774 protein-coding genes, 15 tRNA genes, 3 rRNA genes, 8 pseudogenes and 1 CRISPR repeat array (2 of these 801 cut by a window edge) are annotated in these 922,746 nt (G+C 59.5%); of the genes and pseudogenes, 294 read left to right on the top strand and 506 right to left on the bottom strand.

Features of this window, described 5'->3' with window-relative positions:
* The 4 genes in view from EKL02_RS09865 to EKL02_RS09880 are tightly spaced (at most 12 nt apart) and all read right to left on the bottom strand, a layout consistent with a single transcriptional unit that may run on beyond the window.
* Nucleotides 1–175: the 5' end (the start) of a TetR/AcrR family transcriptional regulator gene (locus EKL02_RS09865; RefSeq protein WP_128901886.1), read on the bottom strand. The gene continues 446 nt to the left of window position 1, outside the view; the window shows 175 of its 621 coding nt (coding positions 1–175); it begins with the start codon at nt 173–175; its stop codon lies beyond the left edge, outside the window.
* Nucleotides 172–1,617: an efflux transporter outer membrane subunit gene (locus EKL02_RS09870; protein ID WP_128901887.1), complete on the bottom strand. Its 1,446-nt coding sequence runs from the start codon at nt 1,615–1,617 to the stop codon at nt 172–174. The genes EKL02_RS09865 and EKL02_RS09870 overlap by 4 nt, the downstream gene beginning before the upstream one ends.
* Nucleotides 1,610–4,759, bottom strand: a complete 3,150-nt coding sequence (locus EKL02_RS09875) for an efflux RND transporter permease subunit (RefSeq protein WP_128901888.1) — start codon at nt 4,757–4,759, stop codon at nt 1,610–1,612. The genes EKL02_RS09870 and EKL02_RS09875 overlap by 8 nt, the downstream gene beginning before the upstream one ends.
* Before the next feature lie 12 nt (nt 4,760–4,771).
* Nucleotides 4,772–5,983 (bottom strand): efflux RND transporter periplasmic adaptor subunit, encoded by a 1,212-nt coding sequence (locus EKL02_RS09880; protein ID WP_128901889.1) that lies wholly within the window; start codon nt 5,981–5,983, stop codon nt 4,772–4,774.
* A gap of 316 nt (nt 5,984–6,299) precedes the next feature.
* Between EKL02_RS09880 and EKL02_RS09885 the strand changes: the two genes are divergently transcribed.
* Together EKL02_RS09885 and EKL02_RS09890 are read left to right on the top strand one after the other, a co-directional pair.
* Nucleotides 6,300–8,567 (top strand): EAL domain-containing protein, encoded by a 2,268-nt coding sequence (locus EKL02_RS09885; protein ID WP_241687675.1) that lies wholly within the window; start codon nt 6,300–6,302, stop codon nt 8,565–8,567.
* Entirely contained in the window at nt 8,564–9,466 is a 903-nt protein-coding gene (locus EKL02_RS09890) for a phosphate/phosphite/phosphonate ABC transporter substrate-binding protein (protein WP_128901890.1), read from the top strand. Before EKL02_RS09885 ends, EKL02_RS09890 begins: the two co-directional genes overlap by 4 nt.
* On the opposite strand, the gene EKL02_RS09895 is transcribed toward EKL02_RS09890, so the two are convergent.
* Nucleotides 9,442–10,893 carry a PLP-dependent aminotransferase family protein gene (locus tag EKL02_RS09895; RefSeq protein WP_128901891.1) on the bottom strand — a complete coding sequence of 484 codons (1,452 nt, stop codon included), beginning with the start codon at nt 10,891–10,893 and terminating at the stop codon, nt 9,442–9,444. The two genes, EKL02_RS09890 and EKL02_RS09895, sit on opposite strands and share 25 nt — an antisense overlap.
* A 208-nt stretch (nt 10,894–11,101) precedes the next feature.
* Between EKL02_RS09895 and EKL02_RS09900 the strand changes: the two genes are divergently transcribed.
* The 7 genes and pseudogenes from EKL02_RS09900 to EKL02_RS09925 all read left to right on the top strand — a co-directional run bounded on the left by EKL02_RS09900 (nt 11,102) and on the right by EKL02_RS09925 (nt 18,507).
* Nucleotides 11,102–11,854, top strand: a complete 753-nt coding sequence (locus tag EKL02_RS09900) for a c-type cytochrome (RefSeq protein WP_241687676.1) — start codon at nt 11,102–11,104, stop codon at nt 11,852–11,854.
* A 9-nt stretch (nt 11,855–11,863) separates the two neighbouring features.
* Nucleotides 11,864–13,147: a cytochrome c gene (locus EKL02_RS09905; RefSeq protein WP_128901892.1), complete on the top strand. Its 1,284-nt coding sequence runs from the start codon at nt 11,864–11,866 to the stop codon at nt 13,145–13,147.
* Between the two features lie 17 nt (nt 13,148–13,164).
* Nucleotides 13,165–13,356: a DUF2970 domain-containing protein gene (locus EKL02_RS09910; protein WP_128901893.1), complete on the top strand. Its 192-nt coding sequence runs from the start codon at nt 13,165–13,167 to the stop codon at nt 13,354–13,356.
* A gap of 13 nt (nt 13,357–13,369) precedes the next feature.
* Nucleotides 13,370–14,563, top strand: a complete 1,194-nt coding sequence (locus EKL02_RS09915) for an amino acid aminotransferase (RefSeq protein ID WP_128901894.1) — start codon at nt 13,370–13,372, stop codon at nt 14,561–14,563.
* A gap of 382 nt (nt 14,564–14,945) precedes the next feature.
* Nucleotides 14,946–15,665: pseudogene (locus EKL02_RS18550) on the top strand (PHB depolymerase family esterase); the annotation flags it as partial.
* Between the two features lie 399 nt (nt 15,666–16,064).
* Nucleotides 16,065–17,330 (top strand): PHB depolymerase family esterase, encoded by a 1,266-nt coding sequence (locus tag EKL02_RS18555; protein ID WP_241687862.1) that lies wholly within the window; start codon nt 16,065–16,067, stop codon nt 17,328–17,330.
* 184 nt (nt 17,331–17,514) lie between these two features.
* Nucleotides 17,515–18,507: a CapA family protein gene (locus tag EKL02_RS09925; protein ID WP_128901896.1), complete on the top strand. Its 993-nt coding sequence runs from the start codon at nt 17,515–17,517 to the stop codon at nt 18,505–18,507.
* Here the strand turns inward: EKL02_RS09925 and EKL02_RS09930 are convergent.
* Entirely contained in the window at nt 18,483–19,019 is a 537-nt protein-coding gene (locus tag EKL02_RS09930; RefSeq protein WP_128901897.1) for a hypothetical protein, read from the bottom strand. The two genes, EKL02_RS09925 and EKL02_RS09930, sit on opposite strands and share 25 nt — an antisense overlap.
* Before the next feature lie 278 nt (nt 19,020–19,297).
* Here EKL02_RS09930 and EKL02_RS09935 point away from each other — a divergent pair, with 278 nt between their 5' ends.
* On the top strand, nt 19,298–21,589 hold the full coding sequence (locus EKL02_RS09935; RefSeq protein ID WP_128901898.1) for an ATP-binding protein: 2,292 nt from the start codon (nt 19,298–19,300) through the stop codon (nt 21,587–21,589).
* An 8-nt stretch (nt 21,590–21,597) separates the two neighbouring features.
* Here EKL02_RS09935 and EKL02_RS09940 read toward each other — a convergent pair whose 3' ends face one another.
* The 5 genes from EKL02_RS09940 to EKL02_RS09960 are packed head-to-tail and all read right to left on the bottom strand — an operon-like array spanning nt 21,598 to nt 26,891.
* The gene (locus tag EKL02_RS09940; RefSeq protein ID WP_128901899.1) at nt 21,598–23,274 is read right to left on the bottom strand and encodes a hypothetical protein; all 1,677 of its coding nucleotides are present in this window, start codon (nt 23,272–23,274) and stop codon (nt 21,598–21,600) included.
* A gap of 9 nt (nt 23,275–23,283) precedes the next feature.
* Nucleotides 23,284–24,696: a glycosyltransferase family 2 protein gene (locus EKL02_RS09945; RefSeq protein ID WP_128901900.1), complete on the bottom strand. Its 1,413-nt coding sequence runs from the start codon at nt 24,694–24,696 to the stop codon at nt 23,284–23,286.
* On the bottom strand, nt 24,693–25,745 hold the full coding sequence (locus EKL02_RS09950; protein ID WP_164932003.1) for a HEAT repeat domain-containing protein: 1,053 nt from the start codon (nt 25,743–25,745) through the stop codon (nt 24,693–24,695). Before EKL02_RS09950 ends, EKL02_RS09945 begins: the two co-directional genes overlap by 4 nt.
* A complete protein-coding gene (locus EKL02_RS09955; protein WP_128901902.1) occupies nt 25,723–26,493 on the bottom strand; it encodes a YaiO family outer membrane beta-barrel protein in 771 nt (256 codons plus the stop codon). The genes EKL02_RS09950 and EKL02_RS09955 overlap by 23 nt, the downstream gene beginning before the upstream one ends.
* Nucleotides 26,490–26,891 (bottom strand): response regulator, encoded by a 402-nt coding sequence (locus EKL02_RS09960; RefSeq protein ID WP_128901903.1) that lies wholly within the window; start codon nt 26,889–26,891, stop codon nt 26,490–26,492. Before EKL02_RS09960 ends, EKL02_RS09955 begins: the two co-directional genes overlap by 4 nt.
* A gap of 281 nt (nt 26,892–27,172) precedes the next feature.
* Here EKL02_RS09960 and EKL02_RS09965 point away from each other — a divergent pair, with 281 nt between their 5' ends.
* From EKL02_RS09965 to EKL02_RS10010, 10 genes are all read left to right on the top strand, one after another.
* Entirely contained in the window at nt 27,173–29,023 is a 1,851-nt protein-coding gene (locus EKL02_RS09965; RefSeq protein ID WP_128901904.1) for a polysaccharide deacetylase family protein, read from the top strand.
* Between the two features lie 195 nt (nt 29,024–29,218).
* Entirely contained in the window at nt 29,219–30,493 is a 1,275-nt protein-coding gene (locus EKL02_RS09970; protein WP_164932004.1) for an MFS transporter, read from the top strand.
* 41 nt (nt 30,494–30,534) lie between these two features.
* Nucleotides 30,535–31,596 carry a hypothetical protein gene (locus EKL02_RS09975; RefSeq protein ID WP_128901906.1) on the top strand — a complete coding sequence of 354 codons (1,062 nt, stop codon included), beginning with the start codon at nt 30,535–30,537 and terminating at the stop codon, nt 31,594–31,596.
* 139 nt (nt 31,597–31,735) lie between these two features.
* Nucleotides 31,736–32,494, top strand: coding sequence for a translesion DNA synthesis-associated protein ImuA (gene imuA, locus EKL02_RS09980; RefSeq protein ID WP_128901907.1), 759 nt, complete (start codon nt 31,736–31,738; stop codon nt 32,492–32,494).
* Entirely contained in the window at nt 32,427–33,920 is a 1,494-nt protein-coding gene (locus EKL02_RS09985) for a DNA polymerase Y family protein (protein WP_128901908.1), read from the top strand. Before imuA ends, EKL02_RS09985 begins: the two co-directional genes overlap by 68 nt.
* A gap of 30 nt (nt 33,921–33,950) precedes the next feature.
* Complete coding sequence (locus EKL02_RS09990) at nt 33,951–37,145, top strand: error-prone DNA polymerase (protein WP_277750586.1); 3,195 nt, start codon at nt 33,951–33,953, stop codon at nt 37,143–37,145.
* 363 nt (nt 37,146–37,508) lie between these two features.
* Nucleotides 37,509–37,856 (top strand): VOC family protein, encoded by a 348-nt coding sequence (locus EKL02_RS09995; RefSeq protein WP_128901909.1) that lies wholly within the window; start codon nt 37,509–37,511, stop codon nt 37,854–37,856.
* Nucleotides 37,857–38,212: 356 nt separating this feature from the next.
* A complete protein-coding gene (locus EKL02_RS10000; protein ID WP_128901910.1) occupies nt 38,213–38,896 on the top strand; it encodes a hypothetical protein in 684 nt (227 codons plus the stop codon).
* A gap of 113 nt (nt 38,897–39,009) precedes the next feature.
* Nucleotides 39,010–39,537 (top strand): hypothetical protein, encoded by a 528-nt coding sequence (locus tag EKL02_RS10005; protein ID WP_206732374.1) that lies wholly within the window; start codon nt 39,010–39,012, stop codon nt 39,535–39,537.
* A gap of 98 nt (nt 39,538–39,635) precedes the next feature.
* The gene (locus tag EKL02_RS10010; RefSeq protein WP_128901911.1) at nt 39,636–40,064 is read left to right on the top strand and encodes a VOC family protein; all 429 of its coding nucleotides are present in this window, start codon (nt 39,636–39,638) and stop codon (nt 40,062–40,064) included.
* Here the strand turns inward: EKL02_RS10010 and EKL02_RS10015 are convergent.
* The gene (locus tag EKL02_RS10015; RefSeq protein WP_128901912.1) at nt 40,061–40,723 is read right to left on the bottom strand and encodes a cupin domain-containing protein; all 663 of its coding nucleotides are present in this window, start codon (nt 40,721–40,723) and stop codon (nt 40,061–40,063) included. The two genes, EKL02_RS10010 and EKL02_RS10015, sit on opposite strands and share 4 nt — an antisense overlap.
* Before the next feature lie 128 nt (nt 40,724–40,851).
* On the opposite strand from EKL02_RS10015, the gene EKL02_RS10020 reads away from it, so the two are divergent.
* Genes EKL02_RS10020 through EKL02_RS10030 form a run of 3 tightly spaced genes read left to right on the top strand, consistent with a single transcriptional unit; the run spans nt 40,852 to nt 42,728 of the window.
* The gene (locus EKL02_RS10020) at nt 40,852–41,766 is read left to right on the top strand and encodes a queuosine salvage family protein (protein WP_128901913.1); all 915 of its coding nucleotides are present in this window, start codon (nt 40,852–40,854) and stop codon (nt 41,764–41,766) included.
* A 33-nt stretch (nt 41,767–41,799) separates the two neighbouring features.
* The gene (locus EKL02_RS10025) at nt 41,800–42,027 is read left to right on the top strand and encodes a hypothetical protein (protein WP_128901914.1); all 228 of its coding nucleotides are present in this window, start codon (nt 41,800–41,802) and stop codon (nt 42,025–42,027) included.
* Nucleotides 42,024–42,728, top strand: a complete 705-nt coding sequence (locus EKL02_RS10030; RefSeq protein ID WP_128901915.1) for a GNAT family protein — start codon at nt 42,024–42,026, stop codon at nt 42,726–42,728. Before EKL02_RS10025 ends, EKL02_RS10030 begins: the two co-directional genes overlap by 4 nt.
* A 49-nt stretch (nt 42,729–42,777) precedes the next feature.
* Here EKL02_RS10030 and EKL02_RS10035 read toward each other — a convergent pair whose 3' ends face one another.
* On the bottom strand, nt 42,778–43,191 hold the full coding sequence (locus EKL02_RS10035) for a hypothetical protein (RefSeq protein ID WP_128901916.1): 414 nt from the start codon (nt 43,189–43,191) through the stop codon (nt 42,778–42,780).
* 5 nt (nt 43,192–43,196) lie between these two features.
* Nucleotides 43,197–43,541: a zinc ribbon domain-containing protein YjdM gene (locus EKL02_RS10040; protein WP_128901917.1), complete on the bottom strand. Its 345-nt coding sequence runs from the start codon at nt 43,539–43,541 to the stop codon at nt 43,197–43,199.
* A gap of 286 nt (nt 43,542–43,827) precedes the next feature.
* Between EKL02_RS10040 and glgX (EKL02_RS10045) the strand changes: the two genes are divergently transcribed.
* Nucleotides 43,828–45,936 carry a glycogen debranching protein GlgX gene (glgX, locus tag EKL02_RS10045; protein WP_128901918.1) on the top strand — a complete coding sequence of 703 codons (2,109 nt, stop codon included), beginning with the start codon at nt 43,828–43,830 and terminating at the stop codon, nt 45,934–45,936.
* 23 nt (nt 45,937–45,959) lie between these two features.
* Here the strand turns inward: glgX (EKL02_RS10045) and EKL02_RS10050 are convergent, their stop codons facing one another.
* Nucleotides 45,960–47,513, bottom strand: coding sequence for an alpha-amylase family glycosyl hydrolase (locus EKL02_RS10050; protein ID WP_241687677.1), 1,554 nt, complete (start codon nt 47,511–47,513; stop codon nt 45,960–45,962).
* Nucleotides 47,514–47,891: 378 nt separating this feature from the next.
* Between EKL02_RS10050 and EKL02_RS10055 the strand changes: the two genes are divergently transcribed.
* The 9 genes from EKL02_RS10055 (at nt 47,892) to EKL02_RS10095 (ending at nt 69,030) form a co-directional block, all read left to right on the top strand.
* Nucleotides 47,892–51,143, top strand: coding sequence for a maltotransferase domain-containing protein (locus EKL02_RS10055; protein WP_241687678.1), 3,252 nt, complete (start codon nt 47,892–47,894; stop codon nt 51,141–51,143).
* 8 nt (nt 51,144–51,151) lie between these two features.
* Nucleotides 51,152–54,544, top strand: a complete 3,393-nt coding sequence (gene treS / locus EKL02_RS10060; protein ID WP_128901920.1) for a maltose alpha-D-glucosyltransferase — start codon at nt 51,152–51,154, stop codon at nt 54,542–54,544.
* Nucleotides 54,537–56,798, top strand: a complete 2,262-nt coding sequence (gene glgB / locus EKL02_RS10065; RefSeq protein ID WP_128901921.1) for a 1,4-alpha-glucan branching protein GlgB — start codon at nt 54,537–54,539, stop codon at nt 56,796–56,798. Before treS ends, glgB begins: the two co-directional genes overlap by 8 nt.
* A gap of 2 nt (nt 56,799–56,800) precedes the next feature.
* On the top strand, nt 56,801–58,924 hold the full coding sequence (gene glgX / locus EKL02_RS10070) for a glycogen debranching protein GlgX (protein ID WP_128901922.1): 2,124 nt from the start codon (nt 56,801–56,803) through the stop codon (nt 58,922–58,924).
* Complete coding sequence (treZ, locus tag EKL02_RS10075; RefSeq protein ID WP_128901923.1) at nt 58,911–60,701, top strand: malto-oligosyltrehalose trehalohydrolase; 1,791 nt, start codon at nt 58,911–58,913, stop codon at nt 60,699–60,701. Before glgX (EKL02_RS10070) ends, treZ begins: the two co-directional genes overlap by 14 nt.
* Nucleotides 60,698–62,815, top strand: a complete 2,118-nt coding sequence (gene malQ, locus EKL02_RS10080) for a 4-alpha-glucanotransferase (RefSeq protein ID WP_128901924.1) — start codon at nt 60,698–60,700, stop codon at nt 62,813–62,815. The genes treZ and malQ overlap by 4 nt, the downstream gene beginning before the upstream one ends.
* Entirely contained in the window at nt 62,812–65,619 is a 2,808-nt protein-coding gene (gene treY, locus EKL02_RS10085) for a malto-oligosyltrehalose synthase (RefSeq protein WP_241687679.1), read from the top strand. The genes malQ and treY overlap by 4 nt, the downstream gene beginning before the upstream one ends.
* A gap of 182 nt (nt 65,620–65,801) precedes the next feature.
* Nucleotides 65,802–68,645 (top strand): adenosylcobalamin-dependent ribonucleoside-diphosphate reductase, encoded by a 2,844-nt coding sequence (locus tag EKL02_RS10090; protein WP_128901925.1) that lies wholly within the window; start codon nt 65,802–65,804, stop codon nt 68,643–68,645.
* 79 nt (nt 68,646–68,724) lie between these two features.
* Nucleotides 68,725–69,030 carry a c-type cytochrome gene (locus tag EKL02_RS10095; RefSeq protein WP_128901926.1) on the top strand — a complete coding sequence of 102 codons (306 nt, stop codon included), beginning with the start codon at nt 68,725–68,727 and terminating at the stop codon, nt 69,028–69,030.
* Nucleotides 69,031–69,079: 49 nt separating this feature from the next.
* Here EKL02_RS10095 and EKL02_RS10100 read toward each other — a convergent pair whose 3' ends face one another.
* Nucleotides 69,080–71,524: a mechanosensitive ion channel domain-containing protein gene (locus tag EKL02_RS10100; protein ID WP_128901927.1), complete on the bottom strand. Its 2,445-nt coding sequence runs from the start codon at nt 71,522–71,524 to the stop codon at nt 69,080–69,082.
* 342 nt (nt 71,525–71,866) lie between these two features.
* On the opposite strand from EKL02_RS10100, the gene EKL02_RS10105 reads away from it, so the two are divergent.
* Together EKL02_RS10105 and EKL02_RS10110 are read left to right on the top strand one after the other, a co-directional pair.
* A tRNA-Asp gene (locus tag EKL02_RS10105) sits at nt 71,867–71,943 on the top strand.
* A 5-nt stretch (nt 71,944–71,948) separates the two neighbouring features.
* Nucleotides 71,949–72,024: transfer RNA gene (locus EKL02_RS10110), tRNA-Glu, on the top strand.
* Between the two features lie 65 nt (nt 72,025–72,089).
* On the opposite strand, the gene EKL02_RS10115 is transcribed toward EKL02_RS10110, so the two are convergent.
* The 8 genes and pseudogenes from EKL02_RS10115 to EKL02_RS10145 form a co-directional block, all read right to left on the bottom strand.
* A complete protein-coding gene (locus tag EKL02_RS10115; protein ID WP_164932005.1) occupies nt 72,090–73,163 on the bottom strand; it encodes an OmpA family protein in 1,074 nt (357 codons plus the stop codon).
* A gap of 142 nt (nt 73,164–73,305) precedes the next feature.
* Nucleotides 73,306–74,364 (bottom strand): ACR3 family arsenite efflux transporter, encoded by a 1,059-nt coding sequence (gene arsB / locus EKL02_RS10120; RefSeq protein WP_241687680.1) that lies wholly within the window; start codon nt 74,362–74,364, stop codon nt 73,306–73,308.
* A gap of 80 nt (nt 74,365–74,444) precedes the next feature.
* Complete coding sequence (locus EKL02_RS18560; RefSeq protein ID WP_241687863.1) at nt 74,445–74,891, bottom strand: arsenate reductase ArsC; 447 nt, start codon at nt 74,889–74,891, stop codon at nt 74,445–74,447.
* A 48-nt stretch (nt 74,892–74,939) separates the two neighbouring features.
* A pseudogene (locus EKL02_RS18565) lies at nt 74,940–75,428 on the bottom strand (arsenate reductase ArsC); the annotation flags it as partial.
* Nucleotide 75,429: 1 nt separating this feature from the next.
* Nucleotides 75,430–77,199 carry an arsenical pump-driving ATPase gene (gene arsA / locus EKL02_RS10130; protein WP_128901930.1) on the bottom strand — a complete coding sequence of 590 codons (1,770 nt, stop codon included), beginning with the start codon at nt 77,197–77,199 and terminating at the stop codon, nt 75,430–75,432.
* A 56-nt stretch (nt 77,200–77,255) separates the two neighbouring features.
* Complete coding sequence (gene arsD / locus EKL02_RS10135; protein ID WP_128901931.1) at nt 77,256–77,618, bottom strand: arsenite efflux transporter metallochaperone ArsD; 363 nt, start codon at nt 77,616–77,618, stop codon at nt 77,256–77,258.
* Nucleotides 77,619–77,630: 12 nt separating this feature from the next.
* Complete coding sequence (locus EKL02_RS10140; RefSeq protein WP_128901932.1) at nt 77,631–78,110, bottom strand: arsenate reductase ArsC; 480 nt, start codon at nt 78,108–78,110, stop codon at nt 77,631–77,633.
* Between the two features lie 81 nt (nt 78,111–78,191).
* Nucleotides 78,192–78,530 (bottom strand): metalloregulator ArsR/SmtB family transcription factor, encoded by a 339-nt coding sequence (locus EKL02_RS10145; protein ID WP_128901933.1) that lies wholly within the window; start codon nt 78,528–78,530, stop codon nt 78,192–78,194.
* A 71-nt stretch (nt 78,531–78,601) separates the two neighbouring features.
* Between EKL02_RS10145 and EKL02_RS10150 the strand changes: the two genes are divergently transcribed.
* Nucleotides 78,602–79,978, top strand: a complete 1,377-nt coding sequence (locus EKL02_RS10150; RefSeq protein WP_206732375.1) for a hypothetical protein — start codon at nt 78,602–78,604, stop codon at nt 79,976–79,978.
* Nucleotides 79,979–79,995: 17 nt separating this feature from the next.
* On the opposite strand, the gene EKL02_RS10155 is transcribed toward EKL02_RS10150, so the two are convergent.
* Complete coding sequence (locus EKL02_RS10155) at nt 79,996–80,532, bottom strand: hypothetical protein (protein WP_241687681.1); 537 nt, start codon at nt 80,530–80,532, stop codon at nt 79,996–79,998.
* Nucleotides 80,533–80,638: 106 nt separating this feature from the next.
* On the opposite strand from EKL02_RS10155, the gene EKL02_RS10160 reads away from it, so the two are divergent.
* The 6 genes from EKL02_RS10160 to EKL02_RS10185 all read left to right on the top strand — a co-directional run bounded on the left by EKL02_RS10160 (nt 80,639) and on the right by EKL02_RS10185 (nt 87,032).
* Nucleotides 80,639–80,854: a hypothetical protein gene (locus EKL02_RS10160; RefSeq protein ID WP_128901935.1), complete on the top strand. Its 216-nt coding sequence runs from the start codon at nt 80,639–80,641 to the stop codon at nt 80,852–80,854.
* A gap of 220 nt (nt 80,855–81,074) precedes the next feature.
* Nucleotides 81,075–82,778, top strand: coding sequence for a YbaL family putative K(+) efflux transporter (gene ybaL / locus EKL02_RS10165; protein WP_128901936.1), 1,704 nt, complete (start codon nt 81,075–81,077; stop codon nt 82,776–82,778).
* 288 nt (nt 82,779–83,066) lie between these two features.
* Complete coding sequence (locus EKL02_RS10170; protein WP_128901937.1) at nt 83,067–84,479, top strand: cytochrome ubiquinol oxidase subunit I; 1,413 nt, start codon at nt 83,067–83,069, stop codon at nt 84,477–84,479.
* 12 nt (nt 84,480–84,491) lie between these two features.
* Nucleotides 84,492–85,496, top strand: a complete 1,005-nt coding sequence (gene cydB, locus EKL02_RS10175; protein WP_128901938.1) for a cytochrome d ubiquinol oxidase subunit II — start codon at nt 84,492–84,494, stop codon at nt 85,494–85,496.
* Nucleotides 85,493–85,654: a DUF2474 domain-containing protein gene (locus tag EKL02_RS10180; RefSeq protein ID WP_241687682.1), complete on the top strand. Its 162-nt coding sequence runs from the start codon at nt 85,493–85,495 to the stop codon at nt 85,652–85,654. Before cydB ends, EKL02_RS10180 begins: the two co-directional genes overlap by 4 nt.
* 124 nt (nt 85,655–85,778) lie before the next feature.
* A complete protein-coding gene (locus EKL02_RS10185) occupies nt 85,779–87,032 on the top strand; it encodes an MFS transporter (RefSeq protein ID WP_128901939.1) in 1,254 nt (417 codons plus the stop codon).
* 33 nt (nt 87,033–87,065) lie between these two features.
* Here the strand turns inward: EKL02_RS10185 and EKL02_RS10190 are convergent, their stop codons facing one another.
* Entirely contained in the window at nt 87,066–88,499 is a 1,434-nt protein-coding gene (locus EKL02_RS10190) for a dihydrolipoyl dehydrogenase (protein WP_128901940.1), read from the bottom strand.
* A gap of 301 nt (nt 88,500–88,800) precedes the next feature.
* On the opposite strand from EKL02_RS10190, the gene EKL02_RS10195 reads away from it, so the two are divergent.
* Nucleotides 88,801–89,964, top strand: a complete 1,164-nt coding sequence (locus tag EKL02_RS10195) for a HAMP domain-containing sensor histidine kinase (protein ID WP_128901941.1) — start codon at nt 88,801–88,803, stop codon at nt 89,962–89,964.
* A 2-nt stretch (nt 89,965–89,966) separates the two neighbouring features.
* Here the strand turns inward: EKL02_RS10195 and EKL02_RS10200 are convergent, their stop codons facing one another.
* The 3 genes from EKL02_RS10200 to EKL02_RS10210 are packed head-to-tail and all read right to left on the bottom strand — an operon-like array spanning nt 89,967 to nt 94,873.
* Complete coding sequence (locus EKL02_RS10200) at nt 89,967–92,375, bottom strand: response regulator (RefSeq protein WP_128901942.1); 2,409 nt, start codon at nt 92,373–92,375, stop codon at nt 89,967–89,969.
* Nucleotides 92,375–93,001: a YfiR family protein gene (locus EKL02_RS10205; protein WP_128901943.1), complete on the bottom strand. Its 627-nt coding sequence runs from the start codon at nt 92,999–93,001 to the stop codon at nt 92,375–92,377. Before EKL02_RS10205 ends, EKL02_RS10200 begins: the two co-directional genes overlap by 1 nt.
* Nucleotides 93,002–93,028: 27 nt before the next feature.
* Nucleotides 93,029–94,873, bottom strand: coding sequence for a TonB-dependent receptor (locus EKL02_RS10210; RefSeq protein WP_128901944.1), 1,845 nt, complete (start codon nt 94,871–94,873; stop codon nt 93,029–93,031).
* 478 nt (nt 94,874–95,351) lie between these two features.
* Here EKL02_RS10210 and EKL02_RS18570 point away from each other — a divergent pair, with 478 nt between their 5' ends.
* Together EKL02_RS18570 and EKL02_RS10220 are read left to right on the top strand one after the other, a co-directional pair.
* Nucleotides 95,352–98,306 carry a PAS domain S-box protein gene (locus EKL02_RS18570; RefSeq protein WP_128901945.1) on the top strand — a complete coding sequence of 985 codons (2,955 nt, stop codon included), beginning with the start codon at nt 95,352–95,354 and terminating at the stop codon, nt 98,304–98,306.
* A gap of 56 nt (nt 98,307–98,362) precedes the next feature.
* Complete coding sequence (locus EKL02_RS10220; RefSeq protein ID WP_241687683.1) at nt 98,363–100,639, top strand: heavy metal translocating P-type ATPase; 2,277 nt, start codon at nt 98,363–98,365, stop codon at nt 100,637–100,639.
* A gap of 22 nt (nt 100,640–100,661) precedes the next feature.
* Here EKL02_RS10220 and fdhF read toward each other — a convergent pair whose 3' ends face one another.
* The gene (gene fdhF, locus EKL02_RS10225) at nt 100,662–103,310 is read right to left on the bottom strand and encodes a formate dehydrogenase subunit alpha (RefSeq protein WP_128901947.1); all 2,649 of its coding nucleotides are present in this window, start codon (nt 103,308–103,310) and stop codon (nt 100,662–100,664) included.
* Nucleotides 103,298–104,764, bottom strand: coding sequence for an NADH-ubiquinone oxidoreductase-F iron-sulfur binding region domain-containing protein (locus tag EKL02_RS10230; RefSeq protein ID WP_241687684.1), 1,467 nt, complete (start codon nt 104,762–104,764; stop codon nt 103,298–103,300). The genes fdhF and EKL02_RS10230 overlap by 13 nt, the downstream gene beginning before the upstream one ends.
* A 214-nt stretch (nt 104,765–104,978) precedes the next feature.
* On the opposite strand from EKL02_RS10230, the gene EKL02_RS10235 reads away from it, so the two are divergent.
* From EKL02_RS10235 to EKL02_RS10245, 3 genes are read left to right on the top strand one after another with little or no spacing between them, the layout of a single operon-like run.
* Complete coding sequence (locus tag EKL02_RS10235; protein ID WP_128901949.1) at nt 104,979–105,716, top strand: ABC transporter ATP-binding protein; 738 nt, start codon at nt 104,979–104,981, stop codon at nt 105,714–105,716.
* Complete coding sequence (locus EKL02_RS10240; RefSeq protein ID WP_128901950.1) at nt 105,713–108,076, top strand: ABC transporter permease; 2,364 nt, start codon at nt 105,713–105,715, stop codon at nt 108,074–108,076. The genes EKL02_RS10235 and EKL02_RS10240 overlap by 4 nt, the downstream gene beginning before the upstream one ends.
* A gap of 2 nt (nt 108,077–108,078) precedes the next feature.
* Nucleotides 108,079–109,275, top strand: a complete 1,197-nt coding sequence (locus tag EKL02_RS10245; protein ID WP_128901951.1) for an HlyD family efflux transporter periplasmic adaptor subunit — start codon at nt 108,079–108,081, stop codon at nt 109,273–109,275.
* Nucleotides 109,276–109,337: 62 nt separating this feature from the next.
* Here the strand turns inward: EKL02_RS10245 and EKL02_RS10250 are convergent, their stop codons facing one another.
* Together EKL02_RS10250 and EKL02_RS10255 are read right to left on the bottom strand one after the other, a co-directional pair.
* Nucleotides 109,338–110,276, bottom strand: a complete 939-nt coding sequence (locus tag EKL02_RS10250) for a GGDEF domain-containing protein (protein ID WP_128901952.1) — start codon at nt 110,274–110,276, stop codon at nt 109,338–109,340.
* A gap of 188 nt (nt 110,277–110,464) precedes the next feature.
* On the bottom strand, nt 110,465–110,740 hold the full coding sequence (locus EKL02_RS10255; protein ID WP_128901953.1) for a hypothetical protein: 276 nt from the start codon (nt 110,738–110,740) through the stop codon (nt 110,465–110,467).
* 264 nt (nt 110,741–111,004) lie between these two features.
* On the opposite strand from EKL02_RS10255, the gene EKL02_RS10260 reads away from it, so the two are divergent.
* The 3 genes from EKL02_RS10260 to EKL02_RS10270 all read left to right on the top strand — a co-directional run bounded on the left by EKL02_RS10260 (nt 111,005) and on the right by EKL02_RS10270 (nt 114,293).
* Complete coding sequence (locus EKL02_RS10260) at nt 111,005–111,526, top strand: hemerythrin domain-containing protein (RefSeq protein ID WP_128901954.1); 522 nt, start codon at nt 111,005–111,007, stop codon at nt 111,524–111,526.
* Nucleotides 111,527–111,731: 205 nt separating this feature from the next.
* Nucleotides 111,732–113,129, top strand: a complete 1,398-nt coding sequence (ccoG, locus tag EKL02_RS10265) for a cytochrome c oxidase accessory protein CcoG (RefSeq protein ID WP_128901955.1) — start codon at nt 111,732–111,734, stop codon at nt 113,127–113,129.
* Nucleotides 113,130–113,327: 198 nt separating this feature from the next.
* Complete coding sequence (locus EKL02_RS10270) at nt 113,328–114,293, top strand: chemotaxis protein (protein ID WP_128901956.1); 966 nt, start codon at nt 113,328–113,330, stop codon at nt 114,291–114,293.
* A 30-nt stretch (nt 114,294–114,323) separates the two neighbouring features.
* Here the strand turns inward: EKL02_RS10270 and EKL02_RS10275 are convergent, their stop codons facing one another.
* The 3 genes from EKL02_RS10275 to EKL02_RS10285 form a co-directional block, all read right to left on the bottom strand.
* The gene (locus EKL02_RS10275; protein ID WP_128901957.1) at nt 114,324–115,496 is read right to left on the bottom strand and encodes a GGDEF domain-containing protein; all 1,173 of its coding nucleotides are present in this window, start codon (nt 115,494–115,496) and stop codon (nt 114,324–114,326) included.
* Between the two features lie 10 nt (nt 115,497–115,506).
* Entirely contained in the window at nt 115,507–117,717 is a 2,211-nt protein-coding gene (locus EKL02_RS10280; RefSeq protein ID WP_128901958.1) for an OsmC domain/YcaO domain-containing protein, read from the bottom strand.
* A gap of 148 nt (nt 117,718–117,865) precedes the next feature.
* Entirely contained in the window at nt 117,866–118,801 is a 936-nt protein-coding gene (locus EKL02_RS10285; RefSeq protein ID WP_128901959.1) for a LysR family transcriptional regulator, read from the bottom strand.
* 136 nt (nt 118,802–118,937) lie between these two features.
* Between EKL02_RS10285 and EKL02_RS10290 the strand changes: the two genes are divergently transcribed.
* Nucleotides 118,938–119,702 (top strand): sulfite exporter TauE/SafE family protein, encoded by a 765-nt coding sequence (locus tag EKL02_RS10290; protein ID WP_128901960.1) that lies wholly within the window; start codon nt 118,938–118,940, stop codon nt 119,700–119,702.
* Between the two features lie 39 nt (nt 119,703–119,741).
* On the opposite strand, the gene EKL02_RS18675 is transcribed toward EKL02_RS10290, so the two are convergent.
* The 7 genes from EKL02_RS18675 to EKL02_RS10325 form a co-directional block, all read right to left on the bottom strand.
* Nucleotides 119,742–120,113, bottom strand: a complete 372-nt coding sequence (locus EKL02_RS18675) for a porin (protein WP_164932006.1) — start codon at nt 120,111–120,113, stop codon at nt 119,742–119,744.
* A complete protein-coding gene (locus EKL02_RS10300; RefSeq protein ID WP_128901962.1) occupies nt 120,080–120,949 on the bottom strand; it encodes a porin in 870 nt (289 codons plus the stop codon). Before EKL02_RS10300 ends, EKL02_RS18675 begins: the two co-directional genes overlap by 34 nt.
* Before the next feature lie 158 nt (nt 120,950–121,107).
* The gene (locus tag EKL02_RS10305; protein ID WP_128901963.1) at nt 121,108–122,511 is read right to left on the bottom strand and encodes a PLP-dependent aminotransferase family protein; all 1,404 of its coding nucleotides are present in this window, start codon (nt 122,509–122,511) and stop codon (nt 121,108–121,110) included.
* 136 nt (nt 122,512–122,647) lie between these two features.
* Nucleotides 122,648–123,844, bottom strand: a complete 1,197-nt coding sequence (locus EKL02_RS10310; RefSeq protein WP_241687864.1) for an ABC transporter substrate-binding protein — start codon at nt 123,842–123,844, stop codon at nt 122,648–122,650.
* A 75-nt stretch (nt 123,845–123,919) separates the two neighbouring features.
* The gene (locus EKL02_RS10315; RefSeq protein ID WP_128901965.1) at nt 123,920–125,572 is read right to left on the bottom strand and encodes an acyl-CoA synthetase; all 1,653 of its coding nucleotides are present in this window, start codon (nt 125,570–125,572) and stop codon (nt 123,920–123,922) included.
* Between the two features lie 155 nt (nt 125,573–125,727).
* Complete coding sequence (locus EKL02_RS10320) at nt 125,728–126,546, bottom strand: polysaccharide deacetylase family protein (RefSeq protein ID WP_128901966.1); 819 nt, start codon at nt 126,544–126,546, stop codon at nt 125,728–125,730.
* Nucleotides 126,533–127,675 carry a glycosyltransferase family 1 protein gene (locus EKL02_RS10325; protein ID WP_241687686.1) on the bottom strand — a complete coding sequence of 381 codons (1,143 nt, stop codon included), beginning with the start codon at nt 127,673–127,675 and terminating at the stop codon, nt 126,533–126,535. Before EKL02_RS10325 ends, EKL02_RS10320 begins: the two co-directional genes overlap by 14 nt.
* 182 nt (nt 127,676–127,857) lie before the next feature.
* On the opposite strand from EKL02_RS10325, the gene ftsH (EKL02_RS10330) reads away from it, so the two are divergent.
* Together ftsH (EKL02_RS10330) and EKL02_RS10335 are read left to right on the top strand one after the other, a co-directional pair.
* A complete protein-coding gene (gene ftsH / locus EKL02_RS10330) occupies nt 127,858–129,870 on the top strand; it encodes an ATP-dependent zinc metalloprotease FtsH (protein WP_241687687.1) in 2,013 nt (670 codons plus the stop codon).
* A gap of 134 nt (nt 129,871–130,004) precedes the next feature.
* The gene (locus EKL02_RS10335) at nt 130,005–131,027 is read left to right on the top strand and encodes a sterol desaturase family protein (RefSeq protein ID WP_128901968.1); all 1,023 of its coding nucleotides are present in this window, start codon (nt 130,005–130,007) and stop codon (nt 131,025–131,027) included.
* Between the two features lie 31 nt (nt 131,028–131,058).
* Here EKL02_RS10335 and EKL02_RS10340 read toward each other — a convergent pair whose 3' ends face one another.
* Complete coding sequence (locus EKL02_RS10340; RefSeq protein ID WP_128901969.1) at nt 131,059–132,276, bottom strand: glycosyltransferase family 4 protein; 1,218 nt, start codon at nt 132,274–132,276, stop codon at nt 131,059–131,061.
* 448 nt (nt 132,277–132,724) lie between these two features.
* Between EKL02_RS10340 and EKL02_RS10345 the strand changes: the two genes are divergently transcribed.
* A complete protein-coding gene (locus tag EKL02_RS10345) occupies nt 132,725–134,044 on the top strand; it encodes a PHB depolymerase family esterase (RefSeq protein WP_164932007.1) in 1,320 nt (439 codons plus the stop codon).
* A 181-nt stretch (nt 134,045–134,225) separates the two neighbouring features.
* On the opposite strand, the gene ccrA is transcribed toward EKL02_RS10345, so the two are convergent.
* From ccrA to EKL02_RS10360, 3 genes are read right to left on the bottom strand one after another with little or no spacing between them, the layout of a single operon-like run.
* Nucleotides 134,226–135,539, bottom strand: coding sequence for a crotonyl-CoA carboxylase/reductase (gene ccrA / locus EKL02_RS10350; RefSeq protein WP_128901971.1), 1,314 nt, complete (start codon nt 135,537–135,539; stop codon nt 134,226–134,228).
* 3 nt (nt 135,540–135,542) lie between these two features.
* A complete protein-coding gene (locus tag EKL02_RS10355) occupies nt 135,543–142,874 on the bottom strand; it encodes a type I polyketide synthase (RefSeq protein WP_164932008.1) in 7,332 nt (2,443 codons plus the stop codon).
* A 32-nt stretch (nt 142,875–142,906) separates the two neighbouring features.
* Nucleotides 142,907–163,438 carry a non-ribosomal peptide synthase/polyketide synthase gene (locus EKL02_RS10360; protein ID WP_128901973.1) on the bottom strand — a complete coding sequence of 6,844 codons (20,532 nt, stop codon included), beginning with the start codon at nt 163,436–163,438 and terminating at the stop codon, nt 142,907–142,909.
* A 373-nt stretch (nt 163,439–163,811) separates the two neighbouring features.
* Between EKL02_RS10360 and EKL02_RS18575 the strand changes: the two genes are divergently transcribed.
* Together EKL02_RS18575 and EKL02_RS10370 are read left to right on the top strand one after the other, a co-directional pair.
* Nucleotides 163,812–164,561, top strand: a complete 750-nt coding sequence (locus EKL02_RS18575; RefSeq protein WP_164932009.1) for an alpha/beta fold hydrolase — start codon at nt 163,812–163,814, stop codon at nt 164,559–164,561.
* A complete protein-coding gene (locus EKL02_RS10370) occupies nt 164,450–165,340 on the top strand; it encodes a 4'-phosphopantetheinyl transferase superfamily protein (protein WP_241687865.1) in 891 nt (296 codons plus the stop codon). The genes EKL02_RS18575 and EKL02_RS10370 overlap by 112 nt, the downstream gene beginning before the upstream one ends.
* Before the next feature lie 38 nt (nt 165,341–165,378).
* Here the strand turns inward: EKL02_RS10370 and EKL02_RS10375 are convergent, their stop codons facing one another.
* From EKL02_RS10375 to EKL02_RS10395, 5 genes are all read right to left on the bottom strand, one after another.
* Nucleotides 165,379–167,325, bottom strand: a complete 1,947-nt coding sequence (locus tag EKL02_RS10375; protein ID WP_164932010.1) for a PQQ-binding-like beta-propeller repeat protein — start codon at nt 167,323–167,325, stop codon at nt 165,379–165,381.
* A 239-nt stretch (nt 167,326–167,564) separates the two neighbouring features.
* Nucleotides 167,565–168,878: a hemolysin family protein gene (locus tag EKL02_RS10380; RefSeq protein ID WP_128901977.1), complete on the bottom strand. Its 1,314-nt coding sequence runs from the start codon at nt 168,876–168,878 to the stop codon at nt 167,565–167,567.
* Between the two features lie 94 nt (nt 168,879–168,972).
* A complete protein-coding gene (locus tag EKL02_RS10385; protein WP_128901978.1) occupies nt 168,973–169,809 on the bottom strand; it encodes an HDOD domain-containing protein in 837 nt (278 codons plus the stop codon).
* Nucleotides 169,810–169,902: 93 nt separating this feature from the next.
* Nucleotides 169,903–171,789, bottom strand: coding sequence for a potassium transporter Kup (locus EKL02_RS10390; RefSeq protein WP_128901979.1), 1,887 nt, complete (start codon nt 171,787–171,789; stop codon nt 169,903–169,905).
* 44 nt (nt 171,790–171,833) lie between these two features.
* Nucleotides 171,834–172,805, bottom strand: a complete 972-nt coding sequence (locus EKL02_RS10395; protein ID WP_128901980.1) for an alpha/beta hydrolase — start codon at nt 172,803–172,805, stop codon at nt 171,834–171,836.
* A gap of 112 nt (nt 172,806–172,917) precedes the next feature.
* Here EKL02_RS10395 and fabI point away from each other — a divergent pair, with 112 nt between their 5' ends.
* Entirely contained in the window at nt 172,918–173,682 is a 765-nt protein-coding gene (gene fabI, locus EKL02_RS10400; protein WP_128901981.1) for an enoyl-ACP reductase FabI, read from the top strand.
* On the opposite strand, the gene EKL02_RS10405 is transcribed toward fabI, so the two are convergent.
* Nucleotides 173,672–174,616: a LysR family transcriptional regulator gene (locus tag EKL02_RS10405; protein ID WP_128901982.1), complete on the bottom strand. Its 945-nt coding sequence runs from the start codon at nt 174,614–174,616 to the stop codon at nt 173,672–173,674. The genes fabI and EKL02_RS10405 overlap by 11 nt on opposite strands.
* A 109-nt stretch (nt 174,617–174,725) precedes the next feature.
* Between EKL02_RS10405 and EKL02_RS10410 the strand changes: the two genes are divergently transcribed.
* Nucleotides 174,726–175,328, top strand: a complete 603-nt coding sequence (locus EKL02_RS10410) for an NAD(P)H-dependent oxidoreductase (protein WP_128901983.1) — start codon at nt 174,726–174,728, stop codon at nt 175,326–175,328.
* A 41-nt stretch (nt 175,329–175,369) separates the two neighbouring features.
* Nucleotides 175,370–176,248 (top strand): pirin family protein, encoded by an 879-nt coding sequence (locus EKL02_RS10415; protein WP_128901984.1) that lies wholly within the window; start codon nt 175,370–175,372, stop codon nt 176,246–176,248.
* An 11-nt stretch (nt 176,249–176,259) separates the two neighbouring features.
* On the opposite strand, the gene EKL02_RS10420 is transcribed toward EKL02_RS10415, so the two are convergent.
* The 3 genes from EKL02_RS10420 to EKL02_RS10430 form a co-directional block, all read right to left on the bottom strand.
* Nucleotides 176,260–178,662 (bottom strand): DUF1631 family protein, encoded by a 2,403-nt coding sequence (locus EKL02_RS10420; RefSeq protein ID WP_128901985.1) that lies wholly within the window; start codon nt 178,660–178,662, stop codon nt 176,260–176,262.
* Between the two features lie 247 nt (nt 178,663–178,909).
* Nucleotides 178,910–179,359, bottom strand: coding sequence for an Hsp20/alpha crystallin family protein (locus tag EKL02_RS10425; RefSeq protein ID WP_128901986.1), 450 nt, complete (start codon nt 179,357–179,359; stop codon nt 178,910–178,912).
* Between the two features lie 119 nt (nt 179,360–179,478).
* Entirely contained in the window at nt 179,479–179,928 is a 450-nt protein-coding gene (locus EKL02_RS10430) for a CBS domain-containing protein (protein ID WP_128901987.1), read from the bottom strand.
* Nucleotides 179,929–180,326: 398 nt separating this feature from the next.
* Between EKL02_RS10430 and EKL02_RS10435 the strand changes: the two genes are divergently transcribed.
* Nucleotides 180,327–181,955, top strand: a complete 1,629-nt coding sequence (locus EKL02_RS10435; protein WP_128901988.1) for an NAD(P)/FAD-dependent oxidoreductase — start codon at nt 180,327–180,329, stop codon at nt 181,953–181,955.
* Between the two features lie 27 nt (nt 181,956–181,982).
* Here the strand turns inward: EKL02_RS10435 and EKL02_RS10440 are convergent, their stop codons facing one another.
* Nucleotides 181,983–183,023, bottom strand: coding sequence for a hypothetical protein (locus EKL02_RS10440; RefSeq protein WP_128901989.1), 1,041 nt, complete (start codon nt 183,021–183,023; stop codon nt 181,983–181,985).
* A 104-nt stretch (nt 183,024–183,127) separates the two neighbouring features.
* On the opposite strand from EKL02_RS10440, the gene EKL02_RS10445 reads away from it, so the two are divergent.
* From EKL02_RS10445 to EKL02_RS10470, 6 genes are all read left to right on the top strand, one after another.
* The gene (locus EKL02_RS10445) at nt 183,128–183,994 is read left to right on the top strand and encodes a M15 family metallopeptidase (protein ID WP_128901990.1); all 867 of its coding nucleotides are present in this window, start codon (nt 183,128–183,130) and stop codon (nt 183,992–183,994) included.
* Nucleotides 183,995–184,056: 62 nt separating this feature from the next.
* Entirely contained in the window at nt 184,057–184,326 is a 270-nt protein-coding gene (locus EKL02_RS10450) for a PAAR domain-containing protein (protein ID WP_128901991.1), read from the top strand.
* Nucleotides 184,327–184,655: 329 nt separating this feature from the next.
* Nucleotides 184,656–185,804: a hypothetical protein gene (locus tag EKL02_RS10455; RefSeq protein ID WP_128901992.1), complete on the top strand. Its 1,149-nt coding sequence runs from the start codon at nt 184,656–184,658 to the stop codon at nt 185,802–185,804.
* Nucleotides 185,805–185,861: 57 nt separating this feature from the next.
* Nucleotides 185,862–189,659: a type VI secretion system membrane subunit TssM gene (gene tssM / locus EKL02_RS10460; protein WP_128901993.1), complete on the top strand. Its 3,798-nt coding sequence runs from the start codon at nt 185,862–185,864 to the stop codon at nt 189,657–189,659.
* On the top strand, nt 189,656–190,654 hold the full coding sequence (gene tagF / locus EKL02_RS10465) for a type VI secretion system-associated protein TagF (protein WP_128901994.1): 999 nt from the start codon (nt 189,656–189,658) through the stop codon (nt 190,652–190,654). The genes tssM and tagF overlap by 4 nt, the downstream gene beginning before the upstream one ends.
* 51 nt (nt 190,655–190,705) lie before the next feature.
* Complete coding sequence (locus EKL02_RS10470) at nt 190,706–191,518, top strand: OmpA family protein (RefSeq protein WP_128901995.1); 813 nt, start codon at nt 190,706–190,708, stop codon at nt 191,516–191,518.
* Between the two features lie 33 nt (nt 191,519–191,551).
* Here EKL02_RS10470 and tssA read toward each other — a convergent pair whose 3' ends face one another.
* The 9 genes from tssA to EKL02_RS18175 form a co-directional block, all read right to left on the bottom strand.
* Nucleotides 191,552–192,613 carry a type VI secretion system protein TssA gene (gene tssA / locus EKL02_RS10475; RefSeq protein ID WP_128901996.1) on the bottom strand — a complete coding sequence of 354 codons (1,062 nt, stop codon included), beginning with the start codon at nt 192,611–192,613 and terminating at the stop codon, nt 191,552–191,554.
* A gap of 37 nt (nt 192,614–192,650) precedes the next feature.
* Nucleotides 192,651–195,377: a type VI secretion system ATPase TssH gene (gene tssH / locus EKL02_RS10480; RefSeq protein ID WP_128901997.1), complete on the bottom strand. Its 2,727-nt coding sequence runs from the start codon at nt 195,375–195,377 to the stop codon at nt 192,651–192,653.
* A gap of 21 nt (nt 195,378–195,398) precedes the next feature.
* On the bottom strand, nt 195,399–196,502 hold the full coding sequence (gene tssG / locus EKL02_RS10485) for a type VI secretion system baseplate subunit TssG (protein WP_128901998.1): 1,104 nt from the start codon (nt 196,500–196,502) through the stop codon (nt 195,399–195,401).
* Nucleotides 196,466–198,307: a type VI secretion system baseplate subunit TssF gene (gene tssF / locus EKL02_RS10490; protein WP_128901999.1), complete on the bottom strand. Its 1,842-nt coding sequence runs from the start codon at nt 198,305–198,307 to the stop codon at nt 196,466–196,468. Before tssF ends, tssG begins: the two co-directional genes overlap by 37 nt.
* Before the next feature lies 1 nt (nt 198,308).
* On the bottom strand, nt 198,309–198,818 hold the full coding sequence (gene tssE, locus EKL02_RS10495; RefSeq protein WP_128902000.1) for a type VI secretion system baseplate subunit TssE: 510 nt from the start codon (nt 198,816–198,818) through the stop codon (nt 198,309–198,311).
* Nucleotides 198,819–198,902: 84 nt separating this feature from the next.
* Nucleotides 198,903–199,409, bottom strand: coding sequence for a type VI secretion system tube protein Hcp (locus EKL02_RS10500; RefSeq protein ID WP_128902001.1), 507 nt, complete (start codon nt 199,407–199,409; stop codon nt 198,903–198,905).
* 72 nt (nt 199,410–199,481) lie between these two features.
* Nucleotides 199,482–200,966: a type VI secretion system contractile sheath large subunit gene (tssC, locus tag EKL02_RS10505; RefSeq protein ID WP_128902002.1), complete on the bottom strand. Its 1,485-nt coding sequence runs from the start codon at nt 200,964–200,966 to the stop codon at nt 199,482–199,484.
* 1 nt (nt 200,967) lies between these two features.
* Nucleotides 200,968–201,477 carry a type VI secretion system contractile sheath small subunit gene (gene tssB / locus EKL02_RS10510; RefSeq protein WP_128902003.1) on the bottom strand — a complete coding sequence of 170 codons (510 nt, stop codon included), beginning with the start codon at nt 201,475–201,477 and terminating at the stop codon, nt 200,968–200,970.
* Nucleotides 201,478–201,524: 47 nt separating this feature from the next.
* On the bottom strand, nt 201,525–202,295 hold the full coding sequence (locus tag EKL02_RS18175) for a tetratricopeptide repeat protein (RefSeq protein ID WP_164932011.1): 771 nt from the start codon (nt 202,293–202,295) through the stop codon (nt 201,525–201,527).
* 289 nt (nt 202,296–202,584) lie between these two features.
* Between EKL02_RS18175 and tssJ the strand changes: the two genes are divergently transcribed.
* From tssJ to EKL02_RS10555, 7 genes are all read left to right on the top strand, one after another.
* Nucleotides 202,585–203,169: a type VI secretion system lipoprotein TssJ gene (gene tssJ, locus EKL02_RS10525; RefSeq protein ID WP_164932012.1), complete on the top strand. Its 585-nt coding sequence runs from the start codon at nt 202,585–202,587 to the stop codon at nt 203,167–203,169.
* A 37-nt stretch (nt 203,170–203,206) separates the two neighbouring features.
* A complete protein-coding gene (gene tssK, locus EKL02_RS10530; RefSeq protein WP_128902007.1) occupies nt 203,207–204,556 on the top strand; it encodes a type VI secretion system baseplate subunit TssK in 1,350 nt (449 codons plus the stop codon).
* The gene (gene icmH, locus EKL02_RS10535; protein ID WP_241687688.1) at nt 204,553–205,326 is read left to right on the top strand and encodes a type IVB secretion system protein IcmH/DotU; all 774 of its coding nucleotides are present in this window, start codon (nt 204,553–204,555) and stop codon (nt 205,324–205,326) included. Before tssK ends, icmH begins: the two co-directional genes overlap by 4 nt.
* A gap of 60 nt (nt 205,327–205,386) precedes the next feature.
* A complete protein-coding gene (locus tag EKL02_RS10540; protein WP_128902008.1) occupies nt 205,387–208,176 on the top strand; it encodes a type VI secretion system Vgr family protein in 2,790 nt (929 codons plus the stop codon).
* 33 nt (nt 208,177–208,209) lie between these two features.
* Nucleotides 208,210–209,643, top strand: a complete 1,434-nt coding sequence (locus EKL02_RS10545) for a hypothetical protein (protein ID WP_128902009.1) — start codon at nt 208,210–208,212, stop codon at nt 209,641–209,643.
* Between the two features lie 5 nt (nt 209,644–209,648).
* Entirely contained in the window at nt 209,649–210,584 is a 936-nt protein-coding gene (locus tag EKL02_RS10550; protein ID WP_128902010.1) for a hypothetical protein, read from the top strand.
* 220 nt (nt 210,585–210,804) lie between these two features.
* On the top strand, nt 210,805–211,215 hold the full coding sequence (locus EKL02_RS10555) for a hypothetical protein (RefSeq protein WP_128902011.1): 411 nt from the start codon (nt 210,805–210,807) through the stop codon (nt 211,213–211,215).
* A gap of 48 nt (nt 211,216–211,263) precedes the next feature.
* Here the strand turns inward: EKL02_RS10555 and EKL02_RS10560 are convergent, their stop codons facing one another.
* From EKL02_RS10560 to mltG, 6 genes are all read right to left on the bottom strand, one after another.
* Nucleotides 211,264–211,935, bottom strand: coding sequence for an ankyrin repeat domain-containing protein (locus EKL02_RS10560; protein WP_128902012.1), 672 nt, complete (start codon nt 211,933–211,935; stop codon nt 211,264–211,266).
* 36 nt (nt 211,936–211,971) lie between these two features.
* Complete coding sequence (locus tag EKL02_RS10565; protein WP_128902013.1) at nt 211,972–212,751, bottom strand: TatD family hydrolase; 780 nt, start codon at nt 212,749–212,751, stop codon at nt 211,972–211,974.
* Between the two features lie 36 nt (nt 212,752–212,787).
* Entirely contained in the window at nt 212,788–213,165 is a 378-nt protein-coding gene (locus EKL02_RS10570) for a PilZ domain-containing protein (protein WP_128902014.1), read from the bottom strand.
* Between the two features lie 16 nt (nt 213,166–213,181).
* Nucleotides 213,182–214,225: a DNA polymerase III subunit delta' gene (locus tag EKL02_RS10575; protein ID WP_128902015.1), complete on the bottom strand. Its 1,044-nt coding sequence runs from the start codon at nt 214,223–214,225 to the stop codon at nt 213,182–213,184.
* Nucleotides 214,226–214,298: 73 nt separating this feature from the next.
* Complete coding sequence (gene tmk, locus EKL02_RS10580) at nt 214,299–214,907, bottom strand: dTMP kinase (RefSeq protein WP_128902016.1); 609 nt, start codon at nt 214,905–214,907, stop codon at nt 214,299–214,301.
* A 15-nt stretch (nt 214,908–214,922) separates the two neighbouring features.
* Nucleotides 214,923–215,912, bottom strand: a complete 990-nt coding sequence (gene mltG, locus EKL02_RS10585; protein ID WP_128902017.1) for an endolytic transglycosylase MltG — start codon at nt 215,910–215,912, stop codon at nt 214,923–214,925.
* A gap of 223 nt (nt 215,913–216,135) precedes the next feature.
* Between mltG and EKL02_RS10590 the strand changes: the two genes are divergently transcribed.
* Genes EKL02_RS10590 through EKL02_RS10600 form a run of 3 tightly spaced genes read left to right on the top strand, consistent with a single transcriptional unit; the run spans nt 216,136 to nt 218,241 of the window.
* The gene (locus EKL02_RS10590) at nt 216,136–217,194 is read left to right on the top strand and encodes a folate-binding protein YgfZ (protein WP_206732376.1); all 1,059 of its coding nucleotides are present in this window, start codon (nt 216,136–216,138) and stop codon (nt 217,192–217,194) included.
* Nucleotides 217,195–217,237: 43 nt separating this feature from the next.
* Nucleotides 217,238–217,525: a DUF4936 family protein gene (locus tag EKL02_RS10595; protein ID WP_128902018.1), complete on the top strand. Its 288-nt coding sequence runs from the start codon at nt 217,238–217,240 to the stop codon at nt 217,523–217,525.
* Nucleotides 217,516–218,241, top strand: coding sequence for an NRDE family protein (locus EKL02_RS10600; RefSeq protein WP_128902019.1), 726 nt, complete (start codon nt 217,516–217,518; stop codon nt 218,239–218,241). Before EKL02_RS10595 ends, EKL02_RS10600 begins: the two co-directional genes overlap by 10 nt.
* A gap of 35 nt (nt 218,242–218,276) precedes the next feature.
* Here the strand turns inward: EKL02_RS10600 and EKL02_RS10605 are convergent, their stop codons facing one another.
* Both EKL02_RS10605 and EKL02_RS10610 read right to left on the bottom strand, forming a co-directional pair.
* Complete coding sequence (locus EKL02_RS10605) at nt 218,277–218,723, bottom strand: GNAT family N-acetyltransferase (RefSeq protein WP_206732377.1); 447 nt, start codon at nt 218,721–218,723, stop codon at nt 218,277–218,279.
* 13 nt (nt 218,724–218,736) lie between these two features.
* Nucleotides 218,737–219,156: a PaaI family thioesterase gene (locus tag EKL02_RS10610; RefSeq protein ID WP_128902020.1), complete on the bottom strand. Its 420-nt coding sequence runs from the start codon at nt 219,154–219,156 to the stop codon at nt 218,737–218,739.
* 380 nt (nt 219,157–219,536) lie between these two features.
* On the opposite strand from EKL02_RS10610, the gene purT reads away from it, so the two are divergent.
* A complete protein-coding gene (gene purT / locus EKL02_RS10615; protein WP_128902021.1) occupies nt 219,537–220,751 on the top strand; it encodes a formate-dependent phosphoribosylglycinamide formyltransferase in 1,215 nt (404 codons plus the stop codon).
* A complete protein-coding gene (locus EKL02_RS10620; protein WP_241687689.1) occupies nt 220,748–222,970 on the top strand; it encodes an EAL domain-containing protein in 2,223 nt (740 codons plus the stop codon). The genes purT and EKL02_RS10620 overlap by 4 nt, the downstream gene beginning before the upstream one ends.
* Here the strand turns inward: EKL02_RS10620 and EKL02_RS10625 are convergent.
* Nucleotides 222,967–225,399: a penicillin acylase family protein gene (locus EKL02_RS10625; RefSeq protein WP_128902022.1), complete on the bottom strand. Its 2,433-nt coding sequence runs from the start codon at nt 225,397–225,399 to the stop codon at nt 222,967–222,969. The two genes, EKL02_RS10620 and EKL02_RS10625, sit on opposite strands and share 4 nt — an antisense overlap.
* 151 nt (nt 225,400–225,550) lie before the next feature.
* Between EKL02_RS10625 and nadB the strand changes: the two genes are divergently transcribed.
* Nucleotides 225,551–227,167: an L-aspartate oxidase gene (gene nadB, locus EKL02_RS10630; protein ID WP_128902023.1), complete on the top strand. Its 1,617-nt coding sequence runs from the start codon at nt 225,551–225,553 to the stop codon at nt 227,165–227,167.
* On the opposite strand, the gene nadC is transcribed toward nadB, so the two are convergent.
* The 11 genes from nadC to guaB form a co-directional block, all read right to left on the bottom strand.
* Complete coding sequence (gene nadC / locus EKL02_RS10635) at nt 227,164–228,033, bottom strand: carboxylating nicotinate-nucleotide diphosphorylase (RefSeq protein WP_128902024.1); 870 nt, start codon at nt 228,031–228,033, stop codon at nt 227,164–227,166. The genes nadB and nadC overlap by 4 nt on opposite strands.
* Nucleotides 228,030–229,166 carry a quinolinate synthase NadA gene (nadA, locus tag EKL02_RS10640; RefSeq protein WP_206732378.1) on the bottom strand — a complete coding sequence of 379 codons (1,137 nt, stop codon included), beginning with the start codon at nt 229,164–229,166 and terminating at the stop codon, nt 228,030–228,032. The genes nadC and nadA overlap by 4 nt, the downstream gene beginning before the upstream one ends.
* 131 nt (nt 229,167–229,297) lie before the next feature.
* The gene (locus tag EKL02_RS10645) at nt 229,298–230,875 is read right to left on the bottom strand and encodes an ABC-F family ATPase (RefSeq protein ID WP_241687690.1); all 1,578 of its coding nucleotides are present in this window, start codon (nt 230,873–230,875) and stop codon (nt 229,298–229,300) included.
* Between the two features lie 125 nt (nt 230,876–231,000).
* Nucleotides 231,001–232,176 carry a patatin-like phospholipase family protein gene (locus tag EKL02_RS10650; protein WP_241687691.1) on the bottom strand — a complete coding sequence of 392 codons (1,176 nt, stop codon included), beginning with the start codon at nt 232,174–232,176 and terminating at the stop codon, nt 231,001–231,003.
* A 43-nt stretch (nt 232,177–232,219) separates the two neighbouring features.
* Nucleotides 232,220–233,152 carry a muramoyltetrapeptide carboxypeptidase gene (gene ldcA, locus EKL02_RS10655; RefSeq protein ID WP_128902026.1) on the bottom strand — a complete coding sequence of 311 codons (933 nt, stop codon included), beginning with the start codon at nt 233,150–233,152 and terminating at the stop codon, nt 232,220–232,222.
* On the bottom strand, nt 233,153–233,644 hold the full coding sequence (tadA, locus tag EKL02_RS10660; RefSeq protein WP_128902027.1) for a tRNA adenosine(34) deaminase TadA: 492 nt from the start codon (nt 233,642–233,644) through the stop codon (nt 233,153–233,155). It lies immediately after the preceding gene.
* A gap of 3 nt (nt 233,645–233,647) precedes the next feature.
* Nucleotides 233,648–234,091, bottom strand: coding sequence for a 6-carboxytetrahydropterin synthase QueD (gene queD / locus EKL02_RS10665; RefSeq protein ID WP_128902028.1), 444 nt, complete (start codon nt 234,089–234,091; stop codon nt 233,648–233,650).
* A 13-nt stretch (nt 234,092–234,104) separates the two neighbouring features.
* A complete protein-coding gene (gene queE, locus EKL02_RS10670; RefSeq protein WP_128902029.1) occupies nt 234,105–234,740 on the bottom strand; it encodes a 7-carboxy-7-deazaguanine synthase in 636 nt (211 codons plus the stop codon).
* Nucleotides 234,741–234,750: 10 nt separating this feature from the next.
* Nucleotides 234,751–236,328, bottom strand: a complete 1,578-nt coding sequence (gene guaA, locus EKL02_RS10675) for a glutamine-hydrolyzing GMP synthase (RefSeq protein ID WP_128902030.1) — start codon at nt 236,326–236,328, stop codon at nt 234,751–234,753.
* A gap of 41 nt (nt 236,329–236,369) precedes the next feature.
* A complete protein-coding gene (locus tag EKL02_RS10680; RefSeq protein ID WP_128902031.1) occupies nt 236,370–237,440 on the bottom strand; it encodes a sensor domain-containing diguanylate cyclase in 1,071 nt (356 codons plus the stop codon).
* A 5-nt stretch (nt 237,441–237,445) separates the two neighbouring features.
* Nucleotides 237,446–238,906: an IMP dehydrogenase gene (gene guaB / locus EKL02_RS10685; protein ID WP_128902032.1), complete on the bottom strand. Its 1,461-nt coding sequence runs from the start codon at nt 238,904–238,906 to the stop codon at nt 237,446–237,448.
* Nucleotides 238,907–239,069: 163 nt separating this feature from the next.
* Here guaB and EKL02_RS10690 point away from each other — a divergent pair, with 163 nt between their 5' ends.
* Nucleotides 239,070–239,591 (top strand): DUF4124 domain-containing protein, encoded by a 522-nt coding sequence (locus EKL02_RS10690; protein ID WP_128902033.1) that lies wholly within the window; start codon nt 239,070–239,072, stop codon nt 239,589–239,591.
* Between the two features lie 29 nt (nt 239,592–239,620).
* Here EKL02_RS10690 and EKL02_RS10695 read toward each other — a convergent pair whose 3' ends face one another.
* Nucleotides 239,621–239,923: an RnfH family protein gene (locus EKL02_RS10695; protein ID WP_128902034.1), complete on the bottom strand. Its 303-nt coding sequence runs from the start codon at nt 239,921–239,923 to the stop codon at nt 239,621–239,623.
* On the bottom strand, nt 239,916–240,347 hold the full coding sequence (locus EKL02_RS10700) for a type II toxin-antitoxin system RatA family toxin (protein WP_128902035.1): 432 nt from the start codon (nt 240,345–240,347) through the stop codon (nt 239,916–239,918). Before EKL02_RS10700 ends, EKL02_RS10695 begins: the two co-directional genes overlap by 8 nt.
* Before the next feature lie 66 nt (nt 240,348–240,413).
* Here EKL02_RS10700 and smpB point away from each other — a divergent pair, with 66 nt between their 5' ends.
* Nucleotides 240,414–240,863: an SsrA-binding protein SmpB gene (smpB, locus tag EKL02_RS10705; protein ID WP_128902036.1), complete on the top strand. Its 450-nt coding sequence runs from the start codon at nt 240,414–240,416 to the stop codon at nt 240,861–240,863.
* Nucleotides 240,864–240,950: 87 nt separating this feature from the next.
* Here the strand turns inward: smpB and EKL02_RS10710 are convergent, their stop codons facing one another.
* The 3 genes from EKL02_RS10710 to ppsA form a co-directional block, all read right to left on the bottom strand.
* Nucleotides 240,951–241,874, bottom strand: a complete 924-nt coding sequence (locus EKL02_RS10710) for a stomatin-like protein (protein ID WP_128902037.1) — start codon at nt 241,872–241,874, stop codon at nt 240,951–240,953.
* Between the two features lie 9 nt (nt 241,875–241,883).
* Nucleotides 241,884–242,360, bottom strand: a complete 477-nt coding sequence (locus EKL02_RS10715) for an NfeD family protein (RefSeq protein WP_128902038.1) — start codon at nt 242,358–242,360, stop codon at nt 241,884–241,886.
* Nucleotides 242,361–242,598: 238 nt separating this feature from the next.
* The gene (gene ppsA, locus EKL02_RS10720; protein ID WP_241687866.1) at nt 242,599–244,956 is read right to left on the bottom strand and encodes a phosphoenolpyruvate synthase; all 2,358 of its coding nucleotides are present in this window, start codon (nt 244,954–244,956) and stop codon (nt 242,599–242,601) included.
* Nucleotides 244,957–245,217: 261 nt separating this feature from the next.
* Here ppsA and EKL02_RS10725 point away from each other — a divergent pair, with 261 nt between their 5' ends.
* Nucleotides 245,218–246,066, top strand: coding sequence for a pyruvate, water dikinase regulatory protein (locus tag EKL02_RS10725; protein ID WP_128902040.1), 849 nt, complete (start codon nt 245,218–245,220; stop codon nt 246,064–246,066).
* Here the strand turns inward: EKL02_RS10725 and EKL02_RS10730 are convergent.
* The 16 genes from EKL02_RS10730 to rpsB form a co-directional block, all read right to left on the bottom strand.
* Entirely contained in the window at nt 246,063–246,863 is an 801-nt protein-coding gene (locus tag EKL02_RS10730; RefSeq protein ID WP_128902041.1) for an RNA methyltransferase, read from the bottom strand. The genes EKL02_RS10725 and EKL02_RS10730 overlap by 4 nt on opposite strands.
* Complete coding sequence (gene rnhB, locus EKL02_RS10735; RefSeq protein WP_128902042.1) at nt 246,860–247,492, bottom strand: ribonuclease HII; 633 nt, start codon at nt 247,490–247,492, stop codon at nt 246,860–246,862. The genes EKL02_RS10730 and rnhB overlap by 4 nt, the downstream gene beginning before the upstream one ends.
* Nucleotides 247,489–248,649: a lipid-A-disaccharide synthase gene (lpxB, locus tag EKL02_RS10740; RefSeq protein ID WP_128903473.1), complete on the bottom strand. Its 1,161-nt coding sequence runs from the start codon at nt 248,647–248,649 to the stop codon at nt 247,489–247,491. The genes rnhB and lpxB overlap by 4 nt, the downstream gene beginning before the upstream one ends.
* Nucleotides 248,650–248,662: 13 nt before the next feature.
* Entirely contained in the window at nt 248,663–249,451 is a 789-nt protein-coding gene (gene lpxA / locus EKL02_RS10745; protein WP_128902043.1) for an acyl-ACP--UDP-N-acetylglucosamine O-acyltransferase, read from the bottom strand.
* Nucleotides 249,452–249,453: 2 nt separating this feature from the next.
* Entirely contained in the window at nt 249,454–249,939 is a 486-nt protein-coding gene (gene fabZ, locus EKL02_RS10750) for a 3-hydroxyacyl-ACP dehydratase FabZ (protein ID WP_241687692.1), read from the bottom strand.
* Nucleotides 249,936–250,988: a UDP-3-O-(3-hydroxymyristoyl)glucosamine N-acyltransferase gene (lpxD, locus tag EKL02_RS10755; protein WP_128902044.1), complete on the bottom strand. Its 1,053-nt coding sequence runs from the start codon at nt 250,986–250,988 to the stop codon at nt 249,936–249,938. Before lpxD ends, fabZ begins: the two co-directional genes overlap by 4 nt.
* Nucleotides 250,989–251,057: 69 nt before the next feature.
* Nucleotides 251,058–251,573, bottom strand: coding sequence for an OmpH family outer membrane protein (locus EKL02_RS10760; RefSeq protein WP_128902045.1), 516 nt, complete (start codon nt 251,571–251,573; stop codon nt 251,058–251,060).
* A 58-nt stretch (nt 251,574–251,631) separates the two neighbouring features.
* Complete coding sequence (gene bamA / locus EKL02_RS10765) at nt 251,632–254,022, bottom strand: outer membrane protein assembly factor BamA (protein WP_128902046.1); 2,391 nt, start codon at nt 254,020–254,022, stop codon at nt 251,632–251,634.
* 64 nt (nt 254,023–254,086) lie between these two features.
* Nucleotides 254,087–255,442, bottom strand: coding sequence for an RIP metalloprotease RseP (gene rseP / locus EKL02_RS10770; protein WP_128902047.1), 1,356 nt, complete (start codon nt 255,440–255,442; stop codon nt 254,087–254,089).
* Nucleotide 255,443: 1 nt separating this feature from the next.
* Nucleotides 255,444–256,616 (bottom strand): 1-deoxy-D-xylulose-5-phosphate reductoisomerase, encoded by a 1,173-nt coding sequence (gene ispC, locus EKL02_RS10775; protein WP_128902048.1) that lies wholly within the window; start codon nt 256,614–256,616, stop codon nt 255,444–255,446.
* 12 nt (nt 256,617–256,628) lie between these two features.
* Nucleotides 256,629–257,447 (bottom strand): phosphatidate cytidylyltransferase, encoded by an 819-nt coding sequence (locus EKL02_RS10780; protein ID WP_128902049.1) that lies wholly within the window; start codon nt 257,445–257,447, stop codon nt 256,629–256,631.
* On the bottom strand, nt 257,447–258,205 hold the full coding sequence (gene uppS / locus EKL02_RS10785; RefSeq protein ID WP_128902050.1) for a polyprenyl diphosphate synthase: 759 nt from the start codon (nt 258,203–258,205) through the stop codon (nt 257,447–257,449). Before uppS ends, EKL02_RS10780 begins: the two co-directional genes overlap by 1 nt.
* A gap of 46 nt (nt 258,206–258,251) precedes the next feature.
* Nucleotides 258,252–258,812 (bottom strand): ribosome recycling factor, encoded by a 561-nt coding sequence (gene frr, locus EKL02_RS10790; protein WP_128902051.1) that lies wholly within the window; start codon nt 258,810–258,812, stop codon nt 258,252–258,254.
* 35 nt (nt 258,813–258,847) lie between these two features.
* A complete protein-coding gene (gene pyrH / locus EKL02_RS10795) occupies nt 258,848–259,564 on the bottom strand; it encodes a UMP kinase (protein ID WP_128902052.1) in 717 nt (238 codons plus the stop codon).
* Nucleotides 259,565–259,717: 153 nt separating this feature from the next.
* Nucleotides 259,718–260,629: a translation elongation factor Ts gene (tsf, locus tag EKL02_RS10800; protein ID WP_128902053.1), complete on the bottom strand. Its 912-nt coding sequence runs from the start codon at nt 260,627–260,629 to the stop codon at nt 259,718–259,720.
* A 105-nt stretch (nt 260,630–260,734) separates the two neighbouring features.
* Complete coding sequence (gene rpsB / locus EKL02_RS10805; protein ID WP_128902054.1) at nt 260,735–261,484, bottom strand: 30S ribosomal protein S2; 750 nt, start codon at nt 261,482–261,484, stop codon at nt 260,735–260,737.
* A gap of 260 nt (nt 261,485–261,744) precedes the next feature.
* On the opposite strand from rpsB, the gene map reads away from it, so the two are divergent.
* The 3 genes from map to EKL02_RS10820 are packed head-to-tail and all read left to right on the top strand — an operon-like array spanning nt 261,745 to nt 265,897.
* Nucleotides 261,745–262,572 (top strand): type I methionyl aminopeptidase, encoded by an 828-nt coding sequence (gene map, locus EKL02_RS10810; protein WP_128902055.1) that lies wholly within the window; start codon nt 261,745–261,747, stop codon nt 262,570–262,572.
* 2 nt (nt 262,573–262,574) lie between these two features.
* Nucleotides 262,575–265,127: a [protein-PII] uridylyltransferase gene (locus tag EKL02_RS10815; RefSeq protein ID WP_128902056.1), complete on the top strand. Its 2,553-nt coding sequence runs from the start codon at nt 262,575–262,577 to the stop codon at nt 265,125–265,127.
* A 23-nt stretch (nt 265,128–265,150) separates the two neighbouring features.
* A complete protein-coding gene (locus EKL02_RS10820) occupies nt 265,151–265,897 on the top strand; it encodes a pseudouridine synthase (protein ID WP_128902057.1) in 747 nt (248 codons plus the stop codon).
* A gap of 36 nt (nt 265,898–265,933) precedes the next feature.
* On the opposite strand, the gene def is transcribed toward EKL02_RS10820, so the two are convergent.
* Genes def through EKL02_RS10840 form a run of 4 tightly spaced genes read right to left on the bottom strand, consistent with a single transcriptional unit; the run spans nt 265,934 to nt 270,502 of the window.
* Nucleotides 265,934–266,470 (bottom strand): peptide deformylase, encoded by a 537-nt coding sequence (gene def, locus EKL02_RS10825; protein ID WP_128902058.1) that lies wholly within the window; start codon nt 266,468–266,470, stop codon nt 265,934–265,936.
* Nucleotides 266,467–267,342, bottom strand: a complete 876-nt coding sequence (gene galU, locus EKL02_RS10830; protein ID WP_128902059.1) for a UTP--glucose-1-phosphate uridylyltransferase GalU — start codon at nt 267,340–267,342, stop codon at nt 266,467–266,469. Before galU ends, def begins: the two co-directional genes overlap by 4 nt.
* Nucleotides 267,339–269,393, bottom strand: coding sequence for an NAD-dependent DNA ligase LigA (gene ligA, locus EKL02_RS10835; RefSeq protein ID WP_128902060.1), 2,055 nt, complete (start codon nt 269,391–269,393; stop codon nt 267,339–267,341). The genes galU and ligA overlap by 4 nt, the downstream gene beginning before the upstream one ends.
* Before the next feature lie 2 nt (nt 269,394–269,395).
* Nucleotides 269,396–270,502 carry a cell division protein ZipA C-terminal FtsZ-binding domain-containing protein gene (locus tag EKL02_RS10840; RefSeq protein ID WP_128902061.1) on the bottom strand — a complete coding sequence of 369 codons (1,107 nt, stop codon included), beginning with the start codon at nt 270,500–270,502 and terminating at the stop codon, nt 269,396–269,398.
* 308 nt (nt 270,503–270,810) lie between these two features.
* On the opposite strand from EKL02_RS10840, the gene EKL02_RS10845 reads away from it, so the two are divergent.
* Nucleotides 270,811–271,020, top strand: coding sequence for a hypothetical protein (locus tag EKL02_RS10845; RefSeq protein WP_128902062.1), 210 nt, complete (start codon nt 270,811–270,813; stop codon nt 271,018–271,020).
* Between the two features lie 36 nt (nt 271,021–271,056).
* Here the strand turns inward: EKL02_RS10845 and smc are convergent, their stop codons facing one another.
* Nucleotides 271,057–274,587, bottom strand: coding sequence for a chromosome segregation protein SMC (smc, locus tag EKL02_RS10850; protein ID WP_128902063.1), 3,531 nt, complete (start codon nt 274,585–274,587; stop codon nt 271,057–271,059).
* A 240-nt stretch (nt 274,588–274,827) separates the two neighbouring features.
* Between smc and dapC the strand changes: the two genes are divergently transcribed.
* The 7 genes from dapC (at nt 274,828) to EKL02_RS10885 (ending at nt 282,610) form a co-directional block, all read left to right on the top strand.
* Nucleotides 274,828–276,039, top strand: a complete 1,212-nt coding sequence (gene dapC / locus EKL02_RS10855; RefSeq protein WP_128902064.1) for a succinyldiaminopimelate transaminase — start codon at nt 274,828–274,830, stop codon at nt 276,037–276,039.
* A 32-nt stretch (nt 276,040–276,071) separates the two neighbouring features.
* Nucleotides 276,072–276,899 (top strand): 2,3,4,5-tetrahydropyridine-2,6-dicarboxylate N-succinyltransferase, encoded by an 828-nt coding sequence (dapD, locus tag EKL02_RS10860; RefSeq protein ID WP_128902065.1) that lies wholly within the window; start codon nt 276,072–276,074, stop codon nt 276,897–276,899.
* Between the two features lie 105 nt (nt 276,900–277,004).
* A complete protein-coding gene (locus EKL02_RS10865) occupies nt 277,005–278,135 on the top strand; it encodes a PilT/PilU family type 4a pilus ATPase (protein WP_128902066.1) in 1,131 nt (376 codons plus the stop codon).
* Between the two features lie 4 nt (nt 278,136–278,139).
* Entirely contained in the window at nt 278,140–278,496 is a 357-nt protein-coding gene (locus EKL02_RS10870) for an ArsC family reductase (protein WP_128902067.1), read from the top strand.
* A 4-nt stretch (nt 278,497–278,500) separates the two neighbouring features.
* Nucleotides 278,501–279,628, top strand: coding sequence for a succinyl-diaminopimelate desuccinylase (gene dapE, locus EKL02_RS10875; protein WP_128902068.1), 1,128 nt, complete (start codon nt 278,501–278,503; stop codon nt 279,626–279,628).
* 79 nt (nt 279,629–279,707) lie between these two features.
* Nucleotides 279,708–280,607 carry a 50S ribosomal protein L3 N(5)-glutamine methyltransferase gene (gene prmB, locus EKL02_RS10880; protein WP_128902069.1) on the top strand — a complete coding sequence of 300 codons (900 nt, stop codon included), beginning with the start codon at nt 279,708–279,710 and terminating at the stop codon, nt 280,605–280,607.
* The gene (locus EKL02_RS10885) at nt 280,604–282,610 is read left to right on the top strand and encodes an ATP-binding cassette domain-containing protein (protein ID WP_128902070.1); all 2,007 of its coding nucleotides are present in this window, start codon (nt 280,604–280,606) and stop codon (nt 282,608–282,610) included. Before prmB ends, EKL02_RS10885 begins: the two co-directional genes overlap by 4 nt.
* A 53-nt stretch (nt 282,611–282,663) precedes the next feature.
* Here the strand turns inward: EKL02_RS10885 and EKL02_RS10890 are convergent, their stop codons facing one another.
* Both EKL02_RS10890 and EKL02_RS10895 read right to left on the bottom strand, forming a co-directional pair.
* The gene (locus EKL02_RS10890) at nt 282,664–282,888 is read right to left on the bottom strand and encodes a glycine zipper 2TM domain-containing protein (RefSeq protein ID WP_128902071.1); all 225 of its coding nucleotides are present in this window, start codon (nt 282,886–282,888) and stop codon (nt 282,664–282,666) included.
* A gap of 203 nt (nt 282,889–283,091) precedes the next feature.
* The gene (locus EKL02_RS10895) at nt 283,092–284,450 is read right to left on the bottom strand and encodes an MBL fold metallo-hydrolase (protein ID WP_128902072.1); all 1,359 of its coding nucleotides are present in this window, start codon (nt 284,448–284,450) and stop codon (nt 283,092–283,094) included.
* A gap of 182 nt (nt 284,451–284,632) precedes the next feature.
* On the opposite strand from EKL02_RS10895, the gene EKL02_RS10900 reads away from it, so the two are divergent.
* The 3 genes from EKL02_RS10900 (at nt 284,633) to alaC (ending at nt 287,225) form a co-directional block, all read left to right on the top strand.
* Nucleotides 284,633–285,469: a Rossmann-like and DUF2520 domain-containing protein gene (locus tag EKL02_RS10900; protein WP_128902073.1), complete on the top strand. Its 837-nt coding sequence runs from the start codon at nt 284,633–284,635 to the stop codon at nt 285,467–285,469.
* Nucleotides 285,470–285,476: 7 nt separating this feature from the next.
* Nucleotides 285,477–285,890, top strand: coding sequence for an alternative ribosome rescue aminoacyl-tRNA hydrolase ArfB (arfB, locus tag EKL02_RS10905; RefSeq protein WP_128902074.1), 414 nt, complete (start codon nt 285,477–285,479; stop codon nt 285,888–285,890).
* 141 nt (nt 285,891–286,031) lie between these two features.
* On the top strand, nt 286,032–287,225 hold the full coding sequence (gene alaC, locus EKL02_RS10910; protein WP_128902075.1) for an alanine transaminase: 1,194 nt from the start codon (nt 286,032–286,034) through the stop codon (nt 287,223–287,225).
* 47 nt (nt 287,226–287,272) lie between these two features.
* On the opposite strand, the gene EKL02_RS10915 is transcribed toward alaC, so the two are convergent.
* Both EKL02_RS10915 and EKL02_RS10920 read right to left on the bottom strand, forming a co-directional pair.
* Entirely contained in the window at nt 287,273–287,464 is a 192-nt protein-coding gene (locus EKL02_RS10915) for a DUF2892 domain-containing protein (RefSeq protein WP_128902076.1), read from the bottom strand.
* Nucleotides 287,465–287,508: 44 nt separating this feature from the next.
* Nucleotides 287,509–288,369: an MBL fold metallo-hydrolase gene (locus EKL02_RS10920; protein ID WP_128902077.1), complete on the bottom strand. Its 861-nt coding sequence runs from the start codon at nt 288,367–288,369 to the stop codon at nt 287,509–287,511.
* Between the two features lie 82 nt (nt 288,370–288,451).
* Between EKL02_RS10920 and EKL02_RS10925 the strand changes: the two genes are divergently transcribed.
* The 4 genes from EKL02_RS10925 to EKL02_RS10940 are packed head-to-tail and all read left to right on the top strand — an operon-like array spanning nt 288,452 to nt 290,459.
* Entirely contained in the window at nt 288,452–288,781 is a 330-nt protein-coding gene (locus tag EKL02_RS10925; RefSeq protein ID WP_128902078.1) for a metalloregulator ArsR/SmtB family transcription factor, read from the top strand.
* Between the two features lies 1 nt (nt 288,782).
* Nucleotides 288,783–289,217 carry a YeeE/YedE family protein gene (locus EKL02_RS10930; protein ID WP_128902079.1) on the top strand — a complete coding sequence of 145 codons (435 nt, stop codon included), beginning with the start codon at nt 288,783–288,785 and terminating at the stop codon, nt 289,215–289,217.
* A gap of 4 nt (nt 289,218–289,221) precedes the next feature.
* Nucleotides 289,222–289,668 carry a YeeE/YedE family protein gene (locus EKL02_RS10935; RefSeq protein ID WP_128902080.1) on the top strand — a complete coding sequence of 149 codons (447 nt, stop codon included), beginning with the start codon at nt 289,222–289,224 and terminating at the stop codon, nt 289,666–289,668.
* The gene (locus EKL02_RS10940; RefSeq protein ID WP_128902081.1) at nt 289,665–290,459 is read left to right on the top strand and encodes a sulfite exporter TauE/SafE family protein; all 795 of its coding nucleotides are present in this window, start codon (nt 289,665–289,667) and stop codon (nt 290,457–290,459) included. Before EKL02_RS10935 ends, EKL02_RS10940 begins: the two co-directional genes overlap by 4 nt.
* Before the next feature lie 7 nt (nt 290,460–290,466).
* Here EKL02_RS10940 and EKL02_RS10945 read toward each other — a convergent pair whose 3' ends face one another.
* Nucleotides 290,467–290,850 carry a hypothetical protein gene (locus EKL02_RS10945; protein WP_128902082.1) on the bottom strand — a complete coding sequence of 128 codons (384 nt, stop codon included), beginning with the start codon at nt 290,848–290,850 and terminating at the stop codon, nt 290,467–290,469.
* A 192-nt stretch (nt 290,851–291,042) separates the two neighbouring features.
* On the opposite strand from EKL02_RS10945, the gene ompR reads away from it, so the two are divergent.
* Together ompR and EKL02_RS10955 are read left to right on the top strand one after the other, a co-directional pair.
* Nucleotides 291,043–291,801, top strand: a complete 759-nt coding sequence (ompR, locus tag EKL02_RS10950) for a two-component system response regulator OmpR (protein ID WP_128902083.1) — start codon at nt 291,043–291,045, stop codon at nt 291,799–291,801.
* A 6-nt stretch (nt 291,802–291,807) separates the two neighbouring features.
* Entirely contained in the window at nt 291,808–293,154 is a 1,347-nt protein-coding gene (locus tag EKL02_RS10955; protein ID WP_128902084.1) for a sensor histidine kinase, read from the top strand.
* 5 nt (nt 293,155–293,159) lie between these two features.
* Here the strand turns inward: EKL02_RS10955 and EKL02_RS10960 are convergent, their stop codons facing one another.
* Nucleotides 293,160–293,456, bottom strand: a complete 297-nt coding sequence (locus EKL02_RS10960; protein ID WP_128902085.1) for an encapsulin-associated ferritin-like protein — start codon at nt 293,454–293,456, stop codon at nt 293,160–293,162.
* Nucleotides 293,457–293,587: 131 nt separating this feature from the next.
* Between EKL02_RS10960 and yqhD the strand changes: the two genes are divergently transcribed.
* From yqhD to EKL02_RS10975, 3 genes are all read left to right on the top strand, one after another.
* The gene (gene yqhD / locus EKL02_RS10965) at nt 293,588–294,745 is read left to right on the top strand and encodes an alcohol dehydrogenase (RefSeq protein ID WP_128902086.1); all 1,158 of its coding nucleotides are present in this window, start codon (nt 293,588–293,590) and stop codon (nt 294,743–294,745) included.
* 93 nt (nt 294,746–294,838) lie between these two features.
* Nucleotides 294,839–295,285 carry a host attachment protein gene (locus tag EKL02_RS10970; protein ID WP_128902087.1) on the top strand — a complete coding sequence of 149 codons (447 nt, stop codon included), beginning with the start codon at nt 294,839–294,841 and terminating at the stop codon, nt 295,283–295,285.
* A gap of 277 nt (nt 295,286–295,562) precedes the next feature.
* Nucleotides 295,563–295,754 (top strand): hypothetical protein, encoded by a 192-nt coding sequence (locus EKL02_RS10975; protein WP_128902088.1) that lies wholly within the window; start codon nt 295,563–295,565, stop codon nt 295,752–295,754.
* 65 nt (nt 295,755–295,819) lie between these two features.
* On the opposite strand, the gene EKL02_RS10980 is transcribed toward EKL02_RS10975, so the two are convergent.
* The 19 genes from EKL02_RS10980 to ispD all read right to left on the bottom strand — a co-directional run bounded on the left by EKL02_RS10980 (nt 295,820) and on the right by ispD (nt 310,871).
* Nucleotides 295,820–296,737 carry a methyltransferase domain-containing protein gene (locus tag EKL02_RS10980; RefSeq protein WP_128902089.1) on the bottom strand — a complete coding sequence of 306 codons (918 nt, stop codon included), beginning with the start codon at nt 296,735–296,737 and terminating at the stop codon, nt 295,820–295,822.
* A gap of 209 nt (nt 296,738–296,946) precedes the next feature.
* The gene (locus EKL02_RS10985) at nt 296,947–297,198 is read right to left on the bottom strand and encodes a hypothetical protein (RefSeq protein WP_128902090.1); all 252 of its coding nucleotides are present in this window, start codon (nt 297,196–297,198) and stop codon (nt 296,947–296,949) included.
* A 95-nt stretch (nt 297,199–297,293) separates the two neighbouring features.
* A complete protein-coding gene (locus EKL02_RS10990) occupies nt 297,294–297,698 on the bottom strand; it encodes an MAPEG family protein (RefSeq protein WP_128902091.1) in 405 nt (134 codons plus the stop codon).
* Nucleotides 297,699–297,722: 24 nt separating this feature from the next.
* Entirely contained in the window at nt 297,723–298,010 is a 288-nt protein-coding gene (locus EKL02_RS10995) for a hypothetical protein (protein WP_128902092.1), read from the bottom strand.
* 129 nt (nt 298,011–298,139) lie between these two features.
* Nucleotides 298,140–298,475: a hypothetical protein gene (locus EKL02_RS11000; RefSeq protein WP_128902093.1), complete on the bottom strand. Its 336-nt coding sequence runs from the start codon at nt 298,473–298,475 to the stop codon at nt 298,140–298,142.
* Nucleotides 298,476–298,996: 521 nt separating this feature from the next.
* Nucleotides 298,997–299,479, bottom strand: coding sequence for a hypothetical protein (locus EKL02_RS11005; RefSeq protein WP_164932013.1), 483 nt, complete (start codon nt 299,477–299,479; stop codon nt 298,997–298,999).
* Between the two features lie 103 nt (nt 299,480–299,582).
* Nucleotides 299,583–300,389, bottom strand: coding sequence for a hypothetical protein (locus tag EKL02_RS18360; RefSeq protein WP_206732379.1), 807 nt, complete (start codon nt 300,387–300,389; stop codon nt 299,583–299,585).
* A 128-nt stretch (nt 300,390–300,517) separates the two neighbouring features.
* Nucleotides 300,518–300,958, bottom strand: coding sequence for a hypothetical protein (locus EKL02_RS11020; RefSeq protein ID WP_128902097.1), 441 nt, complete (start codon nt 300,956–300,958; stop codon nt 300,518–300,520).
* Nucleotides 300,959–301,044: 86 nt separating this feature from the next.
* Entirely contained in the window at nt 301,045–301,779 is a 735-nt protein-coding gene (locus EKL02_RS11025; protein WP_128902098.1) for a hypothetical protein, read from the bottom strand.
* 103 nt (nt 301,780–301,882) lie between these two features.
* Nucleotides 301,883–302,350: a hypothetical protein gene (locus EKL02_RS11030; RefSeq protein ID WP_128902099.1), complete on the bottom strand. Its 468-nt coding sequence runs from the start codon at nt 302,348–302,350 to the stop codon at nt 301,883–301,885.
* Nucleotides 302,351–302,473: 123 nt separating this feature from the next.
* Nucleotides 302,474–302,977, bottom strand: coding sequence for a hypothetical protein (locus tag EKL02_RS11035; RefSeq protein WP_128902100.1), 504 nt, complete (start codon nt 302,975–302,977; stop codon nt 302,474–302,476).
* A gap of 21 nt (nt 302,978–302,998) precedes the next feature.
* Nucleotides 302,999–303,451 carry a hypothetical protein gene (locus EKL02_RS11040; protein ID WP_128902101.1) on the bottom strand — a complete coding sequence of 151 codons (453 nt, stop codon included), beginning with the start codon at nt 303,449–303,451 and terminating at the stop codon, nt 302,999–303,001.
* 482 nt (nt 303,452–303,933) lie between these two features.
* Nucleotides 303,934–304,548, bottom strand: coding sequence for a transglycosylase domain-containing protein (locus EKL02_RS11045; RefSeq protein WP_128902102.1), 615 nt, complete (start codon nt 304,546–304,548; stop codon nt 303,934–303,936).
* Nucleotides 304,549–304,706: 158 nt separating this feature from the next.
* Nucleotides 304,707–305,444 carry a hypothetical protein gene (locus EKL02_RS11050; protein ID WP_128902103.1) on the bottom strand — a complete coding sequence of 246 codons (738 nt, stop codon included), beginning with the start codon at nt 305,442–305,444 and terminating at the stop codon, nt 304,707–304,709.
* Between the two features lie 70 nt (nt 305,445–305,514).
* On the bottom strand, nt 305,515–306,369 hold the full coding sequence (locus EKL02_RS11055; protein WP_241687693.1) for an IS3 family transposase: 855 nt from the start codon (nt 306,367–306,369) through the stop codon (nt 305,515–305,517).
* A gap of 11 nt (nt 306,370–306,380) precedes the next feature.
* On the bottom strand, nt 306,381–306,704 hold the full coding sequence (locus tag EKL02_RS11060) for a transposase (RefSeq protein WP_206732380.1): 324 nt from the start codon (nt 306,702–306,704) through the stop codon (nt 306,381–306,383).
* A 2,068-nt stretch (nt 306,705–308,772) separates the two neighbouring features.
* Nucleotides 308,773–309,108 (bottom strand): cupin domain-containing protein, encoded by a 336-nt coding sequence (locus tag EKL02_RS11070; protein ID WP_128900847.1) that lies wholly within the window; start codon nt 309,106–309,108, stop codon nt 308,773–308,775.
* A gap of 555 nt (nt 309,109–309,663) precedes the next feature.
* Nucleotides 309,664–310,176, bottom strand: a complete 513-nt coding sequence (gene ispF, locus EKL02_RS11075; protein ID WP_128902106.1) for a 2-C-methyl-D-erythritol 2,4-cyclodiphosphate synthase — start codon at nt 310,174–310,176, stop codon at nt 309,664–309,666.
* The gene (gene ispD, locus EKL02_RS11080; RefSeq protein ID WP_128902107.1) at nt 310,173–310,871 is read right to left on the bottom strand and encodes a 2-C-methyl-D-erythritol 4-phosphate cytidylyltransferase; all 699 of its coding nucleotides are present in this window, start codon (nt 310,869–310,871) and stop codon (nt 310,173–310,175) included. Before ispD ends, ispF begins: the two co-directional genes overlap by 4 nt.
* A gap of 160 nt (nt 310,872–311,031) precedes the next feature.
* Between ispD and mfd the strand changes: the two genes are divergently transcribed.
* Nucleotides 311,032–314,490: a transcription-repair coupling factor gene (gene mfd / locus EKL02_RS11085; protein WP_128902108.1), complete on the top strand. Its 3,459-nt coding sequence runs from the start codon at nt 311,032–311,034 to the stop codon at nt 314,488–314,490.
* A gap of 34 nt (nt 314,491–314,524) precedes the next feature.
* The gene (serB, locus tag EKL02_RS11090) at nt 314,525–315,385 is read left to right on the top strand and encodes a phosphoserine phosphatase SerB (protein ID WP_128902109.1); all 861 of its coding nucleotides are present in this window, start codon (nt 314,525–314,527) and stop codon (nt 315,383–315,385) included.
* Between the two features lie 84 nt (nt 315,386–315,469).
* On the opposite strand, the gene acnB is transcribed toward serB, so the two are convergent.
* The 4 genes from acnB to EKL02_RS11110 all read right to left on the bottom strand — a co-directional run bounded on the left by acnB (nt 315,470) and on the right by EKL02_RS11110 (nt 321,972).
* Nucleotides 315,470–318,055, bottom strand: a complete 2,586-nt coding sequence (acnB, locus tag EKL02_RS11095; protein WP_128902110.1) for a bifunctional aconitate hydratase 2/2-methylisocitrate dehydratase — start codon at nt 318,053–318,055, stop codon at nt 315,470–315,472.
* A 255-nt stretch (nt 318,056–318,310) separates the two neighbouring features.
* Nucleotides 318,311–319,816 carry a CoA-acylating methylmalonate-semialdehyde dehydrogenase gene (locus tag EKL02_RS11100; protein ID WP_128902111.1) on the bottom strand — a complete coding sequence of 502 codons (1,506 nt, stop codon included), beginning with the start codon at nt 319,814–319,816 and terminating at the stop codon, nt 318,311–318,313.
* Nucleotides 319,817–319,883: 67 nt separating this feature from the next.
* Entirely contained in the window at nt 319,884–320,786 is a 903-nt protein-coding gene (mmsB, locus tag EKL02_RS11105; RefSeq protein ID WP_128902112.1) for a 3-hydroxyisobutyrate dehydrogenase, read from the bottom strand.
* Nucleotides 320,787–320,802: 16 nt separating this feature from the next.
* Nucleotides 320,803–321,972 (bottom strand): ABC transporter substrate-binding protein, encoded by a 1,170-nt coding sequence (locus tag EKL02_RS11110; RefSeq protein WP_241687867.1) that lies wholly within the window; start codon nt 321,970–321,972, stop codon nt 320,803–320,805.
* A gap of 155 nt (nt 321,973–322,127) precedes the next feature.
* Between EKL02_RS11110 and EKL02_RS11115 the strand changes: the two genes are divergently transcribed.
* The 3 genes from EKL02_RS11115 to EKL02_RS11125 all read left to right on the top strand — a co-directional run bounded on the left by EKL02_RS11115 (nt 322,128) and on the right by EKL02_RS11125 (nt 326,554).
* Nucleotides 322,128–323,054: a LysR family transcriptional regulator gene (locus tag EKL02_RS11115; RefSeq protein ID WP_241687694.1), complete on the top strand. Its 927-nt coding sequence runs from the start codon at nt 322,128–322,130 to the stop codon at nt 323,052–323,054.
* A gap of 76 nt (nt 323,055–323,130) precedes the next feature.
* On the top strand, nt 323,131–323,493 hold the full coding sequence (locus tag EKL02_RS11120) for a hypothetical protein (RefSeq protein ID WP_128902115.1): 363 nt from the start codon (nt 323,131–323,133) through the stop codon (nt 323,491–323,493).
* A gap of 286 nt (nt 323,494–323,779) precedes the next feature.
* Complete coding sequence (locus EKL02_RS11125) at nt 323,780–326,554, top strand: EAL domain-containing protein (RefSeq protein WP_128902116.1); 2,775 nt, start codon at nt 323,780–323,782, stop codon at nt 326,552–326,554.
* 18 nt (nt 326,555–326,572) lie between these two features.
* Here the strand turns inward: EKL02_RS11125 and EKL02_RS11130 are convergent, their stop codons facing one another.
* From EKL02_RS11130 to rpsO, 22 genes are all read right to left on the bottom strand, one after another.
* A complete protein-coding gene (locus EKL02_RS11130; protein ID WP_128902117.1) occupies nt 326,573–327,136 on the bottom strand; it encodes an NUDIX hydrolase in 564 nt (187 codons plus the stop codon).
* Nucleotides 327,129–327,437 carry a DUF2818 family protein gene (locus EKL02_RS11135; protein WP_128902118.1) on the bottom strand — a complete coding sequence of 103 codons (309 nt, stop codon included), beginning with the start codon at nt 327,435–327,437 and terminating at the stop codon, nt 327,129–327,131. The genes EKL02_RS11130 and EKL02_RS11135 overlap by 8 nt, the downstream gene beginning before the upstream one ends.
* A 20-nt stretch (nt 327,438–327,457) precedes the next feature.
* Nucleotides 327,458–328,966: an NADH-quinone oxidoreductase subunit NuoN gene (gene nuoN, locus EKL02_RS11140; RefSeq protein WP_128902119.1), complete on the bottom strand. Its 1,509-nt coding sequence runs from the start codon at nt 328,964–328,966 to the stop codon at nt 327,458–327,460.
* Between the two features lie 34 nt (nt 328,967–329,000).
* Nucleotides 329,001–330,491 (bottom strand): NADH-quinone oxidoreductase subunit M, encoded by a 1,491-nt coding sequence (locus EKL02_RS11145; protein ID WP_128902120.1) that lies wholly within the window; start codon nt 330,489–330,491, stop codon nt 329,001–329,003.
* 25 nt (nt 330,492–330,516) lie between these two features.
* A complete protein-coding gene (gene nuoL, locus EKL02_RS11150; protein ID WP_128902121.1) occupies nt 330,517–332,562 on the bottom strand; it encodes an NADH-quinone oxidoreductase subunit L in 2,046 nt (681 codons plus the stop codon).
* Between the two features lie 24 nt (nt 332,563–332,586).
* Nucleotides 332,587–332,895, bottom strand: coding sequence for an NADH-quinone oxidoreductase subunit NuoK (gene nuoK / locus EKL02_RS11155; protein ID WP_128902122.1), 309 nt, complete (start codon nt 332,893–332,895; stop codon nt 332,587–332,589).
* Nucleotides 332,896–332,906: 11 nt separating this feature from the next.
* Nucleotides 332,907–333,545, bottom strand: coding sequence for an NADH-quinone oxidoreductase subunit J (locus tag EKL02_RS11160; RefSeq protein WP_128902123.1), 639 nt, complete (start codon nt 333,543–333,545; stop codon nt 332,907–332,909).
* Between the two features lie 55 nt (nt 333,546–333,600).
* Nucleotides 333,601–334,089 carry an NADH-quinone oxidoreductase subunit NuoI gene (gene nuoI, locus EKL02_RS11165; protein WP_128902124.1) on the bottom strand — a complete coding sequence of 163 codons (489 nt, stop codon included), beginning with the start codon at nt 334,087–334,089 and terminating at the stop codon, nt 333,601–333,603.
* Nucleotides 334,090–334,101: 12 nt separating this feature from the next.
* On the bottom strand, nt 334,102–335,169 hold the full coding sequence (gene nuoH / locus EKL02_RS11170) for an NADH-quinone oxidoreductase subunit NuoH (RefSeq protein WP_128903475.1): 1,068 nt from the start codon (nt 335,167–335,169) through the stop codon (nt 334,102–334,104).
* On the bottom strand, nt 335,169–337,505 hold the full coding sequence (gene nuoG, locus EKL02_RS11175; protein WP_128902125.1) for an NADH-quinone oxidoreductase subunit NuoG: 2,337 nt from the start codon (nt 337,503–337,505) through the stop codon (nt 335,169–335,171). Before nuoG ends, nuoH begins: the two co-directional genes overlap by 1 nt.
* 45 nt (nt 337,506–337,550) lie before the next feature.
* Nucleotides 337,551–338,846 (bottom strand): NADH-quinone oxidoreductase subunit NuoF, encoded by a 1,296-nt coding sequence (gene nuoF / locus EKL02_RS11180; protein ID WP_128902126.1) that lies wholly within the window; start codon nt 338,844–338,846, stop codon nt 337,551–337,553.
* Nucleotides 338,843–339,322 (bottom strand): NADH-quinone oxidoreductase subunit NuoE, encoded by a 480-nt coding sequence (gene nuoE / locus EKL02_RS11185; protein WP_128902127.1) that lies wholly within the window; start codon nt 339,320–339,322, stop codon nt 338,843–338,845. Before nuoE ends, nuoF begins: the two co-directional genes overlap by 4 nt.
* A 30-nt stretch (nt 339,323–339,352) precedes the next feature.
* Nucleotides 339,353–340,606, bottom strand: a complete 1,254-nt coding sequence (locus tag EKL02_RS11190) for an NADH-quinone oxidoreductase subunit D (protein ID WP_128902128.1) — start codon at nt 340,604–340,606, stop codon at nt 339,353–339,355.
* The gene (locus tag EKL02_RS11195; protein ID WP_128902129.1) at nt 340,606–341,202 is read right to left on the bottom strand and encodes an NADH-quinone oxidoreductase subunit C; all 597 of its coding nucleotides are present in this window, start codon (nt 341,200–341,202) and stop codon (nt 340,606–340,608) included. Before EKL02_RS11195 ends, EKL02_RS11190 begins: the two co-directional genes overlap by 1 nt.
* 15 nt (nt 341,203–341,217) lie before the next feature.
* Entirely contained in the window at nt 341,218–341,694 is a 477-nt protein-coding gene (locus tag EKL02_RS11200) for an NADH-quinone oxidoreductase subunit B (protein WP_128902130.1), read from the bottom strand.
* 3 nt (nt 341,695–341,697) lie between these two features.
* On the bottom strand, nt 341,698–342,057 hold the full coding sequence (ndhC, locus tag EKL02_RS11205) for an NADH-quinone oxidoreductase subunit A (protein ID WP_128902131.1): 360 nt from the start codon (nt 342,055–342,057) through the stop codon (nt 341,698–341,700).
* 136 nt (nt 342,058–342,193) lie between these two features.
* Nucleotides 342,194–342,278, bottom strand: a tRNA-Leu gene (locus tag EKL02_RS11210).
* Nucleotides 342,279–342,361: 83 nt separating this feature from the next.
* Nucleotides 342,362–342,763, bottom strand: coding sequence for a preprotein translocase subunit SecG (gene secG / locus EKL02_RS11215; RefSeq protein ID WP_128902132.1), 402 nt, complete (start codon nt 342,761–342,763; stop codon nt 342,362–342,364).
* A gap of 46 nt (nt 342,764–342,809) precedes the next feature.
* Complete coding sequence (gene tpiA / locus EKL02_RS11220) at nt 342,810–343,556, bottom strand: triose-phosphate isomerase (protein WP_128902133.1); 747 nt, start codon at nt 343,554–343,556, stop codon at nt 342,810–342,812.
* A 96-nt stretch (nt 343,557–343,652) separates the two neighbouring features.
* Complete coding sequence (locus EKL02_RS11225; RefSeq protein ID WP_128903476.1) at nt 343,653–344,639, bottom strand: NAD(P)H-quinone oxidoreductase; 987 nt, start codon at nt 344,637–344,639, stop codon at nt 343,653–343,655.
* A 91-nt stretch (nt 344,640–344,730) separates the two neighbouring features.
* Nucleotides 344,731–346,872, bottom strand: coding sequence for a polyribonucleotide nucleotidyltransferase (gene pnp / locus EKL02_RS11230; protein WP_128902134.1), 2,142 nt, complete (start codon nt 346,870–346,872; stop codon nt 344,731–344,733).
* Nucleotides 346,873–347,065: 193 nt separating this feature from the next.
* Nucleotides 347,066–347,335: a 30S ribosomal protein S15 gene (gene rpsO, locus EKL02_RS11235; RefSeq protein WP_119784235.1), complete on the bottom strand. Its 270-nt coding sequence runs from the start codon at nt 347,333–347,335 to the stop codon at nt 347,066–347,068.
* 109 nt (nt 347,336–347,444) lie between these two features.
* On the opposite strand from rpsO, the gene EKL02_RS11240 reads away from it, so the two are divergent.
* Nucleotides 347,445–348,005: a hypothetical protein gene (locus tag EKL02_RS11240; RefSeq protein ID WP_241687695.1), complete on the top strand. Its 561-nt coding sequence runs from the start codon at nt 347,445–347,447 to the stop codon at nt 348,003–348,005.
* Between the two features lie 24 nt (nt 348,006–348,029).
* Here the strand turns inward: EKL02_RS11240 and EKL02_RS11245 are convergent, their stop codons facing one another.
* The 8 genes from EKL02_RS11245 to EKL02_RS11280 form a co-directional block, all read right to left on the bottom strand.
* Nucleotides 348,030–349,574: a 2-isopropylmalate synthase gene (locus EKL02_RS11245; protein ID WP_128902135.1), complete on the bottom strand. Its 1,545-nt coding sequence runs from the start codon at nt 349,572–349,574 to the stop codon at nt 348,030–348,032.
* A gap of 168 nt (nt 349,575–349,742) precedes the next feature.
* Nucleotides 349,743–350,270: a peptidoglycan-binding protein LysM gene (lysM, locus tag EKL02_RS11250; protein ID WP_128902136.1), complete on the bottom strand. Its 528-nt coding sequence runs from the start codon at nt 350,268–350,270 to the stop codon at nt 349,743–349,745.
* Nucleotides 350,271–350,360: 90 nt separating this feature from the next.
* Complete coding sequence (gene pssA / locus EKL02_RS11255) at nt 350,361–351,275, bottom strand: CDP-diacylglycerol--serine O-phosphatidyltransferase (RefSeq protein ID WP_128902137.1); 915 nt, start codon at nt 351,273–351,275, stop codon at nt 350,361–350,363.
* A gap of 82 nt (nt 351,276–351,357) precedes the next feature.
* Complete coding sequence (locus EKL02_RS11260; protein ID WP_128902138.1) at nt 351,358–351,549, bottom strand: hypothetical protein; 192 nt, start codon at nt 351,547–351,549, stop codon at nt 351,358–351,360.
* Between the two features lie 12 nt (nt 351,550–351,561).
* Nucleotides 351,562–352,326, bottom strand: coding sequence for an SIMPL domain-containing protein (locus EKL02_RS11265; RefSeq protein WP_128902139.1), 765 nt, complete (start codon nt 352,324–352,326; stop codon nt 351,562–351,564).
* A 90-nt stretch (nt 352,327–352,416) separates the two neighbouring features.
* Nucleotides 352,417–353,433 carry a ketol-acid reductoisomerase gene (gene ilvC / locus EKL02_RS11270; RefSeq protein WP_128902140.1) on the bottom strand — a complete coding sequence of 339 codons (1,017 nt, stop codon included), beginning with the start codon at nt 353,431–353,433 and terminating at the stop codon, nt 352,417–352,419.
* An 89-nt stretch (nt 353,434–353,522) separates the two neighbouring features.
* A complete protein-coding gene (ilvN, locus tag EKL02_RS11275; protein ID WP_128902141.1) occupies nt 353,523–354,014 on the bottom strand; it encodes an acetolactate synthase small subunit in 492 nt (163 codons plus the stop codon).
* A 2-nt stretch (nt 354,015–354,016) separates the two neighbouring features.
* Nucleotides 354,017–355,735: an acetolactate synthase 3 catalytic subunit gene (locus tag EKL02_RS11280; RefSeq protein WP_128902142.1), complete on the bottom strand. Its 1,719-nt coding sequence runs from the start codon at nt 355,733–355,735 to the stop codon at nt 354,017–354,019.
* Between the two features lie 530 nt (nt 355,736–356,265).
* Here EKL02_RS11280 and EKL02_RS11285 point away from each other — a divergent pair.
* From EKL02_RS11285 to EKL02_RS11310, 6 genes are all read left to right on the top strand, one after another.
* Nucleotides 356,266–356,835 (top strand): RNA polymerase sigma factor, encoded by a 570-nt coding sequence (locus EKL02_RS11285; RefSeq protein ID WP_128902143.1) that lies wholly within the window; start codon nt 356,266–356,268, stop codon nt 356,833–356,835.
* Nucleotides 356,832–357,233, top strand: a complete 402-nt coding sequence (locus EKL02_RS11290; RefSeq protein WP_128902144.1) for a DUF3619 family protein — start codon at nt 356,832–356,834, stop codon at nt 357,231–357,233. Before EKL02_RS11285 ends, EKL02_RS11290 begins: the two co-directional genes overlap by 4 nt.
* Nucleotides 357,234–357,235: 2 nt before the next feature.
* Nucleotides 357,236–357,985: a DUF3106 domain-containing protein gene (locus tag EKL02_RS11295; RefSeq protein ID WP_128902145.1), complete on the top strand. Its 750-nt coding sequence runs from the start codon at nt 357,236–357,238 to the stop codon at nt 357,983–357,985.
* Nucleotides 357,986–358,062: 77 nt separating this feature from the next.
* Complete coding sequence (locus EKL02_RS11300; RefSeq protein WP_164932071.1) at nt 358,063–358,539, top strand: RDD family protein; 477 nt, start codon at nt 358,063–358,065, stop codon at nt 358,537–358,539.
* A gap of 106 nt (nt 358,540–358,645) precedes the next feature.
* Nucleotides 358,646–359,560, top strand: a complete 915-nt coding sequence (locus EKL02_RS11305; RefSeq protein ID WP_347232083.1) for an alpha/beta fold hydrolase — start codon at nt 358,646–358,648, stop codon at nt 359,558–359,560.
* A gap of 33 nt (nt 359,561–359,593) precedes the next feature.
* Nucleotides 359,594–360,190: a TIGR00730 family Rossman fold protein gene (locus EKL02_RS11310; protein ID WP_128902147.1), complete on the top strand. Its 597-nt coding sequence runs from the start codon at nt 359,594–359,596 to the stop codon at nt 360,188–360,190.
* Nucleotide 360,191: 1 nt separating this feature from the next.
* On the opposite strand, the gene EKL02_RS11315 is transcribed toward EKL02_RS11310, so the two are convergent.
* The 21 genes from EKL02_RS11315 to EKL02_RS11415 form a co-directional block, all read right to left on the bottom strand.
* Nucleotides 360,192–361,433, bottom strand: a complete 1,242-nt coding sequence (locus EKL02_RS11315; protein ID WP_128902148.1) for a cystathionine gamma-synthase family protein — start codon at nt 361,431–361,433, stop codon at nt 360,192–360,194.
* Nucleotides 361,434–361,458: 25 nt separating this feature from the next.
* Nucleotides 361,459–362,979, bottom strand: a complete 1,521-nt coding sequence (purF, locus tag EKL02_RS11320; RefSeq protein WP_128902149.1) for an amidophosphoribosyltransferase — start codon at nt 362,977–362,979, stop codon at nt 361,459–361,461.
* A 97-nt stretch (nt 362,980–363,076) separates the two neighbouring features.
* Nucleotides 363,077–363,565: a CvpA family protein gene (locus EKL02_RS11325; protein WP_128902150.1), complete on the bottom strand. Its 489-nt coding sequence runs from the start codon at nt 363,563–363,565 to the stop codon at nt 363,077–363,079.
* A gap of 28 nt (nt 363,566–363,593) precedes the next feature.
* Entirely contained in the window at nt 363,594–364,505 is a 912-nt protein-coding gene (locus tag EKL02_RS11330; RefSeq protein WP_128902151.1) for an SPOR domain-containing protein, read from the bottom strand.
* Nucleotides 364,506–364,515: 10 nt separating this feature from the next.
* A complete protein-coding gene (gene folC / locus EKL02_RS11335; RefSeq protein WP_128902152.1) occupies nt 364,516–365,850 on the bottom strand; it encodes a bifunctional tetrahydrofolate synthase/dihydrofolate synthase in 1,335 nt (444 codons plus the stop codon).
* Nucleotides 365,851–365,929: 79 nt separating this feature from the next.
* Complete coding sequence (gene accD, locus EKL02_RS11340; protein ID WP_128902153.1) at nt 365,930–366,802, bottom strand: acetyl-CoA carboxylase, carboxyltransferase subunit beta; 873 nt, start codon at nt 366,800–366,802, stop codon at nt 365,930–365,932.
* A 141-nt stretch (nt 366,803–366,943) separates the two neighbouring features.
* A complete protein-coding gene (gene trpA / locus EKL02_RS11345; protein ID WP_128902154.1) occupies nt 366,944–367,741 on the bottom strand; it encodes a tryptophan synthase subunit alpha in 798 nt (265 codons plus the stop codon).
* A 64-nt stretch (nt 367,742–367,805) separates the two neighbouring features.
* The gene (gene trpB / locus EKL02_RS11350; RefSeq protein WP_128902155.1) at nt 367,806–369,032 is read right to left on the bottom strand and encodes a tryptophan synthase subunit beta; all 1,227 of its coding nucleotides are present in this window, start codon (nt 369,030–369,032) and stop codon (nt 367,806–367,808) included.
* A 29-nt stretch (nt 369,033–369,061) separates the two neighbouring features.
* The gene (locus EKL02_RS11355) at nt 369,062–369,733 is read right to left on the bottom strand and encodes a phosphoribosylanthranilate isomerase (protein ID WP_128902156.1); all 672 of its coding nucleotides are present in this window, start codon (nt 369,731–369,733) and stop codon (nt 369,062–369,064) included.
* A gap of 67 nt (nt 369,734–369,800) precedes the next feature.
* The gene (gene truA, locus EKL02_RS11360) at nt 369,801–370,598 is read right to left on the bottom strand and encodes a tRNA pseudouridine(38-40) synthase TruA (RefSeq protein WP_128902157.1); all 798 of its coding nucleotides are present in this window, start codon (nt 370,596–370,598) and stop codon (nt 369,801–369,803) included.
* 82 nt (nt 370,599–370,680) lie between these two features.
* Nucleotides 370,681–373,587 (bottom strand): FimV/HubP family polar landmark protein, encoded by a 2,907-nt coding sequence (locus EKL02_RS11365; protein WP_164932014.1) that lies wholly within the window; start codon nt 373,585–373,587, stop codon nt 370,681–370,683.
* 267 nt (nt 373,588–373,854) lie between these two features.
* Nucleotides 373,855–374,964 carry an aspartate-semialdehyde dehydrogenase gene (gene asd, locus EKL02_RS11370; protein ID WP_128902159.1) on the bottom strand — a complete coding sequence of 370 codons (1,110 nt, stop codon included), beginning with the start codon at nt 374,962–374,964 and terminating at the stop codon, nt 373,855–373,857.
* Nucleotides 374,965–375,026: 62 nt separating this feature from the next.
* Nucleotides 375,027–376,097: a 3-isopropylmalate dehydrogenase gene (leuB, locus tag EKL02_RS11375; RefSeq protein WP_128902160.1), complete on the bottom strand. Its 1,071-nt coding sequence runs from the start codon at nt 376,095–376,097 to the stop codon at nt 375,027–375,029.
* A gap of 14 nt (nt 376,098–376,111) precedes the next feature.
* Nucleotides 376,112–376,759: a 3-isopropylmalate dehydratase small subunit gene (leuD, locus tag EKL02_RS11380; RefSeq protein ID WP_128902161.1), complete on the bottom strand. Its 648-nt coding sequence runs from the start codon at nt 376,757–376,759 to the stop codon at nt 376,112–376,114.
* 81 nt (nt 376,760–376,840) lie between these two features.
* Nucleotides 376,841–376,963 carry an entericidin A/B family lipoprotein gene (locus tag EKL02_RS11385; protein ID WP_128902162.1) on the bottom strand — a complete coding sequence of 41 codons (123 nt, stop codon included), beginning with the start codon at nt 376,961–376,963 and terminating at the stop codon, nt 376,841–376,843.
* Between the two features lie 19 nt (nt 376,964–376,982).
* A complete protein-coding gene (leuC, locus tag EKL02_RS11390; RefSeq protein WP_128902163.1) occupies nt 376,983–378,386 on the bottom strand; it encodes a 3-isopropylmalate dehydratase large subunit in 1,404 nt (467 codons plus the stop codon).
* A 156-nt stretch (nt 378,387–378,542) separates the two neighbouring features.
* Complete coding sequence (locus tag EKL02_RS11395; RefSeq protein ID WP_128902164.1) at nt 378,543–379,373, bottom strand: M48 family metallopeptidase; 831 nt, start codon at nt 379,371–379,373, stop codon at nt 378,543–378,545.
* Nucleotides 379,343–380,542: an MFS transporter gene (locus EKL02_RS11400; RefSeq protein ID WP_128902165.1), complete on the bottom strand. Its 1,200-nt coding sequence runs from the start codon at nt 380,540–380,542 to the stop codon at nt 379,343–379,345. Before EKL02_RS11400 ends, EKL02_RS11395 begins: the two co-directional genes overlap by 31 nt.
* Nucleotides 380,543–380,554: 12 nt before the next feature.
* Nucleotides 380,555–381,661, bottom strand: a complete 1,107-nt coding sequence (gene aroC, locus EKL02_RS11405; RefSeq protein ID WP_128902166.1) for a chorismate synthase — start codon at nt 381,659–381,661, stop codon at nt 380,555–380,557.
* A 123-nt stretch (nt 381,662–381,784) separates the two neighbouring features.
* Complete coding sequence (locus tag EKL02_RS11410; RefSeq protein WP_128902167.1) at nt 381,785–382,231, bottom strand: CBS domain-containing protein; 447 nt, start codon at nt 382,229–382,231, stop codon at nt 381,785–381,787.
* A gap of 169 nt (nt 382,232–382,400) precedes the next feature.
* Nucleotides 382,401–383,681 (bottom strand): YihY family inner membrane protein, encoded by a 1,281-nt coding sequence (locus EKL02_RS11415; RefSeq protein WP_128902168.1) that lies wholly within the window; start codon nt 383,679–383,681, stop codon nt 382,401–382,403.
* A gap of 68 nt (nt 383,682–383,749) precedes the next feature.
* Between EKL02_RS11415 and wrbA (EKL02_RS11420) the strand changes: the two genes are divergently transcribed.
* The 8 genes from wrbA (EKL02_RS11420) to EKL02_RS11455 all read left to right on the top strand — a co-directional run bounded on the left by wrbA (EKL02_RS11420) (nt 383,750) and on the right by EKL02_RS11455 (nt 390,532).
* Nucleotides 383,750–384,361, top strand: coding sequence for an NAD(P)H:quinone oxidoreductase (wrbA, locus tag EKL02_RS11420; protein WP_128902169.1), 612 nt, complete (start codon nt 383,750–383,752; stop codon nt 384,359–384,361).
* Nucleotides 384,358–384,753: a DUF2069 domain-containing protein gene (locus tag EKL02_RS11425; protein WP_128902170.1), complete on the top strand. Its 396-nt coding sequence runs from the start codon at nt 384,358–384,360 to the stop codon at nt 384,751–384,753. The genes wrbA (EKL02_RS11420) and EKL02_RS11425 overlap by 4 nt, the downstream gene beginning before the upstream one ends.
* Nucleotides 384,750–386,156 (top strand): FAD-binding oxidoreductase, encoded by a 1,407-nt coding sequence (locus EKL02_RS11430; protein WP_128902171.1) that lies wholly within the window; start codon nt 384,750–384,752, stop codon nt 386,154–386,156. The genes EKL02_RS11425 and EKL02_RS11430 overlap by 4 nt, the downstream gene beginning before the upstream one ends.
* Nucleotides 386,157–386,173: 17 nt before the next feature.
* The gene (locus tag EKL02_RS11435) at nt 386,174–386,647 is read left to right on the top strand and encodes a DUF4124 domain-containing protein (protein ID WP_128902172.1); all 474 of its coding nucleotides are present in this window, start codon (nt 386,174–386,176) and stop codon (nt 386,645–386,647) included.
* Between the two features lie 68 nt (nt 386,648–386,715).
* Entirely contained in the window at nt 386,716–387,189 is a 474-nt protein-coding gene (locus EKL02_RS11440; RefSeq protein WP_128902173.1) for a YbhB/YbcL family Raf kinase inhibitor-like protein, read from the top strand.
* 91 nt (nt 387,190–387,280) lie between these two features.
* Entirely contained in the window at nt 387,281–387,964 is a 684-nt protein-coding gene (locus EKL02_RS11445; protein ID WP_128902174.1) for a phosphoribosyltransferase, read from the top strand.
* A 44-nt stretch (nt 387,965–388,008) separates the two neighbouring features.
* Nucleotides 388,009–389,166 carry an SRPBCC family protein gene (locus EKL02_RS11450; protein WP_128902175.1) on the top strand — a complete coding sequence of 386 codons (1,158 nt, stop codon included), beginning with the start codon at nt 388,009–388,011 and terminating at the stop codon, nt 389,164–389,166.
* Nucleotides 389,167–389,182: 16 nt separating this feature from the next.
* Nucleotides 389,183–390,532, top strand: coding sequence for an erythromycin esterase family protein (locus EKL02_RS11455; RefSeq protein ID WP_128902176.1), 1,350 nt, complete (start codon nt 389,183–389,185; stop codon nt 390,530–390,532).
* A 10-nt stretch (nt 390,533–390,542) separates the two neighbouring features.
* Here the strand turns inward: EKL02_RS11455 and EKL02_RS11460 are convergent, their stop codons facing one another.
* Nucleotides 390,543–392,072, bottom strand: coding sequence for an acetyl-CoA hydrolase/transferase family protein (locus EKL02_RS11460; protein WP_128902177.1), 1,530 nt, complete (start codon nt 392,070–392,072; stop codon nt 390,543–390,545).
* 168 nt (nt 392,073–392,240) lie between these two features.
* Between EKL02_RS11460 and hpaR the strand changes: the two genes are divergently transcribed.
* Entirely contained in the window at nt 392,241–392,747 is a 507-nt protein-coding gene (hpaR, locus tag EKL02_RS11465) for a homoprotocatechuate degradation operon regulator HpaR (protein WP_128902178.1), read from the top strand.
* A gap of 10 nt (nt 392,748–392,757) precedes the next feature.
* On the opposite strand, the gene EKL02_RS11470 is transcribed toward hpaR, so the two are convergent.
* The 8 genes from EKL02_RS11470 to EKL02_RS11505 all read right to left on the bottom strand — a co-directional run bounded on the left by EKL02_RS11470 (nt 392,758) and on the right by EKL02_RS11505 (nt 403,414).
* On the bottom strand, nt 392,758–393,873 hold the full coding sequence (locus EKL02_RS11470; protein ID WP_128902179.1) for a DUF294 nucleotidyltransferase-like domain-containing protein: 1,116 nt from the start codon (nt 393,871–393,873) through the stop codon (nt 392,758–392,760).
* Between the two features lie 32 nt (nt 393,874–393,905).
* Nucleotides 393,906–396,098, bottom strand: a complete 2,193-nt coding sequence (locus EKL02_RS11475) for an exonuclease domain-containing protein (RefSeq protein WP_128902180.1) — start codon at nt 396,096–396,098, stop codon at nt 393,906–393,908.
* Nucleotides 396,099–396,108: 10 nt separating this feature from the next.
* Nucleotides 396,109–396,480: a response regulator gene (locus EKL02_RS11480; protein ID WP_128902181.1), complete on the bottom strand. Its 372-nt coding sequence runs from the start codon at nt 396,478–396,480 to the stop codon at nt 396,109–396,111.
* Nucleotides 396,477–399,209: a sensor histidine kinase gene (locus tag EKL02_RS11485; protein WP_128902182.1), complete on the bottom strand. Its 2,733-nt coding sequence runs from the start codon at nt 399,207–399,209 to the stop codon at nt 396,477–396,479. Before EKL02_RS11485 ends, EKL02_RS11480 begins: the two co-directional genes overlap by 4 nt.
* Before the next feature lies 1 nt (nt 399,210).
* Nucleotides 399,211–399,492 carry a hypothetical protein gene (locus tag EKL02_RS11490; RefSeq protein ID WP_206732381.1) on the bottom strand — a complete coding sequence of 94 codons (282 nt, stop codon included), beginning with the start codon at nt 399,490–399,492 and terminating at the stop codon, nt 399,211–399,213.
* A gap of 75 nt (nt 399,493–399,567) precedes the next feature.
* On the bottom strand, nt 399,568–401,193 hold the full coding sequence (locus EKL02_RS11495; RefSeq protein WP_241687868.1) for a cation acetate symporter: 1,626 nt from the start codon (nt 401,191–401,193) through the stop codon (nt 399,568–399,570).
* 38 nt (nt 401,194–401,231) lie between these two features.
* Nucleotides 401,232–401,537, bottom strand: a complete 306-nt coding sequence (locus EKL02_RS11500; protein WP_128902184.1) for a DUF485 domain-containing protein — start codon at nt 401,535–401,537, stop codon at nt 401,232–401,234.
* A 218-nt stretch (nt 401,538–401,755) separates the two neighbouring features.
* Nucleotides 401,756–403,414 (bottom strand): sensor domain-containing diguanylate cyclase, encoded by a 1,659-nt coding sequence (locus tag EKL02_RS11505; RefSeq protein WP_128902185.1) that lies wholly within the window; start codon nt 403,412–403,414, stop codon nt 401,756–401,758.
* Between the two features lie 295 nt (nt 403,415–403,709).
* Here EKL02_RS11505 and EKL02_RS11510 point away from each other — a divergent pair, with 295 nt between their 5' ends.
* Nucleotides 403,710–404,828, top strand: coding sequence for a serine hydrolase domain-containing protein (locus EKL02_RS11510; RefSeq protein ID WP_164932015.1), 1,119 nt, complete (start codon nt 403,710–403,712; stop codon nt 404,826–404,828).
* Between the two features lie 373 nt (nt 404,829–405,201).
* On the opposite strand, the gene EKL02_RS11515 is transcribed toward EKL02_RS11510, so the two are convergent.
* From EKL02_RS11515 to EKL02_RS11540, 6 genes are all read right to left on the bottom strand, one after another.
* Nucleotides 405,202–405,278: transfer RNA gene (locus tag EKL02_RS11515), tRNA-Arg, on the bottom strand.
* 60 nt (nt 405,279–405,338) lie between these two features.
* A tRNA-Pro gene (locus EKL02_RS11520) sits at nt 405,339–405,415 on the bottom strand.
* Between the two features lie 81 nt (nt 405,416–405,496).
* Nucleotides 405,497–406,843, bottom strand: coding sequence for a phosphoglucosamine mutase (glmM, locus tag EKL02_RS11525; protein ID WP_128902187.1), 1,347 nt, complete (start codon nt 406,841–406,843; stop codon nt 405,497–405,499).
* A 40-nt stretch (nt 406,844–406,883) separates the two neighbouring features.
* On the bottom strand, nt 406,884–407,732 hold the full coding sequence (gene folP / locus EKL02_RS11530) for a dihydropteroate synthase (RefSeq protein ID WP_128902188.1): 849 nt from the start codon (nt 407,730–407,732) through the stop codon (nt 406,884–406,886).
* A gap of 86 nt (nt 407,733–407,818) precedes the next feature.
* Nucleotides 407,819–409,702 carry an ATP-dependent zinc metalloprotease FtsH gene (gene ftsH, locus EKL02_RS11535; protein WP_128902189.1) on the bottom strand — a complete coding sequence of 628 codons (1,884 nt, stop codon included), beginning with the start codon at nt 409,700–409,702 and terminating at the stop codon, nt 407,819–407,821.
* A 170-nt stretch (nt 409,703–409,872) separates the two neighbouring features.
* Complete coding sequence (locus EKL02_RS11540; RefSeq protein ID WP_128902190.1) at nt 409,873–410,517, bottom strand: RlmE family RNA methyltransferase; 645 nt, start codon at nt 410,515–410,517, stop codon at nt 409,873–409,875.
* Nucleotides 410,518–410,554: 37 nt separating this feature from the next.
* On the opposite strand from EKL02_RS11540, the gene EKL02_RS11545 reads away from it, so the two are divergent.
* Entirely contained in the window at nt 410,555–411,028 is a 474-nt protein-coding gene (locus tag EKL02_RS11545) for a YhbY family RNA-binding protein (RefSeq protein WP_128902191.1), read from the top strand.
* 37 nt (nt 411,029–411,065) lie between these two features.
* Here the strand turns inward: EKL02_RS11545 and EKL02_RS11550 are convergent, their stop codons facing one another.
* The 5 genes from EKL02_RS11550 to EKL02_RS11570 all read right to left on the bottom strand — a co-directional run bounded on the left by EKL02_RS11550 (nt 411,066) and on the right by EKL02_RS11570 (nt 417,993).
* A complete protein-coding gene (locus EKL02_RS11550) occupies nt 411,066–411,524 on the bottom strand; it encodes a DUF4149 domain-containing protein (protein ID WP_128902192.1) in 459 nt (152 codons plus the stop codon).
* A gap of 2 nt (nt 411,525–411,526) precedes the next feature.
* Entirely contained in the window at nt 411,527–412,003 is a 477-nt protein-coding gene (gene greA / locus EKL02_RS11555) for a transcription elongation factor GreA (protein WP_128902193.1), read from the bottom strand.
* 87 nt (nt 412,004–412,090) lie between these two features.
* On the bottom strand, nt 412,091–415,321 hold the full coding sequence (carB, locus tag EKL02_RS11560; protein ID WP_128902194.1) for a carbamoyl-phosphate synthase large subunit: 3,231 nt from the start codon (nt 415,319–415,321) through the stop codon (nt 412,091–412,093).
* Nucleotides 415,314–416,483, bottom strand: coding sequence for a glutamine-hydrolyzing carbamoyl-phosphate synthase small subunit (gene carA / locus EKL02_RS11565; RefSeq protein ID WP_128902195.1), 1,170 nt, complete (start codon nt 416,481–416,483; stop codon nt 415,314–415,316). The genes carB and carA overlap by 8 nt, the downstream gene beginning before the upstream one ends.
* Before the next feature lie 259 nt (nt 416,484–416,742).
* Nucleotides 416,743–417,993, bottom strand: coding sequence for a response regulator (locus tag EKL02_RS11570; protein ID WP_128902196.1), 1,251 nt, complete (start codon nt 417,991–417,993; stop codon nt 416,743–416,745).
* 121 nt (nt 417,994–418,114) lie between these two features.
* Between EKL02_RS11570 and EKL02_RS11575 the strand changes: the two genes are divergently transcribed.
* Complete coding sequence (locus EKL02_RS11575; protein ID WP_128902197.1) at nt 418,115–418,672, top strand: C40 family peptidase; 558 nt, start codon at nt 418,115–418,117, stop codon at nt 418,670–418,672.
* Between the two features lie 62 nt (nt 418,673–418,734).
* Here the strand turns inward: EKL02_RS11575 and EKL02_RS11580 are convergent, their stop codons facing one another.
* The 10 genes from EKL02_RS11580 to EKL02_RS11625 all read right to left on the bottom strand — a co-directional run bounded on the left by EKL02_RS11580 (nt 418,735) and on the right by EKL02_RS11625 (nt 430,512).
* Nucleotides 418,735–419,655, bottom strand: a complete 921-nt coding sequence (locus EKL02_RS11580) for a patatin-like phospholipase family protein (protein ID WP_128902198.1) — start codon at nt 419,653–419,655, stop codon at nt 418,735–418,737.
* 106 nt (nt 419,656–419,761) lie between these two features.
* The gene (gene phoR / locus EKL02_RS11585) at nt 419,762–421,063 is read right to left on the bottom strand and encodes a phosphate regulon sensor histidine kinase PhoR (protein WP_128902199.1); all 1,302 of its coding nucleotides are present in this window, start codon (nt 421,061–421,063) and stop codon (nt 419,762–419,764) included.
* Complete coding sequence (locus EKL02_RS11590; protein ID WP_128902200.1) at nt 421,060–421,749, bottom strand: response regulator; 690 nt, start codon at nt 421,747–421,749, stop codon at nt 421,060–421,062. Before EKL02_RS11590 ends, phoR begins: the two co-directional genes overlap by 4 nt.
* A 9-nt stretch (nt 421,750–421,758) precedes the next feature.
* Nucleotides 421,759–422,460 (bottom strand): phosphate signaling complex protein PhoU, encoded by a 702-nt coding sequence (gene phoU, locus EKL02_RS11595; RefSeq protein WP_128902201.1) that lies wholly within the window; start codon nt 422,458–422,460, stop codon nt 421,759–421,761.
* A 31-nt stretch (nt 422,461–422,491) separates the two neighbouring features.
* Nucleotides 422,492–423,283 (bottom strand): phosphate ABC transporter ATP-binding protein PstB, encoded by a 792-nt coding sequence (pstB, locus tag EKL02_RS11600; protein ID WP_128903479.1) that lies wholly within the window; start codon nt 423,281–423,283, stop codon nt 422,492–422,494.
* Nucleotides 423,284–423,294: 11 nt separating this feature from the next.
* The gene (gene pstA / locus EKL02_RS11605; protein ID WP_128902202.1) at nt 423,295–424,152 is read right to left on the bottom strand and encodes a phosphate ABC transporter permease PstA; all 858 of its coding nucleotides are present in this window, start codon (nt 424,150–424,152) and stop codon (nt 423,295–423,297) included.
* A 2-nt stretch (nt 424,153–424,154) separates the two neighbouring features.
* Nucleotides 424,155–425,084 carry a phosphate ABC transporter permease subunit PstC gene (gene pstC / locus EKL02_RS11610; RefSeq protein ID WP_241687869.1) on the bottom strand — a complete coding sequence of 310 codons (930 nt, stop codon included), beginning with the start codon at nt 425,082–425,084 and terminating at the stop codon, nt 424,155–424,157.
* Between the two features lie 130 nt (nt 425,085–425,214).
* A complete protein-coding gene (gene pstS / locus EKL02_RS11615; RefSeq protein ID WP_128902204.1) occupies nt 425,215–426,258 on the bottom strand; it encodes a phosphate ABC transporter substrate-binding protein PstS in 1,044 nt (347 codons plus the stop codon).
* Between the two features lie 233 nt (nt 426,259–426,491).
* A complete protein-coding gene (locus tag EKL02_RS11620; RefSeq protein WP_241687697.1) occupies nt 426,492–427,748 on the bottom strand; it encodes a DUF445 domain-containing protein in 1,257 nt (418 codons plus the stop codon).
* A gap of 76 nt (nt 427,749–427,824) precedes the next feature.
* The gene (locus EKL02_RS11625; protein ID WP_128902205.1) at nt 427,825–430,512 is read right to left on the bottom strand and encodes an EAL domain-containing protein; all 2,688 of its coding nucleotides are present in this window, start codon (nt 430,510–430,512) and stop codon (nt 427,825–427,827) included.
* 126 nt (nt 430,513–430,638) lie between these two features.
* On the opposite strand from EKL02_RS11625, the gene galE reads away from it, so the two are divergent.
* Nucleotides 430,639–431,670, top strand: coding sequence for a UDP-glucose 4-epimerase GalE (gene galE / locus EKL02_RS11630; RefSeq protein WP_128902206.1), 1,032 nt, complete (start codon nt 430,639–430,641; stop codon nt 431,668–431,670).
* Here galE and EKL02_RS11635 read toward each other — a convergent pair.
* Together EKL02_RS11635 and EKL02_RS11640 are read right to left on the bottom strand one after the other, a co-directional pair.
* Complete coding sequence (locus EKL02_RS11635; protein WP_128902207.1) at nt 431,654–431,809, bottom strand: vir-repressed protein; 156 nt, start codon at nt 431,807–431,809, stop codon at nt 431,654–431,656. The two genes, galE and EKL02_RS11635, sit on opposite strands and share 17 nt — an antisense overlap.
* Nucleotides 431,810–432,047: 238 nt before the next feature.
* Entirely contained in the window at nt 432,048–432,824 is a 777-nt protein-coding gene (locus EKL02_RS11640; RefSeq protein ID WP_128902208.1) for a TerC family protein, read from the bottom strand.
* A 107-nt stretch (nt 432,825–432,931) separates the two neighbouring features.
* Between EKL02_RS11640 and nhaR the strand changes: the two genes are divergently transcribed.
* The 3 genes from nhaR to EKL02_RS11655 all read left to right on the top strand — a co-directional run bounded on the left by nhaR (nt 432,932) and on the right by EKL02_RS11655 (nt 435,856).
* Nucleotides 432,932–433,825, top strand: coding sequence for a transcriptional activator NhaR (gene nhaR / locus EKL02_RS11645; RefSeq protein ID WP_128902209.1), 894 nt, complete (start codon nt 432,932–432,934; stop codon nt 433,823–433,825).
* A 241-nt stretch (nt 433,826–434,066) separates the two neighbouring features.
* Nucleotides 434,067–434,990: a HEAT repeat domain-containing protein gene (locus EKL02_RS11650; protein WP_128902210.1), complete on the top strand. Its 924-nt coding sequence runs from the start codon at nt 434,067–434,069 to the stop codon at nt 434,988–434,990.
* Nucleotides 434,991–435,010: 20 nt separating this feature from the next.
* Nucleotides 435,011–435,856 carry a LuxR C-terminal-related transcriptional regulator gene (locus EKL02_RS11655; protein WP_128902211.1) on the top strand — a complete coding sequence of 282 codons (846 nt, stop codon included), beginning with the start codon at nt 435,011–435,013 and terminating at the stop codon, nt 435,854–435,856.
* 144 nt (nt 435,857–436,000) lie between these two features.
* Here the strand turns inward: EKL02_RS11655 and fghA are convergent, their stop codons facing one another.
* Nucleotides 436,001–436,831: an S-formylglutathione hydrolase gene (gene fghA, locus EKL02_RS11660; protein ID WP_128902212.1), complete on the bottom strand. Its 831-nt coding sequence runs from the start codon at nt 436,829–436,831 to the stop codon at nt 436,001–436,003.
* Between the two features lie 20 nt (nt 436,832–436,851).
* Nucleotides 436,852–437,961, bottom strand: coding sequence for an S-(hydroxymethyl)glutathione dehydrogenase/class III alcohol dehydrogenase (locus tag EKL02_RS11665; protein WP_128902213.1), 1,110 nt, complete (start codon nt 437,959–437,961; stop codon nt 436,852–436,854).
* Nucleotides 437,962–438,365: 404 nt separating this feature from the next.
* Here EKL02_RS11665 and EKL02_RS11670 point away from each other — a divergent pair, with 404 nt between their 5' ends.
* Entirely contained in the window at nt 438,366–440,609 is a 2,244-nt protein-coding gene (locus EKL02_RS11670) for a diguanylate cyclase (RefSeq protein WP_128902214.1), read from the top strand.
* A gap of 51 nt (nt 440,610–440,660) precedes the next feature.
* Here EKL02_RS11670 and EKL02_RS11675 read toward each other — a convergent pair whose 3' ends face one another.
* From EKL02_RS11675 to EKL02_RS11745, 16 genes are all read right to left on the bottom strand, one after another.
* Nucleotides 440,661–442,196 carry a S8 family serine peptidase gene (locus EKL02_RS11675; protein WP_206732382.1) on the bottom strand — a complete coding sequence of 512 codons (1,536 nt, stop codon included), beginning with the start codon at nt 442,194–442,196 and terminating at the stop codon, nt 440,661–440,663.
* Nucleotides 442,197–442,490: 294 nt separating this feature from the next.
* Nucleotides 442,491–443,846 carry a leucine-rich repeat-containing protein kinase family protein gene (locus tag EKL02_RS11680; RefSeq protein WP_128902216.1) on the bottom strand — a complete coding sequence of 452 codons (1,356 nt, stop codon included), beginning with the start codon at nt 443,844–443,846 and terminating at the stop codon, nt 442,491–442,493.
* Nucleotides 443,847–443,907: 61 nt separating this feature from the next.
* Nucleotides 443,908–443,998 (bottom strand) — tRNA-Ser (locus tag EKL02_RS11685).
* Between the two features lie 80 nt (nt 443,999–444,078).
* Nucleotides 444,079–445,374, bottom strand: a complete 1,296-nt coding sequence (gene serS / locus EKL02_RS11690; RefSeq protein WP_128902217.1) for a serine--tRNA ligase — start codon at nt 445,372–445,374, stop codon at nt 444,079–444,081.
* A 106-nt stretch (nt 445,375–445,480) separates the two neighbouring features.
* On the bottom strand, nt 445,481–446,464 hold the full coding sequence (locus tag EKL02_RS11695) for an NADPH:quinone reductase (protein WP_241687698.1): 984 nt from the start codon (nt 446,462–446,464) through the stop codon (nt 445,481–445,483).
* 60 nt (nt 446,465–446,524) lie between these two features.
* Nucleotides 446,525–448,048: an AMP-binding protein gene (locus EKL02_RS11700; protein WP_206732383.1), complete on the bottom strand. Its 1,524-nt coding sequence runs from the start codon at nt 448,046–448,048 to the stop codon at nt 446,525–446,527.
* Nucleotides 448,049–448,075: 27 nt separating this feature from the next.
* Nucleotides 448,076–448,834, bottom strand: coding sequence for an SDR family oxidoreductase (locus tag EKL02_RS11705; RefSeq protein WP_128902219.1), 759 nt, complete (start codon nt 448,832–448,834; stop codon nt 448,076–448,078).
* Nucleotides 448,835–450,061 carry an ABC transporter substrate-binding protein gene (locus tag EKL02_RS11710; RefSeq protein ID WP_128902220.1) on the bottom strand — a complete coding sequence of 409 codons (1,227 nt, stop codon included), beginning with the start codon at nt 450,059–450,061 and terminating at the stop codon, nt 448,835–448,837.
* Between the two features lie 28 nt (nt 450,062–450,089).
* Complete coding sequence (locus EKL02_RS11715; RefSeq protein WP_128902221.1) at nt 450,090–450,812, bottom strand: TetR/AcrR family transcriptional regulator; 723 nt, start codon at nt 450,810–450,812, stop codon at nt 450,090–450,092.
* Complete coding sequence (locus EKL02_RS11720; protein WP_128902222.1) at nt 450,809–452,128, bottom strand: dihydrolipoamide acetyltransferase family protein; 1,320 nt, start codon at nt 452,126–452,128, stop codon at nt 450,809–450,811. Before EKL02_RS11720 ends, EKL02_RS11715 begins: the two co-directional genes overlap by 4 nt.
* Before the next feature lie 24 nt (nt 452,129–452,152).
* Nucleotides 452,153–453,136, bottom strand: a complete 984-nt coding sequence (locus EKL02_RS11725; RefSeq protein ID WP_128902223.1) for an alpha-ketoacid dehydrogenase subunit beta — start codon at nt 453,134–453,136, stop codon at nt 452,153–452,155.
* Nucleotides 453,137–453,139: 3 nt separating this feature from the next.
* Nucleotides 453,140–454,114, bottom strand: coding sequence for a thiamine pyrophosphate-dependent dehydrogenase E1 component subunit alpha (locus tag EKL02_RS11730; RefSeq protein WP_128902224.1), 975 nt, complete (start codon nt 454,112–454,114; stop codon nt 453,140–453,142).
* Between the two features lie 59 nt (nt 454,115–454,173).
* The gene (locus EKL02_RS11735; protein ID WP_128902225.1) at nt 454,174–454,953 is read right to left on the bottom strand and encodes an SDR family oxidoreductase; all 780 of its coding nucleotides are present in this window, start codon (nt 454,951–454,953) and stop codon (nt 454,174–454,176) included.
* A 177-nt stretch (nt 454,954–455,130) separates the two neighbouring features.
* A complete protein-coding gene (locus tag EKL02_RS11740) occupies nt 455,131–456,426 on the bottom strand; it encodes a replication-associated recombination protein A (protein WP_206732384.1) in 1,296 nt (431 codons plus the stop codon).
* A complete protein-coding gene (gene lolA, locus EKL02_RS18365) occupies nt 456,427–457,086 on the bottom strand; it encodes an outer membrane lipoprotein chaperone LolA (protein WP_206732501.1) in 660 nt (219 codons plus the stop codon). It lies immediately after the preceding gene.
* 26 nt (nt 457,087–457,112) lie between these two features.
* A complete protein-coding gene (locus tag EKL02_RS11745) occupies nt 457,113–459,449 on the bottom strand; it encodes a DNA translocase FtsK (RefSeq protein WP_128902226.1) in 2,337 nt (778 codons plus the stop codon).
* Nucleotides 459,450–459,582: 133 nt separating this feature from the next.
* Here EKL02_RS11745 and trxB point away from each other — a divergent pair, with 133 nt between their 5' ends.
* Nucleotides 459,583–460,542, top strand: a complete 960-nt coding sequence (gene trxB / locus EKL02_RS11750; RefSeq protein WP_128902227.1) for a thioredoxin-disulfide reductase — start codon at nt 459,583–459,585, stop codon at nt 460,540–460,542.
* Nucleotides 460,543–460,562: 20 nt separating this feature from the next.
* The gene (locus EKL02_RS11755; RefSeq protein ID WP_128902228.1) at nt 460,563–461,207 is read left to right on the top strand and encodes a Smr/MutS family protein; all 645 of its coding nucleotides are present in this window, start codon (nt 460,563–460,565) and stop codon (nt 461,205–461,207) included.
* A gap of 73 nt (nt 461,208–461,280) precedes the next feature.
* On the opposite strand, the gene EKL02_RS11760 is transcribed toward EKL02_RS11755, so the two are convergent.
* A complete protein-coding gene (locus EKL02_RS11760; RefSeq protein WP_128902229.1) occupies nt 461,281–461,619 on the bottom strand; it encodes a P-II family nitrogen regulator in 339 nt (112 codons plus the stop codon).
* A gap of 62 nt (nt 461,620–461,681) precedes the next feature.
* A complete protein-coding gene (locus EKL02_RS11765; protein WP_128902230.1) occupies nt 461,682–463,301 on the bottom strand; it encodes an NAD+ synthase in 1,620 nt (539 codons plus the stop codon).
* A gap of 31 nt (nt 463,302–463,332) precedes the next feature.
* Here EKL02_RS11765 and EKL02_RS11770 point away from each other — a divergent pair, with 31 nt between their 5' ends.
* Together EKL02_RS11770 and EKL02_RS11775 are read left to right on the top strand one after the other, a co-directional pair.
* On the top strand, nt 463,333–464,481 hold the full coding sequence (locus tag EKL02_RS11770) for a GNAT family N-acetyltransferase (RefSeq protein ID WP_128902231.1): 1,149 nt from the start codon (nt 463,333–463,335) through the stop codon (nt 464,479–464,481).
* Nucleotides 464,482–464,555: 74 nt separating this feature from the next.
* Nucleotides 464,556–465,608: a serine/threonine-protein kinase gene (locus EKL02_RS11775; RefSeq protein WP_128902232.1), complete on the top strand. Its 1,053-nt coding sequence runs from the start codon at nt 464,556–464,558 to the stop codon at nt 465,606–465,608.
* Nucleotides 465,609–465,640: 32 nt separating this feature from the next.
* Here EKL02_RS11775 and EKL02_RS11780 read toward each other — a convergent pair whose 3' ends face one another.
* The 6 genes from EKL02_RS11780 to hemC form a co-directional block, all read right to left on the bottom strand.
* The gene (locus tag EKL02_RS11780) at nt 465,641–467,260 is read right to left on the bottom strand and encodes an HDOD domain-containing protein (RefSeq protein ID WP_241687699.1); all 1,620 of its coding nucleotides are present in this window, start codon (nt 467,258–467,260) and stop codon (nt 465,641–465,643) included.
* A 160-nt stretch (nt 467,261–467,420) separates the two neighbouring features.
* Complete coding sequence (ppa, locus tag EKL02_RS11785) at nt 467,421–467,963, bottom strand: inorganic diphosphatase (protein ID WP_128902234.1); 543 nt, start codon at nt 467,961–467,963, stop codon at nt 467,421–467,423.
* A gap of 71 nt (nt 467,964–468,034) precedes the next feature.
* Nucleotides 468,035–469,231, bottom strand: coding sequence for a heme biosynthesis protein HemY (locus EKL02_RS11790; RefSeq protein WP_128902235.1), 1,197 nt, complete (start codon nt 469,229–469,231; stop codon nt 468,035–468,037).
* Complete coding sequence (locus EKL02_RS11795; protein WP_128902236.1) at nt 469,231–470,364, bottom strand: uroporphyrinogen-III C-methyltransferase; 1,134 nt, start codon at nt 470,362–470,364, stop codon at nt 469,231–469,233. Before EKL02_RS11795 ends, EKL02_RS11790 begins: the two co-directional genes overlap by 1 nt.
* Entirely contained in the window at nt 470,361–471,131 is a 771-nt protein-coding gene (locus EKL02_RS11800; protein WP_128902237.1) for a uroporphyrinogen-III synthase, read from the bottom strand. Before EKL02_RS11800 ends, EKL02_RS11795 begins: the two co-directional genes overlap by 4 nt.
* Nucleotides 471,132–472,076 carry a hydroxymethylbilane synthase gene (gene hemC / locus EKL02_RS11805; protein ID WP_128902238.1) on the bottom strand — a complete coding sequence of 315 codons (945 nt, stop codon included), beginning with the start codon at nt 472,074–472,076 and terminating at the stop codon, nt 471,132–471,134.
* 135 nt (nt 472,077–472,211) lie between these two features.
* Here hemC and ppc point away from each other — a divergent pair, with 135 nt between their 5' ends.
* Nucleotides 472,212–475,043 carry a phosphoenolpyruvate carboxylase gene (gene ppc / locus EKL02_RS11810; protein WP_128902239.1) on the top strand — a complete coding sequence of 944 codons (2,832 nt, stop codon included), beginning with the start codon at nt 472,212–472,214 and terminating at the stop codon, nt 475,041–475,043.
* Nucleotides 475,044–475,166: 123 nt separating this feature from the next.
* The gene (locus EKL02_RS11815) at nt 475,167–475,589 is read left to right on the top strand and encodes a hypothetical protein (protein WP_128902240.1); all 423 of its coding nucleotides are present in this window, start codon (nt 475,167–475,169) and stop codon (nt 475,587–475,589) included.
* Nucleotides 475,590–475,631: 42 nt separating this feature from the next.
* Here EKL02_RS11815 and EKL02_RS11820 read toward each other — a convergent pair whose 3' ends face one another.
* Nucleotides 475,632–476,450 carry a LytTR family DNA-binding domain-containing protein gene (locus tag EKL02_RS11820; protein ID WP_128902241.1) on the bottom strand — a complete coding sequence of 273 codons (819 nt, stop codon included), beginning with the start codon at nt 476,448–476,450 and terminating at the stop codon, nt 475,632–475,634.
* Nucleotides 476,450–477,430, bottom strand: a complete 981-nt coding sequence (locus EKL02_RS11825) for a histidine kinase (RefSeq protein WP_241687700.1) — start codon at nt 477,428–477,430, stop codon at nt 476,450–476,452. The genes EKL02_RS11820 and EKL02_RS11825 overlap by 1 nt, the downstream gene beginning before the upstream one ends.
* A gap of 193 nt (nt 477,431–477,623) precedes the next feature.
* Here EKL02_RS11825 and argH point away from each other — a divergent pair, with 193 nt between their 5' ends.
* From argH to EKL02_RS11840, 3 genes are all read left to right on the top strand, one after another.
* Entirely contained in the window at nt 477,624–479,018 is a 1,395-nt protein-coding gene (argH, locus tag EKL02_RS11830; protein WP_128902243.1) for an argininosuccinate lyase, read from the top strand.
* A 241-nt stretch (nt 479,019–479,259) separates the two neighbouring features.
* Nucleotides 479,260–479,802 carry a TRAP transporter small permease subunit gene (locus EKL02_RS11835; protein ID WP_128902244.1) on the top strand — a complete coding sequence of 181 codons (543 nt, stop codon included), beginning with the start codon at nt 479,260–479,262 and terminating at the stop codon, nt 479,800–479,802.
* Complete coding sequence (locus tag EKL02_RS11840; RefSeq protein WP_128902245.1) at nt 479,799–481,502, top strand: TRAP transporter large permease subunit; 1,704 nt, start codon at nt 479,799–479,801, stop codon at nt 481,500–481,502. The genes EKL02_RS11835 and EKL02_RS11840 overlap by 4 nt, the downstream gene beginning before the upstream one ends.
* Nucleotides 481,503–481,640: 138 nt before the next feature.
* On the opposite strand, the gene EKL02_RS11845 is transcribed toward EKL02_RS11840, so the two are convergent.
* The 3 genes from EKL02_RS11845 to pmbA all read right to left on the bottom strand — a co-directional run bounded on the left by EKL02_RS11845 (nt 481,641) and on the right by pmbA (nt 485,525).
* Nucleotides 481,641–482,720, bottom strand: coding sequence for a TRAP transporter substrate-binding protein (locus EKL02_RS11845; protein ID WP_128902246.1), 1,080 nt, complete (start codon nt 482,718–482,720; stop codon nt 481,641–481,643).
* Between the two features lie 187 nt (nt 482,721–482,907).
* Nucleotides 482,908–483,987 carry a TRAP transporter substrate-binding protein gene (locus tag EKL02_RS11850; RefSeq protein WP_128902247.1) on the bottom strand — a complete coding sequence of 360 codons (1,080 nt, stop codon included), beginning with the start codon at nt 483,985–483,987 and terminating at the stop codon, nt 482,908–482,910.
* 173 nt (nt 483,988–484,160) lie between these two features.
* Nucleotides 484,161–485,525: a metalloprotease PmbA gene (gene pmbA, locus EKL02_RS11855; RefSeq protein WP_128902248.1), complete on the bottom strand. Its 1,365-nt coding sequence runs from the start codon at nt 485,523–485,525 to the stop codon at nt 484,161–484,163.
* A 105-nt stretch (nt 485,526–485,630) separates the two neighbouring features.
* On the opposite strand from pmbA, the gene yjgA reads away from it, so the two are divergent.
* From yjgA to EKL02_RS11875, 4 genes are read left to right on the top strand one after another with little or no spacing between them, the layout of a single operon-like run.
* A complete protein-coding gene (yjgA, locus tag EKL02_RS11860; protein WP_128902249.1) occupies nt 485,631–486,230 on the top strand; it encodes a ribosome biogenesis factor YjgA in 600 nt (199 codons plus the stop codon).
* The gene (gene mog / locus EKL02_RS11865; RefSeq protein WP_128903482.1) at nt 486,208–486,828 is read left to right on the top strand and encodes a molybdopterin adenylyltransferase; all 621 of its coding nucleotides are present in this window, start codon (nt 486,208–486,210) and stop codon (nt 486,826–486,828) included. The genes yjgA and mog overlap by 23 nt, the downstream gene beginning before the upstream one ends.
* 21 nt (nt 486,829–486,849) lie before the next feature.
* Nucleotides 486,850–487,524, top strand: coding sequence for an alpha/beta hydrolase (locus EKL02_RS11870; protein WP_128902250.1), 675 nt, complete (start codon nt 486,850–486,852; stop codon nt 487,522–487,524).
* Between the two features lie 29 nt (nt 487,525–487,553).
* Nucleotides 487,554–488,141 carry a class I SAM-dependent methyltransferase gene (locus EKL02_RS11875; RefSeq protein ID WP_128902251.1) on the top strand — a complete coding sequence of 196 codons (588 nt, stop codon included), beginning with the start codon at nt 487,554–487,556 and terminating at the stop codon, nt 488,139–488,141.
* Between the two features lie 126 nt (nt 488,142–488,267).
* Here the strand turns inward: EKL02_RS11875 and EKL02_RS18580 are convergent.
* Nucleotides 488,268–488,396, bottom strand: a pseudogene (locus tag EKL02_RS18580) (hypothetical protein); the annotation flags it as partial.
* Nucleotides 488,397–488,414: 18 nt separating this feature from the next.
* Here EKL02_RS18580 and EKL02_RS11885 point away from each other — a divergent pair.
* From EKL02_RS11885 to EKL02_RS11895, 3 genes are all read left to right on the top strand, one after another.
* Nucleotides 488,415–488,618: a helix-turn-helix domain-containing protein gene (locus EKL02_RS11885; protein WP_241687871.1), complete on the top strand. Its 204-nt coding sequence runs from the start codon at nt 488,415–488,417 to the stop codon at nt 488,616–488,618.
* A gap of 155 nt (nt 488,619–488,773) precedes the next feature.
* Nucleotides 488,774–491,575: a lectin gene (locus EKL02_RS11890; RefSeq protein ID WP_241687701.1), complete on the top strand. Its 2,802-nt coding sequence runs from the start codon at nt 488,774–488,776 to the stop codon at nt 491,573–491,575.
* Between the two features lie 285 nt (nt 491,576–491,860).
* The gene (locus EKL02_RS11895) at nt 491,861–493,834 is read left to right on the top strand and encodes a secretion protein (protein ID WP_128902252.1); all 1,974 of its coding nucleotides are present in this window, start codon (nt 491,861–491,863) and stop codon (nt 493,832–493,834) included.
* A 135-nt stretch (nt 493,835–493,969) separates the two neighbouring features.
* Here the strand turns inward: EKL02_RS11895 and purU are convergent, their stop codons facing one another.
* Both purU and EKL02_RS11905 read right to left on the bottom strand, forming a co-directional pair.
* Complete coding sequence (purU, locus tag EKL02_RS11900; RefSeq protein WP_128902253.1) at nt 493,970–494,845, bottom strand: formyltetrahydrofolate deformylase; 876 nt, start codon at nt 494,843–494,845, stop codon at nt 493,970–493,972.
* 226 nt (nt 494,846–495,071) lie between these two features.
* Nucleotides 495,072–495,626, bottom strand: coding sequence for a polymer-forming cytoskeletal protein (locus tag EKL02_RS11905; protein WP_128902254.1), 555 nt, complete (start codon nt 495,624–495,626; stop codon nt 495,072–495,074).
* Nucleotides 495,627–495,652: 26 nt separating this feature from the next.
* Between EKL02_RS11905 and EKL02_RS11910 the strand changes: the two genes are divergently transcribed.
* Nucleotides 495,653–495,865 (top strand): hypothetical protein, encoded by a 213-nt coding sequence (locus EKL02_RS11910; RefSeq protein ID WP_128902255.1) that lies wholly within the window; start codon nt 495,653–495,655, stop codon nt 495,863–495,865.
* A gap of 15 nt (nt 495,866–495,880) precedes the next feature.
* Here the strand turns inward: EKL02_RS11910 and EKL02_RS11915 are convergent, their stop codons facing one another.
* The 13 genes from EKL02_RS11915 to cysS form a co-directional block, all read right to left on the bottom strand.
* Complete coding sequence (locus tag EKL02_RS11915; RefSeq protein ID WP_119783967.1) at nt 495,881–496,456, bottom strand: elongation factor P; 576 nt, start codon at nt 496,454–496,456, stop codon at nt 495,881–495,883.
* Between the two features lie 113 nt (nt 496,457–496,569).
* On the bottom strand, nt 496,570–497,754 hold the full coding sequence (earP, locus tag EKL02_RS11920; protein WP_128902256.1) for an elongation factor P maturation arginine rhamnosyltransferase EarP: 1,185 nt from the start codon (nt 497,752–497,754) through the stop codon (nt 496,570–496,572).
* Nucleotides 497,755–497,804: 50 nt separating this feature from the next.
* Nucleotides 497,805–497,880, bottom strand: a tRNA-Glu gene (locus EKL02_RS11925).
* A gap of 36 nt (nt 497,881–497,916) precedes the next feature.
* Nucleotides 497,917–497,992 (bottom strand) — tRNA-Ala (locus EKL02_RS11930).
* A 62-nt stretch (nt 497,993–498,054) separates the two neighbouring features.
* Complete coding sequence (gene gltX / locus EKL02_RS11935) at nt 498,055–499,449, bottom strand: glutamate--tRNA ligase (RefSeq protein WP_128902257.1); 1,395 nt, start codon at nt 499,447–499,449, stop codon at nt 498,055–498,057.
* A gap of 102 nt (nt 499,450–499,551) precedes the next feature.
* Nucleotides 499,552–499,761 (bottom strand): DUF1653 domain-containing protein, encoded by a 210-nt coding sequence (locus tag EKL02_RS11940; RefSeq protein ID WP_128902258.1) that lies wholly within the window; start codon nt 499,759–499,761, stop codon nt 499,552–499,554.
* A 25-nt stretch (nt 499,762–499,786) separates the two neighbouring features.
* A complete protein-coding gene (locus EKL02_RS18370; protein ID WP_206732385.1) occupies nt 499,787–500,383 on the bottom strand; it encodes a hypothetical protein in 597 nt (198 codons plus the stop codon).
* Nucleotides 500,384–500,389: 6 nt separating this feature from the next.
* Nucleotides 500,390–500,483, bottom strand: a tRNA-Ser gene (locus EKL02_RS11950).
* Nucleotides 500,484–500,572: 89 nt separating this feature from the next.
* The gene (locus EKL02_RS11955; RefSeq protein ID WP_128902259.1) at nt 500,573–501,826 is read right to left on the bottom strand and encodes an aspartate kinase; all 1,254 of its coding nucleotides are present in this window, start codon (nt 501,824–501,826) and stop codon (nt 500,573–500,575) included.
* 115 nt (nt 501,827–501,941) lie between these two features.
* Nucleotides 501,942–503,348, bottom strand: coding sequence for a tRNA lysidine(34) synthetase TilS (gene tilS, locus EKL02_RS11960; RefSeq protein WP_241687702.1), 1,407 nt, complete (start codon nt 503,346–503,348; stop codon nt 501,942–501,944).
* 3 nt (nt 503,349–503,351) lie between these two features.
* On the bottom strand, nt 503,352–504,326 hold the full coding sequence (locus EKL02_RS11965) for an acetyl-CoA carboxylase carboxyltransferase subunit alpha (RefSeq protein ID WP_128902261.1): 975 nt from the start codon (nt 504,324–504,326) through the stop codon (nt 503,352–503,354).
* Between the two features lie 41 nt (nt 504,327–504,367).
* Nucleotides 504,368–505,015, bottom strand: coding sequence for a DNA-3-methyladenine glycosylase (locus EKL02_RS11970; protein WP_128902262.1), 648 nt, complete (start codon nt 505,013–505,015; stop codon nt 504,368–504,370).
* A 5-nt stretch (nt 505,016–505,020) separates the two neighbouring features.
* Complete coding sequence (cysS, locus tag EKL02_RS11975) at nt 505,021–506,409, bottom strand: cysteine--tRNA ligase (protein WP_128902263.1); 1,389 nt, start codon at nt 506,407–506,409, stop codon at nt 505,021–505,023.
* A gap of 110 nt (nt 506,410–506,519) precedes the next feature.
* Here cysS and EKL02_RS11980 point away from each other — a divergent pair, with 110 nt between their 5' ends.
* Genes EKL02_RS11980 through EKL02_RS11990 form a run of 3 tightly spaced genes read left to right on the top strand, consistent with a single transcriptional unit; the run spans nt 506,520 to nt 508,497 of the window.
* Nucleotides 506,520–507,131, top strand: a complete 612-nt coding sequence (locus EKL02_RS11980) for a peptidylprolyl isomerase (RefSeq protein WP_128902264.1) — start codon at nt 506,520–506,522, stop codon at nt 507,129–507,131.
* 43 nt (nt 507,132–507,174) lie between these two features.
* Complete coding sequence (locus EKL02_RS11985; protein WP_128902265.1) at nt 507,175–507,663, top strand: peptidylprolyl isomerase; 489 nt, start codon at nt 507,175–507,177, stop codon at nt 507,661–507,663.
* A 27-nt stretch (nt 507,664–507,690) separates the two neighbouring features.
* Nucleotides 507,691–508,497 (top strand): UDP-2,3-diacylglucosamine diphosphatase, encoded by an 807-nt coding sequence (locus EKL02_RS11990; RefSeq protein WP_128902266.1) that lies wholly within the window; start codon nt 507,691–507,693, stop codon nt 508,495–508,497.
* Here the strand turns inward: EKL02_RS11990 and cysE are convergent.
* From cysE to rnr, 3 genes are all read right to left on the bottom strand, one after another.
* Nucleotides 508,478–509,227: a serine O-acetyltransferase gene (cysE, locus tag EKL02_RS11995; RefSeq protein ID WP_128902267.1), complete on the bottom strand. Its 750-nt coding sequence runs from the start codon at nt 509,225–509,227 to the stop codon at nt 508,478–508,480. The genes EKL02_RS11990 and cysE overlap by 20 nt on opposite strands.
* An 85-nt stretch (nt 509,228–509,312) precedes the next feature.
* Nucleotides 509,313–510,053: a 23S rRNA (guanosine(2251)-2'-O)-methyltransferase RlmB gene (gene rlmB / locus EKL02_RS12000; RefSeq protein ID WP_128902268.1), complete on the bottom strand. Its 741-nt coding sequence runs from the start codon at nt 510,051–510,053 to the stop codon at nt 509,313–509,315.
* 3 nt (nt 510,054–510,056) lie between these two features.
* Nucleotides 510,057–512,558 carry a ribonuclease R gene (rnr, locus tag EKL02_RS12005; RefSeq protein ID WP_128902269.1) on the bottom strand — a complete coding sequence of 834 codons (2,502 nt, stop codon included), beginning with the start codon at nt 512,556–512,558 and terminating at the stop codon, nt 510,057–510,059.
* A 155-nt stretch (nt 512,559–512,713) separates the two neighbouring features.
* Here rnr and EKL02_RS12010 point away from each other — a divergent pair.
* Nucleotides 512,714–512,798, top strand: a tRNA-Leu gene (locus EKL02_RS12010).
* A gap of 204 nt (nt 512,799–513,002) precedes the next feature.
* On the opposite strand, the gene EKL02_RS12015 is transcribed toward EKL02_RS12010, so the two are convergent.
* The 16 genes from EKL02_RS12015 to ndk all read right to left on the bottom strand — a co-directional run bounded on the left by EKL02_RS12015 (nt 513,003) and on the right by ndk (nt 529,270).
* Entirely contained in the window at nt 513,003–513,542 is a 540-nt protein-coding gene (locus EKL02_RS12015) for a phosphoribosyltransferase (protein WP_128902270.1), read from the bottom strand.
* A 22-nt stretch (nt 513,543–513,564) separates the two neighbouring features.
* Nucleotides 513,565–514,863, bottom strand: a complete 1,299-nt coding sequence (locus EKL02_RS12020) for an adenylosuccinate synthase (protein WP_128902271.1) — start codon at nt 514,861–514,863, stop codon at nt 513,565–513,567.
* An 18-nt stretch (nt 514,864–514,881) separates the two neighbouring features.
* Nucleotides 514,882–516,033, bottom strand: coding sequence for an ATP phosphoribosyltransferase regulatory subunit (locus EKL02_RS12025; protein WP_128902272.1), 1,152 nt, complete (start codon nt 516,031–516,033; stop codon nt 514,882–514,884).
* A 143-nt stretch (nt 516,034–516,176) separates the two neighbouring features.
* A complete protein-coding gene (gene hflC, locus EKL02_RS12030) occupies nt 516,177–517,064 on the bottom strand; it encodes a protease modulator HflC (protein WP_128902273.1) in 888 nt (295 codons plus the stop codon).
* Nucleotides 517,064–518,359 (bottom strand): FtsH protease activity modulator HflK, encoded by a 1,296-nt coding sequence (gene hflK / locus EKL02_RS12035; RefSeq protein ID WP_128902274.1) that lies wholly within the window; start codon nt 518,357–518,359, stop codon nt 517,064–517,066. The genes hflC and hflK overlap by 1 nt, the downstream gene beginning before the upstream one ends.
* 49 nt (nt 518,360–518,408) lie before the next feature.
* Nucleotides 518,409–519,530 (bottom strand): GTPase HflX, encoded by a 1,122-nt coding sequence (gene hflX, locus EKL02_RS12040; RefSeq protein ID WP_128902275.1) that lies wholly within the window; start codon nt 519,528–519,530, stop codon nt 518,409–518,411.
* Nucleotides 519,531–519,565: 35 nt separating this feature from the next.
* Entirely contained in the window at nt 519,566–519,802 is a 237-nt protein-coding gene (gene hfq / locus EKL02_RS12045) for an RNA chaperone Hfq (protein WP_128902276.1), read from the bottom strand.
* Between the two features lie 118 nt (nt 519,803–519,920).
* Entirely contained in the window at nt 519,921–521,264 is a 1,344-nt protein-coding gene (gene der / locus EKL02_RS12050) for a ribosome biogenesis GTPase Der (protein WP_128902277.1), read from the bottom strand.
* Nucleotides 521,265–521,269: 5 nt separating this feature from the next.
* Nucleotides 521,270–522,427 carry an outer membrane protein assembly factor BamB gene (gene bamB, locus EKL02_RS12055; protein ID WP_128902278.1) on the bottom strand — a complete coding sequence of 386 codons (1,158 nt, stop codon included), beginning with the start codon at nt 522,425–522,427 and terminating at the stop codon, nt 521,270–521,272.
* Between the two features lie 14 nt (nt 522,428–522,441).
* Entirely contained in the window at nt 522,442–523,092 is a 651-nt protein-coding gene (locus EKL02_RS12060; RefSeq protein ID WP_128902279.1) for a tetratricopeptide repeat protein, read from the bottom strand.
* A gap of 15 nt (nt 523,093–523,107) precedes the next feature.
* Nucleotides 523,108–524,460 (bottom strand): histidine--tRNA ligase, encoded by a 1,353-nt coding sequence (gene hisS / locus EKL02_RS12065; protein ID WP_128902280.1) that lies wholly within the window; start codon nt 524,458–524,460, stop codon nt 523,108–523,110.
* Nucleotides 524,461–524,519: 59 nt separating this feature from the next.
* Entirely contained in the window at nt 524,520–525,791 is a 1,272-nt protein-coding gene (gene ispG, locus EKL02_RS12070; protein ID WP_128902281.1) for a flavodoxin-dependent (E)-4-hydroxy-3-methylbut-2-enyl-diphosphate synthase, read from the bottom strand.
* Between the two features lie 19 nt (nt 525,792–525,810).
* Nucleotides 525,811–526,827: a RodZ domain-containing protein gene (locus EKL02_RS12075; RefSeq protein ID WP_128902282.1), complete on the bottom strand. Its 1,017-nt coding sequence runs from the start codon at nt 526,825–526,827 to the stop codon at nt 525,811–525,813.
* A complete protein-coding gene (gene pilW, locus EKL02_RS12080; protein ID WP_128902283.1) occupies nt 526,820–527,614 on the bottom strand; it encodes a type IV pilus biogenesis/stability protein PilW in 795 nt (264 codons plus the stop codon). The genes EKL02_RS12075 and pilW overlap by 8 nt, the downstream gene beginning before the upstream one ends.
* Nucleotides 527,611–528,780: a 23S rRNA (adenine(2503)-C(2))-methyltransferase RlmN gene (gene rlmN / locus EKL02_RS12085; RefSeq protein WP_128902284.1), complete on the bottom strand. Its 1,170-nt coding sequence runs from the start codon at nt 528,778–528,780 to the stop codon at nt 527,611–527,613. The genes pilW and rlmN overlap by 4 nt, the downstream gene beginning before the upstream one ends.
* Before the next feature lie 64 nt (nt 528,781–528,844).
* On the bottom strand, nt 528,845–529,270 hold the full coding sequence (gene ndk / locus EKL02_RS12090; protein WP_128902285.1) for a nucleoside-diphosphate kinase: 426 nt from the start codon (nt 529,268–529,270) through the stop codon (nt 528,845–528,847).
* Nucleotides 529,271–529,483: 213 nt separating this feature from the next.
* Here ndk and EKL02_RS12095 point away from each other — a divergent pair, with 213 nt between their 5' ends.
* Nucleotides 529,484–530,173: a Bax inhibitor-1/YccA family protein gene (locus tag EKL02_RS12095; protein ID WP_128902286.1), complete on the top strand. Its 690-nt coding sequence runs from the start codon at nt 529,484–529,486 to the stop codon at nt 530,171–530,173.
* Between the two features lie 106 nt (nt 530,174–530,279).
* Here the strand turns inward: EKL02_RS12095 and EKL02_RS18680 are convergent, their stop codons facing one another.
* The 13 genes from EKL02_RS18680 to EKL02_RS12160 form a co-directional block, all read right to left on the bottom strand.
* Entirely contained in the window at nt 530,280–540,464 is a 10,185-nt protein-coding gene (locus tag EKL02_RS18680; RefSeq protein ID WP_128902287.1) for a calcium-binding protein, read from the bottom strand.
* Between the two features lie 14 nt (nt 540,465–540,478).
* Nucleotides 540,479–541,396 carry a hypothetical protein gene (locus EKL02_RS12105; protein WP_128902288.1) on the bottom strand — a complete coding sequence of 306 codons (918 nt, stop codon included), beginning with the start codon at nt 541,394–541,396 and terminating at the stop codon, nt 540,479–540,481.
* Between the two features lie 344 nt (nt 541,397–541,740).
* Entirely contained in the window at nt 541,741–543,189 is a 1,449-nt protein-coding gene (locus EKL02_RS12110) for an HlyD family type I secretion periplasmic adaptor subunit (RefSeq protein WP_128902289.1), read from the bottom strand.
* Nucleotides 543,186–545,435 (bottom strand): peptidase domain-containing ABC transporter, encoded by a 2,250-nt coding sequence (locus EKL02_RS12115; protein WP_128902290.1) that lies wholly within the window; start codon nt 545,433–545,435, stop codon nt 543,186–543,188. Before EKL02_RS12115 ends, EKL02_RS12110 begins: the two co-directional genes overlap by 4 nt.
* Nucleotides 545,436–545,693: 258 nt before the next feature.
* Nucleotides 545,694–547,049 carry a 23S rRNA (uracil(1939)-C(5))-methyltransferase RlmD gene (gene rlmD / locus EKL02_RS12120; RefSeq protein WP_128902291.1) on the bottom strand — a complete coding sequence of 452 codons (1,356 nt, stop codon included), beginning with the start codon at nt 547,047–547,049 and terminating at the stop codon, nt 545,694–545,696.
* A gap of 144 nt (nt 547,050–547,193) precedes the next feature.
* Nucleotides 547,194–547,970: a 3'-5' exonuclease gene (locus EKL02_RS12125; protein ID WP_128902292.1), complete on the bottom strand. Its 777-nt coding sequence runs from the start codon at nt 547,968–547,970 to the stop codon at nt 547,194–547,196.
* Complete coding sequence (rpoS, locus tag EKL02_RS12130; RefSeq protein WP_128902293.1) at nt 547,967–548,992, bottom strand: RNA polymerase sigma factor RpoS; 1,026 nt, start codon at nt 548,990–548,992, stop codon at nt 547,967–547,969. Before rpoS ends, EKL02_RS12125 begins: the two co-directional genes overlap by 4 nt.
* Nucleotides 548,993–549,937 (bottom strand): peptidoglycan DD-metalloendopeptidase family protein, encoded by a 945-nt coding sequence (locus tag EKL02_RS12135; protein WP_241687703.1) that lies wholly within the window; start codon nt 549,935–549,937, stop codon nt 548,993–548,995.
* Between the two features lie 46 nt (nt 549,938–549,983).
* Nucleotides 549,984–550,904, bottom strand: a complete 921-nt coding sequence (locus tag EKL02_RS12140) for a protein-L-isoaspartate(D-aspartate) O-methyltransferase (protein WP_128902295.1) — start codon at nt 550,902–550,904, stop codon at nt 549,984–549,986.
* A complete protein-coding gene (surE, locus tag EKL02_RS12145) occupies nt 550,897–551,637 on the bottom strand; it encodes a 5'/3'-nucleotidase SurE (RefSeq protein ID WP_128902296.1) in 741 nt (246 codons plus the stop codon). Before surE ends, EKL02_RS12140 begins: the two co-directional genes overlap by 8 nt.
* A gap of 63 nt (nt 551,638–551,700) precedes the next feature.
* Entirely contained in the window at nt 551,701–552,621 is a 921-nt protein-coding gene (locus EKL02_RS12150) for a flagellar brake protein (RefSeq protein WP_128902297.1), read from the bottom strand.
* A gap of 18 nt (nt 552,622–552,639) precedes the next feature.
* Complete coding sequence (locus EKL02_RS12155) at nt 552,640–554,526, bottom strand: ATP-dependent DNA helicase (protein WP_241687872.1); 1,887 nt, start codon at nt 554,524–554,526, stop codon at nt 552,640–552,642.
* Between the two features lie 192 nt (nt 554,527–554,718).
* On the bottom strand, nt 554,719–554,925 hold the full coding sequence (locus EKL02_RS12160; RefSeq protein ID WP_128902299.1) for a DUF465 domain-containing protein: 207 nt from the start codon (nt 554,923–554,925) through the stop codon (nt 554,719–554,721).
* Between the two features lie 126 nt (nt 554,926–555,051).
* Here EKL02_RS12160 and EKL02_RS12165 point away from each other — a divergent pair, with 126 nt between their 5' ends.
* Nucleotides 555,052–555,858: a protein phosphatase 2C domain-containing protein gene (locus EKL02_RS12165; RefSeq protein ID WP_128902300.1), complete on the top strand. Its 807-nt coding sequence runs from the start codon at nt 555,052–555,054 to the stop codon at nt 555,856–555,858.
* Nucleotides 555,859–555,879: 21 nt separating this feature from the next.
* Here the strand turns inward: EKL02_RS12165 and EKL02_RS12170 are convergent, their stop codons facing one another.
* From EKL02_RS12170 to EKL02_RS12230, 13 genes are all read right to left on the bottom strand, one after another.
* On the bottom strand, nt 555,880–556,689 hold the full coding sequence (locus EKL02_RS12170; RefSeq protein ID WP_128902301.1) for a hypothetical protein: 810 nt from the start codon (nt 556,687–556,689) through the stop codon (nt 555,880–555,882).
* A gap of 42 nt (nt 556,690–556,731) precedes the next feature.
* The gene (zapE, locus tag EKL02_RS12175) at nt 556,732–557,829 is read right to left on the bottom strand and encodes a cell division protein ZapE (RefSeq protein WP_128903484.1); all 1,098 of its coding nucleotides are present in this window, start codon (nt 557,827–557,829) and stop codon (nt 556,732–556,734) included.
* A 14-nt stretch (nt 557,830–557,843) separates the two neighbouring features.
* Nucleotides 557,844–558,251 (bottom strand): hypothetical protein, encoded by a 408-nt coding sequence (locus tag EKL02_RS12180; protein ID WP_128902302.1) that lies wholly within the window; start codon nt 558,249–558,251, stop codon nt 557,844–557,846.
* 70 nt (nt 558,252–558,321) lie between these two features.
* A complete protein-coding gene (lpdA, locus tag EKL02_RS12185; protein ID WP_128902303.1) occupies nt 558,322–559,749 on the bottom strand; it encodes a dihydrolipoyl dehydrogenase in 1,428 nt (475 codons plus the stop codon).
* A gap of 75 nt (nt 559,750–559,824) precedes the next feature.
* Nucleotides 559,825–561,057 carry a 2-oxoglutarate dehydrogenase complex dihydrolipoyllysine-residue succinyltransferase gene (odhB, locus tag EKL02_RS12190; RefSeq protein WP_128902304.1) on the bottom strand — a complete coding sequence of 411 codons (1,233 nt, stop codon included), beginning with the start codon at nt 561,055–561,057 and terminating at the stop codon, nt 559,825–559,827.
* 60 nt (nt 561,058–561,117) lie between these two features.
* Nucleotides 561,118–563,973 carry a 2-oxoglutarate dehydrogenase E1 component gene (locus tag EKL02_RS12195; protein ID WP_128902305.1) on the bottom strand — a complete coding sequence of 952 codons (2,856 nt, stop codon included), beginning with the start codon at nt 563,971–563,973 and terminating at the stop codon, nt 561,118–561,120.
* 243 nt (nt 563,974–564,216) lie between these two features.
* Entirely contained in the window at nt 564,217–565,530 is a 1,314-nt protein-coding gene (gene gltA / locus EKL02_RS12200) for a citrate synthase (RefSeq protein WP_128902306.1), read from the bottom strand.
* A gap of 74 nt (nt 565,531–565,604) precedes the next feature.
* Nucleotides 565,605–565,874: a succinate dehydrogenase assembly factor 2 gene (locus tag EKL02_RS12205; RefSeq protein WP_128902307.1), complete on the bottom strand. Its 270-nt coding sequence runs from the start codon at nt 565,872–565,874 to the stop codon at nt 565,605–565,607.
* Nucleotides 565,875–565,898: 24 nt separating this feature from the next.
* On the bottom strand, nt 565,899–566,609 hold the full coding sequence (locus EKL02_RS12210; protein ID WP_128902308.1) for a succinate dehydrogenase iron-sulfur subunit: 711 nt from the start codon (nt 566,607–566,609) through the stop codon (nt 565,899–565,901).
* A gap of 11 nt (nt 566,610–566,620) precedes the next feature.
* Nucleotides 566,621–568,396 (bottom strand): succinate dehydrogenase flavoprotein subunit, encoded by a 1,776-nt coding sequence (gene sdhA / locus EKL02_RS12215; protein WP_128902309.1) that lies wholly within the window; start codon nt 568,394–568,396, stop codon nt 566,621–566,623.
* Between the two features lie 2 nt (nt 568,397–568,398).
* Nucleotides 568,399–568,767, bottom strand: a complete 369-nt coding sequence (sdhD, locus tag EKL02_RS12220; RefSeq protein ID WP_128902310.1) for a succinate dehydrogenase, hydrophobic membrane anchor protein — start codon at nt 568,765–568,767, stop codon at nt 568,399–568,401.
* Between the two features lie 3 nt (nt 568,768–568,770).
* Nucleotides 568,771–569,139, bottom strand: coding sequence for a succinate dehydrogenase, cytochrome b556 subunit (gene sdhC, locus EKL02_RS12225; protein WP_241687873.1), 369 nt, complete (start codon nt 569,137–569,139; stop codon nt 568,771–568,773).
* A gap of 146 nt (nt 569,140–569,285) precedes the next feature.
* Complete coding sequence (locus tag EKL02_RS12230) at nt 569,286–570,077, bottom strand: GntR family transcriptional regulator (RefSeq protein ID WP_128902312.1); 792 nt, start codon at nt 570,075–570,077, stop codon at nt 569,286–569,288.
* 287 nt (nt 570,078–570,364) lie between these two features.
* Between EKL02_RS12230 and EKL02_RS12235 the strand changes: the two genes are divergently transcribed.
* From EKL02_RS12235 to EKL02_RS12255, 5 genes are all read left to right on the top strand, one after another.
* Nucleotides 570,365–571,354 carry a malate dehydrogenase gene (locus tag EKL02_RS12235; protein ID WP_128902313.1) on the top strand — a complete coding sequence of 330 codons (990 nt, stop codon included), beginning with the start codon at nt 570,365–570,367 and terminating at the stop codon, nt 571,352–571,354.
* A gap of 96 nt (nt 571,355–571,450) precedes the next feature.
* Entirely contained in the window at nt 571,451–572,422 is a 972-nt protein-coding gene (locus tag EKL02_RS12240) for an aldolase/citrate lyase family protein (RefSeq protein ID WP_128902314.1), read from the top strand.
* A gap of 60 nt (nt 572,423–572,482) precedes the next feature.
* Nucleotides 572,483–572,932, top strand: coding sequence for a hypothetical protein (locus EKL02_RS12245; RefSeq protein WP_128902315.1), 450 nt, complete (start codon nt 572,483–572,485; stop codon nt 572,930–572,932).
* 103 nt (nt 572,933–573,035) lie between these two features.
* The gene (gene acnA, locus EKL02_RS12250) at nt 573,036–575,744 is read left to right on the top strand and encodes an aconitate hydratase AcnA (protein WP_128902316.1); all 2,709 of its coding nucleotides are present in this window, start codon (nt 573,036–573,038) and stop codon (nt 575,742–575,744) included.
* A gap of 114 nt (nt 575,745–575,858) precedes the next feature.
* Nucleotides 575,859–577,121 carry a DUF2863 family protein gene (locus EKL02_RS12255; protein ID WP_347232084.1) on the top strand — a complete coding sequence of 421 codons (1,263 nt, stop codon included), beginning with the start codon at nt 575,859–575,861 and terminating at the stop codon, nt 577,119–577,121.
* A 7-nt stretch (nt 577,122–577,128) separates the two neighbouring features.
* On the opposite strand, the gene EKL02_RS12260 is transcribed toward EKL02_RS12255, so the two are convergent.
* A complete protein-coding gene (locus EKL02_RS12260; protein ID WP_128902317.1) occupies nt 577,129–577,617 on the bottom strand; it encodes a hypothetical protein in 489 nt (162 codons plus the stop codon).
* Between the two features lie 231 nt (nt 577,618–577,848).
* Entirely contained in the window at nt 577,849–578,979 is a 1,131-nt protein-coding gene (locus EKL02_RS12265; RefSeq protein WP_128902318.1) for a M14-type cytosolic carboxypeptidase, read from the bottom strand.
* Nucleotides 578,980–579,097: 118 nt separating this feature from the next.
* Between EKL02_RS12265 and wrbA (EKL02_RS12270) the strand changes: the two genes are divergently transcribed.
* Complete coding sequence (wrbA, locus tag EKL02_RS12270) at nt 579,098–579,700, top strand: NAD(P)H:quinone oxidoreductase (RefSeq protein WP_128902319.1); 603 nt, start codon at nt 579,098–579,100, stop codon at nt 579,698–579,700.
* Between the two features lie 14 nt (nt 579,701–579,714).
* Here wrbA (EKL02_RS12270) and EKL02_RS12275 read toward each other — a convergent pair whose 3' ends face one another.
* A complete protein-coding gene (locus tag EKL02_RS12275; RefSeq protein ID WP_128902320.1) occupies nt 579,715–580,644 on the bottom strand; it encodes a LysR family transcriptional regulator in 930 nt (309 codons plus the stop codon).
* Between the two features lie 181 nt (nt 580,645–580,825).
* On the opposite strand from EKL02_RS12275, the gene EKL02_RS12280 reads away from it, so the two are divergent.
* Complete coding sequence (locus EKL02_RS12280; protein WP_128902321.1) at nt 580,826–581,527, top strand: pirin family protein; 702 nt, start codon at nt 580,826–580,828, stop codon at nt 581,525–581,527.
* A gap of 115 nt (nt 581,528–581,642) precedes the next feature.
* Nucleotides 581,643–582,290: a GTP cyclohydrolase II gene (gene ribA / locus EKL02_RS12285; protein WP_128902322.1), complete on the top strand. Its 648-nt coding sequence runs from the start codon at nt 581,643–581,645 to the stop codon at nt 582,288–582,290.
* Between the two features lie 14 nt (nt 582,291–582,304).
* On the opposite strand, the gene EKL02_RS12290 is transcribed toward ribA, so the two are convergent.
* Together EKL02_RS12290 and EKL02_RS12295 are read right to left on the bottom strand one after the other, a co-directional pair.
* Nucleotides 582,305–583,156 (bottom strand): DUF2182 domain-containing protein, encoded by an 852-nt coding sequence (locus tag EKL02_RS12290; protein ID WP_128902323.1) that lies wholly within the window; start codon nt 583,154–583,156, stop codon nt 582,305–582,307.
* Nucleotides 583,119–583,745: a DUF1326 domain-containing protein gene (locus tag EKL02_RS12295; protein ID WP_128902324.1), complete on the bottom strand. Its 627-nt coding sequence runs from the start codon at nt 583,743–583,745 to the stop codon at nt 583,119–583,121. Before EKL02_RS12295 ends, EKL02_RS12290 begins: the two co-directional genes overlap by 38 nt.
* Before the next feature lie 219 nt (nt 583,746–583,964).
* Here EKL02_RS12295 and EKL02_RS12300 point away from each other — a divergent pair, with 219 nt between their 5' ends.
* From EKL02_RS12300 to EKL02_RS12330, 6 genes are all read left to right on the top strand, one after another.
* Entirely contained in the window at nt 583,965–584,348 is a 384-nt protein-coding gene (locus EKL02_RS12300; RefSeq protein ID WP_128902325.1) for an OsmC family protein, read from the top strand.
* 2 nt (nt 584,349–584,350) lie between these two features.
* Nucleotides 584,351–585,280 (top strand): pirin family protein, encoded by a 930-nt coding sequence (locus tag EKL02_RS12305; RefSeq protein ID WP_128902326.1) that lies wholly within the window; start codon nt 584,351–584,353, stop codon nt 585,278–585,280.
* Nucleotides 585,281–585,305: 25 nt separating this feature from the next.
* Nucleotides 585,306–585,935 (top strand): malonic semialdehyde reductase, encoded by a 630-nt coding sequence (locus tag EKL02_RS12310; RefSeq protein WP_128902327.1) that lies wholly within the window; start codon nt 585,306–585,308, stop codon nt 585,933–585,935.
* An 87-nt stretch (nt 585,936–586,022) separates the two neighbouring features.
* Nucleotides 586,023–586,099 (top strand) — tRNA-Pro (locus tag EKL02_RS12315).
* Between the two features lie 727 nt (nt 586,100–586,826).
* On the top strand, nt 586,827–587,936 hold the full coding sequence (locus EKL02_RS12325) for an AAA family ATPase (RefSeq protein WP_128902328.1): 1,110 nt from the start codon (nt 586,827–586,829) through the stop codon (nt 587,934–587,936).
* 1 nt (nt 587,937) lies between these two features.
* Nucleotides 587,938–588,615: a RelA/SpoT domain-containing protein gene (locus tag EKL02_RS12330; RefSeq protein WP_128902329.1), complete on the top strand. Its 678-nt coding sequence runs from the start codon at nt 587,938–587,940 to the stop codon at nt 588,613–588,615.
* On the opposite strand, the gene EKL02_RS12335 is transcribed toward EKL02_RS12330, so the two are convergent.
* Genes EKL02_RS12335 through EKL02_RS12350 form a run of 4 tightly spaced genes read right to left on the bottom strand, consistent with a single transcriptional unit; the run spans nt 588,529 to nt 596,011 of the window.
* The gene (locus EKL02_RS12335; RefSeq protein WP_128902330.1) at nt 588,529–589,011 is read right to left on the bottom strand and encodes a transposase; all 483 of its coding nucleotides are present in this window, start codon (nt 589,009–589,011) and stop codon (nt 588,529–588,531) included. The genes EKL02_RS12330 and EKL02_RS12335 overlap by 87 nt on opposite strands.
* Nucleotides 589,012–589,053: 42 nt before the next feature.
* The gene (locus EKL02_RS12340; RefSeq protein WP_128902331.1) at nt 589,054–592,314 is read right to left on the bottom strand and encodes a DEAD/DEAH box helicase family protein; all 3,261 of its coding nucleotides are present in this window, start codon (nt 592,312–592,314) and stop codon (nt 589,054–589,056) included.
* Entirely contained in the window at nt 592,311–593,666 is a 1,356-nt protein-coding gene (locus EKL02_RS12345; protein WP_164932016.1) for a restriction endonuclease subunit S, read from the bottom strand. The genes EKL02_RS12340 and EKL02_RS12345 overlap by 4 nt, the downstream gene beginning before the upstream one ends.
* Nucleotides 593,666–596,011, bottom strand: a complete 2,346-nt coding sequence (locus tag EKL02_RS12350; protein ID WP_128902333.1) for a class I SAM-dependent DNA methyltransferase — start codon at nt 596,009–596,011, stop codon at nt 593,666–593,668. Before EKL02_RS12350 ends, EKL02_RS12345 begins: the two co-directional genes overlap by 1 nt.
* Before the next feature lie 419 nt (nt 596,012–596,430).
* Between EKL02_RS12350 and EKL02_RS12355 the strand changes: the two genes are divergently transcribed.
* Nucleotides 596,431–597,573: a Fic family protein gene (locus tag EKL02_RS12355; protein WP_128902334.1), complete on the top strand. Its 1,143-nt coding sequence runs from the start codon at nt 596,431–596,433 to the stop codon at nt 597,571–597,573.
* Here the strand turns inward: EKL02_RS12355 and EKL02_RS12360 are convergent.
* The 5 genes from EKL02_RS12360 to EKL02_RS12380 all read right to left on the bottom strand — a co-directional run bounded on the left by EKL02_RS12360 (nt 597,566) and on the right by EKL02_RS12380 (nt 605,401).
* Nucleotides 597,566–597,934 (bottom strand): HNH endonuclease, encoded by a 369-nt coding sequence (locus tag EKL02_RS12360; protein ID WP_128902335.1) that lies wholly within the window; start codon nt 597,932–597,934, stop codon nt 597,566–597,568. The two genes, EKL02_RS12355 and EKL02_RS12360, sit on opposite strands and share 8 nt — an antisense overlap.
* Before the next feature lie 175 nt (nt 597,935–598,109).
* Nucleotides 598,110–599,429, bottom strand: coding sequence for an McrC family protein (locus EKL02_RS12365; RefSeq protein ID WP_128902336.1), 1,320 nt, complete (start codon nt 599,427–599,429; stop codon nt 598,110–598,112).
* Nucleotides 599,426–601,705, bottom strand: a complete 2,280-nt coding sequence (locus EKL02_RS12370; protein WP_241687704.1) for an AAA family ATPase — start codon at nt 601,703–601,705, stop codon at nt 599,426–599,428. The genes EKL02_RS12365 and EKL02_RS12370 overlap by 4 nt, the downstream gene beginning before the upstream one ends.
* 787 nt (nt 601,706–602,492) lie before the next feature.
* A complete protein-coding gene (locus EKL02_RS12375) occupies nt 602,493–603,236 on the bottom strand; it encodes an endonuclease/exonuclease/phosphatase family protein (RefSeq protein WP_128902337.1) in 744 nt (247 codons plus the stop codon).
* Nucleotides 603,233–605,401, bottom strand: a complete 2,169-nt coding sequence (locus EKL02_RS12380) for a VTT domain-containing protein (RefSeq protein ID WP_128902338.1) — start codon at nt 605,399–605,401, stop codon at nt 603,233–603,235. The genes EKL02_RS12375 and EKL02_RS12380 overlap by 4 nt, the downstream gene beginning before the upstream one ends.
* Nucleotides 605,402–605,661: 260 nt before the next feature.
* Here EKL02_RS12380 and EKL02_RS12385 point away from each other — a divergent pair, with 260 nt between their 5' ends.
* From EKL02_RS12385 to EKL02_RS12405, 5 genes are all read left to right on the top strand, one after another.
* Entirely contained in the window at nt 605,662–608,691 is a 3,030-nt protein-coding gene (locus tag EKL02_RS12385) for an EAL domain-containing protein (RefSeq protein ID WP_164932017.1), read from the top strand.
* 343 nt (nt 608,692–609,034) lie between these two features.
* Entirely contained in the window at nt 609,035–611,779 is a 2,745-nt protein-coding gene (locus EKL02_RS12390; RefSeq protein WP_128902340.1) for a type VI secretion system tip protein VgrG, read from the top strand.
* Nucleotides 611,780–611,781: 2 nt separating this feature from the next.
* Complete coding sequence (locus EKL02_RS12395) at nt 611,782–613,449, top strand: hypothetical protein (RefSeq protein ID WP_128902341.1); 1,668 nt, start codon at nt 611,782–611,784, stop codon at nt 613,447–613,449.
* Nucleotides 613,446–614,486 carry a T6SS immunity protein Tli4 family protein gene (locus tag EKL02_RS12400; protein WP_128902342.1) on the top strand — a complete coding sequence of 347 codons (1,041 nt, stop codon included), beginning with the start codon at nt 613,446–613,448 and terminating at the stop codon, nt 614,484–614,486. The genes EKL02_RS12395 and EKL02_RS12400 overlap by 4 nt, the downstream gene beginning before the upstream one ends.
* A gap of 2 nt (nt 614,487–614,488) precedes the next feature.
* Nucleotides 614,489–614,752, top strand: coding sequence for a PAAR domain-containing protein (locus EKL02_RS12405; RefSeq protein ID WP_128902343.1), 264 nt, complete (start codon nt 614,489–614,491; stop codon nt 614,750–614,752).
* Between the two features lie 151 nt (nt 614,753–614,903).
* On the opposite strand, the gene EKL02_RS12410 is transcribed toward EKL02_RS12405, so the two are convergent.
* Nucleotides 614,904–615,497, bottom strand: a complete 594-nt coding sequence (locus tag EKL02_RS12410) for a DUF938 domain-containing protein (protein ID WP_128902344.1) — start codon at nt 615,495–615,497, stop codon at nt 614,904–614,906.
* A gap of 101 nt (nt 615,498–615,598) precedes the next feature.
* On the opposite strand from EKL02_RS12410, the gene EKL02_RS12415 reads away from it, so the two are divergent.
* Together EKL02_RS12415 and EKL02_RS12420 are read left to right on the top strand one after the other, a co-directional pair.
* Nucleotides 615,599–616,390 (top strand): DUF3750 domain-containing protein, encoded by a 792-nt coding sequence (locus EKL02_RS12415; protein ID WP_128902345.1) that lies wholly within the window; start codon nt 615,599–615,601, stop codon nt 616,388–616,390.
* 199 nt (nt 616,391–616,589) lie between these two features.
* Nucleotides 616,590–616,880 carry an HU family DNA-binding protein gene (locus EKL02_RS12420; RefSeq protein ID WP_128902346.1) on the top strand — a complete coding sequence of 97 codons (291 nt, stop codon included), beginning with the start codon at nt 616,590–616,592 and terminating at the stop codon, nt 616,878–616,880.
* 61 nt (nt 616,881–616,941) lie between these two features.
* Here EKL02_RS12420 and hfq (EKL02_RS18395) read toward each other — a convergent pair whose 3' ends face one another.
* On the bottom strand, nt 616,942–617,187 hold the full coding sequence (gene hfq, locus EKL02_RS18395; protein WP_206732386.1) for an RNA chaperone Hfq: 246 nt from the start codon (nt 617,185–617,187) through the stop codon (nt 616,942–616,944).
* Between the two features lie 163 nt (nt 617,188–617,350).
* Here hfq (EKL02_RS18395) and EKL02_RS12430 point away from each other — a divergent pair, with 163 nt between their 5' ends.
* Nucleotides 617,351–618,091: an N-acetylmuramoyl-L-alanine amidase gene (locus tag EKL02_RS12430; protein WP_128902348.1), complete on the top strand. Its 741-nt coding sequence runs from the start codon at nt 617,351–617,353 to the stop codon at nt 618,089–618,091.
* 96 nt (nt 618,092–618,187) lie between these two features.
* A complete protein-coding gene (locus EKL02_RS12435) occupies nt 618,188–619,243 on the top strand; it encodes a hypothetical protein (RefSeq protein ID WP_164932018.1) in 1,056 nt (351 codons plus the stop codon).
* A gap of 68 nt (nt 619,244–619,311) precedes the next feature.
* On the opposite strand, the gene EKL02_RS12440 is transcribed toward EKL02_RS12435, so the two are convergent.
* Entirely contained in the window at nt 619,312–619,626 is a 315-nt protein-coding gene (locus EKL02_RS12440; protein ID WP_128902350.1) for a hypothetical protein, read from the bottom strand.
* Nucleotides 619,627–619,924: 298 nt separating this feature from the next.
* Between EKL02_RS12440 and EKL02_RS12445 the strand changes: the two genes are divergently transcribed.
* Both EKL02_RS12445 and EKL02_RS12450 read left to right on the top strand, forming a co-directional pair.
* Nucleotides 619,925–622,207, top strand: coding sequence for a DEAD/DEAH box helicase (locus tag EKL02_RS12445; protein ID WP_128902351.1), 2,283 nt, complete (start codon nt 619,925–619,927; stop codon nt 622,205–622,207).
* Between the two features lie 272 nt (nt 622,208–622,479).
* Entirely contained in the window at nt 622,480–623,712 is a 1,233-nt protein-coding gene (locus EKL02_RS12450) for a glycosyltransferase family 4 protein (protein ID WP_128902352.1), read from the top strand.
* 83 nt (nt 623,713–623,795) lie between these two features.
* Here the strand turns inward: EKL02_RS12450 and rrf are convergent.
* From rrf to EKL02_RS12530, 16 genes are all read right to left on the bottom strand, one after another.
* Nucleotides 623,796–623,908 (bottom strand): 5S ribosomal RNA (rrf, locus tag EKL02_RS12455).
* 163 nt (nt 623,909–624,071) lie between these two features.
* Nucleotides 624,072–626,946: ribosomal RNA gene (locus EKL02_RS12460) — 23S ribosomal RNA — on the bottom strand.
* A gap of 294 nt (nt 626,947–627,240) precedes the next feature.
* A tRNA-Ala gene (locus EKL02_RS12465) sits at nt 627,241–627,316 on the bottom strand.
* A gap of 7 nt (nt 627,317–627,323) precedes the next feature.
* Nucleotides 627,324–627,400, bottom strand: a tRNA-Ile gene (locus tag EKL02_RS12470).
* 104 nt (nt 627,401–627,504) lie between these two features.
* Nucleotides 627,505–629,035: ribosomal RNA gene (locus EKL02_RS12475) — 16S ribosomal RNA — on the bottom strand.
* The 16S, 23S and 5S rRNA genes sit together here with 2 tRNA genes alongside, the layout of an rRNA operon.
* 640 nt (nt 629,036–629,675) lie before the next feature.
* Nucleotides 629,676–630,380, bottom strand: a complete 705-nt coding sequence (locus tag EKL02_RS12480; protein WP_128903487.1) for an ABC transporter ATP-binding protein — start codon at nt 630,378–630,380, stop codon at nt 629,676–629,678.
* Between the two features lie 10 nt (nt 630,381–630,390).
* Complete coding sequence (locus EKL02_RS12485) at nt 630,391–631,593, bottom strand: ABC transporter permease (RefSeq protein ID WP_128902353.1); 1,203 nt, start codon at nt 631,591–631,593, stop codon at nt 630,391–630,393.
* A gap of 16 nt (nt 631,594–631,609) precedes the next feature.
* The gene (locus EKL02_RS12490) at nt 631,610–632,842 is read right to left on the bottom strand and encodes an efflux RND transporter periplasmic adaptor subunit (protein ID WP_128902354.1); all 1,233 of its coding nucleotides are present in this window, start codon (nt 632,840–632,842) and stop codon (nt 631,610–631,612) included.
* 164 nt (nt 632,843–633,006) lie between these two features.
* A complete protein-coding gene (locus EKL02_RS12495; protein ID WP_128902355.1) occupies nt 633,007–633,564 on the bottom strand; it encodes an ATP-dependent Clp protease proteolytic subunit in 558 nt (185 codons plus the stop codon).
* Between the two features lie 57 nt (nt 633,565–633,621).
* Nucleotides 633,622–633,885: a hypothetical protein gene (locus EKL02_RS12500; protein WP_128902356.1), complete on the bottom strand. Its 264-nt coding sequence runs from the start codon at nt 633,883–633,885 to the stop codon at nt 633,622–633,624.
* Nucleotides 633,886–634,192: 307 nt separating this feature from the next.
* The gene (locus tag EKL02_RS12505) at nt 634,193–635,569 is read right to left on the bottom strand and encodes an HlyD family efflux transporter periplasmic adaptor subunit (RefSeq protein ID WP_128902357.1); all 1,377 of its coding nucleotides are present in this window, start codon (nt 635,567–635,569) and stop codon (nt 634,193–634,195) included.
* Nucleotides 635,532–637,280 (bottom strand): FHA domain-containing protein, encoded by a 1,749-nt coding sequence (locus tag EKL02_RS12510; protein ID WP_128902358.1) that lies wholly within the window; start codon nt 637,278–637,280, stop codon nt 635,532–635,534. The genes EKL02_RS12505 and EKL02_RS12510 overlap by 38 nt, the downstream gene beginning before the upstream one ends.
* Before the next feature lie 12 nt (nt 637,281–637,292).
* Nucleotides 637,293–638,711, bottom strand: a complete 1,419-nt coding sequence (locus tag EKL02_RS12515; protein ID WP_241687705.1) for an efflux transporter outer membrane subunit — start codon at nt 638,709–638,711, stop codon at nt 637,293–637,295.
* Nucleotides 638,708–640,645 (bottom strand): HD domain-containing phosphohydrolase, encoded by a 1,938-nt coding sequence (locus EKL02_RS12520; RefSeq protein ID WP_128902360.1) that lies wholly within the window; start codon nt 640,643–640,645, stop codon nt 638,708–638,710. The genes EKL02_RS12515 and EKL02_RS12520 overlap by 4 nt, the downstream gene beginning before the upstream one ends.
* Nucleotides 640,646–640,791: 146 nt before the next feature.
* On the bottom strand, nt 640,792–641,223 hold the full coding sequence (locus EKL02_RS12525; RefSeq protein WP_128902361.1) for a DUF4399 domain-containing protein: 432 nt from the start codon (nt 641,221–641,223) through the stop codon (nt 640,792–640,794).
* A gap of 25 nt (nt 641,224–641,248) precedes the next feature.
* A complete protein-coding gene (locus EKL02_RS12530; RefSeq protein WP_128902362.1) occupies nt 641,249–641,680 on the bottom strand; it encodes a DUF4399 domain-containing protein in 432 nt (143 codons plus the stop codon).
* Nucleotides 641,681–641,912: 232 nt separating this feature from the next.
* Between EKL02_RS12530 and EKL02_RS12535 the strand changes: the two genes are divergently transcribed.
* Nucleotides 641,913–643,082 carry a formylglycine-generating enzyme family protein gene (locus EKL02_RS12535; RefSeq protein WP_128902363.1) on the top strand — a complete coding sequence of 390 codons (1,170 nt, stop codon included), beginning with the start codon at nt 641,913–641,915 and terminating at the stop codon, nt 643,080–643,082.
* A 45-nt stretch (nt 643,083–643,127) separates the two neighbouring features.
* Here EKL02_RS12535 and EKL02_RS12540 read toward each other — a convergent pair whose 3' ends face one another.
* Entirely contained in the window at nt 643,128–645,299 is a 2,172-nt protein-coding gene (locus EKL02_RS12540) for a serine/threonine protein kinase (protein ID WP_128902364.1), read from the bottom strand.
* A 492-nt stretch (nt 645,300–645,791) separates the two neighbouring features.
* Between EKL02_RS12540 and EKL02_RS12545 the strand changes: the two genes are divergently transcribed.
* From EKL02_RS12545 to EKL02_RS12585, 9 genes are all read left to right on the top strand, one after another.
* Nucleotides 645,792–646,070 (top strand): hypothetical protein, encoded by a 279-nt coding sequence (locus tag EKL02_RS12545; protein ID WP_128902365.1) that lies wholly within the window; start codon nt 645,792–645,794, stop codon nt 646,068–646,070.
* Between the two features lie 27 nt (nt 646,071–646,097).
* On the top strand, nt 646,098–646,361 hold the full coding sequence (locus EKL02_RS12550) for a hypothetical protein (RefSeq protein WP_128902366.1): 264 nt from the start codon (nt 646,098–646,100) through the stop codon (nt 646,359–646,361).
* 187 nt (nt 646,362–646,548) lie between these two features.
* Nucleotides 646,549–646,755, top strand: a complete 207-nt coding sequence (locus EKL02_RS12555) for a hypothetical protein (protein WP_128902367.1) — start codon at nt 646,549–646,551, stop codon at nt 646,753–646,755.
* A 578-nt stretch (nt 646,756–647,333) separates the two neighbouring features.
* Entirely contained in the window at nt 647,334–647,609 is a 276-nt protein-coding gene (locus EKL02_RS12560) for a hypothetical protein (protein ID WP_128902368.1), read from the top strand.
* A gap of 68 nt (nt 647,610–647,677) precedes the next feature.
* Nucleotides 647,678–647,941, top strand: a complete 264-nt coding sequence (locus EKL02_RS12565; RefSeq protein ID WP_128902369.1) for a hypothetical protein — start codon at nt 647,678–647,680, stop codon at nt 647,939–647,941.
* Between the two features lie 74 nt (nt 647,942–648,015).
* Nucleotides 648,016–648,297: a hypothetical protein gene (locus EKL02_RS12570; protein WP_128902370.1), complete on the top strand. Its 282-nt coding sequence runs from the start codon at nt 648,016–648,018 to the stop codon at nt 648,295–648,297.
* A 17-nt stretch (nt 648,298–648,314) separates the two neighbouring features.
* Nucleotides 648,315–649,085 (top strand): protein phosphatase 2C domain-containing protein, encoded by a 771-nt coding sequence (locus EKL02_RS12575; RefSeq protein ID WP_128902371.1) that lies wholly within the window; start codon nt 648,315–648,317, stop codon nt 649,083–649,085.
* 237 nt (nt 649,086–649,322) lie between these two features.
* Entirely contained in the window at nt 649,323–650,762 is a 1,440-nt protein-coding gene (locus tag EKL02_RS12580) for a serine/threonine-protein kinase (protein ID WP_241687706.1), read from the top strand.
* Nucleotides 650,654–652,171: a hypothetical protein gene (locus EKL02_RS12585; protein ID WP_128902372.1), complete on the top strand. Its 1,518-nt coding sequence runs from the start codon at nt 650,654–650,656 to the stop codon at nt 652,169–652,171. The genes EKL02_RS12580 and EKL02_RS12585 overlap by 109 nt, the downstream gene beginning before the upstream one ends.
* A 6-nt stretch (nt 652,172–652,177) precedes the next feature.
* On the opposite strand, the gene EKL02_RS12590 is transcribed toward EKL02_RS12585, so the two are convergent.
* Nucleotides 652,178–653,038 (bottom strand): hypothetical protein, encoded by an 861-nt coding sequence (locus tag EKL02_RS12590; RefSeq protein WP_128902373.1) that lies wholly within the window; start codon nt 653,036–653,038, stop codon nt 652,178–652,180.
* Nucleotides 653,039–653,355: 317 nt separating this feature from the next.
* On the opposite strand from EKL02_RS12590, the gene EKL02_RS12595 reads away from it, so the two are divergent.
* Both EKL02_RS12595 and EKL02_RS12600 read left to right on the top strand, forming a co-directional pair.
* A complete protein-coding gene (locus EKL02_RS12595) occupies nt 653,356–653,634 on the top strand; it encodes a hypothetical protein (RefSeq protein ID WP_128902374.1) in 279 nt (92 codons plus the stop codon).
* 70 nt (nt 653,635–653,704) lie between these two features.
* A complete protein-coding gene (locus tag EKL02_RS12600; protein ID WP_128902375.1) occupies nt 653,705–653,914 on the top strand; it encodes a hypothetical protein in 210 nt (69 codons plus the stop codon).
* 104 nt (nt 653,915–654,018) lie between these two features.
* Here the strand turns inward: EKL02_RS12600 and EKL02_RS12605 are convergent, their stop codons facing one another.
* Nucleotides 654,019–654,228: a cold-shock protein gene (locus EKL02_RS12605; RefSeq protein WP_119783848.1), complete on the bottom strand. Its 210-nt coding sequence runs from the start codon at nt 654,226–654,228 to the stop codon at nt 654,019–654,021.
* A 241-nt stretch (nt 654,229–654,469) separates the two neighbouring features.
* On the opposite strand from EKL02_RS12605, the gene EKL02_RS12610 reads away from it, so the two are divergent.
* From EKL02_RS12610 to nirD, 4 genes are all read left to right on the top strand, one after another.
* The gene (locus tag EKL02_RS12610; protein WP_128902376.1) at nt 654,470–655,525 is read left to right on the top strand and encodes a 3-deoxy-7-phosphoheptulonate synthase; all 1,056 of its coding nucleotides are present in this window, start codon (nt 654,470–654,472) and stop codon (nt 655,523–655,525) included.
* Between the two features lie 124 nt (nt 655,526–655,649).
* On the top strand, nt 655,650–656,549 hold the full coding sequence (locus EKL02_RS12615) for a hypothetical protein (RefSeq protein ID WP_128902377.1): 900 nt from the start codon (nt 655,650–655,652) through the stop codon (nt 656,547–656,549).
* 298 nt (nt 656,550–656,847) lie between these two features.
* Complete coding sequence (gene nirB / locus EKL02_RS12620) at nt 656,848–659,379, top strand: nitrite reductase large subunit NirB (RefSeq protein ID WP_128902378.1); 2,532 nt, start codon at nt 656,848–656,850, stop codon at nt 659,377–659,379.
* 12 nt (nt 659,380–659,391) lie between these two features.
* Nucleotides 659,392–659,739 carry a nitrite reductase small subunit NirD gene (nirD, locus tag EKL02_RS12625; RefSeq protein ID WP_128902379.1) on the top strand — a complete coding sequence of 116 codons (348 nt, stop codon included), beginning with the start codon at nt 659,392–659,394 and terminating at the stop codon, nt 659,737–659,739.
* 55 nt (nt 659,740–659,794) lie between these two features.
* On the opposite strand, the gene EKL02_RS12630 is transcribed toward nirD, so the two are convergent.
* The 3 genes from EKL02_RS12630 to EKL02_RS12640 are packed head-to-tail and all read right to left on the bottom strand — an operon-like array spanning nt 659,795 to nt 664,962.
* Nucleotides 659,795–661,105, bottom strand: a complete 1,311-nt coding sequence (locus tag EKL02_RS12630; protein ID WP_128902380.1) for a sigma 54-interacting transcriptional regulator — start codon at nt 661,103–661,105, stop codon at nt 659,795–659,797.
* A gap of 3 nt (nt 661,106–661,108) precedes the next feature.
* Nucleotides 661,109–664,192 carry a peptidase domain-containing ABC transporter gene (locus tag EKL02_RS12635; RefSeq protein WP_128902381.1) on the bottom strand — a complete coding sequence of 1,028 codons (3,084 nt, stop codon included), beginning with the start codon at nt 664,190–664,192 and terminating at the stop codon, nt 661,109–661,111.
* Between the two features lie 17 nt (nt 664,193–664,209).
* On the bottom strand, nt 664,210–664,962 hold the full coding sequence (locus tag EKL02_RS12640; RefSeq protein WP_128902382.1) for a peptidylprolyl isomerase: 753 nt from the start codon (nt 664,960–664,962) through the stop codon (nt 664,210–664,212).
* A gap of 316 nt (nt 664,963–665,278) precedes the next feature.
* Between EKL02_RS12640 and EKL02_RS12645 the strand changes: the two genes are divergently transcribed.
* Nucleotides 665,279–666,913 (top strand): Na+/H+ antiporter, encoded by a 1,635-nt coding sequence (locus EKL02_RS12645; protein ID WP_128902383.1) that lies wholly within the window; start codon nt 665,279–665,281, stop codon nt 666,911–666,913.
* A 6-nt stretch (nt 666,914–666,919) separates the two neighbouring features.
* On the opposite strand, the gene EKL02_RS12650 is transcribed toward EKL02_RS12645, so the two are convergent.
* A complete protein-coding gene (locus tag EKL02_RS12650) occupies nt 666,920–668,062 on the bottom strand; it encodes an acyltransferase (RefSeq protein ID WP_128902384.1) in 1,143 nt (380 codons plus the stop codon).
* Between the two features lie 491 nt (nt 668,063–668,553).
* Between EKL02_RS12650 and EKL02_RS12655 the strand changes: the two genes are divergently transcribed.
* The gene (locus EKL02_RS12655) at nt 668,554–670,122 is read left to right on the top strand and encodes a DUF3472 domain-containing protein (protein WP_128902385.1); all 1,569 of its coding nucleotides are present in this window, start codon (nt 668,554–668,556) and stop codon (nt 670,120–670,122) included.
* Here the strand turns inward: EKL02_RS12655 and EKL02_RS12660 are convergent.
* Nucleotides 670,119–670,601 (bottom strand): DUF2721 domain-containing protein, encoded by a 483-nt coding sequence (locus tag EKL02_RS12660; RefSeq protein ID WP_206732388.1) that lies wholly within the window; start codon nt 670,599–670,601, stop codon nt 670,119–670,121. The two genes, EKL02_RS12655 and EKL02_RS12660, sit on opposite strands and share 4 nt — an antisense overlap.
* 89 nt (nt 670,602–670,690) lie before the next feature.
* On the bottom strand, nt 670,691–670,954 hold the full coding sequence (infA, locus tag EKL02_RS12665) for a translation initiation factor IF-1 (protein WP_128902386.1): 264 nt from the start codon (nt 670,952–670,954) through the stop codon (nt 670,691–670,693).
* Nucleotides 670,955–671,426: 472 nt separating this feature from the next.
* Here infA and EKL02_RS12670 point away from each other — a divergent pair, with 472 nt between their 5' ends.
* Nucleotides 671,427–671,858, top strand: a complete 432-nt coding sequence (locus tag EKL02_RS12670; protein ID WP_128902387.1) for a hypothetical protein — start codon at nt 671,427–671,429, stop codon at nt 671,856–671,858.
* Between the two features lie 32 nt (nt 671,859–671,890).
* Here the strand turns inward: EKL02_RS12670 and EKL02_RS12675 are convergent, their stop codons facing one another.
* The 12 genes from EKL02_RS12675 to mobA form a co-directional block, all read right to left on the bottom strand.
* Nucleotides 671,891–673,630, bottom strand: coding sequence for a 4Fe-4S binding protein (locus EKL02_RS12675; protein WP_128902388.1), 1,740 nt, complete (start codon nt 673,628–673,630; stop codon nt 671,891–671,893).
* Nucleotides 673,627–674,124 (bottom strand): DUF3306 domain-containing protein, encoded by a 498-nt coding sequence (locus EKL02_RS12680; protein ID WP_128902389.1) that lies wholly within the window; start codon nt 674,122–674,124, stop codon nt 673,627–673,629. The genes EKL02_RS12675 and EKL02_RS12680 overlap by 4 nt, the downstream gene beginning before the upstream one ends.
* A gap of 40 nt (nt 674,125–674,164) precedes the next feature.
* Complete coding sequence (locus EKL02_RS12685; protein ID WP_128902390.1) at nt 674,165–674,611, bottom strand: DUF3305 domain-containing protein; 447 nt, start codon at nt 674,609–674,611, stop codon at nt 674,165–674,167.
* A 12-nt stretch (nt 674,612–674,623) separates the two neighbouring features.
* A complete protein-coding gene (locus tag EKL02_RS18400; RefSeq protein ID WP_206732389.1) occupies nt 674,624–675,235 on the bottom strand; it encodes a hypothetical protein in 612 nt (203 codons plus the stop codon).
* Nucleotides 675,236–675,239: 4 nt separating this feature from the next.
* A complete protein-coding gene (locus tag EKL02_RS12695) occupies nt 675,240–676,262 on the bottom strand; it encodes a formate dehydrogenase subunit gamma (protein ID WP_128902391.1) in 1,023 nt (340 codons plus the stop codon).
* 43 nt (nt 676,263–676,305) lie between these two features.
* The gene (locus EKL02_RS12700; protein ID WP_128902392.1) at nt 676,306–676,524 is read right to left on the bottom strand and encodes a hypothetical protein; all 219 of its coding nucleotides are present in this window, start codon (nt 676,522–676,524) and stop codon (nt 676,306–676,308) included.
* Nucleotides 676,521–677,204 carry a formate dehydrogenase FDH3 subunit beta gene (fdh3B, locus tag EKL02_RS12705; RefSeq protein WP_241687707.1) on the bottom strand — a complete coding sequence of 228 codons (684 nt, stop codon included), beginning with the start codon at nt 677,202–677,204 and terminating at the stop codon, nt 676,521–676,523. Before fdh3B ends, EKL02_RS12700 begins: the two co-directional genes overlap by 4 nt.
* A 35-nt stretch (nt 677,205–677,239) precedes the next feature.
* Entirely contained in the window at nt 677,240–680,119 is a 2,880-nt protein-coding gene (locus EKL02_RS12710) for a formate dehydrogenase subunit alpha (RefSeq protein ID WP_128902393.1), read from the bottom strand.
* A 20-nt stretch (nt 680,120–680,139) separates the two neighbouring features.
* Nucleotides 680,140–680,364, bottom strand: a complete 225-nt coding sequence (locus EKL02_RS12715; RefSeq protein WP_128902394.1) for a formate dehydrogenase — start codon at nt 680,362–680,364, stop codon at nt 680,140–680,142.
* Nucleotides 680,365–680,398: 34 nt separating this feature from the next.
* Complete coding sequence (locus EKL02_RS12720; protein ID WP_128902395.1) at nt 680,399–681,082, bottom strand: molecular chaperone TorD family protein; 684 nt, start codon at nt 681,080–681,082, stop codon at nt 680,399–680,401.
* Nucleotides 681,083–681,227: 145 nt separating this feature from the next.
* A complete protein-coding gene (glp, locus tag EKL02_RS12725; RefSeq protein ID WP_128902396.1) occupies nt 681,228–682,514 on the bottom strand; it encodes a gephyrin-like molybdotransferase Glp in 1,287 nt (428 codons plus the stop codon).
* 46 nt (nt 682,515–682,560) lie between these two features.
* Nucleotides 682,561–683,160, bottom strand: coding sequence for a molybdenum cofactor guanylyltransferase MobA (mobA, locus tag EKL02_RS12730; RefSeq protein WP_128902397.1), 600 nt, complete (start codon nt 683,158–683,160; stop codon nt 682,561–682,563).
* A gap of 183 nt (nt 683,161–683,343) precedes the next feature.
* Between mobA and EKL02_RS12735 the strand changes: the two genes are divergently transcribed.
* From EKL02_RS12735 to EKL02_RS12745, 3 genes are read left to right on the top strand one after another with little or no spacing between them, the layout of a single operon-like run.
* Nucleotides 683,344–684,186: a formate dehydrogenase accessory sulfurtransferase FdhD gene (locus EKL02_RS12735; RefSeq protein ID WP_128902398.1), complete on the top strand. Its 843-nt coding sequence runs from the start codon at nt 683,344–683,346 to the stop codon at nt 684,184–684,186.
* Between the two features lie 39 nt (nt 684,187–684,225).
* Nucleotides 684,226–684,933 carry an ABC transporter permease gene (locus tag EKL02_RS12740; protein WP_128902399.1) on the top strand — a complete coding sequence of 236 codons (708 nt, stop codon included), beginning with the start codon at nt 684,226–684,228 and terminating at the stop codon, nt 684,931–684,933.
* Entirely contained in the window at nt 684,930–685,604 is a 675-nt protein-coding gene (locus EKL02_RS12745) for an ABC transporter ATP-binding protein (protein WP_128902400.1), read from the top strand. Before EKL02_RS12740 ends, EKL02_RS12745 begins: the two co-directional genes overlap by 4 nt.
* Nucleotides 685,605–685,638: 34 nt before the next feature.
* On the opposite strand, the gene EKL02_RS12750 is transcribed toward EKL02_RS12745, so the two are convergent.
* A complete protein-coding gene (locus EKL02_RS12750; RefSeq protein ID WP_128902401.1) occupies nt 685,639–686,478 on the bottom strand; it encodes a substrate-binding domain-containing protein in 840 nt (279 codons plus the stop codon).
* A 251-nt stretch (nt 686,479–686,729) separates the two neighbouring features.
* Between EKL02_RS12750 and EKL02_RS12755 the strand changes: the two genes are divergently transcribed.
* On the top strand, nt 686,730–687,206 hold the full coding sequence (locus EKL02_RS12755; RefSeq protein ID WP_128902402.1) for a nuclease-like protein: 477 nt from the start codon (nt 686,730–686,732) through the stop codon (nt 687,204–687,206).
* Nucleotides 687,207–687,339: 133 nt separating this feature from the next.
* Here the strand turns inward: EKL02_RS12755 and EKL02_RS12760 are convergent, their stop codons facing one another.
* Complete coding sequence (locus tag EKL02_RS12760) at nt 687,340–687,894, bottom strand: hypothetical protein (protein ID WP_128902403.1); 555 nt, start codon at nt 687,892–687,894, stop codon at nt 687,340–687,342.
* 81 nt (nt 687,895–687,975) lie between these two features.
* Complete coding sequence (locus tag EKL02_RS12765) at nt 687,976–688,233, bottom strand: CsbD family protein (RefSeq protein WP_347232085.1); 258 nt, start codon at nt 688,231–688,233, stop codon at nt 687,976–687,978.
* 179 nt (nt 688,234–688,412) lie between these two features.
* On the opposite strand from EKL02_RS12765, the gene EKL02_RS12770 reads away from it, so the two are divergent.
* Nucleotides 688,413–690,443: an ATP-binding protein gene (locus tag EKL02_RS12770; protein WP_128902404.1), complete on the top strand. Its 2,031-nt coding sequence runs from the start codon at nt 688,413–688,415 to the stop codon at nt 690,441–690,443.
* A 41-nt stretch (nt 690,444–690,484) separates the two neighbouring features.
* On the opposite strand, the gene EKL02_RS12775 is transcribed toward EKL02_RS12770, so the two are convergent.
* The 4 genes from EKL02_RS12775 to EKL02_RS12790 all read right to left on the bottom strand — a co-directional run bounded on the left by EKL02_RS12775 (nt 690,485) and on the right by EKL02_RS12790 (nt 693,769).
* The gene (locus EKL02_RS12775; protein WP_128902405.1) at nt 690,485–691,375 is read right to left on the bottom strand and encodes a Crp/Fnr family transcriptional regulator; all 891 of its coding nucleotides are present in this window, start codon (nt 691,373–691,375) and stop codon (nt 690,485–690,487) included.
* A 158-nt stretch (nt 691,376–691,533) separates the two neighbouring features.
* Complete coding sequence (locus tag EKL02_RS12780) at nt 691,534–692,049, bottom strand: response regulator (RefSeq protein ID WP_241687708.1); 516 nt, start codon at nt 692,047–692,049, stop codon at nt 691,534–691,536.
* Nucleotides 692,046–692,678, bottom strand: coding sequence for a response regulator transcription factor (locus EKL02_RS12785; protein ID WP_128902406.1), 633 nt, complete (start codon nt 692,676–692,678; stop codon nt 692,046–692,048). Before EKL02_RS12785 ends, EKL02_RS12780 begins: the two co-directional genes overlap by 4 nt.
* Nucleotides 692,675–693,769 carry a sigma-54 dependent transcriptional regulator gene (locus EKL02_RS12790; RefSeq protein ID WP_241687709.1) on the bottom strand — a complete coding sequence of 365 codons (1,095 nt, stop codon included), beginning with the start codon at nt 693,767–693,769 and terminating at the stop codon, nt 692,675–692,677. The genes EKL02_RS12785 and EKL02_RS12790 overlap by 4 nt, the downstream gene beginning before the upstream one ends.
* Nucleotides 693,770–694,155: 386 nt before the next feature.
* Here EKL02_RS12790 and EKL02_RS12795 point away from each other — a divergent pair, with 386 nt between their 5' ends.
* From EKL02_RS12795 to EKL02_RS12815, 5 genes are all read left to right on the top strand, one after another.
* Nucleotides 694,156–696,078 carry a PrkA family serine protein kinase gene (locus EKL02_RS12795; RefSeq protein ID WP_128902407.1) on the top strand — a complete coding sequence of 641 codons (1,923 nt, stop codon included), beginning with the start codon at nt 694,156–694,158 and terminating at the stop codon, nt 696,076–696,078.
* A 51-nt stretch (nt 696,079–696,129) separates the two neighbouring features.
* Nucleotides 696,130–697,398 carry a YeaH/YhbH family protein gene (locus EKL02_RS12800; RefSeq protein WP_128902408.1) on the top strand — a complete coding sequence of 423 codons (1,269 nt, stop codon included), beginning with the start codon at nt 696,130–696,132 and terminating at the stop codon, nt 697,396–697,398.
* 16 nt (nt 697,399–697,414) lie between these two features.
* A complete protein-coding gene (locus EKL02_RS12805; protein ID WP_128902409.1) occupies nt 697,415–698,962 on the top strand; it encodes a SpoVR family protein in 1,548 nt (515 codons plus the stop codon).
* Nucleotides 698,963–699,039: 77 nt separating this feature from the next.
* Complete coding sequence (locus EKL02_RS12810; protein WP_128902410.1) at nt 699,040–699,261, top strand: hypothetical protein; 222 nt, start codon at nt 699,040–699,042, stop codon at nt 699,259–699,261.
* A gap of 36 nt (nt 699,262–699,297) precedes the next feature.
* The gene (locus tag EKL02_RS12815; RefSeq protein ID WP_128902411.1) at nt 699,298–699,543 is read left to right on the top strand and encodes a hypothetical protein; all 246 of its coding nucleotides are present in this window, start codon (nt 699,298–699,300) and stop codon (nt 699,541–699,543) included.
* A 211-nt stretch (nt 699,544–699,754) separates the two neighbouring features.
* On the opposite strand, the gene EKL02_RS12820 is transcribed toward EKL02_RS12815, so the two are convergent.
* A complete protein-coding gene (locus EKL02_RS12820; RefSeq protein ID WP_128902412.1) occupies nt 699,755–700,342 on the bottom strand; it encodes a hemerythrin domain-containing protein in 588 nt (195 codons plus the stop codon).
* A gap of 250 nt (nt 700,343–700,592) precedes the next feature.
* On the opposite strand from EKL02_RS12820, the gene EKL02_RS12825 reads away from it, so the two are divergent.
* The 3 genes from EKL02_RS12825 (at nt 700,593) to EKL02_RS12835 (ending at nt 702,177) form a co-directional block, all read left to right on the top strand.
* On the top strand, nt 700,593–700,985 hold the full coding sequence (locus EKL02_RS12825) for a hypothetical protein (RefSeq protein ID WP_128902413.1): 393 nt from the start codon (nt 700,593–700,595) through the stop codon (nt 700,983–700,985).
* A gap of 369 nt (nt 700,986–701,354) precedes the next feature.
* Nucleotides 701,355–701,615 (top strand): hypothetical protein, encoded by a 261-nt coding sequence (locus EKL02_RS12830; protein ID WP_128902414.1) that lies wholly within the window; start codon nt 701,355–701,357, stop codon nt 701,613–701,615.
* A gap of 253 nt (nt 701,616–701,868) precedes the next feature.
* Nucleotides 701,869–702,177 (top strand): hypothetical protein, encoded by a 309-nt coding sequence (locus tag EKL02_RS12835; RefSeq protein ID WP_128902415.1) that lies wholly within the window; start codon nt 701,869–701,871, stop codon nt 702,175–702,177.
* Nucleotides 702,178–702,251: 74 nt separating this feature from the next.
* On the opposite strand, the gene EKL02_RS12840 is transcribed toward EKL02_RS12835, so the two are convergent.
* From EKL02_RS12840 to EKL02_RS12890, 11 genes are all read right to left on the bottom strand, one after another.
* A tRNA-Ser gene (locus EKL02_RS12840) sits at nt 702,252–702,341 on the bottom strand.
* A gap of 49 nt (nt 702,342–702,390) precedes the next feature.
* Nucleotides 702,391–703,635 (bottom strand): radical SAM family heme chaperone HemW, encoded by a 1,245-nt coding sequence (gene hemW, locus EKL02_RS12845; protein WP_128902416.1) that lies wholly within the window; start codon nt 703,633–703,635, stop codon nt 702,391–702,393.
* Nucleotides 703,632–704,216, bottom strand: a complete 585-nt coding sequence (rdgB, locus tag EKL02_RS12850) for an RdgB/HAM1 family non-canonical purine NTP pyrophosphatase (RefSeq protein ID WP_128902417.1) — start codon at nt 704,214–704,216, stop codon at nt 703,632–703,634. Before rdgB ends, hemW begins: the two co-directional genes overlap by 4 nt.
* Nucleotides 704,217–704,233: 17 nt before the next feature.
* The gene (locus EKL02_RS12855; protein ID WP_128902418.1) at nt 704,234–704,752 is read right to left on the bottom strand and encodes a hypothetical protein; all 519 of its coding nucleotides are present in this window, start codon (nt 704,750–704,752) and stop codon (nt 704,234–704,236) included.
* Between the two features lie 2 nt (nt 704,753–704,754).
* Nucleotides 704,755–706,002 (bottom strand): sialidase family protein, encoded by a 1,248-nt coding sequence (locus tag EKL02_RS12860; RefSeq protein WP_241687710.1) that lies wholly within the window; start codon nt 706,000–706,002, stop codon nt 704,755–704,757.
* A 93-nt stretch (nt 706,003–706,095) separates the two neighbouring features.
* Nucleotides 706,096–708,393 carry a TonB-dependent receptor gene (locus tag EKL02_RS12865; protein ID WP_241687874.1) on the bottom strand — a complete coding sequence of 766 codons (2,298 nt, stop codon included), beginning with the start codon at nt 708,391–708,393 and terminating at the stop codon, nt 706,096–706,098.
* A gap of 317 nt (nt 708,394–708,710) precedes the next feature.
* The gene (locus tag EKL02_RS12870) at nt 708,711–709,103 is read right to left on the bottom strand and encodes a DUF2946 domain-containing protein (RefSeq protein ID WP_128902420.1); all 393 of its coding nucleotides are present in this window, start codon (nt 709,101–709,103) and stop codon (nt 708,711–708,713) included.
* Nucleotides 709,104–709,131: 28 nt separating this feature from the next.
* Entirely contained in the window at nt 709,132–709,443 is a 312-nt protein-coding gene (locus EKL02_RS12875) for a hypothetical protein (protein WP_128902421.1), read from the bottom strand.
* A 23-nt stretch (nt 709,444–709,466) separates the two neighbouring features.
* A complete protein-coding gene (rph, locus tag EKL02_RS12880; RefSeq protein ID WP_128903495.1) occupies nt 709,467–710,201 on the bottom strand; it encodes a ribonuclease PH in 735 nt (244 codons plus the stop codon).
* 51 nt (nt 710,202–710,252) lie between these two features.
* Entirely contained in the window at nt 710,253–711,182 is a 930-nt protein-coding gene (locus tag EKL02_RS12885) for a PP2C family serine/threonine-protein phosphatase (protein ID WP_128902422.1), read from the bottom strand.
* Between the two features lie 12 nt (nt 711,183–711,194).
* On the bottom strand, nt 711,195–712,205 hold the full coding sequence (locus EKL02_RS12890) for a serine/threonine-protein kinase (RefSeq protein WP_128902423.1): 1,011 nt from the start codon (nt 712,203–712,205) through the stop codon (nt 711,195–711,197).
* A 160-nt stretch (nt 712,206–712,365) separates the two neighbouring features.
* On the opposite strand from EKL02_RS12890, the gene EKL02_RS12895 reads away from it, so the two are divergent.
* From EKL02_RS12895 to EKL02_RS12910, 4 genes are read left to right on the top strand one after another with little or no spacing between them, the layout of a single operon-like run.
* Nucleotides 712,366–713,271, top strand: a complete 906-nt coding sequence (locus EKL02_RS12895) for a YicC/YloC family endoribonuclease (RefSeq protein WP_128902424.1) — start codon at nt 712,366–712,368, stop codon at nt 713,269–713,271.
* 47 nt (nt 713,272–713,318) lie between these two features.
* Complete coding sequence (gmk, locus tag EKL02_RS12900) at nt 713,319–713,963, top strand: guanylate kinase (protein WP_128902425.1); 645 nt, start codon at nt 713,319–713,321, stop codon at nt 713,961–713,963.
* A gap of 18 nt (nt 713,964–713,981) precedes the next feature.
* Nucleotides 713,982–714,185, top strand: a complete 204-nt coding sequence (rpoZ, locus tag EKL02_RS12905) for a DNA-directed RNA polymerase subunit omega (RefSeq protein WP_128902426.1) — start codon at nt 713,982–713,984, stop codon at nt 714,183–714,185.
* A 48-nt stretch (nt 714,186–714,233) separates the two neighbouring features.
* A complete protein-coding gene (locus EKL02_RS12910; RefSeq protein ID WP_128902427.1) occupies nt 714,234–716,495 on the top strand; it encodes a bifunctional (p)ppGpp synthetase/guanosine-3',5'-bis(diphosphate) 3'-pyrophosphohydrolase in 2,262 nt (753 codons plus the stop codon).
* A gap of 37 nt (nt 716,496–716,532) precedes the next feature.
* Here EKL02_RS12910 and greB read toward each other — a convergent pair whose 3' ends face one another.
* The 5 genes from greB to aceA all read right to left on the bottom strand — a co-directional run bounded on the left by greB (nt 716,533) and on the right by aceA (nt 721,643).
* Entirely contained in the window at nt 716,533–717,090 is a 558-nt protein-coding gene (gene greB, locus EKL02_RS12915) for a transcription elongation factor GreB (RefSeq protein ID WP_128902428.1), read from the bottom strand.
* A 34-nt stretch (nt 717,091–717,124) separates the two neighbouring features.
* Nucleotides 717,125–718,405 (bottom strand): EAL domain-containing protein, encoded by a 1,281-nt coding sequence (locus tag EKL02_RS12920; protein ID WP_128902429.1) that lies wholly within the window; start codon nt 718,403–718,405, stop codon nt 717,125–717,127.
* A gap of 125 nt (nt 718,406–718,530) precedes the next feature.
* The gene (gene rlmJ / locus EKL02_RS12925; protein WP_128902430.1) at nt 718,531–719,427 is read right to left on the bottom strand and encodes a 23S rRNA (adenine(2030)-N(6))-methyltransferase RlmJ; all 897 of its coding nucleotides are present in this window, start codon (nt 719,425–719,427) and stop codon (nt 718,531–718,533) included.
* Nucleotides 719,428–719,499: 72 nt separating this feature from the next.
* Nucleotides 719,500–720,186: a hypothetical protein gene (locus EKL02_RS12930; protein ID WP_128902431.1), complete on the bottom strand. Its 687-nt coding sequence runs from the start codon at nt 720,184–720,186 to the stop codon at nt 719,500–719,502.
* Between the two features lie 140 nt (nt 720,187–720,326).
* Nucleotides 720,327–721,643 (bottom strand): isocitrate lyase, encoded by a 1,317-nt coding sequence (aceA, locus tag EKL02_RS12935; protein WP_128902432.1) that lies wholly within the window; start codon nt 721,641–721,643, stop codon nt 720,327–720,329.
* Nucleotides 721,644–722,028: 385 nt separating this feature from the next.
* Here aceA and EKL02_RS12940 point away from each other — a divergent pair, with 385 nt between their 5' ends.
* Nucleotides 722,029–722,745 carry a Crp/Fnr family transcriptional regulator gene (locus tag EKL02_RS12940; RefSeq protein ID WP_128902433.1) on the top strand — a complete coding sequence of 239 codons (717 nt, stop codon included), beginning with the start codon at nt 722,029–722,031 and terminating at the stop codon, nt 722,743–722,745.
* A gap of 22 nt (nt 722,746–722,767) precedes the next feature.
* Here EKL02_RS12940 and rraA read toward each other — a convergent pair whose 3' ends face one another.
* Both rraA and EKL02_RS12950 read right to left on the bottom strand, forming a co-directional pair.
* The gene (gene rraA / locus EKL02_RS12945) at nt 722,768–723,262 is read right to left on the bottom strand and encodes a ribonuclease E activity regulator RraA (protein ID WP_128902434.1); all 495 of its coding nucleotides are present in this window, start codon (nt 723,260–723,262) and stop codon (nt 722,768–722,770) included.
* A 47-nt stretch (nt 723,263–723,309) separates the two neighbouring features.
* Entirely contained in the window at nt 723,310–724,551 is a 1,242-nt protein-coding gene (locus tag EKL02_RS12950) for an MFS transporter (protein ID WP_128902435.1), read from the bottom strand.
* A 103-nt stretch (nt 724,552–724,654) separates the two neighbouring features.
* Here EKL02_RS12950 and EKL02_RS12955 point away from each other — a divergent pair, with 103 nt between their 5' ends.
* Nucleotides 724,655–725,446 carry a helix-turn-helix transcriptional regulator gene (locus EKL02_RS12955; RefSeq protein ID WP_128902436.1) on the top strand — a complete coding sequence of 264 codons (792 nt, stop codon included), beginning with the start codon at nt 724,655–724,657 and terminating at the stop codon, nt 725,444–725,446.
* Between the two features lie 128 nt (nt 725,447–725,574).
* Nucleotides 725,575–727,593: a sigma-54-dependent Fis family transcriptional regulator gene (locus EKL02_RS12960; RefSeq protein ID WP_128902437.1), complete on the top strand. Its 2,019-nt coding sequence runs from the start codon at nt 725,575–725,577 to the stop codon at nt 727,591–727,593.
* On the opposite strand, the gene EKL02_RS12965 is transcribed toward EKL02_RS12960, so the two are convergent.
* The 9 genes from EKL02_RS12965 to pedF form a co-directional block, all read right to left on the bottom strand.
* Entirely contained in the window at nt 727,565–728,392 is an 828-nt protein-coding gene (locus EKL02_RS12965; RefSeq protein WP_164932019.1) for an EAL domain-containing protein, read from the bottom strand. The genes EKL02_RS12960 and EKL02_RS12965 overlap by 29 nt on opposite strands.
* Before the next feature lie 305 nt (nt 728,393–728,697).
* The gene (locus EKL02_RS12970; RefSeq protein ID WP_128902439.1) at nt 728,698–730,200 is read right to left on the bottom strand and encodes a methyl-accepting chemotaxis protein; all 1,503 of its coding nucleotides are present in this window, start codon (nt 730,198–730,200) and stop codon (nt 728,698–728,700) included.
* A gap of 18 nt (nt 730,201–730,218) precedes the next feature.
* Nucleotides 730,219–731,577: a DUF3422 domain-containing protein gene (locus EKL02_RS12975; protein WP_128902440.1), complete on the bottom strand. Its 1,359-nt coding sequence runs from the start codon at nt 731,575–731,577 to the stop codon at nt 730,219–730,221.
* Between the two features lie 78 nt (nt 731,578–731,655).
* The gene (locus tag EKL02_RS12980; RefSeq protein WP_128902441.1) at nt 731,656–731,850 is read right to left on the bottom strand and encodes a hypothetical protein; all 195 of its coding nucleotides are present in this window, start codon (nt 731,848–731,850) and stop codon (nt 731,656–731,658) included.
* A 32-nt stretch (nt 731,851–731,882) separates the two neighbouring features.
* A complete protein-coding gene (gene acs, locus EKL02_RS12985; RefSeq protein WP_128902442.1) occupies nt 731,883–733,865 on the bottom strand; it encodes an acetate--CoA ligase in 1,983 nt (660 codons plus the stop codon).
* 106 nt (nt 733,866–733,971) lie between these two features.
* A complete protein-coding gene (locus tag EKL02_RS12990; protein WP_128902443.1) occupies nt 733,972–734,364 on the bottom strand; it encodes a DUF779 domain-containing protein in 393 nt (130 codons plus the stop codon).
* Nucleotides 734,365–734,491: 127 nt separating this feature from the next.
* Nucleotides 734,492–736,012: an aldehyde dehydrogenase gene (gene adh / locus EKL02_RS12995; RefSeq protein ID WP_128902444.1), complete on the bottom strand. Its 1,521-nt coding sequence runs from the start codon at nt 736,010–736,012 to the stop codon at nt 734,492–734,494.
* A 360-nt stretch (nt 736,013–736,372) separates the two neighbouring features.
* Nucleotides 736,373–737,203 carry a transporter substrate-binding domain-containing protein gene (locus EKL02_RS13000; RefSeq protein WP_241687711.1) on the bottom strand — a complete coding sequence of 277 codons (831 nt, stop codon included), beginning with the start codon at nt 737,201–737,203 and terminating at the stop codon, nt 736,373–736,375.
* A gap of 76 nt (nt 737,204–737,279) precedes the next feature.
* Nucleotides 737,280–737,753: a cytochrome c-550 PedF gene (gene pedF, locus EKL02_RS13005; protein WP_128902445.1), complete on the bottom strand. Its 474-nt coding sequence runs from the start codon at nt 737,751–737,753 to the stop codon at nt 737,280–737,282.
* A gap of 276 nt (nt 737,754–738,029) precedes the next feature.
* Here pedF and EKL02_RS13010 point away from each other — a divergent pair, with 276 nt between their 5' ends.
* Entirely contained in the window at nt 738,030–739,934 is a 1,905-nt protein-coding gene (locus EKL02_RS13010; RefSeq protein ID WP_128902446.1) for a sigma-54-dependent Fis family transcriptional regulator, read from the top strand.
* A 40-nt stretch (nt 739,935–739,974) separates the two neighbouring features.
* Nucleotides 739,975–742,368, top strand: a complete 2,394-nt coding sequence (locus EKL02_RS13015; RefSeq protein ID WP_128902447.1) for a TonB-dependent receptor — start codon at nt 739,975–739,977, stop codon at nt 742,366–742,368.
* A gap of 17 nt (nt 742,369–742,385) precedes the next feature.
* Here EKL02_RS13015 and EKL02_RS13020 read toward each other — a convergent pair whose 3' ends face one another.
* On the bottom strand, nt 742,386–743,393 hold the full coding sequence (locus EKL02_RS13020; RefSeq protein ID WP_128902448.1) for an alpha/beta fold hydrolase: 1,008 nt from the start codon (nt 743,391–743,393) through the stop codon (nt 742,386–742,388).
* An 85-nt stretch (nt 743,394–743,478) separates the two neighbouring features.
* On the opposite strand from EKL02_RS13020, the gene pqqA reads away from it, so the two are divergent.
* The 6 genes and pseudogenes from pqqA to EKL02_RS13050 all read left to right on the top strand — a co-directional run bounded on the left by pqqA (nt 743,479) and on the right by EKL02_RS13050 (nt 747,845).
* Complete coding sequence (gene pqqA, locus EKL02_RS13025) at nt 743,479–743,553, top strand: pyrroloquinoline quinone precursor peptide PqqA (RefSeq protein ID WP_128903497.1); 75 nt, start codon at nt 743,479–743,481, stop codon at nt 743,551–743,553.
* 83 nt (nt 743,554–743,636) lie between these two features.
* Nucleotides 743,637–744,565, top strand: a pseudogene (gene pqqB, locus EKL02_RS13030) (pyrroloquinoline quinone biosynthesis protein PqqB).
* Nucleotides 744,562–745,278 carry a pyrroloquinoline-quinone synthase PqqC gene (gene pqqC / locus EKL02_RS13035; protein ID WP_128902449.1) on the top strand — a complete coding sequence of 239 codons (717 nt, stop codon included), beginning with the start codon at nt 744,562–744,564 and terminating at the stop codon, nt 745,276–745,278. Before pqqB ends, pqqC begins: the two are co-directional and overlap by 4 nt.
* Before the next feature lie 49 nt (nt 745,279–745,327).
* Nucleotides 745,328–745,591: a pyrroloquinoline quinone biosynthesis peptide chaperone PqqD gene (gene pqqD, locus EKL02_RS13040; RefSeq protein ID WP_128902450.1), complete on the top strand. Its 264-nt coding sequence runs from the start codon at nt 745,328–745,330 to the stop codon at nt 745,589–745,591.
* Entirely contained in the window at nt 745,584–746,765 is a 1,182-nt protein-coding gene (gene pqqE / locus EKL02_RS13045) for a pyrroloquinoline quinone biosynthesis protein PqqE (protein ID WP_206732390.1), read from the top strand. The genes pqqD and pqqE overlap by 8 nt, the downstream gene beginning before the upstream one ends.
* Before the next feature lie 117 nt (nt 746,766–746,882).
* Complete coding sequence (locus EKL02_RS13050) at nt 746,883–747,845, top strand: beta-propeller fold lactonase family protein (RefSeq protein ID WP_128902451.1); 963 nt, start codon at nt 746,883–746,885, stop codon at nt 747,843–747,845.
* Between the two features lie 94 nt (nt 747,846–747,939).
* Here the strand turns inward: EKL02_RS13050 and EKL02_RS13055 are convergent, their stop codons facing one another.
* The 16 genes and pseudogenes from EKL02_RS13055 to EKL02_RS13125 all read right to left on the bottom strand — a co-directional run bounded on the left by EKL02_RS13055 (nt 747,940) and on the right by EKL02_RS13125 (nt 764,652).
* A complete protein-coding gene (locus EKL02_RS13055) occupies nt 747,940–749,697 on the bottom strand; it encodes a PQQ-dependent methanol/ethanol family dehydrogenase (RefSeq protein WP_128902452.1) in 1,758 nt (585 codons plus the stop codon).
* 113 nt (nt 749,698–749,810) lie between these two features.
* Complete coding sequence (gene adh / locus EKL02_RS13060; RefSeq protein ID WP_128902444.1) at nt 749,811–751,331, bottom strand: aldehyde dehydrogenase; 1,521 nt, start codon at nt 751,329–751,331, stop codon at nt 749,811–749,813.
* Nucleotides 751,332–751,652: 321 nt separating this feature from the next.
* Complete coding sequence (locus EKL02_RS13065; RefSeq protein ID WP_128902453.1) at nt 751,653–752,138, bottom strand: VOC family protein; 486 nt, start codon at nt 752,136–752,138, stop codon at nt 751,653–751,655.
* A gap of 92 nt (nt 752,139–752,230) precedes the next feature.
* Nucleotides 752,231–752,677 (bottom strand): SRPBCC family protein, encoded by a 447-nt coding sequence (locus tag EKL02_RS13070; protein WP_128902454.1) that lies wholly within the window; start codon nt 752,675–752,677, stop codon nt 752,231–752,233.
* Nucleotides 752,678–752,716: 39 nt separating this feature from the next.
* Nucleotides 752,717–753,151 (bottom strand): EamA family transporter, encoded by a 435-nt coding sequence (locus EKL02_RS13075; protein WP_128902455.1) that lies wholly within the window; start codon nt 753,149–753,151, stop codon nt 752,717–752,719.
* A gap of 67 nt (nt 753,152–753,218) precedes the next feature.
* Nucleotides 753,219–753,305, bottom strand: a pseudogene (locus tag EKL02_RS18590) (VOC family protein); the annotation flags it as partial.
* A 181-nt stretch (nt 753,306–753,486) separates the two neighbouring features.
* Nucleotides 753,487–756,081: an ATP-dependent chaperone ClpB gene (gene clpB / locus EKL02_RS13080; protein ID WP_128902456.1), complete on the bottom strand. Its 2,595-nt coding sequence runs from the start codon at nt 756,079–756,081 to the stop codon at nt 753,487–753,489.
* Between the two features lie 84 nt (nt 756,082–756,165).
* On the bottom strand, nt 756,166–756,711 hold the full coding sequence (locus tag EKL02_RS13085; RefSeq protein ID WP_128902457.1) for a DNA starvation/stationary phase protection protein: 546 nt from the start codon (nt 756,709–756,711) through the stop codon (nt 756,166–756,168).
* A 96-nt stretch (nt 756,712–756,807) separates the two neighbouring features.
* Nucleotides 756,808–757,182: a fluoride efflux transporter CrcB gene (gene crcB, locus EKL02_RS13090; protein ID WP_128902458.1), complete on the bottom strand. Its 375-nt coding sequence runs from the start codon at nt 757,180–757,182 to the stop codon at nt 756,808–756,810.
* The gene (gene moaE, locus EKL02_RS13095) at nt 757,179–757,688 is read right to left on the bottom strand and encodes a molybdopterin synthase catalytic subunit MoaE (protein WP_128902459.1); all 510 of its coding nucleotides are present in this window, start codon (nt 757,686–757,688) and stop codon (nt 757,179–757,181) included. The genes crcB and moaE overlap by 4 nt, the downstream gene beginning before the upstream one ends.
* Before the next feature lie 2 nt (nt 757,689–757,690).
* Nucleotides 757,691–757,948: a molybdopterin converting factor subunit 1 gene (gene moaD / locus EKL02_RS13100; protein ID WP_128902460.1), complete on the bottom strand. Its 258-nt coding sequence runs from the start codon at nt 757,946–757,948 to the stop codon at nt 757,691–757,693.
* A gap of 10 nt (nt 757,949–757,958) precedes the next feature.
* Complete coding sequence (gene glp, locus EKL02_RS13105; protein ID WP_128903499.1) at nt 757,959–759,221, bottom strand: gephyrin-like molybdotransferase Glp; 1,263 nt, start codon at nt 759,219–759,221, stop codon at nt 757,959–757,961.
* 39 nt (nt 759,222–759,260) lie between these two features.
* Nucleotides 759,261–760,721 carry a threonine synthase gene (gene thrC, locus EKL02_RS13110; protein WP_128902461.1) on the bottom strand — a complete coding sequence of 487 codons (1,461 nt, stop codon included), beginning with the start codon at nt 760,719–760,721 and terminating at the stop codon, nt 759,261–759,263.
* 118 nt (nt 760,722–760,839) lie between these two features.
* A complete protein-coding gene (gene kbl, locus EKL02_RS13115) occupies nt 760,840–762,048 on the bottom strand; it encodes a glycine C-acetyltransferase (protein WP_128902462.1) in 1,209 nt (402 codons plus the stop codon).
* 31 nt (nt 762,049–762,079) lie between these two features.
* Nucleotides 762,080–763,390, bottom strand: coding sequence for a homoserine dehydrogenase (locus tag EKL02_RS13120; protein WP_128902463.1), 1,311 nt, complete (start codon nt 763,388–763,390; stop codon nt 762,080–762,082).
* 32 nt (nt 763,391–763,422) lie between these two features.
* Entirely contained in the window at nt 763,423–764,652 is a 1,230-nt protein-coding gene (locus EKL02_RS13125; RefSeq protein WP_128902464.1) for a pyridoxal phosphate-dependent aminotransferase, read from the bottom strand.
* Between the two features lie 171 nt (nt 764,653–764,823).
* On the opposite strand from EKL02_RS13125, the gene EKL02_RS13130 reads away from it, so the two are divergent.
* From EKL02_RS13130 to EKL02_RS13140, 3 genes are all read left to right on the top strand, one after another.
* On the top strand, nt 764,824–765,219 hold the full coding sequence (locus EKL02_RS13130; protein WP_128902465.1) for an Mth938-like domain-containing protein: 396 nt from the start codon (nt 764,824–764,826) through the stop codon (nt 765,217–765,219).
* Between the two features lie 116 nt (nt 765,220–765,335).
* Nucleotides 765,336–765,812, top strand: coding sequence for a peroxiredoxin (locus EKL02_RS13135; protein WP_128902466.1), 477 nt, complete (start codon nt 765,336–765,338; stop codon nt 765,810–765,812).
* 182 nt (nt 765,813–765,994) lie between these two features.
* Entirely contained in the window at nt 765,995–767,653 is a 1,659-nt protein-coding gene (locus EKL02_RS13140; RefSeq protein WP_206732391.1) for a PhoH family protein, read from the top strand.
* A gap of 84 nt (nt 767,654–767,737) precedes the next feature.
* On the opposite strand, the gene EKL02_RS13145 is transcribed toward EKL02_RS13140, so the two are convergent.
* The 4 genes from EKL02_RS13145 to EKL02_RS13160 form a co-directional block, all read right to left on the bottom strand.
* Nucleotides 767,738–768,628 carry a hypothetical protein gene (locus tag EKL02_RS13145; RefSeq protein ID WP_206732392.1) on the bottom strand — a complete coding sequence of 297 codons (891 nt, stop codon included), beginning with the start codon at nt 768,626–768,628 and terminating at the stop codon, nt 767,738–767,740.
* A gap of 69 nt (nt 768,629–768,697) precedes the next feature.
* Entirely contained in the window at nt 768,698–769,732 is a 1,035-nt protein-coding gene (gene dmpG / locus EKL02_RS13150; RefSeq protein WP_128902467.1) for a 4-hydroxy-2-oxovalerate aldolase, read from the bottom strand.
* A gap of 14 nt (nt 769,733–769,746) precedes the next feature.
* Nucleotides 769,747–770,658, bottom strand: a complete 912-nt coding sequence (locus EKL02_RS13155) for an acetaldehyde dehydrogenase (acetylating) (protein WP_128902468.1) — start codon at nt 770,656–770,658, stop codon at nt 769,747–769,749.
* 25 nt (nt 770,659–770,683) lie between these two features.
* Entirely contained in the window at nt 770,684–772,081 is a 1,398-nt protein-coding gene (locus EKL02_RS13160) for a GntP family permease (protein WP_128902469.1), read from the bottom strand.
* Nucleotides 772,082–772,319: 238 nt separating this feature from the next.
* On the opposite strand from EKL02_RS13160, the gene EKL02_RS13165 reads away from it, so the two are divergent.
* Together EKL02_RS13165 and EKL02_RS13170 are read left to right on the top strand one after the other, a co-directional pair.
* Entirely contained in the window at nt 772,320–773,957 is a 1,638-nt protein-coding gene (locus tag EKL02_RS13165; protein ID WP_164932020.1) for a cache domain-containing protein, read from the top strand.
* Nucleotides 773,954–774,577, top strand: coding sequence for a response regulator (locus EKL02_RS13170; protein WP_128902471.1), 624 nt, complete (start codon nt 773,954–773,956; stop codon nt 774,575–774,577). The genes EKL02_RS13165 and EKL02_RS13170 overlap by 4 nt, the downstream gene beginning before the upstream one ends.
* Before the next feature lie 76 nt (nt 774,578–774,653).
* Here the strand turns inward: EKL02_RS13170 and EKL02_RS13175 are convergent, their stop codons facing one another.
* The 5 genes from EKL02_RS13175 to EKL02_RS13195 all read right to left on the bottom strand — a co-directional run bounded on the left by EKL02_RS13175 (nt 774,654) and on the right by EKL02_RS13195 (nt 780,872).
* Nucleotides 774,654–775,661 (bottom strand): inorganic phosphate transporter, encoded by a 1,008-nt coding sequence (locus tag EKL02_RS13175; protein WP_128902472.1) that lies wholly within the window; start codon nt 775,659–775,661, stop codon nt 774,654–774,656.
* A gap of 13 nt (nt 775,662–775,674) precedes the next feature.
* Nucleotides 775,675–776,301 (bottom strand): DUF47 domain-containing protein, encoded by a 627-nt coding sequence (locus EKL02_RS13180; RefSeq protein WP_128902473.1) that lies wholly within the window; start codon nt 776,299–776,301, stop codon nt 775,675–775,677.
* Nucleotides 776,302–776,350: 49 nt separating this feature from the next.
* Complete coding sequence (locus EKL02_RS13185; RefSeq protein ID WP_128902474.1) at nt 776,351–777,751, bottom strand: replicative DNA helicase; 1,401 nt, start codon at nt 777,749–777,751, stop codon at nt 776,351–776,353.
* A 221-nt stretch (nt 777,752–777,972) separates the two neighbouring features.
* A complete protein-coding gene (locus EKL02_RS13190) occupies nt 777,973–779,190 on the bottom strand; it encodes an ABC transporter substrate-binding protein (protein ID WP_128902475.1) in 1,218 nt (405 codons plus the stop codon).
* A gap of 38 nt (nt 779,191–779,228) precedes the next feature.
* Nucleotides 779,229–780,872, bottom strand: coding sequence for an acyl-CoA synthetase (locus EKL02_RS13195; RefSeq protein WP_128902476.1), 1,644 nt, complete (start codon nt 780,870–780,872; stop codon nt 779,229–779,231).
* Between the two features lie 275 nt (nt 780,873–781,147).
* On the opposite strand from EKL02_RS13195, the gene EKL02_RS13200 reads away from it, so the two are divergent.
* A complete protein-coding gene (locus EKL02_RS13200; protein WP_128902477.1) occupies nt 781,148–781,342 on the top strand; it encodes a hypothetical protein in 195 nt (64 codons plus the stop codon).
* A 2-nt stretch (nt 781,343–781,344) separates the two neighbouring features.
* On the opposite strand, the gene EKL02_RS13205 is transcribed toward EKL02_RS13200, so the two are convergent.
* The 6 genes from EKL02_RS13205 to rpsF all read right to left on the bottom strand — a co-directional run bounded on the left by EKL02_RS13205 (nt 781,345) and on the right by rpsF (nt 785,018).
* Entirely contained in the window at nt 781,345–781,977 is a 633-nt protein-coding gene (locus EKL02_RS13205; protein WP_128902478.1) for a response regulator transcription factor, read from the bottom strand.
* Nucleotides 781,974–783,428: a PAS domain-containing sensor histidine kinase gene (locus tag EKL02_RS13210; protein ID WP_128902479.1), complete on the bottom strand. Its 1,455-nt coding sequence runs from the start codon at nt 783,426–783,428 to the stop codon at nt 781,974–781,976. Before EKL02_RS13210 ends, EKL02_RS13205 begins: the two co-directional genes overlap by 4 nt.
* A 138-nt stretch (nt 783,429–783,566) precedes the next feature.
* Nucleotides 783,567–784,019 carry a 50S ribosomal protein L9 gene (gene rplI / locus EKL02_RS13215; RefSeq protein WP_128902480.1) on the bottom strand — a complete coding sequence of 151 codons (453 nt, stop codon included), beginning with the start codon at nt 784,017–784,019 and terminating at the stop codon, nt 783,567–783,569.
* 27 nt (nt 784,020–784,046) lie between these two features.
* On the bottom strand, nt 784,047–784,331 hold the full coding sequence (gene rpsR, locus EKL02_RS13220) for a 30S ribosomal protein S18 (protein ID WP_128902481.1): 285 nt from the start codon (nt 784,329–784,331) through the stop codon (nt 784,047–784,049).
* Nucleotides 784,318–784,632 (bottom strand): primosomal replication protein N, encoded by a 315-nt coding sequence (gene priB, locus EKL02_RS13225; RefSeq protein WP_128902482.1) that lies wholly within the window; start codon nt 784,630–784,632, stop codon nt 784,318–784,320. The genes rpsR and priB overlap by 14 nt, the downstream gene beginning before the upstream one ends.
* Before the next feature lie 17 nt (nt 784,633–784,649).
* A complete protein-coding gene (rpsF, locus tag EKL02_RS13230; RefSeq protein WP_128902483.1) occupies nt 784,650–785,018 on the bottom strand; it encodes a 30S ribosomal protein S6 in 369 nt (122 codons plus the stop codon).
* Between the two features lie 237 nt (nt 785,019–785,255).
* Between rpsF and lexA the strand changes: the two genes are divergently transcribed.
* Nucleotides 785,256–785,927, top strand: a complete 672-nt coding sequence (lexA, locus tag EKL02_RS13235) for a transcriptional repressor LexA (RefSeq protein WP_128902484.1) — start codon at nt 785,256–785,258, stop codon at nt 785,925–785,927.
* A 184-nt stretch (nt 785,928–786,111) separates the two neighbouring features.
* Here lexA and EKL02_RS13240 read toward each other — a convergent pair whose 3' ends face one another.
* Nucleotides 786,112–786,870 carry an RNA methyltransferase gene (locus tag EKL02_RS13240; RefSeq protein ID WP_128902485.1) on the bottom strand — a complete coding sequence of 253 codons (759 nt, stop codon included), beginning with the start codon at nt 786,868–786,870 and terminating at the stop codon, nt 786,112–786,114.
* Between the two features lie 128 nt (nt 786,871–786,998).
* Here EKL02_RS13240 and EKL02_RS13245 point away from each other — a divergent pair, with 128 nt between their 5' ends.
* The 3 genes from EKL02_RS13245 to EKL02_RS13255 all read left to right on the top strand — a co-directional run bounded on the left by EKL02_RS13245 (nt 786,999) and on the right by EKL02_RS13255 (nt 790,288).
* A complete protein-coding gene (locus EKL02_RS13245; protein ID WP_128902486.1) occupies nt 786,999–787,790 on the top strand; it encodes an inositol monophosphatase family protein in 792 nt (263 codons plus the stop codon).
* 339 nt (nt 787,791–788,129) lie between these two features.
* A complete protein-coding gene (locus EKL02_RS13250) occupies nt 788,130–788,402 on the top strand; it encodes a FeoA family protein (protein ID WP_206732394.1) in 273 nt (90 codons plus the stop codon).
* Nucleotides 788,402–790,288: a ferrous iron transporter B gene (locus EKL02_RS13255; RefSeq protein ID WP_128902487.1), complete on the top strand. Its 1,887-nt coding sequence runs from the start codon at nt 788,402–788,404 to the stop codon at nt 790,286–790,288. Before EKL02_RS13250 ends, EKL02_RS13255 begins: the two co-directional genes overlap by 1 nt.
* A gap of 41 nt (nt 790,289–790,329) precedes the next feature.
* Here EKL02_RS13255 and EKL02_RS13260 read toward each other — a convergent pair whose 3' ends face one another.
* Nucleotides 790,330–791,013 (bottom strand): PepSY-associated TM helix domain-containing protein, encoded by a 684-nt coding sequence (locus EKL02_RS13260; RefSeq protein WP_128902488.1) that lies wholly within the window; start codon nt 791,011–791,013, stop codon nt 790,330–790,332.
* A gap of 10 nt (nt 791,014–791,023) precedes the next feature.
* Nucleotides 791,024–793,129 (bottom strand): TonB-dependent siderophore receptor, encoded by a 2,106-nt coding sequence (locus tag EKL02_RS13265; protein ID WP_241687712.1) that lies wholly within the window; start codon nt 793,127–793,129, stop codon nt 791,024–791,026.
* Nucleotides 793,130–793,469: 340 nt separating this feature from the next.
* Between EKL02_RS13265 and EKL02_RS13270 the strand changes: the two genes are divergently transcribed.
* Nucleotides 793,470–795,734 (top strand): TonB-dependent siderophore receptor, encoded by a 2,265-nt coding sequence (locus EKL02_RS13270; protein WP_128902489.1) that lies wholly within the window; start codon nt 793,470–793,472, stop codon nt 795,732–795,734.
* A 25-nt stretch (nt 795,735–795,759) separates the two neighbouring features.
* The gene (locus EKL02_RS13275; RefSeq protein WP_128902490.1) at nt 795,760–796,443 is read left to right on the top strand and encodes a Fe2+-dependent dioxygenase; all 684 of its coding nucleotides are present in this window, start codon (nt 795,760–795,762) and stop codon (nt 796,441–796,443) included.
* A 6-nt stretch (nt 796,444–796,449) separates the two neighbouring features.
* Here EKL02_RS13275 and EKL02_RS13280 read toward each other — a convergent pair whose 3' ends face one another.
* The 3 genes from EKL02_RS13280 to EKL02_RS13290 are packed head-to-tail and all read right to left on the bottom strand — an operon-like array spanning nt 796,450 to nt 798,832.
* Nucleotides 796,450–797,844, bottom strand: a complete 1,395-nt coding sequence (locus tag EKL02_RS13280; protein WP_128902491.1) for a sensor histidine kinase — start codon at nt 797,842–797,844, stop codon at nt 796,450–796,452.
* Nucleotides 797,841–798,509 (bottom strand): response regulator transcription factor, encoded by a 669-nt coding sequence (locus EKL02_RS13285; RefSeq protein WP_128902492.1) that lies wholly within the window; start codon nt 798,507–798,509, stop codon nt 797,841–797,843. The genes EKL02_RS13280 and EKL02_RS13285 overlap by 4 nt, the downstream gene beginning before the upstream one ends.
* Nucleotides 798,509–798,832, bottom strand: a complete 324-nt coding sequence (locus tag EKL02_RS13290) for a PepSY domain-containing protein (protein WP_128902493.1) — start codon at nt 798,830–798,832, stop codon at nt 798,509–798,511. The genes EKL02_RS13285 and EKL02_RS13290 overlap by 1 nt, the downstream gene beginning before the upstream one ends.
* 148 nt (nt 798,833–798,980) lie before the next feature.
* Between EKL02_RS13290 and EKL02_RS13295 the strand changes: the two genes are divergently transcribed.
* The 4 genes from EKL02_RS13295 to EKL02_RS13310 all read left to right on the top strand — a co-directional run bounded on the left by EKL02_RS13295 (nt 798,981) and on the right by EKL02_RS13310 (nt 803,041).
* Nucleotides 798,981–799,325: a PepSY domain-containing protein gene (locus EKL02_RS13295; RefSeq protein WP_128902494.1), complete on the top strand. Its 345-nt coding sequence runs from the start codon at nt 798,981–798,983 to the stop codon at nt 799,323–799,325.
* A 96-nt stretch (nt 799,326–799,421) separates the two neighbouring features.
* Nucleotides 799,422–800,744 carry a ferric reductase-like transmembrane domain-containing protein gene (locus EKL02_RS13300; RefSeq protein WP_128902495.1) on the top strand — a complete coding sequence of 441 codons (1,323 nt, stop codon included), beginning with the start codon at nt 799,422–799,424 and terminating at the stop codon, nt 800,742–800,744.
* Between the two features lie 184 nt (nt 800,745–800,928).
* Nucleotides 800,929–802,308 carry a DEAD/DEAH box helicase gene (locus EKL02_RS13305; protein ID WP_128902496.1) on the top strand — a complete coding sequence of 460 codons (1,380 nt, stop codon included), beginning with the start codon at nt 800,929–800,931 and terminating at the stop codon, nt 802,306–802,308.
* A gap of 115 nt (nt 802,309–802,423) precedes the next feature.
* Nucleotides 802,424–803,041 carry a TetR/AcrR family transcriptional regulator gene (locus EKL02_RS13310; protein ID WP_128902497.1) on the top strand — a complete coding sequence of 206 codons (618 nt, stop codon included), beginning with the start codon at nt 802,424–802,426 and terminating at the stop codon, nt 803,039–803,041.
* Nucleotides 803,042–803,219: 178 nt separating this feature from the next.
* Here EKL02_RS13310 and fdxA read toward each other — a convergent pair whose 3' ends face one another.
* From fdxA to EKL02_RS13325, 3 genes are all read right to left on the bottom strand, one after another.
* Complete coding sequence (fdxA, locus tag EKL02_RS13315; protein WP_128902498.1) at nt 803,220–803,585, bottom strand: ferredoxin FdxA; 366 nt, start codon at nt 803,583–803,585, stop codon at nt 803,220–803,222.
* A 101-nt stretch (nt 803,586–803,686) separates the two neighbouring features.
* Nucleotides 803,687–804,607 (bottom strand): dioxygenase, encoded by a 921-nt coding sequence (locus EKL02_RS13320; protein WP_128902499.1) that lies wholly within the window; start codon nt 804,605–804,607, stop codon nt 803,687–803,689.
* An 85-nt stretch (nt 804,608–804,692) separates the two neighbouring features.
* Nucleotides 804,693–805,835, bottom strand: a complete 1,143-nt coding sequence (locus tag EKL02_RS13325) for a muconate/chloromuconate family cycloisomerase (RefSeq protein ID WP_128902500.1) — start codon at nt 805,833–805,835, stop codon at nt 804,693–804,695.
* Nucleotides 805,836–805,937: 102 nt separating this feature from the next.
* Here EKL02_RS13325 and EKL02_RS13330 point away from each other — a divergent pair, with 102 nt between their 5' ends.
* On the top strand, nt 805,938–806,843 hold the full coding sequence (locus EKL02_RS13330; RefSeq protein WP_128902501.1) for a LysR family transcriptional regulator: 906 nt from the start codon (nt 805,938–805,940) through the stop codon (nt 806,841–806,843).
* Between the two features lie 61 nt (nt 806,844–806,904).
* Here EKL02_RS13330 and EKL02_RS13335 read toward each other — a convergent pair whose 3' ends face one another.
* The gene (locus EKL02_RS13335) at nt 806,905–808,242 is read right to left on the bottom strand and encodes an MFS transporter (RefSeq protein WP_128902502.1); all 1,338 of its coding nucleotides are present in this window, start codon (nt 808,240–808,242) and stop codon (nt 806,905–806,907) included.
* Between the two features lie 362 nt (nt 808,243–808,604).
* Between EKL02_RS13335 and mutS the strand changes: the two genes are divergently transcribed.
* Together mutS and EKL02_RS13345 are read left to right on the top strand one after the other, a co-directional pair.
* Nucleotides 808,605–811,262, top strand: a complete 2,658-nt coding sequence (gene mutS / locus EKL02_RS13340; RefSeq protein WP_128902503.1) for a DNA mismatch repair protein MutS — start codon at nt 808,605–808,607, stop codon at nt 811,260–811,262.
* The gene (locus EKL02_RS13345; RefSeq protein WP_128902504.1) at nt 811,259–812,191 is read left to right on the top strand and encodes a hypothetical protein; all 933 of its coding nucleotides are present in this window, start codon (nt 811,259–811,261) and stop codon (nt 812,189–812,191) included. Before mutS ends, EKL02_RS13345 begins: the two co-directional genes overlap by 4 nt.
* A 3-nt stretch (nt 812,192–812,194) precedes the next feature.
* On the opposite strand, the gene EKL02_RS13350 is transcribed toward EKL02_RS13345, so the two are convergent.
* Nucleotides 812,195–812,740, bottom strand: coding sequence for a peptidylprolyl isomerase (locus tag EKL02_RS13350; protein ID WP_128902505.1), 546 nt, complete (start codon nt 812,738–812,740; stop codon nt 812,195–812,197).
* Between the two features lie 106 nt (nt 812,741–812,846).
* Here EKL02_RS13350 and EKL02_RS13355 point away from each other — a divergent pair, with 106 nt between their 5' ends.
* Together EKL02_RS13355 and EKL02_RS13360 are read left to right on the top strand one after the other, a co-directional pair.
* On the top strand, nt 812,847–813,968 hold the full coding sequence (locus tag EKL02_RS13355; RefSeq protein ID WP_128902506.1) for a cupin domain-containing protein: 1,122 nt from the start codon (nt 812,847–812,849) through the stop codon (nt 813,966–813,968).
* A gap of 219 nt (nt 813,969–814,187) precedes the next feature.
* Nucleotides 814,188–814,382: a hypothetical protein gene (locus tag EKL02_RS13360; protein WP_128902507.1), complete on the top strand. Its 195-nt coding sequence runs from the start codon at nt 814,188–814,190 to the stop codon at nt 814,380–814,382.
* 187 nt (nt 814,383–814,569) lie between these two features.
* On the opposite strand, the gene bamC is transcribed toward EKL02_RS13360, so the two are convergent.
* The 12 genes from bamC to EKL02_RS13420 all read right to left on the bottom strand — a co-directional run bounded on the left by bamC (nt 814,570) and on the right by EKL02_RS13420 (nt 826,087).
* Nucleotides 814,570–815,760, bottom strand: coding sequence for an outer membrane protein assembly factor BamC (gene bamC / locus EKL02_RS13365; protein ID WP_241687713.1), 1,191 nt, complete (start codon nt 815,758–815,760; stop codon nt 814,570–814,572).
* Nucleotides 815,761–815,834: 74 nt separating this feature from the next.
* Complete coding sequence (gene dapA / locus EKL02_RS13370) at nt 815,835–816,713, bottom strand: 4-hydroxy-tetrahydrodipicolinate synthase (protein WP_128902509.1); 879 nt, start codon at nt 816,711–816,713, stop codon at nt 815,835–815,837.
* An 83-nt stretch (nt 816,714–816,796) separates the two neighbouring features.
* A complete protein-coding gene (locus EKL02_RS13375; RefSeq protein WP_128903504.1) occupies nt 816,797–817,381 on the bottom strand; it encodes a methyltransferase domain-containing protein in 585 nt (194 codons plus the stop codon).
* A 26-nt stretch (nt 817,382–817,407) separates the two neighbouring features.
* The gene (locus EKL02_RS13380; protein ID WP_128902510.1) at nt 817,408–818,613 is read right to left on the bottom strand and encodes a tryptophan--tRNA ligase; all 1,206 of its coding nucleotides are present in this window, start codon (nt 818,611–818,613) and stop codon (nt 817,408–817,410) included.
* Between the two features lie 9 nt (nt 818,614–818,622).
* On the bottom strand, nt 818,623–819,279 hold the full coding sequence (locus EKL02_RS13385; RefSeq protein WP_128902511.1) for a site-2 protease family protein: 657 nt from the start codon (nt 819,277–819,279) through the stop codon (nt 818,623–818,625).
* Between the two features lie 61 nt (nt 819,280–819,340).
* Nucleotides 819,341–819,964: an L-threonylcarbamoyladenylate synthase gene (locus EKL02_RS13390; RefSeq protein WP_128902512.1), complete on the bottom strand. Its 624-nt coding sequence runs from the start codon at nt 819,962–819,964 to the stop codon at nt 819,341–819,343.
* Nucleotides 819,965–820,026: 62 nt separating this feature from the next.
* Nucleotides 820,027–820,902, bottom strand: a complete 876-nt coding sequence (gene htpX, locus EKL02_RS13395; RefSeq protein ID WP_128902513.1) for a protease HtpX — start codon at nt 820,900–820,902, stop codon at nt 820,027–820,029.
* Nucleotides 820,903–821,011: 109 nt separating this feature from the next.
* Entirely contained in the window at nt 821,012–821,848 is an 837-nt protein-coding gene (locus EKL02_RS13400) for a 3',5'-nucleoside bisphosphate phosphatase (RefSeq protein WP_128902514.1), read from the bottom strand.
* 78 nt (nt 821,849–821,926) lie between these two features.
* A complete protein-coding gene (locus EKL02_RS13405; RefSeq protein ID WP_128902515.1) occupies nt 821,927–822,814 on the bottom strand; it encodes an alpha/beta hydrolase in 888 nt (295 codons plus the stop codon).
* 43 nt (nt 822,815–822,857) lie between these two features.
* The gene (locus EKL02_RS13410) at nt 822,858–823,883 is read right to left on the bottom strand and encodes a patatin-like phospholipase family protein (protein ID WP_128902516.1); all 1,026 of its coding nucleotides are present in this window, start codon (nt 823,881–823,883) and stop codon (nt 822,858–822,860) included.
* A gap of 114 nt (nt 823,884–823,997) precedes the next feature.
* Nucleotides 823,998–825,209 (bottom strand): YbfB/YjiJ family MFS transporter, encoded by a 1,212-nt coding sequence (locus EKL02_RS13415; protein ID WP_128902517.1) that lies wholly within the window; start codon nt 825,207–825,209, stop codon nt 823,998–824,000.
* Nucleotides 825,206–826,087, bottom strand: coding sequence for a ferritin-like domain-containing protein (locus EKL02_RS13420; protein ID WP_128902518.1), 882 nt, complete (start codon nt 826,085–826,087; stop codon nt 825,206–825,208). Before EKL02_RS13420 ends, EKL02_RS13415 begins: the two co-directional genes overlap by 4 nt.
* Before the next feature lie 54 nt (nt 826,088–826,141).
* Between EKL02_RS13420 and EKL02_RS13425 the strand changes: the two genes are divergently transcribed.
* On the top strand, nt 826,142–826,666 hold the full coding sequence (locus EKL02_RS13425; RefSeq protein WP_128902519.1) for a gamma carbonic anhydrase family protein: 525 nt from the start codon (nt 826,142–826,144) through the stop codon (nt 826,664–826,666).
* 26 nt (nt 826,667–826,692) lie between these two features.
* Entirely contained in the window at nt 826,693–827,616 is a 924-nt protein-coding gene (gene hslO / locus EKL02_RS13430) for an Hsp33 family molecular chaperone HslO (protein ID WP_128902520.1), read from the top strand.
* A gap of 30 nt (nt 827,617–827,646) precedes the next feature.
* On the opposite strand, the gene EKL02_RS13435 is transcribed toward hslO, so the two are convergent.
* The 10 genes from EKL02_RS13435 to EKL02_RS13480 form a co-directional block, all read right to left on the bottom strand.
* A complete protein-coding gene (locus EKL02_RS13435) occupies nt 827,647–829,869 on the bottom strand; it encodes a DUF1631 family protein (RefSeq protein ID WP_128902521.1) in 2,223 nt (740 codons plus the stop codon).
* Between the two features lie 217 nt (nt 829,870–830,086).
* Complete coding sequence (gene ftsB, locus EKL02_RS13440; RefSeq protein ID WP_128902522.1) at nt 830,087–830,419, bottom strand: cell division protein FtsB; 333 nt, start codon at nt 830,417–830,419, stop codon at nt 830,087–830,089.
* Nucleotides 830,420–830,561: 142 nt separating this feature from the next.
* Nucleotides 830,562–831,845 (bottom strand): phosphopyruvate hydratase, encoded by a 1,284-nt coding sequence (eno, locus tag EKL02_RS13445; RefSeq protein WP_128902523.1) that lies wholly within the window; start codon nt 831,843–831,845, stop codon nt 830,562–830,564.
* Nucleotides 831,846–831,880: 35 nt separating this feature from the next.
* Nucleotides 831,881–832,735, bottom strand: coding sequence for a 3-deoxy-8-phosphooctulonate synthase (gene kdsA / locus EKL02_RS13450; protein WP_128902524.1), 855 nt, complete (start codon nt 832,733–832,735; stop codon nt 831,881–831,883).
* Nucleotides 832,732–834,390, bottom strand: coding sequence for a CTP synthase (locus EKL02_RS13455; protein WP_128902525.1), 1,659 nt, complete (start codon nt 834,388–834,390; stop codon nt 832,732–832,734). The genes kdsA and EKL02_RS13455 overlap by 4 nt, the downstream gene beginning before the upstream one ends.
* A 108-nt stretch (nt 834,391–834,498) precedes the next feature.
* Nucleotides 834,499–835,440: a lipid A deacylase LpxR family protein gene (locus EKL02_RS13460; protein ID WP_128902526.1), complete on the bottom strand. Its 942-nt coding sequence runs from the start codon at nt 835,438–835,440 to the stop codon at nt 834,499–834,501.
* A gap of 64 nt (nt 835,441–835,504) precedes the next feature.
* Nucleotides 835,505–838,030 carry a DNA internalization-related competence protein ComEC/Rec2 gene (locus EKL02_RS13465; protein ID WP_128902527.1) on the bottom strand — a complete coding sequence of 842 codons (2,526 nt, stop codon included), beginning with the start codon at nt 838,028–838,030 and terminating at the stop codon, nt 835,505–835,507.
* The gene (locus tag EKL02_RS13470; RefSeq protein WP_128902528.1) at nt 838,031–838,873 is read right to left on the bottom strand and encodes a TatD family hydrolase; all 843 of its coding nucleotides are present in this window, start codon (nt 838,871–838,873) and stop codon (nt 838,031–838,033) included.
* Nucleotides 838,863–839,594, bottom strand: coding sequence for a lipoprotein-releasing ABC transporter ATP-binding protein LolD (lolD, locus tag EKL02_RS13475; RefSeq protein ID WP_241687714.1), 732 nt, complete (start codon nt 839,592–839,594; stop codon nt 838,863–838,865). Before lolD ends, EKL02_RS13470 begins: the two co-directional genes overlap by 11 nt.
* Nucleotides 839,587–840,852, bottom strand: coding sequence for a lipoprotein-releasing ABC transporter permease subunit (locus EKL02_RS13480; RefSeq protein ID WP_128902529.1), 1,266 nt, complete (start codon nt 840,850–840,852; stop codon nt 839,587–839,589). Before EKL02_RS13480 ends, lolD begins: the two co-directional genes overlap by 8 nt.
* A 136-nt stretch (nt 840,853–840,988) precedes the next feature.
* Between EKL02_RS13480 and EKL02_RS13485 the strand changes: the two genes are divergently transcribed.
* Nucleotides 840,989–842,047 (top strand): hypothetical protein, encoded by a 1,059-nt coding sequence (locus EKL02_RS13485; protein ID WP_128902530.1) that lies wholly within the window; start codon nt 840,989–840,991, stop codon nt 842,045–842,047.
* Entirely contained in the window at nt 842,044–843,741 is a 1,698-nt protein-coding gene (recJ, locus tag EKL02_RS13490; RefSeq protein WP_128902531.1) for a single-stranded-DNA-specific exonuclease RecJ, read from the top strand. Before EKL02_RS13485 ends, recJ begins: the two co-directional genes overlap by 4 nt.
* 27 nt (nt 843,742–843,768) lie before the next feature.
* On the opposite strand, the gene EKL02_RS13495 is transcribed toward recJ, so the two are convergent.
* The 4 genes from EKL02_RS13495 to EKL02_RS13510 all read right to left on the bottom strand — a co-directional run bounded on the left by EKL02_RS13495 (nt 843,769) and on the right by EKL02_RS13510 (nt 846,395).
* Nucleotides 843,769–844,797: a GSU2403 family nucleotidyltransferase fold protein gene (locus EKL02_RS13495; protein WP_128902532.1), complete on the bottom strand. Its 1,029-nt coding sequence runs from the start codon at nt 844,795–844,797 to the stop codon at nt 843,769–843,771.
* A 206-nt stretch (nt 844,798–845,003) separates the two neighbouring features.
* Complete coding sequence (locus EKL02_RS18405; RefSeq protein WP_206732395.1) at nt 845,004–845,627, bottom strand: PEP-CTERM sorting domain-containing protein; 624 nt, start codon at nt 845,625–845,627, stop codon at nt 845,004–845,006.
* 178 nt (nt 845,628–845,805) lie between these two features.
* Nucleotides 845,806–846,132 (bottom strand): type II toxin-antitoxin system RelE/ParE family toxin, encoded by a 327-nt coding sequence (locus tag EKL02_RS13505; RefSeq protein WP_128902533.1) that lies wholly within the window; start codon nt 846,130–846,132, stop codon nt 845,806–845,808.
* Nucleotides 846,129–846,395: a type II toxin-antitoxin system Phd/YefM family antitoxin gene (locus tag EKL02_RS13510; protein WP_128902534.1), complete on the bottom strand. Its 267-nt coding sequence runs from the start codon at nt 846,393–846,395 to the stop codon at nt 846,129–846,131. Before EKL02_RS13510 ends, EKL02_RS13505 begins: the two co-directional genes overlap by 4 nt.
* A gap of 161 nt (nt 846,396–846,556) precedes the next feature.
* Between EKL02_RS13510 and EKL02_RS13515 the strand changes: the two genes are divergently transcribed.
* Nucleotides 846,557–847,684 carry a Fic family protein gene (locus tag EKL02_RS13515; protein ID WP_128902535.1) on the top strand — a complete coding sequence of 376 codons (1,128 nt, stop codon included), beginning with the start codon at nt 846,557–846,559 and terminating at the stop codon, nt 847,682–847,684.
* Between the two features lie 36 nt (nt 847,685–847,720).
* On the opposite strand, the gene EKL02_RS13520 is transcribed toward EKL02_RS13515, so the two are convergent.
* Nucleotides 847,721–848,053: an SMR family transporter gene (locus EKL02_RS13520; RefSeq protein WP_128902536.1), complete on the bottom strand. Its 333-nt coding sequence runs from the start codon at nt 848,051–848,053 to the stop codon at nt 847,721–847,723.
* A 135-nt stretch (nt 848,054–848,188) separates the two neighbouring features.
* Here EKL02_RS13520 and EKL02_RS13525 point away from each other — a divergent pair.
* Both EKL02_RS13525 and EKL02_RS13530 read left to right on the top strand, forming a co-directional pair.
* Nucleotides 848,189–848,800: pseudogene (locus EKL02_RS13525) on the top strand (HD domain-containing protein).
* 54 nt (nt 848,801–848,854) lie between these two features.
* The gene (locus EKL02_RS13530; RefSeq protein ID WP_206732396.1) at nt 848,855–849,553 is read left to right on the top strand and encodes an HNH endonuclease; all 699 of its coding nucleotides are present in this window, start codon (nt 848,855–848,857) and stop codon (nt 849,551–849,553) included.
* Nucleotides 849,554–849,733: 180 nt separating this feature from the next.
* A CRISPR array of direct repeats spans nt 849,734–851,344; the repeat unit is 37 nt; unit sequence GTTTCAATCCGCGCCCGATCAATCGACCGGGCGATGC.
* Nucleotides 851,345–851,520: 176 nt separating this feature from the next.
* Here the strand turns inward: EKL02_RS13530 and cas2 are convergent.
* The 8 genes from cas2 to EKL02_RS13570 form a co-directional block, all read right to left on the bottom strand.
* A complete protein-coding gene (cas2, locus tag EKL02_RS13535) occupies nt 851,521–851,811 on the bottom strand; it encodes a CRISPR-associated endonuclease Cas2 (RefSeq protein ID WP_128902537.1) in 291 nt (96 codons plus the stop codon).
* Nucleotides 851,812–851,819: 8 nt separating this feature from the next.
* Nucleotides 851,820–852,905: a type I-C CRISPR-associated endonuclease Cas1c gene (gene cas1c / locus EKL02_RS13540; RefSeq protein WP_241687715.1), complete on the bottom strand. Its 1,086-nt coding sequence runs from the start codon at nt 852,903–852,905 to the stop codon at nt 851,820–851,822.
* Nucleotides 852,856–853,482 (bottom strand): CRISPR-associated protein Cas4, encoded by a 627-nt coding sequence (gene cas4, locus EKL02_RS13545; RefSeq protein WP_128902538.1) that lies wholly within the window; start codon nt 853,480–853,482, stop codon nt 852,856–852,858. The genes cas1c and cas4 overlap by 50 nt, the downstream gene beginning before the upstream one ends.
* Nucleotides 853,483–853,510: 28 nt before the next feature.
* Nucleotides 853,511–854,395: a type I-C CRISPR-associated protein Cas7/Csd2 gene (gene cas7c / locus EKL02_RS13550; RefSeq protein ID WP_128902539.1), complete on the bottom strand. Its 885-nt coding sequence runs from the start codon at nt 854,393–854,395 to the stop codon at nt 853,511–853,513.
* Nucleotides 854,392–856,140: a type I-C CRISPR-associated protein Cas8c/Csd1 gene (gene cas8c, locus EKL02_RS13555; RefSeq protein WP_128902540.1), complete on the bottom strand. Its 1,749-nt coding sequence runs from the start codon at nt 856,138–856,140 to the stop codon at nt 854,392–854,394. Before cas8c ends, cas7c begins: the two co-directional genes overlap by 4 nt.
* Entirely contained in the window at nt 856,137–856,802 is a 666-nt protein-coding gene (cas5c, locus tag EKL02_RS13560) for a type I-C CRISPR-associated protein Cas5c (protein ID WP_128902541.1), read from the bottom strand. Before cas5c ends, cas8c begins: the two co-directional genes overlap by 4 nt.
* 11 nt (nt 856,803–856,813) lie before the next feature.
* Nucleotides 856,814–859,120: a CRISPR-associated helicase Cas3' gene (cas3, locus tag EKL02_RS13565; protein ID WP_241687716.1), complete on the bottom strand. Its 2,307-nt coding sequence runs from the start codon at nt 859,118–859,120 to the stop codon at nt 856,814–856,816.
* A gap of 76 nt (nt 859,121–859,196) precedes the next feature.
* A complete protein-coding gene (locus tag EKL02_RS13570; protein WP_128902542.1) occupies nt 859,197–860,171 on the bottom strand; it encodes a WYL domain-containing protein in 975 nt (324 codons plus the stop codon).
* Nucleotides 860,172–860,437: 266 nt separating this feature from the next.
* Here EKL02_RS13570 and prfB point away from each other — a divergent pair.
* The 4 genes from prfB to EKL02_RS13590 all read left to right on the top strand — a co-directional run bounded on the left by prfB (nt 860,438) and on the right by EKL02_RS13590 (nt 867,623).
* Nucleotides 860,438–861,542, top strand: a protein-coding gene (prfB, locus tag EKL02_RS13575; RefSeq protein WP_128902543.1) for a peptide chain release factor 2 whose coding sequence is annotated in 2 segments (ribosomal slippage) — nt 860,438–860,518 and nt 860,520–861,542 — 1,104 coding nt in all. Because the reading frame shifts where the segments join, the coding sequence is not laid out codon by codon here.
* 22 nt (nt 861,543–861,564) lie between these two features.
* Nucleotides 861,565–863,103, top strand: coding sequence for a lysine--tRNA ligase (gene lysS, locus EKL02_RS13580; RefSeq protein ID WP_128902544.1), 1,539 nt, complete (start codon nt 861,565–861,567; stop codon nt 863,101–863,103).
* A 180-nt stretch (nt 863,104–863,283) separates the two neighbouring features.
* Nucleotides 863,284–866,799 (top strand): EAL domain-containing protein, encoded by a 3,516-nt coding sequence (locus tag EKL02_RS13585; protein ID WP_128902545.1) that lies wholly within the window; start codon nt 863,284–863,286, stop codon nt 866,797–866,799.
* A gap of 125 nt (nt 866,800–866,924) precedes the next feature.
* Nucleotides 866,925–867,623: a glycine zipper 2TM domain-containing protein gene (locus tag EKL02_RS13590; RefSeq protein ID WP_128902546.1), complete on the top strand. Its 699-nt coding sequence runs from the start codon at nt 866,925–866,927 to the stop codon at nt 867,621–867,623.
* Between the two features lie 49 nt (nt 867,624–867,672).
* Here EKL02_RS13590 and iscX read toward each other — a convergent pair whose 3' ends face one another.
* The 12 genes from iscX to uvrB all read right to left on the bottom strand — a co-directional run bounded on the left by iscX (nt 867,673) and on the right by uvrB (nt 878,153).
* Complete coding sequence (gene iscX, locus EKL02_RS13595; RefSeq protein WP_128902547.1) at nt 867,673–867,867, bottom strand: Fe-S cluster assembly protein IscX; 195 nt, start codon at nt 867,865–867,867, stop codon at nt 867,673–867,675.
* 10 nt (nt 867,868–867,877) lie between these two features.
* Complete coding sequence (gene fdx / locus EKL02_RS13600; RefSeq protein WP_128902548.1) at nt 867,878–868,216, bottom strand: ISC system 2Fe-2S type ferredoxin; 339 nt, start codon at nt 868,214–868,216, stop codon at nt 867,878–867,880.
* A 38-nt stretch (nt 868,217–868,254) separates the two neighbouring features.
* Complete coding sequence (gene hscA, locus EKL02_RS13605; RefSeq protein WP_128902549.1) at nt 868,255–870,120, bottom strand: Fe-S protein assembly chaperone HscA; 1,866 nt, start codon at nt 870,118–870,120, stop codon at nt 868,255–868,257.
* A 13-nt stretch (nt 870,121–870,133) separates the two neighbouring features.
* Nucleotides 870,134–870,649 carry a Fe-S protein assembly co-chaperone HscB gene (gene hscB, locus EKL02_RS13610; RefSeq protein ID WP_128902550.1) on the bottom strand — a complete coding sequence of 172 codons (516 nt, stop codon included), beginning with the start codon at nt 870,647–870,649 and terminating at the stop codon, nt 870,134–870,136.
* Between the two features lie 83 nt (nt 870,650–870,732).
* Nucleotides 870,733–871,056 (bottom strand): iron-sulfur cluster assembly protein IscA, encoded by a 324-nt coding sequence (iscA, locus tag EKL02_RS13615; protein WP_128902551.1) that lies wholly within the window; start codon nt 871,054–871,056, stop codon nt 870,733–870,735.
* 64 nt (nt 871,057–871,120) lie between these two features.
* A complete protein-coding gene (gene iscU / locus EKL02_RS13620; protein ID WP_128902552.1) occupies nt 871,121–871,519 on the bottom strand; it encodes a Fe-S cluster assembly scaffold IscU in 399 nt (132 codons plus the stop codon).
* A 21-nt stretch (nt 871,520–871,540) separates the two neighbouring features.
* Entirely contained in the window at nt 871,541–872,794 is a 1,254-nt protein-coding gene (locus tag EKL02_RS13625; protein ID WP_128902553.1) for an IscS subfamily cysteine desulfurase, read from the bottom strand.
* Between the two features lie 16 nt (nt 872,795–872,810).
* Entirely contained in the window at nt 872,811–873,284 is a 474-nt protein-coding gene (iscR, locus tag EKL02_RS13630) for a Fe-S cluster assembly transcriptional regulator IscR (RefSeq protein ID WP_128902554.1), read from the bottom strand.
* A 313-nt stretch (nt 873,285–873,597) separates the two neighbouring features.
* Nucleotides 873,598–873,930, bottom strand: coding sequence for a four-helix bundle copper-binding protein (locus tag EKL02_RS13635; RefSeq protein ID WP_241687717.1), 333 nt, complete (start codon nt 873,928–873,930; stop codon nt 873,598–873,600).
* Nucleotides 873,931–874,026: 96 nt separating this feature from the next.
* On the bottom strand, nt 874,027–874,926 hold the full coding sequence (locus tag EKL02_RS13640) for a hypothetical protein (protein WP_128902556.1): 900 nt from the start codon (nt 874,924–874,926) through the stop codon (nt 874,027–874,029).
* Nucleotides 874,927–875,244: 318 nt separating this feature from the next.
* Entirely contained in the window at nt 875,245–876,057 is an 813-nt protein-coding gene (locus EKL02_RS13645; protein WP_128902557.1) for a uracil-DNA glycosylase, read from the bottom strand.
* Nucleotides 876,058–876,059: 2 nt separating this feature from the next.
* Nucleotides 876,060–878,153, bottom strand: coding sequence for an excinuclease ABC subunit UvrB (gene uvrB, locus EKL02_RS13650; protein WP_128902558.1), 2,094 nt, complete (start codon nt 878,151–878,153; stop codon nt 876,060–876,062).
* Between the two features lie 128 nt (nt 878,154–878,281).
* On the opposite strand from uvrB, the gene EKL02_RS13655 reads away from it, so the two are divergent.
* The 3 genes from EKL02_RS13655 (at nt 878,282) to EKL02_RS13665 (ending at nt 880,790) form a co-directional block, all read left to right on the top strand.
* Complete coding sequence (locus tag EKL02_RS13655; RefSeq protein ID WP_128902559.1) at nt 878,282–879,496, top strand: amino acid aminotransferase; 1,215 nt, start codon at nt 878,282–878,284, stop codon at nt 879,494–879,496.
* A gap of 62 nt (nt 879,497–879,558) precedes the next feature.
* Nucleotides 879,559–879,634, top strand: a tRNA-Asn gene (locus tag EKL02_RS13660).
* A gap of 106 nt (nt 879,635–879,740) precedes the next feature.
* Nucleotides 879,741–880,790, top strand: coding sequence for a site-specific integrase (locus tag EKL02_RS13665; RefSeq protein WP_128902560.1), 1,050 nt, complete (start codon nt 879,741–879,743; stop codon nt 880,788–880,790).
* Here EKL02_RS13665 and EKL02_RS13670 read toward each other — a convergent pair.
* Nucleotides 880,749–881,657 carry a hypothetical protein gene (locus EKL02_RS13670; protein WP_128902561.1) on the bottom strand — a complete coding sequence of 303 codons (909 nt, stop codon included), beginning with the start codon at nt 881,655–881,657 and terminating at the stop codon, nt 880,749–880,751. The genes EKL02_RS13665 and EKL02_RS13670 overlap by 42 nt on opposite strands.
* Nucleotides 881,658–882,021: 364 nt before the next feature.
* On the opposite strand from EKL02_RS13670, the gene EKL02_RS13680 reads away from it, so the two are divergent.
* The 3 genes from EKL02_RS13680 (at nt 882,022) to EKL02_RS13690 (ending at nt 884,805) form a co-directional block, all read left to right on the top strand.
* Nucleotides 882,022–882,930: a hypothetical protein gene (locus EKL02_RS13680; RefSeq protein ID WP_128902563.1), complete on the top strand. Its 909-nt coding sequence runs from the start codon at nt 882,022–882,024 to the stop codon at nt 882,928–882,930.
* Between the two features lie 72 nt (nt 882,931–883,002).
* Nucleotides 883,003–883,467 carry a conjugal transfer protein TraD gene (locus tag EKL02_RS13685; protein WP_128902564.1) on the top strand — a complete coding sequence of 155 codons (465 nt, stop codon included), beginning with the start codon at nt 883,003–883,005 and terminating at the stop codon, nt 883,465–883,467.
* A 69-nt stretch (nt 883,468–883,536) separates the two neighbouring features.
* A complete protein-coding gene (locus EKL02_RS13690) occupies nt 883,537–884,805 on the top strand; it encodes a MobA/MobL family protein (protein ID WP_206732398.1) in 1,269 nt (422 codons plus the stop codon).
* Between the two features lie 3 nt (nt 884,806–884,808).
* Here the strand turns inward: EKL02_RS13690 and EKL02_RS13695 are convergent, their stop codons facing one another.
* Complete coding sequence (locus EKL02_RS13695; protein ID WP_128902565.1) at nt 884,809–885,156, bottom strand: antitoxin VbhA family protein; 348 nt, start codon at nt 885,154–885,156, stop codon at nt 884,809–884,811.
* A 172-nt stretch (nt 885,157–885,328) separates the two neighbouring features.
* On the opposite strand from EKL02_RS13695, the gene EKL02_RS13700 reads away from it, so the two are divergent.
* Entirely contained in the window at nt 885,329–885,772 is a 444-nt protein-coding gene (locus tag EKL02_RS13700) for a hypothetical protein (RefSeq protein ID WP_128902566.1), read from the top strand.
* A gap of 21 nt (nt 885,773–885,793) precedes the next feature.
* On the opposite strand, the gene EKL02_RS13705 is transcribed toward EKL02_RS13700, so the two are convergent.
* The 3 genes from EKL02_RS13705 to EKL02_RS13715 all read right to left on the bottom strand — a co-directional run bounded on the left by EKL02_RS13705 (nt 885,794) and on the right by EKL02_RS13715 (nt 887,186).
* Nucleotides 885,794–886,291 (bottom strand): GNAT family N-acetyltransferase, encoded by a 498-nt coding sequence (locus tag EKL02_RS13705; RefSeq protein ID WP_128902567.1) that lies wholly within the window; start codon nt 886,289–886,291, stop codon nt 885,794–885,796.
* Nucleotides 886,254–886,565 (bottom strand): DUF1778 domain-containing protein, encoded by a 312-nt coding sequence (locus EKL02_RS13710; RefSeq protein WP_128902568.1) that lies wholly within the window; start codon nt 886,563–886,565, stop codon nt 886,254–886,256. The genes EKL02_RS13705 and EKL02_RS13710 overlap by 38 nt, the downstream gene beginning before the upstream one ends.
* A 315-nt stretch (nt 886,566–886,880) precedes the next feature.
* Nucleotides 886,881–887,186 carry a DUF3892 domain-containing protein gene (locus EKL02_RS13715; protein WP_128902569.1) on the bottom strand — a complete coding sequence of 102 codons (306 nt, stop codon included), beginning with the start codon at nt 887,184–887,186 and terminating at the stop codon, nt 886,881–886,883.
* A gap of 133 nt (nt 887,187–887,319) precedes the next feature.
* Between EKL02_RS13715 and EKL02_RS13720 the strand changes: the two genes are divergently transcribed.
* The 9 genes and pseudogenes from EKL02_RS13720 to EKL02_RS13760 all read left to right on the top strand — a co-directional run bounded on the left by EKL02_RS13720 (nt 887,320) and on the right by EKL02_RS13760 (nt 899,887).
* Nucleotides 887,320–887,640 carry a helix-turn-helix transcriptional regulator gene (locus EKL02_RS13720; protein WP_128902570.1) on the top strand — a complete coding sequence of 107 codons (321 nt, stop codon included), beginning with the start codon at nt 887,320–887,322 and terminating at the stop codon, nt 887,638–887,640.
* The gene (locus EKL02_RS13725; RefSeq protein WP_128902571.1) at nt 887,633–888,520 is read left to right on the top strand and encodes an ImmA/IrrE family metallo-endopeptidase; all 888 of its coding nucleotides are present in this window, start codon (nt 887,633–887,635) and stop codon (nt 888,518–888,520) included. Before EKL02_RS13720 ends, EKL02_RS13725 begins: the two co-directional genes overlap by 8 nt.
* 142 nt (nt 888,521–888,662) lie before the next feature.
* Nucleotides 888,663–889,238, top strand: a complete 576-nt coding sequence (locus tag EKL02_RS13730; protein WP_128902572.1) for a recombinase family protein — start codon at nt 888,663–888,665, stop codon at nt 889,236–889,238.
* A gap of 106 nt (nt 889,239–889,344) precedes the next feature.
* Nucleotides 889,345–892,521: pseudogene (locus EKL02_RS13735) on the top strand (helicase-related protein); the annotation flags it as partial.
* A 532-nt stretch (nt 892,522–893,053) separates the two neighbouring features.
* Complete coding sequence (locus tag EKL02_RS13740; RefSeq protein ID WP_128902573.1) at nt 893,054–893,824, top strand: DUF4391 domain-containing protein; 771 nt, start codon at nt 893,054–893,056, stop codon at nt 893,822–893,824.
* 11 nt (nt 893,825–893,835) lie between these two features.
* Nucleotides 893,836–895,755, top strand: coding sequence for a site-specific DNA-methyltransferase (locus tag EKL02_RS13745; protein WP_241687719.1), 1,920 nt, complete (start codon nt 893,836–893,838; stop codon nt 895,753–895,755).
* A 10-nt stretch (nt 895,756–895,765) separates the two neighbouring features.
* Nucleotides 895,766–898,804: a DEAD/DEAH box helicase family protein gene (locus EKL02_RS13750; RefSeq protein WP_128902574.1), complete on the top strand. Its 3,039-nt coding sequence runs from the start codon at nt 895,766–895,768 to the stop codon at nt 898,802–898,804.
* A 324-nt stretch (nt 898,805–899,128) separates the two neighbouring features.
* Nucleotides 899,129–899,581: an NUDIX hydrolase gene (locus EKL02_RS13755; protein ID WP_128902575.1), complete on the top strand. Its 453-nt coding sequence runs from the start codon at nt 899,129–899,131 to the stop codon at nt 899,579–899,581.
* A gap of 57 nt (nt 899,582–899,638) precedes the next feature.
* Nucleotides 899,639–899,887, top strand: a complete 249-nt coding sequence (locus tag EKL02_RS13760; protein WP_128902576.1) for a hypothetical protein — start codon at nt 899,639–899,641, stop codon at nt 899,885–899,887.
* A gap of 38 nt (nt 899,888–899,925) precedes the next feature.
* Here the strand turns inward: EKL02_RS13760 and EKL02_RS13765 are convergent, their stop codons facing one another.
* Complete coding sequence (locus EKL02_RS13765; protein ID WP_128902577.1) at nt 899,926–900,363, bottom strand: universal stress protein; 438 nt, start codon at nt 900,361–900,363, stop codon at nt 899,926–899,928.
* A 239-nt stretch (nt 900,364–900,602) separates the two neighbouring features.
* Between EKL02_RS13765 and EKL02_RS13770 the strand changes: the two genes are divergently transcribed.
* The 3 genes from EKL02_RS13770 to EKL02_RS13780 all read left to right on the top strand — a co-directional run bounded on the left by EKL02_RS13770 (nt 900,603) and on the right by EKL02_RS13780 (nt 903,984).
* A complete protein-coding gene (locus tag EKL02_RS13770) occupies nt 900,603–902,675 on the top strand; it encodes a carbon starvation CstA family protein (RefSeq protein ID WP_128902578.1) in 2,073 nt (690 codons plus the stop codon).
* A gap of 3 nt (nt 902,676–902,678) precedes the next feature.
* Nucleotides 902,679–902,882, top strand: a complete 204-nt coding sequence (locus tag EKL02_RS13775) for a YbdD/YjiX family protein (protein ID WP_128902579.1) — start codon at nt 902,679–902,681, stop codon at nt 902,880–902,882.
* A gap of 268 nt (nt 902,883–903,150) precedes the next feature.
* A complete protein-coding gene (locus EKL02_RS13780; protein ID WP_206732399.1) occupies nt 903,151–903,984 on the top strand; it encodes a Sir2 family NAD-dependent protein deacetylase in 834 nt (277 codons plus the stop codon).
* A gap of 63 nt (nt 903,985–904,047) precedes the next feature.
* On the opposite strand, the gene EKL02_RS13785 is transcribed toward EKL02_RS13780, so the two are convergent.
* On the bottom strand, nt 904,048–904,236 hold the full coding sequence (locus EKL02_RS13785; protein ID WP_347232086.1) for a hypothetical protein: 189 nt from the start codon (nt 904,234–904,236) through the stop codon (nt 904,048–904,050).
* Between the two features lie 308 nt (nt 904,237–904,544).
* Nucleotides 904,545–904,817, bottom strand: coding sequence for a hypothetical protein (locus EKL02_RS13790; protein WP_128902581.1), 273 nt, complete (start codon nt 904,815–904,817; stop codon nt 904,545–904,547).
* A gap of 375 nt (nt 904,818–905,192) precedes the next feature.
* Between EKL02_RS13790 and EKL02_RS18685 the strand changes: the two genes are divergently transcribed.
* The 8 genes and pseudogenes from EKL02_RS18685 to EKL02_RS13825 form a co-directional block, all read left to right on the top strand.
* Nucleotides 905,193–905,327, top strand: coding sequence for a hypothetical protein (locus EKL02_RS18685; protein ID WP_277750568.1), 135 nt, complete (start codon nt 905,193–905,195; stop codon nt 905,325–905,327).
* A 364-nt stretch (nt 905,328–905,691) separates the two neighbouring features.
* On the top strand, nt 905,692–906,201 hold the full coding sequence (locus EKL02_RS13795; RefSeq protein ID WP_128902582.1) for a bacteriohemerythrin: 510 nt from the start codon (nt 905,692–905,694) through the stop codon (nt 906,199–906,201).
* A 357-nt stretch (nt 906,202–906,558) separates the two neighbouring features.
* On the top strand, nt 906,559–907,383 hold the full coding sequence (locus EKL02_RS13800) for a metal-dependent hydrolase (RefSeq protein ID WP_128903511.1): 825 nt from the start codon (nt 906,559–906,561) through the stop codon (nt 907,381–907,383).
* A 66-nt stretch (nt 907,384–907,449) separates the two neighbouring features.
* A complete protein-coding gene (locus EKL02_RS13805) occupies nt 907,450–909,336 on the top strand; it encodes a 3-oxoacyl-[acyl-carrier-protein] synthase III C-terminal domain-containing protein (RefSeq protein ID WP_128902583.1) in 1,887 nt (628 codons plus the stop codon).
* Entirely contained in the window at nt 909,333–910,253 is a 921-nt protein-coding gene (locus EKL02_RS13810; RefSeq protein WP_128902584.1) for a hypothetical protein, read from the top strand. Before EKL02_RS13805 ends, EKL02_RS13810 begins: the two co-directional genes overlap by 4 nt.
* Nucleotides 910,254–910,324: 71 nt before the next feature.
* Nucleotides 910,325–911,638, top strand: a complete 1,314-nt coding sequence (locus EKL02_RS13815) for a hemolysin family protein (RefSeq protein WP_128902585.1) — start codon at nt 910,325–910,327, stop codon at nt 911,636–911,638.
* A gap of 240 nt (nt 911,639–911,878) precedes the next feature.
* Nucleotides 911,879–912,751: an HDOD domain-containing protein gene (locus EKL02_RS13820; protein WP_241687720.1), complete on the top strand. Its 873-nt coding sequence runs from the start codon at nt 911,879–911,881 to the stop codon at nt 912,749–912,751.
* A 115-nt stretch (nt 912,752–912,866) separates the two neighbouring features.
* Nucleotides 912,867–913,958: pseudogene (locus EKL02_RS13825) on the top strand (PilT/PilU family type 4a pilus ATPase); the annotation flags it as partial.
* A 199-nt stretch (nt 913,959–914,157) separates the two neighbouring features.
* Here EKL02_RS13825 and EKL02_RS13830 read toward each other — a convergent pair.
* Nucleotides 914,158–914,928, bottom strand: coding sequence for a hypothetical protein (locus tag EKL02_RS13830; protein ID WP_128902587.1), 771 nt, complete (start codon nt 914,926–914,928; stop codon nt 914,158–914,160).
* Between the two features lie 543 nt (nt 914,929–915,471).
* Here EKL02_RS13830 and EKL02_RS13835 point away from each other — a divergent pair.
* Both EKL02_RS13835 and EKL02_RS13840 read left to right on the top strand, forming a co-directional pair.
* On the top strand, nt 915,472–915,783 hold the full coding sequence (locus tag EKL02_RS13835; protein WP_164932021.1) for a PilZ domain-containing protein: 312 nt from the start codon (nt 915,472–915,474) through the stop codon (nt 915,781–915,783).
* A 104-nt stretch (nt 915,784–915,887) separates the two neighbouring features.
* On the top strand, nt 915,888–917,117 hold the full coding sequence (locus EKL02_RS13840) for a spore maturation protein (RefSeq protein ID WP_128902589.1): 1,230 nt from the start codon (nt 915,888–915,890) through the stop codon (nt 917,115–917,117).
* Between the two features lie 93 nt (nt 917,118–917,210).
* Here the strand turns inward: EKL02_RS13840 and EKL02_RS18275 are convergent, their stop codons facing one another.
* The gene (locus EKL02_RS18275) at nt 917,211–917,567 is read right to left on the bottom strand and encodes a hypothetical protein (RefSeq protein WP_164931890.1); all 357 of its coding nucleotides are present in this window, start codon (nt 917,565–917,567) and stop codon (nt 917,211–917,213) included.
* On the opposite strand from EKL02_RS18275, the gene rpoD reads away from it, so the two are divergent.
* Nucleotides 917,479–920,043, top strand: a complete 2,565-nt coding sequence (gene rpoD, locus EKL02_RS13845; RefSeq protein ID WP_128902590.1) for an RNA polymerase sigma factor RpoD — start codon at nt 917,479–917,481, stop codon at nt 920,041–920,043. The two genes, EKL02_RS18275 and rpoD, sit on opposite strands and share 89 nt — an antisense overlap.
* A gap of 7 nt (nt 920,044–920,050) precedes the next feature.
* Here the strand turns inward: rpoD and EKL02_RS13850 are convergent, their stop codons facing one another.
* Nucleotides 920,051–921,634: a bifunctional aminoglycoside phosphotransferase/ATP-binding protein gene (locus tag EKL02_RS13850; protein ID WP_164932022.1), complete on the bottom strand. Its 1,584-nt coding sequence runs from the start codon at nt 921,632–921,634 to the stop codon at nt 920,051–920,053.
* Nucleotides 921,635–921,799: 165 nt separating this feature from the next.
* Here EKL02_RS13850 and EKL02_RS13855 point away from each other — a divergent pair, with 165 nt between their 5' ends.
* Nucleotides 921,800–922,746 carry the 5' portion of a hypothetical protein gene (locus EKL02_RS13855; RefSeq protein WP_128902592.1) on the top strand. It continues 76 nt past the right edge of the window, so only the first 947 of its 1,023 coding nucleotides appear in the window; it begins with the start codon at nt 921,800–921,802; the stop codon falls past the right edge of the window.

The following is a 922,746-nucleotide window of genomic DNA, read 5'->3' on the forward strand; positions in this document are numbered from 1 at the left end:
CGAAATAGCGGTAGATCAGCCCCGGGCTCATTTCCGCTGTTTCAGCGATCAGGGCCATGCCGGCAGCATGGAAGCCGTGCTCGATGAAACATTTCTGCGCAGCGCACAGGATGCGCTCGCGCTGGGCCTGGGCGCGTTCCGTGTGCCGGGATGGTCCCTGAGAAACAGCGTTCATTTTGCCTGCTCCATCCAGCCGCCGCCCAATACCTTGTATAGGGTGACGCGGTTTGCCTGCTCGGCCAGTTGCGCTGAGACCAGCCCCTGTTGCGCCGCATACAGGCTGCGTTGCGCATCCAGCAGGTTCAGGAAGCTGTCGCGGCCCTGGTCGTAGCGCACCTTGGACAGGTCATGGGCACGGCTTGCCGCATCCAGCAGCGCCTGCTGGGCTGTGCGGCGATCTGCCAGCGAGCGGGTCAGCGCCAGTGCGTCAGCAACTTCGCGAAAGCCCGCCTGGATGGATTTCTCGAAGCGCGCCAGGGCAATGTCGCGATCCGCGGTGGCCACGCCCAGGTTGGCGCGCAGGCGGCCGCCCTGGAAGATCGGCAGGGTGATCTGCGGGATGAAGCTCCAGATGCGGGTGCCGGATCCGAACAGTCCCGACAGTTCATTGCTGGCAGTGCCGACGCTGCCGGTCAGCGAGATGGACGGGAAGAAGGCGGCACGGGCGGCGCCGATATTCGCATTGGCCGAGCGCAGCAGGTGTTCTGCCTGCTGCACGTCGGGGCGGCGCAGCAGCACTTGCGCCGGCAGCTGTGCCGGCAGCGGCGCGATGCCGGAAACCGCGATATCGAATCCTTGCGGCAGCATGGCAGCATCCACCGGTGCGCCCACCAGCAGGCGCAGGGCGTTGGTACCGGTGGCGACCAGCCCAGCGTAGCGGGCGGCATCGGCGCGCGCGCTTTCGACAGTGGTGCGCGACTGGGCGAGGTCCAGCGCAGATACCGCCCCCAGGTCATGGCGCTTGACGACCAGGTCATAGGCTTTTTGCTGGTTATCCAGCGTTGCCTGGGCCACGCGCTGGGATTCCATGTCCGCGGCCAGCGCGAGATAGGTGCCGGCGATTTCGGCGATCAGGGCGAGCTGGGCACTGCGACGTGCCTCTTCCTGGGCGAAATACTGCTGCAATGCCGCCTGGCTCAGGTTGTGCACGCGGCCAAACAGGTCGAGCTCGAAGCCGACGCCAATGGCGGCGCTGTAGACGTCGCCGGGATTGGCGACATTGCCGCCGGTGCGGCTCAGGCCGGCATTGGCGGCAACCGATGGAAAGCGGTCGGCGCGCTGGATGCCGTAGAGGGAGCGCGCGCGCTCGACATTGAGGACCGCCACGCGCAAGTCGCGGTTATTGTCCAGCGCACGGGCGATCAAGTCCTCCAGTTTCGGGTCGCTGAAAAAATCGCGCCAGCCGATGTCGGCAACCGCCTGTTCCGCTGCCGCTGTGCCGGTGGTCGTGGAACCATTCGCAGTGGCAGGAGATTTTGCGGCAGCAGTCGTCGGCGGCAAGGGCCAGTCGGCCGGAATGGTCGCATTTGCCGCAGGCAGCTGCGGTTCCAGCATGGCGCAGCCGCTGGCGGTCAGCGCCACTGCCAGTGCCAGGGTGGTGAGCAAGGGTTTAGTCATGGGAAGCTCCTGTTGCCGGTACGGCAACGGTTGCGGACGCTTGCTTGCGGCCGAACATGCGTTGCACCAGCACGAAAAACAACGGAATAAAGAAGACGCCAAGGATGGTGCCGGCCAGCATGCCGCCGACCACGCCGGTGCCGATTGCACGTTGCGCGCCGGAGCCGGCACCGGTGGCCAGTGCCAGCGGCAGCACGCCGAGGCCGAATGCCAGCGAAGTCATGATGATCGGCCTCAGGCGGTCGCGTACGGCATGCATGGTTGCGTCGACCAGCTCCATGCCGCGTTCCAGGTTTGCCTTGGCGAACTCGACGATCAGGATCGCATTTTTGCTCGACAGGCCGACGGTGGTCAGCATGGCCACCTGGAAGTAGACGTCGCGCGGCATGCCGGCCAGGGTGTTGGCCAGCACGGCGCCGAGGATGCCCAGTGGCGCAACCAGCAGCACGGCGGTCGGCACGGTCCAGCTTTCATACAGGGCGGCCAGGCAGAGGAACACGATCATCAGCGAGAGCACGTACAGCACGGTGGTTTGAGAGCCGGCCTGACGCTCCTGGTAGGACAGGGCGGTCCAGTCGATGCTGTAACCCGGCGGCAGTTGCGCTACCAGCCGCTCGATCTCTGCCATGGCGTCGCCGGAGCTGACGCCCGGAGCGCCTTCACCCTGGATTTCCATTGCCGGCACGCCGTTGTAGCGTTCCAGGCGTGGCGAGCCGTATTCCCAGCGCGAGCTGGCGAAGGCCGCAAAGGGCACCATCTGGCCATTCTTGTTGCGCACGGACCATTGCCTGAAGTCTTCCGGCGTCATGCGGAATGGCGCATCGGCTTGCATGTAGACACGCTTGACGCGGCCGCGATCGATAAAGTCATCGATGTACTGCCCGCCCCAGGCGGTGCCGAGGGTGCTGTTGATGTCGGTCAGCGACAGGCCGAGCGCGGAAGCCTTTTCCTTGTCGATATCGATGCGGAACTGTGGCGTGTCTTCCTGGCCGTTCGGGCGTACCTTGGTCAGGAGCTTGCTTTGTGCCGCACCGCCAAGCAACTGGTTGCGCGCTGCCAGCAAGGCTTCATGTCCCTGTCCGGCATTATCTTTCAGGAAGAAAGCGAAGCCCGCCGCCGTGCCCAGTTCCGGCATCGCCGGCGGCGCGAAGGCGAATGCCATGGCGTCCTTGATCTGGCTGAAGGCGCCCATGGCCCGGCCGGCGACCGCGTCGACGCCCTGGCCGGCCGCTTTGCGTTCACTCCAGTCCTTGAGCTTGACGAACGCCAGGCCGTTGTTCTGGCCCTGGCCGGCGAAGCTGAAGCCCTGGACGGTAAACACCGATTCCACCACGTCCTTCTCGTTTTCCAGGAAATGGTTTTGAATCTTGCGCAGCGATTCCATGGTGCGCTCCTGGGTAGCGCCGACGGGCGCCTGCACCATGGTGAACAGGATGCCCTGGTCTTCCGGCGGCAGGAAGGAGCTAGGCAGGCGCATGAACAGGAGTGCCATGACCGCCGCCAGCGCAATGAAAATCGCCATGAAGCGCTTGCCGCGCCCGAGCATGCCGCGCACGCCGCGCTGGTAGCCCGCGCTGGTGCGCTCGAAGTTGCGGTTAAACCAGGCAAAGAAGCCTTTCTGGCCGTGGTGCTCGCCCTTGGTCAGCGGTTTGAGCATGGTGGCGCAGAGGGCCGGGGTCAGCACGATCGCCACCAGCACCGACAAGCCCATGGCCGAGACAATGGTGGCGGTGAACTGGCGGTAAATGATGCCGGTCGAGCCGCCCAGGAACGCCATGGGCACGAACACCGCCGACAGTACCAGGGCAATGCCGACCAGCGCACCGGTGATCTGGTCCATCGACTTGCGCGTGGCTTCCAGCGGCGAAAGGCCTTCCTCGCTCATGATGCGCTCAACGTTTTCGACCACCACGATGGCATCGTCCACCAGCAGGCCGATCGCCAGCACCATGGCAAACATGGTCAGCATGTTGATCGACATGCCCAGTGCGGCGAGGATGCCGAAGGTGCCCAGCAACACCACCGGTACGGCAATGGTGGGAATCAGCGTGGCGCGGAAATTCTGCAGGAACAGGTACATCACCAGGAAGACCAGCAGGACGGCTTCGGCCAGCGTCTTGACGACGCCCTTGATGGATACTTCCACGAAAGGCGTGGTGTCAAACGGCGTGACTGCGGTCAAGCCCTGCGGGAAGAAGGGTGCGAGTTCCTTGAGCTTGGCCTGGATGCCTGCGGCGGTGTCCAGCGCGTTGGCGCCGGTCGCCATGGAAATGGCGATACCGGTGGCAGGCTTGCCGTTGTAGTGGGTGATGAATTCATAATTTTCAGCGCCCAGTTCAACGCGGGCGATATCGCCCAGCTTGAGTACTGAACCGTCCGGATTGCTGCGCACCACGATGTCGCGGAACTGGTCCGGCGTTTGCAGGCGGTCTTGCGCGGAGATTGTGGCATTCAGCTGCTGCCCCGGGACCGATGGCGCGCCGCCGAGCTGGCCGACGGCCACCTGGGCATTCTGCGCCTTGACCGCCGCGATGACGTCGGCCGAGGCCAGCTTGTAGGTGTCGAGCTTGTTGGGGTCGAGCCAGATGCGCATGGCGTACTTGGAGCCGAATACCTGGATGTTGCCAACGCCTGGAACACGCGAGAGCGGATCGACCATGCTGGCGACGACATAGTCGGCAATATCATCCTTGGTCATGCTGCCGTCTTTCGAGACGAAGCCGACAACCTGCAGGAATCCGCTCCTGGATTTGCTGACGTTGACGCCCTGGCGCTGCACTTCCTGCGGCAGCAGCGGCATCGCCAGTTGCAGCTTGTTCTGCACCTGCACCTGGGCGATGTCGGGGTTGATCTTGTTATCAAAGGTCAGGGTGATCTGCGCGCTGCCATTGCCAGAGCTGTTCGCCGACATGTAGATCAGGCCATCCAGGCCCTTCATGTTTTGTTCGATGATTTGCGTAACCGAGTCTTCCACCACCTTGGCAGAGGCGCCGGGGTAGGTTGCGTTGACCACGACCGTCGGCGGCGCGATGGTCGGATACATCGAGATCGGCAGCTTGGTGATGGCCAGGCCACCCGCCAGCATGATGATGATGGCGATGACCCAGGCAAAAATAGGGCGATCGATAAAGAAACGTGCCATGGAATACCCCGTTTACTGTTTTGCGCCAGCGGCTGCCGGATTGGCGGCCGGTGCGGCAGGCTTGCCAGGCGCTGCAGTTGCAGCTGCCTCGACTGCCTTGACCGGCACGCCGGGCTTGATTTTCTGCAGGCCGGCCACGATCACACGGTCGCCTGCCGCCAGGCCTTCCTCCACCAGCCACTTGTCGGCGATGGCGCGGCTGACCTTGACGGGATGCACTTCCGCCTTGCCATCCTTGCCGACAACCATTGCCGTGGTATTTCCTCTGGGATCGCGTGCAATGCCTTGCTGCGGCACCAGGAGGGCATTTTCGCGCACGCCGCTGCCGACGACGGCACGTACATACATGCCCGGCATGAGGATATTGTCGGGATTTGGCACGGTAACGCGCAGCGAGTAGCTGCCGGTGCCGGGATCGACGCTGACGTCGGTGAAGGCCAGCTTGCCGTCGTGCTGATAGCGGCTGCCGTCGTCGAGGACGATTTGCACCGGCACATCGCCGGAACGCGCCAGCTTGCCTGCAGCCAGGTCCTTGCGCAGCTGCAGCAATTCGCTGGCGGATTGGGTCAGGTCGACATAGACGGGATCGAGCTGCTGTACGGTGGCCAGTGGCGCGGTCTGGTTGGCGGTCACCAGCGCGCCCTGGGTCACGCTGGACTTGCCAATGCGCCCGGTGATCGGCGAGGTGATGCGGGCATAGGCCAGGGTGACATGACTGCTTTGTACGGCGGCTTCAGCGGCGGCGACATCGGCCTTGGCTTGCGCCAGGGCGGCCGCGGAATTTTCATTGTCTTGTTTGCTGATGGCGTCGATCTTGATCAGTTCGGCCGAGCGCTGCGCATTCAGGTCCGCCGATTTCAGGGTTGCCTGGGCGCGCGCCAGGTTGGCGCGCGCGCTGGCCGTATTGGCCTGGTAGGTGGCGTCATCCAGTTGGTACAAAGGTTGTCCGGCTTTCACCAGTCCGCCTTCGGTAAAGAGACGCTGCTTGATGATGCCGCTCACTTGCGGGCGGACTTCTGCCAGCAGGAATGCATTGGTGCGGCCAGGTAGTTCGCGTGTCAGGCTGACTCTTTCCTGCTGCAGCGTGACGACGTTGACTTCCGGCGGTCCGGGCTGGGGCGCCGGCGCCTGGGTCTTGCCGCAGGCAGAAAGAACGGCAAGGCTGACTGCGCCTAGCAGTACGGTGCGGGCAGGGAGGCGTGACAAGGTTTTTATTGACAACATGAGTGACCTCAAAAAATGGGTGGGCACGAGCCGAATGATCTCAAGCGTGATCTTAACACAAAAGAGTGAATGATCATTCTCTTTGCTTTAATGCTGAATATTAATTAATGCTTTATGGCAAATATCGTTATCACCGTGAAATATTGCCTAAGTACACTGTAATTCCACGGATTTTGCGCCCGCCGTCCGTCAATCCTATCGCGACTTTATTTTGAGTCAAATTTTTCAGTTCTCTCCCTTTCAATCGCTGCGGCGCATAAAAAAACTGATATTCAGTGAAAAGGCCTGGATATCAGGCGCCTTTATCCTTGCCGGATTGTCGACATTTGTCTTGTGGTCGGTAACGCTGTCGCGGGTTGAAAACGAAAAAACCCTGGCGCTTGACAACGCCATAGCCGAAAGCGGGAATATCTCGGCCATTCTGGCGGCAAATCTGCAAGAAGTTTTCGGGCGCGCCGAGCTCTATGCAAAGATCGGCACTTCTTTGCTCGAAGGCGATAGCAGCGCCGCGAACTATCTCAATCCTATTTACAACGGCGACCGCGCCTACTTGCGCATGGCGGTTTTTGATGCGGCGGGCCGCTTGCGTCATTCATCGGCCAACCGTCATGCCGAACCGGAACTTGCGCGGTCGGTGGCTGACTTTCTGCGCGCGCCGCAAGCCGAGGCAGGCAGCGTCCGGCCAGCGCTTGTCATCAGCCGCCCGTACGGTGATTCCAGTTCTGCCTGGCGGGTACCCGTACTGCTGCCGCTGTTCTCGGGCGGCAGCCAGGTGGGAATGTTTGCCGCCATTGTCGACCTGGGCTATTTTCTGCGGCTGTACCGGGAAGTCGACCTTGGCGAAGGCGGCCGGATCGAAATCCTGCGCACCGATGGCTATCAATTGGCGGAATTGAATGGCGCCACCCTGTCGGCCGGGCTTGATCTGAAAACTGCCGAATATGCCCGGTTTCTTGCCAGCGCCGCGCTCAGCAGCAAAGTCGGCACCAGCCGTCCCGGCGAATCAGGTGGCCGGATCGGTCTCTACCGCAGACTGCCGGCTTATCCGCTGGCAGTGGTGGTCAGCCGCAGCCCCGACATGGTGGTGCGCAAGCTGATCCCGCAACATCGCGACTACGTTATCCGCGCGTCCTATACGACGCTGGTATTCCTGTTGCTCACTATTGGGCTGGCCGTGATCGCGCGCCGCCAGCACCGTCTTTACAAGGTCCTGGAAGAGTCGCAGCAGGAAAAGCATGGCTTGATTGCGCAACTGGAAAAAGAAAAGACCCGGGCGCTGCAATTGGCCTCGCATGACCACCTGACCGGGATTCCCAATCGCATGCTCTTTTATGAGCTGGCGACGGCCGAGTTGGCGCGGGCCCGGCGCAGCCGCAATTTTTATGCGCTATTTTTTCTCGACCTGGACAAGTTCAAGCTGATCAACGATACGCTGGGGCACGCCGTTGGCGACCGCCTGCTGCAAGCCGTCGCCGGGCGTTTGCGCGGCGCCTTGCGCGAATATGATTTGCTCGCGCGCCTGGGCGGCGACGAGTTCGTCATGCTTGTGTCCGAGGTCGCCACGGAAGAGCATGTGGCGCGCATCGCCGCCAAACTGGTGGATGCAATCTGTGCACCGTTTCTCGATCTTGATGGCCACGATGTCGAGGTCGCTCCCAGCATCGGGATTGCCCTGTATCCGCGCGATGGCCAGGATGTGGAAGTCTTGCTGACCCATGCCGATGCCGCCATGTACGCCGCCAAGCTGGCCGGGTGCGGCACCTATCGCTTCTATGACATGGCGCTGAATGCGACGTCCGTGCGCCAGAATGAATTGCTGGGGCGCTTCCGGCGCGCCATCAAGGAGTCGGAATTCTGCCTGCATTACCAGGCCCGCGTGGATTTGCAGGATTATCACGTGGCAGGATTGGAGGCGCTGGTGCGCTGGCGCCATCCGGAGCATGGCTTGCTTTACCCGAACGACTTCATTGGCCTTGCCGAAGAAAATGACTTGATTGTCCCGTTGGGTAACTGGGTGATCGAAGAGGCATGCCGTCAACTCGGCATCTGGCTGCAGCACGGCGTCCCGGTCAAGCCGGTCGCCGTCAACGTGTCAGCCAGGCAGCTCAAGGATGTGACGTTGCTGGAAACCGTGACAGCGGCGCTGGAGCGCTACGGCATCGCCCCGGGGTTGCTGGAATTCGAGGTGACGGAGAGCTGCCTGATCGAGGATCATGCATTTGCCGAAACGGTGCTCAGGAAATTCCAGGATCTTGGCATCCGCATCGCGCTCGACGATTATGGCATCGGATTTTCCGGCTTGAGCAAGTTAAAAAGCCTGCCGCTGCATGCGCTCAAGATCGACCGTTCCTTCATCAGCGATATCCGCAATGACCCAAGCGATGCTGCGATCGTCGCATCCACCATTTCGCTGGCGCATAACCTGGGCTTGATGGTGGTGGCCGAAGGGGTGGAAAGCATGGACCAGCTGGTGCACCTGAAAACCGCCGGCTGCGACCAGGTCCAGGGCTATTTCTTCCAGCGGCCTGCCGACGCCGCAGAGGTCGAAGCATTGCTTCATCGTGGAAGATTTTCACCAGCATGAACAAATTCCCGGCTTCTTTATCCCCGGGTTGGGGGCGCTGGCTGTCGCAACTCCTGCTCGCTGTGTCACTCCTGGCTTCGTCCACGCATGCCCTGGCCGGTCAATGCGAAAAGCCGCAGCGGCTGCGTTTTTCCATTGTTCCGCAAGACGACCTGGACAAAGACATCGAGGCGATGCGTCCCTTGTTTGATGCGCTGCAGTCTGCCACCGGCTTGCCGGTCGACGTCGTCAAGACATCGTCTTATGGCGCAGTAGTGGAGGGCTTGCTTGCGGGCGCGATCGACCTGGCGAACCTTGGCCCTGCCGCATATATCAGTGCCAGGAGGGCCGATGCGCGCATCGTTGCCTTTGCTTCCACGGCCAAAAAGACGGGGGCGTTCCAGGAAGAGGGGGCCTTTTACAATGCCCTGCTGGTGGTGCGGCAGAAAAGCGCATTTACTTCCCTGGATTCCCTGCGCGGCAAGCGCCTTGCCCTGGTCGATCCGGATAGCGCCTCCGGGGCCCAGATTCCGCGCCAGGCATTTTCCGTTCGGGTGAATGCACCGCTGGAGCGCTACTTTGGCCAGATCGGCTATACGGGTTCCCACGATCGGGCGGCGCTGGCCTTGCTCGCCGGGCAAGTCGATGCCGCCTTCATTTCAAGTTCGCTGTTGTCTTCCCTGGTCGAGCGGGGCGAGGCTGACGCCTCGGATTTCCGCGTACTGTGGCGCTCGGGAGCAATTCCACGCAATCCGTTCGTGTACCGGGACCAGCTGTGCAGCGCAATCAAGGAAAAAATCCGCGCGGTCTTCCTGGGCAAGGAGGGCAGAAGCCGGCAGATCCTGCTGGGAAGGATCAAGGCGGTTCGTTTTGTGCCGATCGCTGACGCGGATTATCAGATCTTGCGCGATTTGCCCTGAGGCTGGCTGGCGCCGCCTTGCGCATTTGCCAGGCGGCCCAGTGTGACCAGGGCCGCTTCGGCGCGCTCATCAAACGCGTGGCCATAGTTGATCCTCAGGCAATTCCCAAACTCCCGCTGCGCCGAAAACATCGGTCCGGGCGCCACACTGATGCCCAGGGAAAGCGCTTGGCGGTGGATCGTCAGCGCATCGATATGCTGCGGCAATTCCAGCCACAGGAAATAGCCGCCTTGCGGGCGCGTGGCCCGGGTGCCGGACGGAAGATGCCGCGCCACTGCTTCCATCATGGCGTTCTGCTGCACTGACAAGGCATGCCGCAATTGCCGCAGGTGGCGGTCATACCCGCCCTTGGCAAGATATTCCGCCAATGCCGCCTGCGCCGGCAAGGAGGCGGCAAGTGTCGTGGTCAGCTTATGGCGTGCAACGGCGCTTGCGTAACGTCCTGGCGCAGCCCAGCCGACCCGGTAACCGGGTGCCAGGCATTTGGAAAACGATGCGCAATGCATGACCAGGCCCTTGGTGTCGAAGGCCTTGGCTGGTATGGGCCGCTTGCTGCCAAAATACAATTCGCCATAGACATCATCTTCGATGAGTGGCACATCGTGCTTTGTCAGCAATTCGACCAGGGCGCGTTTCTTTTCATCCGGCATCAGGCTGCCGAGCGGATTCTGGAAATTCGTCATCAGCCAGCAAGCCTTGGGATGGTGCCGTTCCAGCGCCTGCGCCAGTGCCGCAAGATCGATGCCTTCGCGCGGATGGGTCGGCACTTCAATGGCTTTCAAGCCGTTGCGCTCCAGCGATTGCAAGGCGCCATAGAAGCTGGGTGATTCGATGATGACGGCATCGCCCGGGCGCGTGACGGCCAGCAGGCACAGGTTCAGGGCATCGAGCGCACCGTTGGTGATGACGATTTCATCGGTATGGACATGCAAGCCATCAATCAGGTAACGCAAGGCAATTTGCCGGCGCAAATTGGCATTGCCTGGCGTGATGTCATCGACCGTGCTCCAGGGATCCATTTTTTGGATGGCGGAGGTCATCGACCGTGCCAGCGGGCCGAAGGGGAATAGCAGGGGACTGGGAAAGGCCGAACCGAAGGGCACCACATCGCGCATTCTGCTGGACTCCAGGATGTCGAACACCAGCGTGCTGACATCCACCGGCATGGAATTGCCATCCGGACGCGAGGCGACTTCAGGCTCGGGCGGCAGCGCTTTTGCCCCGGCAATGACATAGTACCCGGAGCGCTCGCGCGCGCGGATCAAACCGCGGGCTTCCAGCATGTAATAAGCTTCGAATACCGTGGAGGCGCTGACGCCGCGGCTGGCGCTGGCCTGACGGACCGACGGCAAGCGGTCCCCCAGTTTCATGACGCCGGATCTGATGGACTGGGCAATTTCTTCGGCGAGGGATTCATAGCGTTTCATGTGCAAGGATCATATCAGCAATCAATGCCGTGGCAGTGCCCATGCCTTCTGGGCAGCTGTTTTGGCGGTGACATCTGATATGGTTATTTTGCGCGTTTCTGCTACTGTTTATTTTTTTATTGAAGGCCATAATAGCCAGGTTTGTCCAGGACGGCGTTCCGGCCCGATGCTGCAGGAAGATGATGTCCCAATCAAGATGTTGATAACCATGAAAAATTACCTCCGGTTTGACCGCAGCCCTGCGCGCTGGTCGACGGGCTTGCTGCTCGCAGTCGTCGCTGCGCTCGCGCCCATCGGTGCTGCGACGGCACAACCCGCCATTCCCGATACCATTGCCCAGCGCGCGCTGGCCTGCGCGGCCTGTCACGGCAAGGAGGGACGCGCGACCAATGAAGGTTTCTTTCCGCGCATCGCGGGCAAGCCGGCCGGTTACCTGTATAACCAGCTGGTCAATTTCCGTGATGGCCACCGGCAGTATCCGATGATGACTTACATGGTCGACCAGATGTCGGACGCCTACCTGAAGGAACTGGCGGGTTATTTTGCGGGCCAGCACCTGCCGTATCCGCCGCCGCAGGCGCCGGCGGCCACGCAGGCGCAACTGGCGCGCGGCAAGCAACTGGCGCTTTCCGGCGATGCATCCCGAAACGTCCCGGCATGCATTGCCTGCCACGGCCAGAAACTGACCGGCGTTGTTCCCGCGATTCCCGGCCTGCTGGGGTTGCCGCGCGATTACCTGAATGCGCAATTCGGCTCCTGGCGCAACAAAACCCGCCGGACACCATCGCCGGACTGCATGGCGGAGATTGCCACCCGTCTCAATCCGGAAGATGTCAGCGCCGTCTCGGCCTGGCTGGCGGCGCAGCCGGTACCGGGCGACAGTGCACCGGCGCAGTCCCTGCCGGCGAAGTTGCCGCTGCCCTGCGGCAGTGTCGGCGCGATCGATGGCGCAGCCAAATAAGGAATCGCCATGAAACGCCTGCTCCTGGCCATTCTGGCCCTTATCATCCTTGTTCCGGCTGCCATCCTCGGTTATCAGATTCTGCATGAGCCCGGCAGCGATATTCCCTCTGCGCCCGTTGCCGATGCTGCCGCACAGGTGGCCCGCGGGGCGTACCTCGCCAGGCTCGGCGACTGTATGGCTTGTCATACGGCACGCGGCGGCGAACCATATGCCGGCGGGCGCGCCATCGCCACCCCATTCGGCAATATCTACGGCCCCAACCTGACGCCGCATGCCCAAGCGGGCATCGGAGAATGGCGTGCCGACGATTTCTGGCGTGCCATGCACAACGGCAAATCGAAAAACGGCGAGTTCCTGTATCCGGCTTTCCCATACACGAACTTCACCCGCATGACGCGCGCGGATACGGATGCCATCTTTGCCTACCTGCGCACCCTGGCGCCGGTCAACCAGCCAAACCGCGCGCATGAACTGCGTTTTCCCTATAACCAGCGCCTCTTGCTCGCCGGCTGGCGCACCCTGTATTTCAACCCCGGGCAATATGTGGCGGAGTCCACCAAGGCGGCCGAATGGAACCGCGGCGCCTACCTGGTGCAGGGCGTCGGCCATTGCAGCGCCTGCCATACCAGCCGCACGACGCTGGGCGGCATCCAGGAAAAATTCGACCTGGCCGGCAGCCTGATCCCGGTGCAGAACTGGTATGCGCCTGCGCTGACGTCGGATACCGAAGCAGGGCTGGGCAACTGGGAAGCGCAGCACATCGTTGATTTGTTGAAAACCGGCGTATCGATGCGGGGCACGGCCTCCGGCCCGATGGCGGAAGTGGTGGGCCAGAGCCTGCAGTATCTGAGTGATGCCGATGCCTCGGCGATTGCCGGTTATCTGAAGTCGCTGCCGAAAACCGCCGCGCCACCCAAAACGCAAGCCATCGCGTCCGCCGCCGATAGCGAGTTGGTGCTGAAGCTCGGTGCGCGCATTTATGAAAAGCACTGTGTCGATTGCCACGGCGCCAGTGGGCAGGGGCATCCGCCAGCCTATCCGCCGCTGGCGGGCAACCATGCGCTGGCCATGCATTCCGCGGTCAATCCGATCCGCATGGTCCTGAACGGCGGCTACCCGCCCAATACCGAAGGCAACCCACGCCCCTACGGCATGCCGCCATTCGCGCATGAACTCACTGACGCCGAAGTCGCCGCCGTGGTCTCCTACATGCGCAACGCCTGGGGGCACCGTGCCGGCCTGGTATCGCCGGTCGAGGTGGGCCGTTATCGTGGGACGCCCTTGTACTGACAGGAGGAAAGAGAGAAATGCATTTTTTAAAACTCGTCAGGATGATCCTGTGGAGCTTTTTCGGGGTCCGAAAGAAAAGCGGCTATGACGCCGACCTTCAGACGCTCAAGCCGCACCATATTATTCTGGTCGGATTGCTTGCCGCCGGTGGTTTTATTGCGATAATGCTCGTTTTTGCCAAAACCGCGATCCATTTCCTGGCGCAATAAACTGGAGCACGCAATGTTCGAGCACTTCCCCCGCTATCCGGGCGACCCGATTTTTTCCCTGGTGGACCGCTTCCGCCAGGATCCCCGCCCGGAGAAGGTCAACCTGACCATCGGTCTGTATTACGACGATGCGGGCAATGTGCCAAAACTGGAATCGGTGCATATTGCCGAGCAAGCCCTGCAAGCCGATACGCAAGCCTGCATTTACCAGCCGATGGCGGGCGCCGCCAATTACCGCCAGGCCGTGCAGGAAGTGCTGTTCGGCGCCACGCATCCCAAAGTCGCCGCCAGGCACATCGCTACCGCCCAGACCATCGGCGGTTCCGGCGCGCTGAAGCTCGGCAGCGACCTGCTGAAACAGTATTTCCCGGAGTCGCAAGTCTGGGTGAGCGATCCCTCCTGGGATAACCACGCGGCGATTTTTTCCGGTTCCGGTTTTGCCGTGAACCGCTACCCGTATTTCGATGCCGCCACGAGCGGCGTCAATTTTGCCGGTATGACGGCATGCCTGAAGCAACTGCCGGCGCGCAGCATCGTGCTGCTGCATCCGTGTTGCCATAACCCGACCGGCGTCGACCTGACCCCGGCGCAATGGGATGACGTGGTGCGCATTTGCGTCGCACGCGAACTGATCCCCTTCTGCGATATTGCTTACCAGGGACTGGGGCAGGGCATGGATGAGGATGCCTACGCCATTCGTGCCATGGCGGATGCCGGCTTGTCTTTCTTTGTCAGCAATTCCTTTTCCAAGACTTTTTCACTGTATGGCGAACGCTGCGGTGCGCTCAGCATCGTCTGCAAGGATGCCGAGGAAGCCGAGCGGGTGCTGGGGCAGATGGAATTCACGGTGCGGCGCAGCTATTCCAGCCCGCCCACGCATGGCGGCCAGATCGTCGCGCGCGTCCTGCTGGATCCGAAGCTCAATGCCATGTGGCGCGCCGAAGTCGAGGCCATGCGCGCGCGCATCCTGCTGATGCGCCAGCAATTGCACGACCAGGTCCGAACATTGCGCCCGGATGCCCAATGCGGCTTCCTCCTTTCCCAGCGCGGCATGTTCAGCTACAGCCAGCTGTTTGCCACCCATGCCCAGGCGCTGCGCGAGCGCTTCGGCATTTATTTGCTGGATTCTGGACGGGTTTGCATTACCGGCCTGACGACCGGCAACGTCCAACGCGTTGCGGCCGCGCTGGTGCAGGTGATGGCTTAATCCTTGGCATGGTGGCCCCGGTCATGCCGGGGCACGCCAAGCCATTGGTCCGTGCACATGCATGCTGCACCGCACCTACGCATTTCTGTAAAAATTCCCTTGTGTTAAGTGCAAGTGCGGCTGGCATATCGGCCAGTAATCGCCTGGATTTAATGGAATTTAATAATTGTCTGTTTGAAATTGCCCAAGATAAGGAGTAGCTTGGACTGAGAAGTACATTGAATGACGCAACAAGTTTGATGGACTTGCAAACACGACCAATTATTGGGTGCCCAAGAGCGCCCAGGAGGAGACCGGAATGAACACTAAAATGACGACGGCGCATGCGCCTTCCCTGCGTACATGGCTGAAGGGTGTCGCTGCCGCCTTGCTCATCGCCGGGATGTACGCATCGTCCGCACAGGCTGCAGGATTTACCCACCATGTCGTGCAGACGGCATCGGGCACCGGATCCAAGGATCGTCATTTCAGTTACTACGTTCCCAACACCTATGTCGCCGGCACTGCGGCGCCGCTGTGGGTGGTCTTGCATGGCTGCCGCCAGACCGAGCGCACCATGACCGATCTGATGGGCATGGAATCCTTTGCCGAGCGCGACAAGGCCATTGTCCTGTATCCATTCCAGAACAACGACGCCAGCGCCAACGACAACGACGGGCGCAACCCCAATTGCTGGGGCTACTGGTTCGACGCCAATATCCATCGCGATGGCGGTGAGGTGCTCGATATCAAGCGCATGGTCGATTACATGAAGGGGCGCTTCACCGTTGACAGCAATCGCGTCCACATTACCGGCATTTCCAGTGGCGGCGCCATGAGCACCATTGCCCAGGTCGCCTACCCGGACGTGTTTGCCTCGGCGGTGATCGTCGAAGGCATCGGCTACGGCGAGACTTCGGCGACTTATACCGGCACGACACCATGCCAGACGGTCATTGATTACAATCTGGGCACCGTGCAGGCAACCTCCACCGCCATTTCCAAGATGCGCACGGAAATGCAGAAGAGCACGCTGCGCCAGCCGCCCGTGCTGGTCATGCACAACAAGAAGGATTGCACGGTGCCGATCAAGGTCGGCCAGAGCGTCATCGATGCCTTCCTCGGCCTGCGCGCCGCCGATGGCCTGGGTATCAGTGCCACGCCGACTTCGTCGGTTGCCGGCAGCGTGAATGGCTTGCCTTACACCTGGAGCAAGTACGGCAACGATGGCTATGGCAACAGCCTGGTCGAAGCGGTCATCATGGATGTGACAGAAGCCCAGTTGCGCAGTGCCGGCGTGGTCGACATGACCAGCGACGTGTACGAGCCTTCCTCCAACGAAGCAGTGAAAGAAGATATCAAGCGCGGCCACTGGTGGGCAGGGGCGGCCCAGCGCGGCCCGTGGATCATCAACAAGGGGATCAATAGCGCCCAGGTCGCAGCCGATTTCTTCAAGACGCACCCCATGAATCCGGGAGCAGTTGCCACCACAACCACGACAGCCGGCGCAACCACCTCCACGGTGGCGACCACCACGACGACCACGCTGGCATCGAGCGTGCCGCCGGGGCCGGGCACCTGGAGCGGCAACCAGACCTGGGGCGCGGATGCGGCCCATGGCGGCAACCTGCAAGGGTATTTCTACTGGCCGGCGACGGCGCCGGCAGTCAACGGCAAGCGCGCGCTGATCCTGGTCTTGCACGGCTGCAGCCAGACCGCTGCCAATGATGTCATCAATGCTGGCGATGGCGGCTACAACTGGAAAGCTGCCGCTGACCAGTACGGTGCCGTGATCCTGGCGCCGAACGCCACCGGCAACGTCGCCTCGGTGCACTGCTGGGACTATTACGGCACCAGCCATAGCCGCACCGCTGGCCATAGCGGCGTGCTGCTCGACCTGATTAACCGGTTCAAGAATGATCCGCAATACGCCATTGATCCAAGCCAGGTGTATGTCACCGGCCTGTCGTCGGGTGGCGGCCAGACCATGGTCATGGGCTGCCTGGCGCCGGATGTGTTTGCCGGCATCGGCAACAATGCCGGTCCTTCGCTGGGCACATCCTCCGGCCAGATTGGTTCGGTACCATCGGGCTACACTTCCACCACCGCAAAGAACACCTGCCTGAGTCTGGCCGGCAGCAATGCCAGCCACTTCTCGACGCAGATTGCCAATGCCGTATGGGGCGGCTCGGATTACACCGTCGGCCAGGCTTATGGCCCGCTGAACATGGAAGCCATGCGCATGGTCTACGGCAGCACGTACAGCAGCGGCAGCATTACTGTGACCGGCGGCGGCAGCGGCACCCAGCACACGCTCAATGGCAAGATCCGCACTTCGCAGATCGCGGTCACTGGCCTGGCACATGCCTGGCCGGCCGGTGCAGGCGGCCAGAACACGAACTTCGTGAACAATACGACCGTCAATTACCCGGCGTACATCACCAAGTTCTGGTTCGACAATAACCTGCGTGTCGGCGGCACCACCACGACGACGACCGGCGGGGCAACCACCTCCACGGCGGCCACCACGACCTCGACTGCGGGAACAACCACGACCTCGGCAGCGGCCACCACGACGTCCACGACCACGACCACTACGGTGGCAGCGGGCGCATGCTTCAACACGAGCAACTACGCTCATGTGACGGCTGGCCGTGCCTACAACAGCAGTGGCACCGCGAAGGCCAACGGCTCCAACCAGAGCATGGGCTTGTACAACACCTTCGTTATCACCAAGCTGCGCCAGACTGGCACCAACTACTACGTCATCGACAGCACCTGTCCTTGAACGGTACGCGCAGTACTGTCAGCCAACGCTGTATCCAACCCGCCGCTCCATCATGGAGGGCGGGTTTTTTTAACCATTTCGCTCATTGATCAGCCGCAAATCCTTGCTGGCTAGCGTGACTAAGCTGAATTGCAGTTGCTTTCGCCGGGCTCGTCGGCGGCATTCCGGATTGACGGGAAGGAGCATGGATGCGTGCGTGATGTTTGGTGGCGATGTCATGCTGGGGCGTATCGTCAAGGAATACATTCTTCTGCATGGTCCGCAATATCCTTTGGGGCCGGTGGCGGGACTGATGCGCAATGCCGATCTCGCCATCGTCAACCTGGAATGCGCCCTCACCACTTCCGACCGGACCTGGGCGGGCGCGCCCAAGGCATTCTATTTCGGCGCACCGCCGCAAGCGGTACAGTGCCTGGCAGATGCCGGCGTCGATCTGGTCAGTCTCGCCAACAACCATGTGCTGGATTATGGCGTCGCAGGTTTGATTGAAACCTTGCATTTGCTTCGCCACCACGGCATTGCCCAGTGCGGCGCCGGTGAAAACGGCGCCCGGGCCAGGATGCCGGCGGTGCTCGAGCGCGCCGGCATGCGTTTTGGCATGGCGGCGTTTTGCGACCACCAGGAAGATTTTGCGGCTTTTCCTGATGTGCCCGGCATGGCCTACCTGGACCTGGAAGACGAAGCGGCTGCCCTGGCAGCATGGCGTGTCGCACTGCAATCATTGCAGCGCGAGCGGGTCGACTGGCCGATCCTGTCGCTGCATTGGGGGCCGAACATGGTGCTGCGGCCGTCGGCCCGGTTCCGGCGCCTGGCACACGCGGCCATCGACATGGGCTGGAAAATCCTGTTCGGCCACAGTGCCCACGTATTCCAGGGCATCGAACTCTATCGCGGCTGCCCGATCCTGTACGCCGCGGGCGACCTCGTGGACGATTACTATGTCGACCCGGAATTTGCCAATGATCACCAGTTGCTGATCGAACTCGAACTTGGCCGAAGCGCCCTGCAGCGTATCCTTGTGCATCCGGTATTCATCGAAAATTGCCAGGTACGGCCAGCCACGGGCGAGCGGTACGCACGCGTTCGCGACACCATGGGTGCCCTGTGCCGGGAAATGGGCACCATCCTCAGGAAAGACAGCGCTGAACGCCTTTACATCGGGCCGGTGTCCGTGTAATCGCCAACCGCTGCCTGGATGACACCTTGTGCGGTCGCCGTCTCTTGTTGCGTCCTGGTCTGGACCACCAGGACGGTCTGGCCGCTGGCAATCGCATCGCGTACCAGGTCGGATAGCCACCCCTCCTTTTTTTCGGCGGCCGGCGCCGGGCTGCGGGCAGCACCGGCTGCGGCGCCTACCAGTCCGCCAAGGCTGGCGCCCCAGCCCAGCATCGCCAATGGCGCAATCAGCGGGCTGGCGACGAAGAGGCTCACGTTGGCGGCAACCAGCGCGATCTGGCCAAGCGCGCCGATGCCGGTGCCGATGATGGCCCCTTTGGCGCCATCCACGATGGCGTCTTTCAGGACGGCATTGCTGTCGTCTTTCGGCGCGGGGGCGGGGGCGGGCGCATCGGTGTCGAAGATATGCAGCTGTTCAGGCGGCAGGCCCCGCTCGACAAGCCGGGAAACCGCGCTGTCGGCATCCCCGCGGTTGGCGAAAAAGCCGGATACGTGGTGACGGTATTCATTCATCGCGGTGCTCCTTGATGTCATTCGTGAGGAAAAGGATGAAAGGCATGGTTGTCATGGATGATTCCTTTTCATGTTTACGTTGTATGCATGAGTGCAATCGGTGGCGCCACGGAGAACCCGAGAATTTATGAGATTCATTCTGTTGTCAGGAAGTTTCTTGATATTTGCCGGTGTGCCTGATCGGATGCCCGCCATGTTACTCTTCGGATACGTCAGGTCCTGGGCATTGATGCGCCGTCCTGCGCCGGCATTTCATCCCTAAAATTATATTTTTATCAATGAAGCTCAAGCAGTTCATTTTTGCCCGCAGCTTAAGCACCTACCTGGCTGTGGCGTTTTCCCTCATGTCCATCGTGCTCACGCTGGTGCTGGTCGAGGTTGTCGAAAGAGTTGCTACGCAACAGGTCAAGTCCAATATTGGCCATAGCCTTGCAGAACTGGCGCTGCAAACGTCCGGCAGGCTTGACCGCGGCATGTTCGAACGCTATCGGGAAGTGCGCCTGATGACGCAGCGCGGCGACCTGGTGGGGCCTGGCGTTAGCGTTGACGATCGCCGCAAAGTGCTGGATGGCTTGCTGGAGACCTACAAATACTATGCCTGGATCGGCATGACGGACAACAGCGGGAAGGTGCAGGTCGCGGCGCATCGCCTGCTGGAAGGCGCAGACGTTTCCAAGCGCCCCTGGTTTGGCAATGCCTTGCGCGGCATCCATCTTGGCGACGTGCATGAAGCGGTGCTGCTGGCCAAGCTGCTGCCGAACCCAACCAAAGAGCCCAAGCGCTTCGTCGATGTGGCCTTCCCCTACAATGACAAGGATGGCAAGCCGATGGGGGTGCTTGGCGTGCATTTGTCCTGGCAATGGGCGCGCGATGTCGAGAAATCGATCATCGAGCCCATTATCGCGCGCCGGCAGGTCGAGGCGCTGATAGTCGGCGCCGACGGCGTCGTGTTGCTGGGTCCGCCTGACTTGCAGGGAAAGCAGCTGGCCCAGTCCAGTTTCCGTGCGGCGCAACAGCAAAACCTCGGCTATGTGGTCGAGAAATGGCCTGATGGCCGAGCCTACCTGGTCGGATTCAGCAAGGGCCAGGGTTACCAGAACTATCCTGGACTCGGATGGACCGTGCTTGTGCGGCAGAATGTCGATGACGCCTTTTTGCAAGTCAGGCAAATACGCTATCGCGCGTTGTGGAGCGGTCTTGCCCTGGTCTTGCTGTTTTCTACCGTCGGCGCGATCGTTGCGCGCCGCATCACGCGGCCGCTGGATGCCTTGACGCAATCGGCGCAGCTGATCCAGCGCGGCGATGCTCAGACGATTGCACCGGGTGCGCACAGCTATTTCGAAGTCAAGACGCTGAGCGGCGCCCTCAATTCACTTGTGGCCAAGCTGCTGCAACGCAGCCAGGAATTGCAGGAATTGAATCTCACCCTGGAAAATCGCGTGGCAGACCGCACGCGTGAACTGGAGCATGCGCTGCTTGCGGTGCAATCCAATGAGCGGCGCATTGCGACGATTATCGAAGCGGCGCAAGATGCCTTTGTCGGCGTCGACCTGCGCGGCAATGTCACCGACTGGAATTCACGCGCGGAACGCATGTTTGGCTGGAGCAGGCAGGAAGTCATCGGCCGGCCGCTGGTGGAAATGGTGGTGCCGGAGCGATTCCGCCCGAGTTTCGCCAGGGCGGTCGGTACCTTCAACGAGACTGGCAGGCTGGACTGGCTGGACCGGCGCATGGAACGGATCGTGATGAATCGCCAGGGCGTCGAATTCCCTGTTGAAATGACCGCAGGCCTGGCAGGCACCAGCGAGACCGCATTTTTCAGCGCTTTCCTGCATGATATTTCCGAGCGCAAGAAAGTCGAACAGATGAAAAATGAATTCGTCTCGACCGTCTCGCACGAACTGCGCACGCCGCTGACTTCCATCCGCGCCTCGCTTGCCATGCTGGCCGACGGTACCGCCGGCGAGCTGCCGGACGATACAAAAGGCTTGATCGATATTGCGTATCAGAGTTGCGAGCGCCTGGTGCGGTTGGTCAACGACGTGCTCGACATCGAAAAAATCGAGTCGGGCAACATGCAATTCGAACAGGTGCCGCAACCGTTGCTGCCGCTGGTCGACCAGGCGCTGGAAGCAATGCAGGGGTATGCGCAGCAGTTCGGCGTGGCGCTGCAGCGCCACGTCGAGCCGCAATCGACCGGGCTGATCGCTGCGGTGGACCGCGACGGCATGGCGCAGGTGCTGACAAACCTGATTTCAAATGCTGTCAAGTTTTCGCCGCGCGGCGGCCAGGTCGACGTGCATCTCGCCGCTCATGACGGGCGCGCCCGCTTGTCCGTGGTCGATCGCGGTTGCGGCATCCCGGAAGCCTTCCGTGACCGCGTGTTTCAGAAATTTGCCCAGGCGGATTCCGGCGATTCGCGCCAGAAGGGTGGGACCGGGTTGGGCTTGAGCATCTGCAAGAGCATCGTGGAAGAACATGGCGGGACGATTGCCTTCGAGAGCATAGCTGGCGCCGGAACCAGCTTTCACGTGCTGCTGCCGCTGGTGCAAGCGGCGGCAGCAGCATAATCGGTCCGCTACCTGAATTCGTGCAGCGCGATGCCGGCAAAGCTGTGCCAGGCGCCGAAATCGCGTTCCAGCTGCGGCAGCAGGCGCAGCAGTCCTGGCTTGTCCGCATGGAAGCTGGTTGCACTGCCGTCAAATACGGTACTGGCCGCGAGCTGGAATACTTGCGCCTGGGGCAGTGACCGGGCTTGCCTGAGCAGCACGAGCACGGCCATGCCGTCCATTCGCAGCAGCAGCAATTCGCCTGCCGCTCCCGGGTCCGCCCGGGTATAGCGCCGCTGCGTTTCCGGGGCCACGTGCCCGGCTTCGAGGGCAATACGCACACGCTTGCCGTGGCTTGCCCCCCAGTCGAGAAACGGCACGGCAAAACGATAGATTTCCTGCGCCTCGGTGCGGTAGTTCATCACCGCCAGGCTGTCGGCGGCCGATGCCAGCCCGCGCAGCAATCCCGGCTTGCCGGACCACCAGTACGGCACCACGAATTCAAGCTGCATCGGCGCAGTCGCCTTGCGCAGCGCCGCGGCCAGGTCCAGATACTGCGTGTCCAGGCCGGCGGATGCCATTGCGTAGCCCGGCAACAGGTAGGGCTCGATATCGAACTGCACTCCGCGCAGCCGCGCGCCTGCTGCGACACCCGCATTGTAGGCGGCATAGGCGCGGGCGCGTTGCAGCGTGGCTGCCCGTTCTGCGGGCAGCACCATGTGCGGGTCGCCATCCACGCTCCAGATGGCCACGCCGCGGTCGCTTGCGCGCTGCACGAACGCCGCCAGCGCTGCGGCGTCACGCACGGCGCCACCTGTTACCGGCACGGCGATGAAGAGCTCGCCGATGCCATGCTGTCGGGCCCACGCCAGGAGCGATGCGCCGTTTTCCTGCCATTCCTGCGCTTGCCACACCCAGGAAGAGCGTGGCCGGGCCTTGTCGGCGCTTGCGGCAAGTTCAAGGGCATCCAGTTGCAGGCTGGCTTGCTGAAGCGGGCAAACGATGACGAATTGCTGCCAGCTTTCGCGGGCAAGCGCGCGGGGCAGGGCGAGGCGGGCTGTGGCCGTGTCACTCGCGGCGGCGCTGCGCCCCATCGGCAATGCCGATTCGGATGCCGCGTGGGCAGCGTCGACCGCCTGCCACCCGAAGCTGCCGCTGCCGCTCGTGGCAAGCTGCAATGCGACGTCGGCGCGGGGAATGTACCAGTCCGGCGCGCTCAGGATCACGCCGGCGGGCTTGCTGCCGGCCTCGCACGCCAGTTGCAGGCCACCATCCGTGCGCTGTACGCGCACGCGTTCTTCGACGCCAAAGGCGCGTGCGCGCATCACGGGGAGCAGGTTGGCGTGCAATGGCATCGGCGTCGGCCGGAGCGGTGCTGCCTGCGCGGCCGGAAATGTCGCCTCCGAGACCACGAAGCGCTGATCCTGCTGGCGGCCTTGCAGCAGGATGGTGGCGCCTGGCGCAGTCTGCGCCGGCACGGGATACAAAGACTCCACCTCCTCCAGGTTCGCTGGCAACGCCATGCTGCTACAGCCGGGGAGTTCAGGCAGGCCATTGACGATCAGGTGCGCCGGCGCGCCATCGGGGCGGATCACCTGGGCTTGCGGCATGCCGGCGGCAACTGTCGAAGGCGGGCAGACGTGCAGCCAGGCGGCGTTGGCGGTAGTAGTCATGAACAGCAGGAAGCAGAGAAAAAGCCGGTCCATGGCGCCAGTCTACTGCTTGCTTTGCCAGGTGCCTTTGCGTTTCATTGCCCCCCAGCTTGATTCCATTTGCATGGCCCAGCGGTAAAGTCCCGTCAGGCGCCAGACCGTGTTGATCTGGCGGTAGCCAAGGTTTTCAATGATCACGACCAGGCCCAGCCAGAGGAGATGCTTTCCTCGCGGATAAATATGGAAGGACATTTCTTCCAGCAAAAGGCCCGATGCCGACAGCAGGATACCCAGGCCGATGGCCACAAACAGGAAAGCGCCAAATGCCTGCCACGAGATCGCGCCGCCCAGGAAGGCCACGACCATGAAAACATAGCCGCCCAGTTCCACCAGCGGCCCCAGCCATTCGAACAGCAGCATGAAGGGAAATGCCAGCCAGCCGGGCGCGCCGCCATTGCGGCTGAACAACAGGCCCCAGTTTGCGGCGAGGCTTTCCGAAAGGCCGCGCTGCCAGCGGATGCGCTGGTTTTTCAGGGTCTTGTAATCTTCCGGCGCTTCGGTCCAGCACACCGGGTCGGGCACGAATTCGATGCGGTAGGGCTGGCGCCTGGCGCGCAGCAGGCGATGCATGCGCACCACCAGTTCCATGTCTTCACCGATGGTATTGGGCCGGTAGCCGCCGGCGAGGATGACGGTGTCCTTGCGGAATACGCCGAAAGCACCGGAGATGATGAGCATGCCGTTAATCGCCGACCAGCCGAGACGGCCAAAGAGAAAGGCGCGCAGGTATTCCACCACCTGGAACAGCGCCCAGATGTTTTTCGGCAGGTTGACCTTGGTGAGGAAGCCGCCGCTGACCTCGCAGCCGTTGGCCACGCGCACCGTGCCGCCGGTGGCGACCACGGTCGGGTCGTTCAGGAAGGGCTTGACCACGCGCTCGAGGCTGTCGCGCTGGAGGATGGAGTCGGCATCCACGCCGCAAAACAGCGGATAGCGAGACGCATTGATGCCGGCATTCAGCGAGTCGGCCTTGCCGCCATTGTCCTTGTCGATCACGCGCAGGTTGGCATGGCGCGTGGAGCGATAGATGCAACGGATATCCCTGGTCGGGATCTGGGTGCGGTAGGCTTCCGGGAAAGGCAGCAGGTTGAATTCGCGCTTGAGCACTTCCAGGGTGTCGTCGCGCGAGCCATCGTTGATGACAATGATTTCAAATTCGGAGTAGGTCAGCTGCAGCATCGAACGGATCGATGCGGCAATGGTGGTTTCCTCGTTATAGGCCGGCACCAGCAGGCTGACCGGCGGCTCCAGGCCCGAATACGCCTGAGGCAATTCGTTTAGGAACTGTTCCTGGCCCCTGCGGTGCAGGGCGCGCAAGGACAGCAGGTTGAGCAGGAGATAGCCACCGTTCAATGCCACGAAATAGCACAGGATGAACCAGGTAACGAATTCGATAAGTAGTTGGGATGTCGTCATGCCATGCCTTTTTCTGCCATGACTTGCGCCAGCATGTCGCGCGCGAAGCGGTCGGAAAGGGAAGCGCGCAGGGTGGCAATATCGCCTGCCGACAAGGCGGGCAATTCCAGCAGTGACTGGGCAGTGCGATAGCGCACCCACCAATGCGCATCCTGCAGCAGCGGCACCAGCAGTGCGGCATCGTTGCGGCTGCCGAGCCGCCCCAGCGCCTTGGCCGCCTGCAGGCGCACTTGCCAGTCGTCATGCGCCAGCAGCGTGCGCACTTCGGCCAGGGTTTCCGGGCCGGAGGCGTTGCGCAGGGCGGCGATCAGCGTCGGTACGGCGTTGCGGCGCAGCGCTGCCGCGATCATGCTAGCCGGCAGGCTGACGCGCAATCCTTCGGCAATGCGCAGTCCGCGCGTCAGGCCGGCATCGTCGAGTTGCGGCAACATTTGCGCCAGTATCTCTGCTGCCGGCTCGCGCGCCTCTTGCAGGATGTAGACCACGCGTGCGATGGCCCAGTCATCCTGCTGGATAAAAAACGTCATCATGTGCGCGGCTCCGGCAGCCGGATTGATGCGCGCAAGCGCCCACAGGGCGTTTTGCGCCAGGGTCTGGTCATCTTCGCCGGCAGCGCGCAGCAGGTAGGGCCAGCCTTGCGCATCGCGCAGATATCCAAGAACAAGCGTGGCCAGCAGCCGTTCGGCGCGCTGGCCACGCGCCAGCTTTTCGCGGCACAACGCGTCCAGAGCAAGGCTGCGTGCCAGCGCATTCAACCCCTCCTGGGCATCGCCGCGCATGGAGGCTTGCAAATGCACCCAGACTTTCAGGAGGGGCAGCCGCTCGGCCTGCAGCAATGGCGGCAGCTGATGAGGCGGTTCTCCGGCCACTGTGGCATTCAAGAGCGGACGCCATTTTGCGAGGGCGCGCGCTTCCAGTCGTTCCCGGCGGCGCAGCGCCATGCGCAGGCGCATGATTTGCAGGGCCAGCAGGATCGTCAGCAGCAGCGCGGCCAGTCCGGTCCAGAATGCGGCGGCAATGTAGGGGTCAGAAAGCGTACTGGACGCCAAGATTGATCCCGTTGCGCGAGTAGAGATTGCCCTGGCGGGTATGGGCGGCACCATAAGTGATCGCCCAGTTGCGGTCCAGCCAGTGCCGGCCGGTCAGCGCCACCGAGCGCACGTCGGTCAGGGCGACGCCAGCGGGAATGCTGGCCGCTTCCTTGCCGCCGGCGGCGATCAGGGTAACGGCATTGCGGTCGCCGTAATAAAAGCTGCCGCGCAGTTCGATGCCGTGGGCCGTGGTGTCAAAGGTCCGCGTGGGCCGCCATCCCAGGATCCAGCTGAAAGAAGAAAAGTAGTGCTCCAGCATGAACACCGCCTGGTTGACGGTGACGGTGTCGTAACTGGTGCTGCGCGCGCCGCCGTGCAATAGCCAGGCCGGCGCGAATTCGTATTGCAGCTGCGCGCCGAGCGCATGGCGTGCCAAGACACGATGGGTGGTGCTGACGTTGCCGTCCACGGTGGCGGTAAGCACGCTGCTCAAGGGCGCCGAGTAGCTGGCGGCGAACTGGTCGTCATGCAGGCCGAAGCGGTGCGTCTCGCCGGCGCTGATGTCGACGACATGGCGCGGCGCGAATTTGTAGGACAATCCGGCGACCGTTTCATGCCAGTTGGGCGTGCCATTGCTGAGATGTTCCGTCGCGCCGGAGAGGCGCAACGTGACCGGGTTTTCATTTGGGGCTGCAGGCTCCGCCGCCTGTACGGCGCCGGTTGCCAGCGCGGCTGCCAGCGCGATCAGGTAAGGGAATCGGTTCATGACGGAACGCGCAGGAAGCGGCGCACGCGCGCCAGCAGTTCATTGGGCTGGAAAGGCTTGACGACATAATCGTTGGCGCCCGCATCCAGTGCGCGCACGATGTCGCGCTCCATGGTCTTGGCGGTCAGCATCACGATCGGCACATCGGCCCAGGCGTCGCGGCTGCGAATGACGCGCACGATTTCGAAACCATCGACATAGGGCAGCATCACGTCAAGCAGGACGAGGGCGGGCAAGTCGACCGCCGATTCGACATGGGCGCAGGCGGCGCGGCCATCGGCAGCGTGCACGACCTGGTAACCCTGCCGTTCCAGCATGAACTTGAGGACCTGCGCAATATGCTCGTCGTCTTCGACCACGAGCACGGAAAGCGCGGAGGATGATGGATTGTTTTGCATTGAAATAGTGCACCAAGGTAATTCAAGGAATTATAGGCGAGAAACACTACCCTCAACATGGGCGTGTTGCGGATCGACGTATATATTATTTGCAATATTTCAATGATAAAAAATCAAGCAAATTCGACCAGCAGGAAAATCCGAAAAAATGCTGCTGTATCGGCAGTGTGCATTTAAATGACATTTGCGCATCCGGTTTGCCCGCCACTTGGGACGGTGTGGGACAATTCGCCCACTGTTGCTGAAGCGTTCCGTGATAAATCCCTCATTGTTGGCGTTGAATGAAATTGTTTCGTCCCTATGTTTTGCTTGCCGTGGCCATCGCGACCATTGCCGGCATTTATCTGCTTTCCACTCAAAAGACGATTTACCGTTTCAGCGAATTTTCCGGGCCTGCGCGCAGCGATGCAATCAAGCCGATGCAACGCGCGCGCCTGCAGGATTTTTCGGGCGCGGCAAGCAGCAGCCGGCTTGCCGTCTTGATTACGGATCCGGATTCCGATTGGCTCGGCCTTGTCCATGGCTTGCGGACAATCGGTGTGCCGTTTGTGCTGACACAGGACTACAAGAAAGCCCTGGCGCACAACGTCGTGCTGGTCTACCCGACGATTTCCGGCAAGGTCCTGGCCAAGGATGCCTTGCAGGCTCTGGCATCCTTCCCGCAGGAAGGCGGTACCCTGGTCGGTTTTGAAATACTCGGGGGCGGCGTCAACGAGGTGTTCGGCATCGCCGGCAGCGAGGCATCGAGAAGCTTCAAAGAACTGCGGATAAGTGACGGCGAGGCAGCGGCATTCGCTTTGCCGCATGCGGAAGATCGCAGGATTCCTCTGGCTGGAAAGGCCAGCGGTACGGCTGCCTATGCATTCTTGCCCACGACCGGCAAGGTTGTCGCTGAATACGACGACGGCCGGGCCGCCATCGTCCGTCGCGATGCAGGCAAGGGGCATGCTGTTGCGATCGGCCTGGATATCGGCGCGTACCTCGCAAAAGCCTACAATGGCAGGCAGGAATTTGACAATCATTACGTCAATGCCTATACCCCGGCAGCCGATTCGCTCCTGCGTATCTTGCGCAGCCTTTATCAAACGTTCGAGCCGCTGGCGGTCGCGCTTGACACGGTGCCGGATGGGCGCGCCGCATCGCTGATCATTACCCATGACGTCGATTATACGAAGTCGATCCGGAATGCCGTTCGCTATGCGGAGTACGAAAAGGCAAGCGGCATAAAAGCCACGTATTTCATCCAGACGAAGTACGTGCGCGACTGGAACGATGATATTTTCTTCGATGAGCATGGCGCGGCGCTTACGCGCACCCTGGCGTCGCTTGGCATGGAAATCGCGAGCCATTCCGTATCCCATTCCCGGGTCTTTTCAAAATTTCCACTTGGCGACGGTACGGAACGCTATCCCGCGTACCTGCCGTTTGTAAAAGACAAGTACGACACCAAGGACGGCACCATCCTCGGTGAACTGCGGGTTAGCCGTTTTTTACTTGAAAGCGTCGTGCCTGGACAGTCCGTTGTGAGTTTTCGCCCGGGACATCTGGAATATCCGTTCGCCCTGCCGCAGGCGCTCGATGCTACCGGTTATCGTTTCAGTTCGACGGTAACCAGTGGCATTGCAAATAGCCACCTTCCTTTCAAGCTGAACTACAGCCGCGAGGGACAGGCCGAAACAGCCGTTTTCGAATTTCCGATCACGATCGAGGACGAACTGGCGCGGCCAATGACTGCGCGGCTGCCTGCGACGATTGCCATCCTGGACAAGCTTCGCAATTACGGCGGCATGTGCGTGGTGCTCATTCACCCCGATGTGTTTGATGACAAACTTGCTTTTCTTGAAGCCCTGGTGCCGAAAGCAAAAGCAATGGGTGCCTGGACCGGCACGCTCGCGGAATTCGGCCATTGGTGGGCGGCGCGCGATACGGTCAACGTGGATGTGGTCCGCGACGGCAAACGTGTCGTTTTCAAGGCGAGCGCAGAACGTGAGTTCGATAAAATCGCATTCCTTGTGCCGGCCGCATGGCGGCTCGATGCGAGCGCCCCGGGCAGTAGCAGCGTGCGTCAATCCGGTAACAGGATCGTGGTGCAAAAACCAGTGCGGGACTTGCATCTGGTTTTCCATCTGTAAGGCAGGAACTGCCGGCAAATTGCAATTGCGCGGCAGGTCAGGTTTTATATTGATATTCATGGCAATGGCCGATGATGCCCAGATTGGGACAGCGTGTCCCGAGACGTCTACAGAAAATGGGCGGAGCTTGCAGAAGCTGCTCTGATATTGATTATTGGCAAATCAATGAGATGCCCAGGTGCTACTTTTACGTCCATGTACCATACCGAAAGCGGCCTCAATCCGGCGCTGCGCAGCCCGGTCCTCGGCGCAGCCAGCCGCAGCCGGATCGGCGCAGGCGTCTATTTTCTCGGCTTGACCAGTCTCCTGACGGATATTTCGGCGGAAATGGTTGCCAGCATCCTGCCGCTCTACCTGTTTACCGTCCTGCGGCTGTCGCCCTTTGAATTCGGCTTGATCGACGGCCTCTACAACGGCAGCGCCGCCATCGCCAGGCTGGCATCGGCCTATTGGGCCGACCGGCGCGGCAGGCACAAGGCACTGGCCTTCCTCGGTTACCTGCTGTCGGCGCTGGCCAAATTTGCGCTGCTATTCGCCGGCATCGCCGGTTTTGTGTCGGTCGCAGCCGTCCTGCTGGCCGACCGCATCGGCAAGGGCATCCGTACTTCCCCCCGCGACGCGCTGATCGCCAGCCATGCGAATGCCGACACCATCGGTGCGGCGTTTGGCGTGCATCGCGCCATGGATGCCGTGGGGGCAATCATCGGCCCCTTGCTGGCGACCGGGCTGCTGCTATGGCTGCCGCGGCGCTTCGATATCGTATTTTTGGGCAGCCTGAGTTTTGCCGTGCTCGGCTTGCTGGTGTTCGGCTTGTGCGTCCAGGCAGGCAGGGACGGCAGCCGCGCGGCGCCGGGCGAGCGCGAACCGGTCAGCCTGGCGGCGATGCTGGGCGCCATGCGCGCGCCGCGCTTCATGCTGCTGGTGACGGCTGCCAGCCTGCTGTCGCTGTTTACCCTGAGCGACAACATGATTTATCTCGGCTTGCAGCGACAACTCGATTTTGATGCTAGCTATCTGCCGCTGCTGTTCGTCGCCACCGCCTGCGTCTTCATGTGCCTGGCAATCCCGCTGGGGCGGCTGGCCGACCGCTACGGCCATGTGCAGGTTTTTCTGGCGGGCTACCTCATGCTGGGGCTGGTGTATTGCCTGTACGCGGCGCTGCCGGCGGGCGGCAGCATCAAGCTGGTCGTGTGCATCGTGCTGCTGGGCGCCTACTATGCCGCCACCGATGGCATCCTGGCAGCACTGGCGGTAAAGCAGCTGCCCGCCGAAATGCATGCCACCGGCATTGCCTGCATCGGTACCCTGACCAGCCTGGCCCGCATGGGCTCGTCGATCCTGTTTGGCTGGGGCTGGGAAAACCTGGGACAGGAACAGGCAGTCGGCTGGTTCGGCATTGCCATGCTGGCGATGCTTTGCCTGACGGTGCTGGTGGCCCGCAAGCTCGGGCAGGGCGCAAGCGCCGCATGAAATTGCGACGAAGCGGATATCGAATGATGCCTTTGCAATCAATGAAAAAGAAACCATCCCGCGATCCTGTGGCCGTGCTCTTGCGCGCGCTGCGGAGGTGGGCTTTGCGCGGCATGGCGTCCATTGCTGCCGTCGCATTCAGCATGGGGCCAGGCGGCATGGCACATGCGGCGACGCCTGCGGCCGGCAGCGTGAGCGACCTGCGCCCCTATGCCACCCGTCCCGGCTTTGCCCTGGTGCGCAATGCCGGCAAGGATGCGCCGGTGCGCGTCGACATGGTGCGCTTCGATCCGATCAGCAAGAAGATTCTCGAACGGCGCCCCACCACGCTCGCGTGCGAACGCGTGCACCTGGCGCGGCAGAGCATTTTCTGTCTCGGCACGCCGCAGCAAGGCAGCGTCGGTGCCGGTCTGACTTACGCCGTGACCGACTTCAGGCTGGAGACAGTGTTTTCTGGCAAGATGCCGATGGGAATGGCCGTCAGCCGGGCCCGTGTTTCGCCTGACGCCACGCACGCCGGCAGTACCGTGTTTATCGCCGGTCACGCTTATGGCGCGGCCAGTTTTGCCACCCAGGCCCTGGTCATCGATCTGCGGCAACGCAGACTCAGCATGCCGCCGCTGGAAAACTGGAATATCTTTCAAAACAACGTGCAAATCAGTTCCAAGGACATGAATCTCTGGGGCGTGAGTTTCGATCCGCGCAATCCGGACCTGTTTTATGTCACGGCGGCCATCAAGGAAAAGCCTTATCTCGCCAGGGGCAGCATCAGCGCGCGGCGCATCGACTTGCTCCGGCCGGATATCGAATGTCCTTCGGTATCCCCCGATGGCAGCAAGCTGGCATTCAAGAAGCGGCAGGGCAAGACAGGCTGGGCGCCGGCCGTACTGGATCTTGCCAGCGGCAGGGAAACGGTTTTTCAGGAAAGCCGCAGCATCGATGACCAGATCGAGTGGCTGGACAACCATACCCTGGTATATGAATTGAATTCGCCGCGCATGATGGGCGTCAAAACAGACTTGCGGCAAATTGATATAAGGCAGCCGCAAAACTCTTCGCAGCTATGGCTGGAAAATGCAGCTTCGCCTGCTATCCTGCGTTAAACGCTTCATTTAAAAATCCCGCTGTTGCTCAACAAGCGGAATGTTAAATATGGATATTTCGATTTAAATATTTACCCCTTCTTTAACTGTATATATATACAGTACAATGGTGCTCCCTTACCACCACCGGGAGGTCGCCATGTCACTCTGCGCAGCAGGTCCTGCCGCACAAGACTTCATATCCGCCGCATCCTTGTCGCATGCCGTCTGGCGCGCCACGCAAATGGCGACGCACCGTGCCGACGCCGTGGCCAGCGGCCATGCCGCGCTGGACCCCGAGTTGCCTGACGGCGGCTGGCCGAAGTCCGCCCTGATCGAATTGCTGCCGCAGCAGTGCGGCATCGGCGAAATGCGCCTGCTGCGCCCGGCCCTGGCGTCGATCGCGCAAAGCCGCCGCATCGCGCTGGTGCAGCCGCCGCATGCGCCGCAGATCGCCGCCTGGGCAGGCTGGGGCTTGCCGGCTGAGCGGCTGCTGTGGGTGAAGGCCGACCGCAGCGCCGATGCCTTGTGGAGCGTCGAACAAATCCTGCGCAACGGCAGTTGCGGCGCGCTGGTGTTCTGGCAAACGCACATCCGCCCGGAAGCGTTGCGCCGCCTGCATCTGGCGGCACAGGCCGGCGATGCCGTGTTCTGGCTGCTGCGCCCGCTGGCTGGCGCGCAGGATGCCTCGCCCGCGCCATTGCGGCTGGCGTTGCGGCCTGCGCGCGCCGGCATCGACATCCATATCATCAAGCGCCGTGGCCCGGTGCGCGAAGACAGCCTGTTCATCCCGCTTGCGCTGCCTGCTGCGACCATTCCATTCAACCCTTCATCCGTGCGGTCGAGCCATCATGCGCCTGTGGATCGGCATGCACCTGCCGCTATTGCCTCTCGAAACCCTGCGTCCGCGCTGGTCTGAGCCGGGCATGCATGCCGTGCTGGAGCGCGACCGCGTGCTGGCGGCAACGCCCGAAGCCCTGGCGGCGGGTGTGCGTCTGGGCATGCGCCGCGGCGGCGTGCTAGCGATTGCCCCCGGCACAAACCTGCTCGAACGCACTCCCTGCGGCGAGCAGGAAGCCTTGCAAGGCATGGCCCTGGCGCTGCTGCAATACACCCCGCACCTGGCGCTGGCGGACGATGCCGGCCTGCTGCTGGAGGTGGGCGCCAGCCTGCGCCTGTTCGGCGGGCCGCGCGCGATCTGCCGGCGCGCGCGCGATACCGTGGCGGCGCTGGGTTTTACGCCGCACATCGCCATGGCGCCTACTGCCCATGGCGCCTGGCTGCTGGCGCGCGCCGGCGCCCATCACGGCCAGGGCAGGGCGGGCCTGTCCTTGAAAAGTGCCTTGAAAATGGCCAGCCTGTGCCGCACCCTAAATGCCGTGCCGTTCGACCTTTTGCCGGCAGCGCAGGCGCATGCGCAACTGCTGGCCGGCATCGGCTGCGCCACGCTGGGCGACTTGCGCAAGCTGCCGCGCGCGGGCCTGCAGCGGCGTTGCGGCAAGCAGGTTCTGGAGGAACTCGACCAGGCTTATGGCGATGCCGCCGAGCTGTTCGAGTGGATCGAAGCGCCGCCGGCTTTTTCAAGAAGGCTGGAGCTGCCGGACCGTATCGAGCATGCCGAAGGCTTGCTGTTCGGCGCGCGCCGCCTGCTGGCCGAAATGACCGGCTGGCTGGTGGCGCGGCATCTGGCGATCACGCGCTTCACCTTCCTGATCGAACATGAGCGCGGCCGCGCAGCCGTTGCGCCCACGCCGCTTGAAATCCTCCTGGCTGAAGCCGCCTGGCGCGAAGAGCACCTGCTGAAACTGCTGAAGGAAAAGATGGCGCGCCTGGTGCTGGCCGCGCCCGCCATCGCCATGCGCCTGGAAGCAACGCAACTGTCGCCCCTGGCGCCGCCGAGCGATTCGCTGTTTCCAGAGCCTGGCGGCACGCCTGCCGATTACCGCCGCCTGCTGGAATTGCTGGCTGCCCGGCTGGGCGAGGATGCGGTGCTGGCGCCGGCGCCCGTGGCCGACTACCGGCCGGAAGTCGGCAATGCCTGGCAAAGCGCGGCCCGAGGGGTGCTGCGGCAGCGCAAGCCTGCGGAAAGCGCGCCGGATGCCGAGCGGCCCTTCTGGCTGATGGCGGCACCGGTGGCCTTGCTGGTGCGCGAGCACCGGCCTTTCTATGGCTCGCCGCTGACGCTCTTGGCCGGGCCGGAGCGCATCGAATGCGGCTGGTGGGACAGTGCCCTGGCCGTGCGCGACTATTACATCGCCATGGATGCCGAGGCTGCCTGCTACTGGATCTATCGCGAGCGCTTCGACCTCGAGGAACGCTGGTTCCTGCACGGCCTGTTTGCCTGATTCCCTCCCGGATCGAGCACAGCCATGGTGATGCCGCCCATCGTCCCCCAAGCGCCGGCATCGCCCATGCCGCCAGCGCTGCCGGATTATGCCGAACTGCAGTGCGCTTCCAATTTCAGCTTTTTGCGCGGCGCCTCGCACCCGGACGAACTGGTGGCGCGCGCCGCCACCCTGGGGTATACGGCGCTGGCGATTACCGACGAATGTTCGCTGGCCGGCGTGGTGCGCGCCCATGCGGAAGCCAAAAGGCTGGGATTGCACCTGGTCATCGGCAGCCAGTTCACTGTCCACCATGCCGACGGCAGTCCGGCTTGCAGGCTGACCGTGCTGGCGCAAAACCGCGAAGGCTACGGCAACCTGTGCGAGCTGATCACGCTGGCGCGCACCCGCGTTGCCAAGGGCAGCTACCTGCTGACGACGGAGGATTTCAGTGTTCCCGCGCCGCCGCTGGCGCACCTGCGCGGATTGCCCGATTGCCTGGTGTTGCTCGCGCCCGAGCACGGCAGTGCTGCCGAACGCATCGCCGCCCAGGCGGCCTGGGTGAAAGAGACTTTTCCGGGACGCGCCTGGATTGCCCTGACGCTGCTGCATGGCGCACGCGACGCCCGCCACCGCCAGGCAGTCGAAGCGGCGGCGCACGGCTGCGGCCTTGGGCTGGTGGCCACCGGCGACGTCATCATGCATGTACGTTCCCGCAAGCCCCTGCAGGATACGCTGACGGCCATCCGCATCGGCAAGCCGGTCGCCGAGTGCGGCTATGCGCTGGCGCCGAACGCCGAGCAGCACCTGCGCGCGCGCCTGCGCCTGGCCAATATCTATCCGCCGGGGGCGCTGGCGCAAAGCGTCGCGCTGGCCCGCCGCTGCATCTTTTCGCTGGATGAATTGCGCTACGAATACCCGGAAGAAGTGGTGCCGCCGGGAGAAACACCCGCCACCTACCTGCGCCGCCAGACCTGGACCGGCGCGCGCTGGCGCTTTCCCGCAGGGATTCCGGCAACGGTACAGCAGCAGATCGAGCACGAGCTGGCGCTGATTGCCGAGATGGCCTATGAAGCGTACTTCCTGACCGTGTATGACATCGTGCGTTTCGCGCGCAGCCGCCAGATCCTGTGCCAGGGCAGGGGGTCGGCTGCCAACTCGGCCGTGTGCTATTGCCTGGGCATCACGGAAGTGGACCCGGTGCGCGGCAACCTGCTGTTCGAGCGTTTCATTTCCAAGGAGCGCAACGAGCCGCCCGACATCGATGTGGATTTCGAGCACCAGCGCCGCGAAGAAGTCATCCAGTACATCTACAACAAGTATGGCCGCCTGCGCGCGGCACTCACCGGGGTGGTCATCAGCTATCGCCCGCGCAGCGTGCTGCGCGAAGTCGGCAAGGCGCTCGGCGTCGATGCGGCGCTGGTAGACCAGGCCGCGCGCGCGCATCGCTGGTGGGACAGCCGCAAGGACCTGGTCAAGCGCCTGGCGGAATCTGGCATCGACCCGCACTCGGCCATTGCGCATCACTGGAGCACCCTGGCGGAAAAGCTGCTGGGTTTTCCGCGCCACCTGTCGCAGCATCCTGGCGGCTTCGTCATTTCGCGGGGCAAATTGTCGCGCCTGGTGCCGATCGAGAATGCCGCCATGGCGGACAGGAGCGTGGTGCAATGGGACAAGGATGATCTCGATGCGCTGGGGCTGATGAAGGTCGATATCCTCGCGCTTGGCATGCTTTCCATGATCCGCCGTGCATTGGCGATGGTCGCGGCGCGGCGCGGCGAATCCTTCGAGCTGCAGGACATTCCCGCCGAAGACCGGGAAACGTATCGCATGATCTGCCGCGCCGATACGGTAGGCGTATTCCAGATCGAGAGCCGGGCGCAGATGAGCATGCTGCCGCGCCTCAAGCCCCGTACCTTTTACGACCTCGTGATCGAGGTGGCGATCGTGCGCCCCGGGCCCATCCAGGGCGACATGGTGCATCCCTACCTGCGCCGCCGCCAGGGACTGGAGGCGGTCAGCTATCCTGGCCCGGAAGTCGAGCAGGCACTCTCGCGCACGCTGGGCGTGCCGATTTTTCAGGAGCAGGTGATGCAGGTTGCCATGCTGGCCGGCGGCTTTACGCCCGGCGAAGCAGACCAGCTGCGTCGCGCCATGGCGGCCTGGCGGCGCAAGGGCGACCTTTCGGTTTTCCATGACAAGCTGGTGCGCGGCATGCACGAGCGCGGCTATACGGAGGCATTTGCCGAGGCGATTTTCCGCCAGGTGCAGGGCTTTGCCGAATACGGATTCCCGGAAAGCCACTCGGCCAGCTTCGCCTTGCTCGCCTATGCCAGCGCCTGGCTGAAATGCCATGAACCGGCAGCATTCCTCGCCGCCTTGCTGAACAGCCAGCCGATGGGGTTTTACTCGCCCTCGCAACTGGTGCAGGATGCGCAGCGCCATGGCGTCGCGGTGCTTGCCGTGGATGTGATGGTGAGCGGATGGGAAGCCGCACTGGAGCCGATGGCGGAAGACGCCTTGGCCGGGCCGGTTGCGGTACGCCTCGGCCTGAACCTGGTGCAGGGCTTGTCGTGCGAGGCTGGCTGGCGCATCGAGGAGGCACGTGCCATCCGGCCCTTTGCCGATGCCGCCGACCTGGCGCTGCGGGCGGAATTGAGCCGCGCAGAGATGCAGGCGCTGGCGGCAGCCAATGCCTTGCGCGAACTGGCCGGGCATCGCCGCCAGGCGCTCTGGCAAGCCGTGGTCGCCGCGCCTGACAAGGGCCTGTTGCGGCAGGCACCGCCCCAGGAGCCGGGGAGTGCAGGCATGGAGCTGCAGGCGCCCCCGGAAGCTGCGGACATCGTCGCCGATTACCGCACGCTGGGCCTGACTCTGGGACGTCATCCGCTGGCCTTGCTGCGCCCCATGCTTTACAAAAAGCGCTTCCTGCCGGCCGAGGTGCTGAATACCTTTGCCAATCGCCAGGCGGCGCGCGCCTGCGGCATCGTGACCTTGCGCCAGCGCCCGCAAACCGCCAATGGGGTCATGTTCATGACGCTGGAAGATGAGACCGGCACCGTCAATGTCATTCTCTGGCCGGACCTTGTGGAAAGGCAGCGCAGGGAGGTGCTGGGGGCTTCATTGCTGGGGGTATATGGCGTGTGGCAATGCGAAAATGAAGTGCGGCACCTGGTGGCGAAGCGGTTGGTGGATCTGTCGGCGTGGCTGGGGGCGTTATCTACGCAAAGCCGGGATTTTGCGTAGATAAGTCCGTTCTTCAAAAGATACCGGCTGTCATGGCGTCGTTTTTCCCATATTCATGGGATGGCGCACGTCTAATCAGCAGAGATATTATCTTGCTTAATAAACATAAGCTCGCAAGGTCCGTTAGTTATAATTATTGCCATACAGGCAAGGCTCGACTCCGCCTGGCAGCTTGGAAGAATGCGTTAGAGTAAGAGAGGGAAGGGCTGCCATATTTCACGTTTATTCATCACCGTGTTTGTATGCCGTATCGTCGTAAAAGCGCATGTGGCGCACCTTACAGAACATCAAACAAAATTGCATACCGAACGTCTGCCGTGCATGCCGGCAGATCTGCCCATATAAAAGTACCAGTTAAATTTTATGAGAGCACAGATTGGAAGCACTATCCCGGTGCTGGCGTCTTTGAATTTGTCAGAGTCCATCGCTTTTTATACGGACCGTATGGGTTTTACGTTGCTCAGTCAGTATAACGATTACGCGATTGTTGCCCGGGATGGCGCTGAGATTCATTTTTGGTCTTGCTCTGACCGAAGCGTTGCCGAACAGACGTCGTGTTATATCCGTGTTTCAGACACTCAGCAGCTATTTGAAGAGTTTGCAGAGAAAGGCGTTGATGTTAAGCCGCCTATAGTTCGCTCCTGGGGAATGAAGGAGCTTTACGTTATTGATCCGCACGGCAATCTGCTGAAATTTGGAGAGGACGTATGACAATCGCAAAATTCAACTCGTCACTCAACCCAGACAAGCAACATAGAGCTCGCCGCTTCGCGCCGGTGTTGTAATCCGACGAGGATGCTGTAGCGGCAGCCGGGTACAGGGTGATCCATTTTCTTGCGTGGGGCAAAGTCCTTTACCTAGATGTTATGAGGCTTTTTCGACCCAGACCTGTTCCTGTAGATGTTGTCAGCCATGATCAAATTTTGAAGAGGCATGTGCAATCCAGTTTGTTGTAAAAATAATAATTCATTGCTACACTGCCAAATTTCCACGGCCGTGAAAGATTATCCGCTGCGGCGTGCCATTTAATAAATCTGGGTTGGATAGCTTCACTTGAAAGGATAAAAATGAAAAAGCTAATATTTGTCGCCATGCTGATGAATGTGATTACCGTTGCGTTCGCAAATGAAGGAATCAAAAACGGCATGCCATGTCTTGGCGAAATTTGTATTGGCGATGAAATTGCGTCGTTAAGCAACATCAAATGGGAGCCGTCCAAGACTCTAATAATTGGAAAGCCTTTATCGACGATGAAGGTTTCTGACAATCTGATACAAGAATGGAAAGCCAAAGTTGCACCAAGTGCACACGGCGCATTAGCTGGAGCGGTGCCTTATCTGTCACAAAAAACCTTTGACAACCATGGCATCGCAAAACTGAGTAAGGTTAACGGATTTTGTGACCGTATTGATCTGAATTTAAGCGGTAAATTCAAATCAGAAAGCGGCTATGAGACGAGGGTATCTGTAAATGTCGAGCCAGGGTCCGACCCGTCTACCCAAGCCTTGCGGGTGAATACAATCATACGCAGCTATCCTCAAGGCATGACTACTGCTCAGCAAAACGAATTAAAAGAGCAATTCAAACAACGCTATGCTGGAATTCCTGGAATTTATGAAGGCAAAATGACCGATCCAAAATGGAAGTTTGAGGGATCGGAGCTATGGCTGATGGGGCCGGCGACCACTACAGTTAAACGCGACATGCTCAAGCAGTATCCTGGCTGCCTGAAAACCGTCAAGCTCGATTAAATTATGTTGTTCCTGCGGCGCAGCTTCACGGCGAATGTCTCGTGACTTTTAACGCGGCGATAGATTTTATTACGGCGAAACGGCACGCCTTTTTGCCGTATATAAGGAAAACAATGAAAACTCGTACCTTTGCAACAATTACTATGCTTACCGCTTCCTCGTTTTTGGTCGGTTGCGCTTCAATTGTGAACGGTACAAGCCAAGTCGTCTCAGTAGAAACCCGCCATAACGGGCAACAAGTTGTTGGCGCCAACTGTTCCATGGTTAATCCGAAAGGCACTTTTTATGTAAGTACTCCTGGCACTGTAACCATTAATCGGGCTTATGACGACCTAAGCGTGAAATGCGAAAAAGAGGGGATGAAGCCTGGTTTGGCCACGGTAAAAAGCAGCACTAAGCCTATGGCATTTGGCAATATCATTTTTGGCGGCCTTATCGGCGCCGCCGTTGATGCTGGCTCCGGCGCTGCATACGATTATCCGACATTAATAAGTGTCATCATGGAGCAAACCATTACTCAGGCACTGCCGGTCGCCGGGCAACCTGCGAGTGCGCAGCCCGTCGCTTCCGCTTCAACCGCAGATAATTTCGCCAATTCTGCACCCCAAGCTGCTCCCGCTGCGGCGGTTGCACAAAAATAAGCGATTGACACCGGAACCGGGCAGCTGTTGCGCGCTGTTAAAGCTTCTTGGGGACGCCAGGCTACTATATCCATTCCGGTTTTAAAAAGGAGTGCGGCATGGAAACGCAAGAACTTCACCGCGGACGACTGATCGATCACATCCAGCTGGTCGTCCGGGACCTTTCTGCTGCCCGGACGTTTTACGCCAGTGTCTTCGAGGCTTTGAATATTCCCATGGGTGGCGAAGGCGATGGATTTTTTTGGGCGGACGAGTTGTTCGTCTCGACGCCCGACAGCAAAGCGGCGCAAGGCGCCTTGACCGGGCGATATCACCTGGCCTTCCAGGCGCAAAGCCGGGCCATGGTGGACGCGTTTTACAAAGCGGCGCTGGCCAACGGCGGCAAGGATAACGGCGCACCCGGCGAGCGCGCCTACCATCCGGGCTACTACGCAACTTTTGCCCTCGATCCCGATGGCAATAACATCGAAGCCGTTTACCATGGCGAAGCGAAGCGTAGCGCACCCTCCGTCCACATCACGTTCTAGCGCGCGCTGATCCCGCCAACCTTTATATACATGATGGCACCTTCCGGGCCGGTACGCGGCGTGTGGCGGCTGCCATGCGGGCTGCGCAACCATGTGCCGGATCCATATGTGCCATTGCCATCCTTGAAGGCGCCTGCCAGCACCAGGATTTCCTCGCCGCCCAGATGGGTATGCGCAGGAATGCGCGTATTTGGCGCCCAGCGCACCAGCGCGGTATTGACACCGGCGTGATCGTGCAGCGGCAAGACCGACACGCCTGGCGCCGACGCCGGATACCACGCAGCTTTGGTGGTGTCGATGCGCACCGCCTGCGTGTCATCCGGCGCAAATTGCCGCAGTTTCACGAAGAGCATGCACCCGTCTCGCGAGAAGGGCGTGTGGCTGGTGCCGGGCGGATTGCGCAGGTACGTGCCGGCCGGATAGTCGCCATGCTCGTCCGAAAACACCCCCTGCAGCACGAAAATTTCTTCGCCGCCGTCATGCGCATGCTGTGCATAGCCCGCGCCTGCGGCGTACCGCACGATGCTCGTGGCCCGCGCCGTTTCGTCGCCGATACGGTCGAGCATGCGCCGGTCGACGCCGGGCTGGGGAGAAGCCGTCCAGACGGCCTGTTGCGCGCTTTGTACGACGCGCTGGTTGAAATCGCTGTTTATGTTCATGGGGCGAAAGATTACATCAAGATGGGAAATTTCGCGCGCTGCTTTCCCCAGCGATTATTTGTCCGAAGCACCAGGAAATTGCCAGAATACGCCTGTCCGGCGGCATAATACGGGTACTTGGAGCCCGCATGAATCATTTGTCCACTGCAAAAGCGCGCCTGATCGCCCAGGCGCACCTCGATTATCAGCCTGAACTCGTTGCCATCGATGCCGAAGCCATCGCCCGGCTGCCTGCCCGTGCCGACCGTTTCAGCCACATGACGGTTGGCCTGTTTGGCAAGCCGGCCGGGCAAACGGCCGCTGGCGCTGCGGCCTACAGCATCGTGCTGAACAGCCTGAACTTCATGTTCTGGACCCCGACGCCAGAGGGCGTGGAACGTTATCACTGGGGCGACGCAGGCGGGGCGCACGGCTTGCAGGCGGCGCTCGACCAGGCATGGGGCGATGAAGCCACGCCGGTGCGCCTGCGCGCATGCCTGGGATCCGGCGAAGAACAGGCGGTCATCCAGGCGCTGGGCGCCATTCCGATGCCGCGCCGCCGCGGCCAGTTTTTGCGGGAAGTACTGGACGGGGACCACCTGGAACAGGCTGCCGCCGAACTGATCGCCGCCGCCGGGCGCGGTTGCCTGACGTCGGATGATGCCGAGCGCCTGGCAAAACGCTTCCCGATGGCGTATGGACAGGACCCGTATCTCATGCGCGCGCAACTTGCCGTCATGTGGTTTGCCGGCTACCTGGTCGAACAGGGCGGCGAAGTTGATTGCGACATCACGGTGGCGGCCAGTTACCAGATGCCGCGGGTGATGCGTTCCATCAAGGTGTTGCGCTTTGCGAGTGATCTGGCGGAGAAGATCGACCGCCACACGCTGATCCTGCGCAACAGCGCCGAAGAGCGCGCGATTCGCGCGGCCACCGTGCTGGGGGCGCAGGCAATGGCGCAACACCTGGGCGTGTCCGAACATGCCATGGTCAATGTGCTGTGGCAGAACCGCCATGCCTGCGGGGCGACGCCTTACCACCTGACGATTACGACCGACTACTGACTGCACATCCCAACTCACAAGAGTAAATTCCTCATGGCGACGATCGATGAATTCGTAAAAAAACAGAAGGCTGGCGCACAGTTTGTCATTACTGCGCAGATGTTGCGCCTGAAGGCGCCGGAATTCGATGCGCTGGCGCAGCGCTGGCTGGATGACGGCGGGCCGGGATTCAACGTCGTCGGCGTGCCGCACCGCAGCGTGGTGGAGGGCGAGTTCCTCATCACCCGCGTGACCGTGATCCGGACCACGGCGCAATTATGAACAGGACGCCAACCAGGACGCTGGAAAAAGCCAGGCTCGACGGCGCACGGGTGACACTGGAGCCCTTGGGCCAGGAACATCTGGAGGGCCTGGCCAATGCCATCGAGGATGGCCGGCTCTGGGAAATTCCCGTCACCTTCGTGCCGCACCCGCAGGACCTGGCGGCGTTTGTCGAACAGGCAGAAGCGGCATTTTGCGATGGCCGCGAACTTGCGTTTGCGATTATCGACAAGGCGTCCGGAAAGGTCGCCGGCAGCACGCGCTTTCGCTGCATCGACTTCGGCCATCAGCGCGCGGAAATCGGCTTTACCTTTTTAGGCCAGTCCTGGCAACGCTCGCACATCAACACGGAAGCCAAGTACCTGATGCTGAAACACGCATTTGAATGCTGGGGCCTGAACCGTGTCGAATTGCTGACCGATGTCCTGAATGACAAATCGCGCGCTGCGATTGCCCGCATCGGCGCAAGGGAGGAGGGTATCCTGCGCAACCACATGGTGATGCGCGACGGCCGCATTCGCGATTCCGTCGTATTCAGCATCGTCAGGGCGGAATGGCCCGAAGTGGCGGTACTGCTGGCCCAAAAAATTCCGCCTGTACCCATCGTTGCAGCGGCAGACTCGAGCAATAGCGTCCCGGATCTGAACCATTGCTCGCCCGGACTCGCGCACAGCCAGCCCGATTGCCTGACGGGCTTTTGAGCAGTCCGGCGTCCTGCCGGAAGTGCGCTTGCTCCTTGCCGCGTGCAAATTAGCTGTTGCCGCCAAAAAGGTCATGCGCATCCAGAATCGCATAGGCAATCTCGGGTTTGCTCTCCAGGCAGCGCCGAATGGCCGCTGGTATCGCTTGACGTGTCTTGCGGCACAGTCCCGGCTGCTCCGCCAGGCGGATGCCGATACCGCCGCGAATCGTCCGGACCTCTTCTGTTGCCGGACCGATCGTGACAACAATGCCCAGGTTGGATTGCAGGCGCTCCTGCATGTGCTTCAGGTCATCGTAGCTGGCGATGTTTTCCAGGCGCGCAACCAGGCGCTTCTCTTCTTCCCTGGTCAGGCGCATGATGCGCAAATCCCCCTGCGGGTCTTCCAGCAGGCGCTCCCGCTCGCACGTGCAGGCGCCGGGCGGGCATTCGGTGCGGATGGGGAAGGGCAGCGCCTTCGGCATGGGGATCAGACCTTTTTGACGAACTCCGTTTTCAGGCTCATGGCGCCAAAGCCATCGATCTTGCAATCGATGTCATGGTCGCTGTCGACCAGGCGGATATTCTTTACCTTGGTGCCTTGCTTGATCGTGCCGCCGGAACCCTTGAGCTTCAGGTCCTTGATCACGGTAACGGTGTCGCCGTCCTGCAGGATGGCGCCGGTGGCATCCCGGTAGACCCTGCCGCCTTCTTCCGCTGCCTCGGCGCCGGCCGTCGCAGACCATTCATGGGCGCATTCGGGGCAGATGTACTGGCTGCCATCTTCATAGGTGAATTCGGAATGGCATTTGGGGCACGGGGGGAGGGAGCTCATGACAATGTTTTTCTGGTGCGAAAATAGCGGTGGAAAAGACCCACAGTATAAAGTGTCAACGTGCTGATGCTCAAGTAATGGGGAAGTTTCCCCTGCCAGCCTTGTACAAGCGTTGCAGCAACGGCGAAGGAACCCTTAAACACATTATTGATATTTCCCACCTGATCGTTGGCATGGGCGAATTATTGTAGCGGCATTCCTGGCGGTTCCGGGATGCGCGCTCGCAGGTGCAGCAGCATTGCCAGGCGCATCAGGAGCCCGTCTTGCCATCGAGAGGGCTGCGCGCATGTTCTTTGAAATTCCGGACCGGCTGTTGCCAGGCCAACCTTTTCCCTTAGGCGCGAGCCATGACGGCCAGGGCGTCAATTTTGCCGTATTTTCGGCCAATGCCAGCCAAATCGATCTATGCATATTCGATCCTGCAGGACGCAAGGAGCTTGCACGTCTACCGTTGCCTGATTGCACTAACGAAGTGTGGAATGGATATTTGCCGGAAGCGGCGCCCGGTCTGTTATATGGCTTTCGCGCGCATGGGCCGTATGAGCCGCACCGGGGACATCGCTTCAACCCGCACAAACTGTTGCTCGATCCCTACGCGCGCCAGCTGTCCGGGCCATTGCGCTGGTCCGATGCCCTGTTCGGCTACAGGATCGGCTCGGCCCGCGCCGACCTCAGCTTCGATCGCCGCGACAGCGCGCCGTCCATGCCCAAGTCGATCGTCGCGGAAGAAGCCTTTAACTGGGGCGAGGACCGCAGGCCCTGCGTGCCCTGGTCAAGGACCGTCATCTATGAAGCCCACGTGCGCGGCATATCGATCCTGCGCAACGATGTGCGTTCCGACTTGCGCGGCACCTTCATTGCGTTGGCCAATCCGCGTTTCATCGAGCATTTGCAGAAAATTGGGGTGACAACCCTTGAACTCATGCCGGTCAATGCCTTCATGCAAGACCGCTACCTGCTTGAAAAAGGCTTGCGCAATTACTGGGGCTATAGCCCGCTGTCATTTTTCGCGCCCGAGCCGGGCTACCTGTCCGGGGGCGGCCTCAGGGACATGCGCATGGCAGTGCGGCGGCTGCATGCCGCCGGCATCGAAGTCATCCTGGATGTCGTCTACAACCATACAAGCAGCGGCAACGAGCTGGGTCCGACGGTATGCTTTCGCGGGCTCGACAATGCCAGCTACTTTCGCCTGGTGCCGGGCGACGAGCGTTACTACATCAATGAAACCGGCTGCGGCAACACCTTGAACCTGTCGCATCCGCGCGTGCTGCAGCTGGTGATGGATTCGTTGCGCTACTGGGCGGAGTCGTTCCATATCGATGGCTTTCGCTTCGACCTGGGCGCCACCCTCGGGCGCGAGGGCACCGGCTTCGATCCCGGCTCGGGATTTTTCGATGCCTTGCTGCAGGATCCGCTGCTGTCGCGGCTCAAGCTGATATTCGAGCCATGGGATATCGGTCCGGGCGGCTACCAGCTCGGCAACCATCCACCGGGGTTCGCCGAATGGAATGACCAGTTTCGCGACGGCATTCGCCAGTTCTGGCGTGGTGATTCCGGCCAGCGTGGCAATTTCGCGGCGCGGCTGAGTGGATCCGCCGACCTCTTCAACCGGCGTCACCGCAAGCCCTGGGCCTCAGTCAATTACGTCGCCTCGCACGATGGCTTCACCCTCGAGGATGTCGTCAGCTATGGGCAAAAGCATAATGAAGCCAATGGCGAAAACAATAACGACGGGCACAGCGAAAATTACAGCGCAAATTGGGGCGTCGAAGGTGCGACCGGCGACCATGCAACCCTGGAGACACGCCACCGGGTGCGCCGCGCGATGCTTGCCACGGTAATGCTGGCCCAGGGAACGCCGATGCTGCTGGCCGGCGATGAATTCGGCCGCTCCCAGCGCGGCAACAACAATGCCTACTGCCAGGATAACGACATTTCATGGGTGGACTGGGAAGCCGCGCAAGGCACGCAAGGCAAATCATTGGTGCGGCTGCTGGAACGGCTCCGGGACATTCGCCGCGGATTCGAGTCGCTGCAGTCTACCCGTTTCCTGCATGGCGATGAACTGCAGCAGGGCGTACCCGAGCTTGCCTGGTTTGACGAGCAAGGCATGCCGCTTGCAGACGACGCCTGGCATAACCCTGAAGCCAGGGCGCTCGCGGTGCAACGCGCCAATGTCACGCACACGGGCGAACTCGATATCGTCCTGATGCTGGTGAATGCCGGCCACGACCCCATCAGTTTCAAATTTCCGGCGGGTGAGCATACCTGGTATTTTTTGCTCGATAGCGCCACAGATGAAGGCACGCCCCATGCAGTGACGGAAAATGCCATGGTGGTGCAGGCACATAGCCTGGTCGTTCTTGCCAACCGTATTCTCGAAGTGCTGCGCTGAATAGGGGACCGGGCGCGAACAACTCAGCCTAGCAACAGGCAAAAGCCGCTGGCTCCCAATTCCACCGTGCCGCTCTTCAGGATCGTGTTTTGTGCCAGCAGGATTTCAGAATAATTGACATCATGCATGCGCCTGGGTTCGGTATCCATATTGAACAGGCATTCGATCCGGCTGCCTTCATGTTCCCGTGAAAACGCCAGAATGCCGTCCGGGGCATCGCGCAGGACTAGACGGCCCTGGTTTAATTCCGGCCGTGCCTTGCGCAGGGCAATGACTTCACGGGCAAAGCGCAGCGTCGATCCGGGATCGGCTTCCTGGCTTGCCACGTTCATGTCCGTATGGACAGGATCGGCCGGCAGCCAGGGTTCGGTGGCGCTGAAGCCCCCGTGCACGTCATTTGTCCAAGGCATGGGCGTACGGCAGCCATCGCGCCCCTTGAATTTGGGCCAAAAGGAAATGCCGAAGGGATCCTGAATTTTTTCAAAGGGCACATCGGCTTGCGGCAAGCCCAACTCTTCACCCTGGTAGAGGCAGATATCGCCGCGCATGGCAAACAGCAAGGCCAGCATTTCTCTGGCGGTCTGTTCACGATCGCGGCCATTCTGCCACCGGCTTGCCACCCGTGGCTTGTCATGGTTGCTCATGGCGTAGCATGCAACGCCAGGCAGCCGGATGGTTTCTTCGAGCGTGGCAATGACGTTGCGCACATGGGCGGCGCTGCTGTCAGGTTGCATCAATGCGAAGCTGTAGGCGGAATGCAGGCGTCCCGGCCGGGTGTATTGCCCCATCAGCTTCAATGCATCATGCCCGCCGACTTCCGCCAGGCTGGTTGCGCCATAAGCATCGAGCAGTGTGCGGATTTTCTGGAGAAATGCGTCCATTTCTGGGCGCGCCTGATCGTACACATGCAACTGGAAGCCATACGGATGCAGTGCCTTGCTCGTATCATCGCGCGGCGGGTTATTGCGCAGCTGAAGATCCTGAAAAATGTGATTGCAGGCATCGAAGCGAAAACCCGATACCCCCAGGTCCAGCCAGAATTCCATTGCTGCCAGGACGGCATCCTGCACGCCGGGATGGTGCATGTTGAGATCCGGCTGGCTTGAGAGGAACGAGTGGAAATAGTACTGGCGCCTCTCTGCATCCCAACGCCAGGCCGCCCCCCCGAAGACCGAAACCCAGTTGTTGGGCGGGCTGCCGTCTGGCTTGGGATCAGCCCAGAGGTACCAGTCCGCCTTGTCGTTTTCGCGCGCGCGGCTTTGCTTGAACCAGGTGTGCTCTTCCGATGTGTGCGACATCACTATGTCCACCATGACACCCAGGCCGAGGGCCTTGGCGCTCTTCATCAGGCTCTTGAAATCGGCCATGTCGCCGAAGATCGGATCGACTGCGCGATAGTCGGCGACGTCATAGCCAAAATCTTTCATCGGCGATTTGAAAAAAGGACTGATCCAGATCGCATCGACTCCCAGGCTCTTGATGTACGGAAGCTTTTTTTCAATCCCGGCAAGGTCGCCAATGCCATCGTTGTTCGTGTCGCAAAAGCTGCGCGGATATACCTGATAAATGATCATCATCTGTCTCGCAAAATACTGCGCCCGGCGGGCTGCAAGGGAGCAGTCGCCGGGCGCATGTCACGCTATTCACAAACCACTTCCCAAGAGAATGGAAGCCGGACTATCACTATCTGTGTCCGCTTGGAATTTCGCAATGTCGAGTCAGCAAGAAGACCGCATTTTTTTTGGCGACGGATAACAATTCGGATTGGCAATGCCGCAATAAGTGATTTGCTATACAACAAGTGCCGTGCGGGTTTGTGTCTTTTGAATGTTTTTTTGCGAACAAACCGGGGCAGCATAACTCTACTAAACGAGGCACGCCGGGACGGTCTGCAAATGCATGGCTGAATGAATATTCACCTCCAATGAAATGGTTTTACAAAGATGGCAATTCCAATGCCGTTTCTGCCCAGGATTTATTATCTGGACCCGCAGCTGACCGGCGCCGGTCCGGCATTGGAGGAATATCTGGCGCGTTGCGCGCACATGGGATTCAACTACATTCTCACGCCATCGCAAACGGATTGCGCCGCAATCAATGTGCTGAACGAGGCGTGCGCACAGAGGCAGATGCAATTGCTGCTCGACCTCGATATTCCCCGTCTTGCTTCAGACGCTTACCTGGCTGAGCGCCATCCGGACTGGTTTGAGCGCGGCGACGATGAGGATGGTCTGCCGGATCCGCGCCGCGCCCTGTGCAGCAGTCCGACGCGCCGGCTGCGCTATGAGCGCCAGGACACACTGGAGGCAATTGCTGATTACTGGCGCGCGCAAATACAGGCCTTGGCGAGCGCCGGTGTCGCCGGCTTTCGCTGCATGGGACTTGGACAGACACCGCCCATGCTCTGGAAGAAAATCACCCATGCTGCAAAGGCTGATAATGGCCGCTTGTGTTTTCTGGCCTGGACGCCCGGCTGCACCGCTGAGCAAATCGATGCTTTGGCCGACTGCGGTTTCGATGCGACTTTTTCTTCCGGCGCATGGTGGGATTTCCGTTCGCGCTGGCTGGCAGAAGACCATGAGCGGCTTGGCCGCATTGCTCCGCCAATTGCTTTGCCGGACAGTCCGGACGAAGCAGTGCTTGCGCGGGTGGCCGGCAACGCCGACGCTGCAGTACGGCAGCGCCTCTATCTGCGCGCATTAGGCCTTGCCGCTGCCACCGGCAATGGCATCCTGGTTCCGATGGGTTTCGAGCACGGTTGGGGTGGCGAACGGGGAGCCAGCGGCGACAAGCTGCGAGAGCATGCGGCTTTCGATCTTTCTGCGGATCTTGCGCATGCCAATGCGCTGATGGCATCCGCCGGCCCCGCATACTTTGGAAGCCCGATCCGCATTCTCAGCAGCCCCGGCGGGCACATTGCCGTCATGCTGCGTGAGAGTTTGCCGGCCGCGGATGCAGAACGCACGGCATGGCTGGCGGTCGCCAATGCCGATGCGCACAGCACGTGCACCGTGCCGGAAAACCGCATCATCGAGCGTGCGGGTGGTTACATCCTGCATGAAAGGATCTGGCCGAAAGAAGCGACGAACGACACTATCGTTTATCCGTTGACACTCGCTACTGCCGACTTCCAGCTGTTCAAGGCGCGCAGGCTCGCCCCCATTCTCCTGCCGGTCGATACCGGTAGCCAGGCGACTGTGGCCGCTGCCGCCAATCCGCGCATTGCGATCGAGGCCGTCGGACCGTGCGTCGATGCCGGCCTGTTTCCGGTCAAGCGGATCATCGGTGACGCCGTCGATATCGAGGCCGATGTGTTCGCCGACGGGCATGACAAGCTTGCTGTCGCGGTCCACTGGCGTGCGGCTGATGAAGGCGCATGGCACGAAATCCGTATGTCGTTAATCGGAAACGACCGTTGGCAGGCCTCATTGCCCTTGACCCGCATCGGCCGATACCTGTTCTTCATCGAGGCGTGGCGCGATGTGTTCTCAACCTACCGCGACGAACTGGAAAAGAAGACCGGCGCCGGATTAAACGTGTCGGTGGAACTAGAAGAAGGGCATCAGCTGGTGGATGCCGCACTGCGGCATGCCGTGGAACAGAACATTACGCCGGCATCCGCAAACCTGGCGGCAATGTCGCATGCACTCACCGCCTTGCAGGCCCCGGACGCGGCGAACGAGGCGAGAAGCACCGCCGAGAGAATCGCGATTTTGCTGTCTGACGCCATGAACAGCGCAATGCAGCAGGCTGATGCACGGGCATTTGCAGCGCGCAGCACGCCCGAAATGCGCATTGAGGTCGAGCGTCCCGCCGCGCGCTTTTCCAGCTGGTATGAACTGTTTCCGCGCTCGCAAAGCGGCGATCCGGCACGCCACGGCACGTTCGCCGATGTGGAAAAGCGCCTGCCGGCCATCCGGTCCATGGGATTCGACACGCTTTACTTCCCGCCGATCCACCCGATCGGCAGGCGCCACCGCAAGGGCCGCAACAACAGCCTGACAGCAGGCCCGGGGGAGCCCGGCAGCCCGTACGCCATCGGCGCTGGCGAGGGCGGGCATGACGCCATTCATCCGCAGCTGGGTACGCTGGACGATTTCCGTCACCTGCGCGATGCGGCCGCGCGCCACGGACTCGAGCTGGCGCTCGACTTTGCGATCCAGTGCGCGCCCGATCATCCCTGGCTCCAGGAGCATCCGGAATGGTTCGCCTGGCGTCCCGACGGCACCGTGCGTTACGCCGAAAACCCGCCCAAGAAATATCAGGATATCGTCAACGTCGACTTTTATGCGGAAGGCGCAATTCCCGGACTGTGGAGCGCGCTGCGCGATGTGGTGCTGTTCTGGGTGGAGGAGGGTGTACGTGTTTTCCGGGTCGATAATCCGCACACCAAAACGCTGCCGTTCTGGGAGTGGCTGATCGCCGGGATCAGGGCAAGTCATCCGGACACGATTTTTCTGTCCGAGGCGTTTACCCGGCCAAAGGTCATGTACCGGTTGGCGAAGATCGGATTTTCCCAGTCCTATACCTATTTCACCTGGCGCCACACCAAACAGGAGTTCATCGATTACATGACCGAACTTTCGACTACCGCCGTGCAGGAATACTTCCGTCCGCATTTTTTTGTCAATACGCCGGATATCAATCCCTATTTCCTGCAGCGATCTGGCCGCCCGGGGTTCCTGATCCGGGCGGCGCTGGCGACCATGCTGTCGGGACTGTGGGGCATGTACAGCGGATTCGAATTGTGCGAGGCCGCGCCGATACCGGGCAAGGAAGAATATCTTGACTCGGAAAAGTACGAGATCCGGGCCTGGGACTGGCAGCGCCCGGGCAACATCATTCGTGAAATCACCCAGCTAAACCATATCCGCCGTGAAAATCCGGCGCTGCAGACCCACCTGCATATCCGCTTCCTGCCAGCATCCTCGGAGCATATCCTGTTTTTCCTTAAATCCGCGCCGCCGGGCGGCAGCGTGCATGTCGACAGCAACGTGGTATTGGTGGCAATCAATCTGGATCCTTTTTCAGTCCACGAAGCTTGGCTGGAGCTGCCATTCCATGAATTCGGACTGCCGGATGAGGGCGTACTGGGCGTCGATGACCTCGTCGGCGGCAGTCGCCTGCACTGGCAGGGGAACCGTCAGCATCTCCGGCTGGATCCCAACATCTGTCCCTATGCCATCTGGCGCGTTCGCAGCATCTGAGGCCAATAATGGAACGCCGAAAATCAAGCCGCCGTACCTCTTCTTCTTCCTCTGCAGCGAAAGGCGTGCCGTTCAGCGATGACCCGCTCTGGTACAAGGATGCCGTCATTTACCAGGTGCATGTCAAATCGTTTTTCGATTCGAATAATGACGGCATCGGCGACTTTGCCGGGCTCATCAATAAACTCGACTACATTGCGGACCTTGGCGTCAATACTATCTGGCTGTTGCCATTCTATCCGTCACCGAGACGCGACGACGGCTACGATATTGCGGATTACCGCGGCGTGCACCCGGACTACGGCACGATGGCGGATGCCCGGCGTTTCATTGCGGAGGCGCACCGGCGCGGCCTGCGCGTGATCATCGAACTGGTCATCAACCATACGTCCGACCAGCATCCCTGGTTCCAGCGCGCGCGGCGGGCCAAGCCCGGATCTGCCGCCCGGGACTTTTATGTCTGGTCCGACAACGACCAGGCATACAGCGACACGCGCATCATCTTCTGCGATACGGAAAAATCGAACTGGACCTGGGATCCGGTCGCCAATGCATTCTTCTGGCATCGTTTCTATTCGCACCAGCCAGACCTGAACTTCGACAACCCCAGGGTGTTGGAAGCCGTGCTGTCCGTCATGGCGTTCTGGCTCGACATGAATGTCGATGGATTGCGCCTGGATGCCGTGCCCTACCTGATTGAGCGGGAAGGCACCAGCAACGAGAACCTGCCCGAGACGCACGCCATCCTCAAGCGCATCCGCGCTGAACTGGACCGCGACTATCCTGGGCGCATGCTGCTCGCCGAAGCCAATATGTGGCCGGAAGATGTGTTGCCGTATTTCGGCGACAACGACGAATGTCACATGGCCTTTCACTTTCCGCTGATGCCGCGCATGTACATGGCCCTGGCGCAGGAAGACCGGTTTCCGATTGTCGATATCCTGCGCCAGACGCCCGAGATCCCGTCGAATTGCCAATGGGCGATCTTCCTGCGCAACCATGACGAACTGACGCTGGAAATGGTGACCGACAGGGAGCGTGATTACCTCTGGAACCATTATGCGGCGGAAAAGCGCGCCCGCATCAACCTGGGCATCCGCCGGCGTTTGTTGCCCCTGCTGGAGCGCGACCGTAGAAGAGCTGAATTGCTCAACAGCCTGATGCTGTCGATGCCTGGGACGCCGGTAATTTATTATGGCGACGAGATCGGCATGGGGGACAATATCCATCTCGGCGACCGCGACGGTGTGCGCACGCCGATGCAATGGACGCCAGATCGCAACGGCGGCTTTTCACGATCCGATCCGGCAAAGCTGGTCCTGCCACCGATCATGGATCCGCTGTATGGCTATGACGCCGTCAATGTGGAAGCCCAGATGGGGGATCCTTACTCGCAGCTGAACTGGATGCGCCGCATGCTGACCGTGCGCAAGCAGCACTACGCATTCAGCCGCGGATCGCTGTCAGTACTGTATCCGACCAACCGGCGCATCCTGGCGTACCTGCGTGAGTTTGCGGATGGCGGTGACGGGGACTTGATGGAAACGATCCTGTGCGTGGCGAATGTGTCGCGCTCGGCACAGGCGGTCGAGCTTGACCTTTCCCACCATGCGGGACGCGTGCCACTGGAAATGCTGGGCGGCTCGGCATTTCCGCCAATCGGCAAGCTGCCTTATCTGCTGACCCTGCCGCCCTACGGGTTTTACTGGTTCTTGCTTGCGTCGGAATCGAGGATGCCTGCCTGGCACGTTCCTGCACCGGAACCATTGCCTGAGCTGGCGACACTGGTCCTGCGCCAGGGGATTGCTGAAATACTGGAGACACCACGGCGAATGATCCTGGAAAACGAGGCGCTGACTGCCTACCTGCCGAAGCGGCGCTGGTATGCCGCCAAGCAGGAAAAACTGCGTTCTGCCCGCATCGCGATCGCCGTGCTGTTGCCGGTTCCGCAGGCATATGCAAACACCATGCCGACAATGCTCACGGAAATCGAGGCCGTGACATCCGCCGGCACCGAGCGCTACCAGCTGCCGCTCGGTTACGTCCGCGAAGAAGATGTGACGACGGCGCTGCCGCATCAGCTCGCGCTTGCGCGTGTGCGACGTGGCCGCCATACCGGCTTTCTTACCGATGCGTTTGCGCTCGATGTTTTCGCCGAGACGGTGGTGGAATCGATGCGTTCGCGGACATCGATCGCGACTGATGACGGCGAAGTGAAATTCATGCCAACGCCGGCCCTCGATGAAATCGAAGTCGGCGCAGAAGCCAGTGTGCGCCGTCTCTCTGCGGAACAAACAAACAGTTCGCTGATCCTCCAGGACCGGATGGTGATCAAGGTATTGCGGCGCCTGCTTCCTGGCGTGCATCCGGAAGCGGAAATGGGCCGGCACCTCACCGCCCTTGGCTATGCCAACGCACCTCGCATGCTCGGCGAAGTGACACGCATCGACAGGGAAGGCGTGCGCCATACCATGATCATGCTGCAACAGTATATCCATAACCAGGGCGATGCCTGGCAGTGGTCGCTGGATACCCTGGCGCTGTGGGTGCAGCAGACAACCGTCTCTGGCGCCGCAATGGCGACTGACGCCGCTGCCGGCATCTCGCACCCGGAGAGGGACCTGGCCCAGCTTTCCATCATGCTCGGCAAGCGCCTGGGTGAATTGCACGCCGCCTTGGCCGCGCCTGCCGACAATCCGGCATTTGCGCCGGAAGTGGCCAGTGAAGTGGATACGCGCGCCTGGGCAGCGGGAGCGCGCGCGCAAGTGGAAGCGGCCCTGGAAGTAGTGCGTGTCAATACGGCCTGGAGCGGGGAAGCGGAAGTCCGCCGCGCAGCGCACTTGATCGGGCAGCGCGAACAGTTGCTGGCAAAGCTTGACGCTCTTGCTGCGGCTGGAGTCGGGACGCTGCGTACGCGCATCCATGGCGATTTTCATCTTGGCCAGGTGCTGGTCGGGAATGGTGACGTGTATATCGTCGATTTTGAGGGTGAGCCGGCCAAGAGCCTGGAGCAGCGCCGCGCCAAGTCCAGCCCGTTGCGCGATGTCGCCGGTTTGCTGCGTTCCTTTGACTATGCTGCAGGGTTCGCCAGCAGGAATGGCCCGGCCGATCTCGATGAAGCCGCGGAATTGCGCAAGCAGCAAATCTTGCGCAGCTTCGCGCCGAATTGCCAGGACGCGTTCCTGCAAGCTTACCGTGAGGCGGCGTTTGCCGGGCCGCTGCAGATGCCGCCGGAAACCGAGCGGGCACTTCTGCAACTGTTTTCGCTGGAGAAGGCTGGTTATGAAGTTTGCTATGAAGCCGCACACCGGCCGGCATGGATTCCGGTCCCCATGAACGGCCTGGCAAAAATTGTTGATGAATTGCTGAGCATGCCGCAGGGAGAGAACGCGCATGAGTGAGCTTGTCGACGAATTGCACCAGATCGATTCCAGTGTGCTTGAAGCTGTCGTTTCCGGACGCCTGGCCGATCCGTTTGCCTTGTTCGGCCCGCACCGCGTGGGCGACAGGATGATCGTGCGCACCTTCCAGCCAGGCGCCATGGCCGTTGACGTTGTGGCGCGGGAGGCAGGCAACGATGCGGCCGGGACGCTCCTGTTCTCCCTTTATAATATCCGCCAGACAGGCCTGTTCGTCGGCGGTATTGCCGGCATCCACCCCGAGCAGGACTATCTCCTGCGCATTACCTGGCCTGCTACGGGCGGCATGGAGCACGTGCAATACGCCGAGGACCCTTACCGTTTCGGTCAACTGCTGGGAGACCTCGACCTTCACTTGCTGCGCGAGGGCACGCATCGCCAAATCGGCAGCTGCCTTGGCGCCAATCCATTGCAGATCGACGGCATCGGCGGTACGCGATTTGCCGTATGGGCGCCGAACGCGCAACGTGTGTCGGTAGTGGGCGACTTCAACCAGTGGGACGGCAGGCGCCACCCGATGCGGCGACGTCACGAGGCAGGCGTCTGGGAGATCTTCATGCCGCGCATCCGGAGCGGCATGCGCTACCAGTACGAAATTGTCGGCGTCAGCGGCGAAGTACTGACGCTCAAGGCCGATCCCGTGGCAAGGGCCACGGAACCGCCGCCATCGACTAAGTCAGTTGTGCCATCGGACATGCCATTCCACTGGAGCGATGAGGAATGGATGGCCAGCCGCGGCGCGCGTCACGATGCCGCTGCGCCCATCTCGGTCTATGAAGTACATGCCGGTTCCTGGCTGCGCATCCTCGAGGAAAACAGCCGCAGCCTGAGCTGGCATGAGCTCGGTGACCGGCTGGTGCCGTATGTCGTTGGCATGGGCTTCACGCATGTTGAATTCCTGCCGGTCATGGAACATCCGTTCGGTGGTTCCTGGGGCTACCAGCCGCTTGGCCTGTTTGCGCCAACAGCCCGTTTCGGGCCGCCGTCGGGCTTCGCCGCGCTCGTGGACCGCTGCCACGCGGCAGGACTGGGCGTCATTCTTGACTGGGTGCCGGCGCATTTTCCGGGCGACGCGCATGGCCTGGCAAATTTCGACGGCACGGCGCTGTATGAGCACCAGGATCCGCGCGAAGGTTTTCATCAGGACTGGAACACGCTGATCTACAACCTTGGGCGCAACGAGGTGCGCGGGTTCCTGATCGCCAGCGCGCTGGAATGGCTGGAACGCTACCACATCGACGGCCTTCGGGTGGATGCGGTCGCCTCGATGCTGTACCGCGACTACAGCCGCAAGGCTGGCGAGTGGGTGCCCAATGTCCACGGCGGCCGTGAAAATCTCGAGGCGGTGGCATTTCTGCGCGAGATGAACAGCGTCATCGCCCAGCGCTGTCCCGGCGCGATGATGATCGCCGAGGAATCTACGGCCTGGCCTGGCGTGTCGGCGCCGGTGGCAGACGGGGGACTTGGTTTTTCCTACAAGTGGAACATGGGCTGGATGCATGACACCCTGCGCTACATGGCCTATGACCCGGTGCATCGCAAGCACCATCATCACGACATGACCTTCGGCCTGATCTACGCATTCTCGGAACGCTTCATGCTGCCGGTGTCGCATGATGAAGTCGTGCACGGCAAGGGCTCCCTTCTCAACAAGATGCCGGGCAGTGATCCGGCTCAACGCCTTGCCAACCTGCGTGCCTACTTCGGCTTCATGTGGACCCATCCAGGCAAGAAGCTGTTGTTCATGGGGTGCGAAATCGCCCAGATGACGGAATGGAATCACGATGCCTCGCCGGACTGGAACCTGCTTGACGATCCGGCGCATAGCGGCACCCAGCGGCTGGTGCGCGACCTGAACCGCTTGTACACCAGCGACCCGGCCCTGCATTGCAGGGACAGTGTGCCGGAAGGATTCCGCTGGATTATCGGCGATGACAGCAGCAACAGCGTTTTCGCCTACCTGCGCCAGGGCCGCGAAGGCGATGCACCGCTGCTGGTCATCCTCAACATGACGCCGTTGGCCCGCGAAGCGTACCGCATCGGCGTGCCTGCGTTCGGCGGCGCGGCGCTGATGCGCTGGCGGGAAGTGCTGAACACCGACGACGTGAAATATGGCGGCGCAGGCATGGCCAATGGCGAGGCCTTGTCTTCGGAAGCGCAAGCCTCGCATGGCATGGCTGATTCGCTGGTGCTGCGCCTGCCGCCGCTGTCGGCACTGATTCTCAGGCCGGTCTGAGCATGGCGGCGCTCCATCTTCCGCTAGCGCCCGTCCAGGCAGGTTGGCCGCATCCCCTGGGCGCCACCTATGATGGTGAAGGCACCAATTTCGCCGTATTTTCAGCAAATGCGAGCGGGATGGAACTGTGTTTTTTCGACGACAGCGGACGCCACGAAATCGCCCGCTGCTGGCTTCCGGAGTGCACCAATGAAGTCTGGCATGGCTATTTGCCAGGCATATCCCGCGGCGCCCTGTACGGCTTTCGGGCGCATGGCCCATACCTGCCGGAGAACGGCCACCGCTTCAATCCGAACAAGCTTTTGCTGGATCCCTATGCCCGGCAGCTGAAGGGGCAGGTACGCTGGACGGAAAGCCTTTACGGCTACCGCTTCCAGTCGCCGCGTACGGATCTTTCGTTTGACCACCGCAACAGCGCGCCTGCCATGCCCAAGGCTGTCGTTACCGATACCTCCTTCAACTGGCATGGCGATGCGCGGCCCAATGTTCCCTGGGATCGCACGGTCATTTATGAGGCCCACGTCCGCGGATTGACGAAAACCGCCTTGCGAGTTCCCGCAAGCGATCGGGGCACCTTCGCCGGCCTTGCCAGTCCGTTCATGATCGATCATTTCGTCAAACTTGGCATTACTGCCCTGGAACTGCTGCCGGTGCAGGCGTTCCTGCAGGACCACCGTCTGGTGAACGCAGGAATGCGCAACTACTGGGGTTACAACACACTGGCTTACTTTGCTCCAGAGTCCCGCTATCTTGCCAGCGGCTCGCTCAATGAAGTGCGCCACGCTGTAAGGCAGCTGCATGCGGCTGGCATCGAGGTCATCCTGGATGTGGTCTATAACCATACCTGCGAGGAAAGCGAGCTGGGGCCAACCATTTCGTTTCGCGGGCTGGACAATGCCAGCTACTACCGTCTGCAGCAAGACAATCCGCGCCATAACGTCAATGACACCGGCTGCGGCAATACCCTGAACATGTCGCATCCGCGCGTGATCCAGATGGTGATGGATTCGCTGCGCTATTGGGTGCAGGAATTCCATGTCGACGGCTTCCGCTTTGATCTTGGCGCCACGCTTGGGCGCGAACTGCATGGCTTTGATCCCGGCGCAGGGTTTTTCGATGCGCTGCTGCAGGATCCTGTACTGGCCAGCGTCAAGCTGATTTCCGAACCGTGGGATCTTGGACCTGATGGTTACCAGGTAGGCAAGCACCCGCCGGGGATCGCCGAATGGAACGACCGGTTTCGCGACGACGTGCGCTCTTTCTGGCGCGGCGACGCCGGCAAGCGCGGCGTCATCGCCGGGCGCTTGCTGGGATCGGCAGACTTGTTCAACCACCATCGCCGCCGCTCCTGGGCCTCAGTCAACTTTGTCACCGCCCACGACGGCTTCACCCTGCAAGACCTTGTCAGCTACAACCACAAGCACAACGAGGCCAACCGCGAGGATAACCGCGATGGCAACAATGACAACCACAGCAACAACTGGGGCGTCGAGGGGCCGACCGACGACGCGGCGACCGTTGCCGTACGCGAGCGGGTCAAGCGGGCAATGCTGATGACCTTGCTGCTTTCCAATGGCACGCCGATGCTGCTTGGCGGCGATGAATTCGGCCGGACCCAGGCAGGCAATAACAACCCGTATTGCCAGGACACGGAAATATCCTGGTTCGATTGGCGGCTCGCTGACACGCCTGCCGGCCGGGCCTTGCTTAAATTTACCCGCCAGTGCATAGCGGCGCGTTTTCTGCTTCCGACGCTGCAGAGCGGGCGCTTCCTGAAAACCGGCTCGCACGCGCCGCATCATCTGCCCGATATCAGCTGGTTCGATGAAACCGGCGCTGAAATGACACCCGAGCGCTGGAATTTTGCCGATGGACGCCTGCTTGCCTTGCGCCGCGTTTCGCATGACTTGCACGAGCGGCCAGTTTCGGCAGCACTGTTTCTTCTGAATGCATTTTCCGAAGACCGGGAATTCCTCCTGCCGCAACCTCAACTGGACTGGCAGGTGCTGATCGATGCGGCAAAACCGTTGCAAGGCGGGGAACATGCACGCGTTCCTGAACATAACAGCATCAATGTTGCAGCCCATAGCGCAGTGTTACTGGTCGCCGGAAATGCCATCGTTTAAACCATCCTTCGGCGCGACGCTCGTTGCGCCAGGCCGCACCCGCTTCCGGCTGTGGGCGCCGGGTAGCAGCGAGGCGGCTGTAGCGCTTGAGGATGGGGCTGTCAGCAAAATGCTGCGGCTGCCCGACGGCTGGTTCGAGCTTGAAACGGATTGCAGCGCCGGGACCCGATACCGTTATCGTATCGACGGCGGCCTCGCGGTGCCGGACCCGGCTTCGCGCGCCCAGGCCGGCGATGTGCATGACGCCAGCATTGTCTGCGATCCCGCCGCGTACCTCTGGCAAAACACGCAATGGCAGGGGCGTCCATGGCACGAAACCGTCCTGTACGAATTGCATGCGGGTTTGCTTGGTGGCTTTGCGGGAGTCATGCGGCAGCTGCCGGTACTGGCCCGCCTCGGCATTACGGCAATCGAACTCATGCCTGTCGCGGATTTTCCGGGGCGCCGCAACTGGGGCTATGACGGCGTGCTGCCGTATGCGCCAGACGCCGCATACGGTACCCCAGACGAACTCAAGGCGCTGGTCGATGCCGCGCACGGCCTGGAGATGATGGTATTCCTGGATGTGGTCTACAACCATTTCGGGCCCGACGGCAATTACCTCGGCGCCTATGCGCCGGCGTTCTTTCGGGCGGATAGCCGCACGCCCTGGGGAAACGCCATCGACTTCCGCCAGCGCACGGTGCGCGACTTCTTCACGGAAAACGCCAAGTACTGGCTTGAAGAATTCCGCTTCGATGGCTTGCGGCTCGACGCCGTCCATGCAATCGCCGAAAAGGACTGGCTGCTGGAGATGGCGCAACAGGTGCGCGCCGCAATGCCGCCGCAGCGCCATGTCCACCTGGTCCTGGAAAACGACGACAATTGCGCCAGCTTGCTCCAACGTACGCCGCAGCGCCTGTTCGACGCCCAATGGAACGATGATCTGCACCATGCCCTGCATGTCTTGCTGACGGGCGAGCGGGAAGGCTATTACGCCGCCTATGCCGGGCAAGCTGAAGAAAAGCTTGCGCGCGGGCTTGCCGAGGGCTTCATTTTTCAGGGCGAGGCGCCGCTGTATCCCGGTGGGCATCCGCGCGGCGAGCCGAGTGCCCATCTGCCGCCGACGTCCTTCGTTTCTTTTCTCCAGAACCACGACCAGGTTGGCAACCGTGCATTCGGCGAACGCCTGTCCACGCTCGCCAGCCCCGACGCGCTGCGCGCCGCCATGGCCTTGCTGCTGTTATCGCCGCACATTCCCTTGATTTTCATGGGTGATGAGTATGGTGCGGCCCAGCCGTTTCTCTACTTTACCAGCCACCTGAATGCGGAACTGGCTGCGGCCGTACGTCAAGGGCGACGCAATGAGTTCGCACGGTTTCCGTCGTTTTCCGACCCCGGGAAGCGCGAAACAATTCCCGATCCCAACGCCGAACAAACTTTTCTGGACTCCATGCCTGCGTCAGCAGCTGGCGATACAAAGGACTGGCATGACTGGATCCGAAGCCTGTTGCAGATCCGCCGCGAACATATCGTTGCACGCCTTGAAGACGCCCGCGCAATCGGTGCCGGGGTGCTCGGCAGCGGGGCGGTCGAGGCGCGCTGGCGCATGGGAGACGGCGCGGTCCTGACGATTGCCATCAACCTCGGAAGGGATGCGGTGTCGCGCAAGGCCGCGAGAACAAGCCAGGATGTCCGCTCCACCATCCTGTTTGCCACCCATGCGAGCATCGCTGCAAGCCCGGACGCCAACTTGCCACCCCATGCACTCGTCGCCACCCTGGAGACTTCAACATGATTCCCACGCAGATTCTGACCCTCGCCCGGGCGGCCGGCCTCGAACCATCGTGGACCAATGCCTTCGGAGAGCCACGGGAAGTCGGCGAGGAAAGCCTGCGCACGATCCTTGAAGCGCTCGGATATCCCTGTGCAAGTGAAAGCCAGTACCGGGACAGCATGGCGCGGCTGGATGCATTGCAAAATGATGCTTCCTTGCCAGCGCTTCTGACTGCCACTGCCGGAAAGGTCATTCACCTTGGTGCGGCTGGAGGGACAGCCGGCAACATCTGCCGCATAGACCTGGAAAGCGGTGCGCACATCGAAGCGCGCATCCGTGACGACGGCAAAGGCGGGGGCGAGCTTGAACCGGTCGACGAGCCCGGTTATCACCAGTTGCATATCGGCGGCGCTGTTGCAACGCTTGCAGTCGCACCGCAGCGCTGCTTCGGGGTTGGCGATGCTGTCGGCAAGCTTTACCAGCGGCGCTGGGACGACCCGCGGCTATGGGGATTGGGTGTGCAATTGTATTCGCTGCGGCGCGCCGGAGACGGCGGCGTCGGCGATTTCACGGCGCTCGCCACGCTGGCGCAAGCGGCTGCCCGGCAGGGCGCCGCGGCGCTGGCGATCAGCCCCGTGCACGCCATGTTCAGCGCGGATGTAACGCGATTCAGTCCTTACGGACCTTCCAGCCGCTTGTTCTTGAATGCCTTGCACATCGACCCTGCAGCAGTGCTTGGGCAAGACGCAATGGCGCGGGCGCTGGCCGAACTCGGGCCGGATGCCGCCGCACGTTATGCGGCACTGGAAGAACCCTGCCTGATCGACTGGCCGGCAGCTGCCGCCTTGCGGCTGGCGTTGTTGCGCCGATTGTACGAGCGCTTTATCGCAGATGCAGGCAGTGAAGAATTCGAGGCATTTGTCCGGAAAGGCGGCAGAGCGCTGCAGGATCATGTGCGCTTCGAGACGCTCCATGCCTGGCAACTGGACCACGGCGGCAGCGGTGACTGGCGCACCTGGGCTGGCGGCTTGCGTGACCCGCGCAGCATGGCGGTGACGGATTTCGCGCGGGAGCACGAGCGCGAGACAAGGTTCCATGAGTTCCTGCAGTGGCAGGCGGCACGCGGCCTTGGCCTTGCGCAACAGGCTGCGCGTGCTGCCGGCATGCCGATTGGCCTGATCACCGATCTTGCCGTCGGCGCTGACAACGACGGCAGCCAGGCCTGGAGCCGGCAGGGGGAAATCATCAATGGCTTGTCCGTCGGCGCGCCGCCGGATGTACTCAATACGCGGGGACAGAGCTGGGGGCTGGGAGCCTTTTCGCCGCTGGCCATGAAAGCAAAGGGCTTTGGCGCCTATATTGAGATGCTGCGAGCGACGTTTGCCTATGCCGGTGGAGCGCGCATCGACCATGCATTGGGCCTGGGACGCATGTGGCTGGTGCCGGCGGGTGCGTCGCCGGAGCAGGGGGGCTATCTGCGCTATCCCATGCAGGACCTGCTGCGCCTGATCGCCCTGGAATCCTGGCGGCACCGCGCCATTGTCATCGGCGAGGATCTCGGCACGGTGCCTCCCGGTTTCGATGTCCAGCTTTCGGAGGCGGGCCTGCTCGGAATCAGGGTATTGCTGTTCCAGCAGCAGAACGGACGTTTCCTGCGCCCCGACGAGTGGCCCAAGCACGCGATTGCGACCACCACCACGCACGACTTGCCGACGATTGCGGGCTGGTGGCAAGGGCACGATATCACGTTGCGCACGCGGCTCGACCTGCTGATGCCTGGCCAGTCCGAAAGCGATGCACGCCTGGAACGCTCACGCGAGCGCGACGCCCTGCAGCAGGCCATGCATGCTTTCGAGGCCCAGACTAACGATACCGCCCTGGCGGCGGCAGGCGCCTCGGTGCCGCTGGACACGGCCGTGGCATTTGTCGCCGCGACCCCGGCGCCGCTTGCCATGCTGCCGATCGAGGATGCGCTGGGGCTGGTGGAGCAGCCCAACCTGCCCGGCACTATCGATAGTCATCCGAACTGGCGTCGCCGCCTGCCACTCCCGGTGGAGAAGGTGCTGGACGAGCCGCAGGTGGCAAGCCGCCTGGCGATCCTGAACAAGACCCGGACCTGCAAGGAAAAACCGTGATCACGGTACCGACCGCGACTGCGAGGCTGCAGTTGCACAAGGACTTCAGCTTTGCCCATGCCATCGAAGTCTTGCCTTACTACGCCGCGCTCGGCATCAGCCATATCTACTCATCTCCCATCCTGACGGCGCGCAGCGGTTCGACGCATGGTTACGACATTGTCGACCCGACCCGTGTCAACGCCGAGCTGGGCGGCGAGGCGGGCTTGCGCCTGTTTGTGGCCGCCATCCGGCAGGCAGGCATGGGATTGATTCTCGATATCGTGCCAAATCATATGGGTATCGGCGCCGAGAATCCATGGTGGCAGCACGTGCTGGAGTGGGGGGAAGAAAGCCCCTATGCGCGGTGGTTCGACATTGAATGGCATCCTGCCGACGAGATCCTGGACGGCAAGGTCATGGCGCCGTTCCTGGGGCAGCCCTATGGCGATGCGCTTGCTGCCGGCGAAATCCGGCTGGAGTATAACCCCACCCGCGGCAAATTCTTTCTTGCCTATTACACGCATAGTTTCCCGATTGCGCCGCCAGATTATCTGACTATATTGCAGACGGCAGCGAGCGAGCTGCTGCACCAGGCGGTGGCTGCCTTTGATGCGGGACGCAACGAGCAGGGCGTCCTGCCGCAGCAGAATGTGGACGCAGGAATCGCCTTGCTGCGCGAACTCGGCAGCAGCGAGGAGGGGCTTACCGCGATTCAGGCTGCGGTCGCCGCCTTTGCGCCCGACACTCCACAGGGCCGGGAAGCATTGCATTCCTTGCTGGAACGGCAGCACTACCGGCTTGCCTGGTGGCGCTGTGCCGCCGACGGCATCAACTGGCGCAGGTTTTTCGAGGTGACCGACCTGGTCGGCGTAAGGGTGGAGCAGGACGACGTGTTCGAGGCCACTCACGCGCTGATTTTCCGCCTTTATACCGAGGGACTGATTGACGGCGTGCGTATCGACCATGTCGATGGACTGGCCGATCCAGGTGCATATTGCCGCAAGCTGCGCAATCGCTTGCGGGCCTTGTCGTCGCAGCGCCCCACGGATCTGCCGCCGGCGCCTGCCTATATCATCGCCGAGAAAATTCTCGCGCATCAGGAATCCTTGCGGCTGGACTGGGAAATCGATGGCACCAGCGGTTATGACTTCATGGACCGCGCCGGCGCACTGCTGCATGACCCCGCTGGCGAGGCGCCCTTGTCCGCCTTGTGGATGCGATGCAGCGGACGCGCGCTGGATTTTCCCGCTGAAGTGCGGCAGGCCAGGCGGCAACTGCTTGCCAACAACCTGTCTGGCGAGTTCGAGTCGGCGGCACGTGCGCTGCATGCCGTGGCGCACACCGACCTGCGCACGCGCGATTTTTCTCTCGGTGCGATTCGCCGGGTGTACGCCGAACTGCTGACGCATTTTCCTGTTTACCGTACTTACGTCGACGACAACGGCGGCAATGAACTGGACCGGCAAGTCATCGAACATACGCTGGAATCTGCCAGGCAAAGCGTCGAGCGTACTGAAATCCCCTTGCTCGAGGTCGTCGCGTGCTGGCTGGCCGGTGATCCGCCGCGCGATCCCGATAATCCAAGGGTACGCTTCCTGATGCAGCGGGCAATTACCCGATTTCAGCAATTGACGCCGCCCCTGGCAGCGAAATCCGTCGAAGATACGGCGTTTTACCGGTATGGACGGCTGTTGTCGCGCAATGAAGTGGGCTCGGACCCCTGCCAGTTTGCCATCAGCATTGACGCGTTTCACGAAGCGAACCGGCAGCGTGCACTGCTGTTCCCGAATTCGCTCCTGGCGACTGCCACCCACGACCACAAGCGTGGCGAAGATCTGCGCGCGCGCCTGGCGGTACTAAGCGAATGCCATGCGGACTGGGAGGCGTGCGTACAGGAGTGGATGCAAATCAATGCCGGCTGCCGCCGCAGCGTGCCCGAGGAGAGCGGCGCGCCGCCAGCAGTCGCGCCGCATCCGGCAGATGAATTGATGCTGTATCAGATGCTGGCAGGTGCCTGGCCTGTTGGCCTGAAGTCAGATGACTGTGAAGGCGTCATGCAGTTTGCCGCGCGCCTCGAACGATGGCAAACCAAAGCCCTGCGCGAGGCCAAGCAGGTAAGCGACTGGGTATCGCCGAACGAAGAGTACGAGGCGGCGTGCCGAGAGTTCCTGTTTGCGATTCTCGACGGCGCCGCGCAACGGCCGTTCTTGGAGCGCCTTGCCGCGCTTATCGAGCGGATTACGCCAGCCGGCATCATCAACAGCCTGGCCCAGGCGGTGCTGCGCATGACCTCGCCGGGCATACCCGATCTCTACCAGGGGACGGACCTGTGGGATTTCAGCCTGGTAGATCCGGATAACCGGCGCGCTGTCGACCATGCCTTGCGCGCCGATTTGCTGCTGCAGTACGATTCCCCCATCACCGGCATGACAGGGTGGGAATCGGGATGGCTCAAGCAACAGATCGTTTGCCGCACGTTGCAATTGCGGGCAAGGGAACCGGAACTGTTTTTACGCGGCAGTTACGTGCCATTGCAAATCACCGGACCCCACGCCGGGCATGTCGTCGCCTTTGCACGCCGCCTGGAGGACCGGACCATACTGGTAATGGTCACGCACCTTGCCGCATCGCTTCTGGGTAACGCGCCGGTCCACCTGATACCCAGCGTTGCGTGGGAGGGTACCAGGGCCGCAGTGGGCGGGGAGTTGCCTAGTTGCTGGCAGGATATTTATACCGGAACCGTGATCACGACAGAAGCAGGCCTGCTCGAACTCGGTACGGTGCTTGCTCTGCTGCCGGTTGCGGTACTCGAATCCCGATGACGCGGCTTTTAACAGGATTGACCATGAAATCGCCGAACACCGGTTTCACGCAGTCACCCGGAAAATATTGATTTACATCATGCAAATTAAAATTTGCTATCGATAGAATAGGCTTTGACTAATATTTCAATTTAACAATTTTCTTCCGCCTGGCGAATATTCGCGGCATAAAGGAGCCATACATGCATAACCTGGAAAACGCGGCAATTGCCCTCGCAGAGCCGCAGGAAATTTGCCAGGAGGTGCTGCTCGAAAAATATGCCAAAGGCGATGAAACCGGCATCGAGCAGGTATTGCTGCGGGTCGCCACCGCCCTGGCGGAGGTCGAGGCGCCGAAACAGCGCAAGAAACATGCGGATGAATTCCTCTGGGCCATGCAGCATGGCTTTATCCCGGCGGGCCGGATCGGTAGCGCCGCCGGGACCGGGTTGCAGACGACCCTGATCAACTGTTTCGTCCAGCCTGTAGGCGATTCGATTACCGAGGCAGTGGGAGGCAAACCCGGCATTTATACCGCGCTGGCCCAGGCGGCGGAAACCATGCGCCGCGGCGGCGGGGTCGGCTACAATTTTTCCGCGATTCGCCCCAAGGGCGCGCGCGTCAAGGGCACCGGCAGCAGCGCTTCCGGGCCGATTTCCTACATGAAGGTGTTCGACCGCTCGTGCGAAACGGTGGAATCGGCGGGCGCCCGCCGCGGCGCGCAAATGGCCGTGCTGAATATAGACCATCCGGATATCTGCGACTTCATCACCGTCAAGCAGGAACGGGGCCAGCTGAACAATTTCAATGTTTCGGTCGGTGTCACGGACGAATTCATGCGCGCCGTGGAAGCCGATGCCCGCTTCGAGCTGGCGCATGTGGCCGAGCCGAACGAAGAAATCCGCAAGGCAGGCGCCTTCCAGCGCAGCGATGGCAAATGGGTTTACCGCACTGTGCCCGCGCGTGAGGTCTGGGACCTGATCATGAAAAGCACCTACGCGGCGGCCGAGCCCGGCGTGCTATACCTGGACCGCATTCAGCAGGAAAACAACCTGTCCTATTGCGAAGTGGTGGAAGCCACCAATCCCTGCGGCGAGCAGCCCTTGCCTGATTACGGCTGCTGCTGCCTTGGCAGCCTGAACCTGACAGCCTATGTCAAATCCCCGTTCTCGGACGACGCTGCATTTGACTACGACCTGTTTGCCCGCGTCACCCGCATTGCCGTGCGCATGCTGGACAACGTGCTGACGGCGACCCGTTGGCCGCTTGAAGAACAGTCCCGTGAAGCTGCCGCCAAGCGCCGCCTTGGCCTGGGATTTACCGGCCTGGGCGATGCATTGATCATGCTGGGCGTGCGTTACGATTCCGAGCAGGGGCGTGCGCTGGCCGATGAAGTGTCAAAAATGCTGCGCGACACGGCGTATGAGGCATCGGGCGAACTGGCGCGCGAACGCAAGCCGTTCCCCCTGTTCGACGCCGACAAATACCTGGCCTCGGGCTTTGCCTCGCGCCTGCCGGAAAAGCTCAAGAACGCGATCCGCGCCCATGGCCTGCGCAATTCCCACCTGACCTCGATTGCACCGACCGGGACGATTTCGCTGGCCTTTGCCGACAACGCCTCGAACGGTATCGAACCGGCATTTTCCTGGTTTTACAACCGCGTCAAGCGCATGCCCGATGGCAGCAAGAAGGATTACACTGTAGAAGACCATGCGTATCGCGTCTACCGGGCGCTTGGCCATGACGTGGAAAACCTGCCGGAAGCATTCGTCTCGGCGCTGGAAATCTCTGCCAAGGATCACATGCTGATGGTGGCGGCGGTGGCGCCGTATATCGATGCGGCGATTTCCAAGACCGTCAATGTGCCGGAAGATTATCCTTATGACGATTTCCAGGACCTGTACATGGAAGCCTGGCGCAAGGGCTTGAAAGGCATCACGACCTACCGCCCGAACAAGATTCTCGGCGCCGTGCTGTCGGTGCCGACGGCGACCAGCGCGCCGCAGCCGATCACGCTCTCCGAGCAGGACAAACGGATCGTGCTGACCGAAATCATGCATTCCCCGCCGCTGGCGTCCCTGCGCTGGCCGTCGCGCCCAGGCTTGCCTGCTGGCGCTTTCGCCTGGATCAGCGAAACCATTCGCACACCGCAAGGCGATTTCGCGATTGCCGTGTCCGACAAGGGCGGGGTGCCGTTCGAGGTATGGGTACTGGGCGGGCAGCCGCCGCGCGGACTGGATGCCATCGCCAAGACCCTGTCCACCGATATGCGCGCCAACGACCGCGGCTGGCTACGCAAGAAGCTTTCGATGCTCTCCAGGTGCTATGGCGATTCGTTCGAGATGCCGATGCCGCCGAATGGCCAAAGCGTACAGGTGCCCAGCGCTACTGCGGCGCTGGCCAGGCTGGTCGAATGGCGCTACCGGCAACTGGGCGCGCTGGAAAGCCCGGAGGGCGACCCCACGCCGGTGCTCGATGCGCTATTTTCGCCGCACGAGCCCAAGACGGGTACCGATGGCACGCTGGCCTGGGTTGCGGATGTCTGCAACCCTGCAACGGAAGACGATTTCGTATTGATGCTCAAGGAGCTGCAAATGCCTGACGGCAGCCGCCGGCCCTACAGCATGTGGCTGACCGGCGGCCATCCGCGCGCACTCGACGGCTTGTGCAAGATCCTGAGCCTGGACATGCGGGTCATCGATCCCGCCTGGATCGGCATGAAATTACGCAAATTGCTCAATTATGCTGAGCCGCGCGGCGACTTCCTTGCCCGCATTCCTGGCAGCGAGAAGCAAGCCAGCTATCCATCCACGGTGGCCTATATTGCCCAGCTGGTGATTCACCGGTACGCCATGCTCGGCATCCTGACGGAATCCGGCGCGCCGGTGCAAGCCATGGGTGTCGTGACGAATGAACCGGCGCATCCCGCCAGGACCAGTCCCACCATGGCGGGAAAGCTTTGTCGCGAATGTGGCAACACGACGGTGATCCGCAAGGACGGCTGTGATTTTTGTACGGCCTGTGGGGCAACGGGCACGTGCGGCTGATGCGCCGAAGTGGACTTGAATTGTTTTGATGCTGTTTGAATGTTTGAATTTGATCGTTTGTATTTTTTAGGAGATGAAAATGCGTCGTTCGATGTTGATGGTAATGTTATCGGCCAGCTTGCTGCCTGGTCTGGCAATGGCGAACGCCGACCTGGCCAAGTCAAAAAACTGCCTGGGCTGCCATGCAGTCAACAATAAAGTGCTTGGCCCTTCTTTCAAGGATGTGGCGACAAAATATGCCGGCCAGAAGGGCGCGGAAGACCAGCTCGTGCAAAAGGTATTGAAAGGCAGCACGGGAACCTGGGGGGCAATTGCAATGCCCGCTAATAATGTGACCGAACAGGAAGCCCATACATTGGTGAAATGGATCCTTGCAACCAAATAAGCCCGCAATAACAGACAAGGCCGGCCGTCCCTTGCATGGGGCGGCTTTTTTATGGTGGCGGGGATTTTACGTCTGGCGGTTGCGCTTCTGCGGAAATTTCCTTTTCTTGCAGGGCATCGTTTACCGAAGTGATCAAGTCACTTTTCACCTTGAGCCACCCTTCAAAGTCACCCGTCCATACGCGCAATTCGAATTCATAGGCATCCACGCCGCGTTTGATAAAAAGCACTTCCGGCGCCGGCGTCTCGAGCACCTTCTTGTTCCAGCGGCCGACTTCCAGCAGGGTTGCCTTGAGCCGGGCGACGTTGATATCCGGCTTGGTCACGACAGGTACCGAGATCTGATGCAACTGGTTGGATAGTGTCCAGTTAGTCAGTTTTTCTGAAATCAGCTTGCCGTTCGGGATAATGACTTCCGCACCAGCTGTACTTTGGATGACGGTGGCGCGGATACCGATGTGCTGGACACGTCCGACCATGTCGTCGATCTGGATGGTGTCGCCGATCTTGACTGGCCGCTCGAACAGCACGATCAGGCCCGAGACGAAATTGTTGACGATATTTTGCAAGCCGAAGCCGATGCCGACGGTCAGCGCGCCGGCCACGATGGTGAACTTGGTCATGTCGACACCGATTGCGGCAAGCGCCATCACCAGGCCGGACAGGAGTATCACGTAATGTACCGTCGTCGACAGGGCATAGGGCAGCCCGCGGTCGAGACGGAGCCGCGAGAATATCTCTTCTTCAAGCAGAAAGCGTGTCAAGCGTGAAATAGCATAGGTGAGCCAGAGGATCAGAATGAACAGGGCGACTTCGCTGACGGCGATTGTCAGGTTGCCGAGCTTCCAGGCGACATTCCATAATGACTCCAGCCAGGCGATGACCCGCTGCAGCAGGCCGGAGGTGAGCAGGGTGACGACGATCCAGAACAAGAATGCGATCCACTTCAGCCACTTGTTGATTCGCATGGCAATCTGCATCCGGTGCCGTTGCACACCTGCCAGAAACGACACGGGTGGCATATAAAGCAAGCCATGCACCAGGCCTTCCGCCGCGCTGCACAGCGCATACAGCAGCATGGCAGTGTAGGCGCTCGAGAGCATCGTGCGCAGCATCAGGTCCGCAAGCCTGGCGTAGCCGGATACCACCGCCGCGAGAATGATCAGCGACGCGAACAGGGTTATCCAGCCGCCATATTCAATGGCCTGCCATGCAATTTTATGGACGCGCCCTATGTCCTCGGACGCGGCCTGCCGCCGCCGCAACACCGGCAAGACGGCGAGGAAGACACCGAGCACTTCCAGCAACAGCAGAAATCGGTACACCCCGGGCAACGGTGTAAACAGCGCGCGCGCCTTGTCGGCCAGATAGAAAATCACGACGGAAAGAAGCAAGCGATAAATCGCCGGATCGATCATGCGGCGGGCGAAGATCACCAGCGGCACGGTCGAAAGAATGCCGATCAAGAGCCACACCGGATTCGGCGCATTCGGATAAAACCAGCTGCTAAGCAGCATCGCCACAAGTGTGGCGGTCACGATCGGCATGTCGAAGATTTTTTTATTCTCGCGTAATCCGGCATCGTCCTTGACGAGTTCGTTGACTTTCCTGCGCGCGACAGAAAGAAGTATGGTCAGCAGGACGAGAACGGATGCGTGCAGCGCAAACAGGCGCCAGGCGGACTTGAGATACCCGGTCAAGGCGGACGCCTGGGTGCCGATATGATTCAGGGCATTGGCGGAAAAGCTGTGGATGGATTCGGTCCAGAACGTTGCGCTCCAGAGCGGCGGCCCGTCGCGATATAAGAGTCGTGTAGCAGCGCGCTCGCTGGCGACGGTCAGAAGCTGGCGTATTTCCGCCAGCCGGGTGCCGATATCGGTCGCCTGGCCTTGCAGGGCCAGCACACGCGTGCGGTGTGCCAGGACGTTTTTTCTGGTCTCGGCCATGGCCGCGGCCAGGTCCTGTGCGCGTTCAAGAATATCCGGCGGAGCCCCCGCCTTGATCGCCGCATCGATGGTGGCTGTCCAGGTTGCGTCGAGCGCCTCAAGTTGCTTGAGGTCACGGTCGATCCGCAATGCGACGTCGGTGAGGTCTCGCAGCAGCGGTGAAACCCGCTGCTCGATATTGCGTAGCTCGTCATCGACGCCACGGATTGTTTCGAGTGAAAACGCGCTAGCATCCAGGCGCTGGAGGGCCTGCAGGCGGCCGGTGGTTTCGCGCTCGAGTCCAGGTAAAGCAGCGCTGGCGCTGGCGATTTCGGCCGCGCTGCGCTCGCGGCCTTCGATCTGGCGGATGGCCGCCATTCCTGCCTCGGCTTGCTGCGCGATTTCGCCGACTGCAACCGGCTGTGGCTTGGGGCCGGCCGGCGCAGCAGCAGTTGCCTGTCGGGGCGCAGCCGGGCCTATCCCCGTGCTCGGCAAGCCCTGCGCCAGCAGCAAGCCATGGCAGGACAGTGCAAGCACCAGGGCGGCGAGGGATTTCCTCCCCAGGATCATTAATGCGGAGTGCCTGCCTGTTGTTGGTGGGATTTGTCGTGGCGATAGCGGGAGAAGGGCATGGATGCTTTCCTCATGATTGGCGAGGCCTGGGTGAATGGGAAGCGAAGAATTGAATCAAGCGCAACGAAACAAGCGCAACCGGCGGTTAAGCACAGCGAAATTGCGCAAATGAAATCATGCGATCACGCCACGGCACCCTTGTGTGATGCATTGCACAATAGTTAGTTCCGGCCGCCCCCTGAGGAAATTCGGTGAAAAAATTTTGCGGGGGACGAATTATGTTGTAGAATTCGGGCTCTTCGAAACGCACGGCGCTTTGAAGAAACGCCTCACCACTGCGGAGTGGTAGTTCAGTTGGTTAGAATACCGGCCTGTCACGCCGGGGGTCGCGGGTTCGAGCCCCGTCCGCTCCGCCAGAAATGTCTCCATCGTCTAGAGGCCTAGGACATCACCCTTTCACGGTGAGTACCGGGGTTCGAATCCCCGTGGAGACGCCAATACCTGAAAAAAGTCCCGCAAGGGACTTTTTTCTTTTTGAGCCGCAGACAAATCCCTGGTGCGGCTATTGCCGGTTGATTTCAACGCGGCGCGCTTCGGCATCGTTGCCGCCGGCGCCGGTTTCGACGAAAGAGGGTGGTTGCATCCCCACGTCAGCTTCAGCAGCACCCGCGGCGATGAGCGCATCCTTGACCGCTTTGGCGCGGCTTTTGGCAAGCTCCTCATTCCTGGCGACGTCGCCGCTCTTGTCGGTGTAACCGGTAATCGCCACCTTCAGCTTGTCCCGCTTGATCATGTCCGCGACAGCGGCAATCGTCTTGCTGCCATCGGCGTCGACGGCGGCCGAGCCGACCGCGAAGTAGACCTTGGCGGGCATCGAGATCGCAGCGCTCGCAGGCGTCGGTGCGGACGTATGGGTCGGCTTGCCACTAAACATATTCCAGAGAAATAGCAGCACGGCTGCGCCAATCAGCCATGGCAACCAGCGCGACAAGCCTGATTTGGTCGCGACGGTGGCTGCTGTGGCGGCAGAGCTCGCCGCGCCACTGGCGGCAGCCGCCTTGCCGCCAAGTCCCCCGAGGAAGGCGGACGGGCTTGCAAAGCCGAGGGCGCCAGCCATGCGGTTATCAATTGCGCCTTGCAGGTGTGGTACCTGTCCGGCCAGCAGCGATGCCAGCGAACTTGCATTGAGCCCGTTCTCGCCGATGAATTTTTTCAAGACCGTCATGACCAATGGCACCGCCATGGCGATCAGGCTCGCCGCTGATGTCGTCTTGATGCCACTTGACGAGGCCAGCGTATTTGCCACCGCTGTGCTCTTGTCGCCGAACAGGGCTGGCACCAGGCTGCCGGTACCAGCCTTCAGCAGATTATTGATCCCGGCGCCGCCGGCGCCAAAGAGACCGGCGGGATTTGCCAGTGCGCTGGTATCGAGATTGGCGCCATTGAGCAGTGATATCAGGCCTGACGCGCCATCCGGTGTCGCACCTTTGCGTGTAATGACGCCAAGCACGGCAGGCAGCAGTGAACTCAGGGCGGACTGGGTCGCGCCAGGAGATTCGCCCAGAAACTGCCCGGCGAGATTCGAAAAATCGCCGCCCAGCGCCTGCTGGACGAGAGAGAGCAGATTCGCAGTCATGAAGGCAGTCTCCTGGAGGTGGCAAAAAAGCAAGGGAATCGATAACATATATGCGATCAATTTCCCGCGACCTTACATTTCTCAACTGTTTTGTCGAATTGCAGGAATCAGACAAAATTGCCATGCCTTGAATTTCTTTTCATCAGTAATTTTGCCTGGATGTGCGCTCGTACCAGGGTTGGGAAGCGTTCACGACCCGCACCACCAGGAGCATCACCGGCACTTCGATCAATACCCCGACGACGGTCGCCAGTGCTGCGCCGGAGTTGAAGCCGAACAGACTGATGGCCGCGGCCACGGCCAGCTCGAAGAAATTGGACGCGCCGATCAGCGCCGAGGGACAGGCGATATTGTGTTTTTCGCCGACCGCGCGATTGAGCCAGTAGGCCAGCGCCGAGTTAAAGAATACCTGGATCAGGATGGGAACTGCCAGCAGTGCGATGACTACCGGTTGTGCCAGGATGGCTTCACCCTGAAAAGCAAACAGCAGCACAAGCGTGGCGAGCAGCGCGGCGATCGACCATGGTCCAATCTTTGCCATTGCCGCTTCAAAAGCCGCCGGGCCTCGCGCCAGCAGTGCCTTGCGCCAGAGTTGGGCCAGGATCACCGGGATCACGATGTACAGCACGACCGACGTGACAAGCGTGGCCCAGGGCACGGTAATCGAGGAGATGCCCAGCAAAAATGCCACCAGGGGGGCGAAGGCAACGATCATGATGCCGTCGTTCAAAGCGACCTGCGACAGCGTAAACAACGGGTCGCCGCCTGTCAGCCGGCTCCACACAAAGACCATCGCCGTGCATGGCGCTGCCGCCAGCAGGATCAGGCCGGCTATGTAGCTGTCGATCTGCTCGGCTGGCAGCATCGGCGCGAACAGGTGGCGGATGAATAGCCAGCCGAGCAAGGCCATCGAGAAAGGCTTGACCAGCCAGTTGACGAACAGGGTCACGCCAATGCCGCGCATATGCTGGCGGACTTCGTGCAAGGCGCTGAAATCCACTTTCACCAGCATCGGAATGATCATTACCCAGATCAGCAGCCCCACCGGCAAATTGACCCTGGCGACTTCCATGCGGCCGACAGCCTGAAAAACACCGGGAAACACCTGCCCGAGTGCGATGCCGGCGACGATGCAGAGAAATACCCACACGGTAAGGTAACGCTCGAACACGCTCATCGGCGCGCCGGCTGCTTTTTTCATCGTAACTTCACATTGAGCTGACAAAACTATTTCCTTCCAATCGATTATCCAGAGTTGCACCTGCGGGTGGTCGCAACGACTTACACTTTCATTGCGCCGATGGCCTTGATTTCCTGATTGATGCTTGTATTTTCCATCGCATGCAGGGGCAACTTCACGAATGCATCGATGCGCTTGATGATCTGGGCAAAGACCTTGGCGAACAGCGCCTGCTTTTCTTCGTCACTGCCTTCGAGCGCAGCCGGGTCTTCATAGCCCCAATGGGCCGTGGCAGGATGTCCCGGCCAATAAGGGCATTCCTCGCCGGCAGCGTTGTCGCAGACCGTGATGATGAAATCCATCTGCGGAGCAGTTGGCAGGGAAAATTCGTCCCAGCTCTTGCTGCGCATGTTCTGGGTCGGGTAATAATGATCGAACGCCTTGATTTGTGCGATGGCAAACGGGTTAACCTTGCCGCCGGGACGACTGCCCGCGCTGAAGCCACGGAAGCGGCCCTGGCCGAGGATGTCCACCAGCGCTTCCGACATCACGCTGCGCGCTGAATTGCCGGTGCAGACAAAGAGCACGTTGTAGACCTTGCCGATTTCCTCGACGTTTCTCTTGATTGCCAGGCGCTCGAGCTTGCTGAGCGGCAGGCTCAGGAAGATATCCAGTCGGTTCTTGATTTCGCGGCATACCCGCGCAAATGCTGCCCGCTTGCTCGCATCATCGCCCTCGACCGCCGCCGGATCCTGGAATCCCCAATGTGCATTGACGGGCTGGCCCGGCCAGACCGGGCATGTCTCGCCGGCTGCCTTGTCGCAGACAGTGATGACGAAATCCATTTGCGGCGCGTCGGCTGCGGCGAACTCGCTCCAGCTCTTGCTGCGCAGGTTTTCGGCGGCGTAGCCAATGCGGCTTATTTCATCGATGGCGTACGGGTGAACTGCGCCAGCAGGATGGCTACCGCCGCTGTAAGCGCGGAAGCGGCCACGCCCAATGGAATTCAGCAACGCTTCTGCCATGATGCTGCGCGCCGAATTGCCGGTGCAAAGAAACAGGACGTTATAGATTTTTTCAGACATCTCAGGATCTTTCATGAATGTTGTGGGCCAGTTCCAGCAGCCGCTCGACCCCGACCGGTTCTTCCTGCATCAGCGGCACCAGCGCATAGCGTTGCGCATGGCGCGTGGCGACCGCATCGATTTCGCGCATCTCGTTATGTGCGCGCAAGCGCAGCAAGTGCGACTGCGGTCGTGCGGCGGCCACACTGTTGTTGATCACCCACGCCCAGGGCTCGATTCCCGCACGGCGCAAATCGGCTTGCAGATTGGCCGCTTCCAGCACCGGCGTGGTTTCCGCCAGCGTCACCAGCAAGACTTTGGTCTGCTTCGGGTCTTGCAGTTGCATCATCGGCGTGACGAAATGGATACCCTTGTCGCCCATCTGGCGCACGATCTCGCGGTGATAGGCGCCGGTCGCATCGAGCAGCAGCAGCGTATGGCCAGTCGGCGCCGTATCCATGACCACGAACTTCTTGCCGGCTTCGCGAATGGCGCGCGAAAACGCCTGGAATACCGCAATTTCCTCGGTGCAGGGCGAGCGCAGGTCTTCTTCCAGCAAGGCGCGTCCGGCATCGTCGAGCTTCGCGCCTTTGGTCTGCAGCACTTGCTGCCGATAGCGCGCAGTTTCGGCATGCGGGTCGATGCGGCTCACGCTCAGGTGTTCCAGCGAACCGGTGAGGGTTTCGGCCAGATGCGCTGCCGGATCGGATGTGGTCAGGTGGACGGGCAAGCCACGCCGGGCAAGTTCTACTGCGATGGCCGCAGCCAGGGTGGTTTTGCCGACGCCGCCTTTGCCCATGACCATGACAAGTCCATGGCCGTCCGCCGCAATGCCATCGACCAGGTTCGACAGATCAGGCGCATCGGGTGCCACGGCTTGTTCCAGGCTTGCAGCAGACGGGATGGCCTCAGGTGAAAGCAGGTGGCGCAAGGCATCGACACCGACCAGGTTAAACGGCTTGAGATCCACCCGGTCGCCCGGCAGGTCTTCAAGAACGACAGGCATGGCTGCGATAGCTGCCTGTTCGCGGCGGACAATTGCCGCGGCAAGCGGATCCTGTGCCACTTCGCTTGCGGGAAGGACGCCATTGATGACCAGGTACTGCTCCGAAAGTCCGATGGCAGCCAGCTCTTCATGCGTGCGGGCGGCTTCGCGCAGGGTGGATTGCTGTGCGCGTGCCACCAGCACCAGTCGCGTGCGGCGCGGATCGGCGAGGGCATCGACTGCCGCCTTGTATTGCGCGCGCTGCTTTTCAAGGCCGGCGAGAGGGCCGAGACACGAGGCATCGCCTTTGCCGGCCTCCAGAAAGCCGCTCCAGGCGCCAGGCAGTTGCAGCAGGCGAATAGTATGCCCGGTCGGCGCCGTATCGAAGATGATATGGTCGTAGCCGACAGTGAGCGCGCCGTCCGTCAGCAGCGCCGTGAACTCGTCGAAGGCGGCAATTTCAGTGGTGCATGCGCCCGACAGGGATTCCTCGATGCCCTTGACGACATCGTCGGGCAATACCCCGCGCACCGGATTGACGAGACGGTCCCGGTAGGCTTGCGCTGCCGCTTGCGGATCGATTTCCAGCGCGTGCAGTCCGGGCACGGCTGCAATGGCGGTGATGCGGTTGCCGATTTCCACGCCGAACACCTGGCCAACGTTGGAGGCCGGGTCGGTGCTGACCAGCAGCGTGCGCTTGCCGGTTTCGGCCAGGTGGATGGCGGTGGCGCAGGCCAGCGACGTTTTGCCGACGCCACCCTTACCGGTAAAAAACATGAACCGCGGCGGCGAAGTCAGGAAATGCATGGGTTCTCCAGAATTTTTTGTGGAATCGACCGGGATCGGTGGCTTGCCCGTGGCCGTCAGCAGCAGTTCGATCCGCTGCAGCTGGCACCCGTTGGCGCTGCCGCGACAGGCAGTGCGCTGATGCCGGCCCAGCGCGCCAGTTCGGCGCGGCGCGGATAACGGCCGGCCAGCGCCAGCTGGCCGTCGACCAGGATCAGCGGCAGCGCATCCTTGCCGGAGCGCTCCAGGAAAGCTTTGACGGTCGGGTGTTCCGCAAAGGCCATCGGCTGTTGTGCCAGGTTGAAGCGCTCGATCTGGGCGCCGTGCTGCTTGGCCCACTCGGCATCGGCAGAAAAATCCACCAGCGCCTGTTCAACCTCTACACCGCACACGCCGGTGCTGCAGCACATGGCGGGGTCATAAATCTGAATCTTGGTCATGCCAGCTACGCCTTATTGATGGGTCTCTGCAATGTTGTCCATGGCTGCCTTGAGGCCGGCCTTGTCATTTTCCAGCGTTTCCAGCGGCAGTGCCAGGAAGGCTTCGATGCGCGCGCGCAGGATGCGGTACGCCTGCATGAATGCCGCATCGATTTCATCATCCGTGCCGGTGGCGTGCGCGGGATCTTCAACACCCCAGTGCGTACGCAACACGGGGCCGAGGTAAGCGGGGCAGGTTTCGCCTGCGGCGCTGGCGCACACGGTGATGACAATGTCCGGCGTGGCCGGCAAGTTGTCCCAGGACTTGCTGAAATAGCCCTCAGTAGCAATGCCTTCTCGCGCCAGCAAGGCCAGCGAGCGGGGATGCACATAGCCGGCTGGCTTGCTGCCGGCACTCATGGCGTGCCATCCCGCCGGCGCCAGGTGGTTGAAGGTGGCTTCGCCGAGGATGGATCGGCAGGAATTGCCGGTGCAGAGAAACAGGACATTCATGGACGGGGCTTCCGGTTACATTAAAAAACTAAGCAAGTTCAAAAGGCGGCTGAAAATCGGGATTTTGGGCGAAGCCAAATCTCACCTGACAGCCGGTTCGGTGGCGCAATCGGTCTTGCAGACAGGAGAGCATGGATTGCCGCCGCAACAATTGGCCGTCAAAAATGCCATCAAGCCATTCATCGTGTCGAAATTGGCGCAGTAATAGACGAAACGCCCCTCCTGGCGGGACGTGACCAGGCCGGCGTGGGAAAGCTCCTTGAGGTGAAAGGACAGGGAGGAGGGCGGCACGCCAATCTGATCGCTGATCTTGCTGGCTGCCAAACCTTGGGGGCCCGTCTGCACCAGCAGGCGAAACACGGCAAGACGCGATTCCTGTGCAAGTGCCGCCAGGGCAGTGATAATGTTTTTGGTTTCCATCTTGAATTCCCGCATTTCGATTCTATAATTCGATAATAGTCGAATTATCGGATTAATGCCAGTGGCACGCGATGATCCACAACGAAAAGGAAGACCCTTCGATGACAACAGACAGCAAGGAAGCGGTACTCACGGCCACTTCGACGTGCAATACGGCAAGTTGCGGCAGCACAGTGGCAGAAGCATTGAATCAAGGATGTTTTTGCGTCAGCCTCGACAGTGGGGTGCTGCGCGCCGCACTTCAGTCAACGCTGAAGCCGCCATCCACGCCGCAGGAACCTGACCTGTTTGCCTTGATCGAGCAGCGCTGCCCCTATGTGTTTTCCGCTAACCCGGTGTTCATTTCACGATCGCATGTCCGCCAGATGGAGCAACTGGTGCAGGCAATCGAATCGGTCGCGGATCTGCCCGCCTACCGGACCCAGGTGCTTGCGGGCGCCCCCGAAATTGCCCGCCAGGCGCCCAACGCTGCTAAAGGAGTCTTTTACGGCTATGACTTCCATCTGCATGAAGAAAGTATCGCCCTCATTGAAGTCAATACCAATGCCGGCGGCGCGATGCTCAATGCTGCGCTGGCGCGGGCGCAGCGCGCCTGCTGCGATGCAGTGGAAAACATGCTGCCGGCGCTCGATGCGGCGCAACTGGAAAGTCGTATCGTCGAGATGTTCCGGAACGAATGGCGCCTCGGCGGGCAGTCCCGGCCATTGCAAACCATTGCGATCGTCGATGAACAGCCGTCAGAACAATACCTGTTTCCAGAATTCCTGATGTTTCAGCAGCTTTTTCGCAGCCATGGCCTGGAGGCCCTGATTGCCGATCCGGGGCAACTGGTATTTCGCGACGGCGCGCTTTGGCATGGCGCAACACGGGTAGACCTGGTGTACAACCGCTTGACGGATTTCATGCTGGAAGCGCCGTCGAGCGCGGCCATCAGCGCGGCTTACGCTGCCAATGCGGTGGTGCTGACGCCGCATCCGCAAGCCCACGCGCTGTTTGCGAACAAGCGCAACCTTGCGTTGCTGACTGACCCGGTGCGACTGGACGCCCTTGGCGTTGCCAGACCGGTGCAGGAAATCCTGCTCTCCGGGATCCCGCGCACGGAAATCGTCGACCCGGCGCAGGGCGAACGCTTATGGGCCGAGCGCCGCAAGTTGTTCTTCAAGCCTGCCGCAGGCTACGGCAGCCGCGCGGCGTATCGCGGCGACAAGCTCACGCGGCGGGTATGGGAGGAAATCCTGGCAGGCGACTACATCGCGCAGGCAATCGTCGCGCCTGCCGAGCGCTCCACCGGGCCGGATGCGGCGGCACAGCGGCTCAAGTTCGATATCCGCGCCTATGCCTATGATGGCGCCATCCAGTGGCTGGCGGCTCGGCTCTACCAGGGGCAGACGACAAATTTTCGCACCCCCGGCGGCGGTTTTGCACCGGTATATTGCCTTGACCTGTAGCTTTCGGGGGCTGGCCGCTAGAATTCGCCACCCGGTGTGCGTGGCTTTTCGAAACCATCGGCGATCCAGGCTGCCGCACTGGTCGGTGTCAGCCTGAATTCTGCCGCGACGCGCACCTGCGCGAGCTGTTCGGCCGCTTCATTGCAGGCGCTCAGGAGGGCGTAAGGGTTGTCCTCGTCAGGTACGATATCCAGGGTCACCTTGGTGGTTCGGGCGTCGGCAGTGATGTAGACGCACTTGTGCAGCATGGCATGACGCTGCTGCTCGTGCCTGCGGATGACTTCCGAAGCGGTCTTGACCAGGGTGGAAAATGCCGGCGCATCCAGGGGCTTGGGATTCTTCTTGTCGCGGCCCATGGTCCAGGGGCCGACCAGGGCTGGTTCGGATTCGCCATCGCGCGTCATGGCGACTGCCCAGCCGTCGTCGTCCTCGTTCTTGATGACGCGGGCCGTCCAGCCATCGTCGCACCAGAGGCGCGCTTCATGGATTTTTGGTTCGACTTCGACCAGGGCGACATCGTCTTGCAAATCCAAATCAATATCAAACAGAGGCATGTTTTCCATAGAGTGAGAGCTCGCGAATGAAATAAAGTTGGCGGGTTGGGCAGCTGACGCCTATTATACTGTATGGATATACAGTTTGAATGTGCGGGTGATCAAAATGCGCATGTACGTCGTCAAAACAGATCATGGCTATCTTTATCCCTTCCGGGGGGCCGTGTCATTTACGGACAATGAGTCCCATGCCGGGCTTTTTCTGCAGGCAGAGGAAGCGCATGTCATCGCACAAGTGTTTGGCTATACCGAAGAAAGGTATAGCGTCATTGCCGTCGAGATCGCCGAGATGCGACAAGACTCTGTAAATATTAATACTTAAAAACAGAGTGTTAGCCGTTAAAGCTTAAGTATGGCATTAGGTTTTATTTGTGCTCGCCATCATCCCCTGAGAGGCGCTTCCACGTCGTCTCGCCATGGCAAATGAGTTTCATTAGTACAATATAGGTCTTGCAAGCGCCTGCATATCGGCAGCAATCTCCCGCGCAACACCCCGATGCTTGACTCGGCAAAGCCTTGACCTGGCCGAGAAATGGAACTGAATGGAACATAACATACCGCTGATTACGACCATTGCCGCCGGCTTTGGCATCGCCCTCATTCTCGGTTTTGTGGCCGAACGCCTCAAGATTCCCGCCCTGGTTGGCTATCTGGTGGCTGGCATCATCATTGGCCCAAGCACGCCAGGCTTCGTGGCCGATGTGCACCTGGCATCGCAATTGTCTGAAATCGGCGTCATGCTGCTGATGTTCGGCGTCGGACTGCATTTTTCCCTCAATGACTTGCTCGCGGTTAAGCGGATTGCCGTGCCGGGCGCAGTAGTCCAGATGAGTCTGGCAACCGTTCTTGGCATGATCGTGGCCTGGTGGTGGGACTGGACCTGGGGCGCCGGTCTGGTGTTTGGCCTGTCGCTGTCGTGCGCCAGTACCGTGGTGCTGCTCAAGGCACTGGAAGCGCGTGGCGTGCTCGAAACCATGAACGGGCGCATCGCCGTCGGTTGGCTGGTCGTCGAGGATCTGGCAACGGTGCTGGTCCTGGTGCTGCTGCCGCCCCTGGCCGGCGTGTTGGGCGGCACGGTGGTGGCGGAAGCCAGTGCAAGCAAGCCGTTGTGGGCAACCATCGGACTGACGCTACTGCAGGTGGCGGCCTTCATCGTCCTGATGCTGGTGGCTGGCCGCCGTGTACTGCCCTGGATGCTCTGGCACATCGCCCGCACGGGCTCGCGCGAACTGTTCACCCTGTCGGTGATTGCTGCTGCCATCAGCATTGCCTACGGCGCTGCGCAATTGTTCAGCGTATCGTTTGCCCTCGGCGCCTTCTTTGCCGGCATGGTGATGCGCGAATCGGAGTTCAGCCACCGTGCCGCGGAAGAGTCCTTGCCCTTGCGCGACGCCTTCTCCGTGCTTTTTTTCGTGTCCGTCGGCATGCTTTTCGAGCCCGCGATCCTGCTCGAAAAGCCCTTGCAGGTGCTGGGTGTCGTGGCCATCATTATCTTCGGCAAGTCCGTCGCCGCGCTGGCGATTGTCCTGGCATTCCGCTATCCCCTGAACACCGCATTGACGGTATCGGCCAGCCTGGCGCAGATCGGCGAATTTTCTTTCATTCTGGCCGGCCTCGGCGTCACGCTCGGCTTGCTGCCTGCCGAAGGGATGAGCCTGGTGCTGGCTGGCGCCTTGATTTCCATCGCCTTGAATCCCGTCCTGTTTTCGGCTGTCGAGCCGTTGCGCCGCTGGATTCTTGCCCGCTCCGAACTGGCGCGTCACCTGGAACAGCGAGGTGATCCCTATGCCGAACTGCCGATGTCGACCGAGCGCAAGTATCTGGAAGGCCAGGTCGTGCTGGTAGGCTACGGGCGCGTCGGCAAGCGCATTGCCAGTGAACTGGTGGCGCGGGGCATCCCCTATGTGGTGGCGGAGCAGAACCGCGAGCTGGTAGAAATCCTGCGCAAAAATGGCGTGGTTGCCGTATCAGGCAATGCCGCCGATCCGGCGGTGCTGATCCAGGCGCACATTGCCAATGCGGCCATGCTGGTGGTAGCCACAGCCGATCCGCTCAATGTGCGGCAAATGGTCGAGACGGCGCGCACGCTCAACCCCGGCATTGAAATCGTCTTGCGCACGCATAGCGAGGAAGAGTCGCAGATGTTGCGCAAGGAGGGGATCGGCACGGTGTTTTTTGGCGAGGAAGAGTTAGCCAAGGGGATGAGCAGCCATGTCCTCGAACGTTTTGCGCCGGCGGTGGCGTAAGCATTTGGATAGTCTCAGGTAAGCGGCATGCCTGGCGCCAGAAAAAGGCGCAGTTATGTGCCTCTAGCCAAGTATTTTACTTCCGGCACAGCTGTTGCGAGGGAACGCTATAAGAATTCAATGGCGTTTGTCGGATGTCAAAGGAGGCGTAAGGGACTGGCTCGGCCAAAGGAATATCCTGCGACACTTGACTAAGACATTCATCCCGACGCGCCGGAGGCAAGTCGTGGCGCCGTTGGCGACATACCGGTAGTGCCGTCGTTTCACAGTGAGTGAAGGGGTTACCTGATGACTGAGCTGCCTAATGCCCTGCTGCTGGCACGTATCCAGTTCGCCTTCACGATAAGTTTCCATTTCCTTTTCCCGGCGATCACCATCGGACTTGCCAGCTATCTGGCCGTGCTCGAAGGCCTGTGGCTGAAGACGGGAAGGGCCGAATACATGGATCTCTTTCGCTACTGGATAAAGATCTTTGCGCTGGTATTCGGCATGGGTGTTGTCTCCGGCATTGTCATGTCGTACCAGTTCGGCACCAACTGGGCGGCATTCGCCGACAGGGCCGGACCCATCATCGGCCCGCCCATGGCCTATGAAGTCCTCACGGCTTTTTTCCTGGAAGCCGGCTTTTTGGGCGTCATGCTGTTCGGCATGAACCGTGTCGGCAAGGGGTTGCATTTCATGGCCACGCTGATGGTCGCCATCGGCACCTTTATCTCGGCTTTCTGGATTCTGTCGGTCAATAGCTGGATGCAAACGCCTGCCGGCTATGCCATGAATGCCGAGGGCCAGTTCATCCCGGCGGGCAGCTGGCTGCACATCATTTTCAATCCCAGCTTTCCCTACCGCCTCGTGCATACTGTCTCGGCGGCGTATCTCACCACTGCATTCATCGTGGCGGGCGTGGGCGCTTGGCATCTGTTGCGCAACCGCGAGAATGGCCATTCCCGCATCATGTTTTCCATGGGGATGTGGATGGCAGCCATCGTTGCTCCCATCCAGATCGGGCTTGGCGACCTGCATGGCTTGAATACGCTCGAACATCAACCGGTGAAGATCATGGCCATGGAAGGGCATTATCAAAGCCATCCCGAGGGCGCGCCGCTTATCCTGTTCGGATTGCCGAATGCCGCCGAGAACCGCGTCGATTATGCGATTGAAATTCCCAAGCTGTCATCACTCATCCTGAAACACGACCTGAATGCGCCGCTGGCGGGGCTTGATACCATGCCGGTCGAGAACCGCCCGCCTGTCGCGATCGTGTTTTGGGCCTTCAGGATCATGGTGGGCCTGGGCTTCCTGATGGCCGGGATCGGCATGCTCAGCCTGTATGCGCGCGTGCGCGGCACGCTCTATACCTGGAAGCCGTTGCATCGTTTTGCCTTGATGATGGCGCCGTCCGGTCTGCTCGCAGTGCTGGCCGGCTGGGTGACGACCGAGGTCGGGCGCCAGCCCTGGACAGTCTACGGCTTGATGCGCACCGCCGAATCCGCCTCGCCGCTGGCTGCGCCGGCGCTGGCGGCTTCGCTGGCAGCATTCGTGGTTGTCTACTTTGTCGTCTTTGGCGCCGGTGTCCTCTACATCCTGAAGCTGATGGCGAAGCCGCCGCAGGCGCACGAGACGGCTCCGCCGAACATACCGGTGCGCAGCGCAGGCATTACGCCCGGGCCGGCGCTCAAGCCCGATTTCATCCAGCACAACTAGGAGGCCGGCGCAATGGACATTGACCTCGCCATGGTCTGGGCATTCATTATTGTGTTTGCCGTCTTTGTCTACGTGATCATGGATGGATTCGACCTCGGGATTGGCATTCTCTTCCCGTTCTTCAAGGTGGGGCATGACCGCGATACCGCGATGAACAGTATCGCGCCGGTCTGGGACGGCAACGAGACCTGGCTGGTTCTGGGCGGCGGCGGCTTGCTTGCCGCCTTTCCGCTCGCCTATGGCGTCATCTTCTCCGGCCTGTATGCGCCCATCATCGCGATGCTTCTGGCGCTGGTTTTCCGGGGCGTCGCCTTTGAGTTTCGCTGGCGTGATCCCGCGCACCGGGCGGCATGGGACCTGGCGTTTACCGGAGGATCCTTTATTGCGGCGCTGTCGCAAGGCGTTGTGCTGGGCGCGCTGCTGCAGGGAATCAAGGTAAGCAACCGTACTTATGCAGGTGGCTGGTGGGACTGGCTGACACTGTTTTCAATTCTTACCGGAGTCGGGGTCGTCATTGCCTATGCATTGCTGGGCGCGACCTGGCTCATTCTCAAGACCGAGGGCGGTATGCAACGCCAATGCGTGCGCCTGGCCTGGCGGCTGGGCGCGGCGACGCTTGCCGCCATCATCATTGTCAGCATTGCCACGCCGTTTCTTGCGGGCGCCTATTACGAGCGCTGGTTCTCCTATCCGAACATTCTCTTCGCCGGGTTCGTGCCGCTTCTGGTTGGCGTCGCCAGCCTGGCATTCGTACGCAGCATGAGGGCAGGGCGCGAACTGGCGCCTTTTTTGCTCGCGCTGTTTATTTTCCTGCTGTGCTTCGTCGGACTGGCAATCAGCATCTACCCCTTTGTCGTCCCGGGTGCCGTGACCATCTGGGAAGCCGCAACCCATCGCAGCAGCCAACTCTTCATGCTGGTTGGTACGGTCATCATCATGCCGCTGATCCTGATCTACACCGGCTGGTCTTACTGGGTCTTTCGCGGCAAGGTGCGTGCCGAAGGCTACCACGCATGAAATGGCGAAGGATCCTGTCGCCACGGCGCGAGGATATGCAGTCACGCCATCCATCGCCGCTTTACGTGCGCCTGCTGTGGATGGCCGCGATCTGGGCCGGCAGCGTCATCGCGCTGCTTGCCGTGGCAGGCCTATTGCGCCTGGTGATGCGGCAGTGATGTCGCCTGCGCCTGGGCTTGAAAAGCAGGCGGCAATTCGCGCCCAACGGGTATTCGCCCTGAAGTAGAATTGCGACATGCATCTTCTCACAGCCAAATTGCCGTTGCAGCGTATCGACAAGGCATGCCCCAGGCGTTTGCCCATCCTCAGGGCATCAGCACGGGCATGACATCGATCAGAAAATCGCCTCCGCCAGTCTGGGTCATGCTTGCCACCGGCTTGCTGGTGGTCGTGGTGGCACTGGTATTCGCCCGCCTGGCTTACGGGCTGATCCTGCCGTTCATGCGCGAGAGCCTGGGGCTCAATTATCAGCAAGCCGGCAATCTCGGAACTGCTGCCGCATTAGGCTACCTTTGCCTGATCATGGCGTCGGGTGTTTTTGCCGCACGATGGGGCGGTCAGATCACCATCGTGATCGGCGTGCTTTTGACGGCCATCGGGTTTTGCGGATTAAGCCTCAGTTCGCATTATCTATTGCTGGTCGTATGGATGACCCTGCTGGGCTTCGGTACCGCGTTTTCCTATACCCCGACGATATCGCTTCTGGTCGGCTGGTTTCCGCAGCGGCGCGCAGCGGTCATCGGCGCCGTCAACAGCGGCGCAGGGATTGGCATGCTGCTGGTCGGCGCCATGGTCCCCTACCTGCAGGGAGCCTTTGGCGATAGTAGCTGGCGGCTGGCCTGGGGCATCTTTGCACTGGCTGGCATGCTGACTGCAGCGGCCGTGCTGCTCTTCCTGCCGAATCCGGCCGCGCCGGATGCCGTCCAGCAGCAACGCACGGGAATCAAGGCCATTTACCGCAACCGCGAAGTCATCCGCATTGGACTTCTGTACGCCATCATTGGCAGCACCTACGTCGTGCAGGCGATTTTCATGTACAGCTTTGCGCTTGCTGGCGGGCTGAGCCCGGTCGTTGCGGGACGCCTGGCGGCAATGTCCGGCATTCTTTCCATTTTTTCCGGCCCGCTATGTGGCGCGCTTGCCGACCGTTTCGGCCGTCGCAGGGTGATCCAGTTGCTGGTATTTGCCGACCTTATTGGCACCGGCATTCCACTGCTCTGGCCTGGCCTGCCTGGCTTTGCCTTGCATTACATCATTATCGGCGCGACGATGTCCGGCCTGTTTACCGTCGTGCTTGCGACCACCACCGAGGCGGTGAGCGCACGGGAGGCGTCCATTGCTGTCAGCTACGTGACGATGTTCTATGCGGTTGCCCAGCTGATTTGTCCGGCTGCCGCCGGCCTGGTGATCGAGCGCTCAGGCGGGTTTTCCAGCGCCTTTACTGGAAGCGTCGTATTGATTGCCGTGGCGTTTATACTGAGCTGGCACATGACACCCGACAGGCTGGGCGGCTCGCAGCCGGCAAAAATAATGTAGGCGTTGTGCCGGCAAACGCTTCGGCCGCCACGGTCATGCATCGGCCACGGGCGTCAACCCGAAAGGGTAGGGGGACTTGCATTCACTCTGGCGCACGATCTCCTGCAATGCCGTTTGCAGCATTTCTTCGAGTACAGGATGGTAAAAGGGCAATTGCAGCAGGCTTGCCGCAGTTTCCCGTCGCTGGATTGCCCATGCCAGCAAATGCGCAAGATGCTCGCCGCCGGCGGCAACCATGGCGCCCCCCAGCAATTGACCGGTGCTGGCGTCTGCGTACAGGCGCAACAGGCTTTCCGCACCGTCGAGGATCACTGCGCGGCCGTTATCACCGCCATCGGCATTGCCGATAATGATGCTGTCCGCATCCAGTGTGTCCAGCCGGGCGCCGACACTGGCTACATCCGGATCGCAGAATGCGATCGCGAGCGGCACCTTGCGCTGGAATCGTACCGGCGTGCCGGATATGCCATGTGCGGCGTTGTAGCCAGCAATGCTGCCTTCATCGGCGGCCTCATGCATCAGGGGACGGTCGCTATTGGCGTCGCCGGCAATGAAAACCGGCAGATCGCCTATTTGCATGGTCTCAGGATCGAATGCCGGGATGCCTTGCTCATCCAGCGCAAAACCAGCCGCGGCCAGGTTGAGTCCATCGACGTTCGGCCGTCGCCCGAGAGCCGCCAGCAACATCTCGACCTTGGCTTCCCTGTCGCCAGCACGCAGCATTACGCCATTTCCATGCGGCTCCACGCTCGTCTTTTCGCCCAGCCAAAGTGGCAACTCCTTGCCGAATCGCTCAAACGCCCGCTCGGCGATCACGGGATCGATGATGCCGCCAACCGTTGAGGCGAGGTCCGCGCCGACCACCCTGACCCCAAGGCGGGCAAGTGCCAATCCCATTTCCAGGCCGATAGCGCCGAGCCCGAGAATGCCGATGGAGGCGGGCAGAATGTCGAGCTCATACAGCGCATCGGTACTGATGGTGCGTGATCTGACCGGCTCCAGCCAGTCCGGCATTACTGGACGCGAACCGCTGGCGATGACGACCGATCTCGCCCTGACCAGGGTGGCCCCGCCGGGACACGCCACCTCCAGCAGCGTTGGTTCCAGAAAGCGCGCGCGACCGTCCAGCAGCTTTTCACCGGCGGTGCTGCGTGCCTTGTCGGCGGCGCTGGCAGTAAATCGGTCGCGATGCCTGCGCAATGCCTCCCAGGTCAGGCGCAAATCGATACGCAGTTGCTCCATGCCGGATACGCCGATGGCGGCGAAGTCCTTGCGTGCAGCCCATTGGGCGCCCGCATGCAAGGCGACCTTGGATGGCATGCAACCGACACGCGCACAGGTTGTGCCCAGCGGGCCGCAATCGATCAGAACGAAATCCTGGTGAGCGCGGCGTACCTCGCGCAGGGCGTAAAGGCCGGCGCTGCCCGCGCCAATGATGGCAACGTCGGTTTGCAATTCTTTAGCCATAGCATCTTCCGATCTGTCGGTTACGTCCACTGGTGAATGCAGTCAGCCAGATAGCGTAGCGCGTTCGGTAAGACCCCACCCGAACAGTCCCGCCAGATCTTGATCCATTTCACACATTATGACCATGCGCGGGAAAATGCCCGGCAAGACCTGGACAGTGGCGCCGGCACTCCCAACCCGCCTGGAAACCGGGATCCTGGCGTAGCGGCGCGCCCGCCAAAGCCAAATACCCGCGTAATGAAGCACCATTCTCCTATACAATAAGTGACTCTTTTAGCATTGAACTTTAACCAGCCGCATCATGCGTCATCCGAAAAGCGCTGCAGATTTTTTGCAAAATCAATGCCTGGCGCTTGGCGCCTTTATCAGGGAAAACGCTGATGCCATTATCTTGCGATGGGCCGTAGAGTCATTCGCCGAACCAACTCAAGCCAGCCGGTCAATCCAGGAACGTTTGCATGCCGAAGTGAAGGCTTTACTGGATGCGGTAGCCGGATACCTGCCGGGTAGCGAGATGCGGCAGGACCAATTCGCACTCGGGGCAGTTTCCCTGAACATTTCCGCGGAGCGCTGTGCGGTCAGTCATTTGACCAATGGCCTGACGGAAGCCCAGCTGGTTCTGACGTTTCAGTCATTGCGAAAAGTCGTGCTGCAGCTTTGGATGGAAAGTCCTGGCGTCAGCGATTTGCACATGCTCGAAGCGATAATGCGTGCGAATCAAGCCTTCGACAATGCATTGTCTGCCGCCGTGGACCATTACAGCCATATCAAGGACCGGTGTCACGGGCTCTTCCTGAAGACGCTGGCGCATGACTTTCGCAATCATCTTGGCGGACTTGAGCTTGCGGCACGAATAATGCAGCAAAACACAAGCCATCCCGCCGGCGGACTTCACAAGATCGCATCCAGCATGAGCCGGTCTGTCGACAATGTGATGAGAGTCGCGGCCGACATCCATGATGTCGGTAATGTGCGCGAAGGGCAGGGAATATCGGTCAAGCCGGTCAAACTCGACGGGGCCGCATTGTGCCGGAAGCTGGTGGAGGAATTCCTGGCGCGCAATCCGGATCAGACGATAGTCCTGGAAGCCTCCGGCCCGCTGACCGGCGCCTTTGATGAGCCAAGATTAACACAAGCGTTTTCCAATCTGATCGCCTATGCCGTGCGTTACTCAGCCAAGGGAAATCCGGTGACGGTCAGGCTGCAGGCCGAGCCCGGATCGCTGGTGTTTTCGGTGCGCTATCTTTCCGAACGCCCGATAGCGGGCGAAACCGAAGCGATGTTTGCCCCAATGCGCCGGTATGCTGCTCACGTGCTGACGAAAAAAGGGCCGATATCCGAGCTCGGCATGCACTTGTATCTGGCGCGTGAAATCATCAATGCACACGAAGGCGAACTGAATGCAATCGCCGATCAGGGCGGGATCAGGTTTGAAGCGCGCCTGCCGCACGGCGCGAACCCATGAATTCAAACCTTCATGTCGTTTGCAACGATCTTTGCCAGGACTTTTTGCAATAGCTCCAGGTCATAGGGCTTTGGGAGCGATGCAAACTGGTGCTTGAATTCGTCTTCTCCAATGGCGCCAATGCCCGAGGAGAAGATTATTTTCAAATCGCCATCTTCCTCAACGAGCTGCTTTGCAAGCTCGATGCCGGAGATGCCGGGCAGGTGTATGTCGGTCAACAGGACATCATACTTTTGGGCAGAAAATGCCTGAATCGCCGCATCCGAATCGCCGACGCCGTGCGGCCTGTGGCCCAAGGCCATCAACACCTCGCACAAGATCGTGCGCACTTCCGCATTGTCTTCCACGGTCAGGATACGCAGGGGAGAAGCGGCTTTTTCCAAGGAGATTGCATCCTCCTGCAAGATTGTTGGCATCGGCGCGATGACTTGCAGCCTGTTTGCGAGCATGTGACGGATCTTGCGCGCAAGATCTTCCCTGCGATAGGGCTTGCTGATCAGGTCCACGCCCGGATCGAGACGACCGCCGTGGACGATGGCATTCTGCGTGTAGCCAGACGTAAACAGAACTTCAATATCGGGGAACAGCTGTTTTGCCATGCGCGCCAGTTCCGGACTGCGTAGAGGCCCCGGCATGACAACGTCAGTGAAAAGCAAATCGATGGCCAGGCCGCTTTGGAGTATGGTCAGCGCACTCTGGCCATCTGCGGCCTTGAGCACGTTATAGCCCAGGCCGGATAACATGTCGACGGCAGTCGCCTGTACGATGGGGTCGTCCTCCACCACGAGGATGGTTTCAGCGCCGCCAACAACCGGGCCTGAGCGTACATCAGGCATTTCCACTTCAGCCTGATGCGAGCGCGGCAGATAAATCTTGATCGTCGTGCCATTGCCAAGTTCGCTATAGATCCGGATATGGCCATTACTCTGCTTGATGAAGCCATATGCCATGCTCAGGCCAAGGCCAGTACCTTCGCCTTCGCGCTTGGTCGAATAGAATGGTTCGAATGCACGTGCCATCACCTCCGGTGACATGCCGCCCCCCGTGTCGGAAACCGCAAGCATCACATACTGGCCGGGAGATACATCCGGTTCGTTCAAGACATAATGCTCGTCCAGAATTGCGTTGCCCAGTTCCAGGGTAAGCTTGCCGTCTTCTTTCATGGCGTCGCGGGCATTGATTGCGAGATTAAGAATGACGTTTTCAAGCTGGTTCGGGTCGACCAGCGTGTTCCACAATCCGCCGGCGACCACTGTTTCGATATGAATCGAATCGCCCAGGGCGCGCCGCAGCAATTCATCCATGTTACGCAGGACGCGCCCGAGATTGGTAGAGACTGGCTGCAATGGCTGGCGGCGTGCAAATGACAGTAATTGCGACGCCAGCTTTGCCCCGCGATCGGCGGCAAATGCAGCGCCTTTCAGGCGCCGTTGCGTTTCAGGGTTTACCGCAGGATGCATTTGCAGCAGCTGCAAATTACCGGAGATAACTTGCAGTACATTATTGAAGTCATGCGCCACGCCGCCGGTAAGCTGGCCGATCGCCTCCAGTTTTTGCGACTGGCGCAGCTGTTCATGCGCGCGCTCCAGGTCAGCAGTGCGGGCAAGAATTCTCGCCTCCAGCGTGCCATTGAGTTGCCTGAGCGCGTCTTCTGCGCCAATACGTTCTTGCATCTCACGCTGCAACGATGCGTTGGAAGTCTCAAGCGCCCGGGTGCGCTCCCCGACCTCGGCAAGCATGATATTGAATGCGTCGACCAGTACGCCGGTTTCATCTTCGGTCGTTTTCGCAACGCGCATGGAAAAATCGCGCTTGCCGATTGTCTGGTTCACCGCTTCGGTCAATGCACGGATTGGCCTGGTGACAGCAGACTGCAGCCAGTATGAAACCAGGGCGGCAAACAAAAGGCTGAGGCCCATGATCAGGCCGAGGATGGAAAGGTAACTTCTGATGCGCTCGGCGACCGGGTACTGGGAATGCAGAAATACCGTGCCCAGGTGTTCGCCATCTTTTTCGATGGGCTGGAAAAGCGTGATGCTGTCGCTGTTGACGATATAGCCCCCGGAAGCAGGCTGCTGCGGGAAACTGAACGCCGCAATGCCATCAGGCTTATAGGTCGCAAACAGCGTGCCGTCGTGCGAATAGATCGCTGCTGCAGTGATCATCGGCCGGACTTTGAGCTGGTCCAGGTTTTCCTTGGCAACTTTAATATCGTTGAATTCGAGCGCAGGTGCATTGACTCGCGCAAGGATATTCGCTTGCGACTGCAAATTGTTCGTCCAGGACTTTTGAAAGGTATGGATGTCATAAGCCAGCATGCCAGTGCCAGCCAGTAGCAAGGCCAAAAAAGTCGTTGCCATGACCGCAAACATGAACTTTTTTGCAATCTTGCGCTTGATAGCGTGAATCATTACTGCGGTCCTTTTATGACTGAATGCGCGACGCCCAGCATCCTCGAACTCAATTTCAGTCCGGATTGTTCTGCCGGTGTGAGCGCGACTTCAAATCGCACCCGCTCGTCAACGATCCGGAAATTAATCATGCTTCCTTGCGCGAGAGCATCGTCGGCATCGCTCACCAGGAGCACCGGTTGCTGCTGCAAGGATTTGAACGATTGCACCATGCGGCCACGTTCAGCGGCGCCGACAAACAGGATATGCAATCCATTCAGCGAGTCGTTCGCCTGCAGGCGCCTGACAATAACCGGACGGCTGCCGATCGTCCGGCCTGCCGACAGCAACGTCAGTTCTTCCGCAATGCCATCCGCACGAAGGACGCCAACGATATAAGGGGAATCCGGCCTGGAAAAGGCCGTGGCAGGCCAATCCACGTAGCCGATGAATCGGAACAGAAATGCCGCCTTGATCCGCTCTTCGCTGAGCCCGGAAGGATTGCCCAGGACCGAGGTCTGGGCAAGGCAGGCAGGCGCCATGGCACTCGACAAGAAAGCCAGTGCCAAAACGTGCAACAGCAGGCTGCCCTTCAAGAGCAGCCGCAATCGGACGTAAAGCTTTAACAGGTAGCCGGAATTTATCATCGATTGAACTTGTCGCTGCCGGTCGCCTTACCTGCGCCAGACCGCCTTTATGAATACGCTGCGTTCATATTCGCTTCGCCCTGGCGCCGCGCCCCATTCAGGATGCCTGGGGTCGAACAGATTCTGGCCGATAACCGAGAGCTCCAGGTCCGGCCGCACCCGCCAGCCGTACCGCAGGTCCACAGCCGTGTAGGCTGGCACAAGCGGGCGTTCGAGCTTGCCGGTATGACAGATGGTGATATCGATTTCCTGTCCACGGGCAAAGTCGAACTGGGACCGCAACGTCCAGAAATTGCTCGGGTCACGGGTGGCCAGGCCCGTTGCGCCAGAAATATCCAGGCTGCCCGGCTTGAGCGCGGTATCCGTATGCTGCGCGACGAACCCGGCGGACAGGCGCCAACGGGAAGTCGCCTGCCAATTTCCCCACATTTCAATGCCACGTGCCGTGCCCTCGGCCATATTCCCAAAGGTAAAACCCGGACCGCTGGGATTGGGCTCAAGTGTTCGCAACCGGTTGAATTGGGTATAAAACGCCGTGGCAGAATAGGACGTAGTCTTGGTTGGCTGGACACGATAACCCAGTTCGACGACATTGGCGATCTCGGACGCGAAATTCGGCCCGCCGGCAAATACATATTGAGGAACGCCGCCAGCGATCGGCGGATTGCTCGGACTATGGAAGTCGCGGTCGATGCGTGACGGGGTGCGTACCGCTCGCGACGCCGAAGCCCAGAGAAGATTGTTTTTAGCCGGATTCCAGGCAAGGCGCAGGCTAGGGAGGAATTCCGCGCCGGTATAGTTGTTATCTTCGATCTTGGCGCCGGCGGTAAGACGCAGGTCGTCGTTCAGCCTGATCTCGTCCTGGATGAAGATATTTCCCCAATGCATGTTGAGCGAAGCAGGGAGAAATGCAAAGAATACATCGTTTTTGATACGATCAAATCCCTTGCGGTAACCCGCACCCCAGATGACATCGTGTGCACTTGCCATATTGAGCGAATGCTGGAATTGGAAATCGAGGGTGTTCAAATGCTCGTTGAACGCATTGGGTTGATTGCGTTCAGTAAAATCCCAATAGGCTTGAACACTGAGACTGGAACCGTCCGCCAGTCGGGCATTGGTACGCCCAAGCAAGTTGGCGCCTGTGGTTTCGATATCCCGTGTGCCAGCCTGGTGCAAAGAGCCGGTATAGGCGTCGCCCTGGAAGGTAAATGTTTGTGCGCCGCTGTCCCAGTCAGTGCGAAAACCGGCTTGCCTGCGCCGCCATCCGGTCGAGTCGGGCGCGTTGCTTGCGAGACGCGTATCGTCATTGCCGGCATATTTGCCATAGACGCGATAATGGCCGCCGTTTTCGAGTGCGCCGCCAAACCGGAAGGCGCCATTTCTTTCGCTGCTGCTGCCAACGGCCGCAACCAGGGCCCCTTGCGTATCAGCGGAAGACCTGGTGATGACATTGATGACGCCATTGACTGCGTTACTGCCCCAGAGCGTTGCGCCCGGACCGCTGATGACTTCGATACGTTCCACGTCTTCGAGCACAACATCCTGAGCATCCCAGAATACCCCTGAGAAAAGTGGGGAATACACCGTGCGGCCATCGATCAGCACAAGCAGCTTGTTTTCAAAAGGGCTGTTGAATCCGCGGGCAGTGATTGCGTAATTGCGCGCATCGACCCGCGAAACCTGGAGATTTGGCGCAAGGCGCAGTACTTCAGGCAGCGTTGATGCGCTTGAGCGGCGGATGTCTGCGGCGGAAATTACAAAAATGGATCCTGGCGCATTGGCGAGGGACTCGGGCCTTTTGGAAACCGATGAAACCCTGATATTGCCCAGTTCTTCGAGATCGAGCTCCGCAATACTTTTTTTATCCATTGCGACAGCTTGCGATGCCGCCGAAATCGCCAATAAAACACCCGCAAGCCGGGCGGATGGAGAGCGGAAATGGCGCTGCATGGATGACGCACCCAATGCGCAAAAGGATTCACTGCTGCGGCGTCGTGGGCTGCGGCTCGCCATAATAACTCGCTTGGTTAGTGAGGATGTAACAGATCCGGGCGGATGCGCCCTGTAAACAAATTACGCCGCTGGTGGCCGCAATTCTTTCATGGCGTCAATTTTACAGGAACGATTGCATTCTAAAAATTCTTTGCAATCGAATTGTTACATTCCCATGCGACGGGGAAAAGCGCCCCAGGGGCTTTCAATTTGTTCGTTGCAAGGTTGAACTATACACAACTTCCATGATAGCTTTGCAGTAGAATTATTACGCGACTTTTCAAGCGAGTTCGGGGCACGGTCAGGCGCCCTTTCAAACGACTGTTTTTCCTGCAGCAATACTACTCAAGGTTCTATGCCACAAGAATCAGCTGTGGATGCACAGCGACTCAGTCTCTCCCGCCGTTATGAACTTCTGGTTGAAAGCGTCACGGATTACGCGATCTACATGCTCACGCCAGAAGGGATCGTCAGCACCTGGAATCCGGGCGCTGCCCGTTTCAAAGGCCACACTGCAGCTGAGATCGTCGGGCTACCGTTCTCGCTTTTTTATACGGAAGAAGACCGCCTGGCGCAGTTGCCCCGGCGCGCGCTCGAGATCGCTGAGCGCGAGGGTAAATTTGAGAGCGAAGGGTGGCGCGTTCGCAAGGACGGCTCAAGATTTTGGGCCAGCGTCGTCATTGATCCTGTTCGGGATGAATCAGGCGAACTGCTGGGATTTGCCAAGGTAACACGGGATATTTCGGATAAAAGGGCGGCGCAGGAAGCATTGCTGGCGAGTGAGCGCCGCTTTCGCTATCTGGTTAAAGGCGTCACCGACTACGCAATCTATATGCTTTCCCCGGAGGGGGAAGTTACCAACTGGAACCCGGGTGCGCATCGCATCAAGGGTTACACCGATGAAGAAGCCATCGGCATGCACTTTTCCAGCTTTTATACAGATGAAGACCGTGCGGCCCGGATGCCGCAGCGCGCGCTTGCAACTGCGCTCCGTGAAGGCCGCTTTGAAGCGGAGGGCTGGCGGCTGCGCAAGGACAGAAGCCGGTTCTGGGCCAGCGTCGTCATTGATCCGGTCTACGACGACAGCGGAGCACTGCTTGGCTTTGCCAAGGTCACCCGCGACATTACGGAGAGGCGCGAGGCGATGCTCACGGTTGAGCGCGCGCGCGAGGCGGCACTGCAGGCAAAAACCGCCGAATACGAAGACCTGGTCCGACTGTTCGATCAGGCGCACGGCTTCATCTGCTTTTTTCGTGGCCCCGAGCATGTCTATGAACTGGCAAATGAAGCCCATGCCCAGCTTGCCCAGTATCGGGACGTGATAGGAAAACCTGTCCGTCAGGCATTGCCCGAGCTGGAAGGACAAGGATTCTTCGAGTTGCTGGATCGGGTTTTCAGCAGTGGCGAGCCGTTTATCGGCCGTTCCAGCCCGATCACCGTCAACAAAGTCCCGGATGAGCCGGGAGAGATCCGCTATATCGACTTTGTTTACCAGCCAATTTTTGACAACGACAACAAGGTCATCGGCATTTTTTCTCAAGGCAGCGATGTAACCGATCGTGTACGCGCGCAAGAACAGGTCGAACGCAAGCAGGAAGCATTGGAAAAGCTGATTGTCGAGCGCACCGATGCCTTGAACAAGGCGGAACTGGCGCTTCAGCGGGCGCGTCAGCTTCAGGGGGATAAAACGCATTTGCTTGCCTTATTCGATCAGGCGCCAGGCTTTATTTGCGTTCTAATGCAACGCAATCATGTCATCGAGCTGGCCAACAAGGCTTATTACCAGTTGGTGGGACATCGTAACCTGATCGGCAGGCCGGCACAGGAAGCCTTGCCGGATATCGCCGGCCAGGGTTTTCTCACGCTGCTTGACGAAGTGTTTGAAACAGGCAAGCCGTATATCGGCGAAGACCTTCCGATTACGTTCCAGGAGCACCCGGAACGGCCCAAAAGAACCCGTTACCTGGATTTCGTTTACCAGCCAATTACCGGCGAAGATGGAAAGGTGATCGGCATTTTCGTTCAAGGCAACGATGTCACCAACCGAAAACTCGCGCAGGATGAACTCAAGCGTTACCAGGCCGAGCTGGAAACGATCATCGCGGAACGCACCAGGGCTCTGGAAGACGCGCATACAGCGCTCCACAATGCCCAAAAACTGGAGTCCATCGGCAAGCTGACTGGGGGTGTCGCGCATGATTTCAATAACATCCTCCAGGTTATTGGTGGCAATTTGCAGCTTTTGCAATTCCAGCTCGGCAGTAACGAGATGGCTGCCAAGCGCCTCGAGGCCGCAAATGCCGCTGTCGAGCGCGGCGGAAAATTGTCATCGCAGCTGCTAGCCTTCGCCCGGCGCCAACCGTTGCAGCCGGTGATCGTCAACCCGGACAAGATCATCCACGGCATGGATGACATGTTAAAACGCGCCCTTGGCGAAGAAATTACGGTCAAGACTGTAATCGCTGCCGGTATCTGGAATATGTCGGTCGACCCGCACCGGCTTGAAAATGCATTGCTGAACCTCGCCTTCAATGCCAGGGATGCCATGCCAAATGGCGGCATGCTGACCATCGAAGTGATTAACTCGGTGCTGGACGAGCACTACGTTGCCCCTTTCCTTGACGTTTCCCCGGGGTCCTATGTCATGTTTGCCGTGTCGGATTCAGGAACCGGCATGCCCTCCGAGATCGTTGCAAAAGCGTGTGACCCTTTCTTCACCACGAAGGCGGAAGGGGAAGGGACGGGATTGGGACTGCCCATGGTTTACGGATTTGTCAAACAAAGCGGCGGCCATTTTCAGATCCACAGCGCGGTTGGCTACGGCACTACGATCATGATGTATTTTCCCCGCTCCCTGGAATCGGAGTCCGATGTGCCAGGACATGACGCCGGCCCAATTGCCGGCGGGAGCGAAACAATTCTCGTGGTCGAGGACGATATTGCCGTGCAGGCGACGGTGGTGGAGATGCTGACCAGCCTGGGCTATCGTGTATTGAAGGCACAGAATGCAGCAAGCGCCCTGGTTATCCTCAAGAGCGGTGTTTCAGTGGACGTGTTGTTTACCGATGTCGTGATGCCCGGCGAATTGCGCAGTCCGGATCTGGCAAGACAGGCAAAGACCTTGGTCCCGAATATCGTCATCTTGTTCACCTCTGGTTATACGCAAGATGTCATCGTGCACGGCGGCCGGCTGGACGCAGGCGTACACTTGATAAGCAAACCCTATCGCCGCGAAGAACTGGCGCAAAAGATTCGACATTTGCTGTCCGGCCGCGAGCAGGGCGCATTGGCAGAGAACGAATTCAGATGAACTGTTAAGGCGCCAGTTTCAGTCGTCTAGGTCAGTTCGATTTTGCCTACGAAATGATGTGCAGATCCATATACCTTCAGACGGGCATCTCTGCGGCTCTGCTATTGGTCGGCGGGGTGCTGCGTCATCTAGGGCATGCCGACATTGCCGATCGACTGTGGCTGCTTGCCTCAGCCGTGGTGCTGACGGGCGCGCTGATCGATACTTTCATGGCGATTTTGCGCCGGGAGATCGGCCTGGACGTGATCGCACTGCTGTCGATTGGCGGCGCCATCGCGCTGCAAGAATACTTTGCCGGCGCCGTTATTGCGTTGATGTACGCGAGCGGGCGCACCCTGGAGCAATACGCTGAAAATCGCGCGCGCCGCGAAATGTCTGCATTGCTTGGCCGTGCCCCACGCACCGCCAACCGATATGAAGCCACGGGCCTGGCGCAGGTAAGCCTGGAAGCCATCCAGCCGGGCGACCGCATCCTCGTGCGCGCCGGCGATATCGTGCCGATTGACGGGCAACTGCTTTCCGATGTCGCCGCAGTAGACGAATCGGCCTTGACCGGGGAGTCATTGCCCGTATCCTATGCAAAGGGCAGCATGCTGGCGAGCGGCATCATCAATGCCGCCGACGCGTTTGACATGCTGGCAACGCGCAAGGCGGAAGACAGCACCTATTCCCACATTGTTCACCTGGTCGAGAAAGCGCAGCAATCGAAGGCGCCAGTCGCGCGCCTGGCGGACCGCTATGCCGTGCTCTTCATTCCCCTGTCTCTGGGCATTGCCGGCATCGCCTGGCTGGCAACCGGTGACGCGGTTCGGGCGCTGGCCGTGATCGTTGTCGCCACGCCTTGCCCCCTGATATTGGCCGTGCCGGTCGCGCTGTTTTGCGCGATGTCGCGCTGTGCCCAGCACGGTGTGCTGATCAAGCATGGCAGTGCCATCGAGCAAATGGCCCAGGTAAAAACTTTATTTTTCGACAAGACCGGGACACTCACCGGCGGCAAGGCGCGGCTGTCCGGTATCCTTGCCGCGCCATGGGTCACCCAGGAAGAAGTGCTCAGGCTGGCCGCCTCGCTTGAGCAGATGTCGAGTCATGCGATTGCCCAGGCGATCGTCGCGGCGGCCCATGAGCGAGGACTGGAGCTGACGATTCCAACAAGTGTCACCGAAGAGCCTGGCGCGGGCCTTGCAGGCCGTGTTGGCAATGTCAGTGTTGCGGCAGGGACCCGCGCGTACGTGTCAGCGCAGTGTGAAAAGCCGGCGTGGCCGGCCGATCTCATGGCGCAAACCGGCGAAGAAGGCAATGCCGCGGTTTGCGTTGCCATCGACGGCAAGATGAGCGGCCTGCTGCAAATGGCGGACGAAGTCCGGCTGGATACGCCCCGTGCGATGCGGCTGCTGCGCGCCGCGGGAATTGGCCGGATTGTCATGTTGACGGGGGACCGGAGCGATGTTGCCGACGCAATTGGCGGCTTGCTCGGCGTAGACAAGGTGATGGCGCAGCAGACCCCGGCGTCCAAGCAGGAAACGATTGCCTTGGCGCGTGCTGACGGCGCCGTCATGATGGTCGGTGACGGCATCAATGATGCTCCTGCGCTAGCCGCCGCAAATGTTGGCGTGGCAATGGGCGCGCGCGGTGCGGCTGCCGCCGCCGAATCGGCGCAGTTGGTGCTGCTGGTGGACCGCCTGGACAGGCTGGCATCAGGCGTGCGCATTTGCCGCAAAGCGCGCGCAATTGCCATCCAGAGCGCCATTGCCGGCATGGGCTTGTCGGTTGGCGCCATGCTGATTGCCGCATTTGGCTATTTGCCGCCAGTGGCCGGCGCAATCCTGCAAGAAGCAATTGACGTTGCCGTCATTCTCAATGCCTTGCGCGTGCTCCGGCTGGAGAAAACCAGCCCCGCGGCAAGGCTGCCGCACGATGAAGTCAGGCGACTGAATGCGGAGCACGCACGCCTCGTGCCGATCATCGACCGCATTCGCCGGCTGGCAGACCGGATTTCCGCGTTGCCGCCGCCCGCGATTGCGCAAGAACTCCTGTGGCTAAATGATGCGCTTCATGAAGAATTACTGCCGCATGAATCCAGCGATGAGAGGCATGTCTATCCGCGCGTGGCAAGCCTGATTGGCGGCGATGACCCTCTGGCGTCGATGAGTACCGCCCATCGTGAAATATTTCGCCTTGGCCGCAAGGTTGAAACACTTGCCAGAAACTTGCTCAGTGATGGCCAGAGCGAGACGGCGTTGCATGAATTACGACACTTGCTCTATGCGCTGGAAGCCATACTGCGTCTGCATTTCTGTCAAGAAGAAGAGATGTACCATAATTTGTCTGCCTGACTGGATTGCCGGATGCCGCCGCTTAGAGCCGATTGACGCGCACGGCAGTCACTTTGTATTCCGGCGATTTCACCATGCGATCACGGTACGGTGACGTAATACGGTTGATCAGCAGCTCAGCGCGATGAAAGCTCGTGAACAATTCGCCAGGCTTGACCGTGCCGGATATACGCAGCGGCAAGACGGCACTGCCGTGACGGCTGACGAGTTGCACGATTTCACCGCTCTGCAAACCAAGCCTCTGCGCATCACTCAATGCCATGTCAAGCGTATCGGACGCCTGCAACACCGCATTGGGTGTGCGGTAAGTCATGGTGCCGGCGTTGAAATGGGCGAGCGTGCGACCCGTGGTGAGCATGAACGGGTAGTCGGCGTCGCACTGTTCGGCCGAGGGGATGTCCGCAATGCACGCCAGCGTCGCGCGCGGGCCAATCGCAAACTGTCCGCCATGCAGGAATGGCGTGCCGGGATGGTCTTCGGCAGGGCAGGGCCAGTTGATGCTCTCATGCTCCAGGCGGGCATATGACAATCCGGCGCCGGCTGGCCAGACAGTCCTGATTTCATTCCAGATGGCTTGCGGGCCAGCGAACGAAAATTGGCTGGCGTGCCCCATGCGCGCTGCCAGCTGCTGGATGATCCACCAATCTGGCCGGGAATCGCCGTAGGGCGGGATGGCTTGACGCACCCGCTGCACGCGCCGGTCCGAATTCATGAAGGTGCCGTCTTTTTCAAATACGCTGGCAGCGGGCAGGAAGACATGGCCGAAGGCGCGCCCGGTTTCATTCATGAACAGGTCCTGAATGATCACCAGGGACAGGTTTCCCAGCGCATGGCCGGTCTGGTTGGCGTTCGCAAGCGTAAGGTACACGTCATAGCCAAAGGCCCACAATGCCTTGAGCTTGCCCGCAGACGCGGCGTCCATCATCTCCATGAGGTCAAGTCCATGGCTTTCCGGAATCGGCGCCTGCCAGATTGATTCAAACCGGGCGCGGGACTGCGGAATCGACTGCGCGCCCGTCAGCGAATTCGGATCACAGCCCATCTGCGCGGCGCCTTGCACATTGTTCTGGCCGCGCAGGGGATTGATGCCGGCGCCCGGCTTGCCCAGATTGCCTGTCAGGAGCGCAAGATTGATCAGCGCCATCACACCTTCCGTGCCTTGCGTATGCTCGGTCACCCCCAGCCCATGAAAACACATGGCAGGCCTGGTGCCTGCGTACAGGCGGGCGGCGGCACGGATCGTGGCGGCAGGAATGCCGCACGCCTGCGCCACTTTTTCCGGCGCATAGTCGCGAATGAAGGCAGAAAACTTGTCCAGCCCGTCGACGCGCCCGGCGGCAAAATCCTGGTCCAGCAAGCCTTCCTCGACAATCGCTGCCGCCATGGCATTGAACAGCGCGATATTGTGGCCGATACGCACCGGCAGGTGCAGCGTGGCGTAATCTGCCAGCTCGATGCGGCGCGGGTCGATGACGATCAGTTGCGCGCCATTGCGCACCGCCTGCTTGACGCGGGCGCCGACGATGGGATGGTTCTCGGTCGGATTGCAACCGCACAGAAGAAAAAGCTGCGTGCGCTCGATATCGTCGAAGGAATTGGTCGCCGCGCCGGTGCCCAGCATGGTCTTCAATGCCTTGGCCGAAGGCGTGTGGCAGACGCGGGCGCAGCAATCGACATTGTTCGTTCCCAGCACCACGCGGGCGAATTTCTGCGCCAGGTAATTTTCCTCGTTGGTGGCGCGGGCCGAACCGAGCACGCCAATGGCATCGGCGCCGTCGCGCTCCACGATATCCTGCAATCTGGCGGCGGTGTAATCGAGGGCCTCTTCCCAGCTGACAGCTTGCCATTCACCATCCTGGCGCAGCATCGGCGTCGAAGCCCGGTCCGTAGCATGGTTGAATTCGAAAGCATAACGCCCCTTGACGCACAGGTGCCCGCGGTTGACCGGGCTGTCGGCAGGGCGCACCTGCACCACGCGGTCGTTTTGGCTGCCGACTTCCATCTGGCAGCCGACGCCGCAGTAGACGCAAGTGCTGCGGGTCCAGCGCTCCGGCGCCGAGCTGCGCTTGTCGAACAGCGCGCCGCTGGGACAACTGTCGACGCAAGCGCCACAGGAGACGCAGCCACCTTCGAGCAGCGTCTCGGCATCGGGCGCGACGTGCGTCTGTTCGCCGCGTTGCCAGGTCCACCAGACCGACTGCCCCTGCACCTCATCGCAGATCCGCACGCAACGGTAGCAGCTAATGCAACGGTCCATGTCGACGCCAAGATACGGGTGGCTATCGTCATGAAACAGGGCGGGACGCGCCTGGTTGCCCGGAATAACGCCGTATTCGTCGAGCAGGCGATGGAAGGGATGGGCCGGATCCTGCATTACCGCATCGGCGGGGTAGTGAGCCGCGAGCAGGGACAGATTGGTGCGGCATAGCGCGCGTAACGCGGGCGTGTCAGTACGGATTGCCATGCCCTCTACCGGCCGTGCCGTGCAGCTCGCGACCGGACGCGGCTCGCCCGCGACTTCCACCAGGCACAGCCGGCAGGCGCCAGCGGGCTTCAAGCGGGCGTCATGGCAAAGCGCCGGAATATTGCAGCCGCTTGCCTGGAGCGCCTGCAGAAGCGTTGCGTCGGCGGAACATGCCATTGGCGCGCCATTCAGCGTCAGGCGAAGCATTTTTCCAGCTCCAGGGGGTAATGCCGCTCGATTGCGCGCGCAAACTCCGCCAATCCCCGTCCGTGGCCGCACAGGCTGGTTGCCAACAGCGCATCGATGAGCGCATCCCAGCGTGGCCGGCTAATGCGTTCGCCGGCCACAGCGGCTTGCCACATGCGCGCCAGTTCCGGGCTGCCGAGATGGCAGGGCGTGCATTTTCCGCATGATTCCAGCGCGCCGAAGCGGAATACTTCCGCCATTATTTCTGGAATCGTCGTGTCGTCGGCAAAGGCAATCATGCCGCCATGCCCGACCGCGCAGCCGATGCGTTGCAGTTCTTCGTGGCAGAAGGGCGTGTCGAGCAGGGCGGGCGGCACCAGGCCGGCGAGCGGACCACCAACCATGAGGCCCAGCAGGCGGCCGCGCTTCAAGCCGCCGCCGGCCTCGTCGACGATGTGCCGCAGTGGCATGCCGAATTCCACTTCAACCAGGCCCGGGCGACGGAACAGGGAATTCAACGAAACCAGCTTGGTGCCGCGGCTTGCCAACGTGCCCAAACGGGCGTATGCCTGGGCGCCATGCGTCACGATCCAGGGCACGGCACACAGGGTTTCGACATTGTTGACCAGGGTCGGCAGATTGAACAGGCCGTATTCGGCAATCTGCGGCGGGCGCAGACGTACTTCCGGGCGCTTTCCTTCGATCGCGTTCAGCATGGCGGTTTCCTCGCCACAGACATAGCTGCCCTGGCCGATGATCATTTCGATCTCGAAGCGATGCGGTGAATCCAGCACCTGCGGCCCCAGCCATCCTGCTTCATGCGCTTGCTGCAGCGCCGAAGCCAGGCTCGCCTGTGCACCCGGGTATTCCTTGCGCAGGTAGATATAGCCATGTTCGGCGCCCACCGCCAGTGCGGCGATCAGCATGGCTTCGATCAGGAGAAACGGGTCGTCTTCCATCAGCATGCGGTCGCTGAAGGTGCCCGGATCGCCTTCATCGGCATTGGCCACGACATATTTGCGGGGGCCGCTTGCCGCCGCCACCGCAGCCCACTTCCGTCCGGTGGGAAAGCCGGCGCCGCCGCGTCCGCGCAAGCCTGATTCGGCGATCGAAGCGATCAAGGCGGCAGGGGGCATGTCCAGGGCTTGTCGCAGCGCCGCGCCGCCGCCGTTCGCCAGGTACGACGCCAGGCTGTGTACACCGCCATTGCGGAGATTGCCTAAAAGAACAGTCTCGCGTGCCAGCGCTTCGACATGGGGGCGGGCGTTGTCGCCGAATGCTGCGGGCGCCTGGTAGCAACGACCAAGGCAATAAATGGCCGGCATGCGGGCATGCGCCTGCGCCCAGCGCTGCGAATCTTCCTTGCGCGCGGCAAAGCACGCAAGGCCCTGGCAGGCATGGCCAGTCAGCGGCACCTGATTCAGGTGGTAATAGCTGCGGTTGGGACCGTGCGGCAACGTCGCGGAATGCGCCATTTTCTCTCCGCTTTGGGAGTGGGAGAACGCCGATGGTAAGAGTTGGCGCATCTCGGCTTTTGATGAAAATCAAAGTAGATTCTGCTCGAACGCCAAGACCATTTTTGAATAGCGATATCTAATCGGAATCAACCGGGCTCGCCATATGCTTGCCGGCATGAACTGAAAGGAGTGCAGCAATGGCGCAATTCCGTCGGCGTGGGCAGGACTAGCCATGGTTGGCCAGGCCAAGCCGGAAGCGGCCGTGCCACGCCCGGTCTTCGAAGCCCGCGGCCTTACCAAGGTCTATCAAATGGGGGATGTGCAAGTGCAGGCATTACGCGGCGTCGATCTTGATCTGTACGCAGGCGAGCTGGTTGTGCTGCTGGGCCCGTCGGGAAGCGGCAAGTCGACCCTGCTCAATATCCTGGGCGGCCTGGATACGCCGACCAGCGGGACATTGCGGTATGCCGGGCGCGAGCTGAATCTGGCGGATGACGCCGCAATGACCCAGTATCGGCGCACGTACATCGGCTTTGTATTCCAGTTTTACAACCTCATTCCCAGCCTCACCGCGCGGGAAAACGTCGCTTTGGTAACCGAGATCGCCACCAATCCGATGTCGCCGGAAGAAGCGCTTTCCCTGGTGGGGTTGGGCGAACGCCTCGATCATTTCCCGGCCCAGATGTCCGGCGGCGAGCAGCAGCGTGTCGCCATCGCCCGGGCAGTCGCCAAGCGCCCGCAGGTGCTGTTGTGCGACGAGCCAACCGGTGCGCTCGACGCCCAGACCGGCGTGATGGTGCTTGACGTCATTGCCCGCGTCAATCGCGATCTCGGCACGACCACTGTGGTGATCACGCACAATGCCGTGATTGCCGCCATGGCCGATCGCGTCCTTTATTTCGGCAACGGGCTGGTGACGCGTATCGAGCGCAACCTGCAAAAAAAGCTTGCCGCGGAGCTGAGCTGGTGAAGGCGCTGAACCGAAAGCTATGGCGCGACCTGGCGCAAATGAAGAGCCAGGCGCTGGCAATTGCCTTGGTGGTGACATGCGGCGTCGCCACCTTCGTCATGTTCTTGAGCACACTTGCGGCGCTGCGCGCAACGCAGGAAAGCTTTTACCGCGAATACCGCTTTGCCGAGGTGTTTGCCACGCTCAAGCGCGCGCCGGAATCGCTGCGTCAGCGCCTGCAGGATATTCCAGGCGTGGGCCAGGTGGAAACCAGGGTGGTGGCGCAAGTGCGCCTGGACATGCCGGACTTTCCCCAGCCGGTGGCGGCCCTGATGGTGTCGGTGCCGGACAGCGGCAGCCACGGCTTGAATGCATTGTATTTGCGCGAGGGTCGGTTGCCGCTCGCCGGGCGGCCGGATGAAGTGGTGGCGAGCGCGCCGTTTGCCCAGGCGCACGGCTTGCAACCGGGCGCCCGGTTTTATGCCATTCTGAATGGCCGACGCCAGCAGTTGACGATGGTGGGCACGGCGCTGTCGCCGGAATTCATCCAGCAGATGCGGCCGGGCTCGGCGTTCCCCGATTACAAGCGTTATGGCGTGATGTGGATGGGGCGGCGCGCGCTCGGCCAGGCATACGACATGCATGGCGCCTTCAATGACTTGACGCTGAGCCTGAGCCAGGGCGCGGGCAGCCAAATCGTCATCGATCGCATCGACGAATTACTGAAACCCTTTGGCGGGCAGGGCGCCTACACCCGCAAGGATCAGCTCTCGCATCGTTTCCTCAGCCAGGAGTTGCAGCAATTGGGCGTTCTGGCAAGCCTGTTCCCGGTCATTTTCATGGGGATCGCGACGTTTTTACTGAATGTGGTGATCGGGCGGCTCGTGACGCTGCAGCGCGAGCAGGTCGCCACACTCAAGGCTTTTGGCTACAGCAATATTGAAGTGCTGGGGCATTACCTGAAGATGGTGTCGGTGATCGTCCTGCTGGGCGCAGCAGGCGGAATTCTGTTTGGGGTCTGGCTGGGCAAGGCGCTCGCCGGCATCTATATGGCGTTCTACCACTTTCCCTATTTGCGGTTTGCCTTGCAGCCTGTAACGCTGCTGGAAGCGGTTGCAGCCAGCCTGGCGGCGGCGGTTTCAGGCACCGTATTTGCCGTATGGCGTGTGGCCACCTTGCGGCCTGCCGAGGCAATGCGTCCCGAGCCGCCGCAACGCTATCGCGAGACCTGGCTGGAAAAGCTGGGAGTCAAGCGCTGGCTGTCGCAGCCTGCGCGCATGATCGTTCGCCACATCCAGCGACAGCGAATCAAATCCTTGCTCACCGTGTTCGGCATTGCCCTGGCCGGCGGGATTATCCTCACATCCTTGTTCCAGCGTGATACGGTGAGCTACATGGTCGACATCCAGTTCGGCAGGGCGCAGCGCCAGGATCTCATGATCGTTTTTACAGATCCGACCGCTTATCGCGCCCGTTTCGATTTGCTTGGCTTGCCGGAAATAAAGCACGTGGAGGTATTCAGGGCAGTACCGGTTCGCCTGCGTCATGGATCTCGCAGTTATCGCACGAATATACAGGGCATGGAGCCGCGCGGCGATCTCCAGCGCCTGCTTGACACCAATCTGCATCCCGTCGATTTGCCTGCGGAAGGGCTCCTGCTGACCGATTTTCTTGCCACTTTGCTCGATGTGCGCGTCGGCGACGCCGTCGTAGTGGAGGTGCTGGAAGGCGCCCGGCCTGTGCGCGAGACGGTTGTCGCCGGCGTGGTAAAGGAGTACCTGGGGGTGTCCGGGTATCTGGACCTCGCCGCCCTGAACCGCTTCATGCAGGAGGGGCCGACGCTTTCCGGGGCCTATCTCAGCGTTGATCGGGACCATTTCGATACGCTATATGCCAGGCTGAAGAACATGCCGCGCGTGGCAACCATCACCGAGCGCATCCAGGAGATTCGCAACTTTCACCGCGTGATGCAGGAAACCATGCTGTTTTTTACTTATATCGCCACCGTTTTTTCGATCATCATTGCTTTCGGCGTCATCTACAACAGCGCCCGCATCGCCCTTGCCGAACGCGGGCGCGAACTCGCCAGCCTGCGGGTCATGGGATTTACCCGGGCCGAAATCGCCTACATCTTGCTCGGTGAGCTTGGCATACTCACCCTGATTGCGATTCCTTTCGGCCTGTGGCTCGGGCGATTGATGTGCCATTACATCGCGCATACCATGCAAAACGACCTGTTTCGCGTGCCAGTGGTGCTGGTGCCGCAAACCTATGCCTTTGCCACGGTAGTGGTGCTGGCCTCAGCGCTGTTGTCGGGACTGGCGGTGCGGCGCCGCCTCGACCAGCTTGACCTGATTGGCGTTCTGAAGGCGGCGGAATAAAAATGTCCACTGTCGTGCAATGGCGTCGCGCCACCTTCCTTGTACTGATCACGGCCCTCATCGCCTGGGGCTTGTATATCGGATTTCGGCGGCAACCCGTCGAAGTGGAAGTCGGTACAGCGCGCCATGGGCCATTGCAAGTCACCGTGCAGCAAGAGGGGCGAACGCGCGTCGTTGACAGGTATGCCGTTACCGCACCGGTAAGCGGCTATGCGCGACGCATTCAATTGGCGGTGGGGGACGCCGTCGAACGTGGCGCCATGCTGGTTGAGCTGGAGCCGGCACGCGCTGAAATCCTGGATGCGCGGCGACGCGCCGAGGCACAAGCCCGCATCGCCGCCGCGGCAACGAACGTCAATGTTGCCGAGCAGCGTGTCAGTGCGGCAGTCAGCAATGCCGACATTGCTCAAAAGGAGCTCCAGCGCGTGCGTGCATTGCGCCAGGGCGGCCATGTCAGTGCAGCAGCCGAAGACCGCGCCGCCACAACGGCCCAAAGCAGTGCTGCGGAATTGCGCTCCGCCCGGTTTTCCGTTTCCACGGCACGTTATGAACTTGAAGCGGCGCGTACGGCATTGAAGTATGCTGCCCTTGGCGGCACGGGCACACCGATTGCCGTTCGCTCTCCCGAGAGCGGGCAGGTACTCAAGATCGCGCACAAGAGCGAGGGCACGGTTGCAGCCGGCCAGCCGCTGATCGAAATCGGCAACCCGCGCGCACTGGAGGTGGAAGTGGATTTGCTGTCGGCGGACGCCGTGCGCATTCATCCGGGAACACGCGTCTTATTCGAACGCTGGGGCGGCGATGGCGTGCTTGAAGGCGTAGTCAAGGTTGTCGAGCCAGGCGCCTTTACCAAAATTTCCGCCCTGGGCGTGGAAGAGCAGCGTGTGTGGGTGATTGTTGCCTTCACGTCGCCGTCCGCGACATGGCAGCGGCTGGGCGACGGGTACCGGGTCGAAGCCAGCTTTATCATTTGGGAAGGCAACGATGTCTTGCAAATCCCTGCCAGCGCTTTGTTTCGTGATGGCAATGGCTGGGCAGCGTATGTCGTCATGCAGGACCACGCTGTCAAGCGGCGCGTGGAGATCGGCAAACGCAATGCCCTGGCCGCGCAAGTGCTAGCGGGAATCAGGGCGGATGAACAAGTCATTGTCCATCCGGACGACCGGGTGCGGGAGAACGTGACAGTTGCGGCAAAGTAGCTGGTTACAATGCGCGGTGCCAGCAACGAGGCAAGCATCCAGCGGAAAAAGCGCCGGTTTGGCTAATGCAATTCCGACGTGCCGGGCGCATGGATCTGGTATCTGTTGCCGCCCGCTTTTTTTGCCTGGTACATTGCCTTGTCTGCCTGGCTCAGCAACACTTCCGGGTCGTCACAGCCGTTCGGATAGATGGCGATACCCACGCTCGCATAGGTATGGATAATTTGTCCATCGAGCACGAATTGTTGGGAAAGCCCCTCCAGAAGCTTATTGGCCATGGCCAAAATAACCTCGATTCCCTGGATATCCTTGACCAGTATGGCAAATTCATCTCCCCCCATTCGCGCGATCACATCGTCCTTCCTGACCGCAGAGCGCAACCTTTCGGCGACGGCTACCAGCAATCCATCGCCAATCGAATGCCCGAGCGTATCGTTAATGTCCTTGAAGCGGTCAAGATCGATGAACAGAAGCCCAAGCGTGCGTTGGTTTCGCTTCGCCTGAAACATCGCTTGCTGCTGTTCACTCAGAAAGTAGGCGCGATTCGACAATCCCGTGAGGACGTCATGGTAGGCGAGAAAGGATTCCCGTTCCTGCTCCTGGGAGCGAGGAGTAATGTCATGCTGGATGGCGATGAAATGCGTAATGTTACCGTCGTTATCGTGTAAAGGCGTGATGATTTCGTCGACCGTGTACAGCATGCCGTCCTTGCGCCGGTCGACCAGAATGCCGCGCCAGGTCTTGCCGGACATGATCGTATGCCACATGTCACTGTAAAACATATGGCTTTGCTTTCCGGAGTTCAGCTTGGCCGGAGAACAGCCGATAAGTTCCGCTTCAGAATAGCCGGACAATTGGCTAAAAGCCTCGTTCGCCCAAACGATTTTGCCCGCTTGATCGGTAATGACAACGGCGTTGGCAGTACATTTAAAAGCCTTCGCCAGCGTTGCATCGGCAATTGGCTGAAAAACTGGCCTGGAAAGAGCGGGTTCCGTTTGCATGGGCGAAGTCTGTTGAAGCAATGGAATACATGCACATGGGATTAAAGCAGCCCAATGGCAATTGCCAAGCGAGTGCCCATTCCAAGTGACACATTAGACAGGAAAACAGTTAAAGAAGTCCCGGTGGTCAAGTCCGGGGCAGCCTATACCGGCAAATAGGCACGTCGAGATTGGCGTTGCTGCAGGGGCTAGGCAAAGAGACCGGACTGCAGTAGCGGGACCGGGCTGCAACCCTTTTTTTCAAGAGACTTGGAAATCCTGGCGAGTTCGACGATTCCTTCGTCGACGCTGGCGACCAGTTTCCTGGCTTGCCCCCACGATCGCATGATGAACCAGTCGCCCATCAGATCTTGAATCAGATGCGCAGTGAACATGCCCGCCTCGCCAGCATAGCGCACGCTGTGCGGGCAGGGCGCTGTCACTGGCAGTGGCAAGGTAATACCGTCGTCGGCGGGATCAATCATGTTTGGCAGCCGCTTAGTATCGGCATATGCACGAATAAAAAGCGATCTGAATGGTTATTGGAGTGCAATTATAGGGATAGCGGCGAATTTACGCCAACCTCAATCTTATCTTCGTTTCATTGCCAATTTAACAAGGCGGTTCGATTGCGCCTATGAAATGGTTTCCAGAAGCATATATCACTTTAAAAATCCTTAATCTGGATTAAGGAATATACATCCTCCGAGGGATGACAATACGCATTCAATTCCTCGGAGGGACAGGTCATGCAAACCATTTGCGAGTATCTGGCATACGATCACCAGCGCTGCGACGATCTCTTTCTGAAAGTCGAGGCCAGCATTGCGCAACAAGACTGGCACCAGGCCGAAAGTGACTTCCAGGCGTTTTGCCAAGCCTGGCTGGGCCATATCGATAGCGAGGAAAGGATCGTGTTTCCAGCCATGGAAAAGGTCACGTTCAATGCCGGCGCCCCGCTTGCCATGCTGCGCCTGGAGCACCAGCGCATGAGGGGGCTTGTCGCCCGACTGGACGATGCCGTGCGGCGGCATGATCCTGCCGACTTTCTCCTGCATGCGGAGACCCTGACCATCCTGGCGCAGCAGCATGGCTTGAAGGAAGAGGAAATGCTGTATCCGCTGCTGGACCGTATCCTTTCCGGGAAGAATGTGCAGCATATCGTGGATGCCTTGCGCGAGGCCATCGATGCCCGTGGCGTGGCTGGCGGCAACCTGGCGCCGCATTCTCCCGCAGGTTCTCCGCACATTCCGGTCGCTGCACAGACATGATGAATGGTTTTTTTCATCCTCCTCCCGTCCTCGATCTTAAGGAGATCGCAACTCCCATCTGATACGTATTTTTTCACAGGAACTGCATCTGTTTTCTTCCGGGCTTAGGGAAGACAATCCTTTGCACTGTGAAGTGCGTAATCCGACCTGAACCCTTGGGTTACCTGCTGCCAGTCTCACTCAATTTACCGGGACTTAATGCATCATGAGTAACCAAGAGCAGATCGTTTCTTTCACCCCAATGTACACACCGCGCGTCCAGATATATGCGCGTGAAGCGCGCGGGTGGTATGCGAACTGGCGCTGGGTCTGTGTCTGGCTGACCCAGATCGTTTTTTATGGCCTTCCGTGGCTACAGTGGAACGGGCGCCAGGCCATCCTGTTTGACCTGGCAGCGCGCAAATTCTATCTGCTGGGTCTGGTGCTTTGGCCGCAAGACCTGATTTACCTTGCGGTATTGCTCATCATCTGTGCGTTTTCCCTTTTCTTGTTCACGGCCGTTGCAGGGCGGGTGTGGTGCGGCTTCGCTTGCCCCCAGACGGTCTACACCGAGATCTTCATGTGGATCGAGCGGAAAATCGAGGGTGAGCGGAGTGCGCGCATGCGGCTCGACAAGCAAGCCTGGGCTGCAGCCAAGCTCGCCAAAAAATGCGCCAAGCATCTCGCCTGGGGTGTATTCGCTCTTTGGACCGGCTTTACCTTTGTCGGATACTTCACGCCGATTGAACAGCTTGGGCTCGAAATCGCCACGTTTGCGTTCGGTCCCTGGCAGCTTTTTTGGGTACTGTTCTACAGTTTCGCCACCTATGGCAATGCGGGCTGGATGCGCGAGCAGGTGTGTCGCTACATGTGCCCGTATGCGCGTTTTCAGAGTGCGATGTTTGATGCCGACACGCTGATCGTCAGCTACGACAAGGAACGAGGCGAGCCGCGTGGCGCCTTGAGCAAATCCGCTGCCGCCCAATCCGCAAGCGGAACGTGCATCGACTGCTCATTGTGTGTGCAGGTATGTCCGACAGGGATCGATATCCGCAACGGCTTGCAGTACGACTGTATTGGCTGTGCGGCCTGCATCGATGCCTGCGACAGCGTGATGGACAAGATTGGCGCGCCACGCGGCCTGGTACGCTTTACCACTGAAAATGCAGTGATGAACAAGTGGCGTCCCGCGCAGATCAGGCAACGGATGTACCGACCGCGCATCCTGATCTACAGTGCAATCCTGCTGCTGGCAGTGGGCGCGTTAATTGCAGGACTGGCGAACCACACGCCGTTGAAAATGGATGTCATTCGAGACCGTGGCGTCATGGCCAGGGTGGTGGAAGACGGCATGGTAGAGAATGTGTATCGCCTGCAGATCATGAATGCTGACGAGCAGGTGCACCGTTACCGGATTGACGTCAGTGGCATCGATGGGATTCAGCTCGTCACGCCTGGCGAGGTGGCGTTCAGAGCGACAGAATCCCGCCTGGTACCCGTCACGGTTCGTATTCCGGCTGAAAGCGGCAAGCCGGGCACGAACAGGATATATTTTGTGTTGAGCGATCAATCGGACAAATCGCTGCGGGTCAGGGAAAAGTCGATGTTTTTTGTCCCCAGATAGCGGAAATGTATGGATATTTATGCAAAAAACCGGACGGGGCGCACATGCAAAGGATCGCGCTGTGTGACTGACACGCTTCTTACAATCAAAGGCTTGCGCATCCGTTGCAGATAGGAGAGTATTGACCAGAAGAAACCAAGCCGACATACCAAAATGATCGGTGTAGTAAACACAATAATAATGGCAGGGGACAGAGTAATGAAAAATGTGCAGCAGGAGATCGACGAGCGCACGCGGCTGGTCGGGCAGAACAAATTTGAAATGATGCTGTTTCGGCTTGGGAAAGCGGGCGCTTCCGACCAGAGCGCCCTGTATGGCATCAATGTCTTCAAGATCCGGGAGTTGCTCGACATTTCCAGTGTGAAGATCACCCCCATCGCCGGCGCATCACCCCTGATCCTGGGGGTGGTTAACGTGCGGGGGCAGATCATCCAGGTAATCGATTTGCCCGCCGCAGTTGGCTGCGTGCCGGCGGAAATGAAAATCCTGATGCTCACTGAATATGCGGGAACGACCCAGGCATTTGCCGTGGAAAACGTCGATGACATCGTTCGCCTCGACTGGAGTCGCGTCAAGCCCGCCGAAGGCGTCTCTGGCGGCTCGGGAACCGTGACGAGCATTGCGCACCTTGAAGGGGAAAACGGCGAGGCCACGCTTGCCCAGGTCCTCGATGTCGAGCAGATCCTGCGTACCGTGAACGGGGATGGCAAAATCAAGGTGGATGCATCGGAAGTTGGCGGCGGCGTGCAGCTTCCTGAGGGTGCAATCATCCTGGCGGCCGACGACTCCGGGGTTGCCCGCATGATGATTGAGGAAGGCTTGCGGGCCATGGACCTGCCATTCGTTATGACCAAGAGCGGCAAGGAAGCCTGGGAGCGCTTGCAGGAGTTGGCCGCAGTCGCGGAAAAGACCGGCAAAGGTATCCGCCAAAGTGTGGCGCTGGTGTTGACCGACCTGGAAATGCCGGAAATGGACGGTTTTACATTGACCAAGTGCATCAAGAACGATTCCCGCCTCAAAGATATCCCGGTCGTCATTCACTCATCGCTGTCCGGCGCCACCAATGAGAGCCATGTCAGGAGTGCAGGCGCCAATGGCTACGTCGCCAAGTTCAATCCGCATAAGCTGGCGGAAGCCTTGCGCTCAGCATTAATGGCTGCCTGACCGGGTGAGGCAGCCGCACCGGCCATTGCTTCAAGAACCGGCAGTCGATGCGTCGGCATGGACTTCAAAGCGATTTCTGCCGCCGCTCTTTGCCTTGTAAAGTTCGTGGTCAGCCCGCTCAATCAGAATTCCCCAATTGTGTTTTTCGTCATCGAGACGCGATAGGGCGATTCCCACGCTGATCGTCACATTTTCGGCAATCTCGAAACGACACTGATTGACCGCGGACACGAGACGCTGGCCGACGACGTGACATTTTTCCATGTCCATGTTGGGAAAAATTATACAAAATTCCTCGCCGCCGTAACGGCCGATCAAATCGATATCGCGGCAGGCGCCTTTTAGCGCCTGGGCGACCTGAAACAAGACACGGTCGCCTACCGCATGGCCGAACCTGTCATTAATCTCCTTGAAATGATCAATGTCCACAAAAGCAATCGCCATCGGTTTCCGCAGCCGCCTGGCTACCGAAATCTCTCTTTGTCCGCTGGTATCGATAGCACGCCTGTTAAATACCTTGGTAAGTTCATCATGGGTGGCCAGATGATCTTTATCGGCGACTATCCGCTCGAAATACAGCAGCAGCAGTGCGCTCGACAACAAGAGCGTACCGACGACCGGGACGAAGTAAAGCAGCGTAACGGAAATCAGTGAATTCGTGCGCGGGAGTATTTCGGCCACCTGGAATGCTGCAAGTGCGACGCGCCCCCCATAGGAAATCAGCAAGGCTGCAACGGCAGTCGTAGCAAGCAGTCTTGCGAAACTCCATTTCTGCACTTGTGCTGACAATAGCTCATACATGTACAGGAGCAGCATCAAAAAAATGGCGATCGCCGCGAGCAGTCCGCGGACTGAAATCGTGGCGTTTTGAATTAACGACAGGGCATACGCCATGAAGAATAATCCGCCGACTATCCAGCCGGCTTTGCTGGGCGGCCGTCTGTAAAACGCCCGCAGGCCCGTCCACTGATAGATCAGGCCGAGAATCAGGAGGTTATTCCCCAAAATTAGAATCAGGTATCTCGGCGCGCCGGCATTCACAATCACCATAGTCAGGCCAATGCCGACACATAGACCGGAAAGTGCCCAATGCCGGGTGCATTTTTCTGTCGGCAGTGCAAAGAAGAGCCCGGCCATAACCAGGCTCACGGAGAATTGCACCAATATAAGCGCGGTGCCCGCAGTGAGAGCATCAAACTGCACGGATGAATAATTAAAGTGTCATGGATGTGGCCGCCACATTGGCCCGCGCCACGTGCAGTTTTTTGAAGCTGTCGATCAGCCGCTGGTGCCGGTCGAGCCCCTCCAGTTTCATGCTCGTTGGCGTCAAGCCGAAGAAGCGCACGCTGCCGTCCACAGATCCCATCACCGCGTCCATCCGCGGGTTGCCAAACATCCGGCGGAAATTGACCTCGTAATCGTCCAGTTCCATGTCTTCATCCAGCAGCACCTCCAGCACCACGTTCAAGGCCTGATAAAACAAGCCGCGCTCGAGCGTGTTGTCGTTGTATTGCAGGAAGGCTCCCACCAGATCATGCGCCGCTTCAAACTGCTTCAGGGCGAGATGAATGAGCAATTTCAACTCCAGAACGGTCAGCTGCCCCCAGTCCGTATTCTCGTCAAATTCGATGCCGATCAGAGTGGCGATGTCGCCATAATCGTCCAGCTCATTGTTCTCCAGACGCTCAAGCAATGCTTCCAGGCCGGCGTCGTCCAGGCGATGCAAGTTCAAAATATCGGTGCGGAACAACAGCGCCTTGTTGGTGTTATCCCAGATTAAATCATCGATAGGATAGACTTCCGAATAACCGGGCACCAAGATCCGGCAAGCAACGGCGCCTAGCTGGTCATACACCGCCGTGTACACTTCTTTACCCATGTCTTCAAGAATGCCGAGCAAGGTCGCGGCTTCGTCGGCATTGGAGTTTTCACCCTGGCCAGAAAAATCCCACTCGACAAAATCGAAATTCGCCTTGGCGCTGAAAAAGCGCCACGACACGATACCGCTGGAATCAATGAAGTGTTCGACAAAGTTGTTGGGTTCAGTCACGGCTTCACTTGCAAAGGTGGGCCGGGGTAAATCGTTCAGGCCTTCAAAACTGCGCCCCTGCAGCAATTCCGTCAGGCTGCGTTCCAGCGCCACCTCGAAGCTTGGGTGCGCGCCGAACGAAGCAAACACGCCGCCGGTTCGCGGGTTCATCAAGGTGACGCACATCACCGGGTACACCCCGCCCAGCGACGCATCCTTCACCAGCACCGGGAAGCCTTGCTCTTCCAAGCCCTGAATGCCGGCCAGGATGCCAGGGTATTTCGCCAGCAAGTCGTGCGGCACGTCCGGCAAGGCGATTTCGCCTTCGAGGATTTCGCGTTTTACCGCCCGTTCGAAAATCTCGGACAGGCATTGCACCTGCGCTTCGGCCAGCGTATTACCGGCACTCATGCCATTGCTGACGTAGAGATTTTCGACCAGGTTGGACGGGAAATACACAGCCGCGCCGTCCGACTGCCGTACAAAGGGGAGGGAACAGATACCGCGCTGCACATTGCCCGAGTTGGTGTCGACCAGGTGCGAGCCACGCAGCTCGCCATCGGGATTGTAAATTTGCAGGCAGTACTCATCGAGAATTTCAGCCGGCAGCGCATCTTTACGGCCTGGCTTGAACCAGCGCTCGTTCGGGTAATGGACAAACGCCGCGTTGGCGATGTCTTCGCCCCAGAACGACCCGGCGTAGAAATGGTTGTTATTCAGTCGCTCGATATATTCTCCCAACGCCGACGCCAACGCGCTTTCTTTGGTCGCTCCCTTGCCATTGGTAAAACACATCGGCGAGTGCGCATCGCGGATATGCAGCGACCACACATTCGGAACAATATTGCGCCACGAAGCGATTTCAATCTTGATGCCCAAGGCCGCCAGAACGCCCGACATATTGGCGATGGTCTGCTCCAATGGCAGGTCCTTGCCCACGATATAGGTGCTGGCATCAGATGCGGGCTTCAAGGTCAGCAAGGCCTGCGCATCGGCATCCAGGTTTTCGACCTCTTCAATCACAAACTCGGGCCCGGCTTGCACGACTTTTTTGACCGTGCATCGGTCGATGGAGCGCAGAATACCCTGGCGGTCCTTGGCTGAAATATCCGCCGGCAGCTCGACCTGAATCTTGAAAATCTGCTGGTAGCGGTTTTCCGGGTCAACAATATTATTCTGCGACAGGCGGATATTTTCGGTCGGAATATTGCGTGTATTGCAGTACAACTTTACAAAGTAAGCCGCGCACAAGGCCGATGAGGCCAGAAAGTAATCGAAGGGGCCAGGCGCCGAGCCGTCGCCCTTATAGCGGATAGGCTGATCGGCCACCACCGTAAAATCATCGAACTTGGCTTCGAGACGAAGCTTGTCGAGAAAGTTGACCTTAATTTCCATGAAAGAATTCCAAAATAGCGTTCAAAATGATTTAGCCGCTATTATCCGGGTTTTTTCAACTGCAATCCTCTGCATCCGTCTGGGAATGAAAGACTCCGGCGAGGAGGAGGCCCAAGGGAAGGGGGGGGCCCATCTCATCAGCAGGCCTCTACCACATGATTTTCTTGTCTTTATTTTCCGGCTTGCCGTCGGTCCGGTATTGTGCAAAGGCCTCGAGCATGAAATCCACCATTACCCGGGTTTTTGCCAGCAGATGCGTCCTGGTCGGGAAAAGAAGGTAAATATCCGCAGACGGCGGCTCCCAGTCCTCGAGGATGGCGCGCAACCGCCCGGATCGCAAGTAGGGTGCAACATCCCATTCTGAACGAAGCACGATGCCATGCGCATCCAGGGCCCAGGACAAGGCGACTTCACCGTTATTGGAGCTGAGCGCGCCACGGACTTTGACTGTCTCTTGCCTGGCGCCAGAACGAAAGCTCCAGCTGCCATAAGTCTCATCGCGTTCACGTATCACAATGCATTGATGCTTTTGCAAATCGCGTGGTGAGGCAGGCACGCCCCATTTTTTCAGGTAAGCCGGGGAGGCACACAAGAAACGCCGGTTATCCGCCAGCTTTCTTGCAGTGATCCGGGCATCCGGTTGTTCGCCAAAACGAAACGCCAAGTCAAACGCCTGTTCTACCAGGTTGACAGGACGCTCACTGAGATGCAACTGGGCTTCAACATCAGGATATTGACGGGCAAATCGGGAGAGCTGCGGCGCAATGTGCTGACGACCGAATCCAAAGGTTGCATTAATCTTCAGCAAACCTTTTGGAACGCTTTCTCCTCCCGAGATTCTTTGTTCCAGTGCTTCCAGATCTGCAACAATTCTTTCCCCTTCTGAAAAGTATGCCTCTCCTTCCGGAGTAAGGCTCATCCGCCGTGTCGTCCTATTCAGCAGTCGGACGTTCAGTCTCCCTTCAATTTGCGCGAGACGTTTGCTGACTGCCGGTGGCGTGATGCCTAATTCCTGTGCCGCTGCTGCAAGAGTGCCGCGTTTAACAAGCAGGGCGAAAAAGGCAAGATCTGATAGTGCGTCCATTCATAACCTTTGCGACCGAATGAAGTTCCATTAATTTAATTATATCCCGTTAGATTACGAATAATATGACTTGCACTCGCAGCGGTTGAGCTTTCAACCGCAAATTTTTTCTAAAGTAAGTAAGTTCAGGAAAACCGTGACCGCCCAACTTGTTCATGCAGTTTTGCTCGATTTGGCTTTGGGCGTCTGTCTAGGTACCGCAGGAGGTATGCTCGGCATCGGTGGCGGCTTGATCGCCATTCCTGTGCTGGGAATCTTATACGGCATGGATCAACATCTGGCCCAGGGCACCGCACTGGTGATGATTGCGCCGAACGTCTTGATCGGATTTCTGCGCTATCGCCAGCGTAACCATATCGACATGCGCGCCACGCTGTGGATGGGCATGCTCGCCACCATCTCTTCCTACATTGGCGGACGAATTGCATCGCATTTAAATGCCCAACTCCTCCAGTCCGCTTTCGCTACATTCCTGATCGTGCTTGCGACTTATTTCGTATTGCAGCAGCGCTTTGGGCACTCGGGCGAGGGCAGGGCTCCCATCCTGTCAAAAAAGCTCTTGCCAGTTTTGGGCGTGGCTAGCGGTGGCATGTCTGGCGTATTTACCGTTGGTGGCGGCCTGATAGTTGTCCCTGCGCTGGTCACGCTATTTGGCTTGACGCAGACCCAGGCTCAAGGCGTGGCGTTGGCTTTGGTCGTGCCAGGGGCAGTCGCTGCCTTGTTCTCCTACGCACAAGGCGGCCACGTGGACTGGATGGTGGGTATTCCTTTGGCATTGGGAGGGATTGCCAGTGTTTCGTGGGGCGTGGCGCTTGCCCATAAATTTCCGCCTGAACGCCTGCGCTTGCTATTCTGCGTAGTGCTCTACGGAACTGCTGGCATGATGCTGGCATTGAGATAACTGCCAGTTGGCGACTCGTCCCTTGGAAGTGGCAGACCGTCAGAATACATGCTTGATGCCCAACGCCATGGTCGTAACGGATTCACCTGCAACGACTGTTGACCCTGTCATGCTGGTGCCTGCATTAAACGGGTTGTACACACCCTGTGCGTCATTCTTCAATTGGCTGTAAAAGACGCCAACGTTCGTGCGTCTGGATAAAGAATAGTCATACCCAAGGCTAACAAGCTTGGCACCGGTGCGTCCTGGCGTATTGGAAATATTCCCTGCGCGGGTGTAGTGGGCCAGAACAGTATTTTTGCCGAATGTATAGCTGACCGGAACTTCCCATGCCGTACGCGTGCGGTCAGCACCGCCAGTGCGATCGGCAACCCGGCCTACTTGCAGCAATGAGGTGCGATCATATTGCACGCCTGCTTTCCATCCATTCTGGAAACGATAAAAACCAGAAAAACGCGCAGCGCGCGTATGGCGGCATTCGGCAACAATGCGCCAGCAGGGTTGGCAACAGTAATACCGCTACTGACCGGGCGGCCCTCTCTTTTATGATCCCAGTAGGCCAAAGCCAGATATATCGGCCCATTGGAATATGTGCCTGTAAGGACAAATACACCGCCATCGGAATAGGCCTTGGCCGGCGCGCCGATACCGGCATTACCGGCCGTGCCTTCCGTGCCGTTAGCACTCGTTGAATAGGCCGCGGCCCCTGTAAAGCCGGCATAACTGGGAGTGGCGTAGCGGAGGACGTTGGATACGCGTGTATTGGAGATGACTGTGCCGCCCACGTAGGAAAGAATGGTTAGCGTTGCGGTCATGTTGGTCGGCATGGCCGTGATATTGCCGTTATCCAGTAAGGCTTCTGCTATAAAGCCCTGGCTGCTCCACAACGCATGCTTGCCAAGCGTGATTTGTCCGAATCCGCCTTTGAGACCCACCCATGTATCGCCGTCAGCGAGGCCAGCGCCGGTTGCAAGACCAGTCGATTGACGTTGGTCGGTAGTGAAACGATTTTCAATATTAAAAATCGCGGAAAGACCGCCACCCAAATCTTCGGATCCGGCTATCCAGAACCGCGAAGTGTAGTCATCGTCAAGCCGCAACTCAGTGGAAGCGGCGCGAGTCGTATTGCCGATCTTGTAGCGCTTCAAGTCGGCCTGGATAACGCCGCCAATCCTGATATTCGTTTGCGCCTGGATCGCAGGGGACAGTGCGCCGAGAACGGCTAAAGTAATCAGGGATTTTTTCACCCAATAGTCTCCATTTAATTATTTGATTTGTAATTCGGAACACGTGGGCAGCAAAAGAAACCGAATAGCCTATTTTACATAATATAAATTATGCGAAATATTATATATTTTCGTACCGCCCAATTTCGAGCCCAAAACATCCTCCAGCCCGCTAGGCATCACTTTCCAGCCCCGGCAAGTTGCTGTATCTCCGGCACAAACGCCTCCTGAAACCTGGGATTGAGCACATGGCCGACGTTGAAGCGGCACCAGGCACTCGAAGCCTGCCCATCCACGGAAAAAATGGCGCCTGGCGCCAGTGCCACGTTGCGTTTCAACATTGCGCGCGCCAAATCGCTTGCGTTATCAATCCCGGGAAACCTCGCCCAGATAAACAGGCTTTGTGGCGACTCACAAAAAATCTCGGCACGGTTTGACTTCAGAAATTCGCCTGCTGCGCCATTGGCTTGCCTTACGCGTTCCTGCAGCCGCACCGCGTACCTAAGGAACTGCCCATCCGCCAGCACAGCATCCACCAAGCGCTCACAGTACTCCGATGTGCTGACATGCATGAGCATTTTGACATCAGCCAGATCGTTTGCGAGGTCTGGGCTGCAAGCCAAAAATCCCACCCGCAGTGCCGGTGCGAGCGACTTCGAGAACGTGCCGATATAAATGGTGCGGGATAACTGGTCCAGTGCCGAGATGCGCGTCGCACTGGGCTTATGGAAATCCGCCAGCGGATCGCTCTCCACGATGACCAGGTTGTATTTCTCGGCGAGTTGCAGAATCCGATGCGCCTTGGCCGGCGAAATGTCCGATCCGGTGGGATTATGGCCGACCGATTGGGTAAAAAACAACCGTGCATTGGTGGCTTTGATCCTTTCCTCAAGGACTGCGACGTCGGGACCATCCGCCTGGCGCGGCACCCCGCCAACGCGAGCGCCATGCAGTTTCAGTTTGCCGAACAGCGGATAGTAGCCAGGATCGTCGACCAGTGCCGCGTCGCCGGCCTTGAGGAAATAATGGATGACAGCGTTGAGCGCCATGTTGGCGCCGTGGGTGAGCACGATCTGACCCGGACTTGCATCAATTCTCAGATGCGCGAGCTTTTGCACGATATGCTGGCGTAACGGCAGATAACCATGGCGACTGCCGTAGCGATACAGGTAGTTGCGCCCTGCCCGGTCAAGCCTTTGCTGGTAGCGTGAAAGCTTGTTCTCGATTAGCCACTCCACTGGAGGAAAACCATCGCCCGACGGCAAATGCGTGGCGATCGGGCGCACCTGCTCGCGCATCAGCCAGACAATATCCATCGCGCGTTCAAGCGAGTTGGACTCGTCCTCGGCGTCAGGAATAGTGCGCTCGACGGCATAATAGCCGGAGCCTCTTTTTGGCTTGATCAAGCCTTTTGAAGCCAGGACTTCAAATGCGCTCACGACGGTGTTAATGGAGTGATGATGCATGACGGCGTATTGTCGGATTGAAGGCAGCCGGTCACCCGGCCGAATCGCGCCTTCGACAATTTGCCGCTCGATGGAGTCGCTGATGCTGGCAACGAGCGTTTTACCTTTTGTTTTCACTTTCGCATTGTCCGGCAATATCCTTGGTTCGAGTATACAAGATCGCTTTTCCGGAATGGCTCGACCCAAGAAAACGGGGCGGCATCCAGCCGCCCCCCTGACGTCACCCCGGCAGTTTAATGCCGCAGCCTGTTCATTACTTCCATAGCGCGCATTTGCTCTCGGACTTGGAAAGGAATGCCTGGTCGCCGGGTATCGTCTGCAGCAACTTGTAGTAATCCCAGGGATACTTCGATTCGCCCGGCTTCTTCACCTGCATGAGGTACATGTCGTGCACCATGCGGCCATCCGGGCGCACAGCGCCATCCTTGACGAACATGTCGTTCAGTTTCGACTTGCGGATCTGCGCGAGCACCTTGTCGGCATCGTCGGTGCCTGCATCCTTGACGGCCTTGAGATATTGCAAGGCCGCAGAATAATCGCCGGCCTGCAGGCTCGACGGCATTTTTTTCATGCGCGCAAAGTATGCTTTCGCCCAAGTGCGGCTTGCATCATCCTTGTCCCAGTACCAGCTGTCGGTCAGGTACATGTCCTGGGCCTGGTTCAGGCCGATCGAATGGATATCGTTGATGAACATGAGCAGTCCGGCCAGCTTCATGGTCTTGACGACGCCAAATTCATTGGCTGCCTTGATCGAGTTGATCGTGTCGCCGCCCGCATTGGCGAGGCCCAGGATCTGCGCTTTGGAGGATTGTGCCTGCAGCAGGAATGACGAGAAATCCGAAGCGGCGATCGGGTGCTTGACCGAGCCGACCACGGTGCCACCCGATGCCTTGACGATGTCAGCCGTGTCTTTTTCCAGCGAAGCGCCAAAGGCGTAATCGGCGGTCAGGAAGAACCATGACTTGCCACCCTGCTTGACGACTGCGCCACCGGTGCCGCGGGCCAGCGCAATGGTGTCGTAGGCATAGTGCACCGTGTAAGGCGAACATTCCTCGTTGGTCAGGCGTGAACTGCCCGCCCCGACTGCAAAGAATGGCTTCTTCTTTTCAGTGGCGACCTTGGCCATCGCCAGGCTGGTGGCGGAATTGGTGCCGCCGATCAGGACATCCACGCCCTGCTGGTCGAACCATTCGCGCGCCTTGCTGGCAGCAACGTCGGCCTTGTTGAGGTGGTCAGCATATACCACCTCGATTTTCTTGCCATTGATGCTGCCGCCCATTTCCTGGATCGCCATGCGGATGGCTTCGACGCCACCGGGGCCGTCGATATCGGCATAGGTGCCCGAAATATCGGTAATAAAGCCGATTTTCACGACGTCGCCTGACACCTGGGCGCTGGCGATGGTGTTAAAGGCAAGTCCGGCAAATGCCGCGCCAATGAGGCATGTCATTCTGGTTTTGTTCAATTGCATTTTGTCTCCTTTGTATGGATGGTTTACTGCAAGTCTTGAATTGAATCGTTTTTTTTATTGGGCGATGGTGCCCGCGCCGGATTCTTCCTGCTGCTTCAAAGCGCGGCGCATGATCTTGCCCGTCGGCGTGGTCGGCAAGGCATCGACAAAAGCGATGTCCCTGGGGTATTCGTGTGCGGCAAGGCGGTCCCGCACGAACCCCTGGATTTCCTTGAAGAGGCTTTGCGATGGCAAGAATCCGTCACGCAGCACGATGAATGCCTTGACGATTTCGGTCCGGACCTCGTCTTTTACGCCGATGACCGCAGCGAGCTTCACCGCCGGATGGCGCATGAGGCATTCTTCAATCGGCGCCGGGCCGATGCGGTACCCTGCGCTGGTGATGACATCGTCGTTGCGGCCGAGGTAAGTGATGTAACCTTCGGTATCCATCGAGCCGAGATCGCCCGTCACGAGGAATTCGCCGGCGAATTTTTCCCTGGTCGCTTCGGGGTTTTGCCAATAGCCAAGGAACATGACCGGGTCGGGACTGCGCACCGCGATATTGCCGGTGGCTCCGGCGGCAAGGATATTTCCCTGGTCGTCGACGATCTGCACGTCGTGCCCCGGAACTGCCCGGCCCATGCTGCCGGACTTGGGCGGATACAGCGGCGCGCAGGACGACACGACCAGGTTGCATTCTGTCTGGCCATAGAACTCATTGATGGTGACGCCAAAGACTTGCTGCCCCCAGGCGATCAGGTCGCTGCCCAGGGACTCGCCACCGCTGGCGACGGAGCGCAAGCGGTAGCGCCATTTCTCATGCGGCGTTTCAACGACGCGCAACATCTTCAGTGCGGTTGGCGGGAAAAATACATTGCGTACCTGGTGGCGCGCCAGCAGATCAAAAACGGCTTCCGGCTCGAATTTTTCCAGCCTTTTTGCCAGCACCGGGATGCCGTGGTAGAGCGAAGGCATGAGCACATCGAACAGCCCGCCAATCCAGGCCCAGTCGGCGGGCGTCCAGAACAAGTCGCCAGCCTGCGGAAAACCATCGTGCGAGACTTCGACGCCGGGCAAATGGCCAAGCAGGATGCGATGGCTGTGCAAGGCGCCTTTGGCCTTGCCGGTGGTGCCCGAGGTATAGATGATGATGGCTGGGTCATCGGCCAGTGTATCGAGTGTCGTGAATTCCACAGACTCTGTCCGCACGCTGCGCCAAAAGCCATGTGCGCCATCCGGCACTTCCTCGTCGGCCTCCTCCACATACACGACGTGCTGCAGCGTGGTCAATTCATCGCGCACCGCAGTGACCTTGCCCATGCCGGCGGCATCGGTGATCAACACCTTTGCAGCACTATTGTTCAGGCGATAGCTGATGGCATCGGGTCCAAACAGGTAAAACAGCGGCACCGTGATGGCCCCGATCTTGTAGGCAGCGATATGGGATATCAGCGTTTCGACGCCTTGCGAAAGGAATATGCCGATGCGGTCGCCGCGCTGCAGTCCTGCCCTGGTCAGCGTGTTTGCCAGCTGGTTCGACAGTGCCTTGATCTGGTCGAAGGTATACGTCGTGACCTTGCCGGCCTTGTCTTCATAGATCAGTGCCGGCCTGCCACTGCCGTCTGCCCATTTGTCGCAGACTTCCCGTGCCATATTGAAACGCTCGGGAACATGCCATTGGTAATCGACCTTGTCTTGCAGTCGGTAATGTTCCGGTCCGATCATTGTTTTGTCTCCATCATCCAGTTGCTTCGATCCCTGTTGCCGAGGTCACAATAGCACTTACTGTACCCATGAAAAAGGTACACTTTTACCAGACAGTTGGTTTGCTGTATTCAATTGCTTGAGTGCATTCGGCTTGTCAACGGAACATTGTGTGATCAGGGGGAAGTTTGCGACGGCTTGCCGAGGGTGATGACCTTCGCTTCTTGCCCGATGCGCCATTGATGCGCAAACGTTGCCTTTGTGACGGCATCGCGATCCAGCAAAAGTTGTTTGAGTAATTTCCTGGTATGCCGCAGCAAGGCCGGATCGTGCGCATCGCGTGGATGGAGGCTAAGCCGGACCAGCGGTGAATTCCTGAGAAAAAGGCTCAGAAGATTGATCCATTGTGGCGAAAGCAGGCGGCCAACTGCATTGCGAGCTGTATAGACCAGGCTCGGCGAAGCAATCCAATCCCGTCCATTGGAAAAATTCGTTCGTGGCAGAAGATAAAAGCGCCCTAACGTGGTTGTGTATTCAAACGGGAATTCGGACAGGACTGACCATGTCCCCGCTCCGATCAACCACGCAGGCGCGATGAATCCCTGCACGGGCCATTGACGCTGACGGAACCATGCCAATCCCATGGCAATGCGTTGACGCGCTTCGGCAGGATCCAGAGCGGCAAATTCGCCTTCGCGCTGGGTATAGATCGTCCGAAGCATGCGGCTATACAGGCTGCCGCGAACCGGGAGGGTGTCCAGATGGGTATAGCCATGCAAGGCGAGCTCATGTCCCTGGGACAGCAGTTTCTCCAGCATGCGTTCGTAGCCGGCAGGACTGCCCTGGCGGCCGTGATACCGGGGAATGACCAGAAGCGTGAGCGGAATATCGGCAACCGAGCGTACCGTTTCCAGCAAACGCTGGCATTCGGTCCAGTTGGCTGGCGCCACATCATGAATGGAAACGCACAGCGATTTCATGTCACTTGGCACCATAGGCGATTCCCGCCTCCGCTTCCAGTTCCTCGCGTTGATTCGTTGCCAGCAAGCCGGCGTAAAGACGCAGCAATTGTGGCACGATCCGGTCCCATGCGTACTGGCTGGTCGCAATTTGGCGCGCGTTGTTTCCCATCTGTACAAGATCCGTGCGGAAAACTGCCTCGATGCCTTCACTCAGGCTTGCCGCACTGTTCGGCGGCACCAGAATGCCGGTTTGCTCGCTCACCAGTTCGCCGACACCACCTGCGCTCGTCCCCACGATCGGCAAGCCGCATGCCATGGCTTCCAGAATCACCAGGCCGAAAGTTTCGCAATCACCGGGGTGTAGCAACACATCGCAACTGGAAATCAATTGGGCCAGCAACCGGGGATCCCGCATGAACGGGATGTAGGTGGTTTGTCGCGTCCGCGGCAACTCTTCACCGCTGCCGATCAGTATCAGGTGATAGGGTTTGCCCAGCTTGCGTACGGCTTCAATCGCCAGCAGCAGCTTTTTTTCCGGCGAAAAACGGCCGGCATAGACCAGAAGGCGGGTGTTTGGCGGCAAGCGCAATTGCGCACGCAAGGTGGCATCGCGCCGCTGCGGGCAAAAAACCCAGGTATCCACCCCAAGTGGCTGGTGGCGCACATTGTTCAATCCCATTGCGTGGAGTTGCTGAACCATCAAATTGCTTGGTGCAAGCACCATGTCGAATTTTTGATAAACATGCCGCAGATACGCTTGCGCCGCCTGTTGGGCCAGCGAGCCAAAGCGGCAACCGATCAGATGCTGCATGTCCGAGTGATAGAACGCCACAAGCGGGATATGATGCCGGCGCTTCATGCGCAGTGCCGCCCAGGCGCACGTTGAGGCATCGCCGACCTCGATCAGGTCCGGCTGCAGGCGTTCGAGTGCGCGATACGCCGAGCCAATCGACAGCGGCAAGCGATAACCTCTGATCCCCGGTATCGGCAGGCCGGGAATCGCCAGCACAGCCTGGTCGTGTTCGGCGGCGCGGATGCTTGGGCTGACAATGGTGTGCTCGATGCGGCTGCGACGCGCAAGCCACCGTGCCTTGGCGTTCAGGTAGGAGCGCACGCCACCGCCTTCGGTGGCATAGAACATCGTGATGTCGACCAGGTGCACGGGGAGAAAGATAAGTTTGCCTGCCCTAGAGTAGCGTTGAGGATATGGGGATGAACTGAGCTTCCTCAATTCCAATATGATCGACAGGATATTGCTATCGCGTGAAAAATTGACGCTACACTAGTGTCCCATGGACTGCTATGGCGCATACTGTGCGTACAGGCATTGGTCGCGGGAAAAACATGGCATGGCCCAAACAATCCGGCAATGAGCGTGGCATGCGCGGCTCCCCCGCCGGGAATCGCCCCGCGCCTGATGACAACAACTGGCAAAATGGCTTGCCGCGCAAGGCCTGGCTGGTCTTTCTCGGGGTATTGCTGGCCAACTACCTGCTGATGCGTTTCCTGTTTCCAGTGCAGGACGAGCCGCTCACCATTCCCTATACGGTTTTTAAGGCCGAAGTTGCCAAAGGAAATGTCACCGCGATTTTCAGCCAGGGAGCAGGCATCGAAGGGCGCTTTACGGCCCCGGTAACCTGGCCAGGCCCCGATGAGCAGAGTGGCGCAACGCGTGGCCGCGCCCTGCCAAAGCCGCGCACGGCGCATACCTTCACCACCACCCTGCCCCAATTTGTCGGGCCTGAACTGGAAGCATTCCTGATCGAACACGACGTCGAGATCAGCGCCGTGCCTATCCAGAGTGGCAATGGCTGGGCTACCTTACTCTTCGGCTTCGGGCCGGCGATCCTGCTGATTGCCTTTTACGTCTGGCTATACCGGCGTACGATGGCGCAGACTGGCGGCGGCCTGGGCGGTGGCGTGTTCGGCATCGGCAAAAGCAAGGCGCGCCGCTACGACCAGGAAAACAATGCCCGGGTGACCTTCGACGACGTCGCCGGCATCGACGAAGCTGAAAACGAGTTGATCGAAATCGTCGACTTCCTTCGCAATCCCGCCAAGTACACGCGCCTTGGCGGCGCCGCGCCGAAAGGGGTCTTGCTGATTGGCGCGCCCGGCACCGGCAAGACATTGCTGGCCAAGGCGGTCGCCGGCGAAGCCGGCGTGCCTTTTTTTTCGATGAGCGCTGCCGAATTCGTTGAAATGATCGTTGGCGTTGGCGCCGCACGCGTGCGCGACCTGTTCAAGCAGGCGCGCGAAAATGCCCCCGCCATCATTTTTATTGACGAGATCGACAGTATCGGCCGCGCCAGGGGCCAGGTCGTACTGGGCGGATCGAGCGAACAGGAACAGACCCTGAACCAGATCCTGACAGAAATGGATGGCTTCTCCAGCCGTGAGGGCATCATCGTTCTGGCGGCGACCAACCAGCCTGACGTGCTCGACAAGGCCTTGCTGCGGCCCGGTCGCTTTGACCGGCGCGTGGTGCTCAACTTGCCGGACAGAATCGGCCGCGAAGCCATCCTTGCAGTGCATACCCGCAAGGTGCCCCTGGCTGCAGACGCCAGCCTGATGGATCTCGCCGCCAGTACGCCTGGCCTTTCCGGCGCCGACCTCAGGAACCTGGTCAACGAGGCTGCGCTGCTGGCGGCACGGCGCGAGCAAAACGAAGTGCATCAAAAGGATTTCATCGATGCGCTGGAAAAGATTGTCCTTGGGCCTGAACGGCCGTTGCTGCTGACGCATGCCGATCGCGAGCGCATCGCTTATCATGAAAGCGGCCATGCCATTCTCGGCCTGGTCGTGCCTGGCGCCGACCCGGTCAATCGTGTGACCATCGTGCCGCGCGGGCAGTCGCTGGGCGTGACTTACCAGCGCCCGCAAACCGACCGCTACAACTATCCGGAAGCCTACCTGCGCGCGCGGATTGTCGGCATGCTGGGCGGCCGTGCCGCAGAGGAGATCGTCTTTGGCAACAAGACCACGGGCGCCGAAAGCGACATCGAACAAGCCACCCTACTCGCCCGCAACATGGTGACGCGCTGGGGCATGAGCGACGCACTCGGCATGGTGCAGCTGGCGCCACGCGAAAACACGTTTCTCGGCACCGAGCTTGGCGGCTCGCGCAACATCAGCGAGGACACGGCGCGCCGCATCGATGCAGAAGTATTACGGATCATCGATGAGTGCCATGCGCAGGCCAGGCGGCTGCTGGAACAGCATCGAATGCAACTCGACCTCCTGGTGGGCGCCCTGCTGGCGCGCGAAACCCTCGACGAGCATGAAATCCTTGAGGCCACCGGCTTGCCGCCAGCGCCGGCGCTGGAATACCGCCCCATCAAACCGGCCGGTAGCTGACCTGCAACACTGCCGTCATATTTGCCGACACCGCCCGTGGCTTCTTGAGGCCAATCAGTATGCCCGCGATTGAAATCAGGCAAGCTTGTTGACACAAGGGGAGCAAGCGAGTTTCCCCGTCAGCGGAGACAGGCATGCGCGATTCCCAAAGCACGATATCGACCCATCTGCGCAATTTCTCGGTATTCGCCGCTGCCGCCATCCTGCTCCTGGCCGGCCTGTCATATTTCAGATCGCATGCTCCTGGCGGCGCCGCAGAAGCCAGTCTTGCCGGCGTTTTCCTGTTCCTGCTCAAGGCCGGCGTCAAACTGCTGCCCTTGCTGTTGACGCTGCTGGTGGAATTCGGCCTGGCGCTGAACAAGCGGGAATTCCTGATGCGCCTGACAGCCTGGAGAAAGTCGCGCCGAATCGACCTGTATGGCTTTATCCTGAGCCATCTGCACAAGTTAATGGCGTTGCTGAAGATCGCTTTCACCCTGGGCATCCCGCTGCTGCTCGACTACCTGGTCCGGGACGGCATGCCATCCGAATTCAGCCTGTTTGTGTTATTCGAGCGTCTGGCCGGTTATCCTCTGGCGATCCTGGCGTTCGTGCTGATCGCGACCTTCTGCAACTACTGGGAACACCGCCTCTGGCACAGTGCCCTCCTGTGGCCGATTCATCGCTTCCATCATTCAGCGACGGATTACAACGTGCTGATCGAAACGCGCAAGCATTTTACCGAGGTGCTCATGACGCCGCTTTTCTTTACCTTGCCCATGATCCTGCTCGGAGCCCCCCTGGAATTCGTGCTTGCGTACCTCGCGCTCGTGCTCTTTCAGGGATTCATGAGCCATACCGATCAGTCAATCAGCTATGGCTGGATCGGACAGTTCCTGTGGATCGATCCCGTTTATCACAAGCTGCATCATTCTCTATCACCCGATCATATCAACAAGAATTTTTCCGGCACCCTGCCCTTGTGGGACAGGCTGTTTGGCACGTATGCCCATGCAGACCACCCGATCGAAGTTGGTGTCAGCGATGGGCCGCATTACGCCACCCAGCCAATCTGGAAAATTTACCTGATCGATTTTTCGGAATTGCTGCAAAACCTTGGCGGTGCAGTCAAGGAAGCGCTTGGACGCCGCGGTGGAATCCAAGCGGCGGAGGAATAACTGGCTGCCACTTGTTGCTGCGGCAGATATTTCAATGCATTTCGCTGGATGGCCGGTCTTGCAAAGTAATGGGGTCGTCAAAGCGGGAGCGGGCATTCTTGCAAGGGGCGCCGGCATCCAGATGCAAGGCCCGGATTGCCTGCAGAAATGTTGGCTCGATTCTTTCCCAGAGGTATTGATTTCCGCTCATCCGGGCGCGGGTTTTCATTTCATGCAATTCCCGGCGTCGCCTGGCCAGGTGGCGAATGGCCTTGCCGAGACTGAAACTGTCGTACTTGAAAATCAGGCCGTTGCGGCCATGAGAAACATATTGGGTATGGGTGCGAATGTCGCTGGCCAGCACAGGCAGCCCCGACACCAGGTATTCGAAGAGCTTCGTGGGCGGGTTGAAGCGCCACCAGGGCTGGTCTTCCCACAAGCACAATCCGGCATCCGCTGCCTTCATAATCGCAGGAATTTCTGTTCCAGAAACTCGGCCGCAGACAGTGACTGCGCTGGCAATGCCAAGCCGGATGGCATAGCGGCGGCAATAGGCGACTTCCTCATCGCTGGCGCCGATTAAGGTGAGGTGTGCCACCGCCCCTTCCCGATTGGCCAGCCTGATTGCTTCAAGCATCAGGTCACGGCCACGCGGCTTGCTGACCGTACCGACATAGACCAGGCGCAGGGGAGAATCCGCCGCTACCGGCTGCTCGGGCAGCCGTTCCGCGAAAGCCTTGTCGACCCCCATGTAGATCAGCTTGACACGATGCGGAGCGCATCCCTGTTCCAGCAAGTCGTCACGGTGCGCTTCGCCGATTGGCATGACCAGCGTTGCGCGGCGTGCTGGCTCGAAGAACAGCCAGCGCAAGGCGAGTTTGCGTGCCATGCGCTTTAGCATGGGATGGGAAGGGGGAGATGCGGTGAAGCGGCTCGGATGTTCATTCCAGTAAAGTGCCGTGGGAATCCGCCCGAGCAGCCACACCATTGGCGCCAGGAGGGAATGCAACAGGACCACGCAGGCGGGCTGTCGCGCCCGTAGCAATCGGGCGCAGGCAAGGATGTACTGGCACCAGCCTTTACGGCCCTCGCCGTGCGGTAGAACGATGTATTCGATGCCGTCCATCAGCAAAGCCGGATCAATCAGCGGCGCATGACTGATTACGGAAACCTGATATTGCTTGGCCAGCGCCCTGATCCGGTAAGAAAAATCCAGGAATCCAGGCTGGTCATGCGAAAATCTGGTGACAATTATGCAATGTTCTCTCATCCCGTAAGTTTCACGTTCACTTTATATGATTAGAAATGATGCGAACCGACTTGCGTCCGCATTAAAAAAGTAAAGCGGACGGGTATACCTGCCTGCACTAGCCGGGCAATAAACGTTCAGTTTAGGGAAGATCGCTTGCCGGGCGCTGACAATCCACAAACATCGAGGCTGTCTCCGATTTCCGACAGGGGAGGAAGCTAACTTTCGCGCGCGCCCGGGGTGTAAATCCTTGAATAATCTGAATAATCTGGATGACTGTGGACCTTGATCGCACTGACTGGCCGAAATACCAGTCCCGCAAACATAGTAAAAATACCATGTTGAAAAAAAGATATGGACGACTTGTTTTATTATCACTCCGTCATGCATAACTGATATTTATTATTTTAATAACAATAAGTTTCAATTCCCTTAAATATAAACAAGGAAACGACCAATGCGTTCTAATATGACATTAAAAACCCTGGCAGCGCTGCTGGTGGCCGGAGCATCGGCTTCCGCCTTTGCGCTGACCCCAGGCACTGGCACATGGGTGAAAGAGACCACGCTGTTTGGCTTGCAGGACGCATACACGTATGTCCCGAAAAATACCGCGCCGGCCACGATTGGCCAGGGCCGTGCGCTGATGCTGACCTTGCATGGTTGCGCCATGACCGCATCGGGCAACGTCATCAATAAAAAATATAACTGGGAAGAAACCGCTGAAAAGTACGGTATGGTCGTCGTTGCGCCGACCGTGCCCTCCGGTACGACTGCCACGCGCACCTATTCTGGCTGCTGGGACTGGTTCGGTGCAAACCATAGCCGTACCACCCGTGATGAAGCGATTCTCCTCAAACTGATCGATGCAGTGAAGGCACGCTCTGGCCTGGATATCGATCCGAAACAAATTTATGTGACTGGCCTTTCCTCTGGCGGCGGCGTTGTCGTCACGCTGGGTTGCGTCGCTCCCGACGTTTTTGCCGGCATGGGCATCAACACCGGCCCCGCGCTGAACACCGCCGCCAATGCCGGCGTCGGCTCCAAGGCAGCCCGCACGCCGCAGCAAATCGCAAATGACTGCAAGGCGTACGCCGGCCCTAACAGCACTGCACTGCTGACGCAACTGACTTCGGTTGTGAACGGCTCCAGGGACACGACAGTCGACCCCACCCACTCCTGGGCTAATCGTGACGGGATGAAGGTCGCTTATGGTGCATCCTTTGACGGCGGCAGCTTTACCGAAGTTAAGAGCGTTGGCAAGGTCTGGAACGATAACCAGAACCGTCCCCGCGTCTCCTATATTGAAGCAACCGACATGGCGCACGCATGGCCGGCAGGTGCAGGCGGCAGCGGCGGTGGTACCTGGGTGGATTACACCCACGTCAACTATCCTGCCTACGTGACCAAGTTCTTCTTCGAGAACAACCTGCGTGTAGAGCGCGATCCGAACGCAACCACCACTTCGACGACATCGACCACTTCGACGACATCGACAACTACCACGACGTCGACCACCACCACGACCACTGTCAAGGATGGTCCGGTGACCCCGCCGCCACCGCCACCGCCGCCAGTTGAACCGCCGCCCCCGCCACCACCTGGCACGGCGCCAGTCTGCTACACGGCAAGTAACTATGCACACGTGTTGGCTGGCCGCGCCTACAGCTTCTGGGGTGTTGCACGTGTAGTCGGTTCGAACGAGTACATGGGATTCGTGAATACCTTCACCAGCACCACGCTGAAGAAGACCGGCACCTACACCTACGCGATCGGCACCTGCAACTAAGCGCAGGGCGTTCCGCACAGTCCAGAAAATCCCCCGGTTGGAAGCAACCGGGGGATTTTTTGTCGATTGGCTCTTGTCGCGGCCAGCGCGAAAGCGCAACCATGCGCCGTACCTTGCCTGGTCACGGCATAAAAAAAACCGCCGTAGAGGCGGTTTTTTGTTGTGCGTTGCGCCAGTGGATTCAACCGGAAAACCGCTCCTCGATTTCTTCCCGTGTCTTCATCCCGGCGATATCGCCCGGCATGATGAGCACGCTTGCATTGCCGATAATCTTGTTGTTGTACAGGTCATGGTGCGCCTGCGGCAGGTCATTGTAGGCATAAGTACGGCTGTTGATGACGTCCACCTTGCGCTTGGTGATCAGGGTATTGGCCTGGCGACAGTCGAGAAAGTTCGCATAATGCGAGCCAAGGATGCGCTTCTGGTGCATCCACAAGTGCCGCACGTCGAAGCTGAGTTCGTAACCGGTGGTGGCGCCGCAGATCACGATACGGCCGAAGCGCGCCGCCAGGAATACGGACGTGGCGAAGGTTTCGCGCCCGGAGTGCTCGAAGACGACGTCGGGCGAGCGCTTCTGGCCGCAGATTTCCCAGATGCGCTTGCCCATCGCCTTCATCATCTGGTTGCGGCGGGCATTGTTGGCGGCCGTTTCATAATGGTTGAACTCGGTATCGGTGACTTCGTAACCCTTGAATTCGGTGCGGTTGATATAGCCGATGGCGCCGAGTTTCATGCAGAACTTGCCTTTTTCCTCGCTGGACACCACTGCAATCGCGTCAGCGCCGACTTCGCGGCACAGTTGGAGGGCATAGGTACCCAGGCCGCCGGCGCCGCCCCAGATCAGCACCAGTTCGCCGGGCTTGATCTGCGCCTGGGTAATCAGCATGCGGTACGCGGTGAAATAGGTCAGGATATAGGATGCGGCATCTTCCCAGGCCAGGTGCTTCGGCTTCGGCAAGATCTGCTGGGCCTGGACTGCGACGAACTGGGCGTAGGTGCCGTCAGGTGTTTCATAGCCCATGATGGCGTGGTTCTGGCTGCTCATCGGGTCGAAAGACGTGAAGTTGGGGTTGTTCAGGCCGCCATTGCCGTGTTCCAGGCATTGCTTGAAACACGTGACAATGACTTCGTCGCCGACCTTGCAATTCCTGACGTTCTTGCCGACCTGCCAGACGATGCCGGAGGCATCCGACCCCGGTACATGATAATCCTGATCGTGCAGGTTGAAGACGCTGATCGGCTGCCCCAGTCCCGCCCATACCGTGTTGTAATTGACGCCCACGGCCATCACCCGCACCAGCACATCGTTGTCGCCGACTTGCGGCACCGGGACCGTGCGCTCGACCAGGGCTTGCAGCGGCTCGCCGAAACGGTCTTTCTCGATCACCCAGGCCTGCATTCTTTCCGGCACGACGCCTGGCGTGCCGTATTCCTGCAAGCCATAGGATTGCGGACGGCCTGCAGATTCCTGGATGTTTTTCAGTATGGCAGACATGGTTTATTCCCCCATTAACGATGCAATTGGCTGGCCCTGGCGAGCGACGATACTGGCCAGGTTGCGGTGGTAGCGGCCGGCCAGTCCAAGGACATCAGCACTGGCGAAGCGGCGGTTGTCATATGCGAAGCGCACCCAGGTCTGCTCTTCCGGCACCACGAATACCCGTAACGGGAAGTGCCAGCCATCGACCCAGTCGGCGGCGATCGAACGGATCGGCAAGGCGCCCTCCCCGGACGCTGCGCGCGGGATGTTTTCGAAGATGAAGTTGCTCGAATACAGGGGCGCAGCACCCTCCCCCTCCAGCAATTCGGCGATGCGCGCCAGAGGCAGGCCCGCATGCGCTTGCGCATCGGCATTGGCGCCATGCACCGCCTGCAGCAGTTGCGTCACACTGGCGGCGGCATCGACGGCAAGCCGCACCGGCAGCGAATTGGTGCACTGGCCAACGACTTCCGCGATACCTTCATAGTCGGCGCTGCGCCCGGAGACCGTGACGCCATAGACGATATCGCGGCTGCCACTGACCTGGGCCAGCGACAGCGCCCAGGCCGCCTGGAAGACAGCATTGGCAGTCGTCTGGCTGGCGCGCGCGCATTCCTGGATACGGTCCAGCAAGGCGGCATCGACCGTCAGCTGGTGGCTGGCGTAGCGGTCTTCGCCTGTAGATGGCACCGGGCTGCAAACCGGCAGTGCCGCCAGCGGATCGGTGGGTCGGTAGCCGGAAAAGACCTTGCGCCAGTGCGCTTCGTCGCTGGCGGCCGGACGCTGCGCCAGCCAGCGGACATACTGGCCGAAGTCGGCATGGTCCGCCAGTGGCGGCACCTCGGCGCCACCGACCATGGCAAGCAGGCATGCCAGCAAATCCTTGCTCACCAGGCTGGAAGTCCAGCCATCCAGGATGATCTGGTGGTTCGACAGCACAATCGCGAATCGCCCGGATTGCGGCGCCAGCGTGATGTGATACAGGCGCAGTGCCGGTGCCCGGGTCAGGTCGTAAGGCTTGCAGCGATCCTCCGCCATCAGTGCCTGCACGGCTGCTTGTTGCGCTGCTTCATCAAGATGCGAGTAATCCAGCGCAGTCAGTGCAAAGTCCGCATGGCGGCAAACGACTTGCAGCGGCACGCCATGGTCATCTTCGATGAAACGCGTGCGCAAGACCTTGTGGCGCGCCACCAGCGCTTGCCAGACTGCCTGCAGGAGCTGCCGGTCGAGCGGGCCTTCCATGACGGACAGCGCTTGCGAGACATTGCTGCGCTGGCCAGCGCGATAGCGGTGGTAAATTTCCGACTGCAGTGCAGTCAGGGCATAGCAGTCTTCCACGTCCGCAGCCACGATGCCATGCTGCGCCAGGGTGGCATCCGGCAGGTGGCTGCGCTGGTGCGCCGCATGCAGCCCGGTCCAGTCGGCATGCGCGAGTTGCTGCAGCAGCTCGGCCAGATTGTCGAGCAGGCGCCGGACAGTGGCTTCCGTTTGGCGCCCGGTGCTGTAAGTCCAGTTCAGTTCCAGGCAGCCATCCTGGATCAAGGCGGCAATTTCATGCTGGTACAGGCGGTGGTTGTCGGCGCCCCGCAAGGCATCGATGGCGCACTCCTGACCGCCGGCGGGAAGGTCGACCTGTCCAAGGTAATTCAGCGATACCTGGGGTCGCGGCAATCCGGCGAGGCGCGCGCGCAGATCGGCATTGTCATGGAGATTGGTAAGCCAGGAAAGGCTCAGGCCCTGGCGCGGCACGGCATCGATTTGCGCCTTAATGCCAAGCAGTTGTGCCGGCAAGGCTTGCGGCTGCAGCTGCAGGAATAGCGGTGCGCCGCTGCCGAACCAGCCGACCGTGCGGCCAAGATCCAGCCCGTCGAGGTCAGGCCGGCCATGGCCGACCACGTCGAGCGCGACATTTGTGCTGCCTTGCCAGTCGGCCACCGTCCTGGCCATCCCGGCGATCAACAGCTCATTGAACTTGACGCCTGTGGCACGTGCAGCTTCCTGCAAGGCTTGCGTTGCCTCGGCGCTGAGCCGGGTGGCAAGGGTATGCGCATCGCGCTGCCGGTTTGATCCGTTCGAAAAATCCTCCGGCAAAGTCGTCGCCGATTGCGCGGCGTTGCTGCCGATTTGTCCGGCAGCTTGCTGCCAGTAGGCGATATCAGGAGCCAATGCATCGGTATTGGCCACAACGGCCAGCTGTTCGGCAAATGCCTTGTACGACGACGTCTTCGGCGGCAATAGCGCAGCCAGGTCGCTGACACCCTCGCCGGCAGCGACCAGTGTCGTTAAATCCTCGAGAACGACGCCCAGCGACAGCGCATCCATCACCAGGTGATGGGCGATGATCGCCAGCCTGGCGCCGCCGTCGGGCAGCTTGAAGCAGGCCAGTTTGCACACCGGACCGCCCTGGATGTGCATCTGTTCCTGCACACGCTGGCAATGCGACTGTATGCTTGCGTCGAGGGCGTCCGCCGGGATGCCCGACAGGTCGGCATAGTCGGCATGATGCTCCGCCTGCAGCTCCGGATAAACCTGCTGCCAGGCGCTGCTTTCATGGCTGCGGACAAAGTGCGAGCGCAAGGCATCGTGATGACTGACCAGCGCGGCTACGATTGCATTCCAAGCTTCGGGCGCCACCGGCTTTGCAGCGTCGACCAGCAAACCGACGTTCCAGCGGTCGGCATCGGCCCAGGCTGTATCCAGGAATTGCTGCTGCACCGGCGCGCACACCGCTGCGCCGCTGACCTCGCCCTGCTCGACCACGATCGCGGGCGATTTATTCAGGGATTGGGCGATCTGCGCGATGGTGGGCGTGGCGAACATCTGCTTGGGGTCGACCAGCAAGCCCATTTTCTTGGCCTTGACGACAATTTTTACGCCCAGAAGGGATTCGCCACCGAGTTCGAAGAAATTGTCATGGATGCCGATTTTGGCAATGCCCAGCGTCTCTTGCCAGATTGCAGCAAGTAGCTTTTCTTCCGGGCTCGACGGCGCGACATATTCTGTCGACAGGCTTGGCCGCTCGTACAGCGCGAGGCTGTCTGCAGTGGCGCCATCGGCTTGTGCTTCGGCGGCGTCGCCATCCTCCGCCATGGCATCGGCGAGCTTGCGGTTCTTTCGCAGCAATTGCTGGAAGTCGACGGTCGAGATGACTGTTTGCGGCTTGCCGCTGGCGAGCGCGCGGTGGATTACTTCCACCCCTTCGCGCGGCAGGATTGCCGTCTTGTTTTCCTGCAGGCGCTGCAACAGTGCCGGGTCGCCTTTGGCGCGCGCAGTTTGCAGCGGCGTGCTCCACACGTCCCAGTTGATCGACAGGTAACGGGTGGCGCCGCCATCGCCTGCGGTAATGCGGTGCGACTGCGCCACGGCATCGAGATAGGCGCACGCGGCGACATAGCCAGCCAGGCCATAGCCGGTGGTGGCCACCGACATCGAGGAACACAGGAGCACCAGGTCGAGCTTGTCCTCCGCCAGCGCGTCCAGCAGGTTCCGGGTACCCCGTACTTTGGGCGCCAGCACCGCTTCGATGATGTCACGCGAGGTTTCACGCAGCGGCACGAATTCGCCATAACCGGCGCAATGCACCAGGCCATGGATACGGCCAAGGGCGGCCCTTGCCTGGGCAAGCGCTGCGGCAAGCTGGATGGCGTCCGTCACATCGGCCTGCAGCAGCAGGATCTGGGCGCCGGCAGCGCGCAATTCGCGGATGCTGCGAATCTGTTCCTTGAGGACGGCATCCTGGGTAGCCTCGGCGAGGATGGCATCCCAGTCCTGCTCCGCCGGGAAAGCGGCACGCTGCAGCAGCACCAGGCGCGGACGCACTGCAGCCAGCGCCTGCGCATGGGCGAGACCCACGCCGCCCAGGCCGCCGGTGATGACGTAGACGCCATCCTGGCGCAGCGGCAGCTGGTCCAGTTCCGGCCCGGCGGTCTCCATCGGAATGAAATCCCGGACAAAACGCAAGCCGTGGCGCAAGGCAACGGTATCGCCATCTTGCTGCCCGAGCGGAGCAACGAGGCGGCGCATCTCGGCAGCGACGGCATCGGTCAGATGGGCACTGGCCGGTTCGCCGCTGCCGGCATGGATATCGAGCGTGGCAAAACGGACATGCGGGAATTCGTAAGGGATCACCCGGGCAGGCCCGGCAACCAGCGCCTGCAGGCAGTCGACCTGGTCGCCCGAGAGCACCGCTTCGCGGTCTGCCGTGACGGCGAGAATCGATACGGCCCGGGATGGCAGGCAGGCATCCAGCGCCTGCGCCAGGTAGACAAAGCTCAGCTGGCAATTGACATAGCCCTGCGCCTCCCCTTCCGGGCGGTCAAGACTCCAGCCATGCAGCACGGCATCCGCTTCGACTTGCCGCTTCCGCAAATGCTGCAGCAAGGTGACGTAGTCGCCCGGAGCAGCGGCATTGATGCGGTACTGGTGCTCGCCGGCTTCGGCAAAGGATTCCCCCAGCGTGACCGTGATCGCGCGCGCGCCCTGCATGCGCAGGCGCTCTGCCACCGCGGCAAGAATGCCGCGCCCGTCGACGAATGCCAGCACCGTCTGCAAGCCGCCCGCCGCGCTGACTGGGGGCGCGGGCGCAATCTCCTGCAAACGCCAGGCGGGTTGCCAGAACCAGTCCGCCACCGGCAACTTGGCGCCCGACTGGGTTGCTGCCTTACGGTTTTCCACCCAGTAGCGCTTGCGCTCGAATGGGTAGCCCGGCAAGGCGATGCGCTTCCTTTGTTCATCGCCGTGGAATGCCTTCCAGTCCGGGGCAATGCCGCTCAGCCAGAGCTTGCCCAGGGTTTCCAGCAAGTGGCACTGGTCATCCTTTTCTTCCTTCACGTGGCGCAGGCTGTTCAGCAACACACTGGGTGAATTCGGCGGCAACTGGCTGCGCACGAAGCTGCACAGGGCATTGCCGGGGCCGACTTCGACGAACACCGTGTTTTCATCCTTGAGCAACGTAGCGATGCCGTCGGAAAAGCGCACGGTCTGGCGCAGATGGTTTTTCCAGTAGGCCGCAGTGGCGATTTCCGCCGGATCGGCCCAGTCGCCGGACATGTTCGAAATGAACGGAATGCTTGGTTTGCCGAACTTGATGGAGGAGAGGAATTGGCCGAAGTCCTGCAGGATCGGATCTACCATCGGTGAATGGCCGGCGGTATCGATCAGGAGGCGCTTGTATTCGACCTCGCGGCCTTCCAGGATTTTTTCGAACGCCTGCATCGGCGCCAGGCGCCCGGCCACCACGCAGCGGCCCGGATCGTTGATGGTGGCAATCGACACGCCATCGATCAAGAGCTGCCGTACCTCGTCGGCCGGCAGGGTCACGCTCAGCATGGCGCCTTTTTCGATTTTTTCGAACAGCGCGCCACGGCAGCAGATCAGGCTGACCGCGTCTTCGAGGCTGAAGACCCCGGCGATGCAGGCGGCCGTATATTCGCCCAGGCTATGGCCGACAAGCACATCCGGCTTCACGCCCCAGGACATCCACAGCTTCGCCAGGCTGTATTCCACCGCGAACAGCGCGGCAAAGAAGTTCTTCGGTTTTTGCAGGATGGCGGCATTTTCTTCGGCGCGCGCGGCATCCGGGTAGATCAGGCCCACCAGGTCCAGCCCCATCTTTCGGCGGAACAGCGCCGCGCATTCATCCAGGCTGGCGCGGAATGCCGGCTCCTGTTCGTACAGGCCGCGCGCCATGTCCACGTGCTGGGTGCCGCCGCCGGGGAACATGAAGACGACCTTGCGCTTCTTGTCCGCAGCGCGGCCACTGAAACCCTTGGCAGGTCCGACCTGTCCCGCCAGGCGCGGCGGCTTGTCGTCCTGCAGCACGAAGGCGCGGCGGAAAGCGAAATCCTTGCGCCCGACTTGCAGCGTATAGGCGGCATCCGCCAGCTTTTCGCCAGCATTGTTTTTCATCCAGTCGGCCAGGTTTTCCGACATGCGATCGAGCGCTGACGGTGTCTTTGCCGCCAGAAGCAGCAATTGCCAGGCGCGGCTGCCGGACGATTCGGTTGCCGGCGGTTCTTCCAGCACCACGTGCGCATTGGTGCCGCCAATGCCCAGCGAGCTGACGCCGGCGCGCGCCGGATACTCGCCTTCTTCGATGCGTTCGAGCTTGTCGATGACGTAAAACGGGCTGTTGTCGATATCCAGCTTGGGATTCGGCTTTTCGAAATTCAGGCTTTCCGGAATCACCTTGTGCTTGAGCGACAGTGCCGCCTTGACCACGCTGGCCGCACCGGCTGCCATCCCCAGGTGCCCGATATTCGACTTGACCGAGCCGATGCCGCAAAAATTCTTTTTTTCCGTCTGCAGACGGAAGGCGCGCGTGAGCGCCGTGAATTCGATGGGGTCGCCCAGTTCGGTAGCCGTGCCGTGCGCTTCGATAAAGCGGATGCTGTCCGGCTCCACGCCGGCGACCGCCTGCGCCTCGGCGATGATATTGGTCTGCCCCACGATGCTGGGCGCGGTGTAGCCGATCTTTTCGGAGCCATCATTGTTGACGGCAGAGCCCTTGATCACTGCGTAAATCGTGTCATTGTCGGCGAGCGCATCGTCCAGGCGCTTGAGCAGCACGAAGCAGGTGCCGGCGCCGCCGACCGTGCCCTGCCCTTTCGCGTCGAATGCCCGGCAATAGCCGTCGGGAGAGCTGTAACCGCCCTGGTGATAGATGTGGCCGGTGCAATTGGGCGTGGCAAGATGCGAGCCGCCGGCCAGCGCCATCTTCGACTCGCCGTTCAGCAGGCTCTGGCAAGCCAAATGGATGCACACCAGCGACGTCGAGCAGGCCGTTCCCAGCGCAATGCTGGGCCCGTTAAGGTTGAGCTTGTAGGATATGCGCGAGGCGAACATGTCCTTGTCGACACTGATCTGGGTATCCAGCGCATCGCCGGCAGTCGTGGCTTCGTCGCCCTTGAGCAGGTTGAAGATGAAATACGTGCTCATGTTGACGCCGGCGAACACCCCGATGCTGCCATTGACCGATTCCGGCGTGTAACCGGCATGTTCCAGCGTCTGCCAGGCCACTTCGAGCGCAAAACGATGCTGCGGGTCCAGGTTGGCGGCTTCGCGCGGATTCATTTCGAAAAAATGCGCGTCGAACTTGTCCTGGTCGGGGATAAAGCCAGCGGCGGGAACGAAGTTCGGGTCATCCAGCGCAGCCTGCGATACCCCCATGCGCTCGAGTTCCTCGCGTGAAAAGCGTGTGATGCAATCGGTCGAGCTGACCAGATTGGCCCAGAACTGGTCGATATTGTCGGCCTTGGGAAACCGGCCAGCCATGCCGATGATGGCAATGTCGTTGTTGACATCATCGTAAGCGTCATCGGTGCTGTCGTCGTAGGCGTCGTTATTGTGCATTGTTGTCGAATCAGTCATCGGATCTATGGATATTAGCGTGCGACCTTGCGTTCGCGCGAACGGTTTCGTCGCTGCATTGCAGCGCGCCTTTCCTGACCGGCGTTGCGCGCGGCATCTGCGCCGCCGCTTCCGCCAGGTTTGTCGCCGTCCTGCTCGCCCAGGAAGGCAGCGAGCTTTTCGACAGTGGTCGAATTGAACAGCTCCACCATCGGAAACTGCACGTTGAGCTGCAACTGGATTTCATGGTGGAGCTTGACGATCAAGAGCGAGTTTGCCCCGACATCGAAGAAGTTGTCGCGGATACCGATGGACTCGCTTGCGCCGAATACTTCGCTGGCAATGCGGGTCAGGGTTTGCTCCATTTCGTCGCGCGGCGCGACCTTTTCTGCGCGGGCCGGCGTGAAACTGGCCATGCTGCGGCGCAGTGCAATCACATCCACGGCACCGCTCGCATCCACCGGAAGCGCCTCCAGCTGGGTATAGCTGGACTCGAGCGCGAGGCCGAACTCGTCTTGCAGCGCGCTGGCCGCGGCCACTTCCCGCGCCAGGTCAGGTTCGCTGCCGCTGAAATAACACAGCAAGGGACGCTGGCGCAACCGGGGCGAAGCCAGACCCCGGCGGATATTCGGCCGGGTATCGTCGAGGCCGATCAGGACGTTGCGGCAGCCATGCCACAGGGCCGCGAGCAGCGAATTGAGGCCCTTGGCAAGCGGGATCGGCGTGAAGCCGAGCGCGCGCGACAGGCTTTCCGTTTCCTTGTACTGGCTGCCCATGCCCGTGTCATGCCAGAGGCTCCAGGCGATGCATACGCTGCGGACGTCGGCATTTTCCGCCACTGCCTCGACAAATGCTTCCTGGTAGCGGTTGGCAATGCTGTAGGCTGCCATCCCGCTGCCGCCGAACTGGCCGTTGACGGACGAGAAATTGACGAACAGCGCATTGCTGCGCTGGCCGCAGATGCGGTACAGCACCCGCGTGCCCAGCGTCTTGGCTCGCAAGGCGGCATGCAGGCTGTGGATGCTCTGGCTGGCCATTGCCTCTTCGTGCGCCAGGCCAGCCAGGTGAAATACCCCGGCAAGCTTTTGCTGCCACTGCCCCTCTGCCTGGTCCACGGCTTTTTCAAGTGCCGGATAGTCGCAGATGTCGGCGCCGGCATAGAGCACGCTGCCCAGTTTGCTCAACTCGTCGAGCATGTCCTGCTTGTCCGCCGGCAGCTCGGCCTGGGGCGTACGCCCGACCAGCAACAGGCGCGTGCCGAATTGCTTGAGCAGCATGCGCGCCAGGGCGTAGCCGATGCCGCCCAGACCGCCGGAAATCAGGTAAGCGCCGCCAGCGGTGACCGCCAGGCTATCCTTGCCAGCTTTGACACCCTTGCCCAGCGGTTCCCGACGCAGGCGCAATACATGGCGGCGGCCGTCGCGGTAAGCCACTTCCTCGTCCGGCTGCAGCGCCAAGGCTTCGCGCGACAATTGCGCTGCGTCGGCGGCAAGCCCGTTATTGCCAGTCGTTCCGGCGAAATCGACATGGCGGCAGCTCAGCCAGGCAAACTCCTTGCCCAGCGTCTTGAGCAAGGCCAGTACTGCCGCCTTGTCAGGATTCGGCGTATCCGACGGCAGGACATTCTGCGCCGCTTTGGCGGCCCAGACCCAGCGCATCGGCGCGACGGTCCCCTGTGCGGCAAATGCCTGGGCCAGATACCAGGCCGAGTAAAGGCCAATGGCGTCCGCCAGTGGCGCCCGGCTCAACAAGGCTTCCATGCCGCCACCGCTGTGATCGTAATCCCACAGGCTGATGATGCGTTCTATAACCACGCCACGACGGCCCAGTGCTGCAACCAGTTGCACATAGTGCTCCTGGATGCTCGGGTTGATGCGGAAGCTGTCGGCGTTATCCTGGAATGCCTGGCCGCACGTCACCGTAATGACCTGGCCAGGCAGATCCAGCAGATGTGCGCAACCGCTGCGGTCGGCAAACACCAGGGTGGCGCCGCTGACGTTCCTGGCTGCCGTAGTGCCAAGCTGCCTTTCCACCCACACTTTGCCGAAGAACCAGTCAGGCAAGGTATTTTCATTGCGTTCGGCAATGTCCAGCGCACGCAGGATGGAGTCGTGGTCGCCCCGGTTGAAGGCCTGGGCGAGTTGCGACAACTGGATCTTGCCAATTTCCGTCTTGGGTACTTGCTCTTTGTCCAACGGCACCAGGTACGATGGATTCACGCCGATTTTCTCCATTACCGTCTGGCGGATCTGGCGCATCAGTGCCGAGCGCGCCTCGCCCTTGAGTGCCGAATGGAAGAAAATGGCCAGCTGGTCGCTGTTGCCGCCATTGCGCCGCACCGCGCAGGCGCCGGTATAAGAAATCGTGACGCCGGCGACGGTTTCCACTGCCTCGGCAATTTCATGGCTGTAGAAATTGACGCCATTGATGATGATGATGTCTTTTTCGCGGCCGGTGATGGTCAGTTCGCCATCCTGGATGAATGCCAGGTCACCGGTCTTGAACCAGCCATCCGCAGTGAATGCATCACGGTTGATTTCGGCGCCGCCGAGGTAACCGCGGGTGACCGTCACGCCCGATACCTGCAGGCGTCCGGACTGGCCTTCCATCATCGGCTGGTCATCGGCATCGACGATGCGCATGTGCACGCCCGGGATGGGGCGCCCGACGGAAACAAAGACCGTGTCGTCACTGCCATAGGTCAGCCGCAGGCGCGTCGAATAGGTGACACCCGAGGAAATTTCCGACATGCCGTACACCGGTTTGACGCAGTCGTCGCCCAGGCCGCAACCCTGCAGCAGTTCAATGAAGGCTTGCGTGGTCTTGGGGACGACGGCTTCGGCGCCATTGAGCATGAATTTCAGGCAGCTCAGATCCAGCGATTGCTGCCTGACCTGTTCCTGGCGCTCGACGATCAGCGAGAAGGCAAAGTTGGGCGCCCAGGTGATGCTGATCCTGTGGCGATCGATCAGTTGCAGCCAGCGCAAGGGGTCAGCGAGGATATAGTCGGTGTCCGCCTGCACCTGGCTGGCACCGGTATGGATATCGCGGATGTGGAAATAAATGATGCCGCCGACGTGGTCGAGCGCCATCCAGTTCATCGACGGCATGCCGGCATTGAACCCGTTCATCTGCACGGAGCCCATGCTGCGGCCGATCAGGTTGGCATGCGACAACTGCACGCCCTTGGGCAAGCCGGTACTGCCGGACGTCAGCATGATCAGGGCGACATCGTCGCTGCTGCCGCGATAAAATTCGCGCGCAGGGTCTTGCGCATACATGGCGCCAATGCCATGCACCGCAAAGCCGTCCAGCGCTTCCAGCGTGCCGATATTGCGCACGCCATCGACGATTGCCTCGCCCGCCAGGACGATCGCCCTGTCCATCATTTTCCAGGCATGGCCGATCTTGATGGTCTGGGCATTGCTGGCGCGGTAGTTCTTGGCTGCGGCGATCGGCACGGGAATGAATCCGCCCAGCGCGCACGCCCAGAATGCAGCGATGAAATCCTCGTTCCTGTCGAACTGGAAAATCACCTTGTCGCCCGGGCAAATGCCGGTCGTGCGCAATCCGCTCAGGACGCATTGCGCACGGTGCAGCAATTCCGGATAGGTCATGACCGAAGTACTGCTGTCGGCATAGTAAAAATCGATGCCGTGGCCCGGATGCGCCATGGCCGTATGGATCAGCATGTCCGCCAACAGCGTCGGGCAGTGCGGCGTGTCGGCAATGGCTTCGCTGATGATCACCGCCGGCACCTGTGACACCGGGCGATTGTCGCTGCGCTTGGCCTTGCTGACCTGCTGAGCACCTGCTGTCGCCACACTGCGCGCTTCCCGAGGAAGCAGATCGGCCAGGTGGGAAACGCTTTGCGCTTCCTCGATAGCCTGTTCGAGCAAGATGGCTTGGCGAACTTTGACATTGTGCGAAATTTCACGCACCCAGGCCGCGCGCGTGTCGCGGTTATGCACTGCCAGCTTGCGCAACTGGCGCAGGTCGGCGGCGCCGTGACGCGTAAGCGGAATGCCGGGAACCTTCACGCAGGCAAACACCTCAACACCATTCAATCCGCTTGCCGCCAGGTGCGCCGTGCAGTCTTCAGCGGCCACTTCCGCCTGGTCACAGTCTAGATACGCAACAAGTTGCACACCGCGTCCAGGATGGTTTCTCGGCAATACATGGCAATCGTGAATGCCGGACATTTGGCGCAATGCGGCTTCGATGTCGCGCGGATAAACCGTTTTGCCATCGACCAGGGCAATGTCATCCGGCGCGCTCAACAACTCCAGTCCGTTTACCGTCAGACGCGCGGTAAAGCCTGAGGCCTCAAACGGTCCGTCTTGCATCAATTGCAAATGCAATCCGCCAATCGCGCCGCCTGGTACCGCGTGGCCGGCAGCATCCACCAAAATGCATGACACGCGTTCGCTGCCGGGAGCATTTTCGCCATACAGCGCCTGCAGCAACGGATACGACGCCCAGGTGATGTCGATCGCCTCCGGCGCTTTCGACGACAGCGGCAGCGCAGCCAGACGGCACTGCGGATCGGCAATGACCGCACGCAGCAGGTTCAGGTAGCTGTCGATGTAGCTGCGGATCGTCTGCGGCTTGAACAGGTCGGTATTGAATTCGAAGCTGGCGCTCATGCCAGCCTCGGTATTCAGCAATTCCAGCAGCAGGTCGAACTTGGCCGTCTTGTTTTCCAGCGCGAGCGTGCTGATCTCGACACCGGACATGTTGAATTTGCCCTCGGGCAGGTTTTGCAGCGCAAACGAGACCTGGAACAGCGGCGAACGCGATGGGTCGCGCTCCGGCAACACCAGGTCGACCACCTTTTCAAAAGGAATGTCCTGGTGCGAGTAAGCTTCCAGCGTCGTTTGGCGCACCTGCTGCAGCAAATCGGCAAATTGGGGATTGCCGTCGAGATCTGAACGCAACACCAGCGTATTGGCGAAGAAGCCGATGAGTGGCTCGATTTCGGCCCGTACACGGTTTGCGATCGGCGTGCCAATGCTGATGTCGGTGTCGCCGGAATAGCGCGACAGCATGACATTGAATGCCGCCAGCATGGTCATGAACAGCGTGGCACCGTGGCGACCGCTCATGTCTTCCAGCGCCGCAAGCAGGCCGGGCTCGATGGCAAACGCGATTCTGTCGCCATTGTAAGTCTGGTTTTTCGGCCGCTCGAAATCCAGCGGCAGCATGAGCGTTGCCTGGTCGCGCAGCTTTTCGCTCCAGTACCCGCCCTGCTGGGCCAGTACCGCCCCTTGCAGGTGCTCGATCTGCCAGGCCGAGAAATCCGCATACTGCACCGGCAAAGGCGGCAGCTGCGGCGCCTGCCCACTGACGAATGCCGCGTACAGCGCGCTGACCTCGCGGATCAGCACCGTGATCGACCAGCCGTCGGAGACGATATGATGCATGTTGATAAACAGGCGGTATTCATCACCGGAAAGCCGGTACAGCACGGCACGCAACAGCGCATCGGACTCCAGCCTGAAACTGGTGTTCAGCTGCTGTTCGACATGCGTGGCCAGATCGGCTTCCATCTCCTCCAAGTTGTCACCTTGCAGCTGCACCGTAGCCATCGACCACTCGAGGGTCGGATGGATTTTCTGCAGTCCGCGGCCATCCTGGGCAATGAAATTGGTGCGCAGCACTTCGTGGCGCGCGATCAGGGCTACAAACGCCTTTTCCAGTGCGGCCGCGTCGACGTTGCCGACCACTTTCAGCACGCTGGGCATGTGGTAGAAGTTGCTGTTTTCCTCGTAGCGGTCGAGGAACCACAGGCGCTGCTGCGCATACGACAGCGGCACGAAATCGCGCCGCTCGAGGATGCGGATCGGGCTGTCGATACGCGCTGTGCCTGCGGCAGCGACAATGCCGGCCAGGCCTTCGATGGTGGCGTGCTCAAAAAACTGCTGCAGCGAAAGCTCGATGCCGAACTCCGCGCGGATGCGCGAAACCACCTTGGTCGCCAGGAGCGAATGGCCGCCAAGTTCGAAGAAATTCTGATGGATGCCTATATCGCGCACGCCCAGAATATCGGCCCAGAGCAGTGCCAGTCGCTGTTCGACGGCATTGCGCGGCGCAACCAGGCGCTCGTCAGCGCCCTCATCGACCGCGAAAGTCTGCAACGCCAGGCGGTCGATCTTGCGGTTGGGCGTCAGCGGCATGGCGTCCAGGCGCACGAACAGCGACGGCACCATGTAGTTCGGCAAACGGTCGCCGACGGCCTTGCGCATGTCGCTTGCAGCGCGACCCTGCTCCTTGTCGGCCAGCGTATAAAAGCACACCAGGCGCGCAAGCCCTTGCTGGTCATCGCGGCTGTTGACCACGGCTTCCAGCATGCCAGGAATGGCGCGCAGGACGTCCTCGATTTCAGTCAGTTCGACGCGGAAGCCACGGATGCTGACCTGGAAATCCTCGCGGCCGATGAATTCGATCTCGCCATTGGGCAGGTAGCGCCCGAGATCACCGGTCTTGTACATGCGCGCACCGACCTCGTCGCGGAACGGGTCGGGAATGAAGCTCCTGGCAGTCGCCACGGGATCATCCACATAGCCGGTGGCGAGGCCGACGCCGGCGGTATGGATTTCCGCGATGACGCCGATCGGCACCTGCTTGAGATTGTCGTCGAGCAGGTACATGCGGGTATTCGGAAATGCCTTGCCGATCGTGAGTTTTTCGCCAACCTGGCGATACTCGTACAGGGTGGAACCGATCGATACCTCGGAATTGCCGTACATGTTCAAAAAGCGCACGCCGGCACGGGTCCATTTTTCGACCACCGCGTCGTTGCAGGGCTCGGCGGAAGAAATCACTGTCTTCAGGCTGGCGGGCATGCGTTCGACCGGCAGGGTCGACAGCATCGATACCGGCCAGGTGACGTGGGTAATCTGGCTTTCTTCAAGGAATTCGTAGAGAGGCTCGTCCGGCAGCGCCTGTTGCGCCGTGACGCTGTAGAGCGTGCCGCCTGGGACCCACGCCATGAAAGCCCCCCACAGCGCAATCGAGAAACTCAGCGAGGCGAATTGCAGCACCCGGCTATCCGCGGTATGCAAGCCGGCCCAGGCATGCGACACCGCCATATTGCGGAACGCCCGGTGGCCGACCAGGATACCCTTAGGCTTGCCGGTGGTGCCGGAGGTGAATAGGATATAAGCCGAATGACTGGCGCCAATGCGCGGCGGGTTGACAATTGGCTGCGACTGGATCGCCTCCCAGTCGGTATCGAGGCAAATCACCTCGGCATCGGTGCCGGCAAACAGCGGCGCCACCGACGACAGTGTCAGGATGATCTTCGGCTTCGCCACATCCAGCATGCGCTCGATGCGGTCTTTCGGGTAATTGACGTCCAGCGGCACATAAGTACCGTGCGACTTGAACACGGCCAGGCAGCCGATGCCGGCCCAGGTGGAGCGCTCAACGCTGACGCCGACCCGCACTTCCGGCCCGACACCCCGGCTTTGCAGGAAGTGCGCCAGGCGGTTGGCCCTGGCATTCAGTTCGGCGTAGCTGAAACGTTCTTCGCCGCAGACATACGCCAGCTTGTTCGGCGTGCGCTCGACTGCGCGCTCGAACAGGTGGTGCACGCATTCATCCTGCGGATAGGCGATGGCATTGTCATTCCAGCGCCGGACCTGTTCCATTTCCTCGGCAGTGACCACCGCGAGCTGCTCGATGGGCGCGGTCGTGTCTGCCAGTGCAGCTTCCAGCACATTCTGGTAATGGCGCGCAATGCGGGCAATCGTCTGTTCGTTGAAGATGTCGGTGGCATACTCGATCACGCCGCGGATGCCGCCGGCATCCTCGACCAGCGAGAAATTGAGGTCGAGCTTGGCGCTTTCGGTGGGCATGTTCAGCAATTCGCTGCGCAATCCGGCAAACGATCCCGTCTGCGCCATTTGCTGGTTATGCAGGCGGAACATGACCTGGAACACCGGCGGCACGCCCAGGCTGCGCTCGGGCTGCACCGCTTCCACGATGCCGTCGAAGGGCACGCTGCCATTGCTGAAAGCATCCAGCGCTTCCGCGCCGACACTGTCGACCAGCTGTTCAAAGTTGCGTTTCGGGTCGATCCGGCAGCGGATCACCAGCGTATTGGCGAAGCAGCCGATCAGTCCTTCCAGTTCCTTTTGCGGCCGGTTGGCCACTGCGGTTCCCACCGGTACGTCATCGGTGCGGCCATAGCGCGACAAAAGGATCGCCAGGCCAGACAGCAGCAGATTGTACAGAGTGGTATTGTGCTGGCGCGCATACTGGTTCAGGCGTGCCGTCAGGGCGAATGGCAGGGAAATCGGCAATTCGCGGCCGCGATAGCTCTGCACCGGCGGCCTCGGGTAATCCAGCGGCAGATTGAGCAAGGGCGACAGGCCAGCCAGCTTGGCTTTCCAGAATGCCGTCTGGCGCTCATAGACCGCGCCGACCACGTTCTGGTGCTGCCATTGGGAATAATCGCCATATTGCAGGGCCAGCGGCGGCAGCGGAGAAGCGGCGCCGCTGCTGAATGCGCTGTACAGGGCAAGCAGTTCGCTCACCAGGATGTTGAGGGACCATCCGTCCGCCACCACGTGGTGCAGTACCAGGGTCACGACACAGGTGCCATCGTCCACCTGCAGCAGGCGCGCGCGCAGCGGCAGTTCCCGCGTCAGGTCGAAGACATGGGTCAGGTCCGTGCGTACCGCCTGTTCCACTTCGCCGGCCGCGAGTGCCAGCATAGGCAGGCTGAAGGCCGGATTGGCAACGATTGCCTGGGCCGGTTCGCCATCGGTAACCGGGAACAGCGTGCGCAGCGATTCATGGCGCTGCACCAGCGCCTGCAGGCTTTGCTCCAGTGCCTTGACATCCACTTTCCCATGTAAGCGCATGGCGAACGGGATATTGTAGGTATGGCTTCCCCCTTCCAGCTGATGCAGGAACCAGTACGGCTTTTGGTCCAGGGACAGCGGGATCGGCCCGCTGGCCTCGCGCCGGCCGATCGGCGGCAAGGCGCTTCCGGCATCGCCTTCCAGGCCTGCAAGGAATGCTGCCAGAGATTCAATGGTGTTATGGCTGAACAAGTCCTTGATGGTCAGCGGCAGGCCAAGGCTGTCCCGTACACGCGCCACGACTTGCACCGCCAGCAGGGAATGTCCGCCCACCTCGAAGAAATTGCTTCCGACGCCGACGTCGGTCAGCCCGAGCACCTCGCCCCAGATGGTCGCTAGCGTACGTTCCAGCGCGTTGCGCGGCGCGACGTAATGGTCGCCCTGGCTACCATCCGTGGTCGGGCGCGGCAGTCCCAGCCGGTCGATCTTGCGGTTGGGCGTGAGCGGCATGGCGTCGAGACGCACGAACAGCGACGGCACCATGTAGCTGGGAAGCTTGCGGGCTACCAGCGCGCGCAATGCCGCCGGGTCCGCTGCCTGTATCACCTGGCCATCGCCTTTTTCAACGTAAAAACACACCAGGCGCGCGACCTGGTTGGCGTCAGGCTGGCTGACGACGACAACCTCTGCAATCCCTTCGGACTCGCGCAGAACGCTTTCGATCTCGGTCAGTTCGACACGGAAACCACGGATGCTGACCTGGAAGTCTTCACGGCCGATGAATTCGATCTCGCCATTAGGCAGGTAGCGTCCGAGGTCGCCGGTCTTGTACAGGCGCCCGCCTTCCCGAGTAAACGGGTCGGCAATGAAGCTCTTGTCCGTCGCCTCCGGGTTATCCCAGTAACAGGTTGCCAGTCCCGCGCCGGCGGTATGGATTTCGGCGATGACGCCGACCGGCACCTGGCGCAGATGCCGGTCCAGCAGGTACATGCGCGTATTCGGGAATGCCACACCGATCGTCAGCTTCTGGCCGACCCGGTGGTATTCGTACAGGGTCGAACCCAGCGATACTTCGGAATTGCCGTACATGTTCAAAAAGCGCACGCCGCGCGCAGTCCAGCGCGCCACCACGGCATCATGGCAAGGCTCGGCCGACGAGATGATGGTCTGCAGGCTGGCCGGCATGCGTTCGACCGGCAGGGTCGACAGCAGCGACACGGGCCAGGTGGCATGCGTTACCTGCTCCCGCTGGAGCAATTCGTACAGCGCCTCGCCCGGCAGATCTTCGTCACCCGCGGCGGCAACCAGGGTCGCGCCCGGCACCCAGGCCATGAAGCTGTCCCACATCGAGATCGAGAAGCTCAGGGAGGCAAACTGGAGGACGCGGCTTGTGGCGCCATGCAGCCTGGCCCAGCGGTGCGACTCCGCCATGTTGCGGAAGGCCCTGTGCCCGACGAGGATCGCCTTCGGCCGGCCGGTCGTTCCGGAAGTAAACAGGATATAGGCGGAATGGTCTGCGCTGATCGCCGGCGGATTATGTGCCGGCTGGGTCGCCAGTTCGTCACCGATCCGGTCGACCAGGATGAGTTGCGCCGCATTGCCTTCAAACAGCCCGGCAATTTCGGGAACGCTGAGGATGAAGCCCGGCTTGACGACATCGAGCATGATGTCGATGCGTTCTTTCGGATACTTCGGGTCCAGCGGCACATAGGTGCCGCCAGACTTGAATACCGCCAGCATGCAGATGCCTGCCCAGGCGCTGCGACCGACGCTGACGCCGACCTTGACCTCGGGGCCGACACCGCGGCTTTGCAGATAGTGTGCCAGGCGGTTGGCTTGCGCATTCAGTTGCGCATAGGACAACCGGACATCGCCGCAGACATACGCCAGTTGTTCAGGTACGCGCGCTGCACTAGCCTCGAACAGCTGGTACATGCACTCGTTTTGCGGATAATCCGCTTGCGTGTCGTTCCACTGCTCGACCTGGGCGAATTCTTCGCGCGAGAGCAGGTTCAGGCTCTCGATGGCGGCGTTGGCATCCACCATGGCGGATTCCAGCAGCAACTGGTAATGACGGGCAATCCGCCGGACTGTTTTTTCGGAAAACAGGTCGGTAGCATACTCGATGACGCCTTCCAGACCGGTTTCGGTTTCGACCAGCGAGAAATTGAGGTCGAGCTTGGCGCTGTCGCTGCCGATGCGGATGCGTTCGAGGCCCATGCCGGCAAATTCAATGCCATGGCCGGCGCGCTGGTTATGCAGGCGGAACATCACCTGGAAAATCGGCGGCACCCCAAGGCTGCGCTCCGGCTGGACGGCATCGACGACGACGTCAAACGGCACGCCGGCATGTTCGTAAGCATCGAAGACGACCGTATTGACGCGCTTGACGAGGTCAGTGAAGCTCAGCTGCTGTTCGACGCGGTTGCGGATCACCAGCGTATTGGCGAAGCAGCCGATCAGGGATTCGAGGTCGGTCTGCGAGCGGTTGGCAATGGCTGTGCCGACGGCGATGTCCTCGCTGCGGCTGTAGCGCGACAGCAGTACATTCAAGCCGGCCATCAGCGTGTTGAACAGCGTCGTCTTGTTCTTGCGCGCGAACTCGTTGAGCGCGCGGGTCAGTTCGAACGGCAGCGCAAAGCCCAGTTCGCGGCCGCGGTAGCTTTGCACCGGCGGGCGTGGATAATCGGTCGGCAAGTCGAGCATCGGCGGCACGCCCTTGAGCGTGTCGCGCCAGTAGGCGACCTGGCGGTCGTAATGGGCGCCTGCGAGCTGTTCCTTCTGCCACAGCGCATAATCGCCGAACTGTACCGGCAGGGGCGCCAGCGGATTCTCGCGGCCAGCCACCAGCGCATTATAGATCTGCGCCAGATCGCGGATCAGGATATCCAGCGACCAGCCATCGGCCATCGTATGATGCAGCAGGATGGTCAGGACATGGTCATCGTCATGGAGCTTGTGCAGGACGGCGCGCAACGGGATTTCCCGGCGCAGGTCCAGCACATGGCGTGCATCCAGCTCGATTTGCTTGTCGAGCACTTCCCTGTAGCGGCTTTCCTTGCGCTCGTCTTGTATGAGGTGGAAGTCCACCTGTGGCAATACCTTTTGCGAGGGCTGGCCATTCTCGACGACGAGCACGGTGCGCAGGCTTTCGTGGCGCTCGATCAAAAGGCCGAAGCTGCGTTCCAGCGCCGCGATATCGAGGCGGCCGTTCAAGCGGATGGCCGCCGGGATGTTGTAGGTCGCGCTGCCGCCTTCCAGTTCATACAGGAACCAGTACGACTGCTGCTCCAGCGACAATGGCAATACCTCGCCGCCGCTGCGTGGCGCCACCAGCGGTAAGCCCTGCACACTGTCGGGATTGGCGGCCGATGCCTGCACACGGCGGGCCAGCGACGCAATGTTGGTATAGACAAACAGGTCGGCCACCTTCATCTGCACCCCGAAGGTTTCCTTGATGCGCGATATCGCCTGGATTGCCAGCAGCGAATTGCCGCCAAGGTCGAAGAAATTGTGATGCACGCCGACCTCTTCCAGGCCCAGCAGTGCGCACCAGATCGCGGCAATCCCCTCTTCCGTCGGGTTGCGCGGCGCGACATACTCGACCTTGACCAGGCTTGCCGCGTCTGGCGCAGGCAAACGCTTGCGGTCGACCTTGCCGTTGGGCGTCATGGGGAAGCATTCCAGCTGCACGAAGGCCGAAGGAATCAGGTATCCCGGCATCGATGCGCCGAGGCTGGCGCGCAGCGATTCCGTGCTGACCGCCGCATCGCTGGCGACAATATAGGCTACCAGGCGCGCCTGCCCTTCATGGTCCTTCAGTGCCAGCACGGCGCAATCGGCGATGCCCGGCTGCCGCTGCAAGGCGGCTTCGACTTCGCCGAGTTCGATGCGGAAACCCCGAATTTTCACCTGGTTATCCAGGCGACCGATGAATTCCAGGTTGCCATCGGCAAGTCGCCGCACCAGGTCACCCGTCGCGTACAGCTTGCCCTGGCCAAATGGATTTGCAAGGAACTTTTCGCGATTCAGTTCTTCCCTGCCGAGATAGCCACGACCGACGCCGCGGCCGCCGACATGCAATTGCCCTGCTACGCCCAGGGGCACCGGCTGCAGCAAGTCATCCAGCACATGCAACTGCACTCCGCGCATGGGGCGGCCCATGTGCACGACCTCGGACTGTGGCGACAGTTTCGCCATGCTCGAGCAGACGGATGCTTCCGACGGACCATAGGCATTGTAGAAATTGCGTTCCTGCGCCCATTCCCGCACCAGTCCAAGCGGGCAATGCTCGCCGGCGACCGTGAGATGCGCCACAGACGCCCATTTCTCGCGTTCCAGCACCGGCAGCAACGCCGGTGGCAGCGTCGCGTGCGTGATGCCATGGCGCGCGACATAATCCGACAGGTCCTGGCCGGACTGCGTCATTTCGCGCGGAATGATATGCAGGCATGCGCCCGCGCCAAGCGCCATGAAGATTTCCGAGGTGGCGGCATCGAAGGCAATCGAAGCGAACTGGATCAGCCGGCTGGACGCGTCAACGTGGAAGTACTCGATCTGCGCCTGGGCCAGGTTCGACAAGCCCTGGTGCATCAGCAGCGAGGCTTTCGGGTTGCCGGTTGAGCCGGACGTGTAGATCACATAGGCCAGCGACAGCGGCGTGAGGCCCATTGCGACGGCATCGATGTTGCCATCTTCCGAGGCGGCATTTTGGGTAGGGTCATCTGCCAGCACGATGCGCTGGGACGACAGCGGCAAGGTGTCGCATAGCGCTCTTTGCGTCACCACCAGGTCGACGCCGGAGTCTTCCAGCATGTAGCGCAGGCGCTCGGCCGGATAGGCAGGATCAAAAGGCACGTAGGCGCCGCCCGCCTTCAGGATCGCCAGGAGCGCAATCACCATGTCAGGCGAGCGCTCGGCGCACAGTCCAATCAGCGTATCGGGTGTGACGCCCTGCCTGACGAGCCTGTGCGCCAGGCGGTTGGCGCGCTGGTTCAGCTCGGCATAGCTGAGCGCCTGGTCCTCGTAGCGCAGCGCAATCGCATCCGGTGTGCGCGCGGTTTGCGCCTCGAACAGCAGGTGGCTGCAGACGGCTGGGAAGGCATCGTCCGCATAAGCGTTGGCGAGTTCGAGAAGGTTACGCGCGGCGTCATCCGGAACCAGCGGCAGGCGCTTGATGCGCTGCTGCGGTGCGGCGACGATGGCATCCAGCAGTGTCGAAAAGCTTTCCGCCAGGCGCTGCACGGTCGCCGGCTCGAACAGATCGGTCGCATATTCCCAGGAAAGTTTCAAGCCTTTCGGGGACTCGACTGCATTCAGTGTCAGGTCAAACTTGGTCGCACCGGCGGTTTCGCGGATGGCGGAAGTCTGCAGCCCCGACAATTGCAGGCGGCTTTCGCCGCCGCTCTGGAATACCAGCATGACCTGGAACAGCGGGTTGAAGCTCTGGCTGCGCTCGACTTGCAATTCATTGACCAGCATCTCGAATGGCAGGTCCTGATGTTCGTAGCCGTCCGCCAGTGTGGCCCTGCCCTGCTGCAGCAAGCCGGCGAAATCCGGGTTCTCGGAAAAATCGGTTCGCAGCACCAGGGTATTGACGAACAAGCCCACCAGAGGTTCGAGCTCCACCAGCTCGCGGTTGGCAACCGGCGTGCCGATGACGATATCGGACTCGCCGCTGTAGCGATGCAGCAGGCTTGCAAATGCCGCATGCAGGACCATGAACAGGGTCGCGCCCTGCTCATTGGCCAGGCGCTGCAGTCCTGCGACGACGCCGGCCGGAATCACCTGGGCCAGCGCCGCGCCGCGGTAGCTCGGGGTTGCCGGGCGTGCATGGTCCAGCGGCAGGTTGTGCACGACCGGCAACTGGGCCAACTGGCCACGCCAGTAGGAAAGCAGCGAGGCCAGGCGCGTGCCGGACAGGGTTTGCCGCTGCCAGGCGGCGTAATCGGCATACTGGCATGCGAGTTCCGGCAAAGCCGCCTTGCGCCCTTCGACAAAGGCGCCGTACAGCTCGGACAATTCGCGCACCAGGACGCCAGTCGACCAGCCGTCGCTGGCGATGTGATGCATGGTCACCAGCAGCGTATGCCGGTCTTCGGCAAGACCTACCAGCGTCCCCCGCAGCATCAAGTCCTGCGACAGGTCGAATGGGCGCATGGCTTCTTCGCGGCTGCAGGCTTGCAGCGCAAGCGCCTGGTCGGCGCTGTGCAAGGACGACAAGTCGAGACGGCCCAGTGCGAAATCTACCGCATCGCGAATTCCCTGGACCGGCAGGCCATCCTCGCTGCGATACACGGTACGCAGAATTTCATGGCGGGCAATGAAGGCATCGAAGGCACGCTCCAGCGCTTGTATATCGGGCCTGCCATCCAGGTCGATTGCGGCAGGCATGTTGTATTGCGCCGAATTGCCGTCAAGCTGGTTGACCACCCACATGCGCTGCTGGGCATGAGACAGGGCCAGGACGCCATCGCGCGAAACGCGGGCAATGCCAGGCTGCTCGAAACCTGCAGAAAATTCGATCAGGGCGGCAAGCGCGTGCAATTCCTGCGCCTCGAACACATTCCTGATCGCAAAGGCGATTTTCCAGCGTTCGCGGATCTGCGCCACCATGCGGGCGGCCAGGAGGGAATGGCCGCCAATATGGAAGAAATTCGACTTGCCGTGGATTTCCGCGCCATCCAGCAGTGCGCTCCAGATCTGCGCCAGCGCCTTTTCGGTGGACGTGGCGAGGGCCCGGTACTCCGTATAGTTCGGCTTGAGCGGCTCCGGCAGCGCCTTGCGGTCGACCTTGCCGCTGCTATTCTTGGGCAATTCTGGCAAGCTGACAAAGACCGACGGCACCATATATTCCGGCAAGGCCTGCGCCAGCCGTGCGCGCAAATCGTCGTGCGACAGCTGCGCATCATCTGCGACTACATACGCCACCAGGCGCTGCAGGCCGTCGCTGCCTTTGACCGCTACCGCGCTATCGACCACCCCGGCCTGGCGGGCAAGAATTTCCTCGACTTCGCCGAGTTCGATGCGGAAGCCGCGGATCTTGATCTGTTCGTCGATCCGGGCGATGAATTCCAGCTGGCCACCCGGCAGATAGCGCACCAGGTCGCCTGTCTTGTACAGCGTCGGACTGTCGTAGGTATTGAATGGATTGTGGATGAAGCGCTCGGCGCTCAGTTGCGGCTGATGCAGGTAGCCCGGGCTCAGGCCCGTGCCGGAAATGTATAGCTCGCCCGCCACACCCACGGGGACCGGCTGGAGATGCGCGTCCACTACGTAGAATTGCAGGTTGCTGACCGGCCGGCCGATCGGCACGTACCCTTGGGCCTGCGCAGGCAGGTTATCCATGTCGAACCAGCTGGCATTGATGCTGCATTCGGTGGGGCCGTACAGGTTGACGACCTTGCCGGCCAGGTGCAGCGCTTGCCGGGCAAGCTCGACCGGCAGCGCCTCGCCGCCAAGGAATATGCGCCGCAAGGATGCCACCTTGCCGATCGCCGGCGACGCCAGCATGGCGCGCAGCAGCGCCGGCACCAGCTGCAGCTGGGTGATGCGCTCGGCGATGATGGTCTCCACCAGGTAATCCACATCCTGATGAGCATCGGGCGCCGCCAGCACCAGTTGCGCACCGCTCACCAGGGGCGCCCAGATTTCCCATACCGAGGCGTCGAAACTGAACGGCGTCTTTTGCAGCATGCGGTCGTCTGCCTGCAGCGGGAACTGGTTCAATACCCAGCCCATCTGGTTGCAGATTGCGGCATGGGTAATGGGCACGCCCTTCGGCCGCCCTGTAGAGCCCGAGGTATAAATGACGTACGCCAGGTCGTCGCAATCGACGTCCACCTGCGGGTCGTCAGTTGGCCAGGCGTCGAGCGATTGTGGATCTGCAGGATCCAGTAAAACCGTGGCTACGTCGTGGCCGGCAAAGATGTCCACCAGTTGCGGCCGTGTCAACAAGACCCGGGCTTGCGACTGCTGAAGCATGTATTGCAGGCGCTCGCGCGGATAGCCGGGATCGAGCGGAACATAAGCACCGCCAGCCTTGAGAATGGCCAGCATGCCGACCACCATGTCCAGCGAGCGTTCCACGCACAGGCCGACGAGCGTGCCGGCGCCGACACCGCCTGCCGCCAGGCAGTGGGCGAGGCGGTTGGCGCGGCTGTCCAGTTCCGCATAGCTCAGGCTGACGGCGTCCGCGCGCACGGCTGGCGCATCCGGCGTCAGCGCCAGCTGACGCGCAAACAGGTGATGCAGGCGTTCCGGCTGGCGGAAAGTCTTGGCCGTGTCATTCCACAGCTCCAGCAAGGTGTGCCGCTCATCTGCGTCCAGCAGCGACAGTTCCCCCAGGCGCGCGGCCGGTGATTTGACGATTGCATCGAGAAGCCGCCTGAAATGCGCCGACAGGCGCAAGACCGTGGCGGCATCAAACAGCTCGCTGCGGTATTCGAAATGGCCGGCCAGGCCCTCGGGGCCTTCCTGCAGCTCAAGCGTCAGGTCGAACTTGGCAGTGTTCGTCGGCACCGGCAGCTTTTGCACGTCCAGGCCCGGCAGCGTCAGGCCGCCGTGCGCGCCGTCCTGCAGCACGAACATGACCTGAAACAGCGGCGAGGTGGCGAGATCGCGTTCAGGCTGCACCACATCGACCACTTTCTCGAACGGCAAATCCTGGTGTGCGTAAGCGTCGACCGTAGTCTTGCGCACCTGGCGCAACAGCGTGTCAAAGCCCGGATTGCCGGCAAAGTTGGTGCGCAATGCCAGGGTATTGACGAAAAAACCGATCAGGTCGCGGGTTTCAGGCAAACCCCGGTTGGCGATTGGGCTGCCGATGCAAAAATCGTCCTGGCCGCCATGCTTGTGCAACAGCACGCCGAACGCCGCCAGCAGGGTCATGTAGAGCGTGACGCCATGCTCCCTGGCGACCGCCTTCAATTGCGCGGTCAGCTCGCCATTCAGTTGCAGGCTGACGGTATTGCCTGCATGACCCGGGCGCGCCGGACGCGCGCGGTCGGTGGGCAGGCTCAGGGGCGCTACGCCCTGCAACTGCTGCTGCCAGTACTTTTCCTGGCGCACCAGTTCGTCCCCCGCCAGATAATCCCGTTGCCAGACTGCGTAATCGGCATACTGCACCGGCAATGGCGGCAGCGGCGAAGCTTTGCCAAGCAGATAAGCATCGTACAGCGCGGAAAGCTCCCGCATGAGCACCGCCACCGACCAGCCGTCGGAGACGATATGGTGCATGCAGACCGCCAATGCATGGGATCCGTCACGCTGCCGGTAGACCGTGGCGCGGAACAGGATATCCTGCGACAGGTCGAACACGTAGTCCAGTTCCCGGCACAGCGCGTCATCGAACTCGGCCTGGCTGCGGTCGCTCAGATCGACCACGGACAGCTTCCAGTCCACCGCCTCGGCGATCATCTGGTGCGGTTCGCCATCCTGCAGGACAAAGCGCGTACGCAATGCCTCATGGCGGCGGAATATTTCCTGGAAAGCGCGGTCCAGCGCGCGGATATCCAGCGTGCCGCGCATGCCCAGCACGCCGGCGATGTTATAGAGGGAGCTTGCCTCGTACTGCATGAGGAACCACATGCGCTGCTGCGCATAGGACATGGGCAGCGCGGTCCTGCTGCCGTTCAGCGGCAGGATGCGCGCGCGCGCGCCGGCCGGATCGGCCAGTGCGCCATTCAGGAATCCTGCCAGGGCTTGCACGGTTTCATGCTCGAACAGGTGCTGCACCTGCAGCGCCACATCGGTATCGTCAGCCACGCGCGCCGCAATCCTGGTCAGCGCCAGCGAATCGAAGCCATAGCCGATGACCGGCACATCGCGCCTGATCGACCCTGCCTGCAGGCCGCCAAATGCCTCGAACAGCGCGGCGACATAGTGTTCCAGCATCGCCTGCCGGCCGCGGTCCGGCAGCGCTTCCCAGGATGCGCGATCAAAGCCTGGCAAGTCGTCGCCAGCCGTCGACGACAGCTTGTCAACGCGGGCCAGCGCCTCAATTTCGCCGGCCAGGAACAGCTTTTTGGTGGTCTGGCGCTGCACCTTGCCGCTGGAGGTTTTGGGCAGCTGACCCGGCTTGATAAAGACGATGCTGCGCACCTGGAGTTCGTGCTGAAGCACCACTGCCTGCTGGATGGCGCGTGCCAGCGCATCCGGGTCCATGCGGCGCAAATGGGTGCGGCGCACTTCGAGCACCACCACCAGCTGCTCCTCGCCGTCTTCCTCGATCGTAAATACCGCTGCGCCGTTCGGCATGAAAGCTTCATGCGACTCGAATGCCGTCAGTTCGATATCCTGCGGATAATGGTTCATGCCGCGGATGATCACGACATCCTTCAAGCGCCCGGCGATGAAAAGTTCGCCGCCATGGACGAAGCCGAGGTCACCGGTACGCAGGTAGGGCCCTTCGCCGGTATCGGCAAGGCGAGCGCCGAATGTGGCGATGGTCGCTTCCGGCTTTTGCCAATACCCCTTGGCATTGCTGTCGCCATAAGCCCAGATTTCCCCGACCTCGCCATCGGCGCAGCGCTGCAGTGTTTGCGGATTGACAATCAGGATGCCTTGTTCGCAGCGCGCATAGCCGCAGCTGACAAGTTCATGCACTTTATCAGCCGCAGGCGCCCCGGAGGCTGCAGGGACGATCGGCACGACGCGGCTTTGCTGCAGTCCGGTCTCGTCGAACAAGACGGTTTTCGTTCCCTTGCCGGCATCGCCGCCTGTCACCAGAAGCGTGGTTTCGGCCATGCCATAGCAGGCGTAATGCGCCGCGGGATCGAAGCCGCATGCGGCAAATCTGGCGCTGAATGCGCGCTGCGATTCGGGGCGGATCGGTTCGGCGCCGGTAAACGCCAGGGTCCATGCGCTCAAGTCCAGCTGCGCCAGTTCCTCGTCGCTGACGCTTGAAACGCACAGGTCATAGGCGAAATTGGGCCCGCCGCTGGTCGTGGCGCGATAGGTCGAGATCGCTTCCAGCCAGCGCAGCGGCCGCTGCAGGAAGGACGCCGGCGCCATCAGGGTGGCTGGTATGCCGCCATAGATCGGCTGCAGCACGTTGCCGATCAGGCCCATGTCGTGAAACAGCGGCAGCCAGCCGACCACCACGGTATCGGGACTGTGGACCATCGCGGTATGGATGCTGCGCGAGTTGGCGATCAGGTTGCCATGGCTGACCATGACCCCTTTGGGGTCGCCGGTCGAGCCGGAGGTGTATTGCAGAAACGCGATGTCGTCCGGCCCGACGTGGGGCAGCGTCATGGTCTCTGCCCCGGCGTCTGCACCGGCGTCGGCAATGTCGCCACAGGCGGCGTCCGTGATCAGCCAGGCAAGCGAACCCAGCTCATCCACTTCGGCGAACAGGGGTTCGGCAATCGAGCGCGTCTGCGCATCGGCCAGCACTACCTGCGCTGCGCAATTCTGTACCAGGGATTTCAGGCGCCCAAGCTTCTGATTGCGCTTGGGCGGATAACCAGGGACGGCAATGACCCCGGCATAAAGGCAGCCAAAATAGGCCTCGATGAATTCGATTCCCGAGGGGTAGAGCATGAGCGCCCGGTCGCCGGGCTGGCACAAGCGCAGCAGCCGCGAGGCGATTCGGCGTGCACTGGCGTCCAGCTTGCCATAAGTAATCGTGGTCGCCTGAACCCCGGATGCCGGATACGAAAGAAAACGGAATGCCACGGCGTCACGGTCTACGCTTGCCCGGCAGGACAACAACTCGACAAACGTCTGGATCGTATCTTGGGCTACCGCGGGCATAGTATTCCTCTCGTGATCATTACAGGCACTACTCTTGGCAAAACATTATTTTTATGCTGCGGTGCGGCATAACACATTTGCAGCGATATTAAATTGCGGCAACGCACCATTAATAAGATTTTAGCAAGTTTTTACTGAAAATTACCAAAAGACAATAAATCCAAGTAAAACTACCATGTTTCTAAGACGCAATAATGGCGTACCCAATAGTGAAAGCGCGAATGTCGCCGGAATACGACAATTCCATTGAGCAAAAATACCCGGGATACCATGAGTTAAAATGCCGCAATACCAATAGCCTTCACCGTGCCGGACGCTGTTTGCCCCATGTGCCCGACCGGAATGCCAAGCACCTATGAGCCCTGCCCTTCCTGTGGATAATCAGACCGCTGGCCGATTTCTGCGTCCGCGCGCGGTTGCCGCGCCCCGCATGCGTCTTTTCTGTTTTCCGTATGCAGGCGGTTCCGCTACCGTCTACCACCAGTGGCCGACCGCACTGCCAGCCGATATCGAACTGGTCGCGGTGCAGTATCCGGGCCGTGCCACGCGCATGCGCGAAGCACCCTGCACCAGCATGGCGACATTGCTCGACGATATTGAATCAGGCATCATTGGCCAGCTTGACCGACCCTACGCCATGTTCGGCCACAGCATGGGTGCCACGGTGGCGCATGAATTGTCCCGCCGCCTGATTGCAGCGCATCGGCCGGCGCCACGGCAGCTATTCCTTTCCGGGCGCAGCGCGCCTCAACTGCCATCGCGCAGGGCGGACATACACGCACTTCCGGAAGCCGAATTCATTGCCGCCATGCGCGACTTCAATGGCACACCGGCAGAAATTCTCGACCATCGCGAATTGATGGACATGATGTTGCCAATCATACGAGCTGATTTCCAGGTCCTGGAAACCTGGCCGTATGCAGAGAGAGACCCCATCGATATACCGGTGTCCGTGTTTGGCGGCATAGCCGACCCGGGTGTGCCGATTGAAAACCTCGATGCATGGGCGAGTTGTACCACCGGGCGCTTCAAGCGTCACATGTTCCCCGGGGATCACTTCTTTTTACAACAGCATTACCCGGCCATGCTGAATATCATCGTTCGAGCGCTGACACCGGATTGATTTCGATGAACCACTGCCTGCAGCAGGAAGTCGAGGTTTGGCTGCTATGGCCGGAATCCTTGCCGCCGGAAGAATTGAGGCAAATCTGCTTTCCTCTACTGAGCGCGGAAGAGCAACAACGCAGTCAGCGATTTCATTTCGAGCATGACCGCACACATTATCTTGCGGCACACGCGCTACTGCGCCTGTGCCTGGGGCATCACCTTGCCTGCCCCCCGCAACAGGTGCAAATGGCAACGGACCGCAACGGCAAGCCCCACCTGGCCGGACAATTTTCCGCATCGCCGCTGCACTTTAACCTCAGCCACACAGGAGGCATGGTGGCATGCATCGTGACGCACAGCCGGACGTGCGGAATCGATGTCGAGCGCATCCGTCCACTTCCGGAGATGGCAGGGATGGCGCGCACGGTTTTTTCGGCGGCGGAAATTGCCTGGCTTGAAAGCCAGGAGGACGCAACAAGGTCGCAAGCCTTCTTTACGCTATGGACTCTGAAGGAAGCCTATATCAAGGCGACCGGGTTGGGAATGTCGGCGCCGCTGCAAAAAATCACGCTGGATCCGGCGACCCTCCGCGTGGAAGACCACAGCCTCCCGGCGCAATTGCGTGTGGCCTGGCTATTCGACTATTGGCATCCCGACCCTGAACATGCCCTGGCTGTCGCATGCCAAAACACAGGCGCGAGTTTCACAAACGCCGTCGTATATCAGGAACTGGATCTCGTAACGGGCCAGCGGCAACAGTTGCGCCGCCGGGATGCCGGCAACGCCTTGCAATGACTTCTTGACAGGGTTTCCTGGCCTTGCTGAACCCGGTGCTATAGCGTGTGCAGATAAGTGGTGATATCAGCTACATCGCTTTCCGAAAGTATCGAGGGATACAGGCGCGGCATGGGCGATTTTGGATTCTTGATCAGTGCCATGGTTTTTTCCGGCGTCATCCGCGCATTCCAGTTCAGCAGGCTTGGCCCCCCCAGTCCACCGCCCTGCGCGCCATGACAGCCTGCGCAATTCTGCGCAAACAATTGCTTGCCGTGTGCAACGGCGCCGGCTTGCCGGTTGCTGCCGCCGCTCCACTGTTCAACCCGGGCAAACAGGGCATCTTTCCATGCCGCGAGCTTGGCGCGCATGCCGCCTGGAGCCCCGCCCTTGTCTTCGATTTTCAGGCGGACTTCTGGTTCATCGCGGCTGATATCGATTTGCAGCGGCGGCCTTTCGGGCGTCTCGGGCAAGCCGAGCACAATGATGCTCGGCGACCCTAGCCCACCGAAGGTTAGCCGGGACACATTGCCGGAAGTGGTCGCCACATACTGCTTTCCGGCAACCGCATAGGTCACCACCCCGCCGGCGATCGCGCCGCCCGTCTGCATCTGGTACAACAGTTTGCCGTTCGTGCTGTCGAGCGCCAGGAAATTACCGGCGAGGTCGCCCGTCAGCAGCACGCCACCGGCAGTCGGCGTAATGCCTGCCACGACCGGCGCCACTGCCTGATACCGCCAGTTCACCTTGCCGCTTCCGGCATCGATGGACGTTACCCAGCCTCGCGGCTCCGTCACCTGGGTATAACTGCCACCCATGAACAGGCGGCCAGCCTTGTACTGCGGCGTGCCCGATTTGATGACAGAGCACCAGTCGACGGCACCGACGTAAAGCGCATTGCGTTTCTGGTCGAATGCCGCGCCATTCCATTCGCTGCCGCCATAGACGCCGGGGCAGAAGCGCCGGCCTTCGGGCGTCGGCGCCAATCCCGCATTCTCGATCGTGGTAGTCGCTGTCCTGAACAGCAGCCGTTGTGTCGCGCGGTCGACCACATAGACAAAGCCGTCCTTGGCTGCCAGCGCCACGGCTTCCTTGCCGTCGTTGCGCCGGTAGAGCGTCGGGCCGGCGCCGATGCCGTAATCGTGGCCGTCATTGGGGGCGAGCTGGTACCACCATTTGAGCTTGCCGCTGGCGGCATCGAGCACTACGACGGAATTGGTGTAGAGGTTGGCGCCGGGACGCACATGCGGGGCGAAGTCCGGCGCCGGGTTCGCCACGGGCACGAAAACTTCGCCACGTGCAGGGTCGAGCGCATAGGAACCCCAGGTGCCGCCGCCGCCAGACTCCGCCGTGGCCGGCACTTGCCAGGTGTCTGCCCCGGGCTCGTGCGGCAGCGGCACCGTGTTGAAGCGCCAGGCCTCGCGTCCGCTGGCGAGGTCAAACGCCATCATGCGTCCGCGAATTCCCCAGTCGCCGCCGGCGATGCCGATGTAGAGCAGCTTGCCCCAGGCGATCGGCGCGGATGAAAAGAACTCGCCCCTGGCGGGATCGCCGCCCACAGTTTTCCAAAGCACCTGGCCGGTTTTGGCATCCAGCGCCAGGATGCGGCCATCGGCAGTGCCACGGTACAGCCTGCCGTCGAGATAGGCGACGCCGCGGTTGGCTGCCCATACCTCGTCCTGTTCGGGCTGGTACAGTGAACGCCAGCGCAAGGCGCAGGTGCGCGCATCAAGTGCGATGGTCGAGCGCGGCGTGGTGACGTACATGACCCCATCGACGACCAGCGGACCGGTATGAAACGAGCCGCCCCGGGCAATCTTGATGCGGCAAATTTCTTTCATGCCGTGGACATTGCGGCTCGTGATTTCTCCCAGGCCGGAAAAGCGCTGTCCGTCATAGTTCTTGTTGTACATGGCCCAGCCTTGGTCCGGCGCTGCAGCTTGCAGTCCTGGCTGCGCCAGCGCGGAAATTGGCGGCAACAATGCAATCAGTAAGACATTCGCCACTCGGCAAACAGAGCGTCTCAGGCGCCAGCGCCTCAAGAATAAACCGCAGGAACAGAAAATGATGAGCATGTCGGCGCGAGCTGGCATTCAGCCAGGGATTTAACCAGCGCAGCCACTACTGGCCGCGGGTGCCGGACAGACCGGCACCCGCCTACATGATAAGGAGTCAGGAATATGACTTATTGATTGAAGTCATTATCGGCCGAATTCTCCCGGCCGGGATGACATGCGCAATCCGCTTATTCGTCGGAGGTTGCGCCCTCTTCTTCCAGAGATGGCTTTTTCGTCGCCAATACCTTGTCGATCCGCATGCCATCGATATCAACCACTTCGAAAGTCCAGTTCTCCCATTCGCAAGTATCGGTCGTCTGCGGCAGCTTGCCCAGCAGGAGCGTCAGCATGCCGCTCAGGGTATTGTAACGACCGCGGTCCTCCTCCGGCACGGCTGACAGGTCCAGGCGGTCCTTCAATTCGGGAATCGGGATCAGGCCATCCAGCAGCAGGGAACCATCTTCACGCTGCACCGCCCAGGCGTCTTCCGCATGGTGCGTCTTGAATTCACCCGTGATCGCTTCCATCACATCCTGCAGCGTGACGATGCCCTGCACTTCGCCGTATTCATCGACGATAAACGCCAGCTGCACGCCGGAATTGCGGAATTCTTCCAGCAAGCCCATGCCGGTCAGCGATTCCGGCACGAAGACTGCCGGTTTCAGGTTGTCGACCAGATTGGGTTTTTCGCCGCGCAGCGTCGCTGCCAGCATCTGGCGGGCATTGGCCACGCCGAGAATAGTGTTCCAGCCGCCACGCACCACCGGAAACCGGGAATGCTGCGAATTCTCGAAGCGCATCAGGTTTTCTTCGAGGCTGTCGTCCGCATCGAAATACACGACTTCGCTGCGCGGCACCATCAGCGACGCGATCTGGCGGTCGTCCAGGCGGAATACATTGCGCACCATCTGGTGCTCGTGGTGTTCAATGATGCCCGCGTCCGAGCCTTCTTCCAGCATCAGGTGCAACTCCTCTTCGGTCATTGCCTGGCGGCCTGAATCCTTGATGCCGAACGTGCGCAACACGAGCTGGGTCGAGCCCGACAGCAGCTTGACGAAAGGCTTGGCAATGGCAGCCAGCAAAACCATGGGGCGCGCTACCAGGCGCGCGATGGCCTCTGGGGCAATTTGCCCGAGCCGCTTGGGGACCAGCTCGCCCAGGACAATGGAAAAATAGGTAATGGTTACCACCACCAGGGCGGTGGCGAAATATTCGGATGCGGCGATTGGCATGCCCAGCGTTTCCAGCCACACGCTGAAGGGCTTGGCGAGCGTTGCCTCACCGACAATACCGTTCAAGACACCGATGGAGGTAATGCCAATCTGTACGGTCGACAGGAACTTGTTTGGATCCTCGCCCAGCTCCAAGGCCGCTTGCGCAGCGCCGTCACCTGCGTCAGCAAGTTTTTGCAGCCGGATCTTGCGGGCAGTCACGAGAGCGATCTCTGACATGGCAAAAACGCCATTCAGGATGATCAATCCAAAAAGTAAGGCTATTTCCATTGCGGTGAGCACCCACGCGTGCTCGGGTATTGGTCATCGCGCTATTGTACAACCTGCAAGCCGCAAGAAACCGGAAAGGCGGGAAACGGACAGTCTAGAACATCAGTGCCGCAGTGAGCGCCTTGACCTCTTCATCGGATTCCTCAAGGATGCTCGACAATGTGCCTTCGCCCACGACGAAATCAATGGTCGACGCCACGGTTTCCGTGGTGGCGCCCGCCGCCTGGAAAAGTGGCGAAGCCACCGGTGCCAGGTCGTTGGCAAGCATGAGGGTGTCGCCCAGTGTTTCGGGCGGCATGGCGCGGTAGCCATACCAGAGCGATTCGACGGCCTGCGCAACGGGGTCCGGGACCGCCAGTTTTTTCAGGACGCCGCGGCCAATGATCTTTTCACCGTATTCCGCCCAGGATTCGGGATCGCCGTCGAGCAGGCCGGGGAAATCCTCGGCACGGGAAAGCAGGTAAAAGCCGCCGACTTCGTGGACGATGCCGGCAAACATGGCGGTATCGGGGTCAACACGCGTCACCTTGCGTGCAATTACATGCGCCAGCGCCGCCACATGCGCGGTATGTTCCCAGAGCACGGCCACCTTGGCACGCAGCACAGGATCGGCAATCTTGCTGCCGATCTGGCGCACCACGACTGCCGCCACGAGCGACTGCAGCGTGCGAAAACCAAGCCGCATGACTGCCGTACGCACATTGGTGATGTCACTGCCGGAACGGTTGTAGGCCACGGAATTGGCAATTGCCACCGTACGCGCGGCCAGCAGCGGCTCGGCCATGACCAGCTTGGCCGCCAGCTCCATGTGGCAATCCGGATCGTTCAAGGCCTGCTGAATTTTGAGCGATGCATTGACATTGGTCGGGAAAACCATGTCTCCCCGGCTCGCTTGCTCGGCAATGCTTCTGAAAGCTTCAAGTCTGTCCATGCAGAAAATTATACTCAGCTTTTCTGGCAATACTAGTCAGGCACAATTGAAAACGTTAAATTTGTGCACTCACAGAAAGAAAAACAACATTCGTCAGATTTCAACCTGCGTACCCAGTTCGATCACGCGATTGCTTGGCACCCGGTAGTAATCGGCTGCATCGCGGGCGTTGCGGGACATGGTTGCATACAAGGCTTCGCGCCAATTCGCCATGTTGCGGCCGATTGTGCTACCTACCCGGGGGATGACGTTCTGGCGCGCAATGAAGAAGGAAGTGCCCATCATCTCGATCTCCAGTCCTTGTCCGGCACACAGTTGCAAGGCGTGCGGGATATCACGGTCATCCTTGAAGCCGTAATGAACGTCGACCTGATAGCACTCATGGTCCAGCGGCTGCACCTTCACACGATCAGATTCAGCCACGTACGGAATATCCTCGTTGCGCACGGTCAGAAAAATAGTCCGTTCGTGCAGTACCTTGTTATGCAACAGGTTATGCAACATCGCATGCGGCACACCGTCACCTTCAGCCCGGAAAAACACTGCCGTGCCTTCTACTCGCACCGGCGGACTGACAAATAGCGATTGCAGGAAATCCTCGATCGGAATCAGGTGCTTCTTGAGATTTTCATACACCAGGTCGCGGCCGTCTTTCCAGGTCAGCATGATGGTGACCATGACCAGGCCAAGCAGGATGGGGAACCAGCCGCCATGCACGATCTTCAGGACATTCGCAGACAGCAGCGTAATATCGATAATGAAAAAGAAACCGGTCGCGGCCCAGCACAACAACAGGTTGTATTGCCATTTATGGCGAATGACAAAGAAGGTCAGGATGGTCGTCATGAGCATGGTGCCGGTGACTGCGATCCCATAGGCCGCTGCAAGCTTCGAGGACGAGCCGAAACCGATCACGGCCAAAACGACCACAACCAATTGCAGCCAATTGGCCAATGGGATGTAAATCTGGCCCATTTCACGTTCGGAGGTGTAAAGGACGCGCATGCGCGGCAAAAAACCGAGGGAAATTGCCTGGTGGGTGACCGAAAATGTCCCCGAAATCGTCGCTTGCGAAGCAATCACAGTGGCTACGGTCGCCAGAATCACCAGGGGATAGATGCTCCAGGGGCCGAGTTGCTGGTAAAACGGATTACTCACGGCGTCAGGATGCGCGAGTAACAGCGCGCCCTGACCGAGGTAATTCAATGCAAGCGCGGGAAATACGAAAGCGAACCAGGCCAGACGCACCGGTTTCTTTCCGAAGTGCCCCATGTCGGCATACAGCGCTTCCGCACCGGTAAAGGCCAGCACGATCGCCCCGAGCGCGACGAAGGCAAGCCAGCCCTTGCTGAGCAAAAAACTCATCGCATGCAAGGGATTAAGGGCTGCGAGAATCGCCGGCGTCTCTATAATATTGGCCAACCCCATCCCGCCCAAAGCAAGGAACCAGACCAGCATGATGGGTCCGAACCATTTACCGATACCCGCCGTCCCCTTGCTTTGGACCATGTATAAAGCCACCAGGATCGTTACCGTAATGGGCACCACATAAGTCTTGAAAGTGGGAGTGGCCACTTCCAGTCCTTCAATCGCCGAGAGCACTGAAATCGCAGGCGTAATCACACTGTCGCCATAGAACAGCGATGCACCGATCAGGCCGGCAAGCATCACGGGAAAGTACCAGCGCGAGTGCTGCGTCACCGATGAAAGTGCCAGCGCCAACAAGGCCATGATGCCACCTTCGCCCCGGTTATTCGCACGCAGAACCAGAGAAACATATTTTAGCGAGACGATAAACACCAGTCCCCAAACGATCAGGGAAACTACCCCGAACAAGTTATCCTGAGTTAGCGGAATACCATGCTCGCTGGAAAAGACCTCTTTCATTGTATACAGCGGACTGGTGCCGATATCGCCGTAGACGATGCCGATAGCCGCGATCGTCAGTGCACTTAAGCGAGACTTGGATTGTTCCGACATTATGTGTTGCCTTTGAAATTATTCGCGCGCCCGGCTCATCCAGCTTACGCGGCATGGCTTGCCGGCATGCGATCCGTATCATCATGCAGCGTGCGCAGGCGATCCGCGCATAGCGCCACAGCTTCATTGGCCTGCGCAATGAAGCGCCCCATCGTGATAAAACCGTGCAATTGGCCTTCATAACAGACATGTTCCGACTGCACGCCCGCCAGCTGCAAGCGCTCCGCGTATTCCCTGCCCTCATCGACCAGCGGGTCGTAACCGGCAGTGAGTATCAGTGCCGGCGGCAACTTGGCATGGCTGGCAGCGAGCACCGGCGACAGCCGCCAGTCCAGCCTGTCTGCCGGACTGTTAAGATAACAGGCACAAAAATACTCGATCAGGGTACTGGTCAACAGATAGTCTTCGCCATTGCGCTTGTGGGAAGGCGCGATACACCGGAAATCCGTTGCCGGGTAAATCAGCAACTGGAACGCCAGACTTGGCCCGCCACTGTCGCGCGCCATGAGTGCACAGGCAGCCGCAATATTGCCGCCGGCACTGTCTCCGCCAACCGCGATGCGCGCAGGATTGATACCGAGCCTGTCCGCTTGTGCAACGACCCATTGCAAGGCGGCGAAACAGTCGACATGCGCCGCCGGAAATTTGTGTTCCGGGCCCAGCCGGTAGTCCACGGACACGACGGCGATTCCAGCCTGGTCGCATAGCTGGCGACACAGCACATCGTGGGTGTCGATATCGCCCAGGGTAAAGCCTCCGCCATGAAAAAACACCAGAACCGGCAGCGACGTGCCTGCCAGCGCAGGCAAGGGCCGGTAATGCCGCACCGGGATCGTGCCCGCCGGCCCTTCGGCCAGCAGGTTTTCGACCCGCGCCAGCTGCGGCGCCGGCGGTTGCGAAGTAAAGGCGCCTGCCTTGAAAAATGCACGCGCGGCCACGGGCGGCATCGCCTCATAGGGAGGTACATGCTTGCTGTTGATTAAATCGAGCAACTTCCTGGCATCGGCATCCAGCATGGTGGGTTCCAGAATTTTTGGGAGGCATGCGTGCGCAAGCCGCTATGGCCGGTATTATATATTGGCAATTCAATTGTCATAATGCGTATTCACCACAACCTTTAGGACGTCAATGAAATCTCTCGCAGGAAAAAAGGGCCTGGTCGTCGGGATTGCCAACAACCAGAGCATTGCCTATGGCTGCGCCCAGGCTTTCCATGAAGCCGGCGCCGAATTGGCCGTAACCTATGTCAACGCCAAGGCCGAGCCGCATGTGCGCCCTCTCGCCGAAGCGCTCGACAGTCCGCTGATCCTGCCCTGCGACGTGCGCGAACCAGGCCAGCTCGAAGCCGTCTTCGCCGAAATCGAGCAGCGCTGGGGCCGCCTGGATTTTCTGCTGCACTCGATCGCCTATGCGCCACGTGAAGACTTGCACAGCCGCCTGGTAGACAGCTCGCAGGCGGGATTCGCCATGGCGATGGACGTTTCCTGCCACTCCTTCATCCGCATGGCGCGCATGGCCGAGCCACTGATGAAAGACGGCGGCTGCCTGCTGACAGTTTCCTTCTATGGTTCGGAAAAAGTGGTGGAACACTACAACCTGATGGGGCCTGTCAAGGCAGCGCTGGAGAGCAGCGTGCGCTACATGGCAGCGGAACTCGGCAACAAGCAGATCCGCGTCCATGCGCTCTCACCCGGACCGCTGAAAACCCGTGCGGCGTCGGGCCTGGACCGTTTCGACGAGTTGCTGGACCGGGCCCGAGAAATGGCGCCGCAACACCAGCTCGCGTCAATCGAGGATTGCGGCAATGTCGCCGCTTTCCTGGTCAGCGATGGCGCACGTGCGCTGACGGGCAACATCGAATACATCGACGGCGGCTATCACATCATGGGTTGAAGGAGATTGCCGCTGCCCGCAACGCCTTGTCCTGGCACTCCGGGCTGGAAAATTCTGCCACCAGCATGTCGATCAAAACCCGGGTTCGTGCCGGCATCAGGCGCCGCCCCGGGAATACCGCCCAGGCGCTGGTACTGGGGGTCTTCCAGTCGGCCAGTACGCGCATCAGCTCGCCTCGTTCCACATACGCTTGCGCGTAATGGTCGGGCACCACCGCGATGCCGGCGCCGGCACATGCCAGGCGGATCAGCAGATCCGGTGAATTCGCCGTGGCGCGGCCAGGCGGAATGCCTTGCCAGCGCTGTTCGCCCCGGCTCAATACCCAGGCCAGCGGTTCGCCGTTGCGGCCAAGTAATCGCAAGGTGTCATGCTCCATGAGCGCCTCGGGTTCCGGCGGCGTGCCATTGCGCGCCATATACGCAGGCGAAGCATAAAGGCCGGCTGAAAATACCGCGATGCGCCGGGCCGCCAGGGATACATCGTCCTGCAGCTCACCCATGCGGATGGCCAGGTCAAAATTTTCCCCGATAAGGTCGACCCGCCGCGGCGACAGGTCTATCTCAAGATCGATTGCCGGATATTTTGCGGCAAAGGCGGCCAGTAGCGGCACCAGCGCGACATTGGCAAGATCGCCAGGCATCGAAACGCGCAAGCGCCCGCTTGGCTCTACCTGGCGCTGTTGCGCCAGCGCCCCCGCGGCGGCTACTTCCGCCGTGATCTGGCGGGCATGTTCAAGGACGGCGTGACCGAAGTCCGTCAGCGTCAGCTTGCGGGTGGTACGCAACAACAGGCGTTCACCGAGATCCGTTTCGAGCGCAACAATCCGCCGGGATAGCGTCGACTTGGGCAATCCGAGGCGGCTGGCAGCGCGGCTGAAACTCCCCTCTTCCACCACCTGGGCAAACAGCAAAAGATCGTTGGCATGAAGTTGCATGACTTATATTATCCCATCAGTGAAACAATCTTATCCATTTTACAGTCTTCCGCTATTCATTTGGGATAAATAGAATGTAGTCATTGTTTACCCTTATATGGAGTCACTCATGAACATTCTGCAAATCAATTCCAGCGCCCGTGCCGATAATTCCCAATCTACCCGTCTGGCAACGGAAATTGTCGAACGTCTCAAGTCATTGGCGCCTGGCGCCACGCACACGGTGCGCGACCTTGCCCGCACTCCACATCCCGCCCTGGATGAAAATGCCTTGCAAGCCTTGTTCACTGCAGCAGAACAGCGCACGGCAGAACAGGCCGCGCGCGTGGCCCTGGACGATGCGCTGATTGCCGAGATCCAGGCAGCCGACGCCGTCGTGCTTGGCGTCCCGATGTACAACTTCGGCGTGACCGCCCAGCTGAAAAACTGGATCGATGCCATTGCCCGGGCACGCGTGACTTTCCAGTACACTGAAAACGGCCCGGAAGGATTGTTGAAGGGTAAAAAAGTGTATATCGCATTGACCCGTGGCGGCCAGTACCGCAACACCCCGAGCGATTCGCAAGTCCCTTATCTGAAGACAGTGCTGGGTTTTCTCGGCATGACCGATATCCAGTTCGTATATGCGGAAGGTTTCGCAATGGGTCCGGAAGGCGAACAGAAAGCACTGGCGGCGGCCCGCACGGAAATCGGGCAGATCGTCGCGGCCTGAACTACGCGCCAGGTGCCGCCGATATACTTTAGGAGAGAGCCATGACAGTCACGAGTATCCCGAAGCTGCAAGCAGAAGCGGTCCTGCACCCGCGCGCGGTTGAGCGCCTGGTCGCCGGCATGGCGACATCCGATGGCGCAGGCGTCAAGCTTACCCGGGTCCTGACGCAAAACCTGCAACGGCGCCTGGATCCTTACTTGATGCTCGATGCCTTCGGCACTGACCGGCCGGAGGATTATATCGGCGGATTCCCCGACCACCCGCATCGCGGATTCGAGACAGTCACGTACATGATCGCCGGACGCATGCGCCACCGCGACAGTGCCGGCCACGAAGGCCTGCTTTCCAACGGCGGCGTGCAGTGGATGACAGCCGGGCGCGGTGTCATCCACTCCGAACTGCCGGAGCAGGAAGACGGCGTCATGGAAGGCTTTCAGCTCTGGCTGAACCTGCCTGCGCGCGACAAGATGACGGCGCCGTGGTATCGCGATTTCCAGCATGAAGACATCCCCGAATTCACCACGCAAGACAACGTCATGGCGCGCGTAATTGCAGGTACGAGCCATGGCATTGCCGGCGCAATGCAGCGCGATGCGACCCAGCCGCTGTACCTGGACCTGCATTTCAATGGACCAGCCGGCTTTGCCCAGGAACTTCCAGCGCAGCACAATGCCTTTGTGTACGTGTATCGCGGCAGCCTGAAGATCGGCGACACGAGCGTGCCCGCACAACGCATGGCAATACTGCGCAACCAGGATGATGCCGATGGTGTGGTGCTGCAGTCTGAAGGCGATGCCCGCGCATTGCTGATTGCCGGGCAGCCCCTGGGCGAGCCGATCGCGCAGTATGGTCCGTTCGTGATGAATACCAATGAAGAAATTTTCCAGGCTGTGGAAGATTTCCGCGGCGGGCGATTTTAAAGCGGCTTTGGCTAGGAACGCGCCGATTGCACCGCGTCGGCGCCCATCATCAGCGCATCGACCGCGCGGTCGAACGCTGGCGCGTACTCGATCAGGCCGACTTTGCCACTCTGCAATGCCTGCAATAATGCAGAAGCCGAGTAGACCAGCGGCTTGGATTGCTGGTCCAGCTTGAAGATGAAGAGCGAATGCGACTTGCTTACCCATACCAGGCGCGCAGGCACCGACATGTCGCCGGCACGGCATTCGACGCAAGTGCCGACCTGCAACTGCGACAGCAATTCGGCCGAAGGTGCCGAGCCATAGGCAGAAGGACGCGCCAGCGACAGTTCCGCGTCAGCCCCACGATTGGCCAGTGCGTTTTCTAGCACTTCCGTCTCGATCTGCAGCGGATCGCCCAAAATCCAGGTCGAGCTGTCGTCGCTTGTCACGAGGCGGGAAAATTCCCGGCGCAGCGCATCCAGGCTTGGCAGGGCCCCGGCAGCAGCGCCTGCATAGGTACTGCCGCTACCAAGGCGCAAAACCTGGGTATGCACCGGCACCAGGCGATCCAGGGCAGCCTTGCATTCATCTTCCGGCATGTGGATCATCAGCATGCCGATACGCAGCCGCTTGATCAGGCCGGGCAACAAGCGCATCAAGGCAGTCCGATCCTCCGGTGTCGCTTTTTCCTGTGCGCTCCAGACCAGTTCCGGCAGTACCTCCTGGTATTGCCCGGCAAGTCCTGCGCCGCTGCCTGCGGCACCCTGGGCTGCAGCACGCACAAGTACGCGCGCCCAGATTTGTTCGATGAAGTCCTTGACGCGCTGGTCGACTTCCATCGGAGCCGTGATTTCTTGCAGTGAATCCACGGTATGACGCAGGTTGGCGCTAAAACTTTCGGCGTCCTCGGCTGCAGCGATGCTGCGCGAAGTCTCGGCATCGACTTGGGCCAGCTGCTCAGCAAGAAAATGCTCCAAGTCCCCAAGACAATCACTAAAGATTGCCATATCCTGGCCAAAGTCCTGCAATATCCGTTTTACCAGGCGAGCGATTTCTTCATCGAGGCGCTTCGCGACTGCCGATTCCGGATCCAGCCCTACTGCGGCCGAGGCAATCTTGTTTAAGAATTGACGCGCCGGATGGTCAGTCTCCTGCAGCATCTGCGGCTCCAGCAATGCCGCTTTCAGAAATGGAATTTGCAATCGTGCAATTCTGGCGCGCACAATTGCCGGGATTTGTTCGTCTTCCAGTAAAAAGGCAAACAAGACGGCCACCACATCGATGGCCATGCGTTCACCATGCGCCTGCTCGGGCAGCGCCAATCGTTCGCCAAGGCCAAACAATTGGTTGCTCTCGTCCGATGAAGACTCCGCAGCCCCGCTGGCTTCAACAGCTTGTTGTTGAAAGCGGGCGATCGCCTGTAGCACTTCAGCTGTTGCCGGCGCAAGCAATCCCTGTTTGTTATCACCGCCGGCGCTCTCGGCAGTCGGCGCAGGCTGATTGAACATCTTCCAGATATAATCCTGGAAATCCTCGGCCTGCAGCTGTCGTGTTTGTGTTGTCGCCGTTCTTGCCGGTGCGCTTGCCTGGCCGTCCGCTGTCGTGCCGACATTGCGCTCGTTACCGGTACCGAGCGTTTCGAACAGGCGCTGCAGGGCGGGCAAGATGCGTGGATTGATTCCCGGTTCTGCAGGAAATCCCGTTACGGCCACCGCATTGCCTGCACCCACGGGCGAATTGAGTGCTGCAAGCTGCTGCGCCAATTGGTCGCGCTGATGCTTCTTGAGCTTCGTGGGCCGCGCCAGCAGTCGGGCCTGGATACCGTTCGCATCGAATACTTCGCAAATCGATGCATAGTATTCCGACAGGCGCGCCGCCAGTGAATCGGACAGCCGTGAAAACAATATTTTGCTCAGTTCCTCGTCAGCCATCCTTTCTTTCAAGGTCTCATGCAAGGCACGGGCGATCAGGTAAGGCCGGAAGGGATTTTCGCGTTCATGCACATCGGCATCTCCATGCATTTGTGCAATCATGATGTTCAGGCGGCCAAGATTCTCGTCGCAGGCATCACGCAGCCGTTGCACCAGGTGACCTACTTCCAGCTGTCGGTTGACAGTCTCATCATCGATCAGGGAAAGGGAATTCGCCGACATACCGAGCAATCCCTGGCGCAAGTCGGTATACATGGTGCGTACGCCCCGATCCACGCTGTCCCGAAACCGCGCATCCATGCTGACAACAATCCGATTGCCTTCATATTGAAGAGCGTCGAGGGCAGAACGCAATACGCGCTGATCCGCACCGAGACGACCATCAGCCAGTTCCTGCTGCATGACGGACTCGGCATCTGCAACCATTGCGCGCACCATGGCTGTAAACTTGATCAGCGCCCGGTCTTTCGCCAGTTGGGTTACTCGTTTAATAAGCTGCATCAGGTAATAGGATAAATTGCGACTGAATAGTTAAATAATAGCGCACAGGCAATACAAGGGGAACATTGTTTGCTGTTTAAACAAACAAGCGCGGTACATAGGCGCGAGAATAAGACGAAATGCAGTGAATTTTATCCTTGAGGCAACTATTTTGTGTCTTAATCATTTGTCCCAGGCATAAATAACAATGGCCCGGCATCGCGCCGGGCCATGCATGACAGCGCAGGCTGCGCTGCGGCAAAGCAATTTATTGAATAGAAATTTGCTTGCGGCCTGTACCAGTCTTTTTAGGCAAGACCAGTTCAAGCACACCATCGTGATACTTGGCTTCAGCCTTGGTTTCATCGACATCCTGCGGCAGTGAAAAATGGCGCGATTGCTGGCCGTAATAGCGCTCGCTGCAAATCAGATTTTCACCCTGTTTCTCTTCATGCTCCTTCTTGACCTCGGCGCTGATCGATACATTGCTGCCTTCGATTGCCACCTTGATGTCTTCCTTGGATACGCCGGGAATTTCGGCCCTGACGGTATAGGCTTGTTCGGTTTCGCTGACATCCATCTTCAGCATGGATTCGCCGCCGAACCGACGGGCACTTGGCATCCAGCGGTTTTCCTTGAAAAGATCTTCGATTTCCTGCATAGGATCGAAACGGGCCATGGCCCTGAATGGATCAAAACGTGACAGGTTTCCAGCCATGCTAACCTCCATCTGGGTAAAAAGCATGATTCATACTATTGCAGCACAACCCGTTGGGCATGATCCAGCGCAAAGTCCATCTTTCATTGGGCACTGCATGGTTTCGCAAGGCGTGTCACCTAGCGGCGCGCCTGTCTCTCAGCCGCGGGTTGTTCCGTCATGGTGGTCGTGAGCATGGAGAGTTCGAGGGTCAGCAAATGGCTTATGTCGTCGGCAGTGACAATGCCATACAACACGCCTTTCTCGTCAACGATCGGCAAGCGACGGATTCTATGATGGCGCATCAGGCGCAATGATTCGGCAAAGCTTTCGTTTTCATGCACCGTAATTAACGGACTGCTCATGATATCGCCGGCGGTCAGCAAGTCCATGTCGATTTGTTCGGCGACCGTTTCTATGACGATGTCCCGGTCAGTCACTATGCCCACCGGGATGCGGGCACTGCCTTCGTGCCGGATCACCACGACATCGCCGACATGATGCTTGCGCATCAACTGTGCAATCTGGGGAATGGATGCATTCGCTTCGCAGCAAACCACGCCGATGTTGCAACATTCGCTGATTGGCATATTGACTCTCTCCAGAAGAAATCGCGCCGGCCGATGCATCACCATCAGCCCCCAGGAAACCCATTGCGCCACCCGTTGCGGCGCAATGGTGCACCTTCACTGCACAACATTGTCCCTGTTGCTGTACCTCCTGCAACTGATCTTCCACAACAGCGGGACTGGTAAAGGCAACATACCATGCTTTGGACTTTGCCCGTTTGGGCACTCGTTGGAAGCGCTATCGCGTGCCGAATGATGAAATTCGCAACAAAATTTGCTGATTCCCGTTCTACAAAGGAATTGGCCGCATTTTGGCAGAACCCCCTGCGTAAAGTTGATCAAGTAAAATAGCGCCTCTTTCTCTTTTGCTTTCGATGAACGCTGCTTAAGTTGGCTGCACGCGTTTCAGAACACTATTCATGCTGCGACTTACCGATCTGCAACTTCCTCTTGATCATTCCGATGCCGACCTTAAAGCGGCAATACTGCAACGCCTGGGTATTGCGGAAAAGGATTTGATCGGCTTTACCCCTTTCAAGCGCAGCAGTGATGCTCGCAAAAAATCCGCCATCAGTTTCATTTACACTTTGGATATCGACCTGGTGGACGAGGCCGCGGTATTGAAACGCATGAAGAACGACCGGCATATCGGCCTTACGCCCGATACGTCCTATCGCTTCGTCACCCAGGCGCCCCCCGGACTGGCCACGCGGCCGGTCATCATCGGTTTTGGCCCCTGCGGTATTTTCGCGGCCTTGGTCCTTGCCCAAATGGGATTTCGGCCGATTATTCTGGAGCGCGGCAAGGTCGTGCGCGAGCGCACCAAGGACACCTGGGGCCTGTGGCGCAAGCGTGAATTGCATCCCGAATCGAATGTCCAGTTTGGTGAAGGTGGCGCCGGGACTTTTTCCGACGGCAAGCTCTACAGCCAGGTCAAGGACCCCAAACACTATAGCCGCAAGGTTTTGAATGAATTCGTCAAAGCCGATGCACCGCCGGAAATTCTCTACATTAATAAACCACATATCGGGACATTCCGCCTGGTAAAGATGGTGGAATTGATGCGAGCCAACATTGAAGCGCTTGGCGGGGAATTCCGCTTTGAAAGCAAGGTCGACCGACTCGACCTGAACGATGGCAAGGTGCGCGGCGTAGTATTGGCCAATGGAGAATACATTGCGTCCGACCATGTCGTGCTGGCGATTGGCCATAGCGCGCGCGACACATTCCAGATGCTGTATGAATGCGGCGTCTACATGGAAGCCAAGCCATTCTCGATCGGTTTCCGCATCGAGCATCCGCAATCGATCATCGACCGCGCCCGTTTCGGCCCCTCCGCCGGCCACCCGCTGCTGGGGGCCGCCGATTACAAGCTGGTTCACCACTGCGCAAACGGGCGTGCCGTCTACAGCTTTTGCATGTGCCCAGGCGGGACCGTGGTTGCCGCAACCTCGGAACCCAACCGTGTTGTCACCAACGGCATGAGCCAGTATTCGCGAAACGAGCGCAATGCCAATAGCGGCATCGTGGTGGGCATCACTCCGGCGGATTTTTCCGGCAATCACCCGCTGGCCGGCATCGAATTCCAGCGCCAATGGGAATCGCGCGCGTTTGAACTTGGCGGCGGCACTTATGATGCGCCGGGCCAGCTGGTTGGCGACTTCCTGGCCAACCGTCCTTCCACCGAATTCGGCGAGGTGCAACCGTCCTATAAACCCGGGGTGCACCTGTGCAATCTGGACACCGCCTTGCCGGACTATGCCATCACCGCGATCCGCGAAGCCTTGCCAGCCTTCGAGAAACAGATCAAGGGGTTTTCCATGCGCGACGCCGTCCTGACCGGGGTGGAGACGCGCACCTCATCGCCGGTGCGCATCAAGCGCAAGGATGATGACCTGCAAAGCATTAATACCGTCGGACTCTACCCCGCTGGCGAAGGCGCAGGCTATGCGGGGGGAATCATGTCGGCGGCCATCGACGGCATCCGGGTTGCGGAAGCAGTCGCCACAAGCATGGCAGGCACCACGATGGCGCTGCAGCCGGGCTGAACCAGACGGCAATTCGCGGCTGCCTTTTCAGGGCGCCACAGTGCTGTTTTGCGCATATTCCGGGCAGCCGGGGTCGCTGCCCCAGCGTCCTGTGCACGCACGAAGTCGGCACATTTCAGCCTCAAAAAATCCCAAGGTGTTACAACGTTCCAGCTGCGCCTGAGCCGTATCCACCGGCCTGGCGCCAATGGACTCGCGGCGACCGGCACCTTTCCTGGGATTTTTCTGGGTCGTGGATGGCGTCGATTTGCGCACCTCATCCGGCCTGGATTTGCGCGGCACCTCGCCGGCAAGCGCATCGGGCTTGCCGGACACGCGATTGAGCAAGGCGGCGATCAATTCGACATCGCCATCCTTTTCTCCGGATTTGACCGTTGCAACCATGGCCGCAGGCCTGGTTGCAACACTGGACTGGGCGCTTTCCGTCGCGGCGACTTTTGTTGCCGGACGCGCCGTGACTGCCAATTGCGATTTCTCTGAAGGCGATGCTGCGGCAGGCGCCCGCTGCGGCTGATCGGCGATGGCAGGTCCGCCAGCAACCGAAACAGCCGGGGCAACCGGGGGCGGCTGCACTGGTGCCGAGGTTGCGGCCGCGGGTACCAGTTCTTCTCTGGCGCTCAGGCTCTGTTCATGCGCCACCCGGCTTGCAGGCGCGGCGAGCGGCTCTGCCTGGGTTGGTGCCGCAAAAGCCATTTCGGGCGGGGATGGCATGGCTGGCGCGCCGGCATCCGCAATGATCGGGGCAGGCGCCTTCCCCCCGGATACCACGACCGGTGCAACCGCAATGGCTGCTGGCGCATTTGCTGCAGCAACGCCCAACGGCGCCGTATTCCTGGTTGCGTCAGTATCCAGGCCAGGCTGCGTCATTATCCATCCGGCCAGTCCGACAATGATCAGCGCCGATGTGGCAATGAAAGTTCCACGTGCATTCATGCGCGGATGCGCCGACTCCAGTCCGCCCAGGATACTGCCGCTCTCTGTCGCGCTTAGCTGCATCGTCGGCTCGATATAGAGGGATGGCCTGCCTGGTGTTACGGGGGTGGCGTTCCCGGTCAATGGTGATTGCATCATCAATCCTGAAAACATTCAATTTGATTAATTATCATCCTTATAACATTAATGTGATATAAATTGCAATACTTTCACTATTTTCGAAAATCCGACGCCCAGTCATGCAGGAATCAAATGGCCTACTGTTCACATTGGTAACCGCTTACGCGCTGATCATTGCCATCGGCGGATGGCTGGTGCTCGACTCCCGGCGCCGTCAATCATTCCAACAACAGCTGGAACGATTTGGCGTAAATCTCGCCCAGACGTTCGCCGGAGCCGGCAACAGCTTCGGGCAAGGTGCCCAGCGCACTCGCGGGCGCTTTTACAAGGCTTTCGGCACCGTTTCCAGAACGCTGGAGTCGCACAAATGGCAGCTTCTGCTTGCCGTATTAATCCTGGTCGTGCCAGTTGCCGCAAGCTTGTTGTTGCAGCCATCACGGGCGTTGCGCGCTTATGACGATTTCCCTCAAAACGGCGACCCGGTCATTCTTGCATTACTGCGCGGTGAACAGCTTTCACCGCCGCCGCCCTTGCCTCCGGAAGCCTTCGTCACACGCGAAGTCGAGGCCGTCCGTCAAAACCTGGCCGGGGCAAGCCGCGAATGGATGCTTCTCGATGCGGACTTCCGCCAACGACTGCTCACAGTGTTTCACTTGATGGCGCAAAAAGGCTACGCCATGGCGTTGCTGGAAGGTTACCGCAGTCCGGAACGCCAGAGTTACCTTGCAAGTCTCGGCAGCAGTGTGACCAACGCGGGCGCCTATCAAAGCTTCCATCAGTACGGACTGGCCGCGGATAGTGCCTTCATCCGTGGCGGCAAGCTCGTGATTTCCGAAAAAGACCCCTGGGCAATGGAAGGCTACCGGCTTTACGGCGAATACGCCGAGTCTGTGGGACTGGTCTGGGGCGGACGCTGGAAAATGATGGATTTCGGGCACGTCGAATTGCGAAAAGCTGGAACAATTAATCGTAAGCATGGAAATTAATTGCCAATTTGATATGTTTAAATTATCATTTAATTAATTATTTGATAATTTACAGGGTTTACATGACCAGACCTCTCATCGTCATTGGCGATAGCACCAGCCATGGCGGCACCGTGATTGGCGGCGCCGCTGCCACCGATACGAACGGAAGACGGATAGCACGGGTTGGCGACAAGGTCACCTGCCCGCTCAGGGGCCACGGCGGGACCACTGTCATTGCGACAGGCGATGCCAGTGTCATCATCGATGGCATGCCGGCAGCGCGCCATGGCGACCTGACCGCATGTGGCGCATCACTGGTGGCCACGCAGGTCCCCACGAATACCGAATAGTACGGCCGTATCAAGCGAATCCGATGCCACAGTTGCCCTCCTCTCAATCCCGACTGCGCCGAATATTCAGGTGGACTCTGCTCGTCCTGATCGTCGTCGGCGCAATCTGGGCCGGCGTAATTCTGTGGTGGCAATCGACCCAACACCAGGTCAGCCAACAGGAAGTTGTACTCCATCTGATCGTCCTGCCGATCACACTATTGGCGGGAATCGGCGCATTTCAATGGTATCGCTGCCGACATTCGGCCAGTCTCCCGGCGCCAGCCAGCACACCCGCCAACGGAACCAGTGACAGCGCAACGCTTAGCGAAGATAACAGGCACCCGGGATTGCCGATACTGGCTGCCTGGTGCCTCACCAGCGCAGGCAGCAACCTGGACGATTTCCGCCAGGCGCTGATCGACAAAACGCTGCGGCCCCTCCCGGACCATGACCTGTTGGACGAGGATGGCTATCCCCTGTTCGCCGCCCGCATCCGGGATCTCGATGCCGGTTTGCAGGAACCACAGGACGACACCCTGTACAGTGCGGCCTTTTCGCGTACCCTCAGCCTGCTGTCGCGCCTGATGGAACAAGTAGAAGTGGACTGGCCGATCGCGGCACCCGCACTCGAAGGTACCGCGGCCGGAACTGGCATGGCGACACTGCGGGGGAGCGATCCCGCCACAATGTCGCCGGAGCCACGGCTGCGACTGCAAATCAAACTGGTGACACCTGCAGAGTTTACGCCTGACGAGCAACGGCAGGCACTCGACTGGCTGAATCGGACAGTCACTACGCTGCCTGTCGCCCCAGAAGATCGCCATGTCGAAGCCATTTCCGCACAAGACGATGCGACCCCGCTTCTGCTGGCCGAGCGTTTCCGCAGTGAAGCCGGCGCCGCCGGCGCATTGCTGATCCTTGCCGCGGATTCCGGCCTGTGCCCTGCCACCACCGAACGTCTGGAAGGCGAAAAAAGGTTATTTCGCAGTCACCGCCCACATGGGCTGATGCCGGGCGAAGCCGCCTTCGCCATACTGTGCATAAACCAGAAAGCATTGCGGTTTGCCCTGCAGCAGCCCGCATGCATTCTCCAGCGTGTCGCCTCCTGCAGGCGCGCCGCATCGGCCGATGACGGCGCCAGGCCTTCACACGTCAGCCTGGGAGCCGCCACCGGTGCCGCGCTCGACGCCGCAAACCTGACTGGTGAAGCCATCAGCGCCATTGCCTGTGATGCCGACCACCGCAGCAGCCGCGTACTCGAATGTATCGGCGCCATGTTGCAGCATACGCCCCAGCTTGACGCCATCGCCAACCGCCTCGCCGTCAACGAAACCTGCGGCCATATCGGCGCAGCGTCCAGCGCCGGTGGCTGGGTCGCCGGCATAGCGCAAGCCCAATCTGCCGGGCAACCGGTTCTGGTTTTCAATGTCAGCCACGCATTCGAACGCGCAGCCGCCGTCCTGCTGCCGGCAAACGACGATGCGCTGCCAGCATAACGGCAGCGCTCAGCAGTGCTTCCACACTCACTATTTTTGCTGATGGGATCGCATTAAATGAATCGACTCTTTTCTGTTTTCCGTGACGCGCGCTTCGTCTCTGCAGCAGGGCTGTTGTTTGTCCTGGCCGCCATTTACGTACTGGGCTTTACATTCGACGTCGAAATGGCATGGGTGTTCGCGGGCTGGTCCATCGCGGTGCTGATCTGGATTGCCTACCTGGTGATCAGGTGGACGATCGCCCGCCGTGAGAGCAACGCCATGGCCAGCATGTTTTCCAGCCAGACAGAAGATGCCGTCAAGGCGGCGCCCAAGGAAAAAAAGCAGGAAATCGACATGCTGCGCAAGCGCCTGCTGGAAGCGGTACATACGATCAAGAATTCCAAGCTGGGCCAGGCCACTGGCAGCGCGGCCTTATACGAAATGCCATGGTACATCGTGATCGGCAACCCGGCGGCGGGCAAGAGCACCGCCGTGCTCAATTCCGGCCTGAATTTCCCGTTTTCGGACAAGGGCGGCCAGGCGATACAGGGTATCGGCGGCACGCGCAACTGCGACTGGTTTTTTACCACCGAGGGCATCCTGCTCGATACTGCCGGCCGCTACGCGGTGCAGGAAGAGGACCGCAACGAATGGTTCGGCTTCCTCAAGCTGTTGAAAAAATACCGCCCGAAGGCGCCCATCAACGGCATCGTCATCGTCGCCAGCATCGCCGAACTGACCGGCAACCGCCCTGACCTCACGATCACGCTGGCCCGCGAACTGCGTCAGCGCGTCCAGGAACTGACGGAAAAGCTGGAGCTATTTGCGCCAGTCTATGTCATGTTCACCAAGGTCGACCTGATTGCCGGCTTTGTCGACTTTTTCGAGGACTCCGATGCGGACGAACGCAGCCGCGTCTGGGGTGCCACATTGCCCTACGATACCGATGGCCGTGCCAACGCAGTCAGCCTGTTCGACCAGCATTTCGATACGCTGGCCGACGGCGTCAAGGAACTTGGCACCACCCGCATGTCGCTCAATCGCAGCGACGGCATGAGCCCCGGCGTCCTGACATTCCCGCTCGAATTTATCGGCATCAAGCATCACCTGCGGACCTTCATCGCCACCCTATTTGAAGACAATCCCTACCAGTTCAAGCCGATCTTCCGCGGCTTTTACTTTACCAGCGCGATCCAGGAAGGTGTTGCTACCCATGCCACCGGCGAGCGCATCGTCCAGCAATTCGGTTTGTCGGCCGGGCGGCGCCTGACTGCCAGCATCAGTTCTAATACCGGATTCTTCCTTCGCAATCTCTTCTCGTCTGTCATTTTCGCAGACCGCAACCTGGTGCGCCAATACGCCAGTCGCAGCAAGATCCGCATGCGCTATGCCGCCTTCTATGGCGCCGTGCTGGTGCTCGGACTGGCGCTGGGCGGCTGGAGCTGGTCGTACATGAGCAACCGCCAGTATGTTGCCAATATCCAGGCCGACCTGGAACAGGCACAAAAGATTCAGGCAAACCGCCTCGACCTCGCCTCGCGCCTGGAAGCGCTCGGCATACTCCAGGACCGCCTGCAACAGTTACAGCAATACCGCAGCGATCACCCGCTGTCGATGGCTTTTGGCCTGTACCAGGGCGAGCGCATCGAACACAAGCTGCGCGCCGAATACTTCAAGGGCCTGGAACAGGTCATGCTGGCGCCGGTGGCAAGCAACCTCGAATCATTCCTCGCCGAAGTCAATGCCAATGCCGGCAAACTGCACACGCCCGCCCGGAATGGAGGAGGCGTCGTCATGGCATCGACCGCCGCCAGCGCAGGCAATGCCGGCAGCGCCACGCTCTACAAGGATGCGGTTCCCACCAATGCCGAAGATGCCTACAACGCATTGAAAACCTACCTGATGCTGGGCAATCGAGAGCGCGTCGAGCCGGGCCACCTGAACGACCAGTTGACGCGCTTCTGGCGCAACTGGCTGGAGAACAACCGTGGCAACGCCTCGCGCGAGCAGATCATTCGCGACGCCGAAAAGCTGATTTCATTCTATCTCGCGCAAGCCGGCCAGCCTGACTTCCCCCTTATCGACAACAAGTTGGCACTAGTCGATCAGGCGCGCGAGAACCTGCGTACGGTCGTCAAGGGTACGCCTGCCCGGGAAAGGGTCTATAGCGAAATCCGCATGCGCGCCGCCACCCGTTTCCCGATTGTGACCGTGGTCGATATCGTCGGCGAGCAAAACAAGGAAATCGTTGCCGGCAGCCACGCGGTTTCGGGCGCATTTACCCGCGATGCCTGGGAACAGTATGTAGAAAGTGCGATCAAGGATGCCAGCACCAGGGAATTACAAAGCAGCGACTGGGTGCTGAAAACCTCGACCAATGACGATCTCTCGCTGGAAGGCAGCCCCGAGCAAATTCAGAAGGAACTGGTGCGCCTGTACAAGGCCGATTACGCCAATGAATGGAAAAAATTCATGCAAGGCATTCTGATCAGGGATTTCACCTCCTTCGAAAATGCAGTCCAACACATGAATGCACTGGGAGATCCCCAGACCTCGCCTATCAACAGCCTGCTGCAATCCCTGTACCGCGAAACCTCCTGGGATAATCCCTCGCTGGTTGACCAGGGCTTGCAAGGCGCACGGCGCGGCCTGATGGACTGGTTCCGCGAAGCCATTCTGCGCCAGACCCCGAGCCAGGTAAAACTGGAATTGCCCGGCGCCGCCAAGGGTGCCAGGCAAACGGGCGTCATCGGCAAGGAATTCGCCGCCATCGCCAACCTGGTGGCGGCGCGCGGCGAGAACAAGGACTTGTCGCTGATGAAGGGCTATCTGGAACAGTTATCCAAGGTACGCACGCGCTTCAACCAGATCAAGAATTCCGGCGACTTCGGCCCGGCCAGCCGGCAACTGATGCAATCCACCATGGATGGCAATGGTTCCGAACTGGCCGATGCCTTGAAATACATCGATGAGAACATGTTGACCGGCATGCCGCCCGCCGAGCGCGCCACCATCCGTCCGCTGCTGGTGCGGCCGCTGATGCAGGCTTTCGCCGTAATTGTTACGCCGGCAGAACAGGAACTCAACCGCACCTGGCTGGCGCAGGTCTATGAACCATTCAGCAAGTCCCTGGCCACCAAGTACCCCTTTGCCGCCGATTCGCGCATAGAAGCAACGCCCGGCGAAATTGCCCAGATGTTCGGGCCGGATGGCGCAATTGCCAAATACGTGCAAACTGCAATGGGACCGCTGGTGATCCGCCGCGGCGACACGCTGGCGACCCGCACATGGGCGGACATGGGGGTGCGCCTGAACCCGCTGTTTTCGGCAAATCTCTCTCGCTATGTCGCGGCCCAAGGTGGCGCTGCGGGAAGCGCCGGAGTCAACGCCGCGGCAGGCCCGGCGCAGACCAATTTCCAGCTGCAGCCGATCCCGACGCCAGGCCTGGTCGAATACACTGTGGAAATTGACGGCCAAACCATGCGCTACCGAAATGGCCAGCAGGAATGGAATACCTTCACCTGGCCGAACGCCCAAGGCCAGCCGGGAGCGAAAATCACCGCACTGACTGCCGATGGCCGCATGCTTGATATCGCCAATTTCCCCGGGCAATTCGGCCTGGAAAAGCTGATCAATGCCGCCCAGCGCAAGAAACTTGATCAGGGCGTATTCCAGATGCAGTGGGAAGGCGCGGGCCAGCACGTGGCGCTGCGCTTCAGGCTGATCAGCGACGCCCGGCCAGGCAATACCTCGGGCGCGAATGGCGCATCCGATACCGGCTTGCGCGGACTGGCCCTGCCATCTAGCGTGGTGGGCAAGGACCCGGCGACTGCGGACGCTGAAACCCAAGCCGCCGCCAAGGTGCGCTCATGAATTCGCATACCGGCATGCAACTCAAGAACCCCTCTTCCCTCTACTTCGGGAAAATTCCGGCCCGGGGCGATTTCGTCAAGAGTGCGAACGGTATCAAGGTCATTTCGCTGATCGACAACTGGGTCGCCCAAGGCATGGAAATGCTGCTGGCCGAGCCGGCCTGGAAAAACTATTACGATAGTGCCGGCGCCATTGAATTCCTCTTCATCGGGACACGGAAGAAACACGCCATCTGCGGCCAGCTGATCTCCAGCAGCGACGCTTCGTCGCGGCGTTTCCCCTTCATTGCCGCCACCCTGTTCGAGCTCGACGATGCGCTGGCATTCATGCCTTTGAGCCCGCTTGCGCTCGAACGGCATGCCAGCCACTTGCGCGGCCTCGTGCAACATGCCGTACGAACACAGGATGCGGGCGACGTGCTTGCCAGCCTGAATGACGTCGCACTCGATCCGGACGTCGACTGGCCCAAAATCACGGTAGCGTACGAGCGCCATCTTTTGTCCACCAGTCTGGATGGAATGACTTCCATCCTGGGCGTTGGCGAAGGCAACAGCACGCTGCAGCAAATGATCCTGGCGCTGGGGTACCTGCTGCAACCGGTACTCACCGCCTACAGCGTGCCGCCGCAAAAAGGCCTGTCCCTGCCGCTGCCGCGAGACGCTTCATGCCTGGCGCTGGCCAAATCGTTCTGGCTCGACCTGGTTGCCACATTCCTGTCGCGTGCCGAGTTTGAAATCAGTATTTTTTCTTGCAACCACTTCGGCAATCCAAAATTGATCGTCACCTTCAACGGCGTACCACCCAATATTTACCGGGCGCTGTTTGACGAACAAGCCGCGCAAGAATGCCTGATCGATATCGGCCAGTCGGCCTGGGTTGACGAATATGCGATGCAGGACCTCAGCACTATCAAGCTGTCGAGCTACCTCAGCCATGGCGACCTGGCCTTGCAACAAGTAGTGCAAACCTTTCGCCAGTGCTTCGCCGGACTATAGATCACGACCATGAACTCTCCCATATCGTTAGCTCCAGACAGGACCCGCAAGATGAAGCATATTGCTTTACGCACCACAGCAGTTCTGGCGTGCCTTTTTTACGCAGCTCACGCGAGTGCGCAAACGGCATCGACAAACCAGGCCACAGCGGCATCGCAGCCGGCGACGCCAGTTGGGCGCGTTGTCATTTCAGGCGCGGTGCCCGACGAAGCGACCAAGGCAGCACTGCTGGCACGCCTGCGGGAAGTGTACGGGACTGGACAGGTTGTCGACCAGATCAGTGTCGGCAACGTCGTGGCGCCGGCCAATTGGACCGAGCATGTCCAGAAGCTCATCAACCCCAACCTCAAATCCATACACAAAGGGCAGCTCGCCGTCGATGGCAGCATGGTGGCAGTACGGGGGGAGGTTTCCAGTGAAGCGACGCGGCAATCCCTTGCCAGCGGTATCGCCGGCTCGCTCAATCCGACCTATACCGTGCGCAATGGGCTGCGCGTAACGGCCTCCAGCCAGGCCGTCCTGGACCAGACGCTTGCCAATCGCGTCATCGAGTTCGAGAACGGCAGCGCTTTATTGACGGAATCGGGCAAGCGCATCCTCGACGAAATGGCGCAAGCGCTGCAAAACCTGGAGTCGAAAAAGATCGATATCATCGGCCATACCGACGACACCGGCACGCGTGTGCGCAATGTCGCCCTGTCGCTGTCCCGTGCCGAGTCGGTCAAGACCTACCTGGTTGCCAAGGGACTGGTGCCGCAATCGATCGCCACCAGCGGCATGGGTCCTGACCAGCCGCTGCTGTCAAATGCCTCCGACGATGGTCGCCGACGCAATCGCCGCATCGAATTCCGCGTCAGCCAGTAAACGAGGGAATAACTCCGGGCAGCCGGCGCTGCCTCAATCGCGCCCTGCCTGCCCTTCCATCCCCAGCAGTTCCTCCAGATGCGACAGGCTGCCCTGGTCCTTCAGCACACTGCGCAACCAGACATGCAACGGCATGTTGCCCCACTGCGCCGCCTTGTCGGCGAGATAAGCCACCGGACTATGCGGCTCGGTACGCCGGAAAAACTCCGCGACCTGGCGCAATTGTTCTAGTGCCTGGGCCCGGCTCCTGATGGGGCCGCGACTGCCTGCCGCCGGCATGCCGTCCACGCTTTCCGGTAATACATCGCCATTTTCGCCGTCCAGCGAAGACGCGTCGGCAGAAATGATGCCGAGTTCGCGGGCAATTCGCTGCAGGCGGTCATGCACCGAGTCCAGGCTTTCAGACAAGGGCGTGAATGTCGGCCCATCCTGGCCAAACAGGGCATCGGCGACACGCTTGAGTTCGCCCAGAGCAGCCTGGCAGCGCGTGCTATCGGCCAGCCACTGCACGTATAGCGTTTTATCGGTCTTGGCGGCAGCCGCTGCGAATTTTTCCAGTGTGACCCGGTCTGCGGTGACCGATTCCGGATCGCGTTGCAGCTGGGTTTCAAGCATGCGCGCCGATTCATGGTCATTCAGGTTGTATTGGCCGGCTTTTGACTGCGTGATCGGAATCTGCTTGACCAGTTGCGCCATGCGCATCACCAGCCAGGAGATATTGCCGATACGCTGTTCCTGGTCGCCGCCTTCCGGTTGCGGATGAATCTGCCCGCCGAACCGTTCGATCAGGCGTCCCGCCAGCTCCATGCCCTGTGCCAGTCCAGCCAGGCCGGAAGTCTTGACCATTCCTTCGGTGAGCCATGCGGCCAGGCGCAGGTCCTTGCTGCGGCTGCCCAGCAACTGCAGGCAATCCCTGACGACGGCTGGCCAGTCCGCCTGTTTCAGTTCAGTCTGCCATTCACCGTATTCGATGCTGGCATCGTCTTCGCGCCTGGCCTCCTTGATACGGTCGAATTCAGGCGAATAGGCGAGATCTTCACCGCACAGCGATGTTGCCGAGATGGGTTCGAGTATGGCTTCGACTTGCATGTTCATTTTGGGTTTCCTTACCAGAGACGTTCGCGTGGGCGGCTTAGCTGACGCGGTAGCTGAAGTCGTTATTTTTATTCACGCCAACCTTCAGCTTGCGGATGGGCTTTCCTTCAGCCATGCGCGCCAGCACCGTCTCGGCAATTTCCGGCAGCATGCTGCCGGAGAGAATGTGGTCGACGTTCCGCGCCCCGGAATCCACCTCGGTGCACCTTGCGAGGACAGCGTCGACAACGTCTTCGGTATAACTGAAGGACGCCTTGTGATTTTCCTCGACACGCTTCTGGATGCGGCCGATTTTCAGGCGGATGATCTGCGCCAGGATATCGTCCGGCAGCGGATAGAACGGTACCACCTTCATCCGCCCAAGGAATGCGGGCTTGAATGCCTTGAACAATTGCGGCCGGATAGCTTCCGCCAGCGCGTCCGGGTCCGGCAACTCGTCAGCTGCCTTGTTCAGGCAAGCCTGCATGATCGCCTGGGTGGCGACATTGGATGTCAGGATGATGATGGTATTGCGAAAATCGACTTCGCGGCCTTCGGCGTCGTCCAGCACGCCCTTGTCGAATACCTGGAAAAACAGCTCCAGCACATCCGGATGGGCCTTTTCCACTTCATCGAGCAGCACCACGCTGTAAGGCTTGCGGCGCACAGCTTCCGTCAGCACGCCACCCTCGCCGTAACCGATATAACCGGGGGGCGAGCCTTTCAGGCCCGAGACGGAATGCGCTTCCTGGTACTCGGACATGTTAATCGTGATCAGGTTGCGGTCGCCGCCATACAGCACGTCAGCCAGCGCCAGGGCCGTCTCGGTCTTGCCGACGCCCGACGGCCCGACAAACAGAAATACCCCCTTGGGCTTGTTCGGGTCCTCGATGCCGGCCCGTGCCGTGCGCACCCGTTGCGCGACCTGCGCCAGGGCATGCGACTGGCCGATCACCCGCTGCTCCAGCAGGGATTGCAGATTCAGCACTGTCTTGATTTCGTCCTTCACCATTTTCCCCAGCGGGATCCCGGTCCAGGCAGAAACGATTTCCCCAATCGTCTGTCCATCCACGCACACCGGCACCAGGGGCGATTCGCCCTGCAACGCGTCGAGCTCCTTTTGCAGGCGTGCAAGCTCCTGCAGGCTTGCCAGCTTTCCGGCATCGCGCCTTGAATGCGGCGCCGGGCCGTCGGTGCCTGTTGCCAGTGCGACCGGCGCCATGCGCTGCACGTCTTCAAGCCGGGCACGCAATGCCTGGATTTGCGCAACCAGGATTCTCTCCTTTTCCCAGCGAGATTCATCTTCGGCAAGGCGCTCGCGCAGTGCCAGGCGTGCGGCCGTCAGTTCGCCCAGGCGGCCGGCGTGCGCCGCACCGGTTGCCAACTCCTTTTCCAGCGCAACAATTTCCAGCGACAACGCCTCGTCCCGCTTGCGCGCGTCCTCGACGGCTGCGGGTGTTGCCGATTGTCCCAATGCCACGCGTGCGCACGCGGTATCAAGAATGCCGATGGCCTTGTCCGGCAACTGGCGCCCGCTGATATAACGGGCCGACAAGCGTACCGCCTCGACGATCGCCTCCTCCATCACGCGCACCTTGAAATGGCGCTCCATGTGGTCAGCCATGCCGCGCAGCATCGCGCACGCCACCTGCTCGGAAGGCTCCTCGACCTTCACTACCTGGAAACGCCGCGCCAGGGCTGCATCTTTTTCGAAATATTTCTTGTATTCGCTCCACGTCGTGGCCGCGATGGTCCGCAGCTCGCCCCGTGCCAGCGCCGGCTTGAGCAGGTTGGCCGCATCGTTCTGGCCCGCCTGGCCACCCGCGCCAATCATGGTGTGCGCCTCGTCGATAAACAGAATGATCGGATGGGCGCTGCGCTTGACTTCATCAATGACGTTGCGCAGACGGTTTTCGAACTCTCCCTTGACGCTTGCGCCGGCCTGCAGCAAGCCGAGGTCGAGCACATGCAGCGCAACGCCCTGCAACACTGCCGGCACGTCATCCGCCGCAATGCGCTGGGCAAGGCCTTCGACCACCGCAGTTTTTCCCACTCCCGCTTCACCCGTCAGGATCGGGTTGTTCTGGCGTCGCCGCATCAGGATATCGATCATCTGGCGGATTTCGGCATCGCGGCCGATCACCGGGTCGATCTTTCCCTCTCGGGCACGCTCGGTCAGGTTTGTGGTGAACTGGTCAAGCGCCGGAGTCCTTATCCCTGGCTGTTGCAGGCCGTCCTGGCTGTCGCCCGTGGTGCCGGACTCCAGCGCGTCGGCATCGTTCGCCTGGCGCAAGCTGACCGATTCTCCTGCTTCCGGAAAATCCGCCGTAAATTCCGCCAGCTTGTGCTTGAGCTCATCGACGGAGAAGCGGGCAAACAGCTTCGAGCCACGGTAAGCCAGTTGCGACAGCTCCGGTTCCGTCAGCAACGCCAGCAGCAGGTGACCGCTGCGAATCCTCGACGCCTGGCTTTCCAGCGACGCCAGTAGCCAGGCATGCTCGAACAGCCTGGGCAAATGCACCGAGAATACCGGCGTGCGGCCGTTGCCCGACTTGAAGCGCGCCATTTCCTCCTGCAAGTCCTTTTCAAGCGCCGCTGCGCTGATGCCGAAACGGCGGCATAACAAGGAAAAATCGCTCTGCTGACTATCCAGCAGCGCGAGAAAAAAATGTTCGAGTTCGACTTCATAATGACCCCTGGCGACGCAAAAATTGATCGCCTGTTCCGCCGCCTTGCGGCAGGTGCCATTGAGTTTTCCGATCAGTACTTTGAGGTTGGTTGTCATAACGGTTGCCGGGTAAAAGGGTTAATCTTGCCTGCTGCCTGCGCCAATGAGATACGCGACTTCCCGGGAATCGGTGGCTGCCTGGCGCTTGCCGAGCCAGCCGTTCCAACCTAGCCGGGTGTTGCTGCCAGGAGATCCGAGCGTGGCCTGCACCAGATCGCGCTTGTCGAGAATCAGGCGCAGTTCGCAGTCATGGCTTGCGCCCATCATCAACTGGAAGAATCGTTCCAGGTTGGCCGCTGCGCTCTTCCCGGGTAAAAACTCTTCGAATTGCGCTTTGCGAAGCGGCCCGACGATGAGGCGGACGCGGGTATTGCGGTCCCAGACCCGCTCGCCACAAAATGTCGACACGCCCAGCGCGGCGTTCGCGCCACCCAGTGTCGTCAGTTCGTGGCGCGGCAACTGCAGCCATTGGCCGACGAATTGCTCGACCTTGCACGGGACGCGAAAATAGTCCGCCACCACGCGTGAAAATCCCTGCGCCGATTGCGGGCGCTGCCGCAGTGCACCTGCATAATAGGCAAGCGACTCATCGGCGATGCCTTGCTGCCCGCCCGCCAGGCGCTGTCCCATGCCCGGCAAGCCAAAGCCTGCCAGGCTCAGTACCAGCGGCAGGAAATGGTTGCGACGGTCGGCCTCATATTGCAGGTGCAGCCGATATTTCAGCCAGGTCTGGTAAAACAGCGCGACCGCACGGCTTGAAAAAATATCGAGGAAGGCGCGCGTCGCCGTATCGCGGTGATACAACTCGCGCTCGGCGACGTAATGGGTGTAGTGCCTGGGCATGACGCCCATGGGCCCGGTCAGGCCGAAAAACGACGGCGTCAGCGTCACTTTGCCAAGACGGCGCCAACGCGGGCCCTTGTCCGCGTCAATGGCACTGGCTTCGGCAACGGCCGGTGCTTCGAATTCCAGGGCCTCGATCTCGCTTGGAGGAAAGCTAAGGGATACCGAATTGCGAAAGCGGATTACCTGCCCAAGGAGGTCCAGATCATTCTGCTCACCATCTTCCTCACGGTAATGGGCGAGCAGCAGCCTTACCGCCTGGAAGAACTCGAAGCGGTAGGGCTCGTCTCTGAGCTGGTCAATCAGGCCAGGATCGATTCGCCGTTTCGCGCCGCGCATTTGATCAATTCCTGTCCGGTTTGCCGGGATACGATACTTAGTTGAGTGAAGCTGTTGGCGTGTACATACAGTCCGAAAAAATGGTCCAGTATCTGCGCGAACATGAACAGGCCAATGCCTGCGTAGTGCGTTTCATCCACCACCACGCGGATTTGCATGCCGCGCGCGAAAGTCGGGAACGGGTTGCCAGCCATGCGCGCCATTGCAGTACCCTGCTCGATTGCGACGATGCCGGTGACCTGCCGGCTGTTCTCGGGCGCCCGGTTAATATCGTACAAATTCAGGATTTCGCGGACTGCCTCAACGCCCTGCCCCGACAGCGACAAATGATTCAGCGACAAATGGGAAATCAGGCGCCATTGGGCGCCACGGCCGCGCGGAAAGCGGTAGGTCCGGGTAGGCTTGCGCAAAAGCTGGATAGTCCTGGCGATCGAGCCGCCCTCGATGAACAGGTCGCCATCGGCAAGTCCGAATGGCAGCTGCGACGGCAAGTCGCGGTTGGTGCACAACAGGTCCAGGCTAAGGGTATTGATTTGCGGCCGCTGCGGATCCAGGGCGGAATCGACCAGCGAAATTTCCATCGGATAGCTCGATTCCTCGCCTTCGTCGACATAACTGGCATGCCAGTAGCGTGCCGGGCCATTGTGGTCTTCGCCATGGCGCAAGGAATAAAACGGCTTGAATTCGCAGATTTCCTCGGAATCGCTGCTTTGCTGCACGCGCGCTACGCGGCTGATCGCATAAATATCGTAGGCCTTCGGGAAGCGATTATCAACAATCACCGGATAAGCGCTCGACGTGCCGGTAATGCGGATCGGTTCGGCCTTGTTGCTGAACAGGTTGACGACGGGTGTGCATCCAAGCACGAAATTGTCTGTGCTGATGCGGTCCAGCAAACCGTTGCCAGCGTACGCCTGGCCTGTTCGCGCCAAGCCAATCTGCAGTTCAATCTTGCGCGTGCCCGCTGGCAGACGAGCATTCAGGGAACTGAGGTCAAGATCGACGAAATTGAATTTTTCAGGGAAGGCAAAATACTCCAGCAACAGCTGGTAGGCGCGGTGCGAACGGGCATCCTGGCTCACCAGCGCCTCTTCGTCGGCGAAGCCCACCGGGCGGATTGCCGACAACGGCAATTCGATTTTTTCAGCACTGCCCGCGTGGCTGACCCAGATGCCGACCGCCTTGGAAAACAGGGCTTCACGCACCATGGATACCACCGATGGCTCGCCGTTCAGGAAAAAGCGAATCTTGCCAAGCGCCAGGGCGTCCAGCCCTGCCTGCTCCGACAATGCGGCAATATCCAGTCGAATCGCCGTGCTGGCCGCCTGCGCGACACCGGCGCGCAGGCCGGGCACTTCGATGGCATTTTCAAAGACGGCATTATCGAGCCGCAAAGGCCAGATATCGACGTCATAGGCAGTCTGGAAACGGCATGCCACGCCTTTGACGGGCCGAGTCTTCAACATCGTATGGCGCGCAATACGGGCCGACTGGGTCAATTGGGCAGCTGCATTGCCGCAATTGAAGCAGGCGATCGATGCAGATGGAAACGGCCGCAAATACTGCGGGTAAATCACTTCCAGCAGCGAATTGGTGATTTCGGGATAATCGTCGTCGAGCTTTTTGTGGATCCGCCCGGCCAGGAAGGCGAAGGATTCGATCAGCCGCTCGATATGCGGATCGTCACAGGTTTCGCCGGACAACAGCAGGCGCCCGGCGACTTTTGGGTATTTTTTGGCGAAATCGCTGGAAAGACGCCGCAGGTAGGTCAGTTCCCGCTCGTAGTAGGGCAGCAGCGATTCCATATCAGAGCTGCGCTGTGCGCCTGGATTTGTTGACCGAATACTGCAGCGTGGACGGCTGCAGCAAGGCATCGAAATAGACCGGCTCCGCCGACGGATGCACCACCAGCATGGCGTTGATCGCAAATTTCAGACGGTTGACGGTCTTGTCATCAACTTCGAGCGTGACATGCACCTGCTTCAGGCGCCGCTCATGGATGGCGATGGTGCGTTCCAGCGAACGGCAGATGAAGCTGCGGTCAGCGGGATTGGCAAGGCTGCGGCCGACAAAGTCGTTCATGCCATAACTGCACATGGACTGCAAAGCCTGCGGATAACCGTCAAAGGCATCATCGCCGTAGCCACAGCGCGAATTCAGCATGGCTTCGAGGTCGCGCGCCACAGACTCCTTCAACTCTTCGGCTGAAATCAGGCGCAACGCATGGCGCTCCGCCGCCTCGCGCGGCGCATTGTCGGCAAGCCGGTCGAACAGGGTCTGAGAATATTTCGCCTTGGCGGCAGATGCTGTGAACATGCGATGGGTGCACTCTGAAAATCTGAAAGATTGCGGCGCGCGGAATGCGCGCCGCAACTGCATCTACAACAAAAGCCAGACCGATCAGATTGCTTCGGTTGCCTTGTTCTTCGCCAGGCTCCACATTTGCGGATTGCTGCCGCCCTTCTTGCCATCGATACCCTGGACGGTGTAAGTCCACTTGACCGATGCGTACTTCAGAGTCACGGTTTCCGTCGGCAGGCCTTCGCCCTGCACGGTCGGCATCACCGAAGACACGATCACGTGGTTCAGGACGATTTCCAGGTACTTGACCTTTTCCTTGCCGTTGGCGCGCATGAAATCGATGGTCACCTTGTTATAGGTGTCGCCCTGGCTGCAAGCCAGCCAAAGGGATGGGCTGGTCGAGTCGATATCTTTCAGGAAGACCATGTCGCCATGCTCGGCGCGTTCGGCAGTATGGCCGCCCGAAGTACTGGCAGTGGCGGATTTCGGCTGGCGGATCAGGTGGCTCCAGGACAGTGCTTCCAGCCATTTTGGATGGGCTTCGTCACGCGATTCGCCTTCGATCTTGGTATCGCCACCATCGAACTTCAGGTAAATATCTTTCATTCTTCTTGGCTCCTATTTATGTAAAAGTGGCACAAATATCGTGCTTTCGAGGGGTACTTCTGCTACGGACAACTACGATTTCGCCGATTGCGGCAGTTCGGCGACAAGGCGCAACGACACACTCAGTTCATCGAGCTGGAAATGCGGCCGCAGGAAGGTCACGGCGCGATACACGCCAGGCCGGCCTGGCACTTCGGAGACCGCCACTGAAGCTTCGCGCAATGGATATTGCGCCTTGACTTCCTGGGATGCAGAGTCGTCCATGACCACATACTGGGCCAGCCAGTTGTTCAGGAATTGCTCGACACCAGAGGCGGCGGCGAAGCTGCCGATCTTGTCGCGCATCATCGATTTCAGGTAATGGGCAATGCGGCAGGACGCAAAGATGTATTGCAGTTGCGCCGACAGCACGGCATTGGCATTGGCCGAATCGGTGTTGTATTTTTTCGCGCGCTGGGCCGACTGGGCACCAAAGAACGCGGCATAATCGGTGTTCTTGCAATGCACCAGCGGGATGAAGCCCAGGTCGCTCAGTTCCTTCTCGCGCCGATCGGTAATGGCGATCTCGGTGGGGCATTTCAAGGCGACTTCACCATCGTCGGTCTTGAAGGTATGGGTCGGCAGGTCTTCGACCAGGCCGCCGCCCTCGACACCACGGATGGCTGCGCACCAGCCATAGTGCTCAAACGCGTTGGTCAGGCGCGCCGCGAACGAATACGCAGTATTCACCCACAGGTACTTGCCGTGGTCGGTGCCATCGACTTCCTCGACAAAATTGAAGCCTTCGGTGGCGGTGCCTTCCTTGGGGTTGTACGGCAGGCGGCCGAGGAAACGTGGCACGGTCAGGCCGACATAGCGCGCATCTTCGGATTCGCGGAATGACTTCCACTTGGCGTATTCGAGCGTATCGAACACCTTGGCCAGGTCGCGCGGCTTGCCGAGGTCGGCAAAGCTGTCCAGGCCCAGCAGCTCGGCCGACGCCGCGCTGATAAAAGGTGCATGCGCAGCGGCGGCGACATGCGACATCTGTTCGATGAAATACATGTCTTCGGGCTGGCGGCTGATGTCGAAGTCACCGACCAGGGCGCCAAAAGGCGCGCCGCCGAAGGTGCCGAACTCTTCTTCATAGACTTTCTTGAACAGTGCGCTCTGGTCGAAATCGATGGCGTTGTTGAAGTCGCGCACCAGGTCTTTCTTGGTGGTATTGAGCACCTTGATCTTGAGCATTTCACCCGTCGAGGTTTGCTTGCACAGGTAATGCAAGCCGCGCCAGGTGCTTTCGATCTTCTGGAATTCCGCGTTGTGCATGATTTCACTCAGTTGCTTCGAAATCAGGCTATCCAGCTCTGCAACGCGGGCGTCCAGCGTGGCGGACAGGTTGCTGGACATGACGACAGTGCCATCCAGCACCTGCGCTACCAGTTCGCCGATCAGGTCACGCGCACGGGCGCGCTCGGTATCGGAACGGGCCACGCGGCTTTCGCTGACCACCTGGTCAAGCAGGCTGGTACTGTTCTCTGCGTAATCGACCGTATTCAGGGCTTGTGCTTGTGCCATCTCAGATTTCCTCCCGCTTGGTTTCCTGGCCCAGCCGCTGCAGGCTTTCGGTGCTGTTCAATACATCGTTCAGGATGTCTTCCAGCTTGTCGTTGCCGGCCAACTTGTTGCGCAGGTCCGACAGCTTGGTGCGCGCCTCGAGCAGCTTCTTCAGCGGCTCGACCTGCTGCACCACGGCTTCCGGGCGAAAGTCGTCGATGGACTTGAAGGTCAGGTCGACGGCGAATTCGCCGCCCTTGTCGCTCAGGGTGTTTTGCGCACGGAAGACGGCGCGCGGCGCGAGGCCCTCCATGACATCGTCAAAGTTGTCCATATCGACATTGACGAATTTGCGGTCTTTCAGCTTGGGCACCGGGTTTGCCGAGTTGCCCGAAAAATCGCCCATCACACCGACTACAAAGGGAATTTCCTTTTGCTCGATGGCGTCACCGATTTCAACGTCATAGGTGAGCTGGACCCGTGGCGGCCGCACTCTTTGCAGTCGCTTTTGTACGCTTTCTTTTTTAGCCATGGCGAATCGCTTTCAGATAAGGATCAGTGTGGAACCAGGTGAATTGTTTATTTCAGGGACTTGAACGGATCTGCCGGGCCAGCAGCCTTTGATTGGACCGAGGCGCTGACTTTTTGCGCCACCGGCGCGGCCGCTGGCGCTGCTGCAACCGTAGGTGCAGGTGCGGATGCAGCTGCCGGGGTGGCTGCCGGGGCAACCGCTGCGGCCGGTGCTGCCACCGCCACCGGCGTTGCATCAGCCTTGCCCGCGGCAGGCATGCGGGCAGTCACCTTTTTGCGGGCGCGTGGCGCCTGTGCTGCCGGCTTATCGGATTCGGCTGGCACCAGGACTTTTTCACCGAGCGCCAGGCGCAGCGACTTGGTCAGGTTCTCGGCTTCCTGGCGCGCATTCGGATTCACCGGGTTGTGCGGCACCAGGCCCTGCACCGCCTTGGCGGCAATGCGCAGTCCGGATACCACCAGCAGGCTCTTGGCTTCCTGGTTACTGTCATCGCGGGCCAACGCTTCATTGGCGGCGAGGATCGAGGACGGATAGTTGGCGTCATCGAACCAGATGTTCGCCATCCTCAACCAGGGAGCAACATTCGTCGGGCTTTCCTTGGCAGCCTGGTTCAGCAACGCGATCGCCTGGTCACGCCGGCCCTTGGCCAATTCACTTTCGGCCTGGCCCATCAATGGCTCAATGCTTGGCTGCCCGTCGGCGCCGACGCTGGCCGTCGTGGCACAACCTGACAACAGGCTCAGGCTAAACGCGGCAATTGCCAAAAGACGACGCTGGCTGATGCTTGCAAGACCGGCAGTGATGCTGCTTGTACCCATAAATTACTCCCTTTCAATAATTGCTCTGCGATATAGCCCTAAGGCACATACTTCGACGCTTGAACCGCGAATTGTTTTTCAATCAACTTAAATTGTTTTTTATTCAATTTAAATATTATTATTTCTACAACAGTTCAGCTATACTAACCGAAACATTATTTAAAAGACAATTGATATTTTTATATTTTTTTACTTTTCTTCAATTGCCATAATTGAAACGAAATAAGCCGGAGCATGTTGGGTGAAAAACAGAACTAACAAGATCGCACCTAGCCTTCATGCCGTAGCAATGCTGTGGCTACTGGCAAGCTGCGCCCTGTTCACGGGATGCAGCACGGCTGTAAAAGTTGCAGCGGATGCGCTGGCTGAAAAAGCACTGGTGGCGATGGGCGTCAAAAAGGATGACCCGAACGCCCCGCGCCCACCGAAAAATATCCAGCTTCGCCTGGAGACGTCACGCGACCTGAATGCCGGCGAGGATGGTCAGGGGCTTTCCACCGTCTTTCGTGTCTACAAGCTTAGGGATCGCAATGCATTCCTGGCGACGCCCTATACCGCCTTCGGCAATCCGGAGCGTGAAAAATCAGCATTTGGCCAGGATTTGCTGGAGGTCCGGGAAATGATCCTTTCTCCAGGCGAAATCCGGGAATTGAAGGAAAAAGTCCCCTCGGAGTCTCCCTATCTGGGTGCGGTCGCGCTATACCGCCAGCCCAGTGCGCAGCGCTGGCGCTTTGTCTTCTCCACTACGGACTCTGAAAAGAACGGCATAACCCTCGGATTGCATGCCTGCGCCATGACCGCGACGACCACGCCTCCGGTGGGCATGACACTCAATGAGAGCGCCCTGCTCTCGACAGCCCGTTGCAAATCATGACACCTTCGACAAACCCGACACTTCCACTACGCAGACAATGAATCCACTTTCGAAAATCCTCTGGGGCGAAGGCCTGTTCCTGCGGCCCCAGCATTTCCAGCGCCAGGACCTCTATCACGAGACGCGCCTGACCGAGTTCAGCCGTGCGGCGCATCCGTACCTGTGGGGCATTCGCTCACTGAAAATCGATACCGACGCTTTGGCCTCCGGCATACTTCGCGTGACCGACCTGGGCGCCATCCTGCCCGACGGCGAACTGGTGAACGCGCCCGGCAGCGATGAATTGCCGCCGCCAGTCAACCTGGCCGAGATTGAGAACATAGGCAATGGCCTGATTTTTTATGTTGCCCTGCCTTACCTGCGCGATTTTGGGCCGAATTTTTCCACACAGCGGGAAACTGCCGGGCAGGTGCTGCGCTACTACCAGCAGGAAGAAGTTGCGCCGGACCTGTACACCAATGCCATCGAATCGGAAGTCTCGGTACTGAAGAAATCGCTGCGCCTGATGTCGGAACGCGACAACCGCGAGCAGACCATCTCAATTCCTGTAGCACGCGTGCGCTCCAACAGTTCCGGCGGCTTTGAACTGGACCAAGGATTCGTACCGCCGTCCTTGTCGATCAAGGCAGCGCCGCACATTTTCCTGATGGTGCGGCGGCTCATGGAAATCCTGCAAGCCAAGGCGCAGGCCCTGTACGGCTACCATCGCGAGCCGTCGCAAAACATCGTCGAATTCCGCTCGGGAGATATCGCCTCCTTCTGGCTGCTGCATACGGTCAATACCGCTTGCGCTTCACTGCAGCATCTTTACCATCATCCTGGCCTGCACCCGGAACGTCTTTTCCATGAACTTCTGACGCTGGCCGGTCAACTGCTGACGTTTTCCAAGGCATATACGCTGGCTGACCTGCCGGTCTATAACCACGCCAGTCCCGGCCCGGAATTCTTCAAGCTCGACCAGATCATCCGCGAGCTGATCGAGACCGTCATTTCGGCGCGCTACTTCAATATTGCGCTTACTGAAACCAAGCCCGCATTCCATCTGGGGCGCATCGATTCGGAAAAAGTCACCAGCAATGCGGCGTTCTATATTTCAGTCGCCGCCGACATGCCGCCTGCGGAACTGGTCGAGGCCGTGCCGCAACGGATCAAGATTGGCGCACCTGACGACGTCGAAAAAATCGTCTCCTCGGCGATGCCTGGCGTGCGCCTGATGGCCGCGCCCCAGGTTCCGGCCTCGATTCCGGTGCGCCCTGGCTGCTACTATTTTTCGGTGGAACCGCACGGCCCGCTGTATGAACGCATGGTCGCTGCCCATGCCATCATGATTTATGTTCCCGCCGTCTTCAAGAACATCAACCTCGAACTGATCGCCGTCACCCAATGAAAATCAATACCATTGCGCCCTCACTGTTTGCCGAAGGCACCCCGCTGCGCCCGGATTCCAGCCACGCCAAGGGCTCCCTGGTCGACATGCTGCACGACGGTTTCTACCTCTTGCTGCTGTTAAAAAACCGCTACGTACCGCGTGACGCCGCCCAGTTCGCGGCACAGGTACGCCGCCTGCTCGATAGCTTCGAGCGCTCCGCCCGGCAGAGAAATGTCTCGGTCGATGATATCTACGCGGCCAAATATGCCTTCTGCGCGGCCGTCGATGAAACCATCCTGTCGATCGACTCTCCCATCCGCGACGAATGGGAACGCTCGCCGCTGCAGCTGATCCTCTTCGGCGACCAGCTGGCCGGCGAACATTTCTACAGCGAGCTCGAGACGGTCCGGCACCGCGGCGCTGCCAGCGTGGAGACGCTTGAAGTTTTTTACATGTGCCTGCTGACTGGCTTCCAGGGAAAGTACATGCTGGAGAGTAAAGAAAAGCTGAATTACCTGATTGCCACACTGGACAAGGAAATTGCCCACCTGAAAGGCAAGCGGGCGCAGTTTGCACCGCACTGGAAATCCCCGGACAGCATCAAACACCTGATGCGCGCGGAGATCCCGCTGTGGATCGTCGGCGCCGCGTTCGCCCTGTTCGCCGTGGCGATTTACGCCACACTCAACTGGTCCCTGGCGCAGCACACCAACACCACGCTCGGAGACTACTTTGACATCATCAAACTGGCGCCCAAAGTCGCCAACATCACGATCAGTCTGCCCTGACTTGCATTGACCTGACCAGTAGCGCATCGTTTCCACCTTACTTACGCGGAGCCGCAAGAGATGCCAGACGATTCCGGTTTAGCTATATCGCAGCGGCCTGCCGGCCACACCGGCTTGACCGGCTCGGGCCGCCACGCATTCCTGCAAAGCCTGTCCCAGAATGACCGATTATTGACGCTTGAAACACCGCTGGACGCGGCCGCCTTGCTGGTCGAGCGCTTTTCCGGGCGCGAGGGCATGTCGGAACTGTTTCGCTTCGAACTCGATTGTCTGTCCACCTCGGCCGATTTCGAACTCAAGGCGCTGACCGATCAGGAAGTGACATTGCGCCTGTTGCGCGCCGACGGCACCACGCGCGCTTTCCACGGCATGGTTACGTCTTCGCTGCAGCTGGGCAGTGACGGCGCGCTGACGCGCTACCGCCTGACGCTGGCGCCATGGATGTCGCGATTGACGCAGCGGCGCGACAACTACGCCTTCCAGGACAAGAACGTGCTTGAGATTGTCGAGGAAGTCCTGCGCGATTACGCCATCGCCAGCTATCGCTTCGACGTCAAGGCTGCACTGCCGACACGGTCAGTCACCATGCAATACCGCGAAAGCGATTTCGACTTCATCGCCCGCCTGCTGGCCGAAGAAGGTCTGAATTTCTATTTCACCCACGATGACGACCAGGGCGGGAAATCTACGGGAGCATCATGCGACGCAGTCGAGCGCAAGGAGGGCCAGGCCCGCCACCGCTTTGTAGTCTTCGACGACAACGCGTTTCTTGTCGCCGGCGAACAGGCGTCGATCCGTTTCAACCGGGCGTCCGCCACGGAAACGGTCGATACCGTCACACAATTTGGCCAGCGCCATGCAATACACGCCAATGCCGTGCTGCTTTCCAGCTGGGATTACAAGAAGCTGGCGGCTACCGCAGCCGAAGACGTGACTGGCGATGCACCGCCGAATGTGCCGATGCTGGAAATCCATGAAGGCGCCGGCGCCTACCGCTACACCGACGATGCTGAATCCGCGCGCATTGCCCGCGCACGCGCCGAATCGCTGCAGCTTTCCCATCATGTCCGCCACGCCGAAAGTTCGGTGCGGGCACTTGCAGTGGGCTCCTGGTTCACCCTGACCGGCGCCGACCATGAATCCATCGACGGCGACAACGAATTCGCCGTGCTGACGATCGAACACAGCGGCGCCAACAATCTCTTTGCAGGCATGCCGCACCTCGCCAGGCAAGACAGCGCCGAGCCCGGCACCTACCGCAACCGTTTCACCTGCGTGCCGCGTACGCTGCCGATCCGACCGCGCTACTGGAAGCCGAAGCCGGTCGCCCCGGGCGCCCAGGTGGCGCTGGTGGTCGGCGTCGCTGGCGAAGAAATCACCACCGAGCGTGACCACCGCGTCAGGATCCAGTTCCCCTGGCAACGCGGCGAGCAGGCCGCATCCGGCCAGGGTCTTCATCCAGCTAACGCGAATGCCCCCGGCAATGAAAGTGCCGGCACCTGGGTGCGTGTGGCCGAAGCCGCCGCCGGCGCCAACTGGGGCGGCAATTTCATTCCGCGCATCGGCCAGGAAGTGCAGGTGGATTTCATCGCCGGGGATATCGACCGCCCCGTCGTCACCGGCCAGGTGTACAACGGCGCGGATGCCCCGCCCTTCCATGGCGGCGATAACCATCCGGGCGCGCTGGCGGGATTCAAGTCCAAGGAATATGCCGGCGGCGGGTTCGGGCAATGGGTGATGGATGACACGCCGGGGCAACTGCGCCAGGCGCTTTCGTCCAGTTATGCCGCCAGCCAGCTGAACATCGGTTACCTGATCAGGCAGAACGGCAATGTACGCGGGAGTTTCCGCGGCACGGGGCTGGAAGTGGCAAGCGATGCCTGGGGCGTTCTGCGGGCGAAGCGCGGGTTGTTCGTCACCACTGCACAGCGCGCCCAGGCAGTCTCGAGCCAGCTCGATACCGGGGAGGCTCAGGGGAAGCTCAGGGCCGGAAAGGACCTGGCGAATGCCTTGTCGGATGCCTCGGTGCAGCACCAGGCACTTGGTTTATCCACGGCGGAGGGCTTGCAAAAGCTTGCCGACACACTCGACGGCAAGGACACCGCCGATGGCAATGAGGCGCCGGCCTTTTCCCAGCCAGTGAGCTTACTTGATAGCGCCGCCGGCATGAATGTGGCCACGCCGGCCTCCAGCATCGCCTACGCCGGGCAGGACCTGACCCAGACGACCCATCTGGCCATGCGGGTGACCGCCGGACAGGCCGTCTCTGTCGTGTCGGCCAGAGCGGCATCGCTGTTTGCCCATGCGGGCGGGGCCAAGGTCATTGCCGGCAATAGTCCGGTAACGGTGCAGGCCCATACCGGAGCAATGGATGTGCTGGCGGATCAGGCCATGACGATCACCTCGTCGAATGCCAGCATCAGGATTCAGGCGAAGCAGGAAATCCTGCTGACCTCCGGCGGCGGATATATCCGGCTCAAGGGCGGGAATATCGATATCCATTGTCCGGCCTCCGTGTCGGTCAAAGGGGCCTCGCATGCCTTCAAGGGCGGCGGCAGCGGCAATGCGAGTTTGCCGTTTCTGCCGGATTCTGCAGCAAAAATTAAAAACTGGATCGCCATTAACTATCGCGATGCAGAGGGCGAGCCGATGGCCGGCTTGGCCTACAAGATCAAGTTCGATAGTGGCGCGGTCATCAGCGGCAAGCTGAATGATAAGGGCCATGCCCGCCACGACAACGTTCCCGAGTCCGCAGCGGCAGTCGAGTATGAAAAGCGTCCAGCAAAGCCGGATGCGCCTTGGGACCCTTTGCAGAAAATGGTCGACATGGCCAATAGCCGATTCAGCTGAACGCGCGATAACACTAAAAAACAATAACTTCCGATGCAAAATCAATTTGAAAATGCGCTGGCATGGTTCGGTGCTGCGCCTACACGCTGGATCAAAAGTGCCAGGCAGGACTTGAGTGCAGCGGCAGAATGGTTATGGGGCGTATTGCAAGGCGATTTCAATGACAATGCCTCCACCGCACAAACAATTACCGGCACGGTCATTTCAATGATTCCGCTGGTCGACCAACTCTGCGACGTGCGCGATGTCGTCGCCAACTGCAGAAAGATCAACGAAGACAGCAGCAATCAATGGACTTGGGTCGCACTGGTACTGACCTTGATCGGATTGTTTCCTACGCTGGGTTCTCTCGTCAAAGGCTGCTTCAAAATCCTGTTTGCTTATGGCCGCAAGGCTGCATTCAAGACCAGCGCCCCGCTGGCAGAGGGCCTGTGGAATTTCAGCAAGCCGTGGGTGGAAACCGGCATCGGCAAACTCAACCAGTTTTTGGCACGTCCTGAAGTGCGCAAGGCGATGGCCGCCTTAAAATGGGACAACCCGTACAAAGAGCTAGCCAGATTCATGCGCGAACTGGCAGGAAAAATCAACACGGCTGCATTAGTGAAGGTGATGGATGAGGTTATCGGTGCTCTCAAGAAGCTGCTCAATCTGGTGCAGAAATGGGGCAGCGCGGCGATGGCGACCAAGGCTGGCGCATTGCTGGATATAGTGATGAAGGTGCGCAAGGACGCCAATGCCAAACTTGGCGAAGTGGTCAAGCCAGTGCAGGATTGGCTGGATCAGCTTGCAAAACGATTGGATGTTGAGGCGGAAAATAATTATCGGGCGGCGACCAAATCGGTGAATGGACATACGTTCAGCCGGACTACGCTTGATACGGAAGTTGCAGCAATTGAGAAAGCAAAACCGACGTGGGTGGATAAAACGAAGGACGTAACGCATAAGCCTGCAAAAGAAGCTCCTATCCAAGATGGCTGGCCAGATTTGAGTGACGTAGCAAAAGGCCCAACTAAAAGTAAATATGACACCTTTGAAGCAGGAAAAATAGAACCGGTAACAATTCCGCCTGGTGAAACTTTATACCGGATCGTCGATCCCGCTTCCTCGGACAATAATATCTGCTGGATGCGCAAAGCCGAGTTCGACAAACTCAAAAGTAAGGACGAGTGGCGCAGGAAATTTGCTGTGTGGGGCTACTGGAACCATAATGGTGAATTTGTAACTTACACAGTGCCGCCCGGCAAAGGGTTAAACGTTTGGGAAGGTACTGTAGGGACGCAGGAACTTAAAGGAAAGCCAGCTTACAAGTTGGAAGGTGGCGCAACCCAAATCGTACTAGATCCAGCGCATCTGAAGCAGGAACACATAGGTATACGTCAAGCGACAAACTGGGGCTACAGCAATTTTGGCGAAACTACCGATCTGGTCGGAGTGCCGATTTTGACCAATAATTGGCATCAAGGATAATTACCATGGCAACGCCACTAATACCGCAAGAAATTTTTCTACTGGAACGCTACATCTCGCTGGAACGGTTCAGAAAAATGCGCGATGCATGGCGAGACATGCTCAACTATGTAGAAGATTTGCTGAATCGTTTTGTCCACAATCTTCCGCCCGAGTATCGTAGTCGACCGTTGCCGGAACAGCCGGATATTGTCTGGGGTGAACGGGTGCTGCCGAATTTCCGGGATACCATGCGATTATTGGATGATGGGTACATCAAACTGTCGCACGGCGCCTATGAAGCACTAGGTTGCGCGTGCGGCATCACTGGCGACATCCGTGGTCAAAGCGAATTCTGGTCGGGATGGATGAACCAAGTTGAATCCGGCGCAGAAGATAAGTATTACGAACTGCTATTTTTGGCAAATCGCTACGCTAAACCTATTAATATTACTTCTAGCGGCATATGGTCACCGGGTGATTTGACAACGAACTACGATGGAATATTAAATGAACCGCTTAACCCGCCATCGACATGGCCAACATATCGGCTCAATCCAAAGATAAGGGTAAAGAGTGGTGACCGCACGCCGCAGACCGGCATTTATTTACCTGATGTCGATAATAGCTTCCCGACGTTGCTGATTAGTTCGGACGATGACATGATAGGTGAAGCCAATAAAGCATCAATTTTTCCACAAAAAGATAACAGTGGCTACGTCCCCGCTACCTGGACACTCGTTGAACGAGTTACCGACAAAAGCGACATTCCGTCCGCCCCCTCACTTGTCGCACCAACCCGTTTGCGTGTCGAAGGCGGCCAGCCCTGTCCGCAAACTGGCTTTTGGTTTACTCCAGCGCAAATGAATTCCCGTCGCCATTTCAAGGAAGGCGACGTTATGCCGATGCTTGGCTCTGATTATGGATCAACCATTTGGCAATGGGATAGCAAGCAATCTTAAATGCCTCACACCAGAATATTAATGAATTGACATTTAGAATCTCCCGCATGCCATAGTGGCGGCGAAAAGCTCAAGTTTGAACATGGGGGGCGGTGTTTCCTGGACTGATTGCAACCCGGCAGGGTCATGCCTGCTTCGGTAAACGGCCGCAGATTAATCTCGCACCGCCCGCTGCAAAATGGTATAAATATTGCCAATATGCAGCTGTTGCGGAGCGACAATGAAAGACATCCCCTTCGAAAAAACGTCGGTCGAAGACATAACCAACACGACGTGGCAAGAGTTACCGCCGTCTAAATCGCTGGACAAGATCTGGGAAACCCATCGCTTTCCGAAATACGAGTCGAAGCCCGACATCAAACTGTTGATGCCCTGGGTGCAACAACTGCCGCCGGAACTGCGTCCGCGCCAGTTGGTGATTCAGTATGCCCGCATCGCCCATAAACTGGCGGAATTATGGAAGCATCCGCTTGCGTGCGAAAAATACTTCAATGAATTGATGATCGATAACCGTGGCGACCGTCAGGGGTTTCCGGCCGAAGTGGCGCTTGAACTGGCGGCGCTGCAAGCCTATTTCACCACCAACGTGCTGGTGCAGCATTATTCGGTCTGGGGCGACCGTATCGGCTGAACGCTGCTTGCCAAGGTCATCACTGCTGGCCAAGGTCATGCCTGTCGGCTATAGCTTCCCTGCGCGCTTGAGACGGTAGGTCAAGCCATCGACGATATCCTTGTGCCCGTTGCGTGAGGCAAAATCGAGGGCATTCAAGCCTAACTCATTTTTCACTGCCAGCTCAGCGCCCCTGTCGAGCAGCAGCTTGACCGTCATGATGTGGCCTTCGCCGGCGGCCATCATCAGTGGCGTGGTCTTGTTGGGGGATGATGCATTGACGTCCGCGCCCCTGTCGAGCAACATCTGCACGATATCGTTCTTGCCTGCGGCAGCGGCATAATGCAGCGCCGTCCAGTTCGGGCGGTTGACTTCGGCGCCCTTGGCCAGCAGCAGTTCGACTGCACTGCGGTTACCCTTGTAGGCAGCCACCATCAGGGCATTGTCGCCATTGCGGGCCTTGACTTCGAGGTCGATGTTGCGGGCGTTGAGCAGGGCATTGAAAACCCGAACAGACCCCTCTCGCACGGCAATAATCAGGCCGGTTTCGCCCCGTTCTTCCTCCACCAGATTCGGATCGAGACCGCGATGGAGAAGCGAATTGATTTCGTCAACATTGTCATTCCGGGCTGCGTTGAAAAAATCCTCGAACGCGCCGCTGTACGCTGCCATCGGCATACAGACGGCAATCAGCACCAGCAGGCGTAAACGCCGCAACAGGGAATCGTGGGAGGCAGGCATGGCGTGAAAGTCCTTGTATATCCTGAAAAGCTGCAGTCAGCGGTGAGCCTTGAACAGGTTAAAGAAATTGTCCGTAGTCTGCTTGGCTACCTGTTCCAGCGGAACGCCCTTCAGCTGCGCCACGAACTCCGCCACATGCTTTACCCAGGCCGGCTGGTTCATTCGCCCCCGGTGCGGCACCGGCGCAAGATAGGGGGAATCGGTTTCGATCAGCATTTTTTCCAGCGGGACGGCCAGCGCCACGGCCTGCAATTCTTTTGCGTTCTTGAAGGTGACGATGCCGGAAAAAGAGATATAGAAACCCATCGCCATGGCAGCTTCGGCAACCGCAAGCGACTCGGTAAAGCAATGCATCACGCCGCCTGCGCCGCCCTGGTCTGTCCCCGCGCCCTCTTCCTGCATGATGCGGATGGTATCTTCGGCTGCCGCGCGCGTATGGATGATCAGGGGCTTTCCGGTCGCGCGGGAGGCGCGGATGTGGACGCGAAAACGCTCGCGCTGCCACTCAAGGTCGCCCTCCAGGCGGTAGTAATCCAGGCCGGTTTCACCGATGGCGACGATCTTGGGATGGTTCGCCAGGCGCACCAGGTCGTCCACGCTCGGCTCGGGCGTGTCGGGGTAATCCGGATGCACCCCGACGGACGCATACACGTGCGGATATTGTTCGGCAAGCGCCAGCACTTGCGGAAAGTCCGGCAGGTCGACCGAAACGCAGAGCGCGTGCGTGACCTGGTTGTCGGCCATGGCAGACAACACTTCAGGCATTTTTTCAGCCAGTTCGGGGAAATTGATGTGGCAGTGGGAATCGATATACATGGGCGTTATTGTACGCCCATGCAAGCAGCATTGCGGCTAGAGGGTGTGGGTCGCGCGCGAGGAACCGAGGGCAGCGCCGAGCAGTTCTTCGATGCGCTGGCGGATCTTTGTTCCGGTATCGTCGCCGGGGAAATGCACGCCGATCCCCTGGGCGCGGTTGTTGTTGGCGCCAGCCGGCGTGACCCACGCCACCTTGCCTGCGACGGGATACTTGTTCGGATCATCCATCAAGGTCAGGATCAGGTAGATATCGTCGCCCAGCTTGTAGCCTTTGTTGGTCGGCACGAAAATGCCGCCGTTGACCAGGAAAGGCATGTAAGCGGCGTACAGGGCCGATTTTTCCTTGATCGCCAGCGACAGCACCGACGGCCTGGCGACCGGGGTGGCGGAACTGGCAGCGGGCGTTTCAGCCATGTGGATCCTTTTCTTCTTATCGGGAATACAGCTTTGTATAGTCCAGCAACATGTCTTCAATAAAGAGCTTCGGCGACAGCGGATGCTCTGCAATTGCGCGTCGCTCGCCCATGTCCTTTATCGCTCGCAGCAATGCGGGGGTTTCCACTTGCCCGCCCAGGGCCAGCAATTGCTTTTGGTAACGAGGATAATACCGGATTTTTCCTGAAAGCTTGATAGAAAACAAGTCATAAAGCCAGCGTTGTAGCCATTCGACTTGTTGTGCGGGTGCGGTTTTCAGCATCTTCTCGGCCGTTTTCAGGGCGCCTTCCACCCCGGGACGAGCAAGATGCTGCAGGAATTCCTCCATCGTTTCACGGTTGCCGCTCTCGGCCATTTGCTGCGCCGCCAGCGGCGCGCCGCCCTGCTCGGCCAGCCAGTCTTCGGCATTGCTGACACCTTGCGCCTTTAGCCAGGCAAGAGCCTGGTCAAGTGGTGGCTGATCAAGAGAAAATTTGCGGCAACGCGACAGAATGGTGGGCAGCAGGCGATCCAGACTGTTGGAAACGAGCACAAAGACCGTGTTTGGCGGCGGCTCTTCCAGGGTTTTCAACAAGGCATTTGCAGCCGCGCCATTCAGCGCTTCAGCCGGATACAGCAAAACCACCCGCTTGCCCTGGCGATGGGTGGAAATATTCATGAAATCAGCCAGGGCACGGACCTGGTCGATACGAATATCCTTGGAGGGGGCCTTGGTGGATTTGCCTGTTTTTTTAGGCTCGGCGGCCTCGTCATCCTCGTCGCCGGCGCCGTTTTCGTCGTCCTCGAGCACCTCGGGACGCACGCGTCGAAAATCGGGATGGCTGTATTGCGCAAACCATCCGCAAGACGAGCATTTACCGCAAGCATGCCCTGTTGCATCGGGCGTTTCGCACAACAATGCCTGGGCAAAACCGAGTGCAAATGCGGTCTTGCCAATGCCGGCCGGGCCATGGAAAAGAATCGCATGCGGCAGCCGTGCACGCAGCGATTGCAGCTGGCTCCATGCCGCTTCTTGCCAGGGGAAAATAGCACTATTCATTTAAAATCATAACGATGCATCACAATTAAAGAAATTACCTTCAATTATGATGTAAACCTAAATCCATTAAAATTCAGATAGTTGCAAGCAACTCTTGAAGTTCTTCCTGAATTTTTTCGATGCTTCGGGTGGAATCAATCAGCCTGAAACGTTGGGGAAATTGCTTTGCCCGGCCGAGATAAGCTTCCCGCGTGGCGGCAAAAAAATCTGCTTTTTCCTGTTCAAACTTGTCCGGTTCCCGTGCGGCGTCCAGCCGTGCCCGGGCGACTTCCAGGGGCACGTCGAACAGGAGCGTCAGGTCAGGCTGCAGGTCCGGATGCACCCATTTTTCCAGTACCGCAAGCTTGTCCATCGACAGCTTGCGCCCGCCGCCCTGATAAGCAAACGAGGCATCGGTGAAGCGATCCGAGATCACCCACTGGCCGCGCGCAAGTGCCGGTTCGATGACTTGCGCAAGATGCTCGCGCCGGGCTGCAAACATCAGCAAGGCCTCGGTCTCCAGGTGCATGGGCTCGTGCAGCAGCAGCTCGCGCAGCTTTTCACCCAGGCTGGTGCCGCCGGGCTCCCGGGTCACCACCACGTCGATGCCGCGCGCGCGCAACTGGCCGGCGACGTAGGCAATGTGCGTCGACTTGCCGGCGCCGTCGATTCCTTCGAAGGTAACGAATTTACCCTTGTTCATGCTGTGCAGCCCTGTTCATCGCTGGTATTTGTTAACCGCCCGGTTATGGTCGTTCAGGTTACTGGAAAATTCACTGCTGCCGTCGCCCCTGGAAACGAAGAACAGCGCGTCTGTCGACGCCGGATTGACGGCCGCCGCCAGAGCCGCCGCACCTGGCAAGGCGATCGGCGACGGCGGCAAGCCTGCACGAGTATAGGTATTGTAAGGCGTGTCAGTCTCCAGGTCGCGCTTGCGGATGTTGCCGTTGTATTTTTCGCCCATGCCATAAATGACGGTCGGATCCGTCTGCAGCAGCATGCCACGCTTGAGGCGGTTGACGAATACCCCGGCAATCATGCGGCGATCGGCTTCGGTGCCGGTTTCCTTTTCCACGATCGAGGCCATGACCAGCGCCTCATAGGGCGTCTTGTACGGCAGCGCGGCGTCCCGCGCAGCCCAGGCCTTGTTCAGGCGCTTGATCAGCTGGGCGTGGGCCTGGCGGTAGATCTGGATTTCGCTGGCGCCCTTGGCAAACAGATAGGTGTCCGGGAAAAACAACCCTTCCCCAAGCTTGTAGCCGGGCGCCACCTTTTCCAGCAATTCCCGCTCGGACATCTGCACCGTATCGTGCTTGAGGGCAGGATGGGCGGCAATGGCCTCGCGCATCTGGCGGAACGTCCAGCCTTCGATGATGGCCAGTGATTCCTGGGCAAACTGGCCGCGCACCAGCTGGTCGAGCAGCTTCAGCGGCGAAGTGCCCGGCTTGAGTTCGTAATGGCCTGCCTTGATTTTTGCGCTCTTGCCCGACAAGCGCGCAAGTAACAGGAACAAGGTGGAATTGACTGGCACGCCGGCATCGGCGATCTGGTTCACGGCGCCATTGACGCTGCTGCCCGGCTCGATGGCGAATTCCCGAACTGGCTCGCCGGGCAGCAGAATCGGCGAACTCGCCCAGTAAGTTGTGCCGGCGGCGGCCAATAGCGCCACAACCACGCCCAATACCAGGATTTTCTTGAATAGTCCCATACTTTTCACCTGCTTCTTGCGTGCCACATATGCCCCTTTTGTTTTCGCGCCACACGCCGATTTTGCGCCGCCGACGAAAAATCCGCGACGCATCTATAATAAAACGCAGCAGCTTTGCCTGTCCGCGGTCACGGGACTCGGAAAAGGCCCTAATGATAATCGCATTGACGCGCAAGCAAGCAAAGCAAGGCGACGATATTTTCTGAACGAGATCACAATATCTATGCATCCCTGGCAGCAATTTCTGGAAGAACAAGGCTATCGTTTCGAGCAAGACCGCGCATTCGATGCCCTCGTCCCCGCGGCAGGCCTGTCACCGGACACGGCGTCTGCAGGGTTCATCACCCCCCTCACCGACCTCGGGTTGATGATGTTTTCCGGCGAGGAAGCCGCAAAATTCCTGCACAACCAGTTGACTAACGATGTCGAGCACCTGGGCGCGCGGGAAGCCCGGCTCGCCGCCTACTGCACCCCCAAGGGACGCATGCTGGCAAGCCTGCTGCTGTGGCGCGAGAGCGATGCCATTTTCTTGCAATTGCCGCGTGAAATACAGCCGACGGTGCAAAAGCGCCTGCAAATGTTCATTTTGCGCGCCAAGGTCAAGGCACACGATGTCTCGGACACCCGCGTTGTGCTGGGAGTTGGCGGCGCTGCAGCCGGTGCGGCACTGGCTCCCTGGGCGAAGGAATTGCCTGCCGCACCCTATGCCCGGGTCGATGCAGCCGGTGGCGCCCTGATCCGCGTCGCCGACGCTTTCGGCGCACCGCGTTACCAGTGGATCACCACGCCCGAACAGGCACAGGAAGCCTGGCCGCAGCTTACACAGAAGCTGCAACCGGCCGGCACGGCGTCGTGGCGCCTGGCAGATATCCTTGCAGGGGTACCGCAAATTGTCAAAGCCACGCAAGAAAGCTTCGTGCCGCAAATGGTCAATTTTGAAGTCATCGGCGGCGTCAATTTCAGGAAGGGTTGCTATCCCGGCCAGGAAATCGTCGCCCGCAGCCAGTACCTCGGCAAGCTCAAGCGCCGCATGGCGCTTGCCTTGGCCGACGCCGGCGCAGGTGCCGCACCCGCTGCAGGCATGGAAGTATTTTCCGTCGCGGACCCCGACCAACCCTGCGGCATGGTCGTCAACGCCGAACAATACGGCCCGGGCGAATTTGCCATGCTGGTGGAGCTGAAAACAGCGGCCCTCGACGAAGGCAGCGTCCATCTCGGGTCGGCGGCCGGACCCGCGCTGCGCATGCAAGCGCTGCCGTATGCATTGCCGGATGCAGCCTGAGCCGCGTTTCGGCATGGTAGCTTACTGACTCCGCGGGCAAGGAATGGACCTCTATATCTACTACCGTGCCGACTGCAGGCACGCGCAAGCCCTGGCCGAAAACGTAAGGGTGATGCAATCGGCGCTGACGCAACGCTGCGGCGTGGCTGCGGCGCTCAAGCGCCGCCCCGAGACAAAGGATGGACGCCATACCTGGATGGAAACCTACCTCAACATTCCCGGCAATTTCGATGCGATACTGGCGCAAGCGGTACAGCAGTCGGAAGTGGCTTCGCTCATCGAAGGCGAACGTCACACGGAATATTTTTTGGATGTCACTTCATGTGCTTGATCGTATTCGCCTGGCAAGTCATTCCTGGCACGCCGCTGATCGCAGCGGGCAACCGCGACGAATTTTACGACCGTCCTGCCACGCCGGCAGACTGGTGGCAGGATCACCCGCATGTCTATGCCGGGCGCGACTTGAAAGGCGGCGGCACGTGGATGGGCGTCACGCGTGACGGCCGCTTTGCCGCCATCACCAATATTCGCGCCCCCTCTGAAACCAGGGCGGACGCGCCGAGCCGCGGCAGGCTTGTGGCCGACTATCTGTCCGGCAGCGCCAGCGCTGCGCACTATATCGGGCAGATCGGCGCCGGTGCCGAACGGTACAATGGCTTCAACCTGCTGGTTGGCGACCGCGACCAGCTGATCTGGTATTCCAACCGCGCCGTTGATGACGAGCGCAATGGCAAGCCGCTTGCACCGGGTGTCTATGGCTTGTCGAATGCCGGGCTGGACGCTTCCTGGCCCAAGGTGGTGCGCACCAAGGCGCAATTTTCCAGCTTGCTGTGCCAGTGCGCACCCGAAGAAGCCTTTTTTGAAATGCTGTCCGATACCACCCGGGCCTCCGACTGCCGCCTGCCCAAGACCGGGGTCAGCATCGAACTGGAACGCATGCTGTCAGCGGTCTACATCGAATCCGCCGATTACGGCACCCGTTCCTCGACGGTAGTCAAGCTGGCGGCAAACGACGAGCCACTGTTGTACGAGCGGCTGCTCAAGTAATCCTGGTCGGCGGCGCGCATCTGGCCGCCGTGTTCTCAACCCAGCCGGCAACGCATGTGGATGTGGGGAATATCGGCATCGTCGAACTCCTCACCCTCCCCCTTGAAACCGTAGCGCGCATAAAAGCCTTGCGCGTGGGTTTGTGCATTCAATCGTGACTCCGCGTCGCCGCGCCGCCGCGATGCCTGCATCAGGGCAGCCAGAATGGCCGCGCCAATGCCCTGGCCCCGCGCACCGCGTAAGACTGCCATGCGGCCGATGTGACCGTCCGGCAGCAGGCGTCCCGTGCCGACCGCCTGTCCTGCGGAATCGCGGGCAATCGCATGCAACGCAACGGCATCCATCTCATCCCATTCAAGCGCGACCGGCACCAGTTGCTCACCGATGAAGACTTCGCTGCGCACGATACGCGCTGCACTGCCGAGCATCTCCCAGTCGCCGAGCTCGATGCGAATGTCGCTGCCTGAAAGCTTATCGGCCATGCATCCTATCCTTTCAGGTACGGCTGAGCCGCTTCGCCGCATCACTGCGCTTCAGGTACTTGAAGGTGCCCATCGCCTTGGCTACCAGTTTGTCGCCATTCCAGACCTCGCCTTCGCAAAAGCACATGGTGGTGGAGCGATGCAAAGTCTTGCCCTTGGCAATAATGCGGTTGCCAGGCGTGCCGCCCGCCTGCAGGAAGCTGGTCTTCATTTCCACCGTGACGCTGGCATGTACTTCCGGATTTTGTGAACGTCCGGCCATCGCCATCGCCACATCGAGCAGGGTCATGGTGAGTCCGCCGTGAGTGACATGCCAGCTGTTCATGTGACGCTCTTCAAGGGTCAGGCCAACTTGCGCCTCACCGTTGCCCATGCCAAGAAATTCCACCCCCAGGTCGTCGAGAAACGGGATGGCTACTGGAAACTGCTGCATGCATTTACCTTTCTAAACGGGTCACGATGGCGCCAGGGCGCGCCGGGCTATTTCGGTCGCACATTGTCCTGCATTTCCGCTGGTTTTGCTGCTCGTGGCTTGCTCATGCCGCCAACGCGGGGATTGTAACCAATTACCGTCACAGTCCCTCTGCAGCTTTCAGCCAAATTTATTCTACAACGGCGCAACGCCCGGCCTTTGGTACAACTGCCTATAACTATTGGTTACAAATCGCCCAACCCCGCGCATCGACTGCCGTCATGGTTCGCCCCTCGTGAACAAGCGCATGAAATATATGCAGGTTTGGCTGTCCAAAGTGCCGCAGATTTGATAATGTTTCATTGTCCGTATTGCAAATATCAACTTCATATCCAGCTCCCATGACCTTGCAGCGCCGCCTTGGTACGCCACTGTCCCCTTCAGCCTTCAAAGTCATGCTGCTCGGCGCCGGCGAACTCGGCAAGGAAGTCGTCATTGCATTGCAGAGGCTTGGGGTCGAGGTCATTGCGGTCGACCGTTATGCGAACGCACCGGGGCACCAGGTGGCGCATCGCGCGCACGTCATCGACATGACCGATGGCGCCGCGCTCACCGCCCTGATCGAGCGTGAGCAACCGCACATGGTTGTGCCGGAAATCGAGGCGATCGCGACCCCTGCTCTGCTCGAACTCGAAAAAGCCGGCAAGACGACCGTGATCCCGACAGCTCGCGCAGCCTGGCTGACCATGAACCGCGAAGGTATCCGGCGCCTGGCTGCCGAGGAACTTGGCTTGCCGACATCGCCGTACCGCTTCGCCGACAGCCTGGAAGAATTGCAAGTCGCCTGCACCGACATCGGATTTCCGTGTGTAATCAAACCCGTCATGTCTTCTTCCGGCAAGGGGCAGTCCAGGATCGACAGCACAGCGGAAGTCGAGGCAGCCTGGAAGTACGCCGCTGCGGGTGGCCGCGTCGATGCCGGCCGCGTGATCGTCGAAGGCTTCATCGACTTCGACTATGAAATCACCCAACTGACCGTGCGTTCGCTCGATGGCAACGGCAATCCTGCCACCGGTTTCTGCGAACCGATCGGGCACCTGCAGGTGCACGGCGACTACGTCGAATCCTGGCAGCCGCACCCGATGGCACCGCTGGCGCTGCAACGTGCCCGCGAAATCGCCAAAGCCGTCACCGACAACCTGGGTGGTCTCGGCGTATTCGGCGTGGAGCTGTTCGTCAAGGGCGACATGGTCTGGTTTTCGGAAGTCAGCCCGCGCCCGCACGACACCGGCATGGTCACCATGGCCAGCCAGCGCCAGAGCGAATTCGAACTGCATGCCAAAGCCATCCTGGGCCTGCCGGTCGACACCAGTTTGGCAAATCCCGCCGCCTCGGCGGTAATCTACGGCCAGCTTGAAGCGGCTGGAATCGCTTTCGAGGGCGTGGCTGAAGCGCTGGCACTGCCCGGTGTCGATATCCGCCTGTTCGGCAAGCCGCAATCCTTCGCCCGCCGCCGCATGGGCGTTGCCCTGGCCAGCGCGGGCGATATCGAAAGCGCGCGCATCATTGCCCGCCAGGCAGCGCAATGCGTCAAGCCTGTGCCGGCACAGGCATGAAACTGCGACTGCTGCGCCCCGACGGCACCCTCAGTATCAACGAGGTGTTCCGGCTATCGTCGCTGTTCCTGTACATTATCCTGCTGGCGCATGCAGCCGGCGCCAGTGCTGCGCAGCGGCTGGTATTTTCCGACGCCACTGTCGTGGCGCTCGGGATTGTGCTGCTATTGTTCCTGACGGCGCTCTGGCGCTTTATCTGGCCGCAGGTAATGGCCTATGACCCGCGCCGCATCCTGTTCGAAATGGCCGTGGCCATGCTTGCCTTTTCGGTGCTGGCGCTGCAGCGCACGCTACCGTCCATCAATTTATCCTGGCTGATCGCACTGGCCGGCGTATTCCTCCTGCCGCTGGAAGCCGGTGCGGCTCTTGCTTCGGCGATTGCCATCGTCACCCTCCAGTTCCTTTTACGGGTCAAGCTCGACATCAGCCTGAGCGACTGGATGCCGCACCTGTATGCAACGCTGTTTGTCAGCCTGCTGTCGCGCTTGCTCGGACGTGCGCTCAAGCAAAATGCCCTGGCGCTGGAAAAAGCGCATCTCGACCAGCGGCGCTTCGACGCCGTGGCCCGTGCCACGCGGCACGGCCTGATGATCGTCGATCCGAAGTACATGGTCACCTATGTCAATCCGGCGATCCGTGAAATTATCGGCTTCAGCGACCAGGAGCTATATCAGATGACCTTGCGGGACTCCCTCCATCCCGACGACGACCTGAAGGGACGCGACAAGCTGCGATATCTGCGCCATACACCGCGCAGCACCATCTTTTCGCGCCACCGCACACGCCATAAAGATGGGCACTGGGTCTGGGTCGAGGTGTGCGGCTACAACCTGCTCCATGACCCTGCCATCAAGGGCCTGGTATTCAGCATCGAGGACATCAGCGAACGCAAGGAGTATGAACTGCGCCTGGAGCAGCAAGCCTTGCATGACCCGTTGACGGGATTGCCCAACCGCCGCCACGTGCTCAAGAAGCTCACGGGCGCCATCGACGCATTCCGCGAAAAGCAGAGCCGCCTGGCAGTCTTCGTGTGCAATCTGGATTTTTTCAAGAGCCTCAACGATATCCATGGCCATGAATTCGGCGACAAGTGCCTGCTCGAACTTGCCCGGCGCATCGCTGCGGAACTGGCTCCGGCAGATTTCCTCGCCCGCCTCGGCGGCAATGAATTCGTCGTGCTAGCAGATTCCACTCCACAGGAAGCGACTGTCAAAGCCGAGGCGCTGCTGGCCGCCGTAGCGCGGCAAATGGTGCTCGACAACGTGGTCGTCAAGCTCCAGGCCAGCATCGGCATTGCTTTCCTGCATGCCGGACATGGCAATCCCTCCGACCTTCTGAGGGATGCCGATGCCGCGATGTACCAGGCCAAGGAATGCGGCCGCAATCGCGTGGAAGTCTTCGATGCAGAGCTACAGAATCTGCGCACCCGGTCTGCGCAACTGGAAGCTGCGCTGCACTTCGCCCTTGAACGCGACGAACTGTCGCTCTCCTACCAGCCCAAGGTGGCGCTGGCCGACAGCACCATTCGCGGCTTTGAATTGCTGCTGCGCTGGAACAATCCGCAACATGGCGAGATCGCCCCGCATGAATTCATTCCCATCGCCGAGGCTTCCGGCCTGATCGTGCCCGTCGGACTCTGGGCACTCGAACAAGCCTGCCGGCAGGCGGCATCATGGCGGCAGCAACCCGAAACCGAGGGGATTACGATTGCGGTCAATGTTTCGATGCGCCAGTTGCTGCAGTCATCCTTCCCCGCGGAAGTTGCCGCCATTCTTGAACGCACTGGCGCGTTGCCTGCGGCGATAGAACTGGAGATAACGGAATCATCCGCGATGGCCAACCCGCTGCAGACGGTGGAAACCCTCACGATGCTGAAATCGATGGGATTCCGCCTGGCGCTGGATGACTTCGGCACGGGTTATTCGTCGCTGGCTTACCTGCAAAAACTGCCGCTGGATGTCCTGAAGATCGACAAGGCCTTCATCCACGCGCTCGCAAAGAACCCTGGCGATGCGGAAATCGTGCGCCTGATCCTGGCCCTGGCAGCCGCCCTGAAGCTCGACACTGTGGCAGAAGGCGTTGAAACCGCCGAGCAGGCCAATCTGCTTGAAATCATGGGATGCAACATGGGCCAGGGCTATGCGTTTTCCCGCTCGGTCAGCGCGCAGGAAGCCGAACGACTGCTGCGCCCGGCGCAATCCATCGCCCTGGCGTTCTAGGGCGCCAGCCTCAACGTACCCATCTGTCCCTGCTCGACCGTTGCACGTCCGGTTTGCATGGGCAGATATTCAACGCCTGCCCACTGCGTGGCGAGGTTGCGGTACAACGGCGAGAACACATTGCCCGATTGGCCGGTAGAGTGCATGAACCGGGATTTCTCGAGATCACCCAGGTCGAACAAGGTGCGCAGGCCGGCGGCGTGGCGATTGAGAAAGGGCTCGGCCTCGTTGCCCGGATTATTGCGGCCGACATTGATGCTGAAGGTATCGCCGGCACTCGGCACTTCGACATTGAAGAGACGGTTCAGGGTTGCCACCGTACCAAATGGGCGGTGTTCCGAACGCGCCGCATGCGCCTCTCCCCAGCGCCATGCGAGTGCATTGCGGCCATACCGGTTTTCCAGATCATCGAGGGCGGCTTCCAGCGCGCGCGGCAACAACGCACTGCAGGCATCTACCGGCGCTATCGCCCCCTGCCCGGCGCCGGCACACCAGCGTCCCTGCCCGTCCTTGTCGCGCATGACATTCAGCATGGCCTGATGAAAATTGCGATACTGCCAGTACTCGCTGAAAAGTCCCGCGCCAAGTTCATCGGCGAATATGAGGCGGGAGAGCTCGCGCAGCCAGGCAGTGGCAATCAGCGGCTCGGGCCGGCCTGCCGCCATCTCGCCATCCCAGCGCGAGAGCATGTCGATTGCCTTGCGGGCGCGCTCGCTGGACGGCGTGGTTTTCCGCAGGCGCGGCAGCAACTCGCGCACTGCCGGCGACAATGCATCCTTCTGCATCGCGGCAAAGGTATCCAGGCTATGCTTTGGGGAAGCGGCAAGCAGTTCTTCGATACGCCCGGCGCGATAAGGCAGAGTCCATTCGCTGGTGATGAACCAGGGATAGTCGGCCCCGACAATCTTCTGGTTTGCGGTGACGATCCGCCCGGCGGCCGGATTGTCCTGACGCGGCAAGGCATCGAAAGGTATAAAGCCATTCCAGTCGTAACGGCTATCCCAGCCCGGCGCCGGCGCCAGCCCGCGCAGGTCGTTTTCGCGCTTGCGCAATGGCACCCGCCCGGGGGCGATCATGCCGATGTTGCCATCGATATCGGCCACCACCATGCTCTGCTGCGGCGCATGCCATTCCCGCGATGCCTCGACGAATTCCGTCCAGCTGCGCGCGCGGTTGTAGCGCAGGCCAGCCTGCAGCGTCATGTCATCTGGCCGCAGCGCAGTCCAGGCAAATGCCACCGCATACTGTCCCGCATCGAGCGGCGCCTTTTCCAGTGCCGCCAGGGCGCCGCTGACAATCGGGCCATGACGGCTTTCCCGTACCGCCATCTGGATGTCGGGCTGCCCCTTGACCTTGATGATTTCCATTCGCCGTTGAAAGTCGGCCCACCCGCCGGGTACCTGATACTGCCCCGGGTTGTCGGGGCGTATGCGTTCGATGTACAGGTCCTGGACGTCCGGCGCAGTATTGGTAAAGCCCCAGGCAATCCGGTCGTTGCGTCCGAGCACGACTGCTGGTATGCCTGGCAAGGTGGCGCCGATAACATTCAGGCCGGGAGCAGAAAGATGCGCCAGGTACCACAGCGATGGCGCCGAAAGGCCAAGGTGCGGGTCATTGGCCAGCAAGGGCTTGCCGCTGACGGTATGCTTGCCAGCGAGCACCCAATTATTGGAGCCCATGCCCTCGACATACGATGGCGGGGCGATTTGCGCCAGGCGCGCCAATTGCTGGCCGATGCCGGCAAACTGGCGATAGAACGCCGTGTAATCCCGGGTCGCCAGCGGTGCTTCGCCCGGATAAGGCGCCAGGAATTCATTGATTTGCGCCAGGGTGAGGCGTTGCGCCAGGCGCATGCGCAGCAATTCCTGCGTCCAGTTGGCACCGAGATCCCAGGCCATCATGGTTTGCCAGGCAATCGAGTCGGCCGGCTCCCAAGGTTCGGGGGCTGCAGTCCCGGTGAGGACAAATTCCGGCGGCAAGGGCCCGCTGCGATTGGCGACAAAGGCATTGATGCCACTTGCATAGGCTTGCAGCGCGGCGCGCGTATCCGGCGCCAGGCGCCCCAGGATCAGCTGGGCGTTGCGGCGTATCCCCAGCGTGCGCAGGAAACGGTCGGTCGGCACAGCCTTTGGCCCGAGAATTTCCGCCATGCGCCCGGCAGCGATGCGGCGGTTCATCTCCAGTTGCCACAAGCGGTCCTGCGCATGCGCGAATCCGAGCGCAAAATATGCGTCGGCGGACGATTGCGCGTAGATATGCGGCACCCCGGCAGCATCGCGCACGATATCCACCGGTGCGGCAAGGCCCGGCATCTGCAAAACCCCGGTAACTTGGGGCTGGCTTGCGGAACGATACCAGAGCAGCCCGGCAACCAGCAGCAAGGCGGTCGACAGCAGGCTGAACCCGAACCATTTCACAATTTTACGCATCCATCCTCCGCCTTTGCAGCCGCCGAAATTTTCAACATTGCGAGATTAGCACAGGCCCGTGCGGGCCATTCGCAGCCTGCATTCCTGCCCCAAATGGTCTATAGTCATGGCAATGTCGTCCATAACAATGGTAAAAGCTGAAAGTTACCCCATGAAATTCGATGTTGCCATTATCGGCAGCGGCCTGGCAGGCCTGTCGGTCGCCCTGCACCTGGCAAAAACGCACAAGGTTGTCGTCATTTCCAAATTGTCGCTGCTCGACGGCGCCAGCAACTGGGCGCAAGGCGGCATTGCTGCAGTGCTCGATTCCGGCGACAGCCACGAACAGCATATTGCCGACACCCTGGTAGCCGGGGCCGGGCTGTGCGACGAAGGCGCCACCCGTTTCATCGTCGAGCATGGCCGTGAAGCCATCGAATGGCTGATCGAACAGGGTGTCCCGTTCACCCGCGACGCCGAGGCGGAACTGGGGTTCCACCTGACTCGCGAAGGCGGCCACAGCCAGCGCCGCATCATTCATGCTGCCGACGCCACCGGTCACGCCGTGCAGGTGACGCTGGAACAGAAAGTCCGCAACCACCCCAATATCACCCTGCTGGAAAACCATTTCGCCATCGACCTGGTCACCTCCGACAAGCTGACGAAGCGCGGCAGCGCCGGCAGCGGGGGTGCGCCCACGTGCCTGGGCGTGTACGTGCAGGACACCGCCAGCGGCAAGGTACTGACAATCGCCGCCAGCCAGACCGTGCTGGCCACCGGCGGCGCCGGCAAGGTCTATCTCTACACGACCAATCCTGACACTGCCACCGGCGACGGCATTGCCATGGCATGGCGTGCCGGTTGCCGCGTCTCCAACATGGAGTTCATCCAGTTCCACCCGACCTGCCTGTACCACCCCTATGCAAAATCCTTCCTGATTAGCGAAGCGGTTCGCGGCGAAGGCGGCCTCCTGCGCCTGCCGCGGGAAGATGGCGCCGAGGCCGGCAAGCGCTTCATGCCGGAGCATGACGAACGCGCCGAACTGGCGCCACGCGATATCGTGGCGCGTGCAATCGACTTTGAAATGAAAAAACGCGGCCTCGATCATGTCGATCTCGACATTACGCACCAGAGCCCGGAATTCCTGCAAGAGCACTTCCCCACGATCTATGCACGCTGCCTGGAGCTGGGCATCGATATCACCAAGCAGCCGATCCCGGTGGTGCCGGCGGTACACTTCACCTGCGGCGGCGTGGTGACCGATCTGGCCGGCCGCACGGACGTCAAGGGACTTTACGCCGTCGGCGAAACGGCTTGCACAGGCCTGCATGGCGCCAACCGCCTGGCCAGCAATTCGCTGCTCGAATGCGTCGTGCTGGGCCGCGCTGCAGCCACCCATATCGAACAACAACCCAAGCCGGCGGCAGTCGCCCTGCCGGACTGGGATGAAAGCCGTGTCACCAATGCCGATGAAGAAGTGGTCATCACACAAAACTGGGATGAATTGCGCCGGTCAATGTGGAATTATGTCGGCATTGTGCGCACCACCAAGCGCATGGAGCGGGCCGAGCACCGCATCCGCATGCTGAAAGAAGAGATCGATGAGTATTACGCCAATTTCCGCATCACGCCGGACCTGCTGGAGTTGCGCAACCTGGTCGACGTCGCTTCGCTGATCGTCCAGAGCGCCCTGTCGCGCCGGGAAAGCCGCGGCCTGCATTTCAGCCGTGATTACCCCGACACCCTACCCAAAGCACTTCCAACGGTGCTGACACCGAAGCGGCGTTAGTTGCCAATGATCCGCAGCGAATAATCGGTCGCCTTGACATCCTTGGTCAGGCTGCCGATCGAAATCCGGTCGACACCGGTCTCGGCAATCGCGCGCACGCTGTCCATGTTGACCCCGCCGGACGCTTCCAGCACGGCGCGGCCGGCATTGACTTTTACTGCTTCGCGCATCGCCTCGGGCGTGAAATTATCCAGCAGGATGGAGACGGCACCCGCTGCCAGCGCCTGCTCCATCTCGGCCAGGTTCTCGACTTCAATCTGGATCGACACACCGGCTTTCAAGGCAAGTGCCGCCTGCATTGCAGCGCTGACACCCCCGGCCGCGGCGATGTGGTTTTCCTTGATCAGTATGCCGTCGTACAAGGCCATGCGCTGGTTCTTGCCGCCGCCCACGCGCACCGCGTATTTCTGCGCCAGGCGCAAGCCCGGCAGCGTCTTGCGGGTATCGAGAATGGCAGCACGGGTGCCGGCAATCACGTCCACATAGCGCCGCGTGGCGCTGGCCACGCCGGACAGCAGCTGCAGGAAGTTCAGCGCAGGCCGCTCGGCCGTCAGCAACGCGCGTGCCGGCGCCGCGATGCTGCAAACAACGCTGTCGGCTGCCATCAAGTCGCCTTCGGCATATTTCCAGTCAATTTCGATGCGGGCATCGAGTTCTTTCATCACGCCCTCGAACCAGGGCGCGCCGCCAAGCACTGCCGCTTCACGCACGATTACCTGCGCCTTGACCCATTCCTGCGCCGGCACCAGCTTGCCGGTGACGTCGCCGCTGCCCACATCCTCGGTGATGGCGGCAATGATATTGGCCTCGAATGCCGCCTTCAGCAGCGGATCGAAAGGGGCAAAGGGATTCTTGAGCGTACTCATGCGGGTCCAATTCCAGAAAACAGTGTTTGTTCTTTCGCCAGGTCGCCGGAGGGGCGCACATTGGCTTTCTGCTTGGCGGCGAAATCCAGCATACGGTCGATGCAGACGTAAGCCTTGCGGCCGATTTCCGGATCGACATGGATTTCATTACTGCCGGTTTCCAGCACCTCGGCCAGGTTGCGCAAGCCATTCATGGCCATCCAGGGGCAATGGGCGCAGCTCTTGCAGGTAGCGCTGTTGCCGGCAGTCGGGGCATCGATGAAAATCTTGCCCGGCGCTGCCATTTTCATCTTGTGCAGGATGCCGTTGTCGGTGGCAACAATAAACTCCTTGGCATCCAGCGACTTGGCTGCAGCGATCAGCTGCGAGGTGGAGCCGACCACATCCGCCAGCGCCACCACGGCTTCGGGCGACTCCGGGTGCACCAGGATCTTGGCGCCCGGATGCTCTTGCTTCAGCAACTCCAGTTCGACGCCCTTGAATTCGTCATGCACGAGGCAGGATCCCTGCCACAACAACATGTCGGCGCCGGTCTTTTTCTGGATATAGCTGCCCAGGTGCTTGTCCGGCGCCCACAGGATTTTCTTGCCTTGCGCATGCAGGTGTTCGACGATCTGCAAGCCGATGGACGATGTCACCATCCAGTCGGCGCGCGCCTTGACCGCTGCGCTGGTATTGGCATACACGACCACGGTCCGGTCCGGGTGGGCATCGCAAAAGGCGGCAAACTCATCGGCAGGGCAACCCAGGTCGAGCGAGCAGGTCGCATCCAGGTCCGGCATCAGGATGGTTTTATCGGGGCTGAGGATCTTGGCGGTCTCGCCCATGAACTTTACGCCAGCCACCACCAGGGTCTTGGCAGGATGGTCGCGCCCGAAACGCGCCATTTCCAGCGAATCCGACACGCAGCCGCCGGTTTCCTCGGCGAGGTCTTGCAAGTCGGCATCGACGTAGTAATGCGCCACCAGCACTGCCTGCTTTTCCTTCAGGAGCTTGCGGATGCGCTCCTTCAATGCCGCCTTTTCTTCCAGCGTCGGATTATCCGGCACCTTGGCCCAGGCGTTGGCAACGCAACTGGTGCCGGCATCCATTTGCGGACGTTCGAATTCAACGGTCTTGATCAGCGTTTCCATGATGCTCCTGAAAAAACAGTGGGGCGCAGTGCAGCAAGAGTGGCATTATAAAGCCAGATGCAGATGGCTTCAGAGCAGCAAAAAAAAACGCAGCCCGGGCAGGCTGCGTTTTTTATGATCCAGCGCCATGCTTAAGCGATGCCCTGGCTGGACAGGTAATCTTCATAACCGCCCTGGAAGTCGACAATGCCGTCTTCCTTGATTTCCAGGATGCGCGTGGCCAGCGACGAAACGAATTCGCGGTCATGCGACACGAAGATCAGCGTGCCGGCATATTTTTCCAGGGCAATGTTAAGCGACTCGATCGATTCCATGTCCATGTGGTTGGTCGGTTCGTCCAGCAACATGACATTGTGACGGCCGAGCATCAGCTTGCCGTACATCATGCGTCCCTTCTCGCCGCCGGACAACACCTTGACCGACTTTTTCACATCATCACCGCCAAACAGCAGGCGCCCGAGGATGGAACGCACGGCCTGGTCATCGTCGCCTTCCTGGGTCCACTGGCCCATCCAGTCCGCCAAGATTTTTCCGTTGGCAAACTCCTCGGTCGGATCTTGCGGCATGTAACCCACATTGGCATTTTCAGCCCACTTCACACTCCCGCGGTCGGCGTGCAAACCGCAGATTTCATCGCCACCGATACAACGCAGCAAGGTGGTTTTACCGGCCCCGTTGGCGCCAATGATGGCAATCTTTTCCCCGGCTTCCACCATGATGCTGAAATTCTTGAACAGCTGACGATCATAGGCTTTCGACAAGCCTTCGGTTTCCACGGCCAGGCGATGCAATTTCTTTTCACCTTCAAAGCGGATGAAGGGGTTGGCGCGGCTGGAAGGCTTGATATCTTCCACCTTGATCTTGTCGATCTGCTTGGCGCGCGAAGTCGCCTGGCGCGCCTTGGACTTGTTGGCCGAGAAACGGCGCACGAAGTCCTGCAACTCGGCGACCTTGTCCTTGGCCTTGGCATTGTTGGCCAGTTGCTGCGCGCGCGCCTGCGACGACGCCAGCATGTAATCATCGTAATTGCCGGGGTAGACCTTCAGCGTGCCGTAATCCATGTCGGCCATGTGGGTGCAGACCTGATTCAGGAAGTGACGATCATGGGAAATGATGATCATGGTCGAGTTGCGCTGATTAAGCACATCTTCCAGCCAGCGGATGGTATTGATGTCCAGGTTGTTGGTCGGCTCGTCCAGCAGCAGGATGTCCGGATTGGAAAACAGCGCCTGCGCCAGCAGCACGCGCAACTTCCAGCCTGGCGCCACATTGCTCATCGGCCCCTGGTGCTGTTCGATCGGCACGCCCGCGCCCATCAGCAATTCACCGGCGCGCGCTTCGGCCGTATAGCCATCGTATTCCGCAAACTTGGCTTCGAGGTCGGCCGCCTTCATGTAATCGTCGTCGGTGGCCTCGGGGTTGGCGTAGATCGCATCGCGTTCGCTCATCGCCGCCCACATTTCCGTGTGGCCCATCATCACCACGTCCAGTACCCGCATTTCTTCATAGGCGAACTGGTCCTGGCGCAGCTTGCCCAGGCGCTCGTTGGTATCCAGCATGACGGTGCCGGCAGACTGCTCGAGATCGCCGCCCAAAATTTTCATGAAGGTGGACTTGCCACAACCGTTGGCGCCGATCAAGCCGTAACGATTACCATCCCCGAACTTGACAGAAATGTTTTCAAACAGCGGCTTGGGGCCGAACTGCATTGTGATATTGGCGGTAGAGAGCACAGAAAAGCCTTTTAAAACAAGTAGATTAACCCGCCATTTTACCATTGTGGCAGGTGCGCATAAAGGATGCCGCAGCAGAGTCCCTGCCGCCGTGTTACAGGCTATCGGGTCTTGCCGGAAAATCCATCGATGCCTGACGCCAGCGCCGTTCCAGCCCCGACGCTTGCATCGTGGATCACGACACCATCGACTGGATCGGCAGGCAATGTCCATGGCGCCAGATTGAGGATGTGCGCGGTGTCGGCACAGCCGGCTTGCCAGCGCTCGCGCAATCGCCCTGGCGTAAAGTCGATATCCTTCATCTCGTCTTCGCTGTCGATTCCGGAAGCGACAAGCCGTACTACGTGCATGACGGTATGGCATCCCCAGGCAGCCAACTCCCTGATCCTGGCTGTATTGCGGCTTTTTGCCGGTATGGCCCTGGCAAGCTCGCGGATGACATGCCGTAGATGATGAATTTGCTTCTGGCGGGCGATATGGCTCTTGGCGCGGCTGGCATACAGGATTTCTTTTTCCCTGCCGGCGACTTGCCATAAGGATTGCGGCTCAGCGCCACCGGGATTCCAGACGTCGACGGCAAAGATGAGTGAATCGCGCCGGGGGTTGTCATCCAGTACTGCCTCAATTGGCGTATTGGAGTAAATGCCGCCATCCCAATAGGCATCGCCATTGATCTGAACTGCCGGAAAGGCCGGCGGATAGGCGCTGGATGCCAGAATGTGTTCAATCGTAATGGTTTCTTCTCGGCTATCGAAATAGCGCATCTCGCCATTACTGACTTTGACAGCACCAAGGCAAATGCGTGTCTTGCCGCTATTGAGTCGCTGGAAATCGATAAGGTTTTCCAGCGAGCTGCGCAATGGTTCTGTCGAATAATAAGCGGCGTTTGCAACGCCGATGGCGGCGTACTGATTGAGCCAGGCAACAGGATTGGGCGTGAAAAATCCCGGAATCCCTGCCGCAATGGTCATCCAGTTCGCCATTGCATTGCCGCCTCCGGGAAAGCCATACAGCACGTTGCCAAAGGCTTTTTGTTCAATGCCCTGCCAGAATTCACGCAGGCGCTGGAGCCGCAGTTCCGGCGGGTTGCCTGCAATGAGCGCTGAATTAATTGCACCGATCGACGTACCAACCAGCCAGTCCGGCTCGATGCCGGATTCATGCAAAGCCTGGTAGACACCCGCGTGATACGCACCCAGCGCGCCGCCGCCTTGCAACACCAGCACGACCTGGCCCGGCAGCGGTGGTTTGTTCAGTCCCGTCCGGTACTTTTTCAAAGCAGCCCCTTTCGTCCGCGTTGAATAGCAGGTGGTGCAGGAACTAGGATGCCAGAACTGGATAGCCCGTCAAGGTGAGCTGAAATGTATTTTTTTGGGAAATCAACCGGCACTGCCCGCCTACCGGCAAGGTCACTTTGTCAGTGATATGCCCAAATGGCAAGCCAGTCAGCACAGGCGTTGCGACGCGTGCACGGATGTACTGCAGCATGGCATTAAAATCATAGCCATTATCGTACGCGCTCAGGCGGTAGCTGGAAAAATCCCCCAGCAAAATTGCCCGTTGGCGCGCGAGCACGCCGGCATGCAGCAGTTGCAGCAGCATGCGCTCGACCCGGTAGGGATGTTCATTGACATCCTCGACGAACAGGATGCCGCCGTCCACCTGCGGGAAATAAGGCGTGCCAAGCAAGTGCGTCAGCATTGCCAGATTGCCCCCCCACAAGGTGCCTTCGACTTCGATCGCGGGATTGTTGGGCGTGGCCACCGTGACCGTGTGCGTCGCACCCGTCAGGCATTGCCAGAAATGGGATTGCGTAAAGTCGCTGGGTGCCTGGAGACCGAAGTCGCTGCACGCCATCGGCCCGGCAAAACTGGCGGCGCCTGTTGCCGCCAGCAATGCCAGATGCAGGGCCGTGAAATCGCTGTAGCCTACGAACAGCTTGCCGCTGGCAGCAAGGCCGGCCAGATCGAGCATCGGCAGGATGCGCGACATGCCATAGCCACCGCGCAAGGCCATTACGATTTGCACATCCGGATCGTCCACCGCCGCATGCAATTGCGCCGCGCGCGCATTATCCGTGCCGCCGAATCGCTGGTATTTATCTTCCGGGCTATAGTAATTGTGAACCACGCAGCCCTGCTGCGCCAGCAGCGCAATGGCGCGCTCCAGCGCCGCCTCGTCGGGTGGATAGCCCCCGGGCGCCACGATGGCGATGCCGAGATTTTCGGGAATGGTGAACGCGGAATGGCTCATTCAATCTCCGCCAAGCAACGCCGCCTTTTGCTGCTTTTGCTGAACTACGCGCCGTTCTGCAAAGAAATCCTTCAGCAACTGGCCGCATTCGGCTGCCAATACGCCGCCGCTCAGTTCGGTATGGTGATTCAGCTTTTCCTGCTCGAACAGGTTGACGATGGAGCCGCAGGTGCCCGTCTTCGGATCGCTTGCACCGAACACCACGCGCGCCAGGCGCGCATGCATCATGGCGCCCGCGCACATGGCACAGGGTTCGAGGGTGACGAACAGCTCGCAGCCCGGCAGGCGGTAGTTGCCCAGGATGGCTGCCGCCGCGCGCAGCGCCATGATTTCCGCGTGCGCGGTCGGGTCATGGGTGCCGATGGGCTGGTTGAAGCCGGTGGCAATCACCCGTTCCTCATGCACCACCACCGCGCCGACCGGTACCTCGCCCAGTGCCCAGGCATTATGGGCCTGGTCGAGCGCCTGGCGCATGTAAATCAGGTCGCGCATGGCTTATTCGGTGATCTCGGCCCAGCAGTTGGGCGTTTCATGCAAGACCAGCTTGTGCAGGCGCAGGCCGGTGCCATAACGGTCCTGGTAAGCGGCCTTGAGGATATTGAACGCCGTTTGCGCCAGGTTTTCGACGGTTGGAATGCTGTCGATGACGACCGTCTTGTGGCCCGGCAGCGATTGCAGGAATTCGCGCACTTTTTCATCCTTGGCATAGACCAGGAAGGCATGGTCCCAGACATCAACCAGATACTGCTTGGCCAGCGCCTTCACATCCGAAAAATCCATGATCATGCCGCGGTCGGAACTCCCCTCTTCCTCGATCACCGCGCCCACCAGGGTGATTTCCAGGGTATAGCGATGGCCATGCAGGTTGCGGCACTGGCTTTTATGATCGGGAATCCGGTGTCCGGCATCGAATTCGAGCTTGCGGGTAATGGTTAGCATGAAAAAATCTTGTTCAGGGTATTTGCAGCAGTTTATGGGTTTGCAGGCTGAGTTTCCAGCGGGGATTGCGTTTGCAGGTATCGATCGCCAGGCGCGTGTTGTCCTCCTGCTGCGGCCCCGCCATCGGCTGGACGTAAAAATGCTGGAAATCCAGCGATTCATACGCCTGCAGTGATTGCCCAGCCTGCGGGATCACCACTTTCAATTCATTGCCCTTGCGCACCACCAGATCCGATCCGATCTTGGGGCTGACGCAAACCCAGTCCACGCCGGCCGGCACCGGCAGCGTGCCGTTGGTCTCGATGGCGATCTCGAAGCCCGCCGCATGCATCGCCTCGATCAGCGCGGCATCCAGTTGCAGCAAGGGTTCGCCGCCAGTGAAGACCGCGTACTTGCTGGCGGCATAGGTACTTGGCCACAAACTGTCGATGAGGCTTGCCAGCGCTGCCGCATCGGCAAACTTTCCTCCGCGTTCGCCATCAGTGCCAACAAAGTCGGTATCGCAAAATTTGCAAATGGCGCTGGCGCGGTCGCTTTCGCGCCCGGACCAGAGGTTGCAGCCGGAAAAACGGCAAAACACCGCCGGCCGTCCGGCATGCGTCCCCTCGCCCTGCAGGGTATAGAAAATTTCCTTGACGCTGTAAGTCACGCTGCTACCGTCATTCCCACTCGATGGTCGCGGGCGGCTTGCCCGAGATATCGTAGACAACCCGGTTCAATCCCCGCACTTCATTGATGATGCGGTTCGATACCCGGCCCAGCAAGTCGTGCGGCAGGTGCGCCCAGTGCGCCGTCATGAAATCCTGGGTCTGCACTGCGCGCAGCGCCACCACGTATTCATAGGTACGGCCATCGCCCATGACGCCGACCGACTTCACCGGCAGGAACACGGCAAACGCCTGGCTGGTCTTGTCGTACCAGGACTTTCCTTCCTCATCCACGGTCTTGCGCAATTCCTCGATGAAGATCGCGTCCGCCCGGCGCAGCAGGTCGGCATACTCCTTTTTCACCTCGCCCAGGATGCGCACGCCCAGGCCAGGGCCCGGGAATGGATGGCGATACACCATGTCATGCGGCAAGCCGAGCGCCACGCCGAGCTTGCGCACCTCGTCCTTGAACAGTTCGCGCAAGGGTTCCAGCAGTTTCAGGTTCAGGGTTTCGGGCAAGCCGCCGACATTGTGGTGGCTCTTGATGGTGTGGCCCTTCTTGCCCTTGCCGGCGGACTCGATCACGTCCGGGTAGATGGTGCCCTGCGCCAGCCACTTGGCATTCTTCAGCTTGCCGGCCTCGACCTGGAATACTTCAACGAATTCGCGGCCGATGATCTTGCGCTTGGCTTCCGGGTCGGTCACGCCGGCCAGGTGGCCCATGAACTGGGCGGTGGCATCGATGTGCAAGACTTTCACGCCCAGGTTCTTGCCGAACATGTCCATCACCATCTTGCCCTCGTCCAGGCGCAACAGGCCGTGGTCGACGAATACGCAGGTCAGCTGGTCGCCGATGGCGCGGTGGATCAGCGCTGCAGCGACGCTGCTGTCGACGCCGCCGGAAAGACCGAGGATGACTTCATCGCTGCCAACCTGTGCGCGGATCGCCGCGACAGCCTCGGAAATGTAGTCGGGCATGTTCCAGTCCGCCTTGCAGCCGCAGATTTCATGCACGAAGCGGCCCAGCATGGCTTCGCCCTGCAGGGTATGCGTGACTTCCGGATGGAACTGCACGGCGTAGAATTTGCGATCCTCATCGGCCATGCCGGCAATCGGGCAATTGTCGGTGGACGCCATCAGCTTGAAGCCGGGCGGCAGGTCAATGACCTTGTCGCCATGGCTCATCCAGACTTTCAGCATGCCGTGGCCTTCTTCAGTGACAAAGTCGTTGATGCCGTTCAGGAGCGCCGTATGGCCGCGCGCGCGCACCTCGGCATAGCCGAATTCGCGCACCTTGCCATTTTCCACCTTGCCGCCCAATTGCGCCGCCATGGCCTGCATGCCGTAGCAGATGCCCAGCACCGGCACGCCGGCTTCAAACACGGCCTGGTGCACGCGCGGCGTATCGCCTTCGATCACGGAATTCGGACCGCCCGAAAGAATGATGCCGGCGGCGCCATAGTTGCGGATGAAATCGTCGCCGATGTCGTAGGGATAAACCTCGGAAAACACGCCGGCATCGCGCACGCGGCGGGCGATCAGCTGGGTCACCTGGGAACCGAAATCAAGGATAAGGATTTTCGAATGCATAAAAAGCACGTCTTCCGGGAAGTCAAAAATTGAAAAAATGTTCAGGCGTGTGCCGGCAGGGCCTGCATCACCCGGTTGCGGCCGGCATCCTTGGCCGCGTACAGCGCCGTATCAGCCAGGCTGATCAGCTCGTCCGTGCTGGCCGACGGAAATTGCACAGTACTGGCAATGCCAGCGCTGATACTCAGGTGCAGCGTCACGCCGCCAACGATTTCATCTTGTGCCGCAACGGCTTCGCGCATGCGTTCCCCGATTGCCAGCGCAGTTTCATGGCAGGCGCCAGGCAGCACCACGAGAAATTCCTCGCCGCCATAGCGTCCCAGCGCCTCTTGCGGGCGAAGGCAGGACCGCAGGCGCGCCGCAACGTTGATCAGTACGGCATCGCCGGCGGGGTGGCCATGGCTGTCGTTGATCTTCTTGAAAAAATCCAGGTCCACCACGATCAGCGCCAATGGCAAGCCCTGCTTGTCGCAACGGTCCGCCTCGATGCCGAGGATGCGCAGGATCGCGCCGCGGTTCCAAATCTTCAGCATCGGATCGACCAGCGTGCGACGCCGCAGGCTCTTGTTCTTCTTTTGCAGGGCAATCTGCTGGGCATTCAACGATTGCAACTGCATTTCGCGTTCGACCAGCGCCGCCAGGTCAGCCAGCATCCTGCCGGCCCCCTCGTCAAAAGCGCGCGGCGCGTAATCCACCAGGCTGATGCTGCCGATGATCGTACCCTCGGGGTTGCGCAAGGGATGTGCTGCATAAAACCGCACACTGGGCGTGGCGGTAGCCGAGGCATGCTCACTTAGCAGCAGGTCGCGGCGCAGATCCGGCACCGCGACACTCCCCTCGGGATACGGCAGGCTGGCGCAAAACGCCTCCCCTGCCCCCAGCCGCGCAGTGGCCGCCGGAAATTCACACTCATGGCACCTGAACAGGATGACGCAGTCTGCCACGCCGAACAGCTGCCTGCCGATACGACGTATGCGCGCCATCTGCTGCTCCAGCTGCTCCTGCCAGGCGCAAGCATCCTCTCCTGGCAGTTTGTCTGCCACGGTGATGGGCTGCGAGCGGCGCTCGGCGTTTAAGGGCATGGCAGCGGCCTGGTCCAAAGCAACGCTCAAGGCGTTCAGTCGGCCCGGTAGTTTGGCGCTTCCTTGGTGATCTGCACGTCGTGCACATGCGACTCGCGCATGCCCGCCGCGGTGATCTCGACAAACTCGGCCTTTTCGCGCAGTTCGTCGATGGTGGCGCAACCGCAATACCCCATGGACGAGCGCACGCCGCCTACCAGCTGGTAAAGGATGCCCAGGACGCTGCCCTTGTAGGGGACGCGGCCTTCGATACCTTCCGGCACATACTTGTCGGTATTCTTGGAAGAATCCTGGAAATAGCGGTCTGCCGAGCCCTCGGACATCGCGCCCAGGCTGCCCATGCCGCGATAGGATTTGTAGCTGCGGCCCTGGAACAGGATGACTTCGCCCGGCGCTTCTTCGGTACCGGCAAACATGCTGCCCATCATGACGGTCGAGGCACCGGCCGCCAGGGCCTTGGCGATGTCGCCCGAAAAGCGGATGCCGCCGTCGGCGATACAGGGAACGCCCGTGCCCTTCAAGGCGCCGGCGACATTCGAAATGGCGGAAATCTGCGGTACGCCGACACCCGCGACGATACGGGTAGTGCAAATCGATCCCGGGCCGATGCCAACCTTGACGCCGTCGGCGCCATGCTCGAGCAGCGCGCGTGCAGCTTCAGCGGTAGCGATATTGCCGCCGATGACATCCACCTGGGGATATTGGGTCTTGATCCACTTGACGCGATCCAGCACGCCCTTGGAATGGCCGTGCGCGGTATCCACGATCAGCACATCCACGCCGGCCTTCACCAGCAGGTCGATGCGCTCTTCATTGTCGACGCCGACGCCAACTGCGGCGCCCACGCGCAACTTGCCATGCTCGTCCTTGGCGGCGAAGGGATGCTCGGTCGCCTTCTGGATATCTTTCACGGTGATCAGGCCACGCAGCTCGAAGGCCTCGTTGATCACCAATACGCGTTCAAGGCGATGCTTGTTCATCAGGCGCTTGGCTTCGGACAGGTCTTCGCCTTCCTTGACGTACACCAGTTTTTCGCGCGGCGTCATTTTGGCATGGGCTTCCGCGTCCAGCTCCTCCTCGAAACGCAAGTCGCGGTTGGTGATGATGCCCACGACCGTCTTGCCCTCGACCACAGGAAAACCGCTGATGCCGTGCTGCTCCGACAAGGCCATCACGTCGCGGATCTTCATGTTGGGAGGGATCGTGATCGGGTCGCGCACCACGCCGGACTCGAATCGCTTGACCTTGGAAACTTCACGGGCCTGCTCGCGCGCCGTCATGTTCTTGTGGATGATGCCGATGCCGCCTTCCTGGGCCATGGCAATCGCCAGGCGCGCCTCGGTCACGGTATCCATCGCCGCAGACAATAGCGGGATATGCAACGTGATATTGCGGGTCAGGCGGGTAGTGAGGGAAGTATCTTTCGGCAGAATTTCCGAATATGCCGGAACGAGCAGCACGTCATCGAAGGTGAGTGCTTTTTGAAGTAGACGCATAGCATTTCCTATAGGCGCAAAGTCGCATTATACAGAAAACATTTCAGATACGTCGTTTTATCGCACAACTCCCCCCGGCATTCCGGGGAAATAGCAGGGTCGAAGATTGACATGCCGGATAAAGCATGGCGAAATCGGGGAATCGATCACTCAAGGAAATCCCATGCATTTCATCCCGGTAAAAAAGCTTGTCGCCAGCCTTGTTCTGCTGGGCTTTGCCTCTGCGGCCTGGGCCCAGTATGTCTGGACCGATGAGCGCGGCGTCAAACAGTTTTCCGACCAGCCGCCACCAGCCTCGGTGCCGAAATCCAGGGTCCTGAAACATCCCGGCAGCGCCGCCGGCACCTCCGGTCCGGCGAACACGGCCGCTCCAGCCGGCACAGCCGCACCTGCAGCCGGCAGCGACGCTGCTGCGAAAGCACCCTTGACTACCGCGGAACGCAATGCCGACTACATGAAGCGCCGCGCCGAGCAAGCCGAAAAAGACAAGAAGGCTGCAACTGAAGCGCAGGCCGCCAGCGACAAGTCGAAGAACTGTGAAAATGCCCGTCAATACCAGACCACCCTGGCATCCGGCCAGCGCATGGCTTCCACCAACAGCAAGGGCGAGCGGGAATACTTGAGCGATGATCAGCGCGAGCGCGAAATGAAGGAAACCGGGCGCATCCTGGCGGATTGCAAATAAGGCAATTAGCTACTCGAAAAAAGCCCGCTTCAGCGGGCTTTTTCCTTTTTAGCGACACGCCGGCGCCGTGCCTCCATTGGATCTGCCACCAGGGGGCGATAGATCTCGATGCGATCACGCTGCTGGAGTACCGTATCGCGCGGCTTGGGCTTGCCGTAGATCCCGACCTTGCAGGAGATAAAGTCGATTTCCGGCGCCCGCGCCAGCAGCGTGCTGGCATGAACCGCCTGTTCCAGCGTCGTGCCTGGCGCCACCCAGACATCTTCAAGCAATATATCGTCCGGCCTGGCATAGCAGACCTGTACATGCAACTTGCCGGCGCAATCAGACATACACTGCCTCCGCGCGCTGGCAAAATGCCTCAACCATGTTGTTCGCAATCATGTGAAATACCGGCCCGATCACCTTGTCCAGCAACTTGCTGGCAAATTCATAATGCAGATCCAGTTCAACCTTGCAGGCATCGGCACGCAAGGGCTTGAAGGTCCAGTTGCCGTCGAGATGACGGAACGGCCCTTCCACCAGCGTCATTCTGATCGCCGAGAAAGGCTGGTTGACGTTCTCGGTGGTGAAGGCATGCTTGACGCCGTGGTAATTGATGGCGATGCTGGCCACCACCCTGTGTTCTTCCCGTTGCAAAATTTCAGTGCCGCCACACCAAGGGAGGAATTTCGGATATTCTTCGATGCCATTCACCAGCGCGAACATTTGTTCTGCGCTAAATGGCAACAGGACGGATTTGTGGACTACTGCCATTGACTATGCACCGTTTGATAAAATCGCCAATCTCATAATTAATAATAGCGCCCGCTTGCCACCCACATGACCATTGTTGACAATAAAAAAGCTTTTTTCGATTATTTCATCGAGGAGCGCTTCGAGGCGGGCATTGTATTACAAGGTTGGGAAGTCAAGGCAATTCGCGCGGGCCGCGTGCAATTGAAGGAAGCCTACGTCATCGTGCGCAATGGCGAAATTTTCCTGTTTGGCGCCCATATCAGCCCGCTGGCCGCGGCCTCCACCCATATTTCGCCGGAAGCGGTACGTACCCGCAAGCTGCTCCTGCACGCCAAGGAAATCGACAAATTGATCGGCAAGGTGGAACGTGCCGGCTACACGCTGGTGCCGCTCAACCTGCACTTCGTCAAGGGGCGGATCAAGTGCGAGGTCGGCCTGGCCAAGGGCAAGAAACAGCACGACAAGCGTGACACCGAAAAGCAGCGCGACACGCAGCGCGAAATCCAGTCCGTCATGAAACAGCACCGCCGGTAAAATTACTGGACAGCCGCGCCAAACTGGCCCGCGGCGACCCTGACACCCCCAACGTGCAAGGCAACGCCCGGCCCTCGCCGCAATTTCCTACTTCGGTTGCGTCTTCACAACCTGCATGGCCGTGGCAATCAGGCTGCTCATGTCGCCCAGGTTGGCCGGCACGATTAGCGTATTGTTGGTGCGCGCCAGCTGGCCGAAGGCACCCACATATTGCTCCGCGACCTTCAGGTTGACTGCATCGGCGCCGCCCGGCGACTGGATGGCCGCCGCAGTCTTGCGGATCGCTTCGGCGCTGGCCTCGGCAATTTCGAGGATGGCCGCTGCCTGGCCTTGAGCGCGGTTGATCGATGCCTGCTTTTCGCCCTCTGACCTGGCAATCGCCGCTTCACGTTCGCCGGTCGCGATATTGATCTGTTCCTGCTTGCGGCCTTCGGATGCCGCAATCAAGGCCCGCTTTTCGCGTTCCGCCGTGATCTGCGCCTGCATCGCGTGCAGGATTTCCTTCGGCGGAGTCAGGTCCTTGATTTCGTAGCGCAATACCTTCACGCCCCAGTTGGCCGCCGAATCGTCGATGGCCGACACCACCGCTGTATTGATGTGGTCGCGCTCTTCAAAAGTCTTGTCGAGCTCCATGCGGCCAATCACTGAGCGCAAGGTGGTTTGCGCCAGTTGCGTGATGGCAGCAACGTAATTGGACGAGCCATAGGAGGCCAGCTTGGGGTCGGTCACCTGGAAGTACAGGATGCCGTCCACTTGCAGCTGGGTGTTGTCCTTGGTAATGCAAACCTGCGGTGGCACGTCCAGCGGAATTTCCTTCAGAATATGCTTGTAACCCACGCGGTCAATGAAGGGCACCACGATATTCAATCCCGGCCCCAGCGTCGCGTGATACTTGCCAAGACGCTCGACTACCCAGGCATGCTGCTGCGGCACGACCTGGATGGTCTTGATGACGAAGACCACTGCCAGGATGAATATGACCAGCGATACGCTGCCGAAGCTGAAATCCATCTTACCTCCCTAGTTATTGTCGGATGAAGCGTTGATTGATACTTGTTGCGCTGCCGCGCCGACGATCAGGCGGCTGCCGCGGATTTCCAGGATCGCGAAAGTACCGGGCCGTGGCAAATTGCCGGGTGCCAGTTCCACATCCCACATGGCGCCGCGATAGTTGACGCGTGCGACCGGCTGGACACCGGGATGATCGGTCCATTCGGCAACCGCCACAGCCTGGCCGATATCGAGATTCACATTCGGATCATGGGCGGCGTCGACCCGGGCGGATTTACCAAACTTGCTGCGCCGCAGCGACAGCGTCGCCAGGACGCCGACAAGGGCTGCGGCCAGGAATTGCAGCCACATGGCGCCTCCCGACAGCGCGACCAATGCGCCCGCGACTAGGCCCAGCGCGACCATCAGCAAATAGAAGGTGCCGGTAAATAATTCGAGCACCACGAGACTGCCCGCCAGCATCAGCCACATTCCCCACTCCGACATCGCGCCCCTCCTTATTGAGTTGTCAGTATGCACCAAAAACAAAACCCCCGGGGCCACAGGCAACGAGGGTTCAAATAAAGCGGGTACGACTTCTTTCAACTTTTTATGCTCTAGAGCACGGGGTGAGTCTAACGGAAATTCCCCGGCAGTCAAAGAATTTCGCGACCACCTGTTCCTTCGGCGCAACGAAAAACGCGAACCCGAAGGTTCGCGTTTTTCTGCACAACGACCAGAATGCTTACTTGGCCTTTGCCAGCTTTTGCCAGGTATCGAGCACCGAGTCGGGATTCAGGGAAATCGAGGAAATCCCTTCCTTCATCAGCCATTCGGCGAAATCAGGATGGTCCGAAGGGCCCTGGCCGCAAATGCCAATGTACTTGCCCTGGGCGCGGCAGGCGGCAATCGCCTTCGATACCAGCGCCAGCACCGCCGGATCGCGCTCGTCGAAGTCCGCCGCCAGCAGTTCCATGCCGGAATCGCGGTCCAGGCCCAGCGTCAGTTGGGTCAGGTCGTTGGAACCGATCGAGAAGCCATCAAAATGCTCGAGGAATTGTTCAGCCAGGATGGCGTTGGACGGCACTTCGCACATCATAATCAGGCGCAGGCCGTTTTCGCCGCGCTTCAGGCCATTCTTGCCCAGCAAATCCACCACTTTCTTGGCCTGGCCCACGGTACGCACGAAGGGCACCATGATCTCGACATTGGTCAGGCCCATGTCGTTGCGCACCCGCTTCATTGCCAGGCATTCCATCTCGAAGCATTCGGCAAAATCTTCGGCGACGTAACGCGCGGCGCCGCGGAAGCCCAGCATCGGGTTTTCCTCGTCCGGCTCGTAGCGCGAACCGCCGATCAGCTTCTTGTATTCGTTGGACTTGAAGTCCGACAGGCGCACGATCACCGGCTTGGGCCAGAATGCGGCAGCAATGGTGGCCACGCCTTCGGCCAGTTTGTCGACATAGAACGCCTTGGGCGAAGCATGGCCGCGCGCCACCGATTCCACGGCCTTCTTGAGGTCCGGGTCGATGTTCGGGTATTCCAGGATTGCCTTCGGATGGACGCCGATATTGTTGTTGATGATGAATTCCAGGCGCGCAAGACCGACGCCGCCATTCGGCGTGGACTGGAAGTCGAACGCCAGTTGCGGGTTACCCACGTTCATCATGATCTTGACTGGCACTTCCGGCAATTCGCCGCGCACCACTTCGCTGATCTCGGTTTCCAGCAAGCCGTCATAGATCTTGCCTTCGTCGCCTTCGGCGCAGGACACGGTCACCAGGGTGCCATCCTTGAGCACATCTGTGGCATGGCCGCAGCCGACCACGGCCGGGACACCCAGTTCACGCGCGATGATGGCGGCGTGGCAGGTACGGCCGCCGCGGTTGGTGACGATTGCCGAGGCGCGCTTCATGACCGGCTCCCAGTTGGGGTCGGTCATGTCGGCCACCAGGACGTCGCCCGGCTGCACGCGCTCCATTTCGGACGGATCGCGGATCACGCGCACCGGACCGGCGCCGATCTTCTGGCCAATCGCACGACCGGATGTCAGCACGGTGCCGCTGCCCTTGAGCTTGAAACGCTGCTGCACGTCAGTTGCCTTGACTTGCGACTTCACGGTTTCCGGACGGGCCTGCAGGATGTAGAGCTTGCCGTCGCGGCCATCCTTGCCCCACTCGATATCCATCGGGCGGGCGTAATGCTTCTCGATGATCACGGCGTATTTCGCCAGTTCGACGATTTCGGCGTCGTTCAGCGAATAGCGGTTGCGCAGCTCGATCGGCACATCGACCGTCTTGACCGAACGACCGGCCTTGGCTTCGCCGGTGAATTCCATCTTGATGAGTTTGGAGCCGATATTGCGGCGGATGATGGGCAGCTTGCCCTCGGCCAGCATCGGCTTGTGGACGTAGAATTCGTCCGGATTGACCGCGCCCTGCACCACCGTCTCGCCCAGGCCATAGCTGGACGTGATGAACACCACGTCCTCGAAGCCGGATTCCGTATCGATGGTAAACATCACGCCGGCAGCACCCAGGTCCGAGCGCACCATGCGCTGCACGCCGGCCGACAAGGCTACTTCGGCATGTGTGAAACCCTTGTGCACGCGATAGGAAATCGCGCGGTCGTTGTACAGCGAGGCAAATACGTGCTTGATCGCTTCGAGCACGTTGTCGATGCCGACCACGTTCAGGAAGGTTTCCTGCTGACCGGCAAACGAGGCGTCAGGCAAGTCTTCCGCTGTGGCGGAGGAACGGACCGCGAATGACATTTCACTTGAAGAATCAGCTACAAGCTGCTGATAATACTCGGAAATTTCTTTCTGCAGGCGAGGCTGGAATGGCGTTTCGACAATCCATTCACGGATTTCCTTGCCCGCTTCGGCTAGGGCACGCACATCATCCACGTTCAGTGTTTCCAGGCGCGCGGCAATGCGCTCGCCCAGCGTCTGGCCGCCATCGGGGGCATGATCGAGAAAGTCGCGGAAAGCCAGCGCCGTGGTTGCAAAGCCACCCGGCACCCGTACACCAGCGCCTGCCAGCTGGCTGATCATTTCTCCCAGTGAAGCATTCTTGCCACCGACCGATTCCACATCGGTCATGCGCAAGTGCTCAAAGGACGCGACGTACGTGCCCCCTTCGGACAGAGCGTGAGCTGCTCCGGTAGATACTGCATTGGACATAACAACCTCTAGTTTGATGATAAGAAATCTTCACGCCGGCAGTCTCACACTGGTATTTTTATTATTCTTCGAAGTGGTGCGCAACTGCCAAAACTGCCAATAAAACCATTTAACTGCATTTTACAGTGCGCAATGTGATTTTGCTTTATACAATGAGGTTTTTTTGCCGCCGAGATCCCCATGCCTGACGCTTCCGTGGTTCCTGTTCCAAACGCCGACCGTACGGCATTTTACATTTCCGATGGCACCGGAATTACCGCCGAAGCCTTTGGCCATTCCGTCCTGACCCAGTTCAACCTGCGCTTCCGGCAAATTCGCCTGCCCTTTATCGACAGCCTCGACAAGGCGCATGAAGCCGTGCAAAAGATCAATAATGCCTTTGCCACCGATGGCAAGCGGCCCATCGTTTTTTCCACCCTGGTCAAGCCCGAACTGGCCGCCGTGGTGCGGCAGTCGCAAGGCATGCAGATGGACCTGATCCAGACCTTCATTGCGCCGCTGGAACAGGAACTCGGCCTGCCGGCCAGCCACACGATCGGCCGCAGCCACAACATTGCCGACTCGGTGGAATATAACCGGCGCATCGACGCCATCAATTTCTCGCTGGCACATGATGACGGCCAATCCAACCTGAACCTGGAAGCGGCCGACATCATCCTGGTGGGCGTTTCCCGCTCGGGCAAGACCCCGACCAGCCTGTACCTGGCCATGCAATACGGCGTCAAGGCCGCCAACTACCCCCTGATTCCCGATGATTTCGAGCGCGGCAAGCTGCCGCCGGAATTGCTGCCGCACAAGGCCAAGATTTTCGGCCTGTCGATTGCACCCGACCGCCTGTCGGAGGTGCGCAATGAACGCCGCCCAGGCAGCAAGTATGCCTCGCTGGAGAATTGCCGCTATGAAATTAACGAAGCGGAGAGGATGATGCAGAAGGAAGGCATCCGCTGGATGTCGTCGACTGCCAAGTCGATCGAGGAAATCGCCACCATGATCCTGCAGGAAATCCGGCCCGACAAGCAAGCCTACTAGGCTTTGTTGCCAGCGCTAAGGCCCTGCCGCACCTGTTCGAAAAAACAGACGGCGGCGCTGGCCGCGACATTCAGCGATTCCACCGCGCCAAGGTGGGGAATGGCGACCTGGTGGGTCGCGTGCGCCAGCAAGGCTTCCGACACGCCCTGCCCTTCATGGCCAAACAGCCACGCGACCGGGCGCGCGAGGTCGGCGCCATACACGGTTTGCGTCGCATGCGAACTGGTAGCCAGCACCGGCACGGCGGCATTGCGCACCAGTGCCAGCAGGTCGGCATTCTCGACAATCTCGAGCAAAAAATGCGCGCCCATGCCTGCGCGCAGCACCTTCGGCGACCACGAGAACACCGTGCCGGGACTGCAGTAGACCTGGCGGATGCCGGCTGCCGCGGCACTGCGCAGGATCGACCCGAGGTTGCCCGGATCCTGCAACCGGTCGAGCAATACCGCCGATTGCGTCAGCTGTGCCGTTCCCGGCGTGTCGGGCGTGGCGATCACGAAAAGAATCCCGACGCCCTGCTCGACCTGGCTCAGGGCGTTATACAGCGCATCCGGAAGCACGATGCACGATACCTGGCGCGCCTCGCACTGTGCCACGATGGCGCCGGCTTCGCCCTGCTGGCGCGCCGATTCGCTGGCCACGCACATGAGCGGTGCGCCCGCCAGTTGCAGGTAAGTCTCGCACAGGTGCACGCCATCGAGGAGGGTGCGCTGCGCCTTGCGGCGCGCCTGCGAACTGGTGGCAAGCTGCTTCAATTCCTTGTAGAGCGGATTGTCGCGCGAGCTGATCTCTTTCATTGGTCTTGCGCTCCCAGCAAGGCCCGCACCGGCGCATACGACTTGCGATGCACGGGCGAGACGCCATGCAGTCGCAGGCGCTCCAGGTGCAAGGCGGTCGGATACCCCTTGTGCTGGTCGAAGGCGTATTGGGGAAATTCACTGTGCAAGACCGCCAGCGCCGCGTCACGCGCCGTCTTGGCAAGGATCGAGGCGGCAGAGATCGCCTGCACCTTGTCATCGCCCTTGACGATGGCTTCCGAGCGTACCGGCATCACCGGGCAGCGGTTACCATCGATCAGCGCCAGGGTCGGCTGCCGATGCAGGCCTTCCACGGCGCGGCGCATGGCCAGCATGGTGGCCTGCAGTATATTCAATTCGTCGATCTCGGCTTCCGAACACTGGGCAACCGACCAGGACAAGGCGCACGCCTTGATCTCGACAGCCAGCGCGTCACGCCGGGCTTCGCTCAGTTTCTTGGAATCGCGCAAGCCGGCAATCGGCCGCAGCGGATCGAGGATCACCGCAGCCGCAAATACCGGCCCTGCCAGCGGCCCGCGCCCGGCCTCGTCGACACCGCAGATCACTTCACCCGCATAGTCGAACAGCGACAGGCTGCCTTCTGCTGCTTGCTTGCCTGCCCGATTCATCCCCGTGTCCCCGCAACGCCGGTCATCGGCGAGGTGCGGCCAATCAGGTCCAGCACCGCTTGGGCGCTCTCCCGCGCGGTATTGCGCAGCAAGGCGTGATGCATGTCGGTAAAGCGCTGCTGCAGCATGGCACGGTGAGCGGCGTTATCGAGCTGCGCCAGCAGGGCATCGGCCAAAGATGCCGGCGTTGCCGCATCCTGCAGCAATTCCGGCACGAGGAATTCCTGCGCCAGGATATTTGGCAAGCCGATCCAGGGCTGGTAACCCATGTGCCGCAGGACATGCCAGGACGCGCGCATCATCTTGTAGCCAATCACCATCGGCTTCTTGAACAAGGCAACTTCCAGTGTCGCCGTGCCGGAGGCCACCAGCACCGCGTCAGCGGCGGCGATGGCCACATGCGATTGTCCTTCGGTGAGCGTCAGCGGCACATCCTGCAGGCCCGCCTCGGCAAGCAATTGCTGGAAATACTGGCGCTGCTTTTCGCCTGCCATCGGCACCACGATGCGCATGCCGGGCTCGCGCTGCAACAGCAGCTTTGCCGCGCCGATGAAGGCGACGGTATTGTATTTCAGCTCTGACATCCGGCTGCCTGGCAGTATGGCCACTACAGGCGCCTCGCCGCCCAGTCCCAGCGCGGCACGCGCAGCCGCCACATCGGGCACCAGCGGGATCACTTCCGCCATCGGATGGCCGACATAGGTCGCCGGAATGCCTGCCTTGCGATAGATTTCCTCTTCAAAGGGAAACACCACCAGCATGTGCGAGACCGCGCGGGCGATCTTCTTGATGCGCCCCGCCCGCCAGGCCCAGATCGACGGCCCGATAAAATGCACAGTGGGGATGCCGGCGTCTTTCAGCTGCATCTCGAGGCCCAGATTGAAATCCGGCGCATCGACGCCGACGAAGACCGCGGGCTTTTCCGCCAGCAGGCGGTCGCGCAGGGCATTCTGGATTCCCTTGATCTCGCGGTAGTGCGCCAGGACTTCGAAGAGGCCGCGCACTGCCAGCTTTTCCATCGGCCAGTCAGAAACGAACCCATGCTGCATCATGTGCTTGCCGCCGATGCCGTGGATGTAGGCATCCGGCAAGGCCGGGCGCAGGCCCGACAGCATGCGCCCGGCCAGCAAGTCGCCGGAGGTCTCGCCCGCGACCATGGCCAGGGAAAGCTTAGCGGATGATGCCACGGCTGCTGGATTCCAGGAATTCACGCAACAGGCGGATATGCGCAGCGGCTTCCGGCGACTTGCCTTCTTCCTGCACCAATGCCGCCTTGGCATCGTCCAGCGACAGGCCGGCGCGATACACCAGCTTGTAGGCGCGCTTGATTGCAGCAATCTGCTCGGGCGTGAAACCGCGGCGCTTCAGGCCTTCCGAATTGATGCCGGCCGGAACCGCGCGGTTGCCTGCGGCCGTGACAAACGGCGGCACGTCCTGGCTGACGGCTGCTGTAAAGGCCGTCATGGCATGCGCGCCGATATGGCAGAACTGGTGGACAGTCGAAAAGCCGCCCAAAAATACCCAGTCGCCCAGGTGGACATGGCCTGCGAGCGTGGCGTTATTGGCGAGGATGATATTGTTGGCGAGCTGGCAGTCATGGGCGATATGCACATACGCCATGATCCAGTTATCGTTGCCGATACGCGTGACGCCGGCATCCTGCACGGTACCGAGGTTGAAGGTGCAGAATTCGCGAATGGTATTGCGGTCGCCAATTTCCAGCCGGGTCGGCTCGCCTGCAAATTTCTTGTCCTGCGGCGCGGCGCCAAGCGAGGCAAACTGGAAAATCTGGTTGTCGCAGCCGATCGTCGTATGGCCTTCGATGACCACGTGCGGCCCGACTTTCGTGCCAGCGCCGATTTTCACGTGCGGACCAATCACCGTATACGCGCCCACCTCGACGGAATCGTCAAGTTGCGCCTGCTGATCGACAATCGCGGTCGAATGAATCCTGCTCATGCTTACTGGCCCGCCGGCTGGCTCGAATCCGCTGTACTGCGCATGGTGCACATGAGCTCGGCTTCGAGGGCGACCTGACCGTCGACGGACCCAACCGCCTTGTACTTCCAGATGCCACGCGCGTTGCGCAGGATTTCCACTTCCATCTTCAGCTGGTCGCCGGGGCCGACCGGACGCTTGAAACGGGCGCCGTCAATGCCGAGGAAATACACCACGCTGCTGTCATCGGGCTTGACGCCCATGGTCAGGAACGATAGCAAGGCAGCCGTCTGCGCCATCGCCTCGATCATCAGCACGCCCGGCATGACCGGCTTGTGCGGGAAATGGCCGTTGAAAAATTCTTCGTTGACCGTGACATTCTTGATGGCGGTGATCGACTTGCCTGCTTCCCAGTTCAGCACGCGGTCCACCAGCAATAGCGGGTAACGGTGCGGCAGGTATTCCTTGATCTGGCAAATATCGAGGGTTTTCATTTCAGGGGCGTTCATTCTGACTCTTCTGTTAAGGATTTGACAATTTTCTCAAGCTCCCGGATTTTCTCACGCATCGCCGGCAAATTGCGCACGATGACTGCGGATTTTTCCCAGTCCGCGTTCTTCGCCAACGGGTAGATACCGGTATAAAACCCGGGCTGCGAAATGGTGCGCGACACGAAGCTGCCCGACGAAATCGTGACATGGTCAGCAATACTGAGGTGGCCGAGGACCATCGCCGCGCCGCCAAAGGTGCAATGCTTGCCGATTTTCGCGCTGCCGGCGACACCGGTGCAGCCCGACATCAGCGTATGCGCGCCGACATGGCAGTTGTGACCGATCTGGATCTGGTTATCGAGCTTGACGCCATCCTCAATGACCGTGTCCGCCATGGCGCCGCGGTCGATTGTGGTATTGGCGCCGATCTCGACATCGTCGCCGATGACCACCCGCCCGGTCTGCGGGATCTTGACCCAGGTGCCCTTGTCACTGGCAAAGCCGAAGCCGTCGGCGCCGATGACCGCACCGGAGTGGACGATGCCGCGCGCGCCGATTTCACAAGCATCGTAAAAACTCACCCGTGAATGCAATCGGGTGCCGGCGCCGATCTTCGCGCCGCGGCCAATGAAGCAACCGGCACCGATCACCGCGCCGGCGCCGATATGTGCATCCGCCTCGATGACAGCCTGGGGACCGATGCTGGCATCATCCGAGATCTGCGCTGCCGGATCGACCACGGCGCTGGCATGGATTCCCTGCTTTGCGGCCACGGCCTTGAGGCTGGCGAAATATTGCGCCGTCCGGGCAAAATAGGCGTAGGGATTATCGGAAACAATGCGCGCGCCCTGGTAATCCGCTCCCAGGGCGTCATTTTCGCCGGGGGAGAGGATCAAGGCCGCCGCCCGGGTCCGGGCCGCCTGGGCACGCAACTTCGAAGTGGAAAGAAAGGTGACGTGCGACTGGTCCGCCTCGCCCAGCGGTGCAATACCGACGACCTCGATCGTCGCATCACCGATCAATTGGCCACCCAGGCGTTCGACCAGGTCCTTAAGCAGGATGCTCATCACAGACCCTCAAAAAAATGATGGGAAAGAGCGGCGCAAGGCCGATCTTTCCCGGGATGGAAAGGATGCTTACTTGTTCAGTGCTTTCAATACCTTGTCAGTGATATCGATGCGCGGGCTGGCGTAGACGGCTTCCTGGAACACGATATCGTATTTTTCAGCTTCGGCAATCTGCTTGATCACCTTGTTGGTGCGCTCGAGCACCACGGCCAGTTCCTCGTTGCGGCGCTGGTTGAGGTCTTCCCGGAATTCGCGCTGCTTGCGCTGAAAATCCTTGTCGAGGTCCGTCAATTCGCGCTGGCGACGCATGCGGTCGGATTCGGACAGCACGGCCGCATCCTTGTCCAGGCGCTCCGAAATGGTTTTCAGGCGTGCCGCCATGTCCTGCAATTCGCGGTCGCGCTTGGAAAATTCCTGCTCGATCTTGGCCTGCGCCGTTTTGGCAGGCACTGCTTCGCGGAAAATGCGTTCCGTGCTGACGAATCCGATTTTGGCATCTTGCGCATGGGCACTTGCCAAAGGCAAGAAACAAGCCGCGGCCAACGCTGCGCATTTAATCCAGGTAATTGAATATGCTTTCGACATCTAGGTATTTCTCCGAATCCGAACTACAACACAAAACGCTTATTATGCCACTACGCCCTTAGAAGCCGGTACCCAGCTGGAACTGGAAGTTCTGCGTCAGGTCGCCCGGCTTGGCATTGAAAGGCTTGCCGTAACTGATTTTCAAAGGGCCGATCGGCGAAATCCAGCTGATGCCCAGACCGCCGGAATAGCGCAGGTCGCCGGTCTTGATCTTCTGGTTTTCGGCAAAAACGTTGCCGGCGTCAAGGAACGTGAACCAGCGCAAGCTGCGGTCACGCCCGGAAAACGGCACTTGAAACTCCACGTTGGCAATGATGCGCTTGGAACCGCCCAGCGCATCGCCCTGCGGATTGTTTGCCGTCGCCGCTGAACGCGGTCCCAGCGAAGAACCCTCAAAACCGCGCACCGAGCCGATACCGCCAGCGTAAAAATTCTTGAACACGGGGTAAGGTTTGCCACCCATGCCGGCACCGTAATCCAGTTCGCCATTGAGTGCCAATGTCATCGTCCGGAAGACCGGCAAAAATTGCTGATACTGATAAACCCCGCGGTAATACCGCTGGTCACCGAAGGCCGCCACTTCAAGGTTGGCGCGTTGATACTGGCCTGTGGTCGGGGTCAGCACGCTATCGCGACTATCGCGCTGCCAGGCTGCTGTCAGCGGAAAACTGGTCGTGGTGGCGCTACATATGCTGTTGGCGGGAACAACCGCTGCCGTACATGGACCGCTCGCACCAAATGCCGCGACATAATCGCGATAAACCTGTGGACTGTCGTTGAACCCCGGCACGCCAAAATAGGTCTCGACCTTGGTACGCTCGACGCCGATGCCGAAGTAGATGGTATCCAGTTCGGTAAACGGCACGCCATGCATGATGCTGCCGCCAGTCGTGACGATCTTGTATTCACCCGTATTGACCAGCGGCGGGCGGCTGGTACGGTAAAACACTTCCAGGCTGCGGCTGATGCCGTCGTCGGTCACATACGGATCGACATGCGAGAAGGCGATGGTGCGGTTGTACTTGCTCGTATTCACATCGACGCCAAGTGTCTTGCCGCTGCCAAAGGCATTGGCCTGGTGCACCGAGGCCGACAAGGTCATCCGTTCGCTGCTGGAGAAACCGGCGCCCAGCGACAATGTCCCGGTTGGCTTTTCGACCACGGAAACGTTCACATCTACCTGGTCGCTCGTGCCCGGCACCTCAGGCGTCTCGATATTGACTTCATTGAAGTAACCGAGGCGGTCAACGCGGTTGCGCGAGTTCTTGATCTTGTCGCCGTCATACCAGGAACTTTCAAACTGGCGGAATTCACGTCGCACGACTTCGTCGCGCGTGATGGTATTGCCGGCGACGTTGATGCGGCGCACGTACACGCGCTTGCCCGGGTCGATGAACACGGTGAAAGCGACTTCGCGCTTTTCACGGTTGATCTCGGGATTGGCATTGACATTGGCGAAAGCATAGCCGAATGTCCCCATGCGCTCGGAAATCTTCTTGACGCTCTCGGCCAGCTTCTCGCCGGAATAGACATCGCCCTTCTTCAACTCGACCAGCGACTTCAATTCCGCTTCACGGCCGAGCAACTCACCCTCGAGCTTGACATCGGCGACCTTGAATTTCTCGCCTTCGTTGATGTTGACGGTGATGTAGATATCTTTCTTGTCCGGCGAAATCGACACTTGCGTCGATTCGATCTGCATCTCCAGGTAACCGTTGTTCAGGTAATGGGACTTGATGCTTTCAATGTCGCCAGTCAGCTTTTGCTTAGTGTACTGGTCGGACTTGGTGTACCAGGTAAACCAGCCCGGCGTCGTCAGGTTCAGCAAGCCATGCAATTCCTTGTCGCTGTAGACCTTGTTGCCGACAAAAGTGATTTGCTTGATGCGGGCTGCATCGCCCTCGTCCACGGCAAAGGTGATGTTGACGCGGTTACGCTCGATCGGGGTCACGGTGGTGGTAACTTTCGCCCCGTACAGGCCACGCGACAGGTATTGCCGCTTCAGTTCCTGCTCGGCGCGGTCGACCATTGCGCGGTCGAAAATGCGCGATTCCGCCAGGCCGATCTCCTTCAGGGCCTTGGTCAGCTGTTCCTTGTCGAATTCCTTGATGCCGGAAAAATCGACGCTGGCGATGGCAGGACGTTCCTCGACCATCACCACCAGGACATTGCCCTCGGACTCGATGCGCACATCCTTGAAAAAGCCGGTCGCGTACAGCGCCTTGATGGCGGCGGAGCCCTTTTCATCGGTAAAGGTCTCGCCAACCCGCACCGGCAAATAACTGAACACCGTACCGGCTTCGGTACGCTGGATACCCTCGACGCGAATATCCTTGACGACAAACGGCTCGGCCGCCAGCGCCTGGCCCGAACACAGGGCGAAGGCAGCGACAGCGATCAGACGGCGGGGGAAAGATGGCAGGGCAATACGCGCAGGATGTAATTTCATTAGCAGTCGTTCGTTTTCAATTTTCTTGTGTAGCAATGCGCAAAGCCCGCAAGACAAGCCGGGCTCAGGACATGAGGCGCACGATGTCGTTGAACACCGCCACCGCCATCAATGCCATGAGAATGCCGACGCCGGCGCGTTGCGCAATTTCTCCCACTCGCTCGGACAAGGGTCGTCCGGTCAAAACTTCCAGCGAATAATACAGTAAATGGCCACCGTCCAGCACCGGAATGGGTAGCAAATTCATCACACCCAGGCTAATGCTGATGAGGGCAATGAAGCTCAGGTAACTGATGATACCGATGCGCGCGGTCTGGCCAGCATAATCCGCGATGGTGATCGGCCCGGAGATATTTTTCCATGACAGCTCGCCAACCAGCATTTTACCAAGCATTTTCAGCGTTAACACACTGGAATCCCAGGTACGCTGCACTGCCTTGGTGACTGCCGCGAATGGCGGCGAACTAGCCGTGACCATTTCCGGCGCCACCGGGATTTCAACCTGGATCTGGCCGATGGTCTTTCCGCCCTGCTCGCGCGCCAGCGGCGTGACTGCAAGGTCCAGCTCGCGGCCATCGCGCAGCACCCGCATGCGCAAGGATTTTCCGGGCGATGCCCGCACCAGCTCGATCAGTGCCACGCCATCCTTGATCGCCACGCCATCCACTGCAAGGATCACGTCGCCTTGGCGAAAACCTGCCATCATCGCAGGACCATTTTCCGCAAGCTTGCCGAAAATCGCGCGCGGGCGGGCCAGGTCCAGGCCGAGTTTGCCAAGAAAATCGCCTTCCAGGTCCTGCGCACCAATGCTGTCGAGCGGCAGCGTTACCGTGTAGGAAGCCGTGTCTGTCCGGGTACGTCGCACCTCCAGCACGGCAGCCTGTTTCGCCACTGCGAGCTGGATCAGTTGCCAGCGCATGTCCGACCAGATCTGCACGGGTTCGCCATTGATGGCCGTCACCAGTTCGCCGCCGCGCAAGCCTGCCTCATGCGCCGCGGTGCTGGCCGGCACGGTTCGCAGCAGCGGCGCCGGCTCTGGAATGCCGTTGATGTACAGGCCCGTGAAAATGACGATCGCCAGCAGAAAATTTGCCAGCGGACCAGCCGCCACGATGGCGATGCGCTTCCAGACGCTTTGCCGGGTGAATTCGCGCGCCAGGTCTTCCGGCGGCAGGCCCGAGACATCTTCTTCGCGGGCGTCGAGCATCTTCACATAGCCGCCGAACGGCAGGGCCGACAGCGCCCATTCGGTGCGGTCCGGCCCGATCCGGCGCGACCAGAGGACCTTGCCCATGCCGACCGAGAAGCGCAGGACCTTGACACCGCACCAGCGCGCGATCCAGTAATGGCCCAGCTCGTGCACCACGATCAGGGTGCCAAGGACGAAAATGAACGCGAGTAGGGTCTGCAGCAGGTTCATGTCATGCTATGAGGCAGTCGCGTGCCAGGCGGCGCGCTTCGCGGTCTTGTTCGAGCAAGTCTTCGAGACCGGAAACGGCGCGCCCTGGCAGCCTGTCCATCACCCTATGTATGAGTTGATCGATTTTCCGAAAGCCGATTTCCCGGTCCAGGAATGCCTGGACCGCCACTTCATTGGCGGCATTCAATACCGCAGCGGTCGAACCGCCCTCGTTCAGCGCATCATACGCCAGCTTCAGGCAGGGAAAACGCTGAAAATCCGGGGCCAGGAAATGCAGCTGCCCTATTTTAACCAGATCTACCGGTTCCACGCCTGAGGCGATGCGTTCCGGATAAGCCAGTGCGTGCGCAATCGGCGTGCGCATGTCGGGATTGCCCAGCTGGGCCAGCAGCGAGCCGTCGACATACGACACCATGGAGTGGATCACGCTTTGCGGATGGATCAGCACCTCGATCTTCTCGGCAGGCGCGCCAAACAGCCAGTGCGCCTCGATCACTTCCAGGCCCTTGTTCATCATGGTGGCCGAATCGACCGAAATCTTGCGCCCCATGACCCAGTTCGGGTGGGCCACGGCTTCTTCCGGCGTGACCGCTTCCAGGGTTGCGACATCGCGCCGCAGGAATGGCCCGCCGGATGCGGTCAGGACAATCTTCGCCACGCCATGGTCTTCAGGAGCGCGGCCAAAGGATTGCGGCAGGCACTGGAAAATTGCATTGTGCTCGCTGTCGATCGGCAGCAAGGTGGCGCCATTCTCGTTCACGGCGTCCATGAACATCTGGCCGGACATGACCAGCGCTTCTTTGTTTGCCAAAAGCAACTTCTTGCCGGCACGCGCCGCTGCCAGGCTTGGCTCCAGGCCTGCCGCGCCGACGATTGCCGCCATGACGGTGTCGCATCCGGCAGCGCTGGCCACCGCGCACAAGGCATGCTGGCCGTATTCCACCTGGGTCGGCAACCCCATTTCGCGCAACAGGTCCGCAAGTTCTTTCGCCGCAGCAGCGCTTCCCACTACCGCCACCTGGGGGCGAAATTGCCGGCACTGCTGCGCCAGCTCCGCCACCCTGGAATGCGCAGTCAGCGCGAAAACACGGTAACGGTCGGGATGACGCGCGATCACGTCGAGGGTGGATACGCCGATGGAACCGGTCGATCCGAGGATGGTAATGGTTTGCATGCTGAATGAAACTTAAAACCGGGAATGGAAGAGCATCGCCAGCGGCAGCACCGGGATCAGCGCATCGATGCGGTCAAGAACGCCGCCGTGCCCGGGCAACAGATTGCTGCTGTCTTTCATGGCGGCGCGGCGCTTCAGTTGCGACTCCACCAGGTCGCCAACGACGCTGGCCGCCACCAGCAAGCTCAGCACCAGCAGCCAGCCCACCCAGCCCCAACTGGCTTGCAGGCGCGCGGAAAACGTCCCTTGCAGCGCCGGCGTCATGACGCACAGCGCGCTCAGCAGCAGTACTGCCACCCCGCCGCCGATGGCGCCCTCCCAGGATTTGCCGGGTGAGATCGACGGCGCCAGCTTGCGCTTGCCGAAAGCGCGCCCGGAAAAATAGGCGCCAATGTCCGCGACCCAGACGATCGCCATCACCGACAGCAGGTACAGGGGGGAATACTGGTACAGGTAAAGGATCGCAACGAAGCAACCGAGGATGGCAATGCAGTAAAGCGCCGCGAGAAGACGGTTGCGCACGCCATCCAGCGGCGGCAATCCGGTCCCCAGGGAAGGCACCAGGCGCAACGCCCAGATCGCCACGCAGGCAATAAAGAGCAGCGAAGGAGAAAAATTACCCTGGTAAAGCACGATCACGCCGAACGCGATCGTCCAGATGACCGCGCCGACGACCGGCTGGCGATTACCGAACAGGCGGAAGGCTTCCCACATGGCCGCCCCAAGGAAGACTGCCGCAACGATGACGAATGCCAGGAAAGAACCGGAATAGACGACAAGCAAGAGCAGCGCAAGCAGGGCCAGCGCCGTGAGAACGCGCGTTTTCAGCATCAGGAAGCTTTCTTGTGCTCGACCAGCTGGGCGCTGGTGCGTCCAAAACGGCGCTCGCGCTTCTGGTAGGACGCAATTGCCAGGTCCAGCGCAGCCGCGTCGAAATCAGGCCAGAAGGTATCGGTAAAATACAGCTCGGAATAGGCCATCTGCCACAGCAGGAAATTTGAAATGCGCTCTTCGCCGCCGGTGCGGATGAACAGGTCAGGCTCAGGCGCATACGCCATGGCCAGGTGCGGCGCCAGCATCTCTTCGGTAAATTCGGTAACGCCCGGATTGGCCTCCGCCATCTTGCCGGTGGCTTGCAGGATGTCCCAGCGGCCGCCATAGTTGGCGCAGATGGTCAGGGTCAGGCGCGTGTTGCCGGCAGTCTTGCGCTCGGCGTCGGCAATCATTTTTTGCAGCTTGGCGTCGAAACGCCCGAGGTCGCCAACGACCTTCAGGCGGATGCCATTGACATGCATCTTCGCCACTTCCCGTTCCAGAGCGCTGACGAAGAGCTTCATCAAAAAGGAGACTTCATCGGCTGGACGCCGCCAGTTTTCCGAGCTGAAAGCAAACAGGGTCAGGTACCCCACCCCACGCGAAGCGCATGCCTCGACGATGTCGCGGACAGTCTCCACGCCCTTGACATGGCCGGCGACGCGCGGCAGGAAGCGCTTGGTCGCCCAGCGCCCGTTGCCGTCCATAATCATGGCGATATGGCGCGGCACTGAAGCGGCCTCGGGAATCCCGTGTGTGGAACTCGAATGCGTCATGAAAACCATGCCAAATATATATTAGAAGAAATAACTATACCTGCATTTAAACGGTCATGATTTCTTTTTCTTTGTCACTGATCAATTTATCAATTTCAATCACAAATTTGTCGGTCAGTTTCTGCACTTCATCCTGGGTGCGGCGCTCATCGTCTTCCGAGCAAGCCTTGTCCTTGACCAGTTTTTTCAGGGCTTCATTGGCGTCACGGCGGATGTTGCGAACGGCAATTTTTGCATCTTCGGCTTCGCCCTTGACCATCTTGACGATTTCCTTGCGGCGCTCCTCGGTCAGGGGCGGCGTCGGCACGCGGATCAGGTCACCCTGGGTAGAGGGATTGAAACCCAGGTCGGATTCGCGAATGGCTTTTTCGACCACGGCGACCATTTTCTTTTCCCATGGCTGCACACCGATGGTACGGGCATCGACCAGCGTAACATTGGCCACCTGGGTCAACTGCGTCGGGGTGCCGTAATAATCCACCATGATATGGTCGAGAATGCCAGGGTGGGCGCGCCCGGTGCGCACCTTGGCCAGGTTGGCCTTCAGAGTCTCGATGGACTTCTGCATTTTCTGATCGGCGTTTTTCTTGACGTCGGCATTACTCATGCTGCTCTCCTTGCTTGCAACGAATTAATTACAAATTACAAATGAACCAGTGTGCCTTCGTCTTCACCCAGGACGACGCGCTTCAATGCGCCCGGCTTGACGATGGAAAACACCTTGATTGGCAACTTCTGGTCGCGGCACAAGGCAAACGCGGTGGCATCCATGACTTGCAGGTGCTTGGAAATTGCCTCATCAAAGGTAATGGTGGCGTAGCGTGTGGCGCCCGGGTCCTTTTTCGGGTCGGCGCTGTAGACGCCATCCACCTTGGTCGCCTTCAGGACGATTTCGGCGCCAATCTCGGAACCGCGCAATGCTGCTGCGGTGTCGGTCGTAAAAAAGGGATTGCCGGTGCCGGCAGCGAACACGACGACCTTGCCTTCTTCCAGGTATTGCAGGGCTTTGGGGCGAACGTAGGGCTCCACCACCTGCTCGATGCCGATTGCCGACATGACGCGGGCGGTGAGGCCGACCTGGCGCATGGCATCGGCCAGTGCCAGCGAATTCATGACAGTGGCAAGCATGCCCATGTAATCGGCAGTGGCGCGGTCCATGCCCTGCGCTCCCGGCGCCACGCCCCGGAAGATATTGCCGCCGCCGATCACAATCGCCAGCTCCACGCCAAGCCGCGCCACTTCTGCCACATCCGCCACCATGCTCTCGATGGTGGCGCGATTGATGCCGTAGGCGTCGTCACCCATCAGGGCCTCACCGGAAAGCTTGAGAAGGACGCGCTTGTAGGCAGGTTGTGTCATGGGCTGGGCTCCTAGGGTAATTCCGGATTGAATGATACTTTACTGATACTGCATTACTTTAACGCATACACTGCATGCCTGCATTGTCATACAGGCATGCAGCAGACTTAAAAAAACGGGCCTTTCGGCCCGCCTTTTGCCTTACCGTATAACTTAAGCCTGCTTGGCTGCCGCGACTTGGGCGGCCACTTCGGCAGCGAAGTCGTCCTGCTTCTTTTCAATGCCTTCGCCAACCACGAACATCGTGAAGGCTTTCACGCTGGAACTGGTTGCCTTGAGCATTTGCTCGACGGTTTGCTTGTCGTTCTTGACAAACGCCTGGTTGAACAGCGAGACTTCCTTCAGGAATTTCTGCACCGAACCATCGATACGCTTGGCAACGATTTCAGCCGATTGCGGGGTCTTGCCTTCCGCCTTGGCCTTTTCCGCATCTTCAGCCGCTTTCAGGCTGGCAACCGAACGCTCTTTCTCGATCAGGTCGGCCGGCACTTGCTCGGACGACAGCGCGACCGGCTTCATCGCGGCGATGTGCATTGCCACATCCTTGCCGACTTGCTCATCAGCACCGTCAAATTCGACGATGACGCCGATGCGGGTGCCATGCAGGTAAGAAACCAGCTTGGAAGCGGTTTCAAAGCGCTGGAAACGGCGGATCGACATGTTTTCACCGATCTTGCCGATCAATGCAGCGCGCACTTCGTCGACGGTCTTGCCGTCCAGCGGCAGCGCCGACAGCGCAGCCACGTCGGCCGGATTGTTCTCGGCGACCAGCTTGGCCACGGTATTGGCCAGGGCGATGAAGTCATCGTTCTTGGTCACGAAATCGGTTTCACAGTTGACTTCAACCAGGGCACCAACACCACCGCTGATGTATGCAGACACCACGCCTTCGGCGGTCACGCGGGAAGACGCTTTGGAAGCCTTGCTGCCCAGCTTGACGCGCAGGATTTCTTCAGCCCTTGCCATATCGCCTTCGGCTTCGGTCAGGGCCTTTTTGCATTCCATCATCGGCGCGTCGGTCTTCGCGCGCAGTTCACCCACCATCGCTGCGGTAATTGCCGCCATATCGTTCTCCTTCAATTAACGTCCTGCCGGACGTGGAAAATATTTACAAAAAAGGGGCGAACCGCGGTTGCCCCCTTGGTTAAAGCCTGACGGCCTCTGAGCGGCTTAAGCCTGCTCGTTGACCTCGACGAACTCGTCGCCGCCAGCCTTGACCGCTTCAACAACGTCGTTGACGGCGTTGGCACGGCCTTCCAGGATGGCGTCGGCCACGCCGCGCGCATACAACTGGATCGCTTTGGAAGAGTCATCGTTACCCGGGATGACATACGCCACACCTTCCGGCGAGTGGTTGGTATCGACCACGCCGATGACCGGGATGCCCAGCTTGGCGGCTTCGGTGATCGTGCCCTTGTGGAAGCCGACGTCGATCACGAAAATAGCGTCAGGAATGCCACCCATGTCCTTGATGCCGCCGATGGATTTTTGCAGCTTTTCCATTTCGCGGGCAAACATCAGTGCTTCTTTCTTGCTCATCTTTTCGACCGAACCGTCGGCGATGGCAACTTCCATATCCTTCAGGCGCTTGATCGAGGTCTTGATGGTCTTGAAGTTGGTCAGCATGCCGCCCAGCCAGCGCTGGTCGACGAAAGGCACGCCGGCGCGCTGCGCTTCAGCGGCGATGATGTCGCGGGCCTGGCGCTTGGTACCGACCATCAGGATGGTGCCGCGGTTGGCCGACAACTGGCTGATGTACTTCATCGCTTCCTGGTACTTGGCCAGGGTTTTTTCCAGGTTGACGATGTGGATCTTGTTGCGATGGCCGAAGATGTACGGTGCCATCTTGGGGTTCCAGAAGCGGGTTTGGTGACCGAAATGGATGCCGGCTTCCAGCATTTCACGCATAGTAACTGCCATGTTTTTCTCCAGGGTTAGGACTGGAATCCGCCCAGTCACCCGGCCGCAAGACTTGCAGAGACGGGCACCCTTGGCGGGCGGATTCGCGATTTAAAAAAAGATAACTTGGCTTGTCGTCCAAGCTAACCCGAGATTCTACCTTAATTTTGCCCCGCACTTCAAGTCCGGGGGCTTTGCTGGGCGACTAATGGCCGACTCGTCTATAATCGCCTATTGACTACTTACCTTTGCGCGTTTTTTTCGCAATTTGCCGGACCACCATGATCTCCATCAAAACTCCCGAAGATATCCAGGGCATGCGCGTTGCCGGAAAACTGGCAGCCGAAGTGCTTGACTACATTACCCCCTTTGTCAAACCCGGGGTCACCACGGGCGAAATCGACCGCCTTTGCCATGAATACATGGTAAACGTGCAAGACAGCATCCCGGCGCCCCTGAACTACTGTCCGCCAGGCTACACGCCTTACCCGAAGGCGATCTGCACCTCGGTCAATGACGTGGTCTGCCACGGCATCCCGGGAGACAAGGTGCTCAAGCCCGGCGACGTCGTCAATCTCGACATCACCGTCATCAAGAATGGCTACCATGGCGACACCAGCCGCATGTTCTATATCGGCGAGCCCTCGATCCTGGCGCGCCGCCTGACCGAAACCACCTACGACTGCATGTGGCTGGGGATTGCCCAGATCAAGCCGGGCGCCCACCTCGGCGATATCGGCCACGCCATCCAGGTGCATGCCGAAAAAGCCGGCTACAGCATCGTGCGCGAATTTTGCGGCCACGGCATCGGCAAGGTCTTCCACGAAGACCCGCAAGTCCTGCATTATGGCCGCCCCGGCACCCTGGACCGCCTGGAAGCCGGCATGATTTTCACGGTGGAACCCATGCTGAATGCCGGCCGCCGCGAAATCCGCGAGATGGGCGACGGCTGGACCATCAAGACCAAGGATCGCAGCCTGTCGGCGCAATGGGAACACACGGTCCTGGTGACCGAGACCGGATTCGAAGTCCTGACCGTCTCCCCCGACATGCCGGCGCCACCCGCCTTCATCACCCAGCCGGGATCGGCTGGCGCGGCAGGCGCGTAACAATGGCGTCGGCCGCGCTCATCCTCAAGGAAAAGCTCAAGGCCGAGCGGCAGGCCATCGTTGCCGCTTTCGATGCGGACCCCAAGCCGGACCGCCTGCTGGCCAGCCTGCGGCGCTGCGTTGACGGCGTCCTCACGGAAGCGTGGAATTCCTTCGGCTTCCCTGGCAATACCGCCCTGGTTGCGGTGGGCGGCTATGGCCGCGGCGAGCTGTTCCCGCATTCCGATGTGGACGTTCTGGTGCTGCTCGGCTCAGCGCCCGATGCGCAGCTGCAGGGCAAGCTCGAGGAACTGGTCCAGCTATTCTGGGATATCGGCCTGGAAATCGGCCACAGCATCCGCACGATCGACGAATGCCTGACCGAGTCTGCGGCCGACATCACCGTGCAAACCAGCCTGCTGGAAGCGCGCGTCGTCACCGGCAACCGCAAGCTGTTCCGGGCCTTGTGCGAGCGCCTGCATGCGGCGATGAACCCGCAAGCCTTCTTCCAGGCAAAAACCCTGGAAATGCGGCAGCGTCACGTCAAGTATGAGGATACGCCCTACAGCCTGGAGCCCAATGTCAAGGAAAGCCCGGGCGGCTTGCGCGACCTCCAGGTCATCCTCTGGGTAGCCAAGGCTGCAGGACTCGGCGACTCCTGGCGCAAGCTCGCCGAGCGCGGCCTGATCACCGCCACCGAGGCGCGCCAGCTGACGCGAACCGAGCGGATCTTCAAGGATATCCGTATCCGCCTGCACCTGCACACCCGGCGCCGCGAAGACCGCCTGGTGTTCGACGTGCAGACGCCGGTCGCCGAATCCTTTGGCTTCAAGGCCACCGAAGAGCGCCGCGCCAGCGAATATCTCATGCAGCATTACTACTGGGCCGCCAAGGCAGCAACCCAGCTGAATACCATCCTGGTGCAAAACATCGGCGCGCAGCTGTTTCCGCAACCCGCCGAACCGCATCCGGTCAATGAACGCTTCAATGAAGTCAACGGCTTCCTCGATATCGCCGGCGACGACACCTTTGACACCACGCCTTCGGCCATGCTGGAGGTATTCCTGCTGCGCGCGCTGCATCCGGAATTCAAGGGCATGACGGCGCGCACCATGCGCGCCCTGTGGCATGCGCGTTTCCGCATCGACGGCGGCTTCCGCCGCGACCCGGTCAACCGCGCGCTGTTTTTGCAGATTATCCAGGCGCCGCAGGGCATTACCCATGCCCTGCGCTCCATGAACCAGACCAGCATCCTCGGACGCTACCTGCCGAATTTCCGCCGCATCATCGGCCAGATGCAGCATGACCTGTTCCATGCCTACACGGTAGACCAGCACATCCTCATGGTGGTGCGCAATGTGCGCCGCTTCACCATGACAGAGCATGCGCATGAATACCCGTTCTGCAGCCAGCTGATGGCCGATTTCGCCCAGCCCTGGCTGCTCTACATCGCCGCCCTCTTTCACGACATCGCCAAAGGGCGCGGCGGCGACCATTCGAAACTCGGCATGGCGGATGCACGCCGTTTCTGCAAGGACCATGGCATCTCAAAAGACGACACAGAACTGGTGGTATTCCTGGTCGAGCAGCACCTGACGATGTCGCAAGTGGCGCAAAAGCAGGACTTGTCCGATCCGGACGTCATTGCTGCCTTCGCCAAAAAGATGGGCGATGCGCGCCACCTGACCGCGCTCTACCTGCTGACGGTGGCCGATATCCGCGGCACCAGCCCGAAGGTATGGAACGCCTGGAAAGGCAAGCTGCTGGAAGACCTGTACCGCATGACCCTGCGCGTGCTTGGCGGCGAAGCCCATTCGACCGACCGCGAACTGAAGAACCGCCAGGAAGATGCGCTCAAGTCGCTGCGGCTGTACGGTTTGCCGGAAAATGCCCATGAAATGCTGTGGCGCCATCTGGATGTCGCCTACTTCCTGCGGCACGACGCCTCCGACGTCGCCTGGCAGACGCGCGCGCTGTACGACAAGACGGAAAGCCCGGTACCGGTGGTCAAGTGCCGCCTGGCGCCGATCGGCGAAGGCCTGCAGGTGACCGTCTATGTCAAGGACCGTCCCGACCTGTTTACGCGCATCTGCGGCTATTTCGACTGCAAGAATTTCAGCATCATCGACGCCAAGGTCCACACCACGCGCCATGGTTATGCGCTGGACACCTTCCTCGTCACCGAGCCAGCCTTCGCCGCCAGCTACCGCGACATCATCAGCCTGATCGAACACGACTTGACGCAGGACCTGCAGTCAGACCAGCCCATGCAGGCGCCGTGCAAGGCACGCCTGTCGCGCCAGTCGCGCACCTTCCCTGTTACGCCGACGGTTGACCTGCGCCCGGACGAGCGTGGCCAGTACTACCTGCTGTCGGTATCGGCGAACGACCGCAACGGCTTGCTGTATTCGATCGCCAATGTGCTGGCGCGGCACAAGCTCAATTTGCACACCGCCAAGATCATGACCCTGGGCGAGCGCGTCGAGGACGTCTTCCTGGTGGATGGTCCCGTCCTTGCCAATGCGCGCAGCCAGATCCAGCTTGAAACCGACCTCCTCGAAGCATTGCGCGTGTAATTCATTTTCAAACGGTATCACCCATGACAGAACCCCTACGTCTTTCCAAGCGCATGTCCGAACTTGGCCTGTGCTCGCGCCGCGAAGCCGATGAATGGATCGCGCGCGGCTGGGTGCGCGTGGACGGCAATATCGTCTCTGAGCTCGGCAGCAAGGTCTTGCCGCAGCAGCGCATCACCATCGAGCGCCAGGCCAGCGCCGAGCAATCCAAGCGCGTTACCATCCTGATCAACAAGCCCATGGGCTTTGTCAGCGGCCAGGCCGAAGATGGCTACAAGCCGGCCGTCGTGCTGGTCAACGGCGAGTCGCGCTGGGCCGAAGACAAGTCGCCGGAACAATTCCATCCCAAACAATTGCGCAGCCTGGTGCCGGCCGGGCGCCTGGACATCGATTCGGTGGGCCTGCTCGTCCTGACCCAGGACGGCCGTGTTGCCAAGCAATTGATCGGCGAAGACACGGCGATCGAAAAGGAATACCTGGTACGGGTCAAATACGGCAAGCCCGGCAAGCTGCCGGAGTCCGAGCTGAAGTTGCTCAACCATGGCCTGTCGCTGGATGGCAAGAAACTGCTGCCGGCAAAAGTGGAATGGCAAAACGACGACCAGTTGCGCTTCATCCTGCGCGAGGGGAAAAAACGGCAGATCCGCCGCATGTGCGAGGCGGTCGGACTGAAGGTGCTGGGCTTGAAGCGGGTACGCATCGGCAACGTCAAGCTGGGCAACCTGCCCACCGGCCAGTGGCGCTATCTCGGTGCAGACGAACAGTTCTGAGGTACATGGGCAACGCAGCCGCCGCCAGGATTACGCTCAGTCTTCCTGGCGCGCATCGAGGCCGGGAAACAAGATCTCGGTATAACCGAATTTGCTGAAATCGCGGATCCGCATCGGGTAAAGAATCCCGGCCAGGTGGTCGCACTCATGCTGCACCACGCGCGCATGAAAGCCATCGACCTCGCGCCGGATCGCATGGCCATTGCGGTCGACGCCTTCGTAACGCAATTGTTTGAAGCGCGGCACCATGCCACGCAAGCCGGGCACCGACAGGCAGCCTTCCCAGCCCTCTTCCATTTCTTCCGACAATGGCGTAAGGACCGGGTTGATCAGCACCGTTTCCGGCACGGGCGGCGCCTCGGGATAACGCGCATTGCTGCCAAAGCCGAAGATCACCACCTGCAGGTTGACGCCGATCTGCGGTGCGGCGAGGCCTGCGCCATTCGCTGCGTGCATGGTGTCGAACATGTCGGCGATCAGCGCTTCCAGTTCAGCCGTGCCAAAGCGCGCCACCGGCTCGGCCTGCTGCAGCAGGCGCGGATCGCCCATCTTCAGGATCGGCCGCACGCTCATTTCAGGCTGTGCACGTATTCCGTAAAGGCAGGCCCGGTTTCTGCATGCTTCATGCCGATCGCCAGGGTCGCCTTGAGGTAGCCGAGCTTGGAGCCGCAGTCGTAGCGCTGGCCGGCGTAACGATACGCCAGCACAGCCTCATCCTGCATCAGTGCGGCGATGCCGTCGGTCAACTGGATCTCGCCGCCGGCGCCCTTGCCCAGTGTCTCCAGGCGATCGAAAATCGATGAATTCAGCACGTAACGCCCGACCACCGCCAGGGTCGAGGGCGCGACATCCGGCTGCGGCTTTTCCACGATGCCATGCACTCGCTCGAGATTGTCGAGATAAGGCGTGGCGCTGACGATGCCGTATTGCTTGGTCTCTGCACGCGGCACTTCCTGCACTGCGAGGATGCTGGCGCCCTCGCGGGTGTAGCGTTCGACCATTTGCGCCAGCACCGGCGTCTGCCCTTCATCGACATCCATGAAATCGTCGGCCAGCAATACCGCAAAGGGCTCGTCGTTGACGACGGGGCGTGCGCACAGCACGGCATGCCCAAGACCGAGCGGCTCGGACTGGCGGATAAAAATGCAATTGATGTGTTTCGGGATGACGTTGCGGATCGATTCAAGCAAGGCATGCTTGCCGGCCAACTCGAGCTCGGCTTCCAGTTCATACGCCTTGTCGAAATGGTCTTCGATGGCGCGCTTGTTGCGCCCGGTGATGAAAATCATTTCCGTGATGCCGGCGGCCACTGCTTCCTCCACCGCATACTGGATCAGGGGTTTGTCGACGATGGGCAGCATTTCTTTGGGTTGCGCCTTGGTCGCTGGCAAGAAACGGCTCCCCAGACCCGCCACAGGAAACACCGCTTTTCTGATTTTTCTCATGAAATCCCTTTCAACAATTCAATCAATCCTGTTTCATCCAGTATGGCGATTCCCAGCTCTGCAGCCTTGACCAGCTTGCTGCCGGCTTCCTCGCCGGCCACCACATAAGCAGTTTTTTTAGACACCGAGCCGGCCACCTTGCCGCCGGCGGCCTCAATCATGGCGGCGGCGGCATCGCGCGTCAGATTCGGCAAGGTACCTGTCAGCACAAATGTCTTGCCTTGCAGAGCGCTGCCAACCTTGTCCGCATCCGTCGCCGCCGCAGCGATGCCTTCATGTTCGGCCCAGTGCACGCCGCCGGCGCGCAATTGTTCGACCAGTTCCCGGTTCAGTGGATCGACAAAAAACTGCTGTATGGATGCGGCAACCACTGGCCCGACATCCGCCACCTCCAGCAATTGCTCCAGGGTGGCATCCATGACAGAGTCCATGCGGCCGAAATGGCGCGCCAGCTCCTTCGCTGTTGCTTCACCGACGTGCCGGATGCCCAATGCATAAATGAATCGTGCCAGTGTAGTGGATTTTGATTTTTCCAGGGCGTTCAGGACATTACGCGCCGACTTGTCCGCCATGCGCTCCAGTTCGGCCAGCGATGCAAAACCCAGCTTGTAGAGGTCGGCGGCGGTGGCGATGACGTGCCTGTCCACCAGTTGCTCCACCAGTTGTTCACCCAGGCCTTCGATATCCATGGCGCGGCGCGAGACGAAGTGTAGCAAGCCGCCCTTCTTTTGCGCGGCGCACTTGGTCCAGCCGCCGGAACAGCGCGCCACGGCCTCGTCTTCGGCGCGAATGATGGCCGATCCGCACACCGGGCAAACGGCCGGCATGAGGAATTCGCGGGCATCCGCCGGGCGCCTTTCCGGCACCACGGCAACCACTTCCGGAATGACGTCGCCGGCACGGCGCACGATCACGGTGTCGCCAATGCGCACATCCTTGCGCCGCACTTCATCTTCGTTGTGCAGGGTGGCATTGGTCACCGTGACGCCACCCACCGATACCGGCGCCAGGCGCGCAACCGGCGTGATGGCGCCGGTACGGCCGACCTGCACGCCGATATCCTGCACCAGAGTCAAGGCTTCCTGGGCAGGAAACTTGTGCGCGATGGCAAAACGCGGCGCACGCGAGACGAACCCGAGGCGCTGCTGGTCAGCCAGCCGGTTGACCTTGTACACCACGCCATCGATTTCGTACGGCAGGGCAGCCCGGCGCGCACCGATATCGCGGTAAAACGCCAGCAAGCCCTCGGCACCCGAAACGATCGAACGTTCCTTGCAAACCGGCATGCCGATGGCATCGAACCAGTCCAGCAAGGCTGCATGCGAGTCCGGCAAGGCCGCGCCTTCCAGCACGCCGATGCCATAGGCATAAAACCGCAGCGCGCGCTGCGACGTGATCCGTGAATCGAGCTGGCGCAGGCTGCCGGCAGCAGCATTGCGCGGATTGGCGAATTCCTTTTGCCCGGCATCGCGCTGGCGCGTGTTGAGCCGATCGAAGTCGGCCTTGAACATCAGCACCTCGCCGCGAACATCCAGCACTGTCGGCGGGTTTTCCATGCGCAGGCGCAGAGGGATCGCGCGAATGGTGCGGATATTTGCCGTGACGTTTTCGCCAGTGGCGCCATCACCGCGGGTGGCGGCTTCTACCAGGATGCCGTTTTCATAGCGCAAGTTGATCGCCAGGCCGTCGAACTTCAGCTCCGTGGCGTAGTCCACTTCGCCATCGGCGCGCAAACCCTCGCGCACGCGGCGGTCGAAGGCCACGACATCGTCATCGTCGAAGCCATTGCCAAGCGATAGCATCGGCACCGAGTGCCGCACCGCCTCGAATTGCGGCAGCGGCGCGCCGCCCACGCGCTGGGTAGGCGAATCGGGGCTGCGCAACTCGGGGTGCTGCTGCTCCAGCGCGCTCAGTTCGAGGAAGAGTCTGTCGTATTCCGCATCGGGAATGCTGGGATTGTCCAGCACGTAATAGGCATGGGCGTGCCGGTTGAGTTCTGCGCGCAGCCAGGCCGCGCGCGCGGGCACGTCAGCAAACAATTCGTCCTGCATGCTCAGTTAAAAAGGCGCAAGGCGCGGACCGATCCGGCAGGGATTTCGGCGACCTGCATGTCTTCGTAAAATGCATTGACCTGGCGGGCGATTTCCGCCAGCGAATCTTCGCTGAGCGGCTGGCTGCCATCGTCAACCACCGTGCCGCCGAGGCGCGCCGCCAATGCCTTGGCGCAGGCGATCATGGCGCCGAAGCCGTCGCGCTGCGGCGACACGCATGGCACGTCCAGCAGCAAGGTCAGGCGCGAAGTGGTATCGGCCGCCAGCGTGACATTGGTCGACAAGGAAAACAGCACGCCACCATCGCCATCCGGCATCACCAGGCGGCCGTCCGGACGCAGGTCGAAACCCTGCCGCTCCAGTGCCGCCAGCAAGGTGTTGATGGCCCAGGGCGCACCGTTGGACTGCACGTTGACGCTCAGCTTGGCATCGTATTCGGCAACGAACTGGTGCAGCGAGCGCGCAGCCGTCATGACCGCCGTCATATCCGGCACTTCCGGCTCGGCATTGATTTCATCGGCCACCTGGCGCAAGCGCGTGACGAGTTCGGAATATTCCAGTTCGTTCAGCGCGCTGCCGCGGTTGGCCAGTTGCACGCCCGCCAGCAGCGCGGTATACACGCCACGGTGCGCAATCGGCTCCCATTGGCCATCGTTGCGCTGGCCAATGAAATGCACCGGCTTGTTGCCGACATGACGCAGCCCCTGCAGGGGAAGAATGATTTTTTCGCCGTGCGCCGGGGTTTCCAGCACCAGTGGAATGGGGCAATCGACGAGGGAATCGACCGGCAGGTCGCGCACGGGCGCCGCTGCTGCCCGCAAGGCTTCCTCGGACGCTTCCGCTTCGGCTGCCGCACTCGCATCCGCAGAACTATCGGTGTCCACGCCACCAGTCCCCGGAACAGCTTCTCCGTCGAGGCTTGGCTCATGGCGCGATTGGCCGGCAACATGCCCGCCGGCACCGGACTGCATGAGCACATCATCTGGCGCACTGGAAAAAGCGCGCTCGACATTTTTCTTGGCCTTATATTCCTGCCATTTATTGTAGGAAATTACACCGACAACAATTGCACCGCCAATTGCAATCAGGCTCGTCTGTAAATCGGTCATACCGCTTTTGTCCTGGAAATGTAATCGATGTTAATTTGATGTTGATCGGACACATTATACGTAAGCTGCCGCCCTAATTCAGCAATGTCTGTGAACATGCCGGCAAATAGGGAGATTGACGGGGAATTTCGTCGCTTGACGCACGTTATCTGAAAGAACATTGGTTCGAAGCAAGACTAAAGAAATTGACAGCAATCAAAAAGCAAATTTTTTCAAATAATAAACTTGCAAATGTTGTGACTCGGAATGAATTCCATTTGTTACGGGATGCAGGTTTTTATCGATTGCCATTGCTGACAAGGTGCATCATGCTCAAACAGAAAGAACTCCGCTTCCAGGAACTGGCCATGCTTTCAGTCAACCCTTTACTGCGCAATATTCACCAATGGTGGCTGCAGCGTGCCGAGCACCATTACCTGATCTGCGCCGATGTCGAAGAAAAGCGCGCGCGCGAAGCCCAGCAAAACGTCGCCTATTATCAAAAACGCGCCGCCATGGCACGTTCGGCCCGGCTCTGATTCTGATTACCCGCCTGATCCGGCAAACCAGCCGGATCAGGCGGCCTGGGCCTCATGGGCAAAACTCGCCGCCGATTCCATGTCTACCGCCACGATGCGCGAGACGCCCTGCTCTTGCATCGTCACACCGATCAGTTGCTGCGCCATTTCCATCGCAATCTTGTTATGTGAAATAAACAGGAATTGCGTATTGTCCGACATGCGCTTGACCATGTTGCAGAAACGCTCGGTATTGGCATCGTCCAGCGGTGCATCCACTTCATCGAGCAGGCAGAACGGCGCTGGATTCAGCTGGAACATCGAAAACACCAGCGCCGTCGCCGTCAGGGCCTTTTCGCCGCCAGAGAGCAAGTGAATGGTGGCGTTTTTCTTGCCTGGCGGCTGCGCCATGACTTGCACGCCGGAGTCGAGGATTTCATCGCCGGTCATGATCAGCTTGGCATTGCCGCCGCCAAACAGGATCGGGAACAGTTCCGAGAAATGGCGGTTGACCTTGTCGAAGGTATCCTGCAGCAATGCACGGGTTTCCAGGTCAATCTTGCCGATGGCATCTTGCAGCGTATTGATGGCCTCGGTCAGGTCGGCATTCTGGGCATCAAGGAAATTCTTGCGCTCGGACGCCTGCGCCAGTTCATCCAGCGCCGCCAGGTTCACCGCCCCGAGTGCCGCAATCGCATTGGTCAGGCGCGTGACTTCACCCTGCAGGTAAGAAGGCTTCAGGTCCGGATTCAGCTTTTCCGCCAATGCGGCTTCATCGGCCTGCGCTTCGGCGAGTTGCTGGGCAAACTGTTCCTGGTTCAGGCGCGCCGCCTGTTCTTTCAGCTGCAGCTCGGTGATGCGGTCGCGCTGCGGCTGCAGGCTGCGCTCAGATTGCAGGCGCGCTTCCTCGTGATGACGCAGTTTTTGCGACAACTGGTCGAGCTCATGACGGGCGTCAGCCAACGCACGTTCCTGGTCGGTGCGTTTTTCCAGCAGCGATTGCAGGCCAGCCTGGGCGGCCTGGTCATCCAGGTTCTCCAGCTCCAGGTGGCCCTGCTGCATGCTCGCAAACAGCTGCGAGGCCTGCTCCAGGGCCGTGGCGATACTGCGCTTTAATTCCTCGATCTTGTTGCGCTGCGACTTTTCCGAAAACCCGGCTTCCTGCGCCGCCCGTTCGAGGTCGCGCAGGCGCACGCGGGCATCGTTCAACTGCTGTTCGCGCGCAAGATAGGCGGTCTGGCCATCTTCGTGGGATTCCTGCAGCTCGGCCAGCTCCATGTCGAGCTGCTCGAACTTGGCTTCGGATTCGGCCCTGGCTTGCTGCTGCTCGGCTTCCTGCGCGGCGATTTCAGCCAGCTCGCCGGCGATCTGGGTGCTGCGCTGGTTGAAGCGCTCCTGCACCTCGGACAATTTCATTACCTCGATCTGCAAGCCATGCGCGGCCTGGGTCATGGCTTGCGCGCGCGTGCGGTATTCCTGCAGGCGTTGCGTTGCCTGCGTCAGGGCGGAATCGGCGCGCACTGCGCGTGTTTTTGCCTCGTCGGCCAGCATGTGCTGGGCGCGCAGCTGCTTGGTGATATTGTCGATTTCCTGCTGGCGCGCCAGCATGCCGTCCTGTTCCGAATCGGACGCATAGAAACGCACGCTGGTGCGGCTGACCACATGGCCCTGGCGCGTGACGAAATAGCCGCCGTTGGGCAGCCTGGCGCGGTCGAGGAAGGCGGCCGCGGCATCCTCTGCAACGAAGACGTTGTGCAGCCAGTCCTGCATCAGCGCGCGCAGGCCGGGGTCGTTCAGCTGCAGCAGCTCCAGCAGGGGCTTCAGGCCTGCCGGCGCCTCGCCCGTCACAGCGCCGGCAGCGGCATTGGCGCTGAACAGCGCGAGCTTGGCCGGCGGCGCGTCGTTGAAGAAGGCCTTGGCCCAGTCGAGGTTGGACATTTCCAGCGCCGAGGTGCGCTCTCGCAGGACCGATTCCAGCGCGGTCTCCCAGCCGGCATCGATGTGCAGCTTTTGCCACAGGCGCGGCAAGTCGCCCAGCTCATGCTTTTGCAGCCAGGGCTGCACCTTGCCCTGCGTCTGTACGTTTTCCTGCAATTGCTTCAGGGCGGAAAGGCGTGCTTCCAGCTGGGCGTTGGCCGCGGTTTCGGCATTGACCTGCGCCTGCGCCGCGCGGCGTTCTTCTTCCAGGCGGGGCTGCTGTTCCTGCGCCTCTTCCAGCAAATGCTGCGCCTCTTCCAGCGCCATCTGTTTTTCTTCCAGCTGCTCCTTCAAATTTGCCAGGTGCGTGCCGTCCGGCATGTTCATGCCGTTTTTTTCCTGCGACAGCCGCTCGCGGCGCACTGCCAGGCCCGACAGGATATTGGAGGCATTGCGCTGGTGCGCCGATTCCAGCTCGATCTGCTGCTGCACCTGCATGATCTTGCCGCGCGATTCCGTCGACCTGAGCTGCGCCTCGCGCCAGGCCTGCTCCAGCGCCGGCAAGCCTTCATGCTGCTGCTGCGCCACCATCTGCGCCTGCTCGACGCGCGCAGCCTGCTCTTCCAGCATCAGTTCGGCTTCCGCCAGTTCTTCCTGGTACTGGCTGCCCTGGCGCTGCCACTGGTCGCGCTGCGCGGTGAGCGAATTCAATTGCGATTGCAGGCGGCTGCGCGACTCGATGACAAACTTGATCTGCGCTTCCAGGCTGCCGATCTCGGAGTTGGTCTGGTACAGGTGTCCCTGCGCCTGGTGCATGCGGTCGCCGGCGCCGTAATGCGCCTGGCGCATGTGCTCCAGCTCGGTTTCCACATGGCGCAGCTTGGCAGTCTGTTCTTCCAGGTCGGTCTGGGCCTTTTCAATGTCGCGAAAGACTTTTTCCTGTTCGGCCTTGGCTTCGTTCTTGCGCAGCAGCCACAGGAGCTTTTGCTTTTCCACCTGGTCGGCCTGCAGTTCATGGAACTTGCGCGCCACCTCCGCCTGGCCTTCGAGCTTTTCCAGGTTGGCGTTCAGTTCGCGCAGGATATCTTCGACGCGGATCAGGTTTTCGCGGGTATCGTGCAGGCGGTTCTCGGTTTCGCGGCGGCGTTCCTTGTACTTGGACACGCCGGCGGCTTCTTCGAGGAATACGCGCAACTCTTCCGGGCGCGCCTCGATGATGCGCGAAATCATGCCCTGGCCGATGATGGCATAGGCGCGCGGACCAAGACCCGTGCCCAGGAAGATGTCCTGGATATCGCGGCGGCGCACTGCCTGGTTGTTGATGTAATACGTGGACGTGCCGTCGCGCGTCAGCGTGCGCTTGACGGCGATCTCGGCGAACTGGTTCCACTGGCCGGCGGCCCTGCCGTCGGCATTGTCGAACACCAGTTCGACCGAAGAGCGCCCGGCGGGCTTCCTGTGCGTGGAACCGTTGAAGATGACGTCCTGCATGGACTCGCCACGCAGTTCGGATGCTTTGGACTCGCCCAGCACCCAGCGCACGGCATCGATGATGTTGGATTTGCCGCAGCCGTTAGGCCCCACCACGCCAACCAGTTGCCCCGGCACCTGGAAATGGGTGGGATCCACGAAGGATTTAAAACCCGACAATTTAATGGATGTTAAACGCACGTTATCGACTTTATCCTGTGAATTTCGACAAAATGGCCGCATCCGACTACCAGCCCCGAGGTCGGGCGGGGCGATCCGGGCGGCGCACAGAGTGGCAATCATATCATTGAAGAAGCGGGCTTCTGCCATTTTGCCAAGCCTGCGCCCGGTTTGGCGGCAACATGAGCGGTATAATGTTGCACTTGTGTTCGCGCCCGCTTTTTATTGGCGTTTTATCATCAATTCATTCCCGCCGTCGCCGTGAATCCACTATTAGACAAGCTGCAACCCTACCCCTTCGAAAAACTGCGCAAGCTGTTTGCCGACGTGACGCCGAACCCGGCCTACCGTCCCATCAGCCTTGGCATCGGCGAGCCCAAGCACCCCACGCCGGCATTCATCCGCGACGCGCTGGCCGATAGCCTCGACGGCCTGGCTGCCTATCCTGCGACTGCCGGCAGCGAAGCCCTGCGTGCGACAATTGGCGCCTGGCTGGAGCGCCGCTACGGCTTGCCGAAACTGGATATCGCCACGCAAGTGCTGCCGGTCACGGGTTCGCGCGAGGCGCTGTTCGCGCTGGCCCAGACCGTGATCGATCCGCGCCGCGGCGACGCCCTGGTGGCTTGCCCGAACCCCTTCTACCAGATCTATGAAGGCGCCGCCTACCTGGCCGGCGCCGAGCCCTACTTCCTCAATTCCAACCCGGCGCGCAATTTCGCCCCGGATTACCAGAGCGTGCCGCCGCAAGTCTGGGAGCGCGTGCAATTGCTGTTCCTGTGCTCGCCGGGCAATCCGACCGGCGCCGTGCTGACGCTGGAGGACTGGAAGGCGCTGTTCGAACTGTCGGACCGCTATGGCTTCGTGATCGCCTCGGACGAATGCTATTCGGAGATCTATTTCAAGGACGAGCCGCCGCTGGGCGGCATGGAAGCCGCGCACAAGCTCGGCCGTACCGGTTACCCGCGCCTGATTTCCTTTTCCAGCCTGTCCAAACGCTCCAACGTGCCCGGCATGCGCTCGGGCTTCGTCGCCGGCGACGCCGACATCCTCAAGAAATTCCTGCTGTACCGCACTTACCACGGCAGCGCCATGGGGCCGGCGATCCAGTCGGCATCGGTCGTTGCCTGGGGCGACGAAACCCACGTGCAGGAAAACCGCACGCAGTACATCCGGAAGTTTCGCCAAGTTACGCCACTGCTGGCAGAAGTGCTGGACGTCGCCCTGCCCGACGCCGGCTTCTACCTGTGGGCCAGGGTGGACAAGCTGGCAAGCATCTCGGATGTCGACTTCGCCAAACGCCTGTATGCCGAATATAATGTGACGGTTTTGCCGGGCAGCTACCTCGCCCGCGAAGCGCACGGCATCAACCCGGGACAAAACCGCATCCGCATGGCGCTGGTCGCTGAAACTGCGGAATGCCTCGAAGCTGCGCAGCGCATCGTTGAATTCACCCGCAAGCTCGCGGCACACTGATTTTTCCACTATTGAACAAGACCGATACCAACATGACTCAGCAACTGCAAACCATCATTGACCAGGCCTGGGAAGACCGCGCCAGTTTCTCCCCGAAATCCGCTCCCGCCGAAGTGCGCGACGCCGTCGCCCACGTGCTGGGCGAACTGGACCAGGGCACACTGCGCGTCGCCGAGAAGATCGACGGCGCCTGGAACGTCAACCAGTGGATCAAGAAAGCCGTGCTGCTGTCGTTCCGCCTGGAAGACAATGTGCCGATGCCGGCCGGCGGCAACATGCAGTTCTACGACAAGGTGCCGACCAAGTTTGCCAACTACACCGCCGAAGATTTTGCCAAGGGCGGCTTCCGCGTGGTGCCGCCGGCAGTTGCCCGCCGCGGCAGCTTCATTGGCAAGAATGTCGTGCTGATGCCTTCCTACGTCAACATCGGCGCCTACGTCGATGAAGGCGCGATGGTCGATACCTGGGCCACCGTCGGCTCCTGTGCGCAGATCGGCAAGAACGTGCACCTGTCGGGTGGCGTCGGCATCGGCGGCGTGCTCGAACCGATGCAGGCCAACCCGACCATCATCGAAGACAACTGCTTCATCGGCGCCCGCTCGGAAGTCGTCGAAGGCGTGATCGTCGAGGAAAATTCGGTCATTTCGATGGGCGTGTACATCGGCCAGTCCACCAAGATCTATGACCGCGCCACCGGCGAAGTCACGTACGGCCGCGTGCCTGCCGGCTCGGTCGTGGTCTCCGGCAACCTGCCTTCGGCTGATGGCAAGTACAGCCTGTATTGCGCCGTGATCGTCAAGCGCGTCGATGCCAAGACCCGCGCCAAGACCGGCATTAACGAATTGCTGCGCGACGCGTAATGGTCGCGGGTGGCGCCGCGCAGCGTACGGCGTCACCCTTGCATTAACGGATTACCAGTTTGCCGCTGATTGCACTGAATAATTAAAAACACCAGGGAGAACACCATGGCAATGGACCGCTTGTTTCAGTTGATGCAGGAAAAATCCGCTTCCGACATGTTCATGGCGGTGAATTCGCCGATCCAGCTGAAGATCAATGGCAACCTGATTCCGATCAACCAGCAAAAGATCGACAATGGCGCGATCATGTCCCTGCTGGCCGAGGTGCTCTCGCCGTCCCAACTGGACGAACTGGACAAGAACAACGAGCTGAACCTGGGCATCCCGGTGCCGGGCATCGGCAGCTTCCGCCTGTCGGCGTTCCGCCAGCGCGGCACCATCTCGGCAGTCTTCCGCTACATCCCCGGCACCATTCCGGACCTCGACACCCTGCACCTGCCGCCTGCGCTGGCCGACATCATCAAGCAAAAGCGCGGCCTGATCCTGGTGGTCGGCGCGACCGGATCGGGCAAGTCTACCACCATCGCCTCGATGCTGGACCACCGCAATGCCAGCATGGCCGGCCATATCCTGACCCTGGAAGACCCGATTGAATTTCTCTTCAAGAACAAGAAATCCATCGTCAACCAGCGCGAAATCGGCGTCGATTCGAACAACCTGAACATTGCCTTGAAAAACGCGCTGCGCCAGGCCCCGGACTGCATCCTGGTCGGCGAAATCCGCGACAAGGAAACCATGTCGGCCGCCCTGGCCTATGCCCAGTCCGGTCACCTGGTGGTGTCGACGCTGCATGCCAACAACAGCTATCGGGCACTGAACCGCATCATCGGTTTCTTCCCGCTGGAAACCCGCCAGGCCATGCTGCAGGATCTGGCCTCGACCATCCTGGCAATCGTTTCGCAACGACTGGTGCCGGCCACCAACGGCAAGCGCATCCCTGCGGTCGAAGTGCTGATGAACACCCGCCACATCGCCGAACTGATCGAGGATGGTGAAATCGGCCAGATCAAGGAAGCCATGGAAAAAAGCATGTCGCCGGGCTCGCAAACCTTCGAGCAGGCGCTGGTTCATCTCATCAAGGAAGGCCTGGTCACGCAGGACGACGCGCTCGCCTATGCCGATTCCGCCACCAACCTCTATTGGCTCCTCAATAACGAGGATTCCGACAAGTCCATGCAGCAGGACGAGCACAAGGACGATGGCACCAGCTTCACCGAATTCACCCTGAACGTCTGAAACCATGAGCATTACCCTGTACGGCATTCCCAACTGCGACACCGTCAAGAAAGCCCGGACCTGGCTGGAGGCGCACGGCATCCCTTACAACTTTCACGATTTCAAGAAGGCTGGCCTGGCCGCCGACCTGGTATCCGGCTGGCTCAAGGATGTCGATTGGGAGACGCTGGTCAATCGCAAGGGCACAACCTGGCGCAACCTCGACTTGCAGCGCAAGGAAGCCATCGTCGATGTCGCCAGCGCCACCGCACTGATGCTCGATGCGCCCTCCATCGTCAAGCGCCCGGTGCTGGTCAAGGATGGCCGCGCCCATGTCGGCTTCGCCGACGCAAGCTATCAACAAATTTTCGAAAAGCCCTGATCCCATGAGCAAAACGCTCGCACTGACTGAAGAATTGATTACCCTGTCCTCCGTGACCCCGGAAGACAAGGGGTGCCAGGACCGCCTGGCGGAACTGCTTGCACCGCTGGGCTTCCAATGCGAAACCATCGCTTCGGGCGAAGTCACCAACCTGTGGGCACGCCGCGGCACTGCGCAACCTCTGCTGGTCTTCGCCGGACATACTGACGTTGTGCCGACCGGCCCGCTGGAGCAATGGACTTCGGCGCCTTTCGCGCCGACCCATCGCGACGGCAAGCTGTACGGGCGCGGCGCTGCCGACATGAAGACCTCGATCGCCGCCATGGTGGTCGCCGTCGAGGAATTCACCCAGGCGCACCCGGACCACAAAGGCTCGATCGCCTTTCTGATCACCAGCGACGAGGAAGGCCCGGCCACCGACGGCACCGTGGTGGTCTGCGACAAGCTGAAGGCGCGCGGCGAGCAGCTCGATTACTGCATCGTCGGCGAACCGACCTCGACGGCACAACTGGGCGACATGATCAAGAACGGCCGGCGCGGCAGCATGTCCGGCAAGCTGGTCATCAAGGGTATCCAGGGGCACATCGCCTACCCGCACCTGGCGCGCAACCCAATCCACCAGGCCGCGCCCGCGCTGGCAGAGCTGGCTGCGGAAAAATGGGACGACGGCAACGAGTACTACACGCCGACTTCCTGGCAAATGTCGAATATCCACGCCGGCACGGGCGCGACCAATGTCATTCCGGGCGACGTGGTGATCGATTTCAATTTCCGTTTTTCCACCGCCAGCACGGTCGAAGGCTTGCAGCAGCGCGTGCATGCCATCCTTGACCGCCACGGCCTGGAATACAGCCTGCAATGGACCGTCGGCGGCCTGCCCTTCCTGACCCCGCGCGGCACCCTCTCCGATGCGCTCGCCCGCGCCATCCGCGACGAAACCGGCCTGGACACGGAACTGTCGACCACCGGCGGCACGTCGGATGGCCGCTTCATCGCCCAGATCTGCCCGCAAGTCATCGAATGCGGCCCGCCCAATGGCAGCATCCACAAGATCGACGAGCATATCGAGCTGCGCTATATCGACCCGCTGAAAAACATCTACCGCAAGACGCTGGAAAACCTTTTGCTGTAAGTTCCGTCCAAGTCAGCAGTACCCTGCCACATTCCCGCTCCCTCATGGAGCGGGCGCACCAATAACTTACGCCATATCCATGACTCCCAACGACTTTTCCACCCTGCGCGACCTGTTGCGCTACGCCGTCAGCCGCTTCAATGACGCCGGCCTGTTCTTTGGCCATGGCAGCGCCAACGCCTTCGATGAAGCGGCCTACCTGCTGCTGTTCACACTCAAGCTGCCTCTGGACAAGCTCGATCCCTTCCTCGACGCGCGCCTGTTGCCCGAAGAAGTCGCGGGCGTGCTGCGCGTCATCGACCAGCGCGCCACCGAGCGCCTGCCGGCCGCCTACATCACCCGCGAAGCCTGGCTCGGCGACTACCGCTTCTATGTGGACGAGCGCGTGATCGTGCCGCGCTCCTTCATCGCCGAACTGATCCCCGACTACTTCTCCCCCTGGGTCGCCGTGGCCGACGAAGTCACCGACATCCTCGACCTGTGCACCGGCTCGGGCTGCCTGCCCGTCATGCTGGCCGACGCGTTCCAGAATGCCCAGGTCGACGCGGTCGATATCTCCAGCGACGCGCTCGTCGTCGCCCAGCGCAATGTCAGCGATTACGACCTGCAGGCCCGCATTACGCTCATCGAATCCGACCTGTACACGAAGTTGCCAGAGAAAAAATACGACATCATCGTCAGCAACCCGCCCTATGTAAACAGCGATTCGATGACGAAACTGCCGCGCGAATACATGCGCGAGCCGCAGCTTGCCCTGGCAGGCGGCGTGGATGGCATGGACCTGGTGCGCACGATCGTCGCCGGTGCCGCCGCGCGCCTGAAGCCCCAGGGCATCCTGGTGGTTGAAATCGGCAACGAGCGCGCGCATGCCGAAGCCGCTTTCCCGGATCTCGAACTGACCTGGCTGTCGACCTCGGCCGGCGACGACATGGTATTCCTGCTGACCAAAGAACAATTGCAGGCGAAGAAAAAGAAATGATCCGTTTTCAACAAGTCAGTCTCATGCGCGGCGTCAAGCCGCTGTTCGAATCCGCCGACGTCACCCTCAACCCGGGCGACAAGATCGGCCTGATCGGCTCCAACGGCGCCGGCAAGTCCAGCCTGTTTGCCATGCTGCGCGGCGAATTGCACGCCGACGCCGGCGAAATCGATTACCCGGCCAAATGGCGCGTCGCCTATGTTGCCCAGGAAACCCCGGCACTTGACCGTCCCGCCATCGAGTACGCAATCGATGGCGACACCACCCTGCGCCGGCTCGAGGATGAACTGGCCTTCCTGGAAAGCGAGCCGGAAAGCACCGCCAACGGCATCCTGATCGGCGAACTCTATAGTTCGCTGGCCGATGCCGATGCGTACACGGTGCGCTCACGCGCCGAACAGTTGCTGCTGGGCCTGGGCTTTTCGATGGCGCAGATGGACCAGCCCGTCGCCAGTTTTTCCGGCGGCTGGCGCATGCGCCTGAACCTCGCGCAGGCGCTGATGTGCCCGTCCGACCTGCTGCTGCTGGACGAGCCGACCAACCACCTGGATCTCGACGCCATCATCTGGCTGGAAGACTGGCTGAAGCGCTATGCCGGCACGCTGGTCATCATTTCGCATGACCGCGATTTCCTCGATGGCGTGGTGAATGTCATCGTGCATATCGACGAGCGCAAGTTGAAGCGCTACTCGGGCAATTATTCCGCCTTCGAGCGCCAGCGCGCCGCGCAAATGATCCTCGCGCAAGGCTTGATGGAAAAGCAGGCACGCCAGCGCGCCCACCTGCAATCCTTCATCGAGCGCTTCAAGGCCAAGGCCAGCAAGGCAAAACAGGCGCAAAGCCGCGTCAAGGCCCTGGCGCGGATGGAAGAGACTGCGATGCTGCGCGCCGACGCCGAGTTTTCGTTCGAATTCCGCGAACCGCTCTCCGCACCCAATCCGCTCCTGGTGATGGAAGACGTCAATGCCGGCTACCGCATCGAAAACGAGAAAGACTACAGCGTCACTGAAAAGACCATCGTTTCCGGCATCAATTTCTCTCTGCAAATCGGCCAGCGGATCGGCTTACTGGGGGTGAACGGCGCCGGCAAATCGACGCTGATCAAGACCATAGCCGGCGAACTGGCGCCGCTTTCCGGTGACGCCCATCTCGGCAAGGGCTTGAACATCGGCTATTTCGCCCAGCACCAGGTCGAGATGCTGCGCCATGACGAATCGCCGCTATGGCATCTGGTCAAAATCGCGCCGACCACGCGCGAACAGGAATTGCGCAATTTCCTCGGTAGCTTCAACTTTCCCGGCGACATGGTGACGGCCAAGATCGCACCATTTTCCGGCGGCGAAAAGGCCCGCCTGGCGCTGGCGCTGATCGTCTGGCAACGGCCCAACCTGCTGCTGCTGGATGAGCCGACCAACCACCTGGACCTGGAAACGCGCGAAGCCCTGACAGAGGCGCTGGCGCAGTTCGAAGGCACCCTGATGGTGGTATCGCATGACCGCCACCTGCTGCGCGCCACCACCGACCAGTTCATCATCGTTGCCGACGGCAAGCTGGAGCCTTTCGACGGTGACCTGGACGATTACAAGGATTGGCTGTTCAAGACCAAGCTGGCGAACGCCAGCAAGGACAAGGCAAACGCCGCCTCACTGCCTGCCGCCAGCAGCACTGCAAAGATTACCTCGCCGGTCGCGCCGGCGGCGTCCGGCGTCGACAAGCGCGAGCAGAAGCGCGCCGAGGCGGAAGACCGCCAGCGCCTGGCCACACTGAAAAAGCCGATCGAGTCCAGGCTGAAAAAACTGGAAGAACAGATCGCCAAGCGCACCGCGCAAAAGGCGGCGGTGGATGAGAAGCTGGCCGACCCGGAAATCTATGATGTCGCCAAGAAGAAGGAATTGAAAGCCTTGCTGACCGACCAGGCGTACTACGCCAAGGAACTGGAACAGCTCGAAGGGGAATGGCTGGAGCAGCAGGAAGCGCTCGAACAGGTATCGGTATCGGCGTAACGGCTGTTGCGCCGATACCTTTAGGCTGGATGATATTTTAGAGGGATCGTCCTTTACTTCTTCGGCTTGCTGATCTCATGGCCGATGACGCCACCGACGGCGGCGCCACCCACGGCGCCCGCCGTGCTCCCGCCCGTCAATACAGATCCGCCGACCGCACCGGCACCCGCCCCAATCACCGTATTGCGATCCTGGGTTGACATGCCGGAACAGCCCCCAAAGCCAATCAGCGCAGCGACAGCCATGGTGCTGAGCGCAAATTTCGGTATCGATTTCATGGAATCACCTCCTTCTGGAGCGTTGCGTTTCGGATGCGCAGATGCACACGCCGCCAGAACCTGCGGCGCACAGAGGCATTGCACATGAACATTGGATCCCTGTGAATCAGAAATGTTCAGTCGATGCATCTGTTTGTCAGTGCCTCGTAGCCTTGCCGCATTCTTTCCGCCTCACACTATCGGCCGGATGCATTCCGGCAGATTCATAACTCGACCTGTTCCAGGTATTCCGGCACCCGGCAGTTCCACTTGAGCTCTTCCTGGATACGCCGCCGCAGGGCGTCCGCAGCATCGGCTTCGCCATGGACGATGAATGTCTCTTTCGGCGCCTCCTCGAACCCCGCCAGCCAGTCCATGATGCCGTTGCAATCCGCATGGGCCGACAGGTTGTCGATCTGCGCCACCACCGCCCGCACCTGGACATAGCCGCCATGAATCTTGATCGTATCGGCGCCGGCCAGCATGGCAGCCCCACGCGTGCCGCCGGCCTGGTAGCCTGCGAACAGGATGGTGTTGCGGTGATCGGGTGCGAATGCCTTGAGGTGGTGGAGCACGCGCCCGCCGGTGGCCATGCCGCTGGCGGAAATGATGACCTTGGGTTGCTGCTTACGGTCGATTTCCATCGAATCCGCAACCGCGTTGACCAGCACGGCGCCCTGACACACGGCGCGCGACAGCGCCTGCGTCAGCTTGTGCTCGGCGTGATGACGGTGATAGATCCGCGTCGCGTCGCCCGCCATGGGGCTGTCCAGATAGACCGGCAGGCTGGCGGGAATCGAGCCGGCCTGCTTCAACTGGTAGATGTAGTACAGCAATTCCTGCGCACGGCCCACCGCGAAAGCCGGGATCACGACGACACCGCCGCGTGCAATCGTGGCACGGATGTGCTCGCCCAGCACCTCCATGGGATCGGCATTGCCGTGCAAGCGGTTGCCATAGGTCGATTCCACCAGCAGGTAATCGGTGCGCGCGATACGGGTCGGCGCCGGCATGATGGGATCGTCGGCGCGGCCCAGGTCGCCGGAAAAGGTGATGCTGCGCTTGTCGTGGCGAATGGTAACGATGGCGGCGCCAAGGATATGTCCGGCAGGATGGAGCTCGGCAGTAATGGCGTCAACGATGTCGGATGGCTTGCCGAATTCGAGCGGCGAGAAATACTTCAGCGCATGATGCGCGTCGTCTTCCGTGTACAAGGGCAAGGCCGGCGCATGTTTGGAAAAGCCATGGCGATTGGCAAAAGCGGCATCCTCTTCCTGCAGGTGGCCGCTGTCCGGCAAGAGAATCTTGCACAGGTCGTAAGTGGCGGCGCTGCAATAGATCTTGCCACGAAAACCCTGCCGCACCAGCAGCGGCAGGTAGCCGCTGTGATCCAGGTGCGCATGCGTCAGCACCACCGCATCCACTTCGGCGGGCGGCACCGGCAGTGGCGACCAGTTGCGCAGGCGCAGTTGCTTGTAGCCCTGGAACAGGCCGCAATCGACCAGGATCTGCGCACCGCCCGCATGCAGCAGGTATTTGGAACCGGTCACGGTGCCGGTGGCGCCGAGAAACTGAATACGCATCTTCGTCCTCCTCCAGTGCGCCGCGCCGCCGCTGGTGATCCGCGGCCGGCGCAACTGTTCCATTGCAAGACATGTAAACAATTCTAGCCTGCCACCTTGTTTTTAGCGAAAGGAATTAGCGGCCGGCCTCGAATCGTGATAAAAATGCCATCCGTAGCGATTTCCCCATTGTCGACAGCACCATGCAGAAAACACTTAACATCATCGGCGCCGGCAAGCTCGGCCAGGCACTCGGAAGATTGTGGTTCGACAGCGCCACCTTCCGCCTGCATGATGTCCTCAACCGGTCGCTCGCCAGCGCGCAGCGCGCAGCGGAATTCATCGGCGCCGGCAAGGCCATCGACAACCGGTCGGAATTGCGCCCTGCGGATGTATATCTGATCGCCACGCCTGACGACCGGATTGCCGCGAGCTGTGACGCACTGGCGCAATCCGGCCTGCTTCATAGCGGCAGCATCGTCTTCCATTGCAGCGGCGCGCTGCCGTCATCGGTCTTGCAGGCGGCTGCCGGGCGGGGTGCGGCGGTAGCATCCATTCACCCGATTCGCAGTTTCGCCGCCCCTGCCGAGGTCGTGAAAAGCTTCGCAGGCACCTGGTGCGGCATGGAAGGCGATGCGCGCGCACTTGCGCTGCTGGCGCCCGCCTTCACCGCCATCGGCGCGCATACGGTGCCAATCAGGGCGGACGCGAAAATCCATTATCACGCCGGCGCAGTCTTTGCCAGCAACTACCTCGTGACCTTGCTCGACGTCGCCCGGCAATCATACATGCGGGCAGGAATTGCGCCGGATGTTGCCCTGCTGATGATCGCCCCGCTGGTGCGGGAAACCGTCGACAACGTGTTCAGGCTGGGACCGGAAGGCGCGCTGACCGGGCCGATCGCGCGCGGCGACATTGCCACCGCTGAAAGGCAGCGTCAGGCAGTGACGGCGGCAGATCCGGCGCATGGCGAAATCTATGCGCTCTTCATGCAGCTTACGCGCGAACTTGCCGCCCGGCGCCAGCCTGTGCAGAATTAGGAACGCCATGTCCCTCGCCCATCCCGTCGTCATTCCCGACAATGAAATCGAGTTCAGCCAGATCCGCGCGCAAGGCCCCGGCGGGCAAAACGTCAACAAGGTCTCCTGCGCCATCCACCTGCGCTTCGACATCGGCGCCTCCTCGCTGCCCGAGCATTACAAGGAACGCCTGTTGAAGCTGCGCGACCAGCGCATCACGCGCGAAGGCGTAGTAGTCATCAAGGCGCAGCAATCGCGCAGCCTGGAAAAAAACAAGGAAGACGCGCTGCAGCGCCTGCAGGAACTGGTCGAAAGCGTCTCTGTGCTGCCACCCGTGCGCAAGCCGACCCGGCCGACCCGCAGCTCGCAGGCCAGGCGCATGGACAGCAAGGCGACCCGCGGCAAGATCAAGGCCATGCGCGGCCGCGTCAGCGAGCATTAGTGTTGCCTCCATGCCGAAGCGCTTCGATTTCCCCATTGCCTCAATAAGATTCCTTCGCTAGAATCATTCACGGAACATCCCGCAAGGGAACACAGTTCCAGCGTCGCTCGGACGGTTCCGGGCGCTTACGGAGAACAATGCATGGCTCAATCCCAGAAGCCGCGCAGCTTTGCGCGCATCAATCGCCTTCCCCCCTACGTTTTCAACATCACGGCCGAACTCAAGATGGCTGCGCGACGGCGCGGCGAAGACATCATCGACCTTTCGATGGGCAATCCCGACGGTCCGACCCCGCAGCATATCGTCGACAAGCTGGTCGACACCGTCAAGCGGCCCGACACGCATGGTTATTCGGCCTCGAAAGGCATCCCGCGCCTGCGCCGGGCAATTTCGCACTGGTACAAGGACCGTTACGACATCGAGCTTGATCCCGACAGCGAGGCGATTGTCACCATCGGTTCCAAGGAAGGCCTGGCGCACCTGATGCTGGCCACGCTGGACCGCGGCGACACCGTGCTGGTGCCCAACCCGAGTTACCCGATCCACATCTGGGGCGCGGTGATCGCGGGCGCCGATATCCGCTCGGTGCGCATGAGCCCGGAGGTGGATTTCTTTGCCGAGCTGGAGCGGGCAATTCGCGAAAGCTATCCGAAACCGAAGATGATGGTGCTGGGTTTTCCTTCCAACCCGACGGCGCAGTGCGTCGAACTCGATTTCTTCGAGCGCGTGATCAGGCTGGCGAAGGAGCATGACATCCTGGTAGTCCACGACCTGGCCTACGCCGATATCGTCTACGACGGCTGGAAAGCCCCGTCGATCATGCAGGTACCGGGCGCGCGCGACGTTGCCGTGGAATTTTTCACGCTGTCGAAGAGCTATAACATGGCGGGATGGCGCATCGGTTTCATGGTCGGCAACCGCGAACTGGTGGCGGCGCTGGCGCGCATCAAGAGTTACCACGACTACGGCAGTTTCACGCCAGTGCAGGTGGCGGCGATCGCCGCGCTCGAAGGCGACCAGGGCTGTGTGGAAGAAATCCGGGCGCAGTACCAGCGCCGCCGCGACGTGCTGGTCAAGGGCTTGCACGAAGCGGGCTGGATGGTGGACAAGCCCAAGGCCTCGATGTACATCTGGGCACGCATTCCGGAACAGTACCGCCACCTGGGTTCGCTGGAATTTTCCCGGCTGCTGCTGGAAAAAGCCAAGGTGTGCGTATCGCCGGGGATCGGCTTTGGCGAATATGGCGACGAATACGTGCGCATGGCGCTGATCGAGAACGAGGCGCGCATCCGCCAGGCGATCCGGGGCATCAAGGCGATGCTGAAGGGCGCCTAGTCGTCGCGCCTGCGTGGAGGCTGCCGAATTCGGGGATGAGAATACCCTTAGCGTTTCAGCGAACAGGTATTCAATCCGACCAGTTTGTAAGCCGGGCAGCGGCTGAAAATCCCAGTCAGCAGCGGTACCAGGCCAATCCAGCCCCACGCACCGATCGCACCTATGAGCGTTGCGCCGATCAGGGCCAGGCCGATGACGATACGGATGATGCGGTCGATGTTGCCTACATTTGCTTGCATGATGTTTTCCTTTTTAAGTGAAAAAAAATACTGCTCCCTGCCCGTCACATTGCATTGACCGGAATCTTGAAATAGCTCACGCCATTGGCTTCCGGCGGCGGCATTTCGCCCGCGCGGATATTCACCTGGATCGAGGGCAAAATCAGCACCGGCATGTCCAGGGTCGCATCGCGCGCCTGGCGCATTGCCACGAACTGTTCTTCCGTCACGCCCTCGCGCACATGGATATTCTTTTGTTTCTGTTCCACCACCGTCGTTTCCCACACGGGTTCGCGGCCGTGCGGCGGATAGTCGTGGCACATGAACAGCCGCGTGCCGTCCGGTAGCGACAGCAGCTTGCGGATCGACCGATACATGCTGTGCGCATCCCCCCCTGGAAAATCGCAACGGGCGGTGCCGACGTCCGGCATGAACAGCGTGTCACCGACAAAAACCGCATCGCCCACCTTGTAGGCCATGTCTGCCGGCGTATGGCCCGGCACGAACAGCACTTCGGCATCGAGCTGACCAATGCTGAAGCGTTCCCCGTCCCTGAAAAGATAATCGAACTGCCTGCCATCCCCGATAAAATCCTCGCCGAGGTTGAACAGTTTCTTGAACACGCCCTGTACCGTGCGGATCTGTTCGCCGATGGCGATCTTGCCGCCGAGCTGCTCCTTGATGAAATGCGAGGCCGACAAGTGGTCGGCATGCGCGTGGGTCTCGATGATCCACTCCAGGCGCAAGCCCTGTTCGCGCACGAAATTCACGATGCGCCCGGCCCCATGGGTCCTTGTTCGGCCCGCATTGTGGTCGTAATCGAGCACCGGGTCGATCACTGCCGCGTGGCCGCCTTTTTCATCGTAGACGACGTAGGTCACGGTACCCGTGGCATCGTCAAAGAACGAGGCAATTTGTGGCTGCATTTTCACGCTCCATCAGACAAACACTATATTACTTTATAGTTTATAATATCATATATTATAGTCAGGTGAACCTGGAGCGCTTATGGAACTGACCGAAACCCGGCTGGATATCGAACGCATGCGGACCGCCGCCGCCAGGGCCGGCAATGTCATGCATGTCCTGTCCAATCCTGACCGCCTCATGCTGCTCTGCCAGTTGGTCCAGGGAGAAAAGTCGGTCAGCGAGCTGGAGGGCTTGCTCGAAATCCGCCAACCCACCCTGTCGCAACAACTTGGCGTCTTGCGCAATGATGGCCTGGTCAATACCCGCCGTGACGGCAAACGCATTTACTATTCCATTGCTGATATTAAAGTACTGACCCTGCTAAAGACCCTCTACGACCTGTATTGTCCGCAAGGGCAAGGAGTGTGACATGACCATCGACTGGAACAACTTTACACCCTGGGCCGCGCTCCTGGGCGGGCTACTGATTGGCCTGGCCGCTGCAGGCTTCGTGCTGGTGAATGGCCGCATTGCCGGCATCAGCGGCATCCTGGGTGGCCTGATCGAAACCAGGACCGGCGACAAGTCCTGGCGCATCGCCTTCATAGGCGGCATTCTGGTCGCGCCGCTGGCGTATCAGTTATTCGCCGCGCTGCCGCCGTCGCAAATCGACACCAGCTGGCCGGTCCTCGCGAGCGCGGGCCTGCTGACCGGTATCGGCACGCGCTATGGGTCCGGCTGCACCAGCGGCCATGGCGTGTGCGGCTTGTCGCGCTTGTCGCCGCGCTCGCTGGTAGCCACGCTGGCCTTCATGGGTGCAGGCTTTCTGACCGTGTTTGTCGTTCGCCATCTGCTGGGAGCCTGATGCCATGAATTCACTGTTTGCCTTCGTTTTTGGCCTGTTGTTCGGACTGGGCCTGATTGTGGCGGGCATGGCCAATCCCGCCAAGGTGCTTGGCTTTCTCGACCTCGCCGGCCGCTGGGATCCGTCTCTGGCCATGGTCATGGGCGGCGCCATCGCCGTCGGTGTCGGCGCCTTTGCCCTCGCCAGGCGGCGCACGGTTTCCTTGCTGGGATTGGCAATGCACCTGCCCAGCGCGCGCCACATCGACAAGCGCCTGGTCGGCGGCAATTTTCTTTTCGGGATCGGCTGGGGCCTGGCAGGCATATGCCCGGGGCCGGCGCTGGTATTGCTGGGCAGCGGCATGGCCGAAGGCGTGATTTTTGTTGTGGCCATGCTCGCCGGCATGGTGATGTATGAAGCCATCGAACGCAGCCGCGCAAGGCATACGCGGGCATCGGGATCGCCGGCATGACCCTTACCCTGATCCTGGGCCTGTTCATCGGCACCGTACTGGGCATGACCGGTGCCGGCGGCGCCATCCTGTCGGTGCCGGCGCTGGTGTTCAGCCAGGGCTGGAGCATGCAGCAAGCCGCCCCGGTCGCCCTGGTGGCGGTGGCAATCGGTGCCGGCATCGGCGCGCTCGAAGGCTTGCGGCAAGGCCTGGTGCGCTACAAGGCGGCACTTCTCATGGCGGCGGTCGGCATGCTGCTGACGCCGCTGGGCATGCGCCTGGCGCACGCCTTGCCGCAAACATGGCTGCTGATCCTGTTTTCCGGCGTCATGCTGATCGCCGCCGCACGCCAGCTATACAAGAAGAGTGCCGATTCGGATGAATCGATTGCACCGCGCAAGGCCGGTTGGGTCAATCCCGACACTGGACGTTTTCACTGGAATTGGCCCACTGCCCTGCTGCTCGGCGCGATTGGCGCGCTGACGGGCTTTCTGGCCGGCTTGCTGGGCGTCGGCGGGGCCTTTGCAATGGTGCCGCTGCTGCAGCGCTTCACGAACATTTCCATGCATGGGGTGGTCGCCACGGCACTGATGGTCACTGCCCTGGTCAGCGCCGGCGGCGTTGCCAGCGCCATCCGGCAGGGCGCCGTACTGCCCCCGCAGATTACGGTCGCCTTTGCCGTTGCAATTGCCGCGGGCATGATCGCAGGGCGCCTGCTTTCAAGGCAAGTCTCCGGGCGCCAGGTGCAAATCGGTTTTGCTGCCATTCTGGGCGTCGTAGCGACCAGCATGCTGTTCAAGGCCCTGGGCTAAAAACAAATCAACGTCCCCGGGGGGCATAGATGTTGCGCCCTGCCTCATCGATCTGGCGGCGCAGTTCGCGACGTTCCTCCGGCGACATCCGCCCGCCGCGCCGTCCGTCATCCTGCGGCGCTTGCCAGTAACCGCCTTGTTGCGGCGGGCCATTGCGGAACTGGTCGTTATCCCGGCCGCCCCGGCCATCCTGGCCGCCACCGCCGCCACGGCGATCATACTGTTGCTGATCATCATTTCCACGACGCGCCTGCGAGGCTTGTGCCCATTCCATCTGGCGCTCAAGAGCGGTTCCGCCACCCTGCCAGTCATGGACAGTACGCGCAAACGCGCCCGTCATGCCTAACGTCAGCAACGCGACCACGCCCAATTTTCCGAGTGCCAATTTCATAAAATTTCTTTCCAAAAACTCCGCGCAAGCTCAAACTGCCGGCAGGCACCCCGCGGGGCCCTACCATCCATGAAGCAAGTGTATGCCGCTTCCCGCGCCACTATAAGAAGGTGTTTGGTAAAGTGTGTAACACTTTGTAATGCATGGGCGCACATCTATTGCTAAACAGAATACTGACGGTACCATAGCAGCATGAATACGACAAATTCCACTGCCAACGCAAATCCCGCCACGCCGCAAGCCAGGGTGCTGGTGGTCGATGACGACCTGCGCCTGCGCGACTTGTTGCGCCGTTACCTGACGGAACAGGGTTTTCACGTCGTCACCGCGGAAAATGCCCAGGCCATGAACAAGCTGTGGCTGCGCGAGCGCTACGACATGCTGATCCTCGACCTCATGCTGCCCGGCGAAGATGGCCTTTCCATCTGCCGGCGCCTGCGCGGCGCCGGCGACCAGACGCCGATCATCATGTTAACGGCCAAAAGCGAGGACGTCGACCGCATCGTCGGCCTTGAAATGGGCGCCGACGACTACCTTCCCAAGCCTTTCAACCCGCGCGAACTGGTGGCCCGCATCAATGCCGTCCTGCGCCGCAAGGGCTCGGAAGAAGCGCCGGGTGCGCCCTCGGAAAAACCGCAGGTCTTCGAGTTCGGCGATTTCGTGCTCGACCTGGGCACGCGCACCCTCAAGAAGAATGGCGCATCCGTATCCCTGACGACGGGAGAATTTTCGGTGCTGAAGGTATTCGCCCGCCATGCACGCCAGCCGCTCTCGCGCGAAAAACTGATGGAACTGGCGCGCGGCCGCGAGTACGAGGTATTCGACCGCAGCCTGGATGTGCAGATCTCGCGCCTGCGCAAGCTGATCGAACCGGACCCCTCCAATCCGCTGTACATCCAGACGGTCTGGGGGCTGGGCTATGTGTTCATTCCCGAAGGCCAGCCGCGCTAGACCATAATGTCCCTGCTTGCCAAGCGACTGTCCTGGCTGAAAAGCGGCCTGTTCTGGCGCACCTTCATCCTGCTTGCACTGCTGATCACGGTCAGCATGGCCGCCTGGGTATGGGGCGTGCGCTCGGTCGAGCGTGCTCCTCGCGCGCGCCAGATCGCCGCACAAGTGGTTTCCATCGTCACCATTACGCGCGCGGCCCTGGCACACTCGGCCCCTGAGCTGCGGCGCGAACTGCTGTTCGACCTGGCCAGCAATGAAGGCATCCGCGTCTATCCGCTGGAAGACAGCGATATTGTCGAGCCCTTGAGCGGCGGCAGCCTTGCGCCCCTGGTGCAGGAACAGGTGCGCGCCAAGTTCGGCCCGACCACGCGCTTTGCCAGGAGCGTCAATGAGGTGGATGGATTCTGGATCAGCTTTGACATCGCCGGCGACGACTACTGGCTGATGCTCGATCGCGCCCGCATCGACCGTTCCTCCGGCGTGCAATGGCTTGGCTGGGGCACCGTCACTCTCGCGCTGGCACTGGCCGGCGCCCTGTTCATATCCGGCTTCGTCAACCTGCCGCTGGCGCGCCTGACTGCCGCCACGCGTGCGGTTGCCCGTGGCCAGAAGCCTGAAACACTGCCGGAAAAAGGTCCGCGCGAAATCCGCGAAGCCAACCGCAGCTTCAACCAGATGGTCAATGACCTCGACCGCATCGAATCCGACCGCGCCCTGATCCTCGCCGGCATTTCTCACGACTTGCGCACGCCGATCGCGCGCATGCTGCTCGAAGTGGAAATGGCCAGTCTCGACAGCGACGCCCGCGCCGGCATGCAAGCCGACCTCGGGCAAATGGACGCCATCATCGGCCAGTTCCTCGATTACGCCCGGCCGGACGACCCGGCCGCCATGCGCACGACAGACCTGTCGGCGCTGCTGCAGGAAATTGCCCGCGACGCGGCGCGGATGCAAGATGTCGACATCGTGCCGCACATCGACCCGGGCATTTCCGTCAAGTGCCAGCCCATCGACCTCAAACGCGCCGTCAACAACCTGATCGAGAATGCCCGCCGCTACGCCCGCATCGACGAGGCTTCCAGGGTCACCATCGAGCTTGTTTGCAGGCGCGAAAACGGCCAGGCAATCATTGAAGTGGCCGACGACGGCCCGGGCGTTCCGGCACAGGAAATCGAGCGCATGCTGCGTCCCTTCACCCGGCTCGATACGGCGCGCAGCCAGGCCAATGGCGCCGGACTGGGGCTGGCAATTGTCGAGCGCCTGGTCAAGCGGCACCACGGCACGCTCCAGGTCAGCAACCGCGACATCCACGGCTTGTCGGTGCGCATCACGCTGCCGCTGTCAGTGGCTTGAGTCCGCTAATTTTCATGCTGGCCGGCGATGGGCCCATCCTTGAATAACACCTCGCGCAACTGGTGATCGAATTTGCCGTCGCGGCGGCGGATCCACTCCAGCACCATGGCGGCATGCTCCTTTTCCTCGTCGCGGTTATGCTCCAGGATGCGCCGCAATTCCGGGTCGGCGCAGGCATCCATGCGCTGGTTGTACCAGTCCACCGCTTCCAGCTCTTCCATGAGGGAAACGATGGCGCGGTGCATGTCCTTCGTCTCATCCGACAATTGATCGCTTGCTTCGTGAAACCCTTCACTGGCCATGCTTGCTCCTTGCTTGAATCGGTCCTGTGCAAAAACGCATCTTTAAGGTTATCTTATGTTACCCATACCGTAAGAAGGCCCCGCTTTGCTCAAAGACTGGGCGTAATTTTTAACATTAACAAGAACCATCCATGCTCAATTTCGACTTCCACAATCCCACTCGCATCCTGTTTGGCAAGGGCCGCATCGCCGACCTCGCCAAGGCCGTGCCGGCAACGGCGCGTGTGCTGATTCTTTACGGGGGCGGCAGCGTCAGGAGCAATGGCGTGCTCGCGCAGGTGCAGGCTGCCCTGCAAGGCCGTGTGGTGCAGGAATTTGGCGGCATCGAACCCAACCCGACCTATGAGACCCTGATGCAGGCAGTCGAACAGGTACGCCGCGAAAAGCTGGATTTCCTGCTGGCCGTCGGCGGCGGCTCGGTCATCGATGGTACCAAGTTCGTCGCCGCTGCCGTCAATTTTGAAGACGATCCCTGGAAAATCATGGAAAAAAGGGGTGGCAACGTCATCAGCGCCCTGCCCTTCGGCAGCGTGCTGACCTTGCCGGCGACCGGCTCGGAAATGAACAATGGCGGCGTCATCACGCGCAAGGCGCTGAAGGCGAAGATGCCTTTTTCCAGCAAATACGTGTTTCCGCAGTTTTCCGTGCTCGACCCCACCACCACCTTTACCCTGCCGCCACGGCAAGTCGGCAATGGCGTGGTCGATGCGTTTGTGCATGTCATGGAACAATACCTGACCTATCCAGCCAATGCGCCGTTGCAAGACCGCTTTGCCGAAGGCCTTTTGCAAACCCTGATCGAGGAAGGCCCGAAGGCGCTGGCAGAACCCCTGGACTATGACGTACGTGCAAACATCATGTGGTGTGCGACGCTGGCCCTGAACGGGCTGGTCGGCGCGGGCGTCCCGCAAGACTGGGCGACCCACATGGTCGGGCACGAACTCACGGCCCTGCATGGCCTCGACCATGCCCAGACCCTCGCCATCATCCTGCCGAGCATGCTGGCAGTACGCAAGGAAGCCAAGCGCGCCAAGTTGCTGCAATACGCCAGCCGCATCTGGAACATTAGCGAAGGCGACGACAACCAGCGCATCGAAGCCGCCATCGGCAAAACCCGCACCTTCTTCGAACACATGGGCGTCAAGACGCGCCTGTCCGACTATGGCCTGAATGCAACCCATATCGATCCGCTCCTGGCGCAGCTCGAAGCGCACCGCATGGTTACTCTGGGCGAACATCGCGATGTCACGGTGGCGATCAGCCGGGAAGTGCTCGAAGCAAGCCTCTAGGCAGCCATGGTGCGGGGTTTGCGGCAGGTTTGTGCCGAACGAAAGTGCGGCACATCAGTCCAATTGTGACAACATTTTCATCGGGACAGAACCATGCAAACCACTTGGATACTGGCTGCCGACAGCAGCCGCGTGCGCATTTTTCAGGAACTGGACGTGGAACACCACCTCCAGGAAGTGCAGGACTTCGCCAACCCCGCCGGCCACGCGCAAGACAAGGAAATCCTGACCGGCAAGCCGGAACGGCGCAACCTGTCCAAGGGAGCGCTCGGCGGCACGCACGATGGGCAAGCTGAAACCTTGCCGGTGGAGCATGAAAACGCCGTGTTTTCCAAAGAAATCGGCGACTACCTCGAACAGGCCCGCAACGAGCATCGCTTCGATCGCCTGTGCGTCATCTCCGCCCCCAAGTTCCTGGGCCTGCTGCGCCAGAACCTCAGCAAGGAATCGCAAAAACTTGTTGCACAAGAGATCGACAAGAATATCGCGTCCTGGGACAAAACCGACATCGAGCGATTCGTGCAGGACTGGCGGCACTGACACCGCCAAGCCAACTGTTCGAAATGCAGCACGGCAGCGCAAGAAATGCGCTGCCGTGCTGCGTTTTCAACAGCGTACTTTACAGTCCTTGCTGGCTGGCCAACCTAGGCATCTTGAATCCATTCAAGAAAAAATAATTTAAAAAATCTTGTCTCAGGATTCAACCAAATCATTTCTTCGCGCGTTAGTAGGAGTAATGCAATTTGCAACCGGAAGGCAACCAACCCGGGGGGGCCCGTGCCGGATTGCATGCGAGCTTTAATTTGGAGGAAGAGTCATGACTAAACTGCCCCATGTTTCATTCAAGCGCTGGAAACAGGAACTTGAACGTTATTATCCCAAGCTCAGTATTCATACCGACCGCTACGGCGCGGTTGCGCTCGACATGAGCAATCCATTGCCTGGACGCGTAGGCCAGTGGATCCGCGAAATCGGCGGATCGTTTGACAAGCCAAAAGCGTGTAATTAAAGACAACTTTTGATTTTCCCTTGCTGGCTAGCAACTCCAGCAAGGGCTATCTCCCCAAACGCCTTTCAGGCACAGGCGTAGGCTGGAAGATCCGTTTCGATTCGTGCCCCGGAATGTTGTACCTGCATCGCATTTTGCAACGATGCGATTGAATTGCCGGCACGATACTGAAAACTGACACGCACTTCATCGCCCGCCCACACCCGCAGCGGCTTCGCCAGTGGCAAGACCATGTAATGGTTAAGCCAATCGATTGTTGTCGATTCTTCAATCAAAACTGTCAGAATGTTTTTTGTGATGAACCGCAACGCATTCAAGGTGCCACTTCCCTCCATCCGAAAGCTGCCTTCCCAGCGAATCAAGGTATCGGTTGGCTGACTAAAATCCAGGATGCTGTAGACCGACGGCAACGCCATGTCGACGGTGCCAGGATGGAGCGTATGCGCCTGAAACTGCACGATTGGCGCGCAATAGCCCTCAAAATTATAGTCTTGCTGCAGGGGTTGCACCGCCATGACAACCGCTTCCGGAATAAACAGGGGCAATGGTCCGCCGAAGCGTTGCAGGTAGCGCTGCTTGAAAGCCTCGATCACTTCGACCTGTTTCTCGCGCAACATGGCAACGTGAATCATTTCGCAAATGACGACATCGACCGGTTCCGGCGGCAGGTACTCGAAGGCGTCGGCCTGCACCACTTCGACCTTGTGGCCATGAGGGTTCAGCGCGAGAAAGCGGCGCGCTTCCTTGACCAGGTCCGGATTGTATTCAACGCACCAAACCTTGCTGGCATTGGCTGCGGCAAACCAGGACAGTACGCCGGTACCGCCGCCAAGCTCGAGCACTTTCGCTCCCGGGCGCACGGCATGGCTGATCGCAGCCTTGAAGTTCTTCATCCGGTTATCATCCATGAGCATGTTATGGTGATAATGGACAGGAATGAATTGACCCAGATAACAGCTCTCGACTTCACGTTCGTTCAGCATGGACGGCTCCCCCTCGTATAAGATTGGCTCGCCGATTACCAATCCGCGAGACTGGATCCCATTATGGAGATTCTCCGGCCGGACAAAGCAGCAAGCTGCTAGGGTTTTCCCTGCCAGTTCTGCCGTGACACCGCAAACGCGGTCAAATCATATTGTTACCTCTTGGCGCCAAACACAAGGGCAGAAGCGGGGGCATTCTCGCGGCATGACTAGCGAAAGACTGCCGTTCCACATCGCGCAATTGCCGCTAAAATTGTTGCATCATAAATGTACAGTGCAGCAACCAGAGCGCCCAGCGAACCCGCCACGACGAAACATGCTTTCGCAACTCTGCGCTGCGCTTTTTCCGCATCCTTACTTTCGTCTACCAGGCGCCTGATGCGCGTTAATGCCGAAAAGCTGACAAGTTTATTGACGTGTGCTTGCCTCAGTGCGTTTTCTTCTGATGATGGCTCGTCCATATCGAATCCATGTTTAACAGCCAGGCGAACTGGCGATGCATGCGTGGGAATTGCAGAAAAATGGCAAGTCTTCTGGCCATTTGCAAGCGGGCAGGCTAGCGATGCTTGAGCGAGTTTATGACAATAATTGCCCAAAGACCAAGGACCGCCAAGAAATTGATTGTAAAAACAATGCCCCGCAGGCGAACATCGGCGGTCAGTATTTGAATGGCGCTATGTATCACCCGCCCGATCACAAAGATCCATGCCAGCAGGAGCGCGATGTCGTGCGTCGGCGTCTGAATCAGTATCAGGCAGGCGGCATAGAAAAAAAGCGGCCACTCAAACTGGTTTGAGAGATTCGCGCTGATGCGACGCTCAATGTGTACAAAAGGATTGCTGCCATCGGCAAGACGGCCGACACCCCAGATCGCAGGCGCTCGAGCTACAGTAAGCAGCACGTATAAAAAGGCAGCGAGGGTCACGTGTGCTGCCATGGCATAAATTAGTGGATGCGACATGAATGCCCTGATGGTAATAACCAGTTATAAATCAATTCCATCAACGTCTCCTTTGAGTGGTTTGCTCAACGCTCTTAAGCAAAGAGAAATCAGTCTAAATGGAAAATCAATAACGATATCCAAATAGTCGAAGAATGACGAAGACTCCTCGCCAGATTCATTTTTTGGCTTAGCGTAGTGCGCCAATGCAAAGGAGCCAATTGAGCCGATCAAAACAACTAAATCAAAGCCTGAAATAACAAGATCCACCAGTAAGTAAAAGCCGAGGCAGAGCAGAAACACTGCAATCAAATACCTTATCGAGTCGACCATTTTCTTCGTCTCATGAAGCGGATGTCAAAGGAATATCGATAGCGCCGCGCGAAGAGGCACGAGACACCTGCCGCGAAGCGGCATGTCTTTGGCGCGTGTCCGGGTTCAGCAACGAGTTGGGTGGCGTGTTTAACCCGCATGTTTTTGGACGTTGTAGGTTGCGGTGAAATCCGGATCAACCACCACTTCTCCGGTTGATCGAAGCTTATATTCCCCTGCTGCCGCACGATAGATTGAACGGGTATCAGGTGGAAGTGTAAATTCCTCCCCTAAGCGACTTCCCTCAAGTTCAAGAACAATTCCTTCATCCGTGCTGGCACTTAGTACCCTTCCATAAAACTGCTCTTGTTCGATGAAAGTGCCGTCAGCAGAAAAATAACTTGCTCCAACAAGCAAAATCTTTCCGACTAGGTCAGAGGCAATCGCCGTGTCCCAGATTTCCCGATGGTCGATCTCTTGACTCACTAAGCCTCCCAACGCCGAGCTAACAGGCGCGCGACATATGCCGCGAAGCGGCAAGCTTTTGTCGCGCGTCCGGGTTCAGCAACGAGTTAAGCAAATTTCGTTTCATTACACTGCCCACCTTGCTGCTAAGTTGTGAAGGGGAATGAGAAGCACGGCAATTGTCACGACTACGCCTACCAACCACGCGGAAGCCACTTGGTTCTGACGCGGCCCCTTGATACCCAAAACTAAGGCAGTAATGCCTGAGATGCCAAGTAGGCCAAGCAAAGCCCACCCAAGAATAAACTCAATTATGTCGGCAAGACCATATGGATCGCCTGGAGCAATGTACATACGCGAATAAAACACAGCACGAAACAAGAGGCCCAACGAAAAAAACGCCAAACAGGCCCCGATAAGTACACGTGAAATATTTACTCCACTGACCGTCATGGTTTTATAGGCTTAACGTCGAGGTGAGCGGGGAGCCGCCACCAGCTTAAAATAGTAAAAAGTCTTCATCGGCGACTCCGTTCGACCGTTTAGTTGGGCGTTTTACCCATCCACATTTGAATAAAATCTTCACGTTGCTTCTGAAGTGATGTCAACTCAGACCGCACGAAATCTACGGGAAGATGCGCGAGAGAAAAATCCAATTGATCATACGTTGGATCAACCAACAAAAACCAATCTATTCGAAAGTAAGTGAATTTTTTAGTGCATCTATCTTCTTTAAAAATAGAAAGTTCACAGATAAAACCGCCCCAAGTTTCACGGTGCTTAATGACAAGAGACTCATCGAAGAGCTTCCATTTTTCAACGCCGATAGAAATCCAAGCCTCTTCATTTGCAACGTAACTAGCAACGAGTACTGATCCTTCTCTAGGCGAACGAAGTAACTGTGCCATCCCCGAAAAATTACTACAATCTTTACGAGGGGAGGATAGTTTTACTCGAGAGAAGTGACCGGAATTTGGATCAAAGTCGAAATAACGGTCGTCGGATGTGTAGTCAGCTAGCTTCATTTTGGTTTGACGCACAACGCCGCGTTAACCAGCACGCGCCCTTTGCCGCGAAGCGGCAAGCTCTTGGGCGCGTGTCTGCGTTGAATAACAAGTTATACCAATTTTATTGCGTTAGAGCCGGAGGAAGCTGTATATGATGCTCAATTCCATTACGACCAATTTGATTAATTTGATCATTCAAGTCAGGGAATTGAGTAATGAAAAAATTCGTAATGGCATCAATAGTCTCAAAGCGAAAATTCACCAATGCCACCATATCATTTGCGAAAAAACCTGATTTGTACTCCGATTTGCTGAAATTTATGTAAAACCAAAGGTCACCTGAGCTTTGTGGCGGTGCCCGGAAAAATTTCTTTTCATTCGCAAAAGATATATTAAAACCTTGCCCTGATTTGTACACTTTCTCTGAAGTATCTCGAGCCAATCTGATACTTGCCGAATTTATGCTTACGTCTGCATGATAGATTCCGTTGTTCTTGAGTGAACAACTCACTCTCCACACCCATGGGTCAATATTTGAACCAGAGCAGTTGGCATTGATATTTGGGGTTAACGCTAATATTTGTTTGTGCGCGTCAATTGAAGCCTTTTTGAAATCAAGCTCCGTCTTTTGACTTTCAAGATTTAGCTTCTTTTTCTCTATCTCAATTTTTGGACTTTCAATGCCTTTATAGGTAATCCAGTATTGGGTGCCAATTGACGCCGCTGCACCAAAAATAGCCCCTACCATGGAGGCAATAATTGTCGGCGTCCAGATCGCTTTTGTAGACGTTGGCGTTGGCGTTGGCGTTGGCGTTGGCGTTGGCGTTGGCGTTGGCGTTGGCGTTGGCGTTGGCGCCGGCGCCGGCGCCGGCGTAAGTGTAGGCGCAGATGTAGTTGCTGGGGCTGGGGCAAGCGTGGTCGAGGACAATGGAATTTCCAATTTTTAGTTTATGGAATGGATTTTGAAGGTATAACGCCGAGCTAACAGGCCGCAACCCCGCCGCGAAGCGGCAGCCTTTGGTTGCGAGTCCGGGTTGAGCGACGAGTTAAATCTATTCACGCTTTGCATTTCACGCCAATGACTGTGTTGTACTGCCCCTCTGGCCATGACGTAGAACGCCAACGGTATGTGCCAGGTCCAATGAATCGAAGCTCCCATTCGGCCATTGCGGGTGGCAGATCACCAATATCCTTTCCATAGCTAATCACCAGCACGTTCGCTTCTGCTTTTAGGATAGATGCGGAGTACTGTGTAACTTCCTTTCCAGTACCAACTTTCCACTTTCTATCCAGCATAAAATTTAAAGACTTTTTATCATTACTGGCTTCAAAACGATGATGCAAGTTATCAGGGCGGCAGCCGAATTTATTGTCCGTGCTTTCAGCCCATTGTCCTTGGAGCAGTGCCCAATCAAAGTTTTGAGCGATCGTCGTCTGTGTCACGCACAGCAGCGCCAAAGCGAATAAAAAATTTCGTCCCATATTAGTAACGTTCATATTAGATTTAACGCCGCGTTAACCAGAACGCACCCTGTGCCGCGAAGCGGCAAGTTTTCGGGTACGTGTCTGGGTTGAACAACGAGTTAGCTTTTGTTCCCACTTGCAGCGAATGCTTCCTCAAAGCTCTTACCCTCGCTGATTTCTTTCAACAATTCGTAAAATTGACTTTGCGAATGTCCAAGCCTCCATGATCGCACCACTTCCTTGGACCAAGCGTAGTTGAACGTGACAGCGTCACCGCCTCCAGAATTAAACTGTGCTTGCCACCATAACTTTTCTTTGTTTGTGGGCGCGTTGCCCTTGAAATTTTCAAAGTCAAATGGCTTTCGGTAGTCGACTTGCATAGCAACGCCTTCTTCAAACCATGCTGGAATTTGCGTCATTCTTTTCCAGTAGCCTATCCGATGAAAAAGCTCGGCGTGCACCAATTCATGGGCGATTACATCGACATTGCGGCCTTGCGGGCCAACTACAACGTATGCCCCCCAAGGTTGGAAGTGGGAACTTCCAAATCCATTTCCATAACGCAGCATCTTGTCCGAATGACCGCCAATAATAATTGGCTGCGCAGAATATTCACCATACGCGTTTGAGATACGGCTTCTGGCCTCTTTATACGAACTAAGGAAATCGTCCTTATCGCCGGGTGGGCCACCAGGCTCAAGATAAATTCCAGGCGCAATCTCTCTAAAGTCCGAGAAGCGGATTAGTACTGACGCCAGCGCTTCTCGGCTTGTGACCACCGTGATGGTCAGCCAAGTAAACACTAAACCAAAAAATACAGCCGATATTTTTATCGAATTTTTTTTCGGGTGCATGGCCAATTCCAAGAAAGCTAACGCCACGCTAACAGGCACACAACATGTGCCGCGGAGCGGCAAGCTCTATGTTGTGTGTCCGGGTTGAGCAACGAGTTAGCTTTCATTTCGCCGCCTCGATCCGTAAATTCTTTTGATTGGCATTCCGAAGCACATATCGGTGAGCGCCAAGTGAAAATGTAAATGACGATGGTGACAGCCACTTTCCAAAGCGAAAGCCATTCTGATCCTTTGCCGCCGACCAATCAGTAAGATCGCCAAGGTTAAGCTCCGTTGCATTGACAACCGTTGTGCAACACCCCTCGTCACCATAAGTGAGAGTTTCAACTCTCAGGATAGGCGCATCGTAAGCTAATTCTGGCGACACAAGTACTACGCGAAGAAACTTACCGCGAACTTCCTCATCGCTAAAACCGTAAGCTTTTCCAACCGTTACGAATTCGATCCTGGGATATGCGGGTGACTCAACATCCGCATTTATCACGACCGCTTGTATCGGCCTACCAAATGCAAGCGCCGGTGTGAGGCACACCATGACTAGGAAAATTAGAATCTCGCGCATCATATTCATTGAAAGCTAACGCCGAGCTAACCAGCCCGCAACGTAGCCGCGAAGCGGCAGCTCTTGTTGCGAGTCTGGGTTGAGCGACGAGTTAAATATTTTTCCACCATATAGCCAGCTTCAAATTTTCAATTAATCACGCCAAATCTTTTCGACGAGGTCGCTTGTTTCAAGTGGACGTCCCGCACGCTGAGCGGCCGCCTGCCATTCAGATGGTGAGGGCGCCGTTTTAGCCGGCTCGGACCCACCCCATAATCCAAGCTTAATAGCGAAAACCACAGGCCCTTCGCGCACCGTCACAGGTTGAACCTTACGAATCTTTGCAACAACAGATTCTGAAACAGCGGCCGGAAGCTTCGGTTCAAAATCGAGCCATACGTTTGACTTCTGGCCTGGACGAACTGCAACAACAACGAATCCACTACTAATTGGTTTCATTTCGCTCTGTGCTATCGATCCACCAATTTCTCCCTCAATTGCTCGAATGTAGTTGGCTAACGCATCCACACTCGGGACACGCTTCTGTAGAACGAAATCCGGTTGAAGAAGTACGATACCAAACTTCCGTATCGGCTCTTGCGCGTATGCACAAAATGCACTTGTTACGAGAACTAGCAATAGGAGTATGCGAGTCATATTTGTATATTTAACGCCGAGCTAAAGGGCGGCACGGCTTTCGCCGTCCCGGTTGAGCGACGAGTTAGCTTTGCAGCGCATATAAATTGGCACGTCTTTTCGGATGACTTGAGATAGCGTTGCTGTTTTCCAGGTTCGCGCCGGGCCTTGACCAATCAAAAGCTCAGTTATTTCTATCTGCGCTTTCCCCGTCAAGCCGCAAAATTTTGTGTTATCTAATCTCTTAACTGCATCGTTTAAATTTAGCTGCTCCAATGCCTGTTCTTCGTTTGAAAATCCAATAAACCATTGCGAATTATTAGGGCGAAAATTTAGCTCCCCATCCTCATCAATAACGTACCTACCATTTATTCGAGTTCGCCCTTCGTATATCTTTTCTCCGTCGACTTCGCCAACAAACTTCATCTTGGCCGTAACATCGACCGCCCAAGCTGAACCGCAAAATAGGGCCGCGACAAAAATCACAAAGTTCAAGTTCATATGCAAGCTAACGCTTCATTGATGGGCCGGCGCCGCCGACCGTTCCGATACCGACTTGGCTTGCATTCCCGTTGAACTCTTTAACGCTATCATCGACGGTCCCGCTCCAATGAAATGTTATACCTAGGACAGGACTCAGCGTCCCGTCCACCAAGCTGCTTGCCAAACCTGCCTACCGCCAAACTGCCACTGGTTCAGGAGGCCCGCAACGTGCTCACTGCATCTCCTGCCAAAAACCGATAGCCTCGTATCGCTGCCAAGGCCGCAGGTCAGTAAAACCACGGCAGGATGGAGCTCGTCAAAACCGCAGGGCGAAAATTCCACAGCTAGACTTGCCTGCCAAGACAACCGCACGTGGCACACTGTCCGGGCCGCCGCAACGGGCTTAATCTTTAAAAACCAATTCCACTTCAAACCGAACGTGTCACTGATGCACCGATGACCGTAACTTGGTATTCAATCGGTATAACGCCGAGCTAACAGGCCCACAACAGGCGCCGCGAAGCGGCAACTTGTTGTTGTGGGTCCCGGTTGAGCGACGAGTTATGGGGCTTAATTTCTTCCAAAATCACTTCTATTCTTTTCTCAGAACGTTTGCTTCCAGGCGCAAATGCAGTCGGCGATTTAATTAGAGCGACCAGACCAGCCAATTCTCTTTGGGACATCTCTGTAATAGCCTTCCCATAATATTTCCGTGCCGCCTCTGGCAAACCTTTGTCGCAGCCGAGCAGCGCACAATTTGCCCATATCCCGAATATTTCTCGCTCGTCAAAATGAATATAGCTCACAAGCATCCAAAGCCATTCATTGATATGTCTTCTAACAGCTGGCACATTATTTCGAGATAAGACGGACCAGTACGCATCGCGTATTGCTCCTATGCGAATTCCCTTTTCTCCTTCAGCCGCTATAGCAAGCGGGTAAAGAGCTTCTTTTACGGGACGAACAATTTCTTGTCCGTACTTCGCTTGCGCCTTTAGCTCATTTAAATGTGGCAGGAAGAAAGCCACATACCAAGTTAGTAAGGCAATTATAGGAGTCACCGTAATGACTACTAGAACACCTAATATCCACTTACGCAAACGGATCATGACTCATAACGCCGAGCTAACCGGGCCGCAACACCGCCGCGAAGCGGCAGCCCTAGTTGCGGGTCCGAGTTCAGCGACGAGTTATGTGGTTAATAGCCATATGACGCTTATTTTTTGAGGATCCACATAAGGTGATTATTCTCTATCAAGCGTTTAAATTAATCAGTCTTTATTTCCTGCCCGTTTATCGAAATTGGCTTCGCAAGAAAACTTTGTTCGCACCAAGGCTTACCAATTTCAAACAGTTCTGCCTTAGTCGTAACTATAGGTTCGGACCAGGTCTTTCCACCATCCTCCGAAAATGCTTGATAGACAGCATCAACAATCACAGCATATTCATATCCCTCCAGCTTCCGCTGCAATGGCTGCTCCCAAACTAGGCGCGTATTTTTTGGCGCAAGTAGCGAAATTCCAGAAGTCCGTTTAATTCCTGCGTTCTGCAATTGCTTGCTCTGGGTCGGCGTAAGATCGTTACGCATACTTTGGATTTCTACTTGCAGTTTTTTCCAAGGAAAATCTTCCCGGTAAAACCAAGTCCCATCGTCCTTTAAGTAACTGGCTCCAATTATGGGATGCCCATTCACCAAGCCAAAATGAGAGCACACGCCTTTAAGGGCGTGAAGGTTAGCTTTGCTTGAATAGCGCACTGTCCTTGGAACTTCAATTGGGTCTTTTCCAGGGCGCCAATAAGTTGGTTCCCAATCCTTTCTATTCGACTCTCTTGAGGCATGACGTAACGGCAAAGGAACCAAAGAAAATTCATACGCCGAACGAAGAATGAATTTACTACCGTCGGATAACCCACATTCCAACACGTCATGCCTGGTTACAGCCGCACTAGCATTGCTAATGATGGATAACACACCAAGTAACACTGCTCGTAACGTAATGCTCATGCTATAGGCTCTTCAAATATTCAGGTCAAGGGTTGTACACTGATCCTACCCACAAAAAGTAGACAGTGAATTACGCATATTGCGCATAATAGTCTGCTTCATGTTGTCTTGGGCTTTTGTAGTTGTTGGCAGAATGCCGTCGCACACCATTGTAGAACAGCTCGATATATTCAAAAACGCTGGCATAGGCTTGCTCCTTGTTGCATGGTGGCTCCGCATAGATCGATTCGACCTTCAGACGTGCAAAGAACGCTTCCATGGCGGCATTGTCCCAGCAATTGCCCTTGCGGCTCATACTCGGGCGAATACCGTGGTCATATAGCAACCCCTGATATTCAGACGACCGGTATTGCACCCCTCGATCGGAATGCAGGATCAGTCCAGGCTTCACCTGGCGCCGCGTCACTGCCATGTTAAATGCTTTGCAAATCAGATCAGTGGTCATGGTGGCGTCCAGCGCCCAGCCGATTATCTGACGCGAGAACAAATCCATGATGACCGCCAGATACGCATATCCCTTATCCAGCTTGATGTAGGTGATATCCGACACCCACTTTTCGTTCGGTGCAGCGGCGCTAAAGTCGCGTTTCAGCAAATTGTCACTGACATAATTGATGGCATTGGCCGATGGGAAGAATTTAAAGTTCTTTCCATTGCGTGCCTTGAGACCTGACTCGGCCATCAGCCGGGCAATATGATTGACGCTGCAGGCGATGCCAGACTCCTTAAGTTCCACCGCAATACGCGGCGCTCCATAGCGCTTCTTGAAGCGATCAAAAGTATGAACGACGGCGGCATGGACATGGGCTCGTCGTACAGCCTGCTCGCTCGGCTCGCGATGTAGCCACTTGTAATAGCCAGATCGGCTCACGCCCATCCATCTGCACATCTTGTCCACCGCGTGGTGCTCGCGTTGCTCTTTCATGAAGGCGTACTTCATCGCTTTTGGTTCGAGAAGTACGCAGCCGCTTTTTTTAGGAAATCGCGCTCCTCCTTGAGGTCGGCAATTTCGCGTTTGAGCTTGCGCACCTCTTCGCTTTCCTCCTTCGAATAGTCAACGCCCTGCACGCTGTTGAACTGCTTATCCGACAGGCGCTTGTACTGCTGCCGCCAGTTATAGATCTGACCGGGATGAATACCCAGTTCTCGGGCAACCTCGACCGCAGAAGTGCCTGGATCATCCGAGCGCCGAACTGCCTCGCGCCGAAAGTCCTCGGTATAGTGGTTGTACTTGTTTTTTTGCTGTTTGTTTTTCGTCATAGGGACACCTCACTGGCTTATTTTATGAGATGTCTACTTTTCATGGGTAGGACGGACACATAACGCCACGCTAACAGGCACACAACATGTGCCGCGAAGCGGCAGCTCTATGTTGTGTGTCCGGGTTGAGCAACGAGTTGGGTGTCATTTCGCGTCATCGCTAGGTGTAACAATGATCGTGGCAGGGAAACCTTCTGCCTTTAAGACTCCAGTTTCACAGATTAGATGAAATTCACGAAGCCCATCTTTACGAAGGAGCGCATACCCTCCCGTCACAGCCTCCACAACACGCCCTCGGTTACGCCCACCCCGCGTAGGTAACTGAGCATCGCAGTTTGGACATAAATAGCGCAAATTTTCGGGGCGATTGTCTAGATTATTTCCATTCACATGATCGAGTATCACAGGAAGTGGAATGCTGTTCCACTCAAGTGCATGCAAATTAAAATGGCAATCAGGCATATCACACCGTGGTGGAATCCCCTGTTCCTTACGCCACTTGGCATAATAATTCCGCACAGTTGTACGAGTCGCCGGTACGGGCGAGTAGCGAAGCACCTGACTAGACGACTTCAGATTCATCTTCTTTTTAGATACTTGTGATGAAGTCATTTTGACACCCAACGTTACGCTAACAGGCACGCAACAGATGCCGCGGAGCGGCAGCCTGTTGTTGCGTGTCCGGGTTGAGCGCAATGTTATACCTTGCTCTGAACGCTGCGCCATACGCTTTTGCTGATATTGCCATGCAGACGACCTTTCAACTTACAAAGGACGGGAACGCCTGCAACATGTACCGAACTGCGCTCCACCTCTGGCCTTGCCCGCCAAGGCAAGTTACTGCGACACTGCAACCGGCCCAAAGGACCGCAACGAGCCCGCACGCCCGGTAACGCTATCGCAAGGCCTTGCTCGCCAAGCCAAGCGCACACTGCGCATAGACGGCCCTCGAAGCGTCAATATTTCACCGACTTGAAACCGACAACAACGTCGCCGGCTCAGAACACGGGCAGCAACCCCATAAAGGACGATGCCCGCCAAGCCTCCAGGCTGCAACCTTACCGTACGGCCATGCCTGTCAATTCATTCGTACATCGCGCGACCACCGAACCAAAGCAACGCGCCGCCACCTCATCAACTGCCTCACCGAAAAACCACACTGCGAATACGCCGCAGGATCTCGCCATCTATTCGGTATAACGCCGAACTGACCGGCATGCAGCAGGTGCCGCGAAGCGGCGAGCTCTATGCTGCATGTCCGGGTTGAGTGACGAGTTAAATGGCACGTTAACCGCAATCTAAAATTATTTTTCCATCAAATTTATTAATGCACATATATTCCCCTTTTCTTCTGAACGAATAGGAGGTGGGGCATAAAAATGAACTTGTTTTTAAAGTTCCGATTTCTGCCTCAGTTAGGTTGGATCTTATGAACCTATGAAGCTCAAATGATGTTTGGCAATTTAAGCATGCATGCACGACTATATAAGTAACACTTAATGCTGTAACGGATGACAGAAATAAAGAAATGAATACACCTCCACTTTTCCTGCAGTAGTGGTAGCTGAAGTAACCAATGCAAGCCAAAACAAAAATAGCGGCGACAGTGATCAGCATTCTGTATCCATTTAACGCCGAGCTGACCGGCACGCTTGCGTGCCCGGGTCCAGCGACAAGTTAAATTCATTCGTTGTAAACAACATAGCTACCCTTTACTTTTCCACCTTCGATCTCGGCAACACACTTGCTACTGCGCTCGAACTTGACTGTGACTAGGTCCGCCCCCGCAAACACGGCTAGTTTTTCCTTATTGGCGTTCGCCATTATTATTACATCCTGTACTCCTTGACCCTTTTCTACTTTCGAACAGAACGAGATGGCTTTGCGATGAAGGCTATTCAGCTGTTGATACTTCAATCCTTGGAACAAAATAAAAAGAAGAACTGTTGCTATACCTATGGTGAGCAAAACTTTCTTGAATCTCGTGGTCGACACATTCATTGAAATTTAACGCCGAACTAACAGGCGCCGCATAGCGGCGTCCGGGTTGAGTGACGAGTTAAAACTTTTATTCGCCACCATTTGGTCCCCAGAAAACTGCCCAAGTTGAAAAATCACTGCTGAAACTCTCAAACCTATGTACTGCGCCAGCTGGAACAAATACACAGTCACCGGTGGCAAGATGCGTCCGATTATCTTCGAGTACAAATTCCGAATTTCCCGCTACCACAAAGTACAGCTCATCTTGGTCGTGTGGCGCTTGAGGATCGTGGCCGGCTGGAGCATACAACTCAACTGTCATTGAGCCATGCGAAAGCGCCTGAACAAATCGCTCGCCGCCCGGCCATTTCTCGGACGCTGGCCCAGGAATCTTCTTCAGCAAGTCGGCAAAGCTGGCTTTCATAGTTTTAACTTTAATTAGGTGGAATCACGTGTCCGCATTTTCCAGCAAGTTGCTGCCTAACCCTGGACACCAAAACTGCGAAAACGCAGCATCCACGCGCATTCCAACGATTGGCTGTGTAAAAACACAGTACTAATTAAATACAAAAAACTGACAGCATTAAGTACGGCTGAAACTTGGCGTCCACCTAAACGGGCCAGGCGCCACCTAACCCATTGGGACGAAAGCGTGGAAACGCACTTCCCGCCGATGTTTCAACAAATAACTGTACGCAAAAACAGTACTAATAAAAAACAAAAAACGTCAGATTTCCGAACCACTGGCAATGATCCTAAGACTGAAATCCAGTTGAATTACGACAACGGCACGAACTCAAACGATAAATTAAACGCAACAATTGTTTCAAAATAACCAATTTCTATCTGCACTGCAAGTTTTCTACATTCGGAGGTGCAGCCCGTTGTTTAATTCTGACTTCAGGCAAAACTTATAAAAAAAGCGCGCTGTCCAGGCAGCCCTGGACAGCGCGCTTTCCATGGTGAGTGAAGCTTCGGTTTATTCTGGTCTGTAAATCAATGCAACCGCTTCTGCCGCGATGCCTTCCTCGCGCCCGAGATATCCCAATTTCTCATTGGTCTTGGCCTTGATATTCACTTGGGCCGGCAATACGCCCAGTTCCTCAGCCACATGCACGATCATTTGCGGAATATGCGGTGCCATCTTCGGCGCCTGCGCAATGATGGTGGCGTCGATGTTGCCAATGACATAGCCGGTCGCCCGCACGCGATGGCAGGCCTCGTGCAGCAGCACGCGCGAATCGGCGCCGGAAAATGCCGGGTCGGTATCCGGAAAATGACGGCCGATATCGCCCAGGCCGGCTGCGCCCAGGATGGCATCCGTGATGGCATGCAGCAGCACGTCGGCATCGGAATGTCCTAGCAGCCCTGTCTTGTGCGGGATAGTGACGCCGCCGATGATCAGCTTGCGTCCTTCAACCAGCGCATGGCAATCGTAGCCCTGGCCAATGCGAAACGGGGGGACGGGCGGGCGGTTCACGGGGGTATTCATGGCAATCCTTTCAGTAACAATTCAGCCAGTGCGATATCTTGCGGCAGCGTCACCTTGAAGTTGCGCACACTGCCCTCGACCAGGCGCGGCGCCAGGCCCGATGCCTCGATGGCACTGGCCTCGTCGGTAACTTCCTCTACTTCTTCCAGCGCCCGGCGCAACATGGCGTACCGGAACATTTGCGGCGTTTGCGCCCCCCAAAGGCCCGCCCGCGAAACCGTTGCCGCCACGCGGCCGGTCGTGTCGTCCCGTTTGAGGGTATCGACCACCGGCAGCGCCAGCAGGCCGCCCACGGGGTCGTCGCGCAATTCGGCAATCAGCTTGTCGATCAGCGCCACGGAAAGGCCTGGCCGCGCGGCATCGTGCACCAGGACCCAGTCCTGGTCATCAGCCTGTGCGCGGATGGCCTGCAAACCATTCAATACCGAAGCATGTCGCGTGGCGCCGCCGTTGAACAATACCGTCACGCGGCCAGCCAGCTGCGGGGCCGTTGCCATTACTGCTTCGATATAAGCATCGTCCTCGCTGACCACCAGAAAGCAATGGGCAATCGACGGCGCTGCTGCAAAGGTTTCCAGCACATGCAGCAGCATTGGCTTGCCGGCCAGCGGCAAGTATTGCTTGGGATAGCCGGCGCCGAGCCGGGCGCCAACGCCAGCGGCAGGAATCAGGGCGAAATAACGGGAAGATGCCATCAGGGCGGATCAGAAGTGTTTGGAAAGAAAACCGGGAGATGATACCAAAACGGGATCACAGTCCATCGTTTATAATTTCATACGATTCCGACCTTGCCAAACCGCACGTGATGCGCTTTGGCCTTTTTGCTTTGTACGCCGCCCTTTTGCCGCCACCTGCATGCCGTTCGACCTGAAAAAATCCTTGCCCAAGCCCGGCCACCGCTTTGTCCTGCCAGCCGTGCATGGATCTGCCGACGCCTTCGCGCTGGCACAAGCCGCCATCGAACTGGCGGCGCAAAAGCGCATGCTGGTGGTCGTGGTCGCCAGCGCCCCGGATGCCCAGCGCCTGCTGACGGAAATCCGCTGGTTTGGCGCACCTGATGGCGCCAATGAAGCCGCGCAGCTGCGCTGCCACCTGCTGCCGGACTGGGAAACGCTGCCCTACGACGCGTTTTCCCCGCACCAGGACCTGGTCTCGGAGCGCCTGGCAACCCTGCATGAAATCCGCAACGGCCAGTGCGATGTCCTGATCGTACCCGCCACCACGGCGCTGGTGCGCATGGCGCCGCCCTCCTTTCTGGCTGCCTACACCTTCTTTTTCAAGCAGGGTGAAAAGCTCGATGAAGCGCAGCTCAAGTCGCAGCTGACCCTGGCCGGCTATACCCATGTGGCGCAAGTCATGTCGCCCGGCGAGTATTCGGTGCGCGGCGGCCTGATCGACCTGTTCCCGATGGGCTCTGCCCTGCCCTACCGGCTCGACCTGTTCGGCGACACCATCGAGACCATCCGCACCTTCGATGCCGATACCCAGCGCTCGCTTTACCCGGTGCGCGAAGTGCGCCTGCTGCCGGGCCGCGAATTCCCGATGGATGAGGCGGCGCGCACGGCCTTCCGCGGCCGCTGGCGCGAAGTCTTCGAGGGCGACCCATCGCGCTCGGCCATCTACAAGGATATCGGCAACGGCATCGCATCGGCCGGCATCGAGTATTACCTGCCGCTGTTTTTCGAGCAGACCGCCACCTTGTTCGAGTACCTGCCTGACGACGTCACGTTTGCCCTGGTGGGCGACATCGACGCTGCCATCAAGCGCTTCTGGAACGACACGCAGTCGCGCTACAAATTCCTCAAGTCCGACCGCGAGCGCCCGCTGCTGGAGCCGCAGCAATTGTTCCTGACCGACGAGGACTTCTTCACGCTCGCCAAGCCGCACGGACGCTGGGTAATCCAGTCCGACCCGGCGCCTTCCGAATTGTCGGCGCCGCTGCCGGATATTGCCGTCAACCGCCGCCTCGACGATCCGCTGACGAACCTGCGCGCCTTCCTGCTGCAAACTGACAAGCGCGTCCTGGTCTGCGCCGACTCGGGCGGCCGCCGCGAAACGCTGTCGCAGTATTTCGCCGAATACGGCCTGGCGCTCGCGCCCTGCGACGGCTACACCGATTTCGCCACTTCCTCCGAAAAGCTGATGCTTGGCGTGGCCCCCCTGCAGGCAGGTTTCCAGCTACTGGCGGACGGTGCCAACCTGGCCTTCATCACCGAGACCGAGCTGTATGCCGGCTCGGGCCGGCGCGCCGGCCGCAAGCGCCAGGAAGGCGCAACCCAGGTCGAGGCCATGGTGCGCGACCTGTCGGAGCTGAAGATCGGCGACCCGGTGGTGCACGTCAACCACGGCATCGGCCGTTACATGGGCCTGCTCAGCATGGACATGGGCGAAGGCGAAACCGAATTCCTGCACCTCGAGTACGCCAAGGAATCCAAACTTTACGTGCCGGTGTCGCAGTTGCACGTGATTTCCCGCTATTCGGGCGCAGCGCCCGAAGATGCGCCGCTGCATGCGCTCGGCTCCGGCCAGTGGGAAAAGGCGCGCAAGAAGGCGGCCCAGCAGATCCGCGACACCGCCGCCGAACTGCTCAACCTCTACGCCCGCCGTGCCGCCCGCCAGGGCCATGCCTTCCAGTATTCCGCGCACGATTACGACGCCTTTGCCGAAAGCTTCGGCTTCGAGGAGACGCCCGACCAGGCCGCCGCCATCAACGCGGTCATCACCGACATGACCTCTGGCAAGCCCATGGACCGCCTGATCTGCGGCGATGTCGGTTTCGGCAAGACTGAAGTCGCCCTGCGCGCCGCCTTCGTCGCCGTCATGGGCGGCAAGCAGGTCGCGCTGCTGGCCCCCACCACCCTGCTGGCCGAGCAGCATGCGCAGAATTTCGCCGACCGCTTTGCCGACTGGCCGGTGCGAATCGCCGAACTGTCGCGCTTTCGCAGCGGCAAGGAAATCACCCAGGCCATCAAGGGCATGGCCGAAGGCACCATCGACATCGCCATCGGCACGCACAAGCTGCTCTCGCCCGACATGCAGTTCTCGCGCCTCGGTCTCGTCATCATCGACGAGGAACACCGTTTCGGCGTGCGCCAGAAGGAAGCCCTGAAAGCCCTGCGCGCCGAGGTGGACGTCTTGACCCTGACCGCCACGCCGATCCCGCGCACGCTGGGCATGGCGCTGGAAGGCTTGCGGGAATTTTCCATCATCGCCACCGCGCCGCAAAAGCGCCTGGCGATCAAGACTTTCGTGCGCACGGAAGGCGAATCGGTGATCCGCGAAGCCTGCCTGCGCGAACTGAAGCGCGGCGGCCAGGTGTACTTCCTGCACAACGAAGTCGAGACCATCGAGAACCGCAAGGCCATGCTGGAAGCGCTGCTGCCGGAAGCGCGCATCGGCGTGGCGCACGGCCAGATGCACGAGCGCGACCTGGAAAAGGTGATGCGCGACTTTGTCGCCCAGCGCTTCAACATCCTCCTGTGCACCACCATCATCGAGACCGGCATCGACGTGCCGACCGCCAATACCATCGTCATGCACCGCGCCGACAAGTTTGGCCTCGCGCAGCTGCACCAGTTGCGCGGGCGCGTCGGCCGCTCGCACCACCAGGCCTATGCCTACCTGCTGGTGCACGACGTCCAGGGGCTGACCAAGCTGGCGCAGCGCAGGCTCGACGCCATCCAGCAGATGGAAGAACTGGGCAGCGGTTTTTACCTGGCCATGCACGACCTCGAGATCCGCGGCGCCGGCGAAGTGCTGGGCGAAAGCCAGTCCGGCGAAATGATCGAGATCGGCTTCCAGCTGTATTCCGACATGCTGAACGAAGCGGTCCGGTCGCTGAAGAACGGTAAGGAGCCGGACCTCGCCGCGCCGCTGGCCACCACCACCGAAATCAACCTGCACGTGCCGGCGCTGCTGCCGGCGGATTTCTGCGGCGATGTGCACGAGCGCCTGTCGATCTACAAGCGCCTGGCCAACTGCAGCGCGGCCGGCGCCATCGACGACCTGCAGGAAGAACTGATCGACCGTTTCGGCAAGCTGCCGGATCCGGTCAAGGCGCTGATCGAAACGCACCGCCTGCGCGTGGCCGCCAAGCCGGTCGGCATCGTCAAGATCGATGCCCATGCCGAGTCGGCAGTGCTGCAGTTCGAGCCCAATCCGCCGATCGACGCCATGAAGATCATCGACCTGATCCAGAAGAACCGCCACATCAAGCTGCACGGGCAGGATAAACTACGCATTACCGTGGGCATGCCGGATCTGGCGGCGCGGGTGAACCAGGTCAAGACCGCGATCCGCGCACTGCTGTCATGAAACCAACATTTTCCAATTTAAACACTGCACAAGCATGAACCTGATCTTGCAAGGCGCCGCCGAACGCGCCGATATCGAACGCATCGCCGCCCTGGCCCAGGCCGAATCCATCACGGCCATCGGCACCGGCACGGCGGCCAATGCCTGGCGCTGCGGCGGCGCCCTGCGCAACGAAGCCACCGCCGCCGCGCTCGATGCCGCCTGCCAGGCCGCCCGCCTCGATTATGCTTTCGTCATGCCCAACCAGCGCCTGTCCGACTTCAAGCTCCTGGCCATGGACATGGATTCGACCCTGATCACCATCGAATGCATCGACGAGATCGCCGACATGCAGGGCCTCAAACCCCAGGTGTCGGAAATCACCGAAGCCGCCATGCGCGGCGAAATTGAATTCCGCGAAAGCCTGGCGCGCCGCGTCGCGCTCCTGAACGGCCTGGATGCCACGGCCCTGCAACGCGTCTACGACGAGCGCCTGAAGCTTTCGCCCGGCGCGGAAAACCTGCTCGCCGCAGCCAAGGCCGCCGGCCTAAAAACCCTCCTGGTGTCGGGCGGCTTCACCTTTTTTACCGACCGCATCAAGGAACGCCTGGGCCTGGACTATGCCCATTCCAACCGTCTGGAAATCAACGACGGCAAGCTGACCGGCCGCGTCATCGGCGGCGTCGTCGATGCCGAGGAAAAGAAGAATACCGTGCTGCGCGTGTGCCGCGAAATCGGCGCCTCGCCGGCGCAGGCCATCGTCATGGGCGATGGCGCCAATGACCTCGCCATGATGGGCGTGGCCGGGCTGTCGGTGGCTTACCGCGCCAAGCCCGTGGTGCGCGCGCAGGCCGACGTGGCGCTGAATTTCACTGGCCTGGATGGCGTCCTCAAGCTGTTCGATCACGCCGCATAAAAAAATGGCGCCGCAGACGTTCAGTCTGCGGCGCCATTGCGTGGCGCTGCGACGAAAGCAACTCGCCGCAGCCTGCCAACATGCTTACATCTTCACGGTGTCGGCCACTTCCCTGAAGTCTTCGATCTGGTCGAAGTTCATGTACTTGTAGATCTTGTCGCCGTTGGCGCTGAGCACGCCCATGTCGAGCATGTACTCTTCCTTGGTCGGGATCTTGCCCAGGCGCGAGCAGATCGCTGCCAGTTCCGCCGAGCCAAGGTACACGTTGGTGTTCTTGCCCAGGCGGTTCGGGAAGTTACGGGTCGAGGTCGACATGACGGTTGCGCCTTCGCGCACCTGTGCCTGGTTGCCCATGCACAGCGAGCAGCCCGGCATTTCGGTACGGGCGCCGGCTGTGCCGAAGACGCCGTAGTGGCCTTCCTCGGTCAGCTGCTTCTGGTCCATCTTGGTCGGCGGAGCCACCCACAGCTTGACCGGGATGTCGCGCTTGCCTTCCAAGAGCTTCGACGCAGCACGGAAATGGCCGATGTTGGTCATGCACGAGCCGATGAACACTTCATCGATCTTGGCGCCGGCCACGTCCGACAGCGTCTTCACGTCGTCCGGATCGTTCGGGCAGGCCACGATCGGCTCGTGAATGTCGGCCAGGTCGATCTCGATGACGGCGGCGTACTCGGCGTCGGCATCCGGCGCCAACAGTTGCGGGTCGGCCAGCCACTGCTCCATCGCCTTGATGCGGCGCTGCAGGCTGCGCGGGTCCTGGTAGCCCTGGGCAATCATCCACTTCAGCAGCGTGATGTTGCTGGTGAGGTATTCGATGATCGGTTCCTTGTTCAGGTGGACCGCGCAACCGGCGGCCGAACGCTCGGCGGAAGCATCCGACAGCTCGAACGCTTGCTCGACCTTCAAGTCCGGCAGGCCTTCGATTTCGAGAATGCGGCCGGAGAAGATGTTCTTCTTGCCTTGCTTGGCAACGGTCAGCGTGCCTGCCTTGATGGCGTACAGCGGAATCGCGTTGACCAGGTCACGCAGAGTCACGCCCGGCTGCATCTTGCCCTTGAAGCGGACCAGCACCGATTCCGGCATATCCAGCGGCATGGTTCCGGTGGCGGCGGCAAAGGCGACCAGGCCCGAACCGGCCGGGAAGCTGATGCCGATCGGGAAGCGGGTATGCGAATCGCCGCCGGTGCCGACGGTATCGGGCAGCAGCATGCGGTTGAGCCACGAGTGGATCACGCCGTCGCCCGGGCGCAGCGCGATGCCGCCACGGTTGCTGATGAAGTTCGGCAGGGTCTGGTGGGTCTTCACGTCCACCGGCTTCGGATAGGCGGCGGTGTGGCAGAACGATTGCATGACGAGGTCGGCCGAGAAGCCCAGGCACGCCAGGTCTTTCAGTTCGTCGCGGGTCATTGGGCCGGTGGTGTCTTGCGAGCCGACCGAAGTCATTTTCGGTTCGCAGTAGGTGCCCGGGCGCACGCCCTGGCCTTCCGGCAAACCGCAGGCGCGGCCAACCATCTTCTGGGCCAGCGAGAAGCCCTTGCTGCTGTTGGCCGGCTGAGTCGGCAGGCGGAACAGGGTCGACGGCGCCAGGCCGAGGGCTTCACGCGCCTTGGCGGTCAGGCCACGGCCGATGATCAGGGGGATGCGGCCGCCGGCGCGCACTTCATCGAACAGCACGTCGGACTTGACCTGGAACTCGGAAATCACTTCACCGTTCTTCAGGGCACGGCCGTCGTAGGGACGCAGTTCAACCACGTCGCCCATTTCCATCTTCGAGACGTCGAGTTCGATCGGCAGTGCGCCGGCATCTTCCATCGTGTTGTAGAAAATCGGTGCGATCTTGCCGCCCAGGCAGACGCCGCCAAAACGCTTGTTCGGAACAAACGGGATATCTTCGCCGGTGAACCACAGCACCGAGTTGGTGGCCGACTTGCGCGAGGAGCCGGTGCCGACCACGTCGCCGACGTAGGCGACCAGGTGGCCCTTTTCCTTGAGCGATTCGATAAACTTGACCGGGCCGCGCTTGCCGTCTTCTTCCGGGGTGATGCCGGGACGGGCGTTCTTGAGCATCGCCAGCGCGTGCATCGGGATGTCCGGGCGGGTAGTGGCGTCCGGGGCTGGCGACAGGTCGTCGGTGTTGGTTTCGCCGGTCACTTTCAAGACGGTGATGGTCAGGCTTTGCGGCACTTCCGGACGGCTGGTGAACCATTCGGCGTCAGCCCAGCTTTGCAGCACGGCCTTGGCATTGGCGTTGCCCTTGTCGGCCAGTTCCTTGACGTCGTGGAACTGGTCGAACATCAGCAGGGTTTTCTTCAGCGCGTCGGCGGCGACGACGCCCACTTCAGCGTCGGCCAACAGCTCGACCAGCGGCTGGATGTTGTAACCGCCCAGCATCGTGCCGAGCAGTTCGGTCGCGCGGGCGCGCGAAATCAGCGCGCAGGCGGTCTCGCCTTTGGCCACGGCTGCCAGGAAGCCAGCCTTAACGCGGGCGGCTTCATCCACGCCGGCGGGCACGCGGTGGGTGATCAGGTCGAGCAGGGTCTGCTCTTCGCCAGCGGGCGGATTCGTCAGCAGTTCCACCAGCTCGGCGGTCTGCTGGGCCGTCAGCGGCAGGGGGGGAATTCCGAGCGCGGCGCGTTCGGCCACATGAGCACGATAGTTTTCAAGCATGGAGAACCTTCTGATATGGCGTTTTCGGGGGAGTGCTTTTTTGGCACTCCGGGGCTATTTCGGGCACTACTTGGGTCGTGATTTTATTCTTAATACCTTGCAACGTCAAATGTCTTATGTCTTATATAAGAGTCAAAAAGAAAGTATCCTGAATCATGGTTCATGGAATCCGCATAAAAAAACCGCCGGATTATGAATCCGGCGGCTGTCACAGGCATGAGCCGCCGCCCCCAGCGGCTGGCTCCCGCCCCCCAATCAGGCGTTGGCTTCGAAAGCCAGCGAAACCGGCAGGGCTTCCTGGTCCGGGTTCGGCCAGCGCTGCGACACGGTCTTGATCTTGGTGTAGAAGCGCGCGGCGTCCGGGCCAAACATGTGCGAGTCGCCGAACTTGGAACGGCGCAAGCCGCCAAAGTTGAAGTAGCCCGCCGGCAGCGGCACCGGGACATTCACGCCGATCATGCCCGCTTCCACCTCGCTCATGAAGCGGTGCGCCGACTTGCCGTCGCGGGTAAAGATCACTGCGCCGTTGCCGAATTCGTGCTTGTTCGTGATGGCGATCGCTTCATCGAAGCTGGCGGCGCGCACGATGCCGCGCACCGGGCCGAATACTTCCTGCTTGTAGAGATCCATCTCGGTGGTGACATGGTCGAACAGGGTCGGTCCGATGTAGTAGCCATTTTCATGGCCCGCCACCTTGATGCCGCGGCCGTCGATCACCATGTCCGCACCGGCCTTGACAGCGTCGTCGATCGAGCGCAGCACGCTTTGCTGCGACTGCGCCGAGATCACCGCGCCGAAATCCGCCGTGGGGTCGTTGTAAGGCCCGATCTTCAGCGCATTGATCTTTTGGATCACGAGTTCACGCAGGCGCTCAGCGGTAGCCTTGCCGACCGGCAGCAACAACGATACCGCCATGCAGCGCTGGCTGGCCGAGCCATAACCTGCTGAGACGAAGGCCGCAGCGGCAGCTTCGAGGTCGGCGTCGGGCATCACCACCATGTGGTTCTTGCCGCCAGTATAGGCTGCCACGCGCTTGTTGTGCGACGTGCCCTTCTGGTAAATGTATTCGCCCACCGGTGTCGAGCCGACGAAGCTGATGCCGGCGATGCCGGGATGCTCCAGCATGCCATCGACGATTTCCTTGTCGCCATGAACGATGTTGAACACGCCCTTGGGCAAGCCGGCCTGCTCGAACAGGCGGGCGAATTCCAGCGCGGCGCTGGGCACCCGTTCCGAAGGCTTCCACACGATACCGTTGCCGACCGCAACCGCCATGGCCATCATCGCTGCCGGCACCATGATCGGGAAGTTGAACGGCGAAATGATGCCGACCACGCCGATGGGGGCACGCATCGAGAAAACGTCGATGCCGCCGCCGACATTGGTGGCATATTCACCCTTCGTCACATGCGGCTCATTGCAGGCGAATTCGATCGCCTCGACGCCGCGGCCGATCTCGCCCTTGGCGTCGGCAATGGTCTTGCCATGCTCGCGGCCGATCATTTCAGCCAGGCGGTCGGTATTGGCGATCACCAGTTCGCGCAGCTTGAACATGACGGCCTGGCGCGCGGCATGCGACTGCTGCCCCCAGCGCTGGCCGGCTTGCGCCGCGATCGATACGGCACGGTCGAGCGTGGTGCGGTCGCCATAATGCAGGCGCGCGATTTCCTCGCCGGTGGAGGGGTTGAAGACCGCGCCGGTGCGCCCGCCGCTGCCGGCGTCAAGTTCGCCGTTGATGTAATGGGTGATGTTTTGGCTCATGATGTCTCTATGTCCTTTTTAAGTCTGGGATGGCGCCTGTCGCCTGAAGCGCGGCGCCGGGTGAATGTCAGGATTTATTGGCGGCGAACATGTTGAAAATGCTGCCGAAGTCGAGCTTGCCGTTGCCGGAGGCGCTATGCAGCGCATACAGGTTGCGCGCCAGTCCACCCAGCGGCACGCTGGCGCGGATATCGGTGGCCGCTTCGACCGCCAGGCCGAGGTCTTTCAGCATCAGGTCAGTGGCGAAACCGCCGCTATAGGAGCGCGCCGACGGCACGTTTTCCAAAGTACCCGGACAAGGGTTGTACGAATTGACCACCCAGCTGGCGCCCGAGCTCTTGCCGATGATTTCCGACAGTACTTTGGGGTCGAGCCCGTTGGCGATGCCAAGTTGCAGCGCTTCGCAGGTGCCGCTCATGATGATCCCGAGCAGCATGTTGTTGCAGACCTTGGCGGTCTGGCCGGCGCCATGGCTGCCGGCATGGAAAATATTCTTGCCCATTTTTTCCAGCACGGCGCGGGCGCGCTCCAGCTGGACGCTGTCGCCGCCGACCATGAAGGTCAGGGTACCGGCGTCAGCCGCGACGGTGCCGCCCGAGACCGGCGCATCGACCATGTCGACGCCCCGGGCCTTTGCCGCCTCGGCCACTTCGCGCGCTGCGCTGGCCGAAATGGTGGAACTGTCGATGATCAGCGCGCCGGGCGCCAGTTGCGCCAGCACGCCCTGGCCACCCTGCCCGCCGCCCAGATACAGCGACTTCACATGGGCGGCGGCGGGCAACATGCTGAGCACCACCTGGGCATCCTGTACCGCCTGGGCGGCGCTGTCGGCAGTCTTGCCGCCGGCCGCTTCCAGCGCCTGCAGCGCCGCGCCGGAAAGATCGAAACCGGTGACCGAAAAGCCGGCCTTGACCAGGTTCTTCGCCATGGGCAAACCCATGTTGCCCAGGCCGATGAATGCGATTTTCATGGGGAATATCCTTTGCTTATTTCTTCACCAGCGGGCACAGCGACTGCGCCAGCGGCTGGAATGCCTTGTCGGCGGGGATGGTTGCCTTCAGGTTGTAGTAATCCCAGGCGCCCTTCGATTCTTCCGGCTTCTTCACTTCGACCAGGTACATGTCGTGGATCACGCGGCCGTCCGGGCGGATGCTGGCGTTGCGCATGACCGCATCCTTGATCGGCAATTCGCGCATCTTGGCGGAGACCGCGTTGGCCTCATCGGTCTTGGCAGCCGCCACCGATTTCAGGTAATGCAGCACGCTCGAATACACCCCGGCATGCACCGAGTTGGGCTTGGCCTTGTGGATTTTTTCAAAGCGACCGGCGAATTCCTTGGTTTGCTCGTCGTGGTTCCAGTAAAAGCCTTCGGAAAAGATCAGGCCCTGCGCAAGAGGCAATCCCAGCGCATGCACGTCGGTAATATTGAACAGTAAGGCCGCCAGCTTCTGGTTCTTGCCCAAGCCGAATTCGCGCGCACCCTTGATGGCGTTGATGGCATCCTGGGTCGAATTGGCCAGGCCGATGACGTCTGCCTTGGAGGCTTGTGCCTGCAACAGGAAGGAAGAGAAATCGCTGGCGTTCAGGGGATGTTTCACCGCACCGACGACGTTGCCGCTATTAGCCTTGACCTGCTCCGCGGCATCCTTTTCCAGTGATTGACCAAAGGCATAGTCCACCGTAATGAAGTACCAGGACTTGCCGCCGGCGCGCGTCAGCGCCGCCGCCGCACCGGCAGAAGCCGAGTAGGTGTCGAACATCCAGTGGAAACTGTTCGGCGCGCATTCGTCATTGGTCAGGCGGGAGGTGGCCGCGCCATTAAACAGGCCGACAGCCCCCTTTTCCCGCATCAGTTTCTGCACCGAGATCGCCGCGGCCGAGTTGGTGAGGTCAGCAAAAGCGTCGACCTTTTCCACGTCGAGCCACTCGCGCGCCTTGGAAGCAGCGATGTCAGCCTTGTTAAGATGGTCGGCCGACAGCACCTTGATCTTCATGCCCTTGCATTCCGCTTTCAGGCAATCCTCAATGGCCAGGTTGGTGGCGACCACCGAACCCTTGCCGCCAAACACGGAGTACGGACCCGACATGTCGGTCAGCACGCCGATCCTGACTTCGCCATCCGAAATTTGTGCCTGGGCACCAAAAGAAATGGCCATGGCGAGTGGCAATACTGCCTTGCGCAGCGACTTGATTTTCATACCTGTCTCCTTCTGTTGTTGATTTAATGTGAATCGATTGTAGATGACATTTTTGAGCTCGGCTCAGCAAAAAATGCCGTGCTATTATGCGTTTTTGCATAACGGAGCCTCTGGTGAAGCACGTCGACTGGGACGATTTTCGGGTGTTTCTGGGACTGGCGCGGGCGCAGTCCGCGCTGGAGGCATCCCAGACCATAGGCATGAACCAGTCCACCCTGTCGCGGCGCCTGCGCAAGCTGGAAGAAAACATTGGCGCCAAGCTGTTCGACCGCAATTCGCACGGCCATCACCTGACCAGCGCCGGGCACCGCTTGCTGGAGCATGTCGAGAAACTGGAATCCACCTTGGCGGCGGTGGAGAAGGACGTCTCCGGCGACAGCATGGCACTGAGCGGCGAAATCCGCCTGGGGGCCACCGAAGGCTTCGGCAGCCAGTTCCTGGCGCCGCACCTGGCACAATTCTGCACCTCGCACCCTGCCATCACGGTCGACCTGTTGCCGCTGCCGCGCCACGTCAACCTCTCCCGGCGCGAGGCCGACGCTTCCGTGACGATCGACCGCCCGACCGTCGACAGCTTTGTCACCGCCAAACTGGCAGACTACCGCCTGCTGCCCTACGCCACGCCGGCTTACCTGCAGCGCCATGCGCCAATCCGCTGCGAAGCGGATCTGGCCGAACACCGCTGGATCGATTATGTCGACGACCTGATCTTCGCCGACCAGCAAGTCACCCTGCACAAATGGCTGCCGTCGGTGAAACCGTTTTTGCGCAGCACCAGCATCGTTGCGCAATGTCAGGCGACCCGCTCGGGCCTGGGCATCGCATTGCTGCCCTGCTTCATGGGCAGCGTCACGCCCGACCTGGTGCCGGTGCTGCCACAGGAAATCGATATCACGCGTTCATTCTGGCTGGTGGCGCCGTCTGAGCGCCGTGAAGTCGCGCGCATCAAGGCAATGTGGGACTATCTGCGCAGGGTGGCGGACGCCAACGCCGATTTCCTGATGGGCCGCGCGCAGCGGATTGTCTGGCTACCCGCCTGAACCTCATCAGCAAGACGAAGGGCAGCCAATCGGGGTATTCTGTTGAAAATGTCGAAATGAAGAATCAGGAATCCACATGAACCAGGAACTCGTATTCGATCCGCAAACGCAATCGCAGAAGAACATCGCCTGGTGGCTTTACATTTTCCATGGTGCGAGCCTGGTGCTGTCCCTTGGGCTGCTCTCGTGGGTTCCGCTGATTATCAATTATCTCAAGCGCGGCGATGCGGCAGGCACCTTCGTGCAAAGCCACCACAATTGGCAAATCCGCTCGTTCTGGTGGTACCTGTTCTGGATGATCCTTGGCGGCCTGATTTTCGTTACCGTGATCGGCATTCCCCTGGCCTGGCTGATCTGGTTTTGCGCGCCGATCTGGAAAGCCTATCGTCTCATCAAGGGTTTTCTTGATCTCGATGCCAACCAGCCCATGCCGATATAGGCATTGTGCGCGCACCATCGCCCTCAAATATTGCACGCATGAAATTGCTGCCTTGCACAAACACATTTCCCGGAAATTTCCAGGCGAAATTGTGACAAATTTCTGTTTTGTCGAAGAAAAATTTGCTATTCAATAAAAAAAATTGCATATTGGCGAAAATAAATTAGTTCGCTGACTTCTGGTTCGCAACAAACTTTCACTACAGCAAATTACAGCACGACCGCTGTATTTCAGCCAGGCAAATTAGCGGCACATGCTCCATTCAGGACACTCGAGGCGCTGATCCGTGCAACGCAACTATTCCTCTTTGCTCAAGCAACTCCAGAAACTCGGGGCCGAACACCCCGGTGAGCTGCCGAGCATTGACAGCTGGATGCAATTCCTCGACCAGGCGACCCATTCGGCTGTGGAGCTGGCGTCAGAGCATGCCGGTGCCGAACGCAACAAGGATTACCTATCGTCCGAAATCCAGGATCTGGGCAGCCGCATCGAGGAAACCCAGCGCATTGCCGGCCTCGGCGACTGGTCTTTCGATCGCCGCCTGGGCCAGGGCAAATGGTCGCGCGAATGCTACCGCATCTTCGGGCTGTCGCCCTCCGCGCCCATGCCCTCCTATAAGGAGCTGTCGCGCCAGATCCACCGTGACGACCGCCTCTACGTCAAGGACCGTGTCGAAGCGGCGCTGCACGATGCCCGCAAGTTTGAAATCGAATTCCGCTATCGGCTGCCGGACGACGACATCCGCTGGGTGCGCGCGATCGGGCAGCCGGTCAAGAACGCCCGGGGCCAGGTATGCCGCCTGTTCGGCACGGTCATGGATGTCAACAACCGCAAGCTGATCGAAGTGCGGCAATCCATGGAGCATACGGTTGCGCGCCTGCTGGCCGAATGCGACTCGCCCGTGGAAGTCATTCCGGAAATTATCGAAACCATTTGCGCCACCTTCGGCTGGTCTTGCGGGGCGCTCTGGATGCCGGACAAGAAAGCCAGCGTGCTGCGCCGGATTGCAACCTGGACATTGCCCCGCCCCGATGTCGAAAAATTCTTCCACAACACGCCTGAGCAGATCCCGCTGCCGGCCACCGGCGCCCTCTCCAGCCGCACCCTGCGCGTGGCGCGCGCGGAATGGTTTCCGGATGCCTCGCGCGGCGAGCATTTCGCCCGCGCCACCCAGGCCGCCTACTCCGGCCTCTACGGCAGCCTGGCATTCCCGCTGCAGGCTGCCGGCGAGATCCTCGGCATCATGGAATTTTTCGGCCCGCAGCCGCAGGAAGCCGACCGCGAAACCCTGCAAAGCGCGCACTTCATCGGCCGCCATATCGGCCAGTTCTTCCAGCGCAAGCAAGTCGAGCAAGCCCTGCGCGAGAGCGAAGCCCACTTCCGCGCGCTGGTCGAGCAGGCATCCGACAGCTTCTACGTGCATGACATGGAAGGCAAGTTCATCGACGTCAACCAGCAGGGTTGCGAAGGCCTGGGCTACACGCGCAGCGAATTGCTGAGCAGGACAGCCCAGGATATCGACCTCGACCTGACGACCCGCGAACTCAAGAAGCTGACCGCCAGGATCAGCAACGGCGTGCCGATCGCGCGCGAAAGCCGCTACCGCCGCAAGGATGGCACGACCTTCCCGGTCGAGATCCGCATGGGCCCGATCGACATCAACGGCCGCCAGCACCTCTTGTCGCTGGTGCGCGACGTCACCGAACGCAAGGAGATGCAGGACCATATCCAGCATCTGGCGTATCACGACTCGCTGACCAACCTGCCCAACCGGGCGATGTTCAACCGCCACCTGAGCCATGCCATCGACCAGGCCGGCCGCCACGGCAAGTCGCTGGCAGTACTGTTCATCGACCTCGACCGCTTCAAGTACGTCAACGACACGCTGGGCCACGATGCCGGCGACCGACTGCTGCAGGAGATGTCGCGCAGGCTCGGCAACGCCCTGCACGGCGACCTGGTGGCGCGCCTCGGCGGCGATGAATTCGTGGTGCTGCTGGAAGACATCGACGACGCCGAGCATGTCAGCCACGTCGCGCAAAAGATCCTGAAGTCGCTGGTGGAAGAGTTTCCCCTGAACGGTCAGCTGATCCATATCACCGCCAGCATCGGCGTCTCCGTGTTCCCGGAAGACGGCAAGGATGAATTCGCCCTGATGAAGCACGCGGACATTGCCATGTACCGCGCCAAGGACCGCGGCAAGAACAATTTCCAGTTTTATTCGGCCTACATGAGCCAGCATGCCGCCAAGATGCTGGCGCTCGAATCCAGCCTGCGCCGGGCCATCGAGCGCGAGGAATTGGTGCTGTACTACCAGGGCAAGGTGGAAACCCGTACCGGACGCATCACCGGCGTGGAATCGCTGGTGCGCTGGGAGCACCCGGAGCTGGGCCTGCTGTCGCCCGACCAGTTCATCCCGCTGGCCGAAGAAACCGGCCTGATCGTTCCGCTGTCGAAATGGGTATTGCGCCAGGCATGCATGCAGATCTGCGCATGGCAAAGGCAGAACCTGCCGCCGCTGACCGTCGCGGTCAACCTGTCGGCGCGCCAGTTTACCGAAGATTACCTGGTGGAAGACACAGCGCAAACCCTGCGTGAACTGGGCATGAACCCGACCCTGCTGGAGCTGGAAATCACGGAAAGCATGATGATGCACAATCCGGAGCGCACCATCCAGATCCTCCAGGAACTCAAGGCCATGGGCATCCGCATCGCCATTGACGATTTCGGCATCGGCTATTCATCGCTGTCGCACCTGCGCCAGTTCCCGATCGATATCATCAAGATCGACCGCTCGTTCATCCAGGACGTGCCGGGCGACCCCGCCGACGAAGCGATCACCGAGGCGATCATCGCCATGGGCAAGAGCCTGAAAATCACGGTCGTGGCCGAAGGCGTGGAAAAGATCGAACAGCTGCAATTCCTGTCGGACCGCAGCTGCGAGGAAATCCAGGGTTATTTCTTCAGCAGGCCGCTGCCGGCCGAGGAATTCACCAAGCTGTTGTGGAAGAACCTCGCGCCGGTGGGCGTGCCCAAAAAGCGGCCCGCGGCGAAACTGTAGGCCTGGAAGGATGCCCGTTCAGGGCGCTGGCGGTTGCCACTGCCCGCTGGCGATTTTTTCCAGCCAAAAAGTACCGATGATGGTTTTCACGTCGGTGATTTTCCCGTCGCGCACCCACTCAAGCACCTCGGCCAGCGGCGCCCGGAAGGTGTCGAGGAATTCTTCATCGTCAAGCTTGCGCTCGCCGGCAATCAAGCCGCGCGCGAGATAGATTTCCAGGAATTCGTCGGAATAGGCAATCGCGTTATGGATGACGCAGACGCGCTGCCAGTCGGCGGCGGTGTAGCCGGTTTCTTCCTGCAATTCACGCTTGGCGCATGCCAGGCGGTCTTCACCCGGATCGATTTTACCGGCCGGGAATTCGAGAAATACCTGGTCAAGCGGGTAACGGAACTGGCGTTCCAGCAGCACGCTGCCATCATCGAACAGCGGCAGGATCACGACCGCGCCCGGATGGCGAAAATATTCCCGCGATGCCAGCGCGCCATTCGGCAGTTGCACCTTGTCGTGCCGCACCTTGAGAAAACTGCCGTCGTAGACCAGTTGGCTGTCGACCAGCGTTTCCTTCAAATGTTCATCCATGACGCTTGCGCAGGTAACGGAAGACAAAACCGGGGAACGCCAGCACGAGGAACAGGCAGGCGGTGATTGCGTAGAATTCCCAGCGCTGGCTGAACACGCCGCCGATGCGGGATTCGAGCAGCCAGGCCACGCCGCCCACGGCAAAATACAGAACCACCATTTCCAGCAGGCGTAGCCAGAGCGGCTTGTGCGGAAACGCCTGCAGGGGCATGACGCCAAGCAGGCGTTCGTTAAGGAATGGCAGGTTGGCGGCCAGTGCTGCCAACCCGATCACAAACCAGCTATAGGATGTCGCTGTCACGTAATTTGCTTGTGCCGCGATCAGGCCGCGATGCTGGCGATATTTTTCAGGGCATGGCCGATCGACTGGCCGATCGCGCTTTCGCAGATCGCCATCAAGCCGCCTGGCAAGATACCCAGCACCAGCATGGCAGCGCCGTTCAGGCTGAGCGTAAAGCGCATGTCATTCGTGGCGACGATTGGCGCGGTGTCCACCGGGGCATCGAAATACATCAGCTTGACCACGCGCAGGTAGTAGAACGCACCGATCAGCGAAGCCATGACGGCAAAGATCGCCAGCCAGATCTGACCGCTTGCCAGGACCGCCTGCAGGATCGACAGCTTGGCGTAAAAGCCGACCATCGGCGGCACGCCCGCCAGCGAAAACATCAGCATCAGCATCACCAGGGCAAACCACGGGCTGCGCTGGTTCAGGCCCTTCAGGTCTTCCAGCTTGTCAGCCTCGAAGCCGGCGCGCGACAGCAGGATGACGATGCCGAAGCTGCCCAGGGTGGTCAGCACATAGGTGATCGCATAGAACATCGATGCGCCATAGGCGCTGACAGCGCCGGTGCTTTTCTGGTCAACCACCCCGGACAGGAGGCCCAGCAGGACAAAGCCCATGTGCGAAATGGTCGAGTACGCCAGCATGCGCTTGAGGTTGGTCTGGGCGATTGCGGTGATATTACCGATGGCCAGAGAAAGCACGGCCAGCACCAGCAGCATCTGCTGCCAGTCGAAGGCCAGCGGCAGCAAGCCTTCCACCAGCAGGCGCACGCAGATGGCGAAGGTCGCCAGCTTCGGCGCGGCGCCCAGCAGCAGCGTGACCGGTGTCGGCGCACCCTGGTAGACGTCCGGCACCCACATGTGGAACGGCACGGCGCCCAGCTTGAACGCAAGGCCGGCCACCAGGAAGACGATGCCGAACACGAGCACGGTCGGCTTGATGGTGCCCGAGACGGTCGCCTTGGCAACCGCATTGATTTCCAGCGAACCGGTGGCGCCATACAGCATCGACATGCCGTACAGCAGGAAACCGGAAGCCAGCGCGCCCAGCACGAAATACTTCATGGCTGCCTCGGTCGCCACGGCGTCATTGCGGCGCAGCGCCACCAGCGCGTACAGCGACAGCGACATCAGTTCCAGGCCGAGGTAGATCGACAAAAAGCTGGTGCCCGAGATCATGACCATCTGGCCGAGCAGGCAGAACAGCGCCAGCACGTAGTACTCGCCGCCGAGAGTGCCACCGCTGGCCATGCCGCGCTGGACCACATACTGGCGCGAGTACACCAGCGTCACGCCAACGGCAAGGTACGAGAACAGCTTGAGCAGATGCGACATCGGATCCGACACGAACATGTTGTTGAACGTGTAGGTGACCGCGCCGGCTTCGAAGGAATACAGGCTCAGGGCCGCGCACACCGCCAGCGCCGCCAGCGACAGCATGTAGGTGATGTTGCGCTTGGCATCCGGCAGGAACATGTCGATCAGCAGGATCGCCGAGGCGGCGATTAGCAGGAAGATTTCGGGATAGACCGGGATCAGATTCATGTTATTCACTTATTGGGCGACAGCATCGCTTGTTTTAATTCAGTTTCGAGGTGGCGACATGCTTGAGCAGGTCGGTCACCGATGTCTGCATCGCATCGGTGAACGGCGCCGGGTACAGGCCCATCACCAGCACGGCAATCGCCAGCACGCCGAGAATCAGGAACTCGCGCTTGTTCAGGTCTGTCAGCGCGGCGACATGCGCATTGCAGACGTCACCGAAAATCACCCGCTTGGCCAGCCACAGCGAGTAGGCGGCGCCGAGGATCAGGGCGGTCGCCGTCAGCACGCCGATCCAGAAATTGAACTCGACTGCGCCCAGGATCACCATGAACTCGCCGACGAAGCCGGAAGTCGCCGGCAAGCCGCAGTTGGCCATCGAGAACAGCACGAAGAAGGCGGCGAAACGCGGCATGGTATTGACCACCCCGCCGTAATCGGCGATCTCGCGGCTATGCACGCGGTCGTACAGCACGCCGATACACAGGAACATTGCGCCGGAAACGAAGCCGTGCGAAATCATCTGCACGATGCCGCCCTGCACGCCCATGTCATTGAAGACGAAGAAGCCGAGGGTGACGAAGCCCATGTGCGCAATCGACGAATACGCCACCAGCTTCTTCATGTCCTTCTGCACCAGCGCGACCAGGCCGATGTAGATCACGGCGATCAGCGACAGCGTGATGACCAGCCAGGACAACTGGTGGCTGGCGTCCGGGGCGATCGGCAGCGAGAAACGCAGGAAGCCGTAGCCGCCGAGTTTCAGCATGATGGCTGCCAGCACCACCGAGCCGCCGGTGGGCGCCTCGACGTGGGCATCCGGCAGCCAGGTATGCACCGGCCACATCGGCACCTTGACCGCGAACGCCATCATGAAAGCCAGGAAGATGGGGATCTGTGCGCCGATCGGCAGCGGCAGCTTGTGCCATGCCAGGATGTCGAAGCTGCCGTGCGACGCGAAATACAGGTAAAGCAGCGCCACCAGCATCAGCAGCGAGCCGAGGAAGGTGTACAGGAAGAACTTGATTGCCGCATACACGCGGTTCGGCCCGCCCCAGACGCCGATGATGATGAACATCGGGATCAGGGTGGCTTCGAAGAAGGCATAGAACAGGATGCCGTCGAGCGCGCAAAAGACGCCGATCATCAGGCCCGACAGGATCAGGAAGGCGCCCATGTATTGCGAGACGCGGCTCTCGATGACTTCCCAGGCGGCCAGCACCACCAGCACGGTGATGAAGGCGGTCAGCGGCACGAACCACAGCGAAATGCCGTCGATGCCAAGCGAATAGAAGATGTTGAAGCGCTCGATCCAGGCGAATTTTTCGACAAACTGCATGCCATGGGCGGCATTGTCGAATTGCGCGACGATCGGCAGCGTCACCAGGAAGCTGACGAGCGCGCCGATCAGCGCCACGCCGCGCGCCAGCGCCGGGTTATCGTCACGGCCGAATGCCAGGATGAAGGCGCCAAATGCGATCGGACACCAGATCGCCAGGCTCAGGAGGGGGATAGTTGACTGCATCATAAGCACTTTTTATTTTGCTGGGTCTTTATTTGGCAAACGGGAACGGCAAGAACCAGATCAGGAAGCCCAGCACGCCAAGGATCATCACGAAGGCGTAGTGGTAGATGTAACCGGACTGGAAATGGCGCGTGATACGGGCAAACCATTCGACCACGCGGGCGCTGCCGTTGACGATCAGGCCGTCGATCAGGCCGCGGTCGCCCACCTTCCACAAGCCGCCGCCCAGTGCGCGCGCGCCGCCGGCAAACACCACTTCATTGAACTTGTCCATGTAGTACTTGTTGTCCAGCAGCGTATGCACTGCGTGGAACTTGGCGTAGAACCAGGCTGGCACCCTCGGATTGACCATGTAGCAGTAGTATGCCGCCGCCACGCCGCCCGCAGCCAGCGCAAACACCGGCGTAGTGAAGGCATGCAGGCCCATTGCCACCGCACCATGGAATTCGTGCGCTAGTTCAGCCATCGCCGGATGGGCCGGGTTGACGAAGATGACATTCTTGAAGAAGTCGCCGAACAGCATCGGGCCGACCGTGAAAAAGCCGATCAGTACGGATGGAATTGCCAGCAGGATCAGCGGCAGCGTCACCACCAGCGGCGCCTCGTGCGGCTTCTCGCCCGGGGCCAGGCCATGGTGGTGGTCTGCGGCGACTTCTTCATCGGCATGGTCGCCGTGATGGTCGTGATGCGCCTTGCCGAAACGCTCTTCGCCATGGAACACCAGGAAATACATGCGGAACGAGTAGAAAGCGGTGACGAAGACGCCTGCCATCACGGCGAAATAGGCGAAACCGGAACCTGCGATATGCGTCTCACGCACGGCTTCGATGATGCTGTCCTTCGAGTAAAAGCCCGAGAAGAACGGCGTGCCGATCAGGGCCAGCGAACCCAGCAGCGAGGTGATCCAGGTAATCGGCATGTACTTGCGCAGGCCGCCCATATTGCGGATGTCCTGGTCATGGTGCATGCCGATGATGACGGCGCCGGCGCCGAGGAACAGCAGCGCCTTGAAGAACGCGTGGGTCATCAGGTGGAATACGGCGACCGAGTAGGCCGACGCGCCCAGCGCCACGGTCATGTAGCCCAGCTGCGACAGCGTCGAATACGCCACCACGCGCTTGATGTCGTTCTGGATGATGCCCAGGAAACCCATGAACAGCGCCGTGATGGAGCCGATCACGATGATGAACGACAAGGCGGTGTCGGACAGCTCGAACAGCGGCGACATGCGCGCGACCATGAAGATGCCGGCGGTAACCATGGTTGCGGCGTGGATCAGCGCCGAGATCGGCGTCGGGCCTTCCATCGAGTCCGGCAGCCACACGTGCAGCGGGAACTGCGCCGACTTGCCCATCGCGCCGATGAACAGGCAGATGCAGGCCACCGTCAGCAGCATCCAGTCGGTGCCCGGCAATGTCAGGGTTGCCAGCTGCTCGCGCTTGGCGAAGACTTCGTTGTAATCCATCGAGCCGGCATACGCCAGCAGGAGGCCGATGCCGAGGATGAAGCCGAAGTCGCCGACGCGGTTGACCAGGAAGGCCTTCATGTTGGCGTAGATCGCCGTCGGACGGGTGTACCAGAAGCCGATCAGCAGGTACGACACTAGGCCCACCGCTTCCCAGCCGAAGAACAGCTGCAGGAAGTTGTTGCTCATGACCAGCATCAGCATCGAGAAGGTGAACAGCGAGATGTACGAGAAGAAGCGGTTGTAGCCTTCATCCTCGGCCATGTAGCCGATCGTGTAGATGTGCACCATCAGCGACACGAAGGTCACCACGCACATCATCATCGCCGTCAGGCTGTCGACCAGGAAGCCGACTTCCAGCTTCAGGCCTGCCACGGTCATCCATTCGTAGACCGAGCCATTGTAGGTGGCGCCATCCAGCACCGCCAGCAGCGTCTGCACCGAGATCAGGAACGCCACCAGCACGCCCAGGATGGTAACGGTATGGGAAGTCTTGCGACCAATTACATTGCCGAAGAACCTGGTGCCAAGGAGGCCCGCAATTGCGGAGCCGGCCAGCGGCGCCAGTGGTACGGCAAGTAGGAGGTTAGGGTTGAGTTGCCCCGCCATGTTCGACCTTATCGTTAATTATGGTTAACCCTTGAGGGTATCGAGATCTTCAACATTGATGGTGTCCTGGTTACGGAACAGCACCACGAGGATAGCCAGGCCGATCGCGGATTCGGCCGCGGCAACGGTCAGGATGAAGAAAACGAAGATCTGCCCGGCCGCATCACCCAGGTAATGGGAAAACGCGATGAAATTCATGTTCACGGCCAGCAGCATCAATTCGATTGCCATCAGCAGGATGATGATGTTTTTCCGGTTCAGGAAAATGCCGACGACGGAAATCGCAAACAGGATGGCGCCAAGCACCAGGAAATGCGCGAGTGACAAGCCCATGGTCCCTCCCCTTATTTCTGTTCTGCCGCGGGTGCGGCGGGTTGGTCATTGTCGCGATTGGACTCGGCTTTCATCTTGACGATGCGCACGCGGTCGGCGGCCTTGACCCTGACTGCGGCTGCCGGATCGTAATACTTGCTGTCCTTGCGGCGACGCAGCGTCAGCGCAACGGCGGCGATGATTGCCACCAGCAGGATCACCGCAGCGACTTCGAATGCATAGATGTACTGGGTATAGATCAGCATGCCCAGCGCCTTGGTCGTGCCGATGGTGTCCGACGCCGCCGGCACCAGCTGGTCCGGCCGCAGGAAGCCGCGCCAGATGACTGCCGCCATCTGCAGCACGATGACCACGCCAATGCCCGCCGCCAGCGGCAGGTAGCCCCAGAAGCCCTCGCGCAGCTTCTCGAGGTTAATGTCCAGCATCATCACCACGAACATGAAGAGCACCATGACCGCGCCGACATAGACAAGCACCAGCACGATGGCAAGGAACTCGGCTTTCAGCAGCAGCCAGATCGCCGATGCGGAAAAGAAGGACAGCACCAGGAACAGGGCCGAGTGGACCGGGTTACGGGAAGTGATGACGCGAAGCGCGGCAATGATCATGATTGCCGAGAATGCGTAAAACAGTGCAGTGGTAAATTCCATATTGGGCCAGATAAGTTATTTTTTCGAAGCCGTCTTCACTTGTCGAAGTTCCCGATCAGCGGTAGGCGGCATCGGCCGCGCGGTTCGCGGCGATTTCTTTTTCATAGCGGTCGCCCACGGCCAGCAGCATTTCCTTCGTGTAGTAAAGGTCGCCGCGCTTTTCGCCGTGGTATTCCAGGTGATGCGTTTCCACGATCGAATCGACCGGGCACGACTCTTCGCAGAAGCCGCAGAAGATGCACTTGGTCAGGTCGATGTCGTAACGCGTGGTGCGGCGGCTGCCGTCGTCACGCTGTTCCGACTCGATCGTGATCGCCATGGCCGGGCAGACCGCTTCGCACAATTTGCAGGCAATGCAGCGCTCTTCGCCATTCGGATAACGGCGCAGCGCATGCAGGCCACGAAAGCGCGGCGACATTGGCGTCTTCTCTTCCGGGAACAGGATGGTGATCTTGCGGGCGAACAGGTAGCGACCGGTCAGGGCCAGGCCCTTGACCAGCTCGCGCAGCATCAGGCTGCTGAAAAAATCTTTGATGGCTTCCATTTCAGTGAACCTTTATTTCCAGATGTTCCATGGCGACAGGATCCAGCCGGCCACGATCACCAGGTAGGCCAGGGTCAGCGGAATGAATACCTTCCAGCCCAGGCGCATGATCTGGTCATAGCGATAACGCGGGAACGATGCGCGCGCCCAGATGAACATCGACACCACGAAGAAAGTCTTGATACCCAGCCAGATCCAGCCCGGGATGAACGACAGGAAGGCGAACGGCGCATCCCAGCCACCCAGGAACATCAGCGATGCCAATGCCGAGATCAGGATCATGTTGGCGTATTCCGCCAGGAAGAAGATCGCAAAGCCCATGCCCGAATATTCGACCATGTGGCCGGCGACAATCTCCGACTCGCCTTCCACCACGTCGAACGGGTGGCGGTTGGTTTCAGCGATGCCCGAGATCACGTAGATCACGAAAATCGGCAGCAGCGGCAGCCAGTTCCAGGAAAGGAAATTCAGGCCCATGTCGGCGAACATGCCGCGGGTCTGGATGGCGACGATCTCGGAAAAGTTCAGGCTGCCCGACACCATCAAGACGATCACCAGCGCAAAACCCATGGCGATTTCATAGGACACCATCTGCGCGGACGCACGCATGGCGCCCAGGAAGGCGTACTTGGAGTTGGATGCCCAGCCGGCAATGATCACGCCGTACACTTCCATCGAGGTGATGGCCATGACGAACAGCAGTCCGGCATTGATGTTTGCCAGCGCCAGTTCCGGACCGAAGGGAACCACCGCCCAGGCGGCCAGCGCCGGCATGATGGTCATGATCGGCGCGATCACGAACAATGCCTTGTTGGCCTTGGCCGGAATCAGGATTTCCTTTAACAGCATCTTCACGGCATCGGCGATCGGCTGCAAGAGGCCTGCAGGACCGACGCGGTTCGGGCCGAGGCGGATATGCATCCAGCCGATCAGCTTGCGTTCCCACAGGGTCAGGTAAGCGACGCACCCCAGCAGCGGCAGCACGACGCAGACGATCTTCACCATGTTCCACACCAGCGGCCAGAATGCGCCGAGGTAGGTCTGGCCATGGGCATGCATGGTTGCGAGAATTTGATCCATCATGCCTTCTCCACGCTGATTTCACCGAACATGGCGCCGAGGCCCACGGTCGCGGCATGGGCCGCTGCCACGCGCACGACATTGCCAGGCAAGCCGCGGGCGATGCCGACCTCCAGGACGGCGCTGCCCTGCCCTTGCCTGACGTTGATCCTGCCGCCCGCCTCGACGCCCAGCTTTTGCGCCAGGGCTGCGGAAATCCAGGCTGCCGGCGCAGTGGCGTCAGCGGTCTGCTGCAGCGAAGCGGCGCGGCGCACGATGGCGTCGGTGGCATAGATCGGCACATCGGCCAGGCGCTCCAGCACGCCGGCGTCTGCCGCCAGGTCAGCCAGCGGCGCTGCGCCGGTCAGGTTGTTCAGGCGGCTGCGCACATCGGCGTCGGCCGGCGTTGCCGTGCCAAGGATTTCATTGCGGATGGCTTCGGAAGACTGGTAATCGAATCCGTCCAGCTCCAGCAGGTTGCCCAGGACGCGCAGCACCTTCCAGCCCGGACGCGTCTCGCCCAGCGGCTTGACGGTGCCGTTGAAGCTTTGCGCGCGGCCTTCGGCGCTGATGAACGTGCCGGAAGTTTCCGAGAACGGTGCGGTCGGCAGCAGCACGTCGGCATAGTCCTTGCCGTGCGCAAATGGCGACATCACCACGACCATTTCGGCCTGTTCCAGCGCGGCACGCGCGGCTTGCGGATTGTAGCTGTCGTATTCCGGCTCGGCATTCAGTAGCAGGTAAGCCTTGCGCGGTTGTTCGAACGCCTGCAGGGCATTGGCGCCCTTGCCCGGGATTGCATTAGCGACGTAACCGCCGACGCTGTTGGCGCCTTCGGTCAGGTAACCGAATTTGGCATTGGTATTCTGGGCGATCCACTCGGCGGCGGCATGCAGCAGCGCGGCTTGCGGATGCTGGGCGGCGGCATTGCCGAGCAGGACCGCGGTTGCCTCGTCAGCCAGCAGGCTTTCGGCAATCGCGCGCGCTTCCGGCGACGCTTCGACATTCTCGAAGCCGGCGGGTGCGGCGATGCCCTTGACCTGGGCCACGGCTGCCACGACTTGCGACAGCGCCGCGAGCCAGCTGGAAGGCGCAGCAATCATCTTGTTAGCCACCGGCATCAGCAAATCGTCATCGCTGCCGTGCAGGATGCTGACCTTGGCGCCGCGCTTGACCGCCTGGCGCAGGCGCGCAGCCAGCAGCGGATGGTCCTTGCGCAGGAACGAGCCGATCACGAAGGCGCGGCGCAGCTGGCCGAATTCGGCAACCGACATGCCCAGCCACGGCGTGACCCGGCCGTCCAGCACGAAGTCGGACTGGCGCAGGCGGAAATCGACGTTGTCGGAACCAAGGCCGCGCACGACTTTCTGCAGCAGCGACAATTCTTCCAGGGTGGAATGCGGCGCAGCCAGGGCGGCGATGGCATCGGCGCCATGCTCATGGCGGATGTTGCGCAAGCCATGGGCAACGTATTCGAGGGCAGTCTGCCAGTCGGTGGCGACCCACTTGCCATCCTGCTTGATCATTGGCGCAGTCAGGCGATCTTCGCTGTTCAAGCCTTCATAGGCGAAGCGGTCGCGGTCGGAAATCCAGCATTCGTTGACGTCGTCGTTTTCCAGAGGCAAAACACGCATGACCTTGCTGCCCTTGACCTGCACCAGCAGGTTGCTGCCGAGGCTGTCATGCGGGCTGACCGACTTACGGCGCGACAATTCCCAGGTGCGGGCGCTGTAGCGGAACGGCTTGGATGTCAGGGCGCCGACCGGGCACAGGTCGATCATGTTGCCCGACAATTCGGAATCGACGGTCTTGCCGACGAAGGAAGTAATCTCGGAGTGCTCGCCGCGGCCCAGCATGCCGAACTCCATGACGCCGGCAATTTCCTGGCCAAAGCGCACGCAGCGGGTGCAGTGGATGCAGCGGGTCATCTCCTTCATGGAGATCAGCGGGCCGGCATCCTTCGGCGGCACCACGCGCTTTTCCTCTTCGTAGCGCGAAGACGAGCCGCCGTAACCGACGGCCAGATCCTGCAACTGGCATTCGCCGCCCTGGTCGCAGATCGGGCAATCCAGCGGGTGGTTAATCAGCAGGAATTCCATCACGCTCTTTTGCGCGGCAACAGCCTTGTTGCTGTTGGAGCGCACGATCATGCCTGCGGTAACAGGCGTGGCGCAAGCCGGCAAGGGCTTGGGCGCCTTCTCGACTTCGACCAGGCACATGCGGCAGTTGGCCGCAATGGAGAGCTTCTTGTGATAGCAGAAATGGGGGATGTAAGTGCCGAGCTTGTTGGCAGCGTCCATTACCATGCTGCCTTCCTGCACTTCTACCTTCTTGCCGTCAATTTCGATTTCAACCATGGCTATTTATCTTCGCCCTAGGGTGCGCGAAACGCACCGGATCTGTTAAATGTAAGCGGGCACCAGGCAATGCTTGTGCTCGATGTGGTACGCAAACTCTTCACGGAAATTCTTGATCATGCCGCGCACCGGCATGGCTGCCGCATCGCCCAGCGCGCAAATGGTGCGGCCCTGGATGTTGTCGGCAATCGTATTGAGCATGTCCAGGTCTTCCGGACGGCCCTGGCCGTTTTCGATCCGGTGCACCATGCGGTACAGCCAGCCGGTGCCTTCGCGGCACGGCGTGCACTGGCCGCAGGATTCCTCGTAATAGAAGTACGACAGTCGCAGCAGCGACTTGACCATGCAGCGCGTCTCGTCCATCACGATCACGGCGCCCGAACCCAGCATCGAGCCGGCCTTGGCGATCGAGTCGTAATCCATGTCGGTGGCCATCATGACTTCGCCGGTAATCACGGGGGCAGACGAGCCGCCCGGGATCACGGCCTTGATCTTCTTGCCACCGCGCATGCCACCGGCCAGTTCCAGCAGCTTGGCAAATGGCGTGCCCAACGGGATTTCATAATTGCCCGGACGCTCGACGTCACCCGAGATCGAAAAGATCTTGGTGCCGCCATTGTTCGGCTTGCCCAGCGCAGCATAAGCGGGACCGCCCATCTTCATGATGAAGGGCACTGCAGCGAAGGTTTCGGTATTGTTGATGGTGGTCGGCTTGCCGTACAAACCGAAGCTCGCCGGGAATGGCGGCTTGAAGCGCGGCTGGCCCTTCTTGCCTTCGAGCGACTCCAGCAGCGCGGTTTCTTCGCCGCAGATGTAGGCGCCATAACCGTGGAAGGCATGCAGCTGGAAGCTGAAGTCGCTGCCCTGGATATTGTTGCCCAGGAAGCCGGCAGCGCGCGCCTCTTCCAGCGCTTCCTCGAAGCGCTCGTACTCGGACCAGATCTCGCCGTGGATATAGTTGTAACCGGCGGTGATGCCCATGGCATACGCGCCGATCGCCATGCCTTCGATCAGGGCATGCGGGTTGTAGCGGATAATGTCGCGGTCCTTGAAGGTGCCCGGCTCGCCTTCGTCGGTATTGCAGACGAGGTATTTTTGTCCCGGGAACTGGCGCGGCATGAAGCTCCACTTCAGGCCGGTGGGAAAACCGGCGCCGCCGCGGCCGCGCAGCGAAGATGCCTTCAGTTCGGCGATGACCTGCTCCGGCGTGATTTTCTCGGCCAGGATGCGTTTCAGGGATTCGTAGCCGCCGCGCTTGACGTAGTCGGCCAGGTGCCAGTTCTGGCCATCCAGGCCAGCCAGGATCAGGGGATTGATGTGACGGTCGTGCAGGCAAGTCATTTCTTCAGCTCCTCGACCAGCGCGTCGAGCTTTTCATTCGACATGTGGCTGCACATGCGCTTGTTATTGACGATCAGCACCGGTGCGTCGCCGCAGGCGCCCATGCATTCGCCTTCCTGCAAGGTGAACAGGCCGTCGCCGGTGGTTTCCTTGAAATCGATGCCGAGTTTCTTCTTCAGGTACTCGGCTGCGGCAACGCCGCCCGACAGCGCGCACGGCAGGTTGGTGCACACCGTGACCTTGTTCTTGCCGACCGGCTTGACGTTGTACATGGCGTAAAAGGTCGCGACTTCCTGCACGGCGATGGCGGGCATGCGGATGTAGTCGGCAAGCTCCTGCATGACTTCCGGCGGCAGCCAGCCCAGCTCGCTCTGCGCGATGGCCAGCGCCGCCATCACGGCGGATTGCCGCTGGTCAGCGGGGAATTTCGCGATCTCGCGATCGATCTTCTTGTACGATTGCTCTGATAACAGCATTGCGTTTCTGCCTCAATTAGCGGCCGCGCCTTAGCGGTCGATCTCACCAAACACGATATCCTGGGTGCCGATGATCGTCACGGCGTCGGCGATCATGTGGCCTTTTGCCATCTCGTTCAAGCCCTGCAGGTGGGCAAAGCCCGGTGCGCGGATTTTCATGCGGTAGGGCTTGTTGGCACCATCCGACACCAGGTAGATGCCAAATTCGCCCTTCGGATGCTCGATGGCGGCATAGGCTTCGCCTTGCGGCACATGAAAACCTTCGGTAAAGAGCTTGAAGTGGTGGATCAGCTCTTCCATGTTGCTCTTCATGTCGACGCGCGACGGCGGCGCCACCTTGTGGTTGTCCGTCATGACCGGACCCGGATTGTTGCGCAGCCACTCGACGCATTGCTTGATGATGCGGTTGGACTGGCGCATTTCCTCGACGCGCACGAGGTAGCGGTCATAGCAGTCGCCGTTGACGCCAACCGGAATGTCGAAGTCCAGCAGGTCGTAGACTTCGTAGGGCTGCTTCTTGCGCAGGTCCCACTCGACGCCGGAACCGCGCAGCATGGCGCCGGTGAAGCCCATCGCCTTGGCGCGCTCCGGCGACACCACGCCGACGCCGACCAGGCGCTGTTTCCAGATGCGGTTGTCGGTCAGCAGGGTTTCGTATTCGTCGACGTATTTCGGGAAACGGTTGGTGAAATCCTCGATGAAGTCCAGCAGCGAACCCTGGCGGTTCTCGTTCATCTGGCGGATCGCCTTTTCATTGCGCATGATCGATGCGCGGTATTGCGGCATGGTGTCCGGCAGGTCGCGGTACACGCCGCCCGGGCGGTAGTAGGCCGCATGCAGGCGCGCGCCCGACACCGCTTCGTAGCAATCCATCAGGTCTTCGCGCTCGCGGAAGGCATACAGGAATACCGCCATGGCGCCGACGTCGAGCGCATGCGCGCCCAGCCACAGCAAGTGGTTCAACAGGCGCGTGATCTCGTCGAACATGACGCGGATGTACTGCGCGCGCAACGGCACTTCGAGGCCCAGGAGCTTCTCGATCGCCAGCACGTAGCCGTGCTCGTTGCACATCATCGACACGTAGTCGAGGCGGTCCATGTAGGGCACCGACTGCAGGAAAGTCTTTTGTTCCGCCAGCTTTTCGGTGGCGCGATGCAACAGGCCGATGTGCGGATCGGCGCGCTGGATGACTTCACCGTCGAGCTCCAGCACCAGGCGCAAGACGCCGTGCGCGGCCGGATGCTGCGGCCCGAAGTTGAGGGTATAGTTTTTGATGTCAGCCATTATTTGACCCCGTACTGTTCTTCACGGATCACGCGCGGCGTGATTTCACGCGGCTCGATCGTGACCGGCTGGTAGATCACGCGCTTTTGCTCCGGATCGTAGCGCATCTCGACATAGCCGCTGACCGGGAAATCCTTGCGGAACGGGTGGCCGATGAAGCCGTAGTCGGTGAGGATGCGGCGCAGGTCGTCGTGGCCTTCGAACAGGATGCCCATGACGTCGAACGCTTCGCGCTCGTACCAGTTGGCGGCATTCCAGATATCGCTCACGGAAGGCACCACAGGCAGCTCGTCGTCCGGCGCGAACACGCGCACGCGCACGCGCCAGTTATGCTCGATCGACAGCAGGTGCGAGACGGCAGCGAAGCGCGGGCCTTCCCAGATGCCATCGCCGTAGGCTGAATAATCGACGCCGCACAGGTCGATCAATTCCTCGAAACGCAGGTCGGCATGGTCGCGCAGCACGCGCATGGCCGCCAGGTAGTCGGCGGCATTGACCACGATGGTGATTTCACCCAGCGCGACATTCAGGCTTTGCAGGTGGCTGCCGAGCGCGTTACGCAAGGCGGCTTCAAGGGTTTCTAGTTTCGTCGACATAGTATGCTTTTACGTCTAGCGGGCGATCGTGTTGGTGCGCTTGATCTTGTTTTGCAGCTGCATGATGCCGTAGATCAGCGCTTCCGCTGTCGGCGGGCAGCCCGGCACGTACACATCCACCGGCACGATGCGGTCGCAACCGCGCACCACCGAGTACGAGTAATGGTAGTAACCGCCGCCATTGGCGCAGGAACCCATCGAGATCACCCAGCGCGGCTCGGACATCTGGTCGTACACCTTGCGCAGCGCCGGCGCCATCTTGTTGCACAGCGTGCCGGCAACGATCATGACGTCGCTTTGTCTCGGCGACGGACGGAAAATCACGCCGAAGCGGTCCATGTCATAGCGCGACGCACCCGCATGCATCATCTCCACCGCACAGCAGGCAAGGCCGAAGGTCATCGGCCACAGCGAGCCGGTGCGGCCCCAGTTGATCAGCTTGTCGGCCGTGGTGGTGACAAAGCCTTCGTTCAATACGCCTTCAATAGCCATGACTTACTCCCAGTTCAGGGCGCCTTTCTTCCAGATATACCAAAATCCAACCACGAATTCGGCAATGAACACCATCATCGTCACGAAACCGGCCCAGCCGAGATCGCGCATGGCGACACCCCACGGGAAGAAGAATGCCGTTTCGAGATCGAACAGAATGAAGAGGATGGCGATGAGGTAGTAGCGCACGTCGAATTTCATGCGCGCATCTTCGAACGCCTCGAAGCCGCACTCGTACGGCGACAACTTCGCGGCATCCGGCCTGTGCGGGCCCAGCAAGCGCCCCAGCAGCAGCGGCCCGATACCGACACCGATACCGACCAGGATGAACAAAAGGATGGGAAAGTAATTTTCGAGGTTCACGGTATGTGCTCGTGCAGATAGTTTGATCCAGAAGACGAACGACCCGACTTGCCGCCACGGGCCAAACGTCCATTTCCCCGATAAAAAGCCAGCATAGGCAACGCATCCTTGCTGGCTTTTTGATCTTGTTATTTATTGGTGCCGACGGCGAGACTCGAACTCGCACAGCTTGCGCCACTACCCCCTCAAGATAGCGTGTCTACCAATTTCACCACGTCGGCATTAGCCTGCTATTTTAACTGCTTTGCTACCTTTATTCAATGCGCATTGCCACAAAACAATGAATGAATTTCTGAGTGATAACTTATTTTGGTATCTGGTTTGCTGGCGCGACCGGTGCCGGCGCACCTGCTGCAGGTGCCGGCGCTGGAGCAGCCCCTTGCGCCGGCTGCGCAGGCGCAGGAACTGTATTCGTGGACGCCGGTGCGGTTGGCAGGTTTTCCATCACGCCGCCCTTGACTGCACCGGGCTTGTTACCGATATAGGCAAGTGCCAGAGTTGCGCAAAAGAAAATAGTCGCGGCAACGCCGGTCGACTTGGACAAGAAATTGGACGATCCGCTCGCACCGAAAAGGCTGCCCGAAGCACCCGAGCCAAATGCCGCTCCCATATCTGCGCCCTTGCCATGCTGCAGCAACACCAGACCAATGATTGTCAGAGCAGACAAGACCTGGACAACAATAACCACCGTAAACAAAATATTCATCGATTCGCTTCCAATTGCAATTAATACTGCATCGTCAAAATAGTGATCAGGCAGCGCCTATGATCGCCAGAAAATCCGCCGCTTTCAAAGCCGCGCCACCTACCAGGCCGCCATCGATATCCGGCATCGCCAGGAGTTCCCTGGCGTTATCCGGCTTCATGCTGCCGCCATACAAAATCTGCACTTTCTGCGCAACACCGGCATCCTTGGCGCTTAGCCGCGCACGCAGCATGGCATGCACTTCCTGCGCCATGCCTGGCGTGGCCGTCTTGCCGGTGCCGATTGCCCAGACTGGCTCATATGCCAGCACGATACGACCCAACTGCGCCGCATCCAGGGCTTCCAGGACCGCATCGACCTGGCCGCCAACCACCAGGTCGGTTTGCCCTGCCTCGCGCTCTTGCAGCGTTTCGCCGACGCAGACAATCGGCGTCACACCCGCAGCCAGCGCACGCACGGTCTTTTGCGCCACCAGCTCATTGCTTTCGCCATGATACGCGCGTCGCTCGGAATGCCCGACGATGACATAGGTGCAGCCGAAATCCAGCAGCATCGATGCAGCCACTTCGCCGGTATACGCACCCGACTCGTGCACGGAAACATCCTGCGCGCCCCAGGCGATGCTGCTGCCTTTTAACTCAGCCTGGCACTGCGCCAAATAAGGGGCCGGCGCGCACACCGCAACATCACAGGAACCTTCCTGCAAACCAGCCTTGAGGCCGGCCAGCAGGGACGCATTGGCGGCCAGGCTGCCATTCATTTTCCAGTTACCTGCGACTAGTTTTCGGCGCATATGAGACCATTTTTAAAATAACCCGCTATTGTAGCCCGTTGATGCAAAACCGGTCAAACCGGCATGTCGCCATGAGCCCCGGCAAGCTTCCCCGCCCTACGCTGCCGCCACAGTCAACACGATCTTGCCGATATGAGCACTGCTTTCCATCAAGGCATGGGCCTCGGCCGCCTTTTCAAGCGGGAACACGCTGTGAATGACTGGCCTGATCTTGCCGGATGCCAGCAAAGGCCATACCTTTTCCCGCAGATTGGCGGCAATCGCGGCCTTGAATGCCACCGGCCGCGGACGCAGGGTCGATCCGGTCAAGGTGAGGCGCCGGCGCAGCACCTGGCCGAGGTCGACCGTACCTTTGGCGCCGCCCAGGAAGGCGATCATGACGATTCGGCCATCGTCGGCCAGGGCATCGATCTCGCGCGGGATATAGTCGCCCCCCACCATGTCGAGAATGACATCGACGCCCTTGCCCGCCGTGGCTTGCCTGACCATCTCGACAAAATCCTCGCTGCGGTAGTTGATGCCTTTTTCCGCCCCCAGGGCTTCACAGGCGCGGCATTTCTCTTCCGTGCCGGCGGTGGCGAAGACGCGATGCCCCAGCGCTGCGGCAAGCTGGATCGCGGTAACGCCGATGCCGGAACTGCCGCCCTGCACCAGCAGGGTTTCGCCCTTTGCCAGATGGGCACGGTCGAAGACATTGCTCCATACCGTAAAGAACGTTTCGGGCAGCGAAGCGGCCTCCTGCGCACTCCAGCCATGCGGCACCGGCAGGCACTGCGCGACCGGGACTGCGCAATACTCGGCATAGCCGCCACCCTGCGCCAGTGCGCATACCATGTCGCCCATATTAAAGCCGCTGCCCGCCAGTTCGCCGGCAACGATCTCGCCTGCCACTTCCAGGCCGGGCAAATCGGAGGCGCCCGGCGGCACCGGGTAACGGCCAAGGCGCTGCAGCACATCAGGACGATTCACCCCCGCCGCATGGACCTTGATCAGGACTTCGCCAGCCTTCAGTTCCGGCATTGGCCGCTCGCACAATTGCAAGACTTCGGGCGCGCCCGGCCGGCTGATTTCAATTGCCTTCATCATTGTTTCCACTCCATGCAAAAAAAAAGCCCGGGCACGCGCCCGGGCATTTCATGCGTGCCTGCCTGCGGCAGCGCACTCACTGGCGCGCTTACTGCTGCGGCTGGACTTGCTCGCCCTGGCCGGCGCCCTCTTCGGCAGCGACGGCTTTCATCGACAGCTTGAGGCGGCCACGGTCATCGGTTTCCAGAACCTTGACGCGCACTTCCTGGCCTTCCTTGAGGTAGTCGGCGACGGCATTGACGCGCTCGTTGGCGATCTGGCTAATGTGCAGCAAGCCATCCTTGCCTGGCAAGACTTGCACGATCGCGCCGAAGTCCAGCAGCTTCAGGACCACGCCATCATAGAGCTTGCCCACCTCGACTGATGCGGTCAGTTCCTCGATGCGGCGCTTGGCTTCCTGGCCAGCCGAAGCATCGACGGAAGCAATGGTGACCACGCCTTCGTCGCTGATGTCGATCTGGGTACCGGTTTCCTCGGTCAGCGCGCGAATGACGGCGCCGCCCTTGCCGATAACGTCACGGATTTTTTCCGGATTGATCTTGATGGTGATCAGGCGCGGTGCGAAGTCGGACAGCTCACCCTTGCCAGCTGGCACGGCTTCCTGCATCTTGGCGAGGATATGCAGGCGGCCCTCCTGGGCTTGCGCCAGTGCGACCTGCATGATTTCCTTGGTGATGCCCTGGATCTTGATGTCCATCTGCAGCGCGGTGATGCCATTGGCAGTGCCGGCCACCTTGAAGTCCATGTCGCCCAAGTGATCTTCATCGCCCAGGATATCGGTCAGGACGGCGAATTTGCTGCCGTCCTTGATCAGGCCCATGGCGATGCCGGCCACGTGCGAAGTCATCGGCACGCCAGCGTCCATCAGTGCCAGGCAGCCGCCGCAGACGGATGCCATCGACGACGAACCGTTCGATTCGGTGATTTCCGACACCAGGCGCACCGAGTAGCTGAACTCTTCCGGCGCCGGCAAGGCAGCGACCAGGGCACGCTTGGCCAGGCGGCCATGGCCGATTTCGCGGCGCTTCGGGGTGCCGACGCGGCCGGTTTCGCCGGTGGCGAACGGGGGCATGTTGTAATGCATCATGAAGCGGTCGCTGTACTCGCCCATCAGCGCATCGATCTTCTGTTCGTCGCGCGCGGTGCCGAGCGTGGCAATGACCAGCGCCTGGGTTTCACCACGGGTAAACAGCGCCGAACCGTGGGTACGCGGCAAAACGCCGGTACGGATCGAGATCGGACGCACGGTGCGGGTATCGCGGCCGTCGATGCGCGGCTCGCCTTCGAGGATCTGCGAACGCACGATCTTGGCTTCCATGTCGAACAGGATATTGCCGACTTCAGCCGAATCCGGTGCGGCAGCGCCGATCGAGGCAGCTTCCGCGGCCAGCGCAGCATTCACGCTGGAGGTCACGTCCTTCAGCTTGGCGGTACGGGCCTGCTTGTCCTTGGTCTGGTAGGCTTCGCGCAGCTTGGCTTCGGCGAAATGCGCCACGCGGCCGATCAGCGCTTCATTCTTCGGCGCCGGGCTCCACTGCACTTCCGGCTTGCCGCCATCGCGCACCAGTTCATGGATGGCGTCGATGACAGCCTTCATCTGTTCGTGGCCGTACACCACCGCGCCCAGCATCACTTCTTCCGACAGCTGCTGTGCTTCGGACTCGACCATCAGCACGGCTTGCTCGGTACCGGCGACCACCAGGTCGAGCTTCGAATTTGCCAGTTGCGCCACGGTCGGGTTCAGCACGTACTGGCCATCGATGTAGCCGACGCGGGCGGCGCCGATCGGGCCGCTGAAAGGGATGCCGGAGACGCTCAGGGCGGCCGAGGTGCCGATCATGGCGGCGATGTCCGGGTCGATTTCCGGGTTGACCGACAACACGTGCACGATCACCTGGACTTCATTCATGTAGCCCTCAGGGAACAACGGGCGGATCGGACGGTCGATCAGGCGCGATGTCAGGGTTTCCTTTTCCGAAGGACGGCCTTCGCGCTTGAAGAAGCCGCCGGGAATGCGGCCGGCAGCGTAGGTTTTCTCGACATAGTCGACGGTCAGCGGGAAGAAATCCTGGCCTGGCTTGGCATCCTTCTTGGCTACCACGGTGGCGAGCACGACGGTATCTTCGATCGACACCAGTACGGCACCGGAAGCCTGGCGGGCGATTTCGCCGGTTTCCAGGGTGACTTGATGCTGGCCGTACTGGAAGGTCTTGGTAACTTTGTTAAACACGGTGTTTCCTTTCTATTTTTGCCGACGGATTTTCAGGGGCCGTCGTTCACCTCACCACGAGCAAGTCATCCTGGGATCACCTGCTTTTTACAACCGGTCCTACGCCCTGCCGAATCCGCAAAAAACAAATGCCCACATCAGCGAACTGACGCGGGCATTGACTGACTAGTTCGGAACAGGATATCGCAAAGAATTACTTGCGCAGGCCGAGCTTTTCGATCAGGGCGCGATAGCGATTGGCATCCTTGCCCTTCAGGTAAGACAGCAGGCTCTTGCGGCGGTTGACCATCATGATCAGGCCACGGCGGGAGTGGTGATCCTTGGCGTGGGCCTTGAAGTGGCCGTTGAGTTCGTTGATGCGTGCGGTCAGCAGGGCGACTTGCACTTCCGGCGAGCCGGTATCGTTTTGGCCGCGGGCGTTGTCCGCGATAATGGCGGCTTTGTTGATGTTTTCTACAGACATGATTACCTTTCACATGCGGTGACTGGAGTCGCAACCCCATTTACACCGTGAACAAATGATGAAAAAAACTGGTCAAATCGACCAGAGGGCGAAGTATACAGGAATTCACTTGAACATTCAAACACTTAGCGTGTTTTTCCAGGGATTTCCCAAATTTCTCTGGCGCAGCCACCTGTCGGCAGCTGGCTGCGCGACAGTATTGGCGCTTCTGGGCGCTTGCAGCCTGCCGCAACCGGTTGCGATCGGCTACTCGGAAGCACAGGTACTGGCGGCCCGTGGCACGCCGACCCACCGCTACCGGCTCGGCAGCGAGGAATTGCTGGAATATATGACGGGTCCCTACGGCCAGGAAACCTGGATGGCGCGGATGGACGCCAATGGTAAATTAGTATCCTTTCAACAGGTACTGACGGAAGAAAAATTTTCCACCATTAAAGTGAACAGTGCGACCCGGGAAGACGTGCTGCATGCGATCGGCGCCCCGAGCGAGCGTACCTGGCTGCGGCTGTCGCGCCTGGAAGTCTGGACCTATCCTTACCGGCAATACGATATCTGGGATTCCCTGATGCACGTTCACTTCGACAGCAGCGGCATCGTGCGCAAGATGGAAAATGCCCGCGACTTCCGCTCCCGCGGCATGAACGTGTTCGGCGCCCCCTCCCCCTGGTAACGACTCGGGTTAACGCGCCACCGCTTACAGCTGCGGGTTGAGCTTTTCGACCTTGGAATGCAGCTTGTTCAAGGCAGACAGATAAGCCTTGGCCGACGCCACCACGATATCCAGGTCGGCGCCCACGCCATTGACGATGCGCCCCGCCTTGGACAGGCGCATGGTCACCTCGCCTTGCGACTGCGTGCCCGTGGTGATCGCGTTCACCGAGAACAGCAGCAGCTCGGCGCCGCTGCCCACCTTGGCTTCGATGGCATTGAGCGTGGCATCGACCGGGCCATTGCCCTCCCCTTCGGCAGCCGTTTCCTTGCCATCAATGGAAAACACGACTTTCGACACCGGCCGCTCGCCGGTTTCGGAGTGCTGCGACAGCGAAACGAAACGGAAGTATTCCTGCTCGTGCGACTGCTGCTCATCGCCGACCAGCGCCATGATGTCTTCGTCGAAGATTTCCGACTTGCGGTCGGCCAGGTCCTTGAAGCGCGCGAAGGCCGCGTTCACCTCGGCTTCGGAATCGAGATGGATCCCCAGCTCGTCCAGGCGCTGCTTGAAGGCATTGCGGCCTGAGAGCTTGCCCAGAACGATCTTGTTGGCGCTCCAGCCGACGTCTTCGGCGCGCATGATTTCATACGTATCGCGGGCCTTCAGCACGCCGTCCTGGTGAATGCCGGAAGCGTGGGCAAACGCGTTGGCGCCCACCACCGACTTGTTGGGCTGCACGGCAAAGCCGGTAATCTGCGACACCAGCTTGGAGGTCGGCACGATCTGCGTGGTATCGATGCCGACGTCGAGATTGAAGTAGTCGCGCCGGGTGCGCACGGCCATGACGATTTCTTCCAGGGCCGTATTGCCGGCCCGCTCGCCCAGGCCATTGATGGTGCACTCCACCTGGCGCGCGCCGCCGATCATCACGCCGGCAAGCGAATTGGCGACTGCCATGCCCAGGTCGTTATGGCAATGCACCGACCAGACCGCCTTGTCCGAATTCGGGATGCGCTCGCGCAGGGTCTTGAGCATGTTGCCGTACAACTCAGGCACGCCATAGCCGACCGTATCGGCGAAGTTGATGGTCGTGGCGCCCTCCCGGATTACCGCCTCCAGCACCCGGCACAGGAAATCCACGTCGGAGCGGCTGCCGTCTTCCGGGCTGAACTCGACATCATCGGTAAACTGGCGCGCGTAACGCACAGCCTGTTTTGCCTGTTCCAGCACCTGGTCCGGCGTCATGCGCAGCTTCTTTTCCATGTGCAGCGGCGACGTCGCGATAAAGGTATGGATACGCTTGCGCGCGGCCGGTGCGAGCGCTTCGGCGGCACGCGCAATATCGCGCTCGTTGGCGCGCGACAGCGAACATACCGTGGAATCCTTGATCAGGCCGGCAATCGCCTTGATCGCCTCGAAGTCGCCCTGCGAAGATGCGGCGAACCCTGCCTCGATCACATCCACCTTCAGCCGTTCGAGCTGGCGGGCGATGCGGATTTTTTCTTCCTTGGTCATCGACGCGCCCGGAGATTGCTCGCCATCGCGCAGGGTGGTGTCGAATATGATCAGTCTGGAAGAATCGGCCATGGTGTGCTCCTGGTAAAACGCGATGAAAAAAAGCGGCGGCAAGCATCTTCACCCGAGGCAGGCGACAGCTTGCATCAGGGAATACATGAATTGTAATGGATAGGAAATTTTGCGCCTGAATGCCGCAAAAAAACGCCCGCATGTGCGGGCGCGGCCGGCAACGACAGGTTAATGCAGGGAGGCCTGGTCGGGAATGCGCAGCATCTGGCCAGGATAAATCTTGTCCGGATCGCTCAGCATGGGCCGGTTGGATTCGAAAATCAGCATGTACTTGTTGGGGTCGCCATAGAATTGCTTGGCAATCTTGGACAGGGAATCGCCGCTTTGCACGGTATACCATTGCGACTGGGACGCCTCGGTTTGCGAGACATTGAGTTCATCGTTGACATGCGCCACACCCTGCACATTGCCGCAGCAAAGCAGGATTTTTTCTTTTGCCTGCTGGTCGGGCACGGTGCCCGAAACCGTGACGGTTGCGCTGGAAGAATCGTACGCAATATCCACCCCCTCGGTCGGCAGGTGCTGGACGGCGATGTAATCGCGGATGGCCTGCTCCAGTTCCTGCTCCTTGGCGCGCAGCCCCGAAGTGGCAGCAGCGTCAGCCGAGGCGGATTGATCCTGCGGCGCTTCGGCTTTGAGATGGCCACCGTGCAATAATTTTTCGCCGGCTTCTTTCATGAATGACAGCAACCCCATGACATTCTCCTCTAGTGATGGAAAATCCCATCATGGCACCTGGAGAATGCCGTGGCCACCTGTTTCATCTGACGCAAAACAAGGATTCTGTTACTTCTCTTCAGGAGATTTTTCCTCGTGGGTTTCATCTCTGGTCTGGATGATGCTCACAGGCTTGCCCTTGGCTAGGCGCCAGAAATACACGCCATATCCTGACAAGCCGTACAGCACGAAGATACCGAACAGCACCTTGGGCGGATCGCTCGACACTGCCACGAAAATCAGGACGATGACAAAAATCGCGATGAATGGCACCGACTTGCGGAAATTGATATCCTTAAAACTATAGAACGGTACGTTGGTCACCATGGTCAGGCCGGCATAGAGCGTAATGCCGAATGCGATCCAGCTCAGCTCCGCGCGCGGCACGCCCAGGTCATCCATCAGCCAGACGAAACCTGCCACCAGGGCCGCAGCCGCCGGGCTGGGCAATCCCTGGAAATAGCGCTTGTCGACCACGCCGATATTCGTATTGAAACGCGCCAGCCGCAATGCGGCGCAGGCACAATAAATGAAGGCCGCAAGCCAGCCCAGCTTGCCCCAGCCGGCATCACCCAGCCCGCGCAGGGCCCAGACATACACCACCAGCGCCGGCGCGGCGCCAAAGGACACCATGTCCGACAGGCTGTCGTACTGCGCGCCGAACTCGCTTTGCGTATGGGTCAGGCGCGCCACGCGGCCATCCACGGCATCGAGCACCATGGCGGCGAAAATGGCGACCGCGGCATAGTCGAATTTGAGGTTCATCGCCATCACGATGGCATAGAAGCCGCAAAACAGCGCCGCCGTGGTAAAGGCGTTCGGCAACAGGTAGATGCTGCGCCGGCGCAGGCTCGGCCGGCCGATTTCTTCCGTTGCTTCCGGATGGGTTTCCAGCTCGGCCAGGCGCTTGTTCTTTAAGAGGTGCCGCGGACGCGGCAACAACGGAATCTTTTTTTGAGATTTACGTCGAGGAAAGTGTGCCATAAGTATTCTGTGGTGATGGTATGCCCTCGCCGAAGGCGGCATACGATGTGAAGTCAGGGAGCCGGGCTGATCATGCGGCCATTCATTTGCTGGCCTCGTCGGCAGCCTGCCGGTGTTCCTGCGCCTGTTGCTGCAGAACCCCTTCCACTGCCTTTGCCTTGCCCAGCGCATCACGCTGGCTCTTGGCGATATCCGGTGGCGACTCTGCCGGCTGACATCCACCGGCCAGAACGACAATTGCAGCGAGTGTCACGCTTGGCAATTTACGCTTCATATTCGTTCCCCCTCATTTGAATTTTACTTTACCGACTACCCGCATCTGCAGCGTCGTCTCGCCGGGCTCGAAATTCGGCTCCTCGACAGGCGCGGATTCCCGCGCTGAAGCGGATGCCAAACCAATGGTTTTGGCGCGCGCCATATCCGCCTGCGGCGCATAGGCACCGGACGCTTCGAAATCGATCATTTCCAGCACGGCATCGGATGGCCGACGGCCCATTGCCCTGGCGATTGCCGCGATGCGTTCATTCAGGTTCTTGTAGCTGGCTTCAATGCGCTGCTGGTCCAGCTTCGCCGTCGCGGCGTCACTCAAACCGAATTGTAAGCCATTCAGTGCCAGCAATTTTTGCGCTGCTGCGACTGTCTTCGGCAATGCCGCAAGGTTGATGGTCCTTACTTCCAGATACTGGCCGACACGCCATCCCACTGGCTGCCGAAGCTTGCCCGCATTGCCCGTGCGCGGCTGCACCGGCTCGTCGCTGTAGATCGGGTAGGTGTAGTAACCGTGGGTTTTCAGGCGCGCCTGCGGATCGGCGCTGCGGAGAATGTCGGTACCCTGCCGCATCTTCAGGTTCACGCGCGAGGCAGCAACCGTTTTGTCCTTGTCCTGCTCTTCCAGCATGAAGGTCGCGCGCGCTTCGTCGTTGACCTGTGTCACCTCACCTTCCGCTGGCACGACAACCAGGGTACCGGCGGTCTGTACGCCAGCCTGGGCCTGCGCAAACGACATCGTTGCGGCGCATGCCAGCAACACCAGTATTTTATTCAGGCGCATCGTCACGAACCTCCAGTAAAAAAGGGGCGTACATCCTGTACGCCCCATTCAGTTTAACCAGACTGGTTGCCAGTTGGTCAAAAGTTTTGCTTAGTTCTTGGACTGGTCGACCAGCTTGTTCTTGGCGATCCAAGGCATCATCGCGCGCAGCTTGGCGCCAACTTCCTCGATCTGGTGCTCGGAAGTCAGGCGGCGGCGGGAAATCAGGGTCGGTGCGCCGGCCTTGTTTTCCAGGATGAAGCTCTTGGCGTATTCGCCGGTCTGGATGTCCTTCAGGCACTGACGCATGGCGTTCTTGGTGTCTTCGGTGACAACGCGCGGGCCGGTGACGTACTCGCCGTATTCGGCATTGTTGGAGATCGAGTAGTTCATGTTGGCGATACCGCCTTCATAGATCAGGTCGACGATCAGTTTCAGTTCGTGCAGGCATTCAAAGTAAGCCATTTCCGGCGCATAACCGGCTTCCACCAGGGTTTCGAAACCGGCCTTGATCAGTTCGACGGCGCCGCCGCACAGCACGGCTTGTTCGCCGAACAGGTCGGTTTCGGTTTCTTCACGGAAGTTGGTTTCAATGATGCCGGCACGGCCGCCGCCGTTGGCCATGGCGTACGACAGGGCGATATTGCGGGCATTGCCGGACTTGTCCTGGTACACGGCGATCAGGTGCGGCACGCCGCCACCCTGGGCGTAGGTACCACGCACAGTGTGGCCCGGAGCCTTCGGTGCGATCATGATGACGTCGAGGTCGGCGCGCGGCACAACTTGGCCGTAGTGGACGTTGAAGCCGTGGGCGAAGGCCAGGACGGCGCCTTGCTTGGCGTGAGGAGCGACGTTTTCGTTGTAGACCTGGGCGATGTTTTCGTCCGGCAGCAAGATCATGATGACGTCGGCAGCCTTGACTGCGTCATTGACTTCGGCGACCTTCAGGCCGGCCTTCTCGACCTTGGTCCAGGACGAACCGCCCTTGCGCAGGCCGACGGTCACATTGACGCCGGAATCGTTCAGGTTTTGTGCGTGTGCATGACCTTGCGAACCGTAACCGATGATGGCAACATTCTTGCCTTTGATGAGCGACAAGTCACAATCTTTATCGTAAAAAACTTTCATTTGCTTTTCCTAATTTTCAAAAATTTATATTTTGCGGGGCCGCTGCACGCTGTCCCCAACACTAAACACTATAGAACCAACCAGTTCAACTAGATTTTCAGAATCCGTTCGCCGCGCCCGATGCCAGAACCGCCCGTACGCACGGTTTCCAGGATCGCACCGCGATCGATGGCATCAATGAACGCGTCGAGCTTGCCCTTGTTGCCGGTCAACTCAATCGTGTACGTCTTTTCCGTGACATCGATGATGCGTCCGCGGAAGATATCCGCGGTGCGCTTCATTTCCTCACGTTCCTTGCCCACCGCACGCACCTTGATCAGCATCAGTTCGCGCTCGATATGCGCGCCTTCAGTCAAATCCACCACCTTGACCACCTCGATCAGGCGGTTCAGGTGCTTGGTGATCTGCTCGATCACGTCGTCGGAACCGGTCGTTGCAATGGTCATGCGCGACAGGGTCGGGTCTTCGGTCGGCGCTACGGTCAGCGTTTCGATGTTGTAACCGCGCGCAGAAAACAGGCCGACCACGCGGGACAAGGCGCCTGCTTCGTTTTCCAGCAATACAGAAATAATGTGACGCATGATTACAGATCCTCCGAGCCCAGCAGCATTTCAGTCAAGCCTTTGCCGGCCTTCACCATCGGCCAGACATTCTCGGTCTGGTCAGTGATGAAATTCATGAATACCAGCCTGTCCTTCATGGCAAAAGCGTCCTTCAATGCGCCATCGACATCGCGCGGATTTTCAATCTTCATGCCGACATGGCCGAACGACTCCGCCAGCTTGGTAAAGTCAGGCAGAGAATCCATGTACGACTCGGAATAGCGGGAACCATAGTCGATTTGCTGCCACTGGCGCACCATGCCGAGGAAACGGTTGTTCAGCAGGATGATCTTGGGCGTCAGGTGATACTGCTTGCAGGTAGCGAGCTCCTGGATGCACATCTGGATCGAGGCTTCGCCGGTGATGCAGGCGACCGTGGCATCCGGGTTGGCCATCTGCACGCCCATGGCGTACGGCAAGCCCACGCCCATGGTGCCAAGACCACCGGAATTGATCCAGCGGCGCGGCTTGTCGAACTTGTAGTATTGCGCAGCCCACATCTGATGCTGGCCGACGTCGGAGGTAATGAAGGCATCGCCCTTGGTGATATCCCAGACTTTCTCGACCACCGATTGCGGCTTGATGACTTCGTCCGAGCCGGCGTATTTGAGACATTCGCGGCTGCGCCACTGATTGATCTGCTTCCACCAGTCGGCCAGCGCCGCAGCGTTGTTGGGCTTGGCGTCGGCGGCATCCAGTTGCGCCAGGAATTCCTGCAGCACTTCCTTGAGATTGCCGACGATGGGCACATCAACCTTGACGCGCTTGGAAATCGACGAGGGGTCGATATCGATATGGATGATCTTGCGCGACTGCGAGGCAAAATGCTTCGGGTTACCGATCACGCGGTCATCGAAGCGCGCGCCGATGGCGATCATCACGTCCGAGTGCTGCATGGCCATGTTGGCTTCGTAGGTGCCGTGCATGCCAGGCATGCCCACCGACAGCTCACTGGTGGCCTTGTAGCCGCCCAGGCCCATCAGGGTGTTGGTGCAGGGGTAACCGAGACGGTCGACCAGCTTGTTCAGTTCCGGCGCAGCGTCGGCCAGGATCACGCCGCCGCCGGCGTAAATCATCGGACGTTCTGCCTGCAGCAGCATTTGCACGGCCTTGCGGATCTGGCCGGCATGGCCCTTTTCCACCGGCTTGTAGGAACGCATCTCGACTTCCTTCGGATAGTCGAATGCGCACTTGTGCATGGTAATGTCTTTGGGAATATCGACCAGTACCGGGCCTGGACGGCCTGAGCTGGCGATATAGAAAGCTTTCTTCATGGTGGATGCCAGGTCCCTGACATCCTTGACCAGGAAATTGTGCTTCACGCAAGGGCGGGTGATGCCGACCGTGTCGCATTCCTGGAAAGCATCCTGGCCGATCGCCGTCGACGGCACCTGGCCGGAAATGACCACCATCGGAATCGAATCCATGTAGGCGGTCGCCAGGCCAGTCACGGCATTGGTGACGCCAGGGCCCGAGGTAACGATGGCAACGCCCACCTTGGTGGAACTGCGCGAATAGGCATCCGCTGCATGAACCGCAGCCTGCTCGTGGCGCACCAGAATATGCTGGAATTTGTCCTGATTGAAGATGGCGTCATAGATATACAGCACTGCGCCACCGGGATAGCCGAAAACGTGCTCAACGCCTTCTTCGGCAAGACAGCGTACGACGATCTCTGCGCCGGTAATTTCTGAACTCATACTACGTCCTTTCAAGGTCCATTGGAAATTGATCGGATGCTCTCTCCTGGCGGGACTGTGCGCGACGATGGATCCGGAGGCTTCCCTTGTTCGGGCAGTCACGCGGATTCTGCGCGCATCCGTAGATGCGTTTCAAACCAGCGCTTGATGCCACTCGTTCAGCCGGGGGTTTCCAGGGCAACGCGACAAGCCTGCCTGACAGGCTTGAGAGTCCCTCACGCTTGTGGCGTGGGTTAGAGCAAACAGCTTTCAAAGTGAAGCATGCCCATCCAGCATCCGGCATCTTGAGCCGGGTGCAGACGGACGAAAGATCCCTTCGGGATGTCGAAGGGAATGATACGTTAATGCGTTGCCTCGTTTTGGTCAAGTAATATTCAATTAATTCCCTTTGAAATCAAGGATTTTGAGTAAAAAAACCTGCACAATCAAAAGCTTTTTTGCTAGCATTCGTGCAGTTTTGTAATCAGCATCCACATCGACCTGTACCGAGGCACTACGTGGCGGCATCTTCAGGATGACCGCTCCATCGCATGGCAACCGACAAAGAACTCTCCGACTTCCTCGAAAATGTCGAGCGGCGCGCCTTCAAACAGGCCGTCTATGCCGTGCACAAGGATGAAGTAGCACTGGATATCGTGCAGGATGCCATGATCAAGCTGGCTGAGAAGTACGGCGACAAGCCCGCGGCGGAACTGCCGCCCCTGTTCCAGCGCATCCTGCAAAACGCCATTCTCGACCACTTCCGGCGCGAAAAGGTGCGCAATACCTGGGTCAGCCTGTTTTCCAGCCTGGGCAGCGACCAGGGCGACGACGACGAATTTGATTTATTGGAAAGCTATGCAGCCGAAGCCGGCAGCGGGGCCGCAGAGTCTGGCGCCGACCACCTGGAACGCGCGCAACTGCTGGCGATCATAGACGGCGAAGTACAAAAACTGCCAACCCGTCAACGCCAGGCCTTCCTCATGCGTTACTGGGAAGATCTGGACGTCGCCGAAACCGCAGCAGCCATGGGGTGCACCGAGGGCAGCGTCAAAACACATTGCTCACGAGCAACTCATGCACTGGCACGTGCATTGAAAGCCAAGGGAATTTACTTATGAATACCAAAGACCTGAATTTCGCCTACCGGGTCAAGCATGCGCTTGATCAGAACCTGGACAATTTGCCGGCTTCCACCGCAGATCGTCTGGCTTCCGCGCGCAAAAATGCCCTTTCCCGCAAAAAGCCCGAAGCCCTCCGATTTCGCATCAGCAGCCTGGCCATCGCCGGGCAATTCGGCGGTTATATGCAGGAGCGCATGTCGTGGCTGAGCCGCGTCGGCGTGCTGACGCCCTTGCTGGTTGGCGCCCTGATATTTGTCGGCTTGTACGAATTCGAACAGGAACAGCGCATTGCCGAACTGGCGGAACTCGATGTGGCCGTGCTGGCCGATGACCTTCCGGTCTCGGCTTACGTCGACAAGGGATTCAATGCCTATCTGGCAGCACGGGACGATTAAGAATGACAATGGCGGCTTTCCAGGTGTTTGCGAATCCGGCCGTGCTGTTGCGCGGCGCCGGGCGCATGCTTGGAGTTATCGTCCTTGCATTGCTGGCGGCATGTTCGCGCGGCGAAGACCCGGCAGGCGCATCGCCGGGAGCCACCCTGCCACGGGGAGAGAATACTGTCCTGCCTGCGCCGCAAGGCCCGCAATCACTTGCCGGCAAGGTATCGCCCACCGACAAGCGTCCGCGCTGGGCCGAGCTGACGCTGGCGCAGCGGCAGGCACTCGCCCCGCTGGCGGCCGAATGGAATGACCTGGATGGCATCCGCAAGAAAAAGTGGCTGGAAATCGCCGCCCGGTATGCGCAAATGGCGCCGGAAGAGCAGCAACGCCTGCAGACCCGCATGCAGGAATGGACGCAACTGACGCCGGAACAGCGGCGCATCGCGCGCGAAAGCTATGTGCGCGCCAAAAAACTCGATGCCGGGCAAAAATCGGCGAAATGGGAGATGTACCAAAACCTCCCGCATGAGGAAAAGCAAAAGCTGGTGGACAAGGCGGAAAGAAAGAAAAACGTCGTCAACCTGCCGCGCCCCCAGGCCGATCTCAGCAAGCCGGCGGCAACCAAACCCACCCCACCTGTGCTACCATCCGCCCCGACCGAAATGCCGGTCGCGCCACCACCGGCTGCGCCGCTGCCAACGGCGCCACCGGGGCCTGCGACTCCGGCCAATCCCGCCGTTCCTCCGGTCGATGCACTGGGCTAGGGCCTGGAAACCGAACAACTTCACCATTCACGCCGTTGGATACCCTTGCTCCTCCCCTGAAACGCCGCCTTGCCAGCATGCTGTATGAATCCATGCTGCTGTTCGGCGTGCTGTTCATTGCCGCATGGCTTTTTTCCACCTTGCTGCAGCAGCGTCATGCCCTGTATCTGCGCCATGCCCAGCAGCTTTGGCTGGTACTGGTGACAGGTGCCTATTTCGTCTGGTTCTGGACTCATGGCGGCCAGACCCTGGCCATGAAAACCTGGCATATCCGCCTGGTGGACAAGAATGGTGCGGCGGTGCCCGCCTGGCGCGCAATCCTGCGCTATCTGCTGGCATGGCTGTGGTTCCTGCCCGGCCTCGGGCTGGCAGCTGCCCTGGGCGCAGCCACCTGGATGCTGATGCTGATCCCTGCGCTGAACTTGCTGCTGTGGGCCGTCGCCATCTATCTCGATCCGCAACGCCAGTTCCTGCATGATCGCCTGGCAGGCACGCGCCTGGTCATGACAAAGCCTGTCCCACGGCAGCCAGCCGCTGCAGCCACCCCGCGCTAGATACCGGCCATGCTTTTCCGGCGCGTGCCGGCCGGCTAGGCTACACTGGCTACTGGCATCAGGTCGGTTTTGCTCGCACATGGTTGCTCTTGTTTCCAGATTAATATTGATTGCGCAGCTGGCCATTGCTGCGGCCATCGCCTATGGCCTCACACGCTTGAACGGCATGGCGCCGGCACCAGCCATCCTGTGCGCCGCAATCGTGCTGCTGGCCGTGCGGATGTCCATTACCGCCAATAATTTCCGCCTTGCCTGGCGCTTTCGCAGTGAAACCCCGGGACACTGCCGCCTCACCGCATTCCAGGCATGCCGCCTGTATCTGAATGAATTCCGTTCCACCATGCTCAGTTCATCGTGGACGCTGCCATTTCACGCCTTCGCCGGCCACACGGCGCTGCAATCGCGCGGCTTGCCAGTACTGCTGATCCACGGCTATGGCTGCAACAGCGGTTACTGGCACAGCATGAGCCGCAAGCTGCGCGACGCAGGCATTACGCACCACGCGGTCAGCCTGGAACCGATCTTCGGCGACATCGACAGCTTCGTGCCATCCGTGCACGAAGCTGTCGAAAGACTGCGCCAGGAAAGCGGTAGCCAGAAAGTCATACTGCTGGCGCACAGCATGGGCGGACTGGTGGCACGTGCCTACCTGAATGTCCATGGCGATGACCGCATCGCCCGCGTCATTACCCTAGGCACGCCGCATCACGGCACCGGACTGGCCGACTTCGGCATGGGCGACAACAGCGAGCAAATGCGCTGGATTGCCAGCGATCGCGGCGGCACGCCGAGCGCCTGGCTACAGGAACTCGCAGCGCGCGAAGACCACCGGCGTTATGCGCTGTTCGTATCGATCTATTCCCATCACGACAATATCATCGCCCCGCAAACTTCCTCCGAACTGCCGGGCGCGCGCAACATCGACCTGCACGGCATTGGCCATGTGGCTCTGGGCCTGAACCCGCGCGTGCAAAAGATCGTCATCGACGAAATATTCGCGGCCGGACAGCCTGACGAATAATGCTATGCTGCTGCGAAAATCAGGAAAACCCTTATGAAATCGATTTGCATCTATTGCGGCTCGTCGCCGGGCATCCTGCCGGCATATGCCGAGGCCGCCAGGGCACTGGCGCAGGAAATGGTAAAAGGCGATATTGCCCTGGTCTATGGCGGCGGAAAAGTAGGCTTGATGGGCGTCGTCGCCGATGAAGTGATGCGACTGGGCGGCACGGTCACCGGCATCATTCCCAAGGCCTTGCTGGACTGGGAGGTCGGCCACCACGGCTTGACGCAGCTGCACGTCGTCAAGGACATGCATGAACGCAAGGCCATGATGGCCGAGCTGTCGGACGGTTTCATTGCCCTGCCCGGCGGGATCGGCACGCTGGAGGAATTGTTCGAAACCCTGACCTGGGCACAACTGGGTTTCCACGACAAGCCGATCGGCTTGCTGAATGTCGCCGGCTTTTACGATGGCCTGCTGAGCTTCCTCGGGCAAGTCGTCAGCCAGGGCTTCCTGAAGCAGGCACAAGCCACCCTGCTGATGCATGAAGTGCAGGCCGACAGGCTGCTGGCGCGCTTCCGGGAATTCCGCCCGGGCCAGCATCCGCACAAGCTGGACACACCCAGCGCACAAGCCTTGCTGCCTTGATTCAGGCGTCGAGCGCCTGTCTGAAATCCTCGACGAGGTCGGCGGTATCCTCGATCCCCACCGAGACGCGGATCAGGGATTCGGCAATGCCCATGCTGGCGCGCCGTTCGGCGCCCATTTCATAGAAAATGGTATGCGCCACGGGGATCACGAGGGTACGGGTATCGCCCAGGTTACTTGCAGGCACAGCCAGCTTCAGGCGATTCAGGTAATCGAAGCAATCGATGCCATCCTTCAATTCGAAGCTGAACAAGCCGCCATAAGCCTTGAACAAGTCACGCGCCAGGGCGTGCTGCGGATGCGAAGGCAAGCCTGGATAATGCACCGCGGCGACACGCGGGTCGGCCTGCAGCATGTGCGCAAGCGCCAGGGCATTGGTACATTCCCGGTCCTGCCGCAGCGCCATGGTCTCGGCGCCGACCGCCAGGTGGTGTGCGGCTTCCGGGCCGAGCGAGCCGCCGAAATCACGCAGGGACTTGGCGCGCAATTGCGCCATGCCCCACTGCTGCACCGGGCTGCGCTTGTAATTGTCGTAAATATTGGGGAAGGCATTCCAGTCGTACATCCCGGTATCGGTCAGCGCGCCCCCCAGCGCGTTGCCGTGGCCGCCGATCGACTTGGTCAGGGAATTGACGACCAGGCCGGCGCCAACCTGCTTCGGCCGGAACAGATAGGGCGAAGTCATCGTATTGTCGACGACATACAGGATGCCGCGCTGCCGGCACAAGTCGCCGATGCGCGCCAGGTCGGCAATCTGCGTGCGCGGGTTGGCAATAGTCTCGACGAATACCAGGCGCGTGGCCGGGGTCAGCGCAGCTTCGACATTGGCGACATCGGTGGCATCGACAAACGACACATCGATACCCTGGGAATTAACCGTTTGCCACAGGCTATTGGTATTACCGAACAAAAAAGCCGAAGACACCACATGGTCGCCATCGCGCAGCAGTGCTTGCGCCACGGCGCCAATTGCCGCCATCCCGGTGGAAAAGCACAAGGTCGCAATGCCGTCTTCCATCCCGGTGATCTTATCTTCAAGGGCGGATACGGTGGGATTGCCCTGGCGGCCGTAACGGTAGCCGGGCTTCTTGCCCTGGAATACCTCGGCCAGTTCACGCGCATCCTTGTAGCCGAAGGCCACGGAGGTATGGATAGGCTTGTGCAGGGATCCATGCTCGACCGGCTTTTGCCGGTCGCTATGCAGGATGGTGGTGGTGAAGCCGTATTTTTTGCTGTCGGTCATGTCAATTCAGCTATTGCCGGCCGCCTCAGTCGGCCTGCGCCAGGTTGAGATTCAATTGCGAACGCACCAGGTCTTCAATGACCGGCTTGGGATTGTTGCGGGCGAATTCAATGCGGTCGAGGTAATCGCGCGAAATGTCGCCGGTAACGTAATCGCCGGTAAAGCAGGATGCCTCGAAGCGCCGCAGTGCCGGATTGATGTCGGAAATGGAACGCATCAACGCATCGACATCCTGGTACACCAGGTCGTCGGCAGTAATTTCACGGCAGACTTCTTCTTCGGTACGGCCAAAAGCAATCAGTTCCTTGCGTGTAGGCATGTCTATGCCATACACATTGGGGAATTTCACCGGCGGCGCGGCCGAGGCGAAAATCACGCGCTTGGCGCCGGACTCCCGCGCCATTTGCACGATTTCACGGCTGGTGGTGCCGCGCACGATCGAGTCGTCGACCAGCAGCACGTTCTTGCCCTTGAATTCGGAAGGAATCGCATTCAGTTTCTGGCGCACCGATTTCTTGCGCACGGCCTGCCCCGGCATCAGGAAGGTACGGCCGATGTACCGGTTCTTGATGAAACCCTCGCGGTACTCGATACCCAGTTTCAGCGCCAGTTCCATGGCGGCCGGACGCGACGAATCCGGAATGGGCATGACGACATCGATATCGCCCCGGGAAAATTGCTTGCGCACTTTTTCTGCAAGATACTCACCCATTTTCAGGCGCGTTGCATACACCGATGCGCCATCGATCACGGAATCCGGTCGGGCAAAGTAGACGAATTCAAAGGCGCAGGGATGCAGCAGCGGGCTTTCGGCGCATTGCTGTTGATAAAGCTTGAGGTCCTGGTCGATAAAGATCGCCTCGCCCGGCACGACATCGCGCAGGAACCGGAAGCCCAGGCCTTCCAGCGCAACCGACTCGCTGGCCACCATGTATTCCATGCCCTTCTCGGTTTCATTGACGCCGATGCACAGGGGACGGATGCCGTAGGGATCGCGGAAAGCCAGCATGCCGTAACCGGCGATCTGGGCTACCACGGCGTAGGAGCCGCGCACCCGCTTGTGCAGGACGGTCACGGCCCGGAACACCGCTGCCGGGTCGAGCGAATAGCCGCTGGTCGCTTCCTGGATTTCATGTGCCAGCACATTCAGCAAGACTTCCGAATCGGAATCCGTATTGATGTGGCGCCGGTCATTCTTGAACATCTCGATCTTGAGCTGTTCCCAGTTGGTCAGGTTGCCATTGTGGGCAAGCGCGATGCCGAACGGCGCATTCACGTAGAACGGCTGCGCCTCTTCCTCGCTGCTGGCCGAACCGGCAGTGGGATAACGGACCTGGCCGATACCGGCATTGCCTGGCAGGGAACGCATGTTGCGCGTACGGAATACGTCACGCACAAGTCCATTTGCCTTGTGCATGGAAAACTTGTTGCCATGACTGGTTGCGATACCGGCAGCGTCCTGACCGCGGTGCTGCAGCAGCAGCAATGCGTCATAAATCAACTGGTTGACCGGGGAGTTAGAAACGACGCCAACTATGCCACACATGGTGGACTCCTCAACTTAAGACAAAAATCTATTTGAAATGTTGGGGACAGAGTAGCTCGCTGCCCTACGGCAGCTTACAAACTCTGTCCCGCAATTCTTAAAACTTCACATTACCGGCGAAAGCGCCGGGCAAAAATGGTTTGACTGTATGCGCCGCGGTTTCTGCCAGCGGACTCAACAAGGCATTTTTCCAGAATGGCTGCTGCGGGATCGCCGTCAGGCCGCACAGCAGCACTGCCGCCAGCACCAGCACCAGGCCGCGCGCCAGGCCGAACAGGCCGCCAAGACCGCGGTCGGCGACGCCGAGGCCGCTGCGACGGATCACGGCATCCACGGCCAGCGCGAACAGGGCCATGAGCAATCTTACGCCAATAAACAAAACGATGAAGGCAACGATCAGGCGCATCACGGCACCGGGAATGACACCGCCCAGCATCCCCGCCAGATCCTGCCCATACGCATTGGCAACAACCAGTGCGACGACCCAGCCCAGCAACGAGAGCACTTCCTTGATCAGGCCACGCATGGTGCTGATGACAATCGAACACACCAGCACGAACAGCACCAGATAATCAAAAATCGTCACGCCTTGCAATCCATCCGTCAGCCGCCCTTCACTCGCCCAGCGGCACGAGGCTGCCGTTCAAACCGAGCTTGACCAGCCTGGCGCGCATCTTCTCGGCCTCCTCCTTGCTGGCAAAGGGGCCGACGCGCACGCGGGTGCGCTCACCGCCTGCAGTAGGCACTTTCTGGGTCTGGCTGGCGATGCCGGCCGACTTGAGCTTGTTGCGCAATTCGGTGATTTTTTCCTGGCTTGTCAGTGCCGCAACCTGGAGCATGAATTTGCCGGTTTTCTTGTCCGACTGCGGCTTGTCCGCCTCGGCGGTCTGCTTGCCTTCGAGGATGGCGCGCGCACGCGCGGCATCCTTGCCTTCATTGGCAAGCGGCTTCGACTCGGCCCTGGCTGCCACCTGGGCTTCAGCCTTGGCGGCAGGCTTTGTTTCGACCTTGGGGGCGACTTGCGCCTGGGTGCTTTTGGCATCGGCGGCAGGCGTCGCTTCAGCGGGCTTGGGGGTTGACGCCGGGGCGACGCTGGCAGGCGTGCCGCTGACCTGATTGGCTACGGCGGCTACGGCCGCGACTTTCCCGGTGACCGTCTCATCCACAGGTTCGATGATCTGTTCGGCAGGATCGAGCGCAGCAGCAGCCGGCAGGCGCCGGGGCTGCCGCGCCGGGTCCTTGGAGGGAATCGTGATTTCAATATCCTGCGCCACCGGCCGGGGTTCGGAATCCAGCACCATGGGCAAGCCGATGACAGCGGCAAGTACGAGCGCGACCGCGCCGATCAGGCGTCGCCGCGCACGTTTCTTTTCCGGCAAGACCGGATCACCCGCCTCATCGTCATCGGACGATTTGCGGCGCGCGCGCGGGCGTTTGGGATTCGGCTCGTCCTTGGCCCGCGGATACGATGCGCCGTCATCCGGGGCTTCCTGCTTGTTTTTGCGGAAAAACGAGAACAAGCTCATGCGTTCAGTTCTATGGTTGCGAGGAAGATTGTGCCTTATCGGCTTGACTGCGGACCTGCTGACGGGCTTCCATAACACCGGCGACAGTCAGGAAAGATCCGAAAACCACAATTCTATCATTCTCGCCGGCTCTATTCAGCGCATTTGCATATGCGTCCGCTGGTGTAGCAAAACAGGCAATACTGGATTCGGCATCAGCGCCGGCTCCCGGCACAACGCCAGCGGCCAGAAGACGGGCCTTGATGCTCTCGGCACTGGCCGCGCGAGGCAGCGGCAGGTCAGTCAGGCACCAGTGGTCGACATCGCCCTTCAGATGCGCGATGACGCCATCGATATCCTTGTCCTGCATGGCGCCGAACACGGCGTAGGTGAAGCGGTGAAAACCCATGTTGCCGAGATTTTGCGCCAGCGTCGCCGCCGCATGCGGGTTGTGGGCCACATCCAGAACGACCGCGGGCCGTCCCGGCAAGACCTGGAAACGCCCCGGCAAATCGACCAGCACGAGGCCGGTACGCACTTCCTGGGCGCCTACCGGCAAGCGCAGGCGCAGGACTTCCAGCGCCGCCAGCGCGGCGCAGGCATTCAACAACTGGTTGGCGCCACGCAGGCTGGGATAGCCGAGGGAATTGCGGCGCTGGCTGCGGCCGCCATAGTTCCATTGCTGCTTGTCGCCGGAATAATTAAAGTCGCGCCCGACCAGCCACAGGTCGGCGCCGATCGCCTCGGCATGCGCGACCAGCGACTTGGGCGGCACCGGATCGCTGCAGATCGCCGCACGGCCCGCACGGAAGATGCCGGCCTTCTCAAAACCGATCTGCTCGCGCGTGTCACCCAGGTATTCCTGGTGGTCGATGTCGACACTGGTAACGATGGCGACGTCGGCATCGATGATATTGACCGCATCCAGGCGCCCGCCCAATCCCACTTCCAGGATCACGGCATCCAGCCCGGCCTGCGCGAACAGGCGCAAGATGGCCAGCGTGGTGAATTCGAAATAGGTCAGCGAGACGTCGCCGCGCGCCGCCTCCACTGCGGCAAACTGCTCGACCAGCGCAGCATCGGCAACCGGTTCGCCGGCAACGCGGGCGCGCTCATTGAAATGCAACAGGTGTGGCGAAGTGTACAAGCCGACTTTATAACCGGCCTGCAGCAGCATCGACTCCAGCATGGCGCAGGTAGAGCCCTTGCCATTGGTGCCGCCCACGGTAATCACGGGACAATCAAAGGCAATTCCCAATCGCTCCCTGACGCGGGCCACCCGCTCAAGACCGAGGTCGATTGCCTTCGGGTGCAGGGTTTCAAGCTGGGCAAGCCAGTCTGCCAGGGTGGCGGGAGTATTTTGCATGACGACTAGATGGGAACGATTTTGAAATTAAAAAGCCCGAACCTGACTGCGGTTCGGGCTTGCAAGGCTGACAGCGGCATCAGGCGACCACTTCGGCCGCCTGGTTTTGCAGCAATGCCAACAGGCGGGCGATTTCCTCGCGCATCTTGCGGCGGTCGACAATCATGTCGACAGCGCCTTTCTGCTGCAGGAATTCAGCGCGCTGGAAACCTTCCGGCAATTTCTCGCGCACGGTGTTTTCGATCACGCGCTGGCCGGCAAAACCGATCAGGGCCTTCGGCTCGGCGATGACCACATCGCCCATGAAGGCAAACGAGGCCGAGACGCCACCCGTGGTCGGATCGGTCAGCACTGAAATAAAAGGCAGCTTCTTTTCGGACAATTTGGTCAGCATGGACGTCGTCTTGGCCATCTGCATCAGCGACAGCAAGCCTTCCTGCATGCGCGCGCCACCGGAAGCGGTGATGCAAATGAATGGCACTTTCTGGTCCAGCGCCGCCTGGGCGCCGCGCACGAAGCGCTCGCCGACGACGGAACCCATGGTACCGGCCATGAATTCGAACTCGAAACAGGACACCACCACCGGCAGGCTCATGATGGCGCCACCCAGGACGATCAGGGCATCGGTTTCACCCGTCGCTTCCATGGCGGCCTTCAGGCGGTCAGGATATTTCTTACTATCCTTAAACTTGAGCGTATCGACGGGCAGCGTTTCCTGGCCGATTTCATAGCGCCCTTCGGCATCCAGCAATGCGTCGAGGCGGTCGCGCGCGCGAATGCGCATGTGATGGTCGCACTTGGGACAGACATGCTGGTTGGATTCCAGATCTGTACGGTACAGCACTGCTTCGCAAGAAGGGCACTTGACCCACAAGCCTTCCGGCACCGATTTGCGGGAAGCGGTATCGTTACGCTGGATGCGGGGAGGAAGTAATTTTTCTAGCCAGCTCATGGCGCCTCTTTCAATTATTGTTTTGCCTAAATGCAAAATTTGCTTTATTCAAGACAAGCATAGTTTCTTAAATACTAACACAATCCGCTTGCCAGACTTCGCTTGGCCGCCATCCTAAAGGACAGCCGCCTTGACTGCAACTTATTCGTCGAGGGCGCGCCGGATACCCGAGATAAACGTCTGCACCGCTGCCACGGCCTGGTCGCGCGGCGTATTTTCCAGTTCCTGGATGATCCGGCTGCCAATCACCACGGCGTCGGCGACGCTGGCCACCGCCTTGGCCGTGGCGGCATCGCGAATGCCGAAGCCGACCCCGATGGGCAGCTTGACATGGCGACGCACCGTGGCGATCTTGGCAGCCACTTCCGCAGTGTCGATGTTCTGGGCGCCAGTGACGCCCTTGAGCGAGACATAGTAGCTGAAGCCGCTGCCGTAACGGGCCACCTGCTGCATGCGCTCCTCGGTGGAGGTCGGCGCCAGCAGGAAGATCGGGTCCATGCCCTGCTCCTGCATCTTCGTGGCGAATTCCTCGCACTCTTCCGGCGGATAATCGACCACGATACTGCCATCCACGCCCGCTGCCGCCGCCGCGGCAATAAAGGCGTCCACGCCCATGCGCTCGATCGGATTGGCATAGCCCATCAATACCACCGGGGTAGCCGCGTTGGTCTTGCGGAATTCACGCACGTAGCCAAGCACGTCATGCATGCCGACATTGAACTTCAGCGCGCGCTCGCAGGCGCGCTGAATCACCGGGCCTTCGGCCATCGGATCGGAAAAAGGCACCCCCAGCTCCAGCACGTCGGCGCCGCCGGCCACCAGCGCATGCATCAGCGGCACGGTCAATTCTGGCGCAGGATCGCCCGCGGTGATGAAGGGGATCAGGCCCTTTTTATTCTGTGCCGCGAGCGCGGCGAAAGTAGTGTGAATGCGTGACATGGAGTGGTTTTTCTGGTTGATCGGCGCCGCTACAGCTAGTTTTAAGTGCTTGTCAGCCCCTGCCTCAGCTTTTCCAGCCGGCGACGGTATGCATGTCCTTGTCGCCACGACCGGACAGGTTGGCCAGGACGATCTTATCCTTTGGCAAGGTCGCTGCCAGCTTGGCGGCATAGGCCAGCGCATGGCTCGACTCCAGCGCCGGGATGATGCCTTCGATGCGGCAACAGTCGTGGAAAGCCTTCAGCGCTTCGGCATCGGTGATGCAAACGTATTCGGCGCGATGGCTATCCTTGAGCCAGGCATGCTCGGGGCCGACGCCAGGGTAATCCAGGCCGGCGGAAATGGAATGCGTCTCGATGATCTGGCCGTTTTGATCCTGCAGCAGGTAGGTGCGGTTGCCATGCAGGACGCCGGGCGAACCGGCCGTCAGCGATGCCGCATGACGGCCGCTGTCGAGCCCTTCGCCGGAAGCTTCGACGCCGATCAGTTTGACATCGGGATAAGGAATATAGGGATAGAAAATCCCCATGGCGTTGGAACCGCCGCCTACGCATGCCACCACATAGTCCGGCTGACGTCCTGTCATCTCGGGCATCTGCTGCAGGCATTCCTCTCCGATCACCGACTGGAAGTCGCGCACCATCATCGGGTAAGGATGCGGGCCGGCGACGGTGCCGATGATGTAGAAGGTATTTTCAACATTGGTGACCCAGTCGCGCATGGCTTCGTTCAGCGCATCCTTCAGGGTCTTGGAGCCGGATTCCACGGGGACGACCTTGGCGCCGAGGATTTCCATGCGATAGACATTCTGCATCTGCCGCTTGACGTCTTCGCTGCCCATGTAGACCACGCACTCCAGGCCGAAACGCGCGCAGATGGTGGCCGTGGCCACGCCATGCTGGCCCGCGCCGGTCTCGGCAATGATGCGCTTCTTACCCATGCGCCGCGCCAGCAGGGCCTGGCCGATGACATTGTTGATCTTGTGCGCGCCGGTATGGTTCAGGTCTTCGCGCTTGAAGTAGATTTGCGCGCCGCCGGCGATCTCGGACCAGCGCTTGGCATGGTAGATCGGGCTGGGACGGCCGACGAAATGCTTGAGTTCGTACTCGAACTCGGCACGGAATTCGGGATCCTTGCTGTAGTGCGCATAGGCTTCCTGCAATTCATGCAGGGCCTTGGTCAGGGTTTCCGAAACAAAACTGCCGCCATAGGGGCCGAAATGGCCCTTACTGTCCGGCAAATCATAGGGAATTGCATGGCCCGCTGCAGCGGACACGGTCGATTGCGTCATAGGATGGTTCCAGTCTTTTCAGTCTTTGGCTAACGGCTGATTGCCGTATCGGCGGCGCGTACCGCGCCGATGAAGGCCGCGATGCGGGCCGCGTCCTTGATACCCTTCGCGCTCTCGACGCCACTGCTGACGTCGACCGCCCAGGGCCGTACCTGGCACACTGCCTCAGTCGCGTTCTGTGCGCTCAAGCCACCACTCAAAACGAGCCGAGGCGCGATTTCTTTTGGAATGAGAGACCAATCAAATACCTTTCCACTGCCGCCATAGCCCTCCGCGAAGGCATCGAGCAGCAATCCGGCAAACCATTCGCTGGAGGAACGATACTGCCTGTCGTATTCTACCAAATCGGCCGCTTGCATATCCGCCCTCACCCGCACCGCGCGCAAGAAAGGTCGCCGCACGCGGCTGGCAATTTCACAACATTGCTCAAGGGTTTCATCGCCATGAAATTGCAGCAATGAAATCGGCGCCGTGGCCAGCACGGCGGCGACCTCGTCGGCACCGGCATTGACGAACAGGCCGACCGCCGTGACAAAGGGGGGCACGTGGGCCATGAGCGCCCTCGCCTGCGCGGCACTGACATGGCGCGGGCTCTTGTCATAAAAGACAAAGCCCAGCGCATCGGCGCCAGCCACGGCTGCCGCATGCACATCTTCCGGACGGGTCATGCCGCAAATCTTGATACGGGTACGGTGGCTCATCGTGACAGCTGCAGCTTCACGCTGCAAAGGGGATAAACGACCAAGTATACCCGTTCCACGCCGCCGGTTACAGCCAGAATGGCTGCGCCGCCTCCTGCGGCAAGCCCCATTTGGAATCGTAGGCAATTTGGGCCAGGTACAGGCCGTCCGGCATGAATGTCGGCGCCACGCGGCTGCGGTCGCGCCAGTCCAGCGCTTCCGCCATCCAGTCAGGCGGATACTTGCCGATGCCGACGGCAATCAGGGAACCGACGATATTGCGCACCATGTGGTGCAGGAAGGCGTTGGCGGTCAGGCTGAAGGTAATCAGGTCACCGCGTCGGGCAATGTCGATCCGCTGCATGGTACGTACCGGCGATTTGGCCTGGCACTCGGCGGCGCGGAAGGCGGAAAAATCATGCGTGCCATGCAGATGGGCGGCAGCTTGCTGCATGAGCGCCGCATCCAGCGGACGGAATACCCAGCCGGCCTTGCCCGCCAACAGGGGCGAACGCGTCGGATGGTTGTGCAACAGATAGTGGTAGGTACGGCTACCCGCGGAGAAGCGCGCATGGAACTCGTCGCCCTGCGCATCCGGCGCGACCTCGCGCGCCCACTGCACGGCAATTGACGATGGCAGGAAGGCATTTACACCGCGCACCCAGGAAAACACGTCACGCTCGACGCCGGTATCGAAATGCACCACCTGCTCGAGCGCATGCACGCCCGTATCGGTGCGCCCGGCGCAGGTGATATCGATACCGGTGCGGGAAAACTTCAACAAGGCCGCTTCCAGCTGGTCTTGTACAGTATGGCCATCGGGCTGGGTCTGCCATCCATGCCAGGGCGCACCATCGTATTGGAGGCCGAGTACGATGCGTTTCAATTCAAGTCTTTCATCGAACGGTCAATACCAAGAATGAAAAAGGGCGCAACCACGTTGCGCCCTCCATTGTGCCACGGGTGGATCAGGCCAGGCTCATCAACAGCGACTTGGCTTTTTCCGACTGGTCGGCATTACCGCCCTTGATCACTTCATCCAGCAGTTCGCGCGCGCCTTCGCGGTCACCGATTTCCTGGTAGGCGATCGCCAGGTCCAGCTTGGTGGCCATTTCCGAGTCCGGCGTGCTGTCGGCCTCTTCATTGTCGAGCACCAGGGCATTTTCAAAATCATCCTGCGGAAGATCGAAGCTCGGCAGGCTTTGCGTCAGATCCAGCTTCGTATCTGCAGTCGAGAAGTCCAGCGTCGAGCCGAGGTCAAGGTCGAGGACCGGCGCCTCGGCAGGCGGCGCCTTGGCTGCATTGCTTTCGCCTGGATTCAGATCCAGGCTGATATCGGAGAGGTCGAAATTCAGCGTCGTCGCATCAGCAGATTCAGGCGTTTGTGGCGCCGGTGCATCCGGCAAGCTCGGCACATCGGCCGGCATGAATGCCAGGTCGTCGCCGCCAACGTCCACGCTCATTGCCGTAGTCGGATCGAGTTCCAGGCTTGCCGCATGCGGATCCTGCTCCAGCCCGAAATCCATGCTGCCGAAATCCAGGTCGGATGCGGCTTCAGCAGCAGGTGCGGCAGGGGCAGCGGGCGCCTGCAGATTCAGGCCATCGAGGTCGAAATCCAGGCCATTGGCGCTCGGCGCTTCTTCGGCAATTTGCGGCGCCGGCGCTTCTGCAGCAGGAGGCAGGTCGCTCAATACGGAATTGTCAAAGTAAGCCGAATTTGCGCCGATGCCATCCAGCCCGCCGAGGGTGGACAACTGTTGATCGGTCGAACCCAGCAAGGCATCCAGGTCGTCGTGCTGCGGCTGCGTGGCAGCCGTGAGCGCCGCGGCCGCGGCCGTGCCGCCATCATGGCCTTGCGCCTTGGCGCCGGCGTAAAGCGGATTGTTCGGATCGAGCGCGACGCCCATAGTTGCCGCCTCGGCCCAGTCCTCGCCCTCACCCTTGGTCATGCTGTAGAGCTCGGTGGCAATGGTCTCGAAGGCGCGCAGATCCTTGCGGCTGGAATAAATTTCCAGCAATTTGAGGCGAACCGCATGGCGCTCCGGTTGCGTGCGCAAGGCTTCCTTGAGAATTTCCTCAGCCTGGGCATCGCGGCCATAGGCAATATACACGTCTGCCTCGGCAACCGGATCGACCTCGTTGGCATCGAGCTGGCTGACCGCCGGCGCAAAGCTGGAATTGAACACGCTGTTGCTGGTATCGACACTCTGCCCGCCGGTCGAACCGAACAGCGAATTGGCTTTCAGGCTGGAATCGGCAAGGATGCTGTCATCGTATTGCGCGGCCTGCTTCTTGCGGCGCATGCGGTAGAAGCCAAGCCCGCCCAGACCAGCCAGCAAGCCTGCACCCAGGCCAGCCAACAGAACCGAATTGCCAAGCAATTCATCAAGGAAACTAGGCTCTTCCACGGGAGGCGGCGGCGCGACGGGTTTTGCCTTTGGCTTGGCGGCTGGTTTCGCAGGTTCAGCCGCCGGCTTTTCGGCAACGGGCTCTGCCGGCACAGCGGGCTTTTCAGCTGGCGCAGCTTCGGTGCCGGATGCGGCCTTGGGAGGCTGGGCATCTGCCGCCGGAGCGGCAGGTACTGCCGGCGCAGGCACCGCTGCCGGGGCAGCAGCTCCAGGTGCCGGAGTTACCGGCGCAGGTACCGCTGCTGCGGGTGCTGCTGCCGCTGCCTTGGCATTGGCTTGGGCTTGCGCCTGTTGCGCCGCGAGGTCCTTGTTCTTTACTTCCAGAAGCTTCTGCAGGTCGGTGACGTTTTTCTCAAGTTCCTTGACCCGCGAGGCCGCCTCTGCCAGCGCTTTTTCCTTGGCGATCGCGTCTTCGGTACCGGATGCAATGCCAGTGGTTGACGTTGCTCCCGAGCCTGGCGTCTTGGCTGTTGTACCCGCCTTCGAAAGCTTCAGCTTGTCTTTGGATTCCGTCACGGCAGTCGCCTTTTCCTCGACTTGCGTGGTGATCTTGCCGCCGGCGCTCTGGCTGGCTTCCGCCGTCTTCGGTTGCGCGGAGGAGGCAACCTGGCCTGCCAGCTGGTTGCGGTAAGCGTTGAAATCGGCTGCCTGGGTGACGATCACGCCACGCGCTTCCGACTTGCCGATGGATTTTGCCGCATCTGCCTCCGGCACCGTCAAAATCTGGCCGGCGCGCAGGCGGTTCATGTTATTGCCGACAAAGGCATTGGCGTTGGCACGATACAGGGCTACCAGCATCTGGTCGAGCGAGACGCCTTCGGGCTTTACATGGCCGGCGATCTCGACAAGCGTGTCGCCTTTTTTAACCTGGTATGCATTGTCGCCGGCGGCCGTTGCGGCAGCGGGAGCGCGGGCAACAGCGCCACGGCTTGCCTTGACTGCTGGACGCGATTCCCGAATTGCCTGCTGCGACGCTTCCGGTTGCGGCACCGCGTCGGCGCGCACGGCGGGCGCCTGGCCCGTTGCCGCGGCGCGCGCGCCGGTGCCCGGTGTCGCTGCGACTTGCGTCGAAGGTCCCATGCGCAAATCAGCCGGATCAAGCAAGAAAGTATATTCACGGACCAGGCGATTATTGGTGCCGCCCAGTTCCAGCAACATTGCCACAAACGGCTCATTGATCGGCTGGCTTGAGGTCACGCGGATGAAATGCCGCTCGCCGCGATTTTCGATGGCGAAACGCAGCGTGAAAAGTGCCGGACTGAACTCCAGGTTTGCCTGGCGATAGGCTTCAGCGGAAGCCAGCTTTGCCACGATCGAGCCTGCCTCTTCCTTGGCCACCGAAGTCAACTCGATTTCAGCACGCAGGGGTTGGCCCAGCGAAGACAACACCGTCAGCTTGCCCAGTCCTGCTGCATAGGCGCTGGTGCAAAGCACGGCTGAAAGCACCGCGGCACTCAGCGTTTTCATGCTGAAGGAGGCGAGCTGAGAATGTTTGCTTGAATGCATGTTAATTGACATAGGGTGGCATTCCATGGAAGCGTGTTGCACTTATTGCAAGCACTACAATCGTTATCTTTTTGTTGCTAACTTTTAACATATCATCATGGACTTACGTTCGCAAGCGTAACCATCTTCTGAACATAAGCAAAACCCGCCAAGCCCCCTGTCTGACAGGGTTCAAGGCGGGTCCATGTTGTGACGTGACAACAAATTTCACAATCGCTACGGGCTCCTTCAGTCTTCCAGAAGGATGCGCAGCATGCGGCGCAGTGGCTCGGCAGCGCCCCACAAGAGCTGGTCGCCGATCACGAATGCCGACAGATATTCCGGCCCCATATTCAGCTTGCGCACGCGGCCGACGCCGATTTTCAAGCCGCCGGTGATCGATGCCGGCGTCAGTTCCTGCTCGGTGATGGAACGATCATTCGGTACCCATTTCACCCACGGATTGCCGGACTTGATGATGTTTTCGATCTCGGCCAGCGGCAGGTCTTTCTTCAGCTTCAGGGTCAGCGCCAGGCTGTGGCAACGCATGGCGCCGATGCGCACGCACAGGCCATCGACCGGAATGGTCTGGCTATTGCCGAGGATCTTGTTGACTTCAGCCTGGCCCTTCCACTCTTCCTTGGTCTGGCCATTGTCGAGCTGCTTGTCGATCCAGGGGATCAGGCCGCCGGCCAGCGGCGCTGGGAAGTATTCGCGCGGCACATCGCTGCGGATAGTATGCGCCACCTTGCGGTCGATATCCAGGATCGCCGAGGATGGCGTGGCCAGTTCATCTGATACGGCGGCGTGCACCACGCCCATGCCCTTGAGCAGTTCGCGCATGTGGTTGGCGCCGCCGCCGGAGGCTGCCTGGTAAGTCATGGAGCTGACCCATTCGACCAGGCCTTCGCGGAACAGGCCGTTGACGCCCATCAGCAGGATCGAGTTGGTGCAATTGCCGCCGATGTAATTCTTGACGCCGCGCTTCAGGCCATCCTTGATGACATGGGCATTGACCGGGTCGAGCACGATGATGGCGTCATCGGCCATGCGCAGGGTCGATGCGGCATCGATCCAGTAACCTTCCCAGCCTGCGGCGCGCAGCTTGGGGAAAATCTCGGTCGTGTAGTCGCCACCCTGGCAGGTAATGATGACGTCGCACTTTTTCAGCTCGTCGATGTTGTTGGCATCCTTGAGCGTGGTTTCCTTCTTCGCCTGCGCGGGGGCCTTGCCACCGGCATTCGACGTCGAGAAGAACACCGGTTCGATATGATCGAAATCCTTTTCTTCCTGCATGCGCTGCATCAGGACCGAACCCACCATGCCGCGCCAACCTACCAAGCCAACCTGTTTCATCATGTTTCCTCAAATGCTAGGCGGGTCGCCCCGCCATCAATTTCAAAATCTTTGCGTCGTCAGGCTCAGGCCAGCGCCTTGAGCACGGCATTACCCATTTCCTCGGTACCGACCTTCGTGGTGCCTTCCTCGTAAATGTCGCCGGTGCGCAAGCCCTGCGCCAGCACTTTCTTGACAGCGGCTTCGACGCGGTCGGCCTGCTCGGCGCGGTTCAGCGAATAGCGCAGCATCATCGCAGCCGACAGGATCGTTGCCAGCGGGTTGGCAATGCCTTTGCCGGCGATGTCCGGCGCGGAACCGTGCGAGGGCTCATACAGACCCTTGTTGTTGGCGTCCAGCGAAGCCGACGGCAGCATGCCGATCGAACCGGTCAGCATGGCAGCGGCATCAGACAGGATATCGCCGAACATGTTACCGGTCACCATGACGTCGAATTTCTTTGGCGCGCGCACCAGCTGCATGGCGGCATTGTCCACATACATGTGGTCGAGCGCGACGTCCGGGTATTCCTTGTGCACGTCGGTGACGATGTCTTTCCAGAACTGGAAGGTTTCCAGCACGTTGGCCTTGTCCACGGAGGTCAGGCGCTTGTCGCGCTTTTGCGCCGCCTGGAAGGCCACGTGGGCGATGCGGCGGATTTCCGGCTCGGAATAACGCATGGTGTCGAAACCTTCGCGGCTGCCCTTGAAGGGGCCATCCGGGCATTCGCGCACGCCGCGCGGCTGGCCGAAGTAAATGTCGCCGGTCAGTTCGCGCACGATCAGGATATCCAGGCCCGATACCACTTCCGGCTTCAGGGTCGAGGCGCCCGCGAGTTCCGGATAGAGGATGGCCGGGCGCAGGTTGGCGAACAGGTTCAGGTTCTTGCGCAAGCCGAGGATCGCCTGCTCCGGGCGCAGCGGGCGGTCGAGCGTATCGTATTTCCAGTCGCCGACGGCGCCGAACAGCACGGCATCGGCTTCTTTTGCCAGCTTCAGCGTGCCTTCCGGCAGCGGGTGACCGTGCGCTTCGTAACCGGCGCCGCCGACCGGCGCGGTTTCCATTTCAAACGGTTCGCCCAGGGCGTTCAAGACCTTGACCGCCTGGCTGATGATTTCGGGACCGATGCCGTCGCCCGGCAAGACTGCAATTTTCATAGATTTCACTAAAATCAGATCGTATTGGCCAGCCAGGGCTGGGCTGCAAGATGGCGCTCTTCATAGGCACGGATCAGGTCGGCCTTCTGCAGGGTCAGGCCGATGTCGTCGAGGCCATTGAGCAGGCAATGCTTGCGGAAGGCATCGACTTCAAAAGGATAGCTGGCGCTGCCGTTGGCAGTGCGCACGACTTGCTGTTCGAGGTCGACCACCAGCTTGTAACCCGGGAAGGCCTTGACCTCGTTGAACAGGTGATCCACCTGCAGCTCGGTCAGGGCAATCGGCAGCACGCCGTTCTTGAAGCAATTGTTGAAGAAAATATCGGCAAAGCTGGGCGCGATCACCGCGCGGAAGCCGTACTGCTGCAAGGCCCAGGGCGCATGCTCGCGCGACGAGCCGCAACCGAAATTCTTGCGTGTCAGAAGAATCGAGGCGCCCTGATAGCGCGGCTGGTTCAGCACGAAATCCGGATTGAGCGGCCGCTTGCTATTGTCCATGCCGGGTTCGCCATGATCGAGATAGCGCCATTCGTCGAACAGGTTGGGACCGAAGCCGGTGCGCTTGATCGATTTCAGAAACTGCTTGGGGATGATCGCGTCGGTGTCGACGTTGGCGCGATCGAGCGGCGCCACCAGACCTTCGAGAACCGTAAATTTATCCATTTTCTATCTCAGTAACCATTGCAGCGCCGCACGCGGCGCCTTCTTGTTTTCAGCGGAGCATCAACTCCTGCCGCCAAACGCCTAGCGGCGGGCAGCCTCTTCCACCACGGAACCGGCTTTTTTCACATCCTTGCCGACACCTTCAATCGTATTGCAGGCGTTCAGCAGGACAACGGACAGCAGGAACACAAATATCTTTTTCATATTTCCCCCTTAGAATAGATCAAGCCAGCTTGCGCACATCAACGAAATGCCCTTCGATCCCGGCGGCGGCGGCCATCGCCGGCGACACCAGGTGGGTACGTCCGCCCTGCCCCTGGCGCCCCTCGAAATTGCGGTTCGACGTCGAGGCGCAGCGCTCGCCCGGTTCCAGGCGGTCGGCGTTCATGGCCAGGCACATGGAGCATCCCGGCTCGCGCCACTCGAAGCCGGCGTCGCGGAAAATCCGGTCGAGCCCTTCGCGCTCGGCCTGTTCCTTGACCAGGCCAGAACCCGGCACCACCATCGCCAGCTTGACGTTGGAAGCGCGGAACTTGCCGCGCACGACGGCGGCGGCAGCGCGCAGGTCTTCGATGCGTGAATTGGTGCAGGAACCGATGAACACCTTGTCGATGCGGATATCCTCGATCGGCGTATTGGGCTTCAGGTCCATGTAGACCAGCGCCTTTTCCATGGCGTCGCGCTTGACCGGATCCTTTTCATGGTCGGGGTCCGGCACGCGCTCGTCGATCGGCAGCACCATTTCCGGCGAAGTGCCCCAGGTCACCTGCGGCTTGATCTCGGCGGCATTGAGCGTGACCACCAGGTCGAACTTGGCGCCGACATCGGAATGCAGGGTGCGCCAGTACGACACGGCGCGTTCCCAGTGCGGTCCGACCGGCGAGAACGGGCGTCCCTTGACGTAATCGATGGTGGTGTCGTCCACCGCCACCATGCCGGCGCGCGCGCCCGCCTCGATGGCCATGTTGCAGATGGTCATGCGGCCCTCCATCGATAGCGCGCGGATCGCCGAGCCGGCGAATTCGATCGCATAGCCGGTGCCGCCGGCCGTGCCGATCTTGCCGATCACGGCCAGCACGATATCCTTGGCGGTGACGCCGGCCGGCAACGGGCCGTCGACCTGCACCAGCATGGCTTTGGATTTTTTGGCCAGCAGGGTCTGCGTGGCCAGCACGTGCTCGACCTCGGATGTGCCGATGCCGTGCGCCAGCGCGCCGAAGGCGCCATGGGTGGAGGTGTGCGAGTCGCCGCAGACCACCGTCATGCCCGGCAGGGTGGCGCCCTGCTCCGGCCCGATCACGTGCACGATGCCCTGGCGCTTGTCGCGCATGCTGAAATAGGTCAGGCCGTATTCGGCGGCATTGGCATCGAGCGTTTCGACCTGCAGGCGCGAGATCGGGTCGGCGATGCCGTTGGCGCGGTCCGTGGTCGGCACGTTGTGGTCGGCCACCACCAGGTTGGCGGCAGTGCGCCACGGCTGGCGAGCGGCCAGCTTCAGGCCTTCGAAGGCTTGCGGGCTGGTGACCTCATGCAGCAGGTGACGGTCGATGTACAGCAGCGTGGTGCCATCGTCGCCCGTATGAATGACGTGCGAATCCCAGAGTTTGTCGTAGAGCGTTTGAGCCATGTTTCGGGTGGATGCGTCTATGCGCAGAATCAGGTAAACAGTCCTTGATTATGCCATATTTGCGCGCCCCGAACGCATGCGCAGGGGCATGCCCACCCCAATAAAAAACGACCGCAAAGGCGATTGCGGGCGTTTTTCATGGCATTTTATCAAGCCCTATTTTTTGCGGCTTTGCTCATACAGCGGCAGGACGCGCTGCGCGTATACCGTCAGATCGGCGATCCGGTCTTCGCGCGAAGGGTGGGTCGAGAGAAACTTGATTGGCTCGCCGCCGGATGCCTGCCCCATTTTTTGCCAGAGCGTGATGGCTGCGCGCGGGTCATAGCCGGCGCGCGCCGCCAGCTCGACGCCGATGCGGTCCGATTCGGTTTCATGCCGGCGCGAGTTGGGCAGGCCAAGCAAGCCCATGTAGGCGTACTCCATGCCCTTCTGGCCGATGTCGCCCAGTCCCGCCACCGCCGCCAGGATGGAAATGCCGGCGCCGGCGACAGCCTGCTCGGACGCGCGTTCGCGCGCATGCTCGCGCAAGGCGTGCGCAATTTCATGGCCGATCACCGCCGCCAGCTCGTCATCGGTCGCCCGGAGCTTTTCGATCAGGCCGGTATAGACGGCGATTTTCCCGCCGGGCATGCACCAGGCATTTACCTCGGACGAAGTGATCACATTGACTTCCCATTGCCAGTTGCGCGCCTCGGGCCGGAATGCGGGGGTTTGCGCGATCAGGCGATTGGCAATGGCGCGCACGCGGCCGACTTGCGCCGCATCGCGGTCCAGCGTGCCCTTGGCGCGCTCCTGCGCAATCAGCTTGGCGTAAGTCTGGCTCGAAGCCTGGTCGATCTGCTCGGAAGACACCGCCATCATTTGCTTGCGGTCGACCCCGACCACGCCGCCCTGGGTCGTCTGCACCGTTTCGCAGGAAGACAGCGCCATGCCAGTCAATACCACCAAAATACCTTTTACAAGGACTCGCCGGATCGGTGTGCGCATGATGTCTCCTCATTGTTGGTCTGCCAAGAATAAGACAATTTTGCACAAAATGCCGCAGCCAGTGCAAATGTTGCCGCCACCCAATAAACCGATGCAGCGCCCCATGTTTCCCAGACCAACCCCAGCACCAGGCCCCCGATGCTGCCCCCAAGGCCGTAGGAAATACTGGTAAACAAAGCTTGCCCTCTCGCCTGCAGGGGCCCGGCGAACCAGCGCTGCAGCATGGCCACGGAGGCGGAATGATGGATGCCGAAAGTAGCGGCGTGCAGGATCTGGGCGAGCAGCAAGGCCACGAACGAGTCTGCCAGTGCGCCGATCATGGCGAAGCGAATCGCCGCCAGCAAGAGGCTGGCCAGCATCAGTCTTTGCACGCCAAAGCGCGCGAATATCGGCGCCTGGTAAAAGAAAAACACGATTTCCGCGAGCACGCCCAAGGCCCACATCATGCCGATCACACCCGTGCCGTAGCCGATCTGCTCGAGGTAGAGCGAATAAAACACGTACAGGGCAGCGTGCGCGGCGAGCATCAGGAAGGTGGAGGCGAAAAAGGCGATGACTTCGCGCCGCCGCAACAGCATCCAGACCGATGGTGCGGCATGCGCGGCCGGCGCCGGCGAAGCTTCACGCAGGCCCAGGCTTGCGCCAAACACCGCGGCCAGCAGCACCAGTCCGACCCAGGGGAACATGCCGATGCCATACCAGTCCAGCAGGTAGCCGGACAGGCTGACGGCAGCGATGAAGCCGACCGAACCCCATACGCGCAGGCGCCCGTAGTGTGTCAGGTTACCTTTCATTTCCGTCAGCATCAGCGCTTCCGACACTGGCGCAAGCGCGCTGGTAAAGGTGCTCACGGCCAGCATGACCAGCAGGAAGTGCGTGAAATCGCGGCCAAGGAACAGGCCGCAAAACATCAGGCTGGCTGCCAGCGCCGTGCCTTGCAGGACCAGCGCGCGCTTTTGGGTATGGTCGGCAATCCAGCCCCAGGCCGCCGGCCCGAAGATGCGCAAGACTTGCATGAGCGCCATCAAGAGCGCAATCTGCGGCGCGCTCATGCCGCGGTCGGCAAAATACAGCGTGGCATATGGCGAAAACACGCCGATATAGCCGTAGTAGGCAAAGAAAAACAGCGAAAAATGCCGCGCCTGCGGCGGCCAGGGTTGCAATGCCACTGCCCTGCCGGCTTACTTGCCCGGCGCCTGCGCCGCGATCTTCGGCGTATCGACTTTCACGTCGCCGCACTGGGCGCGGTTGCGCAAGGCATGGTCCATCAGCACCAGTGCCAGCATCGCTTCGGCGATCGGCGTGGCGCGGATGCCCACGCAGGGATCATGCCGCCCGAAAGTTTCCACTGTCACCGGGTTGCCGGCGCGGTCGATCGACGGCCGCGGGCTCCTGATCGAGGAAGTCGGCTTGATGGCGATCGATACCGTGATGTCCTGGCCGGTCGAAATCCCGCCCAGCACGCCGCCGGCGTTATTGCCGACAAAGCCTTCCGGCGTCAGCGCATCGCCATGCTCGGTGCCCTTTTGCGCGATCGAACGGAAGCCGGCGCCGATTTCCACGCCCTTGACGGCATTGATGCCCATCATGGCGTAGGCAATTTCCGCATCCAGCTTGTCGTAGATAGGTTCGCCCAGGCCGACCGGGACGTTTTGCGCCACCACGTCGATGCGCGCGCCGCAGGAGTCGCCGGCACCACGCAAGTCATCCATGTATTGCTCCAGCTGCGGGAGGATAGTGGCATTGGCGGCAAAGAAAGGATTGGCCGGCACATGCTCCCAGGATTCGAAGGGGATGGCGATCTCGCCCAGCTGGCTCATGCAACCCCGAAAGGTGGTGCCGTACTGCTGATGCAGCCACTTGCGGGCGATGGCGGCCGCTGCCACCACGGGCGCCGTCAGTCGCGCCGAAGAACGGCCACCGCCGCGCGGATCGCGGATGCCATACTTGTGCCAGTAGACGTAGTCGGCATGGCCCGGGCGGAACGTATCGAGGATATTGCCGTAATCCTTGCTGCGCTGGTCTTCATTGCGAATCAGGAGCGCAATCGGCGTGCCGGTGGTCTTGCCTTCGTAGACGCCCGAGAGGATTTCCACCTGGTCCGGCTCCTGGCGCTGCGTGACGTGGCGCGAGGTACCTGGCTTGCGGCGGTCCAGTTCAGGCTGGATATCGGCCTCCGACAGTTCCAGGCCGGGCGGACAACCATCCACCACGCAACCGATGGCCTTGCCATGGGATTCACCAAACGTCGTTACGGTAAACAGGGTGCCGAAAGTATTGCCAGCCATGATGGAAAGTAGAAGTGAGCGAAAGCAGACATTCTACCAGCGCCGGCAATGAAAAAGCCGTTCGCCGCAACTGACTGCGGCGAACGGCCCGGTCCGGCGAAAATGCAGCTTCTTACTTGCCGCTTATTCGTCGCCTTCGGCAGGCCAGTCGCGGATATACGCCTTCAGCATCTTGTTTTCAAAGCTCTGGGCTTCCAGCACGGCGCGCGCCACATCGTAGAACGAGATCACGCCATGCACGGTCTTGGCATCCATGATCGGCACATAGCGCGCATGCTTTTCGAGCATGATGCGGCGCACTTCATTGACTTCGGTGTCCGGCGTAATGGTGATGGGATGGTCGTCCATGTGCTTGCGCACGGTATCGGCGCCGACGGAACCATTGTTGCGGTCCATGGTTTTCATGACTTCGCGAAAGCTCAGCATGCCGACCAGCGTGCCGAATTCCATCACGACCAGCGAGCCGATATCCTTTTCCGCCATGGTGTGCACGGCGTCAAGCATGGAGGTGTCCGGCGTTACGGTATAAAGAATGTCGCCTTTGACTTTGAGGATTTCGGATACTTTCATAGGTCATCCCGGATGCGAGGTGTTGTAGTTTTTATCAATGTAACTTAAGCACAGGCAAAAATCTAGCTGCAACGCACTCTGGCAAGAATCGGTCAATAGCCTCGCGGCAGGATGCGGCATGAGGAATGCGCCTTTTTTCCAGCAATTCATTCCCAAAAAACAACAAACCTCAGTCCGGTACAGGCTTGTTGCCGGCAAAATGCGCTCCCAGGGTTTGCTGCAAGCCGTGCTCGACCGCCGTCTCGACATGTTTTGCGAGGTCCGGATTGTGGGCGGCATGGAAGACGAACAGGCGATAGACATCAGCCAGCAGCAATTGCCGGGGATTCGCCAGGAGTGCCCAGCTGTCATAGCCTTCGCGCACGCGCTTGCCCCAGCGGCCGCGGCCCGCCATGTCCGCCTTGATCCGCCCCACCCAGCCGGCATCCAGCATCTTCGACAATAGTGCTTCGGACTCATCGAAACCAAGGCGGGTCTGCGCGCGAATCATGCGGACATCGACAGCAGCAGATGCGCCGCTGGCGCGCGCATTGAAGAGGACCTGCAAGACCGCCATTGCATCGACGAACTCGCTGCCCGGCGTCGGCTGATGCCACCAGCGCTCATACTTGACGACCGGCAGTGCCGCGGCCAGCAAGGCGCCGGACAGGGTGATCATCCAGAACAGGTAAATCCAGATCAGAAAAATCGGGATTGCCGCAACCGCGCCATAGATCACGGTGTACGCCGGAAATTTGATGATGTAGGTTGCGAAGAGGCGCTTGGCGATTTCAAATGCCACGGCAGCGAAGAAGCCGCCCCAGATGGCGTCGCGCCAGTCGACGATGCGGTTTGGTATGGCAATGTACAGCAGCGTAAACGCGCCGGTGGTGAGCAGCACGGAAATCAGCGTGTAGATGACGGCGCCCAGGCCGGACTTTTGCATCACCACACCGTTCGTGGCGGTAAACACAAAGGATGTCACGCTGATCGACATGCCGATCAGCAGCGGTCCCAGCGTCATGATGGCCCAGTACACCAGCACACGCTGCGGCAGCGGGCGCACCGTCTTGACCCGCCAGATCTGGTTGAAGACGCGGTCGATCATCGACAGCGTCATGGCGGCGGTAACGAACAGGAAGATGCCGCCCACCGCTGACAAGCCCTTGGACTTTGCCGCGAACTGGTTGAGATAACCCAGGATATTGTTCGCCATCGCCTTGGGCATCAGGTTTTGAATGAAATACGCTTCCAGCGCTGCGCGAAAAGCATTAAACACCGGGAAGATCGTGAAGATCGCGAATGCTATGGTGACGATCGGCACCAGCGCCAGCACCGTAGTGAACGTCAGGCTGCCTGCCACTTCGGGCAAATGTTCTTCCTTCAGGCGACGCGATGCGAAACGGAACAAGTCGCGTACCTGGGACCAGGAAAAACTGCGGATCTGCGACAGAAAGTGCGTTGGCGTCATGAATTTTATGGGTGGCAGCTTGCCTTGTGTTAAGAAGCGGCGCTGGAAAAGCGCCATATAATAGCAGCATGAGACCTTCCAACTGCACTATCCTGATTCTGTATTACTCCCGCCACGGCGCCACCCGCAAGCTGGCCGAACTGATGGCGCAAGGCGTCGAGAGCGTTCCCGGCTGCGACGCGCGCCTGCGTACCGTGCCGGCGGTGTCGACCGTGGCCGAAGCGACCGCGCCGGACATTCCGGCGGAAGGCCCGCCTTACGTCGAACTGTCCGACCTCGAAGAATGCGACGGCCTGGCACTGGGCTCGCCCACCCGCTTCGGCAATATGGCGTCCGCCATGAAATATTTCTGGGATGGCACCTCGACGCAGTGGCTGGCCGGTTCGCTGGCCGGCAAGCCTGCCTGCGTATTTACCTCAACATCCAGCATGCACGGCGGCCAGGAATCGACCCTCTTGACGATGATGATGCCGCTGCTGCACCACGGTATGCTGGTGCTGGGCCTGCCTTACACCCACCCCGAACTCATGACCAGCAAGAGCGGCGGCACACCCTATGGCGCAAGCCACTGGGCCGGCCTGAATGGCGACAATCCGTTTTCCGAGGAAACGCGCACCCTGACCATTGCCCTGGGCAAGCGCCTGGCCGAAACCGCCTGCAAGCTGCGGAGGGCGCCATGACGCCGCGCACCGCCAAAGCCTGCCACCTGGTTGCCAGCGCCAGCCTGATCGCGCTGATCCTGCTAGGCATCGCCTGGGAACTGTTCCTCGCGCCGCTGCGGCCGGGCGGCTCCTGGATGGTCCTGAAAGTGGTGCCGCTGCTGTTGCCGCTGGCGGGCGTGCTGCGGCGCGACATCTATACCCTGCAATGGTCCGCCATGCTGATCCTGCTGTACTTCGCCGAGGGGATCGTGCGCGCCACCAGCGACCGGCTGCCGCTGTCGATGGCGCTGGGCTGGATTGAAGTTGCGCTTACCTGCATCTACTTCTTTTGCGCGCTGGCATACCTGCGCCCGTACAAGCAGGCCGCGAAAAAACTGGCCAGGCAAGCCATCGACAAGGCCTCCAGATGACGGCATTCCTGGATGCCTGCCGTGCCGCCATCGGCGCCGCGCACATCCTGACAGACCCGGCCGACATGGCCGCCTACCTGACCGACCAGCGCCGCCGCCATACCGGCGCGGCACTGGCAGTCATCAAGCCGGGCACCAGCGAAGAAGTCGCGGCCATCGTGCGTTTGTGCGCGCTGCACCGCGTACCGGTGGTGCCGCAAGGCGGCAATACCGGCCTGGTGCTGGGCAGCGTGCCCGACACGAGCGGCGCCGCGGTTGTCCTGTCGCTGACGCGCCTGAACCGCATCCGTTCCATCGACGTCATCAACGATACCCTGGTCGCCGAAGCCGGGTGCATCCTCAAAAATATCCAGGAAGCGGCCAGCGCTGCCGACCGGCTGTTTCCGCTGTCGCTGGCCTCCGAAGGCAGCTGTACCATCGGCGGCAATCTTTCCAGCAATGCCGGCGGCACCGCGGTGCTCCGTTACGGCAACGCCCGCGAACTGTGCCTGGGACTGGAAGTCGTCACAGCGGCTGGCGACCTCTGGGATGGCTTGCGTGGCCTGCGCAAGGACAATACCGGCTATGACCTGCGTGACCTGTTTATCGGCGCCGAAGGCACGCTGGGCATCATCACCGCCGCCGTGCTCAAGCTGCACCCGCGCCCGCGCGCGCAACTGACCGCGCTGGCGGCGCTGCGCAGTCCCGCCGCCGCCCTCGGACTGCTGGCCATGGCGCGCCAGGAATGCGGCGACACCCTGACTGGTTTCGAACTGATGTCGGATCTCTGCCTGCAAATGGTGCACAGGCATTTTCCGGCATTGCGCGCGCCGTTTGCACAAGCGTACCCGCAATATGTACTGCTGGAAGTCTCCGATGGCGAATCCAGCGAACATGCCACGCAGTTGCTGGAAGGCCTGATGGACGCGGCGCTGAAGGCTGGCCTGGCCGAGGACGCCGTGGTGGCGGCTTCACTCGCGCAATCGGCAAACCTGTGGCAATTGCGCGAGCACATATCCGCGGCACAGGCTGCCGAAGGCAAGAATATCAAGCACGACATTGCCGTGCCGATTTCACGCATCGGCGAATTCATCGACACGACCGGCCGCTTGCTGGAGCAGGCTTTTCCAGGCTGCCGCCTGGTGACCTTCGGCCACCTTGGCGATGGCAACCTGCATTACAACGTCGCCGCGCCAGCAGGAATGACTGACCACGCCTTCCTTGCGCGCCAGGCCGAAGTCAATCGCGTCGTGCACGACAGCGTGCACAGCTTCGGTGGCGCCATCTCTGCCGAACACGGGCTCGGCGCCCTGAAGCGCGAAGAAATCCTGCGTTACAAATCGCCCGTGGAAATGGCGCTGCAGCGTTCCATCAAACAAGCGCTCGATCCACTCAACCTGATGAATCCGGGCAAACTTATCTGAACCGAGGACCGATTCCCATGCGTCTGCTGATCTCGTTCGTGCTGCTTGCCTGTCCCCTCCCCGCGCTGGCAATTTACAAATGCGAAACCGGACGTACCGTCAGCTATGGCGACACGCCCTGCGCGAGCGGCAAGTCCAGCACGATTGCCACGGGCCCGGCTGGGGCGAACATGGCGCCCGCACCGGCCGATTTCCGGCTGGACGAGCAAAGGGCAGAATTGCGGCGCCTCCAGGACGCACGGCATCGGCGCGAAGCGCAGGATGACAAAGCCGCCCAAAAAGCACTCAGGGCACGTGCTGCAAAGCAAAAGAAATGCGCGAAACTCACGCTGCAGCAAAAATGGCGGGAAGAAGATGCCGCCATGGCAGTGGGCAAGGCATATGAAAAGGCGCGCGTGAAGGCACGACGCATGGCAGAGGAAGTGCAGCTCGAATGCGGCCAGGCAATTCTGCTGGATCATTTGCGCCAAAACAGGAGTCGACAGGGATAAACCCCCTGGCGGCAAACGATCGGGCCAATTGTCCGGTCGAAGAGTGATTATGTATGGCCCGCCAAACCATGAGCTTTTCACTCGTTTCCAGCGCCTTTCAGGATGGCCAGGCAATTCCTGGGATTTACACATGCGACGGACGGGATATTTCCCCGCCCCTGGCCTGGTCCGGATTGCCCGATGGCACAAAAAGCCTCGCATTGATTGTCGACGATCCTGATGCGCCCGATCCGGCCGCACCGAAAGTGACCTGGGTGCACTGGGTCTTGTATAACCTGCCCCCGGATGCCGGCAACCTGGCGCAGGGAGCCGCCGTCCGGGACTTACCTGCGGGTACGCTGCAAGGCCGCAATGACTGGAACCGTGCCGGCTATGGCGGCCCGTGCCCGCCCATCGGTCGCCATCGCTACATTCACAAGCTGTATGCGCTGGACATCATCTTGCCCGACCTGGACATGCCGACCAAGGCCCAGCTCGAAAAAGCCTTGCAGGGGCATGTGCTTGCCCAAACACAACTGACGGGCCTGTACAGGCGCCCCTAATCCATAAAAATTTTCCACTTCAGCGACCTATATGCGGCAGGCATAGTCCAATTCCCATGCTGGCAAAGCCATTTCAATTCGCGGGTGCGTCATGAATGTCTTGCATCGCTTTAAGAATCGGGAAGAAGCCGGTGCCTTGCTGGCACAGCGGCTCGCCGCCTATGCCGGGCGAGACGACGTGCTGATCCTGGCATTGCCACGAGGAGGTGTGCCGGTAGGCTTCGCCATTGCCCAAGCATTAGGATTGCCACTGGACATCATGCTGGTGCGCAAACTGGGTGTACCCGGCCACGAGGAATATGCCATGGGAGCCATCGCCAGTGCCGGCGCGTCGATATTGCACCGGGATGTGATCAACAGCCTCGGCATTACCATGGCGACAGTGGAACAGGTCAAGCGTCGCGAAGCAGCCGAACTTGAGCGACGCGAACGCCTGTACCGCGCCAGGCGACCGCCGCCGTCAATGCAGGGCCGCACCGTAATCCTGGTCGATGATGGCCTGGCCACAGGCGCAACCATGCAGGCGGCGCTGCAGGCAGCCAGGGCCGGCAAGCCGGCCCGCGTCATCATTGCCGTCCCGGTGGCGCCGCCGGAGACCTGCCACAGCTTGCAAGGCCAGGCCGATGACATCGTCTGCCTGCAAAGCCCCGAATTTTTCCAGGCTGTCGGCCAGTGGTACGAGCACTTCGACCAGACCAGCGATGAAGAAGTCATCGAACTGCTGGGCCGGGCCGATCGCGCCCTGGCACAACGCGCGGCGCGCGCGCCAATCTAGAGCAGACAAGACGCTTTGCCATATCGACCTGAAAGGAGCAAGCCGTGAGCAGACATCAGAAAACAGGCGCAGGATGGGAAAAGTGGCTGGCCGGAGCGGCCCTCGGCGCCGTGGCCATGTATTATTCCGACCCGCGGCAAGGCCGGCGCCGGCGCGCGCTGCTGCGCGACCAGATCTACAGCATTGGCCTGGGGGCGGCCGATGTGCGTGATGCAACCGCCCATGACTTCGGCAACCGCCTGCAGGGCGTGCGCGCCAGGCTGCTGCAGACGTTCGGCGGCCAGCAGCCGGCAGAAGAAGAGGTTTTGGTGTCGCGGGTGCGCGCCCAACTGGGGCATCTGGTGTCGCATCCTCACGCCATCGAGGTCACCGCCGATGGCGGCCATGTCGTCCTGAGCGGCGCCATCCTTGTCGACGAGCGTGACCGTCTCCTGGCCCAGGCACGCCGGATTCCGGGCGTTGCTGACGTCGAGGACAGGCTGACGGTATATGCGAGCGCTGCCGGCGTGCCTGCCTTGCAGGGCCGGCACCGCACTGCCACGGGGCTATCGGGCCGGCCAGCATTGCAGGCATTGGCAGGCGGCGCGCTCGGCGCTTACGGCTTGACGCGCCGCGGCGGCACCGGCATGGTGCTGGCCAGCGCAGGCATGGCGCTGCTCGGCCGCGCCATCGAAGGCTTGCGGCAAATGAACCGTCAGCACCGCGCAGAGGCTGCCGCCATCCACCTGGAACAATCGATCGAAGTGCACGCCTCATCGGAAACCGTATTCGATGCCTGGAGCGACTTTGAAAATTTTCCGCATTTCTTTTCAAAATTGCTGGCAGTGCACGACCTGGGCAATGGGCGCGCCCGCTGGGTCGCGCAAGAAACCAGCAATTCCCGGCTGGAATGGAACGCCGCCTGGAACATGCGCGAGCGGCCGCGCAGACTGGGCTGGCATAGCGAACCGGCCGCCGCATTTGGCCATGCCGGCGAAGTCACGCTTGAACCGACGCGCCAGGGCACCCGCGTGACGCTGCGCCTGACCTTGAAACCGCCACCAGGCGCTCCCGCCGATGCCTTGCATCGCATGGCAGGCACCGATCCGGCACGCGAGCTCGACGAAGACCTGATACGCATGAAAAGCTTCATCGAAAGCGGCGTGGTGCCACATCACGGCACCAGGTCGCCGCAACCGGCAGGCGGGCAACTCCTGCATTGATTTTGTCCCGCCGATCATGGCCAGCCACGTCGACTCCCGCCTTGCCAACGCAATTGCGGCATCGGCACTCCCGCTCGAGGGCAGTGCATACGACTATGATCCGCTGCTGGAACTGGTAGGCGATGCCCGGTTTGTGCTGCTCGGCGAGGCCAGCCACGGCAGCCACGAATTCTATCGCGAGCGCGCCCGCATCACGCAGCGCCTCATTACCGAACTGGGATTCGGAGCGGTCGCCGTCGAAGCCGACTGGCCGGATGCCTACCGGGTCAACCGCTACGTGCGTGGCCAGGGTGCCGACCGCAGCAGCGAGGCCGCCCTGGCCGGCTTCAAGCGCTTTCCGACCTGGATGTGGCGCAATGCTGAGGTGCTGGAATTCCTCGACTGGCTGCATGACTGGAATCGCCGCCTGCCGCCCTCGCAAGCGCGCACCGGCTTCTACGGGCTCGATTTGTACAGCCTGTTTACGTCGATCACCGAAGTCTTGCGCTATCTCGAACAGGTCGACCCGCATGCGGCGCAGCAGGCGCGTGCCCGCTATGCCTGCTTCGACCACTACGGCGGCGACAGCCAGCGCTACGGCTATGGCGCCAGTCTCAACCTGTCTGCCTCGTGCGAGGATGCGGTGGTTGCGCAGCTACGCCAAATGCAGGGTCGCGCCTTCGATTACGTGCGCCAGGAAGTAGCCGATGGCGCGGAAGCCTATTTCCATGCACAGCAAAATGCCCGGCTGGTGATGCATGCCGAGGAATACTACCGCACCATGTTCCGCGGCCGAGTCTCTTCCTGGAACCTGCGCGACCGCCACATGGCCGACACCCTGGAAGCGCTGTCGCAGCACTTGAGCCATGGTGGCGGCAAGCCGGCCCGCATCGTGGTGTGGGAACACAATTCGCACATCGGCGACGCCCGCGCCACCGACATGGGTGAGCACGGCGAATGGACGCTTGGGCAGCTGGCGCGCGAAGCCTACGCAGACGAGGCCGTGCTGGTTGGCTTTACCACCCACCACGGCACTGTCACGGCAGCGTCCGACTGGGATGCGCCGGCCGAACGAAAGCGCGTGCGCCCTGCCCTTGCCGGCAGCATCGAGGATGCCTTCCACCATAGCGGCGTGCCGCGCTTCCTGCTGCCGCTAAGGACGGCGAAGGCCGCCGCCCAGGCGCTTGCCGGACGGCGCCTGGAACGCGCCATTGGCGTGATTTACCGGCCGCAGACGGAGCGCCACAGCCATTACCTTTACGCCCGCCTGCCGCAGCAATTCGACGCTGTACTGCATTTCGATGAAACGCATGCAGTGCAGCCGCTGGAAGCGTCCGCAGGCTGGCATGCGGGCGAAGCGCCTGAAACGTTTCCTGAAGGGATATAGCAAAAGCGCGTCAGGCGACCTTCAGGCGGGCTTCCTCCACCGCCGGCAGCATGCTGCCGTGCTCGCGGTAGCGCACATGCCACGACAGGGCCTTTTCCAGCACGTGCGGGGTCTGGCCGCCGCGCTGGTTGGCCTCGGCCACATACTCCCGGAGCATTTCCCGGTACGGCTCGGCAACGCAGTTGTTGATGATGGCCTGGGCACGCTCGCGCGGCGCCAGGCCGCGCAAGTCGGCAAGGCCGATTTCGGTGACCAGGATATCGACGTCGTGCGAACTGTGGTCAGTATGGGCAACCATCGGCACGATGCTGGAAATCTTGCCGCCCTTGGCAACCGACTTTGTGGCGAACACTGCCAGGTAGGCATTGCGGGCAAAGTCGCCGGAACCGCCGATGCCGTTCATCATGCTGGTACCCATGACGTGCGTGGAATTGACGTTGCCATAAATGTCGGCTTCCAGGGCAGTGTTGATGGCGATAATGCCCAGGCGGCGCACGATCTCGGGGTGGTTGCTGATTTCCTGGGGGCGCAGCACCAGGCGATCCTTGTATTTGGCAAAATTGCCGAACACTTCATGGCATTTACGTGACGACAGCGTGATCGACGATCCAGAGGCAAAGTCAAGCTTGCCGGCATCAAACAGCTCGAACGTCGAATCCTGCAGCACTTCCGAATACATGGACAGGTGCTTGAACGGGCTGTCGATCAAGCCCGACATCACGGCATTGGCAATGGTGCCGATGCCGGCCTGCAGCGGCATGAGGCTCTCGGTCAGGCGGCCCGCCGCAACCTCCTTAGTGAAGAACGCCACCAGGTGGCCGGCGATGGCCGCAGTTTCCTCGTCGGGCGGCAGGTTGGACGCCGTGCTGTCGGGCTGGTTCGTGATAACGATGGCGACAATCTTTTCTGCCGGAATTTCGATGGAGGTCGTGCCCACCCGATCGGAAACCCTGGTCAGCGGTACCGGCTCGCGTGCCGGGCGGCGCTTGGGAATGAAAATATCGTGCAAACCCTCCAGCTCCAGCGCATGGGCCAGGTTGATTTCGACAATCACCTTGTCGGCGAGGATGGCGAAGCTGGCACTGTTGCCAACCGAAGTCGTCGGGATAATGGCGCCGGTTTCCGTGATGGCAATTGCCTCGATGATGGCGACGTCGACTGGCGCGATCTGGCCGCTGCGCAAAAATTCGACCGTTTCGGACAAGTGCTGGTCGACATACATCACCTCGCCGCTGTTGATCGCCGCGCGCAGGGTCGGGTCGCCCTGGAAGGGCATGCGGCGCACCAGGGCGCCGGCTTCAGTCAATTGGCGGTCGACTTCACCGCCCAGCGAAGCGCCGGTCAGCAAGGTCACTTTCAGCGGTTCGTGGCGGGCCCGCTCGGCCAGGGCCAGCGGCACCACCTTGGCATCGCCAGCCTTGGTAAAGCCGCTCATGCCGATGGTCATGCCATCCTTGATCCACTCGGCCGCAGCTGCCGCCGTGGTCACTTTGTCACGCAGGCTGGATGCGCGAATGCGTTGTGCGAGATTTTCCGACATGCTTGTTTCCTCTTCTTCGTTGGCGGCGCCTGGATTGCTGCGCTCTTTTTGGGTGTCTATCAAATGATTTTATTCACTAACATATGAGTAATATAATCACTAACATCTTAATGAGTCAAGCGGTATAATCCTTTTTGGCTACTCATACAATAAATTCAGGAGACACGAATGCAGCCTCGCATCACCTATCGCAATCTGCCGCAACTCTTGCTCAAGGGCCGCGACCGGCTCATGTCCAATTTCAGGCCGATTCTCAATCGCTTTGGCGTAACAGAGCAGCAGTGGCGCATCCTGCGCGCGCTCGACGAATACGAGCAGCTCGAACCGCGCGAAATCTGCGAAATGTGCCAGATTCTCAGCCCCAGCATGGCAGGCGTGCTGGCCCGCATGGAAGACCTCGGCCTGGTCAGCCGCAACCGCTTGCCGGAAGACCAGCGCCGGGTCATGGTGCGCCTGGCGCATAAAGGCGACCAGCTGATTACCGAAATCGCTCCCCTGATCGATGCGCGCTACCACGAACTGGAGCAGGCATTCGGCAAGAAGGTGTTTGACGATCTATTCCAGGCGCTGGAGAATTTCATTGAAGCGCAGACGCGCACAGTCACAATCGAGGAAGCGCAGCAAACTGCGGTGCAGGAAAAAGCGCGCCGCAAGACCAAGCCGGGCGGGCGTTAAGCCAGCATCGTCAGGCGTGTGCGCCGCCCAGATGGGCATGCGCCAGGCACTGCTGCAACGCCCGTGCCTGTTGCAAGGCATCGAGCAAGGCATGCCGCTCGGATTTTGCCAGCTGCGCCGGAGCGACATGGTTATGCATTGCTTCGCCTCGCGCCGCGCTGGCATGCTGGCATTTCAGGCGCAACAGTTCGATAAAATAGAAGGCCCGGATCCACGTCTCGACCTCATCCGGCTCCAGCATCGCCGCTTGCGCCGCCCGCCGCAGGCGATCGGCCGTATTGCTGGCATGATTGCCACACGCTAGGCCATAGACGCGGGCCGCATCCACGAACAGCGTCGCGGCCTGCAACTTCAGGTCGATGGTGCCGGCGAAATCGCCGTGGCGTTCGACCACGAAGTCGCGCAGCAAACCCAGCGGCGCCTGGCGCCGCAAGGCATTTTCGGCCATTTGCAGCAGGAAGCGCGGATTGTCCGCGGCATTCGCCGATAGCCAGCCGCCCAGGGTGCCTGTGAGTGTGCTGTTACCGTATAACAGGCGAAAATCGAAAAAAATGCTGGCATTGAGCAATGCCTGGGTGTCGCCTTCGATCATCCACTCCATGAAACGCGCCTTCCACTCCTGCAAGCTCAGGCAGCATTGCGGATTGCTGGCCATGATCTGCCCGCGGCACAAGGGAAAGCCACAGTCGGCCAGCATCAGGTTGACGCGCAACGCCAGCGGCAAAAGCAGCTCGCGCTGCGCGTCGGGATTATCGCCATCGGCAAAAATAATGGCGTTGTCCTGGTCGCTGGAAAAAGTCTGTTCTTGCCGGCCTTCGCTGCCCAGTGCAATCCAGCACCAGTGCGGCTGGCCTTGCCGCGCCTCTGCGCAGGCCAGTGCAATCACCCGCTGCGTCAGCGCATCGCTCAGTGCGGAAATCAGGCGCGTCAGGAATTCGGCAGGCAGCGCGTCAAACGCACGGTGCACCAGGGCGCGCATTTCAGCGGCAACCCGTTGCAGCGCGGCGCCGTCCGAAGCAGCGGCAAGCGCGGCATCCAGGCTGCGCATTTCAATGGCAAATGCGTGCGCGCCATCCCTGTCGTTGCCAAAGGCAGCCGCTGGATCGAAGTCGACACTATCCTGCATGGCGTTCCCCTTGATATTTGTGCGCATCAAGCTCAATAGCGCAGGCGCGCATATCTGGTCTGCCGCTCGGCATCGCGCGCCTCACCGAACGTACGGATGCCTTTATCGGCCAGCAGCGGCAGCATGCGCAGAAACACTTCCGCAGTGACAATCGCATCGCCCAGCGCCGTGTGGCGGCCGACGACCGTCACACCCAGGCGGGCAGCGATGGCTTCCAGGGTATGCTCGAGCTGATGCGGATGGATCACCTGCGAGAGCAGCAAGGTGTCGAGCACCTGCTGCCCGAAGCGCACGCCGGTCTGCGCTTCCTGCATTTGCAGGAAGCGCAGGTCGAACGCCGCATTGTGCGCCACCAGCACAGTATCTTCGACAAAACGCTGGAATTGCGGCAGCACCTGCTCGACCCGCGGATGGCCTGCAAGCATGTCTTCGGTGATGCCATGAATGGCGACAGACTCCGCCGACACCGGGCAGCGCGGTCGTATCATGCGATCGAAATTCTCCTGCTGCAGCAGGCGCCCGTTGACGATGCGAACAGCGCCGATGGAAATGATTTCATCCCCGGCGGCAGGGTAAAGACCGGTCGTCTCCGTATCGAATACGGTGTAGCTGATTTGCGCAAGTGGCAAGCTGTCGAGCGCGGCATCCTGTCCGGCTTGCTGGAACAAGTCGAAATCGTAAAATACCGGCCTGCCCTCTCCCCGGAACGCAATTGCCAGCGGCGCCGGCGCAGCGCTTGCCGGCAGCAACAGGCAATAGCGCGAGCTTGCGCTACCTGCGTCATAGCGGTACACCGACTCGCCGGCGTGACGCGCCAGGACCGCGCCGATACTCATTGCTTCGCCCCCGGCATCGCCGGCCGGCGACGCCTGCTCCCAGGACTGCAGCAGCGCCGCACCGGGCTCCGCCCCCATCCAGCCGAATTCAAATCGCGCCAGCCCGCCATCCCGCCGCACGCCCAGGAAAATCTCGCGAACCTGCGTCGCATCGGCCATCTGCCGGCACCAGTGCGCCAGCGCCTGGCTCAGGGCGTAGCTGTCGACCGCAAGCCAGAGTCCGGCATCGGCATCCGCTGCCGGATTGCCGCCGTTGCCGCTTGCCGCCGTTGCCGGCTGAACGCGCAGCGCAGGCGAATCGAGCCGGCGAACGAGCAAGCCGAGAAGATCTTCGGCGCGCATTTCCTCGAACTCGCGGCGCCCCTCGAATTCGCTTCCGTACTCGTTGAGCGCACGTTCGACACCGCGCGCCAGGCGTTGCGACTCCTCTTCGATGACGCTGATGAACCGTTCGCGACGCGCGCCATCCATTTCCGGAAAGGCCTGCACCGTTTCCACCGCCGCCCGCAAATTAGCCAGTGCCGAGCGCGCATCGCGGTTAAATGCCTGCAGCAATGCATCGCGCCGGCTGTCGGCTTCCACCTCGCGTGTAATGTCTTCCAGCACCAGCACGAAACCGCCCAGCTTGCCGGATTCGTCGAGCACCGGGGCCATTCTCGCGCGTACCAGAAAACCGCTGGCCAGCGGCGCGATGAAGCGCGATGACACCTCGGCCTTTGCCGCATTGTGCGCATCGGGCTCTTCGGTATCGTGCTGTTGATGCAGCCGATGCTGGATCTGCTCAAGCGCATGCACCACCAGGCCGCGCTCGACAAGTCCGAACAGCGAGCGCCCGAGGCCCAGGGGCGCCGAATCCGGCGCCTCGCCTGCGCCCTTCCCGCGCATGAGTAATTGCCGCGCGTGTCGGTTGTAGAGCAGGATCCTCCCCTCGATATTACATACCAGCACACCCACCGACAGCTCCGCCATCAGCGCGGCAAGGCGCGTCCTTTCCTGGGCAAGCTCGCGTCCGGCAAGGGCAATCCTTGCCTCGCTGTCTTCCTGCAGGGCCTGGCAGGTGGCGCCAAGATCGTTGAGCGTTGCGCCCAGCGTTCGCACCGCCGCACCGCCCTGCGGCATGACACGATGGGCTGGATTATTTTTCAATAAAACGATCTCTTCCCCCAGCCTTGCCAGAGGAAAAATATAGGCGCGAAACACGAAGCGCAGGCCAAGGCCAAGTGCCAGCAGCAAAAAAAACGCCAGGGCCGCCAGCAGCGCATTGCGTTGCCCGCTGTCCGGCACCCGCGTGAAAATCAGCAGTAATGCGCCGGCAACTGCGATCTGCAGCGCAGACAGCAGTGTGAGCGACAAGGCAAAGCGGTGGCGGGCAAAAAGGCGCGCAAGCATGGAAATCGTCTCAGTCTTCCGCCATCATGCCAGCCACGCGCTGGACAAGTTCCTTGGTAGAAAACGGCTTGGTCACATAAGCATCAGCGCCCAGGGCGAGGCCCTTGCTCACTTCCGACTCCCGCCCCTTGGCCGACAGCATCACGATCTTGACTGCAGTCCAGGCGCTGTTCTCGCGGATTTTCTGGCAGACTTCGAAACCATTAAGAACTGGCATCATGACGTCAAGTAAGACCAGGTCGGGCTGAAAAGAATGCATCCGCTCCAGCGCTTCAGCGCCATCGCGTGCGACCGCCACTTCATAACCGCTCTGCTGCATGAGAAACTCCAGCGAAAGCACGATATTGGGCTCATCGTCCACGATCAGTATTCTGCGTCTCATGCATCATCCCCATTCGCCGCGCGCGGCAAGGCAAAAACAAACTGCGCGCCGGGCCCGGCGGCGTCCTCCAGCCACAGGCTGCCACCAAAATGCGCAATGATGCGGCGGCTGATGGGCAACCCCAGGCCTGTCCCTGGCGGCTTGCCGGTAAGGGTATCACCACCCTGGCGGAATTTTTCAAAAATAATTTCGCGATCTTGCGCAAGTACCCCGGGGCCATTGTCACGCACCACGACGCGCAACCAGCCATCCTGCTCGCGCAGGCCGACATCGATCCGGCCTGAACCCGGGGCGCAAAATTTTGCGGCGTTCGACAACAGGTTGAGCATCACCTGCATCAGGCGGTCCCGGTCGGCCAGTACCGTGGCCGCCTGTGCCGGCAAATCGACGTCCACATCGATGCGCTTGTCCTCGAAAATCCGGGCCGTCGCCTTCACTGCGGCGTCGATCACTTCGCGCAAGTCGAGTTTTTCCGAATTCCATTCCGCCCGCCCCGCCTCGATCTTGGCCAGGTCCAGCACGTCGTTGATCAGGCGGGTAAGGCGCTCGCTTTCCTTGATCACGATATCGAGGTATTCGCTACGTTTTTCCGAAGCCAGTCCAGGATTGTCACGCAGGATCTCGGAAAAAGCGCGTATCGAGGTCAGCGGCGTACGCAACTCGTGCGTCACGGTCGACAGAAAATCATCCTTCATCCGATCCAGCTCTTTCAGCTGCATGTTGGCCTCCCGCAATTCCGCTGAAGCTTCCTCGAGTTCGCGCGACTTGGTTTCAAGCTGGCGGCTGTAGGCGATCACCTGCGACGTCTCGTCGAGAATCGCCAGCACTTCATCCGGGCCGAGTGGTTCCTCGTCGACTACCGATGCCACCATCGCATGCGCAGATGCGGCGCCGATTGCGCCTGCAAGCTCGATTTCGGCGAAACGCACAAGATCGGCATCGCCGGCAGGAAGCGGGCCAGAGGGACGCTCGCGCATGAACCGCATGTATGCCTGCTCGGCCCGGGCTGCGCCCAGAAAACGCCGCAACAGGGACAGCAAGGCATCGCCCGACGCCCGCCCACGCCACAGGCTGGCGCCAATATCCGCGCGCCCGCGCGTGTATGCATCGACAAACACCAGTGCCTGGGCCTTTTCCGCCGCCCCCTGCCGGCTCCACAGCGACACGCCGACATAGCAACCCAGGTTGGCCAGCATGCTCCAGAATAACCCATGCGAAATCTGGTCAAGACCCTCGAGCCCCAGGAGCTGCCGCGGCCGCAGCCACCCTATGCCGAGCGGCCCGTTCGCAATAAAGCCCGAGGGCAGCCAGCCCGATTGCGCAAACGAAGGCAACAGCAGCGTGTACGCCCACAGGATGAAGCCGCTGCACAGGCCAGCGAGCGCACCCGCACGCGTGCCGTTTTTCCAGAACATGCCACCCAACATGGCTGGCGCAAATTGGGCAACAGCGGCAAAGGAAATCAGGCCGATCGCCACCAGCGCATATGCCTCGCCGGCCAGTCGCGAGTAGGCATAGCCCAGCAGCATGAGCAGCAGGATTGCGCCGCGCCGCACATTGAGCAGCAGGCCGCTCAGGTCCGCACGCTGGTCGAGCCGCAACCGCCTGGCGCGCAACAGGACCGGCATGACGACATCGTTACAAAGCATGGTGCTCAAGGCGATCGTCTCGACAATGATCATGCCGGTTGCGGCCGACAGTCCGCCTACAAACACCAGCAGCGCAAGGGCCGCCTGATTCCCCTGCAGCGGCAGCATCAGGATGAACATGTCCGCATCGCTCTGCGCACCGGAAAAATGCATTTTGCCCGCCATGGCAATGGGGAGCACGAAAATGTTAATCACCAAAAGGTACAACGGCAGCATCCAGATTGCACGCGCCACATGGGCTTCATCGACATTCTCGACCACTGCTATCTGGAACTGCCGCGGCAGGCACAGGATCGACAGCATCGACAGCACGATCAAGGCAGTCCAGTTGGCAAAGCCGCCACCCGCCATTGCGCCGTCCAGGCTCATCAGCGGCGCCAGCGACGCATGCGCGCGCGCCTGGCGAAACAGGTCGGGCAAGCCATCGTACATGACGAAACCGACATAGATTCCGACGGCAAGGAAAGACAGGAGCTTGACCAGTGACTCGAATGCGATGGCAGCCACCATGCCTTCGTGGCGCTCGGATGCATCCAGATGACGGGTGCCGAACAGGATCGTAAACGCTGCCAGCAGCAATGCCAGATACAAGGCTGTGTCCGACCAGATCGCCTGTCCCGGCAACGCGCCGGAGTGACGGGAAAGCACGGCCAGGCTGGACGACACCGCCTTCAGTTGCAAGGCGATATAAGGCACCACCCCGATTACCGCACCCAGGGTCACGAGCCCGCCGAGCAGCGCACTCTTGCCATAGCGGGAAGCGATGAAATCCGCGATCGAGGTAATGCGGTTGGCCTTGCTGATACGGATCATCTTGCGCAAGACGATCCACCACAAGGCGGCCATCAACGTTGGCCCGAGGTAAATCGGCAGGAACCCGATGCCGCTGACGGCAGCACGTCCGACGCTGCCGTAGAATGTCCAGGTGGTTGCGTATACCCCAAGCGACAAGGCATAGACATACGGGCTGGCGATGATGCTGGTGCCTGCGGAGGCGCGCCGGTCGCCATAAAAGGCAATTGCAAACAGCAGACCGAGATAGGCCAGCGACAAGAATCCGATCGCCCATCCTTGCAGCATTTTATTCCCTGGTATCAGGTGCGACGGGCACGCCGCCCGCCCCGGACTGGAAGTCCTCGCCAGCCCACGCCTGGCGCGACGGACGCTCCTGCGTGCGCTCGGCAACGCAAGCCATCAACACGATCAGGAGCAGCCAGGCGGCAAACAGATATAGCCAGACTGCCGGCACGCCAAGCCAATCGCTGGCGCCGGCAAACAGCGCCAGCAAGGGGAAATTAAACAGCAGCCAGCCGAGCAGAAAGAGTGCCAGCAGGCGCTGTCCGATGAGATTGCGATGCAACACGGGATGTTCCCCAGCCGGCCGGCGGTTTGTGCGAGGCGAGCTTGCCGTGCCCGCCTCGCGCCGTGGCAGGCCCGATCAGTGACCGGATGCCGCAGCCGCGCCAATGCCGGTTTCCGAACGCACTTTCTGTGCCTCATACCCGGCGCGATCCTGGCGCGCCCGTTCGCTGTTGTCCATGATGGAAAACAGCCAGATGCCCAAAAAGCCCGCAGTCATGGAAAACAGCGCAGGTGACGTATAGGGATAAACCGCCTTTGCATGATGCAGCACGTCCACCCAGACCGACTTCGACAGGATCGTCAGGACAACCGCAGTAACCAGGCCGATAAAGCCGCCGATGGTCGCGCCGCGCGTGGTGCAATCCTTCCACATCACCGACATGAACAATACCGGGAAGGTGGCGGATGCGGCGACGGCGAATGCCAGCGATACCATGAAGGCGATGTTCTGCTTTTCGAAAACGATACCCAGGATGACTGCAACCACCCCCAGCACAATGGTGGTAATGCGGGAAACGCTCAACTCGTCCTTGCTGCTGGCCTTGCCTTTTTTGATGACGGTGGAATACAGGTCGTGCGACACCGCAGAAGCGCCGGACAAGGTCAGGCCCGCAACCACTGCAAGAATGGTGGCGAACGCCACGGCAGAAATAAACCCGAGGAATACGTTGCCGCCAACCGCGTTGGCCAGATGCACTGCCGCCATGTTGTCACCGCCAAGCAGCTTGCCGGCGAGATCCTTGTAGACCGGATTGGTGCTGACGAGGACGATCGCGCCGAAGCCGATGATGAAGGTCAGGACATAGAAGTAAGCGATCCAGGTCGTTGCCCAAAACACCGACTTGCGCGCCTCCTTGGCGCTCGGCACGGTAAAGAAACGCATCAGGATATGGGGCAAGCCGGCGGTGCCGAACATCAGCGCCATGCCGAAGGAAATGGCGGAAATGGGATCCTTGATGAAGCCGCCCGGCCCCATGATCGCCTGCGCCTTCGGATGCACCTCGACGGCCTTGGCAAACAGCGCTTCGGGGCTGAAATTGAACTGGTAAAGCACCATGAAGACCATGAAGGTGGCGCCGGACAGCAGCATGATCGCCTTGATGATCTGCACCCAGGTGGTTGCGGTCATGCCGCCGAACAGCACGTACACCATCATCAGGGTGCCGACGATGACCACGGCCATCCAGTACTCGAGACCGAACAGCAGCTTGATCAGCTGGCCGGCGCCCACCATCTGGGCAATCAGGTAAAACGCCACCACCACCAGCGTGCCGGAGGCCGCGAATACGCGGATGGGGGTCTGCGAGAAACGATAGGCGGCGACATCGGCGAAGGTAAAGCGCCCGAGATTGCGCAGGCGCTCGGCCAGCAGGAAGGTCAGCACCGGCCAGCCGACGAGGAAGCCGATCGAATAGATCAGGCCATCATAGCCGTTGAGGTACACCGCCGCCGAAATGCCGAGGAAGGAAGCCGCCGACATGTAGTCGCCGGCGATCGCCAGGCCATTCTGGAAGCCAGTGATGCCGCCGCCCGCGGTATAGAAGTCGGCGGCGGACTTGGTCTTGGACGCCGCCCACTTGGTGATGAAGAGCGTGAATACCACGAACACCGCGAACATGGCGATCGCGGTCCAGTTGGTGGGCTGCTTTACCGCCTGGCCGAGCGAATCACCGGCGGCCCGGGCAGCGCCTGCACACACCATCAACACTGCAGCGCCGGTAAGGTGTCTGAAGTTGGCCATTACAAAACCTCCTTGCGGATCGCTGCGGTCAGGTCGTCGAATTCCTTGTTGGCGCGTGCAACATAAACACCGGTGATAATCACGGTGAACAGGATGACAAACAGCCCGATCGGTATGCCCCAGGTCATCACGCCGTCGCCAATTCTGGTTGCCAGGAATTCCTTGTCGAAGGCGATCAGCAGGATATAGCCGTAGTACACGATCAGCATCAGCACGGCCAGGATCCAACCGAATGAGGTACGGGTAGCAACCAGCTTCTGATAACGGGGATTCGATGCGATGCGTCGAACGAGATCTTCTTCCATGACCTGCCTCCTGATTATTGTGCATTTTGATGGAATCCAGCCTTGTTACCGATGCTCGCGGAGGCAGGAGATCCTGCTACATATTACTGTCACCGGTATCTGGCGTGACAGTTGGCGAGAAAGCGTCGTTGAGATAACGCAAGAAATCTATTGCATGTACCGGCCGGGCATCATGCAAAACGCTGGGGCGACAGCGCTGGCAAATAATCGTCGATTTGCTACCCGCAGCAGACGCGGTTACGCCCCTGCGCCTTGGCTTGATACAATGCTTCATCGGCACGGCCGAAAAGCGTTAGTTGCGTGTCACCATCACGGCGTACAGTACAGCCGGCGGAAATCGTAATACGGTGCGCGCCATTGCAAGTCGACACACAGATCTGTTCAATTCCACAGCGAATGCGTTCTGCCAGAAGCTGTGCGCCTTCCAGATCGCAATTCGGCAATATCACCACGAACTCTTCACCGCCATAGCGGCATGCCATATCGGTCTGACGAATGTGCCGATTGAGCTCGCGCGCAATAGCCGCCAGAACGTCATTGCCGGCAGCATGACCGAAACGGTCGTTGAAGCTTTTGAAATGATCGATGTCTAGCACAACCAGCGACAGGTCTTTCTTGTCCGACGCTCGCGCTGCTTCCTGTAAGCGTCGCTCGAGTTCCTGCCCAAAACTGCGAAAATTGAACAGGCCGGTCAGTTGGTCGGTAGACGCAAGCTCAGCCAGCTGGCTGACCTTTTCCTGCAGTTGCAGATTTAGGCGTCCAATCTCGGCATTCTGCGCCTGGCTGGTCGCATACAAGCGGCTGTTGGTCAATGCCGTGCCGAGAAATGCGGTAAGCTGTTCCAGCAGCTGCAGATCATTTTCCGACAGCGACAAGGGTTCGCTCAGGCTATACAGGCCAAGCACGCCGACTGGCTGCTTGTGATATCGGATCGCGGATAAAAAAAGCGTACGGGGCCGTTCAAGAAAGCCGAGGCTGCGCCGGTCGAACTTGGCCATTGGCAGATGCATGATCTGCTGCAAATCATGCACCAGGAAATGAGAGTTGCGCATGAATACATAGATTGCGCAGCTGCTAGCCTCATCCATTTCATACGGAAACTGTGACTGGAATGCCTGCCACGCGTCGCTCGTATCTTGCAGTGCCGGCGTGGCGCCGACGATCTTTTCCAACACTAGCTGCTCACCTTGCAAGGCCACATAGGCGGCAATATCGAACTTAAGTTGGCGGAACAACTCAGCGGAAAATAATTCATAAATTTTCTCGACTGATGTCAGGCTGCTCATTTCTTCGAGAAAGTCGAGTAGCCGGTGATTGGCACTGACTGCCGACTGCGCTTCCTGGTGCAATGCCTCCAAGTGGCTCATCCTGAGCCAGTTGGCCAGACATAAGTAAAACGTATCAATGAGCGAGCGGGCAGCTTGCAACGCATCGTCAAGCAGCCCGCCGACAGTCCCCATCAAGAGCAGTACGCCAATTGGTGTTTGCCCAGGTGTATCGGGATCACAGATCGGAATGGCGACCAGATACTGCGCCTTCCAATAGAGCAAAATTTGCCGCTCCGCGTCGTTGGCATTTTCAACGGTAATACGGATAACCGAACATGACTTGAAGGCCCGTGTATTGACCTGGACATCGGACAATTGGACAGAATGGCCGAGATAATTTTCTTCAAGATTGCGATACTCTGGCGTTAGCCGGAGCTTCATGCAACGCAGAGAATCGCCGGAAGCATTCAGGAGATTGACCCAATATCCATCAATGCCCGGGACCGTAGCCAGCGCTTTCGCAAACAGGTCGAGCACATCGGACAACGCTCGCGCATGCGCGGTCGCTGCCAGCATTTCAGAAATTTGCGTCTCCAGGATCGATGCCATGATTTCTTCTTGTTATTTGGTATTACTTTATCGTTCTTTATATTAAACGCCTACAAGAAAGCTTTCGCAATACTGCCGACAAGCACGGCGCCGTTGTATTAGTGCTGTATTTCTGTTCCGTTATTCAGCCCCACTGCAGGCGTTTCCGCAAATATAATTACCTTACTATAATTGCAGCGCAACATTCAACCTAACCACTTATCACAACCGAGTTTAATCGTAGCTGCAACGGCGCATGAACATGAACGCGCCACCGCCCACGCAAAAACTTGTCTGCACCCGTTTTGGAGATCCAATGACCAACAACATTGACCGCTTACTCGACTATCAAATTCAATCGCGCCATTGCCCCGGCGCCTTGGTGCATGTTGAGCGAGCAGGCAAGGTTTTGGCGCACCAGGCCGCAGGGCTGATTGGCCCGGAAAGCGATATACCGATGCACGACGGCGCGCTGTTCCGTCTTGCATCACTGACTAAAACGATCGTGACCTTTGCGGCCCTGATGCAAGTCGATGAGGGACACATTGCCCTGGACGCACCTGTGAGCGATTATCTGCCGGTGCTGAAAGATCAGCGCTTGCCGTCAGGCGAGCGCCCACAGCGCGCACCTACCGTTCGTGACCTCATGCGCCATACAGCTGGGCTGGACTACGGCTGGGCAATCCAGGATAGCGACGTGCGCCAAAAATACCAGAACGCGAATTTCCTCACGCAGACGCCAATCTACGAGGGCAGCGCCTTTCTTGGTGCACTCGCGGCATTGCCTCTGGCAGCACAACCTGGCACCGCCTTTAATTATGGTTATGCAACCGATGTGCTGGGCATGATTGTCGAAAAAATTGACGGCGTATCACTTGGGAAAAGTCTCAAGACACGGATACTGGATCCGTTGGGCATGCGCGAAACCGGCTTTGAGGTACCCAAATCCGAGCAAGCCCGCCTGGCGTCTGCATTTGCTACCGATACGGCATGGCATACCTTTGTCCCCAAATACGGAATACCCAAACCAGGCCTGCCGTTCATGCACTGTGGCGGCGGTGGCCTGGTGTCTACTCTTGGCGACTTTGCCAGCTTTTCCCGCATGCTCGCCAATGGCGGATACATTAACGGCGAGCGAATGCTATCGGAAAACCTGTTCGAGGAAATGGGGCGCAATCAGCTCCCGGAAAGCGTCGTCGGTCCGACCTCGTTTACCGGCCCCGGATTTGGTTTTGGTCTCGGATTCGCGGTCCGTCTCGATTGGGGTCCGGGCGCCATGCCCTGTGCGGCAGGAGAAATGACGTGGTCGGGCATCAGCGGAACCACAATGTTCGTGGATCCGAAGGAGAAATGGTTCGCCCTTCACTTCAGCAGCAACATGACGACGCGAATGATGGCACGCATGGAATTTCGTCGTGCGGCGGCGCTTTGTTAGGAACTCTCTATTCATTAAGGCTCAATCGCCTGTTCAATCCAAATCCTTTCATTCCAGCAAATAGACCAACGCCAATATTGCGTTATTAACAACCACTAGAACATCTGAAGATAAACAGCTTATGTCTATTGGGCAAGATGGCATATCTGCTATCGCGGCATGCGCCAACCCATGAATATAGGAGAAAGAAAATTAACAACTGCTTTAGTGCCAAAACTTGGCAAACGGTGTGATTGACGCGCTCAAGATTGACCGGCGGACAAGAATCGATCGTGGGCAAAGCCAAGTAAAAACGAATGCGGAGCAATTAGTGCCCAAAGTCGATACAGACAAATCTGATCCATGCGCACTATCGTTGAGAGGTGAAAGCGATTGGCCTGCCCAGCAGGAGTCGAACCTGCGACCTACGGCTTAGAAGGCCGTTGCTCTATCCAACTGAGCTATGGGCAGTCGGGAAACTGAAGACGGAAATGAAAACGGGCTGTCAAAGACAGCCCGTTCGGGTATTACTGGTCGGAGTACAAGGATTCGAACCTTGGACCCCCTGGTCCCAAACCAGGTGCGCTACCGGGCTGCGCTACACTCCGAAGATCAATGATTATACAGAAGCATCGCGATATGGTCAATCAATGTATCGCAAAATACGCATCGGGCCAATCCGGAAATGCTCAGGCAGCCTTGACCTTGTCTGCCAGGCGGTGCGCCATGTTCTGGGCCACGTCGGCATTCTTGGCCTCGACCATGACCCGCAGCAGGGGCTCGGTACCGGAAGCGCGGATCAGCACACGCCCGGTATCGCCGAGTTCGCGCTCCACAATGCCCTTTTCCTCGACAACCGCGGCATTCTTTTGCCAGTCGAAACCAGGCGCCACTTTCACGTTGATCAGCGTTTGCGGATACATGGCGATATCGGCCGTGACCTGCTGCAGGGTAAGGCCGCTGCGCCGCAAGGCGGACAGCACTTGCAGTGCCGAGACAATGCCATCGCCTGTCGTATGCTTGTCCAGGAACAGCAGGTGGCCCGAGCCCTCCCCGCCTACTTGCCAGCCGCGTTCCTGCAGCACTTCCAGAACATAGCGATCGCCGACCTTGGCGCGCGCAAAACCCACGCCCATCTCCCGGCATGCCACTTCCAGCGCCATGTTGGTCATGAGCGTGCCGACCGCGCCAGGCAAGCCGCCGTTGGCCATGCGATCCTTGACCATCACGTACAACAACTCGTCGCCATTGTAGATCCGCCCTGCGCCATCGACCATGATCAGGCGATCTGCATCGCCATCCAGCGCAATGCCCAGGTCAGCATGCTGCTCCAGCACGGCTGCTGCCAGGGCCTTGGGCGCCGTCGCACCGTAACCGTCATTGATATTGACGCCATTGGGCTGGTTGCCGATGGCGACCACTTCCGCACCCAGTTCGTGGAACACGTGCGGTGCAATATGATACGCCGCGCCATGCGCGCAATCGACGACGATTTTCATGCCGCGCAAATCCAGCTCGTTGGGAAACGTGCTTTTGCAAAATTCAATATAGCGCCCTTGCGCATCATCGAGGCGCCTGGCCTTGCCCAGCCTCTCGGACGGCACGCAATCAATTGGCATTTCCAGCGCTTCCTCAATGGCGGTTTCTACAGCGTCCGGCAACTTGTTGCCCTGCGCGGAAAAAAACTTGATGCCATTATCATGGTACGGATTGTGGGATGCCGAGATCACCACGCCAGCCGACAAGCGCAAGGCGCGTGTCAGGTAAGCCACCGCTGGTGTCGGTACCGGCCCGGCCAGCATGACGTCGACGCCGGCAGCCGAAAAACCGGCCTCCAGCGCAGCTTCCAGCATGTAGCCGGAAATCCGTGTGTCCTTGCCAATCAGGACCGTCTTCTTGCCCCCGTCCTTGCCAGTGCCACCCTGTGCCAGCACCCGCCCGGCAGCATAGCCAAGACGCATGACAAAACCTGGCGTAATCGGCAATTCGCCGACACGTCCGCGCACACCATCGGTGCCAAAATATTTACGTGACATGATATTTTCCGACTCCCTTACCAAATCCTGGTTAGTTTATTCATGCAGCATCCTGCCGCGACGCTTGCCAGACCTTGAGCGCATCGACCGTCGCGGCCACATCATGCACCCGCACGATGCGTGCGCCATGCGCTGCAGCCACCAGCGCGGCGGCAACACTGCCGGCGGCACGCTGCTCGACCGGCTTGCCGATCAGCATGCCAATCATGGTCTTGCGCGACATGCCGGCCAAAAGCGGCAATTGCAGTTCCTGCAAGAGAACTTCAAGATTTTTCAGCAATTCAAGATTATGCGCAAGCGTTTTGCCAAAGCCAAAGCCCGGATCGATGCACATGCGGGCGCGGGAAATGCCGGCAGCGGCCATTGCATCCACGCGCTGGCGCAGGTAGTCCGTCACGTTCCGTACAACATCCTCATAAACCGGGGCGGCCTGCATGGTTTGCGGATCACGCTGCATATGCATGATGCACAAGCCACAATCGCTTTCATTGACTGCAGTCAACGCGCCCGGCGCATTGAAGCCATTGATGTCATTGATCATGTCCGCGCCCGCGGCCAATGCCTCTTTCATGACTTCGGGCTTGTAGGTATCCACCGAAAGCGGCTTGCCGCAATCGCGCAATGCATAGAGAGTCGGCATGACCCGCCGCAACTCTTCTTCCAGCGACACTACGGGAGCGCCCGGCCGGGTCGACTCGCCACCGATATCGATCATGTCGGCGCCTTCGGCAATCATTTGTTCGGCGCGGTCGAGGGCGGAGTCCAGTGGCATGAACTGGCCGCTGTCGGAAAACGAATCCGGCGTGATATTGAGAATCCCCATGACCAGCGGACGATCCTTGGGGCCGAGCGCCAGCCGGTAGCGCCCGCATTGCAAAAATTCTTGCATGTGATTTATTCCAGGAAAAGAAAAAGGGTGAGGAAACATCCTCACCCCTGTTACGAACAACGTACAGCTAGGCCATGGTGCAGCGGTCAGGCCGGCGCAGTGGCGTTGGGCGAAACGCCGCCTGCCGGCGTATCCGGCGGCGTGCGCTTGGCCGGCACACCGGCCTTGGGCAGACGCGGCTCATGGCCTGCCATGATGTCATTGATCTGGTCGGCGTCGATGGTTTCCCATTCCAGCAGGGTTTTGGCCATGATCTCGACCTTGTCGCGGTTATCCTCGATCAGCTTGCGCGACAGCGCATATTGCGTATCGAGGATGCTGCGGATTTCATTGTCGACCTTTTGCTGGGTCGCTTCCGAAATCGTCTTGGACGTACCGCCAAAGTAACCCTCGCTCTGGTTATCTTCATACACCATCGTGCCCAGCGATTCGGACATGCCGTAGCGGGTGACCATGGCACGCGCCAGCTTGGTGGCACGCTCGAAATCGTTCGAGGCGCCCGTGGACATCTGGTGCATGAACACTTCCTCGGCAATGCGGCCGCCGAACAGGATGGCGATTTCTTCCAGCATCTTGTCCTTGTACATGTTCACGCGGTCATGCTCGGGCAATTGCCAGGTCAGGCCGAGGGCATAGCCGCGCGGCATGATGGTGACCTTGTGGACCGGATCCGCCTTCGGCAAGAGCTTGGCCACGACCGCATGGCCAGACTCGTGGTAGGCGGTATTGGTGCGCTCTTCCTCGCGCATGACGGCGGACTTGCGCTCCGGCCCCATGACGATCTTGTCCTTGGCATCCTCGAAATCCTGCATTTCCACCAGGCGCTTGCCGCGGCGGGCAGCAAACAGCGCCGCTTCGTTGACCAGGTTGGCAAGGTCGGCGCCGGAGAAGCCCGGGGTGCCGCGCGCCAGGATATCGGCCTTGACGTCGGGAGCAATGGGCACCTTGCGCATGTGCACGTAAAGGATCTGTTCGCGGCCGCGGATATCGGGCAAACCGACCATGACCTGGCGGTCGAAGCGGCCCGGGCGCAGCAACGCTTTGTCGAGCACATCGGCGCGGTTGGTGGCGGCGATGACGATCACGCCGGCATTGGCTTCAAAGCCATCCATTTCAACCAGCAACTGGTTCAGGGTCTGTTCGCGCTCGTCATTGCCGCCGCCCATGCCGGCGCCGCGATGACGGCCAACGGCATCGATTTCATCGATGAAGATGATGCAGGGAGAATGCTTCTTGGCATTCTCGAACATGTCGCGCACGCGGGAAGCGCCCACGCCGACGAACATCTCGACAAAGTCGGAACCGGAAATGGTGAAGAACGGCACCTTGGCTTCGCCCGCAATGGCGCGCGCCAGCAGGGTTTTACCGGTACCCGGAGGACCCACCATCAGGACGCCGTGCGGAATGCGCCCGCCCAGCTTCTGGAATTTGCTTGGGTCGCGGAGGAAATCGACCAGTTCCTGGACTTCTTCCTTGGCTTCGTCGCAGCCGGCGACATCGGCAAACGTCACGGCATTCGCGTTTTCATCCAGCATGCGCGCCTTGGACTTGCCAAAGGAGAATGCTCCGCCCTTGCCGCCGCCCTGCATCTGCCGCATGAAAAAGATCCATACGCCGATCAGCAGCAGCATCGGGAACCAGGAAATGAAGATTTGCGACAGGAAGGAAGGCTCTTCCGGCTGGCGCACGTCGAACTTGACGCCATTGTTGACCAGGTCGCCAATCAGGCCGCGATCCAGATAGGTAATCGCGGTCTTGATTTTCTTGCCTTCGGTCGTCGTGGCGACCAGGGTGCGCTCCTCGATGGTCGCTTCCTTGATGCGCTTGGCCTTGACCTCGTCGAGGAAATCCGAATACGGAATGGAAGTTGCCCCATTGGACAGGGAACGCCCGTCGAACTGCTTAAACACCGTAAACAGGACCAGGGCAATCACCACCCAGACAGCGGCTTTGGAAAACATGTTATTCACTAGGACTCCTTCGACGCAGGGATGCGCCTCTTTCACGGCAATTTTCTACGATTCTACTCGTAATAACAGGCGCTTGCTAGGCGAGATATATGGCCAAAACCCTGAAAAAACAAGGCTCATATGGCAATTTACTCACACATTTCGGCTATTTCCCGGCGCAACGCCCGATTTCAGGCAGGATTTTTGAGGATTTTGCCCAGCAAGAAGATCTCGGACGACTTATCCTTGCTGGCTTTGGGCTTTTTCGAGACCACGGTCTTGAACTCTTGGCGGAACTTGGCAAGGATGTCGTTGTACCCCGTGCCGTTGAAGCATTTGACGAGCAAGGCGCCGGAAGGTTTCAAGTGCGCCCGGGAGAAATCCAGTGCCAGGTCGATAATCTCCTCCACACGCGCGGCATCGGCAATCGCCACGCCCGACAGGTTGGGCGCCATGTCCGACAGCACCAGGTCCACCTGGCGCCCTGCGACGATCGCTTCGAGCTGCTCCAGCACCGCTTCTTCGCGGAAGTCGCCCTGGATGAAATGGACGTCGGCAATCGGCTCCATAGGCAGCATGTCCAGGCCAATAATGGTGCCGCTGATGCCGCCGCCAGTCTGACCTGACAGTTTGTTGCGCGCGTACTGTGACCAGCTGCCCGGCGTGCAGCCGAGATCGACGATCACCTGACCCGGGCGGATCAGCTTTTCGGCCTCATCGATTTCCTTGAGCTTGTAGACTGCCCGTGCCCGGTATCCTTCCTTCTGCGCCTGCTTGACGAAAGGGTCATTGAGGTGGTCATGCACCCAGTTTTTGTTGAATTTGTTTTTTGCCATTCGCGTAGAATACTGCTTTTAAAGGATATTAATCGTTATGTTGAAGCTTACTCCCGCCGAACGCAGCGCACTGCGTGCCGAAGCCCATGGCCTGAACCCTGTCGTCATCATCGGCGAAGCCGGCCTTACGCCGGCCGTCCTGAAGGAAATCGATGCGAGCCTGAATGCCCATGGCCTGATCAAGGTGCGGGTATTCGGCGACGATCGTGAAGCCCGCGTGGCGATTTACGATACGATTTGCGAGCAGTTGAATGCTGCCGCCGTGCAGCATATCGGCAAATTGCTCGTGGTCTACCGCCCGAAACAGGATGCCGCCAAGGAAACGTCCGAGCGGCGCGGCAAGGGATTGCGCGAAGTAACCATTGTCAAACCGAGCCGTACCGGCACCAAGAAGCCGTCGGTCACCAAGGTCATGCTGAAAGGTAATGAGCGGGTTACCGCCGGCGGCTCCATCAAGCGCGCCAAACCGCGCCAGACCAGCACCAAGAAAACCCTCTCCAGCCGCGGCTGAACGGCCGGGGCAACCTGCCCCGCGCCAGTTGCGATCGCTATTTAGCCTGGTTGAGCTTCAATACCAGCACCAGGCCCAGCACGCTCTGCACCATGTAAATCGCGCTCGATATGCCGTGCAGGCGGCCAAAGCTCGCCTGAAGCTCGGCTGGCATGGCAGCGCCGGGTCCGGCGGCGGCTCGCAATGCCGCCATGTGCGGCTGGATGCCGAAATGGCTGGCCAGCGTGCACAGCAGCATGACGCCAATCACGATCAGGATCTGCTTGCGCTGGCGCGCTTCAAAGGCTGCCCCTGCGCGCGCCACCAGCACCGCCAGCAGCATGGCACAGACTATCGTTACCCAGGCTTCGATATGGAACATGCGACCTGCCAGCGTGCCGGCCAGCGAACGGTCGTCCAGGGCGGCGAACAGGGTGGGCGCCACGATGTAGCCGATGGTCCAGAGGCTGCCGACCCACAGGGTCGCCAGCACTGCCCGCGCACGCGTTGCCAGCATGCTCAGATATATTTCACGTCAAGGATTTCATATTCGCGCGGGCCGGAAGGCGCATTCACTTCGACCACGTCGCCGGCGGACTTGCCGATCAGCGCGCGCGAGATCGGCGAAGTCACCGACACTTTCGACACCTTGATATCGGCCTCGTCCTCGCCGACGATCTGGTACGTCACCTTGTCGCCGGATTCCAGCTCTTCCAGGTAAACGGTCGAGGCGAACACCACGCGGCCATCCGCGTCGAGCAAGGCCGGATCGATAATCTGCGCCGCGCCCAGCTTGCCTTCGAGTTCGGCGATGCGGCCTTCGATGAAGCTTTGCTTTTCCTTGGCGGCGTCGTACTCGGCGTTTTCCGAAAGGTCGCCCTGGGCGCGCGCTTCGGAGATGGCATTGATGACGGCCGGACGTTCCTTGTGCTTCAGGCGCTGCAATTCTTCCTTCAGCAATTCAGCGCCGTATTTGGTGATGGGTACTGTGTTCATGTTTTTATACTCAAAAGAAAACACAGAGGTCACAAACCGTGCCGTAAGGCACTTTCTGTGACCTCTGTGAGGGAGTTGCAGATCAGCTTAGTGTAAAGACTTATGCAAGCCTTGTAAATCGTAGACGTCCAGGGCGTTCAGGTGACGCATGCCCTGCACTGCCGCTTCCGCACCGGCGATGGTGGTGAATGTCGTGACGTGCGCCGCCAGCGCCGAAGTACGGATGGCGCGGGAGTCGACGATCGCATTGCGCTTTTCCTCGACCGTGTTGATGACCAGGGCAATCTCGTTATTCTTGATCATGTCGACGATATGCGGACGGCCTTCGACCACCTTGTTGGCGGTCGCCACAGGAATGCCGGAGGCTTCGATCGCCGCTGCCGTGCCCTTGGTCGCCACTACCTGGAAGCCCATCGCCACGAGGTCGCGCGCCACCTGCACTGCGCGCGGCTTGTCGCTCGACTTCACCGAGAGGAACACCTTGCCCGAGGTCGGCAGCTTGACGCCGGCGCCCAGTTGCGATTTCACGAAAGCTTCGCCGAATGTCTTGCCCACGCCCATGACTTCGCCGGTCGATTTCATTTCCGGCCCGAGGATGGTATCGACGCCAGGGAATTTCACGAACGGGAACACGGCTTCCTTGACGCTGTAGTAGCCCGGCACGACTTCGCTGGCGATGCCCTGGCTTTCCAGCGACTGCCCGACCATGCAGCGCGCGGCGATTTTCGCCAGCTGCAGGCCGGTGGCCTTGGAAACGAAGGGCACGGTGCGGGAAGCGCGGGGATTGACTTCCAGCACGAAGACGATGTCCTGCAACTTGCCATCGACTTCCTTCTGCTGGATGGCGAACTGCACATTCATCAGCCCCACCACGTTCAGGCCCTTTGCCATGGCGGCGGTCTGGCGCTTGATCTCGTCGATGGTCGGCTGCGACAGCGAATACGGCGGCAGCGAGCAGGCCGAGTCGCCCGAGTGCACGCCAGCCTGTTCAATGTGCTCCATGACGCCGCCGATGAAAGTGCGATTGCCGTCGGAGAGGCAATCGACGTCGACTTCGATGGCGTCATTGAGGAAGCGGTCCAGCAGCACCGGCGAATCGTGCGACACCTTGACCGCTTCGCGCATGTAGCGCTCGAGGTCGCGCTGCTCGTGGACGATTTCCATGGCGCGGCCGCCCAGCACGTAGGACGGACGCACCACCAGCGGGTAGCCGATTTCCTGCGCCAGGCGCAGCGCCTCTTCTTCGGTGCGCGCAGTGCGGTTGGGCGGCTGGCGCAAGCCGAGTTCCTGCAGCATCTTCTGGAAACGCTCGCGGTCTTCGGCGGCATCGATCATGTCGGGCGACGTGCCGACGATCGGCACGCCGTTGGCTTCCAGGTCCAGGGCGAGCTTCAATGGCGTCTGGCCGCCGTATTGCACGATCACGCCGTAAGGCTTTTCCTTGTCGACGATTTCGAGCACGTCTTCCAGCGTCAGCGGCTCGAAGTACAGGCGGTCGGAGGTATCGTAGTCGGTCGAGACGGTTTCGGGGTTGCAGTTGACCATGATGGTTTCATAGCCATCCTCGCGCATCGCCAGCGCGGCATGCACGCAGCAATAGTCGAACTCGATGCCCTGGCCGATGCGGTTCGGACCGCCGCCCAGCACCATGATCTTTTTCTTGCCGGTCGGCTGCGATTCGCACTCGTCATCATAGGTCGAGTACATGTAGGCCGTGTTGGTGGCGAACTCGCCGGCGCAGGTATCGACGCGCTTGTACACCGGACGGATGTTGAGCGCATGGCGCTTTTCGCGCACTGCAGTGTCGGTGGTCTTCAGGAGCTTGGCCAGGCGACGGTCGGCAAAACCCTTTTGCTTCAGGCGGAACAGGGTATCGCGGTCGAGCGCATCCAGGCTCTGGGTTTCCAGCCACAATTCGATGTCGACGATTTCCTTGATTTGTACCAGGAACCACGGATCGATGTGCGTCAGCTGCTGCACTTCTTCCAGCGAGAAGCCGTGCGCGAAGGCGTCGCCGACGTACCAGATGCGATCCGGCCCCGGAGCGCCCAGCTCTTCCTCGATGGTTTCGCGGTCGGTGGTCTTTTCATTCATGCCATCAACGCCGACTTCCAGGCCGCGCAGGGCTTTCTGGAAGGATTCCTGGAAGGTGCGGCCGATCGCCATCACCTCGCCCACCGATTTCATCTGCGTGGTCAGGTGGTCGTCGGCAGTCGGGAATTTCTCGAACGCGAAGCGCGGGATCTTGGTGACGACGTAATCGATCGACGGCTCGAAGGATGCCGGCGTGGCGCCGCCGGTAATTTCGTTGCGCAGCTCATCCAGCGTAAAGCCAACCGCGAGTTTCGCGGCGATCTTGGCGATCGGGAAGCCGGTCGCCTTGGAGGCCAGCGCGGAGGAGCGCGACACGCGCGGGTTCATCTCGATGACGATCATGCGGCCGTCTTTCGGATTGACCGAGAATTGCACGTTGGAGCCGCCGGTGTCGACGCCGATCTCGCGCAGCACTGCCAGCGAGGCATTGCGCATGATCTGGTATTCCTTGTCGGTCAGGGTCTGTGCCGGCGCAACGGTGATCGAGTCGCCGGTATGCACGCCCATCGGGTCGAGGTTTTCGATCGAGCAGACGATGATGCAATTGTCTTTCTTGTCGCGCACCACCTCCATCTCGTACTCTTTCCAGCCGAGGAGCGATTCCTCGATCAGCAGTTCCGTGGTGGGCGAGGCTTCCAGGCCGCGCTTGCAGATGGCTTCGAATTCTTCAGCGTTGTAGGCAATGCCGCCGCCGGTGCCGCCCATGGTGAACGATGGACGGATGATGACCGGGAAGCCAAGCTCTTTCTGCACTGCCCAGGATTCGTCCAGGGTGTGGGCCACGCCGGACTTGGCCGAACCCAGGCCGATCTTGGTCATCGCATCCTTGAACTTGGAGCGGTCTTCGGCCTTGTCGATGGCTTCGGGCGTGGCGCCGATCAGTTCGACCTTGTATTTGTCCAGCACGCCATGGCGATGCAAGTCAAGCGCGCAATTCAGCGCGGTCTGGCCGCCCATGGTCGGCAGGATGGCGTCAGGACGCTCCTTGTCGATGATGCGTTCCACGACTTGCCAGGTGATCGGCTCGATATAGGTGACATCGGCCATTTCCGGGTCGGTCATGATGGTCGCAGGATTGCTGTTGACCAGGATGACCTTGTAGCCTTCTTCGCGCAGGGCCTTGCAGGCCTGGGCGCCGGAATAGTCGAATTCGCAGGCCTGGCCGATGATGATCGGGCCAGCGCCAATGATCAGGATGCTTTTAATATCTGAACGCTTAGGCATTATTCTGTTTCTCCATCTTCGCCTTGGACATCAGTCCGATAAAGCGATCGAACAAGGGGGCGATGTCATGCGGGCCGGGCGACGCTTCCGGGTGTCCCTGGAAGCAGAAGGCCGGACGGTCGGTGCGCTCAAAACCCTGCAGGGTGCCATCGAACAGCGACACATGGGTGACGCGGCAGTTCGCCGGCAGACTATCGGCATCGGCAGCAAAGCCGTGGTTTTGCGAGGTGATCATCACCTGCTTGGTGTCGAGGTCCTGCACCGGGTGATTGGCGCCATGGTGGCCGCATTTCATCTTGACGGTCTTGGCGCCGCAGGCCAGCGCCATGATCTGGTGGCCGAGGCAGATGCCGAATGTCGGCAAGCCGCTCTCGATCAACTCGCGCGTGGCGGCAATGGCGTAATCGCAGGGTTCCGGGTCGCCGGGGCCATTGGACAGGAAAATACCGTCCGGATTCAGCGCCAGTGCGTCCGCCGCGCTTGCCTGCGCCGGCAGCACGGTCACCTTGCAGCCACGCTCGGCCAGCATGCGCAGGATGTTGTACTTGACGCCGAAATCATAGGCGACCACGTGAAATTTCGGCGCGATCTGCTTGCCGTACCCCTGGCCGAGCTTCCATTCGGTTTCATTCCAGACATAGGACTTTTCGGTGCTGACCACCTTGGCCAGGTCCAGTCCAGCCAGCCCCGGAAAAGACTGGGCCAGATCGACGGCGCGGCTGGCGACCAGGTCATGGCCGGCGATAATGGCGCCGCTCTGGGCGCCCTTCTCGCGCAGGATGCGGGTCAGCTTGCGGGTATCGATGCCGGCGATGGCGACGATGCCTTCGGCCTTCAGGTAGTCCGGCAGGGTCTGGCGCGAACGGAAGTTCGAGGCCAGCAGCGGCAGGTCCTTGATGATCAGGCCGGCGGCATGCACCTTGGCGGCTTCGATATCTTCCGGATTGATGCCGACATTGCCGATGTGGGGATATGTCAGGGTAACGATCTGACGGCTGTAACTGGGATCGGTCAGGATTTCCTGGTAACCGGTCATGGAAGTGTTGAACACCACTTCACCGATGGTCTGGCCGGGGGCGCCGATGGAAAAACCCTGAAAGATTGACCCGTCAGCGAGAGCCAGGATGGCCGGTACTGTTTGGCCAGAAAAAAAAGGCAGCAAGGGTAACTCCTGAAATTGTTACCGTCGCTGCGCCGTGCCTGACCGACCTGTCATCGTCACCCGCGCAAGACCGCTTGTGGGCGCGCTTGTGGGCGAATAATGGCCGATTCTGGACGATTGGGAGGGGGTATGCGCTACGACGGAATGAAATTAGTTAAACCGTACGATTATAGCGCAAAAGGACATGCCAGGCAAAGGCAACTACCTGCGGCCACGGTACTGGGCGTTTTTACGGGGACACCTGGCAGCGCAATCCGCTTCAGGCCTGGCCTTGCCGAATCAGCAACTCCACCAGCGGCTTCAACTCCTGCGAGAGGTCTTGCATGTGCTGCAACACCTTATCCTGCTTGCCCTCGCGGATCCAGCGCACCAGCGTGGAAAGTTCGATCGGCTCGGCCTGCCCCTCCTGGCCATCGTGCGACTGAAAAAAGGAAACGCCGGAAGCAGCTGTAGCCGGCGCAGGTTCAGCCTGGCGTCCGGACGAGGCCGCAGTGACGATTTCAGGCAGGGACATGGGCGGCAAGCGGCCATCCTTGCCGAAGGCCAGCTCCTCTTCCACCCCGACTACGCCTGTCGTGGCAAGATTCAGTCCCAGTCGGGCGCGACGCCAGGCGACCTCCTTCAGATCCGCCAGGCTGGGGCGAATATCGCCTTCCCCGTATTGTTCGGACAGCGACACCAGTCCGCAGCTGGCAATGAAGGACATGTGCTCATCCCTGACCATGTTGGCATTGGAAATGGCACGGCAAATACGCTGGGCGAAATTGCGCGCGGAATCGAAGTGGATGCTGCCGGTGGCCAGGACGAATTCCGCCTCCCCCGTTTGCGCCACCCGGTCGGACTGTCGGATCGTGCGCTGCAGGAGCTGGCCGACCGCATGGACCACCGGCGCAGGTGGCGACATGGCCTGGCCATCGAGTTCGGCATGGCGCAAACCGACCATGACATTCAGAATGACGAAATTCTTGCGGTTGCCCAGCGCGATGGTGAGCGCCTTGGTCGCATGCGAATCCAGCGCGGCCGGCGTTGCCAGCTGCAGTTGCGTGGCGGATGTCATGTTTTTCGCCAGGACTTCCAGGCTGCGCTCGAATTCGCGCTGCGTGTTAACCAGCTTGGCGAGGACATCCAGGCGCGACAGCAATTGCGCAGTTTCGATGCCCTTGGTAATCAGATCATTGGCGCCGGCAGCCTTGGCGCGGTCGCGCTCGGACTGCTCATCGCTGCCCGACACCACCACCACCGGCAGATTGCGGATGCGGCTGATTTCGGAGCCGCGTATGCGCCCGAGCAAGCCATAGCCATCCAGCCGGGGCATGGACAGGTCCGTTATCACCACGCGAATGCTCGGATCGATCAGCAGGGTTTCCCATGCTTCCTCGCCATTCATCGCTTCGCGAAAATCGAACATGCCCTGAATATGCTTGATCAGGGTCGCCCGTACAATCCTGGAATCGTCGGCGATCAGGACGCGCGGCTTCACCGGCATATCAGGAGAGGAATGTGTCAACATGCTTCAAGGAAACTTTAACCATGACCCACTCTATCTTGAAAGGATATTTTGTGGCAACAATTTTTGACAGCAATGCCACTTTCGCTTACATTCAATGTGTCTATTTCCCAAAATTATCAAAATGATAATTTTTTCACCTTCCTGCCGGTTGTATTGCATCAAGCTGTTGCCCCTTCTGCTGGCAGGCATGCTCGCGTGCAGTTCGGCTGCGGCAATAGACGGCTTGCCGCTGGATTCCGCGCCCCCGGTACCAGTGACGCCTGCGAGCCGCTTCAAGGCGTTTACCAATCGCGCATCTGAAGTCGCGCTTAACGCCATGGGCTTGCTGGGCATCCGCTATAAAATGGGTGGAAATTCGCCGGAAAGCGGTCTGGATTGCAGCGGCCTGGTGCGCCACGTCTTCAAGCAGGCGTGGGGAACGGTCTTGCCGCGTACTGCCGAAGAAATCAGCCGGGTCGGCGAGCAAGTCAACCATAATGAATTGCGTCCGGGTGATCTGGTATTTTTCAATACCCTGCGCCGCACTTTCTCCCATGTCGGCATTTACCTCGGCGACAACAAGTTCATCCACTCGCCTTCCGCCGGAGGCCAGGTACGCATCGAAAGCATGGATCTTGCATACTGGAAGAACCGTTTCAACGGTGCACGTCGCATCAACGAGCCGGAAACCAGCAACTGACCCTGAGGCGGTCCTGCCCGGATCCGCCGCCATCCCGCATTGTCGTCCAATCGCTGCAACGCTTATTGCGCGCGCATTGCCTGCAATTTCTGCTTGATCTCCGCCATCCGCGCCAATGTTGCTTGTTCGCCTGCAAGTATGGCCAGGTTACGGCCTGCAAAATCACTGCCTTTCATGCCGCCCAGCCCAGGCTTGATCACCACGTCTGCTTCCTTCAATTCGTACTGGTTGATGCTTTGTCCCATGATGGCGAAGGTTTGCAGCACGATTTCCATCGAAGAGGAGGCAGCTTGCGATTCCGGCTGCGAAGAGATATTCACGGCAATCACAAAATCGGCGCCCATTTCCCGCGCGAACCGAACTGGCACGGGTGACACCAGGCCGCCGTCGACATAAGTATGCCCGCCGACCTGGACCGGCTGGAATACGCTGGGCACGGCGGAAGAAGCCCGTACTGCCAGCCCGGTATTGCCCTTGCGGAAAATCATTGGCGTCCCGGTACGCAAATCGGTCGCAACAGCCCCAAAGGGAATCTTCATTTTTTCCAGCGGGAGGTTGTTGACTGCCTTGTTGACATACCCTTGCAATGCCTCACCCTTCAGGACACCGCTTGATCGTGCAAACAGCGGTATCGACCAGTCGGAAATGGCGGCCTCTTCCATTTCGAGCGCCATCTTGTGCAGGGCAAAACCGTTATTGCCGGCGGCATACAGTGCACCCACCAGGCTGCCGGCACTGGTGCCCACCACGATATCGGGGACGATTCCCTGCGCTTCAAGGACTTTGATGACGCCAATGTGGGCAAAACCGCGCGCGGCACCGCCTCCGAGAGCCAGTCCTATCTTGACTGCGCGCGGCGCCTTGGCCTGGACGACAGCGACCGGTTGGGCAGGGGTGACAGGCGCTGTCGATGTGGCGCAACCGCCAAGGGCAGTTGCGACGAGGATCAGGGAAAGGGTGGAACGCAAGCGGAAGGCAGACATGGGGGCAAAAACACCCGCAAGCAATGCGGGTGAAAAAACTTAACAGAGGGAATTGTCCTGCCAAGCGGACATTTGCGCAATGCTTGGTGATTCGGCAACGCCGGGACTAGCCGTTGTCGCAATGCACGCTACTGGCGGGAAACTGCGCCACGAAGGTACTGCCTTCATTGACGGTGGATTCAATCACCAGTTTGCCCTGATGGCGCAGCATGACGTGCTTGACGATCGCCAGGCCCAGGCCCGTCCCCTGGGTTTCGCGCGAGCGGCTCTTGTCGACGCGATAAAAACGTTCCGTCAGGCGCACGATGTGCTCACGGCTGATGCCGATGCCGGAATCGCGCACCGAAAACTGCGGACCTTGCGCGGTATTTTGCCACTGCAGGTCGATCTTGCCCTGCGCCGGGGTATAACGGATGGCATTGGTCACCAGGTTGGTGAAGGCACTGCGCAATTCTTCCGTATTGCCCTGGATATCCGGGCCGTCGACCGTGAGGCTGATCTTGTGCTTGCCGCCGGAAAGCGCGTCGGCTTCGCGCACGATTTGCTCGAGCAAGGCCTTGACGTGCACCTTTTCACGACGCAGGGGAAAGTCGGTCGATTCCAGGCGGCTCAGGGTCAGCATGTCTTCCACCAGGTTTTGCATGCGCTGGCCCTGCTCGCTCATCAGTTTCAAATGCGACTGGCGTGTGGCAACTTCAAGATTCGGCTGGGCGCAGGCGATTTCGAGAAAGCCGTTGATGACGGTCAGGGGCGTACGCAGTTCGTGCGAGGCATTGGCGATAAAGTCGCGGCGCATCATGTCGATGCGCTCGGATTCGGTGGCATCGTGCGTAACCAGGATCTGGCGACGGTTTTCGAAGGGGATCAGGTGCACGACCAGCTTACGCCCGCGCAAGGTCAAGGTCAGCGGCTGTTCGTAACGGCCAAGAATGATGTAATCCATGAAATCCGGGTGGCGGATCAGGTTGGTGACCCGCATGCCCTTGTCGCGCTCCAGGTCCAGGCCCAGGTGGGTTTGCGCGATCGGGTTGCACCATTCCAGGAACAGCACGTCATCCATGATGACGACGCCGTCCGGCAACAGGCTCATGGCTTGCCGAAAGCGCGCCAGCCACTCGGCCAGCTCGGCCTGGTGACGCTCATCATTGCGCCGCATCTTGTACAGGCGCGAAAAGACATCGGTCCAGGCGCCCCAGCCATCAGGCATTTTCTCGCTTTCCGGATTGTCGAGCCAGCGGTCGAGCCGATTGAGGTAATACAACTGTAGGAAGACCAGAACCGTCACGGCCAGAAGGGCCGCAGCCAGTCCGGCAGCCGCGCCGAAAAATGCCCAGACGACGCCCGCGCCAATGACGACCAGCAGCAGCCGCAGCATCGCCGGCACCCAGAAAATCAGTTGCGGATTCATTTTTCCGACAGCATGTAACCGACGCTGCGCACCGTCTTGATCAGGGCTTCGGCTTCCTTCAATGCCTTGCGCAGGCGCAGCACGTGCACATCGACCGTGCGCTCCTCGATGACGACATGGTCGCCCCAGACCTTGTCGAGCAGCTGGTTGCGCGAAAACACCCGCTCCGGGTGCGCCATGAAAAATTTCAGCAGGCGATACTCGGCATGGCCGATATCGATTTTTTCACCGTTGAGGCTGACGCTGCAGCTGACCGGATCGAGCGCAACGACACCGGCCGTCATGAGGTTTTGCGCGTGCTCCGGGCTCTTGCGCCGCAACAGCGCCTTGATGCGTGCGGTCAGTTCACGCGGCGAAAAAGGCTTGGTGATGTAATCATCGGCGCCCTGGTCTAGGCCGGCGATCTTGTCTTCTTCCATGCTCTTTGCCGTCAGCATGATGACCGGCAGCGGCTGCAGCTGGCGGTCGGCGCGGATGCGTGCCAGCAGGCGCAAGCCGGCCTGGTCCGGCAGCATCCAGTCCAGCAGGACCAGGTGCGGCGTGCGGCGCTGCAGGAATTCCCAGGCTTCGCCCGCGGTCCCCACCGCCTGCACCTGCCAACCCGCTTCCTTGAGCGTAAAACTGACGAGCTCGACAATGGCGGGCTCGTCTTCGACAATCAGTATGGTGGTCTTATCAGCCGACATGAATTCCGGTCATTGTTCGAGTTTGGTGGCTACGTAATCGCTGTGGCGGATATCCTTGCCTTCCACCACATAGATGACATATTCAGCGATATTCTTGGCATGGTCGCCGATACGCTCGATGGCCTTGGCCACCCACATCGTGTCGAGCGCCACGGAAATCGTGCGCGGGTCTTCCATCATGAACGTGATCAGGCTGCGCATCAGGATGCCATACTCGTGATCGATCACGGCATCCTTGGCGATCAGCCTGGTCGCCTGCTTTTCGTCCTTGCGCGCGAAGGCATCCAGCGCTTCGTGCAGCAGCTCGGCCGCGCGCCCGGCGATCACGCGCACCAGCTCGGACTGGTTGACCAGGCCGCTGGTGCTGCGTTCATTCGCGCCAGACGCGACCCGCGCAATCTTCACTGCCTCGTCGCCGATGCGCTCCAGGTCGGTAATCACCTTGACGGTGGACATCACCATGCGCAAATCGTTGGCAGCTGGCTGGCGCTTGACGATCAGGTGGTTGCAGGTATCGTCCAGCATCACTTCCAGGCGATTGACCTGCTCGTCCCCCTTGATGACTTGCTGCGCCAGGCCATTGTCGCCAGTGCGAAAACTCTTGATGGCATCCTGGAACTGGCTTTCCACCAGGCCGCCCATTTGCAAGACTCTGGATCGGATGGTTTCCAGATCCATGTCGTATTGTTTGGATGAATGCTCGCCCGTCATCGGGATACTCCTTGCAAGAATGTTGACGACCTCAGCCGAAACGGCCGGTAATGTAATCCTGGGTAGCCTGCTTGGCCGGGTTCATGAAGATCTGGTCCGTCTCGCCAAACTCCACCAGTTCACCGAGGTACATGTAGGCAGTATAGTCCGAGCAACGCGCGGCCTGCTGCATGTTATGGGTGACGATGGTGATGGTGTAATCCTGCTTGAGTTCGGTGATCAGCTCCTCGATCTTGGCTGTCGAAATTGGGTCCAGCGCCGAGGTCGGCTCATCCAGCAGCAGCACTTCCGGCTTGACTGCCACGCCACGGGCGATGCACAGGCGCTGCTGCTGGCCGCCGGAGAGCGACAGGCCGCTCTTGTTGAGCTTGTCCTTGACCTCGCCCCACAGCGCCGCCTTGTTCAAGGCCCACTCCACGCGCTCGTCCATCTCGCCTTTGGAAAGGTTTTCGTAGAGGCGCACGCCGAAGGCGATGTTGTCATACACCGACATCGGAAAAGGCGTGGGCTTCTGGAACACCATGCCCACCTTCGCCCTCAGCATGTTCACGTCGAGGCCGGGGTCGAGGATATTCCTGCCGCGGAACATGATATTACCCTCGGCGCGCTGGCCGGGATACAGGTCATACATGCGGTTCAGGGTACGCAGCAGGGTCGACTTGCCGCAGCCGGACGGGCCGATGAAGGCGGTGACCTGCTTTTCGTGGACATCGAGGTTGATATTCTTCAGCCCCTGGAATGTTCCATAGTAAAAGTCCAGGTTCGAAATTTCGATCGTCTTGGCAAGGCCGGCGGACATGATGGCGGGATCGTTCATTTGCATGGTTTGTCGATTCATCGTTGCGTTTTCTGGCTGAACATGGTGCGAGAAAGGATATTCAATGCCAGCACACTGAAGGTCACCAGCAAGGCGCCGCCCCAGGCCAGGGAACGCCAGTTGTCGTAAGGGCTCATGGCGAACTGGTAGATCACCACAGGCAGGTTGGCCATCGGCGCATTCATGTCGGCGCTGAAGAACTGGTTGTTCAGCGCGGTGAACAGCAGCGGCGCGGTTTCGCCGGAAATGCGCGCCACCGCCAGCAGGACACCGGTCACCACGCCGGCCTTGACGGCGCGCAGGCGCACCATGGTAGCCACCTTCCAGCGCGGCGCGCCCAGCGCAAATGCCGCTTCGCGCAGGCTGCTGGGCACCAGCTTCAGCATATTGTCGGTGGTGCGCACGACCACGGGAATGGCGATCAGCGAAATGGCGAAGGTGCCGGCCCAGCCGGAAAAATGCTTGACGTTGGCAACATAGATGGCATACACGAACAGGCCGATGACGATCGATGGCGCCGACAGCATGATGTCGGTGACAAAGCGCGTGACCTGGGCAAACCAGCTCTCCTCGCCGTATTCTGCCAGGTACATCCCGGCCAGGATGCCGATCGGCGTGCTGATCAGGGTCGCTGCGCCGACCATCAGCAGGCTGCCGACGATGGCGTTCAGCAGGCCGCCGCCATCGCTGTCTGGAGACGGCGTGGTGTGCGTGAACAAGTCGACGCTGATGGCGCCGAAGCCCTTGATGACCAGCGTCGCCAGAATCCATATGAGGAAGCTCAGGCCGACGAGCATTGCCAGGAAAGACAGGGCGATGCCGATGCGGTGCACCCACCGCCGGCGGCGATAGACCGGATTGACGTTCTTGTCCATGCTTACACTCCTTCCTTGCGCGCCATGCCGCGCAACATCAGTTTTGCCGCGGAAAGGACAATAAAGGTAATCACGAAGAGGATCAGCCCGAGCGCATACAGTGACGACACATGCAATACCGATTCAGCTTCTGCAAATTCGTTGGCCAGTGTCGAGGCGATACTGTTACCAGGGGTGAAAATCGACCATGACAGCTTGTGGGCATTGCCAATCACGAAGGTCACTGCCATGGTCTCTCCCAGCGCACGGCCAAGGCCCAGCATGACGCCGCCTACCACGCCATTTTTCGTGTACGGCAAGACTACCTTGCGCACCACTTCCCACTTGGTGCACCCCAGCCCGTAGGCAGACTCTTTCAGGACCGTCGGCACGATTTCAAACACGTCGCGCATGACCGAGGAAATGAAGGGAATGATCATGACTGCCAGAATCAGGCCAGCAGCCAGGATGCCCATGCCCATCATCGGACCATTGAACAGAACGCCGATGACGGGCACCTGGCCCAGCGTTGCTTTCAAGGCTGGCTGCACATACTCTGCAAACAGCGGCACAAAGACGAACAGCCCCCACATGCCGTAAATGATGCTGGGCACGCCGGCCAGGAGTTCCACCGCGGTACCCAGGGGGCGCTTCAGCCAGGCCGGGCAGATCTCGGTGAGAAACAGCGCGATGCCAAAGCTCAGGGGAAAGGCAATCAGCAGCGCGATGAAGGACGTCCCCAGGGTGCCGGCGATGGCGATCAGCGCCCCGTACTTGTCATTGACGGGATCCCACTCGACGGTCGTGATGAAGGACCAGCCAAATTCCCGGAAGGCCGGCATGGCGCCAATGACCAGTGAGACCAGGATTCCCAGCAATACCAGCAGGACAAAAAGGGCAAAGCCGAGGGTTACTTTATGAAACAGGAAATCCTGCCAGCGCTGTCGGCGCATGGCGCCGGCAATCGCAAGATCGTCAGCGCTGCTGCGGTTGCCGAATGCGGGCTCGGCAACCGGCATGGCGAGTGGGGAATGCTGTGCGGTCATGGGTACTGGGCGTTAAAGTCGGAGAAGCAAGGCAGGATTACCAGACGGCCTTGCCGGAGGCATCTTTCAACTGGGTTTTCCAGGCATCCTGCACCAGCTTGACGACGGCCGGCGGCATGGCAACATAGTCCAGGTCCGTGGCCATGGCGCCGCCATTCTTGTACGCCCAGTCAAAGAACTTCAGCACTTCGCGGCCCTTGGCGCCATCCGCCTGCACCTTGTGCAGGATGATGAAGGACGCCCCCGTGATCGGCCAGCTGGCCTTGCCGGCCTGATCGGTCAGCACCAGCGCAAAGCCGGGAGTCTTGTCCCACTGGGCACCGGCAGCAGCTGCCTTGAAGCTCTCGTCGTCCGGCTGTACCCACTGGCCATCCCGGTTCTTCAACTGGGCGTGCGTCATCCTGTTTTTCTTGGCATAGGCGTATTCAACATAGCCGATCGAATGCTTGATGCGCTGGACATTGGCAGCGACGCCTTCGTTACCCTTGCCACCCACGCCGGTAGGCCACTTGACGGCAGTGCCTGCGCCAACGGTCGACTTGAAGTCGGCATTGACCTTGGAAAGGTAATCGGTGAACAGGAAGGTGGTGCCGGAGCCGTCGGCACGGTGCACGACGGTGATGTCTTCGGCCGGCAATTTCACGCCAGGATTGTCGGCAGCGATTTCAGCAGCATTCCACTTCGTGATCTTGCCCAGGTAAATGCCGGCAAAAGCACTGCCAGACAATTTCAACTGCCCCGGAGCAATGCCAGGAACATTAATGACTGGCACCACGCCGCCCATAATGGCGGGGAATTGCGTCAAGCCTTCCTTTTCCAGCTCGTCCGCCTTCAGGGGCATGTCGGAAGCGCCAAAATCGACGGTCTTGGCCTTGATCTGCTTGATGCCGCCGCCGGAACCGATGGACTGGTAATTCATGCCGGTGCCGGTGGCGGCCTTGTAAGACTCGGCCCACTTGGAATAGATGGGATAGGGGAAGGTTGCGCCGGCGCCGGTGATATCAGCTGCCTGCGACATGCCGCCCGTGACAAGCAGTGCGGCTGCCAGGATCAGCGAGGTGCCACGAAAATTGAGTCGCATATGAACTCCTTGAAAAAGGATCGTTTATGACAGGACGGACTCTAGATGACAATTATGACGAGTTGATGACATAAACACGGGTTGCTCAGGAAAATGACAAATCAGGGATAATTTGTCATCTTCCCGTCATATTTCTCCCGTGCCGTACCTGGCCGCCGCCTGAAAATGTTGATCTAGCTTCGGATGCCTTCTATGACAGGCGCTGCTGTCTTAAATTTCTTGCAACAGGCTGATCAACCCAGAGCCAGCGCAACAAGATGCAGCACGAGCCCGACCATCCCGCCGACAAGCGTGCCGTTGATACGGATATATTGCAAATCCTTGCCAACGTGCAGCTCCACCTTGCGTGCGATCGTTTCCCCGTCCCACTTGCGGATCACCCGTTCCACCAATTGCGCTATTTCCCCCCGGCGATGCACGATGGTTTCCGTGGCGAATCCTCGCAACCAGCGATTCAGCTTGTCACTGACGACCCGATCCTGTTCGAGCGCCCTTGCCAGAGCGACAAGGGCCTGTTCCAGTCGGGCAACCGTTTTTGAATCTTCCGCTTCCACGTCCTGCAACAGGCGGGCCTTGATGTCTTGCCATATCTGGGTGATGTAGCCACGAAATTCATTTTGCGCCAGCATTTCGCGGATCCAGCGATCAATCCGGGCTTCATAATCCGGGGACGTTTTTAATTGCTCAATAAAATTCTCAAAAGCAAATTCAAAACGGCCGCGCCATTCGCTATCCTCCTCGCGCATTTCATCGAGAATATTGTTTAATTCGTCCACCAGGCGCACGAAAAATTTTTCATCGATCGATTTGGGGAGCCAGCGTGGCGAGCTGTCATGGATTTTCTGGCGAATATACGGCTGGTTGCGGTCCAGCGCATCGGCGGCCAGCTCGATCACATGATCGAATACGCGCTGATGCTGGCCACCCGCCTTCAGGATCGCCAGCAATCCTCCCAGCAACGGCGCAAAGCGCACTTCCTGCAGCGTAGCGCTGACGCGCTGTTGCAGGAAATGGCCCACGTCCTTATCCTCCATCATGCGCAAGAGTGCCGGAATTGTGCCGGCCAGCTGATGGGCGAGCCGCCGGCCATTGCCAGGCGCTTCCAGCCAGGATGCCAGCGCAGCAGCGAAATCAACCTCGGCCAACTCTTCGCTGATGACCTCGCGCGTCATGAAGTTATGTTCCAGAAAATTGGCGATGCTGGCGCCGATGCGGTCCTTGTTGCGGCGGATAATGGCCGTATGCGGGATCGGCAAGCCGAGGGGATGCTTGAAGAGCGCCGTGACAGCGAACCAGTCGGCCAGCGCGCCGACCATGGCGGCTTCGGCAAAAGCGCGCACCAAGGCGAGCCAGGGATAGGCCACTTCGAGACGCTTGGCGACGACAAAGACGACAGCCATCATCAGCAGCAAGCCGGTGGCAATGCGGCGGAATCTCGCGAGTTGGGCCAGTTGCTCCCGCTCAAGAACCGAATAGGAATCCATCTTCATGGTGGACGGCATTCTTCTGAGTCATACAGCGGGCGGCACAAAGTCACGCGGATGCCGCATTCAGTGCCGCAACAGGTCAGGCCGACCTGCTCGCCAGTTCACTTCCAGCTGCCAGCAAGCGTTCGAAGTCCGCAGCCGCAATTGGTTCACTGAAATAGTTGCCCTGCATTTCATGACAACCGGCTTCAGTGAGGAAACGCATCTGCAACTCTTCCTCCACGCCTTCGGCAGTGACAGTCAGGGTAAGCGCATTGGCCATGGCGATGATGGTCTGCGTCAAGGCCACGGAATCCCGGTTACCAGGAATGCCGTTGATGAACGAGCGGTCGATTTTCAGGTTGGAAATCGGGAAGCGTTGCAGGTACGAGAGCGAAGAATAGCCCGTGCCGAAATCATCCAGGGAAAACGCCACCCCCAGGCCGACCAGGGCATCAAACATGGGAATGAGCTTGTCGCTATCGCCGATCAGGAGGCTTTCCGTGATTTCCAGCTCCAGCGCCTGCGGCGGCAAGCCGGAAGTCTGCAAGGCATACTTGACTGCATCGACCAGGCCTTCATCCTGGAACTGCCGCGGCGACAGGTTGACGGCAATGCGCAGGTCCGGCACCAGATCCGCGCGCCAGACAGCGGCCTGGTGGCACGCCTGTTCCAGCACCCAGCGCCCGATCGGCACGATGAGCCCGGTTTCTTCTGCAACCGGAATGAAATCAACGGGCGATACCAGTCCGCTTTCCGGGTTTTGCCATCGCAGCAGCGCCTCTGCACCAATGATGCGGCCGGTCTGCAAATCGGTTTTGGGCTGGTAATACACGACAAACTGTTCGCTGACCAGCGCATGCCGCAGGTTTTTCTCGAGATGGTAGCGGCGCTGGCTGCGGGCGTTCAATTCCTGCGTATAGAACTGGTAATTGTTGCGGCCGCCCTCCTTGGCCGCATACATGGCGGAATCGGCGCAACGCAGCAGGGTATTGCCATCCTCGCCGTCATCCGGGTAGACACTGATGCCGATCGATACGCCCAGATAGTACTCATAGCCGCGCAAGTGAAAAGGCTCGGATATGGCGCCAAGCATGCGCTCGGCAAGGCCGGTGAGATACCCGGCATCCTCGAAGCCCTCGGCCAGCACCACGAATTCATCGCCGCCGAGCCGCGCCAGCGTATCGGTTTCACGAATGCAGGCCGACAGCCTTGACGTCACGGTTTGCAGCAACTGGTCGCCGGCTTCATGGCCAACGGTATCGTTGACGTGCTTGAAGCGGTCCAGATCGAGAAACAGCAACGCCACCTGGTGCTTCTGCCGCTGCGCCAGCGACAGCGCATGCGCCAGGCGGTCGACCAGGAACGCGCGGTTCGGCAAGCCGGTCAGCGAGTCGTGCGAGGCAAGGAATTGCAGGCGCTGCTGCGCCTCCTTGACTGCGCTGACATCGGTAAAGGAGACCAGCACCGAACTGACTTCCTGCCCGCCCGCCTGGCGGATCGGCAAAACGTTTTGCGACACCCAGACAATTGTGCCATCGGCCGTTTCCACGCCCATGGTCAGGTTCAGGATGGCTTCACCGGTGCGCAACGCAACCATGCTGGGCAATTGCTCGGGCAGAATCTCGCTGCCATCCTCGGCAAACATGCGCCGTAAATTCATGCTCCTGGAGCCCACGGCACTGCCGGGCGGCACCCGCAGTATCCGTTCCGCGCTTGGATTGCAGGCCACGATGGTGCCATCACGGGATTGCACCATGATGCCTTCGGCAAGGCAGTTGACCACGGAACGATAACGTTCCTCGCTTTCGTGCAGGCTGCGCTCGACACGATCCTTCTGCACCGCCACACCGACCAGATGGGTAATATTGCTGACGAAGTTCAAGTCATCCTTGCTCGGCAACTGCGGCTCGGCGTAGTAGACGTCGAGTGCCCCCAGCACGGCGCCGGAAGCCGCCCGCACAGGCACCGACCAGCATGCGCGCAAGCCATGCGCCAGCGCCGTTTCGCGCAACTCACCCCACATTGCATCGCCGGCAATATCACCGGAGATGACCGGCTGATTGAGACAAATCGCCGTGCCGCAACATGCTGCCTGTGTCCCGATCGCCATGCCCTGCAGGGCATCGATGTAAGCATCCGGCAGCGAGGGTGCAGCCACGACGTGGATATGCCTGCCGCTGGCATCGAGCAGCGAAATTGCGCAGCAGATCTGGCCAACGATCCACTCGATGCCCAGGCAGACTTCGCGCAGGATATCCTTGATCGGCTCGTCGAGTGCGATCATTTCGAGGATGATTTTTTCGTGATGCAGCGAGTCTTTGGCGCGGGTCGCTTCCTGCGCGGCGAGGCGATGCCGCTCTTCGCTGAAATGCAAGGCCTCCTCCGCCGCCTTGCGTGCGGTAATATCGCGCGCCAACACTTGCACCGCCGGTTTGCCCGCGTACAGGAAAGGCGCGGAACGCACTTCGACATCGATGACCTGGCCATCGCGGCGCACATACTTCTGCTCCACGGACGGCGCCGGCTGTCCGGACTTGAGCATCTTCGCCATGCGCGCCCGGCCTTTTTCCAGATAGGCCGGATGCAGCAGACTGGACACTGGCAGGCCAATCAGCTCGCCAGGCGATTCTGCGCATAAAAGGCGCACCCCGGCGGCATTAATATAGACCAGGCCCTCATCCTGCACGACATACAAGGCGTCCGGTGACAACTCCACCAGCATTTCATAGCGGTCGCCGCCCGGAAAATCGTTTGCCAAAAGGATATGATGCTCGCTCGAAACCATGTCTGATTCTAGCGCCTGTTGATTAACAATTGTCAATTTTCAACATAAAATTCACGATGAACTGCTTATAATTTGATACTCCGCAGAAAACAGTTGCCTGTCGTACCTTAATTTATACATTTGACCATGACTTCCAAGAAAACAATTCTCGTCACTGGCGCCTGCGGCTATATCGGTTCGCATACCTGCGTGGAAATGATCGAAGCCGGCTATGCCGTCATCGGTCTTGACAATCTTGCCAACAGTTCGCGCGCCGTGCTCGAGCGCATCGCGAAGCTGACAGGTGCGGACCTGCCCTTTTACTGCGCCGATGTGCGCGACCGCAAGGCACTGGACACTATTCTGGCAACCCATGCGGTGGATGCCGTGATCCATTTTGCCGGCCTGAAAGCGGTTGGGGAATCGGTGGAAAAACCACTGGAATATTTCGACAATAACGTCAATGGCAGCATGGTGCTGCTGCAGGCATTGCAACAGGCCGGCGTGCGGCGCATCGTTTTCAGTTCCTCGGCCACCGTCTATGGCGATCCGGAGAGCGTGCCGATTGCCGAGACTGCCCGTCTTTCAGTCACCAATCCTTACGGCCGCTCCAAGCTGATGGTCGAACAGATACTTGGCGACCTGGCGCACAGCGATCCCTCGTGGGCCGTTGGCGTGCTGCGTTACTTCAATCCCGTCGGTGCGCATCCTAGCGGGCTGATTGGCGAAGACCCCTCCGGCATCCCCAACAACCTGATGCCATTCGTGGCGCAAGTTGCAGTCGGCCGGCGGCCCCGCCTGGCGGTATTCGGCAATGACTACCCGACCCCGGACGGCACCGGCGTGCGCGATTACATACATGTGGTCGATCTGGCGCGCGGGCACGTTGCTGCGCTAAACCGGCTGTTCGCTGCCGGCAAGGGTTTCACAGTCAACCTTGGCACAGGCCGGGGCTACAGTGTGCTGGAAATCGTGCGTGCCTTCGAAGCTGCGAGCGGACGTCAAGTCGCCTATGACATTGTCGGCCGGCGCCCCGGCGATATTGCGGTGTGCTATGCCAATCCGGATACGGCACGTGAGGTGCTCGGATGGCAGGCAGGTAAAGGACTGGATGAAATGTGCGCTGACCACTGGCGCTGGCAAAGCAAGAACCCGCAAGGTTTCAGCACAAGCCCTTGATTGCCTGGGTCGGGGGGCAATAGCCCTCCCCGCCCGGTTTTGCCTTTACGCCGTAGGGATGCAAGGTCGGTTCGCGCTGCGTCGCGCATCCTGACAAAAAGCTGCTGGCCATCACCAGCAGCACGATGAGTATTTTCATAAATCGATCCAGTGTCGTCTCCAGCGTATTCTAGCCGGAGACGGAAAATTTTCCGTTCGCTACCGAACAAAACCCGTTCCCGCGCTTGCTCACGTCACGCACTGCAGGCAACAGGAGCCCGGCAATTTCGGCGCGCGCCGCCCGTATTTCGGCAAAATGGTATTTTCATCCAGCAACGCCTCGTTTGCCAACCATTTTTTTGAAACAAGTCCCTGATTTACATGCGCTTTTTGCAATGTCAAACTTGCTTGTCCGGGATTCCGTCCGCAGCATCGGCGCTGTAGGGGGAATGCAGGTGTACCGGCTGGGCCGCACGCTTGCGCATGCGGATATTCAGCATTTCCACCACCACCGAGAATGCCATGGCGCTATAGATATAGCCCTTCGGCACATGGTTGTCGAAGCCTTCGGCAATCAGCACCACCGCCACCACGACCAGGAAGGATAAGGCCAGCATCTTGATGGTCGGGTGGGCCGAGACGAAACGGCCGATCGGACCGGCAAACACCATCATCAGGCCCACGGAAGTAATCACGGCAGCAATCATTACCGCAACCTCGTCGACCATGCCGACCGCAGTAATAATCGAATCCAGCGAAAACACCAGGTCGACCAGCATGATTTGCAGGATCACTGCCGTCATGGTCGACTTGACGGCACTTGAAGCCCCGCCTTCAATGCCTTCCATCGACTGGTGGATTTCACCCACGCTCTTCCACAACAGGAACAGGCCACCGGCGATCAACACCAGGTCGCGCCCTGAAATCTCGTTGCCAAAAATGGTAAAGATTGGCGCAGTCAGGCCGATGATCCAGGACAGAATCAGCAACAAGCCGATCCGCATGAACATGGCGATGAACAAGCCGAGCTTGCGGGCGAATTCGCGCTTTTCCGGCGGCAACTTATCAACCAGGATGGCGATAAAGATAATATTGTCGATACCCAACACCAGTTCCAGTGCGGTCAGGGTAGCGAAAGCGATCCAGATTTGCGGGTCGGCGAGTAGTTCGAGCATGATGGGGAATATGGGCTTTTTTGGAAAGGGGCTATCTTAAGCCATTTGCAATTCAGGAAAAAGTGAAGATAATAGAATTTATACTTCCGAAAAATGGAACAAACGAAATGAAATTGACTGGCTTGAATTACCGTCATCTTTACTTTTTCTGGGTTGTCGCCAAGGAAGGCAGCATTACCCAGGCCGCTGAACGCCTGGGTCTGGCAATCCAGACCATCAGTACCCAATTGGGCTTGCTGGAACAATCCATCGGCAAATCGCTGTTTGCGCCCCAGGGAAGGCGCCTGGTACTCACCGAGGCCGGACGCATTGCCCTGCGCTATGCCGACCAGATTTTCCTGCTGGGCGAACAGATGCAGGATGCGCTGGCCGATTCGGAAATCGGCCGCACCATGCGCCTGACGGTGGGCCTGTCCGATTCGCTGCCCAAGCTGATTGCCTCGCGCGTGCTGCAGGCGGCATTGCAATTGCCAGAAAAGATCAAGCTGGTCTGTTACGAAGACCGCTTCGAGACTTTGCTGGGGGACCTCTCGGTGCACAAGCTCGATGTCGTGCTGGCGGACCGTCCCGTGCAGTCGGGAACCACCCTGCGCGTATTCAGCCACTTGCTGGGGGAAAGCGACATCATGCTGTTTGGCTTGCCGCCCCTGGCAAAAAAATTCGGTCCCGGATTTCCGGATAGCCTCAACGGCGCCCCTCTGTTGCTCCCCACCCGCAACAACGCCATCCGCGGACGCATCGACCACTGGTTCGAAACCCATAACCTGCGCCCCGACGTCGTCGGCGAGTTCGACGACAATGCCCTGCTCAATACCTTCGGCCGCAATGGCATGGGCCTGTTTCCCGCGCCGTCGGCGCTCATCAAGGATGTGGAAGCGCAATTCGGCGCCATGCCCGTGGGGGAATTGCAGAATGTGCACGAACAATTCTATGCCATCTCCAACGAGCGCAAGATCAAGCATCCCGCGGTGGATGCCATCCTCTCGGCGATTCATGGCTAGGAAACTGGTACACATTCTTTGCCGGAGATGCAAACTATTTGCACGTCCGCCCAATTCCAGTAGTATTCTCTGCATAAAACATAATTAAAGACGGAGACAACCATGACTGCCACATTGAATTGCGGGGCCTATCCCGCCATGCCCGCCTGTCCCGAGTCCACCCGCCGGTAAGCCGGGCCGCGGCGCCGGCCCCAGGCCGAAGCCGCGACTCGCTTGCCGACATTGTCGGAGCGCGTTACCAGTGAAAATTTCCATTCCAGTCCTGTTTGGCTGCAGCGGCATCAGCTTTGCCCTTGGTTTCATCCTGGCCTGGCAAGCCCTGCCTGAAGGCGCCCCTCCCGTGGCCCGGGCGGCTGCGCAAGGCGCCGCCGGCGCCAACCAGGTTGCCGACCTGTGGAACGGGCGTGGCGCCCCGACCCACGTGCCCTCGCCTGTTGCGACGAACAACCAGCACCAGGTCGCCCCTGTCAGCGGCGAAGAACAAAAAATGCGCGAGCGTGCCGAAACCGATCCGGTTTTCCTGCGCAGCCTGATCCAGCGCTATGAAACCGAGCGCAAGCCGGAGATGCGCGAGATGATCAAGTCCGTGCTCGCCAGCGTACAAAAGCCCGAAGCCCTGGCATTTTTTACGCGGCTGGCGAATAGCGGCGACACAGCCCAGCGCAAGGAGGCCTATGCCATGTTGCAGCAAATGGCGCCCGACTCGCCGGAAATGCGCAACCTCCTGAAACAGGCGCTGGCATCGGAACAGTCACCTGAATTGCTGGCGCAGGCAGTCGCAGCATTGCGGCCCGGCGCAACTGATCCGGCCGAGTCCGAGGCGATCATGGCGCAACTGGGCAGCCTGGCACAGCACGCCGATCCGGCAGTGCGCAGCCAGAGCGTGCTGCAACTGGGCCAATGGGACAAAACCGGCGCAAGCCAGGGCCGCCTGGCCCAGGCGCTGGCCGACCCTTCGCCCGAAGTGCGGCAGGCTGCCATCTTTGCAGTTGCCCAGTCAGGCGCGCGCAGCGATGCCCTGAAATCAACCCTGATGGGCATCATTAACAACGGCGCCGAGAGCAAGGAAATCAAGGGAAGCGCATTGCAAGTGCTGGAACGTTTCCCGTTGAGCAAAGAGGAATATGCCCGCTATGTGCAGGCCCGCACCCAGGCCGGACATTGACCACGCAAACCAGCCAGAATATGCCCACGAAACAAGCCAAAAACACGACACATAAAGCCGTTGCCGAACAGCCGGACATGGCGGCGCCGGCAAGCGCCCCGACGAGCGGTGACCGCGACCGTCGCATCCTTGCCGCCATCCTGGAGAGCGCAGAGGTGCGCGACGAAGCCGGCCTGACGCGACTGGTCAACGGCAAGCTGCGTGACGTGCTGCCGCATGAAATGCTGGTGTGCGGTATCGGTGGCGTTAGCCCGCAAGGCAATTTCGTGCGCAAGTTCCTGCAATTTAACTGCCCCTTCGAATGCTACGAGTACTACACCGAGATGCTCAATTCGGACGGGCGCGTCAACAGTCCCCTGATCCAGAAATGGCGCGACAGCCAGGAGCCGGTGTACTTCCAGAGTGGCCGCGATGACGAGCAGTTTCCGGTCGAATGGGTACAGTTGTTCAACAAGTACAAGATGCGCAACATCATCGGCCATGGCGTGGTCGACCTGACCGGCGCGCAATCGAGCTACTTCATTTTTTCGCGCCTGGACGGTGAAGTCGGCCAGGATCATGCCTTCCTGCTGAAAATCCTTACGCCGCACCTGCACCTCGCCCTGTCCAGGGCAATCGCCGGCGTCCAGGAATTCCAGGCCTTCGTCGGCAAGACCGGCAAGCCGCTATCCGAGCGGCAAAGCGAGATCCTGTACTGGATGCACGAAGGAAAAACCAACTGGGAAATTGCCAAGATCCTCAACCTGACCGAGCTGAACGTCAAGTATCACATCGACCAGATTTTCTCCAAGCTCGATGTGCGCAGCCGCGTCAATGCCGTGGCCAAGGCGCATGAACTGGGCCTGGTCAAGCCGCCGCGCAACTGATTGCCGGCACGGCTTGACGCATTTTTTATCAACTGCAAAAAAACAAGCAAAAACAAGCGCTTGCCTCCCGCATGCGGGACTTATCCACAGAATTATCCACGGTTAATGTGGGTAATCCGGACAAGCGCCGGATGCGGCCGTGCTTCATTCGCGCAAGGCTGCGGCGTGATGCGCGATATGTTCGCCAATGAAGCTGGCAATAAAGTAATAGCTGTGGTCGTACCCTGGCTGCAGGCGCAGGCTCATGGGATGGCCCGCAGCCCTGGCTGCCGCCTGCAGGCGCTGCGGCTGCAGCTGCGTCGCCAGGAATTCGTCGGCATCGCCCTGGTCGACCAGCAGCGGCAGGCGCTCGCGCGCTGCGGCGAGCAATGCACAAGCGTCATAGTCCTGCCATGCCGCACGGTCATCACCCAGATATGCCGTGAATGCCTTTTCTCCCCACGGCAGCAGTGACGGCGCGACGATGGGCGCGAATGCCGACACGCTGCGATAGCGGCCCGGATTTTTCAGCGCGATGACCAGTGCGCCATGCCCGCCCATCGAATGACCACTGATGGCGCGCGCTTCGGATGCCGGGAAATGCGCCTCGATCAGCGCAGGCAATTCCGCCACGACGTAATCGTACATGCGGTAGTGGTCCGCCCACGGCGCCTGCGTGGCATTGACATAAAAGCCCGCGCCCTTGCCCAGATCATAGCCATCCGCATCTGCCACCGCATCGCCGCGCGGACTGGTGTCGGGTGCAACCAGGATCACGCCATGCTCGGCGGCATAGCGCTGCGCCCCCGCCTTGGTAATGAAATTCTGTTCGCTGCAGGTGAGACCCGAGAGCCAGTACAGCACCGGCAGCTTTTGCCGCTCCGCCTGCGGCGGCAGGTAAATGGCAAAATTCATCGTGCAGTGCAGCGCCGATGATTCGTGGCGCCAGACGTCCTGCCAGCCGCCAAAACAGGCACGGTGTTCGATTCGTTCCATGATGGACTATCCGTGCCGGTTCAGAAATGGATGACGGTGCGGATCGACCTACCTTCGTGCATCAGGTCGAAGGCTTCATTGATCCGCTCCAGCGGCATGGTATGGGTAATGAAGGGATCGAGGTCAATCGTGCCTTGCATCGATTGCTCGACCATGCCCGGCAACTGGCTGCGCCCTTTCACACCGCCAAACGCCGAGCCGCGCCAGACCCGCCCGGTCACGAGCTGGAATGGCCGCGTGCGGATTTCCTGGCCGGCGCCGGCCACGCCGATGATCACGCTCTCGCCCCAGCCCTTGTGGCAGCATTCCAGTGCCGCGCGCATCACATCGACATTGCCGATGCATTCAAAACTGAATTCGACGCCGCCATCGGTCATCTCGACAATGACTTCCTGGATCGGGCGGGCATGGTCCTTGGGATTAACGCAGTCAGTCGCGCCCATCTTGCGCGCCAGCTCGAACTTGCCCGGATTGGTATCGATGGCAATGATGCGCCCGGCCTTTGCCTGCACCGCGCCCTGGATCACTGCCAGGCCGATGCCGCCCAGTCCGAACACGGCAACGCTGTCACCCGGCTTGACCTTGGCGGTGTTGTGCACGGCGCCGATGCCGGTCGTGACGCCGCAACCGAGCAGGCAGATTTTTTCCAACGGCGCGGCCGGGTTGACCTTGGCCAGGGACACCTCGGCGACCACGGTGTATTCGCTGAAAGTGCTGGTACCCATGTAGTGATAGATCGGTTGGCCATTGTAGGAAAAACGCGTGGTGCCATCGGGCATGAGGCCCTTGCCCTGGGTTGCCCGTACTGCCGAGCACAGGTTGGTCTTGCCGGACTTGCAGAATTTGCACTCGCCGCATTCAGCCGTGTACAGGGGAATGACGTGATCGCCTGGCTGGACGCTGGTGACGCCCTCGCCCACTTCCACCACGATGCCGGCGCCTTCATGCCCGAGCACGGCGGGGAAGACGCCTTCCGGGTCGTCGCCGGAAAGCGTAAAGGCATCGGTGTGGCACACACCGGTATGCGTGATTTTTACCAGCACCTCACCCTTTTTGGGCGGTGCAACGTCGATTTCAACGATCTGCAGCGGCTTGCCTGCTTCAAAGGCGACTGCGGCACGGCTTTTCATATCTTGCAACTCCTGTCTTGACAATGTCGGGGCAATTCAAGGACGGCAACCGCCGCACTTGCAAAACCGCTATGGTCCAAGAGTATAGTGGAAGCGGATTAAATACCACGCCCGCAGAAAATATCGGCACAAAATTATCATGCAGAAATTTTCCTGTGCTATGATTTACTTACAGCTTGTCCATACCTGAGATGATTCATGAAGTCGGGGCCACTTTTCACCGATAGAACTGGGCGCCGGGAATCGTCTCCGGTATTGGCAAGCTCGGCAACCTCGCATAGGCGGGGTTTTTTTTTAGGGCGTCCAAACGTGATCAAAAAACGGTTGATTGCGCTTGTCGATGGCGTTGGTCGATTGGTTTTACGACAAGACAGATTCCTGCATTGAACGCCATACGGTCATACATGGATAAGCTGCCGCGTCAGACGCTGATGCGTATCGTGCTGGGATGGGCAATTTTCCTTCTTGTCCTGGGCGGGTACTGGGGCCATCTGCACCACACGCATCAAGCCCAGATGCAGCGCGCCAAAGAACAGATGCACTTGCGCGCAGCGCAGACTGCGCATGCGCTGGCGCTGCAAACCGGCACCCTCATCGACCAGGTGCACTTCCTTGCCCAGCATCTCAGCGAACACTGGCTCAAGGATAACGAAGCGGAATTCCGCCGCGCCATTTCCCAGGCCCAGAAAGCGCTGCCGGATGGCGCGCTCGTCCAGGTCGCAATCGCCGATACGCTTGGCAATATCGTATTTTCCAACCTGACCAGCGATAGCAAAAGCGCTTCAGGGGTCTCCATCGCCGATCGCGAACACTTCAAGATCCACAGCCAGCGACAACCGCCACAGCTCTTTATCAGTCATCCCCTGTTCGGCAGGGTATCGAAGAAATGGGCGGTGCAATTTTCCCTGCCAATTATCCGGGATGGCCAGTTTGCCGGCGTGACCGTCATTTCCATCTCGCCGGAATACCTTTCCCGCGCCCTGCGCGATATCTTTCATGACCCCGCAAATGTCGCAATACTGCTGCGCGATGATGGCGCATATCTGGCCCGTTCCCACCAATTGGAGGAAGTTCTGGGAAAATTTGTGCCCAGCACGCGATCATTCCTGACTCGCCCGGATTTGCCAAGCGGCGCCTATGATACGGTAGCCCCCGTCGATGGCGTGCTGCGCCATTATGCGTGGCATCGTACTGCGAATGCGCCGCTGATTCTGAGCCTGGGCCTGGGCACTGAAGTGGCCCTGGCGCCGGTGGTTGCATCGCTGCGGGACAGCAAGCTGCACAATGCCCTGGGCAGCGCCATGCTGCTGCTGGCGGCGGCATTGATCACCCTGCTCTACATAAAAAACCGGCGTCAGACCGAGGACTTGCGCAACAGTAGCGAACAACTATCCCTGGTACTGCGTGGCGGGAACCTCGGCACGTGGGACTGGAACTACCGGACCAACATCCCGCATTTCAACGAACGCTGGCACGAACTGCTGGGATATGGCGAATCGGACGGCAGGATCACGCCGGATAACTGGACAAAGCTGCTCCACCCGGATGATGTGGACCAGGTGCGCGAAGCATTCAAAAGCCACCTGCGCGGCGATACTGCACAGTACGAAGCGGAATACCGCATCCGGCACCGCAATGGCAACTGGATCTGGTTTCTGGACCGGGGGCAGGTTGTCAGCCGCGGCCCCGATGGCCGTGCGCTGCGCGTTGCCGGGACGGTGCTCGACATCACCACGCGCAAGCATGCCGAAGTGGCGGAAGCCCAGTATCACGAACGTTTGGCCACGCTTTTGCAACGCTATCCGGGCGGCGTGCTGATGGAAGATGAGGTCGATGTCGTCGTCATGGCCAACCAGCTATTCTGTGACCTGTTCGATTTGCATGAAGCGCCGGAGACGCTGCGCGGGTGGTCGCACGGCCAGCTGCAGGCCCATCTTGGCGCATTGCGCGCCGACTGGCTGCACAGCCCCGACGGTGCCGGACGCGAACAGCGCAAAACCCTGGAAGCCACCACGGTCAGTGGCCGCATCCTGGAAATCGACTGGGTGCCGATTGCCGGGGAAAACGATTCCCTGGGTCGCGTCTGGTTTGTGCGCGACATCAGCCAGCGCAAGCAGCACGAAGCGCAATTGACGGCCATGGCGACTACGGATGCACTGACTGCGCTACCCAACCGCCGCAGCTTCATGATGTACCTGAATACGCTGGTCCGGGAAGTTGCCGAGTTCCCGCAGGACGGCGGTGCGCTGCTGATCCTTGACCTCGACCATTTCAAGCAGGTGAATGACACCTATGGCCACCCTGCAGGCGACGCCGTGCTGCAGCACGCTGCCCGCATCATTCGCAACTGTTTGCGTGAAAGTGACAGGGCTGCGCGCCTGGGCGGTGAAGAGTTCGCCGTGCTGTTGCCAAGGACCGGACCGCAAGATGCCAGGATGCTGGCGGACCGCCTGCGCGAAGCGCTCGCCGGCATGCCGGCGGCCACCGACAAGGGCGACATTGTGCTTACCGCCAGCATCGGGCTCACCATGCTGGCAGGCCTGGGCGCCGAAGAGGCCATCAGGCAAGCCGATGAAGCGCTGTACGCCGCCAAGGCAGCCGGCCGCAATCAGGTGCACATCTGGGGCCAGGCGCCTTCCGGCGGCTGACCGGACCTGCTCCCGCAGGGCTTTGCAAGCCTGGCGAAACGGCTAGCACCATCAAGGGCAGGTGCTGTCGACGGCATAGTAATCAACCCCGGTATTTCTCAGCTTGCTGGTGAAGAAGCTGTAGTTCATGCCCATGCGCTGGTTCGAACCCTTGGCATAGGCATAGCCCAGTTTTGCATAGGCCCGTCCGGCCGCGACATGGGCTGGATTGCTGGCCTTGAAACATCCGCCGCCTGCAAGCTTGGCGAGCGCCGCATCGACCTGGATGCGCGGCCTGGAAATCGCATTGCGGGAATCGCTGATATTTTTGCCGGTTGTGGCAAAGGCATTCAGGATTTCCGTTACCGAGGCAGTGGGCTTTTTGGATTTCAATACTGCCCAGGCGCCAGCCACGTGCGGTGCCGCCATGGAAGTGCCGTAATAATTGGCATAGGCGCTGCCCGGTACCGACGATTTGATGTCGGAACCCGGCGCCAGCAAGCTCAGGATAGGCGCGCTGTTCGAATAGCTGTCGACCACGTTGGACTTGGTGGTGGCACCCACGCTGATCGCCGACGAGATACACGCAGGCGAGGAAATCGCATTGGTTTCGCCGTTGTTGCCCGAGGCAATGATGGTCGCAATGCCGGCGTCGCGCAAGTTGTCGATCACGGGCTTGAGGGCATCGTTGTCGCAATTGCTGGTGTAGAGGCCGCCTCCCAGGCTCATGTTGACGGCGGCAATTTTGTGGGTATTGCGCAGGCTGTAGACGTATTCCAGGCCGCTCATGATATCGGACGTGAATGCCCCAAGCGCAGTATAGGCCCCCGAGACGTCTTCAAACGAGGTGAAGACCTGGACGGAAATAATTTTTGCTTCTTTTGCGACGCCGGAAAAACTGCTTCCTTTGCCAGCGGCGATACCCGCCACATGGGTGCCATGGCTGCAGGCCGAAATCGGGCAATCCTTGCCTGCCCCGACGCCGATTTGCGACAGGTCGCCATTCGGGCAAACCGATTTCGCTCCCTGGCCATTGGTTGAAAAACAGGCTTCGGCAACCACTTTGCCGCTCAGGAAAGGATGGCTCGAATCCACGCCGGTATCCAGAATCGCAACGGCCTGCCCGGTCCCCGTGCCGCCGGCAGTCCAGGCTTTATCGCCGCCAACCAGCGGAACACTTTGAGCCAGGCTGAGTTGCAGAACGGCGTCTTCCTGCACGCTGAGGACGTCTGCACTGCTGAGAATATGGGACAGTACTGCGGAGTTGGCCTGGACCACGACAAAGGGCTGCGTCACAAACTGCTTGCGCACGACATTGCCGAATTGGGCAACCCGGTTGATGAAGTTACTTTGCATATTGGCGATTGTCGCGCGTTGCGACTGCAGCTGCGCAGGGTCGAGCCGATGTTCGGGTTGCGCAGCGGTCCGCAGTTTCACGATCAGGCGAACGCTGCCCTTGTTAGCGATTCTGTCTTGAAAATTTTTCTGGATCGACGCATTGCCGGGCGCATTGGGCGTATCCAGCAAGAGCGGCGGCAAAGCCAATAACGCCTGATTTTGCGGAAAGGACTGGGCATGCGCAGCGCCTGTCGACAAGACAATAATCAAGCCAATTGTGCTCCGTAAAATATTGCGCGCGAATGAACGGTGATGCATGACTCTCTCCCAAAGAATTGCAGTTAGTTATTTCTAACAATGGCAATGTTGCTAACAGCAATAAATTGCCATCGATTAACACTTAAATTAGTTTTCTTTTTAACAACATTTAATGTTGCCGGAATTTTAACTTTTTAAGTTATTAAAAGTACAATTTCCAATTGAAATATCTGTTATGCGTTTTTGGCATAGCACAAAAAAATCCCCGCATCAGCGGGGATCCTTGTGTCGTGAGAATGTGTTTTTTCAGTGCACTGGCGTTTCAGCCTGCCGACGCATTTGCGCCAGCCGGAAAAGCATGTCCTCGATCTGATGAAATAAAGGCCTGGCGGCAATGTCGCTATTCAGGCAAGCCGATTTCAGGTCATCGAGTTGTTCCAGGAGCCCCTGGGAGCGATCCGCCAGACTGCATCGCACGATCAATTCTTCCAGCAGGTAACCAAAGGCGCGCACTTCAAGTCGCTGCAATCCCTGGGCAGCTCGCGACTCAGGCGCAAACAATGATGCCGCGCCAAAATCCCCCAGCAAGGCAACGCCATTTCCGGAGTGGAGAATATTGTGAGCATACAAGTCGCCATGCATAATGCCTTGATCATGCAAATGCCTTGCAGCCGAGGCAATCCCATGCGAGATTCCCAGGATCTGGGCCGGTTCGAACGACAATCCTGCGGCATAAATATCGCGCGTGCAGCTATCCAGGCTGGGCGGCCCGGCAAGTGCGCGGAATTCCGGATCGACAAGGGGCATGACCAGGCCTGTTGCACTTGCCGGATGCGCTGTCACCCTGCCCTCTATCGGGATCAGGTTCGGATGCGTGCCGGCGGCAAGCCAGGACGCCATTTCCGAATCCGGCAAGCCGTCACTGGTGACCGCACCCTTGAACATCTTCACAGCAACGGGCCGCACTTCCATGCCATGCCGATGGTCGGCGCGATGAATCACGCCGGACGCACCTTCGCCCAGCTTGCCCTGAAGTTGCAATGCATCCCAGTCGATGCTGGCAACCGGTGTCGCTGCCAGCGCAAGCTGTTCCCGCGCCTCGCAGAATGGATTGCCTGCATAAGCAAGCCAGGACAGGCGCGGTAACGACAGCAGCCATTCAGGAAGTTCGCGCAACCGATTGGCAGAAATACGCACCAGCTCCAGGCGCGAACAGGCGGACATGGTCGCAGGCAGGTCCTGCAGCCGATTTCCGGCGAGCGCGAGTTTCTGAAGTTCGCGGCAATTGCCGATTTCAGCGGGCAGTTCTTCAATCTGGTTATCGGTCAGGATCAACCAGCGCAGGTTCGCGGGGATTGATTTGGCAGATACCGTCTTGATGTGATTGGCCTTGAACGCGACCATGCTCAGCTGCGGGCATTGTCCCAGGACTTCGGGCAGTTCCGTGAACTGGTTATCCGAACAAAAAATGATGCGCAGCTTGCGCAGGCGCGGCAAGTCGTCTGGGAGCGATGACAAGGCATTGCCGGACAAGTCGAGAATTTCCAGGGTCTCGGCGAGGTCGAAAATTTCGCGCGGGAAGTCAGTCAGGCCACAGGCCAGTTTCAGGCGTTGGATACCGATGAGTTTTCCGGTGCGGAGCTGCTCTAGGGTTTGGGTCACGAATGTCCTGATGCTGGAGGCGGTTAAAAAAAATCCCCGCATGCGCGGGGATTTTCTTTTCTGGCGGAGAGGGTGGGATTCGAACCCACGGTAGGGGGATACCCTACGCCTGATTTCGAGTCAGGTACATTCGACCACTCTGCCACCTCTCCTGAAACGGTCGATCCCGGCATGTGGATGCCGGCAAGCCTGAAATTATATCAGAGTCTTTCTTTTTCGTGCAGCATTTCCATTAACTCTGCGGCACCAGGCGTTCCAGACCACCCATGTAAGGCTGCAGGATTGCCGGAATTTCCACGCTGCCATCGGCCTGCTGGTAGTTTTCCAGCACGGCCACCAGGGTCCGGCCAACCGCCAGGCCAGAGCCGTTCAGGGTATGCACCAGCTCCGGCTTGCCCTGCGCATTGCGGAATCGTGCCTGCATGCGGCGCGCCTGGAAGGCTTCGCAGTTGGAAACCGAAGAAATCTCGCGGTAGGTATTCTGCGCCGGCAGCCAGACTTCCAGGTCATAGGTCTTGGCAGCGCCAAAGCCCATGTCGCCCGTGCACAGCGTGATGACGCGGTAAGGCAATCCCAGCTTCTTCAAGATGTTTTCGGCATGGCCGACCATCTCTTCGAGCGCCTCGAAGGATTTTTCCGGGTGGACGATCTGCACCATCTCGACCTTGTCGAACTGGTGCTGGCGGATCATGCCGCGGGTGTCGCGGCCATAGCTGCCGGCCTCCGAGCGGAAGCACGGGGAATGGGCCGTCATCCGGATCGGCAGGGCGTCGCCGGCGACGATTTCATCGCGCACGATATTGGTCAGCGAAACTTCCGAAGTCGGGATCAGGTAGAGCGACTCGCCCTCGCCTTCCTGGCCGCCCTTCTTCACCGCGAACAGGTCCGCCTCGAACTTGGGCAACTGGCCTGTGCCGCGCAGGGAATCGGCATTGACGATGTAGGGTGTGTAGCACTCGGTGTAGCCATGCTCGGCGGCATGCGTGTCGAGCATGAATTGCGCCAGCGCCCGGTGCAGGCGGGCGATGCCGCCCTTCATGACAGCAAAGCGCGAACCGGTCAGCTTGGCGGCGACATCGAAGTCGAGGCCGAGGGCCGCGCCAACGTCGACATGGTCCTTCACTTCGAAATCGAAAGTACGCGGGGTGCCCACCTTGCGCAATTCGACATTGCCCGACTCGTCGGCCCCCACAGGCACGGATTCGTGCGGCAGGTTCGGAATCGCGCTCACAAATTCGGCCATCTGCCCCTGCACCTCGTCCAGGCGTGTGGCAGACGCCTTCAGTTCGTCGCCAATGCCGCCCACTTCAGCCAGGACAGCCGAGGCATCCTCGCCCTTGCCCTTGAGGATACCGACCTGCTTGGACAGGGAATTGCGCTTGCCCTGCAATTCCTCGGTGCGGGTCTGGATTTGCTTGCGCTCGGCTTCCAGCGCATTGAAAGCGGCTACATCGAGCTTGAATTTGCGGGCGGCCAGGCGGGCGGCAACGCTGTCGATGTCTTTGCGAAGGAGTTGGATGTCGATCATGGCGGATGCAAAAGTATTCTATCGAAAACCGCCATTGTACCAAGCCGAGCAGCACTAGAGCCAGACGCCCCTGCCCGCCCCGGCTTCTTTTGCAATCAGCCCAGCCTCAGGCAACATCGACAACAACATTTCCCATGACCTTGCCGCCTTCCACTGCCTCGTGCGCATCGGCGATCTGGTCAAGCGAAAAACGCGCGCCGATCGCATGCTTCAGGCGTCCCGCGGCCAGCAAGTCGCTGATTGCATCCAGGCCTTGCCGGCGCTGTTCCGGGGTCAGATCGTAGACCAGGAAAAACAGCAATTGCAAGGAATTCATCAGCATCGGGCGGAACGGGATGACGTGGTCCTCCATCGAATTCGATCCATAGCAGACGATTTTGCCATGCGGCATGAGCGCACCTTCGCGCACCAGGTTGACTGTGGTGGAAAAATCCATGTCGATGATGGCATCCACGCCGCGCTGCCCGGTCAGTTCGCGCACCCGCTGCGTTACCGGCTCGGTCTTGTAATTGATGGTCTCGGCAACGCCGGCTGCGCGTGCATGCTGCGCCTTTTCTTCGGATCCGACCGTGCCGATCACGCGGGCGCCGCCGAGCACGGCAAACTGGGCGGCGTAGTGCGCCACCGCAGAGGCTGCGCCAATCAACAGGATGCTCTTTCCCTGGAGTTCACCGAGCAGGCGCACCGCCTCAAAGGCAGTCAGTGCAGGGATGCCCAGGCAAGCAGCGGCAGCGAAGTCGCAGCCTTCCGGCAGCCTGACTGCCTGTGCCGCGGGCACCGCGATGTATTCGGCGGCCGTTCCCATCGGGCGCTGCCACTGGCCATTCCATATCCATACCCGTTCACCAATGCGCGCCGGCGGCACACCCTCGCCAACGGCATCGATGACGCCGCCGGCATCGCTGTGCGGAATGATGAACGGCCCGTTCAGCGGGCGACCGCGGCGAGATTTCACATCCGAGGGATTTACGCCAGAAACGTGGATCTTCACCCGCACTTCGCCATGACCGGGTTCCGGCATGGGCATCTCGCCAACAATCAGCGTCTCGCGCGCCGCGCCGTTTTTTTCATACCATGCTGCCTTCATCATGCATACTCCTGTATTTTTTCAGTCGCCGGATATCCGGCATATCGCGCAATTGCGCTCGTGTTACAGCAGCTTTTCCAGCTCGTGGCGCTTGACCTTGCCCGTTTCACTGCGCGGTATATCGGCAGCGTCGACAAACCGCACGTCTTTCGGAATCTTGTAGCCGGCGATGGCGTTGCGGCACAGGGCGATCACATCCTCCTCTGTCAGCGTAGCATCGCGCCGCACCACGAAGGCGGCCGGCACCTCGCCCCATTTGCTGTCGGGCTTCCTGACCACGGCAACTTCAGCGATGCGCTCGCTCGTCAGCAGGACCTTTTCAATCTCGGCGGGATAAACATTTTCCCCACCGGACTTGATCATGTATTTTTTGCGATCGACAAACGCGAGGGTGCCGTCCGCATTGCGACGGAACATGTCGCCCATATGGAACCAGCCGTTGCGAAAGTCCTTCTGGTTCGTCTCTTCCGCATTCCAGTAGCCGCTGAACAGCGTGGCGCTGCGCAGGCTCATTTCACCGACCTCGCCGACAGGCACTTCGCGGTCGTCATCGTCTACCAGGCGCACCTGGCAAAATGAGCTTTGTTCCTTGTCGAAGCCGGTGGGCAGGTGACCAATCGGGATCAAGGACTTGCTGGCCGGCGCCATGCCGGTTTCGGTGGCGCCAAAACTGTTCAGGAACGGCGCCTGCAGCACCGTGGTCAGTTCGGCGATGAGTTGCGGCTGCAGCAGGTCCGCCATCGAACCGATCAGCTTGATCCCCTTCGGTACGATCTTGCGCTCCCGCACTTCGGCCATGGTGCGTTCGATCATGCCCGGCACCATGATCAGCCAGTTGATCTTTTCGCTGGCGATGGCATCGCCGACTTCCTTCTGCTTAAAGCCGTCAACGATCCGCACCTTGCCGCCCTGCAGCAGCGACGCCAGCGACAGGTCTGCGCCAGACAGATGAAACAGCGGCGACCAGGCCACATAGGTTTCGTCCGAGGTCAGCCCCCAGTCGGCAAACATCAGCGCGGCGCGGGCAATCATGGCGCGATGGCTGATCAGCGCGCCTTTGGGAAAGCCGGTAGTGCCGCTCGTGTAGAGAATCAGCAAGCCATCTTCCGGATGCACCGTTGACGACGGCTCCGCGCTGCTGGCCTGCTGCAGCAAGGTTTCGTAGGCATCACCGAATTCGATGCGCTGCGCGATCCCCAGGCCAAGGCGGTCAACAGCCGGGCCGTGGCGTGCCGAATGGATCACCAGTTTTGGACTGACCAGGTTGATGCAGTGGCGCAGTTCGGCATCCGACTGGCGCCAGTTCTGGCAGGCGGCTATGGCGCCGGTCTTGGCACAGGCCAGTTGCACCTCAATATACTCGGTGCGGTTTTCCGACATGATTGCGACCCGGTCGCCGCGCCCGATACCGCTGCCCAGCAGGACATTGGCCAGGCGGTTGACGCGTTCGTTGAGCTGCATGTAGCTCAACGAACGCCGCTCATCCCGGATCGCGATGCCCGCGCCGCGCGCCATGACGCGCAGGCGGAACAATTCCCCCATCACCGGTCCGGCACCGGCCGCCTCGATCAACTCTATCGATTCCATTGCTGACATCCTGATGAATAAATTATTTCAACTGAAGCAGGCGCCGCCGTTCACATCCACCACCGCGCCATGCATGTAGCTGGCTGCCGGGCTGGCGAGAAATGCTGCAACGCGGGCGATTTCCAGCGGCTGTGCAAGGCGTCCTGCCGGGATCTTGCGCGTATCGACTGTCTCGTTCTGCAGCATCGGCGTGGCAGTCGCGCCCGGCGCGAGGCCATTGACGCTTACGCCATGGGAAGCTGCGCGCAAGGCCAGCCAGCGCACCAGGGTATGCAGCGCGCCCTTGCTGGAGGCATATTGCGCGCCTGACAGCAGGCCGCCGCTGCGCCCGGCCAGCGAGCCAAGCAACACGATTCGCCCCGATTTCTTCGCAATCATTTGCTGCATCGCCAGTTGCGCCAGCAGGGTCGGCCCGCGCAGGTTGATATTGAAGACGCGCTGGAAGCTCTCTTCCCATTCCTGGCTGCCTGGTTCCAGTTCACGCTCTTCCGGCAATATCGCCGCAGTGACGATCAGTGCATCGATATCGCCGATCGCGGCGCAAAAGCGCTTGACGTCTTCGACCGAGCCCACGTCCAGCGCATGCGCTTGCACCCGGGGGCCGTATTGCGCCTGGATCCGCTCGGCGGCGGCCTGAGGCGCGGCGCGGTCCGCGAGGATCAGCTGCGCCCCCAGTTGCGCGCAGATTTCCGCGCAAGGTTCGCCGATGCCGCCGACGCCGACAATGGCGACGCGGCAGGAATCCATGGCAATGCCCATCAAGTCCGACATATTTTCGATCTCCATTTACTTCCACATGGCGCACTTGGATTCGGCCTTGGTGGTGAAGGCGTCGGCTGCGGGAATCGTCTGCACGATCTTGTAGTAATCCCACGGATACTTCGATTCCGCCGGGGTCTTCACCTGGATCAGCTTCAGGTCGCTCATCAGGCGGCCATCTTCGCGGATCATCGCATTGCTGGTGTACATGTCGTTGACCGGGTTTTTCTTCAGGTACGCCATGACCTTGTCGCTGTCGTCCGTGCCCAGCGTCTTGACCGCTTTCAGGTACGTCATCGTGGCCGAGTAGGTCGAGGCATGCAGGGCGGTGGGCATGCGCTTCATCACGGCAAAGTAACGCTTGGACCAGGCGCGCGATTCCGGGCTCTGGTCCCAGTACCAGCTGTCGGTCGAGTACAGGCCCTGGGTCTGCTGCAGCCCCAGCGCATGCACGTCGGTGATGAACATCAAGAGCACCGCCATCTTCATGGTCTTGTTCACGCCGAATTCGTTGGCGCCCTTGATGGCGCTGACGAGGTCATTGCTGGCATTGGCAAAGCCCAGCACCTGCGCCTTGGAAGCCTGCGCCTGCATCAGGAAGGACGAGAAGTCCGACGCATTCAGGGGATGGCGCGCCGCGCCGATCACGGTGCCGCCATTGGCCTTGACCACCTTGGCGGAATCGCCTTCGAGCGACATGCCGAAGACATAGTCGGCCGTCAGGTAATACCAGCTCTTGCCGCCCTGCTTGACCACCGCCGAACTGGTGCCGCGTGCTGCTGCCACGGTGTCGTAGCCGTAGTGCACCATGTAGGGATTGCAATCCTCATTGGTGATGCGGCCGGTGCCGGTGGCGGGGATGAGGAAGACCTTTTTCTTTTCTGCGGCGATCTTGCCGACCGCCAGCATGACGGCGGAATTGGAGCCGGCCATGAGCAAGTCGACGCCGTCGCGGTCGACCCATTCGCGCGCCTTGCTGGAGCCGATGTCGGCCTTTTGCAAGTGGTCGGCATAGACCATCTCGATTTTCTTGCCATTGATGGCGCCACCCATGTCGGCAATCGCCATCTTGATGGCTTCGATGCCGCCCTGGCCGGAAATGTCGGCATACACGCCGGACATGTCGGTGATCATGCCGATTTTGACGGTGTCGCCGGAAATCTGCGCCGCAGCAGGAGCGCCCAGTCCCAGGGCAAATGCGCCGCCGGTGGCCAGCGCCACGGCTTTCAGGCTGAATTTTCGTGAATTTTTCATTGCTGTCTCCATGATTGAATTACGCCGTCTATCCGGCTTTCTGCATGCTGCTCTCCGCACCACGTCCTTTTTCGTCCGTCGGCCTATCGTCCCGGTTCCCCGGAGGGACGCCTTCGAGTCCGTAACGCACAAATTTCATGTAGGTATCTGCAACAAAATCCGGCAATTTCGGCGCACCGCCTTCCTCGTGCGTATAGTTGCGGGCAAGGTAATCACGTGCCGCCATCAGAATTTGCGCGATCACTTCCAGCTCGCGCGGCTCGTATCCGGGAAATTCGCCATTGGCGTGCGAGCGCAGCAGAAAACGCATGTAGTTATCAAACACGTTTTTCATGTGCGCCTCATGACCCTCAGGCGAAAAAAGATAAGCTTCGTTCAGGATGCGGAAAAATTTCGGCGCGATCTGCAGGAAGGAAAAGAAAGCATGAAATTGCTGTTCTTCCAGTTCTGCAAAGCTGTGCCCCCCTGTCAGCTTGCCCTTGACGTAAGTCAACAGGTTGCGACCGACTGCCGGCATCAGTTCGTCAAGGATTTCCTGGCGGGAGTCGAAATAATTGTAGAAAGTACCCTGCCCCACGCCTGCCTTCTGGGTAATCAGCGTGATCGAGGCATTGGCAAAACCCTTTTCGCCGACCACCTCGGCAGCCGCTTGCAGCAGCGCATCGCGCGTCTGCTCGGACTTTTCGATGCGACGCTTGCCGCGTGGTGCCTTGCCCGCCGCAACCGGCGGTTTTTTGTCCGGCATGTTCATTGCCGTGCTCCTTCTTTTGCTGCATGGCCAAGCAACATCTGCAATGGCTGTTCGATGTAATGGACGATACGGTTCAGGAAACGCAAGCCGGACACGCCATCCAGCAGCCGATGGTCGCCTGCCAGCACCAGTCCCATTTCCTGGGTCAGCGCCGGTCGTCCCTCGGCATCCGGGCGAAATTGCTTGCTGATGCTGCCCACGCCAAGAATCATGGCCTGGCCGGGATTGATGATCGGCGTCATGAATTTGACATTGAACATGCCTGCATTGGAAACGGTAATCGCACCGCCTTGCATCTCCGGCACGCTCAGGGCCCCCGCACGCGCGCGCTCGACCAGGCGGCTGCTGGTCTGCGCCAGCGCGTTCAGGCTTAGCCTGCCCGCATCCCGCAGCACAGGCACAAACAATCCCTTGTCGGTATTGACGGCGACGCCGACGTCCGCGCTGTGAAACCGCAGGATATCGCCATCCGACCACACCGCATTGGCGTCAGGCAGGTCGACCAGGGCGCGGCCGACTGCCGCCAGCACGAAATGATTGATAGTCAGGCGTACTGCCGGATCGCTGCCATTAATCTCGGCGCGCAACGCCAGGAGCTTTGTCACTTCCGCCTCGACCGCGAGATAAAAATGCGGCACCTGCTGTTTGACCGCGACGAGGCGGCGCGCTGTTGCCGCCTGCACCAGGCCTGGCTTGATGCGTTCGACCGCACCGGTTGCTGTTTCATCGGCGGGCATTGCGCCGGGTGCTGCTGCAGGCACGGACGCGGCTGTCGCGGCGGCAGTCGCTACCGTTGCAACTGCCGCCTCGCGCGCCTGCAGGTAATCCCGCACGTCCTGCGCGCGCACCGCATTGCGCGGGCCGGTACCCGCCACGGCAGCGAGGTCGACATTGTCCATTGCGGCAAGCCGCCGCGCCATCGGCGAGGAACGTATGCGCAGCGCCACTCCGGCCGGAGGCGTCATTGCGGCATTGGCATACGCCTGTGCCACCGGCATCGCGGCAGTAGGCGGCGGCGCCAGTTGCACGGCAGCTGCAGGCGCAGGTGCGATGGCTGCCCCGGACTCTTCGCCGGCGGCGCCGTCATCCCACCAGCCAATGACTTCGCCCACAGTCAACGTCTGTCCGATCACGGCAACGGCCTCGGCCAGCACACCGTCGGCCTCAGCCGGAATTTCGTTGGCGACCTTGTCGGTTTCCACCACAAACAATGTTTCACCCGCCTTGAAGGAAGCACCGGGCTTGACGGACCATTCGGCGATCACGCCTTCCGTCATGGTGAGCCCCAGTTTCGGCATCAGTAACTTGCGTTTCATCGGGTTTCCTGAAATTAAATTGCGTTACTGGCGTCCGCCCGCCATCGCCGCACGCACCGCGTCGGCAATGTCGGCAGGCTTGATCACGTACTGGGCTTCAAGCGATGTCGCAAATGGCACCGGCATGAAGGGGGAACCGACACGCATGACCGGGGCATCCAGTTCATAAAAGACGTTTTCGGTAATGCTGGCGGCGATTTCCGCGCCACAGCCGTACGATTTGACCGCCTCGTGCACTACCACTACGCGATGCGTGCGGGTGACGGACTCGTACACGGTCGCCTCGTCCCAGGGCTGCAGCGAGCGCAAGTCGATCACCTCAATGTCGATATTCTCGGCCTCCAGCTGCTTTGCCACCTGCAGCGCGGTGTGCACGGTACTGCCATAAGTAACGATGGTGACGTCGCGTCCCGGGCGCACGATACTGGCCTTACCAATGGGTGCAACAACCGTGGCATCGAACTCGCCGCGCTTGCCATACATGGCCTTGTGCTCGATGAACACCACCGGATCCGGATCGTCGATGGCCGCACGCAGCAGGCTATAGGCATCCTGGGGATTCGACGGGCACACCACCTTCAGCCCCGGCACATGGGCGAACCAGGCTTCCAGGCATTGCGAATGCTGGGGGCCGGCGTTGAGCCCGCCGCCGTGCGGCGTGCGCAACACCATCGGCACATTGAATTGTCCGCCGAACATGAACCTGGCCTTGGCCGCCTGGTTCACCATCGCATCCATCGCCAGGGTAACGAAATCCATGAACATGATTTCGACCACAGGCTTCAGCCCCGTCATGGCAGCACCCACGGCTGCCGAAACGATGGTCGATTCGGAAATCGGCGTATCGATCACCCGGCGTGCGCCGAACTTGTCCAGCAAGCCGCGCGTCGCCTTGAAGGACCCGCCCGCGCGCGCGACATCCTCGCCCATCACGATCACGCTTTCGTCAGCCGCCATGCCATCCTGCAGCGCCCGATTGATCGCTTCCATATAACGAATTTCAGCCATTTCTTATCCTTGTGCCGCAGTGGCCGTATAGACATCCGCAAAAGCCTGCGCAAAATCCGGCTGCCTGTCAGCACGGCCGGCAAGCACCGATGCCGCCACCTGGGCCTCTACTTCGGCGTCGATGCCATCCATGACTGCCGCCGCCACGCCGCGCTGTTCGATCAGGGCGCGGGCGCACCTGAGCGGGTCGAGGCCATCCGCCGCCGTCAATTCCTCGGCGTTGCGGTATTTCTGCGAGTCGCCCTCGAAGTGGCCGCGTATCCGGTGCGTCTTGCACTCGAGAATGCGCGGTCCGCCGGTGCGCGCCTGGCCCGCCAGTTCCTGCGCTGCCATTGCCACGTCGTCGACATTGTTGCCGTCCACCAGCACATGCGGAATGCCGAAGGCACGGCCGAGATCGCCCAGCGCTGCGACAAACTGCTCGCTGGTCGGGGAAAATTCCGACCACCCATTGTTTTCGCAGACGAACAGGATCGGCAGCTTCCACAATGCCGCCATGTTCAGGCTTTCATGCAGCACGCCTTCGGCCATGGCGCCATCACCGAAGAACACGGCGGCCACGCCGCCGGTACCGCGGACCGAATGGGCCAGCGCGCTCCCCAGGGCAACCGGAATGCCGGCGCCGACGATGCCATTGGCGCCGAGGATGCCCTTGCTCCTGTCGGCCACATGCATGGAGCCGCCGCGGCCGCGGCAAATGCCGCCGTCCTTGCCCATCAATTCCTTGAAGAACAGGTCGATATCCATGCCGCGCGCGATCACATGCCCGTGACCGCGATGGTTGGTCGCCACGGTATCGCGCTCTTCCAGCGCGGACATCACGCCGGCAGCTACTGCCTCCTGGCCAATGCTCAGATGGATAAAGCCGGGAATTTCGCTATCGGCAAACAACTTGATCAGGCTGCTTTCCGCAGTCCGGATCAGACGCATGGTCCGGTAAAGAGACAGCAGGGACTGGCTGTCAGTATTTTTTTTCATTGGCTTGGAAAGCTTGCGCTTTGCTTTTGATTTTCATTCGAAAAGTGTTCAGGCAGCCGTCATGCCGGCTGCCGCAAACCACCGTACATGTCCCAGCTGCAGCCGACCAGCCAGCCGCCATCCACGGGCAAATTGACGCCGGTAATGGCACTGGCGCGTTGCGACAGCAGGAAGCTCACCGCATCGGCCACCTGGGACGGCAGCACTAGCTGACCCAGCGGTGTATTCTGGATTGCGCCGCTGACTTCGCGCTCGCCCCGATCGATCGCTTCCTGCAGCATGGGCGTGAGCGTGTAACCGGGCGCCACGGCGTTGACGCGGATGCCGGATGGCCCCCATTCCGCCGCCAGGCATTGCGTCATGCTGATCACCGCAGCCTTGGCCGGCGCGTAGGAGTGCAGCGGCATGGAACGCGATCCGGCGACGGACGAGATGTTGACGATGGCGCCGCGCTTGCGGGCGCGCATGCCTTCGGAAAACGCCAGGGCCGCGATATAGGAACCGCGAAAATCGATGCTTTGCACCCGGTCCCACTGCGCCACATCGAACTGTTCTGGCGGCAGCGGCGGCTGGGTAATGCCGGCGCTGTTGACGAGGCCATACACCGGGCCGGCTTCGCGCTCGATCTGGCGTGCCAGCGCGCGAATGCTTTGCTCATCGGTAGCATCAAAAGCAAAGGCCATGGCACCGATGCGCGCAGCAACGTCCCGCGCCAAATCAATCTGGACATCGGCAAGCACCACCCGATACCCGTCGTTGACCAGCAATTCGGCACAACTCGCGCCAATGCCGCTTGCCCCGCCGGTGATGACGACGATCGGATTGTCCGCTCCGGGCATATCATGTCTCCATTGTTTTGATTATTTACGAATTACGAATCGCGATTCATAATTCGTAATATAGGTCGATAGCCCGGACATGTCAAGAAGGATCCGCAAGAAAAAACCGGCATTTCCAGAGGAAAATGCCGGTTTCGATCGGGCTGATAAGAATCTGACAAGCTGGGGGTGCCGACGCTATTTTCGGTCCTTTTTCCTCGCCGCCTCGTCTAATGACTTCAGCCACGCCAGCTTCTCGCCGATCTTGCCTTCCATGCCGCGCGGCACCGGGCGATACCAGTGTGGCTCGGCCATGCCGTCCGGCAGATAAGTCTCCCCTGCCGCATACGCATCCGGCTCGTCATGGGCATAGCGGTATAGCTTGCCGTAACCCAGTTCTTTCATCAGCTTGGTCGGCGCATTGCGCAAATGTTCCGGCACGCCGCGCGACTTGTCCTTGGCGACGAAGGCGCGCGCCGCATTGTAGGCGTTGTACACCGCGTTCGATTTGGCCGCGCACGCCAGGAAAATGACCGCTTCGGCCAGCGCCAGCTCGCCTTCGGGCGAGCCGAGCCGTTCATACGTTTCGGCGGCGTCCAGCGTGATGCGCAGCGCGCGCGGATCAGCCAGGCCGATATCCTCGGTGGCCATGCGCACCAGGCGGCGCGACAGGTAGCGCGGATCGGTGCCGCCGTCGAGCATGCGCACCAGCCAGTACAGGGCAGCATCCGGATTGGAGCCGCGCACCGACTTGTGCAGTGCCGAGATCTGGTCGTAAAAGGCGTCGCCACCCTTGTCGAAGCGCCGCAGGGCGTCCCCCAGGCATTCAGCCAGCAGGGCCTTGTCAACCCAATCCTGTTCCTTGGCCGCCGCGGCACGGGCAACGATTTCGAGGTTGTTCAACAGCTTTCTGCCATCGCCATCGCCGCTGGCAACCAGCATGGCCTTGGCCTCGGGCTCGAAATCCAGGCCTTCAAGCGCCTCGATGCAGGCACGGTCCACCAGCGCCTCGAGGTCATCCTCGGTCAGCGACTTCAGCACGTAGACGGCGGCACGCGACAGCAAGGCGCTGTTGACTTCAAAGGAAGGGTTTTCGGTCGTGGCGCCGATGAAGGTAAACAAGCCGCTTTCCACATGCGGCAGGAAGGCATCCTGTTGGCTCTTGTTGAAGCGGTGCACCTCGTCGACAAACAGGATGGTGCGGCGGCCGGAATTGGCGCGCACGATTTGCGCCCGTTCGACTGCCTCACGGATTTCCTTGACGCCCGAGAGTACTGCGGACAGCGCAATGAATTCGGCATTGAAGCTTTGCGCCATGAGGCGCGCCAGCGTGGTCTTGCCCACGCCCGGCGGCCCCCACAGGATCATGGAATGCGGCTCGCCCGATTCGAAAGCCACCCGCAGCGGCTTGCCGGAACCGAGCAGGTGCTGCTGGCCGATGACTTCTTCCAGGGATTGCGGACGCAGGCGCTCCGCGAGTGGTGCGGCAGCCATCTACTGCTCAAAAACGTCGGCGCCCTTCGGCACCGTGAACTTGAACTGACCAGCCTTCATCGGCGGATTTTTTTCGAATTTCTTGAAGGTCAACAGCGATACCTGGCCAAAGGAATCGCGCAATTCCATTGCCTGCGGTACGCCATCCTTCAAGCCAATCCCGATCTGGTCGAAGGTCGTGTCGCGCGCCATGGGCGTGGCCTGCAGCCACTCGAGGCCATCCTTGCTGCCGGCGTCTTTCAGGATGAAATTCTTTTCCAGGTCATTGCTGCCGAACAGGATCGCCGCCGGCGAAGAACCCAGCGCATTGCCGAGCTTGCGCACCGTGACCTGGTTCAGGTCCTTGTCATAGATATAAAGCTTCTCGCCATCGGCCTGCAGCAATTGCTCATACGGCTTTTCATACAGCCAGACGAACTTGCCGGGACGGGCAAAGGTGAAGCTGCCGGTCGATTCCTTCGATACCATGGGCTTGCCATCCTTGCCAGCCTTCACCAGGCGCTGGGAAAATTCGCCTTGCGCAGACTTGGTAGTGGCAACAAAGGTCTTGAACTGCTCCAGTGCCGACGCTGCCGCCACACCAGGCAGCATGGCGACTGCCGCTGCGCCAGCGCATAGCAGCGCGCGCAACGCACCGAAGGCACGGTCGGGTGTGCGCATATGTTGCATCGATTTCAAAATGTTTCCTATTCGCTCGTATTACCTGCAGGCACCAGAATTTCCCGGTTGCCATTGGATTGCATGGTTGACACCATGCCGCTCTGCTCCATCTGTTCGAGCAGGCGTGCAGCCCGATTGTAGCCGATGCGCAGGTGACGCTGCACGAGCGAGATCGAAGCGCGGCGATGTTTCAGGACCACGGCGACGGCCTGGTCATACAGCGCATCGGCTTCACCGCCGCCGGCACCCTCGCCGCCCAGCGCGCCGCCCTCGCCGCCTTCTTCCAGCGCCCCGCCTTCGAGGATGCCTTCGATGTAGTTGGGTTCGCCCTGTGCCTTCAGGTGGGTGACCACGCGGTGCACTTCCTCATCCGAGACAAAGGCGCCGTGCACGCGGATCGGCAGGCCGGTTCCCGGCGGCATGTAGAGCATGTCGCCCATGCCGAGCAAGGCTTCGGCGCCCATCTGGTCGAGAATGGTGCGCGAATCGATCTTGCTGCTGACCTGGAAAGCGATGCGGGTCGGGATATTCGCCTTGATCAGGCCGGTAATGACGTCCACCGAGGGCCTTTGCGTTGCCAGGATCAGGTGAATGCCGGCGGCGCGCGCCTTTTGCGCGATGCGGGCGATCAGCTCTTCCACCTTCTTGCCCACCACCATCATCAGGTCGGCCAGTTCGTCGATGATGATGACGATGGTCGGCAGTTTTTCCAGCGGCTCGGGCGCGTCCGGCGTCAGGCTGAAGGGATTCGGGATTTTTTCTTCCTTCTTGTCCGCGTCGGCGATCTTGTTGTTATAGCCGGCCAGGTTGCGCACGCCAAGTTTGCTCATGAGCTTGTAGCGCCGCTCCATCTCGCCCACCGCCCAGTTCAGCGCATGGCCGGCCTGGCGCATGTCGGTGACGACCGGCGCCAGCAAGTGCGGAATGCCTTCATACACCGACATTTCCAGCATCTTGGGATCGATCAGGATCAGGCGCACATTGTTTGGATCGGCCTTGTAGAGCAGCGACAGGATGGTGGCATTGATGCCCACCGACTTGCCCGAACCGGTCGTGCCCGCCACCAGCAGGTGCGGCATCTTGGCCAGGTCTGCCGTGACCGGATTGCCGGCGATATCCTTGCCGAGCGCCACCGTCAGGCTGGATGTGCTGTCGTTGTAGACCTTGGAGCCGAGGATCTCGGTCAGGCGCACGATCTGGCGCTTTGGGTTGGGCAACTCCAGCCCCATGTAATTCTTGCCCGGGATGGTTTCGACCACGCGGATCGAAGTCAGCGACAGCGAACGCGCCAGATCCCGCGCCAGGTTGACGATCTGGCTACCTTTGACGCCCGTGGCCGGCTCGATTTCATAGCGGGTGATCACGGGGCCCGGATAGGCCGCCACCACCTTGGCATCGACGCCGAAATCGGATAGCTTTTTCTCGATCAGGCGGCTGGTGAACTCCAGCGTCTCGACACTGACGGTTTCCTGCGACGGCGGCGCATCATCCAGCAACGACAGCGGCGGCAGGTTGGTGTCGCTCAGGTCGGCAAACAGCGATACCTGTTTTTCCTTTTCTACCCGTTCCGACTTCGGCACCGCGACCACTTGCGGTTCGATGCGGATCGGCGGCGCCACATCGATTTTCGCGCGCTCCTGCACCACGGCCACTTCCCGCTTGACTGCAGCTTCGTGGCCCAGCTTGCGGTCTTCACGAACGGCATTGAGTTTGCGGATCGCGGCAATCGTCCATTCGATGCCGGCGCCAATCTTTTCCGCCACCGTCAGCCATGAAACCTGGAACAACAGGCTGAAACCGATGCCGAATACGAGCAGCAGCAGCAAGGTTGCGCCGGTAAAACCGAAGGCATTGTAGGCGGCGGCGCCAAACACTTCGCCCAGCACGCCGCCGGGCGCGCGCGGCAAGGCGGCCTTGAGGGAGTGCATGCGCAGGTATTCGATCGCCACGCTGCCGGAAATCAGCAGCACGAAGCCGATCGCGCGCACCCAGCCCTCATGGCGCGGCACCGCTTCCGGCTCCTGGCGCAGGAGGAAACGCAGCGACAGCCGGCGGTATCCGCTCCATACGGTCCACAGGACCAGCACGATCCACCACCAGGCAGACATGCCGAACACGAACAGCATCACGTCAGCCAGCCAGGCGCCGGCGTGCCCTCCCCAGTTATGCAGGCGCGTCACTGCATTGGCGTGCGACCAGCCCGGGTCAACGCGGGAATAACTGGACAGGATCATGACCAGGTATACCGCCAGTCCGGACAAGCCGATCCAGCGCGCTTCGGACAGCAGGCGTACCAGCCGGCTGGGTTCTTCAGGCTCGGCGGGGGCGGAATTGCGGGTGTAGGCTTGGGCGGTTCTCGTCATAAATCAGCTTGCGGTCGCATCGACTATAATCTTGCTTAGTTTACCTTGCGCAAGGCGGAATAATCCGGCCATGTGGAAATTTTGCACTGCTTGCGCGCGCATTTATCTATAAATTTCTTCCCGAGACCCGCTTATGACCACTTCCAAACACGCCAAAGTACTGATTCTTGGTTCCGGCCCGGCCGGCTACAGCGCCGCCGTGTATGCCGCGCGCGCCAATCTCAAGCCGGTGCTGGTGACCGGCGTCGAGCAAGGCGGCCAGCTGATGACCACGACCGACGTCGAAAACTGGCCGGGCGACCCGATGGGCGTGCAAGGCCCGGAACTGATGCAGCGCCTGCTGCAGCACGCCGAGCGCTTCCAGACCGAGATCGTGTTCGACCATATCCACACGACTTATCTGAATGAAAAGCCGTTTCGCCTGGTCGGCGACGCCGGCACCTATACCTGCGACGCCCTGATCATCGCCACCGGCGCCTCGGCACAATACCTGGGCCTGCCCTCGGAAGAAGCCTTCATGGGCCGTGGCGTGTCCGCCTGCGCGACCTGCGACGGCTTTTTCTATCGTGGCCGCGATGTCGCCGTGATCGGCGGCGGCAATACCGCGGTCGAGGAAGCGCTGTACCTGTCCAACATCGCCAGCAAGGTCACCGTGATCCACCGCCGCGACAAGTTCCGCGCCGAGCCGATCCTGATCGACCGCCTGATGGCCAAGGTCGCCGAAGGCAAGATCGAGGTCAAATGGAACCATACCCTGGATGAAGTGCTGGGCGACGCCTCCGGCGTCACCGGCATACGCATCAAGTCGACGGCCGATGGCAGCACCGGCGAATTCAACGTGCACGGCCTCTTCATCGCGATCGGCCACAAGCCCAATACGTCGATCTTCGAAGGCCAGATCGACATGCACAACGGCTACATCAAGACCAAGACCGGCCTTGAGGGCGGCGCCACCGGGACCAATATTCCCGGCGTATTCGCCGCCGGCGATGTCCAGGACCACATCTATCGCCAGGCCATCACCAGCGCCGGCACCGGCTGCATGGCGGCGCTCGATTCCCAGCGCTACCTCGAAGGCCTGGAAGACAAGTAAATCTTGCAAGGTGAACCGCAATGGCCGCCATCAAGGATTTCGCCGCGCTCAAGTCATTGAGCGCGGAACTCAAGCAAAAGGAAGAAGCCCGCAAGGCCGAGGCTGCGGAGCGCGCGCGCCGCGAGGAAGAGGCGCAGCGCGAGGCCGACCTGTTCCGCCGCAGCATCGGCGGCAACATCAAGCCGCTGCCCTCCCCGGACAAGATCAGCCATACCCCCGCGCCACCGGCGCCGCTTGCGCGCCAGTCGCAGGCCGATGAAGAGGCAGCGCTGAAGGAATCGCTGTCGGATGAATTCAGCGTCGAAACCCTGCTCGAAAGCGATGAAGCGCTAAGCTATGCCCGCGCGGGCATCGGTTCTGACGTGCTGCGCAAGCTGCGGCGCGGCCAGTGGGTCATCCAGGGTCAGCTCGACCTGCACGGCATGCGCACTGATGAAGCGCGCGAAGCGCTGGGCGAATTCTTGCGCGACACCGTCAAGCGCGGCCGGCGCTGCGTGCGCATCGTTCACGGCAAGGGGCTGGGGTCGGTGAACAAAAAGCCCGTCCTGAAAAACAAGGTTCGCAACTGGCTCGTGCAAAAAGACGAAGTGATCGCATTTTGCCAGGCAACGGCTGCCGATGGCGGCGCCGGCGCGCTGATCGTGCTGTTAAAAGCGCAAAGCTGAAACGCGCAGGGTCGGGCCCGCAATGCAAAAGGGTTCTCACAAGGAGAACCCTTTTTGTCAAGCAGCTGCCGATTTAAACGGCGTCCGGGCCGGTTTCGCCGGTACGGATGCGAATCACCTGCTCGACGCTGCGCACGAAAATCTTGCCATCGCCGATCTTGCCGGTACGCGCCGCCTTGATGATGGCGTCGACTGCCTGGTCGACCACCGCATCGTCGACCACTGCCTCGATTTTCACTTTCGGCAAAAAATCCACCACGTATTCGGCGCCGCGATACAACTCGGTATGGCCTTTCTGGCGACCGAAACCCTTGACTTCGGTGACGGTCAGGCCGGAAACACCGACGTCCGCCAGCGCTTCACGCACTTCGTCGAGCTTGAAAGGTTTGATGATGGCGACGATCTGTTTCATATGGGGCTCCCTGGGTTCGGATGAAATTGGATAATTATCGGGATTATTCCCGAATTCGTGCATCAATGGAACTTTGACGTAATCGGGTAGCGCCAGTCGCGTCCGAAAGCGCGATGCGTGACGCGGATACCGATTGGCGCCTGGCGCCGCTTGTATTCATTGATCTTGATAAGTTTCGTGACACGTTCGACGTCTTCGCGGCGGTAACCGGCAGCCTCGATTTCGCCCTGGCTCCTGTTCTGCTCCATGTACAGTTGCATGATGCCGTCCAGCACGTCGTAAGGGGGCAAGGAATCCTGGTCGGTCTGGTCCGGCCGCAGTTCGGCCGAGGGTGCGCGCGTCAGGATCCGCTCGGGTATGACCGGCTGGCCGGGCTTTTGCGCATTGCGCCAGGCGCACAAACGGTACACCAGGGTCTTGGCAATATCCTTGATCACGGCAAAACCGCCGGCCATGTCGCCATACAATGTGCAGTACCCCACCGCCATCTCGCTCTTGTTCCCCGTGGTCAGGACGATGGCGCCGAACTTGTTGGACAAGGCCATCAGCAAGGTGCCGCGGATGCGCGCCTGGATATTTTCTTCGGTGGCGTCTTCCTTCGTGCCGGCGAATTCCTGTGCCAGCGTGTTGCGGAACGCTGCAAAGCAATCCACGATCGGGATTTCATCGTAACGCACGCCCAGCCGCTCGGCCATGTCGCGCGCATCGATCCAGGAGATATCCGCCGTATAGGGCGAAGGCATCATCACCGTGCGCACCTTGTCGGCGCCGAGCGCATCGACGGCGATCGCCAGCACCAGCGCCGAATCGACCCCGCCGGACAGGCCGATGATCGCCCCCGGAAAACCATTCTTGCCGATATAGTCGCGCACGCCCAGCACCAGCGCCTGGTAGACCTGCGCTTCGATGGGCTGCTCGGCCGGCAAGGGCTGCGCCACAGGTGCCGCGCCATTGAATTCGACCATACGCAAGTCTTCTTCCAGGTGGGGCAGTTGCACGCACATCTGCCCTTGCTGGTCGAGCACGAAGGAATTCCCATCGAAAATCAGTTCGTCCTGGCCACCGGCCAGGTTGGCATACACGAGTGACAGGCCGTGCGCACTGACATTGGTGCGCATGACTTCGTGACGCTGGGATTGCTTGTTCATGTGGAAGGGCGAGGCATTCAGCACCAGCAAGACTTGCGCGCCGCCTTCCCGGGCGCGCAGCGGCGCCTGCGATGACCAGGTATCCTCACAGATGTTGATGCCGAAATGCACGCCGCCAACCTCGAAAACGTACGGCGCATCGGCCGCGGTGAAATAGCGTTTTTCATCGAACACCGTATCGTTGGGCAAGGCATGCTTGCAATACGTGCCGATGATCGCGCCATTGCACAGCACCGATGCGGCGTTGTAGCGGCTGCCATCCTGTTCCAGCGGATGGCCCACCACCACGCGCAAATCCTTCAGACTAGCAAGCTCGGCTGCCAGGGCTTCGAGCGCTTGCGCGGATTTTGCGTAGAATGAATGGCGCAGCAGCAAATCCTCGGGCGGGTAGCCGACCAGCGACAATTCCGGCGTGAGCACGATATGGGCACCCTGCGCTGCGGCGCGGCGGGCTTGCTCGATTATTTTCACGGAATTGCCGGCGAGGTCGCCGACGGTGCTGTTCATCTGGGCTATGGCGACTTTGACTGTCATGGCTGTCGATCTGATTGCTTGGACTGGTTTGATGTCGAATTATCGCATGGGTATCGTTTCCTCTCTGGACGCGATCGGAGAGGCCGCGTGGAATGATCTGGTGGCGCGGCAAACCGACGCCAATCCCTTCCTGTCGTACGCCTTTCTTTCAGCCCTGCATGACACCGGCTGCGCCAGCGCCGATACCGGCTGGCGACCGCAATACCTGTGCCTGTGGCAAGGCAAGGCATTGCACGCGGCCCTGCCCCTCTACGCCAAGTCGCACTCCTATGGCGAGTACGTATTCGACTGGGCCTGGGCCGATGCCTACAGTCGCCATGGCCTGCCCTATTATCCCAAGCTGCTGGCCGCCATCCCCTTTACGCCCGTATCGGGCAACCGCCTGCTGGCGCGCGACGATGCCGCGCGCCAGGCACTGGTGGCCGCCCTGGGCGAACTGCAGAAAAATGCCGGGCTGTCATCCACCCATGTGCTTTTTCCCACCGAAACCGAAGCGCAACTATTGCAGCAAGCCGGCTTCATGCTGCGCAGCGGCGTGCAGTTCCATTGGGAGAATCGCGGTTATGCGGACTTTAGCGATTTCCTGTCCACCCTGGAGCGCAAGAAAAGCAAGAACATCCGCGCCGAGCGCCGCAAGGTAGCCGAAGCCGGCGTGACATTCCGCCAGGTCGAGGGCACGGAGGCGACGGCGGCCGACTGGGGCTTTTTTTACCGCTGCTACGCCAACACCTATGCCGAACACCATTCAACGCCGTACCTGAATCCAGCCTTTTTCGAGCGCATCGGCAAGACCATGCCACAACATATCCTGCTGGTGCTGGCCGAGCGCGATGGCGCACCGATCGCCGCCTCGCTGGTGGTGCATGACCGGCACGCACTTTACGGACGTTACTGGGGCGCGCTCGAACAGGTCCCCTGCCTGCATTTCGAAACGGCCTATTACCAGCCGCTGGAATTTTGCATCCGCCGCGGCATTCCCGCTTTCGAGGGCGGCGCCCAGGGCGAACACAAGCTGGCGCGCGGCTTCTTGCCGCGCCAGACCTGGTCAGCCCACTGGATCGCCGAACCCGCATTTGCCGACGCAATCCGGCATTTCCTGCGCCGGGAAAGCAGCGGCATGGGCGCCTATATCGATGAACTGAACGAGCACGCACCCTTCAAAATGTTAACTGCAGTGTGAACAAATGTTAGATTTGCAATTTAACAACAACAAGTAATTGCAAGTTACAGACCTTGGGTGCAAGCTGCCAAGTCATGACAAGTCCACATGCCCCCGCACTAAAACAGGTCGTCCCCGCCCCACCGGAACTTAAACGGGTTGGCCGTTTCACTATCCTTCGTGAACTCGGACGCGGCGCCATTGGTGTGGTTTATCTGGCACAGGACCCGATCATCGACCGGCAGATTGCCCTCAAGACTTTCAATCCGAAGCTTTCGCAGATCGAACGCAAGAAGCACGAGGAACAGCTGATCAATGAAGCACGTGCCGCAGGGCGCCTGTCGCATCCGCATATCATCACGATCTATGATGCCAATACCGAGGGCGGACTGACCTACATTGCCATGGAATACCTGCAGGGGCGCGAGCTGAGCCGGCTCCTGGCGCGTGAACATCCCTTCGAGCTCAACGATATCGCCACCATCATCTGGAAAGTCGCCGATGCGCTCGATTACGCCCACCGCAACGACGTGGTGCATCGCGATATCAAGCCGGCCAACATTTTCATGGTCGGCGAAAACCAGCCGAAAATCGTCGATTTCGGCATTGCCCGTTCGCCCAACCGTGTCGCCGACCAGTTTGCGCAGACCAACGATGCGCCCTACACCCTTTTCCATAACAACATCCTGGGCACGCCCACCTACATGTCGCCGGAACAGGCCTGCGGCGAGCCGGCCGATGCCCGTTCGGACATCTACGCCCTGGGCGCGGTCATGTATGAAATGCTGGCCGGGCGCAAGCCCTTCCAGTCGCGCGACACAGAAAAGCTGCTGCAGATGATCGCCCTGAAGACGCCGCCGGCACCGCACGAGGTCAACCCCGAAGTGCCGGAAGCATTGTCGCTCATCGTCATGAAGGCCATGCAGAAGCGCCCGGAAAAACGCTACCAGCATGCGCACGAGATGGCCAACGATATCAAGCGCTACCTGGTTAAGGGACGTCGGCCGCAAAAGCCAAAACCGGAGATGGAAGAAGACGATGGCGCAGGCGAAGCCTCCCGCCCTGCGTTGAAACGGTTCGCCTGGCTCGCCGGCCTGCTGGCTTTGGCCGGTGGCGCTGCCGTGCTCGGCAGCCGCTTCCTGCCCTGACCGGCAGCACCGGCGGGGACCGCGACAGGACGCTAGCGCGAGCTCAGGGCTGCCACCACCTGCCCTTTCAATGTCTTGATCATGGCGGTCTCGTCAGGCGGCACGCCCTCGCTCGCCGGCAAGATCCGGTCGGCATAAAACAGCCCGAGCGGCTTTTTCTGCACCACCAGCGGCAGCACGATGAAGCTGCGGGCATCCGGCAGCAAGGCGCGGTGCCATGCGGGAATCAGGTCGCGGATCTTGGCGTCGGTGGCATCTGAAATCAGCAGATCGGCTTCATTGGCCATCGCCAGATGAAACAGGTCGCGCGAGGATGTCGCCGAAAACGCGAAACCGGCCTGGCGCGCCACATTGTTCTCCCCAAGCGAAATGCGCGCGCGGAACTGGTTGCTCTTGATGTCCTTGATGCACACGGTGGCAAAGCGAAATCCCATGCCACGGTAAATCGTCTCCAGCACCAGCATGATCAGGTCATTGGCCTTGCATCGGCCGGACGCCATCATTTCCGTCACATCCTGAACGCCGGCCAGAAGCAGCTCCCGCGCATTGAGCGGCTTGCCGCTGGCATGCCGCCCGACTGTCTGCAGCGGGTCTTCATCGCCTGCGGCCTGCAGCAAAAACTCCGCCGGCAAGCCGAGCAAGGAACCATCATCGCTTTCCAGCGCGCGCCACAAGGAGGGGGTTTTGTCGGGTTCCGGCGGCGTCGGCGCTGCAACTGTTGCAGGCGCCACCGGCGCCAGTTTCAGCTGGCTGGCCATGGCAGCGGTTTCTTCGGCGACAGTCGCCAGCATGGCGCCAAGCCTGGCCTGGTCCAGGTTCAGCGCAGCGCCAAAACGCCCCAGCAGCGCGGCGATGGCCGCGTCTGGATTGTCCGGCTGGGCCAGCACCTTGGCGGCGGCGTTGCTGAAAGCGGCGACTTGCTGTATCCATTCCTGGCGATTGCGGGGCGACCGCACGGGGCCGGCAGGCAACGGCGCCTGTGCCTGGATAATGGAATCCGGCATATCCCAGGCGGTCATGACGGTTTCCGCCAGGGTCTCGTAACTGCTGCCGATCACCTCGCGCGCCGCCTTGGCAGGGGCCATGCCCTCGCTCGCCAGCGCATTGATTTCGGCATACAGGGTATGGTCATGCGCAGCGACCAGCAGACGGCCAATGTTGCCAAACAGGGCAGCGATCGCGGCTTCCTCGGCATCCTTCAACTGGCTGCGGCGCGCCAGTTCACGGCCGAACATGCTGGCGGAAAGCGCATGCAGCAATTCTGCGCGCACGCCAGCGGCACGGCTACCGGGCATGCGATCCACCAGCAACATGCCGAGCGCGCAAGTCTTCACCGTGTCAAAGCCCAGCAGGAAGATTGCCTTGGAAATCGTGGTCACCGGCGAATTCGACGCATGGCTGCGAAAACAGGCGGCATTGGAGATGCGCAATATTTTCTGCGTCAGCCCGACGTCGGACATGATGAAGTGCGCCAGGCTGCGTACCGCCTCGTCATCCGAGGACGCCAGCTGCACCACCCGCGAGACGGAACTCCCCAGCGCCGGCAGGTTGCCATTGGCACTGATTTTTTCAAGTAGCTCTTCACGTACCGCTTGCAGTGCATCGCTGTCCGGCGCTGCAGCAATCTTTGATTCTTCCGAATGGTTCGGCACAGCGTGCATCCTCTTGTCTTTGGGGGTATATGTTTCCCAATCTAGCGTAATCAGACCATGGAAACAATCGCTCCGCAGCGGATATGCCGATTCGTGACATTATTTATAAAAAAAGCGCACAACCCGTGTGCGCTTTCTCTGCTCGAAGGCGGATTGTGCATCAAGCCTCGGCTGCATCCTTCTTGAAGGCTTCCACGCCAGCCATGATTTCAGCCTTGGCCGCATCCGGACCCGCCCAGCCATCGACCTTGACCCACTTGCCCTTTTCCAGATCCTTGTAGTGTTCGAAGAAATGCTGGATTTGCTGCAGGCGCAGTTCGTTGATGTCGTCCGGCTTTTGCCAGTGCTTGTAGATCGGCAGGATTTTGTCTACGGGAACCGCCAGCACCTTGGCATCGCTGCCGCCTTCGTCCGTCATGTTCAGCACGCCGATGGCGCGGCAGCGCACCACGACGCCGGGAATCAGCGGAAATGGCGTAATCACCAGCACGTCGACCGGATCGCCGTCGCCAGCGATGGTTTGCGGCACGTAACCGTAGTTGCACGGATAATGCATGGCCGTGCCCATGAAGCGGTCGACGAAAATGGCGCCGGATTCCTTGTCCACTTCATACTTGATCGGATCGGCATTCATCGGAATTTCGATGATGACATTGAAATCTTCGGGCAAATCGCGGCCGGCAGGTACTTTATTCAGGCTCATGGTGGTTTCTCTTGATTGAAAATGCTAGGTTGAAATGAAATTATAAAACCAGGGGAGCAAACCGGATTTGCCTAAATCAAGCCGCTCAACGCGCACTGGCGGTAATGCGCCTGCGCCTGCTTCTCCTGGCCCAGCGCTTCGTGCAACTGCGCCAGTTTAAGGTGAGCTTCGCGCAAGGTCGCGCTGTCATCGGCATCGGCCAGGGCCTGCTCGAGGAAACGCTGGGATTTGCCCCACAATTTCTGCTTCAGGCACAGCACGCCCAGGGTCAGCGCCAGCTCGGCATCTGCCGGACGCTCTGCGTGCCAGGACTCGCAGCGCTCGATTTGCGCCAGCAGCTCGGGCGAGCCTTCTGCCGCGGCAGAACGGCAATAGGCGCGCAGGAGGCGCTCGTCCCATTCCGCGGCCAATGCCTTTTCGATCACGGCGCGCGCCTCTCCCTGCAGGCCACTGGCATGGAAACTGTCCGCCGCATGCAAGGCGACCAGCGGCTGCAACTTGTCGGCAGCCGGCACATCGGTCCAGACCCGTCGAATCGACTCGGCATCATGGGTCCTGTCCGACAACAGCGCCTCATAAGCCATGGCGCGCAAGCGCCGCGACAATGCCGGATGCAGCGCGTTGTGCTTGTCCAGCGAGCGCACCAGGCGCAAGACTTCAGGCCAGTTCTGCGCCTGCTGGTTGGCCTTCAAGGCCAGGCGCAAGGCATGGATGTGGCGCGTGCCGCTGGCATTCAATTCTCCGACCGCTGCCAGGGCAGCGTCGGGCTCGCGGCCATCCACCAGCAAATCGACGCTGGTCATCAGGCGTGCCGTTTTCAAGGCGTTGTCGTCAGCGATCTTCGCCAGCCACTGGTCGCGGCGCGCGGCCTGGTCCATGCGGTGCGCTGCCTGGGCGCCGATCAGCGCAGCCAACCCGCCATTTTCGGCAGAATCGGCAGTACGTGCGGCAGCTTTCTCGGCATGGCCAAAACGGCCTTCCAGCAAGGCCTTGAGGGCGTCACGCAGCGCCTTGTTGCTTTCGCGCTCACGCTTGTTGCGGCGGTAAGCCGCCACGCGCTGCGGCATATTCATGGTGGCATCAAACGCCTTCATGGCGAAATACAGCAGGAAAAACAGCAGTGCCGCCGCCACCAGGAAGAAATTCAGCGAGAGGTCGATCCGGTATGGCGGATAGAAAAACACCACGTTGCCGGGATTGAAACGCGCCACGGCAGCCAGGCCGACGGCTGCCGCAAGAATGAAAAGTAGCCAGAGGAAGAATCGCATTATGGCGCAGCTTTGTAATTACGCACGGCATTCAGGCTGTCAGCCAGCGTCGGCATCTCGATCGACAGGTTGTTGTTCTGAACCTGCCGCAGCAGTGCCTGCGCGGCCTGGGTCTGCTTGGCGCGCGTGTCGAAATATTTGAGGATCGTGTCTTGCGCGGCCAGAATATCGTTGCGGAACGCCGATTCATTGCGCGACAACAGCGCCAGGCGCGCGCTCAGAAGGCGCAGCTTGAGGTTTTCGCGGGCGTAATACGCCTGGGTGGGCGACAGCAGCAAGGCTTCAGGCGTGGTGACTTCGCGCACGCGGACCAATTGCTTGATCTCCAGCCAGATTTCACTGCTCCAGCTATCCCACTTGTTGCGCACGGTGGTCATCCATTCGCCGGAAGCGGCGGCGGCTGGCGCGCCGGACGCTGGCGCAGGCTTGATGCGGGCATTCTTCGGCAGGGTCGCCGGCACGACCGGCTTTTCATCCGACAGCAGCGGCAAGTTATCGATCTGGCCGATCACGCTATCCAGGCGCAACGCCATGCCGGTCGTATCGACGATCGGCAGGGACTTGAGCTTTTCCTGGTCGCGCGCGATGGCGCGGCGCAGGGTAATGAATTGCGGCTTGTCCGAACGCGACAACAGGCGATCGGCATTTTGCAGCGCGATCAGAGCCCCCGGCACGTTGCCAGCCAGTTGCAGCTGCTGGCTGGCGGTTGACAATACCTGCTCGATTTCAGACAGCGCCCAGTCATCCCGGCTGCGTGACAATTCCTGGTAGAGCTGCTCAAGGGCAATTTGTTGATTTTGCGACTCGGCTTGCTTGTTTTCCAGAACATTGACCTTGGCTTGCAATTCCTTGCTCGTATCCTGGGCGGTCTTGGCCAGCATCCTGGTTTCGCTGTTCAGGACTTCACCGCTCTGCAGCCGCTGGGCCAAGGTGTTGCGCAGGCTTTTCAATTCCTTGTTGGTACTCCACCATTGCACCGCCAGCAACAGGGCCAGCGCCAGCAGCGCCAGCGTCAGCAGGCGCTGGATGCCCTTGCCGGTGCGGGCCAGAGGTTCGACAGGCGCGGCGGCGGGCGTGGCAGGCACGGACTCGGGACGCGGCATTGGGTCAGCAGAAGGAGGCAATTCGTTCATGGTCTGGATTGTAACGCGGCAAGCAGACCTTCGTCGCCTGATCCGGTTTCTGTTATGTTCATAAAACCCATCAGGCGTGCGGATTCCGCGATGCGCGCGTGCGGCAGCAAGAGGTGTTGCTGTTGCATTTTTGCCACGGCGCCTTCCCCGCCTGCCTGGCCAACGATTTCCACGAGATTGCGCATGGCTTCGGAACTGGTCACGATCCAGTCGCATGAGCTTTCGATCAGGCGCACCAGTTGGGCAAACTGTCCCGCCTCCGGGACGGGTGCGCTGCGCCGGTACGCCGCCACCGTGGTGACCCGCGCGCCGGCGGCACGCAGGGCATCGGCGAGCAACTCCCGGCCATTTTCACCACGAATAATGAGAACTTCCTTGCCGGGCAACAAAGATTTATCCAGCGCCGCCAGCAGGCCCTCGGAATCGCTGCGCCGGCTGTCGAGCGGCCGCAGGATCGTGGCATTGCCGTCGGTGACGCCGTGCCGTGCCAGCGCCATGCGGCTGCCTTCTCCGACAACAGCCAGCGTCATCCCGGCAGGCCACATGGGGCGCGCGGCAAATGCCGCATCGATCGCATTCGGGCTGACAAAAGCCACCAGGGCATAGCGTTCGAGGGCCGCCAGGGCCGCCTGCAATGGCGCCGGATCGGGCAAGGGGTGAATTTCCAGCAGCGGAAACAACACTGCCTCGCGGCCGAGCGCGGCTACCAGGCTGGCCAGTTCGCCAGCCTGGGCGGCAGGACGGGTAATGACGACTGGCCGCGGCATTCAGGCCTGGTCGGTGTGGCAAGCCGCCAGGATCGCCGCTGCGTCCTGGGCCTGCAACGCTTCAGCCACCTGTTTTCCCAGCACGTGCGGGGCGTCGGCGGCGCCGCTGGCCTCGGCGGTGGCAATGCGCTTGCCGTCGGGCGTTGCCACCATCGCGCGCAAGTGCATGATGCCGGCCTCGACCGTGCCAAAGGCCGCCAGCGGGATCTGGCAACTGCCGCCGAAGGTCTTGGAAACGGTACGCTCCGCCGCTACCGCCTGGGCCGTGGCGGCGTGATTCAGGGGCGCCAGCAAGGCTTGCAGTTCGGGACGACCGGCCGGGATCTCGATGGCCATGGCACCCTGCCCTGGCGCCGGCAGGCTTTGCTCGGGCGCGATCACGGCGCGAATGCGCTCAGGCAGGCCAAGCCGCTTCAGGCCGGCGGCAGCCAGGATGATGGCGGCATATTCGCCCCGGTCAAGCTTGCCCAGGCGCGTATCCAGATTGCCGCGCAATGGCCGGATCACAAGGTGCGGATAGCGCGCCGCAATCAGCGCCTGGCGGCGCAGGCTGCTGGTGCCGACGACGGCGCCGGCGGGCAGCGCCTCAAGACCGGCATAATCGTTGGAAACGAAGGCATCGCGCGGGTCTTCACGCTCCAGCACGGCAGCAAGCTCGAATCCCTCCGGCAGATCCATCGGCACATCCTTGAGGGAATGCACCGCCAGGTCGGCGCGGCCTTCGGCCATGGCTACTTCCAGTTCCTTGACGAACAAGCCCTTGCCGCCTACCTTTGACAGGGTGCGGTCAAGAATCTGGTCGCCGCGCGTGGTCATTCCGAGAATTTCAATGGAGCACTCTGGATATAATGCAGACAGGCGGGCACGCACATGCTCGGCTTGCCACATGGCGAGCCGGCTTTCCCGCGATGCAATTACCAGCTTGGAGGGGACAGGAGATTTCAAAACCAGGTCTTTCAAAAATTAGGCGATGCCATCGTACAGCGTAGATTTCGCCACAAATTTTATCACGCGCACCCTTGCCGGCACTGGCCACAAGCCATCCCTGCCTCAACAATATTACTGATTTCCTTCAAAGCCATGACCAGACCACCATCCACTTCCACCCGCACCGCAAAAACTGACGCCGACAAGGACGCTCCGCTGCGGGAAGATATCCGCCTGCTTGGCCGGCTGCTGGGCGATGTCTTGCGCGAGCAGGAAGGCGAGGCGGCATTCGCGGTGGTGGAAACCATTCGCCAGACTGCCGTACGCTTTCGCCGCGAAGCCGATACCCAGGCCAGCGCCGACCTGGATCGCCTGCTGAAAAAACTCACGCGTGACCAGACCATTTCCGTGGTGCGGGCGTTTTCCTATTTTTCGCACCTGGCCAATATCGCCGAAGACCAGCATCACATCCGCCGCCGCCGAGCCCACCTGCTGGCCGGCTCGGCGCCTCAGCCCGGCACCATATCCCTGGCACTCGAACGCCTGCAGGCTGCCGGCATCAGTGGCAACGCGGTGCGCGACTTCCTGGGAAAATCCCTGATCAGCCCGGTCCTGACCGCACACCCGACAGAAGTGCAGCGCAAGAGCATTCTCGATGCCGAGCGCGCCATCGCCAACCTGCTGGCCGAGCGCGACCGCCAGCTGACGCCGCGCGAACTGGCGGCCAACACCGAACTCCTGCGCGCCAAGGTCGCCACGCTTTGGCAGACCCGCATGCTGCGCTTTGACAAGCTGACAGTGGCCGACGAAATCGAAAATGCCCTGTCCTACTATCGCATCACCTTCCTGCACGAATTGCCAGGGCTGTACCAGGACCTGGAAGACGAGCTCGCAAGCCGCTTTCCGCCGCAAAAAGGCTCGTCCGCCAACCAGAGGCTGCCGGCGTTCATGCAAATGGGCAGCTGGATCGGCGGCGACCGCGACGGCAACCCGAACGTCAATGCAGGCACCATGCGCCACGCGCTGGAACGGCAGTCCACCGCCATCCTCGATTTTTACCTGGACGAATGCCATGCGCTGGGGGCCGAGCTGTCGATTTCCACCTTGCGCGTCGATGTCAGCCCCGCACTCCAGGCGCTGGCAGATGCCTCGCCCGATACTTCGGAGCACCGCAAGGATGAGCCCTACCGGCGCGCCCTGGTCGGCGTATACGCGCGGCTGGCCGCGACCGCGCGCCAGCTTGGCGCCAGCAATGTGCTGCGCCAGGAAGTAGCCCCGGCTGCACCCTATGCGTCGGCTGCGGAATTCACCGCAGAGCTTCAGATCCTGGTCGATTCGCTGGAATCGCGCAAAAGCGCGGTGCTGGTGCGGCCGCGCCTGGCGGCCATCAGGCGCGCCTCGGAAGTCTTCGGCTTTCACCTGGCCACGCTGGACATGCGGCAGAGTTCGGATGTGCATGAGCGCGTCCTGTCGGAACTCTTTGCCCGCGCAGGCGTAGCACCCGCCTATGCCGACCTTGGCGAAGAGGAAAAGCGCCGCCTGCTGCTGGCTGAACTCGCGCAGCCACGCCTGCTGTATTCGCCCTACCTCGGCTATTCCGAAGAAACCGCCACCGAACTTGAAATCCTGCGCGCCGCACGCGAAATCCGCCGTCGCTACGGTGCGCACGCCATCCGCAATTACATCATTTCGCATACGGAAACCGTCTCCGATCTGCTGGAAGTGCTGCTACTGCAGAAGGAATGCGGCCTGCGCCAGCCCGACGGCGAATGCGTCGAACTGATGGTCATTCCGCTGTTCGAAACCATTCCCGACCTGCGCAACGCGGCCGGCATCATGGATGAATGGCTGGCGCTGCCCCTGGTGCAGCGCCAGGTGGCGCACCAGGGCGCCCTGCAGGAAGTCATGCTGGGCTATTCCGACTCCAACAAGGACGGCGGCTTTCTCACCTCGAACTGGGAACTTTACAAGGCCGAGACCAGGCTGGTTGCGCTGTTCGGCGCACGCGGCATCACGCTGCGCCTGTTCCATGGCCGCGGCGGCACGGTCGGCCGCGGCGGCGGCCCAAGCTACGAAGCGATCCTGGCGCAGCCGCCAGGCACCGTCAATGGCCAGATCCGCCTGACCGAGCAGGGCGAAATCATCGCCTCCAAGTTCTCCAACCCCGAAATCGGCCGGCGCAACCTGGAACTGCTGGCAGTCGCCACACTGGAGGCCAGCCTGCTGCCGCATGCGAGCGATCCGAAACTGGCGGCGCAACTGGCAAAATTCGAAGGCGTGATGGAAGAATTGTCCGAACGCGCCTACCGCGCCTACCGCGCGCTGGTGTACGAAACGCCCGGCTTTACCGACTACTTTTTCGCCGCCACGCCGATTGCCGAAATCGCCGAGCTGAACCTGGGCTCGCGTCCGGCCTCACGCAAGGCCAGCCGCAGGATCGAGGATTTGCGCGCCATCCCGTGGGGCTTTTCATGGGGCCAGTGCCGCCTGCTTCTGCCCGGCTGGTATGGCTTCGGCAGCGCCGTGGCCTCCTGGCTGGAGGATGGCCCCGGCGCCCGGTCCGCGCGCCTGGCCACCCTGCGCGCGATGGTGCGGCAATGGCCCTTTTTCGCCACTTTGCTCTCGAACATGGACATGGTCTTGTCCAAGACCGATCTGGCAGTGGCCTCGCGCTATGCCGGCCTGGTCGCTGACAAAAAATTGCGCCATGCGGTCTTCAAGCGCGTCGTCGACGAACATGAGCAGACAGTGGCATCGCTCACCTTGATTACCGGTGAAACGGAGCGCCTGGCTGGCAATCCCTTGCTGGCGCGCTCGATCAAAAACCGCTTTGCCTACCTCGATCCCTTGAATCATTTGCAGGTGGAATTAATCAAAAGACACCGAAATGTTGCGAACAAGCAAGAAAAGGTTGACGTACGGGTACATCGAGGAATACATTTATCGATAAATGGGGTAGCAGCAGGCTTGCGCAATACAGGCTGAGGTTCCCCCCAGGAGACAACCCAAGCCACGCTGAACCGGACAAATCACACGGACAACGATCCGGACAGCAATAACAACAGGCACGGGCATAACGATTACCGTCATCATTTGATGGAGGCAACAATGAGCAATGTGTATTCCAAGACTCCCAAAGGTCAGGAAGAGATCAAGACGCGCGCAGCCGGCCTTTCCCAACGCATGCGCCAGATACTGATTTTTATTGATGGCAAGCGCAGCCGCGACGATTTGTTCGGCATGCTCAAGGGCGACGACATGGACCATTTGCTGGCGTCTCTGGTCGCGCAGGGTCTGGCCGAAGTGACAGGAGATGTTGCGACCAGGACCACAGCGCCCTCGCCTTCGGCTTCGGTCGCGTCGGTAGCCGCAGTGACCGCTGTCGCAACCGCTGCGGCTGCCGCCAGCCCGCGTCCGGCAACGCCGGAACCGGCCAAGCCAAGCAGCGCCGAGATTGAACGCCGGCGCCGCGAAGAAGAGGCTCAGGCAGAACTGCTGATGGCGCGCAGCTTCATGGGCAGGATGTCGTAAAGCGAGTGGTGGCAACGCCACCCTGGCGCCGGTGCCAGGCCTCTAGCAACGCACCAGCGCCTTGACCTGCGGCCATTGCCGGCGCGAGATCGGCAGGCGCTCAGTCAGTCCCCGCACGATCACCTGCCAGGTTTCCTGCGTCCTGTCGATCCGCTCCCCCTTATCGCTGCGGTCCGCCTCGCCATCAGCGTCGCTGCCCAGCGGAGCGCGTTCCACGCCTTGCACGGCGCTGCGCGCAACCAGCGCGCTACGGTGCACGCGCACGAACAACCCGCCAAGCTCTTCCTCGATTGAACTCAGCGATTCTTCGATCAGGTAGGTGCGCGCAGCTGTGCGCAGGCTGACGTATTTGGCCTCTGCCCTGAGATAAAGCACATCTTCAACCGGCACCAGCAGCAGGCGGCCGCGCTCCTGCACGGAAAAATTACGGCGCTGCTGGTGCAGGCTTTCAGAAACCGATGCCAGCGCCTGCTTTTGCGCCGGCACGGCCATCAATGTTCCCGCACGGCGTATTGCGTCGGCCAGGCGGGCGGCGCGCACGGGCTTGAGGAGATAATCGAGGGCATGCACTTCGAATGCCTTGAGCGCGAATTCATCGAAGGCGCTGACAAAAATGATGGCCGGCGGCGCCTCGGTCGCAGCCAGGTGGCGCGCCAGTTCGATGCCGCTCATGCCGGGCATCTGCACGTCCAGCAGCACGATATCCGTGCGCGTCGTGGCAATCACATCCAGCGCGGCCTGGGCGTGTGCCGCCTCGCCTACCAGGACATGAGGACATTCCTCCGCGATGTCGGACAACAGCATGGCCAGGCGTGCGCGCGCCGGTGCCTCATCGTCGACAATCAGCAGGCGGGGTGTCATCAGGCATCCTTTCTGGTTTTTACATAGGGGAAGCGCAGCCGGACTTCAAACAAGCCCTGCTCGACCGAAGTGCTCAACTGCGCTTCGACATCGTACAGCAGCGCGAGGCGCTGGCGGATATTCTGCAGGGCCATCTTGTTGCCACCTGTGGCAACGTCGCCATGATAAGGATTGGCGATCATGATTTCAATCCGGTCCATCTGGCGCCGGATATCAATCTGGATCAGGGCTGCGTCACTGGCCGGCTCGACACCGTAATGCACGGCATTTTCCAGCAAAGGCTGCAGCAGCAACGCCGGGATCTGCGCCCGCTGCAACACTTCCTTGCTGATGTCGACCGGATTCCATTTCACCTGGAGGCGCTCGCCCAGGCGCACTTTCTCGATCGACAGGTACTGGCGGCAGAGGCGGATTTCCTGCTCCAGCGTGGTCAGGTCGCGCGCATCGCGCATGAGCACGCGAAACAGTTCAGCGAGGTCTTCCAGCGTGGTTTCCGCGCGCAGAGGTTCGGTACGGATCAGCGACAGCACGGCGTTAAGGCTATTGAAAAGGAAATGCGGTCGAATGCGCGCCTGCAGCGCCTGCAGCCGCGCCTCCGCCAGCGCCGGAGAAAATGCCCGGGTGCGCAACTCGAAGTAATGCTGCAGCGCGATGCCGATCAGGGCTGCAACCAGTGCCGCCTCCGCGGGATGCAGACCTGCGAAACTGTCGGAAAACAAGGCGCTCAACGACAGCAGGCGCACCAGCAGGCTGGCAATGGCCGCCGGCACCAGCGCGCACAGGACGCGCTGCAGCCACGGCGACATGCTGTGCACAAGCTTGCGCATGCCGCACAACGCCATCAGCGAAAGCAGGCTGACCATTTCGATCAGGGTGGACGTTTCGATGAATTTCGAGATGCCGACTTGCCAGCCGCTGGTTTGCAGGAGAATGCCGGCCAGGAAGGCAGCATTGACCGCCAGCAGCGCGCGAAAAACCACACCGATATTGCAGCAATCCGGTATCACAATGTCAATTTGCGGGCGTGAGACGCTGGTTGGCGGCATAAAAATGCAGAGTTGTTATTGGGCGCGACACGGGAAGCGGCGCGCTTGTCTTATAATGTTGCCTTCCTCAATTATCCGGCATGTGCGCCATTATGCGGCGCGCACGGGTAAAAATGCCACCGCCATTATGACAGCACAACTCTCCAAGAAGGGCGAAGCCTGGTCGGCCCGCTTCTCCGAACCCGTCTCCGACCTCGTCAAACGTTACACGGCTTCCGTGTTTTTTGACAAGCGCCTGGCGCACTTCGATATCCAGGGCTCGCTTGCGCATGCCGAAATGCTGGCGCACCAGGGCATCATCACGCCCCAGGACCTGGAAGATATCCGCCGCGGCATGGCGCAGATCGAAGCTGAAATCACGGCCGGCAGCTTTGAATGGCTGCTCGACCTGGAAGATGTCCACCTGAATATCGAAAAACGCCTGACCGAGCTGGTCGGCGATGCCGGCAAGCGCCTGCATACCGGACGCTCGCGCAACGACCAGGTCGCAACCGACATCCGCCTGTACGTGCGCGCCGCAATCGACGATATCACCGCCCTGCTGCGCAGCCTGCAGCTCGCCCTGGTGGACCTCGCCGAGCAACATGCCGACACCATCCTGCCTGGCTTTACCCACATGCAGGTGGCGCAACCAGTCACGTTCGGCCACCACATGCTGGCCTACGTCGAAATGTTCGGGCGGGATGCAGAACGCATGGCCGACTGCCGCCGCCGCGTCAACCGCCTGCCGCTGGGCGCCGCTGCCCTCGCCGGCACCACTTTCCCGATCGACCGCGCCCGCGTGGCGCAATCCCTGGGGTTTGAGGACGTCTGCCACAATTCCCTGGACGCCGTCTCCGACCGCGACTTCGCCATCGAGTTTTGCGCTGCCGCTGCCCTGGTCATGACCCATGTCTCGCGCATGTCCGAAGAACTGGTGATCTGGATGAGCCCGCGTGTCGGCTTCATCGATATCGCCGACCGCTTCTGCACGGGGTCGTCGATCATGCCGCAAAAGAAGAATCCGGACGTGCCGGAACTGGCACGGGGCAAGACTGGCCGCGTCAACGGCCACCTGGTCGCCTTGCTTACCTTGATGAAAGGCCAGCCGCTCGCCTACAACAAGGATAACCAGGAAGACAAGGAACCCTTGTTCGACACGGTCGACACCGTGACCGATACCCTGCGCATCTTTGCCGACATGGCGCGCGGCATTACCGTCAAACCGGACGCCATGCGCGCCGCTGCGCTGCAGGGGTATGCCACGGCCACCGATCTGGCCGACTACCTGGTCAAGAAAGGCTTGCCGTTCCGTGACGCCCATGAAGCGGTGGCGCGCGCCGTACGCAGCTGCGATGATCGCGCCTGCGATCTCGCCGACCTGCCGCTGGAAGACTTGCGCAAGTTTTCCAACCTGATCGAAGCCGACGTCTACGCCGTGCTGACGCTGGAAGGATCTGTTGCAGCGCGCAACCATGTCGGCGGTACTGCGCCCGACCAGGTCCGCGCCGCCATTGTCCGCCTGCGCGCCCAACTTGGCTGAATTGCGCCCGGGCGCTGACCAGTCCGGGCTGCCATTAAACTACTGTTGCCCGCGTTGAAAAGACATATACTTCAAGAGATTTATGTAAGGCTAGTTGCGCAAAAAATAAACGGTTTCGCTGAAAATATAAAGAGAACGTCACTCAAGTAAAGCAGTGTTAGTGCGCGGCCGTCTTGACAGGCATGTAAATAAATCAGGCACCTTGCACGATCTGGTTGCCAATAAACAACAGGAGATATTCATGCAACCATTCCTGCGTCTATCCCGCTGGATAGACAAATTTAGCCATGCCGTCGGTCGGGTGGCAAATCTCATGATTCTGCTTTCCTGTATCGTGAGCGCGGCCAATGCCCTGCTCCGGTATGGCTTCAACTGGAGCAACAACTGGCCCCTGGAATTACAGTGGTATCTGTTTGCCGGCGCCGTCATGCTGGGTGCGCCGTACACCTTTCAGCGAAATGAACACGTCCGGGTCGACTTAATCTACGGCCATGTGTCCGAGCGAATTCAACATTACATTGATGCCCTCGGCGTCATCTTCTTTTTGCTGCCGGCGTGTTTGCTGTTTACCTGGCTTTCCTGGAAAACCCTGTTTCTTCCGTCCTGGGGAATTCTCGAGCAATCCTCCAATGCCGGCGGACTGCCGCTGTACCCGATCAAGGTGATCGTCCCGCTGGGATTCGCCCTGCTTGCGCTGCAAGGCATTTCCGAACTGATCAAACGCGTTGCCGCACTTGCCGGCAAGGTTCATCTTGACGCCAAATACGAAAGACCCGTGCAATGATCCCAATCGAATATATGCCGCCACTGATGTTCGGCGGCCTGGTGTTGTTCATGCTGGTCGGATTCCCGGTCGCCTTTTCATTGCTCGCGCTCGGATTGGCATTCGGCATCGTCTCCATTGAATTAGGGTTTTTTGGCGTCAATTATTTGCAAGCGGTTCCACAGCGGATATTTGGCAACGTCCTGGCAAACGACTTGCTGCTGGCGATCCCGTTTTTCACATTCATGGGGGCCGTTCTTGAGAAGTGCGGCCTGGCCGAAGAGATGCTGGATTCGATGGGGCAGTTGTTCGGCCCGATACGAGGCGGACTCGGTTATTCCGTCATCATCGTCGGCTTCATTTTGGGTGCGATTACGGGAACGGTCGCTGCCCAAGTGATTACGATGACAATGATCTCCCTGCCGGTGATGATGCGCTACGGTTACAACATGCGCTACACCACGGGCGTTCTTGCAGCATCCGGCACCATCACGCAACTTGTCCCCCCCTCGCTGGTCCTGGTGGTTCTGGCGGACCAACTGAGAACGCCCACGGCAAGTGCCGACGTCGGCAGCATGTACCTGGGCGCATGGGGCCCTTCCCTGGTACAGATTGGCTTGTTTGCGCTCTACACATTCATTTTGTCGCGAATTAAGCCTGACTGGGTACCTGCACTGCCGAAAGAAGCGCGGACATTGCACGGCTGGGCGCTTTGGAAAAAATGCTTGCGAGGCATTATTCCGTCTGCAGTGCTGATTTTCATGGTGCTGGGAACAATGATGCTTGGCATCGCCACGCCGACGGAATCAGGAGCAATGGGTGCGCTTGGCGCAGTCATCCTTGCCGTCTTGCGCAGCAAGGAATTCACGCGCCGGGACCGGCTTGTGTTTCGTGCCGGCATGCTCTGCCTGGCTGCCGCCGCCCTCATCGGTGCGCTTTTCTATACAACGGAAATTGGCGTCAGTGCAGCCGCCATGCCATTCCTGCGCTCTGCACTGGTCGTCGTCTATCTGGTTATCGTCTGGCTGCTGATTCGCGCAACCCGCATGCGCGAATTGCATGATCTGATTGTGCAGGGCTATCAGTCAACCATGCGCCTGACTGCGATGGTGGTTTTCATTCTGATCGGCTCCACCTGTTTTTCAGTTGTGTTTCTGGGAGTTGACGGCGGCCTCTGGGTCGAACATTTATTTACCTCGCTTCCCGGCGGCTGGATCGGGTTCTTAATCGTCGTAAACCTGTTCATATTTTTCCTGGCGTTTTTCCTGGATTTCTTTGAAATTGCATTCATTGTCGTGCCAATGATTGCGCCGGTCGCGCAAAAAGTCCTCACCCCTGTACTGCTCGAAAGCATGGGAAGTCCGGAGGCGGCTGCCGCGGCGGCACTGGTCTGGTTTGGCGTCATGCTTTGCGTAAATATGCAAACCTCATTTATGCATCCCCCTTTCGGTTTTGCCTTGTTCTACTTGCGCGGCGTAGCGCCGAAGGAAGTGAAAAGCTCGGATATTTATTGGGGAGCATTACCGTGGGTTGGCCTGCAAATCATCATGGTTGCGCTTGTCATTGCGTTCCCGCAAATGGTTACCGGCTTGCTTGACAAAGGCATCGCCTCGACACCTTCCGAAGGGCTGGTGATCGAGAGCCCGATGAGCGAAGAAAACAAGCGCAGCGATGACGAAGCGCCGCAACTGAACTTCTCCACCGAAGACGACAAAAAATAATCCGGCAGTGCCGCCCCCTGGAACCCGCATGCATTGGCCTGCGGGTTTTTTTATGCCGCTCCATTAGTCAGGGATAAAAAATAACCCGCAGGGCTTGCGCGCTGCGGGTTACCAAAGTCCTTGACTCTTTTTTACTATTTACTTGCGATTGACCATGAAGTTTTGCATCGGCGCTTCCGCCACCGAGAACCATTGGTTCTGGTTACGCTGGAAACGCTGGTACGGCTCGTAAATCTTTTTGAATTTCGCGTTCTTGGAAGCTTCCTCTTCCATTGTCTGCATCGCAGCCTTGTAGGTGGCTTCCATGATCTCTTTGGAGAAGAAACGCAACTTGGCGCCGCTCTTGATCAGTCGCGCCAGCGCAGCCGGATTCTTCGCATCATATTCGGCCTGCATGGTGACATGGGCTTCGTAAGACGCGGCTTCGATCGCACTCTGGTATTCCTTCGGCAGCTTTTCCCACTCTTTAATGCCGACATAGAATGACAGCTGCGCGCCTGCTTCCCACCAGCCCGGGGCGTAATAGTAAGGCGCGACCTTGTAGAAGCCAAGCTTTTCATCATCGTATGGCGTGGTCCATTCGACCGCGTCAAGCGTGCCTTTTTCCAGCGCCGGATAAATATCGGCACCTGCCAATTGCTGTGGCACCAGGCCCAATGGCGCCATGACCTTGCCGGCAAATGCACTGATGCGCATCTTCAAGCCTTTGATGTCATTCAGCGTCTTGATCTCCTTGCGGAACCAGCCCCCCATTTGCGCGCCGGTATTCCCGCCGAGGAAATTGACGATGCCGTAATCCTTGTAGAAATCACGCAGCAGTTCGCGTCCGCCGCCCTGATCAAACCAGGCGGTCTGCTGACGGGAATTCATGCCGAAGGGAACGGCGCAGTCGAACGCAAATGTCGAATCCTTGCCGAAATAATAGTACGGGGCGGTATGCCCCATTTCGATGGTACCCGCCTGGACTGCATCAACGACCTGCAGTGCCGGAATGATTTCACCACCGGCAAACACGCGGATATTGAATTTACCGCCTGTCAATTGAGAAACACGCTTGGAAAACACCTCAGCAGTGCCAAATAGCGTATCCAGGGATTTGGGAAAGCTCGACGCCAGGCGCCAGTTAATCGTCGGTTGCGATTGCGCCAGTGCAGGCGCAGCTACGCTTGCGACCGAGGCACCAACCGCTGCTTTTTTTAGAAAGGAACGACGTTCCATAGGGTCTCCTCAAGGATTAAATTTCAAATACGACGAAGTTGCTTCATCACAATGCGAATTGTAGAGGCAGGGCCGTGTGCATCGCAACTGAAAGCCACATCGCGCCGCATCAATATCGACTCGTGGACAAAAGCCCGCAAGGCTTGCGGCCATACGGGCTTTTCTGTCGCGAAGCAAAAACGCCTGTTTATTTACGGCTGATCATGAAGTTCTGCATGCTCGATTCCGCCACCGAGAACCATTGATTCTGGTCTTGGCGGAACCGTTTCCAGGGCTCGTAAATCTTCCTGAACTTCGCGTTCTTGGATGCTTCTTCTTCCATGAAGGTGGTAGCGGATTTAGAGCACGCCTCCATGATTTCCTTGGAAAAGGCACGCAGCTTCACGCCCTGTTTCAACATGCGCGCCAATGCGGCCGGGTTGCGGGCATCGTATTCTGCCTGCATCACCACATGCGCTTCATAGGTGGCGGTCTCGACGGCGGCCTGGTATTCCTTTGGCAGCTTTTCCCATTCCTTGATGCCGATGTAAAAAGATACCTGCAGGCTTGGCTCCCACCAGCCCGGCGTGTAGTAAAACGGCGCCACCTTGTTGAAGCCCAACTTTTCATCGTCGTAGGGACCGATCCATTCAGCAGCGTCGATCGTGCCTTTTTCCAGCGCCGGATAGATATCACCGCCGGCGATCTGCTGCGGCACCAGCCCAAGCGGCTGCATTACGCGTCCGGCAAATGCGCTGATGCGCATCTTCAGCCCATTCAGGTCCTTGACCGTCTTGATTTCCCTGCGAAACCAGCCGCCCATTTGCGCACCGGTGTTCCCGCCCTGGAAATTCATCACGCCATAGTCGCGGAAGAATTCACGCGTCAACTCACGTCCGCCTCCCTGATCGAACCAGGCAGTCTGCTGACGCGAATTCAAGCCAAACGGCACTGCCGCATCAAAAGCAAAGGTCGGATCCTTGCCAAAATAGTAGTAAGACGCGCTATGCCCCATTTCCACGGTCCCTGCCTGTACCGCATCCAGCACCTGGAGTGCCGGGACAACTTCGCCGCCGGCGAATACGCGGATATTGAACTTGCCGCCGGTGAGCTGCGAGACGCGCTTGGAAAACGTTTCTGCCGCACCGTAAATAGTATCCAGCGATTTGGGAAAGCTCGACGCCAGGCGCCAGTTGATTGTCGGTTGCGATTGCGCCAGCGCCGGTGCGGCAATTGCACCTGCAGATGCGCCGACCGCTGCTTTTTTCAAGAATGACCGCCGTTCCATATCGTCTCCTTTTATTAGGTTCACAGTTCACTGGCCAACAAGCTTTTGAGTTTCCGGATGGCAATAAATGCAAGGGCAGTTTATTGTGAAATTCAAAATGTCGCAACGCCAGCATCTACCGCAACGCAACATTGGCCGCGCAATTATCGTTACACAGCTGCTAGAACAAGGTGTCAACTTCCTGCAATCGTCATGCTTTCAATCAAAATAGAACCGGTTTCCTTGGTACCGCGGATCAGCGTATCAGTCCCGATCGCGGCAATTTGCGCAAACATTTCGCGCATGTTGCCGGCGATCGTAATTTCTTCCACCGGGTACTGGATCACGCCATTTTCGACCCAGTAGCCGGAAGCGCCGCGGGAATAGTCGCCCGTGACGTAGTTCACGCCCTGCCCCATCAACTCGGTCACGAGCAAGCCGGTATCCAGCTTTTTCAGCATGGCCTTGAAATCGTCGCCGGGCGCTGCCCTGGATGAAAACAGCTTGAGGTTATGCGAGCCGCCGGAGTTGCCGGTCGTTTTCATGCCCAGCTTGCGCGCCGAATAAGTTGAAAGGAAATAGCCCTCGACGACGCCGTCACGCACCACGTCACGACGGTGCGTTTTCACGCCTTCCTCGTCAAAAGGGGCTGAGCCGACTGCGCCGACCACGTGCGGATCTTCGACAATCTGGATATGCGGCGCAAAGACTGCCTTGCCCAGCGTATCGAGCAGGAAAGTCGATTTACGGTACAGCGCACCGCCCGACACTGCCTGCACAAAGGCCCCCAGCAATCCGGCAGCCAATGGCGCCTCGAACAGGACCGGGCACTTGCGGGTATCCAGCTTGCGCCCGTTCAGGCGCGCCAGTGCGCGTTCGGCGGCATACCGGCCAACGGCTTCGGGCGCAGCCAGCCTGGCCGGGTCGCGCATCGAGGAATACCAGTCGTCGCGCTGCATGTGGGCGCCCTTGCCCGCAATCGGCGCAACCGACAGGGTGTGCCGCGAAAACGGATAGCCGCCCATGAAGCCGCGCGAATTGGCCGACACGAATTGCGACTGCTGCGCATACACGCTGGCGCCTTCGCTATTGGTGATGCGCTTGTCGACGGCAAACGCCGCGTCCTCGGCGCGCCGCGCCAGTTCCGCGGCCTCATCGGCGCCGATCAGCCAGGGGTAGCACAGCTGCAGGTCCAGCGGCGCCATTTCCAGGGAATCGGCGTCCGGCAGGCCCGCGCAATCATCTTCCGCAGTGAAACGGGCGATGTTGTAGGCCGCATCGACCGTATCCTGCAGGGCTTGCCGGGAAAAATCCGAAGTGCTGGCATTGCCGCGGCGGATATGGCCCTCCGCACCCATGTAGACGGTGACGCCAATGCCCTTGTCCTTGTTTTGCTCGATGGTTTCGATACTTCCCTTGCGCACAGTCACAGCCAGGCCGCTGCCTTCGCTGATATCGACCGCCGCACCGGATGCGCCTTTTTCCTTTGCGTAGCGCAACACATCCTGTGCGAGTTGCTGCAACTGTTCCTGGCTGTGGGTAAATACGGAATCGCTCATGGGCTGAATGTCTTCTTTCTGGGGATAAGGGCTTTGACCGCAATCGACGGGAAAGCGGTTATGATAGCAGCCGTTAACCAAATTGCTTAAGCATCTCGCAAATCCATGCCAAATCCTAACCGAGGCTCCTGCGGCTACCAGTCCAACGAATTCGAGCAGGAATACGACCGCCCCTCCAAATCCCAGTTAAAGCGCGAAATGACCGCGCTGCAAAAACTGGGGGCGGAATTGATAGCCAACTCGCGCGATCGCGTCAAACGCGTCCCCATGCCGGAAGACGTGCGCGACGCCATTCTCGAGTGCCAGAAAATCACGGATCACGAAGGCCGCCGCCGCCAGTTGCAGTACGTCGGCAAGAAGATGCGCACCCTCGAACCGCATGAAGTCGCCGCCATCCAGAAAGTCATCGACAGCTGGCGCGGCACGTCCAAGGCGGAAGCCGCTGCCCTGCACCTGATCGAGCGCCGCCGCGACAAGCTGCTGGCCAATGACGGCGCCCTGACTGAGCTGGTGGCAGCCCACCCGGAACTGGATGCCCAGCACCTGCGCACCCTGATCCGCAACGCCCGCAAGGAACAGGCCGACAACAAGCCGCCCAAGGCTTACCGCGAAATCTTCCAGATCCTGAAAGGCCTCGAAAAGGAAGACGCCGCACAGGATGCCGACGCTGACGATCAAGCCGATGCCGAAGACGACGAGGAATGATCCGGATGAGCTGGTAATCGGCCTGGTCTCGATTTCCGACCGCGCATCCGCCGGCATTTACCAGGACCAGGGCTTGCCTGCCCTGCAGGAATGGTTCACGGCCGCGCTTGCCAGCCCCTGGCGCATGGAGTCGCGCCTGATCCCTGACGACCGCGCAAGCATCGAACAGACACTGGTCGAACTGGTGGAGGTCGCCGGTTGCGACCTCGTGCTGACGACTGGCGGCACCGGCCCGTCGCGCCGGGATGTGACGCCCGAAGCCACGCTCGCCGTCGCCACGAAGGAAATGCCCGGTTTCGGCGAACAGATGCGCCAGATCAGCCTGCAGTTCGTGCCGACCGCCATCCTGTCGCGCCAGGTCGCGGTGATCCGCGAGACCGCGGACCATGCCGCACTGATCATGAACCTGCCGGGCCAGCCCAAGTCCATCAAGGAAACGCTGGAGGGCTTGAAGGATGCCGACGGCAAGACCCTGGTGCAGGGTATTTTCGCCGCTGTTCCCTATTGCATCGACCTGATCGGCGGCCCCTATATCGAAACGCATGACGCCGTGTGCAAGGCCTTCCGGCCAAAATCCGCCATCCGCCCAAAATCCTGAACCCAACCATCCTTGCCCAGCATGAGCGACGCCCTTCTTGAATCGATCCAGATCGACACCGCCCCCAATCCGACCGTCTCCATCATCTGGATGCATGGCCTGGGCGCCGATGGTTCCGACTTCGTGCCCATCGTGCGCGAACTGGACTTGTCGGGGTGCCCGGCGATCCGCTTCATCTTTCCGCATGCGCCCATGATGCCGGTGACCATGAACGGCGGCTACGTGATGCGCTCGTGGTACGACATCCTGCTGGGCGAAGATTTGACCCGCCGCGAAGATGAAGGCGGCTTGCGCAATTCACAGGCAGCGATCGAACAATTGATCGCCCGCGAAAAGGCCCGCGGCATCCCCTCGAACCGCATCCTGCTCGCCGGCTTTTCGCAAGGCTGCGCCATGACGCTGCAAACCGGCTTGCGCCATCCGGAGCCGCTCGGCGGCCTGCTGTGCCTGTCGGGATACCTGCCGCTGGCTGACGTGGTCGCAGCAGAATGCCATGCCGCCAACCACGCCACGCCGATTTTCATGACGCATGGCACAGGCGACCCGGTGATCCCGCTGCAGCGCGCCGAAGCTTCGCGCGACTTACTGGCCGGACTCGGCCACAATGTAGAATGGCATGCATACCCGATGCAACACTCCGTCTGCATGGAAGAAATCGACGATATCGGCGGCTGGCTCGAGCGCGTGCTGGCCTGAATCTCACCTCCTGACCTGACTTACTCACAATGAGCCGGAAACATTTGGACCTGGGCTGCGGTGCGCGCCCGAAAAACCCCTTTGGCCATCCCGAACTGTACGGCGTGGACATCCGCGCCGACGCCGGCGGCGAAGGCATACAGATCGCCCGCGCCAACCTGAGCGTCGAGCCCATCCCGTTTGCCGACAACATGTTCGATTCGGTCTCGGCCTATGATTTTTTCGAGCATGTGCCGCGCGTGGCGCTCGACTATGCAAACCAGAGTTCGCGCTTTCCCTTCATCGAACTCATGAACGAGATCTGGCGCGTGCTCAAGCACGACGGCATCCTGTATGCAATCACGCCGGCCTACCCGCATGACAAGGCCTTCCGCGACCCCACCCACGTCAACATCATCACGGGCAAGACACACCGCTACTTCACCGAACCCCACGTCATCGGGCGCATGTATGGCTTTCATGGCAGTTTCAGGTTGAAACGGCAGTGCCGCGTACATCCACGCGGCGCCTATGAACCTACACATCCCGGCCTGGGGCACCGCCTGAAAAGCCTTGGCGAACGCCTGACCGGCCAGCAATCGCACCTGGTGTGGGAATTTGCTGCGATCAAGCCGTAGACGGCGCAGACTTAGGTAGAAAAACGGCAGCAAAAAATGTCTGCAAATGTGCCGCAGGCAGCTCCATGCTAAAAAATAGCCCTGCATGGAGTCGCACTCCTGTTCATGCAAAAAGTTCAGTTGTTCCAGAGTCTCCACGCCTTCCACGGCGATTTCCAGTTTCATGCTGTGCGCAAGGGCGATGATTGCCTTGACAATCGCCGCATCGTCGGTGTCCGTCGTAATGTCTCGCACAAATTTTCCGGGCAGGATCACACCGTTTTGCTAACCCTGATGAGCGGAGGCGAGTGCGTTACTCGAAGAACGATTGTCGAAGCATTCGGCGAAGATTTCCTGGAATATGATCAGCGTCGGCTGGACACACAAATGCGGCGCTTGCGGCGCAAGGTCAAGGAGGCTTGCAGCCAAGCGCTGCCGGTCAACACTTTACGCGCGATCGGTTACTGTTTTTATGCCAAAACGAAAATCTACCGATAGGCGTCGATGTTGATTCCCCTGCGCCGCGATTGGATTGGTGATGGCACGCAACCTGCATCCCCTGAGTGAGTGCACTCAGGTTTGCTCAGATTCGCTCATAAAGTTTCCATTTGGAAATGCCTATACTGGTTGCTTTACAGCCACTTGCGACCACCATGAAAAAATTAATGTTCCAGGCCGGCTTCCTGCTGCTCGGCGCCACCGTACTCCACATGCCAGTGCACGCACAAGGCGTCCCGGAAATCACACCGTCGCTGAAGAAGATGCTGGGTGCCCTGCCCATCGCGGAAGCCAGGGATCAGGTGCAGGGCATGGTCGGCGCCTTGAAGAAAACCAGCTGCGGCGGCAATCTCACGGGTTGCTACATGACCCAGTCGGGCCCCTTGCAGCTGTACTTCTTCACCAGCGGAACCTCACAACAAACCCTGCTGCTGGTGGTCGACAAGTCCATGAAGATGCCCAGGCTGCTGGGGGAGAAAGCGCAAAAAGTGATGGGCGAAACCTCGCTGAGCGCGCCCATCATTTCCATTTCCACGACCGACTACGAGCTGGGCAACATCAAGATGCCGCCCGCGCTGCAAAAAGTGGTGCGCGATAACTACTTCAATGTCAACACCCTGTCTTTCTCCAGCGGCGTGCAGCTCGCGGCCCGCGCCAACCTGGGCGGCGCTATCAAGTTGGCGATGGAGTCCATGGGCGTAAAGGGCAACGAGATGACGATGCGTGCCGCCGTGGTGATGCCGATCCCGACCGACTTAGCGGGCGGTGCCGGTGCTGGCGCCGCTGCGGCTGACGCCGTCGCTCATGGCAACACCATGAAGCAAGCGGGAGCCGATGCCATGAAACCCGAGGCCTTTGTGGAGTTCCAGTTTGCTCCCAAGACCTCTTTGAATTTCGGCATGCCACAAATGACGCTGACGGACGCCACGTTCTTCCTCAACAACGCCCTGGTCTTCGGCTACAAGGGCAACGCGGCCTACAAGGGCGCCACCGACAAGAAAGTCCTCACCCAGTTCCAGACGCCACTCACCCCGGCGGGTGGCATGGATCTGCTGGACTTCTCATTCCGCATGTCGACCCCCGCCAACTTCACCATGGAGGATGCAGCCCATGTGATGATCGCCATGGCTTCACCCGACCCCCGCCTGAAGAAGTACGGTGGTGGGTTTATCCGCAACATCGAGACGTTCAAGGACCCTCTGTTTGCCATGTCCGCCCCGCTGTCAGCAATCCAGTTGCGCAACCCAACACCGGCACCGGAGTACCGTTTTGGTGATAGCAGCAAACCCTTCCCTGACGATAACAAGTACTTCAACCTCGCCGTTCTCGGCCCGCTGGCCGAGGGTGGCCCGCTGATGAAAGCTGCTGGCGACGTGAACATCCTGGGGCAAAAGATGGGTTGGCTAGCAGCCTCAGCAGGCCTGGACGGGCTGCGTAGCGAAATCGGCAGGGCTCTCACGCTCAAACTCGGGCCCCTGGGCAAAGTCAGCTTCAACATGACGCAAACCACGGCCATAAGTATCTTGATGCGAGAAATGGGCTTGGAGGGCAACTTTGCTGGCCAGAAGGTGAAGGTGACTATGCACGGCGGTGTCCCGGTGGAGGGCATGAGCAGCGGCTCCGTGAAGCCGCCGGAAGGCACTTTGGAGATTGAAGTCAACGCCAGTTGCGTGAACCCCTTCGAGATCAAGACCAAGATGAAGCTCCAAGCCAGCACCGATCTTGACAAGGTGTTTGAAGGCGAGGGCGGAGTCAACGTCGATCCGGCTAAAATCCCTGGTTGTTTCGGCAAGGAACTGGAAGCCGCCTATAACAAGATCGCGGGCGAGTACAAAAACCTCAGCGGTTATACGGCCAACGCCGCCAATGCTGAGTTGAAAAAAATAAGTGATGCGGCGGCAGCCGCACAGCGGGCCGCCGAAGCCGAAGCGCAAAAAGCCGCCAAGGCAGCCGAGCAGGAAGCACAGAGAGCCGCGGAAGCTGCCCGTAAAGAATATGACAACGTCAAGAACGCCGCGCGCGATGTGGCCAGCAAGACCTCCAACGCCGCCAACAAAGCCTTTAACGATGCAGGCAACGCCTTCAAAAAACTCGGTAAGAAAAAGAAGCACAAGAAGGGCCCAGATCCCCTCTTTGCTGCGTCCGTTTTTGATTGGGACTTCTACTACGACCACGCACCCGATGTATTGGCCATCAACATGGACCTGGCCACGCACTGGCAAATCTACGGCCTTGACCAAGGTAGGCAGGCCAGCCCCGAGTTCAGTGCGACTTTCTACAGGAACCGCTATCTTGATGTTCAGCAGTTATGCAGCGCGAGCGACCTGCGTTGCGTGGTACAGCACTGGCTGGACTATGGTATTCGGCAAGGGCGCCAGGGCAGCAGCGACTTCAGCGTCGCCAGTTACCTGGATCGCTATCCAGATCTTCAAAATGCCTTTGGTAAAGCCAACTATGAAGACGCACTCGACCACTGGATCAACTATGGGGAAATCCAGGGTCGTGACGGTCGACCCGCCTCCAATGTCCAAGGGACTTTGATCGGCATGCAGCAAGTTGGCGGTGGCGGTGGTGCCCCTTGGGATGACTACACCACCTGCCAAGGTCAATACGTGATTGGGTTTCGTATCCGCGCTGGTGCAAGGGTGGATGGTTTGCAGTTCCTTTATCCCAATGGCTGGGGGGCCGTGCACGGCAACTTGGGCAACGCGCCCTACACCGCCGAGGTAGTGCTGCCCGCCGGTCACTACTTCTACGAGGTCCACTCTCGCAGCGGCACCACCGTAGACGCATTTGGCATGATCAGCAGCGGGGGTGTTAGCTATGGCATGTTTGGCGGCAGTGGCGGCACCTTCCAAGCCTACCAGGTCCCCGGAACTGAAAGGCTCGGCTGCATGATGGGGCGCGCGGGCTCCGGAATTGACCAGCTCACCTTCTCTCGTACAGGACCACGCTGATGAAAACACTCCCCCGGCGCCGGAGCCGAGTCGCGATGAACAGAATATTGCTAGCAGTTTCCGCAGTGTTTAGCTCGCTGGCGTTAAACCTACCCGCCAATGCGCAAGACAAACCGCAGTGGTCATGCCCATTCCTGTAGACCTGGCGGGCGGCGCGGTTCCTGGCAAGGTGACTAACACATGGGGCTTCGCTAATACCTGATGTTGATGACCTCGGAAATCCGGGGCCATCATGCGTTTACAACCCACAAAAATACCGTTGATCTTTGGAATACTTCATCGCTCATGAAAAAAAATACCGCCACATTCCGCCTTCGCAAAGTTGCGGCAGCCCTGACAGTTGCGCTTTGCGCCCTGCCCCCGGCCTGGGCCGATGTGCCTGCGAAGTCCTTTGCCGACATGGTGAAGGAACTTCCATTGGTGCCAGCGGGCTCGTACGACTCGGAGATGCTGGCCAAGGTCACCGGAGCGGTCAACTTCATCAAGCGCCAGGAACTGCCGCAGGCACAATTGGCGGTCAACGAAGCCTTGCAGCTTGACCCGCGCAACTCGCACCTGCATTTCCTGAACGGCTTCATCTACCACCTGCAAGCCCGGCATGGCGACACGCAAAAGAATGAAATGGCGCTGGAGGGCTACCAGCAGGCGCTGCGAATCGATCCGGGCAACTGGATCGCCCGGGAATTTCTGGGGCTGGCGTACATGGACCTCAAGCAGTTCGACCGCGCCAGGCTGGCATTTTCCGACGTTCTGCTGATGACCCCGGAGAGCGCCGTGTCCCTTTACGGCTTGATGGTGGCCTCGTATCTGACGGGCGATGCGAGAACGGCGTGCGCCATGGCCGACCAGTTCCAGAAAGCGTCGATGGAACCGAATCAAGGTTTCATCCGGTCGAGCATTTCGGTGTATGCCTCCTGCAAAAATTTTGCCCAGGCCGAGCGGATGCGAGAGAGATTGAACCAACTCACCGGCGGCGGGCCAGAGGTCGAGCGCGTGGATCGGCGGCTGGCGCAATGGAAGTCTTTTTATCTTAAGCAGGAGCAAGATGGCCCTGGCGCAAAAAACCCGGCCGCAGCAGGCATGGTGCGCACGAGCTTGGCTTCGGCCCCACCCAACGAGCGTCCCGTGCAACTCGCGCAGGCATTCACCTTGCCGAAGTTTGCTTCTCCCCCCGCTGAAAAAACCGCACCAGCCGTTGTTTCCAGCCCCAAGCCGGACGTTGTCGCACCGCCGGCTGAGCGAGCAGTCTCCGCACCAGCTGCGCCCCTCGCGGACGCGGCCGGCAGCGGCCCGCGCATGGTCCTCATCGATGTGGTGCTGCTGTCCACCCAGGAGCTGATCTCGACCTCCAAAGGCGTCAACCTGCTTAGCGCGTTGACGCTCCAGCTCGGCTCGGTAGCCGGCAACTTGCCCGCGTATTCCCGGAACTTTACCTCGAACAACCTGAACAACGCCGGCGCCAGCACCAGCACCGCCATCACCCGCGCCGTGACCATCCCGGCGCTGACCTATTCGCTGAACATCGCCAACGCCAACAACTCGGTGAACGAAGTGCTGGCGCGGCCCACCCTGGCCGCGATCGAGGGCCTGCCGTCCGAGTTTTTCTCAGGCACCAACCTGAGCGCGGGTGTAGTCTCGACCAGCCAGCAAGGCGGTACCACCATAGTGCCGCTGGACAAGCGCTTCGGCATCAAGCTGGCCGTCACGCCTTCATTCCTGCCGCAGGGGCGCGTGCAGCTCAAGGTCGAGGCGCAGCGAACTTCTCTGAACGCCAGTTCCGATAATCCCCGCGTGGCTTACCAGATCGAGATTGGCGAAATCACGGCCAACGCGAATGTCGTGATGAACCTCGGCGACACCCTGGTCTTGAGCGGATTGAGCGAAAAATCGGCTTCCAGCACGCGTGACGGTGTGCCGGGGCTGCAGGATGTGCCCGTGATTCAATACCTGTTTTCAAACAAGAAGACCAATGACCTGCAGCGCTCGGCACTCATTCTGGTCACGCCGAGATCACCCGTCCAGATCGCCGAGACCGCCGCAGGCGCTGATGAATCCATGGCAAGCCGGATGAAGGCCTTGCGCGAGAAATTCGGCTTCGCCAACAGTAGCCCTGCCAATATCGAAGCCATCATGACCCAATTGCAAGCGAATGAATTTTTCCGGGAGTTTCGTCAAGGCGATGTCTCGATGGAACGCTGGGACCGCATGCGCAGCACCGGCGATCGCCTTCGGGAAGTCCTGGGGTTTCTCTACTATTGAACGCCGCGCAGTGGACGGTTACCACATCGGTAAACATTTCAGAGGAAAAATATAAATTATCGTTACCAGCACAAAGCGCGAGCGAACACAGCCACCTGCCCGGGGCTGGTCCGGGCACAAGACCGCGATCAGATCCTAGTTGAACACTACCGTCTTGTGGCCATTGAGCAGGATGCGGTGTTCGACAAACCACTTCACCGCGCGCGCCAGCACCACGCATTCGATATCGCGACCGATGGCCGTCAGGGTATCCGGGTCCATGGAATGATCGACCCGTTCAACGCCCTGCTCGATGATCGGCCCCTCGTCGAGGTCGCCTGTTACGAAATGGGCGGTCGCGCCGATCAGCTTCACGCCGCGGTCATGCGCCTGGTAGTAAGGCTTGGCGCCCTTGAAGCTGGGCAGGAAGGAGTGATGGATGTTGATTGCCCGCCCTCTCAAGGTCTCGCACATCTCCGGCGAGAGAATCTGCATGTAACGCGCCAGCACCACCAGGTCGATATCATGCGTCTTGACGATTTCCATTACCCGCGCTTCCTGGGCGCGCTTGGCTGCGTCCGGCGCGCCGGCGTCCAGCGGCAGATGATGAAAAGGGATGTTGTAGCTTGCCGCCAGCTGGTAAAAATCCGTGTGGTTGGAGACGATCGCCGGGATTTCCACCGGCAGCAGGCCGCTCTTGTAGCGGAACAGCAGGTCATTGAGGCAGTGGCCGATCTTGGACACCATCAGCATCACGCGCGGCTTCTTCACCGCGTCATGCAACTGCCAGTTCATCCCCATGCCATCGGCCATGGCGGCAAACTGCGCGCGCAGGGCCGCATCCGGGAATGACGGGTCTTCCGCGGAAAAATGCACGCGCATGAAAAACAGCCTGGACTGCGCATCGCCGAACTGCGCCGAATCGATGATGTTGCAGCCGTGCTCGGCCAGGAAGCCAGAAACGCGATGCACGATGCCGCGCTGATCGAGACAGGACAGGGTAAGGATGTATTCCGGATGCGTCGTGGTCATGGAAAAATCGAAGCTGTTGTGCCGTGGTTGCGTAACCTTGTTATTGTCGCACGGCTAGCGTGATTTTCTCCACCCGGATGCAGCTTTCCAGCGACGCGCGCACAAAAAATGGCCAGCACCTTGCGGATGCTGGCCATGTCTTGCAACGGAAGGCTACCGTCGGCGCCCTATCGCTTCATGGACGAGTCGATGCATGAGACACCTTCCGCAATGCAGCAGGGCTGGATCAGCCGGCCTTGGCGACCGACAGGTTGCGCGCTGCGGTGGCGGTGCCGACCTGGACATCGCCGGCCAGCTGGCCGCCTTCTTCAATGACGACCTTGCCGTAACGGATCTTGCCGGTGACCTTGCCGGTCGCGTAGATCACCAATTTCTGACGCACGGTCAGGTCGCCATCAAATTCGCCATGGATTTCAGCGATATCGATTTCAGCCGAACCCTTGAACGCGCCGCACTCGGCGATCTGGATCACGCGCGAATCCATGGTGGCCTCGACACGGCCTTCAACCACGAGCGTGTCGCAATCGGTGATTTCAACGCCCTTGAGCTTGATGTTCGGGCCGACGATCAGCTTGCTGCCGACTTCGTTGGTGCTGGCCACAGGAGCCGCCTTGGCGGCGCTATTGTCGATCGACGACGGCACGTTGGCGGCAGCTGCGCCGGTCTTGAGCGTGCTGGAAGAAGACAGGCTGCTGCCGAACGGTTGCGCCGGGCTGTTCGTCGTGGTGGAAGTATTGGTAGTGGAATCGCGTTTGCCGAAAAGCGTATCTGAACGAAGCATGCTATCTCCTGAAAATGGACAACTCAATGTCTGGATTAAAAAATTCTTTCGCGCCAACCGCAGGCCTTAGCCTGATGCCGTTTGGAAATAATGTGGGCACTTGCATTGGTCACTGGCAATTTCAGAAAGTTCCGGCATTGTTACAAATTCAGAAAATTATTTGTAACAGCCAAAAAGCCCCTTGCGGACAAAGCGATAGACGAAAAAAAACGCTGCCGAAACGGCAGCGTTTTTCTTGAGTACGGTACGCGGATTTAGTTACGAACCACGCGCTTGTATTCATTGGTGCGGGTATCGATTTCAATCACATCGTCGGTTGCGACAAACAGCGGCACCTGGACGGTGTGGCGATGCGCCTCGATGGCGTTTTCAATCTGGGCTTCCTTCAGGACATTGCCCGAAGTATTGCCCTTGACTGCCGGCTCCGAGTAAACCACCTGGCGCGCGATAGTGATTGGCAATTCCACGGAAATCGCCTTGCCATCATAGAAAACGGCTTCGCATTCCATGCCGTCTTTCAGGTAATGCAGCGCATCGCCCAGGTTTTCTTCTTCGATTTCGAACTGGTTGTATTCTTCATCCATGAAGACATACAGCGGGTCTGCGAAATACGAATAGGTCACAGGCTTCTTGTCGAGTACCACGACGTCGAACTTGTCGTCACCACGGAAGACGTTTTCCAGCGGGCTGTTCGTCAGAAGATTTTTCATCTTCCATTTGTAGGTAAAGCCGGTGCGGCTCGAACCGTTGACGTCAGAACGCAGAACGATAAAAGGCTTGCCGTCAACCATGATGATGTTGCCAACGCGAACTTCTTTTGCAGGTTTCATAGAAAATGTACGTAAAAAATAGGTTGCATGAAAATCATCTGTCGCCTCATGGCTAACTGCGCCTTAAGCTCACGTTGTTTGATCGAAAACAAACGAGATAGATTAACCGCGCATTATACCTTGTTTTCGTCCGCGTCTAGCCGTAACGCCTCGGCAAACTTCAGCAAATTGGAAGACAAATCTCCGAGCAAAAGCATCTGGCGCTGCCACTCGGCCGACCGATCTGTAATTTTCGGCATGTCGTCCCGGACTGCCCGCCATATCGATGTCCAACTGGGCGCGTCATCGACGCATTCGGACGAGGCGCCGTTCCAGCGCAGGGAAAAAGCCACCAGGCTATCAATATTGCTTGCATAGCGTTGCAAGAAAGCCCGCAATTTGACGTGATGCAGATTTTTGTCTTGCAGGTAGATATGCCAGATAAAAGGCTTGCCCGCCCACTGCGCCCGCACGAAAGAATCCTCGCCGCGCACAAAATTGAGGTCGCATGCCCATAGCAGCCGGTCGTAATCCGGCTGGGCAACGAAGGGCATCACCCGCACGGTAAGCGCGCCGCGGGTGCGCGCCGCACCCGGCCTGGCTTCCGCTTCCAGAAAATCCCGTACCGTCTCTGTTGCAACGCCTTCAGGCACCAGGCACACAATGGCGGTATCGCCGCCCTGCCACGCCTCAAACAACGCCGCAACCGGCGCGAAGGGATAACAGAACAGGGAAACCTTCACCGCAGCCATCTCGGCGGGCGTGACACCCAGGCGCGCGAAAAAGTCCCGCATCGCTGCGGGATCCGACTGGAATTGCCGGCGCTCGTGTTCAAGGTCAGCTTCATGCAGCAAGCCACCGGTTTTGACGGTAAAGCCCGGGAAGAAGAAATGCTTCGTCAGTGGCAGGCGCGGGTGCATCGAAGGCAAGGCATGACACCCTTCCACCCAATCCTCGGCGCTCAAGCCTTCCAGGTTGAGCCACACCGGGCGTGGAGTGCACTCGGCCATGGCCGTGATGTAGCCCGGCGGGATATCGCAGCCAAAAAATTCGATGACGATATCGGCGATATCGTCTGCAGAGAATGTACCTTCCTGGTCGCGCCAGTGGCGCACCGTCACGCCCGCAACTTGCTGCAGCGCGACGTCAATCTCGACATCCGGGCATATCCGCTGAAAGCTGAGCAGATCGTCCACCCACAAGGTCACGGCAAGACCATGCTCGTGCCCCAGCTGCCGCGCCAGGCGCCAGCAGATGCCGATATCGCCGAAGTTGTCGACGACCTTGCAGAAGATGGCGAGGGATTGGGCTTGGATCATTTGCAAAAGCATAAATGAAAAACGCCACGCAGATGCGTGGCGTTTTTATTTGGCGTCCCCAGGGGGATTCGAACCCCCGTACTCACCGTGAAAGGGTGATGTCCTAGGCCTCTAGACGATGGGGACAGTAACCTGTCCGTATTGCTAATCTACACTATTTAATGGTGGAGGTAAGCGGGATCGAACCGCTGACCTCTTGCATGCCATGCAAGCGCTCTCCCAGCTGAGCTATACCCCCCTTGCGTAGAAGCGAAATTATAGCAAAGCTTCCTTGATTCTGCAAATCCACTTTTTGAATATTTATGAAAGATGCTTTGCCAGTCGCGCCAGCACCGTTTCGCGGCCAAATAATTCAACCACGGCATCGATCGAAGGCGTCTGCAACTGGCCCGTGATCAGGAGGCGCAAAGGCATGGCCAGCTGCGGCATCTTCAGCTTGTGCGCGGCCAGCACTTCCTTCAGCATGGCCGACAAGGCTTCCTTCTTCCACTCCACCGTCTTGCACTGTTCGGCATATTGCAGAAGCGCCGGCTTCACCGCCTCGGTCAGGTGCTGCGCCAGCAAGGCCGCATCGGGATGCGGCTGGCGATAGAACAGCATGGCGGCATCGGCCAGCTCGTTCAGCGTATTGGTACGGTCCTTCATCAGCCCGATCGCCGAAGCCAGCGCCGGCGCGCCGTCGAACTGCGCGCCTTCACGTTCCATCACCGGACGCACCAGGTCCGCCAGGCGCTCGTTGTCGGCCAGCTTGATGTAATGGTTGTTCAGCCATGCCAGCTTTTCCGGGTTGAACTGCGCCGGCGACTTGGAAAGGTGGTCGAGGTCGAACCACGAACACAATTGCTCCATCGAGAAAATTTCGTCATCGCCATGGCTCCAGCCCAGGCGCGCCAGGTAATTCAGCATGGCTTCCGGCAGATAGCCCTGCGCCGGGTATTCCATGACGCTGACGGCGCCGTGGCGCTTGGACAGCTTTTCGCCATCGGCGCCGAGGATCATCGGCACGTGACCGTATTGCGGCAGCGGCGCGCCCAGCGCCTGCAGGATATTGATCTGGCGCGGGGTATTGTTGACATGGTCATCGCCGCGGATCACGTGGGTGATGTCCATGTCCCAGTCGTCGATCGCCACGCAGAAGTTGTAGGTCGGCGTGCCATCCTGTCGCGCAATCACGAGGTCGTCGAGCTCGCGGTTGGAAATCGTGATCGGCCCCTTGACGACATCGTTCCAGGTGACGTCGCCATCGGGCGGATTGCGGAAGCGCACCACCGGCTTGCGGCCTTCCGGCAGCGGCGGCAAGGTCTTGCCCGGCTCGGGACGCCAGGTGCCGTCGTAGCGCGGCTTTTCGCCGGCAGCGCGCAGGCGCTCGCGCATCGCCTCGACTTCTTCCGGCGAGGAATAGCAGTAATAGGCCGAACCCGCCTGCAGCATTTGCGCGATCACTTCGCGGTAGCGGTCCATCCGCTTCATCTGGTAGAACGGACCTTCGTCATGCGCAAGACCAAGCCATTGCATGCCATCGAGGATCGCCTGCACCGCCTCCGGGGTCGAGCGCTCCAGGTCGGTATCCTCGATGCGCAGGATGAAGGTGCCGCCGAAGTGGCGGGCATACGCCCACGAAAACAGCGCGGTGCGGGCGCCGCCGAGATGGAGATAGCCGGTGGGGCTGGGAGCGAAACGGGTGCGGACGGTCATGGCGTAGGTGGCAAATAAAAACGGCCTTGGAACGCCAAAGCCGTTGAATTTATGAATAAAAGCGTATTTTACCGTGTTGGATGCCTGCGTGGAAACCGCCGCTCATTCCGCGATGGGCGCAAAGCGCTGCACGGGCTTGCCGTCGACGTCGATCGTTTCGAAAAACACCGCCTTGTCGCGCACCCAGACCGTGCCATTGTGCGCGCGGTAGACGATCACCGGCACAAGGTCGGCTTCGCGCGTCGCCTCGCACACCAGTTCGTAAATGCCGCCTTTGTAGTGCCGGTAACGTGCAGGAGTATTGTTTGTCATGAATGGAAATCAAAGGCGTTGAAAATCAGTTGTCCTGCACGGGCGGCGCACTGTCATCCGGCTGCTGCACTGCCCTGCCTGGCTGCATTTGCTTCATCGACTTGCCAGGCTTGTCGGCGTCGGAAAGCGCATAGGGGTCGGCCACATAGGCCGGACCTTTCATCAGCATGACGACGAAAGCGCCAATGCCCACGGTGACGATGGCGATCCAGAACACGATCATCACGGCGATGCACAGGATGTCGACCGTGGCGATAAGCTTGGGTCCAGCAGTATCGGGATCGGACAGTGGCAGCAGTCGCACGACCAACGCCGGCAACGCGACAAGGACACTGCCGAAAAGCGCTACTCTGGGCAACAGGCGCATGATCTTGCGCTCCATGCCTGCCGGGGTTTTGGTGTGACCGGAGAGTTTGTTGAACAGGTTCACCATGGTACGGTGCTGCCGCGTGGCATCCTTAATCAAAGCAGGCTTAGATGTAACGCCATCATAAACCTTGTCGGGCAGGTTGGGAAACTGCGGCCCGGCGCGCCGCTGCGCGACACCCCGCCCCGCAGAGACGAAGCTTTGCGCGCCCGTCTCCGCCAAAATGAAAAAAGCCCCTTGCGGGGCTATTTTCATGTTTTTTGGCGGAGACGGAGGGAGTCGAACCCTCGATACAGGTTTAAGCCCATATGCTTCCTTAGCAGGGAAGTGCCTTCGACCACTCGGCCACGTCTCCACACGAGAAACGGTCAAGAATGTCCGTTTCTGTTCAGCCACGCATAATAACTTCTCACGCGCGTCTGGTCAATCAAACTATTGTTCGAATCAGGCAGCTTTTTCCAGATCGAATGCCTTGTGCAACGCGCGCACGGCCAGTTCCATGTATTTTTCATCGATCAGGACGGAAATCTTGATCTCCGAGGTCGAGATCAACTGGATGTTGATGCCTTCTTCGGCCAAGGTACGGAACATTTGCGAAGCAATACCGACGTGGCTGCGCATGCCCACGCCCACCACCGACACTTTCGACACCTTGGTGTCGCCGGTGATGCTGGTCGGGCTGATATGGCCCTTGACGCTCTTTTCCAGCACGTCAATGGTCTTGGCGTATTCACCGCGCGGCACAGTAAAGGAGAAATCGGTCTTGCCATCCACCGACTGGTTCTGGATGATCATGTCGACTTCAATATTGGCATCGGCAACCGGGCCGAGGATCTGGTAGGCAATGCCCGGCTTGTCCGGCACGCCCTGCACGGTGATCTTGGCTTCGTCGCGGCTGAAGGCGATGCCGGTGATTGTTGCTTGTTCCATCTTTGTATCTTCCTCAAACGAAATCAGGGTACCGGATTTGGCTTCTTCTTCCAGCGGTATCATCGGGTCGGTCAGCGACGACAGCACGCGCGTGGGCATGCGGTAGTTGCCGGCAAATTCCACCGAGCGGATCTGCAGGACCTTGGAGCCCAGCGAGGCCATTTCCAGCATTTCCTCGAAGGTCACCGTGTTCAGGCGACGCGCTTCGGAGACCACGCGCGGATCCGTCGTGTAGACGCCGTCGACGTCAGTATAGATCAGGCATTCCTGCGCCTTCAGCGCCGCAGCCACGGCAACAGCCGAGGTATCGGAGCCGCCGCGACCGAGGGTCGTGATATTGCCGCCCTCGTCCACGCCCTGGAAGCCGGTAACGATGACGACCTTGCCGGCATCGAGGTCCTTGCGGATCCTGGCATCATCGATCGACTGGATGCGCGCCTTAGTAAAGGCCGAATCGGTCTTGATGGGAACTTGCCAGCCGGCGTACGACACCGCCTGCTTGCCGAGCGACTGCAGCGCCATCGACAGCAGCGCCACCGACACCTGCTCGCCGGTGGAAGCGAGCATGTCGAGCTCGCGCGGGTCGGGCTGCGGCATGATTTCCCTGGCCAGGCCGATCAGGCGGTTGGTCTCGCCCGACATCGCGGATGGCACGACCACGATCTGGTTGCCGGCGTCGTGCCATTTGGCGACGCGCCTGGCGACATTGCGGATACGCTCGGTCGAGCCCATCGACGTACCGCCGTATTTGTGAACTATGAGTGCCATAACTAAAATGATGAAAAACGAATAAAAATCAACCTTTTAGTCTACCTGTTGCGAGCCGGGAACACAAGTGGGCAAGCCCGGATTACAGCACAACGTGCGTGACAAAAAGCTGTTGCTAGACTGCCAGCACATGCTCCCAGCGCAGGCGGATATAGTCGCCCTGCCCCATTCCGATATGGTGACAATCCATGCCGATACCGGCCGCATACAACAACTCTTGGGAAGCCATCACTAGCGGCAGGAAGGGACGCTCCCAGCCAGGTACCCCGAGAGCCTGGAAATGCTGCTTGAGGCTGCGCGTGGGACGGTTGGCGGCCAGCTTGACGGTTTCGCCGCCCTTGCGATAGCGGATTTGCAAGTTCTGCGCGCGCAGCCAGGCGGCGTCGAGTCCTTCTGGCGCGGGTTCGAAATGCAGCCGCCCCCGGTAGGCCGGAAATTCCAGCCGAGCCTCGCCCTGCCAGCGGAAGGACAAGGGTGCCACATCGGTCGCATCCGCATCCCATTTTGGCGTCAGGTACACGAGGTTGCGGTGGCGCCGGATAGCGCAGTCCGGGTGCGACACGCACAATTGCGCATCGGCCTTGGCTTGCAGCAGTTGCGTGCGCATTTCAGCCAGCCACGAAGTCGAAGGCATGCGCACGCCCTGCACGCTCATCCAGTGGCGCAGCAGGTTATCAAGACGCTCGCTGCTCAAGGCGCGCAGGCGTTCAAGGTCCAGGCAGGCGCCCGTGGCACACGCTGCCAGGTCTTCCTGCGCCAGCTGCTCCAGCAAGCGCTGCGCCGCCTGCATATGGCCGGCACTGCGCGCCAGGCGCTCCTGGAAACCCGGAAAGCTTTGCCCCAGCTGCTGCATCACGCCATGACGCAAGGCGTTGCGGGCATAGCGGGGATCGGCGTTCGATTCATCGTCCACATGCCGGATGCCGGCTTTCGCAGCCCAGGCTTCCAGTTCGGCGCGACCCACGTCCAGCAGGGGGCGCGCCATCAACAGGTCCGGGTCGCCCAGCAGCGTAGGCGCGGCGTTCACTGCATCCATGCCGGACAGGCCGGCAACGCCGGAGCCGCGCAAGAGCTGTAGCAATACCGTCTCGGCCTGGTCATCCAGGTGATGCGCCGTCAGCAGCAGGGACACCCCATGCTGGCGGCACATATCGCCCAGGGTGGCATAGCGGACCAGGCGCGCAGCCTCTTCGACGCCGCTGCGCCCGGCTGCATCAATCTGTACCCGGCGCGCCTCGAAGGCCACGCTGAGCGCCTGCGCCTCGCCCTCGCAATGCGCAGTCCAGGCATCGGCATTGAGACTCAAGCCATGATGAATATGGAAGGCAAACAGGCGCAAGCCGCGCGCCGCGGCTGCCTGCTGCGCCAGGCGCAAGAGCACCGAAGAGTCGAGGCCGCCGCTGTAGGCGACGGCAACGGTGGGCGGCGCATCGGCGCAAAAGGAAACGCGCGCCAGAATCGCTTCCAGCGCGCGTTCGAATCGGTCGCCCACAGAGGGCGAGTGCGCAGACGAATGGCCCACGCCTTAGTCCTGCGGCGTGATTTCCTTGAATTTGCCGTAGCTCATCAGCTTCTCATGACGTGCAGCCAGCAAATCCTTCGGCTTCATGCCCTGGAACTGGCGCAGCGAGTCGGCCAGCGCGCGCTTCAGCATCGCCGCCATCTGCTTCGGATCGCGATGTGCGCCGCCCAGCGGCTCACTGACGATCTTGTCGATCAGGTTCATGGCTTTCAGACGGTGCGCGGTCAGGCCAAGGTTCTCGGCTGCTTCGCTGGCACGGTCGGCTGTCTTCCACAGGATCGAGGCGCAGCCTTCCGGCGAGATCACCGAGTAAGTCGAGTATTGCAGCATCAGCACGCAATCGCCCACGGCGATCGCCAGCGCGCCGCCCGAACCGCCCTCGCCGATGATGGTGGCGATCAGCGGCACCTTCAGTTCAGCCATCACGTAGATGTTATGGCCCAGCGCTTCGGACTGGCCGCGCTCCTCGGCATCGATGCCGGGGAAGGCGCCCGGCGTATCGACGAAGGTAAAGATCGGCAGGTTGAATTTTTCCGCCAGCTTCATCAGGCGCATCGCCTTGCGATAGCCTTCCGGGCGCGGCATGCCGAAGTTGCGCATGGCGCGCTCCTTGGTATCGCGCCCCTTCTGGTGGCCGATCACCATGCAAGCCTGGCCATTGAAACGCGCCAGGCCGCCGACGATGGAAAGGTCGTCGGCAAAGGTGCGGTCGCCATGCAGCTCATGGAAATCCGTGAAGATTTCGTTGACGTAATCCATGGTATACGGGCGCTGCGGATGACGCGCGATCTGCGAGACTTGCCAGGGCGTGAGCTTGGCGTAGATATCCTTGGTCAGCTGTTCGCTTTTCTTCGCCAGGCGCTCGATCTCTTCCGAGATATCGACAGCGGAATCATCCTGCACGAAGCGCAGTTCTTCGATCTTGGAATCCAGCTCCGCGATCGGCTGCTCGAAATTGAGGAATGTGGTTTTACTCATCGTGTTCCCTTCTGTTCAACACGGGTGGATGCAGTTCCGGATCAGTATTCTACCGGCACCGGCGTCAGGCTACGCCACAAGTACCAGGTCGCTACCGTACACCAGGGTGCCCAATTGGCAGCCACTTCGCGCGCATCGCTGCGCGAAACTGGTTCTCCAGAGAAATAATTAACGCTAATGCCTTTAAGCAACCCCAGGTCATCCAAAGGCAAAATATTCGGTCGCAGCAGATTAAATATCAAAAACATCTCCGCTGTCCAGCGTCCGATACCACGAATTTGCACCAGTTCGGCGATCACCGCCTCATCTTCCATGGCCGTCCACTGGTCGGCATGCACCTTTTTTTCCTTGAAATGGCGCGCCAGATCGAGGATATATTCGGCTTTACGCTTGGACAGGCCACAGCCAGCCAGCCCGTCTCCAGCCTTCAAAATCTGTGCCGGCGTCACTTTAGGACACATGTCGGTAAAGCGTGTCCAGATGGTATCGGCCGCTTTGACGGATATTTGCTGCCCAACAACAGAACGGGCCAGGGTCGTAAAGGGATCCCCGCGGCCGACCAGGCGCAAGTCGCCGAATTGCGGAATCAGCCGGCGCATGATGCGGTCGCGCTTCATCAGTTCGGCCTTGGCATCTTCCCAATAATCCGGAATGAAGACGCGCACCTCGCTGGCAGTCGTTTTGGCCATGCCGCTTATGCCCTGCGCCATTCGGTAACGCCGCCCGGTTTGTCTTCGAGAACGATGCCTTCGGCCAGCAATTCGGCGCGCAGGCGGTCAGCTTCGGCAAAATTTTTCGCCTTCTTGGCGGCCGCACGGGCATCGATGCGTGCCAGGATTGCCGCTTCGGCACCCGTATCGCCACCAGGGGCGCCATGCAGGAATTGCTGCGGCGCGCGCTCCAGCAAGCCGATCACATTGGCCAGCGCCTTCAGCTGCCGCGCCAGCGGCGCCGATTTCGTCTTGTTGACTTCATTGGCCAGCTCGAACAATACGGAAATCGCCAGCGGCGTATTGAAATCGTCGTCAAGCGCCTCGGCAAAGCGCACTGCATGCGCTTCCGCGCGGTCCAGCGCTCCGTCGTCCGGCGCCACTTCCTTCAATGCCGTGTACAGGCGCGTGAGCGATCCGCGGGCATCATCCAGGTGGGCGTCGGAATAATTCAATGGGCTGCGGTAGTGGGCGCGCAGGATGAAAAAGCGCACCACCTCGGCATCGTATTTTTTCAGGACATCGCGAATGGTGAAGAAATTGCCGAGCGACTTGGACATTTTTTCATTGTCCACGCGCACGAAGCCATTGTGCATCCAGTAATTGACGAATTGCCCGCCATGCGCGCCTTCGGACTGGGCAATTTCATTTTCATGGTGCGGGAATTGCAGGTCGGCGCCGCCGCCGTGGATATCGAAGCGCTCGCCCAGCAATTCGCACGACATGGCTGAACACTCGATGTGCCAGCCGGGACGGCCGCTGCCCCAGGGCGAAGACCATTTGACTTCTTCCGGCTCGGCTTCCTTGGCGGCTTTCCACAGCACGAAGTCCAGCGGGTCGCGCTTGCCGGTATTGACATCCACGCGCTCGCCGGCGCGCAGGTCGTCGAGCGACTTGCCGGACAACTTGCCATAACCGCCGAAATCGCGCACCGAATAATTGACATCACCATCGGCGGCTTTGTACGCCAGGCCGTTTTGCTCCAGCTTGCCGATCAGCCCCAGCATCTGCGGCACGTAATCGGTGGCGCGCGGCTCATGGTCGGGCTTTTGCACGCCCAAGGCTGCCGCATCCTCGTCCATGGCGGCGATGAAGCGCCCGGTCAACTGCGAAATCGTTTCATTGTTTTCGACGGCGCGCTTGATGATCTTGTCGTCGATATCGGTGATATTGCGCACGTAAGTGACGTCATAGCCGGAGGCGCGCAACCAGCGTTGCACCATGTCGAATACCACCATCACCCGGGCATGGCCAAGGTGGCAATAGTCGTAGACAGTCATGCCGCATACGTACATGCGCACCCGGCCAGGCTCGATCGGGGCAAAAGCCTGCTTGTCACGCGCTAGCGTGTTGTAAATCTTTAATGCAGTCATTGGGGGCAAATTATGAGGCCGGACAATCGCGCAGCCACTAGAATAAAGCGTATTTTGTTAAAATGTTTGGTTTCCCGGCAGTATAACATTGATGAAAAAAGGATAGACCCATGCTCGCATCCCGTCGCCGCCTGCTGAAATTTGCCTCTGGCATCCTGCTGGCTTCTTCCGCCCTGATTGCACAAGCAGCGGACAAGGCCGAGTCCGTCAAGGCCGAACAAGTCCAAAACCCGCGCGTAGCGCTGAAAACCAGCATGGGCGAAATCGTGCTGGAATTGAATGCCGACAAGGCCCCTAAATCCGTGGCCAATTTCCTGGAATATGTCAAAAGCGGGCATTACTCGGGCACCATTTTCCACCGCGTCATGGAAAACTTCATGATCCAGGGTGGCGGCTTCGACAAGGACATGGCCCAAAAGCCGACGCGCCCCCCCATCGAGAACGAGGCAAAAAATGGCCTGAAGAACGATACTTACACTGTCGCCATGGCACGTACCTCGTCGCCGCATTCGGCGTCCGCGCAGTTCTTCATCAACGTCAAGAATAACGATTTTCTCAACGCTCCCGGCCAGGATGGCTGGGGCTATGCTGTCTTTGGCAAAGTCGTCAAGGGCACGGAAGTCGTCGACAAGATCCGTGCCGTCCCGACCGGCAACAAGGGCATGCACCAGAATGTGCCGACGACGCCCGTGGTGATCGAATCGGCCAGTATCGTCAAGTAAGACCGCAATAAATTTTTCAGATAATCACTCAACAAGGACCATCATGGCTGTCATCCTCACCACCAATCACGGCAAGATCACCATCGAACTCGACGCGGAAAAAGCCCCGAAGACTGTCGAAAACTTCCTGTCCTATGTGCGCGAAGGCCACTATGACGGCACCATCTTCCATCGCGTCATCGATGGTTTCATGATCCAGGGCGGCGGCTTCGAGCCGGGCATGAAACAGAAACCGACCAAGGAACCGATCGAAAACGAAGCCAAGAACGGCCTGAAGAACGAGGCCTATACCCTGGCCATGGCCCGTACCCAGGCGCCGCATTCGGCATCCGCGCAATTCTTCATCAACGTCAAGAACAACAGCTTCCTTGACTATCCGGGCCAGGATGGCTGGGGCTACTGTGTCTTTGGCAAGGTCACCGACGGCACCGACGTGGTCGACAAGATCAAGGCCGTCAAGACCAGCCGTGGCGGCATGCACGCCGACGTGCCAGTCGAAAATGTCGTGATCGAAAAAGCCGAGATCGTCTAAGCGCATGAAGCCACGGACATCTTGCCCATGACAGCTTCGCACCAGGCAAGCAAGGCGCAACCGGAAACGGTTGCGCTTTTTGTTTCCGACGTCCATTTGCACGAATCGCTGCCCAGGACCACGGCGGCCTTCCTCGACTTCCTGCAGCACCGCGCCCGCCATGCCCGCCAGCTTTACCTGCTGGGCGACCTGTTCGAATACTGGGCCGGCGACGATGATCTTGATGCGCCGTATAACCGGCAAATTGCGGATGCGCTGCAAGCCGTCAGCGCAGCAGGCGCGCAGGTGTTCTGGATCGCCGGCAACCGCGATTTCCTGGTTGGCGAAGCCTTTGCCAAAGCCACCGGCGCCACCCTGCTGCCAGACCCGTACGTCACCACCATCGCCGGCCGAAAGTTGACGCTTGCGCATGGCGATGCGCTGTGCACCGACGACACCAGCTACATGGCATTCCGCGCACAGGTGCGCCAGCCGCAATGGCAAAGCGATTTCCTCGCCATGCCGCTGGCAAAGCGCAAGGCCATCATTGCCGGCATGCGCGACCAGAGCCGCGCTGCCCAGCGCGAAAAATCCTATGAAATCATGGATGTTAATGCCGATGCCGTGGCAGGACTGTTCGATGCCACCGGCAGCAGCCTTCTGATACACGGCCATACGCATCGACCCGCATGCCACCGCGCTGCGCAGCCTGCGGGAGAGCGTCTGCGCTATGTATTGCCCGACTGGGATTGCGATTGTGTTGCGCCGCGCGGCGGCTGGATCGCCATCACGGCGGATGGCGTGGTCAGGCGCGTTGGCCTGGATGGCAGGGAGCTTACTCCACCAGCTTGTTGAGCCGCTCCGGATCGAATTTTTCGAGTTCCGGCAAAAGTTCGCAGGCAATGCCAGCCCGCATCAGGGCTTCGACGATTTTCAGCACCTGCAACTCCTGCGTTGCCGCATTGTCGATCAGGCCATGCAAGGCCTTGGACAACGGATCGTCCGCAGCGGTGGTCAGGCCATAGGCGGCGAACATGCGTGCCGCCGTCTCTTCGCGCACCGCATTCGTTTCTTTCTGGATGATACGCGCCGGTATGCCCACCGCGGTCGCCCCGGCCGGCACTTCCTTGACCACCACCGCGTTGGAACCGATCTTGGCGCCCTCGCCTACCGTAAAGCCGCCCAGCACCTTGGCGCCGGCGCTGACGATAACGCCGCGTTCCAGGGTCGGATGACGTTTGGCGCCCTTGGAAAGCGAGGTGCCGCCCAGGGTCACACCCTGGTAAATGGTGCAATCGTCGCCGATCTCGGCGGTTTCGCCGATCACCACGCCAAAACCATGGTCGATGAAGACGCGCCGGCCGATGGTCGCGCCAGGATGGATTTCAACGCCGGTAAAGATGCGCGCCAGGTGCGAGATGAAGCGGCCCGGCCATTTCAGGCCGTGGCGCCAGCACCAGTTGGCCCATCGGTGCATGATCAGCGCGTGCAAGCCCGGATAACAGGTCAGCACTTCCCATGACGTGCGTGCGGCGGGGTCACGTTCGATGATGCTGGCGATGTCTTCACGCAGGCGGCTGAACATAAAAATCAATGATGGTTATACGGAAACGTAATGGTAGCGCAACGCGGAAAATCCGGCAGGCGGGCCGAGCATGCCCGCCGGCGGATCATGCCTTGGCGATGCGCTGGCGGCGCGCCTCGTACAGGCACACGCCGGAGGCTACCGAGACGTTGAGGCTCTCGACCGAGCCGAACATCGGAATGCTGACCAGGACATCGCAATTCTCGCGCGTGAGCCTGCGCATGCCCTCGCCTTCCGAACCCATCACCAGGGCTGCCGGACCAGCGAGCTCTGCCTCGTATAGGGTCTTGTCGGCATCATCGGAAAAGCCGTACAGCCAGACATCACGCTCCTTCAGTTCGCGCATGGTGCGCGCCAGGTTCGTGACGGTAATGTAAGGGACGGTTTCGGCGGCGCCGCTGGCCACCTTGGCTGCCGTCGCATTCAGGCCGACTGCCCGGTCCTTGGGCGCGATGACCGCATGCGCGCCGGCGCCGTCGGCCACCCGCAGGCAGGCGCCGAGGTTGTGCGGATCAGTGATGCCATCGAGGATCAGCAACAGCGGCGGGCCTTCGATCGCATCAAGCAGTTCATCGAGATTGCGCGCCAGTGAGAGCTCGCCGGCCTTGGCCACCACGCCCTGGTGACGGCGGGTGCCGACCATGCTGTCGAGGCGCTGGTCATCGGCATGGATGATGCGCACATTGGCAGCCTTGACGGCCTGGATCAGGTCCTGCATGCGACGGTCGTGACGCGACGCATCGATATAAATTTCCTCGACCGACGTGGCGTCATGGCGCAGTCGGGCGGTCACGGCATGGAAGCCGAAAATCATCTTGCTTTTCATTGTCTAACGCTTTTTTCTGGCGGATTTGCTCGCCGCGCGACTGCCGGGTGCGCGCGACGTCTTCGACGACTTGGCCGGGGCTGACTTTGCCGGCCCGCCGCCCTTGGGGCTGGCGCCCTTGTTGCTCTTGCCTGACTTTGTCCCCTGGGAATTTCTGGCAGGCTTTTCAGTCCTGCCCCCCTCCTCTGCAGGCCGGGAGTTGCTCCTGCCCTTGGCGGCCCTGGGCTGCTGCTCGGCGTCGGCACGCCGGGCTTCGTTCTTGAGCTGGGTATGGATGCCCGGCTCATGCACCAGGCGCAAGTCGATCTTGCGCGCATCCAGGTCGACCCGGCTGACCTGTACCGTGACACGGTCGGTCAACTGGTAACGGATGCCGGTTCGCTCGCCGCGCAATTCATGACGCGTCTCGTCGTACTGGAAGTAATCGGCGCCGAGATCGGTGACATGCACCATGCCTTCGATATACAGCTGGTCGAGCTGCACGAAAATGCCGAATCCTGCCACACCCGAAATGGTGCCGGTGAATTCCTCGCCCAGCTTGTCGCGGATGAAGTAGCACTTGAGCCAGGCTTCGACATCGCGCGACGCCTCGTCGGCGCGGCGCTCGTTGGCCGAACAGTGGATGCCGAGCGCTTCCCAGATCGCCAGGTCGCCCTCGCTTTTCTTTTTCCCGGCAGCCTTGTTCTGCGCCTGCATCTTGCGTGCCGCCGGCGACAGCATGGTGTTCAGCACCGTGGTGTCGATGCCCTTGGGCGAATAACGCTTTCCTTGCAGAATGGCCTTGATGGCGCGATGCGTCAGCAGGTCCGGATAGCGCCGGATCGGGCTGGTGAAGTGCGCATAGGCTTCATAGGACAGGCCGAAGTGGCCGATATTGTCCGGACTGTAGACAGCCTGCTGCATGGAGCGCAGCAACATGGTCTGCAGCAGCACGGCATCCGGGCGCAGCTTGATCTTGGGCAGCAACTCGGCGTAATCGGACGCCATGGGCTCCTCGCCGCCGCCCAGGTGCAGCCCCGCCTGCTTGAGGAAGTTGCGTACCTGCGTCAGCTTTTCCTTGGTCGGGCGCGCATGCACGCGGTACACCCCGGGATGCTCGTGCCGTTCCAGCAGGTCAGCGGCACAAACGTTCGCCGCCAGCATGCATTCCTCGATCAGGCGGTGCGCATCGTTGCGCGTGCGCGGCAGGATTTTTTCGATCTTGCCGTTCGGATCGCAGACGATATAGGTCTCGGTGGTTTCGAAGTCGATCGCGCCGCGCTCGTGGCGCGCGGTCAGCAGGGACTGGAACACTTCGTAGAGGTGCGTCAGGTGCGGCACCAGGGCCGCGCGCTTTGCCGCTTCCGGTCCCTTGGTATTTCCCAGGATGGCGGCAACTTCCGTATAGGTCAGGCGTGCGGCCGAATGGATTACTGCCGGATAGAACTGGTAAGCCTTGATCTCGCCCTTCTTGGTGATGACGGCGTCGCACACCAGGGTCAGGCGGTCCACGTCCGGATTCAGCGAGCACAGGCCGTTGGATAATTTTTCCGGCAACATCGGAATGACGCGGCGCGGGAAATACACCGATGTGCTGCGCTCGATCGCATCGACATCCAGCGAATCGCCGGGCTTGACGTAATGGCTGACGTCGGCAATCGCCACGATCAGGCGGTAGCCGGCAGTGCGGCCGATCTTCACGGGTTCGCAATACACCGCGTCATCAAAGTCGCGCGCATCCTCGCCGTCGATGGTCACCAGCGGCACGTCGCGCAAGTCGACACGTTCGTGCAGGTCGGCATCGACCACCACGCCAGGCAGCTTGGCGGCCTGATTCAGTGCCGACTCGGAAAACTCATGCGGCACGCCATACTTGCGCACGGCGATTTCGATTTCCATGCCGGGGTCATCGATATCGCCCAGCACTTCGGCGATCTTGCCGGACGGCTGGGTAAAGCGCGCAGGTTGCTCAATCAGTTCGACACTGACCACCTGGCCGGCTTTGGCCTTGCCTGGCTTGCCAACCAACAGGATATCCTGACCGATCCGCTTGTCTTCGGGTGCCACGACCCAGGCGCCGTTTTCATTCAGCAGGCGCCCGATCACATGGGTATTGGCGCGCGAGATGACTTCGACAATGCTGCCCTCGGGACGGCCGCGACGGTCGACTCCGACAATGCGTGCCCGTACGCGGTCGCCGTTCAGCACTTTTTGCATTTCCCGCTCGGAGAGGAAAAGATCGTCGCCGCCATCGTCCGGAATCAGGAAACCAAATCCTTCACGGTGGCCGCTGACGCGGCCTTCGATAAAGGTGGTCTGGTTGGCGAGTTGATAGTGCCCCTTGCGGTCCGGCTTGATCTGGCCGTCGCGCTCCATGGCGTTCAGGCGGCGCGTCAGGCCTTCCGTCTCGTCGGGCTTGACGCCGAGCGCGGCGGCAAGGGCCGCTGCGTCCAGCGCCGCTTTGGAGGTACGCAATAGTCCGAGGATTTCCTCTCGGCTAGGAATGGGATAAAGATATTGGCTCAAAAGAGGTATCGGCTATTGGTTTTATTGAATATCTTAGTGTACTGGAGTAGCAATAAGTTTGCCCGAACAATCAAGCGTTTAATCAATCGGATCATATTAAAGTGCAGAAGGGCTTTGACATTTTCCAACTTTCGGCTATAATTTTGCTTCTGTTAGCCCACGTGGCGGAATTGGTAGACGCGCATGGTTCAGGTCCATGTGCCGCAAGGTGTGGGGGTTCGAGTCCCTCCGTGGGCACCAAAATACAAAGGGATCGCTTCGGCGATCCCTTTTTATTTTGACGCCCACGAGCAAAGCGCCTGCGCGCTTTGCGTGAGGGACTCGAAAGATCCGGCTTGCAAGCCGGATCGGGGCCGCGGAACGTGGCCGAGCTCCCGACGTGGGCTTCTGAAAACAAAAAAGCTTCGCCGCGGCGAAGCTTTTTTCATTATGGCTTTCGGATTGTCACTCAGGCCCGACCTCCGCCGAGCCCCGCGACAGCAACCCGTGAATCCCCAGCCGGTCATACTCCTCAAACGGCTGCATGATCCAGGGATTCGTTTCCAGATATTGCACAAAATAATCCGGGCGCATGCAGGAACAGGCCTTGTACCAGATCACCGCCGAACGCGCCTCGACCACCTCTGGAAACGCTTCCTGTAAATGCCGCTGCACCTTGTCCAGCGTGACACCGGAATCAACCAGGTCATCGACCAGCAAGACCCGCCCTTTCAGCGAACCGCTGGACATGGTGACGTGCTTCGCAATGGCCAGCTCCCCCTGCTTGCTGCCGGCATCTTCACGGTAGGAACTCGTGGCCAGGATTGCCAGCGGCACGTTGAAGAGCCGCGACAAGACATCGCCCGGACGCAAGCCGCCGCGGGCCAGGCACAGGATATGATCGAATTGCCAGCCTGACCGATGCACCAGCACCGCAAGTTCTTCGATATTGCGGTGGTACTCGCTCCAGGAAACCCTGAGCTCGTGATGTGCCGCACCGGTCATGCCTGTCCCGCTCCTGAACGAATTACTTGAAAGCGTGGCGCAGGACGATCGTTTCCTCGCGGTCCGGTCCGGTGGAGACCATGTCGATCGGCACGCCGATCAACTCGCCGATGCGGGCAATGTAGGCGCGCGCATTCGCCGGCAAGGCTTCCATGGTCTTGGCGCCCACGGTGGTTTCCTTCCAGCCTGGCATTTCCTCGTACACCGGCACGCAGCGCGCCGCGTCTTCGGCACCCAGCGGGAAGATGTCGACGTCCTTGCCATCGACCTTGTAACCGGTACAGATCTTCAACTGCTCGAGACCGTCCAGCACGTCCAGCTTGGTCAGGCAAATGCCGGTAACGCCATTGATCTGAATCGAGCGGCGCAACAGGGCGGCATCGAACCAGCCGCAGCGACGCGCGCGCCCGGTGACGGTGCCGAACTCGTGGCCGACGCTGGCCAGGTGCTTGCCGACGCCTGCATCAGTTGGCAATTCCGAGGGGAATGGACCGGAACCGACACGGGTCGTGTACGCCTTGGTAATGCCGAGGATGTAATGCAACATGCCTGGACCCACGCCGCTGCCGGCTGCGGCATTGCCTGCCACGCAGTTGCTTGACGTAACGAACGGATAGGTGCCGTGATCCACGTCCAGCAGGCTGCCCTGGGCGCCTTCGAACAGCAGGTTGGCGCCTGCCTTGTACGCGGCGTGCAAGGCGCTGGAGACGTCGGTCACCATCGGCCTGATGCGCGGCATGGTCGCCATCGCATCGTCCAGGGTTTTCTGGTAATCGACTGCCGGCGCCTTCAGGTACTGGGTCAGCACGAAATTGTGATAGTCGAGGTTTTCCTTCAGCTTTTCGGCAAAGCGCTGCTCGTTGAGCAGATCCATCACGCGGATGGCGCGGCGCGCCACCTTGTCTTCGTAGGCCGGGCCGATACCCTTGCCGGTGGTGCCGATCTTGGCGGCGCCGCGGGCGAATTCACGCGCCGCATCCAGCGCAGTGTGATAAGGCAGGATCAGCGGACAGGCTTCCGACACCTTCAGGCGCGAAGCGACTTCGACGCCGCTGGCCTCGAGCTTGTCGATTTCACGCAGCAGGTCGGGCACGGAAAGCACCACGCCATTGCCGATGTAGCAGGCCACGCCGGCGCGCATGATGCCCGAGGGGATCAGCTGCAGCGCAGTTTTCTGGCCGCCGATGACCAGCGTGTGGCCGGCATTGTGGCCGCCCTGGAAGCGCACCACGCCCTGCGCATGGTCGGTCAGCCAGTCGACGACCTTGCCTTTGCCTTCATCGCCCCACTGGGTGCCGATCACAACTACGTTCTTTGCCATACGATTCTCTAAAGTCTGTTAACTCAAATTCTTCAATACCCAATTGCCGCCCTCGCACACCAGCTCGCGGTCGCAATCGAATTCATCTTGTTGCCTGCCCTGCCCGGGGAAACACTGGATCACGACTTCGCCGGCCCGGCGCAGCTGCGCGATCTTGTCACGCAGCGCACTGTCGCGCCCCCACGGCGCCATGATCGCACTGGCGCGCCCGGCTTCCGGCAACAGCCGCGCCAGCTCGCGCAAATCCATCGAAAAACCGGTCGCAGGACGTGCCCGGCCAAAAGCTTCGCCGACATGGTCATAACGGCCGCCGCGCGCCACCGCATTGGGCAAGCCCGGCACATAGGCGGCGAACATCGCGCCGCTTTCATACTGGTAGCCACGCAGGTCGGCGAGATCGACCGACACTGTGGCATCGCCCGCCAGTTCCAGCAGCGCCTGCAATTCGTCGAGCGCCTGCACAATGCCTGGCAGCGCCGGCAATACGGCACGTGCCTCTGCCAGTACCTTGGCATCGCCATAAAGCCCGGGCAATGCCAGCAAGGCTTCACGCGTGGCTGGCGCATATTCCTGAGTCAATTCGCGCAAGCCCGCGCCATCCTTGGCCTTCAGCAAACCAATCAGGGCTTCCTCGTCCATCTGCGCGCGGGCATCGCTCTGCAGGATCGCCCGCACCACGCCAACATGGCATAAATCCAGCCGCACGGTGGAAATGCCGGCCAGGGCCAGGCACGCCAGCACCAGTTCCTGGACTTCGGCATCGGCTTCCAGTCCCGCATGGCCATAAATCTCGGCGCCGATCTGCAACGGTTCGCGCGTTGCATGCAATCCGGAAGGCCGGGTGTGCAGCACGCTGCCGGCATAGCAGAGGCGCGTGACGGAATTGCGGTTCAGCAGGTGGGCATCGATACGCGCAACTTGCGTCGTCATGTCGGCGCGCAGGCCCATGGTACGTCCGGACAACTGGTCTACCAGCTTGAAGGTACGCAGCCCCATGTCGTGACCGGCACCGGTCAGGAGCGACTCCAGGTACTCGAGCATTGGCGGCATGACCAGCTCATAGCCATAGCGCCTGAAAGTATCGAGCATCGCACGACGCAGATCTTCAATCTTGCGCGCTTCTGCGGGCAAGACGTCGGCAATGTTTTCGGGAAGGAGCCAGGTGCGCATGAAAATGAAAATGCTTCAGAAAAAAATAAACCAGACTGGCTAACGCCAGTCCAGCCCGCGGGACAATCAGGCTTACACACCGGATTGTCCCATCAAAAAAAATGTAAAGCCAGCAGTAACCCGCCATTCATGGCGGCGTGGAATTACTTGGCGGCAACGCCTCCAGGCCCGGAACTCCTGAAATAGCGGAAAAACTCGGAGTTCGGATCCAGCACCATCACGTCGCTCTGGCTCTTGAAGCTGGCCCGGTACGCCTGCAGGCTGCGATAGAACTTGTAGAACTCGGGATTCTGGCCGAATGCCTGGGCATAGACCTGCGATGCCTTGGCATCGCCCTCGCCGCGCATCTTTTCAGCTTCGCGGTAGGCTTCCGCCAGGATCACGGTGCGCTGCTTGTCGGCATCGGCACGAATTTTCTCGGATTCTGCCGCGCCTGTCGAGCGCAATTCGTTGGCTACGCGCAGGCGTTCCGAGCGCATGCGGTCAAACACCGAGTTGCTGATCTGCTCGACGTAGTCCACGCGCTTCAGGCGGACATCAATGACTTCCACGCCGATTTTCCTGGCTTCTTCCTCGACGTTTTTCTGGATCGCGTTCATCACCTTGGCGCGCTCGCCCGAGATCACTTCGCGCACGGTGCGCTTGGTGATTTCCAGGTTCAGCGCATCGCGGATGATCTGCTGCATGCGGTCCAGCGCGCGCCGCTCTTCGCCGCTGAAGCTGACGAAATACAGGCGCGGATCGGAAATGCGCCATTTGACGAAGGAATCGATCAGGATGTTCTTCTTTTCGGCCGTGATGAAGCGGTCCGCATCGGGCGAATCCAGCGTCAGGTAACGCTTATCCAGGAAAATGACATTCTGGAACGGCGGCGGCATCTTGAGATGCAGGCCAGGCTTGTCGATCACCTGCTTGACTTCGCCAAGTGCGAAGACGATGGCGTATTTGCGCTGGTCGACGACAAAGACGGTGGACGACACCAGCCAGATTGCCAGGATGGCGACGATTGCAATGGAAACGATGCGGTTCATTATCTGCCCTCCCGATCACGGGAACTGCGTACATCACTCGGGCGCGTCGCGCGCTCGGCCTCGAGCGCCTGCGCTGCCTCGGAACTGCCGGCAGCCGATCCGGTCGGCGCAGCGGCATTGCGTGCCGCCGTTGCCGCTTCCTGGCTGGCGGTATGCGCGATCAGCTTGTCCAGCGGCAGGTACAGGAGATTGTTGCCGCTCTTGGCATCGATCATGACCTTGCCGGTGTTGGAGAAAATCTGCTGCATGGTTTCCAGGTACATGCGGTCGCGCGTGACGGCCGGCGCCTTCTGGTATTCAGTCACCACCAGTTTGAAACGGGAAGCATCACCCTGCGCGGTTTCCTGCACGCGAGCGCGGTAGGCCTCGGCTTCCTGCAGCAGGCGCTCGCCGGCGCCACGGGCGCGGGGGATCACGTCATTGGCGTAGGCCTGGCCTTCGTTCTTCTGGCGCTCGCGGTCCTGGCCTGCCTTGACGGCATCGTCAAAGGCGGACTGCACCTGTTCCGGCGGCTGCACGCCCAGCGTGGCCACGTTGGTGATCAGTACGCCGGCATTGTAGCGGTCGAGAATCGCCTGCATCAGCTTCTTGGCGTCGAAAGCCACCTTGGCGCGATCTTCATAGAGCACGAAGTCCATCTTGTTGCGGCCAACGACCTCGCGCAGCGCCGACTCGGCAACCTGCTTGACCATTTCTTCCTGCTCGCGATTGCTGAAGATCCACTTCTCGGCATCGCTCAGGGTGTATTGCACCGCGAACTGGATATCGATGATGTTTTCATCCTCGGTCAGCATCAGCGATTCGCTGGTCTGCTTGTTGCGCACGCTGCCGCGATAACCGACTTCGGCAGTGCGCACCTGCGAAACGTTGACGACTTCGTGCGTCTGGATCGGCGTGGGCCAGCGCCAGTTGAAACCGGCAGGCGCCTTGTGGCTGTATTTGCCGAAGGTCATGACCACGCCGGTCTGGCCTTCCTGCACGATAAAGAACCCGCTAAGCAGCCACAATGCCAGCACGACGACGGCAGCAATACCGAAAATGCCATAGCCGGCGTTGCCCATGTCAGGACGGAATCCGCCCGGGCCGCCACCGCCGCCTTTCTTGCCGCCAAAGAGGCGGCTCAGGCGCTGGTTGAAATCACGCCAGAGTTCGTCGAGGTCGGGCGGGCCTTCCGGACGCCGGCCATCCTGCGGGTTCTGGTTCTGATTCTGGTTGTCGTCTTGCGAACCACGGCCCCAGCGGGGATCGTTGATCGAAAACTTGAGACCGATTCTTTTTAATATTGGGGCAAGCATTCTTGGTCGCGATCAGCTGAAATGTATAGGGGGAATGCCCATTGGATTGCTAATGTTGCGCTTCATTGGTCATCTGCGCGGGTGCGCCCGCAAGCGGGGCCGCGCTGCTCTCCCTGGCAAACTCCGCCATGGCCTGTCGCAGCAGATCCAGGCCGGCGCCAGTTTGGGCGCTGATAAAAACACGCCGGATTTTATCATACTCATCACGTTCCACCGCCGGCTCCAGGCCTGCCGCATCGATCTTGTTCCAGACCAGAATCTGCGGGATATCGTCGGCGCCGATTTCCTTCAACACCAGGTTGACCTGCTCTATCTGTTCGATGCGCGCCGGACTGGCGGCATCGACCACGTGCAGCAGCAAGTCGGCCTGGATGGTTTCTTCCAGGGTGGCGCGGAAAGCCGCCACCAGCTGGTGCGGCAGCTCGCGGATAAAACCGACCGTATCCGAAATGACGATACTGCCGACCTCGTCCAGGTGCAGCCGGCGCGAGGTCGTGTCCAGCGTCGCAAACAACTGGTCGGCAGCGTAGGTACGCGCCTTCGTCAGCGAGTTGAACAGGGTCGATTTGCCGGCATTGGTATAGCCGACCAGCGACACTGAAAAGGTATTGCTGCGGGCACGGGCGCGGCGCTGCGTGGCATGCTGGCGGCGCAGCTTGTCGAGCTTGGCGCGCAAGGCCTTGACCCGCTCGCCAAGCAGCCGGCGGTCAGTTTCAAGCTGCGTTTCGCCGGGGCCGCGCAGGCCGATACCGCCCTTTTGGCGCTCCAGATGGGTCCAGCCCCGCACCAGGCGGGTCGCAAGATGCTGCAACTGGGCCAGCTCGACTTGCACCTTGCCCTCATGGCTTTGCGCACGCTGGGCAAAAATATCGAGGATCAGGCTGGTGCGGTCGACCACGCGCACCTTCAGGTGGCGTTCCAGGTTGCGCTGCTGGGCCGGCGACAGGGCATGATTGAAAATCACCAGCTCCAGCGCCTCGTCACGCACCGCGTTGCCGATTTCATCGGCCTTGCCGCTACCCACGAATAGTGCGGCATCCGGACTGGCGCGACGACCAGTGATGGTGACTACGGGTTGCGCGCCGGCCGACTTGGCCAGGAGGGAGAGCTCGTCCAGGCTGGCAGCAAAGTCGCCCTTGCCGAAATCCAGCCCGACTAGCGCGGTGCGCATACCGTTTTCAACATGAAATTGCTAATTTGCAAATCTTATTCCGATTCTGCATCGACGTTGAGGTTGACCGCGCGCGCCGGCACGACGGTGGAAATCGCATGCTTGTACACCATCTGGGTGACAGTATTGCGCAGCAGGACGACGTACTGGTCGAAGGATTCGATATGGCCTTGCAGCTTGATGCCGTTGACCAGGTAGATCGAAACCGGGACGTGCTCTTTGCGCAAGGCGTTCAGGAAGGGGTCTTGTAACAGTTGCCCTTTATTGCTCATAACAGCTCCATTGTGTAGTTGTGTTTTGGAGTTTGAGGCGACTTGAGTGGATTTCAAGTGCCAACCGGGTGAAGTAGTTCGACTGTAGCCGATTTTTTAATTCCTTGCCATGACAAGACTATTTCCCCTGCCTGGTAAAAGGATTTTTCCCTGAGCGAAATTCGATGCGCAACGGTGTACCGACAAGAGAAAACGTTTCCCGGAAATGTTTTTCAAGGTAACGCTTGTAGTTATCCTCGATTCCCTCCAGGGCGTTGCCGTGGATGACGACGATCGGCGGATTCTGGCCACCCTGATGCGCATAGCGCATCTTCGGCCGGATCGAGCCTTTGCGGCGCGGCTGCTGGTGCTCCACAGCCTCTTCCAGGGCGCGCGTCAGCTTCGGCGTGGACAGGTTGATCATGGCCGCTGCGTAGGCGGAGTCGACCGACTTCATCAATGGGCCGATGCCGGTGGATTTGAGCGCCGAGATGAAGTGGAATTTAGCAAACGACAGAAAACTGAGCTTGCGATCCAGGTCGATCTTGATTTCATCGCGACGGTCGCTGGTCAGGCCATCCCATTTGTTGACGCCGACTACCAGCGCCCTGCCCGACTCCAGGATGAAGCCGGCAATATGCGCATCCTGTTCCGAGATGTCTTGTTGCGCATCAAGGAGAAGCAATACGACATTGGCTTCCGAAATCGACTGGAGCGTTTTAACGACCGAGAATTTTTCGATTGCCTCGAATACCTTGCCGCGGCGGCGAATGCCGGCAGTGTCGATCAGGGTGTAATGCTTGCCTTCGCGCTCGAACGGAATTTCGATCGAATCGCGCGTGGTGCCCGGCATGTCGAAGGCGATCACGCGCTCTTCGCCCAGCAAGGCATTGACCAGGGTCGACTTGCCGACATTGGGGCGGCCGACGATGGCCAGCTTGGTGCCTGACTGCTTCGGCTCTTCCGGCTCGTCTTCGGCGGTTTTCTTGCCGATGGCGAGATCAAGCGCTTCAATGACAAGGTCGTGCACGCCATCGCCATGCGCGGCCGAAATGACGTAAGGGTCGCCCAGGCCGAGCTCATAAAAATCCGCAGTGACCGTGGTGTACTTCATCCCCTCGGACTTGTTCACCACCAGCAGCACCGGACGGCCCGACTTGCGCAGAAAATCGGTGATCGTCTTGTCATGCGGGGTCAGGCCCTGACGGCCATCGACCAGGAAGATCACGGCATCGGCCTCGACCACTGCCTGCTTGGTCTGCTTGGCCATTTCGTGCATGATGCCTTCCTTGGCCACCGGCTCGAAGCCACCGGTATCGATTACCAGGAAGGGACGTTCGCCGACACGCCCCTCGCCATAATGGCGGTCGCGCGTGAGGCCGGGAAGATCGGCCACCAGAGCGTCACGAGACCGCGTCAGGCGGTTGAAGAGCGTGGACTTGCCGACATTCGGCCTTCCGACTAATGCAATAACCGGTTTCATTAAATTCAGTTAACTCCAAATGCAACCAGGGTACCGCCCCTGGTTTGAAATACGGCATGCGAACCTGCCACAACCGGCGTACCCAGCACCGGGCTACCGTCGGTTTCCACGCGCGCCAGCATGGCGCCGTCTTCGCGTGACAGGAAATGCACATAACCCTGGTAATCGGCAACCGCTACCGCACGACCGAAAGATACCGGTGTGGACAGGCGGCGGTTGGCCAGTTGCTTGTTGCGCCAGACGCTGGCGCCGCTGTCGCGCGAAAACGCATGCAGCGAACCGCTATCGTCGGCGGCAAAGACGAAACGCTCGTCACCGCCCAGACCAACTTCGCTCGACAGGTTGCGCGCCCAGTGCGCAGTACCGCTGATGCCGTCGACACAGGAAGCGCGTCCCTGGTAGGCAACGGCGCACACCTCGCGCCCCACCAGCAAAGGCATGCCGGATGTATCAGCGACACGTTCGAGCTCGGTTGCACCGCGTGCTTCACCGACCGCAATTTCCCAGCGCGGCCCGCCATTGTTGAGGGCGACTGCCAGCAGGCGCCCTCCCGGCAAGGCCACATAGGCATTGCCTTCGGCGATGGCGATACCCGGCGCGCTGCGCAGGGTCAGCGAAGGCACGCTGCGCTGCAGGACCCAGCGCCGCTTGCCGGTGGCTATATCAAAACCGGCGATGCTGTTGTCGACGCTGCGCACCACGACCAGGCCCAGACCGACCGCCGGCGCCGACAGCACTTCGCTGGAAGCCTGCGCTTTCCACACTTCCTTGCCATTCTCGTCGAAGGCCAGGATCGCGCCCTTCTCGCCGGCCACCACGGCCACGTTGCCATCGCTGCCGACGCCTGCCGTCAAAGGCATGCCGGCATTGATGCGCCACTGCGCACGGCCGGTTGCCGCCTCGATGCGGGTAACGGTGCCGTCGGCGGCCGCAGCAAACACGCTGTTGCGCGCCACTGCCGGCGAAAACACGTGCACGCCGGCGCTGCCGACGGATGCCGTCCAGGCGGTGGCAACCGCCAGGCTCGGAGCAAGTTCAACCAGCGCCGCCGGTGGATTGCTCGGTTCCTTCTTGGAGGAGAATGGATTGAGCGATGACAGTGTGGAACAACCCGCAAGCGCCACGACGGTGCCTGCAACAGCCAGTTTCAAAGCAATACGCATGATCTCCCCTGTCCTCAAGCCGCGGCCTTGGCGGCAGCGCCGCCGATTGCATCCAGCTTCAGCTGCACCAGCTGGCGGCCCGGATTGCCTTCGTCCATTTTTTCCAGCGCCGCGCGGTAAGCTGCGCGCGCTTCTTCCAGCTTGTTCTGCGCGACCAGGATATCGCCCTTGCGGTCGGCCACGGCAGCGGCGAACGGTGCCGGGAAATCGCCGGCCAGCAGCTTCAAGCCATCGTCGTAGGATTTCTCATCGAGCAGGATGCCTGCCAGGCGAATTTTCGCCACGGCCTTGTATTCATCGTGCTGGCCGTTTTTTGCGACCCATTCGAGCTGGCTCTTGGCGGCTTTCAGGTCGCTCGCATCGAATGCTGCCTTGGCGGCAGCCAGCGCGCCCATTTCGGCATACGCGGTGCGGGCGAACTTGTCCTGCATGTCGGCGGCAGCGCGCGCCACCTTGGCGGCGTCTTTCGCAGCCGCGGCTTTCTGCAATTCCTCGTACAGCAGGCCGGCTTGTGCTGCCTGCTTGCCCTGGTAAGTCTTCCAGCCGTTCCAGGCCGCATAGCCGCCCAGCGCGACAATCAGCACCCAGGTAATCAGGTTGCCGTATTGCTTCCACCAAGCCTTGATGGAATCCAGTTGTTCTTGTTCTTCGAGATCGTATGCCATGATGTTTTAGTCTTGTTAATGGTGGTAATGGATATGCTCGTGATCGTGATCATGTTCGTCCGTGCCGACAATCTGGTCGACGACATGATTGACTGCCTCTTCGAAGGCGACCGTAACCTGCTTGTTTTGCTCTTCCTCGGCGCGCATGGCCTTGATCGTCACCTTGCCGGCGGCAACCTCGTCCTCGCCAATGATGGCAGCGAATGCCGCGCCACTGCCATCGGCACGCTTCATCTGTGACTTGAAGCTGCCGGCGCCAGTGGCCGCCGCGCAGTGCAGAACCACGTCCAGCCCGGCATCGCGCAGGCGCTCGGCCAGCACGAAAGCCTGCATTTGCGCAGCCTCGCCCTGATGCACCAGATACACGTCACATTGAGTGCGGGCGATTTGCTCGCCGCTAGCCTTCATCAGTTCCAGCAGGCGCTCGACGCCCATGGCAAAGCCGCAAGCCGGCGTCGGCTTGCCGCCGAACATCTCGACCAGCGGGTCATAGCGCCCGCCGCCGCAAACCGTGCCTTGCGAACCGAGCTGGTCGGTGACCCACTCGAACACCGTGCGGTTGTAATAGTCCATGCCGCGCACCAGTCGCGGGTTGATGGTGAACGGAATGCTGTTGTGGCGCAGGATTTTCTGCACGCCTTCAAAGTGGGCGCGCGATTCCTCGCCGAGGTAGTCGATCAGTTTCGGCGCGGCATTAACCATTTCCTGCATGGCCGGATTCTTGGTATCGAGAATGCGCAGCGGATTGCTGTGCAGACGCCGCCTGGCATCCTCGTCCAGCAACTCGGCGTGCTGCTCGAAATAGGCGATCAGGTCGAGGCGATGGCGGTGCCGCTCGTCGGCGTCGCCGATGGAGTTCAGTTCCAGGCGGATGTCCGACAGGCCAAGGTCATCCCACAGGCGCTGGCACAGCATGATCAGCTCGGCGTCGATGTCCGGGCCGGCAAAGCCGATGGCCTCGGCGCCGACCTGGTGGAACTGGCGGTAGCGGCCGCGCTGCGGACGCTCGTGGCGAAACATTTGCCCGGCATACCACAGGCGCTTGGGGCCGTCGTAGGTCAGGTTGTGTTCGAGGGCTGCGCGCACCACGCCGGCCGTGCTTTCCGGGCGCAGCGTCAGATTGTCGCCATTCATCGAATCGACAAAGGAATACATTTCCTTCTCAACGATATCGGTGACAGCACCCAGGCCGCGCGCAAACAGCGCGGTCGGCTCGACGATCGGCGTGCGGATCTGCTGAAAGCCATAGCTCTTCAGCACCGACTGCACGGTATTCTCGAACAGCTCCCACAGGGGCGCATCCGCCGGCAGGATGTCGTTCATCCCCTTCACGCCGACGATTTTCTCTGCTTTCTTGTTTTCAGACATCTTCTAGTAATCAAGGCCGGACCAGCCGGATTGGGTAAATGTGGAGGCCAAAGCGCCGCTTACAGCGCGGTCTCTTTTGCGCCATAACGGCTTTGCACGTATTCCAGCACGATCGCCTGGAATTCCTCGGCGATGCGCTCGCCGCGCAGGGTGGTTTTTTTCTGGCCATCGACAAACACCGGCGCGGCAGGCGACTCTCCCGTGCCGGGCAGGCTGATGCCGATATTGGCGTGCTTGGATTCGCCGGGGCCGTTGACGATGCAGCCCATCACTGCGACATTCATGCTTTCGACGCCAGGATACTGTTTTTTCCACACAGGCATCTGTTCGCGCAAGTAGCTCTGGATGCGGTCAGCCAGTTCCTGGAATACGGTCGAAGTCGTGCGCCCGCAACCAGGGCAGGCAATCACCATGGGCGCGAACTTGCGCAAGCCCATGGTCTGCAATATTTCCTGCGCCACGATCACTTCCCGTGTGCGGTCGCCACCCGGCTCGGGCGTGAGCGAAATGCGGATGGTGTCGCCGATGCCTTCCTGCAGCAGCACCGACAGCGCCGCAGTCGAGGCGACGATGCCCTTGCTGCCCATGCCTGCCTCAGTCAGGCCAAGGTGCAGCGGATAGTCGCAGCGCTGTGCCAGCTCGCGATAGACCGCGATCAGGTCCTGCACGCCGGAGACCTTGCAGGACAGGATGATGCGGTCGCCCGCCAGGCCCAGCTCTTCGGCACGCTGGGCGTTTTCGATGGCAGAAGTCACCAGGGCTTCGTACATCACTGCCTGGGCATTCCAGGGCTGGGCGCGTTGCGCATTCTCGTCCATGATCCGCGCCAGCAGGTTCTGGTCCAGGCTGCCCCAGTTGACACCGATGCGCACCGGCTTGTCATACTTGCAGGCCGCCTCGATCATTTGCGCGAACTGGGTGTCGCGCTTGGCGCCCTGCCCGACATTGCCGGGATTGATGCGGTACTTCGACAAGGCGCGCGCGCAATCGGGATAATCGTTCAGCAGCGTATGGCCGTTGTAATGGAAATCGCCCACCAGCGGCACGTCGATGCCCATCTTGTCGAGCTGCTCGCGGATCGCCGGAACGGCCGCCGCGGCTTGCGGATTATTGACGGTGATGCGCACCACTTCCGAACCGGCGCGCGCCAGCTCCTTGACCTGGATGGCCGTCGCAATGGCGTCGACCGTGTCGGTGTTGGTCATCGACTGCACCAGGATGGGCGAGCCGCCGCCCACGCCGACTTCGCGCGCGCCATGACGGATCGCCACACGCCGGGTCTGGCGTCGTGGAAGGGGGCCGGAGCCGATAGGACGGTTATTGCTTTCCATGTTCACCGCTGTTTCACCACTAATTCAGTTTGACCCGCGCAACGTTATTTTTGGCGCCGGCGTTCAGGTCGATGGCCTTGCCGCGGAAAGTCGCATCGACGCCCGCAGCATTGCCCACTACCAGATTTGCGCCCGCGTCAATATCGAAAGACTCGGTCGAGCCGGCCGGCACCAGGCGGGCTGCAAGCAGCTCGCCGTTCTCACGCTTGAGCTCGACCCAGGAAGCCTCGCGCAACTTCAGCACCAGCTTGTCGCCAGGCTTGAGTGCCGACACCCCGGCGACGACCGTTTTCTGGGCCGACGGCGCAGCTGATTGACCCGGTGCGGGCGCTGCCGGAGCAGCCGGCGGCGGCACAGTTTTCGGCGCGGCATTCGCCCCTGCAGCAGGGGCCTGCGCCGGCGTCGCCGGCATCGCTGGAGTCGCTGGATTTGCCGGCTCCGTCGTTGCTGCCGGGGCGCCCTCGGTCGGCTGCCCCAGCGGCACGCCACCGGCAGACTCCTGCGCCTGTGCGGCGGGATCCTGCGGCGCTGCCTGCTGTTCCGGCACAGCCGAACGACCGGGCAACCAGTTTTCAATCAATCCTTCGCGCCAGGCCAGCCAGCCGCCAGCAGCCAGCAGCGACAACACCAGCAGCACCGCCAGCCACTTCGCGCTGCTGCCCGAACGCTTGGCCATCGGCAAGTTCGACTCTGTAAATGTTGCCGACAGGGTGCGCCGCAATTCGAGCGTTTCCGGGCTCGGCGTCGCCGGCTCCGAAATCATTGCCAGCAGCGGCGCCGAATCGAGCTTGAGCAATTTGGCATAGGAGCGCACAAAGCCGCGCGCAATCACCATGCCCGGCAATGCGGCGTAATTATCCTCTTCCATCGCCTGCACCTGGCGCGGTGCGAGGTTCAACTGATTGGCCACTTGCTCAATCGTCCAGCCGACAGCCTGCCGCTGTGCAGCAAGATGCGCGCCCGGCCCGGCCATGGCGGTTTCCTGCTGCGGATTTTCTGGCGGCTGCATGCCGCCTTCCATACCGGCCTCACTCATCAAACGCTCCGCGCTGGTAGGCAGCAAACTCGGTCGAACTGGGGAAACGGCGGCCCAGCTGGGTCACCAGGCTCAGTTCTGCCGTGCGGTCGCCCAGTTTGCGTTCAATCTTGATCGCCTGCCACAAGGCATCAGCACTCAGTGAATCGGAGCGAGTAACGCGCGAAATATAAAAACGTGCCTTCTCATAATCGCGACGATCATAATTCAACTTTGCCAGGTTCAAACTGGTCGACACGTTACCCGGTTCCAGTTTGAAAGCCTCGTTCAAATAACGCTCGGCCGCCACAGTGTCTTTCATGCGCTGGCTGCACACGCCCGCATTGTTCAGCGCCTTGGCAGGAGACTGGTAGTTGCGGCTCTTGAGGGCAGTTTCGAAGTAAGCGATCGACTGCTCCGGCCGGCCGCTTTGGCAAAGAAGCCAGCCGTAATTATTATTGAATTCAGGGCTTTGTGGCGCCAGGCGCAGCGCTTGCTGGAAGTTATCCTCGGCCAGGCGCATTTCGCCCATATCCATGTAGACCAGGCCGCGCATGCTGTACGCCTCAGCGAAACCCGGGTCCGCCTGAAGGGCCAGCTTGAGTTCGTCCAGCGCCACCGGCAACTGATGCTGCTGGTAATAGCCGACCGCCAGCTGCAGCCGGATGCGTGCGCGCCTCTGTCCATCAGTCTGGTCCGAGCTGGTCGGCAATTCGCGCTCATCGCTGACACCACCACCCGTGCCCGCGCAACCCGCCAGCAAGAATGCCGCCGCCAAGGCGATGACTACGCCTCCCGATTTCTTCATGTCGATATCTCCACGATGCGGCCGAAATCCTTGCCGAATTTTTTTTGGTATTCCGCCATTTTCTGCATGCGTTCCTGCACCTTGGTACGGTCCTGCACCTCACCGGCCAACTGGCCGCAGGCTGCGTCGATATCGTCGCCGCGCGTCTTGCGTATGGTAGTTACGATTCCGGCGTCCATCAGGACCTGGGCAAATGCCTTGATGCGGGCATTATTCGAGCGCAGCAGGCCCGACTCCGGAAAGGGGTTGAACGGAATCAGGTTGAACTTGCAGGGCACTTCGCGCCCCTTGCTCCTGACCAGCGCGATGAGCTCGCGGGCATTTTCGTCAGTATCATTGACGCCATCCAGCATGCAATATTCGAAAGTGATGAAGTCGCGCGGCGCATACTCGAGGTAACGCTTGCAGGCTGCCATCAATTCGACCAGCGGATATTTTTTGTTCAATGGCACCAGGCCGTCGCGCAACGCATCGTTGGACGCATGTAGCGACACTGCCAGGGCGACCGGGCATTCCTGCGCCAGCTTGTCGATCATTGGCACCACGCCACTGGTCGACAGCGTCACGCGCCGGCGCGACAAGCCATAGGCGTTATCGTCAAGCATCAGCTTCAGGGCGGTCACGGTCGGCTCGAAATTGAGCAGCGGCTCACCCATCCCCATCATGACCACATTGGTAATCTGGCGCTCGCCCTTGGGGCCTGCCTCGATGCCCTTGGTCTTGCGCAATTCAAATTCAGCCATCCACAACTGGCCGATAATCTCGCCCACCGTCAGGTTGCGGCTGAATCCCTGCTTGCCGGTCGAGCAGAAGCGGCAATTGACCGCGCAGCCGGCCTGTGTCGAGATGCACAGCGTGCCGCGGTTTTCTTCCGGAATAAAGACCGTTTCCACCGCATTGCCCTGCCCCACATCCAGCAGCCACTTGCGGGTGCCATCGGTCGAGGTATGGTCGCTGATCACGGACGGTGCAGCGACAAAGGCGCGCGTGGCCAGCTTGTCGCGCAGCGACTTGGCCAGATCCGTCATGGCAGTGAAATCAGCGATGCCGTACTGGTGTATCCAGCGTTGCAATTGCTTGGCGCGAAACGGCTTCTCACCCAACTCGCCACAGTAGGCGACGAGTTGCGCGGGATCGAAGTCCAGCAGGTTGGTGAGAGTCGTCATTGGTACATTTGCTTATGTGAAGTTCGCGCGCCCTGCGCCAGGGCAGCTGCGCGCGGAACCGGGATTAACGCGAGTAGACGTTCAGAGCCGGGAAGTAGTAGGCGATTTCGACGGCGGCAGTTTCTGCAGCGTCGGAACCGTGCACGGCATTGGCGTCGATCGAATCGGCGAAATCGGCGCGGATCGTGCCTTTTTCTGCTTTCTTCGGATCGGTAGCACCCATCAGGTCGCGGTTCTTGGCAATGGCGCCTTCGCCTTCCAGCACCTGGATCATGACCGGGCCGGAAACCATGAAGTCAACCAGGTCCTTGAAGAAAGGACGTTCGCGGTGCACGGCATAGAAGCCTTCGGCTTCAGCGCGCGACAGTTGCGCCATGCGTGCAGCAACGACCTTCAGGCCAGCGTTTTCAAAACGGCTGTAGATCTGGCCGATTACGTTTTTGGCGACTGCGTCGGGCTTGATGATCGACAGGGTGCGTTCGATTGCCATCTGTAAAAACTCCAATAAAAAGAAAGGGTTAAGGTTAATCGTCAAAATTCAACTAACCTTTAATTTTAGCACGAAACCCCCTGCCCATGCCTGACATACCATAGTAAACCAGAATCAAATCCTCGGTTTTTCCTGCTTTCCCAGTACCACACAGCACTTCCAGTCATGCTATTCTAAGGATTGCAAAACTGATACCGTTACCGGAGGCAAGATATGAACCAACCCCTGCAACATACCTACAGCACTACCGGCCAGTCGGCCGTTGCGCGCAACAAGGTATTGCGCAATACCTACCTGCTGCTTGCGCTATCGATGGTACCTACCGTGCTGGGTGCCTGGTTGGGCGTGCAACTCAAGTTTTCCTTCATGGCCGGCAGCCCGTTCCTGGGCTTCATTGTCTTCCTGGCGATCGCCTTCGGATTCATGTACGCCATTGAGAAAACCAAGCATTCTGCCACCGGCGTAGCCGTATTGCTGGGCTTCACCTTCTTCATGGGCCTGATGCTCTCTCGCCTGATCAGCCATACCCTGGGCTATTCTAACGGTGCTTCGCTGATCATGACGGCGTTCGGCGGCACGGCAGCGATCTTCGCGACGATGGCAACTATTGCCACTGTGTCCAAGCGCGATTTCTCCGGCATGGGCAAGTGGCTGTTCGTTGGCGTTCTGGTGGCGCTGGTGGCCATGGTCGCCAATATTTTCCTGCAATTACCGGCATTGCAACTTGCCCTGTCGGTCATCCTGATCGGCATTTTTTCGGCCTATATCCTGTATGACGTGCAGCAAATCATCAATGGCGGCGAAACCAACTACATTACCGCCACCTTGAGCATCTACCTGGATATCTACAATATCTTCGCCAACCTGTTGTCGATTCTGGGGATTTTCGGCGGCGACGATTAATACCTATCGACAGCACAATAAAAAAACGGCCACTGGCCGTTTTTTTTACATCCATTTTCGACTGACTACTGAGGTTGGAAGTGTTGACAAATACCAAATGATGGGATCACATGAGTCTTGGCGACATGTCTTGCAATGCCACCGTGCTTTGCAGGCTTTGCGCGGACGTACCAAACGCAGCACTTGCCAACAGAGCCTCGGCCGGTGTCATCGACAATGCGGCCAGGTTGCCGCTCTTCGCATACTGGTAAGCCAAGTCCCCACCAATGGCCGCTGTATCGCTGCCGCCAAGATGAAACTCCAGCAATGCAGACGACAATGCCCAACTGGTCAACGAAGAATTGGCGGCCCTTGCCTGGTCGAATTTCGCCACCAACCCATCAAAGTTGAATTGCTCAATTTTATTGTTGCTGATCTGGCTGGCTGATCCGGCATTGTAGTCGGTCGTTCCTTCAATAACGACCTGCAGGTTAGCTACGCTACGGTTGTTGGTACTGAGGTACCAGTCCTTGAAGGTAATCTGCTCGCTGGCTCCGGTCACCAGGATCAGGTTATTGCCACTCTTCTTGACCGACAGGTCGGCATACTTGATTCCATTACCCAGCGACACAGTATTGTCATTCCCGGTACTGGCATTGACGATATCCTGCCCATCCCCTCGATTAAAGGCGACCACGTCGACCCCAGTGCTGGTGGTGATGGTATCGTTGCCGGTTCCGCCAATGATAAACTCGCGGCCAGCACCACCCGTAATACTGTCAGTACCGTTGCCACCGTCAAACAAGTTGTTGCCCGATGTATCGGTCAAGGTGTCATTACCACCTGCGCCTTGCAACATGTCATTGCCACCCTGCCCGTTCAAGACATTGGCGCCGCCATTGCCAATCAACAGATTATTCAATGTATTGCCGGTGCCGTTAATAGCGCTGGTACCAGTCAAAGTGATTGCCTCCAGATTCGCTTCCAATGTATAGGCGAGGCTGGATTTGACATGATCGATACCTTCGCTGGCATTCTCGGTAATAACGTCGCCGGTATTGTCGCGAAGGTAGGTGTCGTTGCCGGTGCCGCCGATCAACTTGTCGGCGCCGGTGCTGCCGTCCAGCGTATCGTTGCCCGCGCTGCCAGTCAGAGTATTAGCGCCACTATTGCCGGTCAAGACATTGTCCAATCCATTGCCGGTACCATTGATCGCACTTGTTCCAGTCAGGGTCAGGTTTTCGAGATTGGCAGCCAACGTATAAGTCACGCCGGCCTGGACCAGATCGGTGCCTTCGTTGCCATTCTCGTTGACCGCGTCACCGGCATTATCGACTGTATAGGTATCGTTGCCGCCCCCCCCTGCCAGGGTGTCCGCACCGGCGCCGCCGTTCAAGGTATTGTTGGCAGCGTTGCCGATCAAGACATTGGCCAGGGTGTTGCCGGTCGCGTTGATCGACGCCGTGCCGGTCAGCGATAGATTCTCCAGGTTGGTGCCGAGCGTGTAGGTAACGCTGGAATGAACGGTGTCGGTGCCTTCGCCACTGTTTTCGGTGAGGACATCGCCGGTATTGTCGACGATATAAAGATCATTGCCGGCGCCGCCGATCAGCTTGTCGGCGCCGGCTTTGCCGTCCAGCGTGTCGTTGCCGGCTGCGCCGGTCATTGTGTTGACCGCACTGTTGCCGGTCAGGACATTATTCAATCCATTGCCCGTGCCACTGACCGCTGCAGCCCCGGTCAATGTCAAGTCTTCTACATTGGCACTGAGCGTATAAGTCACGTTTGACTGTACCGTGTCCACGCCTTCGCTCGCATTCTCTGTCACCGCATCGCTGGCGCTGTCGACGATGTAAAGATCATTGCCTGTGCCGCCGCGCAATTGATCGTTGCCAGCACCGCCATTGAGCGTGTCGTCCCCCGCCTCGCCGTATAAAGCGTCGTTGCCAGCGTCGCCCGACAATTGATCGTTGCCAGCACCGCCGGAAATCGTGTCATTGCCTCCCAGTCCATTGATAGTGTCATTGCCGGAAGCCCCGGTCAGGCTGTCAGCGCCGCTGGTGGGCTGCGGATTGGCACGGGACTCGATGACTGTCTGATTCCAGAGCGTGCCGTTAGAAAACAAGATTTGATCAATCTTGCGGTCGGCATCCGTTGCAAAGTAATTGAGGACCGTCACGCTATCGCCTGCGCCAATGGACAACAACAGATCGTCGCCGACGCGACTGGCCGCCACACTGGAAGGGACGATATCACCGCCCAGATAAAGCGTATCGATGGCGGCGGCATTGTCATCTGCCGCATTATCGATTAGGTGCTGGCCGTTACCAGGATAATAGTCATACGTATCGTTGCCGCGACCTCCGATTAGCATATCGTTGCCGACACTACCTCCAAGGTTGTCATCTCCATCGCCGCCGTTCAGCGTATCATTGCCTGCACCGCCTTCAAGGTTGTCATCACCAGCACCGCCATCCAGCGTATCATTGCCTTCCATGCCATAAAGCAAATCCCTCCCCTCTGCACCTTGCATCGCGTTACCGGAGTCCGTCCCTATTAGTACGTCATCGCCAATTGTCCCAACAGGGACGATAATCCTGGCGTTCATATCTGCGCCACTCCAAACGGTGCCATCCACAAATTCGACACGTTCGATCTTGTTCTCATCGCTGTTAAACCACGATTGCAGCGTGATGCGGTCGTTTGTTCCGGCTAGAGTCAGATAAAGATCAGTGAAACCACGGGTAACCTGAATGTCGTCGACAGCGACACTTGCATCGTATTGGATGGTATCGACATTACCTGCAGCATTAGCGTTTTCCACGATAGTATCCGCACCATCACCGCGCCTGAATAAATAGATATCGTCGCCGATTCCACCGGAGAGGGTATCGTTCCCATCGCCGCCATCAAGCTTGTCATTGCCATTGCCGGCTTCAAGGATGTCATCGCCTTCATCGCCACGCAAGGAGTCGTTGCCACCCATGCCATACAGAGAATCATTTCCGCCCAAGCCTTGTATTACTTCGCCGCTGTCCGCCCCATATATTGCGTCGACACCGCTTGTTGCCGGCGCGATGACAATCCTGGAAATGATGTCATCCATCGTCCAGACAGTGCTATCGGAAAATTCAATACGTTCTATCTTGTATGCATCGCCGTTGAACCAGGACTGCAAAGTAATGCGCCCTGTCGTGCCGGCAAAACCCAGATAAAGGTTGCTATAGTCGCGCGTCACCTTGACATCAGAAACTTGCATCAATGCGTCAAACCGGATGGTATCGAAATTGCCTGTACTTGAATCATAATCCGCAATAACAATGGCATCGTAACTACGTTTAAGCAAATAGATGTCGTTGCCCGTCCCGCCATCCAACGTGTCATTGCCCCATTTTCCGTCCAGCATATCGTTGCCGTCATCGCCGAACAGCTTGTCCTTACCGAAACCGCCGATCAGGGTATCATTGCCGCCATCTCCCCTCAGAGTCGCACCGTAGTCGCCACTCACAAGGCGATTGTCAAGTGCATTGCCCAGCAGTTGTTCCGACAATGAATAATTCGCACGATTAGGATTGATAATCATGTTTTCGATATTGTCGGACAGCACTCCGCCATCATCGCATATCAGTGTGTCGATGCCTTCTTCCGCCAGTTCGCTGACATTGCTGTTCCACGCACCGCCCAGAACTTGAAAAGTATCGTCGCCAACGCCACCGGCAAGATAGTTATAATCGCCTCCGCCAATCAGGGTATCGTTGCCAACGCCGCCCTGTATCGTGTCGTTACCATTACCGCCATTCAGAAGATCGTCGCCGCCGTCGCCGTAAAGCAGGTCTTCGCCAGAGCCTCCGGACAACGTATCGTTGCCAGCGCCGCCGCGAAGCAGGTCGGCACCATTTTCCCCATCGATCCAGTCTTCACCCGCGCCACCATCCAACGTATCGTTGCCATCCTGACCGTACAAGTAATTGTTGCCGCTGTTACCTTGCATGAGATTATTCAGCGCATTGCCAAACCCAGTGGTGATATTAAACACACCGGTCAAGGTCAGGTTCTCGACATTGGCGCCCAGCGAATGACTGAACGGGGTTTGCACCGTGTCAACGCCCTGGTTTGCGGCTTCGACGACGGTGTCATTCGGATTATCCAGGACAAAGGTATCGTTGCCCGTGCCGCCTGCCTGGGCATTTGCCGCGCCGTGGTAGACGACCCGGGACAGTATGGCGTTCAAATCCCACACTGTGCCGTCATTGAAAACCATTCGTTCAATCTTGTTATCAAAGGGCTTGCCGTTGGACGTATCGATGAAGAAGGAAGAAATGCGCAACTCGTCCGTGCTGCCGGCCAACTTCAACACCATGCCGTCACCATACTGGTAGAGCGCGACATCGCCAGGGACGACACTTGCGTCCAGCCTGAGCGTATCGATGCTACCGCCGGCAACATCGGCTTCCCAGATGGTATCGCTGCCATAGCCGCGCCCAAACAAGTAAGTATCGTTGCCGGCCTTACCGAGCAAGGAATCGGTGCCGATGCCGCCATCCAGCGTGTCGTCGCCGATGCCGCCGTCAAGACTATCGTTGCCGACGCCGCCTCCCAGACTATCGTTGCCTGCATACCCAAGTAATGTATCGTTGCCGCCAGTCCCTTCGAGGCTATCGTCCCAGTTATAGCCGCGCAGGTAATCGTTGCCTTGCGTTCCGGTTGTGTAGGTCGCATCGATCTGCGCCTTGATCCACTGCGCTGTCCATACCGTGCCATCAGAAAACTTGACTTGCTCGACCTTGTAATAGTCGTCCTGACGCGCAAAAAAATTCGCCACGGTGATGAAATCCGCGCCATTACCCATGTCCATCACAAGATCGACGCTCTCGGCTGTAGAACCGGTGCGTATCAAACGGACGTTGGCTGGCAAGAAGCCATCTCCCAAGGCAAGCGTATCGACGTCGCCGGCATTGCTGGCAGTTTCGGAAATCCTGACCAACCTATCTCCCTTGTTAAATAGATAGGTGTCACTTCCCAGGCCACCGTACAGGCTGTCGTCGCCATCGCCGCCACCGTCCAGCGTATCGTTGCCAACGCCTCCCAACAAGGTATCCGCACCGTTGTCACCGAACAGCTGGTCGTCGCCGCTGTTGCCATTCAATACGTCGTTGCCATCCAGGCCATGGATGAGCTCGTTGCCGGTAGTACCGTAAATACTATCCGCACCTGCCGTTGCGCTGGCAATCACGGTGACCACGCGCGATTCGATCGCTGCCTGGTTCCAGATGGCACTGTCGGCAAACTTGATCTGGTCGATTTTCTGATCGTTACCGGTTGCGAAATAATTTTTTACAGTGATGCTGTCGGACGCGCTCACTTTCACCAGCAGGTCGTTGCCGGTACGGTTGAGCACGATATCGGTTGTCGCGATACCGGCACCCAGCACGATCGTATCAATCGCCGCAGCGTTGTCTTCAGCGCTGCTGTCAATCTGGTCTGGCCCGTCGCCGAGATTGAAAACGTAAGTGTCGTCGCCCGCGCCGCCAGCCAAAGTATCGGCACCAGCGCCGCCCTGCAAAATGTCATTACCCAGCCCGCCACTCAGACTGTCCGCCTGCGCGCTGCCCATGATGTCATCATTGTCCATGCTGCCGGCAATGTCCAGCGACGGCGCCAGCGCCATGATGTCGGTACGGGTCATGACTTGGCCATCGCCAAACTGCAAACCAGATAGTGTCGAATTCTTCAGTCCGTTGGTGATATACACGCTGCCGCCACCATACTGCAATGTGAAATCTGCGCTGCTGCCCGCTACAGTCTGGAACGCCAAGCCAGCCGATGTTGTGCCGTCGGCAAAGCGGATGATATTGGTCCCGCCGCTATTGGCCAGAGTGGTAAGCGACATTCCGGGCACGGAAGCGCCCTGATCGTTCAGGACATACGTGTTATTGCCGGCGCCGCCGTCCAGGTAATTGGCGCCACCGCCGCCATCCAGCGTATCGTCACCGGCTCCACCAATCAAAGTATCGGTTCCGGCACCGCCGTTCAATTGATCGTTGCCATCGCCGCCGTCGAGGTAATCATCGCCGTCGTCACCCGAGAGCACATCATTGCCGGCATCGGCAAAAATAACGTCATAACCCCCGCCGCCATCCAGCGTATCATTGCCGTCATCGCCCAGCATCTGGTCGGCCCCTTCGCCGCCTGCCAGATAGTCGTTGCCACCTTCGCCCGCCAACTGGTCATCGCCCTCGCCGCCATTCAATATGTCGTTGCCATCTTCCCCGAACAACTTATCGTTGCCGGCGCCACCATCGAGCTGATCGGCGCCGTCGCCGCCCTGGAGTTCATCGTTGTCTTCGCCGCCACGCAAGGTGTCATCGCCGCCACGGCCGAGAAGGATGTCGTCGCCCTTGCCGCCGTCCAAATCATCGTTGCCGTGAAACTGTGCCGCCAGTTCTTCTTTATCGCCGTCGAGTACGTCGACGCCTTCTCCGCCGATCAAGGTGTCGCGGCCGCCGTCGCCAAGCAGGTAATCGTTTCCTTCTCCGCCATCCAGATAATCGTTGCCGTGCTGGGCGCCGCTCACCAGGTCAGTCCTGCCGTCACCGCGCAAATAGTCAATGCCCTTGCCGCCAAACAGTTTGTCATCGCTACCGCCACCGTAGAGCGTATCGTTGCCTTCGCCACCGTCCAGATAATCCTTGCCATTGTGTTCCGGCTCCAATGCCGTCGTGCTGCCATCGCCCCAGATGAGGTCATTGTCCTTGCCGCCATACAGTTCGTCGTCCTTGCCACCGCCAACCAGATTGTCGTCACCGCCGCCGCCGTCGACGTAATCCTTGCCGTGATAGGCGCCGGGCGTGACGCCATCGTCACCCCAGATCATGTCCTTGTCTTCGCCGCCGCTGATGTAATCGTCGCCTCCGTTGCCCTGGAGGGTGTCTTCGCCCTTGCCGCCGTCGAGCACATCGTTGCCGTGATATTCGCCTTCCAGACCGGCATAATCCATCAGCAGCCCTGGCGATTCGTTACCATCGGGCGTGCTGCTGTCCCAGTTGAAGTCGCCGAAAATCAGGTCGTTACCCTCACCGCCATAAACCGTATCAGCGTCATGGGCACCGATACCGAAATCGTTTCCCTTACCGAGCGAGATGAAGTCATTGCCCTTTTCGCCATTGACAATGTCGCCGCCGCCGCCCGCGATGATGACATCGGCCTTGCCGTCGACGTCCAGGCTGCCGAAACGCGCGTACAGGGTCTTGATACCGCCGGCACCGATGCGCTCGATGAAATAGGAATATTTGTGATTGGGAGTGTCATCTTCATATTCGAAGTGCACCGATAGCGAAACGTCGCTTGGCTCCTTGGCGCCACCGTCGAAGGTGTCGCCCTGGATAATGTCCATGCCGCCACCGCCGATGATGGTATCTTCTCCGCCGCCTCCGTACAGGTAGCCGGACCCTGAGCCGATCAGAAGGTCGTCGCCGCTGTGCCCTTCCATCCGCGGCCCCTCGCTAGTTGTTACCGTATCTTCACTTGCGCTTATTGCTGCGGCGATGTCGATGACATCATTTGCATACACTTTGTCATTGCCACTGTTGCCATTGAGATCGTCATGACCGCCCATGCCAGTGATCACATCGTCGAGCTTGCCGCCTATGACGTGATCGCGGTTGGTAGTGCCGATGATGGTCCAGGTTGACAATATCGCTGCGGCATTGAAATTAGCTGTCACCCCAACCGGGTCGTCAGTGGGATCGTTATCAACGAGAATACTGATGTTTGAAGGAGCGACAGATGGCTGCGCCGGCTTATCGGTCGGCGCCAAACCGAATTGCCCGTCCGCCTTAAAGTCCCGCACGACGAGTGTTTGCGTACCCCATTTGATGGTCAGGGTACCGCGGCCATCTGCATTTGGCTGGAACGAATAGCTGACTTTCTCGTCTTCGCTGTACCAGCGACCTTCGATGCCGGGATCTTTCTTGACGTCGCCTAATGTTACAAGCGCACCATCGATTTCAACCTGGATTGAGCCGAGTCCGTCGCTGTCGACAATGGTGTCGTTGCCGTCGTCCGCGCGGATGATGTAAATATCTTTTTGATCGCCACCGTAGAGCCAGTCGGAGCCTGTGCCGCCTTCCAGGGTGTCCTCGCCGTCGCCACCCTGAAGGGTATCGATATCAGCCCCACCGATAAGGCTATCGTTTCCTATCCCGCCTAATAGTTTATCGTCACCAATGCCGCCGTCAATGGTGTCATTGCCTCCATTGCCCTCCAAATGGTCATTGCCGTCTTTTCCATTCAGAGTATCGTTACCGTCACCGCCGTACAAGCGATCATTTTTACTATCGCCATTGAGGGTATTGTTTTCTTTGTCGCCGAATAAAACATATCGTTTATCAGATGCATTCATTAACGATGAACTCACCGTGATTTCTGTGTTGCTGGCCATGTCGCGGAACAGATAATTGTTCGGCCCATCCATCGTATTGCTGGTGATGTTTACATGATTTCGTTTGACGATCCAGCTCAACATCGCGGCGCGATCGGTCAAATATTCATCCGTGAAATGGACTTTGCCTTTGGCTCGGTCCAATTCACTGAGGGCCTTATCATCATCCCATTTTTGGTAAAGATCGGGCTGCCCAGCCTTGAGCAAGGCATTATCCGCTGCCTGTAACGCGAATGGCGTCAAGTAATTAATACTCAGAAATGCACCGAAGTCAGCTTTTGCTTTGAGACCATCGATTGGAGGAGCGACAATTTTAACTTTGTCTTGCAATGAAAGATCGTTTATCTTGTCTTGCACTTGCTTAAGCTTAGTATAAAAAATGTTGCGATCTTCTATTGATGCCCAAGTTCCGCCCTCCGGGTTCCCTTTTAGGCGGTCTGCTCCATGCCAATTAAGGCCTAATGTATCCGCAAGTGCATTGACCACGTTCTCAAGGACATCGCCTTCAGCTTTGCCTTGTCCGCCAATAATGCTTTCCTGGGATTTTAAATTCGATGCGCTCTTAAAAATAGACTCAATAATTCCTTGCGTAATCGTGAGGTCAAGTTGAACGAGCAGATTCTGCACGCTGAGAGAATCGACCAACAATACCAAACTGTGCGTGTCGCCAAAATCGTTATCGCTAAAATTGTCGACCAAAAGTTTAGCTTCAGCATTACTTAAACTTGCTGCCACTGCATCGAGCACGACCGATCCACGGTACAGAGGCTGGTCTTCAATAAAGATTGGTGTGGCTTGCCCATAGTGATACTGTGAATTCGCAACTGCGGACGGCGTATTAGCACCATAGATGTCGTAGAAATTGGAAATAGTTCCGCCTGGTGCGGGATTGCGGCCGGCATAGGAATCCCATCCACTCGTCGGGATCGATGTGCGATAACTACTTGTATTTTGTCCTGCCAAGACCACAGCATATTGGTATTCGAATTGCGCAGCCTCGATATTGGCGATGGGAACTTCAAGCGGGTCTCCGCCTGTTCCAGTGTTTGGGATGCCCGCGACTCGCACTATCTCGTCTGCCACCATTTTGGCGCGCATAAGTGCATTTGAAAACAATTCTCTTTCCGCTGGACTCATACCCATGTCAGTCTGTGCATTGATAATGTCAGCAGTGGTGATAGAGTCAGTTCGCGCTTTCAGTGCCGCATACCTGTTAGCTGCCGCTTGCGTAACAAAGGTAATTGCCGTACCGTCGGTGTTGTTGCGTTGCTGTTCAAAAGTTGCGATGGCCTGAGTCAGATTTCCGCTGTTGATGCTACCAACACCAGCACCGTTGAACGTGTAGGTGCCTTGCATGGCACCTGGATACAGCAAGTTAAATGCTGTGGCCAAACTACCGCCAAGGCTGTAACCAGTAACATTGAGTGCACTGCCGGATTTAATCGTGTTGTTGGTATAGAGACTATCGACCCAATTTTTCATGTCGGCGATCTGGCCGAAAGCCCAACCATATGCTTTGATTTCCAGGACATTGGTTGCCTGGTTGTCGCGCACGGCGTCGTCGGCAAATTCTGTGGATCGGAAACTGATGACCTGTTCGCCTTTTACCAGACCGCGTGCCGGGTCGTCCACGAGACATTCAAATACTGTGCCACTAAAGCCGGTACTAGTGTTGGCTTTATGCGCAACGACCCTCCAGTCTTTAACGAATTGCTCTGCAAGAACATCGGTGAATTTACTGGAACGATTGTTACCATCGGTCAGAATAGCAGCTGAAATACTCCCACTAAATCCAACAGAATAAATGGCTTCGGCAGCCATTTGAAGGTTGGCATATTTTAGATAGGTCGTAACCTGGTTAATAGTAGCCATAGTTGCTTTTCTTATTAAGGTTTAAGAATTTTCTGAACAAAATTAAGGGTCTCAAGGCCCGTCTTACGCCGTCGAGGATCAAAAGGACCTACTTCTGGAAAACTCGGACACGCAGTCTGCTGCGCGTAAGGCCAAGGAGAACGAAAGCCGGACTTACTTCCTTGCCCCCGATCAATCATGTAGCCAGTGCGTTCAGCAATGACTTTATTAGCCTGTAAATCGATCACTTTAAGCGAGCCGCCAGCAATCCATTGTTCACGGTCTTCTCGGGTAGAAATATCATCCCAAGTGATGCCATAGCGAACACTCGTCTTTTCAATAGACTCTTTGAGAAGTTCTGGTCGAATCAGTGTTTCCAGCCACTCTGCGTCCCGATCATGCGGGCGATAGAGTCGCAACGTATATCGATAGAGTTGACCGTCCTGCGGATCGACGCTTTCAATAAAACTGAATCCTTTGTGATACGGTTCCTGCCGCTTTGGATCAAGATCAAGTCCATCTGTAGCACGAAGTAGTTTCAAGATGCAATCCTCGCCGCCGCAGTCCTGCCCATAAGGGTCATTAAGCGTAAATTGGTCGCTCTGATTAAAATTTTTTTCTCGCCACTTCATCCACATTACACCGTCTACGTTTTCAACAGTGTGTTCGATTTTCTCACCTGATTTCTTGCACCGCATCTGAAAATGCGCCATCGCGGCATTCAGCCGCGCCTTTGTCTGCTGTTGCTGCTCATGCTTTTTCAATACATGCAATGCGACCGGGCCGATCATGATCGCGAGCACGGCAATAACTGATAGCACTTTTGGCAACCGTCCTTTGACTTTGATGAGCACCAGTGCTAGTGCCGCAATGACGAGCAGCCAGTAAAGAATGCCAATGCCTTGCAACACCGCGCCGAACGGTGTGAGATCTAATGGGGTACCGGTCAGCATGCGATCTCGTTCCGCAAAAACAGAGCGCTCGCGACGGAATAATTTGGAGCCAAGTCGTAATGTATTTTCATATCTCTCTTTTGCAGGCTGCAATTAAAGAATTAATGGGGTCAATTAAAAGACCCAACATCGCATTCATTTCCATATTTTCTTCATTCAAAATCCGAAATCAATCTGTATTTCTCACCATCGGCGTGGATCGTCATTCCCTCTCATCTTTGTCTTGCCCTGGCGCGTCGCTTCTTCCGCAACTGCACCGATCCCCCCTTGCACTTCTCGCTGTCCAGCGGTTCGCTCTAGCTCAACGCCAATTGGTCCTTTGACGCTCGCGCCCCTCAATCGACTCAGCGCTCTCGCCCGGCTTCCATCACCGTCTTTTGCACCGGCGACAACAGATACTCCAGCACCGTCCTCTTCCCCTGGTTGATTTCCGCAACGATTTGCATGCCGGGAGTAATAGCCAATGCACTGCCGCGCGGACCATTAAGCGTTTGACTGTCGAGCTTGATCCGAGCCTTGTACACAGCGATGCCTGCCGTTGGCGCATCGCCGCTTTGATCGCGCCCATCCGTCCGCCCGTTTGCAGCATGATTACTTTCAGTGGCGTCCGCGCTGATATGGATGACTTTGCCGATCAACATGCCATACTTCTGGAATGGATATGCCGCCAGCTTGACTTGCGCACTCTGGCCAATTTGCACAAAGCCCACATCCTCGTTCTTCACGTTCACATCGGCGTACAGCTCTTCCCCCTGCGGCACCAGCGTCAGCACCACCGTGCCGGGCTGCACCACCGCGCCCACCGTGGTCGTCGCCAAGTCCTTGATGACGCCGTCCTGCGGCGCCTTCAATTCCATCAAGCCTTCCTTGTAAAGCGTCTTGTCCAGGTTCGGTTGCAATTGCGCGATCTTCGCTCTTATGTCCGCCAATTCCTTTTGCAGTTCGCTCTGGTAAGCGCTTTTCAGCTGGCTGATCTTCTTATGCTGGGCGGCGATGGTGGCGTCCAGCGAGGCGACCATCGCTTTTTGCGCATCCAGGTCTTTTGCTTTTTCAATCGCTTCGCGCTGCTTTTCCGCCGCAGCCAAGCCGCTGAAGAAACCTTCCCTTTCCAGCTTGACATAAGCTTCGGCCGACTTTTTATAGGTCGGCAGCGTCTGTTCCAGCTTGGCCAGGATTTCAACCGCGCTTCTCTTCTCATGCTCGACCTTGGTCAGGATCGACTTTTCCTGGTCGAGCGCATCAACGAAGGCCTTGCGGTGGGCGATGTATTGGCTATGTACTTGGGCAAAGCGCTGTACATCGTCTCCTGCCTTCGGGGACATCGGCTGGTCTTGCAGCTCGGCTTCGATTCGCCTAACTTGCAATTGCTGGGTCGCCAGGTCGCTGGCAACGCCCGTCTTGTCGGCGGTAGCGAGCGTCGTGTCGAGCCTGGCCAGCACTTGCCCAGCCTTGACCGTATCGCCTTCTTTGACCAGCAATGCCTTGACCACGCCGGATTCAGCCGGCTGTACGATCTTGACCAGGGTTTGCGGTACCAGCTTGCCTTCGGCCGTGGCGATGATGTCGAGCTGGCCGAAGGCAGCCCACACCATCATAATGCCGACCAGAACCGCAATAGACCATAGGACGATGCGGCCGAACTCGCTGGGCGGCGCACCCTGGATCAGTTTGAGCGGATCGTGCCAGCGGCTGGGCGGGCGCAGCGGGATGACCTGGGCGCTGGCTTGTGCCTGGGCTGGCTGTGCCGGCGCGCTGGCATGTCTCTTATCCATGTCGGGTGCTTGCTGGGTCATGACTCATCCTTTTGCGCCGCGTGGCGCGCATCGTTGCCATGCCGTTGGCTGGACTGCATCGCGGTTTGTCCGGGTACAGGCGCCAAGGCCACCCTCTGGGCACCTTGGGCACCCAAACGATAGATCGCATCGACCTGTAACCCCTTGGGCAAGCCATGGGTGATAAAGAGCATCGTGACCTTGCCCTTCAAGGCATTGATGGTTTGGGCGAAATGTTCAGCGGTCGGGCCATCCAGCGCGCTGGTGGCTTCATCGAATACCAGGATGCTGGGACGTTTCAAGAGTGCCCGGGCAATGGCGATCCGTTGCTTCTGGCCGCCGGATAGCCCTGCGCCACGTTCGCCGATCTCGGTCTGGTAGCCTTGCGGCAGGGATTCGATGACGCTGTGGATTTCCGCCATTTGGCAGGCAGCGATGATTTGCTCGAAGCTGGCGTTGGGGCTGGCCATCTGCAGGTTGTCGTAGATGGTGCCGGAAAACAGCATGGTTTCTTGCGGCACCACGCCGAAATGGCTGCGCAATTCATTAGCTGACAGGTAGCGGATATCGATGCCGTCGAGCGTGATGCGCCCTGCGCTGGGCTGATAAAAACCCTGCAAGAGTTTTGCGAGCGTGCTCTTGCCGCACCCACTTGGGCCCATGATGCCGATGCTCTGGCCCGGCTGGATGGCTAGCGACAGGTTCTCGTAGACCATTGGCAAGTGTTCGGCATAGCGAAAGGCTATAGTGTCGATCTGGATTTGGCCTTTGCGCGCGCTGTCGCGTGCGGGAATGACGGAGTACGGTTCCATCGGCGCATTCATCAAGTCGCCCAGCCGGTCCACCGATAGCCTGGCCTGCTGGAATTGCTGCCACAAGCCCACCAACCGCAGCATCGGTTGCGACAGCCGCCCGGAAAACATTTGGAAGGCGACCAGCATTCCGATGGTGAATTCCGTCGAGTGCATGACAGTCCAGGCGCCAACCGCCAGGATCAACAGGCTCATGCATTGTTCGAGCGCATTGGCGGCGGTGTTGTAGGTATTGGCGAGCTGCTTGGTGGCAAAACCTGCGGACAAATAACTGGCCAGGTAACCGCTGTATTTGCTATTCAATTGCGGCTCGAACTGCAGCGACTTGACGGTTTCCAGCCCCGCCACGTACTCAGTCAAAAAGGCTTGGTTGCGCGCTCCAAGTAAAAACTGGTCCTGCAGCTTGGCCTGGAATAATGGCGCAGTCATCAGGCTCATTGCGACGATCACGGAAAGCACGGCCAGCACGATCAATGTCAGCGTCACGCTGTAATAAAACATGATGGCGACAAAAATCAGCAGGAAGGGAAAATCGAGGATCAGGGTGACGGCGGCGCTGGCGATGAATTCGCGGATGGTTTCCACGCCATGGAGCCTCGCAGCGATTACGCCGGTCGGGCGGTGCTGAAAATACAGTGGCGGCAGCTTGAACAAGCGCTCGAATACAGAAGATCCGAGCACGGCATCGACGCGATTACCGGTATGCAGCACCAAGTATTGGCGCAACCAGGAGAGCCCTGCGGAAAAGAGAGTGAATACGGCCATGCCGATGGCGATCACGATCAGGGTGCTTTCGGTGCGGTGCACCACCACCTTGTCGATGATGGCCTGGGTGAACAAGGGCGTGGCCAAGGCGATCAACTGGATCACAAGCGATGCCAATAACACTTCTTGCCACAGCTTTTTATGCTTCAGCAGCTCGGGGATAAACCAGGTAAAGCCAAACTTGCGCGACTGCCGTGCTTGCGCTTCGCTGTCGAGGTCGGTGGCCGAGTCGGCCTTGGGGGTAATACGGGTGAGGTAGCCTTGGTAGCGCACGCCGAATTCGGCCAAAGGCATGGTGCGCGGCGTGGTGTCGTCGGCTTCAATCAGCAGTACATTGGCGGCATCGGCTTGCAGAATCAGGGCGGGAACGGTGTCGACGGCTGGCGCTTCGGATGGTTTCACCTCTTTGGCATCCGCTATCAAACCATGATCGGCTTGGGAAACAGCTTGTGGCTTAATCGCGAGCCAAGCAACGAGCGGGAAGGATTCCTTGTGCAGCTTGGCTGTTTTTATCTTGCGCAGCGTGGCATCGAAACCATAAGCGGTCGCAGCGCGCAACAGGGTAACGTTAGTATAGGGAGCGGCCAGCTGCTGCTGCGCCAGATCGGCAGAGAAAGGCTTGCGATGCAATGCGCAAATGCCTTGCAGAACCCAGAAAAAAGAATCCTGGCTTATGGATTGGTACCGCATGCAGCTCCCAGAAAGTCATGTTGCCGTTGCAATTTTTAAGTTATTTTTTTAGCAACAGAAGACTACCGGGAGATTGAATTTATGACAATACCATATTTATGGGAGAACCTATTTTTTCAGCAGATTTTTTGAACTATTTAAGTAAAATTATTTAAATGTTAAATATGCAGATTAATTTTTGCATACATAGTTAGATGTTTTACATTGTCTTCCCAAGAAATTAACAAAGGTTCAACCTGCGGGCATATACCTCTCGAATTATCCCGGCAAATCAAACACCGCAATCGATTCCACATGCGCCGTATGCGGGAACATATTGACCACGCCTGCCTTTTGCAGCACATAGCCAGCCTCATTTACCAGAATGCCGGCGTCGCGCGCCAACGTTGCCGGATTGCACGAAACATAGACGATCCGCCTCGGCAGCAGGTCCGGCTGCGTTTGTGCCAGCTCGGCCAGTGCCAGCGACAGCGCGTGCGCTCCCTCGCGTGGCGGATCGACCAGCATGCGGTCGAATTTACCCAGCGCAGCGATATCGCCAGCACTCACCTCGAACAGGTTGCGACACTGGAAGCTCGTATGTGCTGCCACCCCGTTGAACTCGGCATTTTTCAGGGCACGCTCGGTCAGCGCCGTGCTGCCCTCGATGCCCATGACTTCACGCGCCTGGGTCGCCAGCGGCAGGGTAAAGTTACCGATGCCGCAAAACAAATCCGCTACCCGGTCTTGCGGCTGCACATCCAGCAGGCGCAAGGCACGTCCCACCAGGACCCGGTTGATGTGATGGTTGACCTGGGTGAAGTCGGTCGGCTTGAACGGCATGCGGATGCCGAATTCCGGCAAGGTATATTCCAGCGCCGCATCAACCGGGTAAAAAGGATAGGCCGTATCCGGTCCCTTGGGTTGCAGCCACCAGTGGATGCCATGCAGGTCGGCAAAGGCGCGCAGCTTTGCCTCGTCGTCCGCGGTGAGCGGCGCCATGTTGCGCATCACCAGGACCGTGACGTTTTCATGCTCGCCGGCGCCAACCGCCAGTTCCAGCTGCGGGATTCCTTCAGGAATCGACAGCGACGCCACCAAGCCGCGCAGCGGCACGAGCAGGGCCGAGACATTCGGCGGCAGGATGTCGCAGGTTTTCATGTCGGCAATGAAACTGGAACGCTTTTCATGGAAACCGACCAGCACCCCGCCCTTCTTGACAACGTTTTTTACCGAAATGCGGGCGCGATAGCGATAGCCCCAGTCAGGACCATAAATCGGCCGCAAGATCAGTGCCGGCTCGACCCTGCCCAGGTATTTCAGGTTATCTTCCAGCACGCGCTGCTTGGCGGCCACCTGCGCCGTGGGCTCGAGATGCTGCATCGAACAGCCGCCGCACACGCCGAAATATGGGCACTTCGGCTTGACCCGCAGCGACGATTCGCGCAGCAGTTCGACCATGGTGGCCGCTTCCCACTTGGGCTTCTTGCGGAAGGTCTGGTAGACGACGCGCTCGCCCGGCAGGGCGCCTTCGACAAAAATGACTTTCCCTGGACTGCCGTCTTCGTTGACGAGATGGCCGACACCGCGGCCTTCCATGTCGAGGGATTCGATATCGATGATATTGGACTGCATAGGATCAGAACCGGCAAACTGGATTAAGGGGCGCCCACATGAAACCATGAACAGGCGCCGGATGGCCCGCCATGATAAAGCAATCCGTCTTCGCCGGCATCAATGACGGCGCAGACGCGCTGTAGGGGACGGCAGAATTGGCGACTACGCCGGCCAGGCGTCGAGGTATTCGCGCCAGTGGGGACTGTCGAGCTTGGCCAGGGAAGAACGCACCAGCTCGATCTCGGCAAGATAGCCGTCATGGCTCAGTTCGCCGCGCATCAGCTGGAAGCGGCAATACACCAGGTAGGTATTGACCACATCGGTTTCGCAATAATCGCGAATTTCCTTCAGGCGCCCTTCCCGGCACAGGTTCCAGACCTGTGAGCCATCGACTCCCAGCTTGCCGGGGAAGCCACACAGCTTGGCAAGATCGTCCAGCGGCGCATTGGCGCGGCCGGTGAACATGGCCAGCATGTCCATCAGGTCGAGATGGCGCGTGTGATAGCGGCTCAGGTAATTGTTCCACTTGAAGTCGCGGTCCTCGTTGCCGGTTTCCCAATAGCGCGACGCCGTCACGCCATTCAGCAGGGCACGGTAATGCAAGACCGGCAAGTCGAAGCCACCGCCGTTCCAGGACACCATCTGCGGGGTGTAGCGGTCGATCACGCGGAAGAAATCCCCCACCAGCTTGGCCTCGCCATCGTCGAGCCCGCCGAGCGAACGCACGCGAAAACCTTCATCGTCGCGGAACACGCAGGAAATCGCCGCGACCCGGTGCAGATGATGCGGCAGGAAGTCCGAATTAGTCTTTTCACGGCGGGCCGCAAAGGCCAGCTCGGCCACTTCCGCATCGGCCATGCTGGCCGGGTGGCCATGCAGCCGGCGCAAGCCATCAACATCGGGAATGGTCTCGATGTCGAATACCAGAATCGGGATCACAGCAGGGCGTCCTTGCCAACCCCGTTGGAGGTCAGCGCCCGTTTCAGCTTGATCAGGGCTTCCTGCTGGATCTGGCGCACCCGTTCGCGAGTCACGCCCATTTCGTCGGCCAGTTCTTCCAGGGTGGCGGGATCATCGTTATCCAGGCCAAAACGGCGCAGGATGACGATGCGCTGCTTGTCCGGCAGCTTGCCCAGCCAGTCGCGCACCTTGGCCACCATTTCCCCCAGTTCGGCACGCGAGTCGGGGCCGTCGGCCGCATCGCCCGGCAGCAGATCCATCAGGCTGGCCTGGGGATCGTTGTCGAGCGGCGCATCCAGCGAAGTGGCATGCTCGGACAATGCGAGGATGTCTTGCACGTCTTCCACCGGGCGGTCGACCAGGTGGGCTATATCTTCGGCGGTGGCGTCCTTGCCGTCGCGGTTCTGCGCTTCAAGGTGGTATTTGGCACGCAGGATCTGGTTCAGCTCGCGCACCATGTGCACCGGCAGGCGCACCGTGCGCGCCTGGTTCATGATGGCGCGCTCGATGCTCTGGCGAATCCACCAGGTGGCATACGTGGAAAAGCGAAAGCCGCGCTCCGGCTCGAACTTGTCGATGGCGCGCATGAGGCCGAGATTGCCTTCCTCGATCAAGTCCAGCAGGACCACGCCACGGTTGATGTAATGCTTGGCGATCGAGACCACGAGGCGCAAGTTATGCTCGATCATCTTCTGGCGCGCTTCGAAATTACCCTGCTTGGCCAGGGTCGCGAAATGCACTTCTTCAACCACGGTAAGCAGCGGCCGCGCGCCGATCTGGTTCAGGTAGTGTTGGGTAGTATCGGTAGAAAGTTCGGCAGCCAGCACGGTCTTGAGTTCATCGACGGTGTCGACTTCGGCCGTGCGTACGGATGCCAGCTCCCCGGCGATTCCTTCCTCGAGCCCCTCCCCTGCCTGCCGCTCCGAAAGCTCAATGGGCATTTCGGATGCATCGTCTGCAAGCATTTCATCATCCAGCGGGGGGCGAGGAGTTTTTGTCATTTATCGGCTAGGGAGAAATTTTGCAGGATCGACCGGTTTTCCTTGCTGACGAATCTCAAAGTGAAGCTTGACCGCATCGGCATCAGTATTGCCCATTTCCGCAATCCTGTCGCCCTTGCCGACAGTTTGACCCTCCTTGACCAGGATGGTTTTGTTGTGCGCATACGCCGAAAGCAGGTTATTGGTATGTTTAACGATGACAAGATTGCCATAGCCGCGGATGCCGCTGCCAGCATACATCACCTTGCCGCCAGCAGCAGCCACCACCGGCTGCCCTGGCTTGCCGCCGATATCGATGCCTTTTTTGCCGCCATCGAAAGTGCCGACAATCTTGCCGTCAGCCGGCCAGATCCACGAAATGCCCGCGTCTTCCTCATTGACCGCAACGGCCGGCTTTTCAACCGGCTTATCCGCGGGCTTTTCCTGCGGTTTGGCGACCGCCTGCACCGGCGCATTGGCGGGAGCAATGCTCTCGGGCTTTTGCAGTTCCGCCAGGACGGCCTCGGAATACGGCTGCTTGTCACCGCGCGGCGCGGCCTTGTGGGGCACTGCGGCCGAACTTGCTGCGGGCGGCGCATTCAGCGGCCTGACTTCAATGGCCGGCACGGCGGCAACGCCGGCGCTTGGAGCGCCAGCGGCCGGGGCAACCGCCGCAATGGGTGGCGCCACGCGCAGCAACTGGCCGACCTGGATATCGTTGGCGCTGGCCAGATTGTTCCAGCTCACCAGGTCGCGTACGTTTTGCCCGAAATCCTGGGATATCTGGTACAGCGTATCGCCCTTTTTCACGGCGTAATTGCCATGGCTGTCCATCTGCCTGACACCGCTGTTCGGAATGACCCGGCTTTCTGGACGTGGCGTCCTGTCGACAATGGGAGCCGGCGGCCGCGGCGTGCCGCACGCGGCCAGCAAGGCAAGCATGGTGATCGGTAAAACCAGACGCATTTTTTCGTTTCTCTTGAATTTCATTGTTTGCAAAAGCATGCTCCCTTCACACCGTGCCGGAACGCAGTGGCACGAAGTGACAAGACTCCAGTGTAGTGCTGATCCATTCCGCCTGGCCGGTGCGTTCCACCAATTGCAGCACCTGGTGACGCGCACCGACGGGGGCAACCAGGCGACCACCGATGGCGAGCTGGTCGAGCAAGGCTTGCGGCACTTCGATGCCGGCCGCAGCCAGGATGATGCCGTCGAAAGGGGCTGCCTGCGGCAGGCCAAGCATACCATCGCCGTAATGCAGGCGGATGTTCGCTATGCGCATCGGCCGCAGATTGGATTTTGCCAGCTCGTGCAAGGGCTTGATGCGCTCGATGGAGAACACTTCCTTCGCCACCAGCGACAGCACAGCGGCCTGGTAGCCGCATCCCGTGCCGATTTCCAGCACCCGGTCCATGGCGCCGCCATTGCGGTTGTCGCGCATGACTTCGATCATGCGCGCCACGATATAGGGCTGGGAAATGGTTTGATGATAACCGATCGGCAGCGAGGCATCGATATAGGCCTGGCTGGAAAGCGCAGGCTCCATGAACAGGTGCCGCTGGACTTCCAGCATCGCTGCAAGCACCTTGGCGTCGCGCACGCCTTGCTTGGCCACGCGCTCGACCATTGCGCGGCGCACCCCTTCAGACACCAGCGGTGCGGCGAGAGCGCCGGCAGGTGCCGCGGCCGTCTTCGCCGTGCTTGTCGAATTCGCCGGGCTTGCAGACCGAGTTGGCGGCACGGCCTGCCCCGAGGCATGAACCGTTGCAGCCTTCGCCGCGACCGGAACGTGCGCATCCCGCAAGCCATGCTGGGCCGCGTTGCGTGCGGCGGTCTGGCGCGAGGCACCCTCGCCGGCCCGGCGTGCCGCCGGCCCCGGCTTTTCCACCACCGATGACAGGGACAGCGGAAAACGCCGCGGCTTGTCAGTCATGGCATGCCTTGGCCAGCGCATCAAGTTGCGCGACATGGGTGAGGTCGATCTGCAGCGGCGTGATAGAAATATTGCCTGCTGCAGTAGCATGAAAATCCGTACCCTCGCCTGCATCGCGGGCGGCGCCTGCCGGCCCGATCCAGAATATCTCCCGGCCATGCGGATCCTGGGCGCGGATCACGGCCTCGGATTCATGCCGCTTGCCCAGCCGCGTCGGCACGATCTTGCCGAGTTTTTCGTAAGGCAGGTTGGGAATATTGACGTTCAGCAGATACGGCTTTTGCAGGGCATCAAAGCGCCGCAGCACGATTTCCCGCGCAATGCGGGCAGCAGCGTCCAGTTCCTTCCAGCCTTTTTCCACCTGCGAAAAGGCAATCGAGGGAATCCCGAACAGGTAGCCTTCGGTCGCGGCAGCCACCGTGCCCGAATACAGGGTGTCGTCGCCCATGTTCTGACCCTGGTTGATGCCGGAAACCACCAGGTCCGGCCGTTCCGGCACGACGCCGGTCAGGGCCACATGCACGCAGTCGGAAGGCGTGCCATTGACGAAATAAAAGCCGTTGGCAGCCCGGAATACCGATAGAGGCCGGTCCAGGGTGAGCGAATTCGAGGAGCCGGAACGGTTGCTGTCCGGCGCCACTACCGTGATATCCGCGATCGGCGCCAATGCCTCTGCCAAGGCCATGATGCCGGGGGCAAGGTAGCCATCATCGTTGCTGACAAGAATTTTCATAAGTAGATTTTACCCGAAGCAATCTCGGCCACCGATGAACTTCAATGAAATTAGGCGCTTATGCTACGTTACCAGGCCCTGATGGACAAAAGCCGACAGAATCAGGCGCTCGTGTGCCGGGACATCGACGAATTCCAGGCCATGGCGAATTCCCGCGCCGCTTTCTTCAGGCGTTGCTGAACGCAAGATAAAACGCAGGTTCAGGTAGGCATCGGCATCGGCGGCATTGACCTTGAACTTGATATTCCCGGCTTCGCCTTTGGCGCCCAGGGCTTCCTTGCATACCAGCGAGGCGCCGCCCGTGCTGAGATCGGTGATCGTGGCCGCGGCGGTCCGTTCCGGCTGGTCCAGCGTTACCGAGGTGATCAGCTTGACGCTCACCCGTGCGCTCTGGCGCACAACGGTACAGCGCACTTCGCGCGGATAGGTCATCAGCAGATAAGGATGGGGCGAATGCACCGACTTGAGCGCCGCGGTGGTAAACGCGTACGCCTTCTTTCCTGAAAATGCCCGCGCGACGAACGACTGTCCCTCGCGGATCAGCTCAAAACGGCCATCCACGGCCGGAGCGCTGACGAACAGCATGCGGCTCTTGATGAAGCCGAACAACTGGACAGCGTAGCGCAGCGACGGATTATCGTGCGGCTGCAATGTCATGGCTTCCCCGACAGCCCAATGCACCTCGTCCATGCGGACGATCGTTTCCTTCCCGGCAGTCTCGCTTGCCGCGACAGTCGCCGTGGTTGCGCCTGCTTTGGCCCGAGCCATGGCCGGCGGCTTCTCCATCGCCGGCTGCGACGCCCCCCAGCCGGACTCTTCCGTAAAACCGGTACCCAGCAGTTTATCGAGCTGCACTTGCGACTCGATCACGCTGCCGGCAGCCAGCAGCAATGTGCCGTGCCAGTCATACACTGCCTGCCTGAGCGTCAACCCTACCGAGAGGTCGGCTCGCCGTATAGGCAACAGGGAAATCGGTTTGCTCATGCAATTCCTCAAGCAGTGTCAGTTTGAATCACCGAGGCAGGCGGATTCGCTGAAAAATGCCTCGACATCGGCAATGTCGCGGGTGCGCTTGAACGGCGGCAAACTTTGCCAGATACGCCGCCCATACGGTTTGGATATCAGCCTGGGGTCGCAGATCACCAGCACGCCGCGATCGGTTTCGTCGCGGATCAGCCGCCCGGCCCCCTGTTTCAGGGTGATCACCGCTTCCGGCAACTGGTGGTGGACAAAACCGTTCAAGCCCTTGCGCTCGAGCGCCTCGATGCGGGCCGCCAGCACGGGGTCGTCCGGCGGTGCAAAGGGCAGCTTGTCGATGATTACCAGCGACAAGGCATCGCCGCGCACGTCCACGCCCTCCCAAAAACTCTGGCTGCCGATCAGCACCGCATTGCCGGCGCTGCGAAAGCGGTCCAGCAACTCGGTGCGGCCGGCCTCACCCTGCACCAGCAGCGGGAAAGGCAGCTTGCGCTCCTCGAATTCCGCCCGCAGGCGCTCGGCGGCGCGATTGACGGCACGGATGGTGGTGCACAGCAGGAAAGCACGCCCGCCGGCGGCTTCGATCAGCGGCAGGGCCATGTCGACCACCGCGTCGGTATAGCCCGGCGCATTCGGCTGCGGCAAGCCCTGCGGCACGTACAGCAGCGCCTGCCTGCCATAGTCGAACGGGCTTGGCCAGGTCCGCGAGGGCGCATCGGACAAGCCCATTTGCGAGGCATAATGGTGAAAATCGTTTTTTACTGCCAGCGTGGCCGACGTGAATATCCAGGCGCGCGGCGTGCCCTCGCGCTGGCGGGCGAATACCGGAGCGATCGACAGCGGCGTCTTGTGCAATTGCAGGGACGACGCAAACGCTTCCACCCACAGTACCGCTTCCAGGTCTGCCTCGCTGCGCCCGGCAGCGGCTTCACCGGCGTTTTTCCAGGCCGTCAGCTTGATCGCCAGTTCGTGCGCGCGCACGCGGCACTGCTCGATGGTTTCCGCCCGCTCGGCCTGGGCCTGCAGCACCACGATCATGCCGTCGAGTTCGGCCATGAGCTTGTCGAGCGCCGGGAAAAACGGACTCGACGGAGCAATCTGGCTGACCGCCAGGCGCACGATATCCTGCGAAAAAGCCAGCCGCAAATCACGGGCGGCGCGCTCGACCGGCGCCACCACCTGCGGCCATGCGGCGCCGTCGCGCGCATGCGCCAAGCCCTCGGCGAGCACGTCGCGGCACAGTTCCAGCACTTGTGCCGTCGACACCGTCTCGCCAAAAAACAGCGAGGCCGTTTCCGGCAACTGGTGCGCCTCGTCGAAGACAATCGTGTTTGCCGAGGGCAGCAGTTCGGCGATGCCGGTATCCTTCAACGCCACGTCGGCGAAAAACAGGTGATGGTTGACCACCACGACATCGGCCTGCTGCGCTTCGCGGCGCGCCTTCATGACAAAACAATCCTGGTAATACTGGCACTCCGCGCCCATGCAGGTGTCGCGCGTCGACGTCACCAGGTTCCAGACCAGCGCCGTTTCCGGCACCCGCGCCAGTTCGGCCTTGTCGCCGGTGCTGGTGGTCTTGGCAAAGCGCGAAATCTCGCGCAGGTAACCCACATCCTCGCGCGCCGTCAGGCGGCCGTTCTGCAGCGTGCGCTCCAGGTGAAAGTGACAGACGTAATTGGCGCGGCCCTTCAGCAACGCCACCGAAACGGGCGCATTCAAGGCCTTGCGCACGGTCGGAATGTCGCGCAGGAACAACTGATCCTGCAAGTTTTTGGTACCGGTAGAAACGATCACCTTGCCGCCCCACAGCAAGGCCGGCACCAGGTAGGCGAAGGTCTTGCCTGTTCCGGTGCCGGCTTCCGCCATCAGGCTGCCCTGCTGCGAGATGGTCTCGGCAATTGCCTTGGCCATCTCGGTTTGCGACTGGCGCGGCCTGAAACCGGGCACGGCTTGTCCCAGCAGGCCGCCGGCATCGAACAATTGCTCGACTTCCTGGTCGCGGACGCCAACGGGTATGCTGGGAAGAGGAGTATCTGTACTCAAGGGATTTCTGTAACAAAGGCTGAACGCAGCCGCCACGCCCGGAGGCGAAGCAGCCCTGCATTACGCCGGGATATCGGGGATCAATTGCATTTTCAGCAATGTGATATGGTCTTTCAATTGCAATTTTCGCTTTTTAAGGCGCCGCAATTGCAACTCTTCCGGACGTCCGTCACGCGACAGCATGTCGATCACGGAATCCAGATCGCGATGCTCGACTTCCAGCTCGATAATCCGGCGTTGAATGTCTTCCAAGGAGGTTTTGTTCATACTGTTGTTACTTTTAAGACAAAAACTTCACAATTATTCACAATCCTCTCCATCATGCTTGGCGCACGCGATGATTATTTCGTACTATATGTCATTGCCAATGTGCAGTGTAATCCACCCCGAGGTATGAGCCAATACAAGATTGAAGCAGGGACAGCCCAGCATATCGGCGACCGCTCCGAACAACAGGATCGGGCCGCGCTCTTTTCCGCGCCCAAGGCACCCGGTTACATGATGGCGGTGCTGGCCGATGGCATGGGCGGGCGCAGTGGCGGCGCCATGGCAGCGGAACAGGTGATTCGCACTGCCAAGCAGAATTTCGACCTCTTCTCGCCCCAGACCGAGACGGTCGAGGAAATGCTGAAGGTCATCGCCCATGAAGTCCATACGCTGATCAAACTGACCGGCTTCTCGGCTGAGAAACAACCGCACAGCACGATGGTGGTCCTGGTCATCACCCCTGAAAAATCCGCCATCTGGGCGCACGTGGGCGACTCGCGCCTGTATCGCTTCAACGGCCCGAATTTTGCCGAGCATACGATCGACCATTCTTACGTGGAACAAATGATCAGCAAGGGCAAGCTCACGCGCAGCGAAGCCAAGAACCACAAGCTCGCCAATATCCTGGTCAACGTCCTGGGCAGCTCAAGCACTGAACCGTTTGCCACCATCGGCCGCCATGACGGCCTGAAGTCCGGCGACTCTTTCCTCCTGTGCTCTGACGGCTTGTGGCATTACTTCAGCGATGCTGAACTCGGTGCTGCCCTGGCCATGAATTCGCCGCGCCAGGCATCCGAAATGCTGATCAAGAAAGCGCGGGAACGGGCCGCCGGAACGGTCGCGGACAATTGCACGCTTGTCATTGTCAAGCTGGTGACGCCACCGCAAGAGCAACGCAACTACACCGCCAGCAAGATGGGGCGCGCTATCTGATACGCCTGCCGCGCAGCGCCGCTAGCGCGCCGGAGCCGATGGCTTGACCGGTTCCGGTGCAGGTGCAGGCGCAGGCGCCGGTGCGGCAGCCTTGCCAACCTGCCTGGCTTGCTTTTCAGCCTTTTTGTCGGCGACTTTCTTTTTGCGCTCAGCCGCTTCCTTTTGCTTTTCTTCGTAAGCCGCGACATTTTTGACGCGTTGCTGCGCCTTGCCTGCATCTTCCGCACGCAAGCGTTGCAGTTTTTCTTCATGCTGCTGCACGCGATTGTCCGTCATTCCGGCGCGGGTCGCCTGATCGGCCTGCCGCTGCTGCTCCCGGCCGGCGCGTTCCTCGGCCTTGCGGGCAGCCTCTTTTTCATTATCCTGCTGCACTAGCTGGCGCTCCTGCGCCTCGCGCTCGGACTTGAGTCGCAATTCCTGCAATGCATGGTCGCGCTTGTCGACGCGCGCCTGGCGCAAAAATGCGTTGGCTTCCAGTTCGATCGGTCGCAGAACCGCCAGGCCGGCACGCTGTGCTTCCTTGGCCGAATTGATGCAGCTATTGGTAAAGAAGCGGTCATAGCAGTCATTGCGGGCAATGGCGAACTGCGCAGCCAGATTGGCGCGGGCGCTGTCGACATCGACCTGCGCCTGCCCGGCTGTCTCAACCGAATCAATCGAGCCCTGCGGATAGCGCGTGCGCATGTCTTCGACGCTGCGCGCTGCAGCCGAAGGCGTCGGCGCTGCGGCAGCCCGGGGCTGATCCGCAGCTTTGTCTTGCTGCGCAAGCGCAGGCTGCGCCAGGAACAGGTACAGCATCAGCACGCTCAAGGCGCGGGGAAATCCATTCACATCCATAGTCGATTACAGTCCTTGTGTCATGGCACGGGTGGCTCAGGCGATCGCATCGGCAATTTCGCGCCGGCTCGACTCCATGTACTCGCGCGACTGCATCTCGATGATGCGCGACACGGTACGGTGAAACTCGGTGGACAGCACGCCTTCGGTGTACAGCTCCTCGGGCGGCACTTCGGCCGACATCAACAGTTTGACCTTGCGGTCATAAAACACGTCGATCAGCCAGGTAAAGCGGCGCGCCTCGGACGCCATTGCCGCACTCATGCGCGGAATACCCGAGAGAATCACGGTATGGAAACGGCTGGCGATATCCAGGTAATCGTTCTGCGAACGCGGCGAGCCGCACATGGCGGCGAAATCGAACCAGATGACGCCCCCGGCGCGGCGCAGCGTATGTATCTCCCGCGCTTCCACGATAATGTGCGGGTCTTCGTCAGCGCACTCGGCAATCGCCGTAAAGGCATGACGCAAGGCACGGTCCGTCTCCGCGCCCAGCGGCGTCAGATAGCTTTGCACCTGCTCGAGCGAGCGCTTGCGGTAATCGTTGCCGGCATCGACATTCAGCACATCGAGCCTGGCCTTCAACAAGGCAATGGCCGGCAGTATGCGGTCGCGATGCAAGCCGTCAGGATACAGCGTGTCCGGTGCATAGTTGGAGGTCATGACGAAAGTGACGCCATTCTCGAACAGGGCCTTGAGCAGGTTGTACAGGATCATGGCGTCGGCGATGTCGGAGACATGGAATTCGTCGAAGCAGATCAAGCGGTACTTGCGCGCGATGCGGCGCGCGACTTCATCGAGCGGATTGGCCACGCCCTTCAGGTCGTCGAGCTGACGGTGCACGCCATGCATGAATTCATGGAAATGCACGCGCGTCTTGCGCACAACCGGCACCACCGAATAAAAGCTGTCCATCAAAAACGACTTGCCGCGCCCGACCCCGCCCCACATGTAGACGCCACGTGGCACGTCGGGGCGACGGATCATGCGCTTCAATTTACTTGAACGAATCGACTTGTACGCTTTCCACTCGTCATACGCCTGCTGCAGCCGCGCGACCGCCTGCAGCTGCGCCGGATCGGACGCGTAGCCGCGCTGCTGGAGCGCATGATCATAAAATTCCTGGACATTCATCGATTGTGCATTCATTACAAGGGGCTCATTTCCACTGTGACCCGTGGTGGATAACTGCCGCCGCCATTGCCCCCGATCGGCAGGCTGAAACCGACGTTGCCGCCGACGCGCCGGCCAAAGCTGCCCAGGCCAATGCCCACGCTGGTGCCGGAACTGGCATAGCCCGAAGGCCGGAACAGGAATTCTGAAGTGCGGTAACCGGTCTTGTTGCAGACTACGCGCAAATCGCCATTGACGCCGCCTGGGTCCACGGTCGCCGGCGTCACCACCTGCCAGGAGCCATTGCCATTACTGACAACGCAACTGGCGCCTGCCACGACTTGCTGGCGGCTGGTGGCTTCGATCGTGATGCCTTTTTCGCCGCCATCCAGACTCGCACAAGCGGCCAGTGCCAGAGGCAGTACAAGGACCAGATAACGCATGATAGCTCCTTTGCCCCACCCCTGGCGGAATGGGGGCACAAGCCCCCTTCCAGCTTGGAGATCAGGGCGCTTAAAAGTTCAGCGAACGCTTGTCGACTGCCAGCGCTGCTTCCTTGGTCGCTTCCGACAACGACGGATGGGCATGGCAGATGCGCGCGATGTCTTCCGCAGAGGCGCGGAATTCCATTGCCACGACCGCTTCCGCGATCAGTTCGGACGCCATCGGGCCGACAATGTGCACACCGAGGATCTCATCGGTCTTTGCATCGGCCAGGAACTTCACCATGCCGGAGGTATCGCCCAGGGCGCGTGCACGGCCATTGGCCAGGAACGGGAAAGTGCCGGCCTTGTAAGCCACGCCTTCCGCCTTCAGCTGCTGTTCGGTCTTGCCCACCCAGGCGATCTCGGGGGAAGTATAGATCACCCACGGAATCGTGTTGAAATTGACGTGACCATGCTGGCCGGCAATACGCTCGGCCACGGCAACGCCCTCTTCTTCCGCCTTGTGTGCCAGCATCGGGCCGCGCACGACGTCGCCCACGGCCCAGACGTTCGGCAGGCTGGTCTTGCAATCGCCGTCGACGGCAATGAAGCCGCGCTCGTCGAGCTTGAGGCCCACGCCTTCGGCATTCAGGCCGGTCGTGTTGGGCACGCGGCCAATCGAGATGATCAGCTTGTCGAAGACGGCCTTGTGTTCCTTGCCTGCAGCATCGGCGTACTCGACCGTCACATCCTTCTTGCCGGCGGTGATGGCGCCGATCTTCACGCCCAGGTTGACTTCCAGCCCCTGCTTGGCCAGCAGCTTTTGCGCTTCCTTGGCAATCTGCTCGTCGACCGCGCCGAGGAAGGTCGGCATGGCTTCCAGCACGGTGACTTCGGCGCCGACACGGCGCCAGACGCTGCCCATTTCGAGGCCGATGACGCCGGCGCCGATCACGCCCAGCTTCTTCGGCACGGCATCGATGGCCAGTGCACCGGTGTTGGAGAGGATCAGCTTTTCATCGAACGGCGCGCCAGGCAAGGCGCGCGGATTGGAACCGGTAGCGATGACGACATGCTTGCCGGTGATGGTTTCTTCGGCAGCGCCGGCAACCTTGACGCTGTAGACGCCGCCTTCGGCTTTTTCGAACGAGCCGCGGCCATGGAAGAAGGTGACCTTGTTCTTCTTGAACAGGTACAGGATGCCATCGTTGTTTTGCTTGACGACGTTATCCTTGCGGGCAATCATCTGCTTGAGGTTCAGGTTCAGGCCCTTGACCTCGATGCCATGCTCGGCAAAGCCGTGGCTGGCATGCTCGTAATGCTCGGACGATTGCAGCAGCGCCTTGGAGGGAATGCAGCCGACGTTGGTGCAGGTGCCGCCCGGCGCCGGGCCGCCCTTGTCGTTTTTCCACTCATCGATACAGGCCGTCTTGAAACCCAGCTGGGCGGCGCGGATTGCCGCAATGTAACCACCGGGACCGCCACCGATCACCACCACATCAAATTCTTTGGACATAGTCTTATTCCTTAAACGCAAAAAGGCACGCGGTGGCAGAGTTGCCAGCTAGCCGCGTGCCTCATATCGAGTCGATTACAGGTCCAGCAGCAGGCGCGCCGGATCTTCCATGGCTTCCTTCATCGCCACCAGGCCCAGCACAGCTTCGCGGCCGTCGATGATGCGATGGTCATACGACATCGCAAAGTAGTTCATCGGACGGATCACGATCTGGCCGTTCTCGACCACGGCGCGCTCCTTGGTGGCATGAATGCCGAGGATTGCCGATTGCGGCGGGTTGATGATCGGGGTCGACAGCATCGAGCCGAACACGCCGCCGTTGGAAATCGAGAATGTGCCGCCGGACAGGTCATCCAGGGTCAGCTTGCCATCCTTGGCCTTGACGCCGAATTCGCCGATTTTCTTTTCGATCTCGGCGATCGACATCTGATCGACATTGCGCAGCACCGGCACGACCAGGCCGCGCGGCGAACCGACGGCGACGCCGATATCGAAGTAGCCGTGGTAGACGATGTCATTGCCATCGACCGAAGCGTTCAGGATCGGATATTTTTTCAGTGCGGCGACGGCCGCCTTGACGAAGAAGGACATGAAGCCCAGCTTGACGCCGTGTTCCTTCTCGAACTTGTCCTTGTACTTGTTGCGCAGGTCCATGACCGGCTGCATGTTGACTTCGTTGAAGGTCGTCAGGATCGCGTTGGTGGCTTGCGATTGCAGCAGGCGCTCGGCCACGCGGGCACGCAGGCGGCTCATCGGCACGCGCTCTTCCGGACGGTCGCCCAGGTCCAGGCTGACCGGTGCGGCAACTTGCTGCAGGGCCGGCTTGGCGGCAGCGGCAGGCGCAGCCGGTGCGGCAGGCTTGGCAAGGGCGCCGAGGACGTCACCCTTGGTGACGCGGCCGTCCTTGCCGGTACCGGCAACCTGGGCGGTCGTCATGTTGTTATCGGCCAGGATCTTGGCAGCGGCCGGCATGGCGATGCCGGCGGCGGACGGCGCGGCGGCAGCAGCGGCCGGTGCGGCAGCAGGAGCAGGAGCAGCAGCTGCAGGCGCGCCCGCCGAGGCGGTGGCTTCGGTGTCGATGGTGGCGATCAGTTGACCAGCAACGACGGTCGAACCGTCACCCTGGATGATCTGGGTAATGACACCGGCTTCCGGCGCCGGCAATTCCAGCACGACCTTGTCGGTTTCGATATCGATCAGGTTTTCGTCGCGGGCAACTGCCTCGCCGACTTTTTTGTGCCACTGCAGCAGGGTTGCTTCAGCAACGGATTCCGACAGCTGCGGAACTTTCACTTCAATGATAGCCATGTAACTCTCCGTTTCGGGTTGTTCAAACGGCGCACCAGTTTCTGATGCGCCGCCGAGGTGTTATTTAGTCAGGACGAAGCCCTTGAGTTTCGAAAAAGCCTGGTCGAGCAAGGCTTTCTGTTGCGCATAGTGCTTGTCGTAGTAACCGACGGCCGGCGAAGCGCTGGCCGGGCGGCCTGCATACGCGAGCTTCTGGCCTTCGTCCAGGTTCTCGAAAATATTGTGCTGGATCTGGAACCAGGCGCCCTGGTTTTGCGGCTCGTCCTGCGCCCACACCAGCTCGGCCATGTTCGGGAATTTTTTCAGTTCCGCGGCAAATGCCTTGTGCGGGAACGGATACAGCTGTTCGATACGCACGATGGCCGTATCGTTCTGACCGCGTTCCTTGCGGGAATTGACCAGGTCGTAATACACCTTGCCGGAACAGGCGATGACGCGCTTGACCTTCTTGGCATCGATGCTGCCATCGACTTCGCCGATCACGGTCTGGAAGCTGCCCTTGGCCAGATCGGACAGCGGCGAACCGGCATCCTTGTTGCGCAACAGCGACTTCGGCGTCAGGATGACCAGCGGCTTCCTGAACAGGCGGATCATCTGGCGACGCAGCAGGTGGAAAATCTGTGCCGAGGTGCTGGGCTGCACGACCTGCATGTTATTGTCAGCGCACAGTTGCAGGAAGCGTTCCGGACGCGCCGACGAGTGCTCGGGGCCCTGGCCTTCATAGCCGTGCGGCAGCATCATCACGAGACCCGAAGCGCGGCCCCACTTGACTTCGCCGGAGCTGATGAACTGGTCGATGACCACTTGCGCGCCGTTGACGAAGTCGCCGAACTGCGCTTCCCAGATCGTCAGGGTATTCGGCTCGGCCGAGGAATAACCATACTCGAAACCGAGCACGGCCTCTTCCGACAGCACCGAGTCGATCACCAGGAAACGCGCCTGGTTGTCGGAAATGTTTTGCAGCGGGATATAGCTGCCCGCATCCCACTTTTCGCGGTTCTGATCGTGCAGGACCGCATGGCGGTGGGTGAAGGTGCCGCGGCCGGCATCCTGGCCGGTCAGGCGGATTGCATAACCGGACGACACCAGCGAAGCGAAGGCCAGGTGCTCGCCCATGCCCCAGTCGAGGTTGAGTTCGCCCTTGCCCATTGCGGAGCGGTCGCCCAGCACTTTTTCCACCAGCGGATGCAGCTTGAAGCCTTCCGGCACGGTCGTGATGCGGCTTGCCAGGCGTTGCAGTTCCACCACCGGCACGGCGGTGTCGGCGGCATCGGTCCACTTGCGGTTCAGGAACGGCATCCAGTCAACCGCAAACTGACTCTTGTAGTTGGTGATGACAGGATCGACAGTGTGCTTGCCGGCATCCATCGCCGCACGGTAGGCGGCGACCATGCCATCCGGGCCGTCGGCAGCGATCGTGCCCTGGGCGATCAGCTTGTCGGCATACACCTTGCGGGTGCCCGGATGCTTGCCGATCTTCTTGTACATCAGCGGCTGGGTCAGCGCCGGCGTATCGGATTCGTTGTGACCGAGCTTGCGGAAGCAGACGATATCGACCACGACATCCTTCTGGAATTCCATGCGGAAGTCCAGTGCGATCTGGGTTGCCAGGATCACGGCTTCCGGATCGTCGCCATTGACGTGCAGTACCGGCGCCTCGATCATCTTGACCACGTCCGAGCAGTAGGTCGTCGAACGGGTGTCACGCGGATCGGAAGTGGTAAAGCCGATCTGGTTGTTGATCACGATATGCAGCGTGCCGCCGGTACCGTAGCCACGGGTTTGCGCCAGATTCAGCGTTTCCATAACCACGCCCTGGCCGGCAAATGCGGCATCGCCGTGCACCAGGATCGGCAGGACTTGCGCGCCCTTCTTGTCGCCGCGACGCACCATGCGCGCCTTGGCCGAACCTTCGACCACGGGATTGACGATTTCCAGGTGCGAGGGGTTGAAGGCCAGCGACAGGTGGACCGGGCCGCCAGGGGTGGTGACGTCGGACGAAAAGCCCTGGTGATACTTGACGTCGCCGGCCGGCAGGTCTTCGACGGCGGTGTGTTCGAATTCGGAGAACAGGTCCTTGGGCGCCTTGCCCAGGGTATTGACCAGCACGTTCAGGCGGCCGCGGTGGGCCATGCCGATGACGATTTCCTGCACGCCCTTGGAACCTGCGCGCTGGATGGCTTCATCCATCGAAGCGATGAAGCTTTCACCGCCTTCGACCGAAAAGCGCTTCTGGCCGACATACTTGGTGTGCAAATAACGCTCGAGACCTTCGGCAGCCGTCAGGCGCTCAAGGATGCTCTTTTTCTTTTCCGCGGAGAAATTCGGTGTGGAGCGGCACGATTCCAGGCGTTCCTGCAGCCAGCGCTTCTGTGCCGGATCGCTGATGTACATGAATTCAGCACCGATCGAACGGCAGTAGGTATCGCGCAGGGCATTGACCAGGTCGCGCAGCGACGCGGTTTCAGTGCCGAAATAGGTATTGCTGACATTGAACACGGTGTCCATGTCGGCGTCGGTGAAGCCGTAAAAGCTGGGCTCCAGTTCCTGGATTGCCGGACGCTCCTGGCGCTGCAGCGGATCGAGGTTGGCCCAGCGGGTGCCGAGAAAACGGTAGGCGGCAATCAACTGGGTAGCGCCAACGCGCTTGCGGCCCATTTCGGCATCGGCCGAAGCGGTCACGGTACGGATCGGTCCCTGCTTGGCGCGCTCGGCAAACGAGGCAATGACAGGCGCATGGGCGACATCGGAGCGGTCCGAGCCATCAACGGCCGGCACATGCTGCATCGCATCAAAATAGGCGCGCCAGTTATCCGGGACGGAACCGGGATTGAGAAGATACGCCTCGTACAGTTCTTCAATGTACGGCGCGTTACCTCCAAACAAATATGAGTTGGAACGGTACTGCTGCATCATACTGCTCACCTTTCTTCGCGCTTCGCGAGATTAGCGGGTTAAATTAACCTTCCGCGACACGGCCTGACCGGTTAGCGGATTGCACATCAAGTTGTGGGGGAAGGGCTTTGTGACCTGTTTTACAGAATTCCGAATTGGCAGAGCATAACATAAAGCCGCCCGATTGTTTGCCCCCTGCCCTTGCCTGCCGCACATAAAAAAAGCGGACCGAAGTCCGCTTTTTCATATGCCATTCAGGCCCAATCAGCCGCGCTTGGCGATAGGCTGCACTTCGCGGGTCGGCGAACCGACGAACAACTGGCGCGGACGGCCGATCTTTTGCTCAGGGTCGGAAATCATTTCGTTCCACTGGGCGATCCAGCCGACGGTACGGGCCATGGCGAAGATGCCGGTGAACAGCGAGACCGGGATGCCCAGCGCGCGCTGCACGATACCCGAGTAGAAGTCGACGTTCGGGTACAGCTTGCGGGAAACGAAGTATTCGTCTTCCAGGGCGATCTTTTCCAGCGCCATGGCCAGCTTGAACAACGGGTCGTCGTGCAGGCCGAGTTCGTTCAGCACTTCGTAGCAGGTTTCACGCATCAGCTTGGCGCGCGGGTCGTAGTTCTTGTAGACGCGGTGACCGAAGCCCATCAGCTTGACGCCGGAATTCTTGTCCTTGACCTTGGCGATGAATTCGCCGATGCGCTCGACACCGCCCTGCTGCTGGATATCTTCCAGCATCTGCAGCGCAGCTTCGTTGGCGCCGCCGTGGGCAGGACCCCACAGGCAGGCGATACCGGCAGCGATACAGGCGAACGGGTTGGCGCCGGAGGAGCCAGCCAGGCGCACGGTCGAGGTCGAAGCATTCTGTTCGTGGTCGGCGTGCAGGATCAGGATACGGTCCAGGGCGCGCACCAGCACGTCATTGACCTTGTAGTCCTCGCACGGATTGGAGAACATCATGCGCATGAAGTTGGCGCTGTACGACAGGTCGTTACGCGGATAGACGAACGGCTGGCCGACCGAATACTTGTATGCCATGGCGACCAGGGTCGGCAGCTTGGCGATCAGGCGGATGGCCGACACTTCGCGGTGATGCGCGTCGGAGATATCCAGCGAGTCATGGTAGAACGACGACAGCGCGCCGACAGTACCGACCAGCACCGACATCGGGTGCGCGTCGCGGCGGAAGCCGCGGAAGAAGAATTGCATCTGCTCGTGCACCATCGTGTGGTTGGTGACGGTGCCGACGAACTTGTCTTTCTGCGCCTGGTTCGGCAGTTCGCCGTTCAGCAGCAGGTAGCAGGTTTCCAGGAAGTCGCAGTTGACAGCCAGTTGCTCGATCGGATAGCCGCGATACAGCAACTCGCCCTTGTCGCCATCGATGTAGGTGATCGAGGAATTACATGCCGCAGTCGACATGAAGCCCGGATCGTAGGTGAATTTGCCGGTCGCGCCATACAGCTTGCGAATGTCGATAACATCCGGACCAACAGTGCCCTTATAGATAGGCATTTCCAGCGAGGGGGATCCGTCGGAAAACGACAGCGTGGCTTTAATATCAGAGTTGGTCATGGCTCTTCCTTCAATTCACCTGGGGGGTGAGTCGGTTGTTAAAATAAGAAACGAAACAGCAAATACTACGTTGATCAGGCTGCGCGCAGCCTGGCCAGCAACGCGTGGACATGAGGCAAATCGACTTCGCCGTCAGCTTCCTTGCGCGACATGAGCAATTCCATCAATTCATTGTCCGCCAGCTCCATCAACCGCGAAAACGCGTCCACCTCTTCATCCGTCAGGGTGGCTTCATGCGCATCCAGAAAACGCGTGATGATCAGGTCGTTTTCCAGCAGACCGCGGCGCGCGCGCCAGCGCAGGCGCGCACGTTTGATCGGGTCGGATTGATGTGTGTCGGACATGGAATCGATATTTCGTTGATTGCCTTAAGCAGCGCGGCGAACCATCAGTTCCTTGATCTTGCCAATCGCCTTGGTCGGGTTCAGGCCCTTCGGGCAGACGTCGACGCAATTCATGATCGAGTGGCAGCGGAACAGACGATACGGATCTTCCAGGTTATCCAGGCGCGCGCCGGTCGCTTCGTCGCGGCTGTCGGCGATGAAGCGGTAGGCTTGCAAGAGGCCGGCCGGGCCGACGAACTTGTCCGGGTTCCACCAGAACGACGGGCAGGAAGTCGAACAGCAGGCGCACAGGATGCACTCGTACAGGCCGTCGAGCTCTTCGCGCTCGGCAGGCGACTGCAGGCGCTCCTTCTCGGGCGGAATGGTTTCGTTGATCAGGTACGGCTTGATCGAGTGGTACTGCTTGAAGAACTGGGTCATGTCGACGATGAGGTCGCGGATGACCGGCAGGCCCGGCAGCGGACGCAGCACGATCGGCTCGGTCAGTTCGTTCAGGTTGGTGGTGCAGGCCAGGCCGTTCTTGCCATTGATGTTCATGGCGTCGGAGCCGCAAACGCCTTCACGGCAGGACCGGCGCAGGGCCAGCGAATCGTCGACGTCAGACTTGATGCGCTGCAGCGCGTCCAGCAGCATCTTGTCGGTATCCTTCAGCTCAACCGTCAGGTCTTGCATGTAAGGCTTGCTATCCTTGTCCGGATCGTAGCGATAGATTTGAAATTTCAGAGTACGTGCCATAATCTTTTTCCTTAGAACGTGCGAGCCTTGGGCTTGAAGGTTTCCACCGTCAGCGGCTTGGTGACGACCGGCTTGTAATCCAGGCGGTTGCCTTCCGAGTACCACAGGGTATGCTTCATCCAGTTCTCGTCGTCGCGCTTTTCATAGTCGCGATGGGCGTGGGCGCCGCGCGACTCCTTGCGGGCCGCAGCCGACACGATGGTGGCCTTGGCGGTCTCGATCAGGTTGTCGAGTTCCAGGGCTTCCATGCGCGCGGTGTTGAACACCTTCGACTTGTCCTTGAACGACACGTGCTTGCGACGCTCGTCGAGCTTCATGATTTCCACCACGCCGGCCTGCAGCAGATCGTCGGTGCGGAACACGCCGCAGTACTTTTGCATGGTCGAGCGGATATCGTTGGCGACATCCTGCACGCGCTCGCCGCCGGTGCTGGTTTCCAGGCGGTTCAGGCGCGACAGCGCGAAGTCGGCAGCGTCGGCCGGCAGCGGCTTGTGGCTCTTGGCCTTGAGGTTGCTTGCAACAACGTGGTTGCCGGCAGCACGGCCGAACACCACCAGGTCGAGCAGCGAGTTGGTGCCCAGGCGGTTCGCGCCATGCACCGAGACGCAGGCGCATTCGCCGATGGCGTACATGCCGTTGACGATTTCGCTGGAGCCGTTCTTGGGCGCAACCACCTGACCATAGATATTGGTCGGGATACCGCCCATCTGATAGTGAATGGTCGGCACGACAGGAATCGGTTCCTTGGTGGCGTCGACGTTGGCGAACTTGTGGCCGATTTCCAGGATCGACGGCAGGCGCTTCTGGATGGTGTCGGCGCCGATATGGCGCAGATCCAGCAGCACGTGGTCCTTGTTCGGACCGCAGCCGCGGCCTTCCTTGATTTCCTGGTCCATCGAGCGCGACACGAAGTCACGCGGCGCCAGGTCTTTCAGGGTCGGCGCATAACGCTCCATGAAGCGTTCGCCATTGGCGTTGAGCAGGATGCCGCCCTCGCCGCGCACGCCTTCGGTAATCAGCACGCCCGCGCCGGCCACGCCGGTGGGGTGGAACTGCCAGAACTCCATGTCTTCCAGCGGCAGGCCGGCGCGCGCCGCCATGCCCATGCCGTCACCGGTGTTGATGAAGGCATTGGTGGATGCAGCGAAGATACGGCCGGCGCCGCCGGTCGCAAAGATCGTGGTCTTGGCTTCGAGAATCATGACGTCGCCGGTTTCCAGCTCCAGCGCCACCACGCCGACGATATCGCCGTCGACGTCGCGGATCACATCGATGGCCATCCATTCGACGAAGAAGTGGGTCTTGGCGCGCACGTTACGCTGGTACAGCGTGTGCAGCAGCGCATGGCCGGTACGGTCGGCAGCGGCGCAGGCGCGCTGGACAGGCTTCTCGCCGAAGTTGGCGGTGTGGCCGCCGAACGGACGCTGGTAAATGGTGCCGTCGGCATTGCGGTCGAACGGCATGCCGAAGTGTTCGAGTTCGTACACGACCTTCGGCGCCTCGCGGCACATGAATTCGATCGCATCCTGGTCGCCCAGGTAGTCGCCGCCCTTGACGGTGTCGAACATGTGCCAGAACCAGCTGTCCTCGGCCATATTGCCCAGCGAAGCGCCGATACCGCCTTGAGCGGCAACCGTGTGCGAGCGGGTCGGGAACACCTTGGAAAGCACGGCGACGTTCAGGCCGGCTTCGGCCAGCTGCAGCGAAGCGCGCATGCCGGAACCGCCTGCGCCGATGATGACGGCGTCGAAACGGCGGGTTGGAATGGTGGATTTAGTTGCTGCCACGGTTAAGCTCTCCAGATAATCTGCGCCGCCCAACCGGCACAACCAATCAGCCACGCAATTGTGGCAACTTGTAACACGAGTCGCAATGCGACCGACTTGGTGCAATAATCCATCCAGATATTGCGCATGCCGACCCACGCGTGATACAGCAGCGCCAGGAAGGTCACGAAGGTCGCAAGGCGGAACCACTGATGTGCGAACAGGCCAGCCCAGCCTTCGTAGCTGAAGTTGGTGCCCGACAGGAAGGAGACCAGGATGATGACGGTATAGACGGCCATGATGATGGCAGTCACGCGTTGCGCCATCCAGTCGCGCAGGCCATAGTGCGCACCGACAACCAGGCGCCGCGGTCCGATATTATTGTTTGCCATTTTTTAGAACACTCCGAACAGTTTCAATGCGACCAGCAGGGCCAGCGGCAGGCTGACAGCCAGCACAGCGGCGGCGGACTTGCGGCCGGCTTCCTTGTTGACGCCAACGTGGAAGTCCATCAGGAGGTGACGGATGCCGGCACAGAAGTGATGCAGGTATGCCCAGGACAGGGCCAGGATCAGGACCTTGACGAACCAGTGCGAGGCGAAGCCACGCAGGTAGTCGAAGGAGATCTCCGACGTCAGGCTAAGATCAAGCAGGTACAGCACGAAGGGCAGCAGCAAGAACATCAATGCGCCGCTGCCGCGGTGCAGGATCGATACCTTTGCCGCCAGCGGCAATCGGTAACTCAGCGCCTGGGCAAAGGTCATCGGACCAAATTGCCGTCGATTGTTTTTTTCCGGTTCAGACATTTCAAGACCTCTCACTTGTAACAATTCCGTAATTTTCGCTTATTTTTGCGAAGCTCACCAACCTGTTATTGTAGCTCGCCAGCAATAAAATTTCTCACCCAACCTTAGCTCAACTCGTTTTGATAGTGGTGCGTATCGGTCAGATAAAGGCAGCGCCGCACTTCCACCGGCTTGTCGCCATAGGTAAACGAGACCCGCTCCACGCTCAGCAAAGGCTTGCCCGGCGCGACATCCAGCACCTGGGCTGCATGTTCGTCGGCACACACGGCGCGCAATTGCTCGCTGGCGCGGATCATGCGCGTGCCAAATTCCGTTTCAAACAGGCCGTACATCGGCCCCTTGTATTCAACCAGGCGCTCCGCGGTCAAGCCCTTGAACAGCACGCCCGGCAACCATAACTCTTCCAGGATGGTTGGCACACCGTCAAATGACTGGACGCGCTTGATAAAAATCATTGGATCGCCGGTCTTAACCTCCAGCAGGCGCGCGACTTCGGCCGGCGCGCGCAGGCGCTTGACTTCGATGACACGATTTTCGGCGCTATGCGGCTCACCCACATCAGGCATCAGGCGCAAAAAGCGGAATTGCGCGCGCACCTCGTGATGGGTGGCGACGAAGGTACCCTTGCCCTGGCGGCGCACCACCAGGTTTTCCGCCGCCAGTTCGTCGATTGCCTTGCGTACCGTACCCTGGCTCACCTTGAAGCGGCTGGCCAGTTCGACCTCGCTGGGAATGAGCTCGCCCGGCTTCCATTCGCCGGATTGCAGGCTTTGCGTGATCAGCGCCTTGATTTGCTGATAGAGCGGACTGAAGGTGGGGGAAGTAGCGGAAACAGTCGATCCCGCCCCTGTGCCAGGCGCACCGCCATTGCTCAAGTTGGAAAGGACTGAATTCATGCCCTCGATTTCACCACAATTCACCCTTTTCCGTCTAGCAAAAAATGCTACTGATATGTCTTATATAAGATATAAGATAGTCATTGACAGCGTGTAACGCACAGCCTACACTCGCGTGAAATATTTTTCCTGGCACAAGTACAGCAGCAAGTTAAGCAGCGGTTTCTCCCCGGTTTTTCCCGCCTGGCGGGGATGAACAGGCTGACTTGGCTGGCTTTCGGCAGTATCATTGCCAGGTTTTAGTTTTAACATCGCATTCCTTTCATCACCAACTTTGGAGAGTCAACATGGCTAAAGCCCCCATGCGTGTCGCCGTCACCGGCGCCGCCGGCCAAATCGGTTATTCCCTGCTGTTCCGTATCGCCAATGGCGACCTGCTCGGCAAAGACCAGCCGGTCATCCTGCAATTGCTCGAGATCCCTGACGAAAAAGCACAGAAGGCGCTCAAGGGCGTGATGATGGAAATCGACGATTGCGCATTCCCGCTGCTGGCCGGCATGAGCGCGCACAGCGATCCGCTGACCGCATTCAAGGATATCGACGTCGCCCTGCTGGTCGGCGCACGTCCGCGTGGCCCTGGCATGGAACGCAAGGACCTGCTGGAAGCCAACGCCCAGATCTTCACCGTGCAAGGCAAGGCGCTGGACGCCGTCGCTTCGCGCAACGTTAAGGTCCTGGTGGTCGGCAATCCGGCCAACACCAATGCCTACATCGCCATGAAGTCGGCGCCGAACCTGCCGGCCAAGAATTTCACCGCAATGCTGCGCCTGGACCACAACCGCGCGCTGTCGCAAGTCGCTGCCAAGATCGGCAAGCCGGTTTCCGCCATCGAAAAGCTGTGCGTCTGGGGCAACCACTCGCCGACCATGTACGCCGACTACCGTTTCGCCACGGCTGATGGCCAATCCGTCAAGGACCTGATCAACGACCAGGTCTGGAACAAGGACGTGTTCCTGCCGACCGTCGGCAAGCGCGGCGCCGCCATCATCGAAGCCCGCGGCCTGTCCTCGGCTGCTTCGGCTGCCAACGCTGCCATCGACCACGTGCGCGACTGGGTCCTGGGCACCAACGGCAAGTGGACCACCATGGGCATCCCGTCGGACGGCTCCTACGGCATCCCCGAAGGCACCATGTTCGGCTTCCCGGTCACCACTGAAAACGGTGAATACAAGATCGTCCAGGGCCTGGAAATCGACGCATTCTCGCAAGAGCGCATCGACCTGACCCTGAAAGAACTGACCGAAGAGCGCGAAGGCGTCAAGCACCTGGTCGGCTAAACCGGCGCAGGTTGTCAAGCGGCCGGGCGGAGCGCTGTTGCGCATCGCCCGGCCGCGTTACAATCGACTTCAAATAACATTACCGCCACGCTGCACATGCATCCTTCCGAAGTCTTATTCCAGGACAAGCACAAGCCGGTCACACTGCCGGTCTGCGATCATTACGCCGGCTCTGAAAAGCTGATGCGCAAATCGCTTGCCCTGCAACAAGAAATTGGCCCCCTGTTCGATATCACCTTCGATTGCGAAGACGGCGCCGCTGCCGGCAATGAAAAAGTCCATGCGCAACTGGTCGGCGCGCTGATCGCTTCCGAGGACAACCGTTTTGGCCGCGTCGGCGCCCGCGTGCACGATCCCGCCAGCGATTTTTTCGAGCAGGACGTCACGCTGATTTGCGAAGCCGCTGCCGAACGCCTGGCCTACCTGATGGTACCCAAGGCGGCAAACCTCAAGGACCTCAAGCGCGCCCTCACCGTCATCGACAAGATCGCCCGTGCCCATGGCCGCAGCAAGCTGCCGGTACACGTGCTGATCGAGACGCACGGCGCCCTGGCAGACGCCAACGCCATCGCCGCCCTGCCCCAGGTCGAATCGCTTTCCTTCGGCATCATGGATTTCGTCTCGGCGCACTATGGCGCGATCCCCGGCAATGCCATGCGCAGCCCCGGGCAATTCACCCATCCGCTGGTACTGCGCGCCAAGCTCGAGATCGCCGCGGCCTGCCATGCGCATGGCAAGGTGCCCTCGCATAACGTCACCACCGAAATCAAGGATAGCTCGCTGGTCGCCAGCGACGCCACCCGCGCCGCGGCCGAATGCGGCTATACCCGCATGTGGAGCATCCACCCGGACCAGATCAAGCCCATCATCAAGGCAATGGCGCCGCGCAGCTCGGAAGTGCATGAAGCCGCACAAATCCTGATCGAAGCGCAAGGCGCCCATTGGGGGCCCATCCAGCACCACGGCAAGCTGCATGACCGCGCCAGCTACCGTTATTACTGGACCATCCTGCAACGCGCAAAACTCGGCGGCATGCCATTACCCGAAGCGGCAGCCGCACTACTATAAATCGGGAAAACACCTTATCGCATCAGGGACATACCACCGCACACTCCAGGAGACCCAGGCATGAAGAAATTCCTATCGATATTGATCGCAGCAAGCATCGGGCTGGCAATGTCGCCAGCCTCGGCGGAAACCGCCGCCCCCGCGCCGAAAAAGGCAGTCAAGAAGGCTGAGAAAAAGCCTGCCAAGAAAACCTCCAAAAAAGCCGCCAAGGAAGAAGAGGCCGAAGCCGATATCACCGGCTCGGTCGTCACCGAATATGATTGCGCCGAAGGCCACAAGATCACCGTGTACCGCAATCCCGGCAATCCTGACAATGTCGCCCTGCGCTGGGACAAGAAGATCAGCGCCATGACCCGTGTTGAGACCGAGAGCGGCGCCGAACGCCTGGAGCACAAAAAGCGCGGCCTGTTATTTATCGGCATCCCGGCCAAGGCCATGCTGCTCGATACCAAGCACGGCCGCCAGCTCGCCAACGAATGCAAATCGGCGGAACAGGCGGCAGCAGGCTGAGCATTATTACTGGTAAAGTTGCCAATAAAAAATATAATGCAGTAAATTTTTGTGCGAAGTAAAAAACCCGTTTGCTTTGTCTTGTCATATCTAAGGAGAGGCTATGTCCCGCAACACTCTGAACACGCTCAAGGAATTCCCGATCTCGGGTTCCAAGAAAGGTCAGTTCTATTCGCTGCCTGCGCTGGGTAAAAAACTTGGCGTGGATATCTCGCGTCTGCCGGTATCGATCCGTATCGTGCTGGAATCGGTGCTGCGCAACTGCGACGGCAAAAAAGTGACCGAAGAGCATGTTCGCCAGCTCGCGGGCTGGGCACCGACCGCTGCCCGCACCGATGAAATCCCCTTCGTCGTGGCCCGCGTGGTGTTGCAGGACTTTACCGGCGTGCCGCTGCTGGCCGACCTGGCCGCCATGCGTGGCGTCGCCTCCAAGAATGGCAAGAACCCGAAGAACATCGAGCCGCTGGTGCCGGTGGACCTGGTCGTCGACCACTCCGTGCAGATCGACCACTTCCGCGAAAAGAAAGCCCTCGACCTGAACATGAAACTGGAATTCCAGCGCAACAACGAGCGCTACCAGTTCATGAAGTGGGGCATGCAGGCATTCGACACCTTCGGCGTCGTGCCCCCGGGCTTCGGCATCGTCCACCAGGTCAACCTGGAATACCTGGCACGCGGCGTGCACAAGAAAGAAAAAGTCTACTACCCGGATACCCTGGTCGGCACTGACTCGCACACCACCATGATCAACGGTATCGGCGTGGTCGGCTGGGGCGTGGGCGGCATCGAAGCCGAAGCCGGCATGCTGGGCCAGCCGGTGTACTTCCTGACCCCGGACGTGATCGGCGTAAACCTGACCGGCATCCTGCGCGAAGGCGTCACCGCCACCGACCTGGTGCTGACCATCACCGAAATGCTGCGTAAAGAGAAGGTCGTCGGCAAGTTTGTCGAATTCTTCGGCGAAGGCACCGAGACGCTGTCGCTGACCGACCGCGCCACCATCGCCAACATGGCCCCGGAATACGGCGCCACCATGGGCTTCTTCCCGGTCGACGACGCTACCATCGACTACTTCAAGGGCACCGGCCGCACCAAGGCGGAAATCGACGCCTTCGAAGGCTACTTCAAGGCCCAGAAGCTGTTCGGCGTGCCGAAATCGGGCGAAATCGACTACACCCACGTGGTCGCCCTGGATCTCGGCTCGGTCGCGCCTTCGCTGGCCGGCCCGAAGCGCCCGCAAGACCGCATCGAAATCGGCAACGTCAAGGCAACCTTCGCCGACCTGTTTTCCAAGCCAACCTCGGAAAACGGTTTCAACAAGAAGGCCGAAGACCTGGAAGCCCAGTACGAAACCACCAATGGCGTCAAGGTCAAGAGCGGTGACGTGCTGATCGCCGCCATCACTTCCTGCACCAACACCTCGAACCCGAGCGTGCTGCTGGCCGCTGGCCTCCTGGCCAAGAAAGCCGTGGAAGCCGGCCTGAAGGTTGCGCCGCACATCAAGACTTCGCTGGCCCCCGGCTCGCGCGTCGTCACCAAGTACCTGGAAGCGGCTGGCCTCTTGCCGTACCTGGAAAAACTCGGCTTCGGCGTCACTGCCTACGGCTGCACCACCTGTATCGGCAACGCCGGCGACCTGACCCCGGAACTGAACGAAGCCATCGTCAAGAACGACATCGTGGCCTCCGCCGTGCTGTCGGGCAACCGTAACTTCGAAGCCCGTATTCACCCGAACATCCGTTCGAACTTCCTGGCTTCGCCGCCGCTGGTCGTGGCCTACGCCATTGCCGGCAACATGACCCGCGACCTGATGACCGAGCCGGTTGGCCGCGTCAAGGGCAAGGACATCTTCCTGGGCGACATCTGGCCGACTTCGCAGGAAATCGCCAAGCTGATGAAGTTCGCGCTGAACTCCAAGACCTTCAAGGAGAACTACGCCGACGTCAAGGGCAAGCCGGGCAAGCTGTGGGAAGACATCAAGGGCGTCGCCAATGGCCAGGTCTACAACTGGCCGGCCTCGACCTACATCGCTGAGCCGCCGTTCTTTGCCGACTTCGAAATGGAACCGAAAGCTGCCGCCACCGGCATCCAGGGCGCGCGCGCGCTGGGCGTCTTCGGCGACTCGATCACCACCGACCACATTTCGCCGGCCGGCTCGATCAAGGACACCAGCCCGGCAGGCAAGTGGCTGCTGGCCAATGGCGTGCAGAAGGCCGACTTCAACTCCTACGGCTCGCGCCGCGGCAACCATGAAGTCATGATGCGCGGCACTTTCGCCAACGTGCGCATCAAGAACCTGATGATCCCGGCCAAGGCCGACGGTTCGCGCGTCGAAGGCGGCATCACGATTCACCAGCCGACCGGCCGCGAACTGTCGATCTATGACGCCGCGATGGAATACGTCGATGCCGGCGTGCCGACCATGATTTTCGGCGGCGAAGAGTACGGTACCGGCTCGTCGCGCGACTGGGCGGCCAAGGGCACCCAGCTGCTGGGCGTGAAGGCTGTCGTGGCCCGCTCCTTCGAGCGTATCCACCGCTCCAACCTGGTGGGCATGGGCGTGTTGCCGCTGCAGTTCCTGGGCAACGACAGCGTGCAAACGCTGGGCATCACCGGCGACGAGACCTTCGACCTGAAGGGCATCGAGTCGGAAATCAAGCCGCAGCAGCAAGTCACCCTGGTGATCAACCGTGCCGACGGCAAGAAGCAGGAAGTCAAGGTCCTGCTGCGCATCGACACCCCGATCGAAGTGGACTACTACAAGCACGGCGGCATTCTTCCGTTCGTCCTGCGCCAGCTGCTCGCAGCCTAAGCACATCAGCACCGCGCCGGCGTCCAGGATGCCGGCGCATCAAAAACGGGGTCGGCATTGCCGGCCCCGTTTTCTTTTGGCATTGGGCCACATCCGCTTGCGAAAATCGCTACAATGCTGTTCGACCCGTTTTCCAAAGATTCCACCATGCGCCGCTCGTTCAAGGGGCCTTCCGCCCGCCTTTCCGCCGACAGCCAACGCCTGATCACGCTGTGCAAGGCGCTGATCCAGGCTTCCAGCCGGGTCGAGGAGCGCGCCTGGGAGCGCGAACTCGATGCGCTGCTGCACAAGGCGCTTCGCCTGGGCCACCAGGCCGACATCGATGCGGCGCTGGACCAGTTGTTCAAGACCCGCTCGGAAGCCTATGACGTGCTGATGGATGGCGTCGAGGCTGGCAGCGAATCCTGCGTGATCGAGCACGATGGCAAGCAATACCAGGCCTTGCTGATTGCCGCGCCCATCCTTGCCTGGACCCGATTTGCCATTGCCTCCGGACCATTTTCGCAAGACATGCTGCTGACCCTGGCGGCACAGCTGCAGGCGCACGTGCTTGCCGCCGACACGCAGCTGACCATGGCGCCGCTGCTGTATTCGATCGACCAGCTCCCCAAGACCCATGCCGACACGTTCGCCATGACCCAGCGCATGGCGCAGGCGGCGCTCGGCAAGACGCCCTTGCGCGCGCCGACCACCGTGCCGGAAACCGCGCCCTTCCTGGCTGACACCCGCTACCTGTTGGCCACCGTGGTGGCGCCGCTGGGCGCGCCGCTGTTCCGCTGGCAGGAAGCCGTCAATCCGGCTGAACGCTCGGCCGCGCTTTCGCAATGGCAGGCCCAAGGCAAGCCAAGCATCGAGCGTCTGTTGCCCGGCTGCGGCGTCGAACTCCTGCTGCCGGACGCCTACTTCATGTCCTGCCGGGCTGCCGACAAGGCCATCCGTCCAGCTTCCGTGAAGGCGGCGGTGCATTACCTGACCCATACCCTGAATATCGGCCCGGAAGAGTTAAGCGCCGTGATCGGCGGCTTTGCCGACCCGGCGGGCGACGGCCGCATCGACGAATACCGGGTCAGCTACGTGCTGCGCCCGGGCCTGGAAGTCATTTACGGCCTGGTGTGGCCGCTGTACGGCGAAGAAGAGGCGCAGGACGAGATGCCTGACCTGGCAGGCGCCGGCACCGAGGAGGCGCAGACGCCCCTGCAGGAAATCACCGCGCTTTTACGCGAGTCCGGCGTCGTGCACATCAAGCGCCATGAAGAAGTCTTTCCGATGGATTTTTGCGACGATTGCGGCGCCCCGCTCTACTGCGACCTGGAAGGCGAACTGGTGCATGCCGAAATGCCGGAAGACCCGGCGCAGCCGCCTGCCCACCTGCATTGAACATGCCTTAATTGAACCGGTATTTCAGTTGCATCGCCACCGCGCCGCTGACCTTGGCCGGAATGCTGGGAATATAGACAAAGTTGGCGCCGACACGCTCCCCCTCGAGCGCGAGCACGGGCAAGATGACGGGGAAATAACCGCCGTTGCGCATGTCCTTATAGCCATTGGCGACCCCGGCAATGGCGCCCAGCTTGAATGACTTGTACGATAGCGGCATCCAGGCGCCGCCAAAATAGCGCGTATCGGCGTTGACGGAATTGCGGTAGGCACCCAGGACCAGGTATCTGTTGCGGTCAACCTGGTACTCCACGCCATAACCGAAATTGTCCTGGTTTAACGCAGTGGCATTGTCAAAATGCTGCGAGACGCCGCCAACATTGATCCACAGCTGCTCGGACTTTTTTTTCAGGGGGGCGGCACTCCACCGTTCGGCGGCTATCGCGGGCTGCACGGCAGCAGCGATCAGTAACGGCAGCAGCAAGCGTCGCGTCATGGGGTTTTCCGATTCGAGATTGTTGTTATTGGCGCCTGATCAATTTGTCAGGTGCTTTTGTAACGCGAACCGGTCTTGACAAAATAAAGCTACTCAACTCGCCGCGTCATCAGCACACTTCGAGCCGGCAGCGGACATTTTGTTCCGTGCAGAAACCATTCCCGCTGAAAATATTTTCAGCCTGGCGGGCTTCTTGGCAAACAGGATAGATGCCCTGTCATCATCGCCTTTTTACCCGGGCTGACTGACGTGCTGGAGGATGGGCTGCAGCATTGCCGCGCCCAGGCGCGCGCTGCGCGCGCCATTCCAGCCCACTGCCGGATCCGGCAGCGCAGCATTGTCCTTGAAGGGCATTTCCAGCGTCAGCGACACGCACTTGAAGGCATGGCCAATGTACTTGGAAGCGAGCTTGAGCATGTCAGCCTGGTACTTGCCGGCTTCATAACCGACCGTCGTCTGGAAGTCCGCGCTGGCCAGCCTGAAGGCATCGATGAAGGCTTGCTGCTCGGCGGCCTGGCGCGCGCTGAAATCTTCCAGCATTTCGCAACCGGCAACAAACACATACGGCAGCGCCTCGTCGCCATGGATGTCGAGGAAGAGGTCGCAGCCGGTTTCGTGGATCTTGTTTTTGACCAGGAATACTTCCGGGCTCGCCTCCATGGAAGGCGTCATCCATTCGCGGTTGAGGTTGGCGCCGGCGGCATTGGTGCGCAGGTTGCCGCGCACCGCGCCATCCGGGTTCATGTTGGGCACGATGTAAAACACGGCGTGCTGCAGCAGGCGGCGCGCCAGCGGATTGGCGCCATCCAGCAGCGCCTCGACCAGTCCTTCCACCAGCCATTCGGCCATCGACTCGCCCGGATGCTGGCGCGCGATGATCCAGACCTTTCTGGCGGCAGCCGGGTCGCCAATCACCGCCACGTTCAGGTCGCGCCCGTCGACCGTGCTGCCAAGGTCGGCTACCCGCGCATGCGGCGCGGCATCGATGCGTCCCAGCAGCGCCAGGTGGCGTTCCCAGGAATATGGCTCGAAATAGGCGTAATAGACGCTGTCATGCGCCGGCGCATGACAGATCGTCAAACTTTGGCCATCGTAGAACGTCGGCACGCGGAACCACTGCTGGCGGTCGTAGCTGGCCACGGCCTGGTAGCCATCCCATCCCTGCGGATAGGTCGCCTGGCCGGCATTGAGAATGTGTATTTGGCAATTCTGCCCTTCCGCGCCCTGCAGGCGGAAGTAAAACCATTGCATGAAATCCGCATGGCTATCCTTGCGCAGGTTTAACTCGATGGCATCGGCACGCTCGGCGCGGACGACGTCAATGGCCCCGGCGTCAAATTGCTGGCTGATCTTGATGGGCATATAAATTCCTAAAATGAAATACTGTCCAGGAGTTGATCCAGCACTGTAAGCCAGAATCGGCACCATGGGACAATCCGGCGATCGCGCGCCAGAAAGCGCGCCAACTCAGGAGAATGCCATGTCTAAAGTGCTCGTCCTCTATTACTCGACTTACGGTCACATCGAAACCATGGCCCAGGCCGTTGCCGAAGGCGCCCGGTCCGCAGGCGCCACGGTCGATATCAAGCGGGTGCCCGAGACCGTGCCCGAGGATGTCGCGAAAAAATCCCATTTCAAGCTGGACCAGGCCGCCCCCATCGCCACCGTGAACGATTTGCCGAATTATGATGCCATCATTATCGGGTGCCCGACACGGTATGGCCGCATGGTGTCCCAGATGGCAAGCTTTCTCGACCAGACCGGGGGCCTCTGGGCCAGCGGCGCGCTCAATGGCAAGGTCGGCGGCGCCTTCACGTCGACGGCAACGCAGCATGGCGGCCAGGAAGTCACGCTCTTTTCCATCATCACCAACCTCATGCACTTGGGCATGACCATTGTCGGGCTGCCCTACAGCTACCAGGGCCAGATGACGCTCGACGAGATCGTCGGCGGCAGCCCCTACGGCGCCACCACCATCGCCGGCGGCCAGGGCCAGCGCCAGCCGAGCCAGATTGAACTTGACGGCGCGCGTTTCCAGGGCAAGCTGATTGCCGAAACGGCCAGCAAAATCGTTGGCAACTGACAGCCCGCGCCTGTTCAGCCCATGGGCGCAGCTGTCATCCAGCGCACCAGCCGCTCAAATGGCGGATCGGCGCGCATGCGTTCGATCCACCATTTGAGCGCAGTGCCCTCTTCGCCAGTGCGCCACGCCATGTAAAACGTTTCGTCAGGCTTGGGCTCCTCGACTTTCTTTTCTACCAGCAAACCGGATGCGATCGCCGCCCGCACGTACGGTTCCGGCAGAAAGCCGAAGCCAAGCCCGGCCACCTGCAACTGGTACTTGGTGCGCAAGTCGCCCACCGTCAGCGTATCCTGTCCAAACAGCAAGCCAACCGTGCGCACCGCCATGTTGCGGGCCGAATCGGCAATGGCGATCGCCCGGTGCTCGTGCAAGTCCGCCTTGCCAAGGCGGCGCGGCACCGCTGCCAGGGGATGGGAAGGCGCCACGACGAAGACGAACGATAATTTGCCGATCGGCTCGGCCGTATAGCCGCCGCCCGAAGGCCCCTCGCCGGCGGCGCCGATCAGCAGGTCGACGCGCCGGTCCAGCAAGGCTTCCCAGGAGCCGGACAACACTTCCTGCACCAGGCGCAGGCGGGTCTGGTCCGCCACGTGGCAAAACGCCGCAATATCGTCATGCAGGGTGGCAGGCGAAAACATCGCATCCATGCCGATGGACAGTTCCGTTTCCCAGCCGGATGCCACCCGGCGCACGCGCAGCTCGAGGTCGCTCGCGGCTTTCAGCAAATGCCGGCCCTCTTTGAGCAACTCGTGTCCGGCCGGCGTCAGGCTCACCCTGGGCCCCATGCGCTCGAACAATTGCACGCCGAGTTCATCCTCAAGCTTGGAAACCGTATAGGAAATGGTCGAAGGCACGCGAAACAATTCCTTGCCGGCCGCGGAAAACGACCCGCGGCGATCGATCGCATCAATGATTTGCAAGGCATCCAGGCTGATTCTTAACATTCGAATTTTTCGATAGTAGATCGGTAAATTTTCCGTTTTTCTTTTTTACCTTGCAAGAGCATACTTGCATCATCGCTTGATTACATAGTAATGCAAGCAGATAAAAAAGGAAGAATTAATGATTTCATTAATCGAAATTATTGCATATTGATCCGAGCAACCCTAGTTAAAGGAGCACATCATGCTACAGATTCGTACAAGCAAGGCACGCGGCAAGGCCGATCATGGCTGGCTCCGGTCGCAGCATTCGTTTTCGTTTGCCGACTACTTCGATCCCGAGCACATGGGCTTTGGCCCCCTGCGCGTGATCAATGAAGACCAGGTGCAGGCAGGCAAAGGCTTTGGCACGCATAGCCATCGCGACATGGAAATCATTTCGTACGTGCTCGATGGCGCCCTGGAACACAAGGACAGCATGGGCAATGGCTCGGTACTGCGCTATGGCGATGTGCAGCGCATGAGCGCCGGCACGGGCGTTTCGCACAGCGAATACAACCATTCGCGTACCGACCCCGTGCATTTCCTGCAGATCTGGATCGAGCCGGATGCCAAAGGCGTTGCACCCGGCTACGAGGAAAAGCATTTCGATGCCGCTTCGAAGCGAGGCGCCCTGCGCCTGATCGCCTCCAGCGATGGCCGCGAAGGCTCGGTGCTGATTCACCAGGATGCCTCGATCTATGCATCGATCCTGGGCGGCGCCGACCAGCTCAGCCATGCACTGGCGCCAGGACGCCTAGCTTATGTCCATGTCATACGCGGGCAGGTCACGGTCAATGGCACGGCGCTCTCAACGGGCGATGCGCTGCGGCTGAATGGTGAAAGCGCGGTCACGCTTGCCGAGGCAAACGATGCGGAAATCCTGTTGTTCGATTTGCCCGTTTAAGCCCTATCAGCCATCGCGCCGCAAAAACCCGTTTTGCGATAAAGCGATAAAATGGCGCGACGCCCCAAAGGGTCGCGCCATTTTCATTTTTGTAACCGATTGCAGGAAATTTGCCATGTCATCAAAACCAGAATCCCCGTCCGATGCCCCCATCGATGCCGGAATCGAGTTTGTGGCTTCCTGCGAGCTGCCTACGCCCTGGGCCACGTTCACCCTACACGGCTTCATCGAGCATGACACTGGCAAGGAACACCTGGCAATCAGCCTGGGCAGCTTTGACGACGGCGCGCCGGTGCTGGCGCGCGTGCATTCCGAGTGCCTGACCGGCGACGCCCTGTTCAGCCAGCGCTGCGACTGCGGCGCGCAACTGGAAACGGCCCTGCAAAAAATCGCCGAAGAAGGGCGCGGCGTGCTGCTGTACCTGCGCCAGGAAGGCCGCGGCATTGGCCTGCTCAACAAGATCCGCGCCTACCGGTTGCAGGAACAAGGCGCCGATACGGTCGAAGCCAACCACCAGCTGGGCTTTGGCGACGACCTGCGCAGCTACACCTTGTGCAAGCCCATGCTGCAGCATCTGGGCATTGCCAGCCTGCGCCTGATGACCAATAATCCGCGCAAGGTGGCGGCGCTGGGCAAGGATGGCGTGCCGGTGGACTCGCGCATACCGCTGATCGTCAACCGCAACCGCTTCAATACCCGCTACCTCGATACCAAGGCAGAAAAACTGGGCCACCTGCTGGCGGCCGCCGACAGCGTCGGCTAGGCCGTTACAGCAGCTTATGCTTGTCCGGCCAGCAGCATCATCCCGGCGACCATCATCGCCGCGCCAGCCACACGCGAGACGGTGACGCCAGCGGGGGCAAGCTTTTCCAGCAGGATGAAAACGGCCAGTGCCGCCACCCAGGCCAGGTTCATCACGCCGACCACGAACAACACCGCCATCAGCGCCCAGCAGCAGCCAAGGCACCAGGCGCCATGCCGCATCCCCATTTGCAAAGCGCCGCCAATGCCTTCGCGCCAGTGCGACAGCAAAAAGCCCAGCGGGCTTTGGCAATGCTGCAGGCAGGCGCGTTTTAACGGCGTCATCTGATAGAGACCGGCGGCAACCAGCACCGCACCGCCCGCCTGCGCACTGGACAGGGCCATCTGCGGCGACAGCAGCGCCGCCTGGTGCAATGCCCACTGCGCCAGCACGGCGCACAGGGCAAAGCCGCTCCAGGCCAGCAGGTAACCCAGCGCGAAAGCCAGCACGGCCAGCGGCACCCGCCCCCCGCCGCGGCGGGCGTGGGCTGCGGCGAACAGCAACAGCACTGGCGTCGCCGATGCGACCATCATGCCGATCATCATGACGACCCACATCGCCAGGGTGAACAGGAAATCCGCCGCGCTCCACTGCCGCACCATCGCCATGCCGGCCATCTCGGCATCCTGCGCCATGGCAGGCGCCATCATGCGGTCGAGATAGAACAGGTAGGCCCAGGCCAGCGCCACGACAACAACCAGGCACAAGCCAATCACAATGCGGTCGCGCCCGGAGAGCGCCGCAATCGACGCTGCCGGGCCGGTGCCGGTGGACAAGGAAGACGCCAGCTCAGCCACCCTGCCAGGAAAACGGCGCGTACTGGCCATTGTTCTTGCCGCTGACATCGTCCCAGTCGAAACCCAGCGCATGGATATGGCTGCGCGAAACATTGGCGAGGGCAAAGCTATCCGCCGCCGGGTGGCCGGTATGGTCCAGATGGAGCGGTTCAGTGGCTTGCGGATTCAGCCCCATCGCCCCTTTTGCCGCCATATCGATCTTATCTAGCGCTGCCACCGACCAGTTCACGCCATCGCGTTCGAATTGGATCGGGGCCGACTCGACGCCGGCAAAATTGCCTACCAATCCGGACAGCAGCGCCATCGGCCCGCCGGCCGATCCACTGGCAATCGCCGTAATCGCCTCACGCTGCTCGGCGCTGGCGCGTTCGTCGGCGACGAGCCCGACCGTCCAGTTGCCCTCACCCATTTCTGCCGGCGTATGCCCGAGGACAATGAACCCAAGGCCATCGAGCGTCAGGGCGCCGTACTTTCCGTGCTCGATCTGGAACGCCATCGCAAAATTGCAACTGCCCTGGGTCGGTTTGGCCTGCATCTGGCTGGGCACACAGGGGCAGACAAAATCGCAATTGCAGGTTTCATAGTATTGGCCATCAAGCTGCCAAGCCGAAGTTGCCATAATTCACCTCCACATCAAGCTAGCCGATAAGCTGCATTCAGCATAGGCCACGGTATCTCGAGACACCAGATGCAGGACAAATGAAGTGTGAAATTGTTCGGTGAAATTTATCGAGAGTAAGGTTCAAAATATTGCTCTTTATATTTGACAATCACAGTCTTAGAATGAAGCCTCCAAGGGAGGCAACGCCGGCCCGCACATCGAACAGGGGAGCAAACGATGGATATCAAGGTACACAAAGGCGAAGGCAAGCTGCAGCACTTCATCGACATTGGGCAACACCGGTTATTGACCGATGAAAGTCCGCAGGTTGGCGGCGAAGACACCGGCCCTTCCCCGCACGAACTGCTGGCGGCATCGCTGGGCGCCTGCACGGCACTCACGCTCACCCTGTATGCGCGCCGCAAGGAATGGCCCCTGGAAGACGTGCAGGTGCGCATCGAGCATGCGCACGAAGGCGCTGCCTTTATCCTGAAGCGGCATATCCATTACGTCGGCGCACTCGATGCCGAGCAGCGCGCGCGCCTGACCGAGATTGCCAACAAGTGCCCGATCCACAAGGTATTGTCGGGCGAAATCCGGATTACCACGCAGGAGGAATAGCCATGACTGATGCGTCTGAAGTGCTGCCAGACGGCGCCCTGGAAGTCGTGGTCGTACCGCGCACGACGGATCTCGGCGACCACTTCGAAGTGCGGCGCGCGCTGCCGTCGCGGCAAAAGCGCATGGTCGGGCCGTTTGTCTTTCTCGACGAGATGGGCCCGCATGTCTTTGCCGCAGGCAAGGGCCTCGATGTGCGGCCGCACCCGCATATCGGGCTGGCTACCGTCACGTATCTTTTTACCGGCGAAATCCTGCACCGCGACAGCCTCGGCAGCGTACAGGCCATCCAGCCCGGCGATGTGAACTGGATGACCGCCGGCAGAGGCATCGTCCATTCGCAACGCACCGCACCCGAAACGCGGCAGCATGAATCCTCGCTGTCCGGCCTGCAATGCTGGGTGGCGCTGCCGCGCGCCAAAGAAGAATGCGCGCCCGATTTTCGCCATACCGGGGCCGCCGAGCTGCCGGTGGAAGAAGCCGAAGGCGTGTCGGCACGCATTATCGCCGGCAGCTTTTTCGGCCGCCGCTCGCCGGTGGCCACCCTGTCCGACCTGTTCTACGTCGATGTGCAACTCCAGCCGCGCGCACGGATGGATATTCCGGCCGACTATACCGAACGGGCCATCTACGTGGTGGAAGGCGCCCTCGACCTGGGCCGCGATGGCCTCTTTGATGCCGGGCAATTGCTGGTTTTAAAACCCGGCAAGCACGTCACCATCGCTGCCGGCGCGGCAGGCGTACGTGCCATGCTGCTGGGCGGTGAACCGATGGATGGGGCGCGCTACCTCACCTGGAACTTCGTTTCCAGCTCGGCCGAGCGCATCGAACAAGCCAAGGACGACTGGCGCGAGCAGCGGTTTGCGAAGGTGCCGGACGAGACCGAATTCATTCCCCTGCCCGATCTTCCGGGCAAGCCGGTGCATTATCCTTAACCGGCAATATTTCAAGGAACCAATCATGAGCAAGCAATTGAAAGAGGAAGGACTCGACCTGCTGTTTCGCCAGGCTCGCACTTTCAATACCTGGCAAGACAAGCCCGTCAGCGACGACATCCTGAAACAGATCTACGACCTCATGAAATGGGGCCCGACCAGCGCCAACTGCTGCCCTGTGCGTATCCTCTTCCTGCGCACGCCGGAAGCGAAACAGCGCCTGTTGCCCGCGCTTGCCCCGGGCAATGTGGAAAAAACCATGTCAGCGCCGGTCACGGCGATCATTGGTTACGATGGTAAATTCTACGAGCAATTGCCCAAGCTATTTCCCCATGCGGACGCGCGCGCCTGGTTCGCCAATACCCCGGAACTGGCGGAAGTCACGGCGCGGCGCAATAGCTCCCTGCAAGGCGCCTATTTCATGCTGGCGGCGCGCGCGCTGGGACTGGATTGCGGCCCCTTGTCCGGCTTCGATCAAGCCAAAGTCGACCATGAATTTTTCCCGGCCGAGGGCCGCCCCGACTTTGCGTATGAGTATTTTCCCGATAGCCATATCAAGACCAATTTCCTGTGCAATCTTGGATATGGCGATACGAAAAACTTGTTTCCGCGCAGCCCGCGGCTGGAATTCGATGAGGCCTGCAAGTTGCTTTGAAATGCAGAAGCAGTTCGCTTGCTTTATTTACCTGACAAGCATTACTTGGCAACATCGTCCCGACCTCTGCTATAATCTTGAGTTCGTCGGGGCGTAGCGCAGCCTGGTAGCGTACGTGCATGGGGTGCACGGGGTCGGAGGTTCGAATCCTCTCGCCCCGACCAATTGAATCAAACAAAAAGGCCAATCTTCGGATTGGCCTTTTTGTTTTCTGTGATTGGTGAGGAAATAGGTAAGAAAAATTCTGTGAAGTTAATATCGGCTGCTAATCCGCAGGTCCCTGGTTCAAGTCCAGGTCGGGAAGCCAATATCATTAAGGGGTTACGTGAAAACGTAGCCCCTTTCTCATTTCTGGACTTGATGAAAACGTGACAGTGCCGCCACGTTGCCGCCCCTACCCTCTTCAATCCGCGACGCTGAAGCCTGCAGATGGTCAGATGCAAACTTTGCATAGCGATCCACCATCGTCCGCAATTTCCAGCCACCAAGCTCTTTCAGTTCATCACATGACGTTCCCGCCTGGCGATGCCATGATGCCCAGACATGTCGAAGATCATAAAACCGAAAATCCTCAATACTGCTTTCCTTAAAGCGTTATGCCATGCGGTATTGGTCACATCTCAGCCGATTGGCTTTCCCTTATAAGTAAAGCAAAACCGCGAATGCTCGCCGGCTTTCTCTTCTAAACGACTTTTCCATCGTGATTCAATGGAACACCGCGCGACGTGCCATTTTTGGTTTGATTCCCCTAGCAACTATAAGAGAAAATACTGTAAAATTAATTGCATATTTGCAACTCTCATCATATCGACAATCAACAATATTTATTTTATGTAATCCCCGTCCTCTAGTTACCCAACCTGGGGTAAAGCCATTTGCAAGGAACAATCGGTGAAATCGATTTCAGTATTCAACAATAAAGGCGGCGTGGGAAAAACCACCCTTACTTATCACGTCGGGCACGCTCTATCTGAGATGGGGTTTAAAGTGCTAATGATAGATGCGGACCCACAATGCAATTTAACTATTTATTCTTTAAATCAAGAATCAATCCATAGCATCTGGGAAAAGGAAGATAAATTTATAGATGCAGGGTTCGAATCGTCGAAAAATTCACTCGTTCTAGATGATTTCCGCAACTTAATTAATGAGCCAAGAAGCTTGCATTTTATTTTAAAACCTACTGAAGAAGGTACTGGCGACCTTGAGTCCTTACCCCCCCCAGTGAAGCTCTCCAGTTCGCTCGATATTATTCCAGGCAGGCTCACACTGCACCTATATGAAGACAAAATCGCTGAACGATGGGCTGGAATATATAGAGGCGACCCGTTGGCTATACGCACAGTTACGAAAATCAGAGAAATCAGCGAAAAATACAGCACGCAGTATGGCTATGATTACGTCATCATTGATACTTCGCCGAGTTTGGGGTCACTAAATAAAGTAGTTATATCAACAGTTGATGGTTTTTTTGTTCCTGCGGCTCCCGATTTATTTTCACTATATGGCATTCGGAACATCGGCAAATCTCTCAGCGCCTGGAAAGCCGAGTTCAATATCATTTATCAGCTTATTTCAGAAGAGAAGAGGCATTCTTTTCCAAAAGATTTTGTGTCATTTTTGGGCTACACAATCTATAACGCAAAAAAATACTCTGGCGTGAATAACACTTGGAACTTGGCCCATGCTCATTTCAACTATGCAAACCGGATACCGGAAACTATCAAACGGTGCATCGAAAAAGGGTTACGTAGCCATCTAGACGACGCGACTATGAGTGCACCAATAGGCGAAACTTCAGTGATGCACTCGCACAATACCTTTCCAACGATGGCACAGCACTATCACACTCCAATGTGGAGGATCCCATCGCTACCTGAAATTGAAACGGAACATGCGAGCACCATACGGGGAGCAAGCGCAAAATACCAAGAAACTGGCGCTGCGTATCGCCAGTTTTGCGAATCGATGCTAAAAAGAATTGAATTGTTGGATGCGTAACATGAATAAAGAAGAGAGTATTGCTTCAGCAACCTGCAAATTCAATGATGATAAGCATCTATTTGAACGTTTTTTAAATGGTGTGGTTGACTTTTTTAAACTCGAACCTTCATTAAATCAATATGGCACACCTGTGATCCATACAATAAAAAGTAGACTGAAAAATGAAAGCCATTTAAAGGACAAACTTGAACGGAAATGGGATGACGCGAACCCTATTTCTGCAGCAAACATATATGAAAAAATTACTGATTTAGCTGGCGTCCGAGTTCTTCATTTATACCAAGACCAATTCCCCAATATTCATAAACATATTATGAATCAAATAACCAATCGAGAATGGTTTTTACATGAGGAGCCGAAGGTTTATTCATGGGATCCGGAAGCAATTGAATTTTTTAAAAAGTTAGGACTTGCTACTGAAATTAAAGCTTCGTATTACACCAGCATACATTACGTTGTAAAACCGAAAGCGGATTCAAATATATGTTGCGAAATTCAGGTTCGAACTCTATTTGAGGAAATTTGGGGAGAAATTGATCACAGTATGAACTACCCCCATGCTATTGAAAATCAAGCTTGTAAAGAGCAACTAAGAGTACTCTCCAAATTGGTGTCCACAGGAACGAGACTTGCCGACTCCATATTTAGGACCAAAGAGCTCACTGTGCAAAATTGACGATACAAAGCAGTCAGTCGTGGTGTCGGCGTCAGCGCCGCCTTCAATGCGGATCACCGCACCGGCGAAGGTGATTTCAATCTGGCCGTGCCGTGCTCGCAGTGATGGAGATGCCGCCATGCCAGCATCGGCCACGACCACCGGCAACAAGGCCGACGACGCTGTGCTATCGAACAAGCCAGCACGATAGTGGCGACGCCATTTGAACAGCATGTTGGCGTTGATGCCATGCTCCCTGGCCAGACGCGACACGGAGACGCCCGGCTCGCAAGCGGCCTGCGCAAGGTGTTTCTTGAATTCGAGAGGATGGTTCGGACGGCCCTTGCGGTTCCCCTGCTTGATTGTTGTATCCAAAGTAGTTCCTACCAAAAAACAGCGGGAGCCACTTTGGCTCATCCAGGAAACCGCGTCCAGACGGTGCGAAGTTGACGCTTACTCTCAATGCGACGACCTCAACAAATCGAAAACAATCTTTGCAAATCCAGCCGCTTTTTTCGGGTCTGACAACAACTGCATCATCTGCTCCCGATGTGCATCGCTACTATCCAGGATTGCATCGTCCACCGCCTTGGGAAAATCGCCCAGTAGCGCTTGCTCGGCAGTATTGTTCGCCAATTGCCGCATCACCACTTCATTTTCCTTCACCTTGTCGCGGATGGTATGGGCGTAATTGACCATGTCGCTTTCGGTCAGATGATCGGTGATGAACAGCTCATTCAACCTATGCACGATCTGGGACAGGAACTCGACTTTCTTGTCCTTGGCTTTGGCCGTCCCTGCCTCGTCGCCCGGCGCCAGCTTGTATTCATCCGACTCTTGCATGATCAAGTCATGCTGGCGGATTTTGGACAACCGGTAATGGCTTAATACGATGCTGTTCAAATCGACATCGTCTTCATCAATGATGGTCTCGCGCAGCATCGGACGCAGGTTGCGCGCGTACAAGCTCAGCTTTTCCAAGTCCTTGTCGTCGTAATCGACGATCTGCGACATGAATTCATAGAAGCGCACAAAGGTGCCCAGGTCTTTCTTGAAGATTTCCAGTGCATCCTTTTCCTGCTTGCATACCTTGAACGATTTCTCGGCATTGGCGATCAACACCGCATCCTTGGTCTGCTTGGTGCGCTCGAAGATATCCCGCGCCTGCTTGTATGCTTCCACCGCCGACTTGTAGCGCTTTTGCCAGCGCTCGACCGCCGGTTTGCAGATATTGGCAATCGCTGCATTGCTTTTGCTTTTCACAAAGAACGCATCGCAGAATTGCTCGACCTCATTCCAGGTAAATACGCCAGCCGCGCGCAATTTATCGAACAGGTCAAAAATCAGATCGGGATCGGACACGTCCGCCAGCTCAGCAGTCTGGTAATACGGCTGGAACGCGTCGAGGATCTCCTGCGGCTCATTGAAGAAGTCCAGCACAAACGTCCCAGTCTGAGCCTTGCCCGGATAGGTCCGGTTCAGGCGCGACAGGGTTTGCACGCATTCCACGCCGCCGAGCTTCTTGTCCACATACATCGCGCACAGCTTGGGCTGGTCGAAACCGGTCTGGAACTTGTTGGCGACGATCATCACCTGATAATCATCGGTATCAAAGGCCTTGCGCATGTCGCGGCCCTTGAGCTTCGGGTTCATGTTGGTCTCGGTGTATTTGTTACCGACCAGCGCATCTGCATTCGGGTCTTTTGCGTTGAACTCGACCTCACCTGAGAACGCCACCATCGCATGGATTTTCTGGTAACCCTGCTCGGTAATGTATTTATCGAAGCCCAACTTGTAACGCACCGCTTCCTTGCGCGAGCTAGTCACCACCATCGCCTTGGCTTGCCCACCCAGCAATCCCATCACATTGTCCTTGAAGTGCTCGACAATCACCTGCACCTTCTGGCTGATGTTGTAGTCGTGCAGGCGCACCCACTGGTTCAGCTTGACCTTGGCCTTCTTGCTTTCCACTTCCTGATCGCTGCCGGCGATCTTCATCGCCAGGTTGTACGCGACCTTGTAGTTGGTATAGTTTTTCAGCACATCGAGAATGAAGCCTTCCTCGATCGCCTGGCGCATGCTGTACACATGGTAGGCAGCGGGCTTGTTGGTTTTGGAGGGCGTTTCATCGGGCTTGGGCAAGCGGCCAAACAATTCCAGCGTCTTGGTTTTTGGCGTGGCGGTAAAGGCCAGATAACTCAGGTTGTTCGATGCGCGGCGCAATGCGACAGCAGCGTCGAGGATATCGTCGGTGGTCAGCTCGTCATCTTCGCCGACGCCGTCGACCATCAACACTTCCTTCAACTGGCGCGCGGTCGAGCCGGTTTGCGATGAATGCGCCTCGTCGGCGATCACTACATAATTGCGTTCTTTCAGGCTGACGCTGTTTTCAATCGCCTTCAACACAAACGGAAAGGTCTGGATCGTCACGATGATGATCGGTTGCGAACTTTCCAGCGCCGCTGCCAGCTTTTCCGACTTCGAGCCATCGCCTTCCTGCCGGTTGATGCGTCCGACCACGCCATCGGTATGCTCGAACTGGTAAATCGTATCCTGCAACTGCGCATCCAGCACCGTGCGGTCGGTCACCACGATCACCGAATGGAATTGCTTGTTGCCGTGCGCGTCATACAGCGACGACAACTGATGCGCGACCCACGCGATCGAATTCGACTTGCCGGAGCCGGCGCTATGCTGGATCAAGTATTTCTGCCCCGGCCCTTCGCTCTTCGCGGCATTGACCAGCTTGTTGACCACATCCCATTGGTGATAACGCGGGAAGATCAGGCTTTCCTTCTTGTACTTGCGCCCTTCCCAATCTTCCTTCTCATCGATCTGCAAATGCACAAAGCGCGCAAGAATGTTCAGCAGGTTATCGGGCAGCAACACTTCATTCCACAGATACTCGGTCGCGTACTTGTTCACATCAATCGGCACATCGTTGCCCGCGCCGCCTTCCGCCGTGCCTTTGTTAAACGGCAGGAAAAAGGTGTCGTCGCCTTCCAGCCGTGTCGCCATATACACCTCGTACTGGCTGACCGCAAAATGCACTAGCGCACCGCGCTTGAAGGTCAACAAGGGTTCCGGTTTTTTGGTGACCGGATCTACGGCTAAGCGCGTGGTCTTGTACTGCTTGATCGCGTTGTGCACCGCTTGCTTGAACTCCGACTTCAGTTCAAGGGTAGCCACCGGCAAACCATTGACAAACAACACCAGATCGATGCGCCAGGCATTGGCCTTGGCTCCGGTTTCCTCCAGGTGCGCAGCGGTCGCCCACGGGCTGTACACCAGCTCCGGCACTACCCGCAACCGGTTCTGCTGATACCGCGCCAATGTATCCGGATTCAGATCATGTTCAGGCTTGAACTGGCACAAGCTAAAGCGCGTGCCACGGTCGCGCAACTCATGGCGCAACACGCCCAGCGTGCCGAAGGTGCGCATCTCTTTGTTGGCCGCATTTGGATCGGCCTTGTTCAATTGCGCAGCAACCCGCTCGATAAACTTTTGTTCAGGATCATTCGGATACAGCGCACAAAACTTTTGCCATTGCTCGTCCTGCGACTCTTTGACAAAGCCCAGCACATCCTCTTCATACAAAGCCAGCGCGCGATTGTATTTATCGGCTGTGCCGAGCAGCCAGCCATTGGCGACCAATTGTCGGATTATGTCGTTTTGAAAGACAAGCTCATTGGCCTTGCCGTGGCTGGGCATATATGTCATGCGGCGATCTTTTTATTGGTGGTTTGGGAGGGTGCTTGCCAGTTGCGGACGTCGATTTTTCCGGTGACGGCGGCTGAGATGAGGGCGGTGCGACGTTCTTGAAGTAACGCGATTTGTTGTGCCACCTTTTGTTCCAGCAAATCAAATTGAACTTTTTGCCTATCCAGAAAAGCAGAAATTTCCTCTTGCTCGTCATACGGCGGATAAGGAAATTTAAATTGCCTGAAAGTTTCAGCGGGAAGATGCGCAATAGTTGATTTACCTGCACCACTGATAAACCGTTCTTGATGAACAGCGTTAAACAATTGGTAATACATGAAACGGGTATTGTCTGACAATGCGTTCGATGGTCTTAATCTGTGCAATGCTTTCTGATAAAAGACTGGCTCTTCATTTTCCCAAATAGCGCACCGTCCGATCTCACCACCTTCACAAACAATTAAATCGCCCTTTCGTACAGAATACCGATCTTGCTCTTCCGGGCGAAAATCCATCTGAGGAAGATCTACTGTGTTCACGCTATCCCATTGAACGTCTGTGTTTCTAAGATATGGGGCCAAAAAATTCCCAGTGATTTTTTTATCATCAAGCATTTTTCCAAGCAGTACTTGGTACCTGAATGATAATTTAGCGACGATCCAATGTTCTGGAACTTCACCCAACCACTCAACACCCGAGTCGCGCATCGGCGCATTGGAATTTAAACCTTTGGTCACGGCATGACTAATCACTGCCTGACGTTTTTCTTTTAGCAGCTTGATCAGTTGTTGCTGTTTCTCGATCAGCGTGTCGATCTTGGCGATTTCGTTGTCGAGGAAATTGAATATTTTTTTTTGTTCACTTTTATCAGGCAGTAACAATTCTATGCGTTGAAACTCTTCTGGATCTAAATCCCATTGACTGACGCGAATGCCTTTTGATTGTCTTAGGTACTGAGCAATATAAATCGGATGCCGCAATAGGTAATGAATGTATTTCGGATATGCGACGTCAAAAAGTTTTGAATATGGTTGATATACAAAGTATGCCGGACTGACAATGCCTTCGAATTCTGAAATTGCTATCGAGCCTTGCCAGGCCTTCATCTTATTCATGACAAGATCATTAGGCTCAACCAATTGATACGGAGTCAAATCGTCCGAAGGCTTATTATTATTGTCGTCACGACTGGATGTGGGCACCACGCCATGATCCCGATAAACAGATAGCAAGTCTTTATCGGAAAAATTAGTTCTTTTTACTCGCCTAAACAAACGACCTACCGGAATAGTTTTCCAATACTTTGGGGCTTCACCTAACCAGTCGGTATCAGTTGATTTATATTCTGGATAGGCTCGGTACTTCTCGCTCATCATGAATGCACCTCTTGCAGCAATTTCATGATTTCTGCACTCACCGCATCCAAATCCGCATCAATCTCGACCAAATCCCTCGGTGGCTGATATTGGTAAAAATGTCGATTAAACGGAATCTCATAACCGACGATGCCGATCTGCTCATCCTTGTCATCCTTCTTGCCAGCGTCGATCCAGGCATCGGACACATGCGGCAAGACTTCCCTAGTGAAGTAGGCTTCGTTCAGCTCGTTGACTGACTTCGACGGGTCGAGCGCGACGTTTTCAAAATCGCGCAAGTCGCCGTCGGCTTTGTATTCGATCACCTGGCCGTTGACGGAAAAAAGTCCGTAGATCGGATCAGCCTTGGATTTGTGAATCTTCTTGATGATTTTTTCAGCGGCGGGATTTTTCCAGCTGACCGCATCGGTGATTTGCTTTTTCTCTTTGGCGTCGAGCGTAATGCCTTGCGCTTTGCAGGCTTTGGCGAGCACGTCGTCGAAATCATTCATGTCGTCGTGCTGCACGATGCCGATCACTTGTTGCAGTTGCCGCGCTTTCAGCAGCGTCTGTTTTTGCGCGAGCCAGGTGCTGCGGTCGAGCAGGTCCTTAATTTGTTTTTCCTTGAGATCGACGAAATGCAGCTTGATATAGCGGCGGATCGCGTCTTCATGTGCACTGAGGTCGCCGTAGTGTTTGCAGGCCGGGGCATCGCTCCAGATCGCATTGTTCCCTGTGTCGGCTTCTGCACCGTATTGCGCATACGCCCATTGCATCGCGGCGTTGAGGGTGCCGGACTCATACCGCAGACTGGCCAGGCGCTCGTCGCTGAATTGATACGACTGGCGCAGCGGACGTTCTATCGTGATGCGGCGGTAGCCGAATTCATGCGTCTTGAAAATCTTGCTGGCGAAAGTCTTGGCGACTTCTGCTTTCGGGTTGGCAGATTGCCTGCCACGATTACTTTTCTGTTCCGCCGGTTTGTCCAGCGCACGTGCATCGACCCCTTCAAATTTGCCAAAGCAGCGGGTGATGGTGGCGATGTCTTCGTCATCCATCACGTTGCGCTTGCTACCCAAGGATTTACGCATCTTGCCGCACAGGTTGACGCCGTTGATCAGTTGCACGCTGCCTTTTCGCTCTGCCGCTTTTTTGTTGGAGAGTATCCAGACATAGGTGGCGATGCCGGTGTTGTAGAACATGTCGGTCGGGAGAGCGACGATCGCCTCCAGCAAATCGGCTTCGAGGATGTAGCGGCGGATTTCGGATTCGCCGGAACCTGCGCCGCCGGTGAACAAGGGGGAACCGTTCAAAATGATGCCGATGCGGGCACCGCCGTCGGATGCATCGCGCATCTTGCTGATCAGGTGCAGCAGGAACAAGAGCGAACCGTCGGACACGCGCGGCAGGCCGGGGCCGAAGCGGCCGTCGAAACCTTTCTCATCATGCTCGGCGTTAACAGAACCTTCAATCTTTTTCCAGTCGACGCCGAACGGCGGATTGGACAGCATGTAGTCGAACTGGGTGGAATAGAGCTGGTCGTTGGAGAGCGTGTTGCCGAGCTTGATGTTGCCGACCTCTTGCCCTTTGATGAGCATGTCTGCTTTGCAGATGGCGTAGCTTTCCGGATTGAGTTCCTGGCCGTAGGCGCGCATCACTGCTTGCGGGTTGAGCTCGTGCACGTACTCCATGCCGCTTGAGAGAAAGCCGCCAGTGCCTGCGGTGGGGTCGTAGATGGTGCGGATAATGCCGGGCTTGGTGAGCGCGGCGTCGTCTTCCATGAATACCAGCGCGGTGGTGAGCCGCACGATGTCGCGCGGCGTGAAGTGTTCACCGGCAGTTTCGTTCGATCCTTCGGCAAAGCGGCGGATCAGTTCTTCAAACACCAGCCCCATGTCATGGTTGGAAACGGCCTTGGGGCTCAAGTCGATGGTGCGCACTTTTTGCACGACCTTGTAGAGCAGATTAGCGTCATTCAATTGCCCGACGAATTCGGCAAAGTTGAAGTATTCAAAAATCTCGCGGGCGTCTTTGGAAAAACTTTGGATGTAGTTTTCCAGGTTGGCCTTGATGCCGGATTCGCCCAGTTTGGCGAGGTTCATTTTGGAAGTATTGAAAAACGACAGGCCGCCAGTGGCGCGCAGCAGCAGTTTTTCTTGCGCGTCTTCAGGCAGCTTGGTCTTTTGAACTTTTTCGTATTCGGCGACTACCTTGTCTTTGGTAGCTTCGAGCACGCATTCGAGGCGGCGCAATAAGCAAAACGGTAGGATGATACGGCCGTACTGGCTTTGCTTGAAGTCGCCACGGAGCAAATCGGCGATGGCCCAGGATTCGAATGCGAGATTGTTGGGGGTTTGTGTCATTTGTATGGTCAGGGTGTGTCAGGTCTGGCGAGAGCAGGAATGCATCGACCGCCAGCGATATTCATTTCAGCGAAAAAGCCGTTCTTGGAAGGCAAAATTCTGAGCATCTTACTTTGCGACAATAGTTATTATTAGTCAATAAAGCAATTTAACAACACTTCACGAGTCGTTCTGAGTAGATAGGTCGTTGCCAGCGACGCGTTTATCAATTGCATAGCGAAAAATGGGATGAATTAAAGGTGGCACATTACAATCCAAAACTCCTCGTCATGTCCACTTCCATTATCGCGACGGATTGCAGCAGAAAAACCTGATTGCCAGCGCCAATGCAGTTCCCGAAAAGGCGATGGCGGTGCGATTCCCTCCTTGTTGAGCCGAATATGCTATCTTTACGGCTCAATTATTGAGCCGTAAATGACATGAATTCGCCTCATTCAGCAAAATACATCTGGCAACAGCCCGGCTGGCCAGCGCTCCGCTATGACCCGGCGACAATCGCGCCGGAACTGGGTGCGGCCAGACGAGCGCAAGGCAGCGTGCTTGGCCAGGCAGAAGCCGTCGGTCTGGAGCAACTCGCCGGCATCACGAATGCCATCTGGATCGACGAGGTGATTGCCACGGCGGCAATTGAAGGCGAAGCCCTGAACCTGGATGCGGTGCGTTCTTCGGTGGCCCGTAAGCTCGGCTTGGGCGAAGGCGGGCCGGTCGCCAGAAATGTGGACGGCCTGGTGGATGTGATGCATGACGCCGGCAGCGCATTTGCCGACCGGCTGGATGCCGACCGGCTTTGCCGCTGGCAAGCTGCCCTCTTCCCCGGCGGCACTTCCGGCATCCGGCGCATCGAAGTGGGCCGCTACCGTTCGTTTTCCGACCCGATGCAAATCATCAGCGGCCGCCCCGGCAAGGAAGTCATTCACTATGAAGCGCCGCCATCGGTAAGCGTGGCCGCCGAAATGGATGCCTTTATCAACTGGTTCAACGCATCTGGCAAGGCTGGCGAAGATGGCCTCATCCGCGCCGCCCTGGCGCATTTGTGGTTCGAGACCATCCATCCTTTCGAGGATGGCAATGGCAGAATCGGCCGCGCCATCGTCGATCTGGCGCTGGCGCAGGATCTGGGTGCCGCCACGCGCCTTTACAGCATGTCGCGCCAGCTGGGGGAAAACCGGCGCGCGTATTACGATGCGCTCAACCAGGCCCAGTCCGGCGCACTGGACGTCACGTGCTGGGTGGCCTGGTTCGCCCGCCAGTTCGCCCTGGCCTGCGATAAATCCGGCCAGATCATCCAGGCGGCCCTTGCCAAGCAACGATTCTGGGCACAGCATGCCGGAGTGCCGCTCAACGAGCGGCAGCGCAAGGCGATACAGAAGCTGCTCGATGTCGGCGACAGCGGCTTTCAGGGCGGTCTGAGCGCGGAAAAATATGGCGCGATCACGGGAGCGTCAAAGGCGACCGCGACGCGCGATCTGACCGCGCTGGCGGAATACGGCCTGCTGGTTGTTAGCGGACAGGGGCGAAGTACGCGGTATGCGCTGAAGGCGGAGAACGTAGGATTCAAGTGAGGGCCCGGGCCAGCTTACTGGCAATGACAGGGTGCCATATTCCCTGTCCAACGAGTTGGCTGACGCGGGTTTTGTAGGCAGTGGGGTCAGGGGCGCAATGCTGCCGCCCCCGGTGGCGCGATGCATTGCACCACAGGCAGGCAGCAACGATGTTTTCAGGTAAGTCACGGCCACCATCTTTTCTGGCAACGAGATGTTCAGCTGTACATCGTCCGTATTTTACTAACCTGGCAGGGACGCCCTGGCCGCGCGCAAACTGTTGCTGATCCTGCTCCCACATCGGAAGCTTGCAGTAGTAGCAGAGATGATTTTGTTTTTCGAAGGCTTGCCGGCGTAACTGCCGCAGCTTTTTCAGGCTCATGGGAACTCACTTGGTTGTACAAGCAAATCCCCGGTAACGTATAACACGTCAGTCGGGCGCCGGCGGGTATCCGATTCGGCTGTGCAGGGGCGTAACGCCTCATGCGGTCAGAGGTTGCGAACCCTGAGCAAGTCAAACTTTACCGTTATGCTTCCGAATATGCAATGGAAATTACCTAGCCATGGAATCTATCGGCTTGCTTTGCAACGGTTGTCAATAGTTGCGAAAAACCCGCTTCCAAGGGCCATTCCAGTCGCCCGTTAGCCAGATCAAATGGCACAACCCACAACAGTAGCTTATCTACATCCGAGAATACAAACGGCCCTAGCGGCTCAGGTAATTCGGCTGTCTGAGGATAAATCAGCAGCATGTTCCCTGTCCCATTCAGGTATTTGTGTCCGTACGCGAATAACTGATAAAAATCCTGCTGGCTCAAACCATATTTGTTTTCCCTGTCGGCTATGGAAATCAGCTTCCATTTCGCATCCATCAGTAAGAAATTCTCGCATCCCCACTGCACCAGAAAATCCGGCCGCAACTGGAACATGCCTTTGCCCTCGTGCTCACACAGGAATGCACTCCTGGCCTGGGCCTTGAGGCTATAGGGTGGCGGCAGCTGCCGGCGCAATCCCGCCTCAACATAACGCTCGAACAGTTTCTCCATCGGAAACAGCAAGCTGATGCCATGGGTAGCACCGCGCACCGTCAGCGGCATATGCTGGCCGAGCACGAGTTCGCACCACGGTCGCACCGGCTGGTAATGCGCCATCAACCGATCATGACGCCACTGGCGAAAGTCGGCCTGGGTATCCTTGCACTCGGGTATTTCCGCCAGCAATCCGGCCAGTTCATGGGCTAGACGCCAGGTATCCGGCTGCCGGGTGCTGCTGCAAACACGCATGAGCGCAGACTTCAGCAGGCGATTTTCCGGGCGATCCGGGAGGAACAGATCATGGCGGATGTGAAAGATATGCGCGCGTCCCGGCGGCTGGCGCATTTGCTTGACCACATCAAGTTGCCCGCGCAGGAAACGCTGTTCCTCTTCCATGCGCCGATAATCGAAGCGCAAGCCGCGCTTCACCTGGTGATCCAGCGCTAGCACGAACTGCCGCATCACCCATTCCAGCAAGGGATGGTGGAATGTTGCGATATCGGCCCGGTCGGCGTTACGCACCGGCAGGTCTAGGGCGGCCTCCAGCATCCTGATCAGCAAGGCGCGCGACCTGGCCGCGGTTTCCTCCTCTGCCTGCTCGGTATGCTTGGGCAAAATTTCCAGCAACGTGCCGCAGGGCGTTTCCACCACGCCCACGTGGTTGTCCAAGCGCAGCCAGCGGCGGCTTTCGATTTGCAGCAGCGTTGCACCGCCCTTGCCAAAACCGGCGGCCAGATTGCATAGCCAGTCGAACGCAGACGGCGTGATCGTCGCCTGATCGAGGGTGGACGCAACGTTATCCGTCGTCAGTCGTGCATATTCGCGCACGACCACGGTTTTCATGCGGCCTCTCCGAGGATGCGCCGATAGCTTTCGATATCGTCGAACGCCGCACCATTGATGCGCCAGCGCCGGTCGGCGTTTTCCAGGGTCTCCGCCACGGCAGCGCCAAACAGGCTGGCCAGGTTGGTTGAGGCTTTTTCCACGAAGGCCGGCGCCGGATGCTTGCCGCGATTGTTCAAGACCCAGGCGATGCGCTCCCAATCTTCAAAGAAATACTCTTGCAGCAGAGGCAGGATCTGTTGCCGGAAAATGTCTCCAAGCTCGGCCAGCGTCGGCTTTTCCTGTTCCTTGAGCGGCATGAAATAGGCGTGCCCCAGGCAATGATCGCGGTCCAGCAAGACTTCGATGCGCTCATTCATCTTACGCAACAATTGCCCGATATTGACGCCTTCAATTGTGACGGCGTCCAGCAAGGCTGGCTGCGGTGGCATTTCCTTGAAGGTGAAGCGCCGGCGCAAGGCGATATCCAGTCCCGCCAGCGAGCGGTCGGCGGTATTCATCGTGCCGATCAGGTAGACGTTCGACGGCACGCTGAAGGGCTTCTTGGAGTAAGGCAGGGTCACGCTCAGCGCTTCATCCGCACCTGCCCGCTTGGAAGGTTCAATCAGCGTAATCAGCTCGCCAAAAATGCGGGAGATATTGCCGCGGTTGATTTCATCGATAATCAAAACCCAGCCGTTGTGCGCGGACTGATAAATTCCGGCACTTTCTGGCGGCTGCCGCACCATGGCGCGATCCCCACCCACGGCTTGCCCGTCTTGGTTTAGCGACAAAATATTGTTGACGCCTTCACGGGCAAGAGACAACAGTGCAGCGAGCTTTTCTTTATCAATCGATCCAGCTTTCAATTCATACAAAGTCATTTGGCTGAACTGATTGTTCATCAACTGTTCGAAGGGTAATGACGGGTTATAAACACGCAACCATCGAACATCTCTGCATTGACCGTAGCCATCGTCCTGCTCCGCCCTGTTTTGCACCCGATAATTACCAGTAACTTCGCCGACCGCCCGGAATTTATATAGGCCATCGGTTACGACGATCAAATCCCCTTTTTTCACCTTCAATAAAAAGGTGGCAACAGCAGAAACAGCATAGTCTGCGGAATCGACGTTTTCACCCGCATCGATAAAGCGCTGATAGATCTCACTACGATTCTGGCAGCCTTGGAAATTTATTTCGCCACCCCAGCCCAGCAAGGCAAAACCGTTTTCAATACATTCGTCGTAAATATAGGAATCCCAGCCTTTGCTATTGCCAAGAGACATTTTCCAGATGCGCCGACCAGCCAGATCGATCGGGACTTCGATCTGGCGTTCCACTTTGGCAGAAGCCGATTCGCATAGCGACTTGAATACACCATCAACGACGTCGTAACGAAGAGTGCCATTGTCGCCAGTATCAGATCTTAAACCCTCGACAAAATCTTCATAACTAAAGCTCTGATGAAAAGTGACAAAGCGGATTTGCCCTGAGCGCGCCAAAGCATCGAAGCGCAACTTATGCGCCGCACGATCGTCTGGCTTTTCTTGCAGTAGTTCAGGATCAAGGATGGAGAGCGTCTCAGTGATCGTCGCATAAGTCTTGCCGGTACCGGGCGGGCCATACAGGATCTGGTTCAATGGCACTTTGGCGGGCGTCAAATTAGAGAAGTCAGGTGGCATCGTGTCGTTATCTTCCAGATCGGAATTGTCGTAGGCGTTGCACAAGGCGAGCAGCGCAGCCCTTGTCGGTACGGCCAGATAAATGGCCGGATTGCCTTGCGCGAGCTGCGGCGCGTTGGCGCCGAGATTGCTGTTGCGCGAGCGCTCGGCGGGATATTCCTCGATGTCTTTCAGTTGGCCCTTGACGGTATCCAGCCATGCACCGGGCTCCAGCCAGAGCTTCACGCCCTTGGCATCGCGCGCAAGCGCGAGGCTACGGCCTTCGGTGGTCGTGAAGCCGGCAATATACTTGGTGGGCTCCTTGATCGGTTGGAAGCGCTCCGGGTTTTCCTGGAAAAATGCCAGCGCATCGTCCGGATTGAGGGTCATTGCTGCGAGGCGCGCCGCGGCCTTCTCCCAGATTTGCGCGCCAAAGCTGAAAACGTCGGCGTCACCGCGCTTCGCCATGGCAGCCGCGTGCAGTGCGGCGACATTGCGCCTTGAACGGGTTTCCAGCCAAGCCACGAGATGGTCGGCGCTAAAGATCGGCAGCACGGAAGGTGCCGTGCGGTCTTGATACAAAAAGGCGATTTTCCATTTGATCGCCGCGCCAAGATCGGCCTTTTGTACCATGTCAAGATCGCCGGCACTGGCAGCGCGGGCGACTTCGCAAATGATGTCGCGCACCCGCGCAAACGCCACTTCGATGGTATCGCCGTATTTGGCGTACCAGCCATAGTCGGTGGAATAGCAACGGCCGCCACCCCCAGACTTGTCGCTCTGGTCCTTGCGGGAATAGATGCCAAACTTGAATGCAGAACCGCCCCAGATGGAGCCAAGTTGTTCGGTTCGCTGTTCAAGCCAGCCGTAGGTGAAACAATCCGTGTCACCTGCCTTGGTGTATTCCTGCAGGGCCATCTGCGGCAGGGATTCCAGGGGCCAGCGCTGCAGGAAACTGTCCCAGAGCGCGTGAAATGCTGCTATTGAAATCGTCATGCTAGTGATAAGAAATGTTTCCGATGATGTAATTAAGGAGTGCAATACTTACATACCAAAAAATATTAATATAAATGCATTTTCCATAAGGACTGTCGTTAGCGATTAAATGAACTATGCCTAAAACGGCAAGTATGTTGCATACCGTTTCGATACAATTTCCGGATCATCCAGTTTGATTAGCCCTTAAGTCGACGCTGTGACAATGATTTGGAAGCGCTTGCCGCTTCGGCGCGTAAGTTCGTGACATAAAAATGCCAAAAGACAATGTTAACGCATTAGTCACAATAAGCGTGTGTACCCGACGGATTTAGAAAAGAATTCATGCAATTTCAGCGAGTTTGCAAAGAGAAGTCCGTATTGGCATCTTTGCCCTGCTCCAGAAATTTTTTTGCCACTCGGAGTATGAATCTTCAAATGCCAGTCACCCATTAATATGCGCAATCAACGGCAAATGGTCAGAAGCCACGCGCGCCAGCGGCGTGGCATGCACATCCACATGCACCAGCCGGTGGCGCGGCCGGATCCAGATGCGGTCCAGCGCGAACAGCGGCCAGCGCGACGGGAAAGTCTTGGGCGCCGGCACCGATTCGAAGTGCGACACCAGCCAGCGCAGCGGCCGGCCCCACACGAACCATTCGTTGATGTCGCCCAGCAGGATCACCGGCATCTGATCGGTATCGAAGGTTTGCAGCAGGCGCTGGATTTGCCAGCGCCGTTCGGCCGGCCGCAAGCCGAGGTGCGTCGCCACCACGCGCAGCGGATGGCCATGGCAGCTGACATCGGCATCCAGCGCGCCGCGCGGCTCATGCTTGCCGACCGACAGGTCGAGCGAGCGCTTGGCCAGGATCGGATAGCGGCTCAGCACGGCATTGCCGAAGATGCGCTCCCCGACCTTGAAGGTCGGCCCTTCCACGGCTTCGAAGCCGGTTGCGTCTTGCAGCATTTGGAGCACGTCGGGAAAGCCGCCGCCCCCCAGCGGGACTTCCTGCAGCGCGACGATGTCAGCGCCTACCTCCTTCACGACCTCCACGATGCGTTGCGGCGCGAAGTGGCCATCGGTGCCGACCGCGCCGTGGATGTTGTACGTGGCGATGGTCAGCGGCCAGGCATTGTTGTCGGCAACGGCGTCCGTCGTTGTCAGCGGATCGGCGTTCGGGAGCTTCATTGCGGCGCAGGATCTTCTTTGCGCGGCAGCCAGCGTTGCAGCGCTGTCGCCACGCCCAGCAGCGTGGTGATCACCACCGCCAGTACCGCCAGCGTGCCGGGACTCGGATTGCGGATCGCCTCGGCGAGGTTGTGGGCGAAAGTCACGGTCAGGATGATGCCGGGCGACATGCCGAGCAAGGTGCCGAGCAGGAAGTCGCGCAGCCGGATATGCGAAGCGCCGGCGACGACATTCACCACCGTAAACGGCGCGATCGGCAGCATGCGCACCACCATCATGGCGAGCACGCCGTGTTTGGCGATCCGCCTGGAAAGCCGGTTGATGCGCGGCCCCACCAGCCGGCGCACCGTATCGCGCCCCATCCATTCGCCCAGCCCGTAAGTCATGGCCGCGCTCAGGGTCGAGCCGATGATGGCGTACAGTGCGCCCATGACCGGCCCGAACACGATGCCGGTAGCGGCGATCAACACCGTGATGGGCACCAGGAAGCCGGCCACCGCGTAGGCCGCCACCACCACGAGCGGCGAAAAAGGCAAGTCTTCCAGCCCGCGCGCGAGCGCAATCAGCGACGCCAGGTTGATCCATTCGCGCAACGGCGTCCAGCGCCATGCGACCGCCAGCAGGGCGAGTGTCAGCGCCAGCACACCGAGCCCGATGAAGCGGCGCGGCGCCGGCTGCCGCAATTCTTCCGGCACCAGTTGCTCCACCAATGCGTCCGGATTGATCGGGCGTTCCGGATCGAACGGCGCCTGCTCGGGAATCAGGGCATCCAGCTCGGGCGCAACTATCGGATCCAGTTGCTGCAGCCGGCGCCGCTCGCTGCCGAGTTTTTCGGCCACGGCATGCAAGCTGCCGCTCAGGTCGATTTCCGCTTCCACCTGTTGCGGCGAACTGCCGCAATGCTCGGCCAGCAAGCGATTACGCAAGCCGGCGATTGCGCGGCGGATACGGGTTTGCTCGGCCGGGTTGCCGCGCGCTTCCAGCACCAGGTTGCACTCCGTATCGTAGGCCATGGAGCGGCTGGAGAGATTGGCCGAACCGACCGAAAACACATCGTCGTCGACCGCGAATACCTTGCTGTGCACATTCAGGCAATTCTCGCCCTGCCCGGCCAGCCATGGGCAATACATGCGATAACGCCGGTTGCGGTCGGCCTGCTTCAGGCGCTGGTGCACGCGGGCGCGCAAGACGCCCATGGTGGCGTGCTCCAGCCAGCCGCTCTGGGTTTGCGGCGAGATCACCATCACCTCCGGCGCCGGTTCCTGTTCCAGCCGCGCCGACAGCGCGCCGCCGATCAGGCCGGAGGTGAAATACTGGTTTTCAAAAAACAGGTGGCGCTTGGCGGCGGCGATGGCGTCCAGGTGCAGTTGGCGGATTTCATGCACGCCGGGGCTGCCGTCGAAAGCCGGCTCGGTGCGCGCGATCGCCACGTCGATATCGGTCAGATCGGGCGCGACATCGTCCGGCCATGGCACGCGGTCCGGCTTACGGTATGCTGCCGCCGCATGGCCGGTCGCGCGCTGCCAGCGTGCGCGGCACAGCTCGCCCAGCGCGCGCGCGACGTCGCCGTCGACGATGGATTGCACGTCGTGGAACGGCGGGTAAGGCTTGCTGTTGGTATCGCAGCGCAAGGGGTCGTTGCAGTCGTGCTGCGGCGTGTCCCAGCGGCAGCGCGTCAGGTCAAGTCCGCCGACGAAGGCGACGGCGTCGTCGATCACCACGACTTTTTGATGATGCGATGCGCCGATCGGGTGCTTGCCATCCATCCGGAACGACAGGCGCCGGTGCGTGCGCCAATCCATCTTGTACAGCGGCAGCCACTCGCGCTCCAGCGCATACAGCATGGCGAAATCCCAGTTGAGCACATAGGCATGCAGATGGGGACGGGAAGACACCACGGCGTGCAGGAAGTCGCCGAGTGGTTCTGGATAGCCGTCGTTGGCGCCGCCCGGCACCAGGCAGGTACGGCTGTCGATATCCCAGCTGAGGATGAAAATGCTGTGCCGTGCCGCCCGGATGGCGGCGCGTACCGCACTGAAATAGCTGGCCGCATCCACCAGCAAGGAGAAACGTTGCGCCCGTTCGATGCGCCAGCAATTGTGTCCGGCTTGCAGCAAGCCGCGATACACTAACGAGTTTTCTGTGAGATGCGATGGATGCGTCATGCCGTCCCGGCGGTTGGATTTGTTGTGCTTTTGGATGCGCTTTTTCAGTTTCGATGACTGGCTGAATGGAAAGTTCGGCCGGTGCCGACGCTGCGCCGGTCGGGTTGCGTTCGGTCAATCAGCCTGCTAATCAATGTTTTCTTGAAATAAGCCATCTGCGCGACCCGATTCAATGCATCAATTACAAACTAAGAAGTCTAAGAAATTCCTTTCAAGCCGCTGAAAATATGCATCGCGCCAGTATGGACAATCCCGTTAGCATGCCGCGTAAAAATGACGAGCAACATTTACGCCGGTTGATTGCTTTTTTTTCGGCACTGATTATCCTTGCCATCCTGGCGAACCTGGTCTTTTCCCTGACGCAGTCACGCTGGAATGTATTGACGGAAAGAGGCAATACCGCACAAAAGCTGGTTCAGGTGCTCGAAGAGCAAACTTCGGGCAGCATCAATGCCGTGGAACTCGCGCTGCAAGCCATTACCAAGTCGCTGCAGCTGCTGCCGGCGCAAAGCCCCGACCGGAAGCGCATGGTGCAGGAGATTATGGAGGGCAATATCCGTAATCTGCCCTTTGTCCGGGCAATCTGGGTACTCGATTCCGAAGGCAACATGATCCACGATAGCCAGCAGCTGCCTGGCCGTTACAACCTGTCAGATCGAGAATATTTCCGGCTGCACCGCGATAATCCTGCGCATGGCCTCTATATCGACCGGCCGATTCTCAGCAAGCTCGGCGTCTGGTTCATTGCAATCAGCACGCGCATCAGCCGTCCGGATGGCAGTTTTGGCGGCGTTGTCGTTGCGGCATTCGAACCGAAATATCTCGAACGCTTTTATGAGTCGATCAAGATCGGTAAAGATGGTGTCGTCACCCTGCTGGGCATCGATGGCACGTTGATGTTGCGCGTGCCATTGATGGAGGGGGTGTACGGAGAAAAGCTCAATCCGCTGCCAAAATTCATTCAAATGCTGCCCAGCGCGAATGCCGGGAGCTATCAATCGAAAAGCAGTATCGATGCGGTGGAGCGCATGTATTTCTATCGCCGGGTAACGGGCCGGCCGCTGGTCGTGGCAGTCGGCATCGGCGAAAATGAAGCTTTGGCCGCCTGGCGCAGCTTCGCGCAAAGCCATGTCGTGGCGTCCCTCGCCTTTGTTCTGGTGATCGCCATGCTGACTTATCTCACTTTGCATGAGGTAAACAAGCGTGCCGCCCTGCACCGGGCCCTGCGTGAACGAGAATCGGCGCTGGCGCATGCCCAGCAGCTGGCCTACATCGGCAGCTGGCGGATGGAATTGAAGACCATGGCAGTACAGTGGTCGCTTGAAATGTACCGGCTGCTCGGCATTGATGCCGTCAATGTCTCGCCGACACTGGCGAAGTTTCTCATGTTCTTCCATCCGGAAGATCGCCAGGCCATCGAGCGATCCGTGCAGGATGGCAGGGCATGGTCAGGGGAACTGCGCAGCGATCCAGCCCTGGGGCCGCTACGCCACTTTCATGCCTATGGGACCGAGATTCGCGATGCCGGCGGAAACGTGACGGCGCTGGCAGGGACCTTGCAGGAAGTGACGGAACGCCGGCGATCCGACGAAAAGCTGCACCTGGCAGCGCGGGTATTCGAACATACCCGGGACGGCATCATCATCACCGATGCGGAGAACAACATCGTCGCCGTCAATGCCGCATTCGAACGGATTACGGGCTACCGTGAAGCTGAAGTACTGGGTAACAATCCCCGCATGCTGCACTCCGACCGCCACGACGCCGCCTTTCACAGGGCGCTATGGGATAGTTTGCAGAAAACTGGCCAGTGGCGCGGCGAGATCTGGAACAGGCGCAAGAATGGCGAAATCTATCCGGAATGGCTCATTGTCAGTGCAATCCGGGATGCCCAGAACCGCGCCACCGGTTATGTGGGCGTATTTACTGACTTAAGTGAAATCAAGGAAGCCAACGAGCAGCTTGAATTCCTGATCAATCACGATCCTTTGACGCGCTTGCCGAACCGGTCTTTGTTGAAAGACCGCTTGCAGCAGGCCATCGATGCAGCGCAGGTGAATCATCATCAAGTCGCGCTGCTCTTGCTGAACATCGATCGCCTGCAACGCATCAACGATAGCATCGGCCATGACGCCGGCGACGCATTGCTGCAGGAAATGGCCAGGAGACTGCTTGCCAACGTGCAGGCCGGCGACACACTGGCGCGGATGGGCAGCGATGAATTCGTACTGGTACTGACGCACTTTGAAAACACCGATGACATCATCACCCGCGCAATGCGCCTGCTCGACACCGTGGCTGCGCCCTGCGTTATATCCAGTCATGCATTGACCGTGACCGCCAGCATCGGCATCGCGATTTATCCCGATGACGCCATCAAACCGGGCGACTTGCTCAGAAATGCCGATGCGGCACTGTCGCATGTCAAGCAGGCAGGCCGCAATGGCTTCCGCTTCTTTACTGCCGAGATGAATGCGCGGGCATTGCACCTGGTATCGCTGGAACATCAATTGCGCAGCGCATTGGCGCGGAACGAACTGTCACTGCATTACCAGCCCCAGGTCTGCCTGAAAGACAGCCGCATCTGCGGCGCAGAGGCATTAATTCGATGGAATACCGCGGAACTGGGGATGATTTCACCGGCGGACTTCATCCCCATGGCCGAAGACACGGGATTGATCGTCGCAATCGGCGAATGGGCAATCCGTACCGCCTGCAGCCAGAACAAGGCATGGCAAGATGCCGGCCTGCCGCCGCTGGCGGTGGCAGTCAACGTGTCTATGCACCAGATTACCGCCGGCACCCTGCCCGACATTATCCGCGATGCCTTGCAGCAGAGCGACCTGGCGCCGCACTGCCTCGAAATCGAACTGACGGAAAGCGTGCTGATGCATGAAACCGAGATGGCAATGCGGCAGATTGCCGAACTGCGGCAGATGGGCGTAAAAGTCTCGCTGGACGACTTTGGCACCGGGTATTCGTCGTTGGCTTACCTGAGCCGCTTTTCGTTCGACAAGCTGAAAATCGATCAATGCTTCGTGCGCAATATCATGACTGACCACAAGAGTGCCGCAATCGCGCATGCCACCATTGCCTTGGCCCATGGCCTGGACATCATCGTTATTGCCGAGGGCGTGGAAACCAAAGAACAACTGGAATATCTGCGGGGTGGCCGCTGCGATGAAATCCAGGGATTTCTTGTCAGCCCGCCGGTGCCCGCCAGGGAACTGGCGGCATTTTTGGCAAAAAGCGCAGGAATCTCCTCTCTATCAAAAACAAATATTGAATAAGACCGCAAGGTTTGGAATGCAGCCTGCCCTCACCTGAATGAATGGAAAATCCCACCATTTCACGCCTTTTAGGTGGCACACAAAGCATTTGCGCGCCATTTAAAGTAGCGCGATAACGCCCCTTTCGCTTCTGACAAAAATAAATTGTCATTGAAGCGCCAGACTTGCCCCCATGAAATAGCAAGCCTTACTTTGTTCTGTAACTTGCCGCCCACAATTCAATTGTCGAACGCACAACTTTGATGTAGCATGCGATGTTGCAAAATAGATAATATTTTCAGATTATAAGCTTTGTTGCCAAGGGTTTCTGACGCAAATAAACGATTGTTTAGTTAAGGATGCCATGGATCTTAAAGACATCATGCCGGTGAACCTGGGATTGACCGAAGCTAAACGCGCCATTCGATTACGCTTGTCGCAATCAGATGGCGTCTTGGAGGATCGGCTCCTCATCAAGCACGTGTCCGGCACAGAAAGCATCAATGGCGGCCTGGAGTACCGACTATTGTGCGTATCTTCTCGCGGCGACCTGCCCCTCAAGGACTTTATCGCCATCCCGGTTGAAATTCAGTTCGTCACGGACCGCGGCGCCTTGCGGTCGGTGTGCGGCTTGATCAGCCAGGCATCTGCCGGTCACCATGATGGCGGGCTGGCTTCGTATCAACTGATCATGCGGGATGCCCTGGCCTTGATGGAACAGCGCGTCAATACCCGTGTGTTTCGCAACCTGAATGAACTGGATATTTCCAAAGTCATTTTGGACGAGTGGAAGCAAAACAACCCGATCCTGGCCCGGGCCTTTGATATCGACTGGAACTGTCTTTCCGGCACGTACCCTGCTCGGGAATTCACGATGCAGCACAATGAATCGGACAGCGCGTTTCTGCGCCGGCTGTGGAAACGCCAGGGTATTGCATGGTTTATCCGGCCCGGCAAATCGGGAGAACCGGGGTCCAGCGACTTTCCATCGCATACGCTCGTCTTGGCGGACAATACCGAGGCCTACCAGCAAAATGGCGCCGGCATGGTGCGCTACCATCAGGACAGCAGCACGGAACAGCGTGACACGGTCACCAGCTGGAATGCCGTCCGCTCCCTGCGTCCTGGTCAGGTGACCCGCCAAAGCTGGGATTATGCCAATGCCGGGTTGATGGAGACCGCCTCGCCGACCCGGATGCAGCAGGGCAGCACCGGCGACCAGATGGCGGCGAGCCTGGACGACTATGTGCTCGACGTTCCCCACATTGCTGAAAATAGCGAAGATTATGAACGCCTGGGCGAATTGCGCATGCTCCGCCATGAGCTGGAATCCAAGTGTTTTCAAGGCGAAGGCAGCGTTCGGGACCTGTGCGTTGGTCAATGGATCGGATTAGACGGTCATCCGGACATTGATAGCCATGCGCCGCATGAGCGTGAGTTCGTCATCACCAGCCTTGAGGTGGATGCCGATAACAACCTGCCGAAAGACATGGCGGACCATGCGCAGCGCCTGTTTTCTTATGAATCAGGACAATCGCAAGGCTTCGCCAATGCACTGGGCAAGGCCAGTTCCGAGCGGGGTGCGCGATACACCAACCGATTTTCCTGTGTCCGCCGCGGCATACCCATTATCCCGGCATTCGATCCAGCCGCCGATTTGCCGCGGCCACAAATCCAGAGTGCCATTGTGGTGGGACCTGAAGGTGAAGAGGTGCATTGCGACGAGCAGGGTCGCGTCAAGATAAATTTTCCCGGCGCGCGCCCATCCGACCATACGCACGCCCAAGGTGCCGGCGCCAGCAAATCCGAGCGGGACTCGGCATGGGTCCGCGTGGCCAGTACATGGGCCAGCAATCAATGGGGCAGCTTCACCCTGCCCCGGGTCGGTGACGAGGTACTGGTGGGCTTCTTGGGCGGGGATCCCGATAAGCCCATCATCATTGGCCAGGTTTATAACGGCAAAGCGCCCCCACCCAACTTTACACACGCTGGCAAATTACCGGAGAACCGGTATGTCTCCGGCATCAAGAGTAAAGAGGTGCGCGGCCGCCGCTACAACCAGTTGCGTCTGGACGATACGCCCGAGCAGATCAGTGCCCAGCTCGCTTCTGAGCATGAGCATACGCAACTGAACCTTGGCTTTCTGACGCACCCACGCATCGATGGCGAGGGCGAACCAAGGGGCGAAGGCGCGGAATTGCGCACGGATGGCGCGCTCGCCCTGCGCTCTGCCAAGCTGATGCTGCTGTCGACTCAGGCCATGAAGCAAGCACAAGGCACGCAACTGGAGCGTCAGGTCATGCTGACGGCGCTGGAAAGCTCGCATGGCTTGCTGGAGCAATTGGGCAAATATGCAGCAGAACACCATGCCTTGCCGTTTGAGGCTGAATCGCACGACAAGATCAATAAGAGCCTGGAAAAGGCCGAGCAAGGCAGCAATACCGATCCGCAAGGCGGCGTGGGCGGTGATCCGCTGATCGCCATGTACGGCTCTGGCGGTTTTGCATTTGCGACGCCGTACTCCACAGTGACTTACAGCGGCAAGCATCATGACCTGGTGGCGCAGCAAAATGTCCAGTTGACCGCAGGTGAAAACTTCAACGTCAACGCTGGCAAGGGGATATCGCTCTTTGCGCATAACAAGGGCGTCAAGTTGATCGCCCACCGTGACGATGTCGCGATCCAGGCACATCGGGACAGTATCAAGCTAGCCGCGCAAAAGGATGTCCACGTGAGCGCCAGCAGCGGCGAGATCACGATTGCCGCGGACAAGCGGATTATGCTGGTGTGCGGGGGCGGCTATATCAAGATTGAAGGCGGCAACATCGAGCTCGGTTGTCCGGGCACGTTTACGGTCAAGGCTAGCCAGCATGCCTGGTCGGGGCCGTCCAGCGCCTCGCGTGAAATGCAGAAGTTTTCGGAAGGGGCGCTTGAGTTCAACGATCGGTTCGTGCTGGTCAATACCTTGAACGAACCTGTCGCCAACCTTAATTACCAAATCACACGGGCGGACGGATCCATTCTTCGGGGTGTCACCAATGCGCAAGGGCAAATCGAGCAACAGCAAAGTCTTCTCAATGAACAAATCCAGATCAAGATATTGGGGTAATCATGGGTGATCGCATTCCGTTCAAAGATGAACAAACTCCGTTGATGCGCCTTGCAGAGGTGAAGGATGACGGTTCGGGAAACGAGATTGTACAGTGGTCGCTGACCAGTAAAAATCTAACGGGCGCAGTACATATTCCCGTGAGTCCGTCGTATGTCCTTCCCATTATTTTTGTGCCGGGAATCATGGGATCTAACCTCGCCCTAATCGAGAAAATAAAGGGGTATAAAGCTGGCACCCCCATATGGCTTTTCAACGGCACTAAAAAAATGGGGCTTGAGTGGGCAAAGCGTAATCCGATTGATCGCCAGAGATTACTTGACCCCGCCAATACCCAAGTTTATTCGGGTGGTCATGTGCCCGAAAAGGTAGGCTCCATTGGCGGAGAGGACGACATCCGCAACAATCGCTTCTGGGGAGAGGTGGGCGCGGCCAGCTACGAAGAGTTCCTGGTATGGCTTTCTGACGCGCTCAACACGGCTCGTGGTGTGACCGATACGCAAAGACCGTTAGTAGATAAGGACTACACAAAAGAATGGGGACTAACTTCGGGTGAATTTATTAAAGCGCTGAAGTCCGAGATGGACCACGCCGCCAGGATCAGTTTTCCTGTTTATGCCTGTGGTTATAACTGGTTGCGGTCCAATCTGGATGCAGCGGAGACGCTAAAAAACAGAATCAATCTTGTCATCAAAAGAAACAATGGCCCCTACAGAAAGTGTGAGAAAGTGATTCTCGTCACGCACTCCATGGGCGGCTTGGTGGCGCGTGCCTGCTCGGAACTGAAGGGGATGCAAGACAAAATCGCAGGGATCGTCCATGGTGTCATGCCGGCCAATGGTGCTGGCGTAGCATATAAGCGTTGTCGTGCTGGCAGTGAAGATGCTGCGCAGTTGGTTCTGGGCGTGAATGCAGCAGAGGTTAGCGCGGTCTTTGCCAATTCTCCAGGCGCATTGCAATTATTGCCAAACCACATATATGGGCAAGGATGGCTTCAGTTAGGCATGGGCGCCGGTAAAGCTTTTAAATCGCTCCATGCGTTGCCGGGGGTAGGGAATGACGGAAAACAAGAAAATCCATACGATGCGATTTACCTGACGCGGGGTAAATGGTGGTCGATGATGCGCGAGGACTTGATCAATCCGGCGGATATAAGAGGACACACGGGATGGAAAGCCTATGCAGATAATGTGAAGCTTGCCCAAGACTTTCATCTGCAGCTGGCTCCGGAAGGACAAAAGCCTAAATATCATCCAATCACCTTTTCGCTGTATGGCAGTGACGACAGCCATAAGACCTGGGAAAAAGTGAGATGGGAGTGCGCCAGCAATAAAGACATTTCCCCGTCAGCAGAGATGTATAGTACCCAAATACGAGGGGTGCTAACAAAAGACACGCTCAACCAATTGCGAATTGTGCGAGACGATGGCAATGGCCTCCTCACTTTGGTCAACGGTAGAAATCGTTGGGATTCTGAACTCTCTGACAAGGATGCCCCTGGCGATGGCACTGTCCCGTCGTGTTCGGGTTCGGCGCCTAATCCAAACAGTCGGAAGTCCTATGCGCTGAAAAAGATCGACCATGAGGGCGCATATCGGGATGCGCATTTTCAGAGAGCGACATTACATTCCATTCTAAAAATTGCGATGACGGTGAAGGTGCCTGCATGATGAAAGTATCAAAAAAAAGATTTGTTGCGGCTGGCTTATTCATCGTCGCGTTGTTGGTTTATTTCCATATCAACCCGATTGCTTTTCCTGCAAACGCTGAAGAAAAAAAGAACATGGAACCCTATATTCAAAACATGAAAACCCAATGTTATGGCCGGTTTTTAGTCGATGTCCCGCAGGAGAGTACGCGAGAAGGAAACGGCTCTTATGAATATGGTTTTGGCAAAGTTTCGGTTGAGCTGCAAGCAGGTGGTCTGCAGCATTTTCAGGCATATATCACCGGTTTGGAAAAGGACTTGGCTTCCCAGTACATCAGAAATGGCGCGTCCAAGCTGACGCATGCCGAGTCCTTCTCGGATAGTGGCAAGTTACTCGCTTCCTATGCAAATGAAGCGGGCATCGGATTCAATATGCTCGGGCTCGTCAAAAAGGAGAACGTGCTTTTCAAGGTAACGGCCAATGGATCGGATAAGTCTGACTTGGACACATTCTCACGCAACCTGCAGGAGCTAATTCCGTATTTGAAGCCGCTGGCGGATGACGCGATTCCAACCGGCCCGGGTTTCTGCATGAATGGCGGGATCATTACCGCCAGCCATAAAAATGGCGAATACTATTCGCGTGGATTCACCCTACCAAAGCTTCCAGGGCTCTATTTTAGTTTCACGTCCAATGTCAACCGCGATAAAGTTTGGCCAGGCATCCTTGACCGAGAAAGTAGCATTCTGAAACGGTGGGGCGAGCTAGTTTCTTTAGTTAAAACCCTCAGAAAAGCCCGCCGAACCATTGACGGCAGCGAAGCCCAGGAGTGGCTTATGCGCTATCCCGATGATGATGGCACCTATAAATATTCGTTCGAACTTGAAATTCCTGGCAAACCGCACTCCCTTGCTGAGCCAAACATTACTGTCATGATGACCATCATCGGAAAAGATGCTGGCAGTGAGAGCGAACCGGGCAACATAACTGAGGCCGAAGCCTTGCTGCTGTGGGATGCGGTTACCAGCACAATCCGTTTGCGCCCAGGGGCGATCTGATCATGAAAGGCGTCATTCGCATCGGGGACCCTACCAGCCATGGCGGCCAGGTGATTGCCGGCGCACCGACAAAAACGGTCAACGGCATTCCGGTTGCGCGTGTCGGCGATGCCTGCACCTGCCCCAAAAAGGGCCATTCTGGCTGCGTCGTTGCGGAAGGCGATCCGACCGTAATGATCGAAGGCATCCCGGTTGCCTTCCATGGCCACAAAACGTCCTGCGGCGCCTCCCTGATCTCAACTATCCCGACTTCCGGCAAGGACTGACTTACCTCAGCATGGAGATTCCAGGCCGGCGTACCGATTAGGTTTTACTTTAAAAATATCGACGCCTTACAAATCCACCAAGCTAAAGCTCGGGTTACCCAATGCAAAGCCGCTCACGGATTGACCGATGCAGCAGCCTTGCTTCATTAGTCTAGCCCCGCCGCCACACCAACAGGCGGTTATTCGCCGGCATCGCATGATCGGCCTCCAGCGTCATGCCGTGAGTATTGGCAAGCCGATCCACCGCCTCAAAATCGCGAATGCCCATATGCGTTGCCTGCGACTTCAGATACGCATCGAACTGGGCATTGCTGGCGCTGGTGAACGCACCGTGATAATTGAATGGCCCATAGATACACAGCACACCCTCGGTACGCAATACACGCGCAACCCCGGCGAACATGCTCACCACAGCATCCCATGCCATGATGTGGCAGGTATTTGCGCTAAACACGGCGTCAAACGGCCCTTGCGGCCACGCGCCCGTGCCGACATCAAGGGCGATCGGCGGCAGCACATTGGTGCAGTGAGCGTCCTGCTGCCAGGCAAGGATGCTCGGATGATTGTTCGGCAGATCGCTAGTCTGCCATAGCAGATGCGGCAAGTGCGCACCGAAAAACACCGCATGCTGGCCGGTGCCGCTGCCGATTTCCAGAACGCTTTTACAGTTGGCTAACGTGGCGCGCAAAACCTGCAGGATGGGTTCCTGGTTGCGTTCGCAAGCGACGGAGAATTGTTTGGACATCGCGCGTCATCCTGGGTTGAAGTGTTGTTAGTGGTATTTTATGCAAACGGTGCGGATATCAAGCTACGCTCCCTTCATCACGCCTACATAGTTAACAGAACATGAAAGTCAAAAAATCCATCGCCTCGATATTACTCTGGATGCTCATCCTGGGTTTCGGTCTGAGCATCGCAAACTCCCAGGCAACCACCGCCAGCGCCGACGGTGAAACCCGCAGCTGGCGCACTGCCCCTCGCCATTCCGCAGGTATCGCGCCAGACCCGGCACAGCACACGGACACTGCGATCGTCCAGGTCTATGCAGCCCCGACATATGGCTGGCGCGGCGTTTTTGCGGTGCACCCCTGGATCATCTTCAAGCGCAAGGGCGAAACGGCGTTCACCCGCTACGACGTGGTGGGATGGCGCGCGCCGGATGTCGTCCAGCGCAATTATGCGCTTCCTGACGGCCTATGGTACGGGTCGCAACCTGCCCTGCTGGTCGACCATCGGGGCCAGGACATCGATGCCATGATCACCGACATCGAGGCAGCCATTGCGAGCTATCCCTATGCCAGCGAATACCAAAGCTATCCCGGGCCCAACAGTAATACTTTTCTGGCGCATATCGGCCGCGAAGTACCGGCGCTGCGGCTCGACCTGCCTGCCAATGCCATTGGCAAGGATTATCGCCCGGTGACCCGGCCTGTCGGGCTCTCCTCATCCGGCACCGGGCTGCAAGCTTCCTTGTGGGGACTGCTGGGGTTGACCCTGGGCCTGGAAGAAGGACTGGAGTTGAATATCCTGGGACTGAACTTTGGCATCGACCTCAACAGCCCGGGCCTGCGCCTGCCCTTTATTGGCCGGCTGGGACTGGATGACACGACGGTGACTGGCCAGGCAGCGGATAAATAATCTACCGCTGCACTATCGTTTTCGCGTGTTAACCCGCTGCGCGCCCCGTGGTTATGAGCTTATTTCAAAAAAATGTCTCAAAAATCACAAAAAACAGGAAACCATTAACTACCAATGGTTTATTTATTGCATTCTTTCAATACAATACAAATGTCTGTCCTATTGGTGGCGACATATTAATTATTTTTAGGAGTGAGAATTGAGCAAAGCTGAAACCATTGCCGCAATCGCCGAGCAACACGATATCCCGAAGAAGAAAGCCCAGGAAATCTATGACGGCATTTTCGACGGTCTGACTGCTGAACTGAAAAAAGAAGGCCGCGCAGCTGTCGCCGGCTTTGGCACCTTCAGCGTGTCGCAGCGCGCAGCCCGCACCGGCCGCAACCCGGCAACTGGCGAACCCCTGAAAATCAAGGCATCGAAATCGATTCGCTTCAAGCAATCGGCCGCCTTGAAGGAAGTGGTTCAAAAGTTCAAGGCACCGAAGTAAGCGCCAAGAGCAAATAAAAAAGGCAGGTATATCCTGCCTTTTTTTATTCCTGCCTTTTCTATTACTGCGGGGTCGACTCGTCCGGATCGCCAAGTTTGATGTCGCGCGATGGCACCACCGTCGAAATTGCATGTTTGTAGACCAGCTGGGTACTGGCACTGCTGCGCAGCATGACGACATATTGATCGAATGAATCGATATGCCCGACCAGTTTGATGCCGTTAACCAGGAACATCGACACGGGGACATGCTCCCGGCGCAGCGTGTTCAAAAGAAGGTCCTGTAAATTTTGCCTTGGGGTGCTCACGGTAATTCTCGAAAATGAATGATCCCGCCAGTGTACCGCAGCAGCGGGAAATCGACATGCCCATTCCTGTAAAAGTGTGAAAGACCTTGCGCGACATCGTTCAAACAGCCCGACATGCAGTGCTGCACGATAAAATAAGCCCAGTTCGCGCCTGTCATTACCCATGAGCCTGCCCCGCCCTCTTTTCATTGCTTTCATTGCCGCAACGCTTGCGGCCTGCGCCCCCTTTCGCCCGGACACGGCGCTGCCTGTCATGGTGGCGGCTTCCCCCAACTTTGACCTGCGCCGGCCAAACCTGGTGATCATCCATCACACCAGCAGCGACACGGTGGAGCGGGCACGGCATTCCCTGACCTCCCCTGATCGCGCGGTCAGCGCGCATTACCTGATTGGCCGCGACGGCCGGATCTTCCAGCTCGTCGCAGAACAGGCCCGCGCCTGGCATGCCGGCAAATCCTGGTGGGCCGGCCAGACGGACATCAACTCGGCATCCCTCGGCATCGAACTCGATAACAATGGCAGCGAACCCTTCGCCGAAGCCCAGATCGAGGCGCTGCTGGCATTGCTGGCCGATATCCGCCAGCGCCACAAGATACCTGCCGCAAATTTCATCGGCCACGCCGATGTCGCGCCGACGCGCAAGAGTGATCCGAGCGTATTTTTCCCCTGGCAACGGCTGGCGCAGCAGGGGTTCGGCCTGTGGTGCGACGCGCCAATAGCCCCGGCCCCGCCTGCGTTTGATCTGCACCTCGCCCTCACGGCCATCGGTTATGACCCGGCCACGCCGGACGCGTCACGCCAGGCATTTCGCCTGCATTTCATCCGCAGTGTGCTGGCGCCTACGGTAGACGAAGAGAAAGCGCTGGCTTTTTGTCTCTTGCAGTCCAAAGCGTTGCCTAAGTAGAAATACTGACGGCCCGGCATTTGTTACACCTCAACTGCTGCCTGCATTTCACAATCTACGATGCATGAACGAATCGTATTTTATGAGGTGAGGCAAATGAATATGCATGGAATCAAACACGCTGCCATCGGCATGAGCCTGGTAATGGCAAGCGCGGCTGCGCAGGCAGTCGAATGGACGATTACCGATCTCGGGACACTGGGCGGGTCTTCCAGCCAAGCCACGGCCATCAACAATCGGGGACAAGTGGTCGGCACTAGCAGCCTGGCAGGTGATATCAGCAGCCATGCATTCATTTACACGAATGGCGGCCTGTACGATCTGGGCACGCTCGGTGGTGCCAGTAGTTCAGCGGCCGCCATCAATACGCAGGGCCAGGTCGTGGGCACTAGCGGCCTGAATGGCACGGTAGAAAGCCGTGGTTTCATCTATAGCGCAGGTAAGCTGCAAAGTATCGGTGCGCTGATTTCGGGGGTGCGCTCTTCCAGCGAGGCACGTGCCATCAACAATCGCGCGCAAGTGGTCGGGATTGGCAGCAACCTTGACGTCCCGCAAGCACCAAGGGAACGTCTCTATGCCGTCGCCTACGACCGGGGCGCATTACGGCCGCTGAACAATGACATGCTGGCGGCTACCGGCATCAATGACCGAGGCCAGATCATTGGATACAAACAAGTCTTTGACGGGCTGCCGTTCCGGGCACGCGCCATATTGCTCGACAACGGCAAGCTGACCGAACTCGGCACGCTCGATGCCGTTCCCGGACGTGCCAGTATTCCAGCGGGCATCAACAATGCCGGCGAAATTGTCGGCACCAGCAGCAACCTTTTGACCGGATTCAGCCAGGCATTTACCTACCGCAATGGAAAAATGGCGAACCTCGGCGCCCAGCTCGGTTATGCTACAAGCGAAGGCAAGGCCATCAATAACTTCGGTGATGTTGTCGGCGCGGGCACAAGGCCTGGCAAAGAGGGATCCCAGCCCTTTGTTTACAGTAAAAGCGGCCTGACAGAACTGAACACGCTTCCCGCAGTGCTCAGTGCCGGGTGGGTATTGAGCGAAGCGACCGGCATCAACGATGTCGGCCAGATCGTAGGTTCCGGTTACAAGAATGGCCAGCAGCGCGCCTATCTTCTGACACCCTCACGATAATCGCCTGCAGCGCACTGGCCGGAGCCGGTGCGCTGAGGTCGACGACAGAAGCATGCTTCAGGACGGCATCAATTAATCGACGGGATCGGCACCGTCGGCAAGGACTTCAGGATTTCGGCTGAATTGCCTTCTGGATCTTTTTCTGCCATCAGGTTAATCCACCCCATGACTTCATTGATGCTGGCCAGGCCGCTATACAAGGCGGCGCGGGCCACGCAATACACCTTCAGCTCTTCCATACCGCTCGCCGATTCCGCAAGGCCAGACTGTGCCAGGTCGTAAATCGAGTTTTCGACATCGTCAAGATCATTCGTCATAGCTATGCGCAATGCGCGCATGCTGGAGACGGCGTCGACTGCATTGGAAATATCCATTTTTGCCATGTTTATCCTCTTTTCTTGTCATTTCTTGCAATAAGGTAGGTCGTTGCCAAACGTAAATCCAGGCAAATCGGCTGCGAGAAAATCAAGGCCAGTTTCAGGCCGAAAACAGGAACAGAACATTGCGCACGACCGCATGAAAAAAGCAGCAGTAGCACGAATGTCAGCTTCAGTATGCGCTATAAATCACGCGTCGTGGTAATTCGTTTTTTCAGGACCCCTGTTCGATGCAACAAAGAGAGTAAACTGTCACCCTTATTTCTTTGCCTATACCGAATCGAGCCAATCCGTGAGTGACCCCATGTCTGATACCACCTTCCCCTTGTTTGCCGACCTGAATCTGAGCGAACCTTTAGTCAGGGTATTGAAGGAACTTGGCTACGAGACGCCATCGCCGATCCAGGCGGCGACGATTCCCATCCTGCTGGAAAATCGTGACGTGCTTGGCCAGGCCCAGACCGGCACCGGCAAAACCGCCGCCTTCGCCCTGCCGATCCTGTCGCGCATCGATCTGCGCCAGAACACGCCGCAAGCGCTGGTGCTTGCGCCGACCCGCGAACTGGCGATCCAGGTCGCGGAAGCCTTGCAGCGCTACGCCACGCATATCCCCGGATTTCATGTGCTGCCGATTTATGGCGGCCAGAGCTATGGCCCGCAACTCTCCGCCTTGCGCCGCGGTGTGCATGTCGTCGTCGGTACGCCTGGCCGCGTGATCGACCACCTGGAAAAAAACTCCCTGGACCTGTCGCACCTGAAAACCCTGGTGCTGGACGAAGCCGACGAAATGCTGCGCATGGGTTTCATCGACGATGTCGAGACTATCCTGCAAAAGACCCCGGCATCGCGCCAGACCGCCCTTTTTTCCGCCACCATGCCTTCGGTAATCAAACGCATTGCGCAAACCTACCTGCGCAATCCGGCGGAAGTGACGATTGCAGCCAAGACGGGTACCGCCGAGAATATCCGCCAGCGCTACTGGCTGGTCAGCGGCATGCACAAGCTCGATGCCCTGACCCGCATCCTCGAAGCCGAAGTTTTCGACGGCATGATCATCTTTGCGCGCACCAAGCTCGGCACCGAGGAGCTCGCCGGCAAACTGCAGGCGCGCGGCTTTTCGGCGGCAGCCATCAATGGCGATTTGGCGCAGCAGCAGCGCGAGCGCACCATCCAGCAACTCAAGGATGGCAAGATCGATATCCTGGTCGCCACCGACGTGGCCGCCCGCGGACTCGATGTCGAGCGCATCAGCCACGTCATCAATTACGATGTGCCGCACGACCCCGAAAGCTATACCCACCGCATTGGCCGTACCGGCCGCGCCGGCCGCAGCGGCGAAGCGATCCTGTTCATTACCCCGCGCGAGCGCAATTTGCTCAAGGCGATCGAGCGTGCGACCCGGCAACCGGTATCGGTACTGGAATTGCCGAGCATCCAGGCCGTCAACGATGTGCGCATCGCCCGCTTCAAGGACCAGATCAGCGAAACGCTGGCAAGCGAAGGTCTGGAAATTTTCCAGTCGCTGATCGAGGATTACGAGCGCGAAAACAATGTTCCCGTGCTTGAAATCGCGGCAGCGCTGGCAAAACTGGCGCGCGGCGATGTGCCGCTGCTGCTCGACAAGAATCGCCGCGAGCCGCAGGAAGAGCGCTCGGCACAATTTGAACGCCCAGCGCGACAGGAGCGGTTTGAGCGTCAGGATCGGTTTGAACGTCCTGATCGTCGCGAGCAATTCGAGCGCCCTGCCTTCCCGAAAAAGGAACGCATCCTGCGCGCTGCAGATCCCGGCATGCAGACCTACCGTCTTGCAGTGGGCTATGCCCACGGTGTCAAGCCGGGCAATATCGTCGGCGCCATTGCGAACGAAGCATCGCTGGATTCCAAGCATATCGGCCGCATCGAAATCTTTGACGATTACAGCGTGGTGGATTTGCCGGATGACCTGCCGCCGCAGATGCTCGAGCATCTGAAGACGGTCTGGGTCGCGGGCCAGCAATTGCACATCAGCCGCGACAGCGGCCAGGATGTCGCCGCCGCGCCTGCAGCTGCACCTGTTGCAGCCAAGCCGGTCGCACACGCGCCAACCGAAAAGCCCGCACGCAAGGAACGCCCAGCCCCGGCAGAAGCCACGGAGCGCGCGGCGGCGCCAAAGAAAGAACGCAGCGATCGCAAAGGCGACATGGGCATGGAGACCTACCGCATCGAGGTCGGCCATACGCACAGCGTCAAGCCTGCCAATATCGTTGGCGCCATTGCCAATGAAGCCGGCCTCGACGCCAAGTACATCGGCCGCATTGAGATATTCGATGACTACAGCGTGCTGGATCTGCCGGAAGGCATGCCCAAGGAAATCCTGGAACACCTCAAGACGGTGACAATCTCCGGCCATGCCCTGGGCATCAGCCCGACCGGCGGCCGCGCAGCCAATCCAGGAAAAATGCCGGACAAAAAAATCTCCCTCTCGACACCGAAAAAAGGCGGCGACCGCAGGGTCGAGCAAAAGAAATTCGCCGACAAGGGCTTTTCCAAGGCCGGGAACGCACCGCCAAAGCCGAAGGCACACCGCAAGGGGCCAAAGCCGACGTAACAGGCAAAGCCATCATGACGGCCCAAATCGGATTTATCAAACGTTTGGGGGCGCGCAAAGAAGCGCGCAATGGCCAGGTCATTTGCCCTGGAGTGGGCGAATGACCTGGATGGCGCACAAACGCCACAGGCCGGCAAGATCGGCTTCATGGTTATAAATGTTGCTCGTAGAATGCGTTCGGGATTACTCTGTTACGACCGCCAACATCCGCGAGGCAGTTCGTGCAGCGCATTCTGCTTATTCTCACCGAATTCCCGCCGCGCATAGGCGGCATGCAAACCCACGCGGCTTACCTTTCACGCCACCTTCACCAGCACGGCTACCGCATCGAAGTATTTACCCATCGCCTGTCCGATCCGCAGATGTCGCAGGAGACGGCAGACTATGATGCGGCGCAGCCTTTCCCGGTGCATCGCATTCTGGGACGCCTGTCATATCAGCATAATTTGCAATTGCTGTCGCAGCATATCCGGCGGTTTTCACCCGACCTGATTTACACGTCGACAGTGTATTACGGCATCCTGCAGCAGCGCGCCGGTATCCCGGTCGTATGCCGTTGTGTGGGTAACGATGTGCTGCGCCCATGGCTGGGTTATCCGTTTCAGTTCGGCAGCCGCCTGTTGAATAATCCGCACCTGGAAAAATTGCTGCATCGCTGGCTGGAAAGGCATACTTACCCTGACTGGGTCGAGCTGCTGTTTCGGCGGCAGCGCGAGCGGATAACGAAGGCAGCAGCACACGCGGCATCGCATATTTTTGCCAACAGCGCATTCACGGCTGGCTTGCTGCAAGCGATACAGGTGCCTCAGGAGCGGATTCAAATCCTGGTCGGCGGTGTCGATAGCCAGCGCTTTCACATGCCGGACGCATGCAAGATCAGCGCACGTCGGGCGCTCGGCTTGCCCGAGTCGGGCGTGCTGTTGATGACCGCATGCCGGCTAGTCGCCAAGAAAGGCGTCGACCTGCTGCTCGATGCATTGCCGGCTTTGCGCGCGACGCTTCCACTGGCGCACCTGGTCATCGTCGGCGATGGCAAATACCGCGCGCGCTTCGAGCAATACTGCGCGGCGCAGGGCATCGACAACGTCATCTTCACCGGTCGTGTGTCGCATGACATGATCCATCGCTACTACACGGCTTGCGACATGTTTCTCCTGGCCAGTCGCGAGAGCGTCAATGCAAGCACCGGCACGCGCGATGTGGAAACGATGGGGCGTGTATTGTGCGAAGCGAATGCCGCCGGCATTCCAGTCATCGCAAGCCGTTCAGGCGGCATACCAAGCGTAATCACCGATGGCGTCAACGGCTTGCTGTTCGAGGCCGAAAACCTCGAACAGTTAATCGACAGGATCAATTACCTGCACGGGCATCCACAGGCGCGAAGCGAGATGATCCGGCAGGGCCTGCTGCGTGCCCGCGATGAATTCGACTGGGCCAGCATCCTTCATGCGCATCGCCAGGCATTTCATAACAGCCACATCTTCCAGCATCGCCCAATCGGCTGACGAGCGAACTGCCCGGAGAAATCCGGCCGCGCAAAGCGAAACGCCCCACGCTCTTTCGAGGGTGGGGCGTTTCTAGGTAAATAGCCTGACGATGACCTACTTTCACACTGGTTGCAGCACTATCATCGGCGCGAAGTCGTTTCACGGTCCTGTTCGGGATGGGAAGGGGTGGTACCAACTTGCTATGGTCATCAGGCATAACTTGTAGTGTCGCTTGTGGTCCCCGTTACTTTGGGGATCGCAAACAACGCAATCTGGGAAGAAGCAATAGTTTAGGGTACAACTTAATTGGCGGTTGTGATTGCCAGAATCGATCATGGCATCCACAGCTTACTCATCAACTATAACATCAAGGTTATAGGGACAAGCCGCACGGGCAATTAGTACTGGTTAGCTTAATGCATTACTGCACTTCCACACCCAGCCTATCAACGTCCTGGTCTCGAACGACCCTTTAGGGGAGTTAAACTCCCGGGAAGTCTCATCTTAAGGCAAGTTTCCCGCTTAGATGCTTTCAGCGGTTATCTCTTCCGAACTTAGCTACCCGGCAATGCCACTGGCGTGACAACCGGTACACCAGAGGTTCGTCCACTCCGGTCCTCTCGTACTAGGAGCAGCCCCCTTCAAACTTCCAACGCCCACGGCAGATAGGGACCAAACTGTCTCACGACGTTTTAAACCCAGCTCACGTACCACTTTAAATGGCGAACAGCCATACCCTTGGGACCGGCTACAGCCCCAGGATGTGATGAGCCGACATCGAGGTGCCAAACTCCCCCGTCGATATGAACTCTTGGGAGGAATCAGCCTGTTATCCCCAGAGTACCTTTTATCCGTTGAGCGATGGCCCTTCCATACAGAACCACCGGATCACTATGTCCTACTTTCGTACCTGCTCGACTTGTCAGTCTCGCAGTTAAGCACGCTTATGCCATTGCACTATTAGCACGATGTCCGACCGTACCTAGCGTACCTTCGAACTCCTCCGTTACACTTTGGGAGGAGACCGCCCCAGTCAAACTGCCTACCATGCACTGTCCCCGACCCGGATAACGGGCCAAGGTTAGAACCTCAAACAAACCAGGGTGGTATTTCAAGGTTGGCTCCACGAGAGCTAGCGCCCCCGCTTCAAAGCCTCCCACCTATCCTACACAGATTGGTTCAAAGTCCAATGCAAAGCTACAGTAAAGGTTCATGGGGTCTTTCCGTCTAGCCGCGGGTAGATTGCATCATCACAAACATTTCAACTTCGCTGAGTCTCGGGAGGAGACAGTGTGGCCATCGTTACGCCATTCGTGCAGGTCGGAACTTACCCGACAAGGAATTTCGCTACCTTAGGACCGTTATAGTTACGGCCGCCGTTTACTGGGACTTCAATCAAGAGCTTGCACCCCATCATTTAATCTTCCAGCACCGGGCAGGCGTCACACCCTATACGTCCACTTTCGTGTTTGCAGAGTGCTGTGTTTTTATTAAACAGTCGCAGCCACCATTTTATTGCAACCCTTTCATCCTCCTGGCGCGGGCCAGTCAAACTACTAGGGCGTACCTTATCCCGAAGTTACGGTACCAATTTGCCGAGTTCCTTCTCCCGAGTTCTCTCAAGCGCCTTAGAATACTCATCTCGCCCACCTGTGTCGGTTTGCGGTACGGTCTCGTATGACTGAAGCTTAGAGGCTTTTCTTGGAACCACTTCCGATTGCTTCGCGGCACAAGGCCACTCGTCGCACACCCTTGAATTACGCCCCCGGATTTGCCTAAGGGCCTTCTCTGATGCACAAACCGACTATTCCAACAGTCGGACAACCTTCCGCGATCCGTCCCCCCATCGCATCATACGACGGTGCAGGAATATTAACCTGCTTCCCATCAGCTACGCATCTCTGCCTCGCCTTAGGGGCCGACTCACCCTGCTCCGATGAACGTTGAACAGGAAACCTTGGGCTTACGGCGTGGGAGCTTTTCACTCCCATTATCGCTACTCATGTCAGCATTCGCACTTCTGATACCTCCAGCATCCTTTACAAGACACCTTCGCAGGCTTACAGAACGCTCTCCTACCATATGCTTACGCATATCCGCAGCTTCGGTGACTGGCTTAGCCCCGTTACATCTTCCGCGCAGGACGACTCGATCAGTGAGCTATTACGCTTTCTTTAAAGGATGGCTGCTTCTAAGCCAACCTCCTGACTGTTTTAGCCTTCCCACTTCGTTTTCCACTTAGCCAATCTTTGGGACCTTAGCTGGCGGTCTGGGTTGTTTCCCTCTTGACGCCGGACGTTAGCACCCGACGTCTGTCTCCCTTGCTCGCACTCATCGGTATTCGGAGTTTGCAATGGTTTGGTAAGTCGCGATGACCCCCTAGCCATAACAGTGCTCTACCCCCGATGGTGATACAAGAGGCACTACCTAAATAGTTTTCGGAGAGAACCAGCTATTTCCAAGTTTGTTTAGCCTTTCACCCCTACCCACAGCTCATCCCCTAATTTTTCAACATTAGTGGGTTCGGACCTCCAGTACCTGTTACGGCACCTTCATCCTGGCCATGAGTAGATCACTTGGTTTCGGGTCTACACCCAGCGACTGTCGCCCTATTCGGACTCGATTTCTCTGCGCCTCCCCTATTCGGTTAAGCTCGCCACTGAATGTAAGTCGCTGACCCATTATACAAAAGGTACGCAGTCACGGAACAAGTCCGCTCCTACTGTTTGTATGCACACGGTTTCAGGATCTATTTCACTCCCCTCCCGGGGTTCTTTTCGCCTTTCCCTCACGGTACTGGTTCACTATCGGTCGATTACGAGTATTTAGCCTTGGAGGATGGTCCCCCCATGTTCAGACAGGATTTCACGTGTCCCGCCCTACTTGTCGCAAACTTAGTTCCACACTAATGATTTCGTGTAAGGGGCTATCACCCTCTATGGCCGCACTTTCCAGAGCGTTCCACTATCAAAAATGCTAAATCTTGCAGGCTCTTCCCATTTCGCTCGCCACTACTTTGGGAATCTCGGTTGATTTCTTTTCCTGTAGCTACTTAGATGTTTCAGTTCGCCACGTTCGCCTCCACACACCTATGTATTCAGTGTGGGATACCCTAAAAGGGTGGGTTTCCCCATTCGGAAATCTGCGGATCAAAGCTCGTTTGCTAGCTCCCCGCAGCTTATCGCAAGCTACTACGTCCTTCATCGCCTGTAATCGCCAAGGCATCCACCATGTGCACTTATTCACTTGTCCCTATAACGTTGACCTCTCTTCCGAGAGACGCTATAGAGTTATTCTGAGTATGTCGCGTTTGCCGTAATCCAGTCATTCTCGCTTTTTATGGCCAGAACACTTTCATACTTGATGATTGATACAATCACAACCCACCAGCACTCATTCATACTTGCGTACAAACTTGTACTGATAAATTTCTTTACTATTACTTCTTCCAGATTGTTAAAGAACAAAACAGCCAATGGTCTCTTAAAAACCAAACCATAGTCCCATCGCTACTTGCACGACTGACTGTGGTTTGACCTTTGAAACTGGTGGAGGTTGACGGGATCGAACCGACGACCCCCTGCTTGCAAAGCAGGTGCTCTCCCAGCTGAGCTAAACCCCCGTAATCCTGGTGGGTCTGGTTGGGCTCGAACCAACGACCCCCGCGTTATCAACACGGTGCTCTAACCAGCTGAGCTACAGACCCGCTTGATCAGACCTCAATCGCATCAACTTCGGATGCACTGTTTTCTGTTCTCTTTAAATAACAGACCGATAAGTGTGGACACTTGACTTGCGTGCAAACTCTAGAAAGGAGGTGATCCAGCCGCACCTTCCGATACGGCTACCTTGTTACGACTTCACCCCAGTCACGAACCCTGCCGTGGTAATCGCCCTCCTTGCGGTTAAGCTAACTACTTCTGGCAGAACCCGCTCCCATGGTGTGACGGGCGGTGTGTACAAGACCCGGGAACGTATTCACCGCGACATGCTGATCCGCGATTACTAGCGATTCCAACTTCATGGAGTCGAGTTGCAGACTCCAATCCGGACTACGATACACTTTCTGGGATTAGCTCCCCCTCGCGGGTTGGCGGCCCTCTGTATGTACCATTGTATGACGTGTGAAGCCCTACCCATAAGGGCCATGAGGACTTGACGTCATCCCCACCTTCCTCCGGTTTGTCACCGGCAGTCTCATTAGAGTGCCCTTTCGTAGCAACTAATGACAAGGGTTGCGCTCGTTGCGGGACTTAACCCAACATCTCACGACACGAGCTGACGACAGCCATGCAGCACCTGTGTTACGGTTCTCTTTCGAGCACCCCCGCCTCTCAGCAGGGTTCCGTACATGTCAAGGGTAGGTAAGGTTTTTCGCGTTGCATCGAATTAATCCACATCATCCACCGCTTGTGCGGGTCCCCGTCAATTCCTTTGAGTTTTAATCTTGCGACCGTACTCCCCAGGCGGTCAACTTCACGCGTTAGCTGCGTTACCAAGTCAATTAAGACCCGACAACTAGTTGACATCGTTTAGGGCGTGGACTACCAGGGTATCTAATCCTGTTTGCTCCCCACGCTTTCGTGCATGAGCGTCAGTGTTATCCCAGGGGGCTGCCTTCGCCATCGGTGTTCCTCCACATATCTACGCATTTCACTGCTACACGTGGAATTCTACCCCCCTCTGACACACTCTAGCCGTGCAGTCTTCATCGCAATTCCCAGGTTGAGCCCGGGGATTTCACGACAAACTTACACAACCGCCTGCGCACGCTTTACGCCCAGTAATTCCGATTAACGCTTGCACCCTACGTATTACCGCGGCTGCTGGCACGTAGTTAGCCGGTGCTTATTCTTCAGGTACCGTCATTAGCACAGGATATTAGCCCGCACCGTTTCTTCCCTGACAAAAGAGCTTTACAACCCGAAGGCCTTCTTCACTCACGCGGCATTGCTGGATCAGGCTTGCGCCCATTGTCCAAAATTCCCCACTGCTGCCTCCCGTAGGAGTCTGGACCGTGTCTCAGTTCCAGTGTGGCTGGTCGTCCTCTCAGACCAGCTACTGATCGTCGCCTTGGTAGGCTTTTACCCTACCAACTAGCTAATCAGATATCGGCCGCTCCACGAGCATGAGGTCTTGCGATCCCCCACTTTCATCCTTAGATCGTATGCGGTATTAGCGTAACTTTCGCTACGTTATCCCCCACTCCAGGGCACGTTCCGATATATTACTCACCCGTTCGCCACTCGCCACCAGGGTTGCCCCCGTGCTGCCGTTCGACTTGCATGTGTAAGGCATGCCGCCAGCGTTCAATCTGAGCCAGGATCAAACTCTTCAGTTTAATCTCTGTTACTTGCCATTTCTGGCAGATCCCGAAGGATCGTCGCTCACTCAAAATACTGACAGATTAAGTTCTTGCGAACTTACCTATTTTCTTTACTTGTGAGCACTTGATATTTTTTAAGTCATCTGCCAGGCGAACCCGGCAGTGCACTCCATCAAGCGCCCACACTTATCGGCTGTTAATTTTTAAAGAACTTGTTCTGCTCCGCCGTGTTATCAGCGTCGCTGCGAATCGTTGTGTTCGTCAGCAGCAGAGAGGCGAGATTATGAAGCGTTTCAATCTTTTCGTCAACTGCGTTTTTGAAGAATTTTTACACCCTTCAAAACCATCCTGCCTTGCCCCATCCAGACTTGCCGGACAAGGACCAGTCATCAAACCGCTCGCTCCGGCATGAATGCCAGAAAAATAACAAACCCAGCCAGAGGCACAGGTCGATTACTGTCGAGGGGATTTGCTGCCAGGGAGGACGCTACAACTGACGAACTTCCGCAATCAAACTTCTCTTCTTCTTCGCTGTTTCAACCCTCTTTCGAGAGATCGTTGCAACGAAGAAGCAGCATTATGGGGGCTTCTGAGGAAACCGTCTACCCCCTTTTCATTGCGCCGCCAAATAAAACCGATTCGCCCTCGCACAGAGTCATGAATCCTGGTTTTCAACAATACGACCATCCACCAGCGCAATGGTGCGGTCGCACACGGCCGATAGTCGCGGATCGTGTGTGACCACCAGCACCGCGCATCCATACTGGCGATTGAACTTGCGAAATAGTTCGAAGACACTTGCGGCGGTCCTGGTATCCAGGTTCCCTGTGGGCTCGTCTGCCAGCAACAGGGCCGGGCGCGTGACCAATGCCCGTGCGATTGCCACGCGTTGCTGCTGCCCGCCAGACAATTCGCCCGGCTTCTTGTCGGCAAACTGTTCCAGCCCGACTTCCGCGAGCAGGCTGCGTGCGCGTTCCCGAGCTTCGTCATCGGGCTTGCCGTGGGCCAGCATCAACGGCATGAGCACATTATCGATGGCGCTGAATGCCTGGATCAGGTGGTGAAACTGGAAGACAAATCCAATGCGGCTGCCGCGCAGTGCAGTGCGCGTAGCGTCATCCATGGTCCGGGTGGCCTGACCCAGCAGGTACAGTTCGCCCGATGTGGGTTGATCGAGCAGGCCAAGCAGGTTCAACAGTGTGCTTTTTCCCGATCCCGAAGGCCCGACCAGGGCAGCGAAATCCTGGTGGCCGACCGTCAGGCTGATGCCATGCAAGACTTCCGTTTCAGTGGGCTGGCCGATGTTATAGGACTTGCGTAATTGCTCCAGGCGCAGGACCGCCTCGGCGGGAGCTGCCATCGCGGGCGTTTCAGACATAGCGGATGGCCTCCACCGGATTGAGGCGGGACGCCCGCCATGCCGGCACCATCGCGGCGAGAACCCCGGTGACGGTTGCGGCGGCCATCGTCATCGGAATCAGGGCCAGCGACAGCGGTATGTAAAACAGCTTCGGGCCGAAGGTATTGAATACCCAGACCAGGCCGGCCCCTGCCAGCGCGCCAATTGCCGACCCGGCAAATCCGAGCAGGCCGCCCTGCACCAGGAATACGCGCAACAATTGCTGGCGCCGGATGCCCATGGCGCGCAGGATGCCGATCTCGCGAGTGCGCTGGGTCACACTGATGGCCAGGACGCTGGCTATGCCGAATGCAACCGAGAGTGCAACAAAAAAGCTGATCATGCTGGTCGACAGCGTTTGCGACCGCAGCGCATTCACCAATTGTGCATTGGTCTGCATCCAGCTTTCCACTTTCAGGCCAGTAAGGCGGCCGATTCTTTCAGCAACGGCGTCGGCAGCGAACAAGTCTCGTACGGTGAGATCAATCAGCGTGATGCCTCCCGATAAATCCAGCATGGATTGCGCCTGCTTCAGGTCGACATATACATAGCGCAAGTCGAGCTCGCGCACGCCCAGTTCAAAAATGCCTGCGACAGTGACGATGGCGGCGCGGCCATCCCCTGATTCGAGACGCAGTTTGTTGCCGACCTGCATACCGAGCTCCATGGCCAGCAGCTTGCCGATGACCGCATCGCCCGCCCCTACCCGGAACTGGCCGGCGATGATGTCTTCGCTTACGGGAATAATCTTTTGGTAGCGGGGCGGATCGATGCCGAGCAGGGAGATGGACTTGCGCACGTCGCCGCGGCGGGCAAATGCCGGCCCCGCAATCACAGGGGACACGGCAGTCACCTCGGCAAGGGTGTCCAGGGTGTCGCGCACCTGGATCCAGTTATTGATGGAACGCAGGCGCTGGGCACGCTTGTCTTCCAGGAGCAGGACTTGCGTTCCCTGCGGGTGGGGCGCCAGGCGGTTGATTTCTTCGGGCGGTTCGACGCGAATATGCGATTGCGTGCCCAGCGTGCGCCCGATGATATTGCTCTGCAAGCCGGTGATGAGGGTGGTCACAAACACGATGACGGCCACGCCCACGGCGATGCCAACAAGAATCAGCGCAGTCTGGATCAACCCTTGCCGCAGAAATTTCAGCGCGATGGTCGTTTCAATCCACATGGAATCTCGGCGGCGCTCAGTTGAATTTGATCGGCGTTTCGTTGCGGGTAGCCCGGTTCGACTGCCTGGCTTGCTGCAGCGGCGCGGCACTGCGGACAACACGTACCCGCTGGCCTTCGCGGACATCCTTGCGGATCAGTACCCAGTCGCCCTCTTCCAGGCCCGCGCTGACCTCCGTCATTGCCAGGCCGCGCAGGCCCAGCGTCAATGTAGCGCGACGGGCCTTGCCTTGCCTCACCACGAAGGCACTCGCCTGGCTGCCCTGGAGTTCGAACAAGGCATCGTTGGGCACAGCCAGGGCACGCTCCCGGCGTCCGGTTTCGATATTGGCTGTGACGGTCAGGTCGTCGCGCAGGTAATCCGGCAGCGGCTCTACACGCAGGCGGATATCCACAGTGCCACGCTGTGGATCGATGGCGGGCGCAATAAAGCTGATGACCGCCTTGAACTGGCGGTCTGGATAGGCATCCGGCACGCAGGTTGCCGCCTGGCCCAGCGCCAGCACGCCCAGGTTGCGTTCGTCCACCGGGACCAGGACTTCCGTGCTGTCGGCACGGGCGATTTCAAACAATACCCGCCCTGGCTGCACCAGGTCGCCCACCTCCACATTGCGCGTCAATACGGTTCCTGAAAATTGCGTCCGCACGCGTGTTTTCACCTGCGCCGCTTCCGCGGCTGCCAGGCGTTCCTGAAGGATGCCTTCTTCGGATTGGCCTGCCGAAAGCGCGGCGGAATCGAAGCGTGCCTGTTCGGCGCTGGCCAGGGCGCTTGCCAGCGCCTGGTCGGCTTGCTCTTTGGCTTCGCGCGAAATGGCATCGATTTGCAGGAGTGCCTGGCTGCGCCCGGCTTCACGGCGGGCCTGGGCAAGCTGCGCTTCAGCCTGGCGCAATCTTGCCTGCGCCTGGGGGCGACGCGACTGGCGCAATTGTGCCAGCGCGGCACGCGCCTCGCGCACGCGGGCAGCGAGATCGTCTGCACGCAGCGTCAACAATGCATCCCCGCCTGCCACCTTGTCGCCTTCACGCACCAGGCGTTCAGTCACCACCCCGGTGATTTCGCTGCCCACTTGCGCCCGTGAATTGGAGACGACCCGGCCGGTAGCCACGACATTCTGCACCAGGGGCGCTGCAGACACCTGGTATCCCGGCAATACCGGCCCTTGCCACTGGCGATACAGCATGACACCGAGTGCCAGCATCAACAAGCAAGCGACAATGATCGCCCAGGGTTTTAACCGCCGCGTCGGCATATCGGCTCTCGATGGATTGAAAACAAGCTGTCCAGTCGTTACAAGGCATGCGCGCGCATCAATGCACGCAGGCGATCGTTGACAGCGTAGAAGCTTTATAACTTATGTGTACGCTGGCGCGGCAAGGACTGCTTTGCGGACAAACGAACAGTCTGTTCGAGGGATCAGATATTGATCAGCTTTGCGCCAGGCGGCGGCTTGAAATCGGCAATTTCGTCAATCACACCAAAAACGAGCGCTTCTTCTGCCGTAATGAATAAGTCGACGTAACGGTGCACTTCCCATTTTTCTTCCGGCATCCGGATGTACTGTTTGAGAATGCGTTCGATCCTGTCATCGTCGACCATCAGAGATTGCGTTGCGGCGCTGAGCTGGACAGAAGTGGTGGGTGAGGCCGCATAAAACGTTGCCTTGTGAATCATGAACGTGGCGAACAGGGACGCCTTTCTTTTTTTTGCCGCTAAAAAAATGCTTACGGCAATTGATTGAACGGTACCTGTGTTGTAGGTTGTAATTTCAAGAGGCAAACTGCGAAGATAGTTATAAACGGAAATACCATCGTTGATAATGCCACCCGTGGACTGGATCATCAGATGCAGTTCTTGCACCCCGCAGGAGACGGCGGTTGCCATTTGCGAAAATAATCGCTGCACCATGGCTTCGTCCACTCTCCCGGCCAAGGTTGCATAAAGCACAGTTTCCGGATTTGAAATTGGGTCCATTGCGCTCGTTACTCCACCCCCGAAGGGGCAGAGTCATACCCATGTTAGCTGATGGAATTACTGCTTCTGCGAGCCTTTGCCCTGTTGCTGGCTTGTACCCTGGTTCTGGCTCTGGCCAGGATTCTGGTTCTGGTTCTGGCTCGGATTTTTGTCCTGATTTGGACTTTGCGTCTGACTCTGCTTCTGCTGACCCTGATTCTGGTTTTGCTGACCTTGATTCTCATTCTGCTGAGTCTTGGACTGTTGCCCCTCAGTCATGCTTTCTTTACCCTGATTCTGGTTCTGCTGCTTTTGCTGATTGTCTTTGTCTTGATTCGGCATGGTCGTCTCCTGAATGCAAATAAAACCGGCAAATACCGGAACAGGTACTCAATGCATCTCTCATGCCAGGAATGCAAAGCCGCCATGACGACCATTATTTGGGCGGGTTTTAACTGGATTAAGGCAAATCAGGTGAAATAGGGGATAAAACCTGCCGTAGAGCGCTTTCTAGCGTCCGAGAAAGTTTTTAGGGTTACATGTAAATCCTACTGCATGGTCGTAAGGGTTACAGGGAACTGCGCCGGTTGCCATCATCTTGCCATCGTTAGCTGGTGCAATATTCCAGCACAATGGATGAACGACTTGGCTATCCACCCACTTCCCGGAAGGGATCGAGCGCCAGGTCGATGAGGCGCCGCTCGCGCACCACGACCTCGGCAATTGCCGTCATACCATAACGCAGCGGATATTTCTTTTCAGAGACAAGATAATGGTCGCGCTCCAGCGTGATGCGGCCTTCGTACACTGGTTGCTTAGTTTCTGGCGAGGGCTTCGTGGCCGGCGAGATATATTCCAGGGTGCCGTTGATCAAGCCATAGCGCTGATAAGGGAAGGCATTGAATTTCAGCTTGACCGGCAAGCCTTCCTTCAGAAATGCACGGTCGCGTTCTGCAATCTCGATCTTGACAATCGGCTTCGCATCCTTGGGAGCGATGCCACCCAGCGGCGCGTTCGCCTGGATTTTGTCGCCGGGCTGGGTGGAAGTGACATCGGTAATGACGCCATCCACCGGGGCAATAATACGCAGGAAGTTATCCTTGTCGATGTTTTCGAAACGGATGCGGGCCGCGGCATCGGCTACCAGGCGCGCAGTCTGCACCTGCAGGCGCAGCTTTTCCTCGACATTGGCGACTTCCTTTTCTGCCGCTTCCTGCTGCAGGCGCAGATTGGTCAGCTGCTGCCCGCTGGTTTCCAGTTGTGAACGGGCCTGGGTGCTTTCCAGGCTCTGGCGCGCGCCCAGTTCGCTGACACGCGACTGTGCCACGCGCACGGCATTTTCGGCAGCCTCAAGCGCATTTTTCTTGGATTCGACCTGCAGCTGTGACACCCCGCCGCCGCCGGGCAAGGCAAACAGGCGCTGGAATTTTTCCGCTTCCAGCTTTGCCGCATCGCGTGCGCGACGGGCTTCTTCGACATTGGTGCGCGCTTCCTGCGACTGCGCCTGCTGGCCCTGTGCCAGTCTGCTCGTCCCCTCAGCCAGGCGCTGCTGGTGCTGACGTTCCTCAACGGCGACCGCCTCCTTCAGCGCATCCGCACGCCGCTGCAGAAGCGCTTTTTTTCCGGGAAATTCGCGCCACTCGCGTTCGGCGGCTTCCATTTTGAGCTGGGCGTCGAGCGCATTGGTGGCGGCTTCGATGGCGCCCCGGGCGTTCAAACGTGCCATGACGTCACCCTTGAGCACAGGCTGGCCTTCGGCGATATAGATATTGGCGAGTTCGCCATCGATGGGGGCATAGAACCGGCGCACTTCCGACTTGGGCCACAGCGCCCCCTGGGCAGTGATGATGACATCGGCATGGCCAAAAAAAGACCATAGCAGCGCCGCCAGCAGCAATGCGGCAGTCGCAATCACGGCGGCGTGGATGTAGCGCGAGGGCTCGGCAGATAGAATCGCAATGCCTTCAGCACTATGATCCTCCAGCGCCTCAGTGAGCGATTTCAGACGGCTGCCGCTGGTCGCCATTGCCCTGCCCTCCTTTCGCTTGCTGCCCGCTTACCAGCGCCAGCTTGCGCACATGGCTTAAGGCCTGGGCGTACTGGTCACGGAAGTCGGGAACATAAGATGAAATGGTGGAAAACGCCTGCTGGTGCCCGGCCGTATCGTCGTCCCACTGCAGCAACAGGCGCCGGATGCGCTCGCCATCGGCTTCGTCGCGCACCGCCTGCTCGGCGCCGCCACGCGCCGCCACGAATTGTTCCAGCTGGCCGACCCATTCCAGTTCGGCGAGCAGCGGCTGGACATCGGAATTATGGCGCCCAAGCTGCTTCATCCCGGCCAGCGCGGCATTGGCGCGTTCGAACTGGCGCGCGCGCAGTTGCGCCTGCCACTGCGGCACGCCGGACTTGAGCAGGGCTTCGGTGCCGAGCGCTTTCAGCTGGGGCTGGTCAGGCTTGGTCTCGAGATATCCGGCAGCCGCGCTCGCGGCGCGGGCGTAGTCGCCATCGGCCAACAAGCCGCGCAATGCGCGCTCGGGGCTGTTGGCCATGTATGCCAGGGCGGCTGCCGTGATGAGCACGGCAGCCACGGCCGGCAGGCGCCACCAGTTGCCCATCCCGAGATGGCGCTCGCCGCCGCTGAATGCCTGCGACAGCTCTGCAGTAAACAGCGCAAGCTTGCCGCGCGCCCGGCCCTTGCGCACTGGCGCGCCGGCTCCGCCCTGCTCGCCCGCTGCCTTGGTCGCAGCGACGCTGGATGCATCTTCTTCGACTTCTGGTACGGCGTTGTCGACACAAAAAATGTCAAGAAACGACCCCGCGGCAGCCACGAACGTGGTTTTATCGGCATCCGGCGGCGCCCTTGCTGCCGTGCCTGCCTGGACGGCAGCGGACGCCGGAACAGGATCAGGGCTGGCCGCGCCGGCTTTCGCACCGGGAACAGCTGCCGCCGCTGCGATGCGCGCCGGGTCCAGCCTGGTTACGGTTGGCTCCAGCGCCGCGGCTTCCTGCTGCAGGCTGACCTTGTAGACAAAGTGATGACCGCCGATGGCGAGGGAATCGCCGTCCTTCAACCGTACCGCATGCTCGTCGAGCCGCTTGCCATTGACGAACGTGCCATTGGTACTGCCAAGGTCTTCGATATAGGGCGTATCGCCCTTGACGAAGATGTGGGCATGACGGCGCGAAAGGTAATTGACCTGATGCGGGTGCGCCTCGCGGTAGCGCGCAAAGGTGTCATCGGTCTTGCTGATCAAAAACGGAAAGCGGGCAATGACGATCGGCTGCAAGCCAAACTCGTCATGTTCCGGCGTCATGGTCAGGCTGGCCAGCTTCATGCCCGGCGAGGCGGCAGCCGTTTCCTCGGCGGTGCCCAGCCGGACGCGGTAACACAACTGGCCGGCAAAACAGATTTCGTCGCCGTCATGCAGACGGGTGATTTTCTGCTGCACGCTGGTGCCGTTGACCGTGGTGCCATTTTTGCTGTCGAGGTCGGCGATGTACACCTTGCCTGCTTCGAAGAAGATCCTGGCATGACGGCGCGACAGGTCCGACACGACGCCGGGAGGATAGGATGCAAACGGTGCTTCGGTGCGGCCAATGGGAAAGAGGTTGTCGTCAATGCGGATTTCCGCAAGGTCCTTGTGCGACAGGGGTTGAAGAAGAATGGCGCAACCCTGTCCCGCTGCCACGGCAGCATGCGACGGCGCCTTGTCGAGGACCTGGGTCGGCTGTGCCATGCAGGGTTCCGCTCACTTTCCCTGGCCGGGCGTGCCCGCTTCGTTGGCCACTTCCACTGTCGGCCAGCCACCGCCCAGGGCTTTGTACAGGGTCACCGTGTCGGACAGCAATTGCTGGTGATTGGCCAGCAAAGCCAGCTGGGCGCCCAGCAGCGAGCGCTCGGTCTCGAACAATTCCAGTTGCGATACCAGGCCCTCTTTCAGTTGCGCCTGCACCTGGGTGGCGACGACATTCAGGTTATCGACGGCCTGCTGCAGCTCGACGCGCTGCTTTTTGTGGGAATCGAGGTTCACCAGGGCGTTCTCGACTTCCTCGAAGGCGGCCATCACGGTGCGCCGGTATTCCTGCTCAATCACCTGGGACTGCGCCTCGCTGGTCTTGATGCGGGCTTTCACGCCCGGGTCGAAGATCGGGAAGTTGATGCTCGGCAGAAGGCCAAGGGTGAATGACTTGAGCAGGGTGCCCAGCCCAAAGCTGGCACTGCCGCCGCGCCCGGTCAGGCTGACAGAAGGCAGTTGCGCCAGCTTGGCCTGACCGATCAGGTCGTAAGCCGACAGGACGCGATATTCCGCCGCCACGATGTCGGGACGACGCTTCAGGAGTTCCGATGGCAGGCCGGCCGGCACCGGCGGCAATTGCACCGTCTTTTGCAACTGGCCGGTAGGCAGGATGAAGTCACCCGCAGGCACGCCAATCAAAGTGGACAGCGCATTGCCGGCCAGCTTGCGCAAGCGGTCCAGTTCGAGCTGGTCATTGCTCAGGCGATTGATTTCAGCACGTTGCTGCAACACCCGCGTTTGCGGCACCAGGCCGTTTTTCAGCATGGCTTCAAAGGTGGAAAGTATCTGCCGGTTTTTTTCCAGGGTCTTGCGCTGCTGGGCGATCTGTTCATCGAATTGCAGGATCTGGAAATAAGTTGTCGACACGTCCGACACGAGGGTCAGGTAACCGGCGCGCCAGTCGGCTTCGGTGGCGCGGAACTCGGCGGTCTGGGCTTGCGCCCCCTTGGCCACCTTGCCCCAGACATCGATTTCCCAGTTGACCTGGGTGGCAAGGTTGAATTGCTTGGAAAACTTCTGGCCGGTAGATTTTTCAAAGCTGGCGCCAGCGCCGGCATCCAGCGTCGGCAGCGCACCGGCGCGCACCTCGCCGATCTGCGCGTTGGCGACGCCGATACGCGCAGCCAGCACCTTGACATCGAAGTTGCCGGAAATCGCACGTGCCACAAGCTGGTCCAGCGCCGGGTCGCGAAACTCTTTCCACCACTCCGGCGAAATGGCCGCCGGCGCAGTAATGGTGGCGCCAGCCTGCTGCGATTGCGACCAGCCGGCCTTGACCGGCGTCTCCGGTTGCCGGTATATCGGCATGCTGACATCGGGGCACCCCGCAAGCAATAACGTGGATGCCAAGAGGAGGAAAAGATTTTTCATGCGGCCGCCCATGCCCTGGATTCGACAAATACATTGAACAGGCGGGAATCCAGATGCCCTGCCCGGCATTCAAGCCACATCAGGTCGAGCGCCTGCGGCACCGGCACCGACTTCTTGTAGGGACGGTCCGCGGCGGTCAGGGCATCGTAGATGTCGCAGATGGTCAGCATGCGGGTCTGCACGCAGATCTGGTCGCCGCGCAAGCCCATCGGATATCCGGAGCCATCCAGCTTTTCGTGATGCCCATGGGCGATTGAAGGTACCCCGCCAAGATCCTTGGTCCAGGGAATCAGGATCAGGAAGGAATAGGAATCGACGACGTGTTCTTCAATCTGCTTGCGCTCGTCCGCCGTCAGGCAGCCCTTGGTGATGCTCAGCGCGAGAAATTCGTCTTCGCCGAGCAATGGTGCGCTGTGCCCTTCCTCCTCGGGATAGGAGCAGCCCAGCAATTCACGCAGTTCGCCCGTATCTTCGGTAAGGGAAATGGCAGGCTCGTTGGCGCGCCGTATGGTTTCGAGAAAAACGTCGAGGCGTTTGGATTCTTGCTGCAATTCGTGTTCAACGCGCTCCTTCTCGATGCGAAAGGCTTCCATGCTGAGGTCGCGTTCCAGGTGCAGGTCGGCCAGGCGCCGCCACGCCTGCCGCTCGAGGCAGGCGCGCGCGTGCCGGAAGCGCTGCTCAAGCATGCGCATGTCCGCATGGTGGAGCTTTTTTTCCTTGCGCAGGACATGCTCGCGCACGCCGACCTTGCCGAAGTCGTGCAGCAGCGCGGCGTAGCGGATTTCACGCAACTGGTCGCGGGAAAACTGGATCTGGCGCATCTCGGGGCTGTCGGCACGGTCCACCGCGACCGCAAAGCTTTCGGCATAGGCTGCAACACGGAACGAGTGGCCGGCAGTGACGGGATCGCGCTCCTCAATAGCTTGCACCGACGCGCGCACAAAGCCGTCCAGCAGGCGCTCGATATCCGAATAAAGCTGGAAATTCTTCAGGGCCACCGCCGCTTCGGCACAAACCCCGGTCAGCATTTCGAGGTCCTGCTCCTTGAAAGCATACGGGTCGGACGAGGTATCGACCTGTATCAGCCCCAGGCATTCGCCTTCCAGGAGCAGCGGCACGCACATGACGCTGCGGATAGCCTGGGAAATAATCGACTCCTGCGAGCCGAAGTGGCGGTCGGCGAGCGTATCGACCGAGAGGATGGCTTGCTTCTTGTTGACCACTTCATCGATGATGGTATGCGACAGTCTTAGCTTCTGCGGGTCTTCCACGGTGCCGTCGCGCCGCGCTGCCGCGACCGGCAAAAGCACCTCGCCTTCGCTTTTTTTCAGAAGAATGAACGCGCGCTCGGCGGCCGGGAAAAGATCGAAGATGAAGTTCATGATCTTTTCCGTCAGGGTGGCACGATCGGTGACCGCGCCGAGAGCGATGCCGACTTGTGCCATCGCGTGCAGCTTGCGCACGAGGCGTTGCATGTCAGCCTGGCTGACAGCATGCTCCGGCTGCATGGTCTGGGCATATTGCGTGGCGTCGACCATTTTGGTGATCATCGCAGGCGTGCTTTCCTTGGCAGGCACGATCAGCGAGTGGAACACCATTCGCGCTGACGGCACCGACAGCTCATCGCCTTCCTGGAGGGGTTGCCAGGCGCCAGGCGCCAGGCGCTTGCCAAGGACCCAGGTACCATTGAAAGAATGCAGGTCTTCAACGAAATAGGTTTCACCCCGACGCATGATGCGGGCGTGCCGACGGCTGACGGTATGCTCGGGAATGCAAAGAAAACGGTCCGAGGCGAGCGAGTCCTGAGGATCGCGCCCGATGACGACTTCGTCGTGCAGGGGGAATACCGAGGATTTGACCACGCCGCTGCCAATGACTTCCAGATAAGCCATGACAGCGCCTTGCGCCTCCTGCATTCGAGTCTGGGTATCCATCTGCGCGCCCTCAACGATTCCCGCCAAGCCAAACCGGAGTAAATGGCGGGATGAATAAGCTTTTCGACCTTGCGAAAAATCGCCAGTTCCAGCGCAGCCATGCGTCAGGCCACGCTCGGTGGCCTGTATTTATGTGGCCAGGAGCCTTATTTGACCGTTATCGTGATTTTTTTCGAGTAGACCGGCGGATTATGGGGAATATGTTTGTCATCGCCCATGAGCAATTGCAAGGTGTGCTTTCCAGGCGGCAGCTCGACCTGGGTTTCCGTTTCGCCGGCGCCAAAATGCAGATGATTGCGATCCGAAGGAATCGGCTGGTCCATGGCCGGCAGTTCGGTATCGATCAGCAGATGGTGATGACCGGTATTGGCGAACTTGACGTCTTTGGGCGCGACGCCCATGTTGCGCAGGCCAAACCAGACGCGAAACGGCTTGCCGGCGGCAACCACTTCGCCATTGTTGGGCCAGCCGATATATAGCCAGACATTGGCAGGGGCCGCCGTATCGCCCGCAATGGCAAGTGGATTGAGCAAGAGCGCCAGGGCGAACGTTGCAAATAGTTTGTATAGGAAAGACATGACGGCTCCCGGGAGGTCGGTGTGCTCAGCGCACGATCACAGTGATTTTTTTGGAATACACGGGTGGGTCGTGCGGTCGATGTTCGCGGTCACCCAGCAAGAGCTGTAGGGTATGCTTGCCCGGGGGCAGTTCAATGCGGGCCTCGGTTTCACCGGCGCCGAAATGCAGATGGTTGCGGTCGGAGGGAACAGGCTGATCGAGCGCCGGCAATTCCGTATCGATCAGCAGGTGATGATGTCCGACATTGGGCGTTTCCGTCCCTTTCGGGCCAACGCCCATGTTGCGCAATCCCATGCGCACCCAGAATTTGCCGCCATGAATGACGGTTCCGTCCGAAGGCCAAATGAAATAGACACGTGCATCCTCGGGTGAAGAGGCCCCGGCCGCCTGGGCGGACGGGGCCACCAGTAATGCCACCAAGGCCAAAGAAACCAGGCTTTTCCAGATTCCCGACATACTCTGCCTCTTTAGGAAAGTGACTGCGAACAAGGCACCTGAATCCAGCATGCCTCTCTTGACTGCGTGGTTCCATCATCAGGCGCATAGCGATGCACATTGCGTCTGGCGTGTGATGCACTAGACTAAATTTATCAAATAAATACGTCGACACTTTGATAAAAACAGAGTTGAGCGTGATAGTTCAACGATAAATTGGCAGACGGATATTTTCCCCATCAAAGGTTGGAGCATGTTGCAAAAACTATGGGTGGTTTGCATTCTTGCCGGCCTTTGCATTGAAGGCGGGGCGACCGCTGCCGAAGCACGCACGGGGCACGGCTATGGCGGCGTTCCGGACACGCAATTGGCCGGGGTCCTGCCCAAGGATAGCGCGGAGCAATATGAACTGACCTTCTGGGAATCCATCAAGGACAGCAACGATGCCAGCGATTATGAAGCCTACCTGCAGGCGTACCCCAAAGGCCGTTTCGCCGCTCTGGCGCGTGCTCGCATCGCCCGCTTGCGGGCAGTAAAGCCAAAGGCTGAGCCTTCCATCCAAAAACCGGCTCCCGCCGCAAAATCTCCCGCCCCACCACCCGCGCTGCCCAAGGCGGCAGAGCGCCCGGCACCGCCCGCCAGCGCACCGGCAGCACCGGCACCGCCCAAACTGGCGGCCGGGGAAGTGCCGCCATCGGCGGCGAGCCTCACCGAAATCCGTGATTGCAAGGATTGTCCTCTCCTGATCGGGTTACCGCCTGGCAGCTTCATCATGGGCAGCAATACCGACGACCTGTCGGAACGCCCGGCGCACCGCGTCACCATTGCGAATGGCTTCGCCATTGGCAAGCTGGAAGTAACAGCAGAACAGTGGAATGCGTGCGTCGATGCCGGCGCCTGTGCGCGTGTCGGGGCCAACGGCGCCACTCCCAAGGATTCGCCAGTGCGCGATGTCAGCTGGGACGATGCGCAACAGTATGTGAAATGGCTGGCAAAAGCCACAGGCAAGGCGTACCGCCTGCCAACCGAGGCTGAATGGGAATATGCCGCCCGCGGTGGCACGGCTACGCGCTACTGGTGGGGACAGGCCATGCGCGCCGGCACTGCCAATTGCAAGGAATGCGGCGATCCTTGGAACGCGACCGCCCCCGCACCGGCGGGATCCTTTTCCGCCAATCCCTACAAGCTGCATGACATGAATGGCAGCGTGTGGGAATGGGTGGCCGACTGCTGGCACAATTCCTACAAGGGGGCTCCGGCGGATGCCCATGCCTGGGATGAACCGATCTGCCGGGTTCGCGTCATCCGCGGCGGCTCCTGGCGCGATGGCGCATCCTACATGATGTCGACGACACGATTCAAGTACGATGCCAGCGTGCGACAGAACCAGAATGGTTTTCGCGTCGCCCGCGACCTCAAATAATGACTGGATGGCGAGCGATTAAAAACGCGCTTGCCAGATCGCGCTTCAGGGCTTTGCCGGCTTGGTCGTGATCTGCACGAAATCCGCGACGATGCGATCTGCCCCGTGCTTTGCCACAAATTGCGCGAGCTGTTTTTCAGTCACTTTCAGGTATTCCGCCTGCGATTCGACTTCCGGACGAACCTTGTCGAACAAGGGTGCCGGCGTCAACAGCAGCACGATCAGTTCGGTGCCGAAGGGCGCGGAAATCACCCAGTTCCCCAGGCTGCCGATCGCCGCTTCATAATTGGCCGGGGCCTGATTGGCACGCATGCGCGGGTTGGGCACCAGGTGCGCGACATTACCGTCGAGCACAAAATAATCGACGTGCACATACGAGTCATAGGCAGGCGTCTTGATATCCACAATCAGTGGCTCGCCTTCTTTCAATTCGGCGCTGCGAACGCGTGACTGAATGGCGGCCGGGCGACCAGCCTGGCGGTTGCGCTTCCAGTAAGGGGCATACGTAGCGATCACGGGGCAGTCGGCGTCGCCGACCGACAAGGTTTGGATGTCAATGCCCCTGGCGCCAGGAAGTGCGGCAAGCATTTGCTTCAGGCGCGACGCGCCCACGCTTCGGGCCAGAAAGCCCTGGACCTGCAGGCTGCCATCGCGCAGTGTCGCCGTCAGGGCGGAGCATGGCACTTGCGCCAGTACCGGGGTCACCACAGCGAGCGTCAAGGCTGGTGCGGGTGGCTGGGTGGTGGGCGCCTGCGTTGTAGCTGCCTGGGTGGTAGGTGCCTCGGTGGTCGGTGCCTGAGTGGTCGGTGCCTCGGTTGTGCTTGCCTGCCGCGGTGGAGAGGGAGGCAAACTTACAGGCGGAGAGGCAACTTCAGGCGGACTTGCTTCTGCAGGCAGCCGGGCGCCGCTCGATGCCTCTTGCGATACCCCCCCTCCGCTGGAAGCGTCGGGGCGCGAGGCCACGTAGTAGCTGAGGCCGGCGGCCAGCAAGACAACCAGTGTCAGGCCGGACGCCGCCGCCGCGACGTACAGGGTTTTGCCTGGCTCCCCACTGAGTTCACGGAGAAATTCGGTGACGGAAGGCGTGCGGCTGTTGCGCTCGAAGGCTAGCGCCGCCTTGATCGCGCGCCATTGCCGGCTCCCGACGCTCGCAGGGCGCTGCGGACGCATGCCGGCGTTGCGCGCCTGGGTTGCCGACGTGCGATCGAACGGATGCTTGCCAGTCAGCAGTTCATAAGTGATGCACGCCAGCGCGTAGATATCGTCGCGCGGGTCGGGGTCGAGGTGCTCGATCATTTCCGGGCTGGCGTAAGCAGGCGTCAGCCCGCCCAGGCTGCCGGCATCGAACACTGTCGCTTCGGAATCCTCTTCTGTTTTGTGAAAGACACGGGAGATGCCGAAATCGATGACCTTGACCTCCCCCTTGTCCAGCAAAAACACGTTGGCAGGCTTGAGGTCGCAATGGACAAAGCCGCGTTCATGGGCATAGGCCAGCGCCCTGGAAATGCCGGTGACGATGTGCAGCACTTCGGCAAACGGCAATCCGGTAAAACCGGGCGCGCGCAGTATCTGGCTGAGCGGCTTGCCCGACAGGTATTCCATGGTCAGGTAGACCATCGAGCCATCGCGGTCGAAGTCGTACACTGTCACGATATTCGGATGGGCAAGCGTCTGCGCCTTGCGGGCTTCGCGTTGCAGGGCGATGAGTGACTTCGGGTGGCCTCGGAACTGGACGTTGAGGACCTTGATGGCGATGTAGGGCTTGCGGTCGGATGCTTCGAGCTTGCGCAGGTCGAGCGCCTTGTAGACGGTGCCCATGCCGCCAAACCCGATGCATTCTTCCAGCACGAATCGGCCATTGAGTGTGTCGCCCACACCTTTCATGCGCTCCAGGCCCGGATCGCCACCTGCCATGCTTTCCCCTCCTGACGGCAGGCTGGACTGGGTCCAGCGCTGTTCTTCCGGACGGGTCTGGAGGCGAGTGTTCTCCCGCGCCATGGTATGCGCAGGTTCGGCCCGGCGCTCGATGCGCTGCCTGAGCTCGGCGTATACATCAGGAGGCAACGCCGCACGGGCATTTTCTTTATCCAGGGTATCCAGCATGCGCAGGATGCCTCCGGATTCAGCCGATAGAGCCCGCTCTACCTGAGCAAAATAATCGGCGCGCGACAGGCCGCTGCCATAGTAGCTATGAATCGCGTCCGCTAGATTAGCCATTGGATTTCCGTGTCATTGCCCGCGCCTGGCATGCCTCCGGATCAGCTGAGGTGGTTACCAGCCATCCTACACGGGCACCTTCCTACCTTATTGAGCTAGCTTGAAAAAGCTGCTGTTCAAGTTTCCTATTTACATGTCGTCCCGCTATCCATCTGCACTTGCATCAGACCATGGCATTAACTGCAAATTCACATGGCATTGTCATCCGCCACACGTTTCCTCAGGCGCTTGCAGCGTGGAGCGCCAGCTTGTCGCCGTTAGACGAACAGTGACAAATTTATGTTGGGTTGGGGGCGACACACCGTGGGGTTGTGCGAGCCTGGAATCGCTTTAACCGGGAGAAATAACTCAAACTTCCCCTTATTTTTCAATTACTTAAAAATCATCGGCGCATTTTCCCTGGCCTGGCACGGTCCCTGCAATATCCCCTGTGAGCGCAACAGATTGCCTCAAGCAGCAAAATCCAACCGATGACACTTAAGGAGATTTACCATGAAAGCACTGACCATCAAAGACCTGTCCCGCACCACCGAACTCGACCGCCAAGCCATGGCTGGCGTTTCCGGCGGCATGTACAAAGGCTGGTTGCCGGCCCTCTCGGTGACATCCATCGATGCATCCAAGCACAGCTTCTCGTTCGAGGCCAGCCAAGCCATCGGCCAGGAACAAAACACCCTGGTCAACAACGGCAACAATGTCGCCTTTGCCTCCGGCATCACGTCGACCGTGAAGCCAAAGCAGACCGCCGACAACACCATCAACTTCGGTTGATCGCAGGCTGACACCAGGAGAATGACTATGTCTACAATCTGCATCCAGAACCTTGCGCAAAGCCGTGAGCTTGACCGCAAGTCCATGGCAGCCGTCCACGGTGGCAACTCGTTTCTCAAAGGTCTAGGGCCTGTGGCTAACGTGAACATTGGCATTAACCAGAACATTGCCCAGTTTCAGAATGTCGAGGTCAATGCGCTGAACAATGTCGGCGTGATCGGTGCCGGCTTCGGTCCGCTCAGCTTCGATGTCAGCCCAAAACAGATTGCCGGTGCCGTTGCCGTCCTCTGACAAAAGGTATTGCAAAGACTGAGCATGCTGACTAAATAGTGTGCGTTCGGGATCCAAGGTCCCGAACGCATTTTCGCGTTGCAGATTCCCAAGGAAACGTCGCGAACTTGAAGGACGCTCGACCGTCTAACTTCCTCTAGGGAATATTTGCAATTTCCACATTTACTTTCATTCCAAGGTACATGATATGTCCACCCTTAAAATCAAAGACCTCAGCGACAGTATCGATCTCGATCGCAAAGCGATGCTGGCGATTGCCGGCGGCGCACGTCGCAGTGGCGCCGCTCTTTCCTATAACCCACGTTCTCTGCAAACCACCCGTCTAGTTAATTTTCCAGGCGGACTTACTGGCATCCAATTACTCGGCAGGGATCCACGCAAGCTGGCCCGCTAGCAGACTGCAGCCACCAGCATTTAACGAATGGCGTGCAGGCACCGCATGCGCGCCATTCGTCCATCTTCATTTTCGCTAGCCGGGACAACGCAACTCGGCCACGGCCACGCCCACGCCTGTCCCACATTACTTTAGCGCCCCATCTGCAAGCTTGTAATGTGCTGCAATGCGATGCAGAAAAATGCATCGAGCAGCGCCGTTCTTGCATTTTTCTTCGGCAGCATTTTTCGTTTTTTTCCCCTTTCATTGAAGCGTGTAAACACCTGCGTGGAGCGCTTTTAGCCACGCTCGTACAGCACACGGCAAAGCAAAAAAGGAGGTTGGAAAACGGCTGTTAGTTCGCGACAAACATCAGACCTGACAGGTGTTGGCGGCAACCCACCACGCCTGCAAGGCGAGTTCTTTTTTGGCAATACATAGCTCCAACAAAAAAAATAAAATATCCTTTATATTCAGCGACTTACGAAATTTATTCAAGCGCAGGCCCGGCCTGGCACGGTCCCTGCAATATCCCCTGTGAGCGCAACAGATTGCCTCAAGCAGCAAAATCCAACCGATGACACTTAAGGAGATTTACCATGAAAGCACTGACCATCAAAGACCTGTCCCGCACCACCGAACTCGACCGCCAAGCCATGGCTGGCGTTTCCGGCGGCATGTACAAAGGCTTCGTACCGTTTTCGCTGAAATCCATCGACAAGTCTTCGGACAGTTTTTCGTTCAATGCCGACCAAAGCATCGGTCAACAGCAATTTACCGAAGTCAACAACGGCAACAATGCAGCTTTCGTTCACGGCATCAGCTCGACCGTTAAGCCGAAGCAAACCGCAGACAACACCATCAACTTCGGTTGATCCGTTTGCGGCATTAGGGTGGCAGCACGTGCTGCCACCTCCCGGAATTTCTTTCAGGAGAAACCAACATGGCCACCATCACGATTTATAACCTTGCGCAAAGCCGCGATCTCGATCGCAAGGCAATGTATGCTATCTGCGGCGGCAATTCATGGCTGCGCGGACTGGGCCCGGTCGCCAATGTTAATGTCGGCATCAACCAGAACATTACGCAGTTCCAGAATGTCGAAGTCAATGCATTGAACAATGTCGGCGTGATCGGTGCAGGCTTCGGCCCGCTCAGCTTCGCTGTCAACCCGACGCAATTTGCACAGGCAGCAGCAGTCATATAAAGACGCTGCGCCAGGCATGCAGTCCGGATTAGTTCGCAACAGATTCAATCGCCACGCATATTTGGAGAAACCTCATGGCTGCCATCACGATCAGGGATTTGGGCGAAAGCCGCGAACTGGACCGCAAGGCAATGTCGCAAGTCACAGGCGGCGGCGCGCCCTGGGTGTACGGCTGGATCCGCCCCCATACGACCGGCGCCGGCAGCTTTGGCACCGTCGTGAATGTCTACCAGGTCAATAACTATGCCGAGCAAATGATCAACCAGTTCCAGACCGTCGAAATCGAGAATACCGGCAGCAACAGCAATATCAATGTCGACCTCGGCCAGAATGGCGGCAACCTCAAGCAACAATAGCTTGCGCAGAGCCTGGCATGATCTGTGAAACCCACTTTCGCTGGACATCGGCTGCGTTGTCCCATGTGGGCCTGGTGCGCCAGGTAAATGAAGATGCCTGCCTGGAGCAGAGTGAACGCGGCCTCTGGGCTGTCGCAGATGGCATGGGTGGGCATGCGCGCGGCGATGTGGCAAGCCGCATGGTCGTGGATGCGCTGAACAAACTTCCTGAAACCGGGGACCTGGAAGCGTATGCCGCAGAGGCACGCCGTCAGCTGCAGGCGGTCAACGCTCGCCTGCGCGCCGAGGCAGCCCGGCACGATACGCAAATCATCGGCAGCACAGTCGTAGTGTTGCTGGCCTGCGGACAGCACTGCCGCTACCTGTGGGCTGGCGACAGTCGCATTTACCTTTACCGCAATGGCTTGCTGCGTCAGCTGAGCCGCGACCACAGCCAGGTTGAGGAACTCCGTTCGAGCGGCCAGCTGAGTGCGCAAGATGCATTGCACCATCCGGCACGCAACCTGATCACGCGGGCCGTCGGCGCCGCCGACACGCTGGAGGTGGATGAAGAAAGCCTCGAAGTCCTGGATGGCGACATGCTCATGTTATGCAGTGATGGCGTCAGCAATGAGGTAAGCGAGCAGGAAATGTGCGATGCCCTCGTCTGCGGCAACTGCCGGCAAGCAGCAGAAGCCCTGATTGCGCTGGCCTTGCATGAGGGGGGGCGCGACAATATTTCAGCAGTGGTGGTACGCGCCGAAGATTTGAACAGCCCCGAAAAAACATTGCTGAATCCGGCGCTCTGAAATCATGCGTCCGTATCCGCAGGAAGGCTTGTTGTATTCCTTCCGACAAGCAGAAAAAATTCCCGCAATTGCGATGCAGATCAACCCCTTCGTGCGCGACGCGACGATGATGAAATCATGTTGGCGCGCGCTGACAGCGGTATCTGGCATCGAAGATGCTTCGTATTGCAAGCCGCGCTTGCGGCTGTTCCGGATGCATGTCCGGTGCAGGAATAGAGTGAATGAACAGGCCCCGCGATGAATCTGAAACACGACACTGCGCCGACTGCAATGCGCACCAGGAAATTGATGCCCAGGCCGGTGCCGCAAGGCGACCAGGACTTTGGCGCGAATGTCTTGCCAATAGGGACGCATTTGCGCGAATTCGAGATTCTCGACCTGGTCGGTGAGGGAGGCTTCGGCATTGTCTACCTTGCTTACGACCATTCGCTCGAGCGTTATGTCGCATTAAAAGAATACATGCCGTCGGGACTGGCGACGCGCACGACCAAAATGGCGGTCAGCGTGCGTTCGCAAAAAAAGCTGGATACCTTTACCGCGGGCCTGAAAAGCTTTATCAACGAAGCAAGGATGCTGGCGCAGTTCGATTCTCCGGCACTGGTCAAGGTCCACACCTTCTGGGAAGGCAACGGCACAGCCTACATGGTCATGCCTTATTACGAGGGCATGACGCTCAAGCAAGCCCTCCATACGCGAAAAATCGTGCCAACCGAGGCATGGATTCGCATGCTGCTTGCCGACCTGTGCGATGCCATCGAGATTCTGCACCGTGCGCACTGCCTGCATCGCGACATTGCCCCCGACAATATCCTGCTGCTCAAGGATGGCCGGCCGCTGCTGTTGGATTTCGGCGCAGCACGGCGAGTCATCGGTGACTTGACGCAATGCTTTACCGCCATCCTTAAGCCCGGCTTTGCGCCGATCGAGCAATATGCCGATATCGCCGGCCTGCGGCAAGGTGCCTGGACGGATATCTATGCGCTGGCGGCCGTGGTGTATTACCTCATCACCGGCAAGGCGCCGCCGCCCTCGGTGGCGCGCATGGTGCATGACGAATTGTTGCCGGCCCGTGAAGCTGGCAAGGGGCGTTACAGCGAATCTTTCCTTGCAGCCGTCGACAAGTCCCTGGCTGTCAGGCCCGAACAGCGTTTCCATTCCATCGATGAACTGCGGCGTGCCCTGGGCCTTGGCGAGCCTGAACCGCGGACTGTGCCGCGCGCGGGCAGCGACTGGTCGACAACGGTGGCACGCACGATTCCGGTAGCCAATTTCAGCCCGCAGGTGCCATCGTCAGCAAACGCCGCCGCGGATGTACCCATGTCCACTGCCGCTGCAGCACCGGATAGTCCCGCGTTCGATGGCACACGCTACACCAAGCCTGCACAGCGCCCCGACACAAAGGCTGCTGAAGTACCTGATGCCAAGTCCGTTTCCGGCACGGCAGCTCACGCAAGGACAGCGCCGGCACCTGAACTCGCGGCGGCGCCGGACGATTTTTCGGCAACGAGAATTGCCGGTGATCACTATTCTGTGCCATCCCCCCCCACCGCTTCGAGAATGATGCCGCAGTGCCCCCGCGGCGCGAGCGCCAGGGATGGCTGGTGCTCGCGCTTTTGTTTGCCGTCGGCATCGGTTCCGGTATTTACGTTGGTGCAAACCGCAGTTGGGATGGCTTGAGCGAACAGGCAATCCTTGCCGGCTCCGGCAAGGAGAGCGTTACTGGCCTGCCGCCGCCGACACCCGCAGGGGAAGGCTCATCAGGCCCGTCCGGCCCCTCGGAAGCTGTCGGCACCACCGCGTCGCCTGAAACAGCGGACCATGCGCAACCAGGGCGCCTGGTGTCAGAAATCGACCAATGGAAAGTCGCCAGCAAAAGCAACGCTGCCAGCGCTTACGAAGATTATTTGCGTGAATATCCGCAGGGGCGTTACGCAGCGATTGCCAGGCTGCGGCTGCAACGCCTGCAGGCAGCGGCAGCCCCGCCAAGCCAGCCAGCAGAGGTTGTGGCGGCAACGCCGGCGCCCTTGCCTGTCAAGCCCCCTGCTGCGACACCTCCCCGTGCGGCCCCGCCCACGGCGGAGATGCCAGCTGCGCCGGCGACCGCAGCCAAAGATGCCAAAGTCATTACAGGCAGGCGGGAAGAAGCGGCCTGGACCACAGCCAGTGCCATCCACAGCACAGCAGCTTATCGGGACTACTTGCACAAGTATCCCAAGGGCGGCTACGCGGCTCTGGCAAGGGACCGGCTGGCGACCATGCAGGCAGGTGCTGCGGCGAGCTCGATACCGTCGGCAAAGAATGCCGGCCCACAGCAGCCGCCCGCAGCGGAGAGCGCGCCGGTTGCAGGAAAGTCGCCGGAGGCAAGCCCGCCAACGCCTGCTGCGGCGTCTTCCGATTCGTCAACGGTTAGTCCACCGGTTGCCACCCCACCCGCTAGCGGCAGTGCCGCCGCCAGCCCGCCGGCGCAAGAAGCGCCTGCGCCGCAGGCCGCGCTCAAACCCCAGGAACCAGTGCCTGCCGAGCCGATGGCCAGCAGCAGCGGCAAGAGCGCCCTGCGGTTTGACGACCAGACCATTACCGGTGACTTCTCGGTGGATCGACGCTCCGGACTCGTGTCCGGCAAGGTAAAAATTTCCTGGAGTAATGGCAACCAGTTTGAAGGCACGTTGGTGCAAGGAAGCAAGGAAGGAAAAGGCAAATTTACCTGGAGCAGTGGACAACGCTATAACGGCGAGTGGATCCGTGACATGCCCAATGGTAAAGGGACTTTTATTTTCCCCGATGGCAGCCGTTACGAGGGCGAAGTCAAAGACGGTCTGCCGCATGGCCAGGGTAGCACCCGCTTCAAGAACGGCATCGTCTATACGGGAGATTGGGTGCGCGGGAAAAGTCATGGCCATGGCCGCTACATCTGGACCGACGGCAGCTATTGGGAAGGCGAGTTTCGCGACGACAAAAAAACGGACAATGGAAAAATGCATTTTCCAAGCAAAAACACTAGGGAACTGAGCGGCGCCGCGCCTGCCACGGATGTCAGGCAGGAGGTTGAGAACATGGCCGCAAGCGCAAGCACGGGCGAAAAATAATCCCCGTCATTCAGCGTTCCGAAACCATAAATGCCGCTGCGAAAATGGCGTTTGCTCTGACAATAAAGGGTTTTGCAAGCGGATCACTTTCCGGTTGCGAAGGTCCGCCTTACGAATGAACTCCCCGTAGTACTCGTCGAACAGAAGATCGAAACTGCCGTCGCGGATTGCCCGCAGCAACCCGGTCTCGATGGCGCTGGCCAGTGCCTGATTGTCCTTGTTCACAAAATAGTATGCGGCGGCGGGATAGGTCAGCAGGATGGTTGGCTCGATCACGAGACTGCGCTCGGGGTGCGCCTCGATCTCATCCCACACTTCCGTTATCGAACGCGGGAAGTAATCAAAGCGCGCCGCATCGAGCATGCTGAACAGATTTTCGTACACGGTGGCGCCATAGACGTTCAGGCCATTCGCCTGCAGGATGCGGGTATCGGGCCAATGGCTGCCCTGCCCGGCTTCATAGTGCCGCAACTGGTCGAGCGTGCGTACCCTGGCAAATTTCTGCAGGTTTTCCCGCTTGATCAGGAAAACGCGATAGCCCGTCAATCCCTTGTCGATCGGAATCCGTATTGGCCGCAGTTTCTGTTCACGCTCGCGCGACGTCATCGACCACAAGACATCGATGTCCGCGCCCTTTTCCAGTTGCAGCAAGCTGCGTCCCTGCTCCATTTTGATATTACTGGGACGCATGTGATATGCCACACCCGATTTATCGAGCGCCAGTTTCAGCAACCTGATCTGGAAGTCATAACGCCCATCAATGGCGGACGGGCGGTCCGGATGTATCACGGACAGCGGTTTGGCAGCTTGCGCCGGCAAGGCAGCCAACATCAACACGCTAAAAAAAACGCACAGGCGAAAATTCATGCTCATCAGGACAGGTTTGCGTCGTTCGATTATACCCATGCCGAAAAACAAGACACATCATTCGAACCCGCCTGTTGCAATGCGACCGACATGCGCCTGAAAAGTGTTGGGACTTCTCCGCCACCAAGCGTCATGGCCAATCCGCCCTGCCGTAGCCAGCGCGGCAGATTTTAAGATTTTTTCCTTATGTTTCAATGACTTAAAAAATAATCGGCGCATTCTCCATGGCCTGGCACGGTCCCTGCAATATCCCCTGTGAGCGCAACAGATTGCCTCAAGCAGCAAAATCCAACCGATGACACTTAAGGAGATTTACCATGAAAGCACTGACCATCAAAGACCTGTCCCGCACCACCGAACTCGACCGCCAAGCCATGGCTGGCGTTTCCGGCGGCATGTACAAAGGCTGGTTGCCTGCATTCTCGATGACATCCATCGATGCATCCCAGCACAGCTTCTCGTTCGAGGCCAAGCAATCCATCGGCCAGGAACAAAACACCCTGGTCAACAACGGCAACAATGTCGCCTTTGCCTCCGGCATCACGTCGACCGTGAAGCCAAAGCAGACCGCCGACAACACCATCAACTTCGGTTGATTATCGCGGACAAGGCGGCGGGACTCGCGAAGGCTCCCGCCGTCTGCCGCGCCGATGAAGGAGAAATGCCATGAAAATCCTGATCATCAAGGACCTGTCATCTTTTAGCCAAGAACTGGAGCAGGAAGCGATGGCGGCAGTGCACGGCGGCAGGATGAAACTGCCGTTCCAGCGTGCAAGCGTCGACAACTTGCTGACGTCACCGCAGGGCGACCCGGTTGCTGTCTATGTCGATGGCGTTCTGGTCAATTCTGTCAGCACAGGCTATGCGCCACGATGACGGAGATGTCGCGGCGAATAGGTGAGGCAAGAAAAACAAAAGCCCGCTAAAGCGGGCTTTCTCGCATTATCGGCGCAGCACCGATAATTTAACTTGGCAAACGATTACAGCGGACGGATATTGGTCGCTTTTTCGCCTTTTGGGCCAGTGCCGCGATCAAACGACACGCGCTGGTTTTCAGCCAGGCTCTTGAAGCCGGTGGACTGAATGTCCTGAAAGTGGGCGAACAGGTCAGCACCGCCGCCATCAGGGGTGATGAAGCCGAAGCCTTTGGAATCGTTGAACCATTTGACAATACCAGTTTGAGTGCTCATGTTATTTCCTTTAAACAAAATAGGGACTAGCCCGGGACACACGGGAAACCAAGAAATATAACCGAGGGATTCAGACAGGCAGCTCTGCGGAAGAGCGAGACAGAAATGAGACCAACAAGAAAACGGCTTGATGTACGTGCAGAGGTCAATATACAGCACGGGCCCACATTTACCTAGCTTTATTTTTTTCTTGCACAACCGGCTAGAATAGGCGCCACCGCTATTTTTCAAACACATTTTCATGACACAACTGATCAACGCCCGCATCCTTGCCCAGGAAAACCTGCCGCCGCCTTCCCTGATTCAGAAGGAGATTCCGCACACGAAAAAATCACTGGCGACGGTGCTGAACGGCCGTGCAACGCTGGAAGACATCCTGGAACGCAAGGATGCCAGGCGCTTCATTGTGGTCGGCCCCTGCTCCATTCATGACCCGGAGGCGGCGCTCGATTATGCCCGCAGGCTCAAACCGCTGGCAGATGAAGTGGCCGACGTGCTGGTGCTGGTGATGCGGGTCTACTTCGAAAAGCCGCGCACCACGGTCGGCTGGAAAGGCCTCATCAACGATCCGGACCGGGATGACTCCTTCAACATGGTCAAGGGCATCCGGATCGCCCGTACGCTGCTGCGCGACATCAGCGAAATGGGCCTGGCCATCGGCACCGAGGCACTGGACCCGCTGATGCCGCAATACCTGGGAGATCTTGTCAGCTGGAATGCCATCGGCGCGCGCACCACGGAATCCCAGACGCACCGGGAAATGGCCAGCGGCCTGTCGACCCCGGTCGGGCTGAAGAACGGCACCGACGGCGGACTGACCGTCGCCATCAATGCCATGCAATCAGCCCGCACGCCGCATGCCTTCCTCGGCATCGATGCCGAGGGCCTGACTTCGGTGATCCGCACCGCAGGCAATCCGCACGGGCACCTGATCCTGCGTGGCGGCCAGGCGCCCAATTACGGCGCCGAAGCGGTCGCGCAAGCCGAACTCCTGCTGCAAAAAGCCGGCCTGCCCTCCTCCATCGTGGTCGATTGCAGCCACGGCAATTCAAACAAGGACCACAAGCGTCAGGTGGGCGTGCTGCAGGACGTCGTGGCGCAAATCGGCGCGGGCAACCAGAGCCTGGTTGGCATGATGGTCGAATCCAATATCGTCGAGGGCGCGCAGAAAATCCAGGCCGACCTTGCAGCGCTGGTGTACGGCCAATCCGTCACGGATGCGTGTATCGGCTGGGAAGATACCGTGAATGCGGTTCGGGAAGCGGCGGCAGCACTGCGCGACAAGGGCAAACGATAGGCAGGCGCCGCCATCAGGGGGCGTTGACAACTGATGCGCCTCAACTCCTTGGGCCTTGAGGCAGTTAAATTGATGCTCTATGACGGCATACATGGGGCATACGTGGCGCCAACGGCGTGGCAACATGCACCGGCGCATCATCAGGGCATGGGCAGCAGGCCTCCTGGCCCTGCCCTGCCTGCTTGTCCCCAGCCACGCGCTTGAACCGCCGGCAAGCGCCGCTGCGGCGCTCCAGGCCAAACACATCGAATTGCAGCCGCAACTGCGCGACAATATTTTCGGCGAACCCCTGCATCTGAGCTCGCGCGAGGGTCAGAGCCGGGTCGAGGGCGATGTCTATGCCGAAATGGCGTATCCGATCGATGCGGTCGCTGCGACATTCAAATCCGCCGCCAGACTCTGCGAATTGCTTTTCCTGCATTTGAACGTGCGCCGATGCGAGCCTGAGAGCGCCGGCAATCGCGAAACACTGGTCCTGTCGGTCGGGCCAAAGCGCGCACGCGTATCCGGCCAGGTATATGACATCACTTATGCGCTGCGCATCGAGTCTGCCGAAGCGAGCTACTTCAGGGCAACGCTGAGTGCCGCGGAAGGACCTTTATCAACCCGGGACTACCGCATCGTCTTTGAAGCAATGCCGATCAGCGGCAGTCACACCTTCATCCATCTGGGCTATGCCTATAGCTACGGCACCATGGCAAAACTTGCGATGAACCTGTACCTGTCGACGGCTGGACGCGCCAAGATCGGCTTCACCGTGGTGGGAAAGCAGCCCGACGGCAAACCACTCTACGTCAGGGGCGAGCGTGGATCGCTGGAGCGCAATGTCATGCGCTACTATCTCGCACTGCTCGCCTACAACAGCATCAATGCAGGATCGCCGCAGGAAAAAATGGCAGGGCGGCTGCGCAAGTGGTTCGCACTCACCGAGCGCTATCCGGCGCAACTGCACGAATTGGATCTAAACGAATATCTCGAAGAAAAGCAAGCCGACCTGGCGCGGGCCACCACCGGCCACCGGTAACAAACCGGACGCACTAAATCCGGGCACTGGCGCAAGCCGGAATAGTGCAAAAAAATAAACAGGCAAAACCGCCTGCACCACCAGCGGGACAGCGTCCAGCCACGCACTTTCCCGGTGCGCCGCATTTCAAAAGCGCCTCAATGCAATGCAGACAAGCCCACTTTGATGCAGAAATAGGCGTAATTACGCCCCTCAAACAGGCATTTCCCTTGGCATGCCGATTGCTAAAGTTCTGCAAAAGCAAAAAAACTCGACGCAGCTCCGATAACGTCCTTTGACATTACCGCACAAGATACCTATGAAAATTCTCGTTATTGGCCACGGCATGGTGGGTCACAAATTCCTCGAAAGCCTGAATGACACCGGCATTCGCGATGCGGAGGTTACCGTATTGTGCGAAGAGCCCCGCGCTGCCTATGACCGCGTGCATCTGTCGGAATTCTTCGCGGGCAAATCGGCGGACGATCTGTCCCTGGTGTCGCCAGGGTTCTTCGACCGCGACAACCTGCTGCTCAATCTGAATACCCGTGCGGTCTCGATTGATCGCAGCAACAAGACCGTTACCGTCAACAGTGGCGAAGTGCTCAGCTATGACAAGCTGGTCATCGCCACTGGCTCCTATCCTTTCGTGCCGCCCGTGCCGGGCAAAGAACGCAAGGACTGCTTTGTCTACCGCACCATCGAAGACCTGGAAGCCATGCTGGAATGCGGCAGCCGCTCGAAGAGCGGGGTTGTCATCGGCGGTGGCCTGCTGGGGCTGGAATGCGCCAAGGCGCTGCGCGACATGAACCTGCAAACCCATGTGGTGGAATTCGCGCCGCGCCTGATGGCCGTGCAGGTGGACGACGCCGGCGGCCGCATGCTGCGCAAGAAGATCGAGGAGCTGGGCGTCAGCGTCCATACGCAGAAAAACACGCTCGAGATCGTGGATGGCGAAACGGCGCGCCACTGCATGGTGTTCGCCGACGGCACCCACCTCGACACCGACATGATCGTATTCTCCGCCGGCATTCGTCCGCGCGATGAACTCGCGCGCCAGAGTGGCCTCGACGTCGGTCAGCGCGGCGGCATTGTCATCGACAACAATTGCCTGACCTCGGACCCTGACATTTATGCCATCGGCGAATGCGCGCTCTGGAGCGGCCAGATCTTCGGCCTGGTCGCCCCCGGATACGACATGGCACGCATCACCGCCAAGCACCTGGCCGGCGAAGCAGCCGAGTTTGCCGGCGCCGACATGAGCACCAAGCTCAAGCTGATGGGCGTCGATGTTGCGAGCATTGGCGACGCCATGGGCACTACGGCCGGCAGCCGCGCCTACCAGTTCACCGACGAGCGCAAGCAGGTGTACAAGAAGATCGTCGTATCCGAGTGCGGCACGCAACTTCTGGGCGCCGTCCTGATCGGCGACGCGAACGAATATGGCACCCTGCTGCAAATGATGCTGAACCGGATCGAGCTGCCGAAAGATCCGGAATTCCTGATCCTGCCGCAAAGCGATGGCAAGGCAAAGCCCGGACTGGGCGTCGACGCACTGCCGGCAACCGCGCAAATCTGCTCGTGCAACAACGTCTCGAAGGGCCAGTTGTGCGAAGCCGTTGGTAACGGCGTGACCACCATCGGCGACCTCAAGGCCTGCACCAAGGCAGGGACCGCCTGCGGCGGCTGCGTACCGCTGGTGACCCAGGTCATGAAAGCCGAGATGAAAAAGCAGGGCATGGCGGTCAACAACCATCTGTGCGAGCACTTCGCCTACTCCCGCCAGGAGCTCTACCATCTGATCCGCGTCGAAAAGATCACGACATTCGAGGCATTGCTGGCCCAGCATGGCACGGGGCTCGGCTGCGACATTTGCAAGCCGGTTGCTGCCAGCATCTTCGCCTCGTGCTGGAACGACTTCGTCCTCAAGAAGGACCACGCCAGCCTGCAGGATTCCAACGACTACTTCCTCGGCAATATCCAGAAGGATGGCACCTATTCGGTCGTGCCGCGCATGGCGGGCGGCGAAGTCACGCCGGACGGATTGATCGCCGTCGGCCAGGTGGCGAAGAAATACGGCCTCTATACCAAGATTACCGGCGGCCAGCGGGTCGACCTGTTCGGCGCGCGCGTCGAGCAATTGCCGGAAATCTGGGAAGAATTGATCGCGGCGGGCTTCGAGTCGGGCCATGCCTATGGCAAGTCCCTGCGCACCGTCAAATCCTGCGTGGGCTCGACCTGGTGCCGTTATGGCGTTGACGACAGCGTCGGCCTGGCCATCGAACTGGAAAACCGCTACAAGGGCTTGCGCGCACCGCACAAGATCAAGTTTGGCGTCTCCGGCTGCACGCGCGAATGTGCGGAAGCCCAGGGCAAGGATGTGGGCATCATCGCCACGGAAAAAGGCTGGAACCTGTACGTCTGCGGCAACGGCGGCATGAAGCCGCGCCATGCCGAGTTGCTGGCATCCGACCTTTCCAGGCAAGACCTGATCAAGTATATCGACCGTTTCCTGATGTTCTATATCCGTACTGCCGACCGCCTGCAGCGCACCAGCGTCTGGCGCGACAACCTGGAAGGCGGCCTCGACTATCTGAAAGCAGTCATCGTCGACGACAAGCTTGCCCTGGCGGCAGAGCTCGAAAGCGAGATGCAGCATGTGGTCGATACGTATGAGTGCGAATGGAAGAACGCCGTAACCGACCCCGAGACCCGCAAGCGCTTCCGTCAGTTTGTCAACAGCGACCAGTCCGACCAGAATGTCGTCTTTGTCGAGGAACGCGGCCAGATTCGCCCCGCGACGCAGGAAGAACGCAAGAACATCATCCCGATTATTGCCAAAGCCGCATAAGGTGAAACAACCATGATTCAAGACAACGAAAAAGCCTCCTGGAATGCCGTGTGTTCACTGGACGATATCGTGCCGAATACAGGTATCTGTGCCCTGGTAAAGGACAAGCATGTCGCCGTATTCCACGTGAAGGGCGATGAAGCGCAACTGTTTGCCATCGATAACTACGACCCGAATTCCAACGCCAGCGTACTTTCCCGCGGACTAGTCGGCAACCTCGGCAAGCGCATCGTGGTCGCCTCCCCAATCTACAAACATCACTTTGATTTGCTCAGCGGCGAATGCCTCGAAGCCCCGGAGAATTCCGTGGCGGCTTATCCGGTGCGGGTTGAAAACCGCAAGGTGCTGGTGGCGGTGTGATGGTGGCGGTGTGATTATGATGCAGGGCCGGTAAAGGCCCTACATCGGGATAACGTCATGCCCGCTTTTCATCGCCCGAAGGCGGCTCCCGGTGACGAAAGTCCTTCGAATGGATGCCATGCTTTTTCAGCAGCATCTGCAAGTGCGAGCGGTTCATGTCGCAACGACGCGCCAGCTCGGTCACCGTGCCGCCGACTTCACGCAGGCCGCGCTCGAGGAATGCGCGCTCGGCCTCGTCGCTGGCGGCGCGCTTGGCATCGCTGAGCGACACCGCACTGCTGGCTGCAAGGATGCCTGCGGCCGTGCCGGTAGCCACCGCCTCAGTCGATATCGGCTGCTGCGGCCGTATGTCCACCGGCAAGTGTTCGATGCCTGCCGTATCCCCCGCCAGGCAGGAAATCCGGTAAAGCAGGTTGCGCAGCTCGCGGATATTGCCTGGATAAGGATAATTCATCAGGAAATCGCGCAGGCGCGGCGTCATTTTCACTGGCCGGCGCTTCAGGGCTTCTGCCGCCTCGTCGCAGAAATAGGAAAACAATAGCGGGATTTCATCCTTGCGCTCGCGCAGTGGCGGCAGGCTGACGTGGATGACGCTGAGGCGATAGAACAGGTCTTCCCGAAAGCTGCCTTCCGCGCACAGCTTGCGCAAATTCTTGTTGGTGGCAGCGACGATGCGCGCATCCACCGAAATGGCCTCGTCGGCGCCGACGCGCTGGATTTCATGCGACTGCAGGACACGCAAGAGTTTTACCTGCCCTGGCAGCGGCAGTTCGCCGATTTCATCGAGGAAGATGGTGCCGCGATGGGCGCTCTCGAACTTGCCCTTGCGGTCATTGACGGCACCGGTGAATGCGCCCTTGCGGTGACCGAACAATTCCGACTCCAGCAGGTTTTCCGGAATCGCGCCGCAATTGACCGAAATGTAGGGCTTGTCGGCGCGCGCGCCATTGGCATGAATGACCTTAGCCATCAATTCCTTGCCGGTGCCGGACTCGCCATCGATCAACACCGGCAAGTCGGTAGGCGCGGCCTTTTCTGCCACCTCGAGCGCATCCAGCAGCTGCGGGTTGTCGCCAAAGGTGCCCTCGAAGACGAAACTGCGCGCAAGCAGTGCCCGGCGGCGCTCGCCAGGCGACTGCACCACGCGTGCGCCTTCGCCGGTGGCCGCCTGCACGAAGCGTTCCTTGTGCGACATCTGCATGACTTCGTCGCGCAAGGCATTTGCCTGGCGCAGCAGCTTTTCGATTTCCGCGCGCTCCAGGCGCGAAGCCCAGCGCAGCCGGGAACGCAGGATCTCGATTTTCTCCAGCAAGCCGGCGTAGGACAGGGCCGAAGTCCCCTGCACTTCCTGGTCGAGTATTTTCATGGCTTACCCCGCGCTCAGTTGTTTCTGCACTAGCTGGTAATACATGCCCTTTCTTGCCACGAGTTCGTCATGCCGCCCCTGCTCGACAATGGCACCTTCGTACAGCACGAGAATTTTGTCAGCGCGCATGATGGTGGAAAGGCGGTGCGCAATGATGACCGCCGTGCGCCCTTTCAGGATTTCACTCATGTTGCCAATGATATTGCTCTCGGACTGGGTGTCCAGCGCCGACGTGGCTTCGTCAAAGATCAACAGGCGCGGGTCGTGGTACAGCGCGCGGGCAATGCACAGGCGCTGGATCTGTCCGCCCGAAAGACCCACCCCGCGTTCGCCCACGACTTGTTCGTAGCGCAAGGGCAGCTTGCTGATGAAGGCGTGGGCATCGGCCATCTTGGCCACTTCCTCGATACGGCGGCGGTCCGGGCTGTCGTCGCCGCTGGCGATATTTTCCGCGACCGTCCCGGAAAACAGCAGGTTGCTCTGCATGACATAGCCCACCTGGGCGCGGTAATACTCCTTGTCGATCAGGCTCATTTCATAGCCATCCACCGTCATCTTGCCTTCGGTGGGCGGATAAAAGCCCACCAGCAGCTTGGCCAGCGTCGTCTTGCCGGAGCCGCTGCGCCCGACAATGGCAACCAGCTCGCCCGGCTTGATTTCCAGGTTGATGTTTTCCAGCACATAGGCGGTTTCTTCGCCGCCATAGCGGAAATAAAGCCCTTCGAGGCGGATGTCGCCCTGCAGGTCGGGCAGCAAGACCCGCGAAGCCAGGTCTTCCGGCTTTTGCTCAGGCTCCATGTCGAGCACGTCGCCCAGCCGCTCCATGGCCACGCCGGCATCGTTCAACTGGTTCCACAGGCCGACCAGCCCCATCAGCGGCGACAGCACGCTGCCCATCAGGGCATTGAAAGCGATCAGCTGGCCGATGGTGAGTTCGCGCGCCAGCACCAGGCTCGCGCCCATCCACAGGATGGCGATGGTGGTGGCGGCATTGAGAATCTGGCTGATCAGCGAGACGAAGATATGGAAGGTTTGCGCGCGGTACTGGACGTCCAGCGCCTTGGCATACTTGCGTTCCCATTTCAGCCGGACCGGGCGCTCGATGCCCATGCCCTTGATGGTTTCGACGCCGCCCAGCGCTTCCATCAGGAAGGACTGGGAATCGGTGGAAACATTGAACACTTCTCGGGCGTAATTCTTCAGCTTCGGCGTCGCCAATACCGTCAGCGCGATGATCGGGATGATGAATGCGATCAGCAGCAGCGTCATCTTGACGTTATAGAAAAACATGATGGTGAAATAAATAAACACCATCAAGAGATTCAGCACGGTCGTGACCGTCGATTCGGTCAGGAAGGCGCGGATGGTGTGGTTTTCCTGGAATCGCGCCAGAATGTCGCCGGTCTTGCGCTTGGCGAAAAACGAAAACGGCAGTGACATGGCATGCTTGAAGAAGTGCGACATCATGGCGAAATCCATGTTGCGCACCATGAAATTGGCCAGGAAGGCGCGGATCGTCGTCATCAACTGGGTAAACAGGTTCGATATCACCAGGCCCAGGATCAGCAGGTGCAGCAGGCTGACATTCTGGTGCACGATGACGCCATCGAGAATATTCTGGATGATTATTGGCGGCACCAGGCCCAGCACCTGGATCACGAAGGTCGCCAGGAACAGATGCGCCAGGATCTTGCGGTAAGGCTGCAGGTAGGCGACGAAGCGCACCCAGGGCGAGCGTGCTGCTGCCAGTTGCGCCATATTCTGGCCAGGCGTAAAGAGCAGGCAGGTGCCGCTCCAGCCGCGCTCGAACTCGGCCACGTCCAGCTTGCGAAAGCCCAGCGCCGGGTCGGCCAGCCATACCTGGTCCTTGGAGACGCCATAGACCACGACGTAGTGATAGCCTTCCCAGTGCACGATGAAGGGCAACTCGAACCCCTGCAACGCCTCGAAGGTGCATTGCACGCCGCGCGCCGTAAAGCCGAGGGATTCGCCGGCGCGCGCCAGGCTGTCGAGTGTTGCCCCCTGGGTCGTGACATTGGCGAGTTCGCGCAGCTTGCCCAAGGTCATGGAAATGCCGTAATGCTTGCAAATCATTGCCAGGCAGGCAGCGCCGCAGTCCATTTCCTCCGCCTGCTCGACCCAGGCAAAACGGCGGATCAGCTTTTCGCCGAATTGCGGTTTCGATTGCAGGTCCAGCACGACGGGGCGCTTGCGGCGTTCCGCCAGTTTCTTTTGGCGCTCCAGCTCGCGCTCGATGTAGCGCATGCGCTCTTCAAGCACTTCGCGCAGCTTGGGATTGCGCTCCAGGATCTGGTGCACGGTTTTTTCCGGGATGACCAGGAGCGTCGCATCCGTGACGGCGACGACCGTCGCTAGCTGCTCCTGGCGCATGAGGCAGGCCTTCTCGCCGAAGATATCGCCGGGTCCGAGCGTGGCCAGTACATAATCATCGCCGCCCTCGCTGCGCAGGATCTTCACCTGGCCGTGACGCACCACGTACAGGCGGCGGTCTTCGCGCGCATCCTGCTTGAGGATTTCGCGCCCGGCGGTAACGCGCTTGGCGCCGACGCTGCGCACGAACTCTTCCAGCTCGCCCCTGTCCACCTTGCCTTTCAGGTCGAACAGGCGCGCCACCAGGCCGCCGGCCGAACTGATCGCCACATAGCTGGCGATATAGTCTTGCGCCGCGGGATTTTGCGCCAGCAGCGGCGCAATTGCCGCGCGCGGAATGAACAGCAGTTCGGACTTGCCGGACGAGCGCACCGAATATTCATGCCGGTGTTCGCGCAGCATGGCCAGCTCGGAAATCACCTCGCCGGTCTTGCGTACGCCCAGGCTGCTCTCCTTGCCCCGTTCTTCGGTAAATACCCGCACCGATCCGGACTTCACAATAAAAAGGCCCTCGGCTGCTTCGCCGGCATGGCAGACACTGTCGCCAAAGGCAAAAAAGCGCGATTGCGCCTGCGCCGCCAGGCTTTCCAGGGCAGCACGGGAAAACGGCGCAAGAAGCTCGACCGTGCCAAGGAAGTCGGCCAGGGAATGCGTGCTGACGGCGGCGCTGGCGGGATTATCGGAAGATGCGTCCATGGGATGACGGCGCCCGCTCAATGCGTCTCGATGATGTGCTCCTGGGAACGCGCCTGCAGCCATTCCTCGCGCAGAAGACGGCGCACTTCGGTCGATGTATCCTCATCCAGCGTGGCGGGATACTTGGCGTTGACCGCAAAAATTTCATAAAACTCGCCATCGGCCGCGGGAAACGGCCCCAGCAGGTCGCCCACGGCGGCATTGAACACCTTGGCCTCGACATCGGTCTTGAGCGAGCCGCGCAAGACCTTGCCGATCACGCCACCGTGTTCGCGCGTATCGGCAATCGAATGCTCGCGCGCCATTTCGGCAAAACTCTCCGGGTCTTCCTGCAAAAAGGAAATCATTTCCCTGGCCTTGCCCTCCGTGTCCAGGACGATGTGGCTGACTTCGATGCTGTCGAACTTGGGCGAATGCAGCTGGAAATACTCTTCCACTGCGCGCTCGTTGCAGACTTTCTCCATCATTTTTTCCTGATAGAGGCTGTCGGTAATGAAGGCTTCAAAATCGTCGAGGCTGATGCCAAGCGCATCGAAATAGTGATTGGTGTCGGCCGCGCGGTGTAATCCCTGGATCCGGCGGAACTGGTCGGCGCGCTCCTGGATGTCATCGGCAACAACTGCGATACCCGCCCTCTTTGCCGCCCGAACAGTGAGCTTGTCTCGTACCAGTTGCTCGATCAGCCCCTGGAACTGTCCTGTCAGTTTCAAAATCTTGATGAAATCGTCGACTTCCACGACTTCATCGTCGATCCGCACGATTGCTGTCATATCCTGTGCTCCTTGCCCCGAATGCATTCCCATAACGGCAACCACGCGTTTACAGGATGAAATTCAGTATGGCGTGATGAAATATTTTGAATTCTCGCAACCAGATTTAGACGGTATGCCCAAGCCTGCGGTTCAGGCAGCGGCAAGTAAATTGGAGAATGCGCAACTGCCTGATCGCTTGTGCTGCTTCCTGCTTTTTAAATTGCCAGCCGCCGCTAGCCGATCGGCATGAAAATTCCAGGCCCTGATTCATGCCGCACCCAGTAGTGCATCCTTTAAAATGCCAATTATTTAACCCACCGAAACAAAAACAGGCATGGATTCCATCGAAGTCGTCTTGGCAATGCTGCTGGCGGTTGTTGCGAGCGGTTATCTGGTTCGCGCGTTGCCAGTCTCGTTGCCTTTGCCGCTGGTGCAAATTGCCCTGGGCGCAGTCATTTCTGGCGTATTCAAGCAAGGCGTCATGCTGGATCCGCATATATTCTTTCTGCTGTTCTTGCCGCCGCTGCTGTTTCTCGACGGCTGGCGCATTCCGAAGGATGGCCTGTTCCGCGACAAGGCGACAATCCTGGAACTGGCGCTGGGCCTGGTGATCTTTACCGTCCTGGGCATCGGCCTGCTGGTGCACTGGATGATTCCTTCCATGCCGCTGCCGGTGGCCTTCGCGCTGGCCGCGATCGTTTCGCCGACCGACCCGGTGGCGGTTTCATCGATCGCCGCGCGCGTGCCGATCCCCAAGCGGCTGATGCACATCCTGGAAGGCGAATCCCTGCTGAATGACGCATCGGGCCTGGTGTGCTTCCGCTTCGCGGTCGCGGCAATGCTGACGGGCGGCTTTTCGCTGGCGGGGGCATCGCTGACCTTCCTTTGGGTCGCCTGCGCGGGCCTGGGGATCGGTGCCGGCATTACCGCGGCAATCAGCTTCGCCCAGCGCTGGCTGTCGCGCCACTTCGGCGAAGACGCGGGCTCGCCGATCCTGATCAGCCTGCTGACGCCTTTCGCTGCCTACATGACGGCCGAACTGGTGCATGCCTCCGGCATCCTGGCGGCTGTGGCCGCCGGCATCACTATGAGCTACGTCGAATTGAGCGGCCGCGCGCTGGCGACCACACGCCTGCAACGGGCGGCGGTCTGGGATACCGTGCAATTCACCCTGAACGGCATCATGTTCGTGCTTTTGGGCGAACAACTCCCCGGGATCCTGCGGGGCGCCATGCACACCGTCGAGCAGGGCGAACACCTTGGCCCCTGGTGGCTGGCCGGCTATGGCCTGGCAATCAGCATCGGCCTGATCGTCTTGCGATTTCTCTGGGTCTGGGCATCGCTGCGCCTGACCCTGTTTCGCCGGGGCGCAAGCGTGGAACAGCCGCTCAAGCTGCATTGGCGCCTGGTGCTGGCGACATCGCTGGCCGGAGTGCGCGGCGCCATCACGCTGGCAGGCGTGATGAGCTTGCCCTTGCTGCTTCCTGACGGCACGGCCTTCCCGGCGCGGGACCTGGCGATCTTTCTTGCCACCGCGGTGATCCTGGTAACCATGGTGACGGCAAGCATCGGGCTGCCGCGCCTGCTGCGCGGCCTGGAACTGCCCGAAGAAACGACGGAGTTGCAGGAAGAAGACCTGGCGCGCCAGCATGCCGCCAGCGCGGCCATTGCCGCTGTCGAAAAATCACGGCAAGGCGTCCAGCACGATACCGCCGAATCGGATATCCATGCCCAGGCGGCGGCGCGGGTGACGGCACTGTACCAGCGCCGGCTGAGCGGCAGTGCCGGCGGCGAACGCGAAGCCGGGCAATTGCGCAAAGCAGACCAGGCCGAGCGCGCCCTGCGCCTGGCAGGACTGGAAGCTGAAAGGGAGGCCATCTTCCACCTGGCACGGCAATCGCGCATATCCGACGCCACCTCGCGCAAGCTGGTGCGCGAAATCGACTTGATCGAATCACGCTACCACTGATCGCCCTTACTTTTGCATATAAGCGGAAAACTTCCTGGCGACGAAAATGGCGAAACTTTCAACGTGGCGGAAAACGTGCGCAACCCCGAAACATACCAGCAGGCTGGCTGCCACATTGAACTGGACATTCCCTTCCGTATAGCCTTGTTCCGTTCCCCGCAGGTATAACATCATGCCGCTCGAAAAGGTACAGATCACAATGAAGTGCGTCAGATAAATCGGGAATGAAATGCTGCCGAGGTAGCGCGACAGGGGGTTTTCGAGGAAGCGCCGAAACGGCCCATGGAACGCGGCAGCGAAGACCATGGCGCTGGCGGCCAGGATGGACAGGAAATCGCTGCGCATGATTTGCGGCACCGGCAGCCCGCGCCCGCGCAGGCTGACGGTCGAGTAGTAGACCGCCCCGGCCAGCAGCAGGGGCACGGCAAAACGCAGCTTCTGGAATACCACCTTGTCGCGATGGTGGTAACACAGCGCGATGCACATGCCAGTCATGAAAGAGAAGTAATAAATATTCTTGGTCAGGAAAAAATAGACCAGGATCGCCGCGATAAAAAACAGGCGTTTTTTCAGGTGCAAAAACAGAGCGCACACTGCAAACACGATAAACGAGCCAAACAGCTCGACCGGCATCGTCCACAGGATGGGATTGTACGAGCGCGTCACATCGCTCGTGACAAATACCCCGTACAGGCCGAACTTCATGCTCTCCAGCAGGTCCGGCGCAAAGCCGTAGAAATTGGTCAGCCAGTTATTCCCTGTCACCTTGCCTGCGTCGATGTTGTAAAACAGCCGTGCAGCCAGCAAGAGGTAAGCGAATAGCGAGGCAAACAGGATGGGAATGGCCAAGCGCAGGTAGCGGCGCGCGCACAGCGCCGTCAGCAGGCTCAGGCGATGTGTCTGGATATAGCCGATGGATAAGGCAAAGCCGGACAGCACGAAAAAAATGAACACCGCCAGGTTGCCATCGGTAGGAAACGCCCAGTACCACCCGGCGTAAGTCGTAGAACTTCCCGATACGAAAAATACCAGCAAGTGGCTCAGTACCACCATCAGGGCTGCCCATCCCCGCAATCCGTCCAGAAACGCCAGGCGATCCTGTACAGCGGGGGTTTCGACAACCACATTTACATTATTTACTTGCGTCATGATGGCGGCGCGAAGCGCCAGGTTGGAAAAGTAAGTACCGCATGATCGATGCGCCAGGAACCGGTCATGGATATTGCCAGATTGAAGCCCGCGCAGGATACAAGAGTGTCCCGCCTGGCGTCAATTCGTGCAGATTTTCTGGCTTTCACCGCGCCTGATGTTGTTTTTTTTCCGCTCCCTGCACCCGGTTCGCCTGCCTGCATCCCGCATGGCGCGGCCCCGCCAGCCGCGTCCTTGCTGCGTGAATGACCCTGATTTTCTGGGCTAGCGGCCCCAAGCACGCTCACCTTAAACGCCAGATCCGGGTATCTAACGGGTTGAGATATTAAAAAGTTGCATAACTGATATCACAACAAGAAAGCATACGAAAGTTGCCATAAAGTCTATATTTCATTGCAATTACTGCGATGCAGCATAAGCGACCTATCGGATCGCCAGTTTATGCATGAATCGCAGCGCACAAAAAACCATGAATTCCAGGGAGTTTGACAATGAATTTAACCCGAACATTTCATTTACTGGCTGCCATGCTGGGTGCCAGTCTCTGCCTGTACGGCGGCACCGCCGCAGCCCAGAGCACGGCAAAACTGCATAACCTTTCCCTGCCTTACCTGGGATGGTCTTACCCGACCGCGCCCACCACGCTGGAAACCGACCTGAAATTTCTGGCAGATCCGGCTACCACTGCCGGCTGGTTTTTGGCCCACCAGTTCGGACTGGACGACGCCAACGGCATCAACAAGAGCGGCGGCTACATTGGACTGCAAACGAATACGTTGAACATCAATGCCAAAGGCGTGATTTTTTCCATCTGGGATGCCACTGTGGCAACCCCGGGACCGGGCGCGACCTGCCAGCCTTTCGGCGGCGAAGGCGTCGGCATGCAATGCTACAAGGCCTATCCCTGGGTCGCCGGCAAGACTTACCGGCTGCGTGTGGTCAATGAGCGCGGCAGCACCTTCAACGGCTACATCATTGACATGAGCACGACCACACCAACTGCCACCTACATTGGCCAGATCCAGGCGCCCGCTGGTTCCGTTACCTTTGCTCGCGGCAGTGTCCAGTGGGCCGAATTCTATTCGCAGTTTCCTGCCAATTGCGCCGACTATCCCTATATCAAGGCGCAGTGGTCACGCCCGAAAGGCAATGACGGTGCCATCCTGGCTGCGCAGCCAACCATGCAATACGCTGAAACGCCTTATTGCAAGAACGCGGCAGTCTTCAGCAGCGGCGCCGATTACATCATGGAAGGCGGCAATCCCGGCGCAAGCACCCGGCAGCACCTGACCAATTCGACCAACAAATACGTCAACCAGGCCACGACCAACGAGGCTTGCGGCGGCGCCGGACTGAAAGCGGATACGGGAACAATTGCGGCCTGTACCGGCCTGGTTCGTGTACCCCTGGCTGGCGGCAAGGTCGCCCTGCAGGCGGAAAACGGCAATTACCTCAGCTGCGCCGGCGGTGGCGGAAGCACAGTCGCGGCCTCCGCCAGGACCGTCTCGACGAATGAAACATTCACCGAGACCCTTGCGTCCGGCAAGGTGTCGTACAAGAGCAGCGGCGGACGCTACCTGACTGTTGCCAGCTATGGCACCCTGGACCTGAAATGCAGCGCCTATTTCGCCGGCACCACGGAAAAATTTACGCCGTTTGCCAACAAGGCGCGCACGTCGACCGTCACAGTCTCCAGCGAAAACCCTGTCTCCAGCCAGACCGGCATCAAGGCGATCGACGGCAGCGCCACCGGTTTCCCGGTCGACCAGACGCGCGAATGGACTACCAATGGCGAAAATGTCGGCGCCTGGATCCAGTTGAAGTGGGCTGTGGCCACGCCGGTCAAGCAAGTGATCCTGTATGACCGCCCCAACCTGTATGACCAGATCCTCGGCGGCACCCTGCTGTTCAGCGATGGCTCCAGCATCCCGGTCGGCGCCCTGCCCAATGATGGCAGTCCGCTCAGCATCAACTTCACCAGCAAGAACGTCAGCTGGGTGAAATTCCGGGTCGATCAGGCAACGGGCTGGGTCGGACTGGCGGAACTGGAAGTCTTTTAAAAACCCACTCGCAGGCTGGCCCGGGTGCTTTGCACAGCAAGGAAAATCTCGCGCAGAAATGCGGTCAGGCCGCAGATAAAGGCCAGCATGGCAAGGATGAACAGGCCGGCAATGACTGCAGACAGTTTAATTGCCAAAAATGCATCAATAAATGCACTGGCAATCATGACACCGACTATCAGGCCGCAAATAACCTCGCTGGTGAGGGCGATGTAAATCATGCGCAGCCGGCGCCCAAGCAAGCCGAGTTCAAGCTGCTTGAAAGCGGCTTCGTCGTCCGTGACGGGCGTTTCCGGTTTTCTTTCCAGGACGCGGATGCGATCAACGATGCGCACCAGGCGATTGGTCAGTACGCCGATAATCGTACCTACGGCTGTAAGAAGGAATACGGGGGCAACTGCCAGTTGAATGACGTGCGTAACGTCATCGACTTGAACGAAGGGAAACAGAACAAACTCCTTCCTTTTGGAAACGGCCAAGGCCAATGCTAGCTAGTGTAGCAATTTTGGCTTGCCCGCAACACCAGCGCAACAGTAAAAACGCGCTGGTGGGAGTCTGGGTGCCGTGCTTAGCGACGGCGGTGCTGCGGACGCGGACCGGCAGGGCCACGCGTTTCCAGATGACGGAACGTGATACGACCCTTGCTGAGATCGTAAGGAGATAATTCGAGGGTTACCTTGTCACCCGCCAGAATGCGGATGTGATGCTGACGCATCTTGCCGGAAGTGTAGGCGATCAGTTGATGGCCATTTTCCAGGTCGACACGATAACGGGAATCGGGCAGCACTTCGGCAACCTTGCCATTCATTTCAAGCAGTTCTTCTTTCGCCATACGGTTTCCTTTTAAAAATGCGCCGGCCAAGGCTGGCGACATGTATTACGTTGTATTACGTGCAGTTATTTGTCAGGGCAACCCCGGCAAGTACCGCCGAAAGGCACGCGTACTGGCCGCAGTGCCGAATAAAGGGCGCAAATGCAAATTGCCGTGAAAATACTGTGAAGCTGTCGCCCAAGCTACCAACGACAAAAAGTGAAAGGGGTGGTGCGCCACCATCGATCCAGCTGCTGCGCCTTGCTTGAGGCTTCAGTCAGCCCCTGGACCAAACCCAGGACTTATCCGAAGGAACGTAACATTATACCGCAGTTTATGCTTAGCCTTCAGTTGCCCTTCCCATTGCCGCGCTCCTCCATTTACGCCCTCCCGCCGGACGACAGCTGCAAATTTGTAAGGGAACGTAATAAGCGCCAACCGGCAATGAATTCCGTTATCCAATGTACAGGTAAAAATTTAATCCGGTGCTGATATGAAACACATTATTGCCCTTTTTGGTTTAAGCGCCCTGCTGGCCGGCTGCGTGGCAGTCCCCTATGACGCTGACACCGTGTATTACCCGGCGCCGGCTGTCAGCGCGACTATTTCAAGCGGCTATTATCACGGCTATCCTGCGCCCAATCCGTATTACCGCCCCTATCCTTATTACCAGCCGCCAGCGTATGTAACCCCGGCGCCGGTCATCGTCGCGCCCCCGGTACAATTTAATTACAACAGGAATGTCAGGCCGGGTGTGCAAGAACGCCACCATCAGCGCCAGGAAGGCGCAGAGGATGGTCAACGCCGGCGCGACGGCGAACGTCCAGACTGGCAGCGGCGTGATGGCGGCAGGCAAGGTGGCCGACCTGAATGGCGGCGGGACGACCCGTCCGGGCAGTCACGCGACCATTTTCGCAACCGCTAGGCAACGCGGCACCGCCGCTCCCGCCGGCGCCCTCAGGGCGCCGGTTGCGGCGCTGGCGGCTGCAATTCGATAACCCGGGTTTGCGCCTGGTTCGTCATCATGTCGATCACGCGGCAGTCGCCGCACATTTTCAGCCGATCCGGATTGCCAGAAAAGGCCCCATGTTCCGACAGCTTGGCCAGCATCGAATTAATCATTTGCAAGGTGCCAAATGGCTTTCCGCATCGGATGCAGCAGAACGGCTGTGATTCGTTCAGCACGATGGCCGCTTTCGCCGTCGCCGCAAAGGAAATGCGGGGCGCCAGCGAAATAGCCTGTTCCGGGCAGGTCTTTTCGCATAAGCCGCACTGCACGCAATTCTTTTCCACGAATCGCAGCTGCGGCGCGTTCTGGCTATCCATCAAGGCAGATTCAGGGCAGGCTCCCACGCAGGACATGCACAGGGTACAGGCCGCCGTGTCGACGACAACCGCACCGAAGGGAGCGCCCACGGGCAACGCCACCTGCTCTTGCGGAACGGGGGCATGGCGATGCAGATGCTCGAGCGCAAAATCGAGCGCATTGCGCTTGTCGGCTGCCACATGAAAGCTGGCCGCCCGCGCCGGTGATTCGCCCAGCGGCATGCACTGGAATGCGGCCTGCAGCTCTTGCGCCGTGGCAACCTGTAAAAGGCGGCAATGCATGCCGCCATAGCCTAGCCCCGACAATATGGTTTGTGCGATTGCCATCTGGCGTTCCAGCGCCTCAAGATATTGCGGCGCTTCTTCATCGGTGGCCAGCACTGCAATACCACTGGCGCCATAGGCGATGGCCGCCAGCCACAAGTCCATGCCCACGGACGCCGTGTGGTGCACCTCCAGCGGTAAAAGCCTGGCGGGGATTTCCGGATGCCCGCCGCTTCGGGCCAAATGCGCCGCTTCCCGCAGCAGCATGCTGCCGCGCCCGGCACTGTGGACCAGGATGACTGGCTCACTGCCCCCTGCGGTGGCGAATGCCGAGAGCATCGTCTTGAGGCGCCGCCCCGCATGGGGCGCATCTGGCCACGCATAGGCAAGCGCCCCCGACGGGCACACCGTGGTGCAGGCGCCGCATCCCATGCACAGGTGCGGCTCGACGCGAATACGGTCGCCGGCGCCGGTGATCGCCCGGGTCGAGCAGACGTCGATGCAGGCACTGCAGCCGGTGATATGATTGCGGCTGTGTGCGCACAGCCGCTCCTTGTAATGAAAGTATTTGGGCTTCTCGAATTCGCCGACCATGTGCGCCAGCTGCAAGGCAGCGTCTATCTGCGCGGCAGGAGCGCCTCCTGGGGCAAAATAGCCCTGCGGCGGCTGGTGCTGGGTCAATAACGGTGTCGGCGACAGGTCCAGGATCAGGTCGAATGTGCCACCGGCACCGCCCCCATCGTGAGCCGGCGTATTGCCGGCCAGCGCATCGGCACTCTGCCAGCTTGCCTTGAATGCCCCCAGCCAGCCCGTGATACGCACGTCGCGCCCCGCATGGACCGGAAAACCATATGCCGGCGGTGAGATGCCCGCCACGGCGCCGTCAGCATCCGCAACCAGCAACACGCTCACGGCAAGCTGCGGACTCAGCAGCGCTGCCAGCGGCATTGCATCGGCGGCCCGGCCGATGACGAGCGTGCGGCCGCTCGATGCATAGGTGACGCCGGACACCGGATCGGGCGGCGGCAAGGCGCCATCGGCCAGCAATGCGGCGGTCCTCGCCAAGTTCTGCAATTGCATGCTGGCCGCATCAAGAGGGGTACTCATACGGCGTCTCCAGGGTTTTGCCGCGAGGCGTCACCCAGCATGTGCTGGTCATTTTCCTTGTCCTGGCCGGCGCCGGCGCCCTTCTCGGCCTCCGCCGCTACCTGCTGCAGGAAGCCCTGCGCCTGATGCAGCGCAGCCAGCATCGCCGCCGACACAGGGTCTGGGCGGTTGTAGTCGCCCATGTAAATATCGAGGCCATCGACCAGATTGAAATGCGGGTCTGAAAAAAGGCGTTTAAGCGCTACGCGCCGCACGGCCTTGTCGACGCCTTGCGCCACAAAGGCCGAGTAGTCCGACTCAGGCGTCAGGCGTACAGCGTCTTCCATGGTGGGCAATCTGGACTGCGCCGTTGCGGCGGCGGAAACGTCCGGCACGGCACTTTCCGGACCGGTGTCTTCGGCAATAGCGGCATCCCTGCCGGCCGGTGGCAGCGACTGCGCCTGGCTGCCGCTTTTCAGTCGCGTCCAGCGCTGCAGAAATCCTTCGTTATCCATCGTCTAGCCTCCCCTTGCCCCGGTATCCGGAAAAAGCAGTTTATCCATGCTGCCTGCCGCGACGTCCCTGTGCTGGCGGCTGATAATGCGCCTGCAAGTAGCCTGCGAGCCAGGCATGGATTTCGCCAGGCATGGCGACACCGTCCGCGGACTCGCCCGAATCCAGCATGCGTGTTCCCTCGGCATAGCTGACCGATGCCTGCACCGGCATGGCCTGTCCATGCAGCATGCGCCACAAGACAAACACCTTGGGTTCGGGCGCAATGCAGTTCTCGAAGTAGCCATCGTTTTCGTCGGGATAGAGTTCCAGCTGCAGGCCGGAGACGAGGTAATGCTTGCTGTCGCCGGCGCTTTCCAGTTCCTGCAGTGGCGGCAGGCCGCCGCAGTCCGGCACCACGCCGACCGCAGCCCAGGCGTCATCTGCCCAGCGGTGATGGACGATGCGGTGCTCCATGATGACGGCAACCGGCATGCTGGCCATGCGCATCAGGATTTTCTCCTAGCGCCCGGCCGGCGCTGGCGGCGCCGTCCCGGCTTTTTCGCTTGTCACCGGGGCTGCCTTGGCCGCGCTTCCCATCTGCCCGCCAGGCTGTCCCGATGCGCCCGCCTGTGTCGTGGGCGCGGCAACCGCGGCGGCCGGCGCTGCAATGGGCGTAGGCGCATGCACTTGCCTGCCGTGGGTCGTGGCATTGCTGCGCCAGCGACCTGCGACGGTATCCATCGAGGCAAGCAAGGCCTGCTTGTCCTTTTCCGCCTGGGCTGCTGCCTGGGCCTTTTTCGCGGCAGCCGCGTCCTGCGGCGTCGCGGCAGGCGCCGTCACGCCGTGCGAAGGCCCGCGCCCCGTTTCCTGTACGCTGCCTCCGGTGGCGGCGCCGCCGGTATTGCCGCCGCTGCCGCCGGCAATACCCGGCGTACCGCCGGCATACGTGCCGTCCTTCGTTGGCCCAACGCGCCCCATCACTTCGCCGCTGCTGCCACCGCCAGAACTCACCTGGCCGGGAAACTTGGTCTGCGTCGCGCCCACAGCAGGCTGCTGGCGCCGGTCGCATCCCGGCAAGCCAAGCAGCATGCCTGCCGCTACGACATACAAGATAACTTTTGCTTTGCTCATCGCGTCATCCTTGCGTATCTTTGCGTTCGGCGAGCCAGTACTCGTGGTGCTCGCGCGCCCATGTCTCGTCGACAGAGCCGTAGCGCATGGCACGGTAGGCGTGCGGATCGCCCAGCGTGCCCATGTAGATATGCCCCATTGCCGCAAGCATATACAGCGTCGCGCCGCCGAGATGCAGGAAATTGGCCATCTGCAGCACGAAGCGGGTCTGGCCAAACGTGACAAAGTCCAGTATCAATCCGCTGATCGACATGACCAGGCCAAGCAGGGTCACCCCGCCCCAGAACCACAGCTTTTCGCCGGCATTGAAAAATCCGGCGGGGACATGCTTGTGCGACGCCAGGCCGCCGCCTGCCTTCACCCATTGCCAGTCGCGCCGGTTGAAGAAATTCCGGTCGAGGAAAGTGAAGAACATCAGCACCGAGCACAGGATGAACAGCGGGCCGACAAAGTTGTGCAGATACTTGGAAATGATCGCAATCCACGAAAACACTTCGGCACCCATCCATGGCAGGAGCAACTTCTTGCCGAAAAGGATGACCAGGCCGGTAAAGGCCAGCACCAGGAAACTGATGGCGGTCGCCCAGTGCACCGTGCGCTCCCAGGAACTGAAGCGCGTCACGCTGCGGCCGGATTCCGGCTCGGCCAGGCGCGCCGGTCCCGCGGTCAGGTAAAAACCCAGGATCAGCAGCGGCACCACCAGCAGCAGGACGCCGGAAACCGTCGCGATCGGGCCATTGCGCAAGGTGCGCCAGGTATTGCCGCCGCGCTGCAGGATCACGTTGCCTTCGGATGAACCATACTGGCCAAGGAAATGGCGGTCGATATGCACCTTGCCGGATGCCGCCGTGCCCCAGCCGGGCTCCCGCACATCCTTTTCCGTCTGCAAGATGGTCTGTTCCTCGGCATACGCCGGCACGGCATCCTTGTTCGGCACGGCGGCAGGCGCCATGCGCGGCAGCAGCGCCAGCAGCAGCAATGCCGCCAGCATCGCCCGCAAGCGCTGCAAGGTCAGGAATGCATTCATGGTAGGCCTCCAGTTTGGTGACGGGGCTGCGCGGCCGCCTGCATTACGGACGGGCACGGCCATACTCGTTTTGCAGCCGGTTGCGGTCGGCGATCGCGGCCGACCACGCCAGCCTGTCGTTGTGAAAATAGACGTCTGCATGCAACTGGTCGCGCTTGCCGTTGTAGTAGCCGTCGACCCAGTGCGGGTGCTGCTCCACCTCGAGGCAGCCGGACAAGAGCAGGAGCGGCAGCGCCGCTGCAAGTAAGCGATTGAGCGTCATGATGGAAATTTCTTCGGATTGTTCTGGAAATCGTCCGGCACCTGGTTGGGCCGCGCCCCCTCGCCCCGGACACCCATTTCGCCACCGCGCCGCGGCTGGCCGTAGGCGATTTTCCAGCCCCACAGTTCCGGCCCATACCCGCGGATTTCAACGCGCTCGCGATAAATGGCGGCAATGATGCTGGAGTCGCCGCCCAGCAAGGCCTTGGTCGCGCATTGCTCTGCGCAAGCGGGCAGCTTGCCTTCGGCGATGCGGTTGCGGCCGTATTTCCTGAATTCGGCTTCGGAGGTATCGGCTTCCGGCCCGCCGGCGCAGAAGGTGCACTTGTCCATCTTGCCGCGGTGGTTGAACGCGCCGGTTTCCGGAAACTGCGGCGCGCCGAACGGACAGGCATAGGAACAGTAGCCGCAGCCGATGCACTGGTCCTTGTCGTGCAAGACGATGCCGTCTTCAGTGTGATAGATGCACTCGACCGGGCAGACCGCCATGCAGGGCGCGTCCGTGCAATGCATGCAGGCAACCGAAATGGAATGCTCTCCCGGCACGCCGTCATTGATCGTCACGACCCGCCGGCGGTTTACGCCCCAGGGCGTTTCATGCTCGCTCTTGCAAGCCGTCACGCAGCCATTGCAATCGATGCAGCGCTCGGTATCGCAAATGAACTTCATTCTTGCTGCCATCGGATTCTCCTTGCCGGCTGCGCCGGATCGCTACGTCAAGCCCGGGCCAATCGGCATATCGACACCTTGGTCTCCTGCATCATCGTCACCGCGTCATAACCATAGGTCCAGCCGGTGTTGACCGCCTCACCGCGCGCAAGCGGCGCCGCGCCTTTCGGGTAGTGCTCCAGCAAGTCCTCGCCCATCCACCATCCGCCAAAATGGAATGGCATCCAGACGATGCCGGGAGGCACCCGCTCGGTCACCATCGCCATCATCTTCAGGCGCGCGCCGGTCGGCGTCTCCACCCAGAGGTACTTGCCGGTGGCCGCGCCGACCTGCGCAGCATCGCGTGGATTGACCTCGACGAACATGTTTTGCTGCAGTTCTGCCAGCCAGGGGTTGGAACGCGTTTCATCGCCGCCGCCTTCGTATTCCACCAGGCGGCCGGAAGTCATGATCAGCGGATATTCCTTGGAAAAATCCGCTGCCTGCACCGATTTGTACAGGGTCGGCAGGCGCCAGAAAGCCGCCTTGTCGTCGTAGGTCGGGTATTTCGCCACGAGGTCGCGGCGCGGCGTCATCAGGGGTTCGCGGTGCACCGGCACGGGGTCGGGGAAATTCCAGACATTGCAGCGCGCGCGGGCATTGCCGAACGGCGCGCAGCCATGGCCGATAACCACGCGGATGATGCCGCCCGAGTTGTCGGTCTTCCAGTTCTTGCCTTCCGCCTGCGCCTGCTCCTGCGGCGTCAGCTCGCTCCACCAGCCCAGCTTTTTCAGGAATACGTGGTCGAACTCCGGGTAGCCGGTATCGAGTTCGCTGTCCTTGGTGGTGGAGCCGTCCGCCGCCAGCAGGCTTTCGCCATTGCGGTCGACGCCCCAGTTGGCGCGAAATGGCAAGCCGCCTTCGATAACCGGCTTGGAAAGGTCATACAGCAGGGGCGTGCCGGGATGCTTCAGTTCCGGCGTGCCCCAGCAGGGCCAGGGCAAGCCATAGTAATCGCCCTTGCAGGGTCCGGACTCGGCACGCAGCGTGGTGGGGTTAAACGTATGCTTGTTTTGCATGTGCAGCTTCAGGCGCTCCGGCGAACAGCCTGTATAGCCAATGGTCCAGCATGAGCGGTTGATCTCGCGCAGGATGTCCTCGATCACCGGTTCATTGTTGACGACCTTGATGTTCTTGCAGAGCTCATTGGCAAAGCCGAACTTCTGCGCGAACAGGTACATGATTTCCTGGTCGGTCTTGCACTCGAATAGCGGCGCAATCACCCGCTCGCGCCACTGGATGCTGCGGTTGCTGGCGGTGACGGAGCCGGACGTCTCGAACTGGGTCGTGGCCGGCAGCAGGTAGACGCCATCCTTGCGGCCATGCATGGCCGCGGTCATGGTGGGATAGGGATCGATCACCACCAGCATGTCCAGCTTTTGCATGGCGGCCTTCATGTCCGGCAGGCGCGTCTGGCTGTTGGGCGCATGCCCCCAGTAGATCACGGCGCGCAGGTTGCCGGGCTGGTCCACGTACTCCTTCTTTTCCAGCACGCCGTCGAACCAGCGCGACACCGTCAGTCCCGGTTTTTCCATCAATTGCTTCGAACCGAAGCGCGCGAGCAGCCAGTTGTAGTCGACACCCCAGGCCGTGGCGAAGTGCTTCCATGCGCCTTCGGCAATGCCGTAGTAGCCTGGCAGCGAATCGGGGTTGGGCCCGACGTCGGTCGCCCCCTGCACATTGTCATGGCCCCGGTAGATATTGGCGCCGCCGCCGGAGACACCGATATTGCCCAGCGCCAGCTGCAGGATCGATAGCGCGCGCACATTGGCGGTGCCGACATGGTGCTGCGTGATGCCCATGCACCAGACCACGGACGAGGGGCGGTTTTTCGCCAGCAATTCGGCTGCCAGCCGCACATGCGCCTCCGACACGCCCGTGACATCGGCGACCTTGTCCGGCGTCCACTTGGCAACTTCCTTGCGCACCTCGTCCATGCCATGGGTGCGCTCGGCGATATATTTCTGGTCTTCCCAGCCATTCTGGAAGATATGCCAGAGCATGCCCCACACTAGGGCAATGTCGGTGCCGGGACGGATGCGCACGTAATGGTGCGCAAAACGCGCCGTGCGGGTAAAGCGCGGATCGACCACGATCATTTTTGCGCCCAGTTCCTTGGCATGCAAAAAATGTAGCATGGAGACCGGGTGCGCCTCGGCCGGGTTCGAGCCGATGAACATGACCGCCTTGCTGTGGTGCAGGTCATTGAAGGAATTGGTCATCGCCCCGTATCCATAGGTCTGGGCGACGCCGGCGACAGTGGTCGAATGGCAGATGCGGGCCTGGTGGTCGCAATTGTTCGATCCCCACATCGAGATGAACTTGCGCATCAGGTAAGATTGTTCATTGCTATGCTTGCTGCCACCAATCATCATCATGGCATCCGGCCCGGCTTGCTGGCGCAGTTGCAGCAGGCGGTCGCCGATTTCATTGATTGCCTGTGTCCAGGAGATGCGCTGGTATTTGCCATCGACCAGCTTCATCGGGTAGCGCAGGCGATGCTCGCCATGGCCGTGCTCGCGCACCGAGGCGCCCTTGGCGCAATGCGCGCCCATGTTTAGCGGCGAATCGAAGGCGGCGTCCTGGCGGATCCAGACACCGTTCTGCACCACGGCCTCGACGGAACAGCCGACCGAACAATGGGTGCAGATGGTGTGCTTGACCTCGACCGCGGCGGCAGCCGCGGCTGCCTTCGGCGCGGCCGCGTGGGCCGGCGCGATCACATTCAGCGGCAGGTGGCGGGCCAGCACGCCTGCGCCGGCAGTCACGCCAGCCCGCATCAGGAAAGCACGGCGGTTCATGGTCGCGCCAATGGCGTGCGCAGTGCCTTCATGCAACGATGAAGGTGCGGATGCCCCGCTGCCTCCGGAAATCTTCACAAGTGACATGGACCGGCTCCTGCAGGAAATTACCAGTAGCGCGCGCTGCGATAATACTGGCGCACATGTTCGGTTTCACGATACCCGCGCCCGGACGCTTCCTGCGCCGCCACTGAAGCAGGCGGCAGCACCGGCGCCGATGCCACGCCCTTGCCGAACAGGATGGCGAATGTGCCGAGCGCGCCTGCACCGCCCGCTGCGCCCAAAAACCAGCGTCTGCTGCCATCCAACTTGCCGGATTCATGCTGTGCCATAGGACCTCCTCAGATTCTTGCCGATACTGCCAGTTCAGTGACTGTTGAGCTCGTCTGCCATGTCGAATGCCTGGGCTTCGACCAAAAAGAATTCCCTGGAAAATTCCGCCACGCGCCGGTAGAAATTCGCTTCCTGCAAGGCGCAGATCTCATCCAGGCAGCGGCTGCTCCAGGAGGCGATATGCTTCTCGAAAAACTGTTTTTGACGGTCAAGCGGCTGACGCAGCGCACCGACGCCGGCGCCGCCGGCAATCATGAGCCGCATGGCTTCGCAGAGCGCCGCCAGGTGGTCTTCCGTCTCGCCGGCACCATCGATGCGGGCGAGACCAAGTTGCGCCAGCTCAGTGCGCAAGGCAACCAAGGGTTTTTCATGCAGGAAGCCTCCCAGATAGAGGGAGGCATAAGGATTGATTTGCGGCGTGCCGGCACTGATGAATAAATCGTTGAATTCTTCGTGAACCGCTGCGGCATCGAGGACGCCGGCAGCCAGTACGAGGCTTTCCCAGGCCCGGTCGAGCGGATGGTCAGTCGCGAGCGAATCCAGGGAATCCGCCGCGGCAAGCGCGTCCAGCAGGCCGGACTCGGGCGGGGTGATCAGCAGGCGGGCAATGAGGGCATACAGATCGGCGCGGGCCTGCTCTTCACGCGCGAGCGGCAATAGCACAGCCGCACCCAGTGGCGTGGCGCGGCCGCATTCTTGTGCAGGAATGGCTTGCATCTGTCTCCACCCTTTTGGTGTCTTTCCTGGGCATTTCCTGCCCTATTTGACAGAATAGGCGTGAAGTCAGTTGGTGGTCAGGCAACCATCCATATGTATTGGACTTGAATCAATAAAATGAGGTAAAGCGTTTTTTACGGGAACTTTAAATCAAGCCTTCGAGGGCTAATACATCGACCGCGTCGCCTGCCTTTACGCTGTCTTGCTGATGCGACAGGATGACGATGCAATTGGCTTCCGACATCGACCGTAGAATGCCGGAGCCCTGTGCGCCGGTGATGCGCACCTGGGGAACGCCGCTGCTGTCCTGTGACAGGATGCCGCGCTGGTATTCGGTGCGGCCCGGCTTTTTGCGAATATCCGATTGCGAAGCTGCCCGCAGCACGGGCAACTGGTCGCTCTGCGCCCCCATCATGCGCAGCAGGGCCACGCGCGCAAAAAAATAAAAGGTCACCATGACCGCCACGGGATTGCCAGGCAGGCCGAACAGCCATGCCGCCTTGCCGTTCGAGGCAATCCTGCCAAATGCCATGGGACGCCCGGGGCGCATGGCGATTTTCCAGAATTTCACGTCGCCCAGGCGCGCCATGACTTGTTTGGTGTAATCGGCCTCACCCACTGACACGCCGCCGGACGTCACCACAACGTCGGCGTTTTCACAGGCGCTGCGCAATGCCGCCTCCAGCGCGGCCTCGTCATCCCTGACCACACCCATGTCGAGTATGTCGCATCCCAGGCGTTGCAGCATGCCGTACAAGGTATAGCGGTTGCTGTCGTAGACACAGCCTGGATCGAGCGGCTCGCCGAGCGAGCGCAGCTCATTGCCGGTCGAAAAAAAAGCTACCCGCAAGCGCCGCCGCACCGGGACTTCAGCGATGCCCAGCGAGGCAATCAGGCCGAGGTCCGCCGGCCGCAGAATCCGTCCTTTCAGCAAGGCAGGTGTACCTTCACGCAAGTCTTCGCCTTGCAAACGGCGGTTATCCCCCACTTTCGCGACAGCGGCGGGCATCGTGACCGTCGTTTCGGTCACCGTCAGGACAAATTCCTGCGGCACCACGGTATCGCAGCCTTCCGGCATTGGCGCGCCGGTCATGATGCGCACGCACTCGCCAGCCTTCACCGCTGATTCATGCACCATGCCTGCATGGGTATGGCCGACCACGCGCAAGTCAACCGGGCCCTCGCCCAGCAGGTCGACGGCGCGCACGGCATAGCCATCCATGGCCGAATTATCCTGCGCCGGGACATTAATGGGCGAAATGATGTCCTCGGCCAGCACACGACCCAGGGCAGTACGCAAGGCCAGCCTTTCGACGCTGTCCACTGGCGCGACGCATTGCCGCACGATCTGCTGCGCCTGCTCGACGGTCAATGCATCCGGATCGTAACCGGACAGGCAACTGATGATTTCTGAAACAGAGGGTGACGGCATAAAGGTTTTATTGTTATCGCCTGGGGCGCGGGTGGGTCGACAACCGCTATTTTGCCTGATGTTGCTGCAATTCATCCAGCGTATTGATGTTGCGAAATGCTATCTCGTCGGGGAATTCCACCTCCACTACGGCGAGCGAACGATACCAGGCATCCACCTTGCGCCCTCCCTGTTGCAGGTAATCGTCCAGCCGCGGCAGCAATGCCGTCTTCAGCAGGCAAAATACCGGCTGCGGCTGGCGGCGGCCAGCCTCCAGTGTGACGGCAACGGCCAGATCCGCCCGGGCTGTCTTCAGCGCGCTGCCTAAGCGCTTGACCAGGTCGGCCGGCAGGAAAGGCGAATCGCAGGGCGCCGTCACCAGCAATGGCGTGGCGCAATGCATCATCCCGCTCTGCAAGCCCGCCAGGGGGCCTGCAAATCCGGCCAGTACGTCCGGCCAGACTGGATAGCCGAAGCGGCCGTACACATCGAGGTTCTGGTTGGCATTGATGATCAGGCCGCCCACTTGCGGGCCGAGCCGCTCGATCACATGCGCCACCATCGGCTTGCCGTCGAGAAGTTGCAATCCCTTGTCGATGCTGCCCATGCGCGAACCGCGGCCGCCGGCCAGGATCAAGCCCGTCACAGTTGAAATGTCGATTTCCATGGCTGCAGTATAAATTGAATCTCGCAAGGGAAACGGCAGGGAAATTGATGACGCTCAAGCACCGACAGGCCGGCGCCCGTCGTGAGACGTCATAAACTGGCTAGACTTGTTGAACGACAAGCGGCCGCGCGCATCGAATCAAGTGGCCTCGTCCGCCTCTGCAATGCAGCGCAAATCTTAGCCATGCCCTATCGTCCGCAAATGTCGACCGCCAGCGTTGCCCTGACCCGCGAAGTGCGGGCCATCGACGAACGCGGGCGGGCTTCCGTCATCGCCATTCCGGCGGAGCGGCCATTGACCGTGTACGTGGATCGGCAGGAACTGGTAACGCTGATGACACTGGGCGCGGCGCCCGAAGCCCTGACGCTCGGCTACCTGCGCAACCAGCGGCTGGTGCGCTCGGTCGCGGACGTGACAGCCATCCAGGTCGACTGGGAAGTCGATGCCGTTGCCGTCACCACCCGCCATGGCATTGCCGACCTCGCCGAGCGTACGCAAAAAAAAGTCGTAACGACCGGTTGCGGCCAGGGCTCGGTCTTTGGCGGATTGATGGATGAAATCGCCCAAATCACCCTGCCGGCCGAGGCGCGCCTGCATCAATCGGTGCTGTATGCGATCGTCGACACCATCCGCACCCAGCCCTCGATCTATAAACAGGCCGGGTCGGTGCATGGCTGCGCGCTTTTTTCCGCTGAGGGCGAGATGCTGTATTTTGTCGAAGACGTGGGGCGGCACAATGCTGTCGATGCCATCGCCGGCAAGATGTGGCTGGATGGCGTCGAGGGCGCCGACAAGGTGTTTTACACGACCGGGCGGCTGACATCGGAAATGGTGATCAAGGGTGGCCAGATGGGCATCCCGTTCTTGCTGTCGCGCTCCGGCACCACGCAGATGGGGCACATGGTGGCCGAGCAGCTCGGCATGACGCTGCTGACGCGCTGTACCGGCAAACACTTCCTGCTGCTGACGTCCTGCGAGCGCCTGATTGCGCAACCTTCACTGGCGGATACCGTGCGGCTTGCCTGAGCCGCACATCCCTGCCGACGTCGAGAATGCCCCGCCGCCATGCCGATCCTTGAAGCCACCCGTGATGCTTTCGGTCTGCTTGCCCAGGGCGATGCAGCACTCCTGCAGATCATCTGGATTTCGCTGAAAACTTCGCTGATTGCCCTGGCCATTGCCACCCCCGTTGCGATTGCCGCAGGCTACCTGGTTGCGCAGCATGCCTTTCCTGGCCGGCGCATCGCCATCTGGCTGATCCAGGCAGCCATGGCACTGCCCACCGTGCTGATTGGATTGTTGCTGTACCTGGGGCTGTCGCGGCAGGGGCCGCTGGGCGAATTTCGCTGGCTGTTTTCCCAGCCCGGGATTGTTGCCGGCCAGGTGCTGATCGCCTTGCCGGTGTTGATTGCCTTTTCGCTGGCGGCCATTCAGGCAGCCGACCCGCGGCTGGCGGAGACCGCCATTACGCTGGGTGCGACGCGCCTGGGCGTGATGCGCACGGTGCTGCATGACGTGCGCTTTGGCGTGATGGCCGCTGTCATCAGCGGATTTGGGCGGGTGATTGCTGAAGTGGGCTGCGCCATCATGGTCGGCGGCAATATTGAAGGTGAGACGCGTACCATTACCACCGCCATTGCGCTACAAACCAGCAAGGGCGAATTCGCCCAAGGCATCGCTCTTGGCCTGGTGCTGGTGGCAATCGCCCTGGCAATCAACGCCGTGCTGGTCTTGTTGCAAGGGGACATGCAGGCAGTGCGAGGCACGTCATGACGGCCCTGCTGGAAATTCATCATTTAAGCAAGTGTTATGGCGCTCGCCAGCTGTTCGACATCGACACCCTGCGCCTGCAGGCTGGCAGCGCCTATGTATTGACTGGCATAAACGGCAGCGGCAAGTCCACCCTGCTGCGCATGCTGGCAGGGCTGGAGTCTGCGGCAGGGTGCGAAGCCTGCTTCATGGGAAAAAGCGTGCGCCTGGCCCCCTACCCTGCCGAAATGCGCGCGGCGATCGTTTACGTGCACCAGCATCCGGTCATGTTTGGCATCAGCGTTGCCGCCAATATCGGCTATGGCCTGGCTGCCCGCGGGTGCCGCCCACGCGACATCGACCTGCTTGTGGCAGAAGCGATGGACTGGGCCGGAGTTAGCCACTTACGCAATCGCAATCCCCTGGAATTATCCGGCGGAGAACGGCAGCGCATCGCCCTGGCGCGGGCAAAGGTGCTGGATCCCAGGCTGCTATTGCTGGATGAACCGACGGCCAATCTGGATGGCGCCGCGCGCGAGCAGGTTATCCGGTTGATTCCCACCTTGACGGCTGCCGGCAACAGTGTGGTCATGGCCTGTCATGACCGCGACCTGATTGCCATGCGCGGCGCTCAGCGGCTGAAGCTGCAGGATGGCCGCTTGCAAGCCAGGCAGAACCGCATCCGGCTGGCATGAGTTGGCAGCGAATGGCCATCGCGCGCCAGGATCGCTATCTAGCCGCCCCGGAGTAGGGAAAGAACACTTGTTGCCCATCTACCCGAAAGCTGGCAATTTTTTCCTGGCCTTGCGGCGACGTGATCCATTCAATCAGGCGCATCGCCCCCTTGTAATTAACATCTTTGTGCCTGCCTGGATTGACGGCGACAATGCCGTAAGGATTGAACATCCGTGGGTCACCTTCCAGCAAGATCGTCAGCCCCGTCCTGGCGCGGTAAGCAAGGTAGGTGGCGCGGTCAGTCAGCGTATAGGCTTGCATCTCGGCCGCCATATTCAGCACTTCGCCCATGCCCAGGCCGGCGGAAACATAGGCTTTTCCGGCAGGACGGACGCCCAGCAGTTTCCAGTACCCTTGTTCCATCTGGTCCGTGCCGGAATTGTCACCGCGTGAAATGAACCGGCTTTTGCTGTCGACAATGCGCTGCAGCCCTGTCAAGACATCCTTGCCCGCTTTGCGAACGCCTGCGGGATCGCTGTCCGGCCCCACAATAATGAAATCGTTGTACATCACGTCGCGACGATTAATGCCGCCGCCTTCAGCAACGAACTTGTCTTCCGAAGCACGCGCATGCACGAGGGTAACGTCGACATCGCCATTTCTTGCCAATTCCAGCGCTTTGCCGGTACCGACCGCAATCACATGGACCTTGATTCCGGACTCGGCTTCAAAGGCTGGCAACAGAAAGGCGAGCAAGCCGGAATTTTCCGTGCTGGTCGTGGTAGACAGCTTTATCGCCTCTTCCGCCAGGCCCGGCAATGGCAGCAATAAAAGCCCTGCCAACGCAGCAGATATGAGGGTGGAAAAAAAACAGTTCCTGATGGGCGGACGCATTTTCTTCTCCCGTGGCGCGTGGATTGGCAAGCCTGTTTTTTCGGGCAACTTCTTTTGCGACACAAGTCCTTGTGTGATTGCGCATTGCTGGAGATTTTGCGTCACAAGCGATTTCCTGCCTTGGAAAACATCAAGCCCTTACCATCGCGAAAATTGGGTTTCACGCTCCGACAGGAATGCACGGTTTCGCAGTACCGGCTATTCTTGATTGTCTTCACGTCGTCAATTCGTCGAAATAAAGGATAACGGTCATGTCACTTGGCACCTTCCTGAAATTTTTGACAGCATTTGTCCTTGGTGCGGTAATTCTGTCCGGCAGGGCGAACGATGCAATTTCAAGCTTTGCATTCGTACGAGAAGACGGTGCGCTGCAGATCGACGGGCGCCTGGTTTATCTTTACGGGATTTACATTCCGCCTACGGACAAGAGCTGCAATACGTCCCTGCGGCCAGTCCGTTGCAACAGTCGGGCGGCCCTCGCACTGGAGTTCAAGATCAGCGGCGACTTCGTGCGCTGCATGCCGAGATTCGTCAATGCCGATGGAAGCCTGATAGCAAGTTGCACTTCCGGCGAGGATGACCTGAGTGAATGGATGCTGCAAAAAGGCTGGGCAATTGCCCGGCCCGACGCGCCCTTTTCCTATGAAGCCCTGGAAAAAATTGCCCGCGCACGCGGATTCGGCATCTGGGGCATTCCGGTAGAAATTAATCGAAAGAGAATCCGATAGGGGCACGGGACTTTCGTCCGTCAGGAATGAAGCAAGCGCGCTGCGGGCATGTCCGCAGCAGTGGTTTGAAATAAAAAAGGGCGCAAAAATGCGCCCTTTTTTATTTCACTTGCGGGAGCAAGCTTATTTATCGTCAGGAGTAAATATGTTCGCCCTTGTGCTGCTTCCAGGATTGCGCAAGGTAATCAGCGTCTTCGCGGGACCGTGGCTTGACTCCCATCAGGATGCCGCCTTCCTTGATTCCTGCCTCATAATGTTTTACCCGTTCTTCCGGGATCCCGGCGCCGACCAGGGCACCGACCAAGCCACCGGTCAAGCCGCCGGCACCGGCGCCAGCCAATGCTGCCGCAAGCGGCCCGGCAATGACGATGCCGAGTCCGGGAATCGCAATGGAGGTGCCTACTGCGGCAATTGCCGCAGCAATTGCGCCCAGCGTACCGCCAATGGCGCCCCCCATGCTGGCGCCTTCGGCTGCCTTGCTCCCCAATTCGGTCTGCGTCGCACCGCTGCCCGTGAAGTGACGTTTGCGGGTATCGTCGGACATGACCAAATTGACATCATTATTGGTATAGCCCCGCTCGGTCACTGACTGATAGGCGCGCTCTGCGCTATCGCGATCCGGAAACAAGGCAGTGACCAGGCCGGAATTCTGCGTGGAAGACTGGGTAGTGTATTGGGTATCGACCATACGTATTACCTTTCATCAATTTAACCAACATCAACCGATATTGATTCTGAAAAAATAATCACTTCCGCTGCCATCGGAAAATCAATGTCCTCTGGGTGTTGTCTTGCGCACTGTTTCCTTGGCATTGCCGTAGGTTTCCTGGATTTTGCCTGCTGCCTGCTTGGCCAAGCCTTTTGCTTGCTGACTTGTATCACCCATGACCTTGCCTGCCTGTTCCTGGGTTTTTCCGGCAACGGTGCGTGCCCTGCCTTTGATCTGGTCCTTGTTCATGATTTCACCTTCTCTTTCTGAATGAATTAAAAGAAAATCAAGCAGTTTTACTATAAGGTGGAGGAACATCCCTATCTGTACGTTGCAGCACATAGGGGCAACGATGCCGGGTGCCAGAATGGCTTCGCTATCGATTCAACACATGACGTGCATCAATCCAAGTACGCCTTATCTTCATGTGAGACCTCTACAATATTTACCCGGAATTTCTGATTTTGCTTAATACCGACTTGTTTCATGACGCCCCGATGAATTCGCCTACCACCATGGTGCACAAACCCCACTGGATGGCCGTCCTGGCGGCTGCATTGCTGACCTTGTGCAGCATCACGCTGATCATTGGATGGCATGTCAGCCCGTTGTTTCCACATGACATAAACCAGCATGCCGCGTTTTTCCCGCGTTCCCACACGGTAGTTATCATGATGCTGGCCAGCATCACCTTGTGGTTGCAGTGTTATCCCGCGCCATTTCGGCATCGGCTTGCCAACCGCGCTTTTCGCGGGCTGGCACAAGGCCTGGCTGTGCTGGTAATTATCGGCGGGTTGTTATCACTGGCAAATATATTCTGGGGGCTGGACCAATTCATTGATCCCTATTTGCTGACGATGAACTGGCAAGCTTATTTGCTGAAAACCAATGCCGTTTCCTTGCTGGGCGCGCTGGGATTTATTCTGGCAGGAGCAAGCCTGCTTCTCCTGGATCGTCCAACACGATCGGGACGCTACCCTGCCGAATATTGTGCTTTAACGATGGCCGCCGTCATGTGCATCCCGATGATGGGATATCTGTTCAATGTCCAGGCCCTGACAGAATTTGCACCGGTACCGGCAATCTCCAGGCAGGCGCCCCCGGCCTTCGTCATGCTCGCCATCGGCATCCTGTTTTCAAGGCCGGCGCACCCGATGATGTCGATACTGCTCAGCCCCGCTCCCGGCGGGCGCCTTTTGCGCAGCGTGCTGCCAGTAACGCTGGTGTTGCTGGTGACCCTGGACTTGCTTGCCAAGTGGGGGGCCGGCAGAGGCTTTTACGACCATGACATGATTTCTCCTTTGGCGCTTTTGGTTGGCAGCGCACTGCTGCTCGTACTGTTCTGGCGTGCCGCTCTCATGCTCAACCATGAGTATGGCAGCCGTCTGAAAGGAGAAGCCGAACTGGCAAGAACCCATGAATTGCTGCGCATCGTCAGCGACTTCACGACCGAGGGGATTTGCGTCAAGGACCAGAAAGGTTGTTACATCTTCGCCAACCCGGCCGCACTGAGTATTCTGGGAAAAGACCAGGCATCGGTGATCGGCCATACCAGCGCCGAAGTATTTCCCGACCCCGATGTGGCGACCCGCATCGAGGAAAACAATCTCGATGTTTTGAAAGAAGGCAAAGCCAAGTCCGTCGAATTTCCTATCGACCTGCCACGCGGCCAGCGTACCTATTACCTGACCGAAGCCCCCTGGTTTGGCCAGAACAGCGAAGTATTGGGATCGGTCGGGATCACCACCGATATCACCGATCGCAAGCGCATTGAAGAAGCCATGAAGGCCCATGAAACACGGCTGGAAAACCTGGTGGAATCCCGGACTCTGGAAGTAAGGGAGTTGATTGGCCATCTGCAAACCATGCGTGAAGAAGAAAAACGGGCGATCGCCCGCGAATTGCATGACGACCTTGGATCTTCCCTTACAGCATTGAATATGCACCTGGCGATCCTGTTTCAGCAAATGCCGAACGATGTCGGCATTACCGAACGCATTGTGCAGATCAAGGCATTGCTGCAGTCGATTACCGCCACCAAGCGCCGCATCCAGAGTGGATTGCGGCCAGATAAACTCGACATCTTCGGCATCAAGACCGCGATCAGCGATCAGGCCCAGGAGTTTGAAACCTATACGGGGGTGACGTGCTCGGTCAGCCTGCCAGACGAAGATATCCAGTACTCCAGCCAGGTCGAGATTTCACTTTTTCGCATGGTCCAGGAAACGCTGAACAATATCGCCAAGCACGCGAAGGCAACTCATGTTGATATCATCCTGGACGATAACGACGAAGAAATCTACCTGACGATCCGCGATAATGGTATCGGGATTTCCTCGCAGAAGCTGCCCTCTAATTCGACCCATGGACTGCGGGGCATGCGAGAGCGGGTGGTCTATCTTGGCGGCACGATCGCAATTGAAAGCGCTCCCGGATCAGGTACCCGCATCAAGATCAAGCTGCCGAAATTTCCGCAAGGAGATGGCAGCGCAACCGCTGCCCTGGAAAAAACCGGGCACCCTGCCTGAAATCCCGCTCCGGGCCAAGGCTGACCGGCGATTGGAATCGTTTATCCCGCCAGGGAGGCCGTGTCGACCCGGATGGGCAACAAGCGGGCGTATTCATGCCTGACATCGCCATAGCATTCGCAGACCCGGCGCTCGAGCGCCTCCCGGTCCAGTACCGTGATGTGGCCCCGGCTGTAATGAATGACGTTGTCTTCCTGCAGGCGGCCGGCCGCCTCCGCCACGCTTTCGCGGCGCACGCCAAGCATGTTGGCAATCATTTCTTGCGTCATGATCAGTTCATTGGAAGGCAGCCGGTCCAGGCGCAACAGAAGCCACAGGCATAGCTGTTGCGCCACGTTATGATGCCGGTTGCATACCGCCGCCTGCGACATTTGCGTCAGCAGCGCCTGGGTGAACCGCAGCAAATGCTTGTGAAGCGCCTCGCCACGCTCAAACTCGTCTTGCAAGAGCCCTGCGCCAAGACGAAAGCCAAATCCGGCACTCGTCACCACAGCACGGCAGGACGTGCCGCCCCCGCCCAACCAGACCCCGACACCGACCAGGCCTTCATTGCCGATCACGGCCGTTTCGGCAGTCGCGCCGTCCCGGGTATCGTGCAGGATCGATACGATACTGCTTGTAGGAAAGTAAACATGCTGGAGTGTACGACTGGGTTCGCTTAATACCATTCCTGTAGGCATGGAGACCAGTTCCAGCTCTGCGGCGAAGCGTCCATATTCAGCATCGGGCAAGGCTGCCAGAATATGGTTTTGCTGCGGGTTATGACCATACAAGCCGGCGATACGCACAGGCTTGGCATTAAGAAAGGATTGTGATGCGGACTGGAATTCTGGCTCCGCCTGTCGCAAAGCCGAGAAGACATGCGAATTAACAGTGCGCAAGCGACCTGCGACGATATTGGTATCTGTAAATGAACCGGCTTTTTGACCCATGCCACCCTCCTTGGTTATCCCGCTTTCCGATACATCATCTGCGAAAGCAAAATATTGCTGCATCCGTGTTTCTCCGATTCTGCTGTGGGATTCCGCCGACAACCAGAAGTTGCGCAAGCGCTTATCGGTACGGTGGAATTTCAGGACGATGCGAAGATTCAGGATGCCATTGCGGCACTTGCAAGCTCTTGCACTACAGAACGTAGCTGAAGGAAGTCGGTCGACTTATCGAAAAAAAACCCCGCGCCATACTGTTCCCCGGCCCGACGATAGGTATCGCTGGCATTATTGGTAAATACGATCTTGACGCCCGCACCAGGGTTCGGGCCTCGGGACAGCGTACGCAACAGGCTCATGCCATTGCCTTGCTTGAGGCGAATATCCAGGATCAGAATGTCGCATGAGGCGCGTGACAATTGATCCAGCGCATCCTCCTCCGCTTCGGCAACACCGGCAAGTTCGATACCGGGAATATTCGTCAGGTTCTGGATCAGCAGTTCGCGTACTTCAGCTGAATCCTCGACCAGGAAAATCCGCAAGCAGCGGGACGTTGGCGGACCGGAGGAGGATGGGAATGGATGATCCATAATGCAGGGAAAATAACCGCTATTTCCTGTGAAGGTGAGTGTAAGCCCCGTTGCAAAGATCGATCCCAAGTCAACAAATCGACTCAATCGATCAATTTTTCCTTGATGGCATAGTAAATCAGGTCAGCATTCGTGCTCATATTCATCTTTTGCAAGATGCGGGTGCGATAAGTGCTGACGGTCTTGACGCTCAGGCACAAGGCTTCGGCAATACGCGTCACCCCCTCGCCCTGGCTCAATTTGCAAAAAATTTCGTATTCCCGGCGTGAAAGTGTTTCATGCAATGCCTTGTCACTATTGCTTTCTTTTTCGGTCGTCAGCAATTCAGCGACACCATAGCTGATGTACTTATGCCCCCCTCGCACGGTGTGGATGGCATTCAGCAGGTCGGTGGCAAGCGCTTCCTTTTGTACATAGCCTGCCGCGCCGCTACGCAGCATGTGGACGGCGTACCGGCTTTCCGGATGCATGCTCAGGATCAGCACCGGCAACGCCGGCTTCTCGCGCTTTATTTGCCGCAAGACCTCGAGGCCGCTCTTGTCCGGCATGACGATATCCAGTAACACGATATCCCAGTCCTGGGCACGGATCATGCGGATTGCTTCCTCAGCGCTGGCAGCTTCGCCACCAATGCGCAAATCGGGCAAACTGCCAATAATGTGATGCACGCCCGCGCGCACCACGGCATGGTCATCAACGACCAGAATATCTATCATGCTGGCTTCACCTGCGAATCATATTCTTTTAATCGGTTGTACAAGGTTTTCAGGCTTACGCCGAGAACCGCTGCGGCAAGCGTCTTGTTGCCATGATAATGGCCGATTGTGGCACAGATCAACCGGCGCTGCGCATCTTCCAGCGTACTGCCAACTTGCAAGGTGATGCAGTCGCTCGCGCCGTCCGGGGCGACAGGCTCATTTTCGACCGGTGCATGCGCCGTCATGGCGGCCGTCAGATCGAGTTCATGGTCTGCCAGTATGAATGCGCGATGAACGGCGTTTTTGAGTTCGCGCACATTACCGGGCCAAGTGTAGGTTTGCATGAATTCCCGGGAGGCTGGCGAAAACACCTTGGCCGTCCCGTCATCCTGGTTGAGCCGATCAAGAAAGACACTTGCCATCAACTGGACATCGTCACCGCGCTCACGCAAGGATGGCACTTGCAAGGGAAATACCGACAGCCGATAGTAAAGGTCGCTCCGCAATAACCCATCTTGCACAGCCTGCCTCGGGCAGCGATTAGTCGCGGCAATCACCCGCACCTTGACCTGTGTCTCGGTGTCGGCGCCAATACGGCAAAAACGGCCGGTTTCGAGGATGCGCAACAGCTTGATTTGCATATCCATCGGCATCTCGGTCACTTCATCCAGAAAAAGGATGCCGCCATCGGCCCGTTCGAAACAGCCCTTGCGGCTTTTTACCGCACCCGTAAAACTGCCGCGCTCGTGTCCGAACAACTCGGCCTCGATCAGGTGCGGCGAGATCGCGCCGCAGTTGACCGCCACGAGGGGTTGGCCGGCACGCCCGCTCATCAGGTAAATCGTATTGGCAACGAGCTCCTTGCCGGTGCCGCTTTCTCCTTCGATCAAGACATTGGCATGGGTCGGCGCAACGCGGGCAATCATGCGAAACAACTGGCGCATCGGCCGCGACGCGCCGAAGAGATCGCCAAACCTCGCTTGCGCCTGCACCATGTGCCTGGGGGCTTCTTCTACAACCGGGGGAGTCGCCAGCGCTGCAGGCGGTTCATAGGCAAGGCAATGGATTGCAGTCTGAGCCGTCTCAGTACTCTGAAATTCGTTTAGCACGGGACACTCCTTGGTTTACTGCATGGATGTGTTGATAATATTTACATAATTTGAAAAATTGACGCATCCGTGTTTCTCCGATTTTGATGTAGGAATGCACTGACTGGTGCACCGTTTTTTTTCGCATGGGCTGAACAATTGATTTGTCTCAAATGTCTTACATGGCAGGCAATTCAATGTGGCAGAGACGCCTTTCTCTCCCCTTGCTTGCATGCTTTAAAACCATTGCAAACAAGGTGTGACATTTCTCCCAAAAACCACGGAAACTAAGAGACACAAAATGAAATATCGGCGTATTATTAAATCGTTGCCAGACGCAAACTCATCTGGGAAACAGAGGCACCCGTTCTGGTTGTAGCGGATACTTTTTGCACAAAGGATCACCCATGAAAGTCTTCGAGAATTATGCTTCGCGTTACGAGCGCACCAAAGAAGAAGAATATTCCCTGAAGGAATACCTGGAGATCTGCAAGCGCGACCGGATGGCGTATGCCTCCGCCGCCGAGCGCATGCTGCAGGCGATTGGCGAGCCGGAACTGGTCGATACCCGCCATGACCAGCGCCTCTCGCGCATCTTCGCCAACAAGGTGGTCAAGATTTATCCGGCGTTCCGCGAGTTTTACGGCACGGAAGAAGTCATCGAACAAGTCGTTTCCTATTTCCGCCATGCTGCCCAGGGGCTGGAAGAACGCAAGCAGATCCTTTACCTGCTGGGCCCGGTCGGCGGCGGCAAGTCGTCGATTGCGGAAAAGCTCAAGCAATTGATGGAACATGTCCCCTTCTACGCCATCAAGGGTTCGCCGGTGAATGAATCACCGCTCGGACTGTTCGATGAACTCGAGGATGGCGCCATCCTGGAAGAGGACTTCGGCATCCCGCGCCGCTACCTGCGCACCATCCCCAGCCCATGGGCAGTCAAGCGCCTGGCCGAATTCAATGGCGACATCAACCAGTTTCGGGTGGTCAAGCGTTATCCATCGGTCCTGAAGCAGGTCGCCATCTCCAAGACCGAGCCAGGCGATGAAAACAACCAGGATATCTCCTCGCTGGTCGGCAAGGTCGATATCCGCAAGCTGGAAGAATACTCCCAGGATGATCCGGATGCCTACAGCTACTCCGGCGGCCTGTGCCTGGCCAACCAGGGCTTGATGGAATTCGTCGAAATGTTCAAGGCGCCCATCAAGGTGCTGCACCCCTTGCTGACCGCTACCCAGGAAGGCAACTTCAAGGGCACCGAAGGTTTCGGCGCGATCCCCTTTGACGGCGTGATCCTGGCGCACTCCAACGAATCCGAATGGAAAGCCTTCCGCAACAATAAGAACAACGAGGCCTTCCTCGACCGTATCTATATCGTCAAGGTGCCGTATTGCCTGCGCGTGTCGGAGGAAGTAAAGATCTACGACAAGCTGATGCGCAATTCCTCGCTGTCGCAGGCGCCCTGCGCACCGGGCACGCTCAAGATGATGGCGCAGTTTGCCGTGCTGTCGCGCCTGAGGGAACCGGAAAATTCCAGCATCTATTCCAAGATGCTGGTCTATGATGGCGAAAACCTCAAGGATACCGACCCCAAGGCCAAGTCGATCCATGAATACATTGATTACGCCGGCGTCGATGAAGGCATGGATGGCTTGTCCACCCGCTTTGCCTTCAAGATCCTGTCCAAGGTCTTCAACTTCGATACCACCGAGGTGGCGGCCAATCCGGTGCACCTGCTGTACGTGCTGGAACAGCAGGTGGCGCGCGAACAGTTCCCGCCCGAAATCGAGCAAAAGTACCTTACGTACATCAAGGAGCACCTGGCGCAACGCTATGTGGATTTCATCGGCAAGGAAATCCAGACCGCTTACCTGGAGAGTTATTCCGAGTATGGCCAGAACATCTTCGACCGCTACGTGCTGTTCGCCGATTTCTGGATCCAGGACCAGGAATTCCGCGATCCGGACACCGGCGAAAGTTTCGACCGCAATGCGCTGAACAATGAACTGGAAAAGATCGAGAAGCCGGCCGGCATTTCCAACCCGAAGGATTTCCGCAACGAAATCGTCAACTTCGTCTTGCGCGCCCGCGCGCACAATGCCGGCAAGAACCCGCTCTGGACCAGTTATGAAAAACTGCGCACGGTAATCGAGAAGAAAATGTTCTCGAATACCGAAGACTTGCTGCCGGTGATTTCCTTCAATGCCAAGGCCAGTGCCGACGATGCTCACAAGCATGAGGAATTCGTCAAGCGCATGGTGGACAAAGGCTATACTGCCAAGCAGGTACGCCTCTTGTGCGAATGGTATCTGCGCGTGCGGAAATCGTCGTAACCCGTTCCCTCCCTGTCATGGGGAGGGAAGCAATATCAGCAGGAGAAGGTTTTGGTGCATCTCATTGACCGTCGTCTGCAGGGCAAGAACAAGTCCGCGATCAACCGGGAGCGCTTCATCCGGCGCTACAAGGGACAGATCAAGGAGGCCGTGGCGCGCGCCGTCAAGGGACGCTCGATCACGGATATTGAAAGCGGCGAGAAAATCTCCATTCCCGTCAAGGACATCAATGAACCGGTGTTCGGCCATGCTCATGGCGGCATTTGGGAAAACGTCCACCCCGGCAACAAGGAATACGCCAAGGGCGACCAGATCGAACGCCCCAAGGGCGGCCGCGGCGGCTCGGGCAAAGGCAAGGCTGGCAATAGCGACGAGACCGGTGAAGACGATTTTTCCTTCGAATTGTCGCGTGAGGAATTCCTGAATGTTTTCTTCGAAGATCTCGAATTGCCCAACCTGGTCAAGACCCAGTTGACTGCCGTTCCGGAATTCAAGAACCAGCGTGCCGGCTACAATGTCTCAGGCACGCCGTCCAATATCCACGTGCTGCGTTCCCTGCGCGGCGCGCTGGGACGCCGCATCGCCGTGGGCGGCGCGCCGCGCAAACGCCTGAAAGAGGCGGAGGAGGAATTGCAGGCACTCCTGAAGACAGCCGAAGAAGACGACCTGCGCGTCATTGAATTGCGCCGCGAAATTCATCACTTGCGCACGCGCATCCTGGCAATCCCCTTCATCGATCCGTTCGATCTGCGCTACAGCAACCGCATCAAGGTGCCCAAGCCAGCCAGCCAGGCGGTGATGTTTTGCGTCATGGATGTCTCCGGCTCGATGGATGAAGCGCGCAAGGACATGGCCAAGCGCTTCTTCATCCTGCTCTACCTGTTCCTGACGCGCGCCTATGAAAAAATCGAAGTCGTCTTCATCCGCCACCATACTTCGGCGACCGAAGTCGATGAACAGGATTTTTTCCATTCGCGAGAATCCGGCGGCACGGTGGTTTCTTCAGCCTTGCACCTCTTGAAGGACATTATCGCCGAACGCTACCCGACCAATGACTGGAATGCCTATGTCGCGCAAGCCTCCGATGGCGACAACTGGGACAGCGATTCGCTGACCTGCCATGACCTGCTGGTGAATGCGATCATGCCGATGGTGCAGTACTATGCCTACATTGAAATCACCGATGGCCCGCCGCAAAACCTGTGGGAAGAGTATTCACAAATTCCTGCAGTCCATCCGAACTTCGCCATGCAAAAAATCGAATCGCCCGCCGACATTTACCCGGTGTTCCGCGAGTTGTTCAAAAAGCAGGTGAAATAAGTAAAGGATGTTGTCCATGAATGCCGTGCATGCCCTGCCTGAACCCGAAAACCCGCGCCGCCTGCCCGAGCAGTCGGAATGGACTTTCGACCTGATCGAACAGGCGCACGAAGAAGTGCGCCGCGTGGCTGAAAAATTTGGCCTGGACACCTATCCGAACCAGCTCGAAATCATCAGCGCCGAGCAGATGATGGATGCCTATGCCTCGGTCGGCTTGCCGGTGTCATATCATCACTGGTCATTCGGCAAGCACTTCCTGGCGACGGAAAAGAGTTACAAGCGCGGCCAGATGGGCCTGGCGTACGAGATCGTCATCAATTCGAATCCGTGCATCGCCTACCTGATGGAAGAAAACAGTCTGATGATGCAGACGCTGGTGATCGCGCATGCCGCCTACGGCCATAATTCTTTCTTCAAGGGAAACTACCTTTTCCGTACCTGGACCGATGCCGAAGCCATTGTGGATTACATGGTGTTTGCCAGAAAGTACATCAGCCAGTGTGAGGAGCGCCACGGCATCGAGGAAGTCGAATTGCTGCTCGATTCCTGCCATGCCCTGCAAAATTACGGCGTTGACCGCTACAAGCGCCCCGCCAAGCTGTCGCTGGAAAAGGAATACGCGCGCCAGAAGGAACGCGAGCAATACCTGCAGTCGCAAGTCAACGACCTCTGGCGCACGCTGCCGCGGCGCGAAGAGGAAGCGCACGAGGAAGCCCATCATCGTTTCCCTGAAGAACCGCAGGAAAACTTGCTGTACTTCATCGAAAAATACGCGCCGCTGCTGGAACCCTGGCAGCGCGAAATCGTGCGCATCGTACGCAAGATTTCCCAGTATTTCTATCCGCAGCGGCAGACGCAAGTCATGAACGAAGGCTGGGCCACCTTCTGGCACTACACCATCCTCAACCAGTTGTACGAGGAAGGCATCGTCGGCAATGGCTTCATGATGGAATTTTTGCAAAGCCACACCAACGTGGTGTACCAGCCGCCCATTTCCAGCCCCTACTACAGCGGCATCAACCCGTACGCCCTGGGCTTTGCCATGATGCGCGACATCCGCCGCATTTGCGAAGCGCCCACCGAGGAAGACCGCGCCTGGTTCCCGGAAATTGCCGGCAGCGACTGGGTCAAGACGCTGGATTTCGCCATGCGCAACTTCAAGGATGAAAGCTTCATCGCGCAATACCTGTCGCCCAAGCTGATCCGCGAATTCCATTTCTTTTCGGTGCTCGATGATGACCGTAATGAAAACCTGTATGTGTCGGCGATCCATGACGACAGCGGCTACCGTCACGTGCGCGAGCAACTGGCCGCCCAATACAACCTCGGCAACCGGGAGCCGAACATCCAGGTTTGGTCAGTCAATACCCACGGCGACCGTACGCTGACCCTGCGCCATACGCAGTTCCAGCGGCGGCCGCTCCACCAGAGTGCCGAGGAAGTCTTGCGGCATGTAACGCGCCTTTGGAACTTCGACGTCCACCTGGAAACCGTCAATCCCGAAGGCACGGTGCTGCACACCCTGGAATCCAAGGCAGAGAAGCGGCGCCGGCACAAGAAATGACAAGGATGGGGCAGGCAATGGGGGAACCGCTTTGCGCCCTGCCGCTCATAGAAATAACACGGTCACCGGGATCAACCATGTCATCTGCTGCCTTTCCGCATTCCCGGGCCATGCCGGGCAACGCCTCACTTTGCGGCAACATAGTCCTGCGCCTGCATCGCGCGCCGATCCCGGAAGAAGAACCCTTGCCCGGCGAGGAACCGACGCCGGACGAGGAAGAGCAACCGCCGCACCCCGATCCGTCGGCGGCGCAGCGCGATGCACCGCATGTTGGGGCAAAGGTTGACCCGCTCACATAGCCACAACCAGCACATCCAGGCAAACAGGAGGCAGCGATGGCCGATGCAGCGGAAGATTATGCAAGCGAACTGGTACGTCGTTTTGACGAATTCACCAGCTGGGCAATCGCCAATTGGCCGGAAAAAAATTATCCCCTGATGTCATCGGATTTTGCGGAATCACGTCGCGAAGTCAGCCAGATTTTGGGCCGCAAGTTGCATGAAGGCACATCTGCGCCAGCATCGACCACTGCACAGGAAAATGCCCCTTACCTCGATACCAATCCAACGCCTTGGCCCTGAGCGGGCCCGCTGGCCCCTGATATAGCACAGATACCAAGGAAAACCACGGCGCACACGGCGGGCGTGACGAAAGGCATGGCGCTTTCTTCTTCAGCGAGTGACAAAAAGCATTCGCTTCATGCAGGCTAAGGCCAAAGGCCATGGTATTCCCGCTATGGGGTTTTTCCGGCGCGCCCGCCGTGTACGTCGTGGTTCCTGTCTGATTTCCAGTTCACAAATGTCTCATCCTGGCAGCCGCGCGATGCGCATGCGAGGACGATAGATAGACATCTTCTTCGGGAAATTGTTCATCCGCGATTTCCTCAATCGGCATCCCATAGCGGGCACGCATGGCATTTTTAGCGTCCAACAATTCCCTTCCCAAGGCAATCAGGTCGACGTTGGACACCAGAACCTGCGGAAACATGACGCCTTCCTCGTCCTGGATATGGTGCTCGACCTGCTCCGCCAGGATGCGCACCTTCGAATCGAACATGGGTTCATCCGGCGGTATCTTGCCCAATAAGATAATCAGGCTTTTAGCGGAGTCGTGCTGATCCCAGGCTTCGTCCATTGCGGCGTCGTCGTGTATTTCCTCGCGCACCCTCGGATAAAAAATGCCTTCCTCGATTGCGAAATGAATCAGCAACTCGGCGCAGGCCTTGCGCACAAGTTCAAACTTCTCGTGCGTGCGCATCCGTCCCTTTTTTGCCTGCAATTCCGCAAACAGGGCCTGCACCTTACGATGGTCGAGCGTCAGCAATCCGATTACGTCCGGATAGACGACCGTCGGCAAAACGAGCTGAGGACGTTTGATCATGCCGTACCTTTCTGCAAGGCGGTTGTTCACATGGACACGCCAAGATCCAAATTACTCACTTGGATCACTTTGCATTTGCGATAGCACAAATGCACCGCCAGCGAGTGAAGGTTCCAATTGGAAATCCTGCCGCATATTCTTTCGCCCGGAGCCGATTGTCCTCGAACTAAGAATCACTGGACGTATCTCAGTGACATGATCGGCAAGGCTATTCCGCCGGCGGACAGGACTCACAAAATCGGAGACTGCAATGAAACCTAAAATCGAGCACTTCATGGACGAAGCTGATATTGGTTCCGGCGAAAAGACGCCGACCGAATTGGCCGACCAGAAAGATACCGAGCATCTGCGCGAGCAGCAGGAGCAGGTCCGGCAACAGGAGCACCCCATGGATGGCGGCTCGCTGCTGCAGGTAACCGAGGAACAGCAATTCATCGCCCAGCGCGAAAGCCATACCCCTCCAGAGGACGCGGACGCCGCAGCAGCGCTCGAAACCCTGGAACCTGCCCAATCGGCAAAAGCGCCAGGAGCAGAGATGGCGCCTCCGGAGGTAGCCTCTCATGCCGCAAGTGGCGCCACCACCAAAAAATCCCGCCGTGGCCACACCCGGCACGAGACCGCCAGGCATGGCCGGGCAGGCTAGGCGAGGCGTTGGCCTGCCGGATTACCCACTATTTTCATGCTTTTTCGTCAAACAGTATTTCTACGATGCAATAAATTCATCATGTGTGTTTCATGGCCGCTTGCCAGCGCCACGCCACCGCCAGCGGCCATGACGCAGCAAAGATTACTTCAAGAAAACTCTCAAGCCACTGATTTATAAGAATAAATTTTTGAAAAATTCTTTTTTAGAAAGAATTTTCGTCACTACGCGCGTCCGTTTCCAGCGTTATCAGGAATGAAGCACGCCGCCATGTCATTCAACTTCTGAATATCAATAATCAAAACTCGTAATTTGATTTATAGCTTGGAGAGGCCATAATGAAAGTATCAAATTTCACAGGAGGACATCATGTTCAACTCTAATTTTGCAACTTATCCGTATGTCAGCCCGGTTCATTCCTATAGCGAAAATCTGGGCCGCGCCGCACGCAGCTTCATTGCCGCCTTGCTGGCGATTGATCCCGCGCGTGTCGAAGCCGCACCGGTTCTTGCGAAAGCCACGGAAGACAAAGCGGCTACTGCTGCCGAGTTGAGCCGCCTGGCGCGCGAATTTGATGCGTTCATGCCCAATCAGGCAGCTGAACTGCGTTATCTGGCTGGCCGCGATTAAATACTGCGCTTGCGATTTTCGCGAGCAGGGCTAATTCCCCTAAGGGAAACCGCTTCTTGGGGTTTCCCTTTTCTATTTCTTCGAAAATACAACGATTCTGAAACGAGATTAGGTTTCCTCCGAGATTTTTAACGGCTTCTGTTTCTCCTAATCAACTACACAAATGTCTCTCAAAGGAAATTGATTTTACTCAACGTTGTCAAATTTCAACGAGGAATAATAGCTTAAAGAAATTATTTACAAGGAGACAAACATGCAAGATCTGACAAGCCTTCAAATGGTGAAATCGCTGGTCGACGCTTATAGCGCGCAAAACGCCAGTTTGCGACAGAAGCATGTTTACGAGCAAACCTTGCTTGCCTTGGTTCGTCTGGCCAAATCGGAGCAATTCATGGAGATCAAGGCCAACGTCAGGAAACTGACCGGCCCATTGCCGATCTTGAAACCGCGCGTACCGGCGCAAAGGACCAAGCTGGAAGTCCTGGCGCAATTGGCCCTGCCAGGCCTGGAAGAGAAAGAAAAAGTGGGCGCGCACGGCACCCCGGTTCGCCGCCGAAAATGAGCGACGCCCCTTCTCGCAGCGGCAACGTTAGCGCAGGCGAAAAAAACGGCCCATCATGGGCCGTTTTGCATTTCTGGCGGAGGCTGTGAGATTCGAACTCACGGACGGGTCACCCCGTCGGCAGTTTTCAAGACTGCTGGTTTAAACCACTCACCCAAACCTCCTTCGGGGGCCTAATTATACCCAAGGCGCTCGGCGGTGCCACAAGATTTTCTAGTCTTGCAAGAACATTTCTTGCAAATCATTCAAGAAGCGCTGCCCAAGCGCCGTTGGCATGATGACCTGGTGGTCGCGGTACAGCAATCCCTTGGCTTCGGCGGCATTCAGCTCGGCCTCGATCGTGTTCACGGTCAGCCCGGTGCGTTCGGCAAACAGGTTGACGGCAAAGCCGTCGCGCAAACGCAGGGCGTTCAGCATGAATTCAAAGCCTAGTTCGCCCCGGCCGATTTCCCTTTCCTCTTGCACGGAATTGCCGGCGGCAACTTGCTGCATGTACGCCCTGGGTTGCTTGTAGCGCGCCTGGCGCACGATGCGGTGCGGGAAAGACAGCTTGGAATGGGCGCCGGCGCCGATGCCCAGGTAATCGCCGAACTCCCAGTAATTCAGGTTGTGGCGCGCCTGCCTGCCGGCCTGGGCATAGGCCGAGACTTCGTAATGGGTGTAGCCGGCCGCGGCAGTCGCCTCTTCGATCATGTCCTGCATTTCGGCGCTGGCGTCGTCGTCCGGCAAGGCCGGCGGATACTTGGCGAAATAGGTGTTCGGCTCCAGCGTCAGGTGGTAGAGCGACAGGTGCGGCGCTGCCGCGGCGATGGCCAGGGCGAGGTCGGCGCGCGCTTCGGCCATGGTCTGCTGTGGCAGGGCATACATCAGGTCGAGGTTGAAATTGTCAAAGCTGGCGTGGGCAATCTCGATGGCGCGGCGTGCCTGGTCGCCGTCATGGATACGTCCCAGCGCTTCGAGATGGCGCGAATTGAAACTCTGGATGCCGATCGACAGACGATTGATGCCGCTGTCGCGATACGACTTGAATTTTTCTGCTTCGAAGGTACCCGGGTTGGCTTCCATGGTGATTTCCGCCCGGCCGTCGAGCGGCAACAGCGTGCGGATATCCGACAGCAGCCGCTCCAGGCCTGCGGCCGACATCAGGCTGGGCGTGCCGCCGCCGATGAAAACCGTATGGATGCGCCGCCCCCAGACCAGCGGCAAGGCGCTTTCCAGGTCCGCGCGCATGGCGTCAAGGTATTCCTGCTCTGGAAAACCGCCCTGCGCTTCATGCGAATTGAAATCGCAATACGGGCACTTGCGTACGCACCAGGGAAAGTGCACGTACAGGGCCAGCGGCGGCAGGCTTTGCAAATTGAGGATGCCGGGCTTCAGGTAGGCATTGGCTGCCTGGGCCGCGGCGGATGGGCCGGCACCCGAGGCCGGCGCCATGCCAACAGGCTTGATTGGAATCATCGGAGTTTTTCAACCAGCAGGCGCATGGCCTGGCCGCGGTGCGACAGGCGATTCTTTTCTTCCGAGGTCAACTCGGCAACCGTCTTGTCCAGGGTGGGCAGCCAGAAATGCGGATCGTAGCCGAATCCGCCGGCGCCACGCGGCGCCGCAATGACTTCGCCATCCCAGCGCCCGTCGGCAATCAGCGGCTGCGGATCGTCGGCATGGCGCACGAATACCAGCACACAATAATAATAAGCGCGCTTGTCGGCCTGGTCGGCCAGTTCGGCCACCAGCTTTTCACTGTTGCGGGTATCCGACTTCGGTTCGCCCGCATAGCGCGCCGACCAGACCCCGGGCGCGCCCTGCAATGCCTGCACACAAATACCCGAATCGTCCGCCAGTGCCGGCAAACCGGTCAGGCGCGACGCATGGCGTGCCTTGGCCAGGGCATTTTCGACAAAAGTCTGGTGCGGCTCATCCGCTTCGGGCACCTGGAAAGCGCCCTGCGGCTGCAAGTCAAAGCCCAGCGGCGCCAGCAGCTGGGAAAATTCTTTTAGCTTGCCTGCATTATTGGAAGCGAGAACGAGGGTTTGGGTCATGAATGGATTGTATAAAATTACCAGCCACTGGTCAGCTGGTCGATCGTGGCTGGCGTGATCAAACCGGAATGGGCGATGCGCTCACCGCGCGCATTAAACCAGTAGCTGCGCGGTTTTTCCCCATGCCATTTGGGGTCTATCATATACCGCAATTGCTCCGCGGGTGCTTCCCCGTACGCCCAGGCGTTGCCGGGCAAGCCGAAGGCGGCCAGCCGCTGGCGCATCATCGGCCCCAGCTCAGGGTCGGCAGCGGCATCGGTCGAGAGCGTCACCACGCGCAAGGCCTTGCGCTTGCGCTGTTCCTGGCCAAGCGTTTTCAAACTGGCGATGCAATACTGGCAATCCAGCGACCAGAGCACCAGGACAAAGGGCTTGCCTTGCTGCTGCGCGACCAGGCGCTCGAAACTGTCCGGCTCAAATGCCCGCAGGGTTTGCGCTGCCGGCCCAGTTGCGGCGGCAGGCGCCGCGGCCACACCGGCGCCCAGAAAAACCGCCATACCAATTGCGGCAACAATTCTTGCTGATACTGTCTTCATGTTTACTTCTCCGCATTGACCGCTGCGTTCGCAATGACAGGCACGATGCGCATGCCTTCTTGTTGAGTGCGCCAGGCCAGCACGATGCCGTCCGGGGTCTTCAGCAGGCGGGGTTGGTCCGAACCCTGGGACGTGCGCGCCAGTTCCATATCGCGCCAGGTCAGGCCGCCATCGCCGGAATGCTTGCCGAGGATAGCCGTGCCCTTGCCATCGAACTGGCGCCACGCCAGCACGACATGCTTGCCGAGAACAGCCACATCGGCATGCGCGGCCTGCGCCGTGCCGAGACGCTGCGGCGTGCCCATGACGCCGGCCGGACTGACGCTGGCATGGAACACCCCGCCCTCGTCGCCCTTCAGGTTGAACCATACCTGGTGGCGCGTGCCATCGTCGGCATAGGCCAGCCCCGGGCCATGATGGGGGCAGGCATCGATGCGCCAGTCGTCGAAGGTCGCGCGCGCCGGCGCCGTCCCTTTGCCATCCGGCGCCAGCACCGCAATGGCATGGTCGCGGGCGTTCGGCTCGAACACATGCCGCCACAGCGCCACCGGCTTGCCGTCCGGCGTCAGCGCCATGGCGATGCGGCAGCATTCGCAGCTATGGTCCGCCAGCCTGTAATCGCCCCTGAAGCTGTTGCCGGCATCGTCCGACACGGCGTAATACACGGCGGAGCCGCGATAAGGCATACCTTGGGCCTTTGCATCCGCTGCGCCGCGCCCATCGATCCAGGCGATATAGATCCTGCCAGCACCATCAACGATCATGGAGCCGAAGGCATGGGCAATCCTGTCACGATTGGCATGCACCGTGACAGGATCAGAAAAACTCCGGCCGCCGTCCAGCGAACGGGCGAAACGGATTTCACCCACGTGCGGCTTGGCGATCGGCCGCGTGTAGGCAACATAGATTTCGCCCTTGCTGCCGAACGCAAGCTTTGGACGATCATCACCGCCCGCGGCGACCGGCTCCGGCGCCTGCTGTACTTTCCTCGGCGCCGACCAGGTCTTACCCAGGTCGGCGGACTGGCGCAGCACCACGAAGTCGCCGCCGTCGAGCGATTCTTTTGTCGCGACCCAGAGGTGCCCTTCCCTGTCCACTGCGGCGGAAGTGCCGAGCTCGGTGCGTCCGGCGACCCTGGGCGCGGCGTGTTCCTCGTGCGCATGAGCGCTTTGCGCCGAACCGGCCGCGAAGGCAAGCACGCAATAAAGCATCGCCAGCGCAGTGCGTGCTTCATACCTTACTCGGCTCATCATTTCCTCCATTTGATAATTTGTTCAATTGGCGCTCCAGGTTCAAACTGCGGCTCACTGCATTTCTCCTGGAAGCCCTTTCCCTTCAATCACTTACATGTCGAATTTCAGCTCCGCGGTGTAGCTGCGCTGCGGATAAGGATGGAAATTCCAATATTTGTAATTGTTGAGATTGTCGATGCCAAAGGCCGCTGTCCATTGCTTGGCAACCCGGTACCGCACGCGCAAATCTGTCGTGAAGTACTTGCTCACCCCTTGGTAGGTGAATCCATTCACATCCGCGTTGTTCAGAGTGCGATACTGCGGGCCGCTATAGCGCGCACCCAGTGCAGCAGTCCAGCGCTCGTCGAAGCGGTAGCTGATCAACGCAGTGGCGCGCCATTCCGGAATGTTGGGTTGCCGTTTGCCGATGGTATCGCCCGGCGCTGCCACAAAACCGCTGTTTTCCTTGATGATGGAATCGGCATAGGTAATGCTGCCCGACAAGTCCAGTCCCTTCTTGAAGACATCGTTGCCGTTAAATGCCATTTCCAGGCCATTGGTATGGATGCGGCCGACGTTTTGCACGCGGGTGACGTTGGTGTTGGTCAGCGGGTTTAAAGCCGTCTGCGAATAGATCGAATCGCGGGTATCTTCCGTGAAGAACGTCAGGCGCAGTATGCCGCTGCCCAAGTCCTTTTCAGCCGTGAGTTCCGTTGTCCATGATTTTTCCGGCTTGAGGTTCGGATCATTGATGAACTGCGCATTGACGGTGGTCGTGGCGCCATAGAGTTCCGATACGGTTGGCATACGCACCGCACGGCCAATTGACGCCTTCAGCACGGTGTCGCTCCGCCATTGATAAGACAGCGCCGCTTTAGGCGAAATGAAGTTTTCGCTGCGGTCGGCATAGCGTGCTTCGGCCGGGGCAAGGCCGCCAGTCCTGGTGAAACCGCTAGAAGCAGTCCAGTTTTCAAGCCTTGCGCCAAGTACGGCTTTCCACTTCGGATCAAATTTCCAGGCATCTTGCGCCCATAAGCTGCGCAATGTCGCCTTGCCGCCAACCTCATTGGCCAGCGCGCCGGCAGCGTCGGCCTGCCAGTTTCCGGCGATATTGGAAGTGAGGTAATTCAGCGTGTAGCTATCTTGTTGCATGCCAAAATCGACAATATGCGCACCCTTGATCCCTTGAGGACGCCAGGTGCCTTTGAATGCCAGTGTATTCCAGCCGGTACCGTCGCCATCGGCGATCGTGCCGGCACCACCGGTCGCGGCGCTCGCCATAGGATTGCTCCCCGCGTTCTGGCGCTTCTGGTCTTTGTCGTAGTCGTAGAGGCTGGCGGCGACCTCCCAATCCCATGCGCCTTTCGTATTACTTTTCACCGAGAGGCCGTGCATGACGTGAGTCAATTTTTCATTGGTCAATGCAAAGTCGCCCCCGGTTAAGGCTTGGGCACCGGTGTACGCGAGCCCATTGATATTGATGGGACCGCTGTATACCGGCTGGCCGGCCGCATCGCGCAAATACGAAACGGGTCGACCCTCCGACGAATTTTGCCAAATGCCTAGCAGGTAGCTGGCGCGAATGGTCGGCGTAATATCGTAGGCCAGCTTGATCTTGGCGTGATCCTGAATCGTGTGGTATTCGGTGCCAGTGCCAAGAACATAGATCGGCGCATTAGCATTGTTTCTATCCACTAGCATCCCGGTCACGGGAGTTCCGGCTGCGCTGGCAATCCCGTTACTGAGAAAACGCGTCGGAAAGGTCAACGGCTGGCCATGACTGTCAGTGTGATTGTAGTTAAAGAACCACGACCAGTCGCCACTCCTGTCGCCGACCGAGGCGCTGGTCTGCCACGCGTTATACGTCGTATCGGTGTTGTAAAGCTTGAAGGGTTGCGAGACATAGTTGGCCTTGGCATGGGCCTCGAATTTTGTCGGCATGCGGGTGACATAATCCACCACCGCACCGACGGAGTTGCCAGGATAAGCTGCAGAGAACGGGCCATACATTACGTCGGCTCGCTCGATTTCTTCGGGGGTAACCATTCCCCAGCGCGGCGGAAAACTCAACCCCCCGACGCCATTGCCCAGATAATTGGATAACAAGATGCCGTCTGCATAGACGGCCGAACGCGCGCTGTTGCCGGTGCCTGAAGCACGGCTGGACAAAATGGCATGGTTATAGTCGCCGATATAGCGTTTGCGCACCAGCAGGCTGGGAAAATACTTCAGCGCATCCTGGCTGTCGGTTGCATTGACGGTCGCTTCGATCTGTTCCTTCGTCGTGCCTTCCATCGTCGTCGGGATTTGCGTCGGCAACGACGTCGGCCGTCCGCCGTAAACGGTAACGGTGCCAAGCTCTTTGACGGGCGCGTCGGTTGCCACGCCCTGGGCGAAAGCGTTCGTCATGAAAAGTTGTGCAATGACCAATGCCATTACGGTAGGCGTCGTCAGCGGCAAGCTGCTGTTTTTTTTCTGCGTGACCATGATTACTTCCATTTCGTTAAGACAAGCCTGAGGTATTTCGCTGAAGCCATTCTTTCCCAGACCGGCCTTTCATGACCTTGATGTGAATCAGGTCTTTGCAAGCCCGGGCCTTTGCCCGGCTTGCGAAAGCCGGCAGGGACAGAAAGAACGTCGCTCCGTACAGACGGGCTTTTTCTCAGGATGACGTGAAACGGCAGGCATGCCCGCGCATGGACAAGGCCAGCCGTTATCAGTTGAAATCAGGATTGCGCAGGTGGCGCACGGGATTGCGGACTGGCCCACACGAACAGCGGGCGTGGCGCCTGATAAAACAGCGAGGGGAAGGGAAAACTGCCCTGATAGGCAGGCAAGACAAACGCAACAGATGACGGCAAGGCAGGCATGCCGCCATGGGTCTGGCAGAATGGGCAATGATCAAAGGCGCTGGCAGGTTCGCCATGTGTGGGCGACGCCGGCCCCAGGTCCAGCTTGATCAGTTTCAGGCCTGCCGAGGAACAGATTTCGGACCACAGGAAACGTGACTTGCCGGAATCGGACAGTGCATGCGAAATCGACGGCGCGAGCGCAGCCATCAGGATCGCCAGGCATGCGAAGGCCGCGGTGATGCGTCTGGTGAACCGGGAGGAAGTCATGCCGAAATTCTATCACGCCAGCTGCGCATCAGCCTTGCATGCGCAGCATTGCCGAGATGATCCTGATCTGCTCCTGGTAGCGCAAGGCATGCTCGGGCAAACCCATCTGCTGGGCGGCGTAGTACAGCTCTTTCCAGAAATGCGCTTCTGTTTCATGGCCGCTGTGCAGGTAGCCAATCTGCTCCAGGGCATCCAGCGCGGCCGGGCATTCGCCCAGGCGCAGCGCTGTGTGATAGCCGCGCTCAAGGTCGGCCGGACAATCAAGCGCTTCCGGCAAAAAGTAGCGCGCTGCCGCCAGCAGGCGCAGCGCCTGTTTCGATTCCTGTGGCCAGTTGCGCATGTTTGTCTGCCTGCACGCCGGGTTCAGCCTGCCAGGCCCAGCGCCTCTTTCTGCAGGCGGTTCAACTGGACGATGCCGGCCTGCGCCAGGTCCAGCAAACGGTCCATGGTGTTGCGGTCGAAGGCTTCGCCCTCGGCGGTGCCCTGCACCTCAATAAAATGCCCGGCATCGGTCATCACCACGTTCATGTCGGTGTCGCAGGCCGAATCTTCGAGGTAATCCAGGTCCAGCACCGGGGTGCCGCGATACACGCCGACCGAGATCGCCGCGACAAAATGCCGCAACGGAATGGCTGCGATCAGCTGGCGCGCGGCCAGTTGCGCGAAGGCGTCGTAGGCGGCCACCATGGCGCCGGTGATCGAGGCAGTGCGCGTGCCGCCATCGGCCTGGATGACGTCGCAATCAAGATGCAGGGTGCGCTCGCCGAAGCCGTTGAGGTCGAACGCGGCGCGCAGGGAGCGGCCGATCAGGCGCTGGATTTCCTGGGTGCGGCCGGACTGCTTGCCCTTGGCGGCTTCGCGGTCCATGCGGCTATGGGTGGAACGCGGCAGCATGCCATATTCGGCAGTTAGCCAGCCTTGCCCCTTGCCCTTTAAAAAGCCGGGCACCTTGTCTTCGATGCTGGCCGTGCAAATGACCTTGGTGTCGCCGAATTCGATCAGCACCGAACCTTCGGCATGCTTGGTGTACTGGCGGGTCAGGCGCACTGGGCGCAATATGTCGGCGGCGCGGCCGCTCGGGCGAATCTCGGCAGAAATCATCATGGGGTCAGAGTGGGTTAAATAATTCAGTGCAACGAACCCCGCAGTTTACCCCTTGCCCGTGACCTTCGAGGATTTTTCGATGGCGTTGCGGATTTCCTCGATTGCCCTTTCGATGTCGTTATCATCGTACAGATCGGCGCTTTCGAGGTCGGCATGGCGCGGCGCCTCGATGGTGGTCGTGACGGCGCCGATCGGCAGCACATTGGTCGTGATCGAATTGACATCGTCGCTGCCATCGCCGCCTTCCCACATCATGGCCAGGGCGGTCACGTTGTCACTGGTCTTGCCGGCGATGCTGGCGGCGGAATTGACCAGTTGCGGCACGGCGCGCACGATGGTGTTGTTTTGCAGCGCATGGGCGAGCTGGTGGTCGGGCAGGATCGACCACAGGCCATCCGAACACAGCAGCATCACGTCGCCGGCCTGCAGGCTGGCGTTGCGCGAGATCTCGACGATCGGCATGTTGGGCGCCCCCAGGCAATTGAACAGCTTGTTGCGCTCCGGGTGCGTATCGCGCTCGGAAGGATCGACCTTGCCCTGGGCGATCAGGGTTTCGATGCGCGAATGGTCGCGCGTGCGCATGAGGATCTGGCCATTGCGCATCCAGTACAGCCGCGAATCGCCGCAGTGAGCCCAGAAGGCAGTGTTATGCTGGATCAGGCAGGCGACGATGGTGGTGCGCGGCGTTTCCGGCAAGTTGTTGATGGCACGATAACGGTGAATTTCGCGGTGCGCGGCAAAGAAACTCTCTTCCAGGAAGCGCTCCGGCTTTTTGACATAGGGGTTGGCATTGCGCTGGAATAGCGAGGCGATGGTTTGCATGGCAATCGTCGCCGCCGCATCACCCTGGATATGTCCGCCCATGCCGTCGGCCAGCAGCAACAGCAGGGCATCCCGCGTAAAGCTGTACCCCATGCGGTCCTGGTTGACCTTGCGGCCGCCGATATTGCTTTCTTGGTAGACGGAAAATCGCATGACTTATTCGGCTTATTGATACTGGGTGGTTTCCTGGAGGGTATCGAGCGCGTCCTTGTCCTTGCCGAACCGGCTGAACAGGCCGCGCACTTTGCGCGACAGGTTCTGCAGGCTTTCAGTGCCCTTCTTTTCCGGGATCGGTTCACGCAAGGCCTTTTGCAGTGCAAACACGCTTTGCGGCCGCTCCAGGGAATCGAGCTTGAGGCTCCAGCGAATCACGTCGAGCAATTCGCTCGAATAGATGCCCTCCAGCTTGCGCAAGTGGCCTTCCATCTTGTCCGAGACCTTGCGCTGGTCCGCAGGCTGCGGCGGCGCGCCCACCATGCAGGCGAACATCGAGGCGCCGATGCTGTAGATATCGGTCCAGGGGCCGAGATTGCCGCTTTTCTCGTAGAGTTCCGGCGGCGCAAAGCCCGGCGTATACATCGGATACAGCTTGGGCTGGTCGGTCTTCAGGGTCTGGCGGGCCGCGCCGAAATCCAGCAGGATGGGCGTGCCATCGACGCGCAGGTAGATATTGGCCGGCTTCAGGTCGAGATGCAGCAGCTTGTTGGTGTGCACTTCACGCAGGCCCATCATCACGTGCGAAAACATCTTGCGAATGAAGCGCTCGGAAACGATGGGCCGCTCGCCCTTGTCGCGCCGGCGCAGGATGTACTCCTGCAGGGACCGGCCGGACTCGTAGGCCATCACCATGTAGACCGTATCGTTGGCTCGGAAAAAATTCAGCACGCTGACCACGTTGGGATGGGCGATGCGCGCCAGCGCCCGGCCTTCCTCGAAAAAGCACTTCAGGCCAATGCGGAAGATGGGCAGGTTTTCCGCGGCGATGATCGGCACCAGCTCACCAGGCTCGCGCAGCGCCAGCGAACTGGGCAAATATTCCTTGATGGCGACAGCGTTGCCGTCTTCATCGTATGCAAGATAGACAATACTGAAGCCGCCGGATGCGATCTTCTTTACAATGCGGTATCCGGCAATTTCCAGGCCGTCTGGCAAGGGAGCATTATTCTGGGCTGCCAAGTAGTGACTCCATGATAAAGCGATAAAATGGCGTGGAATCCATCAGCTGCGGCGCGCTAGCGCCGACGAGTTCCTTACCTAAACACAATGACATTGATTGTGTGGATAAATCACTGTTTTGTAAAGATAAACCGAGGTTTCCATTTTGACTATCCATAGCATGACCGGTTATGCGGTCGCCACGCGCGAAACCGCTGCCGGCACTGTCACCGTTGAACTCAAGAGCGTCAATTCACGCTTTCTCGACTTGCAATTCAAGCTCAATGACGACTTGCGCGCCGCCGAGCCGGCGTTGCGCGAAGCCATCATGGCCCGCGTCGCCCGCGGCAAGCTTGAGTGCCGGCTGAGCTTTGGCCGCCGGCATGCAGAAGGGGATGTCCAGGCCTTGAACCAGGCCGTTCTGGCAACGCTGGCGCAATTGCAGGACAGCGTGCGCCAGCAATTTCCCGCAGCCGCCCCCTTGAGCGTCAATGAATTGCTGCGCTGGCCGGGCGTGATCGAAGAAGCGCAGTTTTCCCAGGAAGCCTTGTTGGCCGATATCCAGGCCACGCTGGCCACGGCGCTGGACGCCTTCATGGAAACGCGCGCCCGCGAAGGCGCAGCCATGCAGAATGTCATCCTGGCCCGGGTCGACGCCATGCAAGCCATCGTCCAGCGCATTACCCCGCTGGTGCCGGTAGTAATTGCGCAGTTTCTGCAAAAAGCTGTCGAACGCATGGAAGACGCGCTTGGCGTGTCATTGCAAGGCAATGCCGGCACACTGGCTGCACCGTCCGTGTCGCGCGAGGATGCGCTCGACCGCATCCGCCAGGAAGTGACGCTGTACGGCATCCGCATCGATGTCGCCGAAGAACTGGCGCGACTGGGTGCGCACCTGGAGGAAACCCGCCACATCCTGAAAAAGGGCGGCCCGGTGGGCAAGCGCCTGGATTTCATGATGCAGGAATTGAACCGCGAAGCCAATACGCTTGGCTCCAAGGCCGCCCTGAAGGAACTGGCGGACGCCTCGATGGAGCTGAAACTCCTGATCGACCAGATGCGCGAACAAGTGCAAAATTTGGAATAATCACTGCCAAGTATTATTCTGGATAAATATTTTACTAGAGGAAACCCATGCCCCACGCACCCGCCACTGCCGGTAGCCTGTTCATGGTCGTCGCCCCTTCCGGCGCCGGCAAATCCAGCCTGGTCAACGCCCTGCTGGAGCGGGAACCGGCCATCAAGCTGTCGATTTCCTACACCACCCGGCAGCCGCGCCCGGGCGAACAGCACGGCCGCGAATACTTTTTCACGTCTGCGGACGATTTTCTCGTCAAGCGCGATGCCGGGGAATTCCTGGAATCGGCCGAAGTCCATGGGAATTACTATGGCACGTCGCGCATCCAGATTGCCGAACAAATGAAGGCCGGCACCGATATCCTTCTGGAAATTGACTGGCAAGGCGCACAACAGGTCAAAAAACAGTTTCCGCAAGCGACCGGCATCTTTATCCTGCCGCCGTCGATTGCGGCCCTCGAAGAGCGCCTGCACAAGCGCGGCCAGGATGAGCCGCACGTCATTACACGCCGGATCCTGGCGGCCGGCGGGGAAATCGCCCACGCGCCAGAGTCTGAATATGTTATTATTAATCAAGACTTTGCAACTGCTTTGTCAGAGTTGACCGCAATTATCAAGGCGGCACGTTGCCGCTTCGCGCAACAGGCGGCACGCAACGCGTCCCTGTTCACCCAGCTTGGCATCCATGCCAACTTGACCTAACCCGATCCAGGAGCACAAATGGCCCGTATTACCATCGAAGATTGCCTCAAGCAGATCCCTAACCGTTTCCAGCTGACCCTGGCTGCCACCTATCGTGCACGCCAACTGCTGCAAGGCCACACCCCGAAAGTCGATGCCAAGGACAAGCCGACCGTGCTGGCCCTGCGTGAAATCGCCGCCGGCAAAGTCGGCATCGAAATGCTGAAAAAGGTTCCGACCTGAGGCGCTGACAGCGCCATGCTGTTGCCCGTCATGGGCTAAGGCCCTGCCATGAGCATCCTACCTGCAGATTCGCCGTCGCCTGCTGCCGCCAAGCGCGCAGCAGGAAAACGCACGGCCGCGAATCCTGCAGGCTCGCCAGCCGAGGCGGCATCTGCCGCCGGCGTGGCATCCATCACCGAACTCTCCACCAAGCTCTCCGCCTACCTCAGCCCGTCCGACCTGAAAAAGGTCAAGGAAGCGTATCGCTTTTCCGACGAGATGCACCTGGGGCAGATGCGCAAATCGGGCGAACCCTACATTTCGCACCCGATTGCCGTCGCCGAAATCTGCGCCGACTGGAAGCTCGATGCGCAGGCAATCATGGCGGCGCTACTGCACGACGTCATGGAAGACCAGGACGTCAAGAAGGAAGAGTTGATCGAGCGCTTCGGCGCCCAGGTCGCCTCGCTGGTGGATGGCCTGTCCAAACTCGACAAGCTCGAATTCCAGAGCCAGATCGAGATCCAGGCCGAGAACTTCCGCAAGATGCTGCTGGCCATGGCGCGCGATGTGCGCGTAATTTTGGTCAAGCTGGCCGACCGCCTGCACAACATGCGCACGCTGGGCTTCATGGCGCCGGAAAAGAAGCGCCGCATCGCCCGCGAGACCATGGAAGTCTATGTGCCCATTGCGCACCGGCTAGGCCTGAACAATATCTACCGCGAGCTGCAGGACCTGTCGTTCGCGCACCTGCATCCGCTGCGCTACCGCACCCTGTCCAAGGCGGTAAAATCCGCGCGCGGCAACCGCCGCGAAGTGGTCAGCAAGATCCTCGAATCGGTGAAAAGCACCCTGGCCGCCGCCGGCCTGGAAGTGCAGGTATATGGCCGCGAAAAGACGCTGTACGGCATCTATCGCAAGATGCGCAGCAAGCACCTGTCGTTTTCGCAGGTGCTGGACGTCTACGGCTTTCGCATCGTCGTCGACAGCTTCGCCAACTGCTATGTGGCGCTGGGCACCCTGCATGCGCTGTACAAGCCGATGCCGGGCAAGTTCAAGGATTACATCGCGATCCCCAAGCTGAACGGCTACCAGTCGCTGCACACGACCCTCATCGGCCCCTACGGCACGCCGGTGGAATTCCAGATCCGCACCCAGGAAATGCACCGCGTGGCGGAGTCCGGCGTGGCTGCCCACTGGCTCTACAAGAGCGAGGAAGACAGCCTGACCGACCTGCAGCAGCGCACCCATGCCTGGCTGCAGTCGCTTCTGGATATCCAGAAACAGACCGGCGACTCGGCGGAATTCCTCGAACACGTCAAGGTCGACCTGTTCCCGGACTCGGTGTACGTATTCACCCCCAAGTCCCGGATCATCGCCCTGCCCCGCGGCGCCACCGCGCTCGACTTTGCCTACACCATCCACACCGATGTGGGCGACCAGGCCATTGCCGTGAAGATCAACCACGAGCAGGCGCCCCTGCGTTCCGAATTGCGCAATGGCGATATCGTCGAGATCATCACCTCGCCCACCTCGCGGCCGAGCCCGAACTGGCTGACGTTTGTCCGCACCGGCAAGGCACGCTCGGCGATCCGTCACTACCTGCGCACGATCAACCTGGCCGAATCGACCGAACTGGGCCGGCGCCTCCTGAACCAGGCGCTGATCACACTCAAGCTCGACCCGGAACTGCCGCCGCAGCTGGTAGACCGCATCCTGAACGAATCCAGCGCAAAGTCCATGGACGAGCTGTACGCCGACATTGGCGTGGGCAAGCGCATGGCCGCCCTGGTGGCGCGCCACATCCTCGGGCTGGTGGAAAACGAGACGTCGGCCGCCGTCGCGCAAAATCCCCAGGGCGATGCCATCCAGAGCAAGCCGGCGCCAGTCGTCATTTACGGCACCGAAGGCGTGTCGGTGCAACTGGCGCAGTGCTGCATGCCGATCCCCGGCGACGGCCTGCAAGGGCAGCTGCGGCGCGACCAGGGCCTGGTCGTGCATGCGCTCGACTGCTACCAGGCCAAGCGCAACCGCGCCAAGGAGCCGGACCGCTGGATCGATGTCGTCTGGGGTGAGGAACTCAACCGCCGCTTCGATTGCCGCATCATGGTGCTGGTCAAGAACGAGCGCGGCATGCTGGCGCGCATCGCCGCAGAAATCGGCGAATCCGATGCCAATATCACCTATGTGGCCATGGATGGCGAAAAGGACCAGCTGATGATGCAGCTGAAATTCACCATCCAGGTGGAAGACCGCGTGCACCTGGCGCGCCTGCTGCGCAACGTCCGACGCATTCCCAACGTCGCGCGCATCATGCGCGAGCGCGGCTGAGAAAACCCGCTACCCGCCGGTACCGCCCTGCGCGTACTTAGCTCGCCGCCGGATAAGTCACTTCCAGCAGTTCCAGCTCTTCGATGCCGCCGGGGGTATGCAGCGTCACCACCTCGCCTTCGCGCGCCTTGGTCAGGGCGCGCGCCACCGGTGATATCCAGCTGATCTTGCCATTCAGGGGATCGAGCTCGTCGATGCCGACAATGGTGACCGTGTGCTCGGCGCCAGCCTGGTTCTGGTAAGTGACGGTCGCGCCAAAGAACACCTGGTCGGAGCCGTGATGCACGCTCGGATCCACCACCTCGGCCAGGTCCATGCGCTTGGTCAGGAAACGGATGCGGCGGTCGATCTCGCGCAGGCGCTTCTTGCCATAGATATAGTCGCCATTCTCGGAGCGGTCGCCATTGGACGCGGCCCAGTGCACCACGCGCACCACTTCCGGCCGGTCGACATCGATCAGCTGCAGCAACTCGTCCTTGATGCGGCGATAGCCGGCGGGCGTGATGTAATTTTTTGCGCCGGCCGGGATCGGCGGCATGGCCGCGTCGAGATCATCCTCGTCGCCTTCGGTTTCCTTGACAAATGCCTTGTTCATGACCGTGATTATAGTGCCCTAAAGGCCAGGCATGTCAGGCGCTGGCGTCGGCGATGCTGTTACTCCAGCGGAAAGCGTGCACCTGCAACTCCGCCACATCCTCTGCCGACAATCCGAGCTTGCGCATTACAGGCAGCAACAGCGGCCAGGCTTGTTCTATGCGTTCGATATATTCAGCCAGCTTGAGCATGTCGCCCAGCTCGCCGCGCCGGAACAGCAAGGCATCGTGGACTTCCTGCGCCACCGTCAGTTGCCCGAGCACGGCCTCCATCGGCAAGCCGAAGAGGACATCCATCAGCGACATGATGCCGACCGTAAAGGATTTTTCGCTCAAGCTGCGGTGATCGGGATAACGCTTCAGCGTCATGAGCTCCAGCAGCTTGCCACGGGCGGTGGCCAGTGCCAACAAGGGCGATTTCAGGCCATCCCCCTGGCCGGCGCCGGCGTACAGGAGGATTTGCAACCAGCGTTGTAATTGCACGCGCCCCAGCACGATCAGGGCCTGACCTACCGATTCGATATGCCTGCCACCGCTGATGCCGACGGAATTGACCAGCCGCAGCAAATTCAGGGATAGCGACACATCATGCTTGATGGTGTGTTCCAGCACGGTACTGTCTTCATCCGCAACAATCTGGTTCATCAGCTGGACAATCGCAAGTTGCGAAGGCGCAAGCTTTTTACCACTTAAAATCAGCGGCTTGGCAAAGTAATAGCCCTGAAAATAGTCAAATCCCAAGTCCAGGCAAGTCTCGAATTCCGCGATGGTCTCGACTTTTTCCGCCAACAGCTTCTTGCCGCCCTGCTTGAGCTGAAAGACGAGGCTGCGCAAGGCATCGGGCTGCACGCCTAGGATATCCACCTTGATGACATGCGCCAACGGCAACAACTGGCGCACGTCCTCCGACTTCACCACCACGTCGTCCAGCGCAAACTGGTAGCCAGCCTCGCTCAACTCCTTGATACGCGCGATGATGGCAGGGGTAACCTTGACGGTTTCGAGGATTTCCAGGACAACCTTGTCGGCAGGCAGAAAACCGATGAAATCGCTCATCAGCACTGCGGCATCGATATTGACGAAGCCCAGCGATTCACCCACCACGTTGTCCAGGCCCAGTTCGGCAACGTGCGCCATTACCGTTGCCGTGGCGGCGACATGATCGACGACATTGGCCGCGCCGGAAGCCGCATCGCGGAACAGCAACTCGTAGGCCACAAGATGCTGCTGCCTGTTCAAAATGGGTTGGCGCGCCAGGAAAAAATCCCTGGCGTGCTGCGCCGGTGCGGCGCCCCCATTGAACGCATCCGGAGTCATCGGAAAAATGCCTTTGCTAGAGTAGGAATAGAGAACCCGAAGGACGTAAGTTTTCCTCAGAGAACTTCTTTATTGTACTTGCAAACCATGCCGATGATATGGCAGTTTCTGAAAATAAGTTACCGTTAGTTCCTGGAGCCTTCTCCGGTCTCCAGGGTAAAGCGGGCGCCCTCGTCTTCCGCCAGGGCTTCGACCAGCCACGGCATCAGCTTGCGCAATTCCGGCGCCAGCGTGTAAGGGGGATTGAGCACGAACATGCCACTGCTGCGTAAGCCCAGGCCATCGGGCATCGGCGTGCCGACCGACAGGGTCACGTTCAGCCAGTCCTTGGCCGGCAGCCGCTTCAAATGTTCCGGCAACTGGCGCGATTCCGGCCTTTGCAGGACCGGATACCAGACCGCATATGTGCCGGTAGAAAAACGTTTCAGGGCGTCGTCCAGCGTATTGGCCACGCGCCGGTAATCCTGCTTGACTTCATAAGGCGGATCGACCAGCACCAGACCACGCCGCGAAGGCGGCGGCAGCAAGGCTTTCAAGCCGTCGAAACCATCGGCCTTCTGCACCAACACGCGCTTGCCGCGGGTGCTGGGACGCTGGCCCTGGGCCGCCGCATGGGCTTCGAGCTTTTGAAAATTCTCGAACAGGATCTTGACCTCGTTGGGATGCAATTCGAACAGGCGCAGGCGGTCCTGCTCGCGCATCACCTTCTCGGCGCAAAAAGGCGAACCCGGGTAGTAGCGCATCTTGCCGCTGGGGTTCATGGCCTTGATCAGGCCGACATAGTCGGCGACCGCTTCCGGCAAATCGTTCCGCTCCCACAGGCGGCCGATGCCGGTAGCAAACTCGGCATTCTTGGCTGCCTGCGTGCTGTCGAGCGCATACACGCCGGCGCCGGCATGGGTGTCGATCACCATGTAGGGCGTGTCTTTCTGGTTCAGGTAGCGCAGCAACTGGATGAGCACCATGTGCTTGAGCACATCGGCGTGATTACCCGCGTGGAAGGCGTGACGGTAACTCAGCATAGAAGAAAAATCCGATAAGCAGGGAGAAAGCAGGAAGTATGACAGCTGGCGGCGCTTCCTGCCGCCGCCGCATCAATATTTGAATGGATAAGCAGCACCTTCGAACGGCGGCTTGCGGCCGACCAGGGCCTCCAGCATCGTCAGTTCGGCATCGGTATGGTTGATGACCGGCGCCTTGGCCATCATGGTCTGTCCGGGCTTGTCGCCGATATACAGGGGGCGCTCGTGGTGCTGCGTGCGCAGGATCTCGCGCGCATCCGGGTCAGCCAGCGGCGCCAGCTCTGCCTCGCCATAACACAGGCAAAAATACGTGCGCGCCGGCGCCGCCTCGATGTAGCAGGCGGTGCCGCGAATGCCGATGGCGGCAGTTGGCGTGCGCAACTGCTTTGCCCCCTTGCCGAAGACGGCAAGTATTTTCCCGGAGAGGTAGCGCAAGACCGCAACGCCAGTGCCGGCTTCCATCAAGAATTCGCTGTCGGGCCGCTGCAGGAAAGCGTCCTGACCAACAATGAAAACCACTTCGCCGTCGGCGCCGGTGACCACCTTCTGGCCCAGGCCGATCGCCTGGCCGGGCGCAGCAGGCTTGCCATCCACGCTGACTGCGCCCTTGATGCGCACGATGCCCTGTTTTCCGCTGCCAGCCATGGCAGCGCATGCCAGTGCGTAAAACCCGCTGCCAGCCAGCGCCGTTGCGCCGAGCCGGCGCAAGGCGGCGCGCCGCCGGGCGTCACTGTTTTTCTTGCCGGCGATTCCTGTCATGCCGCGCTCCCTGTGGTTTGTTATCGGGACTTGCCCCCTCGTGCGCACATTATACGGGCGCAAATACAAAAAAAGCCGCCCGGCGAACCGGGCGGCTTTTGCATCTGTCCTTCAGGCTCCTTGCAAAGCCCGAGGCAAGATTAGTGGAACTGCTCTTCTTCGGTCGAGCCGGTCAGGGCTTTCACGGAAGAGGTGCCGCCCTGGATCACGGTGGTCACGTCGTCGAAGTAGCCAGCGCCGACTTCCTGCTGGTGCGACACAAAGGTGTAACCCTTTTCGCGTGCTGCGAATTCCGGCTCCTGCACCATGTTGGTGTAGTGCTTCATGCCTTCGCCGCGGGCGTAAGCGTGGGCGAACTGGAAGGTGTTGAACCAGTTGATATGGATACCAGCCAGGGTGATGAACTGGTACTTGTAGCCCAGTGCCGACAGCTCTTCCTGGAACGAAGCGATCTGGCTGTCGTTCAGGTTCTTCTTCCAGTTGAAGGAAGGCGAGCAGTTGTACGACAACAGCTTGCCCGGCACGGCAGCGTGCACGGCTTGGGCGAATTCGCGGGCGAAGCCAATGTCAGGCACGCCGGTTTCGCACCAGACCAGGTCAGCGAACGGTGCATAAGCAACGCCGCGGCTGATGGCTTGTTCCAGGCCGTTCTTGACGCGGTAGAAACCTTCCTGGGTGCGCTCGCCGGTCAGGAATGGCTTGTCGTTGGCATCGTGATCGGAAGTGATCAGGTTGGCAGCTTCAGCATCGGTACGGGCCAGAACGATGGTCGACACGCCCATGACGTCAGCAGCGAAACGTGCAGCGGTCAGCTTTTCGATGGCTTCCTGGGTCGGAACCAGCACCTTGCCGCCCATATGGCCGCACTTCTTCACGGCAGCCAGCTGGTCTTCGAAGTGCACGCCGGCAGCGCCGGAAGCGATCATGTTCTTCATCAGTTCGAAAGCGTTCAGCACGCCGCCGAAACCGGCTTCCGCGTCAGCGACGATCGGCAGGAAGTAGTCGACGAAACCTTCGTCGCCCGGGTTGATGTTACGCGACCACTGGATTTCGTCAGCGCGCTTGAAGGTGTTGTTGATGCGGCGAACCATGGTCGGCACGGAATCGTAAGCGTACAGCGATTGATCCGGGTACATGGTTTCGGAAGTGTTGCCGTCGGCAGCGACTTGCCAGCCCGACAGGTAGACGGCTTCCAGGCCAGCCTTGGCTTGTTGCATGGCTTGACCGGCAGTGATCGCGCCGAAGGCGTTCACATAGCCCTTCTTGGCGCCGCCGTTGACTTTTTCCCAGAGCTTTTCTGCGCCGTTCTTGGCCAGGGTGTACTCGGGTTGCAGGCTGCCGCGCAGACGGACGACGTCTTCAGCGGTGTAGTTACGCTTGACGCTTGCCCAACGGGGATTTTCTGCCCAGTCTTTTTTCAGTGCTGCGATTTGCTGTTCACGAGTTGCCATTGTCATTCTCCTGAGTTGAACGGTGTTACAAAATGAAGGTGAAACCTGATTGGGCAAATCATATTCCTTTTCTTGCGGAGCAACAAGGTCTTATATAAGACATATAAGTAAATTTATTCTATTTAAATTCAATTACTTATATTTTTTGTTTCAGAATGCGGAACAAAAATCGCCAATTTACAACACCAAAGTGCCATCTCAACGACGGCATTTTTCACAATACAAGAAAGCAAATTCGGATTGTGAAAAATGGCGACAGAAAAGATGGCGCAGCGCGCTGCGAAACAGGAATATCTGCGCAAGGCTTCCCCACAAGTCTCCTCACAAACAATTACAATACCGGCTGCACAGGCGTGATCCGAAAGGCCTGTTGCCGAATCCCGAAAGCTTGATGAAAAACCCATCCCCCCCGAAAATCTGGCGTGGCCGCTCCGACTGCAACAAGTGTGGCGGCGAGTGCGCCCTGTTCGGCGACCTGCCGGCTCATGAGCTGGACCTGATTCACACGCCGTTTGACGACTTGCAGTATCCCGCGGGCACATCCCTCTTCCTGCAGGGCGATGACGTCAATGGCATCTATTACATCCGCAGCGGCATGGTCAAGCTCAACCGCATCAATCCTGACGGCACCCAGCGCATCGTGCGCGTGCTCAGGCCCGGCAATACCGTGGGCCTGGAAGCCATGGTGCATCCGCAGTATGAGCACGATGCCATTCCCCTCACGCCGGTGGTGGCTTGCCGCATTCCGCTGGATGTCATGGCCAAGCTTGACCGCGAATCACCCACCCTGCACCGGCGCGTGCTGCAGCAATGGCATGCGGCGCTCTCCGACGCCGACCACTGGTTTGCCGAGCTGGCAAACGGCCCGGCGCGGGTGCGCATCGCGCGCTTGCTGCTGAAGATGCGCGACCCCAACCATCCGGAAAATTCCGTCTTGTTTACGCTGGAGGATATCGGCTCGATGCTGGGCATGACGGTGGAAACCGCGAGCCGCATCATCAATGCCTTCCTCAGGGAAGGCAAGATCAAGCGGCTTGAATCCCATGGCCGCGATTACCAGATCGACGTCGCCGCGCTGGAAGCAGAAGCCCAGTCCGACGCCGTCTGAAGTTCAGGGAAATTAAGGCCGCTCAGGCCAGCTTGGCCGCCGATACCAGCACACCGTCGGCATCGGCATAGATCCAGTCGCCGGGCTTGACGGTCACGCCGGCAATCGATACCTGCAAATCCTTGTCGCCCACGCCCTTGCGGATGCTGCGCTGCGGATGCGTGGCCAGCGCGCGCACGCCGATATCGCAGCCATTGATTTCCTCGGAGTCGCGGATGCAGCCATTGACGAGGATGCCGGCCCAGCCGTTTTTCTCGGCCAGCACGCCCAGGTTGCCGCCCACCAGGGCGCAGCGCAGGCTGCCGCCGCCGTCGATCACCAGCACATGGCCTTCGCCCGGCGTTTCCAGGGCTGCGCGCACCAGCACATTATCCTCGAATACCTTCAGCGTCCTTGCCGGGCCGGCAAAAGCCGGCCGCTTGCCAAAGGACTTGAATACCGGCGGCAGCACCGCCAGGGTGCCGCCGGCCAGCTTGTCTTCATTGGCGTCGCAGATATCGCAAGTGGCAAAACTCATTGATTTCTCCCATTGAAAAAATGATCATGCGGGAATTGTAAGCGAGTTCATGCGGCTTGGGCAGCGGCGGCACGCCTTGCGGTATTGCTGCCGACATTGACCGCGGTCAGGATCGCCAGGACCTGGAACACGCCGATCAGCACGAATACCAGCGCCGGATGGTGCGCATCCATCAGCGCCCCGAACAGCAGCGGGCCGGCGGCCAGGCCGATGTCGAGGCCGGAATAGACGACGCCATAGACACGCCCGGTGGCATTCTTGGGCGCTGCCGCGCGGATCAGCAAGTCGCGCGATGGCCCGGCGACGCCAGCGCCGAAACCGACCGCGCCCATCAGCAGCACGGCCATCCAGCCCGGCGCAAGCGCTGAAGCGATCAATAGCGAAAACAGCCCCGAGGCGGCAAAGGCCATGGCAATGGTGCGGTCATGGCGCGCCGCCTTCGACGCCAGGAAGCCGCCCCACACCATGCCGGCAGCCGACGCCAGCATATAGGCAGTCTGGCCGGCCGTGGCCGAGGCCAGCGACATGTTGTACAGGTCGCGCAGGCCGGCGGCGGAAAAACTCTGGATGCCGCCCAGGGCCATGGCGGTAATGAAGAAAAAGGCAAAGCACATCCAGACTGCCGGCAGGCGGATAAAGGCGAGCGCCCCGCCCTCTTGCTGCGGCGCGCCGGCATGCTTGCCGGCAGCCGCGGCCTGGCCGTGCTCCGTTGCGAGGATGCCGCGGTAGGCCAACAGCACCGCCAGCCAGGCAAATGGCACGAAGGCAGCGGCCACCAGCGCCGTGCGCCATCCGGCAATGCCGGCAATACCCGCCAGGAAAACCGGTGCGGCAGCCCACCCCAGGTTGCCCGAAATGCCATGCACCGAAAATGCATGGCCGAGGCGGCCGGCGGACACCCGCTTGTTCAGCAGGGTAAAGTCGGCAGGGTGGAACACGCTATTGCCCAGCCCGGCCAGCATCGAGCCGGCCAGCAGCATCGGGTAGTTTTGCGCCGTTGCCAGCGCCAGCGCCGACAGGCCCAGCAGCGCCATGCCGGAAAACAGGACGGCGCGGGCCCCCACCCGGTCGACCACGAAACCAGCCACTGCCTGGCCGATGCCAGACACCACAAAAAAGACGGTCATGAGCAATCCCAGCTCGGCATACGACAAGTCGAATGCCTGCTTCAGCCAGGGAAACAGCGGCGCCAGGATCAGGTGGAAGAAATGCGATACGCCGTGGGCGACGCCGACCAGGGCAATCACCTGGGCATCCTGGCGCAACGAGGGAGCGGCAATGGCTGTCATGTTGAGATAGTGAAGTGAAGATGGGGCAAGTGTAGGGAAATTTTGCGCGTCTGTTTTAAGATAACATGACATTTTTTATCGAATTAAAGCCATCCCTTCCACCATGTCCAACCCGCCCGTCACCCACACCCGACTCCACTTGCCCGGAATTGCGCCCAGCGCCAGGCGTCCGGTCAGAATGGTCGCGCGCAACCTGGCAGCCTCGGAAACGCTGGCCGCGCATCGCCACGGCTGGGGCCAGGTCACCTATGCCCTGGAAGGCGTGATCCGGGTCACGGCTGCCGACAGCAGCTGGATCGTGCCGCCCTTGCGGGCGATCTGGATCCCGCCGGATGTCATCCATGAAGTCGTCACCCTGGAAATGGCCAAGCTGCGGGCCATCTATGTGCATGCCGGAGCCGCGCCTTTTACAGAGGAGCAATGCCAGGTGATCGACGTGTCGGCGCTGCTTCGCGAACTGATCGTTGCGCTGGAACTGACCGACGGCAATTCGCCACGCGAGGCATTGTTGTCGGCGCTGCTCCTGGATGAACTGGGCAATGCCACCACGTTGCCAATACGCATAGCGCTGCCCAATGACAAGCGGCTGCGCGCGTTGTGCCGCCTGCTGATCGATACGCCGTCGGCATTTGCCACGCTCGAAGAAGGCGCGCGCCGGGTGGGCGCATCCGAACGCACCCTGGCCAGGCTGTTCGAACAGGAACTGGGCATGAGCTTCGGGCAATGGCGCCGGCAAATGCGCCTGGCCCACGCCGCAGCAATGATTACGCGCGGCGTGCCGATGTCGCGGGTGGCTGCAGAACTCGGTTATGCCAGTCAGTCAGCATTTTCAGCCATGTTCAAGAAGACTTTTGGCCATGCGCCATCGAAATTCTTTACCAAAAAACAGCACTAAAATTCTTTTGCCGATCGCCCATTAACAGTGCGAAATTGCGCACCATTGCGCTATTATGAAGCAGTGCCACATTATTAAATTGTCTGAAAAAGACACTTCATTCTTCCAAGAATGATGAGAGGCTGAATATGAGACAGATTGCCAAAGGTGATCAAAAATTCACGGACCAGACATCCGGGAAAACCCGTGTTTTAGTTGAACAATCGACAGCGCCGTCTGGCGTCCAGTTTTCGCCAAACAGCTATGACAAGATCATTGAAGAATCGCATCAGCGTTCGGCAGGATATGGATTAAACGAAAACCTCACGCCAGACTTCAGTCCCGTCTGCCGTGGTGACTTGTCCTCGATTACTGAAAAAAACCGGGTGTTGAGCGCGCATGCGTTGCCAGTCATGGAAACCTTGTACGAGCAAATCATCAACACCCACAACATGGTGCTCCTGACGGATGCCAACGGCGTCATCGTGCATACGCTGGGGGATGATGATTTCCTGGAGAAAGCGGACAAGGTCGCCTTGCAGCCAGGTGTGCCCTGGTCGGAGCAAAGTAAGGGCACCAATGCTATCGGCACCGCGATTGCCGAACAGTCAGCGGTATTGGTCCACGCCAATCAGCATTTCTTGTCAGCCCATCACTTTCTGACCTGTTCTGCAGCACCGATCTTCGATCCGAACGGCGAGGTCATCGGCGTACTGGACGTATCAGGCGAGCAACATAGTTATCATAAGCACACAATGGCGCTGGTACGCATGTCGGCGCAAATGATCGAAAACCAGGTGTTTTCCAGTGCTTTCCAGGACGCCATTACCCTGCACTTTCACAGCCGGCCGGAATTCATCGGCACCCTGATGGAAGGCATTGCTTCCTTCACGCCGGGCGGGCGCTTTTTAGCTGCCAATCGCTGCGGCCTGTTCCAGCTCGGCCTTTCGCTGAATGCATTAAAGACCCATACCTTCAGCTCGCTGTTCGGCTTGCCGGTGTCGGCCCTGTTTGACCATTACCGCACCGCCGCACCGGGCGTGCTCAGCTTGTGCCTGCACAGCGGCGTACGCGTGTATGCAAAGGCAGAAATGCGCGTGCCGAACCCGGTGTTCCAGCACGTTACCAGTAATGAACGCGCCCCCCAGCCAATGCCCGTCGTGCAGGCCCTGGCACAAGGCGCCCGGCACCGCTCCGGCCTGGCGGACCTGAACACGGGCGATCCGCAAATTGCGGCGCTGATTGCCAAGCTCCAGAAAGTGATTGGGCGCGATATCGCGATCCTGGTCACCGGCGAAACCGGCACCGGCAAAGAATTGCTGGCCCAAGCCATCCACAATGATTCGCCGCGCGCAAACAGCCCCTTCATCGCCGTCAATTGCGCCTCGATTCCCGAGACGCTGATCGAATCCGAGTTGTTCGGCTATGAAGACGGCGCCTTCACCGGCGCGCGCAAGAAAGGCAGCGTCGGCAAGATCCTGCAAGCCAATGGCGGCACGCTCTTCCTGGATGAAATCGGCGACATGCCCCTGAGCCTGCAGGCGCGCCTCTTGCGCGTGCTGCAGGAGCGCATGGTGACGCCGCTGGGCAGCAGCAAATCCATTCCGGTGAACGTGGCGCTGATCTGCGCCACGCACCGCAACCTGCGCGACCTGATCGCCAGAAACGCATTTCGCGAAGATCTGTATTACCGCCTGAACGGCCTTGTGGTCAAGCTGCCGCCGCTGCGCGAACGCACCGACCTAGACCTTGTAATTCAAAAGCTGCTTTCCCATGACACTGGCGGGGCCTGTTACACCGTTGCCCCGCCAATCATGCAGTTGTTCAAGCAGCACAAGTGGCCAGGCAACCTGCGCCAGTTGATCAATTTGCTGCGCACGGCAATGCTGATGACGGACGACGATCATGAAATCCGCTACGAGCATTTGCCGGACGATTTTCTGGACGATATCGCGGTGGCACAAGCAGAAGCCCAAGCGCAAAACCAGGCCGCTGCGCCAATCCTCGGTGCAGCAGGAGGCAGGCTGGAAGATGTCGAATTGTCGCTGATCCAGAAAACCCTCGAAGCGCATGGCGGCAATGTATCGGCCACTGCCCGCGCACTGGGCGTATCGCGCAACACCATCTATCGCAAGAGCGCTACCCTCGGCAATATTGAAGATCAGTGAAGCCTGCCATTTCAGGCGCGGCAAACGTCACCAGGTAATCCTGCAAATCCTCATACGGCATCGGACTGCCCAGATAAAATCCCTGTCCCTGGCTGCAGCCCAATGACTGGACAAACTCCAGCTCGCCCCTTGTTTCGATGCCTTCTGCGACGGTGCGCATATGCAACCGATCGGCCAGCTGCACGACGAACTCCAGGATGGCTTGCGATTTGCGGTTATTCGCCACGCCGCCCACAAACATGCGGTCAATCTTAATTTCCGTAAACGGCATGCGGTTCAGTTCCTGCAAGGAGGAATAACCGACGCCAAAATCATCCGCGGAAATACCAAACCCTTGCATGCGCAAGCGAACCAGCGAAGCAAGCAGGCCGGCGAAATCGTCTGCGCAGGCGGTTTCCGTCACTTCAATCGTGATGCGCTCGCAAGCAACGCCATAGGAATTCACCAGCGAACAGATACGGCTTGCCATATGCGGTTTCCCCAGGGTGATCGGCGAGATATTGATCGCAAATCCAATATCCGCGTTGCATTCGCTGATATCCTGCGCGCACGCCAGCAACTGGTGCAGCAAGCAATCGGTCAATTGATCGATCAGGTCCATCTGCTCCATCAACTCGATGAACTGGCTGGGAGGCAAGATACCGAGGACAGGATGTACCCAGCGCGCCAGCGTCTCGCAAGACACTGGACGCCCCGTAACAAGATCGATTTTGGGCTGGAAGTAAGGCACGAACTGCCTGGCCTGAATTGCTGCCAGCAAATCCCGCCTTGACCATTGATGATTTGAAGAATTTTCCACAGTGAATCCCGCCTCAATGTTTGTTACCTAATGACATGCCATGACACCACTGCACTACTCACATTTGCATGCTGGCGGGAGTTTCGGCTTACCCACTCTTCCATCAAGAGTTCGACTGTTTATTCGCAATCGGCATGCCAGCCGATCAAGTCGTACGATACGGCGCTGTTTAAGGGAAAAAGAATGAGAATCACTTGTTTTCCGCTGAATCAGCGCCGGTGACGTAGTATTTTTTCAGGAATGTACAAAGCATCTGCTCCAATCTGGAGCGACTGTCACATCGAGGAACACGGCGACCTGGGCCATCAATGGCGATAAAAGCCGCAGGAGATAACCAGGTCATCCACCTTTTCCAGATACACCGACTTGGACTGGATTTCCTTGGTCAATGGATGCGGCCACTTGTAGTCGACCCAGCCATTGCCTTTGCTTTTGGCCATATTGACGATATCGACGACAAACAGCTTGCCGTCGCTGTCCTTAAGGCCCTTGCCATCGACCCCGACCAGGCGCGGATTGGCGCCATTGGCGACGAATAGGTAATCGAGGTCATAGACGCTCAGGTACATGTCGCGATCGATGAACTGGCTCTTTTCCTGTTTGCAGACATCGTCGACAAAGGCATTTCTGCCATGGCTGCGCACAAAGGCCACGCCGGATTCGACCATTTCCCTGGCCTCATCGGCGTTGGCATATTCCCGCTCGCCAAGGTTATAGATCGATACCGCCTGCGACAGCGACACTGCCTGTTCGTGCAAGCTGACGGCAGTACGTGTCGCCACCTCGACCAGGCCGGCATTTTGCCGGGCCATGCCACCGATCTGCACCACGGCGCTGTTGAGTTCGACAATGCCGGCGCTTTGCTCGGCGCTGGCGGCACTGATTTCGCTCATCAAGGCGGCGACCCGATTCACACTGGCGGCGATTTCGCGCATGGTCTGGCCGGCGTCTTCCACCAGCTTCTCGCCGGATTCCACCTTTTCCACCGAATCGCTGATCAGCAAGGCAATCTCGCGCGCTGCGGAAGCCGAGCGTTGTGCCAGGGCGCGCACCTCGCTGGCCACGACCGCGAAACCACGCCCCTGTTCGCCGGCGCGGGCCGCTTCCACTGCCGCATTCAATGCGAGGATATTGGTCTGGAAGGCGATGCTGTCGATCACGCCAATAATTGTCGCGATGGTCCTGGCACTTTCACTGATCGCGCCCATGGTATGGATCACGTCGCCCACGACCTGTTCGCCCTTGCCCGCAGAATTTTTCGCGGTCGTTACCAGCGTGTCGGCCTTGTGGGCATTATCGGCATTCTGACTGACGGTTAACGTCATTCTTTCAAGCGATGACACGGTTTGCTGCAGCGCGCTTGCCTGTAATTCGGAACGTGCCGACAAGGCGCTATTGTCGCTGGTGATGGCGTTTGAAGTGCCGCCAACGGCAATCGTGCCATTGCGAATTTTCGCCGTGATCTTGAACATGCGTTCATTGATCTCTTGCAGGGAGCGTTGCAATTCTCCCAGCTCATTGTCGGACCCGGCGGCAAATGACAAGCTCAAGTCGCCGGTTGCCATGCGCCTGGCGACCGCAGTGACATCCCGCAAGGGTTGCACGATGCCGCGGTAACTCCACCATGCAACAACGACGCCCGCCAGCAGCATGACGAGCCCCAGGCCAAGCAGCGACATCGCGGCCACGTCACCGTATGCGACGGCGACGTTTTTCACTGAAAAGATCAACAGGCCAACAAGGCCCGACAGCATGATGCCAAAGCTGATGGCAAGACGGGCGCTGATGCCCAAATTTGCAAATTTCATTCTATTCAAAATCACAATTCACGTTCCGTGCAACTTCCTGCGCATCCGGCACAGCCCCAGCCAGACGCCTGCAGCGATTGCGGGTACCAGGACCCCCGTGGCAAGGTCGGGGCTGACCGGCCAGCCTGCCGTCTTGGCTGCCTTGCCAACATAGTTCAACAAGCCGGCCAGGTAATAGGTAATTGCCACGACGGACAATCCTTCCACTGCCTGTTGCAGGCGCAATTGCTGCTCGGCGCGCCGGTTAAGCGATTGCAAAATCTTCCGGTTCTGCTGCTCCTGGACGATGCCCACGCGCGTGCGCAACAAGTCATTCGTATGCGCGATCCGTTCAGCCAATGCTTCCTGCCGCTGCGCAGTCGAGGCGCAGGTATTCATGGCTGGCGCCAGGCGCCGATCCATGAATTCCGCCAGCGTGGGCACGCCTTCGATACGCGCCTCCCGCATTTCCTCGATTCTGGCATGCACTAATCGCACATAAGCCTGCGAGGCAGAAAAACGATAACTGTTATTGAGCGATAGTTTTTCCATGCGTGCAGCAAGCCCGGTGATTTGACGAAGTAAGGATTGCTCAACATCAGTACTGTCGGATAGCGCACAGGCGAGAGTATCGGCAATCGCCGCGTCAGTGTCAACCATGGCAGATGTGAGTTGCGCTAACTCTCCCTCGATGGCATTCAAGGCTGGAATTGCGCGCTGCGCATGCGGCAGTCCGAGCAAGGCCATCATCCGATAGGTTTCAATTTCCAGCACGCGCTGCACCAATAGCCCAGCCTCCTGTTCTCGCAAGCCAAAGTCCTGCACGACAAAGCGCGAAAAACCGTCTGACTGAATCAGGAAATCCGTCCATACCCGGGCGCCTTGCAAGACATGGCTGCCAACCAGCAGCACGCCTTCAAATACGTCCGGCGCCTCGGCAGCACAATCTTCCACCGAAGAATCCATGGAAGCCAGCACCAGATGCGCCGCCACCATGGTTTTCCCCTGGAGGCTGGCCAGCCATTTTTTCGGCACATAGGCTACCGGCATTTTCTGGAATGCCGCAGCCTGCAGCAGACCATGGTCAAATCGTTCTGCGAAAGTGTAAGTCGCAAACTCGGTATGGCATTCCCACTTGAGCCGAAAGTGGCCAAAATCGTGAAAATAATGCCTGGCATTGGCGGCGGGCCCTGCCACGCCAAAATGCCCGCATAGCGCTATCAGCAATGCATGTTGCGCAGCCGCGTTGCCACCGGTGGCGCCGGCATCTTCGCCGGCATACACCGCCAGGTGCGTCAGGCACTCCGGCGCCTGCAGGCGCATGGAAGGCCGCGAATGCGCTTCGGCCGCAAGTGGTTCACGCAATGCGTGATTGAGGCCTGAATATACCGTCGACATGATTAATTCCTGAAAAAATGCGGGCCGCCATGGATCTGCAAAATCTCAGGCAAAACGCTTCAATTGCACCCGTGGCTTTTAAGCTTCCAGCGCTTCTGCCACCGTCCAGCCAAGATCGCGCCGGATCTGCTCCAGCGAAGGCAGCGGGACCGGCCGGGCCAGGCGCTCGGCCATCCAGCTCCGCACCTGTTCTTTGGTCGGCCGCTTGATTTCGCCGCTGCTGCCGAGGGCCGGCTTCGGGCAGGCCGCGGCTTCATCGATGTAGGATTTCATGATCAGTTCATCCTCTTCCACACACGGGTTGCTTACTGGGCCTGCTTCAACTGTTCCAGGATGGCCGGGTTCTCCAGGGTCGAGATATCCTGGGTGATATCGTCGCCCTTGGCCAGGACGCGCAACAGCCGCCGCATGATCTTGCCCGAGCGCGTCTTGGGCAGGTTGTCGCCAAACCGCAGTTCCTTGGGCTTGGCGATCGGGCCGATTTCCTTGCCCACCCAGTCGCGCAATTCCTTGGCAATCTGCCTGGCCTCTTCACCGGTCGGGCGACTGCGCTTCAGCACCACGAAGGCGCAGATCGCCTCGCCCGTGGTTTCATCCGGCTTGCCCACCACCGCGGCTTCCGCCACCAGCGGATGCGCCACCAGGGCCGACTCGATTTCCATGGTCCCCATGCGGTGACCCGAGACATTCAGCACATCGTCGATGCGCCCGGTGATGGTGAAATACCCCGTGTCCTTGTTGCGGATCGCCCCGTCGCCCGCCAGGTACAGCTTGCCGGCAAACTCTTCCGGGAAATAACTCTTCTTGAAGCGTTCCGGGTCATTCCAGATCGTGCGGATCATCGAGGGCCAGGGCCGCTTGACCACCAGGATGCCGCCCTGGCCATTGGGCAGCTCATTGCCCGTCTCGTCGACGATGGCCGCCATGATCCCCGGCAAGGGCAGCGTGCAGGAACCCGGCACCATGGGTGTTGCCCCCGGCAAGGGCGAAATCATGTGGCCGCCAGTCTCGGTTTGCCAGAACGTGTCGACAATCGGGCATTGCTCGCGGCCGATGTGCTTGTAGTACCACATCCACGCTTCCGGGTTGATGGGCTCGCCCACCGAGCCCAGGATGCGCAGGGAAGACAAGTCGTACTTCGAGGGATGGATAGCGGCATCGGCATCGGCCGCCTTGATCAGCGAGCGGATGGCCGTGGGCGCGGTATAGAAAATGCTCACCTTGTGGCGCGCGATCATGTCCCAGAAACGCCCGGCGTTCGGGAAGGTCGGCACGCCTTCGAAGACCACTTGCGTGGCGCCCACGGCCAGGGGGCCATAGGTGATGTAGGTGTGGCCGGTGACCCAGCCGATGTCGGCGGTGCACCAGAAGATGTCGGCCGGCTTGATGTCGAAGGTCCATTTCATCGACAAGGCGGCCCACAGCAGGTAGCCGCCGGAAGAATGCTGCACGCCCTTGGGCTTGCCGGTGGAGCCCGAGGTATAGAGGATGAACAGCGGATGCTCGGCATCGACCCATTCCGGCTCGCACGCCTCGGCCTGGTCGGCCACCAGCTCGTGCAGCCATAGGTCGCGCCCGGCGTTGAACGCGATATTGCCGCCGGTGCGGCGATAGACGATGACATTTTTGATGGAGTCGCAACCGCCCAGGCCCAGCGCTTCATCGACGATGGCTTTCAGGGGCAGTTGCTTGCCGCCGCGCAGCTGCTCGTCGGCGGTGATCACGGCCACTGCGCCGGCATCGATGATGCGTTCCTGCAGGGACTTGGCGGAAAAGCCGCCGAACACCACCGAGTGGGTGGCGCCGATGCGCGCGCACGCCTGCATGGCGGCAATGCCTTCGACCGACATGGGCATGTAGATGACGACGCGGTCGCCCTTCCGGATGCCCAGCGACTTCAAGCCATTGGCAAGCTTGCAGACGCGCTGGTGCAATTCGCGGTACGTCACCCGGGTGACGTCGCCGCCATCGGCTTCGAAGATCACCGCGGTCTTGTCGGCATTGCCATTGGCCAGGTTGCGGTCGAGGCAATTGTACGAAACATTCAGTTCGCCATCGCCGAACCACTTGTAGAACGGCGCAGCCGATTCATCCAGGGTTTGCGTGAAAGGCTTGTGCCAGTCGAGGTTTTCGCGGGCGAGCCGGCCCCAGAAACCGGCATAGTCCTGCTCGGCCTCGGCGCACAGGGCGCGGTACGCGTCCATGCCGGATATCGCGGCATCTTTTACCAGCGCCGCCGGCGGGTTGAATACCCGGCTTTCCTGCTGCGCGTTGTCAATCTGGGGCATCGTCTTCTCCTGCACTACTTATGTTGTTATACGTAAAAATAAAAAACATGCTCGGCATCCACGTTCATCCCCCGGGCAAACCAGGATGAGCAGATTTTTCTTGCCGTCATCCGATCAGTATCAGATTCGCCGCTTCCGCCAGTTGCCGGTTTTCCTGATCGGTAAACAAGCGCGAGCGGGTCAAAAAGCGTTTGCCGGTGCCGTTATCGAGCGCAAACATGCCGCCATTGCCATCGACGACGTCAATGATGAGTTGTGTGTGCTTCCAGTATTCGAACTGGTCCGATCCAATGTAAAACTTGGCGCCGTCCAGGTCTCCGAGATAGACATCGGTCGTGCTGACATTGAATTCACCAACCGAATAGCATTGCGGCGCGCTGCCATCGCAGCATCCGCCCGATTGAAAGAACATCAATGGCCCGTGCATTTGCCGCAGCATGGAAATGAAATCGAGCGCAGCCTGCGTTGCAATTACGCGTGGAATGTGTGTGCTTGACATGATATTTTTGGCAACATGAACGAAATAAGTTATCCCGCCGCGCCGCAGCGGGCACCTCATGCGATTGAGTAGCAGCACGCCCTGCTTGTGACAAGGCGCGCCCTACCGTTTCACACCATTTCAGTGTTTAGAAAAAGCCCAGCGCCTTCGGGCTATAGCTGACCAGCAGATTCTTGGTTTGCTGATAGTGTTCCAGCATCATCTTGTGCGTCTCGCGGCCAATGCCTGATTGCTTGTAGCCGCCGAAGGCCGCATGCGCCGGATACAGGTGGTAGCAGTTGGTCCACACGCGCCCCGCCTGGATGGCGCGGCCAACGCGGAAGGCGCGCGAACCGTCACGGGTCCACAAGCCGGCGCCCAGGCCGTACAGCGTATCGTTGGCAATCGCCAGCGCCTCGGCTTCATCCTTGAAGGTGGTCACCGATACCACCGGCCCAAAGATCTCTTCCTGGAAGATGCGCATCTTGTTGTTGCCGGCAAAGACCGTCGGCTTGACGTAGTAGCCGCCGGCCAGGTCGCCCGCAAGCTTGTTCTGCTCGCCGCCGATCAGCACCTCGGCGCCTTCCTGGCGGCCGATGTCCATGTACGACAGGATCTTTTCCATCTGTTCATTGGAGGCCTGGGCGCCGATCATGGTGCTGCTGTCGAGCGGGTTGCCCTGCTTGATGGCGGCTACCCGCGCAATGGCGCGTTCCATGAATTTCTCGTAGATCGATTCCTGTACCAGCACGCGCGACGGGCAGGTGCAGACTTCACCCTGGTTCAGGGCAAACATCGCAAAGCCTTCCAGGCACTTGTCGAAGTAATCGTCATCGGCATCCATGATGTCGGCGAAGAAGATGTTGGGCGATTTGCCGCCCAGCTCCAGCGTCACCGGGATGATGTTTTGCGCGGCGTATTGCATGATCAGGCGGCCGGTGCCGGTTTCGCCCGTGAAGGCGATCTTGGCGATGCGCTTGCTGGTGGCCAGCGGCTTGCCCGCTTCCAGGCCAAAGCCGTTGACGATGTTGAGCACGCCCGGCGGCAGCAGGTCGCCGATCAGTTCGATCAGCACCAGGATCGAGGCCGGCGTTTGCTCGGCCGGTTTCAAGACCACGCAATTGCCGGCGGCCAGCGCAGGCGCCAGCTTCCACACCGCCATCAGGATGGGGAAATTCCAGGGAATGATCTGGCCGACCACGCCGAGGGGCTCGTGGAAGTGGTAGGCATAGGTTTCCGAATCGATCTGCGCCACGCTGCCTTCCTGGGCGCGGATGCAGCCGGCGAAGTAGCGGAAATGGTCGATCGCCAGCGGGATGTCGGCCGCCATGGTTTCGCGGATGGGCTTGCCATTGTCGATGGTCTCGGCGGTGGCGATCAATTCCAGGTTCGCTTCCATGCGGTCGGCCATCTTGTTGAGGATGTTGGCGCGCTCGGTGAGCGAAGTCTTGCCCCAGGCAGCGCGGGCAGCGTGGGCAGCGTCCAGCGCCAGTTCGATATCCTCGGCGGTGGAGCGGGCGATTTCGCAAAACGGCTGGCCGGTGATCGGCGTGATGTTCGGGAAGTACTCACCCTTGACCGGCGCCACGAATTTGCCGCCGATGTAATTGTCGTAGCGTTGCTTGAACGGGTTCTTGATCCCCAGCTTGCTGATGTCTGCCAAATTCATTTCTGCCTCCTAAGATTTATTGGAACTACACGTTGATTGGAACAGGTGCTGCTAACACCTTCCTCTTTCGCAATCGGCGTGCCAGCTTGCCAAATCCCTGCAAATCCCCCGCAAACCCGCGCCGCGCCGAGGTCTTGCCGACAGCGCCCGATTGTTGGCCGCAGCCGCGCAGCGTGCCGTTTTGTTTTTTTATGAACAACAGGATCGGCCAGGTGTACCAATTTGTAGCAACTGTCCACTACCCTGGTCATGCAAAGGTCGAGGGATGCCGCAATCACGCCAGCAATTGCATATAGAAAAAATGCAGGCCCGGCGACGCGCGTCGCACAGTGCCTGCATTTGCGGAAGGGAAGTGGAATGTCAGGGCCTGATCGCCGCCACGCCATGCTTCGAAAATATCTTTGCCAGTTCGCCGGACGCCGTCAGTTCATCGCTTGCGGCCTGCAGCAGCCTGGCCAGCTCGGCCTGGTCTTTTTTCACCGCCATGCCAACCACCCAGCCCTGCCGCGGCAAGCGCGGGAAGCTTACATCGTGGACTTGATAATTCGGGTCGCGCCCCACCGCCGATTCAATTTCCGAACGGTTGGCCAATACTGCGTCAAGGGCGCCGGCCTGGAGTTGCGCCAGTGCCTCGGCGGCAGTCGGATAGATCCGGACTTGCTCGCGGTACTTGCCGCCATCCTCGCCCAGCAGCACGACGGCCGAGATTGAAATCTTTTCGACGCCGATTTTTTTTCCGGCGAGCGACGCCAGGCCGTCGTAGCTGGGCACGGTCGCCACGCGGCGCACCAGCTGCACCGCGTCGCGGTAATACGGCGCAAAAATTTCCACCTTCGGATTTTCTGCAATCAGGTGCCGGTCCACCGGCACATGCAGCAGCACGTCGGCCGGACCGTAGCCAAGGTAATGCCCCTTCCACACCATGTTGCGCAAATCGTCGCCGAGATTTTCACCGGCCGGAAATGGCAGCAGCGCCAGCTTCAACCCCAGCTTCTTTGCCAGCGCCTCCGCCAGCTCGATATCGATGCCGCGGCCACCGGCCGAAAATGGCACCAGGTCGTCGTAGACCGCCACTTTCAAGGTACCCGACTGGCGGATTTTTTCCATGTCGGCATGAGCTGGCAGTGCCAGCGACCATGCCAGGAAAATGACCATCAACGCAGCCATGCTGCGAAAAAAGAACTTGGGCATGCTTGTCTCCAATGCGTTGGGCACCCGCCTGTGGCGGGCACATTGCTGAGACGGGGGATTTCCCCGCCTTGCAGGCTTACTTGGTTGCGCGACGCGTTTCCAGGTAGGCCTTCAGCGCCCACACCGCTTCCTGGCTCAACGTGCCCTCGAACGGCGGCATGTATACCGCGCCGTTGCGTACCTTGCCCTGACGGACCGAGCTGGCGAAATAGGCATCGTTCTCCTTGAAGCACGCCTGCTTTTTGGCCTCGTTTTTTTGTCCCATGCAGTCGCGGTCGAGCAAGCGCAGGTCGGGGGCGATCCCGCCGGAAATCGCCTCCAGCCCGTGGCAGCGCGCGCAGTTCTGGGTGTACGCCGAGGTGCCGATCCGGACTGCTTCGGTATTGCCCCGATAGGGATTTTCAGCGGCCCACTTGTCGCCCAGCTTCGGCAACGACTTGGTGTCGACTGCCTGCGGCGTGACGTCGCCATGCGCGGCGGCCGGCAGCGTTACCGCGCCCAGGGCGGCAAAGATGGAACTGATGGCGATGATGCGTTTTGCGAGATTCATGATGACTCCTCCTATTGGTTTTGAAATGACTGGAGGCATCTGTGCAATTGCCATGCCAAGCGTTTTAGGCAGCTTGGCACCCGGGCATTGATTCGTTTTGGAACAGGTGTTGCATTTGCGAGCACAACAATCGCAAAAAATGAAACAGCCAACGGCGAAAACGGCCGGACAGGCTAAAAATCGCGCCGGCACTGGTGGTTCAGCGCTTTTTTACCGGGTGGCATGGTTTGTGCGAATTAGCGCTTGTTATGAACCGTGTTTGGAGCAGGCGCCACCATGATAAAAGAATCCCGCGAACGTTCCATCGCTTACGGCCTTACCGAGAGCGCCATTCCCGACTTCAGCCCGGTGAACCGCACCGACCTGACGCTGGCCATCGAGCAAAACCGGATCTTGCACACGCATGCGCTGCCGGTGATGGAAACCTTGTATGAGCAAATCATCAACACCCACAACATGGTCATCCTGACGGATGCGCACGGCCTGATCGTGCATACGCTGGGCGATGACGATTTCCTGGAGAAAGCCAACCGGGTCGCGCTGCAGCCGGGGGTGGCCTGGTCGGAACAGAGCAAGGGCACCAATGCGATCGGCACTGCCATCGCCGAACAGGCGCCGGCCCAGGTCCACGCCAACGAGCATTATCTGATTGCCAATCATTTCCTGACCTGCTCAGCAGCGCCGATCTTCGATTCGGAAGGCAGCGTGATCGGCGTACTCGACGTCACCGGCGACCAGAACAGCTTTCACAAGCACACCATGGGGCTGGTGCGCATGTCGGCGCAGATGATCGAAAACCAGATGTTTTCCGCCGCCTTTTCGGACGCTATCACGCTGCGTTTCCATAGCCGGCCGGAATTCATCGGCACTCTGATGGAGGGCATCGCCGCCTTTACCCAGGGCGGGCGCTTTTTGTCAGCCAACCGCTGCGGCCTGTTCCAGCTCGGCTTGCCTCTCAACTCGCTGAAGATGCATACCTTCAGTTCGCTGTTCGGCTTGCCGGTGTCAGCCCTGTTCGACCATTACCGCACCGCCTCTCCGGGCTTGCTGAACTTGTGCATGCATAGCGGGGTTCGGGTCTATGCGCGTGCACAATTGCATCGGGCGAACATGTTCTTTCAGGCAGAGCCGTTGCCCGCTGGCGCATCCGAGCGCAGCGCACCGCCGCAGGCACAGGCTGCACAGCGCGTCGACCAGCAGGCGACACGCCGCCTGTCGAGCCTGCATTACCTCAATACCGGCGATGCCCAGATCGCCGCCCTGATCGAGAAAGTGAACAAAGTGCTCGGACGCGATATCGCGATCCTGGTCACCGGCGAAACCGGCACCGGCAAGGAATTGCTGGCGCAAGCCATCCACAATGATTCGCCGCGCGCAAACAGCCCCTTCGTTGCCGTCAATTGCGCCTCGATTCCCGAGACGCTGATTGAATCGGAGTTGTTCGGCTATGAAGACGGCGCCTTCACCGGCGCCCGCAAGAAAGGCAGCGTCGGCAAGATCCTGCAAGCCAATGGCGGCACGCTGTTCCTGGATGAAATCGGCGACATGCCCCTGAGCCTGCAGGCGCGCCTCTTGCGCGTGCTGCAGGAGCGCATGGTGACGCCGCTGGGCAGCAGCCGTTCGATCCCCGTCAACGTAGCGCTGATCTGCGCCACGCACCGCAACCTGCGCGAACTGATATCCGCCGGCGTGTTTCGCGAAGACTTGTACTACCGCCTGAACGGCTTGGTCGTGAAACTGCCGCCCTTGCGCGAGCGCAGCGACCTGGAAGTGGTGGTCCAGCGCTTGATCGTCTCGGAAGCCGATGGCATGCAGTGCACCGTGTCGGCCGAGGTATTGCAGTTATTCAAGCGGCACAACTGGCCCGGCAACTGCCGCCAGCTGACCAATTTGCTGCGCACCGCCATCGTCATGGTCGGCGATGACCGCGAAATCCGTCGCGAGCACTTGCCGGACGACTTCCTGGACGATATCGACGCAGTGCGGCAAGGCGAGAGCACGCAAAGCACTCGGATCGGCGCAGAGGTATACGCGCCGATGCCGGCATCGGCCACGCTCGACGATGTCGAAATATCGCTGATCCAGAAAGCCCTGGCAGCGCACGGCGGCAATATTTCAGCCACCGCGCGCGCGCTGGGGGTTTCCCGCAACAAGATTTACCGCAAGATCCCGCAGCAATAAACGTCAATACCACAAATACTAAAATCTCCGGAGACATCTGATGCCCCACTCTACCCTGCCGCGATCACGGCGCCGGCACGCCACTGCCTGTACGCCGCCCCTGCTTGCCGCCGTCCTCTGTGTTCCTGCAATGGCGCAGACAGGCGAGCCTGCGGCGCGACCTGAAACCACCCTGGCGCCGATCGCAGTCGTGGCAAAGATGTCTGGGCCGGGAATCGGGATTGAACGCGACCTGCTGCCGTATCCGGTGCAGACCGCGTCCGCCGGCGCGCTGCGCCAGGCGCAGGCGGGCAACCTGATCGACTTCATGGCGACCAGCCTGACCGGCGTCAACGTCAACGAAGTCCAGGGCAGTCCGTTTCAGAACGACATCACCTTCCGCGGCTTTCGCGCTTCGCCGATCCTCGGCTCGGCCCAGGGCCTGTCGGTGTACCTCGACGGCGTGCGCGTCAACGAGCCGTTCGGCGACGTGGTCAACTGGGACATGCTGCCGGAGGCGGCGATCGCCGACCTGACGCTGGTGCCGGGGTCGAACCCCTTGTATGGCTTTAATACGCTGGGTGGCGCGCTGGCTTTCACTACCAAGTCGGGCCGGACCCATCCCGGCATGGAAGCCGAAATCTCCTACGGCAGTAATGCCAGAAAGCGCATCGACGCCGGCTACGGGGCGCGCTTCGACAATGGCATGCACGCCTTCGTCGCCACCACCCTGTTCGACGAAAATGGCTGGCGCGAGCATTCGGCCGGACGCATGGGCAACCTGTACGCCAAGGTCGGCCGCGATTCGGGCCAGACCCAATGGGATATCTCGGCACTGCATGGCGAAAGCAAGCTGATCGGCAACGGCCTCTTGCCGAGCTACCGCTGGGCCAATGGCACGCTGGCGAACGGCTTGTATGAAAGCGACCGGCGCGCGGCCTACACCCACCCGGATCAAACCCGCAACCGACTGCAGCAGGCAGCCTTCAACCTGCGTCACTGGATCGATGATGACACCGAACTGTCGGCGCTGGCCTATGTGCGCCGCAGCCGGCGCGACACGCTCAACGGCGACGTCAACGGCGATTACGAAGCGTATGCGGAAGATTGCGAAGACGGCTTCAATGCCGACGGCAGCGCGGCAGAGCCGGACGACTGCGGCTTTACCGCGGCGCAAGGGGCGGCGCAGCACAATGCGGTATTGAACCGCACGCATACCCGCCAGACCAGCGCCGGCCTGGCCCTGAACCTGTCGCGCCAGACCGGGCGCCATCAATTCGCTGTCGGCGCCAGCCTCGACCAGAGCCGCGTCAGTTTCGCGCAAACCCGGCAAGACGCCTGGTTCGACGCCGGTCGCGGCGTACAGCCGGACGCGCTGGCGCCGGAAGTGGCGTCGTCGTCCGTCACCGGCAGTTCACAGGCGTTCGGACTGTACGCCACCGATACCTGGCAGCTGGCGCCGGCGACCCACCTGACGGCATCGGCGCGCTGGAACCACGCCCGCGTCTCCAATACGCTGACGGGCCAGAACGGCCTGCAGCCGAAGGAGACTTTCAATTACAGCAAGCTCAATCCGGCCATCGGCCTGACGCACAAGCTGTCGCCCGGCTTGACCGTGTTTGGCGGGGTGTCGCAAAGCAACAGGGTGCCAACCGTGATCGAGCTCGGCTGCGCCGATCCGCTGCAAGCGTGCGTCCTGCCCACCGGCTTGCAGTCGGACCCTTACCTGAAGCAGGTGGTGTCACGCACCGTCGAGGCTGGCGTGCGCTGGCAAGCCGGCGGCGCGACGCTGTCGGCCTCGCTGTACCGCGCAATCAACCGCGACGATATCCTGTTCCTGCGCGCCGGCTCGACCCAACTGGGCTACTTTGCCAACTTCGATCGCACCCGCCACCAGGGCCTGGATCTTTCGGCGCGCAAAGAGTGGAAGGCGTTCACGCTGCAAGCGAATTACAGCCTGCTCGACGCCACCTACGATGCAAATGGCCGCCTGTTTGCGGGCGAGCGCACCATCAATGTCGTGCCTGGCACGCCAATCGCCGGCTTGCCGCGCCATACGCTGAAACTTGCGCTGGACTGGAAGCCGGCGCCGGCGTGGCTGCTGGGCGGCGAAATGGTCGCAGTGTCATCGCTGACGACGCAGGGCAACGAAGATGGCTTGCGCACCGACCCGAAAGCAGGCGCCACACCGAAAACTGCCGACTGGCGCATCCGCGGGCATGCCGTTTTCAACCTGCGCGGCAGTTACCGCAGCAGCAAGCAACTTGAACTGTTTGCGCGCGTCCAGAATGTATTCAACCGCAAGTATGAAACCTATGGCGCGATCGGCGCAGACATGTTCCCCGACGGTCAACTACTGCAGCCGCATGTAGCAGCACAAGACGCCGGCGACGCCCGCTTCGTCGCCCCCGGTGCGCCGCGCTCGATCAAGGTCGGCATGCGTTACCACTTTTAGGCGCCGCGCATACCCGCTTACTTCTGCATCACATCCCTGATTGCCAGGCGCAGCGCCGCGAGGACCTTCGGGTCGGCCGGCGTATGCGTGCCATCCTGCACCCAGCGCAAGTCGGCATGCGGCATGAAGCGCTTCAGGCGTTGCGCATTTTCAGGCGGGCAGACCAGATCATGCGTGCCATGGATCAGGATGGTCGGGATATGCGCAGTGCGTCGCGCGCATCGAAACAGCGCGCGTTCGCTGGTGAAACAGGCTTGCGACAGGTAATGCGCCTGCAAGCGGTACTTCGTAATCGTCTGCGCCAAAACGCTTTCCGGCGGCGTCGATCCTAGGCCGCCAGGCACCGTCCGTGAATTCGCGAGTTGTCCCGTTTGCGCAGCCGAAGCCATCATCCGGCGCATGATCGCTTCTTCATAATCGTGCCAGCGGCGGGCTGCATCATTGCGCTGTTCACATGTTCCGTTTTGTAACAGGCCTGTCAGAGATTGGAGCACATTGCGCTGTTGCGCCACGGACCAGCCGGCCGTAAGGCGAGCCCAGGCATCAGGCACTTCAGCTTGCAGGGACTGAAAAAAACGGTGGACCTCGCGTGCGCTTGCCAGAAATGCACCGCGCAGCACCAGCCCGTGCACGGCCGCCGGATAGCGCCCGGCATAACTCAACCCGAGCGTCGCGCCCCATGATCCGCCCACCACCAGCCAGCGCGGAATGCGCAGGTGAACGCGCACCTGTTCGATATCTTCAACCAGGTGCGCGGTGTGATTGTGCGCGGTTTCGCCCAGCGGCACACTCTTGCCGGCGCCGCGCTGATCGAGCAGCACCACGCGCTGGCGCGACAGGTCGAACCAGTCCAGCATCGCCGGCTTGCAACCGCTGCCGGGGCCGCCATGCAGCACCACGGCCGCCGGCGCGCCCGGTTCGCCATATTGGGCGCAATACAGGCGATGGCCACCGCCGACCGCGATATGGCTTTCGCAAAATGGCGCCCTGATGTGCGCCGGCATGGAATTTGCGTTGATAGGCATGGTTGCGAGCAGTTGAGGTCAAGAAGTCATTCAGCCGTAAGCAATCAAGAAATGTACCTACACCAATCAATCATAGGAGATCACCATGCAATGGACCAAGCCTGAATTCACCGACTTGCGCTTCGGCTTTGAAATCACGATGTACATCGCCAACCGTTAATCCGCAGGCGACGGCACGGCTCGGCAAGCTGCCGGACCGTGCCGGCAGCATTATTCACTGAATACTGTCCCGACTGGCGCATCATGAAAATCATCGTACTGGGATCATCCGCCGGCGGCGGCTTCCCGCAGTGGAATTGCAATTGTCGAAATTGCGCAGGCGTTCGCACAGGCGCCATCCGGGCGCAGGCGCGCACGCAATCATCCATCGCCGTGTCGAGCAATGGCAGCGACTGGCTCCTGATCAACGCCTCACCCGACATCCTGGCGCAAATCAGGGCAACGCCGGCATTACAGCCGAAACGACACGCCCGCGACACCGGCATCAAGGCGGTGCTGCTGATGGATGCCCAGATCGACCATGTCACCGGACTGCTGATGCTGCGCGAAGGCGCACCGATCCCGCTGTACTGCACACCTTCAGTGTGGGACGACCTGACCGACGGCTTGCCACTGGTGCCGGTCCTGTCGCATTACTGCGGCGTGCAATGGCATCCGATCGCAGTCGGCGGCGATGGCAACGCGGAAAGCAATGCCTTCCAGGTGCCGGCGCTTGACGGCATCCGTTTGACACCATTGGCCTTGCTGAGCAAGGCCCCCCCTATTCACCGCACCGCGAACAGCCCCTGCCCGGCGACAATCTCGGCCTCATGATCGAAGATACCACGACCGGCAAGCGCCTGTTCTATGCGCCGGGACTTGGCCAGATCGAGCCGCATGTGCAAGCCGCAATGCAACAGGCCGACTGCGTGCTGGTCGACGGCACGCTCTGGACCGCCGACGAAATGATCCGCCAGGGATTTTCGAAAAAAATGGCGGCCGACATGGGCCACCTGCCCCTGTCCGGCGCCGGCGGCATGATCGAGCTGCTCGACGCCATCGGCGGGCAGCGCAAGATTCTCATCCACATCAACAATACCAATCCGATCCTCGACGAGGATTCGGTCGAATGCGCGGACCTTGCCCAACGCGGCATCGAGGTTGCCTACGACGGCATGGAGATCTCATTATGAATACCGCCATCCAGAATGACACTGAAGCCAGGCAGCCGTGGAGCCGCGCCGAGTTCGAGCGCCGCCTGCGCGACAGGGGCGAGGCTTATCATATTCACCACCCCTTCAATGTCAGCATGCGCGAAGGGCGCCTGAGCGCCGATCAGATACGCGGCTGGGTTGCCAACCGCTTTTACTACCAGGTCAAGATCCCGCAAAAGGATGGCGCCATCATCGCCAATTGCCCGGACCGCGAAACGCGCAGGAAGTGGGTGCTGCGCATCCTCGACCACGATGGCTGGGAGGACAACCCGGGCGGCATCGAAGCCTGGTCCCGGCTGGGCGAAGCCGTCGGCATCGACCGTGACCTGCTGTGGTCGCAAAAGCTGGTCGTGCCGGGGGTGCGCTTTGCGGTCGACGCCTATGTCAATTTCGCGCGCAGTGCGCCGTGGCAGGAAGCGGTGTGCTCGTCGCTGACGGAAATGTTCGCGCCGAAGATCCACCAGGACCGGCTTGCCACCTGGCCGCAGCATTATCCGTGGATCGAGCCGGCGGGATTGCAATACTTCCGCAGCCGCATTTCGCTGGCCGAGCGCGACGTGGTACACGGCTTGCAAGTCACGCTGGACCATTTCACGACGCACACGCAACAGCAGCGCGCGCTGGAAATCCTGCAATTCAAGCTCGACGTGCTGTGGTCGATCTCGGACGCGATCGCACTGGAGTATCCGTGAAGCGCGTTTTACCCTAGTTGCCTTGCCTGCCACGCCTGAAAGGTGAATGATGAATGCCCTGTCTGCCACGCCCAAGCTCTCCCGGCTGTTCCGCCTGCAATGGGAGCCGACGCAAAACAATTATGTCTTGCTCTACCCGGAGGGCATGGTCAAGCTGAACCAGAGCGCCGCTGAAATCCTGAAGCGCTGTGACGGCGCGCGCGACATCCCCAGGATCGTCGACGACCTGGAACAGACCTTTGCCACCACGGGACTTTCCGGGCAAGTCAACGATTTCCTGCAATCGGCCCACCAGCGAGGCTGGCTTGTCTAGCGCCAACGCAATCGACGCCGGCGCCGCCGGACAGAGTGCAGCCGTCAGGCCGCCCTTGTGGCTGCTGGCCGAGCTGACCTACCGTTGCCCGCTGCATTGCGTGTTCTGCTACAACCCGCTGAACTATGCCGAGAACCGCAATGAACTGAGCACTGCGCAGTGGATCGACGTCATGCGCCAGGCACGCGCGCTCGGCGCAGCGCAGCTCGGCTTTTCCGGCGGCGAGCCATTGTTGCGCGACGACCTGGAAGAGTTGATCGCCGAAGGCTACCAGCTCGGCTACTACACCAACCTGATCACGTCCGGCATCGGCCTGACCGAGGCGCGCATTGCGCACATGAAGGAACTCGGCCTCGACCACATCCAGTTGTCGTTCCAGGACTCGACCCGCGAAATGAACGATTTCCTGACCAGCACCAGGACTTTCGACCTGAAGTCGCGCGTGGCGAAATTGATCAAGCAATACGACTACCCGATGGTCCTGAACGTGGTGCTGCACCGCTACAACCTCGACCATGTCGGCCGCATCATCGACATGGCGCTGGAAATGGGGGTCGAATACCTGGAACTGGCCAATACCCAGTACTACGGCTGGGCGCTGGCAAACCGCGCGCAGCTTTTGCCGACGCGCGAGCAGCTGGAGCGCGCGGAAAGCGTGGTCAATGCCTATCGCGCGAAGATCGGCACGCAAATGCGCATCCTGTTCGTGGTGCCGGATTATTTCGAGGAGCGCCCAAAGGCTTGCATGAATGGCTGGGGCTCGGTGTTCCTTGCGGTCGCAGCCGATGGCGCGGCGCTGCCCTGCCATGCGGCCAAGTCGCTGCCCGGCTTTGATTTTCCCAATGTGACGCAGCAGGACTTGCGCACCATCTGGTATGACAGCGACGCCTTCAACCGCTACCGCGGCGATTCGTGGATGAAGGATCCGTGCCGCACCTGCCCCGAAAAAGAAAAGGACTTTGGCGGCTGCCGCTGCCAGGCGCTGGCCCTGACCGGCGCGGCCGAGAATGCCGACCCGGTGTGCGCCAAGTCGCCCCACCATGACCAGGTCAAAAACATCGTCCTGCAGGCGCAGCAGTCGAAGACTGCGGCGGCCAACCCGCAGCCGCTGCTGTTTCGCAGCGATGCGAACTCCCTGAGGAACAGTCTTGGGGCTGAAAAAAACGCCGGCTGACGGCGCTGGCGGCGCAGTCGCCCGGGCCTGTCCATCGGTGGATGAAATGCGCCGGCCGTAGAGTCTTCTGGCACGGCGATTGCATTTGTCATGTTTCCACAACCATAGGAGACAGACATGCCATTCCACCCCACCTTGCCGCGCCTGGCCGCAGCCCTGCAGCTGGCCTGGCCGCTGTTATGCGCGCCGGCGCTGGCCGCGCCGTTTGCCTACGTGCCGAATGAAAAATCCGGCACGGTCAGCGTCATCGATACTGCAAGCGATTCTGTGGTCGGCGAGATTGCGGCCGGCCAGCGGCCGCGCGGCATCGCCATCGACACTGCCTCGGGTGCCCTGTTCATCACCGATGCCACTGCCAGCGCGCTGCTGATGATCGATACAGCCGAACGTCGCGTGCTGCGGCAGGCGCCGCTGGGCGCATCGCCCGAAGGCGTGAGCCTCTCGCCGAACCGCAAGCTGGTGGCCGCCGCCGTCGAGGAAAGCAATAGCGTCACGCTCAAGGATGCCGTCAGCGGCGCGCACATCGCCGATATCAAGGTCGAAGGGCACAACCCGGAGCATGCGGTATTTTCCCCCGATGGCCGCGAGCTCTACGTCAGCGCCGAAGATGCCGAACAGATCGACATCATCGACGTCGCCAGGCAGCGCCAGGTGGCGTCGGTCGCGGTCGGCCGGCGCCCGCGCGGCATCGGCTTTTTGCCCGATGGCAGTCGCGCCTACGTCGCCTGCGAACTGTCCGACACGGTGTATGCAATCGACGTCGCCAGCCGCAAGGTCGTCGCCACGATTGCTGCCGGCAAGAGCGCCAACGGGATCACGGTCCATCCCAGCGGCAAGCGAGTCTATGTCTCCAACGGCCGCGACGCCACGGTCATGGTGATCGATACCGCCAGCAACAAGGTGGTCAACACCATCGCTGTCGGCAAGCGCCCATGGAACATGGCGCTGACCCCCGACGGCAACAAGCTGTATGTCGCCAACGGCCGCTCCAACAGCGTGTCGGTGATCGATACCAGGACCGGGTGCGTCACTGCCGAGATCACGGTGGGCGAATTGCCCTGGGGCGTGGTCATCCGGTAAGTAAAAAAAGGGCCGGTGATGCGAATCACCGGCCCAAACTGTCTAAAGAGACAGGGAGACTAATTCTTTGCCGTTTTTTCTTGCTTCCTTCTGATTACTTGCCGGCCAGCTTGAAGACCCAGACCGAACCGCCCTGTTCGAGGAAGTTCACCTTCTTGGCGACTTCGCCACCCCACAGCGGCACGGCGCCGCCCCAACCGGACACCACTGCGACGTACTGCGTGTCGCCTTCCTTCCAGGTCACCGGGGGCGCGACCACGCCGGAGCCGGTCTGGAACTTCCACATTTCCTTGCCGGTCTTGGCGTCGACTGCTTTCAGGAAGCCTTCCGGCGTGCCGTAGAACACCAGGTCGCCAGCGGTGGCCATCACGCCCCCCCACAGCGGCGCATTGTTCTTGACTTCCCAGACAATCTTGCCGCTCTTCGGATCGACCGCGCGCATGACGCCGATATAGTCTTCGTTCAATGGCTTGATGGTGAAGCCAGCGCCCAGATAGGCGGCGCCCTTCTTGTAGGCGACCGGCTCGTTCCAGATATCCATGCCCCATTCGTTGGCCGGCACATAGAACAGGTTGGTCTTCGGGCTATACGCCATCGGCATCTGGTTTTTGCCGCCCAGGAAAGATGGCGCCGAGAACACGGTCTTGCCCTTCTTGCCATCCTGTCCCTTGGTCGGGTCGCCCGGGCGGCCTTCCGGAATCAAGTTTGGCCGGCCGGTCTTCAGGTCGATGCTGGAAGCCCAGGTGATCTTGTTGACGAACGGGAAAGCATTCTGCAATTTGCCATTCTTGGCATCGATCACGTAGAAAAAGCCATTGCGGTCAGCCTTGCCGCCCATGCGCTTGCCATTCATGTCGAAGGTGATGAATTCATTGACACCATCAAAATCCCAGCCATCGTTGGGCGTGGTCTGGTAATGCCACTTGATCTTGCCGGTCGCGACATCGATGGCCACCGTCGAGGCCGAATACAGGTTGTCGCCGGGACGCAGATGGCTGTTCCACGGCGCCGGATTGCCGGTGCCGAAATAAGCCAGGCCGGTGGAAGCATCAAAGGTGCCGCCGAGCCAGGTGGCAGCGCCGCCCGATTTCCACAGGTCGCCCGGCCAGGTGGCGTTGGTGGTGCCGGAAATGCCATTCTCGATTTCCTTGCCATCCTTGTCGTACTTGTAGCCCATGTGGCCTTCGACCATCGGCCGTACCCAGACCAGTTCGCCGGTGCGCGGATTGCGCGCCTCGACCCGGCCGATCACGCCGAATTCACCGCCGGAGACACCGGTCAGGAGCAAGCCCTTGGCAATCAGCGGCGCTGCCGAAGCCGAATAGCCGGCGTGGTAGTCGTCGATCTTTTCCTTCCAGACGACTTCGCCGGTATCCTGGTTCAGGGCCACCAGTTGCGCGTCGAGCGTGGCGAAGATCACCAGGTTGTCATACAGCGCCGCGCCGCGGTTGATGACGTCACAGCAAGGCATGATGCCGTCCGGCAGGCGGTGCTCGTATTTCCACAGCTTGGCGCCAGTCTTGACATCCAGCGCATAGATCCGCGAGTAGGAGGCGGTGACGAACATCTTGCCGTTGTAGATGACCGGCTGCGATTCCTGGCCGCGCTGTTTTTCGCCGCCGAACGAAAACGACCATGCCGGCACCAGTTTCGAGACGGTCTTGGAATTGATCTGGGTCAGCGGCGAAAAACGCTGGCCCTGCTGGCCCATACCCCAGGACAGCACATTGTTCGGCGCCTTGGCGTCGTTTTCAATCATCGCATCGGTCACGCCTGCGGCGTGTACTGCGGCTGACGCGAACGAGACCGCCAGCGCGGCGCCGATCACGGAAATGTTGAATTGCTTTTGCATACCTATCTCCTTTGAGTACTATGAATGCGTTATTTTTTTAGTTGATGCGGTTGAGTAGCAGCGCGCCCTGCTTGTGACAAGGCGCGCCCTACCGTTTCACACCATTTCAGTGTTTAGAAAAAGCCCAGCGCCTTCGGGCTGTAGCTGACCAGCAGGTTCTTGGTTTGCTGATAGTGTTCCAGCATCATCTTGTGCGTCTCGCGGCCAATGCCCGACTGCTTGTAGCCGCCGAAGGCCGCATGCGCCGGATACAGGTGGTAGCAGTTGGTCCACACGCGCCCCGCCTGGATGGCGCGGCCAACGCGGAAGGCGCGCGAGCCGTCGCGGGTCCACAAGCCGGCGCCCAGGCCGTACAGCGTGTCGTTGGCAATCGCCAGCGCCTCGGCTTCATCCTTGAAGGTGGTCACCGATACCACCGGCCCGAAGATCTCTTCCTGGAAGATGCGCATCTTGTTGTTGCCGGCAAATACCGTCGGCTTGACGTAGTAGCCGCCGGCCAGGTCGCCCGCAAGCTTGTTCTGCTCGCCGCCGATCAGCACCTCGGCGCCTTCCTGGCGGCCGATGTCCATGTACGACAGGATCTTTTCCATCTGTTCATTGGAGGCCTGGGCGCCGATCATGGTGCTGCTGTCGAGCGGGTTGCCCTGCTTGATGGCGGCTACCCGCGCAATGGCGCGTTCCATGAATTTCTCGTAGATCGATTCCTGTACCAGCACGCGCGACGGGCAGGTGCAGACTTCACCCTGGTTCAGGGCAAACATCGCAAAGCCTTCCAGGCACTTGTCGAAGTAATCGTCATCGGCATCCATGATGTCGGCGAAGAAGATGTTGGGCGATTTGCCGCCCAGCTCCAGCGTCACCGGGATGATGTTTTGCGCGGCGTATTGCATGATCAGGCGGCCGGTGCCGGTTTCGCCCGTGAAGGCGATCTTGGCGATGCGCTTGCTGGTGGCCAGCGGCTTGCCCGCTTCCAGGCCAAAGCCGTTGACGATGTTGAGCACGCCCGGCGGCAGCAGGTCGCCGATCAGTTCGATCAGCACCAGGATCGAGGCCGGCGTTTGCTCGGCCGGTTTCAAGACCACGCAATTGCCGGCGGCCAGCGCAGGCGCCAGCTTCCACACCGCCATCAGGATGGGGAAATTCCAGGGAATGATCTGGCCGACCACGCCGAGGGGCTCGTGGAAGTGGTAGGCATAGGTTTCCGAATCGATCTGCGCCACGCTGCCTTCCTGGGCGCGGATGCAGCCGGCGAAGTAGCGGAAATGGTCGATCGCCAGCGGGATGTCGGCCGCCATGGTTTCGCGGATGGGCTTGCCATTGTCGATGGTCTCGGCGGTGGCGATCAATTCCAGGTTCGCTTCCATGCGGTCGGCCATCTTGTTGAGGATGTTGGCGCGCTCGGTGAGCGAAGTCTTGCCCCAGGCAGCGCGGGCAGCGTGGGCAGCGTCCAGCGCCAGTTCGATATCTTCGGCGGTGGAGCGGGCGATTTCGCAAAACGGCTGGCCGGTGATCGGCGTGATGTTCGGGAAGTACTCACCCTTGACCGGCGCCACGAATTTGCCGCCGATGTAATTGTCATAGCGTTGCTTGAACGGGTTCTTGATCCCCAGCTTGCTGATGTCTGCCAAATTCATTTCTGCCTCCTAAACGATATGAGATGCGTCTGATTTTTTTAAATTAAGTGCGACGAGCGCACAGGGGTTATGGCAAATGCCGTGCCAGCATGGAGACATCGCAAGGAAATTGAAAAAAAATGGCGGAGACGCAGCAGCTGTCTATAGAGCTGCACGCATTTTTTGATGGGGCGACTGGGACCGGAGGAAAAGCGTCAGCGAACGGATTTGTTCACTTTTGGAACAGGCGGGCAAACAGGTGTATCGAATCAATTCAATCCTGCTGTGCGAGGATGGCACAGCAGGTTTTCATCGGGCGTCGGGCGTCCGGCGATTGCGACGTCAACCGCGGCGCGCCGCCTCGATTGTGGCGATGTCGATCTTTTTCATTTCCATCATTGCGTCGAATGCGCGCTTGGCGGCGGCAGGGTCGGGGTCGGCTATCGCCTTGGTCAGCACGATTGGCGTGATCTGCCAGGACAGGCCCCACTTGTCTTTGCACCACCCGCAGGCACTCTCCACGCCACCGTTGTCGATGATTGCGTTCCAGTACCGATCGGTTTCGGCCTGGTCATCGGTTGCGACCTGAAACGAGAATGCTTCGTTGTGCTTGAACGCGGGGCCACCATTGAGCCCGAGGCAGGGAATCCCCATCACCGTGAACTCCACCGTCAACACATCCCCCTTTTTCCCTGATGGAAAGTCTCCCGGCGCAAGATAGACCGCGCCAACGGATGAATCGGGGAAGGTCTTGGCATAAAATTGCGCCGCCTGCTCGGCGTCGCCATCGTACCAAAGGCAAATCGTATTCTTGGCGTGCTTATCCATGGCAATTCTCCATTGGGTTGAGGTGCCAGATGCCGCAGGAAAACGATATTTTCCGCGTCAAACTGCCAAAATCCTACCATGTCATGCATCAGTTAGCCCGGGATCTCAGGCTCAACCAGATTGGCAAGCTGCACGAGAGACTCTTGCCAGCCCAGGTAGCACATTTCGACGGGGATAAGCTCCGGAATCCCACTTTGTTCGATATCGACCTCCGTACCGCACGACACTGCCTTCAGCGTCACCGTAACCAGCATTTCGCCTGGCAGGTTCGGATCATCGAATTTATCGGTGTATTGAATGAGTTCGCCGGGAACCAGCTGCCGATACAGCCCGCCGAAAGAGTGACCTTGCTCAGTCGAGAAATTTTCAAATGACATTTTGAAGGTTCCGCCGACTTTCGGGTCCATATGGTGAACCTTGCAAATAAAGCCGTACGGTGGAAGCCACTTGGCCATTGCAGCAGCATCTATAAAGGCGCGGTAGATCTTCTCTGGCCTGGTGCGCAGGACACGATGGAGGCGGACAGTTCCAGTAGCCATATTGAAAGCTCCTATCAAACGTACAAAATACGAAATGGACTAGCGCTTGAAGGCTAGAACCAAGACACCAGCGGCCACCAGGGCGATGCCGAACCAATCTCTCGCCGAAGGCCGCTCGCCAAGAAACACAAACGCGAACACCGCTACCAACACGAGACTGAACTTGTCCACCGGCGCGACCTTCGAAGCGTCGCCAATTTGCAGCGCCCGGAAATAGCATAGCCACGAAGCGCCAGTCGCCAATGCCGAAAGCACGAGAAACAGCCAAGTTCTCGACGGCAAAAGCAGCGGGTTGCTCCACTTGCCGGTAACCCAAACAAATATGGCCAGGACGAACATCACGACAGCGGTTCTCACCAGCGTGGCCAGATCCGAGTTTACGCCTTGAATGCCAATCTTCGCGAAAATGGCAGTCAATGCAGCAAACGCGGCTGACAAGACTGCCCAAAAGAACCAGTTATTCGTAGTAGCCATATTTGCACCACCTAAGGTTTGCGATAGCCAGCGGCATTGCCGTCCGGGGCGATTGGCGTGTCAGGCATTACATCTCCGGGTTGTGGCAGACGACGCAAAGCTTATGCCCTTCCGGATTTCTAAAATAGGCCCCGTAGTAATTTTCATGGTATTCAAAAATTAATTAATTTGCAACTTATGTCTTTTATGCAAAATCCTAACTCGCAGAGTAGCGTTGCACCACCCCATGAATAGGGGCGCCACTTTTAATCCAGCGACTGCCCAATTAAAAAACATAAAAAAAAGCCCGGTCAACTGACCGGGCGGCATGACTGCACTATGTGCTGCAGTGGGGATCAGCCAGGCTGGGCTGCCTGTCTTTCAAACGTCAGCGCGCCATTTTTGGCATCGATACGAATCACGTCCTTTGGACCGAACTTGCCTTCCAGGATCATTTTCGACAACGGATTCTCGATCTCCTGCTGGATCGCGCGCTTGAGGGGCCGGGCGCCATACACCGGGTCGAAGCCGGCCTCGGCAATCTTCTGCAGCGCTTCTTCCGTCAGATCCATTGCCATTTCCATCTTCGCCAGGCGTTTTTCCAGGATGCCCAGCTGGATCCGGGCAATCGCCCCGATGTTCTTTTCATCAAGGGCATGGAACACCACGATCTCGTCGATGCGGTTGATGAATTCCGGGCGGAAATGCCCCTTTACCTCCGCCATCACCGCCAGCTTGACGAGTTGCGGATCGCTGTCTTCCATCGACTGGATCTTGTGCGAGCCCAGGTTGGACGTCATCACCACCACGGTATTCTTGAAATCCACCGTGCGGCCCTGGCCATCGGTCATGCGGCCATCGTCGAGCACCTGCAGCAGCACATTGAAGACGTCCGGATGGGCCTTCTCGATTTCGTCCAGCAGGATCACGCTGTAAGGCTTGCGTCGCACCGCTTCCGTCAGGTAGCCGCCTTCCTCGTAACCGACATAGCCCGGCGGCGCGCCGATCAGGCGCGCGACCGAATGCTTTTCCATGAATTCACTCATGTCGATGCGGATCAGCGATTCCTCGGTGTCGAACAGGAAGGATGCCAGCGCCTTGCACAGCTCGGTCTTGCCCACACCCGTGGGGCCCAGGAACATGAAGGAGCCGTACGGCCGGCTAGGGTCGCCTAACCCGGCGCGGGAGCGGCGGATGGCATCGGATACGACGCCGATGGCTTCGTTCTGGCCGACCACGCGCTTGTGCAATTCATCTTCCATGTGCACCAGCTTGTCGCGCTCGCCCTGCATCATCTTGGATACCGGGATACCGGTGGCGCGCGATACCACCTCGGCGATTTCCTCGGCGCCGACCTGGGTGCGCAAGAGCCGGTTGGCGGGCGCCTTGGTTTCGCCGCTGTCGGCCTGTTTCAACTGCGCTTCCAGCTGCGGCAGCTGGCCATACTGCAGCTCGGACATCTTTTGCCAGTCGCCCTTGCGCTTGGCTTCTTCCATCTGCAGGCGCACCTTCTCGATTTCTTCCTTGATGTGGGTGCTACCCTGCACAGCGGATTTTTCCGCCTTCCAGATTTCTTCCAGGTCGGCGTATTCGCGCTCGAGCTTGACGATTTCATCCTCGATCAGCGCCAGGCGCTTTTGCGAAGCTTCGTCCTTTTCCTTCTTCACCGCCTCGCGCTCAATCTTCAGCTGGATTATCCGGCGGTCGAGCCGGTCCATGACTTCCGGCTTGGAATCGATCTCGATCTTGATCTTGGACGCTGCTTCATCGATCAGGTCGATCGCCTTGTCCGGCAGGAAGCGGTCGGTGATGTAGCGATGCGAAAGTTCCGCGGCGGCAACGATGGCCGGGTCGGTGATGTCGACGCCATGGTGCACCTCGTATTTTTCCTGCAGGCCGCGCAGGATGGCAATGGTGGCTTCCACGCTCGGCTCGTCCACCAGGATCTTCTGGAAGCGGCGCTCCAGCGCGGCATCCTTCTCGATGTACTTGCGGTACTCGTCCAGGGTGGTTGCGCCAACGCAGTGCAGCTCGCCGCGCGCCAGCGCGGGCTTGAGCATATTGCCGGCATCCATGGCGCCTTCGGCCTTGCCGGCGCCTACCATGGTATGGAGCTCGTCGATGAAGACGATAGTCTGGCCTTCATCCTGGGCCAGTTCCTTCAGCACGGATTTTAAGCGCTCCTCGAATTCGCCACGGTATTTGGCGCCGGCCAGCAATGCGGCCATGTCCAGTGAGAGAACACGCTTGGATTTCAGGCTGTCAGGGACTTCGCCATTGACGATGCGCTGCGCCAGGCCTTCGACGATGGCAGTCTTGCCCACGCCTGGCTCGCCGATCAGAACCGGGTTGTTCTTGGTGCGGCGCTGCAAGACCTGGATGGCGCGGCGGATTTCATCGTCGCGGCCGATCACCGGGTCGAGCTTGCCCATGCGGGCACGCTCGGTCAGGTCGAGGGTATATTTCTTCAAGGCCTCGCGCTGGCCTTCGCTTTCCTGGGAGTTGACGCTGCCGCCGCCGCGCACGGCATCGATGGCCGCTTCCAGCGCTTTGCGCGTCAAGCCATTTTCGCGCGCCAGCTTGCCGGCGTCGGACTTGTCTTCGGTCAAACCGATCAGGATCATTTCGCTGGCGATGAACTGGTCGCCGCGCTTTTGCGCTTCCTTGTCGGCCAAGTTCAAGAGGGAGCCCAGTTCACGCCCGACCTGGACCTCGCCGCCGGTGCCGGAGACTTTCGGCAAACGCTCCAGCGAACCCTTCAGGGCATTGGAGAGCCCGCCGACATTGACACCGGCGCGCTGCAGCAAGGAGCGCGCGCTGCTGTCGTCCTGGCTCAGCAAGGCCACCAGCAGGTGGACCGGCTCGATGTACGGATTATCGTTGCCGACCGCCTGGCTTTGGGCGTCGGCCAGAGCTTCCTGCAACTTGGTTGTCAATTTATCTAGGCGCATGTTTTACACTCCCGAAATCATTAGTTGCCTGCTAATTGGGGGTGGATGAACGCTTTTCAAGCAAGAATTCGCTTTGGCGCCATTTTAGTGCCCGGTGGAATCCCCACGACGACCAGCCTCGAACAGGAACCAGGCGCGCTGTTCGGCTTCATCGATCCAGCCTTCGAGCAGGCTGGCGCTGGCGATATCCCCGCCCTCGTCGCAGACGCTGTGGACAGCGCGCAGACGCATCACCAGTTGCCGGTTGTCATCGGCCAGTTCGGCCAGCATGTCACCCGGCTCGACATAACCTGCGTCATTGTCGAGCACGCGCTGGGTACGGGCGATATGGCCGATCGATTTCAGCGTCGGCTGGCCGAGTTTGCGGATGCGCTCGGCAATGGGGTCGGTCATGGCGAACAGTTCGACGGCCTGTTCGTCCAGCAGCAGATGGTAATCGCGGAAATGCGGCCCGCTCATGTGCCAGTGAAAATTCTTGGTTTTCATGTAGAGCGCAAAAACATCGGCGAGGATGCCGTTCATTGCCCCGGCGATATCACGGGTTGCCTCTGCCTTCAGGTCGGTGGGGGTAGCAAGCTGGGGACGGATCCGGGGCTCGCTCCCGGCAGTTGCGGCATCGCTTTTCTTCATGGCACGGCTCCTCGGCAGTCGGGACTGAAGATTGGATGCGCAAGCCGGCACGTGGTTCGTAAGTCAGGCCAAGATGACCTGAATCAATTGGGCAGCTCAGGCGAACAGCGCCCGGTAACTGGCATAGCCGGCAATGCACAGGACCAGCGACCCGGCGACGTGCAGCGCGGTATGCGCCAGCGCCCAGAAGTAATCGCCATTCTGCAGCAGCGTCATGGATTCGGCTGAAAACGTTGAAAATGTCGTCAGGCCGCCCAGGAAACCGGTCACGATCAGCAGGCGCCACTCGGGCGAGAGCAGCGGATGGCTCTGGAAAAATGCCAGGAAAATGCCGATCAGGTAGGCGCCGCCAAGGTTGGCTGCGACTGTACCCAGTGGCAACTGGTTGTGCCAGCCGTGCAGCACCAGCGCCAGCCCCCAGCGCAGCCAGGCGCCCACGGCTGCCCCGACGCCAATCGCCAGCCAGCTCATGGCGGCCCGTCCTGCGCCGGCACGCCTGCGGCGCCGGGACCGGGCAAGGCTGCCAACGGCCCCCACTTCGCCAGCGCTTCGTCATCGGCGGTGCGCGCATCGACCCAGCGCGCGCCTTGCGGGGTCTGTTCCTTTTTCCAGAACGGCGCCTGGGTCTTGAGGTAATCCATGATGAATTCGCAGGCGGCAAACGCCTCGCCGCGATGCTTTGCAGTGACTGCCACAAGCACGATCTGCTCCAGCGGCTGCATGAGGCCGACGCGGTGGATCACCAGGGCATCGACGAGCTCCCAGCGCGCGCGCGCCTGGCCGACGATGGCCTGCAGCGCCTTTTCCGTCATGCCGGGGTAATGTTCCAGCTCCATGGCGGCGACGCGCTCGCCCTCGTTCATGTCGCGCACGGTGCCCACAAAGGCCACCACGGCGCCGACCTGCGGCTGGTTGGCGCGCAGCCGGGCGACTTCCGCGCCCAGGTCGAAGTCTTCAGTCTGGATGCGGATGGGCATGGCTAGCCTCCCGTCACGGGTGGAAAGAAGGCGACTTCGCCGCCTTCCGCAACGGCTGTTGCGGCGCCCGTCATCTGGTGGTTGTAGGCCATGCGCAAGGCGCGGCCCTCGGCCAGCACTTCCGTCCACACCCCGCCGCGCTGGCGCAGGTAATCGCGCACCTCGCCGACAGTGCGCACATCGGCGGGCAGGACAATGTCTTCCCCGGCACTGCCAAGGGCTTCGCGCACGCTGGCGAAAAAGCGGAGCTGGATATTCATGGCTACGAGTTTAATACAGCAATTCGGCAAAGGAAATGAACCGCACGCTATCGCCCGGCGCAATGGTCTGCCCTGCCGGGTTATCCACCAGGCCATCGCCCCACGCCGTCGACGTCAATACCGCCGAGCCCTGGTTGGGGAAGAGGTCGAGGCCGCCGGCGGCATTGCGCTTCACACGCAGGAATTCGTTGCGGCGGTCCGCCTTGGGCCAGGCAAAGTCGGCGCGCATGGCGCAAGACTTCGGCGCAACCTCCGTAACGCCTTGCAGGCGCAGCACGAAAGGCCGCACGAACAGCAGGAAGGTGACGAAGCTCGACACCGGGTTGCCGGGCAAGCCCAGGAAAAAAGCGGCGTCAGTGCGATCGGCTGCATTTGCAGCGCCTGCAGCACCGGCACGGAATACCTCGCCGAACGCCAGTGGCTTGCCGGGCTTCATGGCGATCTGCCACAGGTCGAGGCGGCCTTCCGCCTCCACCGCCGGTTTCACATGGTCTTCCTCGCCGACCGAGACACCACCGGAGGTGATGATCAGGTCGTGGCCGGCGGCCGCGGTGCGCAAGGTGTCGCGCGTGGCTTGCAGGGAATCGGGCACGATGCCGTAATCGGTGATGTCGCAGCCGAGGTTTTCCAGCAGGCCGCGCAACAGGAAGCGGTTGGAATTGTAGATGGCGCCGGGTTTCAGCGCGTCGCCGGGCATCGCCAGCTCGTCGCCGGTAAAGAAAACTGCTACCCGCAAACGGCGCACTACCGGCAAACTGGCCAGGCCGACCGACGCCGCCAGGCCCAGTTCCTGCGCGCGCAGGCGGGTGCCGGCGTCAAGGATGGTGCTGCCGGCCCGAATGTCTTCGCCGCGCCGGCGGATCCACTCGCCTGCCGCCGGGGCATGCCGCACCGTGACCCAGTCGCCGTCGGCCTGCTGCGCGGCCTCGCACATTTCCTGCATGACGACTGCGTCGGCCCCAACGGGAATCATGGCCCCGGTAAAGATGCGCGCTGCCGTGCCCGTCGCCAGGGCCTGCCCGACGTGACCCGCGGGAATGCGCTGCGCCACGTTCAGGCGCACGCCGGAAGCAGCAGCCGCGCTGGCGCAATCGGCCGCGCGCACCGCATAGCCATCCATCTGGCTATTGTCCATCGGCGGCACGTCCAGTCCCGAGGCTTGCGCGATGGCCAGGGTGCGGCCATTGGCTTGCAGGGTCGGCAGGACCTCCGTCTCGCTGACCGGACGAGCGGCAGCGAGCATGCGCGCGAGCGCTTCGGCCACGCTCAGCATGGGGGCCTTGCCGCCCGCCTGTCCAGCCGCGGCCATCGCTTACAGCCCCGTGTGTTCGGCGATGTACTGCTTGACCTGCGCCACATCCGCCTTCATGACCTGGAAGCGCTGCGGCAAGGTTTCGATATTTTCGAAGCCGGCCGGACGCTCGGCGTCGCGTCCCAGCGCTTCGCGGATGGTTTCATTGAACTTGGCCGGCAAGGCGGTTTCCAGGACGATCATGGGTACGCCCGGCGTCAGGTGCTCGCGCGCGACCTTGACGCCGTCGGCGGTATGGGTGTCGATGGTGATGCCGTATTTTTCATGGACGTCGCGGATGGTCGCCAGGCGGTCGGCGTGCACCGACTTCCCGGACAGGAAGCCATATTGCGCCACCCTGGCAAATTCGTCGCCATCGCTGCCCGGCTTGCCCGAGAGGTCGAAGCCGCCCTCGGTCTCGACTTTCCTGAACAGGGCCGCCAGGCGGGTGCTGTCGCGGCCAAGCAAGTCAAAGACGAAACGCTCGAAATTCGACGCCTTGCTGATATCCATGCTCGGGCTGGATGTGTGGTAAGTCTCGGCCGACTTGCGCACGCGGTAGACACCGGTGCGGAAGAATTCGTCGAGCACGTCGTTTTCATTGGTGGCCGCCACCAGCTTATCGATCGGCAAGCCCATCATGCGGGCGATATGGCCGGCGCAGATATTGCCAAAGTTGCCCGACGGCACCGTGAACGACACCTTCTGGTCGTTGCTGGTGGTCGCCGCCAGGTAGCCGCGGAAGTAATACACCACTTGCGCCACCACGCGCGCCCAGTTGATCGAGTTGACGGTACCGATCTTCTGGCGATTCTTGTATTCCAGGTCGTTGGACACGGCCTTGACCATGTCCTGGCAATCGTCGAACACGCCTTCGACGGCAATGTTGAAGATGTTGGGGTCTTGCAGGCTGAACATCTGCGCAGTCTGGAACGCGCTCATCTTCTTGTGCGGCGACAGCATGAAGACGCGGATGCCGCGCTTGCCGCGCATGGCATATTCCGCCGCGCTGCCGGTGTCGCCGGATGTCGCGCCGAAGATATTCAGTTCGGCATGCTGCTGGTCCAGGGCGTATTCAAAGAGGTTGCCCAGCAATTGCATCGCCATGTCCTTGAAGGCCAGGGTCGGGCCATTCGACAGGGCTTGCAGCACCAGCTTGTTGCCATCCTTTTGCTCCAGCACATGCAGCGGCGTGACCTGCGCGGAATCGTCGCCGGCGCGGGCGTTGCGGTACACCTCGGCCGTATAGGTCTTGTGCACCAGCGCCTTCAGGTCGCTTTCCGGAATATCGGTGGCGAATTTCTTCAGCACCTCGAAGGCCAGGTCGGCATAGGACAGCTTGCGCCAGGCATCGAGCTCCGCACCCGACACTTGCGGGTAATCGGTGGGCAGGTACAGGCCGCCGTCAGGCGCCAGGCCCCCGAGCAGGATTTGGGAAAAATTTTGCGCAGGCGATTGGCCGCGGGTCGAAATATATTGCATAAATGGACAGGTTGGTTATGCGGCCGCCCGCATCAAAATCAGGATAAATACCAGGATCAAACGGGCATGGCGACGCTGCAAACCACCATTATAACTTTGTCGCCCCCAGGATGAAATTTCAGCTTTGCAGGATGCCCAGTTCGCGCCCGGCCTGGGCAAAGGCGGCCAGCGCCAGGTCAAGCTGCTTCCGGGTATGCGCCGCCGACAGTTGCACGCGCACGCGCGCCTGCCCCAGTGGCACCACTGGGTAAAAAAAGCCCGTCACCAGCACGCCAAGGGCGTACAGGCGCTGCGCAAACTGCTGCGCCAGCGGCGCCTCGAACAGCATGACCGGCACGATCGGGTGCTTGCCCGGCTTGACCGTAAAACCCAGGGCAGTGACGCCGGCGCGGAAATATGCCGTATTGGCATGCAGGCGGTCGCGCAATTCGCCAGAAGCCGCCAGGCGCTGCAGCACCGACAGGGAAGCCCCGGCAATCATCGGCGCCAGCGTATTGGAAAACAGGTAGGGCCGCGACTTTTGCCGCAGGGTCTGGACCACTTCGCGGCGCGCCGCGACAAAGCCGCCCATGGCGCCACCGAGGGCCTTGCCCAGCGTGCCCGTGATGATATCGATGCGTCCCATCACCTGGTGCAGTTCATGCGTGCCGCGCCCGGTCGGACCGATGAAGCCGGTGGCATGGCTGTCATCGACCATCACCAGCGCGCCGTAACGCCCGGCGAGGTCGCAGATGCGGTCAAGCTGCGCGATGGTGCCATCCATCGAAAAAACCCCGTCGGTGACGATGATGCGGTGGCGGCTGCCGGCCGCCGCCTGCAGCTGCGCTTCCAGGTCCGCCATGTCGTCGTGCCGGTAGCGAAAGCGTTGCGCGCGGCACAGCCTGATGCCATCGATGATCGAGGCATGGTTCAGGGCATCGGAAATGATGGCATCGTGCTCGTCGAACAGCGGCTCGAATACGCCGCCGTTGGCATCGAAGGCAGCGGCAAAGAGGATCGCGTCCTCTATGCCGAGAAATTGCGCCAGGGCGGATTCGAGCTGCTTGTGCACGGTCTGGGTGCCGCAAATGAAACGCACCGACGACAGGCCGTAGCCGTATTGCCCGACGGCGTCGATGGCGGCTTGCGCCATGTCCGCGTCGCCGGACAGGCCGAGGTAATTGTTGGCGCACAGGTTGACGAGCAACTTGCCGTCGTCGCAGGTGACCTGTGCGCCCTGGCGCGAGGCAAGGATGCGCTCGGGCTTGTAGAGGCCGGCGTCGCGCAGCCGGCCAAGCTCGTCATCAAGGCGGGAATGGAAAGCCTGTCTTGCGTCGTCTGCCGTCATGACATGCCCTCCCCTGCCGCGCCGGAACCGGTCAGCCCAGCTCTTCGAGCCTGATGCGGGTGATGCCGGAAGCCACGGTCTGCAGGCTCTCGATGCGGGCGATGGCTGCGTCGATATTCTTTTCCTGGGTCTGGTGCGTCAGCAGGATGATATCGGTGCGGGTCTCGCCTTCCGCCGGTTCCTTTTGCAGCATGGCGTCGATGGAAATGCCCGCATCGGCCAGGATGCGCGTCACGTCGGCCAGTACGCCCGGGCGGTCGGCCACGTTCAGGCGCAGGTAATAGCTGCTGGTGACTTCGGCAATCGGCAGGATCGGCAGGTCCGACATGGCATCCGGCTGGAACGCCAGGTGCGGCACGCGGTGCTCCGGATCGGCGGTTGCCAGGCGGGCGATGTCGACCAGGTCGGCAATCACGGCCGAAGCGGTCGGCTCGGCGCCGGCGCCCTTGCCGTAGTAGAGCGTGGCGCCGACGGCGTCGCCATGCACCAGCACGGCATTCATGGCGCCTTCGACATTGGCGATCAGGCGCTTGGCCGGGATCAGGGTCGGATGCACGCGCAGTTCGATCCCCATCGGGGTGCGGCGGGCAATGCCCAGGAGCTTGATGCGGTAGCCGAGCTGCTCGGCATACTGGATGTCGATACCCTGCAGCTTGGTGATGCCTTCCACATAGGCCTTGTCGAACTGCACCGGGATGCCGAAGGCGATCGACGCCATCAGGGTGGCCTTGTGGGCGGCATCGATGCCTTCGATATCGAAGGTCGGATCGGCTTCGGCGTAGCCGAGGGCTTGCGCCTGCTTCAGCACGACGTCGAAGTCGAGGCCCTTGTCGCGCATTTCGGACAGGATGAAGTTGGTGGTGCCGTTGATGATGCCGGCGATCCACTGGATGCGGTTGGCGGTCAGGCCTTCGCGCAGGGCCTTGATGATCGGGATGCCGCCGGCAACCGCGGCCTCGAAGGCGACCATCACGTTCTTTTCCTGGGCAGCCTTGAAGATTTCGGTGCCGTGCACGGCCAGCAGCGCCTTGTTGGCGGTGACCACGTGCTTGCCGTTGGCGATGGCCTTCAGGACCAGGTCCTTGGCGATGCCGTAGCCGCCGATCAGCTCGACGACGATATCGATCTCGGGATTGTTCACCACGAGATTGGCGTCGCTGACGACTTCGGCTTCGCCGTTGGTCAGTTCGCGCGCGCGCTCGGTGTTGAGGTCGGCGACCATGGCGATTTCAATGCCGCGGCCGGCGCGGCGGGTGATTTCTTCCTGGTTGCGCTTCAAGACGTTGAAAGTGCCGGAGCCAACGGTGCCGATGCCGAGCAAGCCTACTTTGATTGGTTTCATGTATCTGGTTCTAATAGTGAAAATGGATGAAATCAGGACTTGCCGTGGCGCCTGCGGTAACCGTCGAGGAAGCGCGCGATGCGCGACATCGCATCGCCCAGGTCATCGATATTGGGCAGGAATACGACGCGGAAGTGATCCGGCGTCGGGCAATTGAAGCCGGTGCCCTGGACAATCAGCACGCGTTCCTCGGCCAGCAGTTCATAGGCGAATTGCTGGTCGTCGGTGATCGGGTACATCTTCGGATCGAGCCTGGGGAACATGTACAGGGCCGACTTCGGCTTGACGCAGGTCACGCCGGGAATATCGGTCAGCATCTTGTGGGCGAGATCGCGCTGGCGCGTCAGGCGGCCGCCCGGCGCCACCAGGTCATCGATGCTCTGGTAACCGCCCAGCGCGGTCTGGATGGCATACTGGCCCGGCACGTTGGCGCACAGGCGCATCGAGGACAGCATGTTCAGGCCCTCGATATAGTCGCGCGCATGCTTCTTCTCGCCCGACACCACCATCCAGCCGGAGCGGAAACCGCAGGAACGGTAATTCTTCGACAGGCCGTTGAAGGTGATGCACAGCACGTCGTCGGCCAGCGAGGCCAGCGAGGTATGGGTATTGCCGTCGTACAGCACCTTGTCATAGATTTCATCGGCAAACACGATCAGCTGGTGCTGGCGCGCCACTTCGATGATCTGTTCCAGCACCTCGACCGGGTACAGCGCACCGGTGGGGTTGTTGGGGTTGATGACAACGATGGCCTTGGTATTGCTGTTGATCTTTTTCTTGATGTCGTCGATATCCGGCGTCCAGTCGGCCTGCTCGTCGCAGACATAGTGCACCGGGGTGCCGCCGGACAGGCTGACAGCCGCTGTCCACAGCGGGTAATCCGGCGCCGGCACCAGGACCTGGTCGCCGCTGTTCAGGAGCGCATTGACCGCCATGACGATCAGTTCGGATGCGCCATTGCCCAGGTAAATGTCGTCGATGGTGACACCGGCAATCTTCTTTTCCTGGGTGTAGTGCATCACCGACTTGCGCGGCGCGAACAGGCCCTTCGAATCCGTGTAACCGGACGAATTGGCCATATTGCGGATCATGTCCTGGACGATCTCGTCGGGCGCATCGAAGCCGAAGGCGGCGAGGTTGCCGATGTTGAGCTTGATGATCTTCTGCCCTTCATCTTCCATTTTCCGGGCTTTTTCCAGCACCGGGCCGCGGATGTCGTAACAGACTTCATCCAGTTTTTTCGATTTCCGAATCGGTTGCACAGCTGCCATTCCTTGAGAATTCTACCAGCGCCCATGTTGCGGCGCGAAAAACATCCATTGTGCCGAAAGCGCCCGTATTTATCAATGACAAGCGCTTAACAGCATGGCATGGACGCCCTGATAACGGCAGCCCGGGCGGCAAAGGCCGGAATGACGAGGTAAAATAATCCCATGAAGCTCCACTCCACCGACACCCGCCAATACCAGACCATTACCGCCTATGACGAAAGCGGCGTGGAAATCAATGCTGTTTATTTCCGCCACAGCCTGGTCGTGATGCCGGAAAATGCCCCGCAAGCCTGGCCAGCCACCTCTTTCGAGGCGCTCGCCGCGGCGCATTTTGACACGATCAATGCCGCCAATCCCGATGTCGTGATCCTTGGCACCGGCGAACGCCAGCGTTTTATCCATCCCCGGCTGATTTCCTCCCTGACGGCGCGCCGCGTGGGCGTCGAATGCATGGATAACAAGGCTGCCTGCCGCACTTATAATATCCTGATGGCGGAAGGCCGCCGGGTGGCGCTCGCCCTGATCATCGAAGGCGGGCAAAACGTCAGCCCGGATTGATTGGCGACTTTGCAATTGAAAGGCTTGAAACCCGGAAATCTGCCCCCATATCGCCCTTGATAAAAGCCTCCCCTGCCCTTTATGGGCTGCAGACGACTACCATCAGGAGATCCCCCGTGGCAGAAAGCCCATCCGCCCTCACGCTGAGCGTCCCCGAGTTTTCCGCGCCGATGACCGGCCAGCAAACCTTTACCCTGTCCAGTTACCGTGGCAAGACCCTGGTGCTGTTTTTCTATCCGAAAGACAATACGCCCGGATGCACGGCAGAAAGCCTGCGTTTCCGCGATCTCTATCCACAATTCCAGGCAGCCAATACCGAAATTTTCGGCATCAGCCGTGACAGCATCCGCTCGCATGACAATTTCAAGGGCAAGCTGGAAATGCCTTTCGAACTGATTTCCGACCCGGACGAGGCCGTTTGCGCGCTCTTCAACGTCATGAAACAGAAAATGATGTATGGCAAACAGGTGCGCGGTATTGAACGCAGCACATTTATTATTGACGCCGCCGGCAAATTGGTGAAAGAATGGCGTGGAGTGAAAGTCCCCGGACATGTGGACGCAGTACTGGAGTATGTCAAAACGCTTGCCTGATCCGTATGTTATTGCGCTGACTCTTTGAAACCGAAAATCTCTCACCTTCCGAAAGCCGTTCCCGGAGTTGGCGCCAGCCCTCCGAAACGGCTTTTTTGCTTCATGATCCGATGTTTTTCATCATGGCTTGTCCCACGCCATTCCCGAAGTGGTCTTTTTCCAACGTTTGAAGTGAGGTCTTGATGCCCCTGCCCAAATTGCCGGCCAAACCCGCAAGCCTGTTATCTCCGAAGGATTATCCAAAACTGGAAAAAGGCAAGCCAGCAAAACCGCTGGCCCTTGTAGAAACTCCCGCGATACAAGCAGTCCCCGCCACCAAGGCGCCTGTCGCCCGCAGCAAAGCGCCTGCAGCAGAAAAACCCCGCGCCACACCTCAGCAGAAGTCAGTCGACACCCGCATCAAGTCGGCGGCCAGCCGCGCCGGCGACAAGCTTGGCGTGACCAAGCTGTTCGTGCTCGACACCAACGTGCTCATGCACGACCCGACCTCGCTGTTCCGCTTCGAAGAGCATGACGTCTACCTGCCGATGGTGACGCTGGAAGAACTCGACAACCACAAGAAAGGCATGTCGGAAGTCGCCCGCAATGCGCGCCAGGTATCGCGCTACCTGGATGCCCTGGTCAGCGGCACCAGCGAGCACGAGATCGAACACGGCATTCCGCTCGCCAAGCTGGGCAACAAGGACGCCAAAGGTTGCCTGTTCTTCCAGACCAAGCTGCAGGGCGGCGAATTGCCGGAAAGCCTGCCGATCGGCAAGGGCGACAACCAGATCCTTGCCGTGATCCGCGCGCTGGAAGCCGAATACCCGGCCCGCCCGATCGTGCTGGTGTCGAAAGACATCAACATGCGCATCAAGGCGCGCGCCTTGGGCCTGCCGGCCGAAGAATACTTCAATGACCACGTGCTGGAAGATACCGACCTGCTCTACTCCGGTGTCATGCAGTTGCCGGACGACTTCTGGAGCAAGCACGCCAAGGGCATGGAATCCTGGCAGGAAAACAAGCAAGGCGCCAGCGCGACGTTCTACCGCCTGACCGGCCCGCTCGTGCCTTCCATGCTGGTCAACCAGTTCGTCTTCCTCGAACCGAAGAATGGCGAAGCCTCCTTCTACGGCCAGGTCAAGCAGATCAACGGCAAGACCGCCGTGATCCAGACCCTGCGCGATTACGGCCATGCCAAGAACAATGTCTGGGGCATCACGGCGCGCAACCGCGAGCAGAATTACGCCCTCAACCTCCTGATGAACCCGGAGTGCGACTTCGTCACGCTGCTGGGCCAGGCCGGTACCGGCAAGACCCTGCTGGCGCTCGCCGCCGGCCTGGCGCAGGTGCTGGAAACCAAGCTGTATAACGAAATCATCGTCACCCGCGTCACTGTTCCGGTGGGCGAGGATATCGGCTTCCTGCCTGGCACCGAGGAAGAAAAGATGTCGCCGTGGATGGGCGCCTTCGACGACAACCTCGAAGTCTTGAACAAGTCGGATTCCGACGCCGGCGAATGGGGGCGCGCGGCCACGCAAGACCTGATCCGCTCGCGCATCAAGATCAAGTCGCTCAATTTCATGCGTGGACGCACTTTCGTCAACAAGTTCCTGATCATCGACGAAGCGCAAAACCTGACGCCCAAGCAGATGAAGACGCTCGTTACGCGCGCCGGTCCCGGCACCAAGATCATTTGCCTGGGCAACATCGCGCAGATCGATACGCCTTACCTGACCGAGGGGTCGAGCGGCCTGACCTATGTGGTGGACCGCTTCAAGGGCTGGCAGCATGGCGGCCATATCACCCTGGCGCGCGGTGAACGCTCGCGCCTGGCGGACTTCGCCAGCGACGTGCTGTAAGTACTGGCCAATCCCCGCCCCGCAGGCGACTGCGGGCGCAAAAAAGCCTGCTCCATGGAGCAGGCTTTTTATTTGGCGCGGGCGCTATTGCGTATGGGCGGAACGGCTGAGGCGCAAACGATCCTGCAACGCTTCAGCCAGGCGCAAGGCGGCAGCCGGCGATGCAGCCAGAAACAGTTCCGGCTCGATCAGCTCAAGTTCCATGATGGCAGGCTTGCCGTCGACCTGCACCAGGTCGACCCGGGCATAAGTAGTGGGTTCCGGCGTCAAGGCAAGCGCGGCGACTGCAATGTCGAGCTGGTCCTGGCCCGGGGAATACGCATGGACGGTGCCGCCATACATGTCCTGGACGCGAAAATCGCCCTCTTTCGGCTGTTTTCGCACCGCATGCGAATAGCGGCCATCAAAGAAAACCAGCGATGCCTCGCCGGTCATGGCGACACTGGCAACATAGGGCTGCACCAATACATCGCCGGCATCCACCAGCGCTTGCAGGTGAACGGCACAACCGGTGTCGGCGGCACGGGCACGCAGCGCGCCGATGGCGCCAATCGAGACAGCCGGCTTGACCACCACCTCGTCCCAGCCCGTTTGCTGCAGGCGCTCGCGGCCATTGCGGCAGCCCCGCTCAAGCCAGAGCGTCGGCACGGTCGGGATGCCCCGCTTCGCCAGCTGCCGCAGATAAGACTTGTGGCTGTTCCACTCGAGGTCCCGATAAGGGTTGACGAGCTGCGTCAGCGTGCTGACGCGTCTCGCCCAGGCCAGAAATTCCGGCAGGCGCCTGAAATAGTCCCAGGGGGTCCGTACCAGCACGAGCGGATAGCCGGCCCAGTCTTCGGGCGCATCCCAGGGCAGCACCACGGCCTCGATGCCGAGCGGCGCCAGCGCCGCGACCAGCAGATGGGTTTCCGGGTCCGGCTTGGCCATCTCGGCGCCGGTCACAAGGGCAATGCGTGCAGAAGCAGTAGCTGGCATGGTTTGATAACAACACGTAAAAAGGGGTTTGCCCGACTTCGCAAACCCCTGGACATGGGCGGCTCTGACTTATTGAACCTGAATGCCCCTGGCCTTGGCCAGCGTCAGCGCCGTATCCTCGATCATATCCTCCTGGCCGCCGACCATGCCGCGCCGGCCCATTTCGACCAGGATCTCGCGCGCCGGCACACCGTACTTCTTTTCGGCGCGCTTGGCAAACAGCAGGAACGAGCCATACACGCCGGCGTAGCCCAGCGTCAGCGCGTCGCGGTCGAGGCGGATCGGGAAGTCCATGATCGGCACGACCAGGTCTTCGGCCACGTCCTGGATCTTGAAGACGTCGACCCCGGTCTCGATGCCCATCAGGTCGGCCACCGCCACCAGCACCTCCATCGGCGTGTTGCCGGCGCCGGCGCCCAGGCCAGCCGCCGCCGCATCGATGCGGGTGGCGCCAACTTCGATGGCGGCGATGCTGTTGGCCACGCCCATCGCCAGGTTGTGATGGCCGTGGAAGCCGAGCTCGGTTTCCGGCTTGAGCGCCTGGCGCACCGCGCCGAGCTTTTCCTTGACGTCGCCGGGCAGCATGTGGCCGGCCGAGTCGGTGATGTAAATGCAGTTGGCGCCGTAGCTCTCCATCAGCTTCGCCTGGGTGACCAAGCCCTCGGCGCTGTTCATGTGGCTCATCATCAGAAAGCCGACCGTGTCCATGCCCAGCTTGCGAGCCATGGCAATGTGCTGTTCGGAGACATCGGCCTCGGTGCAGTGCGTGGCGACACGAATCGTCGAAACGCCCAGCTCGTGCGCCATCTTCAGGTGATCGACGGTGCCGATGCCCGGCAACAGCAGCGCCGACACCTTGGCCTGCTTCATCAGCGGGATCACTGCGCCGAGATATTCCTCGTCCGTATGGGAGGGGAAGCCGTAGTTGACCGAACTGCCGCCCAGCCCGTCGCCGTGGGTGACCTCGATCAGCGGGATGCCGGCGGCATCCAGGCCGCTGGCGATGGTCTTCATTTGTTCCAGCGTGATCAGGTGGCGCTTGGGGTGCATGCCGTCACGCAGCGTCATGTCGTGCAGACGGATTTTCTTGCCTTTGATAGTCATGGTTGAGTCCTTGTTCAGTCGGCCAGGGGTTCGAGCTTGAGCGAACCGGCCAGGATTGCTTCGGCGAACATTTCCGCGGTGCGCGCGGCAGCGGCCGTCATGATGTCGAGGTTGCCGGCGTACTTGGGCAGGTAATCGCCCAGGCCTTCGACCTCCAGGTAGACCGAGACGCGCTTGCCGTCGAACACCGGGCCGTTGACCAGCTTGTAGCCAGGCACATACTTCTGCACCTCGCCGATCATGTCGTGGATCGACCTGGTGATCGCTGCCTGGTCGGGCTCGCCCTCGGTCAGGCAGTGCACGGTGTCGCGCATGATCATCGGCGGCTCTGCCGGGTTGACGATGATGATGGCCTTGCCCTTCTTGGCACCGCCGACCTTCTCGACTGCGCCGGCGGTGGTACGGGTGAATTCATCGATGTTCTTGCGCGTGCCGGGGCCGACCGAGCGGCTGGAGACGGTAGCGACGATCTCGCCGTACGCCACCGGCTGCACGCGCGAGATCGCGGCGACCATCGGGATCGTCGCCTGGCCGCCGCAGGTAACCATGTTGACATTCATCGCGCGCTGGCCGACTTGCTCCTTCAGGTTGACCGGGGGTACGCAAAACGGTCCGATTGCTGCAGGCGTGAGATCGATCATCATCACGCCGAGGGCGTTGAGCTTGCGGCTGTTTTCGGCATGGACATAGGCGCTGGTGGCGTCGAAGGCGATCTGTACGCCATCGGCCTTGACGTGTTCCAGCAGTCCGTCGACGCCTTCAGCGGTGGTCTTGATGCCGAGTTCGCGGGCGCGCTTGAGACCGTCGGATTCAGGGTCGATGCCGACCATCCATACGGGTTCGAGCACCGGACTGCGCAGCAGCTTGGCCAGGAGGTCGGTGCCGATGTTGCCGGGGCCGATCAGGGCACATTTAATTTTTTGCATGTTTCAGTTCCTTTGTTCAGGGGGATCAGACGATGCCCGTCATGTAGAACAGGGCGATCGTGAAGCCTGCCATCACGGTCTTGATACAGGTAATGGCAAAGATGTCGCCATACGACTGGCGGTGCGTCAGGCCGGTCACCGTCAGCAAGGTAATCACCGCACCATTGTGCGGCAGGGTATCCATGCCGCCGCTGGCCATCGAGGCAATGCGGTGGAAGACCTCGAGCGGAATGTTGGCGGCGTGCGCGGCAGCGATGAAGTTATCCGCCATCGCCCCAAGCGCGATGCTCAGGCCGCCGATCGCCGAACCGGTCAGCCCGGCCAGGACGGTGATCGAAACCGCTTCATTGATCAGCGGATTGGGAATCGCGCGCAGGGTTTCGGCAACGATGATAAATCCCGGCAAAGCGGCCATCACGGCGCCATAGCCGTATTCCGAGGCGCTGTTCATGACAGCCAGCAGGGCGCCATTGATCGCCTGTTTGCTGCCTGCGCTAAATTTCGGCAAGACCGTTTTATAGCTGGTGAGGATGACGGTAACGATGCCGGCAATCAGCGCCAGTTCAACCGCCCAGATCGTCGAGTTGCTGGCGATCGTCACCGGAATCGGCTTGGCGAGGCCGGCCAAGGTGATGGTGTAGGTCGCGTCGCCATAGAGCTGGGGAATCATCTTCCCAAATAGATAATTCAGGCCGAACACCATCGCCAGGGGCAGCAAGGCGATCCACGTATTGGGCAGCTTTTCATCGGGGTTGGGTGCTGCCGGCTCGTGGATGTGATTGTCGCCATAGCCTTCGCCCAGGGCGGCAGCCTTGCGGCGGCGCGAGTCGAGATAAAACATGCCGGTGGCGAAAATCATCAAACCGCCAATGGTCCCCAGCCAGGGCGCAGCCCAGGTATCGGTGTGGAAGAATGTGGTCGGGATGATGTTCTGCACCTGCGGACTGCCGGGGAAGGAGTCCATGGTGAAGGTAAAGGCGCCGAGAGCGATGGTGCCTGGAATCAAGCGCTTCGGAATATTACCTTGCCTAAACATCTCTGCCGCGAACGGATAGACGGCGAAGACCACGACGTTGAGGGATACGCCGCCATAAGTCAGCAGGGCGCAGGTGATCACGATGACCAGCTGGGCGCGTTTGCTGCCCAGCAAGTTGATCACGGCGGCGCTGATCGCTTTCGAATTCCCGGAGAGTTCGATCACCTTGCCGAAAACGGCGCCCAGCAAAAATATCGGCAGGAAGTTCTTGACGAAGGTGACCAGCTTTTCCATGAAGATGGCGCCGTAAACCGGGCCAATCGCAGCCGGATCGATGAACAGCACCGCGCCAAGCGCAGCGAGGGGGGCAAAGAGTATGACGCTGAACCCCCGATACGCCATGATGACGAGGAAGGTGAGCGAAAGGACAATGACTAGTACATCCATGTTGCGTGTGTCTCCTGAATTCTCATGTTTTTAGAATTGGCCATTGCGAACCGGGGCTGCCTTGCCGATGCAAAAAAACAGCCTGTCGCTGCCGCGATTCTAGGGAGTGCGTTAAAACAAGGTAATTGGGGGAAGCCCTAGCTAGGGTTAACCCGTACAGGCGTACATGGGCGTCATTAAGGAAATACGCATCCTTCGGGCAGGACACAATCGGGCCATCCTGGCGTATCGTATACGGATGAAAAATCGCAATACGCTCATCACGAAGCCGCCGGCCGGCGAGCGGCAATTTCTGCCGCGGCTGCGGCTGGATATCCATACGCGGCTCTTGCTGGTCGGCCTGGTCAGCCTGCTGGGTTTCATCGCCCTGAGCGGCATCGCGATGCAATCGATGCGGCAACAGATGATCGAGGATCGGGTGATGAAGATCCGCCACATGACGGAAGTCGCCCAGAAGATCCTGCAATGGCAGTATCAGCGCTTCCAGCGCGGGGAAATCGATGAGGCCAGCGCCAGGAAGGCCGCCTTGAATGAGCTGCGGGCGCTGCGATACGGTAAAAACGAATACTTTTTCGTCGACGATTTCAATTGCATTTCCATACTGTTGCCGCCTTTCCCGCAGTGGGAAGGCCGTGATTTCACAAATGAAGTCGATAGCAACGGCCACTACTTCGTGCAAACACAGCGCGACACGGCGCTGGCTGGCGGCGGCACCATCTATTACAAGTTTCCCAAGGAAGGCAGTCTCAAGAGCGTGGACAAGGCGGCCTACGTGCTGCCTTTCATGCCCTGGAAATGGCTGGTCGGCACCGGCATCTATCTCGACGACGTCGACCAGGAAATCCGCGACATCCGGATCCGGCTGCTGACCGGCTTTGGCGTCGTTGCGCTGATTGCCGGGTTATTGCTGGCCCTGATCGCCAGTGGGATCACGCGCCCCCTCAAACGCCTGACCGAGGTCATACACCGCCTGACAGACCGCGATTACACCGCGACCATTGAAGGCAAGGAACGCACCGACGAGATTGGCGACATTGCCCGCGCCCTCGAACTCTTCAAGCGGACTGGCCAGGAATTTACAGCGCTGCAACTGGAGCTGCGGCAGAAGGAGGCGGCCGCCAGCGAGGAGCGCGCCGCCTGGCTGGAGCAGCAACGGGAAAGCGCGATCCGCCTGGAACAGTCATCGCGCCTGATTACCGTTGGCGAACTGGCAACCAGCCTGGCACATGAACTGAACCAACCCCTGGCCGCGATCACGAACTACTGTCGTGGCTGCGTCACTTTGCTGGAAGAAGGCAAGGCGGATCGGCAAACCATGCTCGAACCGATGCGCAAGGCAACCGAACAAGCCATCCGGGCAGCCAAAATCGTCACCCGCATCCGGACCTACCTGCGGCGCAGCGAGCCGAGCCGGGCCCCGCTGGATCTGCGGGCGATCATTGCCGAAATCGTGGAACTGGCCAAATTCGATATCCAGCATCAGGACGTGCGCATCCACCTCGAAATTTCCCCTTCCCTGCCGCCGATCCTGGCGGACCGGATCATGATCCAGCAGGTGGTCCTCAACCTCATCCGCAACGGCATCTCAGCCATGCAGGGCGATGGCAGACATGGCAGGGAATTGACCATCGTCACCATCTGCAGCGGCGCATTCGTCGAGACGCAGGTGATCGACCAGGGAACCGGCATCGACGAGGAGCACAGGGAAAAGATTTTCACACCGTTCTTTACGACCAAGTCGAACGGCATGGGGATGGGCCTCAACATCTGCCGCACCATCATCGAACTGCACGGCGGGCGCCTGTGGGCCAGCGCCAACCCGGCGGGCGGCGCCATTTTCCACTTCACTCTTCCTCTCCAAGAAGCGCAGACATGACTATCCTGGACGATGTGCAATACACCATCTATGTCGTTGACGACGACGACGCTTTCCGGGAATCGCTTGTCTGGCTGCTGGAGTCCCATGCTTACCAGACTCAGGCTTTTGCGTCGGCCGAAGACTTCCTGGGCATTTGCGACCAGGTGCTGTTCGGCTGCCTGCTGGTGGATATGCGCATGCCTGGCGCCAGCGGCCTGGAACTCCACGACCGGCTGAGTAGCGGCGGCATCCAGATCCCCACCATCGTCATGAGCGGCCATGGCGATCTCGACATGGCCGTCTCGGCTTTTCGCAAAGGCGTCGTCGACTTCCTGCAAAAACCGCTCGACGACCGCTATCTGCTATCGCGCATCGACCATTGCATTGCCACGGAAAAGGAAAACAAGCGGCGCCTGCAGAGCCATGAGAATGTCGCGCGCCGCCTCGCCAGCCTGACGCTGCGGGAGAAAGAGGTGTTCGACTGCATATTGCAGGGGATGCTCAACAAGCAGATCGCCGACCGGCTGGGAATCAGCATCAAGACAGTCGAAGTGCATCGCAGTCACGTCATGAAAAAAATCGACGCCACATCCGTCATGGAACTTGTCAAATTCAGCCTCGCCGCCGGCGGCAAGTGATGATGCCGGACGGATTGGCCGGACGCCGGACCGCGCGATCGTCGATGCGAAATCGCCGCGATCCGGCCTGAGGGAATCAAAGGATCAGCGTGCCGATCCACCAGGCCACTGCCGCCATGAAAGCCGAAGCGGGGATCGTGAAGATCCAGGCCCAGACAATATTGCCCGCAACGCCCCAGCGCACCGCCGACATCTTCTTGGCTGAACCGACGCCGACGATGGCGCCGGTGATGGTGTGCGTGGTGGATACCGGAACGCCCAGCGCAGTCGCCAGGAACAAGGTCATGGCGCCGCCGGTCTCGGCGCAGAAACCGCCCACGGGTTTGAGCTTCGTGATCTTCTGCCCCATGGTCTTGACGATACGCCAGCCGCCAAACAGGGTACCCAGGCCGATTGCCACGTAACAGCTGGCGATGACCCACATCGGCAGCGCCTCGTCGGCGGTGGTGACGCCTGCGGCGATCAGCAGCATCCAGATGATGCCCATGGTCTTTTGCGCATCATTGCCGCCATGGCCCAGGCTGTACATCGAAGCCGAGACCAGCTGCAGGCGGCGAAACCACTTGTCCACCTTGCCGGGGGTGCTGCGCACGAACAGCCATGACACCAATATCATCATTATCGTGCCGAAGAGGAATCCCAATAGCGGCGAGAGCACGATGAAGGCGATGGTCTTGACCAGCCCGGAACCGATCAGCGAACCGGTGCCGGCCTTGGCAACTGCGGCGCCCACCAGGCCGCCGATCAGGGCGTGCGACGACGACGATGGAATGCCGTAGTACCAGGTCAGCGCATTCCAGGCGATGGCGCCGACCAAAGCGCCGAAGACGACGTAATGGTCCACCACCATCGGGTCGATGGTCCCCTTGCCGACAGTGCCAGCCACCTTCAGCTGGAAAATGAAAATTGCGACAAAATTGAAGAACGCCGCCAGCATGACAGCGTTCTGGGGCTTGAGCACGCCGGTCGAAACGACTGTCGCGATGGCATTGGCGGCATCGTGGAAGCCGTTCATGAAATCGAACAGCAGCGCCAGCAGGATCAAAAAGCCCAGGACGTAGATACTGATGTGTAGAGTCTGCATGGGTCTCTACCGCTTAAGCGTTTTCGACGATGATCGCCTGGAGGATATTGGCCACGTCCTCGCAGCGGTCGGTGACCGTTTCCAGGATTTCGTAGATCGCCTTGTACTTGATCAGGTTGCGCACGTCCGGCTCCTCGCGGAACAGCTTGGACATGGCGGCGCGGAAGACATGGTCGGCGTCGGCTTCAAGGCGGTCGATCTCGGTGCAGATCTCGAGAACCTGGCGCGAATTGTCCATGTTGTGCAGCAGGCCGACCGCCAGCTTGACCTTTTCCGTCGACGCCAGGCACAGCTCGGCCAGGCGCTGGGCTTCCGGCGTGGTGTTCTTGATATCGTACAGCGACACGGTCTGCGCGGCGTCTTCCAGCAAGTCCAGGATATCGTCCATGCGCACGATCAGGCGATGGATATCGTCACGGTCCAGTGGCGTGATGAAAGTCTTGTGCAGCATGTCGATGGTGATGTGAGTCACCTTGTCGGCCTGCTTTTCAATGCTTTCGATCGCGTGCACGCGATGTTCCAGGTTGTCGAAATTGGTCATCATCGCCACCATTTCGGCGGCGCCCTTGACGCACAATTCCGCGTGCTGGTTGAAGTAATCAAAGAACTTGCCTTCTGTAGGCATCAATCGTCCGAACATGCTTGCTCTCTCTTCCGAAATAATTGTTTTATAAATTATCGATTTGTAGTTATTCGTTATCCAGGTATGCCGAACCGCTGCCGGCATAATTGTCGAACTTGGTGTACTGGCCGAGGAAGGTCAGGCGCACCGTGCCGATCGGGCCGTTACGCTGCTTGCCGATGATGATTTCGGCGGCGTCCTGGTCGGGCGTATCCGGGTTGTAGACCTTGTCGCGGTAGACGAACAGGATGACGTCGGCATCCTGCTCGATGGCGCCGGACTCGCGCAGGTCGGACATGATCGGGCGCTTGTTGGGCCGCTGCTCCAGAGAACGGTTCAGCTGCGACAGCGCAATCACCGGGCAATTCAGCTCCTTGGCCAGGCCCTTGAGGCTTCGTGAAATTTCCGAAATTTCGGTGGCGCGATTCTCGCCGGAAGAGCTGCTGCCCGACATCAGTTGCAGGTAGTCGATGATGATCAGTCCCAACCTGCCGCACTGGCGCGAGAGGCGGCGCGCGCGCGCGCGCAGCTCGATCGGGTTCAGCGCCGGGGTTTCGTCGATGAAGATCTGCGCGTCATTCAGCTTCTGGATGGCGTGCGTCAGGCGCGGCCAGTCCTCGTCGATCAGGCGGCCGGTGCGCAGGCGATGCTGGTCGAGCTTGCCGACCGAACCCAACATACGCATGGCCAGCTGGGCGCCGCCCATTTCCATCGAAAAGATCGCCACGGGCAAACCGCTCTCGATGGCGACGTTTTCGCCGATATTCACCGAGAAGGCCGTCTTGCCCATGGAAGGACGTCCGGCGACGATGATCAGGTCGCCCGGCTGCAGGCCGGAGGTCATGCGGTCGAGGTCGATCAGCCCGGTGGGCACGCCGGTCACGTCGCTGGTGTTGTCGCGGTTGTACAGCTCGTCGATGCGTTCGACCACCTGGGTCAACAGCGGCTGGATTTCCTGGAAACCCTGGACGCCGCGGGCGCCATCCTCGGCGATGGCGAAAATCTTCGACTCGGCCTCGTCAAGCATCTGCTTGACTTCCTTGCCCTGCGGGTTGAAAGCGTTGCTGGCAATTTCGTCAGAAACCGTGATCAGCTTTCGCAGCACGCCGCGATCACGCACGATCTCGGCATAGCGGCGGATATTGGCGGCCGAAGGCGTGTTCTGCGCCAGCGCGTTCAGGTAAGCCAGGCCGCCGACTTCCTCTGCCTTGCCGGTGACAGTCAACGCCTCGTAGACCGTGATGACGTCGGCCGGCCGGGTAACGGAGATCAGCTTGGTAATGTGCTGAAAGATGATGCGGTGGTCATAACGGTAGAAATCTTCCGCGCTGACCAGGTCTGCTATACGGTCATAGGCTGCATTGTCAAGCAGCAGGCCACCGAGAACCGATTGTTCTGCTTCGATGGAATGCGGCGGTACTCGAAGGGATTCAAGTTGAGGATCGGAGCGGGTGTTCATGGCGCGCATTATACCTGCTCGTCCGGACCCACGATCCGCAGGGCCGGGAAAAATTACATCTTGATGACAGACTTATTCGGATGACAATATTTCAGCCCGAGTCTGGAGAAAACAACGCGCAGAAAATCAGGATTTGCTGTAAAGACAGTTACATAAGAGGCATCTATTCGTTTGTCCGCATCCTCTGCGGCGACCGGCAAGCCTGCCGCAAGCCGCAGAGGATGCCAGAATTATTTCTTCACCAGCGGGCATTCGCTCTTTTCCAGAGGCGTGAACGCTTCGTTCGCCGGGATCACGCGGCGGACATGGTAATAATCCCAGGGATACTTGGATTCGGCGGGCGCCTTCACCTGCATCAGGTACATGTCGTGCACCATGCGGCCATCGGCACGCAGCTTGCCGTTCTTGGCAAAGAAGTCATTGACCGGCAATTCGCGCATCTTGGCCATCACGGCCTGGGCTTCGTCGGTGCCTGCAGCCTTGATCGCCTTGAAGTAGTGCATCATCGAGGAATACACGCCGGCCTGCACCATCGTCGGCATTTTCTTGTGGCGCAGGAAGAAGCGCTTGGACCAGGTCCGTGTTTCCTCGTTCAGATCCCAGTAGAAGCCCTCGGTCAGGTACAGGCCCTGGCTGATGTCCAGTCCGAGGCCGTGCACATCGGTGACGAACATCAGCAGGGAGGCAAGCTTCTGCTTCTTGTTGATGCCGAACTCGCGTGCCTGCTTGATGGCGTTGGTCAGGTCGGTGCCGGCATTGGCCAGGCCGATTGCCTTGGCGCCGGAACTTTGCGCGGACACCAGGAAAGAAGAGAAATCCGATGCTGCCAGCGGGTGCCGGACCGAACCCAGCACCTTGCCGCCGCCGGCCTTGACCACTGCGGCGGTATCGCCTTCCAGTGCCTGGCCAAAAGCATAGTCCGCCGTGATGAAATACCAGGTGTCGTTGCCATCCTTGACCATTGCCTTGCCGGTGCCGTTGGCCATGGCGAAGGTGTCATAAACCCAGTGCACGCCGGTGGGCGAGCAATTCTTGTTGGTGAGCGCAGCGGTGGCGGCGCCGGAGTTCATCGTGATGCGGTTCTTGTCCTTGGCCACCTGCTGCACTGCCAGGCCGACCGAAGAAGTGACCAGGTCGGCGATCATGTCGACCTTGTCGTTGTCGAACCATTCGCGCGCCTTGCTGGCCGCCACGTCGGGCTTGTTCAAATGGTCGATCGACACCATCTCGACCGGCTTGCCCAGCAGTGTGCCGCCGATATCCTCGATTGCCATCCTGGCCGCCAGCACGCTGCCCTGCCCTGCCAGTGCGGAATACGGGCCTGACATGTCGGTCATCACGCCGACCTTGACCACGCCGTCGGAAATCTTGTCCGAGGCATGGGTTGCCGGCAAGGCCAGCGCAGCCAGCGCCGCGCACACGACTGCCGTGATTTTATTGATTTTCATGCTGTGTCTCCTTGTTGTAATAATGAAAGGTACTGCCGTTATTTTTTCAGTGCTTTCGCCTGGTCGCGCAAAAGGTATTTCTGTACCTTGCCGGTGGATGTTTTCGGCAGCGCGCCAAACACCACGGCCTTGGGTGCCTTGAAATGCGCGAGGTGCTCGCGGCAAAAGGCGACCAGCTCTGCCTCGCTGGCTTCCACCCCGGGCCGCAAGGTGATGAAGGCGCATGGCGTTTCACCCCACTTCTCGTCCGGGCGCGCCACGACAGCGGCCTCCAGCACGGCCGGGTGCCGGTACAGCACATCCTCGACTTCAATGGTGGAAATGTTCTCGCCGCCGGAAATCACGATATCCTTGGAACGATCCTTGATCTGCAGGTAGCCATTGGGATGCAGCACGCCCAGGTCGCCGGTATGGAACCAGCCGCCGGCAAACGCCTCGGCGGTGGCATCGGCATTCTTCAGATAGCCCTTCATCACGGCATTGCCGCGCATGAACACTTCGCCGATGGTCTGGCCATCCGCCGGACATGGCTGCAGGGTTTCGGGGTCGGCCACCATCAGGTCTTCCTGGATGTGGTAGCACACGCCTTGCTGCGCCTTGATCTGTGCCCGTTCAGCGGCTGGCCGCGCATCCCATTCGCGGTTCCAGGCGCAGCTGACGGTCGGACCATACACTTCCGTCAGGCCGTACACCTGGGTCACGTTCATGCCCAGCGACTCCAGCCCTTGGATCACGGTAGCGGGCGGCGCGGCGCCGCCGGTGGTGCATTCGACGACACGGCCGGCAACGCGGAATTTCACTTCTTCCGGCGCATTGATCAGGGCATTGAGCACGATCGGCGCGCCGGAGAAATGGGTAACGCCGTGTTCGCGGATCGCCGAAAAAATCGCTTTGGCGTCGACGCGGCGCAGACAGACATGCGTGCCGGCGACAGCCGCAATCGTCCACGGAAAACACCAGCCGTTACAGTGAAACATCGGCAATGTCCAGAGGTAGACCGGGTGCGCCGCCATGTTCCAGGCCAGCACGTTGCCAAGCGCATTCAGGTACGCACCGCGATGGTGGTACACCACCCCCTTGGGGTTTCCGGTGGTGCCCGAGGTATAACTCAGGCTGATGGCCTGCCATTCGTCGGCAGGCAATTCCCACGCGAACGCCGGGTCGCCTGTCGCCAGCAGCGCTTCATAATCCATTATTCCCAGCAACTCGCCGCCCTGGTATTCGGGATCGTCGATATCGATGACTACCGGCTTGTGCTCGAGCAGCGCCAGCGCCTTGGCAATGACGCCGGAAAACTCGCGGTCGGTGATCAGCACACGGGCTTCGCCATGGCGCAGCATGAAAGCCAGGGTCTCGGCATCCAGGCGGACATTGAGCGTGTTAAGCACCGCCCCGGTCATCGGCACGCCGAAGTGCGCTTCCATCATCGCGGTGACATTCGGCGCCATGATTGCCACGGTGTCGCCCAGGCCCACGCCGAGCTGCTGCAGTGCCGAAGCCAGCCGGCAGCAGCGTGTCCACGTATCGCTCCAGGTAAAGCGGCGCGCGCCATCGATGACCGAGGGATATTGCGGATAGACCCTGGCGGCACGGCGCAGGAAGGAGAGCGGCGACAACGCTACGTGATTGGCCGGATTGCGTTCCAGGCCGAGCTGGTAGGGATTGATCTCTTCGCGCTGCATCGTTGTCTCCTTGATTTGGTCTTGGCACCTGGAATAGTGCGGATGATCGGGAGGATACGGCAGGGCAAAAGAGGAAAATATCGGAAGGTTCTAAAGATCCTGTAGGAAGGATGCAGCGCGTCTTGAAAGAATTTTCCTACACGCCAAGGCAGGCGGCTTCATTGCGATGTCACGAAATCTTCATCGCGCTGTCACAAATCTTTCCTATCATGGAAAGATCAATTGGCGCCTGGGCTTGGCCAGGCAGATTCACTTATTTCAGCTTTGGGCAAGAAATGGATTCCGACATCATCATCGTCCGCGAAGAAATGCACTATCGCGTACTGTATGGACACTTGCGCCTGGCGGGCGTGCTGAGCACGACGGATGAAGTTTGCGTCGACGTCAAGGGAGAAGGCACGCTCAAGATCCGCAAGACCCGGGGCGGCATGTCCGTCAAAAAGAAGCATCACCAGCTGCCCGTCCTGTAGGCTTAATTGCTGAGGCCGTGCTGGATCGCATAATGGATCAGCTCGGCATTGTTTTCCATGTGCATTTTCTCCAGCACCCGCGTGCGGTAGGTGCTGACGGTCTTGACCGAGAGGGACATCGCCTCGGCGATTTCGGTCAATGACTTGCCCTGGATGATCTGCTCGAAAATCTGGTGCTCGCGCTCGGACAGGGCATGGTGCTTCGGCACGTCGCGTTCGCCGTCCAGTTCGAACAGCAACTTTTCCAGCAGCGCCGGCGTGGCATAGCGCCCGCCCCTGACAACCTTGCGGATAGCCGCGATCAACTCCTCGGATTCGCTATCCTTCGTCAGGTAGCCGGCAGCCCCCGCCTTCAGCGCACGCACGGCATACTGCTCTTCCGGGTACATCGACAGAATCAGGATGGGCAGTCTGGGTTTTTCCAGTTTCATTTGCCGCACGATATCGAGGCCGCTTTTATTGGGCATGTTAATGTCCAGAAGCACGACATCCCAGTCTTGCTGGCGCAATTTGGCGATCGCGTCGAAACCGTCGCTGGCCTCGCCGGCGACTTCGATATCCTGGCTTTCCTCGATCAGCCGCTTGACCCCGGCGCGAAAAATCTTGTGGTCATCGGCAATCAGCACCTTGATCATTCCTTCTCCTCATTCTTGTCCAGCGGGAAGCGCAGCATTACCCGGGTACCGTGTCCGGGCTCGCCGGTAATTTCCAGCGTGGCGCCGAACTGCCGGGCGCGTTCGGCCATGCCGGTCAAACCGAAGGACTTGCGGTTGTCAGCCGCCGTCCTGTCCAGGCCCTTGCCGTTGTCCTGCACCGAGAGCAGCAGCGCGCCGTCGGCCAGGACTGCATCGATGTCGACCCGTGTGGCTTGCGCGTGCCGCGCAATATTGGTCAGCGCTTCCTGGAAGATGCGGAAGATGGCAATGGCCGCCGCCTCGCCGATTTCAAGCGCCCCCGCGTGCATGGCCAGCGTGCATTCGATGCCCATGCGCTCGCGAAAGCGCCCGGTTTCCCATTCGATCGCGTCGAGCAGACCCAGGTTGTCAAGCACGCCGGGACGCAACTCGGCTGAAATCTTGCGTACTGTATCGATGGCGTCGCGCACCAGTTCCATCATGGTATCGGCGCGCGCCGCCAGCCTGGTTTCTGTCGTGTGCTTTTTCAGCCAGCCGATATCCATCTTCAGGGCGGTGAGCGTGCCGCCCAGGACATCGTGCAGCTCGCGCGCGAGCTGGCTGCGCTGTTCTTCGCGCACTGTCAGCAGATGCTGCGACAACTCGCGCAAGCGCTCCTGCGAGCGCGCGATCTCCTGTTCGCGCAGGCGGGCGTCGGTGACATCGATGCCGACGCCGATCACCGCGGGCCGGCCGCGATACTGGAAGCGCGTGCCCTGCACCTCGATCTCGACCGTGCGGCCCTCCTTGTGCAAGCCCTTGAAGTGGTAAAAAAGGGTCGAGATTTCGCCGGAAATGCGCTTGTCGAGATTGCCCAGCACGGTGGCGCGGTCCTCCGGCGAGATGAAATCGGCCACCGGACCCGGTGCCATTTCCTGTTGCGTGCGGCCGAACATCGCGGCCCAGCGCGGGTTCACGTACTGGAACATGCCATCCTGGATGATGTACAGGCCAACCAGCGATTGTTCCACCAGGCCGCGAAACGGGATTTCCGGCGCCGTGCTGTCGTCAAGGTCGTCGTACACGCCCACCATGCCGATGATATTGTTGGCGATATCGCGCAGCGGCGACGTGGACAGGCTCACCCGCACCGCGCGTCCGGCCTTGGTCATGCGGTCCAGTTCGATGTCGCGCAGCGAATCGCCTGCCACCGAGCGCTGGTACAACTCGCGGCTGGTCTGTTCGCTGGCGGCCGGCACATGCGGCAGCGGCTTGCCGATGACTTCCTCTTCGCGCCAGCCGAAAATGCGTTCGGCGGCATGGTTCCACAGCTTGACGCGGCGCTGCAGGTCCAAGGCGACAAAGGCCACGGGCGCGTCGCGCACCAGCGACCTGAGCATGTCGTTTTCCTCGCGCAGGCGCTGCAGTTCAGATTCCGGTTCGACGGCAGGCGGCGTGGTCAAAGGCGACATGGCAGGCTAAAAAATTAACGATGGCAATCAAGATAACCAAAAGCTGGCGCGCCGTCCATGCCGGCGTGAATGGCATCGATGGACGAAAAAAAGCCGGGCGAACCCGGCTTTTTGATTCAGGCAAGCTGAACAGGCCGATCAGGCGTGCTCGCCAACCACGTTGACCGTGATATCGACAACGACGTCGGTATGCAGTGCAACTGCGACGGCGTGTTCGCCAGCGATCTTCAGCGGGCCTTGCGGCAAGCGGATTTGCGCTTTCTCGACCGGGAAACCTTGCTTGGTCAGGGCTTCGGCGATGTCGTGGTTGGTGACGGAACCGAACAGACGGCCATCGACACCGGACTTTTGCGAAATCTGGACGGTCTGGCCGGCCAGCTTCTCGCCTTGTGCCTGGGATACCGCCAGTTTCTCGGCAGCGGCTTTTTCCAGCTCGGCGCGCTTGGCTTCGAATTCGGCGATCGCGGCCTGGGTAGCACGGCGGGCCTTGCGTTGCGGGATCAGGAAGTTACGGGCGTAACCATCCTTGACCTTGACGACTTCACCGAGGTTGCCGAGATTGACGACTTTTTCCAACAGAATGACTTGCATGTTTTTCTCCTAATTCTCGGTCGTCAATTACGCGTTGTGCAGATCGGTGTACGGCAGCAAGGCGAGGTAGCGTGCGCGCTTGATGGCGGTATCCACCTGGCGCTGATAGTGCGCGCGGGTGCCGGTCAGGCGTGCCGGCATGATCTTGCCGTTTTCCTGGACGAAGTCCTTCAGGGTGTCGACGTCCTTGTAATCCACTTGCTCAACGCCGGCGGCGGTGAAGCGGCAGAATTTCTTGCGCTTGAACAGCGGGTTCTGCTGTTTGCGTTTTTCCTTGAGCTTGCTCTTGTCGAATTTTTTACCGAATGCCATTTTTGGCTCCTAAATCTGTATTGATATCAAGTATGTGAAACACGAGGCTTTTGCTATTACGGTTCTTGCGTGCCAGGAAACCGCCGAACTGGTATGTTTCACCTAGTTCAGCCTGCTTGAATTTTCCCGAAATCTCGCCCGCGGCAAGCGCGGCAATTTCGAATTCAACCAGCCTTTCCACACCTGCTTCCATTTGCCTCGATGTGTGCAGCAATTTGCCATTCACGATCGGGATGCCTGCCGGTGTGTAGCGCATGACGTCGCGCTCGGCAATGCTGGCTTGCAGTTCGAACCGGTTCACGCCCCTTGCTTCGTCAATTACGCGGCAGGCGCTTCGCTGCGATGGCTCTTGGCGGCGTCTTCCTTCTGCACGGCCTTCATCATCGGCGACGGCGTGGTTTCAGCCTTCTTCAGACGCACGGTCAGGTGGCGCAGGACAGCGTCGTTGAACTTGAAGCCGGTTTCGATTTCAGCCAGGGTCTCGGCGTCGCACTCGATGTTCAGGCAAACGTAATGTGCCTTGGCCAGCTTGTCGATCTGGTAAGCCATTTGGCGGCGGCCCCAGTCTTCCACGCGGTGGATCTTGCCGCCGCGGGCGGTAACGATACCTTTGTAGCGCTCGATCATGGCGGGCACTTGCTCGCTTTGATCCGGATGCACGATAAATACGATTTCATAATGACGCATGTAATCTCCTTATGGACAGATTGACGAATTGCCCACCTCGGCGTCAAGACGAGTGTGGGAAGAGGAAAACCCAAGATTTTGCCTTGTATTGAAAGAAAACTCAAGCCTTTCAAGCCCTTACCCAAGTTTCTAAACAGAATTACATGCAAATAAGGCTTGCATTCGCCCGTCCACTGTATAAAAATACAGACTGTTTATCCAAACAGCGCACCTCCCCCCAACATCCGGATTGCCGCCATGCTGAAATTAACCGCACGCCAGGAACAAATCCTCAACCTGATCCGCGAAGCCATTGAAAATACCGGTTTTCCGCCGACCCGCGCCGAAATTGCCGCCGAACTGGGTTTTCGCTCGGCCAATGCCGCCGAGGAGCACTTGCAGGCGCTGGCGCGCAAGGGCGCCATCGAGCTCTCGCCCGGCACTTCGCGCGGCATCCGCCTGCGCGATCAGGGCACGGGCAGCGCTGCCCGGCCGGCACGCAGCCGTCCCGCGCAAATGGCGCTGCCCCACCCGGCACTGATGCAATTGAGCCTGCCCCTGGTCGGCCGCGTCGCCGCAGGCTCGCCGATCCTGGCGCAGGAACACATCGAGAGCACCTACAACGTCGATCCGGCTCTGTTTGCCGCCAAGCCGGATTACCTCCTGAAGGTGCGCGGCATGTCGATGCGCGATGCCGGCATCCTCGACGGCGATTTGCTGGCCGTGAAAAAAATCGATGCCGCCCGCAATGGCCAAATCATCGTGGCCCGGCTGGGCAACGATGTCACTGTCAAGCGCTACCAGAAAACCGGGGCGGTGATTGAACTGCTGCCGGAAAATCCGGATTTCAAGCCGATCCGCGTCAATCCCGACCAGGAAGACTTTGCCCTGGAAGGCCTGGCGGTCGGATTGCTGCGTAACTGGAATTAATATTTGGAATTAAAACACCTGCAAATAGGAACTATTGATTAGATTCAACAGTCCAACCAGCAACGATTCATGATCGTTTTTTAGTGCCGTTCCAGCGATGCAGGCATTTTGCGCTTCCCCTCTCACTTGGCGCGGGATGCCTGCGGATTTCCCAGGGAATCCACGCCGGAGCGGCATATTTTTATCAGGATTTCTTCATTGCCAATATCTGGCGCGCCATGCCGCGCAGGATGTTGACTTCCTCGGTTTCCAGCGCTGTCCGTGAAAATAATCGCTTGATGCGCGGCATCAGCTTCTTGGGGCTGTCCGGGTTGAGAAAATCAATTGCCACCAGTGCCTGCTCGAGGTGGGCATACATGCCCTCGATCTGCTCGACGCTGGCCGCTTCCCCCTTGAAGCCGATGCCGCTTGCCGCCAGCTTGCCGTCGGTGGCCGCCATGCGGCCTTCATAGGCGAGCACCTGTACCGCCTGCGCGAGATTGAGCGAGGAATAATCGGGATTGGCGGGAATGTTGATCAGGACATTACATTTCTCCACCGCTTCGTTCGGCAAACCAAAACGTTCGTTACCAAACAGGAATGCTGCCTGCAAGCCGGCATCACCGGCGAGTTGTTCGGCCAGCGCGCGCGGCGTCACCAGCGGTGGCGAATATTCGCGCAAGCGGGCGCTCACCGCAGCGGCGAAATTGCACCCCGTCAGCGCCTCGTCGATCGAGCCGACGACCCGCGCGCCCTCCAGCACATCCAGGGCGCCGCTGGCAAATGCCACGGCCTCTTCATGCCGGGCAAAGTCGGCGCAGCGCGGATTGACCAGCACCAGGTCGGCAAACCCCATGGTTTTCATGGCCCGCGCGGCAGCACCGATATTGCCGGCACGGCTGGTTTCAACCAGGATAAAACGCAGGCGTTTGAAGAGGAGAGTGTCGGTTTGGGGCAGGTTCATTTAAAATAGCGGTATTACGCGGTGAAAGACAGGCTCAGGCCAGGACGATTCCCGCTTCGCTCATTGTTCAATTTATATGGTTCCCTGATTGCGGTTTGCAAGGGAACCGCCATTTTAACGGAACCTGTATGCATCCCATGCTCAATACGGCGGTGAAGGCCGCCCGCCGCGGCGCCACCGTCATCACTCGCGCCTCTTTCGACGTTGACCGTCTGAAGGTCACCGAGAAGCAGCAAAACGATTTCGTCACTGAAGTCGACCGCGCCGCCGAGCAGGCGATCATCGAGGTACTGCAAACCGCCTATCCCGACCACGCCATCCTGGCCGAAGAGTCCGGCCCGTCGGCCAACCTGCACGACGAAAACGAAAACGTCTGGATCATCGATCCGCTGGACGGCACCACCAATTTCATCCACGGCTTTCCGCAATATTGCATCTCGATCGCCTTGCAGCATCGCGGCCAGATCACCCAGGCCGTGGTGTATGACCCGTGCCGCAACGATTTGTTTACCGCCACCAAGGGTGCCGGCGCCTACCTGAATGAAAAGCGCATCCGCGTGGGCAAGCGCGACAAGATGGCCGATGCCCTGATCGGCACGGGCTTTCCCTATCGTGACATGCAGGGCCTGGAAAATTACATCGACATGTTCCGCGTCATGACGCAGAAATGCGCCGGCCTGCGCCGTCCGGGTGCGGCTGCACTCGACCTGGCCTATGTTGCCTGCGGCTATCTCGACGGTTTCTTTGAAAAAGGCCTGCAACCCTGGGATGTGGCGGCAGGCTCGCTGCTGATTACGGAAGCCGGCGGCATCGTCGGCGACTTCAAGGGCGAATCCGAATACATTTACAAGGGTGACGTACTGGCCGGATCGCCGAAGATTTTCGGCCAGATGGTCAACCTGCTGTCGCCCTACGCCTGACCTCCCCTATCGCCTCCTGCCGGCCGCATCCGCGGAACCTCCGGCAGGCTCAGGCAGCCCGTCCCTGCACCATGCGATTGAAGATGCCGCGTTATTGCGGCTTCGGCAACGACCGCTCGGCCACGCCAGTCCACTGCTCGGACAACTGACAGCAGGTTGCCAGCAGCACCGGGCCAGCTCCGGCAAGTTGGCCTGGGCTTGCAAATGGCCGCCGGCACAGACACATTCGCAGAATCAAATGCGAATGATAATGAGTCTCATTTGAATTTGGTGTTATGATAGATCCCTGAAAGCTGTGCTGATTGCACATCGAAGCATATTTGCAGGCAAGAATCGACCATGAAACGAACAAATGTTACATCGACGCTGGCACAAATGTCCCTGCGCCAACCTTGTCTCATACAAACGGTACAGGCTCCACCGCACGCGCCAGAATGGCTGCGCTGGCTGGAAGAAATTGGCTTCATTGCGGGTGAACAAGTCATGCTGCTGGCGCGCGGCATGCCGGGCGGTGATCCCCTGGTCGTGCGCGTAGGCACATCCACTTTTGCCCTGCGCCTTGCCGAAGCTGCCTGCGTAAGTGTACTAGCCGTAAATGCAGGACAAATGTAATGAAACAGGCTGTCGTCCATGTGCATGCTGCAGGCCCCTTGCTGGCCTTGGTAGGCAACCCCAACTGCGGCAAGACTGCCCTCTTCAACCGCCTCACCGGCAGCCGCCAGAAAGTCGCCAACTACGCCGGTGTTACTGTCGAACGCAAGGAAGGCCGGCTGCAAACGCCCGGCGGCAAAACCTTGCGGGTGCTCGACCTGCCGGGCGCCTACAGCCTGCATCCCCGCTCGCCCGATGAACGCGTAACGTGTGACGTCCTGTATGGCCGTGCGGCAGGCGAAAAACGGCCCGATCTGGTGGTGTGCGTGGTGGACGCCACCAACCTGCGGCGCAACCTGCGCCTGGTGCTGGCCGTCAAACGTCTGGGCCTGCCCTGTGTAGTGGCATTGAACATGGCCGACCTGGCGGAAAAGTCCGGCAGGCCTGTCGATGCCGATGCGCTGGCGCGCGAACTGGGCATACCGGTGGTCGCCACCATCGGCGTGGCCAGCGGTGGCGAGCAAGCCTTGCGGACATTGCTCGACGACCCCGAATTGTGGCGGCGCGGCGCCCCTGCCCTGGCGCCACTGCAGGATGCAAGCGCCAGCACGGCTGGCGACCATGAGGAAGTGCGACGTATATTGCAGAGCATGGGGCTAGACCATATCGTGCCGCATACCGGCAGCGACCGCATCGACCATGTCGTGCTGCATCCTGTAGGCGGCCCGATACTGCTGGGATTTCTGCTGTTTCTGATCTTCCAGGCCGTGTTCGCCTGGGCGGAAGCGCCGATGGGCTGGATCGAGCAATTGACTGCCTGGGTAAGTGCAGCGGTCGGCGGGTTGCTGCCGGATGGCTGGATCAAAAGCCTGGTGGTCGATGGCATGATCGCCGGCGCCGGTGGCGTCGTGGTCTTCCTGCCGCAGATCATCATCCTGTTTTTCTTTATCCTTCTGCTGGAAGAATCGGGCTACCTGCCACGCGCCGCCTTCCTGCTCGACCGGCTGATGGGCAGCGTCGGCCTGTCAGGCCGCTCCTTCATCCCGCTCCTGTCGAGCTTTGCCTGCGCCATTCCCGGCATCATGGCAACGCGCTCCATTTCCAATCCGCGCGACCGCCTGGTAACCATCATGATCGCGCCGCTGATGACCTGTTCGGCCCGTCTGCCAGTGTATGCCTTGCTGATCGCCGCCTTCGTCCCGCAGCACAGCGTATGGGGCGTGCTGGAATTGCAGGGGCTGGTCTTGTTCGCACTGTATGCGGCCGGCATTCTTGGCGCACTGGCCGTGGCCTGGATCCTGAAACGCTTTACCAGCAGCGGTCGCATGGTGCGCCCTCTGATGATGGAATTGCCCAACTATCATTGGCCCAGTTTTGCCAATATCGCCCTCGGCCTGTGGCAGCGGGTGCGCATCTTCATGAAGCGCGTGGGCGGCATCATCCTCGGATTGACCATCCTGATGTGGTTCCTGGCGAGCTTCCCGACGCCGCCCATCGGTGCGACCGGCCCCGCAATCGAATACAGCCTCGCAGGCATGCTGGGTCGGGCGCTGGCGGTGGTGTTCGAGCCAATCGGTTTCAACTGGCAGATCAGCATCGCCCTGGTGCCAGGCCTGGCGGCGCGTGAAGTGCTGGTCAGCTCGCTGGGGACCGTGTATGCACTCTCGACATCGGGCGACGCGGCCACTGCCGCCCTGTCTGCCGTGATCAGCCGGGACTGGAGTCTGGCCACGGCATTTTCCCTCCTGGCCTGGTTCGTTTTTGCGCCACAATGCCTGTCCACCCTGGCCACGGTCAAGCGCGAAACCGGTGGCTGGAAAATGCCCTTGATCATGGCCGGCTACCTCTTTGGCCTGGCGTATCTCGCCTCGTTCCTAACTTACCGCATCACCCTGGCGCTCATGTAAGCAAGCCGATCGGCGCTGCCTCGAAGCTTTCGTTGCGCCGCCTAGATCGACCACATGAACCATAGGGCGGAGCACAAGGCGCCGACACTGGTCAGGACTGCTACCGTGCGCACCGTATGCAGCTGCGTCCACAAGAGCAGTCCCGTGATCGACAGCAGGATCAGCGCGCCGGCAATGGTGTCACTCAGCAGCACCCAGAACGCATTCACACCGGTGGACATGTGCAGGCGCGTCAGCGTACCGATAGGCGTGGCATCGATTTTGTCCAGCTTTACAAAACGGTTGCCGACAAAATATTCGGCATTGATCGCGCCGCCCGGCCGGTGCAGAATGACAGTCCATCGCTCCGGCTGCACGGTTTCGATATCAGCCCAGATAACTTTCTGCCGCATCTGTGATTTGATAATCGGCGGCGCTACCGACTTGAACTGCAATTCCTGCTGCAGCCATGCCGACAAGTCCGCCGGCGATGAAAATGCCGTCGCCGAAGGAAGGGCCACCTGAACGGTCTTTTGCACCGTCTTCTCCACCGGGATTTTCAGGATCGCGCGGTGGTTCAGCAGGAGGCCGGTTACTCCGAATAACAGTCCGAACACCGCGCCCCACAAGCCCACGTAGAGGTGAATCTTGCGCAACCAGGTCAGGAATATGGCCCGGCGGCTGCGGGAGCGACGTGGAGGAACGGATGCGGCCTGTGCCTCGGACAAACCTTCATTCAAGTTCATTGCTTTATCTTCAGAAATTGTAGCGTGCCGTCAGTTGCACCGAGCGGGGCGCACCTGGCAGGTTGAGGTTAGCGGACGAACCGTGGCCCGAGACGATGTATTCGCGATCGAACAGGTTCAAGAAGTTCAGTTGCAGATCCAGGCCTTGTAATTTGTAGCCAACCATCGCATCCACGGTCGTATAGGCAAGCAGGGTAACCGTATTGGCAGGATCCGCCATGCGATCGCCAACATAATTGACACCACCGCCCGCACGCCAGCCATTACCCAATGCTTTGGTGATCCACAGGTTGGCGCTGTGCTGTGGCGTCAGGGTGGCGCGCTTGCCCTGCAATCCCGGGGTTGGCGACGAAGTTACCCTGGCATCAAGATAGGCATAGCCGGACCAGATTTGCCAGCCTTGCGGCAGCTCGCCGGTGAAGGTCAGCTCCAGCCCGTCAGTCCGCTGCACGCCTACCGGCACCAGCACTCCAGGGGCGGCAGGATCGGTGGACTTGATATTGGTGCGTTCCAGCTGAAACAATGCTGCGCCCAGGGATGCGTTGCCATTGAAGAAATCGAACTTGACGCCAATTTCCTTGTTGGTGGTTTCTTCCGGCGCGATCTGGGCATTGTTTGCCGCCAGCGGAAAACTTTCAGCCGACGGCTGGAACGATTTGCTGAACGATACGTAATACGACTGTGCCCCGCTCGGCTGGAACACCAGGCCGGCACGCGGGCTCCACGCGGTATCCGTACGACTCAGGTTAGGGCCTGCAAGGCGCTGCAGCATTTTCTGATCAAACCGGTCATAACGTACGCCTGCCAGCGCCTTCCATTTTTCCGACAAGGTCACCAGGTCCTGCACATAAGCGCTGGCCACCTTCATGATGCCGAGATTGTCCGTCTGCGCTGGCCCCGCCACCGTAAACGGCACGACCGGCGCCACGAAATTGAATATGGGGATATTGATCGCAATATTATTCTGCGTGCGGAATACCTGATCCTTGTTTTGCTCGCCGAACTCGACCCCGTACAGCACTTGATGCTGCATGCCTGCCAGCGTGGTTTTCTGCACCAGTTCAGTCTGGTTGAAATAGCCATCTTCTTCGCGCCGCACATTACTGCGGTTCAGGTTGACGGTCTGGGTTGCCGCATTGACGGTTCCCACCAGGGTATTGTTACGGTCCAGCGAATATTCGTACTGACGGAATGCATTGCGCACCGACCATTCGCTGTTGAAGCGATGCGTCAATGTGAATCCGACTGAGGTCACCCGCGATTCCGAAAAGTCGAAATCCTTGCCCTTGGCAGCCCCAAAATAAGTGCCGGGCGCGACATTCACGGGCAAGCCATTCAGCGCGGGAATGCCGAAGTCGGTGACGCGGCGGTCTTCCAGGTAATCAGCCTGAATCAGCAACCTGGTGTCAGTACCCAGCTTGACCATGACGGAAGGCGACAGCGCCTTGCGATCCAGGAATTGCTGGTCGCGATAGCTGTCGGCATTTTCCAGTGCGCCAGTGATGCGGAAAGCCACGCCGGCATCGCTGTAATTGCGCGCGAGGTCGAATTCACCGCGGCGCTGGTTCCAGCTGCCCGCCGTCAACGCAACCTCGTTCTTGTCGATGCCAGGTTTTTTGGTGATGCGGTTGATCATGCCGCCCGACGAGCCGCGGCCATACAGAACCGAGGCCGGGCCCTTGATCACTTCCACCTGCTCGATATTCGAGAGGTCGCGGAAATACAGGGCATCGTCGCGCAAGCCATCGACAAACTGGTCGGCAATCGCGGAAAAGCCGCGGATCGTGACCTGGTCGCGCTGGCCATCGCCGTGCGACAAGCCGATGCCCGGCACCGATTTCATCACGGCTTCCATGGAACGCGCGCCCTGGTCACGCATCACGCTTTGCGGCACGACATTGACGGTTTGCGGAATATCGCGCAAGGGCGCTTCGATCTTGGTGGCGCTGACTGCCGAAGGCGGATTGTAGGTCGGCGCCAGTTCGCGATCCGCCTTGACCTTGACTTCAGGCAGCTTGGACTCGGGCTGGGGCGCGGAAACGGTTTTTGCGTCTGCAGCACCGGCAATTTGTTGCATGGCAAGCGCTATCAGCCATGCCAGTTTGTGCTTTTTCATCGTAATAATCCTCACAGATAGGGAAATGCAGGGCTGGCTGGCAGTCGTGAGGACTATTGGCGGGCGGGCGGTTGCAAGGGCTCCATAATAATGCGAATGAGAACCATTATCAACAATTAAGTATATCTTCTACGGATGACCTGACTCCCTGACCCGCAAACGACATGAAATGTCCCTGATGCAGCCTCCCGATTGACTTCCGAAATGATAATGATTATCATTATTAATAATTAGAGCACGACGCCACTCTTATCTCCAGCCAGCAATTCCATCGTTCAACCCGGATAGCCAGCCAGCAAGAAACCGTTTCATCAGGCTTAACTATCCAGGAGAACAATCCATGCAAGTACTTCCCGCCTTGCGGCCGGCTGCGGCAGCGATCGCGTCCAGCCCCGCTATCCGAACGCAGGCATCCGCCCGCCCTGCCCTGCTGCCGCTTGGCGCCATGGTCGCCGCCATGGCTTTCAGCATGGATGCCGCCCTTGCCCAGAGCGCCCAGGCCAATCCAGGCAAGCAGGAACAGGCCGATGCGCCGGCAAAGCAGGAAGCCACCATGCCGACCATTACCGTCAAGGACGTGCGCGATCGCGAAACGATCGGCTACCAGGGCGGCAAGACCAGCGTGGGCAAGAGCGCCCAGCTGGCGCGCGACATCCCGCAATCGGTCACCATCATTTCCAGCCAGCTGATGCATGACCGTAACGCCGACACCATGAAGGAAGCGCTGCGCAACGTTGCCGGCCTGACCTTCAATGCCGGCGAAGGCGGCCGCATCGGCGACAACATCACCCTGCGCGGCTATTCCGCAGTGGGCGACCTGTACCTGGATAACATGCGCGACATCGCGCAATACAACCGCGAAAGCTTCAACCTCGAACAGATTGACGTGCTGCGCGGCTCGGCCTCGATGCTGTACGGCCGTGGCTCCACCGGCGGCCTGATCAACCAGGTCAGCAAGCAGCCCGACAAGCTGGACCGCAACGAAGCCGCCGTCACCGTTGGCTCGTATGACTACAAGCGCCTGACCGCCGACATCAACCAGAGCATCGGCACCGACATGGCCGCGCGCATCAATGTCATGAAAACCGACACGGACAGCTTCCGCGACGGCCCGGAAGCGCACCGCTGGGGCATCGCGCCCTCGATCCGCTGGGGCATCGGCACCGACAACGATTTCACCCTGTCCTACTATTACCTGAAGGAAGACAACATCCCCGACATGGGCGTGCCTTACTTCAATAACCGCCCGCTTAACGTGCCGTCCAGCCGCTTCTACGGCATGGCCAGCTACGACTATGAAAAGAATGAAACCGGCATCGCCACGCTGAGCCACACGCACCGTTTCGACCGCGATACCAACCTGCGCACGGTGGTGCGCGCGGCCGACTACAAGCGCGACTTGCGCGCCGTGGCGCCCCGCCTGGCTGCCGGCACGGCAGTTATCACGGATGCCACCGCTGTCAATCGCCAGCGCCAGTCACGCGGCGGCGAGGAAAACACCCTCACCGCGCAATCCGACTTCAACACCAAGTTCGAACTCGGCGGCATGAAGCACCAGCTGCTGGCTGGCATGGAACTGGTCAAGGAACAGGCCGAACGCTGGACCAATGGTTCGGCCGCACTCAGCCCGAACAATCCGGCAACCACCGTGGGCAACCCGAACATCTATGACACCCTGCCGGGCGGCGCTGTCTTCCCGCGCGACGCATTCAACTATTACACGGCCAATACCGTCGGCATCTATGCCCAGGACACCATCGAGTTCGCGCCGAAATGGAAGCTGGTGCTGGGCGCGCGCCATGACAACTTCCGCGCCAGGTATGACCGCCCGGCGACCGCCGCCGAAATCACCGCCGGCCTGACCGGACTGGTGCCCTACAAGCGCGACGACAAGGAATGGAGCTACCGGACCGGCTTGCTGTATCAGCCGACCGACACCGCGTCGTATTACGCCTCCTACGGCACCTCGTTCAACCCGTCGGCCGAGCTTTACCAGCTGGATGACCGCAGCGTCAACACGCCGCCGGAAAAGAACCGCAATATCGAAATCGGCGCCAAATGGGACCTGGCCGAGGGTGACCTGTCGCTGCGCACCGCCATCTTCCGCTCGGAAAAAACCAACGAGCGCAATACCGACCTGGCCTCGCCCAACATCTACCTGATGTCCGGCAAGCGCCACACCGACGGCATCGAGTTCGAAGCGGCCGGCCGCATTACGCCTGCCTGGGAAGTGTTCGGCTCGATCGCGCTCATGCGCGGCAAGATCGATCTTGCCGCCGCCTCCGCCGCCAACACGCAGGGCAATGTGCCGATCAATACGCCGGACTATACCTACAGCCTGTGGAGCACTTACAAGCTGGATAGCTGGAAGTTCGGCGGCGGCATCGAAGGCGTCGGCCTGCGCTACGGCAGCACCGCCAACACCACTGCAGCGCCGTCATACACACGCGTTGATGCGCTGGTGCAGTACGAGATGAAAAAATCGCTGATCAAGCTGAACGTCTTCAACCTGTTCGACAAGACGTATTACGAAAGCGTGTACGTAGGCCATGCGGTGCCCGGCACCGCGCGCGCAGTGCAGCTGACCTTCGAAACCAAGTTCTAGTCCTGGAAAGAAAGGCCGATTCGCCATGCTTTTGCACATTCCTCAAGTGTTGACGCCGGCGGCGCTCGCGCGCTGCCGCGCCATCGTCGAATCGGCGGACTGGGCCGACGGCAAGATCACCGCCGGCACCCAGTCCAGCCAGGTCAAGAACAACCGCCAGTTGCCCGAGGATGGCGAAGCCTCTCGCGCGGCGCGCGCCATCGTGGTCGATGCCCTGGCCAAAAGCGCGCTGTTCATGACCGGCGCGCTGCCGAAGAAGACTTATCCGCCGCTGTTCAACCGCTACGAGGGCGACTTCAATACGTTCGGCAACCACATCGACAATGCCGTGCGCACCTCGGTCGCCACCGGCGCCTGGGTGCGGACCGACCTGTCGGCGACGCTATTCCTGACCGGACCGGAAGAATACGATGGCGGCGAACTGGTGATCGAGGATACCTTCGGCACGCAATCGGTCAAGCTGCCGGCCGGCGACATGATCCTGTATCCTTCGTCGAGCGTGCACCGGGTCGAACCGGTCACACGCGGCGCGCGCATCGCCTCCTTTTTCTGGATCGAGAGCATGGTGCGCGACGATGCCCAGCGGCGCATGCTATTCGATCTCGACATGTCGATCCTGTCACTCCGGGAAGCCGGGGGCGACACGCCACCGGTGGTCAAGCTGACAGGCTGCTATCACAATCTGCTGCGCATGTGGGCGGAAACTTAGTCTTGATCACGATGCGCCGGTCGGGCAAGCCGGCAGGCGCAACTCAACCTGCAATCCGCCCAAGGGCGAATCCGCGAGCATCACCTCCCCGCCATACATGCGCGCCAGGTCGTCGACAATGGCGAGACCCAGCCCCGAGCCGGCAACCTGCTCGTCAGCCCGCACGCCTCGCTGCAGCATGGCATCGCGACGCGCGGCCGGCAAGCCATTGCCGTCGTCCGCGACCGTAATCACCACCTGCTCCTGCTCTTCGACTGCGCGCACCTCGATGCGATGCTTCGCCCATTTGCAGGCATTGTCCAGCAGATTTCCCAGCATTTCGTGCAAGTCCTGTTCCTCGCCGCGAAAACAAAGACTGCCGGCGACGGGAAAGACTTGCAGGTCCAGATCACGCTCGGCATGAACCCGCCGCATGACCTTTGCCAGCTGGTCAAGGGCCAGCGCCACCCCAGTCCTGGCGCCGGGAACATTGACTGCAGCCGCCACGCGCGCCCGCTTGAGGTGGTACTCCACTTGCCGCCTTGCCGTCTCGACCTGTTCGCCGACGAGGCGGGCGAACTCGCCCTGTTCGAGCGCGGCAGCATTGGACATCACGCTCAGCGGCGTCTTCAGCGCATGGGCCAGGTTGCCCGATTGCGTGCGCGCGCGTGCAACGACCTCGGCGTTCTGGGCGATTACGGTATTGAACTCATCCACCAGCGGCCCGATCTCGGCCGGAAAATCCCCGGTGAGTTGCTGCGCCTCGCCGTTGCGCACCGCGCTCAAGGCTTTGTGCAAATGGCTCAGGGGCGCCAGGCCGACCGCAACCTGCACGACCGCGGTAACCGCGAGACCGGCGCCAAGGATGCCCAGCGCCAGCCAGAGCATACCGCCAAAACGTTGCGCAGGCGCATCCATCAAGGCTTCGTCGGCCGCGACAATCAGGCGCAACGGCAGGTCCGGCCTGCCGGACGGATAGAGCATGCGCTCGACCACCCCGAGACGTGCCGCTTGCGGGCCGCCGATGCGATGCCGGTGAATGGCACCATCGCCCAGCGCATCATGCGGCACTTCAAGCACGGTGTCCCACAGCGAGCGCGAACGCAGCAGCCCGCGCAGCACGGGAGCATCGCCGCGATTCAGGCGGTCGATTTGCCAGTAAAGGCCGGAGAGCGGCCTGCTCAGGCGCGGGTCGCTCAAGGGCGCCGACAGCGACGGCTGCCCGCGCTCGTCAAAAACCAGGTTTGCCGTCAACTGATCCAGGTGCGTCTTCAACTCGGCGTCAAACTGTTGTTCGACATGGCGGCGGAACAATCCATCCAGCCCCCAGCCCGCCACCGCAATCGAGGCGAGAATCCATACCAGCGTGCCGGCCAGCAATCGCAGGCGCAGCGAGTCGCGCAACAAGGCAGGCCGGGTCATTGCGGACACAGGAGACGATAACCCAGGCCGCGCACGGTTTCGATCGCCCCGGGCGGCAGCTTCTTGCGCAGGCGCGCAATGAATACTTCGACCGTATTGGAGTCGCGATCGAAATCCTGCGCGTAGATATGGTCGATCAGGTCGCTGCGCGAAACCAGTTCGCCCTGGTGATGCATCAGGTATGACAGCACACGGAATTCATGGCCGGTCAATCCGAGCGCCTGGCCGTCGACGGTGACACGGCTGTTGCGCGTGTCCAGCGTGACGCCGCCGCAAGTCAGCTGCGCGCTGGCGTGTCTGCCGGCGCGCCGGATCAGCGCACGCAGGCGTGCCAGCAGTTCTTCCATGTGAAACGGCTTGGTAAGGTAATCATCGGCGCCGGCATCGATGCCGGCGACCTTTTCGTGCCAGTTGTCGCGCGCCGTCAGGATCAGCACCGGCATGGTCCGCCCGGCGGAGCGCCACTTTTTCAGCACCGTCAGGCCATCCATGAGCGGCAGGCCCAGGTCGAGCACCACGGCATCGTAGGGCTGGCTGTCGTCGTCGCCGCGAAACCATGCGTCCTCGCCATCGCAGGCCGCATCGACCGCATAGCCCGCTGCGCTGACGGCCGCGACCAGCTGCGCCGCAAGCGCCGGGTCATCTTCGACCACCAGAACACGCATCAATGACCTCCCTGCTTTTTGCTTTTGCTGCCCAACACGCTGCCGCTGCGCCCGTCCACTTTCAGCTTGAGCAGGGCGCCGCTCGGACGCAGCACCTTGATTTCATAAACCCAAATCCCATCGTCGCGTTCGAGTTCGACTTCCATGACCTGCCCCGGATACTGCCGCTCCACTTCGGCAAGCACAGAACTCAGGGGCAGCACTTCCCCGGCCGCGACTGCCTGGCGCGCACGCTCATGGTCATCCCCGGCCTGGGTGGAGGGCGCAGCCCCGATGGCGAGCGACAGCGCCAGCGCAACCGGAAAATAGTGGTGCGGTTTCATGGCTCGAATCCACTGAATGTCATCGCATGATTATATGAAAGCATTTCTGAACGCCGGATGAACGGCGCCTTCAGCAATAGTTCAGGAAGGCAGTCGCACAATGGCTCTACGGTCGACGTTACGGCCCCAACCACGAAAGGATTTCATCATGCGTACCCCTACCCGCCATATTCTATCCGCTCTTGCCATTGGCACGACCCTCCTGGCTGCTGGCGCCATTGCCGCACCGGCAGTCGCGCAGAGCGCCAGGCCGGCGCAAAGCACTGCCGCACAGCCCGAATTGTCGATTGCGCAGATCAGCGAGAAGCTGAAGGCCGCCGGCTATAGCGGCATCACGGACATCGAGCGCGAGCGCGACACCTATGAAGTCAAGGCAACTGACAAGGCCGGCGCGCGGGTCAAGCTGCATGTCGATCCGCAGTCCGGCAACGTCCTGGAAACCCGCAAAAAAGGCGAGGGCCGGCATGAACGTAATGATGACTCCAGGAATTAATAGCAAGCCTTGATCCTGCCGGGTGCATTTGCCGCACCCTGCTTGGCGCTGCGGCAAACCGGCCCCTGGCACGGCATTACTTTAGATGAGCCTGATATGAAAAAGATACTTTTCGGCGTACTGGCGCTGATCACCCTGGCCTGGGGCTGGGACCTGCAGACAGCCGCCTTGCCGCAAGGTGGCGCGATGTGGTGGACGCTGCGCCAGGAAGCCCTTTACCTGAGCGGCGTGTATGCGATTGCGCTGATGTCGCTGGCCATGATGCTGGCAACGCGGCCAGCCTGGCTGGAGCGGCCGCTGGGCGGCATGGACCGGGTCTACCGCCTGCACAAGTGGACTGGCATACTGGCCGTGGCATTTGCGGCGACACACTGGCTGGTTGAAATGTCCGACGACATCCTCAAGGCGCTGGTGGGGCGCGCCGGACGCGTGCACGGCGCCGAATACACGGGGCTGCTGGAAACGCTGCGCGACGCCGCCAAGGATATGGGCGAGTTCGCCATCTATGCGCTGCTGGCAATGCTCGTTCTAACATTGTGGAAACGTTTCCCTTACCAGATCTGGCGCCATCTCCACCGCGTCATGCCTGGGCTCTACCTGATGCTGGCCTTCCATGCCGCACTGCTGGCGCCCACCGATTACTGGACGCAGCCGCTGGGTATGTTGCTTGCCCTTCTCTTTTGCGGCGGCGTCATCGCCAGCGTGCTGTCGCTGGCCGGCCGCATCGGCCGCAACCGCTCGGTGTCAGGCACGGTCGTCGCAGTCAAGCAGAGCGCGGCCGACGTCACCGAACTGACCTGCCGCCTCGGCGATGCCTGGAAGGGCCACCAGCCAGGTCAATTCGCCTTTGTCACTTTCGGGCGTTTTGAAGGAGCGCATCCATTCACGATTGCCAGCGCCGACCGCGGCGACCGCACTGTCACTTTCCAGATCAAGGCGCTCGGCGACTTTACGCGGCAGCTCTCGCACAGCCTGTGGCCGGGGCAGCCGGTCAGGATCGAAGGGCCTTATGGACGCTTCGCATTATCCCGTTGCGATCCGCGCGCCCGGCAGATCTGGATTGCCGGCGGCATCGGCGTCACGCCTTTCCTGGCATGGCTCGAGTCGCTCCAGGCCGATCCCGCAAGCGCGCCGGCGGCCGACCTCCACTACTGCACGCGTGACCGCGAAAGCGATCCCTTTGTCGCGCGCCTGGCATCCCTGTGCGCCACGCTCCCCGGGATGCGCCTGCACGTGCATGGACAACGCCAGGGCGAAGTGCTGACGGCGGAAACGCTGGCAAGCCGCCAGGATCCGAAGAGCCGTGCCGAGGTCTGGTTTTGCGGCCCGCAAGGACTGGCCGACACACTGATGAGCAAATTGCAACGTGCCTGGCCGGGCCGGCTGCGCCTGCACCAGGAGGCATTTGAGATGCGCTAGTGTCAAGCCTGCATGTTGCCCATGCAGGCTTTTCTGCGCCCATCACCAATGACTGTTATACTGGCCTCTGCGGTTGTTTTCCAGTCACCCTGCCGCCGTCCCTAGACTCTCCGTAGTCCAACCTGTTTGCCTGCGACTGGCGCCTTCATATCAGGCGACAGGCCGATAAAATTTAAGAATCCACATGTCCTTTTCCCAGCTCGGCTTGTCCGAAGCGATCGTTCGCGCCGTTACCGAATACGGCTATACCACGCCCACCCCGATCCAGCAGCAAGCCATTCCGGCAGTGCTCGCTGGCGGCGACCTGCTGGCAGGCGCCCAGACCGGTACCGGCAAGACTGCCGGCTTTACGCTGCCGATTTTGCATCGCCTGTCGGCCGCGCCTCGTGCCGAAGGCGCAAAGCGCCCGATCCGCGCCCTGGTGCTGACGCCGACGCGCGAACTCGCCGCGCAGATTGGCGACAGCGTCAAAACCTACGGCAAATATGTCAAGCTGAACTCGGCAGTCATCTTTGGCGGTGTCAACATCAATCCGCAAGTTGCGCTGCTAAGGCAAGGCGTCGATATCCTGGTCGCCACCCCCGGCCGCCTGCTCGACCATTTGCAGCAAGGCACCATGAAGCTTGACCAGGTGGAAATCCTGGTGCTGGACGAAGCCGACCGCATGCTCGACATGGGTTTCATCCATGACATCAAGCGCGTGCTCGCGCTGCTGCCCAAGAAACGCCAGAACCTGCTGTTTTCCGCGACATTCTCCGACGAGATCAAGGCCCTGACCGATCGCCTGCTGGATAACCCGGCCATGATCGAAGTGGCGCGCCGCAACGCCACCGCCGACATCGTCACGCAAAAGATCCATCCGGTCGACCGCAACAAGAAGCATTCGCTGCTGGCGCATCTGATCAAGGAAAAAAACTGGTTCCAGGTACTGGTGTTTACCCGCACCAAGCATGGGGCCAACAAGCTGGTGGAACAGCTTGGCAAGGAAGACATCAGCGCCATGGCGATTCACGGCAACAAGAGCCAGGCAGCGCGCACCCGCGCCCTGGCCGAGTTCAAGAGTGCCAAGCTGCAGGTGCTGGTGGCGACCGATATCGCCGCGCGCGGCATCGACATCGACCAGTTGCCGCAAGTGGTCAACTACGACTTGCCGAACGTGCCGGAAGATTACGTCCATCGCATCGGCCGCACCGGCCGCGCCGGCGCTTCCGGCGAAGCGGTGTCGCTGGTGTGCGTGGATGAACACGACATGCTCAAAGGCATCGAAAAGCTCATCAAGCAAAACCTGGTGCGCGAAGTGGTCGCCGGCTTCGAGCCGGACCCGAACGCCAAGCCACAACCGATCCAGCTGCGCAGCGAAGATCACCAGCGTGGCGGTGGTGGCCGCAACGGCGGCCGCAATGGTGGTGGCCGTAGCGGCGGCGGCGGCGCCAAGCCGCGCTCTGCCCAGCCGGGTCAACCCGGCCAGTCGCAAGGCCAGCGCAAGCCTGCCGGCCCACGTCCGGACCAGGGTGCCGCACCTCGGCCAGCATCGCCGCACCGCAGCGGTGGCCGCGGCCGCTAAGCCAACTAGCCAGACCAGGACCTGCCAGTCGATGCCATCCAGTTTGTTACTGGGTGGCATTTTTATTTTGAAAAGAAATTCTGGCTTTTTCGCACACATGTGCTAAATTACCTGCATGGACACCCTCTCCAGCAAAAGCGAACATACCTATGCCACCATCGTCGATGCCGCGCTCGACATGGCGGCGGAACAAGGCATCGGTAAACTCTCGCTGGGGGAAGTGGCAAAACGCCTCGGGCTCAGCAAGAGCGGCGTATTCTCGCGAGTGGGCTCGCTGGAAGCCTTGCAGCAGGCGGTACTGGACGAATTCGACCGGCGTTTCGCCGCCCAGGTTTTCCAGCCGGCGCTGTCACTGCCGCGCGGCCTGCCGCGCCTGAATGCGATGATCGACCACTGGATCAGGCGGGTGTGCGCGAGCGGCACCGGCAGCGGCTGCTTGTATACCGCCGGCTCGTTCGAGTTCGACGATATCGCCAGTCCCTTGCGCGACCGCCTGCAGCATGGCGTGCTGCAGTGGCGCGCGAGTTTGCGCAAGGCTGTGCTGCAGGCGCTGGAAGCCGGCCATCTGCGGCCCGACACCGACCCGGAACAATTGATTTTCGAAATCTACAGCCTCATCGTCGGCGTCATGCACGACACGCGCTTCCTGCACGATGCGCTTGCCGCGGACCGCATGCGCCGGGCATATGCTCGGCTGATCTCGACTTACCGCAGCTTCGATTATCTCGGCTGACCAGGCCAGGACGACCGGGGTTTTATTGCAATAAAATTCGCACGCACGTGCGAAATGGAGGTAAAAATGGTCTCGTTATCCTGGCTTTTTGGCACCGCCGCAGTCGCTGGCGGTCTCGTCCTGTTCCGCTATGTCGCCGTAATTTGGCGTCAATTGCCGGCCAACAATGAAGACTTCATCATTGAGATGCGGGAGACCCCGCCTCTTCCTCGCCAGGCTGGCGCAACAGGTGCAATTTGTCCTTCACCTCGCGCCACTGCGCGTGTGCAGGCAGTGGCCCCTTGACGCGGGAAATGCGTCGCCACTGCGGGTCTTGCGAAAGCTTGCGGTTGAGCGCGATGAAATGCTGCTGGTCAGGCGCGACCTCGTTTTCGCCGACGATCGCATTGACCGGGCATTCCGGCACGCACATCGAGCAATCGATGCACTCGTCCGGATTGATCACCAGGAAATTCGGCCCTTCCATAAAGCAGTCCATCGGGCAGACGCTGACGCAATCGGTGTATTTGCACTGGATGCAGGCTTCGGTAACGACAAAGGCCATGTTTTCCTTGAGGTAAGGCCGCCGGGGACAAGCAAAAATCCCGCCCCGTGACCTTATCACAGAACGGGATTTTGCCGATGCGGCATTGACAGCGGGCTTACTTACGCGCCAAGTGCACGCTCAACACGGCTCAAGTGCTTGCTCTCGTCGGCAGCAACGGCGTTTTGCAACACAAAATCGAACGGGATGCGGGTGAATTCACCGGTAATGCCCAGCGATTCGTAGCCTGCAGGCGATGCCACTTTTTCCAGGGTCACGACCAGGCCGTCGCGGGTCGCGAAGGCGAAATCATCGTCGATGTAGGTATCGCCCGGGATATTGACCTGGGTGGTCAGGGTGCGCTTGCCTTCCGCCGACACCAGGAAGTGGATGTGGGCAGGACGGTTGCCGTGGCGGCCGAGGGCGGCGAAGATTTCCGCAACCGGGCCGGTCGGCGGAATCGCGTAGCCCGGCGGGATCACGCTGCGGAAACGGTAACGGCCGTTCTCGTCAGTGATGATATTGCGGCGCAGGTTGTACGCTTCCTGGCTCGGATCGAAATGCGAATACATGCCGTGCTCGTTGGCGTGCCAGGCATCCAGCGAGGCATTGGCAAGCGGCTGGCCGTCGAGGCCGCGCACAACGCCTTCCATGACATAGGTTTCGCCTGCCATCTTGCCATTGTCCAGGCGTGCTTCATAGCTGGAGCTGGGCGCGCCGGCGACGTAGAGCGGACCTTCGATGGCGCGTGGCGTGCCGCCAACCAGCCCGACGGCCTTGTCAGCTTCGTCGGCAAGGATGTCCAGCAGGCGGTCAAAGCCCAGGCCGGCAGTAATCAGGCCAACCTGGCCGGAAGCGCCGAGACGGGAAATCCAGTCCATGGCGGCCCAGAACTCATCCGGGGTGACCTTGAATTCATCGATGGTCTTGAACAGATCGGTGATGATACGCTGCGACAGGGCACGGACACGCTCATTGCCTTCGGCAATCTTGATGGTATTCACGCGAGTCAACAACTCGTCGATCGTGTATTCATTCTTCATTACAGTCTCCAAACACAAAAAAACTTCTTGACGGAAAATAAGGCGGCATCATGCCCCTGCACGCGGCCGCGACTAGGGCACCCCGTTAGCGGTCGCGCCGGTAAAATGCCAGCTTGTCTTCGTCAATAGACACCCCCAAGCCAGGCAGATTCGGTACTGCAAGTTCAAAATTTGTGACGGTGGCGCGTTCCACCACGATGTCATCCTTTACCAGCAGGGGGCCGAACAATTCCGTGCCCCACTCCAGGTTTTCGCAGGCGGCAAAGGCGTGCGCCGAGGCGATGCTGCCGATCGTGCCTTCCAGCAGCGTGCCGCCATAGCAGCCGATGCCGGCAGCGTGCGCCACGGTTGCAGTGCGCATGGTCGCCAGCGGCCCGCCGGATTTGGCGATCTTCAGGGCGATGACGCTGCAGGCGCCATCGGCGGCATAGTCGAAGGCATCGACGGCATTCTGCACGCCCTCGTCGGCCATCATCGGCACTTCAAAACGCTGCGTCAGGCGCGCCATGCCGCGACGGTTGGTGCGGATGATGGGCTGCTCGATCAGCATCACGCCGGCATCGACCAGGTCGGGGATATGGCGGGTAGCAATGGCCTCGCTCCATGCCTGGTTGATATCGACCGTCAGCTGGGCTTGATCGCCCAACGCCGACTTGATCGCGGCGACGTGCGCCACGTCTTCCATGGGCGTGCGCTTGCCGATCTTGAGCTTGAAGACATTGTGCCGCTTCACTTCCAGCATCTGTTTAGCTTCGGCAATATCGCGCGCGCTGTCGCCGCTGGCGAGCGTCCAGAGCACTGGCAACGCGTTGCGCACGGCGCCGCCCAGCAAGGCATGCACCGGCACGCCCAGGCGCTTGCCCTGCGCATCCAGCAAGGCCGTTTCCAGCGCCGACTTGGCCAACGCATTGCCCTGCACCGCCTTGCCCACATGCGCCATGACGGCGTTGACGCTGCGCGCATCCATGCCGGTCACCAGCGGCGCAATGTAATGGTCCAGCGCCAGCTTGATGGTTTCCGGGCTCTGGTCGCCATAGGCCAGGCCGCCGATGGTCGTCGCTTCGCCCAAGCCCTCGATCCCGTCTTCGCAGCGCAGGCGCAGAATGACCAGGGTTTGCCGCTGCATCGTGGTCATCGCCAGCTTGTGTTCGCGGATCGTGGGCAAATCGACGATCACCGCCTCAAGCGAGGTAATCGATATTTTTTCGGTTGGCAAGTTTGTGCTCATGGGTGTGCGGATCTGGTGCTGAATAGTTGAATAGAATAGTAGTTGCCGCCGGACGGTGCGTCTAATATCATTTCAATCCTGAACGATACCCAGGAGGTATAGATGGAAATTCGTCACCTGCGCTACTTCGAAGCCCTGGGCAATACCCTTAATTTCACGCGCGCGGCCGAACAGCTGCACATCGCCCAGCCGCCCTTGTCACGCCAGATCCGCCAGCTCGAAGACGAGCTTGGCGCGCAATTGATTGACCGCAATGCACGGCCGCTGGCATTGACAAAAGCCGGCGTATTTTTCCTCGACCAGTGCTCCCAGCTATTGTCGAGAATCGCCGAAGCCAAGGAAGCCACGCGCCGCATCAGCGAAGGGCGCAGGCGCTGGTTCGGCATCGGCTTCGTCCCGTCCTCGCTCTACGGGATACTGCCTGAAATCATTCGGCACTACCGCCTGGCCAATCAGGAAGTGGAAGTCGTACTGCAGGAAATGACTTCGGTCCAGCAGGCCGAGGCGCTGAAAGCAGGCAGAATCGATGTCGGCTTCGGCAGGCTCAAACTCGAAGACCCGCAATTGAGCTTTGAAGTCCTCACGGAAGAGCCGCTGGTCGCGGCCCTGCCATTGAAACACCCATTGTTGAAGTTCAAGCGCCTTAGCCTGGCGCAGCTGGCCGCCGAGCCGTTCATTCTGTATCCGGCCAAGCCCCGGCCGAGCTATGCCGACCATGTGCTGCAACAGTTCCGCGCACACGATCTCAGCCTGGGCAGTGTCATCGACGTCAATGAAATGCAGACCGCCATCGGCCTCGTTGCCGCGGGCGTGGGCGTAACGCTGGTGCCAAGCTCAGTGCAGCGCCTGCAGCGCAACGACGTCGTGTACCGCGAACTGAGCAACAGGAATGTCACCTCCCCGGTCATCATGAATCTTCGCCGGGACAATGATTCAGCCGATCTGCAGCAATTGCGAAAACTGATTGCAGAATTGCAGCAGGCATCAGAAAACGCCGAAGCCAAATAAAAAGCGCGCCGTTTTACGGGCGCGCTTTGCGGTTCATGCCTTTGACGTTACAGGCGGGCCATCAATGCGCGGCCGCCATTTCATCCTTGCGCACCGAGCCCACGGGCTTGATCAAGGCCAGGCCGGCAGCCGCGATGGCGAGCGGGAAGACCAGCGCCATGTAAAAGCCCGAGGGGCCGCCCTGCTCAAGGAACCAGCCACCGCTGGCCGAACCGACGATTGCGCCCATACGGCCCAGGGCAATTGCCCAGCCCGTTGCTGTCGCACGCAATGCGGTCGGATACGCCTCGGCCACCATGTAATTCAGGACGATCTGCTGGCCGCCGATACCCAGCCCGGCCGCAGCCGCGAGGATGAAAACCAGGGTCCAGTTGGTGCCGCTGTACGACAGGCCGACGCTCAGGGCGATGCCGAAGATGAACATCATCAGCAGCAGCAGGCGGGTATTGATTTTTGGCAGAATGAGCGACAGCGGAATGGCGCAGGCAACGAACACGGCATTGACGGCCACTGTCCCCATGGGCGCTTCGGTCGCCGGCAAACCGGTGGCTTTCAGCACAGTCGGCAGCCAGGACAGCAACATGAACCATGCCACCCAGTTGAACAGGTAGATTGCCCAGATCGCCACCGTGTTGCGTGCCAGTCCATCCGCAAACAGCGAGCCGATGCCGGTTTTCACTTCCAGCTCAGGCACGGTAAACGTGGCATTCATTGCGATAGGCTGCGGCACGATCTTGTTGAGGATATTGCTGATTTTTGCATTGGTCAACGCGCTCGGATGGCGCGCCAGATAATGCAGCGACTCCGGCAATGCAAAGAAAAGCACCACCAGCAGCACCAGCGGCACTACGCCACCGACGGCGAAAATGCCTTGCCAGCCGATCACCGGCAGCATTTTCGCAGCCAGGAGGCCGCCAAGGATCGCCCCTGCGGGCAAGCCCAGCAAGACCGTGGTCATGATGGTGCCGCGCTTCTTGGCAGGTCCGTATTCGCCCGCAAGCGACAGCAGCACTGGCGTGGCGCCGCCCATGCCGAGGCCGGCCAGGAAGCGGAAGATCACGATCTGGGTGGTGGTACCCGCAAACGCGGTCGCCAGGGTGGCCAGGCCAAACAGGGCGACGGCGCCGAGAATGACCGGGCGGCGGCCAAGCTTGTCGCCGAGCAGCCCCAGCGTCATGGCGCCCAGCACCATGCCGACCGTGCCGGCCGTCATGACCGGCGCCAGCGCGCCAGGTCCGAGGCCGAAGGCCTGGATCAGCGCAGGGGCGGTAAAGGCGATGGCTTGCGTGTCGAAACCATCGAAAATGGCGACCAGAAAGCATAGGATGAATACCCGCCACTGGAACGGCGTCAATTTTGCCCGGTTGATCAAGTCCGGGACTGCATACTGCATGCTCATGTCTTCTCCTAACAGGATTGGTGACTAATGTTGTTTTACGTGCGCTTGGCGGCCCCGTTCTCCGGCCGGAGGATGGTTCCAGTGATCGCGGATGAATCTTAGTTACCGAAGACTGATACGTCTAATATCATTGCCGTACCGCGCCATACTTCCCAGGTATCGGATAAAGCATTAGCAACATCTTGCACTCCAGATCCTTCTACGGGGCGGCGCAGAGTAAAATTGCAGGTTTCGTCGCGCCCCGTTGAACAAATCCGGTCGTCCAGGCCAGCAAGGCTTGCGCGGCAACAGGCGCACCACAACATATACAAAACACAAGTCATTGATTTCAAAAGCATTGACCTTGTTTGAACCCATAATTCATGGCTGAGCTAGATAAACACACGCCGATGATGCAGCAATTTTTGCGCATCAAGGCTGACCACCCGACCACCCTGCTGTTCTACCGCATGGGCGATTTTTACGAGCTGTTTTTCGACGATGCCGAAAAAGCCTCGCGCCTGCTCGGCATCACGCTTACCCAACGGGGATCGTCCAACGGCATCCCGGTGAAGATGGCAGGCGTGCCCTTCCACTCCTGCGAACAATACCTGGCCCGCCTGATCAAGATGGGCGAATCCGTCGCCATCTGCGAGCAGATCGGCGACCCCGCCACCAGCAAGGGACCGGTCGAACGCAAGGTGATGCGGGTAATCACGCCCGGCACCCTGACCGACGCCGACCTGCTGCCGGAAAAATCCGAGCGCCCGCTGCTGGCGCTGTTCCAGCAAACCCAGCGCAAGCAAGCCACGGTCGGCCTGGCCTGGCTGTCGCTAGCCAGCGGCGCGCTGAAGATGATGGAATTTTCCTGCGATGAAAAGGTCCTCGATGCCCGCCTGCGCCAGGAACTCGAACGCATCGGCCCGGCCGAGGTACTGGTGGCCGAGGATGCGCAGGATGAACTCTTCTCTGCCCCCGGCAATGCCCTGGCGGCGCGGCGCACAGGCGTGCCGGGCTGGCACTTCGACCTCGCCAATGGCAAAAAGGCCTTGCTCGAACAACTTGAAGTGGGCACCCTCGCCGGCTTCGGCGCAGAGCATCTTGGCGCCGCCATCGGCGCCGCCGGCGCGCTGCTGCGCTATGCCCAGTCGACCCAGGGCCGCGGCCTGCAGCACGTGCGCAGCCTGACGGTCGAATCCGAAGCCGAATTCATCGGCCTGGACGCCGCCACCCGCCGCAACCTGGAACTGACCGAAACCCTGCGCGGGCAGGATGGCGCAGGCAATGCGCCCACGCTGTTCTCTACGCTCGACCACTGCCGCACGGCGATGGGCTCGCGCCTCTTGCGTCACTGGGTGCACCATGCCCGGCGCGACCAGCAGGTCGCCCGCGCGCGCCATGCCGCCATCAACGCCCTGATGCGCAACGATGCCTGCTCCGGCCTGGCCTCGACGCTGGCGGCGGTGCCCGACATCGAACGCATCACCACTCGCGTGGCGCTCTTGTCGGCGCGTCCGCGCGACCTGGCCGGCCTGCGCGGCGGCCTGCAGCACCTGCCCTCGCTGCGCGCCTATGTCGGCATGTGCACGCGCGACGCCGAAGCGCCGCTCTTGCACGCCATTCTCGACGACCTGGCCGACCCGGCCGAATGCCTGGACCTGCTGGAACGCGCCATCGCCCTGGAACCGGCCACCATGGTGCGCGACGGCGGCGTGATCGCGCGCGGCTTCGATGCCGACCTCGACGAGCTGCGCGGCCTGTCGGAAAACGCCGGCCAGTTCCTGGTGGACCTGGAAACACGCGAGCGCGCCCGCACCGGCATCGGCAACCTGCGCGTCGAATACAACAAGGTGCATGGCTTTTACATCGAAGTCACGCATGGCCAGACCGACAAGGTACCCGACGACTACCGCCGCCGCCAGACCCTGAAGAATGCCGAGCGCTACATCACGCCGGAACTCAAGGCCTTCGAGGACAAGGCGCTGTCGGCGCAGGAACGCGCCCTTTCGCGCGAAAAATTCCTCTACGAGCAGGTGCTGATCGCCCTCGCCCCGCATATCGCCACGCTGCAGGCGATCGCCCACGCTACCGCCCAGCTTGATACCCTGGCGGCGCTGGCCGCGCACGCGCTGGCGCACAACTGGTGCGCCCCGCTGCTGGTGGACGAGCCGGTCATTTCGATCGGCCAGGGCCGCCACCCGGTGGTGGAAAACCAGATCGAGCGCTTCATCGCCAACGACTGCGAGCTCGCCGACGAGCGCAAGCTGCTGCTGATTACCGGCCCCAACATGGGCGGCAAATCGACTTACATGCGCCAGGTCGCGTTGATCACCCTGCTGGCCTACATGGGCAGCTTCGTGCCGGCCAGTGCTGTCACCATCGGCCCGATCGACCGCATCTTCACCCGCATCGGCGCCGCCGACGACCTCGCCGGCGGGCGTTCGACCTTCATGGTCGAGATGACCGAATCGGCGGCAATCCTCAATGGCGCAACGGAACACTCGCTGGTGCTGATGGATGAAGTGGGGCGCGGCACCTCGACTTTCGATGGCCTGGCGCTGGCATGGGCGATTGCACGCCACCTGATCGATACAACCAGGAGCTTCACGCTGTTTGCAACGCATTATTTCGAGCTGACCCAGTTGCCGGACACCCACCCGACCTGCGCCAACGTGCACCTGTCGGCAGTCGAGCACAAGGACAGCATCGTCTTCCTGCACGCGGTGCAGGCCGGCCCTGCTTCGCAAAGCTACGGCTTGCAGGTGGCACAACTGGCCGGCGTGCCGCCGGCAGTCATTCGCGCCGCGCGCAAGCATCTGGCGGCGCTGGAATCGAGTTCGCTGCAAACCACCCCGCAGTTCGACCTGTTTGCCGCAGGCACGCCCGAAATTGCATTCGAGGGTGCAGCCACCGCCCCGGAAAGCGCAGAAGCCACGGCCCTGCGCGTTGCGTTGGCAGAACTCGACCCGGATGCGATGACACCGCGCGATGCCCTGGATGCGCTCTACCGCCTCAAGAAGCTGCAGGACGCATGCGCATGATGCAGCGAATCAACGCCTGCATGCTGGCGGCCTGCCTGGCGCTGGCCGCGACCAATGCGGGCGCCAGCGAGCGCTTTTCCTTCGGCTATGTCGCCCATCCCTTTGGCGATGCGCTGGCCGATGAAACTGGCTTGCGCGAGGCCCTGGAGGAAACCGAACAGGAAAACCTGGCTTTCGTGGTGCTGGGCGGGATCAAGTCGCCGATTGAACCCTGCAGCGATGAGTTGTACGCCCAGCGCCGGGCGCTGTTGGGCCAGGCCAAGCACGGGCTGGTGGTATCGCTTGCGGAAAGCGACTGGGGAGGCTGTCGCTACCGCGATGGCAGGACGGCGGCACTGGAACGCCTGCATCGCCTGCGGGAATTGCTTTTCGCCGACGACCTTTCTTTTGGCGCCAGCAAAATCCCCTTGAACCGGCAGTCGGCCAATCCCAAATTCCGCGACTACGCCGAGAACGCCCGCTGGGAAATTGGCGGCATCATGTTTGCCACGGTAAATTTGCCGGCCAATAACAACCGTTACCTGACCGCGGCAGGACGCAACGGCGAATTCGAGGACCGCCAGGTCGCCAATCGCGACTGGCTGCAACGCGTGGCCATGCATGCCAAGCGCAAGCAATCCGCCGGCATCGTGATTTTCAGCGATGGCAATCCGCTGGCTGTGCCGGACGACGTCAGTGTACAGCGCGACGGCTTCAAGGAAACGCGCAAGCAACTTGCCGCCATTGCGGCCGCCTTTCCGGGCAAGGTTCTGCTGGTGCATAACCAGCCGCCGCGCGCCGGCAAGCAGCGTATGCCTGCGATCCGCTGGAAGGGCAACCTGGGGGAACTTGCCGTGGCCTCCGACTGGATCGGCGTGACTGTCGCGCCAATGCAAGCGGAGCTGTTCAGCGTCGGCGCCGTCAAGGCAGCCGAACGCGCGCGCGAATAAAAATCAGTGCACCGGGACGGTACGGAATTCGTCGCCGCCGTCGCCTTCATCCTCGTCGTCGCCATGATGGTGGCCATGTTCGCCATGCACATGACCATGTGCGATTTCCTCGTCGCTGGCCGCACGCACGCTGAGCACGTTCAAGCCGAAGCGCAGGGCAATGCCGGCCAGGGGATGATTGCCATCCAGGACCACCTTATCGTCGGCAATTTCAGTCACGGTGAAGAGCAGGGATTCCTGCTGCTCTTCGCCTTCCTCGGGGGAGCCTTCGAACTGCATGCCGACTTCCAGCGGCGTGGGCAGGCGGTTACGGTCTTCGATCTTGACCAGATCGGCATCATATTCACCAAAGGCATCTTCGGGTTCGACCTGGATGGTCGTCTGGTAACCGGCCAGCTGGCCTTCGAGCGCTTCCTCGATTTTCGGCAGGGTATTTTGGTAGCCGCCATGCAGATACACCATCGGCTCGCGGCTCTCCTCGATGAGACTGCCTTGCGCATCGGAGAGGGTGTAGTTCAGGGTCACTACCGTATTCTGGGCAATCTTCATGGCTGGCTTCCTTTCTGTGGACGATGCCGGCGATTATACCAATCCGCCGGCGTCTTCCCCGCAAAAGTCGGCATCACCACTGGCACGCACCTATATAATGAGCGCCATGAAAAATCTCCCACTCCTCGGCGACATCACGCCCGCGCGCTTTTTGCGCGAATACTGGCACAAGAAACCCTTGCTGGTACGCCAGGCAATTCCTGGTTTCAAGCCCCTTCTCAAACGCGATGCCCTGGTCAATCTGGCGCAACAGGGCGATGTCGAATCGCGCCTGATCACCCACTTCGGCCGGCAATGGGAAATGCAGCACGGCCCGGTGACAGAAGTGCCCGCTTTCGCACAAAAGGACTGGACCCTGCTATTGCAAGGCGTTAATCTGCACCTCGATGCAGCCGACCGCCTGCTGCGCCAGTTCAACTTCATCCCGGACGCCCGCCTCGACGACCTGATGATCAGCTACGCCACCGATGGCGGCGGCGTCGGCCCGCATTTCGATTCCTATGATGTCTTCCTGCTGCAGGCGCATGGCCAGCGGCGCTGGCGCATCGGCGCACAGCAAGACCTCACGCTGGTCGAAGGCATGCCGCTGAAAATCCTGAAGCATTTCACGCCGGAAGAGGAATTCGTACTGGAGCCCGGCGACATGCTCTACCTGCCGCCGCACTACGCCCATGACGGCGTGGCCATCGGCGAATGCATGACTTATTCGATCGGTTTTCGCGCCCCCTCCTACCAGGAACTTGGCGAAGCCTTCCTGCAATTCATGGTTGAAACCGTTGAACTGCCGGGGCGCTATGCCGATCCGGAACTGACGCCTGCCCGCGCGCCGGCCGAAATCGGCAATGCCATGCTGCAGAAAATCCGCGAAAAACTGCAACAGATCAGCTTCGAAGAGGAAGACATCACGATTTTCCTGGGCGAATACCTTTCCGAGCCCAAGGCCAGCGTGTATTTCAAGCCGCCCGCACGCCCCTTGAGCCTGGCGCGCTTTATCGATGCGGCAGGCAAGCGCGGCGTAAAACTTTCGCGCAAGACACACATGTTGTACCGCGGCAAGCATGTTTTCATCAATGGTGAATCCTTTACGGCCGGGCGTGCCGATAAAGCACCTTTGCTGAGCCTGGCCAATACGCGCTGCCTGGAGGGGATGGCGCTGGCGGCGGCTTCCGCAGACGTGCAGGAAACCCTGCACCAGTGGTATGCCGATGGCTGGATCGAGTTGGCTTAAAGCATGAAAATAGCCCACTGTTGTGGGAACACAAAAGAAAATTACTAGTAGGAATCGTTTTTGTCATTCCATACAAAAACCCGCTATAATTATGAGTTAGGAAGGTTTCGCTTTACCGCACTGCACCATCGGTCAGTACGTCCGCGGAAACACCCTAACGAGCGATAATTACCGGTAATTATTCATCGCAAAACCTGTTTAAATTTCGAAGGAAAACTCATGAAAAAGAATCTGCTGATCGCCTCCCTGTTTGCTCTGACCCTGGTTGCCTGCGGTAAGAAAGAAGAAGCACCTGCTGTCGTCGAAACCACCACGACCGCTGCTGAAACCACCACTACCGCTGCTGAAACCACCACCACTGCAGCTGAAGCGACCACCACTGCTGCTGAAACCACCACCACCGTGGCTAAGTAATCAGTTTCTGCATCATGAAGAGCCGACCTTCGGGTCGGCTTTTTTTTCGCTCCGTTTTTTGTGCGGGACCCTAATTCCCCCCAGCAAGCCGCCGCGCAAGAGTGAGCCCATGCCGCACGCCCAATAAAAAAGCCGCCCGAAAAACGGACGGCTTTTTTGCAAACTGCGACGACTGGACTGACTGGGCTTACTTCAGCTGCTCATTCAGCAAAGTCAGAATCCTGCCGGCAGTCGCCGAATTGTCCGAGCGCCCGTCCGCATCGAGGACCTGGACGCGGCTGACGCCGGTAGTTTCCTTGACCGAAATGCGGTAACGCTGCGCCGACTTCGGATCGTCCTTGGAGGAACCCCACGAGAACAGCTTCGAGATAAAGCCCTTCTCGGACTCGGCCCTGGCCTTGGCTTCCTTGTCCTGGTCGACGTAGCGCACGAAATACACGCCTTGCGAGCGGTCGCGGTCTTCCACGGTGAAGCCGACGCGGTCCAGCGCCAGGCCGACACGGCGCCAGGAGCGGTCGAACCCTTCATTGTTTTCGACATACGCGCCGGAGTCAGCCTTGACCAGCCTGGAGCGCGCCTGCAGCGGCGTCGCATTGGCAACCACGGACTTGGCGCGCACTTCTTCGGCGCCCAGCCGCACCATCAGCTTGCTCAGCATCTGCGCTTCCAGTTCCGGGTCGGCCGGACGGCCTACCCACATCGTGCTTTGCGGGCCGCTGGTGCCAGTGGTGCCGGTATGCACTTCCTCGGCGCCGCGGTGGCTGATGTAAATCTCGGTGCTGCCATCCGGCGCGCGTTCCAGGCGGGTACGGAATTTGTCCCGCACGGCGCTATCGTAGGCGGTGTCGAGGGTCTTGGCGAGGAAACCGCGAATCGTCCCCTGCGGCACGTTCAGGCGCTTTTCCGCCCAGTCGGTTTCCAGCACGCCGGCGTCAGGCATCTCGACATTGACCAGGAATCCGGCGTCCTGCCAAAAATCCTTGATTTGCGGCCACAGGACTTCCGGCGATTTCTTGATCACCAGCCAGCGCTGGTTGCCGTCGCGTTCGACACGCATGTCCGAGGCCACGGCGGGCGCGACCACCTGGGTGCCCCCCGTTGCTGCAGCCGCGCCACTGCCCTGTTGCTGCTGGGTGTAGCCTGAGGCGGTGGCAACGCCGCGGTTGTTTTCATTGATGGCGTAACGATTATCGCGCTGTAATTGCGTCAGGTTCGGCGGGATTTCCAGGGTCTTGGCGGGCGCCTTGCTCGCGCTTTTGTAATCCACCCGCTCCGGTTCCAGCATCGAATTCAGCGAACCGCCGCAGCCGGCCAAGCTGGCAAGAATGGCCGCGCCAAGCAGGCTGCGCGTGAAACAAGTTGAGTGCAACGAAATCATGTTCTTGCGAATAATCATATGGATACGGGTTAAAAACCGGACAAGATCAAAGGTGCAAATGCACCAACAAGCGTTTATTGTAATACAGCAGCTTCGCGCAATGCCTTGCGGACGGTTTCCTGGTATTCCTGCGCCAGCGGCACCAGCGGCAAACGGATGCCGGAAGGAATCTTGCCCATTTCTGCCATGGCCCATTTCACTGGCACAGGATTGGGTTCGACAAACAGCTTGTTATGCAAGGGCAGCATGCGGTTGTTGATCTCGATTGCACGGGCAATCTCGCCTTGCATGGCAGCCACGCACAATTCATGCATGGCGCGCGGGGCGACATTGGCCGTGACGGAAATATTGCCCTTGGCGCCACAGAACATCAGTGCCATGGCAGTCGCATCGTCACCGGAATAAACGGCAAAGGATTTTGGCGCCAGGCGCAGCAGATCGGTGCCGCGGGCAATGTTGCCAGTTGCATCCTTGACCCCGATGATGCCCGGCACCTGCGCCAGGCGCACGATGGTTTCGTTGGCCATGTCGGCCACGGTGCGGCCCGGCACGTTGTACAGGATCACTGGCAAGTCCACCGCCTCGGCGATTTTCTTGAAGTGCTGGTACATGCCTTCCTGGGTCGGACGGTTATAGTAGGGCACTACTTGCAGCGAGGCATCCGCACCGACATTCTTCGCATAGCGGGTCAGTTCGATGGCTTCCGCAGTCGAGTTGCCGCCTGTACCGGCGATGACGGGAACGCGCTTGGCCGTATGCTCCACCGCCACCTTGATCAGTTCGCAGTGTTCTTCGACCGATACGGTGGGCGATTCACCTGTGGTACCGACAATGACGATGCCATCGGTGCCTTCGGCGATATGCCAGTCGATGAGATTACGCAAACCCGGCAAGTCGAGGCTGCCGTCTGCATGCATGGGGGTGACGATCGCTACTATGCTGCCCTGAATCATGGTGTTTAGGAAACGAAAGGATGAAAGCTTCGATTGTAGCGGATCGCCTGCGGGTATGGGTGGCTTCGGGCAGGCAAATCGCATTAAAAAATCGGCGGAAAATCGGCGGCGAGAGCCTGCGCCGACGCCCCGGGCGCAATCGCGCAAATCCGCTGCACCATGGCCGGCTTGGGCGCCGCCACGTAACCGTCCTCGAAAGCGACGACACGCCAGTCCGGCATGGCCGGATTGCGCACCACTTCGAGCAATTCGCCCTGCCGCAGCAAAAAATCCGGGTTCGACGGCTTACCGTAGCGCTCGTTACCTCGCGCGAAGGTCTCGTAGATCAGCACGCCGCCTGGCGCCAGGCTTGCCAGCATGGCAGCAAACAGGGGCCGGTGCAGGTAATTGGTGACGACGATGCCGGCAAAACGCGCCGGCGCAAACGGCCAGGGCGTGCCATTTTCGAGGTCAAACTGGAAAGTCGCGATGCCGGCGGGCGCCGACGCCGCCAGCGCCGCCAGGGCTGCGCCATCGCGGTCCAGCGTACAGACGGGGTGGCCCATGGCCGCCAGCAGGCGGCTATGGCGGCCGCTGCCGCACGCCAGGTCGAGCACTTCGCCTGGCGCAATCAGCGGCGCAAAGCGCTGCACCCAGGCCGAGGGCTGTGCCGGAAATTCAGCCGCCATGGACAAGGATGCCTCCCGTGCCTGCGTCAGCTGCGATAGCCGAGGCCCATGGCCTCGCGCACATCGCGCATGGTTTCTTCAGCCAGCGCACGCGCCTTGTCGCAGCCGTCGGCGACGATGGCACGCACCAGCGTGGGGTCATCGAGGTAGCGCTGCGCGCGCTCGCGCATCGGCTCCTGCTCGCGCAAGACGCCGTCGATCACCGGCTGCTTGCATTCGATGCAGCCGATGCCGGCCGAGGTGCAGCCCTTGACTACCCACTCCTTCGTGGCGGCGTCGGAATAAACCTGGTGCAGCTGCCATACCGGGCACTTTTCCGGATTGCCCGGATCGGTGCGGCGGATGCGCGCCGGATCGGTCGGCATGGTGCGCAATTTCTTGGTAACCGTTTCCTTGTCTTCGCGCAGGGCAATGGCATTGCCATAGCTCTTGGACATTTTCTGGCCATCGAGTCCCGGCAGGCGCGAGGCTTCCGTCAGGCGCACCTGCGGCTCGGGCAGGATGATCTTGCGGCTGCCGGCAAGGTAGCCGAACAGGCGCTCGCGGTCGGCCGCGCCCAGGCTTTGCGCTGCATCCAGCAAGACGCGCGCCTCATCCAGCGCCTCGTGCCTGCCCTGCTCCTGATAGGCCGTGCGCAAGGCATCGTATTGCTTGCCCTGCTTGCCGCCCAGTTTCTTGATGGCTTCCTGGACTTTTTCGGCAAAGCCGGCTTCCTTGCCGTACATGTGGTTGAAGCGGCGCGCGATCTCGCGGGTAATTTCGACGTGCGGGATCTGGTCTTCGCCCACCGGCACCATGCTGGCGCGGTACAGCAGCACGTCAGCCGACATCAAGAGCGGATAGCCGAGGAAGCCATAGGTGGACAGGTCGCGGTCGGCCAGCTTTTGCTGCTGGTCCTTGTAGGTCGGCACGCGCTCGAGCCAGCCCAGCGGCGTCATCATCGACAGCAACAGGTGCAGCTCGGCATGCTGCGGCACCTTGGACTGGATGAAGATGGTCGATTGCGCCGGGTCGACACCCGCGGCCAGCCAGTCGATCACCATGTCCCAGGTGCTGGCTTCGATCTGCGCCGGGTCTTCGTAATGGGTAGTCAGCGCATGCCAGTCGGCGACGAAGAACAGGCAAGGCACCTCGGCCTGCATCTTGACCCAGTTTTTCAGGGCGCCATGGTAATGGCCCAGATGGAGGGCGCCCGTGGGGCGCATGCCGGAAACGACGCGATCGGGAAACATGGGAATGAATTAACTCAGCAAGAAGGTGAACGGGGAGACCAGCAGTTGCAGCAGGAAATTGGCGGCCGTCATGACCGGCACCATCCAGAATTTCAACACCTGCAAAAACAGCAGCGCCAGCACAATGAAGAAACCATACGGTTCCATGCGGCCATACTTGTAGGCCAGCCGGTTCGGCAGGATGCTGAACATGATGCGCCCACCATCCAGCGGTGGTACCGGAAACAGGTTGAAGGCGAAGATCACAAGATTGACGATGATGCCGGCTTGCGCCATCTTGTGGAAAAAGTCTTCATTGACGTGGAAGGCCACCAGCGCCAGCGAAAACAGCATCCACAGGAGCGCCATCAGCAGATTGGCGGCAGGGCCGGCCAGCGCTACCCAGGCCATGTCGCGCTTGGGATTGCGCAGCTTGCCCCAGTCCACCGGCACCGGCTTGGCATAGCCGAACAGGAAAGGGCTGCCGACGAAATACAGCACGATGGGAATCAGGAGCGTGCCCACCGGGTCGATATGGCGCACCGGGTTCAGGCTCATGCGCCCCTGCACGTAGGCGGTGGAGTCACCGAAGTACTTTGCGGCGTAGGCGTGCGCCGCTTCGTGCAGGGTAATGGCAAAGAGGATGGGCAGTACGTAGACTGAAAAATTCTGGATAAGCTCGTTCATCAGGGGATTTTATCAGACGGCCGCGGCAGGGGCCGAACTTCCGGCCGATTTGCCGTGCCAGCTAGAGGCCGAACATGGCAGCATCGCCCCTGCCCTGCCGCACCAGCTCGGGCGCAGCGCCGGACAGGTCGATGACGGTGGTCATTTCCAGGCCGCAGGCGCCGCCATCGATCACCAGCTCGATCTGGCGTTCCAGCTTTTCGCGCACGACGTCGGGATCGGTCAAGGGCAAATCGTCATCCGGCAGGATCAGGGTGGTGCCCAGAAGCGGCTCGCCCAACTCTTCCAGCAACGCCAGCGCAACGGCGTTTTCCGGCACGCGCAGGCCGATGGTCTTGCGCGAGGGGTGGCTGACCCGGCGCGGCACTTCCTTGGTGGCTTCGAGGATGAAGGTATAGGGCCCGGGCGTCGCTGCCTTGAGCAGGCGGAACTGGCTGTTGTCCACCCTGGCGTATTCGGCGATCTGGGAGAGGTCGCGGCACAACAGCGCCAGGTGGTGCTTGTCATCGATGCCGCGGATGCGGCGCAATTTGGTGACCGCGTCCTTGTCGTCCAGGTGGCAGCACAGGGCGTAGCAGGAATCGGTGGGCAAGGCGACGATGCCGCCGGCGCGGATGATTTGCACCGCCTGCTTGATCAGCCGCAGCTGCGGGTTGTCGGGATGAATCTGGAAAAATTGGCTCATGAATCAATTACGGCGGCAGCTTGCGCCACCGCCGTCCGGTTAGAGGGCTTGCCGAGTGACGATCAGCGCGTGCCCTGCAGGGCGGCAATACGCTGCTCGATCGGCGGATGGCTGGAAAACAGCGCCATGAAGCCCGGCTTGTCATTGGCAATACCCATCGCGGCCATCGACTGCGGCAGGTTGTTCGGCTCCAGGCCGCCCAGGCGCGCCAGCGCATGGATCATCGGCTTGGGGCCGCCCAGCAATTGCGCAGCGCCGGCGTCGGCGCGGAACTCGCGCTGGCGCGAGAACCAGGCCACGATCATCGAGGCGGCGATGCCGAAGACGATCTGGCACACCATGACGGTCACCATGTAGCCGATGCCGGGGCTGTCGTTATCACCCCTGGACAGCGCGCGGTCCACCGCATAGCCGACCACGCGCGACAGGAACACCACGAAGGTATTCACCACGCCCTGGATCAGGGCCATCGTCACCATGTCGCCATTGGCCACGTGGGCCACTTCATGGCCGAGCACGGCTTCGACTTCCTCGCGGGTCATGGATTCGAGCAGGCCGGTGGACACCGCCACGAGCGCCGAATTCTTGAATGCGCCGGTGGCGAAGGCGTTCGGCTCGCCCTGGTAGATGGCCACTTCCGGCATGCCGATGCCGGCTTTCTGGGCCAGCCTGGCGACAGTATCAACCAGCCAGAACTCGGTCGAATTGGACGGCGTCTCGATGACTTGCGCGCCGGTGGACCATTTCGCCATCGGCTTGCTGATCAACAGCGAGATGATGGAACCGGTGAAACCGACCACCAGCGAAAACACCATCAGCATCGGCAGGTTCAGGCCCTGCGCGGTCAGGAACTTGTCCACGCCCAGTACTGAAAGCACCACCGTCATGACCGCAACTACGGCAATGTTGGTGGCAATGAACAGAAAAATTCGTTTCATTTGAAAATCCCCTTTGGAAAACAATGACTAACGTATGGATTCTTTCACAAAACTCAAGATGCCGGAATGGTTTATCCTGAGATTTTTCGGAAGAATATCTGCGTTTTATTCAGAGATTCCAATCGTGCCAGACCGGTGTGACGGAGCGCGGCAACGGCGGCAAGGCGCCCAGTTCGATATGGGATTCCGCCGGGCCGTGGAAGTCGGAGCCGCGCGAGGCCAGAAAGCCATAGGCGCCGGCTACTTTTGCATAGACATCGTACTGGTCAACGGTATGGCTGCCGGTAACGACTTCAATGCCGGCACCGCCCGCTTCCTTGAATTCCATCAGAAAGGCATGCAGCTGCAGTTCGCTGAATTTGTAGCGGCCGGGGTGGGCCACGATGGCAATGCCGCCAGCGCCGCGGATCCAGCGCACGGCATCCTGCAGTTTTGCCCAGCGGTGCGGCACATAGCCAGGCTTGCCTTCAATGAGGTAATTGCGGAAAACATCTTTCACATCGGCACAGATACCGATTTCAACCAGGTAGCGGGCAAAGTGGGTACGGGAAATCAGGTCCGGATTGCCGACGAATTTGAGCGCGCCATCGAAGGCATGGGGAATGCCCGCGCCCGCCAGTTGCGCGCCCATTTCAAGCGCGCGTTCGGCGCGCCCGCCACGGGTTGTTGCCAGGCCATGTGCCAGGTCCGGGTTTTTTTCATCGATTTTCAAGCCGACGATGTGCACCGTTTCACCCGCCCAGGTAACGGAGATTTCCACCCCGGGGACGAAGTGCAGGCCAAGCGCCGTCGCGGCATCCCTGGCTTCGGCAATGCCATCGAGTTCATCATGGTCGGTGAGGGCCCAGACGTCGACCCCTTGCGCTTTCGCGCGCGCCGCCACCGCCGCCGGCGCGAGCGTGCCGTCGGATACGTTGGAGTGGCAATGGAGATCGATATTCAGCATGAATTTACCGCAAAAATCCTTAATCCCTTATTGTACGCGGCTTGGGATAGGCATGCTGATTGCCCTATTGCCAAAAAATCAGGCTTGCGCCAAAAACGCTTCGATGCGTTCAGCCAGCAATTCCGGCTGGTCATGGTGCAGCATGTGGCCCGCACCGGGAATCGACTCGGTGGCGACGTTGGCAATCGTGGCGATACGGCGGTCGATTTCCGCGCGCGCCTTCGCCAGGTCCTTCGTGCCAAACCAGCGCCAGACATCCGTTTCCGCCGCTTCCACCCACAACACGGGGGCGGTGATGGCTTGCCAGCAGGCCAGCGCTTCCTCGACGTGATACAGCACCGGGCTGATCATCTTGTGCGCCGGGTCCCCCAGGATTTCCCAGCGCCCCTCGGCATTCGGTGCAGCCCAGTGCTGGGCGAGGAATGCGGCGCGTTCGTCGGAGAGGCGCGGATTGGTTTTTTGCAGGCGACCCATGACTTGTTCCGGCGATGCATAGGAACGCATGTCCGGCGGCTGGCGCAAGCCATCGAGCCATTGGGCATAGCGCCCCGGCGCCTGCTGCGGGCGGGTCGGCGGCATGCCGAAGCCTTCCAGATTGACCAGGCGGGCAATCCGCTGCGGCCGCACACCGGCATACATGCAGGCGACATTGCCACCCATGCTGTGGCCGATCAGGTTGATCTGTTGGTTGGGCGCGTAATGATCGAGGATGGCATCGAGATCGCCGAGGTAGTCGGCAAACCAGTAGCTGTCGGAGCCGGAACGCGCTGACAGGCCGTAGCCGCGCCAGTCCGGCGCGATCACGTGCCAGTCGCGCTGCAGGCAATCGACCACGAACTGGAACGACGCCGAGACATCCATCCAGCCATGCAGCATGAAGAGCATGGGCGCATCCTCCCTGCCCCAGTGGCGGAGGTGATAGCGCAAGCCGCGCACGGGGAGATATTCTGAACGGGAGGATTTCATGTCAGCCTTAATAGAACGATCGTACTATTATAGTACAGGAAGTTCACCGCAGGAATCGCGCCAGGCTAAAGGAGGAACGGGTGCCGATATGGCGGAAATTCTCGTCGAGCCAGCGGCTGGTCTGCTGGCGCCCTTCGCTGCGCAGCGCCTGCAGGAACGGCGCCTGGGTGTTCAGGCGGCTGAGCGTGCTCAATTGCCCCATGAGTTCGCGCGAGGCGATGGAATGGATATGCAGCTGTCTCAGGCGGCGCTCGAACTTGCCGAAAGCGACCAGGCTGCGCCGGGCTTCGCGCTGGGCCAGCGCAATGGCCTGCAATTCGGTGGAGAGCGCCGCATTGAAACCGATCTCGGTCAGGCGGGTGTGGATTTCATTGACCGACAGCGGCACGCCCGCATGCGTGGCCGAATGCAGCAGCACCACCATCATGTCGCGCGCTTCGCACTGGTGCAGCAAGGGAAACAGCGGCGGATTGGCGGTGAAGCCGCCGTCCCAGTAGGCTTCGCCATTGATTTCCACCGCATGGTGCAGCGATGGCAGGCAAGCCGACGCCAGCAGCATTTCCAGCGTCAGCTGGCGGGTGCGGAACAGCTTGAGCGTGCCGCTGCCGACGTGGGTAGCGGCAATGAAGAGCTTCAGGGGACATTCGGCGCGTAGGCGCTCGAAATCGATTTGCGCCACCAGCATGTCGCGCAAGGGGTTGATGTCGAAAGGATTCCACTGGTAGGGCGAAAAGAAGCGCGTCAGCGACAGCAGCGCATTGACGCCCGGCGCGGGATGGGCATGGGCGATCAGGTTGTCGGCGGTGTATTCGTCTTCCGCATGCAGGCTGAAAGGTTTTTTGACGGCGACACTTTCCCAGAAATCCTGCAATGCCTGGCGCGCGCCGTCGCGCCCGCCAATGGTCCAGCCATGCGCCAGCGCCACGGCATTCATGGCGCCGGCGCTGGCGCCGCTGATGCCTTCGATCTCGATGCGCTCGTCTTCCAGCAGACGCTCCAACACCCCCCAGGTAAAGGCGCCGTGGGAACCGCCGCCCTGCAATGCCAGCGTCAGCTTTTTCTTTTGCATCTGCATTCCTTTCCAGAGTTACACAAACCGGCGAGGAAAGTCTCTTCCCGCTTGCCACCATGCTACAGAAGGGAAAAGCAACTGCGTTTAAGTGTATCAACTTTCAAAAGGGAACTAATTTTTATGCAAGCTTCTTTGCCGGGAAGCGAGCACTGCGCCGGCAAATAATGCCAGGGCGGAAAAAACCAGGCCCTGTTCCAGCCCGCCGCTGCGGTCGGCAATCCAGCCGGCAACACTTGGCCCGACGATCTGTCCAAAGGCAAATACTGTCGTAAAGGCGCTGATGCCTGCCGACCAGGATTGCGGCGGCAGGTTGTGCCGCACCAGCGCCGTCGTCGAAGCCACCACCGACAGGAACACTGCGCCAAATAGCAGGCCTGACATAAATACCAGCGGTACTGCCGAAGTCAGCGCCGGCAGGATGGTGGCAACGCCCACCAACGCATTGAGGATCGCCAGCGACTGGCCGCCCTTGAAGCGGTCCAGCATGCCGGCCCAGATGCGCGAGGACGCCACCACTGCCAGTCCGAGCAGCAAATAGAACACGGTGATCAGCGACGCCGCCATGCCTTGCTGGCGCAGCAAGGCGATCACGAAGGTCATGTAGCCGATATAGCCGACACCGAACATGAAGTAGCCGGCCAGGCCAAAGCCGAAGGCGCGCAACTGGAATGGGCGATGCTCGCCTGACTGCTGCTGTGCCTCGGGAATGGCGCGCACGGGCGGCGCCATGAGCGCGGTGGCCAGCAGGCAAAGCGCGCCCAGCAAAAGCCAGGGCCATTGCCAGCCATGCGGCACGCCCTGCGCCGCAGCTCCGGCCAGGCTGGCCGGCACCAGCAAGGCGGATGCCGCGATGCCGAAGCCGGTGCCGCCGTAGTAAAGGCCGAGCAGCAATCCGGAACGTCCCGGGTGCAGCGCGCCCAGGCGCGCTGCCAGGATGCCGCCGGCGATGAAGATGAAGGCGCTGGAAATTCCCGCGAGGATACGCTGCGACAGCAGTACGCTGGTTGCCGTCACTAGGCCGGAGACCAGCATGAACAAGCCGGTCAGGATGGCGCCGGCGAGCAGCAGGCGCTGCGGCGACACCCGGCGCATGAGCCAGGGGGTGGCGAGCGCCCCGAGCATGTAGCCGAAGGCATTGGCGGTATTCATGGCGCCGGCCAGAAAATAGGACCAGCCAAGATCGGCGCGCATCGGCGGCAGCAGCAAGCCATAGGAAAAGCGCGATATGCCCAGCGCGATGGCAGCGCCCAGCGACAGCGCCAGCGCGGTCAGCAAGGGGCAACGCTGCGGCCAGTCGTCAAAGCCCATGCGCGCCGGCCTCATGAGGACAACCGCGCCAGTTCGGCTTCGGTGAATCCGGCCTGGCGACGCGCCTCGAGGTTGAAGGGACCACGCAAAGGCGGCGCCTTGTGGGCCGCGGCCAGTGGCGCGTAGGCAGCCAGCGGATCAAGGCCGCGCTGGCCGCACAGCCAGCCATACCAGCGGTTGCCGATGGCGACATGGCCGATCTCGTCGCGCAGGATGATGTCGAGAATTTCCGCGGCGGCATGGTCGCCGGCCTGCGCCAGCTTGGCGCGTACCGCCGGCGTCGCATCCAGGCCGCGCGCTTCCAGCGTGCGCGGCACCAGCGCCATGCGCGCCAGGAGATCGCCCTCGGTCTTTTGCGCCATTTCCCACAGGCTGTTATGTGCGGGGAAGTCGCCATAGGCAAACCCGAGCGTTTGCAGGTGAGCCGACAACAGGGAAAAATGCAGCGCTTCCTCGGCGGCCACCTGCAGCCAGTCGGCATAATAGTCGGACGGCATGCCGGCATAGCGCCAGAGCGCATCCAGCGCCAGGTTGATCGCATTGAATTCGATGTGCGCCAGGGCATGCACCAGGGCCGCACGCCCTTCGACGGTCGTCATCGCGCGGTGCTTCACCTCGCGCGGCGCCACCAGCAGCGGCAGATCGGGCCGGCCCGGGATGGCATGCCTGGCGACGAGTTGCGCATCCGTTGCCAGCGCCATGGCGCCGTTCTGCCAGGCTTGCCGCAACGCCTGCACCCCGGCGGCCTTTTGCCCCGGCAGCGGCACGCCCAGCCAGTGCAAGGCAGCCGCGCGCAATTCGTGCGGAACTTCGTGCGGCTGCGCCGGCACTTGCGGCAATACAGGTGCCTGCGTTAAACATTCGTCAATATCGGCGGGATTCGGTGCAGTCATGCGAGGGGCGGTAAAATGGCGGTTGTCATCAACCCAACCATTCTACGGAAATCCATGGCCATCTACCAATTGGGCGAGCACATCCCGCAGATCGATCCTTCAGCCTACGTCACCGACTCCGCCAACATCATCGGCAAGGCCAGGATCGAAGCCAATGCCAGCATCTGGTTCGAGGTCACCATCCGCGGCGACAATGAATTGATCGTGGTCGGTGAAAACAGCAATGTCCAGGAATGCTGCGTGCTGCATACCGATCCCGGCCAGCCCCTCACCATTGGCAAGAACGTCACGGTCGGCCACCAGGCCATGCTGCACGGCTGCAGCATCGGCGACGGCAGCCTGGTCGGCATCCAGGCCGTGATCCTGAATGGCGCGAAGATCGGCAAGAATTGCCTGGTCGGCGCCGGCGCCCTCGTCACCGAGGGCAAGGAATTCCCCGACAATAGCCTCATCATCGGCTCGCCCGCCAAGGCCGTGCGCACCCTGTCCGAGGAAGACATCGCGCGCATGCACGGCAATACCCGCAACTATGTCGAGCGCGCTCGCCATTTCAAGAACAACCTCAAGCGCATCGGCTGAGCCGGCCGCATCAAAAGACACCCCGTATGGACAAGCTGCAAAAATTCATCTTTGAACAAGCCGCAGTGCGCGGCGAACTGGTCGAGCTCTCCGAGACCTGGCGCCACGTGCAATCGCACCGCACCTACCCGGACGCGGTACGCAACGTGCTGGGCGAGCTGATGGCGGCCGCCGCGCTGCTGTCGGCCAACCTGAAATTCAATGGCTCGCTCATCATGCAAATCCACGGCGACGGCCCGCTGCGCCTGCTGGTGGTCGAATGCGACGCCGAGCTGAAGATGCGCGCCACCGCCAAGCTGGCGCCGGACGCGGTCATTGAAGACGGCGCAACCCTGCCGCAGCTGGTGAATGCGCACGGCAATGGCCGCTTCGCCATCACGCTCGACCCGAAGGACAAGCTGCCGGGCCAGCAACCGTACCAGGGCATCGTGCCGCTGGACGGCGACACGGTTTCCACCGTCATCGAACATTACATGCTGCGCTCCGAGCAGCTTGACACCAAGTTGTGGCTGGCCGCCGACGGCACCGTGGTACGCGGCATGCTGCTGCAAAAGCTGCCGGTGGAAGGCGGCGCCGAAATTTCCGAGGATGCGGCGCTGGAAACCTGGAACCGCACGGTGGCGCTGGGCTCGACCCTGGGCAACGAGGAATTGCTGCATACCGATGCCGGCACGCTGATGCGCCGCCTGTTCTGGGAAGAGACGATCCGCGTGTTCGACCCGCAGGAGCCGCAATTTTATTGCAGCTGCAGCCGCGACAAGGTCGGTAACATGCTGAAGATGCTGGGACGGGAAGAAGTCGATGCCGCCGTGGCAGACCTGGGCAAGCTGACCATCGATTGCGATTTCTGCGGCCAGCACTACGAATTCGACAGTGTCGACTGCGCCCAGTTGTTTATCGCCGATACCAATGCCGATGCGGCGCAGCCGCCAAGCCCGACGCGGCACTAGGCAGCAACGAGGCAGTTTCGCGCGGGGCGCTCAGGCCGCTGACTTTGCCGCAATGTCCGGGTCGTTGGCACCGCTGGCAAAGACCTGGTCGAGCGCGCGGTCGACCAGGCGGTCGAGCGAAACCGTCTGGACAGTGCCTTCGCGCAGGCGCTGCGCCAGCACCATATCGGTCAGCTGGAAAGTCTGTTCTTTCCTGTGCGTGGTAAAGATGAACAGGCTCTTCATCGGGCTGCACCATGACAGCTTGGCTTTCATGGAACCGCCATGCGCATCGCTGAACTGCAGCCAGACGCCACGCTCGAGTTTCTTCACCTGCTCGTCGAAATCATCCGGCTGCGGTTCCGGCGCTGCGCTGGCCTGTTTTTCCAGGCGGCGCTCGGCGGCCTGTTTGGCCACTTCCATTGCCAGTTCCAGCTGGCGCTCCGGTGTCAGCGGCAGGGGTGCGCGCACGATCGAGGCATGCGTTTCGGCCAGATCGGCAAAGAAACGCATGCGGTCAGATTCTTCCCATTTGACGACGGTGAGCCACTTGTTCAGGCGTCCCAGGATGGAAGGCAGCTTGGCCAGCAAGTCCTTGCGCTCGGCCCTGGTGATCTTGGGCTTGACGCTCCAGATCAGGTCATCCATCGTGCCGACGGCGCTTTGCACTGCAGTCGGTTTTTCATCCTGCAGCGTGTAAGCCACGGTCAGCACGGAGACCCATTTTTCTTCCAGGAAGGTCTCGACAAACGCCACCACTTCGCCGGTGCCGACCCGCATGGCCACTTCGTTTCTGGCGACCTTGGTGGCCTGACCGATCTTTTCCTTCTGCAGGGCCTTGCTGATCGGCGCCTGCAGCTTTTCAGTGGCGGCCTGTTCTTCTTTCTGAATGAAGCTTTGCAGATCGGCCAGCACATCGGAAAACACCGACATCTGCTTGTCGAAATCCTCTTGCACCCGCTCGACGACGCGCTTCATGGTCTGGTAAAGGGGCGCTTGCTGGCCGCTGTCCTTGTCCCACTCCATGCTCGACTGCGCCAGCGTTTCCACCAGACGCCGTGCCGGATGCTCCTGCTTGAAAAAGAAATCCTTGTCGATCAGCGCAGCCTTCAGCACCGGCACCTGGAGGAAGCCGATCAGCGACTTCATCTCGCCGGCGATATTCTTGTCGTGGAAGACCATGTCGAAGACGCTGGTCAGCAGGTCAATGGTATTTTCATCGACCTGGCTCAGGGCGCCGGCAGGCGCGTCGCGCTTGATATCCGCCAGCACTGCGGTACTGGCATGGTCGCGGCTGGCAAGACCGGCCAATTGCCCGTCCAGCACGGTCTTTTGCATTCCGGCCAAAAATCCCATCAGCTGGTTGCTGACGGCACTCACCTGCAGCAACTGGCTTTGCAGGTTGCCCGCCACACCCTCGCTGCCAGCTGCCGTGCCAGGCATTACACCAGCACCTGCCGGGCTGCCCTCCCCGGTCAGCATGCGCCGCAGGCCGTCGGCGATCTGCGCCTCGCGCTTTTGCTCGGCGGCGTAATTGGTCGATTTGCGAATGCGGTAGGAGTCGCTGGCCGCTGGCAGGATGCCGTGCCCGATCATGGCGTCATTGACGGCCTGCAGGATCGGCGCCATATCAAGGAACACCTCCGGTTGCAATCGCGGCAGGAATAGCGGATGCGAAGCGGTATCCGGATCAAAGTCCGCCCAGGCCGCATTCAACGCCTCCATGACCACTTCGGGGCGGAAGGGGTTTTGCGCAAGTTGCAAATCATCGCGCCCGAGCAGTCTGGCGATGCGCAAATTCAGGGCGTCGAACAACTCCGCGTGCCGCGCCACAACTGGGCGCGCAAGATGGCCGAGCCGGACCTTGTTGTCCATTTCCTCATAGGACACCAGTTCCAGCGCGATACTCGGCCTGGCGGCAGGCACATCCGCGGGATTTTGCCGGGATTGTGACCCGGCCTGCTGCATCAGATGCTGCATTTCCTTGCGCAGCGACGCGGCGATCCTGGCCGAGGCCAGATGATAATAAGCGTAGGGATTTTTTTTGAGCAGGCAGGCACCGGCAATGCCGAGACTGGCCTGTTGCGGCTCCGCGCCCTGTTCGGACAATGCCATCAGCGCATCCGCCAGCCGCACGCCAAACGCATCGAGCTGGGCATTGGCGGCGCCGCTGGCGACCTGCACCAGGCTGGCGAGGACGTCCGCCGGCGCCGGCGATCCCGGCGAAACCGGGTTGTGCGGCTTGCGCCTGTCTTCTATGTGATTGGAAACCATGGCCTTGCCTCCCCAGGGAGACTCCCTGTCACCCAGCGTTCATGCAATCATCAAGTAATTTGCCCATGTTCGTGCGCCGTGTTATCCGGCAACTCACTGTATTGTCCCAGAAAATTGCCCAGGAGCAATAGATATCCGACAATAAATGCAAAAAAATATTAAATATTGCCAAACAAATAATGAGTCAGGAGAATTCCTGGACGGCGCACCGACGTGGTCAGCGTTTAGAGGGTTTAACGGCAGTGGCAGCAGAAGCTTGATGGACCAGCGGCTTGTCGCTCGCTTCCAGCACCTGGACAAAGACTTCGTCGTTCTTGATCATGCCAAGCTCATAGCGTGCGCGTTCCTCGACGGCGCCGGTACCGGTTTGCAGATCGCGCACTTCGGACTCGAGCTTGTCGTTGCGGGCCTTGAGCTGGTCATTTTTCTGGCGCGCCTCGGCAACCTGCTGGTCCAGGTCCCAAGCGCGCAACCAGCCGCCCTTACCCAGCCACAGTGGGTACTGGACCAGGACCAGCAAGAAGGCAAGGCAAATCGTGATCAGGCGCATTCCGGCACTATCGAATACAGGGGGAAGACATCAGGATAGACATGGTCGCATACCGGCAGGAATAGTCAACCATTGTGCAAGCGGCCGGTGAATACCGGCCGCCTGTTGTCGTATCAGCGCCAACGCGCCGAGGTCAATTTGTTCAGCGCAGGTTGTAGAACGCGCTGCGGCCAGGATAGCTGGCGATGTCGCCGAGGTCTTCCTCGATGCGCAGCAGCTGGTTGTACTTGGCCATGCGGTCCGAACGCGACATCGAGCCGGTCTTGATCTGCAGGGCATTGCAACCGACGGCGATATCGGCAATGGTCGAATCCTCGGTTTCGCCGGAACGGTGTGAAATCACCGCGGTGTAGCCGGCGCGCTTGGCCATTTCGATGGCGGCGAAGGTTTCGGTCAGGGTACCGATCTGGTTGATCTTGATGAGGATCGAGTTGGCGATATTCTTCTGGATGCCTTCGCGCAGGATCTTGGTGTTGGTGACGAACAGGTCGTCGCCCACCAGCTGTACCTTCTTGCTCAGGGCATTGGTCAGGGTGGCCCAACCTTCCCAGTCATTTTCCGCCATGCCGTCCTCGATCGAGATGATCGGGTACTTGTCGCACCAGGTCGCCAGCAGGTTGGTGAAGTCGGCCGAAGACAGGGTCAGGCCTTCGCCCTCCAGATGGTACTTGCCATCCTTGTAGAACTCGGAGGCGGCGCAATCCAGGCCCAGGGCGATTTGCGTGCCCGGCTCGTAGCCGGCTTGCTCGATGGCCTGAATGATCAGCTTGATGGCTTCCTCGTGGTTGGCAACCGATGGCGCGAAACCGCCTTCGTCGCCGACCGCGGTGGTCAGGCCCTTGTCGTGCAGGATCTTCTTCAGGGTGTGGAACACTTCGGCGCCGTAGCGGATCGCTTCGCGGAAGCTGGGCGCGCCCACCGGAATGATCATGAATTCCTGCAGGTCGAGGTTGTTGTCGGCATGTGCGCCGCCATTGATGACGTTCATCATCGGCACCGGCATCTGCATCGCGCCCGAACCGCCGAAGTAGCGGTACAGCGGCAGGCCGGATTCTTCAGCGGCGGCCTTGGCAACGGCCATCGACACGGCCAGCATGGCATTGGCGCCCAGGCGGCCCTTGTTTTCGGTGCCGTCGAGGTCGATCAGGGTACGGTCGAGGAAGGCTTGCTCATTGGCGTCCAGGCCCATGATGGCTTCGGAGATTTCGGTATTGATGTTCTCGCAGGCTTTCAGGACGCCCTTGCCGAAATAGCGGCTCTTGTCGCCATCGCGCAATTCGATCGCTTCGCGCGAGCCGGTGGAAGCACCGGAGGGGACGGCAGCGCGCCCCATCACGCCGGATTCCAGCAGCACGTCGCACTCGACGGTCGGATTGCCGCGCGAATCGATTACTTCGCGGCCGATGATGTCAACGATTGCACTCATTCAGTTCTCCAAATTTAAATTAAATTCTTTTTTGATCACGCAAAATTGTTTTCCGCAAAACCCGCCTGCTTCACGACCCGGTCAAGTTGCACCAGCGTCGACAGCAGATCCTTGATGCGGCTCAACGGCACGGCATTGGGGCCATCGGATTTGGCTTCGGCCGGGTTCGGGTGGGTTTCCATGAACAGGCCGGAAATGCCGACGGCAATCGCGGCACGCGCCAGCACCGGCACGAATTCGCGCTGGCCGCCGGAAGAGGTGCCCTGCCCGCCCGGCAACTGCACCGAGTGGGTGGCATCGAACACCACCGGGCAACCGGTTTCGCGCATGATCGCCAGCGAACGCATGTCGGAAACGAGGTTGTTGTAACCGAAGGAAACACCGCGCTCGCACGCCATGAAGACATCGTCCGGCAGGTTCGCTTCGCGGGCCGCGTCGCGCGCCTTGTCGATCACGTTCTTCATGTCGTGTGGCGCAAGGAACTGGCCCTTCTTGATATTCACCGGCTTGCCGCTCTGGGCGCAGGCGCGGATGAAATCGGTCTGGCGACACAGGAAGGCGGGCGTCTGCAGCACATCGACGACAGCCGCGACCGGCTTGACCTCGTCGATTTCATGGATGTCGGTCAAGACCGGCACGCCGATCTGCTTCTTCACGTCGGCCAGGATCTCCAGGCCCTTTTCCATGCCCAGGCCGCGAAACGACGTGCCGGACGAGCGGTTGGCCTTGTCGAAGGACGACTTGTAGATGAAGGGAATGCCCAGTTCGGCCGTGATTTCCTTCAGGCGGCCGGCGGTATCGAAGGCCATCTCGCGCGATTCGATCACGCAGGGACCGGCGATCAGGAAGAAAGGCTTGTCGAGGCCGACATCGAATCCGCAGAGTTTCATGCTGTTTCCTTTTTGGCCGCAGCCTGCTTGTGTGCCAGCGCCGCCTTGATGAATGAAATGAACAGCGGGTGGCCGTTGCGCGGCGTCGAATTGAATTCCGGATGGAACTGCACGCCCAGGTACCATGGATGCGCATGGGCGCCTGCACGCGGCAGTTCCATGATTTCGCACAGGTCTTCGGTCGGCGTGCGCGCCGCAACGACCAGGCCGGCCTCTTCCACGCGGGGCAGGTAATGGTTGTTGGCTTCGTAGCGGTGACGATGGCGCTCGGTTACCTTGGGACCATAGATTTCGGCGGCCAGGGTGCCCGGCTTGACGTCGCAGGTCTGCGCGCCCAGGCGCATGGTGCCGCCCAGGTCCGAATTGACATCGCGGGTCTCGACCTTGCCGTCATGGTTTTGCCATTCGTTGATCAGCGCCACCACGGGCTGTTCGGTTTCCAGGTCGAACTCGGTGGAATTGGCCTTGACGAGGCCAGCCTCGTGGCGGGCATATTCGATCAGCGCCACTTGCATGCCGAGGCAGATGCCGAGGTACGGCACGCGGCTTTCGCGGGCATAGCGGGCGGCAGCAATCTTGCCTTCGACGCCGCGCTTGCCGAAACCGCCCGGCACCAGGATGGCATCGTACTTGGCCAGCGACCCGGTACCCTTGGCCTCGATTTCCTCGGAATCGATGTACTCGATATTGACGCGGCTCTCGGTATGCATGCCGGCATGGCGCAGCGCTTCGGTGAGCGACTTGTAGGATTCGGTCAGGTCGACGTACTTGCCTACCATGCCGATGGTGACTTCCGCCTTCGGGTGCTCCAGCAAGTACACCAGCCTGGTCCACATCGACAGGTCGGCGGGCTTGGGCGACAGGCCGAGCTTGTCGCAGACGATGGCGTCGAGGCCCTGGTCGTGCAGCATCTGCGGAATCTTGTAGATGGTGTCGGCATCCCACACCGAGATCACGGCGTCTTCCTGGATATTGGAGAACAGCGAAATCTTGGCGCGCTCGTCGTCGGGGATCGGACGGTCGGCGCGGCACAGCAGCGCATCCGGCGAAATGCCGATCTCGCGCAGCTTTTGCACGCTGTGCTGGGTCGGCTTGGTTTTCAGTTCGCCGGCCGAGGCGATGAACGGCACCAGGGTCAGGTGCACGTAGGCGGTGTTGTTGCGTCCAGAGCGCAGGCCGAGCTGGCGCGCCGCTTCGAGGAACGGCAGCGATTCGATATCGCCGACGGTACCGCCGATCTCGACGATCGCCACTTCATAGCCTTCGGCGCCGCGCTTGATGTACTCCTGGATCTCGTTGGTGATGTGCGGGATCACCTGCACGGTCTTGCCGAGATACTCGCCGCGGCGTTCCTTGCGGATCACGGCTTCATAGATCTGGCCGGTGGTAAAGTTGTTCGACTTCTTCATCCGCGCCGAGATGAACCGCTCGTAGTGGCCGAGGTCCAGGTCAGTTTCGGCGCCGTCGTCGGTGACAAACACCTCGCCGTGCTGGAATGGACTCATGGTGCCCGGATCGACGTTGATGTACGGGTCGAGCTTGAGAAGGGTGACTTTGAGGCCGCGCGATTCAAGGATGGCGGCCAGAGAAGCGGCGGCGATCCCTTTGCCAAGGGATGAAACCACGCCGCCAGTAACGAATACAAACTTGGTCATTGCTGATGGTGCCGAACGGCACGTGCGGGAAATTGAAATTATACCGCAAAGCGGGCGGCAAAAGGATGCAACTAAAACAACTTTGCCGCAACCTGCCCGCACACGGCGTCAGGGCGCATAGGTAAACAGCAGCCGCACGAAGGTCTGGGCCCCCTGCGCATTCGACAAGGCATCGATTTCCGTGCTGCGGCGCACGACCGCACCGGTAACGCCGTACGGGCCGCTGTTCCAGGCCAGCCCCAGTTCCGCCTCGCCCACCGCGCGCTTCGGCTTGACCGTACGCGGATTGTTCGAAGAAAAATAGCCCCCCTGCAGGCTCGCATTCCAGGCTACCGCACGGGCGTCGAGCTTCAGGTAGCCGTGCAGGCCGGTGGCATCGGCGAAACCGGGCAATTGTCCGGCCCGCACGGTGATGCCGGCGCCCGCATCCGTATGAATGTTGCCCAAGCGACCGTGCAGCATCGGCGCGGCATCCAGCCAGGAGGTCAGTTTCCAGCGCAGCGGCGTCATTGCGCCATACAGGATCACGCCGAACTCGTCGCGCACCTGGGTGCTCCAGCCCTGCGGCAGGGGCTGGTTCAGCAGCGCATGCAGCCGGGTCTGGGTCCAGCGGCCGCCAGCGCAGGGCCCCAGGCAGCCCAGGTCGACGCCATAACGCCATTGGCGGCCATCCTCACGCCGCGTTTCCCGGAACATCCCGCCATACAGCCAGCCGGCATAGGGATGGTTGCTGGGGCCAATCTGCGGCGGCGTCAGCTTGATATCGGACGCCGTATAAAATTCCTGGCCCAGGCGCCAGCCAAACACGGTGATCTGGCTGCCCTCGCGCAGCGCATGCTCGCGCGTGAAGCGCAAGCCGCTGGAATAAAAGCCGTCATCGCGGTTGAGCAACAGCGAATCGTTGTCGATCTCCAGGCGGTTGACCGCCTTGCCCTGGGTCGTCACGCGGCGGTAATCCTCCAGCAGGCTGGCAGTGCCTTCGGCGGCGGCAAGCGCGGCAGCGCCCAGGAGGAAAAAACCAAGTGCGGCGCATCGATAAAAACGGGGCATGGGATTCCTGACAGGTAACGGTGCGGCCATTCTAGCGAAGACTTGCCATGAATGAAACTGCCGCTTACCTGCCATACCAGTAGCGCGCATGGGTGCCGCGATATTCTTCCACCTTGATGTCACGGGAAAAACGCATAATCACTGCGCCGGATTCGTCGCTGCGCAAACGATGGATGCCGAGCGCGCCATAGCGCTCGTAGATTTCCCGCTTGGGATGCTTGTAGCGGTTGCGATAGCCGACCTGAAACAGGGCAATCTGCGGATCGACTGCCTTCAGGAAATTCGCGGTCGATGAAGTGCCGCTGCCATGATGCGGCGCCAGCAGCACATTGGCGCGCAATTGTTCGCCCTGGCGATCGACCAGCTCTGCCTCATCGGCCCGTTCTACATCGCCAGGCAACAGAATTGCGTGGCCGCCATGACTGATCTTGAGCGTGCAACTGCGTGAATTGGGTTTCAGGTGCGGATTGTCGTAACTTTCCGGCGTCGGATGCAGCATCTCGAAACGCATGCCATCCCAGTCCCATGCCTGTCCGGCAACGCAGCGCCGGTGCGCGGTTACTGCCCGCGCAATCTGGCTGTCCGCCGCCAGCGACGACGACAGCCAGCCGACCTCGATTTCATCCAGCAGCGAGAGTGCGCCGCCGGCATGGTCGGTATCGCTGTGGGAAACCACCACGCCATCCAGATAGCGGATGCCGCGCGCCTTCAGGTAAGGCAGGATGACGCGGCTGCCGCCATCGGAATCGGGTGAATACACAGGCCCCGTGTCATACAGCAGGCGTCGTCCCGGCGTCTCGATCAGGAGCGCCGTGCCCTGGCCGACGTCGAAGGCCGTCACCCACAGCTCCCCGGCCGGCGGCACTGCCGGCGCATTGAGCAAGAGCGGCAGCCAGCCGAATAGTCCAAGCCAGCGCAGCGGCCAGCCGCGCGGCGCCAGCAGCCACAGGGTGCCGACCAGGGCCGCAGCGAAGATCCACCATGCCGGCACGGGCGCCTGCCAGACCGCCAGCGGCAATGCGGCAAGCCAGGCCATCGCCTGCGCCAGCCAGACCACGCATTCGTGGGCCCCAGACAATATCCACCCGGACAGGGGCGCCGGCATGACGCTGCCGGCCAGGGCCAGCGGCGTGACAATAAAGCTCACCAGGGGAATCGCCACGGCATTGGCGAGCGGACTGACCAGCGACACCTGGCCGAACAGCAGCATGGTCAGCGGCACCAGGCCCAGGGTCACGGCATACTGCGTGCGGCCGGCGTCGCGCAAGCCCGCCAGCAACGACCGGCCCCGGCGCAACAGTGGCGACGCCGCCGCGCCGGCATGACTGCCCACAAGACCTGTGCCGACACGCCCTTCCAGCGGAATGCGCGGCGCGGCAACCCGGCCGACGCTGGCATACAGGATGGTCGCGACCGCGCCGAACGATAGCCAGAAACCCGGCCACAGCACTGCCCAGGGGTCGATCACGATCACCACACCCAGCGCCAGGCACAATACGTGCGACACGCTCGTCAGGCGATCGAACCACAGGGCGATGGCGACCACCGTCAGCATGTAGAGGGTGCGCTGCGCCGGCACGCCGAAGCCGGCCAGCAAGACGTACAGCAGCGCCATCGCCACGGCGGCCGCCGCTGCGGCTTTTTGCGCCGGCAGCAGCAATGGCAATTGCGCGCGCGTGAAGAAGGAACGGCGCCAGAGAAACGAGAACAGCCCCGCGAACAGGCCGGCCACCATGGTGATGTGCAAGCCCGAAATCGAAATCAGGTGGCCGATGCCGGTGCGATTGAACACTTGCCAGTCCGACTGGGCGATGGCGCGCTGGTCGCCCACCACCAGCGCCACGAGCACGCCGGCATAGTCCTTGCCGGGCAAGGCTGCGACGATGCGTTCGCGCAGCCAGTTGCGGCTGCGCTCGACTGCATTGGAAAACCCCGGCACGAAATCGTCGAGTTTGCTGTTCTTGCTGTGAATGCGGTTGTCGGGCCGCACATAGCCGGTCGCGCGCAAGCCCTGTTCCAGCAGCCAGACTTCATAGTCGAAGCCGTGCGGGTTGGCATTGCCGTGCGGCCGGCGCAGGCGCACCGTCAGTTGCCAGCGCTCGCCCGGCAGGATGCCCGGCACGGTCTGGGTATCCTCGCCGCGAAAGCCGCCATACCAGGACAGGGCCAGGCGCGACGGCACCTGCGGCAGCGCCTGGCTTGCCTGGGCGCCTTCCCCGGCCACAGCGCCTGCAGGCAAGACCTGTTCGACCGCAAAATTGAAACGGATGCCGCGATCGAAACGGTGCGGCAGGCTGTCGATGGTGCCGATGACCGTGATGTCCTCGCCTTCCCAGGCTTGCGGCAATTCCTCGCGCAAATGATAGTGTGCCAATAGCGCGGCCCAGGCAAAGCCGGCCAGCGCCCCGCCTATGGCCAGGACAGCCATGCGCCATGCGGGCCGCGCGCTGCGGCGATGCAGTTTCCCGAAGAGCAGCGCCAGCGATGCTACGGCAGACAACAAGGCCAGCAGCGCCCACATGCCTGGCAAGTCCGGCTGCATCTGCAGCCAGGCGGCGCCAACCACGAAGCCGAGGATGGCGCTGCGCATTTATGCGGAATGTGGTGCAGCCGTTGTTGAGGGCGCCGGCGGCGATTGCGCCAGCAGTGCCAGGCGCGGCAATACGGCCATCGCATTGGCGCAGGCCGCGCGCGCAAGATCTGCGGTGTCGATGCCGCGCAGGGAGGCCAGCACTTCGCCGATGCGTGGCAATTCTTCCGGGCTGTTGCGGCCCGGGTGCACCCAGGCGGGCGCGATATCCGGCGCATCGGTTTCCAGCACGATGGCGTCAAGCGGCAATTGCGCCGCCAGCCGGCGCAATTGCAATGCGCGGGTAAAGGTCATGGCGCCGCCAAAGCCCATCCTGAACCCCAGGCGGATGAATTCCTCGGCTTGCTGGAAACTGCCGTTATAGGCATGGGCAAAACCGCCGGCCACGGTGATGCGGCGCAAATACTTGAGGATGATGTCGACCGAGCGGCGCACATGCAGCAAGACCGGCAAGCTAAAGTCGCGCGCAATCTTCAGCTGTTCGCTGTAAAAATATTCCTGCTTCTCGCGCATGGGCCCGGCTTTCAATTCCGGAATAAAAAAATCCAGGCCGATTTCGCCGATGCCGACAAAGCGCGCATCGCTCATGGCAGCCGCCACCGCGTCGCGCATCAGGCGCAAATCGTCCTCAGCCGCCTGCGGCACGAAGATCGGATGGATGCCCAGCGCGTAGGCGCCATTCGGCACGCGATGCGCCAGTTGCGCGACAGCGTCGAAATTGTCGCGCGCCACCGCCGGGATCACGATCCAGTCGACGCCCCGCTGCGCCGCGCGTGCGGCGATCTCTTCCGCCTCGCCGGCGAATTCCCCTGCATCCAGATGGCAATGAGTATCAATCCACATGCGGCTGCAAGCCGTTTTCCGAGAGACGCAGGATGCGGTCGCAGTGCCGCGCCAGTTCGATGTCGTGGGTGACGATGACGAAGGCCGTGCCGAGCCTGTTGGACAGTTCCAGCATCAGGTCAAAGGTCTTTTGCGCCGTCGGCCGGTCCAGGTTGCCGGTCGGCTCATCCGCCAGCACGCAGGCCGGCTGCGTCACCAGTGCGCGCGCCAGGGCCACGCGCTGGCGCTCGCCGCCGGACAATTCGCCCGGCACATGCGTGACACGATTGGCCAGCCCGACACGCTCCAGAATGCCTGCGGCCACCTGCTGGGCTTTGGCGCGCTTGACGCGGCGAATCATCAGGGGCATGGCGACGTTATCCAGCGCGGAAAACTCCGGCAGCAAGTGATGGAACTGGTAGACGAAGCCCAGCGACGCATTGCGCAAGTCGCCGCGCGCCGCCTCGTTCAGGCTGTACATGTCCTTGTTTTGCAAGCTGACGCTGCCGGTGCTGGGCACATCGAGCCCGCCCAACAGATGCAGCAGCGTGGACTTGCCTGATCCCGAGGCGCCGACGATGGCCACGCGCTCACCGCGCGACACGGCAAAGTCGATATGCTTGAACACCTCGACGGCGTATTTACCCTGCGTAAAAGTCTTGCCCAGGTTGCGGCAGGAGAGCACAGGCCCGGTCACATTTGCGTTCACGTTCGCATTCATGTTGGCGTTCACCTTATTCATAGCGCAAAGCCTCCGCCGGCTTGACGCGCGCCGCCCACCAGCTCGGATACAGCGTCGCCACAAAGGCCAGCACCACGGCCACGCCGCCGATGGTCCAGACATCCGACAAGCGCAAGTCGGAGGGCAAGGCACTGATCAGGTAAATATCCTTGGGCAAAAATTGCACGCCCAGCAAGCGCTCGATGAAGGGCACGATCACGTCCACGTTGAGGGCCACCAGCACGCCCAGTCCGACGCCAATGGCCGTGCCGATCAGGCCGACCACGGCGCCCTGGATCATGAAGATTTTCATGATCGAGCGCGGCGACGCGCCGATGGTGCGCAAAATCGCAATATCGGCCTGCTTGTCGGTCACCGTCATCACCAGGGTCGAGACCAGATTGAAGGCCGCCACGGCGATGATGAGCGTGAGGATGATGAACATCATGCGCTTTTCCGTTTGCACCGCGGCGAACCAGTTGCGGTTCTGGCGCGACCAGTCGCGGATCAGCACATTGCCGGTCAGGATCGTCGACAGCTCCGCCGCAACCTGGGGGGCCTGTTGCATGTCGGCGATCTTCAGGCGCAGGCCGGACGGCGCCGGCAGCTTGAACATTTTTTGCGCATCCTCGATATGGATGAAGGCCAGCGAGGAATCGAACTCGTAATGGCCCGCCTCGAAAATGCCCACCACATTGAATTGCTTCAGGCGAGGGATCACCCCGGCCGGCGTGACTTGCCCCTGCGGCGCAATCAGCGTGACGCGGTCGCCGAGGCCGACGCCGATGGAGCGCGCCAGCTCGCCGCCCAGCACGATATTGAATTCGCCCGCCCGCAACGCATCGAACGAGCCCTGGCGCACTTGCGATGCCACCTCGGACACCTTCGGCTCCTGCTGCGGCAAGACGCCGCGCACCACCACGCCGCGCACCGTGTCGTCACGCGTGATCATGGCTTGCCCGGCAACATAGGGGGCAGCGCCCTTCACCGCCTTGTTGGTAAAGGCTTCGCGCGCAGTTTCTTCCCAGTTGGGCAAGGCCCCGGTGGCATCGAACACTTCGATATGCGACAGCACCGACAACATGCGGTCCCGCACTTCTTTTTGAAAGCCATTCATCACTGACAACACGACGATCAGTGCAGCCACCCCCAGGGCAATGCCCGCCATGGAAATCAGGGAAATGAAAGAAATGAAACTGTTGCGCCCGCTGCGGCGGCCGGCGCGGGTATAGCGCAAGCCGACCAGCCACTCGAATGGTAAGTTTTTTATGATACTCAAAAGAAATACTCCTGAATGGGCCTGCCTGCCAGTTCCGCAGTACAAGCCCGGCTACCCTGTTGTCAGGCAACCCGTTGACCAGCATTGCAAGTCTGCAAAGCAGCCGGCAGTGTGCCATACATTCTATAATCATGGCATGAGTCAACTCGATATCCTGCTGCCGTTCGGCTTGCCGCCACCGGAATTTGCCAAAGATCTATTGCAGCAATGCAAAACTCCAGCGATTGCCCTGCTGCTGGCCCGCGCGAAAACCCTCCAATCGGAAAATTTCGACCCCTTTTCCCGCGCCCTGCCCCATGAAACCTGGCTGGCGCGCCAGCTGCTGGCAGGCGACGCATTGCCGGAAAGCAGTCCACCGCTGGCCGATGCCCTGATGCGCCAGCATGGCTTGCAAGCCGACACCGGCACCTGGTTCGTGCTGCAACCGGTGCACTTCCACATCGCCCGCGACCACCTGGTACTGACCGACCCGCGCCAGCTCGCGCTGGACGATGCCGAAGCGCGCGCCCTGTTCGAGGCTGCCCTGCCGCTCTTCGAAGAAGACGGCAAGACCCTGGTATATGGCGACGCCGGCACCTGGTTCATGCAGGCCAACGACTGGCATGACTTGCACACGGCCACGCCCGACGCGGCGTGCGGCCACAATATCGATATCTGGCTGCCGCAAGGCGGCCAGGAACGGGCCTGGCGCAAGCTGCAGAATGAAGTGCAGATGCACTGGCACATGCATGAAGTCAATGCCGAGCGCGAAGCGCGCGGCGCGCGCGTCGTCAATTCGCTCTGGCTGTGGGGCGGCGCCAGCGTGGCGCAAGCATCGCAAGGTGCGCTGCCTGCGCCCTACACCGACGCCTTCAATCTGCATGGCTGGAGCGCTGCACTGGCGGCGTCCGCTGCCAGCAAGCGCCAGGATTGCGGCGCCACCGAGGTGATCACGGCGGCGCCGCAGCGCGGCTTGCTGGCGCTCGACAGCTTGCTGCCAGCGGCAATGGCCGCCGACTGGGGCACCTGGCTGCAAGAAATGCAGGCGCTGGAAGCCGACTGGTTCGCGCCGCTGCTGTCGGCCCTGCAAGGCGGGCGGCTGCATCGCATCCGGTTCATCCTCACCAACAATACCCGCCTGGCCGAGTTCAGCCTGGGCAAAGGCGCGCTGCGCAAATTCTGGGTCAAGCCCAGCCTCAACCGACTGCTGCCATGACCCGCATCGCCATCCGCCCCTGCAATTTCCGCACGTCCGAAATGCTGCGCCAGAGCGGCGTGCATCCCGTGCTGGCGCGCCTGTTTGCCGCCCGCGGCCTGACCGACGCGCGCGAGCTGACGAGCGAACTAAGCTCGCTGCTTGCCCCGGCCAGCCTGACGCACGTCGAAGCCGCCGCCGTCTACCTGGCCGACGCCATCGGCGCCGGCAAGAAGCTGGTCATCGTCGCCGACTATGACTGCGACGGCGCCACCGCCTGCGCAGTCGCCCTGCGCGGCTTGCGCATGCTGGGCGCAAGCGTGGATTACATCGTCCCCAACCGCTTCGAATACGGTTATGGCCTGACGCCGGAAATCGTCGAACTGACCGTGCGCGAAAAATCGCCCGACGTCATCGTCACGGTCGACAATGGCATCGCCAGCATCGATGGCGTGGCCGAAGCCAACCGCCGCGGCATCGACGTCGTCGTCACCGACCACCACCTGCCGGGCGACCGCTTGCCGGACGCGCGCGTGATCGTCAACCCGAACCAGCCGCATTGCGGCTTTCCCAGCAAGAACCTGGCCGGCGTGGGCGTCATGTTTTACGTCCTGCTGGCGCTGCGCGCGGAGATGCGAAAACGTGGCGCGTTTGACGCCGCCAGCCAGCCGCGCCTGGACGCCCTGCTCGACCTGGTGGCGCTGGGGACGGTTGCCGACGTCGTCAAGCTCGATGCCAACAACCGCATCCTGGTCGCACAAGGCTTGAAGCGCATGCGCGCCGGCCGCATGCAGCCCGGCATTGCCGCGCTGTTTCGCGCCGCCGGACGCGAAGCGCGGCGCGCCTCGCCCTTCGATCTCGGCTTTGGCCTCGGCCCGCGCCTGAATGCCGCCGGGCGCCTGGCCGACATGTCTCTCGGCATCGAATGCCTGACCACCGATGACGAAGGCCGCGCCTGGGCCATCGCCCACGAACTCGACACCATCAACCGCGACCGCCGCGAAATCGAATCCGGCATGCAGGATACCGCCATGGCCCTGCTGGACGATTTCGATCCCGCCAACCGCTCGACAATTACCGTGTTTGACACGACATGGCACCAGGGCGTGATCGGCATCGTCGCCTCGCGCCTGAAAGACAAGTTCTACCGCCCCACCATCACCTTTGCGCCAGCGGGCGATGGCGTCAGCATCAAGGGTTCCGGCCGCTCGATCGCCGGCTTCCACTTGCGCGACGCGCTCGACCTGGTTTCCAAGCGCGCCCCCAGCCTGATTGAAAAATTCGGCGGCCACGCCATGGCGGCCGGTCTCACCCTGCGCGCCGACAACCTGGATGCCTTTACCCATGCCTTCGAGGATGTCGGCCGCGAATGGCTCAACAGCAGCGCCCTGGAGCGCATCGTCGAAACCGACGGCGCGCTCGAAGACGCCTACTTCACGCCGCAATTCGTCAGCTTGCTGGATGAACAGGTGTGGGGCCAGGGCTTTGCCGCGCCAGTCTTTTGCGACACCTTCCGCGTGGTCAACCAGCGCGTGCTGAAGGACAAGCACCTGAAACTATTGCTGGAAAAGGATGGCCGCCGCTACGACGCGATCTGGTTCGGCCACGCGGATGGCTTGCCGGAGCAGGCTGTGGTGGCGTTCCGCCTTGATAACAATGAATACAATGGCGTGACCAAGGTTCAGCTGCTGGTGGAGCATGCGCAGGCGGCTTGATGTCGCCTGGTTTTCCGGCGCATACCGTCAGGACAACAGTTGCGGCAGCATACTTTTTAGCGCTTCCTTTGATTCCACCGAAAGACGCACTGCCCCTGACATCACGACATTACCGAACTGATCCTGCCGCTTGAGTATGGCATCGTGCGCCAGCAGCAGCGCACCTGGATTATCCGTTGCCAGTACCTCGATGATTTCCCCGGCCTGTGCCAAATCCTTTTTTGCCTTTGCCTGGTGCCCCACCGGCCGTCGTTGCGAAATCGCCAGCTTATGCAAGGCAAAGCGGGCCGGATTGGGCACGCTGACGGGAATGCCAGCGCCTGAAAGCACGACAGCATCCTGCACATCCTCGATCAGGTAGTCGAGAAAATCCAGCGGTTGCGCATGAATGGCAAAGCGCGCAATCGGCACAGGCGCCTTGTCCTGGGGCGTGGCCTTGGTCGTCAGGAACTCGACCTTGAAACCATCGGGGGTGACCATGTCATTGGGAACCACCCACGGATTGATCTGCCTGGGGGTGACAAATGATTCGTCCGCGCCAACCAGATCGTCTTTCAGGTTGCGCTGGATTGCGATCTGCACTTCCCGCTCGAAACCGAAATCCATATCCTCGGTGCGATGCAGGGCATCATCAAATCGAACTCCCAGCATGCTGCCGTAGCAAGCAAATCCGAATGAGCCAATCAGCACACCGCCGCTGGAAAACACACCCGCATCAGCCATTTTTTCAAGAATTTTCGCCGGACGCCCTTTCTCTGGCGTGGCGCCGCCTGCAATCAGCATGGCCACCAGGCGCTTGCGCTCATTCATGATGGCGCTGAACGCGTCTTGCGACTGCCGGGCAGCTTCTATCTGGGCAAGCAACTCTTCCGTCTCCTTGCCCAGGTAACGCTGCACCTGCCCTCCCAGCGTACGAGTCTGGTAATACCAATAGCGGCTGCCCCGATTGCGCTTGGAGACATAGGAACCGCCATGCAATGCCGCCAGCTTGCTCCCTTCCACTTTCTGGAGCAAATCAGCATACAGGCCAAAAATATTGTCAGGAAGGCGCTTCATAAGATGTGTACGTTATCATATTTTTATAACGTATAAATTTATTCAAAGTAAAACAGAGGACAACATACCATCAAACATGTCGTTTTGTACGTTATTTTAAATTTATAACGTACAAAATAACATGCAACACCGCCTTCCAATGAAAAAAGCCCGCACATGGCGGGCTTTTGACTCACAGGCGTCTGGCAAACGCCGTGTGGCTCAACTTACATTTTGCGACGGCGCGCGGCGGCAAAACCGAACAGGCCCAGGGCCAGCAGGGCCAGCGAAGCCGGTTCCGGCACGGCGACGGATTCGTTCACGACGATATTGTCGATGACGAATTCCGAACCTGCAGCGCCATTTTGACCGGCAGTGCCGATTGCAGTAAAGACCACGTAATCCAGGTTGGAAAAGCCGCTGCCGAGGGTGAACAGGTCAAACGCGTTGCCATTGAAGGCGAACTGCTGGCTGACGGTACCGCCGCCGTTGACATAGCCCAGGACACCGATGGCAGTCGACGTGCCATAGTAGTAAGGCGCATCGAAGCGGTTACCGGCTTCAAACGAGGTCAGGGAAAAGGTGCCGCCGCCAACTTGGGCCATGGTGATGATGCTGTGGGAGTTGGCATTGATCAGCGCATTCGACGTATTGCCGGCGACCAGGCCAGCGGAACAGCCAAACAGGTTTGCGTCAGCGGTATTGCCGCTAAAGGAATAGCCACCGCTGGTCACGCCGCTGCCGCCGTAATAAGCGCAATTGCCGAAGCTCAGATCCTGAAAATCAACGGTCGATGCCTGGGCGCCAATCGAAGAGAGTGCCAACAGCAGGCCGGCGAAGATTTTTTTCATGCAGTTCCCCTGAAATTTAGTAAGTAGTTAGGTATCAAACATTGCTGCATATGCAATATTGATGCCAATAATCAATCTCTATGTAAAATCAGGGAGTTAGCGGATTTATTTTTGAAAAAATTTACGAAATGTAAGATTTATCGACAGAAACAACGCAAATCCAACGGGCAACAGCATCCTAGACGTTGAACAGCCGCTTCATCAGGTGCGTCCGGAAGTCGCGCCTGGCGTGAATGAACATGTGAACCAAAACTTCCTTGTCGTCGTACTCATAGATAATCCTGGTCTGTCTTACGCGTCGTATCCTGAAATTTTCTTGTCCCAGCTCCTTCAGTTCTTCAATCTCTTTGCCAGCTGCGGGATGTAAACCAATGTCGTTGATTGCGGTTTTGAACTCTTCGTTGACGTCATTCCAAACCGTCTCACCAAACTGAGACTGTACATAAGTTCTGATCTCCCTGAAGTCGGGCTTGGCTACATCCAGAATGAGGACTTTACGGCTCATTCTTCCTTGTCCAATTCATCAAAGAAAGCTCCGGCTTCAGTGTAATTGCCTGCCTGGTACTCTTTACGGCCAAGCGCAATCAGGCGAAGCAGTGCAAGCTGTTCCTGTTGCCTTTCATACTGATTGATTTCAACCACGACCATTTTGGCTTCACCATTCTGGGTAATGATGAGCGGCTCTGGATTGGTGGCAAATTCCTTCACAATGTCGGCCGCGTTGCTCTTCAGATAGGAGATCGGCTTGATTTGGGTAGCTAGCGTCATGGCGTCTTCTCGTGGCGTTTATACTATACGGCCAAATATAGTCCAAATTTAGCCTAACCTCAACGGGGTTCGGGTAGTGGAAAGAATGGTTGACGCGCAATCTCCGCATTTAATGCAGTGATTATCTTGCCTTTGCGGCGATTACGGGCCACAATCTCCGCATGAAAAGCGGAGATAAACTTTACATTTGGCAAGCCGACGATTGGCCCCACTGGCGCTACGACCTCGCGGCACTCGCCAATCCCCTGGCAGAGGTCAGCCGCGCGCAAGGTCTGCTGCTGGGGCGCCTGACCGATGTCGGCCTGGCCTTGCGCGACCAGGCCAGCCTGGCCGTGCTGACCGACGATGTGGTCAAGACCAGCGCGATCGAAGGCGAACAGCTCAATGTCGAATCGGTGCGCTCCTCCATTGCACGCCGGCTTGGCGTCGATATCGGCGCCCTCGCGCCGGTGGACCGGCACGTCGATGGCGTGGTCGACATGGTGCTCGATGCCACCGGCCAAGCCCAGGCGCCGCTGACACGGGAACGCCTGTTCGGCTGGCATGCGGCACTCTTCCCCACGGGTTACAGCGGCCTGGCGCAGATCCGCACCGGCGCCTGGCGCGACGATGCCAACGGTGCGATGCAGGTGGTCTCCGGCCCTCTCCATCGCCAGCGCATCCACTACGAAGCTCCGCCAGCTACCCGCCTGGAAGAAGAACTTGCCGGTTTTCTCGCATGGGCAAATGCCACAACGCCGGAGCCGGCACTAATCAAGGCCGGGCTGGCGCACCTGTGGTTCGTGACGTTGCATCCCTTCGACGATGGCAATGGCCGCATCGCCCGGGCGGTGGGCGACCTGCTGCTCACCCGCGCAGATGGCAGCCCACAACGCTTCTATAGTCTATCTGCGCAAATCCAGCGCGAGCGCCGGGACTATTACGATATCCTGGAGCGCACGCAAAAAGGCGCGCTGGATGTGACCGAGTGGTTGGCGTGGTTCCTGGGCGCGCTGCACCGGGCGGTCGACAGCGCCCAAGACACGCTGGACGCCGTGCTGGGCAAGGCGCGCTTCTGGCAACGCTGGGCAGGCACACCGATGAACGAGCGCCAGGTGAAACTGCTCAACCGGCTGCTGGACGGCTTCGAAGGCAAGCTCACCAGCAGCAAATGGGGCGCCATCGCCAAGTGTTCGGCGGATACGGCGCTGCGCGACATCAATGAGCTGATGGCACTGGGTGTGCTGCGCAAGGCGCCGGGGGCCGGGCGTAGTACGGCTTATGAATTGACGGAGTTGTGCCAAATCTAAAGCACTATAAAAATCGACCTCCAGCAAGCTCCGCCGCTAATGCCCCACTGTCTTTGAAAACACGTTGAGCACGATCACGCCCGCCACGATGAGCGCCATGCCGATGATCGCCGGGAGGTCGAGCTTCTGGCCATACCAGAACCACGCCACTGCCGAGATCAGAATGATGCCAACGCCCGACCAGATGGCGTAAGCGATTCCCACGGGAATGGCGCGCAGCGTCAGGGAAAGCAGGTAAAAGGCCGCGCCATAACCTGCAACCAGGACCACGGTTGGCCATGGCCTGGTAAAGCCATCGCTCGCCTTGAGCGCCAATGTGGCAATGACTTCCGCAACGATTGCGGCGAACAGGAATAACCAGTTTTTCATTGTTTAAAAAACTAAAGAAATTGGAATTCTAACTGCAGAACGTGTCAGGTTCAGAACGTCCCCTCCCGGCCCGAGGCAGAGGGTCGCCGCAACCGTTTTATATAATGTGCAATCACATCAGGATGCAAACAGACCATGCAATCAACAGCACTGGAAAAACAGTTAATTTTCCCAAGAGAAATAGACCGAATGAAAACCATCGTACGGTAATCCCCACTGCTTGACCAAAGCCGGAAAGAAAATTCTGCTGAGCATTCCAGGCACCTGGCGATGTATTCCCTGCTATTGAGTGAGTATGCCTGCGGGCCGGTGAAAACGCATCGCGTAATACAGATGCTCTTGCTGCATGACATCGTCGAGATCGACGTCGGCGATTTTCCCATTCATGGCGGGTCCTCAAGCGAATGGCAGGCCGAGCAGGAATTCAGAGCGGCAGAGCGTTTGTTTGGCTTACTGCCCCAGCAACAAGGCAAGGAACTGCTGGCTCTATGGCAGGAATTCGAGCATGCAGAGACAGAAGACGCGAAGTTTGCGAAGGCCCTCGATCGTTTTCAACCACTCCTTGTGAATGTATTTACCGGTGGCGGAACCTGGATAGAAAACAGTGTTTCACTTGAACAGGTCTTCTCCCGCTATGGGCCTGTGATTAAAAAAGGTGCGCCGCTGCTATGGGACGTGTGCGAGCAATGGGTCAGCCAGCACTTTGCCGGGCAAACGGTGAACATGGCTGCCCGGCTTGATGGTTAAGCGCCTGTGCCAATAGCACACGGCTTACGAATTGGCGGAGTGATACCTTTCAACATGGCAGAAAAACACCAAGGTTGGACACGCAGACAACTTTTAATTGCATTTTATCTCTACTGCCAGATGCCATTCGGCAAAGTGCACTCGAAGAATGCCGACATTATTAAATTCGCGGCGCTAATCGGGCGCACGCCATCTGCGTTAGCGATGAAGCTCACCAATATTGCGAGTCTTGATCCTGCAATTACCTCCACAGGCCGAAACGGACTCACGAGCGCCTCCGCATCCGATAAAAGAATGTGGGAGGAAATGCAGCAGAATTGGGAATACTTCGCGTTGGAAAGCCAAGCCGAGGTCGATGCACTTTTGCCGACTGCAGATGCAATGGAACGAGATTTGACATCGCAACCGCTGGACAGTGCCGATGGCGAGTTGGCTGAAAACTATGTGGGCAGCGAAAAACTCACCCAAGTGAAAATACGCATAGGGCAGAATTTTTTTAGACGTTCCGTGATGAGCGCTTACCAAAACCGATGCTGCATCACAGGGTTGTCACACCCACGCTTGCTTGTCGCAAGTCATATTCTCCCTTGGCGTCAGGACGCCAACAATCGACTGAACCCACGCAACGGTTTGTGTTTATCAGCATTACACGACCGGGCATTCGATCAAGGTTTGATCACCATAACCACTGAGTTCAGTGGTGAAAGTATCCAAAGAAATCAAAACCGGCGAAAGCACTCTTTTTTCCTCTGAATGGCTATTAGGAATTGAGGGAAAGATGATTGCGTTGCCTGAAAAATTCAAGCCGGACATAGCGTTTATCGAATGGCATCAGGAGCATATCTTTTTAAACGAGTGACGCGTTCGGACAGCACAATTTTCCTTAGACTGGATAGGGTACTGCGTTTTCAGGTGCCGCTTGCGGCGAGCCATGAGCCCGTAATCGTCCGATCAATTGATCGGACGATGTGGCGGCCACAGCACGTCCTTGTCGATGCTGACGAAGTTTCAATCCGCGCCCGATCAATCGACCGGGCGATGCCCCACGCTTGACGCTGATGGCAAGCCGATCTGGTGGTTTCAATCCGCGCCCGATCAATCGACCGGGCGATGCGTTTGCTGCGGCGATGTAATCGAACGCCGGGGCTTGTTTCAATCCGCGCCCGATCAATCGACCGGGCGATGCGTCGGCGCTCGTGCTGACAGGCTGGCAAAGATGATGTTTCAATCCGCGCCCGATCAATCGACCGGGCGATGCTTGACGTAGTGCCCCATTAGCGCAGCTCCCACCATGTTTCAATCCGCGCCCGATCAATCGACCGGGCGATGCCTGCGTGGGATACACACCCTGGTGGCATCAATACGTTTCAATCCGCGCCCGATCAATCGACCGGGCGATGCCTTCACCCTCGCCGAACTGATCCATTCGCAGACCGGTTTCAATCCGCGCCCGATCAATCGACCGGGCGATGCGTGGCCCGATCCTCAATTCTGCCGTGGGCGGCTCGTTTCAATCCGCGCCCGATCAATCGACCGGGCGATGCCCGCTGTTCGCCAAGGATCGCGACGCCCGCCAGCACGTTTCAATCCGCGCCCGATCAATCGACCGGGCGATGCCGCCGGGCACTACCTGTCCCGCGGCGCCAGGCCAGTTTCAATCCGCGCCCGATCAATCGACCGGGCGATGCCTGCCAGGATAGTCGGGCATGATAGGCTCGCCGTTGTTTCAATCCGCGCCCGATCAATCGACCGGGCGATGCTTTACCCCCGCCGCTTTGCGTAGTCGAAGAAGTCGTTTCAATCCGCGCCCGATCAATCGACCGGGCGATGCATTGCCAAGTTCAGCACCTGCTTGCTCGTCTATCTTGTTTCAATCCGCGCCCGATCAATCGACCGGGCGATGCGCCAGCAAGGCATCGACCTGCGCCTGCGTCATTCCGGTTTCAATCCGCGCCCGATCAATCGACCGGGCGATGCGCCCTCCCCCGGCGTGCAGGGGAGGGATGGGGTTAGTTTCAATCCGCGCCCGATCAATCGACCGGGCGATGCCCATTGGCAATATCGAATACTGGCATGGCCGCAGGTTTCAATCCGCGCCCGATCAATCGACCGGGCGATGCAAAGCCAAAGCACTTGCAGACCGATTGACAGGTTTCAATCCGCGCCCGATCAATCGACCGGGCGATGCAGTCGTCACCCGGGCGGCTGTTGAGGGCATCAAGGTTTCAATCCGCGCCCGATCAATCGACCGGGCGATGCGGTATAGGCGCTCGCCAGCGGCTTCAGCTCATCGGGTTTCAATCCGCGCCCGATCAATCGACCGGGCGATGCATTGAGCCATTGCGGTGACTCGTGCAGCAGAATGTTTCAATCCGCGCCCGATCAATCGACCGGGCGATGCCGTGGAAGCTATTGGCAAAGCCTTTGGCTGGGAAGTTTCAATCCGCGCCCGATCAATCGACCGGGCGATGCTTCGGTGAACCCTGGCTGCGCGCATGCGGCAGGGTGTTTCAATCCGCGCCCGATCAATCGACCGGGCGATGCTCCACTCGCGTAACCCACAGCTACGCAAGAAGAATTTCATATTTTCCCGCGAACCCGCTCCAAAAAGCCAGGAATAAAATCTTACCGATTTCATTTTGCGAAAAAAAATCATATTTTTCATCAAGTTAGCGTGTGCGCGAAAGTCCTGCATGTTGGCCGTTGATAGCCGTTCGCGCTCAAGCAATGAGAGGGCCGTCAAAATCTACCGAGCGGAAGCAACCGTATTGCTTGACACGGAGATCCACCGGTTCAGTTATGCGATAGAAGCGCAGATTATCCGTCGCTGCATCGATTTCAGCTAACAAGGCACGCTCCAATTGCTCAAACTGCATTTCGTCAATCGTGCATTCGAATACAGATTTCTGCACACGCTGCCCGATACGTTCACAAGTCTTTGCAACTCGCCTGAGTCGCTTACGACCTGCAGCGGTTTCAGTAGAAACGTCGTAGGTGACAATAATGAGCATCCGGGTTCCTATTTCGCCAGATAAGGCAAATAGTCATCCATCTCGCCCCGGATGGTGCGCGCAATAAAACGGGCCTGGATAAAGGGAAGCAAACCAATGGGGACTTTATTTTCGGTGAGTGGATGAGTGATTTCTTCCTGTTTGCGTTCTTGCCAAGCCGTGACAACAGTGCGGCGGCCTTTGTCGCCGAGCATAACGGCACCGCCTTCGCGTTCGTCAAAATCGGCCTCAGTGATCTGTACACGGTTAATAAGGGTAAGCGCCAGCCTGTCGCAGATTATAGAACGGAATTCTTCCTGCAAATCCAGCGCGAGTGCTGCACGACCTGGACGAATCGCATGAAAAATTCCGAGTTGCACATCCAGCCCTGCAGCTTCGCAGGCAGAACGGCAGTCGTTCATGCTCATCGCATAAAGAAAGGAAATCAATGCATTGAAGCGATCCAGTGGCGGGCGACGAGTACGTCCATTCAATGCAAACGATGAACGTAACGGGGCTTTGACAATAAGATTGAGGGCGGAAAAATAGCCGCGCGCAGCCTCGCCTTCCACGCCACGAAGTTGATCCAGCGTCGTGGCCGTGGCCGTTGCACGCAGCGATGCGGCAAGATTGTCGGCACTGCGCGTGAGCGTCGCCGCCTCTTCTGCATTTGCGGCTTCTCGCGCGCCTCGCTGCAGATTGGTACGACTGTTTTTGAGTTTTCCAGCCACCACGGAACGTGCAAATTCCAAAGAGAATACGGCATCGGACACCACCCGATGATGGGCTTGGCGCAACAGGATATTGCCAGAGACAGCGCCTTCAAGCCGCGCCTTGAATCGACCTGCATTATCCAAAAGCACCAGCGATTTTCCTTCATCGGCCAGCCTGTGCATCAGCGCGGGCGACACCATAATATTGCCAAAACAGACTAGTCCGCCCAAATGATGAAGCGGCACCTGCAGCTTTTTTTCATGTTCAACGTCAATGCGCAAAGTGGCGTTGTCAAGATGCGCATAGGCGTTTGGCGTCATCACGTAAAGGGTATTCTGTACAGTGTGCACTTTACGCCTCCGGGTTAAATAAGTTGAGTCTTTGTTGACGTTGCCGATCACGCTGCGCCATCGCATCTGGCTGACAAATATCTTTCAGCGAACATTCCTTGCAGCGGGCATCGTTGACCGGCGGCGGCAGCCTGCCCGACGACAGCATCGCACGAATGGCATCTGTGGTCGCTATCACCAGCTGTCTGAGTACCGGTGTGATGAGAACTTCCCGGCGCCGGTGGCTGCTGGCATGAAAAATGGCCCCGCTTGGCACGGGACGATCCAGCATCTCTTCCAGGCAAATCGCTTGCGCGGCAAGCTGAATATCGTCATGCAATTTCTGCCGTTTGGCACCGTGCTTGAACTCGACCGGATACACCCTGCCATCCGGGTGAAATTCAACCAGATCGGCCTTGCCAATCAGGTTGTAGCAATCACTCCACACCGGTAATGCGCGCTCGACACGCACACCCGCCTTGATTTCATATCCCGGCGTATCAACCAGATGATGCACGGCCTGCCCGCGCACGGTATGGATATTCTCCTCGAACGCCTGCTCCAGATGGATCAGACCGCACTGGCGTGGGCAATAGATCCAGTGTTGCAGGGCCGAGATTGCAACGGCTTCATCTGCGGAATTTGTCATGGAAAATCTATCCGCGTTGCGTCAAGTTTCAGCAAGACTTATTCAACAGCGTCACGCCTGCGGGCAGATCGGCATCTTGAACCATCACATCATAATCAGCAAAGCTGCGCGGCACGTCCACGCCTTCCTTACGCGTTGCGCGGATTCGCCCGAACAGACTGTGCGCAGGGGCATTGCCAAGTTCCAAATCGTGCTTGAATACGTACAGTCCGCGCGTACTCATCTCACCTCGTGCGGCAGATCGGTCGTGCTCAAACATCTGAATCAGCGCCTGCCAAAATAATTCCAGATCGTCTTCGGAAAAATCTGTTTGCTTGGCGAGGAAGCTAGAAACGAAGCCGTGCGCCATATAGAGACCGTAGGGAATCGTGTGCTTACGCCCCATGGTGCGGTTATCACCTCCCTGTTTTTCCGCTTCTGCCTCGGTGGCAACGGCCATACGCGTAATCGAGTGTTCCTGGGCGATGATCGGATCGATGGAACGGGCAAAAGTAAGCTGCACCGGGCCGCGAACCTGCCCGCAATTGATTCCGGTAGACATGACGGCGCCGAAAGTCCGTACGTCAAAAAAATTGCGGCACATCCATTTTCGCGCATCATCGACGGCATCGCCACCCTTGCGTTTTTTATCATCTCCCGTAAGCATATCTTCGCGCCCGATGCCGACATAAGCCCGCTTGTGCTGGTTGTTGAGGACAGCTTTTTCTTTTACATAAATTTCATACGGAGGCTGTTCACCCCTCGCCATGCCGACAAAATTTCGCACCTTGCGTTTCAGACAAACATCCGTCACGAGGCCGTGACCAGTTTCGGCATCTAGTCGCGGCAAATTCCCCGCATCAGGGTCACCGTTAGGATTGCCGTCTTTTACGTCGAAAAGCAGAACAAAATCGTAGCGATTGGTCAGGCTCATTTGGATTCCTCTTGGTTGTTGGTGGATTCTGCTTTAGTGAAAAAAGATTGGCGTTGGTGGTAGTAACCGAGGGCAAATCGGCCTTGATCTGGTAAAGCGAGAATGCGGGGAAAGCCATCAAGCCCGCCCATGATTTCGCCAATCAGTCTTTCCATCTGCACGGCGCGTCCTTTCGGAAGTTTGCCAAGGTGATGATTTTTTAATCGCAGTAGCGTTGTGAAGACGGCGACCGGCGTGCTGGACGCAGCACTGTAATAACGGTCGCGTATGGTTGCGTTGAGGCCGGGGCTAGCCTCTTCTTGAATTTTTTCCAGGGTCGCAAATAATCGCCCCAAAAGATAAGCTGGATTGGCGTTTGTCTGGTCGAGCATAGCTTGAAATTCCTTCTCGGATGCGAATGCGGTAAGGTTGGCACGACGAATGATTCGATTCAATGAAGCTTTGATGGCGGCAGCGCGCGCATAGGTAGGTTTTTGTTCCGCCCGGGTGCGTTGTACAGCCAAGTTAAGCAATGGTGCTGGATAAGGTAAGCCTTGCAAAATGGCACGCATAACTTCGCCACCCAAGTTGGGCGGGATGTTGTCGGCTTTGCCTTGCACCGCGAGCGACGTCAACAGCCTAAAAAGTGACAGATGTTCCGGGTCGTGCGGTGCCCGCGCTATCTTGATATCGTCGAAATGACGGGCGATCCGCTGAGCGAGTTCATTAGCAGGCGCAGTTTCCCAAAACCGGATAGCGATCCGCGCAGCGTTGGGCGACAGCCCCAGGACATGGAAGCGGGTATCTGCGGCGCCGTGGGAAAATTTTCCGGACTGGACTGACTGATACAGCACCTTCAAAGCATCCGTTCCCCGGTCAGGATCGTCTTTGGGCGGCTCGCCAAACAAATCAGGCAATACAGCCTCCAGGTCATGTACTTCTTTCGCCCAGAAAACGGTGGAGGCATCGCCGACCTGGATGCGTTGGCGGGAGTCGCGCGCCAGCAAGTGATTGAGGGCCGTGGTGTAGGCAAAAACGGCGGGTTTCCCGAGAGGGGCATTCGCACCTTGTACCTTGCCGTAGGAGTTGAACGCATCTAGGTTGAAAGAAACAATGTTCGCGCCGGATGTTTGTGCACCCCATACACCCTTGATGGCTGGGTGCAAACGTTCAATCGTAGCAGCGCTGCCACTAACGAGGCAGACACCATCAGGCGTAACGCCATCCGTCGTCACAGCGGTTGCTGCAACAATCAGGGGACGCTGGCAAACCAGCTCCATATCGCCATGCAGTCGAAATGTCATGACTGGATTGGTGAGAAGAATCTCTGGCCACACAGTAAAGGCCTCGAATTGTATGAGATCGAAGCCGCTGAAAAACGCAAGAATCGCTTGTATCCCGGCATCGTTTAACGCGTCCGGCGGCAAGCCTGCCAGTCGTGTGCGAAATGCCGCGTGCTGTTCAGCAACGCGCTCCGGCTTGCCTTTGGTATCCACCCCAAGTACATATTCGGCCGTATCCCAAAGAAGGTTGGCGACAACTCCGGAGGTTTTTTTCGCGCCCTGCGGCACCAGAAAACGCTGACCAATTTTTTTCTTTACTTCTAATGTGCGCGTATCGGCCAGATTGACGAGCCGCCCTTCCGCATCAATTTCGATGACAAATGGGATTTCTTTTTCTTCGAGGCCAAAAGCCGGCAGCCGATCTTGGGGATCGGGTGAACGTTGACAGCGCAAGTAGTAGTCGCTAAGCGCTTGCAGAATCATCCTCGCACCTCTTCACTATTCCACGCCGGCACATTAATTGCGCCATTTTCCAGCCGGGCACGGAAGAAGCGTGGCGTCGGATCGCTTGGTTTGGTGAAATCCAAGTCGTGCAGCATGAAGCCAAGTTCACGCGTCTCGGTTATCGGCATGGGTTCTGCCGCGATGTCTGTCACTAGCCGAAAGTGGGCGGCAAACTCTCGGCAACCAAGATAAGGCTGGTTGACGCATTGCCCCCGACTGGCGCGTCGTTCGAACATCTCGTAATACTTGTTGGCGTGCGCGCCCGCATCACGCTCAGGGAAAAATTCCAAATCGGCATGGACGCGATAAGCCACGTCGCGCAGAAACAGCCCGGCGCGCTGCTGGCGCTCATCCTCGATGTTGAGGCCGAGAATGGCTGCGCCGCCTTTCATCACAGTCTCCACGTTGCGGGTGGAAACCACGCTGGCGACTTCATTGCGGCGCAGGTTGATCCAGTGGATGGGCTTCAATACTTCGATCTGGTGAATATGCCAGCGAATGGCTGGTTTCCACAGAATGGCTTCGAAACAGGCGCGCGCGGCGGAAGGGGTCATTACGTCATAGCTGACACGTTCGACTTTCATTTCTGGGCGGGTAAAGCAGGCAAAGTCCCCGGAGAGTTCAAGGCAATAGCGTTTCAAGACAGATCCTTTCAGGCGATGAATGCCTGGGCAGAAGGCAAAACGCCTTCGATAATTAGCCCCAGTTGGTCGTGATACAGAAAATCATTTTTTTGCACGAATAGCCCGGGAATAATTTCTTCCACATCGCCTTGCGCGAGAAGGCGCATCGCATCTCGACGCGGGACAGTAACGGTGTAGCGTTGCAGCTTTCGCATCAGCCAGCGGTCAGGGCCATCTTTTCTAAGGGCATTCAGCCATTTCTCTATCGCCTCGTCATTGCCCTCCGCACCACGATAGCGGACGATAACGGGCGCACTATCTTCATCCTGAATGAGTTTGAATTTTTCAGCGGCGGTGCGAAAATTGATTGCAAGGGTTTGTCCATCAACTTCAAGCAACTTAACTATTCCTTGCGCATCCAGATCGCAGGCATGATAGAGCTTTTCGAAATAACTGGAAAACAGGACACGTTCCAGCGGCTTTCCGATATGGCCATACAACACACTGCGGCAAGCATCCTCGGCCTTGCGTAACTGACCTTGCGGCGAGAGTTGGGGCGGAATAAACACCACAACTTCACCCTGCGCCAACTTGCCTTCCCTGTTACAGCGTCCAGCGGCCTGCGCGAGCGAATCTAGCCCGGCCAATGCCCGATACACCACCGGAAAATCCACATCGACGCCGGCTTCCACCAACTGCGTACTGACCACGCGTGTCAGAATACCGTCCTTAAGTTGCGCTTTGATTTTTTGAATGATTTGCGAGCGATGTTCGCCACACATCAGCGCCGACAGATGCAAGGTGCCTTCCGGCATGCGCTGCCAAAGTTCGCGCGCATCTTTGCGGCGATTGACGATGGCGAGTACGGAACCGCGTTGATTGATTTCTTCCGCCAATACATCCCAACTCATGGGCGTGTTCCAGTCTGCGGGCAGGCGCACCTTGACCCGCTCCAATGCCCGGTAGAGCACGTCCGGGTCGCTCATGATCTCGCGCACATTGTCGAGGCCACGCATATTGTTCCTGGCATCGAAGTATTCACGCGTCGACAGCGCCGGCTGGGTAGCGGTGGACAACACGACTGTGACGCCATAATGTATTGTCAGCAGATTTAGCACGTCGAGAATTGGCTGTAAAAACTCCGGCGGCAAAAGCTGCGCTTCATCCAGTACCACAACGGAATCAACGATGTTATGCAACTTGCGGCAGCGGGAAGTTTTGGCGGCGAACAGGGATTCGAAAAATTGGACATTGGTAGTGACGACAACCGGCGCATCCCAGTTTTCGCAGGCTAGATGGCTTTTGTGGTTTTCCTTTTCTGGATCGGCATCAGCATTGCTGTGATGCTCGATCACGGCATCGCCAAAAATGGAACGGAAAATGTCGGCCGTCTGCTCGATGATGCTGGTGTAAGGTATGACGTAAATGATGCGTCGTTTTTCGAAGCGCTTGGCGTGTTCCAGGGCGAATGCAAGGCTGGATAGTGTCTTTCCACCGCCGGTGGGAACGGTCAGGGAGAACAGGCCGGGGGCATCATATGCTTTCTCGCGACATTGACGCAGGATGTCGGCGCGCAGCAAGTTAACCGCTGTGGCATCTGCTGTGAGCGTCTTGCTGGTCATGAACCGATCAAATTGTTCGAGCAGGTTTTGTATATTCGGCCAGCCAACACGTTGCGCGGACTTGTCAGCATCCATGTAAGCCTCGGTATCGAGACGGTCAGCGTCGATCAAGCACGAAAAAAGCATTCGCACCCATAAAGCGAAACCATCCTTGCCGCCGGGTATGTCGCGTAAATCCGGTACAAATGCACCGTGATCGAGAATGTCGGCTGGTGGCTGCTGCGCCAACGCTTCATTAAATTCATCGCGACTGTCCGCTTTGCCAAGACGATCATCGAGTCCGCCGAACCAGTCATATAGCCCGGCATGGTGCCCGGCAATAAGATAAGCCAATACCCGCCCCGCCACATCAAATCGGTCACACGCAAGCAGCGCGCCGGCAGTAGAGTGCGGTGCTTTACCCGCTTCGCCATTGATATGTGCATCAACCTCGAAGCCACTAGCTTGACGAATGTAATGTTGAAAACGTGGCCGGTATTTGCCCAGGTCGTGCCACAAACCCGCGAGATGCGCCCAGTCGGAGCTATTGAAGCGACTGGCACTCAGTGATGCCAAACGCGCCACTTCCCGCAGATGCTCATCCAAGCCGTGCGGCTCCCGCCATACATCGTTTTTGTCTTTTGCAGCGTGAGCAATAGGCTGACTTCCACTCATAGACGGGCCCTTTTTGACATACTTTTGTTGGGTTTGACAATACGGAGCAGGTTCGCTCATTCATCGGCCTTTAAATGCACATTTACTCTCAATCTAAATGAAGCCAGGCTCATGGCATGCGCCACCACATAAACATCTACATATTTTTTATAGACACCACCCCCTTTTCTAACTGTGCCGCCACTTTTACTTGCAAACCCGATGGCCCGAGCACAACAACTTCCGGCACATGCCGCAATATATCCATCAACAATTCCCGGTCATCGCTGTACGGCACCCGCAGCACATAATGCCCATCCTCCTCAAAGAAAGACTCCTGCTGCGGATGCCAGCTTTCCCGGCTGACCCAGCGCGCCCGTTCAGGAGAAAACCGTAATACAGCCCATTGCAGCTCTGCTCCACTGAAAATACCGTAACCTGCAGTGAAAACCGCATCGAGGTCCGCATCGGGGATATTCAGCGCAGCGTCGTCCAGCAATTCAATGCCCCGGATGGCATCAAGCGAAAACGAACGTATGTCCTCCCGCAAATGGCACCATGCATCCAGATACCAATTGTCCCGGTAATAGGTCAAGCGTTGCGGCGAGAGTGTGCGGGATTCGGTAGCATTGCGGCCGCGATGAAAATATTGGATGGTGATCTGACGCCGGTTGAGCACGGCGGTGCTGGCAAGCCCAAACGACGCGGGGTTGATCTGGTGGGCATTGGCCCGCAACACGCGTATCCGCCGCTGCACTTCTTTACGGGGCACATCCGGACTGTCGAGCAATCGATACAGGCGATCAAGTAGGGGCTGGATATGCGGCGTAAGTAATCCGGGCTGCAATTCCTGCAGCAATTGTTGCATGCTCAGCAATGCATGGATTTCATCGGCGTTGAACCACATGCCAGGCAATTCATGTCTACCACCCCGCACTGTCGCTTTCAGACGATATCCCCCTGCCTCGGTATCGTATTCAATTGGAACGTCCATGCGATCACGCAGGTAAGCCAGATCGCGCTTGAATGTCGCCAGTGATATGCCCAGAACTTCCAGAAATTTAGTCCTGGGCACCACCCGATACTGGCTTAAAAGCGTTTGAATTCGGTACAGGCGTTCTGTGCGATCCATATCAATTACCGAAGAGTTGATCGTCTATTTTAACCATTTGTACAATTTTTGTTGTCCGATTGCATTTATTAATTGCAATAAACATTACTCCTTGCCCATTTCAGGCCAATGAAATTCCTCATAGCATCCGCACAAAGCACGGTATCTAGTGAGGGCGAAGCCTGCCAAATTGGCTGCGACGGTTGATCGGTATTGACAGCAGAATTTCATCGCCCACCCGCCCTAAGCTATAATGTCCGGTTTTACCGCACACACTAAAATCCATCATGGAAGCAGAACGCCTCAACGCCCTCTCCGCCCTGCTGGCGGACCTCACCATCCGTGAGGTTGAACTTCGGGGGTATCTTTGACTTCGCTGCGAAGTCAGAGAAACTAGAGCAAGTCAACGCCGAGCTGGAAGACCCGAACGTCTGGAATGACCAGAAGCGGGCCCAGGACCTCGGCCGTGAAAAGAAATCCCTCGAAGCCATCGTCACCTCGCTGACCGAGATCGAATCCGGCCTGCGCGACGCCACCGACCTGTTCGAGATGGCGCGCGAGGAAGGCGATGAAGACACCGTCGTCGCCATCGAAGCCGATGCCGAAGAACTGCGCAAGCGCGTCGAAGGCATGGAATTCCGCCGGATGTTCAACAATCCGATGGATGCCAACAACTGCTTCATCGACATCACCGCCGGCGCCGGCGGCACCGAGGCGCAAGACTGGGCTTCGATGATCATGCGGCAATACCTGCGCTATTGCGAGCGCAAGGGCTTCAAGACCGAAATCCTGGAACAGTCCGACGGCGAAATCGCCGGCATCAAGACTGCCGCGATCAAGGTCGAGGGCGACTATGCCTACGGCTTCCTGCGCACCGAAACCGGCGTGCACCGCCTGGTGCGCAAGTCACCGTTCGACTCGGCCAACGGTCGCCACACGTCGTTCTGCAGCCTGTTCGTCTACCCGGAAGTGGATGACTCGATCGAGATCGACATCAACCCGGCCGACGTGCGCGTCGACACCTACCGCGCTTCCGGCGCGGGCGGCCAGCACATCAACAAGACCGACTCGGCCGTGCGCCTGACCCACGGCCCCTCGGGCATCGTGGTGCAGTGCCAGAACGACCGCAGCCAGCACCGCAACCGCGCCGAAGCCTGGGACATGCTGAAGTCCAAGCTGTACGAGCTGGAATTGCGCAACCGCATGAGCGAGCAGCAAAAGCTGGAAGACTCCAAGACCGATGTGGGCTGGGGCCACCAGATCCGCTCCTACGTGCTGGACCAGTCGCGCATCAAGGATTTGCGCACCGGTCACGAAGTCGGCAATACCAAGGCCGTGCTGGATGGCGACCTCGACGACTTCATCGGCGCTTCGCTCAAGCAAGGCGTTTAACAATACCAACAGGCATTACCACATGACTCAGCACACTGCTCCAGCATCCGACAACGCAGCCCAGCCGCTCGACGAAGGCTCCATCATCGGCGAGCGCCGCGCCAAGCTGGCGGCGATCCGCGAGAAAGGCGTCGCTTTCCCCAACGATTTCCGTCCCGCAAACAAGGCAGCCGACCTGCAGGCGCAGCACGGCGATGCCGCAGCTGAAGCGCTGGAAGAACAGGCCATCAAGGTATCGGTGGCTGGCCGCATGATGCTGAAGCGCGTGATGGGCAAGGCCTCCTTCGCCACGCTGCAGGATGCCTCCGGCCCCAAGGCTGACGGCCGCATCCAGCTCTTCATCACGAAGGACCTGCTCGGCGAGGAAGCCTACGACCTCTTCAAGCACTATGATCTGGGCGACATCCTCGGCGCCGAGGGCACGCTGTTCAAGACCAAGACGGGCGAGCTGTCGGTGAAGGTGACGACCCTGCGCCTGTTGACCAAGTCGCTGCGCCCGCTGCCGGACAAGTTCCATGGCCTGGCCGACCAGGAAACCAAGTACCGCCAGCGCTACGTCGACCTGATCATGAGCGAGGAAACACGCCGTACCTTCAAGGCGCGCACCGCCGCACTGTCGTCGATTCGCCGCTTCATGGAAAAGAATGACTTCATGGAAGTCGAGACGCCCATGCTGCATGTGATTCCTGGCGGTGCCGCGGCCAAGCCTTTCATCACCCATCACAATGCGCTGGACATGCAGATGTTCATGCGCATCGCGCCGGAACTGTACCTGAAGCGCCTGGTGGTCGGCGGCTTCGAGCGCGTGTTCGAAGTCAACCGCAACTTCCGCAACGAGGGCGTTTCCCCGCGTCACAATCCGGAATTCACGATGATGGAATTCTATGCAGCCTACGTGGATTACCAGTGGCTGATGGAATTCACCGAGCAGGTGATCCGCCAGGCCGCCGTCGATGCGCACGGCACGGCCAGCCTGACTTACCAGGGCCGCGAACTTGACTTGAGCAAGCCGTTCGAGCGCCTGACCATCGTCGGCGCCATCAACAAGTACGCGCCGCAATATACCGGCGAACAGTTGCACGACGAGGCATTCCTGCGTCATGAATTGCGGCGCCTGGGCGTCAAGCCGCACGCGCATGCCGGCCTGGGTGCACTGCAACTGGCGCTGTTCGAGGAAACTGCCGAGGCGCAGTTGTGGAACCCGACCTACATCATCGATTACCCTGTCGAAGTCTCCCCGCTGGCACGCGCTTCCGACACCGTGCCGGGCATTACCGAGCGCTTCGAGCTGTTCATCACCGGCCGCGAGATTGCCAACGGTTTTTCCGAGCTGAATGACGCCGAAGACCAGGCTGCGCGCTTCCAGGCGCAGGTTGCCGCCAAGGAAGCCGGCGACGACGAAGCCATGTATTACGACGCCGATTACATCCGCGCGCTCGAATATGGCTTGCCGCCGACGGGCGGTTGCGGCATCGGCATCGACCGCCTGATGATGCTGATCACCGATTCACCCAATATCCGCGACGTCATCCTGTTTCCGCACTTGCGCCGGGAAGACTGACCGGTTTTGCTTGCGATACATAAAAAGGGCCGTTTTGCGGCCCTTTTTTATTGTGGGCTGTAATTATCTTTTCTTGAAGAAATTTTAATTTTTTCGACATGCATGGTGAAACTTCAGCATTGCCTTTAAAATCACATTTTGTGGTAGGTCGCCGCTTCTCTCTTTCCCCCGGACTGTGCATTGACAAAAATTAAGTCGTTCCGTGCCCCGTGGTCCGTCCGCTCCTACCTGCTCTGCCTGGTATTGGCGTGCCTGTTGCCAGGCGTCCTAGGCGCAGCTGCCCTGTTTATTTTTCAATATCAGGAAAGCCGCACGCAACTGCAAAAAAATACCATTCTGACGGCACGCGCTTTGGTGCAGACGGTGGACCACCAGTTGCTGAGCGTCCAAGCCGTTGCACAAACCCTGGCGACTTCCGAGGCATTGCGGCTCCACGACCTTGCAGTGTTTCACCAGCAGGCGCGCGCGGCCATGAAGCAGGTCGGCCTGGGCAATAACGTGGTGTTGCGTGACATGGCCGGCCGGCAAATTCTCAACACGGCAGTGGAGTTTCGCACGCCACTGGCGCCAACAGCGGCGCCAGACCAGGTGCGCGACATTTTTGCGTCCGGCAAGCCGAAAATCAACGACATGTTTGTCGGCCCGGTACTGAAACGCCCCGTCATGAGCGTGGATGTCCCTGTCATCATCGACGGCAAGGTTAGCTATGCCCTCGGGGTTGGCGTCCTGCCGGAGCATTTCGACAGGATCCTCAAGTCGCAACGCTTGCCGCCAGACTGGCTGGTCGTGATCGTCGACAGCGCCGGCACGATCATTGCACGTTCGCATGCTTCAGAACGCTTCATCAACGAGAAAGCATCGCCCGATTTACTCAAGGCCTTGCAACGCGCGCCCGAAGGCGGGATTAAAGCCATCACGAAGGAAGGCGTTTCCGTATTGTCTTTTTTCAGTGAGTCGCCAGTCACGCACTGGCGCGTGGCCATTGGCATCCCGCGCGACACGGTAGAAAATGCACTGGCACAAACCCTCTCGCTGCTGGCGCTTGGCGTGGCGTCCCTGTTTGGCGTCGGATTGTTCCTGGCATGGTTCATGGGAGGAAAAATCGCCTTTTCCGTCAGGGCGCTCACGGCCCCCGCCAGCGCGCTGGGAAGCGGCGCTACCGTCGAGGTTCCGCCCCTGCACATCCAGGAAGCTGCCGAAGTCGCGGCGGCAATCGGGCGCGCAGCCAACTTGCTTAATGAACATTCCGCCAGCTTGCGCGACAAGGAGCTGGAACTGGCCGAAGCGCATCGCCTTGCCAAGTTCGGCACCTGGCACTGGGATGCGCGCACGGATGCCATCACCACCTCCCAGTCGGTCCCGACCATTTTTGGCGAGGAAATTCATTCCTTTGCCCAGACGCGGGGCACGCTGCTGTCAGAAGATACCTGGCAGATGGTTAACGAGGCGACGAATGAGGCCGTCCGCACGGGAACCGGGTATGACCTGGAATTGACGATCCAGCGCCGTGATGGCGCGGTGATTTGCCTTCACTCGAAGTGCCAGGCCGTCTGGAATCAGGCGCACGTCGTCATTGGACTGCGCGGGACGGTGCAAGACATTACCGAACGCAAGAAAGCCGAAGAGAAATTGCGCGAGTCCGAAGAGCGTTTTCGCCTGGTGGCCGACAACATTACGCAGCTGGCCTGGATCACGGACGGTGAAGGCCAGCCGCTATGGCTCAACCGCCGCTTCCTGGAATTTACCGGCACGACCCTGGAGAGCATGAAAAACAAGGGCTGGCGCAAATTGCACCACCCCGACCATCTGGACGATGCCATTGTAAAATTCGGCCAGCACCTGACCAGCGGCGAACCGTGGGAAGACACCTTCCCGATGAAGGGCGCTGACGGACAGTATCGCTGGTTCCTGTCGCGCGCCATCTCGCAACGCGATGCCTCCGGCCGCATAGTCCGCTGGTTCGGTACCAATACGGATATCACGGCGCTGCGGGATGCCGATGAGGAATTGCAAAAATTTAAATTCTTCAGTGACTGCGCCAATGATGGCTTGATGCTGCTCGACCAGCAGGGGCATATCCTGTACGCGAACAAGCTGGCGTGTGAACGCCTTGGCTATAGCGAACAGGATATGCTTCGGCTGAATATTTCCGCAATCGATCCCCAGCACACGGCACAAGAGTTTGCCGCGATATTCGCACGCAGCAAGCAACACCGGATACCCCCCTTTGAAGGCGTGCATCAGCGCAGGGATGGCACCACCCTGACTGTGGAGACAGCCGTCGCCGTGCTTGAGCACAAGGGAGAATGGTTGATGTTTGCCACTGCGCGCGACATTACCGAGCGCAAGCAGGCCGAGCTGCGCGTGCGCGAAGCTGCCCTGCACGACCCGCTGACCAGCTTGCCGAACCGGGCACTGGTATTCGAATATTGCGGCCGCCTGCTGGCTGCCGCACGCCGCAACCATAGCCGGGGCGCCCTGATGTTCATCGATCTTGACCGCTTCAAGCCGGTCAATGATCTTTACGGCCACGAGACGGGCGACCGCCTGCTGCAGGAAGTCGCCAGCCGCCTGGTGGATTGCGTGCGCGATGAAGACCTTGTCGGGCGCATTGGCGGCGACGAGTTTGTCGTGGTCCTGCCCTATATCGAATCCGAGCGCGAGCGCGTGGCGCGGGTCGCGCAGCACGTCTGCGACAGCCTCGAGCAGCCGTTCCGGATCGACGGACTGGAGCTGACGATCTCCGCGTCGATCGGCATCAGCTATTTCCCCGACCATGCCACTGAAGTCAGCACGCTGCTGCATGCCGCCGACCTGGCCATGTATCTCGCCAAGCAATCCGGCAGGGCCAATTACCAGTTCTATACGCCCGGCCTGGAAGAGCGCGCCGAGCAGACGCTGCTGCTGGAAGTCCGGCTCAAGCAGGCACTCAAGCAGGGTACGCTCAAGCTGCACTACCAGCCCGTCATCGACATCCGCAGCGGACAGCTTGCAGGCGCCGAAGCGCTGGTGCGCCTGGCAGACGAGCATGGCGTCGAGTCCGTCGGGCCCGCCACCTTCATTCCCGTGGCGGAGTCGACCGGACTGATCGGCGAACTGGGCGAATGGGCGCTGCAGGAAGCTTGCCGGCAGCAGATGGCGTGGCGGCGCGCGGGACTGACCACCCGGGTGGCGATCAATGTTTCGCCCTTGCAGTTCCGCCAGCGCGGGTTTGCCGAGCGGCTGAGCGAAATCATTGCCAGCTCCGGCATTGATCCCGCCTGCCTCGAGATCGAAGTGACCGAGAGCGCGGTCATGGAAAATGTCAGCGACGCCATCGAACTCCTCAGAAAGATCAAGATGCTGGGGGTCAGGGTAGCACTCGACGATTTCGGCACCGGCTATTCCAGTCTCAGCAGCCTGAGCAACCTGCCGCTCGACAAGCTCAAGGTCGACCAGTCATTCGTGCGCCGCATCGAGCGCGACAAGGCAAGCCGGTCCGTGACGGAGGCGATCATCGCGCTGGCCCGCAGCCTGAATCTCCAGGTGGTCGGCGAAGGCATCGAGTCCGAGTTCGCACTCCATTACCTGGCCAGGCAAGGCTGCAATCTCGCCCAGGGATACTGGTTCAGCCGGCCCCTGCCGCCGGATGAATTTTTTTCGTGGTACCGCAATCGCACCGATGATCGGCGCCTGCAACTCACCGGACAGGCCTGAAACGGCGCAGCGTTTGTTACAAAGGCTTACACCTGACACACCTTGCCGTCTATGTTCGATGAAACTTTCCTCTGATAATTAGTTCATAGGAAGACAACATCAACATTTCAAGCATGGGAGCCTTTATGGAAGCCAATCACAAGCCGAACCGCATTCACCCTCTTGTGGCAATTGCCGCCGTTGCCGTCACCGTCCTGAGCATCACGGGCGTGGCGGCCATTACCGGCCTGCTGCCGGCATCCCACGGCGAAAGCGGCCCGGGCAGCGCTTCGGTTGCGCACATGTTTGCGCCGGTGCCCGCCGCAACGGGCGATGCCGCCGCAAATTTCACCACCCCCGTCGAGCCGAAAGCGCAGCTTGCCGCGAATGACGCGGAAAAGCCGGTGCCCCAGGCGGCCCAGAAGCCAGCCGGCAATGAACACCAGGGCACCCGCCCGGCGTCCAGCGGTTACCGGCAGCACACTACCCAGGTAGCGCAGGCGCGCGCCACATGCCGCGACTGCGGCCGCGTGGAAGCGGTTACGCCAGTCAAGGAACAGGGCCAGGCCAGCGGCGTGGGCATCGTCGCCGGCGCTGTGCTGGGCGGCGTGCTTGGCAACCAGGTTGGCGGCGGCAATGGCAGGAAGCTTGCGACGGTCGCCGGCGCTGTGGGCGGCGGCTATGCCGGCAATGAAGTGGAAAAACGCACCCGCGCCACCAGTAGCTATCAGGTACGCGTGCGCATGGAAAACGGCACGTCGCGCACCTTCCGCCAGACCAGCGACAGCTGGCGCGTGGGCGACCGCGTGCGCATCGTCAACGGCGAACTGACCATGCGCGGATAAGGCGAAGATCCCTTGTAAAAAGGGCGGCCCGTAATGAGGCCGCCCTTTTTTATTTAGCCTCTTCGATCCAGGCCGCCTGGATCGCTTCAAGGATCTTTTCGCCCGAACGCTTGTGGTCGTCGTCGAAGCCATCGAGCTCGCAGACCCAGTTATGCAAGTCGGTAAAGCGCACGGTGAGCGGGTCGATGTCCGGGTACTTGTCGTGCAAGTCTTCCGCGATCTGAGTAATGTCGGTCCATTTCATGGCGGTGCCCTCAATGATTTTCGCTGACCTGGTTGATCGTGTACTTCGGAATCTCGATCACGAGGTCTTCGTCGCCGACCACTGCCTGGCAGGACAGGCGCGATTGCGCTTCCAGTCCCCAGGCCATGTCGAGCAGGTCTTCTTCCTTTTCCTCGGCTTCGTTCAGGGATTCGAAGCCTTCGCGCACCACCACGTGGCAGGTGGTGCAGGCGCAGGATTTTTCGCAGGCGTGCTCGATCTCGATATCGTGCTCGAGCAGGGTATCGCAGACGGTCTTGCCTTTTTGCGCCTCGATGACGGCGCCTTCGGGGCATAGGGTGGCGTGGGGAAGGACAACGATCTGGGGCACAGGCTACCTCGGGTTCAAATGGGTTGTTGGTTACGGCTTCAGGCGATTTCGTCGAGCTTCTTGCCGGACAGCGCCTGGCGCACGCTGCGGTCCATGCGGCGCGCGGCAAAGTCTTCCGTGCCGGCGGCCAGCGCCTGCACCGCCGCCTTGATGGCGTCGTGGTCATTGCCCTGCGCCTGCCGGCGCAAGCCTTCGACCAGACCCGCGATTTCGCTGCGTTCTTCTTCCGTCAGGAGATTGGCGTCGGCTGCCAGCGCCGACTCGGTGGCCAGCAGGATGCGCTCGGCCTCGACCTGCTCTTCGCGCAGCGCGCGCGACTGCATGTCGCTCTCGGCCAGGGTGAAGGAATCCTGCAGCATCTTGGCGATTTCGTCGTCCGACAGGCCATAGGAGGGCTTGACAGTGATCGACGATTCCACGCCCGAGCGCAGCTCGCGCGCCGACACGGCCAGCAGGCCGTCGGCATCGACCTGGTAAGTGATGCGGATGCGCGCCGCGCCGGCGGCCATCGGCGGAATGCCATGCAACTCGAAGCGCGCCAGCGAGCGGCAGTCGGACACCAGTTCGCGCTCGCCCTGCACCACGTGGATCGCCAGCGCTGTCTGGCCATCCTTGAAGGTAGTGAATTCCTGCGCGCGCGCGCAGGGAATGGTGGAATTGCGCGGAATGACCTTTTCGGCCAGGCCGCCCATGGTCTCGATGCCCAACGACAGCGGGATGACGTCCAGCAGCAGCCAGTCGTCGCCCGGCGCGCGGTTGCCGGCCAAAAGATTGGCCTGGATGGCGGCGCCCAGCGCCACCACGCGGTCGGGGTCGATATTGGCCAGCGGCGTGGTCTTGAAGAATTCGCCGACGGCCTTGCGGATGTGCGGCATGCGCGTGGCGCCACCGACCAGCACGACGCCATCGACATCCTCTTCCGACAGGCCGGCGTCGCGCAGCGCCTTCTTGCACGGCGCCATGGTTTTTTTCACCAGGTGCTGGGTGATCTCGACGAAGGTCGCCGCGGTCAGGGTCAGGTGGACCTGCTCGCCGCTTTGCAGCACGGCGTCGATCTGGGTTTCGGACTTGGTGGAGAGAAGTTCCTTGGCTTCGCGCGACTTCACCATCAACAGGCGCGTGTCCTGGTCCGACAGCGGCGCCAGCTTGGCCTGCTCGATGATCCAGCACAGCAGGCGGTGGTCGAAGTCGTCGCCGCCCAGGGCAGAATCACCGCCCGTGGCCAGCACTTCGAAGACGCCCTTGGTCAGCTTCAGGATGGAGATGTCGAAGGTGCCGCCGCCGAGGTCATAGACGGCATAGATGCCTTGCGAATTGTGGTCGAGACCATAAGCGATGGCCGCCGCGGTTGGCTCGTTCAAGAGGCGCAGCACATTCAGGCCGGCGAGTTTTGCCGCATCCTTGGTGGCCTGGCGCTGGGCATCGTCGAAATAGGCCGGCACCGTGATCACGGCGCCCACGAGCTCATCGCCGAGCGCGTCTTCCGCATGCTGGCGCAGGGTTGCGAGGATTTCCGCCGAGACTTCAACCGGGCTTTTGACGCCGGCCACGGTCTTCAACTGCACCATGCCCGGGGTATCCAGGAAGTCATAGGGCATGTTCTCGGCGTGGGCAATATCCTTCAAGCCGCGCCCCATGAAGCGCTTGACCGAGACAATGGTATTTTTCGGGTCGCTGACCTGGGCGGCCTGCGCCTTGTAGCCGATGTTGGCGTGGCCGCTGGGCAGGTAGCGCACGACCGATGGCAACAGCGCCCTGCCCTCCTCGTCGACCAGCACTTCCGGGATGCTGCTGCGCACGGTTGCGACCAGCGAATTGGTGGTGCCGAGGTCGATCCCGACCGCCAGCCTGTGCTGGTGCGGCGCGGTGGACATGCCCGGCTCGGAAATTTGCAGAAGCGCCATAAACTATTGTTTCCTAATCGCTGACCAGGTCAAAAATCCTGGCCACTTCATCTTCGAATTTTTCGACGAACATCATGCGCCGCACGCCAAGCGCGGCCGCATCGAAATCGCCGGCATCAAGCCGTGCCGCGAGGTTGGCAATTTCCGCCTTGCGCGCGGCAAGCAACTCGCCTTCCAGGCTTTCCAGTTCACCGATGTCTTTTGCGGCATGGGCGTCTTCCAGCGCTTCGCGCCATTCCATCTGCTGCATCAGGAAGGCTGGCGGCATGGCGGTATTGGATTCGACCTGGAGGTCGACGCCGTTGAGTTCGCACAGGTACTTTGCCCGTGCAAGCGGTTTTTTCAGGGTCTGGTAAGCCTCGTTGGCGCGCGTCGCCCACTGCATGGCCACGCGCTTTTCGGCGCCGCTGGCGGCGGCGAAACGGTCCGGGTGGGCCTGGTTCTGCACTTCGTGGTACGCGCGGTCCAGCGCTGCGAGGTCGATCTCGAAGCGCTGCGGCAAATGGAAAAGTTCGAAGTGCGTCTTCATGATTGTGGGAAAGAGTTTGTAAGCCGCGCAGGCGGCGAACTACTCTGTCCCCAACTGACTTTCAGGCTTTTGATTTGGTGGCTTTAAATACGGAAGCTTTCGCCGCAGCCGCACTCATCCTTCATGTTGGGATTGCGGAACTTGAAGCCTTCGTTCAAGCCTTCGCGCGCAAAATCCAGCTCGGTGCCATCGATGTACGGCAGGCTCTTGGGATCGACGAAGACTTTCACGCCATGCGATTCGAACACCTGGTCATCGTCGCTGCTCTCGTCGACATACTCGAGCTTGTAGGCCATGCCCGAGCAGCCGGTGGTGCGCACGCCGAAACGCAGGCCAATGCCCTTGCCGCGCCGCTCGATGTAACGGCTGATGTGTTTTGCCGCCTTTTCCGTCAATGTAATCGCCATCTTGCTTTCCTCAACGCCTCCCGTACCGGGAAGGAATTTACCGCACCTGCCTGTCGCCTGCTACTTAAGCCGTTTCCTTGGCCGCGCCGTGCTTGGCCTGGTAATCCTGCACTGCCGCCTTGATGGCGTCTTCCGCCAGGATCGAGCAGTGGATTTTTACCGGCGGCAGCGCCAGCTCTTCGGCAATCTGGGTATTCTTGATTGCCAGCGCCTGGTCGAGCGTCTTGCCCTTGACCCATTCGGTCACCAGCGAAGATGAAGCAATCGCCGAGCCGCAGCCATAGGTCTTGAACTTTGCATCCTGGATCACGCCGTCTTCGCCGACCTTGATCTGCAGCTTCATGACGTCGCCGCATGCCGGGGCGCCGACCATGCCGGTACCCACCGTCTCGTCGCCCTTTTCGAAAGCGCCAACGTTGCGCGGGTTTTCATAGTGGTCGAGGACTTTTTCCGAATATGCCATTTTGTACTCCTGTATGTGCTGTTAGTGTGCTGCCCACTGGATCGAATTGATGTCGATCCCTTCCTTGTGCATGTCCCACAGCGGCGACAGTTCGCGCAGCTTGCCGACCTTGGACTTGAGCAGGTTGATGGTGAAGTCGATGTCTTCCTCGGTGGTGAAGCGGCCGATGGTGAAACGGATCGAGCTATGCGCCAGTTCGTCGCTGCGGCCCAGGGCGCGCAGCACATACGACGGCTCCAGGCTGGCCGAGGTGCAGGCCGAACCGGAGGACACGGCGATATCCTTGATCGCCATGATCAGGGACTCGCCTTCGACGTAGTTGAAGCTGATGTTGAGGTTGTGCGGCACGCGGTGCGCCATGTCGCCATTGACATAGACTTCCTCGATTTCCATCAAGCCCTTGGCCAGGCGGTCGCGCAGGGCGCGGATGCGGGCCAGCTCGTCGTCCATTTCTTCGCGGGCAATGCGGAAGGCTTCGCCCATGCCGACGATCTGGTGCGGCGCCAGCGTGCCCGAGCGCAGGCCGCGCTCGTGGCCGCCGCCGTGCATCTGCGCTTCGATGCGCACGCGCGGCTTGCGGCGCACGTACAGCGCGCCGATGCCCTTGGGGCCGTAAGTCTTGTGGGCCGAGAAGGACATCAGGTCGACCTTGGTCTTTTCCAGGTCGATCACTACCTTGCCGGTCGCCTGGGCGGCGTCGCTGTGGAAGATGATGCCCTTCTTGCGGCACAGTTCGCCGATTTCGTCGATCGGCTGGATCACGCCGATTTCGTTATTGACCAGCATGACCGACACCAGGATGGTGTCCGGGCGGATCGCTGCTTCCAGCTGGGCGATGGTGATCAGGCCGTTGTCCTGCGGCTGCAGGTAAGTCGCCTCGAAGCCTTCGCGCTCCAGTTCGCGCACGGTGTCCAGCACGGCCTTGTGCTCGGTCTTGACCGTGATGATGTGCTTGCCCTTGGTCTTGTAGAAGTGCGCGGCGCCCTTGATGGCCAGGTTGTTGCTCTCGGTTGCGCCGGAAGTCCAGATGATCTCGCGCGAATCGGCGTTGACCAGCTTGGCGACCTGCTCGCGGGCTTCCTCGACGGCCTTCTCGGCGGTCCAGCCATACATGTGGCTGCGCGACGCGGGGTTGCCGAACTGCTCGCGCAGGTAGGGGATCATCTTGTCGGCCACGCGCGGGTCGATCGGCGTCGTCGCCGAATAATCCATGTAAATCGGGAAGTGCGGTGCCTTCAGGGTATCCAGCAGGCTTTTTTCCAGGGGGGCGTTCATTCTCTTATTACTCCAGTCAAACCACTACATGGGGGCGCACGATCGAAACCACGCGCGGCTCGGCAGCTTTCTGCTTTTGCTGCTCCACCAGATCTTTCAGGGAAACCGAATCCAGGTATTCCACCATCTTGGCATTCAGGGTCGACCACAGGTCATGCGTCATGCACTGCTGGCCAGTCTCATGGTCGGCGCCGTGGCAATTTCCCTTGCCGCCGCACTGGGTCGCGTCAAGCGGCTCGTCCACGGCGATGATGATATCGGCGACAGTCACATCTTCTGCACGCCGGGCAAGATTATAGCCGCCCCCGGGGCCGCGCACAGACTCCACGATCTCGTGGCGGCGCAGCTTGCCGAACAACTGTTCCAGATAGGACAGGGAAATCTCCTGGCGCCGGCTGATGGCCGCCAGCGTGACGGGACCCTTATCCTGGCGCAAGGCCAGGTCGATCATCGCGGTCACGGCAAAGCGGCCTTTGGTCGTCAATCTCATGTGTCGTCCACCTCGGATGCGGTTTAAGCGTATTTTGAGCGTATTGAACGCGCCTTATTGCCTATTGGTCTATCATTGCGCCCTGCAGAGTTGCCTTAAAGACTCTACTTTCAGAACCCAATTCCCCAATAGTTGAGCATTTAGATCAAGTATAACAAAGTTGACTAAATTTGTCAGGAATAGCTCCAAAGGAACCCTGGGAACAGCGGGAACCATGGGAAATGCGGGAACAGGCGGCGACACAGCACATCCCGAGGCGGCTCGTAGAGCCGGGATGGAAGAGATTCCGGTCAAACCTGCCGGCCAGTGAACGTCAGGCCAGCTTGACCACCATGGACTCGATGACCTGACGGCAGCTTTCGGCGCAGCGCCGGCAAGCCTGGGCTGATTCCGCCATGCCGCCGGCCTGCTCGCAGCCCTGGGCGCACAACTCGCAGATCGCAGCGCACAACTGGCAAGTCTGGTCAAGAAAGTGCGACCCACGCAAGATGAAATCGGCACAAGTCTGGGTGATCGCGGCGCAATCCATCATGAGCCGGAAATGCCCCGGCTCCAGGTGCGGACCGCCACTTTCCTGGCTATGGCTCAAGGCCATGTGCAGGCAGGCATTGTGGCATTTCTGGCATGCCTCAAGGCATTTTTTCATTTCAGTACTAAGTGGATGGTGCATGCCGCTCTCCGCCGCTATCCTTGCAAGACCGTTGGAATGCCGCCCAGCCGGGCAGCATCAGGATGGTTCGCCTCAATTGCCGCCAAACTTCATTTGCACGCGCATGAAAACCATGTAGGAAGTATTTTTGTCCGCGTAATACGGCAAGAGTTCATTCGGTATGTTGCGCCGGCTGACCATGCCGCCAAAACCGAGCTTCGCCGGCCCGCGCGTCTTGGGCTCATACAGGTAGCCCAGGCTCAACTTGCCCACTTCATGGCTCTGGTCGCGCGGACCATCTTCGTTGCGGAACAATTCATCATGGCCGGCGCGTTCGACCCGCCCGAACAAGGTATGCTGCTCGCCGATGCGCATGGCGGTGTCCAGCAGGTAGGCGTTGCCGCTATTGCCTGAAGGCCCCTTGCCGCGCCCAAAAGCCAGCGTGGTGTGCCAGGCATTACTGTTGTAGCCGCCGCGATAGGTCAGCGACGCGGTACGGCGGTGGGTGCGCTGGTCCTGGCGGAACTGGTCGGGACTGCTGATGAAGCCGCGGCTCAATTGCAGCGCCCAGTGCGGGCCCAGCTTGTAGCCCAGGCGCTTGGTGGCGGAATCAAGGCGCAGCAACTCGTCATTGCTGCGAAATTGCTCGGATTCGCGCTCCTTGAACAGGGCACCCTCCAGCTTGAGGTTGCGCCAGGTATAACCAAGCGCGGCCATGCTGGTGCCCATGTTGCGCGAATTCAGCCAGTGCACGCTCGGCCAGAAACCGACGATGCGATGGACGTTTTCCATGGTGCCGGAATCAAACTGGATGCGCAAGCCGGTCGGCGCCGGCACCGGTGCTTCGCCGGGCAGCGAAGCCAGGGCGGATTCCGTCAGCCGCCCTTCCTGCGCCGTCTCGGCAGCAGGAGCAAACTCCTGGGCAATGGCGGCTTGCATCACACATGCACACACGCAGCCACACGACAAAGCCGACATTCGCGTTGTGATCATTGCTTCCTCCATTGCAGAACCCAGTCACGAAGGCGTGAATGCAATCGCCATACCAGGAAAAGCGAGGCAGCCCACACAAACGCAGATCCCGCGCTGCCACGCTGCTTGGAACAGAATGGCGCAGGACAAGGAATGCTGTGTGCTATGCCGAAGCCTGCAAGATCCGATTAACTCTTGCAAACCTTACAGGAAGGGCAAACTTTACATTTCCTGCTTTTCCCGGCAAAGATTAGAGGCGATCAACGCGAAGTGGTTACCGCAGGCGAGCACCGTTTCTTGATGCCACACAAAAAAGATGCCGCCTCGGAGGATGGGCGATCAGCCCCGGGATGGGCTGCCATGAAGAAGGTGCATGGGCGCGAACAATGCCTGCATGACCGGATTAAGGATAAAGCTCAAATTGTAAGGATGCTCCGAGACCGTCTGCGGGAATTGTGCCAGCGCCGGCACTGCCTGCAATTGCTCGGCAATCTTCCCCCACAGGACAAGGGTTGGCACGGTCGTGCCATTTTTCTGCGCATACCCGGCCAGCGCTTCCAGCACGCATTGCAGGAAAGCTTGCCAGGCTTTGGCTTCCTTCAGCGGCGGCACGTGGGGGCGAAACACCAACGCGGCATTCATCAAAAGAAAGCCCCGGTCGGTGAGGTTTTGCTGCAGTTCGGCGCGCGTCTGGATCAGGGCGGAACCGGGCGCATTGGCTTCTTCGGCGATGTGCGCCAGCGCCGCGCCCGAGGTGTGCTCCGGCTGCAGGCGCCCCTCGGCGACCAGCAGCATCTTCATGAAGTTGCGCAGCGATGTGGCGCGGTTGACTGGCTTGGAGAGGCCGCCAGCCGACCAGAGCGACGCCACTGCGCCATCCATGAAGCAAAAGCCGGTGGCGCTCTCGACACGCGGATAGGGGCCCTCGCCCACCAGCACGTAACGCACCGCCGGCAATGGCTGGGCAAAGGCCGCGAATAGCCTGCCTTCGGTGGGCAGATACTGGTCGTCGACCAGCGCCGGGAGGTAGGCCGGATGGGCCGCGGCCAGCGCTTCCAGGCCGGCGCGCAGTGCGGGCCGCCAGGAAGGGTCGGCCAGGCCGAGCATGTCGAGGAATGCCGCGGGAACGGTCGAAGAAAGTGTCACGGCCATGGTCATTTACCCGTGAGCGACACGATATTGTCGGCACCGGCGGCGCCAAACAGGCTTTCCTTCATGATTTGCAGCTGGTCGCGCACCTTGGCCGCCTGCTCGAATTCCAGGTTTTTGGCATGTTCGACCATCAGTTTTTCCAGGCGCTTGATTTCCTTGCTGACCTGCTTCTCGCTCATGGCTTCGTAATCCGTATGCGTCTGCGCGGCCTGCAGCTCCAGGCGCGCCTCGTGCGGATTGTAGACGCCGTCGATCAGCTCGCGGATTTCCTTGGAAACGCCGCGCGGCGTGATGCCGTGGGCTTCATTGTGGGCCACCTGCTTGGCGCGGCGGCGCTCGGTCTCGTCGATGGCGCGCTTCATGGAATCAGTGATGCGGTCACCATACAGGATCGCGGTGCCGTTCAGATTACGGGCGGCGCGGCCGATGGTCTGGATCAGGCTGCGCTCGGAGCGCAGAAAGCCTTCCTTGTCGGCGTCGAGGATCGCCACCAGCGAGACTTCCGGGATATCCAGGCCTTCGCGCAGCAGGTTGATCCCGACCAGCACATCGAAGGTGCCCAGGCGCAGGTCGCGGATGATTTCCACGCGCTCGACGGTATCGATATCGCTGTGCAGGTAGCGCACCTTGATGCCGTTCTCGCCCAAAAATTCGGTCAATTGCTCGGACATGCGCTTGGTCAGCGTCGTCACCAGCACGCGCTCGTTCTTCTTGACGCGCAGGGTGATTTCCGACACCAGGTCATCAACCTGGGTGCTGGCCGGGCGCACGATGATCTGCGGATCGACCAGGCCTGTGGGGCGCACCACCTGCTCGACCACCTGGCCGGAATGGGTCTTTTCATAGTCCGCCGGTGTCGCCGAGACGAACACGGTCTGGCGCAGCTTGCCCTCGAACTCGTCGAAGCGCAGCGGCCGGTTATCCAGCGCTGACGGCAGGCGGAAGCCGTAATCGACCAGATTGGTCTTGCGCGCGCGGTCGCCGTTGTACATGCCGTTCAACTGGCCCAGCAGCACGTGCGACTCGTCCAGGAACATCAGCGCATCCTGCGGCAGGTAATCCACCAGCGTCGGCGGCGGCTCGCCCGCCTTGGCGCCGGACAGGTGGCGCGAATAGTTTTCAATACCCTTGGTGAAGCCGATCTCGGTCATCATTTCCAGGTCGAAGCGGGTGCGCTGCTCCAGGCGCTGCTCCTCCACCAGCTTGTGTTCCTTGCGGAAGAACTCCAGCCGCTCGCGCAACTCTTCCTTGATGGTTTCGATGGCGCGCAGGACGGTTGCGCGCGGCGTGACGTAGTGCGAGCCCGGATAGATGGTAAAGCGCGGGATCTTCTGCCGCACGCGACCGGTCAACGGGTCGAACAGCTGCAGGTTGTCGATTTCATCGTCGAACGTCTCGATGCGCAGCGCCAGCTCCGCATGCTCGGCCGGGAAGACGTCGATGGTGTCGCCGCGCACGCGGAAGGTGCCGCGGCCGAAATCGACTTCGTTGCGGGAGTACTGCATCTGGATCAGGCGGGCGATGACGTCGCGCTGGCTCACCTTGTCCTTGGCGCGCAAGGTCAGGATCATCTGGTGGTATTCGTTGGGGTTACCGATACCGTAGATGGCCGAAACCGTTGCCACGATGACCACGTCGCGCCGCTCCATCAGCGACTTGGTGCACGACAGGCGCATTTGCTCGATATGCTCGTTGATCGAGGAATCCTTCTCGATGAACAGGTCGCGCTGGGGCACGTAGGCTTCCGGCTGGTAGTAATCGTAATAACTGACGAAATACTCGACGGCATTGCGCGGGAAAAATTCGCGGAATTCGCTGTACAGCTGCGCCGCCAGGGTTTTATTGGGCGCAAACACGATGGCCGGACGCCCCATGCGGGCGATGACATTGGCCATCGTAAAAGTCTTGCCTGAGCCGGTCACGCCCAGCAGTGTCTGGAATGACAAGCCATCCTCGACGCCTTCCACCAGCTGCTTGATCGCCGCAGGCTGGTCGCCGGCCGGGGGGAACGGCTGGTACAGCTGGTAGGGGGAATCGGGAAAGGTGACGATGCGGGATTCGTCGATGCTGTTTGGAACCTGGGTTAATTCAGCCATGATTGTTCGACCTTTGGTAAAATAATAGGTTGCAATCAGCCGCAACGTCCTTACAAACAACCAGGTTTTGCGGATTGGGCAACCCTGCTGCGCTACCACCAATGCAGCCAACTTTTCATGTTATCACGATGACCGCACCTCTTTCCGCCTCCCTTTTCGGCGCCATTGAAATGGCCCCGCGCGACCCTATCCTCGGCATCACCGAAGCTTTCAACGCTGACAAGAACCCGGGCAAGACCAACCTGGGCGTCGGCGTCTATTACGATGACAACGGCAAGGTGCCGTTGCTGGAATGCGTAAAAAAGGCTGAAGCGCAGCTGATGGAAAAACTGGCGCCGCGCACTTACCTGCCGATCGAAGGCCTCGCAGCGTACGACAAGGCGGTGCAGGAACTGGTGTTTGGCGCCGACAGCGCCGTGATCCAGGAAAAGCGCGCAGTCACCGCGCAAGCCATCGGCGGCACCGGCGCGCTGAAACTGGGCGCCGACTTCCTCAAGCGCTTCTCGCCCGATTCGCAAGTCTGGATCAGCGACCCAAGCTGGGAAAACCACCGCGCCCTGTTCGAATCGGCCGGCTTCGTCGTCAATAACTATCCGTACTACGATGCCGCCACCCGCGGCGTGAACTTCGACGGCATGCTGGCCGCCCTGAAGGCCATGCCGGCCGGCGCCATCGTGCTTCTGCACGCCTGCTGCCACAACCCGACCGGCGCTGACCTGACTGAAGACCAGTGGACCCAGGTCATCGACGTGGTGACCCAGCGCGGCCTGATTCCCTTCCTCGACATGGCTTACCAGGGCTTTGGCGACGGCATCGACGCCGACGGCGAGGTGGTGCGCCGCTTTGCCGACGCCGGCGGCCCGCTGTTCGTCTCCAATTCTTTCTCGAAGTCGTTCTCGCTGTATGGCGAGCGCGTCGGCGCCCTGTCCATCGTCGCTGCCAGCGCAGAAGAAGCCGCCCGCGTGATGTCGCAACTCAAGCGCGTCGTGCGCACCAACTATTCCAACCCGCCGACTCATGGCGGCCAGGTGGTTGCCACCGTGCTGTCCAGCCCGGAATTGCGCAAGCTGTGGGAAGAAGAACTGGCCGGCATGCGCGTGCGCATCAAGGAAATGCGTGAAGAACTGGTGAAAAAGCTTAAGGCCAAGGCCCCGGCCCAGGATTTCGACTTCGTCATCAAACAGCGCGGCATGTTCTCGTATTCCGGCCTGACCAAGGACCAGGTCGGCCGCCTGCGCGAAGAATTTGCGATCTACGCGGTGGATACTGGCCGGATCTGCGTGGCAGCTTTGAACTCGCGCAACATCGATAATGTGGTCGATGCGATCGGCAAGGTACTGTAATCAACAAAATTGCCGCAAGGCTTTGACAAGATCGTAGATACCGCCTATAATCTTGTCTCCTTTCCCTGATAGCTCAGTTGGTAGAGCGACGGACTGTTAATCCGCAGGTCCCTGGTTCGAGTCCAGGTCGGGGAGCCAAAGAATATAAGGGGTTACGAATGATTTCGTAACCCCTTTTTCTTTTACCGGTCCCCAGCGGTACACTTTCAGTACAGTCACGGTGCAACCTTTGAACAGAGGCACCATGGCAACCATCACAAAAACACCTTCAGGAACTTGGAAAGCGGTAATCCGGCGCAGCGGCTGGCCATCGGCCATAAAAACCTTTCGCACCAAGCGTGATGCGGAAGACTGGGCTCGTGGTACAGAAGATGAAATGGTGCGCGGTGTCTATATTCAACGCGGGCCGTCTGAAAAAACAACAATCAAAGAAGCCCTAGAACGCTACCAGCGCGAAATAGTGCCAACGAAGAAAGAAAGCACCCAGCGTCGTGAAGGCGCCAGGATGCGAGAACTAACGTCCTATTTCGGGAAATACTCTCTTGCTGCAATTACCCCAGACCTTATTGCCAAATTCCGAGATTTCCGCTTGGCACAAGGCAAAGCCAACAATACCGTACGGCTGGAACTCGCCCTCCTCGGCCACCTATTCACTGTAGCAATCAAGGAATGGCATGTTGGCCTGATTTACAACCCGGTGGCCAATGTACGAAAACCAAGCCCCGGCGCCGGCAGAAACCGGAGGCTAACGAGTGCTGAACAGAAGAAATTGCTAGAAGCGATCGACCAACACAACAATCCCATGCTTGGCTGGATCGTCCGCCTAGCAATTGAAACGGGCATGAGGCAATCAGAAATCCTTGGCCTGCGCCGAAGCCAAATTGACATTGGAAGGCGTATCGTACGCCTTGTCGATACCAAAAATGACTCAGCCAGGACCGTCCCTCTAACCAAGGCTGCAACTGAAGTACTTCAACAGGCTCTCGATAACCCGATTCGTCCTATTGACACCAACCTGATCTTTTTCGGTGAACCTGGAAAAACCGGCGAACGCCGCGCATACCAGTTCACAAAGGTTTGGAATCGAATCAAGAAGCGATTGGGACTTGCAGACCTTCACTTTCATGACCTTCGCCATGAGGCCGTCAGCCGGCTCGTCGAAGGCGGCCTGAGCGACCAGGAAGTAGCATCAATCAGCGGACACAAGTCGATGCAGATGCTTCGACGCTATACACACCTACGCGCCGAGGATTTAGTTAGCAGGCTGGACGACATGCGTGTAGTAATCAATTGACATGCCCAAATCAGCGATCCACTTTTCCATCGAATAAAACTCGAACGGATCGAGGGCATAGAGCAATCCTTCTACCGGGTGATCCTCGCTACCGAAAATTGATTTTGCAATACATTTTCTATGAGCGACAACGCCCTTTATTCGGTCTGATTCCTCAACGAGTAGATCGGTAGCAATACGGTCGTAGATTTGAAGGTCCTCCAGTTCACGACTGACCCTTGGACTCCATAGGCATAATTTCACACATCGATACGCGCTGGTCCCATCGATTCGCGCAATCTGGACCAGCCTTTGATGCAACCGGTATAAGCTCAAAGCCGAAACCAAGTCCTTCATTTCCAGGCCACCGTTACACCTTTTATATTTCGCCAACAAGCTACGCTCAAAATTGGACAGCGACTCATTGAATGGTATGTCTGGGCCAACCAAGGTAATGAAATTTTTCGCCGGCTCACCTTCATTATTTATGCCGACCACGTACCCCTTGATCGTACAGATTTCCCACAAGCGCGACTCGTCTCCCCAGAGCGCGTCCCACAAATTTTCTGGGCCATGCTGAAAGTAGTTTTCCGCATCTGGAATAAGCATCGCAAGTACCCGTAAGTCTTTCTTGCCTAGCGCCACATCGCCGGCAAGATTTTTCCTCCATTTACCTGAGCTTTGGCTGTCTCGTCCGTCAGGATCGAGTCTATGAATCTCATCATCGAACCACTGAGAAAATTGATGAGGATTGACTGCGGCTTTCTTTCGCATTGCCCACTTCACCGTCGCGATTGTCCGAATGCGATTTTCCATTCGAACCGAATCACTTTCAGGGCATCTCCCTCTCCCAATCTTTTTTTGAATTGATTCGTTTTCTTTGAGCATGGATCGATAATTTATCAGTAAAAAATATCGGATATAGATGACTGATAAATATATCGCGGTTCCGTCAAAAATAGCACCATTAATTCCAATTAATTGAAGTTTCGGAGCTGACCGTGAGCACAACGCTTTCAACCCTGAGAAAACAATATCCCGTTCTTCTGACACTCGATCAGCTAGCACAAATTCTGCAGCGCAGCCCGACTGGACTACGCGAGACGCTATGCTCATCTCGCGCAAATTGGGCACAGCAGATTAACTCGACCAAGGTTTATATAGGGCGGCGTCTGTACTTTAGGACAGAGGACATCGCGCGCTTGATTGATGAAGAATTTTCGAAACCGGAATCTTGAAGAGAACAAACTCTATGACTACGGGATCGCGTGCCAGCTTTCCAAAGCATTCAGGCGGGGTCGTTCAAGTTACCCATTCATACCGTTATGGCGCGGTGCCAGAGCATCTTTTGGAAGATCCATTGTTAAGCTTAGATAGTCGGGCAGTGGGCGCGTGGTTGGCCGTCAAACCAGATGGCTGGGTTATAAGCATTGCTGTACTTCGACGCCGGCTTGCTCCGAATGGGAAGTCCGAACTTGGAAAAGAAAAGTGGCAACGCATTGCCCGCGAGCTTGTAGATGCCGGATATATGATCCGCAAAGTTTTTAACGGCGAAAATGGCCAATTGACATGGTTCATCTCATTCAATCCGGTCCCGGAAAGGGTAACCATAGGCGGGTTTTCCGGCTCCGGTGCAGCCGTCTCCGGCAGAGCCGTGGCCGGCAAAGCAGGCCATATAGGTATACCAACTGAAGAAGTATCACTTAAGAAAACCACTACCACGGGCAAAAGCGGCAGAGAAAGGACTGGCCTAGAAGAAGAAATTGATTCCGATTTTGCACAGCTTGTTTTCGAGCCTTCCATTGTTCATCTCAAGGAATGCCTTCTTAAAATTTTAAAAAAAGGGAACGTGACAAGCCCGTTAGTTGCTCAAGATCTTTTAGACGAATTAGCCGGCACATTGAATGCCGCCGCATGTGGAAAAAGAACGGCGATAGCTTCACCCTTGGGATGGTTCAGACAAGTGATTAAAAGGCAGGAGGCAGATACTTTTGATCAGCTCTATTCGAAAAACATTCAAAGGCGACGAAAAGAAGCCAAAAGTCTGAAGATGGTTGATGTCGCCTCGCCGGGGGTGTCACCGACCGGAAAAGAGCACTTAGCGAAATGCCAGGACATGGTTGGATACGTACCGAAGCGTCGCGCCGCGACCCTCGGCTGAAATTCTTTTTGCTCGCAGAGCGTTGCGGTTAGTTTTTCAAACGATATAGACAGAATACCTTTATCAGCGAATATGAATCGAAATTCAGAAAACTACCTGCATACACAAATGGCGCTTATCAAATCGTTGCAGAATCCGTCCGATCAACAACTGAAGCTCGTGGATTTGGGAGCGAGGTATCTTCAGGGACATAGGCTAACGACGGCTGAGCTTCGGGCAATGGAAGCGTTGATTTTATGTGAGAAGTCACGCTGTCGCGCTGAAGCTGCCGCCGCAAAGGCTGCCCACGCATTGAAAAATGAAAAGGTACAAGCCCATCGAATTCGAACTCGACGGTTAATCGAACTAGGCGGGCTGGTCGAACTTGCCCAACTTGGCGATTGGGACAAAGGGCTATTAATTGGCGCCTTCACACATATGAAACTTCAATGTGCGCGTGACGGTTGGGAAAAAATTGCGGCGATGTTAAAAGCTGATGGGGACCAAATCCTAGAGTCAAGATCAGTGGCGAAAACTCGTCAGTTGAAGGATCAGTAATGCGCACTTAATAGTTTATCTCTGCGAGATAAACCGTGCGAAAAGCTTTGGCAGCCGTACAGCGCGAACATGAACCAAAAAGTTGGGCGCGCCCAACTTTTAATGTCGCAAAACTTTATCGCGATAAAGTTTTGGCCACCTCCCCATCTGACAAAGAAGTTTATCGCGATAAACTTTTTGTTGACCATAGGAAACCTTTGTCTGACAGATTTCAGAGGGAATAGCATGGCTACGTATCATTGCTCAATGAAGATTGGCGGCAAAGGCAAGGCCGCAGCGCATGCAAATTACATCGCCCGTGCCGGGCGGTATTCGCATCGCCAAAAACAGGATGATCTGGAAGCTCTTTGGCATGGCAACATGCCCAAATGGGCCGAGCATGATCCTGGCCAGTTTTGGAAAGCTGCAGACGCATATGAGCGGGCTAATGCGAATACATACCGCGAGCTGGAAGTAGCTCTGCCGCGAGAATTGACGCCCGCCCAACGTATCGGCTTGGTCCAAGAATTTATCCGCGAAACGCTGGGTAGCCAGCACGCCTATTCTGTGGCGATTCATAACCCTCGTGCGGCAATTGACGGCGGCGAGCAGCCCCATGCACATATTCAGTTTTCGGAGCGAATAGAAGACGGCATACCGCGTGACCCCGAAATCTATTTTCGTCGCGCAGCCGCAAGCCGCCCGGATAAGAATGGAAATCGAAAGCCGATCGATCCCGCGAAAGGCGGCGCACGAAAAGACCAGAGCTGGGGAACAACAGAAAAGCTAGAACTGATTCGGGAGCTGTGGGCCGACCTTCAAAATCAACATTTGAGCCGTTATGGACATCAGGCTAGAGTAGACCATCGCAGTCTCGCAGCACAGCATAACGACACCATTGATCAAGGAAATGGCAATAATTTTGGCGCGCCAAATCGTCTTCCAGAAAAACATCTCGGATGGAAATATGCGCGTAATCCGCGATACTCAAATCCTTTGCGAGAACTGCGAAAGGCAAATAACGAACTTCGACAAGAAAATTTAGCAGCTTTGACTGCCACCAAGTTGCTGGATCGCGAACTGGCCTCTGCAAAGTGCAAGACCTACGGATTGAAGGAACAACCGATTGATCAGAAGCCAAGGCAGTATATCGGCCAGATCATTGACTCGACGGAGCATTATGTCTTGCAAAGAATTGGGAGCAATGTCGTCGTAATCCATGATCGGCAACATTTCCCTGACAGGATTACCGAAGGCGTCCACGCTGTGATCGACTATGCTGGTGGAATCTCGAATGTTCTACCAAACGATCGTCCGAAGCACGGCCATATCCACATTAAAATGAGTATGAGCCGTTAAAATTCATTCACGAGCCCTTAAGCGCAGTTTGACATCTGTCGCCGCGCTGATTTGTTCAATGGTCATTGAACCATCGATGTAGCGATCGAGCAGCGCCCGATATTCGGCGTCGGGCACAAAGCCTTCGAGCGCCCAACTGGCAAGCGTTTGCTCAACGGACTTTTGCCGCTCCTTGAACTCCGTCAGTGGCTGCACCCGACCGTCAGGATAGACGCGAGAGATAACACCATTTACTGTTCCCGTAACCGGCAAGCCGGCTGCATGCGCTTCTTTGATGGCCTCGTCGGCGGCGGCTTTGGCAAGCTCAACGAGCTTGTCTTCACCGAGCTTGCTGAAGAATGATTTGGACATACCTGCCTCCAGAATGACGAGCCTATTTTATTGTAGGCGATAGATTTCAATATTTTAGATCGTAGTACTACGCATACTGCTATCCGCCGCCGCGCAACAGCGCGGAGAAATTACCTTTGATATGGCAAAAGTCTTGTATGCTCGCACTTGCCCCATTCCAGCGAGACCAGCTATGGATATCGCCAAATTCACACCCGATGTTTTGATCGAGATCGATGACTCACTGCAGGGCTTTCGAAAGCTCGGCATCGTCACTGAATCCGGCCAGGCATATATCGATTTGGCAGAAAGCGATGCGACGCCCTTCCCAATCTATCAAGTCTTGAGCCCGATAGCGATCGGCGATCCGCTTGGCTGGGCTTTTGAAATCATGGATCAAAGGCCGGCCGAGTTTGGGGCATATTCGGCCTTGCAAAAAAGGTTGCTGCTTGCCGGCGTTGACTCGCTCACCTATTACCGTGCCCTGTACTGGGCGCGGCAAGTTGGCGAATATGATTTCACCAAATGCCTACATGCGGGACAGTCGGCGACTGAGCAGGTCAGGCAATCACGTCAACAAATGGATAACATTCTTAAACGTGGCCGCACCGCCCACCTAAGGCTTGTCAAAGCCTGACGGTACTTGAACTTGGCTTAATCAGTCGTCCTCGATCGCAGACATCGGCATCACCAAGGTGAGCGGATCATCTGGCAATGGAACGAATCCGAAGTGGCTGTAAAAATCGGCGGCCCTCTGGTCTTTCGCGTCAACGAAAAGAAAAGAACCGCCTACTTGATTTGAAACCTGCTTGGCCCGTCGCATCGCATCGATAAGAAGCTCGGCGCCAAAGCCCTGCCCTGCTGCACTGGTGGCTATGGCCAACCGTGCAAGCGTATAACCAGGAATATCGGAAGGAAGTTTTCTGGCCAACTCCGCCGGCAGAGCCTCTTTGGGCGTCATACGGCGGATTGCCAAGGCGTAGAAGCCAATGATGATTGTGGGCGCTTCATCTTCTACCAAGACGAAGGTTTTGGACAGCCCTTTTGATTGGTGTTGGCCTGCGATCGTTTGCAGCCAGGTATTTAATTTTTCTGTTCCGCAGTCAAAACCTTTTACATCATGAGTCTGATCCAGCGGTGCTACGTAGTGAGCCATTTTTTATCCTGCCCTTATACCGCTCAAGTGCCCGCTTCAATGCCGGATTCGGCTTTGGCGGATTCTCAAATAAGTCAATCAACATGGCGGCATCACGGCGGGTCACACCAATCATCGTCTCACGATCGATGATTTGCTCTGCTTTTTCAAGCGCACTCTGAACCACAAACTGGTTCACAGTAGCCCCTACCAAATCTGCCGCCTCCTGCAATTTCTCTTGCACTGCAAGAGGAACTCTGGCCGTGATACGGCCCCGTTCTTCAACTACGCTCATGTCTACCCTCCTGGGTAACCCACAACAGCTCACTTTTCAGCGACTACAGCTATTGCAGGGTGGCGCAAATGCGCCTTCTCCAAAGTAAATAAGTAAAAAGTAAAAAGTAAAAAGTCAGAAAAATTTAAAAATAGCAAAAATAATAAGATCGATTTTTTACGTGTATGCCGAACATTTTTAAACAACTTCACGACACACAAAACAATTATAGACCATCCGGTGCCAAAATGCCACCACATAAGGTTTGTAACCCTGGGAAGATGTTTCCCAAATAAAAGACGCCGAAACTTTATCAAGAATCAGCGTCTTTAAAGCTCATTTCTGGGGCAACGACAACAGGTTGTCTGTTGTGCGCCCATCAGCAACGGTCTGTACATATTTGATCCGGCCGTTGCTATGAACATGCACCCAAGCACCCTTTACATGCGGATTACGGTCCGGACACCATACTGAATGGTTTCCGTTTTTCTCGATGTAAGCAACCATATCTTCCCGAGTGCAATTTCCACTTTCAATCACTCTTCCCGACTCCTCAACCCTATCCCACCAGAGGTGGCTGATATGTTCATGCCCCGCGCCACCTGCCATCCGACGTGCCGTACATTTAATCGTAGTTGCCATGGTAATACCCTTTATAAAATACGCCCGTGGAATAAAGTTCGGCATAGGCGCACTTTTAGTATCGGACTATAAAATTCTCTTGTCAAGCAGAAAAAATGCGCCTACTCTGAACATTCGAGGCATGGAGGTTAAGATGGCAACAGCAATTGGTGAAAAAATACGAACACAGCGAAAGCGATTAAAGTTGACATTAGATCAACTTGCGGAAAAGACCGGATCAAGCAAAAGTTACATTTGGGAACTGGAAAACCGTCCAGTTGTCCGGCCGTCTGCGGAAAAAATAGCCCGTATTGCAGAAGTCTTTGGGGTCACAGTCGAGTTTCTTCTGGATGATGAAAAACAAGAGCTGTCCACTACAGATGCTGACCTCGTCTTTTTTCGGCGCGTATCGCAACTTGATCCGGCAAAACGCTTGGCGCTTGAGAAGTTCTTGAAAGCCATCGACGATGAATGACCCGGCAACGCCAGTTGCTTGGGGAATTCAACTTGCAAAGCTTTGGCTTGCAAGCGGCCAAGGATTCCCAGTCAGAGTAAAAGACATCGCGCTTGAGGTGACCAAGGCGCGCTTCGCTGAGCCAGTAGGATGTGTCATCCCACATGGAATTGACGGGATAGATGGGATGTTATCGAAGCGCCAGAAGAAGAATGACTGGTGCATCTCCTACGATGAAAATGTGACGATACCTGGGCGGATCAATTTCACCATCGCCCATGAGCTAGGGCATTACCTTCTGCATCGGAAGCTTCGCGATACGTTCCAATGTGGGCAGGTACAAATACTCGAATACGACAGCCCTGAATCTAAGCGTATTGAGTCACAAGCCAATACTTTTGCATCTTACTTACTGATGCCAAGGACTGACTTCGAAGTACAAATTGCAGGGCAACCGCTGTCATTTGATCTGCTGGGCCACTGCGCCGACCGCTATCAGACTTCACTAACCGCAACCGCATTGAAATGGCTAGAGTTCACATCGGAAGCGGCCATGTTGGTAGTTGCGGACCATGATGAGTTCATTTGCTGGTCATTTTGTAGTCAAGCAGCCAAGCGCATAGGTGCATACAAATCGCCAGGGGAAGTTGTACCTCCATCGGTAATAGAACATTTGCGAAGCATTGCTTTCGCCCCCGGCGGAACGAGGAGTGTCGCACCGGGCGTATGGCACGCTACAGAAGATGCCATTGAGGCGGCAATTATTTCAGACCAGTTCGAACAGCTTATTTTCTTAATTCGGTTCCCTTCAGCCGTTGGAGTAAATCATGCCGATGAGCCTGAGTCGGACACGTTCACTGATCTTATGGAAAAGGCTCAGGGCTTTGGCTGGAAAAGGTAGAAGCAACCGCCAACTTTGACCTCCGTCTGCGTCCAACAAACGGTGGTTTGCTGAACAGTGCATTTCGACGTTGAAAAATTGACCGACAGACACAGTTTTCTGTCAAAATTCCCGTCAACTTTTCAAAATCCCTAAATCGTCAATGAATCAACGTATTGGGTATGCCCGCGTCTCCACGGACGACCAAAATCTCGATTTGCAGCGCGATGCGCTCAAGCGAGCCAGTTGCTCGACGATTTACGAGGAAACTGCCAGCGGCAAATCAGCTGGTCGCCCAGAACTCGAACAGTGTCGCAAGGCGCTGCGACCAGGCGACACCCTTGTGGTTTGGCGGCTCGACAGATTAGGAAGGAGCTTGCCCGATCTTGTCCAGATTGTGGCCGACCTTGAACAAGGCGGCGTCAGCTTCGAAAGCCTAGGAGAAAAAATCGAAACCGGCAGTGCAGCCGGCAAGCTGGTATTCCATGTCTTCGCCGCGCTGGCCGAGTTCGAACGCAACCTGATCCGAGAGCGTACCTATGCCGGCCTTGCCGCCGCTCGCGCTCGCGGCCGGGCCGGTGGTCGCAAGCCGAAGCTCGACGAAAAGCAAATTCGTGAAATCAAAAGGCTAATAACTGACCCAAGCATTTCGGTTTCTCAGATCGCCGATCGTTACAAGGTCTCCCGCACGACAATTTATAAGATTGCGCCTATCAAAAAAAACGAAGGAAAAACATGAGCGAAGCGAATCAGAGCAAAACAATCAGGCTAAACACACTGACGTTGCAGGTAGAAACACGGGGGAACAAGAACTTTGCCAGTGCCAACGTATCGGGTAAATGCGCATGAAACTGATCAACAATACCGGCACAGACCGGTTGATCGACCTGATACGTCCATATCTTAAAGGTGGCAATCATCTCGACTGTGTAACCCCCTCTTTCTCATTATTTGCATTCGCTGAACTTCAGGAAGCGCTCTCAGCGCTGGGCCAGGTGCAGATGATTCTGCCGTCCGATGATGAGAAGCTCGATTTCCTCGGCGCAGAAGGAGATCGCGCAAGTCGCAATCGCTTGCAAGCCCGTTGGCTCGCGCTTCAATGCGCCAAGTGGATCGAAGAGAAAGTTGAGCTGCGGCGGGCGCACGGACGAGTGCCTCAAGCTGCAGCTGTGATCCGCGATGCTCAGGCGACGCCCCAACAGGTCGCGCTTGGCTCCTTCGCGTTTACAACTGACGGACTTGGCCTGACTCCAGGCAATCCTTTGAGTTTAATCCAGGCTTCCGAGTCAACAGAAGAAGCCTCGCAGCTTGCGAAATGGTTTGACCAGCAGTGGGCGTCGCTGCGTTCCCAGCCGGATGCTCGCGACAGCCTTATTCAGTCACTACAAGCCATCGGCGAACACCGAGAGCCATTCACGCTCTATACCTTGATCTTGCATCACCTGTTTCGGGACAACGGCGAAGAAATGGACGAGGACCGTATCGTCAAATCTGCAACGGGTATCCGCAACACAGTAGTATGGAAAAAACTGTTCAAGTTCCAGCGTGACGGTGTAGTAGGAGCGATCGACAAACTGGCGCGTTTTGGCGGCTGCATCATTGCCGATAGCGTGGGCCTTGGCAAGACCTTTGAAGCACTTGCAATCATCAAATATCACGAGCTACGCAATGACCGCGTACTGGTCCTGGCGCCCAAACGCTTGCGTGACAACTGGACGCTCTACAAAGCCAACGACAAGCGGAACATTCTGGCGGCAGACCGCTTCAATTACGATGTTCTGAACCATACCGACCTCTCTCGCGATGGCGGCACGTCCGGCGATATCGATTTATCCAATGTCAACTGGGGAAATTACGACCTGGTGGTGATCGACGAATCGCACAATTTCCGCAACAAGGCGACACACAAAGGCAAGGAATCGCGCTACGACCGATTGATGCGCAAAATTATCAAAGAAGGAGTCAAGACACGCGTCCTGATGCTTTCGGCCACACCGGTCAACAACCGTCTCGCTGATCTGCGCAATCAAATCTCCTTTGTCACCGAAGGCGATGACACCGCCCTATTCGACCACGGCATTGCGAGCATTGAAGCGACCACCCGCAAGGCACAGGCGCAATTCAATCGCTGGTTGAGCATGGATGAGTCTGAGAAGACGCCAGCAAAGCTTGTCGAGATGCTTGGATTCGACTATTTCACGCTTCTCGATCACCTTACGATTGCGCGTTCACGCCGCCACGTGGAAAAGTATTACGGCACCAGTGAAACAGGACGCTTTCCTGATCGCCTTCCCCCCATCAATATCAAGGCAGATGTCGATTTGGCCGGCGAGTTTCGAGCTATTCGCGACATCAACCTGGAAATCCGGCGCCTGAACCTCGCCAGCTATGCGCCACTGCGCTACGTTCTACCCCAGAAGCAAGCAGCCTACGACGCAAAGTACAGCACCCAGATTCGGGATGGCGAAAGCTTTTTCCGCCAGGCGGACCGCGAAGAGAGCCTGATCCATCTTTTGCGCGTCAATGTCCTGAAACGGATGGAAAGCGCCGTATCGTCATTCACCCTGACGATCGAGCGGCAGCTGAAAGACGTAGAGGCGACGTTGGCACACATCGAGGCGCATGCCGACGATATTGAAGAAATTGATATCGCGGACGTCGATATTGATGATCCTGCATTCGAAACCTTGCTGGTTGGGCGCAAAGTCAAAGTATTACTCAGCGATGTTGATCTCATTCGCTGGAAACAAGACCTGATCGAAGACCGCAATCGGCTGGCAACCTTGCTCTCGGCAGCAAAGCAAGTGGATTCGTCACGGGACGCCAAGCTAGCAGCGTTACGGAAAATGATCGCGGAAAAATGCCGCAAGCCGATCAACGCCGGCAACCGCAAAATCATCATCTTTACCGCCTTTGCAGACACCGCAAAATACCTCTATGCAGAGCTCGCCGCATGGAGCAAAAGCGAGTTGGGAGTAGATTCAGCACTGGTGACTGGGAGCGCCGGGATTCAATGCACCCTGCCCGGCTTATCAAAAAGCATGAGCAGTGTCCTGACTGCTTTTTCCCCACGCTCCAAGGAACGCCCGGCAGATATGGCAGAGGAAGGCGAAATCGACCTGCTATTCGCCACGGACTGCATCTCCGAAGGCCAGAATCTGCAGGATTGTGACTGGCTGATCAACTACGACATTCACTGGAACCCGGTACGAATCATTCAGCGCTTCGGTCGGATCGACCGCATCGGTTCACCCAACAATTGCATCCAGCTCGTCAACTTCTGGCCCAACATGGAGCTGGAGGAATACATCAATCTAGAGCAACGGGTCAGCGGCCGGATGGTTCTGCTCGATATCTCCGCAACCGGCGAAGAAAACCTTATCGAACAGCAGTCCGGCAATCCAATGAACGATCTGGAGTACCGGCGCAAACAGCTGCTCAAGCTGCAGGACACAGTCATCGATATGGAGGACCTGTCCACCGGGGTCTCGATCACTGATCTGACGCTCACCGACTTCCGGATTGATCTTGCCCAGTACCTCAAGGCGCATCCTGGCAAGCTGGACAACCAACATCTTGGGGCCTATGCGGTGACGACCAGCATAGATGCAGATATCCCGCCAGGTATCATTTTCTGCCTGCGAGCCGAAGGTCCGGCAGCCCATAAAGCCAAGGAGTCAGGCTACCCATTAGCGCCACATTATCTTGTTCATGTTGGCGACGACGGCGCTGTACTGCTGCCCTACACCCAAGCCAAACGCATTCTCGACAGGCTCAAGCGCTTGGCGCTGGGGCGCGATTTTCCAGACGCCGGCGCTTGCGCCCGATTCGATAAGGCTACGAAGTACGGCGAAGATATGCGGCAAGCGCAAAAACTGCTCTCCACCGCAATAGCGTCTATCGTTGGGAAAAATGAAGAGAGAGCAGTTGCGAGCCTGTTTACGTCAGGCGGAACGCATGCGCTAAAAGGCGAGTTCGCAGGCTCCAATGATTTTGAAGTATTGGCCTTTCTTGTAATTTTGGAAGGGCATGAAATAAAACAGGAGCCTATCAATAGCAACGACGTGGCAATCGTAACCCTGAAGTTTGAGCAAGCTGAAGACAGGCTTTTCACTACGGAAGAAAAGCGTCTATGCCGAGTTGAAAGCCAAATGGCGTTACAGGGCATTTTGGCCAAAATGACAACTTTACCCGATGCCGAAATCACTGTTAGTTACATTGGAGACGGCGACGGTTCTTATTGGGTAGAGTTTGGCGTCGCCATTCTGGCTGTAAATGGCATTTTTGGTGGTGCGGGAAATTCAATTCACGCATTAGGCGTCGCCCTCGAACAATCCGGAGCATTAATGTCATCCCTGGGTGAATTCATGCAAAGTGCCGGCAAGTGGTTCAAAGGGGCAGCGTGGCGCTTAACGCCACAACCTGGAGTTGAGATCAAGCGACCAGGTTGCTACGGAGTAAAGGCATTGCTAGATCGCCGCACAAAGCGTTGCAGAGATTGCGGCTTTATTGGCGAGTGTGTTGAGCGAATTACGGCAGCGAGGTAATGATTTGATGATTCAAACCGCGCTCGATGCAATCAGCCTGCCAGAATCTTGCCGGGTTGATCAACGCATCCCCAAAAAACTGTTACTCGAAAACGGCGTACCAACAGCAGCTGACAAGCGATTTGTCAACGACAGCGTGGAAGAGCTTCACTGGATTGCCGCACTTAAGCCCAATACGATCGGTGTATCAGCCTACAAAGACGAACAACGAGAATATCTAGAGATTGCATTACTGACCTTGATCTTGCGCGGGCTGGATAGCAAGGCTGCCAGAGCACAACGGCTATTGGAACTAGTGCATCGTGCAATTCCGTACCCGGTGTTGCTGCTATCCCAATCTGGCCAGCAGATCACGCTGTCGCTGGCGCACAAACGCTGGGCGCAAAACGAAGTTGGAAAAGTGGTGTTGGATGGTGAAATCTACAGTGCGACATTACCGGATGAAAAGGTTACGAGCGATGTGGAGCGCGCATTTTGGAACGCCTTGGCGCTCAATTGTCAGCCTCAAACCACGCTAGAACCGCTATACCAAGGCTGGATCGACTGTATACAAGCCCTTAAGGCTGCCATGCTGACCGGCGCATATAAAAGGGCCAGCAGTCCACACCAATCCGCTGCACGACGCCAGGCGCTGCAAGAATGCGAACAGCTCGAAGCTGAAGCAACCCGCATACGTGCACAAGCGGCCAAGGAAAAACAGATAGCACGTCAGGTTGAATTGAATTTGGCGCTAAAGCGCGTCCAAGACCAGTTGGCCAACGTGCGCAAGCAGCTTTAAAAAATGAAGATATGAAAGACAATGAAATGCAGAAAATTGATATTGATTCCCCAGAAGCCCAGTCAGCCAACCTTGTCGCCGGCAACATCGAACAGCTGAAATCGCTCTTCCCAGAACTCATCACCGAAGGCCCTAACGGCGTATCGGTGAATGTGGATGTCCTCAAATCGCTGGTCGGCGATCAGGCAGTTACCGATGCCGACGAAAAATATGGTCTTAATTGGCACGGCAAGCGGCGGGCGCGACAAATGGCACTTTCCCCATCAACTGGCACTCTCCGCCCCTGCCCTGAAGAAAGCGTAGACTGGGATTCGACCAAAAACTTAATGATTGAGGGCGAAAACCTCGAGGTACTCAAACTGTTACAGAAGAGCTACTGCGGTAAAGTTAAGCTTATTTTCATTGATCCTCCCTACAACACGGGTAGGGATTTTGTATACCCAGACAACTTCCAGGACAACATTAAAAATTACTTGGAATTGACTGGTCAGTTGGAAGGCGGGAAAAAAATCAGTAGCAATACGGATGCTAGCGGCCGCTTTCATACTGACTGGTTGAACATGATGTATCCGAGATTAAAGCTAGCCAAAAACATGCTTCACTCACGCGGAGCAATATTTATAAGTCTTGATGATACCGAGGTAGCCAATGCTAGATCTATGTGTGATGAGATCTTCGGCGCAGAAAACTTCCTTGCATCGATCGTTTGGGAAAAAGTCCACACACGCAAGAATTCAGCCAAAACCTTCTCCATCAGTCATGACTATGTACTAGCGTACGCAAAAGATATTTTGCAATGGGACAGAACACTTTTGCCACGCGACGATACGTCAGCTTATCAAAATCCAGATAACGATCCCAAAGGACCTTGGAAGCCTGATCCCGTGACTGCACATAATGCATATAGTGCTGATTACAAGATTACGAAGCCAAATGGGGTAGTGCTTTCGCGTCCATCAGGCCGCTTCTGGGCATTCAGCGAAGATTCGATCAATTCAAAGATCGCTGCAAATGAAATAATTTGGGGAAACGGTGATGCATATCCGATGATTAAGCGATATCTATCGGAAGTGCAGGACGGGTTGGTACCGATTACAATTTTCTCCCGAAAATTTGCTGGTGATACGGCGGAAGCAAAAAGAGAAATCGATGAACTGTTTAAGGCGCAAGGAATATTTGACTATCCTAAGCCTTGCCTATTGATTCAACGGTTGATCCAAATATCAAGCCGCCCAGGAGACATTGTTATGGACTTTTTTTCCGGCTCCGGAACGACAGGCCATGCGGTTTTCGCTCAAAACGTAATTGATGATGGCGGGCGGCGCTTTATATTGGTGCAATTGCCTGAGCCATTAAATCCCGATAATGCCGAACAAAAAGCCGCAGCCGATTATTGTGACAAGTTAAACAGACCTCGAAAAATTACTGAGCTGACAAAAGAACGTCTCCGCCGAGCAGCTTCCAAAATTAGAGATGAAAATCCGATGTTCGCCGGAGACACCGGTTTCCGAGTTTTTAAACTTGACCATTCGAATATCCGTGCATGGAATCCCAATCCAGCGGATCTGGCAGCTTCGCTGTTTGATCATCAGGATCACCTGCTCGAAGGCCGCAGCGAGGGCGACGTGCTCTACGAATTGCTGCTCAAGCTTGGCCTCGATCTGTGTGTGCCCATCGAACGACGCACCATTGCAGGCTGCGGAGTTCATTCCATTGGGGGGGGCGTGCTGATGGCCTGCCTTGCCGAGAAGATCACTCGCGAGCAAGTGGAATCACTTAGCCAAGGCATCCTCGACTGGCACAAGGAGCTGGCGCCGGCTGGTGAGACCACCTGCGTGTTCCGCGATAGCTCCTTTGCTGACGATGTGGGCAAGACCAACCTCACCGCCATTCTGGCGCAGCACGGCGTCCAGAACGTTCGCAGCCTATAAGGATGGTCACATGAAACTTCATTTCGAGCCCAACCTTGACTATCAGATGCAGGCCATCGAGGCAGTTTGCGACTTGTTCCGTGGCCAAGAAGTGTGCCGCACCGAGTTCACGGTAACGATGAAGGCGCCGACGCCGGCTGGGGCGGACCTGTTTCCCGGTTCGCAGCCTGAGCAAATGACGCTAGGGATGGCCGAGTCTGATCTAGGAATCGGTAACCGCCTTACTCTTCTGGATGATGAGCTGCACAAAAATCTGGCAGAGATACAGGTGCGGTGCGGCCTGCCGCCGTCCGGGACATTGGCCTCCGGCGACTTTACCGTAGAGATGGAAACCGGTACCGGCAAGACCTATGTGTACCTGCGTACAATCTTTGAGCTGAACAAGCGCTACGGCTTTAGCAAGTTTGTGATTGTCGTGCCTTCGGTGGCGATCAAAGAAGGCGTCTACAAGACGCTGCAGATCACCGAGGACCACTTCAAAGGACTTTATGCGGGCGTACCGTATGAATACTTTATGTATGATTCGACTAAACCAGGCCCGATACGAAATTTTGCTACAAGTTCCAACATCCAAATTATGGTGGTGACGGTCGGTGCGATTAACAAAAAGGACGTCAACAACCTTTATAAGGAATCTGAAAAAACCGGTGGCGAAAAGCCAATTGATCTGATCAAAGCCACACGACCCGTCGTGATCGTCGATGAGCCGCAAAGTGTGGACGGCGGTCTCACAGGTGCCGGCAAAACGGCGCTTGACGCTATGAATCCACTATGCACCTTGCGCTATTCGGCCACCCATGTGGACAAACACAATATGGTGTTCCGCTTGGATGCTGTAGATGCCTATGAACGCAAGCTGGTCAAGCAGATTGAAGTTGCATCGGCCACCGTGGAGGATGCATATAATAAACCGTTCGTTCGACTAGTTTCAGTGAGCAATAAGCGGAACAAAATTACTGCTGTTGTAGAAATTCACAAAACCAATTCTACTGGCGTAGTTCAGCCTCAAAAGATCGAAGTGTATGACGGATGTGACCTTGAGCAAGAAGCTGGACGTGCAATCTACGCCGATTTTCGGATCGGCGAAATCAATACGGCTAAAGGTGAAGAATATATGGAGCTGCGCTACCCCGGGGGCGAAGTGTTCCTTAAACCAGGACAGGCCCATGGAGATATCGATGCACTGGCCGTACAGCGGGAAATGATCCGCCGCACGATCAAAGAGCATCTTGACAAGGAAAAGCGGCTGCGTCCGCTAAACATCAAGGTGTTGTCGCTTTTCTTCATCGATGCTGTGGACAAGTACAGGCAGTACGACGCCGACGGGAAGCCAGTCAAAGGCGATTACGCCCGCATCTTTGAAGAAGAATATCGCCGCGCCGCCAAGTTACCCGCTTATCAGAGCTTGTTTGGCGAGATCGACTTGAACAGCGCCGCCGAGGAAGTTCACAACGGCTACTTCTCGATCGACAAGAAAGGCGGCTGGACAGACACCAGCGAGAACAACGCAGGCAACCGCGAAAATGCCGAGCGTGCGTACAACTTGATTATGAAGGAAAAGGAAAAACTACTATCCTTTGCCACCCCGCTTAAATTCATCTTTTCTCACTCCGCGTTGAAAGAAGGCTGGGATAACCCCAATGTCTTCCAAATCTGTACGTTGCGCGACATTCAAAGCGAGCGCGAGCGCCGCCAGACGATCGGCCGTGGGTTGCGGCTATGCGTTAATCAACAGGGCGAGCGAGTTCGCGGCTTCGATGTCAACACCCTAACGGTCATTGCGACTGAAAACTACGAAGAATTTGCCGAAAACCTGCAGAAAGAGATTGAGGCCGATACGGGTATCCGCTTTGGTATCGTGGAACAACACCAGTTCGCCGCGATCGCCGTGACCGCTCCTGACGGCCAGACTGTGCCACTAGGCGTAGATCAATCAAAAGCGCTGTGGGAGCATTTGAAGGCCGCTGGCCACATCGATGCCAAGGGCAAGGTTCAGGACTCTTTAAAGGCAGCACTGAAGGATGGAACGCTCGCGTTGCCTGCAGAGTTCGATGCGCAACGCAGCCAGATCGCAGAGGTGCTACGTAAAGTGTCTGGCCGCCTGGAGATCAAGAATGCCGACGAGCGCAAGCAAATTGCCTTGCGCAAGGACAAAGAAGGCAAGGCAATTTATCTGAGTGATGAATTCAAGGCATTGTGGGATCGGATCAAACACCAAACGACCTACCGCGTTCAATTCGACAATGCCAAGCTGATAGCGGACTGCATTGCCGCCCTGCAGAAAGCCCCCGTGATCGCCAAAGCGCGTCTGCAGTGGCGCAAGGCTGACATCGCCATCGGCAAAGCAGGCGTAGAAGCCACTGAAAAAGCCGGTGCCGCGACTGTCGTCCTGGACGAGGCAGATATTGAGCTGCCAGACGTGCTCACGGACCTGCAGGATCGCACCCAGCTTACCCGCAGGACTATCACAAGCATCCTGATCGGTAGCGGCCGGCTGGACGATTTCAAGCGCAACCCGCAACAATTCATCGAGTTGGCATCGGAAACGATCAACAGGTGCAAGCGACTGGCACTGGTAGATGGAATCAAGTACCAAAAGGTTGGCGACCAGCACGTCTATGCGCAAGAGTTGTTCGAAAAAGAGGAGCTGACCGGCTATCTCAAGAACATGCTGATGGATACCGCCAAGTCTATCTATGAGCATGTTGTCTATGATTCGTCGACTGAGCGTGACTTTGCCAATGCACTTGAAAAGAACGATGCCATCAAGCTCTACGCCAAGTTACCCAGCTGGTTCAAGGTGCCGACGCCGTTGGGAAGTTACAACCCTGATTGGGCCGTACTGGTGGAGGAAGACGGCATGCAGCGCCTGTACTTTGTCGTGGAGACCAAAAGCAGCTTGTTCACAGACGATCTACGCGACAAGGAAAGCGCCAAGATCGAATGTGGCAAGGCCCATTTCAAGGCGCTGGCCGAAGGTGAGAATCCAGCCAGATACTTGGTTGCCCGTTCAGTTAATGATGTGCTGGCAGAAGCTGCGAAAGAATGAAACTTCAAAAGGCTGGCGTGAGGCGTTCATTCGGTACAGTAGCGGTACACACGTCAGCTTTTCCAATTTGGATTAAATTGGCAAAAAATGGAGTAAACTGTAGATTCTGAAGGTCTTTTTACCCTTCGAGAATTGTGTTAAATTTGACTCAATTTGCAGTAACTTACTGTGTTCTGTCCCGACTGTTAATCCGCAGGTCCCTGGTTCGAGTCCAGGTCGGGGAGCCAAGCTTCATTAAGGGGCCACGTGAAAACGTGGCCCCTTTCTCATTTCCGCGCAAAACAATACCACGCCCCGTTTCCCCTCCCCCTTTAAGGAGATTGCATGACAGCATTAGCTCATGCCACAGTACCTATTGAAATGCCCACTTCCTGTGGCACCCTTATTGTCAATCAGCGCGGACAACTCCTGGTCTGCCACGTCACCGGCACCCGTCACTGGGACATTCCCAAAGGAATGCGAGAATCCGGCGAGTCCACGCTGGAAGCGGCAAAGCGGGAGTTAATGGAAGAAACCGGCCTCGACTTTGCCCATTCCGCATTTGAAGAAGTCGGCGGTTTCGCCTATCAAAAGCACAAAAGACTGCATCTATATAAAGTGCGTGCGCCGGCAAACCTGAACTGCCTTGGCGCCCTCGTCTGTACCAGTCATTTTTCCCATCGCGAGACAGGTGCGCCGACGCCGGAGATGGATGGCTATACCTGGGCGACTCGCGATGACATTCCATCGCTGTGCCTGCTGCCGATGGCGCAGCAATTGCTCTCCCTTGATTGGTAGGGAGTGCGCGCCGAGCGCGAACCTAAAACTTTCAAGCCAACTTAAAGGAACATTCTAATGACGACACTTTTCGCCACTCCGGTTTTTGATGCGACGGTCATCTTCGAAGGCAACGAACTCTTCAAGGGGCAAGGTTCAGCAACGCAATGGGCGCAGAAGCTGGCAGCTGAAATCGGCAGCCCGGTGGTCGCCAGGAAGATCGGAACCGGCTGGGCGCTCTGCGGCGCAGTCGATGGCGTTGATTGCGTCTGGGGCATTTACGGTCAGCGACTCAAGCGCATCGATGACGCGAATTCGAATGATTGAACCCCATCATTCATCCGCACACCTGGCTCTCGTCCGGGTCAGTGATATACCAAAACCGGGATGGTCGCGTGCGTCAGCACCTTTTGCGTTTCACTATCCAGGAACAATCCGGTCCAGCCTGATTTTCCGATCGGCGCCATGAAGACCAGATCGCAATGGTATTTTGCCGCAGTCTTCAGGATTTCTTCATGAGGCTTGAAGGCGTGCACAAAAACGGTTTCACATGGCACACCTTCGGCGGCAGCCGCTTCGGCGACCTTTTGCACATGTTCCAATGCCAGATCGTGCGGATTTTTACCGACGCCGTGCGTCGTGCCAAAAAATTCACTATCGGAAAGCAGCGGGGATGGGTGCGGCTCGGCGATCGAAATTCCGATGATTTTGCCGTTGATTTCCTTGGCGAATCTCACCGCTGCGCTGACAGCTTTCTCCGACCGGGGGGATCCATCTGTTGGCACCAGAATCGTCTTGAACATGATTGGCCTCGATTTCGATAGGCATGGAGACTCCGTCCTTCCATTATCCGACCACCGGCTGCCAGGCGGGCGGCCGTTTGCAAAATCCCTCAGGCTCCATTGATCATTATCAAACTTCGAAGACACCTTTCCTCTATCGTGAATTCAATTGCGGGGATAGATGTAGAGCACGCTGCATTTTGCTTCACCACGATTCATGATGATTGTTGATCGCTTTCCCTGGCTCTTCCCGAGGGCGCATGAACCAGTTCAAACAGCATATCGCCTGGATTGCACTTGCCCTAGTGGGTGCTTTTTCGTTCGGCACGATTGCCCTGCAGCGCGGTGAATCGATCAGCGCGGTCTGGATCGTGATCGCTGCGGTCTGCACCTATCTGATTGCGTATCGTTATTACAGTCTCTTCATTGCGAAGCGCGTCATGGGACTCGATCCCAAGCGCATGACGCCGGCATACCGGTTCAATGACGGGCTGGATTACGTCCCGACCAATAAATATGTTTTGTTCGGCCATCATTTTGCGGCCATTGCCGGCGCAGGCCCGCTGGTCGGACCGGTGCTGGCCGCGCAAATGGGCTATCTGCCCGGCATGCTGTGGATTCTGGTCGGCGTGGTTTTTGCCGGTGCGGTGCAAGACGCGATGGTGCTGTTCATTTCGATGCGCCGCAATGGCCGTTCGCTCGGCGACCTGATCAAATCCGAGCTGGGCCCGGTGGCCGGCGTCATCACGCTGATTGGCGCCTTCCTGATCATGGTCATCATCCTGGCGGTGCTGGCCCTGATCGTGGTGAAAGCACTGACGGGATCGCCCTGGGGCACCTTTACCGTGATGGCGACCATACCGATTGCCTTGCTGATGGGCGTGTATATGCGCTTCATCCGGGTCGGGCGCATCGGCGAAATATCCGTGATCGGATTCGTGCTGTTAATGCTGGCCATCGTATTCGGCCAGTATGTGCAGGAACATCCCACCTTTGGACCGATGTTTACGTTTACCGGCACGCAACTGACATGGTTGCTGATCGGCTATGGCTTTATCGCCTCGGTGCTGCCGATCTGGCTACTGCTGGCACCGCGCGACTATCTGTCCACCTTTTTGAAGATTGGCACCATCGTCGGGCTGGCGATTGGCATCCTGGTGGTTCTGCCGATGCTCAAGATGCCGTCGACCACGCGCTTCATCGATGGCACGGGACCGGTATGGTCCGGCAATCTGTTTCCGTTTCTGTTCATCACGATTGCCTGCGGCGCGGTCTCGGGCTTCCATGCGCTGATTTCATCCGGCACCACCCCCAAGTTGCTTGAAAACGAGGGGCATGTGCGGCTCATCGGCTATGGCGCCATGCTGATGGAATCGTTTGTTGCGATCATGGCGCTGGTGGCGGCGTCCTGCATCGAACCGGGCATCTATTTCGCGATGAACAGCCCGCCTGCCATCATCGGCAGCACCGTCGAGGGCGCGGCCAGGGTCATCTCGGAGTGGGGCTTCCAGCTGACGCCGGAGATGCTGACCGAGACGGCCAGGGATGTTGGCGAACACTCGATTCTTTCCCGTGCCGGGGGCGCGCCCACGCTCGCAGTCGGCATGGCGCAAATCCTCTCGGGCGTCGTCGGCGGAAAAACCATGATGGCCTTCTGGTATCACTTCGCCATCCTGTTCGAAGCCCTGTTTATCCTGACGGCGGTCGATGCGGGTACCCGCGCGGGTCGTTTCATGCTGCAGGATTTGCTCGGCACCATCGTCCCGTCGATGAGAAAAACCGAGTCGCTGGTGGCGAGTTTTGTGGCCACCGCCATCTGCGTGGCCGGATGGGGATATTTCCTGTACCAGGGCGTGGTAGATCCGCTGGGAGGCATCAATACCTTGTGGCCCTTGTTCGGCATTTCCAACCAGATGCTCGCGGGCATCGCACTCATCCTCGCGACCGCTGTCCTGTTCAAGATGAAGCGCGACCGCTATGCCTGGATCACCATCGCACCGACGATCTGGCTGCTGATCTGCACGCTCACTGCAGGCTGGCAAAAAGCCTTCTCTGCCAATCCGAAGGTCGGTTTCCTGGCGCACGCCGACCGTTATGAGACCGCCCTCGAGCAAGGAAAGCTGTTGGCGCCGGCGAAATCGATCGCCCAGATGCGGCAGATCATATTCAATGATTATGTCGATGCATCGCTGACATTGTTATTCATGTTCGTCGTCGTGAGTGTGCTGTTTTTCGGTATTCGCACGATACTGTCTGCCAGACGAAGAGATCGGCCGAGCGTGGATGAGGCGCCCGCCGAGTCTTTCCCGCCTGGCACAATTCCCCAGGCTTGAGCCATGCTGGATAACTTGGCCGAAGCAGGACGCTATCTCGGGCAGGCGATGCGGCTCATGGTCGGCATGCCGGAATACAGCACCTATGTCACCCACATGGAAACGACGCATCCTGATCAACCCGTCATGAGTTATGAAGCGTTTTTCAGGGAGCGCCAGGAGGCGCGTTATGGCGGCGGCAACGGCAAAATCGGTCGCTGCTGTTAAATAAAATCCTGCAGGGATGCCTTCGCATCGACAATCACCTGGCATAAAAAAGAGCCCGACCGGAATGAACCGTATCGGGCAAAGTAAGACTCTCGGAGACGATCGCTGCATTGCAAAGATGGTCTATCATCTATGAGCAATTGCCGTGCCAGCCATTTCCATCGCCAGTGCTTCAACTTGGTGCAGTATCATTCTTGCCTCGCTGTACAGGCAATATCCAACGTGAATCAATAAATACAATTCTCCGCCTCCTCGCTTACCGGGCCAAATGACCAACGCCGATGCCATGGACGATGCTTGCCGCGAAGCCGCAGAACTGATTTCACACGCAGACAGCCTGCTCGTTACTGCCGGCGCCGGAATCGGCATTGACTCCGGCCTGCCTGACTTCCGCGGTGACAATGGCTTCTGGCAGGCTTATCCTGCGCTCGGCAAGCTCGGCATGCGCTTTTACGAGATCGCGAACCCGAACGCCTTCCTGACGATGCCGGAAGTCGCCTGGGGCTTTTACGGACATCGCCTGCAACTCTATCGCGCAACAGTGCCGCATGAAGGATTTACCCAATTGCTGCGGCTCGTCCGGAAAATGCCCAACGGCTGCTTCGTTTTCACCAGTAATGTTGATGGGCAGTTCCAGAAAGCGGGGTTCGCTGCGGAGCGCATGGTCGAGTGTCATGGCTCCATCCATCATCTGCAGTGCATGAACGGCTGCGGCCGGCCGCCATGGCCCGCAGAGGGTTTCGAACCGGTTGTCGATACCGGAAATTGCCGCCTGCTATCGACCTTGCCAAGCTGCCCTGCCTGCGGCGGCCTGGCACGCCCGCATATCCTGATGTTCGGCGACTGGGATTGGGATAGCCGCCATGCAGAACGCCAGCAGGCACGCCTGCAAACCTGGCTCGCGCGCGCAAAACGACCGGTGGTGATCGAGATCGGTGCCGGCACCGCCATACCGACGGTGCGGTATTTCGGCGAAGCAGCCGGTTGTCCGCTAATACGGCTCAACCCGATGGAATGCGCGGTGGGGATGGCACGCGACATCGGCATCCCGCTCGGTGCCCTGGAAGGCATTACGCGGATTACCGGAGCGCTGCTGCCCTAAGCCGCTTTACAATTTTGACGAAAAAAAACCGGCAATTGCCGGTTTTTTTTCTGGCTTGAGCGATTATTTCGCCGCGTCTGCTTCACATTTTTTGAGGAACGACTGCTTCGCTGCCCCGGCCAATGGCTTGCCATTCTTGCCAACGGCCTTGGTTTCGCATTTGGCAGCAGCACCACCTTTGTCGCCCCCTTCGCATTTCTTGATAAAAGAGGTTTTTGCCGCACCCGCAAGCGGCTTGCCATTCTTGTCCATGGCCTTGCTGGCACAACTGGACGCAGGCGCCGCTGCAGCCGTTGCGGGAGACGACGGGGCGGGCGTTTGGGCGCAAGCCATGCCTGCAGCAAAAAAGAGGCTGAGGGCAGTCAGAACAAATTTCTTCATCGCAATACTCCTCCAAGTTAAGGCGTTATGCCTGCGTAAAAAACGCCGGCGGGCATGACAACGTTGACAACAATCGCAAATATAGCGCACTTACCCTGTTTCAAGGCAACTTTGAGGCAAGTACGCGTAAAGTAACGATCATGATCGCCCGGAACGATCAGGCAATTTAGCGACGCCCCTCAGGATTCCTGTTCCACCAGCGCTTCGGCCTGCTCCTTCAAGGCGGCATAGGCGGCGAGCACTTCTGCCGGAGGCTCGTTGTCCAGCTCGGTCACTGCAGCCCCTTCGCCAGTAACATAGGTCCAGTCGCTCTCGGAAATCATGCCGAATTCCTTGTCGAGCGATAGCCGGACGGTATAAACCTCTTTCGTAAAATCGTTGGCTGGCGCAAAGTCCACGCGCACGTCGCGGTATTGCTCGTCGTCCTGCTCGATCCCCATCTTGCTTTTCATTGAACCTCCTCAAAATCCCTCTGGCTTCAGCTACGTATGCATCCATAATAGGTGAATGTTGTATGGCTGTCTCGGCAAGTTGTATAGACCAAGAGAAACCAGGATATTCCTTGATTTTTTGATGTGGCGAAGACGATCCAGATATTTTTCCGGGAACTTCTACAAATCCTCCCCCATTTCCGAACTTGTGAATTGCCCTTTAGTCTAGCCATGACGTTTCATAACCCATACGTGAAAGGAATCACAATGAGGATCACCTCTAAAGTTGCATTTGGTACAGCGCTTCTTGCCATGCTTCTTGCCGGCTGCCAACGTAGCGATCAGCCTGGTGGCACCAGCGGATCCGGCTCAAGCGGGTCATCGGGTGGCAGCAGCATGTCCAGCGGTTCCGACACATCTGGCGGCGCGGGCGGCTCCCGCAGCGGCACGTCCGGCAGCGGCACATCGAGTGGGAGTAGCTATGGCGGCACAGGTGGCGGTACATCGGGCGGTACCGGCGGCTCACGCTGACAACTGCGCAATAAAGGGCAGTCAGTGTCGCGATGCCATGCATCGCGACAGTCCCGCACCGCGCGTATGACGCCTGTTATCTGGTTACCTGCAAGTTACCTGTCCATTTTCATTTCCTCGCCGGCATTCTCCTTGCCCTAGTGCATCTTCCTGCTTAATTCAATGCAAGACACCTTGCCAGGTTCGTGGCAAAACAAAGCTCGTTAATGTTTTTTTGCCATAACGACGTTGATTCAAATCAAACGGGAATAACTACTCCTGCTTTTAAACTTGTCGGTAAGAAATAAATTAATTCTAGCAAGTTGAATATCCGTAACTGAATCTCTCCCTATCCCCATAATCATCAAACCGGCAAGGAAATATCATGAGTCAGGAAACAGGTAGCACGCACCATCCCTTCGTAATTGAATGGCGCCAGGGTTTTAAAGTCCAGATTGATCAGGTAGACGATGAGCATGAGCATCTTTTTACGCTGATTAAAGCGTTGAACCTGGATTCGGTAGACAAGACTGTTGAAGAATTATTGGACTATGTCGTGGTGCATTTTTCCAATGAACAAGCGCTGATGGAAAAAAGCGGTTATCCAGCGTTCGAGCAACATATGCGTTTGCACGAAGATTTTGCGTCGCGTGTGGCTGAATTCCTGGGTGACGGGAGTGACTGGAGCGAGGAGCGCGTCCAGGAATTGCGCCGCTTTCTGAACAAATGGCTGGTTGGTCATATCCTCACACATGACTTGCGGTTCGGAAAATGGTATGCAGAACATATCAATCAGCCTGTCGTTGCGGCACCAGTTGCCATGGCACCCATGATGCAAGCAGCCGAAGCTAAAGCCCACAGAGGATTTTTTGCAAGCATCTTCGGCAGAAGGTAAGCACTTTATTTCCTCGGAGTTATCCCCGTTGCCAGTGGAAAAATCTGTGGATAACCTCATGCAAGCATTCCCAAGTGCATGATATTCAAGGATTTTTTGATACTGATTAAAATCAAGGCGTGAACAACGCCTTGATTTTTTTGGGCCTTGGGACTGGGAGCATGCACCCTGCAACAGAGAATGCCATGCCCTGGCGTCGTGGCAGGTGCCCAACATTGCTGCCATTTTGCAAACGTTTGCGCCCCGGCGCAGCGCGGCAGCGGGTATATTTCAACAATGACCACAAGTTGAAAATGCGTCCTCCCGATCATGGCTTTCCGCCCTTCGCCGCCCGGCCCCAATTCTTCTGCAATTCCGTTGCCCGCGTTGTCGGTGCGACGCCTCCTGATTGACCTGGAAACGCCCATCGAACGCCATTGGTGCGGCAACGATCCGTTCCGTACTGCGCTGTTCAATGCCTTGTCCATGGGCTTTCCGCCTGGAGAGCAACTCTTTATCGATTCGGTGCGCGCCGCCCTGCCGCTGCTGCCACAAGCGGAGCAGGCACATTTCAGCGATCAGGTGGCGGGATTCATTGGCCAGGAAGCGACCCACCGCCGCATTCATGGCTTGTTCAATGCGAGGCTGGAACAGCATGGACTGGTCAATGCATGGATCCCGCGGGCGCAGCGTCGCCTGAAAAAAATGGAGGGCTTTGCGCCGAAGCACATGCTGGCATTGACGGCGGCCTACGAACATTTCACCGCCCTCTTGGCGCAATGGCTGCTGCAGCACCAGGATGTTTTCGAACATTGCGACGGCCGCCTTAAAAAGCTGTGGTTGTGGCATAGTGCCGAGGAAGTGGAACACAAGGCGGTGGCATTCGACCTTTACCAGGCGCTTTGCGGCAGCCGTGCATGGCGATCCTTCTGGTTTCTCAGCGCCACGCTGGTGTTCGCCACCGATACCCTGCACCAGACTCTCTACAACCTCAAGCGTGACGGCACACTCTGGCAGCGCCGGACCTGGTTTAGCGCAGCGCGTTTCCTGTTTGGCCGCGACGGCGTGCTGCGCCACTCTTTCGGCCCGTGGCGCGCCTACATGGGCAAGCATTTTCATCCGGCACAGGCAGACAGTCCGCTTGCACGACAATGGCTCGCTGCCAATGCGGACAGTTTTGCAGTGGTGCAGGCCAGAGAATAGGCCGATAAAAACAGCGAACCACAAGCCTCATGCAATTGTAGATTTCTTCTTCAGGGAACCAGGACAATGATTAAACCTTATGCTTCGGTGTATATCACCGGGACTGGCAAATACATGCCCGGAAGCCCGGTCGATAACGAAGCCATCGACCAGTTCATCGCCCCGATGAATGCCCGCTGTACCCGGCTGAAGAAGCGCATTCTTGAAGAAAATGGCATTCAGACGCGCCACTATGCCCTGGATGCGAATGGCGACTCCACCCACTCCAATGCGCAGATGGCGGCGCTGGCAGCAAGGCAATGCCTGGCCAGGACCGGCACCAGCCTGGCGGATATCTCGTTTCTGGGCACGGGCACCTCCGGCGGCGACAATGTATTGCCTGGGTTTGCCAATGCAGTGCAGGGCGAATTGGGCGCCCAGCCCATGGTGACGAGCAGCCATCAGGGCGTGTGCGCCTCCGGCATGTCTGCATTGCAGTATGCGGCATTGATGGTGGAACGCGGCGACCATGAGCATGGCCTGGTGGTGGCATCCGAATTCCCCTCGCGCCTGTTCAAGCGCACGCGCTTTGCGTCGCGGGATTACCAGACCGATTTCGACAGCCACTTCCTGCGCTGGATGCTCTCGGATGGCGCTGGCGCCTGCCAGCTTGCCCAACGCCCGGCAGCTTCCGGCCTGTCGCTGAAGCTGCATTGGGTGCACTTGAAATCGTTTTCCGGCGACTACCCGCTGTGCATGCAAGTGGGGCACCCTGAAAAGAACCAGCCCAAGTCCTATCTGGATTATCCGTCGTTTGCGGAAGCAGAAAAAGATGGCGCTTTCTTTTTACGCCAGGATATCCGGCTGCTGCCGCACCTGTTCGATGTTGGCATCCACGAATATGCCCGGATGGTGCAGGCAGGTGTCTTTCAGCCCGAAGACATCGATCATTTCCTTTGCCACTATTCCTCGGAAAAGTTTTCCGGTGTGGTCGCGGACTTGATGGAAAAGGCGGGACTGGTGATCCCGCAGGAACGCTGGTACAGCAACCTCAAGACGCGCGGCAATACCGGCGCGGCGTCGATATTCATCATGCTGGATGACTTCCTGGCATCGGGCCGCCTGAAAAAAGGCGAAAAAATCCTGTTCTTTGTGCCCGAGTCTGGCCGCTTTACCGTTTCCTATGCCCTGCTGGAAGCGGTTTCCGCCAGCGATGCGCCGACGCCTGCAACCGTCCAGACAATGCCCGCCGCCACGGATCACCGGGATTTGCCGGCGCCGCCGGTGGAGGCGGCCGACCAGGATGAAGGCTTGATGCGCGATACGCTGAAAGAATTGGCCGCAGTCTGGCAAGACTATCGTTCCGCCGCCTGGCGCACGCCGCTGATCCACAAGATCGTCGGACGCCAGTTCACTGCCGCGGATTACCGCCGCTGGATGGAACACTGGATTCCGCAGGTACGTGAAGGCAGCAAGTGGATGTTCGAGGCTGTCGAGAATATCGGCGCGCCTTTCCTGCTGCTCAAGGCCCTGATCACCGAGCACGGCAATGACGAAAAAAACGATTTCATGATCCTGTACGAGGATTACCGCATGGCCGGCGGCGACGTCCCGCTCGATGCCCTGGTGCGCAATCCGGGCGGCGAGGCATTGAACGCGTATATGCATGCGGCGGCTGCGCGCATGAATCCGGTCGGGCTTTTGGGCGGCATCTATATCATCGAGGGCACGGGCCAGCGCATCATTCCCGCCCTGCTGCCCATGCTCAAGGCGCAAACCGGCTTGCCGCCACAGGCATTCCGTTTTCTGCAATACCATGGCGACAACGACCCGCACCATCTCGAACGCTGGCTGGCAGCGGTGGATATCGCGCTGGCCTCCTCGGAGGATGCAGCGGCGACATCCGCCGAGATCGTGCGCACGGCCAGGGAAGTCGCCAGCCTGTACCTGCTGCACATGGGAGGCGTGCTTTGAAAATTCATGACGATATTGCCGATGTTGCGCATGACCCGAGCGACCCCGATCCCTGGCTTGCGCTTTACCTGGATGGCAGCGTGCCGGTGTTCGATACCGTCAAGAAGGCCTGGATCAATAACTTGCGTTCGCGTCCGCGCCAGTTCCTGCTGCCGCTCGTGCGGCCCATGGCGCGGTCGATGATCGTGCTGCTGCAATTGGCGAAAGTCATCGCGCCAAAGGCGTTCACCTCGTCTGCGGTGCTGCATCGGATTCTTGTCTGGGGTTTGAAAACGTGGGTGCGTCCGGACGCCAACTGGCTGATCCTGCGCCACTTTCATATCGGCTCGCAAAACCTGGCCTTCATTGCCCGCAATATTCCCGGCATCACGGTGCCGATGAATCCGCTGCATCCAAAGCGCATTGATGACCTCTCGGACCACCTGTTTCTCAAGCACGATATCAATTTATTCAATTTCGTCATCAACCTGAACCGGGAACTGCGGGCCAAAAATATCGAGATCGGGAAAATTCCGCGGCCGAATTTCGAGGATATCCAGCCCGATGGCTTTGCCCTCGAAGACCTGCCCGACAGGTGGACGAATTTCATGGACCTGGAAACGGCAATCGATCTCTTCACGCCGGTGTATGCCCTGTTCCTGACGGACAGCGATTTCTGGCGCGCGACCAATTCCCTGCAAATGGATGAGCCGATTGCCATTTATGTGGCGAAGATACTGGGCATGCCCGAACACCTCGTCCTGCTCAACAACAAGCACCCGCTGGTGCCGCTGACAACCCTGCGGGCCGGCAACCGCCTCGTATTGCATGGCCTGGCGTCTGAAATGCTGTTTTCCCTGCTGGCGCGACTGAAGGAAGAACACCGGGTGCAGGCACACCCCGCATCCCTGGCCCCAGCCGGCTTGCACACAGCTTGACGCGCCTGTTACGAAACTTATACTGATGAAAGCAACATTTTGACAATGCAGGTATTTTCTTCAGGTGTCCCTTGAGTCTGTTTCAACATATCGCCTTATTGGTCTTTCTGGTGCTGGCCGCCGGCTTTCTGTCACTGACGGAAATTTCCCTGGCCGGCGCACGAAAGATCAAGCTCAAGCTGCTGGCCGAGGCGGGCGACGAGCGCGCCCTGAAAGTCATGGCGCTGCAGGCGCAGTCGGCGGACTTCTTTGCCGCTTCGCAGATCGGCCTGAATGCCATCGCCATCCTCGGCGGCATCCTTGGCGAAGGCGCCTTGCGGCCCTACTTCATCGAGTGGATTTCATTGGTTTACAGCGGTCCCGGCCTGGAAAACATCGGCTTCATCCTGTCCTTCATTTTCGTCACGACCCTGTTCATCCTGTTTTCCGACCTGATGCCCAAGCGCCTGGCCATGATTGCGCCGGAACGCATTGCCGTCGCAGTCATCAAGCCGGTCCAGTGGTTCATCGGCCTTTGCAAGCCGTTTTCATGGGCATTGAACCTCGTGGCGAACCTGCTGTTCCGCCTCTTCAAGGTGGAAACGACGCGGGATGACAGTATCACGTTCGATGAAATTTCCGCCGCGGTCAAGGCCGGGGCCTTGGCTGGCGTGCTGCAAAAGCAGGAGCAGCACTTCATCGAAAATGTCTTCGAACTGGAGTCGCGCGCGGTAACGTCCACCATGACCAACCGCGACAACGTGGTGTTTTTCAGCCTGAATGAAAGCGAAGACAGCATCCGCCAGAAAATCGCACAACATTCCTATTCCAAGTTCCCGGTCTGCGATGGCGTCATCGACCATGTCATCGGCTATGTCGATACCCGCGATATCCTGGTGCGCCTGCTGAACAAACAATCGCTGTTCCAGTTGAATGAATCGAGCATCCGCACCGTGCTGATCATTCCCGATACGCTGACATTGTCGGAACTGCTGGACAAGTTCCGGGCGACCAAGGAAAGCTTTGCCGTGGTGATCAATGAATACGCCCTGGTCATGGGCGTCATTACCGTGAGCGACATCATGATTACCGTGATGGGCAGCTGGGGCAGCCCGCTGGACGAGGACAAGCAGATCCTGCAGCGCGAGGATGGCTCATGGCTGATCGACGGCAGCACGCCCGTGGGCGACATGAAACGCACCATTGGCCTTGAAACCTTGCCCGAGGAAGAAAACTACCAGACCGCGGCCGGCTTCATGATGTATATGCTGCGCAAAGTCCCCAAGCGTACCGACAGCGTAGAATACGAGGGCATCAAGTTCGAGGTCCTGGACGTGGACCACTATCGCATCGACCAGTTGCTGGTCAAGCGCCTTGCCGCAAACGATCCCGCCAAGTTGACCTGATCAAGTATGCATTGGCACGCCGACACCATGTTATATAAATAATGTATGTCTCCTATTGCCAATATAAAGCAGACAATGCGGCTTCCGCTGGATAAGATTGCACCTGTCTCCTCCAATCTTCTTGAATTGGATTTAGCCCGCAAGCCGCAAGGTCTGCGGGCTTTTTTTTGTCACCACGATTGATCTGAACCCGCGTCACACCGCGCTACAATAGCGATTCTTCATTTTCAGGAACTGGCAGTGTCCGCATCCCGGCAAAATCCGACGGCTTCTTCCGCTGCAGCGGACCTGATGGGGTCCATCGACATTCCACCGCGGCCGGCATTGCTGATGGCGCTGCAGCGCGAGTTGCGGCGAAAGGAGCCGGATGTCAGAAAAGTGGCGCAATTGCTGGGCCGTGATGCGGCAATGGCGGGGCAACTCCTGAAGACAGCCAATTCCGCCTTCCTGAACTTGCGCCGCCGCTCGGACAGCGTCGACGACGCCATTGCCCTGATCGGCATGAACCACTGCAGCAGCATCATGGAAGGATTGATTGTCAGGAGCATCCTGGGCACTGGCAAGATGATGATGGCCCGGTTCTGGGATGTTTCCGAAAAACGCGCGCAAGGCATGAGTTACCTGGCGCGGCAAACGAGCGCAGTACCGCAAGAACTCGCCTACAGCTTTGGCCTGTTTTGCGATATCGGCATTCCCCTCATGAAAGCCACTTTCCCGACTTACCTGGAAACCCTGTCGATCGCCAACAAAATGGGGGGATGGCGCTTCGTCAGGCTGGAAGAAGTCCGGCACGGCATCAACCACACCATGGTCGGCGCAACGCTGGCTGAACACTGGGGGATTTCGCCCGCCATCGTGCTCGCCATCAAGCTCCATCATGCGCCCGAGGCGCTGGCCGACAACGCTGTCCCCACGGTCGTCAAGGGGCTGGTTGCCATCAACCTGGTCGTCGAAAAAGCCATCGAAGAATTCCGCGGCGCGGACGTCTCGCTGGAGTGGCGCGATGGCGGCAGCGCCGCCGCCGGCGTGCTGGGCCTTTCCATGAATGAGATCGACGCCCTCTGCGCGCAATTGATCCAGGTGTTTTCCGGCGCGCTCCCGCCCGCTGCCTAGTGCGGCGAATCCGCAACCTTCACGCCTGCCGTTTGCAATTCAACTATAAATAGTTGCTTTTAAGCACTATAATCATCGACGCCCACTCCTCCAGCAAACGCACGCCATGACCACTCTGACCGAAGACAAAGCCCGCGATTACATGCACAAACTGCTGGGTGCGATGAGCCGTGCCGGTGGCTCCGACCTGTTCATTGCGCATGAGTACCCGCCCAGCATGAAAGTCCATGGCGGCATGCAGGCCCTGAGCCCGCAGAAGCTCACCGGCGACGTTACGCGCGTGCTGGCCAACGCAATGATGAACGAGCGGCAGCGCGAGGAATTTGCCAGGGAAATGGAATGCAATTTCGCCGTTTCCATACAGGGCCTGTCGCGCTTCCGGGTAAATGTCTTCATCCAGCAGCAGCAGGTCGGCATGGTGATCCGCACCATCGCCTCGGAAATCCCGAACTTCGAAAAGCTGGCCCTGCCGGAAGTGCTGAAAGAAGTCGTGATGAACAAGCGCGGCCTGGTGCTGGTGGTCGGCGGCACCGGCTCAGGCAAATCCACGTCGCTTGCCGCGATGATCGATCATCGCAACCGCACTTCGCCCGGCCATATCATTACCGTCGAAGATCCGGTGGAATATGTGCACAAGTCGCAGCAATGCCTGGTGACGCATCGCGAAGTGGGTGTGGATACGCACTCCTGGCACCATGCCCTGAAGAACACGCTGCGCCAGGCACCGGATGTCATCCTGATCGGCGAAATCCGCGATGCGGAAACCATGGAACACGCCATTGCCTTTGCCGAAACCGGCCACCTGTGCCTGGGCACGCTGCATGCCAACAGTGCCAACCAGACCATCGACCGCATCATCAACTTCTTCCCGGAGGAACGGCGCAACCAGTTGCTGATGGATCTCTCGTCTAACCTGCGCGCGATCATCTCGCAGCGCCTGGTGCGCACCATCGATGGCAATGGCCGCAAGGCCGCCATCGAAATCCTGCTCAATACCCCCAGCATTGCCGAACGCATCTTCAAGGGCGAGTTCCATGAAATCAAGGCGATCATGGCCAAGTCGCGCGAACTTGGCATGCGCACCTTCGACTGGGCGCTGTTTGAACTCTATAACGATGGTCACATCGCCTATGAGGAAGCCATCCGCAATGCCGATTCGGCCAACGAACTGCGACTGAACATCAAGCTCAAGAGCGAACGTGGCGAACCTGCTTCCGAGGGGCCGGTATCACTGACGATCGATCATGGCCCCTCCGAGGAGGAACTGGAAGCGCTGCGCAAGGAAGAGCTCAACAAACAAAAAGAGAAGCGCCGCCTGCTGGAAGAAAAACAGCTGGCGGAATTGCAGGCGCTGAAAGAACAGCGGGAGCAGCAAAAAACGGCGTAACAGGATCGGTGCGGCGCGCCTAGACGGAGCCCTTGAAGCCCTGGAAAATCCCTTTTGCCTGCACCATTCTTGCGGTGTCACCCATCATGTGCATCCCGAGAAACAGCAGGTTGCCATTGCGGGCGACCGTAAAGGGGGCATCCGGCGTGTTCAGCCTGCTTTCAATGCGTACGCATTCCTCGGTCGATATGCATTCCCCCACCATGACAACGGTGGGCAGCACCGTCTTGCTCTTGAATTCAAATTGCATCACCCGGTTCATCTCCCGCAGCTTCGCAATATTCTTTCCGCCTGGCGTAGACTCATTCACTTCCGAAAAACGCGCTTCCAGGCCATTTTGTGCAAAGTGCATGTTTAGCTGATCCATTACATCACTTGACCGAGCCGCTTCAGCCGTTTTCTGTGCCGGGTCTGCTTCCACGCAGGTACCGAGGACATGGTCAAACACGGCATCGTGTTTCTCGCGGCACCAGCGTTCCATCTCCGGATTGGACCTTGCCTTGCTGATTTCACTGAGCGCGACTGCCCGTTCTTCCTTCATTGCGTCACTTGCCGAGATATTCAGCAATACCAGGATAGAAACGACCGATATCCCCAAGTTAACAAAGAACGGTAAGCGGATATCGTTCTCGTCATCCCCCCAGAACTTATACAGATAATACAGCGCCGGAATACCCAGGAAGAATGTCAGCACTGCGCCTATTGGCGTGATTTTCCCGATCCGGATAAGCAGCCATATCAGGCTGACGAATGAAACAACACCCAGAACTACACAAATGACAAGATCCATATGTTTTCCGCTCCCTTTTCATTATTATTTTATTATCAGTGGAAATTATTTATCGTAATTCGCTGACTGAATTGATTAATCATTAATAATTAATTAGATCTGATTTTTTACACAGCCACAATCCCATCAATATGGGGTATTGCACTATTCCGTTTTGCCACTTATCCCCGACATCCGTGGAAAACTCTGTGGACAACTCATGAGAGTATTGCCTAAACCCATGATTTCTATGGATAAATTGATGATGATAAAAATCAAGGCAGATGACTTCCAGTAAATGCGGAATATTTCGCTTATATCGAAAAAAGTAAAAAACGTCACCGCAACGTTACAAAACTATTAAAGGGCGGTTGTCAGAGGGGATGTAGACGCAAGCGATAAAATATTTCCTGGCGATAATGTGACAAAAATTAACTTTCCATATTTAACTTTTAACGCAAAATACGACCGATTCAGTTTGCGGATACTTTTTGCGTTATGACTACAGAAGTACAAGCGGCTTTACCTTCTCCTTCCGAAAAACGGAAAAATCCCCGAAGTACCTTGGCAGTCGATGCCAGGATGCTGGGACATGACGCCATTCCGCACCATATCCAGATCATGGATATTTCCCGCGGCGGCATCGGCCTCGTTGCCCAAGCAGAATTGCAGGCGGGCGATACCTGCGCCATCGCCTTCGATGCCACCGTGGATGAAGAGCCGCGCCGTATTAATGTCTGGGCAAAGGTGGCATACTGCGTGCCGCTGACCGCGGCAGATTTCCAGATCGGCGTGCACTTCCGCGACTACGATACGCATAGCAGGACCCACATCGAACAATTGTGCGGCACCTACGGCTTGCCTGTCGGCTGGTGATGCTGGCGCAACACGTCTTTCCTTCGTCAATCCTGTTGTATTTTCCCTGTATCAACGGCATCATCCTCCCCATTTCGCATTTATTGCGCCGGGGAGAATGAAGGATGCTGAACGGCCTTTGGCTGGGCTTTTTTGTGGTGGCTGCGCTGAGCGCCTTCGGCCGCTGGCTGCTGGGCGGCGATGCGGGCGTGTTCGCCACCATGGTGGAAAGCCTGTTTGCAATGGCCAAGCTGTCGGTGGAAGTGATGGTCTTGCTGTTCGGGACGCTCACCCTGTGGCTGGGTTTCCTGCGCATCGCTGAAAAAGCCGGCATCGTTGAAGTATTGGCGCGCCTGCTGTCGCCGCTGTTCCGTCGCCTGATGCCGGAAGTGCCTGCTGGCCATCCGGCGCTGGGCTTGATCACGCTGAATTTCACTGCCAATGCCCTGGGACTGGACAATGCCGCCACGCCCATCGGCCTGAAAGCCATGCGCGCGCTGCAGGAACTCAATCCGCTGCCGGCAGTCGCCAGCAATGCGCAAATTCTTTTCCTTGTGCTCAATGCCTCATCGCTCACGCTTTTGCCAGTAACGATCTTCATGTACCGCGCGCAGCAGGGCGCCGCCGACCCGACCCTGGTATTTCTGCCGATCCTGATCGCAACCAGCGCCTCCACCCTGGCGGGCTTTCTCTCGGTGGCACTGATGCAGCGCCTGAAGCTGACAGACCCGGTAGTGCTGGGATGGCTGGGCGGCACCGCACTCGTCCTGGGCGCGTTGATGGCCTTTCTGGCCGGCCTGTCGGCGACGGCGCTCGCTGCGCTGTCTTCCCTGCTCGGCAACCTGGTGCTGTTTGGCCTGATCCTGCTATTCCTGCTCTGGGGCGCATGGCGCCGCGTGCCAGTGTATGAAAGCTTTGTCGAGGGCGCCAAGGAAGGCTTCGACGTTGCCAAAAATCTGTTGCCTTATCTCGTTGCCATGCTGTGCGCCGTGGGTGTCTTGCGCGCCTCCGGCGCGCTGGAAGTCGTGCTCGACGGCTTGCGCTACCTCGTCACGGCAGCAGGCCTGGACAGCCGCTTCGTCGACGCCATGCCGACCGCGCTGGTGAAACCATTCTCCGGCAGTGCCGCCCGCGCCATGCTGATTGAAACCATGCAAACCGCCGGTGTCGACAGCTTCCCCGCGCTGGTGGCGGCCACCGTGCAAGGCAGCACCGAAACCACCTTCTATGTGCTGGCCGTGTACTTCGGTGCGGTGGGCATCCAGCGCGCACGCCATGCAGTCGGTTGTGCGCTGGTCGCCGACGGGGCCGGCGTACTGGCGTCGATCGCAGTCTGCTACTGGTTTTTTGGCTGAACCGGCGTTCCGCGGTATCAGATTGACGTGGCCTTTCGACAGTTATTTGATTTATCTATGCCTGTTATTCATTCGCGGCATTTGACTCCATTATTACAATGAAACATAATGCGCGACTGCATTTTTTTCGCACTCTGCCATCAACTGGCAACTGCGGCCCGTTTGCTTGAACCATTCCTGAATCCTGTGATCGTACCGCATTCCCGATTTCACCCTTGAATAGACAGCGTTGACGCAGCATATCGGCACTTGCTGCGAACCGCCTCGCCCTCGCCATCCGGTCCACGTCGAGATGCCATCACCACGGTGCTGGCGGTTTTCCGTGTCTTGATGACGGGTTGTTATTAATGACACTGACGCAATGACAAAACCTGCAAAAACCCTGTCGCTTTCTAAAAAATCCTCTGAAATCACTTTGACTCCAGCGACGCCGCCACAAGCGGTCAGCATGATTGTCCCGCCCGCAGCCGATGTGCCCGGCGCCAAGCCAGTGACCGTCGTTACACGTCGTTCGAGGGTGGTGATGCCAAATGAGCCTGCGCAGGCGGCGGCTGCGGCTGAAAGTGAAAGCACGCAACAAGCGCCGAAAAGCAAGGTCATCGTGGTCAAGAAGCCCGTGTCCCGCCTGGCGCCTCCGATCGCTGGCGCGGCACAAGCCCCGGCGCGCGCTGTAGAAGCCACGCCCCAAGTTGCCAGCGTACCCCTTCCTGCAGCCATCGCCGTTGCCCCTGCTGCTGCCGTTGCAAATGCCGCAGCAACGCCCGCAAGTAAAGCCGCGGTCAGGATTGCCCCGAAGACAGTACTCAAGTCAACGGCCAAACCGCAAGCCGGCAGCATCACTGTGGCTAGCCGCACGACCCATGCTGCAGCACTGGCGGCAATTGACACCTCTGCCTATGCTTTGCCTGGCGTGAAGCAGGCTGCCCGTCGCGGCCGCAAGCCGTCGGAATACCATCCTGAAACCGATGAAATTGCAGCAGTGAATGCCGCTGAACAAGCTGAGATTCTCGGCGGATCGTCGGCCAAATCACCGGCAGGCCAAAGCTTGTCTGAAGCGGAACTTGAATTCAGGCGCAAGCAAGTCACGCTGCTGGTCAACCTCGGTCGCGAGCGCGGTTACCTGACGCACGCCGAGATCAATGACCACCTGCCCGACAACCTGACCGATGCCGATACCATCGGCAACCTGATCGGCACTTTCAATTCGATGGGCATTAACGTGTGCGAGCGCGCGCCCGACAGTGAAACATTGCTGTTGAACGACGATATCGTGCCAGCAGCGAATGACGACGACACCGAAGCCGTGGTGTCGACCGCCCTGTCCGCCGTGGATGCCGACTTTGGCCGTTCTACCGACCCGGTGCGCATGTACATGCGTGAAATGGCGACGGTGCAGTTGCTGAACCGGCAGCAGGAAATCGCCATTGCCCGGCGCATCGAAGATGGCCTGACCGAAATGATGCAAGCCATTTCCGCCAATCCCGCCACCGTCGCCGAAGTACTGGCGATGGCTGCCAGGCTGGAGCAGGACCTGATCAAGGTGGACGACCTGATCGATGGCTTCGCCGACGTCAGTGCCGATGCGGCTGCGGCGCCGGACGATGCCCTGCAGGGCGCAGCGCTTGCCGACGACGAAGACGACCTCGATGATGACGACGAGGCAGACGACACGGCAGCTGCCGGTTCGAATGGCTTGTCAGCCGACCAGTTACAGCAGATGCGCGCCGAGGCGCTGAAAAAATTCGCCCTCGTCGCCACCCATCACGAAACCATGCGCGCAGCCTACGCCGCCGGCGATTTTGGCAGCGCTGCATGGCGGGCCGCCCAGGCGGCAATTGCCCAGGAATTCCTGAGCATGCGGTTTACCGCCAAGATCGTGGAAAGCCTGTGCGACTTGCTGCGCAAGCAGATGGATGGGGTACGCCGCCTGGAACGCCAGGTGCTGGACCTGGCGGTGAACAAATGCGCCATGCCGCGTGAGCGCTTCATCAAGATTTTCCCGGGCAATGAAACCGACCTCGAGTGGGTGCAGCGCGAAATCAATTGCGCCTATCCGCACAGCGCCGCCCTGGAGCGGCAGGTCCATGCGATCCGCGAATACCAGTCCGGCCTGGTCGGACTGGAAAAGCAGGCCGCCCTGCCGCTTTCGGAGCTGCGCGCCATCAACCAGAAGATGACGGCCGGCGAGCGCCGCGCGCGCCAGGCCAAACGCGAAATGACCGAGGCCAACCTGCGCCTGGTGATTTCGATTGCCAAGAAATACGTCAACCGCGGATTGCAATTCCTCGACCTGATCCAGGAAGGCAATATCGGCTTGCTCAAAGCCGTGGACAAGTTTGAATACCGCCGTGGCTACAAGTTTTCGACCTATGCGACCTGGTGGATCCGCCAGGCCATTTCGCGCGCCATCGCCGACCAGGCGCGCACCATCCGCGTGCCGGTGCACATGATCGAATCGATCAACAAGATGAACCGCATCAACCGCCAGGTGCTGATGGAAACCGGCGCGGAAGCCGACATCCCGACGCTGGCCAAGAAAATGGAAATGCCGGAAGCGAAAATCCGCGAAATCATGAAGGTGGCCAAGGAACCGATTTCGATGGATATGCCGATGGGCGAGGATGGCGACTCCAGCATCGGCGACTTCATCCAGGATGAAGGCACGCTGGCGCCGGCCGACGCGGCGATGCAGGCATCCATGCGCGACGTCATCAAGGATGTGCTGGATTCCCTGCCGCCACGTGAAGCGAAAGTCTTGCGCATGCGCTATGGTATTGAAATGAACAGCGACCTCACGCTGGAAGAAGTCGGCAAGCATTTCGAAGTCACGCGCGAGCGCATCCGCCAGATCGAACTGAAGGCGATGAACAAGCTGCGCCAGGCTTCGCGTGCCGACCGCCTGAAAACCTTCCTCGAAGGCCGCTAGGCGACGTTCAGCGCAACCGTTCCCAGGCAGCGCGAACGGTTTGCACCAGGTCGCCGGCAGCGCTGTCGACCTGCGTCACATAAGGCATTTCCTCCACTGACAACGGCTCATGGCTGGCGCGCTGGTGTTCCAGTACGGCCTCGCCGGCATCCGATGCATCGCCGCCGCGGCGCGAGCGCATGACAACGCGTTCGCGCAGGATTGCCTCGCCGGCGCATACGTCAAGCATCATGAAAGGCACGCCGAGTTCTTTCGCCAGCGCGGCGAAGGCATCGCGCTGCCGCCGTTCCAGAAACGCGGCATCGACAATCACCGGCCAGCCAGCCGCGATGATCCGCCGCGCCAGCAAGGCAAGGCGGGCATACGTCGCCATGCTCGCGGCAGGCGCATACAGGCCGCTGGCTGGCGCAGCCCCTGCCGGGCTCGCAGCGTCGATGCCATGCATGCGCTTGCGCTCGACATCCGAGCGAATGCGCACGGCGTCGCACAATTCCACCACGGCAGCGGCAACCGTCGACTTGCCGCTGCCGGAAAAGCCATGCGTGATCATCAGCGCAGCCCGCGCCGGCTGCACACAGGCGAGCGCAAACTGCAGATAGGCTTGCACGCGCTGCGCGCATGCGGCACGCTGCGGGTCATCTGCCGCCAACTCCTGCAGCCGCAGCACGTAGACCTTGCAACGCACCAGCGCGCGCAGGGTCTGGTAGTAGCGCAACAAGTCCAGGTCGAGGTAATCGCCCGTCGCTTCGAGATAACGGTCGCGCAGGCGCGCAGCCAGTCGCGGCTGGCCCAGCACCTGCAAGTCCATGGTGGCAAATGCCAGGTCGTTGAGCACATCGATCCAGCGCAAGCCCTCGCTGAACTCGATGCAATCGAATGCCGTGGCATGACCGTGCAGGGTCAATATGTTGCCGCAGTGCAGATCGCCGTGTCCCTCCCGCACCCGCCCTTCCCGCCTGCGCCGCTCGAATACCGGGCGCAGCTGCACATGCATATCGGCATGCCATGCCGATAGCTTCGCCACCTGGCTGGCCGGCACGGTCTCGGTCAATGACGCCTGCAGCGTCGCCAGGATGTCATTGGCGCTGGATTGCAGCAGCGCCGGCGAGCCCCATGCGCTACCATCCGGCGCTGCCGGCGCCTGCTGGTGAAAGTGTGCGAGGTTGCCCGCCAGCTGGTCGATTTCATCAGGCGTAATGGCCCCGATCGCGACACGCTCGCTCCACAGCGACGCCTGGGTGAAGGCGCGCATGCGCAAGGCATATTCAATTGGTTCGCCCTCTCCTGCGAGCTGCGGCGCATCGACACTGCCCGTGATGGCCTGTACGTCCAGGTAGAGCGTTGGCGCCAGGCGACGGTTCAGGCGCAATTCCTCTTCACAATAAAACCGGCGCGCATCGAGCGAGGAAAAATCCAGGAAATCGAAATGCACCGCTTTCTTGATTTTCCAGGCATGGTCATTCGCCACGAGGATCCAGGAGATGTGGGTTTCGAAGCGCGCCACGGCGCCTGTGGCAAGCCGCAACCTGTCGGCCAGTGCGCCGATCAGCGCCTCTTGCCTGCGCAGGGCATTTTGCGAATCTGTCTGCATGCTGTCGTAGCGGCTGGCCGCAAGGGGAAATATGCCGGCTATTCTAGCCCGCGCCTGCAACGCGCGACAACTCGGCGTCGGCACCACTGGCACTGCCAGACGAAGCCCCGCCAGTTTGCGCACGCGCAAACCGCGTGCCTTGCCTGCTGTTAGCTTGCAGGGAAGATGAGCATCCCGCCTCCGCCTCCCGAAATCAGCCTGGAATCCAAGGTGGCATTCCTGCGCCAGCCGAGTGCCTATGCCGAACCATGCTTTCGCGTCGAAGCCATCGAAACGCACATGTCCTGGGTATTCCTTACCGATCATCATGCATGGAAGCTGAAAAAGCCCGTGCACTATGACTACCTGGATTTTTCCACGACCGCTGCGCGGCGATTTTATTGCGAAGAGGAATTGCGCCTGAACCGGCGCCTGGCACCCAGCACCTACCTTGGCGTGGAGCCCCTGGGAATCGATGCCGTCGACCGCCTGTGCATCGGACGTGGCGTGCCGATCGACTGGCTGGTCAAGATGCGCCGCCTGCCCATGCGACACATGCTCGACTACGCCATTCGGGATGGCAGCGCGTGCGAGAAGGACATTTCCGCGCTCGCCACGCGCATGAGTGCATTCTATGCAGCTTGCACGCCAATCCCGCTGGAAGCGGAAAACTACCGGCGCCGCTTCAGCGACGACGTCGCCCGCAATGCCGGCGAGCTGTGCACACCGGCATACGGATTGCCCGGCGCGCAGGTTGCCATGGTTTGCCAGGCGCATGCTGAATTCCTGCAACGCCACGGGTCCATGCTGGCGCAGCGGCTGGCGGAAAGCAGGATCGTTGAAGGTCACGGCGACTTGCGGCCAGAACACATTTGCTTGCGCCCGGAACTTGCCGTCATCGATTGCCTGGAATTTTCGCGCGACCTGCGCATTATCGATGCCGTCGACGAGCTCGGGTTCCTTGCAATGGAATGCACGCGACTGGGGGCACCGGCGCTCGGACAATGCCTGTTGCGCGCCTATTGTGATGCTTCAGGGGACTTTCCGCCACAGGTGCTGCTGCAGTTTTACCAGAGCTTTCGTGCCAGCCTGCGCGCGCGGATCGCCATCCGCCACTTGAATGAAGAGAAATT

It is taken from the genome of Janthinobacterium sp. 17J80-10, from assembly GCF_004114795.1.
In the GTDB taxonomy this organism is placed as follows: domain Bacteria; phylum Pseudomonadota; class Gammaproteobacteria; order Burkholderiales; family Burkholderiaceae_D; genus Paucimonas.

What these genes read in the sequence shown, in the direction of transcription:
- EKL02_RS09870 (WP_128901887.1), bottom strand. Translation starts at nt 1,617, where the DNA reads ATGACTAAACCCTTGCTCACCACCCTGGCACTGGCAGTGGCGCTGACC.
- EKL02_RS09875 (WP_128901888.1), bottom strand. Translation starts at nt 4,759, where the DNA reads ATGGCACGTTTCTTTATCGATCGCCCTATTTTTGCCTGGGTCATCGCC.
- EKL02_RS09880 (WP_128901889.1), bottom strand. Translation starts at nt 5,983, where the DNA reads ATGTTGTCAATAAAAACCTTGTCACGCCTCCCTGCCCGCACCGTACTG.
- EKL02_RS09890 (WP_128901890.1), top strand. Translation starts at nt 8,564, where the DNA reads ATGAACAAATTCCCGGCTTCTTTATCCCCGGGTTGGGGGCGCTGGCTG.
- EKL02_RS09895 (WP_128901891.1), bottom strand. Translation starts at nt 10,893, where the DNA reads ATGAAACGCTATGAATCCCTCGCCGAAGAAATTGCCCAGTCCATCAGA.
- EKL02_RS09900 (WP_241687676.1), top strand. Translation starts at nt 11,102, where the DNA reads ATGAAAAATTACCTCCGGTTTGACCGCAGCCCTGCGCGCTGGTCGACG.
- EKL02_RS09905 (WP_128901892.1), top strand. Translation starts at nt 11,864, where the DNA reads ATGAAACGCCTGCTCCTGGCCATTCTGGCCCTTATCATCCTTGTTCCG.
- EKL02_RS09910 (WP_128901893.1), top strand. Translation starts at nt 13,165, where the DNA reads ATGCATTTTTTAAAACTCGTCAGGATGATCCTGTGGAGCTTTTTCGGG.
- EKL02_RS09915 (WP_128901894.1), top strand. Translation starts at nt 13,370, where the DNA reads ATGTTCGAGCACTTCCCCCGCTATCCGGGCGACCCGATTTTTTCCCTG.
- EKL02_RS09925 (WP_128901896.1), top strand. Translation starts at nt 17,515, where the DNA reads ATGGATGCGTGCGTGATGTTTGGTGGCGATGTCATGCTGGGGCGTATC.
- EKL02_RS09930 (WP_128901897.1), bottom strand. Translation starts at nt 19,019, where the DNA reads ATGAATGAATACCGTCACCACGTATCCGGCTTTTTCGCCAACCGCGGG.
- EKL02_RS09935 (WP_128901898.1), top strand. Translation starts at nt 19,298, where the DNA reads ATGAAGCTCAAGCAGTTCATTTTTGCCCGCAGCTTAAGCACCTACCTG.
- EKL02_RS09940 (WP_128901899.1), bottom strand. Translation starts at nt 23,274, where the DNA reads ATGGACCGGCTTTTTCTCTGCTTCCTGCTGTTCATGACTACTACCGCC.
- EKL02_RS09945 (WP_128901900.1), bottom strand. Translation starts at nt 24,696, where the DNA reads ATGACGACATCCCAACTACTTATCGAATTCGTTACCTGGTTCATCCTG.
- EKL02_RS09955 (WP_128901902.1), bottom strand. Translation starts at nt 26,493, where the DNA reads ATGAACCGATTCCCTTACCTGATCGCGCTGGCAGCCGCGCTGGCAACC.
- EKL02_RS09960 (WP_128901903.1), bottom strand. Translation starts at nt 26,891, where the DNA reads ATGCAAAACAATCCATCATCCTCCGCGCTTTCCGTGCTCGTGGTCGAA.
- EKL02_RS09965 (WP_128901904.1), top strand. Translation starts at nt 27,173, where the DNA reads ATGAAATTGTTTCGTCCCTATGTTTTGCTTGCCGTGGCCATCGCGACC.
- EKL02_RS09970 (WP_164932004.1), top strand. Translation starts at nt 29,219, where the DNA reads ATGTACCATACCGAAAGCGGCCTCAATCCGGCGCTGCGCAGCCCGGTC.
- EKL02_RS09975 (WP_128901906.1), top strand. Translation starts at nt 30,535, where the DNA reads ATGAAAAAGAAACCATCCCGCGATCCTGTGGCCGTGCTCTTGCGCGCG.
- imuA (WP_128901907.1), top strand. Translation starts at nt 31,736, where the DNA reads ATGTCACTCTGCGCAGCAGGTCCTGCCGCACAAGACTTCATATCCGCC.
- EKL02_RS09985 (WP_128901908.1), top strand. Translation starts at nt 32,427, where the DNA reads ATGCGCCTGTGGATCGGCATGCACCTGCCGCTATTGCCTCTCGAAACC.
- EKL02_RS09990 (WP_277750586.1), top strand. Translation starts at nt 33,951, where the DNA reads ATGCCGCCCATCGTCCCCCAAGCGCCGGCATCGCCCATGCCGCCAGCG.
- EKL02_RS09995 (WP_128901909.1), top strand. Translation starts at nt 37,509, where the DNA reads ATGAGAGCACAGATTGGAAGCACTATCCCGGTGCTGGCGTCTTTGAAT.
- EKL02_RS10000 (WP_128901910.1), top strand. Translation starts at nt 38,213, where the DNA reads ATGAAAAAGCTAATATTTGTCGCCATGCTGATGAATGTGATTACCGTT.
- EKL02_RS10005 (WP_206732374.1), top strand. Translation starts at nt 39,010, where the DNA reads ATGAAAACTCGTACCTTTGCAACAATTACTATGCTTACCGCTTCCTCG.
- EKL02_RS10010 (WP_128901911.1), top strand. Translation starts at nt 39,636, where the DNA reads ATGGAAACGCAAGAACTTCACCGCGGACGACTGATCGATCACATCCAG.
- EKL02_RS10015 (WP_128901912.1), bottom strand. Translation starts at nt 40,723, where the DNA reads ATGAACATAAACAGCGATTTCAACCAGCGCGTCGTACAAAGCGCGCAA.
- EKL02_RS10020 (WP_128901913.1), top strand. Translation starts at nt 40,852, where the DNA reads ATGAATCATTTGTCCACTGCAAAAGCGCGCCTGATCGCCCAGGCGCAC.
- EKL02_RS10025 (WP_128901914.1), top strand. Translation starts at nt 41,800, where the DNA reads ATGGCGACGATCGATGAATTCGTAAAAAAACAGAAGGCTGGCGCACAG.
- EKL02_RS10030 (WP_128901915.1), top strand. Translation starts at nt 42,024, where the DNA reads ATGAACAGGACGCCAACCAGGACGCTGGAAAAAGCCAGGCTCGACGGC.
- EKL02_RS10035 (WP_128901916.1), bottom strand. Translation starts at nt 43,191, where the DNA reads ATGCCGAAGGCGCTGCCCTTCCCCATCCGCACCGAATGCCCGCCCGGC.
- EKL02_RS10040 (WP_128901917.1), bottom strand. Translation starts at nt 43,541, where the DNA reads ATGAGCTCCCTCCCCCCGTGCCCCAAATGCCATTCCGAATTCACCTAT.
- glgX (WP_128901918.1), top strand. Translation starts at nt 43,828, where the DNA reads ATGTTCTTTGAAATTCCGGACCGGCTGTTGCCAGGCCAACCTTTTCCC.
- EKL02_RS10050 (WP_241687677.1), bottom strand. Translation starts at nt 47,513, where the DNA reads ATGATGATCATTTATCAGGTATATCCGCGCAGCTTTTGCGACACGAAC.
- EKL02_RS10055 (WP_241687678.1), top strand. Translation starts at nt 47,892, where the DNA reads ATGCCGTTTCTGCCCAGGATTTATTATCTGGACCCGCAGCTGACCGGC.
- treS (WP_128901920.1), top strand. Translation starts at nt 51,152, where the DNA reads ATGGAACGCCGAAAATCAAGCCGCCGTACCTCTTCTTCTTCCTCTGCA.
- glgB (WP_128901921.1), top strand. Translation starts at nt 54,537, where the DNA reads ATGAGTGAGCTTGTCGACGAATTGCACCAGATCGATTCCAGTGTGCTT.
- glgX (WP_128901922.1), top strand. Translation starts at nt 56,801, where the DNA reads ATGGCGGCGCTCCATCTTCCGCTAGCGCCCGTCCAGGCAGGTTGGCCG.
- treZ (WP_128901923.1), top strand. Translation starts at nt 58,911, where the DNA reads ATGCCATCGTTTAAACCATCCTTCGGCGCGACGCTCGTTGCGCCAGGC.
- malQ (WP_128901924.1), top strand. Translation starts at nt 60,698, where the DNA reads ATGATTCCCACGCAGATTCTGACCCTCGCCCGGGCGGCCGGCCTCGAA.
- EKL02_RS10090 (WP_128901925.1), top strand. Translation starts at nt 65,802, where the DNA reads ATGCATAACCTGGAAAACGCGGCAATTGCCCTCGCAGAGCCGCAGGAA.
- EKL02_RS10095 (WP_128901926.1), top strand. Translation starts at nt 68,725, where the DNA reads ATGCGTCGTTCGATGTTGATGGTAATGTTATCGGCCAGCTTGCTGCCT.
- EKL02_RS10100 (WP_128901927.1), bottom strand. Translation starts at nt 71,524, where the DNA reads ATGATCCTGGGGAGGAAATCCCTCGCCGCCCTGGTGCTTGCACTGTCC.
- EKL02_RS10115 (WP_164932005.1), bottom strand. Translation starts at nt 73,163, where the DNA reads ATGACTGCGAATCTGCTCTCTCTCGTCCAGCAGGCGCTGGGCGGCGAT.
- arsB (WP_241687680.1), bottom strand. Translation starts at nt 74,364, where the DNA reads ATGAAAAAAGCAGCCGGCGCGCCGATGAGCGTGTTCGAGCGTTACCTT.
- EKL02_RS18560 (WP_241687863.1), bottom strand. Translation starts at nt 74,891, where the DNA reads ATGTCGGAAGCGCTGGTGGACATCCTCGGCCAGGGCCGCTTCCGTGGC.
- arsA (WP_128901930.1), bottom strand. Translation starts at nt 77,199, where the DNA reads ATGCATTTCCTGACTTCGCCGCCGCGGTTCATGTTTTTTACCGGTAAG.
- arsD (WP_128901931.1), bottom strand. Translation starts at nt 77,618, where the DNA reads ATGACCAAGATTCAGATTTATGACCCCGCCATGTGCTGCAGCACCGGC.
- EKL02_RS10140 (WP_128901932.1), bottom strand. Translation starts at nt 78,110, where the DNA reads ATGAATGTCCTGTTTCTCTGCACCGGCAATTCCTGCCGATCCATCCTC.
- EKL02_RS10145 (WP_128901933.1), bottom strand. Translation starts at nt 78,530, where the DNA reads ATGGAAACCAAAAACATTATCACTGCCCTGGCGGCACTTGCACAGGAA.
- EKL02_RS10150 (WP_206732375.1), top strand. Translation starts at nt 78,602, where the DNA reads ATGATCCACAACGAAAAGGAAGACCCTTCGATGACAACAGACAGCAAG.
- EKL02_RS10155 (WP_241687681.1), bottom strand. Translation starts at nt 80,532, where the DNA reads ATGCCTCTGTTTGATATTGATTTGGATTTGCAAGACGATGTCGCCCTG.
- EKL02_RS10160 (WP_128901935.1), top strand. Translation starts at nt 80,639, where the DNA reads ATGCGCATGTACGTCGTCAAAACAGATCATGGCTATCTTTATCCCTTC.
- ybaL (WP_128901936.1), top strand. Translation starts at nt 81,075, where the DNA reads ATGGAACATAACATACCGCTGATTACGACCATTGCCGCCGGCTTTGGC.
- EKL02_RS10170 (WP_128901937.1), top strand. Translation starts at nt 83,067, where the DNA reads ATGACTGAGCTGCCTAATGCCCTGCTGCTGGCACGTATCCAGTTCGCC.
- cydB (WP_128901938.1), top strand. Translation starts at nt 84,492, where the DNA reads ATGGACATTGACCTCGCCATGGTCTGGGCATTCATTATTGTGTTTGCC.
- EKL02_RS10180 (WP_241687682.1), top strand. Translation starts at nt 85,493, where the DNA reads ATGAAATGGCGAAGGATCCTGTCGCCACGGCGCGAGGATATGCAGTCA.
- EKL02_RS10185 (WP_128901939.1), top strand. Translation starts at nt 85,779, where the DNA reads ATGCCCCAGGCGTTTGCCCATCCTCAGGGCATCAGCACGGGCATGACA.
- EKL02_RS10190 (WP_128901940.1), bottom strand. Translation starts at nt 88,499, where the DNA reads ATGGCTAAAGAATTGCAAACCGACGTTGCCATCATTGGCGCGGGCAGC.
- EKL02_RS10195 (WP_128901941.1), top strand. Translation starts at nt 88,801, where the DNA reads ATGCGTCATCCGAAAAGCGCTGCAGATTTTTTGCAAAATCAATGCCTG.
- EKL02_RS10200 (WP_128901942.1), bottom strand. Translation starts at nt 92,375, where the DNA reads ATGATTCACGCTATCAAGCGCAAGATTGCAAAAAAGTTCATGTTTGCG.
- EKL02_RS10205 (WP_128901943.1), bottom strand. Translation starts at nt 93,001, where the DNA reads ATGATAAATTCCGGCTACCTGTTAAAGCTTTACGTCCGATTGCGGCTG.
- EKL02_RS10210 (WP_128901944.1), bottom strand. Translation starts at nt 94,873, where the DNA reads ATGGATAAAAAAAGTATTGCGGAGCTCGATCTCGAAGAACTGGGCAAT.
- EKL02_RS18570 (WP_128901945.1), top strand. Translation starts at nt 95,352, where the DNA reads ATGCCACAAGAATCAGCTGTGGATGCACAGCGACTCAGTCTCTCCCGC.
- EKL02_RS10220 (WP_241687683.1), top strand. Translation starts at nt 98,363, where the DNA reads ATGTGCAGATCCATATACCTTCAGACGGGCATCTCTGCGGCTCTGCTA.
- fdhF (WP_128901947.1), bottom strand. Translation starts at nt 103,310, where the DNA reads ATGCTTCGCCTGACGCTGAATGGCGCGCCAATGGCATGTTCCGCCGAC.
- EKL02_RS10230 (WP_241687684.1), bottom strand. Translation starts at nt 104,764, where the DNA reads ATGGCGCATTCCGCGACGTTGCCGCACGGTCCCAACCGCAGCTATTAC.
- EKL02_RS10235 (WP_128901949.1), top strand. Translation starts at nt 104,979, where the DNA reads ATGGTTGGCCAGGCCAAGCCGGAAGCGGCCGTGCCACGCCCGGTCTTC.
- EKL02_RS10245 (WP_128901951.1), top strand. Translation starts at nt 108,079, where the DNA reads ATGTCCACTGTCGTGCAATGGCGTCGCGCCACCTTCCTTGTACTGATC.
- EKL02_RS10250 (WP_128901952.1), bottom strand. Translation starts at nt 110,276, where the DNA reads ATGCAAACGGAACCCGCTCTTTCCAGGCCAGTTTTTCAGCCAATTGCC.
- EKL02_RS10255 (WP_128901953.1), bottom strand. Translation starts at nt 110,740, where the DNA reads ATGATTGATCCCGCCGACGACGGTATTACCTTGCCACTGCCAGTGACA.
- EKL02_RS10260 (WP_128901954.1), top strand. Translation starts at nt 111,005, where the DNA reads ATGCAAACCATTTGCGAGTATCTGGCATACGATCACCAGCGCTGCGAC.
- ccoG (WP_128901955.1), top strand. Translation starts at nt 111,732, where the DNA reads ATGAGTAACCAAGAGCAGATCGTTTCTTTCACCCCAATGTACACACCG.
- EKL02_RS10270 (WP_128901956.1), top strand. Translation starts at nt 113,328, where the DNA reads ATGAAAAATGTGCAGCAGGAGATCGACGAGCGCACGCGGCTGGTCGGG.
- EKL02_RS10280 (WP_128901958.1), bottom strand. Translation starts at nt 117,717, where the DNA reads ATGGAAATTAAGGTCAACTTTCTCGACAAGCTTCGTCTCGAAGCCAAG.
- EKL02_RS10285 (WP_128901959.1), bottom strand. Translation starts at nt 118,801, where the DNA reads ATGGACGCACTATCAGATCTTGCCTTTTTCGCCCTGCTTGTTAAACGC.
- EKL02_RS10310 (WP_241687864.1), bottom strand. Translation starts at nt 123,844, where the DNA reads ATGACATGCCTCATTGGCGCGGCATTTGCCGGACTTGCCTTTAACACC.
- EKL02_RS10315 (WP_128901965.1), bottom strand. Translation starts at nt 125,572, where the DNA reads ATGATCGGACCGGAACATTACCGACTGCAAGACAAGGTCGATTACCAA.
- EKL02_RS10320 (WP_128901966.1), bottom strand. Translation starts at nt 126,546, where the DNA reads ATGGTGCCAAGTGACATGAAATCGCTGTGCGTTTCCATTCATGATGTG.
- ftsH (WP_241687687.1), top strand. Translation starts at nt 127,858, where the DNA reads ATGGCATGGCCCAAACAATCCGGCAATGAGCGTGGCATGCGCGGCTCC.
- EKL02_RS10335 (WP_128901968.1), top strand. Translation starts at nt 130,005, where the DNA reads ATGCGCGATTCCCAAAGCACGATATCGACCCATCTGCGCAATTTCTCG.
- EKL02_RS10340 (WP_128901969.1), bottom strand. Translation starts at nt 132,276, where the DNA reads ATGAGAGAACATTGCATAATTGTCACCAGATTTTCGCATGACCAGCCT.
- EKL02_RS10345 (WP_164932007.1), top strand. Translation starts at nt 132,725, where the DNA reads ATGACATTAAAAACCCTGGCAGCGCTGCTGGTGGCCGGAGCATCGGCT.
- ccrA (WP_128901971.1), bottom strand. Translation starts at nt 135,539, where the DNA reads ATGTCTGCCATACTGAAAAACATCCAGGAATCTGCAGGCCGTCCGCAA.
- EKL02_RS10355 (WP_164932008.1), bottom strand. Translation starts at nt 142,874, where the DNA reads ATGCACAATAACGACGCCTACGACGACAGCACCGATGACGCTTACGAT.
- EKL02_RS10360 (WP_128901973.1), bottom strand. Translation starts at nt 163,438, where the DNA reads ATGCCCGCGGTAGCCCAAGATACGATCCAGACGTTTGTCGAGTTGTTG.
- EKL02_RS10380 (WP_128901977.1), bottom strand. Translation starts at nt 168,878, where the DNA reads ATGGAAATAGCCTTACTTTTTGGATTGATCATCCTGAATGGCGTTTTT.
- EKL02_RS10385 (WP_128901978.1), bottom strand. Translation starts at nt 169,809, where the DNA reads ATGGACAGACTTGAAGCTTTCAGAAGCATTGCCGAGCAAGCGAGCCGG.
- EKL02_RS10390 (WP_128901979.1), bottom strand. Translation starts at nt 171,789, where the DNA reads ATGTCGGAACAATCCAAGTCTCGCTTAAGTGCACTGACGATCGCGGCT.
- EKL02_RS10395 (WP_128901980.1), bottom strand. Translation starts at nt 172,805, where the DNA reads ATGCTGGATGCCGATGCCAGGAAGTTGCTCGATTTAATCAACAGCAAG.
- fabI (WP_128901981.1), top strand. Translation starts at nt 172,918, where the DNA reads ATGAAATCTCTCGCAGGAAAAAAGGGCCTGGTCGTCGGGATTGCCAAC.
- EKL02_RS10405 (WP_128901982.1), bottom strand. Translation starts at nt 174,616, where the DNA reads ATGCAACTTCATGCCAACGATCTTTTGCTGTTTGCCCAGGTGGTGGAA.
- EKL02_RS10410 (WP_128901983.1), top strand. Translation starts at nt 174,726, where the DNA reads ATGAACATTCTGCAAATCAATTCCAGCGCCCGTGCCGATAATTCCCAA.
- EKL02_RS10415 (WP_128901984.1), top strand. Translation starts at nt 175,370, where the DNA reads ATGACAGTCACGAGTATCCCGAAGCTGCAAGCAGAAGCGGTCCTGCAC.
- EKL02_RS10420 (WP_128901985.1), bottom strand. Translation starts at nt 178,662, where the DNA reads ATGCAGCTTATTAAACGAGTAACCCAACTGGCGAAAGACCGGGCGCTG.
- EKL02_RS10425 (WP_128901986.1), bottom strand. Translation starts at nt 179,359, where the DNA reads ATGGCTGGAAACCTGTCACGTTTTGATCCATTCAGGGCCATGGCCCGT.
- EKL02_RS10430 (WP_128901987.1), bottom strand. Translation starts at nt 179,928, where the DNA reads ATGCCAATCAGCGAATGTTGCAACATCGGCGTGGTTTGCTGCGAAGCG.
- EKL02_RS10435 (WP_128901988.1), top strand. Translation starts at nt 180,327, where the DNA reads ATGCTGCGACTTACCGATCTGCAACTTCCTCTTGATCATTCCGATGCC.
- EKL02_RS10440 (WP_128901989.1), bottom strand. Translation starts at nt 183,023, where the DNA reads ATGCAATCACCATTGACCGGGAACGCCACCCCCGTAACACCAGGCAGG.
- EKL02_RS10445 (WP_128901990.1), top strand. Translation starts at nt 183,128, where the DNA reads ATGCAGGAATCAAATGGCCTACTGTTCACATTGGTAACCGCTTACGCG.
- EKL02_RS10450 (WP_128901991.1), top strand. Translation starts at nt 184,057, where the DNA reads ATGACCAGACCTCTCATCGTCATTGGCGATAGCACCAGCCATGGCGGC.
- tssM (WP_128901993.1), top strand. Translation starts at nt 185,862, where the DNA reads ATGAATCGACTCTTTTCTGTTTTCCGTGACGCGCGCTTCGTCTCTGCA.
- tagF (WP_128901994.1), top strand. Translation starts at nt 189,656, where the DNA reads ATGAATTCGCATACCGGCATGCAACTCAAGAACCCCTCTTCCCTCTAC.
- EKL02_RS10470 (WP_128901995.1), top strand. Translation starts at nt 190,706, where the DNA reads ATGAAGCATATTGCTTTACGCACCACAGCAGTTCTGGCGTGCCTTTTT.
- tssA (WP_128901996.1), bottom strand. Translation starts at nt 192,613, where the DNA reads ATGAACATGCAAGTCGAAGCCATACTCGAACCCATCTCGGCAACATCG.
- tssH (WP_128901997.1), bottom strand. Translation starts at nt 195,377, where the DNA reads ATGACAACCAACCTCAAAGTACTGATCGGAAAACTCAATGGCACCTGC.
- tssG (WP_128901998.1), bottom strand. Translation starts at nt 196,502, where the DNA reads ATGCGCGGCGCGAAACGGCGAATCGATCCTGGCCTGATTGACCAGCTC.
- tssF (WP_128901999.1), bottom strand. Translation starts at nt 198,307, where the DNA reads ATGGAATCGCTGCTGCCCTACTACGAGCGGGAACTGACCTACCTGCGG.
- tssE (WP_128902000.1), bottom strand. Translation starts at nt 198,818, where the DNA reads ATGTTCACAGCATCTGCCGCCAAGGCGAAATATTCTCAGACCCTGTTC.
- EKL02_RS10500 (WP_128902001.1), bottom strand. Translation starts at nt 199,409, where the DNA reads ATGAAAGATATTTACCTGAAGTTCGATGGTGGCGATACCAAGATCGAA.
- tssC (WP_128902002.1), bottom strand. Translation starts at nt 200,966, where the DNA reads ATGGCACAAGCACAAGCCCTGAATACGGTCGATTACGCAGAGAACAGT.
- tssB (WP_128902003.1), bottom strand. Translation starts at nt 201,477, where the DNA reads ATGGCTAAAAAAGAAAGCGTACAAAAGCGACTGCAAAGAGTGCGGCCG.
- EKL02_RS18175 (WP_164932011.1), bottom strand. Translation starts at nt 202,295, where the DNA reads ATGGGTACAAGCAGCATCACTGCCGGTCTTGCAAGCATCAGCCAGCGT.
- tssJ (WP_164932012.1), top strand. Translation starts at nt 202,585, where the DNA reads ATGCTGTGGCTACTGGCAAGCTGCGCCCTGTTCACGGGATGCAGCACG.
- tssK (WP_128902007.1), top strand. Translation starts at nt 203,207, where the DNA reads ATGAATCCACTTTCGAAAATCCTCTGGGGCGAAGGCCTGTTCCTGCGG.
- icmH (WP_241687688.1), top strand. Translation starts at nt 204,553, where the DNA reads ATGAAAATCAATACCATTGCGCCCTCACTGTTTGCCGAAGGCACCCCG.
- EKL02_RS10540 (WP_128902008.1), top strand. Translation starts at nt 205,387, where the DNA reads ATGCCAGACGATTCCGGTTTAGCTATATCGCAGCGGCCTGCCGGCCAC.
- EKL02_RS10545 (WP_128902009.1), top strand. Translation starts at nt 208,210, where the DNA reads ATGCAAAATCAATTTGAAAATGCGCTGGCATGGTTCGGTGCTGCGCCT.
- EKL02_RS10550 (WP_128902010.1), top strand. Translation starts at nt 209,649, where the DNA reads ATGGCAACGCCACTAATACCGCAAGAAATTTTTCTACTGGAACGCTAC.
- EKL02_RS10555 (WP_128902011.1), top strand. Translation starts at nt 210,805, where the DNA reads ATGAAAGACATCCCCTTCGAAAAAACGTCGGTCGAAGACATAACCAAC.
- EKL02_RS10560 (WP_128902012.1), bottom strand. Translation starts at nt 211,935, where the DNA reads ATGCCTGCCTCCCACGATTCCCTGTTGCGGCGTTTACGCCTGCTGGTG.
- EKL02_RS10565 (WP_128902013.1), bottom strand. Translation starts at nt 212,751, where the DNA reads ATGTATATCGATTCCCACTGCCACATCAATTTCCCCGAACTGGCTGAA.
- EKL02_RS10570 (WP_128902014.1), bottom strand. Translation starts at nt 213,165, where the DNA reads ATGGCTGAAACGCCCGCTGCCAGTTCCGCCACCCCGGTCGCCAGGCCG.
- EKL02_RS10575 (WP_128902015.1), bottom strand. Translation starts at nt 214,225, where the DNA reads ATGAATAGTGCTATTTTCCCCTGGCAAGAAGCGGCATGGAGCCAGCTG.
- tmk (WP_128902016.1), bottom strand. Translation starts at nt 214,907, where the DNA reads ATGAACAAGGGTAAATTCGTTACCTTCGAAGGAATCGACGGCGCCGGC.
- mltG (WP_128902017.1), bottom strand. Translation starts at nt 215,912, where the DNA reads ATGGGACTATTCAAGAAAATCCTGGTATTGGGCGTGGTTGTGGCGCTA.
- EKL02_RS10590 (WP_206732376.1), top strand. Translation starts at nt 216,136, where the DNA reads ATGCATCCCTGGCAGCAATTTCTGGAAGAACAAGGCTATCGTTTCGAG.
- EKL02_RS10595 (WP_128902018.1), top strand. Translation starts at nt 217,238, where the DNA reads ATGGACCTCTATATCTACTACCGTGCCGACTGCAGGCACGCGCAAGCC.
- EKL02_RS10600 (WP_128902019.1), top strand. Translation starts at nt 217,516, where the DNA reads ATGTGCTTGATCGTATTCGCCTGGCAAGTCATTCCTGGCACGCCGCTG.
- EKL02_RS10605 (WP_206732377.1), bottom strand. Translation starts at nt 218,723, where the DNA reads ATGGCCGATAAGCTTTCAGGCAGCGACATTCGCATCGAGCTCGGCGAC.
- EKL02_RS10610 (WP_128902020.1), bottom strand. Translation starts at nt 219,156, where the DNA reads ATGCAGCAGTTTCCAGTAGCCATCCCGTTTCTCGACGACCTGGGGGTG.
- purT (WP_128902021.1), top strand. Translation starts at nt 219,537, where the DNA reads ATGACCTTGCAGCGCCGCCTTGGTACGCCACTGTCCCCTTCAGCCTTC.
- EKL02_RS10620 (WP_241687689.1), top strand. Translation starts at nt 220,748, where the DNA reads ATGAAACTGCGACTGCTGCGCCCCGACGGCACCCTCAGTATCAACGAG.
- EKL02_RS10625 (WP_128902022.1), bottom strand. Translation starts at nt 225,399, where the DNA reads ATGCGTAAAATTGTGAAATGGTTCGGGTTCAGCCTGCTGTCGACCGCC.
- nadB (WP_128902023.1), top strand. Translation starts at nt 225,551, where the DNA reads ATGAAATTCGATGTTGCCATTATCGGCAGCGGCCTGGCAGGCCTGTCG.
- nadC (WP_128902024.1), bottom strand. Translation starts at nt 228,033, where the DNA reads ATGAGTACGCTCAAGAATCCCTTTGCCCCTTTCGATCCGCTGCTGAAG.
- nadA (WP_206732378.1), bottom strand. Translation starts at nt 229,166, where the DNA reads ATGGAAACGCTGATCAAGACCGTTGAATTCGAACGTCCGCAAATGGAT.
- EKL02_RS10645 (WP_241687690.1), bottom strand. Translation starts at nt 230,875, where the DNA reads ATGCAGTTCGGCCCCAAGCCGCTGTTTGAAAACATTTCTGTCAAGTTC.
- ldcA (WP_128902026.1), bottom strand. Translation starts at nt 233,152, where the DNA reads ATGAGCCATTCCGCGTTCACCATTCCCGAAAATCTCGGCATCGCCATC.
- tadA (WP_128902027.1), bottom strand. Translation starts at nt 233,644, where the DNA reads ATGCGCGACCTGATTTACATGCGCCAGGCGCTCGACCAGGCCCATAAT.
- queD (WP_128902028.1), bottom strand. Translation starts at nt 234,091, where the DNA reads ATGCTAACCATTACCCGCAAGCTCGAATTCGATGCCGGACACCGGATT.
- guaA (WP_128902030.1), bottom strand. Translation starts at nt 236,328, where the DNA reads ATGCATTCGAAAATCCTTATCCTTGATTTCGGTTCCCAGGTGACCCAG.
- guaB (WP_128902032.1), bottom strand. Translation starts at nt 238,906, where the DNA reads ATGCGTCTACTTCAAAAAGCACTCACCTTCGATGACGTGCTGCTCGTT.
- EKL02_RS10690 (WP_128902033.1), top strand. Translation starts at nt 239,070, where the DNA reads ATGCATTTCATCCCGGTAAAAAAGCTTGTCGCCAGCCTTGTTCTGCTG.
- EKL02_RS10695 (WP_128902034.1), bottom strand. Translation starts at nt 239,923, where the DNA reads ATGTCTGATTGCGCCGGCAAGTTGCATGTACAGGTCTGCTATGCCAGG.
- EKL02_RS10700 (WP_128902035.1), bottom strand. Translation starts at nt 240,347, where the DNA reads ATGGCAGTAGTCCACAAATCCGTCCTGTTGCCATTTAGCGCAGAACAA.
- smpB (WP_128902036.1), top strand. Translation starts at nt 240,414, where the DNA reads ATGACCATTGTTGACAATAAAAAAGCTTTTTTCGATTATTTCATCGAG.
- EKL02_RS10710 (WP_128902037.1), bottom strand. Translation starts at nt 241,874, where the DNA reads ATGGATTTCAGCTTCGGCAGCGTATCGCTGGTCATATTCATCCTGGCA.
- EKL02_RS10715 (WP_128902038.1), bottom strand. Translation starts at nt 242,360, where the DNA reads ATGTCGGAGTGGGGAATGTGGCTGATGCTGGCGGGCAGTCTCGTGGTG.
- ppsA (WP_241687866.1), bottom strand. Translation starts at nt 244,956, where the DNA reads ATGACCGATGTGGAATCGGTCGGTGGCAAGAATGCTTCACTGGGAGAA.
- EKL02_RS10725 (WP_128902040.1), top strand. Translation starts at nt 245,218, where the DNA reads ATGCCTGACGCTTCCGTGGTTCCTGTTCCAAACGCCGACCGTACGGCA.
- EKL02_RS10730 (WP_128902041.1), bottom strand. Translation starts at nt 246,863, where the DNA reads ATGAAAGAGATCAGCTCGCGCGACAATCCGCTCTACAAGGAATTGAAG.
- rnhB (WP_128902042.1), bottom strand. Translation starts at nt 247,492, where the DNA reads ATGAATCGGGCAGGCAAGCAAGCAGCAGAAGGCAGCCTGTCGCTGTTC.
- lpxB (WP_128903473.1), bottom strand. Translation starts at nt 248,649, where the DNA reads ATGGTCGCGGGCGAGACCTCCGGCGACTTGCTGGCCGGGCGCATGCTG.
- lpxA (WP_128902043.1), bottom strand. Translation starts at nt 249,451, where the DNA reads ATGAGCAGGATTCATTCGACCGCGATTGTCGATCAGCAGGCGCAACTT.
- fabZ (WP_241687692.1), bottom strand. Translation starts at nt 249,939, where the DNA reads ATGAACGCCCCTGAAATGAAAACCCTCGATATTTGCCAGATCAAGGAA.
- lpxD (WP_128902044.1), bottom strand. Translation starts at nt 250,988, where the DNA reads ATGAGCATCCTGCTTAAGGACCTGGTCGAACGCCTGGGTGGCCAATTG.
- EKL02_RS10760 (WP_128902045.1), bottom strand. Translation starts at nt 251,573, where the DNA reads ATGTCGAAAGCATATTCAATTACCTGGATTAAATGCGCAGCGTTGGCC.
- bamA (WP_128902046.1), bottom strand. Translation starts at nt 254,022, where the DNA reads ATGAAATTACATCCTGCGCGTATTGCCCTGCCATCTTTCCCCCGCCGT.
- rseP (WP_128902047.1), bottom strand. Translation starts at nt 255,442, where the DNA reads ATGAACCTGCTGCAGACCCTACTCGCGTTCATTTTCGTCCTTGGCACC.
- ispC (WP_128902048.1), bottom strand. Translation starts at nt 256,616, where the DNA reads ATGCAAACCATTACCATCCTCGGATCGACCGGTTCCATCGGCGTATCC.
- EKL02_RS10780 (WP_128902049.1), bottom strand. Translation starts at nt 257,447, where the DNA reads ATGCTGAAAACGCGCGTTCTCACGGCGCTGGCCCTGCTTGCGCTGCTC.
- uppS (WP_128902050.1), bottom strand. Translation starts at nt 258,205, where the DNA reads ATGACGCATTCGAGTTCCACACACGGGATTCCCGAGGCCGCTTCAGTG.
- frr (WP_128902051.1), bottom strand. Translation starts at nt 258,812, where the DNA reads ATGAGTAATGCCGACGTCAAGAAAAACGCCGATCAGAAAATGCAGAAG.
- pyrH (WP_128902052.1), bottom strand. Translation starts at nt 259,564, where the DNA reads ATGACACAACCTGCCTACAAGCGCGTCCTTCTCAAGCTTTCCGGTGAG.
- tsf (WP_128902053.1), bottom strand. Translation starts at nt 260,629, where the DNA reads ATGGCGGCAATTACCGCAGCGATGGTGGGTGAACTGCGCGCGAAGACC.
- rpsB (WP_128902054.1), bottom strand. Translation starts at nt 261,484, where the DNA reads ATGGCAGTTACTATGCGTGAAATGCTGGAAGCCGGCATCCATTTCGGT.
- map (WP_128902055.1), top strand. Translation starts at nt 261,745, where the DNA reads ATGATCTCCATCAAAACTCCCGAAGATATCCAGGGCATGCGCGTTGCC.
- EKL02_RS10815 (WP_128902056.1), top strand. Translation starts at nt 262,575, where the DNA reads ATGGCGTCGGCCGCGCTCATCCTCAAGGAAAAGCTCAAGGCCGAGCGG.
- EKL02_RS10820 (WP_128902057.1), top strand. Translation starts at nt 265,151, where the DNA reads ATGACAGAACCCCTACGTCTTTCCAAGCGCATGTCCGAACTTGGCCTG.
- def (WP_128902058.1), bottom strand. Translation starts at nt 266,470, where the DNA reads ATGAGCGTGCGGCCGATCCTGAAGATGGGCGATCCGCGCCTGCTGCAG.
- galU (WP_128902059.1), bottom strand. Translation starts at nt 267,342, where the DNA reads ATGAGAAAAATCAGAAAAGCGGTGTTTCCTGTGGCGGGTCTGGGGAGC.
- ligA (WP_128902060.1), bottom strand. Translation starts at nt 269,393, where the DNA reads ATGCAGGACGAATTGTTTGCTGACGTGCCCGCGCGCGCGGCCTGGCTG.
- EKL02_RS10840 (WP_128902061.1), bottom strand. Translation starts at nt 270,502, where the DNA reads ATGACCGATTTACAGACGAGCCTGATTGCAATTGGCGGTGCAATTGTT.
- EKL02_RS10845 (WP_128902062.1), top strand. Translation starts at nt 270,811, where the DNA reads ATGCTCAAACAGAAAGAACTCCGCTTCCAGGAACTGGCCATGCTTTCA.
- dapD (WP_128902065.1), top strand. Translation starts at nt 276,072, where the DNA reads ATGACTCAGCAACTGCAAACCATCATTGACCAGGCCTGGGAAGACCGC.
- EKL02_RS10865 (WP_128902066.1), top strand. Translation starts at nt 277,005, where the DNA reads ATGGCAATGGACCGCTTGTTTCAGTTGATGCAGGAAAAATCCGCTTCC.
- EKL02_RS10870 (WP_128902067.1), top strand. Translation starts at nt 278,140, where the DNA reads ATGAGCATTACCCTGTACGGCATTCCCAACTGCGACACCGTCAAGAAA.
- dapE (WP_128902068.1), top strand. Translation starts at nt 278,501, where the DNA reads ATGAGCAAAACGCTCGCACTGACTGAAGAATTGATTACCCTGTCCTCC.
- prmB (WP_128902069.1), top strand. Translation starts at nt 279,708, where the DNA reads ATGACTCCCAACGACTTTTCCACCCTGCGCGACCTGTTGCGCTACGCC.
- EKL02_RS10885 (WP_128902070.1), top strand. Translation starts at nt 280,604, where the DNA reads ATGATCCGTTTTCAACAAGTCAGTCTCATGCGCGGCGTCAAGCCGCTG.
- EKL02_RS10890 (WP_128902071.1), bottom strand. Translation starts at nt 282,888, where the DNA reads ATGAAATCGATACCGAAATTTGCGCTCAGCACCATGGCTGTCGCTGCG.
- EKL02_RS10895 (WP_128902072.1), bottom strand. Translation starts at nt 284,450, where the DNA reads ATGCGTATTCAGTTTCTCGGCGCCACCGGCACCGTGACCGGTTCCAAA.
- EKL02_RS10900 (WP_128902073.1), top strand. Translation starts at nt 284,633, where the DNA reads ATGCAGAAAACACTTAACATCATCGGCGCCGGCAAGCTCGGCCAGGCA.
- arfB (WP_128902074.1), top strand. Translation starts at nt 285,477, where the DNA reads ATGTCCCTCGCCCATCCCGTCGTCATTCCCGACAATGAAATCGAGTTC.
- alaC (WP_128902075.1), top strand. Translation starts at nt 286,032, where the DNA reads ATGGCTCAATCCCAGAAGCCGCGCAGCTTTGCGCGCATCAATCGCCTT.
- EKL02_RS10915 (WP_128902076.1), bottom strand. Translation starts at nt 287,464, where the DNA reads ATGCAAGCAAATGTAGGCAACATCGACCGCATCATCCGTATCGTCATC.
- EKL02_RS10920 (WP_128902077.1), bottom strand. Translation starts at nt 288,369, where the DNA reads ATGCAGCCACAAATTGCCTCGTTCTTTGACGATGCCACGGGTACCGTG.
- EKL02_RS10925 (WP_128902078.1), top strand. Translation starts at nt 288,452, where the DNA reads ATGGAACTGACCGAAACCCGGCTGGATATCGAACGCATGCGGACCGCC.
- EKL02_RS10930 (WP_128902079.1), top strand. Translation starts at nt 288,783, where the DNA reads ATGACCATCGACTGGAACAACTTTACACCCTGGGCCGCGCTCCTGGGC.
- EKL02_RS10935 (WP_128902080.1), top strand. Translation starts at nt 289,222, where the DNA reads ATGAATTCACTGTTTGCCTTCGTTTTTGGCCTGTTGTTCGGACTGGGC.
- EKL02_RS10940 (WP_128902081.1), top strand. Translation starts at nt 289,665, where the DNA reads ATGACCCTTACCCTGATCCTGGGCCTGTTCATCGGCACCGTACTGGGC.
- EKL02_RS10945 (WP_128902082.1), bottom strand. Translation starts at nt 290,850, where the DNA reads ATGAAATTGGCACTCGGAAAATTGGGCGTGGTCGCGTTGCTGACGTTA.
- ompR (WP_128902083.1), top strand. Translation starts at nt 291,043, where the DNA reads ATGAATACGACAAATTCCACTGCCAACGCAAATCCCGCCACGCCGCAA.
- EKL02_RS10955 (WP_128902084.1), top strand. Translation starts at nt 291,808, where the DNA reads ATGTCCCTGCTTGCCAAGCGACTGTCCTGGCTGAAAAGCGGCCTGTTC.
- EKL02_RS10960 (WP_128902085.1), bottom strand. Translation starts at nt 293,456, where the DNA reads ATGGCCAGTGAAGGGTTTCACGAAGCAAGCGATCAATTGTCGGATGAG.
- yqhD (WP_128902086.1), top strand. Translation starts at nt 293,588, where the DNA reads ATGCTCAATTTCGACTTCCACAATCCCACTCGCATCCTGTTTGGCAAG.
- EKL02_RS10970 (WP_128902087.1), top strand. Translation starts at nt 294,839, where the DNA reads ATGCAAACCACTTGGATACTGGCTGCCGACAGCAGCCGCGTGCGCATT.
- EKL02_RS10975 (WP_128902088.1), top strand. Translation starts at nt 295,563, where the DNA reads ATGACTAAACTGCCCCATGTTTCATTCAAGCGCTGGAAACAGGAACTT.
- EKL02_RS10980 (WP_128902089.1), bottom strand. Translation starts at nt 296,737, where the DNA reads ATGCTGAACGAACGTGAAGTCGAGAGCTGTTATCTGGGTCAATTCATT.
- EKL02_RS10985 (WP_128902090.1), bottom strand. Translation starts at nt 297,198, where the DNA reads ATGGACGAGCCATCATCAGAAGAAAACGCACTGAGGCAAGCACACGTC.
- EKL02_RS10990 (WP_128902091.1), bottom strand. Translation starts at nt 297,698, where the DNA reads ATGTCGCATCCACTAATTTATGCCATGGCAGCACACGTGACCCTCGCT.
- EKL02_RS10995 (WP_128902092.1), bottom strand. Translation starts at nt 298,010, where the DNA reads ATGGTCGACTCGATAAGGTATTTGATTGCAGTGTTTCTGCTCTGCCTC.
- EKL02_RS11005 (WP_164932013.1), bottom strand. Translation starts at nt 299,479, where the DNA reads ATGAAGCTAGCTGACTACACATCCGACGACCGTTATTTCGACTTTGAT.
- EKL02_RS11020 (WP_128902097.1), bottom strand. Translation starts at nt 300,958, where the DNA reads ATGAACGTTACTAATATGGGACGAAATTTTTTATTCGCTTTGGCGCTG.
- EKL02_RS11025 (WP_128902098.1), bottom strand. Translation starts at nt 301,779, where the DNA reads ATGCACCCGAAAAAAAATTCGATAAAAATATCGGCTGTATTTTTTGGT.
- EKL02_RS11030 (WP_128902099.1), bottom strand. Translation starts at nt 302,350, where the DNA reads ATGAATATGATGCGCGAGATTCTAATTTTCCTAGTCATGGTGTGCCTC.
- EKL02_RS11035 (WP_128902100.1), bottom strand. Translation starts at nt 302,977, where the DNA reads ATGACTCGCATACTCCTATTGCTAGTTCTCGTAACAAGTGCATTTTGT.
- EKL02_RS11045 (WP_128902102.1), bottom strand. Translation starts at nt 304,548, where the DNA reads ATGATCCGTTTGCGTAAGTGGATATTAGGTGTTCTAGTAGTCATTACG.
- EKL02_RS11050 (WP_128902103.1), bottom strand. Translation starts at nt 305,444, where the DNA reads ATGAGCATTACGTTACGAGCAGTGTTACTTGGTGTGTTATCCATCATT.
- EKL02_RS11055 (WP_241687693.1), bottom strand. Translation starts at nt 306,369, where the DNA reads ATGAAAGAGCAACGCGAGCACCACGCGGTGGACAAGATGTGCAGATGG.
- EKL02_RS11060 (WP_206732380.1), bottom strand. Translation starts at nt 306,704, where the DNA reads ATGACGAAAAACAAACAGCAAAAAAACAAGTACAACCACTATACCGAG.
- EKL02_RS11070 (WP_128900847.1), bottom strand. Translation starts at nt 309,108, where the DNA reads ATGAAAGCCAGCTTTGCCGACTTGCTGAAGAAGATTCCTGGGCCAGCG.
- ispF (WP_128902106.1), bottom strand. Translation starts at nt 310,176, where the DNA reads ATGAATACCCCCGTGAACCGCCCGCCCGTCCCCCCGTTTCGCATTGGC.
- ispD (WP_128902107.1), bottom strand. Translation starts at nt 310,871, where the DNA reads ATGGCATCTTCCCGTTATTTCGCCCTGATTCCTGCCGCTGGCGTTGGC.
- mfd (WP_128902108.1), top strand. Translation starts at nt 311,032, where the DNA reads ATGCCGTTCGACCTGAAAAAATCCTTGCCCAAGCCCGGCCACCGCTTT.
- serB (WP_128902109.1), top strand. Translation starts at nt 314,525, where the DNA reads ATGAACCTGATCTTGCAAGGCGCCGCCGAACGCGCCGATATCGAACGC.
- acnB (WP_128902110.1), bottom strand. Translation starts at nt 318,055, where the DNA reads ATGCTTGAAAACTATCGTGCTCATGTGGCCGAACGCGCCGCGCTCGGA.
- EKL02_RS11100 (WP_128902111.1), bottom strand. Translation starts at nt 319,816, where the DNA reads ATGAGCCAAAACATCACCCATTACATCAACGGCGAACTTGACGCCGGC.
- mmsB (WP_128902112.1), bottom strand. Translation starts at nt 320,786, where the DNA reads ATGAAAATCGCATTCATCGGCCTGGGCAACATGGGTTTGCCCATGGCG.
- EKL02_RS11110 (WP_241687867.1), bottom strand. Translation starts at nt 321,972, where the DNA reads ATGGCCATTTCTTTTGGTGCCCAGGCACAAATTTCGGATGGCGAAGTC.
- EKL02_RS11120 (WP_128902115.1), top strand. Translation starts at nt 323,131, where the DNA reads ATGAACCAGGAACTCGTATTCGATCCGCAAACGCAATCGCAGAAGAAC.
- EKL02_RS11130 (WP_128902117.1), bottom strand. Translation starts at nt 327,136, where the DNA reads ATGGATGAACATTTGAAGGAAACGCTGGTCGACAGCCAACTGGTCTAC.
- nuoN (WP_128902119.1), bottom strand. Translation starts at nt 328,966, where the DNA reads ATGAATCTGATCCCGGTCTATCCCGAAATCTTCCTGCTAATCGCCGCC.
- EKL02_RS11145 (WP_128902120.1), bottom strand. Translation starts at nt 330,491, where the DNA reads ATGATGCAGTCAACTATCCCCCTCCTGAGCCTGGCGATCTGGTGTCCG.
- nuoL (WP_128902121.1), bottom strand. Translation starts at nt 332,562, where the DNA reads ATGGCGGGGCAACTCAACCCTAACCTCCTACTTGCCGTACCACTGGCG.
- nuoK (WP_128902122.1), bottom strand. Translation starts at nt 332,895, where the DNA reads ATGGGCTTGTCACTCGCGCATTTCCTGGTGCTTGGCGCCATCCTGTTT.
- EKL02_RS11160 (WP_128902123.1), bottom strand. Translation starts at nt 333,545, where the DNA reads ATGGAATTTACCACTGCACTGTTTTACGCATTCTCGGCAATCATGATC.
- nuoI (WP_128902124.1), bottom strand. Translation starts at nt 334,089, where the DNA reads ATGGAAGCCATCAAAGATTTTTTCAGCAGCCTGATGCTGCGCGAGCTG.
- nuoH (WP_128903475.1), bottom strand. Translation starts at nt 335,169, where the DNA reads ATGGATCAAATTCTCGCAACCATGCATGCCCATGGCCAGACCTACCTC.
- nuoG (WP_128902125.1), bottom strand. Translation starts at nt 337,505, where the DNA reads ATGGTTGAAATCGAAATTGACGGCAAGAAGGTAGAAGTGCAGGAAGGC.
- nuoF (WP_128902126.1), bottom strand. Translation starts at nt 338,846, where the DNA reads ATGACTTGCCTGCACGACCGTCACATCAATCCCCTGATCCTGGCTGGC.
- nuoE (WP_128902127.1), bottom strand. Translation starts at nt 339,322, where the DNA reads ATGCTGTTATCAGAGCAATCGTACAAGAAGATCGATCGCGAGATCGCG.
- EKL02_RS11190 (WP_128902128.1), bottom strand. Translation starts at nt 340,606, where the DNA reads ATGGCTGACATCAAAAACTATACCCTCAACTTCGGGCCGCAGCATCCG.
- EKL02_RS11195 (WP_128902129.1), bottom strand. Translation starts at nt 341,202, where the DNA reads ATGTCGACGAAACTAGAAACCCTTGAAGCCGCCTTGCGTAACGCGCTC.
- EKL02_RS11200 (WP_128902130.1), bottom strand. Translation starts at nt 341,694, where the DNA reads ATGGCTATTGAAGGCGTATTGAACGAAGGCTTTGTCACCACCACGGCC.
- secG (WP_128902132.1), bottom strand. Translation starts at nt 342,763, where the DNA reads ATGAATATTTTGTTTACGGTGGTTATTGTTGTCCAGGTCTTGTCTGCT.
- tpiA (WP_128902133.1), bottom strand. Translation starts at nt 343,556, where the DNA reads ATGCGCCGAAAACTAGTCGCAGGTAACTGGAAAATGAATGGCAGCCTG.
- EKL02_RS11225 (WP_128903476.1), bottom strand. Translation starts at nt 344,639, where the DNA reads ATGAAGGCAATTGAAATCAGCCGGCCGGGCGCGCCCGAAGTCTTGCAA.
- rpsO (WP_119784235.1), bottom strand. Translation starts at nt 347,335, where the DNA reads ATGTCTGTAGAAAACATCAACAAAGCCGCCATTATCGCGGACAACGCC.
- EKL02_RS11245 (WP_128902135.1), bottom strand. Translation starts at nt 349,574, where the DNA reads ATGGCCGATTCTTCCAGACTGATCATATTCGACACCACCCTGCGCGAT.
- lysM (WP_128902136.1), bottom strand. Translation starts at nt 350,270, where the DNA reads ATGGGGTTGCTGTCATTCATGAAAGAAGCCGGCGAAAAATTATTGCAC.
- pssA (WP_128902137.1), bottom strand. Translation starts at nt 351,275, where the DNA reads ATGGCACACTTTCCTCGACGTAAATCTCAAAAAAAGATTCCGTTGTTG.
- EKL02_RS11260 (WP_128902138.1), bottom strand. Translation starts at nt 351,549, where the DNA reads ATGAAGCGTAAATTGCCAAGCGTGACACTCGCTGCAATTGTCGTTCTG.
- EKL02_RS11265 (WP_128902139.1), bottom strand. Translation starts at nt 352,326, where the DNA reads ATGCGCCTGAATAAAATACTGGTGTTGCTGGCATGCGCCGCAACGATG.
- ilvC (WP_128902140.1), bottom strand. Translation starts at nt 353,433, where the DNA reads ATGAAAGTTTTTTACGATAAAGATTGTGACTTGTCGCTCATCAAAGGC.
- ilvN (WP_128902141.1), bottom strand. Translation starts at nt 354,014, where the DNA reads ATGCGTCACATTATTTCTGTATTGCTGGAAAACGAAGCAGGCGCCTTG.
- EKL02_RS11280 (WP_128902142.1), bottom strand. Translation starts at nt 355,735, where the DNA reads ATGAGTTCAGAAATTACCGGCGCAGAGATCGTCGTACGCTGTCTTGCC.
- EKL02_RS11285 (WP_128902143.1), top strand. Translation starts at nt 356,266, where the DNA reads ATGGCAACCGACAAAGAACTCTCCGACTTCCTCGAAAATGTCGAGCGG.
- EKL02_RS11290 (WP_128902144.1), top strand. Translation starts at nt 356,832, where the DNA reads ATGAATACCAAAGACCTGAATTTCGCCTACCGGGTCAAGCATGCGCTT.
- EKL02_RS11295 (WP_128902145.1), top strand. Translation starts at nt 357,236, where the DNA reads ATGACAATGGCGGCTTTCCAGGTGTTTGCGAATCCGGCCGTGCTGTTG.
- EKL02_RS11300 (WP_164932071.1), top strand. Translation starts at nt 358,063, where the DNA reads ATGCTGTATGAATCCATGCTGCTGTTCGGCGTGCTGTTCATTGCCGCA.
- EKL02_RS11310 (WP_128902147.1), top strand. Translation starts at nt 359,594, where the DNA reads ATGAAATCGATTTGCATCTATTGCGGCTCGTCGCCGGGCATCCTGCCG.
- EKL02_RS11315 (WP_128902148.1), bottom strand. Translation starts at nt 361,433, where the DNA reads ATGACCGACAGCAAAAAATACGGCTTCACCACCACCATCCTGCATAGC.
- purF (WP_128902149.1), bottom strand. Translation starts at nt 362,979, where the DNA reads ATGTGTGGCATAGTTGGCGTCGTTTCTAACTCCCCGGTCAACCAGTTG.
- EKL02_RS11330 (WP_128902151.1), bottom strand. Translation starts at nt 364,505, where the DNA reads ATGAGCTTGTTCTCGTTTTTCCGCAAAAACAAGCAGGAAGCCCCGGAT.
- folC (WP_128902152.1), bottom strand. Translation starts at nt 365,850, where the DNA reads ATGCAAAATACTCCCGCCACCCTGGCAGACTGGCTTGCCCAGCTTGAA.
- accD (WP_128902153.1), bottom strand. Translation starts at nt 366,802, where the DNA reads ATGAGCTGGCTAGAAAAATTACTTCCTCCCCGCATCCAGCGTAACGAT.
- trpA (WP_128902154.1), bottom strand. Translation starts at nt 367,741, where the DNA reads ATGTCACGCATTCACACTACTTTCGCCGCGCTCGCGGCACAGAATAAA.
- trpB (WP_128902155.1), bottom strand. Translation starts at nt 369,032, where the DNA reads ATGACGCAATCGACCGTGTCCGCTGCAGCGGGCCATGCAATTCCCTAT.
- EKL02_RS11355 (WP_128902156.1), bottom strand. Translation starts at nt 369,733, where the DNA reads ATGAGCCACCGTACCCGTATCAAGATTTGCGGCATGACCCGTCCGGAA.
- EKL02_RS11365 (WP_164932014.1), bottom strand. Translation starts at nt 373,587, where the DNA reads ATGAAAACGCTGAGTGCCGCGGTGCTTTCAGCCGTGCTTTGCACCAGC.
- asd (WP_128902159.1), bottom strand. Translation starts at nt 374,964, where the DNA reads ATGATGAAACAGGTTGGCTTGGTAGGTTGGCGCGGCATGGTGGGTTCG.
- leuB (WP_128902160.1), bottom strand. Translation starts at nt 376,097, where the DNA reads ATGAAAATTGCAGTCTTGCCGGGCGACGGCATCGGTCCCGAAATCATC.
- leuD (WP_128902161.1), bottom strand. Translation starts at nt 376,759, where the DNA reads ATGGATAAATTTACGGTTCTCGAAGGTCTGGTGGCGCCGCTCGATCGC.
- EKL02_RS11385 (WP_128902162.1), bottom strand. Translation starts at nt 376,963, where the DNA reads ATGAAAAAGATATTTGTGTTCCTGCTGTCCGTTGTCCTGCTGAACGCC.
- leuC (WP_128902163.1), bottom strand. Translation starts at nt 378,386, where the DNA reads ATGGCTCAAACGCTCTACGACAAACTCTGGGATTCGCACGTCATTCAT.
- EKL02_RS11395 (WP_128902164.1), bottom strand. Translation starts at nt 379,373, where the DNA reads ATGCGCACACCGATCCGGCGAGTCCTTGTAAAAGGTATTTTGGTGGTA.
- aroC (WP_128902166.1), bottom strand. Translation starts at nt 381,661, where the DNA reads ATGGCTGGCAATACTTTCGGCACCCTGTTTACCGTAACGACGTTTGGT.
- EKL02_RS11410 (WP_128902167.1), bottom strand. Translation starts at nt 382,231, where the DNA reads ATGAAAGTATCCGAAATCCTCAAAGTCAAAGGCGACATTCTTTATACC.
- EKL02_RS11415 (WP_128902168.1), bottom strand. Translation starts at nt 383,681, where the DNA reads ATGACGCCAACGCACTTTCTGTCGCAGATCCGCAGTTTTTCCTGGTCC.
- wrbA (WP_128902169.1), top strand. Translation starts at nt 383,750, where the DNA reads ATGAGACCTTCCAACTGCACTATCCTGATTCTGTATTACTCCCGCCAC.
- EKL02_RS11425 (WP_128902170.1), top strand. Translation starts at nt 384,358, where the DNA reads ATGACGCCGCGCACCGCCAAAGCCTGCCACCTGGTTGCCAGCGCCAGC.
- EKL02_RS11430 (WP_128902171.1), top strand. Translation starts at nt 384,750, where the DNA reads ATGACGGCATTCCTGGATGCCTGCCGTGCCGCCATCGGCGCCGCGCAC.
- EKL02_RS11435 (WP_128902172.1), top strand. Translation starts at nt 386,174, where the DNA reads ATGCGTCTGCTGATCTCGTTCGTGCTGCTTGCCTGTCCCCTCCCCGCG.
- EKL02_RS11440 (WP_128902173.1), top strand. Translation starts at nt 386,716, where the DNA reads ATGAGCTTTTCACTCGTTTCCAGCGCCTTTCAGGATGGCCAGGCAATT.
- EKL02_RS11445 (WP_128902174.1), top strand. Translation starts at nt 387,281, where the DNA reads ATGAATGTCTTGCATCGCTTTAAGAATCGGGAAGAAGCCGGTGCCTTG.
- EKL02_RS11455 (WP_128902176.1), top strand. Translation starts at nt 389,183, where the DNA reads ATGGCCAGCCACGTCGACTCCCGCCTTGCCAACGCAATTGCGGCATCG.
- EKL02_RS11460 (WP_128902177.1), bottom strand. Translation starts at nt 392,072, where the DNA reads ATGTCGGAAAATCTCGCACAACGCATTCGCGCATCCAGCCTGCGTGAC.
- hpaR (WP_128902178.1), top strand. Translation starts at nt 392,241, where the DNA reads ATGCAGCCTCGCATCACCTATCGCAATCTGCCGCAACTCTTGCTCAAG.
- EKL02_RS11470 (WP_128902179.1), bottom strand. Translation starts at nt 393,873, where the DNA reads ATGCAGGATAGTGTCGACTTCGATCCAGCGGCTGCCTTTGGCAACGAC.
- EKL02_RS11475 (WP_128902180.1), bottom strand. Translation starts at nt 396,098, where the DNA reads ATGCTTGCGCGCCTTTTTGCCCGCCACCGCTTTGCCTTGTCGCTCACA.
- EKL02_RS11480 (WP_128902181.1), bottom strand. Translation starts at nt 396,480, where the DNA reads ATGAGACGCAGAATACTGATCGTGGACGATGAGCCCAATATCGTGCTT.
- EKL02_RS11485 (WP_128902182.1), bottom strand. Translation starts at nt 399,209, where the DNA reads ATGCTGCAAGGATGGGCGATCGGATTCTTGTCGCTGGCCTATCTCGGT.
- EKL02_RS11495 (WP_241687868.1), bottom strand. Translation starts at nt 401,193, where the DNA reads ATGGTGTGTGCAGGCGCTGCCCGGGCCGCCGGTGATTCGCTCGGCCAG.
- EKL02_RS11500 (WP_128902184.1), bottom strand. Translation starts at nt 401,537, where the DNA reads ATGGAAGAAGATCTCGTTCGACGCATCGCATCGAATCCCCGTTATCAG.
- EKL02_RS11505 (WP_128902185.1), bottom strand. Translation starts at nt 403,414, where the DNA reads ATGGCATCGATCCTGGAGACGCAAATTTCTGAAATGCTGGCAGCGACC.
- EKL02_RS11510 (WP_164932015.1), top strand. Translation starts at nt 403,710, where the DNA reads ATGACCAACAACATTGACCGCTTACTCGACTATCAAATTCAATCGCGC.
- glmM (WP_128902187.1), bottom strand. Translation starts at nt 406,843, where the DNA reads ATGTCACGTAAATATTTTGGCACCGATGGTGTGCGCGGACGTGTCGGC.
- folP (WP_128902188.1), bottom strand. Translation starts at nt 407,732, where the DNA reads ATGCAAGAATTTTTGCAATGCGGGCGCTACCGGCTGGCGCTCGGCCCC.
- EKL02_RS11540 (WP_128902190.1), bottom strand. Translation starts at nt 410,517, where the DNA reads ATGGCAAAAAACAAATTCAACAAAAACTGGGTGCATGACCACCTCAAT.
- EKL02_RS11545 (WP_128902191.1), top strand. Translation starts at nt 410,555, where the DNA reads ATGTTGAAGCTTACTCCCGCCGAACGCAGCGCACTGCGTGCCGAAGCC.
- EKL02_RS11550 (WP_128902192.1), bottom strand. Translation starts at nt 411,524, where the DNA reads ATGCTGGCAACGCGTGCGCGGGCAGTGCTGGCGACCCTGTGGGTCGGC.
- greA (WP_128902193.1), bottom strand. Translation starts at nt 412,003, where the DNA reads ATGAACACAGTACCCATCACCAAATACGGCGCTGAATTGCTGAAGGAA.
- carB (WP_128902194.1), bottom strand. Translation starts at nt 415,321, where the DNA reads ATGCCTAAGCGTTCAGATATTAAAAGCATCCTGATCATTGGCGCTGGC.
- EKL02_RS11570 (WP_128902196.1), bottom strand. Translation starts at nt 417,993, where the DNA reads ATGTTGACACATTCCTCTCCTGATATGCCGGTGAAGCCGCGCGTCCTG.
- EKL02_RS11575 (WP_128902197.1), top strand. Translation starts at nt 418,115, where the DNA reads ATGATAATTTTTTCACCTTCCTGCCGGTTGTATTGCATCAAGCTGTTG.
- EKL02_RS11580 (WP_128902198.1), bottom strand. Translation starts at nt 419,655, where the DNA reads ATGTCTGCCTTCCGCTTGCGTTCCACCCTTTCCCTGATCCTCGTCGCA.
- phoR (WP_128902199.1), bottom strand. Translation starts at nt 421,063, where the DNA reads ATGAATCCGCAACTGATTTTCTGGGTGCCGGCGATGCTGCGGCTGCTG.
- EKL02_RS11590 (WP_128902200.1), bottom strand. Translation starts at nt 421,749, where the DNA reads ATGTCGGCTGATAAGACCACCATACTGATTGTCGAAGACGAGCCCGCC.
- phoU (WP_128902201.1), bottom strand. Translation starts at nt 422,460, where the DNA reads ATGACGGGCGAGCATTCATCCAAACAATACGACATGGATCTGGAAACC.
- pstB (WP_128903479.1), bottom strand. Translation starts at nt 423,283, where the DNA reads ATGCAAATGAACGATCCCGCCATCATGTCCGCCGGCCTTGCCAAGACG.
- pstA (WP_128902202.1), bottom strand. Translation starts at nt 424,152, where the DNA reads ATGGACAAGAACGTCAATCCGGTCTATCGCCGCCGGCGGTGGGTGCAC.
- pstC (WP_241687869.1), bottom strand. Translation starts at nt 425,084, where the DNA reads ATGCGCCGACAGCGCTGGCAGGATTTCCTGTTTCATAAAGTAACCCTC.
- pstS (WP_128902204.1), bottom strand. Translation starts at nt 426,258, where the DNA reads ATGCGACTCAATTTTCGTGGCACCTCGCTGATCCTGGCAGCCGCACTG.
- EKL02_RS11620 (WP_241687697.1), bottom strand. Translation starts at nt 427,748, where the DNA reads ATGAAGATGGATTCCTATTCGGTTCTTGAGCGGGAGCAACTGGCCCAA.
- EKL02_RS11625 (WP_128902205.1), bottom strand. Translation starts at nt 430,512, where the DNA reads ATGGTTTCGAGCGAGCATCATATCCTTTTGGCAAACGATTTTCCGGGC.
- galE (WP_128902206.1), top strand. Translation starts at nt 430,639, where the DNA reads ATGACTTCCAAGAAAACAATTCTCGTCACTGGCGCCTGCGGCTATATC.
- EKL02_RS11635 (WP_128902207.1), bottom strand. Translation starts at nt 431,809, where the DNA reads ATGAAAATACTCATCGTGCTGCTGGTGATGGCCAGCAGCTTTTTGTCA.
- EKL02_RS11640 (WP_128902208.1), bottom strand. Translation starts at nt 432,824, where the DNA reads ATGCTCGAACTACTCGCCGACCCGCAAATCTGGATCGCTTTCGCTACC.
- nhaR (WP_128902209.1), top strand. Translation starts at nt 432,932, where the DNA reads ATGAAATTGACTGGCTTGAATTACCGTCATCTTTACTTTTTCTGGGTT.
- EKL02_RS11655 (WP_128902211.1), top strand. Translation starts at nt 435,011, where the DNA reads ATGCCCACGAAACAAGCCAAAAACACGACACATAAAGCCGTTGCCGAA.
- fghA (WP_128902212.1), bottom strand. Translation starts at nt 436,831, where the DNA reads ATGGAACGAATCGAACACCGTGCCTGTTTTGGCGGCTGGCAGGACGTC.
- EKL02_RS11665 (WP_128902213.1), bottom strand. Translation starts at nt 437,961, where the DNA reads ATGAAAAGCCGTGCCGCAGTCGCCTTTGAAGCAGGCAAGCCGCTGCAG.
- EKL02_RS11670 (WP_128902214.1), top strand. Translation starts at nt 438,366, where the DNA reads ATGGATAAGCTGCCGCGTCAGACGCTGATGCGTATCGTGCTGGGATGG.
- serS (WP_128902217.1), bottom strand. Translation starts at nt 445,374, where the DNA reads ATGATCGACATCCAACTCCTTCGCAAAGACATCGACAGCGTTGCCGCC.
- EKL02_RS11695 (WP_241687698.1), bottom strand. Translation starts at nt 446,464, where the DNA reads ATGATGAAGGCAGCATGGTATGAAAAAAACGGCGCGGCGCGCGAGACG.
- EKL02_RS11700 (WP_206732383.1), bottom strand. Translation starts at nt 448,048, where the DNA reads ATGGAATCGATAGAGTTGATCGAGGCGGCCGGTGCCGGACCGGTGATG.
- EKL02_RS11705 (WP_128902219.1), bottom strand. Translation starts at nt 448,834, where the DNA reads ATGGAGATCGAAAATATGTCGGACTTGATGGGCATTGCCATGGATTCC.
- EKL02_RS11710 (WP_128902220.1), bottom strand. Translation starts at nt 450,061, where the DNA reads ATGAAAAATTCACGAAAATTCAGCCTGAAAGCCGTGGCGCTGGCCACC.
- EKL02_RS11715 (WP_128902221.1), bottom strand. Translation starts at nt 450,812, where the DNA reads ATGAACATGCCGGACAAAAAACCGCCGGTTGCGGCGGGCAAGGCACCA.
- EKL02_RS11720 (WP_128902222.1), bottom strand. Translation starts at nt 452,128, where the DNA reads ATGAAACGCAAGTTACTGATGCCGAAACTGGGGCTCACCATGACGGAA.
- EKL02_RS11725 (WP_128902223.1), bottom strand. Translation starts at nt 453,136, where the DNA reads ATGGCTGAAATTCGTTATATGGAAGCGATCAATCGGGCGCTGCAGGAT.
- EKL02_RS11730 (WP_128902224.1), bottom strand. Translation starts at nt 454,114, where the DNA reads ATGAAAAAAAATACTGACAGCCAGTCCCTGCTGTCTCTTTACCGGACC.
- EKL02_RS11735 (WP_128902225.1), bottom strand. Translation starts at nt 454,953, where the DNA reads ATGCCCGGAGCGGACAATCCGATCGTCGTCATCACCGGCGGGGCAAGC.
- EKL02_RS11740 (WP_206732384.1), bottom strand. Translation starts at nt 456,426, where the DNA reads ATGGCTGCCGCACCACTCGCGGAGCGCCTGCGTCCGCAATCCCTGGAA.
- lolA (WP_206732501.1), bottom strand. Translation starts at nt 457,086, where the DNA reads ATGCGCACACCCGACCGTGCCTTCGGTGCGTTGCGCGCGCTGCTATGC.
- EKL02_RS11745 (WP_128902226.1), bottom strand. Translation starts at nt 459,449, where the DNA reads ATGACGAGAACCGCCCAAGCCTACACCCGCAATTCCGCCCCCGCCGAG.
- trxB (WP_128902227.1), top strand. Translation starts at nt 459,583, where the DNA reads ATGACCACTTCCAAACACGCCAAAGTACTGATTCTTGGTTCCGGCCCG.
- EKL02_RS11755 (WP_128902228.1), top strand. Translation starts at nt 460,563, where the DNA reads ATGGCCGCCATCAAGGATTTCGCCGCGCTCAAGTCATTGAGCGCGGAA.
- EKL02_RS11760 (WP_128902229.1), bottom strand. Translation starts at nt 461,619, where the DNA reads ATGAAACAGATCGTCGCCATCATCAAACCTTTCAAGCTCGACGAAGTG.
- EKL02_RS11765 (WP_128902230.1), bottom strand. Translation starts at nt 463,301, where the DNA reads ATGACAGTCAAAGTCGCCATAGCCCAGATGAACAGCACCGTCGGCGAC.
- EKL02_RS11770 (WP_128902231.1), top strand. Translation starts at nt 463,333, where the DNA reads ATGTCGAATTATCGCATGGGTATCGTTTCCTCTCTGGACGCGATCGGA.
- EKL02_RS11775 (WP_128902232.1), top strand. Translation starts at nt 464,556, where the DNA reads ATGACAAGTCCACATGCCCCCGCACTAAAACAGGTCGTCCCCGCCCCA.
- ppa (WP_128902234.1), bottom strand. Translation starts at nt 467,963, where the DNA reads ATGAGCCTGAATAAAGTACCTGCCGGCCGCGATTTGCCCGAAGATTTC.
- EKL02_RS11790 (WP_128902235.1), bottom strand. Translation starts at nt 469,231, where the DNA reads ATGCGATTCTTCCTCTGGCTACTTTTCATTCTTGCGGCAGCCGTCGGC.
- EKL02_RS11795 (WP_128902236.1), bottom strand. Translation starts at nt 470,364, where the DNA reads ATGAACGAATTGCCTCCTTCTGCTGACCCAATGCCGCGTCCCGAGTCC.
- EKL02_RS11800 (WP_128902237.1), bottom strand. Translation starts at nt 471,131, where the DNA reads ATGCCGCGGCCAGTCGTCATTACCCGTCCTGCCGCCCAGGCTGGCGAA.
- ppc (WP_128902239.1), top strand. Translation starts at nt 472,212, where the DNA reads ATGACCAGACCACCATCCACTTCCACCCGCACCGCAAAAACTGACGCC.
- EKL02_RS11815 (WP_128902240.1), top strand. Translation starts at nt 475,167, where the DNA reads ATGAGCAATGTGTATTCCAAGACTCCCAAAGGTCAGGAAGAGATCAAG.
- EKL02_RS11820 (WP_128902241.1), bottom strand. Translation starts at nt 476,450, where the DNA reads ATGACACCCCGCCTGCTGATTGTCGACGATGAGGCACCGGCGCGCGCA.
- argH (WP_128902243.1), top strand. Translation starts at nt 477,624, where the DNA reads ATGACAGCACAACTCTCCAAGAAGGGCGAAGCCTGGTCGGCCCGCTTC.
- EKL02_RS11835 (WP_128902244.1), top strand. Translation starts at nt 479,260, where the DNA reads ATGCAACCATTCCTGCGTCTATCCCGCTGGATAGACAAATTTAGCCAT.
- EKL02_RS11840 (WP_128902245.1), top strand. Translation starts at nt 479,799, where the DNA reads ATGATCCCAATCGAATATATGCCGCCACTGATGTTCGGCGGCCTGGTG.
- EKL02_RS11845 (WP_128902246.1), bottom strand. Translation starts at nt 482,720, where the DNA reads ATGGAACGTCGTTCCTTTCTAAAAAAAGCAGCGGTTGGTGCCTCGGTC.
- EKL02_RS11850 (WP_128902247.1), bottom strand. Translation starts at nt 483,987, where the DNA reads ATGGAACGGCGGTCATTCTTGAAAAAAGCAGCGGTCGGCGCATCTGCA.
- pmbA (WP_128902248.1), bottom strand. Translation starts at nt 485,525, where the DNA reads ATGAGCGATTCCGTATTTACCCACAGCCAGGAACAGTTGCAGCAACTC.
- yjgA (WP_128902249.1), top strand. Translation starts at nt 485,631, where the DNA reads ATGCCAAATCCTAACCGAGGCTCCTGCGGCTACCAGTCCAACGAATTC.
- mog (WP_128903482.1), top strand. Translation starts at nt 486,208, where the DNA reads ATGCCGAAGACGACGAGGAATGATCCGGATGAGCTGGTAATCGGCCTG.
- EKL02_RS11870 (WP_128902250.1), top strand. Translation starts at nt 486,850, where the DNA reads ATGAGCGACGCCCTTCTTGAATCGATCCAGATCGACACCGCCCCCAAT.
- EKL02_RS11875 (WP_128902251.1), top strand. Translation starts at nt 487,554, where the DNA reads ATGAGCCGGAAACATTTGGACCTGGGCTGCGGTGCGCGCCCGAAAAAC.
- EKL02_RS11885 (WP_241687871.1), top strand. Translation starts at nt 488,415, where the DNA reads ATGAGCGGAGGCGAGTGCGTTACTCGAAGAACGATTGTCGAAGCATTC.
- EKL02_RS11890 (WP_241687701.1), top strand. Translation starts at nt 488,774, where the DNA reads ATGAAAAAATTAATGTTCCAGGCCGGCTTCCTGCTGCTCGGCGCCACC.
- EKL02_RS11895 (WP_128902252.1), top strand. Translation starts at nt 491,861, where the DNA reads ATGAAAAAAAATACCGCCACATTCCGCCTTCGCAAAGTTGCGGCAGCC.
- purU (WP_128902253.1), bottom strand. Translation starts at nt 494,845, where the DNA reads ATGACCACGACGCATCCGGAATACATCCTTACCCTGTCCTGTCTCGAT.
- EKL02_RS11905 (WP_128902254.1), bottom strand. Translation starts at nt 495,626, where the DNA reads ATGCTTCGTTCAGATACGCTTTTCGGCAAACGCGATTCCACTACCAAT.
- EKL02_RS11910 (WP_128902255.1), top strand. Translation starts at nt 495,653, where the DNA reads ATGTCTGGATTAAAAAATTCTTTCGCGCCAACCGCAGGCCTTAGCCTG.
- EKL02_RS11915 (WP_119783967.1), bottom strand. Translation starts at nt 496,456, where the DNA reads ATGAAACCTGCAAAAGAAGTTCGCGTTGGCAACATCATCATGGTTGAC.
- earP (WP_128902256.1), bottom strand. Translation starts at nt 497,754, where the DNA reads ATGATCCAAGCCCAATCCCTCGCCATCTTCTGCAAGGTCGTCGACAAC.
- gltX (WP_128902257.1), bottom strand. Translation starts at nt 499,449, where the DNA reads ATGACCGTCCGCACCCGTTTCGCTCCCAGCCCCACCGGCTATCTCCAT.
- EKL02_RS11940 (WP_128902258.1), bottom strand. Translation starts at nt 499,761, where the DNA reads ATGACAAACAATACTCCTGCACGTTACCGGCACTACAAAGGCGGCATT.
- EKL02_RS18370 (WP_206732385.1), bottom strand. Translation starts at nt 500,383, where the DNA reads ATGAAAATAGCCCCGCAAGGGGCTTTTTTCATTTTGGCGGAGACGGGC.
- EKL02_RS11955 (WP_128902259.1), bottom strand. Translation starts at nt 501,826, where the DNA reads ATGGCACTCATAGTTCACAAATACGGCGGTACGTCGATGGGCTCGACC.
- EKL02_RS11965 (WP_128902261.1), bottom strand. Translation starts at nt 504,326, where the DNA reads ATGAGTAAAACCACATTCCTCAATTTCGAGCAGCCGATCGCGGAGCTG.
- EKL02_RS11970 (WP_128902262.1), bottom strand. Translation starts at nt 505,015, where the DNA reads ATGGCCAAAACGACTGCCAGCGAGGTGCGCGTCTTCATTCCGGATTAT.
- cysS (WP_128902263.1), bottom strand. Translation starts at nt 506,409, where the DNA reads ATGACTGCATTAAAGATTTACAACACGCTAGCGCGTGACAAGCAGGCT.
- EKL02_RS11980 (WP_128902264.1), top strand. Translation starts at nt 506,520, where the DNA reads ATGCTCGCATCCCGTCGCCGCCTGCTGAAATTTGCCTCTGGCATCCTG.
- EKL02_RS11985 (WP_128902265.1), top strand. Translation starts at nt 507,175, where the DNA reads ATGGCTGTCATCCTCACCACCAATCACGGCAAGATCACCATCGAACTC.
- EKL02_RS11990 (WP_128902266.1), top strand. Translation starts at nt 507,691, where the DNA reads ATGACAGCTTCGCACCAGGCAAGCAAGGCGCAACCGGAAACGGTTGCG.
- cysE (WP_128902267.1), bottom strand. Translation starts at nt 509,227, where the DNA reads ATGTTCAGCCGCCTGCGTGAAGACATCGCCAGCATCATCGAACGTGAC.
- rlmB (WP_128902268.1), bottom strand. Translation starts at nt 510,053, where the DNA reads ATGAAAAGCAAGATGATTTTCGGCTTCCATGCCGTGACCGCCCGACTG.
- EKL02_RS12015 (WP_128902270.1), bottom strand. Translation starts at nt 513,542, where the DNA reads ATGACCGGTGCGGCACATCACGAGCTCAGGGTTTCCTGGAGCGAGTAC.
- EKL02_RS12020 (WP_128902271.1), bottom strand. Translation starts at nt 514,863, where the DNA reads ATGGCAAAGAACGTAGTTGTGATCGGCACCCAGTGGGGCGATGAAGGC.
- EKL02_RS12025 (WP_128902272.1), bottom strand. Translation starts at nt 516,033, where the DNA reads ATGCGCACCTGGCTCCTTCCCGAAAACATTGCCGACGTCTTGCCCGCA.
- hflC (WP_128902273.1), bottom strand. Translation starts at nt 517,064, where the DNA reads ATGAACCGCATCGTTTCCATTGCAATCGTCGCCATCCTGGCAATCTGG.
- hflK (WP_128902274.1), bottom strand. Translation starts at nt 518,359, where the DNA reads ATGCTTGCCCCAATATTAAAAAGAATCGGTCTCAAGTTTTCGATCAAC.
- hflX (WP_128902275.1), bottom strand. Translation starts at nt 519,530, where the DNA reads ATGCGCACCGCGCTAGTCGGGCTGGATTTCGGCAAGGGCGACTTTGCT.
- hfq (WP_128902276.1), bottom strand. Translation starts at nt 519,802, where the DNA reads ATGAGCAATAAAGGGCAACTGTTACAAGACCCCTTCCTGAACGCCTTG.
- der (WP_128902277.1), bottom strand. Translation starts at nt 521,264, where the DNA reads ATGAAACCGGTTATTGCATTAGTCGGAAGGCCGAATGTCGGCAAGTCC.
- bamB (WP_128902278.1), bottom strand. Translation starts at nt 522,427, where the DNA reads ATGCGTATTGCTTTGAAACTGGCTGTTGCAGGCACCGTCGTGGCGCTT.
- EKL02_RS12060 (WP_128902279.1), bottom strand. Translation starts at nt 523,092, where the DNA reads ATGGCATACGATCTCGAAGAACAAGAACAACTGGATTCCATCAAGGCT.
- hisS (WP_128902280.1), bottom strand. Translation starts at nt 524,460, where the DNA reads ATGTCTGAAAACAAGAAAGCAGAGAAAATCGTCGGCGTGAAGGGGATG.
- ispG (WP_128902281.1), bottom strand. Translation starts at nt 525,791, where the DNA reads ATGGAAAGCAATAACCGTCCTATCGGCTCCGGCCCCCTTCCACGACGC.
- EKL02_RS12075 (WP_128902282.1), bottom strand. Translation starts at nt 526,827, where the DNA reads ATGAGTGAGGCCGGTATGGAAGGCGGCATGCAGCCGCCAGAAAATCCG.
- pilW (WP_128902283.1), bottom strand. Translation starts at nt 527,614, where the DNA reads ATGAAGAAATCGGGAGGCGTAGTCATCGCCTTGGCGGCGGCATTCTTG.
- rlmN (WP_128902284.1), bottom strand. Translation starts at nt 528,780, where the DNA reads ATGACGACTCTCACCAACCTGCTGGACTTCGATCCCGCGCAACTCGTC.
- ndk (WP_128902285.1), bottom strand. Translation starts at nt 529,270, where the DNA reads ATGGCAATCGAACGCACCCTGTCGATCATCAAGCCCGACGCAGTCGCC.
- EKL02_RS12095 (WP_128902286.1), top strand. Translation starts at nt 529,484, where the DNA reads ATGAACCAACCCCTGCAACATACCTACAGCACTACCGGCCAGTCGGCC.
- EKL02_RS18680 (WP_128902287.1), bottom strand. Translation starts at nt 540,464, where the DNA reads ATGGCTACTATTAACCAGGTTACGACCTATCTAAAATATGCCAACCTT.
- EKL02_RS12105 (WP_128902288.1), bottom strand. Translation starts at nt 541,396, where the DNA reads ATGCTGACCGGTACCCCATTAGATCTCACACCGTTCGGCGCGGTGTTG.
- EKL02_RS12110 (WP_128902289.1), bottom strand. Translation starts at nt 543,189, where the DNA reads ATGACCCAGCAAGCACCCGACATGGATAAGAGACATGCCAGCGCGCCG.
- EKL02_RS12115 (WP_128902290.1), bottom strand. Translation starts at nt 545,435, where the DNA reads ATGCGGTACCAATCCATAAGCCAGGATTCTTTTTTCTGGGTTCTGCAA.
- rlmD (WP_128902291.1), bottom strand. Translation starts at nt 547,049, where the DNA reads ATGCAGTCCAATATCATCGATATCGAATCCCTCGACATGGAAGGCCGC.
- rpoS (WP_128902293.1), bottom strand. Translation starts at nt 548,992, where the DNA reads ATGACAAAAACTCCTCGCCCCCCGCTGGATGATGAAATGCTTGCAGAC.
- EKL02_RS12135 (WP_241687703.1), bottom strand. Translation starts at nt 549,937, where the DNA reads ATGCGTCTGGTTTTACCGATCACCATGCTTGCCTTGCTGGCCGCGTGC.
- EKL02_RS12140 (WP_128902295.1), bottom strand. Translation starts at nt 550,904, where the DNA reads ATGACTGACAAGCCGCGGCGTTTTCCGCTGTCCCTGTCATCGGTGGTG.
- surE (WP_128902296.1), bottom strand. Translation starts at nt 551,637, where the DNA reads ATGAAAATTCTTGTCAGCAACGATGATGGCTACCTTGCCCCCGGCATC.
- EKL02_RS12150 (WP_128902297.1), bottom strand. Translation starts at nt 552,621, where the DNA reads ATGAGCAAACCGATTTCCCTGTTGCCTATACGGCGAGCCGACCTCTCG.
- EKL02_RS12155 (WP_241687872.1), bottom strand. Translation starts at nt 554,526, where the DNA reads ATGGCCAAGGCAATTGCCGAGACCATCTCGCAGCAGGGCAGCCTGATG.
- EKL02_RS12160 (WP_128902299.1), bottom strand. Translation starts at nt 554,925, where the DNA reads ATGAACAAAACCTCCTTGGAAGACATTCAACGCCGGATTATCGAGCTG.
- EKL02_RS12165 (WP_128902300.1), top strand. Translation starts at nt 555,052, where the DNA reads ATGAGCCAATACAAGATTGAAGCAGGGACAGCCCAGCATATCGGCGAC.
- zapE (WP_128903484.1), bottom strand. Translation starts at nt 557,829, where the DNA reads ATGAATGTCCAGGAATTTTATGATCATGCGCTCCAGCAGCGCGGCTAC.
- EKL02_RS12180 (WP_128902302.1), bottom strand. Translation starts at nt 558,251, where the DNA reads ATGCGTTATCTGGTCCTTGTACTGCCTCTGGCACTGGCCGCTTGTGCG.
- lpdA (WP_128902303.1), bottom strand. Translation starts at nt 559,749, where the DNA reads ATGTCCAAAGAATTTGATGTGGTGGTGATCGGTGGCGGTCCCGGTGGT.
- odhB (WP_128902304.1), bottom strand. Translation starts at nt 561,057, where the DNA reads ATGGCTATCATTGAAGTGAAAGTTCCGCAGCTGTCGGAATCCGTTGCT.
- EKL02_RS12195 (WP_128902305.1), bottom strand. Translation starts at nt 563,973, where the DNA reads ATGATGCAGCAGTACCGTTCCAACTCATATTTGTTTGGAGGTAACGCG.
- gltA (WP_128902306.1), bottom strand. Translation starts at nt 565,530, where the DNA reads ATGACCAACTCTGATATTAAAGCCACGCTGTCGTTTTCCGACGGATCC.
- EKL02_RS12205 (WP_128902307.1), bottom strand. Translation starts at nt 565,874, where the DNA reads ATGTCCGACACACATCAATCCGACCCGATCAAACGTGCGCGCCTGCGC.
- EKL02_RS12210 (WP_128902308.1), bottom strand. Translation starts at nt 566,609, where the DNA reads ATGGCACGTACTCTGAAATTTCAAATCTATCGCTACGATCCGGACAAG.
- sdhD (WP_128902310.1), bottom strand. Translation starts at nt 568,767, where the DNA reads ATGGCAAACAATAATATCGGACCGCGGCGCCTGGTTGTCGGTGCGCAC.
- sdhC (WP_241687873.1), bottom strand. Translation starts at nt 569,139, where the DNA reads ATGACCTTTGCCCAGGCGCTGAGTTACCGATTGCCGCTGGCGGCAAAG.
- EKL02_RS12230 (WP_128902312.1), bottom strand. Translation starts at nt 570,077, where the DNA reads ATGAATTCAGTCCTTTCCAACTTGAGCAATGGCGGTGCGCCTGGCACA.
- EKL02_RS12235 (WP_128902313.1), top strand. Translation starts at nt 570,365, where the DNA reads ATGGCTAAAGCCCCCATGCGTGTCGCCGTCACCGGCGCCGCCGGCCAA.
- EKL02_RS12240 (WP_128902314.1), top strand. Translation starts at nt 571,451, where the DNA reads ATGCATCCTTCCGAAGTCTTATTCCAGGACAAGCACAAGCCGGTCACA.
- EKL02_RS12245 (WP_128902315.1), top strand. Translation starts at nt 572,483, where the DNA reads ATGAAGAAATTCCTATCGATATTGATCGCAGCAAGCATCGGGCTGGCA.
- acnA (WP_128902316.1), top strand. Translation starts at nt 573,036, where the DNA reads ATGTCCCGCAACACTCTGAACACGCTCAAGGAATTCCCGATCTCGGGT.
- EKL02_RS12255 (WP_347232084.1), top strand. Translation starts at nt 575,859, where the DNA reads ATGCTGTTCGACCCGTTTTCCAAAGATTCCACCATGCGCCGCTCGTTC.
- EKL02_RS12260 (WP_128902317.1), bottom strand. Translation starts at nt 577,617, where the DNA reads ATGACGCGACGCTTGCTGCTGCCGTTACTGATCGCTGCTGCCGTGCAG.
- EKL02_RS12265 (WP_128902318.1), bottom strand. Translation starts at nt 578,979, where the DNA reads ATGCCCATCAAGATCAGCCAGCAATTTGACGCCGGGGCCATTGACGTC.
- wrbA (WP_128902319.1), top strand. Translation starts at nt 579,098, where the DNA reads ATGTCTAAAGTGCTCGTCCTCTATTACTCGACTTACGGTCACATCGAA.
- EKL02_RS12275 (WP_128902320.1), bottom strand. Translation starts at nt 580,644, where the DNA reads ATGTTAAGAATCAGCCTGGATGCCTTGCAAATCATTGATGCGATCGAT.
- EKL02_RS12280 (WP_128902321.1), top strand. Translation starts at nt 580,826, where the DNA reads ATGCTACAGATTCGTACAAGCAAGGCACGCGGCAAGGCCGATCATGGC.
- ribA (WP_128902322.1), top strand. Translation starts at nt 581,643, where the DNA reads ATGTCATCAAAACCAGAATCCCCGTCCGATGCCCCCATCGATGCCGGA.
- EKL02_RS12290 (WP_128902323.1), bottom strand. Translation starts at nt 583,156, where the DNA reads ATGGCCAGTACGCGCCGTTTTCCTGGCAGGGTGGCTGAGCTGGCGTCT.
- EKL02_RS12295 (WP_128902324.1), bottom strand. Translation starts at nt 583,745, where the DNA reads ATGGCAACTTCGGCTTGGCAGCTTGATGGCCAATACTATGAAACCTGC.
- EKL02_RS12300 (WP_128902325.1), top strand. Translation starts at nt 583,965, where the DNA reads ATGGATATCAAGGTACACAAAGGCGAAGGCAAGCTGCAGCACTTCATC.
- EKL02_RS12305 (WP_128902326.1), top strand. Translation starts at nt 584,351, where the DNA reads ATGACTGATGCGTCTGAAGTGCTGCCAGACGGCGCCCTGGAAGTCGTG.
- EKL02_RS12310 (WP_128902327.1), top strand. Translation starts at nt 585,306, where the DNA reads ATGAGCAAGCAATTGAAAGAGGAAGGACTCGACCTGCTGTTTCGCCAG.
- EKL02_RS12330 (WP_128902329.1), top strand. Translation starts at nt 587,938, where the DNA reads ATGAATAAAGAAGAGAGTATTGCTTCAGCAACCTGCAAATTCAATGAT.
- EKL02_RS12335 (WP_128902330.1), bottom strand. Translation starts at nt 589,011, where the DNA reads ATGAGCCAAAGTGGCTCCCGCTGTTTTTTGGTAGGAACTACTTTGGAT.
- EKL02_RS12340 (WP_128902331.1), bottom strand. Translation starts at nt 592,314, where the DNA reads ATGACATATATGCCCAGCCACGGCAAGGCCAATGAGCTTGTCTTTCAA.
- EKL02_RS12345 (WP_164932016.1), bottom strand. Translation starts at nt 593,666, where the DNA reads ATGAGCGAGAAGTACCGAGCCTATCCAGAATATAAATCAACTGATACC.
- EKL02_RS12350 (WP_128902333.1), bottom strand. Translation starts at nt 596,011, where the DNA reads ATGACACAAACCCCCAACAATCTCGCATTCGAATCCTGGGCCATCGCC.
- EKL02_RS12355 (WP_128902334.1), top strand. Translation starts at nt 596,431, where the DNA reads ATGAATTCGCCTCATTCAGCAAAATACATCTGGCAACAGCCCGGCTGG.
- EKL02_RS12360 (WP_128902335.1), bottom strand. Translation starts at nt 597,934, where the DNA reads ATGAGCCTGAAAAAGCTGCGGCAGTTACGCCGGCAAGCCTTCGAAAAA.
- EKL02_RS12365 (WP_128902336.1), bottom strand. Translation starts at nt 599,429, where the DNA reads ATGAAAACCGTGGTCGTGCGCGAATATGCACGACTGACGACGGATAAC.
- EKL02_RS12370 (WP_241687704.1), bottom strand. Translation starts at nt 601,705, where the DNA reads ATGGTACAAAAGGCCGATCTTGGCGCGGCGATCAAATGGAAAATCGCC.
- EKL02_RS12375 (WP_128902337.1), bottom strand. Translation starts at nt 603,236, where the DNA reads ATGAAGCTCCCGAACGCCGATCCGCTGACAACGACGGACGCCGTTGCC.
- EKL02_RS12380 (WP_128902338.1), bottom strand. Translation starts at nt 605,401, where the DNA reads ATGACGCATCCATCGCATCTCACAGAAAACTCGTTAGTGTATCGCGGC.
- EKL02_RS12385 (WP_164932017.1), top strand. Translation starts at nt 605,662, where the DNA reads ATGCCGCGTAAAAATGACGAGCAACATTTACGCCGGTTGATTGCTTTT.
- EKL02_RS12390 (WP_128902340.1), top strand. Translation starts at nt 609,035, where the DNA reads ATGGATCTTAAAGACATCATGCCGGTGAACCTGGGATTGACCGAAGCT.
- EKL02_RS12395 (WP_128902341.1), top strand. Translation starts at nt 611,782, where the DNA reads ATGGGTGATCGCATTCCGTTCAAAGATGAACAAACTCCGTTGATGCGC.
- EKL02_RS12400 (WP_128902342.1), top strand. Translation starts at nt 613,446, where the DNA reads ATGATGAAAGTATCAAAAAAAAGATTTGTTGCGGCTGGCTTATTCATC.
- EKL02_RS12405 (WP_128902343.1), top strand. Translation starts at nt 614,489, where the DNA reads ATGAAAGGCGTCATTCGCATCGGGGACCCTACCAGCCATGGCGGCCAG.
- EKL02_RS12410 (WP_128902344.1), bottom strand. Translation starts at nt 615,497, where the DNA reads ATGTCCAAACAATTCTCCGTCGCTTGCGAACGCAACCAGGAACCCATC.
- EKL02_RS12415 (WP_128902345.1), top strand. Translation starts at nt 615,599, where the DNA reads ATGAAAGTCAAAAAATCCATCGCCTCGATATTACTCTGGATGCTCATC.
- EKL02_RS12430 (WP_128902348.1), top strand. Translation starts at nt 617,351, where the DNA reads ATGAGCCTGCCCCGCCCTCTTTTCATTGCTTTCATTGCCGCAACGCTT.
- EKL02_RS12435 (WP_164932018.1), top strand. Translation starts at nt 618,188, where the DNA reads ATGAATATGCATGGAATCAAACACGCTGCCATCGGCATGAGCCTGGTA.
- EKL02_RS12440 (WP_128902350.1), bottom strand. Translation starts at nt 619,626, where the DNA reads ATGGCAAAAATGGATATTTCCAATGCAGTCGACGCCGTCTCCAGCATG.
- EKL02_RS12445 (WP_128902351.1), top strand. Translation starts at nt 619,925, where the DNA reads ATGTCTGATACCACCTTCCCCTTGTTTGCCGACCTGAATCTGAGCGAA.
- EKL02_RS12450 (WP_128902352.1), top strand. Translation starts at nt 622,480, where the DNA reads ATGCAAACCCACGCGGCTTACCTTTCACGCCACCTTCACCAGCACGGC.
- EKL02_RS12480 (WP_128903487.1), bottom strand. Translation starts at nt 630,380, where the DNA reads ATGGCAGCTCCCGCCGAGGCGGTCCTGCGCCTGGAGCAATTACGCAAG.
- EKL02_RS12485 (WP_128902353.1), bottom strand. Translation starts at nt 631,593, where the DNA reads ATGTGGATTGAAACGACCATCGCGCTGAAATTTCTGCGGCAAGGGTTG.
- EKL02_RS12490 (WP_128902354.1), bottom strand. Translation starts at nt 632,842, where the DNA reads ATGCCGACGCGGCGGTTAAAACCCTGGGCGATCATTGTCGCTTGCTTG.
- EKL02_RS12495 (WP_128902355.1), bottom strand. Translation starts at nt 633,564, where the DNA reads ATGGACCCAATTTCAAATCCGGAAACTGTGCTTTATGCAACCTTGGCC.
- EKL02_RS12500 (WP_128902356.1), bottom strand. Translation starts at nt 633,885, where the DNA reads ATGCCGAATCAAGACAAAGACAATCAGCAAAAGCAGCAGAACCAGAAT.
- EKL02_RS12505 (WP_128902357.1), bottom strand. Translation starts at nt 635,569, where the DNA reads ATGGCGACCAGCGGCAGCCGTCTGAAATCGCTCACTGAGGCGCTGGAG.
- EKL02_RS12510 (WP_128902358.1), bottom strand. Translation starts at nt 637,280, where the DNA reads ATGGCACAGCCGACCCAGGTCCTCGACAAGGCGCCGTCGCATGCTGCC.
- EKL02_RS12515 (WP_241687705.1), bottom strand. Translation starts at nt 638,711, where the DNA reads ATGAAAAATCTTTTCCTCCTCTTGGCATCCACGTTATTGCTTGCGGGG.
- EKL02_RS12520 (WP_128902360.1), bottom strand. Translation starts at nt 640,645, where the DNA reads ATGGATACCCAGACTCGAATGCAGGAGGCGCAAGGCGCTGTCATGGCT.
- EKL02_RS12525 (WP_128902361.1), bottom strand. Translation starts at nt 641,223, where the DNA reads ATGTCTTTCCTATACAAACTATTTGCAACGTTCGCCCTGGCGCTCTTG.
- EKL02_RS12530 (WP_128902362.1), bottom strand. Translation starts at nt 641,680, where the DNA reads ATGTCGGGAATCTGGAAAAGCCTGGTTTCTTTGGCCTTGGTGGCATTA.
- EKL02_RS12535 (WP_128902363.1), top strand. Translation starts at nt 641,913, where the DNA reads ATGTTGCAAAAACTATGGGTGGTTTGCATTCTTGCCGGCCTTTGCATT.
- EKL02_RS12540 (WP_128902364.1), bottom strand. Translation starts at nt 645,299, where the DNA reads ATGGCTAATCTAGCGGACGCGATTCATAGCTACTATGGCAGCGGCCTG.
- EKL02_RS12545 (WP_128902365.1), top strand. Translation starts at nt 645,792, where the DNA reads ATGAAAGCACTGACCATCAAAGACCTGTCCCGCACCACCGAACTCGAC.
- EKL02_RS12550 (WP_128902366.1), top strand. Translation starts at nt 646,098, where the DNA reads ATGTCTACAATCTGCATCCAGAACCTTGCGCAAAGCCGTGAGCTTGAC.
- EKL02_RS12555 (WP_128902367.1), top strand. Translation starts at nt 646,549, where the DNA reads ATGTCCACCCTTAAAATCAAAGACCTCAGCGACAGTATCGATCTCGAT.
- EKL02_RS12560 (WP_128902368.1), top strand. Translation starts at nt 647,334, where the DNA reads ATGAAAGCACTGACCATCAAAGACCTGTCCCGCACCACCGAACTCGAC.
- EKL02_RS12565 (WP_128902369.1), top strand. Translation starts at nt 647,678, where the DNA reads ATGGCCACCATCACGATTTATAACCTTGCGCAAAGCCGCGATCTCGAT.
- EKL02_RS12570 (WP_128902370.1), top strand. Translation starts at nt 648,016, where the DNA reads ATGGCTGCCATCACGATCAGGGATTTGGGCGAAAGCCGCGAACTGGAC.
- EKL02_RS12575 (WP_128902371.1), top strand. Translation starts at nt 648,315, where the DNA reads ATGATCTGTGAAACCCACTTTCGCTGGACATCGGCTGCGTTGTCCCAT.
- EKL02_RS12580 (WP_241687706.1), top strand. Translation starts at nt 649,323, where the DNA reads ATGAATCTGAAACACGACACTGCGCCGACTGCAATGCGCACCAGGAAA.
- EKL02_RS12590 (WP_128902373.1), bottom strand. Translation starts at nt 653,038, where the DNA reads ATGAATTTTCGCCTGTGCGTTTTTTTTAGCGTGTTGATGTTGGCTGCC.
- EKL02_RS12595 (WP_128902374.1), top strand. Translation starts at nt 653,356, where the DNA reads ATGAAAGCACTGACCATCAAAGACCTGTCCCGCACCACCGAACTCGAC.
- EKL02_RS12600 (WP_128902375.1), top strand. Translation starts at nt 653,705, where the DNA reads ATGAAAATCCTGATCATCAAGGACCTGTCATCTTTTAGCCAAGAACTG.
- EKL02_RS12605 (WP_119783848.1), bottom strand. Translation starts at nt 654,228, where the DNA reads ATGAGCACTCAAACTGGTATTGTCAAATGGTTCAACGATTCCAAAGGC.
- EKL02_RS12610 (WP_128902376.1), top strand. Translation starts at nt 654,470, where the DNA reads ATGACACAACTGATCAACGCCCGCATCCTTGCCCAGGAAAACCTGCCG.
- EKL02_RS12615 (WP_128902377.1), top strand. Translation starts at nt 655,650, where the DNA reads ATGCACCGGCGCATCATCAGGGCATGGGCAGCAGGCCTCCTGGCCCTG.
- nirB (WP_128902378.1), top strand. Translation starts at nt 656,848, where the DNA reads ATGAAAATTCTCGTTATTGGCCACGGCATGGTGGGTCACAAATTCCTC.
- nirD (WP_128902379.1), top strand. Translation starts at nt 659,392, where the DNA reads ATGATTCAAGACAACGAAAAAGCCTCCTGGAATGCCGTGTGTTCACTG.
- EKL02_RS12630 (WP_128902380.1), bottom strand. Translation starts at nt 661,105, where the DNA reads ATGAAAATACTCGACCAGGAAGTGCAGGGGACTTCGGCCCTGTCCTAC.
- EKL02_RS12635 (WP_128902381.1), bottom strand. Translation starts at nt 664,192, where the DNA reads ATGGACGCATCTTCCGATAATCCCGCCAGCGCCGCCGTCAGCACGCAT.
- EKL02_RS12640 (WP_128902382.1), bottom strand. Translation starts at nt 664,962, where the DNA reads ATGACAGCAATCGTGCGGATCGACGATGAAGTCGTGGAAGTCGACGAT.
- EKL02_RS12645 (WP_128902383.1), top strand. Translation starts at nt 665,279, where the DNA reads ATGGATTCCATCGAAGTCGTCTTGGCAATGCTGCTGGCGGTTGTTGCG.
- EKL02_RS12650 (WP_128902384.1), bottom strand. Translation starts at nt 668,062, where the DNA reads ATGACGCAAGTAAATAATGTAAATGTGGTTGTCGAAACCCCCGCTGTA.
- EKL02_RS12655 (WP_128902385.1), top strand. Translation starts at nt 668,554, where the DNA reads ATGAATTTAACCCGAACATTTCATTTACTGGCTGCCATGCTGGGTGCC.
- infA (WP_128902386.1), bottom strand. Translation starts at nt 670,954, where the DNA reads ATGGCGAAAGAAGAACTGCTTGAAATGAATGGCAAGGTTGCCGAAGTG.
- EKL02_RS12670 (WP_128902387.1), top strand. Translation starts at nt 671,427, where the DNA reads ATGAAACACATTATTGCCCTTTTTGGTTTAAGCGCCCTGCTGGCCGGC.
- EKL02_RS12675 (WP_128902388.1), bottom strand. Translation starts at nt 673,630, where the DNA reads ATGAGTACCCCTCTTGATGCGGCCAGCATGCAATTGCAGAACTTGGCG.
- EKL02_RS12680 (WP_128902389.1), bottom strand. Translation starts at nt 674,124, where the DNA reads ATGGATAACGAAGGATTTCTGCAGCGCTGGACGCGACTGAAAAGCGGC.
- EKL02_RS12685 (WP_128902390.1), bottom strand. Translation starts at nt 674,611, where the DNA reads ATGCGCATGGCCAGCATGCCGGTTGCCGTCATCATGGAGCACCGCATC.
- EKL02_RS18400 (WP_206732389.1), bottom strand. Translation starts at nt 675,235, where the DNA reads ATGAGCAAAGCAAAAGTTATCTTGTATGTCGTAGCGGCAGGCATGCTG.
- EKL02_RS12695 (WP_128902391.1), bottom strand. Translation starts at nt 676,262, where the DNA reads ATGAATGCATTCCTGACCTTGCAGCGCTTGCGGGCGATGCTGGCGGCA.
- EKL02_RS12700 (WP_128902392.1), bottom strand. Translation starts at nt 676,524, where the DNA reads ATGACGCTCAATCGCTTACTTGCAGCGGCGCTGCCGCTCCTGCTCTTG.
- fdh3B (WP_241687707.1), bottom strand. Translation starts at nt 677,204, where the DNA reads ATGGCAGCAAGAATGAAGTTCATTTGCGATACCGAGCGCTGCATCGAT.
- EKL02_RS12710 (WP_128902393.1), bottom strand. Translation starts at nt 680,119, where the DNA reads ATGTCACTTGTGAAGATTTCCGGAGGCAGCGGGGCATCCGCACCTTCA.
- EKL02_RS12715 (WP_128902394.1), bottom strand. Translation starts at nt 680,364, where the DNA reads ATGGCACAGCATGAATCCGGCAAGTTGGATGGCAGCAGACGCTGGTTT.
- EKL02_RS12720 (WP_128902395.1), bottom strand. Translation starts at nt 681,082, where the DNA reads ATGCAAGCCATTCCTGCACAAGAATGCGGCCGCGCCACGCCACTGGGT.
- glp (WP_128902396.1), bottom strand. Translation starts at nt 682,514, where the DNA reads ATGCCGTCACCCTCTGTTTCAGAAATCATCAGTTGCCTGTCCGGTTAC.
- mobA (WP_128902397.1), bottom strand. Translation starts at nt 683,160, where the DNA reads ATGGAAATCGACATTTCAACTGTGACGGGCTTGATCCTGGCCGGCGGC.
- EKL02_RS12735 (WP_128902398.1), top strand. Translation starts at nt 683,344, where the DNA reads ATGCCCTATCGTCCGCAAATGTCGACCGCCAGCGTTGCCCTGACCCGC.
- EKL02_RS12740 (WP_128902399.1), top strand. Translation starts at nt 684,226, where the DNA reads ATGCCGATCCTTGAAGCCACCCGTGATGCTTTCGGTCTGCTTGCCCAG.
- EKL02_RS12745 (WP_128902400.1), top strand. Translation starts at nt 684,930, where the DNA reads ATGACGGCCCTGCTGGAAATTCATCATTTAAGCAAGTGTTATGGCGCT.
- EKL02_RS12750 (WP_128902401.1), bottom strand. Translation starts at nt 686,478, where the DNA reads ATGCGTCCGCCCATCAGGAACTGTTTTTTTTCCACCCTCATATCTGCT.
- EKL02_RS12755 (WP_128902402.1), top strand. Translation starts at nt 686,730, where the DNA reads ATGTCACTTGGCACCTTCCTGAAATTTTTGACAGCATTTGTCCTTGGT.
- EKL02_RS12760 (WP_128902403.1), bottom strand. Translation starts at nt 687,894, where the DNA reads ATGGTCGATACCCAATACACTACCCAGTCTTCCACGCAGAATTCCGGC.
- EKL02_RS12765 (WP_347232085.1), bottom strand. Translation starts at nt 688,233, where the DNA reads ATGTTCCTCCACCTTATAGTAAAACTGCTTGATTTTCTTTTAATTCAT.
- EKL02_RS12770 (WP_128902404.1), top strand. Translation starts at nt 688,413, where the DNA reads ATGAATTCGCCTACCACCATGGTGCACAAACCCCACTGGATGGCCGTC.
- EKL02_RS12775 (WP_128902405.1), bottom strand. Translation starts at nt 691,375, where the DNA reads ATGGGTCAAAAAGCCGGTTCATTTACAGATACCAATATCGTCGCAGGT.
- EKL02_RS12785 (WP_128902406.1), bottom strand. Translation starts at nt 692,678, where the DNA reads ATGATAGATATTCTGGTCGTTGATGACCATGCCGTGGTGCGCGCGGGC.
- EKL02_RS12795 (WP_128902407.1), top strand. Translation starts at nt 694,156, where the DNA reads ATGAAAGTCTTCGAGAATTATGCTTCGCGTTACGAGCGCACCAAAGAA.
- EKL02_RS12805 (WP_128902409.1), top strand. Translation starts at nt 697,415, where the DNA reads ATGAATGCCGTGCATGCCCTGCCTGAACCCGAAAACCCGCGCCGCCTG.
- EKL02_RS12810 (WP_128902410.1), top strand. Translation starts at nt 699,040, where the DNA reads ATGTCATCTGCTGCCTTTCCGCATTCCCGGGCCATGCCGGGCAACGCC.
- EKL02_RS12815 (WP_128902411.1), top strand. Translation starts at nt 699,298, where the DNA reads ATGGCCGATGCAGCGGAAGATTATGCAAGCGAACTGGTACGTCGTTTT.
- EKL02_RS12820 (WP_128902412.1), bottom strand. Translation starts at nt 700,342, where the DNA reads ATGATCAAACGTCCTCAGCTCGTTTTGCCGACGGTCGTCTATCCGGAC.
- EKL02_RS12825 (WP_128902413.1), top strand. Translation starts at nt 700,593, where the DNA reads ATGAAACCTAAAATCGAGCACTTCATGGACGAAGCTGATATTGGTTCC.
- EKL02_RS12830 (WP_128902414.1), top strand. Translation starts at nt 701,355, where the DNA reads ATGTTCAACTCTAATTTTGCAACTTATCCGTATGTCAGCCCGGTTCAT.
- EKL02_RS12835 (WP_128902415.1), top strand. Translation starts at nt 701,869, where the DNA reads ATGCAAGATCTGACAAGCCTTCAAATGGTGAAATCGCTGGTCGACGCT.
- hemW (WP_128902416.1), bottom strand. Translation starts at nt 703,635, where the DNA reads ATGATTCCAATCAAGCCTGTTGGCATGGCGCCGGCCTCGGGTGCCGGC.
- rdgB (WP_128902417.1), bottom strand. Translation starts at nt 704,216, where the DNA reads ATGACCCAAACCCTCGTTCTCGCTTCCAATAATGCAGGCAAGCTAAAA.
- EKL02_RS12855 (WP_128902418.1), bottom strand. Translation starts at nt 704,752, where the DNA reads ATGAAGACAGTATCAGCAAGAATTGTTGCCGCAATTGGTATGGCGGTT.
- EKL02_RS12860 (WP_241687710.1), bottom strand. Translation starts at nt 706,002, where the DNA reads ATGAGCCGAGTAAGGTATGAAGCACGCACTGCGCTGGCGATGCTTTAT.
- EKL02_RS12865 (WP_241687874.1), bottom strand. Translation starts at nt 708,393, where the DNA reads ATGACGAACGCTTTCGCCCAGGGCGTGGCAACCGACGCGCCCGTCAAA.
- EKL02_RS12870 (WP_128902420.1), bottom strand. Translation starts at nt 709,103, where the DNA reads ATGACTTCCTCCCGGTTCACCAGACGCATCACCGCGGCCTTCGCATGC.
- EKL02_RS12875 (WP_128902421.1), bottom strand. Translation starts at nt 709,443, where the DNA reads ATGCGCAACTGGCCACAGGAATCGAAACAGGCGCTGCGCCTGCTGGCG.
- EKL02_RS12885 (WP_128902422.1), bottom strand. Translation starts at nt 711,182, where the DNA reads ATGCGATTTTCCGTCTACCAAGAAAGCAATATCGGCGGCCGCAAGGTC.
- EKL02_RS12895 (WP_128902424.1), top strand. Translation starts at nt 712,366, where the DNA reads ATGACCGGTTATGCGGTCGCCACGCGCGAAACCGCTGCCGGCACTGTC.
- gmk (WP_128902425.1), top strand. Translation starts at nt 713,319, where the DNA reads ATGCCCCACGCACCCGCCACTGCCGGTAGCCTGTTCATGGTCGTCGCC.
- rpoZ (WP_128902426.1), top strand. Translation starts at nt 713,982, where the DNA reads ATGGCCCGTATTACCATCGAAGATTGCCTCAAGCAGATCCCTAACCGT.
- EKL02_RS12910 (WP_128902427.1), top strand. Translation starts at nt 714,234, where the DNA reads ATGAGCATCCTACCTGCAGATTCGCCGTCGCCTGCTGCCGCCAAGCGC.
- greB (WP_128902428.1), bottom strand. Translation starts at nt 717,090, where the DNA reads ATGAACAAGGCATTTGTCAAGGAAACCGAAGGCGACGAGGATGATCTC.
- EKL02_RS12920 (WP_128902429.1), bottom strand. Translation starts at nt 718,405, where the DNA reads ATGACTCCGGATGCGTTCAATGGGGGCGCCGCACCGGCGCAGCACGCC.
- rlmJ (WP_128902430.1), bottom strand. Translation starts at nt 719,427, where the DNA reads ATGCTGAGTTACCGTCACGCCTTCCACGCGGGTAATCACGCCGATGTG.
- EKL02_RS12930 (WP_128902431.1), bottom strand. Translation starts at nt 720,186, where the DNA reads ATGACAGGAATCGCCGGCAAGAAAAACAGTGACGCCCGGCGGCGCGCC.
- aceA (WP_128902432.1), bottom strand. Translation starts at nt 721,643, where the DNA reads ATGACAATGGCAACTCGTGAACAGCAAATCGCAGCACTGAAAAAAGAC.
- EKL02_RS12940 (WP_128902433.1), top strand. Translation starts at nt 722,029, where the DNA reads ATGAAAAACCCATCCCCCCCGAAAATCTGGCGTGGCCGCTCCGACTGC.
- rraA (WP_128902434.1), bottom strand. Translation starts at nt 723,262, where the DNA reads ATGAGTTTTGCCACTTGCGATATCTGCGACGCCAATGAAGACAAGCTG.
- EKL02_RS12950 (WP_128902435.1), bottom strand. Translation starts at nt 724,551, where the DNA reads ATGACAGCCATTGCCGCTCCCTCGTTGCGCCAGGATGCCCAGGTGATT.
- EKL02_RS12955 (WP_128902436.1), top strand. Translation starts at nt 724,655, where the DNA reads ATGTCCAACCCGCCCGTCACCCACACCCGACTCCACTTGCCCGGAATT.
- EKL02_RS12960 (WP_128902437.1), top strand. Translation starts at nt 725,575, where the DNA reads ATGAGACAGATTGCCAAAGGTGATCAAAAATTCACGGACCAGACATCC.
- EKL02_RS12970 (WP_128902439.1), bottom strand. Translation starts at nt 730,200, where the DNA reads ATGAAATTTGCAAATTTGGGCATCAGCGCCCGTCTTGCCATCAGCTTT.
- EKL02_RS12975 (WP_128902440.1), bottom strand. Translation starts at nt 731,577, where the DNA reads ATGTCGACGGTATATTCAGGCCTCAATCACGCATTGCGTGAACCACTT.
- EKL02_RS12980 (WP_128902441.1), bottom strand. Translation starts at nt 731,850, where the DNA reads ATGAAATCCTACATCGATGAAGCCGCGGCCTGCCCGAAGCCGGCCCTC.
- acs (WP_128902442.1), bottom strand. Translation starts at nt 733,865, where the DNA reads ATGCCCCAGATTGACAACGCGCAGCAGGAAAGCCGGGTATTCAACCCG.
- EKL02_RS12990 (WP_128902443.1), bottom strand. Translation starts at nt 734,364, where the DNA reads ATGTCAAGCACACACATTCCACGCGTAATTGCAACGCAGGCTGCGCTC.
- adh (WP_128902444.1), bottom strand. Translation starts at nt 736,012, where the DNA reads ATGAATTTGGCAGACATCAGCAAGCTGGGGATCAAGAACCCGTTCAAG.
- EKL02_RS13000 (WP_241687711.1), bottom strand. Translation starts at nt 737,203, where the DNA reads ATGCCCAAGTTCTTTTTTCGCAGCATGGCTGCGTTGATGGTCATTTTC.
- pedF (WP_128902445.1), bottom strand. Translation starts at nt 737,753, where the DNA reads ATGAATCTCGCAAAACGCATCATCGCCATCAGTTCCATCTTTGCCGCC.
- EKL02_RS13010 (WP_128902446.1), top strand. Translation starts at nt 738,030, where the DNA reads ATGATAAAAGAATCCCGCGAACGTTCCATCGCTTACGGCCTTACCGAG.
- EKL02_RS13015 (WP_128902447.1), top strand. Translation starts at nt 739,975, where the DNA reads ATGCCCCACTCTACCCTGCCGCGATCACGGCGCCGGCACGCCACTGCC.
- EKL02_RS13020 (WP_128902448.1), bottom strand. Translation starts at nt 743,393, where the DNA reads ATGCCTATCAACGCAAATTCCATGCCGGCGCACATCAGGGCGCCATTT.
- pqqC (WP_128902449.1), top strand. Translation starts at nt 744,562, where the DNA reads ATGAATACCGCCATCCAGAATGACACTGAAGCCAGGCAGCCGTGGAGC.
- pqqD (WP_128902450.1), top strand. Translation starts at nt 745,328, where the DNA reads ATGAATGCCCTGTCTGCCACGCCCAAGCTCTCCCGGCTGTTCCGCCTG.
- EKL02_RS13050 (WP_128902451.1), top strand. Translation starts at nt 746,883, where the DNA reads ATGCCATTCCACCCCACCTTGCCGCGCCTGGCCGCAGCCCTGCAGCTG.
- EKL02_RS13055 (WP_128902452.1), bottom strand. Translation starts at nt 749,697, where the DNA reads ATGCAAAAGCAATTCAACATTTCCGTGATCGGCGCCGCGCTGGCGGTC.
- adh (WP_128902444.1), bottom strand. Translation starts at nt 751,331, where the DNA reads ATGAATTTGGCAGACATCAGCAAGCTGGGGATCAAGAACCCGTTCAAG.
- EKL02_RS13065 (WP_128902453.1), bottom strand. Translation starts at nt 752,138, where the DNA reads ATGGATAAGCACGCCAAGAATACGATTTGCCTTTGGTACGATGGCGAC.
- EKL02_RS13070 (WP_128902454.1), bottom strand. Translation starts at nt 752,677, where the DNA reads ATGGCTACTGGAACTGTCCGCCTCCATCGTGTCCTGCGCACCAGGCCA.
- EKL02_RS13075 (WP_128902455.1), bottom strand. Translation starts at nt 753,151, where the DNA reads ATGGCTACTACGAATAACTGGTTCTTTTGGGCAGTCTTGTCAGCCGCG.
- clpB (WP_128902456.1), bottom strand. Translation starts at nt 756,081, where the DNA reads ATGCGCCTAGATAAATTGACAACCAAGTTGCAGGAAGCTCTGGCCGAC.
- EKL02_RS13085 (WP_128902457.1), bottom strand. Translation starts at nt 756,711, where the DNA reads ATGAAGAAAAGCGATGCCGCAACTGCCGGGAGCGAGCCCCGGATCCGT.
- crcB (WP_128902458.1), bottom strand. Translation starts at nt 757,182, where the DNA reads ATGAGCTGGCTGGCGATTGGCGTCGGGGCAGCCGTGGGCGCCTGGCTG.
- moaE (WP_128902459.1), bottom strand. Translation starts at nt 757,688, where the DNA reads ATGCCCATCCGCATCCAGACTGAAGACTTCGACCTGGGCGCGGAAGTC.
- moaD (WP_128902460.1), bottom strand. Translation starts at nt 757,948, where the DNA reads ATGAATATCCAGCTCCGCTTTTTCGCCAGCGTGCGCGAAGCCCTTGGC.
- glp (WP_128903499.1), bottom strand. Translation starts at nt 759,221, where the DNA reads ATGCTGAGCGTGGCCGAAGCGCTCGCGCGCATGCTCGCTGCCGCTCGT.
- thrC (WP_128902461.1), bottom strand. Translation starts at nt 760,721, where the DNA reads ATGCAATATATTTCGACCCGCGGCCAATCGCCTGCGCAAAATTTTTCC.
- kbl (WP_128902462.1), bottom strand. Translation starts at nt 762,048, where the DNA reads ATGACGGCAGACGACGCAAGACAGGCTTTCCATTCCCGCCTTGATGAC.
- EKL02_RS13120 (WP_128902463.1), bottom strand. Translation starts at nt 763,390, where the DNA reads ATGAAACCAATCAAAGTAGGCTTGCTCGGCATCGGCACCGTTGGCTCC.
- EKL02_RS13130 (WP_128902465.1), top strand. Translation starts at nt 764,824, where the DNA reads ATGAAGCTCCACTCCACCGACACCCGCCAATACCAGACCATTACCGCC.
- EKL02_RS13140 (WP_206732391.1), top strand. Translation starts at nt 765,995, where the DNA reads ATGCCCCTGCCCAAATTGCCGGCCAAACCCGCAAGCCTGTTATCTCCG.
- EKL02_RS13145 (WP_206732392.1), bottom strand. Translation starts at nt 768,628, where the DNA reads ATGCCAGCTACTGCTTCTGCACGCATTGCCCTTGTGACCGGCGCCGAG.
- dmpG (WP_128902467.1), bottom strand. Translation starts at nt 769,732, where the DNA reads ATGACTATCAAAGGCAAGAAAATCCGTCTGCACGACATGACGCTGCGT.
- EKL02_RS13155 (WP_128902468.1), bottom strand. Translation starts at nt 770,658, where the DNA reads ATGCAAAAAATTAAATGTGCCCTGATCGGCCCCGGCAACATCGGCACC.
- EKL02_RS13160 (WP_128902469.1), bottom strand. Translation starts at nt 772,081, where the DNA reads ATGGATGTACTAGTCATTGTCCTTTCGCTCACCTTCCTCGTCATCATG.
- EKL02_RS13165 (WP_164932020.1), top strand. Translation starts at nt 772,320, where the DNA reads ATGAAAAATCGCAATACGCTCATCACGAAGCCGCCGGCCGGCGAGCGG.
- EKL02_RS13170 (WP_128902471.1), top strand. Translation starts at nt 773,954, where the DNA reads ATGACTATCCTGGACGATGTGCAATACACCATCTATGTCGTTGACGAC.
- EKL02_RS13175 (WP_128902472.1), bottom strand. Translation starts at nt 775,661, where the DNA reads ATGCAGACTCTACACATCAGTATCTACGTCCTGGGCTTTTTGATCCTG.
- EKL02_RS13180 (WP_128902473.1), bottom strand. Translation starts at nt 776,301, where the DNA reads ATGTTCGGACGATTGATGCCTACAGAAGGCAAGTTCTTTGATTACTTC.
- EKL02_RS13185 (WP_128902474.1), bottom strand. Translation starts at nt 777,751, where the DNA reads ATGCGCGCCATGAACACCCGCTCCGATCCTCAACTTGAATCCCTTCGA.
- EKL02_RS13190 (WP_128902475.1), bottom strand. Translation starts at nt 779,190, where the DNA reads ATGAAAATCAATAAAATCACGGCAGTCGTGTGCGCGGCGCTGGCTGCG.
- EKL02_RS13195 (WP_128902476.1), bottom strand. Translation starts at nt 780,872, where the DNA reads ATGCAGCGCGAAGAGATCAATCCCTACCAGCTCGGCCTGGAACGCAAT.
- EKL02_RS13200 (WP_128902477.1), top strand. Translation starts at nt 781,148, where the DNA reads ATGGATTCCGACATCATCATCGTCCGCGAAGAAATGCACTATCGCGTA.
- EKL02_RS13205 (WP_128902478.1), bottom strand. Translation starts at nt 781,977, where the DNA reads ATGATCAAGGTGCTGATTGCCGATGACCACAAGATTTTTCGCGCCGGG.
- EKL02_RS13210 (WP_128902479.1), bottom strand. Translation starts at nt 783,428, where the DNA reads ATGTCGCCTTTGACCACGCCGCCTGCCGTCGAACCGGAATCTGAACTG.
- rplI (WP_128902480.1), bottom strand. Translation starts at nt 784,019, where the DNA reads ATGCAAGTCATTCTGTTGGAAAAAGTCGTCAATCTCGGCAACCTCGGT.
- rpsR (WP_128902481.1), bottom strand. Translation starts at nt 784,331, where the DNA reads ATGGCATTCGGTAAAAAATTCGACAAGAGCAAGCTCAAGGAAAAACGC.
- rpsF (WP_128902483.1), bottom strand. Translation starts at nt 785,018, where the DNA reads ATGCGTCATTATGAAATCGTATTTATCGTGCATCCGGATCAAAGCGAG.
- lexA (WP_128902484.1), top strand. Translation starts at nt 785,256, where the DNA reads ATGCTGAAATTAACCGCACGCCAGGAACAAATCCTCAACCTGATCCGC.
- EKL02_RS13240 (WP_128902485.1), bottom strand. Translation starts at nt 786,870, where the DNA reads ATGAACCTGCCCCAAACCGACACTCTCCTCTTCAAACGCCTGCGTTTT.
- EKL02_RS13245 (WP_128902486.1), top strand. Translation starts at nt 786,999, where the DNA reads ATGCATCCCATGCTCAATACGGCGGTGAAGGCCGCCCGCCGCGGCGCC.
- EKL02_RS13250 (WP_206732394.1), top strand. Translation starts at nt 788,130, where the DNA reads ATGAAACGAACAAATGTTACATCGACGCTGGCACAAATGTCCCTGCGC.
- EKL02_RS13255 (WP_128902487.1), top strand. Translation starts at nt 788,402, where the DNA reads ATGAAACAGGCTGTCGTCCATGTGCATGCTGCAGGCCCCTTGCTGGCC.
- EKL02_RS13260 (WP_128902488.1), bottom strand. Translation starts at nt 791,013, where the DNA reads ATGAACTTGAATGAAGGTTTGTCCGAGGCACAGGCCGCATCCGTTCCT.
- EKL02_RS13265 (WP_241687712.1), bottom strand. Translation starts at nt 793,129, where the DNA reads ATGAAAAAGCACAAACTGGCATGGCTGATAGCGCTTGCCATGCAACAA.
- EKL02_RS13270 (WP_128902489.1), top strand. Translation starts at nt 793,470, where the DNA reads ATGCAAGTACTTCCCGCCTTGCGGCCGGCTGCGGCAGCGATCGCGTCC.
- EKL02_RS13275 (WP_128902490.1), top strand. Translation starts at nt 795,760, where the DNA reads ATGCTTTTGCACATTCCTCAAGTGTTGACGCCGGCGGCGCTCGCGCGC.
- EKL02_RS13280 (WP_128902491.1), bottom strand. Translation starts at nt 797,844, where the DNA reads ATGACCCGGCCTGCCTTGTTGCGCGACTCGCTGCGCCTGCGATTGCTG.
- EKL02_RS13285 (WP_128902492.1), bottom strand. Translation starts at nt 798,509, where the DNA reads ATGCGTGTTCTGGTGGTCGAAGATGACCCGGCGCTTGCGGCGCAGCTG.
- EKL02_RS13290 (WP_128902493.1), bottom strand. Translation starts at nt 798,832, where the DNA reads ATGAAACCGCACCACTATTTTCCGGTTGCGCTGGCGCTGTCGCTCGCC.
- EKL02_RS13295 (WP_128902494.1), top strand. Translation starts at nt 798,981, where the DNA reads ATGCGTACCCCTACCCGCCATATTCTATCCGCTCTTGCCATTGGCACG.
- EKL02_RS13300 (WP_128902495.1), top strand. Translation starts at nt 799,422, where the DNA reads ATGAAAAAGATACTTTTCGGCGTACTGGCGCTGATCACCCTGGCCTGG.
- EKL02_RS13305 (WP_128902496.1), top strand. Translation starts at nt 800,929, where the DNA reads ATGTCCTTTTCCCAGCTCGGCTTGTCCGAAGCGATCGTTCGCGCCGTT.
- EKL02_RS13310 (WP_128902497.1), top strand. Translation starts at nt 802,424, where the DNA reads ATGGACACCCTCTCCAGCAAAAGCGAACATACCTATGCCACCATCGTC.
- fdxA (WP_128902498.1), bottom strand. Translation starts at nt 803,585, where the DNA reads ATGGCCTTTGTCGTTACCGAAGCCTGCATCCAGTGCAAATACACCGAT.
- EKL02_RS13320 (WP_128902499.1), bottom strand. Translation starts at nt 804,607, where the DNA reads ATGAAGAATGAATACACGATCGACGAGTTGTTGACTCGCGTGAATACC.
- EKL02_RS13325 (WP_128902500.1), bottom strand. Translation starts at nt 805,835, where the DNA reads ATGAGCACAAACTTGCCAACCGAAAAAATATCGATTACCTCGCTTGAG.
- EKL02_RS13330 (WP_128902501.1), top strand. Translation starts at nt 805,938, where the DNA reads ATGGAAATTCGTCACCTGCGCTACTTCGAAGCCCTGGGCAATACCCTT.
- EKL02_RS13335 (WP_128902502.1), bottom strand. Translation starts at nt 808,242, where the DNA reads ATGAGCATGCAGTATGCAGTCCCGGACTTGATCAACCGGGCAAAATTG.
- mutS (WP_128902503.1), top strand. Translation starts at nt 808,605, where the DNA reads ATGGCTGAGCTAGATAAACACACGCCGATGATGCAGCAATTTTTGCGC.
- EKL02_RS13345 (WP_128902504.1), top strand. Translation starts at nt 811,259, where the DNA reads ATGATGCAGCGAATCAACGCCTGCATGCTGGCGGCCTGCCTGGCGCTG.
- EKL02_RS13350 (WP_128902505.1), bottom strand. Translation starts at nt 812,740, where the DNA reads ATGAAGATTGCCCAGAATACGGTAGTGACCCTGAACTACACCCTCTCC.
- EKL02_RS13355 (WP_128902506.1), top strand. Translation starts at nt 812,847, where the DNA reads ATGAAAAATCTCCCACTCCTCGGCGACATCACGCCCGCGCGCTTTTTG.
- EKL02_RS13360 (WP_128902507.1), top strand. Translation starts at nt 814,188, where the DNA reads ATGAAAAAGAATCTGCTGATCGCCTCCCTGTTTGCTCTGACCCTGGTT.
- bamC (WP_241687713.1), bottom strand. Translation starts at nt 815,760, where the DNA reads ATGATTTCGTTGCACTCAACTTGTTTCACGCGCAGCCTGCTTGGCGCG.
- dapA (WP_128902509.1), bottom strand. Translation starts at nt 816,713, where the DNA reads ATGATTCAGGGCAGCATAGTAGCGATCGTCACCCCCATGCATGCAGAC.
- EKL02_RS13375 (WP_128903504.1), bottom strand. Translation starts at nt 817,381, where the DNA reads ATGGCGGCTGAATTTCCGGCACAGCCCTCGGCCTGGGTGCAGCGCTTT.
- EKL02_RS13380 (WP_128902510.1), bottom strand. Translation starts at nt 818,613, where the DNA reads ATGTTTCCCGATCGCGTCGTTTCCGGCATGCGCCCCACGGGCGCCCTC.
- EKL02_RS13385 (WP_128902511.1), bottom strand. Translation starts at nt 819,279, where the DNA reads ATGAACGAGCTTATCCAGAATTTTTCAGTCTACGTACTGCCCATCCTC.
- EKL02_RS13390 (WP_128902512.1), bottom strand. Translation starts at nt 819,964, where the DNA reads ATGAGCCAATTTTTCCAGATTCATCCCGACAACCCGCAGCTGCGGCTG.
- htpX (WP_128902513.1), bottom strand. Translation starts at nt 820,902, where the DNA reads ATGAAACGAATTTTTCTGTTCATTGCCACCAACATTGCCGTAGTTGCG.
- EKL02_RS13400 (WP_128902514.1), bottom strand. Translation starts at nt 821,848, where the DNA reads ATGCTGAATATCGATCTCCATTGCCACTCCAACGTATCCGACGGCACG.
- EKL02_RS13405 (WP_128902515.1), bottom strand. Translation starts at nt 822,814, where the DNA reads ATGAAATCCTCCCGTTCAGAATATCTCCCCGTGCGCGGCTTGCGCTAT.
- EKL02_RS13410 (WP_128902516.1), bottom strand. Translation starts at nt 823,883, where the DNA reads ATGCAAAAGAAAAAGCTGACGCTGGCATTGCAGGGCGGCGGTTCCCAC.
- EKL02_RS13415 (WP_128902517.1), bottom strand. Translation starts at nt 825,209, where the DNA reads ATGAGGCCGGCGCGCATGGGCTTTGACGACTGGCCGCAGCGTTGCCCC.
- EKL02_RS13420 (WP_128902518.1), bottom strand. Translation starts at nt 826,087, where the DNA reads ATGACTGCACCGAATCCCGCCGATATTGACGAATGTTTAACGCAGGCA.
- EKL02_RS13425 (WP_128902519.1), top strand. Translation starts at nt 826,142, where the DNA reads ATGGCCATCTACCAATTGGGCGAGCACATCCCGCAGATCGATCCTTCA.
- hslO (WP_128902520.1), top strand. Translation starts at nt 826,693, where the DNA reads ATGGACAAGCTGCAAAAATTCATCTTTGAACAAGCCGCAGTGCGCGGC.
- EKL02_RS13435 (WP_128902521.1), bottom strand. Translation starts at nt 829,869, where the DNA reads ATGGTTTCCAATCACATAGAAGACAGGCGCAAGCCGCACAACCCGGTT.
- ftsB (WP_128902522.1), bottom strand. Translation starts at nt 830,419, where the DNA reads ATGCGCCTGATCACGATTTGCCTTGCCTTCTTGCTGGTCCTGGTCCAG.
- eno (WP_128902523.1), bottom strand. Translation starts at nt 831,845, where the DNA reads ATGAGTGCAATCGTTGACATCATCGGCCGCGAAGTAATCGATTCGCGC.
- kdsA (WP_128902524.1), bottom strand. Translation starts at nt 832,735, where the DNA reads ATGAAACTCTGCGGATTCGATGTCGGCCTCGACAAGCCTTTCTTCCTG.
- EKL02_RS13455 (WP_128902525.1), bottom strand. Translation starts at nt 834,390, where the DNA reads ATGACCAAGTTTGTATTCGTTACTGGCGGCGTGGTTTCATCCCTTGGC.
- EKL02_RS13460 (WP_128902526.1), bottom strand. Translation starts at nt 835,440, where the DNA reads ATGCCCCGTTTTTATCGATGCGCCGCACTTGGTTTTTTCCTCCTGGGC.
- EKL02_RS13465 (WP_128902527.1), bottom strand. Translation starts at nt 838,030, where the DNA reads ATGCGCAGCGCCATCCTCGGCTTCGTGGTTGGCGCCGCCTGGCTGCAG.
- EKL02_RS13470 (WP_128902528.1), bottom strand. Translation starts at nt 838,873, where the DNA reads ATGTGGATTGATACTCATTGCCATCTGGATGCAGGGGAATTCGCCGGC.
- lolD (WP_241687714.1), bottom strand. Translation starts at nt 839,594, where the DNA reads ATGAATAAGGTGAACGCCAACATGAATGCGAACGTGAACGCAAATGTG.
- EKL02_RS13485 (WP_128902530.1), top strand. Translation starts at nt 840,989, where the DNA reads ATGAGTCAACTCGATATCCTGCTGCCGTTCGGCTTGCCGCCACCGGAA.
- recJ (WP_128902531.1), top strand. Translation starts at nt 842,044, where the DNA reads ATGACCCGCATCGCCATCCGCCCCTGCAATTTCCGCACGTCCGAAATG.
- EKL02_RS13495 (WP_128902532.1), bottom strand. Translation starts at nt 844,797, where the DNA reads ATGAAGCGCCTTCCTGACAATATTTTTGGCCTGTATGCTGATTTGCTC.
- EKL02_RS18405 (WP_206732395.1), bottom strand. Translation starts at nt 845,627, where the DNA reads ATGAAAAAAATCTTCGCCGGCCTGCTGTTGGCACTCTCTTCGATTGGC.
- EKL02_RS13505 (WP_128902533.1), bottom strand. Translation starts at nt 846,132, where the DNA reads ATGAGCCGTAAAGTCCTCATTCTGGATGTAGCCAAGCCCGACTTCAGG.
- EKL02_RS13510 (WP_128902534.1), bottom strand. Translation starts at nt 846,395, where the DNA reads ATGACGCTAGCTACCCAAATCAAGCCGATCTCCTATCTGAAGAGCAAC.
- EKL02_RS13515 (WP_128902535.1), top strand. Translation starts at nt 846,557, where the DNA reads ATGAAAAGCGGAGATAAACTTTACATTTGGCAAGCCGACGATTGGCCC.
- EKL02_RS13520 (WP_128902536.1), bottom strand. Translation starts at nt 848,053, where the DNA reads ATGAAAAACTGGTTATTCCTGTTCGCCGCAATCGTTGCGGAAGTCATT.
- EKL02_RS13530 (WP_206732396.1), top strand. Translation starts at nt 848,855, where the DNA reads ATGGCAGAAAAACACCAAGGTTGGACACGCAGACAACTTTTAATTGCA.
- cas2 (WP_128902537.1), bottom strand. Translation starts at nt 851,811, where the DNA reads ATGCTCATTATTGTCACCTACGACGTTTCTACTGAAACCGCTGCAGGT.
- cas4 (WP_128902538.1), bottom strand. Translation starts at nt 853,482, where the DNA reads ATGACAAATTCCGCAGATGAAGCCGTTGCAATCTCGGCCCTGCAACAC.
- cas7c (WP_128902539.1), bottom strand. Translation starts at nt 854,395, where the DNA reads ATGAGCCTGACCAATCGCTACGATTTTGTTCTGCTTTTCGACGTAAAA.
- cas8c (WP_128902540.1), bottom strand. Translation starts at nt 856,140, where the DNA reads ATGATTCTGCAAGCGCTTAGCGACTACTACTTGCGCTGTCAACGTTCA.
- cas3 (WP_241687716.1), bottom strand. Translation starts at nt 859,120, where the DNA reads ATGAGCGAACCTGCTCCGTATTGTCAAACCCAACAAAAGTATGTCAAA.
- EKL02_RS13570 (WP_128902542.1), bottom strand. Translation starts at nt 860,171, where the DNA reads ATGGATCGCACAGAACGCCTGTACCGAATTCAAACGCTTTTAAGCCAG.
- lysS (WP_128902544.1), top strand. Translation starts at nt 861,565, where the DNA reads ATGACTCAGCACACTGCTCCAGCATCCGACAACGCAGCCCAGCCGCTC.
- EKL02_RS13590 (WP_128902546.1), top strand. Translation starts at nt 866,925, where the DNA reads ATGGAAGCCAATCACAAGCCGAACCGCATTCACCCTCTTGTGGCAATT.
- iscX (WP_128902547.1), bottom strand. Translation starts at nt 867,867, where the DNA reads ATGAAATGGACCGACATTACTCAGATCGCGGAAGACTTGCACGACAAG.
- hscA (WP_128902549.1), bottom strand. Translation starts at nt 870,120, where the DNA reads ATGGCGCTTCTGCAAATTTCCGAGCCGGGCATGTCCACCGCGCCGCAC.
- hscB (WP_128902550.1), bottom strand. Translation starts at nt 870,649, where the DNA reads ATGAAGACGCACTTCGAACTTTTCCATTTGCCGCAGCGCTTCGAGATC.
- iscA (WP_128902551.1), bottom strand. Translation starts at nt 871,056, where the DNA reads ATGGCGATTACATTGACGGAAAAGGCGGCAAAACACATCAGCCGTTAC.
- iscU (WP_128902552.1), bottom strand. Translation starts at nt 871,519, where the DNA reads ATGGCATATTCGGAAAAAGTCCTCGACCACTATGAAAACCCGCGCAAC.
- EKL02_RS13625 (WP_128902553.1), bottom strand. Translation starts at nt 872,794, where the DNA reads ATGAACGCCCCCCTGGAAAAAAGCCTGCTGGATACCCTGAAGGCACCG.
- iscR (WP_128902554.1), bottom strand. Translation starts at nt 873,284, where the DNA reads ATGAGATTGACGACCAAAGGCCGCTTTGCCGTGACCGCGATGATCGAC.
- EKL02_RS13635 (WP_241687717.1), bottom strand. Translation starts at nt 873,930, where the DNA reads ATGAAAAAATGCCTTGAGGCATGCCAGAAATGCCACAATGCCTGCCTG.
- EKL02_RS13640 (WP_128902556.1), bottom strand. Translation starts at nt 874,926, where the DNA reads ATGATCACAACGCGAATGTCGGCTTTGTCGTGTGGCTGCGTGTGTGCA.
- EKL02_RS13645 (WP_128902557.1), bottom strand. Translation starts at nt 876,057, where the DNA reads ATGGCCGTGACACTTTCTTCGACCGTTCCCGCGGCATTCCTCGACATG.
- uvrB (WP_128902558.1), bottom strand. Translation starts at nt 878,153, where the DNA reads ATGGCTGAATTAACCCAGGTTCCAAACAGCATCGACGAATCCCGCATC.
- EKL02_RS13655 (WP_128902559.1), top strand. Translation starts at nt 878,282, where the DNA reads ATGACCGCACCTCTTTCCGCCTCCCTTTTCGGCGCCATTGAAATGGCC.
- EKL02_RS13665 (WP_128902560.1), top strand. Translation starts at nt 879,741, where the DNA reads ATGGCAACCATCACAAAAACACCTTCAGGAACTTGGAAAGCGGTAATC.
- EKL02_RS13670 (WP_128902561.1), bottom strand. Translation starts at nt 881,657, where the DNA reads ATGCTCAAAGAAAACGAATCAATTCAAAAAAAGATTGGGAGAGGGAGA.
- EKL02_RS13680 (WP_128902563.1), top strand. Translation starts at nt 882,022, where the DNA reads ATGACTACGGGATCGCGTGCCAGCTTTCCAAAGCATTCAGGCGGGGTC.
- EKL02_RS13685 (WP_128902564.1), top strand. Translation starts at nt 883,003, where the DNA reads ATGAATCGAAATTCAGAAAACTACCTGCATACACAAATGGCGCTTATC.
- EKL02_RS13690 (WP_206732398.1), top strand. Translation starts at nt 883,537, where the DNA reads ATGAACCAAAAAGTTGGGCGCGCCCAACTTTTAATGTCGCAAAACTTT.
- EKL02_RS13695 (WP_128902565.1), bottom strand. Translation starts at nt 885,156, where the DNA reads ATGTCCAAATCATTCTTCAGCAAGCTCGGTGAAGACAAGCTCGTTGAG.
- EKL02_RS13700 (WP_128902566.1), top strand. Translation starts at nt 885,329, where the DNA reads ATGGATATCGCCAAATTCACACCCGATGTTTTGATCGAGATCGATGAC.
- EKL02_RS13705 (WP_128902567.1), bottom strand. Translation starts at nt 886,291, where the DNA reads ATGGCTCACTACGTAGCACCGCTGGATCAGACTCATGATGTAAAAGGT.
- EKL02_RS13710 (WP_128902568.1), bottom strand. Translation starts at nt 886,565, where the DNA reads ATGAGCGTAGTTGAAGAACGGGGCCGTATCACGGCCAGAGTTCCTCTT.
- EKL02_RS13715 (WP_128902569.1), bottom strand. Translation starts at nt 887,186, where the DNA reads ATGGCAACTACGATTAAATGTACGGCACGTCGGATGGCAGGTGGCGCG.
- EKL02_RS13720 (WP_128902570.1), top strand. Translation starts at nt 887,320, where the DNA reads ATGGCAACAGCAATTGGTGAAAAAATACGAACACAGCGAAAGCGATTA.
- EKL02_RS13725 (WP_128902571.1), top strand. Translation starts at nt 887,633, where the DNA reads ATGAATGACCCGGCAACGCCAGTTGCTTGGGGAATTCAACTTGCAAAG.
- EKL02_RS13730 (WP_128902572.1), top strand. Translation starts at nt 888,663, where the DNA reads ATGAATCAACGTATTGGGTATGCCCGCGTCTCCACGGACGACCAAAAT.
- EKL02_RS13740 (WP_128902573.1), top strand. Translation starts at nt 893,054, where the DNA reads ATGATTCAAACCGCGCTCGATGCAATCAGCCTGCCAGAATCTTGCCGG.
- EKL02_RS13745 (WP_241687719.1), top strand. Translation starts at nt 893,836, where the DNA reads ATGAAAGACAATGAAATGCAGAAAATTGATATTGATTCCCCAGAAGCC.
- EKL02_RS13750 (WP_128902574.1), top strand. Translation starts at nt 895,766, where the DNA reads ATGAAACTTCATTTCGAGCCCAACCTTGACTATCAGATGCAGGCCATC.
- EKL02_RS13755 (WP_128902575.1), top strand. Translation starts at nt 899,129, where the DNA reads ATGACAGCATTAGCTCATGCCACAGTACCTATTGAAATGCCCACTTCC.
- EKL02_RS13760 (WP_128902576.1), top strand. Translation starts at nt 899,639, where the DNA reads ATGACGACACTTTTCGCCACTCCGGTTTTTGATGCGACGGTCATCTTC.
- EKL02_RS13765 (WP_128902577.1), bottom strand. Translation starts at nt 900,363, where the DNA reads ATGTTCAAGACGATTCTGGTGCCAACAGATGGATCCCCCCGGTCGGAG.
- EKL02_RS13770 (WP_128902578.1), top strand. Translation starts at nt 900,603, where the DNA reads ATGAACCAGTTCAAACAGCATATCGCCTGGATTGCACTTGCCCTAGTG.
- EKL02_RS13775 (WP_128902579.1), top strand. Translation starts at nt 902,679, where the DNA reads ATGCTGGATAACTTGGCCGAAGCAGGACGCTATCTCGGGCAGGCGATG.
- EKL02_RS13780 (WP_206732399.1), top strand. Translation starts at nt 903,151, where the DNA reads ATGACCAACGCCGATGCCATGGACGATGCTTGCCGCGAAGCCGCAGAA.
- EKL02_RS13785 (WP_347232086.1), bottom strand. Translation starts at nt 904,236, where the DNA reads ATGGACAAGAATGGCAAGCCGCTTGCGGGTGCGGCAAAAACCTCTTTT.
- EKL02_RS13790 (WP_128902581.1), bottom strand. Translation starts at nt 904,817, where the DNA reads ATGAAAAGCAAGATGGGGATCGAGCAGGACGACGAGCAATACCGCGAC.
- EKL02_RS18685 (WP_277750568.1), top strand. Translation starts at nt 905,193, where the DNA reads ATGTCCAGCGGTTCCGACACATCTGGCGGCGCGGGCGGCTCCCGCAGC.
- EKL02_RS13795 (WP_128902582.1), top strand. Translation starts at nt 905,692, where the DNA reads ATGAGTCAGGAAACAGGTAGCACGCACCATCCCTTCGTAATTGAATGG.
- EKL02_RS13805 (WP_128902583.1), top strand. Translation starts at nt 907,450, where the DNA reads ATGATTAAACCTTATGCTTCGGTGTATATCACCGGGACTGGCAAATAC.
- EKL02_RS13830 (WP_128902587.1), bottom strand. Translation starts at nt 914,928, where the DNA reads ATGGATCTTGTCATTTGTGTAGTTCTGGGTGTTGTTTCATTCGTCAGC.
- EKL02_RS13840 (WP_128902589.1), top strand. Translation starts at nt 915,888, where the DNA reads ATGCTGAACGGCCTTTGGCTGGGCTTTTTTGTGGTGGCTGCGCTGAGC.
- rpoD (WP_128902590.1), top strand. Translation starts at nt 917,479, where the DNA reads ATGACAAAACCTGCAAAAACCCTGTCGCTTTCTAAAAAATCCTCTGAA.
- EKL02_RS18275 (WP_164931890.1), bottom strand. Translation starts at nt 917,567, where the DNA reads ATGCTGACCGCTTGTGGCGGCGTCGCTGGAGTCAAAGTGATTTCAGAG.
- EKL02_RS13850 (WP_164932022.1), bottom strand. Translation starts at nt 921,634, where the DNA reads ATGCAGACAGATTCGCAAAATGCCCTGCGCAGGCAAGAGGCGCTGATC.